681 protein-coding genes, 4 tRNA genes, 1 other RNA gene, 12 pseudogenes and 1 CRISPR repeat array (2 of these 699 cut by a window edge) are annotated in these 922,746 nt (G+C 58.7%); of the genes and pseudogenes, 333 read left to right on the plus strand and 365 right to left on the minus strand.

Annotated features, from left to right (window positions below; translation table 11 throughout):
- Nucleotides 1-236, minus strand: partial view of a DUF1559 family PulG-like putative transporter gene (locus SH664x_RS10625; protein WP_437200792.1) — the 5' end (the start) only. The gene continues 763 nt to the left of window position 1, outside the view; only the first 236 of its 999 coding nucleotides appear in the window; it begins with the start codon at nt 234-236; its stop codon lies beyond the left edge, outside the window.
- Between the two features lie 582 nt (nt 237-818).
- On the opposite strand from SH664x_RS10625, the gene SH664x_RS10630 reads away from it, so the two are divergent.
- Both SH664x_RS10630 and SH664x_RS10635 read left to right on the plus strand, forming a co-directional pair.
- Nucleotides 819-1,082: a hypothetical protein gene (locus tag SH664x_RS10630; RefSeq protein WP_437200793.1), complete on the plus strand. Its 264-nt coding sequence runs from the start codon at nt 819-821 to the stop codon at nt 1,080-1,082.
- Between the two features lie 114 nt (nt 1,083-1,196).
- Nucleotides 1,197-1,373 carry a hypothetical protein gene (locus tag SH664x_RS10635; RefSeq protein WP_437200794.1) on the plus strand — a complete coding sequence of 59 codons (177 nt, stop codon included), beginning with the start codon at nt 1,197-1,199 and terminating at the stop codon, nt 1,371-1,373.
- A 38-nt stretch (nt 1,374-1,411) separates the two neighbouring features.
- Here SH664x_RS10635 and SH664x_RS10640 read toward each other — a convergent pair whose 3' ends face one another.
- The 6 genes from SH664x_RS10640 to SH664x_RS10665 form a co-directional block, all read right to left on the minus strand.
- On the minus strand, nt 1,412-2,203 hold the full coding sequence (locus SH664x_RS10640) for an IS5 family transposase (protein ID WP_437200795.1): 792 nt from the start codon (nt 2,201-2,203) through the stop codon (nt 1,412-1,414).
- A 296-nt stretch (nt 2,204-2,499) separates the two neighbouring features.
- The gene (locus SH664x_RS10645) at nt 2,500-3,807 is read right to left on the minus strand and encodes an NAD(P)/FAD-dependent oxidoreductase (protein ID WP_437200796.1); all 1,308 of its coding nucleotides are present in this window, start codon (nt 3,805-3,807) and stop codon (nt 2,500-2,502) included.
- Between the two features lie 269 nt (nt 3,808-4,076).
- Nucleotides 4,077-4,472: a hypothetical protein gene (locus tag SH664x_RS10650; RefSeq protein ID WP_437200797.1), complete on the minus strand. Its 396-nt coding sequence runs from the start codon at nt 4,470-4,472 to the stop codon at nt 4,077-4,079.
- Nucleotides 4,473-4,649: 177 nt separating this feature from the next.
- Nucleotides 4,650-5,576 (minus strand): DUF1559 family PulG-like putative transporter, encoded by a 927-nt coding sequence (locus tag SH664x_RS10655; protein ID WP_437200798.1) that lies wholly within the window; start codon nt 5,574-5,576, stop codon nt 4,650-4,652.
- 398 nt (nt 5,577-5,974) lie between these two features.
- Complete coding sequence (locus SH664x_RS10660) at nt 5,975-7,117, minus strand: substrate-binding domain-containing protein (protein WP_437200799.1); 1,143 nt, start codon at nt 7,115-7,117, stop codon at nt 5,975-5,977.
- 74 nt (nt 7,118-7,191) lie between these two features.
- Nucleotides 7,192-7,563, minus strand: a complete 372-nt coding sequence (locus SH664x_RS10665) for a hypothetical protein (protein ID WP_437200800.1) — start codon at nt 7,561-7,563, stop codon at nt 7,192-7,194.
- A 641-nt stretch (nt 7,564-8,204) separates the two neighbouring features.
- Between SH664x_RS10665 and SH664x_RS10670 the strand changes: the two genes are divergently transcribed.
- A complete protein-coding gene (locus SH664x_RS10670) occupies nt 8,205-9,491 on the plus strand; it encodes a beta-ketoacyl-[acyl-carrier-protein] synthase family protein (RefSeq protein ID WP_437200801.1) in 1,287 nt (428 codons plus the stop codon).
- 322 nt (nt 9,492-9,813) lie between these two features.
- Here the strand turns inward: SH664x_RS10670 and SH664x_RS10675 are convergent, their stop codons facing one another.
- The 5 genes from SH664x_RS10675 to hmpA all read right to left on the minus strand — a co-directional run bounded on the left by SH664x_RS10675 (nt 9,814) and on the right by hmpA (nt 13,840).
- Nucleotides 9,814-10,515 (minus strand): SGNH/GDSL hydrolase family protein, encoded by a 702-nt coding sequence (locus SH664x_RS10675; protein WP_437200802.1) that lies wholly within the window; start codon nt 10,513-10,515, stop codon nt 9,814-9,816.
- An 80-nt stretch (nt 10,516-10,595) separates the two neighbouring features.
- Nucleotides 10,596-11,906 (minus strand): hypothetical protein, encoded by a 1,311-nt coding sequence (locus SH664x_RS10680; protein ID WP_437200803.1) that lies wholly within the window; start codon nt 11,904-11,906, stop codon nt 10,596-10,598.
- Between the two features lie 7 nt (nt 11,907-11,913).
- Nucleotides 11,914-12,288, minus strand: coding sequence for a DUF488 domain-containing protein (locus SH664x_RS10685; protein WP_437200804.1), 375 nt, complete (start codon nt 12,286-12,288; stop codon nt 11,914-11,916).
- Between the two features lie 40 nt (nt 12,289-12,328).
- Nucleotides 12,329-12,538: a hypothetical protein gene (locus SH664x_RS10690; RefSeq protein WP_437200805.1), complete on the minus strand. Its 210-nt coding sequence runs from the start codon at nt 12,536-12,538 to the stop codon at nt 12,329-12,331.
- Nucleotides 12,539-12,598: 60 nt separating this feature from the next.
- A complete protein-coding gene (gene hmpA / locus SH664x_RS10695) occupies nt 12,599-13,840 on the minus strand; it encodes an NO-inducible flavohemoprotein (RefSeq protein ID WP_437200806.1) in 1,242 nt (413 codons plus the stop codon).
- Between the two features lie 132 nt (nt 13,841-13,972).
- On the opposite strand from hmpA, the gene SH664x_RS10700 reads away from it, so the two are divergent.
- The 3 genes from SH664x_RS10700 to SH664x_RS10710 all read left to right on the plus strand — a co-directional run bounded on the left by SH664x_RS10700 (nt 13,973) and on the right by SH664x_RS10710 (nt 20,602).
- Nucleotides 13,973-14,425, plus strand: a complete 453-nt coding sequence (locus tag SH664x_RS10700) for an Rrf2 family transcriptional regulator (protein ID WP_437200807.1) — start codon at nt 13,973-13,975, stop codon at nt 14,423-14,425.
- 169 nt (nt 14,426-14,594) lie between these two features.
- On the plus strand, nt 14,595-17,342 hold the full coding sequence (locus SH664x_RS10705; protein WP_437200808.1) for a PD-(D/E)XK nuclease family protein: 2,748 nt from the start codon (nt 14,595-14,597) through the stop codon (nt 17,340-17,342).
- Entirely contained in the window at nt 17,339-20,602 is a 3,264-nt protein-coding gene (locus SH664x_RS10710) for a UvrD-helicase domain-containing protein (RefSeq protein ID WP_437200809.1), read from the plus strand. Before SH664x_RS10705 ends, SH664x_RS10710 begins: the two co-directional genes overlap by 4 nt.
- Nucleotides 20,603-20,748: 146 nt before the next feature.
- Here the strand turns inward: SH664x_RS10710 and SH664x_RS10715 are convergent, their stop codons facing one another.
- A complete protein-coding gene (locus tag SH664x_RS10715) occupies nt 20,749-21,345 on the minus strand; it encodes a glycine zipper domain-containing protein (RefSeq protein WP_437200810.1) in 597 nt (198 codons plus the stop codon).
- A gap of 602 nt (nt 21,346-21,947) precedes the next feature.
- On the opposite strand from SH664x_RS10715, the gene SH664x_RS10720 reads away from it, so the two are divergent.
- The 11 genes from SH664x_RS10720 to SH664x_RS10770 all read left to right on the plus strand — a co-directional run bounded on the left by SH664x_RS10720 (nt 21,948) and on the right by SH664x_RS10770 (nt 37,875).
- Nucleotides 21,948-23,666 (plus strand): FAD-dependent oxidoreductase, encoded by a 1,719-nt coding sequence (locus SH664x_RS10720; protein ID WP_437207207.1) that lies wholly within the window; start codon nt 21,948-21,950, stop codon nt 23,664-23,666.
- Between the two features lie 87 nt (nt 23,667-23,753).
- A complete protein-coding gene (locus SH664x_RS10725) occupies nt 23,754-24,404 on the plus strand; it encodes a sigma-70 family RNA polymerase sigma factor (RefSeq protein WP_437200811.1) in 651 nt (216 codons plus the stop codon).
- Between the two features lie 304 nt (nt 24,405-24,708).
- Nucleotides 24,709-25,815: a hypothetical protein gene (locus SH664x_RS10730; RefSeq protein WP_437200812.1), complete on the plus strand. Its 1,107-nt coding sequence runs from the start codon at nt 24,709-24,711 to the stop codon at nt 25,813-25,815.
- Nucleotides 25,816-25,961: 146 nt separating this feature from the next.
- Complete coding sequence (locus SH664x_RS10735) at nt 25,962-26,159, plus strand: transposase (RefSeq protein ID WP_437207209.1); 198 nt, start codon at nt 25,962-25,964, stop codon at nt 26,157-26,159.
- A 1,472-nt stretch (nt 26,160-27,631) separates the two neighbouring features.
- Nucleotides 27,632-28,525 (plus strand): amidohydrolase family protein, encoded by an 894-nt coding sequence (locus tag SH664x_RS10740; protein WP_437200813.1) that lies wholly within the window; start codon nt 27,632-27,634, stop codon nt 28,523-28,525.
- Nucleotides 28,526-28,749: 224 nt separating this feature from the next.
- A complete protein-coding gene (locus tag SH664x_RS10745; RefSeq protein ID WP_437200814.1) occupies nt 28,750-29,532 on the plus strand; it encodes a GntR family transcriptional regulator in 783 nt (260 codons plus the stop codon).
- Nucleotides 29,533-29,562: 30 nt separating this feature from the next.
- Nucleotides 29,563-33,060 (plus strand): DUF1553 domain-containing protein, encoded by a 3,498-nt coding sequence (locus SH664x_RS10750; protein WP_437200815.1) that lies wholly within the window; start codon nt 29,563-29,565, stop codon nt 33,058-33,060.
- A gap of 113 nt (nt 33,061-33,173) precedes the next feature.
- Complete coding sequence (locus SH664x_RS10755) at nt 33,174-34,670, plus strand: DUF1501 domain-containing protein (RefSeq protein ID WP_437200816.1); 1,497 nt, start codon at nt 33,174-33,176, stop codon at nt 34,668-34,670.
- A 220-nt stretch (nt 34,671-34,890) separates the two neighbouring features.
- Nucleotides 34,891-35,850: a DUF1559 domain-containing protein gene (locus tag SH664x_RS10760; RefSeq protein ID WP_437200817.1), complete on the plus strand. Its 960-nt coding sequence runs from the start codon at nt 34,891-34,893 to the stop codon at nt 35,848-35,850.
- Between the two features lie 154 nt (nt 35,851-36,004).
- Nucleotides 36,005-36,424, plus strand: coding sequence for a hypothetical protein (locus SH664x_RS10765; RefSeq protein WP_437200818.1), 420 nt, complete (start codon nt 36,005-36,007; stop codon nt 36,422-36,424).
- 119 nt (nt 36,425-36,543) lie between these two features.
- On the plus strand, nt 36,544-37,875 hold the full coding sequence (locus SH664x_RS10770) for an MFS transporter (RefSeq protein WP_437200819.1): 1,332 nt from the start codon (nt 36,544-36,546) through the stop codon (nt 37,873-37,875).
- 43 nt (nt 37,876-37,918) lie between these two features.
- Here SH664x_RS10770 and SH664x_RS10775 read toward each other — a convergent pair whose 3' ends face one another.
- From SH664x_RS10775 to SH664x_RS10795, 5 genes are read right to left on the minus strand one after another with little or no spacing between them, the layout of a single operon-like run.
- Nucleotides 37,919-39,055: a mandelate racemase/muconate lactonizing enzyme family protein gene (locus tag SH664x_RS10775; protein WP_437200820.1), complete on the minus strand. Its 1,137-nt coding sequence runs from the start codon at nt 39,053-39,055 to the stop codon at nt 37,919-37,921.
- A 13-nt stretch (nt 39,056-39,068) separates the two neighbouring features.
- On the minus strand, nt 39,069-39,845 hold the full coding sequence (locus SH664x_RS10780; protein ID WP_437200821.1) for a creatininase family protein: 777 nt from the start codon (nt 39,843-39,845) through the stop codon (nt 39,069-39,071).
- A complete protein-coding gene (locus tag SH664x_RS10785) occupies nt 39,845-41,503 on the minus strand; it encodes a N,N-dimethylformamidase beta subunit family domain-containing protein (protein ID WP_437200822.1) in 1,659 nt (552 codons plus the stop codon). The genes SH664x_RS10780 and SH664x_RS10785 overlap by 1 nt, the downstream gene beginning before the upstream one ends.
- 48 nt (nt 41,504-41,551) lie before the next feature.
- Nucleotides 41,552-42,469 carry a dihydrodipicolinate synthase family protein gene (locus SH664x_RS10790; RefSeq protein ID WP_437200823.1) on the minus strand — a complete coding sequence of 306 codons (918 nt, stop codon included), beginning with the start codon at nt 42,467-42,469 and terminating at the stop codon, nt 41,552-41,554.
- Between the two features lie 59 nt (nt 42,470-42,528).
- The gene (locus SH664x_RS10795; RefSeq protein ID WP_437200824.1) at nt 42,529-43,422 is read right to left on the minus strand and encodes an acetamidase/formamidase family protein; all 894 of its coding nucleotides are present in this window, start codon (nt 43,420-43,422) and stop codon (nt 42,529-42,531) included.
- 129 nt (nt 43,423-43,551) lie between these two features.
- Here SH664x_RS10795 and SH664x_RS10800 point away from each other — a divergent pair, with 129 nt between their 5' ends.
- Both SH664x_RS10800 and SH664x_RS10805 read left to right on the plus strand, forming a co-directional pair.
- The gene (locus SH664x_RS10800; RefSeq protein WP_437200825.1) at nt 43,552-43,764 is read left to right on the plus strand and encodes a transposase; all 213 of its coding nucleotides are present in this window, start codon (nt 43,552-43,554) and stop codon (nt 43,762-43,764) included.
- 561 nt (nt 43,765-44,325) lie between these two features.
- On the plus strand, nt 44,326-44,793 hold the full coding sequence (locus SH664x_RS10805; protein WP_437200826.1) for a hypothetical protein: 468 nt from the start codon (nt 44,326-44,328) through the stop codon (nt 44,791-44,793).
- A 68-nt stretch (nt 44,794-44,861) separates the two neighbouring features.
- Here the strand turns inward: SH664x_RS10805 and SH664x_RS10810 are convergent, their stop codons facing one another.
- The 6 genes and pseudogenes from SH664x_RS10810 to SH664x_RS10835 form a co-directional block, all read right to left on the minus strand.
- Complete coding sequence (locus SH664x_RS10810) at nt 44,862-45,086, minus strand: hypothetical protein (protein ID WP_437200827.1); 225 nt, start codon at nt 45,084-45,086, stop codon at nt 44,862-44,864.
- The gene (locus SH664x_RS10815) at nt 45,065-45,289 is read right to left on the minus strand and encodes a hypothetical protein (RefSeq protein WP_437200828.1); all 225 of its coding nucleotides are present in this window, start codon (nt 45,287-45,289) and stop codon (nt 45,065-45,067) included. The genes SH664x_RS10810 and SH664x_RS10815 overlap by 22 nt, the downstream gene beginning before the upstream one ends.
- Before the next feature lie 182 nt (nt 45,290-45,471).
- Nucleotides 45,472-45,717 (minus strand): hypothetical protein, encoded by a 246-nt coding sequence (locus SH664x_RS10820; RefSeq protein WP_437200829.1) that lies wholly within the window; start codon nt 45,715-45,717, stop codon nt 45,472-45,474.
- Nucleotides 45,718-45,785: 68 nt separating this feature from the next.
- Nucleotides 45,786-46,229 (minus strand): annotated as a pseudogene (locus SH664x_RS10825) (IS5 family transposase); the annotation flags it as partial.
- Complete coding sequence (locus SH664x_RS10830; RefSeq protein WP_437200830.1) at nt 46,175-46,624, minus strand: transposase; 450 nt, start codon at nt 46,622-46,624, stop codon at nt 46,175-46,177. The gene SH664x_RS10830 and the pseudogene SH664x_RS10825, both read right to left, overlap by 55 nt.
- A complete protein-coding gene (locus SH664x_RS10835; protein ID WP_437200832.1) occupies nt 46,522-47,085 on the minus strand; it encodes a transposase in 564 nt (187 codons plus the stop codon). The genes SH664x_RS10830 and SH664x_RS10835 overlap by 103 nt, the downstream gene beginning before the upstream one ends.
- Before the next feature lie 95 nt (nt 47,086-47,180).
- On the opposite strand from SH664x_RS10835, the gene SH664x_RS10840 reads away from it, so the two are divergent.
- Nucleotides 47,181-47,657, plus strand: a complete 477-nt coding sequence (locus SH664x_RS10840) for a restriction endonuclease (RefSeq protein ID WP_437207211.1) — start codon at nt 47,181-47,183, stop codon at nt 47,655-47,657.
- A gap of 455 nt (nt 47,658-48,112) precedes the next feature.
- On the plus strand, nt 48,113-54,439 hold the full coding sequence (locus tag SH664x_RS10845; RefSeq protein ID WP_437200834.1) for a DUF4011 domain-containing protein: 6,327 nt from the start codon (nt 48,113-48,115) through the stop codon (nt 54,437-54,439).
- 230 nt (nt 54,440-54,669) lie between these two features.
- Here SH664x_RS10845 and SH664x_RS10850 read toward each other — a convergent pair whose 3' ends face one another.
- The gene (locus tag SH664x_RS10850; protein ID WP_437200835.1) at nt 54,670-55,011 is read right to left on the minus strand and encodes a hypothetical protein; all 342 of its coding nucleotides are present in this window, start codon (nt 55,009-55,011) and stop codon (nt 54,670-54,672) included.
- Between the two features lie 26 nt (nt 55,012-55,037).
- Entirely contained in the window at nt 55,038-55,364 is a 327-nt protein-coding gene (locus SH664x_RS10855; RefSeq protein ID WP_437200837.1) for a transposase, read from the minus strand.
- Nucleotides 55,365-55,567: 203 nt separating this feature from the next.
- On the opposite strand from SH664x_RS10855, the gene SH664x_RS10860 reads away from it, so the two are divergent.
- From SH664x_RS10860 to SH664x_RS10870, 3 genes are all read left to right on the plus strand, one after another.
- A complete protein-coding gene (locus SH664x_RS10860) occupies nt 55,568-55,813 on the plus strand; it encodes a hypothetical protein (RefSeq protein ID WP_437200839.1) in 246 nt (81 codons plus the stop codon).
- A 234-nt stretch (nt 55,814-56,047) separates the two neighbouring features.
- Nucleotides 56,048-56,422: a hypothetical protein gene (locus tag SH664x_RS10865; protein ID WP_437200841.1), complete on the plus strand. Its 375-nt coding sequence runs from the start codon at nt 56,048-56,050 to the stop codon at nt 56,420-56,422.
- Nucleotides 56,423-56,857, plus strand: a complete 435-nt coding sequence (locus SH664x_RS10870; RefSeq protein ID WP_437200843.1) for a transposase — start codon at nt 56,423-56,425, stop codon at nt 56,855-56,857.
- A gap of 123 nt (nt 56,858-56,980) precedes the next feature.
- Here the strand turns inward: SH664x_RS10870 and SH664x_RS10875 are convergent, their stop codons facing one another.
- Nucleotides 56,981-57,148, minus strand: coding sequence for a hypothetical protein (locus tag SH664x_RS10875; RefSeq protein ID WP_437200845.1), 168 nt, complete (start codon nt 57,146-57,148; stop codon nt 56,981-56,983).
- Between the two features lie 298 nt (nt 57,149-57,446).
- Complete coding sequence (locus tag SH664x_RS10880) at nt 57,447-63,761, minus strand: hypothetical protein (protein ID WP_437200847.1); 6,315 nt, start codon at nt 63,759-63,761, stop codon at nt 57,447-57,449.
- A 609-nt stretch (nt 63,762-64,370) separates the two neighbouring features.
- Here SH664x_RS10880 and SH664x_RS10885 point away from each other — a divergent pair.
- A complete protein-coding gene (locus SH664x_RS10885) occupies nt 64,371-64,625 on the plus strand; it encodes a hypothetical protein (RefSeq protein ID WP_437200848.1) in 255 nt (84 codons plus the stop codon).
- A gap of 155 nt (nt 64,626-64,780) precedes the next feature.
- Here the strand turns inward: SH664x_RS10885 and SH664x_RS10890 are convergent, their stop codons facing one another.
- The 3 genes from SH664x_RS10890 to SH664x_RS10900 form a co-directional block, all read right to left on the minus strand.
- Nucleotides 64,781-66,241, minus strand: a complete 1,461-nt coding sequence (locus SH664x_RS10890; RefSeq protein ID WP_437200850.1) for a neutral/alkaline non-lysosomal ceramidase N-terminal domain-containing protein — start codon at nt 66,239-66,241, stop codon at nt 64,781-64,783.
- A gap of 315 nt (nt 66,242-66,556) precedes the next feature.
- Nucleotides 66,557-66,982, minus strand: coding sequence for a hypothetical protein (locus tag SH664x_RS10895; RefSeq protein WP_437200851.1), 426 nt, complete (start codon nt 66,980-66,982; stop codon nt 66,557-66,559).
- A 193-nt stretch (nt 66,983-67,175) separates the two neighbouring features.
- Nucleotides 67,176-68,144 carry a DUF1559 domain-containing protein gene (locus tag SH664x_RS10900; protein ID WP_437200853.1) on the minus strand — a complete coding sequence of 323 codons (969 nt, stop codon included), beginning with the start codon at nt 68,142-68,144 and terminating at the stop codon, nt 67,176-67,178.
- 589 nt (nt 68,145-68,733) lie between these two features.
- Here SH664x_RS10900 and SH664x_RS10905 point away from each other — a divergent pair.
- The 10 genes and pseudogenes from SH664x_RS10905 to SH664x_RS10950 form a co-directional block, all read left to right on the plus strand.
- A complete protein-coding gene (locus SH664x_RS10905; RefSeq protein ID WP_437200855.1) occupies nt 68,734-71,430 on the plus strand; it encodes a DUF1549 domain-containing protein in 2,697 nt (898 codons plus the stop codon).
- 59 nt (nt 71,431-71,489) lie between these two features.
- Nucleotides 71,490-72,947 (plus strand): DUF1501 domain-containing protein, encoded by a 1,458-nt coding sequence (locus SH664x_RS10910; protein WP_437200857.1) that lies wholly within the window; start codon nt 71,490-71,492, stop codon nt 72,945-72,947.
- A 358-nt stretch (nt 72,948-73,305) separates the two neighbouring features.
- On the plus strand, nt 73,306-74,502 hold the full coding sequence (dgoD, locus tag SH664x_RS10915; RefSeq protein WP_437207212.1) for a galactonate dehydratase: 1,197 nt from the start codon (nt 73,306-73,308) through the stop codon (nt 74,500-74,502).
- Nucleotides 74,503-74,643: 141 nt separating this feature from the next.
- Complete coding sequence (locus tag SH664x_RS10920) at nt 74,644-76,035, plus strand: alkaline ceramidase (protein WP_437200859.1); 1,392 nt, start codon at nt 74,644-74,646, stop codon at nt 76,033-76,035.
- A gap of 33 nt (nt 76,036-76,068) precedes the next feature.
- The gene (locus tag SH664x_RS10925; protein ID WP_437200861.1) at nt 76,069-76,263 is read left to right on the plus strand and encodes a transposase; all 195 of its coding nucleotides are present in this window, start codon (nt 76,069-76,071) and stop codon (nt 76,261-76,263) included.
- Between the two features lie 789 nt (nt 76,264-77,052).
- Nucleotides 77,053-79,503: a DUF1592 domain-containing protein gene (locus tag SH664x_RS10930; protein ID WP_437200863.1), complete on the plus strand. Its 2,451-nt coding sequence runs from the start codon at nt 77,053-77,055 to the stop codon at nt 79,501-79,503.
- A gap of 21 nt (nt 79,504-79,524) precedes the next feature.
- A complete protein-coding gene (locus SH664x_RS10935) occupies nt 79,525-80,883 on the plus strand; it encodes a DUF1552 domain-containing protein (protein ID WP_437200864.1) in 1,359 nt (452 codons plus the stop codon).
- Nucleotides 80,884-80,927: 44 nt separating this feature from the next.
- Nucleotides 80,928-82,160 carry a hypothetical protein gene (locus SH664x_RS10940; protein ID WP_437200866.1) on the plus strand — a complete coding sequence of 411 codons (1,233 nt, stop codon included), beginning with the start codon at nt 80,928-80,930 and terminating at the stop codon, nt 82,158-82,160.
- Nucleotides 82,161-82,261: 101 nt separating this feature from the next.
- Nucleotides 82,262-82,858 carry an IS5 family transposase gene (locus tag SH664x_RS10945; RefSeq protein WP_437200867.1) on the plus strand — a complete coding sequence of 199 codons (597 nt, stop codon included), beginning with the start codon at nt 82,262-82,264 and terminating at the stop codon, nt 82,856-82,858.
- A 534-nt stretch (nt 82,859-83,392) separates the two neighbouring features.
- Nucleotides 83,393-84,492, plus strand: a pseudogene (locus SH664x_RS10950) (IS3 family transposase); the annotation flags it as partial.
- Between the two features lie 134 nt (nt 84,493-84,626).
- Here the strand turns inward: SH664x_RS10950 and SH664x_RS10955 are convergent.
- From SH664x_RS10955 to cas9, 10 genes and pseudogenes are all read right to left on the minus strand, one after another.
- On the minus strand, nt 84,627-84,995 hold the full coding sequence (locus tag SH664x_RS10955; protein ID WP_437200869.1) for a hypothetical protein: 369 nt from the start codon (nt 84,993-84,995) through the stop codon (nt 84,627-84,629).
- A 263-nt stretch (nt 84,996-85,258) separates the two neighbouring features.
- Nucleotides 85,259-85,648: a hypothetical protein gene (locus SH664x_RS10960; protein WP_437200871.1), complete on the minus strand. Its 390-nt coding sequence runs from the start codon at nt 85,646-85,648 to the stop codon at nt 85,259-85,261.
- On the minus strand, nt 85,645-86,094 hold the full coding sequence (locus SH664x_RS10965; RefSeq protein ID WP_437200872.1) for a hypothetical protein: 450 nt from the start codon (nt 86,092-86,094) through the stop codon (nt 85,645-85,647). The genes SH664x_RS10960 and SH664x_RS10965 overlap by 4 nt, the downstream gene beginning before the upstream one ends.
- A 90-nt stretch (nt 86,095-86,184) precedes the next feature.
- Nucleotides 86,185-86,730, minus strand: a complete 546-nt coding sequence (locus SH664x_RS10970; protein WP_437200874.1) for a hypothetical protein — start codon at nt 86,728-86,730, stop codon at nt 86,185-86,187.
- Nucleotides 86,730-87,353, minus strand: a complete 624-nt coding sequence (locus tag SH664x_RS10975; protein ID WP_437200875.1) for a hypothetical protein — start codon at nt 87,351-87,353, stop codon at nt 86,730-86,732. The genes SH664x_RS10970 and SH664x_RS10975 overlap by 1 nt, the downstream gene beginning before the upstream one ends.
- Nucleotides 87,354-87,392: 39 nt before the next feature.
- Nucleotides 87,393-87,635 (minus strand): hypothetical protein, encoded by a 243-nt coding sequence (locus tag SH664x_RS10980; protein WP_437200877.1) that lies wholly within the window; start codon nt 87,633-87,635, stop codon nt 87,393-87,395.
- A gap of 409 nt (nt 87,636-88,044) precedes the next feature.
- Nucleotides 88,045-89,144: pseudogene (locus SH664x_RS10985) on the minus strand (IS3 family transposase); the annotation flags it as partial.
- Between the two features lie 669 nt (nt 89,145-89,813).
- Nucleotides 89,814-90,310: direct repeats of the CRISPR family, unit length 36 nt; unit sequence GTTGCGGACTGCTCACGGGGACGGATCGGTTACACT.
- Between the two features lie 49 nt (nt 90,311-90,359).
- Nucleotides 90,360-90,665, minus strand: coding sequence for a CRISPR-associated endonuclease Cas2 (gene cas2 / locus SH664x_RS10990; RefSeq protein WP_437200878.1), 306 nt, complete (start codon nt 90,663-90,665; stop codon nt 90,360-90,362).
- Nucleotides 90,656-91,594 carry a type II CRISPR-associated endonuclease Cas1 gene (gene cas1 / locus SH664x_RS10995; RefSeq protein WP_437200880.1) on the minus strand — a complete coding sequence of 313 codons (939 nt, stop codon included), beginning with the start codon at nt 91,592-91,594 and terminating at the stop codon, nt 90,656-90,658. Before cas1 ends, cas2 begins: the two co-directional genes overlap by 10 nt.
- A 113-nt stretch (nt 91,595-91,707) precedes the next feature.
- Nucleotides 91,708-94,860, minus strand: a complete 3,153-nt coding sequence (gene cas9, locus SH664x_RS11000) for a type II CRISPR RNA-guided endonuclease Cas9 (RefSeq protein ID WP_437200882.1) — start codon at nt 94,858-94,860, stop codon at nt 91,708-91,710.
- Nucleotides 94,861-95,841: 981 nt separating this feature from the next.
- Between cas9 and SH664x_RS11005 the strand changes: the two genes are divergently transcribed.
- The 3 genes from SH664x_RS11005 (at nt 95,842) to SH664x_RS11015 (ending at nt 98,063) form a co-directional block, all read left to right on the plus strand.
- Nucleotides 95,842-96,903, plus strand: a complete 1,062-nt coding sequence (locus SH664x_RS11005; RefSeq protein ID WP_437200884.1) for a hypothetical protein — start codon at nt 95,842-95,844, stop codon at nt 96,901-96,903.
- Between the two features lie 9 nt (nt 96,904-96,912).
- On the plus strand, nt 96,913-97,272 hold the full coding sequence (locus SH664x_RS11010) for a hypothetical protein (protein ID WP_437200886.1): 360 nt from the start codon (nt 96,913-96,915) through the stop codon (nt 97,270-97,272).
- 350 nt (nt 97,273-97,622) lie between these two features.
- Entirely contained in the window at nt 97,623-98,063 is a 441-nt protein-coding gene (locus SH664x_RS11015; RefSeq protein WP_437200888.1) for a DUF6876 family protein, read from the plus strand.
- Here the strand turns inward: SH664x_RS11015 and SH664x_RS11020 are convergent.
- From SH664x_RS11020 to SH664x_RS11085, 14 genes and pseudogenes are all read right to left on the minus strand, one after another.
- Nucleotides 98,050-98,979: a GIY-YIG nuclease family protein gene (locus SH664x_RS11020; RefSeq protein ID WP_437200889.1), complete on the minus strand. Its 930-nt coding sequence runs from the start codon at nt 98,977-98,979 to the stop codon at nt 98,050-98,052. The genes SH664x_RS11015 and SH664x_RS11020 overlap by 14 nt on opposite strands.
- A 54-nt stretch (nt 98,980-99,033) precedes the next feature.
- Complete coding sequence (locus SH664x_RS11025) at nt 99,034-99,660, minus strand: AAA family ATPase (RefSeq protein WP_437207214.1); 627 nt, start codon at nt 99,658-99,660, stop codon at nt 99,034-99,036.
- A 73-nt stretch (nt 99,661-99,733) separates the two neighbouring features.
- Nucleotides 99,734-101,244, minus strand: a pseudogene (locus SH664x_RS11030) (AAA family ATPase).
- A gap of 62 nt (nt 101,245-101,306) precedes the next feature.
- Nucleotides 101,307-103,970, minus strand: coding sequence for a DEAD/DEAH box helicase (locus SH664x_RS11035; protein ID WP_437200891.1), 2,664 nt, complete (start codon nt 103,968-103,970; stop codon nt 101,307-101,309).
- Nucleotides 103,971-104,057: 87 nt separating this feature from the next.
- Nucleotides 104,058-104,375: a four helix bundle protein gene (locus SH664x_RS11040; RefSeq protein WP_437200893.1), complete on the minus strand. Its 318-nt coding sequence runs from the start codon at nt 104,373-104,375 to the stop codon at nt 104,058-104,060.
- Between the two features lie 50 nt (nt 104,376-104,425).
- The gene (locus tag SH664x_RS11045; RefSeq protein WP_437200895.1) at nt 104,426-106,108 is read right to left on the minus strand and encodes a site-specific DNA-methyltransferase; all 1,683 of its coding nucleotides are present in this window, start codon (nt 106,106-106,108) and stop codon (nt 104,426-104,428) included.
- 274 nt (nt 106,109-106,382) lie between these two features.
- On the minus strand, nt 106,383-107,711 hold the full coding sequence (locus SH664x_RS11050) for an HD domain-containing protein (RefSeq protein ID WP_437200897.1): 1,329 nt from the start codon (nt 107,709-107,711) through the stop codon (nt 106,383-106,385).
- A 37-nt stretch (nt 107,712-107,748) separates the two neighbouring features.
- A complete protein-coding gene (locus tag SH664x_RS11055) occupies nt 107,749-108,267 on the minus strand; it encodes a hypothetical protein (RefSeq protein WP_437200898.1) in 519 nt (172 codons plus the stop codon).
- Between the two features lie 506 nt (nt 108,268-108,773).
- Nucleotides 108,774-112,169: an SNF2-related protein gene (locus SH664x_RS11060; RefSeq protein WP_437200900.1), complete on the minus strand. Its 3,396-nt coding sequence runs from the start codon at nt 112,167-112,169 to the stop codon at nt 108,774-108,776.
- Between the two features lie 284 nt (nt 112,170-112,453).
- The gene (locus SH664x_RS11065) at nt 112,454-114,703 is read right to left on the minus strand and encodes a hypothetical protein (RefSeq protein WP_437200902.1); all 2,250 of its coding nucleotides are present in this window, start codon (nt 114,701-114,703) and stop codon (nt 112,454-112,456) included.
- Entirely contained in the window at nt 114,631-115,356 is a 726-nt protein-coding gene (locus SH664x_RS11070; protein WP_437200904.1) for a hypothetical protein, read from the minus strand. Before SH664x_RS11070 ends, SH664x_RS11065 begins: the two co-directional genes overlap by 73 nt.
- A gap of 45 nt (nt 115,357-115,401) precedes the next feature.
- Nucleotides 115,402-116,379 carry a hypothetical protein gene (locus SH664x_RS11075; protein WP_437200906.1) on the minus strand — a complete coding sequence of 326 codons (978 nt, stop codon included), beginning with the start codon at nt 116,377-116,379 and terminating at the stop codon, nt 115,402-115,404.
- 557 nt (nt 116,380-116,936) lie between these two features.
- The gene (locus SH664x_RS11080) at nt 116,937-117,956 is read right to left on the minus strand and encodes a hypothetical protein (protein ID WP_437200908.1); all 1,020 of its coding nucleotides are present in this window, start codon (nt 117,954-117,956) and stop codon (nt 116,937-116,939) included.
- 204 nt (nt 117,957-118,160) lie between these two features.
- A complete protein-coding gene (locus SH664x_RS11085) occupies nt 118,161-118,952 on the minus strand; it encodes an IS5 family transposase (RefSeq protein WP_437200909.1) in 792 nt (263 codons plus the stop codon).
- 400 nt (nt 118,953-119,352) lie between these two features.
- Between SH664x_RS11085 and SH664x_RS11090 the strand changes: the two are divergent.
- Nucleotides 119,353-119,661 (plus strand): annotated as a pseudogene (locus SH664x_RS11090) (AAA family ATPase); the annotation flags it as partial.
- 288 nt (nt 119,662-119,949) lie between these two features.
- Here SH664x_RS11090 and pdeM read toward each other — a convergent pair.
- The 4 genes from pdeM to SH664x_RS11110 are packed head-to-tail and all read right to left on the minus strand — an operon-like array spanning nt 119,950 to nt 125,908.
- Entirely contained in the window at nt 119,950-120,609 is a 660-nt protein-coding gene (pdeM, locus tag SH664x_RS11095; RefSeq protein WP_437200910.1) for a ligase-associated DNA damage response endonuclease PdeM, read from the minus strand.
- A gap of 57 nt (nt 120,610-120,666) precedes the next feature.
- The gene (locus tag SH664x_RS11100; protein WP_437200912.1) at nt 120,667-123,207 is read right to left on the minus strand and encodes a ligase-associated DNA damage response DEXH box helicase; all 2,541 of its coding nucleotides are present in this window, start codon (nt 123,205-123,207) and stop codon (nt 120,667-120,669) included.
- A complete protein-coding gene (locus tag SH664x_RS11105; RefSeq protein WP_437200914.1) occupies nt 123,204-124,805 on the minus strand; it encodes an ATP-dependent DNA ligase in 1,602 nt (533 codons plus the stop codon). Before SH664x_RS11105 ends, SH664x_RS11100 begins: the two co-directional genes overlap by 4 nt.
- Nucleotides 124,802-125,908 (minus strand): ligase-associated DNA damage response exonuclease, encoded by a 1,107-nt coding sequence (locus SH664x_RS11110; RefSeq protein ID WP_437200916.1) that lies wholly within the window; start codon nt 125,906-125,908, stop codon nt 124,802-124,804. Before SH664x_RS11110 ends, SH664x_RS11105 begins: the two co-directional genes overlap by 4 nt.
- A gap of 352 nt (nt 125,909-126,260) precedes the next feature.
- Between SH664x_RS11110 and SH664x_RS11115 the strand changes: the two genes are divergently transcribed.
- Genes SH664x_RS11115 through SH664x_RS11130 form a run of 4 tightly spaced genes read left to right on the plus strand, consistent with a single transcriptional unit; the run spans nt 126,261 to nt 129,391 of the window.
- The gene (locus tag SH664x_RS11115) at nt 126,261-127,508 is read left to right on the plus strand and encodes a putative DNA modification/repair radical SAM protein (protein WP_437200917.1); all 1,248 of its coding nucleotides are present in this window, start codon (nt 126,261-126,263) and stop codon (nt 127,506-127,508) included.
- Nucleotides 127,508-128,926 (plus strand): UdgX family uracil-DNA binding protein, encoded by a 1,419-nt coding sequence (locus tag SH664x_RS11120; protein ID WP_437200919.1) that lies wholly within the window; start codon nt 127,508-127,510, stop codon nt 128,924-128,926. Before SH664x_RS11115 ends, SH664x_RS11120 begins: the two co-directional genes overlap by 1 nt.
- Nucleotides 128,927-128,979: 53 nt before the next feature.
- On the plus strand, nt 128,980-129,168 hold the full coding sequence (locus SH664x_RS11125) for a hypothetical protein (RefSeq protein WP_437200921.1): 189 nt from the start codon (nt 128,980-128,982) through the stop codon (nt 129,166-129,168).
- 58 nt (nt 129,169-129,226) lie between these two features.
- Nucleotides 129,227-129,391, plus strand: a complete 165-nt coding sequence (locus tag SH664x_RS11130) for a hypothetical protein (protein ID WP_437200923.1) — start codon at nt 129,227-129,229, stop codon at nt 129,389-129,391.
- A gap of 323 nt (nt 129,392-129,714) precedes the next feature.
- Here SH664x_RS11130 and SH664x_RS11135 read toward each other — a convergent pair.
- A tRNA-Val gene (locus tag SH664x_RS11135) sits at nt 129,715-129,788 on the minus strand.
- 660 nt (nt 129,789-130,448) lie between these two features.
- On the opposite strand from SH664x_RS11135, the gene SH664x_RS11140 reads away from it, so the two are divergent.
- A complete protein-coding gene (locus SH664x_RS11140; protein WP_437200925.1) occupies nt 130,449-132,419 on the plus strand; it encodes a redoxin domain-containing protein in 1,971 nt (656 codons plus the stop codon).
- A gap of 153 nt (nt 132,420-132,572) precedes the next feature.
- Here SH664x_RS11140 and SH664x_RS11145 read toward each other — a convergent pair whose 3' ends face one another.
- The 14 genes from SH664x_RS11145 to SH664x_RS11210 all read right to left on the minus strand — a co-directional run bounded on the left by SH664x_RS11145 (nt 132,573) and on the right by SH664x_RS11210 (nt 156,509).
- Complete coding sequence (locus SH664x_RS11145; RefSeq protein WP_437200927.1) at nt 132,573-135,944, minus strand: efflux RND transporter permease subunit; 3,372 nt, start codon at nt 135,942-135,944, stop codon at nt 132,573-132,575.
- Nucleotides 135,945-135,959: 15 nt separating this feature from the next.
- Nucleotides 135,960-139,418 carry an efflux RND transporter permease subunit gene (locus SH664x_RS11150; RefSeq protein WP_437200929.1) on the minus strand — a complete coding sequence of 1,153 codons (3,459 nt, stop codon included), beginning with the start codon at nt 139,416-139,418 and terminating at the stop codon, nt 135,960-135,962.
- 179 nt (nt 139,419-139,597) lie between these two features.
- On the minus strand, nt 139,598-140,743 hold the full coding sequence (locus SH664x_RS11155) for an efflux RND transporter periplasmic adaptor subunit (protein ID WP_437200931.1): 1,146 nt from the start codon (nt 140,741-140,743) through the stop codon (nt 139,598-139,600).
- A gap of 517 nt (nt 140,744-141,260) precedes the next feature.
- Nucleotides 141,261-141,797, minus strand: a complete 537-nt coding sequence (locus SH664x_RS11160; RefSeq protein ID WP_437200933.1) for a hypothetical protein — start codon at nt 141,795-141,797, stop codon at nt 141,261-141,263.
- Nucleotides 141,798-141,853: 56 nt separating this feature from the next.
- Nucleotides 141,854-143,248, minus strand: a complete 1,395-nt coding sequence (locus SH664x_RS11165; RefSeq protein WP_437200934.1) for a hypothetical protein — start codon at nt 143,246-143,248, stop codon at nt 141,854-141,856.
- Between the two features lie 181 nt (nt 143,249-143,429).
- A complete protein-coding gene (locus SH664x_RS11170; RefSeq protein WP_437200936.1) occupies nt 143,430-146,333 on the minus strand; it encodes a PVC-type heme-binding CxxCH protein in 2,904 nt (967 codons plus the stop codon).
- 180 nt (nt 146,334-146,513) lie between these two features.
- On the minus strand, nt 146,514-147,602 hold the full coding sequence (locus SH664x_RS11175; protein WP_437200937.1) for a dienelactone hydrolase family protein: 1,089 nt from the start codon (nt 147,600-147,602) through the stop codon (nt 146,514-146,516).
- Between the two features lie 206 nt (nt 147,603-147,808).
- Nucleotides 147,809-150,793, minus strand: a complete 2,985-nt coding sequence (locus SH664x_RS11180) for a PVC-type heme-binding CxxCH protein (protein WP_437200939.1) — start codon at nt 150,791-150,793, stop codon at nt 147,809-147,811.
- Complete coding sequence (locus SH664x_RS11185; RefSeq protein WP_437200941.1) at nt 150,790-151,602, minus strand: amidohydrolase family protein; 813 nt, start codon at nt 151,600-151,602, stop codon at nt 150,790-150,792. The genes SH664x_RS11180 and SH664x_RS11185 overlap by 4 nt, the downstream gene beginning before the upstream one ends.
- On the minus strand, nt 151,599-152,537 hold the full coding sequence (locus tag SH664x_RS11190) for an amidohydrolase family protein (RefSeq protein WP_437200942.1): 939 nt from the start codon (nt 152,535-152,537) through the stop codon (nt 151,599-151,601). The genes SH664x_RS11185 and SH664x_RS11190 overlap by 4 nt, the downstream gene beginning before the upstream one ends.
- Before the next feature lie 158 nt (nt 152,538-152,695).
- Nucleotides 152,696-153,553 carry an amidohydrolase family protein gene (locus tag SH664x_RS11195; protein WP_437200944.1) on the minus strand — a complete coding sequence of 286 codons (858 nt, stop codon included), beginning with the start codon at nt 153,551-153,553 and terminating at the stop codon, nt 152,696-152,698.
- Between the two features lie 233 nt (nt 153,554-153,786).
- The gene (locus SH664x_RS11200; RefSeq protein ID WP_437200946.1) at nt 153,787-154,839 is read right to left on the minus strand and encodes an isochorismatase family protein; all 1,053 of its coding nucleotides are present in this window, start codon (nt 154,837-154,839) and stop codon (nt 153,787-153,789) included.
- Between the two features lie 111 nt (nt 154,840-154,950).
- Nucleotides 154,951-155,403, minus strand: coding sequence for a hypothetical protein (locus SH664x_RS11205; protein ID WP_437200947.1), 453 nt, complete (start codon nt 155,401-155,403; stop codon nt 154,951-154,953).
- A 107-nt stretch (nt 155,404-155,510) separates the two neighbouring features.
- Nucleotides 155,511-156,509 carry a DUF1559 family PulG-like putative transporter gene (locus SH664x_RS11210; protein WP_437200948.1) on the minus strand — a complete coding sequence of 333 codons (999 nt, stop codon included), beginning with the start codon at nt 156,507-156,509 and terminating at the stop codon, nt 155,511-155,513.
- A 346-nt stretch (nt 156,510-156,855) separates the two neighbouring features.
- Here SH664x_RS11210 and SH664x_RS11215 point away from each other — a divergent pair, with 346 nt between their 5' ends.
- On the plus strand, nt 156,856-158,040 hold the full coding sequence (locus SH664x_RS11215) for a substrate-binding domain-containing protein (RefSeq protein WP_437200949.1): 1,185 nt from the start codon (nt 156,856-156,858) through the stop codon (nt 158,038-158,040).
- A gap of 40 nt (nt 158,041-158,080) precedes the next feature.
- Here the strand turns inward: SH664x_RS11215 and SH664x_RS11220 are convergent, their stop codons facing one another.
- From SH664x_RS11220 to SH664x_RS11230, 3 genes are all read right to left on the minus strand, one after another.
- Complete coding sequence (locus SH664x_RS11220; RefSeq protein WP_437200950.1) at nt 158,081-158,503, minus strand: hypothetical protein; 423 nt, start codon at nt 158,501-158,503, stop codon at nt 158,081-158,083.
- A 281-nt stretch (nt 158,504-158,784) separates the two neighbouring features.
- Nucleotides 158,785-160,203: a pectate lyase family protein gene (locus SH664x_RS11225; protein WP_437200952.1), complete on the minus strand. Its 1,419-nt coding sequence runs from the start codon at nt 160,201-160,203 to the stop codon at nt 158,785-158,787.
- 176 nt (nt 160,204-160,379) lie between these two features.
- The gene (locus SH664x_RS11230) at nt 160,380-160,502 is read right to left on the minus strand and encodes a hypothetical protein (RefSeq protein ID WP_437200954.1); all 123 of its coding nucleotides are present in this window, start codon (nt 160,500-160,502) and stop codon (nt 160,380-160,382) included.
- A gap of 82 nt (nt 160,503-160,584) precedes the next feature.
- On the opposite strand from SH664x_RS11230, the gene SH664x_RS11235 reads away from it, so the two are divergent.
- Entirely contained in the window at nt 160,585-161,034 is a 450-nt protein-coding gene (locus SH664x_RS11235; protein WP_437200955.1) for a hypothetical protein, read from the plus strand.
- Between the two features lie 116 nt (nt 161,035-161,150).
- Here the strand turns inward: SH664x_RS11235 and SH664x_RS11240 are convergent, their stop codons facing one another.
- Nucleotides 161,151-161,747 carry a nitroreductase family protein gene (locus SH664x_RS11240; RefSeq protein WP_437200957.1) on the minus strand — a complete coding sequence of 199 codons (597 nt, stop codon included), beginning with the start codon at nt 161,745-161,747 and terminating at the stop codon, nt 161,151-161,153.
- Between the two features lie 141 nt (nt 161,748-161,888).
- On the opposite strand from SH664x_RS11240, the gene SH664x_RS11245 reads away from it, so the two are divergent.
- The 4 genes from SH664x_RS11245 to SH664x_RS11260 all read left to right on the plus strand — a co-directional run bounded on the left by SH664x_RS11245 (nt 161,889) and on the right by SH664x_RS11260 (nt 168,263).
- On the plus strand, nt 161,889-163,697 hold the full coding sequence (locus SH664x_RS11245) for a sulfurtransferase (protein WP_437200959.1): 1,809 nt from the start codon (nt 161,889-161,891) through the stop codon (nt 163,695-163,697).
- A gap of 124 nt (nt 163,698-163,821) precedes the next feature.
- On the plus strand, nt 163,822-165,441 hold the full coding sequence (locus SH664x_RS11250; protein WP_437200960.1) for a serine/threonine protein kinase: 1,620 nt from the start codon (nt 163,822-163,824) through the stop codon (nt 165,439-165,441).
- 120 nt (nt 165,442-165,561) lie between these two features.
- A complete protein-coding gene (locus SH664x_RS11255) occupies nt 165,562-167,010 on the plus strand; it encodes a proline dehydrogenase family protein (protein ID WP_437200962.1) in 1,449 nt (482 codons plus the stop codon).
- Between the two features lie 215 nt (nt 167,011-167,225).
- Nucleotides 167,226-168,263, plus strand: a complete 1,038-nt coding sequence (locus tag SH664x_RS11260) for a PepSY domain-containing protein (RefSeq protein ID WP_437200964.1) — start codon at nt 167,226-167,228, stop codon at nt 168,261-168,263.
- A 26-nt stretch (nt 168,264-168,289) separates the two neighbouring features.
- On the opposite strand, the gene SH664x_RS11265 is transcribed toward SH664x_RS11260, so the two are convergent.
- From SH664x_RS11265 to SH664x_RS11275, 3 genes are all read right to left on the minus strand, one after another.
- Nucleotides 168,290-168,874, minus strand: coding sequence for a hypothetical protein (locus SH664x_RS11265; protein ID WP_437200966.1), 585 nt, complete (start codon nt 168,872-168,874; stop codon nt 168,290-168,292).
- The gene (locus SH664x_RS11270; RefSeq protein WP_437200968.1) at nt 168,871-169,332 is read right to left on the minus strand and encodes a hypothetical protein; all 462 of its coding nucleotides are present in this window, start codon (nt 169,330-169,332) and stop codon (nt 168,871-168,873) included. Before SH664x_RS11270 ends, SH664x_RS11265 begins: the two co-directional genes overlap by 4 nt.
- Nucleotides 169,333-169,418: 86 nt before the next feature.
- Nucleotides 169,419-169,688, minus strand: coding sequence for a hypothetical protein (locus SH664x_RS11275; RefSeq protein ID WP_437200970.1), 270 nt, complete (start codon nt 169,686-169,688; stop codon nt 169,419-169,421).
- A 234-nt stretch (nt 169,689-169,922) separates the two neighbouring features.
- Here SH664x_RS11275 and SH664x_RS11280 point away from each other — a divergent pair, with 234 nt between their 5' ends.
- Nucleotides 169,923-171,023, plus strand: coding sequence for a hypothetical protein (locus tag SH664x_RS11280; protein ID WP_437200972.1), 1,101 nt, complete (start codon nt 169,923-169,925; stop codon nt 171,021-171,023).
- Between the two features lie 218 nt (nt 171,024-171,241).
- Here SH664x_RS11280 and SH664x_RS11285 read toward each other — a convergent pair whose 3' ends face one another.
- From SH664x_RS11285 to SH664x_RS11300, 4 genes are all read right to left on the minus strand, one after another.
- On the minus strand, nt 171,242-172,519 hold the full coding sequence (locus SH664x_RS11285) for a HEAT repeat domain-containing protein (protein WP_437200974.1): 1,278 nt from the start codon (nt 172,517-172,519) through the stop codon (nt 171,242-171,244).
- Between the two features lie 169 nt (nt 172,520-172,688).
- Complete coding sequence (locus SH664x_RS11290; RefSeq protein ID WP_437200976.1) at nt 172,689-174,314, minus strand: family 16 glycoside hydrolase; 1,626 nt, start codon at nt 174,312-174,314, stop codon at nt 172,689-172,691.
- 304 nt (nt 174,315-174,618) lie between these two features.
- The gene (locus SH664x_RS11295) at nt 174,619-175,902 is read right to left on the minus strand and encodes a DUF1501 domain-containing protein (RefSeq protein ID WP_437200978.1); all 1,284 of its coding nucleotides are present in this window, start codon (nt 175,900-175,902) and stop codon (nt 174,619-174,621) included.
- Between the two features lie 21 nt (nt 175,903-175,923).
- Entirely contained in the window at nt 175,924-177,726 is a 1,803-nt protein-coding gene (locus SH664x_RS11300) for a DUF1549 and DUF1553 domain-containing protein (protein WP_437200979.1), read from the minus strand.
- A 1,150-nt stretch (nt 177,727-178,876) separates the two neighbouring features.
- On the opposite strand from SH664x_RS11300, the gene SH664x_RS11305 reads away from it, so the two are divergent.
- From SH664x_RS11305 to SH664x_RS11315, 3 genes are all read left to right on the plus strand, one after another.
- A complete protein-coding gene (locus SH664x_RS11305; protein ID WP_437200981.1) occupies nt 178,877-180,760 on the plus strand; it encodes a sensor domain-containing diguanylate cyclase in 1,884 nt (627 codons plus the stop codon).
- A gap of 424 nt (nt 180,761-181,184) precedes the next feature.
- Nucleotides 181,185-182,618 (plus strand): alkaline phosphatase family protein, encoded by a 1,434-nt coding sequence (locus SH664x_RS11310; protein ID WP_437200983.1) that lies wholly within the window; start codon nt 181,185-181,187, stop codon nt 182,616-182,618.
- Nucleotides 182,619-182,898: 280 nt separating this feature from the next.
- Nucleotides 182,899-183,450 (plus strand): transposase, encoded by a 552-nt coding sequence (locus tag SH664x_RS11315; RefSeq protein ID WP_437200984.1) that lies wholly within the window; start codon nt 182,899-182,901, stop codon nt 183,448-183,450.
- Between the two features lie 311 nt (nt 183,451-183,761).
- Here SH664x_RS11315 and SH664x_RS11320 read toward each other — a convergent pair.
- Nucleotides 183,762-184,205 (minus strand): annotated as a pseudogene (locus tag SH664x_RS11320) (IS5 family transposase); the annotation flags it as partial.
- The gene (locus SH664x_RS11325) at nt 184,151-184,600 is read right to left on the minus strand and encodes a transposase (protein WP_437200986.1); all 450 of its coding nucleotides are present in this window, start codon (nt 184,598-184,600) and stop codon (nt 184,151-184,153) included. The gene SH664x_RS11325 and the pseudogene SH664x_RS11320, both read right to left, overlap by 55 nt.
- Nucleotides 184,601-185,382: 782 nt before the next feature.
- Between SH664x_RS11325 and SH664x_RS11330 the strand changes: the two genes are divergently transcribed.
- The 4 genes from SH664x_RS11330 (at nt 185,383) to SH664x_RS11345 (ending at nt 189,046) form a co-directional block, all read left to right on the plus strand.
- Nucleotides 185,383-186,228: a hypothetical protein gene (locus SH664x_RS11330; RefSeq protein ID WP_437200988.1), complete on the plus strand. Its 846-nt coding sequence runs from the start codon at nt 185,383-185,385 to the stop codon at nt 186,226-186,228.
- A 180-nt stretch (nt 186,229-186,408) separates the two neighbouring features.
- Nucleotides 186,409-186,579: a hypothetical protein gene (locus SH664x_RS11335; RefSeq protein WP_437200989.1), complete on the plus strand. Its 171-nt coding sequence runs from the start codon at nt 186,409-186,411 to the stop codon at nt 186,577-186,579.
- A gap of 546 nt (nt 186,580-187,125) precedes the next feature.
- Nucleotides 187,126-187,365 carry a hypothetical protein gene (locus tag SH664x_RS11340; RefSeq protein WP_437200991.1) on the plus strand — a complete coding sequence of 80 codons (240 nt, stop codon included), beginning with the start codon at nt 187,126-187,128 and terminating at the stop codon, nt 187,363-187,365.
- 640 nt (nt 187,366-188,005) lie between these two features.
- Nucleotides 188,006-189,046: an antibiotic biosynthesis monooxygenase gene (locus SH664x_RS11345; protein WP_437200992.1), complete on the plus strand. Its 1,041-nt coding sequence runs from the start codon at nt 188,006-188,008 to the stop codon at nt 189,044-189,046.
- Between the two features lie 11 nt (nt 189,047-189,057).
- On the opposite strand, the gene SH664x_RS11350 is transcribed toward SH664x_RS11345, so the two are convergent.
- From SH664x_RS11350 to SH664x_RS11370, 5 genes are all read right to left on the minus strand, one after another.
- A complete protein-coding gene (locus tag SH664x_RS11350) occupies nt 189,058-190,692 on the minus strand; it encodes a UbiD family decarboxylase (RefSeq protein WP_437200993.1) in 1,635 nt (544 codons plus the stop codon).
- 15 nt (nt 190,693-190,707) lie between these two features.
- Nucleotides 190,708-191,127: an SRPBCC family protein gene (locus SH664x_RS11355; protein ID WP_437200995.1), complete on the minus strand. Its 420-nt coding sequence runs from the start codon at nt 191,125-191,127 to the stop codon at nt 190,708-190,710.
- Nucleotides 191,128-191,139: 12 nt separating this feature from the next.
- Nucleotides 191,140-192,606, minus strand: a complete 1,467-nt coding sequence (locus SH664x_RS11360) for a UbiD family decarboxylase (protein ID WP_437200997.1) — start codon at nt 192,604-192,606, stop codon at nt 191,140-191,142.
- A 63-nt stretch (nt 192,607-192,669) separates the two neighbouring features.
- Nucleotides 192,670-193,476: a UbiX family flavin prenyltransferase gene (locus SH664x_RS11365; protein ID WP_437200999.1), complete on the minus strand. Its 807-nt coding sequence runs from the start codon at nt 193,474-193,476 to the stop codon at nt 192,670-192,672.
- 574 nt (nt 193,477-194,050) lie between these two features.
- Nucleotides 194,051-194,506 (minus strand): transposase, encoded by a 456-nt coding sequence (locus SH664x_RS11370; protein WP_437201001.1) that lies wholly within the window; start codon nt 194,504-194,506, stop codon nt 194,051-194,053.
- A 315-nt stretch (nt 194,507-194,821) separates the two neighbouring features.
- Here SH664x_RS11370 and SH664x_RS11375 point away from each other — a divergent pair, with 315 nt between their 5' ends.
- Together SH664x_RS11375 and SH664x_RS11380 are read left to right on the plus strand one after the other, a co-directional pair.
- On the plus strand, nt 194,822-195,787 hold the full coding sequence (locus SH664x_RS11375) for a DUF1559 family PulG-like putative transporter (protein WP_437201003.1): 966 nt from the start codon (nt 194,822-194,824) through the stop codon (nt 195,785-195,787).
- Between the two features lie 95 nt (nt 195,788-195,882).
- Complete coding sequence (locus tag SH664x_RS11380) at nt 195,883-196,275, plus strand: hypothetical protein (RefSeq protein ID WP_437201005.1); 393 nt, start codon at nt 195,883-195,885, stop codon at nt 196,273-196,275.
- Between the two features lie 122 nt (nt 196,276-196,397).
- On the opposite strand, the gene SH664x_RS11385 is transcribed toward SH664x_RS11380, so the two are convergent.
- The 4 genes from SH664x_RS11385 to acs form a co-directional block, all read right to left on the minus strand.
- Nucleotides 196,398-197,912, minus strand: coding sequence for a cation:proton antiporter (locus tag SH664x_RS11385; RefSeq protein ID WP_437201007.1), 1,515 nt, complete (start codon nt 197,910-197,912; stop codon nt 196,398-196,400).
- Nucleotides 197,913-198,032: 120 nt separating this feature from the next.
- Nucleotides 198,033-199,034: a sugar phosphate isomerase/epimerase family protein gene (locus tag SH664x_RS11390; RefSeq protein ID WP_437201008.1), complete on the minus strand. Its 1,002-nt coding sequence runs from the start codon at nt 199,032-199,034 to the stop codon at nt 198,033-198,035.
- A gap of 169 nt (nt 199,035-199,203) precedes the next feature.
- Nucleotides 199,204-200,670, minus strand: a complete 1,467-nt coding sequence (gene gnd / locus SH664x_RS11395) for a decarboxylating NADP(+)-dependent phosphogluconate dehydrogenase (protein WP_437201010.1) — start codon at nt 200,668-200,670, stop codon at nt 199,204-199,206.
- A gap of 335 nt (nt 200,671-201,005) precedes the next feature.
- On the minus strand, nt 201,006-202,949 hold the full coding sequence (acs, locus tag SH664x_RS11400) for an acetate--CoA ligase (RefSeq protein WP_437201012.1): 1,944 nt from the start codon (nt 202,947-202,949) through the stop codon (nt 201,006-201,008).
- Between the two features lie 255 nt (nt 202,950-203,204).
- On the opposite strand from acs, the gene SH664x_RS11405 reads away from it, so the two are divergent.
- From SH664x_RS11405 to SH664x_RS11475, 15 genes are all read left to right on the plus strand, one after another.
- Entirely contained in the window at nt 203,205-204,029 is an 825-nt protein-coding gene (locus SH664x_RS11405) for an inositol monophosphatase family protein (protein WP_437201014.1), read from the plus strand.
- Between the two features lie 627 nt (nt 204,030-204,656).
- Nucleotides 204,657-205,946 carry an efflux RND transporter periplasmic adaptor subunit gene (locus SH664x_RS11410; RefSeq protein WP_437201016.1) on the plus strand — a complete coding sequence of 430 codons (1,290 nt, stop codon included), beginning with the start codon at nt 204,657-204,659 and terminating at the stop codon, nt 205,944-205,946.
- A gap of 122 nt (nt 205,947-206,068) precedes the next feature.
- The gene (locus SH664x_RS11415; protein WP_437201018.1) at nt 206,069-209,278 is read left to right on the plus strand and encodes an efflux RND transporter permease subunit; all 3,210 of its coding nucleotides are present in this window, start codon (nt 206,069-206,071) and stop codon (nt 209,276-209,278) included.
- A 68-nt stretch (nt 209,279-209,346) separates the two neighbouring features.
- Nucleotides 209,347-209,922 carry a TetR/AcrR family transcriptional regulator gene (locus SH664x_RS11420; RefSeq protein ID WP_437201020.1) on the plus strand — a complete coding sequence of 192 codons (576 nt, stop codon included), beginning with the start codon at nt 209,347-209,349 and terminating at the stop codon, nt 209,920-209,922.
- Between the two features lie 254 nt (nt 209,923-210,176).
- Nucleotides 210,177-210,833, plus strand: coding sequence for a 3-keto-disaccharide hydrolase (locus tag SH664x_RS11425; protein WP_437201022.1), 657 nt, complete (start codon nt 210,177-210,179; stop codon nt 210,831-210,833).
- Nucleotides 210,834-210,902: 69 nt separating this feature from the next.
- Nucleotides 210,903-211,451 (plus strand): hypothetical protein, encoded by a 549-nt coding sequence (locus tag SH664x_RS11430; protein ID WP_437201023.1) that lies wholly within the window; start codon nt 210,903-210,905, stop codon nt 211,449-211,451.
- 413 nt (nt 211,452-211,864) lie between these two features.
- Complete coding sequence (locus SH664x_RS11435; RefSeq protein WP_437201025.1) at nt 211,865-212,362, plus strand: hypothetical protein; 498 nt, start codon at nt 211,865-211,867, stop codon at nt 212,360-212,362.
- Between the two features lie 2 nt (nt 212,363-212,364).
- Nucleotides 212,365-212,592: a hypothetical protein gene (locus tag SH664x_RS11440; protein WP_437201027.1), complete on the plus strand. Its 228-nt coding sequence runs from the start codon at nt 212,365-212,367 to the stop codon at nt 212,590-212,592.
- A 10-nt stretch (nt 212,593-212,602) separates the two neighbouring features.
- Nucleotides 212,603-213,043: a ribonuclease P protein component gene (gene rnpA, locus SH664x_RS11445; RefSeq protein WP_437201029.1), complete on the plus strand. Its 441-nt coding sequence runs from the start codon at nt 212,603-212,605 to the stop codon at nt 213,041-213,043.
- Between the two features lie 275 nt (nt 213,044-213,318).
- Nucleotides 213,319-214,620: a polysaccharide pyruvyl transferase family protein gene (locus SH664x_RS11450; RefSeq protein WP_437201031.1), complete on the plus strand. Its 1,302-nt coding sequence runs from the start codon at nt 213,319-213,321 to the stop codon at nt 214,618-214,620.
- 268 nt (nt 214,621-214,888) lie between these two features.
- Nucleotides 214,889-215,242, plus strand: a complete 354-nt coding sequence (locus SH664x_RS11455) for a transposase (protein ID WP_437207216.1) — start codon at nt 214,889-214,891, stop codon at nt 215,240-215,242.
- A complete protein-coding gene (locus SH664x_RS11460) occupies nt 215,196-215,405 on the plus strand; it encodes a hypothetical protein (protein WP_437207218.1) in 210 nt (69 codons plus the stop codon). The genes SH664x_RS11455 and SH664x_RS11460 overlap by 47 nt, the downstream gene beginning before the upstream one ends.
- Nucleotides 215,406-215,886: 481 nt before the next feature.
- Nucleotides 215,887-215,973 (plus strand) — tRNA-Ser (locus SH664x_RS11465).
- Nucleotides 215,974-216,322: 349 nt separating this feature from the next.
- Nucleotides 216,323-216,616 carry a transposase gene (locus SH664x_RS11470; RefSeq protein ID WP_437201033.1) on the plus strand — a complete coding sequence of 98 codons (294 nt, stop codon included), beginning with the start codon at nt 216,323-216,325 and terminating at the stop codon, nt 216,614-216,616.
- Nucleotides 216,613-217,035, plus strand: coding sequence for a transposase (locus tag SH664x_RS11475; protein ID WP_437201035.1), 423 nt, complete (start codon nt 216,613-216,615; stop codon nt 217,033-217,035). The genes SH664x_RS11470 and SH664x_RS11475 overlap by 4 nt, the downstream gene beginning before the upstream one ends.
- A 149-nt stretch (nt 217,036-217,184) precedes the next feature.
- On the opposite strand, the gene SH664x_RS11480 is transcribed toward SH664x_RS11475, so the two are convergent.
- The 3 genes from SH664x_RS11480 to SH664x_RS11490 form a co-directional block, all read right to left on the minus strand.
- A complete protein-coding gene (locus tag SH664x_RS11480; RefSeq protein WP_437201037.1) occupies nt 217,185-217,631 on the minus strand; it encodes a hypothetical protein in 447 nt (148 codons plus the stop codon).
- Nucleotides 217,632-217,947: 316 nt separating this feature from the next.
- Nucleotides 217,948-218,442, minus strand: a complete 495-nt coding sequence (locus SH664x_RS11485) for a transposase (RefSeq protein ID WP_437201039.1) — start codon at nt 218,440-218,442, stop codon at nt 217,948-217,950.
- 87 nt (nt 218,443-218,529) lie between these two features.
- Nucleotides 218,530-220,380, minus strand: coding sequence for a glycoside hydrolase family 15 protein (locus SH664x_RS11490; protein WP_437201041.1), 1,851 nt, complete (start codon nt 220,378-220,380; stop codon nt 218,530-218,532).
- 213 nt (nt 220,381-220,593) lie between these two features.
- Here SH664x_RS11490 and treZ point away from each other — a divergent pair, with 213 nt between their 5' ends.
- Entirely contained in the window at nt 220,594-222,441 is a 1,848-nt protein-coding gene (gene treZ / locus SH664x_RS11495; protein WP_437201042.1) for a malto-oligosyltrehalose trehalohydrolase, read from the plus strand.
- On the plus strand, nt 222,438-225,545 hold the full coding sequence (treY, locus tag SH664x_RS11500) for a malto-oligosyltrehalose synthase (protein WP_437201044.1): 3,108 nt from the start codon (nt 222,438-222,440) through the stop codon (nt 225,543-225,545). The genes treZ and treY overlap by 4 nt, the downstream gene beginning before the upstream one ends.
- A gap of 1,191 nt (nt 225,546-226,736) precedes the next feature.
- Here the strand turns inward: treY and SH664x_RS11505 are convergent.
- The 4 genes and pseudogenes from SH664x_RS11505 to SH664x_RS11520 all read right to left on the minus strand — a co-directional run bounded on the left by SH664x_RS11505 (nt 226,737) and on the right by SH664x_RS11520 (nt 232,654).
- Nucleotides 226,737-230,354, minus strand: coding sequence for a M14 family zinc carboxypeptidase (locus SH664x_RS11505; RefSeq protein WP_437201046.1), 3,618 nt, complete (start codon nt 230,352-230,354; stop codon nt 226,737-226,739).
- Between the two features lie 525 nt (nt 230,355-230,879).
- On the minus strand, nt 230,880-231,671 hold the full coding sequence (locus tag SH664x_RS11510) for an IS5 family transposase (protein ID WP_437200909.1): 792 nt from the start codon (nt 231,669-231,671) through the stop codon (nt 230,880-230,882).
- A gap of 144 nt (nt 231,672-231,815) precedes the next feature.
- A pseudogene (locus tag SH664x_RS11515) lies at nt 231,816-232,259 on the minus strand (IS5 family transposase); the annotation flags it as partial.
- Entirely contained in the window at nt 232,205-232,654 is a 450-nt protein-coding gene (locus SH664x_RS11520) for a transposase (RefSeq protein ID WP_437200830.1), read from the minus strand. The pseudogene SH664x_RS11515 and the gene SH664x_RS11520, both read right to left, overlap by 55 nt.
- Nucleotides 232,655-234,566: 1,912 nt before the next feature.
- On the opposite strand from SH664x_RS11520, the gene SH664x_RS11525 reads away from it, so the two are divergent.
- Together SH664x_RS11525 and SH664x_RS11530 are read left to right on the plus strand one after the other, a co-directional pair.
- Nucleotides 234,567-235,007, plus strand: a complete 441-nt coding sequence (locus SH664x_RS11525) for a hypothetical protein (RefSeq protein WP_437201048.1) — start codon at nt 234,567-234,569, stop codon at nt 235,005-235,007.
- A 477-nt stretch (nt 235,008-235,484) separates the two neighbouring features.
- Complete coding sequence (locus SH664x_RS11530; RefSeq protein WP_437207220.1) at nt 235,485-235,955, plus strand: transposase; 471 nt, start codon at nt 235,485-235,487, stop codon at nt 235,953-235,955.
- A gap of 384 nt (nt 235,956-236,339) precedes the next feature.
- Here the strand turns inward: SH664x_RS11530 and SH664x_RS11535 are convergent, their stop codons facing one another.
- A complete protein-coding gene (locus SH664x_RS11535; protein ID WP_437207222.1) occupies nt 236,340-236,726 on the minus strand; it encodes an Imm50 family immunity protein in 387 nt (128 codons plus the stop codon).
- A 79-nt stretch (nt 236,727-236,805) separates the two neighbouring features.
- On the opposite strand from SH664x_RS11535, the gene SH664x_RS11540 reads away from it, so the two are divergent.
- From SH664x_RS11540 to SH664x_RS11550, 3 genes and pseudogenes are all read left to right on the plus strand, one after another.
- A complete protein-coding gene (locus tag SH664x_RS11540) occupies nt 236,806-237,255 on the plus strand; it encodes a transposase (RefSeq protein WP_437201050.1) in 450 nt (149 codons plus the stop codon).
- Nucleotides 237,201-237,644: pseudogene (locus SH664x_RS11545) on the plus strand (IS5 family transposase); the annotation flags it as partial. The gene SH664x_RS11540 and the pseudogene SH664x_RS11545, both read left to right, overlap by 55 nt.
- A gap of 200 nt (nt 237,645-237,844) precedes the next feature.
- A pseudogene (locus tag SH664x_RS11550) lies at nt 237,845-238,944 on the plus strand (IS3 family transposase); the annotation flags it as partial.
- A gap of 508 nt (nt 238,945-239,452) precedes the next feature.
- Here SH664x_RS11550 and SH664x_RS11555 read toward each other — a convergent pair.
- The 3 genes from SH664x_RS11555 to mnmA all read right to left on the minus strand — a co-directional run bounded on the left by SH664x_RS11555 (nt 239,453) and on the right by mnmA (nt 242,759).
- Nucleotides 239,453-239,836, minus strand: a complete 384-nt coding sequence (locus SH664x_RS11555) for a hypothetical protein (protein ID WP_437201052.1) — start codon at nt 239,834-239,836, stop codon at nt 239,453-239,455.
- A gap of 970 nt (nt 239,837-240,806) precedes the next feature.
- The gene (locus tag SH664x_RS11560; RefSeq protein WP_437201054.1) at nt 240,807-241,454 is read right to left on the minus strand and encodes a hypothetical protein; all 648 of its coding nucleotides are present in this window, start codon (nt 241,452-241,454) and stop codon (nt 240,807-240,809) included.
- 207 nt (nt 241,455-241,661) lie between these two features.
- A complete protein-coding gene (gene mnmA / locus SH664x_RS11565) occupies nt 241,662-242,759 on the minus strand; it encodes a tRNA 2-thiouridine(34) synthase MnmA (protein WP_437201055.1) in 1,098 nt (365 codons plus the stop codon).
- Between the two features lie 172 nt (nt 242,760-242,931).
- Here mnmA and SH664x_RS11570 point away from each other — a divergent pair, with 172 nt between their 5' ends.
- Nucleotides 242,932-243,117, plus strand: a complete 186-nt coding sequence (locus tag SH664x_RS11570) for a hypothetical protein (RefSeq protein ID WP_437201057.1) — start codon at nt 242,932-242,934, stop codon at nt 243,115-243,117.
- 160 nt (nt 243,118-243,277) lie between these two features.
- Here SH664x_RS11570 and aspS read toward each other — a convergent pair whose 3' ends face one another.
- Together aspS and SH664x_RS11580 are read right to left on the minus strand one after the other, a co-directional pair.
- A complete protein-coding gene (aspS, locus tag SH664x_RS11575) occupies nt 243,278-245,047 on the minus strand; it encodes an aspartate--tRNA ligase (RefSeq protein ID WP_437201059.1) in 1,770 nt (589 codons plus the stop codon).
- A 214-nt stretch (nt 245,048-245,261) separates the two neighbouring features.
- On the minus strand, nt 245,262-246,131 hold the full coding sequence (locus SH664x_RS11580; RefSeq protein ID WP_437201061.1) for an endonuclease: 870 nt from the start codon (nt 246,129-246,131) through the stop codon (nt 245,262-245,264).
- Between the two features lie 790 nt (nt 246,132-246,921).
- On the opposite strand from SH664x_RS11580, the gene SH664x_RS11585 reads away from it, so the two are divergent.
- Complete coding sequence (locus tag SH664x_RS11585; protein WP_437201063.1) at nt 246,922-247,323, plus strand: response regulator; 402 nt, start codon at nt 246,922-246,924, stop codon at nt 247,321-247,323.
- Nucleotides 247,324-247,442: 119 nt separating this feature from the next.
- Here SH664x_RS11585 and SH664x_RS11590 read toward each other — a convergent pair whose 3' ends face one another.
- Nucleotides 247,443-247,829 carry a BON domain-containing protein gene (locus tag SH664x_RS11590; protein ID WP_437201065.1) on the minus strand — a complete coding sequence of 129 codons (387 nt, stop codon included), beginning with the start codon at nt 247,827-247,829 and terminating at the stop codon, nt 247,443-247,445.
- A 341-nt stretch (nt 247,830-248,170) separates the two neighbouring features.
- Here SH664x_RS11590 and SH664x_RS11595 point away from each other — a divergent pair, with 341 nt between their 5' ends.
- On the plus strand, nt 248,171-249,292 hold the full coding sequence (locus SH664x_RS11595) for an SGNH/GDSL hydrolase family protein (RefSeq protein ID WP_437201067.1): 1,122 nt from the start codon (nt 248,171-248,173) through the stop codon (nt 249,290-249,292).
- A 24-nt stretch (nt 249,293-249,316) separates the two neighbouring features.
- Here the strand turns inward: SH664x_RS11595 and hemW are convergent, their stop codons facing one another.
- The 3 genes from hemW to SH664x_RS11610 are packed head-to-tail and all read right to left on the minus strand — an operon-like array spanning nt 249,317 to nt 252,313.
- Nucleotides 249,317-250,459, minus strand: a complete 1,143-nt coding sequence (hemW, locus tag SH664x_RS11600; RefSeq protein WP_437201069.1) for a radical SAM family heme chaperone HemW — start codon at nt 250,457-250,459, stop codon at nt 249,317-249,319.
- A gap of 4 nt (nt 250,460-250,463) precedes the next feature.
- Nucleotides 250,464-251,168, minus strand: a complete 705-nt coding sequence (locus tag SH664x_RS11605) for an alpha/beta fold hydrolase (RefSeq protein WP_437201071.1) — start codon at nt 251,166-251,168, stop codon at nt 250,464-250,466.
- Between the two features lie 41 nt (nt 251,169-251,209).
- On the minus strand, nt 251,210-252,313 hold the full coding sequence (locus tag SH664x_RS11610; protein ID WP_437201073.1) for a hypothetical protein: 1,104 nt from the start codon (nt 252,311-252,313) through the stop codon (nt 251,210-251,212).
- A 161-nt stretch (nt 252,314-252,474) separates the two neighbouring features.
- Between SH664x_RS11610 and SH664x_RS11615 the strand changes: the two genes are divergently transcribed.
- The gene (locus SH664x_RS11615; RefSeq protein WP_437201075.1) at nt 252,475-253,593 is read left to right on the plus strand and encodes a ferrochelatase; all 1,119 of its coding nucleotides are present in this window, start codon (nt 252,475-252,477) and stop codon (nt 253,591-253,593) included.
- A gap of 157 nt (nt 253,594-253,750) precedes the next feature.
- On the opposite strand, the gene SH664x_RS11620 is transcribed toward SH664x_RS11615, so the two are convergent.
- The 3 genes from SH664x_RS11620 to SH664x_RS11630 all read right to left on the minus strand — a co-directional run bounded on the left by SH664x_RS11620 (nt 253,751) and on the right by SH664x_RS11630 (nt 261,140).
- Nucleotides 253,751-255,271, minus strand: a complete 1,521-nt coding sequence (locus SH664x_RS11620) for a glutamate synthase subunit beta (protein ID WP_437201077.1) — start codon at nt 255,269-255,271, stop codon at nt 253,751-253,753.
- Between the two features lie 88 nt (nt 255,272-255,359).
- Nucleotides 255,360-259,952 carry a glutamate synthase large subunit gene (gltB, locus tag SH664x_RS11625; RefSeq protein WP_437201079.1) on the minus strand — a complete coding sequence of 1,531 codons (4,593 nt, stop codon included), beginning with the start codon at nt 259,950-259,952 and terminating at the stop codon, nt 255,360-255,362.
- 255 nt (nt 259,953-260,207) lie between these two features.
- Nucleotides 260,208-261,140: a LysR family transcriptional regulator gene (locus SH664x_RS11630; protein ID WP_437201081.1), complete on the minus strand. Its 933-nt coding sequence runs from the start codon at nt 261,138-261,140 to the stop codon at nt 260,208-260,210.
- A 305-nt stretch (nt 261,141-261,445) separates the two neighbouring features.
- Between SH664x_RS11630 and gatB the strand changes: the two genes are divergently transcribed.
- From gatB to SH664x_RS11645, 3 genes are all read left to right on the plus strand, one after another.
- Nucleotides 261,446-262,936, plus strand: a complete 1,491-nt coding sequence (gatB, locus tag SH664x_RS11635) for an Asp-tRNA(Asn)/Glu-tRNA(Gln) amidotransferase subunit GatB (protein WP_437201082.1) — start codon at nt 261,446-261,448, stop codon at nt 262,934-262,936.
- A gap of 255 nt (nt 262,937-263,191) precedes the next feature.
- Nucleotides 263,192-264,160, plus strand: a complete 969-nt coding sequence (locus SH664x_RS11640; protein ID WP_437201084.1) for a hypothetical protein — start codon at nt 263,192-263,194, stop codon at nt 264,158-264,160.
- A 415-nt stretch (nt 264,161-264,575) separates the two neighbouring features.
- Nucleotides 264,576-265,328, plus strand: a complete 753-nt coding sequence (locus SH664x_RS11645) for a hypothetical protein (RefSeq protein ID WP_437201085.1) — start codon at nt 264,576-264,578, stop codon at nt 265,326-265,328.
- 133 nt (nt 265,329-265,461) lie between these two features.
- Here the strand turns inward: SH664x_RS11645 and SH664x_RS11650 are convergent, their stop codons facing one another.
- From SH664x_RS11650 to SH664x_RS11660, 3 genes are all read right to left on the minus strand, one after another.
- Complete coding sequence (locus SH664x_RS11650; protein ID WP_437201086.1) at nt 265,462-265,971, minus strand: hypothetical protein; 510 nt, start codon at nt 265,969-265,971, stop codon at nt 265,462-265,464.
- 38 nt (nt 265,972-266,009) lie between these two features.
- Nucleotides 266,010-267,443 carry a serine/threonine-protein kinase gene (locus SH664x_RS11655; protein ID WP_437201087.1) on the minus strand — a complete coding sequence of 478 codons (1,434 nt, stop codon included), beginning with the start codon at nt 267,441-267,443 and terminating at the stop codon, nt 266,010-266,012.
- Nucleotides 267,444-267,761: 318 nt separating this feature from the next.
- The gene (locus SH664x_RS11660) at nt 267,762-269,750 is read right to left on the minus strand and encodes a hypothetical protein (protein ID WP_437201088.1); all 1,989 of its coding nucleotides are present in this window, start codon (nt 269,748-269,750) and stop codon (nt 267,762-267,764) included.
- Between the two features lie 431 nt (nt 269,751-270,181).
- Between SH664x_RS11660 and SH664x_RS11665 the strand changes: the two genes are divergently transcribed.
- Nucleotides 270,182-271,099, plus strand: coding sequence for a hypothetical protein (locus tag SH664x_RS11665; protein ID WP_437201090.1), 918 nt, complete (start codon nt 270,182-270,184; stop codon nt 271,097-271,099).
- 350 nt (nt 271,100-271,449) lie between these two features.
- Nucleotides 271,450-272,715, plus strand: coding sequence for an acyltransferase family protein (locus SH664x_RS11670; protein ID WP_437201092.1), 1,266 nt, complete (start codon nt 271,450-271,452; stop codon nt 272,713-272,715).
- Between the two features lie 125 nt (nt 272,716-272,840).
- Here the strand turns inward: SH664x_RS11670 and SH664x_RS11675 are convergent, their stop codons facing one another.
- On the minus strand, nt 272,841-274,373 hold the full coding sequence (locus SH664x_RS11675) for an AI-2E family transporter (protein ID WP_437201094.1): 1,533 nt from the start codon (nt 274,371-274,373) through the stop codon (nt 272,841-272,843).
- 380 nt (nt 274,374-274,753) lie between these two features.
- A complete protein-coding gene (locus tag SH664x_RS11680; protein WP_437201096.1) occupies nt 274,754-276,118 on the minus strand; it encodes an EF-hand domain-containing protein in 1,365 nt (454 codons plus the stop codon).
- Nucleotides 276,119-276,407: 289 nt separating this feature from the next.
- Between SH664x_RS11680 and SH664x_RS11685 the strand changes: the two genes are divergently transcribed.
- The 4 genes from SH664x_RS11685 (at nt 276,408) to SH664x_RS11700 (ending at nt 281,284) form a co-directional block, all read left to right on the plus strand.
- On the plus strand, nt 276,408-277,163 hold the full coding sequence (locus SH664x_RS11685; RefSeq protein ID WP_437201098.1) for a hypothetical protein: 756 nt from the start codon (nt 276,408-276,410) through the stop codon (nt 277,161-277,163).
- Between the two features lie 195 nt (nt 277,164-277,358).
- Nucleotides 277,359-278,177 (plus strand): hypothetical protein, encoded by an 819-nt coding sequence (locus SH664x_RS11690; RefSeq protein ID WP_437201100.1) that lies wholly within the window; start codon nt 277,359-277,361, stop codon nt 278,175-278,177.
- 42 nt (nt 278,178-278,219) lie between these two features.
- Nucleotides 278,220-279,521: a hypothetical protein gene (locus tag SH664x_RS11695; protein ID WP_437201102.1), complete on the plus strand. Its 1,302-nt coding sequence runs from the start codon at nt 278,220-278,222 to the stop codon at nt 279,519-279,521.
- A 608-nt stretch (nt 279,522-280,129) separates the two neighbouring features.
- Nucleotides 280,130-281,284: a hypothetical protein gene (locus SH664x_RS11700; RefSeq protein ID WP_437201104.1), complete on the plus strand. Its 1,155-nt coding sequence runs from the start codon at nt 280,130-280,132 to the stop codon at nt 281,282-281,284.
- Between the two features lie 68 nt (nt 281,285-281,352).
- On the opposite strand, the gene aroB is transcribed toward SH664x_RS11700, so the two are convergent.
- Nucleotides 281,353-282,558, minus strand: coding sequence for a 3-dehydroquinate synthase (aroB, locus tag SH664x_RS11705; protein ID WP_437201106.1), 1,206 nt, complete (start codon nt 282,556-282,558; stop codon nt 281,353-281,355).
- Between the two features lie 250 nt (nt 282,559-282,808).
- On the minus strand, nt 282,809-283,369 hold the full coding sequence (locus SH664x_RS11710) for a hypothetical protein (protein WP_437201108.1): 561 nt from the start codon (nt 283,367-283,369) through the stop codon (nt 282,809-282,811).
- 379 nt (nt 283,370-283,748) lie between these two features.
- Here SH664x_RS11710 and SH664x_RS11715 point away from each other — a divergent pair, with 379 nt between their 5' ends.
- The 6 genes from SH664x_RS11715 to SH664x_RS11740 all read left to right on the plus strand — a co-directional run bounded on the left by SH664x_RS11715 (nt 283,749) and on the right by SH664x_RS11740 (nt 290,717).
- The gene (locus SH664x_RS11715) at nt 283,749-284,768 is read left to right on the plus strand and encodes a TPM domain-containing protein (RefSeq protein ID WP_437201109.1); all 1,020 of its coding nucleotides are present in this window, start codon (nt 283,749-283,751) and stop codon (nt 284,766-284,768) included.
- 4 nt (nt 284,769-284,772) lie between these two features.
- Nucleotides 284,773-285,501 (plus strand): nucleotidyltransferase domain-containing protein, encoded by a 729-nt coding sequence (locus tag SH664x_RS11720; RefSeq protein WP_437201111.1) that lies wholly within the window; start codon nt 284,773-284,775, stop codon nt 285,499-285,501.
- A 10-nt stretch (nt 285,502-285,511) separates the two neighbouring features.
- Nucleotides 285,512-286,111, plus strand: coding sequence for a LemA family protein (locus tag SH664x_RS11725; protein ID WP_437201113.1), 600 nt, complete (start codon nt 285,512-285,514; stop codon nt 286,109-286,111).
- A gap of 201 nt (nt 286,112-286,312) precedes the next feature.
- A complete protein-coding gene (locus SH664x_RS11730; RefSeq protein ID WP_437201115.1) occupies nt 286,313-287,239 on the plus strand; it encodes an amidohydrolase family protein in 927 nt (308 codons plus the stop codon).
- Between the two features lie 220 nt (nt 287,240-287,459).
- Nucleotides 287,460-288,836 (plus strand): MFS transporter, encoded by a 1,377-nt coding sequence (locus SH664x_RS11735; RefSeq protein WP_437201117.1) that lies wholly within the window; start codon nt 287,460-287,462, stop codon nt 288,834-288,836.
- A 177-nt stretch (nt 288,837-289,013) separates the two neighbouring features.
- Nucleotides 289,014-290,717, plus strand: coding sequence for an NCS2 family permease (locus SH664x_RS11740; protein WP_437201119.1), 1,704 nt, complete (start codon nt 289,014-289,016; stop codon nt 290,715-290,717).
- 86 nt (nt 290,718-290,803) lie between these two features.
- Here the strand turns inward: SH664x_RS11740 and SH664x_RS11745 are convergent, their stop codons facing one another.
- From SH664x_RS11745 to SH664x_RS11800, 12 genes are all read right to left on the minus strand, one after another.
- On the minus strand, nt 290,804-292,522 hold the full coding sequence (locus SH664x_RS11745) for an alpha-keto acid decarboxylase family protein (protein WP_437201120.1): 1,719 nt from the start codon (nt 292,520-292,522) through the stop codon (nt 290,804-290,806).
- 192 nt (nt 292,523-292,714) lie between these two features.
- Entirely contained in the window at nt 292,715-293,611 is an 897-nt protein-coding gene (gene ygfZ, locus SH664x_RS11750) for a CAF17-like 4Fe-4S cluster assembly/insertion protein YgfZ (protein WP_437201122.1), read from the minus strand.
- Between the two features lie 103 nt (nt 293,612-293,714).
- A complete protein-coding gene (locus SH664x_RS11755; RefSeq protein WP_437201123.1) occupies nt 293,715-295,160 on the minus strand; it encodes a pilus assembly protein TadG-related protein in 1,446 nt (481 codons plus the stop codon).
- 386 nt (nt 295,161-295,546) lie between these two features.
- Entirely contained in the window at nt 295,547-297,274 is a 1,728-nt protein-coding gene (locus SH664x_RS11760; RefSeq protein WP_437201124.1) for a LamG-like jellyroll fold domain-containing protein, read from the minus strand.
- A 69-nt stretch (nt 297,275-297,343) separates the two neighbouring features.
- A complete protein-coding gene (locus SH664x_RS11765; protein WP_437201126.1) occupies nt 297,344-297,964 on the minus strand; it encodes a sigma-70 family RNA polymerase sigma factor in 621 nt (206 codons plus the stop codon).
- A 62-nt stretch (nt 297,965-298,026) separates the two neighbouring features.
- Nucleotides 298,027-298,494 carry a carboxypeptidase-like regulatory domain-containing protein gene (locus SH664x_RS11770; RefSeq protein WP_437201128.1) on the minus strand — a complete coding sequence of 156 codons (468 nt, stop codon included), beginning with the start codon at nt 298,492-298,494 and terminating at the stop codon, nt 298,027-298,029.
- A gap of 182 nt (nt 298,495-298,676) precedes the next feature.
- Nucleotides 298,677-299,723 carry a DUF1559 family PulG-like putative transporter gene (locus SH664x_RS11775; protein ID WP_437201130.1) on the minus strand — a complete coding sequence of 349 codons (1,047 nt, stop codon included), beginning with the start codon at nt 299,721-299,723 and terminating at the stop codon, nt 298,677-298,679.
- A 385-nt stretch (nt 299,724-300,108) separates the two neighbouring features.
- Nucleotides 300,109-301,092 (minus strand): DUF1559 family PulG-like putative transporter, encoded by a 984-nt coding sequence (locus tag SH664x_RS11780; protein WP_437201132.1) that lies wholly within the window; start codon nt 301,090-301,092, stop codon nt 300,109-300,111.
- A gap of 84 nt (nt 301,093-301,176) precedes the next feature.
- Nucleotides 301,177-301,701, minus strand: a complete 525-nt coding sequence (locus SH664x_RS11785) for a hypothetical protein (RefSeq protein WP_437201134.1) — start codon at nt 301,699-301,701, stop codon at nt 301,177-301,179.
- A gap of 527 nt (nt 301,702-302,228) precedes the next feature.
- Nucleotides 302,229-304,205, minus strand: coding sequence for an amino acid transporter (locus SH664x_RS11790; protein ID WP_437201136.1), 1,977 nt, complete (start codon nt 304,203-304,205; stop codon nt 302,229-302,231).
- Between the two features lie 52 nt (nt 304,206-304,257).
- Nucleotides 304,258-305,658, minus strand: a complete 1,401-nt coding sequence (locus tag SH664x_RS11795; RefSeq protein WP_437201137.1) for an MFS transporter — start codon at nt 305,656-305,658, stop codon at nt 304,258-304,260.
- 283 nt (nt 305,659-305,941) lie between these two features.
- Nucleotides 305,942-308,188 (minus strand): hypothetical protein, encoded by a 2,247-nt coding sequence (locus SH664x_RS11800; RefSeq protein ID WP_437201139.1) that lies wholly within the window; start codon nt 308,186-308,188, stop codon nt 305,942-305,944.
- Nucleotides 308,189-308,570: 382 nt separating this feature from the next.
- Here SH664x_RS11800 and SH664x_RS11805 point away from each other — a divergent pair, with 382 nt between their 5' ends.
- On the plus strand, nt 308,571-309,917 hold the full coding sequence (locus tag SH664x_RS11805) for an MFS transporter (RefSeq protein WP_437201141.1): 1,347 nt from the start codon (nt 308,571-308,573) through the stop codon (nt 309,915-309,917).
- Nucleotides 309,918-309,926: 9 nt separating this feature from the next.
- On the opposite strand, the gene SH664x_RS11810 is transcribed toward SH664x_RS11805, so the two are convergent.
- Entirely contained in the window at nt 309,927-310,781 is an 855-nt protein-coding gene (locus SH664x_RS11810) for a hypothetical protein (RefSeq protein ID WP_437201143.1), read from the minus strand.
- Nucleotides 310,782-311,316: 535 nt separating this feature from the next.
- Here SH664x_RS11810 and SH664x_RS11815 point away from each other — a divergent pair.
- Entirely contained in the window at nt 311,317-312,780 is a 1,464-nt protein-coding gene (locus SH664x_RS11815; RefSeq protein WP_437201144.1) for a helix-turn-helix domain-containing protein, read from the plus strand.
- A gap of 88 nt (nt 312,781-312,868) precedes the next feature.
- On the opposite strand, the gene SH664x_RS11820 is transcribed toward SH664x_RS11815, so the two are convergent.
- The 4 genes from SH664x_RS11820 to SH664x_RS11835 all read right to left on the minus strand — a co-directional run bounded on the left by SH664x_RS11820 (nt 312,869) and on the right by SH664x_RS11835 (nt 316,776).
- Nucleotides 312,869-314,062 (minus strand): GTPase family protein, encoded by a 1,194-nt coding sequence (locus SH664x_RS11820; protein WP_437201146.1) that lies wholly within the window; start codon nt 314,060-314,062, stop codon nt 312,869-312,871.
- Between the two features lie 58 nt (nt 314,063-314,120).
- On the minus strand, nt 314,121-314,957 hold the full coding sequence (locus SH664x_RS11825) for an MBL fold metallo-hydrolase (RefSeq protein WP_437201148.1): 837 nt from the start codon (nt 314,955-314,957) through the stop codon (nt 314,121-314,123).
- A complete protein-coding gene (locus SH664x_RS11830; RefSeq protein WP_437201150.1) occupies nt 314,954-316,237 on the minus strand; it encodes a DUF1444 family protein in 1,284 nt (427 codons plus the stop codon). Before SH664x_RS11830 ends, SH664x_RS11825 begins: the two co-directional genes overlap by 4 nt.
- 125 nt (nt 316,238-316,362) lie before the next feature.
- Nucleotides 316,363-316,776, minus strand: coding sequence for a DUF1844 domain-containing protein (locus SH664x_RS11835; protein ID WP_437201151.1), 414 nt, complete (start codon nt 316,774-316,776; stop codon nt 316,363-316,365).
- Between the two features lie 340 nt (nt 316,777-317,116).
- Between SH664x_RS11835 and SH664x_RS11840 the strand changes: the two genes are divergently transcribed.
- Entirely contained in the window at nt 317,117-317,542 is a 426-nt protein-coding gene (locus SH664x_RS11840) for a DUF1398 domain-containing protein (protein ID WP_437201153.1), read from the plus strand.
- Between the two features lie 292 nt (nt 317,543-317,834).
- Nucleotides 317,835-319,250, plus strand: coding sequence for a cytochrome c (locus tag SH664x_RS11845; protein WP_437201155.1), 1,416 nt, complete (start codon nt 317,835-317,837; stop codon nt 319,248-319,250).
- 181 nt (nt 319,251-319,431) lie between these two features.
- Here SH664x_RS11845 and SH664x_RS11850 read toward each other — a convergent pair whose 3' ends face one another.
- The 3 genes from SH664x_RS11850 to SH664x_RS11860 form a co-directional block, all read right to left on the minus strand.
- Entirely contained in the window at nt 319,432-319,872 is a 441-nt protein-coding gene (locus SH664x_RS11850) for a carboxypeptidase-like regulatory domain-containing protein (RefSeq protein ID WP_437201157.1), read from the minus strand.
- Nucleotides 319,873-320,205: 333 nt separating this feature from the next.
- Nucleotides 320,206-321,213, minus strand: coding sequence for a DUF1559 family PulG-like putative transporter (locus SH664x_RS11855; protein WP_437201159.1), 1,008 nt, complete (start codon nt 321,211-321,213; stop codon nt 320,206-320,208).
- A 295-nt stretch (nt 321,214-321,508) separates the two neighbouring features.
- On the minus strand, nt 321,509-321,790 hold the full coding sequence (locus SH664x_RS11860) for a CPCC family cysteine-rich protein (RefSeq protein WP_437201161.1): 282 nt from the start codon (nt 321,788-321,790) through the stop codon (nt 321,509-321,511).
- A 499-nt stretch (nt 321,791-322,289) separates the two neighbouring features.
- On the opposite strand from SH664x_RS11860, the gene SH664x_RS11865 reads away from it, so the two are divergent.
- The 7 genes from SH664x_RS11865 (at nt 322,290) to SH664x_RS11895 (ending at nt 332,432) form a co-directional block, all read left to right on the plus strand.
- On the plus strand, nt 322,290-322,808 hold the full coding sequence (locus SH664x_RS11865) for a sigma-70 family RNA polymerase sigma factor (protein ID WP_437201162.1): 519 nt from the start codon (nt 322,290-322,292) through the stop codon (nt 322,806-322,808).
- Nucleotides 322,809-323,032: 224 nt separating this feature from the next.
- Nucleotides 323,033-324,703, plus strand: a complete 1,671-nt coding sequence (locus tag SH664x_RS11870; RefSeq protein ID WP_437201164.1) for a LamG-like jellyroll fold domain-containing protein — start codon at nt 323,033-323,035, stop codon at nt 324,701-324,703.
- Nucleotides 324,704-324,757: 54 nt separating this feature from the next.
- Complete coding sequence (locus tag SH664x_RS11875; RefSeq protein WP_437201166.1) at nt 324,758-326,203, plus strand: Gfo/Idh/MocA family protein; 1,446 nt, start codon at nt 324,758-324,760, stop codon at nt 326,201-326,203.
- A gap of 269 nt (nt 326,204-326,472) precedes the next feature.
- Nucleotides 326,473-329,640, plus strand: a complete 3,168-nt coding sequence (locus tag SH664x_RS11880; protein ID WP_437201168.1) for a DUF6797 domain-containing protein — start codon at nt 326,473-326,475, stop codon at nt 329,638-329,640.
- A gap of 69 nt (nt 329,641-329,709) precedes the next feature.
- Nucleotides 329,710-330,645: an SDR family oxidoreductase gene (locus tag SH664x_RS11885; RefSeq protein ID WP_437201170.1), complete on the plus strand. Its 936-nt coding sequence runs from the start codon at nt 329,710-329,712 to the stop codon at nt 330,643-330,645.
- A gap of 123 nt (nt 330,646-330,768) precedes the next feature.
- A complete protein-coding gene (locus tag SH664x_RS11890) occupies nt 330,769-331,320 on the plus strand; it encodes a hypothetical protein (protein ID WP_437201171.1) in 552 nt (183 codons plus the stop codon).
- Between the two features lie 143 nt (nt 331,321-331,463).
- Nucleotides 331,464-332,432, plus strand: coding sequence for an alpha/beta hydrolase fold domain-containing protein (locus tag SH664x_RS11895; RefSeq protein WP_437201173.1), 969 nt, complete (start codon nt 331,464-331,466; stop codon nt 332,430-332,432).
- 427 nt (nt 332,433-332,859) lie between these two features.
- Here SH664x_RS11895 and SH664x_RS11900 read toward each other — a convergent pair whose 3' ends face one another.
- The gene (locus tag SH664x_RS11900; protein WP_437201175.1) at nt 332,860-333,027 is read right to left on the minus strand and encodes a hypothetical protein; all 168 of its coding nucleotides are present in this window, start codon (nt 333,025-333,027) and stop codon (nt 332,860-332,862) included.
- Between the two features lie 782 nt (nt 333,028-333,809).
- Between SH664x_RS11900 and SH664x_RS11905 the strand changes: the two genes are divergently transcribed.
- From SH664x_RS11905 to SH664x_RS11935, 7 genes are all read left to right on the plus strand, one after another.
- The gene (locus SH664x_RS11905; protein WP_437201177.1) at nt 333,810-338,282 is read left to right on the plus strand and encodes a C2 family cysteine protease; all 4,473 of its coding nucleotides are present in this window, start codon (nt 333,810-333,812) and stop codon (nt 338,280-338,282) included.
- Between the two features lie 174 nt (nt 338,283-338,456).
- Entirely contained in the window at nt 338,457-338,735 is a 279-nt protein-coding gene (locus SH664x_RS11910; protein ID WP_437201179.1) for a hypothetical protein, read from the plus strand.
- Between the two features lie 1,050 nt (nt 338,736-339,785).
- Nucleotides 339,786-342,065: an FAD-dependent oxidoreductase gene (locus tag SH664x_RS11915; RefSeq protein ID WP_437201180.1), complete on the plus strand. Its 2,280-nt coding sequence runs from the start codon at nt 339,786-339,788 to the stop codon at nt 342,063-342,065.
- 3 nt (nt 342,066-342,068) lie between these two features.
- Complete coding sequence (locus SH664x_RS11920; protein ID WP_437201182.1) at nt 342,069-343,811, plus strand: FMN-binding protein; 1,743 nt, start codon at nt 342,069-342,071, stop codon at nt 343,809-343,811.
- A 288-nt stretch (nt 343,812-344,099) separates the two neighbouring features.
- Nucleotides 344,100-345,500 carry a DUF1552 domain-containing protein gene (locus tag SH664x_RS11925; RefSeq protein WP_437201183.1) on the plus strand — a complete coding sequence of 467 codons (1,401 nt, stop codon included), beginning with the start codon at nt 344,100-344,102 and terminating at the stop codon, nt 345,498-345,500.
- A 133-nt stretch (nt 345,501-345,633) separates the two neighbouring features.
- A complete protein-coding gene (locus tag SH664x_RS11930) occupies nt 345,634-347,619 on the plus strand; it encodes a DUF1592 domain-containing protein (RefSeq protein ID WP_437201184.1) in 1,986 nt (661 codons plus the stop codon).
- A gap of 156 nt (nt 347,620-347,775) precedes the next feature.
- Complete coding sequence (locus tag SH664x_RS11935) at nt 347,776-348,945, plus strand: class I SAM-dependent methyltransferase (protein ID WP_437201186.1); 1,170 nt, start codon at nt 347,776-347,778, stop codon at nt 348,943-348,945.
- Between the two features lie 167 nt (nt 348,946-349,112).
- Here SH664x_RS11935 and SH664x_RS11940 read toward each other — a convergent pair whose 3' ends face one another.
- The 3 genes from SH664x_RS11940 to SH664x_RS11950 form a co-directional block, all read right to left on the minus strand.
- Nucleotides 349,113-350,228 (minus strand): D-TA family PLP-dependent enzyme, encoded by a 1,116-nt coding sequence (locus tag SH664x_RS11940; RefSeq protein WP_437201188.1) that lies wholly within the window; start codon nt 350,226-350,228, stop codon nt 349,113-349,115.
- 385 nt (nt 350,229-350,613) lie between these two features.
- Entirely contained in the window at nt 350,614-351,999 is a 1,386-nt protein-coding gene (locus SH664x_RS11945; RefSeq protein ID WP_437201190.1) for a sensor histidine kinase, read from the minus strand.
- Nucleotides 352,000-352,058: 59 nt separating this feature from the next.
- Nucleotides 352,059-352,688: a putative metallopeptidase gene (locus SH664x_RS11950; RefSeq protein ID WP_437201192.1), complete on the minus strand. Its 630-nt coding sequence runs from the start codon at nt 352,686-352,688 to the stop codon at nt 352,059-352,061.
- Nucleotides 352,689-353,026: 338 nt separating this feature from the next.
- Between SH664x_RS11950 and SH664x_RS11955 the strand changes: the two genes are divergently transcribed.
- Both SH664x_RS11955 and SH664x_RS11960 read left to right on the plus strand, forming a co-directional pair.
- Nucleotides 353,027-353,434 (plus strand): hypothetical protein, encoded by a 408-nt coding sequence (locus tag SH664x_RS11955; RefSeq protein ID WP_437201194.1) that lies wholly within the window; start codon nt 353,027-353,029, stop codon nt 353,432-353,434.
- 17 nt (nt 353,435-353,451) lie between these two features.
- Nucleotides 353,452-354,225 (plus strand): phosphorylase family protein, encoded by a 774-nt coding sequence (locus tag SH664x_RS11960; protein ID WP_437201196.1) that lies wholly within the window; start codon nt 353,452-353,454, stop codon nt 354,223-354,225.
- 273 nt (nt 354,226-354,498) lie between these two features.
- Here the strand turns inward: SH664x_RS11960 and rplT are convergent, their stop codons facing one another.
- The 3 genes from rplT to infC form a co-directional block, all read right to left on the minus strand.
- The gene (gene rplT / locus SH664x_RS11965) at nt 354,499-354,855 is read right to left on the minus strand and encodes a 50S ribosomal protein L20 (RefSeq protein ID WP_437201198.1); all 357 of its coding nucleotides are present in this window, start codon (nt 354,853-354,855) and stop codon (nt 354,499-354,501) included.
- Between the two features lie 96 nt (nt 354,856-354,951).
- Nucleotides 354,952-355,155, minus strand: coding sequence for a 50S ribosomal protein L35 (rpmI, locus tag SH664x_RS11970; protein WP_437201200.1), 204 nt, complete (start codon nt 355,153-355,155; stop codon nt 354,952-354,954).
- Between the two features lie 331 nt (nt 355,156-355,486).
- On the minus strand, nt 355,487-356,053 hold the full coding sequence (gene infC, locus SH664x_RS11975; RefSeq protein WP_437201202.1) for a translation initiation factor IF-3: 567 nt from the start codon (nt 356,051-356,053) through the stop codon (nt 355,487-355,489).
- A gap of 448 nt (nt 356,054-356,501) precedes the next feature.
- On the opposite strand from infC, the gene gap reads away from it, so the two are divergent.
- From gap to SH664x_RS12000, 5 genes are all read left to right on the plus strand, one after another.
- Nucleotides 356,502-357,521, plus strand: coding sequence for a type I glyceraldehyde-3-phosphate dehydrogenase (gene gap / locus SH664x_RS11980; RefSeq protein WP_437201204.1), 1,020 nt, complete (start codon nt 356,502-356,504; stop codon nt 357,519-357,521).
- A 122-nt stretch (nt 357,522-357,643) separates the two neighbouring features.
- Nucleotides 357,644-358,342, plus strand: a complete 699-nt coding sequence (gene rpe, locus SH664x_RS11985) for a ribulose-phosphate 3-epimerase (protein ID WP_437201206.1) — start codon at nt 357,644-357,646, stop codon at nt 358,340-358,342.
- 9 nt (nt 358,343-358,351) lie between these two features.
- Nucleotides 358,352-358,948, plus strand: a complete 597-nt coding sequence (locus tag SH664x_RS11990; protein ID WP_437201208.1) for a histidine phosphatase family protein — start codon at nt 358,352-358,354, stop codon at nt 358,946-358,948.
- Nucleotides 358,949-359,130: 182 nt separating this feature from the next.
- Nucleotides 359,131-360,006: an acetyl-CoA carboxylase, carboxyltransferase subunit beta gene (accD, locus tag SH664x_RS11995; protein WP_437207224.1), complete on the plus strand. Its 876-nt coding sequence runs from the start codon at nt 359,131-359,133 to the stop codon at nt 360,004-360,006.
- A gap of 314 nt (nt 360,007-360,320) precedes the next feature.
- Nucleotides 360,321-361,190, plus strand: a complete 870-nt coding sequence (locus SH664x_RS12000; RefSeq protein WP_437201209.1) for a serine/threonine protein kinase — start codon at nt 360,321-360,323, stop codon at nt 361,188-361,190.
- Between the two features lie 27 nt (nt 361,191-361,217).
- On the opposite strand, the gene SH664x_RS12005 is transcribed toward SH664x_RS12000, so the two are convergent.
- The 3 genes from SH664x_RS12005 to SH664x_RS12015 all read right to left on the minus strand — a co-directional run bounded on the left by SH664x_RS12005 (nt 361,218) and on the right by SH664x_RS12015 (nt 366,877).
- On the minus strand, nt 361,218-364,355 hold the full coding sequence (locus SH664x_RS12005) for an efflux RND transporter permease subunit (protein ID WP_437201211.1): 3,138 nt from the start codon (nt 364,353-364,355) through the stop codon (nt 361,218-361,220).
- Nucleotides 364,356-364,596: 241 nt separating this feature from the next.
- Nucleotides 364,597-366,120, minus strand: a complete 1,524-nt coding sequence (locus SH664x_RS12010; RefSeq protein ID WP_437201213.1) for an efflux RND transporter periplasmic adaptor subunit — start codon at nt 366,118-366,120, stop codon at nt 364,597-364,599.
- Nucleotides 366,121-366,418: 298 nt separating this feature from the next.
- On the minus strand, nt 366,419-366,877 hold the full coding sequence (locus tag SH664x_RS12015) for a hypothetical protein (RefSeq protein ID WP_437201215.1): 459 nt from the start codon (nt 366,875-366,877) through the stop codon (nt 366,419-366,421).
- A 425-nt stretch (nt 366,878-367,302) separates the two neighbouring features.
- Here SH664x_RS12015 and SH664x_RS12020 point away from each other — a divergent pair, with 425 nt between their 5' ends.
- Nucleotides 367,303-368,229 carry an FkbM family methyltransferase gene (locus SH664x_RS12020; protein ID WP_437201217.1) on the plus strand — a complete coding sequence of 309 codons (927 nt, stop codon included), beginning with the start codon at nt 367,303-367,305 and terminating at the stop codon, nt 368,227-368,229.
- A gap of 133 nt (nt 368,230-368,362) precedes the next feature.
- Here SH664x_RS12020 and SH664x_RS12025 read toward each other — a convergent pair whose 3' ends face one another.
- Both SH664x_RS12025 and SH664x_RS12030 read right to left on the minus strand, forming a co-directional pair.
- Nucleotides 368,363-369,106 (minus strand): hypothetical protein, encoded by a 744-nt coding sequence (locus tag SH664x_RS12025; protein WP_437201219.1) that lies wholly within the window; start codon nt 369,104-369,106, stop codon nt 368,363-368,365.
- A gap of 325 nt (nt 369,107-369,431) precedes the next feature.
- On the minus strand, nt 369,432-370,286 hold the full coding sequence (locus tag SH664x_RS12030) for a sulfotransferase domain-containing protein (RefSeq protein ID WP_437201221.1): 855 nt from the start codon (nt 370,284-370,286) through the stop codon (nt 369,432-369,434).
- A gap of 255 nt (nt 370,287-370,541) precedes the next feature.
- On the opposite strand from SH664x_RS12030, the gene SH664x_RS12035 reads away from it, so the two are divergent.
- From SH664x_RS12035 to SH664x_RS12060, 6 genes are all read left to right on the plus strand, one after another.
- Nucleotides 370,542-371,918 (plus strand): hypothetical protein, encoded by a 1,377-nt coding sequence (locus SH664x_RS12035; RefSeq protein WP_437201222.1) that lies wholly within the window; start codon nt 370,542-370,544, stop codon nt 371,916-371,918.
- Nucleotides 371,919-371,956: 38 nt separating this feature from the next.
- On the plus strand, nt 371,957-372,781 hold the full coding sequence (locus SH664x_RS12040; protein ID WP_437201223.1) for a lipopolysaccharide kinase InaA family protein: 825 nt from the start codon (nt 371,957-371,959) through the stop codon (nt 372,779-372,781).
- 256 nt (nt 372,782-373,037) lie between these two features.
- Entirely contained in the window at nt 373,038-373,910 is an 873-nt protein-coding gene (argB, locus tag SH664x_RS12045; RefSeq protein ID WP_437201224.1) for an acetylglutamate kinase, read from the plus strand.
- Between the two features lie 56 nt (nt 373,911-373,966).
- Entirely contained in the window at nt 373,967-375,181 is a 1,215-nt protein-coding gene (locus tag SH664x_RS12050) for an aspartate aminotransferase family protein (protein WP_437201225.1), read from the plus strand.
- A gap of 247 nt (nt 375,182-375,428) precedes the next feature.
- The gene (locus SH664x_RS12055; RefSeq protein ID WP_437201227.1) at nt 375,429-375,701 is read left to right on the plus strand and encodes a WXG100 family type VII secretion target; all 273 of its coding nucleotides are present in this window, start codon (nt 375,429-375,431) and stop codon (nt 375,699-375,701) included.
- A gap of 132 nt (nt 375,702-375,833) precedes the next feature.
- Nucleotides 375,834-376,172, plus strand: a complete 339-nt coding sequence (locus tag SH664x_RS12060) for a cupin domain-containing protein (protein WP_437201229.1) — start codon at nt 375,834-375,836, stop codon at nt 376,170-376,172.
- Between the two features lie 132 nt (nt 376,173-376,304).
- On the opposite strand, the gene SH664x_RS12065 is transcribed toward SH664x_RS12060, so the two are convergent.
- Entirely contained in the window at nt 376,305-378,200 is a 1,896-nt protein-coding gene (locus SH664x_RS12065; protein WP_437201231.1) for a sulfatase-like hydrolase/transferase, read from the minus strand.
- A gap of 407 nt (nt 378,201-378,607) precedes the next feature.
- On the opposite strand from SH664x_RS12065, the gene pckA reads away from it, so the two are divergent.
- Both pckA and SH664x_RS12075 read left to right on the plus strand, forming a co-directional pair.
- The gene (gene pckA / locus SH664x_RS12070; RefSeq protein WP_437201232.1) at nt 378,608-380,191 is read left to right on the plus strand and encodes a phosphoenolpyruvate carboxykinase (ATP); all 1,584 of its coding nucleotides are present in this window, start codon (nt 378,608-378,610) and stop codon (nt 380,189-380,191) included.
- Between the two features lie 560 nt (nt 380,192-380,751).
- Nucleotides 380,752-381,069: a hypothetical protein gene (locus tag SH664x_RS12075; RefSeq protein WP_437201233.1), complete on the plus strand. Its 318-nt coding sequence runs from the start codon at nt 380,752-380,754 to the stop codon at nt 381,067-381,069.
- A gap of 190 nt (nt 381,070-381,259) precedes the next feature.
- Here the strand turns inward: SH664x_RS12075 and SH664x_RS12080 are convergent, their stop codons facing one another.
- The 9 genes from SH664x_RS12080 to SH664x_RS12120 form a co-directional block, all read right to left on the minus strand.
- Entirely contained in the window at nt 381,260-382,609 is a 1,350-nt protein-coding gene (locus tag SH664x_RS12080; RefSeq protein WP_437201234.1) for a DEAD/DEAH box helicase, read from the minus strand.
- A gap of 633 nt (nt 382,610-383,242) precedes the next feature.
- Nucleotides 383,243-383,773 carry a molybdopterin adenylyltransferase gene (gene mog, locus SH664x_RS12085; protein WP_437201235.1) on the minus strand — a complete coding sequence of 177 codons (531 nt, stop codon included), beginning with the start codon at nt 383,771-383,773 and terminating at the stop codon, nt 383,243-383,245.
- 232 nt (nt 383,774-384,005) lie between these two features.
- The gene (locus tag SH664x_RS12090; RefSeq protein ID WP_437201237.1) at nt 384,006-384,722 is read right to left on the minus strand and encodes a DUF3467 domain-containing protein; all 717 of its coding nucleotides are present in this window, start codon (nt 384,720-384,722) and stop codon (nt 384,006-384,008) included.
- A 213-nt stretch (nt 384,723-384,935) separates the two neighbouring features.
- Nucleotides 384,936-385,271, minus strand: coding sequence for a DUF3467 domain-containing protein (locus tag SH664x_RS12095; RefSeq protein WP_437201239.1), 336 nt, complete (start codon nt 385,269-385,271; stop codon nt 384,936-384,938).
- Nucleotides 385,272-385,513: 242 nt separating this feature from the next.
- Entirely contained in the window at nt 385,514-386,713 is a 1,200-nt protein-coding gene (locus tag SH664x_RS12100; RefSeq protein ID WP_437201240.1) for a Gfo/Idh/MocA family protein, read from the minus strand.
- Between the two features lie 241 nt (nt 386,714-386,954).
- Complete coding sequence (locus SH664x_RS12105) at nt 386,955-388,112, minus strand: DUF4185 domain-containing protein (protein WP_437201242.1); 1,158 nt, start codon at nt 388,110-388,112, stop codon at nt 386,955-386,957.
- A 223-nt stretch (nt 388,113-388,335) separates the two neighbouring features.
- Nucleotides 388,336-389,226: a TIGR01777 family oxidoreductase gene (locus SH664x_RS12110; RefSeq protein ID WP_437201244.1), complete on the minus strand. Its 891-nt coding sequence runs from the start codon at nt 389,224-389,226 to the stop codon at nt 388,336-388,338.
- Nucleotides 389,227-389,482: 256 nt separating this feature from the next.
- Nucleotides 389,483-391,570 (minus strand): sigma 54-interacting transcriptional regulator, encoded by a 2,088-nt coding sequence (locus SH664x_RS12115; RefSeq protein ID WP_437201246.1) that lies wholly within the window; start codon nt 391,568-391,570, stop codon nt 389,483-389,485.
- Nucleotides 391,571-393,115: 1,545 nt separating this feature from the next.
- Nucleotides 393,116-394,513, minus strand: coding sequence for a sigma-54-dependent transcriptional regulator (locus SH664x_RS12120; protein WP_437201248.1), 1,398 nt, complete (start codon nt 394,511-394,513; stop codon nt 393,116-393,118).
- A 604-nt stretch (nt 394,514-395,117) separates the two neighbouring features.
- On the opposite strand from SH664x_RS12120, the gene SH664x_RS12125 reads away from it, so the two are divergent.
- Together SH664x_RS12125 and SH664x_RS12130 are read left to right on the plus strand one after the other, a co-directional pair.
- Entirely contained in the window at nt 395,118-395,762 is a 645-nt protein-coding gene (locus tag SH664x_RS12125; protein WP_437201250.1) for a hypothetical protein, read from the plus strand.
- A gap of 8 nt (nt 395,763-395,770) precedes the next feature.
- Nucleotides 395,771-396,472 carry a hypothetical protein gene (locus SH664x_RS12130; protein ID WP_437201252.1) on the plus strand — a complete coding sequence of 234 codons (702 nt, stop codon included), beginning with the start codon at nt 395,771-395,773 and terminating at the stop codon, nt 396,470-396,472.
- Here the strand turns inward: SH664x_RS12130 and SH664x_RS12135 are convergent.
- From SH664x_RS12135 to aroF (SH664x_RS12170), 8 genes are all read right to left on the minus strand, one after another.
- Nucleotides 396,466-397,767, minus strand: coding sequence for an MFS transporter (locus tag SH664x_RS12135; RefSeq protein ID WP_437201254.1), 1,302 nt, complete (start codon nt 397,765-397,767; stop codon nt 396,466-396,468). The two genes, SH664x_RS12130 and SH664x_RS12135, sit on opposite strands and share 7 nt — an antisense overlap.
- Nucleotides 397,768-397,936: 169 nt before the next feature.
- Entirely contained in the window at nt 397,937-398,710 is a 774-nt protein-coding gene (locus SH664x_RS12140; RefSeq protein WP_437201256.1) for an ABC transporter ATP-binding protein, read from the minus strand.
- Nucleotides 398,707-399,762, minus strand: coding sequence for a FecCD family ABC transporter permease (locus SH664x_RS12145; protein WP_437201257.1), 1,056 nt, complete (start codon nt 399,760-399,762; stop codon nt 398,707-398,709). The genes SH664x_RS12140 and SH664x_RS12145 overlap by 4 nt, the downstream gene beginning before the upstream one ends.
- A complete protein-coding gene (locus SH664x_RS12150; RefSeq protein WP_437201258.1) occupies nt 399,762-401,009 on the minus strand; it encodes an ABC transporter substrate-binding protein in 1,248 nt (415 codons plus the stop codon). Before SH664x_RS12150 ends, SH664x_RS12145 begins: the two co-directional genes overlap by 1 nt.
- 77 nt (nt 401,010-401,086) lie before the next feature.
- Nucleotides 401,087-402,073 carry a DUF1559 family PulG-like putative transporter gene (locus SH664x_RS12155; RefSeq protein ID WP_437201260.1) on the minus strand — a complete coding sequence of 329 codons (987 nt, stop codon included), beginning with the start codon at nt 402,071-402,073 and terminating at the stop codon, nt 401,087-401,089.
- Nucleotides 402,074-402,856: 783 nt separating this feature from the next.
- The gene (locus SH664x_RS12160; RefSeq protein WP_437201262.1) at nt 402,857-403,258 is read right to left on the minus strand and encodes a hypothetical protein; all 402 of its coding nucleotides are present in this window, start codon (nt 403,256-403,258) and stop codon (nt 402,857-402,859) included.
- Nucleotides 403,259-403,298: 40 nt separating this feature from the next.
- Nucleotides 403,299-404,567, minus strand: a complete 1,269-nt coding sequence (locus SH664x_RS12165; RefSeq protein WP_437201264.1) for a putative sensor domain DACNV-containing protein — start codon at nt 404,565-404,567, stop codon at nt 403,299-403,301.
- Between the two features lie 162 nt (nt 404,568-404,729).
- On the minus strand, nt 404,730-405,743 hold the full coding sequence (gene aroF / locus SH664x_RS12170) for a 3-deoxy-7-phosphoheptulonate synthase (protein ID WP_437201265.1): 1,014 nt from the start codon (nt 405,741-405,743) through the stop codon (nt 404,730-404,732).
- A 489-nt stretch (nt 405,744-406,232) separates the two neighbouring features.
- On the opposite strand from aroF (SH664x_RS12170), the gene SH664x_RS12175 reads away from it, so the two are divergent.
- Both SH664x_RS12175 and SH664x_RS12180 read left to right on the plus strand, forming a co-directional pair.
- Entirely contained in the window at nt 406,233-407,033 is an 801-nt protein-coding gene (locus SH664x_RS12175; protein WP_437201267.1) for a metal ABC transporter ATP-binding protein, read from the plus strand.
- Nucleotides 407,030-408,496, plus strand: coding sequence for a metal ABC transporter permease (locus SH664x_RS12180; protein ID WP_437201269.1), 1,467 nt, complete (start codon nt 407,030-407,032; stop codon nt 408,494-408,496). Before SH664x_RS12175 ends, SH664x_RS12180 begins: the two co-directional genes overlap by 4 nt.
- Nucleotides 408,497-408,585: 89 nt before the next feature.
- Here SH664x_RS12180 and SH664x_RS12185 read toward each other — a convergent pair whose 3' ends face one another.
- Nucleotides 408,586-409,161 carry a cob(I)yrinic acid a,c-diamide adenosyltransferase gene (locus SH664x_RS12185; protein ID WP_437201271.1) on the minus strand — a complete coding sequence of 192 codons (576 nt, stop codon included), beginning with the start codon at nt 409,159-409,161 and terminating at the stop codon, nt 408,586-408,588.
- A 622-nt stretch (nt 409,162-409,783) separates the two neighbouring features.
- Between SH664x_RS12185 and SH664x_RS12190 the strand changes: the two genes are divergently transcribed.
- The 3 genes from SH664x_RS12190 to SH664x_RS12200 all read left to right on the plus strand — a co-directional run bounded on the left by SH664x_RS12190 (nt 409,784) and on the right by SH664x_RS12200 (nt 413,158).
- Nucleotides 409,784-410,611 carry a hypothetical protein gene (locus SH664x_RS12190; RefSeq protein WP_437201272.1) on the plus strand — a complete coding sequence of 276 codons (828 nt, stop codon included), beginning with the start codon at nt 409,784-409,786 and terminating at the stop codon, nt 410,609-410,611.
- Nucleotides 410,612-410,876: 265 nt separating this feature from the next.
- The gene (locus SH664x_RS12195; protein ID WP_437201274.1) at nt 410,877-412,445 is read left to right on the plus strand and encodes a sulfatase-like hydrolase/transferase; all 1,569 of its coding nucleotides are present in this window, start codon (nt 410,877-410,879) and stop codon (nt 412,443-412,445) included.
- A 140-nt stretch (nt 412,446-412,585) separates the two neighbouring features.
- Nucleotides 412,586-413,158 carry a DJ-1/PfpI family protein gene (locus SH664x_RS12200; RefSeq protein ID WP_437201275.1) on the plus strand — a complete coding sequence of 191 codons (573 nt, stop codon included), beginning with the start codon at nt 412,586-412,588 and terminating at the stop codon, nt 413,156-413,158.
- A gap of 112 nt (nt 413,159-413,270) precedes the next feature.
- Here SH664x_RS12200 and SH664x_RS12205 read toward each other — a convergent pair whose 3' ends face one another.
- From SH664x_RS12205 to SH664x_RS12260, 12 genes are all read right to left on the minus strand, one after another.
- The gene (locus SH664x_RS12205; protein WP_437201276.1) at nt 413,271-414,557 is read right to left on the minus strand and encodes a sialidase family protein; all 1,287 of its coding nucleotides are present in this window, start codon (nt 414,555-414,557) and stop codon (nt 413,271-413,273) included.
- A gap of 329 nt (nt 414,558-414,886) precedes the next feature.
- Nucleotides 414,887-416,350 carry a hypothetical protein gene (locus tag SH664x_RS12210; protein ID WP_437201278.1) on the minus strand — a complete coding sequence of 488 codons (1,464 nt, stop codon included), beginning with the start codon at nt 416,348-416,350 and terminating at the stop codon, nt 414,887-414,889.
- 201 nt (nt 416,351-416,551) lie between these two features.
- Nucleotides 416,552-416,974: a hypothetical protein gene (locus SH664x_RS12215; protein ID WP_437201280.1), complete on the minus strand. Its 423-nt coding sequence runs from the start codon at nt 416,972-416,974 to the stop codon at nt 416,552-416,554.
- 505 nt (nt 416,975-417,479) lie between these two features.
- Complete coding sequence (locus SH664x_RS12220) at nt 417,480-418,451, minus strand: DUF1559 family PulG-like putative transporter (protein ID WP_437201282.1); 972 nt, start codon at nt 418,449-418,451, stop codon at nt 417,480-417,482.
- Between the two features lie 186 nt (nt 418,452-418,637).
- Nucleotides 418,638-419,318, minus strand: coding sequence for a GntR family transcriptional regulator (locus SH664x_RS12225; RefSeq protein WP_437201284.1), 681 nt, complete (start codon nt 419,316-419,318; stop codon nt 418,638-418,640).
- Nucleotides 419,319-419,506: 188 nt separating this feature from the next.
- Nucleotides 419,507-423,241: a PVC-type heme-binding CxxCH protein gene (locus SH664x_RS12230; RefSeq protein WP_437201286.1), complete on the minus strand. Its 3,735-nt coding sequence runs from the start codon at nt 423,239-423,241 to the stop codon at nt 419,507-419,509.
- Between the two features lie 101 nt (nt 423,242-423,342).
- Nucleotides 423,343-424,863 carry a neutral/alkaline non-lysosomal ceramidase N-terminal domain-containing protein gene (locus SH664x_RS12235; RefSeq protein WP_437201287.1) on the minus strand — a complete coding sequence of 507 codons (1,521 nt, stop codon included), beginning with the start codon at nt 424,861-424,863 and terminating at the stop codon, nt 423,343-423,345.
- A 342-nt stretch (nt 424,864-425,205) separates the two neighbouring features.
- Nucleotides 425,206-425,892 (minus strand): GntR family transcriptional regulator, encoded by a 687-nt coding sequence (locus SH664x_RS12240; RefSeq protein ID WP_437201289.1) that lies wholly within the window; start codon nt 425,890-425,892, stop codon nt 425,206-425,208.
- 588 nt (nt 425,893-426,480) lie between these two features.
- Entirely contained in the window at nt 426,481-427,302 is an 822-nt protein-coding gene (gene trpA, locus SH664x_RS12245) for a tryptophan synthase subunit alpha (protein ID WP_437201291.1), read from the minus strand.
- 126 nt (nt 427,303-427,428) lie between these two features.
- Complete coding sequence (trpB, locus tag SH664x_RS12250) at nt 427,429-428,634, minus strand: tryptophan synthase subunit beta (protein WP_437201293.1); 1,206 nt, start codon at nt 428,632-428,634, stop codon at nt 427,429-427,431.
- 282 nt (nt 428,635-428,916) lie between these two features.
- A complete protein-coding gene (locus SH664x_RS12255) occupies nt 428,917-430,623 on the minus strand; it encodes a hypothetical protein (protein WP_437201295.1) in 1,707 nt (568 codons plus the stop codon).
- A gap of 256 nt (nt 430,624-430,879) precedes the next feature.
- On the minus strand, nt 430,880-431,656 hold the full coding sequence (locus tag SH664x_RS12260) for an HpcH/HpaI aldolase family protein (RefSeq protein ID WP_437201296.1): 777 nt from the start codon (nt 431,654-431,656) through the stop codon (nt 430,880-430,882).
- A gap of 455 nt (nt 431,657-432,111) precedes the next feature.
- Between SH664x_RS12260 and SH664x_RS12265 the strand changes: the two genes are divergently transcribed.
- A complete protein-coding gene (locus SH664x_RS12265) occupies nt 432,112-432,684 on the plus strand; it encodes a sugar O-acetyltransferase (RefSeq protein ID WP_437201298.1) in 573 nt (190 codons plus the stop codon).
- 130 nt (nt 432,685-432,814) lie between these two features.
- The gene (locus SH664x_RS12270) at nt 432,815-434,086 is read left to right on the plus strand and encodes a hypothetical protein (RefSeq protein ID WP_437201300.1); all 1,272 of its coding nucleotides are present in this window, start codon (nt 432,815-432,817) and stop codon (nt 434,084-434,086) included.
- Nucleotides 434,087-434,184: 98 nt separating this feature from the next.
- Here SH664x_RS12270 and SH664x_RS12275 read toward each other — a convergent pair whose 3' ends face one another.
- The 6 genes from SH664x_RS12275 to tilS all read right to left on the minus strand — a co-directional run bounded on the left by SH664x_RS12275 (nt 434,185) and on the right by tilS (nt 442,019).
- The gene (locus SH664x_RS12275; protein ID WP_437201301.1) at nt 434,185-434,871 is read right to left on the minus strand and encodes a thermonuclease family protein; all 687 of its coding nucleotides are present in this window, start codon (nt 434,869-434,871) and stop codon (nt 434,185-434,187) included.
- Nucleotides 434,872-435,051: 180 nt separating this feature from the next.
- Nucleotides 435,052-435,351: a hypothetical protein gene (locus SH664x_RS12280; RefSeq protein WP_437201303.1), complete on the minus strand. Its 300-nt coding sequence runs from the start codon at nt 435,349-435,351 to the stop codon at nt 435,052-435,054.
- Nucleotides 435,352-435,539: 188 nt separating this feature from the next.
- Nucleotides 435,540-437,327 (minus strand): adenylate/guanylate cyclase domain-containing protein, encoded by a 1,788-nt coding sequence (locus SH664x_RS12285; protein WP_437201305.1) that lies wholly within the window; start codon nt 437,325-437,327, stop codon nt 435,540-435,542.
- 241 nt (nt 437,328-437,568) lie between these two features.
- Nucleotides 437,569-438,714 (minus strand): hypothetical protein, encoded by a 1,146-nt coding sequence (locus SH664x_RS12290; protein WP_437201307.1) that lies wholly within the window; start codon nt 438,712-438,714, stop codon nt 437,569-437,571.
- Nucleotides 438,715-438,793: 79 nt separating this feature from the next.
- Nucleotides 438,794-440,761, minus strand: coding sequence for a hypothetical protein (locus SH664x_RS12295; protein WP_437201309.1), 1,968 nt, complete (start codon nt 440,759-440,761; stop codon nt 438,794-438,796).
- A 223-nt stretch (nt 440,762-440,984) separates the two neighbouring features.
- On the minus strand, nt 440,985-442,019 hold the full coding sequence (gene tilS, locus SH664x_RS12300; RefSeq protein WP_437201310.1) for a tRNA lysidine(34) synthetase TilS: 1,035 nt from the start codon (nt 442,017-442,019) through the stop codon (nt 440,985-440,987).
- A gap of 183 nt (nt 442,020-442,202) precedes the next feature.
- On the opposite strand from tilS, the gene SH664x_RS12305 reads away from it, so the two are divergent.
- From SH664x_RS12305 to SH664x_RS12315, 3 genes are read left to right on the plus strand one after another with little or no spacing between them, the layout of a single operon-like run.
- A complete protein-coding gene (locus SH664x_RS12305; RefSeq protein ID WP_437201312.1) occupies nt 442,203-442,709 on the plus strand; it encodes a hypothetical protein in 507 nt (168 codons plus the stop codon).
- Between the two features lie 10 nt (nt 442,710-442,719).
- A complete protein-coding gene (locus tag SH664x_RS12310; protein WP_437201314.1) occupies nt 442,720-444,948 on the plus strand; it encodes a peptidoglycan D,D-transpeptidase FtsI family protein in 2,229 nt (742 codons plus the stop codon).
- Between the two features lie 60 nt (nt 444,949-445,008).
- Complete coding sequence (locus SH664x_RS12315; RefSeq protein WP_437201315.1) at nt 445,009-446,112, plus strand: prenyltransferase/squalene oxidase repeat-containing protein; 1,104 nt, start codon at nt 445,009-445,011, stop codon at nt 446,110-446,112.
- 121 nt (nt 446,113-446,233) lie between these two features.
- Here the strand turns inward: SH664x_RS12315 and SH664x_RS12320 are convergent, their stop codons facing one another.
- Both SH664x_RS12320 and SH664x_RS12325 read right to left on the minus strand, forming a co-directional pair.
- Entirely contained in the window at nt 446,234-447,223 is a 990-nt protein-coding gene (locus SH664x_RS12320) for a hypothetical protein (RefSeq protein ID WP_437201316.1), read from the minus strand.
- Between the two features lie 2 nt (nt 447,224-447,225).
- Nucleotides 447,226-447,645, minus strand: a complete 420-nt coding sequence (locus tag SH664x_RS12325) for a hypothetical protein (RefSeq protein ID WP_437201318.1) — start codon at nt 447,643-447,645, stop codon at nt 447,226-447,228.
- Nucleotides 447,646-448,011: 366 nt separating this feature from the next.
- Here SH664x_RS12325 and SH664x_RS12330 point away from each other — a divergent pair, with 366 nt between their 5' ends.
- Nucleotides 448,012-448,992 (plus strand): L-threonylcarbamoyladenylate synthase, encoded by a 981-nt coding sequence (locus tag SH664x_RS12330; RefSeq protein WP_437201320.1) that lies wholly within the window; start codon nt 448,012-448,014, stop codon nt 448,990-448,992.
- Nucleotides 448,993-449,126: 134 nt separating this feature from the next.
- Nucleotides 449,127-449,375, plus strand: coding sequence for a hypothetical protein (locus tag SH664x_RS12335; RefSeq protein ID WP_437201321.1), 249 nt, complete (start codon nt 449,127-449,129; stop codon nt 449,373-449,375).
- A 152-nt stretch (nt 449,376-449,527) separates the two neighbouring features.
- Here SH664x_RS12335 and SH664x_RS12340 read toward each other — a convergent pair whose 3' ends face one another.
- The 8 genes from SH664x_RS12340 to SH664x_RS12375 all read right to left on the minus strand — a co-directional run bounded on the left by SH664x_RS12340 (nt 449,528) and on the right by SH664x_RS12375 (nt 460,557).
- Nucleotides 449,528-450,490: a prepilin peptidase gene (locus SH664x_RS12340; protein WP_437201323.1), complete on the minus strand. Its 963-nt coding sequence runs from the start codon at nt 450,488-450,490 to the stop codon at nt 449,528-449,530.
- A gap of 68 nt (nt 450,491-450,558) precedes the next feature.
- Complete coding sequence (locus SH664x_RS12345) at nt 450,559-451,803, minus strand: hypothetical protein (RefSeq protein ID WP_437201324.1); 1,245 nt, start codon at nt 451,801-451,803, stop codon at nt 450,559-450,561.
- A gap of 197 nt (nt 451,804-452,000) precedes the next feature.
- Complete coding sequence (locus SH664x_RS12350) at nt 452,001-454,589, minus strand: VWA domain-containing protein (RefSeq protein WP_437201326.1); 2,589 nt, start codon at nt 454,587-454,589, stop codon at nt 452,001-452,003.
- A 238-nt stretch (nt 454,590-454,827) separates the two neighbouring features.
- A complete protein-coding gene (locus SH664x_RS12355) occupies nt 454,828-455,295 on the minus strand; it encodes a hypothetical protein (protein ID WP_437201328.1) in 468 nt (155 codons plus the stop codon).
- A gap of 206 nt (nt 455,296-455,501) precedes the next feature.
- Entirely contained in the window at nt 455,502-455,699 is a 198-nt protein-coding gene (locus SH664x_RS12360) for a hypothetical protein (RefSeq protein ID WP_437201330.1), read from the minus strand.
- A 267-nt stretch (nt 455,700-455,966) separates the two neighbouring features.
- Nucleotides 455,967-457,316: a dicarboxylate/amino acid:cation symporter gene (locus SH664x_RS12365; RefSeq protein WP_437201332.1), complete on the minus strand. Its 1,350-nt coding sequence runs from the start codon at nt 457,314-457,316 to the stop codon at nt 455,967-455,969.
- A 426-nt stretch (nt 457,317-457,742) separates the two neighbouring features.
- Nucleotides 457,743-459,410, minus strand: a complete 1,668-nt coding sequence (locus tag SH664x_RS12370) for a sigma-70 family RNA polymerase sigma factor (protein ID WP_437201334.1) — start codon at nt 459,408-459,410, stop codon at nt 457,743-457,745.
- A gap of 643 nt (nt 459,411-460,053) precedes the next feature.
- Complete coding sequence (locus SH664x_RS12375) at nt 460,054-460,557, minus strand: DUF2269 family protein (protein WP_437201336.1); 504 nt, start codon at nt 460,555-460,557, stop codon at nt 460,054-460,056.
- 200 nt (nt 460,558-460,757) lie between these two features.
- On the opposite strand from SH664x_RS12375, the gene rplU reads away from it, so the two are divergent.
- The 4 genes from rplU to SH664x_RS12395 all read left to right on the plus strand — a co-directional run bounded on the left by rplU (nt 460,758) and on the right by SH664x_RS12395 (nt 464,531).
- Nucleotides 460,758-461,126: a 50S ribosomal protein L21 gene (gene rplU / locus SH664x_RS12380; protein ID WP_437201338.1), complete on the plus strand. Its 369-nt coding sequence runs from the start codon at nt 460,758-460,760 to the stop codon at nt 461,124-461,126.
- 149 nt (nt 461,127-461,275) lie between these two features.
- The gene (locus tag SH664x_RS12385; protein ID WP_437201340.1) at nt 461,276-462,844 is read left to right on the plus strand and encodes a glutamate--tRNA ligase; all 1,569 of its coding nucleotides are present in this window, start codon (nt 461,276-461,278) and stop codon (nt 462,842-462,844) included.
- Between the two features lie 110 nt (nt 462,845-462,954).
- The gene (locus tag SH664x_RS12390; protein WP_437201342.1) at nt 462,955-463,242 is read left to right on the plus strand and encodes a YbeD family protein; all 288 of its coding nucleotides are present in this window, start codon (nt 462,955-462,957) and stop codon (nt 463,240-463,242) included.
- A gap of 140 nt (nt 463,243-463,382) precedes the next feature.
- Nucleotides 463,383-464,531 carry a PDZ domain-containing protein gene (locus tag SH664x_RS12395; RefSeq protein WP_437201344.1) on the plus strand — a complete coding sequence of 383 codons (1,149 nt, stop codon included), beginning with the start codon at nt 463,383-463,385 and terminating at the stop codon, nt 464,529-464,531.
- A gap of 112 nt (nt 464,532-464,643) precedes the next feature.
- Here SH664x_RS12395 and SH664x_RS12400 read toward each other — a convergent pair whose 3' ends face one another.
- On the minus strand, nt 464,644-466,476 hold the full coding sequence (locus SH664x_RS12400) for a UbiD family decarboxylase (RefSeq protein WP_437201346.1): 1,833 nt from the start codon (nt 466,474-466,476) through the stop codon (nt 464,644-464,646).
- A gap of 271 nt (nt 466,477-466,747) precedes the next feature.
- Here SH664x_RS12400 and SH664x_RS12405 point away from each other — a divergent pair, with 271 nt between their 5' ends.
- The 3 genes from SH664x_RS12405 (at nt 466,748) to SH664x_RS12415 (ending at nt 474,772) form a co-directional block, all read left to right on the plus strand.
- Nucleotides 466,748-467,089 (plus strand): hypothetical protein, encoded by a 342-nt coding sequence (locus tag SH664x_RS12405; RefSeq protein WP_437201348.1) that lies wholly within the window; start codon nt 466,748-466,750, stop codon nt 467,087-467,089.
- A gap of 53 nt (nt 467,090-467,142) precedes the next feature.
- A complete protein-coding gene (locus SH664x_RS12410) occupies nt 467,143-468,279 on the plus strand; it encodes a VWA domain-containing protein (RefSeq protein ID WP_437201350.1) in 1,137 nt (378 codons plus the stop codon).
- Between the two features lie 232 nt (nt 468,280-468,511).
- The gene (locus tag SH664x_RS12415) at nt 468,512-474,772 is read left to right on the plus strand and encodes an alpha-2-macroglobulin family protein (protein WP_437201352.1); all 6,261 of its coding nucleotides are present in this window, start codon (nt 468,512-468,514) and stop codon (nt 474,770-474,772) included.
- Between the two features lie 105 nt (nt 474,773-474,877).
- Here the strand turns inward: SH664x_RS12415 and SH664x_RS12420 are convergent, their stop codons facing one another.
- A complete protein-coding gene (locus SH664x_RS12420; protein ID WP_437207226.1) occupies nt 474,878-475,777 on the minus strand; it encodes a UbiA-like polyprenyltransferase in 900 nt (299 codons plus the stop codon).
- Nucleotides 475,778-476,230: 453 nt separating this feature from the next.
- Between SH664x_RS12420 and SH664x_RS12425 the strand changes: the two genes are divergently transcribed.
- Entirely contained in the window at nt 476,231-476,590 is a 360-nt protein-coding gene (locus SH664x_RS12425) for a 2Fe-2S iron-sulfur cluster-binding protein (RefSeq protein WP_437201354.1), read from the plus strand.
- 290 nt (nt 476,591-476,880) lie between these two features.
- Here the strand turns inward: SH664x_RS12425 and SH664x_RS12430 are convergent, their stop codons facing one another.
- The 5 genes from SH664x_RS12430 to SH664x_RS12450 form a co-directional block, all read right to left on the minus strand.
- The gene (locus tag SH664x_RS12430; protein WP_437201356.1) at nt 476,881-478,182 is read right to left on the minus strand and encodes a beta-ketoacyl-[acyl-carrier-protein] synthase family protein; all 1,302 of its coding nucleotides are present in this window, start codon (nt 478,180-478,182) and stop codon (nt 476,881-476,883) included.
- A gap of 542 nt (nt 478,183-478,724) precedes the next feature.
- On the minus strand, nt 478,725-479,861 hold the full coding sequence (locus tag SH664x_RS12435) for an ABC transporter permease (protein WP_437201358.1): 1,137 nt from the start codon (nt 479,859-479,861) through the stop codon (nt 478,725-478,727).
- Nucleotides 479,858-480,844, minus strand: coding sequence for an ABC transporter permease (locus SH664x_RS12440; RefSeq protein ID WP_437201360.1), 987 nt, complete (start codon nt 480,842-480,844; stop codon nt 479,858-479,860). The genes SH664x_RS12435 and SH664x_RS12440 overlap by 4 nt, the downstream gene beginning before the upstream one ends.
- Before the next feature lie 66 nt (nt 480,845-480,910).
- Nucleotides 480,911-482,887, minus strand: a complete 1,977-nt coding sequence (locus SH664x_RS12445) for an ABC transporter substrate-binding protein (protein WP_437201362.1) — start codon at nt 482,885-482,887, stop codon at nt 480,911-480,913.
- A 159-nt stretch (nt 482,888-483,046) separates the two neighbouring features.
- On the minus strand, nt 483,047-484,528 hold the full coding sequence (locus tag SH664x_RS12450; RefSeq protein ID WP_437201364.1) for a 3-keto-disaccharide hydrolase: 1,482 nt from the start codon (nt 484,526-484,528) through the stop codon (nt 483,047-483,049).
- Between the two features lie 485 nt (nt 484,529-485,013).
- Between SH664x_RS12450 and SH664x_RS12455 the strand changes: the two genes are divergently transcribed.
- The 8 genes from SH664x_RS12455 to SH664x_RS12490 all read left to right on the plus strand — a co-directional run bounded on the left by SH664x_RS12455 (nt 485,014) and on the right by SH664x_RS12490 (nt 496,705).
- A complete protein-coding gene (locus tag SH664x_RS12455) occupies nt 485,014-485,856 on the plus strand; it encodes a hypothetical protein (RefSeq protein WP_437201366.1) in 843 nt (280 codons plus the stop codon).
- Complete coding sequence (scpB, locus tag SH664x_RS12460; protein WP_437201368.1) at nt 485,853-486,557, plus strand: SMC-Scp complex subunit ScpB; 705 nt, start codon at nt 485,853-485,855, stop codon at nt 486,555-486,557. Before SH664x_RS12455 ends, scpB begins: the two co-directional genes overlap by 4 nt.
- Before the next feature lie 414 nt (nt 486,558-486,971).
- Entirely contained in the window at nt 486,972-488,573 is a 1,602-nt protein-coding gene (locus tag SH664x_RS12465; protein WP_437201370.1) for a Gfo/Idh/MocA family protein, read from the plus strand.
- Between the two features lie 314 nt (nt 488,574-488,887).
- Nucleotides 488,888-490,276 carry a CARDB domain-containing protein gene (locus SH664x_RS12470; protein WP_437201372.1) on the plus strand — a complete coding sequence of 463 codons (1,389 nt, stop codon included), beginning with the start codon at nt 488,888-488,890 and terminating at the stop codon, nt 490,274-490,276.
- Between the two features lie 400 nt (nt 490,277-490,676).
- A complete protein-coding gene (gene nadA, locus SH664x_RS12475; RefSeq protein WP_437201374.1) occupies nt 490,677-491,675 on the plus strand; it encodes a quinolinate synthase NadA in 999 nt (332 codons plus the stop codon).
- 368 nt (nt 491,676-492,043) lie between these two features.
- A complete protein-coding gene (locus SH664x_RS12480) occupies nt 492,044-493,348 on the plus strand; it encodes a citrate synthase (RefSeq protein ID WP_437201376.1) in 1,305 nt (434 codons plus the stop codon).
- Nucleotides 493,349-493,678: 330 nt separating this feature from the next.
- Nucleotides 493,679-494,638: a hypothetical protein gene (locus SH664x_RS12485; protein WP_437201378.1), complete on the plus strand. Its 960-nt coding sequence runs from the start codon at nt 493,679-493,681 to the stop codon at nt 494,636-494,638.
- Nucleotides 494,639-494,986: 348 nt separating this feature from the next.
- Entirely contained in the window at nt 494,987-496,705 is a 1,719-nt protein-coding gene (locus tag SH664x_RS12490; RefSeq protein ID WP_437201380.1) for a molybdopterin-dependent oxidoreductase, read from the plus strand.
- Nucleotides 496,706-496,789: 84 nt separating this feature from the next.
- On the opposite strand, the gene bioA is transcribed toward SH664x_RS12490, so the two are convergent.
- Nucleotides 496,790-498,163, minus strand: a complete 1,374-nt coding sequence (gene bioA, locus SH664x_RS12495; protein ID WP_437201381.1) for an adenosylmethionine--8-amino-7-oxononanoate transaminase — start codon at nt 498,161-498,163, stop codon at nt 496,790-496,792.
- Nucleotides 498,164-498,536: 373 nt separating this feature from the next.
- Here bioA and SH664x_RS12500 point away from each other — a divergent pair, with 373 nt between their 5' ends.
- Nucleotides 498,537-500,654: a terpene cyclase/mutase family protein gene (locus SH664x_RS12500; RefSeq protein WP_437201383.1), complete on the plus strand. Its 2,118-nt coding sequence runs from the start codon at nt 498,537-498,539 to the stop codon at nt 500,652-500,654.
- A 113-nt stretch (nt 500,655-500,767) separates the two neighbouring features.
- Nucleotides 500,768-501,793 (plus strand): helix-turn-helix domain-containing protein, encoded by a 1,026-nt coding sequence (locus SH664x_RS12505; RefSeq protein ID WP_437201385.1) that lies wholly within the window; start codon nt 500,768-500,770, stop codon nt 501,791-501,793.
- A gap of 122 nt (nt 501,794-501,915) precedes the next feature.
- Here the strand turns inward: SH664x_RS12505 and SH664x_RS12510 are convergent, their stop codons facing one another.
- The 3 genes from SH664x_RS12510 to SH664x_RS12520 form a co-directional block, all read right to left on the minus strand.
- Nucleotides 501,916-504,030, minus strand: a complete 2,115-nt coding sequence (locus tag SH664x_RS12510; protein ID WP_437201387.1) for a hypothetical protein — start codon at nt 504,028-504,030, stop codon at nt 501,916-501,918.
- Between the two features lie 247 nt (nt 504,031-504,277).
- A complete protein-coding gene (locus tag SH664x_RS12515) occupies nt 504,278-509,278 on the minus strand; it encodes a sugar-binding protein (protein WP_437201388.1) in 5,001 nt (1,666 codons plus the stop codon).
- 770 nt (nt 509,279-510,048) lie between these two features.
- On the minus strand, nt 510,049-510,609 hold the full coding sequence (locus tag SH664x_RS12520; protein ID WP_437201390.1) for an REP-associated tyrosine transposase: 561 nt from the start codon (nt 510,607-510,609) through the stop codon (nt 510,049-510,051).
- Nucleotides 510,610-511,034: 425 nt separating this feature from the next.
- Between SH664x_RS12520 and SH664x_RS12525 the strand changes: the two genes are divergently transcribed.
- Nucleotides 511,035-511,107 (plus strand) — tRNA-Gly (locus SH664x_RS12525).
- 73 nt (nt 511,108-511,180) lie between these two features.
- Complete coding sequence (locus SH664x_RS12530) at nt 511,181-512,017, plus strand: carbon-nitrogen hydrolase family protein (protein WP_437201392.1); 837 nt, start codon at nt 511,181-511,183, stop codon at nt 512,015-512,017.
- A 14-nt stretch (nt 512,018-512,031) separates the two neighbouring features.
- Here the strand turns inward: SH664x_RS12530 and SH664x_RS12535 are convergent, their stop codons facing one another.
- From SH664x_RS12535 to SH664x_RS12625, 19 genes are all read right to left on the minus strand, one after another.
- Nucleotides 512,032-512,586, minus strand: coding sequence for a flavoprotein (locus SH664x_RS12535; protein WP_437201394.1), 555 nt, complete (start codon nt 512,584-512,586; stop codon nt 512,032-512,034).
- 156 nt (nt 512,587-512,742) lie between these two features.
- Complete coding sequence (locus tag SH664x_RS12540; RefSeq protein ID WP_437201395.1) at nt 512,743-513,537, minus strand: ferritin-like domain-containing protein; 795 nt, start codon at nt 513,535-513,537, stop codon at nt 512,743-512,745.
- A gap of 143 nt (nt 513,538-513,680) precedes the next feature.
- Nucleotides 513,681-514,991 carry a BBP7 family outer membrane beta-barrel protein gene (locus tag SH664x_RS12545; protein ID WP_437201397.1) on the minus strand — a complete coding sequence of 437 codons (1,311 nt, stop codon included), beginning with the start codon at nt 514,989-514,991 and terminating at the stop codon, nt 513,681-513,683.
- Between the two features lie 462 nt (nt 514,992-515,453).
- Nucleotides 515,454-515,867, minus strand: coding sequence for an SxtJ family membrane protein (locus SH664x_RS12550; protein ID WP_437201399.1), 414 nt, complete (start codon nt 515,865-515,867; stop codon nt 515,454-515,456).
- 27 nt (nt 515,868-515,894) lie between these two features.
- Complete coding sequence (locus SH664x_RS12555; protein ID WP_437201400.1) at nt 515,895-517,733, minus strand: carbamoyltransferase family protein; 1,839 nt, start codon at nt 517,731-517,733, stop codon at nt 515,895-515,897.
- Between the two features lie 177 nt (nt 517,734-517,910).
- Entirely contained in the window at nt 517,911-518,294 is a 384-nt protein-coding gene (locus SH664x_RS12560; RefSeq protein ID WP_437201402.1) for a cytochrome C oxidase subunit IV family protein, read from the minus strand.
- Between the two features lie 116 nt (nt 518,295-518,410).
- The gene (locus SH664x_RS12565) at nt 518,411-519,088 is read right to left on the minus strand and encodes a cytochrome c oxidase subunit 3 family protein (protein ID WP_437201403.1); all 678 of its coding nucleotides are present in this window, start codon (nt 519,086-519,088) and stop codon (nt 518,411-518,413) included.
- 160 nt (nt 519,089-519,248) lie between these two features.
- Nucleotides 519,249-520,874, minus strand: coding sequence for a cytochrome c oxidase subunit I (gene ctaD / locus SH664x_RS12570; protein WP_437201405.1), 1,626 nt, complete (start codon nt 520,872-520,874; stop codon nt 519,249-519,251).
- A 44-nt stretch (nt 520,875-520,918) separates the two neighbouring features.
- Nucleotides 520,919-521,890, minus strand: coding sequence for a cytochrome c oxidase subunit II (coxB, locus tag SH664x_RS12575; RefSeq protein WP_437201407.1), 972 nt, complete (start codon nt 521,888-521,890; stop codon nt 520,919-520,921).
- A complete protein-coding gene (locus tag SH664x_RS12580) occupies nt 521,883-522,737 on the minus strand; it encodes an SCO family protein (protein ID WP_437201409.1) in 855 nt (284 codons plus the stop codon). The genes coxB and SH664x_RS12580 overlap by 8 nt, the downstream gene beginning before the upstream one ends.
- Nucleotides 522,734-523,105, minus strand: coding sequence for a hypothetical protein (locus SH664x_RS12585; RefSeq protein WP_437201411.1), 372 nt, complete (start codon nt 523,103-523,105; stop codon nt 522,734-522,736). The genes SH664x_RS12580 and SH664x_RS12585 overlap by 4 nt, the downstream gene beginning before the upstream one ends.
- A complete protein-coding gene (locus SH664x_RS12590; protein WP_437201413.1) occupies nt 523,102-524,286 on the minus strand; it encodes a hypothetical protein in 1,185 nt (394 codons plus the stop codon). The genes SH664x_RS12585 and SH664x_RS12590 overlap by 4 nt, the downstream gene beginning before the upstream one ends.
- 45 nt (nt 524,287-524,331) lie before the next feature.
- Nucleotides 524,332-524,994, minus strand: coding sequence for a c-type cytochrome (locus SH664x_RS12595; protein WP_437201415.1), 663 nt, complete (start codon nt 524,992-524,994; stop codon nt 524,332-524,334).
- Nucleotides 524,975-525,529 carry a DUF3341 domain-containing protein gene (locus SH664x_RS12600; protein WP_437201416.1) on the minus strand — a complete coding sequence of 185 codons (555 nt, stop codon included), beginning with the start codon at nt 525,527-525,529 and terminating at the stop codon, nt 524,975-524,977. The genes SH664x_RS12595 and SH664x_RS12600 overlap by 20 nt, the downstream gene beginning before the upstream one ends.
- Nucleotides 525,526-526,872: an NrfD/PsrC family molybdoenzyme membrane anchor subunit gene (gene nrfD / locus SH664x_RS12605; protein ID WP_437201418.1), complete on the minus strand. Its 1,347-nt coding sequence runs from the start codon at nt 526,870-526,872 to the stop codon at nt 525,526-525,528. Before nrfD ends, SH664x_RS12600 begins: the two co-directional genes overlap by 4 nt.
- On the minus strand, nt 526,869-529,901 hold the full coding sequence (locus SH664x_RS12610; protein ID WP_437201420.1) for a TAT-variant-translocated molybdopterin oxidoreductase: 3,033 nt from the start codon (nt 529,899-529,901) through the stop codon (nt 526,869-526,871). Before SH664x_RS12610 ends, nrfD begins: the two co-directional genes overlap by 4 nt.
- A gap of 92 nt (nt 529,902-529,993) precedes the next feature.
- Nucleotides 529,994-530,641 (minus strand): cytochrome c3 family protein, encoded by a 648-nt coding sequence (locus SH664x_RS12615; protein WP_437201422.1) that lies wholly within the window; start codon nt 530,639-530,641, stop codon nt 529,994-529,996.
- Between the two features lie 644 nt (nt 530,642-531,285).
- Nucleotides 531,286-531,483, minus strand: coding sequence for a hypothetical protein (locus SH664x_RS12620; protein ID WP_437201423.1), 198 nt, complete (start codon nt 531,481-531,483; stop codon nt 531,286-531,288).
- Nucleotides 531,484-531,787: 304 nt separating this feature from the next.
- Nucleotides 531,788-532,582 carry a sugar phosphate isomerase/epimerase family protein gene (locus SH664x_RS12625; protein WP_437201425.1) on the minus strand — a complete coding sequence of 265 codons (795 nt, stop codon included), beginning with the start codon at nt 532,580-532,582 and terminating at the stop codon, nt 531,788-531,790.
- A 321-nt stretch (nt 532,583-532,903) separates the two neighbouring features.
- Here SH664x_RS12625 and SH664x_RS12630 point away from each other — a divergent pair, with 321 nt between their 5' ends.
- From SH664x_RS12630 to SH664x_RS12645, 4 genes are read left to right on the plus strand one after another with little or no spacing between them, the layout of a single operon-like run.
- Nucleotides 532,904-534,214: a homoserine dehydrogenase gene (locus tag SH664x_RS12630; RefSeq protein ID WP_437201426.1), complete on the plus strand. Its 1,311-nt coding sequence runs from the start codon at nt 532,904-532,906 to the stop codon at nt 534,212-534,214.
- A gap of 47 nt (nt 534,215-534,261) precedes the next feature.
- Nucleotides 534,262-535,362, plus strand: coding sequence for an ATP-binding protein (locus SH664x_RS12635; protein WP_437201428.1), 1,101 nt, complete (start codon nt 534,262-534,264; stop codon nt 535,360-535,362).
- Nucleotides 535,363-535,390: 28 nt separating this feature from the next.
- A complete protein-coding gene (locus SH664x_RS12640) occupies nt 535,391-537,664 on the plus strand; it encodes a DUF5682 family protein (RefSeq protein WP_437201430.1) in 2,274 nt (757 codons plus the stop codon).
- Nucleotides 537,648-538,826: a VWA domain-containing protein gene (locus SH664x_RS12645; RefSeq protein ID WP_437201432.1), complete on the plus strand. Its 1,179-nt coding sequence runs from the start codon at nt 537,648-537,650 to the stop codon at nt 538,824-538,826. The genes SH664x_RS12640 and SH664x_RS12645 overlap by 17 nt, the downstream gene beginning before the upstream one ends.
- Before the next feature lie 182 nt (nt 538,827-539,008).
- On the opposite strand, the gene SH664x_RS12650 is transcribed toward SH664x_RS12645, so the two are convergent.
- Both SH664x_RS12650 and SH664x_RS12655 read right to left on the minus strand, forming a co-directional pair.
- Nucleotides 539,009-540,073 carry a class I SAM-dependent methyltransferase gene (locus SH664x_RS12650; protein WP_437201434.1) on the minus strand — a complete coding sequence of 355 codons (1,065 nt, stop codon included), beginning with the start codon at nt 540,071-540,073 and terminating at the stop codon, nt 539,009-539,011.
- Between the two features lie 77 nt (nt 540,074-540,150).
- On the minus strand, nt 540,151-541,386 hold the full coding sequence (locus SH664x_RS12655; RefSeq protein WP_437201435.1) for an aminotransferase class I/II-fold pyridoxal phosphate-dependent enzyme: 1,236 nt from the start codon (nt 541,384-541,386) through the stop codon (nt 540,151-540,153).
- A gap of 204 nt (nt 541,387-541,590) precedes the next feature.
- On the opposite strand from SH664x_RS12655, the gene SH664x_RS12660 reads away from it, so the two are divergent.
- Nucleotides 541,591-542,397: a DUF3050 domain-containing protein gene (locus SH664x_RS12660; protein WP_437201437.1), complete on the plus strand. Its 807-nt coding sequence runs from the start codon at nt 541,591-541,593 to the stop codon at nt 542,395-542,397.
- A 214-nt stretch (nt 542,398-542,611) separates the two neighbouring features.
- Complete coding sequence (gene pyrF, locus SH664x_RS12665; protein WP_437201439.1) at nt 542,612-543,556, plus strand: orotidine-5'-phosphate decarboxylase; 945 nt, start codon at nt 542,612-542,614, stop codon at nt 543,554-543,556.
- Between the two features lie 166 nt (nt 543,557-543,722).
- On the opposite strand, the gene SH664x_RS12670 is transcribed toward pyrF, so the two are convergent.
- A complete protein-coding gene (locus SH664x_RS12670; RefSeq protein WP_437201440.1) occupies nt 543,723-545,024 on the minus strand; it encodes a hypothetical protein in 1,302 nt (433 codons plus the stop codon).
- Nucleotides 545,025-545,357: 333 nt separating this feature from the next.
- Here SH664x_RS12670 and SH664x_RS12675 point away from each other — a divergent pair, with 333 nt between their 5' ends.
- The 4 genes from SH664x_RS12675 to serC all read left to right on the plus strand — a co-directional run bounded on the left by SH664x_RS12675 (nt 545,358) and on the right by serC (nt 550,039).
- Nucleotides 545,358-546,140: a hypothetical protein gene (locus SH664x_RS12675; RefSeq protein WP_437201442.1), complete on the plus strand. Its 783-nt coding sequence runs from the start codon at nt 545,358-545,360 to the stop codon at nt 546,138-546,140.
- A gap of 140 nt (nt 546,141-546,280) precedes the next feature.
- Nucleotides 546,281-547,450: a serine/threonine-protein kinase gene (locus SH664x_RS12680; protein ID WP_437201444.1), complete on the plus strand. Its 1,170-nt coding sequence runs from the start codon at nt 546,281-546,283 to the stop codon at nt 547,448-547,450.
- Nucleotides 547,451-547,676: 226 nt separating this feature from the next.
- On the plus strand, nt 547,677-548,516 hold the full coding sequence (locus tag SH664x_RS12685; RefSeq protein ID WP_437201446.1) for an MBL fold metallo-hydrolase: 840 nt from the start codon (nt 547,677-547,679) through the stop codon (nt 548,514-548,516).
- 440 nt (nt 548,517-548,956) lie between these two features.
- Nucleotides 548,957-550,039, plus strand: a complete 1,083-nt coding sequence (serC, locus tag SH664x_RS12690; protein ID WP_437201448.1) for a 3-phosphoserine/phosphohydroxythreonine transaminase — start codon at nt 548,957-548,959, stop codon at nt 550,037-550,039.
- A 181-nt stretch (nt 550,040-550,220) separates the two neighbouring features.
- Here the strand turns inward: serC and lipA are convergent, their stop codons facing one another.
- On the minus strand, nt 550,221-551,183 hold the full coding sequence (gene lipA / locus SH664x_RS12695) for a lipoyl synthase (protein WP_437201450.1): 963 nt from the start codon (nt 551,181-551,183) through the stop codon (nt 550,221-550,223).
- Nucleotides 551,176-551,922, minus strand: coding sequence for a lipoyl protein ligase domain-containing protein (locus tag SH664x_RS12700; RefSeq protein ID WP_437201452.1), 747 nt, complete (start codon nt 551,920-551,922; stop codon nt 551,176-551,178). Before SH664x_RS12700 ends, lipA begins: the two co-directional genes overlap by 8 nt.
- Before the next feature lie 162 nt (nt 551,923-552,084).
- Here SH664x_RS12700 and SH664x_RS12705 point away from each other — a divergent pair, with 162 nt between their 5' ends.
- The 7 genes from SH664x_RS12705 to SH664x_RS12735 all read left to right on the plus strand — a co-directional run bounded on the left by SH664x_RS12705 (nt 552,085) and on the right by SH664x_RS12735 (nt 560,419).
- Nucleotides 552,085-555,504 carry a GH36-type glycosyl hydrolase domain-containing protein gene (locus SH664x_RS12705; protein ID WP_437201454.1) on the plus strand — a complete coding sequence of 1,140 codons (3,420 nt, stop codon included), beginning with the start codon at nt 552,085-552,087 and terminating at the stop codon, nt 555,502-555,504.
- 222 nt (nt 555,505-555,726) lie between these two features.
- Nucleotides 555,727-557,556: a M3 family oligoendopeptidase gene (locus tag SH664x_RS12710; RefSeq protein WP_437201456.1), complete on the plus strand. Its 1,830-nt coding sequence runs from the start codon at nt 555,727-555,729 to the stop codon at nt 557,554-557,556.
- A gap of 47 nt (nt 557,557-557,603) precedes the next feature.
- Entirely contained in the window at nt 557,604-558,134 is a 531-nt protein-coding gene (locus tag SH664x_RS12715; RefSeq protein ID WP_437201458.1) for a PSP1 C-terminal domain-containing protein, read from the plus strand.
- Nucleotides 558,112-558,414 carry a membrane protein insertion efficiency factor YidD gene (gene yidD, locus SH664x_RS12720; protein ID WP_437201460.1) on the plus strand — a complete coding sequence of 101 codons (303 nt, stop codon included), beginning with the start codon at nt 558,112-558,114 and terminating at the stop codon, nt 558,412-558,414. Before SH664x_RS12715 ends, yidD begins: the two co-directional genes overlap by 23 nt.
- 233 nt (nt 558,415-558,647) lie before the next feature.
- Nucleotides 558,648-559,307 carry a hypothetical protein gene (locus SH664x_RS12725; RefSeq protein WP_437201462.1) on the plus strand — a complete coding sequence of 220 codons (660 nt, stop codon included), beginning with the start codon at nt 558,648-558,650 and terminating at the stop codon, nt 559,305-559,307.
- A 133-nt stretch (nt 559,308-559,440) separates the two neighbouring features.
- Nucleotides 559,441-560,304: a hypothetical protein gene (locus SH664x_RS12730; RefSeq protein ID WP_437201463.1), complete on the plus strand. Its 864-nt coding sequence runs from the start codon at nt 559,441-559,443 to the stop codon at nt 560,302-560,304.
- Entirely contained in the window at nt 560,285-560,419 is a 135-nt protein-coding gene (locus SH664x_RS12735) for a hypothetical protein (protein WP_437201465.1), read from the plus strand. The genes SH664x_RS12730 and SH664x_RS12735 overlap by 20 nt, the downstream gene beginning before the upstream one ends.
- Before the next feature lie 207 nt (nt 560,420-560,626).
- On the opposite strand, the gene SH664x_RS12740 is transcribed toward SH664x_RS12735, so the two are convergent.
- The 4 genes from SH664x_RS12740 to SH664x_RS12755 form a co-directional block, all read right to left on the minus strand.
- Nucleotides 560,627-560,944 carry a MazG nucleotide pyrophosphohydrolase domain-containing protein gene (locus tag SH664x_RS12740; protein WP_437201467.1) on the minus strand — a complete coding sequence of 106 codons (318 nt, stop codon included), beginning with the start codon at nt 560,942-560,944 and terminating at the stop codon, nt 560,627-560,629.
- 176 nt (nt 560,945-561,120) lie between these two features.
- Nucleotides 561,121-564,237, minus strand: coding sequence for a multidrug efflux RND transporter permease subunit (locus SH664x_RS12745; protein WP_437201469.1), 3,117 nt, complete (start codon nt 564,235-564,237; stop codon nt 561,121-561,123).
- Entirely contained in the window at nt 564,234-567,338 is a 3,105-nt protein-coding gene (locus SH664x_RS12750) for a multidrug efflux RND transporter permease subunit (protein ID WP_437201471.1), read from the minus strand. Before SH664x_RS12750 ends, SH664x_RS12745 begins: the two co-directional genes overlap by 4 nt.
- On the minus strand, nt 567,335-568,663 hold the full coding sequence (locus SH664x_RS12755) for an efflux RND transporter periplasmic adaptor subunit (RefSeq protein ID WP_437201473.1): 1,329 nt from the start codon (nt 568,661-568,663) through the stop codon (nt 567,335-567,337). The genes SH664x_RS12750 and SH664x_RS12755 overlap by 4 nt, the downstream gene beginning before the upstream one ends.
- A 495-nt stretch (nt 568,664-569,158) precedes the next feature.
- Between SH664x_RS12755 and SH664x_RS12760 the strand changes: the two genes are divergently transcribed.
- Together SH664x_RS12760 and SH664x_RS12765 are read left to right on the plus strand one after the other, a co-directional pair.
- Nucleotides 569,159-572,116, plus strand: coding sequence for a sensor histidine kinase (locus SH664x_RS12760; protein ID WP_437201475.1), 2,958 nt, complete (start codon nt 569,159-569,161; stop codon nt 572,114-572,116).
- Nucleotides 572,113-572,745, plus strand: a complete 633-nt coding sequence (locus tag SH664x_RS12765) for a response regulator (RefSeq protein WP_437201477.1) — start codon at nt 572,113-572,115, stop codon at nt 572,743-572,745. The genes SH664x_RS12760 and SH664x_RS12765 overlap by 4 nt, the downstream gene beginning before the upstream one ends.
- Nucleotides 572,746-572,854: 109 nt before the next feature.
- Here the strand turns inward: SH664x_RS12765 and SH664x_RS12770 are convergent, their stop codons facing one another.
- Nucleotides 572,855-573,898 (minus strand): HAD family hydrolase, encoded by a 1,044-nt coding sequence (locus tag SH664x_RS12770; protein WP_437201479.1) that lies wholly within the window; start codon nt 573,896-573,898, stop codon nt 572,855-572,857.
- Nucleotides 573,899-574,228: 330 nt separating this feature from the next.
- Between SH664x_RS12770 and SH664x_RS12775 the strand changes: the two genes are divergently transcribed.
- Complete coding sequence (locus tag SH664x_RS12775) at nt 574,229-576,415, plus strand: alpha-amylase/4-alpha-glucanotransferase domain-containing protein (protein WP_437201481.1); 2,187 nt, start codon at nt 574,229-574,231, stop codon at nt 576,413-576,415.
- A 22-nt stretch (nt 576,416-576,437) separates the two neighbouring features.
- Here SH664x_RS12775 and SH664x_RS12780 read toward each other — a convergent pair whose 3' ends face one another.
- Nucleotides 576,438-577,349, minus strand: a complete 912-nt coding sequence (locus tag SH664x_RS12780; RefSeq protein ID WP_437201482.1) for an HDOD domain-containing protein — start codon at nt 577,347-577,349, stop codon at nt 576,438-576,440.
- 471 nt (nt 577,350-577,820) lie between these two features.
- Between SH664x_RS12780 and SH664x_RS12785 the strand changes: the two genes are divergently transcribed.
- Nucleotides 577,821-579,269, plus strand: coding sequence for a DUF1570 domain-containing protein (locus SH664x_RS12785; RefSeq protein WP_437201484.1), 1,449 nt, complete (start codon nt 577,821-577,823; stop codon nt 579,267-579,269).
- Nucleotides 579,270-579,378: 109 nt separating this feature from the next.
- Here the strand turns inward: SH664x_RS12785 and SH664x_RS12790 are convergent, their stop codons facing one another.
- Together SH664x_RS12790 and aroF (SH664x_RS12795) are read right to left on the minus strand one after the other, a co-directional pair.
- On the minus strand, nt 579,379-580,962 hold the full coding sequence (locus SH664x_RS12790; protein ID WP_437201486.1) for a sialate O-acetylesterase: 1,584 nt from the start codon (nt 580,960-580,962) through the stop codon (nt 579,379-579,381).
- 118 nt (nt 580,963-581,080) lie between these two features.
- Nucleotides 581,081-582,139, minus strand: a complete 1,059-nt coding sequence (gene aroF / locus SH664x_RS12795; protein ID WP_437201488.1) for a 3-deoxy-7-phosphoheptulonate synthase — start codon at nt 582,137-582,139, stop codon at nt 581,081-581,083.
- A gap of 896 nt (nt 582,140-583,035) precedes the next feature.
- On the opposite strand from aroF (SH664x_RS12795), the gene SH664x_RS12800 reads away from it, so the two are divergent.
- On the plus strand, nt 583,036-586,074 hold the full coding sequence (locus SH664x_RS12800) for a sigma 54-interacting transcriptional regulator (protein WP_437201489.1): 3,039 nt from the start codon (nt 583,036-583,038) through the stop codon (nt 586,072-586,074).
- 232 nt (nt 586,075-586,306) lie between these two features.
- On the opposite strand, the gene ilvB is transcribed toward SH664x_RS12800, so the two are convergent.
- Complete coding sequence (gene ilvB, locus SH664x_RS12805) at nt 586,307-588,124, minus strand: biosynthetic-type acetolactate synthase large subunit (RefSeq protein WP_437201491.1); 1,818 nt, start codon at nt 588,122-588,124, stop codon at nt 586,307-586,309.
- Nucleotides 588,125-588,708: 584 nt separating this feature from the next.
- Here ilvB and SH664x_RS12810 point away from each other — a divergent pair.
- Nucleotides 588,709-589,719 (plus strand): DUF1559 family PulG-like putative transporter, encoded by a 1,011-nt coding sequence (locus SH664x_RS12810; protein WP_437201493.1) that lies wholly within the window; start codon nt 588,709-588,711, stop codon nt 589,717-589,719.
- Between the two features lie 357 nt (nt 589,720-590,076).
- Here the strand turns inward: SH664x_RS12810 and SH664x_RS12815 are convergent, their stop codons facing one another.
- The 9 genes and pseudogenes from SH664x_RS12815 to SH664x_RS12855 form a co-directional block, all read right to left on the minus strand.
- A complete protein-coding gene (locus tag SH664x_RS12815; RefSeq protein WP_437201495.1) occupies nt 590,077-591,441 on the minus strand; it encodes a sigma-54-dependent transcriptional regulator in 1,365 nt (454 codons plus the stop codon).
- Between the two features lie 400 nt (nt 591,442-591,841).
- Complete coding sequence (locus tag SH664x_RS12820) at nt 591,842-592,600, minus strand: MBL fold metallo-hydrolase (protein WP_437201497.1); 759 nt, start codon at nt 592,598-592,600, stop codon at nt 591,842-591,844.
- Between the two features lie 345 nt (nt 592,601-592,945).
- Complete coding sequence (locus SH664x_RS12825; protein WP_437201499.1) at nt 592,946-593,491, minus strand: DUF2062 domain-containing protein; 546 nt, start codon at nt 593,489-593,491, stop codon at nt 592,946-592,948.
- Between the two features lie 436 nt (nt 593,492-593,927).
- On the minus strand, nt 593,928-594,629 hold the full coding sequence (locus SH664x_RS12830; RefSeq protein ID WP_437201501.1) for a TlpA family protein disulfide reductase: 702 nt from the start codon (nt 594,627-594,629) through the stop codon (nt 593,928-593,930).
- A gap of 61 nt (nt 594,630-594,690) precedes the next feature.
- Complete coding sequence (gene leuB, locus SH664x_RS12835; protein ID WP_437201503.1) at nt 594,691-595,770, minus strand: 3-isopropylmalate dehydrogenase; 1,080 nt, start codon at nt 595,768-595,770, stop codon at nt 594,691-594,693.
- A gap of 371 nt (nt 595,771-596,141) precedes the next feature.
- Nucleotides 596,142-597,074, minus strand: a complete 933-nt coding sequence (locus tag SH664x_RS12840) for a DUF1559 family PulG-like putative transporter (protein ID WP_437201504.1) — start codon at nt 597,072-597,074, stop codon at nt 596,142-596,144.
- 206 nt (nt 597,075-597,280) lie between these two features.
- A pseudogene (locus tag SH664x_RS12845) lies at nt 597,281-597,859 on the minus strand (anthranilate synthase component II); the annotation flags it as partial.
- Nucleotides 597,860-597,870: 11 nt separating this feature from the next.
- Nucleotides 597,871-598,653 carry a class I SAM-dependent methyltransferase gene (locus tag SH664x_RS12850; RefSeq protein ID WP_437201506.1) on the minus strand — a complete coding sequence of 261 codons (783 nt, stop codon included), beginning with the start codon at nt 598,651-598,653 and terminating at the stop codon, nt 597,871-597,873.
- A gap of 46 nt (nt 598,654-598,699) precedes the next feature.
- Nucleotides 598,700-600,193, minus strand: coding sequence for a serine/threonine-protein kinase (locus SH664x_RS12855; protein WP_437201508.1), 1,494 nt, complete (start codon nt 600,191-600,193; stop codon nt 598,700-598,702).
- A 331-nt stretch (nt 600,194-600,524) separates the two neighbouring features.
- On the opposite strand from SH664x_RS12855, the gene SH664x_RS12860 reads away from it, so the two are divergent.
- The gene (locus SH664x_RS12860) at nt 600,525-600,656 is read left to right on the plus strand and encodes a hypothetical protein (protein ID WP_437201510.1); all 132 of its coding nucleotides are present in this window, start codon (nt 600,525-600,527) and stop codon (nt 600,654-600,656) included.
- Between the two features lie 99 nt (nt 600,657-600,755).
- Entirely contained in the window at nt 600,756-601,598 is an 843-nt protein-coding gene (locus SH664x_RS12865; RefSeq protein ID WP_437201512.1) for a purine-nucleoside phosphorylase, read from the plus strand.
- Nucleotides 601,599-601,749: 151 nt separating this feature from the next.
- On the opposite strand, the gene polA is transcribed toward SH664x_RS12865, so the two are convergent.
- Nucleotides 601,750-604,485, minus strand: coding sequence for a DNA polymerase I (gene polA / locus SH664x_RS12870; protein WP_437201513.1), 2,736 nt, complete (start codon nt 604,483-604,485; stop codon nt 601,750-601,752).
- A 307-nt stretch (nt 604,486-604,792) separates the two neighbouring features.
- On the opposite strand from polA, the gene SH664x_RS12875 reads away from it, so the two are divergent.
- The 3 genes from SH664x_RS12875 (at nt 604,793) to SH664x_RS12885 (ending at nt 608,515) form a co-directional block, all read left to right on the plus strand.
- On the plus strand, nt 604,793-606,781 hold the full coding sequence (locus SH664x_RS12875) for an alpha/beta hydrolase-fold protein (protein ID WP_437201515.1): 1,989 nt from the start codon (nt 604,793-604,795) through the stop codon (nt 606,779-606,781).
- 295 nt (nt 606,782-607,076) lie between these two features.
- Complete coding sequence (locus SH664x_RS12880; protein WP_437201517.1) at nt 607,077-607,850, plus strand: hypothetical protein; 774 nt, start codon at nt 607,077-607,079, stop codon at nt 607,848-607,850.
- Entirely contained in the window at nt 607,847-608,515 is a 669-nt protein-coding gene (locus SH664x_RS12885; protein WP_437201518.1) for a lysophospholipid acyltransferase family protein, read from the plus strand. Before SH664x_RS12880 ends, SH664x_RS12885 begins: the two co-directional genes overlap by 4 nt.
- Before the next feature lie 181 nt (nt 608,516-608,696).
- Here SH664x_RS12885 and SH664x_RS12890 read toward each other — a convergent pair whose 3' ends face one another.
- The 4 genes from SH664x_RS12890 to SH664x_RS12905 all read right to left on the minus strand — a co-directional run bounded on the left by SH664x_RS12890 (nt 608,697) and on the right by SH664x_RS12905 (nt 612,795).
- Nucleotides 608,697-610,166 (minus strand): sulfatase, encoded by a 1,470-nt coding sequence (locus tag SH664x_RS12890; protein ID WP_437201520.1) that lies wholly within the window; start codon nt 610,164-610,166, stop codon nt 608,697-608,699.
- Between the two features lie 372 nt (nt 610,167-610,538).
- Nucleotides 610,539-610,961 (minus strand): carboxypeptidase regulatory-like domain-containing protein, encoded by a 423-nt coding sequence (locus SH664x_RS12895; protein ID WP_437201522.1) that lies wholly within the window; start codon nt 610,959-610,961, stop codon nt 610,539-610,541.
- 274 nt (nt 610,962-611,235) lie between these two features.
- Nucleotides 611,236-612,201 (minus strand): DUF1559 family PulG-like putative transporter, encoded by a 966-nt coding sequence (locus SH664x_RS12900; RefSeq protein WP_437201523.1) that lies wholly within the window; start codon nt 612,199-612,201, stop codon nt 611,236-611,238.
- 168 nt (nt 612,202-612,369) lie between these two features.
- Complete coding sequence (locus SH664x_RS12905) at nt 612,370-612,795, minus strand: hypothetical protein (protein ID WP_437201525.1); 426 nt, start codon at nt 612,793-612,795, stop codon at nt 612,370-612,372.
- A 500-nt stretch (nt 612,796-613,295) separates the two neighbouring features.
- On the opposite strand from SH664x_RS12905, the gene SH664x_RS12910 reads away from it, so the two are divergent.
- Together SH664x_RS12910 and SH664x_RS12915 are read left to right on the plus strand one after the other, a co-directional pair.
- Entirely contained in the window at nt 613,296-613,862 is a 567-nt protein-coding gene (locus SH664x_RS12910; RefSeq protein WP_437201527.1) for a sigma-70 family RNA polymerase sigma factor, read from the plus strand.
- Between the two features lie 19 nt (nt 613,863-613,881).
- Entirely contained in the window at nt 613,882-615,366 is a 1,485-nt protein-coding gene (locus tag SH664x_RS12915; RefSeq protein WP_437201529.1) for a FecR domain-containing protein, read from the plus strand.
- A gap of 102 nt (nt 615,367-615,468) precedes the next feature.
- Here the strand turns inward: SH664x_RS12915 and SH664x_RS12920 are convergent, their stop codons facing one another.
- The 4 genes from SH664x_RS12920 to SH664x_RS12935 form a co-directional block, all read right to left on the minus strand.
- Nucleotides 615,469-616,647 (minus strand): enolase C-terminal domain-like protein, encoded by a 1,179-nt coding sequence (locus SH664x_RS12920; RefSeq protein ID WP_437201531.1) that lies wholly within the window; start codon nt 616,645-616,647, stop codon nt 615,469-615,471.
- 128 nt (nt 616,648-616,775) lie between these two features.
- Nucleotides 616,776-618,488: a GH3 auxin-responsive promoter family protein gene (locus SH664x_RS12925; protein WP_437201533.1), complete on the minus strand. Its 1,713-nt coding sequence runs from the start codon at nt 618,486-618,488 to the stop codon at nt 616,776-616,778.
- Between the two features lie 158 nt (nt 618,489-618,646).
- Nucleotides 618,647-621,304 carry a hypothetical protein gene (locus SH664x_RS12930; protein ID WP_437201535.1) on the minus strand — a complete coding sequence of 886 codons (2,658 nt, stop codon included), beginning with the start codon at nt 621,302-621,304 and terminating at the stop codon, nt 618,647-618,649.
- 357 nt (nt 621,305-621,661) lie between these two features.
- A complete protein-coding gene (locus SH664x_RS12935; protein ID WP_437201537.1) occupies nt 621,662-624,517 on the minus strand; it encodes an HAD-IIIC family phosphatase in 2,856 nt (951 codons plus the stop codon).
- Nucleotides 624,518-625,229: 712 nt separating this feature from the next.
- Here SH664x_RS12935 and SH664x_RS12940 point away from each other — a divergent pair.
- From SH664x_RS12940 to SH664x_RS12970, 7 genes are all read left to right on the plus strand, one after another.
- Nucleotides 625,230-626,291 carry an NAD-dependent epimerase/dehydratase family protein gene (locus SH664x_RS12940; RefSeq protein ID WP_437201539.1) on the plus strand — a complete coding sequence of 354 codons (1,062 nt, stop codon included), beginning with the start codon at nt 625,230-625,232 and terminating at the stop codon, nt 626,289-626,291.
- Between the two features lie 67 nt (nt 626,292-626,358).
- Nucleotides 626,359-626,456: signal recognition particle sRNA small type (ffs, locus tag SH664x_RS12945), an RNA gene on the plus strand.
- 1,172 nt (nt 626,457-627,628) lie between these two features.
- Complete coding sequence (locus tag SH664x_RS12950) at nt 627,629-629,629, plus strand: tetratricopeptide repeat protein (protein ID WP_437207227.1); 2,001 nt, start codon at nt 627,629-627,631, stop codon at nt 629,627-629,629.
- 370 nt (nt 629,630-629,999) lie between these two features.
- Entirely contained in the window at nt 630,000-630,842 is an 843-nt protein-coding gene (locus tag SH664x_RS12955) for a DUF1559 family PulG-like putative transporter (protein ID WP_437201541.1), read from the plus strand.
- Nucleotides 630,843-630,993: 151 nt separating this feature from the next.
- On the plus strand, nt 630,994-631,362 hold the full coding sequence (locus SH664x_RS12960) for a BlaI/MecI/CopY family transcriptional regulator (protein ID WP_437201543.1): 369 nt from the start codon (nt 630,994-630,996) through the stop codon (nt 631,360-631,362).
- The gene (locus SH664x_RS12965) at nt 631,359-632,501 is read left to right on the plus strand and encodes a M56 family metallopeptidase (protein WP_437201545.1); all 1,143 of its coding nucleotides are present in this window, start codon (nt 631,359-631,361) and stop codon (nt 632,499-632,501) included. Before SH664x_RS12960 ends, SH664x_RS12965 begins: the two co-directional genes overlap by 4 nt.
- Nucleotides 632,502-632,568: 67 nt before the next feature.
- Nucleotides 632,569-633,351, plus strand: a complete 783-nt coding sequence (locus SH664x_RS12970) for a methyltransferase (RefSeq protein ID WP_437201547.1) — start codon at nt 632,569-632,571, stop codon at nt 633,349-633,351.
- A 303-nt stretch (nt 633,352-633,654) separates the two neighbouring features.
- Here SH664x_RS12970 and lepB read toward each other — a convergent pair whose 3' ends face one another.
- The 3 genes from lepB to SH664x_RS12985 all read right to left on the minus strand — a co-directional run bounded on the left by lepB (nt 633,655) and on the right by SH664x_RS12985 (nt 637,403).
- Nucleotides 633,655-635,454: a signal peptidase I gene (gene lepB / locus SH664x_RS12975; RefSeq protein WP_437201548.1), complete on the minus strand. Its 1,800-nt coding sequence runs from the start codon at nt 635,452-635,454 to the stop codon at nt 633,655-633,657.
- A gap of 247 nt (nt 635,455-635,701) precedes the next feature.
- Complete coding sequence (locus SH664x_RS12980) at nt 635,702-636,955, minus strand: peptidase C45 (protein ID WP_437201550.1); 1,254 nt, start codon at nt 636,953-636,955, stop codon at nt 635,702-635,704.
- Between the two features lie 142 nt (nt 636,956-637,097).
- Complete coding sequence (locus SH664x_RS12985) at nt 637,098-637,403, minus strand: tetratricopeptide repeat protein (protein WP_437201552.1); 306 nt, start codon at nt 637,401-637,403, stop codon at nt 637,098-637,100.
- 436 nt (nt 637,404-637,839) lie between these two features.
- On the opposite strand from SH664x_RS12985, the gene SH664x_RS12990 reads away from it, so the two are divergent.
- The 5 genes from SH664x_RS12990 (at nt 637,840) to fusA (ending at nt 643,543) form a co-directional block, all read left to right on the plus strand.
- The gene (locus SH664x_RS12990; RefSeq protein WP_437201554.1) at nt 637,840-639,213 is read left to right on the plus strand and encodes a S1C family serine protease; all 1,374 of its coding nucleotides are present in this window, start codon (nt 637,840-637,842) and stop codon (nt 639,211-639,213) included.
- Nucleotides 639,214-639,560: 347 nt separating this feature from the next.
- On the plus strand, nt 639,561-640,175 hold the full coding sequence (locus tag SH664x_RS12995) for a lipoate--protein ligase family protein (protein ID WP_437201556.1): 615 nt from the start codon (nt 639,561-639,563) through the stop codon (nt 640,173-640,175).
- A gap of 203 nt (nt 640,176-640,378) precedes the next feature.
- Entirely contained in the window at nt 640,379-640,750 is a 372-nt protein-coding gene (rpsL, locus tag SH664x_RS13000; protein WP_437201558.1) for a 30S ribosomal protein S12, read from the plus strand.
- Nucleotides 640,751-640,871: 121 nt separating this feature from the next.
- A complete protein-coding gene (gene rpsG, locus SH664x_RS13005) occupies nt 640,872-641,345 on the plus strand; it encodes a 30S ribosomal protein S7 (protein WP_437201560.1) in 474 nt (157 codons plus the stop codon).
- 122 nt (nt 641,346-641,467) lie between these two features.
- Complete coding sequence (gene fusA, locus SH664x_RS13010) at nt 641,468-643,543, plus strand: elongation factor G (RefSeq protein ID WP_437201562.1); 2,076 nt, start codon at nt 641,468-641,470, stop codon at nt 643,541-643,543.
- 210 nt (nt 643,544-643,753) lie between these two features.
- Here fusA and panD read toward each other — a convergent pair whose 3' ends face one another.
- Nucleotides 643,754-644,125, minus strand: a complete 372-nt coding sequence (panD, locus tag SH664x_RS13015; RefSeq protein ID WP_437201564.1) for an aspartate 1-decarboxylase — start codon at nt 644,123-644,125, stop codon at nt 643,754-643,756.
- Nucleotides 644,126-644,566: 441 nt separating this feature from the next.
- On the opposite strand from panD, the gene SH664x_RS13020 reads away from it, so the two are divergent.
- A complete protein-coding gene (locus SH664x_RS13020; RefSeq protein WP_437201565.1) occupies nt 644,567-646,264 on the plus strand; it encodes a glutamine--tRNA ligase/YqeY domain fusion protein in 1,698 nt (565 codons plus the stop codon).
- A 230-nt stretch (nt 646,265-646,494) separates the two neighbouring features.
- Here SH664x_RS13020 and SH664x_RS13025 read toward each other — a convergent pair whose 3' ends face one another.
- Nucleotides 646,495-646,770, minus strand: a complete 276-nt coding sequence (locus SH664x_RS13025) for a branched-chain amino acid aminotransferase (protein ID WP_437201566.1) — start codon at nt 646,768-646,770, stop codon at nt 646,495-646,497.
- A gap of 427 nt (nt 646,771-647,197) precedes the next feature.
- Here SH664x_RS13025 and SH664x_RS13030 point away from each other — a divergent pair, with 427 nt between their 5' ends.
- Both SH664x_RS13030 and SH664x_RS13035 read left to right on the plus strand, forming a co-directional pair.
- Nucleotides 647,198-648,583: a POT family MFS transporter gene (locus SH664x_RS13030; protein WP_437201568.1), complete on the plus strand. Its 1,386-nt coding sequence runs from the start codon at nt 647,198-647,200 to the stop codon at nt 648,581-648,583.
- A 612-nt stretch (nt 648,584-649,195) separates the two neighbouring features.
- Entirely contained in the window at nt 649,196-649,852 is a 657-nt protein-coding gene (locus SH664x_RS13035; RefSeq protein ID WP_437201570.1) for a LuxR C-terminal-related transcriptional regulator, read from the plus strand.
- Between the two features lie 120 nt (nt 649,853-649,972).
- Here the strand turns inward: SH664x_RS13035 and SH664x_RS13040 are convergent, their stop codons facing one another.
- The 4 genes from SH664x_RS13040 to SH664x_RS13055 all read right to left on the minus strand — a co-directional run bounded on the left by SH664x_RS13040 (nt 649,973) and on the right by SH664x_RS13055 (nt 653,518).
- Nucleotides 649,973-650,782, minus strand: a complete 810-nt coding sequence (locus SH664x_RS13040; protein ID WP_437201572.1) for a class I SAM-dependent methyltransferase — start codon at nt 650,780-650,782, stop codon at nt 649,973-649,975.
- Between the two features lie 167 nt (nt 650,783-650,949).
- Entirely contained in the window at nt 650,950-651,435 is a 486-nt protein-coding gene (locus SH664x_RS13045) for a TspO/MBR family protein (RefSeq protein ID WP_437201574.1), read from the minus strand.
- A 76-nt stretch (nt 651,436-651,511) separates the two neighbouring features.
- Nucleotides 651,512-652,924: a hydroxysqualene dehydroxylase HpnE gene (hpnE, locus tag SH664x_RS13050; RefSeq protein WP_437201576.1), complete on the minus strand. Its 1,413-nt coding sequence runs from the start codon at nt 652,922-652,924 to the stop codon at nt 651,512-651,514.
- A 258-nt stretch (nt 652,925-653,182) separates the two neighbouring features.
- Nucleotides 653,183-653,518 (minus strand): hypothetical protein, encoded by a 336-nt coding sequence (locus tag SH664x_RS13055; RefSeq protein WP_437201578.1) that lies wholly within the window; start codon nt 653,516-653,518, stop codon nt 653,183-653,185.
- 369 nt (nt 653,519-653,887) lie between these two features.
- Here SH664x_RS13055 and SH664x_RS13060 point away from each other — a divergent pair, with 369 nt between their 5' ends.
- From SH664x_RS13060 to SH664x_RS13085, 6 genes are all read left to right on the plus strand, one after another.
- Nucleotides 653,888-654,364, plus strand: coding sequence for a MarR family winged helix-turn-helix transcriptional regulator (locus SH664x_RS13060; RefSeq protein ID WP_437201580.1), 477 nt, complete (start codon nt 653,888-653,890; stop codon nt 654,362-654,364).
- Complete coding sequence (locus tag SH664x_RS13065) at nt 654,361-657,291, plus strand: TolC family protein (RefSeq protein ID WP_437201582.1); 2,931 nt, start codon at nt 654,361-654,363, stop codon at nt 657,289-657,291. Before SH664x_RS13060 ends, SH664x_RS13065 begins: the two co-directional genes overlap by 4 nt.
- Complete coding sequence (locus SH664x_RS13070; protein WP_437201584.1) at nt 657,218-658,867, plus strand: HlyD family efflux transporter periplasmic adaptor subunit; 1,650 nt, start codon at nt 657,218-657,220, stop codon at nt 658,865-658,867. The genes SH664x_RS13065 and SH664x_RS13070 overlap by 74 nt, the downstream gene beginning before the upstream one ends.
- A 108-nt stretch (nt 658,868-658,975) precedes the next feature.
- The gene (locus SH664x_RS13075; protein ID WP_437201586.1) at nt 658,976-659,674 is read left to right on the plus strand and encodes an ABC transporter ATP-binding protein; all 699 of its coding nucleotides are present in this window, start codon (nt 658,976-658,978) and stop codon (nt 659,672-659,674) included.
- A 71-nt stretch (nt 659,675-659,745) separates the two neighbouring features.
- Complete coding sequence (locus tag SH664x_RS13080; RefSeq protein WP_437201588.1) at nt 659,746-661,092, plus strand: ABC transporter permease; 1,347 nt, start codon at nt 659,746-659,748, stop codon at nt 661,090-661,092.
- A gap of 146 nt (nt 661,093-661,238) precedes the next feature.
- Nucleotides 661,239-661,565: a hypothetical protein gene (locus tag SH664x_RS13085; RefSeq protein WP_437201590.1), complete on the plus strand. Its 327-nt coding sequence runs from the start codon at nt 661,239-661,241 to the stop codon at nt 661,563-661,565.
- A 280-nt stretch (nt 661,566-661,845) separates the two neighbouring features.
- Here SH664x_RS13085 and SH664x_RS13090 read toward each other — a convergent pair whose 3' ends face one another.
- Entirely contained in the window at nt 661,846-662,364 is a 519-nt protein-coding gene (locus SH664x_RS13090; RefSeq protein WP_437201592.1) for a thioredoxin family protein, read from the minus strand.
- Between the two features lie 279 nt (nt 662,365-662,643).
- Here SH664x_RS13090 and SH664x_RS13095 point away from each other — a divergent pair, with 279 nt between their 5' ends.
- Both SH664x_RS13095 and SH664x_RS13100 read left to right on the plus strand, forming a co-directional pair.
- Nucleotides 662,644-663,576, plus strand: a complete 933-nt coding sequence (locus tag SH664x_RS13095) for a bifunctional riboflavin kinase/FAD synthetase (protein ID WP_437201594.1) — start codon at nt 662,644-662,646, stop codon at nt 663,574-663,576.
- 561 nt (nt 663,577-664,137) lie between these two features.
- A complete protein-coding gene (locus SH664x_RS13100; protein WP_437201595.1) occupies nt 664,138-664,770 on the plus strand; it encodes a riboflavin synthase in 633 nt (210 codons plus the stop codon).
- Between the two features lie 97 nt (nt 664,771-664,867).
- Here the strand turns inward: SH664x_RS13100 and SH664x_RS13105 are convergent, their stop codons facing one another.
- On the minus strand, nt 664,868-665,185 hold the full coding sequence (locus tag SH664x_RS13105) for a hypothetical protein (RefSeq protein WP_437201597.1): 318 nt from the start codon (nt 665,183-665,185) through the stop codon (nt 664,868-664,870).
- Nucleotides 665,186-665,258: 73 nt separating this feature from the next.
- Here SH664x_RS13105 and rsmA point away from each other — a divergent pair, with 73 nt between their 5' ends.
- The 3 genes from rsmA (at nt 665,259) to SH664x_RS13120 (ending at nt 668,793) form a co-directional block, all read left to right on the plus strand.
- Nucleotides 665,259-666,188, plus strand: a complete 930-nt coding sequence (rsmA, locus tag SH664x_RS13110; RefSeq protein ID WP_437201599.1) for a 16S rRNA (adenine(1518)-N(6)/adenine(1519)-N(6))-dimethyltransferase RsmA — start codon at nt 665,259-665,261, stop codon at nt 666,186-666,188.
- Between the two features lie 69 nt (nt 666,189-666,257).
- Entirely contained in the window at nt 666,258-667,748 is a 1,491-nt protein-coding gene (guaB, locus tag SH664x_RS13115) for an IMP dehydrogenase (RefSeq protein WP_437201601.1), read from the plus strand.
- A gap of 76 nt (nt 667,749-667,824) precedes the next feature.
- Nucleotides 667,825-668,793 (plus strand): hypothetical protein, encoded by a 969-nt coding sequence (locus SH664x_RS13120; RefSeq protein ID WP_437201602.1) that lies wholly within the window; start codon nt 667,825-667,827, stop codon nt 668,791-668,793.
- 259 nt (nt 668,794-669,052) lie between these two features.
- On the opposite strand, the gene rlmB is transcribed toward SH664x_RS13120, so the two are convergent.
- The 8 genes from rlmB to SH664x_RS13160 all read right to left on the minus strand — a co-directional run bounded on the left by rlmB (nt 669,053) and on the right by SH664x_RS13160 (nt 679,416).
- The gene (rlmB, locus tag SH664x_RS13125; RefSeq protein WP_437201604.1) at nt 669,053-669,859 is read right to left on the minus strand and encodes a 23S rRNA (guanosine(2251)-2'-O)-methyltransferase RlmB; all 807 of its coding nucleotides are present in this window, start codon (nt 669,857-669,859) and stop codon (nt 669,053-669,055) included.
- Nucleotides 669,860-669,999: 140 nt separating this feature from the next.
- Nucleotides 670,000-670,959, minus strand: coding sequence for a lysophospholipid acyltransferase family protein (locus SH664x_RS13130; protein WP_437201605.1), 960 nt, complete (start codon nt 670,957-670,959; stop codon nt 670,000-670,002).
- Between the two features lie 293 nt (nt 670,960-671,252).
- Complete coding sequence (locus tag SH664x_RS13135) at nt 671,253-672,191, minus strand: hypothetical protein (protein WP_437201606.1); 939 nt, start codon at nt 672,189-672,191, stop codon at nt 671,253-671,255.
- 296 nt (nt 672,192-672,487) lie between these two features.
- Complete coding sequence (gene rbfA / locus SH664x_RS13140; RefSeq protein ID WP_437201608.1) at nt 672,488-672,907, minus strand: 30S ribosome-binding factor RbfA; 420 nt, start codon at nt 672,905-672,907, stop codon at nt 672,488-672,490.
- Nucleotides 672,908-672,971: 64 nt separating this feature from the next.
- Nucleotides 672,972-675,824: a translation initiation factor IF-2 gene (infB, locus tag SH664x_RS13145; protein WP_437201610.1), complete on the minus strand. Its 2,853-nt coding sequence runs from the start codon at nt 675,822-675,824 to the stop codon at nt 672,972-672,974.
- 135 nt (nt 675,825-675,959) lie between these two features.
- Nucleotides 675,960-677,357: a transcription termination factor NusA gene (nusA, locus tag SH664x_RS13150; protein WP_437201611.1), complete on the minus strand. Its 1,398-nt coding sequence runs from the start codon at nt 677,355-677,357 to the stop codon at nt 675,960-675,962.
- Nucleotides 677,358-678,020: 663 nt separating this feature from the next.
- On the minus strand, nt 678,021-678,929 hold the full coding sequence (gene xerC, locus SH664x_RS13155; protein ID WP_437201613.1) for a tyrosine recombinase XerC: 909 nt from the start codon (nt 678,927-678,929) through the stop codon (nt 678,021-678,023).
- Nucleotides 678,930-679,182: 253 nt separating this feature from the next.
- Nucleotides 679,183-679,416 (minus strand): hypothetical protein, encoded by a 234-nt coding sequence (locus SH664x_RS13160; RefSeq protein ID WP_437201615.1) that lies wholly within the window; start codon nt 679,414-679,416, stop codon nt 679,183-679,185.
- 304 nt (nt 679,417-679,720) lie between these two features.
- Between SH664x_RS13160 and argJ the strand changes: the two genes are divergently transcribed.
- Complete coding sequence (gene argJ, locus SH664x_RS13165) at nt 679,721-680,956, plus strand: bifunctional glutamate N-acetyltransferase/amino-acid acetyltransferase ArgJ (RefSeq protein WP_437201617.1); 1,236 nt, start codon at nt 679,721-679,723, stop codon at nt 680,954-680,956.
- Between the two features lie 18 nt (nt 680,957-680,974).
- On the opposite strand, the gene SH664x_RS13170 is transcribed toward argJ, so the two are convergent.
- From SH664x_RS13170 to SH664x_RS13185, 4 genes are all read right to left on the minus strand, one after another.
- Entirely contained in the window at nt 680,975-681,397 is a 423-nt protein-coding gene (locus SH664x_RS13170; protein ID WP_437201618.1) for a (deoxy)nucleoside triphosphate pyrophosphohydrolase, read from the minus strand.
- A 272-nt stretch (nt 681,398-681,669) separates the two neighbouring features.
- A complete protein-coding gene (locus tag SH664x_RS13175) occupies nt 681,670-682,983 on the minus strand; it encodes an MFS transporter (RefSeq protein WP_437201620.1) in 1,314 nt (437 codons plus the stop codon).
- Complete coding sequence (locus tag SH664x_RS13180) at nt 682,980-684,095, minus strand: dipeptidase (protein WP_437201622.1); 1,116 nt, start codon at nt 684,093-684,095, stop codon at nt 682,980-682,982. The genes SH664x_RS13175 and SH664x_RS13180 overlap by 4 nt, the downstream gene beginning before the upstream one ends.
- Nucleotides 684,096-684,308: 213 nt before the next feature.
- Entirely contained in the window at nt 684,309-684,728 is a 420-nt protein-coding gene (locus SH664x_RS13185; RefSeq protein WP_437201624.1) for a VanZ family protein, read from the minus strand.
- Nucleotides 684,729-685,177: 449 nt separating this feature from the next.
- On the opposite strand from SH664x_RS13185, the gene odhB reads away from it, so the two are divergent.
- Nucleotides 685,178-686,386, plus strand: a complete 1,209-nt coding sequence (gene odhB, locus SH664x_RS13190) for a 2-oxoglutarate dehydrogenase complex dihydrolipoyllysine-residue succinyltransferase (RefSeq protein WP_437201626.1) — start codon at nt 685,178-685,180, stop codon at nt 686,384-686,386.
- Between the two features lie 407 nt (nt 686,387-686,793).
- On the opposite strand, the gene SH664x_RS13195 is transcribed toward odhB, so the two are convergent.
- Nucleotides 686,794-687,168 carry a hypothetical protein gene (locus SH664x_RS13195; RefSeq protein WP_437201627.1) on the minus strand — a complete coding sequence of 125 codons (375 nt, stop codon included), beginning with the start codon at nt 687,166-687,168 and terminating at the stop codon, nt 686,794-686,796.
- A 1,327-nt stretch (nt 687,169-688,495) separates the two neighbouring features.
- On the opposite strand from SH664x_RS13195, the gene SH664x_RS13200 reads away from it, so the two are divergent.
- The 4 genes from SH664x_RS13200 (at nt 688,496) to SH664x_RS13215 (ending at nt 692,936) form a co-directional block, all read left to right on the plus strand.
- Nucleotides 688,496-690,370, plus strand: coding sequence for a hypothetical protein (locus SH664x_RS13200; RefSeq protein WP_437201629.1), 1,875 nt, complete (start codon nt 688,496-688,498; stop codon nt 690,368-690,370).
- Nucleotides 690,371-690,578: 208 nt separating this feature from the next.
- Nucleotides 690,579-691,838, plus strand: coding sequence for a sulfate adenylyltransferase (locus SH664x_RS13205; protein WP_437201631.1), 1,260 nt, complete (start codon nt 690,579-690,581; stop codon nt 691,836-691,838).
- Between the two features lie 167 nt (nt 691,839-692,005).
- Nucleotides 692,006-692,413, plus strand: coding sequence for a hypothetical protein (locus SH664x_RS13210; protein WP_437201632.1), 408 nt, complete (start codon nt 692,006-692,008; stop codon nt 692,411-692,413).
- A gap of 28 nt (nt 692,414-692,441) precedes the next feature.
- A complete protein-coding gene (locus tag SH664x_RS13215) occupies nt 692,442-692,936 on the plus strand; it encodes a hypothetical protein (protein ID WP_437201634.1) in 495 nt (164 codons plus the stop codon).
- A gap of 150 nt (nt 692,937-693,086) precedes the next feature.
- Here SH664x_RS13215 and SH664x_RS13220 read toward each other — a convergent pair whose 3' ends face one another.
- The 6 genes from SH664x_RS13220 to SH664x_RS13245 all read right to left on the minus strand — a co-directional run bounded on the left by SH664x_RS13220 (nt 693,087) and on the right by SH664x_RS13245 (nt 700,372).
- Nucleotides 693,087-694,103 carry a hypothetical protein gene (locus tag SH664x_RS13220; protein WP_437201636.1) on the minus strand — a complete coding sequence of 339 codons (1,017 nt, stop codon included), beginning with the start codon at nt 694,101-694,103 and terminating at the stop codon, nt 693,087-693,089.
- A 430-nt stretch (nt 694,104-694,533) separates the two neighbouring features.
- Nucleotides 694,534-696,216 (minus strand): SpoIIE family protein phosphatase, encoded by a 1,683-nt coding sequence (locus tag SH664x_RS13225; protein WP_437201638.1) that lies wholly within the window; start codon nt 696,214-696,216, stop codon nt 694,534-694,536.
- 155 nt (nt 696,217-696,371) lie between these two features.
- A complete protein-coding gene (locus SH664x_RS13230; protein ID WP_437201639.1) occupies nt 696,372-697,652 on the minus strand; it encodes a glucuronate isomerase in 1,281 nt (426 codons plus the stop codon).
- Between the two features lie 91 nt (nt 697,653-697,743).
- Complete coding sequence (gene tsaE / locus SH664x_RS13235) at nt 697,744-698,235, minus strand: tRNA (adenosine(37)-N6)-threonylcarbamoyltransferase complex ATPase subunit type 1 TsaE (RefSeq protein WP_437201640.1); 492 nt, start codon at nt 698,233-698,235, stop codon at nt 697,744-697,746.
- 42 nt (nt 698,236-698,277) lie between these two features.
- Nucleotides 698,278-698,757, minus strand: a complete 480-nt coding sequence (locus SH664x_RS13240) for a hypothetical protein (protein ID WP_437201642.1) — start codon at nt 698,755-698,757, stop codon at nt 698,278-698,280.
- A 25-nt stretch (nt 698,758-698,782) separates the two neighbouring features.
- A complete protein-coding gene (locus SH664x_RS13245) occupies nt 698,783-700,372 on the minus strand; it encodes a hypothetical protein (protein ID WP_437201644.1) in 1,590 nt (529 codons plus the stop codon).
- A gap of 281 nt (nt 700,373-700,653) precedes the next feature.
- Between SH664x_RS13245 and hisF the strand changes: the two genes are divergently transcribed.
- Nucleotides 700,654-701,547: an imidazole glycerol phosphate synthase subunit HisF gene (gene hisF / locus SH664x_RS13250; RefSeq protein ID WP_437201646.1), complete on the plus strand. Its 894-nt coding sequence runs from the start codon at nt 700,654-700,656 to the stop codon at nt 701,545-701,547.
- A 140-nt stretch (nt 701,548-701,687) separates the two neighbouring features.
- Complete coding sequence (locus SH664x_RS13255; RefSeq protein WP_437201647.1) at nt 701,688-701,936, plus strand: hypothetical protein; 249 nt, start codon at nt 701,688-701,690, stop codon at nt 701,934-701,936.
- 63 nt (nt 701,937-701,999) lie between these two features.
- On the opposite strand, the gene SH664x_RS13260 is transcribed toward SH664x_RS13255, so the two are convergent.
- From SH664x_RS13260 to SH664x_RS13285, 6 genes are all read right to left on the minus strand, one after another.
- Nucleotides 702,000-703,754 carry a carbon starvation CstA family protein gene (locus SH664x_RS13260; RefSeq protein WP_437201649.1) on the minus strand — a complete coding sequence of 585 codons (1,755 nt, stop codon included), beginning with the start codon at nt 703,752-703,754 and terminating at the stop codon, nt 702,000-702,002.
- A gap of 490 nt (nt 703,755-704,244) precedes the next feature.
- Nucleotides 704,245-706,203 carry a S41 family peptidase gene (locus tag SH664x_RS13265; RefSeq protein WP_437201651.1) on the minus strand — a complete coding sequence of 653 codons (1,959 nt, stop codon included), beginning with the start codon at nt 706,201-706,203 and terminating at the stop codon, nt 704,245-704,247.
- Between the two features lie 47 nt (nt 706,204-706,250).
- Complete coding sequence (locus tag SH664x_RS13270) at nt 706,251-706,448, minus strand: carbon storage regulator (protein ID WP_437201653.1); 198 nt, start codon at nt 706,446-706,448, stop codon at nt 706,251-706,253.
- A 753-nt stretch (nt 706,449-707,201) separates the two neighbouring features.
- The gene (locus SH664x_RS13275) at nt 707,202-708,236 is read right to left on the minus strand and encodes a zinc-binding metallopeptidase family protein (RefSeq protein ID WP_437201654.1); all 1,035 of its coding nucleotides are present in this window, start codon (nt 708,234-708,236) and stop codon (nt 707,202-707,204) included.
- Between the two features lie 398 nt (nt 708,237-708,634).
- A complete protein-coding gene (locus SH664x_RS13280; protein WP_437201656.1) occupies nt 708,635-709,513 on the minus strand; it encodes a hypothetical protein in 879 nt (292 codons plus the stop codon).
- Between the two features lie 220 nt (nt 709,514-709,733).
- Nucleotides 709,734-711,152, minus strand: a complete 1,419-nt coding sequence (locus tag SH664x_RS13285) for a reverse transcriptase family protein (protein WP_437201658.1) — start codon at nt 711,150-711,152, stop codon at nt 709,734-709,736.
- Between the two features lie 635 nt (nt 711,153-711,787).
- On the opposite strand from SH664x_RS13285, the gene SH664x_RS13290 reads away from it, so the two are divergent.
- A complete protein-coding gene (locus SH664x_RS13290) occupies nt 711,788-712,363 on the plus strand; it encodes an RNA polymerase sigma factor (protein ID WP_437201660.1) in 576 nt (191 codons plus the stop codon).
- 102 nt (nt 712,364-712,465) lie between these two features.
- Here SH664x_RS13290 and SH664x_RS13295 read toward each other — a convergent pair whose 3' ends face one another.
- The 5 genes from SH664x_RS13295 to floA all read right to left on the minus strand — a co-directional run bounded on the left by SH664x_RS13295 (nt 712,466) and on the right by floA (nt 718,019).
- Nucleotides 712,466-713,407 (minus strand): aminotransferase class IV, encoded by a 942-nt coding sequence (locus SH664x_RS13295; protein ID WP_437201662.1) that lies wholly within the window; start codon nt 713,405-713,407, stop codon nt 712,466-712,468.
- Nucleotides 713,408-713,515: 108 nt separating this feature from the next.
- Entirely contained in the window at nt 713,516-715,138 is a 1,623-nt protein-coding gene (locus tag SH664x_RS13300; protein ID WP_437201664.1) for a DUF1553 domain-containing protein, read from the minus strand.
- A 169-nt stretch (nt 715,139-715,307) separates the two neighbouring features.
- Nucleotides 715,308-716,372: a 3-oxoacyl-ACP synthase III gene (locus SH664x_RS13305; RefSeq protein ID WP_437201666.1), complete on the minus strand. Its 1,065-nt coding sequence runs from the start codon at nt 716,370-716,372 to the stop codon at nt 715,308-715,310.
- A 248-nt stretch (nt 716,373-716,620) separates the two neighbouring features.
- Complete coding sequence (locus SH664x_RS13310) at nt 716,621-716,824, minus strand: hypothetical protein (RefSeq protein WP_437201668.1); 204 nt, start codon at nt 716,822-716,824, stop codon at nt 716,621-716,623.
- 253 nt (nt 716,825-717,077) lie between these two features.
- A complete protein-coding gene (floA, locus tag SH664x_RS13315; RefSeq protein WP_437207228.1) occupies nt 717,078-718,019 on the minus strand; it encodes a flotillin-like protein FloA in 942 nt (313 codons plus the stop codon).
- A 336-nt stretch (nt 718,020-718,355) separates the two neighbouring features.
- Between floA and SH664x_RS13320 the strand changes: the two genes are divergently transcribed.
- From SH664x_RS13320 to panB, 5 genes are all read left to right on the plus strand, one after another.
- Nucleotides 718,356-718,697, plus strand: coding sequence for a hypothetical protein (locus tag SH664x_RS13320; RefSeq protein ID WP_437201670.1), 342 nt, complete (start codon nt 718,356-718,358; stop codon nt 718,695-718,697).
- Nucleotides 718,698-718,778: 81 nt separating this feature from the next.
- On the plus strand, nt 718,779-720,227 hold the full coding sequence (locus tag SH664x_RS13325) for a 3-deoxy-D-manno-octulosonic acid transferase (RefSeq protein WP_437201672.1): 1,449 nt from the start codon (nt 718,779-718,781) through the stop codon (nt 720,225-720,227).
- A 334-nt stretch (nt 720,228-720,561) separates the two neighbouring features.
- Nucleotides 720,562-720,708, plus strand: coding sequence for a hypothetical protein (locus SH664x_RS13330; RefSeq protein ID WP_437201673.1), 147 nt, complete (start codon nt 720,562-720,564; stop codon nt 720,706-720,708).
- A 114-nt stretch (nt 720,709-720,822) separates the two neighbouring features.
- Nucleotides 720,823-721,821 (plus strand): NADPH:quinone reductase, encoded by a 999-nt coding sequence (locus tag SH664x_RS13335; RefSeq protein ID WP_437201675.1) that lies wholly within the window; start codon nt 720,823-720,825, stop codon nt 721,819-721,821.
- Nucleotides 721,822-721,975: 154 nt separating this feature from the next.
- Complete coding sequence (gene panB / locus SH664x_RS13340; protein ID WP_437201677.1) at nt 721,976-722,755, plus strand: 3-methyl-2-oxobutanoate hydroxymethyltransferase; 780 nt, start codon at nt 721,976-721,978, stop codon at nt 722,753-722,755.
- 159 nt (nt 722,756-722,914) lie between these two features.
- On the opposite strand, the gene SH664x_RS13345 is transcribed toward panB, so the two are convergent.
- Nucleotides 722,915-724,201: a hypothetical protein gene (locus SH664x_RS13345; protein WP_437201679.1), complete on the minus strand. Its 1,287-nt coding sequence runs from the start codon at nt 724,199-724,201 to the stop codon at nt 722,915-722,917.
- A 249-nt stretch (nt 724,202-724,450) separates the two neighbouring features.
- On the opposite strand from SH664x_RS13345, the gene SH664x_RS13350 reads away from it, so the two are divergent.
- From SH664x_RS13350 to SH664x_RS13360, 3 genes are all read left to right on the plus strand, one after another.
- Nucleotides 724,451-725,134, plus strand: a complete 684-nt coding sequence (locus tag SH664x_RS13350; protein WP_437201681.1) for an Hsp20/alpha crystallin family protein — start codon at nt 724,451-724,453, stop codon at nt 725,132-725,134.
- Between the two features lie 78 nt (nt 725,135-725,212).
- Nucleotides 725,213-725,605 carry an Hsp20/alpha crystallin family protein gene (locus SH664x_RS13355; protein ID WP_437201682.1) on the plus strand — a complete coding sequence of 131 codons (393 nt, stop codon included), beginning with the start codon at nt 725,213-725,215 and terminating at the stop codon, nt 725,603-725,605.
- A 453-nt stretch (nt 725,606-726,058) separates the two neighbouring features.
- Nucleotides 726,059-726,919 carry a hypothetical protein gene (locus SH664x_RS13360; protein WP_437201684.1) on the plus strand — a complete coding sequence of 287 codons (861 nt, stop codon included), beginning with the start codon at nt 726,059-726,061 and terminating at the stop codon, nt 726,917-726,919.
- 24 nt (nt 726,920-726,943) lie between these two features.
- On the opposite strand, the gene SH664x_RS13365 is transcribed toward SH664x_RS13360, so the two are convergent.
- The gene (locus SH664x_RS13365) at nt 726,944-728,626 is read right to left on the minus strand and encodes a serine/threonine-protein kinase (RefSeq protein ID WP_437201685.1); all 1,683 of its coding nucleotides are present in this window, start codon (nt 728,624-728,626) and stop codon (nt 726,944-726,946) included.
- Between the two features lie 172 nt (nt 728,627-728,798).
- Here SH664x_RS13365 and SH664x_RS13370 point away from each other — a divergent pair.
- The 3 genes from SH664x_RS13370 to SH664x_RS13380 all read left to right on the plus strand — a co-directional run bounded on the left by SH664x_RS13370 (nt 728,799) and on the right by SH664x_RS13380 (nt 730,429).
- Nucleotides 728,799-728,871, plus strand: a tRNA-Glu gene (locus SH664x_RS13370).
- A 457-nt stretch (nt 728,872-729,328) separates the two neighbouring features.
- Nucleotides 729,329-729,526: a carbon storage regulator gene (locus tag SH664x_RS13375; RefSeq protein WP_437201686.1), complete on the plus strand. Its 198-nt coding sequence runs from the start codon at nt 729,329-729,331 to the stop codon at nt 729,524-729,526.
- 534 nt (nt 729,527-730,060) lie between these two features.
- Entirely contained in the window at nt 730,061-730,429 is a 369-nt protein-coding gene (locus SH664x_RS13380) for a hypothetical protein (RefSeq protein WP_437201687.1), read from the plus strand.
- A 122-nt stretch (nt 730,430-730,551) separates the two neighbouring features.
- Here the strand turns inward: SH664x_RS13380 and SH664x_RS13385 are convergent, their stop codons facing one another.
- Both SH664x_RS13385 and SH664x_RS13390 read right to left on the minus strand, forming a co-directional pair.
- Nucleotides 730,552-731,388 (minus strand): sigma-70 family RNA polymerase sigma factor, encoded by an 837-nt coding sequence (locus SH664x_RS13385; RefSeq protein WP_437201689.1) that lies wholly within the window; start codon nt 731,386-731,388, stop codon nt 730,552-730,554.
- Nucleotides 731,389-731,745: 357 nt separating this feature from the next.
- Nucleotides 731,746-733,830, minus strand: a complete 2,085-nt coding sequence (locus SH664x_RS13390) for an alpha/beta hydrolase family protein (RefSeq protein ID WP_437201690.1) — start codon at nt 733,828-733,830, stop codon at nt 731,746-731,748.
- A 174-nt stretch (nt 733,831-734,004) separates the two neighbouring features.
- Here SH664x_RS13390 and SH664x_RS13395 point away from each other — a divergent pair, with 174 nt between their 5' ends.
- Together SH664x_RS13395 and SH664x_RS13400 are read left to right on the plus strand one after the other, a co-directional pair.
- Nucleotides 734,005-735,243, plus strand: a complete 1,239-nt coding sequence (locus SH664x_RS13395; RefSeq protein WP_437201692.1) for a C45 family autoproteolytic acyltransferase/hydolase — start codon at nt 734,005-734,007, stop codon at nt 735,241-735,243.
- Between the two features lie 201 nt (nt 735,244-735,444).
- On the plus strand, nt 735,445-737,058 hold the full coding sequence (locus SH664x_RS13400) for an ATP-binding protein (protein WP_437201694.1): 1,614 nt from the start codon (nt 735,445-735,447) through the stop codon (nt 737,056-737,058).
- Nucleotides 737,059-737,065: 7 nt separating this feature from the next.
- Here SH664x_RS13400 and SH664x_RS13405 read toward each other — a convergent pair.
- The 3 genes and pseudogenes from SH664x_RS13405 to SH664x_RS13415 form a co-directional block, all read right to left on the minus strand.
- Nucleotides 737,066-737,509: pseudogene (locus tag SH664x_RS13405) on the minus strand (IS5 family transposase); the annotation flags it as partial.
- Between the two features lie 137 nt (nt 737,510-737,646).
- Nucleotides 737,647-737,904 (minus strand): transposase, encoded by a 258-nt coding sequence (locus SH664x_RS13410; protein WP_437201696.1) that lies wholly within the window; start codon nt 737,902-737,904, stop codon nt 737,647-737,649.
- A 405-nt stretch (nt 737,905-738,309) separates the two neighbouring features.
- On the minus strand, nt 738,310-740,118 hold the full coding sequence (locus tag SH664x_RS13415; protein ID WP_437201698.1) for a 30S ribosomal protein S1: 1,809 nt from the start codon (nt 740,116-740,118) through the stop codon (nt 738,310-738,312).
- 249 nt (nt 740,119-740,367) lie between these two features.
- Between SH664x_RS13415 and SH664x_RS13420 the strand changes: the two genes are divergently transcribed.
- From SH664x_RS13420 to SH664x_RS13435, 4 genes are all read left to right on the plus strand, one after another.
- Nucleotides 740,368-741,549 (plus strand): hypothetical protein, encoded by a 1,182-nt coding sequence (locus tag SH664x_RS13420; protein ID WP_437201700.1) that lies wholly within the window; start codon nt 740,368-740,370, stop codon nt 741,547-741,549.
- Between the two features lie 108 nt (nt 741,550-741,657).
- Complete coding sequence (locus tag SH664x_RS13425; RefSeq protein WP_437201702.1) at nt 741,658-742,020, plus strand: hypothetical protein; 363 nt, start codon at nt 741,658-741,660, stop codon at nt 742,018-742,020.
- Nucleotides 742,021-742,131: 111 nt separating this feature from the next.
- Nucleotides 742,132-743,193, plus strand: a complete 1,062-nt coding sequence (locus tag SH664x_RS13430; protein ID WP_437201703.1) for an acyl-CoA dehydrogenase family protein — start codon at nt 742,132-742,134, stop codon at nt 743,191-743,193.
- Between the two features lie 360 nt (nt 743,194-743,553).
- A complete protein-coding gene (locus SH664x_RS13435) occupies nt 743,554-744,771 on the plus strand; it encodes a sulfotransferase family protein (RefSeq protein WP_437201704.1) in 1,218 nt (405 codons plus the stop codon).
- Nucleotides 744,772-744,990: 219 nt separating this feature from the next.
- Here SH664x_RS13435 and SH664x_RS13440 read toward each other — a convergent pair whose 3' ends face one another.
- Entirely contained in the window at nt 744,991-745,350 is a 360-nt protein-coding gene (locus tag SH664x_RS13440) for a hypothetical protein (RefSeq protein WP_437201706.1), read from the minus strand.
- A 395-nt stretch (nt 745,351-745,745) separates the two neighbouring features.
- Between SH664x_RS13440 and SH664x_RS13445 the strand changes: the two genes are divergently transcribed.
- From SH664x_RS13445 to csrA, 3 genes are all read left to right on the plus strand, one after another.
- Nucleotides 745,746-746,111 (plus strand): 4a-hydroxytetrahydrobiopterin dehydratase, encoded by a 366-nt coding sequence (locus SH664x_RS13445; RefSeq protein ID WP_437201708.1) that lies wholly within the window; start codon nt 745,746-745,748, stop codon nt 746,109-746,111.
- Nucleotides 746,112-746,153: 42 nt separating this feature from the next.
- Nucleotides 746,154-746,411: a hypothetical protein gene (locus tag SH664x_RS13450; RefSeq protein ID WP_437201709.1), complete on the plus strand. Its 258-nt coding sequence runs from the start codon at nt 746,154-746,156 to the stop codon at nt 746,409-746,411.
- A gap of 429 nt (nt 746,412-746,840) precedes the next feature.
- Entirely contained in the window at nt 746,841-747,044 is a 204-nt protein-coding gene (gene csrA / locus SH664x_RS13455; protein ID WP_437201711.1) for a carbon storage regulator CsrA, read from the plus strand.
- Nucleotides 747,045-747,317: 273 nt separating this feature from the next.
- Here csrA and SH664x_RS13460 read toward each other — a convergent pair whose 3' ends face one another.
- Nucleotides 747,318-751,919, minus strand: a complete 4,602-nt coding sequence (locus tag SH664x_RS13460) for an outer membrane protein assembly factor BamB family protein (RefSeq protein WP_437201712.1) — start codon at nt 751,917-751,919, stop codon at nt 747,318-747,320.
- A 290-nt stretch (nt 751,920-752,209) separates the two neighbouring features.
- Here SH664x_RS13460 and lpxD point away from each other — a divergent pair, with 290 nt between their 5' ends.
- The 5 genes from lpxD (at nt 752,210) to sthA (ending at nt 758,560) form a co-directional block, all read left to right on the plus strand.
- On the plus strand, nt 752,210-753,289 hold the full coding sequence (gene lpxD, locus SH664x_RS13465; protein ID WP_437201713.1) for a UDP-3-O-(3-hydroxymyristoyl)glucosamine N-acyltransferase: 1,080 nt from the start codon (nt 752,210-752,212) through the stop codon (nt 753,287-753,289).
- Nucleotides 753,290-753,597: 308 nt separating this feature from the next.
- Entirely contained in the window at nt 753,598-754,500 is a 903-nt protein-coding gene (locus tag SH664x_RS13470; RefSeq protein ID WP_437201715.1) for an LpxI family protein, read from the plus strand.
- A gap of 178 nt (nt 754,501-754,678) precedes the next feature.
- The gene (locus SH664x_RS13475; RefSeq protein WP_437201716.1) at nt 754,679-755,350 is read left to right on the plus strand and encodes an ABC transporter ATP-binding protein; all 672 of its coding nucleotides are present in this window, start codon (nt 754,679-754,681) and stop codon (nt 755,348-755,350) included.
- The gene (locus SH664x_RS13480) at nt 755,347-756,702 is read left to right on the plus strand and encodes an ABC transporter permease (protein WP_437201718.1); all 1,356 of its coding nucleotides are present in this window, start codon (nt 755,347-755,349) and stop codon (nt 756,700-756,702) included. Before SH664x_RS13475 ends, SH664x_RS13480 begins: the two co-directional genes overlap by 4 nt.
- 460 nt (nt 756,703-757,162) lie before the next feature.
- Complete coding sequence (gene sthA / locus SH664x_RS13485; RefSeq protein WP_437201720.1) at nt 757,163-758,560, plus strand: Si-specific NAD(P)(+) transhydrogenase; 1,398 nt, start codon at nt 757,163-757,165, stop codon at nt 758,558-758,560.
- A gap of 169 nt (nt 758,561-758,729) precedes the next feature.
- Here sthA and SH664x_RS13490 read toward each other — a convergent pair whose 3' ends face one another.
- A complete protein-coding gene (locus SH664x_RS13490) occupies nt 758,730-758,930 on the minus strand; it encodes a hypothetical protein (protein WP_437201722.1) in 201 nt (66 codons plus the stop codon).
- Nucleotides 758,931-759,212: 282 nt separating this feature from the next.
- Between SH664x_RS13490 and SH664x_RS13495 the strand changes: the two genes are divergently transcribed.
- The 5 genes from SH664x_RS13495 to SH664x_RS13515 all read left to right on the plus strand — a co-directional run bounded on the left by SH664x_RS13495 (nt 759,213) and on the right by SH664x_RS13515 (nt 763,468).
- Nucleotides 759,213-759,599 carry a hypothetical protein gene (locus SH664x_RS13495; RefSeq protein WP_437201724.1) on the plus strand — a complete coding sequence of 129 codons (387 nt, stop codon included), beginning with the start codon at nt 759,213-759,215 and terminating at the stop codon, nt 759,597-759,599.
- A gap of 268 nt (nt 759,600-759,867) precedes the next feature.
- Nucleotides 759,868-761,118, plus strand: coding sequence for a sigma 54-interacting transcriptional regulator (locus SH664x_RS13500; RefSeq protein WP_437207230.1), 1,251 nt, complete (start codon nt 759,868-759,870; stop codon nt 761,116-761,118).
- Nucleotides 761,119-761,539: 421 nt separating this feature from the next.
- Nucleotides 761,540-761,839 carry a hypothetical protein gene (locus SH664x_RS13505; protein ID WP_437201726.1) on the plus strand — a complete coding sequence of 100 codons (300 nt, stop codon included), beginning with the start codon at nt 761,540-761,542 and terminating at the stop codon, nt 761,837-761,839.
- Nucleotides 761,840-762,238: 399 nt separating this feature from the next.
- Nucleotides 762,239-762,862, plus strand: coding sequence for an imidazole glycerol phosphate synthase subunit HisH (gene hisH / locus SH664x_RS13510; RefSeq protein ID WP_437201727.1), 624 nt, complete (start codon nt 762,239-762,241; stop codon nt 762,860-762,862).
- A gap of 348 nt (nt 762,863-763,210) precedes the next feature.
- Nucleotides 763,211-763,468 (plus strand): hypothetical protein, encoded by a 258-nt coding sequence (locus SH664x_RS13515; protein WP_437201729.1) that lies wholly within the window; start codon nt 763,211-763,213, stop codon nt 763,466-763,468.
- 30 nt (nt 763,469-763,498) lie between these two features.
- Here SH664x_RS13515 and SH664x_RS13520 read toward each other — a convergent pair whose 3' ends face one another.
- Nucleotides 763,499-763,948: a hypothetical protein gene (locus tag SH664x_RS13520; protein WP_437201731.1), complete on the minus strand. Its 450-nt coding sequence runs from the start codon at nt 763,946-763,948 to the stop codon at nt 763,499-763,501.
- A gap of 275 nt (nt 763,949-764,223) precedes the next feature.
- Between SH664x_RS13520 and SH664x_RS13525 the strand changes: the two genes are divergently transcribed.
- The 7 genes from SH664x_RS13525 (at nt 764,224) to SH664x_RS13555 (ending at nt 772,596) form a co-directional block, all read left to right on the plus strand.
- Nucleotides 764,224-765,090: a sugar phosphate isomerase/epimerase family protein gene (locus SH664x_RS13525; protein WP_437201733.1), complete on the plus strand. Its 867-nt coding sequence runs from the start codon at nt 764,224-764,226 to the stop codon at nt 765,088-765,090.
- Between the two features lie 376 nt (nt 765,091-765,466).
- Entirely contained in the window at nt 765,467-766,684 is a 1,218-nt protein-coding gene (locus SH664x_RS13530) for an argininosuccinate synthase (RefSeq protein WP_437201735.1), read from the plus strand.
- A 267-nt stretch (nt 766,685-766,951) separates the two neighbouring features.
- Nucleotides 766,952-767,692 carry a CvpA family protein gene (locus SH664x_RS13535; RefSeq protein WP_437201737.1) on the plus strand — a complete coding sequence of 247 codons (741 nt, stop codon included), beginning with the start codon at nt 766,952-766,954 and terminating at the stop codon, nt 767,690-767,692.
- Nucleotides 767,693-767,815: 123 nt separating this feature from the next.
- Entirely contained in the window at nt 767,816-768,121 is a 306-nt protein-coding gene (locus tag SH664x_RS13540; RefSeq protein ID WP_437201739.1) for a Dabb family protein, read from the plus strand.
- Between the two features lie 484 nt (nt 768,122-768,605).
- The gene (locus SH664x_RS13545; RefSeq protein ID WP_437201741.1) at nt 768,606-768,791 is read left to right on the plus strand and encodes a hypothetical protein; all 186 of its coding nucleotides are present in this window, start codon (nt 768,606-768,608) and stop codon (nt 768,789-768,791) included.
- Between the two features lie 334 nt (nt 768,792-769,125).
- Nucleotides 769,126-770,721, plus strand: a complete 1,596-nt coding sequence (locus tag SH664x_RS13550) for an amidophosphoribosyltransferase (protein ID WP_437201743.1) — start codon at nt 769,126-769,128, stop codon at nt 770,719-770,721.
- A 429-nt stretch (nt 770,722-771,150) separates the two neighbouring features.
- Complete coding sequence (locus SH664x_RS13555; protein WP_437201745.1) at nt 771,151-772,596, plus strand: tetratricopeptide repeat protein; 1,446 nt, start codon at nt 771,151-771,153, stop codon at nt 772,594-772,596.
- A gap of 1,097 nt (nt 772,597-773,693) precedes the next feature.
- Here the strand turns inward: SH664x_RS13555 and bshB1 are convergent.
- Nucleotides 773,694-774,401: a bacillithiol biosynthesis deacetylase BshB1 gene (bshB1, locus tag SH664x_RS13560; protein WP_437201747.1), complete on the minus strand. Its 708-nt coding sequence runs from the start codon at nt 774,399-774,401 to the stop codon at nt 773,694-773,696.
- Between the two features lie 124 nt (nt 774,402-774,525).
- Here bshB1 and SH664x_RS13565 point away from each other — a divergent pair, with 124 nt between their 5' ends.
- The 7 genes from SH664x_RS13565 to lptB all read left to right on the plus strand — a co-directional run bounded on the left by SH664x_RS13565 (nt 774,526) and on the right by lptB (nt 781,300).
- Nucleotides 774,526-774,807, plus strand: a complete 282-nt coding sequence (locus SH664x_RS13565) for a hypothetical protein (RefSeq protein WP_437201749.1) — start codon at nt 774,526-774,528, stop codon at nt 774,805-774,807.
- Nucleotides 774,808-775,067: 260 nt separating this feature from the next.
- Entirely contained in the window at nt 775,068-775,871 is an 804-nt protein-coding gene (locus SH664x_RS13570) for an endonuclease/exonuclease/phosphatase family protein (protein ID WP_437201751.1), read from the plus strand.
- Between the two features lie 195 nt (nt 775,872-776,066).
- Entirely contained in the window at nt 776,067-777,161 is a 1,095-nt protein-coding gene (locus SH664x_RS13575) for a DUF3500 domain-containing protein (RefSeq protein ID WP_437201753.1), read from the plus strand.
- Between the two features lie 222 nt (nt 777,162-777,383).
- Nucleotides 777,384-778,370 carry a sugar phosphate isomerase/epimerase family protein gene (locus tag SH664x_RS13580; RefSeq protein ID WP_437201755.1) on the plus strand — a complete coding sequence of 329 codons (987 nt, stop codon included), beginning with the start codon at nt 777,384-777,386 and terminating at the stop codon, nt 778,368-778,370.
- A gap of 156 nt (nt 778,371-778,526) precedes the next feature.
- Nucleotides 778,527-779,228: a PTS sugar transporter subunit IIA gene (locus SH664x_RS13585; protein WP_437201757.1), complete on the plus strand. Its 702-nt coding sequence runs from the start codon at nt 778,527-778,529 to the stop codon at nt 779,226-779,228.
- Nucleotides 779,229-779,332: 104 nt separating this feature from the next.
- Nucleotides 779,333-780,364, plus strand: a complete 1,032-nt coding sequence (locus SH664x_RS13590; protein ID WP_437201759.1) for an SMP-30/gluconolactonase/LRE family protein — start codon at nt 779,333-779,335, stop codon at nt 780,362-780,364.
- A 156-nt stretch (nt 780,365-780,520) separates the two neighbouring features.
- Nucleotides 780,521-781,300 (plus strand): LPS export ABC transporter ATP-binding protein, encoded by a 780-nt coding sequence (gene lptB / locus SH664x_RS13595; protein ID WP_437201761.1) that lies wholly within the window; start codon nt 780,521-780,523, stop codon nt 781,298-781,300.
- A 260-nt stretch (nt 781,301-781,560) separates the two neighbouring features.
- On the opposite strand, the gene SH664x_RS13600 is transcribed toward lptB, so the two are convergent.
- From SH664x_RS13600 to SH664x_RS13620, 5 genes are all read right to left on the minus strand, one after another.
- The gene (locus SH664x_RS13600) at nt 781,561-782,469 is read right to left on the minus strand and encodes a DUF1559 family PulG-like putative transporter (protein WP_437201763.1); all 909 of its coding nucleotides are present in this window, start codon (nt 782,467-782,469) and stop codon (nt 781,561-781,563) included.
- 908 nt (nt 782,470-783,377) lie between these two features.
- A complete protein-coding gene (locus tag SH664x_RS13605) occupies nt 783,378-784,097 on the minus strand; it encodes a glycosyltransferase family 2 protein (RefSeq protein WP_437207232.1) in 720 nt (239 codons plus the stop codon).
- A 286-nt stretch (nt 784,098-784,383) separates the two neighbouring features.
- Nucleotides 784,384-785,202: a type I methionyl aminopeptidase gene (gene map, locus SH664x_RS13610; RefSeq protein WP_437201765.1), complete on the minus strand. Its 819-nt coding sequence runs from the start codon at nt 785,200-785,202 to the stop codon at nt 784,384-784,386.
- Nucleotides 785,203-785,450: 248 nt separating this feature from the next.
- Nucleotides 785,451-786,338 carry a YdjY domain-containing protein gene (locus SH664x_RS13615; protein ID WP_437201767.1) on the minus strand — a complete coding sequence of 296 codons (888 nt, stop codon included), beginning with the start codon at nt 786,336-786,338 and terminating at the stop codon, nt 785,451-785,453.
- Nucleotides 786,339-786,495: 157 nt separating this feature from the next.
- Nucleotides 786,496-786,921 carry a YkgJ family cysteine cluster protein gene (locus SH664x_RS13620; RefSeq protein ID WP_437201769.1) on the minus strand — a complete coding sequence of 142 codons (426 nt, stop codon included), beginning with the start codon at nt 786,919-786,921 and terminating at the stop codon, nt 786,496-786,498.
- 301 nt (nt 786,922-787,222) lie between these two features.
- Here SH664x_RS13620 and SH664x_RS13625 point away from each other — a divergent pair, with 301 nt between their 5' ends.
- Nucleotides 787,223-787,804 carry a DJ-1/PfpI family protein gene (locus tag SH664x_RS13625; RefSeq protein WP_437201770.1) on the plus strand — a complete coding sequence of 194 codons (582 nt, stop codon included), beginning with the start codon at nt 787,223-787,225 and terminating at the stop codon, nt 787,802-787,804.
- A gap of 51 nt (nt 787,805-787,855) precedes the next feature.
- Nucleotides 787,856-788,311: a DUF423 domain-containing protein gene (locus SH664x_RS13630; protein ID WP_437201772.1), complete on the plus strand. Its 456-nt coding sequence runs from the start codon at nt 787,856-787,858 to the stop codon at nt 788,309-788,311.
- A gap of 11 nt (nt 788,312-788,322) precedes the next feature.
- On the opposite strand, the gene SH664x_RS13635 is transcribed toward SH664x_RS13630, so the two are convergent.
- The 5 genes from SH664x_RS13635 to SH664x_RS13655 all read right to left on the minus strand — a co-directional run bounded on the left by SH664x_RS13635 (nt 788,323) and on the right by SH664x_RS13655 (nt 793,703).
- Nucleotides 788,323-789,426, minus strand: a complete 1,104-nt coding sequence (locus SH664x_RS13635) for a threonine aldolase family protein (protein WP_437201774.1) — start codon at nt 789,424-789,426, stop codon at nt 788,323-788,325.
- Between the two features lie 198 nt (nt 789,427-789,624).
- On the minus strand, nt 789,625-790,107 hold the full coding sequence (locus SH664x_RS13640; RefSeq protein WP_437201776.1) for a hypothetical protein: 483 nt from the start codon (nt 790,105-790,107) through the stop codon (nt 789,625-789,627).
- Between the two features lie 292 nt (nt 790,108-790,399).
- Nucleotides 790,400-791,686: a dicarboxylate/amino acid:cation symporter gene (locus SH664x_RS13645; protein ID WP_437201778.1), complete on the minus strand. Its 1,287-nt coding sequence runs from the start codon at nt 791,684-791,686 to the stop codon at nt 790,400-790,402.
- Nucleotides 791,687-791,751: 65 nt separating this feature from the next.
- Nucleotides 791,752-793,362, minus strand: coding sequence for a DUF6798 domain-containing protein (locus SH664x_RS13650; protein ID WP_437201780.1), 1,611 nt, complete (start codon nt 793,360-793,362; stop codon nt 791,752-791,754).
- A 110-nt stretch (nt 793,363-793,472) separates the two neighbouring features.
- Nucleotides 793,473-793,703 carry an RNA polymerase subunit sigma gene (locus SH664x_RS13655; RefSeq protein WP_437201782.1) on the minus strand — a complete coding sequence of 77 codons (231 nt, stop codon included), beginning with the start codon at nt 793,701-793,703 and terminating at the stop codon, nt 793,473-793,475.
- A gap of 293 nt (nt 793,704-793,996) precedes the next feature.
- Between SH664x_RS13655 and SH664x_RS13660 the strand changes: the two genes are divergently transcribed.
- A complete protein-coding gene (locus SH664x_RS13660) occupies nt 793,997-794,536 on the plus strand; it encodes a hypothetical protein (RefSeq protein WP_437201784.1) in 540 nt (179 codons plus the stop codon).
- A 146-nt stretch (nt 794,537-794,682) separates the two neighbouring features.
- Here the strand turns inward: SH664x_RS13660 and SH664x_RS13665 are convergent, their stop codons facing one another.
- The 5 genes from SH664x_RS13665 to alaS form a co-directional block, all read right to left on the minus strand.
- A complete protein-coding gene (locus tag SH664x_RS13665) occupies nt 794,683-796,023 on the minus strand; it encodes a hemolysin family protein (protein WP_437201786.1) in 1,341 nt (446 codons plus the stop codon).
- Nucleotides 796,024-796,232: 209 nt separating this feature from the next.
- Nucleotides 796,233-796,688, minus strand: coding sequence for an rRNA maturation RNase YbeY (gene ybeY, locus SH664x_RS13670; protein ID WP_437201788.1), 456 nt, complete (start codon nt 796,686-796,688; stop codon nt 796,233-796,235).
- A gap of 78 nt (nt 796,689-796,766) precedes the next feature.
- Nucleotides 796,767-799,124: an HD family phosphohydrolase gene (locus tag SH664x_RS13675; protein WP_437201790.1), complete on the minus strand. Its 2,358-nt coding sequence runs from the start codon at nt 799,122-799,124 to the stop codon at nt 796,767-796,769.
- A gap of 133 nt (nt 799,125-799,257) precedes the next feature.
- Nucleotides 799,258-800,217, minus strand: coding sequence for a PhoH family protein (locus SH664x_RS13680; RefSeq protein WP_437201792.1), 960 nt, complete (start codon nt 800,215-800,217; stop codon nt 799,258-799,260).
- A 472-nt stretch (nt 800,218-800,689) separates the two neighbouring features.
- Nucleotides 800,690-803,341 carry an alanine--tRNA ligase gene (gene alaS, locus SH664x_RS13685; RefSeq protein ID WP_437201794.1) on the minus strand — a complete coding sequence of 884 codons (2,652 nt, stop codon included), beginning with the start codon at nt 803,339-803,341 and terminating at the stop codon, nt 800,690-800,692.
- A 393-nt stretch (nt 803,342-803,734) separates the two neighbouring features.
- Between alaS and SH664x_RS13690 the strand changes: the two genes are divergently transcribed.
- The 12 genes from SH664x_RS13690 (at nt 803,735) to SH664x_RS13745 (ending at nt 818,465) form a co-directional block, all read left to right on the plus strand.
- Complete coding sequence (locus SH664x_RS13690) at nt 803,735-805,147, plus strand: Gfo/Idh/MocA family oxidoreductase (RefSeq protein WP_437201796.1); 1,413 nt, start codon at nt 803,735-803,737, stop codon at nt 805,145-805,147.
- A 71-nt stretch (nt 805,148-805,218) separates the two neighbouring features.
- Nucleotides 805,219-805,578, plus strand: a complete 360-nt coding sequence (locus SH664x_RS13695; RefSeq protein WP_437201798.1) for a DNA polymerase ligase N-terminal domain-containing protein — start codon at nt 805,219-805,221, stop codon at nt 805,576-805,578.
- 385 nt (nt 805,579-805,963) lie between these two features.
- On the plus strand, nt 805,964-807,610 hold the full coding sequence (locus SH664x_RS13700; protein ID WP_437201800.1) for a DUF1549 domain-containing protein: 1,647 nt from the start codon (nt 805,964-805,966) through the stop codon (nt 807,608-807,610).
- Nucleotides 807,611-807,824: 214 nt separating this feature from the next.
- Nucleotides 807,825-809,096: a DUF1501 domain-containing protein gene (locus SH664x_RS13705; protein ID WP_437201802.1), complete on the plus strand. Its 1,272-nt coding sequence runs from the start codon at nt 807,825-807,827 to the stop codon at nt 809,094-809,096.
- 37 nt (nt 809,097-809,133) lie between these two features.
- Nucleotides 809,134-809,679 (plus strand): sigma-70 family RNA polymerase sigma factor, encoded by a 546-nt coding sequence (locus SH664x_RS13710; RefSeq protein WP_437201803.1) that lies wholly within the window; start codon nt 809,134-809,136, stop codon nt 809,677-809,679.
- Nucleotides 809,676-811,718, plus strand: coding sequence for a DUF1549 domain-containing protein (locus SH664x_RS13715; protein WP_437201805.1), 2,043 nt, complete (start codon nt 809,676-809,678; stop codon nt 811,716-811,718). The genes SH664x_RS13710 and SH664x_RS13715 overlap by 4 nt, the downstream gene beginning before the upstream one ends.
- A gap of 296 nt (nt 811,719-812,014) precedes the next feature.
- Nucleotides 812,015-812,257 (plus strand): FeoA family protein, encoded by a 243-nt coding sequence (locus tag SH664x_RS13720; protein WP_437201807.1) that lies wholly within the window; start codon nt 812,015-812,017, stop codon nt 812,255-812,257.
- Nucleotides 812,258-812,276: 19 nt separating this feature from the next.
- Complete coding sequence (locus tag SH664x_RS13725) at nt 812,277-812,543, plus strand: FeoA family protein (RefSeq protein WP_437201809.1); 267 nt, start codon at nt 812,277-812,279, stop codon at nt 812,541-812,543.
- Nucleotides 812,544-812,734: 191 nt separating this feature from the next.
- On the plus strand, nt 812,735-814,969 hold the full coding sequence (gene feoB / locus SH664x_RS13730; protein ID WP_437201811.1) for a ferrous iron transport protein B: 2,235 nt from the start codon (nt 812,735-812,737) through the stop codon (nt 814,967-814,969).
- 936 nt (nt 814,970-815,905) lie between these two features.
- Nucleotides 815,906-816,130 carry a hypothetical protein gene (locus SH664x_RS13735; RefSeq protein WP_437201813.1) on the plus strand — a complete coding sequence of 75 codons (225 nt, stop codon included), beginning with the start codon at nt 815,906-815,908 and terminating at the stop codon, nt 816,128-816,130.
- A gap of 353 nt (nt 816,131-816,483) precedes the next feature.
- On the plus strand, nt 816,484-817,392 hold the full coding sequence (locus SH664x_RS13740; protein WP_437201815.1) for a carbohydrate kinase family protein: 909 nt from the start codon (nt 816,484-816,486) through the stop codon (nt 817,390-817,392).
- 152 nt (nt 817,393-817,544) lie between these two features.
- The gene (locus tag SH664x_RS13745; RefSeq protein ID WP_437201817.1) at nt 817,545-818,465 is read left to right on the plus strand and encodes an NAD(P)-dependent oxidoreductase; all 921 of its coding nucleotides are present in this window, start codon (nt 817,545-817,547) and stop codon (nt 818,463-818,465) included.
- A gap of 114 nt (nt 818,466-818,579) precedes the next feature.
- Here the strand turns inward: SH664x_RS13745 and SH664x_RS13750 are convergent, their stop codons facing one another.
- Together SH664x_RS13750 and SH664x_RS13755 are read right to left on the minus strand one after the other, a co-directional pair.
- Nucleotides 818,580-820,640 (minus strand): diguanylate cyclase, encoded by a 2,061-nt coding sequence (locus SH664x_RS13750; RefSeq protein WP_437201818.1) that lies wholly within the window; start codon nt 820,638-820,640, stop codon nt 818,580-818,582.
- 367 nt (nt 820,641-821,007) lie between these two features.
- Nucleotides 821,008-821,886, minus strand: coding sequence for a YHS domain-containing protein (locus tag SH664x_RS13755; protein WP_437201820.1), 879 nt, complete (start codon nt 821,884-821,886; stop codon nt 821,008-821,010).
- A gap of 435 nt (nt 821,887-822,321) precedes the next feature.
- Between SH664x_RS13755 and SH664x_RS13760 the strand changes: the two genes are divergently transcribed.
- Nucleotides 822,322-823,518, plus strand: coding sequence for an FtsW/RodA/SpoVE family cell cycle protein (locus SH664x_RS13760; RefSeq protein WP_437201822.1), 1,197 nt, complete (start codon nt 822,322-822,324; stop codon nt 823,516-823,518).
- Nucleotides 823,502-824,623 (plus strand): undecaprenyldiphospho-muramoylpentapeptide beta-N-acetylglucosaminyltransferase, encoded by a 1,122-nt coding sequence (gene murG / locus SH664x_RS13765; protein WP_437201824.1) that lies wholly within the window; start codon nt 823,502-823,504, stop codon nt 824,621-824,623. The genes SH664x_RS13760 and murG overlap by 17 nt, the downstream gene beginning before the upstream one ends.
- A 167-nt stretch (nt 824,624-824,790) precedes the next feature.
- Here the strand turns inward: murG and SH664x_RS13770 are convergent, their stop codons facing one another.
- From SH664x_RS13770 to kdsB, 7 genes and pseudogenes are all read right to left on the minus strand, one after another.
- The gene (locus SH664x_RS13770) at nt 824,791-826,062 is read right to left on the minus strand and encodes an LL-diaminopimelate aminotransferase (protein ID WP_437201826.1); all 1,272 of its coding nucleotides are present in this window, start codon (nt 826,060-826,062) and stop codon (nt 824,791-824,793) included.
- Nucleotides 826,063-826,148: 86 nt separating this feature from the next.
- Entirely contained in the window at nt 826,149-826,697 is a 549-nt protein-coding gene (locus SH664x_RS13775) for a hypothetical protein (RefSeq protein ID WP_437201828.1), read from the minus strand.
- A 43-nt stretch (nt 826,698-826,740) separates the two neighbouring features.
- Nucleotides 826,741-828,795 carry a methionine--tRNA ligase gene (gene metG, locus SH664x_RS13780; protein WP_437201830.1) on the minus strand — a complete coding sequence of 685 codons (2,055 nt, stop codon included), beginning with the start codon at nt 828,793-828,795 and terminating at the stop codon, nt 826,741-826,743.
- A 45-nt stretch (nt 828,796-828,840) separates the two neighbouring features.
- Entirely contained in the window at nt 828,841-829,002 is a 162-nt protein-coding gene (locus SH664x_RS13785) for a GxxExxY protein (RefSeq protein WP_437207234.1), read from the minus strand.
- A 58-nt stretch (nt 829,003-829,060) separates the two neighbouring features.
- Nucleotides 829,061-829,189, minus strand: a pseudogene (locus SH664x_RS13790) (GxxExxY protein); the annotation flags it as partial.
- Nucleotides 829,190-829,270: 81 nt separating this feature from the next.
- Entirely contained in the window at nt 829,271-830,875 is a 1,605-nt protein-coding gene (locus tag SH664x_RS13795) for a CTP synthase (protein ID WP_437201832.1), read from the minus strand.
- A gap of 98 nt (nt 830,876-830,973) precedes the next feature.
- Complete coding sequence (gene kdsB / locus SH664x_RS13800) at nt 830,974-831,756, minus strand: 3-deoxy-manno-octulosonate cytidylyltransferase (protein ID WP_437201834.1); 783 nt, start codon at nt 831,754-831,756, stop codon at nt 830,974-830,976.
- 286 nt (nt 831,757-832,042) lie between these two features.
- Between kdsB and SH664x_RS13805 the strand changes: the two genes are divergently transcribed.
- Nucleotides 832,043-833,317: a pseudouridine synthase gene (locus SH664x_RS13805; RefSeq protein ID WP_437201835.1), complete on the plus strand. Its 1,275-nt coding sequence runs from the start codon at nt 832,043-832,045 to the stop codon at nt 833,315-833,317.
- 20 nt (nt 833,318-833,337) lie between these two features.
- Here the strand turns inward: SH664x_RS13805 and SH664x_RS13810 are convergent, their stop codons facing one another.
- The gene (locus tag SH664x_RS13810; RefSeq protein ID WP_437201837.1) at nt 833,338-834,429 is read right to left on the minus strand and encodes an esterase/lipase family protein; all 1,092 of its coding nucleotides are present in this window, start codon (nt 834,427-834,429) and stop codon (nt 833,338-833,340) included.
- Between the two features lie 366 nt (nt 834,430-834,795).
- Here SH664x_RS13810 and SH664x_RS13815 point away from each other — a divergent pair, with 366 nt between their 5' ends.
- Nucleotides 834,796-835,827 (plus strand): DUF1559 family PulG-like putative transporter, encoded by a 1,032-nt coding sequence (locus SH664x_RS13815; protein WP_437201839.1) that lies wholly within the window; start codon nt 834,796-834,798, stop codon nt 835,825-835,827.
- A gap of 226 nt (nt 835,828-836,053) precedes the next feature.
- Nucleotides 836,054-836,428 carry an STAS domain-containing protein gene (locus SH664x_RS13820; protein ID WP_437201841.1) on the plus strand — a complete coding sequence of 125 codons (375 nt, stop codon included), beginning with the start codon at nt 836,054-836,056 and terminating at the stop codon, nt 836,426-836,428.
- Between the two features lie 180 nt (nt 836,429-836,608).
- Here SH664x_RS13820 and tsf read toward each other — a convergent pair whose 3' ends face one another.
- The 3 genes from tsf to SH664x_RS13835 form a co-directional block, all read right to left on the minus strand.
- Nucleotides 836,609-837,445 (minus strand): translation elongation factor Ts, encoded by an 837-nt coding sequence (gene tsf, locus SH664x_RS13825; RefSeq protein ID WP_437201842.1) that lies wholly within the window; start codon nt 837,443-837,445, stop codon nt 836,609-836,611.
- Between the two features lie 388 nt (nt 837,446-837,833).
- On the minus strand, nt 837,834-839,561 hold the full coding sequence (locus SH664x_RS13830; protein ID WP_437201844.1) for a sigma-70 family RNA polymerase sigma factor: 1,728 nt from the start codon (nt 839,559-839,561) through the stop codon (nt 837,834-837,836).
- Between the two features lie 942 nt (nt 839,562-840,503).
- Nucleotides 840,504-841,745: an outer membrane protein assembly factor BamB family protein gene (locus tag SH664x_RS13835; RefSeq protein WP_437207236.1), complete on the minus strand. Its 1,242-nt coding sequence runs from the start codon at nt 841,743-841,745 to the stop codon at nt 840,504-840,506.
- Between the two features lie 250 nt (nt 841,746-841,995).
- Between SH664x_RS13835 and SH664x_RS13840 the strand changes: the two genes are divergently transcribed.
- The 9 genes from SH664x_RS13840 (at nt 841,996) to frr (ending at nt 851,259) form a co-directional block, all read left to right on the plus strand.
- Nucleotides 841,996-843,174 (plus strand): type IV pilus twitching motility protein PilT, encoded by a 1,179-nt coding sequence (locus SH664x_RS13840; RefSeq protein ID WP_437201846.1) that lies wholly within the window; start codon nt 841,996-841,998, stop codon nt 843,172-843,174.
- 113 nt (nt 843,175-843,287) lie between these two features.
- Nucleotides 843,288-845,117, plus strand: a complete 1,830-nt coding sequence (locus SH664x_RS13845) for a GspE/PulE family protein (RefSeq protein WP_437201848.1) — start codon at nt 843,288-843,290, stop codon at nt 845,115-845,117.
- A 329-nt stretch (nt 845,118-845,446) separates the two neighbouring features.
- Nucleotides 845,447-845,770: a DUF6793 family protein gene (locus SH664x_RS13850; RefSeq protein ID WP_437201850.1), complete on the plus strand. Its 324-nt coding sequence runs from the start codon at nt 845,447-845,449 to the stop codon at nt 845,768-845,770.
- Between the two features lie 478 nt (nt 845,771-846,248).
- The gene (locus tag SH664x_RS13855) at nt 846,249-846,446 is read left to right on the plus strand and encodes a cold-shock protein (protein ID WP_437201852.1); all 198 of its coding nucleotides are present in this window, start codon (nt 846,249-846,251) and stop codon (nt 846,444-846,446) included.
- A 224-nt stretch (nt 846,447-846,670) separates the two neighbouring features.
- A complete protein-coding gene (locus SH664x_RS13860; RefSeq protein WP_437201854.1) occupies nt 846,671-847,363 on the plus strand; it encodes an SDR family NAD(P)-dependent oxidoreductase in 693 nt (230 codons plus the stop codon).
- Nucleotides 847,364-847,641: 278 nt separating this feature from the next.
- Nucleotides 847,642-848,751 carry a histidinol-phosphate transaminase gene (hisC, locus tag SH664x_RS13865; protein WP_437201856.1) on the plus strand — a complete coding sequence of 370 codons (1,110 nt, stop codon included), beginning with the start codon at nt 847,642-847,644 and terminating at the stop codon, nt 848,749-848,751.
- Nucleotides 848,752-848,792: 41 nt separating this feature from the next.
- A complete protein-coding gene (gene hisB, locus SH664x_RS13870) occupies nt 848,793-849,389 on the plus strand; it encodes an imidazoleglycerol-phosphate dehydratase HisB (RefSeq protein WP_437201857.1) in 597 nt (198 codons plus the stop codon).
- Between the two features lie 89 nt (nt 849,390-849,478).
- Nucleotides 849,479-850,534: a phosphoribosylformylglycinamidine cyclo-ligase gene (gene purM / locus SH664x_RS13875; RefSeq protein WP_437201859.1), complete on the plus strand. Its 1,056-nt coding sequence runs from the start codon at nt 849,479-849,481 to the stop codon at nt 850,532-850,534.
- Nucleotides 850,535-850,692: 158 nt separating this feature from the next.
- Nucleotides 850,693-851,259 carry a ribosome recycling factor gene (frr, locus tag SH664x_RS13880; protein WP_437201860.1) on the plus strand — a complete coding sequence of 189 codons (567 nt, stop codon included), beginning with the start codon at nt 850,693-850,695 and terminating at the stop codon, nt 851,257-851,259.
- 189 nt (nt 851,260-851,448) lie between these two features.
- Here frr and SH664x_RS13885 read toward each other — a convergent pair whose 3' ends face one another.
- The 3 genes from SH664x_RS13885 to aroC all read right to left on the minus strand — a co-directional run bounded on the left by SH664x_RS13885 (nt 851,449) and on the right by aroC (nt 857,886).
- Nucleotides 851,449-854,061 carry a hypothetical protein gene (locus SH664x_RS13885; RefSeq protein WP_437201861.1) on the minus strand — a complete coding sequence of 871 codons (2,613 nt, stop codon included), beginning with the start codon at nt 854,059-854,061 and terminating at the stop codon, nt 851,449-851,451.
- Between the two features lie 391 nt (nt 854,062-854,452).
- A complete protein-coding gene (locus SH664x_RS13890; RefSeq protein ID WP_437201863.1) occupies nt 854,453-856,759 on the minus strand; it encodes an ArnT family glycosyltransferase in 2,307 nt (768 codons plus the stop codon).
- A complete protein-coding gene (gene aroC / locus SH664x_RS13895; protein WP_437207237.1) occupies nt 856,756-857,886 on the minus strand; it encodes a chorismate synthase in 1,131 nt (376 codons plus the stop codon). The genes SH664x_RS13890 and aroC overlap by 4 nt, the downstream gene beginning before the upstream one ends.
- 188 nt (nt 857,887-858,074) lie before the next feature.
- Here aroC and SH664x_RS13900 point away from each other — a divergent pair, with 188 nt between their 5' ends.
- The 4 genes from SH664x_RS13900 (at nt 858,075) to SH664x_RS13915 (ending at nt 861,847) form a co-directional block, all read left to right on the plus strand.
- On the plus strand, nt 858,075-859,169 hold the full coding sequence (locus tag SH664x_RS13900) for a hypothetical protein (protein ID WP_437201865.1): 1,095 nt from the start codon (nt 858,075-858,077) through the stop codon (nt 859,167-859,169).
- A gap of 172 nt (nt 859,170-859,341) precedes the next feature.
- Nucleotides 859,342-860,883: a xylulokinase gene (xylB, locus tag SH664x_RS13905; RefSeq protein ID WP_437201867.1), complete on the plus strand. Its 1,542-nt coding sequence runs from the start codon at nt 859,342-859,344 to the stop codon at nt 860,881-860,883.
- Between the two features lie 183 nt (nt 860,884-861,066).
- On the plus strand, nt 861,067-861,564 hold the full coding sequence (locus tag SH664x_RS13910) for an HYExAFE family protein (protein WP_437201869.1): 498 nt from the start codon (nt 861,067-861,069) through the stop codon (nt 861,562-861,564).
- 58 nt (nt 861,565-861,622) lie between these two features.
- The gene (locus SH664x_RS13915) at nt 861,623-861,847 is read left to right on the plus strand and encodes a hypothetical protein (protein ID WP_437201870.1); all 225 of its coding nucleotides are present in this window, start codon (nt 861,623-861,625) and stop codon (nt 861,845-861,847) included.
- Nucleotides 861,848-861,926: 79 nt separating this feature from the next.
- Here the strand turns inward: SH664x_RS13915 and SH664x_RS13920 are convergent, their stop codons facing one another.
- Nucleotides 861,927-862,511: a DUF309 domain-containing protein gene (locus tag SH664x_RS13920; protein ID WP_437201872.1), complete on the minus strand. Its 585-nt coding sequence runs from the start codon at nt 862,509-862,511 to the stop codon at nt 861,927-861,929.
- 144 nt (nt 862,512-862,655) lie between these two features.
- On the opposite strand from SH664x_RS13920, the gene SH664x_RS13925 reads away from it, so the two are divergent.
- The 3 genes from SH664x_RS13925 (at nt 862,656) to SH664x_RS13935 (ending at nt 866,258) form a co-directional block, all read left to right on the plus strand.
- On the plus strand, nt 862,656-863,426 hold the full coding sequence (locus SH664x_RS13925) for a DUF6655 family protein (protein WP_437201874.1): 771 nt from the start codon (nt 862,656-862,658) through the stop codon (nt 863,424-863,426).
- 341 nt (nt 863,427-863,767) lie between these two features.
- The gene (locus tag SH664x_RS13930) at nt 863,768-864,934 is read left to right on the plus strand and encodes a 6-phosphofructokinase (RefSeq protein ID WP_437201875.1); all 1,167 of its coding nucleotides are present in this window, start codon (nt 863,768-863,770) and stop codon (nt 864,932-864,934) included.
- A gap of 112 nt (nt 864,935-865,046) precedes the next feature.
- Nucleotides 865,047-866,258 carry a Y-family DNA polymerase gene (locus tag SH664x_RS13935; protein WP_437201877.1) on the plus strand — a complete coding sequence of 404 codons (1,212 nt, stop codon included), beginning with the start codon at nt 865,047-865,049 and terminating at the stop codon, nt 866,256-866,258.
- Nucleotides 866,259-866,367: 109 nt separating this feature from the next.
- On the opposite strand, the gene SH664x_RS13940 is transcribed toward SH664x_RS13935, so the two are convergent.
- On the minus strand, nt 866,368-866,835 hold the full coding sequence (locus SH664x_RS13940; RefSeq protein WP_437201879.1) for a hypothetical protein: 468 nt from the start codon (nt 866,833-866,835) through the stop codon (nt 866,368-866,370).
- 428 nt (nt 866,836-867,263) lie between these two features.
- Between SH664x_RS13940 and SH664x_RS13945 the strand changes: the two genes are divergently transcribed.
- Both SH664x_RS13945 and SH664x_RS13950 read left to right on the plus strand, forming a co-directional pair.
- The gene (locus tag SH664x_RS13945; protein ID WP_437201881.1) at nt 867,264-868,622 is read left to right on the plus strand and encodes a sigma-54-dependent transcriptional regulator; all 1,359 of its coding nucleotides are present in this window, start codon (nt 867,264-867,266) and stop codon (nt 868,620-868,622) included.
- Nucleotides 868,623-868,728: 106 nt separating this feature from the next.
- Entirely contained in the window at nt 868,729-870,855 is a 2,127-nt protein-coding gene (locus SH664x_RS13950; RefSeq protein ID WP_437201883.1) for a thioredoxin domain-containing protein, read from the plus strand.
- Nucleotides 870,856-871,062: 207 nt separating this feature from the next.
- On the opposite strand, the gene clpB is transcribed toward SH664x_RS13950, so the two are convergent.
- Nucleotides 871,063-873,702 carry an ATP-dependent chaperone ClpB gene (gene clpB / locus SH664x_RS13955; RefSeq protein ID WP_437201885.1) on the minus strand — a complete coding sequence of 880 codons (2,640 nt, stop codon included), beginning with the start codon at nt 873,700-873,702 and terminating at the stop codon, nt 871,063-871,065.
- Nucleotides 873,703-874,117: 415 nt separating this feature from the next.
- On the opposite strand from clpB, the gene SH664x_RS13960 reads away from it, so the two are divergent.
- A complete protein-coding gene (locus SH664x_RS13960; protein WP_437201887.1) occupies nt 874,118-875,311 on the plus strand; it encodes a glycoside hydrolase family 88 protein in 1,194 nt (397 codons plus the stop codon).
- A gap of 178 nt (nt 875,312-875,489) precedes the next feature.
- Here SH664x_RS13960 and SH664x_RS13965 read toward each other — a convergent pair whose 3' ends face one another.
- The 3 genes from SH664x_RS13965 to zwf are packed head-to-tail and all read right to left on the minus strand — an operon-like array spanning nt 875,490 to nt 879,746.
- The gene (locus SH664x_RS13965) at nt 875,490-876,677 is read right to left on the minus strand and encodes a CinA family nicotinamide mononucleotide deamidase-related protein (protein WP_437201889.1); all 1,188 of its coding nucleotides are present in this window, start codon (nt 876,675-876,677) and stop codon (nt 875,490-875,492) included.
- A 3-nt stretch (nt 876,678-876,680) separates the two neighbouring features.
- Nucleotides 876,681-878,195, minus strand: coding sequence for a pyridoxal phosphate-dependent decarboxylase family protein (locus SH664x_RS13970; protein ID WP_437201891.1), 1,515 nt, complete (start codon nt 878,193-878,195; stop codon nt 876,681-876,683).
- Nucleotides 878,196-878,198: 3 nt separating this feature from the next.
- A complete protein-coding gene (zwf, locus tag SH664x_RS13975; protein WP_437201893.1) occupies nt 878,199-879,746 on the minus strand; it encodes a glucose-6-phosphate dehydrogenase in 1,548 nt (515 codons plus the stop codon).
- Between the two features lie 231 nt (nt 879,747-879,977).
- Between zwf and SH664x_RS13980 the strand changes: the two genes are divergently transcribed.
- On the plus strand, nt 879,978-880,835 hold the full coding sequence (locus SH664x_RS13980; protein WP_437201894.1) for a hypothetical protein: 858 nt from the start codon (nt 879,978-879,980) through the stop codon (nt 880,833-880,835).
- A 217-nt stretch (nt 880,836-881,052) separates the two neighbouring features.
- Nucleotides 881,053-882,144, plus strand: a complete 1,092-nt coding sequence (gene ychF, locus SH664x_RS13985; protein WP_437201896.1) for a redox-regulated ATPase YchF — start codon at nt 881,053-881,055, stop codon at nt 882,142-882,144.
- A 182-nt stretch (nt 882,145-882,326) separates the two neighbouring features.
- Here the strand turns inward: ychF and lpxA are convergent, their stop codons facing one another.
- The 4 genes from lpxA to SH664x_RS14005 form a co-directional block, all read right to left on the minus strand.
- Nucleotides 882,327-883,142: an acyl-ACP--UDP-N-acetylglucosamine O-acyltransferase gene (gene lpxA, locus SH664x_RS13990; RefSeq protein ID WP_437201897.1), complete on the minus strand. Its 816-nt coding sequence runs from the start codon at nt 883,140-883,142 to the stop codon at nt 882,327-882,329.
- Between the two features lie 563 nt (nt 883,143-883,705).
- Nucleotides 883,706-883,996 carry a 4Fe-4S binding protein gene (locus tag SH664x_RS13995; RefSeq protein WP_437201898.1) on the minus strand — a complete coding sequence of 97 codons (291 nt, stop codon included), beginning with the start codon at nt 883,994-883,996 and terminating at the stop codon, nt 883,706-883,708.
- Between the two features lie 261 nt (nt 883,997-884,257).
- Nucleotides 884,258-884,641 (minus strand): rhodanese-like domain-containing protein, encoded by a 384-nt coding sequence (locus SH664x_RS14000; RefSeq protein ID WP_437201899.1) that lies wholly within the window; start codon nt 884,639-884,641, stop codon nt 884,258-884,260.
- Nucleotides 884,642-884,651: 10 nt separating this feature from the next.
- A complete protein-coding gene (locus tag SH664x_RS14005) occupies nt 884,652-886,259 on the minus strand; it encodes a trypsin-like peptidase domain-containing protein (protein ID WP_437201901.1) in 1,608 nt (535 codons plus the stop codon).
- Nucleotides 886,260-887,144: 885 nt separating this feature from the next.
- Here SH664x_RS14005 and SH664x_RS14010 point away from each other — a divergent pair.
- From SH664x_RS14010 to SH664x_RS14020, 3 genes are all read left to right on the plus strand, one after another.
- Entirely contained in the window at nt 887,145-888,197 is a 1,053-nt protein-coding gene (locus tag SH664x_RS14010) for a hypothetical protein (protein ID WP_437201902.1), read from the plus strand.
- A 275-nt stretch (nt 888,198-888,472) separates the two neighbouring features.
- On the plus strand, nt 888,473-891,799 hold the full coding sequence (locus SH664x_RS14015) for a hypothetical protein (protein WP_437201903.1): 3,327 nt from the start codon (nt 888,473-888,475) through the stop codon (nt 891,797-891,799).
- A gap of 10 nt (nt 891,800-891,809) precedes the next feature.
- Nucleotides 891,810-897,677, plus strand: a complete 5,868-nt coding sequence (locus SH664x_RS14020; RefSeq protein ID WP_437201904.1) for a hypothetical protein — start codon at nt 891,810-891,812, stop codon at nt 897,675-897,677.
- Between the two features lie 378 nt (nt 897,678-898,055).
- On the opposite strand, the gene SH664x_RS14025 is transcribed toward SH664x_RS14020, so the two are convergent.
- Complete coding sequence (locus SH664x_RS14025) at nt 898,056-899,813, minus strand: hypothetical protein (RefSeq protein WP_437201905.1); 1,758 nt, start codon at nt 899,811-899,813, stop codon at nt 898,056-898,058.
- A gap of 575 nt (nt 899,814-900,388) precedes the next feature.
- On the opposite strand from SH664x_RS14025, the gene SH664x_RS14030 reads away from it, so the two are divergent.
- The 3 genes from SH664x_RS14030 (at nt 900,389) to SH664x_RS14040 (ending at nt 905,847) form a co-directional block, all read left to right on the plus strand.
- Nucleotides 900,389-900,742, plus strand: coding sequence for a hypothetical protein (locus SH664x_RS14030; RefSeq protein WP_437201906.1), 354 nt, complete (start codon nt 900,389-900,391; stop codon nt 900,740-900,742).
- Between the two features lie 334 nt (nt 900,743-901,076).
- Complete coding sequence (locus SH664x_RS14035; RefSeq protein WP_437201908.1) at nt 901,077-905,192, plus strand: class I tRNA ligase family protein; 4,116 nt, start codon at nt 901,077-901,079, stop codon at nt 905,190-905,192.
- A 145-nt stretch (nt 905,193-905,337) separates the two neighbouring features.
- On the plus strand, nt 905,338-905,847 hold the full coding sequence (locus SH664x_RS14040) for a hypothetical protein (protein ID WP_437201909.1): 510 nt from the start codon (nt 905,338-905,340) through the stop codon (nt 905,845-905,847).
- 156 nt (nt 905,848-906,003) lie between these two features.
- Here the strand turns inward: SH664x_RS14040 and SH664x_RS14045 are convergent, their stop codons facing one another.
- From SH664x_RS14045 to SH664x_RS14055, 3 genes are all read right to left on the minus strand, one after another.
- Nucleotides 906,004-907,362, minus strand: coding sequence for an HD domain-containing protein (locus SH664x_RS14045; protein WP_437201910.1), 1,359 nt, complete (start codon nt 907,360-907,362; stop codon nt 906,004-906,006).
- A 58-nt stretch (nt 907,363-907,420) separates the two neighbouring features.
- Nucleotides 907,421-908,005 carry an anthranilate synthase component II gene (locus SH664x_RS14050; RefSeq protein WP_437207238.1) on the minus strand — a complete coding sequence of 195 codons (585 nt, stop codon included), beginning with the start codon at nt 908,003-908,005 and terminating at the stop codon, nt 907,421-907,423.
- Nucleotides 908,006-908,083: 78 nt separating this feature from the next.
- Nucleotides 908,084-908,533, minus strand: coding sequence for a hypothetical protein (locus tag SH664x_RS14055; protein ID WP_437201912.1), 450 nt, complete (start codon nt 908,531-908,533; stop codon nt 908,084-908,086).
- 458 nt (nt 908,534-908,991) lie between these two features.
- On the opposite strand from SH664x_RS14055, the gene SH664x_RS14060 reads away from it, so the two are divergent.
- The 3 genes from SH664x_RS14060 to SH664x_RS14070 all read left to right on the plus strand — a co-directional run bounded on the left by SH664x_RS14060 (nt 908,992) and on the right by SH664x_RS14070 (nt 911,948).
- Complete coding sequence (locus tag SH664x_RS14060; RefSeq protein WP_437201914.1) at nt 908,992-909,822, plus strand: transketolase; 831 nt, start codon at nt 908,992-908,994, stop codon at nt 909,820-909,822.
- Between the two features lie 85 nt (nt 909,823-909,907).
- The gene (locus tag SH664x_RS14065; protein WP_437201915.1) at nt 909,908-910,876 is read left to right on the plus strand and encodes a transketolase family protein; all 969 of its coding nucleotides are present in this window, start codon (nt 909,908-909,910) and stop codon (nt 910,874-910,876) included.
- Between the two features lie 121 nt (nt 910,877-910,997).
- Nucleotides 910,998-911,948, plus strand: a complete 951-nt coding sequence (locus SH664x_RS14070; protein ID WP_437201917.1) for a GNAT family N-acetyltransferase — start codon at nt 910,998-911,000, stop codon at nt 911,946-911,948.
- A gap of 153 nt (nt 911,949-912,101) precedes the next feature.
- Here SH664x_RS14070 and SH664x_RS14075 read toward each other — a convergent pair whose 3' ends face one another.
- On the minus strand, nt 912,102-913,448 hold the full coding sequence (locus tag SH664x_RS14075) for a hypothetical protein (RefSeq protein WP_437201918.1): 1,347 nt from the start codon (nt 913,446-913,448) through the stop codon (nt 912,102-912,104).
- Nucleotides 913,449-913,601: 153 nt separating this feature from the next.
- On the opposite strand from SH664x_RS14075, the gene holA reads away from it, so the two are divergent.
- The 5 genes from holA (at nt 913,602) to SH664x_RS14100 (ending at nt 919,831) form a co-directional block, all read left to right on the plus strand.
- The gene (gene holA, locus SH664x_RS14080) at nt 913,602-914,639 is read left to right on the plus strand and encodes a DNA polymerase III subunit delta (RefSeq protein ID WP_437201919.1); all 1,038 of its coding nucleotides are present in this window, start codon (nt 913,602-913,604) and stop codon (nt 914,637-914,639) included.
- Nucleotides 914,640-914,952: 313 nt separating this feature from the next.
- Nucleotides 914,953-916,359, plus strand: coding sequence for a 30S ribosomal protein S12 methylthiotransferase RimO (gene rimO, locus SH664x_RS14085; protein WP_437201920.1), 1,407 nt, complete (start codon nt 914,953-914,955; stop codon nt 916,357-916,359).
- Nucleotides 916,360-916,454: 95 nt separating this feature from the next.
- Nucleotides 916,455-917,144 (plus strand): CDP-diacylglycerol--glycerol-3-phosphate 3-phosphatidyltransferase, encoded by a 690-nt coding sequence (gene pgsA, locus SH664x_RS14090; protein WP_437201922.1) that lies wholly within the window; start codon nt 916,455-916,457, stop codon nt 917,142-917,144.
- Nucleotides 917,145-917,239: 95 nt separating this feature from the next.
- Nucleotides 917,240-918,508, plus strand: a complete 1,269-nt coding sequence (locus SH664x_RS14095; protein WP_437201924.1) for a class I SAM-dependent rRNA methyltransferase — start codon at nt 917,240-917,242, stop codon at nt 918,506-918,508.
- 156 nt (nt 918,509-918,664) lie between these two features.
- Nucleotides 918,665-919,831 (plus strand): 3-dehydroquinate synthase, encoded by a 1,167-nt coding sequence (locus tag SH664x_RS14100; protein WP_437201925.1) that lies wholly within the window; start codon nt 918,665-918,667, stop codon nt 919,829-919,831.
- Nucleotides 919,832-919,969: 138 nt separating this feature from the next.
- On the opposite strand, the gene SH664x_RS14105 is transcribed toward SH664x_RS14100, so the two are convergent.
- Together SH664x_RS14105 and SH664x_RS14110 are read right to left on the minus strand one after the other, a co-directional pair.
- Entirely contained in the window at nt 919,970-921,277 is a 1,308-nt protein-coding gene (locus SH664x_RS14105) for a UDP-glucose dehydrogenase family protein (protein ID WP_437201927.1), read from the minus strand.
- A 250-nt stretch (nt 921,278-921,527) separates the two neighbouring features.
- Nucleotides 921,528-922,746: the 3' portion of a hypothetical protein gene (locus SH664x_RS14110; protein WP_437201929.1), read on the minus strand. The gene runs 191 nt beyond the window's last position; only the last 1,219 of its 1,410 coding nucleotides appear in the window; its start codon lies beyond the right edge, outside the window — the gene reads right to left on this strand; the stop codon is at nt 921,528-921,530.

Below are 922,746 nucleotides of genomic sequence, written 5' to 3' on the forward strand. Positions count from 1 at the left end.
GGATCGTCGATCCATCCGGACGGGAGCGTGTTGTGGACTTCGTGATAATTATGGAGCGCCAGACCAATCTGCTTCAGATTATTCTTGCACTGGCTTCTGCGGGCGGCTTCTCGCGCCTGCTGCACAGCGGGCAAAAGCAATGCAATCAAAACTGCAATAATCGCAATCACGACCAGCAGCTCAATCAGTGTAAACCCACGTCGGCGAACAGGTTGAATGCGACGAAGACCATCCATAGGTGCGATTTCTTTTCTGAAGAAAGAATTCGGAGAATTCCGGGAACTGAAAGACACGTGCCCGTATAAACCACACCTGCCCTTTCCGGCCCGGAGGGAAAGGCGTGGGGATCTTCAACCAGCGAGAAAACTGACTGTCCACTTGAACCCGGGCGGCAGACATTCCACTTCAGCCTAGCCGAGTTTGTCCACTGCCCACAAACCCAGCCGCCTGAGGTGATGGGGAAGGACGTACAGAATGAAATGCCCGTGAACGCTTACCTGCAACGCACAAGTCATATCACATGTATTGCAGGAATCAAGCACCAGGAAAACACGACTCACTCGGTATTGTTTTCGACACTTTTGTACTCGTTGTCAAGCACATTTTCTGCAGGAATGACAATACTCTGTCCGGAAATTCCTGCTGAATCAGCGGACTTAGTGTCAATTTAAATCGTCAAGAACCTGTCTTAACGGATTGTGAGGACTTCTGATTGGCCAGGTGTCTGCACTAGCAGCCCGTTGAATTTCTCTCCTGTGCATGACACCTCTGATCGACTGCGGGCGGTTGTGGTTTGAACTTGTGGCGGAGGAACCGGGATGGCGTTGGGGAAGCGGGAAGAGTCGCGGCAAAAGGAGTTCTGGACTCCGACAGCGAGTCTTTCCAAAGGGCCGGGGCATGTCTTTGACGACCAGCTCAATCAGGCGCTCGCCCAGGCGGGGTTCAACAAGATTCTCGAAGACCTCTGCGGGCCCTATTGCGCCCGGACTGGCCGGCTGTCGATTCCGCTGGGTATGTCCTTATGCTGCTGGTGGGGACTTCGAAGGGATCGACTCGCAGCGGGGCATCGCCTGGCGATGTGAAGATTCGTTGTCGCTGCAACGATTTCTGGGGATTCCATTGGGGAAAGAGACTGCCGATTGCCCTGTTGAAAACATCTCTTGAATCGGCGATTCGCTGGCGCTACAACGCATGGCATGAGCCAGGCATCACGGACGAACATTCAGCTGGAAGTCGCGACCCTGTCGATGCGGATCGGACGCAAGTACATGGCTTCGTATTCGCACCTGAAGAGTCCTCACAAGTTCACGCAGGAGCAACTCCTCACCTTCCTGCTCCTGCGGGCGTACCTGAAGACGACCTACCGGGTGTGATCGAGTTCCTGGAAGTCTCTGAGAACGTGTTTGAAAAATCAGTTTTGAAGCCGAGTGAGGCGTTTGCTCATCAGGTTGACCATGGCGATGTCGGTCACCGTTTCACTCGACTCGGGTGTTCGTTCGTAGTCTCGGGAGTGTCGTCGATAGCGGGCCAGCCAGGCGAAGGTCCGCTCCACAACCCACCTTTTCGGCAAGACCACGAACGTCTTTTGCCCAACTGGCCTGAGGACAACCTGCAAGACCCAACCGAATGTCTGCCGAACCCACATTGGCAGTTCCTTACGCCCATAGGCTGAGTCGGCAAATAAAACCTTCAATCTGGGACAGACCTGCCTCAACTTCATCAACAGAAAGCAGGCTCCGTCGTGATCCTGCCAGTACGCTCCGTGCACGACCAAGGCCACGATCAGGCCCAGCGTGTCGACGGCAATGTGCCGCTTGCGACCTGTGATTTGCTTGGCCCCATCGTATCCCCGCTCGAATCCCCCTGCTGCGGTCCGCACGGACTGACTGTCCAGAATCGCCACGCTGGGACGTTTTTTCTTTCCCCAAGCCCGGCGGAGCTGTTCCCTCAGGTGCCGGTGAATTTGTTCCCAGAGACCACTGCGAACCCATGGTCGGTAAATGCCATAGACCGTACTCCAGTTGGGAAAATCGCCAGGGAGCAATCTCCATTGGCAACCGGTTCTGACCACGTACCAGATGGCATCCAAAACCCACCGCCGATCGATGGGAGGACGCCCCCGACGGGAAGGTTGGGGAAGGTATTTCCGGATCAGTTGCCATTGCTCATCCGAGAGATTGCTGGAATACTTCGTCCTCAACACGGCTGCGGCTCCTTCCTGGGATTGCCAAGATGTTCCCAAGGGAGCCGTAGCCGTTTTTTCAATTCATCGCAATTTCAAAACACGTTCTAAGAAAGGAATGCACGCGACTCCGCGTCGAATGCTCCCCCCAGAATTCCCCTAAGGAATCCGCGTTTTCGTACTTTCAGCAACGCAAAGTGGCAGTGTGAGAAAAGCAGAAGTCCTGCAAAAACAGGGCTTCTGCCTGCATCCGCAACGCATTAGAAAGGGACTTTCAGACTACGGAACCGAAGGGTGGCGATGCGTTCCGGTGATCGTCAGAAACGCTCGATCCGGTACGGATGCGGGTCGAGATGAGGTGTCGCTCCCGTCAACATTTCCGCGACCAGCTTGCCGGTCGCCGTTGCCATCGACAACCCGAGCATGCTGTGCCCCGCTGCCATCCAGACGTTGTTCAGGCGTGGAATCCGCCCAATGATCGGTACGCCATCGCAGCTCATCGGACGCCAGCCGTACCACTTCTCGACGATCGGCTCTGACAAGGGCGTGTGCAGGTACATCCGGGCCGCATCGGTCAGCAGTTTCAACCGGTCATCCCGAAGTGTCTTGTCAAAACCGGCGAATTCCATCGTCGAACCTAACCGATAGGCGGTTGCACTGGGCGTGATGGCGACCCGATGGTCCTCCAGAATCATCGGATAGTTCGGGCAGCCTTCCGGGCGATGCATGGTGATCGAATAGCCCTTCCCCGGTTCAATCGGTACGGGAGCTTTCAGGTCTTTCTGCAGCAGGCGGGACCAGGCTCCGGTGGCGAAGACGACCTGATCAACGTCGATCTTTCCCTGACTGGTCTGCAGCGCCTGCAGCCCCCGGTCATTCCGGATCAAGCCTGTCACTTCACAGTTTTCCCGCAGGGCGATTCCCTGTGCGAGCAGCCGCTGCCGCCACGATTCCATCAGCATGTCCGGACGCAGATGTGCATCGCAGTCGTAAAGCCAGGCACCGGCCACAACTGGTTTGAGTGCCGGCTCCAGCTTCAGCAAGGCTTCCGCATCCAGCCGAGTGGCTCCCTGTCCGTATTCCTTGCGAAGCAGTTCATCCACTTTGGCGAACTCTTCAAAGTGATGGGGATCCTGATGCACAAACAGCAACCCGCGGGTCTCCCAGTCACAGTCGCCAAGCAACTTGGCGGCGAACAGTTCGTCGTAGAGCTGTCGGGAGGAAGCGAGCAAGGCATGTCGGGCGTGTCCTGCCTGAATCATGTCCTTCTGGTTACACCGCAGCGCGAACCGGAGAAACCAGCTCCAGAGGTGGTAGTCAAATCTCGCCCGGATTTTGAACGGGGAGTTCCGCTGAAACAATGTTTTCAGCGACGAACTGATTGCCCCTGGTTTGCAGAGCGGCAGAATATGGCTCGGCGAAACATAGCCACAATTTCCGTGCGAACAGGCTCCCGCGAACGTCCCCTGATCCAGCAGAAGCACGGAGACTCCCCGGTTCGCAAGATAGTGGGCACAGGCTGACCCGATCACCCCTGCTCCCACAACCACCACCGGGCGGGTCGCTTTTGCGGGAGAATTCCTGAACGGGATATTTTCAACAGGGGCAGTGGCGGCGGACTTCAAGGACGCTTCCTCAGGGCATAGGCCAATTTCCGGCGGGTCAGCTGTCGACATCATCGACACTCGCTGCCCGGAAATTTTGGCCTGACACAATTACTATTTCGCCCACGCGGCGAACTCGCAATCATAAATCGCGCAAAAGTCTTATGAAGTGGCGCAAGAAGCTCGACGGCGCCCGTCGATTCGCCGTACCTGGGGAGGAGGATTGGCCAGCTCCGATGCGATTCCGGAAAGGGATCCGTCTTTCGATCACCCCATCATCTGCAGCCGGCCTATTGGGAACTGACCTCGATATCGATGACGTTCGGGCCGGGTGCAATCGTCTTGACGATCGTTGCCTGCTCAAGCTGTGTCACATTCTCCGGGAGCTTCACTTTGGGCAACGGGACCCCGTCGATCAACGAATTCGGAGTCAAGGTGACACGGTATTCTCCACAGGGAATGTCGGTGGCACCTCTCCCCCGATAGAGCTCGTAACGACCTTCGGCCTTGGCTGCCCCCATCACCGAGGTCCCATCGGCCTGCGAATGGAAAATGACATCAAAGCCCCCCATCGGCTGACCATCGACAATGACGGTCCCGTGCACGGTCCCGACAGCATTGCGGGAGCACCCGGCGATGAGTCCGAGGGCGATCAAGGTTGCACTCAAGAAAAACGGACGAGGCATGGGGCGTCACACCTTGGTTGACAATCAGGTGAATTGGAAGTGGAAGGACTCGCCTTCGGCAGGAATCGGCGGAGCATTTGGACGACGCAAACCAAAGCGTCAGCTCGCTGAGTGGAAAATCTCCTGCCGCACAGCGTCTCGCACGATGCGGCAGGAGCCTTCGCTCGAACACATCACTCAGAATTCGCCGACGGGAAGGCCATCGGCACGCATGGCAAGACGCTGATAGAGGGGGCTGTAGTTGATGTTCTCCGAAATGAACCTCACTGCCCCATCTCCCAGCAGTGCATGAACGCCCCCTTCATGCAGACTGCTCACTGCCTTTCCGACATTCGAAGTCGATGTCACGGAATAGTCGAAGTTGATCCGGAACGTGGCGTGCGTCAGGATTTTATACGGACCGACCTGCTGGTCCTTTCGGCCAATGCCGGGCCAGACGGACGCCTGAAAGGTCCATCCCGATTCCGCTGCCGGTCCGCCGTCCCGTTCGCTGACAAAGAGCGTATTGGAGGTGCCGTCTGTGATCTCCCGCAGATTCAGATAGGAGGTGCCAAAGAAACTGCCGAGCGCGTCATTGCCACCCGGGGAATCCGCGGTGGAGTTCAGTGTCAGCGCGGAACCACCTTGCGGAACACCTCCCCCGTAGGCGACGTAGTTGGAAGTTCCCAGTTCATAGTGGCTCGTCGATGCATTCCCGGTGAACGGAGCCAGATTATTCAAATTCGGCGTCGTGTCAGACGGGCAACGAAAGACACTGAGAGGTGTCTGCAGCATTGTCCGGGTCGCTTCGGGTGCAGAGGCGACGTAGCGTTCTTTCAGTGCCGGATTTCCGGGGGAGAGCTGCTGACAGAGATTGGCCTGGTCCACATAGGGAAGCAGCATGGTCGGCCAGCCGTAAATCGCCACGTTGTTCTTCGATTCAAAGGCGTAACCGGCGGGAAGACGGTTGTGCACATCATGATAGTTGTGAAAGGCCAGTCCCATCTGCTTCAGGTTGTTCTTGCACTGCGAACGACGAGCCGCTTCACGCGCCTGTTGGACCGCAGGCAGCAGCAGTGCGATCAGGACTGCGATAATCGCAATCACCACGAGCAGTTCGATCAATGTGAAACCGACTCGAACACTTCGCAGCCTTCCTCTTTCCGAAAAACGCGCGCGACACGTCTGGATCTGACTCACGGCGGACACCTCCTCAAACGGACGATGAAGGAAATAACGGGGCTATTCTTGTCAGCACGTGCCGTCAAATACCAACCGCAATTGCGCAAAAAAACTGACGCATTGCGCAACGCGATCGACCGCCTTCTGAACCGCGAAGATTCGTCGCGAGGGAAGTGTTACCAGTATTGGGGGCAGGTCGTGGTTGGTGAAACGGCAGGGTCAGCGCTGGTGCTCTGCGTCGAGGGCCAGACGATTTGACATTCACGGGCAATTGCATCGCAAACCACGACGATCGGTTGTTCGAGCTGCGCGACTCGGTCCCTGAGAAGCACCATGCACTCTCACGAGCGGTCGCGTAACGATGTCGGCTTAATGCCCAGATATTTCCGGAACGCGTGCGCCAGCTCACTGCTGCTGGAGAAGTTGCAGGCTTCCGCCACTTCAGCGACAGATTTTCTGGACTCAAGCAGCATGTTGCGGGCATGTTCCAGGCGTGTTCTTCGAATCTCTTCAGAGAGAGACCGGTTCAACGTCTTCCGGAACCGTTGCTCCAGTGATCGACGTGACACAGGAAATGCCCGCAGGATGTCGGGGACACGAATCCCTTCACAGGCGCGCGACCGGATGAACCGAATCACATCGGCAATGACCGGATCAGCAACCGCCAGAACTTCCGTGGAATGCCGGGGAATGACCCGTAAAGGGCTGACCCGAATCGACTCTTGCGGAACGGTCTCTCCCCGCATCAGGTTCTCAAGAAGTCTGCACGCCTCCTGGGCGATTCCTGCGCAATCCAGCTCAATGCTGGAGATCGGGGGGGATGCAATGCTGCACAGCAGGTCGTCCGTATCTCCCGACAGGATCGCCACTTCGTCGGGAACGTGAATTCCCTCCCACTGGCAGATGTCGGAAATCTGCCGTGCGGGATAAGGATCGGGAGAGTAGATCGCCAAGGGGCCCGGCAGCGAACGAATCCAGGACGTGACCTGCTCGAAGTCCACATTCCAGCTCAGCTGATCCTGCCGGAATTCTCCGAACCCGTGGCAAGAGAAACCCGCCTCTTCCACAAGACGCTGGAAGATCTTCAGTCGTCGGTCCGGATAGCGGTTGATCGGTGGAGCGTAGTAAGCAAAATGCGCGAAGTTACGGGACCGGAAATGATCAAACGCCAATTGGCTCCGCACCTGATCGTCCGTAACGACCCGTCCCAGCCAGGTCTCATTGACCATCACATTTTCGACGTCGACAGCCGGAATGCCACTGTCACGAATATGCTGCGCGGTGAGACTGTCCCGCAGCATCACAATGGCGCCGTCCCCTTTCCAGGCATCAGGCAGACGAAGTCGCCCCTCGACATCGCGCGGAGAGAGAATGAGTGCCCACCGATTCTTTTGCGCGTAGCGGGCGACCGCCTCAACAATACTTCGGCCCCAATTGTCTCCCGTGTCGATCAGAACGGCGATGGAGTGCGTGTAATTGGGCATCTGGCTCACTTTGTTGAGGACGACGTCGAGAGGTCGAGTTCCTTTGGTTCCGAGTCAGCAAGAACCAGAAGAATTCAGTTCGCCCCGTGCATCTGTCGTGGCGGATAGCCATGCCACACGAGAGGCTTCCCGATCTTATCGGCCTGTTTGGTTTCCAGTGCGCGAAGAACTTCGAGAACGGTCCGGTTCGTGGGCAACTCCTTGCCGAGTTTCACCAGCACGTCGTTGGGAACCTGCAGCGAGCCCGCCGCTGGACCTCCTTCCTTGAATGCCCCCTTCTGGTCGAAAACCGCCCAGTAGACGCTGCGGGCGTATGCCTTGGCACCATCCCGAGCTTTGACGGCGTCCCCCCCCTTCACCCGCTGTCCGCTCACCTGATAAAGATCGCGACGTTCAAAAACAATCGCGATCACGTTCCAGTCTTTCCCACCGAACAATCCAAACATGCGATCCCCGCTCAGAATCAGGACAACGAGAGGCGGGAGAATTGGACACCCGGCACAGGGGCAGGTCAATGGCTGGACGCACTGGTTTTCGGGGCACGGTTCAGACCAGGACCGCCCCGTCCACCGGGGTTTCAATGGCCTCAAACACGGGGGAAAAGCCTGCTCTCCTGCCGGGAATTGCCGATGTGGTCATCATTTTTCCAGCGGTCCGCAGCCCTTTTTTCAGTCACAACTCCATGTTTTAATGAACCTTACGCGGATTACGCCGGGGCAATTCGGGTTTCGCTGAAAGCGGCAATACAGTTTGACTTAGCGTCATTTTCTGAGTCTAATATTGCCTGTCACGAGACCTCCTGAGGGGTCAGGGCGGAATTTCCGCAGCCGGTTTCGTGCCTGCCGAGGGGTCGGCAGTCAGGATGTGAGAATTCGTTTAAGTCTCGTGGAATAGTTTTTCGGAACTCAATGGAGTCGCCGTTCTTGGGATCGGCTCCGGTCTGTGCACACGGAGTGCGCGGCCGCGAGCGAAATTCAGGATCTCGTTGAAAACCGCGGAGTTTTTACGTCGCAGATTCGATTTCGCGACGTCCGGGCTCCGATATCAACGTCAGGTGCTGAGCTTCGTTGACTTGGAAGGTCTAGCAATGATGGCTGGAACTGTTGCTCCCCGGGTGGTCATCACCGGTGTGGGTGTCATTTCCCCGGTCGGAATTGGAAACGATCGCTTCTGGGAGAATCTGTCCGCCGGTCGGTCCGGAATTGGACCGCTGCGCTCTTTTGCCTCCGAAAGCCTCCCCTGCAAGCTGGCAGCGGAAATTCACGATTTCGATCCACTGCGCTACGTCTATCAGAAAAAATTCCTCAAGGTGATGTCCCGCGACATCCAGCTCGGGGTCTCCGCAGCCTCTCTGGCCATGAAAGACGCCGGCCTGGCAGCAGGCGACGTCGATCCGGACCGCCTCGGTGTCGAATTCGGTGCGGGGCATATCTCATTCACCCCCGATGAGCTGGCGGAAGCAGCCCGCGATTTTCAGGATCCACACGGCAGCGAAGGTTACACCCGCTGGGGTGAAGATGCGCTGGGGAAAATCGCTCCCCTGTGGCTGCTGCGGCAGCTGCCGAACATGCCCGCCTGCCATGTGGCGATCGAGTACGAAGCCCGTGGGCCGAACAATACAATCACCAGCGCTGATGCCTCCGCTCTGCTGGCCCTGCAGGAAGCGATGCGCTGTATCAACCGGAATCAGGCCGACGTGATGATTGTCGGAGCCTGCAGCTCCAGCATTCATCCGGTCGACATTGCCCGCATCAGTCTCTTCGACAGCCTGTCCCGCCAGCAGGATCCCCAGCAGGGTTGCCGACCATTTGATCGCGACCGCGATGGCACGATCATTGGCGAAGGGGCGGCTGTGTTCGTCATCGAGAGTTACGAACACGCTGTTGCCCGCGGCGCCGAGATCTACTGCGATGTGCTCGCTGTCGGTGCCGGCTGTGATGGCTCAGGCTATGAAAACGGCTCGGGTGGACGCGGGCTGGCCAGCGCCATTCGCAACGCGATGAATCGTGCGGGAATTTCGCCGCGCGAGCTGGGACATATCAATGCTCATGGCAAGAGCACCCGCCGCGACGACTTCGTGGAAGCCAAGGCCTATCGAAACGTCTTCGGAGACGATGCGGACCGCATTCCGGTCACTGCGCTGAAGAGCTATTTCGGCAATTTCGACGCCGGTTCCGGAGCCGTGGAACTGGCTGGGAGCGTGCTGGCCCTCAAGCATGGAATTCTCCCTGCCACGCTGAATTACAAGCATCCGGATCCGCAGTGCCGGTTGAACGTGGCCCGCGAACCGCAACGGCTGACGTCTTCACTCGCGATGAGTGTGAACCGCACTGCAATGGGCCAGAGCGCCGCTGCCATCTTGCGTGCCGTCTAACCCAGCCCGGGGCCATCTCACAAAGACTGCATGAACCGTCGCCGCAGTACGGCAGACGGTTCTGGATCGGTCGCCTCTTGGTCAGTCGTCGGATCTTCTGCGCGGCGACAGGAGATTGCGCCCTGCCCGAAAACCAGGGAAGGCCCCATCCCCGGAGACTCTTGCGAAGATCTCTGGAGCGCAATTTCCTGCCCCGGAACTGGCAGTCACCAGTCTAACAATCAGTCCCTGGATTCAGGGGAAAAAGGGCCCGCCAATCAGCACTGCTGACCTTCGTCCGAGCCCACCGCAGTCGGATCCCGGCGAGGATTCCTGCGGTATTCTATTCCGCCTTGGTCTTCGCCGATTCCGTCAGGTGCGGCAGCAGCAGATCCGTCCAAAGAGCATAGCCTTTCTCACTCAGATGCAGTCCATCAGCGACGAACAGATCGGTCGGCGGCGTCGGTTGTCCGTTCATCATCGGGGCATCGACGTCGACAAAAGTCAGCAGCGGATCTTCCACGCAGTCCATGGCAATCAGGGCATTGGCAGCCCGCACCCGGTGCACCAGATTCCAGCGTTTGTTGCTCGGCTTGATACCGATGTAGATGATGCGTGCTTCCGGCAGTGCCTGATGAGCCTTCGCGACAAATGCGCGAAAGTCCTGATAGACCTCGTAGGGTGTCCGCTGCCGACTGATGTCATTGTCGCCGGCATAGAGCACAATGATTTTCGGCTTGAGCGGAACAACCAGTCGATCGAAGAACTCCACCGAATCCGCCAGGACCGAGCCGCCGAAGCCGTTGTTGGTCACATTCAGGCCGGGGAACCACTTTTCTACGTCCCAGAGACGAATGCTGGAACTGCCGATGAACACGATCCCACCCGGAGGGGGGAGCGGCTTTTCAGCGAGTTTCTTGGTAGTGGCTTCGAATTTCGAAACCGGCTTGGCCTCCTGTGTTGTCCCTTTCTCCGCGAACACGGGAGAAACAGCCAGGAGCGAACAGGCAACGAGACTGAAAAGAAATCGCGTCAGATTCTGCATTGTGATTGATATCCTCGAAGCGGTGGGGGGGCCCGAGGCATCAATCTACCCCAATTGAACTGGCTCAACCAGCCTGCCTGTCACGGCGGTGTTGAACTCCACAGCTCCGGGATCGTGCTCGCCAGAATTTCGCGGATCGCGTCCCGGTCCGCAGGGGAGAGGTACTCGTACTTCTCACCTCCATTGCCTGCGAGAATCTCCTTCAGACGACCCGTCACCCAATTCTTCATGATCGGCGGAAGCGATGCGAATTGCGGCGAATAAATGAGATAGCTGCAGGGGTATCGGAAAAGTCTGCGCTGCAGATCCAGCTGACGCAGCGAACGACCCTGCGAATCGATCGGCCCCCGCTGCGAGAACGTGCCGGCAAAGTCGGTCGTCCCGCTCATGGGACTGAGCAAGAGGGCTTCGTCACACATCAGCAGTCCCTGCACCAGTTTCTCGCCAGCATTCTCGATCCGGCGCTTCGTGCTTTCGAGTTGTTCGCCAGTCCCTTCGTTAAATGCCTTGTGATACTCCGACTCATAGTACAGGGCCCGTTGAGCCGTGTAGTGCGCGGCAGTGAGCAGGTTCTGGACATAGGCCTGATGCTCAAACACCATCAGCGCTGCCAGATCGCTGTGAGGCGTCAGGTAGTTCTCAACGTTGAACCGGGAACGGAGGTCCTGCACATTGTGGCCTGCTTCGTTGTCCCACGTGTCAGGCAGTGTGCGACCACGGACGATCAGATTGCCGCGATGCTTCTGCTCACCATGCGTCCCGGTGACGTACCATCCTCCCCAGCGGTCTGCGATGGGGGTCGAATGATTGACGGAATGCGAGCCGGCATTGAACAGCGGCTGCCCCCCCGCATCGACAAAGAGCGAACGAATCAGATGCCCCGGAATCTGACTCGACTGTGTGACACTATGGCATTGCAGGCAGCGATCGGTCTCACGAACCAGACGGGGCTGAAACTCCTGTCCCTGTTTCAGCGTGTAGAACACCGTTCCCAGACGGGGATCCGTCGATGAGATCTCGATCAGTTCACCCGCGTGGCAATAGCCGACATAGACCTCGTCATTGAAATACAGCGCCCGAGGGGTCCGCGGGTTGATCCGGTGCCGCTGCTGACTCGTTTTTGAGTACACCAGCAGCTGCGAATCGACGGGAATCTGCAATTCCTGCAACAGATCAGGAAGGTATCCGAACTTCGGATCCACCTTCAGCTCCAGTTCTCCCAGTTCCAGACGCTGTTGCAGCCGGGAGACCGGGTCGTCCGGCGTCGCGAGACTGTAGCGGATCGGCGCGGATTCAAACTCGTCGGCTGCCTGAACGAATCGTGAATGCAGACCGATCAGCAGGCCGAACACCAAGACCAGGTCAAAGAGGAGGGAGATTCGTTTTTTCATCGAGTCGTCAGCAGTTCATCGCCCGCTGGAGGAGGACCTCGCGCAGCACGATGGCGTTATTGTGAAGTTCGTCTTTCGCACCATAAATCAACAACAGTGGGTGTTCGATGGTCACCCCCCGCAACTCCTCAAGCAGCTCGCGCTGCTGATGCAGTTCGTCACGATAGCGGCGGTTGAAGTCTGTCCAGCGCCGCGGATCATGGCGAAACCACTCTCGCAGCTCGGTTGAAGGGGCAATCTCCTTGCACCATCGATCGAGCTGGAGTTTGATTTTGGAAACTCCGCGGGGCCAAAGGCGATCCACCAGGACCCGGTATTCTCCTTCTTTTTTGCCCAGGTTGTAAGCGCGGGCAATCTGAATACGCGAAGCAATGAGCGCCACGTTCGTGCTCCTCTGCCTGACCTGTTTCCTTTCCGATGCCTCATGCCCCTCCCGCTGCCGCCTTCCGGGCAACGATCGCGTTTAACTGCGACAGCACCTCGGCCGGCACCAGTTGCTGCTGTTGGCACAGGTAGCCGAGTGATTTGCCATCGCAGGTACAATCAATCCCCAACGATTCCAGCAGCCTCATCGTTTGCGGGTGTTCGCGGATCCACTCCACAGCGGTCGACTCCAGCGTGCATTCGTCCACGGCACTCCCCTTCTGTCAGGCGTCTGCAGCGGTCAGCCTCTTTCCCGAAAGAGAGCAGGGTTAATGACTCGCGGGAGCAGCGGCCAGAATCTCCTGTCGGGGTCCAAAGAATTCAAAGCGGATCCGCTCCTCCTGCACCCCCAGTTCCTTGAGACCGGCATAGACCGCCTGCATGAATGGCTTTGGACCGCAGAAGTAAAACTGCGCTTCGCGGTAGGGAGTTTCATTCCGCAGAAAATCGAGGCTGATCGTCCCGATCCGGTCACAATGCCCTGCTTCAACATCACCGGCCAACGGTGCATCGTACAGGATGTGTGTCCGCACCTGCGCACTGCTCCCCCTCAGTTCGCGAATTTCTTCCTGAAAAGGCTGATGACGGCTGTTGCGGGCGGCATGGATGAAATGCACGGGTCGCTGCCCGGCTGACCGGGTCAGTGACTTCGCCATCGAGAGCAGAGGAGTCACACCGATACCACCCGCCAGCAGCACCACCGGCTGCGCTTCTCCACTCTCGGTCAAGGTGAACTCTCCGCAGGGTGGCCCCAGTTCAATCACATCTCCGGCATCAACGGCGTCATGCAGGTAGTTGGAAATCAGACCGTCCGGAGCGGTGTCGACAGCACGAGGTTCGCGCTTCACGCTGATGCGGTAATGCCCCGCTTGCGGATGGTCCGAAAGACTGTAGTTTCGGGGGGACGTGGGAGTCTGGGGATGATCGATGCGGACGGTCACATATTGACCTGCCTCGAACGGGGGAAGCTCACCACCATCTTCTGGCCGCAGATAAAAGGAGGTGACCACGTCACACTCGGGGACCTTTCGCTCCACGACAAACCTGCGATAGCCGTTCCAACCGCCGACCGCCTGTCGCTGCTGGTCATAAATCTGCTTCTCTCGTTGAATACAGACATCCGCCAGAAAGCCGTACGCTTCGCCCACTGCACCAAGGATTTCGTCGGTGGCCGCTGCTCCCAAGACATCCTTGATGGCCGCCAGCAGGTGTTTCCCGACAATCGGATAATGCTCCGGAAGGATTCCGAGCGAACAGTGTTTATGAGCGATCAGATTGACCGCCGGCCCCAGCACGGACAGATTGTCGATGTTGGCGAAGTAGGCACAGATCGCCCCCGCAAGTGCCCGCTGCTGTCCCCCGGAATGCTGATGTGCAGGATTGAAGAACGCTTTGACTTCCGGGTTACCTGCGAACATCAGTTCGTAAAACCGGCGGGTAATCGTTTCGGCGTTCGCCGCGACGACCGGGGTAATCTGTTTGACAATCTCAATCGTTTTGAGAGAAAGCATCGATTCGACTCCTGGAGCGCTCGGGAGCTTGTCGTGAAAAAGTTTTGCCGGTAACCTGAAACCTGCACCTCAAGGTACAGATTAAAATCTACATGTCAACATGCAGATTTGTTTCCCTGTTTCGAGAATCCCATGCTTTCGAAGACTGCGGAATACGCTCTCAGGGCGATCGTCTGCCTCGCAGCTCCTCCTCTGCAACCAGCTTCCGCAGATGCCCTTGCACGCAAGACGAAGGTGCCTCGGTCGTATCTGAACCGGGTGCTGCAGGACCTCGCTGCCGCTGGACTTCTGCATTCCCGCCCCGGTCCCGGGGGCGGACACGAACTGGCGCGACCGCCCGAAGAGGTAACGATTCTTGATGTTGTGAATGCCGTTGCGCCGATTGAGCGAATCCGCAAGTGCCCTCTCGGACTGGCGTCGCACACCTCTCTCTGCCCCCTGCATCGCCAGTTGGACGAAGCCTACGCCACCACTGAAGCCGCCTTTCGGGGCGTCACGCTGAGGGATTTGCTGGAATCAACCAGCTCAATCATTCCTCTCTGTGAAGTCGAGCAGGATTCAAGTGCAGTCCCCTTGCCATCGTAAACAGAAAATCTGGAATCAGCTTTTGACCTGAGCGGAGGGTTATGTATACTCCCGTTCAGTAATTATCAGCAAGCGTTAGAAACCGGGTACCGGGGTCCGCTGGTCACACCGGTCTCCCATGCCCGGAGCATCGCGAGGCAGAATCGTTCCGACAGGAGAGTGGCTGCGGATGTCGATCAAGCGCATCTTTTTCGATTGGTCACGTCCTGCACTTCCGCAGGTGGTGCAGCTGTTGCTTTCCCAACGCGCGGGACAGTCACCGATTGATCTGTCGGACCTGGTTGTCGTTTTCCCGGGGAAGCAGGCCGGCCGTCGATTTCTGGAACTGCTGGCGCTGGAAACGGACGGTGAGCTGGCCCCTCCTAAAATCCTGACGGTCGGGGCGCTGCCGGAACAGCTCTATACTCCGAAACGCCCTTTTGCATCCACATTGACCCAACGTCTGGCCTGGAGCCAGGCGCTTCAACGTCTCCCGAGGGAGTCTCTCAGAATCATTGCAGCCAACCCACCCGAGGAACGCAATCTGGAGGGGTGGTTGCGGCTGGGTGATCTGCTGCGCCGACAACATACCGAGTTGGCGGCCGACTTGTTCGACTTTGCCGACGTAGCGAAGTACGGGAAGGGGCTGCCCGGGTTCAACGAAGGGAAGCGCTGGAAGATTCTCGCGACAATCGAGAAGGAATATTTATCAATTCTCGATGGCCTGTCGCTCTGGGATCAGCAGACGGCGCGGCTGCGGGCGGTGGAATTCCGTGAGTGTCAGACAGAGCACGACATCCTGCTCGTCGGCACGGTCGACCTGAATAAAACAATGCGGGCGATGCTCAATCAGGTCTCAGATCGTGTCACCGCCTGCATTCATGCTCCTCCGGAGTGGCAGGACCGCTTCGACGAACATGGCTGTGTCCTGTCGGATAAATGGGCGGACGAGTCAGTGCACGTCGCTGCGGACCAGGTCCAGGTAGTCGAAGACAGCGTGGGCCAGACTCAAGCAGTGGTGACGCAGCTTTCCGCGATGAACGGCCGGTTCGCAATCGACGAGATCACGGTCGCCGTTCCCGACGAAAAGCTGGCAATCCCGCTCCAGCGCACTTTGGGACAGTGGGGCGTCCCTTCTCATTGGCCGGTGCAACGGCAGCTGTCGGCAAGCGAGCCGTACCGTTTTCTGATGGGAGTGGCCGATTTTCTCGATGGAAAGCGGTCCGACCAGTTTGCCGCCCTGATTCGGCATCCCGACGTCGGCGCCTGGCTGACTCTGCAGGAGTTTCCACCTGACTGGTTGACCCACTGGGACAAAAATTACAACAGTCATCTGTCTCCGCACGTGGAAAATTATCTGGACGGCAGTCCGTCCGGTCGAATCGCCCACTCGCTGGTCACCGCCATTGAGTTACTGCTGCACCCGCTGAAGCGCGAAGCCGCCCCCCTCTCCCACTGGTGCGCCCCGGTTCTGGATGTCCTGCTCAAACTGTATGGTGATCTGCGTGTCATCCCTACTGACTCCAGGTCGCGTCAGCTGGCGGAGGCCTGTGCCATTATTCAGAAGGGGTTTCTGGAACACCATCACCTTCCGCCTTCGCTCGATCCTCCGGTCAAAGGGTCGGTCGCCATCCGGCTGACTCTGGAGAGTCTCGCAGCAGAAATTCTGCCGCATCCGCAGGCGGAGGGGACCATCGCTCTTTCGGGTTGGCTGGATCTTCCACTGGATGATGCGCCCGCAGTCATAATCACATCGTTTAACGAGGGGTTGATCCCCTCTTCTCTGAATCATGATCAGTTTCTGCCCAACCGTCTGCGAAGTCATCTGGGGCTGGAAGACAACGCCCGACGGTACGCTCGCGACTGTCACGCGCTGATGACCATTCTGCACTCTCGCGAGTTGGTCCAGCTGATTGTTGCGCGTCGGAACGGAAGCGGGGAATCGCTGTTTCCCAGTCGACTGCTGTTCGCGACCCGCCCTGAAGAAATCGCCCAGCGAGTCGTCAGCTTCTACAGTCCGGGAAATAATGTGGTCTTCCCCTTACCACCCTGCCTGCAGCCATCCCCCGAAGCGAAGATCGCCATCCCACGTCCCAGACCGCTGACCACTCCCCGGACCGTCTTCCGGGTGACCGAGTTTCGAGACTACCTCGCCTCACCTTATCGCTATTACTTGCGACATCTCCTGCGGTTAGGAGAGCTGACCGATCAGTTAGACGAGTTGGATGCCGCCGCATTCGGGACATTGCTGCACGAAGTTCTTAAGCAGTTCGGCGAGGGCCCGCACCGCGAGGCCCGACACGCCGATTCTCTCTTCGCGGTGCTGGACGAGTCTCTGAACAGGATTGCCTCCGAAACATATGGGAATGACCCACTGCCGACGATTCGGATTCAGATCGAACAGTCACGACACCGGCTGCGGAGCTTCGCCGAGTGGCAGGCAGCCTGGCGCGAAGCAGGCTGGCAGATTCACAGTATCGAGCGTGATGCTGTCGTGCCGCTGACGCTGCTCGATGGACGACGCATTCAACTGAAAGGCCGCATCGATCGCATCGATTACCATCCCGACTCCGGGCGGTGGGCAATCTTCGACTACAAAACAGGAGATGCCGGACTGGATCCGAATTCCACACACCGCAAGCGCGACCAGTGGTGTGACCTCCAACTCCCCTTGTATCGACATCTGGCTGCCGGCGTCACCGGCCATGAAGACGTTGACCTCGGATATATTGTTCTGCCTCGCAACAACATGGTGTCCCATCGACTGGCCCCCTGGTCGATTGAGGATCTCGCCGACGCGGACGATGTCGCGAGAAAGGTTGCGGCCGATATTCTTGATGAAAAGTTCTGGGTTGAATTGAGCCAGCCACCGGCCACATTGTCGGAATTTGGCCCGATTTGTCAGGACGGAGTTTTTGGGCAGGAGGCAGTGGTATGACGATGAATCTGCACTCCGAGCGAACGACCGCCGGCGTTCCCCCCCAGAGGAATTCCTCCGTTCGAACTCTCTTCAATCATCCAGTCCTCGATGGCCCGGGGCGTCGACTGCTGATCCGTGCCTCGGCAGGAACGGGAAAGACGTTTCAGCTCTCCAACCGCTACATCTCGTTGTTGAGGGCGTCCTCAGCCGAGAAGATTCTCGCATCCACTTTCACGCGCAAGGCGGCCGGGGAGATTCTGGAACGCATCCTCAAGCGGTTGGCGGAGGCAGCCTGCAGCGACGAGCACCTCGCTGAGCTCCAACAGCATCTGGGAGGAGCCCCTTTAGAACGGGATGAATGCCTGCAGCTGCTCGCGGAACTGACCCGTAACCTGCATCGCGTCCGCATCAGCACTCTCGACTCGTTCTTTGCACAGTTGGCGGGGAGCTACGCACTGGAATTGGGGTTTCCTCCGGGATGGCAGATCCTTGATGACACAGAGGTCGTCCGGCTGCATGCTCAGGCCGTCGAAATCCTGTTGCGGGATGGTGATCCCCAGGATGTGGTTCAACTGATGCACCTGCTGGACAAAGGGGAAAGTTCCCGCAGCGTGTCCGGGCTGATCCGTGAAACGATCGCCCGCATGTACGACGTCTTTCTGACGGCTCCCGCCAGCTGCTGGGAACAGTTCCCCGAACTCCCCTTCCTGTCGCGGGAGCGCCGGGAGGGCGTTATCAAGGTGCTGGAAGCGGCAGGGCAGAAACAGCAGGGTCGCCTCGCCACCGCGGTCACGGCGGACTGCGCCCTGATTCGTGAGGAGGCGTGGGACGAGTTCCGTTCTAAGGGATTGATGAAGAAGATTGCCGCTGCCGAGTACACCTATCATCGGGTCGCCATCCCCGACGAACTGATTGCGCAGTATCAGATTCTCGGCGACCACGTCCGGGCCGAGATTGTCACTCCGTGGCGGCATCAGAACATTGCCACCCGGCAGCTCCTCACTCAGTTCCACCGCATTCTCGAGCGTCTGAAAGATGCGCATCAGGGACTCAGTTTCTCCGATGTCCCGCGTCGACTGGCATTAGCCCGGGCGACGCAGGCGGAGTTCAACCCTGGCTATCGACTCGATGCCGATATCGAGCACATTCTCCTGGACGAATTTCAGGATACCTCACCCCAACAGTGGAGCGTCATTCGTCCGTTCGCGGAGAATGCGTGCGGCAATGCCTCCAGCTCATTTTTCTGCGTGGGCGACGTCAAGCAGGCGGTGTACGGTTGGCGCGGAGGTGAAGCCGCCATCTTCGATACAATTGAACAGCAACTCGGAGAACTCACCACCCAGCCGCTCAACAAGAGTTATCGCTCATCGCAACCGGTCATCGACTTCGTGAATCATGTCATGACCGGTCTGAATCGACATGACAACCTCGGCGACCTCGCGGAGGTTGTGCATCGCTGGACAACGTCCTTTCCGCAGCACGAAACGTCCCGGTCCGAACTGGCCGGCTTTGTCCGCGTGGCGACAGGACCGGAAGCACAGTCGGAAGACGATCGCGGGCCTCGCAAAAGCGACAACAAGGGTGAACTCTGGACATACACCGCGCGGTACGTGGCCCAGTTGATCAAAGAAGCTCCGCATGCAACGGTAGGGATTTTAACTCGCACCAATGTCGCAGTCGGGCGAATGATCTTCGAGCTGAATCAACTCGGGATTGAGGCCAGCGAAGAAGCGGGAAATCCTTTAACAGATTCTGCCGCTGTGCAGATGGTTCTGTCCTTGATGACGTTCGCTGACCATCCGGGGCATACAATCGCGCGTCATCACGTCGCCCGGTCTCCGCTGGGGAGCATTATTGGCTACGAGGACGATACCGATCCGGAGTTGGCGCATGCATTCGCTCTCTCGTTGCGGCAACAAATTGCCGTCGAGGGATTTGGCGGAGTCATCTATCGCCTGATCGAACCATTGTCGGTGCACTGCAACCGCCGGGAACTTCGCCGGTTGATCCAACTGGCGGAATTGGCGGAAGCCTATGATGCCACCAGCCCGGGCCTGCGGACACGGGATTTTGTCGATTTTGCAGAGAAGCAGAAGCGGGATGAGCCCTCTGCCGCGCAGGTGAGGGTCATGAATATGCACCAGGCGAAGGGGCTGGAGTTTGATATCGTCGTGCTCCCTGAACTCGACGCGCTGCTCACGCAGCCCCCCAAATATGTCTCACGGTCTCCTGTGCCGGGTGAGCCCCCTTCGCTGATTGCAATCTATCGGGACGAACAGCAGTTCGAGTTTCTGGGAGGCGAACTCGCGGTGGCTCGTCAGGAAACGTACGGTCGACTGCTGCAAGAAGCGCTCTGCCTGCTCTACGTGGCGTTGACACGGGCTGTGCATGCACTGCATATCCTGATAATTCCGGGAACCTCAGCCAAACATGCGAAGACCTTTGCGGGGTTGATACGGGCGGCTGTCTGTGCGGATCAACCGCTCACTCCGGAGACGACGCTCTATGAATATGGAGATCCGCTATGGCACCAGAAGTTTGAAACGGAGGCCATTGAGCGGTCGGAAGAGACCGCGCCGGTGATCGCCGAGATTTCGCTGAACTTCGCACCTTCCACGTTGCGGCGAAGATTACCCAGAACCACCCCTTCGCGAAGCAAGCAGGCCGCCCCCCGCATCGGGGACATCCTTTCCACCCAGTCGACCGATTCACTGCCTCGCGGCATTCTGTTCCATCGATGGCTGGAAAAGATCGAGTTTCTTGAGCAATCCGCTCCAGCGGATGACGAGTTACGACGGCTGGCCGCGCCTATGCACCTCCCTGCTGATGTCATTGACCGGTATCTCTTGGCATTTCGCACCGAGATTCAGGCTCCCGCAATTGCAGCCCTGTTTACCCACGAGGGTTGCTTTGCAGCGGCTCCGGCTTCTCTCAGAGCTCAACTCGCAGCTCCCGGGATTCAGCTGTCCATCAAGCGTGAATGGCCATTTGTCACCGTGCACCAGGGAGAACTGGTCAACGGAACCGTTGACCGGCTTGTACTGGCGATGCACGAAGGGGCCGTCATTGCAGCAGAAGTCATCGACTTCAAGACAGATCAGCTGGAAGGGTCAGAAGCGATCGATCGACGAGCCGAATTGTACAGGCCACAGCTCGAATCGTATCGACAGGCGGTCAGCCGAATGTTCAAGATCCCTCAGACGCACGTCTCAGCGAGGTTGGCATTTCTCGCCGCCGGACGGGTCGTGACCATCACTCCGTCACGACAGAGGAAGTAACTCGCCCCGGCAGGAGAACGCCCAACTGATTCTGAAACCGGCGCAGAACATTTTTGACTTTGAATTGCCCCCTCCTCGCCCCGCTGATCTGAGCATTTCACTAGATGAAATGCTGGCGGCACGGGCACCTGACAGAGCCACCTGCTCTAGAAGCCGACACCGAAACTGACGCCGCTGCGGTAGTAAGGACGATGATGCCAATGCGGGTGACGATGCCCCCAATAAAGAGGACGCGGTGCGTAAATCACCTCGACGGGCGGGGCCGGCTCAACGACGACAACTCCGGGGCTGCTGGGAACGGCCATAACACTCGGCGCCGGTGCCACTGCTGGAGCTGTCTGTGCGGCAACAATTACCCGATCACTGACTCCGTTCGATTTGAGGGTGATAATCGAGTCGGTACTCAGGTCGAATTTCCCGCCGCGGGTGCGGATCATATTGATGATCACATCTTCGCTGACTCCGCTTTGAGCCAGGCGGATCAGATCAAAGTTCGTCATGGCCTGCTGCTGTACCTGTTGAGTGTAGGCAGCGTTGAGAATGGCGGAATTCCGTTCATGGATCGCCATGTCCCGCTCCTCACGGGCATCTTCCGCGGTTCCAATTGCATTTCCGGCGATGGCTCCCGTAACACCCCCAATCAAAGCCCCCGCCCCCGGATTTCCGGTGGCGTTGCCGACGATGGCTCCTACGGTTGCCCCCATACCGGTGCCCATCAGGGTACCTGATTGGGCATGGTTCATGTGTGCGCATCCACAAGACAGAGTGACCAGACCGAGCAGGCAGAAATGGAAGACGCGAGACGACAAAACGATGCAGAACGACATGGAAATCCATTCCCAACCACGGCGGCAAAAACCGCCGGAACTGTAGTCCAAAACCAACTCTGCCCGCTCTTCTGCTGAATTATAGAAGGAATTCAGCGGTTAACGCGAGATCGATTTCATCGGCAGGACGGTTCGAGTTCGCCGAACAAACTCCTGCACTCAGCGGGCACAAGATATCAATCTGAGGAAAGCGAGGGGGATTTCGGTCTGATTCGCCACAGAATCCGGAGTTCCCTGTGCGGATGGATCCAGCTCCCGCGAAATGCGAGGTCTGCGAAGACCGGCAAGCCCTGGGGGAATGAGTAGACTTTTGGTGGCCAATTTGAGTCTGAATTTGAATTGACCGTTCTGCCGCTGGAAACTGCGGATCTCATTACTCAAATCGTTGGCCGGGCGGGCATCGGGCAGGACCATCTGCCCTGTTCAGCCCAGAGGAGTCATCAGTCGCGACCATTGCGTTTGAGAACGCCCCGCACTAAAAAACCGGAAACCTGACCTGACATTCCAGCGAGGAAATGATGATTCAGTGGTGTTCACGTGCGGTTTTCGTGTGGGCCTGCCTCCTTGGGCATCTTGTGACGAAGTCCAGCCAGGCGGAGTCGCCTCCGGCTGAAAAATCCTATGACCTTGTCATTTATGGGGGCACGTCCGGCGGAATTATTGCCGCGGTGCAGGCTGCAAAGCTTGGCAAAAGCGTCGTCGTCCTCGAGCCGGGCAACCGCATCGGGGGGCTGACGACCGGGGGACTCGGTCAGACCGACATTGGCAACAAATCCGCAGTGGGGGGGCTTTCGCGTGATTTCTACCGGCGGGTCAAGGCTTACTACTCGCAGCCAGAAGCCTGGAAGTGGCAGGAGGCGAGTTCTTACGGCAGCGCCGGTCAGTCGAAGTCGAGCAAGAATGAAGACGCGATGTGGACGTTCGAGCCATCAGCGGCGTTGCGAATTATGCAAGATTACGTTGACGAGTACAAAATTCCGATCGTTTATCAGGCAAAGCTCGATCGTACCCCTCTGACACCTGATTCCAAGCGGGTGAAAGGGGTGCAGATGGAAGGCGGAGCGATTCAGAGCCTCACCCTGCAATCCGGCGATCGCTACCGCGGAAAGGTGTTCATCGATGCCACCTATGAAGGAGATCTGCTCGCCGGTGCGGGGGTCAGTTACATCGTAGGCCGTGAACCGAATCAACTTTATGAGGAGACTCTCAGTGGGGTCCAGACAAAACATGCTCGTGCCCATCAGCTGAAGGCCGGGGTCGATCCCTATGTTCGTCCGGGCGATCCAAAGAGCGGTCTGCTTCCGGGAATTGACCCACAGGGACCGGGAGAAGAGGGGGCAGGCGATGCCCGCGTGCAGGCGTACTGCTTTCGGATGTGCCTGACGAACCATCCTGAGAATCGGATTCCGTTCGAGAAGCCGGCGGGCTATGACGAACAGCAATATGAGTTGCTGTTCCGAAATCTGGAAGCGGGAGCGGCATCGGACAGATTACCGTGGTCCAATTCGCCGATGCCGAATCGCAAAACGGATGTGAATAACAATCAAGGATTCTCGACCGATTTCATCGGCCAGAACTATGCCTATCCCGAGGGGTCTGAGGAAGAGCGGGCGAAGATCGTTGCCCGGCATCTCACTTACCAGCAGGGACTCATGTGGACACTTGCCAATCATCCGCGTGTCCCGGAGAAGTTTCGCGAAGTCTTTTCCCAATGGGGAATGTGCCGCGACGAATTCGAGTCGGGCCATGGCTGGCAGGAGCAGCTCTATATCCGCGAGGCCCGGCGGATGGTGGGCGACTATGTGATGACCGAACACAACTGCCGTGGAAAAATTCTGGCCGAGCGTCCGGTCGGGCTGGCCGCCTATACGATGGATTCACATCACGTTCAGCGGCACCTGACCAATGAGGGGTTCGTCCTGAACGAAGGAGACGTCCAGGTCCGCGGCTTTCCGCCGTATCCAATTGACTACGGTTCGCTGACTCCCAAATCAGAGCAGTGCACCAACCTGCTGGTTCCGGTCTGCCTGAGTGCGTCACACATTGCCTTCGGATCAATTCGCATGGAACCGGTCTTCATGGTGCTCGGGCAGTCTTCTGCGACCGCTGCCGCCCTCGCCATCGATCACGATGTCCCCGTGCAGCAGGTTCCTTACCAGGAACTGGAGAAGCAGTTGCTGAAGGACGCTCAGGTTCTCCGGCATGTCCCTCCTCCTGCTCCGAAAGCAGAGAAATAAATCGTCGCGGAGCGGCAGACCTGCTGACGGCGGCTGACTCATCCGTTACGCTGTCAGTGTCTTTTTCTCTGAGCGAAATTCTTTTGCATGGAATCCGTTTCGATTGAGTCGCAGCTCGATGCGCTGGTCAATGCCGTGATCCACGGAGATCGACAGGCATTGGCCACGCTGTTTACGCATTATCGCGACCGGCTGTGGCGAATTGTCAATTTCCGGATGGACCCGCGGCTGCATGGACGGGTCGACGCCGATGACATCGTGCAGGAAGCCTATCTCGACGCCGAGAAACGGCTGGACCATTTCCTCCATGATTCTCCCGAATCGTTTTTCATCTGGCTGCGACTGATAGTCAATCAGACGTTGATCGATGTGCATCGCCGCCATCTGGGGACGCAGTCTCGTGATGCCCGGAAAGAGCGATCGGTCAGTGGCGGCTGGAGCGGTGCCTCCACCTCGTTCTCCCTCTCAAAACAATTATTGGGACATCTGACCTCTCCCAGTCAGGCAGCCTTACGGGCGGAACTGGCTGATCAGCTGAACATGGCTCTCGAAGCGATGGGTGAGCTCGATCGGGAAGTGCTGGCCCTGCGCCACTTCGAGGAACTGACCAACAGCGAAACAGCCCGCGCGTTGGAGATTACCGAACAGGCAGCGAGCCTGCGGTATGTCCGTGCGATCTCGCGCTTGCGAAAAATTCTCGAAGCCATTCCCGGCTTTCGCGAACGGCTGCAATCGTAGCGAGGCTGTCTTCCGGAACTGCGCAAATGCGGGATCGACAAACCAGCACAAGGGACTGACGCACGGGAACTCCTCTTCGCGAATTCGCTGCTCCCCGGCATAATTCAACGGGAATGAGGGTCGCCTCTGTTGTCCATCAATCGGAAATTCCGCCATGCGCCCAGTCACTTCTGACAGCGAATCATCCCGAAGCGGCAAGCAATTGCTTTGCCGGCACTCGGGAAGCCGCATCCTGACTGTACTTCCGGTTGACATTCGTTGCCGGGACTTCTGTTTCCGGAACTTATGGAGTCTGGTGGCGGTGATGTTGGCACTCCTCGCGGCATCGCTTCCCGCCCAGGAGAAGCCCGGCGCCGATCGGACCAGCCTCGAAATCGAATTGCTGATGCCACAGATTGGCAGCGACCCGCTGATCGCTCACCGCTGGCGACAGGAGTTCGAGAAAGCGGGCGAGGGGGTCAGAATTCGTCAGCCGATCGGCAGCGATCGACCGATGATCACCGAAGTGGTCCGCGGCACACTGCGCACCGTCCGCATCATCGGCCGGATCGAACGGAGTGGCATACTCACTTTTCCGAGCCGGACATTCACCCCTGACCAGGGGCCACAGCTGGCTGGCTGGCTGCAGGAATTGAAAACCTACGGCGCTCAAGGATCTCCGGCCGGGCAGGCGCGCTGGGGGTTGAACGATGCACAACTCAAGGATCTGCTGCAATCACTCGCACAGCCTGTGACACACAAGCTGCAGGGGAAATCGCTCGCAGAAGGAATCGAATTGATTCCCCTTCCGCCGCAGACACAGGTGACGTTCCACACCAGCAGTGAACCGTCGCGGCAATTGCTGCGACAGACCCGGCTGCACGAAGAGCTGCAGGGACTCTCAGCCGGGACGGCACTGGCCTATCTTCTCTCGCAAGGTGAACTCGTCTTTCGCCCCGTCCGTCAACCGGACGGGAGCGTGCAGCTCGTCATTCAGCCTCAGAAGGACATCAAGGATGCCTGGCCCATTGGATACGATCCTCCAGTGGCCCAGCCCCGAAATGAAATCGTCCCTTCTTTCTTCAAGATGCAGTCGATCGGCATCGAGTCCCGGCCCCTTGGCGATGTTCTCAATGCCTGCGAAGAACGGACGGGAGTGCACATTCTGATCGATCTCGCCGATTGCCTCGCGCATCAACTCGATCCAGAGCAGATTGTGGTGAGCTACCGCCAACGACGGACCGCATACGCGGTCGTGGTGGAGTCCGTCTGCCATGGACAACATCTGAAGGTGAGTTACAAACTGGATGAAGCAGGGACACCATTCCTCTGGGTCATCCCTTTTCCCACCTACAACGGCTCCCGATCAACGCAACCAAAGCCATCTCAACCGAAGTCACCAGACAATCCGACGCTTCGGCTTGATCGCTGAGAGATGGCGGAAGTTCGCGAATTCGCGTTCGAGCCTTGGGGCAACTGGCGTCTGGTTCAGATGACCGACCAGCGACGACGTGTCGAATGGGCTGAGTTCATTCGACACGTTGCTGGAGGGCGCTCTCAACGGACGAGAAGGTCTTACTGTTCATGGACCAGCTCAACACGCATTCCGCTGCGAGACTGTCTGAAGCATTGCCGCCTGAGGAAGCGAAACGCCTGACAAATCGACTGGAGATCCACCACACTCCCAAACACGGCAGCTGGCTGAACATGGCGGAAATCGAGTTGAGAATTCTTGGTCGGCGATGCCTGTCACGTCGAATCGCCTGCCGCAAGTAGCTCAACGCAGAAATTGCCAACTGGGTGCAGCAACGGAATCGACGAATGGCCACGGTGCAATGGCAGTTCCCCACTGCCGACGCCAGAATAAAACTCCAGCGACTCTCCCCATCGCTTCAGGACTGACAGAACACTAGGAACATCCCAATTCCAGCGGCTGGTCGTCCCTGACGATGACCGTTTGAAGCTCGAATAAGATGCAGGTGCAGACAGTCCTGTTCTCTGCGGGCGGAGGGGCCACTTTGGGAGAGAACTCGTAGGTGGGGAAGAACGGTTCGATCTCTTCCCACAGGTCATCACTCAGCAATCGGGTGGCCCTGTCGGTTCCTCCTTGAACGGGAAAACCGAGACCTTCCCAGAATCCTCAAATCATGCCAACATCAGCTTTGTCAAGACCCTATTAAGTGTCATGCGAGTCGTTTGACCAACAAGTGAATCATGGCGCTGAACACGAGAGCATGATCGCTTACCGGGGTGCGTTCGTAAGACTACCACAGCCGGCGAACGATTCAGCCAACCGAACGTCCGCTCGACGATCCACCGCCTGGCCTGCAACTCGAAGCGCCCCCCTCGGTCGATTCACCCGTTTCACACACCAGAGCCATTTCACCAGTGCCCCGTTCACGACGGCCGTGTCGCCGTGGTCGGCCCAAGTCACTTTCGAAATCCGCACCTGTTCCTGAAAGGCCTGCAAAGCCCGCTTGCCGCCACCGCGATCCTGTACGCTGCCGTTGTGATGTCCAAGCACCAGGTCCGTCCCGGCGGGTCAACGACGATGTGCCGCTTGTTGCCGACCAGCTTCCCCCCACGTCATCGCCACACGGGCGATCTGGTTCCATCGTTTTCATGCTTGGAGAGTCGAGGATGCCCCCAGTGGGCTTGGGTGTCTTCCCGGCCTGTTGCCGCACCTTCTTGCGGATTTAGGCATGAATCTGCCCGCAGGTTCGATCCTGCTGTCAAAGGCGGAAATCAGGAAGCACGATACGATCGAGAGGCAGGTCCTGCGGTCGGCTTCGCCAGGTGCAACTGTGCTGGCATCACTTGATGGCGAAGGTGGGAATGAGTGCACGGGCGTTGCACAGACGGCAGAGTTGTGTACAATGCACAGTGTGCATGTGCAGTGGCTCTCGAAAAAATATGGAGCAAATTGTCGTTTTCGCCTTGGCCAAAAATGGATCCAGCTCGCGGCGCACTGAAAGGGGCAAGCGTCGGGAAAAGATGCCAACCGAATTGTGTGACAACAAGTCTCTCTTCGCGCTGAGAGTCACCGCTTGGCCAGCCGGCGTCGTGATCACTGGACGGCACGAGTTGAAGGGGGTTTTACGGTTCTCCTCTGGATGAATCTCTGGCTGGAATTGGAAACGGAAGAATGTCCGCTTCCTTATCGTAATGCGTTGCATTCATTCCAGTTGCCGAAAATGCATGCAATCTCAGGGTGATTGGCTCTGGTTTCAGCACGTCAGGAATTGAACATGCTCGTTGACACTCACACGAATCTGATGTGGTACCCGGATCATTATTCCGATGAACTTGTCGATTCCGCATGGGCCGCAAAAAAGGCGAAAATGCGAATTTCGTCTGACGTTCATTGCGATGTCGATGAGACGGGCTACCGGCATAACTTCGACAGTCGGCCAGAACAACTTTTAGAAGTCACCAAGAATTGCGATAAGGTCATCGTCTTTGCAATTCAGGCCCCCTTCACCGGCATCTGCGGTTCACAGGAGACAATCGCCGCCTTTGTGAAGCAGCACGCTGACCGCTTTATTGGATGGTGCTCTGTTGACCCAAATGATCCGGCTTGCGTCGAGCAATTGACTCACTATGTGAAGGACTTGAAATTTCGCGGACTTAAGCTCGGCCCGATCTATCAGAATTTCAACCCTGCCGACTCAAAGCATCTGCCTCTTTTCAAGAAAGCCGAGTCGCTCGGGATTCCCGTCATCATTCATCAGGGGACATCGTTTGTCCGGACGGGGCCGCTGAAATACTCGAACCCGATCCTTCTGGAAGATATTGCCGTGGCGTGTCCGGAATTAAGAATGATCATTGCCCACATGGGACATCCCTGGGAAACGGAGTGCTGCGTGCTGATCAGAAAGCATCCCCATCTCTACGCCAATACAAGCGCATTGCACTATCGCCCGCTCAGGCATTACCAGGCATTCCAAACGGCTCGGGAATACGGAGTCGAGCACAAGCTAATTTTCGGATCAGATTTCCCCTCGGCGACGCCAGAGCAAGCGATCGCTGGGTTATGGAAGGTGAACGACATTATTCAAGGGACGCAATTTCCGCGGTTTCCAGAAGAAGCGATTCACCGCATTATCTACGAAAACTGGAAGCAGGTGATTAATTTGGGTTGAGTAACTTGCGTCCTATTGTCGATTGTGTACAATGAACCGCAGGCTGAGGGCGTTTTTGTGGGCCATGTTGGTTTTTACACCCGGAAAATTAGTGCCTCACGACGATGAGATCGCAGGGAGAAGCTCACCGCGAGGATGACTCAGCGGCAGCTCGGCTTCTGGTGGCCCTTCCGGGGAAAGAACGCTCATGAGCTTTTGTATCGGATTTGAAAAAGGTTGAGAGCATGAGACGATCGGCGGCTGTTATTCCCGTTCACACTCAGATCGCATCACGTCTGCGAGCTGATGTCTATCGGGGGACGTTCTCCAAGGGGGAGCAGCTCCGCGAAGAAGAACTCGCAGCGAGATTTGGTGTCAGTAGAAGCCCGATCCGTCAGGTTCTCCAGCAGCTGACGTATGAAGGGCTTTTGCATTCTCGTGCCAATTGGGGGACGGTCGTGGCTGAGTCTCCCACCCCGGAAGTGGCAGAGGTGCTTTATGATTGCCGCGCTAAGCTGGAATGCATTGCGCTCCGAGAATGTTTCAGTAACCTGGACGAGTCTGATTTTCAGTACTGGCGGGAGATCCTCGATTTGCTTTACGACGCTTGCGCTCGTGAAGACCATGGGGCTGCATATTATTATGACAGCCTTTTTCACCGAGTCGCCATCGACAAGGCGGCGCCGGCAGGATCGCTAGGGGTTTACACAGCCATTGCCGGCGCGGTTGATAATTATTCTCGAATCCCCGCCAACCGTTCTTATCATGCAGATTTTCTCGAGCTTTATGGAATGCATGCAGCGTTATATGAAGTGTTTCGACACGGTGATCCCGAGATCGCCTGCGAAGCACTCTCTCAGCACATCCTTCGGGGACCGTTCTGTCAGGCATCCTGTCAGTGCTGGATCGATGCTGGGAAGCCGCGGGAGTACGAGGGGATTTACGATCGGTTGATTCCAGAGTTGCGTCGCGCTGTTGCCAAACGAGTCAGTCCAAGCTCAAAGAGCAGTCGTGGGGTCAAGAAGTAGATTCTCACTGAAGCTGAGGGAGTCGACGTCATGCCTCGGGCTTTTGTCTTATTGCTCATCGTTCTGGGGACCATTGCCCCTTCGGAGCGTGCTTTCGGAATTGACTACGAGCGTGATGTCCGTGCTTTGTTGAAGGTTCGCTGCTGGGCTTGTCACGGAGCACTCAAGCAGGAGTCCGGGCTGCGACTCGACACCGCGTTACTGATGCGACAGGGAGGTGAAAGCGGTCCAGCAGTCGTGTCCGGGAAACCTGAAGAAAGCCTGCTGTTGCAACGGATCTCCGATCCGGATCCCGCATCAAGAATGCCTCCGGAAGGGGCTATGCTGACGCCAGAGCAGATTGCAGCGATCTCCACCTGGATTGAAAGTGGGGCTCTGGCAACAGGTGATGAAGTCCCGGAGACAGATCCGGCTGAGCACTGGTCGTTTCAACGACCGATCCGTCCTACTCCTTCCGCGCTGAAAGAAACGGGCCGGGCCACAAATCCCGTCGACCAATTTCTTCTGGCTGTGATGGAGCAGCGAGGATTAACGCCCCGTCCTTCCGCGAACCGGTCGACGCTGTTGCGGCGATTATTCCTCGATCTGGTCGGAGTTCCACCGACAGTTGAAGAACTGCGAGACTTTTTGAATGACGAATCCCCAGAGGCCTACGAGGCAGTTGTCGATCGATTGCTGGAAGACCCTCGTTATGGTCAGCGTTGGGCCCGGCACTGGCTCGATGTCTGGCGCTATAGCGACTGGTATGGGCGGCGGGAAGTATCAGACGTGCGGAATAGTGCTCCGCAGATCTGGCGGTGGCGGGACTGGGTCGTTTCCTCACTGAATGCGGATGTCGGTTATGACGAAATGATTCGGCTGATGCTGGCGGCTGATGAAATCGGGCCAGAGGATGACGACGCCGTTGTGGCAACTGGCTATCTGATTCGCAACTGGTATGCCATCAATCCCAACGATTGGATGCGGAGTAACGTTGAGCACGTCGGTAAGGCATTTCTGGGTTTGACGTTTAATTGTGCCCATTGCCACGATCATAAATATGACCCGATCCGACACGACGAATACTTCAAAATGCGGGCCTGGTTCGAGCCGATTAATGTCCGCCAGGACCGCATCCCGGGAGAAGCGGATCCCGGTCCTTTCGAGGAGTACGTTTACAGTCAGTCCCGCAAAGTCCAGCGAAGTGGTCTGGTGCGAATCTATGACCGGCACCCGGACGCCGCCACGTGGTTCTATACCGGCGGTGACGAGCGAAACCGGAGGACGGACCGGGGGACGATTCCCCCAGGCCTTCCCGCTTTCCTGAAGGGAGAAGAAGTCCGAATTGAGCCGGTCGCTCTTCCGCCACCGGTGTATTATCCCGGACTTCGCCCCGACATCCAAGAGACGATGCGCCGCGATTTAACGACTCGCTTAGCCAAGGCTGATGAAGAAGCTGCGACTGCCCGGAAAAGCATCGATGAAATGACGCCCGGCCTTCGCGAACAGTTGGCCGCAGCCGAAAGGGCCCTCAAGGCCGCAGTGATCACAGCGAATGAAAGGGAACTGTCTGGTGCACTGGAGGGGCAGCTCTCCCTGTTGCTGGACGCTGCTGGCGGTCGTCGCACCCTCCTGAATGGCGTACAGGAACTGCATGTCATGCAGGACGGTCTGACGATCGCGTTTCGATGTCGGATCGTTCGCGATGCGCACTGCAACTTCCAGTTAGTCCGGGATTCCGTAGAAGGACGATCGGCGACTGTCGTTGTCTTTGACCACGGACGCATCTGGTCGTATCGGCCGCGCACTACCTCTGAATTCGAGGTGGGACGTTATGACTGGAGGGGAGGGCAAACGCAGTTTCATGTCGCACTTCAGGTCGATCAGTCCACGGATGTCTGTCGGCTGACCGTTCGCTCGGAACTGGATGGAGCCGTGTTAGTGGACGGTGTTCCCGTGGCGCTCAACGGCTGGAATCCAATCGGCAATCCTCGCCAGGGAATTGCGTTTGATGCCAGAGGGGGAAGCCGGGTTCTTGTCGACTCGCTGCGGTTCTATCCGCCTGCGCAGATCGCCATTGCCAGCGGTGAATCTCCGGCGCCATTACTGGCGTTCGAGTTCGAGGAACCAGCCTATCAGAATACGCGTGACGTTGTCGGATTCGAAGGCTGGTCGGATTCGAGATTTAGCGTTGGCCCGGCGATTTCAGAAGTGACAGGGACCCTCGCAAATGATCAGTGTGACGTTCGCATCGCGCGGGCGCAACTCCAAGCCGCACGTCATGCGGAGGAAGGGCCGCGAAAGCGGCTCGCCGCCGCTGAGGCGAAAATCGAGGCCACTCGGCTCCAATTGCTGCTGCTGGAGGCCAAGATTGCCGCCGATCGGGCGCGATATGGAAATGCCTCTGATCAGGACGCATTCGCCTTGGCTCGTGCCGCCAGCCAACTTGAGCGGGAAGCAGCCGTCAAGACGGCAATGGCTGATCTGCTCCAGCATGAATCGGCGTTGCTGGCCGCCCAAGCCCGCAGCGAGGACGACAAGGATCGCCAGAAGGAACTTGACGCCGCCACAAAAGGCATTGCGAGCGCGAAGTCGGCGCTCGACGCCAGTCAGCAAGCTCTTCAGGAGGATGCCCCGTCGGAGCACTATACGCCGTTGACTCCGGTTTATCCCGCGATGAGCACCGGCCGCCGACGCGCTCTCGCCGAATGGATCACTCGTCCAGCCAATCCGCTGACTGCCCGTGTCGCGGTCAATCACATCTGGATGCGACACTTTCGCGTGCCGCTGGTGACAACGGTTTACGACTTTGGACGCAACGGAGCCGCTCCAACCCATCCTGAACTGCTCGATTGGCTGGCCGTCGAATTTATGGAGTCGGGCTGGAGCATGAAGCACCTGCATCGGCTCCTTGTCACGAGCGAGGCCTATCGCCGGACGTCATCAGTTGGGGATGACGAGGCATCGAACCTGGAACGTGACCCCGACAACCGCTTTCTGTGGCGAATGAACTCCAGTCGTATGGAAGCGGAGGTCGTTCGTGACAGCCTGCTCGCTTGCGGTGGGAAGCTCGATCTGAAAATGGGGGGACAGGAACTGGAGAACAGTGAATCCCTCACGACCTATCGGCGCAGTCTCTATTACTCCTCGCACCCGGAAGGGAACAACGGGATGAGTCCCCTTGGAGCGTTGTTTGACGCACCCAACGCGATCGACTGCTATCGGCGAACCGAGACGGTGGTCCCACAGCAGGCGCTAGCGTTAACCAACAGCCAACTCGTGCATGCCATGAGTGCGGAAATCATTCGCCGATGGCCGCCAACCCGGGACGACGCCGGAAAACTGCAGCGTGAAGCGTTTGTCGACGTGAGTTTTGAGCGCATCCTGTCACGGCTGCCGACTGAGGCAGAGCGCCGCCTTTGCCTGGAGGGGATGCAGTTACTGCAGGAACAAATGACGACCGAGGGAATCCCCGATCCGGAGGTCCGCGCTTGCGAGGCACTGATTCGGTCCCTGTTTAACCATAACGACTTCGTCACCATCCGCTGAATATTGATCGCTCGCTGGGGCGACGTCTGTTCGAGGTACCTGGCACATTCGCGTCTGCGGTCCAGCGGGCAGCGAATGGGAGTCAGGCTGTGCCATGTGCAGGAGATGTAGCCATGCATGTCCAAGAAGGTGCTCGGGATTCTCTTGGTTGTCGATGCCATTTCAGCAATCGCCGTGCCTTCCTCTCCGATCTGGGCCTGGGATTCACCGGTCTGGCCCTCGGCTCAATGTTTGCAGACGACGGGAAACTGAAAGCCGGCGAGTCGACTGCCCACGCAGTCGGTGCACACCGGACTCCCAAGGCAAAATCGGTCATCTGGATTTTTCTCTCCGGAGGCTACAGCCACCTGGAAACATTCGACCCCAAGCCGGCGCTCAACCGCTACGCCGGGAAGACGTTTGATGAAACTGAGTTTCAAAACCCGATCCGCTCGCCGCTCCATGCCAAACGGTTTCGCTCCGTCGCTGCTGAGGAGGTGAACGTCCGTGATGTCTATCCAACGATCTATCCGATGCAGGTCGGCTGGAAGAAGCACGGCGAGAGCGGCATCGAAGTGACCGACTGGTGGCCCAGTCTGGCGAAGCACGTCGACGACCTCTGCTTCATTCGGAACATGTGGACCACCGACAATGATCATGCAGCGGAAAACCAGATTCACACTGGACGCCATCGTCTGGACGAGCAACAACCCTCGATTGGCGCCTGGGCTCACTATGGCTTAGGGACGCTCAACGAAAACCTTCCCAAATTTGTCGTCCTGGGAGGCCCGACGTCTTCCGTGACTCGGGAATCGATCGATGGCTATTACCTGGGGCCCCAACACGCCGGAGTCCCGCTGCAACTCGATCCGGGCAATCCTTTGCCATTTGGAAACCGGCACCCCGGGCAAAGCTTTCAGCAACAACAGCTCGAATACGACTTGATCTCGCGGCTGAATGGCCAGGTTGCCGTCGAATATCCTGAAGATCAGCAGCTACGGGCGCGCATCAGAAGTTATGAACTCGCCTTCCGTATGCAGTCCGCAGTTCCGGAAGCGATCGATTTCTCACCGGAAACCGATGCGACATTGAACCTGTATGGTCTGAATAACGAGGCGACGAAAGTCGCCGGGCAGAGACTGCTGGCTGCGCGCCGCATGGTTGAACGGGGGGTGCGTTTTGTGCAGGTCTACCCGTCCCCGTACGCCGACTGGGATTCGCACCAGAAACTGAAGGAAAAACACGAGCGCCTCTGTGCCACTGTGGACGTGCCGGTGGCGGGCCTCATTCACGATCTGAAGCAGCGCGGACTCTTGGATGAAACTGTCGTCGTCTTCTGCACCGAGTTCGGCCGCACTCCCGGACTGGAGCTACGCAACGGAACCGATGGCCGTGACCATCATCCCAACGGATTTACCATCTGGATGGCGGGTGCGGGGCTCAAATCGGGATACGTTCACGGCGAGACCGACGAACTCGGCTACCACGCCCTCGGAGAAGGTCATTACGTCACCGATTTGCATGCGACCGTCCTGCACTTGCTCGGACTGGATCATCACAAACTCGAGTACCCTGGCCGCAAACGGCTGGAGATCGACTTTGGCAATGTGATACAAGACGTTCTTGCATAATAGTCTAAGCATTTCATTAGATCATCCTGTTGCACAACTCTCTTGACGCAACACTCGCACCTCACTGATTCCGGATTTGAGATGGTTCCTTTTTTTGTCGCTCGATCCTTAGGTGTTCTTCCAATACGCAGAAAGGACAGTCATGCCTCGTTCGCCACGAAAGAGATTATCGACGTCGCCCCCTTTTTCGTCTACGGGATTTACATTAATCGAACTTCTGGTGGTAATTGCCATCATCGCGGTCCTGGTATCGCTCTTGCTGCCGGCGGTTCAACAGGCCCGTGAGGCCGCGCGGCGGAGTACCTGCCGCAACAATCTGAAGCAGCTAGGGCTGGCGCTGCACAATTACCACGATGCGTATACACGCTTTCCCCCCAGCTGTATTACAAACCATACAGGGACAGTCTGTGCGGGTTATGGAGGCCCGAATATTAGCGGCCTTACGCTGCTGCTGCCCTATCTTGAGCTGGCGGTTCTGTATAATCGATATGACTTCTCCTTAGGGCAGAACCTTGGCGCGAATACAATCACAACACATGGCCGACACTTGAACGAGCCGGTTGCCAGCACGGAGATTCCTGGATTTCAGTGTCCCTCGGATCCAAATTTTCTGGTGCAGACCACTGGTGGTTGTATGCGGAGCGCGAATACGAATCCGGATCGGTACCATTCATCAGGCGGGACAAATTACCTCTTCTGCGCCGGGTGGGGACCGATGTCATGGATTGCGATTCCCAGCGACGGGACAGGGAAGCACATGATCGGCGTTAACGGGATCTTCGCCCGGAACGGAAGCTGCAGCGTGCGGGATATCGTAGATGGAGCTTCGAACACTTTGGCAATGGGGGAAGTATTATGGGTGGATCATAACTCCAATGCGGTCACTGGGAACGGTGGCGCAGGGGGCAAGCCGTCTTGGGCGGTGGGGATCGGCACTCAGATTAATTTCTCCACCAATGGTGGGATTAATGGGAATTTTCTGCACAAAGGTCCGAACACCACAGATAATGGAACGGGCAATAATCCGGCGCGGGCTGCGGCCCTGCAAAGTGATCATATTGGCGGAGCAATGTTGCTGTTAGCTGATGGAAGTGTCCGTTTTGTCTCCGAAAACGTGAGCCAGGACACACTGAACTCCGCGGCAACCCGGGCGGATGGAGACATCCCGGGCGAGTACTAAAGCCCGCCTCTTTTTACAGGGCCGTCCGGCATTGATTATCGGGTATTTGCTATTTCTTGCTGCTCTCGGACAGACCGCGAGTCGGAGAGACTGAACGCACCGGTGCAGAGCTTCCCTGCATCGGTCGTCTTCCTAGTTGAGGACAGAGACTGCAATGAAACTCCAATTGTCGTTTGTCTTGATGCTCCTGCTGTCAATTGGTGGAGTGACTGCAGGGTGCTTTGGCAGGTCCGGTCGAGCTCCCGCGAAGTCCATTACATCCGGAAAAGTTACCTACCAGAACACGCCACTTCAGTTTGGAGAAATCCGGTTTATTCCCCAGGTTGGGCCACCGGTTCAGGCCCCGATTGAAAATGGTGTCTATCAGGTTAGCTACAAAGGAGGAGTGGCCGTAGGCATCGCGCGGGTGGAGATCGACGGTTTTCGAAAAACGGGTAAGGAGATTCCAATCTCTCCTGAGGAAACCGTATCCACCTTTGTGCAATTCCTTCCTGAGAAATATAACTCAAGGACGACGCTTTCTGTTGAAATCACAGGAGATCGGGACAACACACACGATTTCATACTCGACTGAGACGCGTTGTAAGCACTCGTGTGAATAATTTCTTTGAATGAAACACACACCTTCAGAGAACGGTTGCCGGGATGGAGTCTCCAACCATCACTCCTGAATCGCCTTGTTCCAGAGGCCGGATGAGAGTGTTGGCATTTCTTTGCTCGCTTCTGTTTATTCTCTATTTGGATCGCGTTTGCATTTCTCAAGCGATCGTTGCGATCCAGGATGAGTTCATTCTCTCGAATCGGCAAGTGGGGATGATTCTCCTGGCGTTTACTCTGGCGTATGGTTTGTTTGAAGTTCCGACGGGCTATTGGGGAGACCGATTCGGATCGCGCATCGTCTTGACGCGCATTGCGGTCTGGTGGTCCATCTTCACTGTCCTGACAGCATTCTGCATCGGCTTCTATTCGCTACTGACCGTGCGTTTTCTGTTCGGAGCGGGTGAAGCCGGGGCGTTTCCGAATTCCGCAAGAATTGTGGCCCGCTGGTTTCCCGCTCGCGAACGTGGGCGGGTGCAGGGGTTTGTGTTGGCCTCCGCGATGATTGGCGGAACGGTTGCACCGGTGATCACGGGCTATCTGATCGATTTCGGCGGTTGGCGTTTGGCGTTTGTTCTGTTCGGCGGTCTCGGAGTCGTCTGGGCCATCGCATTCGCATCGTGGTTTCGAGACGACCCCGCTCAACATCCTGCAGTCAATGATGCCGAGCGCCGGCTCCTCGACGACAACTCCGAGATGTTCGCGCAACATCACGACTCGATCCCCTGGCGGGCCGCGCTGCGACACCGCAGCGTCTGGCTGTTAGGAACGATTACGGCCTGCGGCGCATTCATGTCTTATCTCTACTATTCGTGGTATGCGAAGTATCTTCAGGCAGCGCGAGGTGCTGATCTGGTCGAGGCGGGTTGGCTGGCGTCTTTGGTCCTGGGGGGAGGCCTCTGTGGCACCTTGCTGGGAGGGCTTGTTGCCGACAGGTTTCCGCAAAACGGTCCAGTGCGGATGCGATGGATGCGTTTTTATTGCTGCGGGTGCTTTCTGCTGTCCGGGATCTGCCTGCTGCTGAGCGTGCTTACGAATTCGCTGCCTCTTTCCGGAATTTTGGCGTGCGCGTCCTGCCTGTTGATGAGTTGTCAGCAATCGAGCTGGTGGTCTTGCGTCAACGAGCTGGGAGGCCGGCACCTGGGAACGTTGTTCGGTCTGATGAATTCTCTGGGGCTGCCCGGTGCCATGGCCTCGCAGTATTTCTTCGGCGCTTCGGCCGACTGGAGGGAGACGCTGGGATATGCCGGACGCGCCCAATGGGACCCGGCGTTTGCCGTCTATATCTGTCTGCTCTGGGTGGCCGCGTTCTGCTGGTTGTTTGTGGACTCCACCCATCCCATTTTGTCGGAAGCGGAGCCTGACACAATCCTGTCGGCCTCCTCTTCAAGCCCCGAGGAAGATCGAGAATTTTGCGGCGCCTCATAGAGACCGTGGTTCAGATTATTCCTGTGCGTAAGCCGGCCTTCAGTTACGCCTCGCCGTCTGAAAAAACTGGGGGACCGGTCAAACGATCCCGGTCCAGGGTGATCCCCAGCCCGGGGCCCTGCGGCACTCGCACATGTCCGGGAAGCCCGATCAGAGAGGGGCGGGCGACATGTTCCGTGTGAAAGATCGGCCCGATGATGTCTGCCGCATAGAGATCAACACGAATGTTCGGGATGGAAGCACATGCCTGGGCCATCGCTGCGGAAGCAATGTCCCATTCCAGATTGCTGCCCATCGAGCAATGCACTCCCGCTGCTTCGGCCAGGGACGCAATCGTCAGGACATTAAACAGGCCCCCATTTTTTCCGGGAGAAACACTGATGATATCGGCGGCTCCTTTCTGAAGGCACTTCAGTGCATCCTGGACCGTGAAGACGGATTCGTCTGCCATGACAGGCAAGCGAATCCGGCTGCGGACAGCGGCCAGACCGTCCAGATCCAGGCGATGGACCGGTTGCTCGATGAACGCAATACCGTATTCCTCAAGATGCGGGGAAATGCGGATGGCGTCGTTGACTGACCAGCCTCCGTTCGCATCCACGGTCAGGCGGATCTCCGGGCCCACAGCTTCGCGAACAAGGCGAATCCGCTCCAGATCGTATTCCAGGGGATCGTGCCCCACTTTCAGCTTGAGCATGCGGAAACCTTCCGCGACCATGCGCCTCGCAACGTCTGCGGATTCCTGCGGCCCGACAGGCATGATTGGAAACCGCAACGGGAGTTCGGCATCGCGAACCACGCCTCCGAGCAACTGACTGACCGGGGTCTCCAGCGATCGGCCAAGCAAGTCGAACAAGGCCATCTCGATGCCCGCTTTGGCAAACGGATTAGCAAATGTGCGGGACAACAGGTCCATACAGGCGCGAATTCGCCGCGGATCTTCGCCGATGAGCATCGGAGCCAAATGCCTGTCAATGAGCAATTTCGCGCCCAGGCAGGTTTCTCCACTCCAGTCAGCAGAGGCAGTCACTTCACCGATTCCATCCAGATCCTTGTCGGTCTGGATGATGATCACCAGGATCTGCGACTGGAAACGAAAACCCTTCCTGTTCTGCACTTGCCCGACACGTCGATCGACGTTGACGCTGGCCGGAATGGTTTCGATTCGGGTGATTTTCACAACCTGCGATCCTTTAACGAACTGCCTGGCCGTCAAATTCGATCATCGCCCGGGCCAGGGCGTTAATCGTGGCATTCAGGTACTGACGGCCACGTTCGGTCGTTCCCCGGTCGGGACTGTCGCTGTAGCCGTCCGTCTTGTCCCAGCATCCATGGTGTTCAGCGCGATAAGATTGGGCGAAGCCGCGGGGATCTGTGGAGGGGAGGATTACCCGATGCGGGCGAGGATCTCGAACCAGCTCCGGACGTAATGCCAACATGACCGAGGTTTCAAACGCGCCAGCATGGCCGGGCAACCGACTGTCGACGTGGGCGTCAAGGGCCACCAACGCTTCCCAGGCAACGGTCCAGTACGAAGCTGCCGCCACACTCACGGGGTGAACCCGGGCCAGATCCCGGGCGACGAGTTGCAACAGCTCATGATTCCCGCCATGACCATTGAGAATGAAAATCTTCCGAAAGCCACTGGTGACCAGAGACTCCGCCAAATCATAGGTCGTTCGATAAAACGCCTCGGTTCCGAGCGACATCGTCCCTCCAAAAGGAAGGTGGTGGTGCGAAGATCCAAATGGCAGTGTGGGGGCTACGAAGACAGGGATCGACTCCGCGGCGCGGGCCGCCGCCTGTCGAGCCAGGTGTTCGATCGTGAATGTGTCAGTTCCTACCGGCAAATGAGGGCCGTGTTGTTCGATCGCTCCCACGGGCCAGACAAGCAGTGTGCGTGGAGCAGCTTCACGCGCCGCAGTTCGAGTCAGCTCTTCCAGGAGCAGCGGGTTTCGGGAAGTTGACATTACATTTTTCTCCCAAGCAGGGAACGAGGCTTGAGGAAGCGAGTGAGAACGTTCGACGTGATCCGTGAAATCACGTCGTCGACAAGCAGACACGGGACATACGTAATCGACCCAGCCGAGAAGACTCCCCCCCCGCTGCTGGTTTCATAGCAGACGAGTTCCGCTCCCCCCTCATCGCAATTTGTTCCCTTGGCCAGCAGCACCGTTCCGGGTGGGGAATGAGGACTCCGTTTGTCGGTTTCGTGTCCCGAGGCCCCGCCGGGCACACGTTCCTGCAGGCTTTGTTCTCCGAAGCAATCACCGTTCTTCAGGCCGGTTCCTTCAAAAGCCCAATGATCCTCCTGGAGAACTCGATACGGTGCAGCGGTCATGATGCCGGTCTCTGTGCAAACAACACCCAGCAAGCAGGCTTCCGATTCCAGTGTCCGATGCATCCGGCTCTCAAGAAAACGGTCAGAATTCAAAGGATCGGGCATTCCCATCCCCCCTCCCGTGGCAGGCGCGAGATGAGTCTTGAATCGGAGGCGGCCTCCGTCCAGAAATTCCACTTCGCAATTCAAGCCGTTTCCCCCCAGATAGACCAGACGGCCACCCTCGTTCCAGACCCAATCTTTCACCCGAAGGTACATCTGACGGGACCAATATTCCGGATGAACGCTGATCATCAGGACCCGATAACGGTCCAGGTCCAGCTGGCCGTAATGCAAGTGCGACTCGGAATAATAGTCATAGGAAAATCCTTCCCGTTCCAACCATCCCAGCAGACGCCACTCCGCCGGCGCCATGCCGCAGCTCAGGCGTCCGGCAATGGGGTCGGTGACTTCCTCATCCTCCTGCACGACATTGCCGATTTCCGGACGTTCAAACGAGAGGGGTCGATATTCCTGGTCCGGCGATCCCCATTCATTGAATGACGCGGCTTGGGTGTAGCGGGCCAGGTCTTGTCGCGCATTTACGATGGGCGTATCCGGAAGGCGTGCGGCGTTGACGTAGTTGCTCCGCCCGCCGAAATTGTTGTAGGCCAGCCAGGTGTTCGTCGAAGCCAACACTGCGATCTCCGACTTCGGCTCCTGCGGAGCGACGACCCAGGGGAACGAAAAGAATGTACCGGTCCGTTCCCCTTTCGCATGCAGGTAATACAACCCCGCGCGTTCAGGTCCGACGACGAACTGCGTGTGATGAGGATTGTTGCCGTAACCAACACGGTTCCACTCCACGCCGGTTTGGGTGAAGTCTCCATCGGGAAGAATCTGCATTGTTGCCCGTGGTCCATGCTCATCGAACCAGCCCAGGAGTTTCACAAATTCCCGTTTCCAACCATAGCGCCAGAGACTGAGGCGATACGGCTCCGTGGCATGAACGCGAAACTCCGAGCGTTCGCCCGTCTGCACGGCACGGGGCCAGACGTATCCCAACAGGCCGTCCGACAACATTCGGAATTGATGGGGTCGTTGCGGGTCGAGAGTGATGCGTGAATGTTTCGAACCAAATCCCGGTTTCACCAGCGTGACAAGATATTCCCCGGGTTCGAGATCGACCTCGACAGCCCCACGGGGTGTGGAACGGACAATCGCCAGTGTCTGGCCCCCTTGCCGAAATTCAAGCAGAACATCAGCCAGCGCCAGATAGGATTCATCGCTCACATAGCCCACGAGCACGGTACAACTCCTTCATTACGCCCCTCGGACCGGTTGCAAAGTCCGACACTACACCATGACTTGCATGAGTTCCCCGGCAGCTTTCTGAATTCTTCTCTGGTCGACTTCATTGATCGACGACCAGAAGGGGGTGATCGAACCTGTCTCGGCGATTCCCGCCAACGCGACCGCAGCGTGAAGGACCTGAACCGGATTAATCAAATCACGCAGATTCTCCAGGGGAGCGAACTGCTGGCAAATCCGTTCCGCGGTGTAATAATCTTCTCGTTGTATCGCCAAGAGCATTTTCAGAGAGAGCTGCGGAGCAATGCAGACACACCCCGATGTGAAGCTGGCCAGACCAAAATCGCGAAGGTGAACGATGGCCGGTTGCTCGCCGAAGCCGCTGACGATTAAGGATGGGCCGACCGCGTCAACGAGTTTTCTCAGGAAAGGATCGACACTCGGAGACTCTCGCGGGACAGCATATTTGATCCAGGAAATCAGCCCATCGTTCATCATCCCCTGGATGGTCTTGACATCCAACTGGTCGTCGTTTTTCAAGTAGAGAACAATCGGCCGTCCGCTTCGGTCGACAAAACGCCGCACACCGGAGACCAGTCCAGATGGGGTCTGGGCATCACGGCTTGGAAGCAGCATGGCGGTTGAAAACGCAAAATCCCTCAGGATCATCTCCTGATCCATCATCATCCCATAAGTTGGGCCGACTGGGGGGACCACCGTTGTCCGGTCGTCAACCGTATCGGTAAGAAACTGCAACAAGGGGGCGTATTCGCTGATTGCGACATGAGCCAACGCCGCATTACCGCCATAGAGAAGTGTCCTGACGCCCGCCGCCTCCAGGTAGCGGATGAGACGTTCATTTTCGCGGTCATTTAAAGTGAGATCGGCGTAGCGGGCCAGCGGGGGTACGGCAATGACCGAAGCTGCGAGCGTCTCTGACGTCATCGGCGAGAGATTCATCATCAATTTCCAGTTTGAAGGTGAATAAGCACGGCAAGCCGGGCGAGGGGCCAGGCGAAGCTTCATGTGGGACGGCGTTCAACGTATTGACGTTCGATCCTGGTCCCCACTGTCCCGCTTCCGTAATGACCGATGGAGATTCGTCCGACATGAGTCAGCAGGTCATAAGCGTCCCAGCGATTCCAGCTGTAATCTGCTTCCAGCCAGAGAATCAGGCGTGCATAGGCTTCGGCAATGGCACGCTCGATTGTTCCTTGTGTCGCGACGCTCATCAAAAAATCCGGGTGAGCGATACGAATTCCAGTCTGGGGAACCGTTCGAAGGAGTTCGACGGTGATCACGGATTCGGCGGCCATTTCCAGCCCGGTGCCGGACAATTCACCATCTCCCATGGCTGCATGAGCATCTCCTAGATAGAGATAAGCCCCCGGAACCTTCACCGGTAGATAGATCGTGCTGCCAGGACAAACTTCGACGAGGTCGAGGTTCCCGCCATGTGGCCCAGCTGGAGCTGTCGTCGGCACGCCACAGTCCGGTGCGGTCCCGATACAACCGAGCATTGGCTGATAGGGGATCGAAACCGTTTCCTTCCAGAAGATGTGTCCATCACGAATCGGACAGACGTGAGCCCCATGCGGCACGTCCACTCCCAGCCATTCCGCCAGCTGCTTGGGACCGCCCGTATAGGTCGCACATTGATTGTCGCGGGGTTGTATGGAATGAATCGTGACCGCCAGTGTATCCCCCGGTTCTGCCCCAGAGACGACAATGGGCCCTGTGACAGGATTACTGTAGGGGACAGTGGATTTGTCGCGGCGATCACGAGGGCCTTTGATCTGTCCGGAGAGAGCGTCCTCTGATTCAACACAGATCGTCTCTCCTGGCTCGATCCGCCAGCGAACATCGCCACTGCGAGAGAACTCGTAGATCAACGGGTATGCGGAGACCCGCTTCATAGGGCCATCTCGATAAGGCGCCAATATGGGGCACTCCTCTAGGTGATGTGAACTGGATTTCTGTGCATCTTGCAGAGGGTCTTGTCTGCCTGATTGAACGACGACCAGCTCCAGGAGGGGCGTTTGACCATGGGCCGTCGCCAGGAACGGATCGACCAACAATGGGAACTGAATGAATTGGACTTGCCTGGTCGTGAAGGGGCTCCGGGCCCCAACGCAGACAATCGCCTGTTCGTCATCGCGGTCTTGTCTGTGGCAAGAGATGGGAACGCCTGGCGTGATCTGCGTAAGCGGTTTGGCAACGGAGCCTCGGCTAGGGGATCGTCTAAGCAGCTCTTGTAGCGAAAGAAGTTGCCGACCGCAGACGTGGTTTGGGACGCTTCCGAGCCGGACCGAGCACGCAACTGCATGTGGCGGTCAATAGTGCGGGACAAGTGATTGGAATGCAGCTCTCCCCGGGCCAGCGTCGAGCTGCACCTGTGGCCGAGAAACTCTTGGAAGAACTGAACCTGCAGCATGTCGCCGACGCTGCCTCTGACAGCGATACCGTTCGAGAGCAAATCCGCCGCTTGAGAAGTACAGTCTGCATCCCTCTTAATTCGAAACGCAAGATTCTGTAGCGGGATGACGAAGAGCGCCACAGACCTCAAAATGTGATTGAACGGGTCTTTGGAGGCATCAACGATTTCGAAGAGTGGCGACGCGCTACAACAAGGAAGCAGAGAATTTCCTGGTCTGAATCTGGCTCGTCGCACTTTTCACCACCTGAGTCAACCGCCTTGGCTCGCCAATGTCATCTGCATGGAACGCATTGTATACAGTGTACCTTAGGAGTAAAGAAGGTGTCAAGAAAGCCTTTAATATCGTGGAGTAAGCTCTTGCGCAGTGGAGCTGGATCTTCCCGTGTCGGAGCCTCCCTGCCCTTGTCATTGGAGAAAGAGTACCCAGTTCCGGATTCTCGCCGAGAGCCAGAAAGCAAAGCGGGATGAGCTGTTGCCGATGACTCTGGACTTTGCAGAGTGGATGCTGCAAACGCCAGGAGAGGCCCGCAATAGGACTGTGTTCAACGTTGGTCAGCGGATCGACACCGTGTCCCGTGTGGTGTCAGAAATCGGTCAGGCAGCGAATGTGAGCGTGACGGTGGAGAAATTCGCATCGGCCCCCGACCTGCGACGGTCGTTCGGCACCCGGTGGTCGAAGAAAGTCCGCCAGGCCTTTCTGCAGAAGCTGATGCGGCACGCCAACATCAAAACCACGATGGATTTCTCCGTGGGCCATGACTCGGACGACAATGCAGCCGATCTGTGGCGACAATACCGGGATCTGACCCCAATTTCTGTACCAGTGCTTATGAGAGTTCAGATTGGGTAAGCAGCACAGCGGGCCGCGAACTCCACCGGGGTCACGTACCCCAGCGAGCAGCACGCAAACCGAGAGTTTCACGTATTTCGTCCGCTGTTTTCCGCTGCGGGACCGAAATGGGCACTTACCGCAGTCGTCTCCCTCCCGGTCGAGTCGATGGCGGCTTCCTCGGCATCCAGAGCAAACTTCCGCACCAGTTCGTGCAACATCACATCCACGATGTCGAGCACGTTGGAGCGGTCAGCAAACTTCTTGAGTGCGGAATAATGCGGCAGCGTCTTCAGCCCGATTCGCTGCTGCAAAGTCTCAGAGACTTCAGGAACTCGATCACACCCCGGTAGGTCGTCTTCAGGTACGCCCGCAGGATCAGGCAGGTGAGCAGTTGTTCCGGCGTGAACTTGTGAGGACTCTTCAGGTGCGAATACGAAGCCACGTACTGACGTCCGATCCGCATCGACAGGGTCGCGACTTCCAGCAGAATGTTCGTCCGTGATGTCTGGATCATGCCATGCGTTGTAGCCCCAGCGAATCGCCGATTCAAGAGATGCTTTCACCAGAGCAAAAAGACTTCACAACGCCATTATCCCGCTTGAAGCACCACATCCCGATCCTCGCAGATTACCAGCATCGCGCAATCGCCCTGGGGCCGGTGGAACCGGCCCCACATTGCTGCAATGTCACACACGATCAATATGTGCGTTCGTAAAAATAGACATTTCCTGTCAGTTCTTCGACGATGACGATGATGGGTTCAGTATCAAACGCACCTCCATCTAATGAAAGCAGCCTCACTTGGACATTCCATTCGCTGGGATGTCGAGTGTCCCTATGAGGATCAGAAAGCTCAAATCCCCACTCTTTTTCTTGCCCTTTAGCATTCAGTTGTTTTTGCAGAAAGTTCTTGGCTTTATTTCGAACCTCATCCTGTATCATCGAATGCCTCCTCTGCTGAAAATGTATTCCACAGCATGGTTTTGCTGCTCAGGAGTCAAGAGGTAGTTTCACAACCCTTTGATGATGGTGTACAGGCAGGCTAAGGGAACGAAGCCTTCGAACAGTTCGGCGTAGTATTCCCAGCGAGTGATCAATCGGCGGCAGTTCTGCAGCCAACTGAAAGTGCGCTCAATTCGGTATCGGCGTTCGTATCGCCGCAATGCTCGACCGTCCTGCAGTCGAGGCTTGGTTCGTTTGTCTCGGTGCGGGCAGATCAGTTCGATGCCACGGGACAGAAGATGTTCCCTCAACCAGTCGGCATCGGCAGCTTTATCGTACAGCAGGCGACGCGGCTTGCCGTGTGGAGGGCATTGATCAATCAATGTTTGGATCGTGGTCACCTCGCTGTAATTGGCAGAGGTGGTATATGCCGAGAGTGGAATGCCTCGTCCATCAGTCAGGAGGAGGATGCGGGTTCCGTTGCCACGATGACAACGTCCCACGTCGTCACCCCTTTTTTTGCCCGTGAAAACGAGCCATCACCGATCGCTTCTTCCCAGTCGATGCCACGTCGCTGTAGCAGCTTGCTGAGCAATCGATCCCAGGCTGCACGAAAGACCCCGTTTCGAGTCCAGTCACGATGGCGTCGCCAACAGGTGACTGGTGAGGGGTATCGTTCTGGTAAATCTTTCCAACGGGCCCCTGTAATCAGTACCCACAGAACGCCTTCCAAGCACTCGCGGGAGGAACGCGAAGGCCTACCCCCACGCGGTCCCACCGGCAGATCCGGGAACAGGTCTGCAATTAGAAGCCATTGTGCGTCAGAGAGAAAGGGCTTCGGGGCCGTCCTGGACCCTGTCTTGTTGGGCCGACGGCGTGTCGGCCACGAAGGCAGGGTAATGAGCATGAGTGTCTCCTTTCACCCTGCTCATAAGCACATCCCTTGCCAATCCTGTTCAGTAATCTAAAGGTTGTGAAACTGGCTCCTGTGATTTGCTTGGCCCCATCGTATCCCCGCTCGAATCCCCCTTCTGCGGTCCGCACGGACTGACTGTCCAGAATCGCCACGCTGGGACGTTTTTTCTTTCCCCAAGCCCGGCGGAGCTGTTCCCTCAGGTGCCGGTGAATTTGTTCCCAGAGACCACTGCGAACCCATGGTCGGTAAATGCCATAGACCGTACTCCAGTTGGAAAAATCGCCAGGGAGCAATCTCCATTGGCAACCGGTTCTGACCACGTACCAGATGGCATCCAAAACCCACCGCCGATCGATGGGAGGACGCCCCCGACGGGAAGGTTGGGGAAGGTATTTCCGGATCAGTTGCCATTGCTCATCCGAGAGATTGCTGGAATACTTCGTCCTCAACACGGCTGCGGCTCCTTCCTTGGATTGCCAAGATGTTCGCAAGGGAGCCGTAGCCGTTTTTTCAATTCATCGCAATTTCAAAACACGTTCTCAGTTGGCTGGAATTTGAATCCCTCGTTTCAGAGGTCTTTCGGCGACAGGGATACATCCTCGAGCAGATCGGTGGGGGGCAACCTGATGGAGGAATCGATCACCGATTGAGCAAAGCTGGCGAAGTGGTGCTCGTGCAGTGCAAGCACTGGCACATCCAGAAGGTGGGGGTGAAAATTGTCCGGGAATTGCTCGGTGTCGTAACCTGTGAGGGAGTCCAGTCCGGGATTGTAATGACATCCGGAAGGTTCACTCCGGAATCGAGACAATTTGCGGCCAAGGTGCCGATTCGACTCATTGATGGGCATGAACTGCTGGAAATGATCCAAAAGTTGCAAGCTAATCCGAAGCACGTTCGCACAGACGCCCATGATGACACAGCCACCCCGCATTGCCCGAAATGTCGCATGCCCATGACACTTCGGACCGCGAGAAAGGGCCCCCACGCAGGTTCGCAGTTTTTGGGGCTGTCCATGATTTCCTGACTGTCGCGGCATTCGGTACATCACACCGCCAACCACCTGAATCTGAACCCGGTCCTGCTGCGGAAGCTGGAGCGATGCCTACGCCTGCTGCCCAGCTGTGAATGAATCAGCCCATCAACGCGAAGCCGAGCGTGCCACTGCTTGAACTGATTCCACATCACTATTGCCGGTTGTTCCTCAACGATCTGTGGTGGCGATGCTTGTGGAGTCGCTGTTTTTAGCAACATGACTGGGAAATTGGTTGACCGCATTGAAATTCCCATGAAGCGTTGATAATCGCCACCATGATCTTGTTGAGTGACCCGTTCAGTGAGTCATGACCTTCAACGAAATTACGTCGCATGCGAGGCAATATAGTATCGGCAGTTTCATCGACGCTCGATGTCTTCGTTGGTGGAGCGATCCAGGCGATGATATGTTGTTGCAGGTTTCAATTCTGATGTACTGGGCTGAACATGAACCGGATCCATTCGACATCTCACTCCAACGGAGTCGATTCTTACTCTCTCCATTACCGAGTTCCTCCTGCGACTGAAATTGTCGATCTGGAAGAGAAACTGAAGGGGCAGGTTTCCAGGTGGCAGAGCAAACTGCTCGATCTCGGGAATCGCAACTTTCTGATCAATTGCTCATTCAATCCGACGAGAGGAGTGGTTGAACTCGTTGCGCCCGATGCGGAGACCGTGTGGAGAATGCTGGCCTGCGAGAGTGATTCCAGATCAAAAGTCCTAAACTTTCCCTGGCGCAGGTTCCTGGTTCCTCCACCGAAGGAGTTTGTTGCAGACGAGGAATCGATCGTCGGCGGGAATGGTGCGGAAAAGAAGAAGGAATGGAATCCTCCGCTGAGTGAATGCCTGACCTCGCCCAAACTGGGGGCCGGCGATCTGCTCACACAACTGGGGGATCGGGCATTGGATCGGCGCTTGCGAACGCTCGACAGCCATGCCCATCTGTCGCTGTCTGAACAGGGGGTTCACTGCCTGTATGTGGCGTTTGGATTTCTCAAATGGTTTGAGTCCACTGACAGCGAGATTGAATATTATGCACCGCTCATGCTCGTTCCAGCCTCTCTCTCCCGGGATTCGGCAGATGCTCCGTGGGGACTCGTTGAAGCAGAGGATGATGCGATCGAGAATCTCTGTCTCCGTGAGCGACTGAAACAGGATTTCGGCTTGCTGCTTCCCCCGCTGCCTGAAATCGGGGAACTTGAAGAACCTGGGGCGAGGCTTCAGTTTTTGAATGCCGTGCGGACAGCGATCGCATCAAATGATCGCTGGGAAGTCCAGGACCGTTGCGCACTGGGACGGTTTGCATTTCCCAAGATCGCCATGTGGCAGGATCTGGGGGAGCACGTGCACTCTGTCCTGGAGAATCCACTCTGCCGGTCGATTGGTGGCGATGAAACAATTCCTCCTGCAAGATCCTTCGGCATTGGCGCTCCGCTCCCGGAGGCGGCGAAGCTCGATGATGAGATCGCTCCGGGAGAGCTCAAAACAATTCTCGACTGTGATTCCAGTCAGCTGGAAGCGATTCTGGCTGCTCGCCGCGGCGTCAGCTTTGTGCTGGATGGTCCTCCTGGAACCGGCAAAAGCCAGACGATCGCCAACATTATTGCTGACGCACTCTCGGAAGGTCGTCGTGTCCTGTTTGTGAGCGAGAAGGTGTCCGCACTGGACGTTGTCAAACGTCGGCTGGACGACTGTGGACTCGGTGATTTTTGTCTGGAATGCCATTCCAGCAAGGCCAATCGAAAAGCTGTTCTGGATGAACTTCGATATTGCCTTGATTTGCCGATCGAGGTGTACGACGATTCCCGGCCAAAACTGGATGAGTCCAGAAAGAAGCGACGGATCCTGAACGAATATGTTCGTTCACTGCACCGCCGTCGGCCTCCGCTCGATCTCTCCCCTTTCGAACTGTACGGCCATGTCTCCCGCTCTCATCGCCTGGGACATGCGGTGAAATCACGATGTTCGCTTCCCAGAATCAAAGATCTGAATCGAAGTCGCTTCGAAGAATGGCTGCAACTGCTGGATCGCGCTCAGGAGTCCACCTCCGTCATCGGCAATTTCGACCAGCATCCCTGGCGTTGCTGTCTGCTGACAACGAGAACGCTCACCCTGACTGACGATCTGCTGCATCACTTGGGGACGTTGTCGGCAGCTTCCCGGACAATTGAGGCAGCGCTGACTCCTCTGGCGGAGAGCCATCTGCTGACCGATTCGCCGAAACTCGCAACGATCGATTCCCTCATTCAATCACTTCGGGAGTCACTCAGTGCACCGGACATTCCGGAGCGATGGTTTCTGGCGCCGGACAAGATTTCCACGGCGATTCTGCGGCACTCCGATGCGTTAGAACAGATCTCAGTTCATCGTCAGGAACTCGCCGAGTTCGTGGAGCAGGTGGATGATCTCTTTCCGGACCATGTGATCAATTCACTGTTTACTTCAGAAAACTCGATTGAGCGAAATTTGTTTCCGGGAGCGATACCTGGTTCCATGCGTCCCAAAGTTGCATTGGGTTTGCCCAGCAACGGCTGGATGAGCCACTTTGAAAGCACTCCGCCATCGTCCGTCCGTCAACAATTTCTCTTTCTCGAACAACCCATTCACGACCTGAATCAACTCGTCGAATCGATCCAGTCAGTTTCCCAGCTGTTGGCGGAAGTGAAGAGCAAAATTCCACTTCCCATCCGAGATGACCTGTCGCTCCACAAGCTGCCTGCTGTCGTCAGAATGGCACAGGTGATTACCGAGGTTGTCCCGGTGCCACCCACGTGGATTGCCCCCGTAAACTGGCCAAGGCTGCAGGAAGCCAGCCAGGCTGTACTGGATCACATCGCGAGAGCTGCTCAGATCGTCGACCAGTTGCAAGGGCGACTCAATGCCTCACACATCCAGCCGCTGAATCAAATCCTGAATTCTTCCGATTCGTGGCCAACTGCCTGGAACGCTGTTTGTCAATTCACTCCGGAGGGAACGGGAGCCGAACTTGAGGCACTCCAGCGTCGCCTGCAGTATGTCGAAACGATTGTCTGCCAACTCGAGGCGAATGCTCAGGAGATCGTTCGACAACTCGGAATTGACTCTCAGATTCCGGCGACTTTCTCGCTGCTTCGATCTTTTGAGAACGTCGGGCCAAGGCTTGAAGGACTCAAGGTCCTCATGGGACAATGGCGGGAACCGGGTGTCAGTGCCAGACTCCGGGCAGCCTGCGATGCGGCGATCAGCGATCTGCAGGAGATGACCCAGCTTCGCGATGAACTCGAAGCTCAGTTCTCGCACCGGGCGTTCAAGCCCGAAGCTGCGGGACTGGCGGAACGTGCCGCCGGATATCAGTCCCCCTGGAAGCGGTGGTTTGGCGGATTCAGCAAGTTTCGTCAGGAAGCCTCGGATCTGTATCGCGTCGCATGCCCACCGACACAGGATTTTCTGTCCAGCTTGCTGAAACTGCGAAAGTGGCATCGACGCCTCGCGGACGTTCAGTCCACAGCCGAATCGGTGGCGCCGTTGTTGCCGACGGAATTTTCGCATGACGATTTGTCTGCGTGGGAATCTTTGCAAGCAGCCGTGGTGGCTTTTGATCAACTGAAAGAAGCTGCCCCGGAACTGGTTGCCTGCCTCCCCTCAGGTTCCATCTCCTTTGAGCCTCGTTCGCTTCTGAACCTGATTGAAACGAATATTCAGTTGCAAAAGCAGCTGACGCTGGCGCTGGACGAACTGGGAAATCGTGCCGCAATTGACCAACACAGTTCCCCTTCTTCCTTGCTGGCACAGGTTCAATTGCTTCACGCGTCGACGGAGACTTGTTGTGAGATCTTTGAGGCGAGCCGGCAGCACTATGTCATTCCACCTCAGGGACTCATGCGAGTGATCGACGACGGTCAGTTGGCTCGGAGCTACAGCGAGATCGAAACTGCAGCCCTGCAGATGTGCCAACACCTGGCCGACCTGTTGCCCGAAGAGATCCATTGGAACGATGCTGGCTTCTGGGAATCGGCACAACGGAAACTTGCGGGAATTCGCTGGCTGAGCCAGATGGTCCCTTCATTGGACAAATACAAGGCTGCACTCTCTCAACCTCATCAAACTGACTCATCCGACCTGGAGGTCGCCGCAAGCAGTCTGAAAGCCGCAGGCGAATCCGCAACTCAGCAGCTTCACGCGGTTGTCCGCCAGTTGAGACTGTTCGACCAGTATCAGCCCATTGAAAAACTGGTACGGTGTTCTCTGAACGTCCTCAACGAACAGTCACAATCTGCATTGCAAGCTCTCTCGCAGCGCAGAGGATCGCTCGCCCAGCTGCTTCCAGTTTTGCATGACAGCTTCGATGTGGAGATCGAAGCCCTCCCAGCCGTTTATGAGACCATTCAACGAGTCCGGGCCTGTCGGCATGAATTGGACGCGAATCGAAAGATCCTCGCGAAATGGGAGATCGTTCCTGCAACCGAAGTTCGAGCAGAGGAAAGAACTGCTGCCATTTGGCTGCAGCAGCAAGGCAAACTGGGAACTATTCCTCAGCTCACGCGGAAAGTGGCAGCAAATCCTGGCGTGCGAATGGAGGCCCAGCGTGTATTGGATACCTGTGACGAGTGTTGGGGTAAAGAGCTTAAAGAATCACGGGCATTTCTTCGGGTCGCATTCTCGTCAGAGCATTCGACAAGTTACGGTGAACGAATTTCTCAATTGCCGCTGGGCAAGCTGGCAGACTACCTGACGGGGCTTCAATCCTCGATTGGCTCCTTAGACGAATGGCTGAAGTTCTCGCGATGGCGTCGGGACATGGAGGCACAAGGCTTTGGGGAAGTTGTCACGGAACTGCTAAGCGGCAAGTACGCACCGGATGAAGTCAAAAGTGTCGTCGCTGCCCGCTACTTTCGCGAGATTTTTGACCAGTTTGCCAGAGAAGACAGACTGCTTGGCGAGTTTGACCTGGAAGAACACGAGCAGTTGCGGGAGCGTTTTTGTCGGCTCGATGAATGGGAAGTCCGTTCCGCTTCATCACGGATTCGCCAGTATCAGTTGGGGCGGGACGATCGGCCGAGATCGGGTAGGTTTACCGAGGGGACATCGGAGTTGGGAATTCTGCAGCGAGAGCTGCAAAAGAAACGCCGGCAGTTACCCTTGCGCAGGCTCTTTGCAGAAATTCCCAGCGTCCTCCAACGGTTGAAGCCGTGCATCATGATGAGTCCGCTGTCGGTCAGCACCTTCCTCCAGTCCGATCAAATCCGCTTTGACCTTGTGATCTTTGATGAAGCCTCACAGGTTTTTCCCTGGGATGCCATGGGGGCCATCTATCGTGGAAATCAGTTGATCGTCGCTGGTGATGAAAAGCAGCTCCCTCCGACGAATTTTTTCTCTCGTGCCGATGTCGAGTTGGCCGAAGACGAGGACACCGACATTGGCGACTTTGAAAGCATCCTCAGCCTCTGCAAATCGATTGGCATGCCGGGACGTGGCCTGCGTTGGCATTATCGAAGCCGACGGGAACCGCTGATTGCCTTCTCGAATCGCCACTTTTACAGCGGTGATCTCGTCACGTTTCCCAGCATCCGTGATGCCACCAGCGATGCAGTCCGTCTGGAGTTTGTTCCCCAGGGGCGATGGATCGACAGAGTCAATCTCCCCGAAGCAGAACGGGTTGCGGATCTGGTGATCCGGCATCTGAGAAACCGTCCTGAGACCTCACTGGGGATCATTGCATTCAACCAGTCCCAGCAATCTGCGATTGAAGATGCTCTCTATGAACGCAGACGAAAATACCCGGATGTCGAAACATTATTTCACACCGGCCTTACAGAACCGCTGTTTATCAAGAATCTCGAGAATGTGCAGGGGGATGAACGGGACGTCATCATCCTGTCGATGGGTTACGGCTATAACGATGCTGGCAAATTCGTCAAAAACTTTGGTCCGCTGACAAAATCGGGTGGAGAGAGAAGACTGAATGTCGCTGTGACCAGAGCGCGGGAGGAAGTCATTCTTGTCGCTTCGGTCAAGGCGGCTGACATGGATCTTTCCGGTAGTCTGAGTCAGGGGGCGCACCTGCTGAAAGGCTATCTGGACTATGCGGAACGGGGAGTTGATACGCTGGCGCGGCAGATGGAATCCATCACAGGCGAAGCAGAATCCACGCTGGAACAGGAAGTTGCGACGGCGTTGATCGGACGAGGACTGCATCCCGTGCTCCAGGTCGGCTGTGGGGGATTTCGCATCGACATGGCGTTGAAGCATCCGCAGCGCCCCGGAGAATTCTGTCTGGGCATCGAGTGTGATGGTGCAACATATCACTCCTCGAAAACGGCCCGAGATCGGGACCGAATCCGACAGAATGTCCTCGAACATTTGGGCTGGAACATCATTCGAATCTGGTCCACCGACTGGATTCGCAATCCGGACCGGCAAATTGAACGTGTTCTGGCTGCTTATGACCGCGCCAGCACGGGCATGATGGCCACTCTCGAAACTGAAATATCCAGCATCGATGATGATCTCGACGATCCGATTCCCCGGATTGAGCACATCAGCGAACCGGAGAGTCCTGCTTTCAAGTCCATCAAAGATGTGTCCGACGATCACCTGCGTTCCCTTTTCTTGAAGATCGTCAAACGCTGCGGGGCCACCGATCTGGAAGGACTGATTCAGCAAACCAGTCGTTCATTGGGATTTGCCCGGACAGGCAAGCACATCCGGCAGCGATTGGAAACAATGCTCAATGACCTCCTCCAGACCGGCCACCTGCGTTGGGTGGGGGAGCGGATTGCATCGGGAGCCGAGTAATCCTTCTGCTCCTTACTTTCTCTGTGTTTGCCCGTCAGATGAAGCAGGAGAATGAAAACTTCCCTGAATACGACCTTTTATGGATTTGGGGAAATGTCGAATACATGAAGATTCCCCGATAAGCATCTTCAACCTTTAGCATGAGTATTGAAAGAAAGTGGGAAAAACTGATTGATTGTCGCTGTGTACCATTCAGTTTGCATCTCCCCCTCGCTGTTCAGGGGCAGCGGCTATGCGACATTCTGCTCAAACCCCTTCCCCAACACACCGACATAAGATCGGACCCGGATCTGATCGATGTTGACCGTTTCGGATGATTCCGGTTCACCGCGAACCCGACGGCAGGTAATCCCAGACCTGAGGATGAACTCCGCCTCAGAAGGCCCCCCCCCGCTCCGGAGTTCGTAGATCATCTGCCAGATGCGGTCGATCTGGCCCCGTTCGATGACCTCCAACGGCTTCGATCCGTCGAAGGATTCATTCGGGGAATTCAGCCACGGACCGATGATCTGCGGATCCATCACCTCTTCCAGGGCAGCCACCAGCCTCCGGATCTGCGAAATCGCGCGCACGACCGATTCTCCAGGTTTCCCACAATTTACGATCGCACGCCGCCTCGTTCCGTTGTTTTCACGGTTTGAGAGTCGATGCTGCCGGCACTGGAAGTCGGTTCCCGCTGCTGAGCCAAAGACTCTCGCACCCCTTCTCGCAGCACCTCCACCATCAGTTTCCAGGTGCCGTCCTCCCTCCAGGTGGAGAAGGATTCGAACAGGCTGCTGCGAGGAGGGAGATCGTGCGGCAACATGTCCCACTGACAACCACTGCGTTCCCGATACAGCAGAGCGTTGATCACTTCCCGCAGATTCACACCCCGCAGACGACCACCAGACTTGGCGGGAGGAAGAGATGCGAACTCAGTTCCCACTGAGCATCGGAAAGATCACTGGGACAAGGCTTGCGTGTCCAGCATGGGCATTCCTTTGCTCATCAACCAAGCGAGTCATCCAAGACCACGCAGGAACTTCATCCCAAACACGGATTTACAGCAAGATCACTTTCCGAATAGCCTCTGACTCCTGAGCAGCAAAACCATGCTGTCGAATACAATTTCGGCAGACGAGGCATTCGATGATACAGGATGAGGTTCGAAATAAAGCCAAGAACTTTCTGCAAAAACAACTGAATGCTAAAGGGCAAGAAAAAGAGTGGGGATTTGAGCTTTCTGATCCGCATAGGAACACTCGACATCCCAGCGAATGGTATGTCCAAGTGAGGCTGCTTTCATTAGATGGAGGTACGTTTGATACTGAACCCATCATCGTCATCGTCGAAGAACTGACAGGAAATGTCTATTTTTACGAACGCACATATTGATCGTGTGTGACATTTGAGCAATGTAGGGCCGCTTCCACCGGCCCCAGGGCGATTGCGCGATGCTGGGTAATCTGCAAGGATCGGGATGTGGTGCTTCAAGCGAGGTAATGGCGTTGTGAAGTCTTTTTGCCCTGTTGAAAACATCTCTTGAAGCTGTGTTTCTCTGGCGCTACAACGCATGGCATAAGCCAGACATCACGGACGAACATTCTGCTGGAAGTCGCGACCCTGTCGATGCGGATCGGACGTCAGTACGTGGCTTCGTATTCGCACCTGAAGGGTCCTCACAAGTTCACGCAGGAGCAACTCCTCACCTGCCTGATCCTGCGGGCGTACCTAAAGACGACCTACCGGGGTGTGATCGAGTTCCTGGAAGTCTCTGAGACTTTGCAGCAGCGAATCGGACTGAAGACGCTGCCGCATTATTCCACCCTCAAGAAGTTTGCTGACCGCTCCAACGTGCTCGACATCGTGGATGTGATGTTGCACGAACAGGTGCGGAAGTTTGCTCTGGATGCCGAGGAAGCCGCCATCGACTCGACCGGGAGGGAGACGACTGCGGCGAGTGCCCATTTTCGGTCCCGCAGCGGAAAACAGCGGACAAAATAGGTGAAACTCTCGGTTTGCGTGCTGGCCGGATCGCTGATCCCCAGCGGTTTGTCGGTGAGCTGGGGACCGTGCCATGACAAAGCCGAGGCCGCTGATGTCCTGGCCAAGGCAGCGACGAGTTCCCAGCCGCCAAGAGTGTTTGCGGATGCCGGTTATGATGCCGAAGGGGTCCATCGATTCTGCCGGGAGGACTGGCAGGTGGAGAGTGTCATCAAGCCGGCGGTGCACTGCGCGGATGGGAGCGTGCGGGGGAAGTATCGCTCGCAAATGACACCTCAGACGCTGAAGGAAAAAGGTTACGGCCGGCGTTGGCTGGTGGAATCGTTCCTGAGCGGTCTGAAACGGACAACGGGATCAACACTCACGGCAAGGCGGGAACGCAGCCTGTTCGTGGAAGCCGCGCTCCGGGTGCTGGCCTACGCCCTGCGGCGTTAGGACAAATGCAACAACCCAAGGTCCTTTCAACAGGGCAAACCGCATCTAAAATCAGCTGAATCAAGCAGTTGAGTGCGGAAGTGCAATAAAAATCAGAGAGTTGCGATTTTGCGGGGATTCAAGCTACGGAACCGAGGTAGCACGCGTGACTAAAGAGTCGAACATCGGATTGACCGGCGTGCCAGTGCAGTAACGGTTGAAAACATCACCCAGCTGGCTACGGGTCAGCAGCGACCAGAATGTCGGTGGCTTGATTTCACGTTGATCGACACGGCGGGCGATGTGTTGCATCGAAATTCCCCAGCGGGGGCTCCGCATCTGTGCTCCACCTGATGTTGATGTATAAACGCCCGCGATGAGATATCGAACTGCCCTGTTGAAAGGACCTTGGGGGATCGCCCAGTACAGGCCTCTTCTCGGTCATGCTGGCCCGCCTGCGCGCTATTCATTGGCCGTTTTTCGCCCCAAATCCTGCACCTTTCAAAACGTCTCCGCGTTTACATCAATTGAACCGAAGGAGGGGCCCTCAACTCAGCGAGTTGCCGTCTGGCCATCTCCTAAACCGGTGAACCCCCACGGTACCTATGCTCTAGAACGGCCACCAGTCCTTCGTGGTCGGGTCGAGCTGCGATATCGCATCGGTAAAGTTTTTGTATCGATCTCCCAGATAACGGCCGGCAGAATTCCAGATCTTCTCCGCTACCTGCACGCCATTCGAATAGACCCTTTCCACCCAGTCTCCAGTAGTGCTGATAAACGCTTCGAGTGTCTTCACTCCGTTGGCAGTAAAACGTTGGAGATTTGTCACGGCGCCGGAGGCATTCCAGGTTGCCCACTCGGCCAGTTGTGAGCCCTGCACTCCGTAATAGAACCATTGCGACACGACTTTGCCGGCTGCGTTCAGCTGCTGAGAGACCCAACGGCTCGAACTGTTCAACCATGCAACCGCAGTCTTCACCCCGTTCGAGGCATATTGTTCAAAGCGGGTGAGCACGCCGGAAGCATTCCAGGTTGCCCACTCGGCAAGTTGTGAGCCATATCCCCCATAATAGAACCATTCTGCTACGACTTTTCCGGCGGCGTTCAGCTGCTGAGAGACCCAACGACTCGAACTATTCAACCATGCCGCCGCAGTCTTCACCCCGTTCGAGGCATATTGATCAAAGCGGGTGAGCACGCCGGAAGCATTCCAGCTCCGGAATTTCTCCAGTTGCGATCCATACTTGCCAAAATAGGCCCACTCGCTGAGGACCCGCCCCAGCTGATTCAGCTCCTGGGCGATCCACTTTGACGATGAGTCCAGCCATTGGACTGCCGTTTTGTAACCTGCCGCCGCATATTCTTCGAAGCGGGTAAACGTCCCATTCGAAAGCCACGTTCTAAGTTGCTGGACCTGTGAACCGTACTTCCCGAAGTAGTTCAACTGCTTGAGGACATTCCCGACGGCATCCAGTTCCTGAGAAATCCACTTGGAGGATGCATTCAACCATTGAACTGCAACCTTGTGGCCAGCCGCGGCGTAATCTTCGATGCGGGTGATTGTTCCATCCGCGAGCCAGGTTCGGTACTGCTGCAGGGTGGAACCGAATTTGCCGAAATACTTCCATTCGGCGATGAGATTTCCCAGGGTGTCGAACTGTTGGGAAATCCACTTCCCTGAACTTTCGATCCCGCGCGACACCAATCGTCCGAGCTGGTCGCGGGTTTCGACGAAGGTCTTCCCTAAGGCGTTCCCTCGTTCCAGCACGTAGGTCCCGAGGGAGTTCCATTGTTCCTGGACGTAATTCCCTGCCTGGTCGAGGGAATTTCTGGCGATGCGCATGCCGTTCTGAAACGTCTCTGTGACCTTCCCGGTCGATGTGATGTTTTCCCAGGCGATGGAGGACGAGGGGAGGCTCAGATCGCGAGCCAGGTCGAGCTTCTTGCCGCCGACGTAAATCCCCGCCCCTTTGCCAAATAGGTTGATATTCAACCCGAAGGCGTTGAGGTCGATGCGGGTCTCATCAGTTCCGATCCGGACACTCCCGCCGATGAAGTTCAGCGCATTGACATTGATGGCGAGGCCCTGGTCATTGATCGACACCCCCCCGCTGCCGAGGAGCACGACGCCCCCCTGGACATCCAGGCCCGACTTCCCGATCGTGACGTCCACCCCTCCCAGTGGGAAAATGGTGATCCAACCCCGGAAGTCGCCGTTCTGGTTGGTGTCGAAGCCGATGTCGATCTTGTCACGGTGTCCGTCCGGGGCCGGAGCGTAGATGGTCTGTACGCCGTTCCCCAGCCATTCATGAACATACGGACGACTGGCGATGACGGGGTTGCGGTCCCGCAGCCACGCGAGATCCCTCTGATACTCCGCCGACTCCCCCTTGGCATACCAGGTGGCCAGGACATTATGGCTGCCCACAAAGTCCTGATAGCCCATTCCCGGAACGTTGACTCTTTCGTAGCGGGCACCGTTGACCGGCAGACCATCGCGGACTGCTCCCGGTATAAAGACATAACCGTCATCGTAGACGACCGCGTTATCCACTCCGGCAGCGATCGCACCGGGATACTGGTCTCCCTGCGGGACCGCGGCGGTCGGGTCCAGCATGATGTGCTGCAGGCTGGCGATCTTGGAATGGGTGCCGATCTGTCGCGTGAGTTCCTGATTGAAGATGGCTCCCCGGCTATGCCCGACGAGCAACACGTCCCACTGCTGGGTCCGGGAGGACAGCCAGCTGCGAATGGAACCGGCAACACTCTCGGTGGGAACGTCATTCGGCTTCATCGAGTCCCAGAGCACCGTCATCACGTGCACCTGGCCACCCGCAGCCTGCAAATCACGCGTCAGTGTGTCACGCAGTGTCGTCATCCACGCGTATTCAAAATACCCGGCCGTGCTGGCTCCCTGCGTGAGCACCACGAGAGTCGGTCGCCTCTGGTAAGAGCTCTGGACATTGGAGCTCTGCGAGAGTCCCCGCTTCGTGACTTCATCATCGATCAACACTTCCCCGGTGGGCTCCCAGGTGATTCGACCACCAGTGAACCGCTGAGTGATGTTGCCGTTGGCTTGCTTGACCGCCGCTCCGGTGGGACGACCGATGCCCTCCTCGCCACCGTAATCCAGCCACTTCGCCAGGATCGGATTGGAGATTTCGTAGCCAGCGAGGACGTAGCGATTAAAATGGACGTTAAAGGTGGATGTGGCCTGTGAAACTCCATCGCTCGCGGTCACACGGATGCGAAGCGTCCCCTGCTTGCCCTCGCGGGCCGTTAACGTTAACAGATCCCCGTCAAGCTCCACCGTCCCCGGGAGATCGCGGGGAGGACTGAGTATCTCATAGCGGTACTGGACGGAAGGACTGTCGGGATCGCTCGCCATCAGCCAGATCATCTCCGGCCCATAGCCGTCTGAAACCACTCGGTCGCCGATCTGCCTGAGCACAGGGGCATCGTTGACCGAGCGGACGCTGATCTGCTGGGTGAGCGTATTGCTGGTTCCCCCGTCGCCGTCGGTCAACACGAAGCTGACGGTGCGGAGGGCCGTGGGAGGATCTTCACTGACTGAATGGAACGCGATTCTTCGAACCAGCGCCTGCACCGCTGCGGGGGTGGCTGCCGTGCTGGTGAACGTCACCACCAGCGGGGTCGTGCCGGTGCCACCGGTGAAGGTCCCGATCTCCACGCCGCCGAAGCTGACCGCAGCACCGGAAACACCGATCTGATTTTTGCCCGTCCCCTGATGCAGGATCGTCAGACGATCAGAAGACGCCCCATTCTCGGTGAACGAAACGGTCAGCCGCCCGGAGATCAGATCGGGGGAATCGACATCCTTGACCGTCGCGTTGGTGTTCAGAATAACGAGGGGAGCCCCGTTCTCTGTATAAGCCCGGGTGGTGGTCGATCCGGTCAGCTGGGGAGCTTTGTTCACTCCCTTGACGCTGAGCAGTTGCGTGATCGTATTGCTGGTTCCCCCGTCTCCGTCGGTCAACACGAAGCTCACGGTCCGCGTAGAGAACGCCGGATCACTCTCCAGCGAGCGGTACGTCAGGCTGCGCAGCAAGGCCTGAGCTGCTGAGGGGGTCGCGGCTGTGGTGGTGAAGGTGACGACCAGTGGCGCTGTCCCCACGCCCCCGGTAAACGTCCCGATCAGGGCTCCCCCGAAGGTGATGTTCGAGCCCGACACACCAATGCGTCCTGCCCCGGTCCCCTGGTTGGGAATCTCCAGACGATCGAGCGCTTTGGCCCCCGTCATCTTCACGGTCAGCTTCCCATTCAGCAGGTCGAGCGAATCGACATCTCCCACGGTCGAGGTGGCGGGCAGAATCGTCAGCGGTCCGCTGCCGACATCAAACGTTCTGGAAACCAGTTCCGTTGCCAGCACAGGGGCATCGTTGACCGAGCGGACGCTGATCTGCTGGGTGAGCGGATTGCTGGTTCCCCCGTCTCCGTCGGTCAGAACGAAGCTGACAGTGCGGAGGGCCGTGGGAGGATCTTCACTGACTGAGTGGAACGCGATTCTTCGAACCAGCGCCTGCACCGCGGCGGGGGTGGCTGCCGTGCTGGTGAACGTCACCACCAGCGGGGTCGTGCCGGTGCCACCGGTGAAGGTCCCGATCTCCACGCCGCCGAAGCTGACCGCAGCACCGGAAACACCGATCTGATTTTTGCCCGTCCCCTGATGCAGGATCGTCAGACGATCAGAAGACGCCCCATTCTCGGTGAACGAAACGGTCAGCCGCCCGGAGATCAGATCGGGGGAATCGACATCCTTGACCGTCGCGTTGGTGTTCAGAATAACGAGGGGAGCCCCGTTCTCTGTATAAGCCCGGGTGGTGGTCGATCCGGTCAGCTGGGGAGCTTTGTTCACTCCCTTGACGCTGAGCAGTTGCGTGATCGTATTGCTGGTTCCCCCGTCTCCGTCGGTCAACACGAAGCTCACGGTCCGCGTAGAGAACGCCGGATCACTCTCCAGCGAGCGGTACGTCAGGCTGCGCAGCAAGGCCTGAGCTGCTGAGGGGGTCGCGGCTGTGGTGGTGAAGGTGACGACCAGTGGCGCTGTCCCCACGCCCCCGGTAAACGTCCCGATCAGGGCTCCCCCGAAGGTGATGTTCGAGCCCGACACACCAATGCGTCCTGCCCCGGTCCCCTGGTTGGGAATCTCCAGACGATCGAGCGCTTTGGCCCCCGTCATCTTCACGGTCAGCTTCCCATTCAGCAGGTCGAGCGAATCGACATCTCCCACGGTCGAGGTGGCGGGCAGAATCGTCAGCGGTCCGCTGCCGACATCAAACGTTCTGGAAACCAGTTCCGTTGCCAGCACAGGGGCATCGTTGACCGAGCGGACGCTGATCTGCTGGGTGAGCGGATTGCTGGTTCCCCCGTCTCCGTCGGTCAGAACGAAGCTGACAGTGCGGAGGGCCGTGGGAGGATCTTCACTGACTGAGTGGAACGCGATTCTTCGAACCAGCGCCTGCACCGCGGCGGGGGTGGCTGCCGTGCTGGTGAACGTCACCACCAGCGGGGTCGTGCCGATCCCACCCGTGAAGGTCCCGATCTCTACGCCGCCGAAGCTGATCGCCGAATCGGAAACACCGATCTGGTTCTTCTTGGTCCCTTGGTGCAGGATCGTCAGACGATCAGAAGACGCCCCATTCTCGGTGAACGAAACGGTCAGCCGCCCGGAGATCAGATCGGGAGAATCGACATCCTTGACCGTCGCATTCGTGTTCAGAACAACGAGGGGAGCCCCGTTCTCTGTATAAGCCCGGGTGGTGGTCGATCCGGTCAGCTGGGGAGCTTTGTTCACTCCCTTGACGCTGAGCAGTTGCGTGATCGTATTGCTGGTTCCCCCGTCTCCGTCGGTCAACACGAAGCTCACGGTCCGCGTAGAGAACGCCGGATCACTCTCCAGCGAGCGGTACGTCAGGCTGCGCAGCAAGGCCTGAGCTGCTGAGGGGGTCGCGGCCGTGGTGGTGAAGGTGACGACCAGTGGCGCTGTCCCCACGCCCCCGGTAAACGTCCCGATCAGGGCTCCCCCGAAGGTGATGTTCGAGCCCGACACACCAATGCGTCCTGCCCCGGTCCCCTGGTTGGGAATCTCCAGACGATCGAGCGCTTTGGCCCCCGTCATCTTCACGGTCAGCTTCCCATTCAGCAGGTCGAGCGAATCGACATCTCCCACGGTCGAGGTGGCGGGCAGAATCGTCAGCGGTCCGCTGCCGACATCAAACGTTCTGGAAACCAGTTCCGTTGTCAGCACGGGGGCATCGTTGACCGAGCGGACGCTGATCTGCTGGGTAAGCGGATTGCTGGTTCCCCCGTCTCCGTCGGTCAGAACGAAGCTGACAGTGCGGAGGGCCGTGGGAGGATCTTCACTGACTGAGTGGAACGCGATTCTTCGAACCAGCGCCTGCACCGCTGCGGGGGTGGCTGCCGTGCTGGTGAACGTCACCACCAGCGGGGTCGTGCCGGTCCCACCCGTGAAGGTCCCGATCTCCACGCCGCCGAAGCTGATCGCCGAATCGGAAACACCGATCTGGTTCTTCTTGGTCCCTTGGTGCAGGATCGTCAGACGATCAGAAGACGCCCCATTCTCGGTGAACGAAACGGTCAGCCGGCCCGAGATCAGGTCGGGAGAATCGACATCCTTGACCGTCGCATTCGTGTTCAGAACAACGAGAGGAGCCCCGTTCTCCGTGTAGGTGCGATTCACCTTGGAACTGGTGAGGACGGGAGCGGCACTGGTCGACTGCAGCGCCACCGGAGCATCCATGACTCGAGCTGAGAGCACAACCCGCTGCTCCAGGGGGTCGATCAGATCAGCAAATCGGTGCTGGCGGCGTTTTTTGGGTGACTTTCGCTTCTTCAGGAGATCGAGAAACTGTTCCCAGACTGGTCGCCCGTCAAATAGCATCATCGCTCCCTTGGCGGTGGTTGCGTGGCCCGCGATGCAAGTTCGATCGATCCGATGCGGCCCGCATCTGAACGATCAACGAAATTTCAATCCTTCCGTCAGGACTTATAACGGCTGATGCGATCGATGTGGACAGAGATTTTGGAAAAAAAATGGATCTGAGCTAAATCAAGACGCGCTCGGCAGTTATTGGCAAAAGTGCGCCAATGTTGCAATTTCACACATCTACCCTCCTTAGCAGGTGGCGCAAACGGCGGCGGGCCGAAAACCAGGCCTGTTTCAGACAACGTACGCTGCCGCTGGGGCCGTGGCATCCGCTGCTGCCCCGGTCGAACCTGTCACGACCGACCAATTCGATCGGTAGACTCGGCCGGTGAAGACGACCGCAGCTGCAGTGCTGATCCATGGTGGGGCACAATTCCTCAAACGACATTAGTTCGTGTCACGGCACGGAACTGCGGAAACTGAATACCTGTGGCCTGGTGTCTGATCCTCAGCGCAGGGCGGATCAGACGATTCGATTCACGAAGTCAATTCCTCTGGCGGAGGAAGACCGAGTCCCCCTGATGAGAGGGGCATGCGTGCGCCGCTCCCGAGCCAACCTGGGTCCAAGTGGCCAAGATTGTGCTGACCTCTGCTCAGGGACGGGAGAACAGGGAAGCCATTGCCTCCACTTCACCGGAGCACCCCACCTCCGCCTGGGTGTGCGAGCAGGCGAGAACGTTCCTGAACGAAGCGGCGGGGCGGGAATACGAGCCGGCGATTGTCATGCCCGGTCGGGACACCAAGCTCAATAGGGAGTTTACGCAAACAGGGAGGTCACGCGGTCTGCGTCCCAACAAGCTTCCTAGCGCAGTCCCCACCTGAATGGACGCTGTGAGAAGTTGATCGGGACGATCTCATCACTGAGTGCACCAAGTATGACAACCGGCATCGCAGCTACATGTGCTGGAGGCATCTGATGCCGGTGAGCAACGGGGCCGAACAGATGGAGACGTGCGCCTCACTAGAGAACGGGGCTGCTAGCGAGCCCCGTGACTGGCTGACTGCCGTTGCATTTCCTCAACCATTCCCAGCAGTTCGGTCAGCATCTTGTCAGACGCGGTCCGTTCCAGGCGATTCGTCCCCAGCCAGGTTTCATACCCACCCAGGTCAACTTGTCGTGGCGGCGGGAGATAGCCGAAGTATCCATGCGACAGGGACAGGAGCAAGGCTGGCTGAATCGCGCAGCGCTGCTTGAACTCGAGACCGATTTCGCTGAACACTTCACACGGCATGGTTCCAATGCAGAGCTTCCCGATCCGCAGGACCTGCAGGGGAATCGCAGTGGTCTCTGGAACGTTCTCGAGATGGCGGACGCGATCAGCGTAAATGTAGGAAAGGTCGCGCTCGGACTTACGTCCCTCGGACACCACTTTCTCCGCCCAGCTGAGGAGTCGCTCATCGGGGCGACGCAATCCAATCTGCAGCTCCCGATAAGACGCCGCGAGAGTCACGTTCCGCGCGTACTGTGCGTTTTTCAGAGCTGCGTGCACTTTCTCGGCGACATCGAGTGCAACGGCGTCAAGTTGTTCGTAAGCAGGGCGGCTGATGCGCGGCTTGCTGAAGTCGATGTTATTGATGTCGCCACTTGTCCCATTCGACAGGATGGGGATAAAAGGCGGATCCTGCTGATCGGTCCCCGAGATACGCAGAAAGTGCTCACTGAACCGTCCATAATAATCAGCCGAAATGTCTCTGTTCGGCACACCGCCGACGTAGTGCAGAGAGTAGCTGGCGAGCAGGGCAATGGGTTTGCCGTCCGGCTCACGAAACGACAGAAAAGTCAGCGCCGGGTCGGTCGGTCCCGCAGGTTCAATCAAATCGCTGCTGCCGGGGCGAGGATTCATCTTCACCTTGTCATCAGTGTTCCCGAAGGGATTGACCGGCATGGTCCCGGGCTTCAGGTACCAGCGGCGATTAAAAACATGCTCCGGGATCTGGACCGTTCCGGTGGCGAATTCCGCGGGCCGGAGCAGGTTGTGCGCTCGCTGGACTCCGTCGACAATCCGCGTGACGACAAACTTCTGATAGTCGTTCAGGGTGTGGCCCAGTTCATAACGATTGTCTCCCAGCGCGCTCGATGCCGAATGGGTATGCGTCGCGCAGATCAGCACATTGGTCGAAGGGATGCCGACTCGTTCCTCAATCAGTCGACGGGCTTCGACGCTGATCCCGGCCGACAGTCCCAGCAGGTCACAGACCACAAGTGCCACTGGCGACTGACCATCATCCAGCACGATACAACGGGCAAAAAGTTCATCGTGGACGTGCTTCGACGGAACCGGTGAGAAGCCTCCCACGATCGGCAGCCCTAACGGAGGTGTCATGTTGCTCGTGGCTGCTCCGTCGCGGAAGACTTTCTCCTGCGCTGAGACGACCGGAGCCAGCAGGCAGAAAGCGATCAGACAGGTCCACAGGCGGCGGAGTGAGATGGAGTGCATGCAACGGCTCACTGAGGCAGGGAGATCGGGATTGAACCATCAGGGGTGAGCGACCATCATGACGGATCGATGGGTTGCAGAAAAGCGTATCGCCGCCTGTGTTAACTCCCCCCCTGCAAGCCCCGTGGCGACCTCGCCCCCTGGCGACCGACACTGTCGGTGCCACGAGTGGCAGGCAAATAAAAAAGCACAGCCTCAAGTGAGACTGTGCGGTGCAATGCGAAATTGGCTTGAGGAGCTGAGGTCTCAAGTCTGTGGCCGCCCGAAGCGGATCACGACTTGATAAGACCACTCCCCGGCGGGGGCCGAATTTGTTCAGCTCCCTTTTTTGCCTTTGCCTGACACGAGTTCCAGGTCGACCTGGTTGACTCCTTCCAGGACCTGGGCAGTCAATCCGGAGGTGTTTTCGTTGCTGTATTTGCTGGGAGTCAGTGGGATCACCGGTTCTCCTTCCTTGGTCTCTTTGACCGCGGAGACAATGATCTTGTGTCGTCCCACCAGCGCGCCATCGCCGTTCACGAATGTTGTCAGGGTGTAGGTCCCGTCCTTCTGGACCGTGCCGAACGCATACTGCCCGGCGGCTTCTGGAATAAACAGGACGCTCCCCGTACTCAGCGGAGTGCCGTCGAGGAGGACTTTCCCGGAGACCTGACCCATCGGGGGAAGCTGGCTTCCACACCCGGCAACGAACAACAACGCGACAAGCAGAGCCGATGCAGATACAAAGTTTCGGATGGGCATAAACCGACTCCTGAGTGAACCCTGCTCACGGTGCTCTCAGTACTACGGCACCGTGGCAGAAACCCTGACGGAAAACGCGGGAGAATGGAAATTTGATGGCGGGAGGTTGGTTCCCGGGAAACAGGTCACGCGCGGCCGATCCACGACACGGAACGACTCATCTTCACGCGACGTTCGCATGCACCGGCTTATTCTAGAATTCACCGATGACTTCACCGGTTTCCCGGCTGGCGATGGCCTTCAGTGTTCCCAGATGGATATTGCTGCTGACCGTGCGGACTGCACCATCGCACATGAGCAGATTGGTCGCGCCACCGGCAGCGTGAGTCGACTTGAACGGCGTTTCGTTCTCGAGGAAGTCACCCCGGTAGCCGATGGGGTAGCGAACCATTTTGTGGTCCCCCTGCAGGTATCCGCCAGCCCCTTCCGGAGTTGCTGAGTAGTTGTAGCCAAAGACCCAGGGCGTAATCCCGGTGAAGTTGATCACCATGGCGTTAGACCAGTTGTCGGCGTTGGACGTCTCACCCAGCAGGAAAGTATTGGATGTGCCGTCGGTGATGTCGCGAATGGCCACCTTGCTGCCGTGGTAGAAAATTCCATTCTTGGCCCACAAGCGGCCTCCTCCGCCATACAGGGTCTCGTCCGCATTTCCGGCATTGCCACGGTAGTGGAGGGCTCCCTGCATGTACGAGTAGGGGAATGTGGCGGTCACGGGGCGATCGGATGCGGTGTTACCGAGGGGCGATGACGGACAGGCCAGTACTTCGATCGGGCCAAAAATGGGGTTTTCCCGGTCATGCAGGCGGAACGGTGAACGGCAGGAGATGTAGTCGGGGTAGAGTGCGTTCATCGCATTAAGACGGGCAGCCTGATCGATGAAGGGGAGAATCCGCGGGACCCAGCCCATGTAGTAGGAAGCGGAGTCCGGGGTCCGGGTGACACCACCAAACATGAAGCTGTTGTAGGTGTCGTGATAATTGTGAAACGCCAGTCCCAGCTGCTTCATATTGTTTTTGCACTGGCTGAGGCGGGCAGCTTCACGGGCCTGCTGGACTGCTGGGAGCAGCAGCGCGATGAGCACGGCGATGATGGCGATCACCACCAGGAGCTCGATCAACGTGAAGCCGGGACGCTTTCGATGCGAGGAGCATGAGACGAGCATGGCGACGGATTCTCCATCTGGAAAATTAGGAAACAAGATCACCTAGACCCGACGGTTCCGGTAAGACGGAGAACCGGGGACGATTGAGAGTCGTTGCAAAGAGAAGAGAGATTCGCATAGGCGTTGGAAGCGCTCGCCCGCGTTTTGACTTGTTCGACAATATCATAAAATGCTCTCTTGAGAGCAGTCAATCATATTTGCGTGATGATTTTTACATTTTTACAAAAAAACTGGCCGCGGCGGGAGAGCTTTTATTGGAATCGCAACAGGGGGATATTCGGGTCCTGCGCTATTCCGGCAGGACTCTTTACGGAAAATTTTGCATGCAACGAGGGGAGCAGCTCTTTTATCGCCCGTGGTCGGGAGTCACTCTCCTATTAAAGCACCCGACTCTCCTACGGAAATAATCGCAAGCGATATAATTTTGAAAATCTTTTGCGTTCGCGTGAAATGCTGGTAGACATGTTTGTGACATTGTCGACAATAACCCGTGGCAACAGTTGACAGTGAACTCCCCGTTTGGCAATGATGAAGTGTGTCGCACTTTCAGTGACGCTCTCAAAGTGCTCAAGCTATAGGGAACCGTGTGGTGCAAGTGACACGATGCTTCCAGATTGGAGCGAAGGGCCTGCCGATTCTGTTGGCAGTCGTCATCAGCTTGCAGGAGTCGAAGTCTGCGGTCGGAGCCGCTCCCTTCGGCAAGGAAATTCAGCACTTCCTCAAGGAAAAGTGTGTCTTCTGTCACGGTCCTCTCAAGCATGAGGCCGGGTTACGACTTGATGCGGCATCGCTGATCCTCAAGGGGGGCGAGAGCGGTGCGGTCGTCGATGTTGCACAACCGGCCGACAGTCTGTTGCTGCATCGGGTGACTGCTGACGAGTCTGAGCGAATGCCCCCCGCCGGCGAAGGGGACCCCCTCACTCCGGAGGAGGTCCGCCTGCTGCGAAGCTGGATCGAGGCTGGTGCGCCGGTGCCGGAAGGGGAAAAGGTTCTGAACGGTCCGGAAGACCATTGGGCCTATCAGCGGCCTGAAGCCACTGCTCCCCCTCAGGCTGCCGATCCGGAATGGAATCAGCATCCGATCGACCGCTTTGTGGCGCACCAGCATCTCGAGTCCGGCTTGAAACCGGTCGGACAGGCCGACAAGTGGACGCTGTTGAGGCGCGTCACCCTGGATCTGACGGGACTTCCACCGACGGTGGAGGAGATGGACGACTTCCAGCGTGATGATTCCCCTCAGGCTTATGAAAAAGTCGTCGACAGGTTGCTGGCCAGTCCGCAGTACGGCGAGCGCTGGGGCCGCCACTGGATGGACGTGTGGCGCTACAGCGACTGGGATGGTTACAAGCAGATGGTCCGCGGCAGTCAGCGACACATCTGGCGGTGGCGGGAATGGATTGTGAACTCCCTCAACGCGGACAAAGGTTACGACCAGATGATCCGCGAAATGATCGCCGGCGACGAGCTGGATTTCGAGAGCGCAGCGGCCCTCGATGCGACCGGCTTTCTGGCTCGCAACTATCACAACTCTAATCGCGAGATCTGGATGGACGCGGTCGTCGAGCACACCGCCAAGGCCTTCCTGGGGATGACGATCAATTGCGCCCGTTGCCACGATCACAAATATGATCCGGTCACGCAGGCCGATTACTACCGGTTTCGGGCGATCTTCGAGCCGTATGACGTCCGCACTGACCGGATTGAAGGGACACGGGATCTGGCGAAAGCAGGAATCCCTCGGGTCTATGATGCTCACCTCGATCGCCCGACGTACTTCTTCGAGGGAGGGGACGAGCGTCGACCGAAGAAAGATGACCCAATGTCCCCCGGTGTTCCCGGATTCTTCAAGCATGACCTGAACGTCACCTCGATTGAAGTTCCCAAAGAGGTCTGGGCATCCGGACTTCGGGAATTCATCGAGAAGGAAGATCTCGCAGCCTATGCCAAAAACATCGCCGCCTCGTTGAAAGCACTGGAGGCAGTCAAGGGGGGGGACCTTGAACTCGAGAAAGCGGAGTTGAAAGTCGAATTCGACCGGGCCCTGCTCGAAGCCCTGACCGCGAGGTGGAAGGCAGACCGTGCAAAATACTTCGGAAACGTTGCTGAAGCGACGCTGGCGGAGCTGTCCCGGGATGCTTCGATCAAAGATCGGCATTCGAACGCATTGCTGGCCCGCATCGCCGTGCTCGACAAGTATCTGGCCCTGCAGAAAGTTCACGATAAGCGGCAGGAGGAAGATTACGACGCGCTCGTCGAGAAGGCTGAAGAGGCTCTCAAGACAGCCCGCGAGGATCTCGTAAAAAAGGAATCGGCCCTGCAGCAGGATTCGAGCGAGTACACTCCGGCAGCGAAGGTCTTCCCGCAAAAGAGCACGGGTCGACGCGCAGCGCTCGCCGGCTGGCTCGCCTCGGAATCGAACCCCCTCACCGCACGCGTTGCCGTCAACCATGTCTGGCTTCGGCACTTTGGAGTCCCATTGGTTCCCAATCCGGTCGATTTCGGTCTCAGCACCGAACGGCCCGAGTTGAGCCCACTCCTCGACTGGCTCGCTGTGGAACTGATGCAGGGGGGATCGGATTCTCATCCCTGGAGCCTGAAACATCTGCACCGGCTGATCGTCACATCCCGGACGTATCAGCTGGCGTCACACGCGGATGATTCCTATGCCACGAACGTAAAAATCGATCCCGAAACGAAGCTGTTCTGGAGACGGCAGCCACTCCGCCTGGAGGCGGAAGCGATTCGGGACAGCGTGTTGTCGGTCGCCGGGAACCTGGATTGCTCAATGGGGGGGGAAGACCTCGACTACACCGCGGGTGATACCGTGTATCGCCGCAGCCTGTACTTCCGGACGGCCTATGAGAAGCAGATGCTGCTGATGACCCTGTTCGACATGGCGAGCCCCAGTGAGTGCTATCGCCGATCACCCAGTGTGATCCCCCAGCAGGCACTGGCTTTGGCGAATGGTCCGCTGACCCTGACTCAGGCCCGTAGCCTTGCCGGAAAATTAACGACCGAATGCGGCTCCGGCACTGCCACGGACCAGTCGTTTGTGGAAACGGCATTCGAACGGGTGCTCTGCCGACCAGCCACCTCCAAAGAGCTGGACGTTTGTCTGGAGTTTCTCATGCAGCAATCACAGCGACTGACGGCGACGGATTCACTCTCGCCGATTACCGGTGGTCCACCGCAGAAGTTGGCCCCTTCCGCTGATCCCCATCAGAGGGCCCGCGAAAACCTGATTCATGTGCTGTTCAACCACACCGACTTCGTCACCATCCGCTAGCCCGCAGCTTTGTTGACTCTGGACTGAGTTCGCCGCGACTTTCTAAGGCCGTTGCCACCATGCACAACTTCAACCCGCTGACGCGAAGAGATTTTCTGGTTCGATCCGGGCTGGGTTTCGGAAGTGTGGCCCTCGCTGCCATGCTGCAGCAGGAAGCGCAGTCTGCTCAGGGGTGGGCGCCTCCCAACGGATTGCCACATTTTGCCCCCAAGGCGAAGAGCGTGATCTGGCTGTTTATGATTGGCGGAACCAGCCAGTACGAGTCCTTCGATCCCAAGCCGGAGTTGAACAAATATGCGGGGCTGTCTGTTGAGAAGACGCCCCATGCCCATGTCCTGAAATCGCCATTTCTCGGGAACGAGCGGATTGTGGCTGCCGATGCAAACGGCCAGCTGCGAAACGAAATCTTTCCGATGCAGATGACGTATTCCAAGTACGGCGAATCGGGAATGGAAATCTGCGACTGGTGGCCCCATGTCGGTAGCTGCGCGGATGACCTCTGTCTGATTCGCTCGATGTGGACAGAAGACAGCAATCACGGAGCGCAGCTGCAGTTCCACACCGGGCGGCACCGTATCGATGGATTCTTTCCGACCATCGGTTCCTGGGTGAACTACGGCCTGGGGAGCCTGAATGAAAACCTTCCACAGTTTGTTGTCCTCGGAAAGCCGGTCGCAGATTGCTGCGGGGGCGTGGAATGTCATCGAGCCAACTATCTTGGTCCGCAGTACGATGGAATTCCGCTGGCACTGGACCCGTCCAATCCACTTCCTTTTTCCAAGCCCGAGGAAGGGGTCTGGCAGGAAGAACAGGCGGCGCAGTTCGAGTTGATGAACCGCCTGAATCAACTTCGTGGCGAAGACTTTCCTGATGACCGCCTGCTCGCCGCCCGCATTCGTTCCTATGAACTCGCTTTCCGGATGCAGTCGGCCATTCCCGAAGCCATTGACTTCGCCGGTGAAACGGAATTCACACAGAACCAGTATGGTCTGAACCAGAAAGAGACCAAAGAGTTTGGCGAACAGTTGCTTGTCGCCCGTCGGTTGGTGGAACGAGGTGTGCGATTCATCCAGGTCTATCACGGGGGCGATGGTGCCGCCGGCGGTTGGGATTCACACTCCTCGCTGAAAAAACATCATTCACGCCTCACGAAAGAAGTTGATCAACCAATTGGAGCACTGCTGAAGGATCTGAAGCAGCGGGGCCTGTTGGATGAAACACTCGTCGTCTGGGCCACCGAATTCGGTCGGACTCCCGGTTCGCAGGGTGTCGATGGCCGCGACCATCATCCCTATGGATTCTCCATCTGGATGGCTGGCGGAGGAGTGAAGAGCGGACACATTCACGGCGCCACCGATGAACTCGGATTCCACGCCGTGGAGAATCGTCACTATGTCACCGACGTCCATGCCACCGTCATGGAACTGCTGGGACTGAACCCCCGGTTGCTCGCTGTTCCGAGTCGAAAACGGATTGCGAAAGACTATGGAGAGCCGATCCGCGACATTATCGCCTGAGTCGGTCCAACGCTTCGAGTTCACTGTCGCCGAGTCAAAACTGCAACTCAGTTCTGTTGTCACTTCTGTCTAACGAATTTCGAGGAGCATCCTGTCCAGAATGTCAGTCATTCCGGATGAAAGTTGCTACGGGGCCAAACTGCAGGTTCCGTCCCGTCCGCAGCATTGCCCCGGGGCAGGGCTGACAGCAGCTGTGAGTCTCGAGAGCTGCACAGGCCCTTGAGATCCTCGTTATCCATTTTATCTCCCTCCAAGGAACGCATCATTGCCTCAGTCAACATCTGCCCCGTCACTGCCCCCGGCCCTCAAGCCGAACGGCCACACAGTTTCCGACCCGGTTAAAAATACGCTGGGGCTGATGCCGTCTCGACGTGGCGCACGCATCGAGAAAATTGAAACTCTCGTCTGCAACGCCCGCATGCGGAACTGGATTTTCGTCAAGATCACCACCGATCAACCCGGACTGGTCGGCTGGGGCGAAGCCACACTGGAATGGCACACGCGCGGCGTGGTCGGCTCGATTCAGGATCTCGCTCCGCTTCTCATCGGACAGGAAGCAGGACGTATCGAACATCTCTGGCAGATGATGTGGCGGCAGCACTTCTGGCATGGGAACGGGATCGTCCGCTCCACGGCGATCGCCGGAATCGACCTCGCGCTTTGGGACATTGCGGGTAAAGTCGCCGGGATGCCCTGCCATGAACTGTGGGGTGGAGCGGTGCGTGACCGCATCCGTCTGTACTGTCACCTTGGGGGTGGCAAAATGGAGGACTTCTACGAAACGTCAGTCGAGGAAGCGCAGCGTTTCGCGGATCTGGCACTCGAAGCTGTCGCCGACGGCTTTACTGCGGTCAAAACGATGGCCGTGCCTCCCACAATGCCCATCGAAGGCCTGAAGCCGGTCAAGGCCGCCGAAGCCTGCGTGGCGGCGATGCGAAACGCCGTCGGTGACAGCATCGACATCGCTGTCGATTGCCATGCTCGTCCCTCGCCGGCGATGGGGCTGCGCTTCGCGGAAGCACTCGATCCTTATGGGCTCTACTTCCTGGAAGAACCCTGCTGGCCGGAGAACATCGAGAGCCTGGCCAAGATCAACGCCCATGTGGCCACACCTATCGCCACCGGCGAGCGGCTCACGCATCTCGCAGCGTTCCGGGATCTGTTTTCCAAAGGGGCCTGTGATATCTGCCAGCTGGATATCACCCATTGCGGTGGCCTGACGGAAGCCCGCCGTATCGCCGCTCTGGCGGATGCCTACCGGATTGCTCTGGCACCTCACAATCCCCAGGGCCCGGTCAGCACCGCAGCATCGCTGGAGTTCGGATTCTCGCAGCCGAACTATATTATCTGCGAATCGGTGCATGCGGATGTCCCGTGGCGGAACGATGTGGTCGAAGAAGGCTTTACCGTGGATCCCAAGACTCGGACTGTGAAGCCCAATACCCGTCCCGGCCTGGGAATCACCATCAATGAAAAGGAAGTCGCGCGGCATCCGTTCCAGCAGGAACTCCCGCAGCAGGTGTTCTATGCCGATGGTAGCGTGGGAGACTGGTAAGCCGTGAGGCTTCCTCCTCAACGACAGTTGTCGTATCCATTCATGGATGCTGCGGAGCGGTCGTTGCTGCCAACGGGAAACACATTCGCCAAGAACGGCGAATCGTCTTCCTGATCCAAAAGGCGGATTGCGAGTCTGCTGATGAATGAACCGGACAACTACTCCTCCTTTCAGGGGGAAATCGGGACGGCGAGCGTGGAAATCACGCCGCCCGTTGGAGTCTATGCGCGGAATTGGGGAGCGGCCCGACACGATGTGGCGGCGTCAGTTCATCGTGCGCTGACTCTCAATGTGCTGACATTGCGGGAGTCCTCGGGGGGATTGCCCCTCATTCTGATCGAGGCAGACCTCGGGTTCTGGCGCGAGCTGACGTTTCTCAATACAATTCTTGACGCTGTGACCGCCGACCATCACGTCGGCCGCGAACGGGTGATTTTCTCCCTGACGCATACACATGCCGGTCCCCGAATTGTTGATACGACGGACGAGGTGCCGGGAGGAGACCTGCTGCGCCCGTGGATGCAATCGACCATTGCGATTGCCCGGAATGCGGTGACCGCTGCCCTGCGGTCAGCACAGCCCTCGCTGCTGGATTGGCATGTGGGCCGCTGCCAGCTGGCTGCGAATCGAGATCTGAGAGACCCTTCGTCAGCGCGGGTACTCGTCGGCTATTCACCGGGAGCCCCTGCAGACCAGACCATGCTTGTCGGAAGAGTCACGTCGCCGGACGGGAAGATCCGTGCGGTTCTCGTGAACTACGCCTGCCATCCCACCACGCTCGCGTTTGACAATGCTGCGTTGTCGCCGGACTTCGTTGGGGCCTTTCGGGAGACTGTTTCCGCGAACGTCTCCGGGGCGCATGTTTTCTTTCTGCAGGGAGCATCGGGAGAGCTTGCTCCCCGATATCAATATGTCGGCGATTCTGCAGTTGCGGATCGTCACGGGCGGCAGCTGGCATTCGCCGCACTGGCGACACTGGAGGATATGGAACCACCCGGAACAGCGCTGCAGTATCAGGGTGTTGTCGAATCGGGGGCCCCTCTGGCCATCTGGAAGCCGGTCGAAGTTCCCGCTGCAACCACGCTGGAGGCAGCGATGAGCACTGTCGAACTGGACCTCAAGGATTTGCCGACCGTCGCAGAGATTGAGGAACTTCGAAAGGTCTCTCGTGATCGGGCATTGACCGAAAGGTTGAATCGCAAACTCGACGTCCGTCGAAAGGTGGGTGACGGATCGACATTCGCTATGCCTGTGCTCAGCTGGAAGATCGGCAATACCCTGCTGGTTGGCACGATGGCGGAGTCCTATTCGGCATTTCAGACAGAGATTCGCCAGCAGTTTTCGCAGCAGCCGGTCGTCTGCATGAACATGATCAACGGCTGGATCGGTTACCTCGCTCCAGCGGAACTGTATGACGAAGACTTGTATCAGGTCTGGCAGTCCCCTTTTGCACGGGGAAGTCTGGAGCGGACGATTTCCGCAGCGGTGGATCTGCTTTCGACGATCAATCAGTCTGCCTCGAGCCTGTTATAGACTCAAGCGCTGAGACTGCTGTAGTTTGCTTGAATGAGCAAGCCACGGACGGCCTGCCCGAGTGATGTCCCTGACGAGGAATGGGCGTTCCTCGCCCCTTACTTGGCGCGGGGGCATGAGGATTCTCCACGGCCAGTGCATCCGTTGCGGCTGATCTTTAATGCCATGCGCTGGCTGGTGAGAACCGGAACGGAGTGGAGGTTCATGCCGCATGAATCTCCTCCTTAGCTTCAAAAGTTCTGGGGGCTGCTGTGTCTCACCCAGGCTCGGCAACAGACCGGGGCTGTCGATCCGTTGATGAGGACAGTGGAAATTTACTGGCAGTTCGACTCCGCCGCGGTCCACGAACCAATTGTTGCCGGAACAGAATCGCCTGGCGGCCGATGCACGCCCGGAACCGGAACAGGTGAACAGGACGTATTGCCCGATGACGGCAGGCTGGCACGGCAATCACACGTTATGAAAAGTTTGCGTAATCTATTGTCTCGCAAACCTTTGCGTCAACACGCTCTCCGGGCTGCGGGAAAATCCCGGTATCAAAGTCCATTGATGCGCGCAATTACTTGGTTGCCGGGACGGGCTCATCCCCAACAGGCAGAGTCCTCGGCGATCAGGAAAAAGACGGCCCTATTTCAACATGATCCAACCGTTCGACGAGAGACAGCCCTGCACGCAATCCGTTCCCACTGCGACGAGCCGCGAAGAGGACTCCGCGGAGTTCTTGCGGCGATTTCCACCTGCGCAGCCTCGACTGTTCGCCTCCCCACGGGACGTGATCTGTGATGACGCCGACGGGAGCGACGAGGTCAATCAAGAAGTCTGTCAGGTGTTGTGGAAGAACTTTCTCAACTTCGACCGCCGCGGCGACTTTCAAGGTTGGGCGCTGAGCAAATTCGGCTATCAGATGCTGAGTTACTTGCGAAGCGGGGTCCTGAATGGGCAGGTTTCGGTCAAGCCGCTCATGCGGCTGAGCCGCGTTATTGGAATTGAGATGAGGTTTGTGTGCTGACACCGACAATGTCCAGACTACTGATCCCGGGATTGTTGTTTTCAGGATGGCTGCTGGCAACGACCTTCGGCTTGCCCAGTCGGGCCTGTGCTGCGGAGCAATTCGACAAATTTCTGGAGAAGCACTGTGTCCGCTGTCACGGCCCCGAGAAAGATGAGGGGAATCTGCGAGTGGACCTCCTCTCGCGGAATTTTCGATCGGGGATCGATTCGCACCGCTGGGCAGAGGTCATCGAGAAGGTGAACAGTGGCGAAATGCCCCCTCAAGAAGAGTTGCAGCCGACTCAGAATGAAATTGGGGCATTTGTCGACGTTCTCTATCAGCGCATCAAAGAAGGCAAGGCGGCGCGGATGGCTGCGCGGCCTGCGGTCACGCATTATCGCCTGAGTCGGGCCGAGTACCGCAACACCGTCTATGACTTGCTGGGAGTTCGGTATGATCCGTTCAAACCTGGTGAACTCAATGAGGACACGCTGTGGCACGGATACGAGCGGATCGGATCGGAACTTTCGCTCTCACCCTCGCATGTCGACCGGTATTACCGGGCCGCAGGGATTGTGCTGGATCGTGCCTTCCCGGAAGTTTCAGTCGAACCTCGCAAAGTCCATTTCACCGCAGCGGAGCTGAGATACGGCGGGGGAAAGAAACAGCAGGAGGTGCTGGAGCGATTTGGGATCAAGCGCCCACTACGATGTCTCCTCTTTCCCGGTCGCTTACAAATTGCACTCCAGCCAAGCTGGTTCGGAAAAATAGGGCCGCAACAGAGCGGTCTCTACAGACTTCGTTTGCAAGCGAGCGGTTCTCGCCCCCCCGGCGGACAGCGTGCCCACCTCAGTATCGGCAGAGAGACCAGCGAAGAGACCGTCAACGCCATTGCCGAGTTTGACGTGACAGCTCCGGAGGACAATCCGCAGGTCTATGAATGCGAAGTCCATCTCGAGATGCCGACGACTCTGCATTTTTGCGTGGTCGCAACGAATACTGTGGACCCACGCGGTGGGGGTGCATTGCGTAATGCGATCATCCGGGACGACTATATTTTCACACATAGCAGCGAAACTTTTCTATTAAACCCCAGTGCCCCGCAGATGTTTGACGGAGATGGGAAAGGCATCTTCTCGACCGTGCTTCTCGACTGGGTTGAATGGGAAGGTCCCCTCCAAACCGACGAGGAAAAATCGTGGCGATCCGACGTATTGCCCTCTGCTGACGCCACCCCTGAGCGGATCGAACAGCATTTGCATTGCTTTGCGGAACGGGCCTGGCGGCGGCCGGTGGAGAGAGAGGAGCTGGATTCTTATCTTCGATCGTACCGCGAAGAACGCGCAGCGGGTGAGTCTCTGGCCGATGCCTATCGAACCGCATTGCAAGGCGTATTGACGTCCAGAAACTTTATCTATCTGGTTGAGGGTGATCCCGTGCCGCGGGAACGGATTACCGACTGGGAGCTCGCTTCACGTCTCTCGTATTTTCTCTGGAGTTCGATGCCCGATGAGGCCCTCACGAGCTCTGCCCGGTCCGATCGCCTCAGCGGCGCGAGTCTGCAGCAACAGGTCGACCGGATGCTCGCTGATGGCCGGATCAACCGCTTCCTCGAGGATTTCCCGCGGCAATGGCTGCAGCTGCACCGCGTGGGGATGTTTCCGCCCGACAGAAAGCTGTACTCCAATTACGACAATTGGCTCGAGACGAGCCTGCGACAGGAACCAATCGAATATTTCCGAGAGATGTTCGTCGCGAACCGGTCCGTGGAAGGGTTCCTCGATTCCAATTGGACCATGGCGAACTCCCGGCTGTGCGATTTCTACGGCCTGGCGGAGCCGCCGCAGGATGGTTTCCACCGAGTCACACTCAAACCCGAAGACCATCGCGGTGGCCTGCTCACGATGGGGGCGGTACTGGGACTGACTTCAGATGGAACGCGTCATCGTCCTGTCCATCGCGGCGTCTGGGTCAGCGAAGCAATCTTTAATAATACGCCACCGCCGCCACCGGCGAATATTGATCCGATTGAACCGAATCCGCCGCAGAGCCCGAAAGCCACGATTCGTCAGAAGCTTGCCTCTCACGCTCAAACGGCCAGCTGCGCGGCCTGTCATCGGGGAATTGATCCGCTCGGGTTCGCCTTCGATCAGTATGACGCGATCGGGCAGTGGCGAGAACGCGAATATGTCGCTGCCGGGACTGGCCACGATCCGTTGGTCGACGCCTCCGGCGTCCTGCCCGATGGTCGGCCATTTGCCGATTCCGTGCAGTTCAAGCAGCTGTTGATCGAAGACCGCGATCAATTTGCCAAGGCTTTCATCGAGCACCTTTGCACCTATGCGCTTCGTCGCGTCCTGACCGTCGATGATCAGGAGGACCTGCATGCGATCGTCGTGGAAGCGCGGAAATCCGACTACCGACTTCAGGATACGATCCGGGCCGTGGCCCTGTCCGATCTGCTGCGCAAGCGTTAAGGCTTTTGCGAGAAAACTCCCATGTCGAACTTCCTGTCACAATCGTGGTTGCTGAGCCGCCGCCATGCCCTCCGGGCGTTTGGCACCTGCATTTCGCTGCCGTTCCTGGAATGTATGGTGCCGCTCCACGCAGCGGAGCAGCAGGTGATGTCACCACGCCGCAGCGCCTTCATCTATCTCGCCAACGGCGTCCATTCTCTGAATTATCAGATCACTTCACCGGGGCGAAATTATGAGTTTTCCAGATCGCTCAAGCCTTTGGAGCAGCACCGCGAGGTCATCACGCCCATTAGCGGCCTGCACCACCCCGGAGGCATCAGCCACCACCATAATTGCATCAAGATCTGGCTGACCGGTGGCTCACTCGGCCCTTCGGACCGCAACACCATTTCCGTCGATCAGAAAATGGCAGAAGTCACCGCACAACACACGCGGTACCCTTCCATGGAGGTCGCGCTCACTCAAGGCTCCCTCGCCTGGACTGCGGACGGTGTGCGACTGCCGGCGTTGCAGCGCTGCAGCGAGATTTTTGCGTCGCTATTCGAGGAGCCCCAAGGGGGCACGGTAGCTCAGCGGAAAGAGCTGCGACGCAAAGCGAGCATCCTTGACGGCAATCTTGCCGAAGTGCGCCGTCTGGAGCAGAAGATGGGTACCACCGACAGAGGACGGCTCGATCAATATCTCACTTCCGTTCGGGAGGCTGAAATCCGCACCCGTCGGGCAGATGCCTGGATCGACACGCCGCTGCCACCCATCTCCAGCGCAGACCGCAGTCGGACCAACCGTGACGTCGTCCCGGCCATGGCGGGAGATTATTTCCGAACGGTCTACGACCTGATCGTACTCGCCTTCCAGACGGATGTGACCCGTGTCGCCACGTTCAGCCTCGGAGGAGAATCAGACGCATTCTCCATCCCGGAGATCGGGATCACGGAGTCACGCCATCAGCTCAGCCATCACGGCGGCGATAGCGTCTACATGGAGAAGCTGACCAACTACGACACATTTGCCGTTGAGCAGTTCAGTTACTTCCTCACCCGCCTGGAGCAGACCAAAGACCTGAACGGCAAGCCGCTGCTGGGCTCAACCATGTCTCTCTTCGGCAGCGGCATGTCGTACGGGCATAGTCACGGCAACGCCAACCTTCCGCTCGTCCTCGCCGGTGGTTCTGACCTCGGCTTGAAACATGGCAGCCATCTCGACTTCAACCAGGGCCACTTCAACGGCTATCAGCTCGACAAGCCAACTGAACACTATCGTCTTTGCAGTCGGCCGGCAGATCCGGATGCCCGGATGAGCAATCTGCTACTCCTGATGGCTCAGAAGATGGGCGTGGAAATCGATTCGTTCGGAGACAGCAACAGGGCAGTTGAATTATGATGCCACTGAATACAGTCTGTCGGCTGGTTTTGCTGTCTGTCGGCATGGCCCTCATCGCTTCTCCTGCGATCGCCGATAACGGACCATTCCGGCCCGAACCGGGGAAATTCCCACCGCTCGAAAAGGCACATGCCTATCGGGGCGAGCTGGTCTTCGTGGACCATGCCAACCGCCGTGGTAGCATCCGCGTGGCAGGGCAAGGCAAGTTTCGTAGAAACGATCCGCATCCGTTTGCCATGCTGCCCTATGGCATGGTGCGCTATCACGGAGCGCCGGCGGACCTGCGGGACATCCCGCTCGGCACCATTCTGTATGTCCATGCTTTTCTCCCGCCTGATCCGACCACTTCCGTTGTCCCCATCCTGCCGGTGAACAGTAAGGAGAAGGACGCGAATCACTCACGAGGCGCTGGCATCTTCCCCGCCGAAAACCACGTCCTGCTTCTGGAAGATGAGACCAGCTACTGCCAACGTCATGAACTCGTCTGGAAGTTGAAGGAGATCGAAATCAGCAACCGGGAGGGCACGATCCTCGCCAGCCGTGAATCGCGTCCAGGGGGGAACGGCCGGTCTGATGAGGAGACGTTCACCTTCGATGCAGCCACGCGCGTCTGGCGAGGTCGAGAATTCCTCCGCATCGAAGATCTCATCACCGAAGGAACCTGGCCCGCCCAAGGAAAGAAGTCACTGGATCGCCAATCCGTCATGCTCGGCATCACCTGGAAGGCAACGCCCGGCAGTGTCTTCACGCGTTTTCACATCTCGGACATCTGGGTTGACGATGTTGCCTTGCAGGCCGCCGCTGAGCATCAGAACGAGGTGCACAAGGCTTTCATGCGCTGCCGCTGGATGCCTGGCTGGGTCGATGCCGTCGAATACGAAAAGTTCGGTCGCGCCACGGTGACCGTGACCTTGTTCGGCGGGATGGATTCCTCGCTCTATGCTGATTTCAAAGCCGGCGGCAGCGGGCTGATGAATGGCGCGGAGAGCACGCTGAAGCATGCCGAAGGCGGCACCGCCGGACCGACTCAAATGGCCGCCCGAGGCACCTTTCTTCAAGTCAACAGGTCGACCGAGAAAGTCCCTCTCGGCAGCAGCGGCATTCAGATTCGTTTCGAAACCGATCTCATTACCGAAGGCATTCGCCCGACGCGTATTGTTCGCATCCGTCCGGCTGACTGGCCCGATATCCATCTGCCACGAGAAGAATATTTCATCCACGGTGCCTCCAGCATTAACGAGCGTTTCCCCACTCCAGATATTTTCCCGAAATACTGAGAGGCAATCCGGAAAGTGATCTTGCTGTAAATCCGTGTTTGGGATGAAGTTCCTGCGTGGTCTTGGATGACTCGTTTGGTTGATGAGCAAAGGAATGCCCCATGCTGACACGCAAGCCTTATCCCAGTGATCTTTCGGATGCTCAGTGGGAACTGATTTCGCATCTCATTCCTCCCCCCAAGCTTGGTGGTCGTCCGCGGGGTGTGAATCTGCGGGAAGTGATCAACGCTCTGCTGTCTCTGGAACGCAGTGGTTGTCAGTGGGACATGTTGCCGCACGATCTCCCTCCTTGCAGCAGCGTGTTCGAATCCTTCTCCACCTGGAGGGATGACGGCACCTGGAAACTGATGGTGGAGGTGCTGCGAGAAGGGGGGCGAGAGTCTTTGGCTCAGCAGCGGGAACCGACTCCCAGTGCCGGCAGCATCGACTCTCCAACCGTGAAAACAACGGAACGAGGCGGCGTGCGAGGGTTCGATGGAGCCAGGAAAATCACAGGCCGCAAGCGGAATCTGGCAGTTGACACACTGGGCCTGCTACTGGCCATTGTCGTGACCAGTGCCGCAGTGGATGATGCGAAAGCAGCTCCCCAGCTCCTCAGCCAGTTAAGCCAGAGCGAGTTTCCCCGTCCGGCGGGTGATCTGGGCGGACAGCAAGTCTCACAATCACGCTCTACATCACTGGAAATCGCAACAACCTGACTGACAGTGGCGGTTGGAGATCGTGAGTCGTCCCACTGGTTAAACGGTGTTCATTCTGCTGCCCAAACGCTGAGTGGTGGAACGAACGTTCGCCTGGCTGGGACGATCCCGACGGCTGAGCAAGCATTATGGACGCACAACCACATCCAGTGAGGCGATGATCCAGCTCAGTTGCATTCATCAGATGCTCAAACGCCTGGAGCCCAAAGGGACGCACCCACCGTTGAAATACAGACTTGTGACATAAAATAGCTTCTCGGATAGCCTCTGAAACGGACAACGGGATCAACACTCACGACAAGGTGGGAACGCAGCCTGTTCGTGGAAGCCGCGCTCCGGGTGCTGGCCTACTCCCTGCGGCGTTAGGACAAATGCAACAACCCAAGGTCCTTTCAACAGGGCAATCGAGAGTCAAAAATCCTGCTGGAGAGAGTCCACCAAGTCACCTTTGACCCTTTTGGTCTGCCTTTGAAAACCTGATCCAGATGGTATGAAGGTTTCCAGCGGCCCCGGAGGGGGCGAAGGAGACCTTGAATGACGACGAAGCGAAGGAAGCGGCATACGCCCGAGCAGATTGTCAAGAAGCTGCGGGACGCCGAAGCGATGCTGAACGCCGGCCAGGACGAAGCTGCGGTACTGCAGGCTCTGGAGATCAGTTGGGCGACGTACCTGCGGTGGAAGAACCAGTACGGCGGAATGAAGTCCGAGGAGGCCAGGCGCCTCAAGCAACTGGAAGACGAGAACAAGCATCTCAAGGAAGTGGTCGCTGAGCTGACCTTGGACAACCGGATGCTGAAGCATCTTCAGCAGGGAAACTGGTAAGCCCTTCTCGAAAGCGAGCCGCTGTGAAGGAACTGCAGCAGACGTTCGAGGTGTCGGAGCGCAGGGCCTGCGAAGTGGTTGATCAACCGCGCAGCAGCCAGCGTTACGAGTCACAGCCTCGGAGTGATGAAGGCCCCATGACCAGACGGATGCGGGAACTGGTGGGGCGTCGTCCCCGGTTCGGGTACCGCCGGATCGGGAGTCTGTTGCGGAACGAAGGGTGGCGGGCCAGCGATACGCGGGTGTATCGCTTGTGGCGTCGGGAAGGGCTGAAAGTGCCGAGAAAGCGGCGGAAACGCCGCGGCCTGGGAGTCAGCGAGAACGGCTGCCAGCGCCGGAAGGCCGAGCACCAGGACCACACGTGGTGCTGGGACTTCGTGTTCGACCGGACAGCGAACGGGAGTCCACTGAAGTGGCTGAGCATAGTGGATGAGTACACCCGGGAGTGCCTGGCGCTCAAGGTGGCCCGGAGCCTGACCAGCGAAGATGTGATCGACACGCTGGCGGAGTTGTTTGCAATGCGGGGCGTGCCCCAGGCCATTCGTAGCGACAATGGGCCGGAGTTCGTGTCCAAAGCGATTCGGGGCTGGCTGGGCCGACTGAAGATCCAGTCGCTGTCCATTGCTCCGGGAAGTCCCTGGGAGAACGGTTACGCGGAGAGCTTCCACAGCCGGTTGCGAGACGAGTTCCTGGGGCTGGAAGAATTCGAGAGCCTGTCGGCAGCAAAGCGTCTGACCGAGGCGTGGAGAGAGGATTATAACCATCACCGACCGCACAGCTCACTGGGGTATGCGACCCCGGCCGAGTACGCGGCCCAGTGCTCGGGGACGGTCCCCGGCGCGGCCCGCTGTGCCAGCTGCGTTCGGCCTACGGCCTCACTCCGCCGGCACAGCGGAGATTCCCCAAACAAACCTTCATAGCACCTGGTACAGAAATTTGACGCAGATCAGTAGTCGAATGGCGTCACCTTGGCTGCCGGGGTGTGATGGACTTGACCGCCAATATTTCCCTCGCGCACCTTGCCATACGGCCCTCCTGCTGGGCCGCATCCGCCGGTGTTGTGCACCAGAATGGCATCTGGTCCGACGGCGAAGGAGTGGTGTTCTTCGATCGTCAGGTTGCTGACGGGGAACAGTTCCTGGCACGTCTGCTCGGTCTTGAGCACCCGGCGCTGTCTGCCGTCCTGGCCGATCAGGATATCGCCCGCGAACAGCTGATGGGAGTTGACCCAGCGGCCCGGCAGCGAAAGTCCTTGATCCTCCTTCTCTCCCAGTTCCCGGGGTGTCTCCCGTTCGTGGAGATTGTAACCCGACACCACCCAGAACGGATGATAGGCTGTTGTTTGGATCTCCCCGTGATCCGTGGTCAGAGTGACCAGTGGGCCATTGTGCAGGGTGCCTTGGCGTCCCCAGGTGGGTTACATATTCAGGCGGCATTGGTAGGATCAGCTTGGCTCCGTCGCTGCACGGCAGCAAAATCTTGGGACCCAGGATTCATTCACTCAACTTTAATGCACGGCTTTGGATCTCTCCGGAAAGTGGCCGAAAACGAGAATCCCCCCCCCCCCGCAAGCGTTGCTCATTTTGTGAAATCATCCGGGAAGTCGTCGCTCCATTTGGTGAACAGTATCTCCAAATTGTCATCATTATTAATTAAGCGAACAGTGCTGTCGCTGAATGACAAATCGAGATGATCGTCGCCAATAATAACCGACTTTAATATGTCCCCGGACAACTCATCGATAGTGCGTAATTCCAGCTCTTTGCTGACTGGTGGCAAGCAACCTTTGCGAATCGCGATGCCGCCCGCTCCCGAGCAAGAAAGAGCGAAGATGGGTCCATCGCTAAACTCAATACTTAAAATAATTGGTCGTGGCTTGCCTTGGCCCTTCCAAGACTCAATTAGCACTTGCTGAACAGTGCTTCCAGTTCGACGAGAGAATTTCTGCTGAAGATTACGGAGTGTCATTGTATGGGGGTCGCGTTGTTAAATCGTTTGTTCTTGATTCCGTCAATGAGCAATGTCACAAAATCACCAGCTGGCGTTGTCACGACCACATCATTTCCACGACGGAAGAAAAGCACTGGTCCCTCGCTCCCGTTGGGCCCTTGTCCTCGAAACATTCCGCTCCGCACTTCATCAGCATTCTCGAAGATACGCTGAATGCGACTTCGAAGCTGATACCGGACGCGAGGGTCTGATGGATCTAGCTTCAAATCTCTAGCACGCCTAGAGACCTTTTCGCCAAACTGCTTGCTTGAGATATTTAGTTGACCTGGTACTTTTTCTCCCCCACATCCGCCGGTGTTGTGCACCAGAATGGCATCCGGCCCGACGGCGAAGGAGTGGTGCTCTTCGATCGTCAGGTTGCTGACGGGGAACAGTTCCTGGCACGTCTGCTCGGTCTTGAGCACCCGGCGCTGTCTGCCGTCCTGGCCGATCAGGATATCGACACTGGTATGCTGTCGATGTCTTCGAATTCTGCCAAGACAACCTGTCTTGCATCACTTCCATTGCCACCACCCCTTCTTTGTCTTTTTTAGATTATGAGCTGCTATTGCATCGCTCACCTCTTTCCAGTTCTCGGCATGTAACCAAACCGAAACAACACAGTCGCCTCGCAAGGAGGCGATACAATTTTTGGCGAATTCGATTGCAACATCAGATGGGGTTTGTGGATTACCAGTGCAGAACCAGCCTGTGGAAGCGTCGTAGTAACATGGTTCAGGCCGATCCATGACTAGTCCTTGACCAGCTCCCTTAAGATAGTCTTGGTAGTTAGTGGAATATATTCGACATCGAACCAAATTAGTTGGCGGATGAAGTTGTGACTGGCTCCAAGAAAAAAACGGGGAGTATCCACTAACGCCTCGCCATTGACCATCAAGTAAATCTATTTCGATTTCAGCAATGCTAAAAATATTCCAAGACACCTCTAGTTGATTTGGGTTGCTATTATAATAAAATCGGAATGACAGGTCATTTATTACGTAAATAATCTGGCCATCGGTGGGAAATTTGCTCAGATCATAACGCACTGCGTCGTTCACTATTTCTTTCTCCCTTTGAATAGAAAATGAATTTGTCCCGATGAATTCATTGCTAATTCAAAAATTCCTTTACGCCCCTGGAACGATCCAGCCGCGTCCCATCGTAATGCGTTGGCGGCATTTCCAGGGTCAGCTTTCCCTGGGAATCCTCGTGCTATCATGTCTACAAATGCTCGGGAATTCTGACAAGGACGATCTAGATGGCTTGCAACTGTTCCGGTAAATGTAACCGCTCCACCAGTTATTAAGTGGTATTCGATTGCCGCCTGGGTCGGTAATTCAGCCAATCCTACTGTTCCAATCTGGGTAATTCCCAGAGTGGCTCCAAACTCAAGTGCGACGGCACCAACTCCTGCGATGATTCCAGTGACAATTGCTCCTTGTTGCACCCAGCGAAGAGCATTATCTTTCCAATCGACAGCGGAGTCAGCTCTGCCGGCCTTCCAGGGATTCAGGTATTCAGAATAGGTCGGCCTCCCGCCATTCGGTCCAGCCAGCTTGTCCCAGTCGGGCCCTGGGACGTTGTTGGCCGGGCCGGGGCCGAGCTGGCCGCCATACGATTCATGAATCGACCCCCAGTGCGCCAGCTGAGCATCCCAGTCCCTGGATTTGTCGGCCAGCATGCTATCGACTGTGCCACCAATGCCAGTAAACCCCCTAACTTAAATGTCCGGTGCGTCTTCAAGTCGATCCTTGAGTGCGCCAAGCGCTTTTTGCATTGAATAGATTACTTCTTCACATTTTAACTGCAATATCTGGTCACCCGGAACAAATATGTCTGCCATGTACACTCCATTCTCCCTGTAAATCTCTGCCCACTGGCCTCCATCAACTACAAAAATCTGGGCAACAAGTTCATCTCGCTCTGGAGGACTGGCGATCATAATTTCAATTGTTTTATTCATGATAATCTCAAGCTAGTGTAGGTTTTCGCCAAAGTGGCTAAACTGCCACTGGCTTCCATCCCATTTATAGATTACGCCACTTCCGTCAGGCCTGCTAAATTGCAATACTGTCTCGCCAGGTCGCCCAGAGCGCTGTTTGATAAGTTTAGATGGAACATTAAGTATATCAGCTAATATTTCTTGTGCCTGTTGATTGATGTTTTCTGGGTTGCCTGTTGGTGCTGGGAACATTGAACTTCCAGGTCTTTTTCCCGTTGCATGCTTTGTGAGTGTGATCTGCGTCAAATTTCTGTACCAGGTGCTATGAAGGTTTGTTTGGGGAATCTCCGCTGTGCCGGCGGAGTGAGGCCGTAGGCCGAACGCAGCTGGCACAGCGGGCCGCGCCGGGGACCGTCCCCGAGCACTGGGCCGCGTACTCGGCCGGGGTCGCATACCCCAGTGAGCTGTGCGGTCGGTGATGGTTATAATCCTCTCTCCACGCCTCGGTCAGACGCTTTGCTGCCGACAGGCTCTCGAATTCTTCCAGCCCCAGGAACTCGTCTCGCAACCGGCTGTGGAAGCTCTCCGCGTAACCGTTCTCCCAGGGACTTCCCGGAGCAATGGACAGCGACTGGATCTTCAGTCGGCCCAGCCAGCCCCGAATCGCTTTGGACACGAACTCCGGCCCATTGTCGCTACGAATGGCCTGGGGCACGCCCCGCATTGCAAACAACTCCGCCAGCGTGTCGATCACATCTTCGCTGGTCAGGCTCCGGGCCACCTTGAGCGCCAGGCACTCCCGGGTGTACTCATCCACTATGCTCAGCCACTTCAGTGGACTCCCGTTCGCTGTCCGGTCGAACACGAAGTCCCAGCACCACGTGTGGTCCTGGTGCTCGGCCTTCCGGCGCTGGCAGCCGTTCTCGCTGACTCCCAGGCCGCGGCGTTTCCGCCGCTTTCTCGGCACTTTCAGCCCTTCCCGACGCCACAAGCGATACACCCGCGTATCGCTGGCCCGCCACCCTTCGTTCCGCAACAGACTCCCGATCCGGCGGTACCCGAACCGGGGACGACGCCCCACCAGTTCCCGCATCCGTCTGGTCATGGGGCCTTCATCACTCCGAGGCTGTGACTCGTAACGCTGGCTGCTGCGCGGTTGATCAACCACTTCGCAGGCCCTGCGCTCCGACACCTCGAACGTCTGCTGCAGTTCCTTCACAGCGGCTCGCTTTCGAGAAGGGCTTACCAGTTTCCCTGCTGAAGATGCTTCAGCATCCGGTTGTCCAAGGTCAGCTCAGCGACCACTTCCTTGAGATGCTTGTTCTCGTCTTCCAGTTGCTTGAGGCGCCTGGCCTCCTCGGACTTCATTCCGCCGTACTGGTTCTTCCACCGCAGGTACGTCGCCCAACTGATCTCCAGAGCCTGCAGTACCGCAGCTTCGTCCTGGCCGGCGTTCAGCATCGCTTCGGCGTCCCGCAGCTTCTTGACAATCTGCTCGGGCGTATGCCGCTTCCTTCGCTTCGTCGTCATTCAAGGTCTCCTTCGCCCCCTCCGGGGCCGCTGGAAACCTTCATACCATCTGGATCAGGTTTTCAAAGGCAGACCACTTTCACTCGCGATCATCGCGACTTTCTTCAGTCTCGTGAGGTTCATTTCGGCCCCGTGCTCGCTTCCTTCCGCAACGAGCGGCAACTGGTGGAGCGAATCGACACCGAGCTGTTGTTTGGGTGATATTCTCGTCCTACTGCAGCAGGACGGCCCGCCCTGCACCACCTCCCTCCATTCGGCTTGAGTGAGAGCAGGTTGCTCTTTCCAGTACCTGCGAAGCAAGTGTTTCGTCGAGTGAAATGCTGCCTTCCGCGTGGCGAGGACGCGGCGGTCAAAAGTCAAAATGCTTTATTTGTGCCTGACCGTGCGGGAGACACGCTGCATCAGACGGCCGGTCACCTCAAACGCTGGAACGATTCCCAAGAATCCCAGGGTGATCCCCAGGCCATATTCGAAAAGAACGACAACCCATCCCCCAAGCCAGAACCACATCGCATCCTCGACGGCACCTTCTCCGCTCGTGCTGACGAGATGAACGCTGTGGACAAACGACGCAATAGTCGAGGACTGGCCCAGGTGTGCAAGCGAGTCGGGATGGGTTTCGGCCGCATTCCTTACACTGTACCTTGCGGCGACCAAGTATCTCCTTAAGTTGCGGACTGCTCACGGGGACGGATCGGTTACACTCGTGGGGATCACTCGTTGGCCCGGTGTCGGGTTGCGGACTGCTCACGGGGACGGATCGGTTACACTGTGTTGATTGTCGAGGAGACACTGCCGCAGTTGCGGACTGCTCACGGGGACGGATCGGTTACACTGGAAAAATCGCAGGACCGCGCTACGCAAGAGTTGCGGACTGCTCACGGGGACGGATCGGTTACACTGGCGGGGGTTTTCTGACACACGTGAAAAGAGTTGCGGACTGCTCACGGGGACGGATCGGTTACACTCAGGTCACTCTCGACCAAATCGAGCGCCGAGTTGCGGACTGCTCACGGGGACGGATCGGTTACACTGGCGATAATTCTCCTGCAGTCCCATTTCCAGTTGCGGACTGCTCACGGGGACGGATCGGTTACACTAAAGATTCATGTTGGTGTTCATCCCAGCTGGTTGCGGACTGCTCACGGGGACGGATCGGTTACACTACTCCTGCCCGAAACTGGGCTCGTGTCACGCGTTGCGGCTGACACGGGCTTAAAAAAGCAGCATTTGATCTGGTGTGGGAGGGCATGGTTTGCGGATTTTCCCAAAGAAGATTCGCATTTTTTCAAACTGACGATCCGTCACGGAAAGGATTCGTACCTCACCGTCAGGGGGAAGACTGCGCTCAACTCGTCGATAATGGACGTCTGCAGCCTCCTCGCTGACACAATGACGCCCATAGACCGAGTACTGCATCATCACGAACCCATCAGACAGCAAGAACTTGCGGAACCGCATGTAGTTCTTACGAGCCGCCTTGGTGTCGGTAGGCAGATCGAACATTGTGACTAGCCACATGCTGCGGTAGCTGCTGATTTGCATCGTACAGGAATGGTGAGAAGCTTGGATTCCTTGTTGGCCACTGCCACCAAGGACGCGACATATCGCTGAACTGCAACAGAAAGCGGGCCAGAAACATCTCCTGTCAGAACTTCCTCCGAAAGCAGACCCAGAAGTGCAGCTTTTACGGGCTGATTGAGTTCCGTTTCACCGGCCATTGCGAGAGCACGAACGCGGGCATCAACAATCGGTCTCAGCGGTTCGATCAGATCATCCGCGAGGCAGAAGGCATTTGCCCGGTGCGAATGTTGCAAGCCGATCGCTGGATGGAAGCCGCTGCTGCTGATGGCTCTGGCCAGAGCAGCTCGCAGAATGGCGTAACCATAGTTCAAAAGTGAATTGAGGCCGGTCCCATCGGGATCGCGCCGAAACGGATTTTGTGGCTGGCTGGCCTCGGAGGATTCCGTTAGCCACGCTGACCAATAAAATCTGGCTGCGAGAGCTTCACGATTCCCTTGATCTCCGGATCGGACCCGGTCGGCCAATTGTCGCAGACGTCTGGAGGTTGCACTCTCTCTGCCGAGGTTTTCTGCCTGGGCCACAATTTTCGCCCGCACCAACTGTTGCCACAAGCGTTTTCGAGTCGGGAGTGACATGGAGAGCTGTGCACGCAACCGGAGAACAATCTGTGTGTGATCGCTGACGGGGAGAAGCATTCCACAAGGAAGGTGGTTGGAACCGCAGATCACGAGTACAGCATCGTGCCGGGTCAGTTCCGCAAGCGCTGCATGCGTATATGTGGTCTGGGGATGATCGACGATGACCACTCCCAGATCCTCACACGGAACCGAGGCCAGTAAATTGCCATCGCGTTTCAGCTGCAACTGACCGAGGGTGGCGCACACGTGCGCCGGCTCGCGGGAGATTTCGAGCATTCGTTTCAGCATCGGATGTGCAGAAGGGCGGAGGTAACGACCACTGCCTCCCTGCCCATGCAGTAGCGAACTGCTCCAGACGCTGGGTATATTCTGCCCGCTTAGAGGACGAATTGCACGAAAATTCAGTCGTTGGCGTTGCGGATTCGGCCTAAAGAATCGACGGTCACTTTAGCTGCATCAAGCGTATTGGGACGTGCGCGATAAGCTTTACAGTCTTTGCTCATTCTGGCATCGCTATGTGATACAAACACCATTTGCTCGGTGGTCGACGATGCCGTTCTGAAAACGAAGAGATCCTCCCGCCCACCGATGTTTGCGGAGATCATCTCCCCCCAACTCAGGGAAAAGAGGAATTTTGCCTCGGGAATGTCAGGGTGCTTGCGGGATACCAGCGGCTCCTTACGACGTGCCCTTTGTGTCGCTTCCATCATCGTGACGGCATGAAGAATTCGTTTCGGCTTCTTGCCTTTCGCGGCGGGAAGCTCGAATATCGAGATGTGGTGGGTGTTACCAGGTTTCACGCAGGCCGATCCGTGACGAATCGGTGTAATGGTGGAATCCCGTTTGACCAGCCGAACTTTGCGGATGACCGAGGGTTGTAAACTGGTTCGACCGGCTTTGCGTGTCAACAGCAGGGGTTCCTTCCAGACATCCTTCGGGATCTTGGCCTCTTTTTCTCCGGGCTTCAGGTTGAATGTGGCTAGTCGTTCTAAAACAAGACTTTTCACTTGAGGATCACGAATATCGTCGACCATCGCCAGAGTCAGGTCTTCAAGCCGTTTACGCACAACGTAGATTCCCTCTTTCTCAATCCAGCTCCGGGCATGGGGACGGCTCTTCACTTTCGGATTCGATCGCTGAGGCTTGGAGGTCGCGCCGTAGATCGTCTCTTCATGAAGGGCGCCCGAGAGATCGCGGACGGCTTTATGAGAGACCTTGATCCCGGCGACCACGGTTTCCACGTCGTCACGAAAAGTTCTCCAGGGGGGATCCAACTGCTCGTCCGTCCCGCGCACTCTCGCCAGCATCTGAAGTGTTGAGCGGTTCGTCAGGGCAATGACAATCGCGTCCACAGCATGGTGGCGATGATCGTCCCGGTTCTTTTTGAAGTTCAGTCCATCATCGTGGAGGACACCGTTCATCCCCCACATGTGTCGCAGCTCGGCAGTACATTGCCCCTTCACCGGGACAACGTCTACGCCTTCGAGATGCCGCAGCAAGTCCACAACCTGAGTGGTAATGTAGGCTGTGTCCGTCAACTGCCGGTTCAGAAACTGGGCGAGGATGACATCCCTCGTTTGCAGCTTGACCCGCTTACGATTTCGGATGTCCTGCGGAAGATTCCGGGCACGCTGGAGAATCGACTCGTATTTTGCCGGATTGGACTCGCCAACCCATTCCCACACTGTCTGATTTCTCTTGTCATGGTTTTCCGAGCGAAAGGCGAGCACCTTGTTCATTAAGGAATCGTCGAGGCTGCGGGAATAGGGGAGGATGTGGTCAACGTCCACTTCGCTACTGAAGAGCTGATTTGGTGAGATCATTCGCGGCGGAAAGGAATAGGCGCATGATTCCCCTTGTTCATCCCAGAGCAGGTAGCGTTCGATATTTCCGCGCGTCGGTGAGAAACCTCGCTCGCGGATAAAATCGGCCGCCTTGCGGCGACGGGCTTCCTGCAACCGCATCCGCTCAATCTGTTCCTGCCGCCGGGCTGCCGTCCCCTGAACCTCGCGGGCCAATTCTACATGAATCGCCCCGGGCATGCCCCACTCCCGAATGGCAGCGTGCACCACTCGCCGAACCTCATACAATGCCTGCTTCACCAGAGGATTCACGATTTTCTCTGAAGGCAGGGGAAGCTGATTTCCCTTATTTCCCTGCTTCTGGTCCGGTCGCAAATAGCCCGCCAGTCCGATCGCACTCGGTGCCCCATCCCGGGACATCATGCGATGTCCCGCTTCCAGATGGGGCAACAACTTCTGAATTGCCGCCCGACTGTAGGAAGCGTAGCCGCGCACGATCGCTGTGAGATCGAGATCAGCCAGCTTTCGGGCCAGGTCTTCGTCACAGCCCCACTCGGTGGTCGCCATTCGCAGGATCTCCGGCTCTTCATCATCGAGAATGGAACGAACGATGGCGTTCTTCTCTTGTTCAGATTTCTTCTTCCATGCTGCGGCGAACAACTTTTTTCCTGCCAGTGCCGCATCGATCGGCATGCCGTCGAGCTTCGTCCGTTTCCCCGCTTCGAGATTAAAGCCGTTCCCCTCCAGCAGGGAGAGGTGCTTGCGAATCTGATCGAATGTCGCTTCCTTTTTATCTGATAAGTACGCAATCAGCTTCTGTCGCTCTTCGGGTTCCAGTTCACGTGGTTCCCCTGACTGCGGAATGACCCTGAGATTATTGACTTCGTTCAACAGTCGAAATCTTTGAGCAAGCCGGTCAGCGCGCTCACAGCGTTTCTCGCGCGGTTCCAGTTCACAACGTCCGATGACAGACTTGGGCCAATATAAGGAACGCTGAAAAAACAACAGACCGTGAAAGCCGAACTCCGCAAGAAAAGTCACGCCTCCGGCCCGCTTTCTGGGAAGGGGCTCTTTCGGATAAGTCTGTTCTCCCTGCCTTCCGAACTTCAACTGGTCCGTCAGTAAGTCGGGATAAAATCGCTGCTGTGATTCCCAGATCTGTTCAAATTCTTTTAGGAACATTTCGCGGTGAGTGTGCCGGCCACGAACACGCAGCCCCCGTCCCGCTGCCGGGTCCTGAGTTCGTAAGCGGTGAAAATATTCTCCCAATGTTCGCGAGCCGGACTTGACGATGTCATCCTGGAGTTGGCTGATTTCCTGCAGCGTCTCGGAATTTTCTTTGGCTCTCCCGCGGTCCGCTTTGCGGTTGGAGAGAAAACCACGCCGCTGGTTGAGGTGCATGAAGACGCGGGCGAGTTCCGGCAGCGTCAGTTGTTCATCCAGCGCTTTGGCCCGCAGTGCCAGTGGATCGGCCTGAATTAATCCCGGTGAAGTTTCGTCGTTCCACCAGCCGCACTCCCGGACCGCCTGTCTGAGCAGGGCTTTACGTCGGGCACGTCGAGCAATCTGCCGACGATGCCCTCGGGCAGTCCGTCGCTGCACATTCTTGGACTTCTCTGTCCCCGTCGTGTCCCGATCTACCCCTTCCGGAAAGACCCGAACCCCGGCACCATGAAATCGTCCGCCGTCCAGATCAATCGCTGCCCAGCCGACCGAGTTGGAACCGATATCGAGGCCCAAAATGTAAGCCATCTTATTTGCCCTCCGTAATTGAGATATGATTTTGTCCTGAATTTCCAGAAAAAACAACTGACATGTTGATACAAGGGCTCATACGCGTTCAAATATGCCATCGCCTCACGTTTGGCGAATCGAGAAGACGGCTTTCAATGGTACCACTTTTGAGCCGATGCATCAGCTTCCAAAACTGATGCGGGGGGCCTCCAAAATCCCTTCTTCAAGATAGTTGATTTTCCTCAGAAATTGCGTGACGACGAAACTCGAGAGGGCTCATAGTTGCGGACTGCTCACGGACACGGATCGGTTCCGTCTTTAGGAGTGTGGTCTGTTGCTAAGAGTGTGGAAAATTTGCAAGGATTCATCATTATACTGATTGAAAAGCTATCAGTTGTAGTGTAGACTTCACTCAGTGTAACCGATCCGTGCCCGTGAGTCTTTCCGCAACAAAGACTAAACATTCGCAGGCACTGCCCTACGGGGCATCCAGAGCCGCAACCGAGAGGTGGCGGCTTTTTTTGTTTGGTCTGCGACGTTTCTCCGTCGTCGCAAGTGCTCCTCTCCCCGGGGCCAGTTGATGGTCATTTGGGTGAGAGCGGCATGACCCCTTCGGTTCCGTAGGTCTTCCAACGTTTCAGGTGATAAAACGCAGGTTGTCGACGGAAGTCGTTGGTGGCAAAGAGTGTTACAAGAGGGAACGGAAGCGGGGATCGATCGCCACGATTTCCAGATTTTACAGACTTTTATGAAGGATTGCTAAGGATTCTCGGACAGTTTTCGGACAGCCAGATCATTATTCGGTCCCAAAATCCTTTGCACTCTTCTTTGCTTAGCTACAAGCCGTCTCTGACGGCTTTTTCTGTTTGTAGCGACACTCGATTTCGTGTCTTCGAAACCAAGGTCTCTCGACCATTCGTAGCTGCAGCTTTCAGGAACAAGGCGCTGTACAAACAAACTGCAACACGGTTCCAGATTACAGATTGCGACAATACCGAAATGACATCGATTTTCCACCCATTGCTGGCCCTGATTGCTTCCGTGACTGATCGTGAGCTGGCGCGGTATGTCGAGTTCCTGAAGAAAGAGAACAAGATCCTGCGTTCGCGCATACCCGGACAGGTGCATACAAAGCCGCATGAGCGGGAACGACTGCTGGCATTAGGAAAGCAACTGGGACGAGCGATCGAATCACTGCTGACGATTGTCAGCCCCTCAACGTTCTACCGCTGGCTGCAGGAGGAGGGGAAGTCGAAACGGAAGAAGTACCCCAAAGGAGGCCAGCGGAAGCCACGAGAACTGCGAGAGCTGGTGATCCAGATCGCCAAGGCGACGGGGTTTGGATACACACGGATCATTGGAGAACTCCGAAAGCTGGGCATCAAGAAAATCAGCCGTCAGACCGTTCGCAACATCCTCAAGGAGGAAGGGATTGTTCCCGGTCCTGACCGGACTTCCGACAGCTGGGACAACTTCATTGAGCGGCATGCGAAAACACTCTGGGCGGTGGATTTCTTCAGTGTCAAAACCGTGACGACACGGGGTTTCAAAGAGATGTATGTGCTCGTATGGCTGTGCATGACCACCCGGGAAATCATCGTCTCGGAATCGACGCTGCATCCGAATTCCGCCTGGGTGACCGAGCAGACCGGCTGGTTCCTGGATCAGACGCTGAGCCGTGACGAAAAGCCCAGCATCGTCATGCACGATCAGGACACGAAGTTCACCAAGGATTTCGTGGAAAAACTCAAGCAGCATGGTGTGCGGACCAACAAATTGCCCAAGGCCAGACCGAACTTGAGCGGACGCTGTGAGAGGGCGATTTTCACCCTGAAAAACGAGTGCCTTCGTAAGTTCATAATTTTTGGCAAACGGCATCTGGACCACCTGCTGATGGAGTTCACGGAGTATTACAACACGACCCGTTCCAGCATAGTCGGGGACCATCTGCCGCCTGTCCGCAGTGAGCCGGAACAGGTAGAAACGGTCCAACTCGATCAGATTCGCGTGAAGTCCTATGTCGGCGGGTTGGTGCAGGGGTTTGAAAGGAGAGCGGCATAAGCATTGACGGTGATCTTCTCCTCAGGCATGCTCGATGTCACTTTTCAGGAGAGTGACGCCATGGCCGATCACGATGATGTCTTTGCTGGAAAATTCCCCAACGGGTTTTCCATTTGTGATGAAGCGAATGCTCTTGTGGCCCTCGCGTTCCGGAACGGTCCGCTGGAAGATCTTCATGCAGGAAAGCATTCGCCACTGCTGGATGATCCGTCTTTGAGCCGGATTACCGATGCCGAGATGAAGGTCTTGATGATCAATGCCTGCGAGAAGGTCGAACAACTGCTCAGGTTAAAACAGGACGATCCGTCCGAATACGACCGGACTGTAAAGTCAGGCAGTTTTATCTACTGCCGCAGCTGGGAGCGGTAAAAAAAGGGACAGTTGTCGTCGGAAGTGATTTCTTGACAGCTGCAGGAGAATCGTGGCATGGGATTCGGGAACAAGGAGAACCGCCATGCCCAAACGATCGCAATCACAATCGAATGATCCTACGCCAGTCCATCACAATGGCCCTGCTGCCACACTACGTCAGGGAAACCTGAAATGCGTCATCTGGCGGAATCAGAGTGAACTCGGAGCATGGTACAACGCGGAACTGGCCCGAACATTCAAGGATGAAAGCGGATACCACGACACGAACAAGATCCCGGGAGATGACCTGCTGCGGGTCGCGTTCCTCGCCCAGCAGGCATTCGGCAAGGTTCAGGAACTGCGAGCAGGTGACCGCGAAGCTTCCAATTCCGATGGCCCAGATGAACCCGCTCCGTACTGCGCTGGCGCAGTTCATCGGATCGACACAGTGGTTCCGGCACAGCTTCAACCGGGCGGTGATCTATACCGAAGGAATTCAGTACCTGACAGAAAATAGCAAAGCTTACTGGCTGATTGATACAATTGCTTCACATCTGGCGAGCGACGAATTTCGAAAAGCAGCCAAAAAGGATGACCGGATCAGCCTGATGCACTTCTGGAAGCTGGCTGTGAAACCGGATAAATCGGCGACGCTCAAAGGAGTGGCTGACAGCGGCGAACAGCCATTCATTCAGCAGGAAATTCCGCTCACTGCCTTCCCGCTCGATGAAGTCGATATCTGGGCTCAGAATGAGGGCCAAAACTGGACGTTGCTTTGCCCAGCGAATATTGACGTCACAATCCTGTAGATGAATCATCGTCGCTGTAATCGTCAGGAATCACTTTCGCGAGCTTTCGTTCATGCCACTCCTGATAGGTCTCTCCGGCTTCGGTCTTCCAGGCCGTTCGGCCATTTATGTTCCCGGCATTGACGACCGCGCCACCTGCACTCGGGCTGGAAAAAGCAATATCGTCCATTAGCACGAAGAATCCCGGTTGCGAGCTGTCGACCAGTTTTCCTTCTTCGACGAGCTGATCTCGAAGTGCTTTGTACGAGGTCCATGACTTCAGGCCCTCTTTCCTGGCGGTCGAACCTTTAAGGACAATGAATTCCCCTTTGATTTCGCGAGCTTTTGCCTGGGCTCCTACCACATTCAGCTCGAACAGTGGTGATTCATCGGCTGACACATCGTCGCCACGCAGAGTGGCCTTCGGCTTGGGTTGCAAAAAATTGAAGCCCAGCACCGGAAGCATCAACTGAAGTTGGCCAAGGAAATACTCCATGTCCGCGACATCAGACTCGGGTAAGGGAGGAAGCGGCGGAGCAGTGCCATTATGGATTTTGGAGCGATCGGCCTGATTGGCGATCGAGATCAGCCGACTTTCCAGATAACGCCCGTGAGACTTGGTGATGTTCTGGTCTTTGCTAATAACCAAGGCACAGCGCGTCCAGAAGTCCTTGGTCTCATCTCGGTCGTGAGCTGTCAATCGAGTCAGAACATTGTCACCCTCACCGAAGTAAACCGCGTCTCGCAGGGCGTTTTCCGGGTCAGGACCGACAAGACAATAAACACCGGTTCGACGGACCTCCTCCCTTTTCGCCAGTTCGGCCAACTGCGATCGAGGAGTGACGATGACCTTACCAGTCCAATTGATGATCTCCGCCGTCAGAATGTCTGTCGGCAAGCCGTTGACCAGATAAAGTCGAATGGTTTTTCCGCTCATGAAGTGACGATTTCCCGCTCAGCAGGCCAATAGGTTACTAAACTCTTAACTCGATTATGTCGCAGCAATGGGGCTTGCCATCATCATGTTGTAGTGTTCAACATGACCTTCTCCCTCAAAAATCTTCTTGAAAACATCCAAATAAATAGTCACCGTCGAGTCTTCGACAGCAACATAAAGATCATCGTGGGCAGAGTGTGACCCGTCGTTTACCCATGAAAGTAAGGCACGGCAGGCAAGCTTTTCGCTGCCTTCAAATCGCTCATGGATCTTGTCGAGCTCGATCCCGCCCAACATCTTGAAATAAGTCTCTAAAATCCTTCGCAGGCTATTCTGAATAGACCGATTGCCACTCCGTGCTTCGCGAATATCCAGCCAGAGTAGCTCGTATGAGCTCTTGATTGGATTGGAGTCATGCATTGTAATTTGCGATACGTTGTTTGATTTTCTCACGGTCCAAAAGGTCTCGCCTCTTTGCTTTGGAGTCTCGCGAGACTTCCGAAATGTCACCTCCTTGTGGAAGTAGACGTTGTGAGTCAACATGAATACCTGCTTGACGCTCGTCGTTCCGGAACGAATTTCTTCGCAGAGCTTCCGAACCAAAGTGCTAACGATGAACAAGATGTCACAATCCAGGCTGGACACAGGATCGTCAAACACGACAACACGATCCCTGGTTATGCCAGCTTCGGCTGGCTACCCCTGAGTAAATGATAGAAGTAGAGAAACGTGACGAATGTCTTTTCACCTTCGCTCAACGTCTCTTGGCATCGGCTCCATTCGAACGACGCAGCTTATAGCATCTCTTGTCTTCAGCCTGAGCGAGAGTAAAGACATGAAAGCCGAATGAGGCCAGAAGCCCATTGATCGCATCAATAGTTGGTTGTACACTGGTAACAGCTCGTTCCAACTCGCGGATCTCGTCTTCTTTACTTCGTTTTGTGTTTTCCTTGTCCTGGATTTGCTGCCGAATGCTTGCTATTGCTTTATCAAGCTGCCTCTTCTTGGATTCATAGGTCTCGATTGCCTCTTTGAGTGGTTCCGCCAGAAGAAACTTCCACACCTGATCTTTCAGCGTTTTTTGTTCCTTGGCAAGATTTGAGACTGTCTTATTGTGATCGCCGATAGCCTTGTTTGCGACCATGATGAGTGTCGAAATCTGTTCAATCAATTCTTGCGAAGATTGTAGGACGACAACCTGACTTGGTTCCTTTTTCTTGCCATTCAGCCGTTGACGGTTGATCTCTACCTGAGCGTCAAACAACTTTTTCGTTTCGGTCAGTACCGAATGGTTGAGCTGAGGGGGAGGACTCAGAAGCAGGGTCTCAATCGCAGTGGAAACCGCTCCGGCTTCGTCAGAATATCTGCTGACCAGCGAGTTCACTTCATGACTATCCTTCTCAAACGTCTCGTCAAAATAGGCAGCCAGATTGCTCTCTAGATCGGCTGCCACTGCCTGTTGGCAAAAAGGACAGGTTTCGTTATTCACCGAAAGAAAAACACGTCCGGATCGCACCCAATCGCTGTTGCCAAGCCGCTGAATCATTGCGGCGATGTCGACATCGGATCTTCCAATGATCATCTTCGCGAGAATTGGAGATTTCTCAAGGTCGAGGAGAGATAAGGCGTCAATCGTCTTAAGAGGCGAAATGGGTCCCACGCCTTCGGTAAAAACTGTGGCAGCTTTTTCCAGGATGTAGTTGAGAGTCTTTATTTCGGCAGCGTTGCTCGTGCGTTTGCGAGAACTCTCTGCTTGAATGCTTCTGATTTGCTGCGAACCCCCTCAAATGCGACTTTCAGCCTCTCATCGTGCAGCTGCTTTTGTTTCCAGCAGGCGTCTTTTAACGCATCTTCCGCAACCGCCATTTCGCCAATTTTTCCACCATTCCCATCGACACCGCCAAGGGTCATTTTCAAGTTGGCAATCTCTTGAGAAAGTCGGTCAAACTCCTTCTTTGCGACCTCGATTTTCTCCGCTGCTTCTGCATTCTTTTCGCCGAGCGTAAAAATACCAGGCAGCTCTTCGGATTCACGGAAATGTTTCTCCACGAAGTCCCGGTTATACACGAGTGGTTCGAGTGGTGAACGAGCCTTCCACTCAACTGTACAGGATGGAAATTTCGTGAAATCAGCAATCACGCGAGAAATCGTCGTTTTTCCGGAACCATTTGCACCATAGAAATAATTAAACGTCTTCAATTCATCGAGAACGGCCGGAACAGAACCGTACGTCGCAATGCTTGCAATTTCGATGCGCTCAATCATGGCCCGCCTTCCAATCTTTTTCTTAATGCACAATCTCTTATCGTTTTCAATAACCAGCCCAGTTAGCGAGGAAAGTATTCCCAAGTGGCTGCCAGCCCGGCCAGTGTCTTGGTTTCATCAATCGCGTCATGCGGAATGAGCAGGTATTTCCAGGGTTTGCCGCCAGCGTGTTCGGTTGCCCGTTGGCACCAGAGAGACGCTGCGCGGGCTTTGGCGAGGACGATTTCGTCCTGCATCTCGTTTTTCGCTTTGGGTTCGCACAGGTAGCGAGCGTTTTCGGTTTCAGCGACGAAGTCGGGGATGTACTCGTCGTCGTGTGAATAGTAGATGCGGAAGTCCCCTTTGGCGGGTTTCAGCCATTTGATGACAGCCGGGTCGCTTTCCAGGACAACGGCCATCACCCGTTCCGGGTTGGAGTCAAATTTCAGTACCGAATACAGCGACTTCTGAAATCCGTTGAACAGCATCCCTCGGATCATGATCTTGTCGTCGACCGTTGTCCGGAAATGGCGGGTTTTGTCTTCAGCCAGCTGGCTGTAGTTGTTCGGACGGAGGGCGGTGAACCCGCGAGCCACTTTGACTTCGTATTCGGTGTTCGGGTCTTCCTCGTAGTGGTCCTGCATCTGGGAATGAATGTGCTTGATTAGGCTCTGCTGATGGGCCTGCAGCACGTTCAGAACGTCTTCTTCAGTTTTCAGGTACGACTGCAGGTGCTGGACCATTTGTCCGGACAGGTCGTAGAGAAGTTCGGCCACTTCGTCATAGTTGATGTCTTCGAAGTCCATCAGGCCACGGACCAGATAGTCTTCCAGCCGACTTTCCGGAATCACGGCATCCCCGCTGCGAAGCCGGAATCGCTCATTGCTTTGCAGGTGCTGGATCAGAATTTCTTGGGAAACCGGCTGCTGGTGGATCGATTTACAATCGAGCGTGAATGGCCTGAACCCGGAATTGGTCGGGCCGCGAGGAATGACAATGATCCGGGGAATATCGATCGACAGTTCATTGCGAACATCAATGGTCTGGGCGACCACTTTGGCCACGTCCACTTCCGGGACCGTGCCGGGCAGAACACCTTGAACTGGCCGGATTGCCTCGGTCACGCGCTTGACGATCTTTTCCAGCACTTCCGGCTTCTTCAGGTCCGCAGAACTCTGCAGGCGTTCAAATTCCTGCAGCACGTCCAACGTCGTCTGGGCGACTTTCTGTTCTTCCGGCTCCGTGAACAGCGGCTTCTGCTTCATCTCGGATTCGGGAGTGGCAGGACCAATCAGCCGTTCGACCACCGCCGGGGGAGCTACGATCACTTTGGATTTTTGTAACGGAATATCCCGGCCAATGACGACGCCGGTCCGGATGATCGAATCCGGTCGATTTGCTTCATCGACGATTTCCTGAAACCGGTCATGGGACACAATCGTGAGCCGATCGACCGCTGGAACTCCCGTCCGCTTTCCGTATGGCAATCGCAGACCACGGCCAATGGACTGCTCCACCAGAGTTTTTGAATTGGCAGCCCGTAGCGGAACGATTGTGTACAGGTTCGTCACGTCCCAGCCCTCTTTGAGCATGTTGACGTGAATGACGATTTCGACCGGGTTGTTGCGGTCCTCCACTGAAAGCAGTGCCTGGACGTTCTCGTCTTTCTCTACTCCCTTCTGCTGGGAGTGAACTTCAATCACCCGGCCCTTGTACTGGCCACCGAAGAAACTTTCGTCCTCGATCTTCGCCTTGATCGCCGATGCGTGTGTTGTGTCTTCCGCCACGACCAGCATGAACGGCTTCACGATCTCTTTGCCGTTCTCCCGGGCGTAGAGTTCCAGCTGCATCTTGGTTTCTTCGTGAACGTGAATGCCGTCTTCCAGTTTCAGCGTTTCCAATCCTTCCTTCGAGTAGTTCTTCGCATCGAAGTTTTCGCGGGTCGCAACGGCTGGTTCCTTAACGAAACCATCCTTCAGGGCTTCCGACAGCGGATAGCTGTAGATCACGTTTTTGAACGCTTCGGATTTCGAACCCTTTTCCACCTGCGGGGTGGCAGTCAGCTCCAGTCCGAGAATTGGCTTCAGTTCGTTGAGTGCCTTCACACCGGCACTGGCCCGGTAGCGGTGCGATTCATCCATCAGGAGGACAAGGTCATCCAGCTTGGAGAGATATTCGAAGTAGCTCTCTCCGATGTACTCAGACAGCCGTTTGATGCGAGGGGCCTTGTCCCCGCGTACTTCGCTGTTGATCTTGCTGATATTGAATATGTTGATGTGGACGCTGTCTTCATCGAACAGTTGCCCGGCACGTACCCCTCGCCCGCTCTCATAGTTGTCTCCGGTGATGATCTCCGGTGGGGAAAGGGCGAATTCGGAGATGCCCTTGAAGACATATTTCGGGGTGTTGGGAGTGAAGTCAGCGATCAGCTTGTTGTAGATCGTTAGGTTCGGAGCCAACACGAAAAAGTGTCTGATCCCCTCTGACCGGGCCAGATAAGCAATGAACGCTCCCATGAGCCGCGTCTTCCCGACGCCGGTCGCCAGTGCAAAGCAGAGTGACGGAAAATCCCGTTCGAAGTCGGTGACGGTTGGAAATTCGGCCTTGACCGTTTCCAGTGCCGCAGCGAGATCGACCTCTTTATCCAGTGGGGTGATTTCGCAGATTCGGGCGAGAATTTCGAGGGCAAAACGCTGAGGCGGCCGCAGACTTAGGCGATTGGAAATGGCATTCAGAGGGATGTTCATGGGTGAAGAAGTTTTCAGTTCTCAGTGGTTCAGATTTCAGTATGGATGTCTGCTAACTATCGGTTTTCAGCGATCTGCGGAGGCCGGTCAGCATGCGGGAGATTTCTTTGAGTTCGTTGATGAGCGGGGAGAAGTCGTCTGTCGAGAGGACGTCGATTTTCCGGAGATGTAGACCTGTGTCCGCAGCTCAGCGGCTGATCCCAGAGCAATGCGAAGGAATCGGACGAAATCTCTGCCGCCGCGTTCTGCTCCTTCAGCGATGTTGAACGGAATGGAAACAGCTGCCCGCTGCACCTGGTCACGCAAAGAAAACTCTCGGACCTGTGCCAGCTTCTGGTAAATCAAAACCGCCAGCGCACAACTCCGCTTCCAAACTTCCAACTCCTCAAATGACCGATAAGCCATCAGCTGCCCCCACTGAAAACCTAAAACTGAACCACTGAAAACTCAACGTCTCAAAACAACTCCCCCTGTCCTCGCCCCTTCCTCTCCTTCCGCGTCCTCCCCTTCTTACTGAAAACTGAATCACTGCCAACTGAGCCACTTTCCGCCTTGGCGGCTGGCAAATTCTTAATCTCCAGGCTGTAGTCGTCTTTCCCCCATTCGCAGCGGGTGAGGACGGTCTTGGGAATCTTGCGGATCGTCAGGCTGGGGAAGGCGTCCAAGCTGCGGGTGCGGTAGGCGCTGCACATCACCAACAGCGAGCGTTCCGGGCCGACCTGTTCATTCAGTTCGGTCAGTTGCTCGCGGGAAAGAGATTGCGTGGTGACGTAGATGTAATCGCTTTCGGAGGAATTCCCTTGCTGCCAATAGATCGTCTCGCTGGGGTTGTAGCGAAACCCTTCCAGTTTGCAGACTGCTTCGGCCAGCATGGCGGCGTTGTATTCCTTGCTGATGATCCAGTTGCCGAAGCTGTCCTTTTCGAGCAGGGACGGGGCGATACGGTAATAGCGAAATCCGCCGCCCCCTTTCCATCCGGTCGCTTCGGTCACCCCACCGGGATCTTCGCCGTCGATGACTTTTTTCAGCCGGGGAATGATGTGCGTGTGGCAATGCTCCCCCAACTCAACCATGATCCACTTGCGGCCCATTTTGTGGGCGACGGCACCGGTGGTGCCGGAACCGGCGAAGGAATCGAGGACGATGTCACCGGGATTGGTGGCAATTTCTAGGATTCTTTTAGCGAGCATTTCCGGCTTCGGAGTAATAAAAAGCTCCTTCTCGTCTGGCAACAACGCCTTCAGTTCCTGCTTCGCCGCTTGGTTATGGCCGACTTCTTGATATGTCCAAATTGTTTCCGGAACCACTCCTTCCATAACATCTGTCAAAAACCGCTTTAAAGAAGGAACATTATTGCCCGATTTTCCCCACCAAATACGGTTGTCCGCATCAAGTTCCGCAAGACGATCCTTCGAAATACTCCAATATCTTCCTTGAGGCGGTCCATCAATTAACCTCCCTGAAGGCGTTGTGACAGAATATGTTCCCGCACCGTAAAAGTTTCGCGCTGAAAGATCACTTGCTTTCCATGGACCACGAGGATCATTGTCGGGGTTCTTATATGCGCTATCTTGCTGTTTGCCGCGAGGTAAGAGGTTACGTTGCCATTGGGAAGAATTTTTAGAGAAACACATCACATAATCGTGGTTCTCCGATAAATGTTTCGCCGAACTTTTGGGCGAATAGACTTTTTCCCAGATGATCGTCGCTATGAAGTTTATTCGTCCAAACACTTCGTCCATCATCACACGCAAGTACGCCTGCTCATTGTCATCAATGCTGATCCAAATGCTGCCGTCATCTCTCAGGAGTTTCCGCAAAATTTCCAGTCGATCCCGCATGAGTGACAGCCACAGCGAATGCTCAACGCCATCGTCATAGTGGGTGAACGCGGAGCCGGTGTTGTACGGGGGGTCGATGTAGATGCACTTGACCTTGCCGGTGAACTCGGCTTCCAGTGCTTTCAGGGCCAGCAGGTTGTCGCCGAAGATCAGGCGGTTGTCGAACTGATCATTCTCACTCACCCGCTGCCGCGCATGATACGACTTCTCCGCATCCTCCAGCAGAATCCGCGGCTCCAACTTCGGCCGGTTCTCTTTGCCGATCCAGGTCAGTTCCAATTTCGTTTTCCGGCTCATGTCGCTTTTCGTTCTGTCTTGTCGTCCTGAATTCCCTGCCAGTGACAGCGTGTGCATTCCCAGACGGGATCATCCAAACAACACCCGCCCAGCACCACCCTGCCAGCCTTGATTTCCGCCCGCAGCTGCTCCGTCACGGCCATCTCCCCATACCAAATCTCCGCCACCGGCCGATGCCCACACTTCGGGCACTCCGCAGACTGGAGGGTATATTAGGTGGGAATTGCCATAAGACACTTCCAGCTTCGGGATAAGGATCAGCGAGCAACTTACTTTACTGAGCTTTATTCCAGGACTCCCGCAGGCGCGCCGCCTCGGCCATGAGATCCGTCGGAATATAATAGCGAACCATCGGAGCAGGCTTTTGAGTAACCGGCTTCAGTCGATCCAGTAGTGTGGAGATTTCGACCGGTCGTCCATTTGCCAGGATTCGGATGGATGTCTTAACAGATTGCTCGTCTGTCTCCTTTTCCGGAAAATAGGGCTGCATGTATTTGCTGGACACTTCATCCTTCAGGACATAAGCATCTGCCTGAGTATATTCCGATCTTTTCGATACCAGTTCTCGTAATGCGGCTTCCCAGCTTTCATAGTCAGGTGTCAGCGGGTCCAATCGAGGAGGTTCGATTTTTGAGAATCGCTTGCGTGCGAGGAAGCGATGAGCGAGATCACTCAGAGCGGGGTCGGTATGGTCTTTCCATTGTTCAATCTGCTGAAGGACAGTGAATTCTTCAATGCGGAGGTACTGCTGAGGAGAAGGAGTTTTGGTGTTCCAGAAGCTTTCAATAGCCGGGACAAGTGCGACATTGTCGCCCTGATCTCGCAGCGATTTTGCCCGCGTCCACATTGCTTCGAGCATCTTTTCAAATCCGCGTGTCGTCTTGTGCAGGTAGACGTTCTGATACATGTAGTAGCGGGAAAAGATGTACTCTTCGATGGCGAGCATCGCCTTCTCGTTCCAGACAATGTGCTTGTCACCGTCTTCTTCGTGAAATTCAAAGCTGGTCAGGATGCGATAGTGGTCATAGTGACCGTATCCAGCGCCTGTAAATAGGCTGTCCCGGCGAAGATAATCCAGACGATCGACATCCAATTGGCTGTCAAGCAGGTACTTCATCCAGGGAGGCTGGGAGTAATTATTCTTCTCAATGAGCGCAGCAACTTCTCCCGGCAAGCCCGGGTAGACGCTCTTCAGAATGCGATTGACTTGCAGGTCTTTGTCTTCGCATTGAATGATTGCCAACGACCAAGTCTCGTGTTTAATTCCCAGGCATGGCTCGAAAAGATGGGAGAATGGACCGTGGCCGACATCATGAAGAAGAGCAGCTGCGAGAAGCGGACCACGTGCATGAGTTACGTGAAGTTCTTGAGACAATGACTCCAGATGAGTCACGGCCTGCTGCATCAGGTGCACAACACCGAGGCTGTGCGAGAGCCGGCTGTGGTCTGCGCCGGGATAGGTGAAAGAACTCACGCCCAGCTGGTGAATTCGCCTCAATCGCTGAACTTCAGGCGTATCGAGTAGCTCGAGCAGCCATTTCTCACGCGGAAGGCTCAGACCAACATAATTGTAGAGAGGGTCCCGAAAGATTTTTGCCGACATGCCCGCCAGTTGACCCTTTCACGAAATTACGAGAACTTCATGATGGCTGCTCAATCACACTTTTTGCGAGTGGCAGAGTCGCAGCCACCTCGTTGGAGTTTTTGAACCTCGTTGCTTCTTCAACCGCCTTGGTCCAGTCGTGAAACTGCTTCCAGAAGAAGACGATCGTGGATGCAAATTCCAGCTCCCGCAAATTGACGCCAATCAGACGCTTTGCAAGAGATTCATATTTTGGCAGATCGCCTGCGAAATTCGCTGCCTCCCCGGATTCTTCCAGATCACGAATCTGTTGCAGTGTCGATGGCGACAGACGATAGGAATACTTTGCTCGTCCGAAGGCCGTTTGCCCTTCCTGCTCGACCAGCAAGCCGCTCTGAACCATCTGATCATTCAGCCCAGCCACATCGTCTGAATATGGCCCGTAGTGGTGAAGATAGAAATCCGCCTGCAAGTTACAGCCCGCCGCCTGAAGCATGTAGACGACTTTCTGCATCCGCTTGCGAGACTCCAAGGTCTCTGCCCACTCGACCAATTTGGCAAGTTGATAGCGGTTCATGATTTCGTCCTCCTTGGCTTCATTCTACACGACACAGGCGGCAGACTGTACGGAAAAACAGTCCTCATGTCCACATCAAGTCGAAAGGTGAGAAAGCTCGTACTTACTAAAATACCAGTGCGGCCAATTGATCTGGGTACGATTGCCACGGCTTTTGATACGAAGAGCGAGAGTTGGAAGGTTGGGGACTCATCCCGAAACCTCCCGCACCCGAAAAGTGCCAGCAAGAAGAATGGCTGACAGGGCGCAAAAAAAAGACCCGTCCTTGATGCACGTCACTTTCCGAGGAAAGGAGGGGTGCGACGGGTGTGTTGCAAGTATCTTAGAACGGGTTGCGCTCTTTGACAAGAGTATCATCGACTTTTCGACGTGCAGACTTGAGCGATTCTGCCGAATGTGCCGATTGTTTGGCTCTAAAATTTCGTGAACGCCTGCGAATTGCGCACAACCCACAGGAAGTGCGTAACCTGCTGTGATGAATGGTGTTCTGGGCTGTCGTTGCTGAATCATGAGAGCCTCCAGCGAACGGTGAAGACTTCCTCACGGGTGGTCTGCTGTTGCAGACGGGCTTCGATGTCGGAAATCAAGGTATCTTTCCTCTGCTCGATCTGGTCCTGAGCGTCGAACAGGGTTCGCTTTTTGTGGTTCCGCTGCTGCTCCAGTTCGTTGACCCGCTTTTGAGCAGCCACTTTACTCTGCAGATCGGCAGCGAGCCGCTTGGCTTTCTTGGCTTCCCGAATTTCAACTTCAATCTGCTTCAGCTCACGTTCCAGATTGTCTTTCAGATCATCCGCCCAGCGGTCGAGCTTGTCGGATTCGGCGTCGAAGAAGACTTCGTTCCGGCTTTGTGTTTCCATCAACACCCGGTTCGCCTGAGACTGGACCGTCCGCTCCAGCAGATTCTGGACAGCCTCATCCGTCGAAACCTGCGCGCCGACGGTCGCAGGGATGGTCAACAGCTTTTCGCAGGTCTCACGGTCCAGAACAGCTCCCTCGTCGGTGATACCGGTGACGAGCAGGGCTTCTTCCGTATCAAGAGAAGCAACGGTCAATTGCTCGACGCGGAGCCAGCCGGATTGCCCAATCAACCGCTCGACGAGTGTTACTTTCGCTCCACGCTGTGAGTAATCGAGATTCAACTCACAAATCGGGAGTGTTCGTGCTTTGGCTCGCGAGATGATCCATTCCGCCAACGGATGACCGGGGCGGTAGTGAAAATCCGTATCCGGAATGTCTTCGGATTTCCGTTGCTGCAACGGTTTGAGGCGATAGCGTCCCAAGGGGACCTGCTCCGATGGCAAATCTTCTGGTTGTTCTCGAAGAGTGAAGGTATGGTTGTTGATGTCGAAGTCGGCCTGATCTGCAATTTCTGTCGCCGTCAGTGCCCAGAGCCAATCTTCATAGCGATTGAGACGCTGTTCCGTCTCCGATTCCATCATCCGCAACTTGTGGTGAACGTCTTCGTCGAAGTTCTCCAGCAGTTTGGTGCGGGTCTCCTGCAACGTGGCAGTAATCTGTTCATCAAGATCCAGCTGCAACTGATCGAAAGCCTGTTGAATCTCCTCGGCGGTCCGACAGCGTTTGTAGATGTCGTTGATCCGCTTCTCGATGTCGATCCCCGATTCGAGGGCCCCGAGCACTTCGTCCGAAGCACCAAAGACGCCATCAAACAACTTGAACTTCTGGTTCAGCAGTTCGAACACGCGCTGATCGGCCTCGTTGGCCCGGTTCACGAAGTTGATGACGACGACATCATGCTTCTGACCGTAGCGGTGACAACGCCCGATCCGCTGTTCAATCCGTTGCGGGTTCCAGGGGAGGTCATAGTTCACCACCAGAGAACAGAACTGCAGGTTGACCCCCTCGGCAGCCGATTCGGTAGCAATCATGATCGAGGCATTGTTCGCAAATTCATCAACCAATGCCGAACGCATATCGGCAGTGGGTGACCCGCTGACGCATTCCTGTCCAGCATGGCATTTGAGCCATTCCTGATAAATGCGTTTGGAATCGGGATCGGTATTGGTGCCGTTGAAGAGAACAATCTTCCCGGCATACCCTTCTTTTGTCAGAAGATCATGGAGATACGTCTGCGTTCGACGGGATTCGGTGAAAATCAGGGCCTTCGGCTTCGAACCGAGTTCTAATGCTTTAGCGAAACCCAATCGCAGCGCCTTGATCAGAGAGTTCCCTTTGGCGTTCTCCCGGATCGATTCCGCGAGGGTTTTGTATCGCAGGAGTTCCGCCGCTTCCGCCTGCAAGGATTTGACCAGCAATTTCGGAACAGGTGCAGGGGATTTTGCCTCGACGGAGTTGGGAGGAGAGGGGGTTCCATCGACCGGCGGATCTTTCCACTCTTCTTCAATGGATTCGGCAGGTTCGAAGTCGTTCCCGACCACGTCGGCGACGTCTTCCTCGACAGCTTCGCCCGCAACCTGTTCAAGTTTTCGCAGTCGATCGATCATCGTGCCCAAAGTGGCTGCGATAGCGAATGACGATGAAGCCAGAATTTTGCGAAGCACCAGCTCGATCAGTTGTCGTTGGCTATTCGGCAGCGAATGCAGGTTGTCCTTCTGTAGGAAATCCGAGACGTACTGGTAGAGCTTCTTTTCGTCATCGGATGGGGTGAAGTCTTCCGTGATCGGGATGCGTTTCGTGTACTTCACGTACTCGACAACCTGTTTTCTCAGCGTTCGCTGGACGATCGGCCGGAGGCGTGACCGCAGGTTCGCAAGCGTCCCCGCAGGCAGGTTCTCGGCTTTCTTGGCGTAGAGTTCGCGAAATGCTTCTTCGCTTCCGAAAACATGCTCATCAACAAAGGTGACGAGTCCGAACAACTCCATCAGCGAATTCTGAAGTGGAGTGGCTGTCAGCAACACCTTCGGACGACCGCGTACTGCATCCCGCAAAGCCCGTGCGACCTTGTTGTCCTTCTTGTAGACATTCCGCAAGCGATGGGCTTCGTCGACAACGACTAGATCCCATGGAACGGCGGCAACTTCGGCAGCCTTGGTCCGGGCGAATTGATAAGAACAGATCACAACCTGTTGAGGTGGCTCAAAAGGCTGCCGCATTCGTCGAGACAGCTCACGGAAACTTTTGGATTCCAGAATGAGGGAAGGGATGAAGAATTTCTCTGAGAGTTCGCGACTCCATTGTTTGCGGAGTGTCGCGGGGGCGATCACCAGAATACGACGTTTCTTCTCTGCCCAAAGCTGGCTGATGATGATACCCGCTTCGATGGTTTTCCCCAGACCGACTTCGTCCGCGAGAATCGCTCCACGAGAAAGTGGCGATCGAAACGCGAAGAGCGCAGCATCTACCTGATGTGGATTAAGATAGACGGTCGCATTGCTGATCGACTGAGCGAGCTTGTCCGCCTGATCGGCTCCCACGCGCTTCGTCAATTCATAAGCAAGATATTTGGAATGGTAGGGAGTGAATGGACAATTCGACGACCCTGAAGTCACCGGGGCGAAGCGAATGCTCGTCAGAGAGCCGCCCCCAGCATCGTTGTTCTCCGCCACATGTGAGGAATCATCTTGCACCAGAGATCCGTCTTCCGGTCGTCCAAAAGGGTAGAACCAAACCGGCTGAGGTTGTTCCTTGGGAGCGATCGGTTCGGCGAGTCGCTGCGGGTTCGACAGAACCCATTCGAAATCCCTATCGCCGCTTTCACAGTCGACGATTTCGACGGTGCCTATGATGAGGCCGCGCGGCAAGTCTCCATAAATCTGTTCGTCGCCTGGTTCAGGCTTTGCGAGCGAAGCGTAGATGTAAACCTTGCCTCGGATCTTGGTCGCCTGGGAGCGGTATTCGACCGTCTTTTCTCCACGCAGAATCAACTCCGCCCAAGGCTGGCGGATGCTGATCGCTCGAAGTTGCTCTGATTCAACAGGCATAGGGAATCAACGGTCATCGCCGATTTCCACGAGCGTTGCTCACAATCATTCGATTTGAAGAGTCGCGGCCCGCGCTGGCGCGGCACGGAATTGACCGTACCTGGATAAAGTGGATGTTCGGCAGAACAGTATATGAAGAATGGACGCAAAAGCTACCGAAGCAGATGTTGTGTAAGCACAACCTGACACGTAGGCGAAGTAATGAGAAAGTTCACAACCGAGCGATTGGGAATAGAGGCGCGCCGTAGTTTTTCCATAAGAGTGATAATAAAGATTCCGGAAAATCATCCGACCGGGGCAAGGTGGTGGAGTTTGCGAGTTGTTGTGGTTTCCCTTTGGCGGATGCGGAGGGTTACCGGTGGTTCGGCTGCGACTGGGGTTGAACGTGTTCGCTCGGGCGTGTCTTCGGTCTGAAACGAGTTTTTTAGGGAATTGATCTGCCGGGTGAGATCCCCTGTGCTGGAGCCATCATTCTCGTTGGCGGCCGGGCTGGTTGCAGACAGGCTGATTTTCAGCTGGTCGCGAAGTGTGGTCTGGTCAGTCAAATAACCTTCCAGTGTGAACGGTTTCCCGAGACGGGACTGGTAGTCGCGGAGCTGGGACTGGGCGATGGTCAGATCCTGGCGTAGCTGGTCACATTCCTTTTCGTAGCCGCTGGCGAGACGTTCGACCGCATTGAGCACGGCCCTTGGTCCCTGATGGTCTTTGGAAAGCCGGGTTTTGCGGGTGATTTCCCCCCGCAGGTAGACTTCCGCCGGGAACTCGGGATCAACAATCAGCCCGAACTCCAGCCCCTGGTACGTGCCGAACGTGATCTTGATCGGTTGATTGAAAAGTGACGGGAGAGACTCCAGTTTGCTGGTCAGCGCAGGGATCAGGTCGTCACTGTGAACCGATCTCCCGTTGATTGTGACCGGGTCGCCATCGTGGGGGGCTATGCGGGACTGGTCAGCGGTCAGTTTCTCCAACCGGTCGGCATAGCGTTCGATCATCTCTGGGAGATCTCGGACGTTCCGTCGGGCGATGAACTGTTCATCCATGTGGCTTTTCCTGAGCAGGTGCAACCGTTGCAGTTCGGCATCGGCTTCCGCCAGCGTGAGCACAGCCGGGTTGCCGGAAGCGATTGCTTGGACCTCAGCATACGATAACTCCTGACCGCCGATGTCTTCTGCTGTGCGGATAGCATTATCCCCTGTCATCACCTGATTGATAAATCTCGCTTTGGTCTCCAGTGCCTGCCACATGTAGGCGTCGAACGAACCCTCTGTCACATACCGGAAGATCGAGACTTCGCTATTCTCGTTCCCCTGTCGCAAAATTCGGCCGTCCCGCTGTTCGACTTCGGCCGGTTTCCAGGGAGCATCCAGATGGTGCAGAGCCACCAGACGTTTCTGGACGTTGGTCCCCGTCCCCATCTTCTGGATACTTCCCAATAGCACCCGTACCGCTCCTTCGCGAACCTTCTTGAACAGGGCCTGTTTCTTGGCATCGCTCTCAGCATCGCCGATCGACGCAATCTGATCACGCGGAATGCCGGACTCCGTCAACTTCCGGATGATCTCCGAATACGGCGAATAGCCCCACGCCGTCAGATTCACTCCCATGTCCGCAAAGATCATCTGTGTCCCGCGATGACTGGCGGAACGGTTGAAGATCTCCGTCACCGTCGCCACCAGTCGATTGACCTTCGACTCCGGAAAGTCATCCGCCACCGGATCGAGCATGCGGGCATCGGTCGCGAGTTTGCGGCCGTCGGTGGTGATGGCCAGAGCGTTGTCTTCACGCGGATCGATCTTTTCATTTCGAATCCGTTCGTAGCGATTCACAAGCTCCTGCTGCGGGCCGTGCTGCTCGTCTGACATCGGACACGCGATGACTTCCGGTTTGTTTCCCTTCAGCGTGGGACGGGGGAGATTGAGCATTTCAGCGGTCTGGACGTCGGCGAACGCCCGGAACATCTGCTGGAGTTCCGGCAGGTTCGTGAACTTCGCAAACCGGGAACGTGGTCGTAGTCCGGCTCCATCGGGTGTGATCTCCATGGAATCGACGACTTCCCCGAACATGGCTGCCCAGGCATCGAAGTGTTCGATCCCCCGGCTTCGTAACCCGGCGGGATCGAGGAACCGCTGGAGCGTGTAAAGCTCCACCATCGTGTTGCTGATCGGCGCGCCGGTGGCGAACGTGACACCATGTCCGGCATGCAGCTGATCCAGATAGCGGGCTTTCATGTAGACATCGAACGCCCGTTCGCTCCCTCCCGTCTGGATGCCCGCCACCCGGTCCATCTTGGTCGGGGTTTCGAGGTTCTTGAAGTAATGCGCCTCATCGATGAACAGGTGATCGACTCCCAGTTCGTCGAACACCAGTCCATCGTCCTTCTTCACTTCCGCTAGCAGATTTTTGAGTTTTTCCTCGCGGGAAGCTTTCTGCTTTTCGATGGTTTTGATGAGGTTGCGGCAGACTACTGCAACCAGTTGGCCGATTGAAAACGCTGTACAGATTCTGCCGCTTCCAGATTCAACTTTTTCAGCCATCCATCTTCGACCATTGGAAACAGAAACTCATTCGTTGCCTTCTTCACGGTGAGATCACATTCTGCGGCAACCTCCTGACGAGTTCGCGGCAGCCTGCAGAACTCCAGAACCTGCCAGCGAGTGGCACGCTCAACTCGCAGCTCTGAATTCACGATCCGAATGGCTTTCTCTTGGCCATACGCGATCAACTCTGGAACTACCTCAGGGTATGCTTCGAATGTCATGGCAGGGGTGAGTAAGTCGAAAAGCTCATTCGAGAAACGGCGGATTTTGTCAAGACTGTCGAGACCGAAAAGCTTAAGTAGGAAATTGCCCTGCACAATCGAATTTGGCACGTCTGTCAGTCTGCCAAATCGTTGGTCACCGTCAAGGACAATCTTGACTTGCTGGCCATCAAATTCGGAACGAAGAAACTTGACTACAACCAAAGTGGCACATGCCTTGTTTTGGCGGTCAGGTGTCATAAAACCCTCATCCCACCCCTTAGCGGTCTTCAGTGCCGCCCAGAAGGCGGGACAGACCTTGTCGTAATCTGGATTACCATCGGACAGTACAAGCGCCTGATTCCATCGAAAACGGCCTGTGTCTCTGTCAACCTCGCCCAATGAACGTAACGCATCAAGATAATCTGAGTACATCGCATTATTCGACATTCTGTCCACCATTCAAGAAAAGGAGAATTTGACAACCGCTTGCATTTACCGGCACAGACGTGTGCCACTTGTCGTGAGATGCTGTCCACACCAACCAACAATCAGTAATCGCCGTTCGTGATCGGCTGCATAGTGAATTCGCACCGCTGTTGATTTCCTCCCGACCTTGATGTGTGGCTCCATCAAATATTTGCGGCCTTCAGAGACAACCCTTCTCTCTCGCATCATTCCAGCGTCTCTTCGAGTCAGCCGGCGCTCGCGAAGCGAAAGTCGCTGCCCGGTAAGTTGGCGGAATGCAGTCTCAATGTTCTGCGAACCCGCTGGGGCCTCAAAGTAGAGCCCCCAGAGAACCTCATGTATGGCGTCCAAGGCCAATGCGACCCCGTCGGCATCTCCGCGCGGATGATCGACTGCAGAAGCCATCGCACTCTCTGCATAGCGAACACGTTCCTTGTGCCTCTCAACCCGCGCCTCCACAACAGTCAAAACCGATTCCACAAAAGCCGCCAGGGAGGATTTCGCGACATGTGGCACACGGTTGCGCACAGAGTCGCTTCGAGGCCGTGTTGACCGCTCTGAACGCATCCACAAGTCTCGCCGGAAATCAATGATCTCACGCTGAAGCAGCTTTGCTCGGCCGGGATCGGCAAGGTCTGCCAGCTTCATGTATCGTGATAAGTGAAAGCGTCTTGCCACACATATTGCACGGAGGATGTCGAAGGTGGACAATTGTAGGTCATCAAATGCGTTTGACGGAGTAGCGCAGGCCCGCACGCTGGACTGGGCTTCGGCAAGAAACTGGCAGGCCCGCTTCAGGTCAGACTCGCACCACCCAGGGCTGGCCCAAATCCAGACGATCAGCTCACAAGCCATTGCCAAGCTGTCGTAGCACTGGATCAGATTGCCAGCTCCCTCAGTACGTAGCAGGCATTTCGACCTCCCACGGGCCTGCAAGGCGATTCCGTCTAATCGCGCCATCTGGCCATGAATTGAATGGTCAGTTCCGAAATTCTTCCATTGCATGGGTTTCATCTCCCTTTTCAAAGATGTCGGCTCATTGTCTCGGGCACTTCGACATGCCCCATACATCTAGAACCCATTCAGAGAGACCCAATCTGGTCGTTTTGGGAAACTTTCCCGAAACCAAGAGGGGACCCAGAGGCACTTGCCGACGATCGCATGCCGCAGCGCTGGGTGAAGCGGGTGCATGCTATCTAAGGCTCGATTGAGGTCAATGGATGTTCTTCTCTCGGCGCGAATGTTCGTCAAAAACGCGGCGTCCTGAGCCGTCCCTGCAGTGAATTATCATGCTTTACGTTGATTTAGATAGTGTGCCATCCTCGATGATACTGTTAACGTTATTCCAGAAGTTATTCCAGAAGTTATTCCAGAAGGTGGCAACCGGATCGCTCCCACGAAATTCGCTCGCTCGGCGAGATATTCGCGAACTGAGGCGTCCTGCTTGTCGAGCGTGTAGTGGGAGGTCACCAGTGACAGCACTCCTCCGGGCCAGAGAGTATCAACTGATTTGGCAAAAAAGTAATCGTGCAGCGAGAACTTCTGGCTGTGATGATCCAACTTCAGATCGGAGAATGGAACGCTGCCGTTGACCGCGTCGATCTGGCCTTCCGGCAGCTTTGTGTCACTAAAATTCTCGATCCGGATGTCGTGTTGGGGATCCAGGGCTTTGGCGATGCGGCCGGAGATCGAGCCAGTTCAATTCTGATGAACTGCTGTCCCTGTTGACCGTATGCCAGAAATCGCCCGATCCCGCAACCCGGTTCAAGGATGGTGACCTTCGCTGGGATGCCCATCTGTGCGAGGGCCAGATGCATCGCCTGAATGACGACCGGTGAGGTATAGAACGCATTGAACGTCGTCCGCTTGGCACTGGCATATTCTTCAGGGGTGAGCAGCGATTGCAGCTCTTCTCCCAATCTCCTCCAGCTGGTGGACTTGTACTGACCGGTGGCCGGGTTGGGGAAGATGGGCAGAGCCAAAGCACCGAACCCGCCGAACTTCGACAGCGTCTGCTGTTCTTCAGCCGTGGCTGGTCGCTGCTGGGCTTCAAGGGTCTTGAGTGTCCGAATGGCATCGATCAGTTCCAGAGCCTTGGCTTGATCACCGGTCGCGTTAGCGGGAGGCGGGGCGTTTGCATTCTCAGAGCGAACGGTGCTGTCGGCGGTTGGTATTGCTGACTGCTGCGGAACCTTTATTCCTCTTCCGATCGCCCCCTCCTCCGAACTGAGAGGTTGTGGTTTCGGAGCAATCAGCGGCTTCAGGAACAGATCGAAGAGGCGTTTCTGCTGCGGTGGTTTGGAGTGTGGGGCGTGAGGTTTTGGAGCTGTGCCGGTTGTCGTTGGCTTCTGCGACGAAATGCCATTCTGGTTTGCAGCTGCGCCCGTCGGAAAATCGAGACGCAGCTGTTTGTTGTTTCCAGAATGCTCGGCTGGTTCAGAAGTCGCCGATGCGTTTGGCTGGGAAGAACCGGGATGCTGGGGCCGGACTGCTGGCTTTTGCACCGGCTCCAAGTCCGCCGCTGCTCCGAAGAGAGAAAACAGCGTCGGCTGACCCCACCACTTGCTCTTCCCGGGCGCCATCGTTAGCGTCGCCCGTTCAGTACGCTGGAAAAGAGATCTCCAACGGCGAAATCCGTAAGTTGATTCATCTCCAATTTGGAATTCATCACCCACATTACCGCGACCCATTCAGCGGCGCAAGTCTTTCGAATCGGTAGGTCGATGATCGTTCAGGCGTCAATTCCGGTAATAGTGTTCCCGTGCTCTGAGAACGTGTTTGAAAAATCAGTTTTGAAGCCGAGTGAGGCGTTTGCTCATCAGGTTGATCATGGCGATGTCGGTCACCGTTTCACTCGACTCGGGTGTTCGTTCGTAGTCTCGGGAGTGTCGTCGATAGCGGGCCAGCCAGGCGAAGGTCCGCTCCACAACCCACCTTTTCGGCAAGACCACTAACTTCTTTTGCCCAACTGGCCTGAGGACAACCTGCAAGACCCAACCGAATGTCTGCCGAACCCACTTTGGCAGTTCCTTACGCCCATAGGCTGAGTCGGCAAATAAAACCTTCAATCTGGGACAGACCTGCCTCAACTTCATCAACAGAAAGCAGGCTCCGTCGTGATCCTGCCAGTACGCTCCGTGCACGACCAAGGCCACGATCAGGCCCAGCGTGTCGACGGCAATGTGCCGCTTGCGACCTGTGATTTGCTTGGCCCCATCGTATCCCCGCTCGAATCCCCCTTCTGCGGTCCGCACGGACTGACTGTCCAGAATCGCCACGCTGGGACGTTTTTTCTTTCCCCAAGCCCGGCGGAGCTGTTCCCTCAGGTGCCGGTGAATTTGTTCCCAGAGACCACTGCGAACCCATGGTCGGTAAATGCCATAGACCGTACTCCAGTTGGAAAAATCGCCAGGGAGCAATCTCCATTGGCAACCGGTTCTGACCACGTACCAGATGGCATCCAAAACCCACCGCCGATCGATGGGAGGACGCCCCCGACGGGAAGGTTGGGGAAGGTATTTCCGGATCAGTTGCCATTGCTCATCCGAGAGATTGCTGGAATACTTCGTCCTCAACACGGCTGCGGCTCCTTCCTTGGATTGCCAAGATGTTCGCAAGGGAGCCGTAGCCGTTTTTTCAATTCATCGCAATTTCAAAACACGTTCTTACGTCGTGTGAAATTCACACTGATGTACCTTTATCAACCCACACGCCGACAAACCACGGGCAAACTCGACAAACTCACTGTCGATCTTAAGCAATTTTTCCACAAGCAATTATCGCCGCAACATGATTAAAGAGCATGTGTTGCGCAATTTTTGGCTGTCGTCCTACGGAACCGAAGACGCTGAAGCGCTATTTTGACGCACTCGACTTCCTGAATGGAATGAACCAAGCAGCTTGCTAATCGAGAGTCCCGTGCGGCGAGGCCTTCGATCAAAAGTTATTGCTTGAGCAATTGCACTTGACCTATGGGAGCGTACTCGAAGGGTGTTGCTCCTCTCTCCTCCCGGCTGCGGGAAATCGCAGTTCTGCCAGGCGCTGGGACAGGAAGTGGGGCGGCCGGTTCTGCGGCTGGATGTGGGGAGCCTGCTGGGCTCCCTGGTTGGTCAATCAGAAGACCGGACCCGGCAGGCGCTGCGCTTGCTGGATGCCATGGCTCCCTGCGTGGCGATGATCGACGAAGTCGAGAAGGCTTTTGCCGGGGTTGAAGGGAGCGGCGACTCGGGAGTCGCCTCCCGGATGTTCGGCCTGTTCCTCAGCTGGCTCAGCGAGCATGAATCGGACGATGACGCCCGGAATCCGAGCCCGCAGGATCTTGTTCTCTTCCTTCAGGAACTGGATGTACTTGGCCAGTTCCCGGTCCGTTGCCGAGGCAATCAATGCCAACAGTGGATGGAAAATCGCGGCCATATCGGTATTGTCGTAATCCGTAGTTTGGAACGGTTTTGCACATTGGTTGTACAGCACCTTGTGCTGAAAACGGCACTCGAAAAACGCTTCCAGAATCCTGTTCTTCAATAGAGAGTTTCAGCGCAGTTACAGACCTGAAAACTGACACGATCTGACGCGTCGTTACACTTGCAGCACAGAATCGTCAGCGATGACGTAAATTCCATCAGACGGTTCTCGCCGAATCAGGCCGTGGTCGACGAAGCTGCTGAATGCCGGAAGAACGAGTGTTCTGCCCCGTTGCAGGAAGCAGGGAAGGCTCAGTCGCTCGGGCCCAAACTCCAGACGATACTTTGGATGGAGATGCCCAGCCAGTGTCGGCAGCGAAGCCGTCGATTGGGGGAAGTGGGCCAGTCCCATCCCATGAAACGGGAATGGATCATCATAGCTGCGCACATTCCATTCGGGCAGCGGTGGTCCCGCATGTCTGTCATGATTGCCGCGAATTAATAGGCAGTCGAGTTCGGAATGACGCTTCCGCCACTCCGAAAACTGAGCATGCACCGCGTGGGATCTACCTCGCAAGGCGTGACAGAAATCTCCCAGGATGATGAGAGAGGAACTCCCTGTCCGATGCAGAGCGCGGGTCAGTCGCTGCAGGTCTGATCCAAGAAGGTCTGGAACCGGAAGACCTGCATTTCGGAACGTCTGCTCCTTGCCGAGATGCAGGTCGGCGACCAGGAGTGCGGAATGTGCTGGCCAATAGACACACCGCTCGGGGAGCAGATGCAGCTGCGATTCGAAGAAGTCAATTTCAAGACATCCGTGGAGAGGATCGGTCATCGAGTGAAACGTTGTATGAGCGGGATTGGGGTCGTCGGTTGGAAATGGAGCGAGCGATTACGGGGTCTGAGTCTGAGCGACTTTCTCGAGTTGTTCCTGAATTCTCCTTACCCGCTCGGAAAGTTTCTCGGAGGAGACCCGTTCGCGAAGGCGGTCGACCATGAGTGGGAAGCTGAAGGGACTGAAACGGGGCAGATTCCGCCAGACAATCTCCATCTCCTGCATTTCCCTTAATGTGGTCATGAGCCGGGTCTGTTCCAGCTGGCGTTCCATCACTTCGCGGTCGGCCTGCTTAAGCAGCAGGTTCTCGGGATCGTAGTTGCGAAAGACATCGTACAGCAGGCCCGTTGACGCCTGGAGCTGTCGGGCCGACTTCCTTTGGTGCGGATAGCCGCCAAAAACCAGACCGGAGATGTGAGCGATTTCGCGGAATTGGCGTTTGGCCATCTCCGCCGCGTTGAGAGAATGAAAAATGTCCTCCACAAGTCCTTCTGTAGAAAACAGACCGTTATCGATCGCTTCTTCGACTGCTGCCGGCGCATTCGATAGGAGTTCGAACCCATAGTCGTTGGCCGCGATGCTAAACGTATGCGGTTCATGGCGGGCTAACCGGTAGGCAAACAAGGTGGAGAGCCCTTCATGCACCAGCCGTCCCGCAAACGGATAGAAGTACAAATGATGGCCTTCCCGGGATTTCACTCGTTCAATCAGCAGCTGATGAAATCGGGGGACGGCCGACCAGAACGCCTGCAGGCTGAGGAGCGGTTCGACTGCCTGCATCTCGGGCCCCTCGAACGAACCCCGGGCGGCGGCATCGAGACGATGGCGAATCGCCTCTGACAGTTGCGAAGAGAGGGGCATTCGGCCTCCCATCCAGCGGGGGACCTTGGCGTTCGAATTCGTCTTCGCCAGTCGAACATACACCCTTGAGTCTTCGATGAACGCGACTTCGACATTCCTTCCGCCGAAAAGAAAATGATCGCCCGGCTTCAGTTTCGCGACAAATGACTCTTCAACGGTGCCGATTCTCGGTCCTTTCAGGAACTGCACCGACATTGATGTTTCGCTGACAATGGTTCCGATCGACATGCGGTGCTGACGCGCTAACCGCTGATCACTCAGTTGGAATAGACCGTCCGCATCTTTACGGACCTTGTGATAGTCGGGGTAAGCCTGCAGAGCCGTTCCGCCCGTGGTCACATAGGCGAGAATCCAGTCCCATTCCTCGCGGGGCAGGTGTTCATAGCTGAAAGTGGTGCGAACCTCCTGAAACAGGTTCTCGGCGTCGAAGCCTCCCCCAACCGCGAGCGTCACCACATGCTGGCACAGGACATCAAGTGGCCGGCCCGGAGGGACTCTCGCTTCCAGATGGCCCGCGTGCACAGCATCACGCGTGGCTGCGAATTCGACCAGTTCCAGTGCATTTGTCGGCACACACGTCACTCGACTCGGCCGACCGGGAGAATGCCCGCTCCGGCCGGCTCGCTGCAGCAGCCGCGCAACACCCTTCGGACTTCCAATCTGGAACACACGATCCACCGGGCTGAAATCAACTCCGAGATCGAGGGACGACGTGCAGACGACGCACTTGAGGTCTCCCCGACGGAGGCCATGTTCAACCCAGGTGCGGGTCTCGCCGTCCAGCGAGCCGTGGTGCAAGGCGATGCGACCGGCCCAGTCCGGCTTCTGTTTGAGAATGGCCTGATACCAGGCTTCACAGTGGGAGCGTGTATTCGTGAAAACGAGCGAACTCCGCGCCTGTTCGATCTGCTCGACCACTTTCGAGACCAGCCGCAGCCCGAGATGTCCGGCCCACGGGAACCGCTCCATCGTCTGGGGAATGAGGGAGTCGATGGACAACTTTTTTAACTGCTGTCCTTCGATGAGTTCATGAGCCCCGACCTCACGCTTGCTTCCCAGCAGCGTGGCCAGTGCCAGATCCAGATCACCGAGGGTGGCCGAGAGACCCCAGGTCTGCAGCTGCGGATTCCAGCTCCGCAGACGTGCGAGCGCGAGTTCTGTCTGAATTCCCCGCTTGGAACCAAGCAGTTCATGCCACTCGTCGACGATGACATGAGTCAGCTGTCCGAGTTGCTGCTGGGCATCGCTGCGAGACAGCAACAACGACAGCGATTCGGGAGTGGTCAGCAAGACGTTGGGCAGACGGGTCCGTTGCCGATGCCTCACCGCGCTGGAGGTATCACCCGTCCGGGTTTCCATCGACCAGGGAATCTGCAGATCGGTCAGTGGCTGCTGCAGTGCCTGTTCCGTGTCGGCGACAAGAGCGCGCAGTGGGGTGATCCAGAGCACACGGCACGGGGAGGAAGATCCAACCTTGCCCGAAGGCCGTCGTTTCTGTTCGGCCAGCCATTGCAGCAGGACCCCGAGCCAGACGGCATAGGTTTTACCGGTGCCGGTGGAGGCGTGGACGAGACCACTCTTGCCAGCAGCCATAGCAGACCATGCCTGCTGCTGGAATCGGAACGGCTTCCAGCCCTGCTGATGAAACCAGTCGGTGATCTGACGTTTCGCTCGCTGCACTCCCCGTTGGGAGAGTGCGGGGGCCGAAGCAGGAGCTGCGGGAAGTACGCCACTCATGTGTTCACCTCCGCCGACATGAGGGCCTTGATCCCGTCGAGTGTGTCCGCCTGATCGGGCCGTTTATCTTTCCGCCAGCGCGACATTCTGGGAAAGCGGACAGCAACACCCGATTTGTGCCGCTTTGAAAACTGGATGTTCTCAAAGGCGAGTTCAAAGACCAATCCGGGAGTCACCGCGCGGACCGGTCCAAACTTTTCGATCGTGTGCTGCCGAACGTAACGATCGACATCACGGATTTCGGCATCCGTCAGGCCGGAATAAGCCTTCGCAAACGGAATGAGTTGTCCCTGATCCCAGACCGCGAATGTATAGTCGGTATACAGGCTGGCCCGACGACCGTGCCCCCGCTGGGCATAAATCAGAACGGCATCGCAAGTGAACGGATTGACTTTCCATTTCCACCAGAGCCCGGTGACACGTCCGAGTGGATAAGGGGAGTCGAGTCGCTTCAGCATGACTCCCTCCACATTCATCTCCCGACTGGCACTCCGTTGATCCTGCAGAAGATCCCAACTCGTTGTGGAGACCACGGGCGATGGAACAATCAACGGCTCGGGCTCACATGACTCAAGCACTTCTTCAAGTTGGCGGCGACGCTCCACGAGTGGCAGCGCGCGGAGATCCTGTCCATCCCGTTCCAGGAGATCGAAAGCGACAAACCGCACAGGGACGTCCGACAGCAGTTTTTTGCCGACCGATTTTCTCCCGATCCGTCGCTGCAGTTCCGAGAATGGCAACGGTCGTCCTGCCTTCCAGCCAAGCACTTCACCATCGAGCACTGTCCCATCGGGAAGGGCCCGCAGGGGCTCCGCAAGTTCGGGGAACCGGTCGAGGATCAGCTCTTCCCCACGTGACCAGAGATAGGACTGGCCGCGCCGACGAATCATTTGCCCGCGAATCCCGTCCCATTTCCACTCCACCAGCCAGTCAGCGGGGTCACCCAACGTCTCTGGCGCGGACTGAAAGGGATGCGCCAGTGCGAAGGGGTAAGGGCGACTCTCATCGGTTTCCCCCTGATCCGCTGCCAGGAGCTGCTCGAAGAATTCCGGCGTCGGTTCCCATTGCCCCATTAAGCGATGAGCGATAAGGGCCTGTGGCAGTTCACTCACCAGTGCGAGAGCACGAATCACCAGTCCCTGAGAGACACCGACCCGAAAGCTGCCTGTGACGAGTTTGTTGAACACAAAGCGTTCCTGAGCCGTCAACTGCCCCCACGCATCGCTCAGCGCCTCCTTCCGCTGGTCGTCGGTCATCGCGGACAGGGGGCGAATGCGTTGCTCGATCCACTCCGCGAGCGTGAACTGACTTCCACCTGTGGGCTCGGGAAGCAGGAGCGCCATCGTCTCAGCGAGGTCCCCAACCGCTCCATAACACTCCTCGAACATCCAGTCGGGGATCTGTGCCTGCTCGGCAGCCCACATTCGCAGCAGACCGGTTGGGATAAGTCGAGAGAACTTCCTCCCGCTGAGGAAATAGACGCTCCAGGCTCCATCAGCTGCGCTGCAGTGAGTGAAATAGTCGCGCATCGCAGCGACTTTGACCGTCGTCTTCGTCGTTTCGTCGAGGGTGCGATAGAGATCGGCGAATGATTTCACTCAGCGGAATCCTCTGTTGAATGAACGGTGGTTCGGGACGTTGCGGGTTCTTCGTCGAAGACGGGTTCCACGGGGATGTCTCCGTTCTCCTCCGCGTCATCGACTTCGGCATCGTCCCGCTCACCAATAAAACGGGTCCGAAGTGGAGCGGCGTCATACCCGGCGTTCTGGAGCCACCGCACCATCGGGCCGGTCCGGCCATGAGTGGCCAGGATTCGCTCGGCTCCGGTCGCTTCGATGGCAGAGAGCAGCCCGGGCCAGTCCGCGTGGTCGGAGAGAACGAAACCCCGCTCCACAGCCCGTCGTCTCCGCGTTCCCCGAATCAGCATCCATCCCGAGGCAAACGCGCGGGAAGCATCGCCAAATTTCCGCATCCAGCCCGTTCCATTCGCAGAAGGGGGAGCGACGACCAACGCGCCGGCCCAGTCCTTTCCCGGTTCAAAGCGACCGGCATAACTGGTTTCCGGCAAACGAATGCCAGAGTTGCGATAGTCCTGATTCACCCGCTCCACCGCGCCGTGACAGAGAATGGGCCCAATCGTCGGGTCGAGTCCCGCCAGAATGCGTTGAGCTTTCCCGAGTGCATAGGAAAAGACGATCGACACTTTTCCCGCATCGCGATTGGTCCGCCACCAACGGTTCAGCTCGCTGAAAATTTCAGACTGAGGCTGCCAGCGATAAATGGGAAGTCCGAATGTGCATTCGGTAATGAACGTCTGGCAGCGGACCGACTCAAAAGGCCGACAGGTGGCATCGGCAGCCACCTTATAATCGCCGGAGACGACCCACACTTCGCCCCGCGACTCCACTCGGATTTGCGCTGAACCGAGCACGTGGCCTGAAGGATGAAAAGAGACCTTCACCCCGTTGATGGACAGTGCCTCTCCGTAGCGGACGGTCTCAACTCTTGCCTCTGACCCCATACGAGTCTGCAGTACGTGCAGTCCCTCACCGGTGGTCAGATACCGGCCGCAGCCGCGCCGTGCATGATCGCCGTGGGCATGCGTGATCAGCGCCCGCGAGACGGGATTCCACGGGTCAATGTGGAAATCCCCCTTCTCACAATACAGGCCATCGGGGCTGTTCTGGATCAGCTCGGTCACATCACACCCTGCAAGGGAAAAATGATGACACCACAACTCCATTGCGTCACAACTTCATCGGGCGACGCAACCGACTCTCCTCTCCCTGTTCAACCGCAGGGACGCCACCCCATTCACGAAAAAATCTGGCTGTTTGCCTGAGAATTGACAGATCCCGGCCAATTCGACACGTGGCTGTGATTCAGGTCGATTCCGAAATTGTATGCCCCGGTTTTCGTGGCAACAGATGTGAATCCCGAATTGGTTGGAATGTTGTTCCGCACTCGAAGGCATCCAGAAATGAGCCCGAAAACAGTCTGGACAAATGTCCCCTTTTGCCTAGAACTACTGGTGGAAACGGGAGCGCTCACGAATGGATGTCCGGCAGAAACTCGCAATCCTGGCAGATGCAGCCAAGTACGACGCGTCCTGCGCCAGTAGCGGATCCAAATCGACCCGCTCCGGCAGCCGGATCGGCTCAACGGAAGGGATGGGAATCTGCCACAGCTACACCCCGGACGGCCGTTGCGTTTCGTTGCTGAAAATTCTCCTGACGAATTACTGCATCTATGATTGTCAGTACTGCGTGAATCGTGTGACCAGCGAAACACCGCGAGCACGATTTACGGTTGATGAGGTTGTACGGACGACGCTCCAGTTCTACGCTCGGAATTACATCGAAGGGCTGTTTCTGAGTTCCGGCATCATTCAAAGCCCGGATTACACGATGGAACAGTTGGTGCAGGTGGCCCGTCAGCTGAGGGAAGTGCATCGATTCGGCGGATACATTCACCTGAAAACGATTCCCGGAGCGGCTGAGGAACTGATCGCTGCGGCCGGAAGGTGGTCGGATCGATTGAGTGTGAATATCGAACTGCCGACTCCCGCGGATCTGGTCCAGCTCGCACCCGAAAAGAAATCGGGCGAAATTCTCTCCGCAATGGAAACTGTGAAAGAAGGAATTGCCGAATATCGCGCAGAGAAGCAGGCGGGATTCAAGGTGGAGAAGTTCGCGCCGGCGGGGCAAAGTACACAAATGATCGTGGGTGCCACGGCGACGCCCGATCGGCAGATTCTGGAGACCGCCTCTTCCCTTTACAAAACGAATCAGCTTCGACGCGTTTACTACTCGGCTTACAGCCCGATCCCGCATGCGGACGCCCGCCTTCCTGCGAAAAGTCCGCCGCTGGTGCGTGAGCATCGGCTGTATCAGGCCGACTGGCTGATGCGGTTCTACGGGTTCCGCAGCGATGAAATCGTGGTGGAAGCGGATGCCAACCTCGCCCTGGATCTCGACCCCAAGCTCGCCTGGGCGCTCGCACATCGCGAGTTTTTTCCTGTGAATGTGAACACAGCGACGCGGGAACAGCTCCTGCGCATTCCGGGGATCGGTGTCAGAAACGTCAAACGCATTCTATCGATCCGTCGACATCATGCCGTCACAACCGAAGACCTGAAGAAGCTGCGTGTCAGCTGGAAGAAGGCGGGCCCGTTCGTCATCACGGCTAATTGCCATCGTGACTCCCGACTGCTCGACAGTCTGCAACTTCGCGATCGAGTCACACCACCGCGGCAGCTCTTGCTGTTTGATAACGAGTCCAGTCGATCCGGAGAGCTGTAATGCATTTCCAGGATGTCAGGGATTTCGAAACGTGGCGTACGGCAGCGCGCGAGATGCTGCAACAGGGAATCTCTCCGGCAGAGATCGATTTCTGCGACGAGCGACAGTCGAAATCACTCTTTCTCCGCAGTTCGACCTCTCGTGCTGATGATTCGGCGAACGGGCCGACCCAGCGTGTTCCTCCCCGATTTCTGGAGGTCGCAAAGATTGCAGCGTGCCATCGCGATCGTCAGCGTTTCAATCTGTTGTATCGCATCCTGTGGCGGCTGACGCATGGCGAGCCTCAACTCCTCGATCTGGTCACCGACGATGACATTTACCGACTTCAACAACTGGAAAAAGAGGTTCGGCGGGATGCCCATAAAATGAAGGCCTTCGTCCGCTTTCGTCGAGTTGTGCAAGGAGAGGTGGAGCAGTTCATCGCCTGGCACCAGCCCGACCATCGAATTGTCCGGATGGTTGCCCCCTTCTTTTCGCGTCGATTTCCCCAGATGAATTGGGCGATTCTGACTCCGGAAGAATCTGTAATTTGGGACCAGAACGTGCTCTCCTATGGTCCCGGTCTTCCTGCGAGCGCAGCTCCACAGGGAGATGATCTGGAGGACCTCTGGAAAGTCTATTACGCCCATATCTTCAATCCAGCCCGCATCAATCTGGCCATGATGACCAAAGAGATGCCACGGCGGCACTGGAAGACACTTCCCGAGGCTCAGATCATTGACCAGCTGGTTCAGGAAGCCCCTGCGAGGGTACAGGCGATGGTGAATTTTCAGGAAGGTTCAAACGTTTCCGCTGCTGACTTTCTGCCGGATCGCCTTTCGTACTCCAGTCTCGCCAGGGCAGCGGCAGAATGTCGGGGATGCCCTCTCTATGGTCCGGCAACACAGACCGTGTTCGGTGATGGCCCGGTCCATTCACGATTGATGCTTGTCGGAGAGCAGCCGGGCGATCAGGAAGATGTTGCGGGAAAACCATTCGTCGGCCCGGCCGGTGAGATTCTGAATGAGATTCTCGAAAACGCAGGCCTCGACCGCAGTGAAATCTATGTGACGAATGCGGTGAAGCACTTCAAGTTTACGGTTTCGGGACCGCGCAGATTGCACGCGAAGCCGTCGGCTCGCGAAGTGAGCGCCTGCCGTCCCTGGCTCAAGAGCGAGGTGGAGCTGATTCGTCCGGAAGTTCTGGTCTGCCTCGGATCGACCGCCGCCCAGACAATCATCGGACGGAGTTTCAGATTGACTCAGCATCGGGGGGAGATCGTGAAATCGGACTGGTGTGACCAGACTCTGTCGACATACCATCCTTCGGCAATTCTGCGCATGCCCGATCGAACCCGCCGAGCGGAGATGAAGAAGCAGCTTGAGATGGACCTCGCCACCGCCGCTGCACTGCTCGTACGACCGGTTGCGCCCTCGTGAATGTTGGAACCACGGGCGCTACCAAGTGATCATGAGTCAGACTCCACGGACGAATGTTCTCCTCGAAGTTGCTCCCCTGTCTCTTCTCTAAGGACGGCCAGCAAGTACAACAGCCCTATTCGCATCGCAACAGCCTGCAGCCCTTCACTCAGGCCCAGCTGATTTCCTGCCTGATTCTGCGGGCTTCCCTCAAGACGACCTATCGCGTCATCGAATTCCGCACGCGGGCAATTCTCGCATGACTCCACAGGCCACCAGCCGCTGTCATCGCCACTGTCATCCCCGCTGATATCCGATGAAATGTCCTTACCGCCGTCGGTAAAAATGCTTGTGGAACGATCAGCCATCGCGGAGCGGAGCCGGGGGGCTGGCTTCCAAGTCGGCTACATCGCCGATCACGCTCGGGAGCCCCGCGAGCCGTTGGCGGTCTGGAAGTTCATGGTAGCCGCACCCGATCTGCGGTAATGCTGCCGGCGGCCTTGCGTGCCGAGAGAGAGCTGGCCGAATATCCGGAGCTGTGGCTGCCGGTCGACCGATACTCTCCAGGGATGGATGGCCCCGGCGCACGCCTTGTGGGATACTGGAGAGCCGTGCAATCCGAGGCAGACGTTCAACCCGTTCAGGCGAATTCGATCCTGGCCGCTGGAGCGATGCAGGCCATGCTTCGAAAGAGAGTTGCGCGCTTAGTGCAGGCCTATTCCCCTTCCCTGGGGAATCCACAGGGAAGGAACATGTCGCACTGCCGACAGCGGGTAGCCTTAAACTCAAGGCTCAACGTGATTTAAAAATGCGCCCGACTGGACTCGAACCAGTGACCTCATGCATGTCAAGCATGCACTCTAACCAACTGAGCTACGGGCGCTTGAGGAGACGGAACTTTACTTCCCCCAAAGAGGGAGGTCAAGCATCTGGGGTTCGCAACATTCGGCAACTTCAAAAATGACGGATTCTGCTTCACTCCGTCTCTGCGGGCTCTGGCAATCTTGAGAAGATTTCACAGAAATTGACCGCTGCTCCAAGACTTCTGTCAGTCGCTTGGTTAAATTCGATACGCCATTCGTTCTGGAGTGGACGCCGTTCTGGCAAGTATTTCTGTGATCGCACTTCTCTCTGTCTTGTGGAGTTCGTGGTCGATGTTGAAACAGTATTGCCGCCTGAGGGATCGTACCGGCATCCGACACATCAACCAGCGGTCCACGCAATTCGCGGCCATCCTCCGCCCCCCGCAATTGGATCCGTTTCCCCCGGGCAAGTCTGTGCGCCCCTTCTCGTAAACTTCGAGAGTCCATTGCAGGCGGGCATCGCTGAGTCCGGATCTCAGCCAAGAAAGACAACCCCCTTCCCTGTCGGTGGGCGTTGTGCCCCAGCACTGTTGCGGCGAATCCGTAGCATTGCCCGAATTCTTCCTGCCTGGCTTTCGTCAACTGTTGGTCATTGCGGACCGCGTGTGCGGATGTCTCTACTTCAGCTGCAAGGCATGTCCCCAGCGCAATCAGATTGCTTTGGGGAACGGGAGCATTGAATGTTCTTGAGGTCGTTATTCAGCCTGCTGTTGCTATGGATGGCCTGGGCGCAGGGGCTGGCTGCCGGAGAACCGTTTCTGCGGGAACGACTGGAAGAACTCACCCTGCACGATGTGCGCGGCAGCCAAACCTCGCTGGCAGCCTTCCAGGAATCTCGCGTGGTGGTGGTCGCCTTCCTGGGAACGGCATGTCCGCTGGCCAAGCACTATGCGGTCCGTTTACAGGCAATTGCGGACGAGCATGAGTCTGCCGGCGTCAGCATCGTCGGTGTGAACTCGAATGTGCAGGATTCTCCCACCAAGATTCTGGAGTTCGCGAAGCTTCACGGCGTTCGCTTTCCGATTCTGAAAGATGTCGGGCACTGTCTGGCCGACCTGCTTGAAGCCTCGCGGACACCGGAAGTCATCGTGCTCGACGAGCTGCGACAGGTTCGCTATCGGGGACGGGTCGATGACAAGTATCTCATTGGAGTCACCCGGGAAGCCCCATCGCGCGAGGACCTCAAGCTGGCGATCTCAGACCTGCTGGCGGGCAAGGGGGTCCAGGTGCCCCGCACGGAACCTGTCGGCTGTTTGATCGGTCGAGCCCCCCAACCGAATCTCGACTGTAATGTGACCTATTGCAACCAGATTGCGAGAATCCTCGAGGCGAAGTGCGTGGGTTGCCATCGCCCCGGTGAAATTGGGCCGTTCCCGCTGACCACCTATGAGGAAGTTTACGGTTGGGGAGCGATGATCGCGGAGGTGGTCAAGCAACAGCGGATGCCCCCCTGGTTTGCGGATCCGCGACAAGGGCATTTCGCCAACGATTGCCGGCTGACAGAAGACGAGAAAAAAGAGATCGAGACCTGGGCTGCCAACGGGTGCCCCGAAGGGGACTCTCGCGAGCTCCCCGAGAGGCGGACGTATGTCGATGGCTGGCAATTGCCGGAACTGCCGCACCGGGTCTTCGCGATGTCGGAAAAACCGTTTGTCGTCCCCGCGGATGCGGGACCGCCGGGAGTGCCCTATCAGAACTTCTGGGTCAATCCGGAATTCAAGGAAGACATGTGGGTGAAAGGTCTGGAAATCCGCCCCGGCAATCGGGCTGTTGTTCACCATGCGATTGTTTACGCGGCGCCTGAAGCGAACAGTACCAAGCAGAATATCTTTCTCGGGGCCTATGTCCCGGGGCTGCAACAGAATAATGCCTTTCCGGAGGGGGCGGGGAAGAAGATTCCCGCCGGCTCCTGGCTGCGAATTCAGGTCCATTACGCTCCGGTTGGTTCCGAGCAGAGCGACATCAGCCAGGTCGGTTTTCTGTTCGCGGACAAAGACTCGATCCGCAATGAAGTTTTAACCGCCGAAGTCATTCAGACGGCGATCAAAATTCAGCCACTCCAGGACGATCAGCGGTTCCGGATGTCGTCCCCAGTCTCCAGGCACCCGGTGGAACTGATCGCTCTCTCTCCCCACATGCACATGCGTGGCAAGTCGTTTCGCTTTGAACTGGAATATCCCGATGGAAAGCGCGAAACGTTGCTGAACATCCCGAAATATGACTTTAACTGGCAGACACGCTATGTGCTGGCCAAGCCGCTGACCATTCCGAGCGGCTCGCGAATGCACTGCTACGCCACATTTGACAATTCCCGCAGGAATCTGGCGAATCCGGATCCGACCGCGCTGGTGCGGTGGGGGGATCAGTCATGGGATGAAATGATGATCGGATATATGGACGTCGTGTTCCCGGTCGGGATGAAAGAGTCCGCTGTCCGGCCTGCTGCCGGAAAAACGTTGGTCGGAAAGTTCTCGGCGGCTGAAGTCATCGAGCAACTCGATACGAACGGCGATGGTGTCCTCTCGCGAGAAGAGTGCCGTCCGGCTCATCGCTTGCGCAAAAATTTCCATGCGCTCGACGCCGATCAGAATGGAGACCTTGACGCCGGCGAGGTCGCAGCGGCTCTCAAGGCGGCGGGGATGCACAAGTAGGACTCGCGCATCTGGAGCGGCTGCTCTTTGCGGTTGCCACAATAGAAGCGATTCACGTGGTAAAATGCTGAGATGCGTTGCCGGAACAAGCCCGCCCAATGACGTCCTGCCAGATCAAAGGGCGTAGAGCACTTCGCCGTGACAACCGTCACGTCAATGGGGAGTCGGGGCTGATCTTGTAGCCGACTCGACTGCTTCCGGATCGAGCTCCGCGCGGGGCCGATTTGAGGGAAAGGCCCACTCTGTGAATCCCTGAATCACATAGAAGAACAGCGGCGTCAGGAAGATGCCGAACAGAGTGACCCCGACCATTCCCGAGAAGACCGCAGTCCCCAGCGTCCGCCGCATTTCGGCTCCTGCCCCGGCTCCCAACATGAGCGGGATTACTCCGAAGATGAAGGCCAGTGAGGTCATGATAATCGGCCGCAGACGGAGGCGGCAGGATTCCATCGTCGCTTCGTGCAGCGTAGCCCCCGCAAAGCGGCGGGACCGGGCGAACTCGACAATCAGAATCGCGTTTTTGCAGGCGAGTCCCACCAGCACCACGAATCCGATCTGTGTGAAAATATTGACGTCCATCGCCGCCATGCGCACGCCGACGATTGAACAGAGCAGACACATCGGCACCACCAGAATGACGGCCAGTGGCAGCGACCAGCTTTCGTACTGGGCAGCAAGGACCAGAAAGACCAGAACCACGGCGAGGAGAAATGCAATGAATGCGGTATTCCCAGCCATTTGTTGCAGCAGGGCGAGTTCTGTCCATTCCACATGCATCGAAGGATAGAGCTGCTGCTCGGCCACTTCCTTGAGGGTAATCAGCCCCTGTCCCGAGCTGACGCCGGGAACCACATCGGCATTGATGGCTGCGGTCGGGTACAGGTTGTAGCGGGTAATCAGGACGGGGCCCTGCACTTCCTGTAGTGAGGCGACCGCCGACAGCGGGACCATTCCCCCCCGGGCACTCTGGACCCGCAGTCGTTTCAGGTCTTCTTTTCGCATCCGGTAGGAGGCATCGGCCTGAACGTTGACCTGCCACGTCCTTCCGAAGCGGTTGAAGTCGTTCACATACAGTGAGCCGAAGTTGACCTGGAGGGCGTCGAAAATTTCGGACAGGGAAATTCCCAGTTTCCTCGCGGCTTCACGATCCAGTTCGACCGACAGCCACGTGGCATTGGCTCGAAAGCTGGAGAAGAGGCCGCGGAACATCCCGGTTTCCTGGGCGTGATCCATAATCTGCTGGCTGACGGCCTGCAAGGCAGCGGGTCCATTGTCTCCACGGTCTTCGAGCATCAACCGGAATCCACCGGCCGTGCCCAGTCCATCGATGGGGGGAGCCCCGACAACATCGATCAGTCCGTCATCGACCTGGTGGTCGAGGGCCGACTGCAACTTTTCGGAGATCACATCCGCGCTGAGTCCCAACGGCGACCGCTCTGAAAAGGGAGCGAGCATCACGTACATCGATCCAAAGTTCGACGCATTGGCCTGCATCAGCAGAGATTGCCCGGTGATGGCCACGGTGTGCTGGACTCCTTCCACTTTTCGGGCCACGTCCTCCATCCGGTTAATGACCTGCTCCGTCCGCTCCAGCGATGCGGAATCGGGCAGACGCAGATTGACGAGCAGATAACCCTTGTCCTGGGCCGGGATAAATCCGGTCGGGCTCTCTACGAATACCTTCTGGGTCAGATACAGCATGCCGCCATACGCGATCAACCCCAGCAGGGCGACTCGCAGGAACAGACTGACAGTCTTTGCGTAGCCGACTGTGACCCAATAGAAGGTGACATTGAAGGCTTTAAAGAAACGGTCGAGGAATACGTTCAGCGCTCCGCTGAAGATCGCTCCCAGCACGAGGCCCAGCAGACCCGCAACCAATCTTCCCCACTGTTCCCAGCCCGCGAATTGCGGCTGTGTCGCCAGCCAGCGACTCAGTTCCGGTCCCGCGAACTGCCAGCCAGCCCACGTGGCGAGCAGGACAATTCCGAGACGCGGCAAAGGTTCGGGAGCGCGGCCGGAACGGGGTTGCAGCAGCAGCACGGCCAAGGCGGGTGAGAGCGTCAGCGAGTTGAAGGCGGAAATGATGGTTGAGATTGCAATCGTCACCGCAAACTGGCGGAAAAACTCTCCAATGATTCCGGTCACAAAGGTGCAGGGGACAAACACTGCCGTCAGCACCAGGGCGATGGCGATCACCGGGCCGGAGACTTCATCCATCGCCTGAATGGCAGCATCGCGGGGGGACTTCCCCAGATCGATGTGATGTTCAATCGCCTCCACGACGACGATGGCATCATCCACCACAATCCCGATGGCCAGCACGAGCCCGAACAGCGTCAGCGTGTTTAAACTGAAGCCGAACATCGCCATCGCGGAAAACGTTCCCACAATCGCGACAGGCACAGCCACCAGCGGAATAATGGCGGCCCGCCAGCCCTGCAAAAAGACCAGCACCACCAGCGACACGAGGATCACGGCGTCACGGAGGGCATGAAACACTTCCGCGACCGATTCCTGAATGAACGGAGTCGTATCGTAAACAACCGTAGCATCCAGCCCATCGGGGAACCGGTTGCGCATTTCGGCCAACCGGGTGTGTACGGCAGCTGCGGTCTTCAGAGCGTTCGACCCGGGCAGCTGATAAATGGACAACGCTACCGACGGTTTGCCGTCGAGCGAACAGATCTGGTCGTAGGCAATCGCCCCCAGTTCCGAACGGGCGACATCCTTGAGACGGATCGCCCGCCCCTGGTTATCCGTTTTCACGATGATGTCATCGAATTGGTCGATCGTGGCGAGTCGACCCAGAGTCGTCATGGTGAATTGAAACACCTGGCCATCCGGAACGGGGGGTTGACCAATCTGTCCCGCGGCCACCTGCGAGTTCTGTTGCTCGATGGATCGGACGATATCGTTGGCGGTCACACCGCGCGCAGCGGCACGGTCGGGATCCAGCCAGACACGCATGCTGTAGTCGCGCTGGCCCAGGAACGTGACATCTCCCACACCGTCGAGCCGCGACAACTCGTCTCGCAGCTGGATGGTCGCGTAATTGCTGAGATAGAGGTTGTCACGGGAATTGTCGGGGGAGAACAGGTTGATGATCATCAGCACTGTCGGCGACTTCTTCTTGACCGTCACGCCGCGGCGCTGCACCAGGGGGGGCAGAACAGGCTGCGCGAGCGCCACGCGATTCTGCACGAGCACCTGAGCGAGGTCGAGATCGACGCCGGGTCGAAAGGCGACAGTCAGGGCGTATCTGCCGTCATTGGTACACTGGGACGACATATACAGCATCCCCTCAACTCCGTTGACCTGCTGCTCAATCGGCGCCGCCACGGTGTCGGCGACAACCTGAGCGTTCGCTCCGGAGTAGATCGCCGACACTTCGACGGTCGGCGGAGTGATCTCGGGATACTGAGTGACCGGCAGAAGGAAGAGCACGATCCCTCCCGCCAGCGTAATGACGATGGAGAGAACCGAGGCAAAGATCGGACGGTCGATAAAGAACCGGCAAAACATGAATGATCCGGAATGCTAAGTCTGTTCAGAATCCTGAAGGCTCTCGCCGGTCGGCTGCATCACCGCGGCGTCAGTCTCGAGGGGGACGGGGTGGGCCTGCTTGTCCCCCGGGCGCGTAGCCGAATCAGGCGGACTTTTGCCCTCGTCCCGTTTTTCGATCGATCCGGCGGCAGGGAGCGTTGCTGTGCTGCGTGACGGAGGAGGTGATTGCTTCGAGGGCGGTGATTTCGTCAGGCGACGCACTGTCCAACCGAGGCTGCGCTGGACCAGCCGACGAACAGGGCCGAGTCTCAACAGGTCGAGCGTGCCGTGAGCAAACCGGTTCAGCCAGGTCGAAGTCGCCGACGATGACTGCGCGACACGGTCGATGATATAGAAGAAAATCGGTGTCAGAAGAATTCCGAACGCGGTCACCCCCAGCATGCCGCTGAAGACCGTCGTCCCCAGAGCACGTCGCATCTCCGCCCCCGCTCCGGTGGCGATCACGAGCGGAACAACGCCGAGAATGAATGCAAACGAGGTCATGATGATCGGCCGCAGCCGCAGCTCACAGGCTTTGAGCGTGGCGGTGCGGCGATCGACACCGGAATCCCGCTGGAGTTTGGCGAATTCGACAATCAGGATGGCGTTCTTGCAGGCGAGCCCGATCAGCACCACAAAGCCGATCTGCGTAAAGACGTTAATGTCCATGGCCGCCCACCAGACTCCGGTAATGGAACAGAGCACGCACATCGGGACAACCAGAATCACCGCCAGCGGCAGCGCCCAGCTCTCATAGAGCGCTGCCAGCACGAGGAAGACGAACATGACCGACATGGCGAAGATCACCATCCCGGTGTCGGATGTCGTCCGTTCCAGATAGGTCAGCTCGGTCCACTCATAGGCCATATTCGACGGGAGCTGCCGATCCGCCAGCGACTCCAGTGCCTGAATCGCCTGACCGCTGCTGAAACCTTTGGCCACGTTGCCGTTGATAGCTGCAGCGGGATACATGTTGTATCGGGTCAACACCAGCGGAGCCGCAATCATTCGCACATCCGCGAGTGCTCCGACCGGAACCATTTGACCGTGGATGTTCCTGACCTTGAGACGGGGAACATCTTCGATTTCGTTGCGGAACCGGGGGTCGGCCTGCACGATGACCTGCCATGTCCTGCCGAACAGATTGAAGTCGTTCACATACCGGGACCCAAGAAATCCCTGCAGCGTGGCGAACAGCTCGCCGAGCGGGACCCCCTGCTTCAGGCATTGCTCACGATCGATATCGATGAAGAGCTGCGGCGAATTTTCTTTGTAGATCGTGGTCAAACCGGCGAGCCCGGGAGCCTGATTTCCTTCACGGACGAGGGCGTCGGTTTCATCCTGCAAGGCTTTGAGACCGGCCTCGCCCCGGTCTTCCACCATGACCTTGAATCCGCCGGCGCGACCCAGTCCACTGACCGCCGGAGCGGGGAAGACGCTTACGATCGCTTCGGGAATTTCTTCCGCATATCGTTTACGCAGACGTGCCGCGATTTCTTCCGCATGCAGGTCAGGCGACTGTCGTTCATTGAACCCCTTGAGGATGATGAACATCGAACCGAAGTTCGACCCATAGGCCCCGAGAATGATTGAGTTGCCGGCGATACTGTTGGTGTTTTTGACGCCCGGTGTCTCGAGAGCGATTTGTTCGATCTTTTTGATGACGTCCCGAGTGCGGGCTGCTGCGGAGGAGTCGGGGAGCTGGACACTGGCAATCAGGTAGCCTTTGTCCTGTGAGGGAATGAATCCGGTCGGCAGCTGTTTGTAGCCCCAGCCTGTCAGCCCCAGCAGTCCACCGTAAACCAGGAGCACCAGCAGGGGGACTCTGAGAAACCCGCCAATGAGCCGCAAATAGACATTCGTCGCATGTTGAAAGCCGAAGTTGAACAGGCGGAAGAACCAGCCAAACAGGACATCGAACAGCCACGTCAGCGGATCGCGCCGGGTGCCGGGCTTGCGGAGCAGCAAAGCTGCCAGTGCAGGGCTCAGGGTCAGTGAATTGATCACCGACAGGATCGTCGACACGGCAATCGTCAGTGCAAATTGCTTGAAGAACGCCCCGACAATCCCGGAAACGAGCATACAGGGAACAAACACGGCCGAAAGGACCAGCCCCACGGCAATCACAGGGCCCGAGACCTCTTCCATCGCGCGCACCGCTGCCAGGCGGGGGGAGAGACCATTCTCGATATGATGTTCAACCGCTTCGACCACGACGATCGCATCGTCGACGACGATCCCAATCGCCAGCACGAGGCCGAACAGGGTGAGGTTGTTAATGCTGTAATCCATGACGTACATCGCAGCGAAGGTTCCGACAATCGCCACGGGGACCGCCAGCAGAGGAATCACAGCGGCGCGCCAGCCCTGCAGAAAGATCAGCACCACGATCGCCACCAGGAGCACCGCGTCCCGCAACGCCTTGAACACTTCTTCAATCGATTCCCGAATGAAGGGAGTGGTGTCGTAGCCGATTTCGTGGACCATCCCCTTCGGGAAGTCCTTCGAAAGTTCATTCATCATCGACTTCACGGCATCTGCCGTGGCGAGTGCGTTCGCATCTGGCAGCTGAAAGATGGCGAGGCCGACGGTCGGCTTGGCATCAAAGCGATTGTTGATGTCCTGCGAGCGGGCATTCAGCTCGGCCTGCCCGATGTCACGAATGCGGATGACCCGCCCGTCAGGGGTGGTCCGCAGGATGATCTTCTCGAATTCTTCGGGAGCGGTCAGTCGCCCCTTGACCGTCAGCGGCAATTGCGTCAGCTGTCCTCCCGGGGTCGGTGCAGTACCAAGCTGCCCCAGGGCCGGCTGATAATTCTGTTCACGAATGGCGGCCATCACGTCGCTGACTGCCAATCCTCGCGCAGCCAGCCGCTCCGGATCGACCCAGATCCGCATACTGTAGTCGCGTTGGCCGAACACCAGCACTTCGGAGATTCCGGGCAACCGGGCCAGCTCATCTTTGATTCGCAGCACGGCATAGTTGCTGAGGTATAGCTGGTCGTATTCTCCGGCGGGGGAGTTCAGGCTGACCGTCAGCAGAATGTCTGGTGAGCGTTTTTTGGTCGTCACTCCGGTCTGGCGAACCACTTCGGGCAGCATCGGGAGTGCCAGCGCCACACGGTTCTGCACCAGCACCTGAGCCAGATTCAGATTGACCCCGGGCTTGAAGGTGACGGTCAGGGCGTAGGAACCGTCGCTGGTCGATTGCGAGGACATGTAAAGCATGTCCTGCACACCATTCACCTGCTGTTCAATGGCGGCGGCGACGGTCTCGGCCACGACCTTCGAGCTCGCACCGGGATAATTGCAGTCGACCGTCACCGTCGGTGGAGCAACCGGCGGGTACTGGGCAATGGGGAGAAAGAAGACCGCAATCCCTCCCGCCAGCGTGATCAGAATGGAGATCACGGACGCGAAGATCGGTCGATCGATGAAAAACTTCGAAAGCAACGGGGTTTACCGGATTCGAGGTCGGGAAACAGCGTCGCGAGACGCTCGGATCGCAGGAGTGCCTTGCGGGGACTTCAGGAAGCAAGGTTCACAGGGTCGAGGAGGGATGGCTGGTGCCGGGCGGCTGGGAGGAGACTGGGGCGCTCCGGGGAGAGCAGCCCGGGGAATCGCGACCCTGCTCAAGATTTCGTTTTGTCGGTCGCCCCTCCCGGCTGCCACTCTTTTGGAGTCACTTTGGTTGTGGGACGAATGCGTTGCAATCCTGTCAGCACCACGCGGTCATTGGGGCTCAATCCGGACGTAACAACGCGTTTTCCCCCTTCGGTCAGCCACCCGATTTCCACACGACGATACTCGATCTCGTTGTTGTTATTGATCACGTAGACGTAGCGCTGGCCTTGATCGGCACCGAGTGATTCTTCTGGAATCACAAGCGCTTCTTCCTCCGGGCCCAGTGGAGTCCGCAGCCGGACGAACATTCCGGGGGAGAGCAGTCCCTTGTTGTTTGGAACCGACACTCGTGCCCGGAGCGTCCCCGTCCCCATGTCCACCTGATTGTCGACCCAGTCCAGCATGCCGGTGAGGCCGTAATTACTTTCACCAGCCAGCGAAATCTCAATGGGTCGGTGACGGTCGGGAACTTCGATCAGTTTTCCCTGCTCCTGCAGTCGACGCATGGCGAGCACGCTCCGCTCGTCATAGTCGAAATAGGCATAGAGCGGGTCGAGCGAAACCACCACAGCCAGCGGAGTCTGGTCCGCGAGAACCAGGTTCCCCGGATCGACGAGCCGCCGACCGATCTTTCCCGAGATTGGTGCGGTGACACAAGTGAACGCGACATCCAGCCGGGCCTGGTTGCGAATCGCTTCCGCGGCGGTGCGGGCGGCATTGGCCCGGGCCACATCATAAGTCAGGTTTTCCACTTCCAGTTCTGTTGACGCCTGCGAACTCAGCAACCGGCGGGCGCGGTCCAGCTGCAGCTGGACCCGTTTCAGTTCGGCCTCCCGTTCAAGAACGGTCGCTTCGGCTTGTTGCAGAACGGCGACGTAGGTGGAATCGTCAATTTCGAAGAGCAGATCCCCCTCTTTGACGTCGGCCCCATCGGTAAAGTGCACCTTCTTCAGATAACCACTCACCCGTGCCCGGAGTTCAACCGTCGCCGGTGACGAGGTCCGCCCCCCGATTTCTTCGTAGGGAGCCACCCGCTCCAAGGTGGGCCGAACGAACTGCACACTGACCGGAGGAGGCCCTCCGGCTGGGGCGGTTGTCGCGGAAACCGCAGCCTTGGTGTCGCAGCCGGACCCGGTCACCGCGATTGCCAGCATCGACAGGATCGCCAGGAATCTGATCCGGCTCGCTGTCAGCGGGAAAGAACGCACATTCTGTGAAGTGCCACTTCGACGACTCAAGGCCGAGTCGGCAGAAGAACTAGCCAAATTCCACCATCCACTCTGTGAAAGCGTCCAGGGGACCGATCGCGCTGCCAGATTTGGAATTTGCCGGCAGAATGATAGGCCGATCAGGGGCGCGCAAACACAACGCCCCCGCGAAACTTCTCGATAAAGTCTAGATCCCCGTAAAGGTTACGGCAACTTTTCCGACCTAAAAACAAAAAACATCGCATGAGAATTATTTAATTTGCTGCGGATCGAAACGGTTTTCGGAGGCGATGCTTCCCCGAAGCTCGACTCCACGCGATTCATCCAGCGCGCATTTCGCGAATGTGGAGCCCGTGTCTGCTGCGGATGTTCGCCCGAAAGTCGCGCGGGATCGTCCCGGAGACTTCCTCGGAATTGCTTCAGATGTCAACCGTCGCCAGATTGAAACCGTTTTTTGTCCGCTTCAGGAGTGGCTGTTGATCCAGCCCGCGTAAAGCTCAAGCAGTTCCCGCAGTGTCCTGCGACTGGAGAGGACCTGATCAGCCGTCGGGGGGAAACAATCCTGACCGGTGAGAAAAGGAATCAGCAGGTCCGGCACAGTCTTTTTCAGTCGAGTTTGCAGTGCAAGGTGAAAACTCATCGGACTCAGGTCGTCGCGAGGCCCCCAAAAAAGCAGAACTGCGGGATCGTCCGGATGAGCAACGTAGCCGTCGAGACCTTTCCAGAAAGCGACCGCTTCCTGCACCGCCGACAACACCAGTTGCTCAGCGGGTTCGACTGGCCAATTCGGGAATACTCTTCTGCGAGATTGCAGCTGGGACACGATCTGGTCGTGGAGATCCTCGAGACACTCCCAGTGCGCACGCCCCGTGAAGGACCCACAGAGCCCGCGCAGAAGGGGGCCGATCAGCGGAATGCGTTCGACCTGGGCCGTGGGGCGATCGGGAGGAGGCCAGGGATGAGGAAATTTCAGCGGCGGGTCAGGTTCTACAGGCATCATCGCTCCCGATTCCCGGACGTCATCTCCCCCACCGTGAATCCCCCGGAGCCGCCGATTCAGCTCCCCTGAGGCAACACGGCATGCGTATTGGCTGACAGGATCGTGTCGACCTCCGGAGCACTGAAAGCATTCCGGACTTCGTACCCTCCCTGAGGATAAGCCTCGGCGGTCGGGATATACCAGGGACCGTCGTCTCCATAGGCCGCCGTCGCCACGAATCGCTCCGGAGCCGCCGCCTGAGCACGCAACTGGTATTCCACGAACGACTCCGCGGGAAGGTGCAGCAGGGTGGCCTCATTCACATGCAGAGCACTGAGGATGATCGGCTCCTGCCGTTCCACGCTGCGGAGCCAACCGATCTTCATTGCACTGATAATTCGGTCGTTCAGCCTCGCCTTCGAATCGGAAATCGTCGCCATCAGTTCTGCCTCACTGAGCGACTCGAGCGACGGAATGTGGATCGAAGCCGTTCGCCAGTCGACGCTCGTAATGGGCTGGGGTTTCAGATCCGCTTCGCTGGCGACGACCGCTGTGTAGATGCGGTCGGTCAGTTCTTCACGGGCCTTCTGGGAAGCGTCGTTGTACTTTCCGGCCGCGACGTTGCCGGAGCAGCCGGTAAAGTAAATGTGAGTACAGCCGGGATCTTCCGCCTGGCGTCGTTTCCGGGCGAAGCCGACAAAGTCGCTGTTCACCCGACCGTCGCCGTAATAGCTCATCGGATGGGTCGCGTAATAGTGGCACGAGACCAGCTTGCGATCGTTGTTGTAAAACGTGACGGTTTTCAACCAGGGATCGATCAGGCCCTCGGGGAGGTCCCATTGACGGGGAATCTTGCTCGAGCTGCCGCGCCAGTCGACGACAGTCCCATCTGGCCCCAGAAACCGTCGATTGCCGGCCACCTTTTCGACTTTGGCCTGCCCGGTCGCGATGTGGGTCACCGGTTGTAGATGCTGCATTGCCTGCGAAACCGCCTGCTGAGCGCGGCCCAGACACTCATTAAAGAAGTCCAGCTGAACATTCTGCGGCCGCTCCGGCCCCGGCAGGGCGGAGAGAATTCGTTCTGCTTCGAGACACACGAAGGGAGCATTGTGTTGATGAACACATTGGACGGCCACGCGCTCGGGTGTGGTGCCAGCCGCTTTTGCAATCGTGTTTCGCCACTCCCGATGAGCATCATTCAGCAGCGCGGTCCAATCGATGGCGGTGATCACGATGGGAGCCCCCGCCCCCACGATGACGAAGCCGATCGATTCCAGTGGATCGTCGATCTGGAGAGCCGGCTTAATCCAGCCGCCGCAGAGTGGATGACCGAGCGGGGGTGTCACATCAAACCGGAAGGGAGCAATCCGGAGCGCAGGGGCCGACTCGGCGCGGGTGAGGGCCGGGATGAGCAATGAAGAAATGCCGGCTGCGAATGTCGTCTCAAGAAATTCTCTGCGGTTGGTCGGCATTGCGGGCACTCCGGGGGCAGGAAATCAGGCAGGTAGATCGGTCAGTAGGTCAATGCAAGTTCGAATTCAGTTGGTTCATTCCGCCCTCGCCGCAGTCGGCTTCGTGATGGCACGCGAGAACAACTGCACGCGACAACGAATTCCCAGGGTGATCGAGAGACCTCCTTCACCCCGATGAAAGCTACTTGGAGCTGGTCGAACCAATCCCTTTGATAAAGGCAATCAGATCCGCCATTTGCCGGGGATTGATGTCCCGTTCCAGACCTTCCGGCATCAACGACTGACCATTGGCGATCAATTCGTCAATCTGGCTGCGGAGGACAGTGTCCTCTTTGGCCTCTGCTCGCCGCAGGGTGAGGCTTGAATCCGTTTCAGCGGCAATCATGCCGGTATAGATCTGTCCATCGTGCGTGGTGACCGTATAAGTCGTGTAGCTCGACTGCATCTCCAGATTGGGATTGAGAATCGAAGCCAGCAGGTCGGCAGGAGGTTTGTTCTGGACGGACGTCATGTCGGGCCCCACTTGATGACCTGTGTCACCGAGTTTGTGGCAGATCGAGCATTTCTGCTGGTAAATGAGCTTTCCACGTTCCGGATTGCCCGTCAGTTCGAGTGCGATCTGATAATCCCGAACCACTTTGGCCCTATCGGTCGATTCAACTCCTTCCAGCAGATGTGCTGCGCGACGTCGAATTCGTTCTTCGGAATGCTTGGTCAGGGTTCTGATTCGGTTCCAGTCGAATTCGCTCCGTTGAATCGTGCCGTTTTCCAGGGCTTCGAGCAGTTTCTCGGTTCGGTCTTCACGCGCGAGCATGACTTCGGTTGTCGCTCCGCGGGCGGCCGGAGTGAGTCGACGCCAGGAGGCCATCAGTAGAGGCGCCACAGCCGGATCTGTGACCGGTCGCAGTGCAGCCACAGCAGCAGCCTGAATCTCCTGCGGGTATTGCGGACTCAACAGCGATTCGAAGGCGGGCCCTGCGAAGGACCAGGGAGCCAGCGCCAGAATATTGATGGCAGCGTGTCGGGCTGAATTGTTTTCACCCGGGTTCACAGCCGTCTCTGCGGCATGGGTGAACAGTTCCTGAATTCGAATGCGGGTCTCTCCATCGGCAGGAAGTTCGTTAATGACCTTCACCAGCGACTGCCCGCGACGGACACTCCCCCGGCCGATCGCCTGCACCAGCTGAGATCGGAGCTGAAGGGATTTTGCAGAGGCGGTCACGAGTTCGAGCAGCTGTTCCGCAACCATCGGCTCGGGGCGGGAACTGACCATTTCGACGATCCCTTCGAGCAGCGCGGGGCTATGGGGTTGCTGCTGCAGATCGGCATCCTTCAATAGCAGCGTGAGCAGGGGAATCCCTTTGTCCCCAACCGACAGTAGGTAAGCGGCCCGCATGTCCGGATCGGATCCAATATGGGGAGCAGCGGAGACGAGTCCCCGCAATGCCAGATTTTCCGGCATCGAGCCGAGTGCCAGCACAGACTGGAAGCGTGTCCGGTAATCAGTGTCATTGGCCCGCTCAATCACGGCATGGGCCAGAGCGGCATTCCCGGCCAGCAACGGTTCAGCCAGCCGGACCGCGTGTTGCCGGACACCGGGATGAGGATCATTCAGCGCGGCCTGGATTAACTTGGGTGTCAGTCCCCCCAACCCCTGCAAGGTATAAAGGGCATGCAGTCGCCCCTGTGGGACCCTGGTTGTTTCGAACAGCTTGATGATCAGTGGAACGGCCGCCTGATTCTGGCGTTCCCACAGCAGCCGCTGTGCGGTCTCACGATTCCACGAGTTCTCCGAAGCCAGATTGGACACCAGTTGGTCCAGTCCGACTTCTCCCAGACGGGGGGGCTTGATCCGCTTCATGCCGGGCGCTACCAGCCGGTAGATGCGACCGCGATCGTTGCCGCTTTCGAGATCGAGGTGAGCCCTGATGTCCTCCGGGATCGAGATCGGATGTTCGATCGTCTCGCGGTACATGTCCAGCACGTACAGCGTGCCGTCTGGTGCATTCACATAGTTGACCGGTCGAAACCAGGTGTCGATCGAGGTGACAAACTCTGTATTCGGATCCGCGCGATCGGCGCGAAACGTCGCGTTGTGCGGTTGCAGTGTCTTGCGGTGAATCAGATTGCTCCCGACATCCCCCACGAAGGCGTTGCCCCGAAATTCTTCCGGGTAGGCCGAACCTCGATAGATAGTGACTCCGGCTGCGGACGTGAAGAATCCGCCGGGAACCCGTTCGGTATCAGGCAGGTGCTGATACTGCGGGTCCTTGTTGCGGCGCTGCGTGCGCACGATCCGCCAGGGTTCAATTGGACTGCGGCGAAAAACCGGCGCCGCGGCGCCATCGCTGGCAATCATCCTGACCGGACCGGCAACCGTGCAGAACGGGTTGCGATTGAGATACTGCTCTTCGAAAACGACATGCATGATATGCACGTTGTTGCTGCACAGAAACCTGTTTCCCCAGTCGTCGAGAGAGTGGCCAAACTGAATGCCGCCCGATGCCCTCGCGACCTCTTCCGTTTTCGGGTTGAAGACCCAGTCGCTGCGCCCCAGGCTGAGAACCTTTTCCCCGCGGCGGTGAAGATCTCCACCGTTGGAACCACCGGCAACCCAGATGCGGTTATCGAGGCCCCACTTCATGTTGTTGGCCAGCCCCTGCACATTGCGGCGACCAAGGTGAGAAAACACGGTTTCTTTCACATCCGCTTTGCCATCTCCATCGGTGTCTTTGAGATAGAAGACCTCCGGCGGGTCGATGACAAAGAGGCCGCCGTTGTATGCCGCCACCGACAGCGGCCAGTCGAGCTTGTCAGCAAAGACTGTGCTCCGATCCATGACGCCGTCGCCATCGGTATCTTCCAGCAGGCGGATAATCCCGGTCTCCGTTCGTCCGGTGCCGGCTGGCAGAATCTGATCCTTTTCCTTCGCATAGGGATAGGCATGAAATTCGGCGACGAACATCCGGCCGTTTTCGTCGAAGCAGGCATCGACAGGATCACTGACGAGCGGTTCCGCTGCCACCAATTCCAGCGAAAAGCCCTTCTCAAGCTGAAAGGTCGAAAGAGACTGGTCCGGCTCCATGGGAGGGAATCTCGTCAGCTGGTCGGCAAGCGAAGAATCCTTCTCCTCTCCCGTCACCGGCAAACTGCACAAGGCGATCCACGCGAACAGTGCCCATATGGGTTGTCGCAAGAAGGGAGACAGGCGTTTTACTGAGCGGGCAGTAGCGGATGGGCGGAACATCGATCAGAGTCCTTGTCGTCACTTCGCTAGGGGGAGGCTCGGCGGCGAGGCCGACAGCTGCAGGAGGGAGTCGATCAGCAGGTATGATCTCAATCGCATCTCCTGAGGGAATTGATGTCCCCCCGGCGGATGCTCGACTTTGAGGTGGCCGGGAACTCCGTGCAGAGCAAAAACGGGTTGAGCCGCAGCGGCGATGCGATCAACGCTCTCTGCCCGGAAATTACTGTCCTCCTGTGGGGCAATGATCAGAACCGTGCGAGGAGCAAGTCCAGCGACGATTTCATGAAAATCGAAAGGGATCTCAGTCAATCGTCCCTGATAACTACCAAGTTTGGGGAGGTACCGGGACTGAACCCAGCCCCGCTCCGGCAGCCAGTTGGCCGGCTCGCCTCCATGAAAGTCTAGATACCCGTCCAGACCACAACAACTGATCACTAGACCGATGCGATCATCGAAAACGGATGTGTAAACAGCGTTGTGTCCCCCCAGCGAATGACCGATCACGGCGTAGTGCCCATGCCGGACGTAGGGCAGCGAGTCGAGCAAATCGAGGCAACGGATGTTGTCCCAGACCGCTTTCAGCGACCCGCTCTCCCAGCCGAGCCCCTTCAGGTCCGGATGATAGTTTCCGAAGGTGGGATAACAGGGGGCGATGACGACATAACCCCTCTGGGCCAGTTCCTTCCCGTACATCAGCTCGGGATTCCCGCTGATCCCGACGACTTCGTCTGCACCGCTCAGATTGGTCTGTTGCAGGCAAAGCACGGCCGGTGTCGGTTCTTCTTTGGATTTCAATGCAGACTTGGGAATTAGCAGGTAGGCAGGTGTGCGGCATCCCGGTTCGGATTGAAATGTGATCCGCCGACGCATGTAGGATCCGAGATCCTCCTCTGTTCCGATCTCCATCTGAAGGTCGCAGCGCTTGGCCTCTCCGGGGAACGGGCCAAATATGGCTGCCATGGCTTCCAGAGTCGCCCGCTTGCGGCGTTGCCATTCGGCCACGGTCGTGGCAGTCCGAATCGATCCTTTCACATCCCGGTAGAGCAGCTGATTCTCGCGAGGAAACTGCCGGGTCGGAAGTGCGAGACCGTCTCCAGCCCTGCTCACTTCTTGCGGGGTGGGAACCTCCGCCGACACTGAACCGCAAACGGCAGTCACGCACAAGACGGGGAGCAGTAGCCACTTTAGGCAAGGAAACCTGAGTAACATGGGTCGTTCATGGCAGGTCAAAACCGGGTCATGCTCATCGGCAGGGATGTTCCACATTTCTTGATTCCGTCCGCAATGCCCCTGTGTCACCAGCCCCCGGCGGCTTACTGATTCTTCAACAGTTCGATCAGGTCTGCCATCTGTTCGGGAGAGATCCCTTTCTCCAGTCCTTCCGGCATCAGAGATTTTCGAGTGTTCTGAAAGTCTTCGATGTCGCTGCGAAAGATCACCGACTCATTGCGGTCGGAACCTTTAAGGGTCAAGTTGGAATTTGTCTCGTTCGCCACCACTCCCGTCCGGACGAGCCCGTCATTCGTCATCACCAGATAGGCGAGATAATTGGGAGCGACCTCGCGATTGGGGTCGAGAATACTGACCAGCAACTCGTCGCGGGTCCGGTTGCGAACGGTGGAAAGGTGCGGGCCGACTTCGAAGCCTTGACTACCGAGTTTGTGGCAATTGGCACAATTCTTCTGATAGACGAGCATTCCACGCGCTGCATCGCCCCGCTGGGGAACCGCCCGCTGATAGTCTTCAATAATCCGTTGCAGGTCAGGAGCCTGCTGCCCAGAGAAGATTTTCGTCGCCCGGATGCGCGTCGGCTCATGTGTGCTGCACATGAGGATTTCCTGCCGGACCTTAGGAATCCAGGCGATATCGACGGTTCCCGCTTCGAGGGCGTCGAACAGTGCGGGAAGCCAGTTGCCATGCGCCAGTAACTGAGCCACGACAAGTTGCTGTTGCCCCGAGGTCATGGAGCGATACCGTTCGATGAGCAGCTTCGGAATCTGCTCATCACCAAAGGTCCCGAGGATGCGAATCGCGCTCTGCTGCACAGCGGCCGGAATCCGGGGGCTGAGCAACGGCTCCAGCGTGTTCAGGGCCGTGTCGATATTCACGAACTCCAGCATTGCCATTGCCGAGACGCGGTCCTGAGGATCGAGCGCCGAGTCCTGAGCCTGGGTCCGGGTCGTCTCCAGCAGCTTTGCGAGGAACTGGACACCGGTGGAACCTTCTGAGGTCGCGAGCGATTCCAGCGTGATGCGTCGACGCTTCAAGCCGGCTCCCAGTCTCGCGGCCAGTGCTTTCTGGAAGTGGGCCGCGTCATTCACTTCGGCAAGTTGATCGAGAATTTCCTGGATCTGTGCCGGAGTTGAGCTGGCTCCTACCGTCGTCGCAATCTGCAGGGAGATGGCCTGTCCCGATTTGGTTTTCAAGAACTCCGGGTTGGCCAACAGCCGCAGGAGAAGCTTCGGCTCCTGTCCTTTCATCGATGACAGGACAGCTGAGCACATCCACGGATCCGCACCATCTTGCATCAGGAGGCTGACCAATGTGGCTGCGACCTTTGTGGGATTGGCCTCACCCAGTGACAGGGCGACCTGAAAGCGGAGTGGCACCGAGTCCGACTTCGCCAGCGCGATCACTGTATCCAGAAGGGATTCGTTCGTTGCAAACGATTTCTCGGCGAGTCGAACGGCATGGGCCTGCACTCGCGGTTCCGCATCCTGCAAGGCGATGACGAGGTCGTCATCGGTCAGGGCCTGCAGTCCCTGGAGTGACCACAGGGCATGGAGACGAGCCTGGGCAAGGTCGCTCTCTTTCAGCATTTTCCGCAGTCCGGGAACTGCGCTGGCGTCCTGTCGTTCGAAGAGCAGGCGATGAGCGGTATCGCGCCACCAGCCGTTGGGATTCTCCAGATGGCCGACGAGTTCTTCAGTCGTGGCCGATCCGAGCTTTGGCTGCGGCGGAGGAACAAATCCCTCGGCGTATGCCGGAGGGACCAGCCGGTAAATCCTGCCACGGTCACGACCGTTCGTGAGGTCGAGCCGCTTCTTCAGGTCTTCGGGAAGCGACCACGGGTGCTCAATCGTTTGACGATACATGTCGAGCACGTGCAACGTGCCGTCAGGAGCATTGGCAAAATTCACCGCGCGGAACCAGTTGTCGGTCGACGCCATGAAGTCCGCCTGTACATCAGGACGTCGTCCAGTGAACGTGGCCCCGTTCGGTTCCAGGACGTAGCGGATCACCAGGTTCCCGGCAACTTCACCCACAAAGGCATTGCCCTGATACTCCTTCGGGTAAGCGGCTCCCCGGTAAATCGTCACTCCGCTGGCCGATGTCACATATCCGGTGGCGGCGGCAGTGTCGACGAGCGACGGGGGAGCGGCACGGGAGACTCGATCGGCGTGAATCACACGCCACGACTCGGGGGGGCTGACGCGAAAGACTTCGACCGAGTCGCCGGATTCAGCCACGTCGGCAATGGTCGAAGTCAGCGGCAGATGGCTATTCCGCGCGGCATAGCGGCTGGGAAACAGCACGTGCTGCACCGGATTTCGAATATCCGTCAGAAAACGGTTGCCCCAGTCGTCGACGGTATTTCCGAAGCGACCGGCTCCGCTATGGATCTCGAGTCTCTCTTCCGTCGGGTCAAACGAAAAGTCGTTCCGCCCAAGTTCGATCGGTGCGCTGGCGGCCTCCGGATTGTAAACCGATCCTCCATTGCTGGAACCGGCCACGTAGATCCGGTGATCAAGTCCCCATTCCGGATTGTTCATGATGGCCTGAACGTTGTACTTCCGGAAGCCTTCGAACACGACCCGCTTCTCATCTGCCTTGCCATCTCCATCAGTGTCCTTGAGATAGAGCAGGTCGGGTGTGGCTGCGACATACACTCCCCCCTTCCAACAGGTGATACCAGCCGGCCAGGAGAGCTCGTCGGCGAAGATGGTGGATCGGTCGAACACGCCGTCCCCGTCGACATCTTCCAGCAGGCGGATGCGACCGATGGGGGCAGATTTCTGCATCACCCACGGCTCATCGTCCTGTGGATTGACGTACGGATAGTCGTTCATCTCCACGACGTAAGCGCGGCCATTCTCGTCGTAGGCGATATCGACCGGATCGGTCACCAGCGGTTCGGCGGCAATCAGCTCAGCGCGAAAGCCATCCTGGAGTTGAATGGTCGAAAGGGCCTTATCCGGCTCTGTCGCGGGAAGCACCGGCAGGGGGGCCTCCGCATGGAGACACGTGAACAGGCACAGCCAGATTGATGAGGCGAGCAGCAGCGAGGTGGGCTTCATGTTCTCTCTGTCAGCAGTCGTTCGGCGTTACGGAATGCGATCTGTTCGATGATGTGGGAGCCCACAGCACCTTCATTTTCGTGGAGCTTCAGTGAAGCGGATTCGAAATAGAAAAACGGGAAATAGGATCCAAACAGGAGCCGGTCGGGAGGCAGGTGCTCGAGGTATCGCGCGATGCCACCCGTGTATTCCACCATCCCCAGATCGAAGTACAGGTTCGCTTTCTTCGCCAGCTGTGCTGCCACCGGCGGCGAAATGTCGCGACCGGGATTCAACAGCATGACCGGCAGCTTGGAATAGTCCTGCAATGTCGTGACGGCAGCCTTTAGATTGACTGGCTCCGAGCGAAACTTCGGGTGCTCGGTCCGCGGATCTTCCGTGCCGACGACAATCTGGAGGATCAGTTGCCTGTCTGCACACTGTTGACAGAGGGCGGCGAATCGACCGTCGTTAAAGACATTGTCATGGACTCCAGGAAAGATTCGGACACCGACCACTGAAGGGGTTTGCGCACAGAACTCGACATCGGACTCCCAGCCGGGGAGCGAGAGATTCACCGCTCCGACCGGAGTCAGTATCCCTTGGCCAAGTTTGTCACAATCTTCTACCAGCCGTTCATTGACCGCAGCCAGATCACGGTGCAGGAGAGCATCGAAGCTGCTGGTCAGAGCGCACGTGACCTGCTGCTCGTGCAGCTTTTCGACCAGTCGCGGCGTCTCATCGTGAGGCAGTCGCCGGAACGGCCAGCGGGACACCGAAACATTGACGTCAATCAGCCGCGGCAACTTGGGGAATCGGTCGACACTCATTGGATCACCACTCCCTTCGTCTTCAGAATCGGTTGCAGCAGCGATTGCAGGTTGCCTCCCAGAATCAGGGCTTTGTCCTGTTCGCTGATGTCGGCACCGGTGATCTTCGCGAGTTGCGTCGCGAGACTGCGGGCGGCGCCGTCACTTCCGTAAATGAGCCGCTGCGCCCCCAGGGTCTGCACAGCCCGCTCGGTGATGCCTGCGGTCGGGTCACCCCCCGCGATTTCAAACATGACGTTGGGGGTGGCCTGCTTCATCACCCGCAATCCCAGCTCCCAGTTGCCTCCGGAATGTCCGCAGATCAACCGGCTTTCGGGATGGCGACGTCCCAGTTCCACCACGTCGAGCGGCGTCGACTCTCCCTCCAGATTCCCTGTCGTCTTCATCCAGGTGTGCTGATAAACGACTGCCTGAAGTTTCGTCGCCTGTTCCAGAATGGGATCGAGCAGCGACTGATGGCAGCGTTCGGCCACCCACAGTTTGATTCCGACCATCGGCCCATCTTCCACGCAGCGTCGCAGCTCGGAAAGACTGCCGCTGGGATCGGCAGGATTGAGATATACGTATCCGAGCAGACGGTCCGGAGCATGCTTCAGTGCCTGCAGAACCTGATCGTTCTCGCTGCGAATTCCATCGGGTGTCGGTCGGTACGACCAGGGCCACCCCATGAACGTAATCAGTCGGGCAATCCCCATGCGGTCGGCGTATTCCAGCATGGAATCGGTCTTGGCTTCCGGAGAGCTACCTTCGAAGGCCGAGAGATGGACGTGACCATCCCAGATCTGAGGCCCGACCGTCGCAGCAGATTTCTTTTCAGCCGCACTCACGCTCTGCGTGACGGCGATTGCACCGGAGGCAAATGCGGTCTTCAGCAATGAACGTCGGCTGACGGAGAGCGACTCCAATGTATGCTGATCTTTGAAAGGCGGATTCAAGACGATCCTTTCCAGGCGAGACAGTGAGTCAGGCACCATGTCCGGCAAACAGGTGGGAGCCGGATCGGTGCCGTGGGGATCGAGCACCGGGCGTTGGCGGCAATCTCAGTTGTTGACATCACTCAACGAATCGACGTTCGACGCGGAGCGTTTATTTTCTACGTCATGTTCAGGAGTCGCCTGACGTTTCCTCCCAGGATCAAATCCTGCTGGGATTGCGACAGCTTCGACTTCAGAACTTTGTTCATTTCACTCTGGACGTACTCGACCGTTGTCGGATGTTTGTACGGCCCATCGGTTCCCCAGAGCAGACGTTCGGCACCGAGGAGGTCCGCAGCTTCTTCGATTTTTTCAGGTAATCCGACTGCACTCAGATCAAGCCAGACATTGTCATGATCTTTGGCCACCCGGATGAACTCGTCGATCTGGGTGGCGTTCGTCGAGTTGTATTTACCCATGTGGGCAAACCACAACGGCGTATTCGGGAACGATCTGGCCATGCGTGCCGCAGTGGTCGAGTTCCCCGACACATCAATCAGGCAGGGGATGGGAAAGGTCCCGGCCAGTCGCAAGAGTGGATCGATGATGTACTCAGCCAGTGAGCACTCCCCAACATGAATTTTGATTCCTCGAAATCCCTGCTCGGTCACCGCCTGTTCCACCTGCTGCAGAACCGGACCTTCATAACTGGGAAGCCCATACAGAAAGGGAATCAGTCGATCGGGATATTCTTTCACCGCAGCAGCAGCCATTTCGATCGAGCGGGCGGTCGTGGTTTTCATTGCGAAGACGATCGCTTTGTCGATTCCAGTCTGATCCAGCAATTCAACGATCTGGCCCGCCTGCCACTCCGTTCCAGCGATGTCCCCATGCTTGAGATGCACGTGGCAGTCGATGATCGGTGATCTTGTGCGCGGCGCATCGGCTCCCCAGCCGGTGAGCGGACGCATCGCCAGCGATGTGACCATCGCTCCGAGCAGCGTTCGACGAGTCATTTCCACGGGCGGGACCTTCATGCGAGTGATAATTTCTCCTGGCGCGGCTGTCGTTTTTACACGCGAATTCCGATCTCTCCCTCTTCGCAGCGCGGAAGTCAGACGGCACGAGTCGACAACCGCGCGCGAAGGGAACGGGACGAGCGCTTTCCACGAGAGACGTTGATCTCTGATTGCACTGGGCTCGCCGCGCGCCTGTGTGCATTTCGTCACACAGAACGCGTGATCAACGAGAGCAGGAAAAGCAAAACACTCTAGTTCTTCACCCAGCTCGCCTGCGTGATAAACAGTTCCATCGAGGCCTGCGAGATTGCCTGGTTTGTCGAATAGACCGCCGAGCTGTTCGCAGGGCAGGACGCCTGCGTCGCATCCCCGACCAGAAAGACGTTGAAATCATTTTTCAGATTGCGGTATCCCGCGGTGGTCGCACACACGCACAGGTCCGTGGCGTACCCACACAGGAGGATATGTTCAATCCCTTGCTTACTGAGGAATTGCTTGAGAGCGGGATAGCCCTGATTGTCGTAGAAGACAACGTCGTTGTCATGAACCTTGATCGGCTTCATCACTGGAATCGGCAGCTGCCAGAAACCTTCACAGTTGTAATGTGGCCCGGAGTCAATTGTCGGGAAGAGCTTGATGTGGTCCTGCAGCGGGCTCTTCAGCGAGATTGTGAACTCCGTCGGCAGCGGTTTCGCGTGATAGTCGAAGCTTGTGAGCATCTCTGTCAGCTTCTTCTGCGCGGCCTGACGTTCCTCCGAAGTTGGAGTTCTTTCGATCGAACGGTACAGCTGCATCCGCACGTCATCGGGATCGCCCCTCATGCTGAAGAGCACCAGTCCCACGTCATCGCGACAGCGGGCGATAAAGGGTTGCACCACTTCCGTCGCGTGCCGCAGGCCCATTGCGTTTTTTTCAGGTGTGCAAAACAGAGCCACCCCATTCGGTTCGGGTGTCTTCCATCCTTGTCCATCATCCACTCCCCAGGGATGAACCATGATAATGGCTGTCTTCTTGCCATCGAGACGGTTCGGAATTTCCACAATCCCCCGGGCGTTATGGCTGTATCTCCAGGCGCGGACATCGATGGTGGCCTCGGCATCCTCAATTAAGGGGGGGCCTTCAAATCGATAGAAGTCCTGAATCGGTTGAATGAAATGCGGGTAGTCCGCCATCAGCGGAGCCGCATTTTTAATGGGGGTCAGCGTGTTTTTATAAACACGCGTCTGGGGAGCGGCTTCTCCAGCGATCAGCGCTGGAGTCAACGCGAACAGAAACGCGAGATGAATCGCTGGTCGGTATATCATGGGGCGTCACCGGTGCTGATTTCAGTCAAAGAGAGGGTACATCGACTGTGGACAAGGTGAACCTGGCCGCGGGGGCGATCAGGTTCAACCCGAAGACATCAAGTCTGCGGGTCACTTGGAATCGGCTTTCTTTCCAATCGCTAATTCGAAGTTGACGTTCTCGTTGGGCCTGGGCTGGATCTCGGTCGTGAGTGTCGTGTTCGTGTTGTACTTCCGGGGAATGAACTGCTCGGTTCGTTCCATCCGTTCATTGGGAGGGGCTCCCATGCCGGGATGGACCATCTCCCCTGTTCCGCGCATCGCTCGGATCTGTACCTGATAGACACCCGGCCTCAGGCCGGCCGTGGCAGGGATTTCGTACTTTCCCTCGCGAATCTCGGCTCCTGCCGAAGCACCATTCGTTCCGGGACTCGGAGAAAAATTGATTGTCCCCGTTTTGATGGGAGCTCCATCAGCCTGCACCGTGCCGCTGACGGGAAACGTCTGAAACTCGTTCGTGGAATTGCTGCAGCCTACGGCTCCCCAGGTCAGGAGAAAAAGAATCACAAAGGACGTGCGTGGCATGTTGGACAATCTGCTCCCGGAAGATGGAATCAAGGTTTTCAGGCTGAAACCAGCATTTCAGGCTGTGCGACGGGGACTGGTTCCAGTCTGTCCCCGAATCACTTTCCTTAGTATTCCCCAATCGTTTTCCCGTCGTCGATGGTTCCGAGATTCTGCCAGATCTCAAGATTCAGGTTTTGGGAAACAAACCGTACCGAACCATCAGCGAGCAGGGCAGTCACGCCACCGACGTGCTTGCTGCGTGCCGAGATCACAGCGAGCTTGGCACTGTCCTGCCATCCGGTGAATGTCCCGACGCAGGGAGCTTCGGCGGTCGAGACGCACATGCTGTAAGGCGTACCGCGGATTTCGTCCGGGGTCGACGTGTTGGGAGACCGGTCATGGTTGTAGTAGCAGAACTCCGGCAGGCGGAAGAGTGCACCACGGAAATCATTTCCATTGACGCGGATGATTTCCGAGACCATGACGATGTTTGAGGTGCCGTCGGTAAAGTCGCGGATGTTACGATTGGCACTCAGCGTGAACGGAGCCCCCGGCTTTCCAGAACGGTAAGCCACCGGGAGTGACCAGAAGTTGACCGACTCGTCGACAGCTCCGGGGCCCGGACCGGCGTTGGCGATGTAATTCCCTTTGGAGAAATACGAACCGAGGAATTCCGCCAGATCGGTATCCCCATCAGTGGGGCAAGTCATGTAGGACAGCTTCGATTCTCGCAGGGCTTTTGCCTTGGCGTTGGCCGCCTGCCAGGCCTGCACCGAAAAGTCGGATTGATTGTACAGCCCCGATTGATCGACATACGGGAGCAACAGGGCGACCCAGGTGTTGTAGAAGCTTCCGCGGGTATCGGCGACTCCCAGCGGAGTGAAGGTGTTATGCGCATCGTGATAATTGTGCAGGGCCAGCCCGATCTGCTTCAGGTGGTTGCGACATTGGGTTCGCCGGGCTGCCTCGCGGGCCTGCTGCACGGCCGGCAGCAGCAAAGCGATCAGCACGGCAATAATGGCGATCACGACCAGCAGCTCAATCAGCGTGAAGCCCAACGTCCTCAGGGAAGATTGCCGCCAATTTCTTCGCAGAGTGAACTGAGAGTCAACAGAACACGACATGACAAATCCTCGGAAAATGAAAGATGTGACAAAGAGAATCTGCGAGCGCAATATTGAACAAGACGCATTCTGGATTCGCCGTCCGACAGCAGGACTTCCTGTCGGAAAACGCAAACACTTTTGGGAGGACTCCAAATATCAATGTTGACGAGTTCGTTGTGTGGAGATTTTTCCCACCCCCTTGCGCTCGTCTCGATAATGTTCAGGTCGATAAGGTTCAGGCGGGTGAGAACTCTGGATCTGGGGTCGATTCTATCTCTGGCCCTTGTGCGTTGTAGGCCATAAATGTGACAATGTGGTGCATTTTTTGGACACCTCTGGGCCATCGAACTGCGAGAAGATGTATATGTCCCGTCTTCGGAGAGTTGCCCTCCTGATCGAAGCCTCCCGCGAACACGGCCGCGGCCTGCTGCGAGGAATTATCCAGTATCAACATGATCACGGCCCCTGGACGACCTACTTTCAGCCGCGCGGCCTGGTCGATCCGGCCCCCAGCTGGCTGAAGACCTGGAAAGGGGACGGCATTCTGGTCCGCATCGAAGATGCCCGCATGGCGAATCTGGTGCAGAAGACAGGGCTGCCCGCGGTGGATTTGAAATTCGGCGTTCCAAATCTGGAACTTCCCGCGGTGGGAATCGACAACAAAACACTGACGAACGTTGCGTTAAGTCACCTGTTGGATCGGGGGTTCACGCAGTTCGCATTCTGCGGATACGCACGTGGCCGGGACCGCTGGATGGACTATCGGGCCGACCTGTTTGTCCATGCGGTCGAAGAATTGGGGATGACCTGCCAGGTGTACGCTCCTGCGGTTCATCGACGTCAGCCGGTGTCATGGGATCAGGAGCAGGAAGACTTGACGCGTTGGGTCCGTCAGTTGCAGACTCCGATCGCGGTCATGGCCTGCCATGATGATCGTGGCCTGCAAGTCCTCGACGCCTGTCGCCGGGCGAATCTGCACGTGCCGGACCAGGTGTCGGTGCTGGGGGTCGACAACGACGAATTTCTGTGCGGGCTCTCGAACCCTTCTCTGTCGAGTGTGGATACGAACGTCGAGCGGATTGGTTATGAAGCCGCTGAGCTCCTCGAAGACATGATGGAGACCGGCCGTAGAACCTCCCAGACGATCCTGGTTCCCGTCAGTGGAGTCGTCCCGCGTCAGTCGACAGACCGTCTCGCGGTGGATGATCCGCAGATGCTGGCATCGCTCAACTATATGCGGGAACATGCGTTTGAAAATCTCCGGATGGCCGCTGTCGCCCGCGCCGGGGGGATGGGACAACGAACCTTCAACCGCCGGATTCAGGCCCTGCTGGGGCGGACTGCCAAAGAAGAGGTTGTGCGGCTCAGACTCGATGAGGCCAAGCGATTGCTGGCCCAGACCAACATTTCGATCAAGAACGTTGCGATGTCCACGGGCTTCTCCGCCAGTCGGTATTTCAGCCGCGTCTTTGTGCAGCACATGGGAATGACTCCGAAGGACTACCGGGAGTCGATCCGGCATGGCGCTTCACCCGATATGACTGGTTGATCGCAGGCTCAAGCGGCGTTCAATCCGCTTGATGCCTCGCTCACGGGGGCGAAGTGCGGGAAGAAATCCACTGCCAGAGATTAAAGACGATGGCGCCCAGCAGGATCAGCCGCACAACGATGCTGAACCATGAGAGTTGCGGTTTTCCGCTCTCGCGTTTGACCGGAAAAGGAAGATCTCCCAGCCAGAACTGCCCCCATCCGTTCAAGCCGAAATGATAAATTCGTTCGTCCGTCTCGATTGTTAAGATATATCCGGGGACTCGAAAGAAAATTGTCCGTAAAGAGCAGAGTACCGCTTTTCGGATGTCGCTGTACGGGATTCGCCAATTCCCACATTCCAATCGGTCTTCAAAGATCTTGAGGAATGCCCTGCGCGACAACGCCCAGTGCAGACCATAAGTAAGCTGACCGCTACGCACTCTCGTGGCTTTTGTCATGCATTGATAAAGTAGCTCAGACATGAAGAAGACTCAGCTGAAACCATTCCGGGGAAGACGAAAGGCTCTGACCATAGCGGAAATTCACCGAACCAGTAAACCGGTAAACGCTTATCAGATCATCAAGCGGAGCCATCCGAGCTCTCCTTGAAGCTTGAAGGCCGTGGTTGGCACTGATGAAAGGACGGAGTCCTATCGGTCTCAGGCTCACGCCGAAGAGCGTCGACCAGCACCCGCGCGGTGGCTTCGACGCACCGACTGCGGTCGTTACGGTACGTGAGATTGGAGGCCGCGGTGATCCATTTTTATCGCGGGACCAGCTGGTCAGCCAGTTCGTTGAGGTAGAACTCGATGTAGGGGTAGCCGCGATGTCGGTCGTTGACCGAGGCACCCGCCGGGGTGATTCGGTTAGCATCCTCAGGATCATCGGCGTTCAGGCCATGTGCCGCTTCCCATTCATCAGGGATGCCATCTCCGTCGCGGTCGGCTGCAGGGACACGCGTTGTCAGTCCGGAGAGATACCAGTCGGTCGACAATTCGAGCGGGGCATTGCGTCCCCATGCCCCCGATTGATTCCGTACCTCATCGATCGTTCGCGTTGTAACCCGGTCCCGGGGCCAGCAACCTGCACGTTGCAGAACCATTTCGTAAGCTTGTTGGGGAGTGGTGAGCTCCACGGGCGGCAGCGATGGGAGTTCGGCAATCTCCTTCCCGTTGTTGTTAAACTGGATCCAGCGGGGGGCCGCCCCCGCCTGTCCATCCGATCGCCAGTGGCGGGGATGCCCTTGCTCTCCCCAGTCTTCGAAAAAATTTCCGCTGACGAAGTAGGACATCTCGGGCGAGAGAGCGAATGGATACATTCTCGCGAGTGTCTGCGGTCCGCGACGGTAGTAGTTCTGGTGCAGGGCCACCGGGCTGCGAGCCCGCCCGCCGTGTCCGTCGTCCGAATAGCCTCCCCGGCAGTTGTAGATAACGTTGTTACAGAAATCCCCCGCCGCATTTTCCCGATAGGGGACCAGACAGGGGACCCGACGGGACTGATGAGCCCACAGGTTGTGATGCAATGTGATGGCTCCGGAGTCTTCGGCGGCGGAAATGAGACCGAAGTTATGCGCTCCCTTGTTGTGTCCCTGGTCATCGGATTCCTCAATGGTGCACCATTGCACTGTTGCATCGTGGGCGTGGTACAGGTCAATGATTTCATCATTCCCCCAGCTGAGGGAGAGATGATCGAGCAGGATGTGATGGGTCCCCGTTTTCCGAGGTCCCAGGCCGGCAAGCTGCACACAGTCTCCGCCACTGCCGTAATCGCGGGGACGTCTGATTCGGAGATGGCGGATGAGGATATCGTGAACTCCATGATCGTAAGAGGAAATCATTCCTTCGATCGTGATTCCCGCTCCGGGCGCGGTCTGCCCCGCAATCGTGAGATACGGTTCGGGAATCCGGATGAGTCCGCGAATGACGCCACTGACTTCGAAGACGACAATTCGGGGCCCCGCTGCCGCACAGGCTTCGGCCAGGCTTCCCGGACCAGAGCTGTTGAGGTTCGTGACTTTCAGTACTCGCCCCCCTCGCCCGCCCCGGGTGCTTGCTCCCCAGCCTTCGGCGCCCGGAAAGGCAAGACTTATCGATGGTTCGGGAACTTCGCTGCGCGCTATTTCTCCCCACAGAAGCAGCAGAAGACAGCTCGCAAGGGTCGTGTGAAACCGGTTCAGCGGCATCGCTGCTCTCCGTGAAGGGGATTCGTAAGGAGTCATCTGGAACGCGGGCAATACTCTATGTATTCACTGCACGATGATCTATAATCGACGGACACCGCAACAGGAGGATTCTGAAGCGGCCCTGCTGAGGTGGCTTGGATCCCCCACTTTCCGAGGCAGTTGTGGTGTGAAATCAGTCACCAGAGGACCGCGGGGAGAGCGTCCAGAATCTTCCCGCCATCATCCCCTGGTGGAAGTCCATCGCCGACGGGAGTTTTCAGGAAACGATGAGCGACGACCATCAGTTCCGGAATCCGCATTCCCGTTTCGCTCCCCCTTCCGTTATGATGCCGAATGTGTGAGTGAACGCCCAACATGATCTCGTATTCAAAGGAAATCTCGATGCCACGTTTCTTTTCGTTGGCTGGTTTGTTGGGGCTGATGGCCGCTGTGAGCGTCGCTGCGGATGCCGCGAAGCTGGACGATATCAAATGCCCCGTTTCCGGGAAGCCCGTCGTCTCGGAGCACTCGGCCAAGTATCTTGACGGGAAGGTCTACTTCTGTTGTCCGAACTGTCCGAAAGGATTCGCGGCGAACACGGAGAAGTTCACCGAAAAGGCCAATGAGCAGTTGGTCCTGACCGGCCAGTACGTGGCCAAGGCCTGCCCGTTCTCAGGCAAGCCGATTGCCGAAACCGCGGGGGAGAAAAAAGAAATCGGGTTCTGCTGCAAGAACTGCCTGAGCAAGTACGAGAAGGCGAGCAAGGAAGAGCGTCTGAAGCTCGTCTACGGCAAGGCCCCCTTTGAAAAGGGTTTCGAGAAGAAAAAGGAAACAAAGGCTACCGGCAGCTGATTACCGCTCCCCCTTCTGCAGAGTCAAGAGCCGGTCACGCACCGGCTCTTTTGTTTTTTCCTAAGGTAAGGACTGCTCACGTTGAGGAGTGACGGGGCCGTCGCTACGACGTTCTTTCAGAACGAAAACTCTCCTTCCCTCGCAAATTCCTGTATGGCCTTTCGGCTACTGGGAGCTTCCCGTGACTGCAGCTCCGGAGGGAGGTCCTCCACCTTTCCCGGAACGCCGATCGCCATCATGCACTCGACCTGAAAATCCTCCGGGACTTTCAGATCGACACGTGCCTTTTCGGGATCGAATCCTGACATGCCGTGCGTCACCAGATCCAGGGCCGCCGCCTGCAGCATGAGATTCTGAACCGCCAGTCCGGAATCCATGGAGTGGTTGCGGTTCGGCTTGCCGTTGCGGGCGAACGTCTTTTTTGAAAGGACCACCACCAGGACCCCCGCGTTTCGGCACCAGAGCTGATTCCCCTCGACCAGCAGGTCGAAGAATACCTTCCAGTGAGGGGTGTCACGATGTGCATACAGGAACCGCCATTCCTGTTCGTTGTACGAGGAGGGGGCCCAGCGGGCGGCCTCAAACAGCTGCAGCAGCTGTTTTTCGGAGATCTTCTCACCTGAAAGTGCCCGCGGCGACCAGCGTTTGAGGATCAGGTCATGAATCTCATAGTCGGGCTGACGGGCGGGACCTGCATCCGGGTAGGCACCCATGCATTTTCTCCTGAATTGGTCGGTGTTTCGATGACTGACAGAATCGCCGGCGACGCTATGATACGCGATTGATTTCCGGTTTCCGCTTCTTGCGGCGGACATTTTTCTCGGATCGCAGCCTCTTCCGTAACCAGATTAGATATGACTTCTTTCGTTTCTCAATTGCCTTTTGTGAATATTGCGGCTTACAAGTTCGTCAGTCTGAACAATCTGGAAACGCGTCGACAGCAACTGCGGCAGTTTTGCCGGGAACGGCATCTGAAGGGGACCATTCTTTTGGCTCCCGAAGGGATCAATCTCTTCCTCGCGGGTGAGCGAAACGCGATCGATGAACTGGTTGAACTGTTGCGGAGCGACGAGCTGCTCGCCGATCTGGAAGTCAAGGAAAGCTTCAGCGACTCACAGCCATTTGAACGGATGCTGGTCAAAATCAAGGAAGAGACCATCGCGTTCGGCATTCCTGGAATTGATCCCCGCCAGGCGACATCGGCCCGTATTACGCCGCACGAGCTGGAATCGTGGCTCTCGTCCGGCAAGGACGTCACGCTGCTGGATGTTCGCAATAATTACGAGGTCGCCGTCGGCACGTTTGAGAATGCCATTCCGATTGACGTCGACCATTTCCGGGATCTGCCGGAAGCGGTGGAGCGACTGCCGGAGGAACTGCGGAAGCGTCCTGTCGTCATGTTCTGCACGGGGGGAATCCGCTGTGAAAAAGCGGGACCCTACCTGGAACAGGCCGGCTTCGAACACGTTTACCAGCTGCATGGCGGCATCCTCAAGTATTTTGAAGACGTGGGAGGAGCGCACTATCGGGGGGAGTGCTTTGTATTCGACAAGCGAGTCGCCCTCGATCCGCAACTCAAAGAGACTGACACCAAACAGTGCTACGCCTGCCTGCAGCCCCTTTCAATCGAAGATCAGCAGTCCCCGCTGTACGATCCGCCGCACGCCTGCCCGCATTGTCATCAGACACCCGAACAGAAGCAGGTCGCCTTGCTACAGGCGCGCCGGCAACGGATTCGCGAGGTAACGACACCGCTACCCGGCAGCGTCGCCTACGACAACGCCCGCCCGCTCAACGTTCCGCAGAAGTTTTCCGGTTTGTCGTTATTCGATTTTGTTCGACAGGTGCATCCGCATTTGGGGGATGACTACTGGCGGACAGAATGTGATCTGGGACGGATTCATCAGGGAGGGAAGCCGGTCCCCGGAGACCGGATCGTGCGGGAGGGGGAGCAGTTTGCACATCTCGAGCCGTCGACAACAGAGCCGGACATCAACCCCGACATTGAGATCCTGCACGAAGATCAGGCGCTGGTGGTCGTGAGCAAACCGGCTCCACTCCCTCTGCATCCCTGCGGTCGATTCAACCGCAACTCGTTGCAGTGGATTCTCAACGCCGCCTATCGTCCACTGAAATTGCGGCCGGCGCACCGGCTCGATGCCAACACCACCGGTGTGGTGATTTTCAGCAAGACCCGCACCGTCTCCGCAGCCATGCAGGCCATCTTTCACGCCGGAGAGGTAGAGAAAGAATACCTCGTTCGTGTGCAGGGACAGGTTCCCTGGCAAGAGATTCTCTGCGAGGCTCCCATCTCGCGCGAATCGACCAACTGCGGGGGCCGGAAAGTTGTCGAAGACGGACTTCCTTCGCGGACGCGATTTCAGGTGCTTGATCGGTTTGACGATGGCAGCACCCTGTTGCGAGCCTTTCCCGAAACGGGCCGGACAAACCAGATCCGGATTCATGCCTGGCATCTCGGCTTTCCGGTTTGCGGCGACCCGCTGTACCTGCCGAATCAGCAACTCGGCGACGAACAGACACAGGCTCCCGGTGCGGTGATGTGCCTGCATGCTGCAAAGATCCGCTTCCGGCACCCGACAACAGACGAATTTGTCGCGTTTGAAGCCCCCAGCCCCAACTGGACCACGGAGGCAGATGGGTGACCCGCCAAATCGGATCAGGCGGCATGCCCGTTCCGATTGCGGGTTGTCGAGGAATCGGCGAAACTGCCAATCTGTTGCCGGTCACCCCTTCGCAAGACTCCAGCTTCCCGTCATTATCGAACGCATGGCTGCCGAACCGGAAAAGCTGCGAAAAATTGGTCCATTCGTTCTCGAACGCGAACTCGGCGTGGGGGGGATGGGAATCGTCTATCTGGCGACCTACGAAAAGAACGGCATGAAGTGCGCCGTCAAGGTGCTCGCTCCCGACCTGACGGCGAATGACGGAGTCAATCAGCGGTTCGTTCGCGAAACCGAGATCCTCAAGAAGCTGCAGCATCCGAACATCATCAAGTATTATGGAGCAGGGTCGAACCGGACGCAGCGGTTTTATGCGATGGAACTGGTCGAAGGGGGCTCGCTCGACCAGATTGTGCGCGCCGAGGGAAAAATACCCTGGGAGTTGGCACTGGAGTATGGACTGCAGATTGCGAAGGCGCTGGAGTACGCCCACAACGCCGGGATCATCCACCGCGATCTGAAGCCCGGCAATCTCCTCGTCAGCCGCGATGGGACCTTGAAGCTCAGTGACTTCGGGATTGCCCGGGACACACAGGCGACCGCATTGACACAGGCGGGCAAAACGGTCGGCACGATGGCGTACATGGCGCCTGAGCAGATCACCGGGAAGTATCCGATCAATCGACGGACCGACCTGTACGCACTCGGCTGCGTGTTATTCGAAATGATCACCGGCCGCGTCCCCTTCATCTCCGAGACACAGGCGGAACTCCTCTTCAAGCATGTGGACGAGGCGCCGCCCTCGGTGCGAGATTTCAATCAGCTGGTGCCGTTGCGATTTTCAAGGCTGATCGACGACCTGCTTTCCAAATCGCCCGACGATCGCCCCTTCGACGCACTGGCGGTGCAGGTGGTCCTGGAAGAGATTAAACAGGAGGCAGCCGAGCAGGCTGCCCGGGTCACCGCAGCCGCTGCCGCGGGTGGTGATCTGACGCAGGCCTACATGGGGCAGACGACCGTTCAGAAGAAGAAAAAGAAGAAGAAATCAACGACCGCCGGACCGGTTCCGTTCTTCGAACAGGGCTGGTTTCTCGCCACCTGTCTCGCGGTCGTTCTGGGGGGAACAACTTACTTCGTCCTCAAGAGCCGAAGTGAAGAGACCCTGTACGGCAAGGCGAGCCGGTACATGCAGAGCGAAAATCCTTCGGAGTGGATCAACGCGGAGGACGATCTGAAAAAGATGGTCGCCCGCTATCCGAGGGGGGTGCACCACGATGAGGGGCAGAAGTGGCTCGATCAGATCGGCATGTATCGCGCCGAGAAAAATATTGAAACGAATATCCGCTTCAATCGCCCTCCGGCAACCGAAGCGGAGCGGCTGTTTGTCGAAGCGCAGCAATATGACAAGTTTGGCGATCGACTGACTTCGCTGGAGAAATACGATGCCATTCCAAAAGTCATCGCGCTGAGCGAAGAGAGTCGACCCTATCTGAACCTCGCACGGCGACAGGCGGACAAGATCCGCAGCGAAGTCAGCGGCGAGACGGATCGTACTGCTTTCATCAAAGGTCAGCTGGAGCAGGCGGACCAGTTGTACGTCGATGGCCAAAAAATTCAGGCCCGCGAAAAATGGCAGGCGATCAACAGGCTGTATGGCAATAGCCGTGAGTTTGACGTCTATACGACTCAGGCTCGCAACCGTCTGCAGGAGACCGCGGTCAACTAACGACGTTCGCCCGTCTCCCGCACTGGTCAGGATTCGGGCAGCTGCGGCCCGGTCGCTTGTTAAACAGTTTATTTTACCGGGCTTTCGCCCTTCGATTCATTCAGGCAACAGACTTTTCAAATGACTCGTTCTCCCCGCAAGGATGCCGCATCGGACGTCAAGGCCCGGGTTGAAGCCGCAACTCAGGCGATTGGCCGCGATCTCTGGGCCCAATTGGATCGCCGTAAGCCGACCCTCTTCGAACGTCGCTGGTGGCTCGACCATATTCTCGAGTGGGCCATGCAGGACGAGTCGGTCAAAGTGCAGATGTTCCGCTTCGTCGACGTCCTGCCGATGCTGAAGTCGAGCGAGTCGGTCACCCGACATCTGCAGGAGTACTTTGACGAAGTGCGTTCGCATCTTCCGTGGGCAGCACGGATGGGACTCGATGTGGCCCAGCCCGATTCCCTGCTGGGGAAGGCGCTAGCCCTCAATGCCCGCACGAATGCCCGGAAAATGGCCGAACGGTTTATTGCCGGCACGAACTCCGACGAGATTTATGAAGCGGTGGACCGACTCCGGAAGATCGGCTTGTGCTTCACGCTGGATCTGCTGGGGGAAGCGGTGATCAGCGAACCTGAAGCAGAAACCTACCAGCAAGCCTATCTGGAGGTCATTCAGGACATTGCTCCGCGGGTCCAGCCCTGGCTCGACGATCCGGTCCTCGACCATGATGGGGATCGCTGGATTCCCCGCTGCAATGTTTCCCTCAAGCTGTCGGCGCTCACCAGTCACTTCAACCCGATGGACCCGACAGGCACGGCACAGCGGGTGAAGGAACGGCTGCGCCCCCTGTTCCGGCTTGCACGGGAAGTCGATGCCTACGTGCACATCGATATGGAGCACTCCTCGTACAAAGATCTCACCTTGCAGATCTTCCAGGAGATTTGCAGCGAAGAAGAATTTTGTGACTGGTCGAATGTCGGCATTGTGATTCAGGCCTACATGCCCGAGTCGGGCGACGACCTGCAGCAACTCCTCAGCTGGGTGCAGCAGCGCGGCACACCGGTCTGGATTCGTCTCGTCAAAGGGGCGTACTGGGATCAGGAGACGATTCAGGCGGAATACCGTGGCTGGCCCTGCCGCGTCTATCGCGAAAAATGGCAGTCCGATGAGAATTTCGAACGGCAAACCCGTTTCCTCATGGAGAACGCACGCTGGCTGCGACCGGCGATTGCTTCCCACAATCTCCGGAGTCTCTCCAACGCCATCGCCTGGGCCGAAGAACTCAAACTCCCCTCCACAGCCTGGGAAATCCAGATGCTGCACGGCATGGCTGACGAGATGCAGCAGCTGCTCAGCGAACGGGGACACCGGGTGCGCATCTACACTCCCTTCGGCGAACTGTTGCCGGGAATGTCTTATCTGGTGCGACGGTTGCTCGAGAATACGTCGAACGAATCATTCCTGCGACACGCCTATCACAGCGGGCTGTCGATTGATCACCTTCTGCGAAACCCGTCAGACATCGGGGAGCTTCCCCCGGAGCAACGTCTGGGAACCGAGTCCCTGACCGAAGCCGCGCCGTAAAGTCTGCATTTTGAATCCCATTTTCCGTTTCAGATGATCTGCCTGCCCCTCTGAGGTCGCGTCGAATGAGTCCCACGTCCGCCAAACTCGAAGCACAGGCTGCTGCCTCTCGGGCCTCTGGGACCACGGGGGGCGACAAAGGACCATCACCGCTCGATGCACTCCAGTCCGGGAATTCGCACGCAGTTGGTCGCTCTCATGCGCCCCGGAAAAGATTGCCTTTCGTCAAGAACCTGTTGCACCTCCTCCGGCGCGGGCATCTTTATGCCGGCCTGCTGCTGGCTCCCTGGGTGTTCCTCTATGGTGTGACCGGCTTTCTCTTCAGCCACCCGGCGGTCTTTCCAGACAATGAGATGATCCCGATCAAGGCTCGGGAGACTCGGGGAACCGAGATTGCTTCTCTTCCGAAAGCAGCCGAGATCGCGGATGAGGTCGTGGAGCTGATCAACGCTCGCGGGTCGACGACGTACGAGCTCGTCAACCGGGAAGCGATTGTCTTTGGGCGAGGCGGATTTGTCACCAACGTCACAGGCCCCGAAGGCAAGAGCTACAGCGTCGTCCTGCATTCCAACGGGGCCGGAATGATTCGGGGCGCTCCTCCGCCACCACCGGGCACGCAGCCCGCGGGACCTCAGCCGTCACGAGGGGCGTCGCGGATGACAACTGATAAACAGGAAACCGCCGGTCAGGAGCGGCGAAGCCGCAGCCGAGGGGAACATTCCGCAGGAGGAGACCTGCGGGAACAACCGGAACAAGCACCGTTTGCTGTTGATCAGGGCCTGATGCTGCAACAGTCTCCGGTGGATGCTGTGAAAGCGGGACTTCCCGTGGTCCTGAAGAAGATGAACCTCGAACACCTGGAAGTGACTGATGTGCAACTCAATCCGATCACGTTTTCCATGAGGGGAGATGATCGATACTGGAGTGTGACATACAACCCGACGACAGGTTCGGTGACGGGGCGGGAACTGCCGGGAGGCATCAGGCAATCGACGATCTCCCTCCGTTTGTTTCTGCTGAGGCTGCACATGGTGCACGGGTATCCCGCAGATGAGATGAACATGCGCTGGGTCTGGGTGCTGGTCGCGGACACGACGGCACTGATCATGATTTTCTGGGGAGTTTCCGGAATCGTGATGTGGTGGCAGATCAAGCGGACCCGCTTGTGGGGGGGCATCTGCCTAGGCCTGAGCGTCGCCGCCGCGAGTTATATCGGAATCGGAATGCACGAACTGATGCGTGCCGGACGATAGCTTCGGAAGAGATCGAGACGTGCCCATCAGCTTTCACGTTCGTACTTTTCCAGATCCTGCAGGGTCCACTCGTCGACAGGAATATCCAGCAGATGGCCGTCTGCAGCGGTCACGTTCTCTCGAATCCGATTGACTGACGCGAGTCGTTGCATCAGCTGGAGGAACTGTTCCCAGCCTGGACTGGCGTGAATGGCGGCTGGTACTGTCGCCAGCGTCCGGCCTTTCTGATCGCACAGTCTGTATTCCCATTCGTTTCGCGTCCGATGCTCTTGTTTGACCTGCTTCTTGACCTTCCGAATCCAGATGATCCGTGAGGGATCCACGACCACAGTCTTGAACCAGCCTCGGATCAAAATGGAATCGCTGGTCACAACTCCCTGAATGGTGACCCAGCGAAAGGTCCCGTAAACGATCGGCGCGGCAATCGCTACGCACATCAGAAAGCTGAGCGGATCCCGCACAAGCTCCGACGGATTGAGCAGAAAGAAGAGGATTCCCAGTACGGTCGGCGCGCTTGCAACCACTCCCAGCGTCACACCGAGATACCTCAGGAGCGGTCGCAGTCGAATCCGGAATGAATCGAAGTGGAGGGGGTCATTCTCATTCATCATGCATTGCTCTCACGGTCGTCATGCGACGGAATAAGAAGTGGCAGCCGCTCTCGCAACCGATTGGCCACCTCCCGTGATGCCTGAAAACGGACTTTCCGCTTTTCGCGAAACACCAGTGTGACTGTCTTGTAGACCGTGGGGAACTGCAGACCGAGCCAACCGAACAATGCGGTTCCGGGAGTGAGGGTGCGAACCTTTTCGACTCCCTCCACGACATCCACCACATCGCTCACGAAATAGATTTGTGTGCTCAGCAGGGTCCGGACCTGAATCTTGTCGTCCACCACGACCGACAGGGGGACGGTGCAGGCCACCCAGAGAAACGGGAGGCAGCCCAGCAGCAACAGTACGCCGAGGAAACGGTTTCCGTGCTCATCGATACAGAACAACGCTCCGACCCCTGTCAGAATCGGCACAAATACCACTACCAGACCGATACGCGCCCACGCGAACGCCATGTTACTGATGCGTAGCGGTTGAGCCTGATCGGAACCGGATCGTTGCATGGAGGCCACAGCGTGTTAGGTGAAATCTGTTTCATTCGTCAGCTGATCTGCACAAGCACGATCCCGGTGATGAACGCTGCGAGGCATGTGAAAAGAAATTTGCCGAGAGTCAGCGTAGCGAACTTTCCCGTCTTCAGACACCGGTAGATGACAAGGCTGGTGACCAGTGCGTAGGGGATGTGAATCAGGTAGAGAAATCTCAAGTCCCGCTGGCGCGTCGCGGCATCGAGTTCAGGCTGCGGCGAAAGAAAGAACCCCCAAATCAGTCCCAGAACCAGAAAAAACAGGAAGAATGCTGTGCCTGGCATCCTCACGAATCTCATGGAGTTCGTCGTTGACATAAACGTCCCGTCTAACGGAGTTCTGGAGCCTGTCGATTCGCTGCTGAGGGGAATCACGGTCGAGTTGCCGGGAACTGCTTTGTAAATCGGCGCACCCGAATTGAAAAGTGTCCCGGACTTGGTCATATTCGACGACACACACCTGAATTGAAGGTTGTGGCCACGTTAGAATTTACTCCCTGTGCGGAATAGGAATCCCTCATGTCCCGGCTCTGCCTCGCTCTCGGCTTTTGCCTCATCGCAAATCTGGCCCTTTCCGAGCCTACAGCACGCGGAGATGAGATCGTCACGCTGGCCGGAACAGGGGAACGCGGCCACGCTGGAGATGGGGGACCTGGCACACAGGCTCTGCTCGACCAGCCGTTTGGCATGGAGACCGCACCGGACGGATCGATCTACTTCTGCGAGTACGGGAGCCACGTGGTCCGTCGACTCGATCCCAAGACCGGACTGATCAGCACCGTCGCAGGAACACCGAATCAGCAAGGGCAGGCTGGCGATGGGGGCCCCGCCACAAAGGCTCTCCTCGGACAGCCTCATGAGTTGCGGTTCGATGCTGACGGTAACTGGTTTGTCTCCTCAATGACCGGACAGACCGTTCGTCGGATTGATCGTCAAACCGGTGAGATTTCGACACTGGCAGGAACAGGGGAAGTCGGATTCGAAGGCGATGGGGGCCCGGCGACGAAGGCCAAGTTCAGCCAGCCAATTTCTGTCGTGCTCCATCCGACACTCGGAGTGCTGATCTGCGATATCCGCAACAACCGGATTCGCCGCGTCGACCTGGAGTCGAAGCTGATCTCCACCTGGGCAGGCACCGGCGCCAAAGGGGCGACTCCTGAAAACGCATCTCGCGAGGGGACCCCGTTGAACGGGCCGCGGACCCTGGCTGTTGATCCTGAAGGGAATGTGATCGTCGTACTGCGGGAAGGGAATGCCGTTTATCGGCTCGATCTGAAAACTGACCGCTATCATCACATCGCCGGAACCGGCAAAAAAGGTTACAGCGGCGATGGTGGGGATGCCCGGCTGGCGACGCTGGCGGGCCCCAAGGGGGTCGCTCTTGATCGTGAGGGGAACATTCTTCTTTGCGACACCGAGAACCACTGCATCCGGATCATCGAGCGCAAGTCTGGCATCATCAACACCCTGGCGGGGACCGGCAAGCCGGGGGACGGCGTGGACGGTGATCCGCTGAAATGCCAATTGAACCGGCCGCATGGCGTTTTCGTACTTGATGATGGTTCGATTCTGATCGGTGACAGCAATAACAACAAACTGCGAAAGCTGATCCGGAAGTAACCGCGTCCGTAGGCAGCGTAATCCCGGTTCTATCGCCCCCTTTTGTGTGAGCAGAAGGGGGATCGAGGTTCATCTCGAGAGGCGAGCGGACTGGATGTGCCCACTCCGTAACCCGGAGTGGTTTTCTCGCAGATCTACTCCCTTCATCTGGGAGCAGCCGACAGAGCGAAACTGCTCACGCAGGCGACCTGAGGCAACTCTCTTCTGGCGTCTGGACTTCAGGCATCGTGCCACACGTCATCCTGGAATTCCTCAGCGAGCCAATCCGGAACCTCTCCCTGCTTTTGAAGCAGCTGGACGACGTGTGCTCGGCAGACGGAACAGGGTGTTGAGGCATAGACCGCCAGGGCCAGACGGAGACAAGCCGATTCGGGGTTTTGTTCCAGGAGGTCGACAATGTCACTCAACACACGATGCCGTTCGTCCTCATGATGAGGAAGTGACAAGCCATCGCAAATGCGATGTTCGTCCTCCCTCTGAAAATTTCTGACAAGTAACCGGATGAGATCACCCCCGGTCCCTCGATCGAGTTCGCCGAGAGCGAACTCCCGAATCCTCGAATCCCTGTTCTCCCCTAATGCACGTATGGCACGCTCCCGCAACTCCGCGTCTGGATGGCGACAGAGATCGATCATGCGAGGATCGATCTCGGGGAGAGGTCGGGACGCGAAGACCCGAAGCAGCGTTTTCAGGACGACCGGATCATCGGACCTCATCAGCTTCCGGGCGATGGCGCTCAGTTCCGGGAGACTCGCACGTACACCCCACCGAGTCAGCCGAAATCCCTGAGCGCCCTCGACAGGCGATGTTCTCATAATTTCATCGAGGGTGAGGGATGCGATGTCGTCGACGGGAAAGGATTCCATACATTCTGGTGGCCGACTTTCTGCGTGCTGCCACCCGTCCGCAAACCGGGTCACTGCGAGACTTCCGGATTCCGCGAAAAGCTTCCGGACGGCCTGATCGCCAAACTGTTTGCAGGCGAACCCAATGATCAAGTCGTCATCGCTATTCCAATCGCGGCCCTGTAACTCCTCGCCGCGCTGTTGGGCGATGGACAGTAGCGCCGGCAGTTCATCCAGCTGGAGAAGTTTTTTCTGGGCATAATACTGAAGAAATTCAGAACCACGCTCCCGTGCGATTCGATTCAGCTCTTCCCGGAACTGTTCACTTCCCGCCTGGGCATACGCTGATGCCAGATCCAGCAGCTGCGGACCGTCACTGTCGGAACTCAGATGACGCAACGCATCGAGTAGCGGCATTTCAATGTGCTTGTCCGCCCCACTGGCGGTGATCAATCTCCAGAGCCACGGGCCCCGAGAAAGCTCTGTTTGTTTGTCGTAGCGCCCATCGGACAGGCATGCCTTCAAGAGCAGGGATTTATCCAGATTTCCACGACGAGCCCATTGCATTGCCCGCCCCAGACCCTGCTTGAGCGCCTGTTGCTGCTGCTCCGCCGTCGGTGATTCCGATGGTGCCCCCTCAACAGATTTCAATACGATTCTCCCGTTCACATCGAACTCAGCGGCAATCGAATGAACAGACCGTTGTCGCATGGTCACAAAAAAGCCGACCGGACGTGATTGTCCGATCGGCTGCAGAGCACTCTCTTACCGAGCCGGATCCGCTCGATAACGGGTCAGGATTTCGCCCGTTAATGCGCGGCTACTTGCCCGGCTGCGACTTGAGCTTCTCGATCAGGTAGTCCACAGACGACGTGTGCGATGCGTCTTTCGCACCGGGATAATAAAGTTCACACGGAACGCCGACTTCGCGGCAGCGCTCCTGCAACTTGACCCCGAAGTTCGCACTATGCGTCGGGTCCTTCTCCGGCTGGCCAAGGGCAGGAGCTGCTGCGTAGTTCAGGTAGATCGGCGGATCATCTGAAGTCACCAGAGCGTACGGAGAATACTCGGCAATCCAGGGAAGAATTTTCTCGCGTGAGTTGAGGAACTCGTCAAAGGCATTGATCCCCTTGTCGGTGTCCTCCTTGATTCCGAATGCATGGGCGCCGTAGCGACTGTTGGGAATCCATTCCTTCATCTGTTGCGGGTCCAGCGTCGTCTGGGCTCCCATCACGGCGGCACAGAGCAAACGGGTCGACTCCCGGGCGATCGGGTCGTCGCTGTTCGGATCTGCCAGATCGGGATGAAACGCCAGCCAGAGACTGGTGCAGGCCCCGGCGGAGGTTCCGCAGGCGCCGATCCGCTGCGGATCGAGATTCCATTCTTTGGCACGGCTGCGGACGAGCTGCAGTGCGCGGGCGGCATCGTGCAGTGGTCCTTTCACAGGGGGAATGACGCCGTCCGCCTCAGCTTCCGGCGTGAACCGGTATTCGACCGAGACCACCGAGATCCCTTCTGCGAGCAACTTGTGAATCATCTCGGACAGGCGGGTCAGTCGTCCGCCGGCACGCCATCCCCCACCATGAACGAAAAGGAGGACCGGGGTCGGAGTTTCCGATTCCGCTTTCCAGAAATGCAGGACCTGCTTGGGGTGGGGGCCATAGGCCACGTCAAACTCGGTCGGCTCGGGGATCAACGGATTCGATTTCAGAAAACTTTCCGCTTCCTTGGCCGGAATGTCGCGGACGAAAATATTTCTCCAGCGGATCTCGCCGCCATGTGTCTGCAGCATGATGGGACCTTTGGCCGGCAGCGGCTGGCTGCGATCCCAATAGTTCTCCATGACAGCGCCCATGACAACAGCCTGGCCATTGAGAGTCACCCAGGTACGGGGACCGATCTGACGGATCCGTACCTTGTTCCACTCACCAAAGGGGCGATCAGCACGCATCAAGGGATCGCGCCCCAGAGTGCCGGGCGTGTTATTGAACAGTCCGCCAGAACCAAAATAAGCATTGCGGTTGGGCTTCTTCGGGTCGGACTTCTGGTTCCAGTCCCAGATCTGCACCTGCGGCGTCCCCCGCAGATAGATGCCGCTGTCCGCCTTCGGAACTGTCTTGTATTCCAGCAGAAGTTCGATATCTCCGTACTCGTCGTTGGTGGTCGCATAGGGTCCGGTGCCGGAGTTGATCAGCTCTCCGTTTTCGACCTTCCAATGGAGCGGAAACTCTTCTCGCTGCTTGCGCAGATTCTCTTCTTTTTTCTCGTCCTTCAGCTTCACCGAGAGGTGAGGATTGTGGCCGTACCAGCCTTCCAGATTCTCCCCGTTGAAAAGGGGACGAAACCCTTTGGGTGGCTCCGGCGGAGCCGCAACGGCGAGAGTGGCGAAGAGGAAGAGACTGGCAAGGCACGTGGCGACGGATCTCAAGGGCACAAGTTGCGGCATGGCAGGTTTCCAGAGGTTACGGGGAGAGCAAAATCGAATTGCATCTCGGTGAGTTCAGGAAATCCCAGTCTACACCGCTGGGGGCGAGTTGAGAATCGGGGAGCGATCCGTTCGCCTCAGGCAGGCGCGACAGGCTGACAGTCGCATGCACGTGTGAGTGACAGATCCTTTTGACAGGTCAGTGATGCAGTGCTCGCCCCCAAAAAAACGACCGCCGGAAAATCCCTCAGGCTTTGAGGAGTTTCCGACGGTCGAATGGAATGCAGCCAGGCTCTTTCCGCAGAGCAGATTGCCGATGGGGACATTACGCCAGGAGTTCGGCCACTCCGTCCGCACCGTTGCCGATTGTGAAGGGGCGCCCGCTGGGAGAAAACACTTCCAGATGCGGATCGATTCCCAGACAGCGGGCAATCGTGGCATTCAGCATGCCCGGCTCGACGCCATTGTCTTCTACATAAAACGCTTCGTCATCGGTCTTCCCGTAAACCTGTCCGGTTTTAATTCCGGCCCCGGCCAGCAGCGCTGAGTATGCGGCCGGATGATGATCGCGACCGACGCGCTGATTGATTCGCGGGCCACGACCGAACTCGCCCGACACGACGACGACAGTTTCCTTGATGAGGCCCGTCGCTTTGAGGTCAATGAGCAGTGCGCTGATCACCTGGTCCAGCGTGCGGGCCATATCGGGGAGACGATCCCAGAGATCATTGTGGTGATCAAAGCCGCCGTAGCTCACCTGGACGCAGCGGATGCCATGTAGAATCAGCCGACGAGCCAGCAAAACTCCGCGTCCGACCCGACTGGTGCCATAGGCCTTCTGAGTCGTCTCGGGTTCCAGTGAAAGGTTAAACGCGTTCAGATCTTCGCTGCGAAGCAGTGAAATTGCATTCTGGTAGAGATTGTCGTATCCCCTGACCTGTGAGTTGTTCTTGGCCAGTTCACGGAAGGCCGAATCAAACGAATTCGACAGCGCGATCCGCTTGTCGAAGTTCTTCTCCGTCAGATATGCCGGAGACTTCGTATTCTGCAGGCCATCGTTCGGTTCCCCAATCGGGACGGGAGCGAACTGCGTTCCCATGTAACCCGGCCCCACACCATTCCCGATGTTCACTGTACTGGGGAGACTCGGGTGGCTGGGCCCATGAATCTTCTGCGCCCAGGAACCGAGCCCCGGGTGGCTGATCGACGCGATCTTGCGATAGCTCGTCTGCTGCAGATAGCTCGCCCCTTCGTGATCACCGGTCAACGTGTTCATTGAACGGATCAGGGCGACATCGTTCATCTGCTTGGCGAGTTCCGGCATGAACTCTCCCAGCTGCACGCCGGGAATTTTCGTGTCAATCGCCTTGGTCTTGCCCATTACGTCCTTGCCGGGCTTGGGATCGAACGTGTCGACATGGCTCATTGCACCGGCAAGTCGAATGTAGATCAGGTTCTTCGCGGGAGCCTGCTTCTTACCCGATCTGGTTTCGGCAGCTGCGGCGGCGAGACTTCCCAGCCCGGGCAACAGTGTCAGACCGAAAGCGTGCCGGGCAGTCCGGCACATCAGTTCGCGCCGGCTCAGTAAATCCATTGAGTGTGAGAGCATCGAGTGGAACTTTCGGTTGGGTTATTGCACAAACAGGAACTCACGGGTATTCAGCAGAGCCCAGATGACGTTTCCGAAACCGGTGGGACCTTGCTGGGCGATTTCGCGGGCAGCCAACTCCCGCTCTTTGGCTGTCGGCTTGCGGCTGAGGAGACTCCAGAACAGGACATCGATCTGATCCTGGACATTTCGCTTGGCGAGCACCCGGTTGTAGATGACGGAACCCTCTTCCAGCATCATGTGAGTGACGAAGCCGTTGAACATGGCCAGCAGCTGAGGCACCGTTCCTTCGGTGGAGTTGGTGTCAATCTGTTCGCGGTCACTCTGCCCGAATTGTCGCAGGAAGTGACCATCGGGAAGCGGTTGGCGCAGCTCAGCGGCCGGCAGAAGCTCCTGTCCCTTGTATTGGAACTTTTTCCGTTCCTTGGCGACCATGGCTGTGTATTCGCGGAAAGCATTAACCTTGGCCAGGATGTCTTTGGTGTCCTTTGCATCTTCGAGGCTGACCACCTGTGTGAACTGCTCGGTGAAGTCAATCTTGTGTTGATGAGGGTTGTCCAGCGTGAGGGTCAGCAGGGAGTCCCAGACCTGCTCCGCCGACATCCGACGCAGTACCGGTCCCGGAAAGTAGTAAGGCTGGTCCAGCGGAAGATCATCATACGTAACCTGCCGTTGGAAGGTTTCCGTGTAGTACAGAATGCGGAGGAACTCCCGCAGATTGTAGTTCACACGTTTGATTTCTGATTCGAGAAAGGCCATCAGTTCGGGATTGGAAGCCACCGTGTCATCCCGCATGTCGTCGATCGGTTCGATCAGCCCCCGGCCGAAGACCTGGTGCCAGAGCCGATTGGCAATCGTCCGCGCAAAGCGAGGATTGTCGTTGGACGTCACCCAGTCGGCCAATGCCTGTCGACGGGTTTTGCCCTTCATGTCCGGCATTTCTCCGAAGATCACCGCCGGCTTCACAACCTCATTCGGGTTGGCGTTGGAATAGGCATAGTCTTTGGGGAACCTCAGCTGGGCTTTGGCGTTCTCCCACGCGTAGTAGCGGTTGGCACGGGCCATGCCTTGAGAAACTCGCCCCTCTGGGGAGTTGTACTCCACTTCGCCATAGAACCAGCCCCCGGAAGGCATCTTCTTTGGTTCATACCGCGAGAGCATTGACGGCAGTTGAGGATTGCTGTTCTTCCGGTATTCGCTGCCCGCGGTAAAGGCCGCCAGCTGGTAGAACTCTTTCTGGGTCCAGCGGTCCGAGGGATGGTCGTGACATTGCGCACAGCCAATCTGGGTTCCCAGGAAGATCCGGATCGAGTTGTTCAGGTTGTCTAAAGGCATACCGGTGTCCCGCAGAGCGTAGCCGGCCGCGGGATTGTTCCAGACGTGACCTTCAGCCGACAACATCGCATGAACAAACTCGTTGTAGGGCTTATTCTGGCGGAGACTGTCCTTGACCCACTCCCGATAGGGGGAGAGGTAGTTGTTCCCGTCTTCGGCATCGACGAGTCGAAGAGTATCGGCCCACATGTTGTACTGATGATTGGCGTGAGCCGGGCTTCCCATCAGTTCATCGATCAGTGCCACCCGCTTCACGTCGCCGGACTTCCGGGCAAATGCCTCAGCCTGCTGGGCGGTCGGAATGGTTCCGGCGATGACCAGGTACGCTCGACGGACAAACTGTTCGTCGGTAATCGTCTGATTCGGCTTGATCCCGCGACGTTCCAGATCGTCATTGATCAGCTGGTTGATCATGCGGGCACTGGTCAATGCCTCCTTTTGCCGCTGCGGATCCACTCCCACGACCTGGGCGATCTGACCGCCATCCATTGTCGGGAGCTTCTGCTTCGGTTGGGCCGCCGGTGCTGGTCGCTTTTTGGCGGGCGGGGCTGCCGAACCGGAGCCCGTCCACAGGCTGCCAATTACTACGGCTGACAGGATCAAACATCCCCATACATGCCGGCTCCACCGAACCATGTCGCTCTCCGTTATTCAAACGCAGGGTGCAGAACTCAACTCAAACGAATAAAGCCCAGCGGCCCCCGTGAGTACGAGGCCCCCTCAAGACTTCCGAGATTTTCGCGAACGTGAAGACTCGACGCCGTCTGACTTTTCGTCCACGACGGAAACCCGGGAAGGCCCCCGCAGCTCGGCGGTCGAATTCACATTTATGAATCTTAGGCTGTACCGCAAGTGGTGGCTGATCTGTGCGTTATAAAATCGGCAGGATTTGGGATTTCGTCGGAAAAGCGGTCAGGCTTCAGAATCGAATTCTTGTCGAGACCGGCCGGGCAATTGAGTGGAGGGAGAACCCTCGTGGCTGCCCGTCGCTGGGGAAGGATGTTCGGGTGCTGTAATTCATTTCAAATAAATAGCTTATGGGATCGGCGTGTCGGCTCCGAACGGGCGCATTTCAGAGGCCGACCTCTTCGCAAAGGCTGAGAAATCACCAGCCATGTCACTCGCCTTTCAGTTCAATCGAAGCCGCGCGGACGGGATCGGCCGTGCGGAGGACGATCGTCGCTGGGGCTGTGACATTTTCAGCGAAGTTCCGTGCCGACTTCATTACGTCTCGCAGGCAGGAAGCCGCTCCACCTGAAGCAAGGAGCGGCGACGGAGTTCGGGCTGTTCCGCAATTGCAGGCCCAGTCACGATATTCCGCCTCGCTGACAGTCACGTTGGCGCTCGGACGAAACAGAGGCAGAGATTGTGCAGAAGAATCATCCGGCTCCGGACTTCCGAGCGGATTGAGAGCGTTGAGCTTCGGTTGTCATTGCCTGTCGAAATGGGCCCAGGAGGTGCGGCAGAGGCCACATGGGGGATCGGTTGTCGATTTTTGTGACATTTTTATGCGGTTTCACTCAAATCTGAGGGGTATGTTTCGACTGATTGGCTTGGAGGGCAGTCATAGAATTAGCCAACTGGGATGCGTTGTTTTCTGTGAACTGAGTGTCTCTTCACGTTGCGTGGAAGTGGCCGCATGGACAGTCGTATTCCGGAAACTGTGCATACCCAGCAGTTTGCGAGGGAGAGTCTGTGTCGAATTCTTGCGGCGTCCTCCCACCTGCCAGCAGCGCTTCCTCCCGTTGATCATTGGCCGTCCGAACTTCTGGCTGCAGCTTATTCGGTGCAGCTCTCTCCCCTCCCGATGGTGATACTGACCGGGGAGCAGGGCCTCCTGTTGCCCAATCTGGCGATGGAATCCCTCCTCTCCGGACTGTTCGGCCATCCTTGCGCGGGGCTGCCAATTGGCAAAGTCCTGCCGCAGTGTTCCGGAATTTTCGACAGCATCCCTTCCCACGGCTTCAGCGCTTACGACGAGCCGATCGTTGTGAGCCAGACCCGTGAAGGGAGAACAATCTGGTCGCACCTCGATTTCAGGCCCATTGTTTGCGATGACAACAACGTCGTCGCCATCATCGGAGTCGCAACCGATGTGACGCGTCACATTGAACGCATCCAATTGCTCAGGGAAACGGAGCAACGTCTCTCTCTGGCGCTCGAATCCTCCGGAATGGTCGGTGTCTGGGATCTGGAAGTGAAATCGAACATCAGCACCGCAGATGCAAATGTCGCCAGTACATTCGGGCTATCGGTTGCAGAGTGCCGGCAAGGGATCAGCCGCGATGCCTTTATTGATGCAATCCATATCGACGATCGGCCGCGAGTGGCACAGGCTCTCCACGAGGCCATTCAGAATAACACGCCCTATCGGTGCCGGTACCGGATTATGTCCGAAGATGGTGATCCCCGTTGGGTCATCACTTCCGGAAGGCCATGCTATGACGAAAAGGGACAGTTGACGCGGCTACTGGGGGTCATTGTCGATATTACCGATCAGATGGAAGTCGCCCTCGCTCTCCAGCAGAGCCGCTTTGAATACGAGACGCTGACAGAGACTCTCCCCCAAATCGTGTGGAGCTGTGATGCCCAGGGGAAGCATGATTACTTCTCTCGCCGCTGGAGTGAATTTACCGGAATCCAACCCGAGCAGATCACCGAAGAAACCTGGAAAATGCTCGTCTATCCGGGCGACTGGGAGATGGTGTCGAAAGCCTGGGGAGATGCCCGACGGCACGGCACGCCGTACGACATCGATTATCGGTTCCGTCACCATTCGGGGGAATATCGATGGCTGCGCGTGATGGCCTTACCGATGCGTGATGACCAGGGGCGCATTACCCGCTGGTTTGGAACGAGCACCGACATTCACGAGTCCTACCTGATTTCCGCGGAACGCGAGCGACTCGCCGTGGAGCTGGAGCGCATCGCCAGGGTGGATACTCTCACTGAAGCACTGACGCGGCGAGCATTTATGGATCGGGCGACAGCCGCCATCAGCGAAGCAGCTTCCAGTGGATCTTCCGTGGGGTTCATCATGCTGGATATCGACCACTTCAAGTCGATCAACGACACTTACGGACATCCCGGGGGGGATCAGGTTCTGACAGTGGCAGCCAAAAGAATTCAATCCTCCGTGAGTCAAGAAGATCTGTTCGGCCGGATCGGCGGCGAGGAGTTCAGCATCCTCCTGAAGCAGTGTGCACCTCATCAGGCGCAGCAGGTGGCCGAACGAATCCGCTGGGCAATCCACCAGGATCCTGTAATTCTGGATAATGGGATGCAAATTGAAGTGACCGTCAGTCTCGGCGTAACGGCGAGGGTCCCCTCCCCTTCAGATCTTGATCAACTCCTGCTGGTCGCCGACCAGGCTCTCTATCTGGCGAAGACCTCTGGCCGCAATCGGGCAGTCCTCCTCACCGACAAGCTGGGGGCTCATGATAAAAATAAATCGGTCGACTTCACTTCTCTCAAGAACTCACCGCAGACGGCGACCACTTTCGCCGCTTTCAATATCCGGTAATCCGACGGCGCTCACTTCGCATGGCTCCAGCTGACGGGCCGCTGTCCATTGAACGGTGCCTGCAGCCTGAGAGCAGGCACTGACCGGCATGGCGGAAACGACTGGCAGACAAGTCACAGATTCTGCAATATCGTGCATCCTTTCTCAGAGCGTCCGAATTTCAGTCGAAGCCCGGTGGTCTTGAAACGTTCAGAATTTTTCTGATCGAAATCGTGCCTGACCGGCGACAAAAGGGGCGGGCTCGACGACAATGTGCAGCCTTGTCTTGAGCGGCCAGATGCCTCACATTCCGGGTCTGCCGGATCCCGCCGGCAACGACGGGAAGTGTGGCAGTTCGACCGCTGCCGCCGAGACTTCGTCGAGACCCCCTGTGAGGTGCATTGACTTGACCAGCTTCGTAAGAGTCCGAGGAGCGATCGCTGCCGTGGAACGACACCAGAAAGAGAATGTTCGAGAGCGAGCCCATACCGCTGCGCCCGTTGTCCAATGTCTGGTGCTTTTACTCGGTCTCCTCTCGATTGTCGGTATTGCGGGCAATCTCCGCGCCGCTGAGCCGGTCCAGCATGTGGTGCTGATCAGTGTCGATGGTCTGCCGGGAGCTTTTCTGAATAACCCGGCCGTACCGCTGGACGCCATACGTGGTCTCGCGCAACAGGGAGTGTCGTCGAGCGACATGACGGTGACGAATCCCGCTGTCACCTGGCCAAATCACACGTCGCTGTTGACGGGGACCGATGCCAGCGGACACGGAGTTCTGTTCAACGGAGTGATGCGCCGCACCGGCTATGGCATGCCAGTTCAACTGGACTCCCGCACTGACAAGTCTCAACTGGTTCGAATTGCGACGCTGCCCGACGTGCTGCATGCTCAGGGGAAGTCGGTCGTGGGAATCAACTGGCCCTGCACCCGCAATTCCGGGTCGCTCATGATCGATTTCCCGGACACTCCGGACGCAATGCGATTCACGACACCTCAATTTATCGACGAGATGATTCAAGCGGGGCTTGTAACTTCCGACATTCGCGAGACGTTCAAAACCACACCGCCGATCATGCGGGATTGGATCTGGACACAGGCAGCCTGCCTCGCGCTGCGCCAGCATCGTCCCACATTCACAATGATTCATCTGCTTAATGTGGATGCGGTCCATCATCGTTATGGCTCCGGGACCTGGGCCGGATCTGCGGCGGTGGCCTACGCGGATACCTGCGTCGGCCAGATCCTGAAGACTCTGGATGAGACCGGCATGCGTCCAACAACTGCGGTCTTTGTTGTCTCCGATCACGGGTTCCAGCCCATTCCCAAAACCATCAACCCGAATGTGGTACTTCGAAATGCCGGGTTGATCGGGCTCGACGGAACCCGGATTGCGTCAGCATCGGCGCATGCCTTTGCAGAGGGGGGGACCGCAATGATCTACCTGACCCGGCCGGACACCCGCGAGAACGATCGTCGGGTGGTCACCGAGCTGTTTCAGAATCTGGAGGGGGTCGCAGCGATCATTCCTTCCGCGCGATTTGCAGAATTCGGACTCCCCGATCCCGACGACTATCCTCAGATGGGAGATCTCGTCCTCGTCGCCAAGGATGGATACGGCTTTAAAGATCAATACCTGGGAGAAGATCCCATCACGCCCAGTGAGGGGACACTGGGAACGCACGGGTTTCCTTCATCGAATCCCAGCATGAATGCGATCTTTGTTGCCGCGGGAGCGGGAATTCGGTCCGGGGTTCAGCTGGATGGATTAAAAAACATTCAGATCGCCCCGACGATCGCCCGACTCCTGGAAGTCGAACTTCCCGCTGCTCAGGGAAAGCCTGTGGTCGAGATTCTGGAATCGCGGTCACCGCAGCAGTAAGTGAGCCCGGAGCGCGGGGAAGTGAATGGTCCGCTTGGACCTCTCCCTTGTCCTGAGCTCATTCCGAAACGTCCAGTGCCTCACCAGCCAATCCGGCTGCATCATCTCTGGAGCAAGCCGCCCCGTTTCTGGCTAAGAGCCTCTCCGGAAAGTGATCTTGCTGTAAATCCGTGTTTGGGATGAAGTTCCTGCGTGGTCTTGGATGACTCGTTTGGTTGATGAGCAAAGGAATGCCCATGCTGTCACGCAAGCCTTGTTCCAGTCATCTTTCCGATGCTCAGTGGGAACTGAGTTCGCATCTCTTCCTCCCGCCAAGTCTGGTGGTCGTCTGCGGGGTGTGAATCTGCGGGAAGTGATCAACGCTCTGCTGTCTCTGGAACGCAGTGGTTGTCAGTGGGACTTGTTGCCGCACGATCTCCCTCCTCGCAGCAGCGTGTTCGAATCCTTCTCCACCTGGAGGGATGACGGCACCTGGAAACTGATGGTGGATGTGCTGCGAGAAGGGGTGCGAGAGTCTTTGGCTCAGCAGCGGGAACCGACTCCCAGTGCCGGCAGCATCGACTCTCCAACCGTGAAGACAACGGAACGAGGCGGCGGGCGAGGGTTCGATGGAGCCAGGAAAATCACAGGCCGCAAACGGAATCTGGCAGTTGACACGCTGGGCCTGCTACTGGCTGTTGTCGTGACCAGTGCCGCAGTGGATGATGCGAAAGCAGCTCCCCAGCTCCTCAGCCAGTTAAGCCAGAGCGAGTTTCCCCGTCCGGCGGGTGATCTGGGCGGACAGCAAGTCTCACAATCACGCTCTACATCACTGGAAATCGCAACAACCTGACTGACAGTGGCGGTTGGAGATCGTGAGTCGTCCCACTGGTCAAACGGGGTTCATTCTGCTGCCCAAACGCTGAGTGGTGGAACGAACGATCGCCTGGCTGCCGGACGATCCCGACGGCTGAGCAAGGATTATGAACGCACAACCACATCCAGCGAGGCCATGATCCAGCTCAGTTGCATTCATCAGATGCTCAAACGCCTGGAGCCCAAAGGGACGCAGCCACAGTTTAAATACAGACTTGTGTCATAAAATAGCTTCTCGGATAGCCTCTAAGAGAATTCTCACAAACGATGGAATGCATTGAGGTAGTTTCACAACCCTTTGATGATGGTGTACAGGCAGGCTAAGTGAACGAAGCCTTCGAACAGTTCGGCGTAGTATTCCCAGCGAGTGATCAATCGGCGGCAGTTCTGCAGCCAACTGAAAGTGCGCTCAATTCGGTATCGGCGTTCGTATCGCCGCAATGCTCGACCGTCCTGCAGTCGAGGCTTGGTTCGTTTGTCTCGGTGCGGGCAGATCAGTTCGATGCCACGGGACAGAAGATGTTCCCTCAACCAGTCGGCATCGGCAGCTTTATCGTACAGCAGGCGACGCGGCTTGCCGTGTGGAGGGCATTGATCAATCAATGTTTGGATCGTGGTCACCTCGCTGTAATTGGCAGAGGTGGTATATGCCGAGAGTGGAATGCCTCGTCCATCAGTCAGGAGGAGGATGCGGGTTCCGTTGCCACGATGACAACGTCCCACGTCGTCACCCCTTTTTTTGCCCGTGAAAACGAGCCATCACCGATCGCTTCTTCCCAGTCGATGCCACGTCGCTGTAGCAGCTTGCTGAGCAATCGATCCCAGGCTGCACGAAAGACCCCGTTTCGAGTCCAGTCACGATGGCGTCGCCAACAGGTGACTGGTGAGGGGTATCGTTCTGGTAAATCTTTCCAACGGGCCCCTGTAATCAGTACCCACAGAACGCCTTCCAAGCACTCACGAGAAGATCGCCAAGGGCGTCCTCCACGGGGGCCCACCGGAAGATCAGGAAACAGATCCGCGATCAGAAACCATTGTGCATCAGAGAGAAAGGGCTTCGGGGCCGTCCTGGACCCTGTCTTGTTCGGCCGCCGTCTCGCGGGCCATTTCGACAGAGTAATGAGCATGAAAGACTCCTTTCACCCTGCTCATAAGCACATCCCTTGCCAATCCTGTTCAGTAATCTAAAGGTTGTGAAACTGGCTCTGGAATCTGTACCGGGCGCACTTCGTACCGGGAAAGGATGACCCCACTGGATACGCCAGTGATAATGGAATGACCGTCACTCCGCTAAATCCAACGCATGGAAAGTGCGGTTGCTATGGGTCAATTAGGTTTAGATTCCAACTCACGCAGACACCGACGTGTGTGGCTAGGTTTATTCAGCACGTAATCTATTCCTGCGATTCATTTTCCTGCAGCAGAAATGTAGGGCCATCGCAACGATTTGAATACTGGGAAGCATTCCCTCCGGGCGTAACAGCCGTAGACACAGCAAGCAAAAGTGCGCCAATCGGCACATTTGGCGATGCCGATCAGTTCGGGGAAGTCCGCTTCTACTGCGAAAAGGATGTTGATGTTGCAGTTGCGTCTTGGGGTGATACCATGCCGCTGGGCGACACCGGGTGGTGTGGAATCTCTGCAGGAATTTTAAAGCGAACCAGAGGTGGAAACGGCCGATCACCAGGATTTTGGTCTGGCAACCTCCACATAGCTGGTACCTCTCTTCGTGAGTTTGCTCAAGATTGGAACTGTTGTTGCAGCCCCCAAAATAAGGTCTCGCCATGCGAGGTAATAAATTTCGCATTTCCACATCCCGACAACAACCTGTTTTTCTAGATGCAAGCCACGATACTGCTATTCATAAAAATCATTATACGTGAAATGAAACAATCAAGGACTCTCAGAAATGCCATTCAATGCAATCCATAGTGGGATTATCACACTATTTGCTGCCACATATTCAATGCAGATTTTAGCTCAATGCAATGCAGAGCCGCCCAATTTGAAAGCCTGCAATAATGCCTGCGAGATTTGGTACGAGTGCGAGCGTTCCTTGGCGGGCATGACTCAACCTGAACTCCGCCAAATCATGCTAAGCACCGATGACGAATCCGCACTGATAGCCGCCTCATGGGGATTTTCAAAATACAACTCAGAAAATATTCATCCGCTGAGCAGCTCCTTCCCAAGCTCTTCTTGGCTTTTGGGCTACATCACTGGACGTCTCAATGTCGATCCGCCGGAGTTTTGGCGAGAAGGACTCTTGTCGCTTCGGCTTTGCGACGAAGGGACATCGGTGCGATCGCTAAAGGAGGATGTGCATTATCCGTTTCCTTTAGTTAAGGAGTCGGTAGCAACTATCGAAATTGACAGCAGGACAACCTCTGTACCAATTGGTGGCGATGAAAAATGGCCGAATGGAATTGCATTCGCGAACACACACGGAGAATTGAACTATACGTATGAAATTCATGGCGACAATGTCATCGTAGCCGTTTTTAGTTGCCATCCTTTTGAATTCGCACTTTTCATGCTTGACAAAGAAATGCTATCCGTGAAGTGGCGTGCAGTAGTGTGGCCGGGTTGCTACGGGATGATTACTGGCCCCCAACATAAGAGGCACGAGATAAAACTCGTAGCGCATGGAGAAAAGGTATATGTCTATGGTCGCCTGCCTGGAGAATTGTATTTGAACTCATTTAGCGTTAAAGATGGTACCCCATTGGTACGGTGGAGCACTTCATATTGGTAGTCACGACAAAGTAGTGGTCTGTAGCATGCTCGCGAAATCTCGGTTGGGAGGATCAGCGATGACACGCCTGGGTGTCCGGGTTGAGTGAGTGAGAACCTTGGGTGCCACCGGCTCTGTGAGACGTGCGAGTACGGCGTGGATGGGGATCAACAACCCAGTACCACCGCGAGGAGAACGTGGATGCGAACCTCTCACCGCAAGCGTCGCTGGGCGATCAACGAGCCAGGGCATACCCATTTCTTCACGTTTTCCGGTTTTCGTCGCTGGCCGCTCCTCCACAAAGACCGGTCACAGCCAAGGGCCATCGATTCCTTGCAGCAACTTCGCGGACGTCAGCAGGTCGCACTGTGAGCGGATGTGGTCCTGCCCGAGCATGTGCACATCCTGCTGGTTCCCGTAGAACCGGTTTACGAAATACGGCGGATTCCGGCAGCCATCCAGTCACCAGTTTCCCGGCAGGCGAAAGTATTCCTGCCAGCTGCCGGGGAAGTAGATGGGCTGCAGCGACTGATGGTGCAGCGCGGGGGCCGGACAGCCTTTCAGTTCTGGCAGGCAGGAGAAGGATCTAATCAGAAGCTGTGGAACGAGCGACCGATTCAGGCCGTGATCGACGACAATCAGGCGAATCCAGTTCGGCGGGGGCCGGACGGAGCGTCCTACGGATTGGAAATGGTCGAGTGCCCGAGCGCAGGAGCACCCCTCGCTCACGCTTCGGGCTCTGGGATCGACTTACTTGGACTCCGAGCGGGGGGCGACTCTGTACTGTGTGCGGGGGGCTGTGACTGGGCAGTTATCACCGAAATAGCATACGTTAATCCCGGTCAAGATACGTGACATACAACACGTCAAAAAAGTCCGTAGAACCGATCGTCTTATTCACACTGAGGAGCTCTCCCCATGGCGACGCTGACTCCCCATAAAGGCCTGGATGTTGTGGAAGGTGCCACCGGAGCCGGGGGCATCGCGCTCACCGATAACTTCAAGGAACTGGCAGACCGGGCCCCGTATCAATGGGGCTCCAACCCGACCACCGGCAGCGACAGCAGCCAGGGCTTTGCGGTCAATGACCAGTGGCTCAACACTTCCACCGGCGTGACCTGGGTCTGTACAAATGCCTCCGTGGGGGCGGCCGTCTAACAAGTATCTAGATGTCGCCGAGGATCGCTCCTCGGAACGATCAGAACAGGCCAGTTCCCGGTCGCATTCGGGACACTTCCCGCGGACACCGGCAGCATGCTCCCCCTGAACCCGCACCTGACCAGCGAGGACATCGAGCTTCACGCTGGAGACCTTCCAGGGAGCAACCAGTCCCAGCCGCTGCTGATAGAAATCGGTCTCCTGCATCGACGGAGACTCCTGCCGCATCGCGGAAAACCATCCGTTCTACCGACTCCCAGAAAATTCTCCCCCACGCAAATGTCCGATGGACCAAACTTAGAACGGGGTCCCGGCAGTCGTGGACAGAGTCTCCTCCTCTCCCGAATCTGCCTGCAGGGTGACGTGGCAAAGCTCAGCGGACCGTGTGGCGAACATCCCCTGCAGCGGCGGATATTCCTCGCGGACGCATGCTGCGTCCGCTTCCGCGCGGGTCAGGTCCAGTTCGCGGGAACGAATTTCTTTGATCGGCTTCAGACCTCAGGCCCTGTGCACGGGAGTTCCGGTGACAAAGCAGACAAGAGTCTTTGCCGACCGGCCGATTTCGTCAGCCAACTTCGGCAACACCCGGCTGACCTGTCCTCCTTCATCCAGCCGGCGGGCTCCTGGAATTGAATTCAGAATGTCCCGTATTCGATACTCTCCCAAGACGACCGCTTTCGCATTGGCGGCAGACGCAGCGCAGCAATCGAATTGGGGCTGGCAGATGGACCAAAGGATCAACCTCACCAACCACGGAGCGATGATCGTCTATCGTCTGCCCCCTCCGATGAACAGCGACCGAATTGAAGTCTGGGAAAATGAACTCCATGAAGCAGTCGCTCTGGCTGAGGGGTTCCTGGATCAAGCGATTGTCCCGCCCAGCCCTCCTTCCCAGCCTCAGTGGATCGTCGTGCAGTGGTTCCAAAGCACGAAAAATGCGTTGAAATGGTTGAATTCGCCCGCGCGGCTCGCATCGCTGGAATCCGCATCAGCCAGCGACATCGAGATTGACGAAGTCGATATCGTTCCGGCGAAAAGTCCTCAGCGTGAGGTCGGGGTCTCAGTCTTGATCACCACGAAAGTGAAGCCGGGGCAGGAACTGGCCTATCAGCAATGGCAGAAGCGGATTGCGCGAGCTCATGCAAACGCTCCTGGGTTTTGTGGATATCGATTCACACCGCCGCATTCTCCAGGCACGCGGGATTGGCTGGTGATTCTCCGCTTCGACACCTTAGAAAACCTGCAGCGATGGATCGATTCCCCCGTACGGAAAGAACTGCTGGACGAAGCGAGCACGCTGACTGAAGAGACAAAGGTGAGGATGACTCGCTCGGCCTTTGACGAGTGGTTTCAAATAGACAGCGGTTCTCACGCTCCTCCTGAATGGAAGATGAGCATGCTGGTGCTGCTGGTCCTTTACCCGCTGGTGTTCTTGTTCGACAAGTTGCTTTCGGGCCCCGTGCTCGCTGCGAACGGGGTTCCCCCGTGGCTGGCGATCTTCCTGGGGAATGTGTTCTGCGTGACAGTTCTTAGTCAATTGATTCCGTGGGCCGGTCGACGATTCCGTTGGTGGCTGGAGCCACCCGCCGACAGAAAACGTGCTGTGACGCTACAGGGGGCGGTCGTAGTCATCATAATCTATCTTGTAACGCTGACAGCGTTTGCACTCTGGTCATCGTGAACTGATCGGCTTCAGACGGTCCGATGGCGGGCATCGAAGTTGTTGTCCTGGCGTGGTGAGGCTTCATATGCAAAGTCGCCATCCGCGAACGTGTAACGATACCACGGAGCGTCGTTGCATCGTCCCAGCTTCGGACGCAAGTTGCTGAACGCTCGATAGAGGGTTCGATAAGGCTGCCCGTGGAACTGCTGGAGGACTTCCTTCCATGCTCGAGGCTGCTCCTTGATGAACTTCGCCATCGATTCAGTCAGCTGCTCTTCAGTCATTTCCTCGACGTCCGGTGGAGGATCCCCGAGGACACAGATGTCGCTTCGATCAAAGTGGGACCGGACGAAATTCGGTCCAAGAGGGATCGTACAGTCCAGACCGATTTTCGACGCGGTTCCAGGAGCCACATCCGTCCCGATCATCGGGTCGACCGTCATCGTATTGCACTGCGGAATGATGATTGTGTCGAGGTGCGGCATATAGCGAAACGCCATCGCAAACTGGACCGCATTGTCATCCCAAATGTCGATGTCTTCATCGAACACCATTGCGACCTTGGGAAGCGACTGCTTCGAGCAGGTCAGCATCACGCCCAGCGCCTGTTTTGCGTCTCCAGCCCCATGCGTGCGAATTCGCGCATAGGCGATGTTGGAAAGCCCTCCCAGCGGGGCGCGGACCTCCAGAACTTCAATTCCAGCAAGCTTCAGTCCTCCGAACAGGTCAGCTTCGATTCCCGGAAGCTGAAGCATGTTGTCGGTGTTGCCCGGGTGTCGACCGCCGATCGTTGCGTGCTGATAAATTCCGTTCTTGCGATAGGTCATCGCCTTGACGATCGCACGAAAGTTGTGCTTGATGCCTCCGCCGTACATACCAGTGAACTCGCCGTAGGGGCCTTCGTCGTGCGAAAGACCTTCGGTTGCCATCAGAATGCATTCCAGGACAATCTCCGCATTGGCAGGCACCAGCACGTCGATTGTCTCGCACTTCACGAGCTGAGCAGGGTGCCCGTAGAAACTCCCAAGGACTTCAAAATCGTCTGTGTCGGGAGTGACGCTGGTCATCGCTGCAAGCTTATCGACAAGCGGTCCGCCAATGACGATGGCGACCTCCAGATCCTGCCCCTTTGCCTGAGCAGCTTGTGCATGCAGCCGCTGGCGGTGAGATGTGCAGGTCATGTCGAAATTCTTTTCGTTCACTCTGCGGAACATGCTGCGGTAGATGCCCCAATCATAGATTCCGGTATCCGGGTGCTTGCTGATGACGAGGTTGTCGTTTGTGTATGCGTGTCCGTCCCGATCATGGTGAAGAAAGAGAGGCAACCGGGTGAGATCGACCTGGTCGCCAATGAGGATGACCTCTTTGCAGGGAGCACTCGCCACAACTTCAGGAGGAATTCGTCCCAAGGCTGCTGCGTTCATCAGACGGCCGGAATCTGCTTTTTTGCAGCCGAGCGCCCACGCGGTCTGATCCTGATTGGAGTATGCGTTCGCCAGGAACTGGAACTCGCAGTCTTTGACGTTTTCCACGAGCACCGCAGTCAGCGGATGGTCCTCCATGACCTGAGGAAGCTCGTCAACTCGCTTCTCCTCATGGATTCGAACAAGCAGGCCCGCTTTTTCCATCGCATTGACGAAATCTGGAAGGCTCTGTTGAGGCATGAATCTCTCCGGAGGCTATGGGAATGCAGGCGAAGAACGGCCCGTCTCCACATATGTTTTGAGATGATGAAGCAAAATAGCCCAGGCGGTATTGCAGCGTCTGTAATTGCCTGCGGTGGTCGGCCAGCCTTGATGGCTGCAGGTCAAAAGCGTCCGACCATCCGGCAACGGATGGAGAGTGAATTCAGCGATGGTGCCCGCGGAATCCCCAGGGCCGCTGATGCATTCCCAGACCACCTGATGCGGATTGCTGACGGCGATCTTCCATTGGAACTCGATCCCGTTTTCATAGCGGAAGATCCAGACACTCCCCAACTGACCGTTGCCGATCGCGGTGCGGTTCTTCCACGACCGGAGCCCCTCGGGGGCGGTAAGCGCTCGAGAGATCTGATCGGGTGTGGCGGAAAGCTTAATTTCGTGTTCGATCGTAGGCATCGAGCCCCCGCTTCAGTGCTTTTCTGGAGTGTTTGGAAATCGGTCGAGTTCCGGAAAGTCGTAGGTCTGCCAGCCAGGTACGTCGGCGACTTCGAAAAATTCGTGCCCTTTTTCAGCGAGGGCTGGTCCACACGCCCTCCCCGCATCCGGCACATCGCTCGCCTTTTTGATAGTCGATCCGAAGGGGAAAGTGGCATCGATCCCCATGGAAGACCCGGTGCGGGCATCGAGCGAAATGGAGTCGTCAATCGAAGGGTCAAGCGGCCCGGCGGGAAGCCGATCGACAATGATCACATCACGCGCCGGCTGCGTTCGGAATGAGACGGCCCATTCCACCTGTGTTGAGTTTTGAACATCAATGTCAGGGTCAACGACAATGACTGTTTTCGGCCGGAGGTTGGTTCCCATCGCAGCGAGCAACGCGGCGCGGGCTTCCCCGGCGTACCGCGGGCGCATGGACATGACGATGTAGAACGAAACTCCCCCCGAAGAGGGGACAGCCACCTTCTCCAGCGTCGGGAATTGCCTCTTCATCATCGCGTAGAACGACGCTTCGAAGGGAAGCTGCTTGAGGATGTGGTTTTCTGTCGGGGGAACGCCTGTGAGCAGGCATTGAAACACGGCCTCGTTGCGATGGGTGATGGCCAGCACGCGCGCGATGGGCTTCTTCGAAGCGGGAGTGTAATAGCCGGTGTATTCTCCAAGCGGGCCTTCCAGAACTTCCTGCGTAAAGTCGATCTCAAATTCGATGACGAATTCAGCCCTCGCGGGCACTTCCAGGTCGATGGAGATGCATTTGACGAGCTCGATCGGCTCACCTCTCAGTCCACCGGCAAGTTCGAAGTCGTTGGTGTCATCCGGCACCTGAATCGGCCCTGTATACGCGAGAATCGGATCGACTCCAATCACCAGAGCTGCACGAAACGTCTTGCCGCCTCGGCTTCGGGCCTTGGCGATATGTTTGCCGAAGCGATGATTCGGCTGTGCCATGAAGGAGAGTGTGTGTTTGTCGATCACTTCAAAGCGATAATGACCAACGTCGGGAATCCCGGTCTCAGGGTCCCGGCTGACAACCAGCCCGGGAGTGATGTAGGGTCCGCCATCATCCGGGCTGTAACGAGGGACAGGAAGTTGCGTGAGATCGATGGAATCGCCGGTCAAAACATTCTGGTGGACAGGTGCGTTCTCGATCACTACGGGGGCGATCCTGCGGGCAAGACCTTGAAGAATGCGGTCGAACACTTCTTCTTCTGTCGACTCGAACGCAATCAGGGCTTTCTTGCGGGTGTTGTAGACACCACCAACAAGCGAAAACGGAGTTCCGGTTGAATTGAAATGGAGAGCGGGGCCGTTAACCGATGCGGACTTTCGCAGGGCTTTTCCGACCTCTAACTCCATTTGAATGGGACGGTCGATGTCGATCAACTCGCCGCGAGACCGAAGTGAATCGAGAAATGCCCGGAAGTCTCGGTACGCCATAGCAAGTTCCTGCAATCTTCTGCATTGAGAATATGAAGTGGGCTGTGCAATTCAGGGCATTGATCAAACAGACAATGGGAGTATATTCGATTTTGCTGCCACATTCTCACCGCGCGGGAATGAGCTTTTCATCACACGAAACGCTGGCTGCGCCGGTACTGGAAACGGCAACCTGCTCTTGTGATCTGCATTTGATATAAGAAGCGTTTCCTCGGGGGCAACTAAGCGCCTCTCAGCTCTCCGTGACGGATCACGACGGAAGGGGCGGCTCGCCGGCCAAAGGCCTTTTTGAGGGCCAACCGTTTGCTCCCATTGCGATGTTGAGAGGATTTCCAGTTCATAGAGATCGAGAAGCGGTGCGAGCGTCTGGTCGATCACCCCCTCCAGATTCTTGGGACAGGTAGAGAACGCTGGGACCGGGGGAGCGATAATTCCGCCCGGTTCCGTAGCTGCGTGCATATTCTTGAGCTGCCCGGCATGGCGCGATGTGACCCCGACCATAAGCACCCGTCGGCGTCGTTGTTTTAGGTAGACATCCGCCGCCCGAGTTAGCAGTGAACCGGTCACGTCCGTGGCGATTTCGTTGAGAGTACGGATGGAGCATGGGGCCACGATCATCCTCATCGAGCGGAACGATCGACTGGCAATTGCAGCCCCAGCATCTTTGGTGGAATAAGCCACGGCTGCTCGTGATTTCAGCTCGCTAGCAGAGAGTTTGGCTTCCAGAAACCGGGTCAGGTTTCCAGAAGCACGGACAACCGGTTGCGTTTCCACATCCAGTTTGCGAAGCAGTGCCAGAAGGCGAGCCCCGTAGGATGTTCCGGTAGCGCCGCTGATGCCGACAATCATACGGCGCGGATCTGTAGGCATGTGTTATCGCTCGGTCTGGTGGCCTTGCCATACTCAGTGCTATCGACATGTTTATCGTGGATTGCTCACCTGTCCAGCACTGAAGCAGGTTCGGGAATCACAACAGGTCAAATCCACGTGTTCTGATAGGGTCGTAACGCCTGCGATGGTGCACTTCATCGGTGCCTCACGCGGATCTGGACTCCCCCATGTTTGGTAGTCGCGGTATTAGCAGCCCGTTGAAGTTAGCAGGATTTTGAGCTTCATGGTTATGAATGGTCGTTGCGGGGTGGATTTCCAGTCGAAGGACGGGGGTGGTCCTTGAAGTGCTGTTCTCACCGTCGATGAGGACAGAGCGCTCCTCAGGGCGGTCCAGAGAAGCGTAAAGACCGCCCAGAGTGCCAGCACAGCCCCGATTCCACCCTGCAGTTGTCTCGGTTTGCCGATGCCGAACGCTTTGAGCATGAGGAACCCCAGGTTTCTGGCAGCGGCCACGATCTGGTAACGCTTGCTGATCTTCTCAATTCCTCACAGCCATGTCCCTCGGGCTCCGCCGGTCTCGCAGATGTGAGCGAAGCTGCCCTCGACTTTCTCGCTACGCTGCTTCTGCCACGCCGACTGCCTTCAGCTTCAGCAGGCCATGGTCATCAATGATCGAGACAACCTGCTGAAACACCTGCTCATGGATCTCCAGCGGAAGCCGGTCCCGAATGCGGGTGAGGCTGCTGTGATCGGGAGCCTCTTTGCCCAATGGAATCTCCAGGAAACGCCGGAGCGACAGGGTATCTTCACATCGCCAGGTGATGCCCCGCTGCGAGTCGATCCCTTCGAAGTCCCCCACCAGCAGCATGCGGAAGGACACACCCGGCGGAATCGACAGCCGGCCAGTTCGGGCGTAGAACGGTCGGCAGAGGTCTTCGAGAATTCGATCGAACCCGGCCTGGGTGAGCACCTGATTGAGCTTGCCAGCAAAGACCTGCCCCGGCCCTTTGGAAAGACTCGCTGTCGGAGTCCAGGACTCCTGCTGCTGAGACTCTTCATTCTTCCCCAACCCTATCCCGGTCTCTCCGGGAGAACCTCAAACCACAACCGCCCGCAGTCGCCAGAGGTGTCAAACACGGGAGAGAAATTCAACGGGCTGCTAAAGCAGGTCCGAATTGGCGTTGCCGACTTGCTCAAGAGAGGCGACGGCGTCTCGCGACGAACTCTCGCAAACCGGTGTTTTTACGACGGGTGTTCCGCCGGTGGGATCCAGGTCTCAGAAGAAAAGCCAGTCGGTTGCTTGACGAAAGTGTAGCCAGGGCTACACTGCTGGAGGCCAAAATGTAGCCAATGCTACATGCATCCAAAGTCTGGAGTCCGTCTCATGCGTCGGCGTGCCTTTACCTTGATTGAGCTGCTTGTCGTCATTGCCATTATGGGAGTGCTGGTCTCCCTGTTGCTCCCTGCTGTGCAACAGGCGCGGGAAGCGGCGAGAAGAACGCAGTGTAAAAACAACCTCAAGCAATTCGGGCTTGCACTTCACAACTATCACGATGCACACAGCGTTTTCCCGGCGGCTTACCTGGCCGACACCCGCTCGATCACCCGCGATACCACGACGTATGACGGCCCGAATGGATTTGCCTGGGGGGCGATGCTGTTGCCGTACCTGGATCAGGCACCGCTTTATCATCAGCTGCGTACCGACCGGCCTTGCTGGGATGTCATCAATAGCGTGGCGGTGGCCGCACGGCTGGAGGTGTTCCTTTGCCCGTCGGCGACGGATGCAGATGGGCCGATGAGTGTGCAAAACGAATCCGGAGGCGAACTGGCGAAATTCGGCCGCTCGACCTATGTGGCCAATGCCGGGCAGGATGAGCCGTGGGGCTATCGGGTGGAAGACTATTCCGATCTGGCAGATGGCCCGCTTTACCGCAACTCCAGAGTTCGCACCCGAGACGTCACCGATGGTCTCTCAAATACCGTCTTTCTCGGCGAGCATGTTCCCCTGCTGAGTTCGAAAACCTGGGTCGGCGTCGTCCCCGGAGCCTCCGTGTGCGCCAACAACCCCGGGATGTTTCCTATCACCGAATGTGACCATGCCGCGACACTGGTCAATGTGCACTCCGGACCGGCCGCCGATGAAAAAGATCCTGACACCGGCTGGGCTCCCGTTCATGCCCCAAACAATCCTCTCTGCCATGTCTGCCAGATGTATTCGCAGCACAGCGGCGGATGCAATGTGCTGATGGGTGATGGCAGCGTGCGCTTCATCTCGCAGTACATCCACAATCCGACCTGGGCGGGACTTTCGTCGACGTCCAAAGGAGAGGTGCTTGGTGAATTTTGATGTGCGGCGGTGATAGGGTGACCTGCGACTGCCGGTTACGCCTGGCTTTCGCTGCGCAATGCGATCTTCTCTCGGAATGGTGGGGGCCGGTGCACATGGAGTTTCAAAGTTCGCGAGATCGATTCCTCGCCGGATTTCTGGTGTTGTTCATGATGGCCGGGGCCGGTTGGCAGTTGATGAAATGGTGGAATCGGCCGACCGCAGTCGAATTCGATAATTTGAAATATATTCAGCTGCTGACGACCGCCCTCTCTTCCCGTAGCGAGAAAATGGTCACTCAGGTTGAGGGAGCAGTGAAGAAGCGTTTTGACGGGCACGAAATGTCCGAAGAAGAGTACGCCCACTTTCAAAAGCTGATCCAAATGGCCCGCGACGGCCAATGGAAGGAGGCAGATCAACAGTGCTTTGGATTCGCCGAGGCGCAACTGAACCGTTCCCGTTCCCGACCAGCCACACAGACGCATTCTCACAACCATAAGCATGAATGACCCGCGCGCGTCATCGTCTTGACCGGCCGGACGTCCCGATTATCCTGCGCGAAACTTCCGCCGTCCGCTCGTGTGGATATCAGCGGTCCGGATTGTCTGCTGTGTGTCCGACGATCGGAGAATCAAACACTGCCGACTGGTTCAGGGTTATTGCGCGTCCGCTCCGGATTTTCTGTGCTGACGAACTCCGGATTCAGCCACCCCAGCATGGGCGAAGTCGCCAACGTGGTCACCAGCGCCATTAACACCATCATGGCGAAGAGTGTTGGCGAGATGACTCCGAGGTCCAGGCCGATGTTGAGGACAATCAGCTCCATCAGTCCCCGTGTATTCATCAACATCCCCAGTGTCGCCGCGTCACGATGGTTGATACCTGTCGCCCGGGCTGCGACAAACGTGCCGCCGAATTTTCCGAGCGTCGCCACAACGATGATCAGACAGCAGAGGAGCCAGTGGTTCAACCCGCTGACCAGACCGATCTGGGTCCGCATGCCGGTGTAGGCAAAGAACGCCGGCAGCAATAACACGATCACCGATTCATGCAGGCGTTGCTTCAGCTCGCGTGCCGGCCGGCTTTCGTTTGGAATCACTGCCCCCAGGAGGAAGGCTCCGAAAATGGCGTGAATGCCAATGAGTTCCGTGGTCATCGCTGCCAGCAGCGCCCCCGCCATGCCGACCACGAGCGGTGACTGCCCGCTTGAGTTTTGAGAACGATCCATACGGGCACACCAGCGACGCAGCACTGGCTTGACGATCAGAAACATCGCGCCGGTGAAAACGAGGGCCAGTCCCAGAACCTGCAAGGAGTTCTCGATTCGGGTCTGCACAATTCCCACAACGACCGCCAAAAGGCACCAGGCAGTCGCGTCATCGGCCGCAGCACAGGTCAGTGCCAGGGTCCCGAGTGGCGTCGCTTCCAATCCCCGGTCGGTCAGAATTCGGGCCAAGACCGGAAAAGCCGTGATCGCCATCGCCAGCCCCATAAACAGCGAAAAGCCTGTAAAGCTGATCGGATTGGGGGCGAACTCACGATGGAGCACGAGTGCCAGCATGGCTCCCAACAGGAACGGCACGATGATGCCGACGTGGGAGATCGCGATGGCGGCATGCACCTGGTTCTTGAGCTTGCCGGCATTCAGATCCAGACCAACGACAAACATGTAGAGGATCACCCCCAGCTGGGCGATCATTTTCAGGGCGGCGGTCACCTGTCCTTGCGGATCATCCGCAGCACTGGGAATCAGCAGCGACATCGCTTCGGGCGAAAGGGCGCCCAGCAATGAGGGGCCCAGGCAGATTCCGGCAACCACCTCGCCGATCACCGGCGGTTGACCGATGCGGCGCATCAACCGCCCGAGGACGTATCCAAGGACAATGACGGCGGCCATTGTCCCCAGCACATGGGCGACAACATCCACGGAAGCGGCTTTGGCGGCAGCCACGGCCGGTACAGGAGGAAGCTTCACCGGCGGGCCAAACTGGCTTTCTCCGATCTCACGGATCACGAGAAAGCCCCCGACACCGACCAGCAGCATCAGTCCGTAAGCCAGCATCCCCTGAACGTGTCCCAGCGCGTGGCTGTCAACGCGCGGATCCTGTCTTCCCGGAAGGTCGGGCACCTGTGCACTGGGCGACATTCGCTGTGTCCTGAAGCGGATCAGGGGAGGAACGCAGGAAACCGGTCAACGACAGGTCGTACCGGATCGCCCGTTCTCTTTCCCCGGAACCGTCAGGACTTCACTTTCGCAGATTGTCACCTATTCAGCAAAGGCAGCATCGAAAGCACGCTGACTGGGCTGGAAGTCCACGTTCCGAACATAGTCGGCGGCTTCAGCCGCACCCGCTTCCCGGTCCATTCCCATGTCTTCCCATTCCACGGAGAGAGGGGCGTCGGAAGGATAGCCGGCGGCATTCAGGGCGCGGATGATTTCTTCGAACCGGACCCCTCCACGGCCGACGCTGCGGAAATCCCAGCCACGACGGGGATCACCGAAGGAGAGGTGGCTGGCCAGAATTCCTGACCGGCCGTTGAGCTGCGTCGCTGCGTCCTTCATATGCACGTGGTAGATGCGCTTCGGGAACTCGCGAATGAACTCCACGGGATCAACTCCCTGCCACAGCAGGTGACTGGGATCGAAGTTGAAGCCGAACTCCTCACGGTGGCCGATCGCATCGAGTGCCCGATGAGTGGAGTAGATATCGAAAGCAATCTCGGTCGGATGAACTTCCAGTGCGAAGCGGACGCCGCATTCCTGGAAGACATCGAGAATCGGATTCCACCGGTCGGCAAAGTCACGATATCCGGCCTCGATCATGCCCTTCGGTGTCGGCGGGAAGTCGTACAGCAGATGCCAGATGCTGGAACCGGTAAACCCGTTGACGACACCCACCCCGAGCCGCTGGGCAGCGCGGGCGGTGTTCTTCATTTCCTCGGCAGCGCGAGCGCGGACCCCTTCCGGATCGCCGTCCTTCCAGACATATTCCGGCAGAATGGACTTGTGACGCTGATCGATATTGTCGCAGACCGCCTGGCCGACAAGGTGATTCGAAATAGCGAACAGCTTCAGGTCATGCCGTTCGAGAAGATCGCGCTTGCGGGCGCAGTAGGTGTCGTCGGCAAGTGCCTGAGAAACTTCGAAGTGATCGCCCCAGCAGGCGAGTTCCAGACCATCGTAGCCAAACTCTTTGGCCTTCTTGCACAGAGTTTCCAATGGCAGGTCGGCCCATTGTCCGGTGAACAGCGTAACGGGACGTCCCATGATGGTTTCCTTTCAGCGCAGTGGATACGGTCAGACTCAGGCAGGCAGAAAGTTATCTGAGCGCGCACTGAAATTCAAACTCTCCGATCCGTCCGGATCGTCGGGCGGGTTCGACAAAGCGGCCCGCCCGATCAATCCGACGAATCAGAAAAGTTGAACTCCCCAGGCATCAGGTGAGCCGGCGTTCGCGAATCCAGTCGGTGTGGAAGTATTCGCCGCGGGGCTTGTCGATCCGCTCGTAAGTGTGAGCGCCGAAGTAGTCGCGCTGAGCCTGCAACAGGTTCGCCGGAAGACGGGCACACCGGTATCCGTCGTAGTACGAAAGGGCTGCGGTGAAGGCCGGAACAGGAATTCCGTGTGTCACCGCTGCGGAAACGACACGCCGCCACGCGGCCTGCGACTGGTCGATGGCCTTCTTGAAGAAGTCGTCGAGCAGCAGGTTTTCGAGATCCGGGTTCTTGTCGAAAGCGTTCTTGATGTCTTCGAGGAACACCGAGCGAATGATGCAGCCGCCGCGCCAAAGCAGAGCGATGTTGCCGTTGTTGAGGTTCCACTTGAACTCTTCAGCGGCCGCATCGAGCTGGACATATCCCTGTGCGTAGCTGACGAGCTTGGACGCGTAGAGGGCCCACTTCACATCGTCGATAAACTGCTGCTTGTTGCCGTCAAACTTGACGGTCGGTCCGGAGAGGACCTTGGAAGCGCGGACGCGGGCGTCCTTCTGGGCGGACAGGCAGCGGGCATACACAGCTTCGGTGATCAGCGTCGTCGGCACGCCCAGGTCGAGCGCGTGCTGGCTCATCCACTTGCCGGTTCCCTTCTGCTGAGCGGTATCGAGGATCATGTCGACCAGATCCTGTCCCGACTCTTTGTCCTTGACGGTAAAGATGTCGCGGGTGATCTCGATCAGGTAGCTGGCGAGTTCCTTTTCGTTCCATTCCTTGAAGACCTGATACAGTTCCTGATTGCTCAGGCCCAGTGCGTGCTTCAGGATGAAGTAGGCTTCGCAGATCAGCTGCATGTCGCCGTATTCGATCCCGTTGTGCACCATCTTGACGTAGTGGCCGGCACCATCTTCGCCCACCCACTCACAGCACGGGATGTCGTTGTTCGGTCCCACCTTAGCCGAGATGGACTGCAGAATGTCCTTCACGTGCGGCCAGGCTTCATGGTGACCGCCGGGCATGATCGAAGGTCCCTTGAGGGCCCCTTCTTCTCCGCCGGAAACCCCGGTACCGATGAAGAGCAGACCCGCCTCGCGGAGTTCCTTCGAACGACGATTGGTGTCGCGGAAATCGCTGTTTCCACCGTCGATGATGATATCGCCCGGTTCCAGCAGCGGCTTGAGTTCGTTGATCACAGCGTCGACCGGAGCCCCGGCCTTGACCATGATCATGGCCCGGCGGGGACGTTTCAGCGACTTCACAAACGCTTCGAGTGTCTCGCAGCCCTGAATCCGGTCCGCGGTTCCCTTCCAGACCTTGTCTTCGGGCTCATTCTTCAGTCCACCGACGAAATCATCCGTCACTTTGGTGGTCCGGTTGAACACCGCCACGTTGTAGCCGTGGTTTGCCATGTTCAACACGAGGTTTTGGCCCATCACGGCCAGGCCGATTAATCCAATGTCGTTTTGCATGAGAATCTGCTGATTTTAGGGACGCGACAAGACGGGTGGTCGTTCAGACCCCCTGAGGCCAGTTTTCGAACCCGAAACTGTAATGATTTCGGACAGACGATTCGAGGTCGCGACACGACTTTCGGCATTCTGCGAGCGCCCCTTGCGACAGAATTTCGCCCGAAGGCCGGTTTTTTATGAGGATTTCAGTATTTCGGATGCCCGGCTCCCCACAGTTCCGGAGGACGGCGGCCATTCCGATTCGACCGCTTCCGAATAAAAAATGCCCCCACATCACTGTGAGGGCATTGGTCTTTCACTCCACGAGCCTAACCGCGATCGGTATAGACGCCCGCTTACTCTTCATCCCGCAGCTTGGCAAGGACGGTGTAGTCTTCGAGCGTGGTCGTATCACCGGCACTTTCCTTCCCGGCAGCAATGTCCCGGAGGAGGCGTCGCATGATCTTCCCTGAGCGGGTTTTCGGAAGCGCCGTGGTAAACCGGATCTGGTCCGGCGTGGCAAGGGCCCCGATCTGGGAACGGACATGTTGGATCAGGTCCTTTTTCTTCGAGTCGTCGGGAGTGCCCCCCTTTGGAATCACGAAGCAGCAGATCCCTTCGCCTTTGAGATCGTGCGGGAAGCCCACGACAGCCGCTTCGGCAACGAGTTCGTGCGAAACGAGAGCCGATTCGATTTCCATCGTGCTGAGACGGTGCCCGCTCACGTTCAGAACGTCATCCACGCGTCCCATGACCCAGTAGTAACCCTCTTCGTCGCGTCGGGCTCCGTCACCAGCGAAATACTTCCCTTCCAGCTTGCCGAAGTATGTGTCGACAAACCGTTCGTGGTCGCCGTACAGGGTGCGGAGCATATGTGGCCAGGGCTGGGTCATGACAAGCAATCCCCCCTGATTGGCCTCCAGCGGATTCCCCTTTTCGTCGACGATCGCCGGGACCACCCCCGGCAGCGGCTTGGTGCAGGAGCCGGGCTTGGTAGTCGTCACGCCCGGGAGGGGACTGATCATGATGCCGCCGGTTTCGGTCTGCCACCAGGTATCGACGATCGGACACCGTTCGCCGCCGATCACGCGGTGGTACCACATCCAGGCTTCGGGATTGATCGGCTCACCGACGGTCCCCAGCAGTCGCAGTGATGAGAGGTCATATTTCTGTGGCCACTGGTCGCCCCACTTGATGAACGCCCGAATGGCGGTCGGGGCGGTATAGAAGATGTTGACCTTGTACTTTTCGATCAGTTCCCAGAACCGGCCTTCATCCGGCCAGTTGGGAGCCCCTTCGAACATCACCGAAGTTGCTCCATTGGCCAGCGGGCCGTATACGACATAGCTGTGCCCCGTCACCCAGCCGATATCGGCCGTGCACCAGTAGGTGTCTTCGTCGTGCAGGTCAAAGACCCACCGCGAAGTCATCATCGCCCCCAGAATGTAACCGCCGGTGGTGTGCAGCACCCCCTTCGGCTTTCCGGTTGAGCCGGAGGTATACAGGATGAACAGCGGATGTTCGGAATCGAGCTGTTCGGGTTCGCAATCGGCCTCCGCCTGATCCATCAGGTCGTGCCACCAGTAATCCCGATCGGGAACCATATTGACTGTCCCGCCCGTACGCCGGACGACGACCACTTTTTTAACGCTCGGGCTGCGATCCAGTGACGCATCCACGTTCGCCTTGAGCGGCACTTCCTTCCCGCGACGCCAGCCTCCATCGGCTGTCACGACCACCTGGGACTGGGCATCATTATTTCGATCGGAAATTGCGTCGGCGCTGAAACCTCCGAAGATAATCGAGTGCGTCGCCCCGATGCGGGCACAGGCGAGCATCGCGATGGCCAGTTCCGGAATCATCGGCATGTACAACGTCACCCGGTCGCCCGATTTGACACCGAGATTCTTGAGAACGTTGGCAAATTTGCAGACTTCGCGATGCAACTGCTGGTAGGTCAGAGTCCGCGTGTCTCCCGGCTCGCCTTCAAAAATGATCGCAGCCTTGTTCTTGCGATGGGTCTTGAGATGGCGGTCCAGACACTGGTAGGAAACGTTGATCTTGCCCCCGGTAAACCATTTGGTCTCCGGCATTTTCCCTTCGAGTACCGTGTCAAAGGGCTTGAACCAGTCGAGTTCGGACTTTGCCAGATCTCCCCAGAAGCCCGCCGGATCATCTTTCGCACGCTGCCACATTTGCTCGTACTGCTCTTCAGACGAAATGTGGGCCTGCCGGGAAAACTCCGGCGGGGGGGCAAAACGACGATCTTCCTGCAGGACGGACTGAATAGCGTTGGACATGCGAGCTGGTAACTTTGGAAGGTGAGGGGGAGGACGTTCCGAAGCGAAGGCGTGCAACTGCCAATTGCTTCGACATGAAAACAAATGCCGATGCTAAGGGTGCAGCTAGTGTGTTTCAACGCCACGGGCATCCGGAATGCCGGACAAGAGGCACTCGTGCGCGGAAATTCTCCTCCAGTCGCTCGACTCTCTCCCCTCGAGAAACCAGATTATGCCGACCGAATCCACAGCACCGCGACACTCAAGAGGCTTTCGATGCATCTGCCGGAACTGCAAGCACACTGCCCTCCGCTCACTCTGGCACTCGAGGCGGCAGCACGTGCGGGCGAAATCTTGATGAAATACTTCCGGGAAGGGGTCACGATCCGTGAAAAAGCGGTGAGCGATCTGGTCTCGGATGCAGATGTTGAGGCAGAGCAGGCGGTTCTGGAACTGATCCGCAGCACGTATCCGGACCATGCCCTGCTGGCGGAGGAATCTCAGGCCGCAGCGCTCAATGGAGAACTTCCGGAGCATCTCTGGGTCATTGACCCGCTCGACGGAACGACCAATTTCGCCCACGGGCTTTCCCACTTCGCCGTTTCGATTGGGTACTACCGGCACGGAATCGCGCAGTGCGGAGTGGTATTCAATCCGGCGAGAAATGACCTGTATGTTGCCGTTCACGGTCAGGGTGCCTATCACAATGGCCAGCGACTTCAGGTCGGCTCCCAGACCTCGCTGTCGCAATGTCTCATTGGGATTGGCTTTTACTACGACCGCGGCGCGATGATGGAAGCGACGCTGGCCACGATTCATGCACTGTTCAAGCAGCAGATTCACGGAGTCCGGCGATTTGGAACCGCTTCGCTCGACCTGGCGCATGTCGCTTCCGGATATTATGGCGCCTATGTGGAATATCAGCTGCATCCCTGGGATTTCGCAGCGGGAAGGCTGTTAGTTGAAGAGGCGGGCGGAAAGGTGACCGTCGCGCGCGGAACCGACCTCCTATTGCAAAAGGGGAGCGTGCTGGCCTCCAACGGTGTGCTGCACGCGGCCATGCTGGATGTCATTGAGCAGACGACCCAGGGGCGATATTGATCCGACAAGGTTTTCGCCGCATCGATTTGGGCTGATTCGGCTGCCCGAAAGCCATTCGCGTCTGCCAGAGTCGGGCGTCCCCCTGCGTGTAGAATCCCCATCACGGCCGGCCCGCCGCTTCGCGAAACCGCCGAAGCGCCTCGACTATCACTCATTGCATTTTTCATAAAATGCCTCCTGGAATAACCTTCTGAAGATTCCAGGGCGAGTGTCTCCCGCATCATCACCTCGAATTCCCCAGATTTCCTAACCGGATCTTGACTACCGACCGTCTGGACGGTATCCGTCGTGTCAGGTTCGTGTGCGATGCATTTCGAATCGCAAAATTTTTGGGAACCCTTTCCACCGCTGAGTGTCAGCCCGGGGGATTCCCCTCCCGGAGAACGAGAGCGGGCATGGAAAGACCGGGCTGGCGATGGAACACCTCGCGACGTTCGGTCAGATGCCATCGGCTGCAACTCTCTTTCCGGATCAGAAACGACAGCCCGAGTCGCTCCGGCACTTTCGATATTTAGCACTCATTTCACCGACCCTATGACACCCAGAACATCTGTCTCACTGCCTCGCTGTTGCCCTGAGGCGCTGGTTCATTCAACTCGCGCAGCTCGTTACTCCGCCTCCCTCTCCGTGGCAACCCTCCTCGCCGGCCTGCTGGGAGGATGCGCCAAACCGAACGTTTACCAGGAGCCCCCGACTCCGAAAGTCGACGTGGTGCGTCCCATCGAACAAGCGGTCACCAGCTATGTCGAGCAGACGGGAACCGCACAGGCTTCCGAACGGATTGAACTGAGGGCGCGCGTCGGCGGGTTCCTGCAGGAACGGAACTTCGAGGATGGTGATCTGGTCAAGGCGGGACAGCTGCTCTTCGTCATTGATGAAGAGCCCTTCAAGGTGAAGCTGCAGTACGCCCTGGCTCGCGAAAGTGAAGCCAGCGCCAACCTGCGGAAGGCCCAGCAGTCGAAGGAGCGGGAGATCGCTCAGGCTCAGGTGACACTCAGGGAGGCCGACCATCAGCTTGCTCGCGTGAATATGGAGCGAAATGTCGGACTGCTGCGGCAAAACGCAGTTTCCCAGCAGGAATATGATCGAACCGAAGCATCCCTCCGCACGACCGAGGCACAGGTTGTCGCCAGCAAAGCGGAACTCGAACAAGCCATCGTCAACTACGAGAATAACATTCTCAGTGCCGAAGCCGCGCTCGAGCTCGCCAAATCCGAAGTCAATACCGCGCGAATCGAACTCGGCTATTGCCGCATCACCGCTCCGATCGATGGACGAATCGACCGCCGGACGGTCGACATTGGTAACTACATCTCCGCAGACCAGTCACTGGTGCTGGCTGCGATTGTCAAAGTCGATCCGATTTACGCCTACGCCGCAATCAGCGAAGGTGATCTCGTCCGGATTCAACAGGGTCGCCGGGAACGTTCCGACAGCGAAGCGATTCCCATTCTGATGGGGATCGGCGAAGAGCGGACGTTCCCTTACTCCGGCACGATCGACTACATCTCTCCCAGCGTTCAATCCGGGACGGGGACCGTTCAGATTCGCGGGATCTTCACCAATGCCGGCGACGTCATGCCGGGGATGTTCATTCGCATCCGCATCCCCTCTGAAGTGCAGGAGAACGCTCTGCTCGTTCCCGAGCGGGCTCTCGGCTACGACCAGGCGGGAGCGTACATCTATGTGGTGACCGATCAGAATGAAATCGAACGCCGGCAGGTCAAAGCCAAGGACGTCATCGACTCCAGACGGGTCGTGGAAGGGAAGCTCTCGGCCACCGATCTGGTCGTGGCGGATGGACTGCTCAAAGTTCGTCCGAAGATGAAGGTCGAAGCGGTTCCGGTCGTCGAGAAGCTGCAGGAGCAGTCGTCTGAAACACCGGCTGCGGAAAGCGTCACCGCCAGACAGGAATAGTTACGCCTGTTGGCAGATGTGGGCCACAAAGGCTGAGCGCGAATCAATCGCCCCTCGCCTTCCGGCAGAGTGAGAGCAGTCAAGTTCCGAGTTGTATTTCGAAGGACATCGAGAGTCCCCGTATGTTATATCGCTTCTTTATTGACCGGCCCATCTTCGCGAATGTCATCGCGATCGTCACGATGATCATCGGTGCCATCTGCCTGACGAATCTGCCGGTCGAGCAGTACCCCAGCCTGACACCTCCCACGGTCCAGGTGACCGCCAATTATCCGGGAGCCAATGCGGCCGTTCTGGCTGACACGGTCGCGGGGCCGCTGGAACAGGCGGTGAACGGCGTCGAGAACATGCTGTACATGAACTCGGTCTGCTCCGACAACGGCACATATACGCTGACGATCACATTCGAGGTCGGCGTGGATCTCGATCAGTCGCAGGTTCTCGTTCAGAACCGGATTGCTTCGGCCCTGCCCAGGCTTCCGCAGGAGGTCCAGCGGCTGGGCGTGATTGCGCAGAAGCAGTCGACCAACATGGTCATTGTGATCGGTCTGACCTCCCCCAACGGCGAGCATGACGGGCTGTATCTCAGCAACTTCGCCGAGATTCAGATCAAGGACATTCTCAGCCGCGTGAAGGGGGTGGGGAACACTCAGGTGTTCGGCAGCAGCAGCTACGGAATGCGCATCTGGCTCGATCCGGAAAAGCTCAAAGCCCGGGAGCTGGCAGCCAACGATGTCATCGAAGCCATCTCCGCCCAGAACGTGCAGGTGGCGGCGGGACAGATCGGCCAGCGGCCTGCCCGCAGCGATCAGAACAATCAATTCACAGTCTCGACACAGGGACGATTCAGTGATCCGGAACAGTTCGGCGAGATCATCGTCAAATCGGTGGAAGATGGACACGGCGGAGCGCGGCTGACACGCATCAAGGACGTCGCGAGAATCGAACTGGTCGCTCAGACCTATGCCTCGTGGATGGAAATCAGCGGCATTCCTGCAGCCGGTGTCGCCGTCTTTCAGTTGCCCGGCGCCAACTCACTCAACGTTGCAAAAGCTGTTGAAAAGCAGATGGAGGAACTCGCGCCGACACTGCCTGAAGGGGTGCAATACAACATCGCGTTCAACCCGACCAACTTTGTCGAGCAGTCGATCCGCGAGGTCTATAAGACCCTGTTCGAGGCAGGCATTCTGGTGCTGATTGTGATTCTGGTCTTTCTGCAGGACTGGCGTGCGGTGCTGATTCCCGCCACGACGGTCCCGGTGACGATCATTGGTGCCTTCGCCGCGCTGGCGGCCATCGGCTATTCGGTCAACATGCTGACTCTGTTCGGGCTGGTGCTGGCGATCGGAATCGTGGTCGACGATGCGATCGTGATCGTGGAAAACGCGGTGCACCACATCGACCGCAATCAGCTTCCTCCCAGACAGGCGACCATCAAAGCGATGGGAGAAGTCATCGGGCCAGTGATCGGCATCACGCTGGTGCTGATGGCGGTGTTTGTTCCCACGGTGTTCATGGCGGGCATCACAGGCAAGCTCTATCAGCAATTCGCGCTGACAATCGCCGCGACTGCGGTCATCAGCGCGATCAACGCTGTGACGCTTAAGCCGGCCCAGTGCGCGGTCTATCTGCGACCCACCCCCGCGCGGAAGAACGTTTTCTTTCGCGCGTTCAATGCCATCTACGAATGGTTTGAAGGAATCTATGTCGCGATCGTCCGCAGAATCATTCCGCATTCCGCGATCATGATGCTGCTGTTCGTCGTCATCGCGGGAGGGACCGCTTACTGGTTCACCCAGCTTCCCACCAGCTTCGTTCCCACGGAAGATCAGGGATACGCGATCATCGCCGGAATGCTGGACGATGCCGCCTCGCTGGAGCGTACCGAAGAACTGATTGAAAAGCTGAACGGAATTCTCAAGGAAACTCCGGGGGTCCGGGCGTGGTTTACCATCGGAGGGATGTCGTTGCTCGACGGTTCCACCGTTCCCAACGCCGTCACCATGTTCATGACTTTTGAGCCACGTGAGGAGAGAATCAAAGACCCGTCGAAGTCGATGGACGCCATTCTGGGTTCGCTCTACATGCGAACGGCCCAGCTGCGTGAGGCGGTCGTGTTTGCCTTCCCGCCGCCAGCAATTCAGGGGCTGGGACAGACCGGGGGATTCGAGTTCCGCCTGCAGGACCGGGCAAATCTCGGTCTGCAACAGCTGCAGCTGGTTGCGGATGAAATCGTCAGGGATGGGAGCGCCCAGTCGGCGCTCGCAGGGCTGCAGACTTCATTCCGTGCGGGGATTCCGCAAATCTATGTCGACATCGATCGTGAGAAGGCGACGAGTCTCGGCATTCCGCTGCAATCGATTTTCACAACTTTGCAGGCTTCACTCGGATCGGCCTATGTCAACGACTTCAATAAGTTCGGGCGGACCTGGCAGGTGCAGGTGCAGGCGGATCAACAGTTCCGCCGTCGCCCCGATGACATTCGTCGTCTGGAAGTGCGTAACGCCAAGGGAGAGATGATTCCGGTCGGAGCGTTTGCAGACGTTCGCATGACGAACGGTCCGCAGATGATTCCGCGCTACAACCTGTATTCCTGCGTGACCATTAACGGCACCGCAGCTCCGGGAGTCAGTTCCGGCCAGGCGATGGAAATCATGGAGCAGATGGCCTCGCAGAAATTGCCACCGGGGATGGGCTACGAATGGAGCGGGATGTCGTTCCAGGAAAAGCGGGTCAGCGGACAGGCATTTTATGTTTTCGGAATGGCTGTGCTGATGGTTTACCTGGTGCTGGCGGCGCAGTATGAAAACTGGTTCCTGCCGGCCGCGGTGATTCTGGTCGTTCCGCTGGCCTTGCTGGGGACAGTCGCGGCGGTCGCGATCCGCGGCATGGACAACAACATTTACACGCAAATCGGAATCGTGCTCATCATCGCGTTGGCCAGTAAAAACGCCATTCTGATTGTCGAATTTGCCCGCGATCTGAGAGACCAGGGACGCTCGATCCGCGAGGCCGCTATCGAGGCGGCACGCATGCGTTTCCGGCCGATTCTGATGACCTCATTTGCCTTCATTCTGGGGATCTTTCCGCTCCTCTTCGCCAACGGAGCCGGAGCCGCCAGCCGTCGGTCGCTGGGGACTGCAGTTTTCGGAGGCATGATCGCCGCCACGTTGCTCGCTGTCTTTTATGTCCCCATCTTCTATACCGTGATGCAGACTTTGAGTGAGCTGATCCGGAAGAAGCCACGTGCCGATCGAACAAATCGGCACGAGGAACAGGAATCATCCGATGATTCCGCAGAGAGACCTGTATTGACTTCGGCGGCTCACTGATCAGGCAAGGACTTCGGGACTGAGCCACCCGCTCTCAGCGACACGGATTTCCAGGAAGCAATGGCGGCATGACAGCATCCGAACCGGTCAAACGCGATCCCTTGGCAACCCGTCAGCTTCTGCTGGATGTGGCCGGGAAGTGCATTCTGGAGAAGGGGCTGGCCGGAATGACGCTCGACAGCGTCGCCCGGGAAGCGGGCGTCAGCAAAGGGGGCTTGCTGCATCATTTTCCCAGCAAACAGCACCTGATCGATGCGTTAATCGTCGATCTGCATCAGCAGTTTCTGGAGAAGTGGAAACGATCCGCGGAAGCCGATCCGGAAGAGGCAGGGCGGTACACGAGGGCTTACCTCAAGATCTCGGCAATGGAGCGCGACAAGCACGCCTGCAAACTCTGCAACATCATCGCTGTGGAAGATCGTGCGAATCGGACCATGCGCGATTTGTGGCGGAGGTTTCTGTCGTCGCTGCTCAACCCGGAAAGCTCCGGAGGCGCCGACCCTGTGATGCTGGCCATCGTGCAACTGGCGACTGACGGGCTCTGGCTGGCCGAAATGGAAGGGGTCTTCGCCGAGTTTCCTGAATTGCGACAGCAGGTCATCGAGCGGCTGTACGAAATGACACGAACGCAGCCATTGCCTTGAAGCTACGTCGCTGCTGCGCGCAGCGGAGCAATGCGCTCACCTTCACTCGTCGCAGCTGTCAGTGATACCGGCGCCTCTTTGTAATCCATCGGGGCCGGTTCATGCTTTACAGGCGGGTGTCGCGACGCAATAACATCGCAAGGGCTGGGCTGATGTGCGCAGCCGGCGACCCGGCTCATTCAGTCCATTCAGTGCCACGCCCTGCCATTCCGGTGTCCGCCAACGACAATCGACCTTTCAACCGAAAGAACCGAATGCACTGCCGTCATCTTGCTCTCGTTGTGCTGCTCCTGTGCGGGCAAGTCTCTGCGGAAGATCAGAAAAGTGCACTGGAAACAGAACCGGATGGATGGATCACTCTACTCGATACTCCCCTGCAGGAGTGGAAACGGGCTCCCAATCCGTTCGGCAGTCAGGTGAAAGAAGTCTCTCCCTGGAACCTTTCGGACGACGGCAAAGTCTTGATCTGTGCGGGGGCAGGTTATCGTGAAGGGCTGCTCTACCCGAAGGAATTCGGCGATGCGATTTTCCATGTGGAATGGCGATTCACGGAGCCAGACAAGAAGGGCTACAACAGCGGCGCCTTCGTCCGCAGTTCGCTGGATGGGGAGATCTGGCATCAGGCTCAGATCGGAGCCAATGTCGGGAATCTGTTTGGCAACACCCTCGTCAATGGCAAAGCCCAGCGAGTTTCAACTCACCGCCCGCTGCTTGAGAATTCACGAGCCCAGCCAATCGGCGAATGGAATCGCTATGAAATCACAGCCAAAGGGGACACGCTGACACTCTGGATCAACGGCGCTGTGACAGCTGAATGGAAGGGCTGCGAGGTGCTGCGGGGATACTTTGGTGTTGAAGCGGAAGGGTTCCAGACGGAGTTCAGGAATCTGAAACTCAAAGAGATCCCGTAATGTCTTGAGTGCGGAGTCCGATCGGTGTCAGGATCTGGGGAGAATTCGCGTGATCACTCAGGAGGCACGATGGTTGAAACACCTCCTCCGTCGACGCGCTGGAAATGGCGTCGACCGACACTCACAGAATGGCTGTTGGTAATTGCCATCCTGAGCGTTGTCGCCGCAATCCTGGTTCCTCCCGTGAAATGGGGAGCGAGCGGGTCCATCACCATTCCGGTTCGGGTCATCGTCTTCGACGCCCGGGAAGGCCGCCCGCTTGAAAAAGCGACCGTGTCCCTGTTGCGGTATTCCCCGGACTTCAAGAAAGGCGAGTATCCGCCACTCCCCTCAAGTCTGTTTGAAGAGTTGAGATCAACCGGAGAATTTCGTACCGATTCCGCTGGGAGCGTCACAATCTCCCAGACCTGGCGCACGGAAGCCAACCACAACTCGCCTGACCCGTTTGTTATTTTGGTCAACCAGTGGGTCGTTGTCTCGGCGGAGGGGTATGCGCCCGTAGTCACAACCCTCCGCCACGACACGGCGCGAACAGAAGCACTACAGAGGCGAGGGGAAATTCTCGTGGGTATTGGACTGACAAAACACGTGGAGTCGTCTCCCTCTGCAGCCCGCTGAGGGTTTTCTTGCTGATTCGCCTGAAACTCCTGGAACGCTCACCGAACCTCAAGACTCGGCTGCAGGCCTTCTTCAATTCGGCAGCTGACTCAGGCGAACAAGCCGCAGTATTTGTGTGGATCCCGGCGAATTCTCCCACTGTGACCACGGCACCGCGTACTTGCTCTCGTTCCCTGGCGAGAGACATCAACTTTCAGGAGGAAATTGGCGGGCGATGCCGGGATCATACAAACACACTTTGTACCCGCAAATTGAGCCTTCATGCCGGGCTTTTTAGAAAACAAACGAGCATTCAACGGTGGCTTGCAAACCGGCCTTCGTTCTTCCTCGATCGTCTGCACGACATCCTGCGGAGTGCAGGCCGGCGTCCGTTGACCTTGGGATGCATGGCAACTTTCTGATAGAATTTCCACATGTCGGCACAAGTCTACGATCTGGGGGCGATACGCGACTTTCGAGCGAAGCTGATGAGGTTCGCCGAAGAGTTGGACGGAGCGCTGCAATCGATGCGCATGGAGTCGCACAGGACGTTTGACTGGATCGACGAGGATCGTCCCCGATACTGGGAGCATGAATCCCGCAAAGCGTACGATCTGGTCAATACGACCCGCACTGCTCTCAAAAACTGCGAGATGCGGGGCGTCGCTGGGCATCGCCCCTCCTGCGTGGAAGAAAAAGTGGCTCATCAGCGGGCGAAGCAACGGCTCGAACACTGCCACTCCCAGTGCGAACGGGTCAAGCGGTGGGGGCTGAAGCTGCATCACGATGTCGATGAGTTTCGCGGTCGAATCGCGGGAGTGCAGCGGTTGCTGGATGTCGACATTCCCGAAGCGATTCAGCTGTTGACGAGAACATTGACGATCCTGGAGTCGTACGCAGAGCTGGCTCCCCCTGAGTCCCCTGGAGAATAGCCATGAGTCGCCCCGGAAACCTGCAGTCCCCCGCTGCCCGTCTCCAGCAGTCGCTGGAAGAATTAATGGTCTCGTGGCAGCTGACAAAAGACCACTGGGCCGATGAAAACTCGCGGGTGTTCGAAGAAACGCACCTGCAGAGAATCTGTGACGAAATTTCGCTGGCCCTTCCGGCGGTCGCGCAATTGTCACAGTCAATGGCAACCGCTGCCCGAGAGTGCGAAGAATAGAATCCGTCTCATGAATCATCCCCCCTCGTCAGACAAGAGTCGCTTCCATTTTTCGCGGACACGACGAATTGGGAGTCGCTTCGACTTTGAAAAAATCTATGCCCACAAACAACGGGTGAGCGACCCATCACTGTTAATTTTCGTGATGAAAAACGAGCTTGGCCGAACCCGGATTGGCGTGAGTGTTTCAAGGAAATGCGGCAATTCGGTTGTACGTCACCGCCAGCGACGACTGCTCAAGGAAGCCTATCGGTTGGAACAGCATGCGCTGCCTGAAGGGTATGATCTCATCCTGATTCCTGGACGGGAGTTTCGGGCCGCCGGTGTGGATCGCTACCGCCGGTCGCTGCGTCGACTGCTGCGCCGATTTCAGGCGACTCCCGCTGCTGCCGACGTACGCTCAGACGCGAATCGTGACTCTGCAACCGGTGGTGAATCCCTCACAGTCTGACTCTTGAGTTCCCGACGCCTACCACAAAAGTGAGTTCTCCTAATGGACTGAGAATGAGGCAGCGAGGACCGAAGGGCTTGTTGCTCTCACCTCGTGGGCTCGGTCGATGCGGGAAGCCGGCACTCCCGCATCCCGGACACGCCTCTTCTTACGATGCCCGCCCGGCTTTCCCCGACACTTCACCCCTTCCGAGGCCTAGAACACTGGGAAGGAACGCCAACAGCAGGTATGTTCATGGTCTTCCCGTTCAACGCTATCTTTTGCGGAGCCGATTGATGTCGAGCGTCACCCCCTTGGTTCAGTCCCCGATCAGCAGACGCAGCTTTCTGAAGTCTTCCCTGGCAGGGACCTCGATGGCGGCCCTGGCCGCTCGTGGAGCCTTCGCAGCCCCGGGATCCGGACTGAACCCGACCATTCTGCTGCTGAGTGGTGGCCAAACGGCGAATATCGGTGACGTCGCCCATGCTCCCGGAATGCTGCGGCAGCTGGAACTCTCCATTCCCAATGCCAATGTCATTCTGTGGAAGATCTCTCCACTGGATGGAGGCGTTGAGCCAATGCTGCGCAGGAATTTTCCCAAGCTGAGAATCGCCGAAACTCCCGAGGGCCCCACGCTGGAAGAAGCCTTCCGGGAAGCGGACTTTATGCTGCGTGGCTCGGGGCCGTCATTCATGTCCCAAAGTCTGGTGAAGTGGCGCAAGAAGACCGGGAAGCCCTACGGAGCGATTGGCTGCACCTACTCACCGCTGGAAGCATCCGAGGAAGAACGCGATGTCATGTCGCACGCGTCGTTCCTCTTTACTCGGGAAACAGAGTCGCTGAAGAATTTGAAGACCGTCGGGATCGATTGTCCCATCATGGAGTTTGCTCCGGATACGACATTCGCCTTCCATTTGCAGAATGAGGCGGCTGCAGAAGAATTCCTTCGGCAGAACGGCCTGGAAGAGGGGAAATTCATCTGCGTTGTCCCGCGCTTGCGAGTCACCCCGTACTACAAGATTTATCCGAAACAGAAAGGCTGGACCGCAGAACGGCGTGAGGAAGTCGATACGCTCAATGCGAAGTGGGCTGAGCCCGATCACGCCAAAGCCCGCGAGGCCATGATTCGCTGGGTCCGCGAGACCGGAAACAAGGTTCTCGTCTGTCCCGAGATGAGTTATCAGCTCGATATCATGGACGAGCTGCTGATCAATCCTCTGCCGGACGATGTCAAGAAGAATGTTGTCAAACGCAGCACGTACTGGCTCCCCGATGAAGCGGCCTCGACGTACAAGCGAGCCTGCTGCGTTCTGAGTTTTGAATGCCACTCGCCAATCATTTCGCTCACGGTCGGAACCCCCACGTTCTACCTGCGCCAGCCCCAGGATACGATCAAGGGGCAGATGTACTACGACATTGGCCTGCCAAAATGGGTCTTCGAGATCGAAGAGACGAACGGCGGGCAGATTGCGGACAGGCTGATGGAAGTGGCTGGAGACAAAGCCGCTGCACAAGCGTATGCCCATGCCGCCATGCAGAAAGCGACGAACCGGTTAGAGGCCTCAATGTCTGCCCTGAGTCAGGCCTTGAAGAGTTAGCAGCCCGTTGAATTTCTCTCCTGTGTTTGACACCTCTGATCGGCTGCGGGCGGTTGTGGTTTGAACTTCTCACGGAGGAACCGGGATGGCGTTGGGGAAGCGGGAAGAGTCGCGGCAGCAGGAGTTCTGGACTCCGACAGCGAGTCTCTCCAAAGGGCCGGGGCATGTCTTTGACGACCAGCTCAATCAGGTGCTCGCCTAGGCGGGGTTCAACAAGATTCTCGAAGACCTCTGCGGGCCCTATTGCGCCCGGACTGGCCGGCTGTCGATTCCGCCGGGTGTGTCCTTCCGCATGCTGCTGGTGGGGGACTTCGAAGGGATCGACTCGCAGCGGGGCATCGCCTGGCGATGTGAAGATTCGTTGTCGCTGCGACGGTTCCTGGGGATTCCATTGGGGAAAGAGACTCCCGATCACAGTTCACTCACCCGCATCCGTGATCGGCTTCCGCTGGAGATTCATGAGCAGGTGTTTCAGGAGGTCCTCAGCATCATCGATGACCATAGCCTTCTGAAGCTGAAGGCGGTCGGCGTGGCAGAAGCAGCGCAGCGAGAAAGTCGAGGGCAGCTTCGCTCACATCTGCGAGACCGGCGGAGCCCGACGGACCTGGCTGCGAGGAATTGAGAAGATCAGCAAGCGTTACCAGATCGTGGCCGCTGCTAGAAACCCGGGCCTCCTGCTGCTCAAAGCGTTCGGCATCGGCAAACCGAGACAACTGCAGGGCGGACTCGGGGCGATGCTGGCACTTTGGAGAACCTGTATTCTGCTCTGGACCGCTCTGAAATGAATTCAGCGCTCACCCTCGATGAGAACAGCACTTCAAGGACCATTCCCGTCCCTTGACTGGAAATCCACCCCGCAACGACCATTCATAACCCGACAATTCACAATTCTCCCCACTTCAACGAGCTGCTAGGGGGGAATGGATCGCACCGCAGTCATGGAGCCAGATTCGTGCCGGTGGCGGTGCGACTGTCAGGTCAATTGGGGCTCAAACAGTTGAAGAAGCGAACGAAATCCTCCTCGGACTTGCCGAATCGGTCGTCTTTCAATCGGATTCCTGTAACAGACCTGCGAGCCGACTTGCCAGATTGAGGAGAAACACTAGACTTCACCACGTCGATTGCCCGGGTCATTGCCGGGAGTGGACAGGCTCTTCCTGGCGCATCAGCTGCTGGTGAAAGAACTTCTGCTTCGAGCTTCCCCCGGTGTCGGCTGGTGGTAGTTGGGATGTAAAAGTAGAGTCTCGCTGCAGGTGACTGCAGTCCGGAGAGGTGGCAGAGCGGCCGATTGTGCAGCACTGGAAATGCTGTGTCCTCGAAAGGGGACCGGGGGTTCGAATCCCCCCCTCTCCGCTTGATTCCAGAAACAGCCCTTCGATGAGGACGTCGAAGGGCTTTCTTATGGTGACGCCGAGGTTTGCTACTCTGTCATCGAGTTCCATTAACATCGCGGGAGGCTCGACGATTCCGCATGAATTGTGGCAACTCCTTTCGCTGTCAGACGCTCTGCCGTTCAAATCCTGTTCACCGTTCTGGCATTTGGTGAACAAGCTACTCAGAGGCGATCCGGTAAGTGATCTTGCTGTAAATCCGTGTTTGGGATGAAGTTCCTGCGTGGTCTTGGATGACTCGTTTGGTTGATGTGCAAAGGAATGCCCATGCTGACACGCAAGCTTTGTCCCAGTGATCTTTCCGATGCTCAGTGGGAACTGAGTTCGCATCTCTTCCTCCCGCCAAGTCTGGTGGTCGTCCGCGGGGTGTGAATCTGCGGGAAGTGATCAACGCTCTGCTGTCTCTGGAACGCAGTGGTTGTCAGTGGGACATGTTGCCGCACGATCTCCCTCCTCGCAGCAGCGTGTTCGAATCCTTCTCCACCTGGAGGGAGGACGGCAGCTGGAAACTGATGGTGGATGTGCTGCGAGAAGGGGTGCGAGAGTCTTTGGCTCAGCAGCCGGAACCGACTCCCAGTGCCGCAGCATCGACTCTCAAACCGTGAAAACAACGGAACGAGGCAGCGGGCGAGGGTTCGATGGAGCCAGGAAAATCACAGGCCGCAAGCGGAATCTGGCAGTTGACACGCAGGGCCTGCTACTGGCCGTTGTCGTGACCAGTGCCGCAGTGGATGATGCGAAAGCAGCTCCCCAGCTCCTCAGCTCCTCAGCTCCTCAGCTCCTCAGCCAGTTAAGCCAGTTAAGCCAGTTAAGCCAGAGCGAGTTTCCCCGTCTGGAGGTGACCTGGGCGGACAGCAAGTCTCACAATCAGGCTCTGCATCACTGGAAATCGCAACAACCTGACTTGCTGTGGCGGTTGGAGATCGTGAGTCGTCCCACTGGTCAAACGGGGTTCATTCTGCTGCCCAAACGCTGGGTGGTGAAACGAAGGTTCGCCTGGCTGCCGGACGATCCCGACGGCTGAGCAAGGATTATGAACGCACAACCACATCCAGCGAGGCCATGATCCAGCTCAGTTGCATTCATCAGATGCTCAAACGCCTGGAGCCCAAAGGGACGCAGCCTCCGTTTAAATACAGACTTGTGTCATAAAATAGCTTCTCGGATAGCCTCTTACTCGTCCGGAGCATCCGGCATCTTGTTCCACGTCAATTTGTTTTGGTCGTCGACCGTGAGTATCCCGAGAGGTACGAATCGTTCACTATTCCAATAACGGACCTTGTAAGTTTGCGGAAGGAGTCCACATTGGATAATAACAGGTGGCCGACCATACCTGTTTTGTGAAAAAAGGTTCCAGAGCACCCTGATTTCAAAGATGTCGATGTAGCCTTCCTCGTAATCAAAGTCCACACAATAGAAGCTCGACTGCGAGAGTGGAGGGTGTTCTGGAATAGAAACAACGAGCGAGTCTCTGCCCGCAATTCTCTCGAATGTTGCGTTTGGTGCCGGGATTCCAGACATTCGGCCTTTGCTCAGCCAAAACGCCATCGCAAGACCAAGGATGAATGAAACCAGTATCGGCACAGGTGAAACTCCTGTGAATTTCAGTCCAGCACGCATTGGAAGCTTCCGCACGGTCCCAGAATCCTTTCGAAAGGCCAGTGGTTGACAGAACGGCAAGGCAGCTTCATGTAAACGTCATCTGCAGCATGAACCACCGCTGCTACTGCCACTACCGCAACGATCACTGTCACTTGCCTTGACACCGTTGGAATTATCGCTGCTATGCCCCATAGTTCCAGCGTCGTCCCAAAGAGTTCCTGTACTTTGCAGCCTGTCGAAGGTGGCAGAATTTTGAGTAGGGTGGGTCTGAATGGTTGTCATCGAGTGACCTCGCTGTGGGAGTAAGGCAGGTCTTCCAGTCATCGCCGCAGTCCTAGCCAACAAGGTTCTTCATGGCGGCATTGGCTTCCCACGGTGTGGAATCCACACCCACCGCCTTCAGCTTCAGCAGGCTATGGTCATCGATGATACTGAGGACCTCCTGAAACACCTGCTCATGAATCTCCAGCGGAAGCCGGTCCCGAATGGGGGTGAGGCTGCTGTGATCGGGAGTCTCTTTCCCCAGCGGAATGCCGAGAAAACGTCGCAGCGACAACGAATCTTCACATCGCCAGGCGAGGCCCCGCTGCGAGTCAATCCCTTCGAAGTCCCCCACGAGCAGCATGCGGAAGGACACACCCGGCGGAATCGACAGCCGGCCAGTTCGGGCGTAGAACGGTCGGCAGAGGTCTTCGAGAATTCGATCGAACCCCGCTTGGGCGAGCACCTGGTTGAGCTTGTCAGCAAAGACATGCCCCGGGCCTGTGGAGAGGGTGGCCGTGGGAGTCCAGAACTCCTGCTGCTGCGACTCTTCCCGCTCCCCAACCACATCCCAGTCTCTCCGTGAGAACCTCAAACCACAACCGCCCGCAGTCGATCAGAGGTGTCAAACGCGGGAGAGAAATTCAACGGGCTGCTAGGTGTTGCCTCCGTTTGGCGGAACCTTCATGGCTTGGATCTCCAGTTCTTGCTGAACTGCCTGCCCCCCGCGTGCCAACGCGGAACCTGATTGTTCAAACAGATTTTTCGCCGTGTTGATCAGGCCGATATGAGAAAACGCCTGGGGGAAATTCCCCACCAACCGGCCGACATCAGGGTCATATTCTTCCGCCAGCAGGCCGACATCGTTCCTCAAACTGAGCAGCCGTTCAAAGAGTTCGGTGGCTTCATCCTGCCGGCCTTGCAAAACCAGGTTGTCCGCCAGCCAGAACGTACAGAGCAGAAAGGCTCCCTCACCGGGGGGAAGACCATCAATCTCGGAGTCTGTCAGATAACGATCGACAAACCCATGACGGACGAGACGCTTTTCGATGTAGTGAAGAGTCCCCTGAATGCGAGGATCGGTGGAAGGCAGGAAGCCGACAAGCGGAAGCATCAGCAGACTGGCATCGGGCTCAAGAGAATCATAGTGCTGAACGAAGGAATTGACCTCAGACTTGAAGCCAGCCGTGCAAACCTCATCATGAATTTCCTGTGCGAGCGTACGCCATTTTCCGGCGTCACCTGAAAGCCCGTAGAGTTCCACCGCCTTGACAGCCCGATCGAGAGCGACCCACGCCATCACCTTGGAGTGGGTAAAATGCCGTCGCGGACCGCGCACTTCCCAGATTCCCTCGTCCGGCCTTCGCCAGTCGTCTTCGAGGAACTTGACGAGTTCGCGCTCTACCCGCCAGGCATTGTCATCTGGAGCCAAACCCGCCATTCGAGCCACATGGAGCGCATCAACAACCTCGCCATAAACGTCGAGCTGATGCTGGTTATAAGCCCCATTACCAACGCGAATCGGGCGAGAGCCTTCATAGCCGGGCAGCCAGGGGAGTTCGAACTCCGTGAGTCGCCGTTCACCCGCCACGCCATACATAATTTGAATCTGATGCGGTGTCCCAGCAACCGCATTCACCAGCCATTGCCGCCAGGCCCGGGCCTCTTCCAGATAACCTCCTCCGATTAATGCGTACAGCGTGAATGTCGCATCGCGCAGCCAGCAGTAGCGATAATCCCAGTTGCGAACACCCCCCACATGTTCCGGGAGTGACGTGGTCGCAGCAGCCACCACGCCCCCTGTCGGAGCATATGTCAAGGACTTCAACGTGATAAGCGATCGCTGCACGGCATCCTGCCAGGGGCCTTGGTACGTACACTGACCGGACCACTCTTTCCACCAGTTTTCCGCGGAAGTCAACAACTTTTCCGGGTCCGGCTCCAACGGTTCAGGAGCATGAGTGGGGGACCAGGCGATCGCAAAGCGGGCCCGATGACCTTCCACCGCAGTAAAATTTGCCACCGTCGTCAAATTCTCTCCGTGCAACTCAACGTCAGACCAGCAATCAATTGTGTCCGGACCTGCCACCGCACGGATGCCACGTGGCTGATACCGCACCCAGGGGACAATAGATCCGTAGTCGAACCGAATGATCAGTTCGAAGTGCATCGGCACTCGTCCGCAGATGCCTTCAATGATGCGAATCACATAGGGGGTGTCGCTTCTCGGCGGCATGAAGTCGGTCATCCGAACCTGACCGGAAACTGTGAAAAAGTCTGTTTCCAGAATCAGGGTCCCGGGGCGATAACGCCGCTGCACTTTCTGGATCCCTTCGCTGGGAGCCAGCTGCCATCTGCCATGTTGTGCGCTGCCCAGCAGCGCAGCGAAACAGGCTCCGGAGTCAAAGCGCGGAAAACAAAGCCAGTCCAAGGATCCATTGTTCCCGACGAGGGCCGCGGTCTGGCAGTCACCGATGAGGGCATAGTCTTCAATTCTCAGAGACATCAGTCGTCCTTTGAATTGGGAGGTCACGGCAAAGCTTCTGTTCCTTGATCGTATAGAGGTCAAGCCGGTTGACAATCTTACTTCTCCACGCGTTGCCAACTCCGCAGAGCCTCGTTTCGTAATGCGAAGGACGGGCGGCACGTTTGTTGCCGAGCCTTGGGGAACGCTCGTAGTCCGTCGCAGTTTCGAATGCTTATCAGTGGATTAATGGAGATGAAGCAGGAGTTTCAAGCAGCCCCTCAACATCCACAGGTCGGAGCCATCAAGGACTCGCACGGAAATGTGAGGTGGTCCGTATGGGCTCCTTCGGCCTCAGCGGTCGAACTGGTCCTTAACGATAGGTCAAGCGAGCGATTTCTGCTGATGGACTCGTTTGACGGATATCACACGCTCTCCCTCCCCAATGTTTCTGGTTCAGTTCGGTATGCTTATCGAATCAACGGGAGGGAATATCCCGATCCGGCCAGCCGCTGGCAGCCTGAAGGGGTCTTTGGCCGCTCAGCGATCGCCCCTATAGAGGAATTCGATTGGCAAGATGAGAAGTGGCCGGGACTTTCCCGTGAGAACCTCATCATTTATGAGATCCACATCGGCACCTTCTCCGCGTCAGGCACTTTCGCCGGTGTGATTCCGCGCCTTTCGGAACTGCGGGAACTGGGGGTGACAGCTCTGGAGATCATGCCCGTTGGTCAGTTCTCTGGGGAGCGAAACTGGGGCTATGACGGCGTGTTTCCTTTTGCGGTTCAAAACAGCTATGGAGGCCCGATTGGACTGCAGGAGTTGGTTCAGGCCGCTCATTCTGAAGGGATGGCTGTTCTACTGGATGTGGTTTACAACCACCTTGGTCCAGAAGGAAACATTTTACATAACTTTGGCCCGTACTTTACTACCCGCTACCAGACACCCTGGGGAGAGGCCTTCAATTTTGATGGACCGCAAAGCGACGCTGTCCGGCACTTCGTGCTTGAAAACGTCACCATGTGGATTCGTGATTTTCATCTCGACGGATTGCGGCTCGATGCCGTGCATGCCATGTACGACCTCGGTGCCCGCCATGTGCTGGCCGAGATCCAGACGGCAGCGCAGCGCGTGGCGGCTGAACAATCACGTCTCGTCCACATCATCGCAGAAAGCAATCAAAATGACCCGCGCCTGATCGATCCGCAGACGCAGCATGGATTCGGACTGGATGGCGTCTGGGCGGACGAGTTCCATCACAGTCTTCGAGCTGTGATCGCCGGGGACCGCCAAGGTTTTTTTTCCGACTATGGGAGACCGGAGGATCTTGCCAAAGCGATCACGGAGGTGTTTGTTCATGATGGTTGCTATAGCCGACATCGCCAACGCCAACATGGAGCGGCCATCGAGAATCGCGACCGCACGCAGTTTGTTGTTTGCATTCACAACCACGATCAGATTGGCAATCGTGCTCTGGGAGATCGCTCGGCCAGTTATCTGCCTGAAGCAGTACAACGTCTCAGCTGCGGCCTGCTGATGCTTTCCCCATGCGTGCCGCTCCTCTTCATGGGAGAAGAATACGCCGAGACACAGCCATTCCCCTTTTTCTGCTCGTTTCAGTCCTCTGAACTGATCGAAGCGGTTCGCCGGGGGCGGCGCGAGGAGTTTCTGGAAGTGGGCTTCACGTGGGGAGAAGAAATTCCCGACCCTCAGGCCGAGGACACATTCCGTTCTGCGATCCTCTCCTGGTCCTGGCCTGAAGGAAGCTTCGGTGCGCAATTGAGAGGCTTATTCCGCGATCTGATTCGCGCACGGCGCAGCTGGCCTCCGCTCCAGGACCGGCAATGGACGCGAGCAGAGATTCTCAGACCCGATGACACCGCGGTATTACTCGTAATCGAGCGCGGTGAGGAGGAGGGGTTGATCGCGATCGCTAATCTGACGGAGAGTCACGCACGGGTGCCAGAAATCTCCGAAGAGAAGCAACTCATCTTCAGTACCGAGGGGCTATGGTACGGAGGATCACGCGACTTGACGCATCCTTTAGAGGGCATTCTTCCCTATGAAGTTCTGATCTTCGGCAAGGTGGCATGGTGTCTATGAATCGTGATTCCCAGCAGCTCGAACGACTGATTCAGCGCGTGAGAAGCACACTGGAGGACCGACGTACGGTTCCGCGCGCCACCTATCGGCTGGAGTTCGATTCCAAGCACATGACCTTTCGTGAGGCTGCGGAGTTGGTCCCGTATCTTGCTCAACTGGGCATCAGCCACGTCTACTCTTCCCCCTACTTCAAGGTCAGCACAGAGGCAGGGCACGGGTACGCCATTGTCGATTACAATCAGCTCAATCCGGAGCTGGGCAGCCCACAGGATTACGGCACTCTGATAGCAGCTCTGCACGAACATGGCATGAAGCACATTCTGGATTTTGTCCCGAATCACATGTCCGCAGCCCCTGGCGAAAATTTGTGGTGGACCGATGTGCTGAAAAACGGGCAAAGCTCTCGCTTCAACGATTACTTCGACATCAACTGGGATTCTTCTGGTTCGGAGAACCCACGCCGGCTGCTGCTGCCGATATTAGGCCAACAATTTGGTAAGGCCTTGGAAGCGGGAGAACTCCGGATTGTCCACGCCGATCGACTGTTTCAGGTTCATCTTCATGAGAAGTTGCTCCCACTGGATCCCGCCACCTGGGTGTTCCTCCTGCGACCGGTCGTTGAGGAGTTTCGTTCCACGAATCCCCCACAGGAGGACCTCCTCGAACTGGAAAGCATTCTTCACTCGCTGGAACAGCTCCCGGCTCGTGACCGACTCGAGGGGGAGCTGCGTGAGACCCGCCTCCGCGAGCAGCAGGTGGCGAGTCACCGATTGAGTGAACTTGTCAGCCGTTCACCCTTGCTGGCGGACCAGATTGACTTGACGTTGAGGACACTGAACGGTGTCCCAGGGATCCCCTCGAGCTTCAACGCGATGGAAACCTTGCTCAATCAGCAGGCCTATCGTGTCAGCTACTGGAGGGCAGCGTCTGACGAGGTGAACTATCGCAGGTTCTTCGATATCAACGAACTGGTGGCGATCTGTCCTGAGCGGATCGACGTTTTTGAAGCAAGTCATCGACTCGTTCTCGAATTGCTGGTCGAGGGAAAGGTGGATGGTCTGCGCATCGATCACGTCGACGGCTTGCTGGACCCGTTGACGTACTTGTGGCGACTTCAGTGGAGCTATGTGCGAGGCCTCGCACGGCACGTCTGGTTGAATGAATGTGAAAATGATCCTGTCGAAGGGGAGCATTCCTGGAAGCATTTGGAACCGCAGTTTCTGGCAATGTTCTGGAAACTGGTCGGAGGACCTTCTCCCTTTAAAATCTTAGAGCTGCCTCAGGCCGACTCTGCGGCAGAACAGATGCCGCAGGGGGTGATGCCGTTTCATCGGGCTTCGCTTCCCCTGTATGTTGTGGTCGAGAAGATCCTGGGGCAGGAAGAGCCGCTACCGGAAAACTGGCCCGTCGCCGGAACCACCGGTTATGACTTTCTCAATCTGGTAGGCGGGCTCTTCGTCCATCCCGAAGGTCTGGCCAAAATACGCAGAAATTATCCCCGTCTAACGGGGGAAGAAGCCGATTTTCGCACCGTGGTCATTCACTCCAAGCGATTGATTCTCGAGTCTTCGATGTCGAGTGAAATTCATTTACTGGCTTCACGGTTGAAGAGAATCGTCGAGGGGTTTCGCCAATATCGCGACTTCACCCTGAATACGATTCTGACGGCGCTCAAAGACGTTATTACCGCGTTTCCCGTCTATCGGACTTATGCTGGACAGGAGGGCATCTCCGATCGTGACCGCCAGATCCTCAAACGAGCACTCCGTCAGGCTCGACGGTTTGGTTCGTTGTCTGACTCCTCATTTTTTGAGTTTCTGCAGTCGCTCCTCCTCTTTGGATTGCGTGACGACCGCAGTCCGCAGGAGTTGGTTGAGCAGGATTTTTTTGTAGGGCGATTTCAGCAGGTGACGAGCCCGGTCATGGCCAAGGGGGTGGAAGATACGGCGTTCTACCGCTGGCTCCCGCTGATTTCGGTCAACGAGGTGGGGGGCGATCCGACCTCCGCCTCCCAGTCTGTCGCCGCTTTCCATCAAAGGAACGTCGAACGAAATCAGGAATGGCCCCACACGCTCCTCTGTACGTCCACGCATGACACAAAACGCAGCGAAGATGTGCGCGCACGAATCCACCTGCTTTCAGAAATTCCTGACAAGTGGCGCAGCACGGTCGCGCGTTGGTCTCGGTTGAATCGTCGATTCGTCGGCACACTTCCCGAGGGTCCCACGCCCAGCCGAAACGATGAGTACCATTTCTATCAGGCGCTGATCGGAATGTGGGTCGCCGCAGAGGAATCCGCAGAGCACGAGAAACTCGTCGAGCGACTCGTCCGTTACCAGCTGAAATCAGCTCGCGAAAGCAAACTGCGAACCAGCTGGTCAACTCCCGATCTGGAATATGAACAGGGTCTTGAACTGTTTGTCCGCCAGACTTTGCGAAGGGACCCGAAAAACCGCTTTCTTCGGGAGGTCCAGGATTTTCTCGACCAGTTTCTTCGCTTCGGACTGCTGACGTCGCTTTCCCAACTTGTCTTAAAGCTGACGGTTCCGGGGATCCCCGACATCTATCAAGGACAGGAACTCTGGGATTTCAGCCTGGTCGATCCCGATAATAGGCGACCGGTGGACAGCTCATTGCGCCGTCAACTCCTGCAGGAGATCCAGGCACGTTGGGAAGACGAGACGACCCGGCTCGAATTTATCAGCGAGCTCAATCGAAACGTCTCCGATCCCCGGATGAAAATGTTTGTGTCGTTTCAGACTCTTCGGCTTCGCCGGCAGTTTCCCGAGCTGTTTTCCAGCGGCGATTATGTCCCCATTACGGTGACTGGACCCGCTGCAGATTCTGTCTGTGCGTTTTCCAGAATGACTGAGAAGACCCAACTGATCGTTGTCGCCCCTCGTTGGTCTGCGTCCTTACCGCAAGGGAATACGGAAGCATCCCTCCTCGCCTGTTGGCAGAACACCTGTCTTACTGATCTCTCGACCACCAGGGAACTGCACAACATCTTCACCGGCGAAACTTACCTGCCACACCAACAACCTCTCCTGATGAGCGAATTACTGGCGAACTTCCCGATCGCTCTCTTGGTGACAGCTTTCTGAGTCGTCATCATCGAGGCCAAGGTGTCAGGAATTTTCTGAAATGAGCCGGATCAACGGGTTCCCTGCTCACATCGTGATCTTTCGGATTGAATCTTGCCTCATAGACAGAATCGAAATGTTGTGGTCCTGTCTCAACCGTGTGAGTGCCAATTTTTCCAATGTTCTTTCCCGCCTCCTTACCTCTTTCCACAACCTCCCCTGAAGCTCAAGCTGTTCAAAACAAATGGGCAATGCGAATCTGGCCTGGAAAGCATTACCCGCTGGGGCACCTGGAGCGGGCGCGGAACCAACTTTGCCCGGGTATTCTGCGAACGTCGCGAGGGAGAGCTTTGCCTGTTTGATTCGACCGAGGCGGCACAGGAATCTTATCGAGTCCCTCTGACGGAGTGCGCACACCAGGTCTGCTATGCCGATCTGCCTGACTGCCTTTCGGGTCAGATTTATGGTTACCGCGTGACTGGTCCATATGAGCCTGCGGCAGGGCCATCGATTCAATCCCCACAAGATCTTGATCGATCCGGATGCGAAGCGGATTGCCCGGAGAGTCAATGAGGATGCCTCGCTCTTCGCATATCGAATCGGAGGTCCTGAAGCAGACTGGAGCTTTGACGAGCGCGCTGGACTTTCCCACGATTGGTGGGCGCTGCGGTAGGCTTAAGCGGCCTCAGCCGAATGGGTGGGTGACTGGTCATTCAACGCAGAATGTCTGCGAACGCGGTTGTAGAACACTTCGATGTATTCGAACAGGCTCGCTGACATGCAATTCCCTCCTCACGGGTGATGGGACGCTCTTTCCCAAGTGCCCACCAATCGTGGGAAAATCCGGGGTCAGGCAATTCCCAACCCGCGGCGCCAAAGGATTTCGCGGCGGTTTAGAGGCGAGGAGTAGTTGATCGAAACGTGCCAACCCCTTGAATTTCACTGCAGACAAGGCCGTTGACGATTCCTCGCAATTTCCGATGAACTGCCCGCGGGCACCGGTCTGGAGAGCCGGTCCTGCCTGGTCTTTGCTGAATTCGCCGCAGCGAAAGTGCGCTGGACGTCTGTCTTTCAGACCAGAACTAGAGACGCGACCGGGACAGGAATCAGTGTCCGCAGCAGTCATCGAGTTACGGAACAAAACAGCTCTTCTGGGTGAATTCGACTGATTCTTGATGCGAACGCTGACCTTCCTGTCAGTCCTGTCTACAGCTATTCGTAGGTGAGCTGGGCAGTCACCTTACAATCGGCATCAGACGTAAATCTGATCCAATGGGCACTGAACCCCTTCTCGAACTCAAAGGATTGTGGTTCGTTTGCTTTCAGCGTGAATTCTCGCCAACGATGCCAACCTGTGAGGTAGTCGATTTCAAGCTCCGCGGAAATTGTGACATCGCGATCACTCTGCAGAAGAAGAGTTTTCTTGTCGTATCCTGTCATCAGGTAAGGATCGGAAGGAGCATTTGCGGTGACCGCGGTCTCTTTCCACGGGCCGCCCACGCCGCAGGGTCGGCCAAGCTTCCAGAGATCATCGATGGCGCCGAGCCACAGGCGTGTCGACTGGTCGTCTGAAACAACGACATGGTTCCCTGGAAGTACATCCGGTTGAAGTCCGCTCAGGACCAGCAATCCGTTCCAGCTGCAATAGTCCGTGATATTTTTCGAATGGCTGGCGACAGGCCGCAGCTGCTTCCAGGAATACAGCGGGCCATTCCGCAGGAGGGGAACCTCATAAAATGTTCCGTGGACATGTGAGAGGGAGCGCTCCGATTGAACTTCTCTCGTCGAGCGGACCGTGTTCGAGCGAACAAGACGATCAAACTTCGCATCTCCCTTCGGAAGCCGGAGTCGCTGCTTGCCATCGATGAGAATCACCGATGCGTCATCCACATCGAAATGGGTTCGGGGGGCGAGAAGACCGGCGAGCCCTTTTTCCGCCTGGGCGGGCTGAAACCGCAAGTCCGCTTTGGTCAGCTCGACAACATCTCCCTGAGGCTTCAACACCTGCAGGTTTCGATTTTCCTTCGCAGGATAAAGAAGAGGTCCTTGCTCGGCGTGCTCTGCAATTGAGGGCAGAGCTGCAAACAGTTCATCGCTTCCTTCAGCGCCCAAGGGGTGCCGGCTCGGAGTTGTCAGGTGGAGCATCGCCGTGGCGACACAATCACGATCGGTTTTCAGGCGGAGCCAGGTGGCCTTCTCGTCGGCAGGGAAGTGGAATGTTGTGAGCCGATCCGAATGGACCGGAACGCGGGCCAGTTCTTCCCATTTTCCATTCCCGGCCCGATCGACTTCGACAGTAAACTGGATCTCCTGCGGAGCTTCCGACCGAACACCACAGTGCAAGACCACCTGTGAGAATCCCGCGACTAAAAAAGGAGCGGATGGAGTCTGAGCGGGAATGGGATCATTCGCCCACGGTCCCCCATACGCACTGGCAGGCCCCCAGGTAGACAAATCATCCCAGCTTCCAAACCACAGATTGGACTGGGGTTGGCCGGCTAACGGATTTCCTTGAATACTGGTTTCATCGCTCGCGAGCACGAGCCGACCGTTCCAATCGCAGAAGTCGGGAATATAGCGGAGATGCGACCCGATCGGGCGGAGTCCTGCCGTATTGTTCGAACTGAATGTCGGGGGAAATTCATAGAACATCCCGTGCATATCCATCATCCAGCGACCGTTGCCCACTTCCCGAATGCGAGGCCACTCGGTGTACCAGCCGTGCCGGGCATCATTACACCAGGCCGCCTTGGGCAGCAGGTAAGTGAACCAGGTCCCGTTTTCCAGAAGCTTCAGACGCAGGCTTCGCTGATCCCAGCCGATGGCCCAGACAGGTTCTTCATCGGTCCTGGCCCCGTAAATTCCTCCCGGGCCGGTGACGTCCGTAAACTGTCGGCGCTCGACGATCGACCACTGATCGCCATTCCATTCCGCCAGAACGCCCGCTTCGCTTTCATGGCGAGAAACGTCTCCCGCTAAGAACTTGTGCTTGCCAGTACCAACCGGTAGTTCTCCATTGTTCGTCACGATCAATCGCCCTTGTGACGTATATCCTCCTTTCCCGTGCCAACCGGGAACCGGTTTCTGGAACAGCCTGCGGGCCGCCAACGTATGAACGTTCGCTTCCCAGATGCTTCCTTCCATATCGATGTAGTACACCTGGTTCGCGGGATCGGTCAGATGACGGGCAATGGCGGTGATGCGAATTGGCATGACTTGCGGGGAGATGGCGCGCACTTTCCCCTCCTCATCGATGAGATAGGGACCAATCAGCAACTGACGTGACTCCCGGTGAATCATTCTCCCGGCCGGCGTTCCTCCCACGCTCTCGGGATGAATGGTCATCTTCAGTTCTCGATCAATGGAGAACAGTTTGTGTTCACTTCCTTTTGGCTTATGAGGGGCGTAATTGAGCATCCATAATTTCCCACCCCAGGGAACAACCGCGCCAATTCCACATTCCTCGTGCCCCTCGATGTGGTGCGCTCCCCCCTGGCTGTAAATGCCATACGTCGTCAGGTGCGGATAGACTCCGCTGATTTGTCGGAACGAAGGGACTTCTTGCGACGTGGGCCGCAAGACCTGGTGCAGTTTTGAAAGTTCTGCCCGGGATTCCGACTCTAAAACAAATTCCGCTACGGACTGGGCCAGGCCTCGTCCAACTTGCAGGTATCCGTCCGGCGTACTGTGTGGAGTATTCCAGGGCGTTTCGAGTGTGACGGAAATGACGCCGGGTCGACTGTGAGCTGAAACCCAGTTCTTACTGATCGCTTTCCAGTTTCTATCGTACTTCGATCCGGATTCACGAACTTCCCCCTGAAAGTCCAGCGGCTCATTCATGCGTTTGCGGGCGATGGCGAGAAAGCGGTTCAGCTGAGTTTCGCTTTCCGCACTCAGAAGGTTTTTGGCAGGAATAAAGAAAAACGGATGGCGGCTCTGTGCATCCGGATTTTGGAGGTCGATGAAGACTGCAAAGTCTTCCTTCTGATTCATTTCCCGAATCAGATTCTGAGCGGACTCCACACTTCTCCAATAGGGCTGATCGGTCCAGTCACGATTGTGATCCTGAGGGAGTGCTCCCTTGCCGCCCGCCCCCTGTTCGACATGGTCAATGTCCATAATGGGCACAATGACGATATCAGCCTTCCGGCGGAGCGCGACCGCATCGGGATCATCGGAAAGGATCCAATCGACAACGCCTTCGCAAACCCAGCTGGATCCGGCTCCCCAGGCGTGCTGCCGCGCCTGAATCCAGATCCCCTTCCGGTCCTTGTCGCTGACGCCCGGTTCCCGAATCCGCAACGCGGGCGTCGGATGCCCAGATCGAGTCGTCGCCAGATTGAACTCCGTGACCCAGTTCCCTTTTTGTACTGCCTTGTCAACCAGCTGTCGGGCAGTTTCAGAGAGGTAAGGGGGGCCCCAGGCGAACCAGGCCTCCGCGGAATCGACCTGCACCTGAAAGGAAATCCGTTTGGGGTCTGCGGCTGATCGGACTCCCGGAGAAGACTGTTTCCAGGTTCCATCCGACGATCGATAGAAGCAGTGGTCGGGGGTCGCCCAGTCTCCATCCCCTACATCCAATGTCAGCATTTCCCCGGGCTCGATCCCAGTGACTTTGATGAGCCACCAGCACGCCCAGCCCTGATCCCGATATGCCGTCGGTTGAAAGCGGATTCGACGCTGCTGCTGGTCGATCTGATCGACCTGACCTGATCCGCCGGGAAAGTCTGAATCCACTTTCAGGCGATGAGCCTCGTTCCGATCTTCAGAGCGAACCTGGGAACAGACCGCGAGCAGCCCGACACAGATAAAGAAACAAATCCTTTTCACACGGTCCCCACTGATTAGCGCCAAGTTCAACAGTTCACCTGTCCTCTCACTTATTTCAAACAACAAGACCAGGAACAACGCTCTCGCCGAATTGGGGCTGCCCCGACAAGTCTCCTTGCCCCGGCCCTCTCCGGACTACTTTACTTCGCGCCCCAGCAGGTTCTCATCCCAAACGCTCACCCGAAAGGATGTCAACTGCTCCTCCCTTGGCAGAAAAATAAGAATCAAATCAAGAACGCTGAGAAAACACAAGACAGGGTGGACGACCGGTGACAGGCGGCCAAGAGGAATTGAGGACCATTGATCGCCTGAGGCCCTGCTGAAAGGACCTTGGGTTGTTGCATTTGACCTAACGCCGCAGGGCGTAGGCCAGCACCCGGAGCGCGGCTTCCACGAACAGGCTGCGTTCCCGCCTTGCCGTGAGTGTTGATCCCGTTGTCCATTTCAGACCGCTCAGGAACGATTCCACCAGCCAACGCCGGCCGTAACCTTTTTCCTTCAGCGTCTAAGAACGTGTTTGAAAAATCAGTTTTGAAGCCGAGTGAGGCGTTTGCTCATCAGGTTGATCATGGCGATGTCGGTCACCGTTTCACTCGACTCGGGTGTTCGTTCGTAGTCTCGGGAGTGTCGTCGATAGCGGGCCAGCCAGGCGAAGGTCCGCTCCACAACCCACCTTTTCGGCAAGACCACTAACTTCTTTTGCCCAACTGGCCTGAGGACAACCTGCAAGACCCAACCGAATGTCTGCCGAACCCACTTTGGCAGTTCCTTACGCCCATAGGCTGAGTCGGCAAATAAAACCTTCAATCTGGGACAGACCTGCCTCAACTTCATCAACAGAAAGCAGGCTCCGTCGTGATCCTGCCAGTACGCTCCGTGCACGACCAAGGCCACGATCAGGCCCAGCGTGTCGACGGCAATGTGCCGCTTGCGACCTGTGATTTGCTTGGCCCCATCGTATCCCCGCTCGAATCCCCCTTCTGCGGTCCGCACGGACTGACTGTCCAGAATCGCCACGCTGGGACGTTTTTTCTTTCCCCAAGCCCGGCGGAGCTGTTCCCTCAGGTGCCGGTGAATTTGTTCCCAGAGACCACTGCGAACCCATGGTCGGTAAATGCCATAGACCGTACTCCAGTTGGAAAAATCGCCAGGGAGCAATCTCCATTGGCAACCGGTTCTGACCACGTACCAGATGGCATCCAAAACCCACCGCCGATCGATGGGAGGACGCCCCCGACGGGAAGGTTGGGGAAGGTATTTCCGGATCAGTTGCCATTGCTCATCCGAGAGATTGCTGGAATACTTCGTCCTCAACACGGCTGCGGCTCCTTCCTTGGATTGCCAAGATGTTCGCAAGGGAGCCGTAGCCGTTTTTTCAATTCATCGCAATTTCAAAACACGTTCTAAGAAAGATACAAAAATGAGCTGGATTGACTATTTCGAAAATGCAATGAGGTAGTTTCACAACCCTTTGATGATGGTGTACAGGCAGGCTAAGTGAACGAAGCCTTCGAACAGTTCGGCGTAGTATTCCCAGCGAGTGATCAATCGGCGGCAGTTCTGCAGCCAACTGAAAGTGCGCTCAATTCGGTATCGGCGTTCGTATCGCCGCAATGCTCGACCGTCCTGCAGTCGAGGCTTGGTTCGTTTGTCTCGGTGCGGGCAGATCAGTTCGATGCCACGGGACAGAAGATGTTCCCTCAACCAGTCGGCATCGGCAGCTTTATCGTACAGCAGGCGACGCGGCTTGCCGTGTGGAGGGCATTGATCAATCAATGTTTGGATCGTGGTCACCTCGCTGTAATTGGCAGAGGTGGTATATGCCGAGAGTGGAATGCCTCGTCCATCAGTCAGGAGGAGGATGCGGGTTCCGTTGCCACGATGACAACGTCCCACGTCGTCACCCCTTTTTTTGCCCGTGAAAACGAGCCATCACCGATCGCTTCTTCCCAGTCGATGCCACGTCGCTGTAGCAGCTTGCTGAGCAATCGATCCCAGGCTGCACGAAAGACCCCGTTTCGAGTCCAGTCACGATGGCGTCGCCAACAGGTGACTGGTGAGGGGTATCGTTCTGGTAAATCTTTCCAACGGGCCCCTGTAATCAGTACCCACAGAACGCCTTCCAAGCACTCGCGGGAGGAACGCGAAGGCCTACCCCCACGCGGTCCCACCGGCAGATCCGGGAACAGGTCTGCAATTAGAAGCCATTGTGCGTCAGAGAGAAAGGGCTTCGGGGCCGTCCTGGACCCTGTCTTGTTGGGCCGACGGCGTGTCGGCCACGAAGGCAGGGTAATGAGCATGAGTGTCTCCTTTCACCCTGCTCATAAGCACATCCCTTGCCAATCCTGTTCAGTAATCTAAAGGTTATGAAACTGGCTCATATCTCGATTTGGACCCGATGCCCCAAACTCACATATGATCCAGAGATTAAGAGATATTGCCGATGGCAAAATTCGACCTTCGCAATATGACCTGAATTTTTACAGCCATGAACTACGCGAATCGGTTCGATATCGTAGACTTGGATACAAATCTGGTGTTCCTGAGAACCCCGAAGCAGCCTTTAAATTATGGGAAAACACACACGCTGCCACACTAGAGGATTGTCGATTGCACGAGCTAGACGCGAATCGCAATCGAACTCTTTACCATCCAGATGTGTGGAATTATTTCAAATAACTCACAGGGACCCCAAAGTATGAATGATATCAAAATCCAGCTGCTTCAGGCGGTCAGCAATCACAATGGCGAGTGGAGTTGGTACCAGCTCGCACGCATAATTGATGCCAGTAGACTGCCCCGCGGAGTAACATTGATGACGCTAGTGAATGAGCTTCTACAAGACGAATACATCACAGAATCTACAGGGCCGAACCCAGGCCAGCCTCTTTATTCGATCACCAAACGTGGTCGAGAAAAGTCCGAGAAAGAGGGCATCATTTAAAAAAAACGACTGACGGCGTAGTCTGTTCCAAATTTGGACATCTAATGCGATAAAAGCGACATAGCTCCGGATTCATCGGCATGAAGCAGCCCCCGACCTTTTTACCTTTTTTGGCGATTTCTGAGCTAGCTGATGCCTTGCTTTCGCCGGTTACGCCATGGAGCTATTTAGATGTGGCGGGTAACCGGCTTGGCGTGACACTGTGAAAGTCATGTCGGATTGATTTGACCAGCTTTACACGACTTCTACGGCACATGGTCTCCCGGTTTGTCAGCTGGCGTGGGCATTGGTTACGCTGCCGGCCCGACCACGGCGGAAATGCAGCTGTATCAGTCCAATCGGCAGCTCTTTGATGTGTACCAGCAGTTGGGGGTCAGGAACGACATCGCAGCCGGCTGGTTGCCCTATGAATACCAGACTGCCGCGCAAGCGCTGAACAGCGAGTACCACGTCACGACCCGTGCGCTCGGAGCAGTGCAGGCAGCGGGTTCGGCAGCAGAACTGCTGGGGCTGGAGCGCCGTCGCCACCGGCGGCGCCGACCTCCCGTGGATTGCTCTGCCGGCAGCGTATGCGACCGACAACCTCTGGGCGGGCCTCTCCACCGCTTGGACAGGCCAATCGACAGCCACTTTCACCAATAGCGGCCTGGCCTACTACGGCGGCCAAGAGTTCGCCGACAACATCGAGTTCTACGGAAACATCGCCGTTGCTGGCTACGCCGGGTTCAAAGGCCTCACGGCTTTTGATAATGTAACTCAACCGATGCCTAGAGGCCGGATGCCTACGGGCGGTGGATGGGACGGAGATGCGGGAGCCTTCAACCGCTATCGGGCAATCATTGAGGCAGACGACATTTCCGTACTTTCCAAAAACGCAAATTTACCTTCGAATGTGACCGAGTCGGTCAAGCGTCATCTATTTGTAACAACGCATCGCCTTGCAGTAGGGCCCAATGAATGGAAGACGATGCGATTTTATCCCAGCGATGAAATCGCGGATATATGGGAGGCCGCTTCACGAGGTGAGGGAATTCCCGCCTTCCGACACCTAGTCGGACATGAGTACTTAGAAAACACTCTGATGAAGCATCTTAACGTTCCATATTACCCTGCCGACCCTGACTCTTGGCGACTTGATTTCGATGGGTTCTGGGAACCTCAGCCAAGTCACGAACTCTTCGGAGCTCACGACCTGTCTCCGAGCCCATGGACCGGGGACCTAAACCCTCAACAACTCCAACGGTGGAAAACTTTTCAAGGCGGATAATATGCCCACACTTACCTGCCACGAAGGTCTGGCTAGGCTTGAGAAAATTTCCGCGGATTTTGACGACAGTCAATCTGAGAAATACGCTGCGTTGGTTAGAAGGTTCATTAACGGGATGGAAATCTACCTGACATCCCGGGGTTTGCCATTAACCACACCATTTAATAGCATACCTGCGAGCCACGGCGTGGATCTGCCAGAGGACATTTCTGGCAGACTCAATGCTTTTTTGGATGGCAAGAAGGAGTATCCACCTACTGTCAAGAAAGTCTGCCGCTGGTATTTATTGGAATTGTTGGCAATTGAATTGAATCTCGCCCAAGGTGATTCCAGCGTGTACGAGCCACTCATTGAGTTGCTAGAGCTGGGTGGGGATTTCTACCAGCACCACGGGTGGATCTGTATCAGGGATGCAGCCACCGTTACCATAAGGCGAGCCTAGCCAACCGGAGTGTTTTCGGACCCATGCAGAAATGTAGACGCCCTAAGCATTTGATCCAGTAGAGTGAGTCGGGGAAGTCGAGCCCGGCCATTATTTGCTGTACTGGTGGCTTCCACACAGGCCGAGTACCTCGACAGGGACGTCACTGCTGGTCACAATCGGTCTGGCGGGTTCTAGACCGCTGAGGTCGGGGTTGGCATCGGAATCGGGGTCTTAGGCTGGAATGCGGCGGCAGGGGCCATGCTGTCCGGTGCGAGAGGCACCTCCCTGCTGGCTGGGTGCCCGGGTTGAGTGAGTGAAACCTTGGGTGCCACCGGCTCTGTGAGCCGTGCGAGCGCGGAGTGGACGAGGATCACCCCCCCCAGCGCAAACACGAGGAGGATGTGAATGCCAACTTCCCACCCCAAGCGTCGCCGGGCGATCAACGAGCCAGGGCATGCCCATTTCCTCACGTTCTCCTGCTTCCGTCGCTGACCGCTGCTCAACAAAGTCCGGCCACGGCAGTGGGTGGTCGATGCCTTGCAGCAACTTCGAGAACAGCAGCAGGTTGCCTTGTGGGCAGATGTGATCATGCCCGAGCATGTTCACATTCTACTGGATCCCCGCGAACCGGATTACGAAATGCGACGGATTCTGGCAGCCATCAAGTCACCGGTCTCCCGGCAGGCGAAAGCGTTCTTGCAAGCTGCCGGGGAAGTGGATTGGCTCCAGCGACTGACGGTGCATCGAGGGGGCCGGACGGTGTTCCAGTTCTGGCAAGCAGGAGGGGGATATGCTCAGAACCTGTGGAACGACCGACCAATTCAGGCGGTCCTTGGGTACATCCACGCGAATCCCGTGCGGCGGGGGCTGGTGGGGCGACCGACGGATTGGAAATGGTCGAGTGCCCGCGCCCATGCGGGAGACATGGATGTCCCACTCCGAATGGACCCGGTGGACCTGTCATGAACGGCCCACGACATCCGGCACGGCTCGCAGAGCCGATCGCACCCGAAATGAATGTCAACCCGGGCATCCGGCCGTTGGAGCCCACGCGGGCGGTGAATTCCTCCTGTGTGATCATGCCACGGGAGTACTCGTACGTGGCAACCAATCTGTCATAGTGACCAGCCGTGAAGATGTTGGCGACCGTTGTGCCGGCGTAGTTGAGGTAGTAGTCTCCCAGTGAATCCTGGTAGTACTCGAAAGCCTGGCCTAGCGAGCTGGAAGCCCGATGGTCCAATGGATCTCCAGTGAGTTCGTAGTTGAGGCAATCTGCCGTACTTCGGATCAGGTCCCACCTCCTTTCGGGATGGAGCGGTGGGCTGCTTCGGCTGGTCAAAGGGGCATGTTTTATTGATTTGATGTATTTATTGAATGATATGATAAGTCACGATATCCGGAGATACTATCCAAACGCAAGAATATAGACTGACAATCAATTAGCGTTGACTCTCCAATAAAGAGCACTCTTGTTTTGTCGTCTTGCCTTGTCACATAGAGATTGCCGACATTGTCAAGTCCCCACCCTTGAATCGACGCGTTTCTAATGTCAATTAGTGAAATTGTAATCTGGGCACGATTGAAATTCTCTGCCAGCCACTTTTTTGGCGGGTTGTCTGGAAATGTATGTATATCTAAGCGAAATGATATTCTTGGCCCGTCTTGGAAAAAAGTTACTTCATGCAGTCGTACGCTGGTTGATTCTGGGGTGTTAGTATAGAGGTTTCTGATCGATATGAGCCAGTTTCATAACCTTTAGATTACTGAACAGGATTGGCAAGGGATGTGCTTATGAGCAGGGTGAAAGGAGACACTCATGCTCATTACCCTGCCTTCGTGGCCGACACGCCGTCGGCCCAACAAGACAGGGTCCAGGACGGCCCCGAAGCCCTTTCTCTCTGATGCACAATGGTTTCTGATCGCGGATCTGTTTCCTGATCTTCCGGTGGGCCCCCGTGGAGGACGCCCTTGGCGATCTTCTCGTGAGTGCTTGGAAGGCGTTCTGTGGGTACTGATTACAGGGGCCCGTTGGAAAGATTTACCAGAACGATACCCCTCACCAGTCACCTGTTGGCGACGCCATCGTGACTGGACTCGAAACGGGGTCTTTCGTGCAGCCTGGGATCGATTGCTCAGCAAGCTGCTACAGCGACGTGGCATCGACTGGGAAGAAGCGATCGGTGATGGCTCGTTTTCACGGGCAAAAAAAGGGGTGACGACGTGGGACGTTGTCATCGTGGCAACGGAACCCGCATCCTCCTCCTGACTGATGGACGAGGCATTCCACTCTCGGCATATACCACCTCTGCCAATTACAGCGAGGTGACCACGATCCAAACATTGATTGATCAATGCCCTCCACACGGCAAGCCGCGTCGCCTGCTGTACGATAAAGCTGCCGATGCCGACTGGTTGAGGGAACATCTTCTGTCCCGTGGCATCGAACTGATCTGCCCGCACCGAGACAAACGAACCAAGCCTCGACTGCAGGACGGTCGAGCATTGCGGCGATACGAACGCCGATACCGAATTGAGCGCACTTTCAGTTGGCTGCAGAACTGCCGCCGATTGATCACTCGCTGGGAATACTACGCCGAACTGTTCGAAGGCTTCGTTCACTTAGCCTGCCTGTACACCATCATCAAAGGGTTGTGAAACTACCTCATGTGCTTTTCGGTATAGTCGATTCCACGATGTGTGATGCTAATTCGTTCTGTCGTAAGGTTGCGAATTGCTCCTCCCGCATTTGCCGGATCAAATTCGCGACCGCTAATCGGCCTGGTCTGCCTTTGAAAACCTGATCCAGATGGTATGAAGGTTTCCAGCGGCCCCGGAGGGGGCGAAGGAGACCTTGAATGACGACGAAGCGAAGGAAGCGGCATACGCCCGAGCAGATTGTCAAGAAGCTGCGGGACGCCGAAGCGATGCTGAACGCCGGCCAGGACGAAGCTGCGGTACTGCAGGCTCTGGAGATCAGTTCGGCGACGTACCTGCGGTGGAAGAACCAGTACGGCGGAATGAAGTCCGAGGAGGCCAGGCGCCTCAAGCAACTGGAAGACGAGAACAAGCATCTCAAGGAAGTGGTCGCTGAGCTGACCTTGGACAACCGGATGCTGAAGCATCTTCAGCAGGGAAACTGGTAAGCCCTTCTCGAAAGCGAGCCGCTGTGAAGGAACTGCAGCAGACGTTCGAGGTGTCGGAGCGCAGGGCCTGCGAAGTGGTTGATCAACCGCGCAGCAGCCAGCGTTACGAGTCACAGCCTCGGAGTGATGAAGGCCCCATGACCAGACGGATGCGGGAACTGGTGGGGCGTCGTCCCCGGTTCGGGTACCGCCGGATCGGGAGTCTGTTGCGGAACGAAGGGTGGCGGGCCAGCGATACGCGGGTGTATCGCCTGTGGCGTCGGGAAGGGCTGAAAGTGCCGAGAAAGCGGCGGAAACGCCGCGGCCTGGGAGTCAGCGAGAACGGCTGCCAGCGCCGGAAGGCCGAGCACCAGGACCACACGTGGTGCTGGGACTTCGTGTTCGACCGGACAGCGAACGGGAGTCCACTGAAGTGGCTGAGCATAGTGGATGAGTACACCCGGGAGTGCCTGGCGCTCAAGGTGGCCCGGAGCCTGACCAGCGAAGATGTGATCGACACGCTGGCGGAGTTGTTTGCAATGCGGGGCGTGCCCCAGGCCATTCGTAGCGACAATGGGCCGGAGTTCGTGTCCAAAGCGATTCGGGGCTGGCTGGGCCGACTGAAGATCCAGTCGCTGTCCATTGCTCCGGGAAGTCCCTGGGAGAACGGTTACGCGGAGAGCTTCCACAGCCGGTTGCGAGACGAGTTCCTGGGGCTGGAAGAATTCGAGAGCCTGTCGGCAGCAAAGCGTCTGACCGAGGCGTGGAGAGAGGATTATAACCATCACCGACCGCACAGCTCACTGGGGTATGCGACCCCGGCCGAGTACGCGGCCCAGTGCTCGGGGACGGTCCCCGGCGCGGCCCGCTGTGCCAGCTGCGTTCGGCCTACGGCCTCACTCCGCCGGCACAGCGGAGATTCCCCAAACAAACCTTCATAGCACCTGGTACAGAAATTTGACGCAGATCAGGCCCTCTTGCACCTTTTGGTGCAATCACATCGTCAGCGCTCTTGCTAATGTTATCAAACGCCGTCAGCCCTTTGAACCCGGCGTACCCCGCGACGGCGAAATTGCCGTAGAACTCGATGTTGTCGGCGAACTCTTGGCCGCCGTAGGAGGCCAGGCCGCTATTGGTGAAAGTGGCTGTCGATTGGCCTGTCCAAGCGGTGGAGAGGCCCGCCCAGAGGTTGTCGGTCGCATACGCTGCCGGCAGAGCGATACAGGGCAGGTCGGTACCCCCCGTGGCGACGGCGCTCCAACCCAGCCCCAGCAGTTCCACCGCCGAACCGACCGTGTATTAATGCTGCAAAGTGGGCACGCCTCGCCCTTGCTCAGTAAGTTAACTCAATTCATGGTCTTGGAGAAAAACAGCTTGCTTAAAATCTGCGGCAACTTTTTTTTCGATTCGCTTCTCTGCAGACTGGAAAAACAGAAAGCTTGCGTCTGATATGCCGAACTGCAATTCACCGGCATTGCACAGCAATTCTTCGATAGACTCATCTGGATTGGACGCAATCAGGAGTAAGTTGTCAATCGTAATGTCGACATCTTCTCCAGTATCTAGCTTGGATTCTAGTTCCCAAATCCAATTCCCAACTCCACCCATTCGAATCAATTGGATTCGATCGCTGCGGCTTAGTGTGGTGTGTCGAAGTATCGACGACAAGAAGTCTTTCAGTGAGAAAGTGTTTGTGCCTTCGAGGCGATCATATATTGCAATCATTCTGAGCCTTCAAGGATATTGGAGCGGTTGTGCTGGTCCACGGTGAAAACCCCCACCCAACGGGTTGCTAGGGTTTGCTGGAGTAAGTATGTGTTGGTGCGGATTTGGATGAACATCTGGAAAGTTGTGATCCGTAAAGTCAAGATCCCTCGTAGGAACTAATCGTCCCTTGGAGTCAAACATCCACTCTCGTGCTTGCGGTTCACTACCATGCGAGCGGGTCGATCTTCCAAGTTGCGTATGCGGGACGTCAACGTCTGGCTGAAGTACCCCGTACTTATTTTTAGGAAGTGCTCGCTGCAAAGCGGCCGAGTTGGAACGAACGTAATTTCCAGTATTTAAGATACCAGTATTTGGAACATTAATTTCACTCGGAAATCCAACACTTCCCAGTTCATCCGTCCAGAGGGATTGGGCACCTCGTCCGAACACTTGAGCGCCGGTGTACAATTCCTGTCCGGCGACAACCGGAGCTCGATACCAGGCAGCCTCTCCGACCGCAGTCCCGCGCATCGCCCGGGCCCCCCAGCAGTGACAGGACACCATTGGCTCCCATCCGGGCGCTGTACTCGTCCGTGGAGATCTGGCCGGTAGAGTAGTCATACGTCGCGGAGCCGTACTCGTACAGTCCAAATGTACCGATGTTCGCTCCGAGCGTGGCGTAATGCTGCCCCAGGTGGAGCTGGCCGGCATCGAAAGCTTGTCCCGTGGAACTGATCACCCGATAGTCCAGCGGATCTCCGGTCAAGGAATAATTGAACAGATCCCCCGTGACCCGGACCGAGTCATAAAATGAGAAGCCCAGCTCATAGGTTCCGCTGCCAAGTCTGGAACCGATATTCCAGGCCCCCTGCTCTAAACCGTCTTGAAATCCCCATATCCACTCACTGAATACGCTCTCTGACGGTGTGAGATTTGTGGCAAATGTTCGGTCGTGTTGCGCAGCAACGATTTTTGCGATTTCAAACTCCTACCAGCCATCCACTGAGGCTCCCCGGTAGCCGTTGTCATACGGCATGGCAGCCCGAAGGCGTTCGGTCTCAATGTAAGCTTCCATGCCCAGATCGCGACTCATAAAGATTCGGTTGTCCGTAAACGGAGAATTGGAGGAACGACTCAGGTTGATTGTCGTTCGCTGCGACAGGTAGGCCTGAGCTTGCTGATCCATCGTCGGAAACGGTCGGGGTCTCTGTTGGTGATCGGGGATGTCGGCATAGGCCCAGGGGTATTTGGATTCCAGATCCGAGTCGAACCCGGAGTGTTCCCAGCTGGCCAATCCAATCCCTCCATAATGAGAACGGGGGATCTGCTGCAGGTGCGGGTTACCGTTGACCGGAGTCAGGCCGCTGCTCGCCAGCTGTTGAGTGGGGAGATTGGGCACCTGCGGGGGAGACGAGTTGAGGACTGGACGGCCGGGGCGGGAGGAACTTGGTTCCAAGACTTCGCTGAGGAAGTACGCTCCGGAGCCCAGTGCAGCGGCTCCGGCCACGCCGGCCGCTGTTCCCGCAACACCCGGCAGGGCTGCCAGGCTGATGGCCGGCAGTACGAGCGAGAACTCCCAGAGGAGAGTTGGCCCCGTGGCCATGGCGTAGGACGCCAGGCTGACCCCCGAGGCCAATCCCGATCCGGCAGCGGTCGCTCGTGTTGTGTCGCTGAGTTCAGGGAACCTATTTCTGTCGGCGGTGCCTGATCTTCAGCACAGGGTGATTCGGACAAGGCGAGTGCTACAGGCGATTCGTCTGACTGACGAAGCCCCCGTGCGCTTCCCAATGGTCTGCCTGGCTCTCGTGTGTTGCACGCGGCAGGGTTGTCCGAAGGTGGCCGCCTACAGAATCCAGCCGCCTCCGAGCACGCGCGGCCCGTCGTAGATCACGACAGCCTGTCCGGGAGCGACGCCAAACTGCGGGTCGTCAAATGTGACACGGAGTTCATCCGCGGCGATCGGCTCGACGAGACAAGCCCCCGGGGCGTGCTGGTAACGGATCTGCGCCGTTGCCCGGAACGAAGCGGCGGGAGCGTCGGTTAGCCAGTTGAGCCGGTTCGCCGTCAACGTCCGACGTCCCAGTTCCTCCCGATTTCCAATCACGACCCGTCGGGTTTGCGGCTCGATCTTCACCACGAAACGAGGTTCCCCAAAGGCGATCCCCAGTCCCCGTCGCTGGCCAATGGTAAAGTGCTGATACCCGGGATGATGACCCAGCACGTTGCCCGCAGTGTCGACAAACTCTCCGGCAGTTTCGGATTCACCCCGGTAGTCTTTCAGGAATCGCCCGTAGTCGTTGTCGGGGATAAAGCAGATTTCCTGGCTGTCGGGCTTGTCGGCGGTGCGGATTCCCGCCTGACGGGCGAGTTCGCGGAGGTGACTCTTTTCATATCCACCGACTGGAAACAGCACCTTACTCAACAGCTCTCTTCGAATTCCAAAGAGGACGTATGACTGGTCTTTGTCGAGATCGTGCCCCCGCACCAATGCCGTCTCCTCGTCCCGCGGTTCCAACTGGGCGTAATGCCCCGTCGCGATGAACTGGGCATCCACCTGTTCAGCGAATTCCCACAGCTTGCCGAACTTCAGCCAGACGTTGCACATGACGCACGGATTCGGCGTACGGCCCGCCAGATATTCGTCCGCAAAGTAGTCTTTGATCTGTCCGAAGGCGTCGCTGAAGTTCAGGGCATGAAACGGGATATCCAGCGCATCCGCCACGCGCCGGGCATCGGCGGCGTCCCCCGCGCTGCAGCAGCCCTGTTTGTGGGAGCGGGCATTCAGAATGGGAAGGCCCCCCGAGTCGATCGAGCATTGATCAACGTCCGTGGCACCGGAGCGCATGAAGAGGCCGATCACCTCGTGCCCCTGCTCTTTCAGCAGCCAGGCAGAGGCGGAACTGTCAACCCCACCACTCATTGCCAATACAACGCGTGCCATGCTTGGGACAATCACCCGGACAATATTCACCGATCCGCGGGCTCATCGCCGGTCGGCATTGACGAATTGGTCACTCCCGGACCGCCTGCCATCGACACAGATGCGTCCAGTCCGGAAGACCGTTATCTTATCCGACTCCCCACCGCCTCGCATCCCTGTCCCGGCAATCGGCATGAACGGCAATTCGATTCGCAATACGGTCGGTTTTTTCATGCAGTTTGTGGCACTAATTCTTCTGCCGCTGTTGATCCTCTGGCAGCTGAATTTCGGCTTTCGGCTCTTGTGGATGCCGATGCTCACCGTCGCGGGAGCGGTCGTGTTCTGGATCGGACACCTGCTGCGCGACAAGGCTCCCTGAACCACTTCACATAAGAGCTGGCCGTGGCGGTCGTGCTGAATTCGCGCCGCGCAGCTGTCGGTGATCTGCCGTCGTGGCGGGAACATCCACGTAAAAAACAGCCCGCCGTCCAGTGAAGACAGCGGGCCTGAATCACAGTTTCAGAACTGAAAAACAGACTTTACTTCGGCACATCAATCTTGATGTGCAGGTCGCGCAGCTGCCGGGCATCGACCGCTGAGGGGGCTCCGAGCATCAAGTCGGAGGCCCGCTGCGTTTTCGGAAACGCAATCACATCCCGAATGTTGTCGCTGCCGGCGAACATCATGATCCAGCGGTCGAGACCCAGTGCGATCCCCGCATGCGGCGGTGCCCCGTAGCGAAGCGCCTGCAGCAGGAAGCCAAAGCGGTTTTCAGCTTCTTCCGGAGAAATCTTCAACAGGTCGAACACCTGCTGCTGGATAGCAGGATCGTGAATACGGACGCTGCCGCTGGCCGACTCGTAGCCGTTGCACACGAGATCGTAAGACTGGGCGCGGATCTTGGAAGGATCCGTCTTCAGGTAATCGACGTCGTCCGGGTGCACGGCACAGAACGGATGATGCTCGGCATCCCAGCGCTTTTCTTCTTCGTTCCAGGTGACGAGTGGGAAGTCGAGCACCCAGGCACAATTGATCTCGCTGGGATCATACAGCTTCAGATCGCGGCCGAGATGATTTCGCAGGGCGCACAAGGCTGCGCTGGTGACCTTGTTGGAATCGGCCACGTAGAGCAGCAGGTCACCATCTTCGCCTCCCATCCGTTCGACAATCGCTGCCTGCTGGGCATCGTCGAAGAACTTGGCAATCGAAGATTCCAGCTTCCCACCGACGACCTTGAAATAGGCCATTCCCTTCGCGCCGTAGTCGCCGACGAGATTCTTGAAATCGTTGTCGAGAATCCGGCGGCTGTACTTTTCCGCAGCCCCTTTGACGCAGAGACCCCGCACGCGGCCCCCCGAAGCGACGGTGTTCTTGAAAACGCCGAAACTGCTCTCTTTCACGAGGTCAGAAATATCGGTCAGCTTCATGCCGAAGCGGAGGTCGGGCTTGTCGCTGCCGTAGTCTTCCATGACCTGGCGGTAGGTGTACCGAGGGAGCGGCAAGGGGATCTCTTTCCCCTGGATCTCCTTCATCATGCGGGCCACGAGACCGTCGATCATCTGCAGAATATCTTCCTGCACCACGAACGCCATCTCAAGGTCGATCTGGGTGAACTCGGGTTGCCGGTCAGCCCGCAGGTCTTCATCGCGGAAGCAGCGTGCGATCTGCATGTAGCGATCGTAGCCGGCCACCATCAGGATCTGTTTAAACAACTGCGGTGACTGCGGCAGCGCGTAGAAACTTCCTTCGTGCACCCGGCTGGGGACGAGGTAATCGCGAGCCCCTTCGGGCGTGCTCCGCCCGAGGATTGGCGTTTCAATTTCGAGAAAGTTGTTCTCGTCGAAGTAGTCCCGCACGACTTTCGTGATGCGGTGACGCAGGATCATCTTTTCCTGCAGCGCCGGACGCCGCAGATCGATGAACCGATACTGCAGCCGCAGTTCTTCATTAGGAATCGTATCCCCACGGGGTTCGAACGGGGGGGTGCGGCTCTTGTTCAGCACCGTGAGTGCCGAGGCCCGCAGCTCGACATCACCGGTCGCCAGCTTGGGATTTTTGTTTTCATCGCCGCGGGCGACGACTTCGCCTGTGACCTGAATCACATCTTCGTGTCGCAGACCCGCTGCCAGTTGCTGGATGTCACTGACACCGTCGAGTCGAAAAGCGATCTGCGTGATTCCGTAGCGGTCCCGGAGATCGATGAACACCACGCCACCGTGGTCGCGGTATTTGTCGACCCAGCCGCAGAGTGTCACGGTCTGACCGACATGATCGAGGCGAAGTTCACCGCAGGTTTGAGTGCGTAACACGAAAGAATTCCCGGTATTGGCAGCCGTTTGGAGAGCACGACACCGCGAATTCGTGTGGAGTTCGGCTCTCCCGGCAAAATGGAAGTCGGCATTATAGAAGACGTTGAAACTCTCACAACGGCGAGTTGAAATTTGAGCTGTCGGGTCGAAGTGCTCTGCAACTCGCCCAAAATCGCTCAGGTTTCCCCGCTCCCAGGCATTTTTCCGCTGCCGGTCAGGGCCGGGCGGAAGGTTCCCCGGCAGGGGCCGGACCGGCCTGATTTCCAGACTCCGGGACCGCAAACAGCACCAACCGGGACTTCCGGTCGATTCCGACAAGTCCACCGGTCGCCGGATCAGCGGCGATTCCCTGTCCGAAGAAGGGAGCCGACCGCGTCGACAGATGGGTCAGCACTGTTCCGTTCTCGGGAAGCTCCAACTCATAAATCAACTGTTTGTCGTGGCCAGTCGCCAGGAACCTATTTCCCTGCCAGATTCCCCCCGAAATGCTGCTCTTCCCCAGATCGGAGACGACGCTCGCCGGAAACGTCCATACTCCAGTTTCGGCCCAATCCCGATCAAAACGGACGAGCACGGTTCCGACGTTCTCCGCACCGTATCGTGCGAAAACACACCACCAGCTGCCTCGATCAAAGATCGCCACGGTCAGGCTGCCGTGGGGGGAGCCTTCGAATTTCCGGAAGGTGGAAAGCTTCATCGACTGCGGGTCTAGGACCTTGATTTCGCTCTGCTCCGGGACTTTCGGGTAATTGGAGTGGGCGCAATACAGTTTTCCCTCGAAAAGAAAACCACTGTTCAGATGCGTGGCTGGACCTGTACTCGTGGCGACCCTCTGCTGAGTCTTCCGCGAGTATTTCGCGACGACTTTATTATCGATCACGTAGACGAATTCGTCATCGGCAGCCACAGCCTGCTTCGCTTCCGGAGCGGCGAGGGTTCCGGTCTGGACCCATCCTGGTTGAGGCTCTGCAGCGGGGAGCAGCTGGCCAGTGAACGCGACCAGCAGGCATGCTAATGCCCGTCGACCCCATGCGATCGCTTTCTCCCCAGCGTCATTATTGCCCTTGACAGTAGATCGGCTCACGTTTTGACCCGGTTCCAGACTTCCGAGAGCTTTCATATCCGGCTCCACCCCTTCCGTTCGGCGCCTCTTTTGCACATCTCAGTAAGAGGGATGGTAGCAGGTCTTTCCTCACAGAAGGAAGACGTCGCCACCCCGACTGGAATTCGTTTGCAGCACAGGATTTCAGAAGAACTTGCGATCGGATTGAGCGCTGCAGATGAGTCTTCGCTGCGGCACCTCGTGCAAAATTTCCAAAGGAGAGAGACCATGAAATCCCGTTGTCATCCACCTTGTGTCCAGGGGATGTGGTCGCCACGCAAACAGTCGGAAATCATCGACGAAGCGAGCGATGAATCTTTCCCAGCCAGTGATCCTCCCGCACATACGCCCGTGACCTCCTCGGGAGCCAGGCAGGTCGACCAGCAACCGCCACCGAGAAAAGTAATTTCAGGAAAACGGGACTCGCGTCATCAGTCTTAAAGCTCTTGCCGAATCGATGCTCGTTGCCGATCGTCATCGCTTGATGTGCAGATTCGCGAAACAGCGAGCACATGGGGGCTGCGTGACTCAGGGAGGGATGCACGGAGAGCAGGGGGTTGCTCTGTGTCGGCCTCCTCAATCCACGTGCGGAATGCGGCGATTGATCCCCGACAGAGCAGACATTTTCAAACAGAGTCTTTACAGCCAACGATCCCGTACGACAATGAGAAGTTGAGCCGCCGGCACAACATCAGGACCGCAGGAACTGTTCGCGCTGTGCCGCATCGCCCGGCGTCGTTGAAATCACGGCAAACTGAGGAGAGTGTTTGTTATGCAGGCGACGAGACTCGATGGGTTGCACGTTTTATTCGTCGATGATCGACGAGATGCCCGTTATGTTGTGCAACACATTCTCAAGGATGCAGGAGCTGCCGTGACTGCACTGACTGATGGACAACAGGCGGTGGAAGCGGTCTTGGCGAACACCCCTTTTGATGTTGTCGTGCTCGATGTCAACATGCCGGTCATGGACGGTCTGACCGCAACGCGGAGATTGCGCGAGCAGGGGTATCGCGCACCGATCCTGGCGTTGACCTCCGGCATTCTGGATGCCGATCGGGAGGCCTGTCTGGCTGCCGGCTTTGATGATTATCTCCGCAAGCCGATTGATGGCATCCGACTTGTGAAGATGGTCAGGGAACTGGCTCGGTCCGGCGAGAACGTCGGGAATTAGCCTGTTCGGCCGGGAACGAGAGCAGGTTGCTCTTTCCAGTGCCCGCGCGGCAAGCGTTTCGTGTGATGAAGTGCTCAATTCTGCGTGGCAAGACCGGGTAGTTCAAAGAACAAAACGCTCTAGCTCTTCGGACAGCCAAGCCCTGACGGGGCCGGCACTTTCAATTTCGATGTGGCCAAGGCTGTGACAACGAGCTGGCTGTCAATCCGCGTCACGCCCGGGACATCCATTGCCGCCTGCTGGGCCAGCTGCTTCATGTAATAACTTGGAACAGTCCCCTGCAGTGTCACAACTCCTGCGCTTGTTGAGACCTGAAGGCCACTCAGTGGTTGACGGCCCGTGGCCAGCAGAGAACGTTTGATCCGCGCCCGCAGCACGATATCCGCATCGTCGAGGCGATGTCTCACCTGTTCATTCGAGGACAGGGTGAAGTGTCTCTCTCTCTGCAGGAAGTCCGTTTCCTTTCGTCGAGCCGATTGCGATTCGGCAGCTAAATTTGCAGACATGGGGCTCGATCTCATGTTCAATGGAGGGGCGGGCAGCGCCAATACGGGCGAAAAGCTCTCTCGACCTGGCGGATGACTTCACGTCCCGACCTGGAGTTCGGGGAGGGCTTGCGCGCAGACCGGAGTTCCTTTTCAAAAAGGAGTACCTCAAAGCGAGCACCGAATTCCGAGAATTGCCCTCCTGGTGTTGCTGAAAGTCGACATTCCGCCCAGCCCTACTTGAATTTCCAGCTCTGCCGGATCTGACGATGGTGAGATTCCATCACTTTGACGGGAGTGTTGAGTGATTCCTACAGTGGGTGGCCGGTGCTGTTCCCCTTCCCATCACGTGATCCCGATCTATGCCGCTCTTCTGGACAGAACTCGACTATCTGCTGGGGCTCATCCTGTGGAGCCTGGGGCTGTTGGCTCTCGCCGGTCTGCTCGTCAAGCGGCGTCAGCAATGGCGTCGACGACAACTGCTGACACGGGGACGCTCCGTGCTGTTGGGAAGTCTTCTGGCCTGCTGGAGCCTGCTGGCCCTGGTCACCTGTCTGGAGTGGGTCTTTGTCCTGGCGGTCGACCATTCCGATGCCTTCAACGGAACCAACGTCTCCAAACGCTGGTACCGCCGATTTATGGATGCCAATCGCAACGATGATGGCTTTCGCGACCGGCACACGCTCGCCGAGCCGACTCCCGATGGCGTCAGGCGGCTGATCGTCTTCGGAGACAGCTATGTCGCCGGGCACGGTGTCCGGAACATGGATGACCGGTTCACAGAGCGCCTCGAACGCGATTTCAATCGGGACGGGAAGTTCCACGTTCGTGTCCTGAATGTCGGGGAGCCGGGATACGAGGTCTCGCTGATTGAAGGACTGATGCAGGCCGTGATCCAGAAGAAGATTCCGGCCGACGTCTTCCTGTATTGCTACATGCTCAATGATATCGAAGGCTACGATCCTCGCACCGAGGAGTATCTGCGCGAAGTGAATCAGCAGGCCCCGACCAATCCGCTGATCACGAAAACGTATTTCCTCAACTGGGCCTATTTTCGCTGGCAGCAGACCCGCACGCGGGGGGTCGTCAATTACTTTCCGAATCTGGAAGATGCCTACAGCACGAAAGCCTGGACCAATGTTGCCGGCGCGCTGGAGCGGATGCGGGTCCGCTGCGAGGCGGCCAATATCGAGTTCCGGATGGTCCTCTTTCCGTTCATGCAGAATCTGGGTCCCGACTACAACTTCCGGCCTGTCCACCAGCAGCTCATCGACTGGTGCAAAGCACATGATGTCCCCGTGCTCGACATGGAGCCGCTGCTTTCTGCACATCATCGCGAAGGCTTGCACGCGAATGCGTTTGATGCCCATCCCAATGAATACGCCCACAAGCTGATCGCGGACGCGATTTTCGAATGGCTCAAGGATGATCCCCGACTTCAGGGCGAGGGAGCCGCAGCGGAAGCACCTGCCATCCGAAACTGAAGGACCGCGAACAGTCGTCCCCGTTTACAGAAACTCGCTGACAACCGTGTCCGCCAGAAACCGGCCTTCGCGTGTCAGCCGTACCCGGCCATCCCCCTCAGCGAGCAGGCCCGTTTCCAGAAACCCGTCATAAGCAACCGGAGCAAGGGACCGCACATCGGTTCCGTGCCGCTGCTGGAAACGCTGAGTTTCAATGCCGCGAATCTGCCGCAGACCGAGCAGCACCGCCTCACGAGCCCGGTCTTCCGGGGAAAGTTCTTCTCGTTGTTGCACGGGAGACTCCCCGCGTTCCACACGCTGCAGCCATCCTGTGACACTGCGAAAGTTTGTCGAACGGACATGCCCCAAATAGGCTGCAGACCCGGGGCCGAAGCCGAAATACGGTTCGGCTTCCCAGTAGACCTTGTTGTGACGACAGGCAAATCCCGGCTGCGCGAAGTTCGAGAGTTCGTACTGTTCGAATCCCTGTTTCGGCAACCAGTCCATTCCTTCTGCATACATCTCCCGTTCCAGCTCTTCCGGAGTCTGCAGCAGAACACGCTGCTCCCGGCGGGTCCAGAACGCGGTCCCTTTTTCGAAAGTCAGTCCATAGGTCGAGAGATGTTGTGGCTGCAGGGCAACAGCGGCTCGCAGCGTTGACTGCCAGCTCAGGAATGACTGGTCGGGCACTCCAAAAATCAGATCGATCGACACATTGTCGAAACCGTGCGACCGCAGGTTCTCCACGACCTGAGTGACAATTTCGGGAGAGTGTGCCCGTTCCAGGATCTGCAGATCCGCGGGCGAGAACGACTGTACCCCGAGACTGATGCGGTTGATTCCGAAGTCCCGTAGCACCTGCATTCGGTCCCTCGTGAGCCCGTCCGGATTGCACTCCATGGAGAACTCTCCTCCCGCTTGCAGAGGCAGCCAGCGCTGGAGAATCGTGAGTAACCGCTGCAGCTGTTCCGCATCCAGATAGCTCGGTGTTCCGCCACCGATAAACAGGGTCTTGACAGGTTGAGGTTCCCTGAGTGTCGTCAAAATTTCCCGTTCGAGACAAACCAGATACGCGTCGATGAGATCATCACGACCGGCGATGACGGTGAAGTCACAATAGCCGCAGCGATGCACGCAAAAAGGGACATGCACATACGCAGCGGCGGGGAGAGCAGGAGGCAATGACATGAACTCAGCGATGTGATTTCAGGATTTCCGCGTCAGGCGACGGGGTGGAGTGTAACAGAGGAGCGAGCCAGCGTTTCACAAAGGGACTGGCCGTATAGCCGAAATGGCCGGCAAAATTCCGGGTCTTCCAGAATTCGAGCCGGTAGGGGATATCGATCACCCGCTCCGCATCTTCCGGTCGAAGGGGGCGCCGACGAGTTCCCAGAAAGCCGATTCCCGGTCGATGTCGGCGATCGATTGTCCCCGCCAGTGTGGTGAACAGACCAATGACGAACCAGTCCCCCCAGGAATGGAAATTATAGATCTTGCCCGTCACATTGCGCAGTGGGGCGGCCAGATCATACCTGCGGGAGACAGCCGCACCGAGCAGAATGGCATTGCTGACGAGCGGCTTTGGCAGTGCTGCAAGCGTGTAAAGTGCCATCCCGCCCCCTCCCGAATGCCCGATCAGATGGACCGGCCGATGGGGGTACTCTTCGTGATAGGCCTCAATGCGAGCCACAATTCTTGAGGTCTGTTCCGTGTGCCGCTTCCGGGATCGCAGATTGTTCAGAAGAAAAAACGGCCCGCGAGTCCAGTCAATCACTTCGATCGCGAAGGGAATATCCGCCTGCAGTAGACCCCGGACGACGCTGCGATCGAGCCAGTTCGCGCCATCGATTCCCGGGAGCACGATGACGTACCCTGTGCGCAGACGGTCGGCGGTCATCAGAGGATCGTTAGAACAGAACAAGGGGCTCTCGCCTTTTCTCAGGAAACCGCCGGGAAAGTGTCTGGTTCATCATCGATCCACCAGAGGGGAGACCCCACCGGCTCACCACCAATCATTTCTGGAGAAAGTCGGATCGCGTGCAGCGCGGGGGGAACGGCGGCCGTCACCCAGCATCCGGTGCGCTGCCGAACTCCACGCCCCAACCGCCGTGACCATTCCCAGGCCATCCTGCCCATCGTCCACCGGGCATTGATGTCCTGCAGGGGCCTCCACCAAACGCCGTCCTGATGGCGATACGACATCGCATCAATGCCGACAGGACCAGAATATCCGAGTGACTGCATCTCCCGGCAGACGCGACGCTGCACATCGACCACCGCTTGCAATTCGACGGTCTGCTCTTTCAGCTCGCCATGGCACCGTGTGCCGAAATACTGGCCCCGCGCGTCGCTCAGCAATTCGGTGATGGCTAGCAGAACCGGTTCACCCGTGGCAGGAAGCTGCCACTGCAGCCCCCATTCCCGAACCCGATTGAGCAGCGGTTCGAGCATGAACCCACCCTCGCTGCGGACGGTTCGTTCCATCCACCGCAGCGTGGTCTCATCAAAAGCCGATCCAGTTCCCCGGATCTGCCCGCGGCCCGATTGACCGAAATTCGATTTCAACATCCAGCCCGAATGCAGGGCTTCACGGCAGTGCAACCACTCCTCCGCGGCATCCGGGCTGCTGATAAAGGCTGCTCCTTCCGGCTGGAGTCCGACAGCCTCTTCCATTTCATGGGCGAACTGACGCGAATTCACCCGCCAGACACTCTGCGGGGCTGGCCAGTCGACTGAAATTCCCAGACGCAGTGCCATCTGCCGCATCGGTTCACTAAATCCCCACGGAACGACTTCCGTCGCAGAGGCCTGTTCCAACCGCCCGGGTTCAATCTGTCGAACTTCGATTCCCGTAAGCTGCTGCAGCCGTTGCCATTCCCCATCAGCAATCAGCTCAGGAACCAGCAGTTCATCCCCCGCTTCGGCCACTCCCAGCCAGACAAACGCCTGTTCCGCAAGAAACCGCCGAACCGGACGCGAGGGATTGAAGCCTGCCTGACGCTCCTGCTCGAAAGTAAAATTGGGAACGAAGAGGCGGGACATGCAGGTCGCTGATGCAGAGGACAAAAGCAGTCGGCAACTGGAACGAATTCTCCCGCACACTATAACATGGGATCAGGCCAATTGGTTCTGCGTGTGCATCGCGCTGTCGGTGGACTGAGAGAATGTCCTGCCGGCGGGAGTTCGCACAATCGGGATTCCGCATGATCGAATCCGGAGGTCCCGATGGCAGGACAAGTTCACCCAAACACGACGATCCCGGGAATGAGGTTCTGTTGCAATCGCCCCACTATGATGCCGTGCTGATCGTCTCGTTTGGCGGTCCGGAAAAGCGGGAAGACGTCCTTCCGTTTCTGGAGAATGTGCTGCGCGGGAAGCCTGTTCCGCGAGAACGCCTGCTGGAGGTGGCAGAGCATTACTACCACTTCGATGGCTATAGCCCGATCAATCAACAGGTCCGCGAATTGATCGCCGCACTGGAAACCGATTTCCGCGCTTATGGAATCGAAGTGCCGATCTACTGGGGGAATCGCAACTGGTCGCCGCTGCTGACCGAGACGGTCGAACAGATGAAGCAGGATGGGATCCGCTCCGCCATCGCTTTTGTCACGGCGGCATACAGTTCTTACTCCAGCTGTCGCCAGTACCGTCAGAATATCGTCGATGCACGCCACGCTGTCGGTGAGGCGGCCCCCGTCATCGACAAGATCAGGGTCTTCTACAATCATCCCGGTTTTATCGCAGCCAATGCTGATCGGGTGCAGGAGGCGATTGACAGACTCAGCCCCGACGAACGGCATCGTTTTCAACTTGTCTTCACGGCCCACAGCATTCCGCTGTCGATGGCGAACGAATGTCGCTATGTGCAGCAGCTGGAGGAGTCGTGTCGACTTGTCGCGGAAAGCCTGCAGGTGGAGAGGGACCGATGGAAGCTGGTCTACCAGAGCCGTAGCGGTCGTCCGGAAGATCCGTGGCTCGAACCGGACATCGGCGACTACCTCGAGTCGCTGGCAGACGCCGGAAAGACATCGGTGGTAATCATGCCGATCGGCTTTCTGTCGGACCACATGGAGGTGCTGTTCGATCTGGATGTCGAGGCGGTCGAAGACTGTACCCGACTCGGACTGGAAATGGCTCGTGCGGGAACAGTCGGGACGCATCCCCGCTTTGTTTCGATGGTGCGGGAACTGATTTGCGAACGGCTGTTTGCAGACAGTCCGCGACAGGCCATCGGTCAGTATGGCCCGGGTTGGGATGTCTGCCCGGAAGGCTGCTGCCCGGCGCCCACGCGCGGAAGTCGGCCGGGAACCGCCCGCAGCTGAGACGGGGGACATTGTCACCCCCTTTTGGAGTCGCCCGCGTTTGCACCTTAAGGCCGCATCCCTCGGGACCGGAAAGTTGGCCTGCCAAGTCGTGGGCGCACGATGTCATCCGGCGGAGTACCGGCCGACATCGTAACTCTCGCGATGATCAATTGCTCTACGGCAGCTTGGTAGCTCCCATCAGATAGCGATCACACTCCCGCGCACATTCGCGGCCTTCATTGATCGCCCAGACGATGAGCGATTGTCCCCGTCGACAGTCACCCGCGGCGAAGACACCGGGAATACTCGTCGCGTATTTCCCGTAGTCCGCCTGAAAATTGGACCGCTTGTCGGTCGCCAGTCCCAGTTGCTCGGCGATGACCTGTTCCGGTCCCCGGAATCCGAGGGCCATAAAGCAGAGGTCGGCCGGCCATTCCTTTTCGGAACCGGGGATCACAGTAAACGGAGTCCCATTGCCCGACGGCTTGGTCCAGTCGACGTTCACGGTCTTCATGGCAACGAGATTGCCGTTCGAGTCGCCAATGAATTCCTGCGTCTGAATGCTGTATTCGCGCGGGTCATCCTTCAGGGTCTTCTTCGGATCGCCGGCGTAGTCGAACCGGGCTGCGGCTTCGGCATGGCCATAGTCGACACGATGAATCCGCGGCCACTGCGGCCACGGATTGTTGGCAGCGCGCTCTGCGGGTGACTGGGGAACGATTTCAAAGTTGACGATGCTCTTGCAACCATGACGAACGCTGGTGCCGAGGCAATCGTTCCCGGTATCTCCCCCGCCGATGACAATCACATGCTTCCCCTTGGCGGAGATGTAACGGCCATCTTCCAAGTTGGAATCGAGCAGGCTCTTGGTGTTCCCATGCAGGAACTCCATCGCCATGTGAATTCCCTTCAGCTGGCGGCCGGGGGTCTTGGCGAAGAAGTCATTAGGGACCGTCGCACCGGTGGCGAGAACCACAGCGTCAAACTTCTCCATCAGTTCGCGGGAATGAATGTCCTTGCCGATTTCCGTATTGGTGACGAACTTCACCCCTTCTTCTTCGAGCAGCTTGATGCGGCGTTCCACAATCCACTTTTCGAGCTTCATGTTGGGAATGCCGTACATCAGCAGTCCCCCCAGCCGATCGGCGCGCTCATAGACGGTGCAGGTGTGACCCGCCGAGTTCAGCTGCGCCGCAGCGGCCAGTCCCGCCGGGCCGGAGCCGACAATCGCCACCTTCTTGCCGGTCCGCTGACGGGGAGGATTCGCCTTGACCCAGCCTTCCGCAAAGCCGCGATCGATGATGTTCTTTTCGATGGTTTTAATCGCCACCGGCGGATCATTGATGCCCAGTGTGCAGGACCCCTCGCAGGGTGCGGGGCAGACCCGTCCTGTGAACTCGGGGAAGTTGTTCGTCTTGTGGAGACGGTCAAGGGCTTCCCGCCAGTCATTGTGATAGACGAGGTCGTTCCACTCGGGAATCAGATTGTGCACCGGGCAACCGGCCGCCATTCCAGCCATCAGGTCGCCGGTGTGGCAGAACGGAATCCCGCAATCCATGCAGCGGGCTCCCTGCTGCTGCAGGATCGGCAGGTCGATCTTTTCGGCGAATTCGTTCCAGTCCCCGATCCGCTCGAGCGGATTGCGTTCTCGGGCGACCTGGCGGGGAAACTCGAAAAATCCGGTTGGCTTACCCATGACAACAACTTCTTTCAAACGCGAACAATACGAACGAACCAACCAACAGACCGTGTGCACTCGCTGACGCTGCGTGCACTGGCTGTCGTTACGGCACGATTTCAGTCACAGCAGCTTCCTTCATGGCTGCGGCCTTCAGTTCCGCCAACGCCCGCTTGTAGTCACGAGGCATGACCTTCACAAACTGCGGCAGTCGCGACGCCCAATTCTCGAGGATGTCTCCCGCAATCGCCGACCCGGTATACAGCTGGTGGCGTTCCAGCAGGGTTTTCAGTTCGAGAATGTCCTCATCCTCTTCCACCGGTTCGAAGTCGACGAGCTCGAAGTTCGTATTCAACCGGAGTTCATCCAGATCCGGAGCGAAGACGTAAGCGATGCCGCCGGACATTCCGGCTGCAAAGTTCCGTCCCGTTGGTCCCAGCACCACCGCGCGGCCCCCGGTCATGTATTCCAGACCGTGATCGCCGACACCTTCCACCACGGCCGTTGCTCCGGAGTTCCGCACGCAGAACCGCTCAGCCGCAATTCCGCGGAAGTACGCTTCGCCGGAGGTCGCTCCGTACAGGGCGACGTTGCCGATCAGAATGTTTTTCTCGGGAGCGAAACTGCTTTCGGCGGGCGGATAGACGATGATCTTGCCGCCCGAGAGACCTTTGCCAACGTAGTCATTGGCGTCGCCGATGACTTCTATCGTCACCCCTTTGACCGCCCACGCCCCCAGCGATTGCCCGGCCGATCCCTGGCAACGGAGCCGGATCGTATCTTCCGGCATTCCCTGTGGCCCCCAAACCTTCGAAATCTCGTGGCTGAGGGTCGTGGAGAAGGCTCGGTCGATGTTCTGGATGTCGACATCCAGCAGCAGCGGCTCGGCAGTTTTAATCGTCTCCTTGCAGCACGGAATCAGCAACGTCTGGTCGAGCGTCTCTTCCAGAGCATGGTTCTGCGTCCGGGTGCAGTAGGTGCCCGCGTTCGGATAATGGCTCGTGGCCTTGGTCAGCACTCCCGACAGGTCGAGGTTGCGTGCCTTCCAATGGTCGATGTCGGAGTTCCACTCCAGCACGTCCGCGCGGCCAACCATCTCGTTAATCGTGCGGAATCCGAGCTCAGCCATGATCTGACGGGCATCCTCAGCCACCATAAACAGGTAGTTGATGACGTGCTCCGGCTGACCGCTGAACTTCTTCCGCAGCTGCGGATCCTGAGTGGCGATCCCGACCGGGCAGGTGTTGAGATGGCACTTGCGCATCATGATGCAGCCGATGGTAATCAGCGGCGCGGTTGCAAAACCGAACTCTTCGGCTCCGAGCATGCACGCGATCACCACATCACGGCCGGTCTTGATCTGGCCGTCCGTTTCCAGGCGAACACGGCTGCGCAAATCATTCTTGACGAGCGTTTGATGGGTTTCCGCAATGCCCAGCTCCCAGGGGAGCCCGGCATGCTTGATCGACGTCAGTGGCGATGCGCCGGTTCCGCCCCCGTCACCGGAGACGAGAATTTTCTCGGCATGTCCTTTGGCCACACCAGCCGCGATGGTGCCGACCCCGACTTCCGATACCAGCTTCACGCTGACCCGGGCGGAAGGGTTGGCGTTCTTCAGGTCGAAAATCAGCTGAGACAGGTCTTCGATCGAGTAGATGTCGTGATGCGGCGGCGGACTGATAAGTCCCACCCCCGGTGTCGACATCCGTGTGGCAGCCACGATCTTGTCGACCTTGTGACCGGGGAGTTCTCCCCCTTCACCGGGCTTGGCCCCCTGTGCAATCTTGATCTGCAGTTCGTCGGCATTGGTGAGATACCACGATGTCACGCCAAAGCGACCGGATGCGACCTGTTTGATGGCGGAGCGCTTGCTGTCGCCGTTCGGCAGCGGGGCGAACCGTTCATAGTCTTCTCCCCCTTCGCCGGTGTTGCTCTTGCCGCCGAGTCGATTCATGGCAATGGCCATCGTCTCATGCGCTTCCGCCGAGATGGAGCCATAGCTCATCGCACCCGTGCAGAACCGCTTGACGATCTCGCTCGCCGATTCCACTTCGGACAGCGGAACGGAAGCACGTCCGGACTTGAATCGCATCAGTCCGCGCAGAGTCCCCTGCCGCTGATTGCTCTCGTTCACGAGATGGGCAAACCGCTTGTAGGCATCCAGGTCGCCGTTGCGGGCTGCCTGCTGAATTTCGGCGATCGTATAAGGATTCCAGCCATGTTTTTCACCGGCATGTCGCCAGTGCACCAGCCCCATGTTCGGCAGAACGGGGAGTTCGCGGCTTTCGTTGCGAGTCGGGAAACCGAGTTCGTGCCGACGCAGATGCTCTTCTGCGAGGATCTCGAAGTCGATTCCCCGAATCCGGCTGGCTGTGCCGCGGAAGCACTTGTCGATGATTTCAGGAGAGATGCCGAGGGCTTCGAAGATCTGCGCGCCTTTGTAGGACTGCAGAGTCGAGATCCCCATCTTGCCCATCACCTTGAGCATTCCCTTGCTGACCCCCTCGCGGTAGGTCTGCACGATCTTCTCTTCGGAGTAGTCACCGTTGAGGTGGCCATGCCCGCGGGCATCGCGCATCGCCTCAAAGGCGAGATACGGATTGACCGCATCAGCCCCATAACCTGCCAGCAGGCAGAAGTGATGGACTTCCCGGGCCTCGCCCGATTCCAGAATCAGACCGATCCGGGTCCGCAATGCCTTGCGAATCAGGTGATGATGCACAGCTCCGCAGGCCAGCAGCGAACTGATGGCGACCCGATCCGGACCGTTGTTCCGATCGGAAAGGACCACGAGCCCATAGCCTTCGGCAATCGCCTGCTCCGCTTCTTCGCAGATCCGGTCCAATGCGGGGAGCAGCCCCTTGGTCCCTTCGGACTTGGCCCAGGTGGCATCGATGGTTCGGGTCTTCCAGCCGCGATACCCCTTCAATTCCTTGATCGCAGCCGTCTCTTCATCAGTCAGAATTGGATGCGGCACCCGCAGCCGGTGGCACTGCTCTTCCGTCGTCTCGAGCAGGTTTCCTTCCGGGCCGATGTAGCATTCCAATGACATGATGACCTCTTCGCGGATCGAGTCGATCGGCGGGTTGGTCACCTGTGCGAACAGCTGCTTGAAATAGTCGTACAGCAATCGGGGCTGATCCGAGAGACAGGCGAGCGATGCATCGTCTCCCATCGAATAGATCGGGTCCTTCTTGGCATTCACGAGTGGCAGCAGCATGAACTGCAGCGTTTCCGTGGTGTAGCCAAAGGACTGCATCTGCTTGAGCAGTGCTTCCCCTTCGATTTTCGGACGGTCCCCATCTTTCTGTGTCCAGTAGTCGACGAGATCTTTCAGTTCCATCCGCTGCCGCTTCAGCCACTCGGCATAAGGGCGACTGCGGGCGACTCGCGACTTCAGCTCGTCATCGGGGATGAGTCGGCCTTCCTGGAAGTCAACGAGGAACATCTTGCCCGGCTGCAGACGACCCTTGGTTTTGACCGTGGCCGGGTCGATTTCCAGCACACCGACTTCACTCGCCATGATCACTCGATCATCATGAGTTACGTAATAGCGGCTGGGTCGCAGGCCGTTGCGGTCGAGGCACGCACCGATGAAACGGCCGTCCGTAAACGACACGCTGGCGGGGCCATCCCAGGGTTCCTGCAGTGCTGAGAAGTATTCGTAGAACGCGCGTTTGTCCTCCGACATGGCATGGTGATTCTGCCACGCTTCGGGAATCATCATCATCATCACTTCCTGCAGCGTGCGGCCGGAGTGATAGAGCATTTCCATCGCGTTGTCGAAATTGCCCGAGTCGCTGCAATGTTTTTCGATGATGGGGAACAGCTTCTTCAGGTCATCGCCGAACAGCTCGGAATTCATCGCTCCCTGACGGGCGAAGATCCAGTTGCTGTTTCCTTTAACGGTGTTGATTTCCCCGTTGTGAGCCATGAACCGCAGCGGCTGTGCCCGGTCCCACGAAGGGAACGTGTTGGTGCTGAATCGACTGTGGACCATCGCCAGATGCGACTCATAGTCTTCATCGGCGAGGTCCGGGTAGTACGGCAACAGCTGCGCCGGGGTCAGCATCCCCTTGTAGACGATAATGCGGGTCGACAGCGTACAGATGTAGAACTCGAGGGCGTGCGGATGGTCGCTCATCCGGATGCGATGGCTCGCCACTTTCCGAATGATGAAGAGTTGCCGTTCCAGCGCATCCTGAGACAGACCATCTGCCGCGCCGATCAACAGCATCTGCATATCCGGTTCGGCTCCCCGCGCAGAGGGACCGATATCGGCTTCGTCGGGGCGCTGCGGCACATCGCGCCAGCCCAGCAGCTTCTGCCCCTGCTCGGCGATCAGTCTGTTGACGATTCCCTTAAACTCTTCCCGTGCGGACTCCTCCTTGGGAAGAAAGACAATGCCCGCCCCATACAGCCCCTTCGAGGGAAGATCGATCCCGAGTTCCTGACGGGCGACTTTCCGCAGGAACTTGTCGGGAAGGGCGGTCAACATCCCTGCGCCGTCCCCGGTATTTTCTTCGCAGCCACAGGCTCCCCGGTGCGTTACGTGCCGGACAATCCGGTCGGCGTCGAGCACGATCTGGTGTGATGGGACACCTTTGATATTCGCGACGAACCCCACGCCACACGAATCATGTTCGTAGTCGCTGGAGTAAAGTCCGTGATCTTCGGGAAAGTCGGTGAGCTTCTTCATGACGGGACTCTTCCGTACAGAGACTGCCGGTGGACGTCTTGCCGACCGCAGTCCGATTCAGGAATTCAACGGGTTGTAACAGGGACAGGAGCCGAAAACTGCTGTCCATGTTCAGGGACAACCGGGCAAGTGCCCGGCTGACCGGAGACGACTGGATCGCAAGCTCCTGAGAGTGCGATTCGCGGCAGGGAGTATCTCCCACACCGCATCTGGATTTGACTCGATTCAGAGAAACAGGCCGCCGGGACAGAACCGTCAGACGATTCCACCCGCCGCCCGCTGCCGTGTAATACTGGCCCCGTCATCCCCCGCATCTTCATGGAGCAACTCCACGAATTTCTCTGCGGCGCGCGACAGGTGTTTATGACGTTTGTGAATGATGCCCATCGGGCGAACGAACTCCACATTCGAAAAATGTGCTGCGTGCAGCGTCCCGAATTCCAGCTCACGGCGCATGGTGGAAAGCGGAAGAATGGCGACACCCAGATCGATCTCGACAGCCCGCTTGATCGTCTCCACGTTGTCAAACTGGTGAACGACCTTCACGCTGACGTCCGCACTTTTCAATAATTTTTCCGTCTTCCGGCGAATGGTCAGGTCGGCCGTGAAAGCCACGAAATCGAGCCCGTCGATTTCTGACAGAGCCACGGCGGCTCGACCGGCGAGCGGGTGCTCCGGAGCAACTGCCAGCACCATCTCCTGCACCTGCCAGGGAATCGAGCCAATTTCACCGCCATCGCGGGGAAACGACATAATTCCCAGATCAATTTCATCTCTCAGTAACCGGGCGTAAATCTCGTCAGGCCGCGAATAGTCGAGGTGAAGTTCCACATCCGGGTGTTCTTCCCGCATCCGCCGCACATAGGACGACATCTGCAGGAGACCGACCGAATAAATCGAGGCGACACGCACCTTTCCAGTCACCCGACCGCTGAACTGATGCACGGCATCTTCGATTTCGCGGTACTCTTCCAGCCATTTCTGGCACCGCTCGTAAAAAACTGCTCCTGCCGCTGTCAGTTCGATCGGCCGCTGCGACCGGTCCACCAGCATCACACCCAGGTCGTCTTCCAGCTGCTGCAGCGCCTGACTGACGGCTGGCTGTGAAATCTGCCGTGCCGCCGCCGCTTTCGAAAAGCTGCGGTGGCTCGCAATGGCACAGAAGATTTCGGTGTTTCGAAGGTTCACGGGTGAGATAAGTTTTTCAAATAGATCGTCCAGCACTCGATAATCGCAACAGTCTAAATGTCGGTTGATGGGTCGTCAAGATACCCGGGACCTGTCGCAAAAATGCACATCCCAGACGAACCTCCGGAAGGCCACTGACATATTTCAAGGAAAATAGAGGGGCCAAGTTTTTTCGAGGGGGAGGTCCGTCGGTTTTCCTAACGCCCGTCAGCCGCTCCCCAGTGAGGTGAAGCCCTGCACACGGATCGCCGGGACGCTCCACCACTCACTCCTTGACGGACGAAAATCGTCGTTAGAATGCCGCCATGAATGACACGCTCGTGGTGGGACTTGAGGTCCATGTTCAGCTTCTGACAAAGACCAAGATCTTTTGCGGCTGCCCAAACCGGTTCAATCCGGACGCTCCCAATACTCAGACCTGTCCGGTCTGTCTGGGGCTCCCCGGATCGCTGCCGGTCATGAATCAGACTGCATTCCGGCTCGCTGTCCGGACCGCTCTCGCCCTGAATTGCGAGATTGCCCCCTTCACCAAATGGGATCGCAAGCAGTACTACTACCCGGACCTCCCGAAGGGCTATCAGATCAGCCAGTACGATCTTCCCTTCAGCCATTCCGGCTGGCTGGAAGCGACTCGCGAGGATGGGACGCGGAGCCGCGTCCGGATTCTTCGCGCTCATCTGGAAGAAGATGCCGGCAAGAACATTCACGATGAATCGGGTCGCGGAGCGGACAGTCAGGTCGACCTGAATCGCGCGGGGACTCCGCTGCTGGAAATCGTGACACAGCCTGATATCCGCTCGGCAGCGGAAGCGAAATCCTTTCTGGAGGAAATGCACCTGTTGCTGACGTTCCTTGGCGTTTCCGACTGCAACATGCAGGAAGGGAGCCTGCGTTGCGACGCCAACGTCAACCTGCATGTCCAGCAGAATGGGCTAACGGTCGCCACTCCCATCGTCGAGATCAAAAACCTGAATACGTTCCGGGGTGTTGAGGCGGCGATCACTTACGAAGCCGAGCGCCAGCGGCAGGAATTCCAGAAGACCGGCCGAAGACTCGGTGACCCCGGAGTGGAGAAAGAAACCCGCGGCTGGGACGCGCAGCGCAATCTGACCTTCGCCCAGCGTGGAAAAGAAGAAGCATCCGACTACCGCTATTTCCCTGATCCCGATCTCCTGCCGGTGACGGTCTCTCAGGAGCTGCTCGAGGAAATCCGTTCCCAGATCAGCGAGCCCCCCGCGCGGCGCCGGGATCGGTTCCTGACGGATCTGGGGCTGTCGGCCTATGACGCCGGGGTGATCGTCAATCAGGGGCCCGCCTTTGCCGACTACTTCGAACAGGTTGCGCAGTTATGCGGCGACGGCAAACAGGCTGCCAACTGGGTGACCCAGGATGTGCAGCGAGAACTGAACGATCGACGAATCGAAATCGGCGAGTTCGCACTCGATGCGGAAATCCTCGGCGGACTGCTGAAGCGGGTGAACGACAAAGTGCTCACAGTCAAAGGGGCTCGGGAACTGTTCACCGCGCTCCTCGCCGAGTCCGATGAGGACCAGATTCCGACCGTTTCCCGAATCGATGAGCTGATCGAAGAAAAGGGGCTGCGGGCAGTTTCCGACACCGGCGCGCTCGATGCCGCCGTGGCAGCCGCAATCGCGGAAAGCCCGAAAGCAATCGAAGACTTCCTCGCCGGCAAGCAACAGGCCCTCGGGGCCATTATTGGCAAGGTGATGAAACAGGTCCGGGGGGCGGACGCCAAGGCGGTCCGGGAACTGGTGATCTCCCGAATTCAGAGCTGAATCGGCAATCTCCACGCGAGATCGCCAGACTGGCCAGCCCGCGGAATCGGTCACGATGTGGCGTTAATGAGCGGCTCCTCCCGTTTTTTTACGAAACCCCCTATTTCGACCGGGGTTGAAATCCGGGGGGATTCGGAACACGTCCACGATTCGACGGGGGTGTGAATCTGAATCGGGCAGGGGAGCCCTGAAAGTCTGAGAGACGACGAATCCTTCTCCCGCATTTAGAGTTATCACTTCTCGAGGAGAAAATTCATGCTACGGAAGTCGCGGTGGGTTGTTGGCTTCACAGCCTTGATGGTCTGTTCGACCGCTTTTGCACAGCCGGACGGAGAAGGACGCGGCCCCGGTGGGGGAGGACGGTTCCGCCAGGGTGAAGGCGGACCCGGGCAAGGGGGAGGCCGCCGTGGGGGCATGGGAATGGGGATGGGGATGGGAGGACGGATGGGAGGGGGCCAGACATCCCTCCTGCAGCTGTCGACCATGGACCCCGTTCAGACCGAACTCGGCCTGACTGATGAACAGAAGACCAAGCTCGATGCCCTGACTGGCGAACTTCGGGAAAAACTTCGCGGCCAGATCTCGACTGATATTCCCTTGGAAGAACGTGCCCAAAAGGTCACCGAAGGCTTCCGGCAGATTTCCGCCGAATTCAAATCCAAGCTGCCGGACTTCCTGGACGATGTCCAGATCAAGCGGTTGCAGCAAATCTTTGTGCAGGTTCAGGGAACCCAGGCGCTGGAAGATCCCGACGTCGTTGCGGCCCTCAAATTGACGGACGACCAAAAGGAGAAAATCTCCGCCGCTAATAAAGAGTACAACCAGAAGGCGGCAGAATTGTTCCGGGGACTGGCGGGAGGTCCGGGGGGCGGACGTGGCCCCGGCGGACGCGGTCCGGGGGGCGGTGGCCCAGGTGCAGGGGGACCGGGTGCCGGAGAGCGGGGCAATGGCAACGAGCGTACAGCCGCATTGCAGGAAGTGGCCGAAAAGCGTGAAGCACTGAATACTGAACGTGAAAGCGCGATCAATGGCATTCTGACTGCCGAGCAGAAGACGGCTTTTGAAGACCTGAAGGGGGAAAAATTTGATACCAGCACCATCCGTCAGGGTGGGGGGTTTGGTGGAGGCCGCGGGGGCTTCCCCGGGGGCGAACGCCGCCAGCGACCAGACGGTGAACGCCGTCCGCGTCCCGAAGGGGAACGCCCCAATCGCCCCGACGTCTAATGACTTCTGATCGAAGCGTGCCTGTTGTCTTCAAGCCCAGCGATGCTGGCCATCGTCATCGTGCTCTGTTGACAGCGCGTCAAGGAATCGGCACCGCTCAGCGGTTCGGCGGACACGTGGTCAAAGTCGAGGATTCCGTCAGACATGCATCTCAAGAAAACGCCCTGGATCACTCCGGGGCGTTTTTTTTCGAGCGCCGGATGTCGCCTGGGGTCTTCGTTTGTAAGAATTCATGAGCCCGCGTGGAGAGCATTGCAGAAGTCTGGGAGAATACGGGATCGCGTCACAGATGCAATTCGCCCTGGACTTTGACAGACTGAAAGTCCCCCGCAGAAAAATCAGGCCAGGGTCGATTGACTGCGGGTTGCCCTTTCCGTTGTCAGTTCGTCCTGTGGCCACCCAGGAGCGTCCCAAGATGTCCGTCGTGCGAATGACCGCCTGCTTTGTCATCGTGTTGACGTCTTCGGTTTGGAGCCAGCCCCCGCAGCGGGCTGCGACGCCCAAGGCAGGCAGCTTCGAAATTGCGTTCACGATTAATGATCATCAGGCGGGCTGGCTGCAACTGGTCAATGAACCGGCCGTGCTCGCGGACCTGCAGGGGACTGAAGACCAACGGATGCAGCTGCGACTCCTTTATCGTGAAATGCGCGGGGTCTTGGCTGACATTGCGGGAGACCAGACTCAGGCGTCATTGGAAGTTCGCCGCGCGGGGCAGGTCTTGCTGATTCAGGAATACCGTCGGCTCGATGCGGAGTACAAAATCAAAGTGCACAGCGTGCTGGACGAAAAGCAGTTGAACCGACTACAGCAGATTCGCTGGCAGGCTTCCGGTCCTTTCGCCCTGGAAGATCCCGAGTTGGCGAAGCGACTGGGACTGACCGAACAGCAACAACAGGAGTTCCAGCGGATCAAAGAAGAAATCGACGAAGAAAAACGCCGCCTGACCCGGTTCGCACCCGATTCGAATGGACGCGATCAGGGCGTACAAGACTTCCAGGCGGCTTTGCTCCGGCGGGCAGAACTCCTCAAGGAACGTGACCAGAAGCTCTATGGCATCCTGACACCACCTCAGCAAGCTCTTTACGTCGGACTGCTCGGCGAACCTTTTGATCTGACCACGCTACGGGGGATTCCGGTGCAGCGCCGCATCACCGAAACGAAGCCTTAAGTGTCGCGAGGGCGATGCTGGGGGAGAACATTTCTTTCGGTTCCAGCGCAGTACAGTCCACTGCGGGGCTGAGTCACAGAGAAGGCAACAACGGAAAAGTCATTCTGCATGACTCTTGAAGTGGAGGCTATTGTCAGGATGTGACGGTGCGGTCGCTTCGTCGCACAACACGCTGCAGATAGGCCACAAACTCCGGATCTTCCCCTCGCAGAAGCTGTGGGAGCGCGAGTACAAACTCTTCTCGTCGACTCCATTCCCGCATGTAGTCTTCCCAGGATTGCCAGCGGCGCAGCTGGTCCGGAGTCATCGAATCATCGTAGAGCAGCAGATAGGCCCGCTCGAAGAGAGAAATCAGCATGCTGAAGATGATCAACATCCGCTCTTTTTGCTCGGGCGTCAGGTCCGGCATCTGGTTCGCGGAGAAGAGTCGCAGGTCAGGATTGTCGAGGGCAACCTTCAAAAAGTCCTGATAGTTATCCGACAGGAGCTGATAGACCTCCTGTTCTTCGTTGTCACGCTCTTTGCGCTGCTCGTAAACGAATATGATAATGGCCATCGGCAGTCCGATGACGGTGACGACATAACTCAGCAGTTCCCACAACTCCATCGCCATCGACCACCCCGTTACCCCAAGGTGTCTCATCTGTCTCCCGGACTGCGGCCCCTGATCTCCACCAAATTCTAATTGCCCGCATTATTTTCCACAGCGGGGGCAAAGTCTGGAATGACCTGCTCGGCAGGCATCTCTCCCGCCGAGTCTCCACCTCGGGCCGTTTCATCAAGCGGAAGTTCTTCGGAGTACGAAGACTCTTGCGGACGAACAATCGGAGCGGCTTCCCGTTCCAGAGAAGCCCACCAGATCGCTCCCGCAATGCCCATCACAATCACCAGCAGCAGCACAATCCCCTTGCTGTCCAGATAGAACGGAAGTCGCTGCTTTTTGCGAGCACCGTTGTCGACAACCTGATCGGGGCGATGAACCGGAGGGAGGCGACGGCCAGTGCGGCCGGAAGTTCCCAAAGTGGGGTGCGAGTCCGAAGAGAGTCGGGCAGCGCCACCCCGCTGCAGGAGTTGCCGGGGACCGGTGCCCCCCCTCTCTCCCGCAGGGCGTCGCGGGGAACGGTTGACGATCGTCGGAGCGGAACCGGAATCTGCCGTGGCGACCTCTCCGGATCCCGACGGATCGGCAGTCCCTCCGTCATCGTTGAACATGGCGAGTAAATCAACCGCGTCGCTGCCCCGCATCAAGCCGTCGCTTTGAAGGTCTTCCAGTAACTGCAGCGGGGTCTGATAGCGCTGGTCTTTCTTTTTGGCCATCATGCGGTGAATCACGGCCACGACCGCTTCGGGAATCCGGTCGTTCAGGAGCCGGGGATTCGGTAGCGGCGCTGAAACATGGGCCCCGAGCTTGTTGGTCACACTCCCTTCCGGATAGGGTGGGGAGCCTGTCAGCATGTGATACCACGTGCAGCCCAGCGAATAGATATCACTGCGGATGTCGGCCGCTTTGCTGTTGGTCGCCTGTTCCGGTGACATGTAGTCGACCGTGCCGACAGTGGTGCCATCGCGGGTGATCGTCGTGTCGAGCGTATCATCAATCGACCGCGCCAGCCCCATATCCGTCACCTTGACCGTCCCATCCCGGGCGATCATCAGGTTAGAGGGTTTGATATCGCGGTGAACGATGTTTTTTTCATAGGCGTGCTGGAGCGCCTCGGCGACCTGCCGCACGATTTCGAGTGACCGTTTGACGGACAGCACCCCCCGCTTCCGCATCCACTCAAGAACGTCGACACCGTCCACGTATTCGAGGGCCAGAAACAAGTAGCCATCTGCCTGGCCGGACTCGTAGACGTTGACGATATTCTTGTGCTGCAGCACGGCAGCAGCCTGTCCCTCCGCTTTAAAGCGACGGACGAGTGTCGGATTGGTGGCCCGGTCCTTCGCGAGGACCTTCAGGGCGACAGTCCGTTTCAGGTCATCGTCGACAGCGAGATAAACGATCCCCATCCCGCCAATGCCCAGTTGGCGCTCGATGCGGTATTTCCCCAGCTGACGCAAGGCGCCTGGACTGGCGGCAGTGCCCGGTTTGGGCGTGGGAGGGGAGCCTGTCATGCCAACTGCTGTCACGGACTGGGGAAAGGACGCCGGGAGCAGAGTTTTCTAAAGTTGATCGTCCCGCCGACGAACCCGGGTTCTTCCACTGAGGAACGGTCCACTATAAGTGGATCAGTTCCCCAGGGTCAAAGCAACTGCCGATGGCGTGAACAGTCGCGTCAAATTCCAGCCCCGAATGACATGTCCTGCGGTGTGTGCATGTTGCACGAGCTGTGCAAGTTCTGAGGAAGCTTCAGTTTCCGGTTGCCAAGGCAGGGAGTCACCGTTGTCCTCGCAGCAGCCGCACGAGGGGCATTCATCCCGACGGGTACACGATTACTCAGGCTGAGCGGTCGCTTCCACCGTTTGGGTGTAGACAGCCGGGTCAATCGGCTCAAAGGCTGCCTGTTGAGGATGGATTGGTGCCGGCCGGGCGTGTTCCACGGTGACGGTCGGGCTGCCCGGACGACGGGCACTGACCGGACGCAGTTCCCCAGTCGCCAGCATCTGTCGCAGCGTCTGCAGCAAATCCATTCGTTGAGAGCCATCCACTGTCACCAGAGACACATCATGGACCACATAATGCTGTCCTTCGCGGATCAGTTTAATTTGAGCGTTGGTTTCGCCGTCACTCGTCTGCACGTTCACCCCGACGTCCGTCGCGGAAATGCTGACCACTTCAGCCAGCAGCGGATGCACGACCTGTTGAATCAGCTCGGGCGGTTCCGCCAGCTGCTTCCAGACGATGCGGTCAAGCCCATCGGCGGAGGTGAGGATCAGTTTGTTCAGATCCCGCCGGTGAACTGCTGCCGCGAAAGCGTGAACCGAGAGCAGGGCTTCCAGATTTGCCTTGAGTGAGGTAGGACGATTCAGCGAAGGAATGATGACATCATCGACCGACATCCAGCCCCGTGCGGAGTTCAAGACGAGGGTCATGGGGGTCTCTCCCTGGGCAATCGTCACCTCGGACACCTGTCCCCGGAATACCGTCGCAAGGATTTCGGGCTCGCCGGGGGCGATCACGGGGTCGGGCATCACGGCAAAGTGAGAAGCTTCGGGGCGCATCCAGACCCGATCTTTAAAATCGCTGGTCGACAGCTGGTTCAGGCGGGCGACATCGCGATCCCGGAGGGCAGCGATATACAGCCGCACGACATCGTGCGCCAGAAACATCGCCGACATCCGCTTGACTTCGTTGCCGTCCGGTTCGAACAGCGTGACCTCGTCCACAAGGATCTCTGCCTGACCTTTTGTGCCGTTGGCAAGCGCGACCTCTTCAGGTCTCAGAGTCAGCATGAAGGTCTCTTTGCCATTTCGCAGCAGCAACTCGGTCCGTTCCGTGCTTTGTGCCGGATCCGTTCCCTGTCGGCCAAACTGGCGGGCTTCGTAGGTCTCCGCGAGCATCCCTTCCACAGGCAGCGGGATCTGTTTCAGATCGGCGACGGCAAGGCATTGTTTGTAGAAGCTGCTGGTCGCCACCGATTGCAGGACGTCCCGATCGCCGCTGGCATAACCGTTCAGGAAGGTGGCCGCCTGATTGAGAGCTTTCGACATCTTGGAGATCGAGCGGATGCCGACACCATCTTTGCTGCTCGGTTCGAGTGCCAGATCGTGCAGACGCCATTCCTCATTTTCACGACGCATGTCCAGATACAGGCTCCCGTTGGAGCTGGGAACGATCACCGAAGCCTGAGACCCTTTCAAACGGGCGTCGGGCTTGAAAGAAGCTCCTTTGCTGGTTCCCACGATGTCCTTGGACATGCGGTCGAGCCACACGGGCGGCAACGAGGCCAGCGAAGATTTCAGACTGTCGTCGCAGAACTTCAACTGTTCTTCACGTTCTCCCGTACGCCAGCGAATGAGCAACTCACGACAGGTGAGCAGCAGGTCCATCTGTTCGGTCACCGAGCGTTCCACGAGGACTCCGCCGCCGGAGTCCTGCTTCATGATGATGTCATCAACAACCCATTTTCCGGACTTCGAGTCTTTGATCAGGCGATACTCGATCTCTTTGGTTTTGTTCTTCTCACCGATCTTGGCGATCACTTTGCGCTTGCCGTCCGGGAGGGTTTCGTCGCTGACAATTTCGTCCACTTTGCCGACGGGCAGCTTGAGAACCTTCAGCCCTTTGAGGGCGTCATCCTGACGGAGGGCCTTTTCCTCGAAGTCGGCGGAGGTCGACTTTTTCAGTTTGTCGAGATCCTGTTCCTCAAGGCTTTTGGCAAACTGCTCGATCGCCTGCTTGGCAAACAGACCTGCGCAGCCAGGCAATGTGACAGCCAAGGCCAGACTGAGGCGAATCCACGGCGAGAGGCGGAACATCATGTTCATCTCGTGACGGGTCGGATGGAAACAGACGGGCACCCGGAGGCGCTCACTGTCGCAGGAGGAAATGAAAGGATGAAATCAATCAACGGAGAATGAAGGGACTGGACTTCTCGCAAAGTGCCCGCAACTGGTCAACCCGTGGAAACTTCATCTGAGGTGAAAAACGGGCCCTTTTGCAGTCCGATTTGCGCTCAATCAGGGGCAAAATCCTCGTGAATCCCTGAAAAACCGCTCTGGACATGATTCCGGCGATCCGTATACTCCCCGCGCCTCATCGATCGGCAGGTTTGGCCGAACAGTTCCTGCTGATGGCTGGCTGGATGCCGCCCATCGGAAAGAACTGCCGAATCTGAAACGTTCCCACCCTTGGGGCTCCCGTCCTGTCCGGCGCGACCTGTGCCCGGAATCCTGATAGACCGAGGTTGGTCATGATGCGACCGGTCACATTTCGCAAATCACTTGTTGTTACAGCAGCGCTGCTCTGCTTTCCCGGTTGTTACCGCATGTATCAACCCTATGGGTATCAAGGATATCCGGCCGGTACCTATCCGCAGCAGGAAATGTACGGCGCCCCGATGCAGACCCTGACTCCCGGACAGCCTTATCTGCCGGGCGGATCACCCGCGGGGGTCTATCCGAGTTCCCCGAGCGGGACACCCACCTTCCAGAACCCCGGCCTGACGCCGGTCCCGGATCACAACCTCAACAGCAATCCCGGCAACCCGCCTGCGTGGCCGGCCAATCCCGGAAATCCTGCTGGGGCTCCCGGCGGAGTTCCCAGCCCTTACTACCCGAATCCGAACACGACGTTCATGCCCGGTTCACCCGGGGGGGTGCCGCTGCAGCCCATTCAGCAAGTGCAGATGCAGGAGCCCGCCCCGTTGGCTCCTCCCACCGTCATGCGGGAAATGCGACCGGTCCCTCCCCTGCATCACGAACCGGAGCAGGCGTTTGCTCTGCCCCGTCCAGCACCTCCGATGAACGCCGAGGCGGATCCATTTTCAGCAGCGCCAGGCCGACTGGAACCAGAAGGGGCCGCCCCGATCTTTGCCCACAAAATTCCCGCCCAGGAGCTCGAACCGTTTGGTCGGCACCCCGAAATGACGTGGGTCCGGGGAATCGTCAGCAAAGAACCACAGGACGGGACGTGGGGAATCGTCTACGACGAAACACCTGATTCCGAAGACAAGCTGGCGGGCCATGTGGCGCTGGCTCCCTCACCCGAACTCGACAAGCTGAAGAATGGCGACATCGTCGAGATTCAGGGACGCATCGACCCTGTCATGCATGATCGACTCGGCAAGCCGGTCTATGTCGTCTCCGGATTGAAGAAACTCGTCCCCTGACGGAATGCCGTTTTTGAACGGCCCGGGAGCTACGCAGTCGTGCGCAGTGTTTCACCGGGAAGAATCGATTCCCGCCCTGCCTGCTTCAAATCATTGACGTGACAGATCCGGATGGTTTTAACCGCAATCCGTGATCTCGACCGGTTCGCCCCGTCACAATTCTCATCTCCTTCATTCGACCGATCGCGACCCCTCGCGGTCTCCCCTTCCAATTCCAATTCCAATTCCTCCCGTTCTTCCCGCAGCCCGCGCGCCCGGCGAACTGTATGCCCCCCATTTTCCCGTTCCCATCCCGCGATTCGCAACGGTCTGACTCCAGTCAGAACGGGGACCGGAATGTCGCGAGAGCCATGGGCAACGAACGCATCCTGACATTGGAGATGCCGGTTACGAATCCGGCCTCCAAACCGACCAATCCCCGGGTTGCGGGGCTTGATTGGCTGCGAGCGGTCGCAGCGATTTGCGTCGTGATTTTGCACGCAGGCATCCCTTACCTGACTCACCCGCTCCCCGGTCTGATCTGGGCCACTACGTCTCCGGAAACCAGTGCGGCTGTCAACGCCGTCTGCTGGGGAATCAACGGCTTCATCATGCCGGTCTTCTTCCTGATGACCGGCTGTCTGGCAGGGCAGCTGCTGCGACAACGGGGTGCAGTCGATTTCCTGAAGCACCGGCTGCTGCGCATCGGGGGCCCGCTGCTGTTTGCGATGGTCGTCGTCCTGCCAGTCGACCTGTACGCGTGGCTCCTGGGCTGGGTTGATCTCGACCTGATTCCGATCTCCAAATTGCGAAGTCTGAAAGTTCGGGGCGAACTGGGAGATGCCCTGTGGGGCTTGTCGCATTTGTGGTATCTCGCCTACGTCCTGTTTTTCAGCTTCGCCGCCTGCGGACTGACAGTGCTGCGGGACCGATATCTCGCTTCATCGCAAGCGACTCAGACTTCACCGAAGCAAAGCGAATGGAGCTGGCCGATCCGATTGGGCGCCTGCCTCCTCGCGTTGGCCGTGGCTGCGGTGACTCTCTCGCAGGAACCCCGAATCGTCATCGGGTTCCGTAACGCATTTTTCCCACTGGCAGCCAATCTCTTCTATTACAGCGTCCCCTTCACGCTGGGCTGGCACTGGCAGAAAATTTCGTCGCGTCTGATCCGGAGCGATTTTGTCGTCGGAGCACTCACCGCTGCGGGACTCTGGGCTCTGCTGTGGCCGGAGTTGCTGCACTACCTGGAACAGCAGGAGCAGGCCGCCGACACCGTCGTCCCGGTGCTGTTTGCATTTTTCGGGATGCTGATGTCAGGAAGTCTGTTCGGTCTGGCGATGTGCTCACCAGCCGCTCGCCTGCCTGCTGTGGTCAGCTATCTCGCCAAGGCGTCATTCTGGATCTATCTGGTCCATCATCCGCTGGCTGCGTTGATCCAGATCGATCTCCGGTTACTGGCGCTTTCTGCAGAACTGGAGACGCTGCTGGTCGTAGGACTGACACTCGTGCTGTGCCTGGCCTCATTTGAAGTCTGTGTCCGCCGGACCCCGCTCGGACGGCTGCTGCATGGAGTGCAGGAACCGTCGCTGCCCCGACCGCTGGCGACAGCACCTGCGACAGAACGAGCGGCTGCCTGACCGAGTCAGAATCGAGCATCTTCGCTGTCAATGGCCCCGTTCTCGCTACGTGGCGATGAGCATTTCATCACAACAAACGCCTGCTGCGCGGGCACAGGGATGAGCAACCTGCACTCTGTGACCTCTCACTTGCCGGGCGGAGTCGCCGCCGGTGCGGCCGCTGCCGGAATCACTCCCGTCACCGGAGCGATCTGGGGGACCGGAAGCGGTTCACCGACTGCCCCTTCCAGCGAGCGGGTTTGACGCTCGCGCGACAGCTGGATCAGTTCCAGATTGAAAATCTTGACCAGAGCGTGCAGACACGAAGCGACAATCGGCCCGATGAACACCCCCCACAGCCCCATCGTCTGAATTCCCCCCAACACGCTGATAAACGCGAGCAGCGGGTGCAGTTTGACATTGCTGTTGAGCACATACGTGCGGATCACGTTATCGAGAAAGCCGACGAACAGCGTTCCATAGAGCGCGAGAATCCCCGCCTGAATCGCATGTCCATGCGCAAACAGGTAGATGGCACAGGGGAGCCACACCAGCCAGGTTCCTGCCAGTGGAATCATGGCTCCCAGAGTCGCCAGCACGAACAGCACGAAGATGTGTTCAAATCCGAAGAACCAAAGCGCCAAGGTCGTACAGACACCTTGCGCAATGGCAGCAAAGAACGTGGCCATCACGACCGATCGGACCGCTTTGGAAAACTCGGTGAACAATTGCCGCTGGTAATCCGCATGAACCGGAATCAGCGTCTCTGCCGCACGGAGCAGCATTGTCCCATCCGCCAGGAAGTAGAACAGTGCGACGGCATACATCATCAGGCCGATGAGAAATCGTACCAGCAACCCGGCTGTGCCCGTGAGGACGCTCAGCGTTGTCCCGGCAGCGCCGGCGGCAGCCCGACCGATCGAGATCGATGAAGAGCCTCCCGAGGCGTCCGCCGTGTTCGTAGCGTTCGCAGCGTTGGTCGCACTCGCCGGGGGAGACGTTGTCGAGGGAGTTGTCACCCCAGTTGCGGGTGGAGGTGTGGTTGCCGCAGCCGCCGGAGGAGTCACAACCTCGGGGGGCGTCGTCTCTCCCAGCGCGGCAAGCGACGCCTGTTCCGATTCGACAGTCACATTCTCCATCAGCTCCGACTTCTCACCCTCGTGGCTGCTGGCCTCTTCCGCAGTCTCCTCGTTGATGGGCAAAGGTGTGACTTCGATATCCCCCCGTCCCAGGGACCGATTTCCTATCTTGCTCAACTCCAGTTCGAGCGACGTTTTCAGTTCCTGATAAATCAGATCCGGATCGGCCTGGAGGCTCGCCGGCAGGAATCCGTTGCCAAACTCAACGGAGCGCTTCACAAACTCCTTTGTCTTCTGCCGGACTTCCTTGTCATCTCCCAGCGACGCAGAGAACTTGTACAGCTGCAGCGAGGCCAGCATCACTCCGGTCATCAGGGGAATCATGATGGCCGCCATCAGCGTGAACGTGGTCAGCGCAGCGGCTGCTCCCAGATGGTTCCGGCACCGCATCAGAAAATAGCGGTAAAGCGGCTGACAAATGATCGCGGTCATCGCCGCCAGAAACAGGGGAAGCAGGAACGGAGCCACGACCTTGAAAAAAGTGACTCCGAGAATGGAGATCATCAACAGAAGAACTGCGAGTGAAATGAGCCGTGGCATGCTGCGCATCAATCATTCCAGTGAGGCCGACAGAGATGTGGAAATGACAGGATATGCCTCAGCCGAAGCGAACGACAAGTGACCAGAAGTTAGCCCGCCGAAAGATCGATTGCTCGCCGCCATACAATCCACTTGGTCCCTTGCGGACGATTCCTTCCGCTGGAAAACATCTGCTCCGCGGGGAACATCTGAGGTTCAGAGACCCTGCGAGCGCACCGTGGCATCGGCCCTGATTCCACCCTTCACCCTGAAAATCTCAGGGCGGAAGGTATGAATGGCGACGGCGCAGGGCAGAAGGCCGACGGTCCTAGAGCACGGAACGCAGTTTCATCTGGCGTTGCCCGCTGAGGGCGAAACTCGATCTCTTGTCGGGAGAGAAATCAGGTTCCGCGGTTGACGGCATCAGGAGCTGCGGGCTCTGCGGGTCCCGCATCACCTTCCTTCTGCGGGGTGCCCGGAGAAGGATTGCCCATCGGCGGTCGACGACCTTCAGGACCACCGGGCCCCCGGCCATCCCTTGCCTCACGCCGAACCTGCTCCATCCGTTTCGTCCACTCCTCGACAGTCACTTTGCCATCGTGGTCGTGGTCCATCTCGTCGAAGCGAGCCTGCATCCGTTCAGGAAGTTCTTCCTTGGTGAGAGCGCCATCCCCATTGGAGTCGAGCCGGCTGAAGAGTTGTGCCGGATCGAAGCCCTGCCCCTGCGGTCGGCGCGGTTCACTGTCACGAGGTTCACTGTCGCGCGGTCCCGCCATGTCACTGCCGCGCTCGCGAGGGGCTTCTGGCCCTCTCTCGGAGGGATGCCCAATCAGTTCCGCGTAATCGAGTTCGCCATCGCCGTTGCGATCCAGTCGTTCGAAGATCATGACAACATTAAACATCTCTTCTTTTGTGACTCGGCCATCCCCATTGGCATCCAGCGCGAGAACGACAGCGGGAATGTGATCATCCGGCGGAGCAGGCCGACGATTCCCCAAGCGATCGGGACCACGACCGTCACGAGAAGCACGTCCTTCAGGTCGTCGCATCTCCCTCTCACCTCCGCGATCAACCGGACGGGTCTCGGGACGGCCCGTCGGACCTGCAAACCGGGAACGTGCGAAATCCCTCAAGCCCTCAAGGGGAATTTCATTGCTTCCGAGACGGTCAAAAATCGGGTTGAATTGTTCACGCAGGTTTTCTGGGATCTCATCGCGCGAGATTTTGCCGTCTCCGTTTTTGTCAAGCTGCCGGAGCATCGGCCCCCGTGCACCTGGTCCCCCTTCCGGCGGCCGGGGGCGAGGTCCCTGCGACGCCTGCAGAGCCGCCAAGAACTGATCGCGACTGATCTCGGTCCGCCCCTCACGCTGGAGCGCCTCCTGAAGCGGACCTTCCGGAGGGAGTTCATCACTCGTCAGCTTGCCATCTTTGTTTCTGTCAAGACGCTGGAAGAGCTGCTCGGGGTCGGGCCGCGGTGTCACACCGAGCCCTCCGCGGCCCTCTGGCGGGGTGACCGGTTCGCTCGGCTGGTCCAGTGCCTCTAAAAACTCGGCTTTGGTCAGAACATTGTTTTTGTCCTTGTCCCCGAGACGCATCACCCGATCGAAAAACGGTTGCTGGCTCTCCGGGATTTCGTCCGAGGTGAGCTGCCCATCCTGGTTCCGGTCCAGCTCAATGAAGACGTCCAGCAGGGGATTCTGGGCCAAAACCGGGAAGGCTCCGCCGCAGACAGTCAGAAATGCAGCGATTTTCAGAGGACGGACCATTTCTCGAATCTCCCGGATTGGACGAATTCCACAGAAAAACGTGGATTCCAGCTGTTCAAACCCCGACCGGGGGTGGACGGTAACGAAATCCCCGGTGAAAATTCAGTGAATTCCTCATCCCGGCCGCCCCGGCGTGTAAAATATCCAATGGGAAAGCTGTTTTCATTTCCCGGACGCAGTCGCGGCTGGTTATACTTTCAGCGTGTGGGGGGCGGGGTTTCACGCAGGGACGTGTGGGGCTTTCGCATCAGAATGCAGGTTGAGATCGCAATTCGCAGGAGATGTGACAGTGAGCACCGATGTTCTCGATCTTCAGACGGCGCGCCGCTCTGGCGACAGCGTTGCCGCTGATGGCTTCGATCGCAGCACCTCTGCCGCAGATTTGAACGAATTCAATTACCGACCGGTCCCTTCCATCTCGGCGGTGGGACTGGTCATGGCCATTCTGTCGGGCGTCGCCGTCTTCCTGTGGATGGTGCTCCCCTTGTGCCTTGTCGCCGCAGCGCTGAGCGGGATTGGACTCTGGATCACACGGCGTTCCGCCGGTGCTTATGGAGGGCAGGGAGTCGCCATCGCGGGTCTGGTGATCGCCACATTGTTCTTCTTCTCCGGAATTGCCTTTCAGGTTTATGCCTATCAGACTGAAGTTCCACAAGGTTATGAGCGAGTGAACTTTGTGAAAGACATCTCCGACAAGAAGTTCGTTCAGGAAAATGGGGTGACCAAATTCCATCCGGACGTTGAAGCACTCATCGGCAAGGATATTTTTATCAAAGGCTTTATTTACCAGACCGGGCAGTTGCGGGACCTGAAGGCCTTCCTGTTTGTGAAGGACAACGAAAACTGCTGCTTTGGTGCCAACCCCGCCCTGTGGGATCGGATTGGCGTGTATATGGCGGACGGCAAGTCGATTGATTACTGTGCCGGTAAAGTCGCCGTCTCCGGAAAATTTAAAAGAAACGACAACTTTGATCCGAACGACGACAAAGCGCCAATTTACCTGATTGAGTGCGATAAGTTTTCCACTCGTGTCAGCGATTTTTGAGACTCCTCCCCGCTGCCTCCCTGCCTCCATTTGCCCCGAACAGTCGCGTCCAGCCCGACGCCTCTATTCCGCAGACCCGCAACAGCGACCTATCCCGAGCCGTCACCTGACCTTACGGTGCCTGTCTTCGCCGCTGGACCCTGAACGTCAGACCCGGACAGCAGCAGGCTTGGGAAACGTCAATCGGAGTATTCCATGAAGGAGCTCTCAATAACTCTCGTCGTGGGGCTACTGGCTCTGGCTCAGCTCTCTGGCTGCTCCAACGGATCACCCCAAACCCACGTCCTTTCGGACGAGCCGGAAACTCAGCGGGTCGGTGACGTTGCCAGCACTCCGCAGTCCCAGCCTGAACCCGCTCCCGGCAAAGAAGACATTTCCTCTCCTGATTTGGCGAAGGCTTCGGGGGAAACGATTCCCGAGAAGCCTGCCCCACAAGCGGCCGCTCCTCCTGAAGAGGTGGCACGTGAGGCCCCCGCAGCCGTGGTGACACCAGCGGAATCGACCCCCGCCATGTCCACGAGTCAGGAAACCCCAGCTCCCCCCGCCGAAGCCTCATCGTCCGGGCCCGATACAGGACTAAGAGTGCTGGTCCCGACCCGGGAGTTTTCAGAAGAGAAGGCAGCCAAGGCGCTGCGTGTGAATTTCGATGACATCGACCTGCTGCGCGTCATCAATATGGAAAAAGTCGTCCCGGAAGCGGTCGACTTGATGCCCGACTGGCTCAAGGGGCTGAACGGCAAACGAATCATTCTTCGCGGCTGGATGTACCCTCCCGCTCGAGCCGAGGGACTCGGCGGTTTCATCTTCGTCCGTGACAACGGGGTCTGCTGCTTTGGGCCCAATGCCAAGATCTATGATAAAATCGGCGTGCGGCTGGCTGCCGGAAAAACGACCCGTTTTATCGAAGGTCACTCGTTCGATGTGATCGGGACCTTCGAAATCGAAGCAGACTTCAGCGATCCGGATAACTCGTGGCTCTATTTCCTGCATGATGCTCAGGTCATCGACAAGTAATGCAGAGCAGACTTTTCCATGCAAACTGAAACTGATGGCACTATGAACCCCATTCTGCGTCGTACCGCGTTCCGCATCTGCTCGGCATTTTTACTGGGTGTCATTGCCTGGGGGATGGCGAGTATCCTTCCGGTCGCCACTGCCTGCCCTTTCTGCAGCGCTCCGTCACTCACTCTGGCGGAGCAGCTCGATGCTGCTCAGGCGGGCATTCTGGTGCAGTGGGTCGGAGGCAAGCCGGCCGATCGCGAGAAGAGCTTCATCGGCGAGACCGAATACGAGATTCTGCAGGTGGTCCGGGATGAGACCCAGAAGCTGGAGAAGGGGAAGACCGTCACGCTCGACCGATTCCGCACCGGCAATAAGGGGGACCTTTACCTCCTCCTGGGGACAGTCGTTGACGGAGCGATCGAATGGAGCACTCCGCTCGAAGTGACCGAAACGAGCTTCAACTACATCGTGCAGGCACCCAGCAAGGAATCCCCGCCGACCGAACGGCTGGCTTACTTCCTCAAATTTCTGGAATTCCCCGATACGCTGATCGCGGTCGACGCCTACAGCGAGTTTTCCAATGCTCCCTATGAAGATATCGTTCCGCTCGCGGACCGCATGCCACGCGAAAAGATCATCGGATGGCTGAAAGATCCCGATACGGAACCGACACATATCGGGCTGTACGGGTTGCTGCTGGGACTCTGTGGCAAACCCGAAGATGCGGAATTCATGAAGGAACTGATCATCAAGGAAACCGACACCTTCCGGCTCGGAATCGATGGAGTCATGGGAGGGTATCTGCTGCTCGCCGGGACTCCGGGGTTGAAAACCATCAACGAGAGCAAGTTGATCAATGCGGACGTTCCCTTCAGTGAAACATTCGCCGCCATGCAGGCGCTGCGGTTCATGTGGACCTATGGCAAAGGTCGGATTCCGGCTGAAGATTTGCGGGCTTCCATGCGACTGCTGCTGGATCGCCCCACTCTTGCAGACCTCGTGATCGTGGACCTTGCCCGCTGGAACGACTGGTCAATTATGGACCGGCTCATGCAGATGTATCAGGACAAGAACTACGACGTCCCGGCGATCAAGCGGGCCATCATTCGCTTTATGCTGATCGCAGAGAAGGAGGGCACCACTCCTGCGAAAACCACTCCGGGCACCGATGCTTCGGCCGAAGCAGGTGACAAGGCTGCCGACTCAACGGTGGCAGCGGAGCCGAAGCAGGAACCCGCCAGCAACGCCCCGAAGGTGATCGGGCCGCATGTCGAGAAAGCGACAGCGAACCTGAAGCACCTCCGGGAGACCGATCCGGCGACGGTGAAGGCGGCTGAGCGGTTCTTCTTCGACTGAACCGGACGGTGAAATCTCACGGTGACGTCGCACGGTCGCGGAGACGACTTGCCAATCTGAAAAGGAGTGTCGCCAGACCTTTGGCGCACTCCTTTTCTGTTGGGAGAAAGGGGATCCGGCAGAGGTGCCGTCGACAGAAGAGTCGGTGCCGCAGGCGGGCTAAGAGCCTGTTCTCTCCTTGCGAAACCGATTCCTGGGGCACCGGACACAGGCAGGCGACGTTTGACATGGCCCGCCTTGAAGCGGCCCTCTTCCGTAAACAATCGACCTGAGTGCGTGGCGACGAGAAATTGGAAAATTGCCCCCCGGATCGGTGTTCGAAATCGACTGGATGGGAGAATTCGACAAAGGGCAACTGACGCCACCCGTTTCTCGGCCTCTCGCCTGAAACTGTTTTAACTAACTGTCTCGTAAAAGGTTATGAGCTCCTGGCGAGACCCCCTTCCCCTCGGGGGAGGCGGCGGTGTCACTCCCTGCGGCTGCATTCGGTTTGAACTTGAGTCGATCTTGACGGATTCTCGAATTTTTCGACAATTCGCCGCCTCAACTCCCCTCGCATCACGCACTCCCCTCTCTCAATCTCCCCTCGACGTGACAAGGATGTCCCTGTGAGAACCTCCTTTTTCCTTCTGCTGGCACTCGGCTTTGCCACGGCTGCAGCTGCAGAAACCGTATCGCCGTTCGAACAGGCTCTCACAGAGTCCGAAGACGTTTTCTACCGGGGACAAAGCCCACAAGCCGCTGTTCCCATGATGTCTCCGCAGGAGACGACGACGTTTTACCAGCCCGGGGCAATTCAACCGATGCCGAATGGGATGGTCGACCCGTTCGCCACCCAGATGGCTCCCAGTTATCCGGCCCCCATCATGCAGGACCCCTGGTCCTCGAATGCGCCGATCGGCCCCTACGCCATGCCGCAGGCTCCCGCGTATTACACTTATGGTATGAACGGGTCGCAGCCCGTGAAGTTCGGCTGGAACGACCGCCTCGATGCGTTCTGGATTCCCAAGCAGGACACCTCCGGCCCGAACGTGGGGCAGTTTGGAATCACCGGTGTCGATATCGAGAAAGCGTACACCGGACAGATCTCCCCCAATGGCTGGATCGGAACGATCGCCCCACAGTTCGGCTACCGCTCCTGGAATGGTCCGAAAGATCCGCTGCCGACCAACGACATGCCGGCGAACGGTTATCGGATTGGGCTGGGAATGGCCTTGCAGTCCCCGAACTACAACGGCATCACTTATGAGCTGTCGTTCAATCCGTCTGTCGGCACCGACTTTGAAACCTCACTGACGAGCAAGGCCTGGATGTTCGATGCTCAGGCTGTCGGATACTGGCGGGCTTCGCCGGAATTCCTGTGGGCCCTGGGTGCTTTTTACTGGGATCGGGTCGACACGATCGTCCTTCCTTACGGGGGGCTGGTCTGGACACCGAACGATATCTGGGAACTCCGCCTGATTTTCCCGACCCCCCGCATCAGTGTCTTCGTGGGAACCCCTTGGGGCATCCCGACCTGGATGTATGTCGCTGGCGAATACCACGTGGAAGCCTATCAGGTGCATCCGCAAATGCTGGGACAGACCACACAGGTGCAGCTGGCCGATATTCGCCTGACCGGTGGCTTCCGATGGGAAACAGGCTGGATCACGAGCTTCGTGGAAGCTGGCTTCGTGTTTAACCGGGAGGTCCGCTACAAGTCCCCGGGCACTGGATATGATATTGACGACGCCTTCATCGCGCGGGCCGGGTTCCGTTACTGATCACTGGGAAAGACCGGTTTTAGCGGCTGCGATCGGGCAGCCGCAATGACGCGTCAGCCTCGCACTTCTCAGTGAATCCCGCCCGCCTGCAGAACGTCGCGCACCAGTGCGACCGGAACGCCCTTCACCAGTTCGACATGACCGATCCGGGTGGGAAGCACGAAACGCAGGCTTCCTCCAACCGTCTTCTTGTCAAGAAGCATGCGGTCGAGAACATCGTCCGCGCTGAATGCTGCCGGGTTCGGCAGGTTCACCGGCAGGCCGAATGCCTCCAGCAGCGCGAGCTGACGCTGGGTCTCCGCCGCTGATATCCTGCCAAGTCGCTCCGCGAGCCGGCTGGCATAGATCATGCCGATCGAGACTCCTTCTCCGTGCAGGAGTTCGCCGTATCCAGCCAGTGCTTCGAAGGCATGGCCAAATGTATGTCCGTAATTGAGCACGGCACGGAGCCCGGTGGTTTCGTATTCATCCTCTTCGACCACCTGCGCCTTGAGTTCACAGCTCCGGGAAATCGCATAGCCCAGTGCCGCCGCATCGCGGGCATTGATGTCGACGGCATTCCGCTCCAGATACTCAAAGAATCCGCTGTCGAGGATCACACCGTATTTGACAACCTCGGCGAGCCCGGCGCGGAACTCGCGATCAGGCAATGTCTCCAGCGCACGCAGATCAATCAGCACGCCGAAGGGCTGATGGAATGCACCGATCAAGTTCTTCGCCAGGGGATGGTTAATGCCGACCTTCCCACCGACAGAACTGTCCACATCCGCCAACAGGGTGGTCGGCACCTGCACAAAGGGAACTCCCCGTGCAAATGTCGCCGCCACAAAACCGGCGGCATCCCCGACGACACCTCCGCCAACAGCCACCACCAGCGTCCGGCGGTCAGCATGCATCTGCACCAGCTTGTCCCAACCCGCTGAGATATTCTCGAGCCGCTTGGCGTTCTCTCCCGGTTCCAAGGTCAGGATCTCGGTCCGCATCCCGGATGCCTGCAAACTTTGCTGAACCAGTTCCGCGTGCCGGGCGACATTGCTGTCGGTGATGATCAGTCCTTTCTGCTGCGACGAAGAACCAAACCGACCCTGGAGCCAGCGGGTGATGGCTGTGCCGGCCGTCGACAGCAGGTTCTGACCGACGACGATATCGTAGCTGCGGTCACCGAGCGAAACGGAAATGATACGGTGGTCTGCAGATTGAGTGATGAGGGGCAAGGTCGCATCGTCCTGTTCGCGAACGTTACAGCTGTCTGCGGTCGTCGCGACGTTGATCATTAAACAAAAAGGCTGTGATCAACGGGAGGAGTCCCGTCGTCACAGCCGCACATTCGAATCTCCAGGTTGACTCAATCCTGCGTCTGCCTGGTTCGCCCGTTCTCGCTGCGGAAATGAAAGGTCGATCACGAGGGATCAACAACCTGAGTCCGAGTGACACTTGATCGGTTCACAATGCTGTCAAGACCCAGTTGACTAAACAGCCGATATTGCGTCGAATGCAATCAGAGACAGCGGCTGGTGAAATCCACTAGTTTCCGCAGCCGCACATGGGGGAATACCCATAGCTTGTTCCGTAGGTCCCGACAGGCACGCCGCTATAATAGGAAGCACCGTACACGTAAGGAGCATAGTCCGTCGTGTAAGACATCGGTGTGAAGCTGACGTACGGGGTGTTGGTGTAGGTCGAGCCGTAACGGGCTCCGGGGTATCCGTAACCTGCATATCCAGCGGCGTAAGGGGTGTACAACGGCGTGTAGCCGTACCCGTAGCTCAGGCCGTAGCCGCTTCCGTATCCACTGCCATACCCGTAGCCGTAACCGGCGTTGTACAGGCTGCCGCCGTAGTAATAGGGATTTCCATACCCGTAACCGTAACCGAGTCCCCGGTAGCCGGTGGAGTAGCCAACCGTGCTGTAACCGTAACCACGGTAGAATCCGTAACTCGGATACAACCCGTAGTTTCCATAATTCCCGTAGTAACCGCGGTGTCGGTAGGGGCGATACCAGCCGCCGGCTTCAGCATCGCTCGTCTGGACGCCGACGAACAACAAAGCTGCAAGGCTGAGAACTGCAAGTGACGGCCGAAACATGTCTGAAGCTCCTCTGGTGGAGTGAATTTCTCTACTCTGATCATGACCTGCGTCTGCTGAATGTCAATCAAATGCCTGCCCACAGCGCCCGAATTCACTTTCAAATGGACGGACGGCAGGGCTCGTCCCGGTTGAAGGAACTCGCTTCCCCCTGTGCCCTGCCGCAGGCTGTCTGGCTGTGGAAAGCCAGTCGATGGCTCCCGGATCGACCTGCAAAACAGGGGGGCTCTCCCACCTCTTCAGCGAGGAGAAGGGACCGAATTTTCCGTCGATAAAATGTCGAGAATCTTCGACGGGACCTGTTCCGACGGAGAAAATCGAGAACAATGAACGGCCATCCGTATTCGATCTCTTCCCCTGGCAGCAGGAGTTTGAGGACGTGTGCTCGCGGGTCCTGCAAACCCTCATCTTCGATTCTCCGGTGATCACGCACGTCCGGCAACGGGCGGTCGGCCTGCTGCTGGCTTTTGTCTGTCTGCTGGTTTGCTCACAGCACGCACTCGCGGTCCCCGCAGATGACTTGCTCGCTTCGCTGCACGATTCCGGGTATGTCAACGACTTCGCCGGAGTGTTGTCGCCGGGTGAAAAAGCGGCGCTGGAAGAGAAATGTGCCGGCCTGGCAGCCCGCACCGGCAGTGAACTGAGTGTGGTCACACTCAAGTCGTTAGCCGGCGGAGACGTGGACGACTTCGCCGAGAAGCTGTTCAAGAAATGGGAAATCGGACAAGGAGGCAAGGACAATGGTGTCCTGCTGCTGGTCTCGATTGATGACCGGAAGGCGCGCATCGAGGTGGGCTACGGTCTGGAGGGTGTCCTGCCAGACATTCTGGCGGGACAGATCCTGCGTGAAAACCTCTTTCCTGCCTTTCGTCAGCAGCGGTACGCTGCGGGTCTTGATGCTGCGGTGACACGCATGGCGGAGATCATCACCCGCAATGAACCTGCAGCCGCGCCCGGTGGCGGAGGTGTTCAACAACCTGCTCCGATGCCAACCGGCATGGCCCTGATGGTGCTCAGCTTCCTGGCTCTGATCAGCTGTCCCGCTTCGTATACGGCCGGTAACCTGTTGCGGTTTGGGGAAGTCGCCCCCGCGGCAGAGCGATTGCCGCTGCTGGGCATGGCGACGTTTGCTCCGATCTTCTTTGGGCTGTCGCCGCAGATTTCACTGCTGATGGCGGGAGTGCTGGCTGTCGCGGGGATTCTTGGTTTTCTCTCCAACGATGCGACCAGCGGTCGCGGGACGGCATCTCGTCGACGGTTTGACCCGTGGAGTGGATCTTTCGGAGGGGGTCGCCCTTCGAGCTGGGGGGGAGGCGGATTTTCAGGAGGCGGGGGCGGAAGCTGGGGTGGCTTCGGCGGTGGACGTTCCGGCGGAGGAGGAGCCAGCGGCGGCTGGTAATCATATGGCTGAAAAACTGGTTGATCCCGATGCCTTTACCCGGCGTGCGCTGACAGCGCTCCCCCAGGGAATCCGGTCCATCGTCCTATTTGGCTCCGCCGCCACGGGGGACTTTGTGGCGGGTGCTTCCGACTATGACCTGCTGGTTGTGCTGGACTCCGTCAGCGTGAACGAACTGGCTGCACTGGGACCGCTGATCCAGGAGTGGCATCGACGGGGAAATCCGCTCCCCCTGTTGTTCGCTGCGGACCAGATTCAGTCCTCGGTCGATGCCTTCGCCGCCGAGTTTCTGGAGATGAAACAATCCCGGCGGGTCCTCCACGGTGTGGATCCGGTGGCCGAGATGGAAATCAATCCGGCGCACGTCAGGATTCATCTGGAGCGTGAACTCAAAGGAAAGCTGTTGGCGCTCCGCAACCGGTATGCGCTGCTCTCCAGCAATGCCAGGCACGTGGTCACGCTCTTAACCGACTCGTTCTCGACGTTTCTCTCGCTTTTCCGGCTGGCGTTGCGGCTTTATCAGCCGGAAGTTCCCCGGGAAAAGCTCGATGCTCTCCGGGCACTGGCAACGCATCTGACAATCGACCTGGAACCATTTCTCATGGTGGACGAAGTCCGCCGCAACCAGCGACGACTCACGGGGCCGGAAGTGCTTCCGCTGTTTACACGCTACAGCCTCGCCATCGAATCGATCGTGCAGGCAATTGACCAACAAATTCACTCCGCAAATTGAAGGATGACCTATGTCCACCGAACTGGCACCTGTGAAACGTCCGGCTCCCTGGCTGCTGTTGATTGGCGGCCTTGTCGTCGTGGCGATCGTGGCGGGATTGTGGTTCGTTTCGGTCGGCAATCAGCTTGTCGCAATGGACGAGCATGCCAAAACACAATGGGGACAGGTGGAAACCGTCCTGCAGCGCCGGTTCGATCTGATCCCCAACCTGGTCAACACGGTGAAGGGGTACGCGTCACACGAGAAAGAAGTTCTCGAACGGGTGACCGAACTCCGCAGCCAATGGGGAGCTGCCAAATCTCCGGAGCAGAAAGCGGAAATCGGCGGACAGCTGGAAGGGGCCCTTTCGCGGCTGCTGCTGGTCGCGGAAAACTACCCGGAGTTGAAAGCCGATCAGGGCTTCCGGGACCTGCAGGTGCAACTGGAGGGGACTGAGAACCGGATCTCCGTTGAGCGTCAGCGCTATAACGAAGTGTTGCGAACGTATAATACTGCGGTGCGCACAATTCCGACCAGTTTCGTGGCATCCATGCGGGGGATGACCGCCCGACCGTACTTCGAATCGGCTGCTGGAGCGAGCGAAGCTCCGAAGGTCGATTTCACGAAGTGATCGGACCTCAGGCAGGTTCCCGGACACTCGGGTTTCAAGGTCGGCTCAGAGGCGAATGAAGTGCATCCCCGGGCAGGTGCCGGAGAGGGAGTTGCATCTCATTTTTCACCCTGAAGCAGGCAATCTTGAGGTATTCTCAAACCCTGTGGCGTGCTAGTCTTTGGAGGAACGGGCGAAATCTCAGCTGCAGGACTCGACAGCATGGAACATCGATTTTCACGCCGACAGATTCTCACCGCGGGTGTGGCGACCGTGGCGGCCAGCACGCTCGCCAATTCGTCCCTGGCGTCTGCGGCTCATGATTCGACCCGGCGGATCGATACCCATGTTCACTGTTTTGCCGGCCCGGAAGCTCCCGAATTTCCCTATCATCCCCGCGCACACTATCGTCCGGAAGCCGCCGCAACCCCGGAGCAACTGCTCAGCTGTATGCGTGCTGCGCACGTCAACTATGCGGTCGTGGTTCATCCGGAACCGTACGGGGACGACCATCGCTATCTGGAATATTGCCTCGAGGCGGGGAAAGGTCGGCTCAAAGGGACCTTGCTGCTGTTTGCCGACGATCCGGAATCGATGCGTCAACTACCGGTGCTGGCGGAAAAGCTGGATGTCGTGGCGGTCCGGATTCATGCTTACGATCCACAGCGGCTTCCCCCCTTCGGCAAGCCGGAGCTCCGCCGACTCTGGGAACAGGCGACCGAATACGATCTGGCGATCCAACTCCACCTGAAGCCGCAGTTTGCCCCGGGGTTTGAACCACTGATCAGGGACTTTCCCAACACCACGGTGTTGATCGACCACATGGGGCGTCCCTTTCAGGGACTCCCCGCCGAATTCCAGCAGCTGCTGAAGTGGTCACAATTCCCCAATACATATATGAAGCTCTCGGAACTGCCCTCGAAAGAGCAGCATCCCCCCACAGCCCTGCAGGCCACGATCCAGTCGCTGGTGTCTGCGTGGGGACCGGACCGGTTGCTGTACGGCGGGGGATTCGCAGCCAATACCACTCAGGCCTCGTACAATCAGGCGTTTGACTACTGCGAATCGTTCCTGAAGGGGCTCTCCGTCGACGACCGGCAGAACATCATGGGTGGGAACGCGCTCAAGCTCTTCCGCTTTGAAGCCTGATTCCCGCCGACTCCGGGGAGATTTCACGGAAGTCCGAAGGCGAATACCGCTGATTACTTGCGTCGCTGTTCCAGCCTGATTACGTTGACGCCACGTTTACGCCGTCGCACTCGGTCCGGAAGGCGGAGAGTGTTTGTTCTTCCGGCGGAACGGCGACCTGACGGAAGGTACGGATGCGACGGATCGCCGGTTCAATAGTCTCCTCAGGGGTGCAGCTGTCATGAGTCCTGTGACAATCCTTTTGTCGATCATGATGTTTCTCCAGTTCTTCATCTGGGGATCCTGGTATGTCACAGCTCCCAACTATCTGGGGACGATCGGTTTCACGGGCCCGGACTTCGGCTGGACCTATGCCGTCGGCCCGATCGCCGGACTGGTGACGCCGTTGCTGGTCGGAATGGTGGCAGACCGGTTTTTCTCGGCGCAGCGGGTGTTGGCCATCCTGCACATGATCGGCGCGGGGATGATGTATCTGGCAACCACGCAGATGCAGGTGCAATCCCCCTCACCGAAAACGATCAATCTGATTTTTCTGGGCTACATGCTCGCGTATTACCCGACCTTGGCGCTGACGAACACGATCGCCCTGCGGAACATGACGAATTCCGAACTGGAGTTCCCGCGCATTCGTGTCTTCGGAACCATCGGCTGGATTCTGGCGGGGATCTTTCTGACTGCTTTCGGAATCGAAACAAAGATCAACATGTTCTATGTGACGATCGCAGCCTCATTCGCACTGGGTCTGTTTAGTCTGATGCTCCCGAACACCCCCCCCGTGGCAACCGGGAAGGTGAGTGCGGGTGAGCTCCTAGGGCTGGATGCCTTGAAGCTGCTGAAGGACCGGTCCTATCTGGTGTTCATGATCTCCAGCATGCTGATCTGCATTCCCTTGGCGTTTTACTATCAGATCGCCAGCCGCATCGTGGAAATGGCGGGCATGAAGATCGGGCTGACGATGTCTTACGGGCAGATGTCAGAAATCTTTTTCATGCTGGTGATGCCTTTCTTCTTTGCCCGACTCGGCGTCAAGTGGATGCTCCTCGTCGGGATGCTGGCCTGGGTGACGCGGTACACCTTGTTTGCCTTTGGGGCGTCGGACAACATCGCCTGGATGATCATCGCCGGAATCGTGCTGCACGGAATCTGCTATGACTTCTTCTTCGTGACCGGCCAGATCTATACCGACCAGAAGGCTCCCAAGCCGATCCGTGCCCAGGCTCAGGGGCTGCTGGTGATGCTGACTCTGGGGGTCGGCATGATGATTGGAGCCAAAGTCGCTGGTGAGATCGAAGGCGCGCACACCACACCAAAATCCAAAGAACTGGCCGCCCAGGTCACCGCCAAGGCAGACGAGCTGAAAGCTCTGACCGCGACACCGAATTATGACGAAGCGGCTGCCAAGAAGCTGACAGCAGAGAAAGACGAACTTCGCCGCGCGGAGCTGCGGGCGATTGAATGGAAGCCGTTGTGGGGCAAGCCGGCCATCTTCGCAGCAGCGGTGATGATCTTCTTCGGTCTCTTCTTCCACGACAAAGTTGGCAAGCAGGTCACCGAGGGAGAAGTCGCGGAAGCCGCAGCCCGGGAAGAACTCGTTTAGCGCCGTCACACACCCGGTGCGGCGCTCTCGGGAACACAACAGGGGCGCAAGCGGCCAGTCACGACGAATCGTTCCGCATCCGGTTCGTGTCGATCGCTGCTCACTCCCCCGTGACAACGCGGGCCGTGCTCGCCTGCTGTCCCCACCATGCGAACTTTCCTGCGGGAGTGACTCGTCATGCGACTGTTTGTCAAACGGGACCTCGATGGCTTCTTCGGCCTGTTTGTTGACAACCTCGTGCAGGTGCTGCTGATCATCAGCTTCTGCAAGGGGCTGTGCGGGATGACGGACGAACTGCTCTATCGTTATGTTCTGCCTGGGACGGCAGTCAGCGTTGTCGTGGGGAATCTCTTTTATTCCTGGCTGGCCCACCGGCTTGCTAAACGGGAGAAGCGGGACGACGTCACAGCACTCCCGTTCGGCATCAACACCCCGTCGCTGATTGTCTTCGTCTTCTTTGTGATCAAGCCGGAGTTCGACCGCACGGGGGACCCGCAGGCGGCTTGGCGCATGGGGCTCCTCGCCTGCCTGGGAAGCGGGATCATCGAGTTCCTCGGCGCCTTTGTCGGTGAGCGCATTCGTCGCAGCACGCCACGGGCGGCGCTGTTGTCGACGCTGGCAGGCATCGCCATCACATTCATCTCGATGACGTTTGCCCTGCAGATTTTTCAGAAGCCGCTCATCGCCATGTTGCCGATGACCCTAGTGCTGATCGGCATTTTTGCAGGAGTCCATCTGCCGCTGGGATTGCCCAGCGGATTGGTGGCCGTCTTGATCGGCACCGCCCTGGCGTGGCTGATGACGGCGTTGAAGACGATCAACGGCATTCCTGAATGGGTGACGTTCGGAGCCATGAACGTGGCTGCCGTCCGGGAGTCGATCCCGCTCATCGGCTGGTCACCGCCACAGTGGTGCGGGCCGGCCGTCTTCGCCGCGTTTCAGCAGGTGCAGGCCTGGGTGCCGTTTATCTCGGTCGTGATTCCGATGGGACTGTTCAATGTGATCGGCAGCATGCAGAACATTGAATCGGCCGAGGCCGCCGGGGACAAATTCCCGACCGCCCCCGCGATGGCGGTCAACGGCCTGAGCACCATCGGAGCCGCCTTGCTGGGGAGCTGCTTCCCGACCACGATTTACATCGGCCATCCCGGGTGGAAATCACTCGGAGCGCGTGCTGGCTACTCGACGTTGAACGGACTGGTCATCACCGCGCTCGGATTGTCCGGGCTCTTCGGGCTGGCGGTCTCAGTCATTCCGATCGAAGCCGGGGCCGCGATTGTGCTGTGGATCGGGATCATCATCACTGCGCAGGCCTTTCAGTCTTCTCCCTCCGAGCACGCACCTGCCGTGGCGATGGGCCTGTTTCCGGCCATTGCCGCCTGGGGAGCCACGGTCGTGATCGGTGCCCTGGGAATTGCCGGAGGAAGCTCACTGCAGCAGATTCTCGAACGTCCGGTTCCAGTCGCTTCCGCTGTCTCCACCGAAGGAGCAGCGCTGGCCGTCCCGGTGATGACCCGGCCTTCGAAACCGACGAGCGAAGTCAACGGCTTTCTGCTCCACGGACTGCTGTTGATGGAGCGGGGTTACATCTTCACCTGCATGATTCTTTCCGCAGCCGGAGCCTGCCTCATCGACCGTCGCTTTGTGGCGGCGGGGGTCTGGATGCTGATTGCCGCGGGCCTGACGGCGATTGGAGTGATGCACGCCTATCAGGTTTACGCCGGTTTCGCATTTGACTACCTGTTCCGCTTCGTGCAGCCTGCCGCCGGTGCGTTCATCTATCGCGCAGACGACATCACCATCGGCTATGCCATCAGCGGCCTGTTTCTGATTGCCATCAGCCGCTGGGCGAAATCCAAACCGGCCGTGAAGCATCATTGACCGTAAGGCAGAGTCTCTGTCTCCCCGTGACGGGTGCCGTTTGCGGCGTGCGGCAAGGATGATGGCCCGCTTCGGGGCCCACACTGCTACAGCTGCTTGGACATCTTGCTTGCCAGGCGTTCCAGAGCGGGGCTGATGTCGGTCGGATCGAGATGCACATTCAGAATGCTGTACGCGTCCTTGTGGGCAAGGGCGGCCTGCATCGACTGATGAAGCTCGCCCACCGTCCGCACTTCGAATCCCCAACCGCTCCCGAGAAGATCGGGCATGCGGTGATAGTTCCAGTTCAGGATGTCGTTGAACGGACCGTCCTGCAGGAAGCGTTCTGTGGTGTATCCTTTGTTGTTCAGGACCACCACGATCGGGTTGAACCGGTTTCGCACGACGGTGGAGAGTTCGAGTGCGGTCATCTGGAACGCCCCATCCCCCACCAGCACCAGTGGCCGCAGCTTGCGATTCGCGGCCTGAACTCCGAGCGCGGCGGGAATCGCGAATCCCATCGACGTGTAATAGGCGGGACTGATGAACTCCGTGTGATCGTGGATCGTCAGGTCCGAGGCGGCAAACAGCGAGTCCCCGACATCGGCGACGACGACCATTTCGTTTTTCAGAATCTCGTCGATGTGGTCGAACAGGCTGGTAATCGTCACCGCATCGGTGGGCTTGTGCGGCCGGACAGGTCGGGGCGTGCGGGGCGGGAAGTCTGTCTTTTCCTTCCGCAGTCGGGTGGCGGCGAGCCCGTCGATAAAATCCTGCAACAGGACATCATGAAAGTGATGATGCCCAATCCGCAGCTGCTCGCTGGTCACATAGATACAGCGTCCCGGATCAAGCTTTGCCGTATAGATCCCGAGATTGATGTCGGTCATGAATGTGCCGAGCAGCAGGACGCAATCGCTCTCCTCCACAAACTCGGTCACTTTTGCCCGTCCCATGGCCCCTTCGTAAACTCCCATGTACAGCGGATGCCGCTCACTGATGACCGACTTTCCGAGCAGCGTCGAACACATCGGGATCTGGTTCTTCTCGGCAAACTTGAGCACCTGCTGTTGCAGTCCGAATCGATGAATCTCCACTCCGGCGATCAACACGGGAGATTTGGCTGCGCGAATGCGGTCGCGGGCTTCGATCAGTGCTGCTTCCAGCGCTTCCGGACTGCTCTGCAGTGTCAACGAGAGTGGCTGATGCGGCACCAGTGCCTGGGCATGCACGCGGTCCCGTGGAATCTCGAGGTAAACGGGGCGTTTGTAGCGCATGGCAGCTTCGAGACAGCGATCGATCTCACGGAAAGCGGTGAGCGGATCGTCGAGTGAAGCCCCCGCGACGGTAATTTTCTCAAAAATCTCCCGCTGGGTGTTGAAGTCGCGGACCTTGTGATGGAGGAGCGGATTGTTCCTGCGCTCATAGATTCCCGGTGCTCCGCTGATCACAATCACCGGAGATTTTTCGGCGTAGGCCCCCGCGATCGAATTGCATAGACTCAGCCCCCCCACGCAGTAAGTGACACAGACGGCCCCCAGTCCATGCACGCGGGCATATGCATCGGCCGCGTAGCCGGCGTTGTCTTCGCGGGTGCAGCCGATCACCCGGATCGGGCTCTCTTCCAGCATCCCGTAAAACTGCAGAACAAAATCACCCGGAATGCCAAACAGGTCGGTCAGACCGTAATCCTGCAGTCGCTGGATCAGGTAGCTTCCAATCGTGGGGGGCGTTGCAGCGCGACCATTGGACCGATGCGGAGTCAAACCGGTTCGCGCTGATTTCGTAGCAGGCTTCCGGCTCTGGCTGCGACCCTTCTGAGCCATGTCTGACGTCCTTTTCCGAGGCTGAAAAGAAAGAAGGTTTCCGGGCAGTCGAGAGCAGACTGCTCTGTCCTGCATACTCCGGGCACGCATCCTGAATGATCAACATCGCCGCTTCGGATGGCAAGTGCGGACAGATTCAAAGTCGAATGCCCCGAAATATCGGGCAGGATCGCGAGCGAGATGCATCATAGATCAAATTTCTGTTTCGAGTCGTGGCCAAAACAGCGTTGCCGGCACGAATCCTTCGGGATGTTGCACAGACACCTTTGCTCCCGGCACGCCCGCCTGAGTCCGGACCATCGCCAGTCCGACCGAAGTCCCGTTCCCTCGGTCAGCGACGGAAGTCAACGTACCAATCTGGGTTTCTCCCGCGAAAATCGCAGCACCGGGGGCCACGTCGCCCGCCTCGATGACCAGTCCGCGCAGCTCCTTGTTGGTGTGCCCCAGAGCGTCGAGTCGGGCAATCGGCTCCTGTCCGAGGTAGCAGCCCTTTCGGAAACTGATCGCCCGTTCGGTCCGAGCCGCCTCCTGCGCGAGATGGTCTTCGGAAAAATCGCGCCCGTGCCAGGGAAAACCGGATTCGATCCGCAGCTGCTCATATCGCGCAGCGGAACCAAACGTCAGCCCCATCACAGCCACGGCAGCATCAACGTGTGCTTTAGGGCCGGAAATCAGACGGGACGGCGGAGGAACTAGATCGGTTTCCGCAATCAGCAGTTCGTTCACGGCCGCTGCTGCGGCCCCGGCGCGTTGTGCGGCGTCAGGGCCGGTCAGCACGGCCAGTCCGAGCTCCGCGGACCGGTCCACGATCTCGGCATCGGCTCCCAGCAGGTACTTCTGCAGATGAGGGATAATTGCCGCCGCAGCACCGGGCACCGCAATCATACGTAACGAATCGGGGAGCGCGAACACGAGCACATGGCCGAGGATTCTTCCCTTGATGGTCGTGATAAACGCCTCGCAGTGGTCACCCGGCTGCATCCGCTTGATGTCGTTTGTACAGAATCCGTGCAGATGGTTCTGCCGGGCAGAGCCGGTGATTTCGATCTGTGTCCAGCCAGTCAGGTCAAACAGCGATGTCTCGTTCATAAGCCGAGTATAGCGAATGTCCTCCCGCTTGCAGAAAGCCCTCTCGAACCGAGGCGGAGATTTTTCTGCACGACCGGCAGCCATCGGCAGATTGAGCGACGAATTACTTGATCAGTCGAGGCGAGGTGTAGACCCCGTCACTGAGGTGCGAGTTGGAACGCCAAGCCTGACTCCCCGCAGCGGGACTGACAGTATGTCGGTTGTAGATGGCAGGCTGAATGTTGATGTAGCGGAGCTGTCCGGAAAGATTGACTTCGGTGATGACGACTCCCGCCCAGCCCACAATCTGGAACGAATGGCTCGCCCCCAAGATGTCGGTCGCTTTGCTGACCGTGCCGGGCAGAGTGGCGTAGAGTGGCAGGATGCGGGGCTGCCCGATGATGCTTTTGAGGCTCGCCTCACACTCATTGGGTATCTCAAAATAGCCTTTGCAGGTGAAAGGGAGCCAGGCTTGCCCGTCTGCGGTCGTACTGAGCCGGGCAATGTCGGCAACCGACAAGCCATCGCGAATCACGGTGTTGAGCCGGGCCGCGTTGGGAGTGCTGCTGTTGATCGTGGAAGTCTCCAGCGACACGACCAGACCCGGAATCCTCTGGACGACCGGCAGAAGTTTTCCCAGCAGGCTGAGCAGAAATGTACTGTGAAACTGATCGGGGAGGAGGACTGCCTCATAGATCCCGTCGGGTCCGTTCGTCACCGTCGGCGAACCTCTTTTGACCGTGCAGCCATCGAGCACATGGAGCGGCGAGCCGAGCAGGGCCAACGGGAGCGCGCTGTTCAGAAGAGAAAGCAGTGCATTGTTTCCCAGCAGTCCGGAAATCGTCACGGCATCGAGATCGACCCCAAGCGGTTTCAATGTGATGGCGTTGATCTCGCTGTTGGTGAACCGGATCGCGTTCCAGATTGTGATATCGAGGGCGAACGGCAGCACTTTGTCTCCCGGACCGACGCCGTAGCCTCGCTGAATGACAGCCGTCGCCCTGCCGGAGACCGAGTGCGTCTTCCGGGACGTGAACGGGGCCATGAACAGCCGCAAACTCCCGTTGGCCTGTTCATCGCGTCGAACGACAACCGTGCAGCAATTGACGAACGTATTGTCACCGGTGCGAAGCTTGAGTGCATTCAGCAGATTGTCAACCTGAGTGAGAGTGGACGGGGGGCCCACAAGCCCCCCCCCATCGTATGTCTGAAACAGGATGTCCGAGTTCAGCAGATTCATCCCGGACTTGTGCCCGACCACGTTCAGGCCCGACACACTCGAGGCGGCACTGACGCATGGAGCCAGATTCTGGCTGGGACAATAGGGCTTGTAGATCGGCAGCGAGAGTGGCAACTTCAGCGCGGTCTGTGGTTTGGGATCGGGATAAAGTTCGAGCGCCGCGGCGAGCGCAGCGGCATCTGCGCAGTTTTGAGCCTCTTCGCGCGCTACGCAAATAACGCCGATATCAATGACGAACGCAACATAAACAAGCACCACACTCAGCGAAACTGCAGCAACCGGGAGCAATGCACCACGGCGGTCTGGGGGAGATGTCAGTCGGGATCGCATCGGTCTTTCTCCAGTGCGAGCAGGGTTCGCCCGTGGCGGGTGACCGCTGGGAATCCAGCTGGCCACTCCCGAACACGGGCCTCCCCAGGCATCGAGAGCAATGAGATCAGAACACGGGTGGGGCCAAGGTCAGGGAACAGGGAATGACCCCACAGCCCCCAGCAGAAACTTCAGGTGCGAGGGTGTCCTGATTTAAAGCTATTGCAGAAATCAGGAAGTGAAGTCTGCATTGGCCCGAGAAAGGGCCGGTGCAGTAGAAGTCCTGAATATTGCGTGTCGGTTCCCAGCGTCCAGCGGACGATCGGAAACCGGCAGCTGCAAAACTCTCATCCGCGTCGGCAAATCATGCGATGCCGCGAGCGCATGTAACGAGAGCCCCGTCCCAGCTACTCGGAACTCCCCGCACGATACAGTTCATGAATCTCCGCCATCGGCAACGCGCGAGAAAACAGCATGAACTCGTCGATGGCACCGGTGAAGTGACGAATCGGATTCGAATGCACCCGCGACCGGGTATTCCAGTTCCCCAGTTCGGCGTCTCCGATTCGCAGCTTCGTGTCGAGTGTCATCGGGACTTCACTGATCGGGTAGCCGTTCAGATAGTGCGTTACCCAGCCGTTGTCGCGATCGTAAGTGACGGCGACATGCAGCCAGAGACCGAACTGGGAAGTGGAGATGGCCCGCTTGGCGTCGTAATGCACAAGCTCCTTCCGTTCGGGTCCCTGAACTCCCAGCTCCAGCCCACCCAGATTGGAGATGTGCCAGTGCGGCTCACATTCGTCCCAGCTATCCGGCATCAGCAGAGAGTTGAAGCGGTTCTTCAGTTGATCGACCCGTACCCAGGCTGCCAGTGTCAAATTGTCAAACTCGCCCGGCACGACCAGATGCACTCTGTCAGAGACGTCGCGATATTCAAGCGATCTTTTCCCCGGCCAGCGTCCTTCTCCCCAGCGACAGCCGAAGATCGCACCGTTCAGCCGGTGATCCGATAGAAATCCGGCGTTGGTCAGAATTCGTGCCTGTGGGTCTTCCGGCTCAAATGTGTAATGGATCAGTAACGAGGTGTCCTGTTTGTGACGTTCGACGTCGGCCTGCCAGACCTTCTGTCGAATCTGAGCGGAAGTCGGAACATACCGCAGCAGGCTCTGGGCTCGGGAAAATCCCTGTCCATCCGTCGTAAACAACTCCATCGACTCGGTCGCGCCAAAAATCCGCAAACCCTGTCCGGAGACCAATCCCTCCTGCGTCATCCAGCTTGACGTCTGATTCGAGGGAGACAGTTTCAAAGGAGCCCGGACGTTGTGCACTTCAACGAGACTGCCATCTTCGGAGACATCGACGCCGAACTCGTTACCGTGGTCTTCCACAGTGACCAGTGGTGTCACCACACTCAGTACGGAGACTGTCGAGGGAGAATCAATCCAGAGCCGACCCGCGAGCAACCGCAATTCGTTGGCATGGGGGAAATGGAGGTCGGCCGGGCCTTCCACGACCAGCGTGACTCCGGCCATCGTCCGCAACTGAATCAACCCCGACTCCAGATAAAGCTGCGTGGCGGGAAGCGGGTAGCCGACACGCAATGGTGCCGTGCGCCACTTCGCGTCCAGTTCGTTTGTGAGAATGGCAGGGGGGCCATCGAGCGGCAATCGACTGGAGCCCGCTGCGGGCCCTGAGGATGTCACCTTGTCTGACTTCGCCTCTGCCGGCGTGTGGACTGCGACCGCAGGCCGACGTGTCGCAGGAGGGGACGGACGCCACCACAGGGCTCCGGTTGCCACCCCCAGAATCAGCAGCAATGCCACTCGAGTCAAACGTCGTAGTTGCGGGTTGAATCGTGCTCCCCCCTGAATCTTCACGCGAGGCTCTTGTGCAGGAGAACGGTCTTCTTCCGATTCAACCGTTCCTCTCAGAAGCTGCTCCACCAGGATGACCGGCGACGAAAGCGACTGAATCAGCTCCGCGTTCAGATTCATGTACTGAATGTAAAACGCCTCCGCTTCAGGGCGCAGCATGAGAATCTGTTCGAGACGTTGCATCTCTCCCGGCAATATGGTTTGTTCGCAGACCGCCTCCAGCAGCAGCCGCACTTCGTCATATTCGGGAAAGTCTCTCATAACTCGTCACTTTCAGGCAGTTGACCTGCTCATGGAAGATCGACCCTAGCGGAGTCAGTCGTCATCAGATCAACATTGTTCATCATCATGTTGCAGCGACTGCGTGATGCAGCGGAAGAGGACATGGCGAACACGTGCCAGGGCTTTGTAAACCGCATCCACGGTCCGTCCCTGCGCATTCGCTGCTGATTCCGTGGAGCCCCCCTCCATAAACCGCAGTTGCAACAATTGCTGATCCTTTCCCGACAGCTTCTTCATGCAGTCGGCCAGGGCTTCACGTCGGGCGTCCAGCTGCAGGGGGGCCGCCTGTTCAATCGTCGATTCCGCCAGCCGCTCCAGCATTTCCTGACTGAAGCAGACACGACTGCGCCGCTTCCGTTTGAAGAAGTCCAGAACCTTGAAGTAGGCGATCCGGCAGCCCCAGGCGGTGAAGTCGAGCGGGACATGCTGTTCGTCGAATTTTTCCCAGAGGAGAAAACTGACCTCCTGCATCACATCGTCGGCGTCGGTCCGATTGGGGACCAGCGTCAGGACATAGGCATAGAGTCGTCGCTGGTTCTGCAGAAACAGGCGCAGAAAGAGGCGGCCCCTGTCGGTGTTTGCATTCCCCTGGGACAATGCCGTATGAAAGTCCAGCGATCGCCGCGGAACTTCAGAAGCTGACGGATACCGACTCTGTTCCTGCACCATCGCACTCCCCTTTCGATCGCACGGCCTGCTGCAAAGTGCGCAGAAATCCAGTTGCTTCCCACTTATTTCTGCAGATCGAACTTCAGCTCTCGTGTCCCCTGTGAAGGAATCGACGCGGTGAGCTTCGACTTTCTGGGATTCGAATACTTGTCGGGAATGATGTTCTCCATGGGGGGCGGAATGACGGCGCCGGTCTCGTCGGTCTGCGGTGCCTCATCCCGGACCGCCTGTTTCATCACGGTGACTTTATAATCTCCCGCGATGACACCCGGCTTATTGCGGAGGCATGACAGGACAAACTTCCCCGCATCGTCCGTAATCGCCGACGCCGCATAATTCCCTTCAACCGGAGCAAACACAACGATGGCATCGGCGACTGGCGCCCCATCATAGAGTACCACTCCTTCGGCGGGCACGACATTCGGCTGACTCTTGATCCATCTGTCGCCCGCTCCACCGCAGCCCATACAGACAGTCAGCAGCACAAGCGCTCCCGGACTCCAGACTCTTATTGTTCTCTTGCAGTCCACGAACAAGCCTCCTGTCGACAGGACGAATTCTTCCGCCTGAACACACGATCGATCGGGTTTCAGGCTGTCGGGTAAATTTCTTGAATTGTGTCGGGATTCACTGCTCGAAACAGGGACCAAGAGTGGGCAGCTTCCGGATGACAATGGCAAGAAGTCAGCCCCCTTCCGGGCCGTGATCGCGTTCAATAATCGGCGGGAACTTCGCCACTCGCTTTCGTCCCCAGCGCCCCCCAGACTCCATACGGGCTGGCGTCGGAACTCGTGTTGGCGGGAGCGGTGACACTCAGATTGCCCGCATGAATGTTCTCACTGATGAATCGGACGGAACCGTCCAGCAGCAGTGCCTGGACTCCGCCTGTATGTCGGCTGGTGGGGGGAAAGAACCCTTCACGGGAGTGTGCACTGGAATTGGTGCCGTCAATAATGCAGGTCGCCGAATTCGGCGGCAGCACAGTATTGAACGCGTTGAAATAGCTCAGTGCATCTCCCCAGCGATATCCGGGAGAGGTGTCGCCGGTGAACGTGGCCCCTGAGTAAACCTGTCCTGTCAGCCGGGCACTGCAGGCAGAGGGGACGGAGCTGTTGATCGTAATCGCCATGCCCATCTCGTTTGTCAGTTCCGGTTTCACCCGTTCGGAAATCGCCAGTGTGTTACTGGTGCCGTCGGTGCACTCCGCAATTTTGTAATAACGGTTGGGCCCAAACATCCCCCGTGACTCGACCGACACGTAGGGTGCGGCATTCAGATTTGGCCCCTGGTCATCGCCTGCACAGAAGACGTAGCTGCGGGATCCACGCGTTCGCGTGGCTGTTCCCGGATCGACCCGCGACGGATCTGACGGACAGTTGAACAGCGGCAGATTCGTTAGCCACGGACCGCTATTGTCCCAAGGATTCCCGTTCACGCTCGTCAATTGAGTGTAGAGAGCCGACTGGTCCAGATAGGGGAGAAGGGCGATCAAGCCCGTCATGCGGACCCGATGAGATTCTCCCCCACCGACTGCCCGGGCCGGAAAGCGGTCAAAGACATCGTGATAGTTGTGCAGTGCCAGACCAATCTGCTTCAACTGGTTCTTGCACTGGGAGCGTCGAGCCGCCTCGCGTGCCTGCTGCACTGCGGGCAGCAGTAACGCCACGAGTACCGCGATAATCGCAATCACGACCAGCAGCTCAATGAGAGTGAACCCTCTCCGTCCCCATACCCGAATGTTGCGAGTCGCAGCAGACATACCAAGATCCTTCAGTTTCAGTGTCAGATGATGGAACCGGGAGACTTCCGGTTGTGAACAGGAATTCAGAACGCAACAGCCCCGGATCGGCGCAGAACCTCTCCCGAACCGTTCATTGACAGCAGAATCGCAAGGAAAGAACAGGGGGCGGCGTGACGACACCAGATGAACCGTTGCACGCCGCAGCCAAGGAGCCGCCAGCCACAGCAATGATCGACAACGACCGTCAACAAGGGACCGCTCGGGGATGCGGCAAGCGCCACATCTTCCGCGGGACAACATGAAACCCGACGAGTGCAGATTGTTCTTTCCGGTCGCCTAATAGCGAGTTTCTGCTCGCTCAAGCGCTCAGATCCGAGTGCCGGGCAGGGGGAATCCAGACTCTTTAGTACTCACCGATCGTCTCTTTTCCCCCTCGCGAGGCCAGTGCGGCACGCAGGTTGTTATCCAGATTCTCGGACAAAAACCGCACAGCTCCGTCGAACATCAGGAACTGGGCTCCACCGGCGTGATTGCTATGGAATCCCGCGAACCCGATATCATTCTCCAGCCGGGAGTTGATGGGTGTGCCCAGTGAGCCCGCAAAGGCTGCGTGTTTGTTCTCCGCATCGGGAGAGCCGAGGCAGTAATAGGCTCGAAACCGGACGTTGCCGACTTCTGTCACTCCGCTCCGAAACCGCTCTCCGATCGCGGCGGTGTTACTGGTTCCATCGCGAATCTCCGTCATTTCGAAGCAGTTGTTCTGCGTGAAGCCGCCGGTGTAGTACGTTCTATTCAAGGGGACATAATCATCCATGCGGTTGTTGCCCCAGGTGGCCTGTGCAGAGACCGCGGGGTTTCCGATGGTTCCCGTAATGACCGGGCTGTAGTTACAGGGGGAAATGTCTTCACCCATCGTAATTCCATCGCGGCTGGTCGCCCCGTCCTTGTCCAGTTCTCCGTAGGCAGCAAGATCTGTGGCGGAAGGGCACTTCAGGACGGCGATCGGTGTTATTCTCGCTGCCAGATTGGGGCCCTGATCCCAGATCATTTCGTCGCTCCCCCACTTCATCGACTGGTACAGCGGAGCCTGATCGAGATAGGGAAGGAGCAGACTTCCCCAGTAGGTGGCCTGGCGGTTTTTTGTGTTCGACGTCACTCCGGTCATGAGCACCTTGAAGGCGGCAGGCGGAAACACCTTGTGGGTGTCGTGATAATTGTGAAGAGCGAGGCCGATCTGATGCATGTTGTTTTTGCAGGTGGACCTGCGGGCTGCTTCCCTGGCCTGCTGAACTGCGGGCAGAAGCAGGGCAATCAGAACCGCAATGATGGCGATGACCACCAGCAGTTCGATCAAAGTGAAACCGGAGCGCTGTTGAGACCTCGCCATGCACACCTCTCTTGGGGATATCCTTCAAACAACAAAGGCGAAAACATCGACGGAATGTGGAACGACCGAACATTGCCCCGTCGTTCAGCCCGCCGCCGCAACTTTTCCTGTCCCGTCGGTCAGAACTTCAATCAGGACCTCATTCCGACCGGGCTTCACCTCAAACCGGATCGGTCGGGAGAGTTCCTTACTCCACGGCTTCAGTGGATCGGCCGAACCAACCATCACGTCACAAGTGCCGATCACCGCACCATCGGCGGGTCCATACGTGGAGAGAACGAATGTCCCATCGGAATTGATCATGGCAGCCGCCGTTTTGCCGGGCCGGTTGCCGGTCGATGCGACGGGTGAGAACTGCACCATCCCTTCGCTGACCGGCTTTCCTTCGCACAGAACTTTGCCGACCACCGGCGCGACCGTGAACGATTCGCCGGAATTGCAGCCTGACTGAAACGCGAGCGAGCACAGGACTGCGATCAAAGGAATGCAGGAAACCGGAATGGCGACTGCTGTTCGTCCCTGCCCGGATGCCAGAGCCTTCAAATCAAGGCCCGGGCGGGGCTCGGCCAGAAGCCGGAAGGATCGTACTCGGGTCGGTGAATCAGTCACTGCTTCGTTCCCACAAGGTTTCTGCAAGGGGTTACTCCCTGGCGCGGTGACTCTTGGCTATTCCCGTGCAGCAAGCCTTTCACGTGATGAAATGCTTACTCCCGCACGACGAGGAGATGCCGATGAAAGTCAAAATCTCTCGCACAGGGCGCGAACCACGAGACAGATGAGCCGGGCCACCGGCCTAAGAACAATTCACCTGTCGAAGAAGGCCCCGGATGCGCACAACACCAAAGGTCAGCCACGAGCCTCAGACAAGCCCAGTTCGTCAGGGGACTCGTGGGAAACTCCGAATTCAGTGGGCTTCCCAGATGGAAGTGGCCAGTGGCGAAGCAATCTGGAACAAAATATTCGCAACTTTTGATGTTTTTTCAGTCGCGGCTGCCGACCATCTCTTCGCACGCGACTGATGCGCTCACGCACGAACAGAGGGAAGCTCTTTACCAGATCCGTCCCGAACGGATCTCGATCACTCGAAGGCTCAAGCACCCGACAGAACGTATCGGGAACAGGAACAGCCCCGTGCATTAACCGATGATGACCCGAGGGCGAATCGCTTCATCCGGTTCCGCGCGACGCAGCATGTCGCGGACAATCCACGGAACATTGCCTTCTCCGAACAGGAGAAACTGCAGGTTGGTCCGCAAGGGGCTTTCGTCGGACCAGCCAAAATGCAGTTCCACGGGTCGCGCCCCCTGAGAGAGGTTCAGAGCGATGGCAGCCAATGCGGGCGCCACAGCGGTACAGCGCGTCACGTGAATCACAAAACGCCCTTCTTCCTGGCGAATTGTCAGGCACGGCTCCTGAAAGAAGTCACTCGGGTCACCCACTTCGATCTCGACGAAGACGACCGGCACTTGGGCATCCAGATGATGCCAGTCCCGCAACTCGCGTTCTTTGGCTTCGAGAGAACGTCCCCCCGGTCGATGAGGAGCGAGGACCGGGATATCGAGATACTGCAGCGTCTGCCAAAGGAAGCGCGATTCATCATCGCTGAACTCGAACCGGACAACGCGGAGCTCCCCGCTGCGAAGAATTCGCGAAGCGATGGAGATCAGAATGATGCCGCCAATAAAAGCGGAAGCGATGAGCAGCCCGTCCGGCTTTTCGATCATGATTGCCAGCGTGGCATAGGCGAACACCAGCAGAATGAAAATGGATGTCCACGGGAGTCGCTGCCAGAAGGTCCCGGTCCGTTCGTGAAACTTGCCAATCACCACCGCTGTGCAGGCGCTGAGAATGAGCACCATCACGCCCGTGGCATAGGCGGCTCCCTGAGATTCGACATCGGCATCGAACCAGAGCGTGACGACGATGCAGATCAGTGAAATCACCAGCACCAGTGGTCGTACCGCCGCCGCCCAGTGAGGGGCCATGCCGTACTGGGGAAGGTAGCGGGGGATCAGGTTCAGCAGACCGGAGAGGGCACTGGCACCAGCGAACCAGAGAATTGCCACGGTGCTGAAATCGTAAATGGTTCCGAACAGCTCGCCGCACCAGGGCGCAATCCGCTGCGGTCCTTCCCCGTGCGCGAGGTACGCCAGTGCACGGTTGATGGCCGGCCCCCCTTCCACCAGCGCTTCGGGAGCAATGAGCAGCGTCGTGACGACAGACGAGCCCAGCAGCATCGCCGACATCACGATGGCCGAAGTCAGCAGCAGCTTCCTCGCATTCCGGATTCTTCCGCGTGGAGTGTGAGCATCGTCTTCCGCGTCCCCCTGGATCAGCGGCATCACCGCCACACCGGTTTCGAATCCGCTCAGCCCCAGAATCAGCTTGGGGAAGAGCACCAGACTGAGCAGAAAAATACTCACCAGCGACAGAGGACGAGGCGTGAACTCGGGGAGGCCCAGCTCACCCGATTGAACATGCTGCCACCACTGGCTGACCAGTTCCGGATTCTTCGCCACCGACAGCAGCCCGGCCCCCACGACCAGGGCATTGAGCACCAGGAACACAGCGGCAATGCCGACGGCAATCCCGATCACTTCACGAAAGCCGCGAAGGAACAACGCCCCCAGCAGAATCAGCATCACCAGAGTGATGGTGAGGTTGTCCTGCAGAAAATCCGGCGCGTTGATCCAGATCGGGTTGTGCAGCAGATGTTCTGCGGCATCGGCTGACGAGAGCGTGATCGTGATGACAAAGTCCGTGGCTGCGAAGCCGAGCAGGACAAGAATCAGGACTTTGCCCCACCACCCCGAGAGCAATCGTTGCAGCATGGCAATCGAGCCCTGTCCATGCGGGGAGTGGCGCGCGACATAAAAATAGGTCGGGATCGCCCCGAACAGGGTAATGAGCACCAGAAAGATGGTCGCGATCGGAGCGAGTCGACCCGCCGCCAGGAACGCGATCGAAGGCTGGTACGCGAGCGTGCTGAAATAGTCGACGCCCGTCAGGCAGAGAACCCACAGCCAGAAGGACTGGTGCGGTGCCTTGGAATGCCCCGGCTGAACCTCCCCCGTGTGAGGGGGGAGGTCATCGCGAGAACAACTTGCTTTCATAGGACGCGAATCCGATCGCTAGGCAACTGTGCTGCCGCGTGGATACCGGACCTTATTCAGGCAGCGGACGATCTTTTGTCTCCGGGGCAAACGGCAGCGCCATCAGACCCAGGACGAAGATCGAGCACATGGTCAATCCGGCATACCGGAATTTTGTCAACGGGTCGGAACCCGCGAAAAGTCCACCGAGCAAACCGAGTCCCCAAGGCCCCGAAGCGGCCACGAAACGACCGACGTTATAGCAGAAGGAGACCCCGGTACTGCGGAGCCGGGTCGGGAACAATTCAGGCAGATAGACGGCATATCCCCCAAACAATGCCAGCTGACAGAAGCCCATCAGTGGAATCATCCAGAAGATCTGGGAGAAGTTTGCCAGTTTGGCAAAGACGAGGGCGGTGCTGAGACCAGCTGCCACGAACGTGACGGCGAAGGTCGGTTTACGTCCCATCCACTGGGAAACATAGGCAAATGCATAAATCCCGAAAAATGCGCCGAGATTCTGCATCATGGAAGTAATCCCCTTCCACTTCGCGATCTTTCCGTTCAGCTCTGCATCGGGAAGATTCAGGCCCTTCCAGTCATTGCGCAGGACCTGTTCCAGCAGGTCATACGAGAAAAAGCCGATCCCCCACAGCCCCACGACACCTGCAAATGCCAGCGTCATTCCCACGAGCGTGTTCCGCCGCAAAGTGGAATTGCTGAACAACTCGATGTATGTGTGATAAATCGGTTTGCGTACTTTATTCTCGGCCATGGCACGCTGCCACGACTCCGGTTCCTTCATATTGCGGCGGATGACAACCACCAGCAGCGCCGGCAGGGCCCCGACAACGAACATCCAGCGCCAAGCCGAGCCAATGGCGCCGGAAGATTCCAGACTTCCCAGCACAATGCTCAGCAATCCGGCGGTAATATTCCCGACGGCTGACAACGCCTGCAGAAGTCCCAGCGCGTAAGGTCGGGCCCGGGATGGCATCGCTTCCGCCACGAGTGAGACGCCCACTGCGAACTCACCTCCCACACCCAGACCGGTCAGAAACCGGTAAACGGCAAAGTCCCAGAAGTTATAGGAAAACGCACTCAAACCGGTGCAGGCAGAGTACATCAGAATGGTCCAAGCCATGACGCGGGCGCGTCCGTAGCGGTCGCCCATCATTCCAAAGATCAGACCTCCCGTTGCCCAGCCCAGCAGAAAAATGGCAGTGATGTAGCCGCTGTATTGGTTAACGAGGGTTGGGTCCACCGCTCCATCAGCACCCCGGGGGAGCAACGCCCGCATGGCCGGCATTCGAGCCAGCGCGAAGAGCTGTTGATCCATCGTGTCAAACAGCCAGCCAAGCGCGGCCACTGTCAGAATGAACCAATGGGTCCGGTTCAGCTCCTTGTACCAGGGAACCTGATTTCCCGAAGTAGTCTGAGCGGCGTCATCATTGGAGGGCAAATCAATATGCAACGGATCACCTCGTCGACGTCTGGCGGGCTAAGGGGGAGTGCAAAAGCCTCAGTATCTTGAGCCCACTTCGAAAAGCGATCGCCGAGCACACAATGCGCGCACCGACACTTGCAGGTCGACTCTCTGAGAGGGCCTCAACGCGCACAGTTTTAGCCACCCGGGGCATCGATTGACAGCCAGCAGGCCGATGAGGCCGATTTTCCACTGAGAGTGGTGCGGATTCTTAGGTTTGAAAAGACTGACATCTGTTCGGAAGTACAGATTTCGCAGCCTTTCCAGACAATCAGGGAGTGGCGTTCCCGACAGGGGCTGCAGAGGCTGGCCAGGCCAGAATTTGCTTCCGAGCAGCAGCGGACGTGGGGCGGGTCGCCCCCAGCACACTCGCCAGAGCAGTCCGAAGTCCTGCATCGGTCTCCAGCGACCAGACGTTACGCAACCGGCTCACATCCCCTTCTCGGAGTAGAAGCCCATACCGCGCGATGTGAAACGCGAGCTGCCGGGCGGCATCCTGGCGGATCTCCGGTTTCATCGAGGGGGCAATCACCACGTTCAACAATGCTTCCTGGACGCGCGGACTGCCAATCGCTCCCAAAGCCACCAGCGCGTGAGGCGCCACAGATTCCTGATTGACAGCCCCGATCAGTGCCTCTTCCGCAATCGAAAGATCGAACACTCCCGCGACGTTCCGCATGGCCAGTCGCCGTAGCCAGAACGCGGCTTCTTCAATCCGTTCGGTGCGCTGGGCATGGGTCAACGGGGGAGGATTGAGCTGGGCCAGCACAGGCTTCAGGCCCCGGTTCAGTCCTAATGAGTCGGAAGCTTCATCGACAAATGCGACCCGCTGAAACTCATTCACGAGTCGGTCGAAATCATGCCGGGCGGCGGCGGGGCCGTAGATCACCACCGGAATGTTGGCCGTCCGCGCATCTGCCCGCAGGTTGGCAATGGTCTGTGTCAGTTCCCAGCGAATGACATTCGGATGCAGGACAGCGAGTTCCACGTCGCCGCGCTGGGCGACGGTTTGGAACCCGGCCTGTCCGGTTGCGGCGAGTTGCGGTCGGAAGCCGACTTCACCAAAAATTCCACCGGTTTGTGAGGCACGGTGGCTGTTCGGATCCATGATGACCCCCACCGCATGCCCTTCCGAGTTCAATGCCCGGGCGAGAATCTCGACAACCCGACGTGAACCACGGAACTCTTTAACAGGTTCCCATTCCAGAATGGTCACCGCTGCGGCGAACTGCACGCGAGTGGAGGGGAAGTCGAGCGCCTCGATAATCGGGCTGCCGCCGGCAGGTCGCTTCAACAGGTCGACGGAACCGGTTTGGCCCAGAGCTTCGATACTGGCCAGTGCCGGGGCAATCAGGTTCTCGGCCAGTGACAGACGCAGAAGCTGTTCCGTCGTGACGGGTCCGGTTCTCACCAGCAGATCGAACGCGGTTGCTGGTCCCTGAGGAATTGGCTTGTCCCAGCCTGACTCCTCAACTTCTCGTGTCAGCAGGGCTGCGAGCAGGACAATTGCAGCATCTTCGGACGAAGGAGCCAACTGTGCAGACTCCCGTGCCAGCCGTTCCGCGAAGAACGTGGCAGCGTTTCGCCGAGGGACGACGTGCTCCTGAATCGTTCCGGCAGCGGAGTCCCAGCTCCACGTCGATAATTCGGGAGACTCCAGCTCTACTTCCGACCACTTGTGACGGTCTCCCAGATAGGCCAGCGCTGCCTGAAGTAATTTTGCAGCTGCGCCGTCTCCGGAGACCTGAGCAACTTTCGCCGGATCGCGGAGCAGTAACCGCGCCAGTGATCGCCGGGCCGCCAGTCGCACTCCCGGCGATTGGTCTTCTGCAAAAGCCGGAGCCCACAGCCAGATGGCGTCGTTCTCGCCTCCGACATAACCGAGCACGTCCGCCGCCACCGCGCGAACGGTGTCGTTGGGAGACGTCAATGCGCCGACCATTGTCGGGGCAATTTCCTGTCCGAGGCGAGTCAGGGCCACGACGAGCACGTCCGTGCTGACTCCGCGATCAGACTGCAACTCTGTCAGAATCGCGGGAACGGCATATGGGCCGAGATGACGCAGCTCAGTCAGAGCTTCCGCCCGTTCCCGCGTGCTGCCATTCAGCCGGGGGAGAATATTCTGCACATAACCGGGCTGATTTCCCAGATTGCGGACTGCCTGAGTCAATTTGTCGACCAGCTGATCGGCCAGTGGCTGCAGGGCTTCCACACCTGTGAGCTCGACAAACGTCCCCGTGCCGTACTTGTCTCTTAACGCAAGTAGATCACTCTCTGCGGGATTCTGATTCAGAAGCTGCTCGAGGTAGTAGCGGGCCAGTTCCGGCCGTGCGAGCTTCACCATCAGCAGGGTCGCGTCGAAATACCCATCAACTGTGGTGGGCTGGATGACCAGTGGAGATTCTGCGGGTGGCTTCGCGGGAACAGCAGTTTCCGTCTGAGCGAGCGCCGGGCTGGAGGCTGCCACCAGCATCGCGCAGAGAGTCATCGGATTACGGACAGCGTCGTTCCACCGCATTGAATTCCTCCCGACCGGCTGATCGGTCCACACCCGCGGCATGACGATCTGGCGGGGTCGAACTGTTCCACCCGTGCCGCACAAACCGCAATGTTTCTCCGGCCGCTCTAATTTAACAAACAAGTATTGAGCGCACCGAATCGAAAGACCAGTCCGTGTCGGTTCTATCGAATTGAAGCCAGCGGACACTTGAACCCTGTCCGGCAGGTCCGTTGATGCGGGATTCAGCATTCTCGCACCGGCCCTCAGAGTCCCCCCAGTCGTTCTCTCAGACACCCGAGGAGGTCGGAGAAATGCGCTCACTCTCCCGACCGGGCGAGGTCACAGAAGGCTCTGCGGTTCGTCGATGACAGCCCCGAGGGACTTGGCGTATGCTGCCGCAATGACGAACAATGCAACCGAATCTGGCGGGCAGCAGCATCCGTTTTCACGAAACGAGATCGTCCGGCGGGTGATGCTCGGCCAGATTCTGTTTTCCGCCGGGAACGTCCTGACGGGAGGGACGGTTCTTAACTATTTCCTGCACCAGTTTCAGTTTCTGCCGTTTCTGTTTTCAATTCTGCAGATCATCCCCGAAACGTCACAAGCCCTGAGTGCCTTGTCCCGTCCGGTGACTCTGCATCTGCACAGCCGGAAGCGGATCTGGATTCTCGGGATCGTGCTCGGACGGTTGATCGCGCTCGCCATTCCTCTGGCGTTGATGCTCCCCGCAGCGAGTGGCGAGCTGTCCACCTATCTGATGATTTTGAGTTGCCTCTCGGGATGGTATCTCTGCCAGGGTGTCGCTTATGTCAACTACATCTCGTGGATCAGCGACCTGGTGCCGGACGTCAACTGGGGACACCTGTTCTCCCGGCGGCAACTCGCCTCGATTGCCGCCATGCTGGTGGTCCCGCTGGGGCTGTCGCTGTTGCGGTCGAAAGTCCTCGCGCAGCTCGGGCCCTCAGCGAATCAGTGGACACTGGCTGCCTGCTTCTGCTGCGGGAACCTGCTCTGTATGGCATCTGTTCTGCCGCTGCTGAAAGTCGCCGACGTCCCTTGGATTCCCCTTGAGAAGAAGGCCGTCTGGAACGAGGAGACCGTGTTTGACCGCTGGTCGTTCCGCTGGCTGCTGGCAGGTCGCTGGTGGCTGGCCTTTTTTCAGGGACTGACCCAGACAGCAATGTTTTTCTATACCGCCACGATCATTGGCGTGGGCGTTGAGACGGCGCTGGCGTTCACAGCGCTGACAAATCTAATTCAGCTGCCTGCCGCCACATGGGGAGGGCGACTCTGCGACCGTGGGCAGGACAAGCGAGGTCTGATCATCGGGCTGCTGATCGTCAGCTGCGGCATGCCCCTGCTGATGAGTGCGCGGGCAGAGAACTGGTGGCCGCTGGGCGGGGTCTCCATCGTCTGGGGTGCGTTTGGAGCGGTCAACGTCTGCGGGATCAACCTCTGCCTGAAACTCGTCCCCCGCGGGGACAATGCTCGTCAGTTTGCACTTTACGATCAGGTCTCAGGGTTGATCGCCGGTCTGGCGGGCATCGCAGGTGGCTGGGCGATCGATCAGCTGCAGATATTCGACGGCTTCAGCAATCGGGCCTGGTGTTTCCAGACTCTCTTTCTCGTCTCCTGGATCGGTCGGGTCGTTGCCATCCTCTGGCTGCTCCCGGTGCGGCAACCGCAGCCAGTCACTGCGGAAGAGGATTCCGGGTCCGTGCGACAAGAACCACTGCCAAGTCTGTGACCCGACTTGTTACGGAGCGTACAGCGTCTGCTGTACAGGAGCCTGCAGCGGCATCTGCTGCGACGGCTGCATAGGCATGTGCATCGATTGCTGGATCGGCATTTGCAGCGGTTGCTGCGTCATCATCGGTTGCTGCATCGGCATCCCCTGCTGTGGGGCCATCATCTGTTGCGGAGCCATCATCTGCTGGCCTGCAAACTGCTGGCCTGCAGACTGCGGCTGAGCGGAAGGCTGCCAGGACACCGGCGGATAGTATTCCTGCGGAGAGCCGTACAGTCCCGTGGTCGGATGAGCCGGATGCGGTTCAGGCTCCGCGGGAGCCGGATTCGCTGCGGGGGGGACGGCCATGGGCTGCGCCATTGTCGGTTGCGGTTGCTGGTATGGCTGCGGCATGTTCTGGGGAGGGTACTGCTGCTGATATGCCTGCGGTGCCCCCTGCATCATCATTCCCTGTTGCTGCTGGCAGTTGGGGCAGAAGCTCCCTCCAGCCATCATGCCGTCTCCTCCCACGATCTGCCCGGGGAACATCTGACTGGGAATCGCATTGCCAGCCATCATCAAGCCGTCACCGCATGGCTGGCAGCCCCCCATTCCACAGGCGTCCATGCCGCAGTCGCCGTAACCGCATTCGCCGATTCCATAGCCGATGGTGTCCGCGAACAACTGGTCATGCGACTGCTGCCGGGCAAATTTCCGCATGTTGCGGGCCGCGCTGTGTCGCGAGAAGGGGGGGCCGGAGCTGCAGGGGCCTTCATCGATGCAGTTGGCGTAGGGATCGCCCCAAGGAGTCGCCACTGTGGGAGTCTGGCAACAGCCGACACACAGGCTGGCAACAAACGCGAGAGAGAGAAATGCGATCCGCATCGGAGGCGCCTCATTTTCAGAAAAGTGAACGTGCCCGGCGCGGGACGATTCGCCTGAAAGTGCGATCACCTGTTTCCGGTGCCGGAAAACAGGGGGAGAGCAGCGGTCCGTGCGCCTTGCCAGCAGTTCATCGTCGCGAAGATTCTGAGGACTTTACGGATTTCCCGGATTGGGAGATGGATACCGATCTCGTAGACCCCACGGTCGAAAATCGGCCCGTTTTCTTCAGCGATCACCGTTTTCAATTCCCGTGATCCGCAAAATCTGCCGATTGCAACAGGCCTGAACAGACGTAGAATAAAATTCTGTGGAACAGTCCTGCCCGCAGGGTCCCTGTTAACCAGCAGAATTGTCAGGTTCCATCCTTTTTGACAAATCTTGGCTGAGTGAGAACGGTTCCGTCGATTCAGCCATTTGACGGATGCGATTGTTCCGCTGAAATGTCTGCACCAGGAACGGCAGAAGACGTACGTTCGCAAGGATGCCGGGGGCGATCAAATTTTGATGATGTGATGCGATCAGGAGTCGACCAGAGATGTCGAAGAAATACCTCAGCCTTGACGAAGCCGCACAACTGCTGTCGATGGGCACAGACGAGTTGATCCGCCTGCGTGAAAAAGGGGAGATTCGAGGATTCGCTGATCGCGGGACCTGGAAGTTCAAGTCGGAAGATGTGGAATCACTCGGCCGGAAGCGGCAGGCGGATTCCCATCCCGAGGTCCCTCTCTTTAAAGACGAAAAGACGACGCCGAAGACAGCGCTCCCGTTCTCGGCCGGGCAGCCCACTCCCCCTGCCAAGGATGACCTCCTCTATGACAGTGACAGCGATGTGCGTCTGGTCGGCGGTCCGGAGCTCGACCTCGGCTTCGACAGCGACAGCGACGTGAAGCTGGTGGGACTGGATCAAACCGTCACCGATGGCCTCGGGCTGGGAACGGATCCGGAGCTGAACCTGCTGAACGCCGACAGCGACAGTGAAGTCAAACTGGTCGGTCCCGATAGCGACAGCGATGTCGGAATCGCCGGGAGCGATAGTGATAGCGATGTCCAGCTTGTCGGCGGACTGACGGACGATGAAATTCCGATGCTGCTCGATAACGACACCGGCAGCGACATCACCCTGGCTCCCGATCCGATGAAGCAGAGCGACAGCGACGTCCAACTCATTCCCGATGTTTCCTCCGGGGACATCACGTTCATCGGTGATGATGAAGATGCCGTGGCCATCGACTTCCGACCCGGCTCCGCAATTGACGAATCAGGCATCTCCCTGGGGGGAGACAGCGCGCTGATGCTCGGCGAGAGCGGGATTTCTCTGGAAGGCTCCGGCGACAGCGGCATCCGGATTGATGATGAAGAAGGAATCACACTCGCCCTGGATGACGACAGCGGCATCTCGATTTCCTCGGGCGACAGCGGCATTTCTCTCGAATCTGCCGAAAGCGGTATCTCTCTGGATAGCACGTTCGGAGCGGGAACTGTCCCGATGATGGACATCGTCCCGAAAAAAGACGTTGCGGAAACCCAGTTTGAGCTGGCCGCCATCAAAGAAGATGACGACAGCAGCTTCGATCTGCGGATGGATGACGGCGACACAGGCGTCCTTGACCTGGGCGACCACGACGACGCCACACTGGGCGACGCCGATTTCGATGTCGACGGGGACGATGGGGAATCGGCAGAATTCGAACCCGAAGGGGATCTCGATCTCGAAACAGACGGTTTTGAAGATGAAGAAGGTCTCGATGTCTTCGAACCGGACGATGAAGCGTTCGCCGCACCCTCCGGCCGACAGGAATACGCCTCTTCCGGCGCCCGCAGTTCCGCATCAGACGTGGAATGGGGAACCGGAACATTTGTCATGCTGACGCTCACCTCACTGCTGATGCTGGCGTGCGGCGCTGTGATGTTCGACCTCGTGAAGAACACCGCTACCGCGGCCGATCCCAATCCGGTCAGCGGAGCCATGATCAACGCGGTCGGTGGCCTGTTCAAATAGAGCAGCCGCCTCTGCAGTGTCAACGAGCGAACAGGCAGGCGAAGGGCCTGCCTGTTTCTTTTTTTGGGGCTCAATCTCCCAATTCGATTCAGGGTGCATCCGCACCGGAGGGGGTTGTCGACTTCCAGAGTTCGGCTGCGCGGGCGAGTTGCTTCTGAAAGACCTCCCGCAATTCGGTCTCCGTCGGCAGGTGTCCTTCGCGAATGCTGGTGAAGTACCAGTTCCAGGCCATTCCGGTCGCGAACGTGTAGGCGAACGCCGCTGCCGCATTCGCCGCGATACCGACCCACGGAATGAACTTGAGGGTCTCACGAATCGTCAACTGAATCGCAATGCGTCCACCCAGCCAGCCGGTCACCTGCGCAATGGTCTGCGCATCCAGCTGCTGATGATGAATCTTTGCCAGCTTGTAGGCGAGATGCGTCTGCAGTCCCATTACCACAGGGATATCGACCCAGGGGAGAGGAATGGCCGCCGCCGTTGCTGCCAGTGTACTGACCCCGAGAATCACCGGCATCGTCCGTTTGCGGGTCAGGTCCTTGAGCGGCAGAACGACTTCTTCCATGCGGAGCAGCGTCTGCCGGTAAGCGGACGGCAACGACTCCAGAATCGCCTGCCGCAAGCGCTGGCCGCCGAACTGCGGTTGCTGAAAACCCTCAGCGGGAGGGGTCAGATCCAGGGGGACCGCCCGGTCGAAGAGTCCGTCGAAACGCTGGTACTGCAGTTCCAGCGACCGTCGCAGATTCCCGTCAATCCCGTCCGGGAGCGGTCGCGCTTCACTCGTGAACGGATCCTGCTCGGGGTGTTGCGACCCGGGATAGGCGTCATGCAAAGCGGTCAGGGCGAGGATCACCGGCCGGCGGGGATTGCTGGAGCGGATCTCGCGCAAGGCGTTCACGATTTCATCGAGTGCGTGGTCCATCGCCCGCACCACGACAATCATCAGATGCGTCTCGGCGCCAAAGTTTGCGAGATCATCCTGGGGCTGATAGGAAACCTCGCCCAATCCTCGCGTGTCGAGAAACCGCAACAGCGGTTCGGAAGCGTCTGGGAAGTCGTAACGTGAGGAGAACCGGGTCTGCGGTCGAAAACCGGTGCCGATCTCAATGGCATCGACACCGGTGAGGTAGCGGATGATGGACGACTTGCCGCTCCCGGTCTTTCCAAAGAGCCAAATCACCGGAATAGGAGAGGCTTCCAGCAGACCCTTCATGGCCTGCCGGGAGTCTGCTTCGGTTTGGCTGCGGCTGGGAAACAGCTTCTTGAATGGGTTCCACGTCATCTGGCATCGCTCGATTACAGTGGAGAGAGTCCTTGGAACAAGCGCGACCTGTCGGCATTCACCGCATCGCTGGTGCGGCAGCCTGAGAGCTGCCGGTGGCCGAAGTCTCCCTCAACGGAATTCTTAATCCATCATAGGCAAGTTGGACGTGAGGAGGGAGACGGGCATTGGTTGCAGCGTGATCAAGCGAGTGGGAAATGTGCGTCAGATACGTCTGTCGCGGGCGCAGGCGCTCAACGACCTCGAGCGCCTGCGGAATGTTGAAGTGGGTCGGATGAGGTTCATCACGGATCGCTCCCAGAATCAGAACATCCAGATTCTGCAGCCGCTGCAGACTGCTCTCCGGGATGCAGCTGACATCCGTGCAGAAGGCGACGTCGTTGATTCGGAACCCGAGGATCGGCAGTTCTCCATGAATCAGCCGCAGCGGCTGCACCTGCAGACCGGCCAGGCTGAACGGCGACTCATCGATCCGCCGGAAGACGAGGCGTGGTCGTGAGTGCAGCGGCGACACCGGAGCTCCGAAGGCATACGCGAACGCCGAGCGGAGAATCTGCTCCACTTCGGCCTCGCAGTAAAGTGGAATCGGCTCGGGTTGTTTGAAACCAAACATCCGCAGGTCGTCCAGCCCCATGATGTGGTCAGCATGGGCATGGGTGAAGACGACCCCGTCAATCTCCTTCACCTGTTCCCGGATGAGCTGCAGCCGCAGCTCGGGCGAGGTGTCAATCAGAAACCGGTGTTCGCCGTTTTGCACGAGGACGCCGGTTCGCATGCGGTGATTATGGGGATCGGTCGACGTGCAGACCGCGCAGTCGCAAGCGATCATCGGCACGCCCATGCTCGTGCCGGTTCCCATCAAGGTCAGACTTGCCGAAGCGTCAACGTGGCTCATTCAGAATCGTCAATCAGTTCAGAGATTCCATCCGCGGTGACGAGCAGCATGCGGTCGGTTAAGGGATGGTCGGTCTGCTGGAAATCGTCCCTGACCCGTTGACGAATCCGCGAGACCATATTCGGAAGCTTCATGGAAACGGCGACAAAAAAATCCCGGCCGGGAATTCCGACCGCCAGATCCCCCTCCGCCACTTCCCGCAACTGTGCCAGAAACGAATGGCAGAGCAACCGGACGGAATTATAGGCATCCGGCTTGCCGGGCATCATCATGGAGGGGACGCCACCCTCCTCGGAAGCAGCGACCGCCATTTCCATCGGTTGTCGCTCAAAGTAGCTGTAGAGGTTGTCGATCGCGATCTCGTGCAGGTCTCCCGAGGTGAGCCCCCATTTCTCGATCAGTTCCTGCCGGACGTACCAGTAAGCGTTCGCTTCATCGACCACATACAGAATGACCAGGCCGGCCACCCACGGCTCACCAATGATGTCGTGAAACTTTTCGCGCCAGACATCTTCCGGATAGAGCATGGGCATCAGTCGGTCACGGACAATCTCCAGCGGCGGCGCTGTTTCCCGTTCTCCCCAGCCCTGCACCTGCACAGCCGTCGTCAAAGCAGGGAGCAGGATCTGTTCAAACTTCTCCGGTTCGCGTACATACGCCCGATAAAAGTTTGCGAGGTTGAGCCGCGACGTCTCGACCTGAATCTGAAAGTCATCGACCAGACTGATCGACAGCAGCGGAAACTTGCGTCGAGCCAGGCCGACCGCTTTATTCGCAAAGACCTCCGGCGGATCTGCAGGCACTTCGGGAAGTTCGACACAGCGGAGCATCATGCGGGTCAACGACTCGATTTCCGGGTCCCGTTTTCCCTCGTGGAGCAGTGTCACGACAATCAGCAATTGGGAGCGCTGAAAGGCCCACATTTTCCAGCTGCGCCAGTGCTGCGGCTTCCACCAGCGTCCCCACCAGGACTTTTCGAGGTCGAGGATCGCGTCCCCCTCCATGCAGTCGACAATGCCGGGGACCGGTTCATCGAGCACTTCGCGGACATTTCGGACCCGGGGAAACTGCTCAACGACATCCTGCAGGCCCGGCAAGGCCTCGGGGCGATCCTCACTCAGCCAGATCGTGTTGATGGCAATCAGCGATTCCGTTTCGGGCGGGCGGAGCGCAAAGGCCCCCTGCCGTTCTTCCGCCACCCAGCTGGGAGGATGTTTCATCCGGAACCAGTTGGCGGGGCCGGAGAGCAGGACCCAATGTTCCGGAGCAGTTTCAGGCATGCGACTGGTCTTTCCATCTTGAGAGATCTGAATGCCCGAGTCTGGAAAAGTCAGACCAGTGACCGCCCAACTACCACACCATTCCGCCATCACTGAGGAGGTTCAGCACGTCGGCGTCGCGTCGTTCAGGGAGTTCCACGCTGTCGGGAAATTTCGATGTAAGCCATCCGCAGCTCATGCAGCGTCTGCTCCAGGAACTTTGACTCCTGTTCCGACAGATTTCCTTTCGTCTTCTCCTCCAGCATCGACAGGAGATCAATGAAGTGTTTCGCCATCGGCAACTGCACCTGGGATTCTCCCTTGGGATCGGGGATCAGTCCGAGAGACATGATGGCCTGAGTGGAGAACATCTGCACCAGCATCGGAAATGTCGCTGGCGGCAGTTTCGCGGTCCCAGCGCCCTCTCCGGTATGTTGGTCTTCGTTTTTCTTTTCCAGCTCCGCGTCCAGCTTGGCATCTTCAGCCTTGACCCGATTCTTCCAATCGTCGTCTGAAACCAGCTCAATCTGCGGCTTTTCCTGGCTGCTGTCTCCGGACATGATCTCGCTCCACAAACTGTCGTCATCATCTGTTCTACGGGGCAGGTCACTCCGTGGCTGGAATCGTGGGAGCCGCCCCTCTCCCTCGCCGTTCAGAATATGACTCGCCCCCCGATCAGACAACCCAGCGGGCGCGCAGAGCGTCGATGGATCCCAATGACTCGTCAAGGACACCCAGGTCTGCGATCATTCAGGCGGCATGCGACCTGGTCGATCGATGAATTGAGTCGTTCCCGTGACAGACCTCCCGAGGGAACAGCGGGACGTTAGCTCAACGGCTGTTGGAGCAAATGAAAGATCCGGTCAACCTCGCTGGTGACAGCGCAGCGAGCAAAGGACAGTGATGAATTCCAGACAGCAAGAGATTCTGAGGCACTGTGCCCACGGCGCATTGACCGGTGAAATGGCCTTTCCCGAAATCGTGGAACAACTGGCGCAGATGGGTGTGGAGCGATACCACGCCGACTACAGTCGTCAGGAAATCACTTATTATCTCCCGGATGGTGACTCGTACGTCGTCGCCACACCTCATCCCCCTCATCCCACTGCAAATGCCTTCTCCGCTCCGGAAGTTCTGGCGGCTGTCCATCAAAGTCAGAGAAATGAACATTCCTATCTCGATTTCATTCGCAAGACGAGGGCGGCCGGGTGCGTCGGCTATTTTGTCCAGATCACAGGTCGCCGTGTGATCTACTTCGGCCGGTCTGGTGAATCTCATGTGGAAGAGTTTCCCGCCGAGCCGAATGCTCCCAAGGCGTCCGAGTAGGCTGCTCGCTCTGCGGCACATTCAGCGCCGCGCAGATTGCATTTGCCGCAAGAAGCCGGGCAATTCGCCGGTCTGAGACGTTCTCGACACTGAGGGATGGACGAAACCCTCATGCGCTGGAGGTGAGTTCTCGCGCGACCACAACGAGCTTGCCGCGAACAGAGAGTTGGCACGTGTGATGATCCGCGCGCGTTGGACGGACGCCCACGCAGTTCGTAGATTGAAGTCGCAACCTGTCAGTTTTCACAGAAGCGATGAGACAGCTCGCCGATTGAGGATCATTTCCAGAGACATGCCGACAGACAGAATGCACCACACTCGTCCCCTCCTGATTGTCAGTTTTCTCTGTTGCAGCCTGTGGACCAAACTCCTGGCTGCCACTGAGCCCACGATCCAGGGAGATCCGTCCCGGGGATACCAGTTTCTGCTGGATAAGGCGTACCTCCCTCGGGATTTCGACGAAGAATCACTCTCCGCGGTGTGGCAAGTCTGGCCGGAGCCGTTGCGGTCTCAGGCTGAGCAGGCCTCGCCGCTGGAACGCAGAAAGATGATCTTCGCCCGCTATGGCCTGACCCCACGCGCAGAGGTCGATCTGGCGACGACGACGGATGAGCAGTTCAAACCCCTGCAGTATGTCGTCAATCAGAAGGGGCAGTGGATCATGAACTGCTTCACCTGTCATGGGGGGCAGGTCCTGGGGAAGACCATTCCCGGATTACCGAACACGGAAGTTTCACTGGAGACGTTGAGTGAAGATCTCCGCCAGCTGAAAACAGACTATCTTCCCGAGCGGTCGATGGGACGCATGGAAAAAGCACTCGATCTGTTCCCGCTCGGAACGACCCGTGGGTCGACCAATGCGGTCATGTTCGGCGTGATGCTGATGACGCTGCGCGATGCCGATCTGAATGTCCGCATGCCGCTGGGAATCCCGAAACTGGTCCATCACGACATGACGGCTCCTCCCTGGTGGCATTATCGCAAGAAGAGTCACCTTTACGTCGATGCCTATGCCGAACGGGGGCACCGCGGGCTGATGCAGTTCATGCTGGTTCGCAGTAACGGACCGGAAAAGTTTCGTGAATGGGAGCCCGACTTCCGGGATATCCATGCCTATCTGGAGTCGCTCGAGGCTCCCGCCTATCCGTTCAAGATTGATCGGCAGCTGGCCGACCAGGGCGAAATCGTGTTCCAGCAGCATTGCGCCACGTGTCATGGCACCTATGGGCCGCAGGAGAGCTATCCCAATCGTGTCATTCCGATCGATGACATCGGGACTGATCCCGTCCGGTTCCATGCCATCCCGGAGCAGGCCCGGGCCATGTACGGTGCCACCTGGTTTGCTGATTACGGGAAGCAGGAGACCCGCAGCGAGACCAGCGGCTACCTTGCTCCGCCGCTGGATGGTGTGTGGGCGACAGCTCCCTATCTGCACAACGGCTCGGTGCCGACGTTGTGGCATCTGCTGCATCCGGACAACCGGCCTGTCGTGTGGAAGCGAATCGACCGGGAAGGATATGACGAGGAGCGGGGAGGACTGGTGATCGAGGAACTGGATGCGGTTCCCTCAGAGGTCACGCTTCCTGCGGAACGCCGTCATTACTTCGACACCCGGGGCTTCGGCAAAAGCAACTCGGGCCATGACTATCCCGACGCCTTGACCGAGGCCGAAAAAGAAGCGGTGCTGGAGTACCTGAAATCTTTGTGACCACGGCGGGAAACGATCAGCCTGACAGGCTGTGCCCAGTCATTTGGCCCCGTCATCCGTGGGTTGCTCCTCAAGCGCTTGGGTTGAGGCACCCGTCAGGTCTTGTCAAGAAGTCACACGGTTCAGGAGAGTGCTGACCCTCTCAATCTGCAGCAATCGGGGCTCGCTCCGCGACCTCGTGCTACTTGAGAGTCAGTTCCCAGTCGTAGACTTTCTGCCCGGGGGTAATCTCAGCGACAAGTTCAGATTGTGCGTGGTAGCGTTCTGGAAGAATCTCGCGGCGGGCGGGAGTTGCAATCAGTTTTCCTGAAGAATCAAACTCCTGCGAAGGGGCGTAAAATGTTGAGATCCGCACCTCATACAATCCCGGGATCACACCCTTCTGGTCGCTGGTGTATCTCAATTCATAGTGCCCCTCAGGATCGGACAGCGCAATGGAGGGACGCCCTCCCTGTTTGGGAAGGAAGTAGACCGTGGCCCCCTCCAGGGGTTTCCCGTCGAGAGTGATTTTGCCTGCCACCTCCACAAAGGACGGGGACTGACTACAACCGAAGCTCGCCAACGACACAAGGGCGAGAACCGCAACAACGCGATTGAGTGAACCTTCCCGGCACCAATGCATTTCAAAACCTTCGAAATAAACAGAGAAGAAATAGCGGGCAATTGACACCCGGAGATTGCCCTGCACGGTGACCGCGTGAAGACATCTTCCAGTAACGCCCGTGACTCCCTCCCACCCACCGTTCCAGACGTGCGGGGGAGGTTTAGCGACAGATCCTGATTGAACGCCGCGCCTTCCGCTGTCGGAACGCCCAGTCCATTTGGAATTCACTCCGGCTCTGCGGAGCTAACAAGCCATCGGCAGCAACTTGTCAATTCTGCCACAGCGCGCATCGCGATTGAAAGAATCGCCCGCACCGTGAGTTGAGTGCGGGCGCCACTGATAGCCAGTCCTCTAGAACTCACCGACCGGCTGTCCATCATTCATGGCGAGGATGCGTTCGAAAACGCTATCGACCTTGATGACAGCAGTGCTCGTGTCGGGACGATGATCAATTGCCTCACTGATGAAGTGGACAGAACCATCACCGAGGAGAAACTGGGTTCCCCCTTCGTGATGACTGCTGAACGCGCGACGGCAAGAGGTGTCGACCGTGCAAGGTGTATTCATCGGGATATAACCTCCGGCCGCCACCTGGACGAGTCCGGAATCGAGTGCACCCCCGGGGGAGTTGCTGCGAGCTCCCGCCCAAGTGGAAGCACGGGGCTGGTAATGTCCGCCCGGTGAGCCCGCGGTCAACGGATGTTCCCAGGCCCGTTCGCCAACGAGAACTGTCAACGAAGTGCCGTCCGTAAAGTCACGGAAACCGAAGCTGCTGTCACAGTGAAAGGGTCCGTTGTTGCTTGTGCCCCCTTTGTAGGTCGGCTCCTGTGGGTATCCGCTCCCCCAGTTCACGACGTAATTGGAAATGGCGGGATGCAGCGTCGGAGAACTTCCGAAACTGAAGACGCCACTGTTGTTCAGGTTCGAATCCCACTGTTCGGGGGCCGTCGTAGACGGGCACCAGTAAACCGGCAGACGAGTGTTCAGGGCGGCGACAGCTGCAGGATCATCTGCTGCCGACTTCCCGGAAGCGTCGCGGACCGGTCGCTTGTTGTAATCCAGCGTATTCGCCATCGCAGCCTGATCGAGATAGGGCAGCAGGAACGATCCCCAACCCCAAGCCCCGAAACTGCTTCCAAAACCGGGCCAGTTCACATGAGACTGCGGGAGAACGCGGTGAACGTCGTGGTAATTGTGGAATGCCAGGCCCATCTGCTTGAGATTGTTCTTGCACTGGCTGCGTCGAGCGGCCTCGCGCGCCTGCTGAACGGCGGGCAGGAGCAGCGAAATGAGGACTGCAATCACTGCAATCACCACGAGGAGCTCGATTAATGTGAATCCACGACGTTTACTGCACATTGAATTTCATTCCTCGACAAACATTGAAATCCCAAGCGAAAACGACTCCCATCAGTCATCTTTGACGTCTTCGCCTCCTTTTTGGAAAAATAATTTCCAAATTGCCAAACCACTAACATTTCAACACCGCGGCACGAAACCTGCACGCCTCGTCACGGACACGGCACAGTTTTTCAGCTTGACTCCGTACTGACGTGACTCTTGAAGAGCGCAGTTGAGACGATCTTGCCCGCGACATTCCTGCTCCCGCAGCGGACGTGGGTGGAAGACGCGCACCTGCCCTAGCAGATGGAACTCAGTCGCTGTCACCCAGCCGCATTTCCGGCGGACTTTGCCCGGGCCTCTCGTCTGACGCCGGCCTTCTTACGAACCGGAGCGTTCGGGCGTCGATTGCCCCCAGCGAAATGAAGTTCATTCTCGCTTCAACAAGTGAGACCTCATTCGCCCCACCTGGAGAGTTCGGATCCTGGAACTGCACCGGATCGTCTTCCCAGAAGCAGATGGGACAGATCTCAAACGTTCCCGGAGCAGGTTGACTGAGAGTCAAGGAGTTGCAACAGGGGCAGGGGTAGCTCACGGCGACACTCCGGTCATGGGCCGGTTCGGCAGCCTCACACCGTTCAGCCTCCATTTCAGGCCGACAGAATTCAAGCGTCCGATCGAAACCCGGCAGGCTTCTCCGGCTCCCGGGCTCCCGAGGATTCGCAGCCGCAAAGGGTTCACCGCCTGATTCCCACTCCCATCGGACACCCGCCATCGGTCGGACTTTTTGAAGTTTCCCTGAGACGAGTGCTGCCGCGCGGCGATCTGCCCCACCCCCAACGGAAGGTTTTCCCTCGCGCCTTGTCCGGGAACTGGGCCGCGAAAAACCATTCCGTGTGAACAGGGCTGCCAAATCCGGAAAATTGCAGGCCCTTCGCAGGGGGCCGGTAATAATGAATTGCAGGGTCCTCGCACGCGAGCACTTGTGCGTGATTTGTGCATTTTTTGCGGGGAATTCCGGACGAATCCGGAGGACATGACCAGTCGCGGTCTCACTGAGGTGGAGTGGTTGCTCCCAGCAGGGATTTTTCGGCGTGGACAAGAGTGGGTTGGAGTTTTCTCAGTTGCTGCTGCGGAATGATCGCGCGATGCTGCGCTATATCATGACGTTTGTACCGCGACGGGACGATGCCGAAGAGGTCCTGCAGAGGACAGCGATCGCCTTGTGGGAAAAATTCCCGGAATACGACAGGAACCGGGATTTCCTCCCCTGGGCGACTCGCTTCGCGTACCTGGAGGTTCTGAATTTTCGCAAGGACAATGCCCGCAGCCGGTTGGTCTTCAACGAAGAGGTGATGGCTTCGCTGAAAGATACGCAGGACAATCTGGACTCCATCCTCGATGCTCAGCACATGGCCTTGAAGCAGTGTCTGGCGGAGGTCGATTCGCGGGGACTCCTGCTGTTACAGCGGCGGTACTGTGACTCGGAATCGATTGCCTCACTGGCCAACGAAACCGGCAAAACGGTCAAGGCGTTATATCGGCGGCTGGACCGGATTCGGGAACTCGTCGCGAAATGTGTCAAGCAACGGATGAAAGCTGAGCTGAGCTAGCCGTCCTGGAAAAGGTCTGCCGTCTCCCCGGAGTCGGCAGATTCCCCAATTCCGGTGGCCCTGCAAAGGGGATGCGGCGTTAGAATTCGTAATGAGTTGTGTTAACGGGGTCTCAGCGGAGCTTCAAAAACTTCGCGGAGGCAAAATCGCGAGAAAAGTTTCGCAGCAGCGGACCGTTAGCAGGTGGGTTCTTCTCATTGGTCAAAAAAGACTGTAAGCAGACTATGGAGTTTTCATCTCTGAACGAAGCTCAGGAGCGGGAGCTGTTTCGTCGCGTGGCGGACGGAAGGGTTGGGCCGGAGGAGTTTGCTGCGCTGCAGTCGCGACTTTTGGCCGACGAAGGTTTCCGTAACCGCTACGTCCTGCACATGGGACTCGAAGCCTCTCTTTATGAAGAGATGCATATTCAGTCTGCGATCAGCATTCCCACGCGCAGGCGAAATCGACTGCGGCGGCTCGTGCTGCTCATCGCTTCGGTGGCCGCTTGCCTCCTGATCGGCGCAGCCATTGGCGCGGGTTTGCAGTCCTCGGGACGCCTCGCCGCCGCGCCCGACGTCGCACCGAGTCTCTTAAAAGAGAGTGAGAACGAGCCTGCCGCTCCGGCTCCGACTCAGAATTCGCTTGCCGCTCTCCCCGCGGATCGCCGCGGAGAAACGCTCGCGATCGTGACGTATTCCAGTCAGTCAGAGAATGGAGCCCAGGGCCCATCGGTCTTCTCTCCGGGGCAGCGACTCAGTTCCGGAACCATCCATCTGTCTGAGGGAGAACTGCAGCTCGAGTTTGTGAATGGGGCTCAGGTGCTGTTCGCCGGACCGGCCGTGTTCGACATTAACTCCAGCAAAGAGATCAAGCTTCATTCAGGACGGGCGGCGACTCGTGTGCCGAAGACGGCAAAAGGGTTTGTCGTGAAGGCGCCCGATGCGGCGGTCGTTGATCTGGGGACAGAGTTCACGCTGACGGTCAACGATGAAGGACGGAGTGACGTCGGCGTGACGGAAGGGGAAGTCGAAGTTTCACTGCTGGGACACGACGGCAGCACGATCCGCAGTGAACGGGTGAGCGAGCGTCAGTTTGTTCAGGTGGCGACCCGTGAGGGAACTTTGGACTCCATTGCCAAAATTGAAGTGCCACAACTTAAAATTTCCCGGCGTCCTCCTCCCCCCTTGCCGATTTCGCAGGCCTATGTTGACGCCGTGAAATCGTCAGCACCGTTTGCGTACTGGCGTTTCGAAGAATTGATCGACGGTAAAGTCCCGAACGAGATGGGTTCCCGGTTTCCCGCCGTTCTCCACGATCATCCCACGCATCCGGGAATCACCGTCGAGGGTGGGATTTCCACCTACAGTACCATCGATGTGCCACGCTACTTCTCGATTGATGAAGGTCTGGAAAAATGGAATGAAAGCTCATTCACACTGGAACTGTGGACCTGTCCGGATCGCCTGCACTTCGGAACCATGGTGAATGTGCTGACGCATGACTGGTCCCGGAATCATCTGAATGCGATTGAGATTGCGATTGATACACCCCTGATTCACCCTCCCGGAGCATTACGTTTTCTGCATCGACATCCGCCGGGGCGTTTGCCGAGTCAGGGAATCAACCTCTTTGACCGGGAAACCTGCTCGCCCGGGCAGTGGAGCCACATCGTCACGGTTAAAACACCGGACTACCTGAGCCTGTCCGTCAACGGCCAGGAAATCCGCCGCATCGACGGTCCCATCGGCTGCGACGAGGATCTGTATCAGCTCTGTATCGGAGAGATCGACAACCTGCGGACTGCGCGGCAGTTTGAGGGTTCGATGGATGAGATCGCCATCTACAAGCGGGCGTTGTCGCCAGAAGAGATTTTGCATCACTACGAACTCGTTAAAGGAAAACTGGCCAGCCGATAGCGGAAACCTGTTTCTGACATCGCTGTCCCGAGATCCGTCCGGAGAATTTGAAGCATGAGCAGTCTGAAGTTGAATCGTCGCGGATTTCTGGCAGCCTCCACCGCGACAGTCGCCTTGCGACCCTGGTCTCGGGTGCTGGGAGCCAACGATGAGATCCGCGTTGCGATCATCGGCGTGAACGGCATTGGCCGAACCCACCTCAAGGGATTTCCGACGATCCCGGGTGTCCGGGTGGTTGGGGTGTGCGATGTCGATTCGGCAGTGCTCGACGCGCGGGCTGCGGATTTCGAGAAGGAACACGGCCCCATCAAAAAATACAGCGACCTCCGGGCGGTGTTCGACGCCCCCGACGTCGATGCGGTGGTGCTCGCGATTCCGAATCACTGGCACGCGCTGGCCACCATCTGGGCCTGCCAGGCGGGCAAAGATGTCTACGTGGAAAAGCCCTGTTCCCAGAACATCTGGGAAGCAGGGCAGATGATGCAAGCGGCCGAGAAGTACAATCGCATTGTGCAGGTCGGGATTCAGCGTCGCAGCCTCGGCTACATGCAGGACTGGTTCCGCGAACTGCGGGAAGGAGCCTTGGGGAAGATCCAGTCGGTGCGGGCACTGTACTACTCGCGTCGGGAACCGATCGGCAAGGTGCTCACTCCACAGGCCCCGCCGGCCACCGTCAACCACGATCTCTGGTCAGGACCCGCGCCGCTGGAAATCTGGCGTCAACGTTACCACTACGACTGGCACTGGTTCTGGGACATCGGAAACGGGGAGCTCGGAAACAACGGCCCGCATCTCCTCGATCTGGCCCGCACCGTTTTGGGCGTGACCGAATTTCCCCGCAGTGTCTGGAGCATGGGGGGACGCTATGACTGGGATGACAACGGCGTGACTCCCAACACGCACATCATTCACTACGGCTACGAGCCGGCCCCGATCGTGATGGAAATCCGGAATCTGCCCGAGCGTGCCGGAACTAAACTGAACACGAAGTATCGCGATCTGGGCGTCGGCATTGTCGTCGACTGCGAAGAGGGGAGCTACGTCGGGTTCGATCAAGGGACCGTCTTCGACAAGTCAGGTCAGCCCATCCGGAACATCAAGGGAGATCTGGGGGCTGATGCAGGTCGCCAGTTCCACCGGCAGAATTTCATCAACGCAGTTCGTTCTCGGAACGAAGCGGAATTGAACTGCAATCTGTCGCAGGGACATCTGTCGTCGAGCCTGTGTCACCTGGGAAACATTTCGCAGCGGATTGGCGAAGAAGTTCCCTTCGGTCTGGCTCTGGAACGGATTCAATCCGATGTCGTGTTCGGTGATTCCGGACGCCGCATGGCCGAGCACCTCGCCGCTAACAATCTTCCGGTCGACGGATTGAAAATTGAACTGGGGGCCGCCTTGCAGTTTGATCCCCAGTCTGAAAAGTTCCCGCAGTCACCGGCGGCCAATGCCCTGTTGCGGCGCGATTACCGGGCTCCTTACACGGTTCCCGAGAACGTCTAGAACAGCCCCCTTGTGTCGGAAACCCGCGATTTCATGGCAGCGCTTCAACTCTCGAAGCGCTGCCATTTTCATTCCAGCCGATGGAGTTCGCTCCCCCCTCCGGAATCGGTGCGGCCCCATAATCGCTTGATCAGGCCAACATAAGCATCAGTTGATTTTTATTGCTCGTATCCACCAGAATGAAATCCTGCCTGATTCTCTATTAATACGTTCCAGCCACTTTCCCCCCCGCAACGACCGCCTCGCAAGCTGCCAAGGATCTGCAAGTCATGATGTCCCTCAAGAAGACCTGCACTGCGTTGATGGGATTTTTGTTAGCTTGGCACGGGTACTCCGTCGCTGCCGTTGCAGAAGACACCTTGCCGCAAACGGGCACACTCCCGGCGGCTCCGGCTTATTCCGAAGAGCTGGTGACCAGACTGGTTACGGATTCCGCCAAAGGGGATCCGGAACGAGGGGCAGCGGTGTTTGCTTCCGCGAAGTTTGCCTGCATCTCCTGCCATCAGGTTGGGGAACATGGAGGAAAGATCGGACCGGAACTGACGAAGCTGGCAGAGAAGCGGCAGCCAGCGTACATCGTCGAGTCGCTCCTCTGGCCCAAGCGGCAGATCGAAAAAGAGTTCGCGGTCCATCGCGTCGTCACCACCGAAGGACAGGTGTATCAGGGTTTTTTGAAGGAAGAAACCAAGAAGAAACTCGTGCTGCGTAACCCGGCAACGGGCGAAACCCAGACCATCCCCGTCGATGACATCGACGCCCACACCTCTGGTGAAACCCTGATGCCCGAGGGGCTGATGTCTGGGATGTCGGCGGAGGAGCAGACCGATCTGATCGCCTTCCTGACGCATCTGGGAGGCCCTCAGAGTTTTCCGCTGGCGAAAGCCAACGACCTGTTTCTGAAGGCCACTGCCCATGCGCGGGGCCCGACGAAATTCGAGTTCAAAGCGGGTCCCATTCAACCTGAAAAGTGGCCGCACCATACCGCACCGGTGAACGCCTATCGGCTCTACGACTTCTACGAGAAGCAGGCGGATTACTTTTACCGGAAGAATCCTGTTCCGCCGTTGCTGCAGGAATGGCCGGGACTGGAGCACGGCACGAGCAAGGTCCACTACCGCGAAGTCTATAACGAAGTCGATTCCCGTTGGGATGAAACCGACATCCGGCCGGTACTCGCAGGGGTCTACCGGGAAGAATCCCTCGAAATTCCCCGCGCCGTCTGCGTCCGGCTGGGCGAGAAAGGGGACATGGGGGTTTGCTTCAATCCGCAAACACTCTGCTACGAAGCACTCTGGTCGGGTGAGTTTCTGAAACTCGCGGCCGAACGCCATGGCCTGATGGGGGGGCTGAGAGCAAAAGGCAAGCTGCTTCCCCGCCCGGAGGGGACTTCTCCGACGGAACCGTTTGTCTATCACGGCTACTACCGCCACGGAGATCGAATTCTGTTCTCCTATCGCATCGGCGATGTCGACTACCTCGATTCCCCGTGGTCCGAAGGGGGAGAGTTCCAGCGTTTTCTGGCACCAGCCTCTGAACACCCACTGCGCCACCTGACTCAGGGAGGAGCTGCGTTCTGGCCGGATGTCATCACCTGTCCAATTGAACTGGACACCGCCCGCCCCTACGCCGTGGATAACATCCCCTTCCCGTTCGAGAATCCTCACAAGGATCTGATGTTTGGAGGGGGAGTCGCGTTCCTGCAGGATGGAGCCGCACTCGTCTGCACCATGCAGGGAGATGTGTGGCGGGCTGAAGGGTTCGCTTACCCGTCGCGGGAAGTCCGCTGGCGCAAGGTCGCATCGGGGATGTTTCAGGCTCTGGGAATCGTTGCCGATCACGATGGCGTATTCGTGATCGGTCGCGACCAGATCACCCGGCTGCACGATTTGAACGGCGATGGCGAATACGACTTCCACGAGTGTTTCTGCAATAGCTACGTGACGTCGACTTTCGGTCACGACTTCATCTGCGGTCTCGAACGGGATGCCCAGGGGAATTTTTACACCGTCTCCGGCAATCAGGGATTGCTGAAGATTTCGCCCAATGGCAAGGAAGTGACCGTCATCGGTAAGGGGCTCCGTAATCCTGACGGCGTGGGGGTGATGACGGACGGAACGGTCACGACCCCGTGCTCGCAGGGAAACTGGACTCCGGCCTCGATGATCTGTGCCGTCGCACCCGACAAGATGCCCAAAGACGCCCAGTCACCGGTCCTGCATTTCGGCTTCGGGGGCCCGCGCGACAAGCAGCCTCCCGAGCTTCCACTCGTTTACCTGCCGCGAGGACTGGATAACTCCAGTGGCGGACAGACCGTTGTCGACAGCGACCGCTGGGGACCGCTGCAGGGACAGTTGCTGCACTTCTCGTTCGGTGCCTGCCGGTATCACATGATCTTGGTCGATGAAGTCGACGGCCAGCGTCAGGGAGCGGTGGTCCCGATGTACGGCGATTTCCTCTCGGGAGTTCATCGTGGAAAATTCAACCCTCACGATGGCCAGCTGTACGCCGTCGGCCAGGGAGGTTGGGGAGCATTCACCGTGCTGGACGGCTGTCTGGCCCGGGTTCGTTACACCGGTGATGACGTCCAGCTGCCGGTTGGCTTTCACGTCTTCCAGAACGGAGTCCGTGTTGATTTCTCCAGTGAGCTGAACAGCCAGATCGCAGAAGATGTCGCCAATCACTTTGCCCAGTGCTGGAACTACCGCTACAGCGCCTCCTACGGCTCGCCGGAGTTTTCCCCCTCACAGCCCAATACTCCGGGACATGATCCTCTGAAAATCACTTCGGCACATGTCCTGAGTGGGGGGAAGTCTCTGTTTCTGGAAATTCCGGAGCTGCAGCCGGTGAACCAGCTCCAGTTAAGGCTGCGGATTGATGATCAGGACCCTCAGGATCTGTTCCTGACCGTGCACAAGCTCGATCAGCCGTTCACCGGGTTCAGCGGCTACACGCCCATCGCCAAGACAGTTCGTCCGCATCCGATTCTGGCCGACATGGCTTATGAGGGAAAGAAGGTGCAAAATCCCTGGAAGAAGGCGATCAAAGGAAAGGAGGCCCGCAAAGTCTCTGTCAAAGCGGCGGGAAACCTGCAGTTTGAACCCCGTGTTCTGAAGGCTGAAGCGGGCGAGACCCTGCAGATCAGCTTTGACAACGCCGACGTGGTGCCGCACAACTGGGTGCTCATCAAACCAGGCAAGCTTGAGTCGATCAGCAATCTCGCGGCCCTGATGACCAGTGATCCCGATGCCTATCCCAAGCAGTACATCCCGAAGACGGGGGACGTTGTGGTCTACGCAGACATCACCGATCCGGGTAAGAAGTCGAACATCTACTTCACCCTCCCGACAACGCCGGGCGATTATCCTTATGTCTGTACCTTCCCCGGACATTCCACAGTGATGCACGGCATCCTGCAGGTTCGTAAGAATAAGAAGTAGTAGAGAATCGGCAAAATCCTGTACGCCCTGCCTCCCCTTTGCCGGAACCACCGTCAGGGAGGCGGAGCAATGATTTCTCAAGTCCTCGATCCGTCTCGCTCCTCGCTGACTCTCATGCACGTCCAGATTATCGGCTGCGGATATCTTGGATTGCGTGCAGCCCGAGGCTGGACGGGTACCCATCGGGTCAGCGCACTGACCCGTTCTCCCGATCGCGCCCGGGAATGGGAGAGGACCGGAATTGAGCCGGTGCTCGGGGACCTCATGCAGCCTGATTCACTCCGGCAGCTCCCCGACTGCGATCTCTGCCTGTATGCCGTCGGCCACGACCGCAACAGTCCACACAGCAAGCACGCTGTCTATCTCGACGGCTTGCGACATGTGCTGACAGAGTATCGTTCACGCGAAGCATCTTCCGGAACAACGAAGCTCCCCCGGTTGATCTATATCTCCAGCAGCAGCGTCTATGGACAGGAGCAGGGGGAACTTGTCAACGAGGACTCGGCGTGTACCCCCACGACCGAAGGGGGGCAGATTTGCCTCGCGGCCGAGCAGGTCGTGCGAGAATTCTATCCCGTGGGCAATTCGGTCTCTTCGAATCGGGCGACGATTCTCAGGCTTTCGGGAATTTATGGACCGGGACGCCTGATTGGCCGCATCGATCAGCTTCGGCAGGGGATTCCACAGGGGGCGAACCCCGACGCCTGGCTGAACCTGATTCATGTTGACGATGCCGCGCAGGCCATCTGGAAACTCGCCGCTGCCCCGTCCGCGGAGGACCTGTATCTCCTCAGCGATGAACGGCCGCTGCGTCGTCGCGAGTTTTATGAGGCTCTTGCAGCGGCAGTGCAGGCTCCCCCGCCCCGGTTCGCGGAAGCGGCGGAATCGCCGGTCAATAAACGCTGCGACAGTCGTCGCATCCGGGAGCAGTTGAACCTGCAGCTGACATGGCCGAACGCTCTGGACGCGTTACCGCAACTGCTCGCGGAGATGACAGCACTGTGACGGGACGCCTGAATCAAGTCCCCGCCGGGTTCGGCCAGCCGACGCACTGCTCTGTTGAAATGATCTCTTGAAGCCGGGCGTTGGTGACGCTCCAAGTCGGAACAGTGCCAGACCCGTCCACACATGCACCTTGACCTTGCTTCGTTGTCGCTGCGGACAGCCCGCAAGGATGTCGAGCCATCCTCGCACAAGAACAGTTCCTGCACGTTCACCCGGGCACAGCCCAGCTCCTGCCTGGTGCTGCGGGCCCATTTGCAGACCACGAATCGCGCGGGTGGATTGAGTTTCTGGAAGCCTCAAGTGAGGTGCAGAAACGGTTGGGGGCTGCCGCGATTGCCGCACGACTCTGCGCTCAAGAAGTATGAAGTCCGCAGCGACATCCTGCAGATTGGGGCTTGTCTGCTGCTGGAGCTGGAGCGGCCGTTCCATCCGGCGGTCAGAGAGGCTGTGATTAACTCGACCGGCCGGAAGACGACGTCGGACAGTGCGCATGATCGGTCGCGCAGCGGTTGCCAGCGGAAGAAGTTCATCAAGGTCTCGGTGTGTGTGCTGGGCGGATCACTACTGCCCGGCAGCCTGGCGCTGAGTCTGAGACCGGGCAACGACGGGTCTGCTCCCCATTTTGTGATCCATCGTGTTTGGGAGTCTCAATGGTCGGGAATGGCTACCCGATAAGCCGCATCAATTGAAATGACGCAATGGATGGGAGAAACTCTCACGTTCGTCTGAATTGTACCTGCCCTGCCGAAACACACATGGGTCTCATCGATATCGCGCCGACACTTCTCGTCGGGAGTCACTGAGACCGGAGCACCGCAATGACTCATGACAAGACCGGCGGAAGCTGGCACCGGAAAGTGTTGCCTTATTACTTCCTCGCCGTTGTGGTCGCTCTCTCCCGTCTCTCCGATGTGCAGGCTCAAAGCGCCAAACCCGGGCCGACTTTGGCGAATGTTTCCTATGGGCCGCATGAGCGGAACGTCCTCGACTTCTGGAATGCAGAGTCGGAGCAGCCCACGCCGGTAGTCATCTTCATCCACGGTGGCGGGTTTGCGGTGGGGAGCAAAGAGGGAATTCAACCAGGGACGCTCAAGAGGCTGCTTGACTCCGGCATCTCAGTCGTGGCGGTAAACTATCGCTATTATCAGCAGGCGGCTCTGCCGGCCGCGTTGCACGACTGCCGTCGGGCGTTGCAGTTTGTGCGGGCGCATGCCGAAGAATGGAATATCGACCGATCACGTATTGGAGCATTCGGAAGCTCAGCCGGTGCGGTGGCCTGTATGTACCTCGCATTTCACGACGAGATGGCGAATTCGGAGAGTGCAGATCCGGTCGAACGAGAATCCACTCGCCTCACTTGCGTCGCGACAACTGCTGGCCAGACGACATTAGACACTGCGTGGTGGGTTGCCAATATTCCGGGGTGGAGTGGGAATCAGGGGAAGACCGGAGATAACCATGCAGACGGTCGCTGGGGCTGCAGCTGGGAAGATTTTCCGGAGCTGATCCAGGAGGCGTCCGCCTTGAATCTGATTTCACAAGACGATCCACCCATCTGGATGCGCTACAATATGAGTCCCGAAGACCAGCCCCCGGCCGATCGGAACGAGGCACGCAGCTGGAAAGTTCACCACGTCGCATTCGGTCTGGCATTAAAGTCAAAAATGGATGAACTGGGGCTCGAATCGCATCTGAGATACCCGGGCTCAGACAAAGAAAAGTCTGACACCCTTGAAATGTTTCTTGTGGACAAACTCCGCAACTCGGGTTCTGTACATTCCCGGTGATCGGGGCTCCTTACGGATGCGTTTTGGAGCCTTGATGAAGCAGAACAGGCTCCGCAAGAGCGAGCGTTTATCATACGACGCCGCCCCGGAGGGGGGACTCGCGCGGGGAACCCGTACTCACAGCCCGTTGAAGTTGACAGGATTTTGACTTGTCGGGGAATGAATGGGCGTTGCGGGGTGATTTCCAGTCGAGGGACGGGAATGGTCCTTGAAGTGCGGTTCTCACTGTCGGTGAAGACAGAGCGATCCTCAGGACGGTCCAGAGCAGAATGCAGGTTCTCCAGAGTGCCCGCATGCGGAAGGACACACCCGGCGGTATTGACATCCGACCGGTCCGTTCAATCCACAACCGCCAGCAGTCGATCAGAGGTGTCAAACACAGGAGTGAAATTCACCAGGCTGTGAGGGGTGACGTCGTGATCAACGATCAGATGCAGATCGAGGTCAGCAGGTGTCTGGCGCCAAGCTGCTTGAAGACCTTGATCCACTCCTCAGGGCGACGACGTGGCATGCAGTCGGCAATGATCTTCCCTTCCGCCAGTTCCATTGCTGCTAACAGAGTGGTCGTTCCGTTCCGTTTGTAATCGTGTGTCACTGTCTTCGGCGTCCAGGATCAAACGGCAGGCTTTTCTGCATGCGGTCCAAGGCTTGAAGCCGGCTTGTCTCGTCACAGAACAGCACCAGGGCATGCTCGGGGGGATCGGGAGACCGTCCCACGAAATCCACCTCGTACTCCGCAAATTTCGGATCATTCGAGGCCTGCAGGTTTGGTGACACACTCCACGTGTCGATCCTTCCGAAATAGCGATGCACCCATTCGGCGTCGTAACTGGGCAGAGGCAAACAGCTTCTGCGGCGGGTGGACTTCGCTGGCTGGGACCAGCACGTCTGCTGCTTCGGCCTTGTTGTTGCCGGGTCCCCAGCTCACTGACAAACCACTCGGAATTAGCGATCCCGCCGGCACACAGACTGACACCTTGATGAACATCTTTCGCTGCCGACCGCTCCGCGACTGATCAGGGGCGCTGGCGGAAGTCGTCTCCAGGCCGTTTCGCACTCACCCAGCATTGAACACCCGCCACTTTCCCCGCCACGTGACTTTGCTAATTCCCCCAGAATCGGAATTGTTTCCTGTCCGGCGATCCAGTAGTTTCACGTTGAAGTTCTGTAACGGGCCGGACAACTTTTACTCGCGGGCTTTCCACCGTATCAGCGTACCGGTTGGAAATTGATCGCAGGGCTGGGCCAATCCCTGTTCGCACGGGCAACATTGCGTCGGGATGTGGGGGGCGATACGCCTGCCCACCGTTTTCACATGTAGCACCAAGGCCTCCGCGCCAGGCGTGCGCGCCTGTTCATTACTCTGGGAATCGTCTGATGGCAAGCTTCCTCTGGCTCGATGGTCTGGTTTGGCTGCGAAACCTGCAGTGTGCCGCTCGGCGTCGTCGAAGCCACATTTCGGCGGAGGGCCGATGGGCTACGGAATCGCTTGAATCTCGAGTCTTGCTTTCTGCGATGGGCAGCCTGGGAACACCCTCGCGAGGGCTCGGCACAAACACTGAATGGCCGGAAGACAAGGAGGAAGATCAAGCAGATACCCCGGTCGAGGTTGTTGGAGCTTTCTTGACCTCAGGCGGAATTGGAGACAAGAGAAACGACGATTACACAGATGTGATCCAGGGATTTCTCGACACATGCGCCTTTGCTTCCTCGCTTTCGGCAGCGGCGCGCACTCCCTTGCCGCTGGCGAGCCGGATCTCCATTCTGACGACAATCGGAAAAACAGTCACCTACCAGGTAGCGCTGTACAGCCAGAACTCTCAAGGCCAATGGGTTTCTCGGAACCAGCAGGTTTCAATCACCGGGGGACTAGACGAGAAAGATCTACGGCCAGGGGACGGCAATGAGATCTGGCCCGCGATATTTCAACGGGCTTACCTTGACCTTTGCGCTGCGACGAAACTGAACTACCGCTCTGCTGAAACGGCCTTGGGAGTGTTGTATGGGGTCAATTCGACGACAGTTACTGTGAATGGCAAGTTGGATCAAGCGAAACAGATCCGAAGCGCCCTCCAAGCGGGCTCGCCTGTCGTTGTCGGGACCAAGGATTCAACCTCGCGGTATCTCAACGGGGCGAACGGAATCGTTGCGAATCATGCCTACACCGTTATCGGGATCGAAATCCCAAGCAACGGTGATCTGAAAAAGACATACATTTCTCTCAGAAACCCTTGGGGAATCGATGCCGAGCTCCAACAGTTCGATGCCAATGGAGATGGAAAGATTTCTGATGTGGAAAGGGATAAGTGGGGAACCGGTCTCGATGGCGCAAACGATGGTCTCTTGCGAGTTCCGTGGAGCGTCTTCTCCGAGAGTTTCGATCATACCACGATCGCTAATTACACAGGCCCGGACATTAACTCGCCGCTGCCTATCAATCAGCTGGTGAAGTTCACGACCCCAAATCTGGGGACCTTCACAGTCTTTGAAGGCCAGACACTCAAAGTGAACCTGAAGGCAGTCGACCCCGAGGGAAGATTTGTTTACTACACGCTGCTTTCCAAACTCGGCTCGGTTCATCCGCAAACCGGTGTCTTTTCCTGGGAACCACCGGCCACAACGGCGGGGAAAAGTTTTACGGTTCGTGTAAAAGCCGACACAAATGGCAAAGATGCGGCGACGGTCGCCTTCCTGGTGAAGGTCGTTTCCGCCAAGCCGGTCATTACCTCATTGCAGGTATCTCCCGGCTCGATCAAGCAGGACGGCTCCGAGCGACTGACGCTCACCGCGAAGGGGGTTTCCACAATTACCGGGAAAATTGACCACGTCGAGTTCTGGCGGGACGCAGACAACAACGGCAGTTTCAATCCGCAAATTGATGTCTTCCTGGGCAACGGTCTCCAATCCGGCACTGACTGGGCCTGGTCAGGTTATGTCGGTGGACTGTCTTATGGGAGCCAGACCTTTTTTACGAGAGCAGTCCGCTATTCGTACACCGATGAGTTCTGGAGTGCGACCCGGGCCGTGTCCGTCACGACAACACCGGGAGACTTTGTCACCCCGGTTGCGGTGACCAACCAGACTCAGACTCGAGTCCCCTCCCCCCTGAGCGGGATGGAGGTGCTTGACCGGACCCAGGATGACGCGGGAAACTCCTATTATCTCCTGCTGCAAAAGATCCAGGTGAGTCCGGCACCAAATCCGCAGTTTGTCTCGTTTTTAAACATTGCCAAATACAATTCCGAAGGTGTCTCCCGCGGAGTCCATAACCTGGGGCTTGCTCCAGGACTGTGGAAGTTTGTGGCGAATGCGAACGGGACGTCTGCCATTATTTTCCAAAGTGGCAACGATCTCTATGCAGTCACCCTGTCAGACACGCTGGCAGTCGTAGCGAGTGGAAAAGTCTATGCAGGGCCGAAGACTGATGAAGTCATTGAGCGGATTGAAGCGGTCAGTGACGCCACCGGCAATATGATGATCGCATTCCATAAAGGAGGCTATTTCCAAGAAGACATCTATGCCTTATCCGTTGCTCGTGATCTGACTGTGAAAAAGGCTGCCTGGCGTGTCAATGGGCATACCGCTTCCATGCAGAAATACCCGACGCTGGCCATGAACAGCAAGGGGGAGGGGGTGATTGCCTGGTCTGATTTCGATCAGAACAAGGTGATCGCACGTCGCGTGACAGGCTATGGGCAAACGGCCGGAGGGGAGTTTGTCGTTGCGAATTGGGCTCAGGCCGACACTGAAATCGGATCGGCGATCCGCGAGAACGGTGAATTTACAATCGCGTGGCCACAATCCGTGTCTGCCGACGCTGAGTCATTGGGCATTTTTCTGCAGAATTACAATGCCTCTGGCGAGGCGACGGGGGGCGTTGTCCGCGCCAGCACGTTTCGTAGCGGAAGTTTCTTCCGACCACGGATTGCCTTTCACTCGTCAGGATGGATGGTGGTGGGCTGGGACAACAACAACAAGCCAGTTGGAGGTGCAGTCAACGATTATGGTGCCTTTGCCCAAGTCTTTGACGGCAATGGACTCAAAGTGGGGCCCGAGTTTGCGCTCCCCAGTACTGTGGAGGGCAATCAATTTCTCAAGGAACTCAAGTTTCGTGAAAGTGGAGAGATTACCGCATTCTGGAACCATTCTCAGCTCAGCTCTTCTCCGATCTCGGAGTATTTCTCCAGGAGATGGACGGTCGATTTTGCTCCAGCCTTTAGCGGTATGACGTCGTTCACACTGCCGGAGAATAGTGTGGCGGGGACCCTCGTCGGGACCGTCCAGGGATTCGACTATAATCCTGGCAGCACGTTGACCTACGAAATTCTGGGGGACAGTCCGTTTGTCATCGAGGCGACGACCGGCCAGGTGCGAGTTAAGCCCGGCAGTGTTCTGGACTATGAAAGGGACCCACGTATTCCTGTTTCGGTCCTGGTGACGTCTGTTTCGCCTGTGGTCGTTCCTGTCAAGAAGACTGCCGTGACGACACTCACCGTGAACCTCACCGATCTCAATGAGGCGCCCACTCTCTCGACGACCACAACTACATTTTCCTATTTCAGTGGGGAGCAGCTGCTGCTGGGGTTAGGCATCGAGCTGACGGACCAGGACAACCGCTCGTTTCTGGGAGGCATTCTTTCGGTTGCGATTACGGCCAGTCCGGGAAGTACTGACAGACTGAGTCTTTCTCCGACCCTGGGAGTGCAGGTGAGCCAGGATGGCTTGCTCACTGTGAATTCTGTGGAGATTGGCCACGTTATCAGCATCGGTTCAGCGACAAGTCCATTAAGTATCGAATTCAATGAAAATGCGACGCGGATTTTAGTGGAAGTCGTGTTGCGGAGTTTGCAGTTTAGCATCCAGGCTCAGAGCTTTTCTCGAGCAACGCGGTCCATCACGGTCAGCCTGACGGACGGGTCTGGTGGCGACAGCAACCCGCTCGTGTTCAGCGTGACACCTTCTCCACTCATTCTCCCTGGGGTCATCTCGGTCCCTGAAAGTACGGCGAAGGGTAAAGTGATTGCGACCCTGACTGTTCCAGGAAGAGTGTTGACTTCGCCGGCCTATACTTTGATCTCCGGCGAGGGATCTGAAGACAACAGTCAATTCACCATCAGTAAGGATCAACTGAAAACCAAGAACCCGCTCGACTTCGAAAAGAAGCGGACATACTCGATTCGAGTCCAGGTTAAGGACAAGTCAGGCCAGATTGTTCAAGAAGTGCTGACGATCAATGTAACAGACGTCAATGAGAAGCCCACAGCTTTAGTCCTGTCGAAAACATCAATTGCCGAGCAGAATGCGATTGGTGCTGTCATTGGAAACTTGTCCACCACGGATCCAGATGCTGGCGAGACATTCACGTATTCTCTCGTAGGAAGTTCCAAAGACAATGCCTTCTTTAAGATCGTGGGAAATCAACTGATCGCGAATACTGCTTTCGACTTTGAGGCCAGGAAGAAATACAGCATCACCATTCGAACGTCGGATCAGGGAGGACTTTTCCTCGACAAGACGTTTTCCATTACCATCACCGATGTGAATGAAGCCCCAACGGATATCAAACTCTCCAAGACGGGAGTCAAGGAAAATGCGAAATCCGGAACGACGATTGGATCCCTGTCCGCGGTTGATGTCGATGGTAAGTCGCCTCGATTCACGCTGGTCTCTGGCGAAGGGTCGGCTGACAACGCGTTTTTCACAGTCACCGGGACAACTCTCAAGACGAATGCCATCTTTGATTTTGAATTGCGGAGTGCATACTCCATTCGAGTCCAGGTGACCGATGCGGGGGGGCTGAGTTATGAAAAAATCTTCCTCATCACCATTGTGGATGTTGTGGGGAAGTGACTTTGCTTGCTGAAAACAGATCGTGAGCACTGTTTTTTTGTTGCCCCGTTGAAAGCAGGTCGTGTGTCAGGGGTTTTGTGAGGTGTTAACAGCCTGGTGAATTTCACTCCTGTATTTGACACCTCTGATCGACTGCGGGCGGTTGTGGTTTGAACTTCTCAGGGAGAGACCGGGATGGGGTTGGGGAAGCGGGAAGAGTCGCGGCAACAGGAGTTCTGGACTCCGACAGCGAGTCTTTCCAAAGGGCCGGGGCATGTCTTTGATGACAAGCTCAACCAGGTGCTTGCCCAGGCGGGGTTCGACAAGATTCTCGAAGACCTCTGCGGGCCTTATTACGCCAGAACCGGCCGGCTGTCGATACCGCCGGGTGTGTCCTTCCGCATGCTGCTGGTGGGTTACTTCGAAGGGATCGACTCGCAACACGGGAAGAAGAAGGTTTCCAACGAGGACTGAGAATCTCCCAGCGATCCGGATGCCTGCATCATCAAGATGAAGGATGGCCGCACCCATCTGGGTTACAAAGCCGAACATGTCGTCGACCTCGAGAACGAAATCGTTCTCTCCGCCACCGTGTACCAGGGGACGCAGAGTGACGCGGGAACACTCATTGAAAGCGTGGTGAACGCCCAGCGAAATGTGATACTGGCGGAGCGAGACGCACCTGGCTGCGAGGTCTTGAGAAGGTCAACAAGCGCTACCAGATCGTCGTCGCTGCGAGGAACCTGGGCCTCCTGCTGCTCATAGCGTTCGGCATCGGCAAGCCGAGACACCTGCAGGGCGGACTCGGGGCTGTGCTGGCACTCTGGAGAACCTGCATTCTGCTCTGGACCGCTCTGAGAAGCTGGCTGCGCTCACTGACGGCAAAAACAACTCTTTAAGCGTCGATCCAGTCCCTCGACTGGAAATCCACCCCGCAACGCCCATTCATACCCCGACAAGTCAAAATCCTGTCAACTTCAACGGGCTGCGAAACATCCCAAGATCGGGACCTGGTTGAAGCGGCACACAAGCTCTTCCACATCCATCCTCATCCCGACCAGAAGTTGCTGGCTGAATGTGATGGAACGGTGGTGTCGGTGCATCACGCAGAACCGGATTCGCAACGGCGCCTTTCAAAGGGTGGAGCCACTGCAAGCAGCCCTCCGGTCGTCCATCGACGATCACAATGTGAAGCCGAAATCCTTGTCTGCTGTCTGCACAAAAAAAGCCGAAGATATCCTCGAAAAAGTCAGCCGGGAAAGGAAGACTCTGAATAAGAGCCAATCTGCGTGAGACACGACACTCGGGGGTAGTCCTTTTCGACGGTCATTCTGCGCGAGGGGTCGGACGATTCCCCTGGCTCCCCGGCGCCGAACCCTGCCGACTGGCTTGGAATTCGGACACTCATTCACGACGATGGGGAAAAGTCGTGATTCAGTGCGGCGTGCGCACCGACCGATCCGAATGACGCATCTTCAAGGATAGGAGACGCGTCACCGAACGAACCTGAATCGAGAATCGAAAATGCTGCGAACGATTTTGCGTCAGACTGGGACTGCGTGTCTGTTATGGGGGCTGCTGGCGTCGGCCAGCGTTCAAGCCGAAACCATTCTGGTAGAGGCGGAAAGCTTTTCGCATCCCGGAGGCTGGTCTCTCGACACCCAGTTTATCAATACCATTGGCTCCCCGTATCTCCTCGCACATGGGCTCGGGAAGCCTGTGGAGGATGCCACCACGGAAATCGACGTTCCCAGCGCCGGAACTTATCGGGTCTTCGTCCGGACAAAGGATTGGGTCGCCCGCTGGAAGGCCGAGGGAAGCCCCGGGAAGTTTCAACTTCGCGTGGACGGGAAGCCACTTCCGACAACATTTGGTACCGAAGGCGCCGACTGGCACTGGCAAGCGGGTGGTTCAATCGACCTCCCCGCCGGGAAAACCAGGCTGGAACTGCACGACCTGACCGGGTTCGAAGGACGCTGTGATGCCATCGTGCTCACCACAGAATCGACCTCACCTCCCAATGACGCAGCTCTGTCCAGTTGGCGACGTACTCAGCTGCGACTTCCCGAAGAGCCGTCCATCCGTTCCGGATACGATCTGATTGTGGTCGGTGGCGGTTATTCCGGCCTGGGTGCCGCCATTTCCGGAGCCCGCATGGGCTGCAAGGTGGCACTGATCCAGGATCGTCCCGTGCTGGGGGGAAATGGGTCGAGTGAAGTCCGGGTCTGGGCTCAGGGACTGATTCGACGTGGAAAATATCCGCGGATTGGCGAGATTGTGGAGGAGTTCGCGGACAAAGCCAGCAAGTCCCCCGGGGCTGCGGAAGAGTTCGGAGATGAACTCAAAGAAGAAGTGGTGCGGGCGGAGAAGAATATCGACCTCTTCCTGAATCACCATGCCCATCGGGTCGACCTTGATCAGGGGCGGATTGCCGCCGTCTACGCGCACGACACCCGCACCGGCGGTGAAGTGAAATTCACGGGAACCCTTTACTGCGATGCGACCGGCCACGGCATGCTCGGTGCGCTCGCCCAGGCCGATTTCGACATGAGCGAAAAGGGGCGCATGGGAATGAGCAACATGTGGGCCTGGGACGAAGTCGATCAGGACGTTCCGTTTCCTGAGACCCCATGGGCACTCGATCTTTCCATGGACGATTTCCCGTACCCGAAAAATCATCACGGCGAGTGGTTCTGGGAAAGCGGCTTCGACAAGGATCCGCTCGGAGATGCTGAGGGGATTCGGGACTGGAATCTCCGCGCAGTCTATGGAGCGTTTAACGCGATGAAGAATCGCGACGGTGCCGCCGACCACAAAAAAGCGGTCCTCACCTGGATCGCCTACATCGGCGGTCCCCGCGAATCGCGTCGCCTGCTGGGTGACGTCATCCTGACGCAGGAAGATGTTGTCACCAAACGCGATTTTCCAGATGGCTGCGTTCCCAGCACCTGGTCGATCGATTTGCACTATCCCAAACAGCAGTACGCGGTGAAATACCCGGAAAATCCGTTCATCTCCGTCGCCCAGTTCGATCGCCGGATCGACCGCGAGTTTGGTTATCCGGTTCCCTACCGCTGCTTCTATTCCCGCAACGTCCCTAATCTGTTCATGGCGGGCCGCTGCATCAGTGTGACGCACGAGGCCCTCGGAACCGTCCGGGTGATGAAGACCTGCGGCATGATGGGGGAAGTCGTCGGTAAAGCAGCCAGCCTTTGCAAGATCTACAGCTGTGAGCCGCGCGAAATCTACACTCGTTACTGGCCGGAGATGGAAGAGCTGCTGAAGCTGCCCGGCAAAGCCTATCGCCCGACTGTGAACGACAAAGTCACCATTCCGGCCGATGCGCAGGAGCTGGCGACCAGTTCCGGCCCACCGCGTGGACTCGATTCGCGGAAGTTGCCCGGTATCGTGATCGATAACCGTCAGGCCAAACTCACGGGAGAATGGAAAACGGGAGAAGGACTGAAGCCATTCGTCGGAAACGACTATGTCTACGCCCGATCGGACAGCGGCGCCGTCGCGACATTTGAATGGACGGCCGACAAGACACAGACCGTAAAAATCGGTCTGGCTTATGTCCCGCACCCGAATCGGGGAAAGTCCGTTCCCGTCATTGTCACCGTCGCCGGGAAGCCGACCACAGTTCGGGTCGACATGTCCCGTCCGCTCGATGCGGCTGAGATTTTCAGTCCGCTGGGAAGCTATTCCGTTCAGGCGGGCGATTTCGTCACCGTGAAGATCGGAACCGAGAAAGCTCAGGGAATGGCCCACGCCGATGCGATTCAGATCCTCACGCAGAACTGACGATTGAGCCGGACGTCTGACCAGGAGCGCCCCGCGTTCGCTCGGCTGTTCCGCTCCGGCGGATCAGTCCGGGGAGCGCTGGTGCATTGCGGACGGGTCGGCCTGTTGGCGCTCATTCTGCTGATGATGGCCTGGCAACAGCAGAGGATGCTGCAGAATCAGCGGGCTGCCGGCTTGGATGCCGTTTCCCTGAGCGACGTCCAGGCATTGTTTCCGACGGCCACAGCGCTGGGCGAGGCCGATGCGCAGGGAGGACGGGTCGTCCGCGCGGGCGATCAGCTGCTCGGCTCGGTCCTGCAGACCTTCCCGGAAGCGGAAAAATTCCTCGGCTTTTCCGGACCGACCAATCTGCTGCTCGGCTTCGATGTCGCCGGAAAGATTGTCGGTCTGGCGATTCTGTCGAGCGGTGACACGCGCGAACATGTCGGACAGATCCGCCAGGATCCGAAGTTTTTACAGGCACTCAATGGGCGAACGGCGGAGGAAGCCGCCGCCACGCACGTGGACGCGGTCACTGGGGCGACGTTGACCAGCCTCGCCATCCTGCAGGGAATTCAATCCCGTTTGGGGCATCAGGGAGGATCACTGAAGTTTCCGGAAGAGTACACCGTTGGCGACGCCCAGCGCATCTTTCCTGAGGCTGCGAGACTGCAACGTGTCCCCTATACGCCGGAGCTCTGGCTGGTCGAAGATGTTCAGGGCGAAGCGCTGGGGTATCTGCTTTCGAACTCTCCCGCGGCGGATAATTTCGTCGGCTATCAGGGGCCGACAAGGGCCTTTCTGGGGACGACACTCGCGGGAGAAATCCGGGGACTGATCGTCAAGGAGAGTTTCGAAAACAGCCCTTACATCGACTCGGTCCGCGACGACAAGTACTTCTCCCGTCTGTTCCGGGGATTGACGATTGAGGAACTTGCCAAGAAGCCCTTGAACCCGGGCGAGGTCGAAGGTGTCTCCGGCGCGACAATGAGCAGCCAGACCATTGCGGAGGGGTTGTTGCTGGCAGCCCGAACCGTGACCGATCGACAGGCCCGGCAGATTCAGGAGCAGAGCCGGCATCGGGTGATGCGCTGGCGGGTGGCGACGACTCTCACGTTTCTTGCACTGGGGCTATTGCTGGGGCTGACCCGTTGGCGACAGTTCACAGTCCTTCGTCGGATTTACCAGGTGGCCCTGATCGGCGTCATGGGGTTCATCAACGGCGACCTGCTCTCGATGGCGATGTTTGTCGGCTGGGCACGCAATGGCATCCCCTGGACAAACGCCCTGGGACTGGTCTGCCTGGCAGCAGCGGCGGTGGCGCTGCCGATCGTTTCGGGAGTGAACATCTATTGCGATCACATCTGCCCGCATGGTGCTGCCCAGCAGTTACTGCCGCGCCGATGGAAACTCCAGCACCGCCCGCGCTGGCTGATCACGATTCTGCACGGCCTGCGACCGTTACTGCTTGCCATCGTTGTTGCAACGCCGCTACTGGGTTGGTCGATCAGCCTCGTCGACATCGAACCGTTTGATGCGTATCTCGTCCGCACCGCAGGTGTTGCGACAACAGCAGTGGCGCTCACCGGGCTTCTGCTCTCGCTGTTCCTGCCGATGGGATACTGCCAGTACGGCTGCCCGACGGGTGCCGTCCTGGGCTACCTGCGTCGGCACTCCCGCAGTGGGGAACTGACGACGGGAGACGGCGTGGCAGCCGGTCTGCTTGTTCTGGCACTTTACTGTTGTTTCTGGAATTTTCCCGGATAATATATGATCCGCAACAGAGAATGCATGATGTTGCCCGACAGAGTTGTGAGGTGACAGCCAGCTGAAGACTGTCAGCTCGCCGCTTCGGCTGGAATTGCAATGGATCTCTGCATCGATGATAGTTTGAGACGGTTCACCGAACCCAACGCGAAACATTGAATCCGCGCCCCGGTGGGAACCCCGACCTCGCACCACCTGCCTCAAGACGACTCGCCTATAAGAATTTCGTGCGGCCTCTCGCACGACAAAGGTCATCCCCCTGCCTTCAGACAATCAGGATCGACGGCTATGGTGAAATCAGTCCGCATTTCCCGTCGCACGCTGTTACGTGGTGTTGGCGCAGCTGTCGCGCTCCCCTGGCTGGAAGCGATGTCCGCCCCCCTGGCCTGGGGCAAAGAAATGGCCGGGCCTCCCGTTCGCATGGGATTCTTTTATGTCCCCAACGGCGTGAACATGGCGGACTGGAAACCGAAAGAGACTGGGGCCTTGTCCGAACTCCCCCGCACGCTGCAACCGCTCGAACCGGTGAAGGACCGGGTCCTGGTCCTCAGCGATCTGGCTGCGGAGCACTGTGAGTCGAAAGCGGCGGGGCATGAGCCGGCAGGCGGGGGCTATCTTGTCGGACAAAAATGCAAGCACTCCGAGGTTCCTGAGGTTGGCGGGATCTCTGTGGATCAGCTGGCGGCCCGTGAACTGGGATTGAAAACCCCGGTCGATTCGCTCGCCCTGGGAATCGATGTCGGCTACCGGGGTGATCATGGCTACAGCGGCACGTACATGACCCATATCTCCTGGCGCAGTAAAACGACGCCGGCAGCGCTGGAACTGAATCCCAAGCAGCTCTACGACCGACTGTTTCGTGGTCGACCTTTGAAGCAGCCCAACTGGGATGCCCCCGAACAGTCAGCAGCCGCACCCACTAATCCCGTGGAGGCCAGCGTTCTGGACCTGGTGCAGGAAGATGCCCGGGCGCTGCAGCGAAAGCTGGGTTATGACGACCGCCGCAAGATGGAGGAATACCTCGACGGTGTCCGCAGCATCGAACGCCGGGTCGCATTTGCCAGCCGCGATCAGCACTCGCATCATCAGGATTCGTTTGCCGATGATCCACTGGCAACTGCGGACGATCCGACACTTCCTCGTCTCGTCCTGCCGGACGGTCACGGGATCCCGTCACTCTACTCTGAGCACGTCAATCTGATGCTCGATATTCTGACGTTGGCGTTTCAGACAGACACGACGCGCGTCGCCAGCTTCATGTTCTCAATCGAAAAATCAGGACGATCCTATCCGGAAATCGGCGTTCGTGCTGGACATCACTCGACCTCCCATCATGGCTCCAAAGCAGACAAGCTGGAGCTGCTTTCGAAGATCAACACGCATCACATGGAACTGTTTTCACGGATGCTGCAGCGGATGGCGGGGATTCGCGAAGGGGAGGGGACCCTGCTCGACAACGTGATCTTCTGCTACGGATCGGGGATCAGTGACGGCAACCGGCACAACCACGACAATCTGCCTGTGATCGTCGCGGGGGGAGCAGGGGGCGCGGTCCAGGGGGGACGTCATCTGGCCTACGACAAAAAGACTCCCATCTGCAATCTCTATCTGGAGATGCTGCAGAAGGTCGGAGTTCCTCAAACCTCCTTTGGTGACAGTACCGGACTCCTGGGAAATCTGGGGAGCTGAAGCCAGTCACAGTCTGCCGGCCGCACTGTAAGACTTCCATCGATCCGGGTGTCGGTCGCCTCATCGAAGAGAGCGGAGCAACCTGGCCCGGCTTGCCGTAACGCTCAAGAACGCAATACGTGGGCGTCGCTCGATGCTGGAAACTGTTATCGAATTCAGCAGCACCTTACTGGCCCTCCCGATGCTGAGAAAGAACTTGCAACTCCTTTTGAAACCCGCTCCTGATCGCACATTGCTGCTGTTGATGCTCTGGGGTTTGATCGGCAGCCTCTCGCCAGGCACCCTGCCGGCCCAGCAGGGAAAGCATCTCGACCCGCTCTCCTGGGACCGGAATATCGCAGCGCTGGTGAGAAAGAACTGCCTGCGCTGCCATGATGCCAATCAGACCGAAGGTGGAATCAATCTGGCTCAGGACGTCAATCCGCGCCTGATGCTGACCCATCGGCAGACCTGGGAGAAAGCTCGTGAGATGCTTCGCAACGGTTCCATGCCGCCACCCGACGAATCGGATCTCAAAGAAGAGGATCGGCAGCATCTCATCGATTTCCTGACGCAGCTGTTCGACAGCATCGACTGCTCGACCGTGCAGGATCCCGGGCCCCCGCCGTTTCGTCGACTGAATAATGTGGAATACCGCAATACGATCCGCGATCTGACAGGCCTCGACATTGATCCCACAGTGGGCTTTTCTCCCGATCCCAGCAGTTATGGATTTGACTGCATCGGCGAAACGCTGATGCTCTCCCCCGTGCAGGTGGAACAGTATCACCGTGCAGCGCAGCAGGTCGCGAAGGCACTCCTCAATACGGATGGAAGCGGCGGTACGGAATGGGCACCGGCGTTGCGGGTTGGCCTCCCGGTCGACTCCGCACCCCGAGCCACAGCGGAAAGCGTCATTTCGAGTTTCGCAACCCGGGCATTTCGTCGACCAATCGAGCGCGAGTACCTCGACCGGCTGCTGACCGTCTACGATGTCGCGATTCAACACGGAGAGACGCAGGATCAGGCGCTGGAGCATCTGATCACCGCCGTACTCGTTTCCCCCCGCTTCCTCGTTCGGCTGGAAGCAGTCCATCCCGATCAGAATGAGCCGTACCCGGTCGATGATTATGAGCTCGCTTCGCGGCTCAGCTACTTCCTCTGGTCGCGACCACCGGATGACACTCTGCTGAAGCTGGCCGCTGAAGGAAAGCTCGGTGAATTGTCGACGCTCGAAGAGCAGACCCGTCGCATGCTGGCGGATCCCCGCAGCCGGGGACTGGTCGACAATTTCTTCGGGCAATGGCTGGAGCTGCGCCGTCTGGCGACGCACGTTCCCGACGACAAGGAGTTTCCCGAATTCAGTCAGGCAGTCCGTGATGCGGTTCTGGGAGAGGTGCAGGCGCAGCTCTCTGAGATCGTGCAGCAGAATCGCCCGATCCGTGAACTCATCGATGCGGATTACACATTCCTCAACGAACCCCTGGCAAAGTGGTACGGAGTTCCGAAAGTCGCGGGAAACCAGCTGCAGCGCGTCTCACTGCCAGACCGACGCCGGGGAGGAGTCCTGACGTCGGCTGCGGTCCTGATGGCGCAGTCTGATCCGGGTCGAACGAATATTCCCCGGCGGGGCAACTACATCGCCGGACGGATTCTCGGCGATGCCCCACCTCCCCCACCTCCCGATGTGCCGGAACTCAGCGAGCCTGCCGCGGGAGACAAACCGCTCACCTTGCGCGAACGCCTGGAGCTGCATCGGCAAAATGCGGAATGCGCCAGCTGCCACGCCCGCATCGATCCGATGGGCTTCAGCCTCGAAAATTATGATGCGGTCGGCCGCTGGAGAACCGAGGAAGCGGGGCAGCCAATTGATGCCGGCGGAGAAATGCCCGATGGCCGCAAGATTGCCGGTCCCGAGGAACTGAAGGACCTGCTGCTCGACCGGGAGGAGGCGTTTCAGCGGACGCTCGTTCAGAATCTCCTGATCTATGCACTCGGGCGCAGCCTGCAGCCGGAAGATGAATGCGTCGTGCGCGACGCCGTGTCGGTGGCGCAACGGGAAGAGGGCCGCTTTGGTGAAATCGTGGTGACAATCGTGAAGAGTTATCCCTTCCGCTATCGTAGAAATCCTGACTACTGAATCAGGTTGCTCTTTCCAGTCCCCTGTCAGACGGAATACCGGGCAGCAGGGGAAGGGATTCGCGATTTCAACCATCCCAAACCGCAGCCGGACAATTCGCCTTCCTCACGAAAAGGGGAGGTGATTGGACGGCGCTGGTCCGCAGACTGTTTGCAGATGACTTTCTCTCCGGTTGACTCCACCGTTGTTCAACAATTGGCTCAACTGGCCGAAGCGGCCGGGTTTCACGCCCGCGATCGACATGGCGTGTCGTTGTCGGGAGAGAGTGTTGAAGTCGTCGACCGGATCCTTGATCGGGAACGGCTGCAGGGGGACGCGGGCGACATCGAATCGATCGTCGCCTGCTATGGCGCCTGGTTCGGAGAGTTTCTGATCAGAACCCGGGATGCCCGCTGGACCGGGTTGCACGAGCCTGTTTCACCTCGTGTGCAACTGCAGAATTTCTGCTATGCCCCGCTGGATGCGGTCCGTCGGCGATTGGCCCAGGCATCTGCACCGTCGCTGCAACAGCTTGTCCTGACATTACCGTTACGTCGACCGACGAACTCCGCAGACGCTGACATCAATCGTGAAGCGTGGGGCCGTCGCGCACGTGATCCGCGATTTGCACAGGTGGAGCCTTGGCGGCCGCTTCCCGAGGATCTGTTGCTGACAGCTCTCGACCCGTGGCTGCAGGGGATCCCGCTGCAGGGGATGGAAATGCTCTGTCTGGCTGCGGGTGGGGGAACTCACGCGCCGCTCTACGCACAGGCCGGAGCAAGAGTGACCGTGGTCGACTTCAGCGCAGAGCTCTTAGAAATCGACGAGCAGATCGCCGGTCGATACGGCCTCAGTCTGCAAACCTGCCGGGGAGACCTGCGTGACCTTTCGTGCCTGCCGACGCAGACGTTCGATCTGGTGCTGCAGCCGGTGAGCACCTGTTACGTTCAAGAGCTGGCGCCGATGTACGTTGAGGTGGCCCGCGCCCTCAAGCCGGGGGGATTGTATCTTTCGCAGCATAAGTCCCCCGCTTCTCTGCAGGCGGGAGAATGGAACTCAGCCGCCGGATATTCTGTCGCCACGAGTGCGGTATCCGGAGGAACGCTGCAACCGACTCATCGTCTCGGGCTGCCCCAACGGGAAGGAGAGATGATCGAGCACGTCCATTCGCTCGACACCCTGCTGGGGGAACTCTGCCGCAGTGGATTCGTCATCGAAGATCTGCAAGAGCCGCTGCGCGCGGATGCCTGGGCTCCCGAGAACAGTGCCGCGCATCGGGCTCTCTACTTTCCCCCCTATCTCAAAGTGCTCGCGAGGAGGCGCGGTCCTCGCACTCAGCCGCCCTGATCAGCTCTCGACAGCAACAGGGGCAGGGGACGAGCCGTCAAGCTCCGGCCTCGTTCCCACCCCGAAAAGGCGAACCTGTCAGCACACGAAACGTCTGCTGCGCGGAGACTCGGCAGAGCAACCCGCTCTCATTTTCTCCGAAACACCAGACGGTCAGGAGGCGGCTTTCAGATCGTTAGCTTGCGATCACGAGCGGTGACCAGCCATTCGTCCACGATCTGGCCATTCTCGATGATCGTTGCGAAGCGATGGAGCGCGATCGTCGGACAGACATGTCGGGGAATCGCCAACGTCCAGTCTCCCGGACGAAAACGGGAAGCAGCGGGGGACTCGACGACCAGATGTTCTTCGTTGTGCCGGATCTGCTTTGAGTCAGGAAGGGCGGGAAAATACAGGCGATTTCCCAGCGGGGGATCCGAGGCCACAGACTTGGTGCCGACGTCGAAGGTCACGATGTTTTCAGCCGGTCGACTGATGACCCGTGTGAGGATCATGGCTGCGGGCTGAAACGGAGAGAGATCTCCATAGGCACTGTAACCGCTGTCATGCAAGACCACCGTTCCCGGACAGAGTTCGATGAACGGCTCATTCAGTTCCGCATAAAGCGGGAATGTCGGGCTGCCTCCACAGAGAACGCGATCGACCGGCAGCCCCGACTTGAGGAGTTGCTGACGCAAGGCCACCACCGCATCCCACGATTCCCGAATGGCTGCCCGTCGTTCCTCGGGCGCAATCTGTGTCCGGTGGCCGTCGTAAAGGTGAAAACCGGCTGGCACCAGTCCGGGAGTCTCCGCGAGTGCCCGATACATCGCCGCGGCTTCCTCATTGATCAATCGTCCGGTGCGATTCAGCCCGGGATTCAGATCGAGCAGGACTCCGATTGTCAGTCCAGCCGCCGCCATCGCGTTCCCCAACTGCGAAGCGACCGTCACATCGTCGGCCGTGACTGTCAAATCGACGTCGGGGTAGACCTGCCGAAAACGGACTGCCCGTTCGATGTTCGGGCCGACGAGATTGTAGGCGAGAACAATGTCCTGGACTCCGGCCATTGCCAGCATCTCGGCTTCCGCGATCGTAGCGGCTTTATGGCGGGTGACCCCCGCCTGCAGCAGCAGGGAGACAATGGCCGACATCTTGTGGGTCTTGCAGTGGGGCCGAAGTCGATCAGGCCGGCCAGCCAGAGCGATCATGGCACTGATGTTGTGTTGCACGCGATCACGGAACAACACCAGCCCGGGGCTGTGAATAGCTTCGGAGGTGGCAATCTGGGGGAGGTCGGACATGCAAAGAGACTTCCGGTCAGCTGAGACAAAAGCAGCTCCGGAGGGGATTCACTCGCGGAGATCGAGACGCTCTGCCGGGAGCCGTCGAGCCGGACTCCCGTAACCGGAGACATGATTGCGAGTGTTTTGCCGTTCGACAATTGACCGGACTGTCCGCGCAAAAAGAGAGCCGCCGGAACGGGCTGATTCCGGCGGCTGATGGCTTCGCTGCCAGTGCGGGCTAACACGGCAGCGGCAATGAATAGATATAGGCGCCCGTCGGCCGGGTTCAAGTGGCAGAAAAGCAGAAAGCGAGATGTTTTTTCTTCATCGCTATTGGCCGAGTGGAAACCCTTGGGAGAACAGGCCGCGGCGTCTCAAATCAGCCTCACGGAGGCCCACCGCCTCAGGCGGGGAGTGCCGGCGAACCCGAAGACGATTCCGCGACGCTGACCGTCACGGGGGGCTCGCAGGGAAGCAGCACCTCGAAAACCGTTTCGCCGGGGACAGAGCGGGTCAGCTGAATCGTTCCCCGCGCCGCCCCGACGATATTTCGACAAACGAACAATCCCAGTCCTGTCCCCGTCGCCTTCTTGGTGAAGTAGGGAGCGAACAGGCTCTGCTGATCTTCTTCAGGAATTCCGTGACCGTTATCGCGGACGATAACGTGCAGCCAGTCCGCCCGCCGTTCTGTCGAAATCTCGATCACACCTCCTTCTTCGGTGGCATCCATCGCGTTCAGAATCAGGTTCAGAAAGACCTGCAGAATCTGGTCACGGATGGCGGTCACCGTGGGAGGGTGGTCCATGAAGTTGGTGACAATCGTCTTCCCTTTTTTCCGCTTGTAGTACTTCGCAATTTCCAGAGCGTTGCGGATGACATCGTGCACATCGAAGCGGGACGTGGCGCTGTTGCTGGGACGTGAAAATTCGATCAGCTCCCGCAACGTTCGCTGAATGCGCAACAGCTGTTCATCGATCAGCCCGAGTCGCTCGTGCATTTGCGGGTCGAGCTTCTTACGGTTCATCAGTTGCACCAGCGAGCTGATCGCCGCGAGCGGATTCCCCACCTCGTGCGCGATCCCGGCGGCCAGGAGTCCGAAAGCCGCCTGCTTTTCATGCTGCACCAGCAAGGCTTGTGACTGCTGGAGCGCCCGCGTGCGACGTTCGATCCGACCTTCCAGTTCCTGGTTGAGACGCGAGAGCTTCTGCCCAGTTTGCCGCAGCAGCAGCGTCAGGGCGGTGCTGGCCCAGGTGACCCATCCCATGAAGACCAGCATCAGGATCAGGGTCTCCGCTTCGTCGCGTGTCTTCACCCGCTGAATGACCGCCAGAATCGAATAGCTGGCGGCATGGAGCGCAAAGGTGGAGTACGTCACCGTCGGCGAATACCGGATCGCACAAACGAGCAGCGACAGGAAGTAGTAGTACCGGAAGGAGCTGTCGAGTCCGCGATCGAAGAAGCAGAGCGCGCCGATAAAGATGGCTTCCATCAGCGAAGTCAGAAGCGGCACATCGCTGAGAAAGACTTCGCCCCGCCAGTGCCAGACCAGATCAAACAGCGCATAGAGCGCGCCCAGTGTCAGGATGGCATTGAGATACGGACGATGCTCGCTGGGGCTGAAAAAATTGACCAGCAGATAGCCGACCATCAAGCCGAACCAGCGGATTCGCAGTGTGATCCGTTCCACTGCGAACTGCCAGTCGGCATCCGAGCGCAGCACCATCGGGTCGTAACCGGACAGGTCGGGGGACGTCAGCAGGGTCCGCAGGATCGCAGCAAGGGCATTCATCAACCGGATTGTAGCGGACGCCGCGCCGCTTGCGAGAAACTCCCCCGCGGACTCAACGCTCAGGCGGTGCGTGACTGCTCGATCGGGATCAGCTTGGGGATCGGGACCTGCAGGCCGACCACGCCGCCGTGCTGGCGAAGAATCTGCCGGAAATCAACCTTGAGAAACTCGTACAGCTCCGGAGGGGGACCACTGGCGAGATACTCGCGGGCGTAGATATCCATCTGGCCGTCATAGTCCTGCTGGCTCGAAGAGTGGACATGATAGCGGCCGTCAAAACGCCGGATGTCACCATCAAATCGGGGGCTGATGTGATACAGCTCGTGCAGAATGGTGATGAATTTTTCCGAGAAGCTCTGATCGAGAAAACGGGGGAGGTAGAACGTCAGGATGTAGAGCATTTCCCGCTGACCGACGAACAGCCGCTGCACGGTCCACTGGCGGCCTCGTCGGACACAGGTCAGCATCCCCTTTTCAAACCGCATCGGTGTCAGCTTGGCCTGCAGGCCATGCAGGACACGGGAGCGGGCCTGGGTGAAGCAGATGGCAATGCGGGAGACATCGATATGCTGAAACGCTTCGTGGCGGTCGCAGATATCGATGCACAGCCGGGAAATGGCCTGAGTAAAATCGAAGGGGCCAACCGCTTTCGCTGTTCCGGAAATCGCGGAACGTGACGAACGTCCCATCTGAGATTCCTTTCTCTCGAACCCTTGGGCAATCCGATCTCGCTCGATTCCCACCGAGTTTCGGGAAGCCGGTGCCCTGACCGTGATCTGATTCAAGGCTCACCTCATTCGTAGGTGCCAGGTGCCGCAGCGGACAACCGACACGCCCGGATTATAGGGGAGCGGCGATTCCTCCCGCCATCCTGAAAACCAGTTTTCCGGGGGGGGGGGACTGTCCGGGCAGGGGGAACGACGGAAATCACCGGGAGATGACGCCCCGACTCACTTTACGGTACCATGCACCCCGGTCGACGAGCCTGCTTTTCCTGTTTTCCCATCCCCGATCCGTGGCCTGTAAGATGTCCTTGCGACAATGGTGGCAACACGCTTTTGCCCTGGATCAGGGAACGCCTCCGACCAAAGAGGACCTGCAGATCGTCGACGCCCTCGCCCGCGAGGTCGTCCGGCGGCAGATGGCTCCACCGGCACTCATGTTTCTGGAGATGTCGCGGCCGCTCAATGTGCTGGGTGCCCAGGCGCTGAACTTCTTCGCTCCGTTCGTGACGTCGATACTTCCCGAAGCTTCCGAACCCACACCGACCAATTCGACCGCAAAGGCCTCTGTACGACTGTCGGCAGACAGCTATCAGCGGTTCTCCCGATTTCTTGAGCGCCGCGACGCGATTGAACTACTCTGTCAACGGATCGAGTTCTGGGACGCCGCGGACGGCAATCACTCCGAAACTCCCTCCCAACCCACGATCTGACGCAGGAAACCGCTTCCGTGACCGAGCCATCCTTCTCCGTTTCCATCGGAATCGTCTGTGCGCTGAACCTGGAGATCGCCCCTTTCCTGCAGCACTGCGAACAGCTGCGAACGCAGTCTGGCAATGGATTCAAATTCCGCGGCTGTCGGCTCGATGACATCCGGATCTGCGTTGTCGAAGGAGGGGCAGGGCTGTCTCGCGCCCGCCGTGCTACCAATGCGCTGATCGACGCCTTTCACCCGGAATGGATTTTCTCCGTCGGGTTTTCCGGGGCGCTCACAGAAGATCTGCGTCGTGGGGACCTGGTAGTCGGCACCAGCCTCACAGATGCCAGCCAGAGCACTCAGCTCGACATTGACGTGAAACTGCAACCCAATCCTCGACAGGGGTTGCACGTCGGCAGACTCTGCTCCGTGGATCACATCGTCCGGGAGGTCGACGAAAAAAAGGGACTGGCACAGCAGAGCGGGGCCATTGCGGTCGACATGGAATCGCTGGCGGTGGCACAGGTCTGCCGGGAACGGCCGACCCGTTTTATGGCGATTCGCGGAATCAGCGACGATCTCTCCGAGGATCTCCCTCGCGAGGTGCTCGCGATTCTCGGGCCGAAAGGTTCGATCCGTGCCGGAGCCCTCGTGGCATCTCTGTTGAAACGCCCCAGCTGCGTCAAGGATCTCTGGAAGCTGCGGGAGCAATCCACAGCCGTCGCGGCGCGACTTGCCCGTCTGCTGGTTACCGTCGTGAAAACGGCAGCAGAGACACCGACCTCACGGCCGCAACCCGGCTTGTAAAGCAGGTAGCCAAAGGTTGGCGAGCCCGCGGCCAGCGGAAAGCTGCGTCGCCTAACAGCAATCGCGCTGCCCAGCCCCAGAGAGGAGATCCGCCCCGCACGCCCCAGGACTCGCAGACGTCATTGCAGCGCGGTTCGGGGTGGCAACCTGCCGAGGGCGGCAAACGAAGTCGGCCCGTGAATTGAAAAAAGGCCCGCTTGCATCGGCAAGGGGCCTTCTGTTTGACTCAGTAAACCGATCCTCCCAGACTGGGCGAGATGGTCGGCTGATTGCTTACTTCTTCAGTGCAGCCTTGGCGGCTTCCGCAATTTCATCGAAGACGGCGGGGTTGAAGACCGCGATTTCGCTGAGCATTTTGCGGTTCAGAGTGATGCCGGCCTGTTCCAGACCGTGAATCAGCTCGGAATAACGCAGTCCGCGGCTCAGGCAGGCAGCGCTGATACGGGTGATCCAGAGAGCGCGGAACTCACGCTTCTTGGCGCGTCGATCGCGGAAGGCATAGGCCCGTGCCCGGATGACCGTTTCCTGAACTGTGCGCCAGAGACGGCTGCGGCCGCCCCAGTTGCCCTTGGCTTCCCGGAAGATCCGGTTCTTCTTCTTGCGTCTCGCTGCACCGTAAGAAACTCGCATGACTCTATCTTCCTGACAGGCAGCTCAACGGCGATCGCGCCGGGAAAACCGCCAATGTATGTTTTAAAGCGATCTGGGGAGGAACAAACGGGCGAATTACAGGCTGGGGCGCACTGCTTCGAGGACCATCCGGGCGTTGGCGCCGCAGACGATTCCCGTGGCACGCAGCTGGCGTTTCCGCTTAGCGGTCTTCTTGCCCAGAATGTGACCCCGGTTCGCGCTGCGGTGCTTGGCCTTCTTGCCTGAGCCCGTCATCTTGAACCGCTTTGAAATCCCTTTGTGTGTCTTCGCCTTGGGCATTGTTCCACCATGTAGTCTTCGCGAAAAAACGAAGCGACGATTTTAGGCAAAATATTCCAGTGAGTTCCAGTCTCCAACGCAGGAAAATGCCCACTGGCCCCGATTTAGCCCAGATTTCAGCCGGAAATTGGCGGCGAAACTGGGCTCTCAATTGTAAAACTGTCAATTTCCGCCGAGTCGCGTCAGCCGCTGCAATCCGGGGCAGCATTCGGGACTGGGCACAGGACCTGACGCCAGAAAACACAAAACGGGAGACAAAGCCGGTGGGCAGGTCTCCCGCAATGGCCACACGATTGCCACCAGTGGCGATGGGCCGTTCCGGTGGAAGCAATCAGGCCTTCGGAGTGAGGACGGCTGTCATATTGCGTCCTCCTTCCATCCCGGGTGGTTTCTCCACCTTCGCGACGTCTTCGAGCGAGTTGATGATATTCTGAAGAATGTCGCGCCCCAGCTCGTGGTGAGCATTCTCACGCCCGCGGAACTGGATGTTCAGCTTGACCTTGTCGTGCTCCGACAGAAACTGCCGGGCCTGTTTCATCTTGAATTCGACGTCGTGATCGCCGATCTTCGGACGAAGACGAATTTCTTTGAGCTGAACCTGGTGTGCCTTGGCGCTTTTCGCCTGCTTCCGTTTCTGCTCGTATTTGAACTTGCCGTAATCGAGAATACGGCAGACCGGTGGACGCTCGTTCGGCGCCACTTCGACCAGGTCAAGACCGGCTTCATACGCGATCTGCATCGCCTGCGGCGTCGGCAGAACCCCTAGCATTTCCCCGTCATGATTCACTACACGGACCTGGGGAATGCGTATCTGATCGTTAATGCGATGCTGGTTGGCATTCTGCTCCGGTCCCCGACGCGACCTATCGATTGCAAGCTCCTTGTGAATGGCAGTCATTGTCTCTACGGCGTTGCCCACGCAACCCATGAGATCCACGAGTTTTATCGACAGCCTGCGAAACCGTCAAGAACCGAACATTTCACCAACGGTGCAAATTCATCAATTTTCGCCGATCAGTCTCGGGACTGACTGATCCACACCACTGGAGGCGCCCCCGCAGGAATTACAAAATCAGGTGTCTTTCCACTGAATGCGCGACATGCGTCAGTTTTGATTTGATTCGCTTTGGACGCCCATGAATGCTGGGCAGAATCGTCACAATGAAAAGCACCTGAGACAGTTATGGTAGAGGGCAGCGTTCTCGGGAGCGTTGGGAATATCCCGCTCCCATTCCCACGGCTGGCAGCGGGTGTCGACATTTCACCGCTTTCAGTTGAGGGGGAACATGAGCACCGATACAATCCCTCGCTCAAGTAGACATTCTTATAGCCCGGAGGCGAAACTCGTGGCGGTTACTGTTGGTATTAACGGTTTTGGACGTATTGGACGGATCTCTTTCCGAGCCATGGCAGCTCGCCCGGAAGAGTTCAACATCGTTGCGATCAATGATCTCAGCGACCCCAAGGCTCTGGCCATGCTGCTGAAGTATGACAGTGTTCAGGGCCGGTTTCCCGGGGAAGTCAAGGCCGATGGTGACTCACTGGTCGTGAACGGCAAGAAGATCAAGGTCGTCGCCGAGAAGGACCCGCGCAAGCTCCCCTGGAAGGCGATGGGCGTGCAGGTCGCCCTCGAGTCAACCGGTTTCTTCACCGGTCGTGCCACGGGCGACAAGCCGGGCTATGACAGCCACCTCGAAGCGGGTGCCTCCAAGGTGGTGCTCTCCGCTCCCGCCAAGGACAAGCCGGACCTGACCGTGGTGATGGGGGTCAACGACAAGGACCTCAAGCCCGAGCACAAGTGCGTTTCCAACGCCAGCTGCACCACAAACTGCCTGGCTCCGATGGCCAAGGTGCTCAACGAGACCTTCGGCATCGAAAAGGGTCTGATGACCACCGTGCACGCCTACACGAACGATCAGCGCGTGTCGGATCAGATTCACAGCGATTCCTACCGTGCCCGTGCCGCAGCTCTGAACATCATTCCCACCTCCACCGGTGCTGCGAAGGCTGTCGGTGAAGTGCTGCCGGATCTCAACGGCAAGCTGACGGGCATTTCGCTGCGGGTTCCGGTTCCGGCCGGCAGCGTGACCGACCTCGTGGCTGTGATGAAAAAAGATCTCACCGCCAAGGACGTGAACGAAGCGATTCAGGCAGCCGCTAATGGCCCGCTCAAGGGGATTCTGGAATACACCGAAGACCCGATCGTTTCGTCCGACATTATCGGGAATCCTCACAGCAGCATCTTCGCAGGGGCCTGGACTCAGGTCATCGGCGGCAATCTGCTGAAGGTCCTCAGCTGGTACGACAATGAGTACGGTTACTCCAACCGGACCGCTGACCTGATCGCCAAACTGGCAAAGCTGTAAATCTGTTGGGTATGATGCTTCCAGCCGCAGTCGTGAGTCATCACGGCTGCGGATTTTTACATGAAGGCGAACTCTCCCGTTTCGGTGAGGACTTCATGTGTTCCGCTCGCTGATGAATTGATATGGTTGAACGCAACTTGCGTCCCGCTTCTCCTCTCATCGCCCCCTCGATGCTGAAGTGCGATTTCAGCAATCTCGAGCGGGAAGCGCATGCGCTGGAAAAAGCGGGTGCCCAACTGCTGCACCTCGATGTGATGGACGGGCACTTCGTGCCCAATCTGTCCTACGGGGCGCTGGTGATCGAGAGCTATCGCCCCTGCACCAATCTGGTGTTTGAGGCACACCTGATGATTTCCGATCCGGCCAAATACCTGGACGACTACATCCGGGCCGGCTGTGACTGGATCACGTTTCATATCGAAGCGGTCAGCGACCCGCTGCCGCTGCTGCGCCGGATCCGCGATGCGGGCCGGCTCGCAGGAATTGCACTCAATCCCGACACACCGGTGTCGGCGATTTCCCAATGCGCGGGCGAGTGTGATCTCGTCCTCGTCATGACCGTGCACCCCGGATTCGGGGGGCAGGCATTTATTCCCAGCTCAACGGACAAGGTCAAAGAAGTCCGCGAGCTGTTCAGTTCCGACACGCTGGTCTCTGTCGACGGCGGCATTGGTCCCAAGACCATTGGCGCTGTCTCGGCCGCGGGTGCGGAAGTCTTCGTCGCCGGAAGTTCGATCTTTGGCCAGCCCTGTTACCAGACCGCCATTCAGGAAATGGAACGTCTGGCAAGAGAGGCTCGGACAGCACCGGCGGGTCTTTAAGGCACTTGAATGTCAATCTTTGTCATCCGTCCGGGTGAAACGGACTTCGATCTGCAGGATCGGGTCCAGGGGACTCTGAACCTCCCTTTGAATGCACAGGGGACCGCACAGGTCGAGCGCATGGTGGAAGAGCTGCGCGACTGTGAAATCGACACAATTTACGCCTCTCCGACAGAGCCGGCACTCTCCTCGGCGCAGCTGCTTGGAGAAGAACTGGAAATCCCCGTCAAGGTGCTCGATCAACTCGGCAACCTCGATCTGGGACTCTGGCAGGGGCTTTCGTTCGCCGAAATTCGCCAGAAGCAGCCTCGCGTCTACCGGCAATGGGAAGATGCACCGGAATCGGTCTGTCCGCCCCTGGGCGAGACTCTGGATGAAGCGCATACCCGCGTGGCTCGAGCCCTGAAAAAGCCGATGCGCCGCGGCGGGGATTATGCCGTCGTGGCCAGTGAACCGCTGGCAACTCTCGTTGCTTCGGTTCTCAAGGGGGAACGTCCACAACTCTGCTGCCCGCAGGGACTTTCCGTTCCCCATTCGCGGATTGAACGCCTGGGTCTGGAAAATCCGGTCGGAGCCCCGGAAACTGCCAGCTGGACTCGACAATAAGTCGCGGAGTTTCCATGATGGAACCGCCTTCGCTGCATCGGCATGCGCCGAACCAGGCAGGATGCGTGGGCGAAGCTGCAAGCGAGTGATGGAGAACTATGAGCCAGGACATCAATGCTGCTCCCTCCGAGTCGCTGATCCCCTCGAATGACACTACGTCCGCGCGCAAGAAGCGACCAGCGATGAATTCAACCGGTGCTGAAGTTGATCCGAGCGGAGATGACAATTCACCGCAACGCAAAAAACGGGGTGTGCCGGAAGGGCTGTGGCTGCGATGCGATGCCTGCTCAGCCACGATCTTCCGCAAGCATCTCGAAAAGAACTTCCGGATGTGCCCGGAGTGTGGACATCATTTCTATGTCCCCGCGCGAGTACGTATTCAGCAGTTGCTCGATGACGACAGCTTTGAAGAGTGGTTTACGGAACTCAAGCCGCTCGACCCGTTGTCCTTCACCGACAAGCGCGCCTATCGCGATCGACTCAAGGAAGAACAGAAGAAGACCGGACTGAGCGAAGCCTGCCTGGTCGGCCGTGGTTACATGCGGGGCCGTCCGCTCGTCTTCGGACTGACTGACTCTTCCTTCATCATGGGAAGCATGGGTTCGGTCGTCGGTGAGAAGTTGACCCGCGCCATCGAAGAAGCCACCAAAACTCGCCTGCCGCTGGTGATCGTCAGCGGATCCGGGGGCGGGGCCCGTATGCACGAGGGGATTTTCTCGCTCATGCAGATGGGTAAGGTTTCCGCAGCCCTCGGACGTTATCACGAGGTCGGGGGCCTGTTCATCTCAATTCTGACCAACCCCACCATGGGAGGCGTGGCGGCCAGCTTCGCATCTCTGGGAGATGTCATCCTGGCCGAGCCCAAGGCCCTGATCGGCTTCGCCGGACCACGTGTGGTCCGCGAAACGATCAAACAGCCGCTCCCCGAGGGCTTCCAGACCAGTGAGTTCCTGCTGGCTCACGGCTTCGTCGACCGGATTGTTTCGCGCGAAGAACTGCGCAGCGAAGTATCGCGGCTGATCGACTACTGTGCGATCCAGCGTCCGCAACGGGATTAATGCCGGGCTGAAAGCCGCTCTCGGTTCGGGCGCCCGTCCGGCTGCAACAGAGTCGCCACCGATTTCACGCGGGTGAACGGCACTGTGCTGTCTGCGCGAATGTGCGTCCTGCCGGCATCGATCGCGAATTGCGGGCGAAACTCCGCGCTCCGCACAATGCAAACGGATTCGCTCGACTATGCGAGGATCGGGAACACCGCCCCGGTGCCGTTGCTGCGGTGACAAAGCCGGCTCGACTCTTCACAATGTCTCCACGGACGTACACTCGCCAAGGGCTGTTCCAGCCCGCACCGCGTCTCCGCGAGGGCAGCACCATGAACTTCTTCAAGAGATTGTTTCAGAAGACGCCGAAGGTCGACATCGAAGAGCGGTTTCAGCTGATGAACCGTCTCGGCCAGGGAAGCATGTCCAAGGTCTGGAAATCGATCGACCGGAAGACCGGCCGGACCGTCGCCGTCAAAGTGCTCGACAAGGAAAAAACGCTCAAGCTGGAGCAACGCTTCGTCGGTCTCAATCGACCTTCCGAAGGGCAAATGGCGATGGTGCTCAGTCACGACAACGTCGTTCGCACGCTGGAACATGGCATCACCACTCACGATGAGCAGTATCTGGTGATGGAGTACGTCGACGGCGTGAGCCTGACGTATCTCGTCGATGCGCAGAACGACCGCATGAAGTCCTACTGCCTGTCCTACTGTGTGCAGCTGGGCGAAGCGATCAACTACCTGCACATGAACGACTGGATTCACCGGGATCTCTGTCCACGCAACATTCTCGTGGCGAACGATAACACGGTGAAGTTGATCGATTTCGGCCTGATGGTCCCGAACACCCCCGATTTCCGGAAGCCCGGCAACCGGACCGGCACCGCGAACTACATGGCACCCGAGCTGATCAAGCGGCTTCCGACGGACCAGCGGATCGACATCTTTTCCTACTCCGTCACCTGCTATGAAATGCTGACGAAGAAGTTGCCGTGGCCCGCTTCCGATTCCATGGAAAGCGTCACGCAGCACGTCAACAATCCTCCCAAGGACATCCTGACGTACGCTCCTCAGCTCGACCAGCAAGTGGCTGAGACGATCATGAAAGGGCTGGAGCGGGATCCCGATCGCCGCTGGCGGACGATGCGGAAAATGGTCAACGAGCTCCGCGATGCAGCGGTTCGGCTTTCAGAAAGCTGAACCGCCGCGATCATCAGTGCAACTCCGTCAATGGGCGGCCGCCACAGCCGGTGCGGCGCCAGGCGAAGGCTCTTCAGCATCTTCACTCGGGGCCGGTTCAAACCAGCGATAGATCGCGGGCAGCACCAGCAACGTCAGCAGCGTGGACGTCAGCAGTCCGCCGATCACCACGGTCGCCAGGGGGCGTTGCACTTCTGCACCGGCACTTCCCGACAAGGCCATGGGAATAAACCCAAGGGCCCCACACGTGGCGGTCATCAGCACCGGTCGAAGGCGGTCGATCGCCCCTTCCACCACAGCTCGTTGCTGCTCAAAACCGGATAATCGCAGGTGCCGGACATGTTCGATCAGCACCACTCCGTTCATCACGGCGATTCCGAACAGCGCGATGAATCCCACCCCCGCCGAAATCGAGAATGGCATCTCCCGCAGCCAGAGAGCAAAAATTCCCCCCGTGGCGGCGATCGGAACGTTCAGGTAGATCAGCAACGTCAGCTTGATCGAGCTGAACGTCAGATACAGCAGGGCGAAGATCAGAAACAGAGCGACCGGAACGGCGATCATCAACCGCTGCGTCGCTTTCTGCAGGTTCTCGAACTGTCCTCCCCACGTCAGAACATAGCCCGGCGGCAGTTTGACATCCCGCTCCACCCGTTCCTGAGCAGCCGCCACGAACCCTGCCAGATCGCGTCCCCGCACATTGCATTGAATCAGCAGTCGCCGCTGCAGCGCTTCGCGGCTGATTTCAGACGGCCCCTCCTCGATCACAATGTCCGCGAGTTGTGAAATCGGAATCGGTCGCCCTTGCGGATCGACGATCATCAGCTGTTTGAGCTGATCCACATCGGTGCGCCATTCCGGTTTCAGCCGCACCTGAATGTCAAACCGCCGTTGCCCTTCAAACACCTGCCCGGCAGGCAGGCCACCAACTGCGGTGACCGCGTCGAGCACGTCGCGGGCGTTGATTCCATAGCGGGCAATCTGGTCGCGACGGATGATCACCCTGAGATAGGGAAGTCCCCCCACCTGCTGTGCCTGGACGTCCGCGGAGCCCTCCACCTGCATCAGCGCCCGGACGATTTCATCTCCCGTCTTCTCCAGCACACTCAGATCGTCGCCGTAGAGACTCAGGCCGATGTCCGACCGCACGCCGGCCACAAGTTCCTGCACGCGCAGCTCAATAGGCTGTGTGAAACTGAACGAGTTGCTGGGAACCGAAGACTCGAGCGCCGACTGCATCGCGGCGACCAGATCCTCCTTCGAACGTTTCTGAGGCCAGTCGCGAGGAGGCTTCAGCCGGACAAACAGATCGGTCTGGTGAACGCCCATCGGATCGTTGGCGATCTCCGGTCGACCGGTTTTGGAAACGACCGTGCTCACCTCCGGGAACTTCAGCAGCGTGCGTTCGATCGCTTTCGTCATCGCCAGCGACGATTCCAGTGACGCACTCGGAAGCCGAACCGCCTGAATGGCCAGGTCTCCTTCATCCAGCTTCGGAACAAACTCGACGCCAAAACGAGTCGCAATCCCGACGCTCACAGCGAAGATGGCCACCGCGGTGCCCAGAACAAACCGGGGATGCGCCATGGTTCGTTTCAGCAGCGGCTGGTAGGCCTGCTTGGCCCAGCGGACAAGAAACGTTTCCCGCTCCTGAATCTTGCGGGCCAGAAACAGCGACGCCATCACCGGGGTCACCGTCACCGACAGAATCAGCGCCGCAGTGAGTGCCGACATAAACGTGAACGCCATCGGCCGGAACATTTTCCCTTCCACCCCCTGCAGACTGAGAATCGGCAGAAAGACGATGATCACGATCATCCCGGCGAACAGAATCGGCTTGCCGACTTCATGGGCAGACTCCCGGAACACCGAGAGGGGGACCCGCTTGCCATGCTCTTTCTGGTAGTGGCTGGCCCGACGGACAATGTTTTCCACCATCACCACCGCGCCGTCCACAATCACACCGAAGTCGACCGCTCCCAGGCTCATCAGATTGGCCGAGACCCCCGCCAGATTCATGGCAATCAGGGCCGACATCGCCGACAGGGGAATCGCCGCTGCCACAATCAGCCCCGCCCGCAGGTCTCCCAGCAGCAGGAAGAGCATGACAATCACGAGAATCACGCCGCTGCCAATATTCTCGGCGATGGTGTGGATGGTCTTGTCGACCAGTTCGGTCCGGTCGTAGAAGGTGTCAATGTAGACACCTTCTGGCAACGACTTCTGCAGCAGCGCGATCTTCTGCTTCACATCGGCCACGACCTGCCGTGAGTTGGCCCCCATCAGCATCATCACCATTCCGGTGACCGCCTCGCGGTTGCCGTCGCGGGTCACCGCTCCCTGCCGCAGCATCGGTGCGAAGCAGACTTCACCAACATCGGACAGATAGATCGGCGTTCCCCCTTCCCGGGTATCGAGCACGATCTGCCTGATTTCGTCGAGAGAAGTGACCAGTCCTTCCCCACGGATCAGCCGCTGTTCCGCACCGTGAACGATGTAACCGCCTCCCGAGTTCGCATTGTTCTCTTCGAGTGCGGAGAGCACCTGCTTCAGGGTGATATCGTATTTGCGCAAGCGCAGGGGATCGATCTGCACCTCATAGGTTTTCAGTTCGCCACCGAAGGTGTTGACCTCGTTCACACCGGGAACGCTCCGCAGCTGGAAGGCGATCTGCCAGTCGAGAATCGTACGCAGGTCCATCAGGCTGTAGTCGTAGCCCGGCTTGGCACGCACCTCAAACTGATAGATTTCGCTCATGCCGGTGGCGATGGGCCCCATCTGGGGATCACCCACTCCGGCCGGAATGTTCTCGCGTGCCTGCTGCAGACGTTCGTTGATCAGGTTGCGGGCCCAGTAGATGTCGGTGCCGTCCTCGAAAATGACGGTCACCGCGGAGAGCCCGAACCGGCTGATGGAGCGGACCTCCGTCACGCGCGGAACTCCGCTCATCGCCATCTCGACCGGAAAAGTGATGAACTGTTCAATTTCGACAGGGCCCAGCGCGGGGGAAGTCGTCAGCACCTGAACCTGCACATTCGTCAGGTCGGGAACAGCATCGAGCGGAAGTTTCGTGACGGAATAAGCACCGCCGGCCAGCAGCAGAATTGCCAGCAACATCACAATGAAGCGGTTGTCCAGCGACCAGTCAATCAGTCGATAAACCACGGAAGTCGTCCTGTATCAGGAGGCCGAAGCCTCGCAGTATTTTCAGAGGAGAGAGGATCAATTCTGCGCCCCGCAACACGTCTGTCTTTCCGGAATTCCGGGAGTGCAACCGTGCTGAAAGACAGCTATCTGCGGCGGCGAGAGTCTGTTGACTTTCGATTGCCCCGTCGTCGCCCTGCCCAGGGCAGTATTTCACCAGACGAAATGCTTGGTGCGCAGGGCCAGGAAAGAGCAACCTGCTTTAGTCACCGCTCAGCAGATCGGCCAGCATTTGCGACTTGATCGCGAATCCTCCTTGCGTCGCGATCGTGTCGGACGTCGACAACCCCGACAGGACTTCCTGATCCTCTCCATTACGACGCCCCGTGATGACGTCGCGCCGTTCAAACTTGTCATCTCCTCGCGAGATGAACACGAACTGCTTCCCCTGGTATTCCTGAATCGCAGTCACAGGAACAATGATGACCGGCTGCGGGGAATCACTGGTCAGGTCGATTTCGACAAACATCCCGGGCTTCAGCCGTCCCGCCGGATTCTCAGCCAGCGCTCGCAGCGCGGTGGTGCGGGACGTTTCGTTGACGATCTCACCGGTATGAAACACGCGTGCGGTTGCCGGCTGATCCGGCCAGGCCGCACTTTTCACCGTGATCTCCTTGCCGTTGAGGTTCTCCAGCAGCGGCAGATGCTGTTCATAGAGATCGGCCTGCACCCAGACCGTGGAGAGATCGGCCACCGTCAGTAACTGCTGGTCCAGGCTGACCCGTTCCATCAGAACGACATCCTTGGAAATGATCGTGCCATCAAAAGGGGCGCGGATCGAATAGCAGGAGAGTGCTCGCCCCTCCTTGATGGGATCGATCTGTTCCAGATCCCGGGCATCGAAGCCGAGAATTTTGAGTGTCGCTTCATTCACAGCCACCTGTGATTCCGCCTCCTGACGGGCATGAGCGGAGAGCAGCGCGGCGTAGTATTCTTCCTGCTCACTGGTTTCCAGGAGTGCCTGAAAGGTCACGGCATTGGCGTCATGTTCGGTCTGCGCGGCAATCAGCTGTTTCCCCGCTGCAATCCCCTGCCGCGACAATTCATTCAGTCGATCATAGTCCGCGTTGGATTTGCGCAGATTCGCATAGGCTGTAATGAGCTCCTGACGGTTCTTCCCGAGCTTCAATTCGCGAAACTGCTGATCCAGTTCATCCATCGAGGGGGATTGCTGGAGGGCGTTGACCAGTGACTGCGTGTTGCGGGCGACTTCCTGAGTCCATTCATCCTTCTTCGCTGCAAACTGACTGAGCAGTCGACTGCGGTAGAGATCAAGCTTCGCGGTGCCGATTTCCGGACTCTCGATCGTCAGCAGCTGCTCTCCCGATTTGACTTTCTGTCCCAGCCGGGCCTGCACGCTTTCCACCCGCCCCGCCATCAACGGGTAAATATGCGCCACACGGTCCTGATTGAGAGTCACTTTGCCCGTCACATGGATCGTTTCATTCAGCGGTCGTTGTTTCGGCTGCGCCAGTTCGACACCGGCAGCCGTCCATGTTTCGCGGGGAAGTGTGATCAGATCCGACTTCGGCTCGGAAGGGGGAGCTTCTGGAGATGTGGCGGCGGAGGGCAACGCATGCGACGCCGCTTCCCGAACCGGCTTGCGGAAGAATGCCCAGCCGACGATCGAACTGAGCGCCACGATCAGGCCAATCATCAGTTTGCGCGAGGTGGAAGTCAGGTGTACGGAAGCAGGTGTCGAGGCGGGAATCGATTGAGCCGACATGGAACATCTCCAGATACGAGCGATCGCTGAGGCCGTCGTGGGAGTGTGCGGGAACCGGCAGAACCTTTTTCGTTCTCGTTCCCCGGCCCGAGGACACCGACGCGCAATCTGCTCTCAATGTTGGGGATCAAGCGGGCGTCAGAAATAACGCCACAAATCAGGGGGACGGAACGGCGAAAGCAGCGAGCGGACTGCAGTGGCTGTCCCATTCGCAAGGCGTTCGAACTCTTACACGGTCAAACGCCTGAACGCGGGAGCGGGCAAAGCGGCCGCCTGCTCTCTCAGAAGAGTTCCCATCTCAACAACGTGAGACGCAGAGTCGTTCGGGCAGTGACAGAGAACTCGCAAAGGCTTCCAGGAACCAGCGCGGCTGCAAAGAACTAACAGCGGGAACCAGGAGGGGCGAAACGGCGTTCGGATCACCCAGAAAAAAACGCGGGGTCGTCGCCTTCAGCTCCTGCAGCAACCCAGTCCCGGCATACGATTCCGCATCCCTGTCGAAGACCGGAAAGCAATCCGCATCGGGATTCAACGGGACTTCTGTTTCTCCTTCGCCACCGATCATCCACGGCAGCAGCAAATGGAAGTGCCAATGGCCGCCGGACGGAGCCTCCACCGACCGGGGAGCATGAAAAGCCTGCAGGTGCGAACGCAACCAGACATTGCCCGAGCGGAAATCCGTCAGGTCCGAGTGAGCGTGAACCCACGGGAGTGGGGCCTGCCAGAGCGGCAGCAGCATCAGCACCCGAAACACCATCGCACCCAGACGCCTCCGGAGAGAGGGAGTCGACGAATGGCACTGATGTCTCAACGCAAACATGGTGACTTGACGTTCTGCAGGGACGACAACGGGCGAAAACGCCTCGCCAGACATTCCAGTCAATGATTGTAGACCCCATTTTGGACGCCGGTCAAATTCATCCCGATGCATTTCGGACCGCCTTGCGGCCATCGGATTCCTGTCCAGCGCGGGGAGGCAGGTTCCCCGGACGTCTTGCTCGAATCCTTTCCGAAGTGGGACCGACCGCCAATCGAGCCGCTGTTTTCCACTCGTTTCCAGCGTAATTTCGACGTGTCTTGCCGCAAAAGTCTCATGTTGACCCGGAGACATCCCTTCCCATAAGTTTCCGTAAATCAATAGCGGCGCTTTCCAAAATCACTCTTCGGCTAGAAACTGGGACGATGACTTGGATTGGAAGTCAGCTGAAGCGGTTACTGCTGGACGGTCACATCCTCTGGCATTACGGCACTTTGCATCCCAGACGGGTTCAGCTCGTCCGTTCCGAGCGACACCTGTTCGTTAACCCGCACGATGCACGGGGGAGGCGAAAGCTGATCGCCGGCACGGCCCGAGGCAAGTTTCCCCGAAACCAGCGTTTCTATCGCTTTGCCGTCCAGCTCTTGCAGCCGGACCTCGTGCTGGATGTCGGTCTGAACTACGGAGAGTGCCTCTTCTCGCTCGAGTACCCGGCCGCGACGCGGCTGTTCGGTTTCGAGGCCAATGCCGGACTGCGCGAGTTCGTGGAAGCATCCCGCCTGGAACATCCCAACTGCGAACAGATCGAACTGCTGTTCCAACTGGTCACAGATGGAGACACCGGCTCTGAAGCATTTTTCATCGACAAAAAATGGAGTGGGGGATCGACTGCCGGTCTCGATCCTCAGAGCTACGACCGCACCCGCTATGAACTCGTTCAGGTCCCCAAGGGCTCGATCGATTCAGCTTTGCAGTCACGACAGGTTCAGTTTGAGAAGCTGTTTTTCAAGATCGACGTGGAAGGCTATGAGCCCAACGTCTTCGCCGGGATGCGCACCACGTTGGTAGATGCACAGGAAGCGGTCGGCTTCATCGAGTTTTCCATCCCCATGCTGACCCGGGCCGGTTTTGATGTCGCCGCTTACTGGGACCTGCTGCAATCGCGATTCGATGTTTACACATTCGATCGGCAGGACCGGATCCACCCCTTCCGTGGCAAAACGCTGATGCAGCTCAATGAGCTCTGCAAAGGCCACGGGCACACCGACCTGCTGCTGATCCGTTCCGAACGGCCGGAACTCGTAGGTACCATGCTCTCCCGCTGGCACAGTTCCGCGTCGGAGACGGATTGACACCGTGACCCATTCACGCTGTGAGGCCGACTCAGCGGAATGTCTGACGATCTCTGAGCATCCAGTCCATAAAGAAAGCCCCGGTGCACTGCCGGGGCTCTCTTCTTTTCTACTCGAGCAAGCTCTCGCGGCCTCAGGCGGCCCAGTTGTCACTGACCCAGGTGGCAGGACGAATGTGCTTGTAGATTTTCTTGTACCATTTGGCGGGCCAGACACCGGCAGCCGCTTCATGCGGATTGGGAACGCCCGGGAAAATGACGATGCGTGCCCCTTCCGGAAGAAACGGACGCTGGAAATAGCGTTTGATCCCCGAGGGAATGCAGTGCACCTTGAAGCTGTAACACCAGCCTTCCGGCCAGAAGGAGCGAGCTCCTTCCTTGATCGTCCAGGAAATGTAGGTCTGGGAGTTGGCGTATTTGGCCAGCATTCCTTCCGGATCGCCGACGAGATTGTCGTACAGATACTGATGGCTGCCGACACGAAAGCGGTAGACGGAGGTGTTGCCGATGTCGCGGTTTTTGCCCGGCGCAGACCAGTTGAGGCAGACGATAAAGTCCCCCTCGATTTCGAAGAACTGATCCAGATTCCCCGTGATCACGATGTCGAGATCGAGAAAGAGGACTTCGCCGGGAAGAATTCCGGGAATGCTCTCCTTCCAGAGTGTGACCTTCCGCCAGCCCCGATTGCAATAAGGGGCCGGAATTGGAATCGTCGGGCAGGGATGGCACTCGACTTCCGATCGGATGCCGGTGGGGTCATCTGTCAGGCAGACAAAGCGGAATGGACCTGTCAGATTCCGTTTGACCGAGGCGTAAAGCCGGTTGACGTACTCGGAGCTGTACGCCGTTCCCCACTTCATGCAGAGCACTTGTTTCATCGATCAGACCTTCGCTGGTACTCAGAACGGCCGGCGTTCTCAGGCGTTGATTCCCTGCCACGTCCTGCGGAAAGGACGCGGAACTATAGAAGCCCTGTCGCCACGGCAACAAGATCAGTTCCTGTCGTCAGCGGCCCAGCCGATTGCAGATCTGCGAATTTAGCCGAAGCGGCTCGACACACAACGGGGGAATTTTCGCAGTCGGGGCGAACAAGAGCAGCTAAAAGGCCGCGGGGACATGGAACATCTCCACGTTTCCCTGCGAAGTTGTGCACTTCACTGACCGGCCGCCCCCTTCTGCTTCCAGTGGCGGGAGGACCAGCCGCTACACCGCAGTCCGGCTGTAATCCTTTGTCCAGGCGGCATCCCTTTCATAGCCGAGTTCAATCAGCCGTTCAGGAAGTTCGGGAAGTTCCCGCAGCAGCGACTGAATTCGCGCGTGATGCTGCGGCTGCCGCCAACGGCTGACATTCGATTTTTCCAATGGTCTGAGCCCATTGAGTGCCCGTGTGTCAAAGCGACGGGGAACGTGCTGCATGTAATCACGAAAGGGATGTGTCACGGTCCAGCCGGTGTGCTCGGCGATCTGCTGTTCCACGACATCAGGGTGATTGACGAGGTTTTCGTAGGTCAGGGCGAGGACATCGGGAAACTGGACCGCCCATTGCCAGTGCTCCCAGATGGCCCGCCAGTTCTCAGCCGATACGAAGTAGTTATCCGGATCGGAATGATGCTTGGAGGTCAGCACCGAACGGGGATCACGTGTAAAGAGGATGAACCGGACATTCGTTGAGCGGTTGGAGTAATATTCCCGCAGTTCCTCGATCGCAAAAATGTCTTTTGGACGCTTGGAAAAGATGTAGGGCTGCCGTTTCCTCACATACTTCGCGACCTGAATCCCCATCTCCTCTTTATTGAAGCATTGTACGTTCTGGATGCAGGACTCAATCATCAGCTGACAGAGGGTGGTCCCGCTGCGGGGGAATCCGCACATCACTGCATGACAGACGGGAACCGGATTCAGCAATTTCCCGCGATTGGAGAGTTCAGCAAACGGGATGTTGAGCCCGTTCAGGAAGCTCTTCGGGAACTGCCAGCTGGGCTTCGGCTTGCAAATATGCGCGGGGGGATGTGCCGGGCGGGGAATGCGAGCGGTTTCAGCGGCTGGGCCGAAATCCATCTTGAGGCCTCCTTGATGGGATTCTTGAGTTTCTGGCGTGAAGCGGTCGATCGTCCGTTAATCTCCCCCTATTCTTTCTCATCGGGTGAGAGTCCCATCTCCTTGTGCGAAAATGCCACTTTGACTCGATATTGACCATTTCTTCATCGGACCAGTAACTTTCCCCCCGCTACGGGCGGTTCATCAGTTCACTCTGTTGCCGATTGGCAACAGTCTTTGCGTCGAGGGAATGACCGGGCCACAGGGAGCAGGGACGTGCAGACCGGCGTGAGCGTTTTACAGAATCCAGGACAGGCGCTCGTCGACTGCCTGACCCGCATCGGCAAGTCGCGAGAGCAATTTCGATTTGTGCTGCTGAGACATCAAAGCTTCGACCTCGCCGAAGCAATCGACCGGGGAGACGTCGATCTTCTCGGCTCCGAAGAATCTTCCACCGCGCTGATTCGGTTCGTCGCGGAGTTAAGCCGCCAGGGACTCTGTCATTACCGAGTCGCAGGGGCCCGACGCGAGAAGTTGCAACTGACGCTGTTCTCCGTCGACGGCCGACACCATATTCGTCTCGATCTCTGGACCCGGCTGCGACAGTTTGCCTCCCACAACCTGACGTTGACCATCGAGGCCTGCGAGCCCTTACTACAGTCTGGCAGCGGCCCGTTCCTCCGACTCCCCCTGAAATACGAAGTCGCGGTCTACGTGCAGCATCTGGTTGCCCGGGAAAAGGCAATCACCTCTCCACAGGTGCAGAACAGGCTGCAAAACTATATTCGGCAATTGAAAGAACAACGGGCCCCGGAAATGGCCCGGCAGCTGGAATTCATCTTGGCCAACCGACTCGTCAGCGGGGCGGTGCTGGATTACATGCTGACGGTCCTTCGGCCCTTCCTGATCGAAGACAAAAACGTTCCGGGCCTCACCTGGCGGGAACGAAAAGAGAAGATCCTCTGTGGCTGGCTGCGACCCTTTCGTCGACCCGGTGCGATTGCGATCATCGGTTGTGATGGAGCCGGAAAAACGTCGATCTCCAAGGCGCTGCGCGCGCGGCCCGATTCGCCATTCGCTGCAGCCATGGTGGGCCGCAAGCTTTATCAACATTCGCTGTTCTACTACCTCTTCACCGCACTTGGACGGCGGTTGCTGGGAATTCGACGGGATGAGTTCGAAGCGCGTTTCGGCACCCCGCTGTATCTTGTAGCCGCGTGGCACCTGCAGCTTCGACTGATCTTCCGACGACTGATCGGTCGCAAAAAGCCGGTGGTCATCGATCGCTCGCTGACAGATTTCCTGATGACATCCCGGAAGACCGATCATCCCCAGCTGCTGCCCGGTTCTCAGGTCCGGCATGTGATCGGAGAACGGATTCCGGTGATTCATCTCTGGGTTGATCACCAGACGCTTGCTTCGCGAAAGCAGGAAATGACCGATCAGGGACATGCGGTCTGGGACCAGATCATGTTCACGGAGCACACGGGAAGGTTGCCAACCGACTATCTCGGTTTTTACAACGGGCATCCGTTTGAATTCTCTGTCGACGCCCTGGCACGGATCATCGCTCATGAGTGGCCGGTCAGCGGCAAGCAGCCCGAGCCGGAAACGTCATCCGCAACGCCGCAACCGCTGCAAAAAGCCGCCTGAGATTCCGACTCGACACGCCTCACGAACCCCGTGACTCTATGAAATTTCTGAGAAAATGGCTGCGAAATCGCCGACTGGAGAGAGCGATTGCGCCCCGCCGGCAAGAGATTCTCACAGCGCTCCGCGCAGAGATCGATCCCCGCCTGGAACTCAAATTTCGTCCCTCCAGGGGTGGCTTCGACGTTACCCTGCAGGCGAGTGTGGCTGGTCAACCGCTTGGCATTCTTCGAATGAATCCGGCGATCCCCAAGGTGAAGCCGGTTCCGGGCAATTCCCTTAAGCAACCCTTATCCCCCGCCGCCCGCATTGATCTGGAATGGCAGACCTATCAGCGGCTTTCGGCACTGGGGCTCTCTCCACGCCCCCTCTGGCGGAGCCATGATGCCTTGCTCTGTTCGCAGATTGACTGGCCCAAGGCCTCGATCGCCCTCCGTTCGCTGGGAGCCGATTTCTGGCCCGCGATGCAGCGAATCGTCGCCGCCGTGCAGGAAATGCATCGCGCCGGCGTGACTCATCTGGACCTCAATACAGGCAACATTTTTCTGCAGCCGAAGCAGCATGGCGTCCAGTTTATCGACTTTGAATATGGGCCGGCCGGTTGGGCAACAAATCGCCAATGCCAGGCCTTTGACTGGCTGCGACTCATTCTGTGTTGTGCCCGCCGTCGGCGCGGGCAGGCCTTCCTGCGTTCGGACCCTACCCGCTTTTCGCGTCTGTTCGAGCCGGCCTGGCCACTGCTGCAGGAGGTCTGCGATCTGGAGTTTCTACTCCGGAATTTGCCCGACATCTGGAAGTCCGGAGTTACGCAGGTGTTCTCCGGCTTCTCGGGACGGCACGCCCTCTCGACGCGCCGGGCCGCCTGAAGTTCAAGCCTTCTACCGACTGTCAGCTCCGCTTCTGCTCCCCGGGTTCCGGGTGTCGCCACATCGACCGTGGAGCAACGCGGGGTTCGGGATCGTCAGTCTGCTCAGAGGGTCGTTGCATTGTCGTCCCGTCGATTTACCATGGCGGAAGGACCGAGTGGCAGGTGCGGGTGTCCCCTTGTTTCCTGAATCGCTCGCTGCCGGCGGGGGCTCATTGTAGAATCCCCCGCTTTCCCCGATTTTGCAGGAGTACCCCGTGGACGCCGTCACGAAAGTCCGTGTCCTCGTTGAAGCCCAGAAGTGGATTCGCCGCTTTCGCGACCGTTACGTCGTGATCAAGCTGGGCGGCAGCGCGCTGGATGATCCGGATTCCGTCCACCGTTGTCTGGCCGATGTGGTCTTCATGGAGGCCGTCGGCATGCGGCCGATCCTCGTGCACGGGGGAGGGAAGGCGATCAGCCGGGCCATGGAGCAGGCGGGAATCAAGCCGAACTTCGTGCAGGGTCGGCGGTACACCGATGACGCGACACTCGATATCGCCACGCGGGTGCTGACTCAGGAAATTGCGGAATCGCTCGCCGACCAGATCGGCACTCAGGGGGGCCGCGCCGTCGCTCTGCATGTTGGCACCGAAAATGTGCTGGAGGGCACCCGCTTGACGCTGCCCGATGAAAAAGGGAACCCGATCGACCTGGGACGTGTCGGAGCGGTGACTTCGATCCGCCGGGAGCTGCTGCAGGCGACCTGCCGGGCCGGTGTGATTCCGGTATTACCCTCAATTGCCCTCGATGATCAGGGGGGCCGGCTGAATGTGAACGCCGACACCGCCGCAGCCGCAGTTGCCAAGCTGATGGACGCTGAGAAGCTCGTGTTCCTGAGCGACGTGCCGGGAATCTTCCTCGACAAAAACGATCCCTCGACTCTCGTCCCTCATCTGACGATGCAACGCTGTCGCGAACTGATCGCGGATGGCACCATCGCGACGGGCATGGTCCCCAAGGTGGAAGCGGCGCTGGAGGCACTGGAAGTGGGCGTTGAGAAAATCCACATTGTGGACGCCCGGATTCCACATTCATTGCTTCTGGAAATTTATTCTGATCAGGGAATCGGGACGGAAATCGTCCGCTGATCCTGCTGACTCTTGACAAAATTTTCTGACGACGTACCGGCCTACTGGAAATGAAGATGTCGACCGCCACACGCAGCAGCGAAGAAACAATGGACCTGTTCGAGCGGTATGTCATTCCGAACTACCGCCGGTATCCGATCAGCCTGGTGCGGGGAGAAGGCTCGCGCGTCTGGGACGCGGAAGGGAACGGCTATCTGGACCTGTTTCCCGGCTGGGGATGCAACATTCTCGGTTACTCGCCACAGCGGGTGATCGACGCGGTTCGCGAGCAGGTTGGCAAGCTGATTCATGTCCCCAACACGTGGCATACGGAAGCTCAGGGTGAATTCGCCGAAGCCCTCTGCACCCGCAGCTTTGGAAAAGCCTTCTTCTGCAACAGCGGCGCGGAGTCGATTGAAGGGGCGATCAAGCTGGCCCGGCTCGCTACCCCCAAGGAGAAGTACAAGGTCATCACCTTTGAGAACGGCTTTCACGGACGAACGTTCGCCGCCGTCACCGCCACCGCGCAGCCCAAATACCACGAGGGCTTTGCTCCACTGGTCGCCGGGTTCAGCTACGCCCCGCACAACGATCTGGAAGCCGTCCGCAACCTGATCGACGCCGAAACGTGTGCCATTCTGATTGAACCGGTGCAGGGAGAGGGGGGGGTGAATCTTCCCGCTCCCGGATTCCTCCAGGGACTGCGAGACCTGTGCGATGAGCACGGTCTGCTCCTGATCTTCGACGAAGTGCAAACCGGGATGGGGCGCACGGGGAACTGGTTCGGTTACCAGACCTTTGGGGTCCAGCCAGACATTCTGACGATGGCTAAAGGGATCGCGGCCGGCGTCGCCTGTGGTGCCATTATCGCCCGCTCCGAAGTCGCCAGCTTCCTGCGTCCGGGGATTCATGCGAGCACGTTTGGCGGCAACCCGCTCGCGATGGTGGCCGGACTGGCCACAGTACAGACGATTGAAGATGAAGGGTTGCTGCAGCACAGCCTCGAAATGTCGGAGCGATTCCGCCAGCATTTTCTCGCCTTGCAGCAGGAGCTCCCCATCATCGCGGAGATCCGTGTGTGCGGCATGATGATCGGCATCGAGCTGACCATCGACGCCACGCCGGCGGTTCGTCACTGCCTGGAGCGGGGCCTCCTGATCAACGCCACGCACGATACGGTTGTCCGGTTGCTCCCGGCGCTCAACATCACCGCCGAAGAGGTGGAGCAGGGGTGTGCGACACTGACCGAAGTGCTGAAGGAAATGTCCGCTGCCAGCGACCCCGCAGGCTGACCCAGACCGTATTGATGATCGGTGCGGGCCTCCTGCTTCTTTTGGTCAATGGCCCGCAGATGTTCCAGCAATTTGCTTGCGAGCATTTTTGACCTTTGATGGCCCGGTCCTTGCCACGCGAATGTCAGCGTCTCACCAAACGAAACGCTCGCTACGCCGGGACTGGAAAGAGCAACCTGCACTAGCGGTGGAGCGAGCTAAGCGCGCTATAATACAGGTGGCCCCTCTTTGAGAAAGGTTCCACACGATGGCACAGGCGATTGCCAATCCGGAGGATCTCCGCGGCTTCGCGTTGAAACTCAAGCAGTTCAACAACTCACTGGCTGATCAGGCGACGATGCTTTCCGGGCAGCTGGATGCCCTGAGTGCGACGTGGCGTGATCAGGAGAATGCCAAGTTCTCGGAAGAGTTCAAAGAGCACCTGCGATTGCTGGCACAATTCGTGGAAGCGAACAACCGTCACATCCCTTATCTGCTCCGCAAGGCGGAGCGGCTCGACGAATATTTGCAGCAGCGGTGACCGGGGTTGTGAGCATTCTTTCCTTTAAATCCCCGCGCTCGCCTGGCGGAACCAGGCCTTCCGTCACCTACGGCACTCATCCGAAACGGCGCACGGGGGGACCGAACCGTCCGGCTCGAGCGGGAAACTCCGATGGAGAATTTGCTGTCCGCAATCCACGGCCCACTTCCCGAAGAAGTGACGGCGACACTCCTGCACGGAGGGCGATTCCGCCTGGAACGGATCGTCTCGCAGGGACACTGCTCCCCACCCGGATTCTGGTACGACCAGAGCGAAGCCGAGTGGGTCATGCTGCTGAGCGGCGCTGCAATCCTCCAGCTGGAAGAGAGTCCGGAGCCCCTGTCGCTGAAACCGGGGGACGCGCTGCTGATCCCGGCGCGGTGTCGACATCGAGTCGTCTGGACCGACCCGGAGCGGCAAACAGTCTGGCTGGCAATTTTCTTTGAACCGGGCGATCAGGCGAAGCAGTAAAGCCCGCTGGGCTTGAAGGATCGACGGGCAATGCAGGTGGCCGTTGACGCTCCTCGCCCTGTGCACTTCTGGCCCCGTGCACTTCTCGCCTGCGAACACGCATCGCCGTGACGAAGACGAGACGATCAAATCTCAGAATGCTTTCACTGCGGACAGGTCTTCGACAGCCTTCTTGCGAACAAGCTCGATATTCGTCGAATCCCGCTCGGGGCGCCACGGGCCGTCCGTCACAACTTTCTGAAGGGCTTCGGCAATGGGCCGGGCTTTCTCATCCAGTTCATCGATCGCCGTCAGGGCCTGCAGAGCCAGCGCCGCTCCGAACGTCGAGCCATCTGCTGCTTCCAGCAGCCACTGGAGGGCGAGTCTGTTCTGTTCGCTGTTCCCGAAACGGGCCAGGAGTTCCGCAGCCGGGACCCGGACGGAAGGAGAAGGGTCGTGCAACACCACCTCGTGCAAAGCAGAGCCGCCCGCCTCGAACCCTTTTTCTCCCTGAATCAGCAATCCCATTGCGGCCCAGTAACGGACCACGCTGTTCTCGTCTTTGAGCCCTTGCACCAGCACGGGAAGGTCCGCTTCGCGAGAGAAGGTCGCCCGATCGGCCATTTCGAGAACCCGTTCCAGCGGGTATCGCTCCGGATCATGACCGAATTCATACGGCGTGATCTCTGGCAGCAGATTCCGCAATTCCTGTTCGGGAATCAGGCCGACATCGCGGACAGTCAGTTGTTGTTGCCGGAGTGCGTGACGAAGTTCGTCCCGTACCGATTTCAATGCGGGGTCATCGATCCGGTTGTCAATCTGATGGGGATCCTGCTCCAGATCGTACAGCTCATCAGGAGACTTCCGTTCCCAGAACCGGCTCTGCACCGGATTCAACCGGCCCGCCCGATATTCCTCATACCAGCTTCGGGTGCTGGGAGTCTGGAACATGTAGTTGACCTGCTGCCCCAGCGGGCGATGAGGCATGTAATTCCGAACATAAAGATAGCGTTTGTTGCGGACTGTCCGGATCAGGTCATAGCGTTCACTCATCCGTCCCTGAAAGCTGTAGAGATAGTCGTTGGGTTCGGTTTGAGCAGCCCCCATGAAAGCTCGTCCCTGCATCCACGCGGGGGGCTTCTGTCCTGCCAGGCTGACCAGTGTCGGAGCAAAGTCAATGAATGCGACTAGCCGCTCGGAAGTCCCTCCCGGTTGCATGTCGGCCGACGCAAGATGGCGAAACTTCTCGGGAACACGAATCAACAGGGGAACCCGCAAGCCAGACGCATAGGGAGCACGCTTGTGACGCGGCATGCCTGACCCGTGGTCACCATAGAAGAAGACAATCGTATTCTCATCCAGCCCATTCGACTCGAGCTGCTCCAGCATTCGGCCGAACCATTCATCCATTTCGGTGATGTTGTCGTAGTCCTGCGCCCAGTCCTGTCGGACGTCGGGGGTATCGGGATGATACGGGGGAATCGAGACCTTCGCGGGATCATGCACCTGTTGGTGAGGACGAGTCCGAATCCGGCTCTCGTGGGTGATGTTCTGATTCAGCACCGCGATGAAAGGCTGATGCTTTTTCAGTTCGGACCACGGCCTCCTCTTCTCCGCGATTTCGTCCCAGAGATCTTCCGGCCGCTCGACGTTGTAGTCTTCTTTAGACTGATTGAAACAGAAGTAGCCTGCCTTCCGGATTTGTGCCGGATACATTTCGAACCGGGTCGGAATCCTGGTCAGCGACCGCATGTGTTCCGAGCCGGTACTGTGCGGATAAAGACCGGTCACCAGCGTCGTACGCGCGGGTGCACAGACCGGGGCATTGGACCAGGCATTCAGATACCGCGTACTCTCCCGGGCGAAGCGGTCCAGATGCGGCGTCACCGCATCGGGATTCCCGTAACATCCAAGCTCGGGACCCGTATCCTCGACCGTGAGCCAGAGGATATTGGGTAAAGCTGATTGCCCCGCAGGCTGCGCAGAGGCAATCCCGGCCAGGCATAACAGACTCGCCCACACAAACAGAACGACGGCGCATCGACTCATGTGTTGGTCCTCGGTTTGCAACGAACCGGCCCCCAGATGGCGATCCATCCTACGACGTGGAAAAGGTCGCAGCAATCCACTTGAACAGTCCGCAGTCGCGTGCCGATCGTCAACTCTGCAGGGTACCAAAGGGAATTCCTTCTCGATACGACCCCACCCCCTCACGGGACGGATTCAGAACGAGCGCAGTCATCTCGCCGAATCTGCGCATTGATTTTCGATTGTCGGCAAACCGACTTTTCAAATTCGTCGGCACATGCGAAAACTCGATCAGGCGATATACCCGGTTCTGCACTCTGGAGGGGAAGCCTGCGACACCCGCAGGAGGAATCTCATCCGCGAAACCAGAGGGGGACGGGCAAAATTCCCGGGCACGCACCCGCTGCATCACGAAGGAACAATCTGGAATGTCCGAATTCAGTTTGGCTGTTCATGGTCTGACCGTCAGTCATGTGCTGCGTAATCCATCTCCGGCAACACTCTACGAAGAATCGATCCGACACGAGTCCCACGCAGCGATTTCCGACACCGGTGCATTGATTGCCCACTCGGGAGAAAAGACGGGGCGATCTCCGAAAGATAAACGGATTGTGAAGCATCCGGATTCCGAGCAGGACATCTGGTGGGGACCTGTCAACTTCCCGCTGGAAGAGCGTTCGTTCATGGTGAATCGTGAACGGGCGGTCGACTACCTGAACACCAAGGAGCGGCTTTACTGTGTGGACGGCTTCGCCGGCTGGGATCCCGCAACCCGCATCAAAGTCCGGGTTGTTTGCGCGCGACCCTACCACGCGCTCTTCATGATCAACATGCTGATCAGACCGACCGATGCCGAGCTGGAACAGTTCGGCGAGCCGGACCTCGTCATTCTGAATGCCGGCGGATTCCCCGCCAACCGCTACACTTCGGGCATGACTTCCAAGACCAGTGTCGACCTCAGCATCGAACACCGCGAAGTGGTCCTGCTGGGCACCGACTACGCGGGGGAGATGAAGAAGGCCGTGTTCACCTACATGAACTATGCCATGCCCAAGCAGAACATTCTCTCCATGCACTGCTCCGCGACGGCCGATCCGGAGACGCAGACATCCGCGGTGTTGTTCGGCCTTTCCGGGACCGGAAAGACCACACTCTCTGCCGATCCGGCCCGCAAGCTGGTGGGGGATGATGAACACTGCTGGAGCGATACCGGCATCTTCAATATCGAAGGGGGCTGTTACGCCAAGGCGGTCTACCTGACACGCGAAGCCGAGCCGCAGATCTTCGACGCCCTGCGGTTTGGTGCGGTGCTGGAGAATGTGGTGTATGACAAGGCCCGACACCATGTGGACTTCGGCGATACGTCCATTACCGAAAACACGCGAGGGGCGTATCCGATCGAGTTCATCGAGAACGCTCAGATCCCCTGCGTGGCCGGGCATCCGAACCACGTCATCTTCCTCACGTGCGATGCGTTCGGGGTACTTCCCCCGGTCTCGCGGCTCTCTCCTGAACAGGCCGAGTATCACTTCATCAGTGGCTACACCGCCAAGATCGCCGGGACGGAGATGGGGGTGACCGAGCCGCAGGCAACGTTCTCGCCTTGCTTCGGCGGACCGTTTCTGGTCTGGCATCCGGGCGTGTATGCCCGACTGCTGTCAAAGAAGATCCGCGAACATCGGAGCCAAGTCTGGCTGGTGAACACCGGTTGGACGGGGGGAGCCTATGGCGAAGGTCAGCGAATCTCCCTGAAGTATACGCGCGCGATTCTGAATGCGGTCTATTCAGGCAGACTGGCTGACGCCACTCGCGAGCGACATCCCACATTTGGACTGGAGATGGTCACGAGCTGTCCCGGCGTTCCGACCGAGATCCTGAATCCTCGGACAACCTGGAAAGACCCGGCTGCCTACGACGCCATGGCGGCCGATCTGTCGCGGCGTTTCCGCGAGAACTTCAGCAAGTACGCCGATGGCGTCACGAAGGAAGTGATCTCCGCGGGACCTGTCTAGAGCAGGTTGCTCTTGCCGGTGCCCGCACAGCACGCGTTTCGTGCGATGAAATGCTCCGTTCCACGTGGCAAGAACGGGCAGATCAAAAACAAAATGCTCTCGCCTTCACGCCGGTGGCAGGGAGCGGTTGGTCAGGAACGATCATCAATTGAACGCCTGGTCTGCCGCCTCCAGGCTGTCCCGCGTCGCGATCGGCTCATCCCCCTCCGCGCTCAGTCGGCGCGGTGACGGAAGAGAAAGCGCCTTCCGCAATTTCGGTCCCAGAGGCGGTGCCCCTGACTGGAATTCCGCCTTTGTGGATCTCGACTCTTGGTTGCTGAGCGTGCAGCGACGGGGGCGATCTGTTCACGAATCACCCATTTTTCCTTATAGCACAGGCCGCCGAAGCGCGTTTTGGCCGCTTGGCACGTCATTCGCGGTTCCACCCGCTCCGAACAGAGTGAGATCATCCCGGCAGCTGCGCGAGCTTCTCGGCACCCGGGCGAAGCGGATGCTTCGTCGCAGTTTCAGTCGCTTTATCGGGCACTGCGACATTGAGTTACTCTTACAGGGGAATTGCAATGAAGATCTTCAGAATGTCCGCGGTTGTCACCTTGCTGGGAATCGCCTTGGTGGGATGTGAAAAATCTCCCGCCGATCGCGCTGCGGATAACGTCCGCGAACAGAGCCAGAATAAAGCGGATGCGGTTCGCGATGAAACGCAGAACGCGGCGGAAACGGTTCGCGATGCTGCAGGACGCGATGTGTTTGGGAATGCCAAAACGGAAAAGGCGGAACGAGCTGCTGATGCCATCGAGAACGCAGGTGAGCGCAAGGCCGACGCAATCGAAAAAGCTGGCGAACGGAAGGCCGACGAAATTGAAGCCCAGAAACCGTAAACTAGCTAAACCTTGACAGTACCTCGGTTCACGAGGTCAACGGGTGCTGCTGGAATTGAGGCCACGCATTCCGTTCGCCCCTCACAGTCCCGAAGTGAGCGTCCGCAACGAATGGCCTGTCAGCAAAATGAACAAGCCGGCGGGGAAAGCCTAAATCCCCGACCGGCTTGCTTCATTTTTCATTCACCGATCAGGTCGACGAAGCTGACGGCTGGCGAGCAGGCCGCTTGCCGCCACCATTGCCCGGACGACGCCCCGGTCCCTTACTGCCGGCGCCACTGCCAGGACGACGACCCGGTCCCGCCGGACGCCGACCTTGCCCCTTGGGCTGACCCGGACGACCGTAAGACGGACGGCCTCGACGACCACGGGCCGGTCGTTCTTCCCCTCCGTTGGAGGGGCGACGGTCAGGGTGTTCCGGATGAACCGGCACCGCTTGACGAATCAGCCGTTCAATGCCCCGCAGCAGACCCCGTTCGCTGGAATCACAGAAGGTGAGTGCGATTCCACTGGCCCCGGCCCGGCCGGTCCGGCCGATGCGATGGACATAGCATTCCGCTTCCAGCGGAAGATCGAAGTTGATGACGTGGGTCAAACCGTCGACATCGATTCCGCGAGCGGCGAGATCGGTCGCCACCAGAACCTGCAGCCGGCTCGACCGGAACATGTCGAGAGTTTTCGTCCGGGCGTTCTGTGACTTGTTGCCGTGAATGGCCTCAGCACGAATACCGCTGAAGTGCAGTTGCTGAGCCAGCTTGTCCGCACCCCGTTTGGTGCGGGTGAAGACGATGGCTTTACCGACATCCGGCCCCTGCAACACTTTAGTGAGCATCGCTCCCTTTTCTGCCTGCTGGATAAAAAGCACCTGCTGTTCAATCTTCTCCACGGTCGGCTTCTCGGGAGTCACTTCCACGCGAACGGGATCACGCAGCAGAGAGTTGGCGAGTTCGGCAATTTTTCCCGTCATCGTGGCGGAGAAGAACAGCGAATGCCGCTTCTCGGGCAGCTGGGAAATAATCCGCTTGAGATCCGGCAGGAACCCCATGTCCAGCATGCGATCGGCTTCATCGAGCACGAACACTTCCAACTGGTCGAGGTCAATAAAGCCCTGGTTCATCAGGTCGAGCAGACGGCCAGGAGTAGCGACGAGGATGTGGACACCCTTCTGGAGTGCCCGCACCTGGCGGCCCTGTCCGACACCACCAAACACAACGGTGTGACGGACATGCAGGTGGCGACCATAGGCTTCAAAGCTTTCGCCGATCTGGGCAGCGAGTTCACGGGTGGGGGAGAGGACCAGCACGCGGGGGGCATGCGGAACACTGCGGCGATTGGCCTTGCCGAGACGGTTCAGAATCGGCAGAGCGAACGCAGCGGTCTTTCCGGTTCCTGTCTGGGCCGAGCCGAGAAGGTCTTTTTCGTCCAGCAGATGCGGAATGGCCTGAGCCTGAATGGGAGTCGGATGCGTGTATTTCGCATCAGCGAGTGCACGTTGGATCGCGGGGAGCAGATTGAGATCAGAAAAAGTCGTAGGATTCAAAGCAAAACCTTATGAGACGCGCAGCCCGGATACGAAACCTCAGCACTGAGGAAGTCAATGGCTGCCACGGGAGGACAAATCCGCAGACGGCTTTCGCGCGGCGGAGGGTCAGGCGGACATCGGGATCGCTGCTTGCCTGACCCAGGTGAAGCAGCCACCAGCGGTCATCGGTCCGCAATCTCTGCGCAGAGATTGACAGCCTGATTCCACCGGAAAATGTTGGCTTCCGCGAACGTTCCTCGATCGCCAATTTCATTGACAAGGAGGCTTCGGGGAGGAGCCAGTTGCAGAGCTGCGAAACAATGGTTTCGCGACGGTTGGGCCATTTCGCGGTTAAGAGACGATCAAGCGAATCCAACCGAGTCGAGGCAACTGAAGTGCCGGATCTACGATCCGTCAAGTGCTCAGCAGACGGAAGTGTAATCGGGGGAAGCTCACGCGGCAAGGGGGAAACCGACAATTGAGGAATTCCGGTTCTGCCCTGACTGCTTCGCCGGGCGATTGCAGGGAAGAGTCCCTCCGTTGGGGGTCGCCGCACAAAAACTGCCGGCAGGTGGACTTTCTGTCGGAAAACGTTGAATGCGGGGAAGCAGAAGCTTGTACCAGAGTGTCTTCAGGTCTCCACTCACACGATTAAGACTTCTTCGGACGAAAGGCGATGACTCGTTCGGGCACGGTTTCCAGGAACGGACCGCCAATGAGATCCACGCAATACGGAACCGCGGGCATCACCGCATCGAGACATTCACGGATGGCCTTCGGTTGCCCCGGCAGATTGACGATGAGAGTTTTTCCCCGAATCCCTGCTGTCTGACGCGACAGGATGGCGGTTGCCACTTTTTCGAGAGAGACTTTCCGCATCAGCTCTCCGAAACCGGGCATCATTTTTTCGCAGACGGCAGCGGTCGCTTCGGGAGTGATGTCACGCGGCGCAGGTCCCGTTCCTCCCGTCGTCACGACCAGCGCACAGCCAGCGTCGTCGCTCAGTTCTCTCAGAACCTCCTCAATCAGCGGGCGTTCATCGGGGATGACACGTACGACAGGTTCCCACGCGGTGGCCAGCACGTCACGGAAATAATCCTGAATCGCAGGTCCGCCGCGGTCCTCATACTCCCCTCGACTGGCCCGATCTGAAACCGTCACGATACCGATCCGGGCTGTCATGACATTCCTCACGATCACCAAAGAGCGTTTTGAGTTGGGAAGGACCCGTTCTCGCCACTCGGCGTTGTCGCTTTGATCGAGCGCAACTCACACTGCCCAGGGGTCGCAGGTCCAGTTCCGGGTGAACGAGTTTGCCGGACTTCTGAAAATCATCAACTTGAGCATTCCACAGACGTGGGTGACCGCTCGACACCATTCGTCGAGGAAAGAAACGGACACCCGACCAACAGCATCAGACGGGGGGCCCCGGTGTCGTCGGGGGAGGCGTCAGGGAATGGCTGAGCGAACGGAGAAACGGAACGATATGTGGGGTCGCCAGAAAGACGCGGGCTGAAACGGCGGAGCGTGGATAGACGTTAGTGATGAAGTCGAAACAGAACTCGGTGGGGGAATGCCGAATGAGAACCGCGTTCGCATACCGGCCGCTCAGCATGGAGTCGGCGAGTTTCAGCTCGTGGTAAATGTCTTCAATATGAAATGCGGGCGATGTCTGCTGCGGCTGGTTTTCCGGATGTGCAGCCCCCCCCGGGAGAGCCGGCGCGCTGGAAGCCGGAGACTCTTCAGCGGGCAGCGGGGTCGGGGTTTCGCTCCGGCGCTCGGGCAGGGGCTTGGGCATCTGCGGCAGCGGGCCGAATCTCATTTCGAAGTTGCGGATGTTTTCCTGCAGGGCACTTACAAACTGATGAGCCACCACATGCGGCAGGATCACGCGGGCACAAATCCGCTGTTGCTCTCCCAGTCGCAAGGCGAAGTCGAGGACGACTTCAAAAGCCCCCGTCAGGATCATCACCCCGTTGCTGAAGACACCCTGGCCGACTTCTTCCGGAACCCGGGCGCTGAGGTTGTTGTGGCGGACCTGTCCCTGAACCGGGAGAGACTCTTCATTGCCGGCCGCGTCTCCCCAGTCGGGTGAATCATCAGCGGGTGAATCATCAGGGGGTGGGGACATGGGCGAGTGATCCTCTGAGAACCAGATAAGACAGCCATGAATGAAAGAGGAACCCGGCGACCAATTGTCGACGGGCTCCCATTCGAAGAATGTCAGCAGGCAGCGAAATTGTCACTGGTCCTGCTGCCCGTCAGGAAGCCCCGGCAGAAGAGAGACCGGATTCGCGACGATCCTTCCTCTTCGTGCCACTCTCGGGGCGAGCAGGCGTCGTTACTATTCCGCAATTCCCTGTTCGGAAACCAGACGTTTGCGCACGTCCGTTTCCACCCGGCCGAAAGCCTGCTCATGACGCTGCACCGTGGCTGCCAGCAGCGCTGCCAGACGCTTGGCGGTGAAGTGGTTGAGGATCACGCGCTGAGTCACTTTGAGCTTCTGAACCGGCTGTCCCATCGGATTGGGATTGAGTGCGAGGTCGAGAATCACTTCTTCCGGCGTGCTCGAGACCCGGCAGAGGTTTGCGTACAGAGCATCCACGTTGGAATCGTCCAGCTCCAGACGTACCTGCTGATTTTCCTGCGCGGCCGGCTCGTTCTTGATTGTCTCTGCCATGATCGATTTCCCTGCGTTTTGATGTTGCCCCGGAGCAAACGCCCGTCGACGTCACCCGTGATGAAACTTACCTCAACCGATGTCCATTCATCGATGTTGGTTCGCACTGCCGCCCCTATACCATGAGCCGACTCCCGCCAGCAAGCGAGGAACCGTCAACGGCCCGGATTCAGGGGAGTCCGGTGGCCGCTCTCGCGAAAACTGCCGTCCGCTCAGTGGTCCACATGTTCTGTCGAACCGACTCAATGACGCTGCGCCGGATGCTTCAAGGTCAGCCACGCTCCTCCATCCTGACTGCTGGCGACGCACTGCTGAATGAAGAACATTCCGTCGATGCCATCATAGACATTCGGATAGACCGAGCCGGCGTAGTCGAACTTCTCACCGCTGGCCCGCTTGATCATGTCGTCGTAGGCAAACCGATAGACGTTGGCAAAGGCCTCGAAAAACGCTTCAGGATGGCCCCCCGGAAGCCGGCAAGACGCCTTGGCGAGATCGTGCAGATACGGTGCATTCGGATCGCGAGTATAGATGCGGGTCGGTTCGCCGTTGCGACGGACGATCAACGCGTTCGGCTCTTCCTGTCGCCACGACAGCGATCCCTTCGTGCCGTCGACTTCAATCGACAGATCATTCTCATGTCCATGAGAAATCTGGCTGGCGGTCACCGTCCCCAATCCGCCGTTGCCGAAGCGGATGACGGCATGGCCGTAATCGTCGAGACGACGGCCCGGCTCGAAAACCTTCAGATTGCACGAGACCTGATCGGGAATCAGCCCCGTGACATAACGAATGAGGTTATAGGAGTGCGTGCCGATGTCACCAAACGCGCCGGCTGCCCCCGACTTCTTCGGATCGACCCGCCACTCCGCCTGTTTCGATCCTTCTTTCTCGAGCTGCGTCCGGAGCCACCCCTGCAGATACTTGCTGCGGACCGCCTGAATCTCCCCCAGTTCGCCATTCCGGATCATCTCCCGCGCCTGCCGCACCAGGGGATAGCCGGTGTAATTGTGGGTCACCGCAAAGACGACCCCCGACTTCTCGACCAGTTTGATCAGCTCTTCCGCCTCGCCGAGATTGAAGGTCATCGGCTTGTCGCAGCAGACGTTGATTCCCCGTTCCACAGCCGCCCGGGCAATCGGAAAGTGGGTATGGTTCGGAGTGGCAATCGTGATGAAGTCGATCCGGTCTCCTTCCGGGAGCTTCAGCTCTTCGTCAAGAAGTTCCTCAAACGAGCCGTACGCCCGCTCGGGACGAATATCGTAGAACGGGGCAGAGGCTTTCGATTTTTCCGGTGTGGAGGAGAGTGCTCCCGCGACCAGTTCGGCACGGTTATCGAGGATGGCGGCGACATTGTGAACCCGGCCGATAAACGAGCCCTGGCCTCCGCCGATCAAAGCCATTTTCAGCTTGCGATTCAGTTTGCCGTTGATGTGGTCCATGCTGACTGTATCCCCCGCGACAGGCTGGATGGTTGATGTGCTGTGCAAAATATGAGGGTGCAACCTCAGAAATGCAACGGCTCGCCTGTCCTGCGAAATTCCGATTTGAACCGGACCGGTCCCCGCGCGTGAAGCGATGCTTTTCGATCACGCAAAAAGCTCGCTGCGCCGTCCCCGGAAAGGTCAACCTGCCCCTGAAAGCAGTCAGAGGGCAAAGAAGGAGATGCGGACCTCTCTCAGGTCATTTAAGCTGCAACTTCCCGCGGACCGTGTTCCACTGGTCATCACCCACATTGTAAATGAGCGTGAACTCGCGGCCGTCCGCACTCCACCACTTGGGAACAAAGTGGAACAGACTCACCCGCCAGTTGGAATTGGGCGGGTGGAACTCAGGCTCGCCTTGCAGGTAGGCGACTCGCTTCCAGGGTCCCCACGGTTCTGTGGCTTCAAAGCAGCCGAAGTTGCCGGCATTGTTATAGGGATTGTAAACGAGCAGATAGCGTTTCAGGGGCAAGTTACAGGAGACACTGACGATCTTGATCCCGTTGGGGTCTTCAAACGCCGGCTGCCGCTCGGTGATCCGTGATGTCCAACGAGGCTGATGGTCTTCCGTGATTCCAGCGAACCACTCATAGGCGTTCTGCTCGAGGATTTTGTCTTTAGGAACCCGTGCCAGATCGACCATACCGGGCGTCTCATGAATCCATGACCTTCTCGATTCCGGAGGCGACTGGATCCGCGTGAAGTAGACATAGACGTAATGATCGCGTGCGCTGGCGTAGTCCCGTCCGAAGTTGCAGAAATTCCCTGCAAAGATGCCATCTTTGTCGGTCCAGTGCCAGTCCGCCTTTGTCCAGCTCTTTCCCTGATCGTACGAAACGGCTGGGCCCGTTTCATAAATGCAGAGCGAATCGGGCCCTCCGATGAACATGAAGAGGACTCCGTCCACAGACAGAATTCCGGTCCCTTTTCCCTTGAACGTGGCGGGGTGTTCGGCCTGCTTTCCTCCCCAGACATTCACAGCCCGATAGTCATCAGGGCCGCCGGTGATTCTCGAGACTCCCACGGAGACTCGATCCTTCCCGTTGGATTCACCGACGTTCAGCACATTGAAGCCGGCTCCATCTCCATACGTCGTGTACAGCTCTCCATCGGCCGCCCAGGTGATCGGCCAGAGGTCGCTTCCCAACCCTTCGATCCTTCGGGTGGTGAAGTCAAAGCTGATCCCCTCAATCAGATCACTGGGAGGGTGCTGGTCCACTTGCCAGGGAAGTCGATTGGCCTGCCGGCCCCCGACAGTTTCTGTCGCCCCGGTCGCGGGGGTTTCACGGAGCGACTTCTTTTGGGGTGGTGCGGCCAGGGCAACCGGAAGACCATTCCACATCTGCGTGAGGAGCATCAAGAGCCCCACACGTTGCATGATCCGCGCACACTGCGGAGCGATTCTTCCGACCGAACGAGCGTGCCCACGAAGAACAGTGGAGCCGGAACGGAGTGCTGTCGACACTGTCGGTTGTGTAGTCGGTGGCATGTTGGCAGTTCGCGGCTGAAGGCTGCTGGACAGTCACACCGAGACCCATTCGGCGCGAGGGATCTGTCAGTCTAGCCGAACGCCAACCCCGCTATAAACCCTGAGCGATTAAAGCTTTGCCGATATCAGGATAAAGAAAATTATAATGATGACTGGTGGCGGCAGCCGGCATCACCCGTGCGCTGGCGAGAAGCAATGCATCCCCCATTTCTCCAAAGAGTATGCGGGCCACAAACGCCGGCAGCGGGAAGATGGTCGGACGGGACAGCACCTTGCCGACCGCCTTCGTGAACTCGCGATTTGTCGTCGGCTGCGGCGAGACACCGTTGACCGGGCCACGGAGAGTCTCATCCTCCAGCGCGAACTGAAAGAGCCGCGCCAGATCCTGAATGGCGATCCAGCTCCAATACTGTTCGCCATCGCCAATGATGCCCCCCAGCCCCAGCTTGAAGGGGAGCAGCAACTTCTTGAGAGCCCCTCCCTGACGAGAGAGAACAATCCCGGTGCGCAGGTGGACGACGCGGGTCCGATCCTCTGCCAACGCCGTCGCCGCCTCCCACTCGCGGCAGACTTCACTCAAGAATCCGGTTCCGGGAGGACTCTCTTCTGTCAGCAGTTCATCACCCCGGTCCCCGTAGTACCCAGTGGCCGACGATGCCACCCAGACCCGCGGCGGGAACTCCATTCCGGCAATCGCCCGCGCCAGTAATTGCGTGCTCATTACGCGGCTTTCGCGGATCTTGCGTTTCTGTTCCGCGCTCCAGCGCGCGGCAGCCACGTTCTCTCCTGAAAGGTGAATCAACGCCTCGCAGCCGGCAAGCGTCATCTCAGGCAGGTGAGAAGCCTGTGGGTCCCAGGTCCGCTCATCGCTCCCTTGTGACGGCCTGCGGACCAGTTTCACCACCTCGTGTCCGGCAGACTTCAACAACGGCACCAGTTCGTTCCCCACCAACCCAGTTGCACCGGTAATGAAGACCCGCATTGTGTTCCTCTTATTCTGAACGCATTACTTGCAGTCTGCCTGAGCGCCCTTCGGCGAATCCCGCGCGCGTCACTAGCGCTGAGCATATCGCGTGATGATCGTGCGTGGGAAGAAAAACGGAGCTGACAACACGAATCTCCCTCGGAGGGGAAGGGGGCCGGCAGACGCCGCGCCCTCGGTGCGATAGTCACGAAAAAAGCCGCCACGCGGATCACCGGGGCGGCCATTGAACTTCGATATCGAACGGGGCGAAACATCACAGGCTGGAGGTCTCGTCGTCGGTGTCATCTTCTCCGTTCGGACGACCGAGCCCGTACTTCTTCAAGCGGCGGTCCAGAGTCGTACGCTCGATCTGCAGAATTCGCGACGCCTTCGACTTGTTCCACTCCGTGACCTTGAGGACCGCTTCAATATACAGTCGGTCGATATCATCAAGGCTGATGTTCTGCTGCACCAGACTTCCCCACAGGTCGAGCAGCGGATCAATGGAGGTTTCGCCCATCATGTTCTGGGGTTCCGCAGCTGCCGGAGCCGCAGCAACTGGAGGGGCATGTTCCTGTTCCAGATTGAGCTTGGTCAGGACCACATCTTCCGGCCCGAGAATGTCGCCGTCGGCAAGAATCACCGCCCGCTCCACCACGTTCCGCAGCTCGCGCACGTTTCCGGGCCAGTCGTGGCGTTGCAGCTTCTGCAGAGCGGCCGCATTGAACCCGCGCACTTTCCGGTGCGCCTGTTCCGCGAATCGCTGGACGAAATGCTCCGCGATAGCCGGGACGTCCTCAGGATGCTCTCTCAGGGGAGGGACAACAATCTCGATCACCTGCAGACGGAAGAAGAGATCGCGGCGGAACTGTCGTTCACGCACGGCCTCCTCCAGATTCCGGTTGGTGGCGGTCACCACCCGGACATCAACGGAGATCGGTTCTCCTCCCCCCACCCGTTCAAACGGCTGACCTTCGAGAACCCGTAGAAACTTGGCTTGCACCTCAGGGCTCATTTCCCCGATCTCATCGAGGAAGATCGTCCCACCATGCGCCTGTTCAAACTTCCCGGCACGACGGGCTGAAGCCCCGGTGAAAGCACCTTTCTCATGGCCGAACAATTCGCTTTCCAGCAGACTGGCGGTCAGGGCGGCGCAGTTGACGCAGACGAACGGACCTTCCCGGCGCTGGCTGTTGAAATGCACGGCCCGTGCGACCAGTTCCTTGCCGACGCCGCTTTCACCGCGGATCAGCACGAGGGCATCGGTCGGGGCGACACGAGCAATCGCCCGCCGCACTTCTTCCAGATTTCTGCTGTTCCCCACGAGTTCCGTTTCCGCCTGCAACTGGACCTGCAGATCGGAGACATGTCGCCGCACCCGATCGAGACCTTCCTCGAGTTCGGCTCGTTCGCGCATCGCCTGCAGCTGGTCCCCCATCTGGTCCCCGACCGCAAGTACGAACTCCAGATCCGCCTGTGTCATGGTCGCATTGGGTGTCAGACCATACAGATGGATGACACCTAGAACGCGATTCGCATGCCGGATCGGGGCGCAAATAGCACACTCGGCCCGCAGCTCCTGCAGACTCTCATGAGCTGCCAGCGACTCATGCTGGGAAATATCATGGGCGAGAATCGCATCACGGTCATCAATGGCGACTCGGGTCAGAAACGTCGAGAAGTCCTCCAGCGACTTGTTGCCATGCACCGCTCCGACTTCCAAAGTGTTGACATTCGGCTCCGTCACGCCGTGAGGGACCAGGAAAATTCCACCGAGTGTGGCGGCGGTCCGAACACAGAGCGCCTCAAGGACCGTCTGGCACAACTGGGTTTCCGTGGATGTGGTCGCCATGGAGCGGGCGATGCGGAACAGAGCGGTCGCGCCGTCCTGTTGCCGCTGCGTCCGTTGCAGCCCCGAGGGCCCATCATATTGAGTGCCGGATTTTCGCTCGATGATGGCATAGCCTTCATCGACGTGACCGAGGGTGCTCGTTGCCGAGGGATTGTCGAGGATATCGATCGTCGTCGGTCCGCTCAGTTCGAGCGTATGTCCGCCGATACCAATGGTGTCCCCGAGAACGAGCGGATGGTCTCCCGGTTCCACCCGTTCGCCATTCAGGGTCACGCCGTTCCGGCTATCGAGGTCGCGCAGATGCCAGACCCCCTCAATCAGATGAAGTTCACAGTGATTGCGGCTGCATTTGGCGTCAGGCACGATGACATCATTCGCGGAAGCGCGTCCGATTGTTACCCGTGCGGTGGTGGCCAGGTCAATAACTTCCAGGCGGGCATCGCCGCGCTGCAGGACGAGATTGGTGGGGAGGTATTGGGAGTCGACTCGAGTCACTTCGTTAGGTGTCATGTAATTAAATTGCCTTCCGCATCGATTCAGGCGCCGGTCCGATGGCGCCAGACCAGATTGTTGCATCGCGTCGCCCCTCTGTTTCAAAGAAGGAGTCAGGCCCGCGCGTACGGGTCCCTCGAGCTCAAATCAACAATAATGGATCAGTCACGTGGGGGGTTAACATCCGGAGTTTTGTCGATTCTCAGACCGGAACGCGGTGTCAGGCTTTGCCCAATAAAGCCGACATTCGATTTCCGCAAACAAGCTGGTCGGAACTTTCAGCCCCGTCACAGAGGTGTTCCGAACTGTTGCAGCATCCCATAGCAGATGAGGTGCCATTCAGCAGATTCCCGCCGAAACTGCGGAAAACGATGCCTTTTTCTGCACCAGAACGCCGAAAAGGACGGCCTGTTTCGTTTCGATGCACCATTGTGAATCAAAACGAACCATTCAAAATCGATTCATCTTCACTGCTATGAGACAGCCGGTTTGCAACTGAGCAAGGTCTTTTTTTAGAAATTTGCATGATTTATGCGGTCAATCGGGTAGATGGCCTGCGCAAATTGGCCCCATTTGACAACTGGCACTCCCTTTGCTCTCATTCAGGCAGCCCTTTTATTGATTCCCTGCTTATCCCGTGTCTACTTCATCTGGGAACCTTGTTTATCTGACTTGCCGGCCGCATTTATTCGACCCGAGACACGGAGCCCGTCAGTAGAGGAGCTGACGGGTTTTTTCTTTTGCCCCTCGGCCCTGCTTAAGTCGTCTGCCACGACTTCTCTTCCTGCGGTTGGGGTCAAATTTGGGGTTCGCCCCACCGTCTTCTGGGAACGGGACTCCCACGGAGGACACCGCAATCTGAAACACCAGCCACAGATCAGTGCAAATTGAGTCCTGCAGATCGCCACAGCTCGGTGCCATTCTCGGTTTTGCCGCTGGATCAGACCGACACCGAACAGTGGGCGAACCCACGCGCACGATTTGGGCGTTCGAAGAATCGTCTCCCACTTCTCCTCACCAGACCTGCTGCGTCGCTACCCACTTCCTGCCCAAGGAAACTGACGGAGTCTGAATTCCCCGCCTGAATGAACCGAGGGTCGCACCTCGCGCTGAAGGTCAGCCAAAGCTTGAACCAGGACATGAACAAATTTCAGATGCCACACCACGGACTTCCGAATGTGCAACTGTTAGCGGTCACGACGGAAAGCGGACCCGGGAAAGCTCTGCCGCCCCAGCATCTGCGATCTTGGGGACGTCGCGCGCTCACCAAGCCGGAGCCGTCCCCTCCCTGCCCTCTGACGGGCGGGAAATCCGTAGGAGGTTTCGAACCCGGGAGACCGGGGTGGATCGCAGGCTGACTTTCTGCAGCGAGAGTTGGCACATTTCGAGAGGCCACTTGAATCGCTGCTTCGCTTCAGCGCGCAAGAAAAAAGATCGCGTCCGGACGTTTCCGAACGCGATCCTGGCATTGAGAGCGTTTGAGTTGCGGATTGCTCCGTGCTCGTCACCCACGGCCGGGCATGAAAGCAAGCGGGGTTTTCGGAGCAGGCTTGGGCAACCTGCTCAATACATCTGCACCTGTCCCTCGTAGGAGATCTCGTACTTCTTCATCTTCTTGTAGAGCGTGGTGCGGTTGATCCCGAGCAGTCGTGCTGTCTCCTGCCGATTCCAGCCGTTCTGTTCCAGAGCATCGATGATGATCTGTCGCTCCGGGTCGGCCAGAGCCGACTTCAGCCCGCTGCCGGTCGGCAGGCGGTTGAGCGAGAAGGAGCTGGTGCTTTCATCGCGACGCAGATGCTCCGGAAGGTCATTGACGGTGACAATGTCCGACTTCGTCAGCACGATGGCCCGTTCGACAACGTTCACCAGTTCACGAACATTTCCCGGCCAGTTGTACCGCTGCAGCAACTGCATGGCATGGTCATCAAAACCTTTGATTTTCTTGCCTGTCTGGCTGTTGAATTCAGCCAGGTAGTGGCTCACCAGCAGTGGGATGTCGCCGAGTCGCTCACGGAGCGGTGGCTGTGTGATCTGAATCACGTTGATCCGGTAGAACAGGTCCTGACGGAATTCACCGCTCCGGACACGTGCTTCCAGATTCTCGTTAGTGGCCAGAATCAGCCGCACGTCCACTTTATGCGTGGTGTTTCCGCCGACCGGTTCAAATTCACGGTCCTGCAGGACTCGCAGCAATTTCACCTGCAGGCTGGGACTGGCGGTGCCGATCTCGTCGAGGAAAATTGTCCCGCCGTTGGCCTGCAGAAACTTGCCGGGCTTATCCTGGGTGGCTCCGGTAAACGCTCCTTTGACGTGCCCGAACAATTCACTTTCGAGCAGCGTATCGGGTAATGCGCCACAGGCGACTTCCACGAAAGGCTTGTCCCGACGCGAACTCAGCTGGTGAATGGCGCGAGCCGTGATCGTTTTCCCGGTCCCGTTTTCGCCCAGAATCAGAATCGTGGTGCGGGTGTCGGCCACGCTCTCAATCAGATCGAACATCTTGGCCATCTTGTAGTCACGGCCAATGATGTTGGACAGGCCGAACTTCTCGTCCAACCGCTCCTTGAGCTGTTTGTTTTCTTCGACAATCTTGCGCTGCCCCAGTGCCCGCTGAATGGCGAAATTCAGTTCATCGTCGATGACCGGCTTCGTCAGATAGTCGAAAGCACCAATACGAATCGCCTCGACAGCACTTTCAATGGTGCCGTACCCGGTGAGCATGATCACCGCGGTATCGAGATTGTTGCTGGTGACCCATTCGAGCAGATGGAACCCATCCTGGTCGGGCAGGTTGACGTCACAGATCACCGCATGGAATTTGAATTCCTTAATGCGTTCAATCGCCTCGCGACAGGTCTGCGCCGTTTCTGTCCGATGTCCCAGACTCCGCAGGTAATCGGCCATCGCGTCGCAGATATGGCGGTCATCATCCACAACCAGCAGTGATCCCTGGTTGTTCATCGGACTTTTTTCTCTAGTCATGCGTCGACTTTCGCCACGGGGGACCCGGCAGTTCCTCGCGTGGAGGAACCTGAAAATAGGTGCAAAACGAACTCGACATCCCGGAGGTGCGGAGAGCATCCGCGCAGCCGCAACGCCGCGCTCCGGGGAGTGAGCGCGAGGCAGCTGTGCTCCGTTGAAAGCGACAACCCTGTTCAGAGGGAGCCGCGCGGGATCGAAGGCAATCTGAAACCGTTTGCCAGTTGTGATTTCCGGCTCCTGCCGTTGACCACACCGATCCCGCCTGTTGCCGGGAACCATGTTGCATTGAGGGTACGCAACCTTACGTCATGGATGCACAGGGGCAACATTTTTTAAACAGAAATGTGGTGTCCGGTCACCAGCGACGAATCCCGGAAGGAGAGGCAGGATCGCAGCGAAATGCTGCTTTCCGGTCCACCGCTCTCAACGAAATATTGTCAGATTCCTGTGCAGACCGTCCCGAACGATCCCCCTGGAGAGATTGAAAAGCGGACCTCACCGCGTACGATCTGACGTCTCCCCAGCCGGGGAGCGGTCGAAGCAGAGAACGTCCCCGCCGGACAGAAATGAGATCCTTGAAACAATGGGTCATGTCGATCAACAGGGCAGTGCTGTGAGCCATCCCCGTCCCACGGTCACCTGCCTTGATCGACTGACGGCCGATAATGCGGATCCGCGTGGTGAGATTCCCTTGTTTGCAGCCGGGTTGGAGTTTGCTCAGGAAACGGCTGGCCCCCTCACCCGCCTCTTCCTGCAGGCACTCCCTCCCGAATGGACGAGCGTTCCGCTGGTCATCGACTCGACTCTGGTCTGGCTCGGTCGCGGGTTCCGGCAGGGTTTATTGCACTGGTTTCATGAGCCTTTTCCCGGACGCACCGATGGCATCGCGGGCGCGACGAACTGTCGTCGCGAAGCAGAGCATCTGGCCTGTTGCTGGGGAGGAGAGGGGTTAACGTTTCTGTCTGGGGTCGCCGCCGAGTCGGAACTCTCTGACCGTCCCTGCAGTCTGACTGAGATCGCACAACGGCATGAGCGGCTGCAAACGCTGCTCAGGGAGGGGCGACTGCACGAACTGAAAGTTCCTGCCGCAACGCTTTACCAGTACGGTTGGGGAGCATTCCATCGTTTCCGCCCCGCGACCACCAGCGGATTTCAGTTCTGGATCAGAGCCACTCGACACGATCCCCGGCCGCTGGTCAACGGCATCCGGAATGCCACCAACCTGTAGGCTGCACGATGATCTTTCACTCCCAGTTCGAAACCATCGCTCTCGCGCCGGACGTTCCGCAATCGGAGTTGGCCGAAGAACGCAATCTGTTCCGCGCGAACCGGGAGGAAGCACTGCGACTGGGAGGTGCGGCCACCCGGGCATTCGTCGAACATCTTCCGCAGTCCTGGCAGGCCGACCCGCAACTGACCATCCGCTCGAAGCTCGCGTGGCTGCGGCCCGGCTGGTATCCGCTCCACCAGTTTCTCGGTTGGCATTGCGACCTGATGCCAGGTCGTCCGGATGGAACGGGCCCCGATTACCAGCACGCGGACGAAGGGGTCCGACGACGCGAGACGATCATCTGCGTCTTCGGCAATGTCTCATTGACGGAGTACATCACCGGGGAAGTGGAACTCCCCGATTATCCTTTGGGCCAGCCACAGCAGGTGCTCTACAATCTCGCGATTGAATACAAGATCGCCCACGGAACATTAACACGGCAACAGTTGCGGCCGGGCGAACTGGTGAAGATGGGTTTCGGCTCTTTCCATCGTGACGCCCCGGCGCATGCGGAAGGTTGGCGCTTGATGCTGCGTGCCGTCCGCCGGTGGTGGGATCAGGAACAGCCGGAGGATGGTTCCTGGATGTTGATGAACAATCATTACCGCCCCGAGTCCGCTCACGAAGTTCTGGCGTTTCAGCCTTATGCCCTGCCGACCGCCTACTGATGATCCGGCACAGGGGCCGGCGGAGTGGCGAGAGCTCCGGATTCTGCAGGATTCAGTCTGGCGAAGAGCCCCAGTGCCAGCATCAGGCTGGCGATCCCCCAGACGGCAATCAACCCGAAACAGTCTGCTGCCCGACCAACGATCGGCAACAGACAGGCGACAGTGACGGCGCGGCACACACTCTCCAGTGAGAGGACCGAGGCCCGTTGTGTTTTCTCCATGCGGGTATTGAGTGTGCTGACAAAAATCGGGCGGCGGATGTTCTGCAAAACTGTCAGCAGCACCAGTGCAATCAGTCCGGGCAACAGTCCCCAGGGCATGGCGAACGAACAGAGGGCCAGACTCAGAATCCCGATGATCCCCAGTCCGTAGATCCGGTTCAGTGCAGCGGGGGCATTGGGAAACCAGCGTTCGACAGCAGAGCTGACGCGCGCTCCCACGCCTCCACAGAGATCCCGCAGGAACTCGTTGGTGCCGACCCAGACCGCGCCCAGCCGTTCTGCTCCTGTCGCGCCGCTCGATGCGATGATCGGAATTCCCAGCGCGGCCAATCCCGCTTTCAGAAATGGCTGTGAAAAGTATTTCAGCACGATCTTCAGCTGACTTTCAAAGGCGACCGACTGCAGGAACAACGGCCAGAACTCCGGATGTTGCCACATCAACCGGGGCGACCAGCCGGGACTCGGCTGACGTTGCTGCGGAGAGTGCTGGCGCGCACGCCAGGCATCTCCCTCGAGTTCACGGGGATACGTGAGCATCAGCACACAGCCACAGAAGGCAGCGACCGCTGAAAGCGCAAACAGCAGCGAGTATTCCCGCGACCACGAGAGAATCAGTCCACCACTCAGTGCGGCTCCTGCTGATGTGTATTTCGAGACAGCCCGTGTCCGCCCAAGCAGCGAAGTCGCCCGCTGCGATTCCCCTCGGGAGTCGAGGTAATCGAGCATGATCGCCTTGTGACTTCCCGTCCGCAGCGCTTCTCCCAGGGCGAAAAGTGCCAGGCAAACGCTCAGCCAGGTCATCAACGGGATGGCAGGCATCGTCCCCGTCGCGGCAAAACCGGCGAACGAAAGACAGTAAAAAACAAAACAGAGACTCGTGGCGCGGCAACGGCCCCAGCCGTCCGCCAGAATGCCCGAGGGAAACTCCAGCAACACTGTCGCCAGATGCTGTAATCCCAGGAGAAGTCCAATCTTGGAATAGGACAGTTCCAGATCGAGAAAATAGAGGACCAGAAACGGGTCCGCGAACCGCAGGTTTTTGAAGATGGAATACAGATAGAATCGGAAGATCATGGTCAACTTTTATCCCGGAAGTTCGCAGGCTGCTTTCCATGCGACTGCAGGACCGCGGCGCCCCGTTCCCAGTTCTCTTTGTTGTTTTCTTCCGCGCGCTTCACGAGCATCAACGGCGAGACAGCACAACTCCGAGGGGCCGTCCACAATGAAATGCTCTCAGCGAAGTTTAACGTTCCTCACTGGGGCCGAGCACCGTCACATGCGGCCGTCCGGCAGAGTCAACTGACACGTCAGCCGCCACGCCGTAGACCTCGAGCAACGTTCGGACTGTCAACACCTCAGCGGGAGTGCCGGTCGCATAGACACTCCCCCGATGCAGAACGACCACCGAGTCCGCAAATCGCGCCGCCAGATTCAGATCGTGAAGCGAGAGGATTGTCGTGAGGCCACGTGAACGGGTGAGCTGGCAGAGTCGCTCACAAACTTCAAACTGATGACGCAGATCCAGATTCGATGTCGGCTCATCCAGCAGTAGGACGGAGGGCTCCCGGATCAGGGCCTGCGCGAGGGCCACAAGCTGACTCTGGCCCCCACTCAATTCGCCCATCCGTCGGCCAGCCACAGCGGTCAGTGAAAACTCATCCAGAAGTGTCTGCACGCGTGCGATCTCCCCGGCCGAAACCCGCCAGCTCAAGTCATGCAGCCGACCAAGCAGAACGGTTTCAAACACCGTCAGCCCACCGCGAGAAAGATCCGCCTGCGGCAGGTAGCTGAGGAGGCGGGCACGGTTTTCACGGCTGAGATTCGCGAGGTGCTGTCCGTTGAAGTTCACTGCGCCCGTCGGGGTCAGCAGTCCGCTCAGACATTTGAGCAGTGTTGACTTTCCCGCTGCATTCGGGCCGACGAGTGCGGTCATCCCGTGGGGCAGCGTCAGGTTGATCTGCCGGAGAACCGGTTGCACCCCATAGCTGAACGACATTTCCCGGGCTTGCAGTTTCATTCCCGCCCCTTCCGCTGCCAGAAGGCGAGTGCTGCGAAAACGGGAGCACCAATCCCGGCGGTCACGATACCAATCGGAAACACTGTCCCCGGAACAAGTGTCTTGCACAGAACTGCGGCCAGCGAGACGAGCAACGCCCCGATCCCCGTCGACAGGAACACAAAGTAGCGCTGGTCCTCGCCAACGAGAGTCCGCGCCACATGTGGAGCGACGAGACCGACAAAGCCGATCGACCCGGTAAAACAGACAGCGGTGGCGGTCAGTACCGAGACCAGCAACATTGTCCGGAAGCGGAGTTGGTCGACATCCACCCCCAGGCTCCGGGCGGACTCGTCACCCAGTTGCAGCGCCGTCAACTGCCAGATTCGCGGCCCGGTCAACGCCATCGTTCCACAGAGCACCACGGCGAGTATCGAGAGCTTGGGCCATGTGGCTCCCTGCAGACTGCCGAAGGTCCAGAACACGATGGCATTCAGTGCATCGTTGGTCGCCAGATACTGCAGTAGCGCCAACCCCGAGCTGAAGAGAAAATGCAGGGCGACCCCGCCGACCAGCAGCGTCGCAGCGGAGTCTCCTCTCCCTCGACAAAAGAGGAACAGGAGCAGAGAGCAGAGGACCGCCGCCGCAAATGCACCTCCCGAAATGGAGAGATCGGCAGCGATTCCCGACCTGCCGACTCCACAGACAATCACGAGCGCTGCTCCAAATGCAGCCGCGGCAGAGACACCGAGCGTGTAAGGGCTGGCCAACGGATTGTTCAGCACGGTCTGCATCTGGCATCCGGCGAACCCCAGCGCAGCTCCGACGGCAATCGCCAGCAACGCGGTCGGGAGTCGAAACGACCAGACGATCACCTGTCGGGATCGGTCGACAGCATCGGGATGCAGAATCGCGGAGATGATTTCACGGGGAGTCAGGCCCGCCGGACCTGTCATCAGATCCGTCACGAACGCCACGAGCACCAGCAGGAGTACTGCGGCAACCGCAAGCAGTTTGCGAAATTCTCGTCGCTGGTAGTCCGCCCCAGCATCACGGGTGGAAGCCTGCAGCATCAGGGGGCTTTCAGTTCGACCATCCATTGGCCGCTGAAGGGGATCGGCATAAAGCGTTCATGAAACTCCTGCAGGCTTCGTTGGGGGTTGATCCCCGGAAATGCAGCGGGATAAAGCCACTGTGCCAACTGCTGCACAGCGACAAAGCTCATGATATGGCTCCCCAGCCGGGTGTTCAAACCGTAGAGTCGCCCGGTCTGCACCGCCCGCAGGTCGGACCATCCGGGGCGGTCTGCAAACCGGCTCAGTCTATGAACGGCGGTCGTGCGATCGGCGCCGTACCCCAGATGCAGGCTTTCAGGAATTGCGGTCCAGCAGGCACCGGTGATGACAATCACCTCCGGGTCACGGGTCAGCAGATATTCCGGCTGAATGACTCCCATTCCAAATGGTCCGGAAACGTTCTCTCCAATGTTGTCGCAGCGCAGCTGATGCAGCAGACTCCCCCAATGCACCCGCTGCTGCTGTTGATTGCTGCCGAAGGTGTTGCCGTACTTCTCCGCTCCAAAGTTTCCGGCCTCCACATAGATTGAGCACACGGGCCCCGTGAGTTGCTGCATCGGCTCCAGGACGGTCGCCAGTTCGCGGTTGACCCAGTCGACGATCTCCCGGGCCCTCTCTAACCTGTGAAAAACTTCCCCCAGCAACAACAGACTGGCTTGAGGATCGCGCAGCGGGTCATCCGAACTGAGATAGACGATCGGCACACCGGCCCGTTCCAGTTGCTCGAGCGCTTGAGTCTGCCCCAGCATATAAGTCCCACCGATAATCAGATCCGGCTGCAGGGCGAGGATTGCCTCCGCACTGACACCATTCCGCAGCGAGTCTCCCAGCAGGGGGATCTCTTTCAGCCGGGGAAACCGCTCTGTGAATCGTTCATACGCGTCCCGGTCGTTGGACTGCAGCGAGGAGTCCCAACCGACCAGCCTGTCAGCAGTCTCATCTCCCAGCAATGCTGAGAGGTCATAGAGCCCCATCCCCCGCATAAGCACCACACGGTGCACCTCCTGCGGCACATTGACCTGACGGCCCGCCAGATCTGTCACCTGCCTGGAGTTCCCATCGGACAGGTGCTTGCCACGGACGGTTCCAGACGGCTGGGAACCGTCAACCACAGCCGTGTTCAGTTCCGGCGAAACGTTGTTGTCGTCGCTTCGTAAATGGGTACGGAGCGAAAGGCCGCCGAGGAGAACCAGCCCCGCAACGGCCCACAGCAGACTGAACGTGATCAGCGATTTGCGTTGCAAGCCACACCGGTGAACAACAGGCAGGAAAGAACTGCGGGAGCGATGCTGAGAGTTGAGGGACTGGCGCTCCGGAACTCTTAGAACTCACCCAGCACGTCGTTGTCTTCTTTTCCGATCAAGCCGCGAAAGGTCCGCTTATCCAGATTTTCGCTGAGAAAGCAGACAGCGCCGTCTCCGAGCAGAACCTGCATTCCACCGGTATGGAACGAATAGGCGCCTCCCCAGTCGTTCGAGCAGTTGACCACGCAAGGCCCTGAGCCGTAGGTCGTGCCTTCGGAATTCCAGGCGCGAATCCGGTCGTTCTGCGTTGAGGCCCACCACCCGTTAAAGTGTTTTTCGACGACCGCCGGATACGTCGATGCGGAAGGATCTTTGGTGATGTTCCCCCGTTTCTTCAGGTCCGGGAAGCCTGCCCGCTCCAGGATCAGCATGGTATTGGAGAGTCCATCGGTAATATCCCGAATGCGGCCTCCCCCCCGTTTTGTATCCAGTGTCCCGGCAGCAGTGGCGTAGCAGAATGCCCCGAACACTTCGGAAGGAGTGAAACCGGAATCCTGAAAGCTCCGCGGAATGAAGTAATCGGAAGCTCCGGCGGTAAAGTTTGGATTGACTGTCGCCGAAGCGATCGGATCCTGGACTTCGATGATCCCCTGAATCGGACCGCTGCGGGGAGTCGTCGGGCAGATGTAAACTGGCAGGGTCATGGAGACGACAGGCTGATTCGCGATGTCGGAAACGCCATTGGGGGCGTTCTGATCAAACTTGTTGAAAATCGGCGCCTGATCCAGCTGCGGCAAAATTGAGATTCCCCAGCTCATGTCCCAGTGGGTCGGTGTGCGCGCGGCGAATGTGATTCCGATATCGGGAACAGGAAACATCCCATAAGTGTCAGCATAGTTGTGCATGGCTAAACCGAGCTGCTTGAGGTTGTTTTTACACTGGCTTCGTCGGGCAGCCTCCCGCGCCTGTTGAACGGCCGGCAGCAGCAAAGCAATTAACACGGCAATAATGGCAATCACGACCAGCAGTTCGATGAGCGTAAAGCCCGACAGACGGCGATGCATGGGAGATGTCTTGCGAGAAGTCCGGTGAAGCACAATGCAACTGACCTCTGCGGGAGCCTGGCAGCCTGAAGAAGGAGCTGGGGGCGGAGTCATTGCAAGCAGAGCCCATTTTAGCCCGCTCGCTGGGACATTGCTATGATTTCATCCGGCGCCGAACGGGCTGAACACGATCAGAAATGTCACAGTCTGAATCGCCCGGAGCAATTTCAAGTGAACTTCTTTGCCCGAGCGTTAGAAACGCAACCTGAACGATCTTTCTTTTCACGATTCAGAGAACCACTGCGAAGCGATCTCCACCATTTCGCCTTGGCGTATCCCGTATTCGCCTCGCAGAACTGTGCGCTGAAGCAATGGAGAAGCGTTCTACACAGGCACCGCAGGCCCGTCACTCTAGCGGTCATTCCGCTGCGGGTTGTCTGGTTCGCGTTTCGGAGTCGGGGACTGCTCGACTTGCCCGGCGCTGGCGGGGTTGCCCCCGTGTGGCGCAACGCTACGACAAATCTGACGGACCAGATCCAGATCCAATCGCTTCCCCGATTGGTCTGGACCGACACGGAAGTGAATGTGGCCAGCTCCGGTTTTCTGTGCCAGCTCCCAAGTCAGGCAGGCGTCCGAGGGGTTGATCTGCAGAATTGCGTCGAGATCCGGACGGTCGGTGCTCTCCGTCCATTCGTAAGAAGTTCCTTTCTTCAAGGCCAAACAAACAGACAGACAGCCAGAGGATCTCCTCGCTAGACATCGTCCAGCGGAAGTCCTGAGTGGTCAGCGGTCCCCATGCTCTTTTCAGAGCGGGTAAGCTGGCAAAGCGAAGACGCTGGGGATGAACACGAGCCATGGATCCAGGATCTCATCCGTCTCGCTCGTTGAGTCGCTGGCGTTGATCACTTCGTCGATCTCTTTGCCAGTGAACCGGGTCAGATTGCCAACGGCCGCGCGCCTGACAAGATCGGGAGGAAGTCGAATCACAATCGGGCCCGCTGGATGAATGCCCCAATCCTGTGGAATTTCCCTACTGGAGAGTGGACGATCAGGCGTAGGCCTGGAGACGGCTGCCGGATCTTTCCAGATCGAATACTTCCACACCAGATGAGACCGAAAACGGACTCCGAGAAAAAGCAGGACGACGAACGCCAACGCTGATAGAAGCAGGCCCCATCCGCCCAAATTGCGACTCGAAGTCTGCATGTGAGCGCTCCGGATTCGAGGTGATTTCAGAACGATCCACTCAAGGGACGTAAGGCCAGTAGGTCAACTGATTCTTGTGATGGGCAACAAAGCGGACTGCCCCATCTTGAGAGACAACCAGCGCGATGACATCCTGTACGCCGCTCACCAGTCGATACGCAGCGCGGTGACGCGTTCCCGAGGTATCCGCCCGCTCTGTAATAGTCTGGTTCGCCTCTAGATCCAACGCCCGTTGAATCACAGAGACATGAGAGTTCCCGAGGATTTCCGCACCGAAGCCGATCACCCGAAATTCACGATCCATGACCAGGGCCCCATCGACACTCATGAAGTCGGCGAGCAGATGGGCGAACTCGACCAGGGCATCATCGAGATCCTGCAAGGCATGATCGAACATCTGCTGGTAATCCCGCCAGGTGACGAGCGCCATTCCCGTGTCCCGCCCGATTTCCAGCAATCGCTTCATGAGCCGCTGGATCAGATCGCGGTAGCGCCAGGTTCCCGGCCCCTGCTGAAACAGAATCCGGAAACGGAACCAGTGGGAGATCATCTCTTCCATTCCCTGATCGCCGATGTAGACCAGAATGCCCCCATGCCCCCGCGTGCGGACCAGACCAATCACCCGGCGAATCACACTCTGTGCTGCACTTCGAAGAAAGGAATCGCAGATGCGTGTCGAAGTATCGCCTTGACCGGAAGCGGGCAGGGAGTTGAGCATCGATGTCCGGAACGAACGAAACCGCTCCGGCAGCCACTGACTGTAAAAGGGGTCGAATCCATCGGTCAGCAGAATTCCCCCGGAGGTTTCCAGGACCCGCTGGTCCCCGCTGGCAATCACCAGATGTCCGGGGTTCCGAATCTGAACAACGAGATTGTCCGGCAGCGGCGATTCATGCATTCGCCCTCCATCCACGCGATTGACCCAGCGCGTGCCGGTGTTGATCACCCCCCAGATCCGGGGGAGGCCATCGTTATCCCATTCCACCGCCAGCAGTGATCGGTAGAAACCGGCAGCGGAGGCCAGCTTCCGGATCTCATGGGCCGTGGCAACCGGTTTCTCGCGAAAGACCAGCGTCGATAATGGTTGCGGCCCGCCGGGAGAATGAAAGTCGGCATAACTGGCCACCGCGATGCGGCAGCGGACATTTTCCCCTTCCTCTTTCAGCAGGCTGGCCTGATAGGCGGCGTCAAAAAGCTGTCCCAATTCCACTTCCGGCGGCAGCAGGGAGAGGTCATGGCCGGCGGACTGCCACTGGACGCGGACGCCCCGGGAAAGTTCATCCGGATAAATTGAGCGGGAAGGGGACAACTGCTGCGGGCTCCTGTGAACATGGACGAGCCACGAGCATAATGCAGCCCCCGCGATCCCGCACGGCACCGCGCCAAAAAACAGGGATCCACGGTGTTGATCAACGGTTGTTGATCGTCCTCACCTGGATCCCTTGGGAACGGTGGTCGAACCGGGACCGCATCACATCGTCTTGCCCAGACCGACGGCGACTTTCCGGCTCAACTGCATCGCCTGCTCGAACGCTTCCGGAGAGAGCGATTGCGCCCCGTCGCTCATGGCCTTGCGCGGATCAGGATGCACTTCGATGATCAACCCGTCGGTCCCAGCAGCCACCGCCGCCGCGCACATCGGCGCGACCAGCGAGGCGATTCCGGTTCCGTGACTGGGATCGATCACGATCGGCAGGTGAGTCCGTTCGCGCAGGTAGGGAATGCTCGCCAGCGGCAGCGTGAATCGCGTGTGGGTTTCGAAAGTGCGGATTCCCCGTTCACAGAGAATCACTTCCTGATTTCCCTGATCGAGAATGTATTCGGCCGCCAGCAGGAATTCTTCCATCGTCGCCGAGGGGCCGCGTTTCAGCAGCACCGGCTTGCGGACTTCACCGACCGCCTGCAGCAGATGGTAATTCTGCATGTTGCGGGCACCGATCTGCAGCACGTCCGCATAGTTGGCGACCAGCTCGACATGGTGAGGGGTCATGACTTCGGTGACGACCGCCAGTCCGGTTTCAGCGCGAGCCGCAGCCAGCAGCTTCAAGCCTTCTTCCTTCAATCCCTGGAAAGCGTACGGGCTGGTGCGGGGTTTGAATGCTCCGCCCCGCAGCCCCTTGGCACCGGCGGCCTTCACCTGCCGGGCCGATTCCATGATCTGAGCTTCGCTTTCGACCGAACAGGGACCAGCGATGACACCGACATTGCCGCCGCCGAGCACCAGATCCAGCACCTTGACGACCGTCGGTTCCGGCTTGGTCTCGACGCTGGCGACCTTGTACGGGGCGAGAATCGGGACCACTTTCTCGACGTCTTCGTACGATTCGAGCGTCTCGCGCTCGTTATTTCGCTTATCGCCGACAGCGGCGATGACGGTCCGCTCGGTCCCGTAGATCACATGGGCCTTCAGTCCCATCTGCTCCACACGTTCCACCATCTGCCGGACAACCTGTTCCGACGCTCCCCGTTTCAGGACGACAATCATGACGCTCTCCGCAATCGAATAATGGCTGCTGTTCGTTAGAGTCCAGAGACCGGCTGCGGCAGGTCACCCCGTCCGGAGTTTCGGACAGGGAACGTTGCCAAATGAAAACAGCCCTGAAATCCACGGGGATTTCAGGGCCGGCGAATGTCATTATCGGGGAATGAACGTTCTACCTCGCCCGGAAATCCCGGCTGGTAAACCAATAGAAAAACCAATAACGACCCGATCCCGCCGTTTCGGCGGTCGCGAGATCCAATTGGATTTTCGAGCAATTCATTCCTGATCCAGTCAGTCAACTCGCCCGATGCTAAATCGCCTCCTGTCAGGCGTCAAGACAAAGGGGGCGAGCTGCCGTACCGAATCAGCAAGATTTCCTGGTTCACGCCGGTCCTGAAGGCGGTCGGGGGCTCCGGCTGTGAAAACGAAAGAAGTAGCGTACGCTACAGCCAGGCTTCAATCGGATCCTGGGATCATTTACGATAGCGCGCCATGCCCCTGACCTCGCAATCTGCCACCGATCCGGCGAACGAACATTCCAGCCTGTCTCCGCTGTCGATTCACGATATGACCGTGGCGTACCAGCGGCGGCCGGTGATCTGGGATGTGGACTATGAAACTCCGGCCGGAAAGCTGGTTGCGGTGATCGGTCCGAACGGAGCCGGCAAAAGTACGCTGATCAAGGCGACACTGAACCTTGTGCCGAAAGCATCGGGATCGGTGCAGTTCTTCGGTCAGAACTACGAAAAAGTACGAGACCGCGTGGCCTATGTCCCCCAGCGCACAAGTGTCGACTGGGATTTTCCGGTCAATGCGTTGGATGTCGCCGCGATGGGACTGTATCGCCAGATCGGCTGGTTTCGTCCCGTCACCCGGGCGTATCGCGAACAGGCCTTGCAGGCGCTCCAGCGGGTCGGCATGGCGGACTATGCCCATCGCCAGATCCGCCAGCTCTCCGGAGGCCAGCAGCAGAGAATTTTTCTCGCGCGGGCCCTGGCGCAGAACGCCGACCTTTACCTGATGGATGAGCCTTTTGCAGGGGTCGATGCCGCGACCGAACGGGCGATTGTCTCCATCCTGCAGGAACTCCGATCACAGGGAAAAACAGCGCTGGTCGTGCACCACGACCTGCAGACTGTGGCTGAATATTTTGATGATGTGCTGCTGCTGAATATGCGGCTGGTCGCCTCCGGGTCCGTGAAGACAGCGTTTACCGCCGAAAACCTGCGGCGGACCTACGGGGGAAAACTGTCGCTGCTGGATCAGGTCGGCTCGCGGATCGCAGGTCAATGAAGCCGACTTCGCCATCGTCGATCAGAAGCGTCGTCACTGTCTTCGGCAGTTGCATCATCCTCGCACTGCTGGTGCTGGTGTTCGACCTGCGAGCCACTCCCCACTGGGAGCAGTTGCTCCGGATCGTCCGCTTTCAGGATTACAACACGAGCGTGGTTCTCGTAGGGACCACTCTGCTGGGCATCTGTGGTGGGCTCGTCGGGGTATTCATGCTGCTGCGCAAGCGTTCCCTCATCGGCGATGTCGTGGGACATTCCGCCCTGCCGGGAATCGCCATTGCCTTTATCATCTCCCAGGTACAGGCCCCCGGCTCCGCCAAGAATTCCCCGTTGCTGATCGCCGGCGCCTTTCTCGCGGGGCTGGTCGGCGCCCTGTGCGTGATGGCCATTGACCGCTTTTCACGCATCAAGTCCGATGCCGCCCTCGCGATTGTCCTCAGCCTGTTTTATGGCCTCGGAGCGGCGTTGCTGACCATTGTTCAACAACTCCCCACCGCGAGTGCTGCAGGGCTCCAGGACTACCTGAACGGGAAAACCGCATCACTGGTGGCGGCGGATGTCTGGGTCTTCGCCGGCGTGGCCGCGGGGCTGTCGCTGATCACGCTCATGCTCTTCAAAGAGCTCGCACTCCTCTGCTTCGACAGCGACTACGCTTCCGCGTCCGGCTGGCCTGTCTTCTGGCTCGACTCCTTGCTGACGGGATTGGTCGTCGGCGTCACGATCGTCGGCATGCAGACGGTCGGCCTGATTCTGGTGGTGGCCATTCTGATCATTCCCGCTGCCTCCGCGCGATTCTGGACCGATGATCTCTATCGACTCACGCTGATTGCAGCGGTTCTCGGAGCACTCGCCGCATTGATCGGCAGCCTGCTCAGCGCCCTGTATCCGCGGATCGCGGCCGGGGCGGTGATCGTCCTCAGCGGGAGCGGACTGTTTCTTGTCAGTCTGTTGTTCGGCGAGAAGCGGGGCCTCATCTGGAGGTGGCTGGAACAGCGGCGGCTGCAACGACGGGTGGGTCGTCATGACCTGCTCCGGGCGATCTATGAATCGATCGAAGCGAGCGGCCCGGACGACGATATTTCCGAAGCCCGGCTGATGCAGGCCCGCATCACCCGCTCCGAACTGCTCCCGTTGAGAAGCTGGAGTCCTGCCCGTCTGCAACGTCTGCTGACACAGGCCCTGCACGATGACCTGATTGAAATTCATCCCGATGCGTCATACAGCCCGACTGCCGATGGGGCTGCGCTCGCCCGACGAGCGGTGCGAAACCATCGCCTGTGGGAAATCTATCTGATGACCTACGCCGATGTGGCTCCCAGCCATGTCGACACCGACGCGGACCGGATCGAGCATGTTCTCGGCCATGACCTGGTCCGAGAATTGGAACGGCGTCTCAGCGGCACCGCAAATCAGAGCATGCCCGCCAGCCCCCACACACTCCCCGGGACGCCGAACGCATCCTGAACGGGAAGACTTCGGAACGCCCCGCTGCTCCCCCGTCCGCAGGAAACCCTTCCGACTTCAGTTCACAACGCCCTCAGACCGGAGCATCGTCACGACCGACCGCTTCCGGGGGTCCAGAGAATCTCACTTCTCCCCCCGTCATTTGCCATCCGGGCCATCACGAAGAGCAGATCCGACAGCCGGTTGAGGTAAATGGCAACATGCTGGTTGACCGGCTCCTGCTCAACCAGCTTCAACACGCTGATTTCCGCCCGTCGACAGATTGTCCGGGACTGATGAAGCAGTGCAGCCCCGGCGGTTCCACCGGGGAGGATGAAGCTGTTCAGCGGCTGTAACTGTTCCACATCCACATCAATCCAGCGTTCCAGCTTGAATGGTTGAGCAGGCTGCACTCGGAGTGGAGGGAATGCGGTCTCCTCAGCGGACTCCGGCACACAGAGATCGGCGCCGACGTCGAACAGGTCATTCTGAATCTCACGCAAACGGGTCACAGCGGCGTCATCCAGATTTCCCAGAGCGATCGCCACGCCCAGCGACGCGTTGAGTTCATCCACATCTCCATAGGCTGCAATGCGGGGATGAGTCTTCGGAACCCGGTCGCCGTTGCCCAGGGATGTCTCCCCAGCGTCGCCACTGCGCGTATAGATGCGATTCAGATAAACCATTTCCACGATTCCTGCTCAGACGCAGCGAGTCTGCTTTGCAAATTCTTTTGCGTTCCCACATCCCGTCCGCCGGGCTGAACACGCGCTTCTGGAACACCCTGCCTCACTTGATGACGTGCAGGCCAACGGGAACAGACCGCGCAAAACTCCAGCACGGCCAAGTCGCAATCAGACTGGATTCGGCGCCTTGTTTCAATCTGTGAACACCCACCTGAACAATGCGCTCGCCGTTAAAATCACCACAATCGCTACAATCGACACAATCAGCAAAGATCGAGATGACGATCCCGGAACGCAACTTCTGATCTCGTCCTTGCTTCCGATCTGCACACCCCAAAATGTCAAACTGTAACGATTATTCCGGTGGTATGAATTCTGCGAATTGCACCAATTCTCGGGAATGTAGTGGTTGCACGGATTATGCGACCCACCGGGTAGACGTCAATTTCAAAAGGAAACGCATGAGACGAAGCGTCCGGGCGGAACGAATCCTCCCGGATTCAGCGAGAGCGTGTGTGGCGACCTGAGACATCGCCCACGGCGAAGCAATTCGCCCGGAGCCTCGCGACTCCAGCAACTTCCCCCTTCCACGCGCCGGTTGGCGTCAACCGGAATGTCTGGCATGTCCGCGAGGAAGGGGCGCCGCTGCAACGGCTGGCTGCTGGTGTCGCGAGGATCTCTGTCTGCCCTCGTGCGGCTGAATGTGCATGCGCGGAGTACAGCCATGAAACAGCTCATCGCAGCCTTGCAGGCTGATGAAGCAGGATTTGTCTTGAGTTCAGAAATGGTGCTCGTCGGCTCGGTGGTGGCACTGGGTGGAGTCACTGCATTCGTCGGCGCGCGAGACGCCGTGAGCAACGAGTTCACCGATATCGCCAACGCGTTTTCGAAGCTCGATCAATCGTACTACTACGGCGGCATGCATGGCGGTGGTCGACGCGGCCACTACAAGTCCTGGACCGCCGGTTCCGGTTTTCTCGATGAAGACCACCGCGAAAAATACACCGAGGCAGACTTCCAATGCCGCGAGACGGAACGTGTGTGTGAACCAATCGCCGCTCCGATGATCTGCACACCTCCCGCGGTCGCTCCCGTGGTTCCTCTTCCGTGCGACGGTCTTCCCTGTCTGCCGCCGTTCCCCGGACCGGTGATCACCCCCGGTTGCCCGGACGGTTGTGGAACCATTCCGCTGCCAGCTCCCGAACTCCCCTGTCCGCAGGGAGATTGTCTGCCGCAGTCCGTACTTCCCAATGAGGGTTCCGGAAGCACCTCAGCACCGTTTGTGACTCCGTACCCCGGAGCCTATTCCTCACCGGTGATCGTCCCTGGATCAACGGTTTCGGTCTATGGCCGCAATGCTTACTACGGATACGCCGGACCGCGACCGATCGTCCCGGATCCACCACTGCGACCAGTCGACCCGCCGCATTCCGTTCCGTTCGTCTGGTAAGCAAGTGTCAAGCGACTGACAGCTCACCGTGGATCGTTCCCTCTTGAAGCCTGATCGTCACGCGACGATCAGGCTTTGAGCATTGCGGTGGCCCCGTGCACGTTCGCCCGACGTCGAGGTGTGCCGGATTCGTGGCAGAGCGAGAGCAGGAAAGATCAATCTGCTCTGGATTTCGTCGGTTTGCTGGACGAATCGGGCTGCAGATGCGAGAGTCCTCCGAAGGAGTACGGAGTTCACAATCCTGATCTGACGGAGGGGGTCACCCATGCAGGGAAATCGGCAGTTCTCAATTCAGTTGAGCCTGATGGCAATCACGCTGGCCGTGCTCGGACAGTCCACTTTTCTGAGTGCAGCAGACAATAATGCGGCCACTTCACCAACGCCGCCGAACATCATTCTGATCAATGCCGACGACCTCGGCTACGGAGATGTCGGCGCGTACGGTTCCCAGCGGATTCCGACTCCCAATATAGATCGGCTCGCGGCGGCCGGCCTACGATTTACCAATGCCTATACGACCGCCGCGACCTGTACTCCCTCCCGTTACTCTCTGATGACCGGAGAGTACGCCTGGCGGCGTCAGGGAACAGGGGTTCTGCCCGGCGACGCAGCCCTGATCATTCCCCCGGGCAGCACGACTCTTCCCTCAGTGTTGCAGTCTGCCGGATATCGGACCGGCGTGGTGGGGAAATGGCATCTGGGACTCGGAACCGACCAGATTGACTGGAACAACAAGATTGCCCCCGGCCCCCTGCAGATTGGCTTTGATGAAGCGTTCATCATGGCTGCCACAGGGGACCGCGTGCCGTGTGTCTACCTGAAGAATGACCGCATCGTCGGTTTGGACCCTGCCGATCCGATTGCCGTCGACTATTCTGCTCCGTTCCCCGGCGAGCCAACCGGCAAGACGCATCCCGAGCTGCTGAAGATGCATCCCAGCCACGGCCACGATATGGCGATCGTGAACGGAATCTCCCGCATCGGCTATCTGAAAGGGGGCCGCGCTGCTCTGTGGAAAGATGAGGAGATGGCCGACACGTTCACCGCCGCAGCCGTGGAGTTTCTCAAGCAGCACCAGCAAGACCGCTTCTTCCTGTATTTTGCTCTCCATGATCCGCACGTCCCGCGGGTCCCCCATCCCCGGTTTGTCGGCAAAACGACGCTCGGCCCGCGCGGAGACGCCATCGTGCAGGCGGACTGGTGTGTCGGCGAAGTGCTGAATGCACTCGCACGCTTGAACCTGACTTCCAAAACGCTCGTCATCTTCACGAGCGACAATGGTCCCGTGGTGGACGACGGCTATCAGGATGACGCAGTCGCCAAACTGGGTGACCATCGTCCTGCAGGAATTCTCCGCGGGGGCAAGTACAGTCGTTTCGAAGCGGGAACGCGAGTGCCGTTCATCGTCAGCTGGCCCGGACGCGTGCGAACAGGAACGAGCGCTGCCCAGTTCTCGCAGGTCGACCTGCTGTCTTCTCTGGCCACGCTGGCACAACAGCCGATCGATCCGTCGCAATCCCGGGACAGCCGCGATCACCTGCCGGTCCTGCTCGGCGATTCCCAACAGGGTCGCGAAGAGATCATCGGCCAAGCCTCGGGCGGCCTGACGATCCGCGTGGGCAGGTGGAAGTTCATTCCAAGCTCGAAGGGACAGCCTGTGACCCGGAATACCCGCATCGAGACCGGAAACTCACCGAACGATCAGCTCTATGATCTGGACGCCGATCCGGGTGAGACCAACAATGTCGCAGATCAGCATCCGGAACTGGTGAAAGATCTGAAACGCCGCCTTGAAGCAATTCAGAAAAGCACCGCTCCTCGTAAGCAGCGGTAGCCCAACATGGGAGTGGCCCTGTTCTGGATTTGATCGGACATCAACCGGTTCCGCGATGGGCGTGGAAATCGAGCCCCTCGGGCCACATGCAGTCACCATTTTGCAGTCATCATTCCCCGGATCTCCATAAGTTCATCCCCATGAATCGCGTGCTGATCATCGTCGGAGACGCTTCCGAAACTGTCGACACTCTCTACCCCTTCTACCGGCTGAAAGAAGCAGGGTTTGAACCGGTGGTCGCCGCTCCCGAGAAACGGGAATACCAGATGGTGCTGCACGAGGTTCGCCCCGGCTGGACGATTACCAAGGAATGGGAAGGCTACCGCATTCAGGCAGACATCGCGTTTCGCGACATCACTCCGGAAGATTACCTCGGGATCTTCTTCAGCGGGGGACGGGCTCCGGAATATATCCGTGACGATCCGCATCTCATCGAGATCACCCGTTACTTCTTCCATTCCAATCGTCCGATCGCCAGTGTCTGCCACGGTGTGGAGATTCCGGCACGTGCGGACTGTGTCAAAGGCCGCCGAATGGCGACAGTCCCGAAGTGTCGGTTCGATCTGGAGGTCTGTGGCGGAATCTTCGTTAACGAGCCCTGCGTTATCGACGGAAATCTGATTTCCGGACGGACGTACCATGACAGCGGTCATTTCGTCGGCCCGTGGATCCGATTGCTTTCGGAGGCTCGTGAAAAGCTGGCCAGATCCTGAGGAGAACTCCGCCCGAGAACTGGCTGGAGGCCGTCAATGCAGCGATTCAGCTCAATGATTCGGCAGCATCTCTGTACGGGAAAATGACAGGCCGCAGACTCCCCTGCAAGAGTCAGTTTTTCACAGGCTCCGTCGCCGGCCGAAAGTTGCCCGCCTTGTTGACCAACACTTTCTGGCGGGACTGAGGTGATTGAAATTCCCCCGCCAGAATGTCCGCTTCGGTGAAGGCTGCGAGCAGGATTTCGGCTTCTTTGTACCGATTGTAGTCGTACACAATCCGGATCAGGCCATCGGGCGATTGGCAGCCATCGGGATAGGAGACCCCGACTCGTTCATCCAGCAGCAGGCCTCCCTTCCACGTCTGTCCCTCGTCGTCGGACAGGAACGCCCGCAGGTGCGATCGTTTTTCCGTTCGTTCGTCCATCTGCCCGTACTTGACCAGCAACAGTTTGCCTGATTGGAGCCGACGCAGAAAGAACCGGGCGTTAATGTTCTCAAACCGGAATGCCGGCTCGGACCACGTCTTTCCCTGATCCTTTGAAAAGCTCTCGTAGATCCCCTGTTGTGTCCTGGCCAGCATCCAGAGTCGGCCATCTTTCAACTCGACGACCATATGTTCATCAAAATTGAAGTGCGGAAAAACGACCCCGCCCCGCCGCGACCAGCTTGCCCCCTGATCAGTTGAGACAAACAGGTGGGCCATCCGCTGATCATCGAGTTCATGAAAATAGTCGCCGAAGTCAGCCGGAGCCGACTGCTTGCTGTTCGATTCACGGCGGTGCTCGTTCCCGGGGGAGATCCGCTCCCGGATCCACAGCGAAATCGGCAACAGCCATTCCCCATTGGACAGAACCACAGGCTTGTTCAAAGTGCAGCCGTGCCAGATCCGCACCGGTTCGGACCACTGCGGATGCTCATCGTCCGGGTTGTCACAACGAAACGCCCAGTTCCCCGCGCGGCCGTCAAAGTAGCCCAGAGCCTGATCGACAAACAGCCAGAGCCGCCCCTGCGGATCCGTCCAGAAGTTACCGACGAGCGCCCGGCACGCCACGCCGCTCGGATGGTCCGGCGGATCGATCACCAGCCGGGGAGCCGACCAGGTTTCTCCATTGTCATCGCTCGTGGCGGCGACGAAGTACGCGAGTTCGCTGTCGCCCCCACTCACCCACGCCGCCCAGAGACGACCTTTCGGTGTCCGCTCCATGCCAATGACCATATTGACCGACCGCTGGGAGTCGGCATACTCCGGCCCTGGAGCAGAGTTGATTTTGGGAGGTTGCAGCGGCAGATTGAACAGCTCCGGGAGTGCAGGGGACGGCCCCGGCCCTTCCGCGCTGCAGTGCGAACAACAGAACCCCGCGCACACCGTTAAAAGCAGGATTGCCCTTCGAGTCAACATGCGTCCCCCGTGGCAGTTCTGAACCAGGACCTCGGCGAAGGTTGCTCTTTCCAGTATTCCCGCAGCGTCTCTGTGCTGGATCAGCAGCAGCACTTCGCATAGCGGGAACCGGTCAAGCAGAATTCGGCAGATTCCTGCGGTGGCGTGAACCCGACTCATCACGCATCAGCAGGAGATTCTGCGTCCTGAAACCTTACCGTGCACGCAGGGCAATATTCAATCAGCACGCGGAGAAGGGACTCGCTCTCCGCATTTCGCACTGCGGGGTGAGATCGACTCGGCATCGCCCAGCTAACATTCTCAATAGCACGGACGAGCGAATTACCGCTTTATTTCGCCGACTCGGGAGCGGTCTTCCAGAGCTCGTCGATCAGAGCCACTGCCTTCTCGACCAGAACCTGCCCCGCTTCCGGCCCGACCAGATTGCTTTGCGGGACAGCGCTGTATCCCCCACCCGCGATGGCACGGGGTGTGGGGAGATAGGACCCGCCTTCGGTCAGCTGGATCACAAAGGTCTGCAAGGCGGGGCTGCGGGCTTTGATCTGGACTCCGTAGTCGGTGAAGAGTTCCATGCCCGCATTGACGATGGCCACATCTCCCAGACGAATGGTATGAAATTCCATCACATAGTCAGGGGTCTCTCCGGCTTCCTGCTTCTTGTAGCGTCTGACGACTGACAGCAGCCAATCCCGGCGACGATTCTTTGGATCGGTGATGGAGTCCGCGGCATTCTGGGCAGCCTGAGCTTCGAGCGGTGTAATGTGTCGAGCGGGCAGGGTGAGCTTCTCGACGCGGTGTTCGAGCAGCAGATTATCATGCTGCTCCCCTTTGACGACCTGCAGCACATCTTCCCATGTGGAAACGATGCGCCGGGCGAGCTCATCAAGGCGGTCCCCCCCTCGCAGCGTCTGCATCCGTTCTTCGGCAGCGCTGCGGTACATCAGGTGTGGGGACTGGTCTCCGGCAGCCCCACACCAGGGGACGACGTGCAGCTGCGCACCATGTTTCTTCTGAAGCTGCTCCCGAACCTGATGCCAGAAGTCGGCATTGACGCGACTGCGGCGTTCCGCCTCCTGTGCGGGGCAGGCGACGTTGATTGCCGTCGCGATGAGGTCGTTGTTGTCGTTCCAGAAGTAAAGCAGCTCAACTCCATGGTCCTCGTGCCCTTCCAGTCCACGAAAGTTGGGGTCATTGGTTTTGCCGTACATCACTGCGGAGCCATCGGCATACAGTGCCCGTCGATTCTGGGCCAGCACGGCGTGGCCCAATCCCCAGGCCACTTTCGCGGGGGCACGTGAGTTCCAGGCCTCCACGACAATCTGTGCCAGCCGCTCCATCAGAAATTCGCGGTAGGCCTTAGGCCGCATCAGGCCGGATTCGGGCAGGGTATACGCCCCTTCCTGAGCGAGCGGAGCCGTATGCGTATGCGTGGCGTTGACCACCATCTTCGACAGGAGTTCTTCCGGAACCTGACCTTTCAGCTGCTCACGCAGTTCGCGATAGAAGGCCTCTCCACCCCGCAGCATGACCAGGTCGCACGCAACAAACAGGGCGACGTCAACGGACTTGTCTCCCGACCGGGTTTCTAGAACGAGTGCCGTGGCCACGCAGGGTGTCTCGACAGTTTCGGAGACCTTGGGCTGCATGGAACCATCCAGAGCAACCCGTTCATCCGGCGTGATGCTGATTGTGGCAGCTCCGACATAGAGCTTTCCGGCAACCGGCTCAGCGCATGCCACCCGCTGGGACACGACGAACACGAACAGACAGAGGATCGCGCGGCTGAAGAGCATGTCTCGGAAACTTTCTGGAGGGAGAGGACTTGGTTCCGCCCGTGCTCGCCAAAGGGCATGTGACGAGCACGGGCGCGTCGGCTGATCCGGCAGTGAAGCGCGCGGGGTTCGATCTGAAATCGGAACCCCACCACCGCGGAAAAGGAAACAGCCCGGGATTCACTCCACCGGGGAGTGAATCGACGCAGTGTTCTGACCGCATCAGGGGGTTTTCAAATCAAACTTGATGTCATTCGGCCCCGACTGCGTGATTGTGGCGGTCAGGGTGCTGGCCTCATTCCATTGTTTGGGGAGAACCTGTTTGACAGGCCCTCCTCCCGCCGCACTGTTCGACGTCTCAATCAGCTGGCGGATCTCAACACGAAAATCACCGGGAGGAACTTCAATTTCGAACTTCCCTTTGCTGATTGCCGCGACATACGACTCCGCTGCCCCCTTCCCGGCAGCATCAGGAATCACAAACTTGATCTGGGCCGGATCGAGGGGGTTGCCATCCAGCGTCACAGTTCCGGTGGCAATCACCATTCCATTCGCCGTTTGCAGCTGCGGCTTGGCGCAACCCGTTAACAGCAGGAGACACGCAGCCACGATCAGGCGATCGCCCGTCACACGATTGAACTTCATACAGCAACCATCACCAAACGTTAGAACAGGGGGCAGTTCAAGCCGCATTCTGGGTACACGAGCTGCGGCTGGGAAATCATCTGATTACCTGAACGAGGGAGAGCAAAGCGGTTCTGCTTCCGGAGCATGTCCTGTCGAATCCAATTCCGGGACAGGGAGCGACAATTCCGGATTTCCCGCCTGAAAACGGAGGCTCCGGGATGTCCTTCCAACCCCACTCGGGTGGAGTTCATTTCTGGACCAGCCGCGTCCAGTCAGCGGGGCCCCAATGAGGGTCCCCGCTGGTCGGTCTGTGCATCGGAAAACATGACCAGCAGTGGTCGACATCACGCAAACAGCTTTCGAACAAACCCATCCAGAGGCAATGTGACGGCACAGCCCTCGTTCGCTGTGGGGTCCCCTGAATTCACCGGACCAGATGAAGTCTCGCTGAGCAGCGAGTGAGCTGTCATCGCTTCATCGCTCGAAAGGCGTGCAGCGTGAACACTGGAACTCGCAGACTTCTCTAGAACTCGCCAATCACATTGGCGTCGTCACGGCCACCGAGGTACTTAAAGGTTCTGCCGTCAATGTTCTGCGAAATAAACCGGACGGAACCGTCGGCGAGCGCGGACTGAACTCCGCCAACGTGATAGCTTCGCGACGAGACGTTGGCATTGCCGCTTCCGCCCATATAGCTGCACGGGGCAAACGAGTCATTAATGCAACGTCCCAGCAGATCGACCTGTCGGGTGTTCGGCGGGTAAAGAGTGCTGAACCAGGTCGTCGGGCCATAGGCGTTGAAAATCAGCCCTCGCCAGTCTGTTTCACTGGAATTGTTGCCGACCGTCGCTCCGTGCCGAACGAGGACAATCTCGCTCAACAACATCACATTGGAAGAACCATCCGTAATGTCCCGCATCGAGGTCTTGGACATTGCATAGAAGATGCCGTCCAGCTTGGTGGCAGTCTGGTCTGTTCCCAGCTGGGTTCCGGTCGTCCCCTGGCAACCGGAATAGTTGCTGAGCGTAGCGGGCAACACCCCCGATGTGGATGCATAGGTCTGCTTCGTCGAATTTGGATCCGTCGGGCATTTGAAGACCGCCAGATTCGTCTTGGCCCCGCTGTAATCCAGTGCCGTCTTGGACATTGGCAGGGCCGACATATCGGTCATGTTCAGATTGAACAGCGTGGCCTGATCAAGATAGGGAAATGTGAATGCGGTCCAGGCGACACGGTTGGGATGCGGAGGAGTGCCGCTCCAGACGCTGTTGCCGACGCACCCCGGGGGAAACACCAGATGCGTCTCATGGTAGTTATGCAGCGCGAGTGCGATCTGCTTGAGATTGTTCTTGCACTGGCTGCGTCGTGCGGCCTCGCGCGCCTGCTGCACTGCAGGCAGCAGCAGCGCGATCAGAACGGCAATGATCGCGATCACCACGAGAAGTTCGATCAGCGTAAAGCCACGCTGCCGACAGAATGCTGATTTTGCGGACATAGCTGGGGTTGCTCCGGTTCCACGAAATGACTGAGTACAACTGCTGCGAGCGAAACGAAAAAACAAACGTTGTGACAGCGAAACCGCTGACACGACGTAAAAAGTCCGTGCAAATCAAATTGTGCAAAATCAACCAGGTAGAAACCGCGCCCTGCCAGGCAAGGCCATCGACTGCCAACCATGGCGTTACCGAAACAGCATCGCCAGAGACAGATTCATCGAGTGCTCAAGATGCTTTCGCATGATTTCCGCGGCAATCTCCGGCTTTCGGGTCTCAATCGCCTCAAAGACTTCAATATGTTTCTGGCCTGGAATCTCCCGTGTTCGGGACTCGGTTTGATCCAGCATCACCAGTCTGTCGACTAACGGAACCAGGAGATCCTTCAACAGGGGAACACCGGAGAATTCTGCAATGGCAAGATGAAAGCGCACATCCGCGTCACGACATTTCGCCAGTTGAACCCCATCCCTAAACAGCTGATCGACTTTTCGGGCCATCTCTTCCAACACAAGCAGCTGCCCCCCATCCACCACTTCAGCGCAGCGACGAGCCGTTTCAGACTCCAGGGCAATCCGCAGTATGAATTCGCTTCGAATCCGCCCGAGATCACGGGCAATCCCCCGCACCCCCGCACGACCTTCAGATTCGACAAGTCCCTCGGCAGCCAATGCCTTGACTGCCTCAGAAACAGCATGGTTTCCCGCGCCATACCCACGCGCCAGCGGACGCAACGTCAAACGGGCCGAGGCAGGAATTTCGCCACTCAGGATCCGCGAGCGCAAGTCGCAGAAAATACTGCGAGCTTTCGTCAGTGCCGGCACCGGCTCGTCTGCCTTGCTCCGACTGCGGGTCGGTTTCGCTTTCATAACGCACCTGATCGATGGAAGCGGCACCTCGAATATTTGTTTACAGCCTACCTTTGAGCGAGCGATGGCAGTGTACCAACACTGTTGTCACAGTCAAGTAAATTTTGCACTTCCCGCTCATCGTGTGACCATCAATAACCGCCGGTCACGATCATATTTTGCCTCTTCAAAGGACGGGCCGCCGCCCCTTATTCAGAGGCTCCGACAGTCGCATCCTGCCGCAGATACGCGATCAGATCAGCCAGATCCTGAGGGCTGAGGATCCGACTGAACCCTTCCGGCATCAGGCTCTTTCCGGAGGATCGCAACTCGTCAATTTCAGATCGCAACACGTCCACCTTCTCTCCCTTGGCCTTGAGTAAGGTCAGACTCTGCTCTGATTCATTCACGACGAGTCCGGAGAGGGCACGGCCATCCGTCAGGCTCACGACGTAGTTGAAATACATGGGCTCAACCGCCTTATTGGGATCGAGGATGGCCTCGAGCAGACGGTCAGGGGTGCGCCCTGTCACGGATGACAGATTGGGCCCGACAAGTGCCCCCTCTGCTTCATAACGATGGCACTCGGTGCAATGTTTCTGAAATGCAGCGCGTCCTCGGGCCCGGTCACCTGATAGCTGCAGGGCCTGAGTCGCCGCCCCACCGTCATCCACCCTCTGACTCTCAAACTGACTGAGAAAGCGCGCGGCGTGCGGAGATGCTTTGTTCGCCACCAGTTGCTCCTGCAACGTCAGGGGGATCTCCCCCGAGCGTAATGATTGGCGTTCAAGTGCATCCGCCATCAGCCCATGCCATTCGGGCCGATTCACGAGCGTCTCGAGGACTTCCATCTTCAGATTGGGGAGCAGGCGGGGCCAGCTTTCCAGGAGAATCTGTCCCGCAGCCAGATCCTTTCTTTGTCCTAGCGAACGCACAACCGCCACCCGTAGCGATGCCGGGGTATTGGTCGTCAGCAATTCCAGCAGGAATTCCGAATCCAGTGGATTCTCATCGCGGGGGTGTAACAGAAACGAGATGGCCAGAACCCGCAGCCACGCTTCCGCCTCATCGCTTTCCGCCAGGACAGCAACCTGTTGACGCAGGTCGCCCAAGCTCTTTGGATTCAGCTCACCAAGCCGGCTCGACAGCGATGATTGTTGCGCAATTGCTTCGACGGCAATCAGCGCCCGGATCAGGTCACCACGGGAGCGGGGATGATTCTCCAGAGCCGCAGCCACGTGCTCCAGTTTCCCCATCGCGACCGCCTGAGACACGACCTGCCGGTACAGGTCACGAGCGTGCGCAGTGTCCAACGGTTTCGCGGAAACCACCTCCATCACAGCCGAGACATTCTCCGGATTCAAGGAGCTGAGCAGGGCGGTTTCCAGATGGGGCGTCAGCGAGGGGAGCCCCCAGAGCCGGACGATCCCCTGTTGAGCCAGCGGCTGTCGACTCTCTCCCAGCGTGAATGCCAACTGCAGCCGCACAATTTCGCTCGGGTCGTCGACCAACTCAACAACTGCTGCGAGGACGTTGACGTCGTCGAGGTGCCCAGACCGCTCCGCCAGCCGGAGTGCGTGTCGTCGCAACTCCTCGTGTGGGTCGTGGAGCACATCGATGAGATCACGGGGAAGCAGGCGATTCCTGTTCGCTAATGCATAGAGTGCATGAAGCCGCCCCTGCGGAGTCGTCGCGAACTTCAACAACACTTTGATCGCAGGGACCGCCGCGGCGTCGTCCATTTCAACCAGCCGGCGCTGAGCAGACTCACGCACCCAGCTGTTCGGGTGATCAAGACAGAGGACCAGTTCATCGAGGTCCAGCTTGATCAGGTCCGGGACCGGTCTGGGTTCGCCGTCGGCCGGAAGAACGCGATAGAGTCGACCTCGATCTTCCCCCAGTCGAAGCTCGCGCAGCATTTCCTCCCGCAGGCCTTCAGGAACAAACTCGGGATGTTCGATCACCTTGCGGTACATATCCACGACCCACAAGGCGCCATCCGGACCGGTCCGCACCATCACAGGGCGGCACCACGCATCGGTGGAAGCCAGAAAATCGACCTCTTCGCCAGCGACATCCCGCTGCATGCTGAATGTCGCCCCGCTTCTCGTGAGAAGATTGTGCTGCACAAGGTTGTGCACCGGTTCACATGTGAAGGCGTGAGCACAAGACGGATCGAGCGCGAGGAGGTGGTCACCATAGACCATTCCCGAACAGGCGGATGTGAACCGTCCCACCTGTGTTCTTGGATTGAACTGAGCCCCAATTTCGGCGGCTGGGAAAACGCGAGGATTCCGTTCGCTCAGGATTTCCCGCGGATCTGGAGCCGCCAGATGCGGATTGCGTCGCAGATAGCGATCTTCGAACAGATAGTGCCAGAGGGGATAGCTGTTCTGAACTCCGAACCAGTTGTCCCAGTCATCCCGGTTGCGACCAAACTGGGAGGGCCCCGCCAGAGGTTCCAGCTCGCCAGTGACCGGATGAAACCGAAAATCCTTACTCCCCAGTTCAATGAACTTCTTGGCGACGTGCGAGTAGATCCGGCTTTCTGCTCCGTAACCCGCACGGTGGCTGCCGCTGGCACAATGCAGCCAGCCATCGAGGCCCCAGCGCAGTCCGTTGATCCGGAGTTGCTGATTGCCCTGATGAAATCCGCTGAAAAGGACCTGTTTCACGTCACACACGCCGTCGCCGTTCGAGTCTTCCGCATAGAAGATCTCCGGAGCGGCGGTGATAATGACCCCTTTGTTCCAGGCCACGATTCCCGTGGGAAAGCTGAGATCCTTGAGGAAGAGTGTCGACCGGTCATAAGGACCGTCCGGGCGGCTTTTTTCGAGAAACCGGGCTCTTCCTCCCGGTTTGCCGCGGCCATCCAGTCCCAACGGATAATCGGCCATCTCGACGACCCACAGCTTGCCATCCAGTCCCCAGTCAATCGCGACTGGATCCATCAGCAGCGGTTCGGCAGCGACCAGTTCGACCTTCATCCCCTCTCGAACTTTCCACGCAGCGGTCCCCTTCTCCGGACTGAGGGGACCATCTACTTCTACATCTGCCGATGGACTCTGGGAGTCCTGCGGCACCATACTTGTGGAAGGGGATGCAGCGGGGGGATCGAGAATCAGGATCTCCGGATTTCGATAGAAGATCTCCGCCCCTTCGCACTGCAGCGCCAGCCGTCCTTCTGTGAGAGGAACCACGGCATTGTCGGGACCAATCGGCGCCCGCAGGTTGACCGTGTAATTGTTGACGACGCCATTCACGATGAACAGTGCGGAGTCGCCACGAACGATCACCTCCACGCTGTTCCATCCCTCTTTCTCGGCGGTCGATTCCTTGACCACGCGCATCACACGCTGTTCGGACATCACGGGCGACCAGACTCCATTGGTCAGGTCGGCCTTCTGGTTTTCATCGACGGGGGCATCGCCTCCTGTATAGACGAAGAACAGGTCACCGGTATCTCCTTCCTGCAACTGACATTCGAAGCTCATGGGCCAGACCTTTTCCGGACCGACCACGTGCATCAGCAGCCCCGCATCCCGTTGCCGCTCCTGTCGGGGAGCAAATTTTTTCTCTCCCCACCGGTAGTCGAACCGAAAGCGGTAATGGGAATAGCTCTCGTCCGAAAGCAGGACGCCGAACGGCATTTCTTTTCCCGGCGGAGTCTCTTTGAAGAGATGCAGATCGCCATCGACGACCTGAAAGATCTTTTCCGGATCCTCCCCGACAGGGTGTCCGCGCAACACCACTTTCCAGCCGGTGAGATCCTGACCGTTGAGCAGCGGCTTCCAGCTTCGCCCCTCGGATTCCAACAGTGCCTGCTGGTGAAACGCTGTACTCGACAGCCGGGGCTTCAGATTCTTTTCTTCGGCGGAGAGTGAGTTCGCACTCCCGCAGATCAGAACGAGAAGCAATCCTAGCGAGCGGTGCCTGAGAGACATCAGTACCGCAGACCTGAAAACTGAAGACATCAAGACTGCCATCGATCGAAATCCTCGAGATCCTCTTCCGGTTCTTTGCAGTTCCAGCATGTGTGTGTGAGTCAGGGGTTCGCTGCCTGAATTTCGCTCGCCATCTGATAAAGCTCGTTGAGCATCTTTTCTGAAGCATCGCGTTCCAACCGGTTCGTCCCTAACCAGGCCTCGTAGCCACCGAGGTCATGCTGGTGCGGGGGCGGGACGTAACCGTGGTGACCATGCGAGAGAGTCATGAGGAATGCCGGTTGGACCGGACAGTTCTTCTTGAAATCGAGCCCGATTTCGCAGAAGGCCTCGCAGGGCATCGTCCCGATGTACAGGTTGCCGATTTTCAGCATCTGCAGCGGGCACAGCGCTTTGTCCGGATAATAATCGGACATCGTGATCAGCTTTTTGGCGTAGAAGTGCGCCAGTGCCAAGGGTTGCGTGTGGTACGAAACCCCCTTGGGCAGCACGGTGGTCTGGCCCGCTGCGTAGGTCTTTTCCGCCCAGCGCATCATCTCGTCGTCGGGCTTGCGGAAATCAAGTTCCACCACACGATAACGGGCATCCAGCTGCACATCGCTCGTGTAGGTGAGTGTCGACAACGCATTCAGCACCTTGGTGGCGACATCGCTGGCCACCTCGTCGATCTTCTCGTAGTAATTGCGCTTTGTCTGGACAACGCCGAAGTTGACCCCCAAGACATCTCCGCTGGTCCCGTTGGCCATAACGGGCACAAACGGAGGCTTCTGATGTGCGGTACCGGTGAACTCGACGAGATACTCGCAGACCCGCCCGTAGTAATCGGACGACACGTGCCCCGGTTCGATCCCGCCGACGTAATGCAAAGAGTAGCTGGCCAGCAGCGCAATCGGCGCCCCGTCCGGCTGACGGAAGGACAGAAAGGAGACCTCAGGATCAGTCGGTCCCGCCGGCTTCACGTTGTCGGGGCTGCCCGCTGTGGGAAGTGACTTCACGAGATCTTTCGCTCCGAACGGGTTGGCGGGCATTGCTTCCGGTTTGACAAACCAGCGGCGATTGTGCACATGTTCGGGAATGGACACGGTGCCAAATGCAAATTCCGCCGGCCGCAGGAGATTCTTCGCGCGCTGCACGCCGTCGGCAATCCGCTTCGCGACGAATTGCTGGTACTCATCCAGCGGGAAATCGAGGTCGTAGAAGGCACGTTCCTTCTCGGAGCCCAGAGCACTGTTGGCGGAGTGGGTATGGGTCGCACTGATCAGCACATTGCTCGCCGGGATGCCGCAGGTTTTCTCGATGCTCCGCTGTGCCTCGCGGCAGACCGCCGTAGGCAGTCCCACCAGATCGCAGACCACGAGTGCCAGTTGAGTCTTTCCGTCATCAAGCACGATGCAGCGGGCATGCAGTTCATCATGAATGTGTGTCGAGGGACCGGGATAGAACGTCCCTGCCAAGGGCTTTCCCAGAGCCGGAGTAATGTTGCTCGTGGCCGCTCCAGCCCGGAACAACAGCTTGTCTTCCGCATGGGTTGCCTGTCCGCTGCCCCACGCAACGGCAATCGCCACGACAGCGGCCAGACAGCGCAGGGCAGAGGAATCAAAGCGTTGAGTCTGAACGTGCATTAAGACGACCTCTTCCTGATTGAAAGCTCTTTGACGGCCAGCAAACTCCCGGACATCGACTCACGCGTTCCACGGTCCTGTCCCGATCATCGGGGGAACCGCTGCGCGCATCCTCAGCGCCAGTGCCAAGGGTGTTGACGTGAAACGAATGCTTCCGCCACGTACACCGCGATGCTCTGTCGCGGCGACCGTTTGAATTCTTTGAAATGGAGTCCCGCAGCGGTGCCAGCGGAGCAATCCCAAGGTCCACTCTCTTCAAGGCCTGCGCATCAACCGGGCAGCCAGCCACGACGATGATCGGCTCCCGATGCCATGCCCCTCTCCTGCGACAGCCAACTCCATTCAAACGTAAAGGACTGCCAGAGAAAGCTGCATGCAATGATCGATATGTTCGCGCATCCGGTAAGCGGCATCCTCCGGAGCCCGCAGGCGAATGGCCTCCATCAACTCTTTATGACTGTGCCCGGGAATCTCCACCCGCTGGTTTTCTGTCGGATCGAGCATAACAAGGCGATCCAGCAAGGGAACGAGCGCGTCCGTCAGCGGCGGAATGCCTGTGAATTCTGCGAGGGTCTTATGGAAGTGAACATCAAGCTGTCGGCACTCTTCCAGACTCTCTCCATTGGCCACCATGCGATCGATCTTGCAGGAGATCAGGTCGAGCAGGTTGACCTGAACATCACTCGCGATTTCGGCAAAACGCCTGGCAATTTCGCACTCAATTGCAATGCGGTAGATGTACTCTCCCCGGATCCGGGACAGATCACGGGCAATGACCCGGGCTCCCGCCTGACCTTCGAGCGCGACAAGCCCTTCCGCCGCCAAGGCCTTGACCGCCTCGGACACAGCATTGATGCCTGTCCCGAACTGGCTCGCAATGGGACGGAGAGTCAATCGGTAATTCGGAGCGAGTTCGCCGCTGAGAATCTGTGACCGCAGCGAAAGAAAAACTGCCCGCGCCTTTGTCACTGCGGGTTCAGTCACCAGACGCAGCGAGTGTCTCGCGGAGCGTGAGCTTCCTACTGACATGGAGGAACTTTCCGTTCTCGACTGCCCGAAACAGCACCGACGAAATCCGTGAGTGACTGCCTGGCAAGCTCTGGTTTGAACGTGTTTCCAATTCGAGGCATGCAGTGTACCAACACTGTTGCGACTGTCAATGTGGGAGCCCGTCCCGTCAGACAACAGGACCAGACAGACAAGCTGCGGAGAGTTGCTGTCACTCGCAGTGAAGCGGCCTCGCGACAGCAGGGCCCGGAGACGGGCGTGAGGCGAGACTCAAACGGACCGCATCGCAGCCCATCGCGCATGAAAAAGCCCTGACGCGCTGCGGTCTCTCAGGTCGCAGGGGATCAGGGCGCAGTCAAATCACTCTCAAACGCATGCGACCCTTTCTCAAGGGGCCGGCAGGACTCTCGAATCCGCTGACCGCGGACCTCTCAATCACCGAAACACGTCTAGGCAAGGACTGTGCCAGTTGCCCCTACGACAATTCACCGACCGAACGAAGCCGTTGCCACTCAAGATGTTATCCGCAGACGGCGGCGGGCCTGCCCCACGTGGAGCCCGGCGACCCGTGCAAGTTTTACACGGACACCGGGTCAGTTCTTGCAATTTCTACTTCGCAGACCGATGGGCAGTGAGGGCCATTTCTTCCGCATACTGACCGATTTCGGCCAGCACTTCTGAGGAAGTCGCCCCACCGGTTCCGATCTTTTCGATCAGCCGAACCATGGCCGAACCGACGATTGCACCGTCCGCCAGTCCGCGCAGGCGGTCGATATGTTCCGGGCGGCTGATCCCGAAGCCGACGGCGAGAGGGGTGTCTGTCTCCCGTTTCAGCCACGCAAGCTGTTCGAGGAGTGCGCTGGCCACATCACTTCGCTCCCCGGTTGTTCCCGCCACGGCAATGCAGTACACGAATCCGGAACACGCCGAAAGAATCTGTTTGACGCGTGATTGAGGAGTCGTCGGCGCCACCATCTGCACGAGATCCAGGCCCGCGTCCCGCACCAGTTCAAAGGTCTCAGCAGCCTCCGCCCCCGGCAGGTCAGGAATGATGAGTCCGGAGATCCCCGACCGCACGCACTGCTCCAGAAAGTTCTTCACCCCGAGCCGGAACACAATCGCATAAGAGACCATCGCCACCAGCGGGGGAAGCGACTCGCCCTTTAGTTCCTCAAGGGCCCCGAAGATTTGCGGCACCCGCAGCTTGTTCCCCAAGGCACGCGTATAAGAGGCCTGAATCACGGGGCCATCAGCGATCGGATCGCTATAGGGAAACCCGATTTCAATCAGATCAACTCCCGCGGCGGCGAGCTGACGAATGAGCGACTGCGTCGTCGCCAGATCAGGATCACCAGCGGTGATAAACGGCATGAACGCCATCTGCCCCTGGGCACGAAGCCCCTGAAATACTTGAGCAATACGCGAGGACACGAGGCACTCCTGATCAAAAAACGACAACAGCAGCAACGAGTCAGAACACAGGCAGGCAACAGGATGGAACCGCAAATCAACCGCGACGGCAGACATCTGCCTGTTCCCGGATCTGCAACAACGGGTTCACATCTCCAGCCCCAGAATCCGGGCGACCTCATGAATATCTTTGTCACCCCGACCAGAAAGGCAGACCACCACCGCCTGATCGGAGGATCGTTTGCGGGCAGATTTCACCGCCTGTGCGAGAGCGTGGGAGCTTTCGACCGCCGGAAGAATCCCTTCCAGCCGGGCGACCTTCTGATACATCTCCAGCGCTTCCTGATCATTGGCGGTCACGTAATTGACGCGACCTGTATCCTTCCAGTAGCTGTGCTCCGGACCAACGCCGGGATAATCAAGTCCGGCGGAGACGGAATGCACATCCTGGGTCTGGCCGTCGGCATCCTGCAGCACGTAGCTGAAACTGCCGTGCAGGACCCCTTTCACTCCATACGTCAGAGAGCTGGCGTGGTCGCCGGGCTCCGAACCGCGGCCCCCCGCCTCGACTCCCGTAATCGCGACGTCGTAATCTTCGATGAACGGATAGAACATCCCGGCAGCGTTCGAACCGCCGCCGACGCAGGCGATGATTTCGTCGGGAAGCCTGCCAAGCAACTCCAGTGACTGCTGACGGGCCTCACGACCGATCACCGACTGAAAATCGCGGACAATTCTCGGGAAGGGGTGCGGTCCCACCACCGAACCGAGGATGTAATGCGTGGAGTCGACACTGGCCATCCAGTCCCGCATCGCTTCGTTAATGGCATCCCGCAAGGTACGGGACCCCGAAGTGACAGAACGGACCTCGGCCCCCATATTTCGCATCAGGAAGACATTCAACTTCTGCCGGCGAATGTCTTCTTCCCCCATATACACGACGCAGTCGAGCCCGAACCGGGCACAGGCGGTGGCGGTCGCGACCCCATGCTGCCCCGCACCGGTTTCGGCAATGACCCGCTTCTTTCCCATCCGGAGCGTCAGCAGCGCCTGACCGATCGTGTTGTTGATCTTGTGCGCCCCGGTGTGGTTCAGGTCTTCACGCTTGAAGTAGATGCGGGCACCGCCGACTTCCGCGGTCAGTCGCTCGGCGAAGTACAACGGGCTGGGTCGACCGACAAATGTCCGCAGCAGGTGGTTAAACTGCGACTGGAAATCGGGATCCTGCCGTGCCCGTTCATATTCGACCGTGAGTTCGTCGAGGGCCTGAATCAGTGTTTCGGGGACGAACCGCCGTCCGAATTCTCCAAATCGGCCGCTTTCGTCGGGAACATTCTTGTTCGCAGTCTGCATGGGAGACTCAATCGCATTGAAATTCGCTCGGGAACCGAAAGAGCGAGAGTACGCATCACGCTGCTACGCGTCAACAAGCCGGGCGGCATTCTCGCCCGATCCAGCATCAGATCGACCGGGATCGCTTCCCCAACGCAGTGACGACGCGACATTTGCAGGGAAGCGGCAGCGTTCCATCGACGCCGAGAACATAAAAAAAGCGGTGGAGAGCCGCACGCTCGCCACCGCCAGTTTACTCAGTTCCCCATTTGCTCAGTGCCACGCTCTGAGACCGGGGTGCGGCTATTCTGCAGGCTTCAGACCGAAGCTGACATGCAGAACGCCATTCTCATCAGGCACGATATACGACCCTGCGGGACCGAAATACTTTTCCAGATCCTTGAAATCCGGGAGGACGGAAAAGTCGAATTTGCCTTCCACAAAGCTGTCGTATTCCCCTTCACGCAGGGCATCGTAATAGGTCTGCAGCTGCTCGAACGCATTTTGATATGTCAGCAGCGAGACATTCCCGGGAAGCAGCTTGGCGAATCGCTGAAAATCTTCAGCTCCCGCCAAGGGGGACTTGGCATGTCCGGTCAGGGCTTCCTTCAACATGTCCACATCCTGCGCCAGGAACAGGGTCTGCCCCTGAATCGCCGTGGCCCAGGGCTGCTCTTCGTTCACCGGCAGGTACAGCGTGGCATTAGCAGCGGTTTCCGTCTTGTATTCCCCCTTCATTGCCAGCAGGGCTTTCAGGAACTTCTCTCCTTTTTCGGCATTCGTCAGGCCGATTGCCAGCACTCCGTAAGACTTCAGTTCGTCTCCCGGATCACCGGCAACCACATATCCCTGCGCGGTGCCGGTCAGCGTGTCGATGATGTCCGCCTTGATGTCAACGGGGGTCCCATCTGGCAGCTGGAGCACGCTCTTGCTGAACATTTCGAACTCACCCGAGTTCCCCCGGATGGCATTCCACATGCTTCCGATGGCTTCGAATGCAGAAGCAGCATCCCAATCGAGAGTCAGAAACTGTGCCGCTTCATCGGGAACCCACTGAGGCGGGGTCGGGTTGACCGTCCGCAACTGGAAGACCTTCAGCAGCCCCTGCACCGGTTTGGTGGTCGCAATCATCGTACGGTTCACCGTGTCGTATTGCGGAGTGTTGAACTCCGTCACTCCCCCGATCGCCTTTAGCCGATCCAGTCCCACCTTATCGAGATTCTGGCTCAGAATCGTAGCCGGCATCTGGAGATTCGGATCCATCGACATGGCAGCCACCGCCAGCGAAACGGGATCGGTATACCAGCTGAACACCGCGTTGGTCCGGGCCGAAGTCCGGCATTTCGTCATGATCTCTTTGTAGTTCGGAGAATCTGCCAGAGACTTCTGCTGATCGCCGGTCCAGCGTGTAATGATGCCCCGCAGGACACTCAGACTCGAACTGGCGACAAACGTCTTGTCTTTGGTGAAAAATGCAATCCGCTGCTGATCACCGGAGTTCTGAGCCGAATTGGTGAGAATCGTCACCTCGACTCCCTGCAGGGTCTGGGTTTCCTTCTCGATGTTGCGGTTGGGAATATTTTTTTCCAGGTTTGTCAACAGCTTGGCGAGCACGTCTTCATTGTCACCGATTTCCACGAACAGCGCTCCCGCGAGCGGTTCGTTGGATGGCCGGATCAATGCGAACGTCGCTTCCCCGGCAAACAGCGCCTGCAGATCCTCGACGGTGACGCCGAGCTTCTCTTCAATTTCGCCGGCCTGCTCTTCCGCCCGGGCCTTGAAGTCTTCCTTGAACTTGTCGAAGCCCGGGTCGGCCAGCAGCTTGCCGAATGTGGTCTCGTGAAACTGTTTGATTGAAACCGGCACATCCTGGCAACTGAAGTACAGCACCGTATTCGCGGGCAGTCGGCGGTCGGCGGAAACGTGGTCCGCGGCCGTCAACGTCCCGGTCAGCAGTCCTGTCAGGCTGACCAGACAGACTGCGATGCGTGACACTGTTGCGAATCTCATACTCGACATCCTTCGAAGAGGTTGACTCTGTTGTTGGCATCCCTGACGACAGCGTTGGCTCGCATCGCATCGGCATTTCGGGCGCAAAACCCAGTGCGTGACGCCTGCCGAGTCCGTCCGGAACAAGGTCCGGCGGAATACGGCACCACGATCGGTTTACCTTCCCCACAGGTTTTCAGCAAGTAATGCCATGCGTTTTGTCTTCCGGATCGCGTCAACAACGCGATGACCGGTCAATCCAAATGGTCTCCGAACCTCAGAACCATTCGGCGTAGGTCTTCTTGATGCTGGCAATCCCGGCGTTGAACGTCCGCACGTCGTTGGTCGGGGAGATCATCCGGCAGCCATGATCGACCATCATCTTTGTGTGCTCGACTCCCTGGACCACAGCACCAAACGTCTTGCCGTGCTTGCGACAGGCCTCACCGACCCGTTTGACCGCAGCCACACACTTCGGATGCATGAACTCGCCGGGCACTCCCAGTTCCTGACTGAGGTCCACCGGCCCGATGAACAGCAGATCCACCCCCTCGACAGCCACGATCTCTTCCACGTGCTCCACGGAGCGCGCGGTTTCAATCTGAATAATGACCATTGAGTTTTCGTTCGCCTGCCGACAGAAGTCAGCGATCGGCAGGTTGCCGTAGCGGCCATCATAGCCCCCGCCATTCACCCCCCGGTTGCCGCGCGGGGCGAACTTGCTCCAGCGGACAAACTGGTCCGCTTCCACAGCGGTATTGATCTGGGCGGCCATCACTCCCCCGGCGCCCGATTCCAGAGCGCGGGTGACACTGGCGTAGTCGACAGGTGCCATGCGGACAAAGCTGTCGAGTCCAGCTGCCCGGCCGGCTGTCGCTGCCGCCTCGATTTCCTGCGTCGGAAAGCCGGAGTGTTCGTGATCGATCCAAAACCCGTGAAACCCGCCATGAATGGCGTACATCTCAAGCTGGGTCGGATGATACGCCCGCCCGATCGCGAAGACATTCACCCGTTCCCCGGCCGCCAATCGCTGCTTTAACGTGCGTTCGATCATCGTATCTCTTCAACTCATTGAGGTCCTGATCTGTCACCGACGACTCTTGAAACCATCGCGTTCAGTCTGGCAGGCAATCGGGCTTTTGACTACTCAAGTCCCTTGTCTCGGGTTCGCCTGCACGGAGACCACGGGCTGCGCCCGTTCGCCGCTGCACAGCACCACCAGCAGATGCCCTCGATGGGGTACAGGTGCACTCATTGTGATCAAGCCCTTAAACTTGAGTGACACGAACAGAGCTGCTCACAATGTGCCAGCTTCTGACAGCTTCCGCAATGCGCCCCATCCGGCTCCCTGATTGCAGCGTTTCCTGATCGGTTCAGGAGGAAAGCCACCTGCCCGGCAGCTGTTCCCCCACGTCAGATTCTCGGGTTGCCGAGTGTGAAATGAAGGCAGGCACTTCCGGCAACTTGACGCGATGCGGATGCGGCTTCTGTTCTTAGCAAGGTCCATTGATGATGTCCGAGTTCGAAAAAATGCGCGCGGGGAGCTTATATGATCCTTTTGATCCCGAACTTGAACGGAGACGAGAACGGGCACGGCGACTTTGCCAGGAACTCAATGCCAGTCTGACTCAGGATTCGGCAGCACAGCGAACCGCCCTGAAGCAGCTTTTTGGGAGCGGGGGAGAATCGGTCTTGCTGCAACCACCGTTCTATTGTGATTACGGAACGAATATCCTTCTCGGCGAAAGGGTCTTCTTCAACTTCAACTGCGTGGTGCTGGATGTCTGCGAAGTCCGCATCGGCGACTTCACACTGCTGGGACCGGCAGTTCAGATCTATACCGCAGCGCATCCTCAAGATGCAGAACTTCGACGGTCACTCGAGTTTGGCAAGCCGGTCCACATCGGTCCTGATGTCTGGATCGGAGGAGGAGCGATCATTTGTCCCGGTGTCACGATCGGCGAAAAGACAATCATCGGCGCGGGCAGCGTTGTCACGAAATCGATTCCAGCCGGCGTCGTCGCTGTGGGAAATCCCTGCCGTGTGCTCCGCGATATTGAACCTGAGAGTGACCGGCTGTGACCTTCTTCGACAGGTCGCGGTCGAATCGCGAAATCACAAAATTGGCGCGAAGCGGTGATTTTCATTCGTCACGAACTGTATACTTGCCGATGAACGCAAGTGAGGAATGCCGAAAAGGGGAGGTGCGGGAATGAAGCTGAGTCGTCGCTCGATGCTGCAGGCCAGTTTGCTGGGAGTCGCTGCCGGATTTTCCGGTCGTCTGCAGGCAGCGGAATCACCATCCCTTCCGGTGCGGGCGATTACCCGGGGTCCCAAATTCCACTGGTTCGGGTACTACGACAAGCTGCAGTTCGACCCGACGAACCGGTACGTTCTGAGCAATGAGGTCGAATTCGAACACCGCACTCCGACCGCTGCCGATGTCATCAACGTCGGGATGGTGGACCTGGAAGACAATGACCGCTGGATCGAACTCGGGCAGAGCAATGCCTGGGGCTGGCAGCAGGGCTGCATGCTGCAATGGCGGCCTGCCCATGCAAGCGAAGTGGTCTGGAATGATCGGGAAGGCGACCACTTTGTCTGCCGGATTCTGGATGTGCAGACTCGAAAAATGCGAACCCTTCCCACGCCGATCTATGCGTTGAGCCCGGATGGATCGTTCGCTGTCACGGCAGACTTTGCGAGAATTCAGCGACATCGTCCCGGCTACGGCTACGCCGGCGTGACGGAAAAGTATCTCAATGAAAGGGCGCCGAAAGATTCGGGAGTCTTCCATGTCGACATGGAAACGGGCGAGCAGAAACTCGTCCTCTCACTGCGCGATGCGGCGAACATCCCCTTTGAGGGGGAAGATGTGTCGGACTACTGGCACAAATTCAATCACCTGCTGGTCAGCCCGGATTCCAAACGCTTTGTCGTGCTCAACCGCTGGCGGGAGAACGATCCCGAGACCAACGGTCCCAGCATGAAAAAGAAGTGGAATACCCGCATGTTCGTCGGGAATGTTGATGGAAGCGACGTCTCGGCGCTGCACCTCACCGGTTTGATCTCACATTTCGTTTGGCGCGATCCGGATCATCTCTGTATGTGGACGAAGCCGTACGACAGACCTGCCGGATTCTATGTCGTGAACGCCCGCACCAGCGAGGCAAAGCTCATCGGAGCGGATGTCATGGTCAGAGATGGGCACAACACCGACGTTCCCGAGCATCCGGGCTGGATCCTCTGCGATACCTACCCGAATCGACAACGAAACCAGGTCCCGTACCTTTATCGCGAATCGACAAACCAGCGTTTCAATCTCGGCGAATTCTACTTGCCGATTGAATACTCAGGAGAATGGCGCTGCGACACCCACCCTCGTTCCAGCAACGATGGTCGGCTTGTCACCATCGACTCGCCGCACGGGGGACAGGGCCGGCAGCTGTACCTGCTGGATGTCTCCTCGATTCTGCAGTCGTAGAGCATTTGCCTCTGGATCGCTCCGCCCACGCCAAGCGGATGTCGGCATTTGACCAGACGAAACGCCGGCTGCGCGGGGACTGGAAAGAGCAAGCCCCTCTACTTCTGCTGGCGGTTGTTTCGCATCGACCAGATCCCCAGCCCCTTGACCCGAGCCTCTTTCTCGGCATTGATGAACCGCCGCTTGTAGTCGTTGCGAAAGGAATACTGCGTCTCCGCCTCACTCAATCCGTTGCGGATGATTTCCTCATTCAGCAGCAGACCATCGATATGCACGAATGCCAGCGTTCGGTGATACTGGTCATATCGCTCGCGATCAAATTCGAGCCGAACCTCTTTCCCTTCCACCATGCGCTGCGTGAAGAGATGGGCTTCCGGTCCGAAGGGTTGAACGGGCACCCCCTCTTTCTTGGTCTCCGGGGTGTCAATCCCCAGTAATCGGACCCGCTCACCATTTTCCATCAACAGCGTATCACCATCCACCACGCGCCTGACGCGCAGCGTGATCGACTCCGGCTCCGCCTGTCGGGGCTTTTCCGCAGTTGGCGAAGAAGCTTTAGGTGAAGACGAACTGGGTGTGGAGGCTGTCGGAGAAGTCGCAGGCGGAGGTGCTGCGGGCGCAGAATGTGGGGCCGGAGAACGAGGGGGAGCAGTGGCCGGCTTTGGATTCTGCGGGTTGAAATATTGGTTGGCAATCACCAGGACCACAATGACGAGCAACACCCACGAGTTGGCAGGTGTACGTCGGATCCGTGATGAGCCCTGAACGGGAAGGCGGGTCGACATGACAGCGACTCGATTCCTTTCCGTTCGTACCAGAGAGCGGTTTGACTTCTGCTTCACCGTCCCGCGACGCGGGAGTCAGCATCTTAGGAAACGCTGACGACGGGACTGGAAACAGCGATCTGCTCGACTTCGGGCCATTCCCGCTGCAGCCAGGCGCAAAGTCCTGTGCGGCACAGACTGTCAGTTCTTGCTGTATTTCAAACGAGAGGGTTTCACTGGTCCCAGCGGCGACTTCACGAAACTCTTGCAGCAACTGGCACAGAGATCGAACTGAAAGGTTTTGGGGCCGGTGTCTTCGAGTTCAAAATCGCCGGTCGACTCCATTTCGGCAATCGTTTCAGCAATCTGCTCCAGATGGTCTGCGCTGAGATCTTCTTCCGTCAGTTCTTCCGGATCGAACATGGCAGCCACTTCGATTTTGGCTGTGTATCGCTGTTCCCGAATGGATCGTCCGCACAGATCACACGTGTAGTGGATCATATTTCTGAAAGCCTTTTTTCAAACACTTCCCACGGCGAATCGCCGGAGTTTCTAAGTTGCCGGCAGCACATCGAATGATGTTGCGACCGCTGCCGAAGCGTTCGATTTAAGCACAAACAACCGGATCGCGGAAGTGACATTTCGATGATTTTTGGAAGGGAAAAAATGCGCTGCCCACGCTTGATTTTTTATTTGCCAGGCAGTTCGATCACGCCCCGCCAACCGGCAGGAGCCAACCGGTTGTGCTGCGTGATCAGGGACAGCAGGAAGTCCTGTGCATGATCACTCGACGGCACTTCGTGGAAGGCACGATAGGCTTCTTCCCAGCGCCCGGCGCGGAATTCGTCCACACCCCGTTCAAACGTGGCGAGCTGATCATCGTTGAGATCTGAGTATTCGCCAAACGGCGGAACCAGCTCACTCACGGTCAGCGGAGTATCCAACCCGTAAGGCTGCACCGTGGCGAGTTGACGGACGCGACCTTCGTCGGCCGAGAGCCCCGCTTTGGCAATGCGGGCGGTCGCCTCATCAAGAATGACCGGCACCCGCAACCGCTTGGTCATCCCTTCCAGTCGACTCGAGAGATTGACCACGGGACCGAACACAGTCACCGTCACGCGTCCTCCCGTTCCGATTTTTCCCGCAATCGCGCGACCGTGAGCCACACCGACACCAACCCGAAAGTCAGCCAGCGGATGCTTCTTTGACGAATGCATCTTCGTGAACTGTCTGCGGATATCGAGCGCAGCACGGCAGGCCTTCAGCGGCGCATCTTCAGAAGAGAAGGGCCACCCCCAGAAGCCCAGCACGGCATCTCCCAGAAAGTCCCCTGTCACTCCTCCATGCTCGAGGATCGCGCGGGTCATCACCTCGAGCGCGGCATTGACCCGGGACAACAGCCCCTGCAGATCTCCGATCGATTCCTCCGCGCGCTGGCTGAACCCGCGCAGGTCGCAGAACAGAACCGTGACATCGCAAACCTTTGGCTGCAGCAGATCGCTATTCAACTCTCCCGGCCGGGAACTCGACTGCTCCAGCGCATGCAAAATCGGAGGTGAAAGAAACTGGCGGAGAATTGAGAGCTGTCCTTCCATCCGATTCATCCGCTCGGCGGAACTCAGCACGTCACCAATCAACTGGGTGAATCGCACGTCCGACTGCAGGTTCTTCCGCAGAGGATGAGATTCCGAGAGAGGTTGATCCAGTTTCCCGGCGACATAGATCCCCCAGCTCTGCCCGGCAAACTTTCCGACCGGTGTGCAGAACGCCCAATCAAACTCGGCGGGAACTGTATAAGTGAGCGTATCGGGCTGATCCTGACTCTTCTCCCACAGATGCAGCATCGTCCGCCATTGGTGCATCGCATCCCGCACCAGCCCGACACTGGGACGGAATGGCCCGTGCGTTTCATTCCGCCGAACCCAGGCCGTCACCTGCACATCGTCCCGCTGGTCACTGGAGACCACAGCCACCGCTTCCGCATGTCGGATTCCCGCAAGGATCAGCCCCGCCAGTTGTGCCGCCTTCTCCTCATCGCTCAATGAGGTGCCGATGATGGCGGGGAGACGGGCCAGCGCTTCCAGCCGTCGGTCCGCATCTTCAAACTCTACCCCTTCCAGCTCACCGGGTGAGAAGGTGAATTCCTGAATCGGCGCTTCAAGCTGCGGAGAGAGTGGCTGCAGTTCGCGGAGCAGAAAGCTGGTTTCCCCCACAACGAAGCGTTGCCCCGCCTGCAGAGTGAAGCGGTCCCGGGGTTCGCCTTCGAAGAAGATTGGATTTCGGCCCTGGGAAATCCGACAGACTTCCACGCTCTCTTTGCTGATCGCCACCGTGAAATGCTGGCGCGACAGAAACTGTTCCCAAGGGACCGGAATTTCACATTCCGGAGAGCGACCGACTCGATATTGGCGATCGCTTTCAAGCGTCAGCTTGGCACGTTGCTGCGGATCGCGGCCTTCGGCGAGAAACTGCCACATGAATGTTTTCGCACCCGTACGATCCCCGTTGAATCAAGACGGGGTGAATGGTGTTGGCTGGAAAAACCGCATTATAGGCAGAATGCCCCAGCGCGACGATTCGAACTTCTCAGGAGTTTCCTGCAGCCGGAAATTTCCCGGGGGCTGCGCGGACAGGCTTCACCGATTCGGCCCGGTTGATCCGGCAAAAGTCGTCACAGAGATTTCGGTTCCCAGCTCCGGACCCTCGCAACGACGGGGCTCACTGGGCCATCGACTTGGAACCGTCCGGCGATCCGGCGATCGGAATTCCCTCCGGGAGTGGGCGGGAAGCGACCCAGAGTCCGGCATCGTGCACGGCGTTTTTCAATTGGCGGTGGGCTTCAAAACTGTCGGGATAAACCCAGAATGTCACCGTGGCAGTCGGTCCTTCGGACAGCAGCGCTGCCTGAAAGCGGGAACCGGGGGCAAGGGCTTCCTCAACGCTCTCAGTGACCACATTCCGTTCCGGCTTGATGACCCAGCCGGAAACTCCGATCCGCACCATGCCTCGGCCGTGCCGCATTTCATCGGCGAACGACATCGGCATCCGTTGCAGGACATACTCCATCGAGTAGCCTTTCACAGGTGAAGTCGACCCCTGAAAGAAGGGACGTGTCAGCAGGATTTCCTTGCGGCGTTCGATATCGCGAGAGACATCTTCCGCCAGTTCCTTGACCGGAACATGGGACACGCGGTTTTTCTCCACACGGAAGTGCACTTCGTTACCCGTGACCACGCGGCCAATGGGAGGAAGTCGATGCGTGAGCTTCTCGGTCGGTCCTGGTTCGTTCTCGGTCTCGTCGATGGCACGTTGAATCCGGACGAGTTCACCCTCGCGCGTCTCCGCTGTCGCCGCCGCGGTCCGCAATCGGGCCCGCATCGATTTCAGCAACTGGACCTTCTCAGAGATACGCTGCTTCAGCTCTTCAACGCTTCGGCTCTCTGTCGCGTGCGCCTGGCTGACCTGTTGCGACTGCTGTTCCAGCAGCAACAACTGTGCGGCCAGCTCCTCATTCTGTCGTCGCAGCTTTTCCGCCTCTTCCACCAGCACGCGCGGCGGTTCACTGGTCGGCAGCGGTGGAAGCTCCGGAAGCTCTTCAGGGATCTCGGGAACGTCCGGAATGATCGGTTTGTCGACAGCCTGAGCCGGCTCAGCTGCAGGTCTCATCACGACCGGCGCCGGGGCGCTGGCCTGCTTCTCCAGGACCTGTTCCGTCATCACCGCCACGACTTCGGGGGCGGGCCCCTGTTCCGCACGAATCCCCGCACAGACCACGAGCACGATCAGAATCCCCACGATGTTGGCCACGACGTCCAGAAAGGAGTCGGAGCCGAATTCCATTTCACCGCGATGCTTCCGGGACATGGCAGATTCTTTGACGGCTCTGTGGGGGCTGACTCAGGAAGGAGGGATGGCGTCGATGCGGGGAGTGTTTCAAAGGTCTCTATTCGATCGACTGTTCTGTCGTGGTGTTCAGGCCCCAGTGGTCCACCAGTTCTTTCATGCGGGGGTAATGTTGATTTCCACCGGGATGGATGACGACTTTCAGCACCGGCCGCCAGAAGAAACTGTCAGGCGGTCGGCCCCAGCCGAGGGCATGCCGCTGCAGCAATTCAGACATGGCCGCCTGAAACTCCGGCCGACCGGCATCGGCGGGAATGATGGCGGTGGGGCCATCGTGAATCTCCATGCGGTCTGCGTAGAGATGCATTTTGATTTCACGTTCAATTCCGATAGCTCCGTTCGGACGGGTTTCGCCCCACTTCTTACGCTCGCCTCCATCTTCCGTCCATTTCCCGCCACGGCCGCCGGCAGAGCGTGCGGGAAGGGGAGTCGGGCCATCGGGAAACGCGCCCTGTTCACGCGGCATCTGCCGAACGGTTTCTCCCGGAAACATGCGCGGCAGTGGCTTGGCATTCTGAACATAACTGGGGCTGCCGGGTTGTGATTCTTCAGGTGCCGATTGCCCCAACTCGCGCGGCATCCCCGCTGCGGAACCGGGATTCAGACTCCCCAGCGGAAACCGATTCGGTTCGGAATTGGAGGAACCATCGGGGCCCCGACCGGGAGCTGCCGCAGAACCGGCGGGGGACATTCCCCCTTCACGAGCCACAGGATCGCCTGCAGGGAATCCATTTCCGCCCAGTCCACTGGCAGTGGAACGGGGAGGAACATTTGTAGGCAGCGGTCTGCCTCCACCCAGACTGGCGGGGAGGTCCCTCTTCGGAGGAGTGAACGTCGCCTGGGAGCGGCGATTGAAGCTGGCATCGGGTGTGGCTCGCAGTTCATCGATTTCCGGCAAATGGAAATTTCCATCTTCGCCGACGAGTTTGACCTCGTTGGACAGCAGGCTGCGGCCCCGAATCGGCGCCAGCGTCTCGCGGGTGGCATACGACTTTCTGACCGCCTCTTCGCAAACCCGCACCGCCTCGGGATCAGGCTCCGGCCAGCGGATTTCTTCATCCGCATAAACCAGTTCATACCCGAATTCGTAGTCCATTTTTTCCAACAGCTTGCGAGCGACATAGAAACCGACAGTCCCACCCGGTCGCACGATCAGCAACAGGTAGGGGCCGGTCTTGTCCTTGGCTGACTTTCCGTCCTTCGTGGTCCAATAAGCGATGAGCGCCTCGGAACCATCTTTCAGCGGATTGATCTCCGGCGTAAAGCCGACCAGATCTTTTGCCGTGAGAGAAATGCGTTCCGCGGCGAACGTCAGACCATCCGCACGACATTCCACGAGGATCGGTCGACGCGAAGTCCCCGAGGCACCGTCGTAGGCGACGATCTCAAAGCGAGGTTTCCGCTGCGATTGCTGAACCTGTTTCGTCTCCAGTTCCCGATTGAGAATCAGTCGCCGCTGGTCCAGTTCCTGCAGTTGCTGCTGGAGTTTCGCGTCAGTCTCAGCCAGTTCTTTCTGCTGCTGCTCCGCAGCCTGAATGAGAGCGGTCAATTCCTGCTGTTTGGTGATCGTCCCCGTTTGAGCACTCGTTTCCTCTGCTAAACGGTCGCGCAATTGCTGCAGCTTCAGCGCCAGTTGCCGCTGTTCTTCGCGCAACGCATTGACTGCATCGGTCCACTTCGAACGCTGTGATTCGATTTCCCGCTGGCGTTCTTCCCAGGCCCGTTGCCGTTCCGCGAGCAGAGCCTGATGCGCCAGCCGCCGCGCTTCCAATTCTGAGCGATCGACTTGAGGGGGCGGAGGAGGAGTCGGAGCAGTGGCGGGGGCCGGTGTGACCGGCAGCGGCACGATCGAGGCGATGGCCACCGAAGCACTGACTGCTTCCTGATTCCCCCGGTGAATATTCCGGGCCGTCACGATCAATAGCAGAATCAACGCTCCCATCGTGCACATGAGCACGTCGAGGAACGGAAACAGCGAGACTCCAGTATGTGGGGCGCGTCGACTCACTGTGAACCATCTGTGTCGAAGACGGAGGGAAGCGGCTTATACCCCGTCTCCGGATTCTTCGAGCAGAGCATTCTCGGGATTCGCGATTCTGCAGCGTTCTGTGCGCAGAAACTGCCGCTGCAGACCGCTCACCAACGAGCACGTCACGCAATAAGAGCACTGTTAACCACCGGCGGCGAAGGGCCTTGCGCACCCCACTCCCGACGGCATCAGCCTCGTTTGATCATTGGCGCCGCAACTCGAGTAACTGACTTCTCAACGTCGCTTGTACACCACCCGGGAACGACGCACGGGGTGGTTTCCCGATGAGGACCATTTGCTGAATCAGGTCCAGCTGGGCAGAACCGAAGGCCTGTCGCGGCCAGTTCTGTTGCTTCCACAACAGCATGATCGCCTCGCGGATCAACCCCCGCGGACGCCCCTGAAAGGGAAGCACTGCAAGCCGCACCACATCCGGCTGTTGGTCCAGCAATGCGGCGCTCAGGATCTCAGACGCCAGTGATTCCAGCGTCTCCTGCGCATCACGGGCCTGGGCAGCCAGTCGCAGCAAAGCCTGATCCACTCCCGGATGGACCGCACTTCGCAGCAGCGGCAAGACATCGTGCCGAATCCGGTTGCGGGTAAACTGATCGCTTTGGTTGGATGGATCTTCGCGAAAGTCCTGGCCGAGTCGGTTCAGGAAGTCCAGCAAGTCGGTACGGCGAAGATTCAGACAAGGTCGAATCAGCAGACAGGGAGCAGGGGCCCCTCCCTCAATTGTGCGGCTCTCATGAACTCTGTCGGCAGCGGCTGCGCTCGCCAGCGGACGAATTTCATCCATCCCGGATGCTCCCCGCAGTCCACTCCCCCTCACAATCTGGTGCAGCACTGTTTCAATCTGATCGTCCGCAGTGTGGGCGACCGCAACCCAGCGACACTTCTCCTGAGCGGCTGCCCTCTCCAAAAAACCATACCGCCGAGCCCTCGCCACCTCCTCAATCGACCCACTCCCCGGGGACAGCCCATTCCATCGCTCAACGTGAACGGGAACCCCCAGCTGCCGACACAGTTCACGGACCCAGTCAGCGTCTGCGTGGGAATCCCTACGCAGGGCATGGTCGAAATGCGCCACCACGGGAGCGAGTTGATGCTCGGCAGCGACCTCGACAACTCCCCGCAGCAGCGCCACGCTGTCAACCCCGCCTGAGACCCCTAGGAGAATGCGACCGCCACCGACCTCATGCCGGGCGAAAAACGAACTGAGTTGCCGAGTCACCATAGATCCGGATTGTTCCACGTTCGGCGTTGATCCGCCATCATGCGCGGCCTCGCTGTTCCTCCTCCAACCTGCCCGGAGGAAACGGATTGCGTAATTTTTACATTTCCCGCTATGGTGCAGCCCCGGAGTGTCTCCGGGATCGCGTGGCGATCTGACAACGACGCATCGCCCGAGTGCAACATCATGGCAGGACGCCTGTTCCTTTCCGGATTTCTGATTTTCTGCGGCGTGGTCCTCGATCTTGGTCTGCCGACCTGGTCACCGCGTCTCGGGCTCCCTCGTTGCCTCGACTTCGCCTGGATCATGGCCTGCCTGCTGACCCCCGGGGGCTGGAGCGTCTGCTGGGGAGGTGTCGCCGGACTCTGCGACGACCTGGTGCGCGAGAACCCACCCGGCACGGGACTGATGATCTATGCCACACTCAGTCTGGTCTGGGCCTGCCTGAGAAACCCAGACGGTCGACGGCTGTCCTTGCTGGATCGGGCCTTTGCCAGCCTGCTGCTGCTTGTGCTGCTGACCGGCTGTCGACTCGCCACCGACGCGATTCTGAATCCCGAAGCGTTGTCCCGACTCGCCCCACTCACGGCTGTGCAGAGTGCGGCGACATTTCTGCTCTGCATGGGGGGAGCGGTGTTGATGTCGCTCCCTTCTGCCCGTCGGGCTGCGGCGGCTTCCCGAAACTCGTGGTGACCGGTTGACCATGCGCAATCAGCCGTTCGCACAATTTGAAGACTCGCCACAGATCGGCGAAGCGGCCATCGACCCCCGCAAGCGGCTTCTGCTGTTGACGTTTTTTGTCCTCAGTTGTTTTGCGGTGATTGGACTGCGTGTCGCCCACATCCAATACGCCATCGCGGATCGATTTCTGAGGCCCTGGCGCGAATTCCGTTTTGAAGAAGAGGTCACTTCCGTCCGTGACGGACGGATTCTGTCACGCGACGGAATCGTCCTCGCTCAGGATGAAACTCGGTATGACGTGCGCGTCGACTATCGTTGGCTGGAGACGCCTCCCGATCGTGGCTGGTTGAAAAAACAGATCTGGCAGCGGTTGAGCCGCGAAGCCCGTCGGGACCCGGCTCGACGAGCGGAGGTCGAAGAAGAGCTTGCAGCCGAGCGGGAACGGCTGATCCAGCAGCTGGCCGAGATCTCCGGACTGTCGGCAGAGGAAATCACGGCTCGGGCGGCCGACGTCCAGAAACGGGTCGAGGCGATGGTGCAAGCCGTTGAAAAGAACCGGGCGGATCGAAAAGCCGCCCGGCAGTCCTCCAACTTCGACTGGTCGTCCGGCCTCACCGGGCTCGCCAGACTCTTCCGCGATGAGCTGATGACTCCCCCGGATCGCATTTACGACGATCCCGTCGTGCTGCGTGAAGAACTTCAAAGTCATGTCCTGTTGCGGAACGTGCCGTTCGATGTCGTCGCCGCCATTCATTCGCAGCCAGCGAAATTTCCCGGAGTGCATGTGGAATCGGCCAGCACGCGCGCCTATCCGCAGAGTTCTCTGGCGGCCCATGTCATCGGCGTCCGCAAGACCCCTCCCCATCAGACATCCGGTGAGGCATTGCGGAACCGGATTGCCGAGTCGGGGGTCGAGCGCTCGCACGACCGATTGTTGCGGGGTACGCCAGGAGTCAAAGTTCATCGTGAAGACCGCCGCGGAAACCGCATCGACAGCGAAGATCGGTCACAGCCCCGCGACGGACAGGATGTCACCCTCACGATCGATTCCCGGTTGCAGCGGACAGCTGAGCAGTTGCTGGATCAGGCTCTCAGCCCGCCAGACCCCGGACAACCGGTTCCGCTCGGAGCCTGCCTGATTGCCATCGATGTCTGGAGCGGCGATGTGCTGACCATGGCCACGGCACCGCGCCCCGAATTGCCGATTATTGTGCGCCCCACAACAGAGCAATGGCAAAGACTTCTGAACGATCCGCGCCGACCGCTGTTTCCCCGGGCGACCCAGATGGCCCTCCCGGCCGGATCGCTCTTCACCCTGATCACCGCGGTGGCAGCACTGGAAAGCGGAGTGCTCACCCCCGACGACGTCATCTCCTGCCGCGGTTATCTGGATCGGCCCGATCAGCACCGCTGCGCGATTTTTCCCCTCACCGGCTATGGGCACGGTCCGCTGCGGATGGATGAGGCGCTCGGTTCGTCGTGCAATGTCTTCTTCTTCGAAGCGGCACGACGCATGGGACCGCAACCGATCTCTGATTGGGCGAGCCGTTTCGGCTTCGGACAGAAAACCGGCATCGATCTCCCGGGAGAAAGCGGAGGGAATCTACCGAATCCGACTGCGACGGCCAGTGAGAGAACGCTGTCAGCAGGGTCTGCCCTGCAACTGGCGATCGGACAGGGAGCCCTTTCGGTCACCCCGTTGCAGGTCGTGCGAATGATGGCGGCATTAGCCAACGGTGGTTACCTCGTCACCCCTCGTGTGACAGTCGAGACCACGGAAGATGCGGCAGCCCCACGCTTCCAGAAGATCGAAGGGCTGCATCCCAGCACACTCACCACCATCCGTCGGGGACTGGAGAATGTCGTTCACAGTCAGCGGGGGTCCGGACGATCTGCACAGGTCGAGATGCTGCGCATGGCCGGCAAGACAGCGACCGTACAGGCCGCCGATCGCCCGACACACGCCTGGATGGCCGGCTTTGCTCCCGCCGATGCTCCCCGGATTGCATTTGTGGTCGTGCTCGAACATGGCGGAGAAGGGGACCTCGCTGCGGCGCCGATCGTGCGCGAGTTTGTGACGGAGATGCTGGGCTATGGCGCCTTGCGTCCGCCGGTCGACCTGCGTGATTCGGCTGCTCCCGGACGTCCCCCGGTTGACTCGCAGCCGCAATCCGAAGACACTTCCCCTGTGATCGAATCAGTGGACGCGTCAACATTTCGACCGTTGCCGGTGGTGTTGGGAGACACCTGACAACGTGGTGCCGACCTATGTTGTGTCGACGCCAGCGGACCGTTTCCAAGCGAGAAACCTATGCGCGCACTCCTCTCCCCTCTCTTGATTGCCAGTTTGTTCGCCGCCCTGGCGCAGCAGCTGCTGGCCGCCGGCCCCGATCCTCAACAACTGCAGAAGTCCGTTGACAAGGGAATCGGCTTTCTCAAAACCAGCCAGTCAGACGATGGCAGCTGGACCTCTCCGACGAGCGTCGGCATCACGGCCATCGTGACGCAGTCCCTGCTGTCAGCCGGTCTCCCTCCTTCAGACCCCGCAGTCGCCAAGGCGCTGAAGTTTCTGGAATCGAAAATCCAGCCTGATGGTGGGATCTACGATGCCGAATCGTCACACAAGAATTACGAAACAGCGGTCGTCGTTATGGCATTGACGTCCGCCAACGCCGATGGCCGTTACCAGAAGCAGATTGATCAAGCCGTCAACTTTCTGAAGAAAATTCAATGGGACGATGAAGAAGCGGGAGAACGCTCGAACCCCGCATACGGAGGAGCCGGATACGGCCGTTCGCAGCGTCCGGACCTGTCGAACACCGCATTCTTTATGGAAGCGCTCCGCAGCGCCGGTGTCCCCGCTTCCGATCCCGCGATGCAGAATGCGTTGCTGTTTGTCTCCCGCTGCCAGAACCTGAAAGGGGCAGGGAATGAGACACCGTTTGCCGGTCTCGTCGATGATGGCGGGTTCTATTACACCCCGGCCAGCGGCGGATCGTCTGTCGCCGGCAACAATCCGGATGGCGGACTGCGCTCGTACGGCAGCATGACTTATGCCGGGCTGAAAAGCATGATCTATGCCGGACTCACCAGCGACGATCGTCGCGTGAAGGCTGCGGAAGATTGGATCCGTAAGTTTTATACGGTGGAAGATAATCCCGGACTGGGTCAGACCGGTCTCTATTATTACTACCAGACATTTTCCAAGGCACTCGATGTCGTCGGTGAAGATCAGTTCGCCGATGCCGACGGAAAGAAGCATGACTGGCGACAGGAACTGGCGCACAAGCTGATCAGTCTCCAGAAGGAAAACGGCAGCTGGGTCAACGAGACCCCGCGCTGGTACGAGGGAGATCCGAATCTTGTCACCGCGTATTCGCTGCTCGCGCTGAAGAACTGCAAGTCTGAGAAATAAGGGCTGCGGTCGTTGGAACAGATCGAACACGAGTGGACAACGGCTGTCCGCTCGTGTTTTTTCGTTGGATGTCGGACACACGAAACGCTTGCTGCGCGGGCTCAGGGCAGAGCAACCTGCTCTAAGCGGTGATAACACTCGACCGGGAATACCCGAGTTCTTCCAGCAGCTCGCTGAAGCCGCCGCTGCTCTGCGCCCGAATCACCTCTTCCACCAGATACAGCACGCCGGGATCATGCAGACCCTGCTCCTGTTCGTGGTGAAGTACTTGCAGAGCCTCCTCCGCAGAGAGCCCACGGGTCGCGGAACTCGCGGTCCGCAGTTCCACATACCGGCGAACCGTCGACAGGATTCGTGTGCCGATGCAGGCTGCTTCTCCGGACTGGGCCGCGTCACCCGCGACGGCGTCCTGCTGCGACGACTGCGATTTGTTCAGAGTCGCTGCCAACGTATCTTCCAGTTCGGCCGTAACGGCATTCAGCGGTTGATGCTCCCCAGAGAGGATAGCGTGGTACTGGTCGAGTGTCCGGCGAACGACCCGCGCGGTGATGTCGAGATGTTCGAGTTCCATCAGCAGCGCAGCCCGCCGCATGTTCTCAATTTCACGTTCGGGCAACTGCAGGCGCTGGGCCACCTTTCGCGCCAGCCGATCAACCTGCCGCGACCGTTGCCGGGCATCGGAATCAGTTCCCTGCAGATAGTGCTTCAGAACCTCGACCATGCTGATCTGTGCCTCCGCTGCATCCGCGGTGCGGGCCGCACGGTCGTCGCTCATCGTCCCGGCGAGAATCGCAGTCAGCCCGAGGACGGCACCCCAGACCATCACGCAGAGTGCCACCGCCAACGGACTGTGACCAAACGCGAAGCCTTCGAGGTCATGCATGATGACCAGTGTGACCAGCACGACAGACAGGAGCGCCAGCACCCCCGCCCGGTATCGTCCCAGCGACAAGGCGGCGACAATCACCGGCAGAAAAAAGAGGTTCAGAATCACATACTGTGAGCTCTCAATGGCAGAGAGGACGCAGGTCAAGGCGAGCGTGATCAATACCAGCAGCAATTCCAGACGGAATTCCGCTCGCGAATCGATCGCTGGATTCAGTGCGGGCATGGTCACAGTCCTGTCCTCAGCTGCGCGGGGTTTCCTTCCCAGTCGGATGATTTGACGTCGCTCTCATCAGACGTCCCGCCCGTCGTTCGGTGTGCAATGGTCGGCCAATCGGGGACGATCGAAGGCACGGACCGTTGATCGCATTTGACAATCTCGTAGAGTTTCGGCAGCGAGGCTTGCGTTCCCAACTGATCTCCAACGGAGGAAGCGGCTGCCGACAACACCACCCAGGCGGCGGCCGTCTGCAACCCGATCGTCCAGAGGAACAGCAGCACCTCCGCAATCCGCATGGACACTGAACCGGCGGCGTCACCTTCTTCCAGCAAAGCTGACAGCAGGTGTCCACGTATCCACAGCCCCAGCGCGAGACAGGCCGCCTGACTGAGGCACATGAACACGAATCGTCGGGGTTCGAGAGACATTCGAGTCTGATGCTAAAGAGCTGCCCGTTCACGCCGCGCGGCAGGTCTCGATGACCTGCCCAAGCATGCACATTCAGGGCGACGTTGAGCACTGCGCTCCCGTAGCTCGCGGCAGCGGGACTGCTGCGAAACCATACGCCCTTCCATGGTGAGAGAGCGGAAAAAATCAGAGCCGTCTGCCGGATTCGACTCGCCGATTGTGAGGAATCTATGGCCTCTCCGGCTGGCGACACTCCGTCGATGAGGGGGGCACCGTCGGTGCGCGAGGCGGAACGCTGGCAGTTTTCTCCGGATCGACCACAATGACGGATTGCCCTTGCGCGCCGTCGACCGCACGGACTCCCTTGCCTCTCAGGATGAACTCGCTTGCCCGCTCTGCTGACCACCGACATCGAATTTGCTGCAGAGCAGCTGCGGACCGGGAAACTGGTGGCGTTTGCGACGGAAACGGTCTACGGATTGGGAGGCAATGCGCTCGATCCGCAGGCGGTCGCCGGGATTTTCGCCGCCAAGCAGCGACCCTATTTCGATCCGCTGATTGTGCATCTGGCGGATGCGGATCAGATTGATCAGGTCGTTGCCGATGTTTCTGCGCAGGCACAGCTGCTCATTGACCACTTCTGGCCCGGACCGCTGACGCTGGTGCTCCCCAAACAGCCGATTGTCTCCGACCTCGTGACCGCCGGACTGCCGACCGTCGCGGTGCGTGTGCCGAGTCATCCACAGGCGCGTGACCTCATTCGACGGGCTGGCATTCCCGTGGCAGCCCCGAGCGCCAATCCCTTCGGAGGCATCAGCCCCACCACCGCACAACACGTTCTGCAGCAATTGGGGGACCGCATCGATGTGGTGGTCGAAGGGGGCTCCTGCAGCATCGGACTTGAGTCGACCATTCTGCAGTTGCGGGATGGGCTGCCTCCGCTCCTGTTGCGGGCCGGCGGATTGACCAGCGAAGCGATCGAAGCGGTCGTCGGCACCATTGAGCGAGTGTCTTCAAATGCGCATTCTGACAACCGTCCCCAGATCGCCCCCGGGATGCTGGCGAGACACTATGCCCCGGAAAAGCCTTTGGTGATCACCTCTGATTGGGAGGCCGCTCCACACGGTTCGTCAGTCGGCATTCTGACATTGTGCGAGCTCCCCCCTCACCAGCGGTACGGGCATGTCGAAGTGCTCTCGGCCTCGGGGTCGCTGATCGAAGCGGCCGCGAATTTCTTCTCAGCCTTGCGTCGACTCGAAGCCGCCCCCGTGCAGACGATCGTTGCGCAGCCTTTCCCTGATATCGAACTGGGACGGGCACTGAACGACCGGCTCCGTCGAGCGGCTGTCCCGAAAGCCAGCGAGTGAACGTTTCCACCGGCGACACTCTTGCTCTGCGGCAAGGGAGATCAGCCGCCTGCTCGTGACTGGTCTGGACGCCCGTGAGGCAGGCAATCATGATGGCTGCGACGTCCTTCCTCCCGCAGTCCGGAGAGTTGTCGATGCAACCTGACGTGAAATGCCCGAGTTGTGGCGGCGAACTGGAACCCGGAATCGCGACAGCAGAAGGTCTGCTGGAAGGAAAATGGGCGCACGTTCCACGGCTGTTGTTCGTGACCTCTCCGGAACAGCCGGGTCAGGGGCTGATCGAATCGTTTCGGGCCGGCGTGCGTGGCGACGTTCCGCAGGAATACCGGCTGTACGGTGCCCGCTGCAAAGACTGCACGCTGGTGCAATTCTATGCCCGCTGAATCGCCGCAAGGGGGACTCGCAATGACTCGATGATCCGCGAATTATGTCGGGAGTGCAGGGCCCAAGCCTTCCAACTTCTGCTCGGAGCGTGCTCACCGCACAGAGTCGTGATGTTGATCGATTGGGGAGCGCACTGCCCATCCGATGAGCATTAGGTCCGTGAAGTTTTCACCGGGAACGATTTGTAAATCCGCAGCAGGCCCAGCAGGAGTAGCATCAGCCCCAACGAAAGCCCCGCCACAATCAGCATCGACCAGGGATCGCCGAAGAAACGCCGCACCGCAAACGTGGCAGCCCGGTCAAACTGGTGAGAATCGGCGAGGGCAAACTCGGCCATCCAGATCGGACGCCAGAAAAAGAGGGTGAACACCGCCCCCAGGGCCAGAAACGGTCCATAGGGGAGGGGAGCCTGACTTCCGGCGAGACGAATAACCACGCCGACCAGGATCGCCAGCAAGGGCGCCAGCAGGACCACCACGACGGTCGGTTGCCATCCCAGATAGGCTCCGATCATCGCCATCAGATAGACATCTCCGGAACCGAGGGTCGTTAACCCCAGGATCGCCGACGAGATCCAACGGGTCAGCCACATCAGGAGTGTCCCAACAACAATTCCCGCAGAACTCCACGCGAGTCCATGCAGATGCGGATGGGAGGCCAACCAGGCGGGCATGGCAGGGCCGCGGATCTGCGGGACTTCCTGATTCCAATCCACCCAGACATGCGCCAGCTGAAAATCACCGGAGAGCACCGCGCCCGTCAGGCCGAGGGCGACACCCAGCCAACAGGTCCAGACGAGAACCGAAAACGATTTCAGATCGGTCGCGGTGATCATCACCAGCAGCACGATCAAACTCAGGTGGAAGACAACGCGCAGCGGCTTCCAGTCGGGGTCGGGCACGACTTCCGGAGTCGACTGAAAACCCTGCTGCGACAGCCAGACGAACAGTCCTCCCAGGAGTCCAGCCAGCACTCCGTACCCCAGCGGATTCCAACCCACAGCGAGCTGACAATCACGAAGTGACCGCCAGACGCCGACGGCTGCCAACAGCGCTGTCACCAAACCTGCCAGGCAAGTGATGCCTCCATCCGGGAGCGTTTGAAGCCAGTCCATCACAATCCAGATTTGACTGCACCGTAGAAATGAAAATCGTGAACAGCACTGACTTCCCCCCTCCCTGATCAGGGATTGGAATTGCCGTTCAAAAAACTGAAAGTAAAGACATCGGTCACCGTGCTGACTTGCGGCTGCAGGGCCATCCGGACATACCGGCGATCCCCCGAGACGACCACCTGTCCCGTCATCGCTGTCCCATCCAGCAACGTGATCGGCGTCGGAACATAGCCAAATGCACCGGCTGGTTGGAGTGCTGGCTGCGATTCCGGAGCACGTTGCGAACGGACTCGCCGCCCGGGATGGGAGGTCGCCAGCTTCAGTAGGGCCTCTTCTGTCAGCGAAGCGGGAGGCTGCCGCTGGCTGATGATCCGCGGCTGGGTCCGACGTCCGTCGGGAAGATCAAAGGAGAAGGAGGCTTCCCCCTCCACCAGTGAAAGCGTGCGAGTCAGTCGACGCTGTTGCGGCAGCCCGGCATGTATCGTCACCGTCAACAGCGCCCGGTCACCCACGGGCTTTCCGAGTGCCGTTTTCACAAGGACACGATAAGGACCGGAAACCGCCTGAGGACAGACATAGAGTTCGTAAGCCTGCTTCGGATCGGGCCCCAGTCCATCGTGCAGAAACATTCCGCCGCCGGTGGTCTGTCGCGACTCGAGCGAGCAGATGGCTCCTCCCGGCTCTTCAACCTGCAGATCGAGATCCGCGTCCCCATGCCATTCCAGCCGGACTTCGACATCGGGGCTCTTCGCGCTGGCCAACGTCTGTTGCAGTGTCGCCGCCTGTGCGGAATTCCCTTTCTTCTGCAGCTGACGAATCTGCTCCAGCAGTGCATTTTCCGCGTCGCGACGCCGGGATTTCTGGTCTTCCTCCCAACAGTTCCTGAGGATTCCGGAGGCGGCCCACTCGATTTCTTCGACGCTTTCGAGACTTTGAGCCAGCTTCAATCCCAGCAGATACGGCTCCGGACGTTCGGGGAACAGGCGGGCGGACTGACGGTACAGCGAGAGGGCTGCTGACTTGCGACCGAAGCGGGTGAGATAAGCGCCGGAAAGCATCATCGACTCGTAGTCGACATTGCCAAAGTCGGAAAGCGACAGCACGACCCGCTCCACATCCTCCTTGGGATAGCCTTCGATTTCCATCGAAAGGGCCAGCACCTCGTACATCCACGGTTGAGCTTGGCCATGCACCAGCGCAGCCCGCAGACAGGCAATGACCTGCTGATGTTGAGCATCCTGATGCAGCCGCGTCACCCAGTCGCAGACAATTTTCGGTGCTGGCCGGTGACTCTTGAAGAGTGTGTTCCACACCTCTTCGGGAGCACGATCCTTCAGCTCGGGGAAGGGGACATCCTTTTCAAACTCGACAGGAATTTCGAAGCGAATTTCCAGGGAAGGGGAATCGCTGCCGGAATGAGAACGGGCAGGCTGCTTCTCCGGAGAGGTGGCAGACTGCCCGTTTTGTTCTTGCGCGGCTTCGTCAGCTTTCCCAGCTGCGAGCTGCAGAATTACAGGTTCGGTTTTTTTTTGAGGAGTTCGGTCGTGGGCAGCTGGGCACTGACGGGCTCAGCAGCTGGAACGGCTGCGGGTGCGGCAGGAATGCTGAACATTCCCATACCACCGCCCATGCCTCCCATGCCGCCGCCCATACCACCCATGCCGCCGCCCATACCACCCATGCCTCCACCCATTCCGCCTCCCATGCCGCCCATCATGCCTCCGCCCATTCCACCGCCTCCGCCACCGAATCCGCCACCCAGCGGGGCGATCGGAATGACGAGGTCAGCGACCGGGTAAACACGGGTCTGCAAAACGTTCTCTTCGTGTTCGGTGGTGGTGATCTGCATGACTTCATCTTCGATAATGTAAGTCAGCTCCACACCGTTCACGTCCCGCAGCAGCAGCTTGAGTGCACTCTTGAGGGTAATCCCCGACAGCACCAGCGAGACTTCTTCGTCGCCCGTGATCCCCGCTTCCGAGAGGGTCTTGCGGTCGAGAATGATCGGAATGTTATGCTGCGTTGCGAGATAATTGATGGCATCGGTCAACGGATGAGCCGAGAACTCGACCGTCGTCACCGAATTCAGTGCATCATAGATCTTGGTTTCGTTTGCACTCTTGTTCAACAGGTCCACAGACTTCCACTTCTGCCGCATATTCGTGAGCGCCCACCATACTTCTGGCGGGGGGTAACGAATGGGCGGTTCATCCGGGAAGGGAACATCGGAGAGTTCCACCTGATAGAGACATTCCAGGAACCGATCCTGACGCAATTCACGCAGACGTTGAACTTTGTCGAGCTGACCGGCCGCTTCCGTCGTAAAGACTTCAGCAGCGGCAATCGCACTGCCGGGGTATTCGTTTGAGATCTCGCGGGCAACGGCTTCGGCCTGTTCGAAAGCGACAGGATCCCCGTGGTAAGCATCGACCATCAGAGCCCGAATCCGGTCAACAAGCTGTTCCAGCTGGCGGTTCCGGGCGGCGGTGAAGTCAATCAGCCGGGCCTGGGCTTCCCGTTCTGCTGTCCGACGCTGCTGCTCCTGAACCCGGGCATCCAGCACAGCCCGGCGCGACTGCACGTCGGCAAGGGACGCATTGACCTGACGCAGCAACTGGTTTCGCAGATCCGGGGCGATATCCGATGCGGTTTTCACATTGGCCCGCAACCGGTTCAGAACATTTTCAGCCTGCTGGGCACGGCTGTCCCGAACGAGCCGATCTGCCTCCTGAATCTGGTATTCAACTTCCCGCTGCAGCTTCTGACCGCGAGCCTGCACGAGGGCTTCATACTGTTCAATGTTACTCCCGACCGTGGGGCTGCCTGCCGTCGCAGCAGGTGCGGCAGCGGCTGGCGGAGCAGGGAGCCGCGGGACATCCGCCTGAGCCAGCAATTTCAGTTCGGAGTTGCTGGCACGCTCAATCAATGAACCGGCCTTCGAGTTCTCCGGATCAAGATGCTGAATCTGGTAAGCGGTCTCTTCAGCTTTCTTGGGAGCATGGGCAGCGAGGGCCTTTTCTCCCTGGACTTCCAGTTCAGCGATATAATCGAGGAAGGTCTGCTGGGCGACATTCACCATCCAGTCGCCAGCCAATCCCATGTTGGCCCCGTCATTCGACGCCACTTCTTCCCACAGCCGGGGGAGGAAGCTGTTGCCGGAGGTGCGATTCAAATTGGACAACGTCCAGTCGGTTTCGAACGTCTTCCCGTCCAGTGCACCCGTCGCCCGAATCTCCAGACCGGATTTGACCGGACCGTGGGCGAGGTAGACCGTTTCACGATCGGCCCGCATCGGCAGTGGACGGCTCGGGGTCAGCTTGACGTTGGCATCGCTGACCGTCAGAGCCGTGGGGAAAAATACAGGTTGATGGGCCGCCTTGGCCAGCACTTCGCCAACCTGCTGGCCGGTCAGTGATTCCTGAGACGTCTCGTCCCGCATCACGAATCCGCCGGTTTCCTGTGCGAGAATCCCCAGCAATCGCAGGTCGGTCTGTGAGCCGACAGCAAACGAGTGAATGGGAATCCGGGAATCGCGGAACGACTTTGTAATCGCATTCAGCTCCTGCGGCTGGAACAGATGGGCGGCACTCATGCCGTCACCGATCACCACGACCGAGCCGTTTCGGCTGTCGAGGAGAGATTCCGTCGCATTCCGCAGGGCCTGCTTCAGGTTGGAAGCGCCTGCGGGAAATCGGATCTGCATTGCGGTCCGCACGGTCGTCAGAGCGTCGGCCGGGTCGCAGAAGCCATGAGTCAGAGGAGAGGTCTGCACATCGTAGGCGAAGACGGAGACACGATCCCCAGCCGGGAGCGACTGCAGAAAGCTCTCGAGAACGGCAACGCTCATGTCGCGATGCTGTCCGACCTGGCTGGCCGACGTGTCGATCAGGATCACGTGATCCACATTCTCGAGCGACTGTCCCTGGGGATCGAGGGAGAGCGACAGCGCCCCATACTTGTCGCCGGCCGGAGCTTCGTAGGTGCGAACAATCACGTCGTTCGCATACCCGACTGCTGGAACTGCCCACGGGGTAAACATCAACCCGGTCATCAGGGTTGGAATCCAGCCCCCAGCGGACTTCCACGACTTTTTCAACATGATCTTCTCCGGGCGAGCGCGGCTGTTCTCAAACTACTGGGAATGACGGCGAGTGCCACGATTTCTGATAATGTCACGTCGGCTCCCCGCAGAGGGGCGCCACGCGCATTCTACAATTTCTCTCGGACAGGTTTGAATCGAATTCTTCCCAATCTCGCGGATTTGACCGGCAAGTCATCGACTCGGGATCGTCACTTCCGGATGACCGGCAAAGAACGATTCCTGGACATCCGCAGGCTTAAAATCCGATTTCGGTCAACTTCACCCGATCCGCGTACAGTCGATCCAGACGCGATTTCGAGTAGATCCGGACCACTTCGTTGTTGTAGAGGATCCGCCCCTGATCGTCGGTCGTCAGCAGTTCCTTGATTTCCGGCAAGGCCTGGCCGGCGTACAACGCGGCAAACGTTTCCGGATCGACTCCCCGGCCTGATTCCAGATCTTCTTTCGCGTTTCCGCCGCCGCTCAAAATCAGGAAGCTGTTGGCACCTTTGGTGATGGCTTCATAGCGCCCGGCGCCGCGGAGACCTTCCATCGCATCTTCCAGCTTCTGGTAGGCTGCGCGGATTTTTTTGGCGTTCTCCTCGCTGACATCCACCTTGCGGTCATCGGCGGCATGCGTTTCAAACGTCAGCCGGTCGCTGCCGCAAAGATATCCGACTCCCAACATCAGACTGCCGAATGCGATCGTGCGGAGACGTGTCATTGTCTGCCTTATCAGAGCAGGATGCTCTGGCCTGGGTCTGCTCGATGGGTCACGATCCTGTCAGATCGTCCGGGCCCGCGAGACAGCGTTTCGTGAATTAAATGCTCTCGAATCCGACGGCAGCCACTCGGCCGTTCCGGATCTCAAGCAGTTCCGAGTTTCAGGATAACGCGAGAGTTTGCCGCCTCACAACGATTTCCGAGCGGTCAGGCGGCTTTTCTGGCCGCAGGGACGTGTACCGGCGCCGCTTCGCCCGACATTCCCGATTTCGCGGGCTGGGACTTCTGCCGATTCGCCGGATTGAGGTGAAAGCTCAACGTCAGAAACAGGATTGAGATTCCCGCTGCCGCCACGCAGCCCACAATCGCCAACTGGTTGTCCGTCAGAAATGAGAACAATGCCATCCTGGATCCCTCCTCTCCGGCGCATCAACGCGCCGGTCCGGATTGAATTTCCGCGCTTCTCCCGGTCTCCTGTTTCGGTCGCCAATCAGGCGCGACTGGACTGCGACTGCGGTCGCTGCACCGGGTTCACTCGCCCGCCGCAGATTGTGCGAGTGGAGCCTTCTGTAACGGTTGCAGGCTCTCTGAGGAATCGACCAGACGGGGGAAGGGCGGCACGCACCAGAGGTCAGTTCTCCCCCCCCAAGCTTGTGTGGGTCCGGCGGACTTTTACGCGTCCGCGTTTGCTTCGATGACAGAGTCCGCTTCATTCGGCTTAACCCCGACATCCAGCAAAATCGCCACCTGCAGATCTCCCATCACATTCACCGCCGAGCGAATCCGGGCGATGAGGAAGTCGATACTGTAAATCAAGGGGATCGCAATCTGGATGGCTGATTCCGGCAGCTTCGCCGCCTTCAGAACGAGAGCGAGGATCATCAGGCCGGAGTTGGGAATCCCGGCGATTCCCATGCTGCCGACGAGGGCCGCCAGTAAAATGGTGATCTGCTGACCAATCGACATGTCCATGCCCATCGCCTGGGCGACGAACAGGGCAGTCATGGCTTCATAGAGCGTCACACCGTCATTGTTGAAGTTTGTCCCCACACAAGCAGAAAGTCGCGAGGAGGAGTCGCTCACCCCCAAGTGCTTCAGCGCCTGAAGAGTGAGCGGCGAGGTTGCGAGGCTGCTGTTCAGGGAAAAGCCGGTCAGAATCGCACCGCCTGCTTTCTGGAACAGCTGGACCGGTGAGATCCCCGCGAACAGCCAGATGCTTAGCGGGTAATAGATGAGTGAATGGACAGCCAGTCCGCAGCACATCGAAAGCAGAAAAACCCCGGCCATCTGCAAGACCCCCCAGCCGGTGCTGCCGATCACTCCCGACACGGCCAGACAAATGGCAATCGGCGCGAATTCGATCAGCCAGAGCAGCAACTTCAGCACAATCTGAAAACAGGCGACGATCACCTGATCCAGTGCTGCCATCGACTGCTGCACTTCCGCATCGCCCGCGTGCTTGAGCGCTCGCATGGCTCCCCCGATACAGATCGCCAGCATGGCCACCGCCAGCACCATATTCTCGGTGAAGGGCTGCAGAATGCTTTTCGGAATGTGGGAGCGAACCAGATCCAGGGGCGACAGCGAGAGGTCTTTACCCGCTTCCAGCGACGGAACTTCAAGACCATCTTTCGCTTCGGGCCCTTCCACTGGGATTCCGCCGGGAGTCTCCGCCGCTTCCACCTGCTGGAACTGGGAACTCCAGGCCTTCCCCGGCTGCCAGACATTCAGAATGGTCAGCCCCACAGCAAACGCGGCGATGATATTCATCACGCAAATGACGAACATCTTTCCCCCCTGCCGCCGCGTGATGCTTGTGCGGACAAACGCGTCGACGATCGCGAAAAAGACCAGCGGCGTGGCCAAAGCGGTCAGCAGCTGCACATACAGACCAGCGACCTGGCCGGAATCAGCGTTCGTCCACCCCCAGAGAATCTCACGTTGCTGAAACGTGAACCCCAAAATTGCGCCGAAGATCACGCCCAGAATGACCCGAATGTAGAGCGGCAGACGAAAAAACACGGCGGAACCCTCTGAGAGACAAACGAATCGCGAACCGGAGCCGGCAGCGGTCGAATGAGGATAGTGTCCGTCAGCATAATTTGTAGGCTGCGGCAAAACGCAAGCAGAGTCGCAGCCGTCCCCAGGTGAGACGATCCATCGTGACCGCGTCAGTCGAATCCCTTGGGAGAATCTGAAGTAGGTGCCGCTCCCCGAACCCTTCGCTTGTCGCGTCAGACCACTGACGGGCAGAATTTGCAGTCTTCAGTGGAATGCGAGAACTGGCCCGGACTGCGAGGGCCACGCCCCAGTCTGAGGGTGACAGGGTCATCCCACCGTGACAGGCGGCGCGGCAGAACGGTCTGCGAAAAAGAGGATGACCGCGCAAAAATAAGCCCCCGGTCAGCGACCGAGGGCTTGCGATTCCCTGCATCCGGGATGGCTAGGTCAGATGCCGGGAATATCCAGCTTCTCTTCCGACGCAATCTTGCGGATCTTCTGCATCGCCCGGGATTCGATCTGGCGAATGCGCTCTTTCGTCACGTTGAACCGGCTGCCGACCTGTTCGAGGGTTTCCGGTTCGGTTCCCCGTTCCAGGCCATAGCGGTGCATGATGATCGCCTTCTCCCGTTCATCCAGCTGCTGCAGGATGGACATGATCATCTGATGCTGCCGACTGTTGGTCACTTCGTCACTGAACTGGCTGCCACGACCATCGTGGGAGAACTGGAAGACTTCTTCCGTCCCCGTCCGGAAGCGATCCAGAATCTTGTGCTCGGCCGGAATCGACCGGGCATAGTTCTTCATGATCGCCCAGCTGGCGTAGGTCGAAAACTTGTTCCCCTTCGTGTAATCGAACTTTTCAATTGCACGAATCAGCGACATGTTGCCGTCACTGACCATTTCGAAAAAATTGGTCGTCGGCTTCATGTGCTTTTTGGCGATCGAAACCACCAGTCGCAGGTTGCTGCGGATGAGAAAGTTTTTCACTTCCACAGCCTGTTCCAGCAGCTTTTCGACGTCGTCGAGTTCTTTCGTCCGGGGACGGCGACCTCCGACGTCATTCTGCAGCTGGGCTGCCTTGAATTTCAGGTAGTTCATCTTCCGGAAGTAATGGGCTTCCTCTTCACGCGAGAGCAGCGGCACCGTGTACAGGCTGGCCAGATACGGGGGCAGCCCCGGCGGTGAACGCAACGCTCCCCCTTTCCCGGTCGGACTGGGAGCCGGGCCGAGAATCACTTCATCCGCGTTGGGCAGATGGAATTCCGGACTGTCCATGTAATCGACCGGACGATCCGTCAGCAGCTGTGCCCGCATTTCGGAAATGATCCGGTAAATGCTGGTCTTGGTCCGGCAGTATTCTTCTGCCAGCAGGTCAGCCGACATTCCCTGGCTGTACCGCTGGTAGATTTCCTGTTTCCGTTCCAATGTCAGCGGCGACATGGCTCCCGGGAACACAGCGTTCTCGGGGTTGTCATTGTCGTACTGCTTGAGCGTGTAACGGATCGTCTCCGGCGAGCGATTGAACCACCGGGCCAGCCGCTTGCTGACCTCGGACGGGCATGCGCCATGTCGGACGAGTCGTCGGGCCTTCATTACAATCTCCTGCCGTTCCGCATCGGACAGCTGGGTAAAACGGGAGCCCCGGTCAATTTCGCTCCCATGCTCGTTCACAAACCGGTCGACAGACGACCGCAGGAAACCAACACGCGACCGCTTGCCGAATTTGAATCGCCGACTGACCAGTCCCCGCTTTCTCCAGCGGTCCACGGTCTTTGTCGACACCTTGTACTGCTCACTCAGATCATCCACGGTCAGCACAGGTTCGCCGGCGAGTTCCACCGGAATGTCTGCGCTCGCGGACAGTTCTTCCACAAACAGCGGCAGGTCGTGCTGCAGATCGTCTCCCCGAATCACAAGGTCAGGGTAGGCGTCCGGCCGATAGCCGGTGATCGCTTCGCAAAGGTCCTGGTAGCTGTAAGTTTCATTCTGGTCGACCGCCTCTAAAAACTTCTCGGCGCGATCCATCTGCTCCAGACGTTTGTCCAGAGGAGCGTAGCGCTTCTGCTGCTCGGAAAGTTGTTTGAGTGCGGGATGGTTGTACTTTGCAGTCATCTCTAATCCCTCCCCTACTAAGTCTTTCTGAAAACTGCGTTCCACCTGCAACGGAAGGCCAGCTCACTGGCAGAAAATGAATAAAAGGAAATCAATTCGTGCAGGCTTCACTCTCAATACGCAAATTAGACGCAGTCCTCTCAAGGAAAGTTCGTACACGAAGAAATAATTTGAAAAATTCTTCGGTGCTGCGTAGTGAAAAGAGATGCAGAGGGCGTGCCGCCAGCGAACCAATTCAAATCACGTTTCGCATCGCATTACTTACAAATGCTTTACAGCGATTTCCCAGTCGAGAGGACACTTGGGCCCGTCGGCAGCTTGAGGGAATTTGATTCAAAATGAGGTGCCATGCGTTGTCGATTTGACGAAACACCCCGTGCGCGCTGACTCGAAATCGGCCAATTTTGCCGGAGAAGTTGGCTCAAGCGTTTTAGTGGCAGAGCACTTTGAACCCTGATCCAACCAACTTTCGCGGCCGCAGCTGGTCATTCAGCGGGTGGAAGCCGGGATAGGCGGGCCCGGCCAAAGAAGATCTTGCCCCGAACGTCTCAACCGCGATCCTCAGGGGCTCTGAGAGAGACTGTCCCCAACCGGTCAACAGCAGGGAAATGAAGCAGGGGCGTGAGCAGAATCTCAACGCAACCTATTTCGCTATCTCCACTTCCTCAACAATCACAGCTGCTGGGGTGGCCTGCGGGGGAACGCCCCGGACTTTCAGCACGCTGGCGATGCCCACCACAAAAAACGAGAGCACAATGCTCACGAGCAGCCAAAACCCCGCGTTTTTGCGGATCCCTTCAAAAGCACGGGCCCGACCGACCAGTGCGGAAGCATAAAAGAAGACCACCATCGCCAGCAGGATCTTGATTCCCATCCACATGTGGTAGAAGGAATCTCCCTTGTGGAGCGGTCGCATGACGACCAGATAGTTGTAGAATCCGGTCACGATCAGCAGCGTGATCCCCAGATGGACGAAGTACTTCCAGCGGCCAGTCACGCCAGCCCGCAGCTTCTGATGCTGTTCCTCGTCCAGCTGTCCGGCAGCCGGCATCAGCAGAAACCGCGTAAAAACCGCACCGCCGAACAGAACAATCGCGGCGACGATATGAATCACGCGTGACGAGACGACGACTGGGTCAACGGACATCAGGCTCGATCCTTCCTCGGGAATGTTCGCAGGTTTATAGCAGACCGGAAATTGATCGTCGAACTTGCCCGGGTTGGATTTGCCAACCGAGATTGTTTCCATTACTCTGTGCGATTCCTCAGCGGTCGGACGGCGAAGGAAATGCCTGTGTCCGAGGTCCCGCTGGACTTTCACCGGTTTGGACAGAAGAGTCGTTTCGAATGTTCGCGATCATTGAAGACAGCGGTCATCAGCTGCGTGTAGAAGAAGGCCAGTTGCTGGCGATTGACTTTGTCGCCGATGCCGAAGTCGGAAAGAAGCTGACGTTTGACACCGTGCTGCTCGCCAATGGCGGGGGTGCCAGCCTGATCGGCGCACCGACGCTGAGCGGCGCTGTCGTGGAAGCGGAAGTGGTCGACCCGGTCGTCAAAGGGCCGAAGCTGGAAATCCAGAAGTTCCGCCGCCGCAAGAATTCCCGTCGCCATACCGGCCATCGCCAGAAATACACCGGCGTGAAGATCACCTCGATCAAGGTGCCGAACCTCGAGATCGTCAAGAATACCGAGCCGGCTGCCGCCGAAGCCAAGTAATTCGAGTGGCGACAATTCGCCGAAGTGCGCATGCGCTCTCCCGCCTGAGTTCTCAACGAGCCGGGCTTCGGGGAGCGCTTCGTCGTTTCCGGAGATCGCTCGTCGCGCGATCTCTCTGCTCTTGATCACGCTCTGAAGCGAGTCTGCTCATGCCGACTGTCCGCACCCGCTTTGCTCCCTCGCCGACCGGCTACATGCACATCGGTGGGATGCGCACCGCCCTCTTCAACTGGCTGTGGGCCCGTCACAACGGTGGCCAGTTCATCCTGCGGATCGACGACACCGATCAGGAGCGGAATATCGACGCCGCCCTCGATCCGATTCTGAATGCGTTCCGCTGGCTGGGGCTTGACTGGGATGAAGGCCCCGAAATCGGCGGTCCCTACGGTCCGTATTTTCAGTCGCAGCGACTCGACAAGTATCGCCAGGCCTGCGATCAGCTGCTGGCCGCCGGACTGGCTTACAAGGATTTCGATCCTCCCGCGGTCGCTCAGGCCGATCGACAGGCGGCTGAGCAGGCCAAACGTCCTTATCTCAACGTTCGACGCTCGCTGGAGCTGACTCCCGCTCAACGGGACGACCTTGAACAGCGGGGAGAGCCGTACGTCATCCGGTATCTGATCGACCGGACGCGCAAAGTGGCCATCGACGATCGGATTCGCGGGCACGTGGAATGGGACTGCGGGCTGATGCCCGACCCGGTCATCATGCGCTCAAGCGGGATGCCCCTCTACAACTTTGCGAGCGTCGTCGATGACGCTGCGCTGCAAATCACGCACGTGATTCGCGCGGAAGAACATCTCACCAACACCGCCGTTCAGGCCTTGCTGTTCGAGTCGCTGGGACATGCGCTGCCGGAGTTTGCTCACATTCCATTCGTGGCCGCTCCCGGCACCAAGGAAAAGCTCAGCAAGCGGGAAAAGAACCTCGAGAAATACCGTAAAAGCCCGCAATTCAAAAAGCTGTTCGACATCGCGGATGACGTCCTCCCCAAAATCGGCATGGGAAGTTCTGCCACGCTGAATCCGGTGATGGTCAGCTATTACGACGCGGTCGGCTTTCTGCCCGACGCGGTCTTCAACGGCCTTTCCCGGCTGGGCTGGTCGCTCGACGACAAAACGGAAAACATGTCGCGCGACTTCATCGTCGAGCACTTCACCCTCGATCGGGTCGTCAAAGGACCGGCGGGACTCGATCCTGACAAGCTGCTTTCCTACCAGGAGTACTGGATGGGACAGCTGCCACTGGAAGAAAAGGTCCGCCGCTGCCGCGACTTCCTTGTGCGTGCCGGCTTGCTGAACAACGCCCAGATCGACGATGTCTACCTGACTCGTGTTGTCTCCGCCCTCAATGATCGGTTGAAACTCTGCAGCGACATCCTCAGCTACGACGAATACTTCGTGGCTGACGACCAGATGACCTACGACGAAAAGGGCTTCGACAAGCGCCTCCGTCAGGCTCCCCGAAGCGTTGAACTTCTGAGAAAATTCCTCGAAGTGCTGCAGCAGACCGACGACTTCACCGCCAGCGCACTCGAAACGGAATTCAAGGCCTGGATGGAACGGGAACAAATCTCCTACGGCGAGATCATTCACGCGCTGCGGATTGCGGTCTCAGGAAAGACCGCCGGGCCGGGGATGTTCGAATGCCTTGAACTGCTCGGCAAAGAACGGGCGATCACCCGCATTCAGAGGACGCTGCAACGGCTTGTCGACTGACGCACCCAAGACACCGTTCGAAGCCGAGGTCGGAAAATCTGCTCGACGGCGAGGCACTGAAAGTTATGATTGGGAGGTAACTCCTCCTCAACCCGTGCTGGAAGTGGACGATGTCAGACGGCCTTCCGAATCGCGAACTCCTCGAATCGACTCATACCTTTCCGTGCCGGTACACGTTCAAGGCGATTGGCACAGCCGATGACCATTTTGTCGGCCGGGTTCTGGCGGCGGTTAAAGTTCACCTGCAAGAGCTGGCGGAACCGTCTTTCTCGTGCCGTGCGACCGCGACCGGAAGACACATCAGCGTGACAGTCGAACCGGAGGTCGATGGAGCCGGCCACATTATCGACATCTACCGGGAACTTCAGGGGGTCGATGGGCTGGTCATGCTGCTCTGATTGCGGCCGATGCGTCCTGCCAGGCGCCTCGATCCTGTCAAATATGCGGACTCCGGAAAGACTGCCGCCGGTCCAATCCCAATTCGTGGAGACGGAACAGATCATCGCTTCCAATCTGGTGAAACGGCTGTCTGTGTGTCATGATTGAGAGGAGCGGAATCCTTTATTTCGGCCGACGGCAGTTGGGAGTCGTCCGCATTCGACGTTTGCTGTCCAACCTGATCGCTACGATGTTCCTGTGGGGAGCCTGCGCTCTGTACGGAGCAGAGGGGACCACTCCGCCGGAAAATGCCGGGAAAATCGACCGGCTTGTCGACCAGCTCTCGGACGGTAACTTCCAGACCCGTCGACTCGCTCAGCTGGAACTGGCCAAAGAGGCAGCGCAGAACCCCGAATTTCTCGCGGCGGTTATTCCCAATGCTCCTGAAGAAGAGGCCGTTCGTCTCGTCCGCGTGCTGGAGGGGATTTTCCTGCAGCATTCCGATCACCTCGGAGATCGGGCCGAGCGCGTACTCGACAATCTATCCCTGACCAGCGGAGTCGCTGCTCAGGAAGCGGAAGCGATTCTCCTGGAACATACACGGCTTCGGCAGTCCCGGGCCCGCAAGGCGATTGAAGAGCTCGGCGGCCAACTGGTGTTTATGCCCTCGACTGATCCAGAACTACTGGCGGCTCGCATTAACAATCCTCCCGATCGACTCAAGGGAGAGGTCCTGCCGGTGTTATACGGCATTTGGCTGCATCATAACTGGAAGGGGACCAAGGAAGACCTCTGGCATTTGACCCGTTTCTCCGCCTGTCCCTCGCTGCATCTCTATACCATCACCGGGAACCAGATTGCGGTGGATGATCTCCTTCCCCTCGCGTCGCGCATTCGCGGGCTGACAATCGAACAGCGCGGCGCCTGTCTGGGAATTCGCAACGATCCCACCACGACGGCCTGCATCGTCAAAGAGATTGTCCCCGGAGGTGCTGCCGCCCGGGCTCAACTGCTTCCCGACGATATGATCCTGCAGCTGGACGACAAGAAGGTCTCCAGCTTTTTCCACCTGGTGCAGTTGCTGCAGGAACACGAGATTGGCGATCAGGTGACGTTCCTGGTTCGTCGACGCTTTGAAGAAATCGAAATTCCGGTGACCCTGACCTCCTGGCGTGAGGGACTGGCCGAAGATCGGCGGTTTGCCGCTCCGCCTCCCTATTTCACGGGGCCGTGCGGTCCTCAGCCGCCAAAGTCCGCTCCGCCACTGTTGAATCCCTCGCAGGCCGAACCGCTCGAGACGGTCCGCTGAAGCGGTGGCTCTTTCCTGTCATCGCGCAGCGAACGTTTCGTCTCATGAAATGCGAATTTCCTCGGGGCGGGCACGGGTCGGAAAGCCACGATTCTCTCAGCGTTTCGTTCGCTCAGAGAATTCCGTGCAGCGGTCCGCCGGGGGCTGCCAGTCGATCGACCCGCTTTGTCACGGCCGGATCTTCGATGAGTGGGGGTGCATGATGCGGCTTCCTGCGGGCGTCGATCACCAGCGTCCCGCGACATCCCCAATGCTTGTGATCGGTGAACGCTTCGACGCCGTCGATATCGTGAGCGGGATTGGAACGCGTGAACGTGGTCCAGAGAAAGTTGTTAAGGTTCCGCGCGGCAAACTCGCTGTCATCGACCAGCACGCACAACGGAAACTCGTTGAGTGGATGCCCCCGGTCGATCGCCCGACAGAACCACGACAGGCGATCATCATCAGTGTTCCGGAATTCCGGAGCTGCGATCGTGATGACTCCCGGCAATGGGACGGCCGGATTGCGAAATCCCTCCGGCAGCGGCAGGTTCAACGGCGTCTTCCGCGGCAACGATCGACGTACCTGCCCCGCACACGCAATCACGACTTTGGATCCGGCATTGAATCCATGCCCCGTGTAATCCAATGTGTCGATCGTCGTCCGAGTCTGAAAATGCAGGTCGTTTTCCCAATCGACGCGACAGAGAACATGCTCCAGAAACCGCGCGATGTTGTGCAGATCGAGAGCGGTGTCATCTTCCCCCGCGGCGATGATCAGATATTTGGCCAGAGACAACTGTCCTTGTCCGAGGATGGCGTTCGCCTGTGTCAGGATTTCCTGCGGACGACGGTCGCGAGCATACGGTACATAGCGTTCACTGCCGATGGCCAGTAGCAAGGGATGCACTCCGGCGGCATCGACCGCGTGCACCGCCTTGACGCCCGGCAGGACACTCGGAATTGCCGGTCCTGTGATCTCGTGAATCAGATCCCCGAAGCCGGTGTCTTCCTGTGGCGGTCGCCCCACGACGGTGAACGGCCAGATCGCGTCCGCACGGTGATAGACACGATCGACATTCACCACCGGAAAGTCGTGAATGAGGCTATAGTAACCGAGATGATCCCCGAACGGACCTTCCGGCAGCTGCACCTCGGGATCAATCGTTCCGGAAAGACAGAAGTCGGCCTCGGCGATCAGCGGCAATCCCCCCGGCTGGCGGACGAGTCGAACACGTCGCCCACCCAAGGCTCCGGCGAATGTCAGTTCGGAGAGTCCTTCCGGAAGGGGCATCACGGCGGAGAGAATCAGCGACGGCGGACCTCCCACGAAAATGTTGACTCGCAGCGGTTCTTTGGCCTTCAATGCCGCAGCATGGTGCACGCCGATACTGCGATGAATCTGATAGTGCAGGCCGACCTGCCGGTTCCCTGCATAGGAATTGCCCGCGAGCTGCACCCGGTACATTCCGAGATTCGAGTTCTTCCAGCCCGGAGCATCGGGATGTTCGGTGTAGACCGCAGGCAGGGTGATAAACGGTCCCCCGTCATCCGGCCAGGACTTGAGCTGCGGCAGCTCATCGACCCGGATCTGCCCATCGAGAATCGGACCGTGCGAGACGTACCGGGGGCGCATCGCCCACGCAGCGGGAAAGGCTTGCGCGTAACGCCACGGAGCTTTGAGAGCCCGTGACGGATCGACCTTGAGTTCGACGAGCCGTCGCATCTGTTCCAGCGTATCGCGAAACAGAAACCGGGCCCGCTCGGGAGTGCCGAACAGATTGCTGATCATCGGAAAGCGGCAGCCTTTGACCCGCTCGAAAAAGAGCGCTGGCCCACCCGCTGCGTAAACCCGCCGCTGAATTTCGGCCGCTTCCAGATTCGGGTCGATCTCTTCCGGAATCCGCACCAGTTGTCCGGTCCGCTCCAAATCCAGCAGACACTCCCGAAGATTCCGATAACCCATTGCAATCTTTCTCAAACTGATCGGCCCCCTTAGCTTCGCAGCCGACGTCATCTCAGGAATGGAGGCGGGACACATCATAAATGGTCCCGTTCCCGATGGGAGGGACCCTTCGCAGTAAATTGGCACGGTCTATGGGAATTGAGACGACTCCAAGGAACCTCCCCGGAAAATTCCATTCCGGAAGCGCCCCGCGGGACAAAGCCGGTTTCGGGTCGCCAGTGTGTGCGTTCCCGCATACAATGCAGTGAACGCCAAAACACGAAGGAATGTCATGCGCGGCCCGGGAATTCGCCTGAAACTGGATATTCGTCGACTATGGCGTTGCCCTGTCTGCCACTACGAGCGGAAAGCCCCCGCCAATGAAGTGGCGGTCCGCTGTCACTGCACCAAAGAGGGAACGTCGATGAAACTGGTGGAAGGCCAGCGCAAGGTGCGGCTCCCTTCCTCACCGATCGACATGTACATGCATTACGACGACCTGATGCAGGACGATGGTCCACCGCACCACGATCACGCCGAAGAGCAGGCCGCCGGTCTGGCTCCGGCGGTTCCTCCTTCGCAGGCGGTGCGCGACGAATTGAATGAGCTTCCCCCCGAAAGTGGCTCGACCTGATCCTGACAGGACAGGTGCCACACCGGGATCCCGTGACTGCTGGAGTTCTGCTGATGCCCATGTTTGAGTTTTCCCGCTGGGACGGATCACAGAGCTTCAGCCCCCAGTCCGCAGACCAGATCTTCGACAAGCTGTCGGAGTACCTGCTGCAGTACGGCGACGAAGTCATGCCCAATCTGGAAAACTGGGAGCAGGAACATCCCGATGTGGTCGACATGCTGATCAAGCGGGGGCTGGTCGAGAAAGATCGCGAGGGGAAATACCACGTCACTCCGAAAGGACTGAAGCGGGTTGAGAACAAAGCCATCGAATCTCTGTTCAACACGCAACAGCGCGACAAGCTGGGCCGGCACGACACCGAGCATCGCGGTGTCGGGCAGACCGTGCTCGATGAATCGAAGCCCTATGAGTTCGGCGATCCGGTTTCCAATCTGAACCTGCACGACACGCTGAAAAATGCGCTGCATCGGCAGGGAGGGGGCTCACCGATTCAGATCCAGGAAGAGGATCTGGTCCTGTACGACACCGAATATCAGACCAGCTGCGCTACGGTCGTGCTAGTCGATATGTCGGGGAGTATGACCCGCTACGGAAAGTATGGAGCCGCCAAGCGGGTCGCGCTGGCGCTGCAGGGGCTCGTCCGCTCCCGCTACCAGTCCGACTTCCTGCAGGTGATCGGTTTCTCAACATTCGCCACTCCGATGACCGAGCGCGAGCTGCTGAACTCGGCTCCCAAGCCGGTCAGCATCTACGATTCTCACGTCCGAATGCGGATTTCGCTCGACAGCCCCCCCGCATTCGTTCCGGAGCACTTCACCAACATTCACGCCGGCCTGCAATATGCCCGGCGGGTTCTTCGTCGACAGCCGGCAGCCAATCGCCAGATCATTCTGATCACCGATGGCGAGCCGACCGCCCACGTGGAAGGACGCGACGTGGTGCTGATCTACCCTCCTGCAGAAAAGACAGCCCGACTCACGTTGTCGGAAGCCCGACGCTGTGCCAATGAAGGGATTCAGATTTCCAGCTTCGCCCTGATTGAAGATTATTTTTATCTCGGGCTCGTGAACTTCGTGGAGCAACTGGCTCAGGTGACCAGGGGGATCAGCGCCACCTGCAACGCCGACGACATGGGGAATCTGGTGGTCCAGAGCTTCGTCAAAGGTCGCCGTAAACGGACACGTGCCTGACACCTCCTTCGGAATTTTCCCTGCCCGCTCCGGTCTGCCCAGTTCCAGCTGTCACAAAGAAGGCGCAGCGCGTATCTTAGGGTGAAGGTCCCGCTGCCGGAGGCAGACACCGACCGAGATTCTGTTTCCAACTTCGTGGAACTTTTTCGGTCTCAGGGGACTCTAAGTCGGAACCTCGTCCGGGCGACTGTCGTTTCCCGGCCTGTCGCGGAATCGATATCGAAGGAATGTCATGTCACGTGTCCTACGTGCCTGTCTGGCCGTTCTGGCCCTCTGCTCCTCTGGTTTTCTCATCTTGAAGGCTGCCGAGATGCCCATCGCTCAGCCCCGTCCCAAAGCTGCCGAGCTGGAGAAAGCGGGCAATTTCAAAGAAGCGTACGACCTCTACGAAAAACTGCTGCTCGATCCCGCCGCGACCGGACAGGTCGTTGCCGATGACTTGCTGGCTGCTTCCCGCTGCCTGCAGAATCTCCAGCGAACCGGCGAAATCGATCCCCTCCTGGGCAAGGTGGTTGAGCTGCATGCTGCGAACCCCATCGTGCTGTGGCGCGCAGCAAAGATCCTGGCTGACGGGACACACTACGGCTACCTGACCGCGGGCCAGTTTACTCGGGGCGATGCTCGAGGGGGGGGCATGTTCGTCGATGTCAGCGAGCGGGACCGCGTTCAATCCCTCCGCTGGCTGAACACGGTTCGCGAGCAGATTCCCGAGTCGTGGACGGCGACCCAGAAGAGCGACTTTTATCGCGACTTCGCCAACATTCTCTTCCAGAACCGCAGCTGGAAGCTGCAGATTTTAACCGATCTGGCACAGCTCCCCGATTACCCGACTGTTGAAGAAAGTTCCGGTCGGGGGAGGCGTTTCGGCTGGCGCCCGCAGCCGCAAGGGGCCCCGGTCGATGAAGCGGGCAATCCGATCTTCTACAAGGTTCCCGCAGACTTCGATGCTGCGCAGAACGACGGTGAACGTTGGCGCTGGTGCCTGCAACAGGTGGTGGAGTATCAGCCCGATCGTCTCGTCGAAACGCAATTGGAATTCGCGGCCTTTCTGAATGAACAGTTCGGGGTGCAAACGCTGGCCCGGTGGGGGGGCTCACTTCCGCGAAGCGAAGAGAAGAATGACACGCAGTCTGCGCTCTGGTCTTTGCCCTCGCTCAATGAAAATGAAACGATCGCTTATCTCGCGAACGGAGTAAAACGGTTCACGCTGCCGGACGAATTCAATCCGATTCGCATTTACCGCGACGTTGTTCAGGCACAGGGAACCCCCTCCGCGACGATCAATGCCCTCACCGCACTGGGAAGGATTTTTCAGGATCGACAGCAATACGAAAAGGCCGCCGGCTTCGTGCGGGATCTGACGCAGAGACAGACCGGATCCTCCCAGGAATCGGCTCAGAAATGGCTGAATCAGATTGTCGGCAACTGGGGTCAATTCGAGCCGAACATGAGTCAGCCGGCGGGCCGGGGAGCCACGCTGGAATACCGTTTTCGCAACGGCAACTCCGTCACGTTCGAGGCGACGCGACTCAAGGTTCCGGAACTGATCTCGGATATTAAGACCTATCTCAAATCGCAACCCAAGCAGTTCGATTGGGAAAAAATCCAGATCGACGACATCGGCGCCCGGATCGTCCAAAAGAACGAAAACCGATATCTCGGCGAAAAGGTCGCGACCTGGACACTGCCGCTCGAGCCGCGCGCCGGCCACAATGATCGGCGTGTCACCGTCACCACCCCGCTGCAAAAGGGAGGGGCCTACCTCGTTACAGCCCGGATGGCCAACGGCAACACGAGCCGGATTGTCGTCTGGCTGAACGATACCGCAATCATCAAGAAGCAGCTCAACAACAAGGTGCTCTACTATGTCGCCGATGCGGTCACCGGTGCTCCGGCCAATCATGCGAAAGTCGAGTTCTTCAACTGGACACAGAACTATGACCAGCAAGGCCGCAGCTCGCGGATTTCATTCAACGAGTTTGCGGAATTCACATCGGCCGACGGCTTCATCACGCTCACGAACAAACTGCAGTCGAACAATTATCAGACTCTGGCAGTGGCCCGGACCGAGCAGGGGGGCTTCGCGTTTCTTGGCTTCAGCAGCCTGTGGTTTACTGATCGGAATGAATACGACTACCAGGAGACCAAGGTCTACGTGATCACAGACCGTCCGGTCTATCGCCCTGACCAGAAGGTGGAGTTCAAATTCTGGGTCCGTGAAGCCCGCTATGATCACCCGGATCGGACCCGCTTCGCTGGTGCCTCATTTACCGTGACTCTGAACGATCCGCAAGGAACGGAGATCGACAAGAAAACGTTTACGACCGATGAATTCGGCGGAATCTCCGGAAGCTTCCCACTGCCTAAGCAGGCCGCGCTCGGAACATATCAACTACTTCTCTCGGGCAATCCCGATGGCCGGCAACAGATCGTCGGTACGAATTCATTCGGGGTGGAAGAGTACAAGAAGCCGGAATTTGAAGTGACTGTCGATGCGCCGAAAGAACCGGTTCAACTCGGCGACAAAATCACCGCGACCATTCGGGCGAAATATTACTACGGTGCTCCGGTCGCCCAGGGCACTGCCAAAATCAAAGTCGAGCGTTCACAGCACGATGCCCGCTGGTTCCCCGTCGACAGCTGGGACTGGCTGTATGGCAACGGTTACTGGTGGTTTACTCCGGAGACCACTTGGTATCCGGGATTCGGCAAGTGGGGTTGTTTAACTCCCTCGCCCCTGTGGCGTCCGTGGAGTGCCGATCCCCCCGAGTTGGTGCTGGATCGCGAAGTCCCGATCGCTGCGGATGGCACGATCTCGATCGAGATCGACACGGCGCTCGCCAAACTACTGCACGGAGATCAGGACCATGAATACAGCGTCACCGCCGAAGTGACCGATGCTTCGCGCCGAACCATCGTCGGCAAAGGCAACGTACTGGTCTCGCGAGAGCCGTTCAAAGTCTTCTCGTGGACAGATCGCGGCTATTACCAGGTCGGTGACACCATTCAGGCCAGCTTCCAGGCCCGCACCCTCAGCGGCAATGGCGTGGAAGGGACGGGCACCCTGCGTTTGCTCAAGGTGCGTTACGAAGACGGAAAACCCGTTGAAGAAACGGCTCAGGAATGGGAACTCAATACGAATACGGACGGATTCGCCAGCCAGACTCTCAAGGCCAGCCAGCCGGGACAGTATCGTCTGTCATATAAGCTCAAATCGAAAGCCAACGGCGTCGAACTTGAAGGGGGCCAGCTGTTCGTCATTCGTGGGGAAGGTTTCGATGGCTCGCAGTTCCAGTTCAATGATCTGGAAATCATCGCGAACCAGAAGACCTATCAACCGGGGGATAAGGTCAAGCTGTTGCTGAACACGAATCGACTCGGTTCCACGGTCCTGCTGTTTGTACGTCCGGTGGGTGGCGTCGCTGCGGGGGCACCCCAGGTGTTGCGGCTCAAGGGGAAGAGTACGCAAGTCGAAATCGACGTCCTGCAGAAGGACATGCCGAACTTCTTCGTGGAAGCGGTCACCATGGCGAATGGCAAGCTCCACCAGCAGGTGAAGGAAGTGGTCGTTCCCCCGGAAAGCCGCGTTCTGAACGTGGAAGTGAAGCCGTCAGCGGAGAGTTATCTCCCCGGCGCCAAGGCTGAAGTTGATGTCAAAGTCACCGGACCGGACGGTAAGCCGTTCCAGGGGTCACTCGTCCTCAGTGTGTACGACCGCGCCGTTGAATACATCTCCGGCGGCTCCAACGTGACGGATATTAGAGAGTTCTTCTGGAAGTGGCGCCGACATCACAATCCCCAGGCAGAGAGCAACCTTGCACAGCGCTTTGACCAGTTGCTGAAGCAAGGGGAAATTGCCATGTCGGACTTGGGTGTCTTCGGTGGGTCCGTGGCCGATCGTGACGACCAGAGAAACCTGAGGGCGGGCGGGCCGATGGGCAGGAGAGGCAATGCTCGTTCTGGGGGCGAATTCTGGTCACAACTCCAAGACGTAGAAAACGCGGCTGCGCCGAGCTTCGGCAGCTTTGATCCCGCGATACCGATGGCAATGAAGGCTGGAGGAATGGGGGGGCAACCCGGAGAGGAAGCCGAGGAGGTGGTCGTCCCCGTCGTGCGTACCAACTTTGCCGACACCGCTTTCTGGAAGGCCGACCTGCTGACCGATGCGGAGGGACTGGCCCGAGTCACCTTCGACATGCCCGAGAACCTCTCCGCCTGGAAGATGCGGGCATGGGGGATGGGAGCCGACACCAACGTCGGTGAAGGGACTGCAGAAGCGGTCACCCGCAAAAACATTATCGTGCGGCTGCAGGCACCCCGGTTCTTTATCGAGACCGATGAGGTGGTGCTGTCGGCCAACGTTCATAACGACCTTGATGTCGAAAAACAGGTGCAGGTCGAGCTGCTGCTGGAAGGGGAAACGTTGAAATGGCTGGCTGACTTCCGGGGCGATCCCCGTTATTCGCCGATGACCACTACCGTCACCATTCCGGCCCACGGAGAAACCCGCGTCGACTGGCGGGTCAAGGCAGTCCAGCCCGGCACTGCCAGCATCACGATGAAAGCGCTGACGGACGTGGAGTCAGATGCGATGCAGATGTCCTTCCCGGTCAGCGTGCATGGCATTCTGAAAACCGAATCGTACAGCAATGTCATCCGGCCCGATGCCGAGAACACCACGATCAAATTCACTGTTCCCGAACAACGCATTCCTGAGCAGTCGCGGCTGGAGGTTCGCTATTCTCCGACACTTGCCGGCGCACTGGTCGACGCGTTGCCGTATCTGGCCGAGTATCCTTACGGTTGCACGGAACAGACCCTGAACCGCTTCCTGCCGACCGTCATCACGCAAAAAATTCTGCTGGAGATGGGACTCGACCTGCAAGCGATTCAGGAAAAACGGACCAATCTCAACTCTCAGCAGATCGGGGACGATGCCGAGCGCGCTAAGCAATGGAAGCGTTTTGACCGGAACCCGGTCTTCGACGCTGACGAAGTCGCTGCCATGGTCAAACAGGGTGTGCAGGACCTGACCGCCATGCAGTGTTCGGACGGGGGCTGGGGCTGGTTCTCCGGTTACGGCGAACATTCGACTCCGCACACGACCGCTGTCGTCGTTCACGGTCTGCAGCTGGCGTGGCACAACGATATCGCCATCACTCATGGCGTGCTGGAGAACGGAATCGCCTGGCTCAAGAATTACCAGACCCGGCAGGTCGAACTGCTGCTGGAAGGGGAACGGCATGAGAAAGATCCGAATCGCAAGCAGGCTTACAAAACAGCCGCGTCGAACATCGATGCACTGATCTTTACCGTGCTGGTCGACGAGCAGGTCCACGATGCCGAAATGCAGCGATTCCTGTATCGCGACCGGCTGTCGTTGTCCCCTTACTCGCAAGCGTTGCTGGGGATCGCGCTGCACGATCTGCAGGCCATCGAACAGCGGGACATGGTCATTCGTAACCTCGATCAGTTCATCAAAGTCGATGATGAAAACCAGACCGCCTACTTCGACCTGCCCAACCAGAGCTACTGGTGGTCGTGGTACGGCAACACGATCGAAGCCAATGCCCAGTACCTGCGACTGCTGACGAAGGTGAATCCGAATGACCCCAAGGCTGCGGGACTGGTGAAATATCTGATCAATAACCGCCGCCACGGGACCTACTGGAACAACACGCGCGACACGGCTTACTGCATTGAGGCGCTCGCAGATTATCTGCACGCCACCAAAGAGATGCAGACGAATGTGCAGGTTGAAGTGTGGCTCGACGGCGAACTGAAACAGACTGTCGAGATCACACCAGCCACGCTGTTCACCTTCGACAACAGTTTTGTGCTGGAAGGATCGGCACTCACCGCCGGCGAACATACCCTCGAACTGCGTCGCCGCCCGCTGGGAGTTGCCTCTTCGCCCCAGGCGAATCTGTATGTGAATGCCTACGTCACCAACTTCACCAAGGAAGATCCCATCACCGCGACAGGGCTGGAGATCAAAGTGGGCCGCAAGTTCTACAAGCTGACTCAGGACAAGACCGCCACAACGGACGTTGCCGGCAGCCGGGGTCAGGCCTTGAATCAGTCGGTCATCAAGTATGATCGCACCGAGCTGAACAACCTGGACCGTCTGGAGAGCGGCGACCTGATCGAGGTCGAGCTCGAAATCGATTCGAAGAACGATTACGAGTATGTCCTGTTCGAAGACTACAAGGCCGCCGGCTTCGAACCGGTCGATCTGCAAAGCGGGTACACCGCAGGCGGACTCGGGGCCTATGTCGAATTCCGCGATGAGAAAGTGGCCTTCTTCCTGAAGTCACTGGCTCGTGGCAAGCACTCGGTCAGTTACCGCCTGCGGGCGGAAATCCCGGGAAAATTCAGTGCACTGCCGACGATGGCCTCTGGAATGTACGCACCGGAACTGAAAGCCAACGCCAATGAACTGAAGCTGCTGATCGAAGACCGGCCGGTTCATTCCGCCGGAAGTGCCAACTGAATCGAGACTGAGGACGACATCTTCCGTCCCTAAAGACAGCCCTTCCGTGGTCTGCGACCCGGGAGGGCTTTTGTCGTGCGCCCGGTGCGATAGGGAGCGCACTTGTTACCGCATCCACCAGAGGTCAATCGCTCCCACCGCAAACAAACCGAGACTGATCAACGCGTTGATATTAAAGAACGCCACGTTGATCCGGCTCAGGTCATCCGGCTTGACCAGCAGATGTTCATAGATGAGCAGCAGACCGACGATCACCACCGCGGCCAGAAACAGCAGCCCCAGCCCGGAAACTTTCCAGAACGCCAGCAGACAGAGCATCGTCAGCAAATGGCTGGCAAAGGCGACCCGCAGGGAGTTTTTCGCTCCCAGTCTGACCGGTATGGAATTCAGCCCCAGTTGCCGGTCGACCTCAACGTCCTGCAGTGCGTACAGAATGTCGAAGCCCCCGACCCAGAAGAAGATCGCCGCAGCCAGCCACACTGGAACCCAGCTGAGCCCACCGGTAATCGCAATCCACGCCGCGAGCGGACTGAGCATCAGGGCAGCGCTCAGCCAGTAGTGGCAGAAACTCGTAAACCGCTTGGCGTAAGAATATCCGAGCAGAAACAGCAGCACCGGGACCGAGAGCCAAAGGGGCCACCGATTCGGGAGGAACAGCAGTGTCGAGAGGACGAACCCGACCACACAGACGAGCGTGAAAACCAGCACCATTTGCAGGGAAAGTTTTCCGGCAGGCAGGTGCCGCTGCGCCGTACGAGGATTGCGGGCGTCGAACTTACGGTCAACAATCCGATTGAATGCCATCGCAGCCGAACGGGCAAACACCATGCAGAGCAGAATTCCGGCCAGCTGCTTCCAATCAAAGCCGACTTCACGCCAGGCCAGGAGCGCTGACAGCAGCGCAAAGGGAAGTGCGAAGACGGTGTGGCTGAAGCGGATCAATTCCAGGAACTGCCGGACGCGCTGCCAGAAACTCACGGGTGTCGTTTCAATCACTGCATTCATGAATCGTTTGAGCAGGTGGCTCTTGAAGGTGTTCGCACAGGGTGACAGAGTCGCCATCCCCAGCCCTGACCGCAATCTCACTGGATGGGGCAGGAAATTTCCGGAGGTTTCCGACAGAACGGAAACGGTCTTCTCCAAACCGAGCGCGGCCAACGGCTCGCAGTCCGATGCCAGAAGCCCGTTCCACCGGGACAGATTAGCTGGCAGTCAACCGGTTCGACAATGAGACGCTGATCCGTGACGACCGCGATTCCGAGTCACAGGCGCGCGGGACAGCCGATCCAGGAACATTCTGAGAGCTGATCTGCCGGGACAGATGGCGCGCAGTTCCGCTTTTTCCCGATCGAGACACAGGCTGCGCGGGCACACGACAGTGCAACCTGCTCTAATACGAACAAGTCCATTGCACCCCAGGTTGCTGTTCCCAGGTTGATTGCCAAGAAAGTCGACACGATGCCGAAATTGACCGTGGAAGGTCGAGAGCCTGTTGAAGTCCCCGCCGGGAAACGCCTTGTCCTGGCTTTAACTGAAGACGCCGGGATCGACCAGCTGCACGCCTGCGGAGGGAATGCCCGCTGCACCACCTGCCGCGTGGAATTCATTGCCGGGGAACCGAGCGAAATGACCGTTGCCGAGCGCGATCTTTTGGCCGCTCGCGGACTCACGGGAATCCGGCTCAGCTGTCAGATCGCCTGCAATCACGACATGACGGTGCGGGCCATCAGCCGCTTCGAGGGAAGCGGGCGAAAAGATGCCGGCAGCCCGGTGGCCGCCGAGATTCAGCCGCCTCCCCAGTGGGTCGCGAAAGGGTAGAGCAGGTTGCTCTCTCCCAGTCCCGTGCAGGATGCGTTTCGTCATGCATTTCGTCGGGAGAAACGCCCCCATCCGCGTGGAGAGAACGGGTCATTCAAAGTCAAAAGACTTGGTTATGGACACCGCCCGGGCAAATGAGTCCGGGCGGTTCGCATTTTCACGCCCCCCGTCTGGCTGAGGGCCCGTGCGGCGGCGCGCGTTTTCGGACGAAAGACTCCCTGGACCGATCATAATATCGGCAGTCTGCGACAGAGCACCGACACCCGCTCGCGGTGAGTGGAGCCTCTTCCTCAGACCCCTTCGAGGACCACCGCGCTGGCCTGACCAGCCCGGGTAAAGTTCACGCTCAAAAAACGCTTGTTGCTCGTCGGGACCGTCTGATCCCCCACCAGATTCAGTTTCAGTGACCCGTCCGGGGTCCGGCAATTCAGAGTCCGGGGGATTTCCCCCTGCTGCAATGAGAGCAGTGAGGCGATGATCTCGAAAAATCCGGTCGAGGCTCCGGCATTTCCGAAGTACCCCTTCAGGCCGGTGACCGGGACATTGGCCCCCTCGGTCAGAATGCGAATCGCTTCGGCTTCCGCGCGATCCCCTTCTGCCGTGGCGATTCCGTGTGCGTTGATGTGCCCCAGATCGGACGCCTGGAGACCCGCCCGACGCAGTGCGCTGCGAGCCGAGTTCAGCACCGCCTGCTTCACATCGGCGGTTCCATCGGGAGCGGCGACGCACGATGAACCACCGCCCAGCAGTGTTCCGAGGATTTTCGCACCACGGGCCTTGGCGTGTGCTTCTTCTTCCAGCACCAGACAGGCCGCCCCTTCGGAGAGGACCTGCCCTGAACGCCGCTGGTCGAACGGCTTGCAGCTGGCAGTCGGGTTCTCCTCATCGTAGGCGAGGTCGTCGTACAGCCGGGCATGGATCGCACGCACGGAATGAATCCTCGTTCCCGTTCCACCGACCAGCATCACGTCCGCGGCACCCCGCTTCATAATGTTGAACGCTTCGGTCAGTGCCACCCCTGGAGAGGCTTCATCGAGCGTGACCGAGTTATTCGGGCCACGGGCGTCGGTGAAGATCGCGATGTGGCAGGCAGGCATGTTGGGGAGGTAGCGGAGCATCCACAGGGGCTCCATCGCGCCGATGCCGGCATCCCCCCACTTCGTAATCTGAAATTCGCCCGACTCGTTCCGGCAGACGCCGCACGGATCGGCGAGCGACTCCGGGCTGAAGAGCATCAGGTTTGCGCCATACTCGACGCCGACCCGGTCGTGCTGCAGGGCCGAAAGATCGAGACCGGAGTCATCCAGGGCCTGCAACGCAGCGGCAGCCCCCAGCTGCACCTCGCGGCACATCACCTTGATGCTCTTGCGCTGGCTCTTCAGGTAGTCCTTCTTGGCGGACTCCTCAGTGAACTCGACAACTTCTCCGCCGACATGACCCGGAGGAGCGGGATTCTGGCTGGAAGCCGTTTTGACAATGCCGGATTCCCCAGCCGCCAGCCGCTTCCAGAAGGCCTCCCGACCGACTCCGATCGGTGAAAAGATGCCCAGACCCGTAATGACGATACGCCGTTGGTTTTGATCTGCACTCATTATCATTCACAATCCGGGCCTTATCACCAAGACCCGCATTCCGCCTTTCAGTGGAGAGTCATTCCGCGAAGATTGTATGCAGAATGGATGCGGAAGGGCGACGCGAGTTCTCCACGAAACCCGGCGCCTGCGAAAACGTGTCGACCTCGAGCCAACATGTTTCTCAGTGATGAAACGTCTGGTCGGTGCCCTGACTGCACCGCATGTGCTGTTTGCGACCCCTCGCAAGCAGCAGGCCTATTGTGGCAATTTGCAGCCGGTTCTGCCAAGTCTTAATTGCCTGCTCGCCCCTTTCCGTTCAACTTCCTGATCGGGAACTCGCTCCGTCAGGGTTGTTGCGTCGGCTGAAAACCGGCAAAAGCTGGACAGAATTCGCCCGCGAGGATTCCGGATTCCCGCAAGCGGGCGCGACGGAACCGCACAATTTCACCGCAATCCCTGGCGACCCGAGAGCCGGATTTCCATAACCTCTGACAAGCTCGACCGTTGAGCCAATCGTTAGTCAGATCGGCCGACGTCGATTCCAGTCAGGTTGAACGGGGCTACTTCCCTCCGCGTCCCCCCTCGCGCAGACGCGGATCGGTCGACTCCTGCACCCCTTCGCCGATCAGGTTATAGGCCAGAACCGTCAGAAAGATGGCCAGACCGGGATAAAGAATCAGCCACCAGTTCTGGTAATTGGCCTGTCCTGATCGCAACAGCCGTCCCCAGCTGGGAGTGGGGGGAGGAGCACCAAAGCCGATGTAACTCAGGGAGGTCTCGATCAGAATCGCGCTCGCGATGCCGAATGTGATCGGCACCAGAATCGGCGCCAGCGAGTTCGGGAGCAGGTAGCGGAAGATAATGCGCCCGGAACTGGCCCCGAGCACCTTGGCCGCCGCGACATAGTCCATATTCTTCAGCTTCAGGAACTCTCCCCGCGTTAAGCGGGCAATGCCTGTCCAGCTGGTGGCACCAATCACCGCCATCATATGCCAGAGAGTCGGGTGTTCGATCACGGCGATGAGTGCCAGGATCAGAATCAGCGTCGGGACGCACATCACGACTTCGATGATCCGGCTGAGAACGACATCGACCCACCCGCCGAAGTAGCCGGCGAGTGCTCCCACCGTGATCCCGATCAGTGCCGAGATGCCGACGGAGAAAAAGCCGACCAGCAACGCCGTGCGTGTTCCATGCACCATCTGGGCAAAGACATCGACGCCACGGGAATCAGTCCCGAACCAGTTCTGCGAAGTCGGCGGACCGCTCCGGGGATTCGCGGGACGGCCCGGCCATTCGTTCTCGTCGACCGTCCGTTCCGGATCATTGAATTGCAACGGCCAGATCGCCCAACCTTGGGAGTCCTGCTGTTTAAGGACCTGCGGATAGCGTTTGTAGAACGGGGCGCTCGCAAACGTCGATTCCCAGCGCGGGCTATAGTATCCCAGAAAGGGAAAATAGGTCTTCCCCTGATAACGGCAGACGATCGGCTTGGTCCCGACAATGAGGGGGGCCAGCAGTGCGACCACCCCCAGTGCACAGACGAGAAGCAAGGCCAGCAGCGCCAGCTTGCGCTGGCGGAACCGCTGCCAGGATTCGCGCCAGAATCCCGGTGACTTCGGCAAGGTTCTGCGAGTCACGGCCGGAGTCGACGGCTCGGTCGTGGTTTCATTTTTCTGCGGTGGAACCGTGTTCATTTCTGGTCCAGTCGCACTCGGGGATCAACAACGGCATACAGCACGTCCGCCAGCAGCTGTGCGGCCAGCGTCAGAATGGAAAACATCAACGTCAATCCCATGACGGTAGGATAATCACGTTCGGTGATCGATTCGAAAAACTGCCGCCCCATCCCCGGCCAGGTGAAGATCTGTTCGACGATCACCGAGCCGCTCAGCAGCCCGGGGAGCGTCAGCCCCAGCTGGGTCATCAGTGGAATCAGTGTATTCCGGAAGGCATGATGCCAGATCACACGCACCGGTCCCAGCCCCTTGGCCCGCGCGGTCCGGATGTAATCCTGCCGCAGAACTTCCTGCATATTGGCGTGAATGAAGCGGGCATCGTAAGCGAGTCCGCCATAGGTATAGACCGTGACCGGCAGAATCGCATGCTTGAACAGATCGATCGTCTTGCCCAGTGTCGAGAGCTCTTCGTAGTTGTCACCCTTCATGCCGAAGAGGGGCAGCCACTCCAGATGGACTGCAAAATACAGCTGCAGAAACAGCGCCGCCACGAATCCCGGAAACGAGTACAGCATGTACAGCAGCACGCTGATCACGCGCTCATCGGCCCGGCCGGAACGGGCACTGCAGTAGAGCCCCAGTGGAATCGCCATCAGGTAGGCCATGACGAGCGACGGAACCGACAGCAGCAAGGTCGGCCCGATCCGCTCGCCGATGATCTCCGCCACCGGCTTCTTTCGGGAGAACGAACGCCCCAGGTCTCCCTGAAAGAGGTTCCCCAGCCAGTGGACATAGGCCTCTGGCCAGGGTTTGTCCAACCCGTACGATTTCTCAAGTTGCTTGATCCGATCCTTCGACATCATCATCGAAGGATCCTGCTCCGCCATATTGACCGTCAGCGGCGTTCCGGGCATGCTGCGGATCAGTCCAAAGATCACGAAGGTGATCAACAGCAGCGTAAACGCCCCGATGGCCAGTCGACGAACGAGATAAGTCAGCATGTGGCCGGCCAGTCAGTGCACATCTACAAGAGTATCAGTCGGATCGTGTGAGACAGAACGTCGGGCTTACTGAGCCGCAGGCCAAACGGCGTCGAAGCCGGGACTATAGTGGAACGGACCGCGAGGGCTGAACATATAGCCCCGCAGGTTCTTGTTGAACGCGTAGAACCCGCTGCGGTAGTACAGCCAGGTATAGGGCTGATCTTCCCACAGGATGTCATCGATCTCCCGGTAATAAACGGCGCGCTTCTCCTGCACGAGTTCGGTGCGTCCCAGTTCGAACAGTTCATCGACACGGGCATTGGAATATTGGCCGTAGTTCCGGTCTTCACCCGTTTTCCAGATGTTCGAAGAGGTCGACGGATCGGTGCCGGTACCCCAGCCTCCGAAGTTCGCATCGAACTCGTGGTCCTGCAGACGCTGCTGCATCACGGTGAATTCGACCGGCTGCACATGGCAGACAATCCCCAGCTGACTCAGGCTCCCGGCCAGCGAGGCGCAAATATCGATCCGCAGCTGATCATTAGAAGTGATAATGCTGAATTCGAACGGGGTTTTTCGACCGTTGATCTCCTTGTCCCGAATACCATCGCCGTCGGTATCTTTCCAGCCCGCTTCATCCAGCAGCCGCGCCGCTTGCTCCAAATCCTGCTTGTAGGGAGTCCGGGGCTTGATCGGTCCCCACCATGATCCCGGATGGAAGTCGCTGGAACACTGGGGATACAGGTCGTAACAGAGCGTTTTCAGGATGTAGTCGTAGTTGACGGCGTTTGACATCGCCTTGCGGACGCGGACATCGGTGAAATAGGGACGCTTCAGGTTCCAGCCGAAGAAAAAGAAGGTCCACTCCTCGCCGCGGACTTTCGTGTTCCGCTCGTAGAAGGAGTCGTCGATCGTCTTCTCCACCCATTGCTGGGGCTGCAGGGTCATATCGTCGACCTGGCCCCGGTTCAGCGCCAGCAGGGCGGTCGTCGAGTCTTCAATCACGCGAAAGCGTACCTGTTCAAAGTTCGGCTTGGACCGGACCTGCTTCCCGCCGTACATATAATAGTCTTCGCGCCGCTGCAGAATGATCTCCTGCCCTTTGACCCGCTTGACCACTTTATAGGGACCGCCGACGACCGGATTCGCTTCCAGTTCCTGGTGGCGACGCGAGTCGACCATGGTGGGATCTTCCCGCAACGACACTTCATAGATGTGTTTGGGAATGATCGGGAAGTTGCAGTTCCAGACGTTGGTCGCCAGAGATTCCTTGTGAAAGATCACAAAGGTGTAGTCGTCGTAGGCCACCACTCCCAGGATGGTTTCCATGCCGGAGCGGACGGCCGGAATTTTCACATCGGGGTTCATGATCACCCGAAAGGAGAAAGCGACATCGTGCGCGGTGATTGGCCGGCCGTCGGACCAGACCAGATCCTTCCGGATGACAACCTTGTCGTAGAGCTTGTCCTTGCTGGTCTGCCACGACACCACGGTGTCTTTTGAGGCGAAGGGCTTCAGGTTCCAGTCAAAGCTGAAGAAGCCCATGCCGGTCATGCCAATCACATCGAAGTCCGAGGTGGACTGTGCCAGCAGGCCGTTGGTGCTGTTGATGTCTCCGCGGATCAAGCGATTGATCGTTGCATTCTGTTTCATCTCGCTTTCATTCGCGTAGGGCTGGCCCAGACCGGTCAGGATTTTTTCGTTGTTCTCAGCAGAGTCGTTCCTGAGCTTCAGCGCTTCCGCCATGCTGACCAACGGCGGATGCTTGGCCTTGAAAGCCCGGTATTCCTCCAGTCCATCCAGCACCGGCTGATCTTCCCACTCGGCTTTGGCATTCAATTCTTCCAGCGTCGGCGGATCGAACGGCTTCAGCAGCGTGCTCATCTCCAACTCGCCGGTCGCGGCATTCCCCGGTCCCTTGGGACACCCCGGCAGCAGCAACATCAGGGCAAACAAGAAGGGCAGGGAAATCTGCCGAGCCACGCGAGACGAGGAAGAAGCGGGGAGACATCCCATCATCAGTTTGACATCCTGTTCATTACACGGTGTCGAGCCGGACATTTGCGGCGATTCTGGCACACTGGCCCTGCAGCAACAAGTGCATTTCAGGGAAGCGTTTCGCCTCATTGTCGGGAAACAGCGCCGCCCGGCTGAAACAGCTTCGCTGGAATGAGAAACAGCGGGAACTGTCGTCGCCGGGCGTGTGTGAACTGCCTGAAACTACTTAGCCGCCTTGGGAGCCTTTTCGCCTTTCGGTTTCTTTTCGGAAGTCTCAGCCTTTTCACCCTTGGCCGCCTTCTCGGCCTTGGCCGGCTTTTCCTTCTTCATCGGCTTGGCTTCCACGGCGGGAGCGGCGTCAGCGGGAGAGAGCTCTTTGATCGCAATCTGACGGAACTCGACCGGGTCGCTGTGTCCGGCAAATCCGAAATACCCTTGAGTCCGATCCTTCCCCGGGTGCGGAGTATCTTTCATGAACTCCGTCACCTTGCTGACGTCGCCATCCAGAATCACGGACCCGTTCAGCTCCACGATGATGCGTGGCCCCTGCACGGTCACTTCCTGGAAGTTCCATTCACCTGTCGGGCGGAGGTAACCCCGCACGGCCGGAATCATGCCATAGACCGAACCGTGAGCCTGCCGGGGGTCGATTGTGGCGTACTTCTCATGCTCGGTATCGAGGATCTGCAGCTCGCACATTCCGGTGTAAGACGTGTTTCCTTCGCCGGGATAGCGAATGGCCAGTCCGTTGTTACCAGCGGGAGGAAGCTTGAACTCCAGACGCGCTTTAAAATCGCTGTACTCTTTCTCAGTGTGCAGCACACCGCTCTTCTTGGGCAACCAGCGGATGACGCCGTCAACCACTTCACAGCTGTCGGTCGCTCCGGTCCAGCCTTTCAGATCCTTACCATTGAAGAGGGAGGTGAATCCCTCGCCGGACCACTTCGTCAGCAAGGCGTTGGCTTCATCGGCCGGAATTTCACGAACGTAGATGTTCTTCCAGTACACGGGGGTCGATGGCGGAGCAGCCATTCCCGGCTTGGGCTTGTTGGGTGCGTGAGTCTGGAGCTGGATCTGACCCTTGTAGGGCAGGGGAGTCCCCCGGTTCCAGTAGTTCTCCATCAGGGCATGATCGACCACCAGTTTGTCGTTCAGCCAGATGCTGGTCCGCTGTCCCAGCTGAATGATCCGGAACGTATTCCATTCGCCGAACGGCTTATCCGCCAGTACGAGCGGATCTTTCCCGGGAGCCCCCTTGGAGTTGTTCCACAGACCGCCCGATCCCAGGAGCGCGCCCAGATCGGCCCGGCCCCCTTCTTTGGTATAATCCCAGATCTGGACCTGCGGGGACCATTTCAGATAGATCCCGCTGTCAGCCAGGGGAACCGTCTTGTAGTCAACGAGCAGTTCGAAGTCGCTGAAGGAATCGTTGGTCGTCAGGTAGGCGCCCACCCCTTCATTGACCAGCACCCCATCTTCGACGCGCCAGATCTTCTGAACTTCTTCCGCCCACTTGGCCTTCTTGGGTGCCAGTTCTTCTTCCGACAGGCTGAGGGACTTGGGATTTCCCTCCATGCCGTACCAGCCAGTGAAGTCCTTTCCGTTGAACAGGCTCCGAAAACCGGGGGGAGGAGAGTTGTCTGCGGCGTGCACGGCAGGAGTGCAGAGAAGTGCTCCAATCAACGCGAACGACTTCAATTTCATGGATGATCCTGTAGGCGAGTCAGGGGTGGGAAGGCTACTGGCATGGGAATTCCAGCAATGGCCCCAGACTACCGAAGCAATGTGAGTTTTGCGACTCAATGAAGGTGGCGCAGCACGCGGCCATTGGACAGTCCGACTGTCGACGCCGACGTGTCCCCTTGCGCAGAGTGGCCCCGGTGCTCACCCGAGGAGTCGGCTCCGTCCAATGTTGAAATGCATCGCTATCACCCCTTCATGGAACGCTTGTGCGCCTGACGCAAAACGAACCGGCAAATGTTGCCGAAATTGAGATTGTGCTGTTTCTCAAAACTCATTTATGCTCCCGCCGCTCTTCCCGACCCGCGAAGGAGTTTGTCCTTTCGCGGGTCCTGGTCCGAAGCTGGGTCCCCGACTGTCGACACTGCCGGATGCGGTGTCGCACCGGGAATTCCCACTCCGACTGGCAACGCTGAGCACGGCCGCGTCATTCATGGAGGATCGTGAGTATGGGAGCGAAAATCGGCAGTTTTCTGGCGACACTGATGCTCTCTGTCCCTTTGTCTGCCGCTGCCCTGATGGCCATCTTCGGGGTTCCCCCACTGAGCCAGGTCATCGCCTCGACAGAGCGGAGCAAATTGTTTCGCGGTTCCCGTGAAGCGGACAGCTGGCATGATCTCCGCAGCCTCGACAAGAACATGGAACAGACCGCAATCGTCGATGACGCACCGGCATTCGGCGCGCCGGCGACAGCTCGTTCTACACCGATCCCCCGGGATGATCGCGGAACCTCTCTGGGCTCTTCCCAGTACAGCCACGCCCTGACGGACTCCCCGTCGGCCCGCACCGAACCTGCGTTTCAGCAGCAGGCGTCCGCAGGTTCTTATCCCGCATGGGCGCAAGCTCCGGCAGCAGGAACTCCTGAGTACCATCTGAATGGGGAACCGCCTCGGTCGGATGCGCCGCCGCATGATCGATTTGCACTCGCACCTTCTGCGAAAACCGGATTCGCGCAGGACATCCCACTTTCTCCGAACAGTCTTCGACCGTCACACGAACCGGTCTCGCAACTGACCTGGCGTCAGGCTTCGCTCCGACTCGCAGAACTGGGAATTGAGAAGTACCACGTGGAAGCCGGATCGACGGAAGGTCAATTTCTGTTCGTCTGCGTCTACACCCCTCACGATGCCCCCCACGTGACACACCGGTTCGAGGCAGAGGCAGAAGATCCACTGCAGGCAGTCTCCAAAGTGCTGAACCAGGTGGATCAATGGCTGCGACAGCGGTTCGGGGCCTCGAACTTCCCGCCCCCCAGTGGCAACAGCTCATTCGCCGAGAACCGGTTCCGATGATCCCGCAGAGAAGTTTCCCCAGTGCAGGAAGCCCCGGGCTCAGTTCTGCCAAGCCCCTGTCGAATGGCTTTCACTGGCGATGGCTGCGGGGACGAACCGCGTCAAAGCGAATTGAAGCAGCAGACTCTGCGTTTAGCCGGAGCCCCAAGCTGGCCCGCCTGGAAGCGGCCCTTTTCGTCGCTGACGGAGCGATGACTGCCAAACGCCTGGCTCAGGTCGCGACGCTCGAAGATGCCCGGGAAGCATCACAACTCGTCGAACAGTTAAACGCCGCTTACGATGCCGAGCATTCCGCGTTTCGCATTGAGAAGGTCGCTGCCGGGTTCCAGCTGCTGACTCGACCGCAACTGGCCAGTTGGCTCGATCGCGTCCATCAACGCCAGTCGCAGCTCAAGCTCTCTCCTCCCATGCTCGAGACGCTCTCCATCATTGCTTATCGGCAACCCTGTACGCGTGCGGACGTGGAAGCCGTCCGGGGTGTGCAGGCGGCTGAGATTATCAAACAGCTGCTGGAGCGAAATCTGATCCGGGTGACAGGAGAGGATGATTCACTCGGTCGGCCCTATCTGTATGGGACAACGCGGCAGTTCCTGGAAATGTTCGGACTGAGCTCCCTGGATGAGCTGCCAATGTCGGAACGGATGCGGAAGCGTCCCGCGGCTCAGCCTGCTTCCTCCGCCCCCGAAGCGAACGCAGCCTGACCCGCAGTTTCGCTCCTGAGAGCAATTTGTTTTTTGATCTGCTCGTCTTGTCACGCGGAACTGAACATTTCATCACACGACACGCGTGCTACGCGGGCACTGGAAAGAGCAACCTGCTCCAGCTGGCGCGCCACTACTTTTCCGGAACTTCAAGCAGCCGGACCAGCGTGCCGACCGCAAAAGCCCCTGATGGACGTTGCGGGCGCCCAGAAGCTTTGCCGGACAAGAATTCGGGTGAAAATGGGCCCTAGAGTTGTCGCTGCGCCGCCGTTTGGTACGCTGGACTGTCTGAAATTCCCCATTTTTTGCTGCAACTGCCCCTGCCTGCCTGCGATAATTCCGTATACAGACCCAATTTCCATTCACCGCGAGCACCCGGTTCGCGCGGTTCGTTTTTTGCGATAAGGATCTGCGATGGCTCTCACTCCTGAACAGGAAAAGATCGGCAAGGAAAACTTTTCCAATGTTGTCGACGTTACGACATCCAATGATGTGACCCGCCGCGATGCCCTGAAAGCCGCCGCTGCTGCGGGACTCGGGATGGGGGCCGTCTATTTCGGGTACAACGATCTGGGTGGCGAAAAGGTTCGCGTCGCGTTCATCGGCACCGGCGACGAGGGGAGCATTCTCCTGGGTCAGCACCCTGAAAACTACATGGAGATCGTGGCGATCGCCGATCTTCGCCCGTCGAACCGCGAACGCGCGTTCCACGGTGATGGCAACTCCGACCGGCCAGGACTGATCAAAGTGCTTGGCATGGAAAAGGTTTCCAAGATCGAGCGGTTCAGCAGTCACAAGGAACTCCTCGAAAATGCAGACCGCCTGAAGCTCGAAGCGGTCATCATTGCGACTCCGCTTGTGACCCATGCACCGATCGCGATCGACTGCATGAACGCCGGTCTGCATGTGCTCACGGAGAAGCTGATGGCCCGCACCGTCGGCAAGTGCAAGGAGATGATCCGCAAGGCGCGAGAAAAGAACGTGCTGCTCGCGGTCGGCCATCAGCGCCACTACAGCGTTCTCTATGATAACGCGAACAGCCTCGTCAAGAACGGTCTGCTGGGCGACATCAAATACATCCGTGCCCAGTGGCACCGCAACAACAGCTTCCCCAACAGCGACAGCTGGCTGAAGAACACCCCCAAGGCTGACGAAGCCCTGAAGTCGACCAATCTGAAGGATTTTGGCTTCGAGGACCTCGACAAGCTGATCAACTGGCGGCTCTTTAATGAAACCGGCGGCGGCCTGATGGCGGAACTCGGCAGCCACCAGATGGATGCCTGCAGTATCTTCCTGGGGAAAGTGCATCCGATCGCCGTGCATGGCTTCGGCGGCAAGACCTTCTACGGCATCGAAGGGGTCGGCCCCAGCGACAAGTGGAAAGACAACCGCGAAGTCGATGACAGCATCTATGTCACCTTCGAGTTCCCTGGGAAGCACTATGATGCGAAAGACCCGGATCGTCGTCGGGACAAGTGCATCGTCACCTACTCCTCTATCAGCACCAACAAATTCGAACCTTACGGGGAAATCGTGTACGGCAGCCGCGGTACGCTGTTCATGAAGACCGAAAAGGAAGCGATGCTGTGGAAAGAAGAAGGCCGCGGCAGCAATGGAGGCGGTCCCGATCAGCGGTTGTGGGTCGTTTCCGGTTCCGCCTCTGGGGGTGGCCCCGCTCTGGAAGCCTATGAGACCACCTCCGGTCCGAAGACAACGACCGGCTCGGACTGGGCCAGCAACGTCAGCCGCGGTTACCGCGAAGAGATGGAGCACTTCTGCTATGCCATCCGGAATCAGGGCCCCAACTACTGGCCGAACGGCCAGCCGCTGCCGCCGAAAGAAGGGGGCCTGCGGTGTAACGGGGTGGTCGCGATGGCCGATGCCATCATGGCCCTGACCGCCAACCTCGCCATGGCCCACGCCAAACGGATCGAGTTCAAAGACGAATGGTTCGATCCCGAAAGTGATGCGGCTCCGGAAACGGACGAACAGGTGATCGGGACCGCCAAAGCCTGATTCCAAATGACAAAAGCCCCGGACTTCCGGGGCTTTTCTTTTGCGCCTGAAACTGCTGCGGGAGAGGCTCAAGGTGTTTTCATCTTCCCCAGGTGCGGGAAGCCCTCACCGCTCCTCAAGCAGATTCGCTTTGGGATGTCGCCGTTCTCTTCACGCGGAACTGAGCACGGCATCGCACGAAACGCTTGCGGCCCGGGAACCTGAAAGAACAACCTGCTCTAATCGGTCTTTCCGCATTTTGTAAAATGTGCTATTCCCCTCCATTGAAGGAGTGTGCTGGACGGACCAGCACCCGCCAGGGAAGGAGTCCCCCCGTGCCCAGAAGACCGAGAATTCTACGACCGCGACACCTCTTTCCTGAGGTGGCTGCATTCTTTTTGCAGAATGCGCGGCAGAATCTCATTGTGACCCGTGCCCTGCGACGCGCGATCGGACGCATCCCCGTCTGGACCGCTGGCTCACTCGCCGGCGTTGTCGCCATCATGCTGGCTGTCCTCCTGTTTTTCATCCACGATCCCAAAATTCAGGCGGCGGCACATGTTCCGGTGACTCCGCCTGTCGTTCAGCCGGTTCAGGCGATTTCCACGACCCCGGTGGTCGCTCCCCCCGTGTCACCTGTTGATGTCCCGAACCCCATCCCTGCGGCCATTGCTGGTCCCCAATTGCAGGTGGACATGGTCGGAACTTCGCTGCCTTACCCGTGGGATCAGGAAGCGGTCGCCTCGATCGCCTCCAAGCCTCGCGGTTTCAACGCGACCAATGATTGGCGCTGGCAGGACCTGTGGAAACTGGCTCTGGGCTCCTCTGAGCCTGTGAGTGACTTTCGACCCTATGTGCTGTTTCATAGAAATCAGCCTGCGGACATCACCCCGCTTGTCACTTCTCCCATTCCCTTGGGGGAAGGGATCGACGAGTCCGTTCGGGGACTGGGATTAGCGGTCCAGAAACTGATTCCGGAAGATGTTGTCGCCGGCCGGCCACTGGTCTACCGCATCACGCTTCGCAATCAGTCGGATGACGTGCTCGAACAGGTTTGCGTCCGCGAGCACCTCTCGGCGATCGACCGGGTTTCCTTCGTCGTGCCCGCTGCCGGAATCGAAGGCAATGAGCTGGTGTGGAACTTTGAACGGATGCACCCCGGTGAACTGCACACACTTGAAATCACCTGCCAGCCGGAGCTGACATCGACCTGGCATTCTGAAACCTCTGTCACCGCCCAGTCACGAATTGGTGCCGTGGTTCAGGTGCGCACACCGGCAGCCCCCGTGATTGCCACCACGCCGAAAGCACCCGAAACACCAAAGTATCCGCTCCTCAAGCTGACCTCGACTCCCGTGGAGGCGCTGCAGCAGGGGGAAAACCTCTCGTTGACATTCTCAGTGACCAATGTCGGCACGGCTCCCGCGACGAACGTCACGCTGTACGTGCGGCTCTCGGAACAGTTCCAGCATCGCTACGGAGACTTCGTGCAGCATGAGATCGCGTCGATCGCCCCGGGCGAAACGCGGAGAGCGGTCCTGCGAGCGACGGCCCGCGACATTGGATCCGCCCAGCTTCGGGCGTCACTGACGATGCAGGGGACAGAAAAAGAATCACGCCAATTGACGATTCCGATTCGTCCCAGCCAGAACGCCACTACCCGGAACGCGAACACCGCAGCAGTTTCCGATTCGACACAGCGCTGGATGGCTCAGCAGCCATAACCCCGTGACGCTGTTCCGCCGCTCCACGCCGCAGACGCGCGGAAAATCCGTGTCACCGCTCTTTCCCCGCGCAGCACGAATTCTTGCCCGATCAATCGCGTGACTCTTCCCGTCGAACCGGTGATGCAAAATTCCCGAAGTCCTCGCCGCGGCAGCAGCGGCGCGGAGTCCGAATCCTGAAACCGCAGCGCAGAAACTTCCTCATTTCAGGGGACTCACAGCCTGCGTCTCCGTGACAATTTCACCCCAGGGATTCTTCCGCATCTCCCAATGGGTCGCAGGCGATCGGCCGATCCCGGCCTCTTCTCCTGATTCCGAATGAAAAACCAGGTCTGCCGGACGGAAAACCCTGACGTCCGCCGCAAATCTCAATATAATCTGGAGAAAAGGGAGAAACACGATGTCTCAGGGCATGTTGCCGATCATCGACGCATCCACCGAGGTCTATGAAGACCCGCTGGATCTGATGGAAGAAATTGATCGCCTGAAGGTCGAGAAGGATGCCGCCATCCTGGCGCACTTCTACGTCGACGGTGAGATTCAGGATATTGCCGACTACACGGGGGACTCCCTCAAGCTCGCCCGTGATGGGGTTAAGGTGAGCCAGAGCACGATCGTGTTTGCTGGCGTCCACTTTATGGCCGAGTCGACGAAGATTCTCAGCCCGGATAAGCGAGTGTTGCTCCCCGATCTGCTGGCAGGTTGCTCGCTTGCAGACAGTTGCCCACCCGAGAAGCTGGCGGCTTTCCAGCACGAGCTGCGCGGGCAGGGGCGCGACTTCCTGACCGTCGCCTACATCAACACCTCCGCTGCGGTCAAAAGTCTCTGCGACTGGATCGTCACCAGCGGGAACGCACGTGAGATCATCGAGAAACTCCCCGCGGACAAGGAGATCCTGTTTGTCCCGGACCAGCATCTCGGCCGTTATCTGATGGAGGTGACCGGTCGCCCGATGATTCTTTGGCCCGGCTCCTGCATGGTGCATGAGGTCTTCAGCCTGCAGGATCTGATGCGTGCCAAACGCAATAACCCCGGTGCGCTGATCATGGCTCATCCGGAATGTCCTCAAAATCTGCTGCAGCTGGCTGATTTCACCGGCGGCACAGAGAAAATGCGGCAGTTCGTCGCCAGCTTCCCCGAGCGGAAAACATTTCTGGTCGCCACGGAAGCGAACATGATTCATCCGCTTAAACAGATCGCGCCGCAACACGAATACATTCCGGTTCCCGGAATCATGGCAGACAGCGGTGAAACCTGTGCCTGCAACCGCTGCCCGCACATGGCCCGCAATACGCTGGCCAAGGTCCGCGACTGTCTGAAATTCGGACGGCCGGAAATCCTCTGGCAACCCTACTTCTCCCAGGCTCGCGACGTCCTCGAACGGAGCCTTTTGAAGTAGAACCAATTGCTCTGCACAAGCTTCGCACGGTGAGAATATCGATGGAGCGAAGCGTCACTTCGCGTGGAATGAATCGGTCAGGCAAAATTCAGAAAGCCCGGGCCTGGGGTGAGAAGTGCGATTCCCGCCCGGGAGAACCGCTCCTCAGACAACAGACGATCCCGGCGGCATTGGTGAAATCGCATTCAGGCCGCCTGATCCTGGGGATTTCCGAGGGGATTTCCCCCCGTTCCGGTGAATCGGTCAAGGCCGTCCAAATGGTACGATGAGCGAGGAAAAACACTAGGAATTCCAGAAAATCGGTTGCTGACTTGAGCGATCGGAATTGTTTGTCATGATGGGTCCGCCACCCCGTCCTGACCCAATCGATGGATTTACAAGCTGTGACGCCAAATACGCTGACCATTACCGACAACCGCACAGGCAAAAGCTACGAAATTCCAATCGAAAACGAGACGATCCGCGCGCTCGATCTCCGTCAGATCAAGGTTCAGGATTCCGACTTCGGCCTGATGACCTACGATCCGGGCTATACCAACACAGCCGCCTGCAAAAGTGCTGTCACCTTCATCGATGGCGATGCGGGAATTCTCGAATACCGGGGCTATCCGATCGAGCAGCTGGCAGAGCACAGCACTTACCTCGAAGTGGCCTACCTGCTGCTGCACGGCGAACTGCCGACCGCCGACCAGCTGGCGACCTGGGAAGATGATCTCCGTTATCACACGATGGTGCACGAGAACATCAAGCGGCAGATGGAGGAGTTCCGCTACGACGCCCACCCGATGGGCATGTTCATCAGCACCGTGGCCGCTCTCTCCACGTTTTACCCCGAGGCGAAGAAAGTCGCCGATCCGGCGAATCGCTGGGTGCAGATCAAGCGTCTGATCGCGAAGGTGCCGACCATCGCGGCCTGCTCGTTCCGGCATAGCCAGGGGCACCCGTACAACCATCCGAAGAACGATCTTTCGTACACTGAAAACTTTCTGGCGATGATGTTCCGCATGAGCGGGAACGAGTACAAGCCGCATCCGGCGCTGGTCCGGGCGCTGGACGTGCTCTTCATCCTGCACGCCGACCACGAGCAGAACTGCTCGACGAGCGTGATGCGGGCCATTGGTTCTTCGGAAGCCGATCCCTATTCGGCACTCTCCGGTGCCGCCGGTGCCCTGTATGGTCCGCTCCACGGCGGTGCCAACGAAGCCGTTCTGAAAATGCTGGCAGAAATCGGCAGCGTCAAGAACGTGGCCGATTACGTCAAACGCTGCAAAGCAGGTGAGATGCGGCTCATGGGCTTCGGCCACCGTGTCTACAAGAATTACGACCCGCGGGCCCGCATCATCAAGAAATGTGCGGACGAGGTCTTTGCCGTGACTGGCCGCAGCCCGCTTCTGGATGTGGCACTCGAACTCGAGCGAATTGCCCTGGAGGACGAATACTTCATCAAGCGGAAGCTCTATCCGAATGTCGACTTCTATTCGGGCCTGATCTACCAGGCGATGGGTCTGCCGGTCACCATGTTCCCGGTCCTCTTCGCGATTCCTCGTGCCTCCGGCTGGCTCGCGCAGTGGAAAGAATCGATGGAAGATTCCGAGCAGAAGATTCAGCGTCCCCGCCAGATCTACATCGGCTCTCCGCGACGCGAGTTTATCCCCCTCGCCCAGCGAGGTTAAAACCTGCCCAACTGCGGAGTTGCAAAAAAAGGTTGCATTTTCGCACTCAATTTGGGCAGTACCGCAGCCAACTCGACTTCAATCCGTGAACCAGCACCCCATGAAACCGCAGAAATTGCGGAGTGGGAGGCTGGTTCTTGTTTTTTCGCCTCGCTCCCAAGAGATCCGGCACACCCGTTGCATCGGTATTCGGTGCAATGCTGGTCTCCCCTCTCGCAGCTTGAGTCGTGCTCCACTCGACTGCAATCGGTGATTCGTCTGATCTGAACGTTGCCCCTCCATTTTCGAGGGTCATCTTGTTCTCTCAGCAAGGCCCGGAAATTTGCGAGCATGAGTCTGCCGCCTCCTTCGCGAATGCTCCCGACGATGGTGACGACCGCGGGGGCTCCGGTCGGCATCTGCGATCACTTCCCGTTCTCCCGCACGGAACTCACAGCACTGGTCCAGACCAAGCGACTACAGAGTGTCCAGGGATTACTTGCCCGGTACGGTCGAGGGGCTGGCTGTGAGATCTGTCGCCCGCTGCTCGACTCTATTCTGCTGTCATCCCGCGACGACTCAGCGGAGAACTGGAAACACGCGAAACGGAACAACCAAGTCCTGCAGCCCAGGCCTTCTCCGCTCACGGAACCTGATTCATTTTTTGCCCGAAAGCGCCTCAACGCAGCCGCGCCCGTCTCTCCCATCAGCGACCTCGCAGTCCAACTCCAGCAGCGTTACGAAGAGTTGAAGTTTCCCGCGGATGTTGTGATCAGCATTCAACCGGGCTCCGATGGTCAGCCTCCGCTGCAGCGAAGTCACTTCTCCATCGACTGCCACCCGCAGATCGACTCACAATCGACAACGTCCGCAATTCGCCCCAGTGCACGACGCCGACGTCCCTTCTCGCCAGCGGGGGAATTCCCGGCGGAAATCGATTCCACGTACACCCTCTCTTTGCCAGAGTCACCACGCCCCATCGGCCAGCGAGTGACGTTAACCAGGCTGTTCCGCACTCTGGACGCCTGTCTTGCTTATTACCTCTCGACAGCCCGTGCCGGAGACACGCTCGCCGACTGGCTGGAATGCCTCGAAGGGGGGAGTGGACATGTCCAGCAGGTCGTCGTGGAGGACAAACTCGGAATTCGGGACGAGTTGGAAGACCTCCTCGCCGATCTGCGGAATCTGCCTCGGCTCTCTGCGGTGACGCAGCTGCGGCCGCGCAATGCCATGGGGTTCTATCGTCGACTCCAGGAGTCTTTCCAGGGCTCTCTCCGAGTGGAAGTCCCTGACATCTCGACACTCCCTTGAAGCCGGAAAGGTGATGTGCTCAATGTGGTTTCCGAATCTTTCTTCCCGACTGAAATTCTGGACTCCTGATCCCGTCGCCGCCTTCTTTCGCATGTCTCGCACTGCACCGCTCCCCTGTCCGGCCTACGTTCACAAGCAGCCCCGCTCAGCCTGTCAGCGGCCGTACCCTGATCTTCGCCGCATCCTGCTCCGAACCCGCCCCTGGAGAAACTGATCTCCCAAACCCTTCGGCTCCCCGTCGTCATTCCGCGCGAGAGGAGTCGCTCACTTCGACCGTCAGCGATTATGTCCGCCCCCGTTGTACCAATCCGTCAAGCACCTCGACTGCAGTTCAGGGAGGGAAATCGCATGACCTCCATGCCCTGCGAAGAAGGGGGAGCCGATCATCCGCTGTCCCAGCTCTACGCGATTCACTCAGCCGGAGGGGCTCGAAAACCAGACTGGACCGAACGGCTCTCCGGGCCCCACTCTCTTTCCGGCCGAAGAACAAACGCTGCTTCCGAGCGTATTCTCACCCCTCTCAAGCGGAATGCTCATAACGAACTCGCCCCCGTGGACTGGGACCTCGCCCTGCGCGAATTCGTCGGCAGGACCAAGGAAATCCAGTGGCGGTATGGCAAGGGGGCTGTGGCGTACCTTGTCAGCGAACAGCTGACCAATGAAGAACTGGCGCTGCAGGGAATTCTGGCACGGACGGGAATGGGGCTGCAGTACGGTGCAACCATTGGCGACTGGACGACGACCCCTGGTCCCGGTCCGTACCAGCGGGCATTCGGATACGAGATGCCGCCGTTTCATTACTCCGATCTGGAAGACTCGGATCTGATCCTTCTGATCGGCGACAACTGGGAGCAGCGGTCCCCCGGTCTCTGGAACCGAATTCAACTCAACGCGCACGCTACGGTGCTGACCATCCATGCGGATGCCGCACGGGTGCCACAGCCTCCCGCAGAAAGCGTACTGGTCCTCCCCGGATCGGAAGCAGCGCTGATCCACGGCTTGGCCCGCTGCATCGTCACCTCCGGGAACGTGGACCGAGACTGGTTGGCCGCCTCGACAGCGGGCTTTCAGGACTACATCCGCTTCCTGCAGGGATATGATCTGGACAAAGTCACAGAGGCCACCGGATTGCCTGCAGGTCGCATCGAAGCTCTCGCGCGGCTGGTGACTTCCAAACAACGGGTGTCGCTGTGGACTGATCCGGCTGTGACGAAGAGCCCCGGTCTGGCGGAAGCGGTGATCGACCTCGCTCTGCTCACGGGGCAGATCGGGCGACCGGGAACAGGACCGAATCTGCTGTCGGGCGCGGGGAACCGGTTGGGTGCGGCGCTCTTCAGCAACCTGAAACAACTCCCTGGCGGACATGATTTTGAAAACATGGACGGTCGGCATGCCGTGGCCGGGTGTCTGGGCGTCGAAGAATCGTTACTCCCCCGGCAGGCGAGCGGTTCGCATGCGGACCTGCTCGACGGAATTCGCCGAGGAACGGTAAAAGGGCTCTGGGTGCTCGCTTCCGGCAGCTCACAGAGCTGGATGGAAGAACATTTTCCTCCGGACGTCCTGTCACAGCTGGAGTTGCTCGTAGTGCAGGACGGCCGATCCGGCTGGGGGACCAGTGATGCGGATCTCGTTCTGCCGAGCGCGAGCTGGGGAGAGAAGTCTGGCACCTACATGAATTCCGAGCGTCGCGTCGGCACGTTGAATGTCACCACGATTGCTCCAGGAGAAACACTCCCCGACTTCAATATTCTGAAACTGATCGCTCACTACTGGGGGTGTGGAACTCTCTTCGAAGACTGGACCTCACCGGCAGACGCGTTTCAGATTCTGAAAGAGCTGACGCGCGGCACCCCGGCCGACATGTCCGGTATCACCGACTACGCGCTGCTCGACTCTGCCAGCGGCATTCAATGGCCCTTTCCGGAAAAAGCCGCTCCCACCTCCCGCAACGTTCGGCCATTTGAAGAGGGGAAGTTTGCGCACGCCGACGGACGGGCGCGCTTCCTCTGCGAACCGGCCTATGCCACCCGCCTGATGGCCCACGCCCGCCACTTCTCCACCCGCTGACCCGAATTGCAGGGCGAACGGATCATCGCGGGTACCGATTCCATGCGGATTTCACTCAGGGAAGTCCGGAGGAAACGCACGGCATCAGTTCGTCACGCCTGTCGCTTCGTCGATCGCGGCAAAGGCGATGTTGCACAGCTTATCGACCAACGCGGTCGGCATTGCCGGTGCCGGCATCAGGACGACGACATCTCCCAGCGGACGGATAATCGCTCCCCGCTTGCGGGCTGCAAGAGTGACCAGATGCCCCGTGCGTCGAGCGGCCGGGAACGGCTGCAGCGGGTCGCGATCTCGCACCAGTTCGATCCCGACCATCAGTCCCTTCTGCCGGACCTCGGCCACATGCGGATGGTCACGCAAGACCGCGAGCCGATCCGCCAGTTTCTCCGAATTCTGATGGACGTTCCGCATCACCTGGTGTTCTTCGAACAGTTCCAGTGAGGCCAGCGCCGCCGCACAGGCCAATGGATTTCCGGTATAGGTGTGCCCGTGGAAGAACGTCCGCCCCTCTTCGGGGGCACCGAGAAACGCTTCGTAGATTTCCTCGGTGGCCAGTGTCGCCGCCAGCGGCAGATAGCCCCCCGTAATCCCCTTCGCGAGGCAGAACAGGTCCGGCGAGACCTGTTCCTGATCACAGGCGAACATGGTCCCGGTCCGGCCGAACCCGACCGCCACTTCATCGGCGATCAGCAGGATCCCATGTTTTCGGGTGACTTCACGAACATGTTTCAGGTAACCGGGCGGATGCACGAGGATTCCCGCCGCTCCCTGGACCAGCGGCTCGATGACAAAAGCGGCGATCCGCTCCGCATTTTCGGACACGACGCGTTCCACCTCCGCAAAACAGAAGTCGAGCCACTCCGAACGGGAGTACGCCGCCGGTCGATGCAGTGTGACCGGAGAAGGGATCGATGCCGTCTTGAAGAGCAGATTGCCGTAAACCCGGTGGAACAGGTCAATCCCACCCAGACTGACTGAGCCGACGGTGTCCCCATGATACGCCCCCTGCACGGTGACAAAGAGATCCCGCTGTTCGGCTCCTCCCTTCTTCTGCCGGTGATACTGGTAGGCCAGCTTCAGCGCCACCTCGACAGCCGTCGACCCGCTGTCGGAGTAGAACACCTTGGAGAGGCCGGGTGGAGTGATCTCGACCAGTTCCCGGGCTAGTTCGATGGACGGCACCGAAGACAACCCCAGCAATGTGGTATGGCTGATCCGCCCGAGCTGATCCTGAATCGCCCGATCAATCTCCGGGACCCGGTGGCCGTGGATATTGCACCAGAGTGAGGAGATGCCGTCGAGATAGCGCCGACCATCGACATCCACCAGATCAAAGCCGTCGCCACGCTCGATGATGGGGACCTGTTCTTCCCGAAAGGCCGACATCGGCGCGAACGGATGCCAGACGGTTTCGTGATCCCAGTGCCGCAGCGTGGCGGCGTTTGGTGAATTTGCCATGCGAGTCGCACTCTTCCATCAATGTCTGCAGAAATACGGTGACGCTCAGAGCCGACCGAGGTTCCAGGCGTCGGTCACATGATGGCGGGTCACTCTCAAAAAATCGACAGGTGGAGAGGTGGCGTTTTCCGCGCCGCGCAGAAACGGAACCCCGGGCGACGAACCCCACCCGCATGGGCGAAAATGCTGCAATCTCAAACCTCACCTCAGATTATGACGTTGCCACCGGGAACTGGTCTTGCGACTCCGTTTGCAGCCTGATTACTATCCGCCCCCTTGTCACTGAATGAATTGTCGGCGTCTGGCCCATCGCGTCACGATGACAGCCTGGCGAGAGCCCAGCGCCGTTTGCTCTCGATGAAAGACTCCTGAAATGAGTTCAGGTGAAAACGGATCCGGAAGCCTCCTGACAGCCCGCCGCATGCCCGCTGTCGCCCTGCCGCAACATTCTTCCCGCACGCCTGCCACGCAGGCCATGGAACAGGCGCGGGACTGGCTCCTCTCGCAACAGCATCCCGATGGTTATTGGGTGGGCGAGCTGCAGGGAGACACGATTCTCGAATCCGAGTATGTGCTGTTGCTCGCCTGGCTGGGACGGGAACAGGATCCGGTCGTCGCCGAGTGTGCCGAATACATCCGGCAGCAGCAGATCCCGACCGGGGGCTGGGCGCAATATCCGGGCGGTCCGCTCGAAATCAGTTCGTCCGTCAAAGCCTACTGGGTGCTGAAAATCGCGGGAGATGATCCGCAGGCCCCCCATATGCAGCTTGCCCGCGAAGCCATTCTGGAGAACGGCGGTGCGGAACGGGTCAACAGCTTCACCCGCTACTACATGGCGTTGCTCGGTCTGATCTCGTACGGACAATGTCCTGCGGTCCCTCCGGAACTGATTCTGCTGCCGAAATGGTGCCCCCTCAATATCTATGAAATGTCCTCGTGGTCCCGGACGATCGTCGTCCCGCTGAGCCTTCTGTGGGCTTACCAGCCCCAGCGCGAGCTGCCGGAAGCCCACCGCATCAATGAACTGTTTGTGACTTCCCCGGATCAGCTGTCGGTCTCCATGCCGAGTTCCGCCCAGCTCGACAGTCTGCGTCAGCCAACACGGATCAACTGGGAAGCTCTGTTCCGGTGGATCGACCGGGCCTGGAAGGGGATTGAATGGCTGGGGCTCAAGCCGCTGCGGGCGCGTGCCGCCCGACTGTGTGAACAATGGATCCTCGACCGGTTTCCTGAGAGCGACGGCCTGGGGGCGATCTTTCCTCCGATTGTCTGGAGCGTGATCGGCCTCCGCTGCCGGGGGTATGCAGAAGACTCCCCGGAAGTGCAAAGCCAGCTCCGCGAACTCGAAAAACTGATGATTCGTGAACGAGGAACAACGCGGCTCGAACCGTGTAAATCGCCGGTTTGGGATACCGCGATCGCCATTAACGCCCTGCGAGATGCAGGTGTCCCGGAATATCATCCGCAACTGGTGCAGGGGATCGACTGGCTGCTGGCGAAGCAGGTCACCTCCGCCGGAGACTGGTCCGTGAATCATCCCGAAGTGGAGCCGGGAGGTTGGTACTTCGAGTTCAATAACGAGTTTTACCCCGACGTCGACGACACCATCATGGTGACGATGGCGCTGGCCCGCTGCCTGCCGGGCGACGATCTGCAGGAGTGGTCCGACAACCTGCTCAAGGCCAATTCCGATGAAGCCTCGGTCTCCGTCTGCATGGCAGGCAAGACCAATGCTCCGGAAAAATTCATGTCGCATTTGCGTCAGGTCCGCCCCATGATTTCCGCCATTCGACGGGCGGTGCGCTGGACAATGTCGATGCAGTGCCGGGATGGGGGCTGGGCGGCTTTCGATTCCGACAATGACCGCGAGATCCTGACGCGGGTTCCTTTCGCCGATCACAACGCGATGATCGATCCTCCCACGGCCGATATCACGGCACGGGTGCTGGAGATGCTCGGACGTCTGCGTCTGAAGCCGACGCTGAACATGCAGCGGGCGCTTGATTTTGTGTGGAAAGCACAGGAAGCGGACAGCTGCTGGTACGGACGCTGGGGAGTGAATTACATCTACGGCACCTGGCAGGTGATCGTCGGGCTCACCGAATTTGGAGTTCCCCGAAACGATGAACGTCTGCAGGCTGCTGCTCAATGGCTGAAAGACAAACAGCAGGCCAACGGCGGCTGGGGTGAGACACCACGTTCCTACGATGAACCCGGATTGCGCGGGTCCGGCCCCACCACCCCCTCGCAGACTGCCTGGGCCCTGCTGGGGCTGATCGCAGCGGGCGAACAGGATTCTCCCGAGGTGGCTCGAGGCATCGAATTCCTCATCACGACCCAGCGTGCCGACGGCACCTGGGATGAGGAAGAGTTCACCGGAACCGGTTTTCCAAGGGTCTTCTATTTACGCTATCATCTGTACCGTCACTACTTCCCGCTGATGGCACTGGGACGCTATGCCGCCTCAGTCCGGACTGCGGACCGAGGTTGAGAGTCCAGCTGCTGACAAGTGAACCGCCCCGCCATCAAGGCCGTCGAAGTCCCCGAAGGTGAGCGGTCCGTGGTCGGCAGTTGTCTCTCAGGCGACTCCTTCCAGCCGGATGCATGTTTCCGATGCGGTCTCCCGAGTCACAGCGATTCGTCCCTCTGCCGGAAAACCGGCTGGCGATCGCTGCTGTGCGGCGACTGGCCCCTGGAATCAAACGGCGAACGGTTCGGCTCGTCACCCTCGTCGCCCCTCCCGGAGCAGGCAAATCGCACCTCGTGCGGGAACTGATTCGCAGCTGGGAAGCCACCGCCCCTCAGGGCCGGGTGTTGACCGTCACCGCCTCACAATTCTCTGCGCAGCTGGCTGAAGCGTCGGCGGCAAACACGATTCCTCAATTTCAGCTCCGTTATCGTCGTGACATGCAGCTGTTGGCCTGCGAGGACCTGCAGGCGCTGAATCACCGCAAGGAATCTCAGCAGCAATTGTTGGCGGCGATCGACGAAATCATCGCCAAAGGGGGATTGGTCCTGCTAACTTCAACCCGCATGCCCGGTGACCTCGGCGGACTCTCCCGGCGACTCGTCAACCGGATCCACGGGGGCGTCTGCGTCAACATGGAACTCCCGGGGGAACGCAGCCGTCGCAAGCTCCTGGAGCAGTTCCTCCTGGCCGAGTCACTGACGTTGCCACCGGACAAGATTGAAGCCGCAGCTGCGAAATACGCGGTCTCGCCACGCGAGTTGCGAGGGCTGCTGACCCAGCTGCGAGCGGAAGGACAACTGCCAGCGGGCAAAAAAGGGGCCGCCGCTCCGGATCTGAAAAGCCTGATTCAGGAACGACAGCCAGCCAAAACCGTCAACGTGGAGGTCATTGCCCGAGAAAGCGCAGCTCGATTTCAGGTCAAAGTGGCTGACCTGAAGGGCCCCAGACGATCGCAGACGATTTCCCGTGCGCGACAGGTGGCGATGTATCTGGCGCGGGAACTAGCGGGGATGAACTATCTGCAGATTGGAACCTACTTCAACCGCGGGAATCACAGCACCGTGATCCATGCCTGTCAGAAAATCGCCGCCGCGAGAACTTCAGATGCTGTCCTCGCACATGAAATTGCGGCCATTGCACGGGCGATCTCCAGTCGATAGAGCCGTCCAGGATTTGACCTGTCGGTGGTCTCCCGAATTGAGCCGTGCCCGCAGATCACCCGTGCAACTGTCGCCGCACCACACGTTCTCCGTTTCAACCAAACAGGATCGCCCACACTCCACTACTCAGTCAGCGGAGCAACCTTGATCCGCGAGAGTCGACGGGAGGGAATTTCCAGCGGAACCACGACCCGGGGGCCGGAAACGGTAAATGTTTGTTTGAACTGAGGAGAAGACTCTGGCTGCCCTTCTGCTGAAGAGACAGTCAGCTGATACTTTCCGGGCTGCAGCAGAAGAAATTCCGCTTCGAAGGCCCGGGGCGCCTCACCAAAATGGTAGAGATCCGCCTCGAAGTCGGTCCTCGTGGTCCTCGTTACGAGAGCGGCAATGTCTGTGGGGGGCGTTCGCCAGCGGACGGCATTCAGCGGAAAGAATGTCGGCTGGCCGGGGTCACCGGTCGCAGAGGCATACAGCAGCTCGACATCGGGGGAAGGGGGCGCCGCCTCCGGGAGATATTGAAGGTAGTGTCGCGAAAAGAGCAGCACGCGATCTGTCCACCGCATTTCGCTGGTGTACCCCTCCCAGTTGGAGCGGAATGCTTCCGCGTTCCGCAATAGACCCTTCTCAAGCTGCTGGACGTTTCCATCCAGGCGGAACTTTGTATAGGCGGTGGCGCCGGCCCGCAGGATGTCATCATATTGGGGATCATTCGTAAGGAAGCGGTATTTCGAGAGCGTTTCACTGAGGATGCTCTGCATGTGCCGCGCGACCCAGGGGTGGCTCCCGGGCTCCGGATTCTCTGACGCATTGCGATGTTCCCGGACAAACTCCACCATGGCCCGCAACGGCCTGAAATATTGATCGTCCCCCGTAATATGCCAGGCGAGCAGCATCGTCGACGTCATCTGTCGGCCGACGCTCGGCCAGTTGTACAGGAGATCATTATGCGACATTGAAAACGGTTGCCACCAGGAGTTTCCATCGGCAATCACCCCCACCTTGCCGGCAGGCCAGGAAATCGTACTGGGCAGCACCTTGGCCGGCTTGCCATTTTCTTCCCGCAACGTGGCGTCGATCCAGACCTTAAGCCATTCCCCGAACAGGGTTGTCAGCTCCGGGTCTCTGGTGCGCTGCCAGTAGAGCAACGTCGGCTGAATAATCGACGTGTGATAAACCGTATCAAATGCCCGCCGCGGCGATTCGTCGACTTTTTCGTCGCTGAAGTAGATCGATTTGAACTGCAGGAACCCCCGCTCATTGCGACCGGTCCAGCGATCCCGCATGAGTTCCGACAGACGCAACGCCCGGCCCTGCCATAGTGGAGCATCCGGAGTTAGATGCATCATTGGCAGAATCGTATCCGTGGTATCTTCATTCGTATGCTCCACATCCGAGACCCGGTTCGTAAATCCGGAACGCAAATGAGGCTGTGCAAAGATTCCATTCGAAATGCGGACCTGGGATTCAATCATCTCGGGGTCCTCAAAGGCGACCAGCACGGGGGCCCACCAGCGCCACATTTCCACATCGTCTCCCCAGCCTCCTCCAAACTGTCCGTCCGGTAGCTGGCGTTCCCTGATCCACCAGTGGACGATCTCGGACAGACGTTCCAGCCCTTCCCGCTGCAGGTTGGCCCACGCCGGGGCTGACGGATCAGGCTGGTTGGGAGCGGACCAGGGAATCGGCTTCCCGAGATACATGCCGATCACGCGGTTCTCCGGAAATGCCTGACTGGCTTCCTGCAGCAATTTCCGGGCTTCCCCGTAATAGAGGTCGCGCGTCGTGCTGACCCGCAGCAGGGGGCTGCTTTGAATGGGACGCCAGAGCAGCAAGCGGGCGCGATAGTAGGCCCAGAGGGGATGGAGCGGCGAACCGGCGGCTGGCTCCGGTGGATAGACCTCGCCTCCCTCAACGGCGGGACGGATGAGCTTGCCGTCAATAAACCAGCATAAGTAGCCATTTTCAGCGGCCCTGCCGGGGCTGGAGACGTGAGTGGTCTTGCCGTCAGCCCAGTCCTGAACAATGGGGATCAGCTTCTTCAGCTCCTCGCGCAAGGTGGGATCAAGGTCGGTGCGTGTTTCCAGCGAACGCAACATCGACAGACGTTCCGTTTCGCTTTCACAGTTGCCGGCAGCCTGGATCGTTTCCTCCACCGATCCGGCATAGACGGCGCGACCTCTCAAGCCAATGGCGAGCAGACACACCCCCACAGCGATCACAGCACGAGCCAGATTCACGCGGAAGGTTCCCGTCCGAACGGGCGCTGCTTCATCACTGATATCATTAAAACTCCGACAGACAGGTGCAGGGCTACTGACACAAGAATTCAAAGGTTCCTCCCAGAGCTATTTGAACTTTCACTAAGCCATTCTCGCCACGATGATAAGAGCACCACACGTTACCAAACGTAGCAGCGTGGGCACGGTGAAGATTAACCTGCTCTGCATGGCGTGGATAGCAACAGACCATCGATTACGACCGAACTCAGGATAATGAGCCAAAACAGCTGCGCAATTTCTGCAAGAGTCCTCGCGGACTCTCACTTTCCATGAAGAATCGATTCCACCATGGCGGAATCCCTGTTGCCGCTGAGCCCACTGCTTCGGGTACGTGTCGTTCGCCGACCTTCAGGCCCTCATGCATCACTTCAGTCTGCTCCCCGTCCTCTTCGATGCCCAGCACGTGGCCCAACTCGTGGCTGACCACACTCAGGAGGTCCATTCTGCGTGAGGCATGTCCCGTGGTGAACTCGCTATCACTCTCAGGGGTTGGATCGATGAACCAACCATAGCCAGCGGCATTGGAATCAATGTAAACTTTGTTTCCCGCGGAAAGCCCCAGCAGATTACCGGGCAGATCGGAAATCTCGATTTGCACTCCCGCCAACACCGTGACATCCTGCCCGGCAGCCTGCCAGCGAGAGATCGCCTCGAGCAGGATGGGTTGCAACTGTGACGACTTCAGTGCCGGAGCTCGCGAATTTCTAAGCTCCGGACCGGCAGCGGTTTGCGGTGCGGCAAGGTAAGCGGTGGCAAAATTAATGGCGTGTTGCCACGAGGTATCGGCGGAGTTGAACCACGAGAGCTTCCCATCGCGGGTTCCCCCATTGTCATCGTCATTAATCGCTGCATCGAGACCGACCTGAGCACCCGATGCGATGGACGATTGCCCCAAGGCCGCCCAGGTAATCCGCGCTTCGATGAAGTAGCTGCCGCCGGTGGTACTCACTCCAGCAGCCGTCACACCGGTCACCGTCTGCGAGACTCCCGCCTGAAACATCTGCGTCGTCAACGACGTACCGTCCCAGGTGAACCGATACATATAATCGGTCGATCCATAGCCGGTGCCGGGGGCGTCTTTATTCGCATCGATGAAGACTTCCACGCTGTCGTCGTACTGCGTGGTCGCGCCGGAATCGACCATCCGGGTGTCGTCCGTCACTTCTACAAGCAGATACAGGTAAGTGCTGTCCCACAGCGTCCGGAAAGAGCCGGAGAGGTCTGCAGAGTTCGTCACCGTACCGTTGATGACCGTGCTGATATCCTTCGACACGGCATTCGCCCAGACCCCATCGACGCTCCCGCCGATCGTCGGAGCGGACGATGTCCGCACGATCGTCAAATCTCCTTGCGGGTTGACCGTGAGCAGGAACGTGTCCTGAGTCGACAGGCTGCCGTCGCTGACCGTGACGGTGATCGTTGAGGTGCCTGTCTGGTTGGCAACCGGAATGACATTCAAGGTTCGGCTGGAACCACTGCCTCCCAGCACGAGATTGGCTGAATTATTCGGGACCAGTGTCGCATTGGAAGAAGAGGCTGTCACGGTCAGACTGGAAGATGATGTCTGCGCATCGCCGATCGTGAAGTTGATCGCTCCGGTCGAGGTCCCCTGGTTCATGGTCTTGTTAGTGATATCCGTAATTGTCGGAGCCGTATTGACAACTGGAGAAAGGATCCCGGTGGCAAAATTAATGGCGTGTTGCCACGAGGTATCGGCGGAGTTGAACCACGAGAGCTTCCCATCGCGGGTTCCCCCATTGTCATCGTCATTAATCGCTGCATCGAGACCGACCTGAGCACCCGATGCGATGGACGATTGCCCCAAGGCCGCCCAGGTAATCCGCGCTTCGATGAAGTAGCTGCCGCCGGTGGTACTCACTCCAGCAGCCGTCACACCGGTCACCGTCTGCGAGACTCCCGCCTGAAACATCTGCGTCGTCAACGACGTACCGTCCCAGGTGAACCGATACATATAATCGGTCGATCCATAGCCGGTGCCGGGGGCGTCTTTATTCGCATCGATGAAGACTTCCACGCTGTCGTCGTACTGCGTGGTCGCGCCGGAATCGACCATCCGGGTGTCGTCCGTCACTTCTACAAGCAGATACAGGTAAGTGCTGTCCCACAGCGTCCGGAAAGAGCCGGAGAGGTCTGCAGAGTTCGTCACCGTACCGTTGATGACCGTGCTGATATCCTTCGACACGGCATTCGCCCAGACCCCATCGACGCTCCCGCCGATCGTGGGCGCTGATGCGGTCTGCACGATATTCACGTTGCCGTTGTTGACCGTGATCAGAAACGTGTCCTGGCTCGTTGTTGTCCCGTCGCTGACGGTGACGGTAATCGTGGAGCTGCCCGACTGGTAAGCTGCGGGAATGACGTTCAAGGTCCGGTTGACTCCACTACCTCCCAGTACGAGATTCGCTGAATTATTCGGGACCAGCGTGGTGTTGGAAGACGTCGCTGTCACAGTCAGGCTGCCGGCTGCGGTCTCAACGTCACCGACAGTGAACGCCAGTGCGCCAGTTGAAGAGTTGACGTAGATTGTCTTGTTGGTGATGTCGGTGATCGTGGGAGCATCGTTCACGCTGTTGACCGTGAGGACGAATGTGTCCTGAGTGGTCAAGCTGCCGTCGCTCACCGTCACCGTAATTATCGATGTCCCGAACTGATTGGATGCAGGATTAATCGTCAGTGTCCGACTGGCTCCGCTTCCTCCCAGCACGAGGTTGGTCGGGTTGTTTGGGACCAGTGTGGCGTTCGATGACGTGACGGTCACGATCAGGCTCGAAGCTACGGTCTCCGCATCTCCGATGGTGAAAGAGATGGCCGATGTGCTGGTGTCCTCATTCGTCGACTTGTTCGTGATATCGCTGATCGTCGGGGCGGTGTTCGCGGACGACGGGATAAACGGAGTGTCATCGAAGGCCCCATTCAGCTGGTATCGGACGAGCTGATCCCGCAGGTCCATACTGAAGTCATTCGACTGCAGCGGCATGCCGTAGGTGGGGCGGTCTTCAAACAAAAGCCAGTTTCCACCCATCCCGACGTAGGCGGGCATGCTCGTCATGGTGGCCATCACCTGACTGGAATCGGTACGCACCTCAATCAGTGCGGCTGTCGTCCCGGCTCCGTATCCGTTGACACCCTCAATCCAGATATTGTCCGAATTGATCACTTCCACAACAGTCTGGCCGCGAGACTCGCTTTTGAAATTCCACACGCGCACGTTGGACGAATTGACGATCGCGAGTTCCCGCACCTCATCATCCTGGTCGGTTTGCGGCGTCAGGGAGGGATTCGGGGGGTGCTCGATGTTGATCCCGTAGAAGGTCAACGCCTGCGAGGTCCCGGAAACCCGTAACCCTGCATAGTCGTTACGCACAGAGCCCCCCACGATAGTCGTCGGGCCCCCGAACCACCGGCCTCCCCCGTTTCCGGTGATCAGAATCATCTGAGAGACGCCGGCCGCCAGAACCGTGTCGGACGGAACGAAGGTAGTGCTCTGCCACTGCCCGGACTCTGCAAGGTTGGCCACGACGGAATCTTTGCCCGCCTGCCATCGAACCAGCTCTAGCCACGGAATCCGGTTGGGATCATCCATGGGGTCCATTCCCCAGGCGGCGTTATAGGTCTGCCGGGCAGGAGCGTTGAAGGTTATGTCCGCCATGTAAGTCGTGGCAGTGGCGCTATTCACCGTGGTCAGCATATAGGGAGTTGAGCCGGTGCCGGTCCAAGCGCTGCTATCGGGGGCTTTTAAAACAGTCTCCCTGTTCGCGACGCCAAAGAAAACGGTGTTCTCCTGCAATGTAATCGGCGAGAGGATCAGGTAGGTCCCCTTGGGCAGGTAGACCGCCTTGTTGTAATTGGGTGATAAAGGATTCGCCGCATCATTAATGGCCTGCTGAATGGCAGCCTGATCGTTCGTTACTCCATCTCCGGCAGCGTTGTACGGAGCCGCTCTCACATTGATAACGGCCGCGGAGTTGCGAAAATCGGGAAGATCCGGAATCAGGTGTTGACTCAACAGGTACGAGGGGGGAGCCGCCACGTTCGTATCGACATTGACGATCTCCGCGAGTTCCGTAATCGTGGAGCCGTTGGAGTTGTAGATCCGGGCGCGACCGTCCACCGCCAGATTCTCAGACGGCGTCCACTCGTTCGCGTGATTTTCAGGATCGGCGTAGGCGTACTCATTCACCCGAGTCCACGTCCCCGAGGCAGCCACCGCAGCCTGTGACCCGCTCTTGATCACGTTGGCCGCCCCCGACACATAGACGTTCCGCATGTAAATGCTCTCCGCGGCGGAGTTGTCAATCGCAGAGGTCGGTGACCCGCCGACGGTGATTTTCGCATCAATCAGCGTCATGGAGGTGCTGGACGGGAAATTGGTATTGTTGTTCATCGTGATGACTGGCCCGGAATCCTTCACGATCTCCAGGCCGACGAACGTGTAAACCGAGGCAGACAAGTTGCGGTAGATCGCGGAAGTTTCCTGATCGATCAGTCGGGTCGAGGTGAAGAGCGTGGACGACGACGGAGTCGGGTTGCCAATATAAATGCCGTACTTCCCGCCGGTCACTTCAAGATTGTTCAACGTCTGACTGGCCCCCGGAAATCCCATCATTCCCGCGTAAGCATCGGCGTACCCGCCCGGTCCGTCACCGGCGATGATGTTGACGTTCTCAAGGGCACTCCACTGCGCAGATCCCATCGCCAGTCCGAGTGCATTGGTATTTCCCTGGCCGGCATCAATGGTGATATTGCGCAGCTGAAAGTCAAAACCCCAGTCCGCTCCACCGACGACACCGGTTTTTTCATCATTATAAAACCGCACGACCGGCTGCAGGTTGTTGGTCGACGTGAATGCGCTGGTAAAAGTGTTGTCAGCCAGCCGGATCACGGGACGGGAGCCCACTCCGGCTCCGTTCGGGCCGACTAGCGAAGGGCCTCCCATTTCTCCAGAAGGCTGATGCCCGATCACCGTATTATTGACGAGGTACGTTCCCTGACTGAGAAATGTGATCAAATCCGCATTCATCGCATCTTCGATCGCGGTATTAAGACCGTTCACATTATTGGTCATCTGCGTGGTGGTAGGGCTGGCGCTGTCCGTCAGACCGTAATGCGCCCGGAAGGCGTACAGGTCCAGATACCCCTGCTGGTACATGGCGTTGCTGGTGATCCCCGCCGGCAACGTCAGCATGAGGCGAGTCTCCAGATCCTCCAGCTGAGGTGCCGTACTGCGCGTGGAGACGCGGCGGCGAAGTGGGCCGAAAGACGGTCGGCGAGAGCGATTCCTTGACAGCCGCCGACGTTGAGAAGAAAGGGGTGCGAAAATGGAGGACAAGCTGATCAACATCGTGAGCGATCCTACGCGTTTGACTCAAGTCAATTCACAACAGTGCACGTCATTCTTTTCCCGCAGATTGCTCTCGCCAGTGTCTGCGCAGCAGGCATTTCGTGAGACCAGATGCTCATGCCCTGTGGCACCAACGGTTCGATCAGAAGTCAATGTTCTTCAGGGCCAGTCCGCGAAGAGGGTGGTCCTCTCACCATTTCAATGGGACGGAAATCAGAACGGACTTGACCTGTGACTGAGCCTTTCTTCCCCGGATGCGTCGAACGATTCCGACGATGTCCACCTGCACTCTCCATTCTCACTCGCAGTCTTGTGTTCGCTGGCTTAGGAATGGACACCGACTATCGCATTGACGCACCTTGATGCTACCTGGTAAAAACGCACAGTCTCCATGGCTTCAAATCAAGACATACACTATTCACAGGTTTTCCCCAAATCAGGCCGGGGAAGTTCGCTGTCCTGCGGAGAGGACATTGAGCCGTGGAAATTGAGCTCAAGCCTCTTGGCGGAGGCGAGTCGCCGGAGGTCCGCTTCGATAAGAGGCCGGGTGCCCGGGTTGACATTCATTTCGGGTGCCATCGGCTCTGCGAGCCGTGCCGGATGTCGTGGGCCGTTCATGACAGGTCCACCGGGTCCATTCGGAGTGGGACATCCATGTCTCCCGCAGGGGCGCGGACACTCGACCATTTCCAATCCGTCGGACGCCCCACCAGCCCCCGCCGCACGGGATTCGCGTGGATGTACTCAAGGACCGCCTGAATCGGTCGGTCGTTCCACAGGTTCTGATCATATCCCCCTCCTGCTTGCCAGAACTGGAACACCGTCCGGCCCCCTCGATGCACCGTCAGTCGCTGGAGCCAATCCACTTCCCCGGCAGCTTGCAGGAACGCTTTCGCCTGCCGGGAGACCGGTGACTTGATGGCTGCCAGAATCCGTCGCATTTCGTAATCCGGTTCGCGGGGATCCAGTAGAATGTGAACATGCTCGGGCATGATCACATCTGCCCACAAGGCAACCTGCTGCTGTTCTCGAAGTTGCTGCAAGACATCGACCACCCACTGCCGTGGCCGGTCTTTGTTGAGCAGCGGCCAGCGACGGAAGCAGGAGAACGTGAGGAAATGGGCATGCCCTGGCTCGTTGATCGCCCGGCGACGCTGGCGGTGGGAGGTTGGCATTCACATCCTCCTCGTGTTTATGCTGGCGGGTTTGATCCTCGTCCACTCCGCGCTCGCACGGCTCACAGAGCCGGTGGCACCCCAGGTTTCACTCACTCAACCCGGGCACCCGGCCTGATGCTTCTGGCTCCACTCCAGAAACCTGTCAATGGTCTCGGAGGCTCTTGGACTGGAGGGATTCTCCGGCTGGCTGGCCTTGTCGGCCATCAGCTGATGCTACCTCTGAAAGGCCTCTTTTTTGTCCGGTCCGAGATTGATTTGCGTGGTTCCCTGACGGACGAACCAACGCTGACGACGGGGGCTCCAAAATGGCTTCCTCACGGCGGGATCTCCTGTTAAGATCTCAAAATGTCGTCACTTCCGTCGTCACTTGGGCATTTCCAGCCAAACGACAGAGACGTAAGTGATTGGCAAAAAAACACCTTGCGGGTGTAGCTCAGTTGGCAGAGCGTTAGCTTCCCAAGCTGAAGGCCGAGGGTTCGAGCCCCTTCACCCGCTTTCACAGTCTCGCTGACTCGTCAGGGCCAGCGGGACTTTTTTGTTTGACTGTTCCCTCCGCAGGTTCCGCCCCATGAAAATCGCAGTCGTGCAAATGGACGTCCGCCTCGGTGACCTTCCACACAACCTTCAGCGGATGCTGGCTTCGCTGCACACAGCCCGCGCGAATGGTGCCGAGCTGACCATTTTCCCGGAATGCGCGCTGACCGGCTACTGCTTTGACTCGCTGGAGCAGGGTCGACCCTTTGCGCAGGCGGTTCCCGGGCCGGCCACACAGCAGTTTCAACAGGTGCTGGCGGAGATTGGCGGCTACGCACTCTTCGGGCTCCTCGAAGAGAACGGGAGCAGCGTGTACAACGCTGCCGCGCTCGTCGGCGGGGAAGGACTCGTCGCGAACTACCGCAAGGTCCATCTGCCGGGCCTGGGAATCGATCGCTTCGCGTCCGAAGGGACCGAGCCGTTTGCGGTCCATGAAATTTTGGGAGTCAAGGTCGGGATCGCGATCTGTTACGACTCGGCATTTCCCGAGATGATCCGAGCTCTGGCGCTGCAGGGTGCCGACCTGATTGCACTCCCTACGAATTTCCCCACGGGTGCCGATGGCATGGTGGACCATGTGCTGAGGACCCGTGCGCTCGAGAACAAGGTCTATTTCGCCGGCTGTAACCGGGTCGGGGAAGAGGCCGGCTTTCGCTTCATCGGTGGCAGCCAGATTGTCGGACCATCAGGACAGCTGCTCACGGAAAAGGCGGGAGTGGAAGAGACGGTTCTGTACGCGGAGATCGACCCGGCGCTGTCGCGCGACAAGTGGGTCGGTCGGCCTCCCATCGAGAAGGCGGTGCATCGCTTCCTCGATCGACGCCCCGAATTCTACGGCGCGCTCGTGGAACCGAATCGTCCCCGGTCCTGAGACACCACCGCCGATCAGACTTGCGGTGCGAACAGCCCTTCGATCTGCTGCAGCAGTTCGGCCGGTTCCAGCATTCGACCAGGGCCACGCACCCCACAGCTGAGCCAGCCTTCCCCCGGACCGGCGATCAGTACACCGTCACCACGCAGCTGCTGAATGTTGCGTTGAACCGCCGGTTTGGACCACATCTCGTTGTTCATGGCGGGACTGACCAGCACCGGACAGGTGACCGCCAGAGCGAGCGTCGTTAACAGATCATCGGCCAGACCATGGGCAAGGGCCCCGATCACATTGGCTGTCGCGGGAGCGATCACCAGTAACTCAGCCCGCCGCGCCAGCCCGATATGTTCGCCCAGGAAATGCTCCTTGGGTTCGAACAGCTCGGTGTAGACAGGGCGGTTGGTCAACGCCTCGAACGTCGTGGGCCCGATGAACCGGTGTGCGGAGTGGGTCATCACGACAGACACGCCCGCGCCCAGCTGCACCAGTTTGCTGACGAGATCGGCCGTCTTATAGGCAGCCACGCCGCCAGAGACTCCCACCAGAATTTCACGTCCCCGCAGTGACATCAGCGTACTCCCACGATTTCTGAAACTTGTGAGAGAATTCTATCGGAATCTGCAGTCTGTGGCAGCAGCGGCCGGCGTCGGCGCACAAAGCCCTGCTCCTGACAACACGAAACCCCTGTCGTGGGAGTGCGGGAGCGAGTCACGCACACATCTGCCTTAGAGCTCCGATAGATCGACATCTTCCAGGCGACGGATGAAATCGTCGTCTAGACCCGCTGCCTTGCGGGCGTCCCGCTGAAACTGTCGCCCCCGCGATTTCGCGGGGCGGAGTGGCCAATGGAGATGCCGTTCGAAGGCTTCCCAATCAGACAGACCGTCCGGCTTCAACGTTCGCAGCCAGTGGATGCCGAAGCGGACATGTTCGATTTCATCCCGGTGGATCACACGCATCAGCGCTGCGCTCCGCTCATCTCCGGCGGCGCTGAAGGCGGTAGCCAGTTCCAGCGTGTGATCGAGGTTCGCCCCTTCAAAAACGAGTGGCAACCCCGCGAGATAATCGAGCACCGAAGTAAACGACAGTGCCTTCTTCCAGATGTAGCAGTTCACCGGCAGGCTGCCAAACGTTACTCCCAGCCGGGCAGCACGTTCCATGTGCATACGGGTATGACGTTGCTCATCGAGCATGATCCGACTGACCCCCTGACGAAACTCAGCGGGACTTTCCGGAAAAGCGAGCAGCGTCCAGGCCATCACCTCAAGTGCCTGTAGCTCATGATTGGCCATGATGTGATGCGCGATCGCACGCTTCCCCTCCGCTTTCAGCGATTCGGGAGAGGGGAGAGCCGGCGCCGTTCTGCGGGGCGCGAACTGCAGATTGGCAGGACGGACAGGTTCGGGAAATCGCCGGGGAGCACCGGGCTCATGATCCGTGAGCGGCCAGGGTGGACTCGTCAGCTTGGTGTCGATTTCAGCCGAGAGTAAGACCTGTTCGGCGAATTCGCGAATTTCCATATCCGGCACAGTCACACAGACAGAGGTTGAATTTCATCAGACCTGTGCAGTGTAACGGATGAACGCTTCGATTGTTGAGAGGCAACCCTTCTGCCGGAACCAACATCCCGACAGGAGGGGACCGAACGTTGAGGGGTGATGGCTTATCGCCAGGTCAGTTCCCCCCCGAGGGTCAGACCGTGTGCCATGAAGGAGTCTTTCTCATGCTTCAGGCCGAGCAGGGAAGGGGCTGTGACCGAACCTGGCGAGTTGTAATCGATGTTATTGTAAGAACGCGAAAACCCGCCGCCGATCAGAAAGTCGTAACCGGCGAAGATCGTCAGGTAATCGTTCATCTGGAACTTGCCGTAGACAGACAGATCCAGCATCGGGGCGAAGCGGGTAACGGTGTCGGCATCGGTCACATTCGCTTCTGTCGAGCTGAAGATCTGTTCGGTGTGTACGGAATCACTGACCCGGTTGATCCCCGCAATCAGCTTGAGTTCGGAGAACAGCTGCAGGCGGCTGACGGTGGTCGTCGCGCGCAAACCGATCTGTGGTCCAAAAATCTGGTTACGGGCCAACGACAGGATCTCGTGATTCAATGCATTCGTCGGGTCGTTCACGGGATCCGGAATGTCTGTTCCGTTAATCCGCAACTGGTCTTTCAGCTGCAGATACCGGAACCCGACAATACCTGACCATTCCAGGGGAACATTGGGAGTGAACGGATTGAACACCCAGTTTCCTTCTGTTCCCCACAGGTCCGATTTGAGGCTTGCGTGGTAGTCCTGACTGTACAGGATCATCCGGTTGGCAACCGGTACTCCGTTGTTGAGCAGAGTTGTCGCACCGATCTGCGTGTCGGTCAGACCTGAGAACGGCTGATCGACGAAAGGGTAAATGGAGCGGTTCCACTCGGCCTGTTGCAGGGTGAAGATTTCCGCTTCGAGAACACCGTTGACCATCGGCACGCCGAGCGTGGCACGCAGGCCGTTCAGGTCATTTTTGCTGGCTTCTCCAATGCTGGGGACGATGGCGGACGTCAACGCCCGTGGTCCCGTGATCGGGTCGACAGCGGGGAGTCGATTGTTTCGATCCTGTCCGCTCAGATCGGCACTGGAGCTGACGGGAGCCCCCAGCAGAGTTCCTTTGCCGTCGGTAATATCCCAGAGCAGATAGTCGAGCCGGAAGTAGCTGCCCGCCATCGCTTCACTGAAATCGAGATGAGCCCGGGAATCGGTGTCGTAGCAGTAGGGGCCGCCGGGAACGAGCTGTGCCATCACCTGTTCAGCATTGCCGGGTGGGCAGTATTGAGGTGCTCCCCAGGCCTGCGGGTAAGCGGGCCCGGAGTCGATCATGCTGTGGTAGCCCGATTGCTGGACACCGGGCGGGGCCCACGGACCTTGCGCCGGGCAAACGGTGGGAGCCAAACTCCCGAGCGCCAAGAAAATGCCGGTGGTCCAACGATTCATAATGTCCGTCCTGGTCGAGCTTGGGCCGCCGATGAAATCGCGCTCCGCTGCAGCAGCGCGAGCCATCGCTCCGTATCGGATGTATCGGCTGTGCCGCATCGACAACTTGGAGAAACTTTTCCGGTTTTGGCGCCTGTACGAGCACTCCCGTTCCCCACATTGCCAACAGAACGGCGCAGAGTTCCCAGCTTCGGATTCGCCTGTGTCCCCTATCATGCACCAGCGGCAAATTCTGCCGGAGAGTCGGAAGAAACAGGGCGGCGTCACCGCTGCGAATCCGCTTCGACCGAAGCGAGACGTCGCACTGAACAGGGGGAGCACGGGCGGATTGCCAACGAGAAATCCGTGGTTCGAGGCACTGAGAGCCTTTTGACCTTTGATTGCCCCCTTCTCGCCACGCGAAAATGAGCATTTCATCAAACGAAACGCTTGCTGCGCGGGGACTGGACAGAGCAACCTGCTCTAGAACTGCCGGAAGTAGCGTTCCGGGCTTTCCTCCCGTTGGGGAACTGGCTCCCAGTCGGTCTCCCGTGCTGACTCATTCTGCAGCGGCAGCGGCTGTCTTCCAGTCCACTTGAGGAGCCAGCCAATCGGCATCAACACCCCAAAAAAGACGAGCGCGAGCAAGAGCGTCGATGTCACCCAGGCAATGGGGAAGAGGGCCACCATCCACGCGACATACAGCCAGCGGATCGCACGCGGAACGGCGAGTCCAACCCCTGCCAGCAGCAATGCCAGCGGTCCCAGTATCCACAACGGCTGCCAGTTGCCGTGTCGATATCCGTGAATTCCGCACACCAACACGGCGAAGAGAACCAGCCCTACCGCGAAGACCCGCAGCTCCCGGTCGGTCGGATTCAGTTTCAACTCGATCATGATCGGTTTCTCACGAGGGGGCGAAAATCAATCGAGTGCAAAGCGGGCGAGGTATTCCGCGGAATTCGCCCCGTTGCGCTCCGGCTGCTCCTGTTTCAACAGCAGACAGTTCTCCAGAACGAGCGCATCCATATTTGTATTGAGAAAGCATTGATAGGCCTCCTCGGGCGTGCAGACGATCGGTTCTCCCCGCACATTGAAACTGGTATTCACCAGCACGGCACAGCCTGTGCGCCGGTCGAACTCCTGCAGCAGCCGGTAATAGCGCGGGTGGTCGACCCCATCGACAGTCTGGATTCGCGCGGAATAGTCGACGTGTGTGACTGCCGGAATGTTTGATCTGGGCTGCAGCAACAGTTCGATCCCGAACAGACCCTGCGATTTTTCGTCAACCGGCAGACGCTGGCGTGCATGCACCGGCGCAACGAGCATCATGTAAGGGCTGTCGTAGCCGGGGGACACATCAAAGAATTCCGGGGCCCGGTCTTTTAAAACCACTGGTGCGAAGGGGCGAAACGATTCGCGGAACTTGATCTTCAGATTCATCACCGATTGCATCGACCGGCTGCGCGGGTCGCCGAGAATACTCCGTGCCCCCAGTGCCCGCGGACCGAACTCCATCCGCCCCTGAAACCAGCCGACAACTTTTTCCTGCACCAACTGATCGACGACGGCATTCAGCAGTTCGTCTTCCTGTTCATAGACCCGATAGACAGCACCGTGCGGGTCGAGCGCAGCACGCACTTCCGCTGTGGTGTAAGCCGGGCCCAGATACGAGCCCTGCTGATGATCTCGCGCGGAACCGCTGCGCTCCTGCCCCAGCAGTTGATAATGGATGAACAGGGCCGTACCGAGTGCACCGCCGGCATCTCCCGCAGCGGGCTGAATCCAGATCTGCTCGAAGGGACCTTCCCGCAGGATGCGTCCATTCGCCACGCAGTTGAGCGCCACACCTCCCGCGAGGCAGAGATTCTTCATCCCGGTTGCGCGCTGCACATGGGCACACATTCTCAGCAGGATCTCTTCCGTGACCACCTGAATCGAAGCGGCCAGATCCATATGAAACTGTTCCAGCTGCGATTCGGGGTCGCGCGGCGGGCGGCCAAACAGCTTGTGAAACTTCGCCGAGGTCATGGTCAGACCCTGGCAGTAATTGAAGTAGCTCATCTCCATGCGGAAGGACCCGTCTTCCCGCAGATTCAACAGCCGCTTCCGGATCAGATCGGCATACTCGGGGCGTCCATAGGGAGCCAGTCCCATCAACTTGTACTCGCCCGAGTTCACCCGGAAGCCGCAATAGTACGTAAACGCGGTGTACAACATCCCCAGAGAATGCGGAAACTTCAGCTGCTGCTGCAGCACAATCCGATTGCCCCGCCCCGCACCGAATGTGGCTGTCGCCCATTCCCCGACCCCATCGACCGTCAGGATGGCTGCTTCCTCAAACGGGGAGGGGAAGAAAGCACTCGCTGCGTGCGACTGGTGATGCTCCGGAAAGATGATTCTGCGACGATAGCCGTGCCCGAGCGACTTCAGCAGATTCCGCCTGAGAAACAGCTTCTCCCGCAGCCAGACCGGCATCGCCTTGGCGAAGGAGCGAAACCCTGCCGGAGCATAAGCGAGATACGTCCCCAGCAGACGATCGAACTTCAGCAGCGGCTTTTCATAGAAGCCGACATAGTCGAGATCACAGACTGAAATGCCGCCCGCCTGCAGGCAGTAATCGACAGCACGTGACGGAAATGCCGCATCGTGCTTTTTTCGCGTGAAGCGTTCTTCCTGAGCCGCGGCCACAATCCGGCCGTCCTGAATCAATGCCGCTGCGGAATCGTGGTAATAGGCCGAGATTCCGAGGATGCTGCTCATGGCAGAAGATTATGCCGCATCCTTCGGCTGCCGTCGACCAAGTGCACCCGCTGCGAACACACTGCCCAGTGACATTCTGCGATTCCAAGATTGGCGACTGGTGACACAGCACACGCGCTCAAACGTTAACTGCACAGTACGGCGAGTCTGCGTGGTATCGTGCTCGATGAGGCGAGATCAATGTTCCGCTGTCACGGACGGATCATCGGGCGCCTCGGCTGCAGAACGAGTCACCTGCGGATAGGCATGCATGACGTTCCGGGTCGCGTAATCGCTGAACACAAACATGAACAGGAAGACCAGCCAGAAGAATCCGCCAAAGGCAAACACCTGGATCAGCGGCATCTCGTCTTTGACGTGCATGAAAATCAGCACGATCAGCACGGCTTTGAACGTCGCAATCGCCAGAGCAATCACCGCCGCCAGCTTCCCCATCGGAATCATCGACACGCCGATCGTCACTCCCACCAGCAGAATCAGGGCGGCGAACACGGCATAGTAGGCTCGCAGATGATGATGCGGATCACCATGAGCGTCGGAATGGGAAGAACTGGAATGCATGGTCGAATCGTGTGACATGGTAAGAGCAATCTGATTTCTGGCTGATCTGTCCTCGCCACGCAGAACCTTGTTTTAACGAATCGAGTTCTACGAGGGCACTGGCAATATGACCTGCTCTAGGTCCGGTCGATCAGGTAGAGCAGGGGGAACAGAAAGACCCAGACAATGTCGACGAAGTGCCAATACAGGCCGGTATTCTCGATGGAAACGTTGTAACCCTGGTGGAACTTGCCCCGCCGGCTCTGCCACCACAGCAGCGCCAGAATGCAGATGCCGATCACCATGTGAATGGCGTGCCAGGAAGTCATGACGAAATAGAACGAATAGAACAGCTGCAGCGCTTCAGGGTTGGCAATCGGGTGCCCATGCAGGTCGGTGGACCCGTGCCATTTGAAATAGGGTCCCGGCACGAGATGGTCGGCCCATTTGTGGTGATACTCGTAGGCCTTGATCAACAGGAACACGAAGGCGAGCCCGATGGTCGCCAGCAGAAACTTCTGCGTGCGGGGGGCGTCGTCATGCTTGCTCCAGTGCACGGCGAGGGCCATCGTCAGACTGCTCGCCAGCAGCACAATGGTATTAATCGTCCCCGGAACGAGATCGAGATGACGGCTGGCCAGGTCCCAGGCTTCCGGATACCAGAAGCGATAGACGGCATAGCCGAGAAACATCGCTCCGAAGAACATGATCTCGGTGACGAGAAACGACCACATTCCGAGTGTCGCAGCGAGCCGTTGCTGCTGCAGATCATCGAACTGGTGTACCAGATGTGGGGAATGTGCGTTGGAAGTCATTCGTGAAAGTTTCACTTTCTCAGGGTGGCTCGTGGGAGCTGCCGGGATCACCCGGTTCCGGTGCACCTGACGTTTCCGGTTGATTCAAACTGGAGTTGACTCTGTCCCCTCTCCGCAGCGGCAGCTTGATGTCTGCCACACTGCGGCCAGGAGCCGAACATTACGAACCGGCGTGCTTCAGATCCTGATGGTGTTCCGGCTCGGATTTGCGTGGCTCGTAGTCATACACTTCGAAATCGACGACCGGCATGGTCGTAAAGTTCTCGGTCACTGGAGGTGATTCGGACTTCCATTCCAATCCGGCCGCATCCCAGGGGTTGTCACCCGCCTTCGGTCCGAACTTGAGCGACCAGAGCAGGTACCCCAGCGGCAGCAGGTATCCAATTCCCAGAATCGAAGCCCCGGCAGTCGACATGACGTTGAGAACCTGGAACTCTTCGGGATAGGCGTGATACCGCCGCGGCATCCCCAGGTATCCCAACAGGAACTGCGGGAAAAAGGTCAGGTTGAATCCGAAGAAAATCAGGATCGCGGAGAAACGTCCCCACGCTTCCGGATACATCCGGCCGGTCATCTTGGGCCACCAGAAGTGAATCCCCCCAAGGTAACCCATCACGGCTCCCCCCACCATAATGTAATGGAAGTGGGCCACCACGAAGTAGGTGTCGTGCACGTGCACGTCGACAGCCAGTGTCGCCAGGAACAGTCCGGTCAGTCCGCCAATGGTGAACAACCCGATAAACCCGAGGGCGTAGAGCATCGGCGTGTTCCAGATCACGTTCCCCTTGTACAGGGTCGCGGTCCAGTTAAACACTTTGATCGACGACGGAACAGCGACCAGCATACTCAGGAACGAGAACACGAACCCGGCGTACATCGACTGACCGCTGACGAACATATGGTGGCCCCAGACCACGAAGCCGAGGGCACCGATCGCCAGACTGGAGTACGCGATAAACTTGTAGCCGAAGATCTTCTTCCGGGAGAAGCAGGCGACCAGTTCGCTGACCACGCCCATGGCCGGCAGCAGCATGATGTACACCGCCGGGTGGGAATAGAACCAGAACAGATGCTGAAACAACAGCGGATCGCCTCCGAGTGCCGGATCAAAAATCCCGACGCGGAAGAAACGCTCGATCCCTACCAGCACGACGGTGATCGCCAGCACCGGAGTCCCGAGAATCACAATCAAACTCGTGGCATAGTTCGCCCAGACGAACAGCGGCAGGCGGAACCAGCTCAACCCGGGAGCCCGCATCGTGTGTGTGGTCACAATGAAGTTCAACGCGGTCAGAATCGACGAGAATCCGACAATGAACACGCCCAGTGCCGCAGCCATCACACTCGTATTCCCGTAGGTACTGGAATACGGGGTGTAGAACGTCCACCCGGTATCCACACCCCCGGTGAGGATCGCCCAGATCGTGAACAGCCCCCCGAGCATGAAAATGTACCAGCTGGCCAGATTCAGCTTGGGGAATGCCAGGTCGCGGGCACCGATCATCATCGGCATCAGGAAGTTGCCCAGCACCGCAGGCACGGCCGGAATCAGGAAGAAGAAGACCATGATCACGCCGTGCAGCGTGAACAGCTTGTTGTAGGTTTCCGGAATGACGAAATCTCCCTTGGGAGTCATCAGTTCCAGACGAAACAACACCGCTGCCGCTCCTCCGAGGAAGAAGAACAGCGTGATGCTGATCAGGTACATAATCGCGATACGTTTATGGTCGCCGGTAAAAAACCAGGACCAGACGTTGTAATCCGCGTTGAGATAATTCCGTTTCACGATCGAATATCTTTGTTTGGCAGCGGCCCGTCGGACCGGGTGAATTATTCTTTGGCGTCCGGCGTCGCGTTGACCGGTGCGTCTGCTTCGGCAGTCTTCAGGGTCTTCATGTAGGCGATCAGCGCGAGCACTTCCGACTCGTTAATCTGTCCCTGGAAGGAAGGCATCAGCGGCTGGAAGCCAGCCACGATGTGCTTCTGCGGATTCAGGATCGAGTCGCGAAGATACTGTTCATTGGCGACAATCGTCTTGCCACCGGCGAGCGGCTCCACGCGGCCATACAGGCCGACGAGAGAGGGGCCGTTGCCGCCTCCCTCAGACTTGTGGCAGGTATTGCAGCGGTACCGCTCAAACAGCTTCTGTCCGGCGACGGCTGGCGGATCGTTGGTCGAACCGGAAAGCCAGCGGGCGTATTCGGTCGGTTCCATCACGGTGACCGTTCCCTTCATCAGGGAGTGATCGGTCCCGCAGTATTCCGCACAGAAGAGGTGGTAGTCTCCCGGCTTGGTCGCCTGGAACCACATTTGTGTGTAATAGCCCGGAAGGACGTCCTGCTTCACGCGGAATGCCGGCACAAAGAAGCTGTGAATCACGTCTTCACTCACCATCCGCAGACGGATCGGCTGACCAGCCGGCACGTGCAGGGAATTGATTTCCGACATGCCACCCGGATGCTGGGCCTTCCACATCCACTGCTTCCCCACGACTTCGATGTCGAGGGTATTCGGCGGGGGGACCTGTTCCTGATAGAAAATCACGGCTCCCCAGGCGAACATCGTCATCGACAGAACGAGCGGGACACTGGCCCACATCAGTTCCATCAGCGTGCTGGTCGACTGGTTGCCACGCTTCGCCTTTGATCCGCGCCGGTAATAGATCCCGAAGCCGAGGATCAACGCGCAGATCAGCAGCGTGAAAAAGATCGTGACTGCAACCTGAAACCCGTAGAGCACGTCCACGTCCTTGGCGAACGTCGATGCCTGCTCAGGAAAGAATTGAAACTGCCGCTTATCCATATGACGCTCCCGCCGCAACCTTCGGCGGCTGTGACGTCAGGCGCTCGCGACGGAGCATCTGATAAACCCCCGTGACCAGTGCCAAGAGGGTCACGACCCCTCCCGTGCGAATGATGTTCAAGATTGCCAGTCCATACTTGCCGCGTGTCGGATCATACATGTAACAAAACAACATCGCCTGATCAGTCAGCGTGCCGACCGTCCCCTTCGACGACTCGACAATTGCCAGCCGCAGGTCGCGCGGTACGAATTCGACACCGAACAGGTACCGCGAAATTTTGCCTTCGGGGGTGCAGATCACAATCCCGGCGGCGTGTGCATACTGCTGAGTCGCCGGATCAAATTTACTTTTGAAGCCGACCGTCTCGCACAATTTGGTAATCGGTTCCTGCTCACCGGTCAGGAAGTGCCAGCCATTTTCGGCCCCTTCCCGTCCATACTGAGCGAGATACTGTTTTCGTTTCTGGTTCGCCAGCGGTGACTTCTCTTCCGGAGAGATACTCACCGTGACAATGTCAAAGTCCTTGCCGACGTCCAGTTTCATCGCCCGCAGGCAACGCACCAGACCGTTCAGTTCCAGGCTGCACAGCATCGGGCACTTGTAATAGACCGGAGTGATGATCACCGGCTTCTTACCGAAATAGTCCGCGAGCCGGACTTTCTCACCGCTGGAATTCTGGAACTCCAGCTCCAGCGGAATCTGTGCACCGAGGTGCTGGTCGAACCCAATCTCGGACGCGGGTGACGCAGGCTGCGCAACTCCCACGCGAGACATCACCAGCACTGCCAGCAGGCAGACGGGGATGACTCCGCCAGGAGTGAACAAACTGCCGCCGCGAGTTCTCATTTCGATTTTCCGTATTGCTCGACGATCTCTTTCATCGCCTGTTCAATCGGGATGTGTGCGATCTTCTGCTTTTCATCAATCCAGCCGTAGCTGGTTAACAACTTCCGCTGTGCCTCTTCATAAGCCTTGCGTTGCTGCTGCTGAAACGGGTCCAGTGGAGCCAACGCCGGTCTTGAAGGAGAGGTCCGAAGTTCGACAGGCTGTTTGTGGGCCAACACTGGTTTCAGCAGTTGCTCAAAACCCCACATCAGGCCGAGCGACACAGTGACCAGGGCTAAAAGTGAAGCGAGCGTGACCACGACCGCTTTTATACTCAATTTACCAGAAGAGGTTCCGCGGAACTCTTCGAGAGCTTCAGGACCGTTCAATGGGCACCTCCCGCCGAATGTGCCGTGCCAGACGCATGACTATGTCCGTGTCCGCCTGCCGGAACCAGAGAGACCGGCAGTGACAGATACTTGCGATTAAAAACCAGAATCCAGCCCGCCCCCAGACCAATCCAGTTGGTCAGCATGAACAGGATCGCCAGTCCCTGCGAGGTATGGCAGGAGGGGAGGATTGTCCAGGCATTGTCGACGAGGCACATCACCATCAGCAGCAGCGCCACGCCTGCCAGAGCACGCGGATTCTTCTTTAGATCGCGCGAGAGGAGCAGGCCGAACGGAATCACAAAGTGGAACAGGAACAGGCCGATGGAAACCATTCCCCCGACAGGTGTCCGTCGCTGCAGGTACCAGTCGACTTCCTGCGGCAGGTCCCCCGACCACATGATCAGGTACTGAGAGAATGCCTGGTAAGTCCACAGCAGGTTGAACGCCATCAGCAGGTTGCCGAGGTCGTGAGTCAGTCGGATCTGATCCGGATTCTGCACCGGCAGTGTCCGGGTCCGGACGATGATGCAGATCGCCATCGCGGTGATACCGTAGCTCATCAGCTGAATGAGCGGGAACAGCGAGGACGACCAGCCGGGCGTCAACGACAGAACCGCGTCGAAGATAAAGAAGCTGGTCGTGATGAAGAACAGCAGCAGCGACGGGGGGGCGATTCCGGCATTGACCGGGGTATTCGGGTCGCCAGCGGTCTGCCGGTAGCGGCGGATCAAGGCAGCTCCGGTCAGTAGCCACAGCGCGCTGAACCCGATAAATCGTCCCAGCAGCAACGGAGTGGAAAAGTAAATCTGCTGATGGTGATTCAGGTCATGATGAGCCTGATCATGCACCGCCCAAGGGAACAGGTGCTTGGAACCGACCGCCACGAGTGCCACTGCCAGCAGACCGAAAAAGGTCGAGCCGACACCGGCGTACAGCTGGCGTCCGATTGCGCGTCCCCAGCGTCCGCCGGAGGTCCGGTGGATCAGGGCAATGCCCAGGCAGCCCAGTGAGGCACCGAGCCAGTACAGGGCAGCCACGAGGTAACCGGCCCAGAAGGCTTCGGGCTTGAGAAACATGCCCAGCAAGCCGACTCCTGCCGCTGCGAGAGCGACAATGGTCAGGGGACCGGTCGCCGGCACCAGGGGGCTTGTGTCAGATTGTGAGCGAAGTTCAGTCATTCACTTAGTTTGATTAAGAGTCGATGTTTCGGGGAAACACCTGGTCTAGTGTGATTTCTCTTCTGCGGGCGCCGTCGTCGTCGCCTGAGCCGGTAGAGCCTCGAGATGGCTGTTCTGACTCAACTGCAACGCACGGACGTAGGCAACAATCGCCCAACGGTCTTCCAGGCTGATTCGTTTGCCGAGGGCCGGCATCCGTCCGAAGCCTTCTGTGATCGACTGGAAAATCTTCCCATCAGACAGCGACCGCACGCGCTCGCTGTGATAGCTGGGAGGAGCAGGGAAGCCTCGCTGAACCACCATGCCATCGCCATTTCCGGCCGGACCGTGGCAGTGCTGGCAGAAAATTCCGTAACGACTCTGGCCCCGCTTGATCAGCTCTTCGGTGACCGGAGCAGGGATCTTGGTGACGAGCTCGTTCCCGTCTTTTCCCGTGGTGAACGCATTGACTTCGATATTCCGTCCTCGAGCAATCGTTCCCGGCACCGGTTCGCGTGTCTCAGGGATTTCCTGAAAAACGGGATTCGGCTCCATCACGTCGACGCGAGGCTGATTCGCCATCTCCTGCACGCAGCCGAGACACATCAGGGACATTCCCAGAATGGCCGGCAACTGCAAGCGGCGGAACGTGCTCTTCAGCACTGGGACACTCACGCGTTCGACTCCCGATTTCACGCGGCCACTGGAATCATTCAGACATCGGAACATGAATCACTTCCTTTGCCTGAAGGTCACGAAGGAGAGCGGCTGTCGCCTCTTCATCGTACAGCGGATCGATCGCCTGGATGCCGAGGAAATAGCCGTCGGTACTTGCACGTTCAAACTGGGGAATCGCAAACAACGGATGGTGCGGCCGGGGCAGGCCGTTGAGAGCCAGCATTCCGAGCACCGCCGACAGTGCGGCGACGAGAATGGTCAACTCGAAGGTTACCGGAATAAAGGCCGGCCAGCTGTGGTTCGGGCGTCCGCCAATGTTCAGCGGATATTCGTGAACCGACAGCCAGTACTGCATGAAATACCCCCCGGCACAGCCGAGGATCCCGCCAATCAGCACCACCAGCGGCAGTCCCGAGCGGCGAAAATTCAACGCGTTCGACAGTTCCTCAATCGGGAACGACGTATAGGCTTCGACCTTCACGTAACCCTTTTCGGTCACGGTGCGGGCGGCATGGATCAGCGACTCGCTGTCGTTGAACTCTGCCAGAAGCCCGTATGTTTTGGGTGATTCTTTTGCTGCTGTCATTGTTCTGCCTCATGGACCAGTTCCCGCATCTCGAAGATCGAGATCATCGGCAGCACCCGGATAAACACAAACAGCAGGGTTCCAAACAGGCCCATCGTGCCGATGTAGGTCGACCAGTCCCAGAACGTCGGGTAGTACATCCCCCACGACGACGGGAGGAAGTCGCGATGCAGACTGGTGATGATGATCACGAACCGTTCCAGCCACATCCCGATGTTGATGATGATTGCAATCACAAACAAGGCGTAAGGATTGGTGCGAACCTTGCCCCACCACAGCAGCTGCGGAATCGCAATGTTGCAGATCATCAGCGACCAGTAAGACCAGGCGTACGGACCGAACATCCGGTTGGTAATCATGAACTCTTCGAAGCTGTGAGCGCTGTACCACGCCACAAAGTGCTCCATCAGGTAGCCGTAAGCCACGATAAGGCCGGCGGCCAGCATCACCTTCGACATGTTGTCGAGATGCCGATCCGTAATGAACGCGTGCAGGCGATAGACGTAACGCAGCGGAATCGCGAGCGTCAGCACCATCGCAAAGCCGGAGTACACCGCACCGGCCACGAAGTACGGCGGAAAGATCGTCGCGTGCCAGCCGGGCAGCTGACCGACGGCAAAGTCAAAACTCACGATCGTATGCACCGACAGCACCAGCGGCGTGGCCAGTCCGGCCAACAACAGGTAGGCATCCTGATAGCGCTTCCAGTGACGGGAAGAACCGCGCCAGCCCATGGCCAATGCGCCGTAAATGTACTGGGGGATCTTGCTCTTTGCCCGGTCACGCAGAGTCGCGAGGTCGGGAATCAGACCGATATACCAGAACATCGCGGAGACGCTGGCGTAGGTAGAAACCGCGAAACAGTCCCAGACCAGCGGGCTGCGGAACTGCGGCCAGGTTCCCATGGTGCTCGGATAGGGGAACAGCCAGTAGGCATATTCCGGACGACCAATGTGCAGCAGCGGATAGATCCCCGCACAGGCGACGGCGAACAGGGTCATCGCTTCGGCGAAGCGGTTGATCGAGGTCCGCCACTCCTGCCGGAACAGCAGCAGGATCGCGGAAATCAGGGTTCCCGCGTGGCCGATGCCGATCCACCACACAAAGTTGACGATAGCGAAGCCCCAGCCGACGGGAACGTTAATCCCCCAGATGCCAAGACCTTCCACGAACAGGTATGTGATGCTCACGAGGAGCAGCATCACCAGTGAAAACGACAGCATCAGCCCCAGGACCCAGCCGCGATGAACACCCTCTTTCAGGACGATCGCGCTGATCTGGTCGGAAACGGAACGGATCGATGACGGTTCCGGAGCGTGCGTCGGATGGGTTTCAGTCGTCATCCATGCTCCTTGGCCGTCGCGACCGGGACGAGTTTGGGATTAGGATTCTTCACAGCAGCCAAATATGTCGTCCGGGGACGGGTATTCAGTTCTTCCAGCAAACCGTAGTTCAGCGGGTCCGCCTTACGGGCAGCCACTTCACTTGTCTTGTCGGCCACGTTACCGAAGACGATCGCCTGACTGGGGCAGGCTGCCTGGCAGGCAGTGACGACCTCGCCATCGCGAATCTCGCGGTCTTCAATCTTCGCGTTGATGCGAACGCTATTAATCCGCTGCACGCAGTATGTGCACTTTTCCATCACGCCGCGGCTGCGGACAGTGACATTCGGATTCTGCAGCAGTTGCAGCACCGGCTCTTCCTTCGTTTCCGTGCGGAAGTCGAGGAAGTTGAACCGTCGCACCTTGTACGGGCAGTTGTTCGAGCAGTAGCGGGTCCCGATGCAGCGGTTGTAGGTCATCTCGTTGAGACCGGAATCGCTGTGCGTCGTCGCACCGACCGGACAGACCGGCTCGCACGGTGCGTGTTCGCAGTGCATGCAGGTGACCGGCTGATGATAAATCTCCGGCGACTCCGGTTCGCCCGCAAAGTAGCTGTCGATTCGCAGCCACTGCATTTCCCGGCCGCGGCGGATCTGATCGGCACCGACCACCGGGATGTTGTTTTCGGACTGACAGGCGACCACACAGGCATTGCAGCCGGTGCAGGCTCCCAGATTGATTGACATTCCCCACTGCGGGCCAATTTCCGGACGGTCTGGATACAGCGTCGGGTAATTGCCTTCTTTGTCTTTGGGCGGGAAGTGACCGTGCCCGACATGCATGAATTCAGGATGCTCGGGATCTGCCTGCAACTGCTGGAGTGAGCCAACCCGCACGAGGTCGCGCCCTTCCATCAGATGGTGATCCTGAGTCGTTGCGAGCACCGTCTTACGACCGGTGGACTCCACTTCCGCGAAACTCTGCCACCAGTTGGCGACCGTACGGAGCGGATTCACGTTCACACCGACCACGTCGGCTTCCGCGATCTGCCGACCGTGTCCAGTGGACAGGGTCAGGACGCCATCCGGCTGGCCGGGCTGAATCCAGACAGGGAGTTCGACGGTGATGTCGGCCCGCTTGATGGCGATGTGCGAGCCGTTTTTCAGATTCAGTTTCGCCGCGGAGGCCGGGCTGATCCAGGCGGTATTTCCCCAGGTCAACTTCGAAATCGGGCGAGGGAGCTCCTGCAGCCAGAAATTGGTTGAGAACCGTCCATCCAGCAAGTTCACGTCGTTCCGGAAGACGAGAGTGAACAGTTCTCCGCTGGAGGTTTCCTTGATCCAGTTCCGGGCGATGACTTCGGCCGCGTTCCCCGCCAGCGTGACATTGACCGGCTTGCTCGCGGTGTCGGCAATCACACCGTCCTGCAGCGACTTTTTCCACTTTGCTTCGGCATCGGCGCCAAACTGTTCCCGCCAGTATTTCTCAACGGTATCACGCCCCGAGGAATCCACATTGCCCACGAGCAGATTCAACAGCTCGTGCAGGGAGCGGCCGTCATACAACGGCGCGATCAGCGGCTGAATGATCGTGACGGTGCCGTCTTCGCCTCGGACGTCACTCCACTCTTCCAGCTCATGTGTGGCCGGCAGATGCCATTCACAGACAGCCGCAGTCTCGTCCACGTAATGTCCATAATGGACAGTGAACGGCACCTTCAGGATCTTCTCGGCCAGATTCAGTTCTGCCGGTGCCGTGTAGACGGCATCAAAGCCGAGAACGAGAAGGGTTTCCACCTGACCATCGTCGATGGCTTTGGCCAGTTCCACAATCGTGCCGGGCTTGGCATTCGGAACCGCGTCAATTGGCTCGTGGAACGTGACGGACTGACCGACATTGCCCAACTCTGAATTCAGAGTGTGGACCAACGCCTGAACCGCTGCCGGCAAGGCTGGGCCAGGAATGATCACGGACCGTCCGCGGGCGGCCTTCAGATCTTCCGCCAGCACCTTGATCCAATGCGAGGTCGCTTCGCTGGGCTGATCTGCGGCGGCAACAGAGATCGCCTCGACATTCAGACCAATCTCTTTCGCGAGGGCGACAATCGCGCCGCTGAGCTGTCCGGGAGTCAGTCGCAGCCAGTGATCGGCACTCGCTCCGGTGATCGAGGGGGTCGTCTCGGCGACATAGAGCCGCGTCATTTTCGCGGCGTCCCCCTTCAGATATCGGCGACGTGCGGCGAATTCGCGTGCGAGACGAACGCGCGAGACCCCTTCACCCAGGAAATCAGCATCCAGGGAGAAAATAATATCGGCGTCGGCCAGCTTGTAGTGGGGGGTCGCTTTGGTATTGAACGCCAGTTCGACACCGCGCGGAGCTTCGGTCGAAAGGCTGGGGTCATACTGATACCAGCGAGCTTGCGGATACAGGTCGAGGAAGGCCCGTAACTGGCTCTGCAGCGTCGGAGAGATGATCCCCTGCGTCAGCACATGCAGGCCGCTGCCTCCTTGTGCCCGCTGTTCGTCCAGGTGAGGCTGCAGAGAGGCCGTGAAGTCAGGCCAGTTGCTGAGCCGGTCACCGGTGCGGACCACGCGGGAGCGATGCGGATCGTACAGGTTCAGGACGTGCGCCTGAGCATAGGTATCGGTGGAACCGAGGCTCGCGGGATGCAGTGCATTCCCTTCGATCTTGGTTGGCCGACCTTCGTGGCTCTGCGCCAGAATCCCGATCGCCCCGCCCGGCTGTGCCATCGCGGAGGCGAAAAACAGGGTCTGACCAGGAACGAAATCTTCCGGAGTCTGAACGTAAGGAACAATCTCTTCCTTGGGCTGCCGCACGCAGCCGGTCAGACCGGCCAGCGCGAACGACGCCGACATCCGCTTCAGAAAGGCACGGCGAGACGGCTGGTCGATCCACCATTCCGCGCCCGGAGCAAACTCTTGCCGCACTCTCGACAGAAACTGGGGATCGCCTTCCCAGTCGGCGAGCGACCTCCAGAAGCGAGGTTCGCTCCGTGGAGTTTCCGGCTGTTGACCGTTGTCCGACACCATGAATTCCCGTGACGATTGAATGTTCAAGACCTTGCGACTGTCATCGGACTGCCACTCGGCAGCCGTTCGCTTCCTACTGACTGACTTCTCTGTTACCGATGGCAGACCGAGCAATTGGTCTGACTGGTGATGTGATGCTTGTCGACCAGTTCGGACGGCTTCGGAGTTGCTGAATCCGGCTTCCAGCCAAAGGCCAGAACATCGGTTTTCGGCCGAACAAATTTCTCAGGCTCGCGGTGGCAATCCAGACACCAGGTCATATGGAGCGTCTTTTCTCGCCACATCAACGGCATCTTGTCCACGCGGCCATGGCACGTTTCACAGGCAATGCCCTTACTCACGTGAATGCCGTGATGGAAGTACACATAATCCGGCAGGTCGTTGACCCGGGTCCACTCCACCGGCTTGTTGTCACGCACGCTGGCCCGGATCGGCTCCAGCATCGGCGCGGTGGCCCACAGCTGGGAGTGACAGTCCATGCACACCTGCGACGCCGGAATGCCGGCAAACGCATCCGTTTCAACAGATCTGTGGCAGTAACGGCAGTCGATTCCAACGTCACCGACGTGGTGCTGGTGACTGAACGGGACCGGCTGGGAGCGGACCACGCCGGCTTCTGTCAAGTATGGAGAACGCGCAACTGCTGCGACGACACCCCCGAGCGCGAGCACAAGGAAAAGCGCGCCAAAGATGCTCACGCGAGCGAACGTGTTCATGCTCGGGTGAAAGACCTGGGGCATAGGCTCCGCTTCTTGTCAGTGTCGGGCTGAGCCCGAACTCTCCCTGGAAAACCGAACAGCGACGGGCCGACCGGTGGCATCGTCGCCTCACATCGCTAGAGAATAGGAGAAGTCGTTTAGAGTGAAAGTCGCCCTTGAATCTTTTCAGAGTCTGGCAACGCAATTTCTGTTTGTGAGACTGATCGAGGCTGATATGACCCTCGCACCCCCAACAAACCAGCCCGCATTGATACGTTACCCCGAACCACCATTTCGGACCGGGCTGTGGGCTCGACGTGACCCGGAATGAGAGGACGTAGCCAGCACGTCAAACGAGACTCCGGCCAGTGAATTCACTCGCCAACCTCCGAACAATCGGGGCTTAGCCACTCGCCGCATCGTTACGGCAACTCTTGCCTTCAGGCGACACGAATTCATTCAAATCGGTCGAGACTGAGTTTCAACAACGAGCCCCCGGAAGAACATCAGCCTGCACCGATACGAAAGCTGAGAAATTTCCCTCGGCCCCCTGGGCCATCTTGCAATCTTCCCACCGATCTGAAAGGTCGGCTTCCAGACGCGCTTCCCAGTCCGGTCACGGAACCCCCTATCAACCGGTCGAGACCGGGAGCAGCCAACGGACTGAATGCCACTGCCAGAGGGAATCACCCCCGAGTGACTTCCGGCAGTGAACAACCTGCAATTCGGTCCACGGTCGCCGTGAAAAACTGACTCGTGATCACAACGTGCAGGAACGTCACAATTCCTCCAGCGACTGCGGCACTGCCGGCGACCTCCGCCCCGGAGGCATAGGAGACCAACTCAAAAAGCACGCCTCCGAGCGTAAACGCTGTGCGAAACATGGAGACAACTCCTTCTGTCGGCTCACATCGCTGATCGGCGAGCGCAATCGCGACTCAGAGCCTGATCGGATTTCAAAGCAGGACCGTTACAGCCAGCAGCAACGAGTGTGCCGCGCGTCCGGCGGGTCAACAAGCAAAAAACGGGCGGTCGTCTCGAACTTCTCCAAAGGGCCGCCAGCCAAGCGGCCCGCTGACTCCCTCCACGGGCGGCGGGAAATGACCGCAAGCGTTGATCCGGGGAACGTTTGCGCCCACAAGGGCAACGGCAGATTGAATGCAGACTTCCGCCGCCGAATCGAAGGCGTTACCTCTCCGGGATGAAAAGATTCCGGACGTACTGCACCCCCCGAGCAAGGTCAGCGGCCTGATCGCGACCGGCGGTCCGGTTGACGTTCAGCCAGCCCGAATATTCCATCTCGTCGAGCAGCGCAGCGACCTCATCCCAGTCAATCTCTCCGCGACCGATCGGGACTTCTCGCCCGGGCCCATCCATCTCGCGGATGGCATCCCGCATTTCCAGATGTCCTAAATGGCTGTGCAGCGCACGCAGCTCCTGAATGGGCTGTTGCCGATTGATCACCCAGCCTGCCAGATCCCCGTCGACCTGCACCGCGCCTGTCTTCACCCCGTCAATGAGTGCCATCAGGTTCGTGGCGGCATCTCCGGCCGGAATCAGGCAGGGAATCACGCCGACCCGGTTTCCGTGCCCCGCGAGGTCCGAAATCAGCGACACCAGCAATTCCCAGTCAGCAACCTCTTCCTGAGCCGGAAGCCGACCGATCCGCAGGGTGAGCAGCCGGATCTTCAGTTGAGCGGCCAGGTCCATCGCAGAACGGACAGCGGCCAGCCGCTCATCCAGATGCTCGGGCCAGTGCAGGGGGCTCCGCAGCGGAAAGTGAGCGGACGCGGCCTGTAAACCCAGTTCCTTCAGGGAATGCAGCAACTGCCTGCGGGCGGTTTCGCCGTACTCTCGACGCGAAATCTCGTGACGAACATCCAACTGCACGCCGTCCGCCCCGAAGTCCCTCGCGGTCTGCAGCGCCTGGCGAATGGGGAGTTGCAATGCAGCTGTCGTCATCGACACTTTGGCACGCAGCATGGGACGCTTCCTGTCAGTTGGGGCAACACTCGAAACCGTTTCTTTCCGGCCATCACCTGGGAATCGGGATTCCTTCCCGGTCCCAAGCCACTTCGGCATGAGACGTGGTCCGGAAACCGTTGGTCCGGCAAACAGCTTCGACCGCATCATATCCATCGCGTGCCGTTGCAACAGCGAATTCGAATCGCAATCCGGGGAACCGTAACGACAGGCGAAAATGCCTGCCGGAGATCCTGATCTCACCGTGGAACCGCACGTCGATTGCCGTTACGCTCATGTCCCTGACTACTCGACTCATCGCATCTCTTGGTTTTCCCGGACATGACTCACCCTCTGCGCGTCGGACTGATCGGATTTGGAACTGTTGGCGGAGGAGTCGCCAGAATCCTGACGGACAACGCCGACCGGACAACATTACGAGCGGGTCGACCGATCGAGATTCGTCGCATCGCCGTCCGTGATCTCAAAAAAGCCCGCGACCTGACGGTCCCCGGCGTCCAGTTGACGACCGATGCCCTGTCTGTGGCCCAGGCGGACGACGTCGACGTCGTTGTCGAACTGATCGGCGGAATTCAGCCCGCGCAAGAACTGGTGACTGCGGCTCTGCAGGCCGGAAAAGACGTCGTCACCGCGAACAAGGCTCTGCTCTGCCAGCAGGGAGAAACGTTGTTCGCAGACGCGCACCGACTGCAGCGATCGATTTCGTTTGAAGCGGCGGTGGCGGGGGGCTGCCCGATAATTGCCGCCATTGGACAGACAATGACCGGGAATCAGATCACATCGCTCGAGGCGATCGTGAACGGCACCAGCAATTTCATCCTGACCCGCATGTTCCATCAAAACGCCTCCTATGAGAGTGCGGTGCAGGAAGCGCAGGCCTGCGGCTATGCAGAAGCGGACCCCTCGATGGACGTCAAAGGGACCGACGCAGCGCAAAAATTGGGACTGCTCGCTCAACTGGCCTTCCGACGACGGGTCACTCCGGACGAATTCCCCGTGCAGGGGATCGATGAACTCAGCCTGATGGATCTCCACTTCGCCGATGAACTCGGCTACGCCATCAAGCTGCTGGCGACCGCGAAGCTGGTCAACGGCCATCTGGAGATGCACACGCAGCCCACGTTGATCCGCCATCAACGTCCGCTCGCACAGGTCGACGGCCCCTACAACATGATCGAACTGACCGGCGATGCGGTGGGCAAGGCGTGGTTCTCCGCCATGGGTGCCGGGCAGATGGCCACCGCATCCGCTGTGGTCGCCGACCTGGTCGATGTTGCCGCCGGACGGGCCCGCATCAACTTTGAACGACTCGGACTCTGGAATACAAGCGATGCCTTTCCGCTGCAGCAGGCGGAGAAGATTGAACGGCGGTACTACTTCCGCTTTCTCGTGGAAGACCGGCCGCATGTCATCGCCGACATCGCCGACGTGCTGGGACGTAACGAGATCAGCCTCGCTTCCGTTATCCAGAAGGAAGCCAATGAGCCCGACACCACGAACGAATATCCGATTGTCCCGCTCGTATTCATGACACACCGCACACGGGAAGGGCATGTCCGGGCTGCCACCGCGGAATTGAACAAGCTTTCGGCCGTCCGGCAGCCGTGGCTCTGTCTCCCGGTGAGTGACTGATCCGTTCCCACTTCGGGCCAATCCCGGAATTCAGCAAGGAGGATGTGGTGACGGCTCCTGAAACTTCTCCGCAGCACCTGAGGCTGCACGCGGAACAACAGTTTGCAGAGGAACTCGCCGCGCTGCGGCGGGTCGACACGCGACAACGGCCTCCTGGCTGGCAGCTCTCTCCGTGGGGAGTCAAAACGTATCTGCTGGGGGGCAAACTCGACGACGGCAGTGAAATCTCGCCAAAATACATCGGTCACGCCCGGCTGATGGAAATCGCCATCGCGACGCTGGCGACCGATCGCGCGCTCCTGCTGTATGGAATCCCCGGAACCGCCAAGACCTGGGTGAGTGAGCATCTCGCCGCAGCCATCAGCGGGACTTCCACGCTGTTGATTCAGGGAACTGCGGGAACCGATGAATCGGCGCTCCGCTACGGCTGGAATTATGCCCGGCTGATCGCGGAAGGCCCCTCCGAGAAGGCATTGGTCGAGAGCCCGATGCTGAACGGGCTGCGGACCGGCCGCATCGTTCGGGTGGAAGAACTGACCCGCATCCCGACAGAGGTTCAGGATACCCTCATCACCATCCTGTCGGAAAAGACGCTCCCCATTCCGGAACTCAATACGGAAGTGCAGGCGGTTAAAGGCTTCAACGTCATCGCCACCGCCAACAATCGGGATAAAGGGGTCAATGAACTCTCCAGCGCACTGATGCGACGCTTCAATACAGTCGTGCTGCCGCTCCCCGATTCACTCGAAAGTGAAGTCCAGATTGTCCAGCAGGGGGCCGAGCGTCTGGGGCGGGCATTGGAGCTCCCTGCCGAAAAGCCGGCTCTCGAAGAGATCCAGCGGGTCGTGACAATTTTCCGCGAACTGCGCGAGGGACTGACCGTCGATGGCCGCACCAAGCTCAAATCACCGACCGGAACACTCTCCACAGCCGAAGCCATTTCTGTCGTCTCCAGCGGCATGTCGATGGCTGCGTACTATGGAGATGGAGTCCTGAAAGCGGGCGACCTGATTTCCGCCCTGACAGGTGCCATCATCAAAGATCCCGTGCAGGATCAACTCGTCTGGCAGGAGTATCTGCAGACCGTGGTGAAGGAACGGGACGGCTGGAAAGACCTGTACCGCGCCGGCAGAGACCAGCTCGGTTGAGGACCACCGCATTCCCCTGTGTGATCCCATGACGCTGCATGTCTTCGGAATTCGTCATCATGGCCCCGGCTGTGCCCGCAGCCTGATTCAGGCCCTCGATGAACTGCAGCCGGATGCCATCGCGCTGGAAGCTCCCGCCGATAGTCAACCCGCGCTCGAGTTCGCCGCCCACGCGGAATTGCGGCCTCCTGTCGCCATGTTGTTGTATCCCGCTGACGAGCCGGCGCGCTCCGTCGTTTATCCACTCGCTCGCTTTTCTCCGGAATGGCAGGCTCTCCGCTGGGCCGCTCCTCGCAACATCCCCGTGCAGGCGATGGACCTGCCGATGGCTCATCGCCTTCCAATCGATGCTGCAGCCGCCGCCACTCCCCAGACGTTGTTCGAAACGGATGACGGCGACCGCGCCAACGCCACACGCGTCCGCACCGATCCGATCGCACTGCTCGCGGAGGCGGCCGGCTATACCGACCATGAGTTGTGGTGGGAGGAACAGATCGAGCGGCGACAGAATCCGAGCGGGTTGTTCGAAGCGATTCTGAACGCCATGCGGACGATCCGTGAGGAGTTTCCCGAGCGACGGTCGATCGATCTGCTCCGCGAAGCCTTCATGCGCAAGACGATTCGCACGCTGCAGAAGCAAGGAGCCCAGCGGATCGCTGTCATCTGCGGTGCCTGGCACGCTCCGGTTCTTGACGACGAGGCGATCGCGGGCAAGCGGCCCGGATGCCTGCTGAAAGAGGATACCGCCCGGCTGAAAAAACTCCCGAAGATCAAAACGGTCGGCACGTGGATTCCCTGGACGTACTCACGACTCACGTACCGCAGCGGCTACGGAGCGGGGGTCACTTCGCCGGGGTGGTACGACCATCTCTGGCAGTCGCCCAATGATGCTCCCACACGCTGGATGGTGCAGGCAGCCCGGCTGTTGCGAGACAAAGATCTGGCCGCCTCCGCTGCCAATGTGGTCGACGCCAGCCGACTGGCGGAGACGTTGGCTGCACTCCGCGATCTCCGTTCTCCGGGACTGCAGGAATTGAACGACGCCATGCAGTCGGTCTTCTGCCGGGGGGATTCCACTCCGCTGAAGCTGATCCGCAACCGGCTCGAAGTCGGTGATGAACTCGGGTCGGTGCCGGAAGACACACTGGCGGTTCCGCTGGCTCAGGATCTGGCCCGGCTGCAGAAGTCACTCCGGCTCAAACCGTCGACGCTGACGAAACGCCTCGATCTCGACCTGCGTCAGGAAATCGCACGCGACCGGAGCCAGCTGCTGCATCGGCTGCTGATTCTGGGAATCCCGTGGGGGACCCTCCTGCAAGAGGGGCAGGGGATCTCCACCTTTCATGAATTGTGGGATCTCGTCTGGCAGCCGGAATACGCCATCACGCTGATCGAAGCCAACGTCTGGGGCAACACGGTCGAGTCTGCCGCCACAGCCCGCGTGATTCAGCGGGTCACAGAGACCGCTCAACTGGTCGAAATGACCGCTCTGTTTCATGAGGCACTGCTGGCTGACCTGCAACAGGCGGTCCCGGCGCTGCTGGAACAAATCCAACGGACCGCCGCCCTCGCCACCGATGTCATTCACCTGATGGAGGCCTTCCCGGCGCTTGCCCGGATTCTGCGCTACGGCGATGTCCGCGGCACACGACTGACGAGCGTCGAGCCGATTCTGACCGGCATGGCGGAACGCATTCTCATCGGACTTCCCGCCGCCTGCGCCACCCTCTCCGACGAATCTGCGGAGACCATGGTCAGTGCGATATCACAATTGCAGGGGGGCCTGGCACTCCTTGAACGTGAAGACCTGCAAAGGGAATGGCAAGAGCGGCTGCAACAGTTCGCAACCTCCCCCGTGCACGGGCTGGTCCGAGGCTGGTGCTGCCGCACGCTGCTGGAACAACGACTCCTGACGAGCGAAGAACTCGTCCTGCTCACGCGGCAGTCGCTCTCTCCGGCAGAACAGACATCGCAGTCGGCCAGCTGGTTGACCGGCCTGCTGCGAGGCAGCGGCCTGATGCTCATTCATCTGGAAGCGGTCTGGCAGGTCATTGATGAATGGTTGAGCGAGTTGCCGGAACCAACGTTCGTGGAGCTGCTCCCGCTGGTGCGCCGTGCCTTCTCCGGATTCACCGTGCCGGAACGTCGTCAGATGGGAGAGACAGTCAAACGACTTCGCGGACAGGTTGCCGCCACTCCCTCGACAACAACGTCGACACGCGACATTGACACCGCCCGCGCCAACAAAGTGTTGCCGGTCCTCGCACAGATTCTGGGAGTGGCCTATGACCCGCGACCCTGAACAGGAACGCCTCCGCCGCTGGCGGCTGGTCCTCGGCAGTGATCCTGCCCCGAAATCCGAACCGGAGCTCGAGGGTCTCGAGTTCGAGCTGTCGGGCGATGACGAGCAGATGGACAACGTGCTGGCCGCCCTTTACGACTCCAACCGGTCGCGAGGACTCGGAAGTTCGGCCCCGAACGTCAATCGCTGGCTGGGCGATATCCGTCGCTACTTCCCGGCCTCCGTCGTCCGCCTCATGCAGAAGGATGCCCTCGAACGGCTCAAGCTGCACGAGATGCTGCTGCAGCCGGAAACGCTGGAGTCGGTAGAAGCGGATGTCCAACTCGTCGGGACGCTGCTGTCGCTGAAGAATGTCATTCCCGCCAAGACGAAAGAAACCGCCCGGAAGGTAGTGCAACAGGTCGTTTCCGAGGTGGAAAAGCGAATCCGGACCGCGATGACCTCCGCGGTGCAGGGGGCGCTGTCGCATGTCGCCCGCACATCGCGGCCGCGACCGCAGGACATCGACTGGGACCGCACAATCCGCAGGAACCTGAAGAACTATCTGCCGGAATCGGAGACCATTGTCCCGGTCCACCTGGTCGGACGGGGCCGAAGACAATCCGCTCTGCGGGACGTGGTTATCTGCGTCGACCAGAGTGGTTCGATGGCCAGCTCCGTGGTTTATTCCAGCATCTTCGCCGCGGTGCTGGCCTCGTTGCGCTCCGTTCGCACCCGGATTGTGTTCTTCGACACCGAAGTCGTGGATCTTTCGGAGCATCTCGCTGACCCGGTCGATCTGTTGTTCGGCGCGCAGCTGGGTGGAGGAACCGACATCGGCCGTGCTGTCGGATACTGTCAGTCACTCATCGAGCGGCCGACGAACAGCGTGCTATTCCTGATCACCGACCTGTTCGAAGGGGGCTCGCCGGAAACGCTGCTGCAGCGGTTGGCCCAGCTGGTCCAGGCCGGCGTGACCATTGTCTGCCTGCTGGCCCTCAGCGATGACGGCACCCCAACGTTTCATGCCGCACTCGCCGCCGATCTGGCCGGACTGGGCATTCCCAGTTTTGCCTGCACGCCGGACCGGTTTCCGGATCTGCTGGCATCGGCTCTGCGCAAGCAGGATCTGGCTCAGTGGGCCGCCCGGAATGAAATTGTCGTCCGCGACGGCAGCGTTTAGAGCAGTCTGCTCTTTCGCGTGCCCGCAGAGCCAGCGTTTCGTACGGCCCAATTCTCTGCTAATCCAGTAGCACTTGGCCAGAGCCCGAAGTGTCAGCGAGGGAATTTACGGAGCGTTTTCGCCATTGAACCGTCCGCTGCACGCACGGAAACGGGCCATTGGTCCAGTGAAATCCCGGTCACTCAGCGCTGCACACCGGTGACGATCGTGTATCCGCGCGCTTCCTGCGGCTGAACATCTCCGAACAGCTGCTCCATCCGGGCCATAAGCCATTCTTCGTACTTCGTGACGATATACACCCGCCCGCCAGGCTTCAGGCCCCGTTTCGCTGCCTGCAGAAAGATTTCCGCAATCTGGTAATGCGAGAAGTAAGGGGGATTGCCGACGACTACATCGAACTGGCCGGACAGATCTCCCTGCGGCGTGATCAAGCCCCCATCGGCATCGAGCTGCGTCGTGTGAGCCGTCAGCCCGTTCAGCTCCGCACCCCGCCGGGCTGCCTCGACTGCGCGGACATTGGAATCGACCGCGTGGACCCGAACATTCTCGTCGCGCAAGCCGGCCGCAAAACCGACCGAGCCGCTGCCGCAGCCGATATCGAGGACGAAGTCGCCCGGATTGACCTGCATCGCCTGAATCAGCACCCGGGCACCGGCATCGGCCCGTCGATGCGCAAACACCCCCGGACGGGTGACCGCCTTGATCAACCGCTCCCCATCCCGGAAGGCGAACTCACTGCTGAAGTCCCGAAACCGCTTTAACGGTTTCAATTTCTTCAGGCGATACACCACGCCATGACGCTTCGGTGTGCGATCGAGGTTCTTCCCCAGCTTTTCAATCTCGTGATGCAGCCAGGTATCCTTCGCGTTGTCGACCGTCGCGATCAGCTGGCCGCCAATCTTCAACCGGTCGAAGCCCTGCTGCAGCAGATCCCGAGTCAATTCGGCTTCCCCCCCTCGACTCGCGGGGAGCACGAAGAGATCGACCTCGCCTGCGGGCAGATCAGGTTCGCAGGGGAAGCTCAGGTTCGGCAACGAGGTCAGATCGCGCGCATCTTCCGCCGGATAGATATCGAGGAAGTTGCAGACGACCTGCGCCTGTGGCAAGCGCTCCGCCAGCGCAGCGGCGGTCTGCCCACGGCCGACCGTCGTGCACAGAATCCGCGTGGCCTCCACCTCATCCGAGGCATTCATCGCCAGCCGTTCAGAGACGGGAATGTGGAGTTCATCAAGCTGGCGTTCAGACATCAATCAATTCATTCTTCACGAGAAAACTCATCCTCAGGACCCGCAGCGTCCGCGAGGGTTCTTGCCCTCGCAAAACATCACGACGCTTTCACCGCTTCCGGCCGGGTGCAGCGGCCAATCTCGCGGACCGCCTGACGGAGCCGCTGGCTGTTTTCGACAATCGCCAGCCGCAGATAGCCTTCACCATCCTTGCCGAAGCCACGTCCCGGGCTGACGGCAACGCCCCCTTCTTCCAGCAGCTTCATCGAGAACTCGATCGACCCCAGGTGCGCCCAGGCTTCCGGAATCTTGGCCCAGACGAACATGCCGGCCTTGGGACGTTCCACTTCCCAACCGAGGCGTTCCAGACCGTCGCAGAGGACATCGCGGCGGCCTTCGTATTCCTGGCACATCGCGGTGATCGAGTCATCGCAATGTCGCATCGCGACGATGGCGGCGATCTGAATCGCCTGGAAAATGCCGTAGTCGTAGTAGCCCTTGATCGTCGCCAGAGCGCGGATCATTTCGCGGTTGCCGCAGCAGAAGCCGATGCGCCAACCGGCCATGCTGTAGCTTTTGCTCATGGAGGTCAGTTCCACGCCGACGTCGAGCGCTCCGGGAGTCGCGAGGAAGCTGGGGGCCGTGTAGCCTTCGTAGCAGATGTCCGCATAGGCGAAATCGCTGATGACCAGAAACCCGTACTTCTTGGCGAGCTTAACGAGATCGACGTAGAAGCCCGCATCGACCACTGTCGAGGAGGGGTTATGCGGGAAGTTGACCACCACCACCTTGGGCTTGGGATACAGGTGCTCGCAGGTGTAAGCGATGTTCTGCAGAAAGACATCCGGCTGGCGGACATCGAGGGCGATCACGTTCCCCGACGCCAGAATCACCGAGTACATGTGAATTGGAAACGTCGGCGAGGGGACGATCGCCGTGTCCCCCGGCCCCATCAGCGCCAGGCACATATGGCTGAAGCCCTCTTTGGAGCCGATGCAGGCGATGACTTCATCGTCCGGATTGATCTTGGCCCCGTAGCGGCTGGCGTAGCGCTTGGAAACTTCGCGCCGCAGGTTGCCAATCCCGTTTGAAACCGAGTAGCGGTGGTTCTTGGGATCGTTGAGTGCGTCGGCCAGCTTTTCTTGGATGAGGGGATCGGGAGGATCGGTCGGGTTCCCCATTCCGAGGTCGATCACGTCGATCCCGGCGACACGCTTCTCATATTTCAGTTTGTTGATCTTACCAAACAGGTACGGCGGGAGCCGTTTCATGCGCTCGGCGACAGGCACCAGAAACGGATTATCGGCAAACGGAATTTCAGATTCACTACGCATCAAATCACCGGGAAAAGGTTGCACCGCCAGCGCGGAGGTTTGCGTTCTGTCATGATTTTATCGACAAGTCAGGCTCCAGACGAGATTGCCTTGGTCTGGAATTCCCATCAATTCAGACCAGGCAGGCTCCCCGGCGGTTCGCATTTCTGAACAATTCAGACCGCCACCTGCGGACCACAACCTTTCATAACATCCCACAACAAAATGACATCCGACGAGATTGACCTGAAACTGAAGCCATTGCAGCAACAACTGCTGACGCATTCGCTCTACTCTTCGATTCAGAGTCGGCAAGGGGTTGCCCTGTTCATGCGCGAACATGTCTTCGCCGTCTGGGACTTCATGAGCCTGCTGAAACGGCTGCAGCGGGAACTTTGCGGCACCGGTCTGCCTTGGGTGCCCCCCCGACATGCCAGCCTCGCCCGTTTCGTCAACGAAATTGTCCTGGCGGAGGAGTCGGATCTGGACGGGGCAGGGGGACACATCAGCCATTTTGAACTCTATCTGCAGGCGATGCGCGAAGTCGGAGCCGACACCGCCCCGATTCAGTCGCTGCTCTCCGCAGTGGAAACCGTCGAGTGGTCCGCCCGTCTGCAAACTGTCCCCATGCTTCCGGAAACACGGGCGTTCGTCAGCCACACACTGGAGGTGGCAGAGCGCGGGAGCCTCGTCGAAGTCGCAGCCGCCTTCTGTTACGGACGGGAAGACATCATCCCGCAGATGTTCTCCCGGCTGCTGACGAGCTTCCAGCAGCAGTCAGCGGGCTATGACCGCTTTCAGTATTACCTGGAACGACACGTGGAGCTCGACGGCGATGAGCACGGACCGCTCGCCCGTCGGCTGGTGTCGACCCTGTGCGCGGGAGACTCTCAGCTCGTCAATAAGGCCCTCGCCGCTGCCCGGCGGGCGATTGAATTGCGAATTCAACTGTGGGATGGAATTCTGCGGGCAGTGCGAACGCTGGAAGGGACCGCTTCGTCACCTGCCGTTTTCACCCGCACAAATAACTGACCCGACAGCGGTCTTCCCGCCAGCGACACCGGCCGACCTCACATCAATTGTCATTGCTGCAGCGGTTGTGCGCCTCGCAGCGAGACCATAGGGCGGAATTACCAACTGACAGGCCCAGAGCAGACGCTTCAATTGCGAAGTAGGGCACGTGCCGTCAGGATACAGCCAGCGCCGCAAACGTTGCAGCCAATCCCTCCGGCCCACTTTTGGTCCCATGCTGAACTACTCGACCCGCCTGCGTTTCGCCATCGAACAAAAAGAGACTGCCGCACTGGTTGGCCTGGATCCCCGCTGGGACTTTCTTCCTCAGCCCGTACGCGAAGCAGCTGAACAGCGGGGGGGAGACCAGTACCAGATCCGGGCGTCAGCCTATGAGGCGTTCTGCCTGCAGGTCATCGACATCGTTGCTGACCTGGTCCCAGCCGTGAAACCGCAGTCGGCATTCTTTGAAGAATGTGGACCCGCCGGTGTGACCGCACTGGCCAATGTGATGACCGCCGCTCGCGATGCGGGACTGATTACCATCTGCGACGCCAAGCGGGGGGACATCGGAAATACCGCCGAAGCCTATGCGGCCGCGTATCTCGCCGGTGCCGATCCGGGCTCTGCTCCCTTTGGGGCGGACGCCCTGACCATCAATCCATACCTCGGGATCGATACACTGCAGCCGTTCTTGACCCGGGCCAAATCAGTCGGTGGCGGGCTGTATGTTCTGGTCCGCACCAGCAACCCGGGCGCCCGTGATTTCCAGGATCGCCAGACGGACGGCAGCACACTTTATCAGGCTGTCGCTCAGCGAATCGAAGAACTCTCGCACTCAACCGCCACGGAAGATGGCTATGGGTGCGTCGGGGCGGTCGTCGGAGCGACCTATCCTCAGGAACTGGCTGAGCTGCGGAAGGCCATGCCGCATGTGCCATTGCTGGTGCCGGGCTACGGCAGCCAGGGGGGAACATCCCAGGACGTCGCCGCCGCGTTCGATGAAACCGGCCACGGAGCACTCGTGAACAGTTCACGAGGCATCCTGTTCGGCTATCGCAGCGGTCAACTCGCTGAGCAGTACGGCGAAGCCCGCTGGGAAGACGCAATCGAAGCAGCCACGAAACTGATGATCGCCGATCTCGCCGCCAACACTCCCTGCGGCAAGCTTCAGAGCTGAGGTACGCGTCTCTATCGCAAGTCCGGGCAGCAGGCTGGCGCGTGGGAGGGTTCAATCAACTGCAAACACGCGCTCAGATGCGACAAACGCTACACGATAGAATCCGCGTCCGAAGACGTACGGACCGGCAACGTGCGGAGTGATGGTCAGCCCGCCACGTGAGCGCTCAGACGCACGTTTCCAGACGAGCCTGAGCAGCGCGGGCGGCCGCCTGCAGACTGACTTCGCTGACCACGTGCCGGACATTCTCCATCAGCAGCCAGCCAGAGAGAGCGTTCGGCTCCTGACGGGCCAATTTCACGAGAGGCCGGCCGGTGACCTGCGACATCAGGTTGACTTCTTCATCGTCGATGATCGACTCGCCAAATTGAAAGAACGGAATTCTTTCGACCTGACCGTTGCGGAAGATCTTCAGCCCCTCAACCGAAATCTGAATCTCGGGAGTCCAGGCGACGGCACCGCATTCCACCAGATCTTTCAGCATGTGCGTCGCGAGTCCTTTGGAGAGCGTCTCCTCGATCTTCTCGAACTTGGCCCGGGCCGGGACACTCAGCTGGCGAAAACTCAGATCGATGGCAGGTGAGTGATCACGAAACTGCAGTTGCAGCTTCGCCCGGTTCTGTTCGGACCGGACACGGATCGATTTGAGGTCACTGACCGGAATGAGCCGCTGCCCGCGCGACCTGAGCAGCAACCCGCGATCAAAGCAGGCGACCGCATCTCCGGGCTGTGGACGGCAGGCGAGTGAGACCAGTCCAAAGACTCCGACAATGAAGCCGGCTGCCATCCAGCTGAGAACGCCGCAGGCCCACAACGAAACCAGCACCCCCGCCCCCAGCAGCACCGGAAAGAGAGAGTTCCAGGAATAGGCAGGATCGGATTTCAGTTCCAGCAGGAGACGTCCTAGCTCGTGCTGTTCGATCATTCGCGGTGTGGTCCGGGGGAGAAACTCCGGAAGAATGGAACTCAGGACGATCACATTTTCGGAGGAAGGGGGCAGCCGCAGAATGGGCTCTTCATCGGTTGACCAGACACAGAACTCGTGTCCGATCCATTCAGCGGAGCTGAGCGTTCCCAGGGCATAGGTCCGTTCCCGCTCCCCGTGCCGGACAGACAGCCCCGAAAGAGTCAGCGACCACCCTTCGCCGGAGAAGGTTCCTCCCGACTGCACCCATTGCCGGGCACTCCCGGAAAGCCGTACGACTAGCCGACGCATGAAGTTCTGCAGCGGGTCACGCATGCCGGCTTTCAGCGTTTCGCCGACGCAAATTGTCTCCCGTTGTCCCTGGCAGTTCAGGAAGCGGAGAATGAGATTTCGACGGCGAGAGCGGGATGGTCGATCCCCCTCGAGTGGGCGAGAGATCGCGATGGAGGTGACTGAAGAGTCGAAGTGTTCATGCGCGACCGCCCCATCGCGAAGAATGAAGCCACTCTCAGTGACTTCAAACGGAAGCGGATCGCTAATCACATCAGACTTTCCCTCTGAGTGATCAGTGTCGCTCATCACGGTGCCCTTATCTCAGTTTGGAGTCATTCCAATTCGTGCATTATTTCGCACGCATTAAAACGCTACGGCAGATTCTGCCGCGAGCGCCGAAAAAAAAGAGAAAACAGGCAATTCCGGACAAGTTGACCACTCGCCCCTACTGAGAATCCCCCGCACCCACCCAACAGGCAGATTTCGGAAAACTATCTAGCTTGACGTAATCGCTACAATCGTTATTTTCATCACAGTCTCAGGCCGACATTTCAGCTTCCGCTGCTTCATCTCAATACACTTGGAGATGAGCTCGTGGGAAATATGGATGCTGAATCGTCCGCAAATCGGCCTCTCAGCCTGCACCAGCTTGCAATCTCTTTTGCACAGAAGCGGCAACTTCTGACCGCTGAGTGGTATTTTCAGGCAGCGTGTCGCCAGGACTCCAGTCTGAACATCCGTTTTGATTATGCCGATTTTCTGATGTCGGTCGGGCGAATGCAGTCGGCGTATTCACTGCTCCTTGAGACTTGGGAAGCCGCGAAAGGCCGTAGTTGTGCGGAAGGGCGATTTCAAGCCTGCCGACGGTTGGCGGAATGGCACCGCCTGCAGAACGATCAGACGCAGTCCCAGCAGTTCACCCAGCTCGCGATCGCGGCCGCTCTTTGCGTGCTCGACAGCGACCCGACGGCTACGATTCAACTCGAAGCTGTGGTCGCCTCCCTGTGGGTCGGGGGGATCGACGAAGGGGCCACCTCTCCTTTGCTGTCTCGCCTCACGAATTACCCGCAGCGGAGTGTCGCCGCCCGTGCGGCTCTCGCGTTGGCCCGGCAATCCTCAGGCGACGACGCCGTTTCCGCGCTGCGATCTGCCATCCACCATTTACGGGAGACCGGTGAAAGCGGACTGCTGCTGGATGCCTACGAACAACTGACACTTCACCTCTGTCGCGAAGAACGCTGGGACGAGGCCATCGCCGCTTGTCGGACTGCCGCCCGCCATGCTCATGACTCCTTTCTGACGCAATCAGCCCAACGGTTTGAAGCACACGCGGCGAAGCTGCAACACGCCCTGAACCTGCTGTGGTCAAAAGCGGACATGAATTGAAATTCATCACATCTGACGAATTCGTGACGGCATTCTTCAATGGGTCGACGCGGGAAGACCGATTTTGGACTGCAAGCGACTGCTTCCATCAACTATGATTGACACATGGGCGGTTCAAAGACAGGAAACAACGCGTGACGATGGACAGGGCAGAAGAATTCACCGCATTGGATGCAACGCGTCTGTTTGACGAAGGCGAGTTTTCTCCCTCGCATCAACCGTTCGGGACCAGCTCGGCCGGTCTGTTCGAACATTACCAGCACATCGTCAACCGCAAGGAAGTCACCTGGGACATGACCTATCGCCTGCTGACCCGACTGGGGGCAGGGGGGCAGGGGATTGTCTTTCTGGCGGACAGGTCCGGTGCGTTCGACGTCTCATTTCCGCTGGCGCTCAAGTTCTATCGTCCCGACGGTTACAGCGATGTCGGCGCGTATCGCAAAGAGATGTCGCGGATGGCTCGCGTCGCGATGGAAGTCGCCCGCATCCAGCAGGACCACCTCCTCGATGTCTACAACATCGTCGATTATCAGGGGATCCTCGTCCTCGTTTCCGAGTGGGTCGACGGCTACGACCTGCGGCGGCTGACCGCCCCCAAACTGCTCAAGCACATCAAGAAGACCGTTTCCCGCGACCGCTGGGATTACATCAACGACGTCATCCTGACCGAAGCCGGCTTCCAGTCCCGCCTGATGCCCGGAGTGGCGATCGCCATCATCCGCGAATGCCTCGCCGGTCTGGCCGCACTGCATCGCGAGGGAGTCATCCACGCCGACTTGAAACCGGCCAACGTCATGATCAAGCAGACCGGAAACTGCAAGATCATCGACATGGGATCGGCATTTCTCAGTGATCAGCTGCCGGTCCGCCCCACGTGGACACCCCGCTACGCAGCGGTCGAGGTGCTGCAGGGGGGACGACACACCCCGCTCTCCGATCTCGCCAGCCTGGGCTATGTCCTGCTGGAACTGCTGACCGGCAAGTATCCGTTCGCCGGGGTCGCCGATGGTGCCGAACTGATCGCCGTCAAACGGGATATCTGGAACCGCATTCCGGAGATGCTGCCCAAAGATGTCGCCCGCAACAGCACCCTCGTGCAGCTCCTTTCCAAGATGATCGCTCCCGACCCGGCAGACCGCTTTGCTTCACTGGAAGAGGCCGACCTCTCCGAGCATGGAGCGTCGGAGATCCAGCGACAGCTCGTGAAGGTCAACATGACGACCGAGTTTGAAAACGAGATGAGAGCCCTGATGCGGGAAGCCTCGATGGAAGCGCCGCGCGAATCCGATTCCGCCCGCCTCACCGGCTGATCTTCCTGTCCCCGCTTCGGCGCCAGCGCCCCTGTGACGATCTCAGCGCGCGATGTCCTCCGGCTGTTCGCGGAAGCGTCCGCAATGCGGCCCCCACATCACGTGCGGATCACTCCGTTTCCTGATGCGACAGACGGCGTTGACGGTCACGCGGAGCCTCGCCGGGTAGACCTCCCGGCAAAATGCTCTATTCTCTACCGTTTCTCCTCCGCGACCGGCCGGATTCATGGTTGATAATCTCCCCCTCAAGACACTCGTTCACAATGATCTGACGATTGAAGGCTACTCGCGCGCTGCGGTTCAATCGTATTGGCGAATTCCCGAATTGAAGGTCGGCTTTGACCTCGGGGGCAGCCCGTGGTCGTTCATGGGGACACAGTCCTTCTTCATCACGCATTCGCATCTCGATCACATGGCGGCGCTGCCGGCGTATGTGGCCCGTCGCCGGATGATGAAGATGGCCCCTCCCACCATCTACGTTCCGGCTGAGGTCGCGGAATACGTCGACCGGATGCTGAAGTCCTGGCAGCGGCTCGATCGCGGCCGCATGCTCTGCGAACTGGTGCCGGTCGAGCCCGGCAAAGACTACGAAATCTCGCGGGAGCACGTGGCGACGGCCTTTCCCACCAAACATACGGTGCCGTCACTGGGTTATGTCATCTGGGAGCGCCGGAAGAAGCTGAAGCCCGAATATCAGGGACTCAGCGGTCCGGAAATCCGCGACCTGCGTCTGAGCGGCATCGAAGTCAGCGGAGAAATGCGACTGCCGCTGGTCTGCTACACGGGAGACACCGCGCCGCAGGGGCTCGACAACTGTGAAGCGGCGTATCAGGCCCGCATCCTCATCACGGAGATGACATTCTTCCGCCCCGAACACCGCAAGGAAAAGATTCACAAGTTCGGGCACACCCATCTCGATGACATTATCGCCCGCGCGGAACGGTTCCAGAACGAACTGATCGTGCTCGGGCATTTCAGCACCCGCTATCACGAACAGGAAATCCGCAAGGCTGTGGAAAAACGCTTGCCCGAGTCACTGCGGGAACGTGTGCACCTCTGGCTGTGACTTCCGTTCGTGGCCCCTCGTGACGGCCGCCACACCCATCGGCACTCACTGATCACTGGCGATCCGGACGAGAGGTGTCGTCAAAATGCTCCAGTGTTTCCGGTTCCGCGATCTGGGAATTCACCACGCCACATCCTCCGCCGGTGAACCTGATTTCTTCTCGCAGGTTCCTGCTCATAATGCCGACAAAAAGACTTCCCGCAGGAGTGGGCGGCCGGTTTCCCGATGTTGAGGAATCTGCCGAAGATTCAAACCGGGCAGGATTGAGCGCGGCAGCAATGATCCGTTAGAACGTTTTCAGTCCACTCGTCGCTGTCCTGTCATGCAGACACCAGCGTTGACCCCGTCGACACCGCGCTGAGCGGCCTCGGGAAGCTCAACCTGCTCCACACACGACCCATCAGGGCAGCCGGCCCGAAGCCTCTACGAAAGCAAAACCGATGAGCAACCGCATTTTCAATTTCTCCGCCGGACCGGCGGTTCTCCCCGTGGAAGTTCTGGAAGAAGCACGCGAAAACCTGCTCTCGCTGGGGAACACGGGCATCGGCATTATGGAGCACTCCCATCGCGGGAAGGCCTTCATCGGCGTGCTCGCACAGACCGAAGCCGATTGCCGCAAACTGGCCGGCATTTCGGACGACTACAAGGTGCTGTTCCTGCAGGGGGGGGCGTCGCAGCAGTTCTTCGCCGTGCCAGCCAACCTGCTGGAGAAGACCCAGACCGCTGATTATCTGGTCACCGGCGCCTGGTCTGAAAAGGCGGTTGAACAGGCGGCCCGCTATGGCAACGTCCACGAAGCGGCCAGCAGCAAAGACCGCAACTACTGCTACATTCCCAAGCAGGCTGACTATTCCGCCAAGCCGGCCTACGTCCACTTCACGTCGAACAACACGATCTTCGGCACGCAGTGGCAGACTGAACCGAACGCCCCCGCCGGAGCTCCGCTGATCTGCGACGCCAGCAGCGACATCTTCTCCCGACCGATCGACGTTTCCAAGTATGGGCTGATCTATGCCGGTGCCCAGAAGAACCTCGGACCTTCCGGCGTCACACTCGTCATCATCCACAACGACCTGGTGAAGAAGGGTTCGCTCGACATCCCTGAGATGCTGCAGTACCGCACCCATGCGGAAAATGATTCCTGCTACAACACTCCCCCGACGTTCGGCATCTACTTCATGGGTCTGGTGTTCAAGTGGATTCTGAAGCAGGGTGGACTGGAAGCGATTGAGAAGCTGAATGTCGAAAAGGCCGCTGTTCTCTACGATTACCTCGACCAGAGCAAGCTCTTCAAGCCGACAGCCGACAAGGACAGCCGTTCTCAGATGAACGTGACGTTTGTCACCGGCAACAGTGACCTCGACAACAAGTTCATCAAGGAAGTGACCGCTGCCGGATTCGACGGCCTCAAGGGACATCGCAGCGTCGGCGGCATGCGAGCGAGTATCTACAACGCCTTCCCCAAGCAGGGGGTCGAAGAACTGGTGAAGTTCATGAAGGACTTCGAAGCCAAGAACGGTTGAGCAGCGAACGAGACCGTTTGATTGGAAAAACAAAAACGTGGAAGGGGAGCGAATCCTCTTCCACGTTTTTTTGTTTGGATTGCAGCACCGCTTGACGTGTACGCGGTGGGTTCATCACGCGAGAGTTGAAAGCAGCCCTCGCTCACCCGTCGGACTCTGAAACGCTGCGGGCTCTGCCGGGTTAATCCTGCTGGGCGGCGACATAGGTCGCCACTTCGCCGGCCATTTCACCCGCATGGTAACTGGAGCGGACAAATGGCCCGCTGGCCACCATCGAAAAGCCGAGCTTGCGGCATTCTTCTCCGATCAGATCGAATTCCTCCGGCGGCACAAATCGCTCCACGGGAAGCTGCGTGGCTGTCGGCTGCAGATACTGACCGATGGTGATCATGTCGCAGCCGACGCTGCGGAGATCGGCAGCGGTTTCAATCACTTCTTCCAGCGTTTCTCCCAGACCGAGCATCAATCCGCTTTTGGTCGGCATCTCGGGAGCTTCCTGCTTCACCTGTGCGAGCAGATCGAGCGAACGCTGATAGATCGCATTGCGTCGCACCCGCTGATACAGCCGCGGGACCGTTTCCGTATTGTGATTGAAAACGTCGGGTCGGGCCTGAATCACACGGCTGATGGCAGCACGGTTCCCCCCGAAGTCGGAGGTCAGGACCTCCACAGCCGCTCCGGTCCGTTCCCGCACCGCCAGAACGCACTGATAAAAATGGTCCGCACCGCCATCGGGCAGGTCGTCGCGGGTCACACAGGTAATGACCACATGCTTGAGGCCCAGCCGCGCAGCCGCTTCGGCGACCCGCGCCGGTTCATCGGCCTGCACGGTTTCCGTTCTGCCGCGCGGCACCGAACAGAACCCACAGGGCCGGGTGCAGACATTCCCGAGAATCATGAACGTGGCGGTCTTCTGCGACCAGCACTCCGTCCGGTTCGGACACTTGGCGCTCTCGCAGACCGTCTCCAGCTTCAGGTCTTCAATCACACTGTTGGTGAAGCCCATGTCCGCGGTCGGCATCGGACGCTTCAACCATTTCGGCAGACGACGCCGGGTCCCGATCATTCCGGGATCGGCCACATCGAGAATAGGAAGCAGCCCCGGTTCCGAGAACGAGGGGTTAACAATCGGCAGATCAGACATGAACAGTGACTTTGCGAATGGTCCGCTTTAGGAGTGGATGGCCGGTAGACACGTCCGACAGATCATAGCGAAACTGTTCGCAAATGTGACGGACAAGAGCCTCACGAACCTGAGGCAGCCGCACCGGTTCCAGCCGCTGCGACTGCAGACTGGTCGAGGGGGTCCCCAAGGGGTTGGGAACGGTCAGTTCCAGCAGGCGGGGATCGGTGGTGACATTCAGAAACATTCCGTGACAGGAAATCCATGATTTCACGCCGGCACCGAAATAAGCCAGCTGCCCTCCTCGGCTCCAGATTCCCGGTTCACCCGATTGACGTTTGGAGGGAATTTTCAATTCACGACAGGCGTTGAGAACAGCTTCTTCAAAATTTTCACGAAACTGCCGCAACCCGAGTCCCAGACGAAGCAGGGGAAGCTGCAGAGAAATTGCCAGCTGTCCCGGGCCGTGAACGAGTGCCCCTCCTCCCCGGGCCACCCAGCGAACCGTCAGTTCACGGCGGGCAAGTTCTTCATCATCCGGTAGCAGATCGGCCCGGCTCGCCTCGCGCCCCATGGTGATGAGGGGCGGATGCTCGCACAGCAGCAGTGTTCCCTGCGTGTCGCTGCGGCCACTCAATTCGTAGATCTGCTGCTCCTGCAGGCCGGTCACAGCATCGAAGTCCACCAGTCCCAACAAGTGGACCGCCAGTGTTCCCCCGTGAGGGCGCGGACGGTCAGAAGTAGGGAGGAACTGGGTCATCAGCAATGCGATGTTGGGGTTTCATGTGTCTGATTATTTTCGCGATCCCGCGCGGCGGGGACAATCCCAATGGGGAAAAATCTCCCCTGCGACACGGGATGAATCAGAATCGGTCGATCCCTTTCCTTCCTTGTTACCGAAAGGATTCGATATTCTGGAGCGATGATCAGACGCACCTCGGAATCATCGGCGGACGACCTGAACCTGTCGAACGGTCGGTATACGGTTCAACTCACTTCAGCCGGAACGGGACAGTCCCACCGCCAGGGACTGGTGGTCAATCGCCACCTCGAAGATCCGGTCGAAGACGGACAGGGGCAGTTCCTGTTTCTGCGGGACTGCGACAACAATGAAGTCTGGTCAGTCGGGCTGATGCCCTGCCAACGGCAAGGAAGCGATTACACCGTGCGCGAATTGCCCGGTGTTCACGAAATCCGCCATGTCTTCGCCGGCATCGAAGCCACACTGCGAGTGACCGTCGCCACTGCCGATGACCTCGAAAGCCGCAGACTGACGCTAGCCAACCTTTCGGGTCGCCCCCGTCGGCTTGAGGTCACCAGCTATTTCGAGCCGGTCCTGACCTATCAGCCGACCGATCTGAATCATCCCGCATTCGCCAAACTCTTCCTGCAGACGGAGTACGTGGCAGAGGCCTCGGCGCTCCTCGTGCAGCGGCGTCCACGCGGCAATTCCGAGAGCTGGCCCACGCTCTTCCACGCACTCGTCGGTGCGGTTCCGACCGGTTGGGAAACCGACCGCTTCCGATTTATCGGTCGCGGGAAGACAGTTGCGACGGCCATCGGACTCACCGGGAAACTGAGCGGCACCACCGGGAATGTCCTCGACCCCTGTTGCTCGCTGCGGACAGAATTGGCGCTGTCAGCGGGCGAGCAGACCGCGCTGACGTTCCTCACCGGATTCGGCGAACAGCGGGACGATGCCCTGCGGGTGCTGCGAAGTTATCAGGACTATGAAAAAGCATCCGATTCGATTGGCGAACGATCATTTTCCGGATTTGGAGGGGGACTCTGGATCTCTGGCAACCGGACCGCGCCGCTGGTCTCCGATGAGGAATTCCCGCCCCCACCGTCGCCCCTTGTGCCGGGACAGGGAACTCCACTTCCTGATGACGAGCCGCTGCAGTTTTTCAACGGATTCGGCGGCTTCAACACCTCCGGAACGGAGTACGTCATTCGTCTCAAGCATGACGGACAGGAACACCGCCGCCCGCCCCTGCCATGGATCAACGTGATCGCCAACCAGCAGGCGGGATTTCTCGTCAGCGAAACCGGCGCAGGCTGTACCTGGTCGAGAAACAGTCAGGCCAACCGCCTGACTCCCTGGTTTAACGATCCCATCACCGATCCGCACGGTGAAGCGATCTATCTGTTCGAAGCTGCCACCGGCGCAGCCTGGTCACCGCTCCCCGGTCCCATGGCCTTTCAGGGGGATGCCGAAGTCCGGCACGGGTTCGGCTACTCCACGTTCCGTTCGCTGGTGAACGACATTGAACAGATTGCCACCCTGTTTGTTCCCCGACAGGATCCTGTCAAAATCACGCTGCTCACTCTGCGGAATACTTCCGCTCGCGAAAAAGAACTGACGATCAGCACCTTTCAGCAATTGGTGCTCGGGACACTGCCTGTCCGTCCGAATCCGGTCGTCACCCGTCAACACGAGGATCGGAGTCTGCGCGCCGTGAACACCAGCGGCGGTCCCTTCGCGGATGGCATCGCGTTTACACAGCTGACCGTGAATGGCCAGTCTCCGCCGGACTTGCGCTTCACCTGTGATCGCCTGGAATTCATCGGACGCTGGTCCACTTCCGCCAATCCGGTCGCCCTTCAGCTGCAGACGCCCCTGAGCGGTGCCTGCGGATCAGAATACGAGCCCTGTTTTGTGCAGCAGGGCACGGTCACACTTCTTCCGGGAGAGACCGTCACCTGCATTGTTGTTCTCGGAGAAGCCTTATCTGACGGGGCAGCCAGTGAGCTGATCGCCCGGTATGGACAACCGGAGCAGGCGCAGGCCGCGCTGGAGGAGGTCCGGCAGTCGTGGGCTAGCCTCCTTTCCTCGCTGCAGGTGGAGACCCCGTCTCCCGCCTTGAATGTGCTGCTCAATGGCTGGATGGCGTATCAGACACTGGCCTGCCGGATGTGGGCCCGGACTGCATTTTATCAGTCCAGCGGGGCCTATGGTTATCGCGATCAGCTGCAGGATTCCGGCTCTCTGCTGCCACTCGATCCCCGCTTTGCCGGCGAACAGATTCTGCTGCATGCACGACATCAATTTCAGGAAGGAGATGTCCTCCACTGGTGGCATCCGGCGCCAATCAATGCCGGTTTGCGGACCCGCTTCTCGGACGACCTGCTCTGGCTGCCGCTGGTGGTCACCGATTATCTGCACGCGAGCGGAGATGAATCGATCCTGAGCGTGCAGGAACCTTTTCTCACCGGTCCCGCACTGCATGCAGGCGAAGACGAGAACTATCTCATTCCCCAGATCACTGGCGGAGCGGACCTCTACGAACACTGCTGCCGTACGATTGACCGTTCACTCCCGGTCGGGGCCCACGGGCTGCCGCTCATGGGGACCGGCGACTGGAACGACGGCATGAACCGCGTCGGTCGCGAGGGTCGGGGCGAAAGCGTGTGGGTCGGGTTCTTCCTGTATCACATTCTTGGGCGGTTTCTCCCGTTCTGCGAAAAACGCAACGACTTCGAGCGGATGAAGATCTATGCGGAGCATCGCGAACATTTGCTGCACGCACTGAATGACGGTGGCTGGGACGGCGAGTGGTATCGTCGGGCGTATTACGACAATGGCCAGCCGCTCGGTTCTCAAAAGAGCGATGAATGCCGGATCGACGCCCTGGCGCAGGCGTGGGCGATCATCTCCGGCGCTGCTCCGCCGGATCGTGCTGCGAGTGCCATGGACGCGATGTCACGCGAGCTGATTTCCACGGAGGAGGGGCTCATCCGCCTGTTGACTCCCCCCTTTGTCAACACCCCCAACGACCCCGGCTACATCAAGGGTTATGTCGCCGGCATCCGGGAAAACGGGGGCCAATACACCCACGCTGCCTGCTGGGTGGTGAAAGCCGTCGCCCAACACGGCGATCACAATCGCGCAGCGAAACTGCTCGAAATGCTCTCGCCGATTGCGCATACTCTGACGCCGGCCGATGTCCACCAGTACAAGGTCGAACCGTATGTCATTGCCGCTGACATCTACGGTGCCGCTCCCCATGTCGGACGAGGAGGCTGGACGTGGTACACCGGTTCTGCGGGCTGGTTTTATCGCGTGGCCATCGAATCGATCCTCGGCGTCACCATCGAAGAGGGCTCCACGCTGGTGCTGACCCCCTGTATCCCCGACGACTGGCCCGCTTTTGAGATGCGACTGCAGCGTGAGGGCCTGCCCCGTTGCCGGATTCGGGTCGAAAATCCGCAGCACTGCGCCCAGACGCTGGTCGCGGCCACGGTTAATGGTCAATCGCTGATCTGCACCGGCCGGACGCTCCGGGTTCCGTTGCCCAATGCCAATAGCTGCGAGATCCTGTTGACTCTCGGTCCCGAATAAAACACACCGCACAGGGGTTCCCGCCAGAGCTGAACACGAATTGCAGTCCCGGGAGCGGTGCGCTAAACTCGCCCTGATCACTTGCTGAGCACGAGCAGAGACCAGAATGTTACGGCGCTCAGGCCGATTCTGTTCCCGATCGCCGGACTTTCCGTTCCCGGAATCACCATCACCGGCTGATTTCACCCGATTTGAACCGCTGTTTCACCCCTATCGAGCACTATGGCCGCAACTTCCACCCCCCGCTTTGCTTTGACCTGGGATCTCGACTCGCTTTACCCGCGTCCGGATTCGGTGGAATTCAAGGTGCTGATCGACACCTATAAAAAGGATTTGAAACAGCTCGCTGAAGACTCGGAGGCTCTCCCCCCGATCAACAAATCGTCCGCCCCCGCCTGGGGCGATTTTCTGGAGCGGGTTGAAAAGGTCTTTGCCTTCTCGACCGACCTCGGCGCCTTCGTCGGCTGCCACTCCGCCGCCGACACCAACAACAAAGCGTTTCAGCAGATCGAAGCGATTCTGGCCGCCACCGGCCCTGAACGCAATCAGGTCTTCACCAACATTGAACTGGCATTTCGTGGCTTGACCGATGCCCAGCTGCAGGAGTTTGCCGCAGGGGATACCCGTCTGCAGCAGGTGCAATTCTTTCTGGAAGACTGCCGCGCGAATGCCGCTCTCCGGCTCGAAAAAGATCTCGAAATGCTGGCGGCGGAACTGGGTGTCGACGGCATTCACGCCTGGGGCCGTCTCTACGACCGTGTTTCCGGCGATCTGCGGATCGAACTGATGGAAAAAGGGGAGATTGTTCGCAAATCACCCGGACAGGTCCGCATGGATGTCATGGACCGTTCGGTCCGGCAGAACAACTTCTACGCGGTCGAGAAAGCCTGGAAGACTGTTGCCGATACGTGTGCGGATGCCCTCAACCACATCGCGGGGACCCGTCTCGCCAAATACAAGCGTCTGAAGACACAGGACCACCTCGACGCTCCGCTCCGTTTCAATCGCATGGAGCGGAAGACGCTCGACACCATGTGGGAGGTCATCGCCCAGCGGAAATCGATCCTGCTCAAGTTCTTCGAACGGAAAGCCCAGCTGCTCGGAATCGAGCGGATGGCGTGGTACGACCAGCTCGCTCCGCTGCCGCAGGCGTCGCTCGGCCCCAGCGATTCACTGACCTACGATCAGGCCTGCGACACGATCATCGAGGCTTTCTCCGAATTCAGTGACGATTTCGGCGACTTTGCCCGGATGGCACTGAATGACCGCTGGTGCGAAGTGGAAGACCGCAGCGGCAAGCGGCAGGGGGGCTTCTGCACCGGCCTCCCCGTCAAGAAGCAGTCCCGCATCTTCATGACCTTCACCGGCAGCGCCGACAGCATGTCCACGCTCGCTCACGAACTGGGTCACGCCTATCACTCGCATGTCCTCCGCAGCCAGCCCTTCCTGCTGCAGGACTACCCGATGAATCTGGCCGAAACCGCCTCCACTTTTGCCGAAGCCGTGCTCGGTGAAAAACGGTTGCAGCATGCGACGCTGCCGGGCCAGAAGCTCGGCATTCTCAACAACATGCTCTCCGATTCGGTCGCGTTTCTGATGAACATTCATGCCCGGTTTCTGTTCGAGAACCGTCTGCATGTCGAGCGCGCCGAGGCGGAACTGACCTCAGACCGGCTGACCGAAATCATGCTGGCAGCCCAGAAAGAGGCGTACTGCAACGCCTTTGCCGATTCGGACTGGTCCAACGTTTTCTGGATCTCGAAGCTGCATTTCTACATCTCCGGCCTGCCGTTCTATAACTTCCCCTATACGTTCGGATATCTGCTCTCGCTGGGGGTTTATTCCACCGCCGGAGAATTCGGAAAAGACTTCCCGAAGAAATACCGCGAACTCCTGACGGCCACCGGCTGCATGAACGCGGAAGAAGCGGTGAAGTCGACACTCGGTTACGACCTGACCCAGCCCGATTTCTGGAACCGCAGCATCGACATCATCGATGCCCGGGTGAACGAGTTCCTGAAAGTCAGTGACCAGTTTCTGACCGGCTCCTGAAACCGGCTCCCTGTCCGAAACCGGCCCTGCGAGCGTACAATCAATTGATGATCGCCGAAGTCCCTGCCAGCACGACTGTTCTCGTCCGCTACGGAGTCATTCCGGAAGTGGCCCGCGCCTCGTTCGAAGGGGCAGAAGTCCCGCCGCGCGGTGCGCACGTTGTCGTGCAGACGCACCGTGGCCTGGAGCTCTGTTCGATCCTCGAAAAGATCCGGCCGCAGTCAGTTCGTCAGGGTGAGGTCCCCGCCAGCGCCTTCGACATTGTCCGTCGCGCTGAACCCGATGATCTCGCGCAGGCAGAGAAACTGGCTGCCCGGAGCCGACAGGAATTCCCGCTCTGGCAGGAACGGATCACCAAATGGAATCTCGACCTGCAGCTCATCGATCTGGAATGGACACTCGATGAGGCCAAGCTGATCCTGTATGTGCTGAATGAGCGCGGTCCGGAGTGCACAAAGCTGGCGATTCAGGCGGCCGCCGCAGGGCTCGGACTGATTGAAGTGCAGCCGGTCTCGATGGAGGGGCGCGTCACACTTCCGAAATCGGGAGGAGGCTGTGGATCGTGCGGATCACATTGACGCCGAAGAACGCTCGCCGACCGGAGTTCCGGACGGGGAGATCACGCCCGTTTCCGCTTCGGGAACGTCGCTGCTCACATCGATTCTGATCGGGGGAGTCCGTCTCTATCAGTGGACGCTGAGCCACTGGCTCGGAGGCCGGTGCCGGTTTGTTCCCAGTTGCAGCGAATATTTCATCGGTGCGGTTCAAAAGGATGGTGCCGTCAAGGGGTCTGCGAAGGGGTTGTGGCGGATCTGCCGCTGCCATCCCTGGGGGGGCCACGGCTATGACCCCCCCTAGCCTCATCCGGGTCTCCCCGGCATAATCGTTACAGCGTGTGCAACATTTCAGCTTGTCGCACCGTGCGGCCGAATCCCCAGAAGTTCGCGCAGACGGAATTTACCGAATGCCGAAGTAAGAGGCGGGGAATTCTGATTTCCCGTGCCGGTTCCGACCGCGCCCGTTGACATCACAGAATTTCCGGTCGTACGATAAAAGTCTGTCCAGAATTCGTACTTTCACACCGTTGCCACATGACGCGATACAGCAAAATTCTCGCGATCTTCATCGCCGCGGCCAGCCTGGCATTTGTCGGGTTTGCAATCGCCACGACGTTTGGAGGCCCGAACTGGACCGCGATCACGCAATCCAGCGAGTTCAACGGCTATCGCTTCACACGTACCGACGGCCCGGAGATCGTGTGGACCGCCACCCGCGCCGGAGATGAAAAGGCGATCGGCAGTTCGCGAAGACTTCCGGAAGTGATTTCTAAAGTCCTGGACGATATCGCACAGCAACAGCAGGCAGAGATCCAGCAGCTGCAGCCCCGTGAAGAAGCCCTGACCACTCGGATCGAACTGCTCGGCAAGGCGATTGCCAGCGACAAACTGGCCCTCGACCGCTACGAAGCAGAACAGCGGGAGCGGCTATCGACCCTGCGGGCACAGGAGACAGCTTTGGCGGCCCAGGTCATGACCTCCACCGCCGAAACACAGAAGCTGCAGAATATCATTGCGGCCCGGCGCGAAGATATCTTCCGTCTGCGTCAACAGGCTGCCGAATTGAAGACCGACGAGTTCCGGTTGACGGAGATCCAGCAGCAGCTCGACAGCCTGCTGATTCAGACGCAGGGGAACGCCGATCGGGCCGAATTACGGAACCAGCTGTTAAAACAGCAGGTGTCCGAGAAGTAGAGTTTCCCAGAGAAGCAGCCAGCGGAAGACGGCTGCATGTTGACGCGGAATCCAGTGCCGTCCGTCCGGCGACAATTCCTTCAATCTCGCGGAGTTCCGGTCGACAGGCCGGCTCGCAGCGGAGCTTGTCACAATGTCATATGTCGGAAAAATCCTCGTCGTCCTGCAGCTCGTGCTGAGCGTGCTGTTCATGGCCTTCGCGGGAGCAGTCTTCTCGCTGCACTCCAACTGGAAAACAAAATACGAGACTCTGGCGCAGCAGCACCAGTCGACCGAAGACACGCTGCGAAATGTGCAGGGTGAACTGGCGACCGCCAAACGCGAATTCGACTCGCAACTGGCCCAGCAGTCGCAGCTGGCTACCGAGTTCCAGGCCAAGAACGTCAGTCTGGAACGGAGTGTCGCCGACCTGCGGGCCAAGAACGATATCTTCGAACAGCAGCGTGAAGCGGAATCAGGACTGGCTCAGTCGAAGTCCAACGAAGCCCGTTTCCGTCAGGAAGAGTCTGAAAAGCTGCGGAACGAAAATAGCAAGCTGCAGGCCAGTCTCGATGTCCTGGCCGCGGAAGTTCGTGAACTGAAGGATCAGATCTTCAACAAGGACGAGACCACAAACGAACTCAACAAGCGCTATACCGCTTCGCTGACGAAGATGGCCTATCTGGAGCGAATCGTCGCCGCCAACAAGCTCGAAACCGATCCGGAAGTCGTTGCAAAAATGCAGGCAGACCCGCCGACAGTAGAAGGCAAAGTGCTGCACGTGCGGAAGTCACGTACCAACCGGGTCCAGTTCGTCGAGATCTCCATCGGCAGCGACGACGGACTGGTCAAAGGCCACGAACTCGACGTCTATCGGATTATCAGCCCCACAGAAGCCGACTTCCTGGGACGAGTCAAAATCGTTGACATCTTCCCCGACACTGCCGTTGCAGAAGTTGTGCTCCCCTCGAAAAACGGAATCATTCAGGAAGGTGACAATGTCAAAACGAGCCTCTGATGAAGCGACACCCGACGTCTACGTCGGACTGCTGTTTGTCTCTGTCGCAGCCCTGCTGACCGGCATCATCTTTCTGACTCTGGAACTGAGCAGCTACGGCTGGAAGTTCAACTGAAGCCCAAAAACGCAACCGCGATCCGGGACGTTTACACAAAGTCGTCTGCCTCATGGCCGACGACTTTTTTTATTGTGACTCAATGTTCCGCCAAGAAATGCAGCTCCGCTCGCTGGTCATCCCGAGAGCGCTCGGTCGGCACATTCCCACCCGGTCGAAGCACGACTCTCGGGAGATTCGGTCGCTGACTGAAAGTCTCGTCGCAGTCTACGGCTTCTCGTCGATCCCGCAGGCGCAGACCATCTCCCCGCACCCGGGGCAGCCGCGGCCATACTTTTCGATCACGGCCTGTTCAAGATCGACACCCGCGACGTTGGCAATGGTCGCCAGCCAGGCCAACACATCGGCAAACTCTTTTGCCAGTTCTTCCTTCGGCCCCTCCCGTAACGCGGCCGCCAGTTCCCCGACTTCTTCCATCAGCCACATAAATGTCCCGTCGATGCCCCGCTGCTCGTCTTTCGACGAATACATCTTGCGGATCAGGGCCTGAAGGTCGGACAGGGTCATTTGTTCGCGCTGGCTCATGGTGATTTCAGCCCGGAGGACCGGGGGTTCGACGGCAGGGGACAGTGACGAGGAGGGCAACGGACCCGAGCATCTCTCACGAGTCCTTAAGGTCGAAGTCTGCCCGAGACCTCGATGAACTCTAGGAACTCCCGGACCAGTCTGCCACCACGTCGCCTTCCCTTGCGTCGAGCGAGCTACAGCGTCGGTGAGACGTGCAGCCCCACCGCATCCGCAGAGGGTTGGCGACGACGGACACGGGCCCACCACAGCGACAGGCGATCGAGAGTCAGATAAATCACAGGTGTGGTGTACAACGTCAGCATCTGGCTGAAGATCAGCCCTCCGACAATGGCAATCCCTAAAGGTTTGCGCAATTCGGAGCCGTTGCCGGTTCCCAGTGCCAGTGGCAGCCCTCCCAGCAGCGCGGCGAGGGTCGTCATCGTGATCGGGCGGAACCGCAGCACGCAGGCCTGATAGATCGACTCCTGCGGCGAGAGCCCCAGATTCCGCTCGGCGTCGAGTGCGAAATCGATCATCATGATTGCGTTCTTTTTCACGATGCCGATCAGCAGCAGAATTCCGATCATGGCCATCACGCTGAGTTCCACATTGCAATACAGCAGCGCCAGCAGCGCTCCCACTCCGGCCGACGGGATCGTGGAGAGAATCGTCAGCGGGTGGATGTAACTTTCATAGAGCATCCCCAGCACGATATAAACCGCCACAATCGCCGCCAGAATCAGATACAGCTGATTGTTCAGTGAGTTCTGAAAGGCTTGCGCGGTTCCCTGAAAACGCCCCTGAATGCTCGAGGGCATCCCCAGTCTGCGGACGATCTCTTCGACCTGCGGAACAATTTCACTCAGCGACGTTCCCGCGAGCATGTTGAAGGAAATCGTGACCGACGGGAACTGCCCCGAATGCGCCACCCCCAGCGAAGAATTCTTCAGTTCCGCACGATACAGATCACTCAGCCGCACCTGAGTCTGCTGCGGCGTCTTCACGTAGATATGTCTTAAGTTCTCCGGATTCTGTACATAAGGTTCGTCCAGTTCCATGACGACTTTGTACTGATTCCGGGACTTGTACATCGTCGACACCTGCCTTTGGCCAAAGGCATCGTAAAGTGTGTTGTCGATCGTCTGGACGGAGATTCCCAGCCGGGCCGCGGTTTCCCGGTCCAGCTGCAGCATTGTTTCCAGTCCCCGGTTCTGCTGGTCGGTGGTCACATCGACCAGCCCGTAAATCTGCCGCATCTCCTTGACCAGCTTCCGGGACCACTCATCCAGTTCCGACAGGCTGCTCCCTTTGAGGGTGTATTGATATTGCGAACTGCTGGCGCGACCGCCAATCCGCAGATCCTGAACCGATTGGAGATACAGATTGCCCCCGGCAATTTTCGAGGCACTCGCCCGCAGCCTGGCAATCACCTGATCCGCGCTGATCTTTCGTTCTGACAGCGGAGTCAGCGACAGGAACATACGGGCGGAGATCGAGGATTCTCCCCCTCCGGTGAAGGCGATCACCCCCGCCACCGCAGGATCTTCACCCACAACGGCCGAAAACTGGTTCACCAGCGAGGAGAGTGTCTGAAAGGACGAATCCTGATCGGCAACGATATTCCCGATGATGCGTCCCGTGTCCTGCTGAGGAAAGAATCCTTTGGGAATGACCACATAGAGATAAGCAGTGAACATCACCGTCGCGACCGCCACCAGCAGCGTCAGCCACTGATGCCGCAGCGCCCCCGCCAGACTCCACTCATACATCCGGAGAATGCGATCGAATACCCATTCACTGCTGCGATAGAGCCAGCCTCGCGTCCGACCATGATTTGATTTCAGCATGTAAGCACACATCATCGGCGTGGTCGTCAGCGACACCACCAATGAGATCAGAATCGCAACGGACAACGTCACTGCAAACTCGCGGAACAAGCGCCCCACGATTCCTCCCATCAGCAGAATGGGAATGAAGACCGCGATCAGCGAGACACTGATGGACAGCACGGTGAAGCCGATCTCGCGGGCTCCCAGCAACGCTGCCTCCAACGGCTGCTTGCCTTCTTCCAGATACCGGCTGATGTTCTCCACCACCACAATGGCGTCATCCACCACAAACCCCGTGGCAATGGTCAACGCCATCAGTGACAGATTGTCGATGCTGTAGCCGGCAAGATACATCACGCCAAATGTCGAAATGAGCGAGACCGGCACCGCCACGCTGGGAATAAACGTCGCCCGCCAATCCCGCAGGAAGACGAAGACCACCAGAATCACCAGCACCACCGAGATGCATAACGTAAACTGCACCTCATGGAGCGAGGCCCGAATGGTCGCGGTGCGGTCCATCCCGACGCTCAGCACCATGCTGGCGGGAATCTGCGCCGAAAGCTGAGGAATCAATTCCCGGATTCGGTCGACCGTGGCGATGATATTGGCGCCGGGTTGACGATAGACCACCACGTTCACCGCGGGCCGACCGTTGAATGTTCCATAATTTCGGATGTCCTCGACACTGTCGGTCACGACAGCGACATCCTTCAGCCGGACCGGAGCCCCGTTGCGATAGACGACCAGCAGGTTTTCATATTCCTCTGCCTGAAACAGCTGGTCCGAGGTACTGATCGACCAGATCGTTTCGCCGTCCGACACCTGCCCCTTGGGACGATTGGCGTTGGCATTGGCCAGAACTTCGCGCACCTCTTCCAGCGAAATCCCCAGATGATTGAGGACCGTCGGATTCAGATCGACCCGCACCGCCGGGGAGGACCCACCGCCGACTCTCACCTGTCCGACCCCCGGAACCTGTGACAGACGCTGCTGCACGATCGTACTGGCCACGTCGTACATCTGCGGTCGCGTGTAGGTGTCGGAAGTCAGATTGAGCATCATGATCGGCGCATCAGCCGGGTTCACCTTGCGATACGAAGGATTGTTGGGCAGATTGGCCGGAAGCTGGCTGCGTGCGGCGTTGATGGCGGCCTGCACATTTCGCGCGGCAGCATCGACATCGCGATCAAGATCAAACTGCAGAGTGATGCCGGTGCTGCCCAGCGTACTGGAGGAACTCATCTCCGCCACGCCGGCGATTCGTCCGAACTGCCGTTCCAGCGGCGTCGCGACCGAAGTGGCCATCGTCTCCGGGTTGGCGCCGGGGAGCGACGCGGAAACACTGATCGTCGGAAAATCGACCTGCGGAAGGGGGGACACCGGCAGCAGTCCGTAGCCGAGCGCCCCCGCCAGCGTGATGGCGATCGTCAGCAGAGTGGTGGCCACCGGCCGGTGAATGAAGGGCGAGGAAAGATTCATGCCGCGTGTTCCTCAACCGGAGCCTCACGGACGGTGAATCCGAGATCACGTGAAATCTGATCGAACCACAGATAAATCACAGGCGTGGTGTACAGCGTCAGCAACTGGCTGAAGAGCAGTCCCCCGATGATGGTGATCCCCAAGGGCTGCCGCATCTCGGAGCCGACGCCCCCGCCCATCGCCAGCGGCACTCCTCCCAGCAGTGCTGCCATCGTCGTCATCAGAATCGGCCGGAAGCGGAGCAGGCAGGCATCGTAGATTGCATCGTAGGGGGACTGGCCTTTTTCGCGCTGGGCATCGAGCGCGAAGTCGATCATCATAATCGCGTTCTTCTTCACGATTCCGATCAGCAGAATGATGCCGATCAGCCCGATCACGCCCAGATCCATCCGGCACAGGAGCAACGCCGCGATGGCGCCCACTCCTGCAGAGGGCAGGGTGGAGAGAATGGTCAGCGGGTGGACGTAGCTCTCATAGAGCACTCCAAGCACGATATAGACCGTGACAAGTGCCGCCAGAATCAGCAGTGGTGTACTGGTCAAGGATGCCTGAAATGCGGCTGCCGTTCCCTGAAAGGCCGCCACAATGCTCCGCGGCATCTGCAGATCTTCACGCGTCTGATTGATGGCCTCGACCGCCTCACCCAGCGAAACGCCCGGAGCCAGATTGAACGAAAACGTCACCACCGGGAATTGTCCCTGATGATTGATCGAAAGCGGAGCGGCGCGCTCCACGATGCGCGTGAATGCATTCAGCGGCGTCATTCCACCCTCTGAGGTCTTGACGTAGACCTCAGACAGATCCTGTGGAGAACGGCGGAACTGCGGCGCCACTTCCAGCACGACACGGTACTGATTCAGCTGTGTAAACATGATCGACACCTGTCGCTGACCGAAGGCGTCGTAGAGTGCATCATCGATCTGCCGCGGCGTGATCCCCAGTCGCGAGGCGGTATCGCGGTCAATTTCGACATGCACCTGCCGCCCCTGCAGCTGCTGATCCGTAGCGACATCCCGCAGCTGCGGCAACTGCTGCAGCCGCTCCAGCAGCAGCGGGGTCCATTCCGCCAGCTCTGCCTGATCAGGATCTTCAAGACTGAACTGATACTGCGTCCGGCTGACCCGGGTTTCCACCGTCAGATCCTGCACCGGCTGCAGAAACAGCGTGATTCCAGAGACTCTTTCCAGCTGCGGCTGCAACCGGCGAATGACGTCGACGGCGCTCACCTGCCGTTCTTCAAGCGGCTTCAGATTGATCTGGATACGTCCACTGTTGAGCGTGGTGTTGGTTCCATCAATGCCAATGAAACTGGAAAGGCTCTCGACGGCCGGATCCTGCAGGATGACACGGTTCAGTTCCAGCTGCCGTCTGGCCATCTGTTCAAAGGCACTGTCCTGTGGCGCTTCGGAAATTCCCAGAATCACACCGGTATCCTGCACCGGGAAAAAGCCCTTGGGAACGAGAACATAAAGATAGACAGTGGCCACCAGCGTGGCCACGAAGACTCCCATCGTCAGAGTCTGGTGCCGCAGTACGACCGTCAGCGTCCGGCCATAGATCCGGATCACGGCGTCGAACAGCCGTTCCGTCGTCCGGTAGAGCCAGCCATGCTCTTCCTCGGTCTGATGCTTCAGCAGCCGGGCACACATCATCGGTGTCAGCGTCAGGGACACGACGGCGGAAACCAGAATGGTCACGCTCAACGTCACCGCGAATTCCCGAAATAACCGACCGACGACATCGCCCATGAACAGCAGCGGAATCAGCACAGCAATCAGCGAGACACTCAACGAGATAATCGTAAACCCGATTTCCTGCGAGCCCTTCAGCGCCGCCGCCATGGGCCGCTCACCGTTCTCGATATGCCGCATGATGTTTTCAATCATGACGATGGCATCATCCACCACGAAACCGGTGGAAATGGTGAGCGCCATCAGCGTCAGATTGTTCAGGCTGTAACCGAGCAGATACATCACCCCGAACGTGCCGACCAGCGACAGGGGCACCGCGACACTGGGAATGATCGTGGCGGGGACGTTTCGCAGGAAAACGAAGATCACCATCACGACGAGGGCGATCGTCAGCAGCAGTTCGAACTGGACATCCTTCACCGAAGCCCGAATGGTAACGGTCCGGTCGGTCAGCACCGCCACTTTCACCGAGGCCGGCAGGGAGTCTTCCAGTTGCGGGAGGAGCCCCTTCACCCGGTCGACCACTTCGATGATATTGGCTCCCGGCTGCCGCTGGATATTCACAATCACCGCGGGAGTGACGTTCATCCACGCCGCCTGACGTCCGTTCTCGATGTCGTCGGAAACGGTCGCCACGTCCGACAACTTGACCGGAGCCCCGTTGCGGTAGGCAACGATCAGATCGCGATATTGCTGACTCGTAAACAGCTGATCGTTCGCTCCGATCGTGACTGCCTGCCGGACACCGTCAAAACTCCCCTTGGCCTGATTCACATTCGCCTGCTCCAGAGCCACGCGCAGGTCTTCCAGCGTCATGCCAATCGCGGAGAGAGCCGTCGGGTTGGCCTGGACCCGAATGGCGGGCTTTTGCCCCCCGCTGATGCTGACCATGCCGACTCCTCCCAATTGCGAAATCCGCTGGGCCAATCGCGTGTCGGCAAGGTCTTCAACCTGCGAGAGCGGGAGCGTGTCGGAAAAGAGAGCCAGCGTGATAATCGGCGAATCGGCCGGATTGGTCTTTGTATAGACCGGGGGATTCGGCAAGTCTCGTGGGAGAAAAGTAGAGGCCACATTGATGGCCGCCTGCACCTGCTGGGTGGCGACGTCAATGTCCAGATTCAGGTCAAAGCGCAGCGTGATCACCGAACAGCCTTCCGAGCTGCTCGAGGTCATCTGCGTCAGTCCGGGAATCTGCCCGAACTGCCGCTCGAGCGGCGCGGTGACGGAAGAGGTCATCACCTCCGGTCCGGCCCCCGGATAGAATGTCAGCACCTGAATCGTCGGATAGTCGACCTGAGGGAGCGCCGACACCGGCAACTCCCGGTAGGCCACCACCCCCGAGAGCAGGATCGCCACCATCAGCAACACTGTCGCGACGGGACGCAGAATAAAATCCCGCGACAGATTCATGTGCTGCTTTTCGTTTCTGCTGGAGCCTGTTGTTCCTGTTGCTTCGAGGGAGTCTGAAGCGATCCCGCTTTCTGACCATCCGGTTCACGCAGGGTCACTTTGGAACCCGGCTGCAGCTTGTCAATGCCGCTGGTGACCACCGTCTCCCCCGCTTCCACTCCGGTCAGCAGACAGGTCTCCGCTCCCTGCACCGGGCCGATGGTGACCGGCCGCAGCTGCACCGTGCTGTCGGGCTGCAGAACGTAAACGTACATGTTCTCCGGACCGCGCTGCACAGCCGCCGACGGAACAACGATCGCTTTCTCCAGCGTGTCAATCAGCAGTCGGGCGTTGACGAACTGATTGGGGAACAGAGCGTGGTCGAGGTTCTCGAACACCGCTTTCATCCGCAGAGTCCCTGTCGTGGCATCGACCTGGTTGTCGATCGCCGCGAGTTGACCGATGGACAGCCGCGTTGTGAAATCCCGGTTGAAAGCCTCAACAGGCATCTCCAGTTTCTGCCGCATCCGCTGCTGCACACGAGGAATTTCATCCTGTGGCACGGTAAACGTCAGGGCGATCGGCTCGAGCTGGGTGATCACCGCCAGACCGTTGGGATCGTTCGCCCGGACAATGTTTCCCTTGTCCACCAGCCGCAAACCGACTCGTCCGCTCAACGGCGCGGTGATTCTGCAGTATTCGAGCTGCAACAGGGCATTCTGCAGGGCCGCCTTATCCAGTTGAACAGCCGCTTCCGCCTGTCGTGTTACCGCCAGCTGCTGATCCAACTGCTGCGGCGTTGTGGCCTGCGACTTCATCAGATCGAGCTGGCGATTGTACATTCCCTGAGCGAGCACCAGAGCTGCTTCATCCTGAGCCAGCCGGGCCTGGGCCTGATCACGCAAGACTTCGAACGGGCGACGATCGATCTCCACCAGCAGGTCACCCTGCTTCACCATCTGTCCCTCGGTGAAAGCGACATTCACCAGCTCGCCATCCACGCGACTCTTCAGCAGCACGGTGTTCAGGGCCGTCACCGTTCCCAATGCATTCAGATAGACGTTGACATCCCGTTCGATCGCGGTGGCCACCATCACCGAAGCGGGAGGCGGAGTTCGCTTCGCAGGGGGCGAACCCTGATTCGGAAGTTGAGCCCGCAGCCACGGCTCCCAGACGGGATAATAATGCCATCCGGCCCACAGCAGAGCGAGTAGCAAGCTCCAGCGGACCAGCCGTCCCCAGAGCGATCGCGCTCCTGATTCCGGCCGCCGAGGCTGAAGATCGGCCCCCCCCCGGACGGGAGGTCGGGACCGCGGGGCGTCGGGGACGGTTTCAATCGGTGGCATCTCGGTTGTCATCACTTCACCAAAACTGCCGGGGAGGCTGGAGCGCTTCGTGCGCCTGAACTCTGCGGGGGGAGGATGTCGACCGCCGAACTGCCCGTGGTCGCGAAGCAAAGTTCCACGTTTGATCAACGGGGAGACAAACAGGGCGGTCACAGGCAGAAGCAGGCTCCTTTTAGTTTCGCCCGAAACCCGGGCTTTTAGAATTCAAAAACGGTGTGGGATTACCGTCAGGACGAAATAATTCCCCGACCGCGGAGTCCTGCGTATGCCATTTGGCATAGAGACCCTCCTGAACGGCTACAGAGTTTCCCCCAAACGACGTAAGATGCAGTCAGAATTCCACTGCAACAACCCGTTCGCATCACTGCAAACGACAGAAAGGAAGCCCGGTTGACGCGCGCCCGGCGGCTCTTTTTCATCGGCTCAGGTCGCTGCTCTCGCAGCCTGGCTCTGCTTGCGCTTCTGACCGGCTTCCTCCTGGTTGCGCAACGCGCAATGGCCCTTGATCCCCAGCGGATGCTGACGCAGGTTCTGCACCGGAAATGGCAGGTCCAGCAGGGACTCCCCAAACCGAGTGTCGTCGCCATTCGACAAACAAGGGACGGGCGACTCTGGCTGGGCACTCAATCGGGCGTTTACCAGTTTGACGGGGTTCGATTTTCGCCTCCGCCGTTTGCCACGGGGGCGCCGCTCGACACTCTCTGGGTCGAGCAGTTTTGTGAAGATCAGGCGGGACGACTTTGGATCGCGACTCTGGGGCAAGGTCTCATTCAGCTGCACCACGGACTCGCCACAGCCTTCACCGAAGCAGAGGGGCTCCCGTCCCTCAACGTGCAGGCTTTGGCCGCCGATCCGCGAGGAGTTCTTTGGATCGGAACCGATCAGGGTCTGGTCTGCTGGACCGACGGCGAAATTCAGTCTGTCCCGGATCCGGATCAGCTGGTGCCGGAAAATATCACGAGTCTCTGCTCGGCGCCCGATGGAGTCGTCTGGATTGGTGGAGAGAACGGCTCCCTCACCGTATGGAATGGCAAAAAGTTCCTGCGGAAGTCCATTGCGGAGATCCCCTCGTGGTCCACAATTCATTCTCTGCTGTCACATCCCGATGGGCACATGTGGATCGGCACCAACGCCGGACTGTACCGCTCTGGTCCACAGGGAGTTCGCAGGCTGACCCGACGGGATGGCCTTGCCGACGGGGCGGTCGAGTCGTTGGCTCTCGCCAGAACCGGTCAGGTCTGGGTCGGGACCCGCGATGGGGTGAGCCGGGTCAGCGCTGACGAGGTCGAAAGCTTCCGCACGCGCGATGGCCTGACTCAAAGTACGGTCTATGCCGTGTATGAGGACCATGAAGGGAGCCTCTGGGTCGGGACGAAAAACGGACTCAACCAGTTCGTCGACCGCCGCACCATTCCCCTCACGACCAGCGAGGGGCTCCCGTCCGATGAAACGGGTCCCGTCCTGCAGGATTCAACAGGCACCATCTGGATCGGAACGCTTGATCAGGGTCTGGCACGCTTCGACGGACGCCGCTGTCAGACCGTCGCCACGCGAGAGTCAGGCCTTCCCAGCAATCAGATTCGCACTCTCGCAGCGGGGGAAGGAGAGACGCTCTGGGTCGGCACTGATCGGGGACTTTGCCTGCTGCGGTCAGGCCAAGTGGAAAAAACATTCACCCAGAACGAGGGGTTGCCCGATCTGCGTCTGCAGGTCCTGCTGCGTGATCCCCGGGGAACCCTGTGGGCCGGTACAAGGCGGGGACTGGCCCGTCTGCAGGGGAACCAGTTCGAGCGGGAACCAGCCGACTCTCCTCTCGCAGAAGCCTCGGTGCTGGCGCTGTTGCCCCTTGCGGATGGCACCATGTTGATTGCAGTTGAAGGGGAGGGGATTTATCAACTTAGCGCCGATGAAACAGAGCGTCGATGGCCGGATCAGCCCGGACTGCGCAACGTCACCGCCTGGCTCGCCGGTCCGGAAGGGTCGATCTGGCTGGCGACACGCGACAATGGGCTGTTTCTGATCGAGGGGGAACAACTGACCCACTTTACGATTCGTCAGGGGCTGTACGATGATGAAATCTTCGGACTGACCACCGATGATCAGGGACGTCTCTGGATGGCGTGCAGCCGGGGGATTTTTTATGTCGCTCAATCCGCCCTGAAAGAAGTGGCCGCCGGTCGGCAGCAGCAGGTGTCCAGTACTCCGTTCAGTCCACTCGAATCTCTGCGAACCATCGAATGTCAACGGGGTGTGCAGCCGTCCGTGTGGCGGATGCAGGATGGCCGCCTCTGGTTTGCCACGATCTACGGAATTCTGATTCTCGACCCACCCCATCTGCAGCGCAATCTTCCCTTGCCGCGTGTCGAGATCGAGCGCGTGCTGGTCAACGGCCGGCCCGCCGATCCGCGGGGCCCCCTGATCTTGCCCGCAGGCTCTTCCAACCTCGCGATCGGGTACGCAGCCATGAGCTTCGCCTCACCCTCGCGCATCCAGTTCCGTTACCGGCTCGAAGGGTTTGACGAGAAGTGGATCGAGGCGGGATCGCGACGGGACGCGTTCTACACGAACCTGCCGGCAGGCGAATACGCGTTCCACATCAGCGCTGCCAATCCCGAGGCGGACTGGAGTTCGCTGGAAGTCCCGTTGAAAATCACGATCCGTCCGTATTTCTATCAGACTTTCTGGTTTATCAGCCTGTGCTGTGCGGCACTCGCACTGCTGGTCTGGGTGATCCTGAGATTGCGTGTGCTGCAGCTCCAGTCGCGCATGAATGGCATCCTGACAGAAAGAGCACGCATTGCGCGGGATCTCCATGACACGTTGATTCAGGGATTTTCCGGGGTCACCATGCAGATGCAGGCGCTGGCGACTCAGCTGCGAGATCCGGAGGAGCAGCAGACCCTCCACGACGTGATCAGCGATGCCAGCCATTGCCTGCGCGAAGCCCGCCGGACCGTCGCCGGACTACGGCAGGAGCAGGGGAGCCCCACCGGACTCGTGAACGCGCTGGCCCATTCCGCCCGGCACCTGACGGAAACCCGCGCGATGGAACTCGAACTCGACCTCCCCTCCGCCTTGCCCCCGCTCCCCGGGACGGTCGAATACCAGTTGCTGAGAATTGCGCAGGAGGCGATCACCAACGCCGTCAAGCACTCGCAGGCACGTCGACTTCGTCTGGCATTGCAACAGTCCCATGACCACCTACAGCTGTCGATCGAAGACGATGGCTGCGGCTTTGACGGCGATGATGAACTCTTTCGGCTGGCCGGCCACTATGGGCTGATCGGCATGCGGGAAAGGGCTCATCAGATCGGAGCCACCATCCAGATTCAGGGACGCAGGGGAACCGGCACGCTGATACACATCGACTGGCCGCTCGGAGCGACTCTCCCTCATGTGGCCCCACAATTAACGTCCGGTGGCTTGAATCCGGTGGCGGGAGGGAACTCATGAGTGAGCGTGCAGCGGTCATCCGGGTACTGTGCATTGACGACCATCCTCTGGTCAGAAAAGGGATCGCTTCCATTCTGCAGCACGAGGCCGACATGCTGCTGGTCGCTGAAGGAGAAAACGGCGAGCAGGCGGTGGAACTGTTTCGCAGGCACCAGCCGGACGTCACGCTGATGGATCTGCGGATGCCCGGGCTCGATGGCATTGGCGCGACAATTCGCATCCATCAGGAATTCCCCGAGGCCCGGATCATCGCGCTCACCAGCTTTGACGGCGATCAGGATATCTACCGGGCACTGGAAGCGGGTGTGCGGGGCTATCTGCTCAAAGAGACCGTGCACGCGGAAGTGCTCGCCGCTATTCGGGCTGTCTACGCCGGAGGAAAGCGCTTGTCCCAGGACGCCGCCCAGCGTCTGGCCGAGTATTTCCCGCAAGCAGTCCTGACCCCCCGCGAGATCGAAGTCCTGAATTGTGTGGCCCAAGGCCTGAGCAACAAGGATATCGCCGCCCGCCTGGGAACAGCCGACGGCACCATCAAAATTCACGTGCAGAACATTCTCGCCAAGCTCAATGCTGCCGATCGGACGCACGCGGTCACAACGGCCATCAAGCGGGGCATCATTCATCTCTAGTGCAGATGTCCCCGTTCTTGCTGCGCGGAAATGAGCATTTCATCATCAGAAACGCTTTCTGCGCGCGAGCAGAAATGAGCGCTCGCTGGCAGCCCCGGAGAACGCTCGCTCAAGGGTTGGCGTTCGCTGCTTCAAACGAGAAGACCCGCTTCCAGTCAGACTTCATGCTGATCACCACCCAGCCTTTCGTTTCGGCCTCGGTCAGCAGTCCCGGAGGAAATGTGCCAATCCGGGATTCGGGAAGTCCCCGAGCAGGCCCATATGCGTATTCCCTCTGGGCATCATCGTGCAGCACAAGCATCATCAGCCGTGCGCCCACACCAGCCCCCGTGTATTCCAGCATCTGCTGGTCCCCGACAGAGTTTCCAAAGGCAGCCCGCGGTCTGCGACCAATCAGCAGATGGATCCCCTCCGCTTTCCCCGGACCATCATCCTTCAGCAGCAGACGGGGATCCTTGATGAGTTCCGGTTCACCGGCGGCGTTGTAGCGAAATCTCGTCTCGCCCATGGACCCGACGACCTGCTCCGGGGGAATGCCGTACACGAGTTCTGCGTACGCTCGCACAAAGTCCTGTCCTCCCCCCGTCACAATATAGGTCTTGTATCCGTGTTCCCGCAGATACCGGAGCGCTTCCTGCATCGGAAGAAACGTCAGCTCGACATACGGACGCTGCCAGCGGGGATGTCTGGCGGTCGACAACCACAGCTTGACCTCCTCCTGAAACTGATCGACCGTCAACCCCGACAGCGTCAGCGCCAGTAATTGTGCCAGTTCCACTGCGGGGAGCCGGGCAATTGCCTCGTGGTCGCGTCGCTGTACTGCCTGAAACGCCTCCGACTTCGCGAGTTCCGGCCGTTCTTTCACAAGAAAAGGAAGCCGCTCCAGACAGAACATCACCTGTGTATACAGCGGATGCTCGACCCAGAGTGTCCCGTCCTGATCGAAAGTGGCAATCCGCTCACCCACGGGGACGAACTCCGGACTTCCTGCGGTCGTCGTCGCCTTCACAAATCGCAGGATGGCCGACTTGGCTGCCCCCTCATTCCAGGAGGGGAGAGGATCGTTCGCGGGACCTTGAGCGGACGCGGCCGTGACCAGCCCCAGCCAGGCCAGCAACAACCCGATTCCCTGCCACAGTCGGTCGTGATGCATGCTGAAGTCCTGATTGATCGGCTGCGAAAGTTACCCCCTCACGAGGGAACTATGGACTCGCCGGGCCTGAACACGCAACTGTGCCACATCCGTAACGACTCGCCGCGAGTCATCAGTGTTGCCTGTTGACAACAGCCGCAAAGTCTACGCGACCCCTCCAGAACCCTTATCTTTTCGCAAAAACCTGTCGTACGTTGACGATCATTAAAGTTTGGCCACAACCTGTGCAAGAAATCCGACCCCCTGACGACAGAAGGTGTTCAATCTCAGACCGAAAACTGATATGACCCTGACGCTGAACTGTGTCCACACCCTCCGCTGGAACGGAATATGGCCCCCGCGATTCGCCTGGTTTTTGCAATTCACGACCATCAGCCGGTCGGGAACTTTGATGGCGTCTTTGAACAGGCCTATCGCGATGCCTACGAACCGTTCTTCGATGTCGCGGACGAGTTTCCCGAAATTCCGATCACGCTGCACATTTCCGGCAGCCTGCTGGAATGGCTGGAAGCCCACCGTCCCGAGTACCTCGACCGCATTCGGGGCTATGTGCAGGCCGGACGGGTCGAGCTGCTGGGGGGGCCGTTCTTCGAGCCGATCCTCTCTTCCATTCCCGGCCGTGACCGGGTCGGTCAGATTCGTCAGTACACCGAGCATCTGTCGCAACTGTTCGAGACCCGCATCCGGGGCATGTGGGTTCCGGAACGGGTCTGGGAACCGACGTTTGCGAGCGACATCGTCGACGCCGGCATCGAATACACCATCCTCGACGACTCCCATTTCCGCTACGCGGGTCTGTCTGAAGACCGACTGCACGGCTACTACATCACCGAGAACGAAGGTCGACTGCTCAAGATCTTCCCCGACGATGAAACCCTCCGCTACACGATTCCCTGGTCGAAGCCCAAGGAGACAGTCGCCTATCTCCGTAAGCTCGCGGACCTCTATCCCGGCACAGTCGTTTCCTTCGGCGACGATGGAGAAAAGTTCGGCTCCTGGCCCGGCACGCAGGAACATGTGTACGAGAAGGGGTGGCTGCGTGACATGTTCGCGGAGCTCCGAAAGAACTCCGACTGGCTGAAGGTCGTCACGATGGGGCAGGCGGTCGACGAAGTGCCGCCGCAGGGGAAGATCTATCTTCCGAACGCCAGCTATCGTGAGATGACCGAGTGGGCCCTCCCTGCGGAACAGCAAACGGAATATCACGAGCTGGTGACCACGCTGCAGAAGACTGAAGAATGGGAGACCATCAAGCCGTTTCTCCGCGCCGGCTTCTGGCGAAACTTTCTGGTGAAATACCCCGAAAGCAACGAGATGTATTGCCGTTCGCGGGAAGTGAGCGATCGACTCGAGGCACTGCAGACTTCCAGCGGTGCTCGTGAGAAAGCCGACCTGTTTCTGCAGGCCCGCATGGACCTGTACCGGGGCCAGTGCAATTGCCCCTACTGGCATGGAGCATTCGGCGGCTTGTACCTCCCGCACTTGCGCAATGCGATCTACCGGCATCTCATCGCCGCCGACACAGCGGTCGAACAGCTCATGGGTCGCCCCGCGCGCTGGGTCGACATCAGTGCGGAAGACTATAATCTCGATGCGCGGAAGGAAGTCCGGCTCTCCGGAGATCGACTCGTCGCGTATCTGGCCCCCGCGCGGGGGGGACACCTTTACGAGCTGGATGTCCGGGCCAATCAGGTCAACCTGCTCGCCACGTTGAACCGACGCCCCGAACCTTATCACCAGAAGGTGATCGAGGCGGCTGGTGTCACCGAAGAAGTCGATGACGTCGCCTTCAACAAGCACGAAGGGGTTCGTTTCAAGCAGGCCAATCTCGACCGCATGATCGCCTACGACCGCTGGCCACGGAAATCGCTCGTCGACCACTTCCTGCGTCCCGGAACAACACTCGAAGATTTCCGGCACGGCAACGGAGGGATCGGAGATTTCATCCTGGGGGTCTATGAAACCCGCATGCGCCGTTCCGATGATCGTGTCGAAGCGGTGATGTCGCGGGAAGGGCGTCTCGGTGACCACTGGATTCGCGTCGACAAGACCGTGGCGCTGCACGCCGCTGCGGGGAGCCAGCTCGAAATCACTTACCAGCTCAGCCAGCTTCCGCCTGGTGAAGAGATTCATTTCGGGGTGGAGTTCAACTTCGCCGCGATGGCCGCCGGTCAGCGTGACCGCTACTACTACAACAGCCTTGGCTCGCAGATCGGCCCGCTGGAAACGGTCCAGTCACTCCCTCCGGGAATGCGAATCGGCCTTGTGGACGAATGGTTGGGAATCGACGTCTCGCTGGAGCTGACCCAGTCCGCCGAATTCTGGACTTTCCCCATCCAGACGGTCAGTCAGAGCGAAGGGGGATTCGAACTCGTCCATCAGAGTTGTGCCGTCATTCCCCACTGGAAATTTGTGGCCAACGAGATCGGCAAATGGGAAGTCCGACTGCAACTGACCATCGACAGCTCGATGGCCCATGCGCGCCGGCTGGCCGAAATGGCAACCGCGCGCAGCTAGAGCAATCAGTCGATCAAATGCCCTACCGCCGCGCCAGATCGCCCGCTTCCGTCTGCGACTTTTCCAGTACCCGCTCTGCGATTTCACCGAACCGAATCGCAGCGAAGGGGACACCTGTCGCCTCCAGCAACGGCAGCGCTTCATTCCCGGCTGGACAATAGGAGCCTTCCGGCTCCTGTCGCTGCGCAAAGTTCGCAAGATGATCCGCAGTCGCCACCAATGCTGTGAGACGGGCATCATTCGACGCCAGTTGCGGCTGATGGTGATAGCGAATTGCAGAGACGAGACAACCCGGCAGCTGGTTCCGCATTGCCAGCCAGGCCCCCAGTTCCGCATGGGTAATGCCGTAACGATCCTGCTCGCACTCCAGCGGATCAATCCCTTCCTGAAAGCTCAACGTATCCATCTCCTGAAACTCCTCCGGGACCGACACCGCCAGCAGGATTCGTCCGATATCGTGCAGCAGCCCAGCGCTGAATTCTTCACCCTGAAACCCGATCCGCAGCTCGCGATTGAGATTGGCGGCGATCACCGCCGTCAGCCGGCTGTGCTGCCAGAGAATTTCGCGGATCCAGGTCTCCTGCAGTGACAGGTTTTCGACCAGACTCGCCAGACTGGTGGTGATGATGAAGTTTCGACATTGATTCAGGCCGAGCCGCACAGCCGCTTCCGTCAGGCTGACGATCGGCCGCGCGACGGCGTACAGCGAGCTGTTGACCATTCGCAGAATGTCCGTCGCCAGCCGGACGTCACGCTTCAGCAGTTTTGCAAATTCACTGACCCGACAATCGGGATCTTTTGCCAGCTCCAACGCCTCGAGAGCAATCGCCGGCAGCATCTGTACGCTGGGAAGATGTCGACACATCCGGTCCATGAAGCGGGCCGGAATGGTAATCGTTTCAGACCGATTCAATCGGCTTGCAGGGGAGACCATAGCAGTTCCGTCGTGCCTCGGTTGAAGAAACAGGACTCGGTGCTTCCGCCGGGACATCGGCTTCCCGGATAACCGATTGCCGACCGAATCGCGGTTGCTGGTGAATCCGCATTAACTCTAGCCCCTCCGCCGCAACCGCGCCGACGATCCTGACTCGCTTCCCGATTTTTGCAGGGGAGTTGTGCTCGTAATTTCATTGGCGAACCGTGGAAAACACGCAGTTTGCGAGTTCCCCTGCACCCACCGGTACAGTTTCAACCAGCGGAAAATTTCTGTCGCTGACGATCCGACCCTCGCGCCGACTTGAGGCAACCACGCGAATCTGGTGAGATGAATTGTCCGTTTCTGCTCGAGACCGTTTCGAGGCAGCCCTTCCACGCGTCAACGCTGTCACCTCCGATGATCAACACACCATCCATTGCACAGAACAGACTGAGAGGATGTTGGCGGATTCTCCCGTTTGTCTGTGGTGTGCTAATCTCTTGGCAGCGGGTCTGTGCGGATGAATTCACCTATCTCGACGTCCGCAACCGCACCATGGTCACCAATGAGGCACGGCTGCTCGGCTCTGACCGGGGGTTGCAGGTCCTGGAAAAGGCGGATGGACGGCTGGATCTCGTGCCGACCGCCGCGATTGTCAACCGGATCCCGAAAGATGACCCCACGCCCATCACTCCCTCGGAAATGGGAGAACTGCTGAAAGAAAAGTTTGGCCCGGAGCTGGTCCGGCTCGAAATCGACAAGCCATTTGTCGTTGCCATGGTCCTTTCCGCTCCGCTGGAGAAGCCGTCGGAAGCCAAGGCACAGGTCTTTCTGCGGAAGGCCAGCCGCTTCATGAAGAATGTGGACAGCGTCTTTCTGCGTTACGCGCGGACGATGAAATTTCCTCTGAAAGACCCGCTCTATCCGCTCGTGCTGGTCATTTTCGAATCGGACGACGACTTCAACACATACACAGCCGAAGTCACTTCCAACAGGGGACTCTCCGCGACCTCGATTCTTGGATTTTACTCACAGGAATCGAACTGGCTGGCAGTGCGAATGAGTTCGTGCGATTCCTTTGAAGTCCCACTGCACGAAGCGATTCACCTGCAGATGTACAACCGTGTCTTCACCCGGCTCATTCCTGTCCCCAAGTGGTTCGACGAAGGAATCGCTACCGGTTTTGAAGGCAACGGGGAACGGATCGATGTCAATCCGGCCAAGATCAACTCCCGGTATGCCGCGACGGTAATGCAGAAGCGACAGGGGAGTGTCGATTGGCGGACGATTGTCTCTGCGGACGATGCTTTCAACGCCGATATTCTCGCCGGTGATGCTTATACGCTCGCGTGGTGCCTCCACTGGATGCTGGTGACCCAGCACCGGGAGCAGTATCAGCAGTACGTCAAGGAATTGAGCCAGCGGAAGCCGCTCGAATCACTGCAGAATACGGAACGTGTTGAACACTTCGAATCGGTTTTCAACAAAAGTATCGCCGAGATGCAGAAGGCCTTTCCGGGTGTGCTGCAGACACATGTGAAACGTCAAAATATCAACCTGGCGCAGCGTGAAGTGGCCGGGCGAGCCAATCAGCAGCAGGCACTCGGAGAATATGATGTGCAGGCGGTCCGGCTGATGAGTCATGGGGGACTGCTGCAGGTCAATGGCACGCTCAAGAACATTTCTCCACTGCGGGCCATGTCCTTCTACGTGACCGTCGAAACCGAGTCCGGAGTCTATGCGGACTGGCTGTTGCATGACGTCAAACCGGGTGAACGAAAAGCCCTCGTACAACAGATCGCAGCCAAAGTGATCCCGGGCATGTCCGGAGGATCTCCCGAAACATTCCGCGTTCTCGTCCGTTCCGCTCCCGCAGCCAGCGAGATCGCCCAGAAATGGAATCGCGGTCAGGTCCCCGGGCCGCTCACCGGGCGCTAGTAGCAGTCGCCTGCAGCGCAATTCGACGTCCCATGAAAAAAGCGGCTGACACATGCCAGCCGCCTGGGGAGTCCGGTACGGGAGTCGATGTCGCGCGACGATGAGGGAGCTACCTGGCCGTCGGCGGTGATGGCTGATCCTGAGTTCCCGGCCAGCGATCCGTGCGGAAGGGCGAGGCCGGCAGGTAGACGTCGGAATACAGATTCCCCTGAGGATTGTCTGCCCAGTTGTAGCGGACAGCCACCGGCTCGAGCACTTCACTGTTCCAGACTTCCACCTGGTTGTCACCGACAATCTTGGCTTCGGCCCACTTCCATTGCTGATCTTCGCCCGCCACAGCGAAGCCCTTCAGACGCTCGTTATAATAGCTGGTCAGCTTGCCCCCTCCATGCAGATCAAAGGTCACCAGTGCACGAGCTCCGGGGAATTGCACATCGGACACGGTGGGGCCTTTCGCAGCGATGTCCTTGAACCCGTAGACATCATGCAGCACCAGACGGGCGAGGCGCTTCGCCACGTTCAGTTTGTCTTTCGGATGAATGTCCATGGCTGCGCCCAGATCGGTAATGCAGACGGAGCCGACATTCGGAAGTTTTTTGGTGGTCAACTGCTGAGCTTCCCGCAGCTCGGCCCACTGAGAGAGGCCCGGCTCCTGCGAGATGGGACGATAATTCGCCAGTTCCACCTGATAGAAAGGAAAATCTCCCTGACCCCATACCTTCCGCCAGCTGGCGATCACATTGGGCATCACGGTCTGATATTCACGGGCGCGACTGCCGTTGGACTCACCCTGATACCAGATCGCTCCGCGAATGCCGTACGTCTGGATCGGCGCGATCATGCCGTTGTAGAGATTGGCGGGATAGTTCTGGCTCATTCGCGGGGGGCCAGCGAGTCGTGGTTTTGCAGGGAGGGGACGGTTCGCCGCAGTCGCCTTGGCTGAAGCCGCCTCCCACCGCTTGAGCGCCGCCTCGTATTCCTGTTTCGCCACGGCCGGATCATAAGCCGCCGCGCGCTCTTTCCACGACTTGACCTCCGGGCCGTAGACCGGGTCCGCATCAATCGTTTCCTGCGGAGTCCAGGCTTCGGCGGTTGTTCCGCCATAAGCCGACTGAATCAGACCAACGGGGACATTCAGCATCTTGTGCAGGTCGCGACCGAAGAAATAACCTACGGCAGAAAACCCAGCCGCACTTTTCGGGTCACAAACGCGCCACTTTGCATTCACGTCACTCTGGGGCGTTTCTGCTGCCAGCTGCGGAACCTGAAAGAGACGAATCTCCGGCCAACTCGCCGCCCGAGACTCAATATCGCCGTCCAGCCCCCGCGCCAGGGCGAAAGTCATGTTCGACTGGCCGCCGCACAGCCAGACCTCGCCGACCAGCACATCGGTGAAGTCCACCTGATTTTCACCCCTCACCGTCAGCGTAGCCGGTTCCCCCAGAGAGAGAGGGGCGAGGGCCACTTTCCACTTTCCTGCGGCGTCGGCCTTTGTTGACTGCTTCTGGTCACGAAAAGTGACAGTGACCTCTTCGCCCGGCTGGGCGGTCCCCCAGACCGGCACCGACTGCTCCCGTTGCAGGACCATGCCGCTGCCAAAGATTGAAGGGAGTCGCACCTCTGCCTGCAGCAGATTTGGGCTGCAGGCAAGTACGAGTCCACAGAACGCAAACGCTGTCCGTAACCTCATCATGCTGACCTTATCTGGTGACAACTGAATCGGATCATCAAGCTTCGCAAAGCGGGCTCCGGCCGTCACCCGAGCCCATCCTCTGCGTTCGTCCACTCAGTGCGTCAGCTTAAGCAGGGCTTTAAACAGATGCTATCAACCGCCGAGTCCCTGCAGGGGGCTGCGGGAAATTGCGTCCCAGCAACTGAGCCAATTCGCGCATCTGGGTCGCCAGCTGTGCGAACTGTGGCGGCAGCAGCGCCTGCGGTCCATCGCTCATCGCCTTTTCCGGACAGCTGTGAACTTCGATATGCACCCCATCCGCTCCCGCGGCGACGGCTGCCAGCGACATGCTGGGAATCAGGTCCGGCCGGCCGGTGGCATGGCTCGGGTCGACAATCATCGGCAGGTGCGAGAGCCCCTTGGCGTTCGGAACGGCGGCCAGATCAAGCAGATTGCGGGTCGAGGAATCGAAGCTGCGAATCCCCCGTTCACACAGAATCACCTGCTTGTTGCCGTGAGCGAGAATATATTCGGCCGACATCAGCAAATCCTGAACGCTGGCGCTCATCCCCCGCTTCAGCAGCACGGGCTTGTTCGTCTGGCCGACTTCCATCAGCAGATTGAAGTTCTGCATATTGCGGGCACCGATCTGGATCAGATCGGAGTATTGCTCCACCAGGGCGACCTGCCGGGGGTCCATCACTTCCGTCACGACCGGCATCTGGAGCTCATCACCGACCATCCGCAGGATTTTCAGGCCCGTCTCCCCCATGCCTTGGTAGCTGTAGGGACTCGTGCGGGGCTTGAACGCTCCTCCCCGCAACACGTTGGCTCCGGCCGCTTTCACCGCGGTGCCGATCTCCATCAGAATTTCTTCCCCTTCGATGGCGCAGGGACCGGCGATCAGCATCAGATTGCCGCCGCCCACCTGAATCCCGTGTCCGAGGTCGAAAACCGAATCCTGTTCCTGAAACTCGCGACTGGCCAGCTTGAACGGCTTCAGGATGGAAAGCACTTCTTCCACTCCCGGAATGGCACGCAGCGGGGCATTCCGCAGCTGATCTTCTTCGCCGATCACGCCGATGAGCGTCCGTTTGACTCCGCGGCTCAACTCGTGACGGAATCCCATCTCTTCGATCTTCTGAAAGATATGCTGCAGCTGCTCTTCGGTGAAATTTGGCTTCAGGACGATAATCACGACTGACCTTTCAATCGGGGTAAACGCGACTTTGCTCCGGTTCCCCGTGCGAGCAACTGAAGGAGGTTCTGCCAGTCCGCCACGATGCGGAAAGCACCACGTCGTACCCTGACATTCTGCCGGGCACGATTTGAGAAAGCCGCCAGAGAAACAGCTCTTGCGGCTCGAAAGTTCCTGTGGAAGCGGAGATTGTAGCCACCCACGTGTGGGGTTTCGACTACAAAATCTTTCCGGGAGAACTCTGCCCCACCCCCGATCGAAGCAGCTCCGACAATTCGCCTCTGGCCCCCCGCAGAACTCTGGGCCCCCGCAGAATCCGACAGACGGCCGCGGCTGACTCACGGCAAGGGGGAGGGGGGCGAAATGCCTCAGGACCTCGTGGCCACCGCCCACTCAACCTATCCGCACCACTCAACCTTTCCACCCCAGTCCACTCAAAGCACCGCAGCCGGAACCGCTCCACCGCTATCGGACAGGAGCTGTAGTCGGACAAGAAGGGGGGGGTGCCGGGGCCGCTTGGTGTAAGAGGGACGGTCGCACTCCGTCCAGCGCGCAAAAAAACACCCTGGTAGATCCAGCGACGACGTGCAAGGGGCTCGTGGAGAAGCAGGAGAATGCAGAGTGGGTCAGGCTGCAGTCAATGTTCCGTGCATCGTCAGCAATTTGGATCCCCAGGGCATTTGGTTGGGGTCGTGAGAGATGTATGCAGAGCACATGCCAAAAAAACAGTGCCGAATCCGATTTCACTCAAGTTGACTCCATAAATCTTTTTGTAAAAAGGAGATCAAACTGTGAAAATAGATTGAAGTCCCGGATTAGCCGACGTATCGTAGGCCCAATCGGCGACGATTTCGGCGCCGAAACAGGTTCAAATCGGCGCTGAAACAGGCTCGCTCGTGTTCCAAAAATGGTCGATCACGGCACTCGCAACCTTCGCAGTCCTCTACGGACTCGTCGTACTCTGGTTCGTCCCGACGCAGTTGACGCTCCCACTCGGAGCTCTCCTCGTCAACAACGATCGCTCCCCGAGCCCGGGGGTCGAGATCTCCGACGTCCGCAGTTTGAAAGGGTGCCTCGGTCCCACTCCCGGAGTCGGCGACCACATTATCAGTGCTGCCGGACGGCCGATTCGGAACTTCACCGACTGGTCGGAACTTCACTACCAGTTGCGGAACTGGAAGATCGACCCTGCCGCGCAGATTGAGGCGGGCCAGGATCCTTCCGAAAAGAATCCCGCGACCCAGCTTCCTGTCGTCCAGAAGCCGGACCAGACCCGGTACGTCCAAGTTTGGTTTCTGCGTCCGGGTGAGCAGATTCCACACGTCAGCTGGATTCAACTGGTCGAGCAGCCGACTTTCGGTGTTTCCATCACACTTCTCTGGTTCGTCCTCCAGCTCTGCGTCGTCGCAGTCGTGGGCGTGGCCTATTGGAATCGGCCCTTTGACCAGCCGCTGCGGACGTTCTTTGCCCTTTCCTCGGTGACCATGATCGCCTTTGTCGGCGGCAGCCACTGGTGGATCGTTGCCTCCTGCCCGCAGCTGATCCTTCCGTTCGTCATCAGCAGCATCATGTTGCCGGCGGTGCTGCTGCACTTTTTTGTCGTTTACCCCTATCCCAGCCCGGTTTACCAGTGGTCCCGATCGCTGAGCCTGGCGGTGATCTACATTCCGGCTGCCCTGGCTGCAACGGTCGTCGGCAGCCTGATTCTCCTGGCTTCGTTCCTGAGCAGTGACTCTGGCCCCGGTCCCTTTGCGATGACTCTCGACCGGTTGGCGGGAGAGTTTGTCTGCAGATTACTCCCCCTCTTACGACAGGTGGTCTTCTGCATCTTCGCCATGGCGCTGCTTTACTTTGGCGCCTCGCTGCTGGTCATCTACCGCAGCATGCGGGGGGCCCGCAATCCGCTGGAACGAAACCAGGTCCGCTCCATCTTTCTGGCGGCGATCTTCGCCACCATTCCGATCGGTTACACCATTTACCTCGCCTTTGCTGACCGAGTCGGTTTTGCTCTCGGGTCGGCCCGGTTGCCGATGTTTCTTGCCAGCCTGGGATTCATGCTGGCATATGCCATCGGCATCGCCCGCTACAAGCTGATGCTGATCGATCAGGTCGTTACCCGCGGAGTCTGGTACTACAGTGCCAGCGCGGGGCTCGCGGTGATCTTTGCTTCGCTGATCGCCGTCGGGGCTATGAATGCGATGACACAGGACCTGTCCCTGTTCGGTCGCAGCGTTCCACTCATCCTCGTGCTGGTGACGTCGGTGCTGGTCCTGATCTGGGGACGCGACGCCATTCAGCGCGTGCTCGACCGACACTTCTTCAGCGAGAAGTATCAGCTCGACAAAGCCTTGCAACGGATGAACCGCGTGATCTCCAATGTTGTGGAGCCGGAAGCGATCTCCGACAGTCTGCTCAACTCCTGCCAGGAAGTGCTGCACGTCGATCAGGCAGCACTTTACCTCCGCAAGAAGAACGGCTTTGAATTCCGGATGTCGACGGCCGCCGGCCGCGCCCGCTTCCCGCTGCAGATTGTGCTGGATCCGGACGCGTTTGAACTGCTCAGCGAAGAGTCGGTCGTTCAGCGGTTCATGCATGGGCACGCCGCTGCCCAGAGCCTCCTGCGGCAACTGCATGCCGAAGTGGTCCACGGACTTGAAATGCAGGGACATCTGAGCGGTCTGCTCGTGCTGGGCCCCAAACCGAACCATTCTCCGTTCTCGGCAGAAGACCTGGCCTTCGCGAGCGCCCTCGCACGGACGACTGCGGTCGCCTTGCATTGCGCGACAGTCCAGCAGGATGTGGCCCGACTGAATCAGGACCTGCAGCTGAAGATCGATAAAATCGATGACCAGCAGCGACAACTGGCGGCTCTGCACAACGAACTCTCAACTCTTTCCAAGCTGCCCGGAACGACACCCTCGAACGACGAGTTTCATCGGGGTGAGATCAAGGGACATAGCCCGGCCATCACACACGTGCTCGGAACCATTCGCAAGGTGGCCGGCAGCACCTCGTCCGTGCTGATTCGCGGAGAAAGCGGCACCGGTAAGGAGCTCTTGGCCAAGGCGATCCATGAGAACAGCACCCGCAGCCACAAGCCGTTGATCAGCGTGCACTGTGCCGCGTTGTCTCCCACCCTGCTGGAAAGCGAGCTGTTCGGCCATGTCAAAGGAGCGTTCACCGATGCCCGACAGGACAAGATCGGGCGGTTCCAGATGGCCGATGGGGGAACGCTGTTCCTCGACGAAATCGGGGACATTTCCCTCGATGTGCAGGTCAAATTGCTGCGGGTGCTCCAGGAACGGATGTTTGAACCGGTCGGCAGTGGAACACCCGTCGCGGTCGATGTGCGGATCGTGGCAGCGACGCACCGGAATCTGGAACAACTGATCGCTGAAGGTCTGTTCCGGGAGGATTTGTTCTACCGGTTAAATGTAATCTCCGTCACGTTGCCGCCGCTGCGGGAGCGACGCGAGGACATTTACGAACTGACGCTGCACCTGTTGCGTCGATCCTCGGAAAAGTGCGGAAAGAATGTGCTGAGGATTGACGATACCGCACTGAAGGCGCTGCAGGATTACCATTGGCCCGGCAACATCCGCGAGCTGCAGAATGTGATTGAACGGGCGGTCGTGATGGCTGAAGAAGAGACCATGCGACTGGCCGATCTCCCCGTCGAAATCCGTCATCCACAGCTGTCTGTTTCACAGCCCATGCCCTCCGACAACCTGCGACCGGCAATCTATGAAATGCCGGGCGCGCGATCGACGCAAATTGCTCTTCGTCGCAAGACGATTTCGGCCGGCAGTGATGAGAAGGCGATGCTCGAATCGGCACTCGCCAGCTGTCAGGGAAACAAAGCGGAAGCAGCACGCTTACTGGGGATTCCGCGCAGCACCTTCTTCAGCAAGTTGAAGAAGCACGGACTCGGATAACGCTGCCTCAAAACCGAAAGCACGCCTGTGTGAGCACGCACCGGCAGGTGCCTGATCCCGTGCCTGATCCCTGGTTGGATGCGTTCTGCCTCCCCAGTCCGCAAAGCCGCCTGAAGTCGCTGGTCTTTCCAGTGGCAGAGAAATCTCCACACGCGGGCTCGTTCAACAGAAAAACGGCCACCAGGTGTTGCTCCCGATGGCCGTGGTGAACCGCGTCGCAGAGTCAGTCGCGTCACTCAATAATAATGTCGCGAACTGTTCCGCCACCGGGAATCATCGGCAACACGTGCTCCTGATAAGGACAGATCACGTCCAGCAGGTACGGGCCATCGTGTGCGAGCATCTCGGCAAGAGCCTCTGGGAACTGGGCCTTGCTACGAACCTGTCGAGCCTTGAGTCCAAAGCTCTCCGCCAGCTTGACGAAGTTGGGATAAGTCTCTTCGTAGTGGGCTCCGCTCCCTTCACCCAGAGCTTCCGGATGATCGACCGGCCCCAGATAGGTGTGAGCTCGGCTCCCCTGCATGAAGCGGTCTTCCCATTGCACCACCATCCCCAGATGCTGGTTGTTCAGCAGCAGAATCTTCACCGGCAGCTTTTCACAATGCAGCGTTGCCAGCTCCTGAATATTCATCAGCACGGAACCGTCGCCGTCGATATCGACGACCAGCGAATCGGGGTGGGCGGCCTGCACACCCATGGCTGCCGGCAGACCAAAGCCCATCGTCCCCAATCCGGAGCTGGAGAGCCAGTGGCGGGCCTTGCGGAACTTGTAGAACTGGGCAGCAAACATCTGGTGCTGGCCGACTCCCACTGCAATGTACGGATCGCGGTCGATGGTCTGTCGCCACAACTCTTCGATCGCGTATTGCGGCACGATGAAGTCGCCCGCTTCCTTATAACGGAGCGGATAACGTTCTTTCCATTCATTGATCTGGGCCCACCAGGCGGCGGTGTCCGGAACGTCGTCTTTGGTGAACTCTTCGTTCAGCCGCTCGAGGAAGACCTTCACATCCGCGATGATCGGAATGTGAGCTTCCTTATTTTTGTGCATCTCAGACGGATCGATGTCGACGTGCACAATCTTTCCGTGCTTCGCAAACTCTTCCAGCTTGCCGGTCACGCGGTCATCGAACCGCACGCCGACAGCCAGCAGCAGGTCGGCTTCGTTGATGGCGTAATTCGCGTAGACGGTTCCATGCATCCCCAGCATGTGCAGCGACTGCGGATCATCGCCGGGGAAGGCCCCCAAACCCATCGCGGTCATCGTGACCGGGATGTTGGACGCATGCGCGAACTTGGTCACCTCTTCCGAAGCATGGGCCGTGATACAGCCGCCGCCCACGTACAGAATCGGCCGCTTCGAGCGGCGAATGGCGGCGATCACCTGACGGATTTGTTCATCGGCCACCTTACGACGTTCCGGATGATAGCCCGGCAGATACATCGGTGGATCGAAATCGATCGGCTGATCGGTGGTCGCGAGCTGAATATTCTTCGGGAAGTCGATCAGCACCGGGCCGGGGCGACCGGTCTTGGCCACGAAATAGGCTTCTTTCACAATTCGCGGAATACTCCGCAGCGCTTCCTGCACGGAATCCGGATCATCGGGATCGGCTGCCGTGATCAGGTAGTGATGCTTGGTCACAGCGCGGCAGACCTCCACGATGGGAGTTTCCTGAAACGCATCGCTGCCGATGACCTTCTGGGAGACCTGTCCCGTCACGGCGATCAGGGGAATGCTGTCCATTTTGGCGTCCGCGATCGCGGTAACCAGGTTGGTTGCCCCCGGTCCGCTGGTGGCCATACAGACGCCGATTTCATCCGAGGTGCGAGAGACACCCTGTGCGGCAAATCCTCCTCCCTGTTCGTGGCGGGGGAGAATGGTGCGGATGCGGTCACGGTTCTTGCGCAAGGCCTGGTGCAGCGGCATGCTTGCCCCGCCCGGATACGCGAATACGAATCGCGATCCCTGCCGAATCAGTGACTCCACGAGGATTTCCGATCCCGAAAGGATCTGCTTTTCAGTTTTCGCTTCCAGTGCTTTCGACACAGCGAGGCCTTTTATTTCATCAACATGAAGAGAGACCGTCCCCGTGCTCGGGAACGATGCCGAGCGGAGATTGTAACCAACTCAATGTCTCCCGACGAGAAAAACAGGGATGAGGTTCGCCAAAATCGCTCGTCCTGCCCGCTGTAACGGATTGGCAAGGAATAGGGGAGATCCCGGTTGGGACAATTTGATTTGAGATTGCCACGTTCCTGGCCAGTGAAAACACGCGGTGAGCCCGGGGACGCAGCCAACCATCACTCATCACCAATGTGTGTAGTTAGATGAGGCCGCCGCCAAGGAATCATGACCCTGTCGCACCCCAGAATCACAAAAAAAATGTCAGATCGAGGACAAAACAGACCCAGCGGCATCCATGAAAAACATAACCTCAATACAGAATTACATTTACAACCACTTAAACCCCACGTGGCGATGAATTCGACAACTTGGCGACAATTCGGCACAATCTGACAGTGAGATTCAATCTCACTAAGCCGACGCCAGCCAGCCCCCGCCAGCCAATCGATCGGCCCTCCAACTCAAGCGGTCAGCTTCTTTCACGGGCCAAAGGGAAAGGCGATTTCATGTCACGCAGCATGGGCCGGCGCGGTTTTACCCTCATTGAACTTCTTGTCGTCATTGCCATTATCGCAGTCCTCATCGCGCTGCTCCTCCCTGCGGTGCAGCAGGCACGTGAAGCCGCGCGACGCAGCCAATGCAAAAACAACCTCAAGCAGTTGGGGTTGGCACTTCACAACTATCTCGACACCCATCGCTGCTTCCCCCCCAACGGCGTGAGCAACGCCAGCGGCACGCAGACCTGGTCCGCGCAGGCCTTCATCCTTCCCTATCTCGATGGGGGAGCGATTTATAATCTCATCGACTTCAACGTCGGTTACGGGAAGGGGAAGAACGCCGATAACAAAATCGCGACGATGCGGATTCCCGTGCTCATCTGCCCGTCTGATTACAACGACCGTCAGCGGGTCACCTCGGCCGGAGTTCCCGAACACTACCCGCTCAGCTACGGGGTTGGTCGCGGCATCTACGAGACCCATAACCCGGCAGCAAATTTCGATGGCGGTGCCGCCTTTGCTTACGATGGGGTGACCCGTGATCGTGACTTCACGGACGGCATGAGCAACACGCTGGGCATGTCGGAGGTCAAATGCTTCACCCCTCGCTTCCACGACAGCTGCGTGATTCCGACTTCAACTCCCGCCAGCGTCGCAGCCCTGACAGCAGGTCTCCCCACTACGGCCGACTCCACATGGAGTCCAGAAAACGGCCACACCGAATGGGTCTCCGGGAACACCATTCACACCGGCTTTACCACCACCTTCACCCCGAACACAAAAGTCATGCATACTGTCGGCATGCCTTACGACATCTCTGTTTCCAGCAAGCGGGAAGCAGCCAGTGCCTGCAGCACCTCGGCCACGTACGCGGCGGTGACATCCCGCAGTTACCACGTCGGAACCGTGAACAGCATGCTGATGGACGGTTCTGTACGAACCGTTTCAGAGAACATCAATCTGCAGACGTGGAGAAACCTCGGCCAGCGGGCTGACGGAAATCAGGTCGGTGAATTCTGAGATTGGTTGATTGAAGATCAGCTGAGAATCGGATTGCCGCCGTGGCTGCGAACCGCAGCAAACGTCCGCGGGAACGTTGAGTGTTCACTCAACGTTCCTTTTTTATGACCTGAGATCTTCCGCTCCTACGACGAGTCCACCGACGCCAAATGTGGCGGGGACCGGCAGGTTCAGAGCGGGCATGCGTCCGCATGCCAATCGCCAACAGGGTGAGTGGGCTCTTCAATCCCCTGCGAACACAACGCACAGGATCGACGCGCACTCCGCAGCCTGGTCTCCATCAAACGGGCTCTCCCAAGCGCCCCAACGAAAAACAGCCGCCCCAACGGGAGCGGCTGCGAAGACAGCTGAACGGGATCAGGCTGCCCGGGTTTCCTGACGGTTGGAACCTGGGCCCCCACGCGGCGGGTAGCCGTACTCGCGGAGCTTTCCGGAGAGGGTCCGGATGCCGATGCTCAAGGCCTTGGCGGTCAATTCGCGGTTTCCACCGAAACGATTGAAGGTTGCCTCGATCAGTTTGCGTTCCATTTCCCGCAAGGTCAGGCCCGGAAGTTCTGTCGCTTCTTCCTGCTCCAGCCACGGCTCAAGTTCTTCGGCCGAGATGACCGGGCTGGGTGCCAGTGAGCAGCAGCGGGCGATGACGTTTTCCAGTTCGCGAGCGTTGCCGGGCCAGCGATGGTTCAGCAACCGGGTCAGAGCTTCGTCCGACAATCGGCGAATCGGCTGACCTTCCCGGACCGAGCACTGCTGGAGGAAGTGTTCTGCCAGCACCGGCAGGTCTTCCATCCGTTCCCGCAGTGGCTGCACCGAGATGGTGTTCCGATCGAGAATCGCGAGCAGCTGCCGGGAGAATTTCTCTTCCTTGCACAGCTGGTGCAGATTGGCTGAGGATGTCGCAATCAGGCGGGCCCGCAGCGGAACGAAGTTTCCGTTATGGACGAACGCGTTGTTGAGAATGATTTCTGCCAGCTGGTTCTGCTGCTGAAGAGTCAGGGCTTCGATTTCCTCGAAGACCAGAGTTCCTTCGGCGGCAGCTGCCAAGCGACCCTCATTGTGATCATCACCGAACAGCTCACGTTCGACGACGGTCGAGGTCAGCAGGCTGCAGCGAATGGTCAGCAGGGCCTGGCCCGGACCGGAGCGGGTCAGGTGAATGGCGCGGGCAACTTCGCTTTTGCCGCAGCCCGCTTCTCCACAGACGAGCACCGGTTGTTCGTGTTCGGCGGCCGCGTGAATCTGTGACCGCAGTTGGCGGGTTGATTCGCTGACACCGACGAGGCCGTCAAACATCCGGCCTTCCAGCTTCTGGCGAAGCTGAATGTTTTCGAGAATCAGACCGGCCCGACCCACGGCGGAAAACAGGGCCCGTCCAATTCGTTCCGGCGTGAGTGGCGGATCGACCACATCACAGGAGACTGTGCGGGGGGCCACCATTCGTTGCCCGATCGAGGGCAGCAGAATGAACTGCGTCGGTCGATCAGCGCGGCGGACTTCCGCATCGAGTGCTTCCAGAGCGGGGATTGAATCGGGTTCGTCAATGACCGCAGCCGCAATGATGTCGTTGAGGATCAGGACCCGAAGTTCCTGCAGTGTGGCCACCGAGACAGATTCGTATCCGGCGCGGCGGATGGCCAGCTCCAGATGCTGTCTCGAGGCTTCACTTTTCGCACAGGCGACAACTTTGCCCTGTGGCCGGATCGTGGCTGGTGATAGTGCGGACATGAGTTTCCTGCCGTCGCTGCGACAGACGGTCTCCGCTTCGGCAACCATGAGAGATGGATTGCCTACGGACACTGCTGCTGCAGCGTGTGGTGAGGTGAGAGGAAATGTGATGTGGGGAAGGAGTAGAGAGGAGAGCGGGTTGATATCTCCGACCGGCAAAAAGTGTCAAGCGGTGTTCACAGCTTTTTGAACAAAGTTCAGAGCCGGCTGGTAATTTATTCAAGAACCAGAACCGGATTGCCGCAACCACCGGAAGACTGGGAAAGTCTGAGAAGACCGGCGAGGCATTTTGCAGGTGAACAGGGCCATCAGCAGTGATGACCGAAAAGCGAAGCAACAGATCGGCGCGAAAGCAAAGCCGATGCCAGCGGACGCGAAAGGGCCTCTTGCTGGGCCACTTTCAGCAGCTGACGGTCATCCCGTCAAAGGCCACTTCCACATGCGGAAACAAGGCCCGCATTCCGGTCAGGCCCACCGGGTCATCGACTGTATTATAGGGGTCGAGATGGGTCACAATCAGCCGACCGACCTGTGCCGCGGCCGCGACCCGGGCCACTTGCGACGAACAGCTGTGACCGGTCCGCTCTGCCAGTTCTTCCCGGCCATCTTCGAAATAACACTCGTGGATCAGCAGATCGACCCCCCGAATGAAGTCGAGATAGGAGCCGTCTGAAGAGGTGTCGGTCACATAGGCCAGTGAGGCAACGCCCCCGCCTGGACGAGGCTGTTCGACCCGGTAGGCCATCGAGCCTCCCGGATGTCCCGCCAGCGATTGCCAGCGAATCACGGCTCCCCCGGCCAGAGTCGATTCCCCCTGATCGGCGATGACCTGGCTGTCAAAGCAGGGATCGACAGGGAAAATCCGCGGGGCATACAGATGTTTGCGGACTGCTTCCAGCGTCTCGGCTGTGGCGTACACCGTGACGCGGTCCCAAAGACGGTTGATCATGGGGACCAGCAGAAATGTCAGCCCCATAATGTGATCAAGATGGGCATGCGTCAGAAACAGATCCAGTTCGCGGGTTCTGGTCCGCCGGGGAAGACGGAACGACGACGAACCGGCATCCAGCACCAGTCCCAGTTCCGGCAGAAGCAGACAGGCGGTGTGTCGCTTTTCAGAAGGGTGATACCCGCCGGTCCCCAGCAGTTCAATCTGCATTGCTGCACAACCTTAAACACGCCATTTCATAAGAGCGACTTCATCGAGCAGTCCGCTCCGATGTCACGCGGGCCCGTCCCACTTTCTACCAAATACGAGGGGAATCGAATACACGAAAGGGGAGGGGGGACGCCGCGGGTGGCCTGCAATCACGCTCCCCTCGCAAAGTGAGGGAGGGAGGTTCTTCAGTTGGAGAACGGCTTCAACCGAATCGGTAGGGGCGATCCCGCGGAAACGGGCAGCGGACGCCGCAAGACAAGGAAAGAGGAGAGAAGTCGCGGGCCACTTGCACACCCTGTGGAAATCAGGCCACGGCAAATCGGGGCGGGGCGGAGAGCCAGTCCCTCAGGCGACCGACTCCTCACGGGGCGGCGTCTGCTCCACATTCATGTTCCGCTGGAACTTCTCCACCAGCGGTTTGACGATCCAGTACGAAGGAACACCGAGAATCAGCCCGACCACAGTCGTCCCCAGAAGCAGGGGAATCCCGATGTCGTAGATGATCTCATTGGCGATGGTCCACCACTCGTGCAGACTCTCAGCCTTGATGAGACGAGCGAACTCTTCCTCGTTGACCTCGGCTGTCGTGAACAGCCGACCGACCTGATAGCACATCCAGTACAGGGGGACGATGGTAAACGGGTTACTGATGTAAGTTCCTGCGATGGCCGCCAGACGGTTCATCCGCATTTTGCCGCGCATGAACAGAGAGCAGAGCATGACCAGGGCGATCTGCAGGCCGACGGTCGGCGTGGTCCCGATAAACAATCCGACCGCCACCCCTAATGCGATTGCATGGGGCGTGTCGTCGATCAGCATGACCGTTCGCAGCCAGGCCCGCGGGCTGAGTTCTGCGAGCAGTCGCTCTTTCAGGGACGGTTTCTTCTGCATAGAGCAAATTGCTCGTTCCATCACCCGCCAAGCGGGGAAACAACCGACTCGACTACGAAATCTGTTCCGCAAAAGGAATTGACGTGCAACTCCGGTGCCCCCGTTTAACGATCGGCATCGTTCTCTCCGGCACACCGTGGGTCGGAGAGAACGGAGGAGAAGTCGGAGACCGCACCGGCCACAGAGGGAGTCATCGACACCAGTGGAGTTGCCCCACTCCGTGTACGTCAACCTATGACACGTTTCGACCTACCTGGCCTCAAAACTCAAATGAGGCGATGCAGATTTCGCAAACGTCCCCGGATCTAGTACGCAGGAGAGCCCTGAGAAGCCACAAAAAAAATCGCCCATAGCCAAAATTCAGCAAAACGTCACTGCGACGACAGACTGACAGGGGTACAGCGCGATCCCTGCTCGACCGAACGTCGCCTGCCAACTACTTCTGCAGGAGCTTCTCGATCAGCGGAATCACATCGCCTCCATAAGTGAATTCCCCTGCATTTTTCGGATCGGGGAACTGACCGGCAAGCTCACCCTGCTGGTCGAAGACGAACACAATCGGAATTCCACTGTGCTCCAGCTTGGAATTGAAGAGTGTCTCGGTATCCGTCGACAGAATCACGTTCTGAAAGGTTGCTCCCTGTTTGACCAGAAAGCGTGTGACCTTCTCACGATGCGACTCCGGCGTATCTTCAAATCCGGAATAATCACAGGAGACCGAAATGCAGGCGAGCTGCTCAGGATACATCCGTTGCAGGCGGACGAGATTGGGAAATTCCGCAATGCACGGGGGGCAATAGGTAGCCCAGAGATCCATGACAACCACCTTGCCGGGGTGCTTTTTGGCGAGGGCCCGCGTGGCCTCCCAATCCAGAATCTCGACTCGGACATCCTCAACCTTCGCTTCCGGATCTGTACCAGGAGATTCCGATTTCGTCTCATCCTGAGGCTCGATCTGTCCCTCTGGAACGGGCGAAGTGGTGACGGGTATTTCCGGCTGGACTGCCGATCCGGCCGTGGGAATCTCTGCCCCGGTGGGGTTGGGCGCTTCCGGACGGCATCCGGCGCATGCCAGAGCCGCCACGATGAAAATTCGCCCCCATGCGTTCAGAGTTCCCGCTGGCTGGAGTACCGTCATGCTGAATCCGTCCCTTCTCCGAAAGTCACTTACCGAGTTCAACCCGCTTGTGGCCGGGGAATCAGCGTTTCAATGCGTCGAGCACCAGCTGACCCATTTCGACGGTGCCGACCGATTTCGTCCCGGCCGGAGCGATATCCCGGGTACGATGGCCGGCGTTCAGAACAGTGTCCACAGCCCGCTCGACCGCGGCGGCTTCCTCTTCCAGCTGCAGCGAGTGCCGCAGCAGCATGGCGGAGGCCAGAATCGTCGCCAGTGGATTCGCAACTCCCTGACCGGCAATGTCGGGAGCAGAGCCGTGAATCGGCTCGTACAACCCCGGACCGCTACTGCCAATCGACGCCGAGGGGAGCAGTCCCATCGAACCTGGCAACATCGAACCTTCATCGGTGAGGATGTCACCGAACAGGTTGCTGGTCACGACCACGTCGAACGTTCCGGGCCGCGAAATCAGGTGCATCGCCATCGCGTCAACCAGCACCACGTCGTACTTCAATTCCGGGAATTCTTCCTTGACGATCCGTTCCGAGACGCGACGCCACAACCTGGAAACTTCCAGCACATTGGCCTTGTCGACCATTGTCAGATGCCGGGAGCGGGCCATAGCAGCCTGGGCGGCCAGCCGCACGATCCGTTCGATCTCATAGGTCGAGTAAATCATCGTGCTGAAGGCGGTCTCGCTGCCGTCCGGATGCGTCGTGTGGCCGGACTCTCCGAAGTAAATCCCACCTGTCAATTCCCGGAAGAAGAGGATGTCTGTCTTCTCGACGATATGCCGCTTCAGCGGTGAGGCATCGAGAAGACATTCATGCGCTTTGATCGGCCGCAGGTTGGCGAACAACCCCAGCTCCTTGCGGATCTTCAGCAGCCCCGCTTCCGGCCGGGTTTTGGCATTGGGGTTGTCCCATTTCGGGCCTCCCACGGCCCCCAGCAGGACGGCATTGGCAGTCTTGCAGGCCTGAATCGTCTGTTCGGGAAGGGGATCGCCAAAGTCGTCAATGGCATTGCCGCCGATCGGCTGCGTTTCGAACTCGAAAGAATGCCCGAACAGCTTCGCCACCGATTCCAGAACCCGCTGTGCCTGGGCTGTGACTTCAGGACCAATTCCATCACCGGGCAATAAGACAATCCGCGCGTTCACGTCTTGATTTCCTCTGGAGTTTAGCATTCTTCGGAGTGGGTCCGACACTTTACCCGAGGAGGAAGCGGCCTGCCACCCGGTGATCGGGAAAGCACGCGTCCGACAGCGAACCGCCGCGGGAAAATCAGAGGATCCGGATCTTAAGGCGGAACGGCCACGTGCATGCGGATGCCGCGATAGCCGGTCTCTCGCGCTGCACGACTGAGAGTCGACGTGCGGCCGGGTAGGTCACGATCCACAGCGTCAGAGAGGACGCGGATTCATCGAGAAAGGACTCTGTCCGGCCTGGAGTGAACGGATCGGCCCCCTTTCGCGATTACATCCCAGCACTCAGCGGGAGAATCATCGGGAGAACCGGTCAGCAGCCAGACTCAGAACTCACCCACCGGCAGACCGTCCCCCACACGGGCCAGTCGGGTCAGGATCTGCGAGTCGATCTCAAGATTGATCGGAGAAACACGACCGTCGGCGAACGCAAAGTGCCCCGAGTTGGAATGTGGAGCTGCGAACCGCTGCGGTGCGGTAGGAGCTGCATCTCCCGTCCGGACGAGGCCGAATCCCTCGCCAGCGGAACGTGTATATCCGGCGGTACTATTCCCGTTGTAAACGACGGTATCCGCCTGGGGAGCTTCGAGACTCTTTTCACCGAACAGCAGGGTCTGTGACAGCCCATCCTGGTTCAGGTCGCGGAAACGCATCTGATAGGTCCAGTCGGGGAGGGTCGTCGTCGCGGCAGGAATCCCGGTGAAAGCCATCGTTTTCCCGGTCGCCGGATTCAGCACCCGTCGGAAAACCCCGTCGGTGGAAATCACGCTTGTCCCGGAAACACCGGCATAATCGCTCCAGCCGATCGGACCGACCCGCACGGGAGGATAGACCAACGGATCACCTACGTCTTTGAGCTGACCGTTGCGCGTCTGGGTCGGGCAGTGGAAGACCGGCGCATCCACACCTGCTTCTTCTGGCTGTACGTAATATTGCAGGCGCAGGTCCCAATGATTGAAGGCCGCCGACTGGTCCAGATAAGGAAGAACCAGGACCGCCCAGCTGGCCCAGTTCTTACACAGGTCGGACGGTGGAATGACCTGGTGCATTTCTTCGAACTGATGCACCGCCAGCGCGAGCTGTCGAAGATTGTTCTTGCACTGCGTACGGCGAGCAGCTTCGCGAGACTGTTGCACGGCGGGCAACGTCAGCGAGATCAGGACGGAAATAATCGCGACACACACCAGCAACTCAATCAGCGTGAACGCGGCGCGCGCTCGAGTATCGGGGAACGGGTGTCGAAGACTCTGACGCAACATAATGACTCAAGTCCCAGGTTCAGATCCGCACGTGAATGCAAAGATCTGAATGAATGTTCCCACTGGGAACTGCCAACAACTCAGACGGAATCCCGCTGAGGCCAAAATCTCGCCGGTTCAATCTCCCGGCGGTAGAAATCATCACGATCTGAGGGGGGGCTGTCGAGATCGTTACAACCAATAAAACCACTAAAAGCGAATCCTGCCCGTCGCAGGAAATTTTGCAATATGAGGTGACCCTGATCCGTCAGCACAGATTCCGGATGGAACTGGACGCCCCAGACAGGCCAGTGGCGATGCTCCATCGCCATAATGACGCCTTCCGGAGTCGTTGCGGTCACCTGCAAACACTGCGGCAGCGTTTTTCTATCAACGACGAGTGAATGATACCTCGTAACTCGGAGCGGGCGCGAACAATTTTCAAAGAGTTCTGAACCTGTATGGTCGATCAGAGATGTGCGCCCGTGCACAGGTTCCGGCGCGCGAACCACAGTCCCGCCAAAAGCTTCTCCGATGGCCTGATGGCCAAGGCAAACTCCCAGAATCGGAATGATGCCGCTGAAACGGCGAATGACATCGAGGGAAATCCCTGCCTGCTGCGGAGCACATGGTCCGGGAGAGATCACGATGGCCTGCGGTGAAACCCTCGCAATCTCCTCCAGCGTGATCTCATCATTCCGCCGGACAGTCGTCTCCACCCCCAGTTCCTGCAGGGAGCGAGACAGATTGAAGACAAAACTGTCGTAATTATCGATCAACAGGACTGGGGCCGGAGGTCGTTCCATGGAATCCACAGTCAGCGTTTTCGCAGCACGAAGACCACGTCTTCGGTCCGGGGGGTAATTTCAATCGGCTCATCGATCTCGTAACAGAAGTCGTGCAGCGCAGCAATCTCCCATTCGGGGCAGCGGGACAGCAGGTCGGCAAACTGCTCCGCCGTATAGGTCCGGTAATTCATCTCATCGATCAGCCGCAACTGCTGCGTGGGGGTGTAGACGTCAAACCGCATTCCCAGTTTTTCATTGCGGTTCTTCAGATCGAGTCCTTTCGACCACATCAGTGAGTTGACCTGAAGGTTTCCCTTACGGGCGACCCATTCCTCAGACTCCACACGGTCGCCAACAGTCGGGGTCAAGTGCAGGCCCAGCAGATACAGCCCCCCCTTCACCAACGCATTCGCCATGCAATGCAGATGCGCCTCCGCAGCCGTTTCGGAATCGAGGTGCCGGAAGCTGTTGATCATATTGAATGCGGCGTGAAACTTTTTCTTCACTTTGAAGTCGGCCATGTCACCAATGGTGACCGTTTCCTCAAAGCCCGCGCGGCTCAGTCGCTTGTTGCAATAAGTGACCGCCTTCTCGTTGAGGTCATTTCCCGCTACTTCGTAGCCAGCCTGCGCCAGCTTGATCAACAGGCGTCCGGTGCCGCAGGCCGGCTCGAAAATCCGGCTGACGGTGCATTTTGAATAGCGCTCGATCGCGGCATTCAGGAAGTCGTACTCCGCTTTCCAGTCTGATCCGAACAGCACATCGTAATACTTCGGGTAATCATAAAGGTTGGCGGGAATCGGGTCTGTCATCGGGGTGTTGCCAGTCTTTCAGCAGGAATTCAGGTTCGGCCAAGGTTCAGGATGCGGAACTCTTGATCATCTCGCGCACTTCTTCTTCCAGTTGTCTCCAGCTCCCCGTCAGCTTGTCCAGATCCTGTGATTCGGCATTCAGAATCCGCTCAGCTCCCTTGAAATCCTTGCTGCGGGCCTTCAGATAGGCTTGCCCCACGCGAGCTTCCACCCGCAGGACGGGATCTCCCGGCACAACCGCCGTTTCCAGTTTCTCCAATTGGGCACGGGCTTCGTCGATACGGTTCGGATCCTTGAGATAGAGCAGCGCCAGCTGTTCCTCCGCACGCCGGTGCCACAAGGCGTCGGAACTTCCGGGAAAGTGCTCGCTGACCGCTTTAAACGCGGCTTCATCATCCACGCGGAGCATCGCCTTCACGTACTGGTCGCGGGCTGTCGCTTCAGGCGTTGTCCGGTTCCCTTCCGGAAGCGGAGCGGGGAGTGTCGGCCGCAGAGCCCAACCCGTTCCCGCACTCAGCAGGAGGACCAGCAGACAGAGCAGGGGAAGGACCAGTGCCGGTCGTTGAACCGGAAACGTGGTGGTCGGCAGTTCGCCGGTCGTGAGGAACTCTTCCATCGGCTCGCCGGTGCGAATCGCTTTGGCGAGCTTGCGGACGTCGGTCACGATGGACTGGGCATTCTCATAGCGATCATCCGGGTTCTTGGCGATCATCCGCTGAATGAGTGTGCTGACCGCCGGCGGAAGGTCCGGCCGGAAATCCAGCAGCGGCGGCGGATTCTCATGCAGATGTTTCACCGCCACGCTGACCGCATTATCCCCTTCGAACGGCGGCCGTCCCGCGAGCATGTGATAGCAGGTCACTCCGAACGAATAGATATCGCTCCGCTGGTCGAGTTTCTTTCCGCTGACCTGCTCCGGGCTCATGTACAGCGGAGTCCCCATCGTCACCCCTTCCTGAGTCAGATTCAGGCGATCCCCACCCTGCAGCTGGGCCAGCCCGAAGTCCGCGACTTTCACCTCTCCCTTGCGGTTGAGCATGATGTTCTCAGGCTTGATATCGCGATGCACGATGCCACGTTCCCCCGCCGTCTGCAGCGCGGCTCCAACCTGCCGCATGATCATCAGTGCCAGCGGCAGGTCGAGCGGTCCCCGGCGCTGCAGCAGGGCCTTCAGTGTCTGACCCTGGACGTATTCCTGAGCGATGAAATGCTGACCTTTCTCGCAGCCGACGGTATAGACCTGCACGATGTTCGGGTGATTCAGGCCGGCCGCCGCCTTGGCTTCGGTCTGGAACCGCATCACGTAATTCTCATCTTCCATCAGTTCCGGCCGCAGCAACTTCAGCGCCACGTTTCGACGGAGATTCAGCTGCTCCGCCAGCCAGACCTCCGCCATCCCTCCCCGTCCCAGGCGGCGCAGCAGGCGGAAATCCCCCAGTTCGGAACCGACCTGTCGGAGACTCCCGGAGTCGAACGCCGGCATCGGTCGGGTCTGGTCGGGACTGTTTGTGTCCGTGTGATTCGGGTCGGAATCCGCCATTCGTCAACCTGCTTTCACGTGATGCGGTGCCGGGTGATTCATTCTCCATCATGACGTCAACCACTGCCGGAGAAAAGGCTTCGGCCAAAAGCGAGAGCGAGATGGAGCCAGCGGCGGCTACCACTCGCCTGCCACAGAACAACACCCCACATCGCCGGAGCCTCCCACCCACATCGGAATGTTCCGGTCAGGCAAACCAGGTCGAAAACCTGTGCAAACAGCCACCCGTTGTAGTTGAATCAAATGCCTTTGTCCGATACTCTTCTCGTTCCGCAATTTTCAACGGGCTGCAAATTAATTGCAACCTGCTGTGTCGTCAGGAGTTATGGAAATGGTTCTGCGTCCGCGCACGAAGTTCAAGATCGAACGGAAGACCAAACGCTGCACCAAGTGCGGCGCGATGGTGCCGAAAAAAGGCAAAAAAGTGCGCTGCAAAAAGTGCGCGAATCCAATCGCCAAGTAGTTTCCTGAAACGAGTCGGGCAGTTCATTCGATTGAATGTCGCGCCGAAAGGTCGCTGACCGGTCGGAAGATGCCCGCTGCGAATTGCGGAGCCACGCCCATGCTCGATCTGTTCGACCAGATTCAGGCAAGTTGCGAGGTGATCCGCTCTCGCTGGAAGCGGACTCCACACGCCGGCATCATTCTCGGTTCCGGCCTCGGCGGGCTGGTCGAGGAAATCGACATCGAGGCGGAGTTCGAGTATTCCGAGATTCCTCACTTTTTGCGGTCAACCGCCACAGGGCATCGTGGCCGACTCGTCTGCGGTCACCTCGAAGGGGTCCCTGTCCTGGCCATGGAAGGGCGCTTCCATGTGTACGAGGGTTACTCTCCCAAGCAAATCACCCTCCCCGTGCGCATTTTCAAAGCGCTCGGTGCCCAGCTCATGGTGGTGTCGAACGCCTCGGGTGCGATGAACCCCAATTATCGCTGCGGCGATGTGGTGGTGATCGACGACCATATCAACCTGATGGGTGTCAATCCGCTGATCGGCATCAATGATAACCGACTCGGCCCCCGTTTTCCCGACATGTGCGCCCCGTACGACCGCGTCCTGAGTGACAGGGCTCTCGAAATCGCCCGTCAGCAGAACTTCGTCGCCCATCGGGGAGTGCTCGTGGCGGTTGCCGGTCCGAATCTGGAAACCCGCGCGGAATACCGGTTCCTCCGCACGATCGGAGCCGACATCGTCAGCATGTCCACGATCCCCGAGGTGATTGTCGCGGTTCACGCCGGATTGCGAACGGTCGGGATCTCCATCGTGACCGACGTCTGCCTGGCTGATGCCCTGAAGCCGGTGAACATTCAGGAAATCCTCGCGGTCGCTGCGGCAGCGGAGCCAAAACTCCGCGCACTCGTGCGAGGCATCCTGAAGAGCGACGTCAGCAGGTCCCCAGCTCCGTAGACCTGTGCGTAGCCCTTCCGCGAACGAAGGTTCACGGAGTTCAGGCCAGGTCACCACCAGCTTGCGTCCGGTGCCCAAGCCTGCTGAAGCGCAGCAGTCCTCTTTCCGGGTGACCCCGGGACCGACAGTCCACATCCACGCGGAATGGCCTTTATTCCACCTCAGCATCGGGGGCCTGGGGAACGTCTTCCTGAACCGGAGCGGCATCCAGCCAGTTCGTCCCAACTTTGCTGTCGACGACGATCGGCACGGCAAGTTCCAGAGCGCCTGTCATTTCCTCGCGGGCCAGCCGCAGCAGCGACGGCACCTGATCTTCCGGTGCTTCAAAAACCAGTTCATCGTGAATCTGCAGCAACATCCGCGCGGGGTGTCCTTCCCGTTTCAGACGGTGGTGCACATTGATCATCGCCTGTTTCATCAGGTCGGCAGCCGATCCCTGAATCACCGCGTTCACAGCGGTCCGTTCCGGCAGATTCAGATTCCCGAACCAGCGGGGACGAATGCCGACAATCTCCCGCCGCCGACCCAGAATCGTTTTCGCAAAGCCGGTCTCACGGACTTCCGCCAGCGTGGAGTCGATGAACTTCTTCACCGACGAATAACGTTCGAAATAATCCTTGATGAACGCGGACGCATCGTCCTGACTGATCCCCAGTGTCGCCGCCAGTCCATACGCCGATTGACCGTAGATGACACCGAAGTTGACCGCTTTGGCCACCCGCCGCTGTGCGGTGGTCACTTCTTCCAGCGGAATTCCATACACCTGCGCAGCGACCGCTGCATGAATGTCTTCTCCTTTGCGGAAAGATTCCTGCAGCGCCGCATCCTGACAATAGTGCGCGAGCATCCGCAGCTCGATCTGCGAGTAGTCGAGACAAACCAGCTTCCATCCTGGCTGCGACGGAATAAACGCCCGTCGAATCCGGCTCCCTTCCGGCGTGCGGATCGGAATGTTCTGCAGGTTCGGATCGCTGGAGCTGAGACGACCGGTGGCGGCGGTCACCTGACTGAATGACGTGTGGACATTCTTCGTCCGTCGATTGACCAGTTGCGGTAAGGCATCGAGATAGGTTCCCTTCAGCTTTGAGAGCATGCGGTGCTCCATCAGCAGGCGGGGAAGGGGATGCAGCTCCGCGAGTTTTTCCAGCACTTCCTGATCGGTGCTGGGACCGGTCTTCGTCCGCTTCTGCACCGGCAGCTTCAGTTCCTCGAACAGAATTTTCGCCAGTTGCTTTGGAGAGTCGATGTTGAAGACCTGACCCGCCTCCGCGTGAATCTGCGTCATCAGTGCCTGCAGACGGGCGGTCACCTCGTAACTCTGACGCTCCAGCTCCGCGACATCGACACGGATTCCATTCCACTCCATTTCAACCAGGACGGAGATGAGCGGACGTTCCAGATTCCAGTACAGGTCCCAGAGCTTCTCCGCTTTCAGCTTGTCGCCAATGATCGTCGCCAACTGCAGCGCGATGTCGGCATCTTCAGAGGCGTATTCGGCCGCACGGGAGACATCAACGTCAAACATCTGCAGCTGTTGCTTCCCTTTCCCGATGAGATCGGTAATCGGGATCATCGACCGGAACAGATAGCGCTTTGACAACTCGTCGAGCCCGTGGCTTCGCGCCCCGGCATCGAGCAGATAGTCCCCAATCATCGGATCGACGCCGGGATTGGCGATTTCAATTCCGACTCGCCGCAATACCAGCCAGTCGTATTTAATATTCTGATTCACGATCGTCCGACTGGAGTCTTCAAGAATGGGCTTCAAGCCGGCGACGACAACGTCCGGCTTCAGTAACGGCGTCCCCTTGGGACCATCAACCGGCAGGTAATAAGCCTCTCCCGCCTGCCAGGAAATCGCCCAGCCGACGATGTCCGCCTGCAGCGGATCCTTGCTGGTTGTCTCCAGATCGACGCAAATTGTCGCTTGAGCCTGCAGCTGCAGCAAGAACGCTTCGAAGCTGGCGGGCTGATCAATCGTGACCCATTTTCTCGGCTGCTCTGCCGGGGGAGCGATGCCGGTCTCCATCAGCTGGGAATGGATTTCATCGGCATACCGACGGAATCCGAAATCCGTAAACAGCTCGTGCAGTCGTCGGCGATCCGGCTCGCCGACGGCGGCCAGTCCCCAGTCGATTTCCAGATTCAGATCCGTCCGCAAGCGGACGAGTTCTCGACTCATCCGGGCCTGATCCGCGAAGGTTCGGAGATTCTCCGCCATCTTCTTGCCGGTCACCTTGTCGGCATTGGCCAGCACCTGATCGAGATCCCCGAACTGCTCCAGCAGGGTGCGCGCGGACTTGGGACCGATCCCCGGAACGCCGGGCACGTTGTCGACGCTGTCGCCGACAAGGGATTGAAAGTCAATGACCTGATCGGGACGAATGCCCCATTCCTGGAGCAGATGCTCTTCATCAAGAAACTGCTTCTTGCGGATGTGATAAATCTTGATTTTCGGACTGATCAGCTGCCGCAGGTCTTTATCATTGCTGACAATCCTGACATCCATCCCTTGCTCCGCACCCCGCACGGCGAGCGTGGCAATCACATCATCCGCTTCCCATCCGGGACAGGAAATGACCGGAATGCCATAGCCGGCAATCACGTCGAGAATGAAGGGAATCTGCGGACGGAGATCGTCCGGCATCGATGACCGGTTCGCCTTGTAATCCTGATAGATCGCCAACCGCTCCGCCGACTCCTGGGATTCCATCGCAAAGATCAGGTGCGTCGGGTGCTTGTCTCTGAGCAGATGCTGAATATCTCCCACAAATCCGTAGACGGCATTGGTCGGCTGTCCACGCGTGCCGGTCATCGGCTGTCGAATGGCGTGATAGACCTGAAAGACCAGTGAGTACGTATCGACGATATAGAGAGTTTCGGCCATGCATTGCAGTCCGGAGCGATGAGGCTGCGAACTGTCTCCCTGATGAATTGCGCGCGGGTGGAACGGCTGCGGACCAGACATTGGTGTCCGCGGGGTCCATTGTCGGGAAGCGGACTGCAATTGACCAGTCAGTGCGTTGCAGACTGTGATCTGCAGGAACATTTTCGCGAAACGTGCCTCCCAGCGGGTCCCCCTCCGAAGTGAATACCGTCGCTGCTTGAAGCCTGTCCTTCGCTTGTGCGGCAGACGGGGGCGTGGCACAATCCGGGTCCCACACCCATCCAACCGCATTGATGGACAGCCCACCATGTCTCGCATCGCCCCGACCGGCCTGCTCCTGTTGCTCATGTCGGCAACATTCGCCACCGCACAAACTCAAGCACCCGCGCCTGCCAGCGTAGAGGCCCTGCGCAAAGGCCTCGCAGAACTGCAGGCCGCACTGAAGCCACTTCCGCCCGCCCAGCGCGGCACCATCGACGCCGAGGTCTGTGCGAAGACGGTCGAATGGCTGCTGGAGCATGAGGAATACTACAAGGGAGAAGAAACCGCCAAGCAGGCTCAACAGGTGCTGCAGCTCGGAATGCAACGGGTCGCCGCCATCAAATCGGGAAAAGCAAACTGGGATCGGCAGGGACGCGTTCCCCTCGCATTCCGTTCCGCAATCGATGGGACGGTGCAGCCCTACGTGCTTTCGATTCCGGCGGAGTTCGACGGAAAAGCGGACCGGAAATGGCCGCTGTACGTTGTTCTGCATGGCCGGCAGAGCACCAGCGCTGAACCCCAATTCATCGCCAACAGCCTGAAGAAAGATCCCGTTCTGCCCACGAAATACATTCAGCTGGAGGTCTACGGGCGTGGAAACAATGCCTATCGCTGGGCGGGAGAGACCGATGTCTTTGAAGCGATTGCCGACGTGCAGGCGCGGTTCCCGATCGACGACCAGCGCATCACCATCTGGGGCTTTTCCATGGGGGGAGCCGGGGCGTGGCAGTTCGCGCTGCACCATCCTTCCCGCTGGGCTTCGGCCGGGGCCGGGGCTGGCTTCGTCGACTATTATCACTACACGAAAAAGACTGACCGTCTCGTTGAATTCCAGCACCGGTCACTCAACATCTACGACTCCATCGTTTACGCCCGCAATCTCAGTGCGGTCCCGATGGTTGGCTACGGCGGCCAGATCGATCCCCAGCTGCTGGCCGCGCGCGAGATGTACGAGCAGTCGGTCGAACTGAATGTCCCCCTCTCGGTGATCGTCGGCGCGGGCATGGGACACAAGTTCGATCCCGCCAGCCGCGACACCTTCCAGGCATTTCTGGACGCTCACAACAGCATCGGCCTGCCGAAGTTTCCCGGACGCAAGGGCTTTGAATTCGTCACCTACACTCTCAAGTACAACACCTGCGAATGGATGACGATTGAAGAAGTGGAGGTTCCCTATGCCGGGTCGCTGTTCATCTCCAAGGGTGATCCTCCAGACGTTCCCGCCCGGAATGCGCGTGGTGGAAATGCCGCCAAGCCGAAGAAGCTCGATGGGCTGGAAGTGACCACCGAAAACGTCGCCGCGTTTTCCATCGTCCGCGGAGCGGGCGACAAGATTCGCATCGACAACGCCGCAGCAATTGAGATTCCGAAAGGAAACGCCAAAGACCGCGTCTACTTCGTGAAAGCGGGAGGGAAGTGGAGTCTGCTGGACAGCGCCGCCGCCACGAAGTTCCAGAGTAATCCCGATCTGCACAAGCGACACGATCTGCAAGGGCCGATCGACGACGCCTTCATGTCCTCATTCGTCTGTGTCCGCGGGACCGGAACTCCCTGGTCGCCGAATCTCGAGAACTATTCCCAGTGGGTTGTGGAACGCTTCGACAAGGAGTTCGCCAAATACTACCGCGGCCGCCCCATCGTCAAAGCGGACCGTGACCTTCTTCCGAAAGAGATCCAGGAGAGCAACCTCGTGCTGCTGGGAGACCCCGGTTCCAATTCGGTGCTGGCCAAGGTCGTGGACCAACTCCCGCTCCAGTGGACGAAAGACTCGATCACGTTTAACGGCCAAACCTATTCCACCAAAGACCATGCCGTCGTGCTGATCTTCCCGAATCCGCTCAACCCGAAGCGATATGTCGTCATCAATTCCGGAATGTCGCTGCACGCCAGCGAACTCTCCGGCACCAACGCCCTCCACTTCCCCCGACTCGGTGACCACTCGGTGCTGCAGTTCAGCAAAAATGCTGATGGCGGCTACTCTGAGAAACCTGTGGTCTCGGGAATATTCGATGCCCAATGGAAGTTCGAGAAATAATCTCCGTAGGCCGACACTCCCGCTCAGCAAAGGCCCCGCAGTGCAGGGGCCTTTCTTTTTGGCGCACCCAGAAAAAACACACAACAGACCACTGAGAAACCACTTACCACACATGCAATCTCCCCCAGGCCTGTTGGCGACAGCGGCTTTTCTCCCCGCGCTCGGAGACGGTTGAACGGAGGATTCGCATTGTGACGACGCGGCGATTTGGGGTAACCTGAACGTTACCGGCGAGCCGATCTCATCAGCGGCGGCAGACAGCCGGTCAGCATTTTGAGAGTCAGGTGGCACAGCCATGTCCGCGTCGCGGTTCCAAATCTGGATGGTCAGTTGGGTATTCCTCAGCTGCGGATTCATCAGCGCAGCCGAGCCGATTCCCTTGCCGACGGACCCCAAAACTCCGGTCATCGAGCTCTGGTACTCAGGTCCCGGGCTGCCGACTCAACGCGAGATCGCCATCTATCCGAATGGCCGGACGTGGTGCCGGGTCGGGGAAGGTTCCATCTGGGGCCAACTCGACCAGCAGACACTGCAAAGTCTGGTTCATGAGCTGCTCACAACTGACTCTCTGGGCCGCCTGAGCACGATGCAGATTCAGGAATCCATTGACCAGGCTTCCCGTCAAAGCGGGTTGTCGGCCGAGATTCCCAACGCCGCGAAAACGACATTTGTCATCCGCACCGCCGATCAGACATATCAGATCGACGCCCCCTCTGTCGGACTGCTGGCTGTCCGTTTCCCGGAAGCACAGGCGCTGCAACACGCGGCCTGTGCCCAGCGGCGGCTGGAGAATGTGCGGGCCATTGTAATGGTTGGCGGTCCCCGCGCTGCCGAAAATCTCGCGAAGCTGGCCTGCCAGCGTTTGCAGGCGGAATACGGTGAAGGGGTCCTGGTCACCTCACAGGACCTGTCGATGGTCCGATCGCTCTCGGACGGCACGCGCTTCTGTCAGTTCGTCGTCCGCAAGGCCGCCCAGCCCGCCACGAACACGCACGTCATCTCGCTGTTTGAAGTCCCCGGTGAAGTGCCGCGCGTCAGCCTGCTGCCAGATGGACCTCAGATCCGATGACCGCAGTCGGCGCTTCTTCTCATCCCCAGCAGCGCAACTGGCTCTGGCGTTTCTGCCAAAGCATTCTGCAGCCGCTGTTCGTGATCTGGAACCGCTATCGCGTCCGCGGATTCGAGCATCTCCCGACAGGGGGCTGCCTGCTGCTGGTCAATCACCAGAGCTTCCTCGATCCGTTGTTTGCAGCGGCCGGACTGGATCGGCCCGTCAGCTATCTCGCACGGCACAATCTGTTTCAGGTGCCGGTGCTCGGCTGGATCCTGCGCAATACGTATGTGATGCCGATTCGGAGAGAAGCTGCCGGAACAGAAAGCATTCGACTTTCAGTCGATCGTCTGCAACAGGGTTTCTACGTCGGCATGTTTCCGGAAGGTACACGCGGCCGCGGGGGCGTCGTCGGGGACATCAAGCCGGGCTTTCTCGCCATCGCGCGACGGGTGGACGTCCCGATTGTCCCGGTGGGAATCGCTGGTGCCGACGGTGTGATGCCGCGCGGGGCCCTTTGGCCCCGTCCTGCAAAGATCTGCGTCGTCTACGGAGAACCGCTCGAACCGGCGCTCGTCAAAGAGCTGACGCAACGGGGCCGTGAAGCGGAGTTTGCTGCCATGGTCCGCCAGCGTCTGCAAGCCTGTGTGGACGAAGCAGAGCGCTGGCGCAATGGTGAATGAGTCCCCGCTAAAATGGCCACTCACTCCTCGAAAGAAGTGGTGGCGCTTTTGACGCTCCTGCGCAGCGCGAGTCTCGATCGTTTCCCATCGAAAACTCAGCGCTACGAGAACAGGTCATCCATACTCGAGCGAGAAATCCTAAACTGCGGGGTAGCCTGAAGCAAAGTGCCCGGACTGCGCATCACTTCTGCGATGGGGACCACGGCTCCGGACTTCCCTTGAAGGGAGCGAGAAACTTCGCCCCCACGTCCGTATACCAGTGATGCAATGAGTCGCGGAGTGCTGCCACTTCAGCCGGCTTCTGATCCGCCAGATCGACCTGCTCCCCCGGATCGGTACTCAGGTCGTAGAGGTGCACGCGGCCATCTTCGTAGCGCTCCACGAGCTTCAGATTCCCCCGTCGAATCGCCCCGCCCGGGAAGCCCCCCTGATTCGAATAGTGCGGATAGTGCCAGAACAGATCACGCTCAGCGATGCTTTGTCCCTTCAGCAACGGCAACAGGCTCACGCCGTCGATCTCAGTTCCCGAGGGCTGCGAAACATGAGCCGCCTCAAGGAATGTCGGGAACAGATCGATGCTGCAGACCGGCGTCGAGCAGATGCTGCCGCTCGCAACCTGACCCGGCCAGCGAACGATGAACGGGACACGAATCCCCCCTTCATAGACCCAGCCTTTGCCGCCCCGCCAGGGGAGGTTCGACGTCGGGCTGCCTTCTGCGGTCGAGAGCCCCCCGTTGTCGGAGACGAAGCAGACGATCGTCTGCTCAGCGAGTCCGAGTTCTTCCAGCTGCTTGACGACACGACCGACCGCAATGTCCATGCACTCGACCATCGCAGCGTACGTCGCATGCTTCTGCAGAATTCGGGTTTCACGCTTGTCATCACCCGGCCAGACCTGTTCTTCGGGCGCGAACTCGGCTTTCCCTTCCAGAGCGAGGGCTTTCTTTTCGTACTTTTTGACGATTTCAGAAGGAGCAATCAGCGGCGTGTGCACGGCGTTCATCGCCATGCAGACGAAAAATGGCTGCTTGGCAAAATCACGAATGACTTTGCATGTTTCGTCCGCAAGCACGAGCGTATGGAAGTCTTCGAGTTTGTCGCTGCGCACGGGACGTTTGTCTTCGGGGAGCTTGTTCCAGCGCCAATCCGGCATCGGATTTCCCTGCGGGAAATAGAACTCATACCCCTGTACTTCGGGTGCGTATTCTTTTGCCCCGAGGTGCCACTTTCCGAGAAGGGCAGAGCGGTAACCAGCGGTCTTCAACGCTTCCGCGATCGTCGTCTCTTCGAGTGGCATAAAACTGTTCAGCGGGGCAGGGGCATACTTTCCTTTCCGTCGACCGCTGAACCAGTTTGTCGCCCCGACTCGTGTTGGATACCGCCCAGTCTGCACACTGAAGCGCGTGGGACTGCAGACCGGATTGGCGGAGTACGCGTCGGTAAATAGCATCCCCTGCGTCGCGAGCCGATCGATATTGGGAGTTTCGTAGAAGGTCTCCGGGTTAAAGGCACCGATGTCGCGCTGTCCCAGATCGTCCGCCAGGATCAGAACAATATTCGGATGCTGAACCGGTTCCGCCGCCTGCAGCCAGCCACCGGTGCAAACGGTGAACAACATCGCACACTGCCAGAGCCATCTCATGCTGCGCATTTGCCAATCGTCCCTTGTAAGTGCCATGTGAGCGCGTTGCTGCGCAACACCAGAAAAACTGTCCTCGAACACGGGTGTCGGGCGGACATTACATCAAGTGTTGCGCAAGAAACGAAGCCTGCAGATTCCAGCAATGGCTTCCCCATCCGGAAGCGATTACCACAATCCGCAGGCTGACAGCCCTGACCGGTCATTCATTCACACTGTTTGACTGCAGAGCGACCGCTCATTTCCGCGCGGCGCCGCATCCGCAGCTCCAACCGAGCAACTCTAGTTCGACTCTCACTGACGTTTGGCGTCCTGGCGGCGGAAAACAAAGCGTTCTACTAAGATTTTCCACACAAACGCCGCCACACTTCCCCGGGATCAGGGCTAGGGTTTGGACTTGAGATCGAACTCAATCACATTCCCCTTCGGCAACACTTCTTCCACGAGAGTCGACTTCGCGTGGTAGATGGGGGGCAGGGCCTCGGGAATCGGCGAGAGGTTTCCCTTCTCGTCAATGAAGTCCGGGTTGGCGGTCGTAATCGTCACCTTATGCTTGCCGATAACGGCCCCTTTGATCGACCGGGTATATTTCAGCTCAAACGTCCCATCGGGATTTGACTTGGCACTCGAATGCGTCCAGTCCCCTTCGGTCGGTATGAACCGGATGTACGCTGCCCCCAGCGGCTTACCGTCGAGCTTGACGATTCCGGAAACGGGAGCCACCGGCGGGCCATCGTCCGAGCGATTGCAACCGGCGGCCGCAAAAGCGATCCCGATTGCCCCCATGAATAAAAAGAGTTTCTGCAAGGTCAACTCCTGTCCGGCTTGCGACGCAAAGCCGATGAGAAAATCAGAAGCCCAAGGCCTCTGATGTTTGGGAAGAAAGTCAAAGGGTCCATTCACAGGCGGGAATGGCACATTCGCGGAAAAGTCCAACCATCTCGCAGCAGGCGGAATGCGCTCCTGCAGACGTCTCGCTCAGGACGAAGGGATTGCAGGCTGGGAAGCCCCTCGGGGGACAACCGGTTTCCCAGCCCGTCCAAATCCTCTTGCTGCGCGGGGACTGGAGAGAGCAACTGCTCTAGAACTCACCGACGGGCAGCGCATCGTTGCGACGTGCCAGACGCTGATAAAGACCTGTTCGCGGTCCAGCCTCGGGGGTTTCTGCATCTGTCTGGATGTATTCGATGTTCTCGCTGATGAATCGAACTCCACCGTCACCAAACAGGAAGTGTGCCCCTCCGGCGTGGCGGCTGCTGAAGCCCTGATTGCAACCATTCTCGGTGTCAACAAGGGGATCGTTCAGCTTGGCACGGGTGCTTCCCAGGACGATCGGTGTGCCGATGTTTCCGTTCCCGTCATAGCTGCGAATTCCGCCCCAGGTCGACGCCTGGCACTCGTTGTCACGTTCCCCAATGATGAAGGTGTTGCTCAGTCCGTCGGTGACATCGCGGAACTTCACACCGTTGGCGACCCACATGCACCCCCAGGGATCTCGTCCGGAAGTCAGAAAGACCGTCAGCCGGGTCAACCGGGTTCCGCAGACAGCGGGATAGTTGGAGGTTCCCAGGTAGGGATCGGACCAGGTTCCCGAAGCACTTCCGTAAGGGCTATTGAACGAACGCAGGATGTTCAGATTGCCCATGTCGTCCGAAGGGCAGCGGAAAACCGGAAGAGGAGTTTGCGTCAACTGGCGACGGTTGGGATCACGAAGGACGACATCGAGGTCGTCACGAGAGGCATTCATCGCGTTGTAAAGGCCCGCCTGATCGAGGTAGGGCAACAGAATCGCGCCCCATCCCCAGGATGCCCAGACGCCGGTGGTCTGCCCGGCCTTCATGAGCGTTCCCGGCGGGAATGCACCGTGAACGTCGTGATAGTTGTGAATCGCAAGTCCGAACTGCTTCATGTTGTTCTTGCACTGTGAACGCCGGGCGGCTTCGCGAGCCTGCTGCACAGCAGGCAGCAGCAGTGCAATCAAAACGGCAATGATGGCGATCACCACCAACAGTTCAATCAACGTAAACCCCGCGCGCTTCACTCGCATGACATCCTCCCATCCGGATACTTACAGCAAAAAAAATCAGAATCTCAACAAGCCCAGATCGATTGCCACGAACAAGCGTTCGCCGCCCCAAAACTCTTTTGCCCTTCTCTTGTTAGAAACTCACGGCTCTTGAGCCCTCTCAAGACAGCCCCTCCATCACGCGACCCGCTACTTGGTAAGAGCAAGGTCAATCTTTTCCCCTTTGGGGCCCACATGTGCGGTGAACCCGGAGGTCTTGGGATCCACATATTTCATCGGGATGCGCGAAACACCCGGACTGATTTTGCCACTCGCTGTCTCGGTCCCGGGACGTTCAATCCAGGACATCACCGAGATCTGATAATCCCCGGGCGGAAGGCCTCGCATACTCATCGACTGCTGCATGTCGTAGTGACCATCCTTGATGAATCCGACACCTACGGTTGTTCCAAGGGAATCGTGAAAGCAGACGCTCCCTTCGTTCAGCACCGCCCCGTCGAAAGTGACGTCTCCCTTCACGGGGACATTCGGTCCGCTGTCTCCACACCCGTTCAGTAACGTCAGGCTGAGGAACAGGCCCGCAATGCCCACCCAACTCTTCCGCTGGTCCGACACAAGTACTTCCTTAATTTTTACGAGAACCGAATGAATGACATGAAAGCCGGCTGCCAACTCGCTCACCACAAAAACTGCAAAGACTTCAATCGCAAGGACTAAAAGCAATGCACTGATGACGGTACAGAGTTGACAGCTGAGTTATATTGACCACCACATCAAAACATCGACATGCTTTCTCGGTGTTTCCCAGTAATTCGGGAAACGCGGACTGTAGTGAATGAGCAACAAGAAAACAACGACTACATCGTGCTTATTTCTTTATTGTAAAAAAAGCATGTGAATCGATGGTTTCACCTCATTCCATGCCCAAACAATCGTCAAACTCAACCAGAAGCCCCAGCTCCGCGGGGTCACATCCGGAATGCGAGTTTCATCCGACACAACCGGTCCCGGAGACCCCACATGAATCGGATATTCACGACAAAAACAATCGGAGATTCCGGACTCTCCTTCGCAAATCTTTGTCGAATTTGCAATCCATTCATCAACACACTCACATGACAGCCTCATCTGCTCGCCCCGGCATTGTGAACGAGGAAGCCCGACGGCGGGAATTCTTCTGCATGTACGTGGCGGCAGAACGGTCAATCTGCCGGTTTGTTCAGTTGCTTGTTCATGACCGGACGCTTTTCGACGATGTCTGTCAGGCGGTCGCACTGCGGCTGTGGGAGCGATTCGACACGTTTGATTCCACCCGCCGTTTTGAAGCGTGGGCCCTGGGCGTCGCAGTGAACGTCGTCAGTGAACTCAAGCGGTCGGACCGCCGGTTTGCGAGAATCCTCGAGCCCCGTGCGGCAGCCATGCTGGCCGAGGCGTATCAGCGAGACTCCTGCAACAGCCTGGATCTGGGAGACCAGCTCTCCGCCCTGAAGCAGTGCCTGCAGGAGATGCCCGAGCAGTACCGCGATTTCATCGTCATGCGATACTACGAATCCCGATCTGTCGAGGAAGTCTCCCAGAAGACGGGGAAGACGATCGCCGCGACCTATAAAGCGATCGAGCGCTCGCTGGGTCGACTGACAATGTGCGTACGGCGTCGACTCGCGTCGTTGCAAGGCAGATAGATGACTTTGGAAATTTCCCATGATCGAGCGTCATCACTTCATCATCCGCTTCCTCGATCAGTCCCTGACTGACGAGGAACTGTTGCAGGCCACGGAACTGCTGAAAGATCCCCACACAGCAGATGCGCTGGTTCAGCATGCGCTTGTCAAAGATCTGCTCGAGATCGACGCCAGCATGACGTGGGGGGAGAACTACGCACAGCAGCTCAAGACTTTTCTGCAGGAGCAGACTCTCCCCCCGGCACTGGTGCAGGATGTCTTAGACGTCTCGGCAGCGCCGCAGTTGCCTCCAGCACTGAGTGACAGGAAGCTCTCTCCACGCAGGAGGGGCGGTCGCGTCTGGCTGGCAGCAGCGCTGACATTACTGGTCGCCATCACATTGTTGTGGACATCACTTCGACCTTCGGAACCGCAGTTCCATTCCCTGCCGCTGGCTACGATTTCCCATTCGGTGAACATCGAGTGGACCTCTCCCGAAACCGCCTTATCCGTGGGGAGCCGCTTACGGAGTGGGAGTGTCATTGAACTCGCATCCGGTCTGGCCGAGATCACCTTTGACTCCGGGGCGGTCACCGTCCTCACAGGTCCCTGCCGGTTTGAAATCCAGTCCTCCAGTCAGGTGAGCCTGACATTGGGAACCGCGACGACCCGCGTGGAAACACCCAACTCAGGATTTCGAATCGACACCCCCACCGCGATCATCACCGACCTGGGAACACAGTTTGGCACCTATGTCGCTAAAGATGGTGCAACCGATGTGGCGGTGTTCGAAGGCACGGTCGAGTTGCGATCAAAGCCTCGGGCCGGACAACCGCCGGCAGGTCACGTTCAGCAGCTCACGAAGGGGGAGGGACTTTCGATTGACCGCTATGGTCGCTGGCAACGACTGGTCTCCGTCAGCACACTCGATTTTCCGTTCGGTAGCGACATGTATCGGGTCGAACGGAGCCGCGCCCCGATAATCGCCGGGATCTCCGACAACCGCAATGAGCCCGAAAACTTTCGGTTTTACCGCACGTGCCCGGAAGGCCTCACTGAAGACGCACGGGCCTACGTCGACCGTGTATATGAATGGAACGGCCTGACCGAGGAGGGAATCCCGTTCTTCCTGCGCAACGCCGACTACATTCAGATGTTCAACGACGACAAGAAAGACCTTAGCCCGCTGATCAATGTCGACATCGCAGGCCCCGCCATGCTCTACGTCTTTTACGATGACCGCATGGTCATTCCCGAATGGTTGTCACGCGATTTCACAGACACCGGAGTCGACATCGGCCTCGATGAAGGAACGAGGGATATGACCAAGCCCACGACCGGAATCGATGTCGGCCCCGGCCGGAGCGTGGACGTCGTCTGCTCGGTCTGGCAGCGGGAAATCCCGGAACCGATGGTCGTGAAACTGGGCCGACTCGGCGAACCCAAACATGGTGAGAAGCGGGTCCGCCGGAGCATGTATGGAATTGCAGCCCGGCCTCTGCCAGTCAGCGATTTGAAGAAGTAGCGAGCTGCTCTTTCCAGTGCCCGCCCTGTACGAGATCTGCTTCCTCGACAGCAGACCGCCGCCTGAATGAGCATCCGCAACCAAGTTCCGCACGGCTGGAGATTAAAAGCGGATATGCCATTCCCGCTGCGTCACCCTTTGCAGCGCTGCTTCATCGATGGTCACACCCAGTCCCGGTTGGGTCAGGGCGGGAGCGAAGCCCCCCCAGCCGAACGTCAAATCCGCCGTCGTCAGCCGGTCACGAACCAGAAACCGGTCATAGCTTCCTTCCACGTAGCGAATGTTTGCGACGGAGGTGGCGAAATGCCGTCCGGCCGCGGAGAGAATTCCGGTCTCTCCCACCTGACAGCCCAGCTGGTAACCGAGTCCGGCAGCATGCGCTCGCCGCGCCAGCTCCAGCGATGGCAGAAAGCCGCCACACTTCGAAAGCCGGATATTGAAAAGATCGCACGTCTGCTGCTCAATAGCCCGCTCGGCATCGACCCTGCTGCACAGCGACTCATCGAGCATGATTGGCACCCCCAGCCGAGGACGCAGCTGCGCCAGTCCTGCGACATCTTCATGCGGGACCGGCTGCTCCACAGACGTGATGCCGTACGGCACCAGAGGAGCAAGCTGAGCTTCAAGGTTGCGGCAGGTCCACGCTTCGTTGGCGTCGATCCGGAGATCGAATGACTTTCCGAGCCACCGCCGCAACCGCCGCAACAGGTCAACGTCATCGACTCCCTCGACACCCGTCTTGACTTTGGCCTGATGGAACCCGAACAACCGCAATTGAATCGCGCGGCGAACCTGCTTCGCGGGACTCATGGCAGTGAATGCCGCACTGTAGCGGACACGCCGGACCTGCTGACGAATCTCCGCTGTTTCAGGCAGCAGCGACGTGATGTCGGAACAGGGTCGCCCCGCAGAGCGACATGCCGCATCCAGCAGACTCAACTCGACGGCACAGCGGGCAGAGTTTCCGAAGCAACCCCGCCCATCGGGATCAACGCTGGTCATCCGGAACTGACGCAGTCTGTCAATGACCTCGGAAAGATCCTGAAAGGTTCCCCCCAGCTGTCGTGACAGGTCGGCCTCGTGGAGCAGTTGCCACGCCCCGTCAATGGTTTCTCCCGTGACATAGTCTCGGGGCAAACCTTCTCCCCAGCCGATCGAGCCATCGTCGAGTCGACAGCGGACGACGAGAGAATCCGTTGAGCTGCGGGCATGTGAGGCGTGACGGATCGGCTTCCGGAGGACGATCCGGACATGCGACACAGTCAGTTCAGCAACTCTCATGACATCACCGCAACACGCCGACTGCAGACGACCTCTCCGCGTGACCTGTGCAGGCGGGTCCACACAGCTAAAATCTCCCGCTCACGTTGTCGACCGACAGGGGAACCAGGCCGGGAGACGTCCGTTGCTCACGCAACACGACTGATCGCAGTGACATCTCCCCGGCCAAAATCGTTGCACAGTGTTTCGCTGAACTGCAGCGCCGGGACGAGGCAGGGATGCTTGTACTGCTCGACGCTTCCCCCCGGCCGTGACTGCCGATGTCGAATGAACCGCAGCCACGTTCCATTGGCAACCGTCTGGCACTTCACCGGAGCGAGCCGTCCTGACTGCCGCTTCTCCTGATATTCACAATTGAGGCCGCGCAGCTGCTCGTCGATGTCCTGTGATAACTTTGCGAGTAGTCCGGAAGCGGGGATGGCCGCCTCCTCCAGATGCAGATGATAGGCGGGCGGATCTCCCCAGACGGGAGAGAGCGTGTAGTAATCAAGTTCGAGTGAGTAACGTTTCAGCGCGTGATTGACGGCCGTCACCACCTGCGATTCGGTCAGCTTCTCGCCGGTCACGTTGGAGATGCTGGCTCCCTTGTGCAGGAACTCGAGCAACGGCGTCGTCCCCCGAAAACCGCAACAGCGGACGACGTCACGGATGTCATACCGGTACAGGCCCGAGACCGTGGTCAGCAGAATGTAGTAGTTGTGTCCTTCCGAAAGCTCATGGGCCTGCAGCACGTTTGGCCGTGCCGATCCGTATTCCGTTTCGGGAATGAACTCGAAGAAGTGCGAACCGATATCGAGCACACCGTTCGATGTCCCGTCGATAAACGGAATCGTCATCCGCCCTTCGCTGGCGGAGAGTCCGTGATCGCGCACACAGACATCGCCATAGTAGCGGCGCATCGATTCGAGATACGCCGAGGCGCTCCCTCCTGTCCAGACAGCCGCAAGCTTGAGCTGCGGCCAGAAATGCCGCGGAAGCAACTGATCATGCTGGGCAATCAACTGCTCTAGATCGAGGGCTCGTCGGCGATTCGGCCGGAAACGACTTCCCCCCAGCGCCGCCCGGACTTCGTCCGGAATTGACATCCGGCTGCTCAGAGTCCCGTCGGCGATATCGCGGATCAGTTCTTGCTGGGTTTCAATCGCCATCTTGGCCAGTTGCACGAGCGTGCTGGGATTGGCGGTCATCACCAGACCGACGTGCACATTCTCCAGCGACAACCGCAGGGCGGTGTACAGCTTCGAATAAGAATCCCTGATCTTCGCCACGTTGTAGGGAATGGTATACATCGTCCGCACCAGCGGACTCTGCATCTTGCTGACCAGCCCGCTGATGTTGCCGCAGGGAATTCCCGACGGAGTGCGGAACAGATCGTAGTCGCTGCTCAGCTGCAGAATATCGAGCGTATGCAGGGCAGGGTGATCGTCGAACGTGCTGATCCCCCACATATTCCAGCCGCGCCGATAGTCCTTGAGGAACTCGGTCGTGATCGGAATATACTTCGAATCCCCGGTCGTCCCGCTGCTGAGTGCGAACATCAGGAGCTTGTTGCGGCTTCCCAGAAGGCTGCTCGCCTCCCCGACTTTGAGTTGCTCAACTTCGTTGCGCACCGCTTCGAAATCACCGACAGGAATCTGGCGCCGGAACTGCTCGACGGAAATCCCCGGGTGGAGCCCATGACGGCGACTGAAGTCGCTGTCCGCATTCAGCTGGACGATTCTCTGAAGTGTCGCCTGCTGGGTTGCCTGGCAGTCCTGAATGGAATGCAGGAACGCGCGGACTTTACGTCGCATGGGGACGCGAACCGCGTATCCTCCATAGTACCGGAGCTGTCGAAGCATTGGCCCATCCTCCCTCACATCCCGCAGCGACATGGCGCATGTCGCCGCCGGACGAAAACCTGGCGCGTGGTGATTTGAAAGACCCGATCCTCGTGGCGCGAATTCCGAGCGAGTCGCTGCGCTTCGCACGCCCCGAGAACTGACAAGAGCAACCGGCTCTAACGGGTGGTTGGGGCTGCATCAGCCTGTTGGGCTGTCGACGACGCCGATGGGGCGACGTCGTCATCATCCGGAACCAGAGTGACCCGGCCATCAGACCCCAGACGACATGCTGCCTGTTGGCCCAGCGGCAGCGTCTGAAGTTTGGAAACGGCGGGCGACTGCTGACGCCACATCAAAGGGTAAGGGACATGAAACTCGTGTTGGCGATTGGGGGCCAGCGTGTGCGATTCCCATCGGGAAAACGGTCCGCGGACCTCGTACGTCAGTGTCTCGTTGGTGTCGTTGGTGATCAGGATTCCGGGAACCTGACCCCGCAATGTGAGCATTTGCCGCTGCCGGACAAAGTCCTCCAGCCGCAAGGGCATCCCAATCAGATCCACGTCCTTCAGCGGCAACTGCAAGCCACCCGTTCGGAGATGGGCCGCCTCAATCGCATCCACAAATGCGGTCTTCAGAGTTTCCAAATGCAGAGCCGGATCAACTGGCACATAGCCTTCGGCGAATCGTCCATCGACCCGAATCTGCAGGCTGGTCAAATCCAGCAGCTGCAGTGATCGGCCTGCGAAACCGGGCTTCTGCAGGTTGAACCCGTGCTCACGCTTGAGCCAGAGCTCGAAGTGAGCGACGTCCTGCCAATGGGTCTCATTGGACTCACGGGCAGTCACCGTCATCTGCAATCGGGGGATGGTGAGCGAGAATCCGGCCGGGTACGAGTCGGCCAGAATCGGAGGCAGGTCGCTGATCCCGATTGGTTCCAGCAGGACGAACTTGTAGTTCGTCTGCAGCTCGGGACCAAACCGCTTCAGGTCCGGCACAATGTATTCGAGGAACTGACGATCACGCAGTGCAGCCAGTTCCGGAGTACCGAGATCAACCGCATGAATGCAGTTCACGCGTCCGCGAACGATCAGTTCCGTCCAGGCCGTAATCAACTGTTCCGAAATCGCGACTTCGGCACCCGCTTCCGGACGAGGCTGTTTTTCAGGAAGTGTGGACGTGTAATAACGGATTCGGTGCGGCCCTTCAGGCTGCCCCAGAACTCCCATCGCCGCTCCCATCACCAGCGTCAGTCCCTGTTCCGTGACGGTCACTTCTTCCGGCCAGAATTTCAGGCGGGGTTGAATCACCGGCAGGGCGACTTCGCCAATACGGATCGGCTGGCTCAACTTGGCATTGAGGTCGGCCACCATCTTGGGGAGCTGGCTGCTGACGCTGGAACGAACCTGTTGTTCGATTTCGTGCTTCTTGGAGTAAACACCGTCCACGATCCCGTTGGAGACCGACCGGTTCAGCAGCGGCATTCCCCGCACCCGGGCATCGTTGGGTTCGGTGACGTACCAGTTATTGTCCGGAATCTGGAAACCAACTCCGAGCAGATCCAGACGGAACTGACGATTCTCAACGCGGGGCCGAACGACAATATTCAACCAGACGGGAGCACGGTGCCCGATCACGATGTGCATCGGCCCAGCAGAAGCCGAAAACAGCAGGCGGCCGTTGATCTGCGAATTGGAGACGGTCATCGTCACATTGCGCAGCCCAAGCTGCAGCTGCAGACGGTTGTCGGACAGCGGTGTGATCAACGCCCGTTCGAGCTGACCACGGTAATGCATTCCCGTCATGGAGATGTCGAACGTACTCAGCCCGACCTGTCTCGACTCATGCACATTGGGAACCCAGCCGGCCATTGGCTTCTCGGCCGCTTTCGGCGGAATTGCATAGGCCAGGGATTCGAGCATGTCGGTCCCCACCTGCAACCGCAGCGCCCCGGCGATTTCCGCACCGGTCACGAACGGCATCTCTTCTTCCAGTCCTTCCGAGTACCCGGCCGGGACCTTCCACTCCAGGTTGAGGTTGGGCTCTTTGGAGGGGTCTAGAATCCACGACTGCAGCGCGGGCTGCGTGAATGTCAGGCCGCTGTTGGCGTGAGATTTGATGGTAATTTCGCTGAGGTAGGCCCGTCCACCCGCCTTGTTCACGGCATCGACCATATTCCGGGCGATGTCGATGGAGATCAACGGGTCCCCCTGGGCATGAAAGGCCCAGATCGGAACGTTAGCCAGCTTGGGAGCGTCTTCGATATTGGCAAAGGCATCGGCTGGCACGAGTGCGGCCCAGCGGTCGGCGGTCCGGGCACCGATGGCCCAGACACCGGTCCCCCCCATCGAGGCTCCCATCAGGATTTCCCGACGGCGGTCGACGCTGTACTCCTTTTCGACTTCATCGAGAATCCGGAGTGCCCGATCGGCATCCTCAGGATCATCGGTCCAGCCTCCCAGCAGACGGCTGTCGAGTTGTTCGCACTGCGGAAAGACCGCCAGATAAGGAGACGAATTCATCCGCAGCTTGATCGCGGGAGCCAGCCCCGACACCAGTTGGGCCCGACCATCTTTCCCACGGCTCTGCGCTCCATGCAGATAGAGCACCGTCGGCCATTTTTTGGAGGGGGTATAGCCCACGGGGACAAACACAACGTATTTGTGTTCCCCCTTCTCGTCACGATACGTGCGATTGACGAACTGACCGTTCGCAGTGCCGGCGGCATTCCCGCGCCAACCCCGAAACGACTGTCCCCACGCACTCCCGGTGCCAACCAAGGTCAGTGTCAGCAGACAGACAAGCTGACATTCCCAAGACCTCGGCCTGAACCTCATGTTCATGTCCCTTATGTATCGAAGCGTGCCCCGCTCTGATCGTTCCAACTGCACTGGCCCGCTGCGTGCGGAGACCGTTTCACAACGATTGCACTCAGCTCGCTACATGTATCGGCCGTCGCAGAGCCGCTGGGATTGGAGACCGAGACTGAACCGCAGATTCGGGGAAGGGTCGCTGTCTCAATCGGAATTGCCGTCATAACCGGCCAAGGGCGTTCACCCGGCTCCAACGACGGGTCACCGGCATTCGAGCGCACGGGCCGAATCTCGCGCAGCTTCTGCCGGTGGAACAGAACGGAATGCCCCTTCCGCTCCTCTGCTGGAGGCAAGAGGTCAAGCACCGACGAGGCCGATCGATCAGGCAGCGGCCGAGGGTGAGTCGTCGCCGGTCAGCGACATGGAATCCAGAGGGGCCTGCCATTGAATGTGGCCAGGCAGTGGCAACGGATCCGACAGCGGCAGCAGGAACGTCTGCCCCTCGTTCGACTGGAAGCCTGTCCGCTGTAGGAACTCCGCGAGTGGCTGATTCCGTGGTCCGGCGACGAAAGGAGCGACAAGTTCACCCCCACCAGCCGAACGAACGACAGCGGAGATCCCGTGCAGGGTCGCTTCTTCAACGCCCCGGCCGAGAACCCGGCAACTCATGAGCAGCGTGTCGAGGAGGAAGCTCCCGGCGATCGTCCGTTCCAGAATGGCGGCACCGACGAGACCGTAGTTTCCGAACCGGTCTTCCGCCTCGACCGAGAAGATGTTGAACCGCGGTCCCAAGGCACTCAGCTCGGACAAGGTTCTACGTTTCAGCGACAGATTGAACTGGTTTGTCTTCTGTGTCAGCTGGGCGACCCGTGGCAGATCGAGCTCGGTCGCTCTCCGCATCGTCACCCGCATCTGCAGCGAGTGCAGATAAGTCGTCAGGTCCGCCGCTTCCCCTTGCAATTCTTTACGCTGCTGTTCCTGTTGAATCATCAGCGTGCGTGCGCGGTCCTCGGCGGTCAGCTGCGCCGAGTCAAACCGCCAGAGTCGGGAGAGAACCGGAACGTATTGCGACGGCTCGACCGGGAGCGGGAAGACCGTGACCTCAGGCGCCCGGGCTTCCATTTCGAGACGATTCGCAACGTCGTCGTCGATGAACACAAACGCGTCCAGCCCCAGATTGAGTTCCTTCGCCAGCGCCTTCACGTTTTGCGATTTAGGCTCCCAGTTAATGCGAAATCCGGAGAAGTCCTCGCGTCGAAGCACCATCTCCGGGTGTTCATCAAAGACCTTCCAGACATCTTCCGGCTCATTGCGGCTGACCAGCACCAGCAGCTGACCGCGAGCTTTCAGCGATTTGATGTATTGCTGGAACATCCGGAAGCTGCGTCCGGGATGGTCACTCCCGAGCTGAATGCCCTGTAGACCATCTTCTGCGATGACGCCTCCCCAGAGCACACCATCGGCGTCCAGGGCAATCACTTTCGCAGAGGCAATGCGACGCTGACGCACCAGTCGTGCCAGACTGATTCCCAGTTCGCGATAGACGACCGCGGAATAAGGGGCGCGAGCAATGAGTTCCTGTTCCGTCTGCCGGGCATGTTCAAGGCCGATCGATTCCACAATCGCAGCGGCATCCCAGAGGGTGACCCCGGGAAGTTCACCAATGGCCCGGCTCCACTGCTCACGCAGGCGCGTGACTTCCATCGGGTCGAGTGCTACCAGACTCGACGTCGCCGGCGGGAGCGTACCGACGACCAGGGTGCCGTTGGCGGTGGAGGCAAACTTGCGGATGGTCTCCAGCAGGGTTTCTGCGGAACTCGCGCGATCTTCAGCCAGCAGATCTTCCGGCCGGGTCAGAATCACATTCAGCCCGGTCCGATTGCTGTGAAACAGGCTGCCGGAAGAGAGCAGCTCCTGCGTAATCTGATTGAACCCGGCGAATTCGACCAACACATTCAGCCCGAAGGCACGGCTCCACAATTTCAGGCTGCTGGCCAGCGGCTCAGCCGTGAAGGTGGAGGCGATGACCACCCGCAGTTCGTCACCCTGAAGCGGTGGCAGCGGGAACTGATTTTGCGCGAGGCTGCGGGTGACAAGTTCGTGATCGAACAGCGGCAGGAGTTCCGGATTCGCAGGGAGCTGCGTCGCGGCCGGGGCTTCGTTGAACGGACGCTGTAATCGACTCCGCAGCATCGAAACGATCCCCTGAATCGAGCGCAGGGTGAATGTCTCGGCAGCTCCCACTTCAATGTTGAACCGGGAATGGATTGCGGCGGCGATGCCGAGCTGGCTCAGTGAGTCCCAGGCGCTCAGGTCCTGAGTCGTCGCCTGAGAAGGAACCTGATCAAGACCGACGTTCAGCACACCGGCGACAAGTTCCCGGACAGCGATTTCGAGTTCAACCCCGTCCAGTCTGACCCGGTTCGAGGCGTGAGCGGCTGTGGCCGTGCGGTCAGACAGAGCAGGGGCCGACTCCCCGGAACGCATCCGCACGAACTTCGCAGGATTCCCTGCCCAGACCTGCCCCGGCGGAATCATCGTAAAGGGAGTAACGTTGCTCCCCGGCTCCAGCATCGCGTCATCGCCGATGCGAACCCCCAGTGCGATCCGGCAATCGGCTGCCACGGTCACCCGCTCACCAATCACGACCGGTTCCCGCACGAACAGCTGGCTGCCATCGGGTTGAACGGTGACGGCATGACAGGAGATATGTGTATGGGCACCGACAACAGAATCATCGCCGATTGTTGTGAGATCAGGATCCCAGAGCACTCCCCAGACATGCGCATGTCGGCCAATCGGATTGCGCGGGGCATAGCCGCGGAACATCAGCTGCTGCCAGAACGGCAACGTCTGCAGGACCGATGCCAGGGGGAGGGACTGCAGCAGCTGAGCCTTCAGATACAGCGACATCTGCGTCTGGAAGCGGGCGGTCTGGCGGGGACCTTCGGTTGTCTGGTACCGGGCAGGGGAGCGGTGGACCCAGCGATAATAGGGGAGGCCGATCAGGAATCCCCAGCCGAGAAAAAACACCAACCACGCGAAGTAAAAGACCGGCAGCAGTGCGATCACCCCCCAGACCGGCAGTGACGCCACGAGTCCCGTCGGGACTATCAGCGCAGCCAGTGTCACGGAAGCCAGCGTGGCATAGGTCAAGAGATAGGCGAGGGCCTGCAGCGTCTGGAACAGCGTGATCCGGTACGGCTGCGATTGAGGAGTCACTGGTTTCGCCTTCATCTCATGTCATGTCCAGAGTCCACCCGCCGTGCTCGGCCGATGATCTGGCTTGCCGCATTGATTCTCCCAGCAGCCCGGGGGAGCCGCTCCCGCGCACCAGAGACAGCGTCTGTTGAAGAGCGTTGACGGGGACAATCCCTCAGCCGCTGTTGCCCTTATTCCAGAACCAATCCCCTGCGAGCCACTTCTCAGCTCCTTGCCTCGCAAGGGGACTTCGATGCCGTCTCGCCCTTCTTTTGCCCTGGCGATGGAGCGTTCCGTTCGGCCAGAACAATTTGGTTGCCGATCTGCCCCCTCTCGCCAATCACTGCGACGCTGTCCATGAATGGAAATGCGCGCTCCGAGGGCGCCGGAGTCCGCAACCTGCAATAAGATCGGATGGCCGCCCGCCTGACTTCAGAAGATTACGGTGACAACGATTCGACCGGTGAGGCGAGAGACATCGCCGGGGACGAGCCAGCGTTGGAAGGAGTCTCCGCGTAAAATCCGATCGCTGGCGAAGCAATCGGATGACCCCCATTCTCCGCTTTTCGCATTGACGGGCTCGATTTCCCACCACTCCCCGTCCACAATTCATCCGCTGTTCCGGAAAGTCCGGAGTTCATCACCCTGACAGGTCGAACCGGCTCGCGACGCACTTCCGCATTTCGTTGCAGAAGACGCATTCCGGGAGTGAGCGACCACGAGTCATTCGCGCTCCATCGAGGGAATCGTGACCGAGATTCGACGCATCGCCATCACCGGCAGCTCCGGTTACTGCGGACGTGGACTGATCCATCTGCTGCGTGAAGTGGCGCCCGACATCGAGATTCTGGGGCTGGATCTTGCCCCCGCGGCTTCGGAGACTCCGGACCAGTTCCGTGCGCTCGATTCACGCGATTCCGGAATGCTGGGTGCAATGCGGGAGTTTGCTCCCGATACCGTGGTACATATGGCCTTCGTGATGAACCTGATTCACGACGACCGCAAAATGCACGATATTAATGTCAACGGCACCAGAAACGTGCTGGCCGCGGTCGCAGCGATTCAACCCGCGAGATTTCTGTGCTATTCCAGCATGACCGCCTTCGGCGCATGGCCGGACAATCCTGTTCCGATGGACGAGTCCTGGCCCCTCCGGGCCCGGTCCGATTTCCGTTATGCCGCCGACAAAACCGAACTGGAAGCAGACCTGGCGAAGTTCCGTGACGACCATCCGGAGATTCAGGTCTCCTGGGTCAGACCGGCCGTTGTCCTGGGGAAGCAGGTGAGCAACTACCTCAGTCGGTACATTCTTGACAGTAAACTGATCGCGTTGCCGGACGGGTATGATTGTCCGCTGCAGTTCGTCCACGAAGACGATGTGGCCCGCGCCACCTGGGAGATTCTGTCGCGCAACGGGGCGGGGCCGTTTAACGTCGGCCCGCCTGACTGGATCACGTGGGGCGAGGTCGGCCGACGACGAAAAGTCCCTGTCGTCAGGATCCCGCTCTGGCTGATCCGGGGAATGGCCACGATCTGGTGGACACTCCGGGTCCCGCCGCTCCTCTCCTGTATGGCCTGCCCGCCGGGACTGATGAATTTTATCCGTTACCCCTGGGTCGGCCGGGCGAGTCGACTGGAGCAGGAGTTCGGTTTCGAATTCCGGCACTCCTCTAGCGAGACCTTTCAGGAAGCCCTCGAGGCCTCCCTGAAACCCTCTCCCTCCATCACAACGCCGATAAACAAAAATTTGGACGATTGTCCGGCGCCCCGGTCTGCTCACCCGTTCTCCCCCGAAGGACCTCCTCAATGAAAGTTTTTGCGGGGAACGTGGCAACCGGCCGCAGGAGTCGCTAATCTGTGGATTCGGGGGGCTGAAAGGCTATCTCCCGCACGGTGGGGCCGTGTGAACCAGGTCAGGCGGGAAACCGAGCAGCCTTAAGCAGCGTGTTCTCAGGTGTGTTGGGAGGTAGCCTTTCAGCGTCTCGAAAGGGAGGAGAAATCTCCGCCCCGAACGCTGCCTGTTGCTTTCCGTGTGGGACTCTTCCCAACCGTTCCGAGACCGGGACTCTCTCCAACCGGCTTGGCTTCCGAAGGAACCAGAAGGCAATCCCCTTCGATCGTGGGGCGTCTGCACTGTTTTCCTGCAGCGGGCCGTGATTTATCACATCAGGTCTTCAGCAAATTTCGCCACTGGCGGAAAACATTCCCGGAATTCTGCCGAAATTTCCGGGCAAACTGGTATTCCCGTCACATTTTGCCGATGGAGCACAGGAGTCCGTTGTCTGGTTTGATCAATCCGACCGGTCCGCAAGGAGAAGGGGTCCGCTCTCCATCAAAGGGGAGGACGGGAGAGATAACAGCCCGGTTCGACGATGAACGGCCAGGTCGGGAACGGCCATGACTTTCAGCGGGCACTCCCCCCCAGACGGGTGCAGGGACAAACCTCGTCTCGACAGACTTGGCCCATTTGACTAGAAACCGCCCCGATTCCCGCCGTCAGAGATCCGGCGCGGGTCGATTTCGTCTCGGTCGGGCCTTGTCACTGACTCGTTTTTTCCTTTCCTGATCCGGCATTTCCCGCAAAATCACACACTCACCGCGAAAGACAACAGGATGTTGTCACCTGTCCAAGAGCATTTTGAATTTTGATTGCCCCGTCCTCGCCACGCGGATGTCAGCGTTTCACCCTACGAACCGCTTGCTGCGCGGGCACCGGAAAGAGCAACCTGCTCTAGGCAGCCGATGGCACCGTAGAGGTCGCCCATGAACAGATTCATGAGAGTCTCGGTCTCCTGCCTTCTGCTGAGCGCTGGCTGCGCTTCGGCAGATCGGATGGCGTCGCGCACGGATGCTCTCCAGAAGCAGGCGACCAGAGACCTCGCGGATGCCGGCCTCCCACCCCCCAGCCAGGCAGGGAACGGGTCCGCCACGCCCGCCTCGCAGGAGTCGGTTGAACAATTGATTCGCAGCGGACAGAGCGAAGTTGCGTCCTGGTACCGCGATGAACAGCCCTCCCGACTCGCCGCCGCCCGGGCAAAATTCGAGGCCGCACTCCGGCAGCAGCCCTCGCAGGCGCGGGCTCACCACGGTTTGGCCATTGTCGCTGATCTGGAGAAGAACTATGCGGACGCAGAACGCCATTACCAAATGGCTTTGGCTCTGAATCCGCACGACAGCGATCTCCTCGGTGATCTGGGCTATTCCTATCTGCTGCAGAACCGCTTCGCGGAAAGCGAGCAGTATTCCTCCCGCGCCGTGCAGGCCAACCCCAAGAATCAGAAGGCGATCAAGCATCTGGGAGACGCCTACGCGCGACAGGGGAAGACCCAGCAGGCCGAAGAAACTTATGCGCGGGTCATGCCTGCCAACGAGATTCAGGCGGCTCTGGCTGAAAATGCCCCCGGCCCCGCCCCCATGCCGACAGCCAACACCCCCGCTTCGACCAAAGATCAGAAATCGCTGCTGGACCGGCTGCTGCCGAACCGGCAATCAGAAGAAGAGAAGTTTCTGGCGGAAGTTCAGAAGGCCCGTGAGCAGGAACGTCTGAACACGAATGCCCATCCCGCTCCTCCGGCGATGCCTCGTCGCGAACGTCGCCCCCAGGAAGACGTGCTGAAAGATCAGCTCGCAGCCATCGATCGCGAACCCTACCAGCAGGCACACGGCGGGGCGCTTCTGCTGGATGGTCAAACCGGCCAGATGACGCCGATTTCCGAGCAGGAGATCCCCCGCCACTGGGCCAATTCACACGGTGCGAATTCACACGGCGCCAATCCACAGTTTGCCAATCCTCCCGGGGCCCTGGTGGCACAGCCACAGCCAGCGGGGGGAGCACCGGCCCCCGCAGCACTGGCACATTTCGAATCCAGCTCACCTCGACCGGCACCGGTTGCTCCCGCCGTTTCGGAACAGCCTGCCCGTGGACCATTTTCCGAGCCGGCCCGTTCGGACTCTCCACTGCAGCAGCCTGCTCCCCCGGTTCGTCCCGTTCAACCCTGGACCGGAGTGGACCCCGCTTTGGCGACCACCCCCGCCGGCAGTCCGCCGATCACTCGAGTCGACCCCGCTTTCTACCAGGCGGGCAATGCCGATACGCCCCAGCGCCGCAGTCTGGTCCCGGCTGACCTGACGCCCCAGCAGAACGCCGCTCCCCTTTCGCAAGCCTCCGGCACGGGTCCTCTCTCCGGAGCAATGCCCCCCGCCAGCCCGGCACCGGCGGCAAATCGCGGCCCGGAGATCGACCAGTTCCAGGAAGCCAGCAAAGCCGCCGCCCGCATGGGAATGGGGATGGGCCCCGGCTCCATGTTTCCGGTTTTCAACAATCAGACAGCACCGATTCAGCAGCCCGGCACGAACTCCTTCGGCAACGGAAACCCTCTCCCGGAGCCTCAGCGCATGTTGCCGACCGACTTGCCTCCTCAGGACCTCCGGGGAGCCTTCCGGCCGGATCCTCCTCTCCTGCAGTCACCGTCTGAATGGCAAGGGGGCCGTATGCCTCCCGCCACCCGACCGATGTACTCGGTCGAACAGTTCGGCACAGCCTCCCGCTATGACACGCGGACCATTGAAAGCAGCGGTACCCCGCAGCCGATGTTCACCGATCCCGGCCTGAAGCGTTTCGAAGACGAACGCTGGGAGGCTGGACGGGTGCTGAACAACAGCTTCGAGCGCGTCTGGGCGCAGGCCCCCGTGAACTCTCCTGTCTCTCCCGCCTCGGGCTCACAGTATTCTCGTCCCGAGACTCCCGGTCTGAACTACACCCAGACCGAGAACGGTTCGACGCTGCATCCTCCGAGCTGGCCGTTTGCCCGTCAGGCAGAACAATTCGCCATGAACCCGAATGGGACATCTCAGGCGGGCCAGCCATTGACACCCGATCTGAATCCGATTTATCCGGCGAACGTCGTCGTCCCCGAACCGTATCGCCCGCAGGACCGTCCGCAACCGACAGCTCCGCAAGCCGCGACACCGGCAGCCGCGACACAGCCGCCACAGATGACGCAACAGATGCCCCAGCAGTCAGCGGCTCCCCAGTATCCGCGGCCGCAGATGCCGATTCAGCAGACCGCCGGAACCACAAACGCCGCTCCCGCGTCGCTCCCCTCCGACTACTCCGGCATGCCGATGATTCGCCCCGCCCCGCGGTAACGCAGCGTGGGTGGCGAATGGCTCTCAACATCGCGGCGGCATTTCGTCGGACATGCTGAGTTTTTTGACAGTGGGCGTCTGTGTCACCCCGCTCCCACCAACGGCAGAGAGTCGCATCTTCTGGCTGAAGGACCGTTCCAGCATAAGAATTCACAACCGGCAAGATGGTCTTGACGAAACTCCTAAAGATCTAGTATTTCAATCACCTGCCGCAGCGGCCTCCGACAGGTGCGCCACGCGAAGAGCCCAAAGCCTTCATATTTTTGATTGCCCGTTTCCGCTCATCGGAAGTGCGGCCTTCGTCCCACAGGTCGCGAGCACTGGAAAATGCGACCTGCTCAAGTCGCTGGACAAGGATTTCCTCAACGCGATGCACCGAGCTCCACGACAACCGCCATGGAACCGCCGCTCCGGGCTGACCATTCTGGAATTGCTGGTGACCAGCAGCGTCATCTCGCTGCTCACTGCGCTGCTCCTTCCCAGTGTGATGTCCGCACGCGAAGCGGCACGTCGACTCGAATGTACCAATCACCTCAGGCAGTTGGGGCTGGCTCTTCACAACTATCACGATCTTCAGTCCAGCCTGCCGGCCGCGTGGCAAGATGATGCCTCCGGCTCCGCGTACGGTTGGGGCGTCCCCTTGCTCCCCTACCTGGATCAACAGCCGCTGTTCACCGCCATCGACCGTCGGCTCACGTTCAGCGATCCGCAGCACGGGCCTGTACACAGCCTTGGCCTGCCGCTGTTTCGATGCCCTTCGGATGTTTCTCCCGCAACGTTCGAACTCTTCGAAGCAGGGGCTGACACTCCGTTCCTGACACTCGCCAGCGCGAATTATCTGGGGGTTTATGGCAACACCGAACCCGATGAAGTGCATCCTGTCCCGGCAGGGGAGGGGACATTTATCAATCAACGACCGATCCGGTTTTCAGAGATTTCCCGCGGGCTGAGCGAGACGCTCTTCCTCGGTGAACGATCCGCGTCGATGTTTTCCGTTTCCTGGCTGGGCTTTGACAGCCGTGATGAAGATGCCGAATGCCGCGTTGTCGGGAACGCCAGTGAGGGACCGAATTGCACGCGCTGCGATGAATGTGAATTCAGCAGCCGGCATCCAGGCGTCAGCCAGTTTCTGTTCGGAGATGGACACGTCAAAGGCTTATCCGACTCGATTGATCAGACGATCTATCGCCAACTGGCACGACGGCATGAGTGAAGATCGGATTCCAAGACTCGTTTCGACAATCATCCTGAATCGTAAGACGACAGCGGACGGGCCAATCAGAGTCCAGAGACCTTGAACGGAACGCTTTGCATCCACAAGGTGACTGACGGCGACGTAGCTGTAAAAAGTTGGAGGCCAAGGCATGGTGGCATTAACCAAAGGCGAACTGGAAATCATGGACGTGATCTGGAATCGCGGTCAGTCCACAGTGCAGGAGGTCTGTGATGCCTTAGAACGTCCCTTGGCCTACACAACGGTCATGACCGTCCTGAAGACTCTTGAGCTCAAACGGGGAGCCGTCAGAAAAGTCAAAGTCGGCCGCGCCTTCGTTTACGAGTCTGTGGTCTCCCGCGATGAAGTCTCCCAGACAATGCTCGGACAACTGAAGCAGCACCTGTCCAGAAGATCGGTCAAATCATTTGTCCTCAGCCTGATTCAGGATGACCACATCTCACGGTCCGATCTGGCCGAGATCAAAAACGCCATCGCCCGACTGGAAGGTGAGAAATGACTCCGATCCAGTTTCTGGAGGTCGTGGTCTCGATCTCGCTGCAGGCGACGCTTGTGGTGTGTGGCACCCACTGGTGCTGCCGGTTTGTGACGGCTCCACGGCTGCAGTGCCGACTGTGGAACGCATGCCACCTGCTGCTGTTGCTGGTGGCCCTGTGCGGAGTCCTTTTCCCGCATCTGCGTCCGGGCCAATTCTGGCCACAATTCCCGGTTCAGTCTCTGGAACAGGTCGTCATCACCCAGACCATCGTCGGACGCGCGGCCTTCGTCATCTGGCTGGCGGGCGCTGGAATCTCCGTGTTGTTACTCGCTTACGAATGGCAACGAGTCTTTCGATTTCTGAGGTCCTGCCGCATTGCCAGTCCGCGGGAAGTTTCATTGATCTGGCCGACGGGACAGGATGGAACAGCTGCCCCACAGCCAACACAAAAACGACCAGTCCAGCTGCTAGTGAGCCCGCATCTAGGGAGCCCATTCTGCTGTCAATGGCATGAGCCCCAGCTGGTGATTCCCGAGTTCCTCCTTGAACGGGACCAGAAAGAAATTCAGATCGTCGTTCGTCACGAACTGGAACATCTGGGAAGTGGTCACCCTCTGCAGCTGTTTATCGAACGACTTGTGGCCACGCTCTTCTGGTTCCATCCAGCGATCTGGTGGGCCGCCCAACAGTCGTCACTCACCCGCGAGTTTGCCTGCGATGACGCCGCAGTCGCTGCTGACCGTCAGGAGATTGTCAATTACCTGAAGGTGCTCGTCGCGCTCGCGGAACGTGGCCTCACGGAAGAAACCGAAGGTGCTGCCCTCTTCTTTGGTCGAGGCGCCAGCGTCATCGCGCTGAGAGGCCGGAGGCTGGTGAACCGGGTCAACTCCCCCACACCCGAACCGAATGAAAAGCCGACCGCATGGGGCTACCTGGCGCTGGCAACATGCGCCGTTGCCGCCTGGCTGATCTGGATTCCTGTCGATGGTCTCGCCTCGACCCGTTCTCACTGGTCGCCGTGGCCACGCTGGTCCGCCGGGGTATTGCACGTCCTTGAAATCCCGGCTCGGGACTTCGAACCCTATGAGGTTCGGACCCGCCTGTACGAGCTTTCCACCCGCACGCACACCGATGTGCAACGGCCTGCGAATTCCCCCTAGTCTCCCCGACTCTTTCACACCACGAACAACTAGTTTTCTAGTAATTCACCCCGCGAAAGGATTCGTCATGACCCTCCGTCGTCACTTTGAAACCAGCGGAAGCTGGCTCTTCCGCTGGCGCAGCTATCTGCCGTTTCTATTTGTTCCGATGATCTTCCCCGCCGTGTCGACCATGCATCATCCAGTCATTGGTGAATCGTGGCAGAATTGCTGGGAGGTCGGCTGCTTTGGAATTTCGCTCAGCGGGTTGCTGCTCCGATGTTTTGTCGGCGCCCATGCGGCTCCCAAAACATCCGGCAGGAACACCTCCGCACAGGTTGCGGATTCCTTGAACACGACCGGAATCTATTCCGTCGTTCGTCATCCCCTCTATCTGGGGAACTTCATGATCTGGCTGGGGATTACCCTGTTCTGTTTTGTCCCCTGGTTGATACTCATCTTCGTGCTGGTCTACTGGCTCTATTACGAGCGGATTATGTTCGCCGAAGAAGCCTTTCTCGACCGCAAGTTTGGCGACCAGTTTACGGTCTGGGCCGAAGAGACCCCTGCGTTCATTCCCCGGTTTGCGAACTGGACGTCCCCCTCACAGCCGTTCTCGCTGAAAGCCGTCCTGCGCAGAGAATACACCGGCCTGCTGGGGCTCGGCATCGCGTTCGCCGCACTGGATCAGTTCGAACATCTGATCTGGACAGGTCAACTCTCACGGGAGCTGCACTGGATTCTGATCTGCCTGACCTCGTTGCTGATCTATCTCACCTTGAGAACACTCAAGAAGAAGACCCGACTGCTCGAGACGCCGCACCACAGATCGCCTCTGGAAGTAACAGAACTGATGCAGCCCGCCCAGTGAATTCCGACCAACTTGACACCGCGTCCTGCTGTGCGGGCCACTTCGGATGGACGGCATCCTGCTGTGGATCACTCGGTCGGGCGGGCTCAGCGAATCTGCCGAGCGGCTCCCGCAGACCCAAGCCAGGCACTCACTCCGAGCAACTTCGGCAGGGCTCAGCGCGCGTCGGGGGGACAGAGCTTCGGGAAGATCCCCTGCCTGCCGAGCATTACGACTTTTGAGGGCCTCATTCCCGCCAGCCGGATGTCAGCATTTCACCAGACGAAACTCTGACCGTGCGGGAACGGGAAAGAGCAACCTGCTCTAGCGAATCCGCTTCATCCGCGTCACCTGCGGATAGAAGGGAATCGTATAGCGGGGATAGTCGTTCAGCTTTGTTTGACGGCCGGTGTGATCCTGCTCGTAGTTGGAAAGGACAGAGAACCCTTTGCCGTCATTCATGAACGGCACACCGTGCGGCCAATAGATCCAGAAGGCTTTGCCAACCAGGTACTTGCGAGGCACGGTGTCGATGTCTTCTTCCCACAACCGGCTGTCTTTGCTCTGCGGGCTGTTATCGCCGAGGGCCAGGAAGTGATCGGGCTCCACAGTAATCGTCCGCTGGGCAAGATTGTCAGCGTACTTCTGATAGAGATCGGCCCATTGTTCCGGGTCGGTCATGAGGCGGGCCAACTGAGCCTGCAGATGTGTCAAATCATCGTTACGACGGTCCCGCTCCGGATAGGCAGTGCGATAGTAAATATCCCGCTTCAGTTCCAGATGGGAAACCGTTGCCGCCAGTCCCTGCACTCCGATCCCGACGGGCGAAAGATCATCCGTGGTGGGGAAGGGGACTTCCGTGCCTGCGATGTCCAGATTGGCTCCGTCGCCGAAGTCAGCCAGGGAGCCATCCACCCACAGGCAAAGACGATCGTCGACGTTTGCAAACGTGATGTGATAATTCCCCGCCCCTTTGAATGAGGTCTGGGCGGTCCCCAGCTCACGGACCCGAAAGTTCATCTGGGTATTGATCTCTTCCAGAACCGCCTTGCCGGAGTGAGCCTGCAAACGGCAGCGATACCAGGCGGTCCCTTCCCGCAGTTCGACGACCAGTTCCCCCTGTTCCTTGACGGAAGCCACCTTCACATCGAAGTCGATCGTCAGGTCCGGAACCCAGAAGGGGCCGAAGTCCACGATCTCGTCGACGCGGGCGCCTCCCGGTAACTGCTGCAGCGCTGCGTTGTATCCGCAATAGTCCCCAATCAGCCGCGGTCGCGGTTGCAGGCGTGTCCCTTTCGCGAGCGCGTTCCAGTCGCTCGGCATCGGGAAATAGTGCCGGTACCGGAGCCAGGCAGGGCTATCCCCGACGGGATTGTCGATGGAAAACGTGCGTGCCTCGGAGTCCGCTTTCCAGCCGGCCGCTGCATCTTCCGGAGCAAACCGCTCCGGCCAGCCCGCCTCCAGCAGCTGCTTGGGAGCATGGTCATGCTGGTAGACGGGGATCTGCAGCAGGTTCTGCTTCTTAGGGCTCTTGCGGAGAATCTTCTCGGTCCCGTCGTTCAGCTGATACAGGTTGCCGTTGCGAATCCGGATGACGTCTCCCGGCAGTCCGACCAGACGCTTGATGTAGTTCGTCTCAGGCTCTTCGGGAAACTTGAAAACGAAAACGTCCCAGCGATCGGGCTCGCCGAATTCGTAGGGATATTTATTCACGAGAATCCGGTCGCCGTTGAACGCCAGATCGTTGAACAGCTGCGTATTGTTGAATCCGCAATTCGGACAGATGGCACTGTGCAGTCGCGAATGAGGTGACAGCAGTCCCGTTCGAGGATTCACCTCGTGACTGGCCCCCACGACAATCCGGCTGCCGCACTGGGTGCATTCCGAATCTTTGTGCCGACCATAAAGCGTCGGCGCCATGGAGCCCGTAGGGATCACGAAAGCTTCCGCCTCAAACGTCCGGAAGAGGAAGGCCAGCACAAACGCGAACAGAATCGCTTCGATCGAATCCCGCATGGATTCTTTCTGACGCGGTTTGGCCGGAGCGGTTTTGGACGACTCGGCCGCCGTTGCATCCTTGGGCGTGGCTGTGGCAGCAGTCGACTTCTCTTCAGCTTGTGACATCGATACGTTTCCGGGCTTTGGCAGTGCGGGCTGTCCACTGTGGGACAGGAATGCCAATCATAGGCGCAAAGCGTCCGTGGCTCCAATCCAACGGCCATGGCTGGGGAGTCCCCCTGTCTGCCTCGCCCGTTTCTGAACGTCGCTGCAAGTTCTGGCGGCTCTCTCTCTTGCGCATCAAAGAGGCGGTCCCGAGTGGAAACGACTTCTCGCCAACTTCCAGACCTGCACCGGCGCGGAGACCTGGGAATCAGTTGGCTCCGATGCTGACTGTGACCGCTTCCCGTTTCTTGAGCGCGGCTTTCAGAGCCGCCAGAGCCTGATCGACCTCGGAAAGATGAACGGCTGTCATGGAGCGGACATCCACACCTTCCGTCCGCCACCGCTCCAGTTGGCGGTTCACCGAATCGATTCGAGCCGACTCGGCCGGATGGACCTGGTTCCAGATCTCTTGCAGCCCTTCTGTCGAGATCCCTTTCCGTTCTTTCGAAAAGTACGACTGCCGCAGGGCGATGGCCGCTTCGCACAGGGGGGCATCTTTCCCCTTCAATTCGGAGGCGATCTTCTCCAGACTGACCCAGCAGGGGACCGCAGTCGCGAACTTCGGGTCACCGAGTCCCACCCACATGGTCGTCAGCCGGGGATCTTCTCCGGGCCGCACTCCCTGAAACACCGCATAGGAGACCGTTGAGGACCGGCTGATCGTATGTTCGGTATTAATGAACTCCGGCAGGGGTCCTTCGGCCCCATTGACGGAGCCGCAAAACGCCTGCCCCTCGCTGTCCGCCAGATCCCGGCTGCACTGCTGCAGCAGATATCGGGAATCAATGCTGCGTTCGGGGACGGCCGCGATCAGGGTCCGCGCCCTCAGAAAGCGGTCGCCCGAATAAATTTTTCCGGCTCCCTGCGTGGGGAGGGGCCCATCCTGCAGTTCTGTTGCGGTCATCGAGAAATTGGAGCGGACCAGATAGCCGTTCGGGGCGACTTTGGGATCATTGGCATCGAACATCACGTGGCTGCGGGGACCGGCTTCGAACAGCACCGCTCCCCCCTCGGCATCGATCACCCCAAAATTACCGACGGTCGATCGCCCCGTCGCATCGGTCTGTTCCAGCAAGGCCTTCACTTCGGCGACATTTCTGCAAGTCTTCAGGGCGAGGAGCATGAACTCGCCGTTGTCGGGACCGTTCTTCTTCTGCCCGGTCCCCAGATCCTTACTGAGTGAATTCTCGATGCACATTCCGGCTTCGTTCACCCCCATCCAGACTGAGGACGGGTTTCCGGCAGTGACCACCGCGAGCACCTGATACGTCCCCCCTTTGATCAGCACCACTTCGTTGTGAATCGCGTTGGGGAGATCGCGGTTTTTCCAGAGCAGGGGCCGGCCGTCGACGGTGGCTGCACCGCTGATGACCGCCGTTGTGCAGCATTCGCCGACTCGGGAGGACTGCAGCAGACAAGCGATGAGCAGGGTGAACCGGACCGCAGCGTCAACGAGCTTCATGGCGTTCTCATTCTCTTTTCGAGACCGGAGATTCTCTACAACCCGGGAGGCACCGTCAGTTGCCCATCATTCCCGCCGCCGTCTGCAAAATCAACCCCGGCTCCCGCCGCAGGCAAGGCCGACCGGCGACGAGTCCACCCGCTTACAGCGACTCCAGGAACTCCGTCATTTCCCCCAGGGCATGCGAGTCCCCCACCCGGCGGGCCACCTCGACGCCGTTTTCCAGCACGCGGCGGGCGTCGTCGATCTCCCCGCGTGCCGCCAGCGCCTGACCAAACTGGAAATGCGCCGGAACGTAATTCGGATCCAGTTCCAGCGTCTTTCTGAAGGCCTCGCGGATCTGGGTCAGATCTCCCCCCTTTGCCAGTTCCATGGCATAGGTGTAATTCAGGAAGACGTCATTGGGCGTGTCGGCCAGCAGCGTGCGGATCTTGTCGAGACGGGACATGGCGGAGTGGCAAGCCTCTAGAGAACGGATGATTTACCGGCAGGAATCACCGCAGCATTTCGTTGCGGTGAACTGCATCATAGGGGATTCGAACTGCTGAGTTCTACAAAGTTTGCATCCAAAACAGACCGTTCAGCCGCATCGCAGGCGTGAGACGGTTGCACTCTGAAATGAAATGTGTGTGGCAGGCAGGATTTCGGGAATTCGCCCGCATCCAATCCCGAGCCTTTACCTATCTCCACAGGTATCGATTAGGCAAGGTTTGCGCGGTGGTGAAGGGCATTTCAAGCGCTGGTTCGGAGAGTTCCGATGTTGGGGGCTGTATAGCAGAACGGACTGCGCTCCCGGTTGGCGGACGGACGTCGCCACTGTTGACTTGGCTCATCCAGGAACAGGCCTGCAGATGTCGAAGCGTTTCTGCCAAGCCGGATTGTGCATGGCCTTACTCATCGCCATAGCACCGATTTCGGCAGCAGGGGAAGAGTCCCCCAAAAACTCGTCCTCCATGCGAGATTCCCAGCGGACGCAAATCGTCGCTCAGGCGATGCGTTCGTCGGTGAACATCCATACCGAAAAGCGGCAAAAGTCCATGGACGTGGTTTTCTCCACGGGCAAGGCCGCCAAGATCAACGGGATGGGGACCGGCATCGTCATTGACGAACGGGGCTATATCGTCACCAACTTCCACGTCGTTCAGGACGTGGAACGACTGCGTGTCACCACCTTTGCCGGGATGGAATATGAAGCCCGGACGATCGAAGTGGACAGCCGGGAAGACCTGGCGATCATCAAGATCGAACCTCGCGAACCGCTGACGGTCGCCAAGTTCGGCACCTCATCCGACCTGATGCTCGGCGAAGATGTGATTGCCATCGGCAATGCCTATGGCTACGAATCGACCGTCACCCGCGGCATCATCAGCCACCGCTCCCGTGACGTGGAAGTCAACGAAGAGCAGTCTTACCGGAATCTGATTCAGATCGACGCAGCCATTAACCCCGGCAATAGCGGCGGTCCGCTGATCAACGCTGATGGCGAAGTGATCGGAATCAACGTGGCCATCCGCGCAGGCGCACAGCGGATCGGTTTCGCGATCCCGATCGACAGTGCCCGCAAGATTATGGCCCGCCTGATGAATATCGAGCGGCATAACAATACCTATCACGGGATCGCCACAAACGACGTCAAAATGGCCCGCGAACGGAAGCTGGTGGTGCAGGCCCTGCGGAACGATTCCCCCGCTCTGGCTGCTGGCTTGAAGGAGGGGGATGTCATCCTCCGTTCCGGAGCCGTGACCGTCGTCGATGCTGCCGACTTCGAACGTTCGCTCTTTGGAAAGATGGCGGGAACTGACATCCCGCTCCTGATCCGACGCGGAGGCGAAGAACTCAGCCTGTCATTGCGGCTCACCCAATTAAACCCCACCCGGCAGCAACCGGGGCAGCACACGCTCCCCTCGCCATCCAACACGACCTTCGTGTCGCAGGTGACGCCGCCCCAGGACAAGGCCTGGGACGTGCTGGGCCTGAAACTGGTGAAACTGAACGAAAAACTTCCCCCGGGCCTGGACTATGAAGGGGGCATGAAAGTCGTCAGCGTCCGCCCCCAAAGCCTCGCCGAGACAAATGGCATCCGGGAAGGGGATATTCTGGTCGGCCTGCATATCTGGGCGACGGTCAGTGAAGAAAACGTCCAGTGGGTGCTAAGCAATCCGCAGCTCCCCTCTTACTCGCCGCTGAAGTTCTACATCGTGCGGGACGGCGACCGGATGTACGGTCACTTCCACGCCACCGCGACCGCTTCACGTTGATCGAAAAGCGATGCCTGAGGGTCCGCACCGCCAGACGATTAGGGGGTGCGGTGTCCCGAACTCCCAGAACAGCGGGCCTGTCGAGGGACTGATGTCCGGACTGCCTCCTTCTCGACAGAACGCCTTCTCGACAGAAGTTGCCAGATTCTTGTCGAGCGAGACACCTGCAGCGAGGAAACCGGATCACTCCCCTTCGTGATGCAGGTTGCCGGAAAGTCGACACAGGGAAATAATCAGAAGCGAGCAGCTGAACCCCGCAATTGCCCGCTTCTGCCGTGTGCACCCCCATGCTGAATCCTGAGAACTGCCGTGTTCTGATCGATCCTCCTGCCTCCGGGAGCGAGAACATGGCAGTCGACGAATCTCTGCTGCAGGCAGCCACCGGGGGAATCGCCTCGCTGCGGTTTTACCAGTGGGCCAGCCCGACCGTCTCACTGGGACACTTCCAAGCGAACCACGCGGAGAGCACTCCCGCACGGTTCCGGCATCTGGAAGTGGTCCGCAGGCTGTCCGGGGGGGGTGCGATTCTGCATGACCGGGAGCTGACTTACTCCTGCGCAATTCCCGCCACACATTCCATAGCACGCGTGCCGGGGACGCTGTACGACGAAGTTCACGCTGCCATTTTGGAAACACTTGCGGAGTTTGGGGTTCGGGCCCGTCTGCGGGGAGCAGAAGCGTTTGCGGACCAGTCGTTTCTCTGCTTTTCGCGAGGGGACGCCCGCGACATCGTGATTGGCTCTCAAAAGATTGTCGGGAGCGCCCAGCGTCGTCGCGCCGGGGCCATTCTGCAGCACGGCAGCATTCTTCTGGAACAATCTCCGGAAGCTCCAGAGTTCCCGGGGATCAGGGAAATCACAGGAATTCAGATCCCTGTTGAGGAGCTCCGGGGCCGACTTTTGCCGAAAATCTCGACTCGATTGAGATTTCCGCAAAATTCCTCACAATCTGCCACCTCGTAACAACCGTTGCCGACGGCTGCCGATTTCCGCCCGATCCGCTCAGGAGAGGGACGGGGCCGAAATCCGAAGTGACGGAGTTGAAACAGGTTTCCCGCATCGCTTGACCCTGTGGAATGGGGCAGTTACAGTGCTCGATTCCTTACTCGCCGCTCCCGGTCCGGGTGGTCGAGCTTTGATGACATTTAGACGCTGCGAACGGATCCATGCCGACAATTAACCAGTTGATCCGCAAACCACGGAAAAAGCAGACCTCGAAGTCGAAGACCCCCCTGCTTGAGGGTTCTCCGCAGAAGCGGGGTGTCTGCTTGCAGGTGCGGACGATGACCCCGAAGAAGCCGAACTCGGCGTTGCGGAAAATCTGCCGTGTCCGCCTGTCCAACGGCAAAGAACTGACCGCCTATATCCCCGGGGAAGGGCACAACCTTCAGGAGCACTCGATCGTGCTCGTCCGCGGTGGTCGTGTTCGCGACTTGCCCGGTGTGCGGTACAAGGTCATCCGCGGGGTGCTCGATACCCTCGGCGTTGCCAAGCGGAAGCAGGCCCGCAGCCGTTACGGGGCCAAGCGACCCAAGTAATTTCCATCGGAACGCCCGCCAGCTGGTTGGCTGACGGGCCTCCGTTCGATGCGTTCGCAACTGCCGCCACGGAGTCCGGCGGCCTGTTCAGATTCACAGCGTTTCCAGGTACGACAGAACCATGGCCAAGAGTTTCACAGCCAGCAAGACCCAGCTTAAGGCAGATCCCCGTTACGGATCCAAGCTCGTGACGAAGTTCGTCAACTGCCTCATGTACGACGGTAAGAAGAGCGTTGCCTATTCGGTCTTCTACGATGCAATGGACATCGTTGCGAAGAAGATCACCGACACCGAGCCGGTCGACATCTTCACCCAGGCTGTCGAAAACGTGAAGCCGCATATCGAAGTCCGCTCCAAGCGGGTCGGTGGTGCGACCTATCAGGTCCCGACACCAGTCAACTACAAGCGGCAGCAGGCCCTGGCGATCCGCTGGATCCTCGAAGCGGTTCGTGGCCGCAAGGGACGCCCGGCACACCTGTCGCTGGCCGACGAACTGATGGCTGCCTTCAAGAAAGAAGGTACTGCCATGACCAAGCGAGAAAACGTCCATCGTATGGCTGACGCCAACAAGGCCTTCGCTCACTTCGCATGGTAACTTGTTGAGTTCACTTCGCCTGTTCATCCGTCAGCGGATGCGCAGGCGTTTTTTATTGGTCTCAAGCACAATTTCCACCACTCCAGCGCTGCGTCCTCCTCCCCGCAGCAAGGCGACGATCGATGCCGAATCCCATTGAGAAGCTGCGGAATCTCGGAATCGTCGCTCACATCGACGCCGGCAAGACCACCACCACCGAGCGTATCCTGTTCTACGCCGGGGCCATCCACAAGATGGGGAACGTCGACGAGGGAACCACTGAAACCGATTTCGATCCGGAAGAAGCCAAGCGCGGCATCACCATTTACTCGGCGGCGGTCACCTGCAAATGGAAGGACTGCCGCATCAACCTGATCGACACACCGGGGCACGTCGACTTTACCGCCGAGGTTGAGCGCAGCCTGCGCGTTCTCGACGGCGCTGTCGTGGTCTTCAGTGCTGTTGAAGGGGTGGAAGCCCAGAGCGAAACTGTCTGGCGTCAGGCTGACCGCTATCACGTGCCGCGGCTCTGTTTCATCAACAAGATGGACCGCATCGGCGCCGGCTTCGAGCGAGTCCTCGACCAGATCCGGAACCGGCTGCATGCCAACCCGGTCCCGTTGTACATTCCCATTGGTGCCGAGCACGGATTCGAAGGAATCATCGACCTCATCGGTCGCAAGGCGCTGTACTTCGACCAGAAGTCACTCGGTAAGAATATCGAAGAACGTGAGATCCCCGAAGAGTACACCGACCTGGCCGAAGAGTGGCGCAGCAAACTGGTCGAAACCGTCGCCGAACGCGACGACGCCGCAATGGAGCAGTACTTCTCGGAGGGAGATCTTCCGGAAGAGACAATCCATCGCCTGCTGCGGGAAGCGACTCTGGCTGGCGATCTCCAGCCGACGTTCACCGGGTCGTCACTCCATTACATCGGAGTGCAGCCCATTCTCGACGGGGTCGCCCGGTATCTCCCCAGTCCACTCGACATTCCCCCCGTCGTCGGCATCAACCCCAAGCCCAAAAAGGGGGAGTCTTCCGAACTCATCCGCAAATGCGATAACGACGAACCGCTGGCGGCACTGATCTTCAAGATTGTCGCCGACAAGCATGCCGACCTCTGCTTTGTGCGCGTCTATTCCGGCGTGCTGAAATCCGGAACGCGGCTGATGAATCCCCGCACCGGCAAGAAAGAGTTCTGCAGCCAGATCTGGCACATCCAGGCTGATTCACGCGAGAAGATCGAAACCGATCTCGTCGTCGCCGGCGATATCTGCGGCATCATCGGACCGAAAGATGTCGTCACCGGCGACACGCTCTGCGAACAGCAAAGCCTGATCCTGCTCGAGCCGATCACGTTCCCCGAGACCGTGATCTCGATGGCGGTCGAACCGGAAACCAGCGGCGACCGGAAGAAGCTCGAAGACGCACTCGGCCGCCTTGCCCGACAGGACCCGACGTTCAAGGCCCGCATCAATGAAGAGACCGGGCAGACCATCATCAGCGGAATGGGAGAACTTCATCTCGAAATTCTGAAGGAGCGGCTGCAGCGAGACTTCAATCTGAATGTCCGGGTGCACCGGCCACGGGTCTCGTACCGGGAAACCGTCCTCGGAAAATCGGAAGCAGAAGAACAATTCAGCCGCAGCAATCAGGGGGAAACCGCCTTTGCCAGCGTCCGGGTGCGGGTCGAGCCTTTCGAATCCGAACAGCCGATTACCGTGGTCTCCGAATTTCATCAGGAGGGCTTTCCACCGGAATTCGATTCACTGGTTCGGGAAGCGGTCAAAGAGTCTGCTCAGGCAGGGGGCCAGCTGGGGTACCCTCTGCTGAAAGTCAAAATCACGATTCTGCATGTCGGATACACGCCGGGCATCACCACCGAGGAGGCCCTCCGTGCCGCTGCCACCCACGCGGTCCAGTCGGCCCTGACCAAGGCGGAAATCGGGCTGCTGGAGCCGATCATGAAGCTGGAAGTCGTCACACCTTCCGAGTTCGTGGGGAACATTCAGGCCGATCTGAACCAGCGGCACGCCAAGATTTTTGCCAGCGAACATCGTGGACACCTGACCGCCCTGATGGCGGAGGCGGCGCTCGCACGGATGTTCGGGTACTCCTCACACGTCCGGAGCCTGTCGCAGGGACGTGCTTCGTTCTCGATGGAGCCGCTCAAGTACGATCTGGCCCCCAAATCCGTGCTGGAAGAGATGCTGAACTAAGCGCAAGTTGCTCTTCCCGGTACCCCCACAGCAAGCGTTTCGGCCCGATCCGTTTCGGCCGGTGAACTGCTGAATTCACCGTGGTGAGGACGTGGCAACCAAGAGTCAAACGCTCTAGGAATTTTGACTTCGAGCCGGTGGCGACTGCCTGCCACAGCAGCTTGCGTTCCTTCAGGGGCAGGGGCAGGGGCAGGGGCAGGGGCGTGTCTCTTACTCGATGTCCCCTTCGAACTGTTCGATGATCCGGTTCTGCTCGTTCAAAATGGCCACCTTGGGGTGGAGCGTGGCCGCCTCATGCGGCTCTGCGAAGGCGAACGCCAGGACAATAATTCGATCTCCTGGCTGGGCCAGTCGAGCCATCGCACCGTTCATCTGCATCGATCCGGAACCGCGCGGCCCGGGGATGACGTAGGTCTCGCCCCGCTGTCCGGTCGCGGAATTGGCGATCAGCACCTGCTCAAACGCCAGCAGCCCCACAGCGTCCATTAGATCGCGGTCAATGGTAATGCTGCCATGGTAGGACACGTCGGTCCGGGTCACAGCGGCCATGTGGAGCTTGGCTTTGAGGAGTCGCAAAAGCATGGAATTCGCACAAAATCAGGATTCAGATCGAAAGATACAACGCACGAATGCAACCCGGTGATCTCGGCTCGCCTCCTCCGCACCAAGGAGGCCGGAATCGTGACGTGCAAGACAGGGTTGCGGAGAGGCGGGGGATGGGTCCGCCGCTTTCAACGGGGTCTGCAGGTGCAGAACGGTGAAACAGCAGGTTGCCGCAAACTGATTTTACTCCGTCGAGGCTGTCACGTCATGCCCCGCTGACGACAACAGCCGTAAGCTAACCAACCCGCCTCCTGATCCGGGAGGGCAACCGCGGGGTTCCTTCTTCCGGGAATAGCACTCCGCGGGTCCGGGGATCGCCGCAGTCCTCGATGAAACCGGCAGCGAAGAGTCTTCCCCTCGCCTGATCGCCCGCTCCCCTTTAAACTGGCACCATCTCGTGTCACGCCAGGAAACATATCGATGTCTACGGATGCAGCTTCGCCCACTCAGCCCGACCCCAAGAAGGATTTTCTGCGAGAACTCGTCGCCCGGGACGTCGCGGCGGGGCTGAATGGCGGGCGGGTGCAGACCCGCTTTCCTCCCGAGCCCAATGGCTACCTGCACATTGGCCACGCGAAAGCGATCTGCGTCGATTTCGGCATTGCCCGCGAGTTCGGCGGCCGGTGCAATTTGCGGTTCGACGACACGAATCCGACGAAGGAAGACGTTGAATACGTCGACGCCATCCAGGAAGACATTCGTTGGTTGGGGTTTCAGTGGGACGGGCTGTTCTATGCGTCCGACTACTTCGAACAGCTCTACCAATGGGCCTGCGATCTGATCCGCAAAGGGCTCGCCTATGTCGACAGCCAAAACCTCGACGAGATTCGCTCACAGCGGGGAACGGCCACCGAGCCGGGGAAAAACAGCCCCTATCGCGACCGCAGTGTCGAAGAAAATCTCGATCTCTTCGCCCGCATGCGCGCAGGGGAATTCCCGGATGGGGCGCATGTGCTCCGGGCGAAGATCGACATGGCTTCTCCTCACCTGATTCTCCGTGATCCGCTGATGTACCGCATTCGGCATGCTCACCATCATCGGACCGGCGACAAATGGTGTATCTACCCGATGTACGACTATGCCCACGGACAAAGTGATTCGATCGAGCAGGTCACCCATTCACTCTGCTCACTCGAGTTCAATACCCACCGCCCCCTGTACGACTGGTTCATCGAAAAGCTCGAAATCTTCCCCTCCAAGCAGAATGAATTCGCCCGTCTGAACCTCACTTACACCGTGATGAGCAAGCGGAAGCTGCTGGAACTGGTGGAAGCAGGGCTCGTCGACGGCTGGGACGATCCGCGGATGCCGACGCTGCGCGGACTGCGACGACGGGGGTACACCCCCGAAGCCATCCGCCATCTGTGTGACGTGGTTGGGGTGACCCGGTATCAGGGGCTGACCGACATCGTTGTGCTCGAAAATTCGCTGCGGGACATCCTGAACAAATCGGCGCAGCGGCGCATGGCGGTTCTCGATCCGCTCAAGGTGGTCATCACCAACTATCCAGCCGGGCAGGTCGAGCAGCTGGAAGCGATCAACAACCCGGAAGATGCCACTGCTGGCAGCCGGACGGTTCCGTTCACGCGGGAGATTTACATCGAACGGGAAGACTTCATGGAAGACGCTCCCAAGAAGTTCTTCCGGCTCGCTCCGGGACAGGAAGTTCGCCTGCGCTGGGCCTATTTCATCCGGTGCAACGAAGTGATCAAGGATGCAGCCGGAAACATCACAGAATTGCACTGCACCTATGACCCGGAGACGAAGGGGGGCAACGCTCCCGATGGTCGCAAAGTCAAAGGGACGATTCACTGGGTCAGCGCGGAGCATGCACTCGATGCGGAAGTGCGGCTGTATGACCACCTGCTGAAAGTCGCCGACGCCGCGGAAATTCCCGAAGATCAGGACTGGAAGCAGTCTCTGAACGAGAATTCGCTGCAGATCCTGAGTGGCTGTAAACTGGAACCCGCCCTCGCTGATGCAGTCCCCGGCGAACCGGTGCAGTTCGAGCGCAAGGGATATTTCGTGCCCGATTCCAAACACTCCAAGCCAGGACATTTGGTCTTCAACCGGGCGGTCACGCTGAAAGACACCTGGGCCAAAGAACAGAAGAAATAACGGCAGCGTCCGCAGGCGCAAAAAAACAGCGGCATCCAATGGATGCCGCCGGAGAGACGGGAGAATCGGAGAGAAGCTTCTGCGAGTCGACACCGGCCACTTGAGCACGTGACGACCAGCTCACACTGTGGAGCAATTTGACTTTGGATTGCATCCGCATCGCCACGCGGGAGTCAGCAGTTCACCAGACGAAACGCAGGCTGCGCGGGCACTGGAAAAAGCAACCTGCACTAGTAAACGTCGAACTGGCCGTCGCAGAATTCAGCACTGTCCTGATAGCGGCTGCCGGCGGTGTCCCCTTTGTGGCCAGAGCTGCAGTGCACCTTGTACGACTGGTTCAGGCTGGCAAAGGCGGAACCGACATCTTCCAGTTCGTTGTTCACGTTGTGAGAGACTTCGCTGAGACCGACGATCATGCCCAGTACGGCGATGGTCGAGACCAGCACGAGTTCCGCAGAAACAATGAAACCAGCTTCGTCGTTCAGGAGGTTGGTGAAGAGAGTCATGGTTGTGAATCCTTAAGTTGGGGGGTTGTCTTGATGCAGATCCCTAAAAGCGAGGGGCGCGCCGAAGCGGATGTGCCATCGTTCAGAATTCTTGACAGGCCGTCTCACAAAACACCACAACCTGCCACAGCAACAGCACTTAAGAAATCTTGTCAAATCGCAAAATAGCCTGAACATCCCCCAGCACCGCAGAAGGGGGCCGTTGCCACCAGGCATCACCCGCAGCGTCCTCTCCCGCACTTTTCAGCGCAAGTCGCTGTCCGGACAGCGTTTTCATCTGGGATGCCCTCTGGCATCATGTTGCCGCCACTCATCACTCCCCCAACAGCGCTTCTCTTCTTGAACGCAGAGGGATTCCCGATACGACATTCACTCTGACGCGGACGCTCCGCTGGACAGAGTTCTGCTTGCGAGCCACACTGACCCCATGCCAAAACCCGCCTATCTGACCGCTCCACCGAACATCACTCACATCCCTCCGGGCATTCCGTATATCGTCGGAAATGAAGCGGCGGAGCGATTCAGCTTCTATGGCATGAAGGCCATTCTGGCGACCTTCATGACGAAGGCCCTACTCAATGCGGCAGGCGAACCGGATGTCATGTCCGAGGCGGCCGCCACCGAACGCATTCATCAATTCGTTGCCGCAGCGTACTTCTTTCCGATCGTTGGTGCTGTCGTGGCGGACTGGCTGCTCGGGAAGTACCGCACGATTCTGTGTCTCTCCCTGGTTTACTGCCTGGGGCATCTGGTACTCGCCCTGATGGACTTCCACACAGGGATCGATCAGCGAGTGCTGCTGGGCTGGGGACTGGGCCTGATTGCGATCGGTTCGGGAGGAATCAAGCCCTGCGTTTCCTCGCACGTCGGCGACCAGTTCGGACACTCGAATCAAGCGTTGCTGGCTGTGGTCTTCGGCTGGTTCTATTTTTCGATCAACTTCGGGTCGACGTTTTCCACCTTGCTGACCCCCCATCTGGCCCGCGAATACGGCTATTCCTGGGCGTTTGGCGTGCCCGGGGTGCTCATGGGAGTGGCCACGTTCGTGTTCTGGCTGGGCCGGAATCAATATGTCCACATTCCCCCGTCAGGGCGGGAGTTCTTCGAACGAACATTCAGTGCTGTCGGCGTCCGGGCAATCCTCAATCTGATCCCGCTGTATCTGATCATCGCCGTCTTCTGGTCACTGTACGATCAGACCGCATCAAGATGGGTATTGCAGGCGGACCGTATGGATTGCTGGCTCCCCATTTTCGGCACAGTCCAACCGGCGCAGCTGCAGGCGGTCAATCCGGTCCTCGTGATGCTGCTCATTCCATTCTGCTCCTACGTGTTCTACCCGCTGCTGGGAAAGCTGTTCGCAGTGACGCCGCTGCGGAAGATTGGCATCGGGTTGTTTCTGATGATCCCCGCGTTTCTCATTCCTGCCTGGCTGGAGATGCGTATTGAAGCGGGTGAAACTCCCTATTGCGGTTGGCAGATTCTGGCGTACGTCTTTCTGACTCTGGCGGAAGTAATGATCTCCATCACCGGGCTGGAGTTCTCCTATACGCAGGCCCCGAATGAAATGAAATCCTTTATTATGGGGCTGTACATGCTCTCCGTCTTTGCGGGAAATCTGTTCACAGCCCTGGTGAATGGAGCGATCGCCGCAGCTGAGAAATCCGGGAGCACTATGTTGGAGGGGGCGAATTATTATCTCTTCTTTACTGTCTGCGTCGCGGCCGCCGGCATCGTGCATGTGATCTGGTCCCAGTTCTATCGGGGACAAACCTATTTGCAGGAAGAGAAGGGGGCAGCGAGCCCCTCCTAGAGCATATTCGCTCTGGATGTTTTCCCCTCGCCACGCGGCAATGCATTTCATCCCACGAAACGCTTGCTGCACGGTCGCTGGAAGGAACAGGGTGCCATTTCTCAGGCGCCCCAGCGAGATGTTTTGGATGTGCAGAGCACCGTTCGGCTGGCTAGGAACGGACCGGGCAGCAGTCTTGAGCGGGTGAGACCCGCCGCGAACATGCTGCGGCAGGGGAGTGAGGCAACTTGAATCAATCTTGCCAGTTGAGAGGTATCTGCGGGGCTTCGCGAACTTCCCCCGGCGAGGCAGGCGCGCGAAGTACGGTATTTCGCCATCAAGGGCACTGGAAGCACGCCTCGTCTAGAAATGCAGTAAAACTACGCACCCGAGCTAGCCTCAACTGCAGTTTTTGTTGCTTTTTCGCAACATTTCAACACAGCAAATCGATGCAGCGCATCAACTTGAAGCGAAAATGCGCAAGTGGTCGCTGATGCCTCTCAAGTCGAGCAATCCTGCCACACCAGTCGACAAATTCTTAGGCCTTTTTGAACTCGCCATTTGAGATGACGAATGTTCACCCTATAGTCAGGCCAGTGTTGGGCAATAACGCTACAGATTGGGAGCCAGGCAATGACGCAACGGCAACGAATCATTCTCGTCGATGAGCACCCCATCATCCTCGAATCGCTGACACAGAAGTTGAATGCGATTCCGGGCTATCAGGTGATCGCAGCGATCACCCATTCAGATCGGGCCTTCTTTGAAATTTTCGAACAGCGACCCGATCTGGTGATCATGGAGCTGGAAATCCCTGGGCGGGGTGCGATCGACGTCGCCGACCAGATCGCCTCCCGGCTCCCGGCGACCCGAACCGTCTTCTACACCAGTTTCGATACCGACATTTTCATCGACGTCGCCCTCCGTCTGGGGGTGGCCGGTTATCTTCTCAAAACCGAACCGACGAACCGCGTGATCGATGCCCTGCAGCGGATCGTGGCCGGCGATTCGGTGTATTCGGAGTCTGTCCTGGAAAGGCTGCATTTTGATCGGGAATCGAAACGGTTCTTCGTCAAGACACAGAGCTTTTTCGCCAGTCTGACACTTCGTCAGATTCAGGTCCTGCGGCATCTCGCCCGTGGTGATAGCGTCAAAGAAGTGGCCCGCGCCATGATGCTTTCCGAACGGGCCATCGAAAGTCACAAATACCGCATCATGCAGAAAATGGGCATTCACGACCGCGTCGTGCTCACGCGGTACGCGATCCGCGAAGGGCTGATGCCCGCCTGAGAGCCGGTTGCTCGTTCCGGTGCCCGCGCAGCTAACGTTTCCTTTGTTGAAACATTCACTTCCGCGTGGCAAGAACGGGTCGAGCAAAAATCGAAAAAGACCCTGGGTGCCTCCTCCCCCTCAAGGAGCACGGTCCTCCGGCGTCCAGATTCGGTTGCCGAGCGGCTCACCGGGAGACGCTTTCCTTCTCGCCTTGATGCGGACGTAAGGGGCGACAAACATTCCGCGATGCTGAAAGTGACCTGGTCGGGCCTTGGGATCTCCCCGCATCGGCTCGACCAGGTCTTCGATCGTAAAGCCGCTGCGGCAGAGTTCACCGACCAACTGCTCCCAGCGATGCAGATATTCGACCGCTCCTGGTTCGCGGTAGGCAGTGTCAGGGACCGCCGGGAGCGGATCGCCGTGATAATAACGGACTCCGAGGACATAGCGGTTCTGGGAATCCCGATCGGCGATCTGCAAGCTTGTCGGCTGCTTGTGCTGGCTGATGTAAAGCCCCTCCGGTCTAAGGACGCGGGCGATCTCCGCATAAACATCCCGAATGCGCGGGAGATAGCAGGTACTGACCGGTTGATGCACAATGTCAAAACTTCCCTCGGGGAACGCCGACAGATCATCCATCGACGTCTGCACGATCCGCACCTGCACGTTCCGGATGCGCGCCTGCTGTTCATCCCGCTTGAGCATTTCCGGGCTCAGATCCACCACGGTGACGTGTGCCCCCGCCACGGCATAGAGGATCGATTGCCAGCCTCCCCCCGCCGCCAGACACAGCACTTCCAGCCCGCGCACGGAGCCGGGCAGCCACCCACGTCGATCGAGTGTCAGCAGCGGCTGCGCACACTCGGCGTCATTGGCGACACGAGCGAACTGGCTGTTTTCCCGGGCGAGATTGTCCCACGCACGTCGATTGGCATCTTGATAGGTCATCACTTAATTCGATTCGAACGTTTCCCAAAACAGAAGTCCCTGTTCGCACCGATCGATTGCGAGCAGGTGACTCGCAAAAGAGCAGTTCAGGGAACCCGCTCCGGAGTCGCCTCCGACACGTCATCACCGCAACGATCCTGCGCGCGGCTCGTGGACCAACTGCCGAATCAGATTCCCGCGTTCAGCCGCCAGATCGTCCAGTTCAGGCAGCCGGCGAACGTGACCCAGCCAAGGTAGGGGATCAGCAACGCTCCCGCGAGCCTCCGCTTTTTGAAAAACAACACGGTGGTCATGAAAATTGCGATCCATAGACAAACAAGTTCCACAACCGCCCAGCCTGTCTGGTGCCCCGCGAAAAAGATCCAGGACCACGCAACGTTCAGGATCAACTGAATCACAAACCATGCGAGTGGTCGCCGATTCTCTTTGAAGCCACCTTGCTTCCAGATCAGCCAGGCAGCCATGGCCATCAGCAGATAGAGCAGCGTCCAGACCGGGCCGAACAAGGAGTCGGGCGGATGCCAATGCGGCTTTTGCAGGCTGCGATACCAGCCATCCAGTTGAGGAGTGGTTGCCAGCGAGCCCAGTGCCGCCGCAGCAAAACAGAAGAGAATCCAGCCGATCAGCCCCAGCCAGACGTGTCGACGATTCATTGAGTTCTCCCGGGGGACATGACTGAAGTGATCTGGGCCAGGCAGGTTCAGTTCCGCTGGCGATGGGAGTCATCTGTTACGTCACACCAAGCAGCAGTCGTGACCACAATGCGACCGGTAAATCAGGCTGCAGGAACCGGGCCGAGATTCCAAGTCGACGGCAGAGTGACTCCGCCGCCAGAAAACCGCTCCGCACCGCCCCCTCCATCGTGCCCGGCCAGCCCGTCTGCGTCCAGTCACCCGCCAGTTGCAGGTTCCGCAGTGGCGATTGGGCATCGGGCCGCAAGGTGTCAATCCCGGGGACGACCGACAGGACCGCCCGTCGTTCTGTAATCAATCGACCGTGCAGCAACGCCGCTGCGCCGGCAGCGGGCCAAATCTCCCGCAGTTCCTGACAGACCATCTCGACCACCTCTGACTGTTCAAAGTCATCGAGATTGCGGCTCGCGCTGATCACCACCTGATACAGGCAGGCGGTCGAACCGGCTGACCACTCCGTCGTACCGCGGTTGAAGAGCCATTGCCCCAGCCGTCCCACGAGCACCGCATGAGGCAGCTCCGTGATCGGACGGTCAAACCAGAGATGCACGCTCGTGATGGGAGCCGCTTCGATCGCGGCTGCGTTCGACCGCAACTGCTGCAGCTCGGGGAGGTCGGGAAGCAGGTTTTCAATCTGATGCTGGGGGACTGCCAGAATCACTTCATCGGCAGACAAGACCTCTCCGTCGCGCAGGCGAATCTGATTCACCCTTCCCCCCGACATTTCGAAGGAAGAGACGCGGCATTTGAGTCGAACATCCACGCCAGCCGCGGTGAGCGCTTGCAGCGTTTTGTTGCCATAAAGTTCCCCCAGACTGACGTTCGGAACTTCGACCTGCCATCCCCGCTCGTTTTTCAGAAAGCCGTCGACAAAGACTTTTCGCGCGTGACGGGCATCGACTCGATCCAGCGTTTCGCTCAGCGCACTGACCAGCACCACTTCCCAGGCATCACGAATGACCAGTTCGGGTTGTCCATGCTGCACAAGCCAGTGACGGAAGTTCATTCCGGCCAGCTGTTCCGGTTTCGACCGGGCCAGTGCACGCACGCCCCACGCAAATCGGAGTTTTTCAGCCCAGCTCAGATAAGGGAGTGTGAGGAAGGCCCGGAGCAGATGAAATGGGGCGGGCAGGGGGTCCGCGCGAAACGGTGTGATCTGTCCATCCGGGGCGACAAAATTCAGCTGCGGAGCGGTTTTGAGCGCATCGGCGAATCCAAGTTGCTCGCACAGAGACCGCAGATTCGTGCAGCAGCCCATGCTGACGTGCTGGCAGTTGTCGATGGTGACCTGCGTCGCCGGATCGACATATGTGGTGGCCCGTCCCCCGAGCTGAGTCCGCGCTTCGAGCAGCGTGACCGGACAGCCGGTCGAACGCAACGACCAGGCGGCTGCAATTCCCGCCAGTCCCCCACCGACGACAATGACCGTTGGGAATGAGGGAGAAGACATTTCAGATGCGGCTCGAGCGGAAGAATGAGATCAATGGTCACGTCTCCTTGCGGGAACTTCCGCGGGACGAGCGATTCATAGCATCCACAACGGCCAAGAAAAAAGCCTGCAGCATCCGTCTGCAGGCTTCGCGAAATCGTTCGTGGTCCGATACCGGCAACAGGGGAGGTTTTCGGTATCGGGTGTTTCAGCAAACCCGGGAAGGTATTGCCGAGATTCAAGACATTTGATTCACAGGGGCGTGCTGGTGGTGACCGCTCAAACAGTTTCAAAAGTCCGGGTCGGCGAGGCGACCTTGCGATATCCGAGGTCGCGCACCACTTCGAGAACTTCGCTCCAGGTGGGGAACTGGCGACCGCTGCGACGTTTGTAGTCGTCCATCGCACGCATGAATTCCACTTCGTCTGGTTTGTAATCCCGTTCGCAGGTGGTGGGGTCGATCTGGCGTCGACGTTCCACCTTGCGACGGCTGCTTTCACGGCGCTCCAGGCCGGGGAAAGCCGCTTCCGTTTCGGTCCGGCGATCGGAGCGAAGACGGCGATCTTTGAACCGCCGGGTCACCTTCAACTCCGAAACCGCTGTAGACTCTTCCATTGCCAACTTCTCCTGTCCGAGGGGGGAACATTCCGAATTTGCGAACTGCCTGAGCCTCCTTCTCAAGCGACTGCATCCGACACTCCATCGCCCCAACAATGCCACCGGAATACCGATCAGGCAAAATAGTCCTGTGGGAAAATCCAGAAAAACAGGGCTGCGACATACGAGTTTTCCGGTTGCACCGGTTAGTAAACCGCGACCGGCAAAGGATGCCGGTCCCGTCGACCCTGCAGCGCCGGAATCCTGAATTCAACCGCTAGAGTCGCCCCGACCCGCAAAGTCGGTTGATTCATTACAGATTGGAATCATTCCGATCCGAATCATTGGATAACGCACCTTGCCGTTTCCGTGTTCCGGATTCCGAAGATGGTTCCCAATCAAAAATCCACCGATACTGCCTGGCTCCAGAAATGGAACAGACTTTCCCGGCGTCTGCGCCAGGAACTCTCTGCCCGCTACGCCCAGGCCGGACTCAATGAGTCCCGCGCCGCGGTGCTGGAGGTCCTTTCCGGTGCTCCGGAGGCGTGGACCCAGACCGAACTGGCAAACGACCTTTGCCTTTCGGAGTCCAATCTCTGTGCCCTGATCGAACGGATGCGCCGCGAGGGGCTGCTCTGCCGCGAGCGGAGCACCATCGATCGACGGAAAACGCTGCTGACAGCAACCGATCTGGGCCGCTCCAGCTGTGCCTCGATCGCCGAAATCAAGGCGGAGTTGGGGCTCGATCTCTCCGCCCACCTGACCCCTCAATTTTTCCAGCAGTTCAATCAGGTGCTCGACTCAATGTTGAGCGCCGTTGATGCTCTGAATCTGAACCTCCAGACCCAACGGAGGTCCGCATGACCAGCTCTCACCTGCGAACGAGCCGCGTGGCTCGCTGTCTCTCGCTGCTGGCCGGTTCCGCCATGCTGCTCGGCAATCTGGCCGGCTGTTCCCGCACCTTCTGGCGCGATCAGGCCGACCGTGACTCCTATGAAGCCATCACGGAAAAGCTGAACAATCCGCTCTGGAACCTTCCGCGCATTGACCTGACTCCCGACCCCCGCAGCCGCTTCTATGATCCGTTCAACCCGGATTGCGAACCGCTGCCTCCCGATGATCCGGCCGCGCATGTCTTCATGCACTGGGTCGACGGCTGGGAGGGGTACAAGGGATGGCACAAATTCGGCGACCTGATGTCGGTCGAAAATCCTCAGTGGATGGCCAATCTGGGTCTCAGCACCGATCTGATTGACCCCTTAACGGGGGAATACGTCGCCCCGGTCCCCGCCCTGAAGGGAGTCACACTCCCCGAAGCGGTGGAACTGGCACAGATCAACAACCGCGATTACCAGTTCCAGATCGAATCTGTCTACCTGGCTGCTCTGGCAGTGACATTCCAGAGATTCCAGTTTGGCGTTCGCTATCTGACCGCCAGCGGAGTCGAACCAACCGCCGGGGCCGCTGCGTTCTTTACACCGCACGGAGCACCGGACGGTGGGACAGGCAATGTCCGTGGAGGTGTCAGTCAGCTGCTCCCCGCCGGAACCCAGTATGCCGTGGAGTTCGCCAACAACACGCTCTGGCTGTTCAGCGGCGGAAGCGCCACCCGCTCGATGTCCACGCTCTCCTTTTCCATCGTACAGCCGCTGCTGTTCGGTGCGGGACGCAAGGTTGGTCTGGAAGGGCTGACACAGGCCGAGCGAGCCCTGTTGTATCAAGCTCGCGTCCTCGCCCGGTTCCGGCAGCAGCTGTTTACGGATGTCGTCGGCGGTCCCTCGGGATACCTCGTTCTGCTGCAGGATGTACAGCAGATCACCAACGCTCGTGGCAACGTCAAACGTCTGCAGGAGCAGGTCGATCGCCTGCTGGCGGAATCTGCCCGTAACAAGCAGTTTGCGAGTGTCACTCTCGAACAGCCGGTCGACATTCCGCCGGAACTGGCCACCAAGCTGGCCTACGAAGGGGATCCCCTCTACCGCCTATACTGGCGCAGTCCGGATCCGGTGACGGACGCGGAAATCGAGATGATGCGGAACCTTCGGCCAGATCCGGAGTTCCATCTGGCAGTGGACAACCTGATCAATCTGCTGAAGCAGGAGGTGGCGACCCTCGACGTGTTGAACCTGCAGTCCCAGCTGGCGAACTCGATCAATTCACTGCGCGCCTCAGAACGGGTGCTCCAGGACGATCTCGACAACTTCAAGCTGCTGCTGGGTTTACCAACAGACATGGAGCTGACGATTGACGATGATCTCCTGATCCCGTTTCAGCTGATCGATCCCCGTCTGACCGCTTTGGAGGATCAGGGAAAGGCGTTTGTGGAGCAGTGGGAAGCCCTGAATACGGATAATCCCGATCTCGCGACACTTCATAGGAGTTACGAAGAACTGCAGACCATCGTTCGCCGGGTTCAGGAAGAAGCCCTGAGTTACGTTCGGGCCGATCTGGCGGGCGTGCGGGCGGCTCTCCCCAAACGACTTGCAATGCTGGCTGAGGAAGCAGATCGGATTCAATTGCAGAAGGATATCTCGCGGGCCGAACTGCTGTACGAGGAGGCGGAACGTGATCTCGATCAGGTTCTGCTGGACGTGCAGGCCATCGGAGCCATGCTGCGGACGGAACCGCCCGCCAGCCAGCCGGGGTCCGAAGAAGATCCTGACCTCGTCCGGCGACGGGCGATTTACCAGGACATCGGGATGGTGCGGGAAGATGTCGTTCGACTCGCCCAGAACCTGGCAGTCGTCCAATTAAGCATGAGGGTGGAGCTAATCGAGGTTCAGCCCTTTGAAATTGCCATGCAGAATGCCATCGCCACGGCGATGGAAAATCGGCTGGATTTGATGAATGCGCGGGCTCAGGTGATGGATGCCCGGCGGCGCGTGGAAATTGCGGCAAATGCCCTGCAATCAGCCTTGAGTGTCGTCGTGGAAGGAGACTTCAATACACCCAACACAAATACACCGTTTGAGTTTCGTGGCGACCAGAGCCAGATTCGGGCAGGACTGCAGTTTACGGCTCCACTCGACCAGATTGACGAGCGGAATGCCTACCGGATCGCGCAGATCAATTATCAGCGGCAGCGGCGGGCCTATATGCTGTTCGAGGATCAGGTCAAACAGCAGGTCCGCGTCGCCTGGAGACAGCTGTTTGTGCTCAAGCAGAACCTCGAGACGTCCCGGCGGGCAGTCCGTCTGGCCGCTCTGCAGTATGATAACGCCGTGAACCAAAGCGCGGCTCCCGGAAGTGTCAACTCGACAACATCTTCCAGCAGTGGTAGCGGTCTGCAGGGTAACAACCTGAATACGGCGTTGTCACAATTGCTCAACGCCCAAAACCAGTTGATCGGAAACTATATCTCATACGAACGAAATCGGCTCAACATCTACCGTGATATGGGGATTATGGATATCATGGAGGATGGAATGTGGAACGATGCGTTCTATCGGAGTGAACTCAATGAGCAATCAAACCAACCGCGCGGGCCGTCTGCCGACCTGGATGCTCCTGGTACTGGCGATGCTGGCACTGGCTACAGTCGCCTGGGCGGGCGGGTTTCTGAAGACGGGCTGGTGGCCGTTCCCGAGCGAGGCGTCATCCGCCAAGTCAACGCCGAAAGACATGATCCTGGAGCGGGCTACCCGTGGGCCGTTTCTGATCACGCTGTCGGTTCAGGGGAATCTCGACAGCCAGAGAAACGCCACCCTGACCAGCCTCGTGGAAGGCTCGACAACGATTATCAGCATCGTCCCGGAAGGAACGATGGTGAAATCGGGCGAAGTGGTCTGTGAGCTCGATTCTTCACTCTTGCGTGAAAAAGCCAAGCAGCAGGAAATCACCTTCACCCAGGCCGGCTCCACCATGGCCCAGGCCACCGAAGCTCTCGAAATCCAGAAGCGGCAGAACCAGAGCGACGAGGCAGCAGCCCAACTGAAACTGGACCTCGCCCGCCTCGACCTCGTGTCGTTTGAAAAGGGGGAATACCCCAAGCAGGAGCAGCAGCTGAAGGCCAACCTCGCCCTGGCGAAGGAAGAAGAGTTACGGGCCAAGGAAACCTATGCCTTTTACTCGCAGCAGGTGAAAAAAGGATACCGGACCCAGAATGACCTCGAAGCGGCGCGCATCGCCGTCAAACAGGCCGAATACAAGGTGCAGGGGGCCCAGGAAGAACTGGAAGTGCTGCAGGAATACACCAAGAAGCGCAAGATGGCTGAGCTCAGCGCCAACTCAACCGAGTTTGAACGCGAACTGGAGCGGGTCCGGCTGCGTGGTCGCTCAACCCTGACACAGCTTGAAAAAGATGTGGAAGCCAAGAAGCTGACCTATGACGTCGAGAAGGATCGACTCGATAAAATTCTGGCTCAGATTGAAGCCTGCACAATCCGTGCTCCGCAGGACGGCGAAGTCGTTTACGCCAACAGCTCCAGCGGCGGTCGCCGATCCGGCGACACCGTCATGATCGAAGAAGGGGCGGCAGTCCGCGAACGCCAGGCCATCATCAATCTGCCCGACGTCACCCAGATGAAAGTGAACTGCCGCATCCACGAATCGCTTATCGGCTCGATTCGCCGGGGACTGCGAGCCAAGATCCGCATCGACGCCTATCCGGATGAAATCTTCAACGGTGAAATCTCTCACGTTTCCTCGGTGCCGATGTCGGGTAACTGGCCCAACATGGACCTCCGCGAATATCAGGCGGAAATCAAACTGACCGACGATGTCGATCGGATCAAGCGACTGCGTCCCGGACTGACCTCTCAGGTTGAGATTCTCGTCGACAATCGCGCCGACGTGCTTCAAGTTCCGGTGGTGGCGGTCGTCAACGTGGCTGACCGACAGCTCGCCTATGTCGAAGGGAAAAACGGAATCGAACGCCGGGATGTTAAGACCGGCATGACGAATCAGACCCACGTCGAGATCCTTGATGGCATCTCCGAAAACGAGCGGGTGCTGATGAGTCCACGCCGGACATTTGCCACGGAAATCACCCAGCTGCAGGCCGAATACAACGCCGAACGGAATAAAGAAGACCAGAAGGCGGCCGCCGCCACGGCGGTTCCACCGTCCGCGGCCGGAGAACCGGGAGCAGCCGGTCCTGCGAGCGGGCGACCTCGTGCTGAGGGGGCACGCGGCGAAGGCGAACGGGCCGGTGGCCGAGGTGCGGGGGGGAGCGGAGGAGCGGGAGGAGATCCCGCCGCCATGTTCGCCCGCCTCGACAAAGATGGCGACGGCAAGATTTCAAAGGACGAAGCCCCGGGCGGAATGCAGGACCGCTTTCCACAACTGGATAAGGACGGTGACGGTTTCCTCACCGTCGAAGAACTGGCTGCCGGACGACAGAACCGTCCGCCGCAGGCAGCCCCCTGATGACTCGAAGCATCCCGTTAATCACCTGATCCGGCAGTTGCTCTGGCGATCCCCTTGGACGTCAGGGCAGCTCCCACCCAACCGGATCACAAAACCGACCTCCCCCACATGGATCTCGCAGCCCGCCTTGTTGATCTTCAGAAGCACTATGATCTGGGCACCGTCCTGGTCAAAGCGCTGCGAGGAGTCACGCTGGATATTCCGCACGGCGATTTTCTGGCGATCATGGGATCGTCGGGAAGCGGCAAGAGCACACTGCTGAACCTGCTGGGGGCGCTCGACCGGCCAACCAGCGGCGAATACTACCTGCGTGGTCAGGACGTCTCCAAACTCTCCGATGACGAACTCTCCGCCAGCCGCAACAGCCTGATCGGCTTCATTTTCCAGTCATTCAACCTGATTCCGCAGTACACGGTACTGGAAAATATCGAGGTGCCGCTGCACTATCGGCCCGGCTATCCTCCCATCACTCAGGCCGACCACGACCGCTGCGAAGAGCTGGCGAAAAAAGTGGGACTCGGAACACGCCTCGATCACAAGCCGTTCCAGCTCTCCGGGGGACAGCAGCAACGCGTCGCCATTGCCCGTTCGCTGATTAACAATCCCGCCATCATCATGGCCGACGAACCGACCGGGAACCTCGATTCCAAGACCGGCGAAGAAATCATGGAACTCCTGAAAGCACTCAACGCCGAAGGGAGAACCATCATCATGGTGACACACGAACCCGACGTGGCTGAACAGGCCAAGAGACAGATTTTTATGAAAGACGGCGTCATCGCCGGCTACGGAGTTTTCCGGGGTTGATCGCACGAGGCAGGTCCGGCTCCCTCCCCACCCGCTGCTGCCCCCACCTGATCTTTTCCGATTGAAACACGATGTATCGACTGATTCGCACAATCAACCTGGCCATGAAAAGCCTGCTGCTGCACAAGCTGCGGTCGGGCCTGACCATGCTGGGAATTGTGTTCGGCGTGTTTTCGGTCATCGCCATGCTCGCCATCGGGGAAGGGGCCAGCCAACAGGCCCAGCAGCAGGTGCTGCAGCTGGGAGCGACCAATATCATCGTCCGCAGTGTTAAACCGCCCGAAGAATCCGCCAGCACTTCCGGCAACAGCCGCGTTCTCCGCTATGGACTGACCCGAGACGACCTGAAAGTCCTCGAGCGCACGCTCTCTTCGGTCACCGGAGTCGTCCCGGTCCGCGAAACCGTGTTTGAAGTCCGCTATCTGGAATGGGCTCTCAACGCGCGCATTGTGGGCTGCACGCCCGAGTATCTGGAGATGAACCACCTGAAGGTTGCCCGGGGCTCGTTTCTGACCGACCGCGATATCCACGACCGCACAAACAACTGTGTACTCGCGAACGGCACTGCCCAGGCTCTGTTCCCTACCAACGATCCGATCGGCCAATCGGTGCAGATCCGCAATCGGGCCTACCGGGTGATCGGTATCATGGAAGAGCGAACCGCCTCTGCCGCAGTTGGGGGGAGCCTTTCCGGGCAGGATTACAACAACGACGTTTACATTCCGCTGAGCACCTTTCAGGCCCGGATCAATACGTCCGACCTGATCATGAAAATGGGCTCGGGAAGCATGTCGGCCGAGTCGGTCGTTTTCGACCAGATCACACTCAAGGTCGACAGGGTCGAGGACGTCATTGGAACCGCTGATGTCGTCCGCGAAACCCTGCAACGCACCCACGGGGCCAAACAGGATTACGCGGTCGTGGTGCCGCTCGAACTTCTGAAGCAGGCGGATCAGCTGCGGAATATCTTCAATGTGGTGCTCGGCTCGATCGCCGGCATCAGCCTCCTGGTCGGGGGGATCGGCATTATGAACATCATGCTGGCGACGGTAACGGAACGGACCAGAGAAATCGGGATCCGCCGGGCACTCGGCGCACGACGCAACGATATTACCCAACAGTTTATTGTAGAAACCGTGGTGCTCTCCGGAACCGGCGGTCTGATCGGAATGGGACTGGGTCTGTTGACGCCCGTTGCCTTCCGCGGAATCAAATACCTGGTCCGCACCTATATTCTTGAGAACTCATCCGACTCCTCGGAAATGGGCCGGATGTTTCTCGACATGAGTCCACAAATCGCGGTCTGGAGCCTTCCGGTCGCGCTCGGATTTTCCGTCATGATCGGTCTGGTCTTCGGGGTTTATCCGGCTCGCGCGGCCGCCCGACTCGACCCGATCGAAGCCCTTCGTCACGAATAAGCCTTCCTCTCCCGTCACGTCAAAGATTGTGCAATCCCTACGGATGCCAATCGAAGCCATCCCTCCTGCGCTCGCCAGGCATCTTGCCAGTCCCGCCCTCGATCCGCGCTGTAAGAATTGAGCAGACGGATCACAAGGAGAAAATCATGCCCAGTCTCAATGCCACGCTGCGGAACGATCACCTGCGGATTTCCCTGCAGCCCCTCAACCCCGGTGCATCCACCCAGCAACTGGATGCGGAATTCAGTCAGTTGCTGGCCACGGCCCCCGCGTGCAAGGCCATCATCATTGACCTGTTCGGTTCGGGGCATGTCCCGGCCGCGATGGTGGCCCTGCTCGCCAAATGGCAGCTGTCCGCTCAGTCCGAGGGTCGCCGATTCCGACTGAACGGGATCAGCACGCTCGTCAACAGCGTGAATCAGCAACTCCGACGCTCCAAGCCCACCGAAGAACCTCGGGCTCTCGCTGGTTGAGCTGCGTCAACCCGATCCGCTCCCCACCTGGGGCGATGGCTCCGGGCAGCAACCGACGTCGAGTGTCACGTCCCGGAAAACATCCGGGACCGGGGCCTTCTCGGTTTCGCTGCCCGAGTTCGAGCCCAGCAGCCCTCACGCTGACGGAGAGGGGAGGGAAGATCTTAAGCTCGTGGTGATTCGATTCACCCGCTCAAGCCACGCGGGGACGTGCTTCTGATCCAGCGGTCGCGGACTGCGCAGAGCAGTGAAAGGCGACGCCCCCTGACAGCGCAGCGTCTTACAGGGCCACCGCCGGCTCGTCTGCCGGCGCTGTGTCCTGTGGGGGAACAGCAGATCCGCCGGGTGCTGCATCTCCTTCCGGAGCTTTTTGAGACGGGAGCTTTTTGAGTTCCTTCTCGATGCCGGACTTCAGCGAATCGTACGAAACGAGGCCCTCACCTCGAACCAGCGGCTTGCCTCGATCCAAAAGCACCAGTGTTGGCAGTGCGCTCGCCTGAAAGTAATGCGCCAGATCCGGATGACGGTCGACGTCGACCGACAGAATCTGCACCTGGTCGGCAATTTCCGGCTGCAGCCGTGTCAGGATTTCGTGCTGCTGCCTGCAGTACATGCACCAATCGGCCGTGAAATCCAACAGCACCAGCCGCGGATTGTTGACGACATTCTCCTGAAACCACTCGTCAACGGGCAGTTCCATCTCCTCCACTTTTGCCAGTTGGGGACCGCGCGGACCGAATTCCCGAAACAGCATCAGCAAGGCCATCACAACGCCGAGGACAATTAAGAGACGCGTCATGGCTGCTCCCGTTGAACGACTGAGTGGTGACAGGCGGAGTCGAGGCCAATTGCGTCGGCTTGACCGATCCGGCAGTCCGGGAACAGGATTCACGTTGCTCTCTGCCCGGTCCGTTCATGATAGGCAGGTTCGCCGCCCACGGGTAGGTCTCGCCAACAGGTACAGACCAAATCCAGCCCCCACGTCTGCATTGACGCTCCCTCACCGGTCACCCATGATTGAGAGCGACGAACTCACGAACTTGTCGCGGTTAAGGTGTTTGGCAGTAAAGGTGTTTGGTTGAAGAGAATTCGCAAACTGGGGGACCGTGCCAGCTATCAGGGAGGCTTTCTGTCGATCGGAAACTTCGATGGCGTCCATTGCGGACATCAGGCCATCCTGCGACAGCTGGTTCAGCGTGCCCACGCCCAGTCCGTTCCGGCAGTCGTGATGACCTTCGAACCGCATCCGATTTCGCTGCTGAAGCCCGAACATACTCCCCCCCGGTTGACCGATCCGGACACCAAAGCCCAGCTTCTGGGCGAAGCCGGAGTCGATGTCGTCTTCGAGTATCCCACCGACTGGGCACTTCTCAAACTGACTCCCGATGAGTTCTTTGAACAGCTCGTCCTGAATGAGTTCGATGCAAAGGGACTGGTTGAAGGTCCAAATTTCTTCTTCGGCCAACGCCGCGCGGGCAACGTCGAGACGTTACGGGAATTGTGTCACCGACACGGCAGAGCCATTGATGTCGTGCAGCCGACCGAGTTGAACGGGGTGATTGTTTCCTCGAGTCTCGTGCGTCAGGCCCTGAGCAGGGGAGAAGTCCGGAATGCCGCCCAATTACTCGGCCGCACTTACCGGGTCACGGGGATCGTTCAACGCGGAGCAGAGCGGGGACGGACCCTGGGATTTCCCACTGCCAACCTCGGTGAAATCCCGACCTTGCTTCCGGGAGAAGGGGTTTACGCCGGCCGATGTTGCACGCCCACGGGAAGCTATCTGAGCGCAGTGCACCTCGGTCCGAACCCGACATTCGCCGATGAGCAGAGAAAGGTGGAAATTCATCTGCTCGATTTCAGCGGCGATCTGTATGGAGAGCGGTTATCCCTGGAATTTCTCGACTTCATCAGACCGTTGACGCGGTTTGATTCCGCTGCTGAACTCGTGGCGCAGATCCATCGTGATGTCGCAGCAGTCCGGCAGCGCAACGTGTCACGCGGATGCCCTTGAACCTCCGGTCGCGTGCTTCTTGCCCCGTGGAGTGGTGCTTGCGTGCCAGTGAGAAACAGGCGGCGGGGGAATTCGCCAGTTCCACCAGCCTGAGCTGGAGACCGATTTGACCAGCTGATTTCCACAGCGAATCGGACTTGAAAGCGCCGATTGGACAACCGCGAAGCAGATCGTCATAATTGGCGGATGGAACGGTTCAGTCGAAAGAATTCACAGCCCGAGGTCGCCCACATTTTGTGTGGACTGCTTCGGGCTGAATGCGTTTCTAGAGCAGGTTGCTTTGCCCAGAGCCCGCGCAGCAAGCGTTTCGCCTGGTGAAATGCTCACTTCCGCGTGGCAAGAATGAGCTCATCAAAAGGCGAAAGGCAAACTGCTCTAGGGAGGGACTGATTCTGGATTTGCGAAACGGCGTTTGCAGCAAGAGACGGGTGTCGCGACGAGTGCCGGAATCGCAGCTGCAGTAATCCCCCTGTCTCGGGACGCAATTCCGGCCGACGTCACGTTCCGTCGCGCTGCTTCCAGCGCGTCCGTCAATGACCCCACGATTTGCAACGATCTCAAATGTTTACAGGACTGGTCGAAGGTTTCGGAACAGTGACCGCTCTCAGACCGCAAGGGGCTGCGATCGAGATCTCAGTACGCCCCGGTGCGGACTTTCCACGGCAGGACGACGTCCAGCTGGGTGACAGCGTCGCCATTAACGGCTGCTGTCTGACCGTGATTCGGATCGAGGCGAACGAATGGTCGTTCCAGGCAGGATCAGAGACCCTCTCCCGGACCAACCTCGGACAGCTGCAGACGGGTTCGCTGGTCAACCTTGAACGCTCTGTCCGCGCCAGCGATCGGCTGGGTGGGCATATCGTGCAGGGGCATGTCGATGCCTTGGGCCAGGTCGATGGCGTTCTGCAGGAAGGGGACTGGACGACCATGTGGTTTCAGGTCCCCGCAGCACTGACAAGGCAAATGGTTTCCAAGGGGAGCATCACCGTCGACGGTGTCTCGCTGACTCTCGTCAATGTGGAAGCAGACCGCTTCAGCGTGGCCCTCATCCCTCACACGTTGCAGCACACCACACTCGGCCGACGCCGTGTCGGCGACCTGGTGAACATCGAAACCGATATCATCGGGAAGTATCTCGAAAAGATGATGGGGAACATGAGCATGACGGAAGGAATCTACCCGAGAACTTCGTGATCCGCACTCCCTGTATCCCGGCCCGCCCGACACGCGTTGCAGCTGGTGCGATGCTGGATTCCGTGTGGCGAGGACGAAGCCATCAACCGACAAATCGCTACTCAACCAGCAACAGTGAGACGCTTCCCCAGACGAACCAGAAGATCCCCAGAAGCCAGGCGGGCAGAAAGAACAGGCTGCCTCCTCCGGTCAGCATTCCACCGAGCCAACCGCTCCGAAGCCAGCGATGAGTGAGATCGAACAGGGTGAGGAGGCCGCCCCCCACAACCATGAGAAAACTTTCTTCATTGCGACCAACCAGCGAACCCATCCAGATCGCAATCCCGAAGGAAGCCAGGAACATCAACAGACCCGACACATTGTAAAAGATCAAGGTGATTCGCTCCGGTCCGGAAATGACAGCGATGGCATGCATCTTGTTTCCGTCCGTTTTCGCAGTCAATGGAATTCTTCTTCACGGTCCGCAGCCAATTCAAGTGTGATAACACATGACCGACGTTGAACGGCAAACACGCTCGCACCTGATGCGGCTCTTCGAGCGGCAGGGACTTCGGCCGCGCACCGATCTGGGCCAGAACTTCCTGATCGATCTGAACATCATCGAATTTGTCGTCCGAGAAGCGGAACTGACCCCCGATGATGTGGTGCTCGAAATCGGCGCCGGGACCGGAGGCATGACGACGTTCATGGCCCGTGAAGCCGGACATGTCATCTCGGTCGAAGTCGACCGCAACATGCACAAGCTGGCCTCACTGGCAATCGCTCCCTACAGCAATGTCTCGTTGCTGCACATGGATGCCCTGAAGAACAAGAATCACTTTGCTCCCGTGATTCTGGAAACCATTGCCCGCGAGCTGGAAGTCAGCCCGCAACGGCGGCTGAAACTCGTCGCGAATCTCCCGTACAGCATCGCCACGCCGGTCATTTCGAACCTGGTCGCCTCCGAACTCCCCTGGATCCGGATGGTGGTGACCATTCAGTACGAGGTCGGCCTCCGCATGCAGTCGCAGCCAAGGCACGAGCACTACGGGGCGCTCTCCGTCTGGCTGCAATCGCAATGCGATGTCGAACTTGCCAAAAAGCTCGGGCCGACCGTCTTCTGGCCCCGTCCAAAGGTTGATTCGGCCGTGATGAAAGTGCTGCCCAATGCCGCTGCCCGCAGCCGCATCACGCATCGCGAATTCTTCCACGACTACATTCGCAGGGCCTTCAACTACCGCCGCAAGTTTCTACGCAGTGTCCTGTGTGGAATGTACAGCCAGCAGCTGGAGAAGTCGGACATCGATGCTGTCCTGGCCTCCATGGGCTTCGGCGAAGCGGTGCGCGCGGAAGAACTGGATGTCGCCACGCACATTGAGTTGGGAAATCGCCTGTTTGCCCGCATCGAGTCAATAACCAATCAACGTCCCGAAAATTAACAACCAGTCGCCGAGCTTACCCCTCCGCTGCTGAGGAACGATACCGGAAAAAAGTGAGGAGTCCCGAATATGCACGACCGCATTCTTGAAACTGGCCTGACATTTGACGACGTCCTGCTGGTACCGGCCTTCAGCGACCTGCTGCCCGGTGAGGCCGAGGTCTCATCGAGACTGACTCGCAACATCTCCGTCAACGTGCCGATCGTTTCCAGTCCGATGGACACGGTCACGGAAAGTGATATGGCCATCGGGATGGCCCAGGAGGGGGGCATCGGCATTATCCACAAGAATCTGTCGATCGAACAGCAGGCCCTCGAGGTGGACCGGGTGAAACGGAGCGAGCACGGGATCATTGTGGATCCAGTCACCCTGCGGCCCAACGCCAGCGTGCGAGATGCCATTAAATTGATGGACAGCCGCAACATCGGCGGTGTCCCGATCGTCGGTGAAGATGGGAAATTAAAAGGGATTCTGACGCGTCGCGATCTTCGCTTCCTCGATTCCGGCGACACCCGGGTCGAAGATGTGATGACGAAAGACAAGCTGGTCACAGCTCCGGAAGATACGAACCTGAAAGACGCGGAACGGATCTTGCGTGAAAACAAGGTCGAAAAGCTGTTGCTGGTCGATGAGCATTTCCAGCTCCGGGGGCTGATCACAATCAAGGACATCGACAAGAACCTCCGCTTTCCCCGGGCCAACAAGGATGCCCGCGGACGCCTGCGTGTTGGTGCGGCGGTCGGGGTGCACGACTATGAACGGGCCGAGCGACTGATCCATTCCGGAGTGGATGTCCTCACGGTCGACAGTGCCCACGGACATTCAGTCAATGTGATTGAGACGGTGCGGAAACTCAAAAGTCAGTGGCAGATCGACGTCATTGCCGGCAATATCGCTACTGCTGAAGGGGCGCTGGCGCTCGTCGAAGCGGGAGCCGACGGCGTCAAGGTGGGCATCGGCCCCGGTTCAATCTGCACAACCCGCATCATTTCTGGAGTGGGTGTCCCCCAGCTGACCGCCATCGCAAACGCAGCGAAAGCCATAAGTTCAACAGACGTCCCCATCATCGGCGACGGAGGAATCCGCTACAGCGGGGATATGACGAAGGCTCTCGCCGCCGGTGCCCATACCGTGATGCTGGGCGGTCTCCTCGCCGGTCTCGACGAGAGTCCGGGTGAAATGATTCTGTTTCAGGGACGGCGATTTAAGAGATATCGGGGGATGGGATCGTTAGGAGCGATGGTAAAGGGGAGTAGTGAGCGTTATCGGCAAAGCCTGACTGAAGAGGATGGGCGCGGAACGCCGAAACTGGTTCCGGAGGGTGTCGAAGGGCGTGTTCCGTACAAAGGACCGCTGAACAACCTCCTCTATCAACTCGTGGGGGGGCTGCGAGCAGGGATGGGATATCTGGGAGTCAGGACGATTGACGACCTCCGGACCCGCGCCAAATTCCTGCGTGTGTCAGCGGCCACGGTAAGGGAGAACCATCCGCATGACATCGCAATCACTCAAGAAGCGCCGAACTACACCACTGAGTACTCGCCGGTGGACGTGCTCTAGTTGGCAGATCCTGAAGCAGTGGAGCGCCGCTATCGGACTGGGGGCGGTACTGGCTGCTCCGACGACGGCAGCAGACGTGGCGGCCCACGTTCCCTCCACCGGCGCCCCGCGCCCGATGCCGGCCGCCCAGTGGACCTCGTGGCCTGTCACGCAAGTCAACTGGGAAGCCCCGGAAGGGACCACCGGCGACGCCGCAGCGCCAAGAGAATTCCCCGGCCGGGCAATCCCGCTGGGAGAATTCTGGAGCAGCACCAGCTTCGAACGGGTCGCCGCACCGGCGACGTTCGAGCTGGGGGATGACCTCTGGAGAACAACATCTCCACAAGTGCGCAATCTGTCTGCCGGTGACCGGCGGACCGCACAGGCGGGCGAGCCGACCCCGGCCCCACCCGCCTCGGGCAAGGTCCTGCTCCCCAGCCCCGCTCCCGACTACTCGGGAGATTCACTGATTCCACCGGCAGTTCCACCCGCGTTCGAAACCCCCAGGGGGGGACCACCGAAACCGCCCGATTTCGCTGTCGACGGCCCGTCTTCTCTGATTCCCGGAGCCGATGACGCGATCTTCCGGCCGATCGCCAAGATCCAGCCCTACTACGATTACTCACCGACCTCAGAAAGCCCGGGAGCCTATCTCTGTCCGCAGCCGAGCAGCATTCCGGATGATTTACGGGCCCGCTGCCCGGAAATTCTGGCACTGCCGTCGCACGGCTCGACTGCACGACACTTCCCCGAGACCGCCTTCCAGTGGGAAGCCTCCAACCTGTACCACAAGCCGCTCTACTTTGAAGACGTTCCTCTGGAACGTTATGGCCATGCCTTTCCCGACGGCGTACAACCCTTCGTCTCTGTCGGCAAGTTCGGAGTGCAGCTGGCAGCGCTGCCTTACCAGATCGCACTCGATCCGGTGTGGCGCGATCAGTACGTACTCGGTTACTATCGACCCGGCGATCCCGCACCGTACCTGTGCTATCGCGCTCCTTTGAACCTCAAAGCCGCAGCTGCAGCCGCCGGTGTCTATACGGGATTGATTTTCCTCGTGCAGTGACCCCGTAACCCACGCACCTCGGGCGACCGCCACGAGATGTCCGACCACACAAGAACACCGTTCCTTCCGGACGGTGTTCTTTGCTGAGGAGGAGCATTTTGACCGGGATTGCCCCGTCGTGGTCACGCGAACGTCAGCATTTCACCCGCTGAAACGCTCGAGCAGATTGCTCTTTCCAGTGCCCGCGCAGCAAGCGTTTCGGGGGCTGAAACGCTCTGTTCCGCGTGGCAAGAACGGGGAAATCAAAAAACAAAATGCTCTAGCGGCGCGATCGTCCGTCCGGCATCGCCAGACGTTGCCGCTGCACTTCGTAACACAGAATCCCGGCTGCCACCGCAGCATTGAGCGAACCGACATGCCCTTGCTGGGGGATGCAGAGTTGCTCATCGCATTCCGCCAGCAGAGCAGGGGAGACACCGACCCCCTCGTTGCCGATGATCAGCGCGAGCCCCGTTGTCATACGGGCGTCTGCCGGAGCAAGTTGCCCCTTCTCCGTTGCCGCCACAATTTTGAGACCCAGAGATTTCAACCGCTCACAGGTTGCGACGAGCGAGTCCGCTTGCGCGATTGACAGATAGTTCACCGCCCCGACTGAAGCCCGGGCCACATGCGAAGAAACATCCACCTGTCCGGCGGTGGGGACAATGACCGCATCGACCCCGAACAAATCGGCAGAGCGCAGAATCGACCCGAAATTGAAGGGATCCTGAATTCCATTGAGCAGCAGGATGAACGCCTGACGGGGGAGTGAACCGAGGACCTCATCCAGGGGCACATACGGGTACACAGGCATCCGGGCGACAAGCCCCTGATGATCTTTCGCGCCGCAGATGCGGGCGAGTTGCGATGCCTCCACAGGCTGGATGGCGATCCGACGGCTTTGGGCCAGCGACTGGACCTCGGTGACCGCATCCGCGGACATCCGCGAATCGTAAGCCAGTTCCAGCGGGAGCCAGCGACCGGCCCGCAGCGACTCCAGCACGGCATGCCGTCCCCAGAGCCAGCATTTCTGATGGTTCCCCAGCAGGCCGGCTTGTCGTTTTGCCCGCTGCTTCTTACCGACCACGACACACGCCTCGTTTCCGCTCGTGATTTTCCATCGACATGCGAGCAGGTTACTCGCTCCAGGGCCCGCAGCATACGTCGGGTGTGATGACTGGTTCACCACCACGTGGCAGGAACGGGACAATCAGAAGTTGAAATAGTCTATCCCGCCTTCCGTTCGGGCTGCGCAAACGATTTGCGTCTGGGGGGTTCACTCTTCCAGCGGCGGTGGACCCAGAAATATTGCTCGGGGGATCGGCGGATGGCCTGTTCGAGAGCGCTGGTGAACCGCTCGGTCAGATCCTGAACTTCATCGCGGGCATCCACCTGGGCGGCATCGATCACCGCCTCGCAGCCAACTTCGTAACGGACCCAGCGGCAGTTTTCGAAATCATCTTTCAACCGCCGACCGTAACCCACAACGACGAGGGCATTGTATTCGCGGGCGAGCAGGGCGATCGAACGGAAGGTCGACGCGGGTCGGCCAAAGAAGTTGACGAATACGCCCCGCTTCCCGGCATCCTGATCACAGAGCAGCCCCAGATTCCCACCCATCTGCAGAAGATCGACCATGCCGTCGAATCCTCCCGACTTCAGGAGCAGCTTGTGCCCTCCCTGTTCACGTGCCGCGACGAACCATTGGTGCAGGTAAGGATTGTCGAGTCGACGGGCCACCACGCCCATCTTGAAGCCGAACACCCCGAAGGTCGCGGTCGAGGCTTCCCAGTTGCCGAAGTGTCCTCCCAGCAGAAAAACCGGCCGACCGGAATTGAGAGCCTCCACCGCCGCTTTACGATTGCGAAAGACGATGACTTCGCGACAGTTTTCCAGCCGCAGCTTGCGGGGAAACTGGATCATCTCCGACACGAGCCGGAACAGATGCGTCCACATCTGCTCGATCAGATCGGCGACTTGGGCTTCGGAGTACTCCGGGAAGGCGATCCGGATGTTCTCGGCTGCCACATGAGACCGGGTCAACCGGTGCGGAAGAATCCGCACGAACACCCAGGCGAGCGTCTGTGACAGCCGTGCAATCAGTCGCGGGGGCAGAATTTCAAACAGGCAACCGACCATCCGGAAGCCGACATACTCGGCCCGCCAACGTACATCCTTGAACGTCATGATCCGTCTCTGAATTTCCGGGAGTTCGAACTCCCGGAGTTTCGCCGGTTTCAGGGGGATGGGTCAACAGGAAACCGGCACCGTAGAAGATCTCTCCGTTCTCCTGGCCAGCGCAGCCCGATCTGTTGCCGCTGGGTGGACCGCCCGATTCCGCGGGCGGATGGCCCGCCTGCCGACAGGGATGCTCGCCGATCACGATCCGTGGAACGCACCCAGGCGGCTCCCCCTGCGGACCAATCTCGCACGGGGTGGGGCAACTCCAGCCGGTGAAATCGCCCAGCCCGGCAATCGACCTATTTTGTTCGCTTGCGGGCAGTTTTCTTGGGTTCCGGCCGTTTCTTGGTCACCTTGGTCACGCTCGCACGGGAAGACGATTTTGACTTCTCTTCGCTGCGGGAAGTCGTCTTCTTGGCCGGGCGTTTCAGGCTGACAGCCTTGGCCGGCGCGGCTGCTTTGACAGCAGGAGCGGCGGACTTGCTGACGGGAGCGGGCTTCGCTGCCGGAGCTGGTTTGCGGGCCTTGCGCGGGTTCTTGAACAGGTCCACCAGCCGCTTCGCGGCATCGAACGGGTCGGGCGGCTCCTTTGCGGAGGGACCATCTTCAAATGCCGGACGCAGCTCCGCATCGGTCGCGGCGCATTTGAGGAGGTAGCAGATCTGGACCCCTTCCGCCTTCTTGACCGCCGATCGCAGGTCTTCCCCCGCGGCATCAATCGTCGAATCGCGCTCGGTCAGTCCCAGCCAGACCAGTACCTGGTGCATCGTCCGGTCGATCGGCAGCACATGGGCGCCCAGACCATGCTGCACCGTGTACAGCCGGGCAAAAGAAGTCTGGTGCGGAATTTCGCTCAGTTCCTTGAGCGCGACATCCTGGGTCTTGCGACGCAGCGGTTCGAGGTCGAACGCGTAGAACTTCTCGAAGGTGTGCTGCAGCGCCTCGCGAATGCGGGTTGCTTTCCAGTCCGCATCCTCCAGTTCGCCCAGCGACTCCTCGATCTCGCTGACGGAGGAGACGCGAATTTCATTCAGGTCGAAGAATGAGTCCAGCATTTTGCTGAACGCCGCTTCTGCATTTTCGTGCGTGGAATCTTCGAGACAAATGGCGAACAGCAGCGTCTCGAACGTGGGCCGCGTCTCTTTCGGAAGCGACCCGCCGTATCGGCGTTTCAGTTCGACGACAAGCTTCTTCAGAATCGTCTGCTTGTCGGCTGCCTTCAGTGCTTTGGCAGGCATCAATGCCTCCGGTCCTGTGCTGAAATTTCGCGGTGTGGTCAGTACAAAAGCCCGGCCCTGGCCGGACAGTGGTGTTTCTGCAGTGATATTTCTTCAGTGGTGTTTCGTGAGGTTGCCGCTGCAGCAACGCCATTCGCCGACGGAACAATGTGTTTTCGCCTCAACGGCAAGGCGACTGGAGCGGATCCGTCCCGTCCGTCAGAGCATTCCGGCAGGCGGAGAGTCGCTCAGTCGAACGTGGGTAAGTCGGCATTCTGCTCCGGCGGCCGCATCCCGAAGCCCCCTGGAACGCGGGCTTATTCCTCTTCTTCTCCCGAGTTGTCTTCGTCATCCTCATCGTCACCATCAACGTCGACCGGATCAGATTCCCCTTCGGCCGGCTGCAGGTCGCGGAGAACCCGTGAGACTTCAATACTCTTCTTCACGCCCTCATCGACCACAAAGGTCAATACGGGAGTCAGCCGCAATTGCAACTCATCCGCGATTCGAGACTGAATAAACCCGCGAGCGGAGTTCAGCCCCTTCAGCGAAAGTCGGGCAGTCTTCGCATCTCCCATGATGCTGACATAGATCTTTGCGGTCCGCAGATCTTCAGCCGCTTCCACGGAAAGAATGGTGACATTCTTCACGCGGGGATCACGCAATTCAAAGAGAATTGCCGTGCTGACAACTTGCCGGAGCGCTGCTGCAACCTTGGCGGTTCGTCGATTTGCCACGTGTCCACCGCCTCCTTTCCGTCAATCCTACCGGGCTACCGCGTTCACTGAACAGCGATTCGAATCACTCGTCCAGCGACCGTTTCCGCTCATCGATGCGGAACGCTTCCAGCAGATCCCCTTCCTTGACGTCGTTGAAGCCTTCGAGACGAATCCCGCATTCGAAGCCTTCACGGACTTCGCGGGCGTCGTCTTTCTCTCGCTTCAGCGAGGCGATGGAGTAACTGTTGAGAATGGTCTGATCGCGGATCACATGCACGCGGTTCGAACGATCGATCGTGCCGTTGAGCACGCGACATCCCGCGACGGTTCCAACCCGGCTGATGCTGAACGTCCGCAACACAAGTGCCCGGCCTGTCGGAACTTCGATCTTCTCTGGTTCGAGCAGACCTTCCAGCGCTTTGCGGATGTCTTCGGTCACCTTGTAGATGATCTTGTAACGGCGGATCTCGATCTCTTCCTGGGCTGCGAGCGATTCGGCACGATCTTCCGCGATCACATGGAAGGCAATGACAATCGCGCTGGTCGACGCCGCGAGGTAGATATCGCTCTCGTTGACCCCACCGACCCCTTCGTGCAGGATCTTGATCCGCACTTCGGGATGCTCGATCTTCATCAGTTCGCCCCGAATCGCTTCGAGTGAGCCGGGGGTATCGGCCTTGATGATCAACGGCAGGTCTTTGACACCCGCGCCACGTGCTGAGAAGAAATCTTCCAGCGACATCGGGCCACCGCGACCCGCGAGCGATGCGGTCCGTCCGCGGCTGCGCCGCTGTTCGGCGTATTCGCGGGCTTCGTCGATGTCATCCATCACAAACACATGATCGCCGGCTCCCGGAACCTGATCGAGTCCCGCGATTTTGACCGGAGTGGACGGTCCGGCGGACTGAATTTCCTCGCCGCGATCGGTATACATTGCTCGCACGCGTCCGTAAGCCGGACCGCACAGCACGAGATCTCCCACCCGCAACGTTCCCTGACGAATGATCACCCAGGCCAGCGGTCCGCGGCCTTCGTCGCGGAAAGCTTCCAGACACACACCGTCGGCCGGAACGTCGACAGGAGACTTTAGCTCGTTCAGTTCCGCGGTCACCAGCAAGGTTTCCAGCAGGTCGTCGATACCGATGCCCTGCAGACCCGAGACGCGGACTACTTCCACGTCGCCCCCCCACTCGGAGGGGAGAATGCCATGCTGCGACAGTTCGGTCAGAACCTTCTGCTGGTTGACGTTGGGGAGATCGATCTTGTTCATCGCCACGACGATCGGCACGCCCGCCGCCTTGGCGTGACTGATGCACTCCACCGTCTGCGGCATGACGCCGTCGTCGGCAGCGACCACGAGTACGATAATGTCGGTCACATTCGCACCGCGAGCCCGCATTTCGCCGAAGGCGGCGTGGCCGGGGGTATCGACGAATGTGAGCTTCTGACCGTTGTGCGTTACCTGGTAGGCAGCAATGTGCTGGGTAATGCCTCCCGCTTCGCCAGCGGCCACGTTCGAGGCCCGCAGGCGATCGACCAGCGTCGTTTTTCCGTGGTCGACGTGTCCGAGCACCGTGATGATCGGGGGACGGATCTGCATTTCCGCTTCCTTCACGCCCTCATGGCTGGAGATGCGGGCTTCGAGCACGTCCTCGAAGTCGGTCTCCTGCTCGATGTTGAGCTCCACACCCATTTCCATGGCGATTTCGAGCGCGGTCTCTTCTTCGATGATGTCGTTGATGGTGACCATTTTCCCCTGCTTGAACAGCACGGTGATCAGGTCACGGGCGGGGCGCCCCATCGCTTCGGACAGGCTGCGGATGGTAATCGGAACCGAGATCGTCGCTTCGCTTTTGCGCTCGGTCGCTCCGACGGACCGGCGATGCCGCTTGGCCGTTTTGACAACGACGTCCTCGTCCTCGCCTCCGGTGCGGGTCTTCTGGCGTTTCTTGCGGCGGGCTTCGCGGGCTTCTTCGAGACTCAGACCGCGCTGTGCCTTCCCCTTGGCGGCGACTTCTTCTTCTTCAGCTACGGTGGGCCGACGTGTGGCATCGTCCCGGTTCTTCTTGAGAATGTCCGCCAGTTTGTTCTTCTTGAGAACGTCTCCCGTGAGCGCCAGATCGGGCTTCTGCACGAGTTCTTCGGTCTTCTTGATGACCGGTGGCTTAAACGACGGCTGGGCCAGCGACGGGAGCACAGGTCCGCGCTTTTTATCGCGGCGATTGGGGATTGCCTCCGTCGGACGCACGCTGCCGTGCGGCTTCATTTCACGAATGGCCGACATGCCGCCAACGCCACCGGGGCCGATGTAGTCAGAGCGGCTGATCGGCGCCCGGGGCCGCATGGTTTCCACCGGTTTTTCCGCAACGGGTGGAGCGGGGGGAGGAGCAGGTTCAGCAACTGTTTGCACGGGCACTTCGCTAGGAGGGACTTCCTGTGGGATTTCGACAACGGGGGGCGAAATCTCTGCGGCCACAGGAGGCTCTACGACCGCGGGGATCTCAACAACGGGCTCTGGCTCGACGGTCGCCACCGCCACTTCGGGGGTCGTCGCCGCGACTTCGAATTCGGCTTCGGGTGACTGAGCCGATTCCTTGCGCGGCGGGCGGCGGGTCCGCATCTGACCGGCAAGTGGTCCCAGATCCCGAATTTCGCGGATCGGAACATGCGGACGCATCTCTTCCCGGGCGGGAATCGCCGGCTCTGCTTCCGCAGGACCGCTGGAGGGGCCGCTGCCACCAATTTTCTGCAGGTGGTTCATCAGCACATCGCGCTCATCGGGCGTGATGCTGGCCAATGGAGAACTCTTCACATCCAGCCCTGCGTCGTTGCAGTGCTGAATCAAATCTTTACTGTCGAGTCCCAGTTCCTTCGCCAAGGCGAAGATGCGGATCTTCAATCGACACCCCTTATCAGTAGTTTGCTTCGCTTCCACCGGCCGCGAATCCGGTGGAAGACTCAATCACGTTGACGTCATGGCGGAGACGTCCTCATATTCAGGCAGCATGTTCAAACCCATGAAAAGCGACACGCCGCGCCCCGCTCGCGTCGCCCTCGTCCCTCAGTCTTGCTACGTTGACGACGCCGCCTCCGACGGCGGTGTCTCGCTGACGTCCTCGCGATCTGAGGCCGTCACCACATCCGAAGAATCGGAAGAGCCTTTCGATTCTTCTGCGGCACTCGCCGACTCTTCGCCAGCGGCAGTTCCTTCTTCGCCCAATGGATTGCCGGTCATGGCGTCCAGTTCTGCCGCTTCGCGTTCCACGCGTTTGGCTTCACGTTCGATTGCCTTGCGCCGGTCGGTCTCTTTTTCTTCCCGTTCGGCTTCGCGCTCAGCGACCTCGACGATCTCTTCGCACTCTTCCGGACCGAGTCCGCTGAGCTGCTGCAGATGATCGGGCTCAATCACCGACAAGTCTTCGAAGCTGAAAAAGCCTTGCGAAACCAGTGCTTCAGCCAATTGGTCGGTCACATGCGGGACCTGTCCGAAGGCTGCCACCGAACGTTCCAGCTGCTCGTCCAGCTCATCCTGGGTCATGACTTCGATGTCCCAGCCGACCAGCTTGCTGGCCAGACGCACGTTCTGTCCTTTTTTACCGATTGCCAGTGACAGCTGGTCTTCGCGCACCAGCACGATCACCCGCCCCAGCATCGGACAGAGGATCACGTCTTCAACTTCTGCCGGCTGCATGGCATTGGGGATCAAGACCTGCAGCGAATCATTCCAGCGGACGATATCAATCCGTTCGCCGTCCAGTTCATCGACAATGGTCTTGATGCGCGAGCCCCGCACGCCAACACAGGCACCGACACAGTCGATGTTGTTGTCGTAGCAGGAAACCGCCACCTTGGAGCGATAGCCAGCTTCACGGGCCAGCGACCGGACTTCGATCACCCGCTCCGAAACTTCAGGAATTTCCACTTCGAACAGACGACGGACGAGTTCGGGGTGGACCCGGGAGAGGACCACCTTGATCCGGCTTCCCACCTTGCGTACTTCCAGTACAACGGCGCGGACCCGATCACCGACCCGATGCATCTCTCCGGGGATCTGCTCACTCTTGGGTAGAATCGCTTCGACTTTGCCGAGGTTGACGGAGGCCACTCCGTGGTCGACACGGACGACGACACCATTTACCAGATGCGACCGCAGTTCGGTAAACTCGTCATAGAGAGCATCCCGTTCCGCTTCGCGAATTTTCTGAATCATCACCTGCTTGGCGGTCTGGGCGGCGATGCGTCCCAGCAGGTCTCCCAGTTCATCCTTGGGGAGATCTTTGCCGTCGAGTTTTGCGCTGGCTTCACCGGTCGTCCGGTGAATCTGAATCACGATCTCACGGTCTTCGCCATAATGTTTGCGGGCGGCGGAAAGAATTGCAGCTTCGATCCCGCTGAACACGATTTCCTTATCGATCCCTTTATCACGGTGGATGGCGTCGACGATGCGTAAGACCTCGTTGCCGTTCATGATTTCTGCCGTCTATGTTGAAAAAAAAGAGCGGGCACAAAGTCCCACTCGTCGCCGCACGCCAAGAGAGGACCAGTCCGACGCGCGCCAAGCCAAATTCCTTGCGGAATTCGGTTCGACGTCATCGCCGAGCACCGGCCGTGTTCATGCCAATGCCTACATGGAAAGCCTCTCATTTGATCCGGGAAGTCCCGGACAGGTACGGAATGTCCGACGCCTGACTCTTCCAAGTCAGCGTTAACAATATGTGCCACGGTTGGATGTGTCAAGAATGACAAGGGTTCCGGCTGTGCTGCTGATAGAAATTAACTTCCGGCAAATGCACACTTTCTGTCATTCACCAGACCGATTTATTCACGTTTGCCGCAACGGCGTCGTGAATTCCTCTCACGGTTTTCACAGATTCTCCCGGCGCGGGCAGAATGAAGCAGGCAGGAGAGTCTCCAGTCGACCGATCCAGACAGGATGATCCGTTCCCGGGAGCCTGACCCGGTACCTCCACCCTCGTCCCGACCAAGACTCACAGCAGTGAATCCTGATGCGTTGGCAACTATCCGGGTAATCAGGCGGTTGGGCGGCCGAGGTGGTCAACCCTCTCAGGGGACTCGCGGCACCTTGGCAAACCGTTCCGCCGCTTGCTCTCCCCCAGGCGGGAACCCCGGATCAGTTTTCCCGATGAGCATGCGGGTGCGAGGTCTCGTAGGTCTCACGCATCCGCCGGGTGCTGACGTGAGTATAAATCTGTGTCGTCGTCAGACTCTTGTGCCCCAGCAGCTCCTGAACAGCCCGGAGATCAGCCCCCCCATCCAGCAGATGAGTGGCGAAGCTATGCCGGAGCGTGTGCGGCGAAGTAATCTGATCCAGACCGGTCTGCACCAGATAATGCTTCAGCATCCGACCGATGCTGCGCGTGGTGAGACGCCGCCCGAAGCGGTTGGTAAAGATCGCATCCTGTTCATCTGCAGGAGCTTGCGGATCCACATTGCGGACGTTCAACCAGCGTTCGAGAGCTTTGGAGGCATAGGAACCGATCGGGGCGATCCGCTCCTTTTTCCCTTTTCCATAGACCCGCAGGATGTTCGCTCCACGGTCCCAGGCCGGTTCATCGAGGCCGACCAGTTCCGCCACACGCAACCCGGCGGAGTACAGCGTCTCCAGAATCGCGCGATCCCGCAGCCCCATCGGTTCATTGGCAGGGGGAGCTTCCAACAGTGTGGCGATCTGTTCGGTTGTCAGGAAGTGGGGCAGTTTTCGGCCGGCTCGCGGAGTGCGCAACGCTTTCGCGGGGTTACTGGAGGTGATTCCCTCGCGTGTCGTGTAGCGGAAGAAACTGCGGAGCGCTGCCAGTCGACGGGCAATGGTCGTCCGCGCATACTGGCACTCGTGTAGATACGAGATATACCCCCGCAGAGTGGGGATCGTCAGTTGCTCGGGGGAAGTGATGCCACCAACGCGGTCTTCGAGATAATCGAAAAAACTGGCAAAATCGTCACCGTAGGACTTAATCGTCAACTCGGAGGCGTTGCGCTCAAGTTTCAGGTGTCGCAGGAACTGCTGAACAGACGTCTGCATGAATCTCGATCTGCCGACGGGAGAAAGCTGTGGTTAACCGGCCCCGGAGTACCGGATGCCTCCGATCGCGCCACGTGGAGTTGTGCTCTGGGTCAAACCAAGCTTGCACAACCGCACCTAGCACTGCGCGGGGACCGAAACGTATCGCCCGCTCTTGAGCAGGTTGCTCTTCCAGTGCCTCCGCAGCAGGCGTTTCGTACGGTCATATGCTGGTTTCCGCGTGGCGAGGAGGAGCCCCCCAAGTCAAAATGCCTTATGCGGACCGGCGGAACTTCGGATTTTCCGGAAGGGGTGAATCATCATCCCCTTTCAACCGCCGCACCTTCTGGCTCAGCACGGCAGCGTCATACCAGGTGAAATTCAGTTCAGGATCAGCGGCATAACGTCCCAGCGTCTGCAGAAGCTGGGGAGCGCTTTGATCGTCATACAGGAAGACGTAGCGCTCTCCATCTTTCACGAGGGCAATGACGTTGATGTTCCGCTCCATGAACCATCCCCCTGCCAACCGGGTCCAATAATCCCTTATCGTCGAGCGGGAAAATCGGCGTTCGCCGGAAATGAATCTTTGGAGCCACTTTTGCAGAATTCTGACGCGCCGCCCTTCTGATCGTCGCCAAACGTCGGCCACGAACGGTCCGCATTTTCGTCATGGCAGTTCGTGCCGGAAACCGATCTTCCGGACCGCGCAGCAACACGTCGTTCACAGACTGGCCCACTCGCTTCCGACCGGATTGAATTCATTAACGGATTCACTTCGCAGCGTGGGCTTGAATTCCTGAAGAGACGATGCGATGAATGCGCACTTCAACCGCATGGAACCGACCTCAGAGGATGCCGACGTGACCGATCAACTTCCCCAGGGATTTCAGGCAGCAGGAGTCGCCTGCGGAATCAAGGTTTCCGGGAAACATGACCTCGCCCTGTTTGTCTCGGATCGTCCGTGTGCCGCTGCCGGAGTCTTTACGCAAAACCGGGTTGTCGGTGCGCCGGTTGTCGTCTCGCGCAGCCGGGTCCCCTCCCGCAGCGTGCGGGCGGTCGTGATCAACTCGGGGAACTCAAACGCCTGTACCGGCGAGCGCGGCCTCGGCGATGCGCGGCAGATGACGGCACTGGTGGCTGAACAGATCGCTGCCGGAGAAGAGGACGTTCTCGTCTGCTCGACCGGCATCATCGGCAAGTTTCTGCCGCAGGAAAAGATCCGCAAGGGAATTCAGGAAGCGGCCCAGCAACTGGGCAATCAGCCACAGCATCTGCAGCTGGCTGCGGAATCGATCATGACCACCGATACCGTCGCCAAAATTGTGACCCGCACGCTGAAGCTGAATAGCGGGACGATCACGGTGACCGGGGTCTGCAAAGGGGCTGCGATGATCGCCCCCAACATGGCCACGATGCTCGCGGTCGTGATGACCGATGCCGCCCTTCCGGAAACAGAAGCGGCAACCATGCTCAAGCAGGCTGCGGACCGAAGTTTCAACAATATTTCCGTGGAAGGACATACCAGCACCAGCGACACGGTGCTCTTTCTGGCCAACGGTGCGGCAGAGGTCTCGATTCAGACCGGCCACGAACGCGAATTGATGCAGGCCACGCTGAATGAAGTCTGCGAAGAGCTCGCCCGGAAAATCATTCGCGATGCCGAGGGAGCCCGACATTTCGTCACCGTGAAAGTGCAGGGGCTTCCCAGTCAGGACGATGCCCGCAAAATCGCCAAAGCGGTCTGCGACAGCCCCCTCGTGAAGACCGCCGTCACCGGCAATGATCCCAACTGGGGCCGCATCGTGTCGGCGGCCGGCTATGCGGGGGTCTCCTTCCTGGAGCAGGATCTTTCGCTGGTCTTAAACGGCGTTGTGATTTACGAAGCGGGACGCCCGCTCGACTACGATGAAGCGGCGCTCTCGGCGTCAATGAAATCGGGTGAGGTCGACATCGACCTGCAATTCCGGTTGGGGATGGCGCAGGTCACGTACTGGACGTGTGACCTGACGGCGGAATACATCCACCTGAATGCCGACTATTCCACATAAGGCGGCAAGAGAAGCCCGTCAGGCGGAAAAACGTTCCCGCAACAGCTGCAGCACCTTCCGGTTTCCGTCCGGAAAATGAAGGGTGTCCAGATCTCCCACGCGAACCCAGCGGAACGGGGGGAGGGGGGAAGCTGTCGGCTCCACTGGCTGGCAGAGCAGGAAGGAGAGATCCACGGTTCCATGCGCGTAGTCATGAACCGTCCGATCAAGGACTTCCACGGGCCGGACCCGCAGTCCTGTCTCCTCCAGACATTCTCGAACAGCGCAGTCCTGCGGCGTCTCTCCCGGTTCGCATTTGCCCCCCGGGAATTCGTGCATTCCGCCGAGGACGATCCCGGCACTGCGGACCCCCACGAGCAGTCGACCCTCGTGCAGTACCACTGCGATCCCAATGCGGGTCACTGCGGGAACTTCCGAAGCTTCCCTGTTGCGGTTCTTCATTCGATGTCACGCACTCTTTCTGACTCCGTTTCCAGAGCGACAGCCCGACGATCAAAAACCGTGTCGGCACCAGAAACGAGCCGACAGAATAACCGACAAATTCCGGTGTCGGCATCGATCGCTGCGTTGCCAATTGTCCGCAAAGACGGCTAAACGGATTTCAAGCGGCTCCAGAGTATCCTGACTTGTGATCTAGCCGCCCCTGACGGACGTCTGGAGCTTTTTCCTCTCTCAAAACCTCGGCACCAAGTCACTGGAATGAGCAACCTGCTCTAACCGACAGCCTCGCGTTCTTTCGTATTGATACTGAGCGGACGCGTGGCGTCCAACCCCAGCGATAACAATCCCGATAAAAACAGGACTCCGGCACAACAATAGAAAATCATGCGCTGCCCCGCTTCCGGATTGTCGGTCATCAATTGCAGCTTGGGGACCAGCTTCGCTGTCGCAAATGCACCGAGGTTCCCCCACATGTTGGTCCAACCCAGTGCGGAGCCGGTGGAACGTCCACCCACATCCTGCAGAATGGCCCACAGACCTGGATTCCCCAGATCGACAGAGAACGAGACAATGCACAGGCAGATCACGGCCTCCCAGGCAGTCGTTGTGGACAGGCAGCCCAGATAGCCCAACCCGGCGATCAATCCGGACAAAGCGAGCGGCAGCACCCGCCCCCACCGACGTCCCAGAAAACGGAGACTCAGGTCCGCTCCCAGACCGCCCGCCAGCTGCCCGATCATGCCACAGCCGAGAACGACCGAAACCATCTTGCTGCCCAGCACATCATCGACGTGATGATGATCTTTCAGGAAGCTGGGAAGCCATGTGATCAGGAAGGCCCATCCGAGATTCACCAGCAACAGATACAGCGAGGCGAGCCAGAGTGTCCGGCTGCGCAGAAACCCTGCCAGCATCCCCCCGAGTTCGGGAGCGGTGACCGGCTTCTCCGCGGGAGGCTCACCGATAAAGGCCCGCTCCGCCTCATTCACAGCCGGATGTTCCTGCGGGCGGTTGCGGACAGTCATCCAGTACAAGGCTGCGATGACCAATCCGACCAGACCATCGATCCACAGGGCAGGTCGCCAGTGTCCAAACTGGACGACCAGCAACGTTGTCAGCCAGGGAGCCAGTGTACCGCCGGTTCTTCCTCCCACGATGACGCAGGCGCTTGCCAGCCCCCGTCCCTGAACCGGAACCCAGCGTCGAATCACTGCGCCGCAGGCCGGGTAGGCTCCCGCTTCAGCCGCACCACATAGCAGCCGCATCAGCAGCAGCCCGCCGAAGCTGCTCATCAGACCGGTCAGTCCGGTAAAGACCGACCAGAAGACGATGTACAGCGTCAGCATCGTCCGGGCACCAAACCGGTCACTCGCCCAGCCGGCCGGAACCTGACACAGCGCGTAGGTCAGAAAGAACGACCCCAGTATGGTGCCGATCTGATCCTTCGTCAGGTGAATTTCACCCCGGAACGAGTCCGACTTCACAATCTCTGAGAGACAGATCCGGTCCAGATACAGGATAAATGCCATCAGCATGCTGACGGCGATCACCCGATAACGAACCCGTGTCGGAGATTGTGAGATCATGCAGCCCAGGCCCGTCGGAGGAAGGCGACAAAGTTGCCGTAGAAAATTCCGTCGATGTCTTCTTTTGAATAGCCGCGGGCCAGCAGATGACCGCTGAGTTTGCGCAGGTCGGCAATGCTGTCGAGATCCAGTGGAGTCTGCTCCGTTCCGAATCCGCCATCCAGATCGCTGCCGATCCCGATGTGCCGGGTGGAGCCGGTCAGCTGGCAGATGTGGTCGATGTGCTCGCAGATTTTTTCGATCCGCAGATCAAACTCGCGAGCCGTTGACCGCAGATGGGCCCAGCCCTGTACCATCATGATGGCATCGAACGCCATCCCGATGACCGCTCCCCGTTCAGCCAGTGCCTTAATCTGATCGTCGTCGAATTGCCGGTTCCAGTTGGCGATGGCGCGGCAGTTGGAGTGGCTGGCCCAGACCGGGCCGTTGTAATGGTTGAGTGCATCCCAGAAGCTTTCATCACAGAGATGGGTCGCATCCAGAATGATCCCCAGCCGTTCCATTTCCTTGAGCAGATCGCGTCCGCGAGGTGTCAGCGGACCCTCGGCGTCGGTCCCCATTCCGTAGACGCCCGGCCCATAATGCACCGGTCCCAAAGCGCGCAGTCCGTTCGCGTACGAGTCTTCGAGATTTCTCCAGCTGACGATGGAGTCTGCACCCTCCAGACTGAGGATATATCCAATCGGGAGTTTGGACTGACTTCCCGGCTGGGCGTTGAGCCATTTGGCGAGATGCGAATCGAGTTCCCGCCGATCGCGAATTTGAACCAGTTCGCCGCAGGCCTCCATTTCGCGATACCAGGCGAGCTGCCCCTGAGTCTGGGCCCAGGCCTGTTCGGGGCTGGTCCAGCCCGGCATACGGGAGAAGTAATCGACCGAACGGGCGATCTGGGTCGCCACGCACAGCCCCACGTTCCCGCGACGCATTTCCGGAAAGCAGACGGTGTTTCTGGTCCGGAACCGCTGATCCGTCATTCCAAGCTCATGCCGCCGGATGCGTTCCTGAGTCCACCGCAGGTCACGATTGAAATCGAGTGCGTTGTAAGAGAGGTCCAGATGCACGTCAAAAAGCAATTCCGGCACGTAAGCAGAATCGGACGATGGGGAGGACATCCAGCTCTCCAGGATGGAATGGGAAGTCGATCAGGAACTGAGCGCACCAGTCGCGGTCAGCCCAGGGTATGGAAGCTGGAGAAAACTGACCGTATTAGCGCTCGCAAGTCAAGGAGCTGACGCGAAAGAATAGCCGGACCTTTGTTATCGACCGATCCAGGAAGTGATGAACGCAGAAACGACAGAATCCGCCGGACCGGACGAGCCCGCGAATCAGACCGGCTCCACAGACCCCTCGTGATGCGCGGATCTGCTCTGCCGGGCACCGCGTAACAGCAAGCTGACCATTCCGATCCCCAGTACGATGCCGACCGCGTCACTGCACCAGTCGTACACGTCCGGGATGCGTCCCACGAACCCCTGCGTGTATTCATCGAATGCCGCGTACGCCAGCATTGCCAGCACCAAGGCGACCGCCGGAATCCGCAACCGCTGACGATCAAGAAACGCGAAGGCGGACAGGATCGCCAGCACCAGATAGGCAGCGCAATGGATCACCTTATCCCAGCGGTTGACCACCTCGCTCGCGGGCGGGGGAATGGGAATATGCGTCGTGATGTACAGAACGATGGCACCCGCCAGCCAGCAGGAAACAACGGTGATGGGCGAAGTTCTCAAGACCAGCTTCAACATGAATTACGAGACCGGAATCCAGTAGGAACGGCAACGGCGCCTGCGGGTTATCGTGCGTCTACGGCGAGTGCGTCAATCCCCATCCGAGGTCTCGTTCACGCGGGGCCCAACTCATAAAGACTTAAACCGTCATTGATGCAAGACTCGGCATCGACTCCTCCTGCCGAAAGACAAGGCTTTTCACGCGACTGCCAGTTCCACCTCGGCTCGCCAGGCAGCGACACCAGCATCCAGACGGACATCTCACCCGCCGCAAAGGCCTGCAGCGGCAGAATCCGACAAGTTCCCCTTTCGCGTGAGCGGGAAGCCTCCTCCTCTCTCTTCACAGATTCGGGAGAGCGTTCTAGGATGCCGAGGGGGAAATTTTCAGACCACCCGATTGTTCTTAAAGTAATCGTAAGCCGGAATTTTGGCCGTGCGCGGCCGATCCGCGAGAGAAGGCAGCACCAATGTCCGTGGAAATCAAGGTCCCTGCGGTCGGCGAGTCGATCAGCGAGGTCTTTATCGGTGAATGGTACGTTTCGGAAGGGACGTGGGTTGACGTCGACACGAACCTCGTTGGCCTGGAAACCGACAAAGCGACATTCGACGTTCCGGCGCCTGCAGCCGGTGTGATCACCAGCATTGTGAAAAAGGCGGGGAACGCAGCCGGAATCGGCGAAGTCATCGCTCAGCTGGAACCCGGACCGAAGCCCGGCGGAAGTGATGCAGGCAGCAAGCCCGCTGCCCAGACAGACGCCCCCGCGAAGAAAGCCGAAGCCGCCCCGCCGGCCCAGGCCGCTCCTGCAGCCAGCGGCGCTCATGTCATGCCGGCCGCAGCTCGTCTGGCAGGAGAAAACCAGATTATCCCCGCTCAGGTCAAAGGGACCGGTCCGGCCGGTCGCGTGCTGAAAGAAGATGTCCAGCGTTCGCTGACTCCTGCCCCCGCAGCCTCCACCCAGATCGTGTCGACCAGCGGCCGCGAAGAGCGTCGTCTGCCAATGTCGCCGATGCGGCAGACAATTGCCCGGCGACTCGTCGAGGCCCAGCATAACGCGGCCCTCCTGACGACATTCAATGAATGTGACATGACCGCAGTGAAGGAACTTCGCGAAAAGTTCCAGGACGGCTTCCAGAAGAAATACGGCATCAAGCTCGGCTTCATGTCATTCTTCGTGAAGGCCGTCGTCGACGCCCTCAACCAGTTCCCTCAGCTGGGAGCCCAGGTGGAAGGGAACGAACTGGTCTACCGGAATTACTGCGATATCGGAGTCGCGATTGGTGCCGGCAAAGGTCTCGTCGTCCCCGTGCTGCGCAACGCAGAGCGGATGGGCTTCGCGGATATTGAACTGGCGATTGCCGAATTCGCCAAGCGGGCCAAAGAGAACAAGATCGGCCTGCAGGACCTCGAAGGGGGAACCTTCACCATCACGAACGGCGGCGTTTACGGTTCCCTGTTGTCGACACCGATCGTGAACCCGCCCCAGAGCGGTGTGCTGGGAATGCACGGGATTTTTGATCGGCCAGTCGCCATCAACGGCGCCGTGGTGGTTCGCCCGATGATGTACATCGCGTTGACGTACGACCACCGGGTCGTCGATGGTCGCGAAGCGGTTTCGTTCCTGCGACGTATCAAGGAAGCGATCGAAGAACCGACCCGCCTCGTCCTTGAAATCTGAGAGGGCGTCTGGTTGAAGATCCGGAGCCGGTTCTGAAATTCAAAAAGCGGCGAATCCTTATCAGGCATTCGCCGCTTTTCTTGGATGGAGCTCGCTGTTCTTTCGGAACATCGCGCAGTCGGCACGGGTCAGCCAATCTCCTCTCAGAACTTGACTTTCCCTGCGTCTCTCACACTTCGGAGTGCCCCCGAAGAGAGGCCGGAACGGCATTGATACGCCGCATTGCTTTGATCCACTGCGTTTGCCTGGAACAGTCAAACGCAGCAGAACCGCATGATAGATCCCGGTGAGGCCGTCGGCGACTCGCAGTGAAACTGGCTCTTTCCGTCCTCGCAGAGCGCGCATTCCGATTGACCGAAATCGCTCGTTGCAAGGCGAGAACGGGAGGATTTCCAGCCCGGCCTGCTCTAACCGATCTGCAGAGCTTCGAGCTGTTGCAGTGCGTTGATTGCAGCCTGAGCGCTTCCTGCTTCGGCCATGAACTTGCGTGCAGCCTTGAGCAAGGTGAAATCCACAGCTTCGCCACCGCGCGGAGCTGCCACAGCCTTGGCACCGGGGCGACGCACCTTCACCGAGCGACTGCGACCTGGACGCAGGCCCATCTTGCGGCGAGCATGAGAAAACGCAACATTGCAGGAGTTGCGGTTAATTGTCTGGCCGGGGAACCGCTTCTGCAGCTCTTCGAACACGTCGCGGCTGGACATGGACGGGGTTTCCTTGAGCAAAGCTCGAATTTCCGCCGACATGTTGAATTCGCCACGAACCGCTTTTTTCTTCGCCATGAGACTCTCTTTCATGAGGAGCGTCGGAGCCCAAACCGGAAGCTCTTTACACAAAGGCTAATTGACACGTTTGAAATAATGCCCGCTGTCCATTTGCCCTCCCCCTCAGCAGTTACTGGACCATTCGGAGCCAGAACTCATCAGATTTCCATCAGCATACACTGCAAGAAACAACTCGCAGATTAGATTCTGATTATGGTCAGCAACTCAAATTCAAGCGAATATTTACTGTCCGACTCAACCAATGCAAGCCTCTGACACCAACTACCGGACTTATGTCGGGTAAACATCTTCGCAAACCGTCATTTCCTGTCCCTTTTTGCTCCAGCCGCAACAATTACCCCATGCGATGAACTTTCTCGACTTCAGTAAGTGCATTTGTAAGAGCACTTGACTGACAACCGAAACGGGCAAGCTTCACGGTTTACTGGAGCCGACATCACGCCCCGTGAAACACCCGATTGTAGCTGCAAATTGCCGGCCATTTCGTTCCCTCGCACGAGCAGATTTCCGGATTTCGACGCTATTCAGGCGACTCTCAATCCAAACACGGGCGATAAACAGAGACTTCAAATTCGTCAAAACTTAGATATCTCCACGGGCATAACCCCTTGTTTCTGCAGCTTGCCAGGACAAAGTGCACGCGAGCCGCCGACCCGTGAGGGTTTTCCTGCGTCAGTCTGAAAGCATTCGACCGTTGACACCGAAAGGAAGGCTGTAGCAGCGTTGCTAATAGGCAGGCAGACTTAATTGTTGCAGCATTTGCGAAATTTCGACAGTAAAAACCTCTTCATGGAGACAAGACTGTGAAATCTTTCGGGGCGTCGAGTCGGCTCATTGGCCTTGCCATCCGTGTCGTCAGTCGACTTTGATACCCTATACAGCCTTCACAAACGGCGTCCTCAGCCACTCGTTCGCTGGCCTGTTAGAATGCTCTCCTCGCGACACCAGAACAAATGATCACGCATTTCTGCCCAGCGACTGCAAACTTGATGTTCGCCGTCCAACCGTCTGTTTCCACCTCGTAATCCCCTCCCGGCCCCGCTCAACGCTGCACCTGCGCCCATGACGAACCTCCCCGCAGCAGCAACGGCTTCACCGTTCGCCCGTGGCCTGGCGATCGAATTCATCCTCGCCGAACGCTGAAACGCCAAAAGGGTACCGACGCTCCAGCCTCGGGGACACATGTCGAGGGGATTATCGGAAGTCTCCTCCGGACAGATGCGATGGAGAGTCGACGATGCACTACACTGGATCCTCTGGTGGACCACTTGGCTCCCTCCAGACCCTGACCATTGCCTGCGCATCAGCGATCGAGTGAGACGATATGCCACCCCGGTTCGAAGAATGTTCCCAACTCGTCGAGCAGTTGTGCGTGGCCATTCCGCAACTGGAATCAGCGGCTCACAGCTGCCAGTTGCGGCCCCTCCCAGAGCGGGAGTGGTACGAACTGCTGCACCGCAAGCTGCGACCGCAACTCGGTGCACAATCGTTCCTGATTGTTGCCGTGGTGGGGGGAACCAACATCGGCAAAAGCGTCATCTTCAATCACATCGCCGGTGCCCAGCTGAGTGCAACCAGCCCTCTCGCATCGGGAACGAAACACCCGACGGCACTCTTGCGGGAAGACCTGGCCAACCGCATTAACCTCGAAGAACTCTTCCCCGGCTTCGAAATCACCCGTTGGGAAGCTCCTCAACAACCGCTCGAAGAGGACACACGCGACCTGCTGTTTTACCGCTGCAGTGACGCCCCTCCTGAAAACCTGATTGTCCTCGATACGCCGGATGTCGATAGCGTGGCCCAGGTGAACTGGGTGCGGGCCGACCACATTCGACAGAGTGCGGATGTGCTGATCGCCGTCCTGACCCAACAGAAATACAACGATGCCGCAGTAAAAGACTTCTTCCGGAAGGCGGCTCAGGAAGACAAGCTGGTGTTCGTCGTCTTCAATCAGGTGCAACTGCCCGACGACGAGGGCTATTGGCCCCTGTGGCTGGAGACGTTCTGCAAAGAGACCGGAACCAAACCCCACGCGGTGCTGCTGGCATCCTACGACAGAAAAGCGGCCGAGGGAAATCGCCTCCCGTTTTACGAGCGGACCTGGCCACTGCCCGCTGAGCCGAACACCGAGCAACGACAGCCGTTGAATCTGCTGGCCGAGCTGTCACAGCTCCGCTTTGGTGAAATCAAGCTGCAGGCCCTCTCCGGCGCGTTGCGCCAGCTCGTCGACGAGTCGGCGGGCATTCCTGAATGGCTGCGTGAGATTCAGTCCCGTTCGACACAGTTCGGAGAAGCTCTGGAACTGCTCTCCGCCAACCGCCTGGTCGAAATCAACCGCTGGCCGACACTCCCGAATTCGGTGCTGACATCAGAGATCCGCCACTGGTGGAGCGAACAGCGGGAAGGGCTGACCGCGACGGTGCACGGCTTTTATCAAAAGCTGGGGAAAGCGCTCGCTTATCCCGTGCAAATTTATCGCGAAAAGCGCGGAACCCAGCCGCTCGATCCGATCGAAGCGTATCGCGAGCGAGAGTGGGAAACAGTGCTCGAAGTGCTGGAGCGGGCCATCGAACGACTCAGCTGGCTCCGCGATCTCGGGAATCCGCTGCTCACTCCGCGACTGAATGAGCTGCTCGGCGGAAAATCCCGGGCGGACATCATCGAGAAAATCCGCCACGAACATCAGCAGCTCGACCTCACCCAGCAGGTCAAGCAACTGATTGATGTTCAGTTGCAACAGTTCCGCCAGGATCGCCCTGATGCTTATAAACTGTTTCGAAAACTCGATTCCGCTGCTGCGGCAGCCCGTCCTGCCATCAGTGTCGCTCTGTTTATGACCGGAGCCGGGCCACTGGCCCATGTTGTGGGACCAGCCGTCACTGACACCGCCCTCCACGGGGTGATTCAACTGGCAGGCGATGCGATTGGCGGAACGGTGGTCACCGCTGTGGGAGATAAGGTTCTGACCGATACCGCGTCGACCGGAGCAGGGTATGTGGAGGCCCGATTCCGCCAGCTGCACGAGTCCTTCGCACAGCAGAGGGCCAACTGGATGGCTTGGCAACTCGAAAAGCACCTGTTCGAGAATCTCCCGCAGGAACTTTCCGAGGCTTCCGGGCTGACGCGGCATGCGGCTTTTCGCGAGGTCCGCACGCTGGTCAATCAATTGAGATCTGCCCTGGGAAGCAGCCTCCGTTAACCGATTGTCAGTGGGGATTTCTCCCCCGGTTGCTGTTCAGGGCTCCGGAGAAATTCCCGGATCGCTGCTCCCTCTTGACGCCCAATTTTTCATCTCCTAGTCTCCGACGCTCGGAGTCTTTTGGGTTCGATCGCACGAATCGCCGCTTCCCCCGGGCTGGGATGCCCAAAATCATACATAAGAGTTTTCTATCAAAAAGGTTGAGAGAATGGCTGAGTTGCTCCCTCCGCATGGTGGTCTGTCGGAACCTGTCTGCTGCACCGTTTCAGAAAAAGACGCCGCCGCGTTCAAGCAGGAAGCTGCCGGCCTGAAGCAGGTCCCTGTTTCTTCAGCCGATGTTTCCAGCGTTTACCGGTTCGCTGACGGGACATTGAGCCCGCTGACCGGCCCGATGGATCGCAAGACCTACGACCGGGTTCTGGAAGAATCCGTGGTCGAGTCCAATGGCAAGAAATACGCCTGGACCATTCCGATCGCCTTCCCGGTGACCGCGGCTCTCGCGAAGACCCTCGCCGTCGGTGAGAAGGTCGCACTGACCAATCCCGAAGGCGAAATCATCGCGACGCTCGACGTCAGCGATGTCTATCCCTGGGATAAGTGCAAGTATCTCTCTTCCGTCTACGGAACAGGCCGCGTCGATCATCCGGGTGCCGACATGGTCCTCAAGGGCCCGGACGCCGAGAAGGCCTTCCTCATCGGCGGAACAATTCGCGCCCTGCCGCAGCCGAAGAACCCGAAGTTCGGGCAGTACGTGCTGACTCCGCGCGAAGTCCGTAAATTGCTGGCCGAAACCGGTTGGGATGCTGCTGTCGCCTTCCAGACCCGCAATCCGCTGCACCGGGCTCACGAATACGCCCTGGTGTACGCTCTCGAAAAGCTGTTGAAGGATGGCAAGAACGCCGGCGCTGTGCTGAATCCGCTGATCGGTGAGACTAAGGGTGACGACGTCAACGCCGTCGTCCGTATGGAAACCTACGAGAAGCTGATCTCCGAGCGCCAGATGGGCGACGGTGACAGCGATGTGGAACTCTGGAAGAAGCGCGGCGAATCGGTTCCCGACCGCGTGAAGCTGCTCGGCCTGGACATCAAGATGTTCTACGCCGGCCCGAAAGAAGCCATCATGCACGGCATCTACCGCCAGAACATGGGCTACAGCCACATCGTGATCGGCCGCAAGCACGCCGACGTCCCCTACTACGACGGCACCGCCATCTGGGGCGACTTCGATGCTCAGGAAATCTTCAACAAGCTGAATGGCGACCTGAAGATCAAGCCCGTGAACGTTGGTTTCGCCGCTTACTACGATTCCATGGGCCGCGTCGACCTGATGGAAAACCACAAGGACGAGAAGCCGGTCTTCATCTCGGGCAAGGACGTGCGGAACACGCTCGTTAAGGGTGAAATGGTCGATCCGCGCATCATGCGGGAATCGACCTCCCGCATTCTGGCCGCTGCGATGAAGCAGTAGTCAATTCTTGGGACGTTAAATTCATAAGCCACGCACTTTCGGGTGTGTGGCTTTTTTTGTTGGCTCCAGCGACCCCAGGTTCCTATTTCAAGGGCGAATTGACTCCCTTATCCTCCAAAGTTTCCCCGGCTCGCCTGGCAGCCCATGGTGGTGACGTTGAATCCGCGGTGAAAGAGTTGCTCGCGCCGTTTCAGTCGAACAACGATCAGGAATGCCCCAGGGAATATCTTGTCTTTGAGGATCAGGAAGACAGCTTCCGGTCGGAGTATGAAACAGAGTCAGTGGACATGGTCGTCACAGGTGACGGACGACTGCTGATGGCATTCGACAAAGAATTCCAGCTTCCTGGAGCATGGGGGAACGGCCAGCTCCAAGTACAAGTACCGGAGCATCTGGCAAGGAGCGCCGTTCCGCACAAGGAAAGATTCGCAACCTTCGAGGCGTTCGTGGCAAGATGGCGAGGGAAGAACGAACGCGATCCGGACATCGGGCGTTTCCGGCTTTTGGCACAATCCCAACGCGAAATGGGATTGTTGGAAAATCGGTGGTCGCTACAGCGGGCTGCTGCTCGTTAAGGAGAGGGCACGTTCAGTAGAGATCGCCATGCTCAAAGATGTCGATTTTGAAGGGATGTCATCCCTGGTCGATGCGGCCATCAACGAATTCTGGGAACAGGTCACCTGGCTCACTCGGATGGGAGCCTGCGATCCGTCGGCAACGGAATACGTTTTTGACCGCGAGAGTGATTGTCAGCTTCGAATCCATGCTCCAGAAAACAAGCAAAGCCTGTATCGCACGGTGCACGAAGTCCTCGAGCGGATTGGATTGCGATCGGAAGTCGGTGGTGAAGAGCCGCTTGGGCAAACCCCCTTCACTCTCGAAGACTTGAGGACCGCATTCCGTTGGAACTGGGAGTTCTCGACTTACGCCGTGCTGGACGACTCCGGTTGGTATTCAGTGGGAGAGATCGGGGTGGAGGGGGGGTCCTCAGAGACCGTTGCGGAGCGTGAAGAATTTGCGAAGAGTTACCTGGATCGATTCATTCGACCTGAAAACCCCGAGACCACGTTGGTGGTCGTCGATGGCGACTTCTGGTGAGCGGATCCCCGTAGCAGACTGGTGGACAATGAGCTCGAACCGCTCCGCCTACTCATTGCGAAAGGGGATATCCTGGGAGCTCCAAATACCAACAAAAAGAGCCGCGTGCGATCTGCATGCGGCTCTCTCAAGTGCCAGGCGGCCTCTCAATCAGCGGCGTGAGGCCTGCTGAATCGGAGCTCCCGATCCGTTGTAGACCTTCGGATCATCAATAATCCACGGCGTCGACCAGGTCTTGCCGTCGTCTGCTGAGCAGACATTGAAGAAGATCGTGTTGAAGAAGGTTCCCCGAATGCCGTAGGGCAGGGAGGACCGGATATAGTCGGCGGCGGTCAGGTCTTCCACGCCGGCATGGGCGTAGTAGTGCACGCGGGCATCGGGGGTGACCGACATTCCCAGCGTCCACCAGCCGGTCTTGTCGATGACCGGCCCCTGCATCTCGTGGCCCCGTTCATCGGCACGCAGCAGCAGCACCGCATACGGCTTGCCGGATTTGTTGCTCGGCTCGGTGGCCGGAACGTACTGGATGAAGAAGCCGGGGTAGTAGGGTTCCATCTCGGTGACGGTTTCCGTGCGGCGGCCTTTGAACAGCCGCTTGCCCATGCTGACCGTTTTGGTCTTTTCCTGCGGTCCCTGCATTCCGGCCCGGAAGCCGAAGGAGACACCCATCCGCTGTTCCCACTGCTCCCACTCCGGCAGATAGATCCGGATCACGCAACTCGGCGAGCTGGAGACGGACATCGGCTTGGCAGCCATGATGAAGTCGTCCTGAGCAAAGTTCTTTCGCTCTTCATCCGTTCGGCGCAGATTGTAACCCGGGCTGCCGGGAATGCCGGAATCACGGGTCCGCAGGTAAAGGGCTCCCTTGCTCCCGGGAATGCCGCCAGCGGGCGTTTCCACCCGCTTGATCGAATCGGGAGAACCCCGCTTCGGGCTTTCCAGCCACATATTGTTATTCGAATGCCCCATCGGCGGACGGGTCTGATTGTCTTCTTCTTTACTGCTCTTCGGCCAGTTGTGGACGTAGTTGAAGTTCTCGTTCTCGAAATCATCGGTGTTGATCAGGGTTCCCGTCCCCGGGACCATCTGAGCCACGGAGACCGCCGGCATCAGCAACACCGGCGTGGCGAGAAGGAGAATGGGAAAGAAATTCAGGTTGCGCAACATCGTTTGGGTTTCCGTCCTGGATTCGAGAGCGCGTACGTCGGATTGGCTCGCCCGTTCCCGGCCGCAATCCATCGATCATCGAAGGATTTTCAGTATGAACCGAAGAAGGAGCGGTCTGCTCTAACGGGGTGACTCCGCACCTGAACAACGCCGTCTGGGCGTGTCTCTCCATTGGTATCGGATGTCCGGTCTGGAGTGGTGATTCGAATCGCCCGAAGTCCGGATAGACCAGACAGGAAGAATAGGGAATCTACAAAGAAAAGTTCCGGCGGAGAGTCAGTCGCACCGCTTTCCTGACCGGTCTCAGCACTCCCGCTGGAGAAATCCGGGCGATAGCACCAACTGCGGCAATTCAGACCACCCGCGCCGTACCAGGGGGGCAGAGCGAGGCAGTCACAGGCACCCCACTCCCCTCAAACACGCCAATTTGTCAGACGCGGCCGAACACCATCAGCGTGATGTCGTCGTTCTGCTCCCGACCGTTGGCATGCTTGCGGACATCTTCCCGGATGGCCACGCCCAGATCGGAAGGCTTACGGGCACCGGTCTCGATGAACTTCATCAGCCGATCGATCCCGTACAGGGCATTCTTGGGGTCCATCGCTTCGCTGACACCGTCGGTATAGATCACAACGGTCTCCTGCGGATTGAGATCACGCTCCAGCTCTTCGTATGGGAATCCGGAGATCACACCGATTGGAACGCCGACCGCATCGTTCCCGATTTCTTCCAGCGTGCCGTCCGCCTTGCGAACGATCGGAGCCATATGCCCCGCGTTGACCCAGGTCATCTTGTTGTTTTTCGGGTCCAGAATAATCAGCACGAATGTGATGAATCGGCCTTCGACAGCCTTGGCACACATGTGATCGTTAATGCGACCGACCGCTTCCGCGGCACTCGTCACGAAGTCGCTGACGCTCCGCACGACGCTCGACATCCGGGACATCACCAGCGAGGCGGGGACTCCCTTTCCGGCGACGTCACCGAACGCCAGCCAGATCTTCCCGTCTGGAGTCGGGATCACATCGTAATAGTCCCCCCCGACCGCCTGTGCGGAATCATAAGACGCGAAGAACTCATAGCCCCCGATCTCGGGAAGCAGTTCCGGGAGCAGGGCATGCTGAACATTGCGGGCAATGTTCATTTCGTTGTCCTGCTTCTGCTTCTGTACGTAAGAATTCAGCAACTTCGCAGTTTCATAGCTGAGTGCCGCCTGTCCGGCGACGGCCACCATGATGTCGAGATCTTCACTCTTGAACTGCGTGAGCGGATTTTGCGTGTCGATGTTAATCACGCCGACCGGCTCCCCCTGCAGATCGAGCATGGGGACACACATCATCGAACGGATTGTCAGGGCGGAAATCGATTCGCTGGCGTCAAACCGGCCATCGCTCGCCGCATCGGCCGAAAGAATCGCTTTCTTCTGGGTGAGCACGTTGTTCAGAATCGTCCGGCTCAGTTTGACCGAGGAATCTTCATCCGGACGGCGATGCTTCATCGCCCGGGGAACCATTTCGCCGCTGCGGGGATCTTTCAGCAGAATGCAGCCGCGATCCGCTGCGGGAAAAATCGTGAACAGCGAATCCAGAATCTTCGGCAGCAGTTTCTCGACGTCGAGCGTTCCCGCCAGCGACCGGCTGATTTCCAGAATGGCCTTCAGCTTTTCCTGCGGACGGACGTCAAGCAGTCCGAAACCTCCGGAGCTGTCGAGGCTCCCCATGATGGTCGACGACGAGTTGTCATCGCTGATCTGAAAGCCGCCGGTCAGTCGCTGCGCGTGATGCAGGGCAGAGATGGCGGAATCGTCCCCCGCTCCATGGAGAGCCGGATCGGCTTCAAAGCGGACCAGAATCGGCCCAAATTTCAACCGGTCCTGTGACTTCAGGCGATGCGGGCCGGCGATCTTCTGACCGTTGACGAACGTTCCGTTCCCGCTGCCGAGATCTTCGATCAGGTAGCTCCCCCCCTCCAGATAGACCCGGGCATGCTTCCGGGAGACCATATTCGAGGGGAGCTGGATCTCACACTCGGGGAGCCGACCGATGAACATCTCGTCCCGATCGAGATTGAACGGGGTCGCCTGTCCTTCCTGGAGAAGAATGAGCTTGTTCATCGCCGTGGAGTCCCCTGACTGCAAACCTGCCGGAATTGAGCAACTCCGGAATCAAAGGACGGGAACCGTGCGAACTGCCACGCGATTCCCGCCGCTGCTTTATCTTACTTTGAAATCTGGTGACTGCCGCCTTGAGCAGAGCGGATTGCCAGGTTTCACATCTTGAAGATCGTTTCCACGTTCCCGCGCAGGATCTGTTTGCCCAGCGCGAGTGCCTTTTCTTCGGTCCAGCCCCGAGCCCGCACGAAATCGCGCGACAGCACGTGTGCCAGCACCCGGCGGTACATCCGGAACTTCGGCAGCGCGAATTCCAATTTGTACATGTCGCTGTAGTAACCGATCTGTTTGCTGCGCGGGACCGCTTCCAGACGGTTGCGGGTGTCCGACTCGATATAGCCGGGGATATTTGCGTACCACCAGTGCCCGTTGGTCACCACGTTGGGGAAGATCCAGGCGTAGCTCGCCAGTTCCTGATTGCTAACGGAACCGAGGACTGAAACCGGGAAGACCACTTTCGGAAACGCGTTAAACAGCTCTTTGTACTGAATCAGCGAGACCCGCATGTCAAACAGGTCCTGCCCCTGAAACACGCCGTCTTCATAGACCCGGCGGTTCACACCGATCATCAGGTCGAACGGCAGCTGATGGGCTTCACAGAACTCCGTGATCGTCCAGAAGGTGAACGACGAGAGCATCTCCTGCTCAGAAGTGGTCAGCCGCTGCCCCTTCACGGCCCGCTTCAGAATCGCGGAAGCGGCACCGGGATCGACCTTGGTCGGAGTGAACGATGGCGGCAGAGAAATCGCACAGGCCTTGACGTTGTTCTTCACAAAGTGCTGGAACAGTTTGCCGATGGCTTCCTTCAGCGTATTGGCATCGCCGACTTCAATTCCCGAAGCGGCGGTCAGACGATCGCGGGTCGCCTTCTTCAGGAAATGGAAGACGAGATCATCCGTCCGCAGGCAGGGGATGTATTTCGTCGTATCGAAGCCGGTCAACGGATCGTCGAAATCGTTGGTCAGAAAGACTTTTTCGAGCTTGCTGTGGGAGAGCACCTGCTGTTCCCAGTCCTCCTGAGCCATCTTCTGCTCAGCGGTATCGTACAGCGACTCCCAGTTGTCCTTGGTAATGCGATCTTCCTGGAAGCCGAAGAACTCGCGGCAGATATCCAGCAGCCAGCTGACCTGAATCGTGTTGTCCAGGTCGGTCAGCTTCTCGACGATGCGGCCGACTTTCTCCTTCGGGGTAATTTCCGCCCCTTCGATCTGCGCCTTGGGCAGGCCCGCGGAGTGAGCCAGCTCGGTGTAATAGTGATACCCCATAATGTCCGCCAGCGTTTTTGAAGCGGGCGAGTGCGGATTGATGTGCGTATGAGGGTCGATCAGGACCAGCTGTTCGAGTTCCTGAAAGAGAGACGCTTCGAGAGAATCAGTCATGGCGCTGTGGGTCCGTCGGAAGAGGTGATACGGGCGTCCAGTTTCGTCATTGTTGCATGCGACTGCAAGCGATTGCCCGGGAGCCGGTTCCTCAGCTGCGGATCAGGTCGGCGAGGCGAGAATCCGGCTGCGCCAGCTCCTCGACAATCCGTTCGCTGCGACGACCGGAAGACTGCAGCAGGAATTCGCGGGAGGATTCGCCGGTTGTCCGGATTTCAACGGTCAACCGGTCCCGGGGGAGCACCTCTCGCACCCGCTCTCCCCATTCAATGAGGCAGACATTATCCGCCCCCAGCAGTTCATCCGCCCCCAGCTCCAGAAACTCGTCGACGTCATTCAGACGGTAGGCATCAATATGACAGACCGGCAGTCGGCCGTCGTATTCCTGAATCAGGACGAACGTCGGGCTATGAACGAAATCGGTCGTCACCTGCAGTCCGGCGGCGATGGCCTGCACGAGATGCGTCTTCCCGGCGCCGAGGTCGCCGTTCAGTTCGACGACATCTCCCGCCTGCAGGACCCCCGCGAGCGCGTGACCGATTCGCTGTGTCTCGGCCAGCGAAGCCGCTTCGAGCTTCAACATCGTGATCAATCACCCTTGGCATCGCGTTAAAATCTGCACCGCTCACAAATCGTCCACACCGCGGGCGCGGGCGATCAGCTCCGTCGCGATCGGATGACGTTTCATCGAGAGACCCCGGCTCAGCAGCAGCGGAGGAGTAAAGACAATCTCCCGCCCCAGCGCCGTTGGCTGTTCAAGCAGCAGGGTGATTCTCTCGGGATTCATCAGGACCGTGGAATCGACATTGATAATCTCCCGGATCGGCACCCGCACCTCGACCCCTCGCTTGCGAGCGATCAGTTCGTCGTGCTCATCATCGATCGAGACTTCATCCGCCAGCGGCCACACGAGCACCTTCGCGATCACGTAGATCACGCCACCAATGATCGAGGACTGCACCAGGATGATCAGCACCAATCCGAACGGAACCCTGCCGTTCATCGCGGCGACATTGGTCCCCGCCACCAGGCAGCCCAACAGGGCAAACAGGGCAACGGGAATCCATTGAAAGAGGGAAGTCGCCGTCGATGAAATTCTGCGCATGGGTCACCTCCCGTTCGGGTCCGTTTCACGACTTCAGATTGCCCCAGTCCTGCACGGTGATTTTCGCACGCTCACCCGCGATCTCCCGCACGCGGGAGATCAACGAATAGGCCCGACCGGCCACTTCTCCGGCATCACGGGCTTCGACGTTCAACCGCAACAGCGGTTCATTGTTCGAGGCCCGCACGTTGAACCACCACTCGGGTGTGTAGTTCTGCACTTCGCGATAAATCTTGCCCTCGGGGTCACCCTGCGGGTCAATCTTGAAAACATCATTCACAGTCTGATACTGCGGCACACGGGGATGGAAGACACTCACGCCGTCGATATCGAGAACATAATTGTTCGCGGTCTCGACGCCGTTCTCGGCCTTGATGGTACTGATAATTTCGGCGCTCATCGCCTTCCAGTCGCTGCACTCCACCTTCAGGTTCAGCTCGCCACTGTTCGGCCAGGGCTTCAACTGTCCCAGTAACTGTGAACAGCTGAGCTGGGTTTCCAGCAGCATGTCCCAGAAGACCACCATGGCGAACAGCCCCGAATCGAGACAGTAGGCGGCCGGGAAGTTGTAGTGTGCTGACGATTCCCCCCCGAAGACGGCGTCGGTTTTGGTCAGCGCCACTTTGGCGGCATCCTGCCCCACGCGGCAGAGAATCGGCGTTCCCCCCGCCGCCCGCACTGTTTCCGGAACGATCCAGGACGAAACAGCCGAATACACAACGGCTCCCTTGCCCCCGTTTTTCTGCACGAGGTTGCGGGCCAACGCCGCCAGCAGGACCGAGCCCGAGACGAACTGTCCCCACTCGTCGACGAGAAATACGCGGTCGGCATCACCGTCGAAAGCGGCTCCGAAGCGTGCGCCTTCCGCGATGACGGTTTCCTGCAGCAGCTTGACCGCTCCCGGCAGACCGGGGTTGGAGGGACGGGTCGGGAATGTTCCATCGATCCGCTCGGCAACCGCCAGCAGTTCGACCTGAGCCCCCCGTTTTTCCAGCTGTTTCTTCAGCAGTGGGCGAAACAGGCCCCCCACGCCATTCCCCGGATCGAGCACGATTTTGCCCGATGCCTTGCCCAGTCGGTCGGAGAGGTCGAGAGCGGCGTCGACAAATTTTTCCTGCAGGTCGAGCCGGCTCTGCTGCGGAAACGGGTGACAGGCGGGGGTGGCAGCACTGGCGTTGCTGCCGTCCTTGGCGAAGCGGCCAGCCAGATGATCTGCCGGTCGCAGCACGTCGACACTGCCGGTCTCGGCACTTTTGACCACCATCTTGATGCCGTTGTATTCCGGAGGGTTGTGCGAAGCGGTCACCATGGCACCGGCATTAGCACCATCTTGCCCGGAACCGACGGCCCACTGAATCATGTCGGTGGTCGCCAGCCCGGCGGGAATGGCAGCGACTCCCACACTGGCGATTCCCTGAATCAGAGCGGAATAAATCGCGGGTGACGACACCCGTCCATCGCGCCCCACAATGATCTTCGGGGCGGTGCCTTTCAGCAGTTCTTTCAGGCTCTCGGCCAGATAGCGGCCGGTGAACCAGGCTAGCTCTTCGTTGATCTGATTGGGATACAGGCCGCGAATATCTGCTGAACGCTGAAAGAGAGCGGGATCGAACACGTCATACATCCTTGATGCGAAGGGACGGAACTGGTTTCCGGAGTATGGAGATTGTCTTTCCAGCCGTCAAATTCCGTTCCTCCCGAAGAGCGGCTAAACTGGTCGTTCTCCGCTGTCCGGTCGACCGATCAGCAGCTTTTGCCAGCCCGGGCCCCGATCGGAGAGTGAAACCGGCTTCCCCCGACCTGAACCCGCTGGAAAGCCGGTTGTCCTGTCCGTCAGACCACAGCGAACCGATGACGTCCCCGGTTGCGACCGACTCCAGACCACAGCCTGAACCCATGCTTGCCAAACGGATCATTCCCTGCCTCGACGTTCACGCCGGCCGCGTCGTGAAAGGGGTTAATTTCCTGAATCTGCGTGATGCCGGTGACCCGGTCGATGTCGCCGCCCGCTACGAAGCGGAGGGGGCCGACGAACTGGTCTTTCTGGACATCACCGCCAGCCACGAGCAGCGGGACATCATTCTCGATGTCGTCTCCCGGACCAGCGAAGTCTGTTTCATGCCCCTGACGGTCGGTGGGGGAATCCGCACGCTCGAAGACATTCGCCGACTGCTCAAGGCGGGCTGCGACAAGGTCTCTATCAACAGCGCGGCGGTGAAGGACCCCGAGTTTGTCCGGGAGGCGGCGCTGCGGTTCGGGAATCAATGTATTGTCGTCAACATCGACCCGAAGCGGGTTCCACTCACCGGCGGCGATCTGGGTGAAGCGGCCGCCGCGCAGCCCGAATCTCTACGGGTTCGGCCCCGACCGTTGCCGACCGGATCATTCGCCAGGAAGTTTGAGGGTCTCGAGCCCCGTCCGACACAGGTGGTCTGGGATGTGCATATCAACGGCGGCCGCAAACCGACCGGACTCGATGCCGTCGCGTGGGCTCAAGAAGTCGAACGCCTCGGAGCCGGGGAAATCGTGCTGACCAGCATGGACGCCGACGGTACAAAGGACGGTTACGATCTGGAGATCACCCGCGCCATCTCCGACGCCGTTCAGATTCCGGTGATCGCCAGCGGTGGAGCAGGGGACCCACGGCATCTGCTGGAGGCGGTCACCATCGGCGGTGCCAGTGCGGCGCTCGCAGCGAGCATCTTTCACTATGGTGAATTCACAATTGCGGAAACGAAAGCGGCCCTGCAGCAAGGGGGAGTGCCGGTCCGCATCCCCCGTCGACAATAAAGCACCTGGAACGTCAAAGCTCATGGAACGTCCCGGCCTGCGATCGTCGGCCGATCCCTGGACGGTCCTGGGGAGCACGGTCCGTTGGGCGATGAGTCACGAAACACCTGAAGTCCTTCTCCAGTCCCGCGGAGCACGCGATGTCACAGCAAACCGCCCAGCAAGTTCTTGATCGCCACTATCTGGAAATCCGCTGCGGACTCCTCGATCTGGCAGCCCAGTTCGATCGACTGGACCGTTCCCCGGGACGTGAGCAGCTCGACGGGGATCGGCGACTGGAATTGATCGCCGACGCCATCCAGATTGTGGCCAGTCAGACCGAGAACCGCGCTGAGCAGCTGCAGCTGCTCTTCAGTGATCAATACGTTCCCGGCTGGAATCGTCAGTAGTCGCAACCGACGGGATCAGAATCGCGCGTTCTGCGAGCTTCCGCAGGCTCGCCCGGGCCGGGCTCAGGCTGTCGCCTCCGGGGCGAGTGCCTGGTCGACCATCGGTTGCCGCGGTCCACGCAGCGCGAGGATCGCCTCGATCAGCATCAGCGCCGCCAGAATCACCAGCAGCACCGCCACCCAGGCGACGGGATTACTCGTCATGCCGTTTTTGAAGTGTTGACGGATCATATCGGCCAGGGCGAGCGTGCTCATGACATACATGAATACCATCGGAATTCCGGTGACTAACCAGACCCACATCGCCCGGCGGGTGCGCCACAACCAGACCGTCACGCAGAGCAGGGTCAACGCCGCCAGTAGCTGATTGCTGGCTCCGAAGAGAGCCCAGAAGGCCTGCCAGACGGGAATCCGCTTGCCATTCGCATCGGTCACGGTCTGCAGGACGAAAAACGCCGGTGCCCCCGCGGTCACCAGAGTTCCGATCCAGCGACCTGCACTGCCGCTCATTCCGGTCAATTCCTGAATGATATAACGCCCAAGGCGAGTGCAGACATCCAGCGTGTCGTAGACAAAGGTCGTGAAGGCCATCAGTGCAAAAGAAACGCCCAGAGCGGCCGGCACGTTCAGCTTCTCCATGAACATCCCAATGCCCCGGGCATAGATGAAGTTCGGCTTCGGATTGGCCAGCAGCTCATGCCCCGGAGCCAGCAGCATCACGCAGCAGAGGGAGACGATCGCGACCATCGCTTCCAGCAGCATTGCCCCGTACCCGACCGGCTTGGCGTCACTCTCCACCCGCAGCTGCTTGGACGTCGTTCCCGATGCAATCAGACCGTGAAACCCGGAACAGGCGCCGCAGGCAATCGTGATAAACAGCACCGGCACCAGTGTTGAGCCGTTCGCAGCGGTCCAGCCCGAATAAGCGGGCAACTGGATCGATTCGTTCCCCACCAGCAGTCCCAGGGCCCCCACCCCCAGCGCCACGTACAGGAAGTATCCTCCCAGGATGCCGCGAGGCTGCAGCAGCAACCACATCGGCACGACAGAAGCGATCGCACAGTAGATGAGCAGCGCTACGTCCCACCCCTGGTGTGCGGCAACAAGCGAGTCGGCCACCGACATTTCGGGACGGAAATACCGCACCAGAGCTGCGGCATCGAACGGAATCGATTGGCCGACCACAATGGCCACCCCCACCAGCGGCAGGAAAATCAGCGTGGCCCAGCCTTCGGTCAGTTTCGTGTAACGGACCAGCAACCCCATGATAATGGGGAGCGCCAGATACAGCAGCGACGAGGTGGCAATCCCCGGCCCGGAAACCTGTTGTCCGTTCTCCAGTTCCTGCACGCCGATAAACGAAGCTGCCGTAATATCGGCGAATGCGACAACGATATAGACCAGTGCCAGCCAGACGAATATCAGGAACAGCAGAAAGGCTCGGGTACTCATATGTTCGCGGACCACTTCCGCGATGGAACGTCCCCGGTGCCGGATCGAGGCCACAATCGCGGTGAAGTCGTGCGGCCCGCCGACAAAAATCGAGCCCACCAGAATCCAGATCAACGCCGGCAGCCAGCCGAACATCGCCCCGGCCAGAATCGGCCCGACAATCGGTCCCGCGGCGGCAATGGCCGAAAAGTGCTGACTCAGCAGCGGACCTTTCCCGATTGGAACATAGTCGACATCGTCGCGCTGCTCGACAGCGGGTGTGACATTCTTGTCATTCAGCCGCAACAGCCGGGTCAGGATCGGACCGTACGTGACATAGGCGATGGTCAGAATCACTGCGGACGAGAGAACAATCAGGATCATCATGAGCAGGTACCCGGCGCGGGAACGTCGACAGCGACAGACAGGACGCCGCTCGTGTAGGCTCGTCATCTCCCGAGCCTGGGCGCCAGACTGGACGCATCATGCACAATTGTGAACTTCCTGTCCAGAATCGAATTCATGTCAGTCTGCATCCGAGCAGACAGTGAGCACTCTCACTCCGGATTGGCTCAGCTCTCGACCCGCAAATGCGAGCCTTTCCACCAACGAACTGACTGCTGCAGGGGCACGAAGGAGAAGAGGCGGCTCGAGCCGCTCTCCCTCCCGCGAGCGTTGCAACGCTCACAACCTCCCCATCCGGAGGATTGCCAGCCGAGTGCGCCCGCAGACACTCGCAAAACAAACAGCCGCCTTGCGATCGCAAAGCGGCTGTCGTGACGGTTCGCCGAGGGACTCGCGCTCCCTGATGGCCGGGAGCAGGTCCGTCGGCGAAACCCTGCTCAGCCTGCCAAAGTCTCCGCGGATCGGGCCGAGTTCAGTACTCACGAACCTGGGGATCGCGGGCCTGAAACATGTTCCGATTCAGGTTGGGCCCCGCTCCCGGATAACCCGGATTCATCTGCAGCGGCGGGTAGCCGACCTGATAAGGCTGCCCCTGCTGAACCGGGAACTGGTACTGCTGAGGCTGCTGTTGCGGAATTCCGTAAGGATTCTGTCCGGGATATTGCGGGTTCTGTGTCGGTCCCAGCTGGCGATAGAACTGTCCGATCGACCGGGGAGCCTGTCCATTTCCCGACATTGCGGCCAGGTTCGACGGGGTCCCTTCACGGAAGACCTGCACGGCGACCTGCAGATCGGTATCGTTCACGGTCCCTCGCGTTCCACTGGCCGGAGCATTCACCGGGACGTCCGGTGTGACTCCCTGACCCGCCATCTCCCGACCGGACGGAGCGTAGAACTTCGCCGTTGTGAGCTTGAGGGTGGCGGAAACCGTCCGCATGGGAAAGTGTGTCTGCACGGTCCCTTTTCCGTAGGAATTCCGACCGATGATCACCCCGCGACGATTGTCCTGAACCGCCGCGGCAAAAATTTCACTGGCACTGGCGGAATATTCATCCTGCAATACCACGAGCGGAACGCCCCAGGTCTTCTCATACTTGGCCATCTCCGTCGAGTTGTCCGATGCATTCGGCCCCTTCGTCGAGACAATCACTCCCGAGGGGAGAAACATATCGGTGACCGCGATACAGACGTCGAGCAGCCCCCCAGGGTTTCCTCGCAGGTCCAGCACTAGACCTTTCATCCCCTGATTGTGCAGGGACCACAAGGCCTTTTCGAGATCCTGAGCGGACGAAGCCGAAAACTGCTTCATCCGCAGGTAGCCGATCTGGCCGGCAGGATCGATCATTTTCGCCCCCGTGACACTGCTGACATAAAACTTGCGACGAACCAGAGTCCCGCGGAATTTCCGGCCATCCCGCACCACTTCGATGGTGACGGAGGAACCTGCCGGGCCTGCCAGACGATCGGCGATCTCGTTCAAAGTCCTGCCGCCGACCGGCTGCTGTCCGACGGTGACAATCAGGTCTCCTTCGCGGAGTCCCAGTTGCTCGGAGGGACTTCCTTCAATCACACTGACAATCTCCACCCCTTCCGGATGGGCCTTCAGCTCCACACCGATGCCGACCACATGCTCTTCCAGTCCGACAGTGCGATAGGGTTCGATCGCGGCCCCCGGACGCCCCCCGGAACTTTCCGGCAGGAAGGCGGAATACTTGTCGAGATGATCGAGCGTGCCGTTCATGAATTCCACAGCAACCGCCTCACGACGAATCCCGAGGCTGCGGCTGACCAGTTCGGCCGTCAACTGCATCACCCCCACCGCTTCATTGGCATCGCGGGCGGGCTGGCTGTTGGCAATCTGGACGAGCTGGCTTTCGACCGCCTGAATTGCCTGCGGATTGGCCTGAGCCTGATTCACCCGCAGAAAGGTCTCGTTGCGAATGGCACGGATCACACCGGCAATCGCACCACGGGTCCGGTCTTCATAAGAGGGCGGGCTGACGTGACGGGCATCGATCATCTGTGACGCTTCGCGATACACGGACGCCATCTGCTGCAGGCTCGTCTGCCGTGTGAAGCTCAGCATATTGGCATCGCTCGCGCGATTGCTGATTTTGAGATCGGATTCGTCGGTCGGCGCAGCCGGGCCGTAACCATTGCCGGGCCCCCTTCCGGGACTTCCGCTAATGGCCGTGCGAACCGCGTCTTCACGGGCGCGGGGGAGTCCCTCGTCAGTGCGGATCAAGGTGTCCGGCTTCTGGCTGCGAATAACGCGGGTGGGGACTTCGTAAGAATTGGGATGACGCGGAGTGACCGTGTGGTCGTCGACAGGTTGGAGCCCGAACAGAGCGACGGCCAGAGTCGTGATCACCATGACGATCATCAGCGACGAGAGAAAATCGATTCGTGTCGTGGGGTGTGAGGTCTTCATAGGAATCATTCCTGTATGAAATGGAAGGGGCAGAAGCAGACGGGAGATCAGGCGTGAACAACTTCAGAAGTGACGGCTTCACTCGACTTGATGAGAGCATCGAGCAGCTCTCCGCGGATGACCCGCACCGTGGTGGGGGCGTCGATTCCGATTTTGGCCTTCCCTCGACCGCACGAAATCACTTTGACGACAATTGAATCACCGATGCGGATCGTTTCACCTTGCTTGCGCGTTAAAACCAACATTGTCGAACTCCTTGTCCTTGGAAAAATTGACAGATTTTGTCATGTCGTGGCGAGGAACTGCACTTGACTCAACCTCTCGCCATCCTCTGAAGGCCTAATGCACGACGCGTGCCGAAGAGACTCAGCAAACGCACACTCAAAACACAACCAACCACCACAAAACAACTTAAAGAACATCTTTTCTCCAAGACAGATTTGGGGTTGACAGAAAAGTGCCGTCGACTTTGTAAGCCTTGCCATGACCAACGTGTCCAGATGGCGACCTTACAACTGGACCGCAGTCAATCTGTGGACGATCGGCAGTTCCTGCCGCTGGACGGGTTCTGCGAGTGTCTACAAACAGAAGACATTGCCGTCAGCGGGACGGCAGATAGCGTCGGTGCCCTGGCCGGCCGACGGTATGAACTGAGAGAGCCCCCCGGGGGCAGTTCGGCACCCGGCAAGACGAAACGGGGCGCGAATTCAGACTCCGCGGTTTCCAGAGGTCCCCGCGCGGACCGACGGGCCCGTCGCTCCTCACACACCGGCTTGCGAACCGGTCAGAACAATCCATCTGATGAAACAAGAAACGCGGCCGGTCGAAAGCTCTCTGCTCTCAACCGCCGCGAAGAAATGTTGGAATCTCGTTGGGGGACTCTCGGACTCGCCTCTGAGAGGATTTTAACTTTTGATTACCCCCTCCGCGCCTGGCGGAGACCAGCATGCCAGTATCCGCAACGCCTGCCGCGCGGGCATCAGGCGTAGCAACCTGCCCTAACCGACGCTCGCAACCGCAGGCTGCATCGCGGCATTCGATGAAACCAGCCGATGCACGTAGCAGATTTTCTCGGCCACTTTCGGACCGAACACTTCCGGCACCAGATCTTTCAATCCCATTTCACGGTTCAATTCGTTCGCCAGAATCCCGACCCGCTGGTAATCGCTGATCATCTTGGAACACTCTGTCCCCTGAAAATCGCGGGCACTGACCTGGTTCGCCGTGTCCAGAATACTCACGATGTCGAGATAAGTGCCAAACGTCTCGGCGAAGTCTTCCCACGAATGCATCGAGGCATAGGCGGAAACGAAATTCTCCTGAAAGTTGGCTGGTGGCCCCGATTCGTAATAGCGGGCCAATGCTTCTGCATAGGTCGGGCTGCGCTCATCGCCGAAGAGCGCACGGTACTCGTCTTCCCGCCCACCGGGAATCAGGACTTCCCAGTAATAATGCCCCAGTTCGTGCCGGAAATGCCCCACCAGAGTCCGCTGCGGCTCGGCAAACTGAACGCGGGCCTTCTCGCGTTCGACATCATCTGCCTCACGAATGTTGATCGTAATCCGTCCAGTATCATGACCGGTGAATACCGGCCGTTCCGCGTCGGCCAGAAAATCAAATCGTAACGGCATGACGCCGTTTTCCGGAGTTCCGACAGGAAGTCCCAGCCACCGAATCGCATAGAGCACGCGGCGCTTGGCCGCCTCGAGGCGAGCCCATTTCAGCCTGTTTCCCTCGACGCTCAAATCCGGGATCATGTCATTCAGCGAGCAGAATTCGCACAACGCATCGGGAACAGAGGACTCACCCACCGTGACGCAGGCGTTGCAGACATTCTCGACCTGATAATTGTGACACTTGGACAACGTCGCCCCACAGCCCCCCTGACCGCACGTGTACAGATTGTCGCCAATCGCTGTCAGCGAAGAGATTTGTCGACATTGCGGACAAAAACCTGTCTCCAGGCCACACTTCACGCACTGAGTATTTTCGAAGAAGAGGGGGTTTCCACAGCTGCACCGAAACGTTTTCACGGTCAACTCCTCCCCGGCTGTGGGGTGAAACAATGGCGTCAGACGAGCGCAAAGCGGGCTTGCCCCGCTGAAGAGTACGGAAAGCATTCGGTGTGCCGGATTTTTCCCTGACCTGTTTCCTGCTACCCCACAGAAGCCTCGCCGAACCCGAGAAGTCTCTGGCGCAGCCTGATTTCCTAGGCCCTCCCTTAGTGATGTCGACTCCTCTTCAACGCTGCGGTCCCGGGGAGAGCGTCGACCCACAGGTTTGAAGGGGGATCGATGCGGGTCAAAACCGTTCGGGATGCTTGCTGTTCAGACAGAAGCTCAGCCGCTGCAGCCGTTTGATCAACCGTCGAAACACCCCCGACAACGGGGTTTCGCCAACAGTTGTGGCCGGGAGCGACGGGAGCTGTCGTTCACCGCCGCGATGGGGCAGGGGAGGGTTCCGTCAGGTAGGTGGGGCCATGTTCTTTTATCGTCAGCATCCAGAACAACAGCACCACCAGCGGGGCAACTCCATCACCAAAACCGGCGAGTGCGAGTCCGGCCCCGGCTCCTCCCGCGGCGATCACCTGCGAGAAGGCATGCAGGAAGCCCCACCCGCTCAACCCGCCTGCCACCAGCCGGTTGCGAGAGAGTGCCAGACAGAGCCCCCCGGCGATACAGATGGCCCCGAGGACCGCCAACCCCGCCTGTGCCGTGCTGGCCTCGACGTCTCGCTGTAACAACTTCGAACAGGTCAACTGCAGCCAGACGACCAGATCTCCCCCACGCTGATATTGGATCAGCGCGTGAATCCCCCAACTGACCGCAGCGACGATGGTCGCCAGCCGCAACAGCAAAACGGCCAGTCGATTCAACGCCAGCGAGGGACGCATGGCAGGGGGCCAGAAATCGATCAGCAGCAAGCCGAACGGCAGTGCGACGCGACACGCCTGTTCACAGAAGATGAGGAGTCCCGTCCCCGACTCGGCCAGCAGTGCCGCAAAACCGCCCTGCAGCAGTTGAAAGATTCCCAACGGAACCAGCACGAACCACGCCGGCCGCAGCAGCGAGAAGCACCCGGCAATCGCCACCGCCATCGCCAGCCGTCGATCGACAAGCAGGCCGCCAGCCGGATTCAGTTCCGCATGCCGGACACACCACGTAACCAGCGGTGATTCGCCCCGCAGGACCAAAACGGAGATCGCAAGACCAAAGCACTGCACGGCGACCCCCACCCGCAAGGTCGCCTGCAGAATGCGGGTGCCGCGGGGAATGGGCGCGACAAATGGATCGGCAGCGGTCTGGCTCATCCGTCACTCCCTCCGGCGGTCCTCTGCCTGCTCTCCCTGTCACAGACACCTGTCCGGGAAAATCGGTCCCGGAGTGACCTGCGCGGTGAGCTCTTTCCAGCAGGGGACACGATCCAGGACCATCTTTGCTTTTGATGGACCCGATCTCGCCACGCGGAAATGAGCATTTCATTAAGCAAAACGCTCGCTGCGCGGGGACTGGAGAGAGCCATCTGCCCTTTTATCGGTTCCAGTTGATCTGCTCGTAAATCGCGAGAAGCTTTCGCCCCCGTTGTGGATTCAATTGCATGACATGGGCGATCCGCCCTCGCAGGTGCGCCGCAAAGTCCGGGTGATCAGCCATACCCTGACCGGCGGGCCCTTGCTTCACGCAGTTGTGCAGGATCGCCTTCAGCTTGTCATATTCCGGCCGCGAAATATTCGGTCGCTGATTCACGACGACCCCCGCGACAACCTGCCGTTCACAGTTTCTCACGATCCGCAGCTTCTTCGAATTGAGAAAGAAACGCTCGGAACAGACGATGCGCCGGACCAACGGGATCACTTCCCGCAGTGCCGGGACGGAGAGTCCGCTGCCGGAAAAGGTCAGGTCGTCCGCGTAACGGGTGTAGTTCAGTCGATAGGCCTCTGCGAGCCCTGCCAGCCGGACGTCGAGGCTGAAGGCGGAAAGATTGGCGAGGGCTGGTGAGGTGCTCGCCCCCTGCGGCAGGTGCGCGGCGGTGAATCGTTTCAGGTTGGTGACCGCAGCAGGCGCGGTGCTGTTCCACGGCAAGGCAGCGGTCGTCAGGCGGGCGAGCCAGATCGCGGCTTCACGGCTGAATCCCAGGCTTCGAAAAATCGCGACGACGCGGGAATAGCGGACGGTGGTGTAGAAGTCGGACAGGTCGAGCTTGAGCACGAATCGCTGCCGCAGGTGAGGTTCGGCATTTGTCAGAATCGAGCGGTTCTGAACGAACCCGTGCGCGGCCGGGTGTGCGGGGACTTTGTCGAGAATCTCGCGAAGGATCTGCTGCTGGACCTGCTTCAGCAACGGCTTCGGGGCTTCGAGCAGTCGCCAGCCGCCACTTCGCTTGGGAATCCAGCTCGTCACATAATGGGATTCCGACGCACTCTGCGGGCGATGCCCCGGTCGGCTGCGGTGAGTCAGCCAGGCCAGCTGACCGATCGGAATCTCCAGCCAGTCGGCGACGTCATCCGGCGTCCGCAACAGCGGCAGTCCGAAGTAATCCAGCCAACGTTGATCGACATCGGTCGACAGATCGAGGAAGTGTCCGCTGCGGGCGACCGGGAAGGCGAACTGGTACGGTCGTCCTTCCACGACTTCGCGGGTTTGTGGCGTCCGGATCAGGCTCGACTGGTAGTTCAAGGGGCGAAGCAGCACCGGGCCGTGACTCCGGGCGACAGTTCCACTGACCCGGACTGAGCGGGCCGATTTCACAACCGGCGGGGCGACCGTGGAGGCTGTTGTGGCGGCGACGGGTGCCACATCGGTTCGAGGTTCTGGCGGCAATGCCTGCGAAGGAGCGGGGACGGGCTGCGACGGCAGTTCGAAGACCGGATCTGAAACAGGTCCCGGCACAGGAGGAACTGCCGGAGGAGAACCACCGAAGAGACGGCGAAGAAAGGCGAACAGTCCCATCGGTCAAAACGCTTCTGGTCTGAGGGCCTGTGAGCGAAGGGAGGAATCCCGGATCAACTGTGCGGTGTCGGCGGGCGTCATTCAATTTGCCGCAGGACGACAGTCTGAGATCCGTTCTGGAATGGAGGAATTCTCCAACTTCGCGACTCGCCCCACTTCCTCGAATGGCAAGTGGATCGTTCTATATCAGGATGGCCGGAGGGCTGGACAACGAATCCTGTGGCGAAGATTGCAACGGAATCTGCATTCCGGTGACAATCTTCCTCCATCGAATGGGAAACATGTCAGCGCCCGTGGGGTAGCCCCACAGTGTCCAGAGGACAGAGCTTGTACAACCCTCAGGCCACGGCGGGATTATGAAAGGCAGGTCCGGATGGCGTCAATGCAGTCCGATCAGGAAAGATGTCAGGGATCTGCGGAGAATGCGGATTTCGCCGGTTTTGGCAAACTCCAAACACTGTCAAAGTCTCGGGGCTGGTCATGCACCGTGATTTTTTTCGAAAAATCGCTCGCGCGGGGGCAAAAGTTCCCCGTTGTCGGTCTGGAACCGGGGTTCTAAAATTACGGCAGATGCCGCTGAGGATCGACCCTGTTGCCGCACACCTTGGTGCTGCACCCTGCGTGGAGTGCGTCCCGTGCCCTTTGTAGAGACCGATCGCCGGATTCTCGCCCGCTGTCTGCAGCGAGAGCCCGGGGCATGGGAAGAATTCGTGGACCGCTTCATCGGCGTGTTTGTCCACGTGATTCGTCATACCGCCTACGTGCGCAGCGTCGAGCTTTCCGCGGACGATATTGAAGACCTCTGCTCTGAGATCTATGTCACGCTCCTGAAGAATGACTTTTCCGTGCTGCGGCACTTCAAAGGGCATTCTTCGCTGGCAACCTATCTGGCAGTCGTCGCCCGGCGAATTGTCGTGAAGTCCATTGTGCAGCGGCGAAAGTCGGAAGCGATGGGGCATATCATTGCCCACCACTCCAACCTGCACGTCAACGGTGTGGAAGGGGGAGGGCATGCCGACGCGGAACAGGTGCGCGCGCTGCTCAATCAACTCTCTCCTTCAGAGGCTGCGATCGTGCGGCTCTTTTACCTCGAGGGGAAGAGCTACCACGAAATCAGCACGCAGCTGCGCATCCCCGAGAATTCCATCGGCCCCACGCTGCATCGCGCCCGGGAACGGATGCGGGACGTGAAAGTTCCAAACGCCGGTTGAAACAGAAGGCTCGGTTCAGATCTTCGCCGCCGGGCCCGTTTCGAGAACCTTCTGACGATCCTCCGAGACATCCGTATTTCCACCACGCAAGCGCGACCCGGCTCAAGCTTCTTGCGATTTCAGCGCATCCAATGCCTGCTGACGGAAATCAAAGTTGTGTTTCCGCTGCCAGTACCGAATTAACTCCTCGGTGACGTGACGCGGATTGCTCCCCCCGATCATCGCGCCATTCAGCCGGGTGACCGGGAGCAGGCAATAAGTCGACGACGTCAGAAAAACTTCCTCCGCAGCAGCCAGATCTTCCGGTCGCAAATCGGCCCGGTGGCATTTGATTCCGCTTGCGGCAGCCAGACCAATGAACTCCGCCTGACTGATTCCCGCCAGTGTCTTTTCGACTGCGGGAGTCCACAGCTGTCCCTGTCGAACGACAAAGAGATTGCCGGTGCTGGTTTCGGTGACAAACCCCTCCTGGTCGAGCAACAGCGCCGCCGCTCCGGGGGCCACGTGCTGCGCTTCCTGATCGGCTAGCAGCCAATGCAACCGGCTGCGCATTTTGATCCGCGGGTCGAGCGTGCTCGCCGGCAGGCTTCTGATGCTGGGGATCACCAGATGCAGCCCCTGCCGATGGGCGGCCCCCCACTGCGACAGCGGAAGCGGCGACGTATAAACGCACCAGCTCGGGGCGCTTTGCGAACAGCATCCGTTGGCATCCCCGAGAGCCTGACCCGCCGTCATAAAAACCACGACGGAAAGATCGGAGTGCCTGTCGATCAACCGGGAATTCTGGCGGGTCACGTGCTGGATGGCAGTCGCCAGTTCCTCCCTTGTCGCCGGAGATTTCCAGCCGACAAATCGCAGCGAGTGCTCCAGCCGGTCCAGATGCTCTGCCACCTGAAACGGCTCATGCCGGACTGTCCTCAGGCGCTCGGTGAGCGTCGCCCCCTGCACGATTCCCAGATCGTAAATCGGCAACCGCGCTTCCGTGAACGGGAGCAACTTGCCATTCAGAACAACAACCGGCAGTGAGGGAGAGTCGGCATTCATGGCCGCATGATAACACCCGGTGCACCTGTGCGGCTTCTGCAGGGGAGGCCGTCTACCGAAAATGCGAGTGGCCTGTTCCGCGAGAGCGCGGGGTGAGATCGTCTGCGGTCAGTGATTCAGGAGAAACTCATTGCTGTTCAACAACACCCAGAAGATGTCGGCATAGGCCCGCCCCGTCTCGTCCGCTGCCTGCTGTTTCAGGAATTCGCTGAGACGCTGCCGTTCCACATCAGTCGGTACGCGGCTGAGGGTCGTCAGGTAGAGTGCCTCGATTTTCTGATCCGATGTCAGAAACGGAGCATGGACCACCGCCGACAACGTCCGGCTCGACTCCAGATCCGTGGCCTCGCTGATGAACCGGCCGTTCATGAGCGACAGGGCCTGCAAAATGGTTGAGGTCCGGTCCGGCGGGGCCTCCGCCTGATTCGCAAACGTGGTCAGAAATTCCTGCCGGGCGGTGTCGTTGTTGAAGTTCAGAGGTTGTTCAGGATTGAACGGCTGGCGATAGCCGGTGGCCCGCGCGAGGCTGTCGAAAATCTGCTCGGGGCTCAAACCGCGGACAGGCATCCTCGCAAACAGCCGACGGGAACTCTGTGAGGGGTCGGTCTGCCGGCTCGTTAACTGATATGCCCGACTGGCAGTGATGGCCCTGATCATGAACTTGAAGTCATACCCCTGTTGAACAAATGCGGCTGCCAGTTCTTCGAGCAGTTCCGGATGGCTGGGGGGATTGTGTTCGCTGAAATCGTCCATCGGTTCCACCAGGCCGATTCCGAAGTGGTACGACCAGATCCGGTTCACGGCGGCCCGAGCGAAATAGGGATTCCCTGGAGAGATGATCCAGTTCGCGAGTTCCGCACGGAGATCCTGAGCCTCGGCAGAGGGGACAGCTCCATCGAGAAATCTTGCAGTGACGGTCAGCCCTTTTTCCGGAATGGCAATCCGGCCTGATTGGCGCTCCGCATTCGACAGATCAACATCGGTGAAGAAAGCGGCATTCTCCCAGAACTGGGCCTGCTTCCAGTGATCGAAGGGATGATCGTGACACTCCGCGCAATCGAGCCGGACTCCGAGAAAGAGCCGTGAGGTGGCGGCGGCCAGGCGTTCCGGCTTCCCTTCCTTGGCTCGATAGAAGGCGACCGGTGTCGGCTTCTCAGGCTCCCGGAATCCCTGCACGTCGTCTCGCCCGACGGGGACGGTCAGCATCTCCTCGACGATCTGGGCGAAGTTCCGGTTCTCGGCAATCCGCGAGCGCAGCCAGGACTCAAACCCCGGCAGAACAATGCGAACCAGTTGATCGCTGTTCGCCTCGGGGATCATCGTTTCCCGCCAGAGGTTCGTGTAATGAATGACATAGGCCGGGCTGGCCAGCAATTGCTGAACCGTCTCTGACCGCTTGCCGGGGCGGCTTTCCCGCAGGAAATCGCGGACCTCAGACGCTTCCGGAATGCGGCCGCAGATGTCGAGAGAGACCCGCCGGAAGAACTCTGCATCGTCCGCCAATGGGGCGGGAACCACGTTCTCCACTTCCCACCGTGCTGCCAGCAACTGGTCAATTCGGGCGGTCAGCTGACGGACAGCCACCTCTGTCTCGTCCTCGCGGAGGAGCGTATCCGCCGCCTGCAGCGGGACGACGGAAACACCTGCAGGCAGAATCCCCAGCAGGCAGAGCAGGGAGCCTGACAGAATGAGGCGTCGGCACAGAGCAACGGTCCACGTCTGCGGGTGCATCACACGACTCTATCACATTATGAATCTGGAATGCCCGGGAATTCGCCACCGGACTTTCAATACACGCCCGCAGTCGCAGCCGATCGCTCACCCGAAAGGACTGAACGGCTCGCGGCCCACTAGCTATACGGTTGCCGCCAGTGAACTGTTGGAGGAACCCCGGAATTTCTCACTCCGGCAGGGTCTGCTGCCATTCCAGCCCGAGCATCAGCGAGTTTAATCCGCTCCCGATCCCTAGCAGTGCCACCCGTTCGCCCGGTTGACCGGCCCATTGCTGCAGGCCGAGTGCGGCTGCCGTGGGGAGAGCGGCCGCGCCGGTGTTCCCCAGAAACTGCACGGTCGGGAAATCGAGTTCTTCCGACAGCCCAAGCCGCTCCAGCAGCAGGTTGCGGTGCGCCTTCCCCACCTGATGCGTAAAGACCCGCTGAACATCCTGATTCTGCCAGCCCAGCGTCGAGCGGGTTTTGCTCCACGTCTGTTCGGCCAGTTCGACTCCCGCGTGCAGCAGGGCTTCGGAATCGGTGCTCATCAGGGGGCGATTGTCTCCGGTCTGGGCGGCGTCGACGTCCCCTTCGCAGAGATTGTGGTGCCGGGTATTCGCCTTCCAGGCCCCTCCCACCAGTCGATTGCCCGTTCGGCTGAGGGATTCATGGCAAAGCACGACTGCCGCGGTGCCGGAGCCGATCGTCAACGAGGCGAAGTCCAGTTTCATCGATTTGCGCGTGACCCCCGGATCGCGCAGCAGCTTCGCAATGGTCGCTTCCACCAGTGGACGCCCGATCTCCGTCCCCACGACAATTCCAGCCCGAATCCGACCGAGTTCGATCAGGTCGGCGATCATCACCATGCCGTTGAGCAGCCCCAGACAGGCATTGCTGACGTCGAGCACGAGGGCATCGGCGGGGAGACCGGCAGCATGGTGGACGCCAGTCGCGGTGGCGGGTTCCAGCTGATCGCGGCAGACCGAGCCGTGGAGCAGGGCTCCGCAGTCGGCGGGGTTCAACCCGGAGATCTCCAGAGCTCGTTGAACCGTCCGACCGCTGATCTGCCCCGGCCGCGTGCCTCTGGGGAAGTGTCGACGTTCACGAATTCCCGTCATCAATTCCAGTCGACCGGCGGGGAGCCCGAGGCGGTCGTAGACCGGAGCGAGTTCGGCTTCGATCTCGTCAGAAGTGACAACCTCGTCCGGGAGGATCGTCACGAAGGCTTCGACGCAGACTCTCTGATAGTTCATCCGTAAATTTTCCGGGATCGTCGCAAAGGGGCCATCCTCAGCCCGGGAATTCCAATAAAATCAGCCCGACATCCCCAGCTGCGGGAGGTCGGGCTGTCGATGTCGCACAGGGTGAGCTCCAACCCGTCAGGTGTTCGGGTCGGTGATCGGTTGACTGCGTAGAAGCGGGTTTGGGTCCCGACTCGATCTCCGGCCTTATCATGCCGGATGGCCACGCAGGAATCAGACGTCTGAGCCAGACAACTGGTTCAGACGTTGGCTGCTTCGACAATCTTGGCGCCGTTCAGGAGGCTTTGCAGCGCTTCGATTTCGGTGTACTTGCTCTGACGCTGATGATCCACGTCCGCGTTCCACTCCTGCATATCCAGCGCGACCGAGCTCCGGACGAATCGCAGCCCGCGAAGCAGAAGTTCCTGCTGTCGGCGAGTCAGTTGAATATTGAGATCTGCCATTTCAGAAAATTCCAATTGAGACAGTCGGCAATCCTGAGTCGAAAAGTCGTCAATGACGATTCGAACCTGGCCGAACTGTTCCAGGCTCCTGCGCAGTGTTCATCAACGATCTGAACTCCTGCTGTTCTTCATCGAACCGGGCTTGCCTCCTGCTTGCCCAACATTTTTTTGCGGTGTGCGACCGTGATAACCTGCAGAATCTGCCGCTCAGCCTGCAGGAACGTTGACTCCTCTATGCTGACAAAATCGGAAATCATTTTCCATTGTGTTCAACCCTCAGCACTCCGGACTGGAAGGCTGAGGCCATTGCACGGGGAATTTCTGCTTCCGCCAGCACCACTTTCGCCCGGTTCTCCTGTGTCCGGGCTTGCATTTCCTGTTCCACAGCGACCGCTTCCGCGCGACGCTGCTCCGACTTCGCGCGGGCGACCCGCATGTCCGCTTCGGCTTGATCCGCCTGGATGCGGGCCCCGACGTTGGTTCCCACCTTGATATCCGCGATGTCGATCGAAACGATCTCGTATGCCGTCTGCGAATCCAGACTCTTCTTGAGCACCGCATCGGAGATCAGCATGGGATTCGCCAGCACATGCTTGTGCGAGGTCGACGCTCCGATCGCGGAAACGATCCCTTCACCCACGCGGGCGATGATGGTTTCCTCCGTCGCCCCGCCAATCAGCTGGCCGATATTGGTGCGGACGGTCACGCGGGCCCGGGCCTGCAGCTGGATCCCATCTTTGGCGACGCCGTCCAGTGTCATCCGCCCATGCCGGGTATCCGGACAGTCAATCACCTTGGTATTCACGCTGGTCCGGACGGCTTCATCGACATCCCGGCCTGCGAGGTCGATAGCGGAAGCGGTGTCCCAGTTCAGATCGATCCGTGCGCGATGTGCCGCAATCAGTGCCCGGACCACGCGCATCACATTCCCGCCCGCGAGGTAGTGAGACTCCAGATCTTCATTGGTGATATTCGCGATTCCCGATTGCACCGCCGCCACCTTGGCATCGACGATCAATTCCGGGTTCACCTTCCGCAGCACCATCGAAATGATCTTCAGCGGCCCGATCTTCGCATCGGACATGAACGCGCGCAGCCAGAGGTTGAAGTACTTCCCGAACAGGAAGATCATCACCAACCCCAGAACCAGCAGCATGAACCCGCACACCAGCAGAACGATGTGGAGGAAATTCATCTGTTCGGCTGCGGCAAGCAGCGGAACGTGGACTCCCGCAATGGCGTTCAAGGACGTATCTCCTTCGCTGAATTCGGGTTGACGTCAAGTGCTGATCGGATTGTAAGATCCCCGATGCGAATTGCAATTTCCACAGCGAAACCCCTGCCGTCTGCCAATGCAAAAAGCGGGATCTCGGAAATTTCATCGCACACGACACATCGACTCTTTTTGATTAAAAACCTGTTCAGCACCGGAAATCGTCCTTGATTCTACAACGGAGTCGCTAGACTCGGGGACGCTGTCGATGCACCACATGAGTTCCTCATCCACGCTTCCCCGGACGAAGGGAGTCCCATGTCGAATTCTGCAACTGACACATGGACGGCGGAAGACGGTCATACGGCAATTTATGACCCGGTTCCGGCCGATGCCGAAAGCGGCTGGTACGGCAGCAGTCATCAGGCAGCACATGCTCTGGAAATGGACATCCAGCGTGCGTTGCTCGCGTTGCCGGATTTCCAGTTTTCCTCGCTGCGTGTCCATCGCCTGCCGGACGGAATCTGCCTGACTGGCGTGGTCAAAGTCCCGCCCGGCCCCAAACCCCGATTCGATCGGCTGGTGGCGCGGGCCACCGGAATCGACCGCGTGCTCAATCATCTGGTGCTGCAGCCAACCGAGCAGAACACGCCGAAATAGTCGGACACGACTGCAAACTGTTCCTCGCGGAAGCTTTGCAACAGGTCCCACCAGCGTGCTGGCGGGGAATCCACTGTTTTCGTGGACTTGACGATCACGCTGAAGTGGCGCGACCCGGAATCCGACCTGTGCGCCTCTGGAGATTCCCTCTATTCTGCTGAATCCCGCACCAGACTGTCAGGGATGATCGTGGCTGGATTTCTGCTCAATCTCTGTTACCTCATCGTGGCGATCCTCTGGTCCCCCGCGGTGCTGTGGAAGCGGCTGCGCACCGGAAAATACAAACAGGGCTGGTCGCAGAAACTGTGGGGGCAGGTCCCAGTTCCTCCTCCTTATTCGGGAGCCCGGATCTGGCTGCACGCCGTCAGTGTCGGCGAGGTTCTCCAGTTACGGCAGGTGATCGGAAAACTGAAAGCCCGTTCGGCTGACCTGCAGGTCGTCGTCTCGACGACAACAGAAACCGGTTACGCCGTCGCGGTCGACAAATTGACCGACTGCCACGTCATCTACTTTCCTCTCGATTTCACCTGGAGCGTCCGCGCAGCGCTCGACCGCATCCAGCCCGACCTGATTGCACTGGTCGAACTGGAACTCTGGCCGAATTTCATTCGCGAGGCAGCACGTCGCCAAATTCCCCTGACCCTGGTCAATGGCCGACTGAGTGCCCGCAGCTTTCGCGGTTATCGCTGGATTCGCCCCCTTGTCTCCCGTCTGCTGAACCGCTTTTCCCTGATCGCAGTGCAGACGGACGAGTATCAGGAGCGTTTTCTGCAGCTCGGAGCGCCCCCGCGAAAGACGGTCGTCACCGGCTCCATCAAGTTTGACGGCGTCCAGACGAATCGTCAGCAACCCAAAGCCACGGAACTGAAGCACTGGCTCCAGCTGGAAGAGGACGCGCCTGTCTTCATCGCCGGGAGCACGCAGCACCCCGAAGAACAGTATGCTCTTGAGACCTATCAGGAACTGCGGCGACAATTCCCGCAGCTACGACTGATCCTTGTTCCACGTCACCCCGAACGAGGGCCAGAAATCGAACAGCTGGTCGAACAGGCCGGGCACCGCTGCCTGCGACGGTCACAGCTCTCACGAAATCCTTCCGTCACAACGCCCGGTCCGACGCAGTCGGGACTCCCTCCTGTCGGCCTGCTGGATACCGTCGGCGAACTGGGAGCCTGCTGGGCGCTGGCGGATGTGGCGTTTGTCGGGGGGAGTTTTACCGACCGGGGAGGGCAGAATCTGCTGGAGCCGGCCGCCTACGGTTCCGCCGTCTGCTTCGGGCCGAACACCTGGAACTTCCGACAGATTGTCGAACTCCTGCTGGAGAGAGAGGCGGTCTGCCGGGTCAAGACACCTGCGGAGCTCACCGAATTTGTCCGCTCCATGCTCAGCAATCCGACGGCTGCCCGGCAGCTCGGACAAACCGCACAGCAACTGATTCTCGAACAGCAGGGGGCCACCGACAGGACGGTCGCCATGCTTCTGGAGCTGTTGCCGCAACAGCCGGGACAGAGCGGCCGGCTGGCTGCCTGAACAGATCAGCCATGCGGGCAACCCGCTGTTCGTCCAGCTACCAGTTCGCTCGACTGCCCAACTCCGAACCGGTTCCCCACTCGATCAAACTCAGGAGAAATCCTGAAATCTGTCCCGTTTGCGGCTGTGGTCCGGGAGTTGCTTCTGGGGCCTCACGCTGCCCATTCCTGCTGAAGCAGGATTTTGAATCGAACGATTGCAACTCCTGTTGGCCAACGCCTGAGAGGATTTTCACCCCCGCGGGGAGCGATCCGTCAGCGTGAATCAAACAGGAGGCAATTGAACGGTTCCCTTGGTGACAGCAACCTCACCATCGACGAACAAGGACGCTGCCATGCACCGTGAATTTCACACCGAGGAACAGACTCCCGCCCAGCTGAGCCGCGCCGGAAAAATCAAGTACGCCTTGCTCGGCTGGCTCGTCGGTCTCCCGATTCCCATCGTGATCATTCTGCTGTTCGTGCGTGGTTGCGATTTCTAGGGCAGGGTCCACTTGCACTCCCTACGTGCCTGCGGGGCGCCTAGATGTTTTATGAAAAGGGTCTAGAATCGAGCGGAATCACACTCCCGTCATTCCGTTGCAGGATTCCAGCTCATGAAAGCGGCCTTCATTCAGGAACAGGGCCCGCCCGACGTCTTGAAATCTGGCGAGATTCCGACACCTGAGGTCGGCCCCCGGCAGGTGCTGGTCAGAATCAAGGCGGCGAGCGTCAATCCGATTGATACGTATATTCGCTCGGGGATGATCCCGGCGCCGATCACATTTCCTTATGTGCCCGGCTGTGATTTCGCCGGTGTCGTGGAGCAGGTCGGGCCGGAAGTGACCCGCTTTCGCCCCGGCGATCGGGTCTGGGGAAGCAATCAGGGGCTGCAAGGTCGGCAAGGAACCCTCGCCGAGTTCATCGCCCCGGATGAAGCCTGGGTGTACCCAACGCCCGCCGCCATGACCGATGAACAGGCGGCCGCCGGTGCTCTGACCGGAATCACCGCACACCTCGGGTTGTTCCTGCACGGGGGCCTGAAGTCAGGGGAATGGCTCTTTATCAACGGGGGGACGGGCGGGGTCGGCTCGATGGTGATTCAGTTCGCCAAGGCTGCCGGAGCGAAAGTGATCGCCACCGCCGGCAGCGAGGAGAAGCGGCAACTCTGCCAGGAACTTGGTGCCGATTTCGTCTTTGATTACAAATCCCCGACGCTGGACGATGACCTGCGGGCCGTCCTGAAAAACCACGGCGGTCTGGATTTCTGGTGGGAAACCCAGCGCGAACCAAATCTCCCCAGAACAATCTCCTTCCTGAAGAAGCGGGGCCGGATCATCGTGATGGCCGGTCGGCAGGCACAGCCACAATTTCCGTTGGGGCAGTTTTATACAAACGACCTGAAGCTGATCGGGTTTGCAATGTTCAATGCCTCGGCGGAAGAACAGCGGCACTGCGCCGAGGAGATGAACGCGTGGTTTGAGGGGGGAGACTGGAAGCCGCTGATCGGTGCCCGGTTCCCGCTCAGCGAAGCGGCCGCCGCTCATCGGCTGCAGGAAGAAAGCACTCTGCAGCAGCAAGGCCGCCTGACCGGCAAGATTATCGTCCTACCGTAAGCCCCGCTCGCTGAGCGGTTGATTTCTCTCGAGTTGAGACTTTGATTATCGATGCAGCTCGCCTCGCAAGGCGGCAGCAGGTGGACCTTCCAGGAAAAACCGGCTGTCCCGACTGAGGGAAACGCATCCAATCCCTGATCGCCTGAAGTGCCCCATGACTGTTCCGGAATTTATGAAGGCCAAGATGCAGGGGCGGAAGCTGTCCATGCTGACCGCCTATGACTGCATCTGGGCTTCCATCGTTGACGAGGCCGGAATCGACTCCGTGCTGGTGGGAGATTCAATGGGAATGGTCGTGCAGGGACACGACACGACATTGCCGGTCACGCTCGAGCAGGTGATTTATCATGGTGAGATTGTCGCCCGCACGGTCAAGAAAGCACTGGTCATCGTCGACCTGCCTTTCATGACCTATCACGAAAGCTCAAAGCAGGCGATTCGCAATGCAGGCCGGATTCTGAAAGAAACCGGTGCCTCTGCTGTCAAGCTGGAGGGGGGTGTCCATCAGGCCCGCACCATCGAACGAATCGCCAATTGCGACATTCCGGTCATGGCCCATGTCGGGATGCGACCGCAATCGGTCCGGAGATTGGGCCGCATGTCTGCGGTGCAACGGAACCAGGAAGAGCTGCTGGCCGATGCCCAGGCAGCAGAGCAGGCGGGGGCGTTTGGAATCGTCCTGGAACTGATTCCCCAGGCCACGGCGAAGGCGATCACAGAAGCCGTTTCCATCCCAACAATCGGCATTGGTGCCGGTCCTGATTGCGACGGTCAGGTGCTCGTCACGCCTGACATGTTCGGTCTTTCGGGCTTCAGCCCCAAGTTCATGAAGAAGTACGTCGACCTGCGGACTCAGGCCATTGACGCCACCCGGAGCTATATCGACGACGTCCGTGCCGGCCGGTTTCCCGGTCCGGAACACAGCCATTCCTAGCGACGACGGACGCCACACGTCCCGCTCGCGTCCCGTGGAGTCGCGCAATGGAAGAAATCCTGAGGCGGGGACGAGCGGATCAGGACCGCCTGCCCAAAAACGCAGGGGAGCCCGCTCAATGGCTCCCCTGAATCTCTCCGCCGCGTGAACTGCGATCGATCAGTAGTCTTCCGATCGCTGCAGCTTCTTGAGGCGTTTGCGTTCACGACGATTCAATGGAATGTCATCGTCGAAATCTTCATCGTCAAAGTCATCAAACGACGGTTTGGCTGGGCGTTTCTCGGCCTTCGGCTTCTCCACGGGTGAGGCATGAGGAGCAGGGGTTTTGGCCTGCGGGGGATCGACCCGAACGCTCTGCCCCAACACCCGCTTCTTCTCGCTGCGGGCGGTTGTCTCTGCTTCCACCGCAGTGGCATCTTCTTCTGCGACGGCCCGGGCCGGAACCGGCTTCGCCTTGGCGGGAGGAGTTTCGCTCGCTTCCTCGGCAGTGTCCGTTTTGACATCGGCGGCCTTGGCCTTGCGGGACGTTTTCGCCGGAGCCGCAGCGGCCGACTCATCCACCCGCTTCTTCCCGAAGAGAACATTCTTCAGCCGGCGATAGAGCCGAATCGGCAGCGACGATTTGCGGGGGCCAACCTCGTTCGAGACATGGACCACATAACGGGCATGCACCAACAGCGCGACGGTAATCGAGAGATGAAACAGCGTCGTCACTCCGGCGATCACCGGCTCGCGAAACTCAATGGGTAGGGAATTCTCAGCTCCCAGCTGCAGACTGAGAAAGCCGACCCCGAGCAGGAGCATCAGGTTCCAGCAGGTCTCGCTGAGTGAGGACTGCCGCATCTCGGTTGCCAGAACCCGGTGCATGGCCAGAAAGCAGGTCGCAAAGGGGACGAGCCAATACAAGGTCTCGGGACGGTAGCACTGCACCGGCCAGCGGGCGAACGCCATTTGCGCCAGCGGCACATGAATCTCAGTCGCCTGCGCAAAGCTGACCACTCCCCAGAAGAGACCGGCCCAGCCCCAGATCCGATAGCGTCCCATGAAGTCTTTTCTACTCCGGGCGCGGTACCACAGAATCAGAAAACAGAGTTCAGCCGAGACGATCAATGCCACCGTGCTGAAATAGTGGATGAACTTCCCGTCCCGAAGGGAAGAGAGATGCTGCAATCCCTGCTCGCGGAACAGATTGGAGACGCCGGCCCACACGATCCCCCCCCAGGCGGAGAGACAAAGCACAATGGCGACTGCCAGTTTCCAGCCGGCGCGTGGAATGACGCTCTCGTCTTTCAGGACAACTGCCGGAGACCTCGTTTCCGGAGAGTCTGCAGGGGAAAAGCCTGCCTCTGATTCGACGACGGGAGAATGGGAATTTCCGGATTCCTGAACGAGTCGCCGACGTCGTCTGTCGTCGGCATTGCGAGCGCCTGCAAATTGAGCCGTCATATCCTGCCGGTGTGATTTCTAGAGCATTTTGACTTTTGATTGACCCGCTCTCGCCACACGGAAGCTGCATTTCCTCACGAAACACCAGCTGCGCGGGGACCGGACAAAGCAACCTGCTCACGGAAGAGAGCTTCCGTGCTCTGTCGGGGAGCAAGATCGACAGGGGGCGATGGAGCACGTTGCCTGCTCCCGGATGTCGGTCGAGGAATTCGGTGATTCGCCCGCTGAAATCGGATTTGCTGTCACCTCGTGATCGACCTGCGCATCTTCCCCAACCCAACACTCAACGCCATTTCGGCAGCACTCAAAACAACACCAAAAAGCCATTATGACACACACAGCCGAGCACCACAGAGACTACAATTCCACAAACAACTTATTCAAAATAATTTACAACACAAAAATCGTCTCAGAACCAACTGGCACGCAACGTGCAAAAAGAACTGGCATTGCCAATCTGGACCCACAAATCACGCCAAAGTGGCCAGAACAAGAGAAGGAGACAAATCCATGATGACTGCCAATCGCATTCACCACCTGCTCAACCAGTTCCCGACAGTGTCGGAATTCTTCCACGATCAATGGCTGAAGCCGGCCGCTTCGGCGCTTCCTGCACAACTCTGGGCCAAGGAGGATGGTGTGGTTATCGAACTCGAACTCCCCGGGCAACAGCTCGAGGATTTCACAGTTCAGGCCGAGCGCAACAAGATTTCCGTTGAAGTGACCCGTGGACATTATCCGGCCGACTCGGACCTGCATTTCCGCATTCGGGAACGCAAAAGCCCCGCCTCGGGCGCGGAATTTCACCTTCCTTTTCAGGTACAGCCTGAATTAACAGAAGTTGTTTACCAACAAGGAATTCTGCGAATCACCGTACGCCAGCCAGCGGAAGATCAGCCCCGCAGGCTGCCGGTCCGCGGCACAGAGAACTGATCCCGGAACTTTTCACTGACCCCTGAATTTCGATCACTCCTCAACCCGCAAGGTTTGAGTTCTCACAGGAGAAACCACATGTCCAATTCCGCAACCACACCCGATTGCACCGACAAGAATCAGACGCCGCAAGTCCGCCCCACTCGCGTTCGACCGGCGGTCGACTTGCTGGAGAACGACGGAGATTTCGTCATGTATCTCGACATGCCGGGAGCCACCCCCGACAGCATCGACGTCTCCCTGGAACGGAACATTCTCACCGTCAAAGGAACCGTAAACCGTTCCTCTCCAGAAGGTTACAGACTTCTCTCCGGACAGTCGGGACCTCGCTCGTATGAGCGGAGCTTCCAGCTTTCCGATGAAGTCGACCGAAACGGCATCGATGCTGAAGTCACCAACGGCGTCCTGACACTCAAATTCCCCAAGGCACAGCAGGCCCGGAAATCCACCATTGAAGTCCGCGGGTCGTAACCTGCCTCAACTCAGGTCATTCAATCCCACCCTCCACCCCGCCGGGAGACCCTCGGCGGGGTGTTTCGCTTGACGCTGGCGGTTTTGCAAGCCTTAATAGGAGATCCCCTCCAGTTATTGCATCTTCGCAGTCTGCTGTCATCGGGGAAACCCGCACACCCCGAACAGTCCGCCCGATCGGTTGGCTGCTGGGATCGGACGTTTGCCAGGAGCTTGTTCTAGGCAGCGTCGCCGAGAGAGAGAATTTCCCCACAACAGGGTCACCACTCGAACGGGGCGAGTACGGGCAAATTCAAAATCAGAATGCCCCCACAAGGATGTCGAGACAATCTCAACCAATCACCAGAACGTCTCTTTCCACTGCACTGACTGTTTGGCAACTTGAGACGACAGCAGGCACACACTGGCAAGAGCGACGCTTCTGACTGCAATTGCCCCCTCACGGATGTCCTTATGGTTGGCCGCCACAGCGCTCACTCTGCACGCGACGCCCGCCGTCGGCGGATGCTGATCGCGCTGTCTCATTACTCTCCCCCGCCCGAAGAAGCAGAGTCATCGACACAGCCACACGCTGCGCCCAAACTGCCGACGTCCGCCGAGCCGCACCTGACCTCCGACAATCGCCCCGATTCTGAGCTGACCCGGAAACTGAGGCGACTCCGCAATCCAATCTGGGTCTTTACGGGCGACTCACTCGGCTCCCCCCATCAGAAAGCAGCAGTCCCGCTTTCACTGGTTTCCGTTTTCGCCCGCCAGTTGCGCCAGGCGATTCCGGGAGTCCACCACACGATTGCGAACACCACCACTCCGGGAGCCACGATTCGCGACATCGCCCTTGATTATGAGCGTCGCATCGGCCGCTTCGATGTCGACATCCTGTTTCTGATCTGCAGCCCCCAGGAACTTCAGCAGAGCGCCGAAAGCCTCATCGAGTTCGAAGAACAGTGCCACCAGCTGGTCCGACAGGCCAGGTCTCGCGGGGCGCTGGTGATTGTGAACCTCCCGCCGCAAATCGATGGGCTCACCGACTCCCTGCCTGTCGACCAGCTGATTCGGCTCGAGGCGCTGCGGGCCGCCATGCTTGAGGCGGGAGCGCTGGTCGTTGATCATTGGTCACACTGGGAGCGTGCCGCAAAGCCCTCCTGGAGCAGTGAGGGCTTTGCCACCCGCCAAGGGCTGGAGGAGATGACAAAATTCCTCCTCCACGATCTGCACCTGCGGAGTTCTGCATCGCTCCCCAGCCAGACCGACAACTCCGCAGAAGAGCCCCGATTCAGCGACTTCGGTGCTCCGGCCGGTCAACCTTCCCCCTGACACCGAAGCCGTCGCCACCGTCCACTACGCACCGTGTTCGGCTCCCCGCTTACTGCGCTGGCGACGGAGGCGGTGAAATCTCCAGCCCGACACAATAAAGACGCTGCTGACCACAAACCCGAAAATCAGCAGAGCCTCGTGGACAAAAAACGCCATCAGCAGGCTGGTCAGCAGCAGCAGAGTGGCGTGCAAGTAGAACTCCCCCGACAGAATTCCGGCTTTCACGATAAAGACCGAGGCCGCGAGCAACGCCAGCACGGGAGAGAGAGTCAGCACGGGCAATCCCAGCAGCGCCTCGATCCCGAACAGGGCTGTCGAGGAGGCCATGCTCGCCGCCCAGACGTGGGCAATCTGCCGCTCGACGAAAGTGACCGGGCCGGAACGGTGACGCAGGTTCCAGAAGATCAGCCCCCACGTTCCCAGCCCGACCGTCCACAGCACCACATAGGGAGAGCGCGACGTCACTCCGCTCCGCTGCAGACCGTCGGTGAAGAGACAGAGCAGAAAAATCACCAGACCGTGCCACATCCACAGCAGCCCCCAGTTCTCGAGCACACTGAAATGATGCGTGGGGCGGAACGCACGACTCAGAACCTGACTGAATTGCGATGAGCGCGCCGAGACCGGCTCGTTCCTCACGTAGGCTTCCAGATCATCGGCGAGTGCATCCGCAGAGGCATACCGCAGGTCCGGCGGCTTTTGAGTCGCCTTCAGGATGATCATTTCCAGGTCGGGATCGATCCCCGGATTCAGCAGCCTCGGCAGCGGAGGATCCTGCTCCCGAATTAGCAGGAGGGCATCCACCGGATTTGCCGCCTGAAACGGAGGCCGTCCGGTCACACAGGCGTACAGCACCGCTCCCAGGCCGTAAATGTCCGCGGCGGTTCCCACCTCACCCCGACCGGCCGCCTGCTCCGGAGCCATGTAGCCGGGAGTGCCAAGTATGGCCCCTGTCTCTGTAATCGAGGGAGAGTGCTTCCCGTGTTCAGCCTGCAGCGGAAACTGCTTTGCCAGCCCGAAGTCAGAAACAAACGGCCGTCCTGATTCGTCGACCAGAATGTTCGAGGGCTTGAGGTCCCGATGCAACACCCCTTTGGCGTGGGCCGCAGCCACGGCCCGGCAGACCGGCAACATCAGTCGAGCCGCCTCGCGGTCCGGCAAGGGCCCCTCGGCGATTCTGCGGGCCAGCGTCGTTCCCTCGATGAGTGGCATGGTAAAAAAGGGCAACCCCTGCACTGACCCGACTTCATAGACGGTGACAATATGCGGGTGGTCGAGTCGGGCAGCTGCCTCCGCCTCACTCCGAAATCTCTGCAGGTTCGCCTGCGATGCCGCCTCCCCCAGCAGCAGCATTTTGATGGCCACCCACCGGTTCAGCGACCGCTGCCGCGCCCGAAAGACGACCCCCATCCCACCCCGGCCCAATTCCTCCACAAGTTCGTAATCATCGAACAGACTGGATGCGAACCGTCCCCCCGCCGGCGAAGCGGGCAGTGCCGGGGGGATCATCGACGCGGGAGCCTCGCGGGTGGAGTTGGCAAAGTTCTCCGCGAACAGAACCGTCCCCCAGAGTTCCCGGAGCTCCTGTTCCTGCTCCGGATACTCCCGAATCGCCCGCTCCAGGGAAATTTCCTCCCCCAGCCGGACCCGTTCGGTCAGCGAGTCGAGTATCGCCATCAGCCGGTCGTCGTCACCTGTTACGTCCAAGATTCAGCCTTCTGCCACATCAGTCACAGCCCACGCCACGCCAGGTGGGGGGGGGGGAGAGTTCAGGTTACGCCAAAAATTCCGGGAAGAATGCGGGTTCCAAATTCCTCCAAAAAGGAGACAATACACTACCTTGACATTGTCGGTTGAGCCGATACCGTATTGCCTCGCTGGCCCCATCGTCTAGAGGCCCAGGACATTGGATTTTCAGTCCAAGTACGGGGGTTCGAATCCCCCTGGGGTCACTGCCTCAAGGACGGCATTCACAGAAACGTGAGTGCCGTCCTTTTTTTGTGCGCCGACGCTCGGCCGCTCTCATCCACAAACGGCCCATAATTGGGTCCCTCTTCCTTCCGCCCCCACCCGAGATCGGGGTCGGCCTCTTGCACGGACCGTATAACGATTCTCGCCTCGGACGGGCTGCCCACGCACCCCGAGACAGGATTGCCGGCACCACCAGCTCTCCTTGAAGCTCTGCATCCAGCCAAGGAATCTCTCGCCAGAAGCTGCCCAAAAAACAGGCTGCCCAATAAAGAGGCACGCTCCAGATGCTGTTCACTATGAAAATGCGTACAGAGCCGATTGCGCTGTGGACGATGACCTTGACGGTTGGTATCCTTCTGACGTCATATTCGAATTGATGGCGCCAGTCGCCGGTAGGAGGCCGGAACGGCGCGGGTTCAAAGGAAGGAGACCTCGGTCATGCTGGTCCTTTCGAGAAAGCCAGGCGAACGCATCCTGATCGGTGAAAATATCGCCGTGACCGTGGTCCGCATCGGCCCCAACACGGTGCGACTGGGCATTGATGCTCCGCGCAATATGAACATTGTGCGCGATGAGCTCTGCCAACCCGAAGGGGAGTCGTCCAAGGTCGTCGCTAAAGTCGCTGCTGAACAGTAGCGGCGGCGGTCCGACCGGGCAGACGGGCAGGGCAGACGAATAATCGCCGGTCGGCACACGCTGCTGCGCGACCTAAGGAGTGGTTGTTTTTCGCCAGCGTTCCCCAACTCGTTTGAGGGGGCCTGTCGGGCGTCGAACAACCACGGTGCAGTCAGCGCGCGACGGCTGCTGTGCAACCCGCTTTTTGACCGGCATCGGCTCGTCACTCCGGCGCTCCACATCCTGGAACCGGGCGGGCCTCCAGTCACGAAAGCATTTCGACTGTCGATTACCCGGTCCATTCCACGCGGATGTCAGGAACTCTCCAAAATGCTGGTTGCGCGGAGGTTGGAGAGAGCAACTTCTACCCGTAGAGCTGCGAGGAAAGCGACGTTTTTTCCGTGATCTCACAGAAGAACCAACGCCCTCCTCAACATGAATCCCAACTCGCCCCCCAGCAGGTCAGTCCGTCAACACCAATCCGCATCACCAGCGACCGCAGACTCCGGGAGTCGCGGCACCCGGCGGCAACGGCCTACGCAGAAGATCTGGACGGTGACCGTCTTCCTGCTGGCCGGTGCCAATCTCGCAGCCCCTCCCGCCTGTGTCACTTTCAACCCGTTTGAACTGTTCGGAATTCTTCCCGCACTGACTTTCCTCAACCTGCTGGTGATCGCCGCAGCAGTCATCCAGATTTTTCTGCCCCCCAAGCCGATTCTTTCCAGCAAAGCGACCCTGATAACAATCGTCGCCCTGCTGGTCCTGACAGTCATGAATGTCCAGATCCTGTATTCAGCTTCTGCAGCTGTCCTACGGACGGTTCCCATTCCGACAGGATCGGCAGCCCCGCTCATCGCCGCACACTGCCAGTTGCCTGACGACGGCCCGATCCTTGTCAGCCGCCTCCCTGAGACCACCAAATAAAAAACGCTCCCGGGGTCCATGTCCGGGAGCGCTGGGAAGGTGACGTCCGTGATTCAGTCGGCAGTTCCGGTGATCACCGGTCTGCCGGAGCGGCTCGAAGCAGCTGCGATCCCCGCAGCCTCTCAGTCGCCGAGCAGCCCTTTGTTCAATTTTTTCAGTGCCTCGGATTCAATCTGACGGACACGTTCACGGGTCAGTCCCAGCGCTTCGCCAATTTCTTTCAGCGTTTGAGGCTCGCCATCGTTCAAACCAAACCGCATCTTCAGAATGGTCGCTTCACGCTCATCCATGTCCTTGAGCATCCGCTCGACATGCGTGAGGTTGTCGGTGTTGATCAGCTCATCTTCCGGACCGAGCAGACGTTCATCGGCAATCAGTTCGCCCAGCGAACCGCTGCCGTCTGACTCCTCAGGCTGGGGAGTGGTGTTGTAGAGCTGAATCGCCTTTTTGACGATTTTCAGCTTCTTGGAAGGGAGTTCGAGCTCCCGCGCGATTTCGTCGGCGGAGGGAGTTCGCCCCAATTCGTCCGACAGCTTGGCATTGGCCCGCCGCCATTTGGAGAGCAGTTCCACCATATACGCAGGAACGCGGATTGTCTTGGCGGAATTGATGAGCGCCCGCTTGATCGACTGCTTGATCCAGTAGCTGGCATAGGTGCTGAAGCGGGTGTTCATGTCGGGGTCGAATCCCTCAACAGCCCGCAGCAACCCGAGATTTCCCTCTTCAATCAGATCCTGCAGAGGCAACCCCTTGTTGGCGTAGCCCCGGGCAATGTTGACCACGAGCCTCAAATTCGCGCGCACCATCCGATCACGCGCATGCATATCCCCATCCGCTATGCGGTTGGACAGCTCGCGCTCATCTTCTGCCGTCAGCAGAGCGGTTTCATTAATCTCGCGCAAATAGGTTTCGAGCGGATTCTGAACCGACGACGTACGACGACGGGTGATCTTGTGCATTGTATTTTCAGGGTATGCCGAATGCTGTAGCGGGGAGCGGCAGGAGTCGTTCCAGTTCCCCGGTCTCCGTCCCGTCCTTGAACGTCTGTGGTCTGTTATCGGATCGGCAGGAAGTGCCGCTATAGGTCGACAGCCAGTTCGGCCAAGTGGCAAGGAAAGACTGAATGAAAGCTGGGATGATCGGGAAAAGGTGCAGAATATGGACTCGACGGATACGAACGGCTGTAACCGTTGTGACGGTTAAGACAGGCGTTGATCGGTGCCCCGCGCACGATCAATCCGAATATAGAGGTCCGCGCGACGAAGACAAGGGGCGAGCCGCCCCCGGATAGCGCAAGTGATAACGACGATTCCGATTCAATCGATCACAGCGATTGATGCCCCCTGTGGCTCAATCTGCCGGAGCGATTTCGACTCCAGCACCCGGTAGCAGTCCGGCAGATCGAAGCGGGTCAGCACCCCGTTGACAAAAGTCGACAGCGGCCACTGATACCGTTCGGACTCGGCCAACGACCGATACGAATTCAGCCCCCTCTTCAGAGTCACTGCGGTGACATCCGGCGACAGCACCGCTGCAAACGTCGCCGGAATCGTCCCCCAGCCGAGTGCCACCAGATGCACACTCTCGTGATCGAAGCTCTTCAGCCAGTCGATGACCCGCAGAATGTCGTAGGTCTTCTGTCCTGCATAGGGTTGACCGAGCATGATTGAATGGGTTGCGTAAAAGAAATCACTGCCGTAGGGCTTCAGAAACGCGTCTGAACCACACGTGTCCGGCTGCGACTCGCCGATCCCGCGGACGTCACACGTATAAAGCACGGCCCCCGGTGCGGCGGCGGTCACTTCGGCAATGAGTTTCTCCTCCCGCAGCTCAACATCGCTGGAATGGTGGGAAATGTAGAGAATCGCCGGCGCTTTCGTCCGGGTCGGGCTCCCGCGCGTCGGGTCATCCGTGACCCAGTAGACCAGCGCCTGGATTCCCGGCTCAGTCTCAACCGCGTACGTATTCGTGTACTTCCCGGGATGCCTCCGACCTGAGTTGGCCCGAAGAATCCGGTAATAAGGCACACCCTTCCATTCCGGAATCTTCAACACGTCCACGAGAGTCGTTGCCAATGCCGCAGGGGAAAGCTCCCCCCGCTGCGCAGCGAGTTCACGTGACTTCTGTCGCGTGAAAGAGAAGACCGACCGCGACCCCATGTCTGCCACCTGACCGCTGGGAGAGCAGTACAGATCCTCGGGTTTCTCCAGAACCAGCTCCGGCTCCTGAGTCGCTTGCGAGACCTGTGTCGCCCGGTTGAACCACTGGTACATCGCTTCGCGTCCACCCCGCCAATACCCGTGTCCTTCCGGGCCGATGTAAAGCTGGACGTTCTCCTCCGCCCCGAGCAAGGCATAGAGCCGCTTCAGACGATTGAAAGCGGTCACTGTCCCCCGCGGATCAAAGAAGTCTTTTTCTTCAGCCAGCAGAATCACCGGTGCCGGGGCCATCGCAGCCAGAAAATCGGAATGGTCCAGCCCATGCGCCAGAACTCCGGGAGGACACTGCTCGGTATCAGCCGGCAGTTCGTTTTCCAGATTGTGCAGGAAAGTCGTCACGAAGCAATTCGGGGCAGCCATCGTCCAGCGGCGATCGAGACCGCAGAGCCAGGTGGTCATGGTTCCGCCCCCGGAATTACCCGTCACACCCACATGCCGGGGATCGACCTCGGGACGCGACAACAGGTAATCGAGCGCGCGAATTCCGTCCCACGCCCGCCAGGTGCCGAAATATTCGCCCACGAGAAACTGCTGGTTGCCACACAGCACATGTTCGCTGACACCAGCGGAGACCGAAGGCTGAACATGCTTGTATTGCAGCCGCTCTCCCTGTCCGATCGGATCAAACAACAGGCAGGCGTAGCCGAGCCTGGCTAGTCCCTGCGCGAACGACTGGTATTGCGAATCTGCCTTGCCGACACCCGAATGTCCGCAGGAGCCCACCACTCCGGGAAACGGCCCCGGCCGATCGGTGGGGAGATAGAGATTTGCCGTGACCATAAAATCGGGACGGCTTTCGAAGAGCACGTTCTCTACCTGATAGCCGTCCCGCTTCAAAACCCGTGTCACTCGGGGATTCAACGGCGTTTTCTCCGGCAGCGGACCGAAGCAGTCGGCGATCTTCTGTCGAACCCGGGCAATGTAATCTTCCGCATCCCCTTTTGTTTTCAGGCTGTCAAATTCGGCATTCGCTCGCCCCCGAATCTCCCGCACGCGATCAACAAAATACTCCTGAACCATGCGGGGAAAATGATTCAGTGGTTTCAGCGGAGAAGGTGATTTCGCCGAGTCACCAGGCTGTGCAGCCAGACCGGTGGGCAACCAGGCCAGGGGAGACGCCAAAACCGCAGCTCCCGAGAACTGCAACAACTGTCGGCGAGTCAGCACATCCGTCGAGATCATAAAATACCCCACCGGTCGAAGAGTCGCAGCCCCTGCCTGAATGCCGGTTTCTCTGAACTCAGGCAGACACGCCAAAAGCAGATCGGTGGATTGTGCACAATCCACGAGTCATCGAGCAATGCTGTCGCCAGCAGGTCGCGAACTTTGCTAAATTCATTCACCCTCACCCGAGGGATGTCCACCACTTCCGCAGAAATCAAATGGGGAGTCATCATGCTGCTCAATCGACGTTATCAACTGCTGTGGTGCCTGTGGATTCTGCTGGCAGTTCCCGCTCTGGCCTCCGCAGAGACTCGCACCATCGCCCGCTGCGGTGAGGGCTGGCTGGAAGAGATTGATGGATCACTCGTCCTCCACCTGAAGGGGACTCCCTATGAAATGGGATATCAGCACGGCAGCCTCCTGAAAGATCACGCCACCTCCAACATCACCAATATCCGCAAGGTCATGGACGAGAAGAAGACACTTCCTCTCGGGCCGCTGGTGCTTCGTCCCACCGCTGCGGTCGCAGTTATTCAGGAAATCCAGAAACCTTACGTCCCCGAGCATTTTCACGAAGAGTTACAGGGTCTGGCGGACGGCTCCGGCATGCCGCTCAGCGATTGTCGTTTCGGGAATTTTCTTCCTGAGCTGTTCCACTGCAGCGGTTTCGCCCTCATGAACTCCGCAACCGCCAACGGACAGCTGCTGCATGGCCGCGTTCTGGATTATGCCGTGGACTGGGGGCTGCAGGAACATGCGGTGGTGATGGTCTGCGAACCGGAGGGGAAGATTCCATTCGTCAACATTTCTTACGCCGGGTTCATCGGCTCGGTCACCGGCATGAATGCGCAGCATGTTTCGATTGGAGAAATGGGGGGCCGCGGACTGGGCCACTGGGAAGGAGTGCCGATGGCCTTCCTCGTCCGGGAAGCACTCAGCCGGGCCAACAACCTCGATGAGGCGATTGATGTCTTCCGGAATTCCCCACGGACCTGCGAATACTTCTATGTGCTGGCAGACGGCAAGAACAACCGTGCGGTCGGCATGGAAGCGTCGTGGAACGTCCTGCAGCTGATCCAGCCGGGAGAAGCGGAAGCCCGACTGCCGACGCCGGTCGTCGACTGCTCACTCCTCTCCGTGGGAGACCGTTACAACGAACTGGTGCGGCGGGTCCAGGCGGGGCATGGAAAGTTCACGGCAGAGTCTGCCTTGCGACTGATGGACAGCGGCGTGGCGATGAAGAGCAATCTGCACAATGTTCTGTTCGAGCCACTCTCGACGCGATTCTGGGTGGCCCATGCCAGCCCCGATGGCAAGCCCGCTGCCGAGCAGCCGTACGCTGCGTTCCAGCTGACGGAATTGCTGAGCCGCCGCCCTGATCCCAACAGCCCGGTACTCCCCGGCCCGGAAGTGGCTGCGGCTTCGAAATGAGAGCCAACGGATTAGACACGGAGACCCACCACACTTTCAGCAGGAGGTCGCATCCTATCGAAGATGCAGTAAAAGACTTGAGATGGATACACTACTAGAGTGTAATAGTTACCATTGAATCGGGCAGTATTTCCTTAGACCTGCAACTTGGCGTGTCATAGCGCTATTGAAGCAGAACGACACAAACTGGGCAAAGGGCAAATGAAACTCGAATCCATTACACTCAAGAATTTCCGAGCTTTTCACGAAGAGACTCGCATCGGCATAGGAGATCTCACAGCCATCATTGGCAAGAATGACGTCGGAAAGTCTTCGATCCTCGAGGCAATGGAGGTGTACTTCAACAACGGAACAGTAAAAATTGAGAGTGACGATAAGCACGTTCACGCGAACGAAGCATTCATTGAGGTAACATGCGAGTTCTCCGACATTCCCGAAAAGCTTGTACTAGACGCGCAAGCTGAAACGACGCTGCAAGATGAACATCTCCTCACTCTAAATGGCCTACTTTCCATCAAGAAGCGATGGCGATGCACCAGCGGGAAGCCCAAAGAAGAAGTCTTCGTATGCGCCAATCACCCTAGCGAGGAAAAATACAATGACCTACTAGGCCTCACACAAACTCAACTCCGCGAGAGAATGGCAAAACTCCGCGTTCCCACGGAAGAAGTTAACCGCAATAGTAATCCAGCAATGCGAAAAGCGATTTGGGAACACTGCCCTGACCTAAAGCTCACTTTTGCTGAAGTTCCCGTCGCAAAAGAAGACGGAAAGCAGATTTGGGAGAAGCTCTCCTCCCATTTACCATTATTCGCACTCTTCCAGAGTGATCGCACGAGTCGTGACTCAGATGTTGAAGTCCAAGATCCAATGAAGCTGGCAGTGGCTACAGCACTTGCCGAACCAGATATTGCTCAGAAACTCTCCGAAGTAGTGGATGCTGTCCGAAGTAAGGCCGTCGCCCTTGCTGAACGCACCCACAAGACTCTGTCGAAACTGGACGCCACTCTGGCGAGTGAACTTACGCCTGAGTTCAAGGCTGACCCAAAATGGGCAGGGCTCTTTTCACTGGCTCTTAATTGTGAAGATGGAATACCCGTCAACAAGCGCGGCAGTGGTGTTCGTCGCCTAATTCTCGTAAGCTTCTTCCGCGCCGAAGCCGAGCGCAGGTTAGCAGAGGGTGCAAGCCGAAGCATTATCTACGCGATCGAAGAACCCGAGACAGCTCAACATCCGAACTACCAGAGGATCTTACTAAGTTCATTTAATCAGCTTGCCGCTGAACCCAACTGCCAAGTCCTCATTAGCACTCATAGCCCCGGATTTGCGTCGTACCTCCCCATTGATTGCTTTCGGTTTGTCGACCGTGAGCCAAGTGGCCGTCGCCATGTACGAGAAGTAAGCGAGGAGGCACTGAAACTAATCGTCGAATCGCTTGGAGTAGTTCCTGACAACCGAGTAAAAGTGCTACTTTGCGTTGAAGGTCCAACGGACGTTGATGCACTCAAGTGCCTTAGCCATGCATTACATATTTCAGACAGAACCCTGTTAGATCTTTCCCGCGACCCACGCATCGCTTTCCTTGTACTAGGTGGGGGCACCTTGATGCACTGGGTGAACCAACAGTACCTTCGCGGACTAAACCGCCCAGAAATTCATATCTACGACAGTGACGTAGCTGCCTACGGAGGCGCAATTCAACAGGTCAACACAAGAACAGATGGATCTTGGGGCATTCATACAAAAAAACGCGAGATCGAGAACTATCTTCATCCGGATGCCATCTTCGAGGGTATAGGCTGTTCGGTCACATGAGGTAGTTTCACAACCCTTTGATGATGGTGTACAGGCAGGCTAAGTGAACGAAGCCTTCGAACAGTTCGGCGTAGTATTCCCAGCGAGTGATCAATCGGCGGCAGTTCTGCAGCCAACTGAAAGTGCGCTCAATTCGGTATCGGCGTTCGTATCGCCGCAATGCTCGACCGTCCTGCAGTCGAGGCTTGGTTCGTTTGTCTCGGTGCGGGCAGATCAGTTCGATGCCACGGGACAGAAGATGTTCCCTCAACCAGTCGGCATCGGCAGCTTTATCGTACAGCAGGCGACGCGGCTTGCCGTGTGGAGGGCATTGATCAATCAATGTTTGGATCGTGGTCACCTCGCTGTAATTGGCAGAGGGGGTATATGCCGAGAGTGGAATGCCTCGTCCATCAGTCAGGAGGAGGATGCGGGTTCCGTTGCCACGATGACAACGTCCCACGTCGTCACCCCTTTTTTTGCCCGTGAAAACGAGCCATCACCGATCGCTTCTTCCCAGTCGATGCCACGTCGCTGTAGCAGCTTGCTGAGCAATCGATCCCAGGCTGCACGAAAGACCCCGTTTCGAGTCCAGTCACGATGGCGTCGTCAACAGGTGACTGGTGAGGGGTATCGTTCTGGTAAATCTTTCCAACGGGCCCCTGTAATCAGTACCCACAGAACGCCTTCCAAGCACTCACGAGAAGATCGCCAAGGGCGTCCTCCACGGGGGCCCACCGGAAGATCAGGAAACAGATCCGCGATCAGAAACCATTGTGCATCAGAGAGAAAGGGCTTCGGGGCCGTCCTGGACCCTGTCTTGTTGGGCCGACGGGGTGTCGGCCACGAAGGCAGGGTAATGAGCATGAGTGTCTCCTTTCACCATGCTCATAAGCACATCCCTTGCCAATCCTGTTCAGTAATCTAAAGGTTGTGAAACTGGCTCATTTAACGACTCGGACGATGTGCCCGAATTAATCCGAGCTAAAAATGGATGGAAAGTGAACACCTGCAAGAAGAAGTTAGCCACGTACGCGTTTCCGAAAATGACTGCGGAAAGAATCGCAGCCCGTGATCCTGATGGTGAAATCGTAGGTTGGCTCCACCGCATTGCAGCAATGCTTACATAGTTCTTCCTCACTTACCCATTCATGATTGGCCACTGAAATGTAACGAATCCTACGCCATGTAGTCCGAACATAAAAAAGCCCCCGGTTTTCACCGGAGGCTTTCGTCTCATCTCAGCGGAATCAGATTCCGCAGCACTGCGAATTACTCGTCACCCTTGGGGTTCATGGAGAACAGCGGACCGCTGCTGCCGCCCATGCCGCCCTTCAGCTCACGAGGTGCTGACGATTCGCTGCCGCTGCTGCTGCCGGCATCATCCTGCTCGACTTCAGCATCCAACTTCATGCTCAGACCGATCTTCCGCTCGCCGGTATCGACTCGCAGAATCTTGACATCGATCTCGTCGCCGACCTTCACAATGTCTTCCGGATTCTTGGAAGTATCGCCACCTGTCAGTTCTGACACGTGCAGCAGGCCTTCGAGCTGGTCTTCCAGTTCGACGAACACACCGAAGTTCGTGATCTTGGTGACCTTCCCCTTGACCACGGAGCCGGGCTGGAACTGCTGCGGGATGCGGGTTTCCCACGGATCTTCGTCAAGCTGCTTGAGGCCCAGGGCGATGCGCTTCCGCTCTTCGTCGACCGAAACCACGACGCACTCGATCTCGTCCCCCTTCTTGAGCATTTCGCTCGCGTGGGAGATCTTGCGGGTCCAAGACATATCGCTGACGTGCAGCAGGCCGTCGACCCCTTCTTCGAGTTCGATGAAGGCACCATAGTTGGTGAGGTTGCGAACGGTCCCCTTGACGCTCTTGCCGACCGGATATTTGTCCGAGACATTGTCCCAGGGGTTCGGCTGGGTCTGCTTCATGCCCAGCGAAACTTCCTGCTTGTCGGTGTTGATGTTGAGCACCACCACTTCCACTTCGTCGCCGATCGCCACCATTTCGCTGGGGTGATTGAGGCGGCGGGTCCAGGACATTTCGCTGATGTGCACCAGACCTTCGATGCCGTCTTCCAGCTTCACGAAGGCACCGTAGGTCATGACGTTGACCACTTCGCCCTTGACGCGGGATCCGACCGGATACTTCTCGGCCACGTTTTCCCACGGGCTGGCCAGCTTCTGCTTGAGGCCGAGCGCGATCTTTTCCTTGTCGCGATCCACGTTGAGGATCATGACTTCGATCTCGTCGTCGATCTTGACCATCTCGGACGGATGATTGATGCGGCCCCAGCTCATATCAGTGATATGCAGCAGGCCGTCGATGCCGCCCAGGTCGACGAACGCACCGAAGTCGGCGATGTTCTTGACGACCCCCTTGCGGAGCTGGCCTTCCTGAATTTCGGACATCAGCTTGCGCTTGAGTTCGGCACGCTGTTCTTCGATCAGGCGGCGGCGGGAGACCACAATGTTCTTGCGGGCATCGTCGATCTTGAGAATCATGCACTCGATTTCATGACCGACAAATTCGCCAATGTCGGCCGGACGACGGACGTCGACCTGGCTGGCGGGGAGAAACACGTTCACGCCGCGCTGGCCGGAGGAAGAGACCGACTCGCCGATATTGACCAGCAGGCCCCCCTTGATTTTGCGGACGACCATCCCTTTGATGGTATCGCCTTCGCCATGCTTGCTGATGACCCAGTCCCAGTCTTTCTGGCGATCTGCCTTCCGCTTCGACAGCAGCACGAGACCGAAGTCATCTTCGATCTCTTCGAGCAACACTTCAATCGTGTCGCCGACCTTGGGTTTTTCTTCGTCTTCGGCCCACTCGTTGAGCGAAACCATCCCTTCGCTCTTGTAGCCGATGTCGACGAGAACTTCGTCACCATCGATGCTCAGCACCTTGCCCTGCACCAGCTGATTGACATCGAATGGACTTGAAGTGCGTTCGTAAACGCGGTCCATGCTGTCGTCTTCGCGATTGATCCAGTCTCCGATCTCGCCGCCCAGTGCGGCATCGAGCTCGGCATCATCAACCTGGAATTCGCGAATGAGATTACGATTAACCATAAGAACCTTGTTCCAATCCGGCGAAATCTCGCCACGGGCCGCCCCGACGCAGGACGCCCGACTGCTGAATGAAAAAACGACGACCCCTCGCGAGCCGGCCACTGGCCGACTCTCCCGACGAAGGCTCGCTTGGGTGAATCCCGCACATTATCACAGTCCATGCTGTCGATGCCAGCGGGTTCTGCAATAATGTATGGCTGCGTCAAGGGATCGGGAAACAGTTTCAGGTCGACAGGGAGCGCGCTCACGATGGGTGCAGAAGACTTCAACGCAATCGAATCCGCACTGAAAGAGCAGGGGATCGACTCCGCATTCGAGCAGCTCTTCCAGCGGCTGCGGCAACGCAGGGAATGGCACAACCTGTTTGACGCCAAAATGTTACAGGCGAAGAAAGACTTGAGCCTGCCCCTCTCCCGGCCCTCTTCCCTGCAGGATGTCCCCGCCGAACACCGCAAGTCGATCGAACACTCTTACCTGCTCGCCGCGCGGGAAGTGGCCGACGAATTCCTCCGCGAAGGGGACTTTTCCAGTGCCTGGATGTACCTGCAGGCGATCCGCGAACCGGAAAAAATTGCCGCTGCGATCGACCAGCTCCCTGATTCCATCGACGACTACGATCGTCTGGAGCGTATTCTGGGCATTGCCCTGCATCAGGGAGTGCATCCTGAGAAGGGGGTCAAACTGATGCTCAACAGCCACGGCACCTGCAGTACGATCACCGCGCTCGACCAGCTGTTTCCGCAGCTGACGCCGCAACAGCGTTCCAATTGTGCCAAGCTGATGGTCCGGCATCTTTACGAGGACTTGCGAGGAACCGTTCGACGCCACCTGGAGCAGCGGCTCCCTCTGCTGGAGCCGGATCTTCCGCTGGAGGACCTGATCCGCGGTCGGGAATGGATCTTTGAAGGAACCAATTATCACATCGATGTCTCGCACCTGAGTTCGGTCGTGCGGTTTGCACGGTCGATCGAAGTCCCTGCCGAAGAGCTGCAGCTGGCACGACAGCTGGCCCAGTACGGAGCACAGCTCGACCGCTCACTGCAGTATGATGGCGACCCGCCGTTCCAGAACTTTTATCTGGCGCACCGCCATTACTTTGGTGTGCTGTTGAACCAGCATCGCGAGGCAGGGCTAAAGTATTTTCGCGAGCAGCTGCAGGCCGAGCCGGATGAACGGGACCAGCCGATCCTCGCCTATGTCCTGGTGGACCTGCTGGTCCGCAGCGAACAACTGCATGAAGCAATCGACGTGGCTACGAAATACCTCGCGAATCTTGGCGAAGATGTGAATATTTCACTGGATGAACTCTGCGTGAAAGCGGGAAGACCGGATGTGCTGCTGAAGCTGCGGCGCGAGCAGGATCAACTGGTCGGCTTTACCGCGGCTTTAATGCAGTGCCACACCAGCAGCTCAGCCGAAGTCGTCAGTTAAGGTCCTGCATCGCGATCGAAAGACGCCCATTCCACCAGGGATGTCAATATTCAGACCACACCCCCGAACAAGGTTCGCACCCGTCCCTCGCAGACACTGATCGGTGTCTTGCGAGGACTCCTGATCGGCAGTTGCGGGCTGCTGGTCTTTGAGATCCTGCTGGGGATCGTGCCTCGCCTGAAGCAGCTTCAGCAAATCGCATTGCCGGCTGAAGCAGCACAGCTGCCGCAGGCACGGTTCGTCATCGCGGTTTCCGATTTTGCGGTCCAGCACAGGGAACTCTTTCTGGCATCAGGATTCTTCCTGTATGGCTGTTTTCTGCTCGGGATCTTTCGCTTCTCACATCGCTGGTGGGCGATTGCGTTATGTCTGCTGTACGAGGTGCTGTTGATCACATCAGCAATTGTCCTGCTGCGGATGTGGGGTGAATCGCTGGAAAACCTCCTCCAGACCTGCGTTGCTCCCAGGTAGAAGACCGTTCCAGTCGGTGACCGTCTGAAAACATTGCTTCGGGAGCCCGCAGTTCCAGTGAGGCCCGTCACCAGTTGCCCGCGACACGGCCTGTGATATCCTCGGAAGTCTATGAGCAATCTGATTCTCGTTTCCGATGAGCTTCTTCTCCGCCTTGCTCAGGCAGGCACAACTCTCGAACTGCGGGAGGAGTGGCCGGCGGAACAGTTGCAGTGGCTCGCCGGTGAAGGGGTGATGGGCTGGACCATTCCACGCGAGTTCGGGGGCTTCGATGTTTCGAACTCCGAACTGCTGCGGGGATACGAAGCTCTCGCAGCTTCCTGTCTGGTGACCACACTGATTCTGACCCAGCGCAATGCCGCCTGCCAACGGCTCGCCATCAGCGAAAATGCCCGTCTGAAAGAACGGCTTCTCCCCGATCTGGCGGCCGGCAAGACCTTTGCCACAGTCGGCATTTCGCATCTGACGACCTCGCGACAGCACCAGCGCGTTCCTGCGGTGACCGTCGACTTCTCCGGGAATCGGATGACGCTAAAGGGGACGATCCCCTGGGTGACCGGGGCTGCGCATGCGGACTATCTGGTGACTGGTGGGACATGCGACGATGGCCAGCAGATTCTGGTGGCTGTGCCAACGAAGCTGGAAGGGGTGCAAATTGCCGCCCCCATCCAGCTGATGGCCTTAGGTGCGTCAAAAACCACATCGGTTGAGCTTCATAATGTCACTCTTTCCCGCGATTGGCTGATTGCCGGACCGGTCGACGGAATCATGAAGCAGGGGGGAGGAGGGGCCGGCTCTGTCAGCACCTCAACGTTGGCGTTGGGACTGGCCGCCCGGGCTCTGGACTTGATCGAAGAAGAAGCGGAGCACCGGCCGGAGATCGCTTCCGTCGCCGAACAGTTCGCGAATGAACTGCTGGAAATCAGGACCGATCTCTACCGTTCGATCGACGCGCCCGCGGATCTCCCTTCGGTCAGTGCGGCGGCAATTCGTCAGCGGGCCAATTCATTGGTCCTGCGACTGACGCAGGCGGGCGTGGCGATCAGCAAGGGAGCAGGGTACGTGCGCGGGCACCCTGCGGAACTGGCTGTTCGGCAAGCAATGTTCTTTCTGGTCTGGTCCTGCCCGCAACCGGTGGTACAAGGGGTGCTGGAAGAACTGGCGTGCTTTTGAGGGGAAGGCCGGGAAAACCGACAGGAAGTGCTGCGGAATCTTCGCAATCACAGTGAATCTGCCACAACACATTTCCCCATCAGCAGATATAGCAACGACTCGCACGTCTCCCATCCTCCCAGAGCGGGAAGAATGGCAAATTTCCTCCTATTGCGCAGAATCGGGTCGAACAGGAAAAACGCATTGGGAGAGGCTCGATGAACTCAATAGCGAGAATGTGAAGCCCGGCCCAGATAAACGGAATGGCGAGCTTCTTGCAGGACGATAGTTTCCGAGGCCAGAGGCCGAGGGGCACGACTGCGCACCCGGCGACTGGCGATCCAGACTGACGATGCGATAGCGGGGCGAAGGAGCTGGAAGTTGGCGAGCGTCATCACCACCACCGATCAGAGCCGCAACCCTCCGAGTGCCTCCCCTGTGGCGCCCGTCGGTGCCAAGGTGAGTGACGGGACACAGTTAGGTTTGACCGCATTTCACGGTCTCGACATCCCCGGACTGATCCGCTTTCTGAGTCTGCGGCCTCCGCTCGACCGTCACCATTGGGGCAAAATTGCGAGCTTCTTCTTCACGGCACCGTGGAACTCCTTTGCGAATCTTGTCGAAACCCTTGTGCAGGGTCGAAGGGTCGAGCGCACCGAACTGACTGCTCCGCCGGTATTCGTTCTGGGACACTGGCGAAGTGGAACGACACTGCTGCAAAGCCTGCTGGCGCTCGATCCGCAGTTCGTCACGCCCAATCTGGCAGAGGTCTTCTGGCCGGGCAGTTTTCTGACCTTTGCACCGATTCTGTCACCCCTGACAGCCCGCTTTCTTCCCGAGACCCGTCCGATGGACAGCGTTCCAGTCGGCTGGGAAGAACCGCAGGAAGATGAAATCGCCCTGCTGATCATGTGTCTGTACTCCCCTTATCTGATGCTCGCTTTCCACGAACGACGCGAGAAGTTCGAGCGTTATTTCGACGTCCGGGAAATGCAGCCACACGAAGAACGACGCTGGGAGCAGTCTTTCCGCCACTATCTCAAAAAGCTGACGCTCAAGTGGAACCGTCGTGTCCTGCTGAAGTCGCCGACGCACACCTTCCGCGTCCCCAAGCTGGTCGAGATGTTCCCGGATGCGAAGTTCGTCTACATCTACCGCGACCCCTACGCCGTGTTTAATTCCTCGGTGCATCTGCGGAAAACGATGTTCCGGGAGAACACCCTCTCCAACGTCGATCACTCGCACACTCCCGAAGAAGTGCTGCATCTTTACATGCGGTGCTTCCACCTTTATGAGGAAGCCCGCCCCCTGATTCCGGCGGGGAACCTGTATGAGATCCGGTATGAAGATCTCGACGCAGATCCTCTCAACAGCCTGGGTGACCTGTACCGGAAACTGTCACTCCCCGGCTGGAACCACCTCGAACCGTTGCTGCGGGCGCGGATGTCGACGATCAAGGAATACAAGAAAAACCGGTTCGATATGGACCCCGAATTGATGCGGATGGTCTACGAGCGGACCCGCCCCGCGTTCGAGCGATTCGGATATCCCAGCCGCCTCGACGAATCGCCCTCTGTCCGGAGTCCGGCGGCCTGCTGAAACAGATTGCACTGTCCAATCCCGCGCAGCAAGCGTTTCGCTTGGTGAAATGCTGACTTCCGCGTGGCAAAAACGGAGCAGTCAAACGTCCAAAGTCTTACGCTGCCCGGGGAGAGCGGATTCCTGCGGTCCCAGAGAGACGACGTTCAGGCCGCAGTGACAGAATCGCGCTCACAATTTGGGAGCAACGGCGGGAGTTCCTTCGAAAGAGCCGGGAGATTACCCCTGCGGAGAAGTCGACCCCACCGTCGGACCGGCTGTCGCGTTCTCTGAGGAATTTTCTGACAAAGCCTGAGGAAACTGTCCCCGGTACAGAAGATTCTCCCACCAGGCGGGGGGACGCAGATTCAGGTCCTGTCCGGAAACAACCCGGGTTTTGCCGCGTCGCGTCCGGATCAGGAGTTGTCCGTCCTCCAGGACGCGATCCACGATCCAGAACTTGTCCACCTGATAGGTGTAGTTGTCGCCGTGAGGCGAGGGGGCGACTTTCCGGGCCCGGGGGCCGGGCTTCGTGCTGTGCTTGGTGACCCGGTAAATGATGTGGTCGCCCGGCTTGAATTGTCTGACAGATTTCAACATTGCCACAAACCTCGGACCGGCGTGAATCATTGCGAGCCTCTGCAGAGTCAACGCGGGGCAGTCAGCGCAAGCGCCACACTTTTCAAAGCAGCACCGAATTTTTACGGAAACCCTCTCAGGGAGCAAGATCTTTTACCACACCTGCTTGAGCGATTTCTGACTCCCCGACCGTCGATTCAACAATCTTTCGGGAACGAACCCTCCCGGGCTTCTCAATGAGCAAATCTGCGGTATGACTGAAAGTGTGAGTCCCCGGCCCGGGCGGGGGACCAAATTTCGAGAAGGGAGACGAAACGGAAGCGCCCTTCCGGCCCCCTCCCTCTCGGCCGCTGACGTCAAAACCGGCGGGTTGATCCCGGGGTTCCAGTTCCGAAAATTTCAGGGGAGAGACGCTGATGACAATCACCTCCGAGCAATTGCGCAGCAAAAAATGCCTCCCGTGCGAGGGGGGCGTCGAGAAACTCTCCCGTGAAGTTTCCGAACAGTTGCTCGCCAGCGTCCCCGGCTGGCAGCTCTCCGACGACCATTCCTCGATCGCCCGTTCCTGGACGGTCAGGAACTTTGTCGCCGGAATGGAATTTCTCAACCGAATTGCAGAGGTTGCCGAAGCGGAGCAGCATCACCCCGATCTGCATCTGACCGGTTACCGGAAGGTCCGTGTCGAATTAAGCACGCATGCCATCGGTGGCCTCTCCGAGAACGACTTTATTATTGCTGCCAAGATTAACGACATCCCGGTTGCCGAAAAGTCTGCCAGGTAATTGACAGCCAGCAGGCCGGGCATCACAAGAAGCTCCCGTTCCATGATCACCACCGCGATCCTGATGCTGCTCGCGTCGCTTTTCTCAGGAAATGTCGGCACCCGGCACGGTAGCGACCGGCACAAAGAACTTGCGAAAATCGTCTCCGGAGTCTTCCTCGCGATCTCGCTGACGCTGTTTGGAGCGGTCCTGCTCGGCTTCGGGGCGGCGACTGCGTTGACCTCTCCCCCACCGCCGCCGAATGTCGCTCCTCCCTCCGACACGGACGCGGCCGCACCCCCGGGGCGATCAGAGAGTTGACACGCTCCCAAGTTCCGTGCGCTCTCGATTGCTGAATCTCAGGCCCCGGCAGCAGGGAGCAGGAGCAGAAAACAGGTTGGCGATCGGACCGGGCAGCGGGAGCAGAGGCCGGGACCGGGTCAGTTTTCAGCCTGAATTCCCCACCACTCCGCTAAGAGAGACCAAACTGCTCTCGTTTCAAATTCCGTAATCCATCCCAGTCGTGCAGCTGGCAGAGGCAGCAGATCCGACAGGATGGGGCGCGATCCCTTTGTCCGCTGCAGTTCGTGGTGGTCGTTCGGACCGGTAGAACTGACCTCTTCGCGCCGCCAAACGCAAATTGAGGCATTTCGTCACCGTCCTCCCAATCTCCATTGAGCTAGGGTTGCTCATTCATCCGACCAAAGAAGGGAAGATGATCCATCGGAGCTGAAACAGGAAGCGGGAGTCATGCTTGTACTAAGCCGGAAACAGGACGAGAAGATCATCATTGGCGATTCGATCACCTTAATGGTCGTGTCCATCCAGGGGGACAAGGTGCGGCTGGGGATTGAAGCCCCGAAGCATGTCAGCATCCACCGCGAAGAAGTGTATCGCGCCATTCTGAAAGAGCGCGACGATGCCGATCACCCCACCTCGAGCGAAGCCCGCTAGAGAACTTTTTGACTGTCGATCTGCCCGTTTCCGCTCTGCGGATCTGCGATTTCCAGTAATCGGGACGTGAGCTGCGGGGCCACAGAGCAGTGAGCCCTGGTTCAGTCGGGTCTGATTCCGTCCGGTCAACAAATTCGGCAATCGGCAATCGGCACGCAGTCTGTCCATTGGGCTCGACCCCGCCGAATTGGCTGGGCATCTCGTGCCGGTGGATTGATCGTCCGCGCAGAATCGAGTCTCACTCGCTCCTTCGCCGGCAGACGCCCTGCGGCCTCACTGTGGTTCGCGCGGCAGTGTCGGCTCGATTCCTGGTTCCGCCTGTGGGGGCAGGCCGTTCTGCGGCCGTGGACCTGTTTCGGGCGTAAAATCGAAATTCAGGGACAGGCTTTCCCGCCCGATCCGGAAGAGAATTCGGAACGGAGAAACCTCTCCCCACCAGCTCATCCCGCTTTCCTGATCGAGCGCCGCCACCCGGTAGATCTCTGCGCCGGTGTGCCGATTCAACAGCAACAGGTTCAGCGTCCGCGACCGCAGGCTCGTCAGCACCAGGACCGGCCACGCTCCGGGAGGGTCCGACACCAGTCGAAAATCCTTCAATGACTGCGACCAGGCCAGCTGACGGGTGGAGCGATCAATCGCCACCAGCACTCCATCGACCGGGCACTGACTGAATTCGCGCAGTCGCTGCAGCTCGAAGCGCCGGCGATCGGTATCACGGCTGCTGGTTGCCAGAATCCATTGTTCAGGATATTCGAGCAGAGTGAACTGCCGCGCCCCCCCCGTCTCCGGGACTTCTACTCGCAGAATTTCCGTTTTCGACAGCGGGTCGAATACAGAAAGCTCTCGCTCCGGCGTCAGGAATGCCACCTGCTGTCCGTTGACACAGCTCCAGATCGTGCCTGTCGACGCAGTCTGTTTCCAGTGGACCTCATTGCTGGTCAAGTCCACGAGGCTCCATTCGAATCCGTTCTGGTCTCGACGCACCACAGGCGTGAATCGTCCCCAGTCTCCCCCCGACCGTTCGAACGAGACAATCACCCCCGCCGGGAGTGTGCTGATGCCAAGGCTCTTTCCATCGCTGCCCCGAAACAACTGCAGTTCATTCGAATCGGGAGTTTTGACGATCACGACGTGCTCATCCCCCAGAATCTCGCTTCCGGTGGGAATGTTTCGACGGGTCCAGAGTTCTCGCCCCGACAGCGGATCGATCGCGATCAGCTGGTCCCGGTGAGTGTAACACAGGAGCGACTGTGTGAGCGGCCCGACATTGCCATATTGCGGACCGCCGGGGACCCCTCCGCGCATCGTCCGCAGCCCTGGAATCATCTGCTGGGCAATAAACGAACGGCTGCCGTAGATGCGGTCTTCACCGGAATCGAGCGATCGGGTGGCGATCCGCGACGGATCGCCGGATTCCGTCAGCAGATTCACGATCACAAAATGGTCCATCAGCACGATCAGCGCGAGGTGATTGGAGACGCTGACATAACGTCCCTGCGACATCCCCGCGTAGCGGCTGTTCGCCTGCCCGGTCGGCACCTGTGCCCGATGCACTCCGTGTGCGTCCACGATGTCGATCTTGCCCCCCATCTGTTCAATGAAGAAGGTCCAGCCTTTCAACTGGGGGGAGACCGGCCCAAACAGCGGAAGCTGGTACGAAGTGTTGGAAGACTCGAACGGACGATCCTCCGTCACGTGGGCATGAGGCGGCCAACGCAGCACTGTCTTCCTCAAGGCTGTCGCCAGCGAATTCTCCCGGATCGGCTGCAGCGCGTCAGCGAGGGTGCGTCCGGGCTCCAGCTCGGTCGACGGATCGGCCGCTTCCAGTTCCAGCAGGATCCGGTCCAGCTCGTCAGCATCTTTCAGGTGAGCAGACAGTGTCGCCAGCAACAGTTTGGAGCGCAGCGAGATGGCCAGCTCCTCCGAACGGGCCAGAGCGGTGAGAATGGCTTCCCGCTGGAGGTTCAATCTGTTTCCAGAGGGAATCAGCTCCATCCGCTCCAGAACCGCCTCGGGAGCAACCCAGCTCTGCGGAATGGATGGCAGCAACCGCAAGACGAGTTCATCGGAAGCGGTCCCTTTCACCCAGGAGTCCATCGACTGCCGCAGGCTCAACCGCTCGTCGTCAGGTGCAGCCTGAAACAATTCTTCGATTCGCGCGAGCACCCACCGGCTGTCCGAGGTCGCCCACGAATTGTCGCGGTTTCTCAGTGTCTGAGCGTCGCCCAGGATTTCGAGGACATTCAGATAGGCGAGCAGCGCGCTGTTCCGCTCTCCCGAGTCCTGCAGTCCCTTGGCCGAAGACAGCAGGAACTGCAGCCGCTGCTCCGGATCCAGCGGAAGCTGTTCCAGTTCGGAAATGGACTCACGGTAGGTGGCAAAGTCGGTCCGCAGTCCTTCGAGCAGCGCCCACGACAGAACCCGCTCCGCACGCGTCTGACTTCCAGCGGCGACAGCTCGCCGGAGATCGGGGAGTCCCCCCGCCAGATCTCCCCGCTGCACCGCCAGTTCTCCACGCAGGGACAGTGCTTCCGCATGATCGGGATTCGCCTCCAGCAGGCGGGTCAGCTCCGCCATCACCGCGGCCTGAGAACGAAAGGCCGAGATGTGGGCTCCCGATTGCGAGACCAGAGTGCCGTTCGCCGCGACCAGATTGCCGGGAACTCCCCCCGATGTGACCGGAATGCGGCTGAGGAGTCGTCCGGCGGAAAGATCGATCAGTCCGATTTCCCCTGTGTCGAGTGGCTGCAGAAACTGATTCCCCATCCGCACCCCCCGACCGGAGGGGAGGGGAATCTGCACCGGTACCGGCCAGACCGGCTGACCATCCGACAGACGCAACGCCTGCACCTCACCCCGCCCCACAACGATCAGCCGGTCGTCTGCGACACACGGGGCATAGAGCATCTGCAGCCGGGGAAGATGTTGCGTCCAGACAGGCTGGCCATCTTCAACGTTCAGACAAACGAGCAGATTTTCATCGGGGGGAGTCGCAATGACATAAGTCCCCGCCACAATCAGCCGGGCGTCCATCCAGCGTTGATCATCGAGCAGTTCCTCGACGGACTCGTCGATCGAGTCATTGGTGGAGCGGAGCATTTGCATCACCATCATCCGCTGGGTATCCGACTTCTCCCGATGAACATACGGCTGGGACCAGACCATTTTTCGCCGGAGCGGATCGACGGCGGTAATGACTCCTTCGCCCGTGGGGCAAATCAGCAGACCATCGGCGTAGGCGGGCATGAGACCGGCCAGCCGCCGGCCACTGTCTTGCAACAGATCTCCCTGCGGATTCAACAGACCGACGGACCACAGCAATGATCCGGTCGCCGGATCAAGTTCGATCAGCTGGATCTGCCCCCGCTCTTCACCCATGACGAAAAGCCTCCCATCCACCGGCAGTGGCGGCCCCAGAAAGAAGATCTCGCGTGGGGCCTCCCCCATGACGTCGAGCATACTCCCCTCGGTCGAGTTCGTGCCGATCGACCAGCGCAGCATTCCGTCCGTCGCCAGATCGAATGCATGCAGCCGGTTCGAACGCTGCGGAAGCAGCATGTTGCGGGTGGAACTCTGCATGATGCGCTGCGGTGTCGTCGCCCCGACCAGTGCACAGTCCGTGATCGCATAGACCTGTTTGCCGTCCGTACTCAGCGAAGAGGAAGTCAGGTCCCGCCAGTCCCGAATGGCAGTGAAGAGATTGCGAATCTCCTCCCGCACGGGATCTTTGGCGTCCGAGGGCGAGTAGGAACCTTTGGACAGAAAGCTGAAGGTCTGATCGACGATCACGCCGTTCCACTGCAGCTTGCCCGTGTGCAGATTCAGCGCCTTCACGCTGCCTCCCCCGACTGTAATCAGGAGGTCATTCACGATCAGCGGTCTTCCCGCCGGAAAGACAGCCCGGTTTTTCCGGCTGCGGACCTTCTTTTCGATTCCGTTCGCGAGTTCACGATTGTCCTTGACCAGTTGATCGATCAGTTTCGTGTTCGGAAACAGGGCATCAAAGTCGTACTCCAGCACCAGCGGCGAACTCCACGCGTCGTCGTAGATCGCCGGAGCAAACCCTACCTGCCCGGTCTGCTGCAATCCTCCATAGGGGGTTCTCCACTCGTAGAGGGTGCCTTCCGCAGCTGACGGAATTTTCGCATCCCGGTTCGGAACGGTCAGAGCGTCGACATTCGGCGCACCGTCCGGAAAGGCGGTCGCGTGACGGGAGAGCAGCGCTGCGGCGCGCTGGGGCTGCCCCGCACGCAGCAACAGTTCGGCCGCCTCCCGCAGCAACTGCTGCCGGTCGTTCGCTGCGGGATGTTCCGCGAGCAGTTCGAGCAGACGGGCGGCATAGACTGGCTCCCCCCGGTCCCGCACGATCCGGGAAAACTCCCGGAGTCCTTTGGCTCCCGCCTCGGTCAGGCGGAATCGACGGATCAATTCCTCCAGTAAAAGCTGATCCTGATTCCGCTGCGACTCGTCGAACATCTGCTGCGCCGCCGAGCCGTAAAGTCGTTGATACTCCGCAGCCGAGCTGAGTATCAACGATTCGATCTGATCCAGGTGCGACTCGGTGACCGTCACCCCTTTGGGAATGAAAAAGTCGCTGCCGGAGTCGAGCATCTGCTGTAATGCTTCCAGACCTTCCGCCACATTTCCCGCTTCGATTGTCTGACGGGCTTTGACCAGCGCTGTCTGGGCCAGCGGGTCGCGAGGAAGTCGCAGGATATGGTTGACCCCGGGTTCCGTCCGCTCCGGCATGACCATGCCGGGGAACGGCTGAGCGACCGCCTGCCGGCCAGAGCTGTACAGGAGGGCCATCGCGAACAGCAGTCCGCTGAGCGTTCGAACTCCCTTGTGGCACCAATTCCTGCGTTGCGTTGTCATCCCCGGATTCCCTGCTGAGGGGTGGGCAGAATTCTCCTGATAAAGGATAACCATCTCCAGCCGTGGGGTCACGGTCCCCCCGCGTCATCTTCCCCGAAGCGTGAGGACGGGGAACCCCTTTGCCATCGCTCGTCCCGACAGAACGACAGGCGGGAAAGCGGAATTCGCCGGTCGAACGCCGCTAGGCTCGACGCGGACCAGAAAGAGGTTGCCCGATTGCTGCTGATGCGTTAGAACCATCCGCTTGAGCATGGGGCCAAGCCGGCCCGCCCAATGCAAGGATGCAACGGATGTTCCTCTCCGCACAGGAGTTAGCTTCAAATATCGGCGCGAGAATCCAGGGGAATGCAACCCTCGCTCTGCGCGACGTCGCCCCGCTCGAGTCGGCCGAGGCGGACGAGATTTCCTATGGGGAATCGCGCAAACAGCTCACAGCCATCACCAAAAGTGCTGCCGCGGCCGTTCTGGTCACGGAAGAAGTCGCAGCCCTGCTGACCGGCACCACGAAAACACTGCTGATCGTCGCCGAACCGCAGCGGACCTTCATTCAGGTCATGCTGCTGTTCCGTCCTCCCCGGCAACGGGCCGAAAGCGGAATTTCTCCGCAGGCACTGGTCCACCCCTCTTTTCGCTGCGGAGAGGACTGCATCGTTCATCCGGGAGCCCAGATTGCGGAAGGTGTGGTCCTCGGCAATCGCTGCGAGATCGGTCCGGGAGTCATTGTCGGAGCCGACTGCACCTTCGGTGACGACTGCCAGATCTACGCCAATGCGGTGCTCTACCCGAACGTCCACCTGCGAAACCGCGTGATCGTGCATGCGGGCGCGGTCCTGGGAGCCGACGGTTTCGGTTACCGCTTCGCTGCGGGGAGACTCGAAAAGATCCCGCATACCGGCATGGTCATTCTGGAAGATGATGTCGAAATCGGCGCGTGTGCCACCATTGATCGGGGCATGATCGAAGCGACCATCATCGGGCAGGGGACCAAACTCGATAACCAGGTGATGATCGCCCACAACTGCCGCATCGGTCGCCACAACGCCTTTGCCTCACAGGTCGGACTCGCCGGATCCTGCACCACTGGTGACTATGTCCAGATGGGGGGACAGGTCGGCGTCGCAGACCATGTCAACATCGGCAGCGGACTCAAGTTCGGCGGCAAGGCGGGAGTCATCGAAGATATGCTGGTCCCCGGCATGTATCACGGCGTCCCCGCGATCTCCGAAAAAGATGCCATCCGGAATCATCTGGTGACACTGAAACTTCCCGCGATGCGCGATCAGATCAAAAAAGTGACTTCCCAGATCGAAACTCTTCAGGCACAACTGGCGGCCTTGCTTCCCGAACAGGACCAGCGCGCCGCAGCCTAGAACGTGTTGCCCCGTTCCTCAACGTGGATTCCTGTTCTTGATCAAGTGAAATGCGTGTGATCCGGGGCAAAGGCCACTCCTCTCCGAATCCACGTACCCTGTTTTCCCTCCCGCAATTGAAGAAAGGACTTCTGTTCACAGCGACCCGTCAACGCACTCTCCGCTGACTCCTGATGAGCCGATTCCGACGCGGGCACGGAACGGAGCCAGTCAGAAGTCTTCCCGAAAACGACCGTCTCTGTAACTGAAATCCATCCCTCACGACTGTCCTGCAGCTTTGTGAAGCAGGGCCCAGTTTGTCCGTCATCATGTCCGACTCGTACCGAGAACGTCTGTTACCCATTCAGCCCCGCCGCGGCGATCGCGTCGGCCTGCTGGCGGGTTGGGGACGATTTCCGATCGTCTTCGCCCAGGCTGCCCGGCAGATGGGCTATTCCGTCCAGTGCATTGGCATCGATGGCATGGCGTCGCCGGAACTGGGCGACGTCTGCGATCATTTCCGCACCGCCCCGCTGGCCCGCATCGGCACCGCGATCAAGTTCTTCAAGAAGCGGAACGTCCTGAACGCCGTGATGGCAGGCAAAGTGGAAAAACGGGTGCTATTTGACCCGCTCCTCTTCTGGAAGCTGCTGCCGGACTGGCGGACCCTGAACATGTGGCTGCGGTTCTGTGTGAATCGCAAGGATGACACGCTGCTGCTGGCGGTGATCAACGAATTTGAACGAGACGGAATTCACTTCCGCTCCGCCCTCGACTTCTGCCCGGAGATTCTCGTGAAACACGGATTTCTGACTCGCCGCCATCCGACCCCGGCGCAGTGGCGGGATATTCATTTCGGCTGGCAGCTGGCCAAGGAAATGGGCCGTCTCGACGTCGGCCAGACCGTGGTGGTGAACGATACCGCGGTGATTGCCATCGAGGCGATTGAAGGGACGGATGAATGCATCCGCCGCGCGGGTAAGCTCTGTCGCCGCGGTAATATGTGCGTCGTCAAGGTGGCCAAACCGAGCCAGGATATGCGCTTCGACGTTCCGACTGTCGGCGTGCAGACCATCCAGACCATGCGCGAAGCGGGAGCCCGCGTGCTGGCGATCGAGACGGGCATGACCATTCTGCTGGATGAGCCCGAAGTGATCCGCCTGGCGGACAAGCTTGGCATTGCCATAGTCTCTGTAAAAGCAGAAGAATTGCATTTGCGTTCAGTTGCATAATCTGTCCAGCGCGTTTCTAATGACTCCTCGCCGGCTGCAGTGCGCTGCCGCCGGGGCCTTCCTGCAGTCACGCCAGCGACCAGACCTGCTTCCGAGCCGTTTCCCATCGACTCCTGGAACGGGTCGAAAACTTCCGATGGCGTGTCTCTTCATACGACTCGCAGACCGTCGGAATGATATGTCGCTCGAACTCAAAGATGTTCAGAAGAGCTACCGCGAACCGGGGGGGAGCACGCTGCCGGTGCTGAACATTCCCCACTTCCGTCTGCAGCAGGGGGAGCAGGTCGCCCTGCTGGGACAGAGCGGTGGCGGAAAAACCACGCTGTTGAATGTGATCGCCGGAATTACCGCACCAGACCGCGGCCACGTCCTCATCGATGGCTTTGACATTACCCGCCTGGTCGAACCGGCCCGGGATCAATTCCGCGCCGAGCGGATCGGCATCGTCTTCCAGACTTTCCACCTGCTGCAGGCCTTCACCGCCCTGGAGAACGTCCTGCTGGGAATGACCTTTTCCGGCAAGCCGAATCCCGCGTACGCCCGCAAGCTGCTGGAACGGGTCGGGCTCTCGCAGCGGATGCACCACCGTCCCAAGCAACTGTCGGTCGGTGAGCAACAACGCGTTTCCGTGGCCCGCGCCCTGGCGAACCGGCCCCGTTTAATGCTCGCCGATGAGCCGACCGCCAGCGTCGATATCGCCAATCAGGAAACCATCCTCAAGCTGCTCACAGAGACCTGCGAAGAGTTTGACATCTCGCTGCTGCTGGTGACGCATTCCCCGGAAGTTTCCACCCGCTTCAAACGGGTCGAGCAACTGAATTCGTTCAATCAGGCGGGGAGCCGACAATGAATCTGATCACCATCGCCTACAAGAGCATTCGTCAGCGTTGGCTCGCCTCGTTTCTGACCGGCCTCAGCGTGGCGCTGGGTGTCTCGTTGATGATCGCCGTGCTGATCCTCAACAATGCGGTCAAAGAGGTCTTTACCATGTCGGGCAGCGGCTACGATCTGGTGGTCGGGCCGAAGGGGAGTGACCTGCAGCTGGTGCTGAGTTCCATTTACCGGATGGACAAGCCGATCGAGAATCTCCCCTGGCGGTTCTATGAAGAGCTCAAGAACAATCCCTCTGTCTCGCGAGCCATCCCGATTGCTCTCGGCGACACCACCGAAGTCGGCGACTTCCCGATTGTCGGCACCACCCCGCGATACTTCACCACGGAGTATGTCCCGGGGAAGAAGTTTGAATTCTACCAGGGGGGCCGTGGACTCGAAGAAACCTGGGATGCCGTCATTGGCTCACAAGTCGCCAAGGTGAATGGCTGGGGTGTCGGGTCACAGTTCAAGCTGGTGCATGCCGGACAGTCCGATCACGTCCACGATGAAATGTTCACCGTCAGGGGAGTCCTGGCACCGACAGGCACGCCGAACGACCGGACCGCGTTTGTCGCGCTCGACGGGTTCTTCGAACTGGCCGGTCACGAACAGCCGATCGAAGAAGCGATCGAACGGGAAGCCAAGTTCTATGGCGAAACCGAAGACCAGATCCGCGAGCGTTACAAGAAGGACATCGAGGAAATCAAGGCACACGATCACTCCTCTCACGCCGGTCATCACCATCACCACGGTCCCCCATCGGCTTTGCAGAAAGAAGTCACCAGCGTCCTGCTGGTCATGAAAGGGGATGAACTGGAACGGGCCAACCGCGCCCTGAGCCTGCAGCAGAGACTGAAGCAGGGCTTTCAGGCTCAGGCCGCCAACACAGTGCAGGTCATGTCCCGACTGATGACGAATCTCGTCGGCAATGTTCAGCTGGCGTTTCTTTATCTGACCGGCCTGATTATCGCGGTTTCCGGCATTGGAATCTTCGTGAGCATCTACAACTCCATGGCCGAACGCAAAAAAGAGATTGCGGTCATGAGAGCACTGGGCGCCAAACGCCAGACGGTCTTTTCCATCGTCCTCCTGGAATCGGTCCTGCTCTGTGTCCTGGGAGGCCTGGGCGGCCTGCTGCTGGGACACGCACTGGTGTTCATCGCCGCTCCCATTATTGAGGACCGCAGCGGCCTGCTGATCGATCCACTCTCCTTCACAGCGCAGGAGTTTGTCATGATCCCGCTGCTGATTCTGATGGCCAGCCTCGTCGGCTTCCTGCCGGGCCTGACCGCCTACAGGACGGATGTGGCAGAAGGACTGCAAGGCTAGAGCAGGTTGAAGTGTCCTGTGCCCGCGCCGCAAGCGTTGCATTTGGTGGCATGCGGACATCCGCGTGGCGAAGACAGGACAATCATAGCCAAAATACTCCCGGGAGGACGGTGACGCGGGGCATCAGGCTGCACGACCGCACCCTCGGGGTATCACTGCGGAACGTTCGCGCGCCCCAAGGACCATTTGCCCGGTGCTGGGCTGTGCTGTGTGTATCCCGCAACGTCGCGTCTCCATGGTCAACATGACTGTTCAAAGGGGCTCCCCACTCCGGATGAAGATCCCTGCGGGCTTCCCACCGCCGTTGCCCAGTACCGAAGCCCTCTGCCCCACGCATCAGTTCTGACTGCTGGAAATGCATCCATCCCTGCAATTCCTCATGGGGTTGCAGCGCAGGGCAGCAATAGTCAGATTGTGCAGGAGCAAGTCGCGACGGGAATTTTCAACGGCAGCTTTCACTATGAGCGATCAGAATTTCGATGTCGTCGTCATTGGGACCGGCCCAGGTGGCGAAGGCGCAGCGATGCAGGCCACCAAGCTCGGCCGTTCCGTCGCGGTTGTCGAGCGGTACAAGCAGATTGGCGGCGGCTGCACCCACTGGGGGACCATTCCCAGCAAAGCCCTGCGATACGCCATCTTTCAGGCGACGACTCTGTTTCACAGCAAACTGTTCCGTGACGCCGGACTGACCAGCATTCCCGATCTGCCTGATCTGCGACGCAGTGCCGCATCGGTGATCGAAAAGCAGGTCGACATGCGGAACAGTTTTTATGAGCGGAACGACGTTCCCATCATTCACGGCCACGCCGCATTTCTCGACGCTCACACCATTGAAGTCCGTGACGAATTGGGCGGCAAGCGAATCCTCCACGCCGGGGCTTTCGTGATCGCAACGGGATCGCGTCCCTACCGGCCGGCCGATATCGACTTCAGCCATCCCCGGGTCTGTGACAGCGACACGATCCTGAATCTCAGCCATACACCCCGCTCCATCACCATCTACGGAGCAGGGGTGATCGGTTGCGAATATGCTTCCATGTTTCGCAACTTGAACTGCAAAGTGAATCTGATCAACACCCGGGACAAGCTGCTCGAGTTCCTGGACGACGAGATTATCGACGCGCTCAGCTACCAGCTGCGGGAACGAGGTGTCCTGATCCGCCACAACGAATCGTACGCCAGTGTGCAGCCGACCGATGACGGCGTCATTCTGCATCTCAAATCCGGCAAGCAGATCAAGACCGATATCCTCTTCTGGGCGGCCGGAAGGACCGGAAACACAGAAGACATGGGGCTGGAGAAGCTCGACATCAGCATCAACAAGCGGGGCCAGCTGGAGACGAACTCGGACTTCCAGACGTCGGTTCCCCACATCTACGCCGTGGGCGATGTCATCGGGCCTCCTTCACTCGCCAGTGCCGCCTATGTGCAGGGGCGCTATGCAGCCCATCACCTGATTTATGGCAGCTGCGAGCGTGCCATGATCCAGGATATTCCGACTGGAATTTACACCTCGCCGGAAATCAGTTCACTCGGTAAGACCGAACGGGAACTGACGGCCGAAGGGGTCCCCTATGAAGTGGGACACTCCATGTTCAAAAGCCTCGCCCGCGCCCAGATCACGGGTCAGACAGTCGGAATGCTCAAGATCCTGTTCCATCGCGAGACCCTGCAGCTGCTGGGGATTCACTGCTTCGGTTCGAATGCGTCGGAAATCATCCACATCGGCCAGGCGATCATGTCGCAGCCGGGCGAGCATAACACCCTGATGTATTTCGTGAATTCGACGTTCAATTACCCCACGATGGCAGAAGCCTATCGAGTGGCGGCTCTTAACGGATTGAACCGGCTCTTCTGATTGCGGCGGAGCAAGTCCGCTCAGCCGCGGGCTCGCTTCTGGAGTTCCCGCGAGTCGCCCTTGTGCAATAGCACAACAGCCGGCGACGACGGCAGACGATTCTCAAACTGCATTGTCTGATTTCAGTACATTGTTTCAGTACATTGACGCAGCAGACCGTCGGCTCGTCTTACCCGTTCGCGTGGGTAATCCACCAGTAGGTAATGCTGGTCGCAAAGGCCATGGCAGCGACCGTGTAGAGGAAGAAGATCGACAGCATCTTCCCGATCGCTGCTCCAGCTTCCGCATCATCTGCATCAAACTGCTTCACCTGCGTCGAAGTGAACGGTGCGGGTTCAGATGAGGGCAGGGGCGTCGAGTGCTCGCTCATGGGGAATTTGCCGTTCTTCGGAGGTGAGTGGAATGTCCTGGAAGATTTTGACTCGCTGAGGGCAACTTGTCGAGCGCATTCCCGACAGACCTCTATTTGTTGTATTTCAGTACATTCTCAGCTCTCATCGCAACTTCAAGCAGGATGTTCACCTGCGTGAACACTTCAGCTTGACCTCGGTTTCGGTGACTCCTAATTTAACGATCGTCTCAGGCTGCCACATGCATCGGGATGAGGCAATGCAGTGCCTCGTTTAACTGTCGCAGGGCAAGGTACCGACCAATGCAATTGTGGCGAGAGTTGCTTAATGATGAAGCAGGAGTCGTCCCGTCGTCGGAAGCTGTGGTGGTTGGCGGCGTCGCCATAGCCGGTGCGACTGTTGGCCTGCCGGCCTTGGCAAATTCGGAGCACAACCAACTGCAGGTCGGGTCCGTCAGGATCCGCAGCCTGGATCAGGGTCATTCAATTGCGGGCAGGAAAACAGCCAACGCCTGGTCGACTGGATCGGATTATCTGCAGAATCCGGTTGCGGAGACAATTGCCGAATTTCGGCACCACGCAGGAGCGAAGCCGACAATTGGACGGGCAGTGGAACAGGATGTTGCACCCTTGGCAGCGCTCTACCTAACGAGTCAGCAACCACTCGACTTGTCAGCGCCGGGCAAGTGACGAGAAGTTGAAGGTCGAAGGACATGATTCGCAAGCGACGTAATTTCGGGCAGTTCTTTCAGGCAAAACGTCACGCAGAAATTCTGGGTGAATTGGTCCAGAATTCCACAAATCCTCTGTCACTTGCTGAGCAAATTTCTACATTTAAGTTCTCTTCTGCGTTAGAAACGAACAGGGTGTGAGGGTGAACACAGGGTCTGGAATGATCGCAAGCGATTCCATCACTGCGGCGGCAGCATCTATTCAAAGCGTCGAACGACGCGAACTGATGGCATTGAATTCGTCACGAATTTATTCCATTGGTCGGGCACAACATGCGGATCTCAGGCTTCACAGCCCGCAGTCCAGCAAGATTCACGCAGTCATTTTCTGGGACGGCTGCCGTTGGCTGCTCGTGGACTGCAGTTCGAATGGAAGTTCAATCAATGGTCGGGATGCGAGGAGAGCACCTTTGAGTCATGGTGATGTGATCCGTTTTGCAGGCGAGGAAGACTTGATCTTTGTGGCGAAGAATGGGTCCGGAGGTTCTTCCGGAGTGCATATCGCTCCGCAGGCCCCTTCCATCTCCGTGGAGTCTCCGGAAGTGGCCCAGAAGTGGTCGATTCTGGGCAGTCACCCTGCCACGTGCCGGCTGCGTGAAGATGTTTCCAAGCTGGCGGAGTCATCGGCCAATGTGCTCGTGTTCGGAGAATATGGGGTTGGCAAGCGGCATATGGCCCGGGCTCTGCATCATTTCGGTCCCCGCCAGCATCGCTCGCTTCTGACCGTTGACTGTGCGGCCATCGCTCCCGAGGAAATCCGCCAGGAACTCGCCTCTTGGCTGTCGGTGATGGATGTTTCGTCCGTCGATCAGGTGCCCGGCACGGTGATTCTGGATGGCGTTGACGAACTCTCCAGCGATTCGCAGTCCGCTCTGCTCGAAGTTCTTTCCGAGAGTGGTGAGCGCCGCCGACGGGGAGATTACGGGGACCTGCCTCCCCGGTTCGTTTCGCTGGCAATGCTCGATGCCGACGGGGGTGAAAAGCAAGAACCGCAGCTGGCAGGGGAGCTCTTCTCCAAATTGTCGGTCGCTCAGCTGTTTATCGAACCGTTACGCTCCCGCCGGGACGATATCCCCGAGCTTGCCGGTTATTTCTATCACAGCTACTCATCGCGTCTCAGCCGAAACAGCCGAAACCTCTCGCACGACGCAGTTTCGCAATTGTTGGCCTACGACTGGCCAGCGAATGTGGCGGAATTGCGGAACGCAGTGGAGCGGGCGACAATGCTCTCTCAGGAACGGGAACTCGACGCCGCCGATTTTGACCGTGGCATCGGAACAATCTTGCGCGATGTCAGCCCGTTCACTGGAATGTCAATCGAAGAAGTGGAGCGGAGGCACATCGCCAACACGCTGAAGAACCTGAATTGGCGAAAATCGCGAGCGGCGCGAGTTTTAGGAATCGAAAGGTCGACTCTCGACCGAAAAATTAAACGTTACGAAATTCTGCGCGACAATGACGTTTGTGAGGATGAGTAACACGTGCCAATTCGGGAATTCGTGGAGGTCAAACCCTTTTTTTATTGACTTTCCGCAATACCTCGTGAAAAATCGGCCTAGCTGCAACGAGTCCGTAAGTGCTGCCTGTGACCCCGCCCCGCCAGCCTGAAGTGACCACCTGAGACACGAGCAATCCGAGCTGCATTTTTGCTCGGCGATCTCGGTGAGTTTGCTCCGGATTGGGTTTCTGTCGGGCGATAGAATGGATTGGGTCGTCAGTGACACTTCCGGAACATGACTTCGATGCCCGCACAGGGCTCGAACCGTCTCTGCTGGGAAGCGGTCGGAAGATACGGGAAGGGATCCCCGTGAGGCCTGCAGGTATTGCGACTCGAATTGTGAATTGGGGACATTTTCCGTTTCTGGATCGTTTGAAACTCAGTTGAGGGGAGACTGACTAATGGAGTTTTCCTTCGAGGTTAATCCTGACCTCGACATCGCAATTGGCACAGAACTGTCATACGAAGATTCACAGGACGCAGAGTTTCTGGAAGAGGATTTCGACCTCAGTGGTGTCGATCCTCTCGTGCCGACCGGTGCCAAGCCCGGCTCTGAAGACAAAGTCAAAATGCTCGCCGCACGCTATGCTGCCGGCATCCCGCTGTGGCATGACTCCGACTGCTACGACCACGGTCCCAAAGAAGCTCTCGCTGAATCCGACAGCGACGATGACTCCTACGAGCTTGATGAAGAATTCTAGAGCAGGTTGCCCTTTCCAGTGCCTGCACAAGCATTTCGCCTAGTAAAATGCTGGCGACGTGGGCGAGGGACAGGGCGATCAAAGACCAACATCCATTGCCGGCAGACCGCGGAATCTGTTGTCAATTGATCCGATTCAACTCCTGCTCAGCCGATTCGACTCTTGCCGCAGAACCCGGACACATCCCACTTCGGACCGGTGTCTGCTTCCTGGAGGCATCCGCTTCCCTGAATCTGTGGCACCGGAACCCCACCAAGCGTTTCGGCCAATTGACGACGGCATTTTTCCTTGAGAACCTGAAACCGGAGTCCGGGTCTTTTCCGGAGTCCGGTTTTTCTTTTCCGTCACATCGGCCTGCTCACGCCGATGTGCCCCAGCAGCAGCAGCAGCGACAGAAATATGATCGGCATCATCGACTACAGCATGGGGAATTTGAGAAGTGTACAGAAAGCCCTCGAACACCTCGGCCAGCCCGCTGAAATCCTGACTTCGCCGCAGTCGTTCCCTCAACTGGAGGGGCTGATTCTCCCGGGGGTCGGGGCCTTTCGCGATGCCATTCACGAACTGCATCGGCAGGACTTCGTCTCCCCCCTCAGAGACTACGTCGCCAGCGGTCGGCCCCTGCTGGGGATCTGCCTGGGAATGCAGCTGCTGTTCGATTGCAGCTATGAAGACGGAGAATACGAAGGACTGGGCCTCGTCGCCGGGGAAGTCGTCCGTTTCCGCCCAGAACCGGGACTCAAAATTCCACACATGGGCTGGAACGAAATCGCTCCGGTCATTCCGCACCCTCTCTTCCAAGGGATCGAACCGGGAGACAGCGTGTACTTTGTCCACAGCTACCATGTCGTCCCCCGGAATTCCGCGGTGACGGCAGCGCAGACCACCCACGGCAGCCAGACCTTTGCGTCGATCATCGCCCAGGACAACATCGTCGCCATGCAGTTTCATCCGGAGAAGAGTCAACAGGTTGGGCTTCGGCTGCTGCAGAACTTCGCCGAGCTCGTCCACGCCACGGCATAAGCATTGCGACTGTCGATTACTTCATGCCGCGCAGGGGGCGTACTCATCCCCCGAAATGCGAGCCAGTCGCAGTCCGACAAAGCAACCAGCCTTCGGACCAGGTGTGGAGCGATCTCACCACCTTCGCAACGCGGCCACAGTGGCGAAGCTCGCAGGCAAAATCGACCGTCCTCGGCAGAGACCGGAAGACTGGGGATTCGGGGAGCAACCGGATCGGCTATACTTGGCAGGACCTGCGACCATGAGTCATGCCGGTCCATCAACCGGCAAATGGCGAGTCGCGCCAGTTGACGGACTCGCCTGCCTGAGCAGGTGTCGGGGACATTCCAGAAGGGATCGGGGAACAGAATGAAGCGAGTGACCTGCGGCAGACTGGCCGGATTCAGCGCAGCCTGGTTCGGAACAACAATCGCCTGGGGACACCCCGGCCACGGCACCGTTCCGAGCGAATCCCCTCTGCATTACATCGTGGAGCCGATTCACGGATGCCTGGTCCTGGCTGCCCTTGCAGCGGGTCTCGCCCTGTGGGCTTTTCGTCTGCGCAAGCTCCGGCAGCAGTCGGCTCCGGTGCGGATTCGCGAACGCAACGGGACATCCGAGCACTGAACATTCAGCGGCAGCAGTCTGACTGCCGGCTCAGCCGATGAGAATATTTTCATCCGGAGCGGGATGCAGACTCCGACTGATCCGTTGAAAGAGCAATTCGAACTGATCTCGTTCGTGATCGGTCACCTGTGACATCACAAACAGGGTCACTCCTCCCGCTTCGACGGCAGCCATCTGCACGAGGTTGATCAGATCCTGCGAAACGAACTCCAGCTGTCGTCCCGCAACGGTCTCACCGCCGATGTTGCAGGGGGCCGGATATTCGTCGAGTTCATCGTATTCTTCGCGAAACGCGGCGCAAGCCTGGTCGAGGACAGCCTCGACTTCCGGCCGCTGCTTCAGCACCGTGACGGACCAGAACGCCCCCCCATCTCCCACGGTGATGGTCAGAGCCCCGTCACGCGGTTCTTCGGTCAACTCCCAGGGCTCCGGGTACTCGAACTCCACACCATTCCGCTGATACCGCTGCTGAATTTCCATTGCGAGCCATCGTCAAAACGTGTCCGGACAGATTGGCAGCAGTCCTGCCTGACCGGCTATCTTCGGACATTGAGAACGGCGTGTCGAGGATCCCGGTGCCGACGACGACGACCAAACTGCCGTGTGCTGAAACCGTTAACCTCTTGGCGAGTGTCATTTTCGACCTGCCTGCACTCTGGAATTCCAGTCCGCTCCCTCCCATGCATCACCGTAGATTGCTATGATTCGGGGCTTCCGCAGTTTATTCCACCCCCAGACCTTCTGGAGTTCCAATCATGCCCCTCAACCGTCGCGCATTCCTGCAATCAACATCCGCACTGGCCCTCCCCGTACTGCTTGCCCGCACGGGCTGGAGTGCGGAAAACACTCCGAAGATTCAGCTGGGGCTGGTGACATATAACTGGGCGAAAGACTGGAATATTCCGACACTGATCAAAAACTGCACCGAGGCGGGTTTCGCGGGGGTTGAGCTGCGTACGGAACATGCCCACGGCGTCGAACTCAAGCTGACCGCTCACGAGCGTAAGGAAGTGCGGAAGCGTTTCGCCGATTCCCCCGTCGCCATCGTCGGTCTCGGCTCGACCTGCGAATACCACAGTGCCGATCCGGCGGTCGTTCAGAAGAACATCGAAGAAACCAAGGCGTTTGTCGACCTGGCGCACGACATCGGCGCGAGCGGCGTGAAGGTGCGGCCGAACGGATTCACGAAAGGCGTTCCCGAACAAACGACACTAGAGCAGATCGGGAAGTCGCTCCGCACTGTTGGCGAATACGCGGATCAGTTTGGACAGGACATCCGGCTGGAAGTGCACGGCAAGGGGACCCAGGAACCGCCCAACACCAAAGTGATCCTGGATGTGGCCGATCACAAGCGGGCGGTGGCCTGCTGGAACTGCAATCCGACCGACCTGAAAGGCCTTGGCTTCCAGAAGAATTTCGACCTGCTGAAAAACAGGATCCGCACCGTCCATATCCATGACCTCACCAAGGACAACTACCCCTGGAAAGAGCTGTTCCAGAACCTGAAGACCCTGCCGACCAGTCAGGTGTGGACTCTGATTGAAGACAATGACACCTCCGGCGATCTGGTGGCCCGCATGAAGGACAACCGGAAAGCCTGGGACGAGCTGATGAAGTCCTAACGCAGTCTGACAATGGCTTGCCCCGTGGCTGCCACGCGGTCGTGAGCCGTTCACCGTACGAAACGCTCGTGGCCCGAGCGCCCGGAAGAGCAATCAGCCTCAGACAGGCGTTCTCCAGCTGACGCGCGACTCCGCCCGGTCCTGATTTCGATCAGAGCCGGGCCTTTTTTTTATCGTCGCTTCCGTTTGGATCATTGTGAAACCGACGCGGTTCCCCCCGGCGACCGGAGGGGCAGACACACCATTCAACGGGAATCATCCCGATCGATTGCCGCGCGACGGCAGATCGGTTACATCGGATTTCGCAAACATCGCGACAGGCAATGGTCTCATTCTGCCGGTTCGCATCTGAAAATTCTTTCCTTTGAGGCAAGTCATGGCGGATTCAGTTGTTTTGGCGTATAGCGGTGGACTCGACACCTCAGTGCTGGTCGGTTGGTTGATGGACCGGGGTTATGAAGTTCACTGCCTGTACGTGGACCTTGGTCAGCCATGCGAAGATCGCAAGGCGATCCTCCAGAAGGCGCTGGACATCGGAGCCAAATCGTCGATCGCTGTCGACGTCCAGAATGAACTCTGCCAGGACTTCGCGTTTCCGGTGCTGCAGTGGCAGGCCAAGTACGAAAACATCTATCTGCTCGGCACGTCGATCGCCCGTCCGCTGATCGCCAAGGCCTGTCTGCAACGGGCGCGTGAAGTCGGCGCAGTGGCGTTTGTGCATGGCGCCACCGGCAAGGGGAACGACCAGTGCCGGTTTCAGCTGGCCGCAGAAGCGCTGGACCCCAAGGTCAAGATTATTGCCCCATGGCGGATGGAAGAGTTCCGCACACAGTTCCCCGGCCGGACCGAAATGCTGGCCTACTGCGAGAAGAAGAACATCCCCGTCAAAGCGACAGCCCGAAAACCGTATTCTTCCGACGAAAACTGCCTGCATATCAGCTATGAAGCGGGAAAGCTCGAAGATCCTGCCGTAGACGGCATTCCGATTATCGACTTTGGCATGACGGTCTCTCCGCAGCAGGCGCCGGACGTGGAGACGACGGTCACGATCGGATTCGAGTCAGGGGTGCCCGTCACACTGAATGGCAAAAAGCTCTCCGCCATCGAGATGGTCAATGCTCTGAACAAAATCGGGGGAGAAAACGGCGTCGGCCGGATCGATGTCGTGGAAAACCGTTTTGTCGGCATGAAGAGCAGGGGTGTGTACGAAGCCCCGGGCATGACCTGCCTTTACATAGCCCATCAGGCGCTGGAGCAGCTGACCCTGGACCGCGATCTCGTCCACCTGCGGGACCGCATCAGCCCGGAAGTCGCGGAGATGGTTTACTACGGCTTCTGGTACTGTGCCAAGATGGACGCCCTGCTGGCCTTCATCAGGGAAGCACAAAAGCCGGTCACCGGCGAAGTCGTGCTGGGGCTGTACAAGGGGAACGCACGGGTGGTCAGCCGCAAATCCCCCTACAGCCTGTACGATGAAGCCATTGCATCAATGGAAGCGGGAGGCGATTATAACCAGACCGATGCCGAAGGCTTCCTGCGGATCATGGGACTGCCCCTTCGGGTTCAGGGAAGTGTCCGTCCTCGGGCCTATTGAGAAAGTGAAACTGCGATGACCCTGGCCTGTTCCTCTGACCTGTCTGACCACAGTCTGCGAGGAGGAACAGGATCACACCAGGGAAAGGCCCGAGCGGGGTTCGCTCCCCAGCCACAGCCGTCACCTTGCCGTCGTCATCCGAGCCGAAGAACGCGGTCCACGTGAGAGCATTTTGACATTGAATTCCCCCGTCCTCGCCACGCAGAAGTCAGCATTTCGCCAGATGAAACGCTGGCTGCGCGGGCACTGGAAAGAGCACCCTGCTCGATGATCGATCTCCTGCTCCTGCTGCTGCTCGGTGGTGTGACGTTCCTGGTCGCCAACGAACGGGCGTGGGGAGCAGCTATTACGCTGATCAGCTGCCTGCTGGCCGGATTGTTCGCCATGAACTATTTCGAGCCGCTGGCGGCCTTCCTCGGTCAGAACGTGCTGACGTCGTATCAGTGGCAACATTGCTGGGACATCATCGCCCTGCTGGGTTTGTTCGCCGGGGGAGTTTCCCTCCTGCGTGTCCTCGGCGACAAGCTGATGCCCACATACGCGGAAGTGCACCCGCTGGTTTATGAAGGGGCCCGCTGGGGCTGCGGATTGGCCACCGGCTACGTCGTCGTGGCGATTGTCCTCACCTCGCTGCATGTAGCCCCTTTATCACGTGAGTTTCTGGGCTTCGCCCCCGAGCGCCGAAACTTTTTCGGACTGGCCCCCGACATTCAATGGCTGGCGTTCACCCAGTACGTCTCCGAGCACAATCTCGCCACCACCCAGCTGGACGGCCAGCCTCACATTTTCGACGGGGCCGTGTTCGAAAGTCTGCCGCCGGACGCCAGCACCCGGCAGGTCTGGTCCTCCTTTCCGATTCGCTATGCCGCCCGCAGACAGCTGTACGCTTCCGGCACTGCAGCCGGTACCGCTGCTCCCGCTGGGGGAACCGTCGCCCCTCCTCCGGGAGGGGCCGCGATTCCGGGGAGCGGGGGTGGCGGCGGACCTTCCGGGACCGGCGGGTTCTGACCCTGGCCCACCGGACGAAACTGCCCGGGGGCAACGTGAGGGTTCCGCTTCGCTTCCCGCGGCCTTCCCCTCGCGATAACGTTTCCTGCAACTCCATTCCTCTTTTCGATTACGAGAGCCGCCATGCTGGTGCACAACGTTTTTTTCACCTTGCACGAAGACACCGACGTTGCCATCGAGAACCTGATCGGCGAATGTCAGAAGTACCTCGACAAGCATGATGGGGTCACCTTTTTCGCCGCCGGACCACTGGTGAAAGATCTGACCCGACCGGTCAATGACCTGAATTTTCACGTCGCCTTGACCGTCGTCTTCAAAGACAAGGCCGCCCACGACGTCTACCAGACCGCTCCCCGCCATCTGGAGTTCATCGAGCGGAACAAGCCGACCTGGAAGCAGGTCCGAGTGTTCGACTCTTACAGCAACTGATACAACGCTGCGCCGGACCCGCTCCGGCGGATCAGGATCAGTCTCATGGCACGCTGGCCGGATAACACACGGGCGAATGTGATCGCACTGACGGTGATCTTCGCCCTGTTTCCGCTGCTTTGCTGGTTCGCCTGGTGGTTTGTTTACCGCTAACCCAGGTGACTCTTACCGCAAGGCACTCACGCTTTCCGCGCCCGTCAGCTCCGGCGAAAAAAATCCATCGAAATCTGGCCGCACGAGCGAAAATGGCGGCGCGTGACGTCCCATGTCCACCCGGTTGGATTAGCGAGAGTTTGCGGTCTCTGACAGTGGTCTGCCGTGCGCGAACTGTAGCATCTCATGAGGCACAGGTGTCCGCAGCTGGCTGATTTTCGGCTGCTGCCTGCGAAGCGGTCGCACCGGTCCTGTCGAAAAATGTTGCGACCGGTCCGATCAGGAATGGGTCGGTCTCAAACCGAATTTTATCGCTGCAGAGGATGCTGCCATGAAGCGTGCTTTTCTGATTTTCTCCGCGATGCTGGTCATCGCGCTGACCACGATTCCCGCACAGGCTGCCGGACGCGGTTATCGCCGCGGGATCAACACCGCTCCCCGCTCGGGCCCGTTCTCCCGGCTGATGGAACTGGAACGCCGCAAGAATGCCGCCATCCGCGACATGTTCCGCCGGTAGGCGAACGGCAGGTTCCTTCATCACACCGAGTTCCGGCAGGAAACGGTGCAGGGAGGGGACGGAGAAGGCAGCAGGGGCTCCGGGCAATGCAAACGACAACGGAACCACGACAGGTCGGTTCCGGCTGATGCAAGGTGCTCGCCCCCTGTGGAATCGAAACACCCCGGGCGTTGTTCGGGGTGTTTTCTTTTTCCCGAAAATGAAACGGCATCGTGGCTGCGGCGCCCCCGAAATTTTATTCGGATGCGAACCGACGAGTGGCAATCAGACGCCACTCCGGTAAAATTGGATTGTCTCCCGCCGCGCCACTCTTCCCGTCACCGGACGACCATTGATGTCTGAACTGCATCACGAATGCGGAATTGCTGCTGTGTATCACTACCGGCAGGACAGAATCTCCCCACTCGCGAGGGCCTATGGACCCGGTCGAATTTCTCGACTGATCCCGCGGATGCTGCTGGATATCCAGAACCGCGGCCAGCTCGCGGCCGGGATGACCACCTACAAGCCGTTCGAAAAAGACCTGCTGCTGACCCACAAGCAGGTCGGACTGGTTTCCGAAGTGTTCCGCATGGGGCACAAGGCCAAGTACGACCGGTTGATGGAGCAGCACGACGGCCCGGCCGCCATCGGTCACGTCCGCTATGCCACCTGCGGACGGGACGATCCCAGTTACGCTCAGCCCTTCGAACGGACCCATCTGGAAAAACGGAAATGGTTCTCGTTCGCCTTTAACGGCCAGCTGGCCAACTATCCCGAATTGCGGTCGGAAATCCGTTCTCAGGGAGATTTCCATCTCGCCCGGGAAACCGATACCGAAACGCTGATGCATCTGCTCAGTCAGGAGATTTCGGAGTCTGCTGACAACAACCTCCGCGACGTGCTGAGCCGCGTCTCGGAACGGCTCGACGGGGCCTACAACATCGTATTTCTCAATGCCCGCGGCAGCATGTTCGTGTCGCGCGATCCGTTCGGCTTCCGTCCCCTCTGCTATGCCGAACGGGATGGTTTCTTCGCAGCTGCCAGCGAAAGCGTGGCCCTCACCAATCTCGGCTTCGAGCCGGAAGAAGTCCTCGATCTCGACCCCGGCTGCGCCATCTTCATCGAGAACGGTGAAATGCGGATCGAGCGCTACGCTCCCAGCGTGCACTACTCGCACTGCTTCTTCGAATGGATCTACTTCGCCAACGTCTGCAGCCGCATCGACAACCAGAGCGTGTACCTCTCCCGCAAGGTTCTCGGTGAGGAACTGGCAGCCCAGGAATCGGAATCGCTGGAAAACGCGATTGTCGTTCCGGTTCCCGATACCGCGAAAGCGGCTGCCGAAGGGATGGCCTTCTCACTGGGAATTCCCTGTCTGGAAGGTCTCATGCGACACCGGGCTCTGGGCAGAACATTTATCGAGAGCGAAGATCGCGAGGCGAAGGCGCAGCGGAAGTACATCCCATTGCCGGAAGTGCTGAAAGGCAAGCGGGTCTTTCTCGTGGACGATACGATCGTCCGCTCCACAACGATGCGGGTGCTGGTTGACCAGATCCGCAAGCGGGGAGGAGCGTCGGAAGTTCATATCCGTGTCGCCTGTCCGCCGATTGTCGCCCCCTGTTTCTACGGCATCGACATGCCGGATGTCAGTGACCTGTTTGCCCCCCGGTTTATCAATGCGGGCGGGGTCATTGACCAGGACGCCGAACGACGAATGGCCGCCCACTTCAACGCAGACTCCCTCCGCTACCTGCCGGTCAACTCGGTTGCCAAGGCCCTCAATAAGGATCCGGATCAGCTGTGCCGGGCCTGCCTGACGGGAGACTATCCGACCGAAGCGGGTCAGCGTCTCTATCAGCTCTCCCTGAAAAACGTGGGGACAGCTAATGAGGGGCGTCGGCTGGTGGAAGAAGAAGTGGAGCCGGCACTCCCCCCTGCGCGACTCTGAGCGGCACGCCAATCATTTTTGGCAGGCAAAGTTTGCTTCCGATGGCAACCACGGCCAACGGGCGATTGTCGTCTGGATGATCATGTCGTCTGCGGTAACCGGAACTCTGCGCGTCAGGCTCTCCGGACGCGCAATTCATGGGTTTCGCCGACTCGTTCTCAGAACAGGAGGGGGTTTGTTTTTCCAGTTCCCGCCCAGCCTGATTTGCGCGGATCAGGAGGGCGAATCCCCGGGTTGGGCCTGGACGAACCAATCTCCAAATCCCCTGGCAGACCGGAAATCGGCAGGGCCGGTTCCACCTCGGGCAGGGAGCCCCTCCGGTCAAGGATCGGGCGGACAGGGAGGTGTTTGCCAGTCTGGGCTTGAACTCAACCGCCGTTTTACGGTACGACCAGCCCTCTACGACTTCTATTTTAAGGAGGGAATTCGATGTCGCGCGCGAGTGTTCGCTGGTGGAGCCTGTGCCTTTGTCTGTTGTTGACCAGCCCGCTGGCAGCTCAAGCTCCCTCTCCGCTGGAGACCATGAAGGACCAGGCGGATGACGCCTACCGACAGAGAGATTTCTCCAAAGCGATCGAAATCCTGAACAAGGTCCTGTCTCAAAGCCCCAAGGACCACGAAGCTCTTTACCTGCGCGGCAGCAGCCGCGTTGAAATGGGGATCGAAACCGGCAATGTGAACCTCGTGCGGGAGGGAATTAACGATGCCCGCGATGCGATCGGCGCGGAAGGGGCCGGCAAGACCACCGGCAAGCCGGAATACTATCTCCCCTATATCTACGGAATGAGCCATCTGGCGAATCTTGAGAACAAGCCTTCGCATGCCAAGACGGCTCTCTCCGTCGCCGACAAAGAACTCGACCGCGACGACCTGACTCCCGAGCAGCGGGCGAATCTGTTTTTCCAGCGGGCTCAGGCCAACATGCAGCTAAAGGATTATCCCGGTGCCGAAGCCGATCTGAACGAGGCAATCCGCCTCGTTCCAAATCATCTGGCGGCCCATCTGATGACCGCCGATGTGGCGGTGAAAGCCAAATCTCCGGCCGAAGCGGTGGCGGTCTATTCTCGGATCGTGCAGGCGTTCCCGGAAGATCCGGTCGTCTACAACAACCGGGGGATGTATCTGCAATCGCTCGGACGCAGCCAGGAAGCGCTCGCCGACTACGCCAAAGCGATCCAGCTGAACAACAAGTTCATTCCGGCCTACATCAATCGCGGCTACGTCTATCTGGAAAATGGTGACCCCGCCACGGCAGAAACCGCATTGAGTGAAGTGGTCGCGATCGACCCCTCGCAGGTGGGCGCACTGAATCTGCGGGCACAGGCCCGGATGAGTCAGGGGAAGATCACCGAATCACTCACCGACTACCGGAAAATCGTGGAAATGGCTCCGGGCCATCCGATGCCGCTGGCTGATCTCGGGTTCGCTCTGTTTTTCGCCGGGGACTATGCCAATGCACTGGCGTCATTCAATTCCGCCTTAAAGCTCCAGCCCAGCATGCGGTTCCTCGAACCGTGGAAGCTGGCGTGCGAGATCCGCACCAGTCCGAATGGTCAGCCCAACCCGGCTCCGTACCAGGCCGCCCTGGCCAAACCGGAAGGCTCGCGTGACTGGCCGGACAGCCTGATTCTCTTCCAGCTAGGACAGGTCGACGCCACCAAGTTGCTGAATTCCATTCATCCGACGGATGAAAACGCCCGGGCAGCACAGCTTTGCGAAGGGTATTACTTCATCGGCAACGAGCTGCAACGTCGCGGGCGCGAAGCTGATGCGGTCAATTACTGGCGACAGGCGATCCAGAAGAAACTGCCTGCGCTCTCGGCCTACCGGGGCGCGATGATCGGCATCAAGAAAGCTGAAGGCGCGGTCCGATAGCGTTGCCTCTTGTCAGCCCCCGTGTCGCAGGCGTTCCCCGTGAGGAAATCACGCACTTCTGCGAGCCGAGGACAGGTCAATCACAAGCCAGCTGAATCCCGAAGCCACCGCAGGAAACATGCGGTGGCTTTTTACTTTCCGGAGGGGGTGTGACACTTCGTCATCCTGAGGGTCGATTCCCCTTTCCAGTGCTGTGCCGCAGGCGTTTCGACTGGTGACCTGGTGACATCTGCGGGACGAGGGCGGGCCATTCAATTGCCCCAATCCTTGGGCTCTGATGCCATCCGTCTCACATTCAAACTCTGGGCGATCTGGTAGGGCCGATTTGACGAAAAGCGAGACCAAGTTCCCGAAAACCGGGCACTCATTGAAACAACTGTGACACGTGTCTGTCACTCCAGTCGCGAAAACACCGCTGTTCCGTCAGAATCCACTTCATGATGAAGCAGGTGTTCCCCATGTTGATCAACACGCTCGAGCGAATGGACACGCAATTCGTTTCACCCGGAGAGCCCACCGAACGAAACTCGGGTCGCCCTCTGCCGCTCGTCTGCCCCAAATGCCGTGAGCCGATCCATCTGGCCGGGGGCTTGTGTGGAAACCGTCTGATTGACGCAATTCTCCTGCAGGCGGAGCGAATCGGAGCTGAACTGGAGTGCCACCACTGCAACATGCGGTTTGTCTTCCATCGCAGCTCCTCCCAGACAATGGAGCAATTGCCGCGAACCAAAAGAGCTCCGCTCTCTCCAGCCTGATGCATTCTGGTTTGTGATCGCTGCGGTTCCGCCGCGAAGTGATTTGCCAACGATGCCTGTCACCCCAGGTCGGAAGCGATCGAGAGCACAACCTGCTCGAAACAAACTGCGAGATACCTCCGGGGCGAGAAGAGGGCAATTTGCCTCGGAGGTATCGACCAGTCGACAGCCACACGTCGACAGCCACACGTCGACAGCCACACGTCGAATGCCACACGTCGAATGCCCCCCTCAAGGGGAATCGCCGACCACAACCCAGTCCGACAGACCCGCCCGCCGACTGGCATTCACCGAGAGATGGCCGATCGAATGCCGGCGGTGTGTGTGAAGCCCGGCAATGCTTCAAACCAGATCGCGCAGGTCTGAAATGCCGATCGTCTCCCGGCTCAGCAGCGGCTCTCCATAAGACTTCTGGATGGCCCATCCCCAGTAGCGCGCCCGATCGCGAATGTCATCGAACACGGTGGGATGCTGAAGCACTCGTCCCTCTGTGAACTGACTTTGGTAGCAAGCTATGGCAGTGAGCTTCTGCTCGATGAACTCCGAAATATCCACCACGAAGGTGGGCTGCTCGACAATCCTCAGGTGAATGCTCCAGAAGTAATACATCTTCGGCGGATAGTAGGCGTTTCCCGGAAGATCGGTGCGCGAGAGCTTTGACCAGAACCGCGCCGCATCGATCAGCGCACTGGCCGCCACGTGGTCCGGATGAACATCCTGCCAGTATGGCGCCAGAATGACTTTCGGCCGAACTTGCCGGAAGACCCCCGCCAGCTGCCGACGGGCTTCGAGCGTGTTTTCCAGCTTGCGGTTCGGTAAGCCCAGCTGATGACGCCAGCTCAGTCCGAGAATGCGGGTCGACTCGTCTGTCTCCCGCTGGCGGCGTTCCGGGCTGCCAAACGGCGTCGGTTCTCCATTTGTCAGCTCCAGGACACCCACCCGCAAGCCCTGCGCGACAGACTTCAGAATGGTGCCGCCGACGCTGAGCTCTGCATCGTCGGGATGAGGAGCCACAACCAGCAGATCCAGCGGGTCGGTAGGGGGAGACATTGAAATGACCTTTACCTGTCAAAATGGATTTGCGATATCCCGTTGTATCCTCTCTGCACCTCCCTGAAAACCTGCCCCCGCCTGCTCACATCTCCGAACCAACATTCGTTGGGAGGGAACCGATATGTCCTTTCGTCCGATCTGGACCGCTGCCTGCCTGGTGGCGGTCCTCTCCGGCTGCCAGTCTTTTGGCGGCCGCACCGCAATGAAGAGTTCCTGGCTGGGAGATCCCGATGCCAGCAAGAGCCCTGCCGATGAACCGAGCGATCCCTGGATTCAGGAAGCAGGAACAATCACCCGGGCAGAGTACACACGGGAAGAAGTGAACGATCCCCTGGGATTGCGCAACGTCTTTATGTCGCAGCGGGCACGAGACATCGAACGCAATCTGGGCGTGGGAGACTGATCATCACCCCATCACGGAACGACACTGTTCATCTCTCAAGACCGTCTCACTGATCGCGTCGTGAATGCGTTCTACTCCGTCTGATTCTCCATCCGCAGGCACCCTGGGTGGATTGATCCGTTTGGTCAGACGGGGCTCGCAGTGCGCGGTGACGGAACCGAGCGGCCCACTTTCAGCTCGATTCCCGCAGCCGAATCAGGTATTTCTCAGAGCGTACGGATTTGAATCCACAGTCCGCCTTTCTGCAGGACCGAGACGTGATGAGATCTGGTATTTCCCTGGTGATCTTCCTGGTCATTTTTTCACAGGCGCAGGCTGAGCCCCCCTCCGTGCAGTTACGGGTGCTGACGTACAATATCCATCACGCAGAAGGGGAGGACCTCAAAATCGATCTGGAGCGGATCGGCAAGGTCATTCAGGAATGTGCGCCCGATATCGTCGCGTTGCAGGAAGTGGACCAGCAGACCAATCGCAGCGGCAAAGTTGACCAACTTCAGGTCCTGTCGCAGGCCACTCAGTTGGAAGGTGTCTTCGCCAAGACTCTGGACTACCAGGGAGGGGGCTACGGCAACGCATTGTTGACCCGTTTTCCAATCGTCGCGCAGCGTATCCATCCCCTGCCCGAAGTCTTTCCATCTGAACCCCGCAATGTGCTGGAAGTGGAATTGCAGGTTCCGAAGCTCGAGGCCCCCTTGACGGTCATGGTGACGCACCTTGATGCCGTGCGTGATGATCGGAATCGGCACGCACAAATCGCTGCGATCAACAAACTGGTCGAGACACATCCTGCGCGGCCGATCATTCTTGCAGGAGACTTCAACGCCTCTCCCGATGCCGACATTGCAAATCCACTGCGTAAGGAATGGCAGGTAGCGGTGACTCCCCGAATGAGGACGTTTCCAGCCAGAAAGCCGCGACTGCAACTCGACTATATTCTCACTCGACCGCTCAACCGTTGGCGAATTCTCGAAGCCCGGACGATCCCGGAGTTGTTGGCCTCGGATCATCGGCCGGTGTTCACGGTGCTGGAACTGCTCCCAGAGACGCCCGCAACAGAGAAGTGATTCCCTCCCCGGGGCAATGAGGGCCTGCTGTCGCCTGACACACATCAAGCAGAATTCTCTCGGCTCGCAAGTCTGATTCATGCGGGAATTTTTTGAGCCGATGAAAATCTCGAAAGGATGATGGCAATCCGGAGTCACCAGCGGCATACTACACGGCACCTGTCCGTCCCTTTCAGCTGCCCCGGAGTCAGGAACATGTCTGAACAGCGTGAGTGTCCTGCGTGTGATCCTCTGGACACGACGGTCGATCGACGCGCTGCGGTCAGCCGTCGTGAGTTCGTGAAAGTCACATCAGGAAGTGCGCTGGCTGCAGGACTGACTGCTGGTCTGCCGGCCACAGCGGCCCGGGCCGGCTCGCAGACGAAGGGGGCATCGTCCGAAAATCTGGTCGAACAACTCTATCTCTCGTTCACCCCCGAACAACACAAGAAGTTGTGCTTCGACTGGGATCACCAGACCAAAGATCGCGGCCTGCTGCGAACATTCGTCGCCGCCAACTGGAACATTACCGATCACAAAAAGCTGCATGTCGGCGGTCCATTTTTCAGCAAAGACCAGCAGGAGATGATCGAGGCGATCTTCTATGGGCTCTACAACCCGGAATGGACGGACCGCATCCGGCAGCAACTCCGCGATGACGCGGGCGGCTACGGCAAGTCACAGACGATTGCCATCTTCGGCAAGCCGGGGAGTGATCGCTTTGAATTCGTGATGACCGGCCGGCATTTAACGGTCCGTTGTGACGGAAACACCACCGACCATGTCGCATTTGGTGGACCAATCTTCTATGGTCATGCATCCAAGGGTTCGCCCGACGCCTTTAACGAGCTGCCGAATCATCCAGGAAACGTGTTCTGGCCTCAGGCAGTGGAAGCCAACCGGCTCTACCAGATGCTGGACGGCAAGCAACGCGAACAGGCATTGGTGAAGTTTTCGCCAATTGAAACCGAGGTCGGTTTCCGGAGTGATGCAGCCAAACGTGATGGTCTGCTGATCAGTGAATTGTCTCGGGATCAGAAAGAACATGCTCAGAAAGTTCTGGCCTTGTTGCTCGAACCTTACCGCGTGGCCGATCAGGAAGACGCTCGGCAGTGCCTCAAAACCCAGGGAGGGTTGGATGACTGCAAGATTTCGTTCTATCAGGAAGATGATCTGGGCAACGATGGCGTGTGGGATATCTGGCGCATCGAAGGGCCTTCGTTTGTCTGGCATTATCGCGGCGCTCCCCATGTGCACGTCTGGGTCAATGTCGCTGACGACCCGACATTGCCGGCCAACACCAACGGCTAGCCTGACTCGCCAGCCGGTCCTCTCCTCCTGTCGATGCCTCACGGCCGTTGCTTCGACAGGTCTCGGACAGGAAAGGCCTGGCGCTGCTTTCGAGTCGTTTTTTTGATCACTTCTTCCTCTCATCTCTCATAGCTCTTGCCGGGGCTGTGTCTGCCATTCGCTATTTCGTTTGCAGGAGCAACTGTGAATTCATTGTTTCCCGGTGAGTCAGGAGGGCCACCCTTGGAAGATCCGAAGTCTGACAAAGCCTGGATTGCGACCACAGCAGATTTCACCAGTTCCGAGCTTCTCGCAACATCCGCACACCCGCTAGCCATCTCACAGACGTCCGCCTGCCCCCCGGCAGCACCGGGACGTCACGCCTCATGGTCACAGCGGCTGGCGGTGCACCAGATCACAACTCTCCCCTGGTCCCTGCAGGAAGACCTGGATGAGTACCGCCGCAATCACGTGGCGGGCGTCGGCCTGTACTGGCGGAAGCTGCAGGAGGCTGGGCTGCGCAAGGCGATGCGGAAGATTCAGGAATCGGGAGTGCCGGTCTCGAGCCTCGGCTGGATTGGAGGCTTCACCGGAGAACATGGGCATTCTCTGAATGAGTCTTTAAAAGAAGCTCGGCGCGTCATCCGGACGGCCGGGCAGCTGCGGGCAAGTGCGGTCACAATTGTGACGGGGCCCCTGGCAGGACACATTCGCTCGCACGCACTGCGGCTGGTTTGTGCCGCGCTGCGAGAACTGGTGCAACTTGCAGCGACTTATCAGGTGCAACTGGTTCTGCAACCGATGCACAGCTGTTTCGCCAAGAGCTGGTCGTTCATCAATACTCTTGACGATGCGTTCGAAGTCCTCGAGCGTGTGGGCGATCCCCGCCTGAAGCTGGCCTTTTCCCCCTATCATCTCTGTGATGAAGTCGGCTTGCTGGAGCTGATTCCGAGCCTGACCTCGCGGGTCGGACTCGTGTCCCTGGCCGACTGCGTCGATTCGCCACGCCATGAGAATGATCGCCTGCTGCCGGGGGAAGGACAGATCCCCCTGGCAGACGTCGTTCACGCCTTTGAGAATTCGGGATACTCCGGCTGGTATGAGCTGGAAGTTTGGTCCCGAGACTTGTGGAAACTGGCCCCCCGCGATTTAATGCGTCGTTGCCTGGATGCACGACACGTCTTGTCAGCCAAAGTCGCGGCCTCTGAAAAAGCCGAGGGGCGAGACTGATGGATTGCCGGCTCTGACAGACGGCCCCGAAGCAAGTTCAGGAATATCATGCTGGAGCGGACGACCGCGGCGGCTGATTCCATTGCGGGCACAATTCCTTCCTGATGCCAGTCGCGGGGGACCCTCCTCCTTAGCCTCCATGGAAAATCTTGCAGCATGGCCAATGAATGGTTCTCGATCGACGACCTCGCCCGGCAGCTAGGTCGTGACCGACGCGAAATCGAACGGTTAGCGACCCGCGGACGCATCCCGGCACACAAGCGGGGAACGGAGTGGCAGTTTCACGCTGCGGAAATTACGCAGTGGCTCGAACAGGAAATGCGTGACTATTCCGACAGCCAGCTGGCTGCCATCGAGGTCTCGCACTATTCACCCGATGTCTCTCACGACATCCCGGTCAGCAGCCTCCTCAAGCTGGAACTGGTACAGGTGCCGCTGGAAGCCCGGACGAAACGATCGGTATTGGAAAGCCTCGTCGAAGTGGCCGGACGGACCTGGCAACTCTGGGAACCTGCCACCGTGCTGAAAGCGGTGCAGGAGCGTGAGAATCTGCACTCCACCGCCTTCGACAACGGCGTCGCCTTTCCGCATCCGCGCAATCCACTCCCTGAAGCCATCGGAGAGTCCCTGATCGCTTTTGGACGAACCCAGAAAGGAATTCCCTTCGGCGCAGCCAACAACTCGCTTTCCGACTGTTTCTTTCTGATCCTCTGCAGAGACACACAGGCGCACCTGCAGGTGCTGGCCCGTCTCTCCCGGCTGATTCAACTTCCCGATTTTCTTCCGTTGCTGCGTGCGGCGGAGACCAGTGCCGAAGCGCATGAAGTGGTTCTGGCTGCCGAACAGCGTTTCAACTGAAGCAGCTTCGGCAGAGGGAACTGCTCTCCTCGCGTCACTGGTATCGTCGCCTTGACCAGTTTGTCCAACACGTTTTGGGGACCTGACCGATGAGACGAATCGCGATGAGCTGCGCGCTCCTGTTCACCAGCGTTACGCACATTTCATTGCTCCCTGCCCAGGACACGAAAAATCTGCCGACCATTGGAAGAATCCGGGTCGACGATCCACAGCTGGAAACGCTGATCGATCCCGCGGCCAGAATCGAAGTTCTCGCCGGCGGTTTTACGTGGACGGAAGGTCCGTGCTGGGTTCCACAGAAGGAGGGACCGGGGTATCTCCTCTTTTCGGACATCCCCAATAATGCGGTCATGAAGTGGGTGGAAGGAGAAGGGGCCCGTCTGTACATGAAGCCTTCCGGCTACACGGGAGTCGTGGACTATCCCCCCGAGCCGGGGTCGAATGGTCTGCTCCTCGACAAGGAGGGACGTCTGCTGCTCTGTGAGCATGGAGACCGACGCATTGCGTATCTGACTGCCGACGGCGGAAAACGGACGTTGGCAGACAACTACAAGGGCAAGCGCTTCAACAGTCCTAACGACGGCGTGCTGAAATCCAACGGCGACCTCTATTTCACAGATCCGTGCTGGGGGCTGCCGCAGAAAGAGAAAGACCCGCGACGCGAGCTGGAATTCACCGGTCTCTTCCGGGTGACGCCCGCCGGAGAGGTGACGTTGCTCGCAGAGGACATTGCCCGCCCCAACGGAATTGAATTTTCGCCCGACGAGAAAACGCTGTATGTCACCTATTCGGCCTCCGACAGCTCGGGCTGGCTGGCTTACGACGTGAACGCTGACGGCACACTCAGCAATCGTCGAATCTTTTTCGATGGAACCGCGCTGACGAAGAAAGGGAGGATTGGCGGTTTCGACGGCATGTGTGCAGACAAGCAGGGCAACCTGTTTGTGACTGCGCCGGGCGGAATCTACATCTTCACTCCCGAAGGGAAGCTGCTGGGGAACATCTTTACCGGGGAACGCATTTCGAACTGCACGTTCGGCGGACCGAACCGGGACATTCTGTATTTCACTTCTGATACGTACGTCTGCCGTGTTCCCACAAAAACGACCTCACGGAAAACGACACCGCACGACTAGACAGCAAGTCTTTCCCGGCCGTAAGCTCCGAATCCGAAACGGGTTCAGATTTTCTCCAGGCTCGCTCTCACATCCCGCAATCAGGGGATCGGCCTTGAATCGATCTCCTGATTTGCGTTAGTGTTCCGTCGCAAAATACAGACGAAGGAACGTCGGATGTCGATTCTCGAATGCCACGGACTGGTCAAGGTATACCCCGGTGGAAAACGGGCGGTGCAGGGGGTGTCGTTCGACGTCAATCCGGGCGAGATCGTCGGTCTGCTGGGTCCTAACGGCGCCGGGAAGTCGACAACCTTCCGCATGGCCTGCGGTCTGATTGCCCCGACCGAAGGCCGGGTGCTCCTCAATGGGACAGACGTGACCCATTGGCCGATGTACAAGCGGGCCCGCTGTGGAATGGGGTATCTCCCGCAGGACCAGAGCATCTTCACCAAGCTTTCGGTCGAACAGAATCTGATCGCGATCCTCGAATTCCTCCCGCTGTCACGCAAGGACCGGGTCGCCCGCATGAATCGTCTGCTCGACCAGTTCGGGCTGACGAACAAACGCAAGCAGATTTCCTCCACCCTCTCGGGGGGAGAACGACGCCGACTGGAAATCGCCCGCTGCCTGTCGAGCGAGCCCCGCATCATCCTGCTGGATGAACCGTTCACCGGGATCGACCCGACCACGATCAACGACATTCAGGACATCATCGGGGAGCTGCGCGACTCCGGAATTTCCATTCTGCTGACCGACCACCGGGAACGCGAAACGCTGACGATCACCGACCGCAGCAACATTATCTGCGATGGCCGCGTGCTCGTCAGTGGCGATGTCGAGACGGTCCTCAACAATCAGGAAGCCCAGGACAAGTACTTCGGCAAACGCTTTGATGCGGGTTCGATCATTGAAGAGAAGTCGAACTTCCGGAACGAGCGGAACCGCGCCGCCTGATCTGATCCGGGAACTCCTGCAGGTCGAAACTGGACGGCCGAGATCCATCTGATTGCAGCGCAACACGCTCACCGTGTTGCGCGGGCGAATCGAGAGAAAGCACTCTTCATAAAAAAAGGGAACGCGGTGCACGGACGCGTTCCCCCGAGTTCACAGAGTTGACGGCGACTGCGCGCGACAAACTCCCGCAGGTCGGCAACGACCATCACGCATCTGGGAGATCCAAAGGGCGATGATGGCCGCTGCGGGATTCCCACTGCCTAAAAGTCTCCGGTCAGCTCGCCACCGCTGATCGTGGAAAGCCCCTGGAAGACCGCGGTGCTAATGTTCTCGCTGATAAAGCGGACCGAACCATCTCCCAGGGTGAACTGAGCTCCCCCTGAATGAAAGCTGCCAAAGTCCTCTGCATGTTCGTTCCGGTTCGGAGCATGTCCGCCATGCCCGATGACGCTGGCAATGGCGTGCTCCACTTCAGGTAACGCACCAGCCCAGGTGGGATAGGTCATGTCCCCGTGCTCATCGATCGCCCCGCCGATGCGCTCCCCAATCATCAGCGTGTTACTGGCCCCGTCGGTGATGTCCCGCATCGACACGGCACTGTTATGGTAAAACATCCCATCGCTTAAACACTGCCCCCGCGAGTTGACCGGGGCATTCCCGGGGAGACGCTCACAATCATGGGGGTCCACCGTGCCGAACATGGCGACGTAATCCGAGGTGGACAACTCCAGTGGTTCTTCATTCCGGTCTTCCGACTCAAAAACCGCCGGGGCGATTGCCGAAGGGCAGCGAAAGACAGTCAGCGGCTGATTCAACAGCAGCCGGTTGTGTGCACTGTCCATCGGCTCCGTGAATCTGAGCGATTTGTAAAGCGGCCCCTGGTCCAGATACGGCAACACCAGAGTGGCCCAGCTGAACCCACTTTCCCCGTCAAACTTGGCAGCGCGGTTGGTGACGCCGATCCAGCCCGGCGGGAAGGCGTTATGGGTGTCATGGTAGTTGTGGAGTGCCAACCCGATCTGCTTGAGGTTGTTTTTGCACTGACTGCGGCGAGCTGCCTCGCGGGCCTGCTGGACTGCGGGCAACAGCAGGGCAATCAGGACAGCGATAATTGCCATCACGACCAGTAATTCAATTAACGTAAATCCGCGACGAAAAGAGGCGCGCATCAGAACAGTCCCTGATTCTCAAAAGAATGATTCCGGACAACAGCTGAGAACTGGCAACCCGCCAATACGGATTGCGCCGCAACCACTATTCAGTACGTAGCCTTCTGCCCGATTGCCGGAACAAACAGAACCTGTTCACGGATTTTCAGACACAATTGCTCCGCAGAAAACAGCGGCACGGGAGTTCAGCACGTGGCAGGGGGACCGCGCAAATGGAGAGCATCCAGCCGGTTGCGCGGCGAGATCTGCTCGACAGCCTCGGGAATGCGGGCGACAGCTTCATCGCCACAGAGTTCAACCTGAAAGGCAAATGGCTGAATTGCCTGAGCGAGCAATTCGCAGAGTTGACAATCATCGCTGCAGGGAGCGTTCCCGGAATCTTCCGTTGGACACTGACCCGAAGAGCAGGGGGACGGTGCTGACTTCTCCTTCGCAGCAGAATGGCTGTGCCCGGCATGATGATGGTGGCGGCAGCCCGCCAGATGTGCAGCGGCGTGCTGCTCCGACCCCTCGTCGAGCTGCGACTGTTCTCCCGAACCACCTTCGTTACTCACCGCATTGCGACAGCTGGAGCAATGGTGATGGGAAAGCGGGGAGTGCAACAGCTGAGCTGTGAGCAACATGGCGAAAGACGCCATCGCTGCGGTCCAGTTCAACCATTTCGCTGCGAATTGCAACACGCACCCCGTAGATCAGGTTATCCCTGAGGAATTGGCAAATCACGTACCAGCTTCCGCACGAGCAAATGATACTGCTATGCAAAAGCAAGTGCAATCGTTTTTGCAAATTCTTCCGGCCGCACCAATTGTCAGGAGGAAACCGGACAATTGGAAGTGGAAACCTGGGACTCTTGTGCAGTTTTTCCGAGGGACCTTCAATTCCTCATTCGGTTCCTGCACGCCGTCTCATCACGATTTTGGAGCGAAAATCGGCTGCCGGACCAATTTGAGCTTTTCCAGCCAGAATTGCACCAGTACCCAGAGTGTGGAAAAGCCGTACTTCACGCAGCGTTTGAAGTTGATACTCGAGGCCTCGTCGAAGTAGCGGACCGGGACGGGAATATCTCCGAGTTTGAAACCGAAGTAGACCGCCTGCGCGAGAAACTGGCTGTCGAACGCAAAATCATCGGTGTTGTTCTGCCAGGGAATCGTCTCGAGCACTTCCCGGCGATACGCCCGGAACCCACTATGAAAGTCACCGAGATTCTGCCCCAGTGCGATGTTCTCGGTCGTCGTCAGGAAGCGATTGGCGACGTACTTCCAGCCGGGCATCCCCCCGGCCAATGCCTCGTGACGGGTCCGGATGCGAGAGCCGAGCACCACATCACAGATTCCCAGACGAATAATCTCGACCGCGGCTGGAACAACACGGCTGTCGTACTGATAGTCGGGGTGAATCATCACCACGATATCCGCGCCGCTCTCCAGTGCTTTGGTGTAACAGGTTTTCTGATTGCCGCCGTAGCCGAGATTCTTTTCATGGGTGATGACGGTCAGCCCGAGTCGCCGCGCCAGATTCACCGTGTTATCGCGGCTGCAGTCATCGACGAGGATCACTTCATCCAGCGATCCGGGAGGAATATCAGCCAGTGTCCGTTCGAGCGTCGCTTCGGCATTGTAAGCCGGCATCACGCCGACGACGCGCAGGGGACGCTGCGCGGGAGGGACAGCACCGGTCAGATTCGCGGCAGTGGGGGTTTCGGTCGGCACGGGAATCCTTGTGGTGGAAATGGCCCCCAGCTGGCCGGATATGAGGGAGCCCAGTCAAAAATCTAGCTCGCGAATTCTGGTGGCTGCGCGGGCCCTGGTGTTCCAGTGCAGGTTGCTCGTTTCAGTCCCCGGGCCAAAAGCGTTTCGTACGGCGAAAGGCTTCCATCCGCATGGCGAGGACGGGGCAATCAAAAGTCAAAACGCTCTAGAACTGGTGGCCCCGCTGGGGGCCGTGCTCTGTCAGCGTCAGAATCTCCGGGCCTTCTTCCGTCATCAGAATCTGGTGTTCAAATTGCGCCGACAGGGAGCCGTCGGCGGTGATGACCGTCCAGCCATCATCCAAAGGCCCCTCCGTTTTTTCCGTTCCCATGTTCAGCATCGGCTCGATAGTGAACGACAGCCCGGGAGCGATGACGTCGCGGCGACTCTTCCGACTCGGAACGTGAGGGATTCCCGGCTCCTGATGAAATCGCTGGCCGATCCCGTGTCCCTGAAAATTTTCGACGACTCCATAACCGTGCAGCCGGCCGAGCCGGGAGATGGCGGTGCCGATCTTGATCACCGTGCTGTACGGCTCGATTGAATCGATTCCGAGCCACAGGGCATCGAAGGCAGTCTGCACCAGTTTCCGGGCTGCGGGGGAGACCTCGCCGATCAGAAATGTTTCGGACGAATCTCCGTACCATCCGTCGACGATACTCGTGCAGTCGATGTTGACGATATCCCCATCCCGCAATTCCCGGTCGTCCGGAATGCCGTGGCAGACCACTTCATTGAGGCTCGTGCAGATCGATTTGGGATAGCCGCGATATCCCAGACAGGCGGGAGTGTGCCCGTGATCCCGCGTAAAGGCATTTGCCAGCTGGTCGAGCTTGTTCGTGGTGATCCCGGCCTGCACGTGCGGTCGGAGAAAATCCATCAGCCTGGCATTGAACCGCCCGGCTGCACGCAAACCGTTGCGTTCCTCCTCACTCTGATAAAGTGGGAGCTTGTTTTGCTTGCGGAAAGGGATCAATCGTCTCATCGGCGAACTCCAGAGCCACTCCATTTTGACTGGAGAAAGCCACATCGGCAAGCCTCGCCGCGGACTCGAAAAAGGGTTCGGGTGAATCTTCCACAGAACGACAGTCGTGCTGTCCTGATGTGGTCCAGCCGGAATCGATGGGCCCCCGCCTCCGGCCATCAGCCCACTGGCTCGACCGCAACAGCCCCGATTTTCCGGAGGACTGTTACAAGTGGCGGCACTGACGGGAAATGGCCGCCCCCTCCTTGCTACTTCGTCCCTCTGTCTTCGACAGGAATCAACTCCACCGTCACTTCGGTTCCGAGGGGAGGAACCCGGTCCGTCCAGGGTTCAAACAGCAGTCCGGAGTCGTTGCTGGCGGTACTCTCGATGTTGACGTCGATCATCGCATCGGGAAAGTTGGCGACGCAGATGACGCTGCCGACCTCGGCCAGATACACCTCGCGGCCATCTTCCAGCTTGCGGAAACTGCTCCCCGCAAATACGAACGTCGCCTGCATCTGTCGAGGCTGACTCTCATCAAAGATCTGCTGCACCGCCTTCCGGTAATCGTCGTTGTCACTCATGGCGTCGAGTTTTTTCTTCTGCTCCGCAGAGAGGGTTCCAAACCACAGGAGGCGCTTGTTCATCGTGTCATAGCGGAGTGAGTCATCACCCTCGTCCAGTTTGACTCCCGCCGGGACCGATTCCAGAGGGACTTCGAAGTAGCGGCGAGTCGCCGACTGAATCCATTCCTGTGCGCGGCGGCGCTGCGGCTTCTTGTTCTCATCAATCCAATTCACATAGACGTCAATCTGCTGACCGAGAGGGGGTTGATATTTGGGCTGATAGCGGACCGGACGCCCCGGTTTGGCACCCGCAGCCAATAGCGCAGCATGAATCACCGCCGCTTTGGCATCGATCGACAGGATCGATTCATGCTCCTTCGTCTTGCTGGGACACAGGAACATTTCAAGCACGCCGACCCGCAGACAGACGGTCGTTTTCAACAGCACTTTTTTGTGCTCGCGATCGAGCAGGACGGTCCCTTCGGGATTCAGAGCGATCGGTGCTGCCTTCGGATCTTCCGCCGACAGATTCCCGGCGCACGCCCACAGCACGACTCCCGCAATCAGTCCACAAGTGAGTTGACGCATGCCTGTCTTCCGCGTTTGAGGTTGACCTTGAGAGCAGGTGCTCCTGCCTGTGCCACGCAGCGAACCATTCGTGCGGTGAACGGCTGACTTCCGCGTGAGGAGCACAGGCCATTCACAATCGTCAAAGTGTTTGAGCCTTCACGACTGACGGCGTTGTTCAGATCCCCGACTGCTCCACGCGGCTCTGAATCTCCTGCAGACTGACCAACGGTCCGCATCCGGAGCCCGGACAGTTCCGTTCGGTTCTCTCCCACGCCTCCTCCGAATACAGATTGCTCTGCCAGAAGGGCCACGTCCGACATTGCATCGGCCGTACCGGATAAATCTTGCACCCACGGGATTCCGCGTCAAAGAAAACACAATCCCCGTTCGCGAATTCCGTCAGCGAGACCTTGCCACGGGCGGGCCGGGTATACAAAAGACGGATCGCTCCGTGCGGCTGGTCCAGATGCTCCGCAATGGCCCGGATTTCTTCCTCATTCACCCAGACGTACCCGGGACTCCCGGTGCAGCAGTTGCCGCACTGCGTGCATTCAAAGCGGAGTCCATCCCGATACCAGGGTTCTTCAGACGCATTCGACATCGTCATCACATTCGCCAGCAAAACTCACAAAACACAGCCACCGGGTTCCCGAACGGCAGGAGATCAGTTTAGAGGCTGGCCGCGGACTCCAACAGTCACCACTTTTCTCCCGGATGCCGGAGTGGCGACGCCGCACACTGCAACCGCGCGAACTGAGCCCGTCAACTTCCCCTTCTCAAATGGGAATCCGATTTCCAGAAATGAGTGCGCGGGGCCGCCACATTGGTCGCCGGACGCAGGTGGGGTACCATGCGGGACAACATGCCAGGCAGGCATGACCGACGCCTCTCAGGAACGACACATGTCTGAAAAGAAAATTCTGCTGCTGGCCGGAGACTTTGTGGAAGACTATGAAATCATGGTCCCGTTCCAGATGCTGCTGATGCTCGGCTACTCGGTCGATGCCGTCTGCCCCGGGAAAAAACGGGGGGACACAGTCCGCACGGCGATTCACGACTTCGAAGGGGACCAGACCTACTCCGAGAAACCGGGGCATCTCTTCACGCTGAATGCAACATTCACGGAGGTCCAGCCCGCCGATTACGCCGGTCTCGTCATTCCCGGAGGCCGGGCACCTGAATATCTGCGGCTTCATGAACCGGTTCTCGAAATTGTTCGACACTTCGACCGCGAACAGAAGCCAATCGCCGCAGTCTGCCACGGACTGCAGATTCTCGCCGCCGCAGGGACCCTGACGGGGCGCCGCTGCACAGCCTATCCCGCGTGCGGACCGGAAGTACAACTGGCGGGTGGGACCTACGTCACGTGCGATGTCACGGAAGCGGTCGTCGACGGCAATCTTGTCAGCGGACCCGCCTGGCCGGCTCACCCCCGCTGGATCGCAGAATTCGCCAAGCTGCTGGGAGCAACAATCACCCTGTAGTGGGTGAGACTCTCCATTCCTCTTTTGACTGTTTGCACCGAGGGTCGTACCATGCTGACTGCTGATGCCAGATGCTGGATTCGCTGCGGAGCCATCTGCGGCTGCCTTGCCGTCGTGCTGGGAGCACTTGCCGCACATGGTCTTCAGAAGCCGCTGATGGAAAAGTATCAGGGGCAGACGAAAGAGTTCATGGGAACCACCATTCCGGCAGCGCAGAAGTATCTGGGAGACTTCCAGACCGGGACGGAATACCAGATGTCCCACGCTCTCGCGCTCGTGGCACTTGGTCTGCTTCCCCCCGGGACGTCACGTCGCGCCCGAAACGTTGCCGGCTGGTGCTTCCTGACCGGCATTCTGCTGTTCTCGGGAAGTCTTTACCTGCTGGTGCTGACCGGAGTCACGAAACTCGGGATGATCACTCCGATTGGCGGAACGTTGCTGATCGTCGGCTGGATCGCGCTGGCCTGCGCCACCTGCTGTCGAACCGAGGTCTCCCCGCAGGGGTGATCCGCTCGCGATCAGCGGTCGCTGTAACTCCCCGCTGCCGCTGCCGCTGACACGGGCGCGAAGTCCCCCGCACGCAGACGTTCCACGCTCGCAGCCACCTCCTGAAGAGCGCGGCGAATCTGGTCCGCATTCACATCGAGATGCGTGCAGGCCCGCAGGCGACTGACACCACCAGCCGGGTTGATCCGCACTCCCCGCTCGCGCAAGGCGGCCGACAACTGGGCAGCGGTGCCGACAGCCGGGTCGATGTCGAAGAAGACGAGATTCGTTTCCACGCAGTCAGCATCCACCCGAATCCCGGGAATCTTCGCGAGCCCCTCGGCCAGCAACCGCGCGTGGAGATGGTCTTCTTTCAGCCGCTCCACATGATGATCGAGTGCGTACAGGCAGGCGGCCGCTGGAATTCCCGCCTGACGGAGCGCCCCCCCGAAGATCTTCCGCGCCCGACGAGCCCGCTCCATCTCGGTACGGGAACCGACCAGCACCGAGCCCATCGGACAGCCGAGCCCCTTCGAGAAACAGATCGACACCGTATCGAAGTGGGCACCGACTTCTGCGGGCGTATAGCCATTTGCGAGGCAGGCATTGAAGATCCGCGCCCCGTCCAGATGGGTCTTCAAACCGTGCGCGTGGGCCCAGTTGCAGATGCGCTCCAGCTGCGCAAGCGGATAGGTTCGGCCTCCACCGAGGTTGGTGGAGTTCTCTACGCAGAGCAGCCGCGTCGGCGAGAAATGCACGTTATTCCCTCGCAGCTGTCCTTCCAGATGGCACAGGTCGAGCCGCCCGTGGTCACCCGGAATGCGGCGAACGGAGACCGCACTGAGGACCGCCGGGCCCCCCGCCTCGTAGTTGGCAATATGCCCTGTCTCTTCGATCAGCAGTTCGTCTCCGGCGGTGCAATGAGTCCAGACCCCCATCTGATTGGATTGCGTTCCCGAGCAGGCAAAGACCGCAGCCTCTTTGCCGAACAATTCCGACATGCGAGCTTCCAGCCGATTGACGGTCGGATCCTCCGCCACCATGTCGTCGCCCACCTCAGCCCGGGCAATCGCTTCGCGCATTCCGGGGGTGGGCTTTGTAAACGTATCGCTGCGGAGCTCAATGACCGTAGACATCGTCGCTGCATTTCCTGGATCAACGAAGAAACAACTGTGACTGGACCGAGAGGACGGACTGGATCCATCGCCGCTCATCTTCGCTGAACAGGCCTGCTTCCGCCAGACTCGAACGGCCGTGGCGGTGCGCATCGATCGAACCGAATCGATCCCAGATTCCGGAATGACCAGTAGAAATCGGGCACCACTGCCAATGAATTAAGCAGCTTCCCGCAGCTTGTCATCGAGTCGGTGCATCCGTCCGGCGTAAAGCAAAAGCAAATCACGCAGCAGGTCATAGCGGGTCACGAAAAGCGGAATCCAGAACCGTTCCTTTTCTCTCCGTCCCCGCACCACCAGATAATCGAGTCCCGCAACCCGAATCGGATGGACCTCTTTGATTTCATCCCAGCTGGTGTGTCGCTTCAACAGCAGCCACGAGTAACGGTCAATGCCGTCCGGGCCAACTTCAAAGCGATATTGAAGGCCAAGCAGTTTCAACAAGGCATAACAAAGCCCCAGCACGCTGGGAGGGAGGACCAGTAGCAGCAGCACCGGGTGATAATGTCCCATCGTCAGCAGCATCGTTTCCGTCACAGCCAGTGCGATCGTAGCGACCGCCAGCATGGGGCGTTGAATCGAAACGTGAAAGTCTTCGTGACGAACCGAGAATCGCAGAAACTCTTTACGGGAAGCCAGCATGGCACGGTCCTCCGAGAACCGGGAAGGGCGCACATCCCGATCGTCGTCGCTGTCGATCGCAGCTTGATTTCAGAAGGTAAGCTGCATCTCAGCTCATCCGTGCAGAGCAGTTAGCAAAAGAGTTGCCAATCATGCACTCAAAGTCGCTGATCCCTGTGTGCTGCAGACCTGTCAGAAAGCGATCTGCGCAGGGGGTAGTGGCAACGCATCAGGGAACATCCGGGGCTTGCGCGATGTTCCCCCCGTGATCAGTCACGGCCTCATGGACTCGAGGCCCTCCTGTCGAACCGGCTCAAGCCGGTGGAGGATCAGACGGCTCCGAAGGAGGAGAGGCCGCACCCGCGAGGGCCGGAGTTGCACGCACATGGCCATCCAGCAGGCAGCTCGTATTCACATCTCCCAACACGTTGATGGTTGTGCGGCAACGATCGAGGAACCAGTCGACGGCAATCAGCAGGGCAATGTATTCGATCGGCAGACCGACCGATTTGAAGACCAGCGTCATCGTGACCAGTCCCGCTTCGGGAATCCCGGCCGCCCCGACCGAGGCCACAATCGAGGTAATCACCACCAGCAATTGCTGTTCGAGACTCAGATGCTGCCCCACGAGCTGAGCCACAAACAACGCTGCCATCGCCTCGTACAGCGCGGTCCCGTCGTTGTTGAAGTTTGCCCCCACCAGCGAGCCGAGACTCGCCGACTCTTCCCGCAGGCCCACCTTTTCCTTGAGCGCGGCATACGTCACCGGCATCGTGGCCGTTGAACTCGCTGTGCTGAACGCCATCGTCAACGCATCGCGCATTCCCCGCAAGACATCCAATGGCCGGACCCATGAGCAGAGCCGAATGCGGATCAGGTACCAGCAGGTCTGCAGCAGCAATGCGAGAATCACCGCGAGGACAAACACGCCGAGTGACTTCAGCTGCGAAAACCCTTGTGTGCCGATCACCTTGGCCACAATCGCAAAGACGCCGAAGGGAACCAGCTGAATAATCCAGTGCAGAACCGTCAGCATGACCTGATAGACCACTTCCACCAGATCCTGAAACAATTTGCGCTGCGGCTCGCTGACACGTCGCAAAGCCAGCCCGAACGTGACCGCCAGAATAATAATTCCGATCACATTGGACTTGTCCCCCAGCGGACCAAGAAGACTCTTGGGGATATTGTCAATCAGCAGTTCGAGGGCAAACTTCTTTTCCTCCATCTCGCTCGCGGCACTTTTCTCCGGCTGCAGATTGCCATACCGCCCAGGCTGCAACGTATTGGCGACCATGAGACCGATGAAGATCGCCACCGTTGTATTGAGGAGCAGCAACCAGATCAGGCGGGCAATTTTGGGCCCACGGATTTCGGTCGTCATCAGCACATGCGTCACCGCCACGAGGATTAACGGCGGAGCCAAAGCCCCCAGCAGCTGCAGAATCAACTTGCTGGGAATATCGAAGATGATCGCCTTGTCCCCCATCCACATGCCGGTCAAAACGCCCAGCAGCAGACCGAGGAGAATCCGCACATATAACGGCATCGAAGTCCAGAGAGCCAACGGGCCACGAGAGTTGGTCACTGAATCACTCATGCAGGTCGCCTTTAACTTTCACTGCCCGGGCCGCGTGCCCAAGGGGGTTTCGGAGTTTAGCGGAGTCAGTGTCCAGCGGGAACCAGTCGATCGGGGAGTTCCACCACTCCGGAATCGTTTCGGAAAACTTCGTCCGGGAGGTAGCTCGCCAAGTCTCCGGGAATCCAGTAACGAATCCCCGTCTGCCGTCGCAGGTCCTCCAGTTCGGAGGTGGTAATGGACCCATCGGCGCTCGCGGCGGTCGTCCAGTCTGCAATCACCCAGAGCCGACGGTTCCACTCGATGATCGAATCCGCATCCTGCGGGCAGTCTTTGTAGCTCACATATTCCGGCCGCTCGGCGTACCACTTCACCGCGAGTCGACGATCCGTGGCATAGACCAGATCGGTTGCCGCAGAATTCTTTTTCAGCCACAGGCACGATTCGCGGAATGAAACCTCCCGCCCCGGATGCGACCGATGCGGGTTGCGGTCAATTCTTGAGTAGAAGAGCGATGCCAGAAAGATCGCTGCCAACGACAGGAACAGGACCGGCTTTCGTGCCGGAGACAGCGCCGCCCAACGCAGCATCCACTGCGCCGCAATCAGACTGAGCGCCAGCGGCACAGCCAGATCCGCCAGTCGAAACGGATAGAACTTCAGGAGTGCGGCCCGCCAGAGGAACCCCGGCATGTGCGACAACGGGCGCGGACCGATCCCAATCACAAGCCCCACGCAGGCGACCAGCAACGTGGTCAGCACAAAGGCGGTCCACCACCGCTGATGAAAATCTGTCGAAGCAGAATCGCCCGCAACCTGTTGATTCCGCCGGAACCACATCCACTGCAGCCAGCTCCAAGCGAGGCACTGCACGCCAAAGTACCACCAGTCCCCCCGATGGAATTCCATCGGATCCAGATGATGCTTCAACCGACTGCCGACGATTAATTGAGTCGCGGCGTCGTTGACCTGTGGCGACGACGCTCCCAGGGCGGCCAGCGCGGGAATCAAACCCGGAGCGGCGGAAACAACATAGAGCAGGGCAGGGACAAACACCTGTTGCCGAAAGTCGATCGGAGCATCTTCTGCCCCTTGGATTTTTCCTCTGCGGAACCAGCACCCGAGTTCCGCTGCAACCGTTCCGACAGTTCCCCAGACGCCGACAATCGGGTGAAAACTGACGGCCAGCCCCAGTGCGACCGCAGCGCTTCGTCGCGAACCTTGCAGCCAGCTGCCGATCCCCCAGAACAGGCATCCATACGCTGGAACTTTGGCCTCGATGCCGCCGACCAGCCATTCGCCCGACCAGTTTCCCCACGTCTGCAGCAGCAGAAACAACGGCAGGGAAACAAGGCCTGCCAGACGCTGTCCGGTCACGGCACGCGCCAGACGATCCCAGCCCAGCGCCACCATCAGGAGCCCAAGAATTCGTCCGACACAGGCTGCCTGCGGCAGCGAGAGAAATTGTGTCAGCAGCCCGAACGTCAGATAGAAAACGAAGTGCGGATTGGAGGAATCGAGGAAGAAATCTCCCGAACACCACGTCGGATCCCAGAAATGCCGCGCCTTGCTCAGATAATGCGGCTCATTGATGCCGGGAATCGGCACCCGCCACAACGACCAGGCGATCAACCCGAACCAGATGCCGACTCCGGACAGCAGATCAGTGCGTCCCCGACACAGGGAACGCGAGGACACCGGTGTCCCGGAGCTGGCTGCTGGCAACGGATGATTCTCCTGGCAAAACCGTGGGGGGTCCCGGTCGCGAGGTTGTTCCGAGGCAACCTGCAGCGACCGTCGCCGCGGCGTCAATTCTTCTTTTTGGCAACTTTCTTGGCTGCGCTCTTCTTCGGTGCCACTTTTTTCCCGGCAGAAGCTGAAGCTGTTTTTTTGGCTGCAGCCTTTTTCTTGCTGGCGGGGGCTTCCCCGTTGCCGCTGGCAGAGGCTTTGGTGCCGGCTTTGGACTTCTTTCCAAAGACAGCATCCCAGTTGTTCCAGAATGCGGGCGTTGCTCCCGTACGAATGATCGGACCGCTCATCACTTGACTCCTGAAGGTCCAGCCACCGCTTCATGCGACTTGAGATGGCTGCAACCACGTTTTTAATGGACCCCAAGCGGGGAGTGTCCTGAAGTGATTTCAAAACTGCAAGCGGAAGCGAGGAGGGACTGGTGTCCCGATCGCACAGCCCTGGCGAATGCTGTTCGATCCTGCCCGAGGCCCCATCATTCGTCGATACTCATGCATTTCCCACTCATGAGAGGAGCCGGAGACCTGATCGGCACACGATCGCTTCGCTTGTCGCCGACCAGATGATCCGCTCAACTGGGAACATGAACTTCTTCAATTTTGAACAGGAGCAGCATTTTCGCTCCCTCTGGAATTCAGTCGCCATCGTCCGCACGATCCCGTACACGCTGTTTACGTTCGGCGAATCGGACCTGCCGTATTACCTGATCGTGGAAGCCGAGCGGCCGCGTGAGCCGGTCACGGTTAGCCAGGGCTCGGTTAAAATCACCCGCCCGCTCATCGTCACTCCCCATCAAGGAGAACCGGAGCTGCGCAATTTCTTTGAAGATGAACGTTTTTCGGGAATGTTCAGCCTGCTGATGGCCCGCTCTGCCGCCTTCAAGCATCTCCGCATCGAGAATCAATCGCGGCAGTCCGAGTTGGTCAGCGACAGCGTCGACGAGATCGTCGCCCGGCTGAAAACGAAACTCGACAACGAAGAGGAAGACCGGGTCGCCATTCTGACGGCCCCGGCGGGACTGGGTCCTCTGGCAGTCCTGCGGTACACGACAGAGCGGATCCTGGAGAGTGCTCCCGGCAACTTGCAGGAGCTGAAAGAGCGGGGACTGCTCCCTGAATTTTAGTGCAGGGTGCTCTTTCATGGTCCCCGGGCAGCCCGCGCATCGTCCGGTGAAATGCAAAAGAGCAATGGAACGGAAACAGCGTGCTCTGCTTTTCTCCCTCTCCTCAGTGCCTCTGAGGTCAAACCCCCAATTTCACTCGCCCTCTGTCAATCTGCCAACGGCGGAGGTGCGGCGGGGAAATCTGCGGGACTCTTCGGCTGTGATGACAGAGGGCGTTTCTGCAGATCCGGCTGCGGCCAGGGGACGCTCTGATACATCTCCAGCCAGATCAGCTTGCGGTCGGTGGCTTCCACCACCTTGATTTTGACTCCCTGCCACTCGATCTCTTCCCCCTGCTTGGGAACACGTCCCAGTTCGGAGAAGACCAATCCGCCAATGGTGTCGAAGTCGCGGTCCTCGGGGAGCGAGAGGTCAAACAGATCGTTCAGCTCGTCCAGATGCAGGCGCGCATCCACCCGCAGCGTGTGCGGATCAAGAAGCTGATAGCGGTCCTCCTCGCGCTCGTCGAACTCATCGGCGATGTCGCCGACAATCTCTTCCAGAATATCTTCCAGAGTCACCAGCCCGGTCACGCCTCCGAACTCGTCCAGCACGATTGCCAGATGCAATCCCTCCCGCTTCATCCGATCAAGCAGAGAATCAATTGTTGTCGTCTCCGGGACGTAAAATGGAGACCGCACAATCTCCCGCAGCTGCTTCTGCTCGGGAGAATGAATCTGTTCCAGCAGGTCCCGGGCATACAGGATGCCGATGATGTTATCGGGTGAACCTTCGACGACGGGAATCCGCGAATGCCCCGCTTCCAGGAGCTGCTCGCGGGCCTGAGCCAGAGAACAGTCCGCCTGAATCGAGATGATATCGGTGCGGGGCGTCATGACCGTCCGCACGTCGTCCTGTTCCAGCTCCATCACCCGCTGAATCATCTTCCCGGCGCGGGTTTCAAGAATCCCTTCCCGCTCCCCCTCATCTACCACGCTCTGGATTTCCTCGGCAAAGTTTTCGAGGTTATCCGGCTCGGGGTCACTTCGTCCGGCAATCCGGTGCATCAGGGTATCGATCCGTCGCGTCAGCCGGAGCAGGGGAGAGAGCAGCCACGTCACCAGATGAATCAGCGGCCAGCAGTAATACAGCACGTATTCCGCTGCCACGCGGGAAATCGTCCACGGAAACACAATCAGCAGCAGCCAGCAGAGGGACAACGCTCCCAACAGAAAAATCAGCAGCCCCTGCGTCGTCAGCTCTCCCGAGGTGAACTTCCCGGCAGTCGCCAGTGCCACCGCACAGACCAGGGTCACCAGCCGGGCCGTCGCACAGGCCTGCAGCGCCTGTTCATCGTCGCGCAGAATCTCGCCAAATCTCGTCTCGTTTTTACGGCTGCGACAGACATAAGCCAGGCGCGAACGCCAGAAGTTTCGCAAACTGTCGAGGACGGTCGAAAAGAAGATGGCAGCCAGAAAGCAGCAGAATGAAATGATCGTCGTGGCCACGGGTACGTCTGACGAAGGTTCGCCACCAGTTCTGCTGACGGTGAGTGCCGGCTGAAATCGACTACCTTGAGACGCTTGACCAGGGGCAGTCCTCAGCGACAGGAATCGCGAGAGCATTTTGACTTTTGATCGCCCCGTCCTCACCACGCAGATGTCAGCGGTTCATGATACGAAACGCATACTGCGGGTACAGGCAAGAGCAACCTGCTCTAATCCTTGTAGTGTGGCGACAGATTCCAGATTTTCAAGACCGATCGTTCACGCTCGCGCATGACCTGCTGTTCAGGTTCCGTCAGATCGTCGTAGCCGCAGAGATGCAGCAGACCGTGCACGAGGTACAGGGTCAGTTCGTCTGACGTCTGCCAGCCATAGGTCGTGGCTTCCCGCGCGGCGGTTTCGACACTGACCACCAGTTCCCCATCCAGACTGCCGGGCCCCAGCGGCTGGTCATAGAGAAAACTGATGACATCGGTCGGATAGTCGTGCTGCAGGTGTTCGCGGTTCACGACGTGGATCGCCGGATCATCGACAAGCGCGATCACCAGTTCCGCAGAGGTGATCTGCTCGGCCTGCAGTGTGGCGGCCACCACCTGCCGGATCTCGGCTTCGTCGATCGGCAGCAACGTCTGCGAATTGACGATCTGAATTTCGTAGCGGGAAGTCATTCGACAGGTGGTTCCCGAGCAGGTTGCTCTTTCCGGTGCCCGCGTGGCGGGGACAGGTCGATCCAAAATCAAAATGCTCTAAGCCGTGCGGGCTTCCTGCATTTCCGGATAGCGGATCCGGCCGTGATAGACCGCAATCAGCGACTTGGTAATCGACTCCTGAATCTGCCGGATATCCGACATCCGCAATGAACACTCATCGAACTGACCGTCCAGCAGCCGCCGCATGACAATATTGCCCACGAGGGACTCGATCCGCTTGGGAGTCGGTTCCGTCAAAGTCCGGCAGGCGCTTTCGCAGGCATCGGAGATCATCAGCACCCCCGCTTCCTTCGATTGCGGCTTAGGCCCGGGATATCGGAACGATGATTCCTCCGCGTCCGTTCGATGATCGGGGGTGCATTCCGCAATGCGCGTCGCCTCGCGGAAGAAGTATTCCACCAGGGTCGTCCCGTGGTGCTGTTCGATCAGATCGATAATCGGCTGCGGGAGGCTGTACTGCTCCGCGAGATCAACACCGTCTTTGACGTGCCCGATGATGATCAGCGTGCTCATCGCGGGATTCAGCTGGGCATGACGACTGGTCGCCCCATCCTGCATATTCTCGATGAAATAATGCGGTTTGAGCATCTTCCCGATGTCATGAAAATAGGCACCGACGCGGACCAGCAGACCGTTTCCCCCAATTCGTTCGGCAGCATTTTCGGCAATGCTGGCCACAGCAATGGAGTGGTTGTAAGTCCCGGGCGCCAGGCGGACGAGATCCTGCAGCAGCGGATGTGACGGATCGCTCAGTTCCAGGAGAGACATGTCCGTCACCACGCCGAAGACCTTCTCGACGAAGGGAAGCGTTCCGGTCACCAGATACCCGGAGAACAGGCAGAGCAGGGAACCAATTCCGGTGGAAATCAGGAAGTCGCGGTTCTGAAACACTTCCATCAGCGCCTGATTCTGCACCACAGCCACGCCATAACTGACGACGAAGTAGGTAATGGCCGAAATGAAGCTGACCTTGATCAGCGTCGCCCGGGAGGAGAGCCGCTTCAGGGGGAGAATGGCTGCGGCCGATGTACTGAGCAGCACCAGGAACTGGTCCAGCCGACCGGTGGTCGACATCGTCAACACCAGTGCCAGTGAGAACGCGGTCAAGGTCGCCAGGAACTGGTTGTAGGCCACGCCGATCAGCAGCACGACGGTGAGCAGCGGAATAATCTCTGCCCGCAGCGGGTCGAATGACACCAGCCGTCCGATGAAGGCCGTCACCACCAGCGCGATGAGATAGGTCACCAGCCGGCTGATATCGGTCGCCAGCTTCGGCTCGTTCATCACAATGTAGAAGCCGTTCAGACCGGCCAGCACCACGATCAGGACAAACACGATCAGCATCCGCGTAAGCCGTGCCCGGGGGGTGATCAGTTTCTCCGCGGCGGCGTATTCGTCTTCCAGCAGCAACAGCTTGTCGGCGTCGAGCATTTCGCGGGGACGGACCAGAAAGTCCCCCTGCAGAAACCGCTCCATCCGGTTCTCCACGCCATCTCGGGCTTTGGCAATCGCCTCTTTGGTGGCGGCCTGATCGTAACGGAGCGTCGGCTGAGCCCGCTTGAACAGCCAGTGACTCAGCGCAGGCTGAATTTCTTTCACCAGACTGGGAAAGTTGGCCCAGGAACGTCCCAGCTGTCCGGCATCGTTCAGCTGATCCTGCAGCCGCACCTGAGGCAGAAGCACTCGGGTTCCGGTGGAATCGGGCTTCTGCTCGTCGACAACCAGAATCTGCTTGTCCGGGGTAATGCGCTGCACGCGCACATCTTCCCCATCGATGATCCCGATTTCATTGATCGGACGAATGAAGTTGGTGAACTCTTCCACCATCTGATCGATCCGGGTTTGAGCCATGCTCATATCGGGGCCGATCACGGCGTTTCGCAGCTTCTCAAAGCGGTCTTCGGGCGATTTGGGACCGTATCGGTCGTAGGCCTCGCGGGCCCGGCCTTTCGCAGGAGAGGTCGCCGTCAGGCCGAAGTCTTCAATGGTTTCCGGCCCCAGCTTGCCGAGGGTCTCTCCCTGAGAGATATCACCGAGTGCCGCCCGGAGTTCTTCGGGCAGAGACTGAAGTGCCGTCGGGTTATGCCGGAAGACGAGGGGGACCGCATCTTCGGCGCGGTCGCGGGCCTTCTCCGTTTCTTCGGCGTTGACCCGCTCAAACGGAATTTTCGCGGCGATCCCGTGAGGAACGCTGTCCCCCCGGCGGAACGGAAACGGAGCCCGCCAGCTTTGCACCGACAGGACCAGCAGCACGAGCGCGACAAAGGTGATCGCCAGTCGAACCTGCAGGCTGCGGTTACTCACCACTTTCTGCAGTCGGGACCACACGGTCGCCGGCCGCCGCAAGGCGACGGAGCGGGGAATTCGAGATCGCTTCTGCCCGATACCGAACATGTCACTTAAAACCTGATGACCGGTGGAGGAGTCCTCCCCCAGTCATGACGAGAATTCTACGCCGTGGAACTTCCTCACGGCTGCCAGATGCCACATCTGATACCCGACAGGGGTATCAATCAACACAGACTCCTCAGTGATGACTTTGTCCCGGCCTGGGACCAGTGTCATAGGCTTTCACAATCTCCCGCACCAGACGGTGCCGGACAATGTCCTCTCCCGACAATTCGACTTTCGTGACTCCCTCGATTCCCCGCAGACGCGCCATGGCGTCGTTGAATCCGGACGGAACCGAATCGGGCAGGTCGCTTTGCGTTGCATCGCCGGTCACGACGATTTTCGATCCTTCTCCCATGCGGGTCAGGAACATCTTCATCTGTGTGACCGTCGTATTCTGCGCTTCATCCAGAATGATGAACGTGTTATTCAGCGTGCGGCCGCGCATGAATGCCAGCGGCACAATTTCCACCACGTCATTTTCCATATACAGCCGAACCTGCTCGAAGTTGAGCATGTCGTTCATGGCATCGAGCAGCGGCCGGAGAAACGGATTCACTTTGGCCAGCAGGTCGCCCGGCAGAAACCCGAGTTTCTCACCCGCTTCGACCGCGGGGCGGACCAGCACGATCTTCCGCACCTGCTCGGACCGCAGTGCGTTCACCGCCATGGCTACGGCGAGGTACGTCTTGCCGCAACCGGCCGGTCCCATGCAGAACACGAGATCGTGCTGACGGATCGCATCGACATACCGGGCCTGTCCGGGCGTGCGGGGCTGAATTCGCTTCGCTTTTTCAAACAGGTCGATCGCCCCGCCAGCCGGGGACTGCGCCGACGGCTCGCGGGTCAGAATGCGCGTGACAGCATCGTCATGCAGCACACCGTCGCGACGAATCACCGCCCGCAGTCGCGAGATCACTTCCGTCGTCATCTGGATCTGTTCTTCCGTCCCGTCGACCACCAGCGAGTCCCCTCGCAGCACGATCGACGAACCGATCACTTCCCGGATCCGGCGAAGATGGGAATCACCCGGACCGAAAAGCAGACGTGCTTCTTCCGGATGCGTCAGAGGGATGGTTACGGCAGCGTTTGACATGATTCGCCGAAACGAGCTGCACAGCCCGGTGATTGACTTCTCAAACCGGTCAACATTCCAGGTGTCCTGGGAACAGGTCACAACAGAACGTGGTAGTCACATCTCCGGTTCTCATCCACAGCGGGAAGAGAACCCTCTCTGGTCGCACGAATCAGGAGACGGACAACTGTGCAAATTGCACCCCGTTGACGGGGAGTTGAATCAGTCGGCGACGAAGAGAATTTTAGATGTCGCTGAGACCGTTGGAAAGCATAAGACGCCGAATTGACGCATCCACAGACGGGATCGGCTCTTACAGTGCAGAAAACGCCATAAAAATGCTGGATCGACGGAGAGAAAAGACGAATTTTTCCGGTCGGATTGCGAAATCTCGGGGATTTGCCTCAAGTTTTCGGGCCGGACCGCCGGTCCCCCCGCGAGGGGCCGGAATCGCTGGCGATCCCCCCCAGCCCCGCGGCGGGTCCAGTTTCCGCTACTTTCCTCCCTGCAATGCCTTACGGAAGTAATCCGCCGCTGCCGCCAATGCGTCGTCGATCTTGGCGGGGTCTTTGCCACCCGCTTCCGCGAGATCCGGGCGACCTCCACCCCCTCCACCGACAATTTTAGCGGCATCGCGAACGCTGTCTCCGGCCTTGACGCCTCGCTTCACCAGATCGGGGCTGACGGCGGCCAGTAACGAAACCTTGCCGTCGATTTCCGTTGCCAAAAGCAGGGCGATGGAGCCCCCTTTCTTCCGAAGGTCGTCCGCAAACAGCCGCAGGCCATCCCGATCCACACCCTCCAGCTTTCGACAGACAATTTTTGCTTCGCCGACGGTCTCGGCCTCGCTGAGAAACTGGCCGGCCTGCTCGGCCGCATTGGCCCGCGCGTACTTCGCCAGCTCCTGTCGGGCCAGCTTCAATTCTTCCTGCAGCTGGGCCACCCGGCGGGGAAGTTCTTTCGGTTGCGGCAGTTTAAGGGCGATGGCGGCTTCTTTCAGTAGCTGTTCCGCTTCCCGGACACTCTCCAGCGCCTTCTTTCCGGTATAGGCCACGATCCGGCGAACCCCTTTGGCCACCCCTTCTTCGGAAACGACCCGGGCCAGCCCCACCTGTCCCGTATTGGAAAGGTGGGTCCCTCCGCAGAGTTCGACGCTGAATTCGCCCATCGTCACCATGCGGACACGGTCCGGATACTTCTCACCGAACAGCATCATCGCTCCCTTTTCGCGGGCAGTCTGCTGATCGGTGACGGTGGTCGTCACGACGGCACCTTCCGCGATGCGTGCATTGATCTCGTCTTCGACCCGCACGATCTCTTCGGGCGTCATCGGCCCCTGATGCGAAAAGTCAAACCGCAGAATGTCGTTATCCACCAGCGATCCCCGCTGCTGTGCGTGGGGACCGAGCACCTGACGCAGTGCGTGATGCAGAATGTGTGTCGCCGAATGGGCCCGACGAATCCCCGCCCGCCGCGACTCATCCACATGCAACTGGACCTCATCGTCGACCTTCAGCGTCCCCTGCTTCAGGTGCCCGATATGAAGGATCAGGTCTCCATCCCGCTGCGTGTCGATCACCTGGAACAGGCCCGGTTCTCCGCCGGCAGATGACGTCACGACCGTGAGCGTCCCCGTATCGCCGACCTGCCCCCCGGTCTCTGCATAGAACGGAGTGCAGTTCAGAACGACCGCCACCGGGTCCGCGTGGCCCACTTCCTCCACCTGATCGACCAGCTGCTTTTCAGCGATAATTCCCACGATTTTTCCGTGTCCGACGGTGGTCTCGTACCCCCGGAACTCCGTTCCCCCGGAAGTCTTCCGCAAGGCATCCAGCGGCCCTTCCGCCATCACCGAGTCGCTGAACGAACCGCGACCGCTGGTCAGCCGATGCTGATCGAGCAACTCGGTGAAGCGCTGCTGATCGACCGCCAGATTGTGCCGGGCAGCCATCGCCTCGGTCATCTCAATCAGGAAGCCTTCCTGCGTGTGCAGTTCAAACGCTTCTTCACCACTCACGGTCGGAGAATTCGACTGCCGGCAGCGTTCGACAATTTTGTCGAAGCGATTGAGTCCCCGCTCGATGATGCCCAGGAACTGCTGCTCTTCTTCCTTGATCGTGTTTGCAGCGGAGACGATCGACTGCGTCAGATCCGGGTAGGGGTGTTTCATGATCTCGACGACCATCGGGACGAGCGTGTGCAGAAAGGGCGTCTGCTTCCCGAGCAGGTAACCTTCGAGCAAGGCCCGCCGCAAAAGCAGCCGGACAATATATCCCTGCTTTTCATTGCTCGGGACCACCCCCTCGTGCACGCACATCGTGACCGCGCGAATATGGTCTGCAATGCGACGCAGCGGCCGGCCATGCTCTCCCTGATAGGCGTACTTCACGCCGACCGAATCCCCTGCCGCGAGACAGAGCTTTTTCAGAGTGTCGATTTCATAATTGCTCTCCACCTGCTGCAGCACCGCAGCGCAGCGTTCCAGCCCCATTCCCGTGTCGATGTTGTTTTTGGGCAGCGGCTTGAGATTGTCGGGAGGATTCCCGACACGGTTGAACTGGGTGAAGACGAGGTTCCAGATCTCGACCTCGTTCCCCTTTTCCGGGTGATAGTAGATTTCGCTGCAGGGTCCGCAGACGCCGTCCGGACCGTGTGTCGGAGCCCCTGCCGGCCAGAAGTTCTCGTGTTCGTTGTTGCGGACGATCCGACTCAGCGGAAGGCCGACCTCTTCGTTCCAGATGCGGGAGGCCTCATCGTCGTCGAGATAGACCGTCACCGACAGCCGGTCCGGATTCAGGCCGAGCCACTTTTTGGTTGTCAGGAACTCCCAGGCCCAGTGGATCGCTTCCTTCTTGAAATAATCTCCGAAGGAAAAGTTCCCCAGCATCTCGAAAAACGTGTGATGATAGGCGGTGACACCGACATTGCTGATGTCCCCCGTCCGGATGCACTTCTGGGACGTGGTCGCCCGAGTAAACTCCAGCGGACCAATGCCCAGAAACTGGTTTTTGAACTGGTTCATCCCGGCGGGGGTGAACAGCACCGACTTGTCTCCATGAGGCACCAGCACATCGCTCGGACGACGCACACACCCCTTGGATTCAAAGAAGCTCAGAAACTTTTCGCGCAGTTCGTCGGTTTTCATGGATCGGCGGGGAACAGAAAATCAGGAAAAAGACCTAGAGGATATTGCTCTTTACAGTGCCCGCGCAGCGAGCGTTTCGTCCGGGGAATGGCAGTCTTCCGCAGGGCGAGGACGGGGCAATCAAAAGTCAAAATTGCTCTCACACTGGTGCCGTGTCTCCGAGTTTCTATCGACTCGGAGTTGCTTTCAGCAATGGACATCGGCGATTCGCGGCTGTTTCGCCGGAAAATCCGTCCAGATCTCGGAGTCGGCCCAATGGCTGTGACAACAGTCGGATTTTACATCAAGCACGATTGAACTGTTACGGGAATTGTCAGACACTGACCTTGCGTCAACCGCCTCGCCTGTGAACATCACCACCCCGGATACGTCCCTTCCAGAGGAGTCTCACCCGTGGCTTCGCAATCGTTCAATCGTCGCGACTTTCTCAAGACGTCCACATTGGCGGCAGCCGGTGCCACCATGCCGTACTGGTTCAGTACGAGCATGTCGCTGGCGGAACAGGCAGCCCGCAGTCCGAACGAACGACTGACGATCGGCTGCATCGGGACAGGGGACCGCTGGCATCAGGATCCTTACTCCCGCATGCGGCTGTTCGGTGACGTCGTCTCCCTGTGCGATGTCGATGCCAAACACCTCGAGCGAGCCCAGAAGCGGGTTCTCAATGACCAGCGGGAAGCGAAGCGGGAACCGGGTGTCGAGACCACCGACGATTACCGGAAAGTCCTCGACCGCAAAGACCTGGACGTCATTTTGATCGTCACTCCTGACCACTGGCACTCGAAGCTGGCGATCGAAGCCATGCAGGCGGGTAAAGATGTCTATTGCGAAAAGCCGCTGACCCTGACCATTCACGAAGGGAAGCAGATTATCAAGGTTCTGGAAGAGACCAAGCGGGTCTTTCAGGTGGGGACTCAGCAGCGGACGGAGATGAACCGGGGCTTCCTGACCGCGCTGGCCCTCATTCGCGCAGGCCGCATTGGCAAAGTCACTAAAATGACTTGCGACATCGGAAGTTACGAAGACTGGGGCGTCATCCCGACAGCACCGGTCCCCGCAGAACTCAACTGGGATCGTTGGCTTGGACAGGCCCCGCTCGTCGACTTCCGCCTCGGATCACTTCCGGCCGATTCCAAGAACAAGTGGCCCCCCACTCGCTGTCACTACGAATTCCGCTGGTGGTACGAATATTCGGGCGGAAAGATGACCGACTGGGGCGCCCATCACGTCGACATCGCCCAGTGGGCCATCGAGCAGAATGGTCCCGGGCAGGGCCCGATCTCGGTGACGCCGATCATCTCCGAACATCCCGTTCCGTTCAAAGATGGGATTCCGCAACAGGACGACCGCTACAACTGTGCCTCGAAATTTGACGTCAAGGTGATGTTCCCCGGTGATGTCGAAATGCGAATTGTCAGTGAATCGGCTGACGGAAACGGCATTCTGTTTGAAGGGACTGAAGGCCGGTTCCATGTGAATCGCCGTCGCCTGAAAGGGGCTCCCGTCGACGATCTGGAGAAGAATCCGCTGCCGGAAGGAGCCCTGGAAAAGATCTACGGCGGAACCATTCCGGCCACCCATCAGGAAAACTTCGTCGAGTGCATCAAGACCCGGGCCCGGCCCATTTCTGATGTGTGGACCCACCATAAGACGATGTGCACCTGCCATCTCGCCAACATCGCGCTGCGGCTGAATGCCCCCCTCGACTGGGATGCCAAGCGCGAGCAGATCACCAATAATGCGCTCGGCAAATCGATGCAGGCTCGCGAGCAGCGCAAAGGTTATGAGATTGACGTCAAGGTCTGACCGATCATCACAGCGGGCATTGCGGCCGGTGCACCACTTCTCGCTTCTGAACGGGAGAGACGCGGACCGCCATGCCACGCTTTGTGATTCTCACACATGACTGGCCGTTCCTCCATTGGGACCTGATGCTGGAATCAGAGAAGGGGCTCCTGACCTGGCGCTTGCGTCAGGAGCCCTCTTCATGGACCGCCGAGCCGATCCCGATCGAACCGCTACCGGACCACCGGCCGGAGTACCTCACATACGTAGGGCCGGTTTCCGGGAATCGGGGGACCGTGACCCGCTGGGACCAGGGAACATTTGAATACTCTTTCGCCCCCGAAGGGACGTTGCATCTCGTCCTAGCGGGTGATTTTCTCGCGGGAGACCTGACCATCCGACTGACCTCCCCCTCCGCGGGGGAAGCTCACTTTCTTAAGAGATCGCCGTAAACTCTGTGATTGAAGATGGATCGGGCCGTTACTCGCCACGGCCCCGCTGTCGCACCGAACCCCGCAGGGCACCTGCCGCCGCCGTGGGAACTTCTAACGCCTCGCCATGACCGACCCTGAGGGGGCTCGCAGACATTTTCCCGCAACGGGCAGGCTCCACTCCCGACCAACAAAGCACCCATAACCTGATAATACATAGAACATTACAGCAGAACGAAACCCATCCTTCCGAACGGAGGGGCAGGGGAACCGCGCGGAAACTTCGGTTCCCGCACCGATCCGCCTAAAATCAAGCGAACAACCACGACGATCGAGCGGTATTCTGAGACAGCGTGAAGCGCATCACGCTCCTCCGTCGGGATTTGATCCATCAAGGGAATTTTCAATGTCTGGAGCGAAACTCCCTGAGCGGACATCCATCTTCGGCTGCCTGGCTGTCATCCTCCTCAGCGCGCAGTGCGGGGCTGCTGCTCCACCCGCAGCCCGTCCGGAAGATCCTGTCGTTCAATTCGTCAACGCGGAAATTCGTCAGGGCTGGACCGATAACGAAGTGACTCCCAGCCCCCGGGCGGACGATGGGGAATGGCTCCGCCGCGTCTACCTCGACATCGTCGGTCACATCCCTCCGGCGGACCAGTATGAGCCCTTTTTCGCCGACAAGGACCCGGCGAAACGGAGCAAAGTCGTCGAGAAATTGCTGGCGGATCCCGACTATGTCCGCAACACCACGGAAGTCTGGACGAACCTGCTGATCGGGCGAAACACTCCGCGTCGCACCAGCCGCAGCGGCATGCGGAAATTTCTTCGCGAGAGCTTTGCCGTCAATCGGCCCTGGAACGACATTGTCTTCGACATGCTGACTGCGGAAGGTCACTTCGAGGAGAACGGCGCCACAAATTTCATCCTGGCGCAGCTCACGGGAAATGCGAACAGCGAAGACTACCATGTCGAAGCCACCGCCCGGTTGACGCGGCTGTTTCTGGGGCAACAGGTGCAGTGCACCCAGTGCCACAATCATCCCTTCAACGACTGGAAGCAGAACCAGTTCTGGGAGTTCAACAGTTTTCTGCGGCAGGTTCGCCGTGTCGACCATCAGCGGTACGACCCCAAGACCGGCCAGAACGTCGACGACTATTCCGAGCTGGTCTTCCGCAACTTTGACGGCCCGGTCTACTACGAAATGCGCAATGGCCTCGTGCAGGTCGCGTACCCTGTTTACGAAGGGCAGGAGGTCAGCCCCAAGGCTCCCGACCGTCGGCTGGAACTCGCTCGACTCATGTGTGAAACCGATCCGGACCACGCGCTCGCCCGGGCCTTCGTGAACCGGACATGGGGCTATTTCCTCGGCTACGGTTTCACCCGTCCGGTCGACGATATGGGGCCGCACAATCCCCCCAGCCATCCGGCTGTCCTTGACCACCTGACCGAGGAATTTGTCAAAAGCGACTACGATATCAAGCAACTGATCCGCTGGATCTGCAATACCGAGGCCTATCACCTCACCAGCCAGTTCAACAAAGGGAATGAGATCGATAACCCCGCAGCGGGTGAAGTCCCCCTGTTCAGCCATGTCTATGTGAAGACGATGCAGGCTGAACAGCTGTACGATTCCCTGCAGATTGCGATGACGCCCCCTGGCGGCAATCAGGTTGATAATGCTGCCGCGCAAGCGCAGCGGGATCGCTGGCTGAAAGAGTTTCTCGAGATCTTCGGCGGGAATGAAGACGATGAACCGACACTCTTCAGCGGGTCCATTCCGCAGGCCCTGATGATGATGAACGGACCGCTGGTGCTCAAAGCCATCAGCACGGAAAAAGGGGACTACCTTCCGACGGTGCTGAGCAATCCGAAATATCGCAGTGACAATGCGCGGATTCAGGCCCTGTTTATGGCGACGCTGGGAAGAAACCCCAACCGGTCTGAAATGAACCAGCTCGTCCGAATGATGAAAGGGCACAAGGACCCACTGGCTGCCTACCAGGATTTGTACTGGGCCCTGCTGAACTCAAACGAATTTATTGTGAACCACTGAAACCTCAGTATTTTTGAAACCTCAGTTTTTTGACCTTGAACCGAACCAGTTTCGCCTTGCGAACACCGGCAATTCATCCCACGCAGCGCTGGGCTGCGGGGACCCCTGGAAAGACGAACCGGAAATCCATCAGCAACAGACTGCCGCAGCCGGTTTCTCTCTCTCGACGTCCTGATTTTGAAACATTGATCCTCGACCCACCTGGAGCTCAACCATGACTCTGACTCCGCCCTCCGGCATGTCCCGTCGCCACTTCCTGAGCCATATGGCGCTCGGCGGGGCAGCCACGCTTGGTGCCGGTCAATTCCTGTCCCAGCTCCAGCTGCATGCGGCGGATATCCGGGGCAACCAGCGGGCCTGCATTCTCGTGTGGCTGGGAGGGGGCGCTCCCACCATCGATATGTGGGACCTCAAGCCGAACTCCAAGAACGGGGGCGAATTCAAACCGATCAGCACCAATGGAGACCTGCAGATCTCCGAGAAGCTGCCGGAAATCGCCAAGGTGATGGATAAGCTCTCCGTGGTTCGCTCCATGAGCACCCGCGAAGCCGATCACAGTCGCGGGACCTATTACATCCACACGTCTTACGTCCCCAACCCGACGGTGGTCCATCCGACATTCGGATCGGTGGTCAGTTACGAACTCGGGGGTCAGCGGAAGGATCTGCAGATTCCGGCGTTCGTGTCGATCGGCGGCGGCAGCTCGAGTCCCGGTTTTCTGGGAATGGCACATGCCCCGTTCGTTGTGGATCGACGCGGACAGATCCGCAATGCCAACATGGCCGGCATGGACTCACAGCGTCTCGGCCAGCGGCTGCAGATGCTCAACGCCATTGAAACCAATTTCATTCGCTCGGACCGCGGTGATGTGGCGCAGGCACATAAAGAAGTCTATGAGAAGGCGGTCAACCTGATGACCTCCGATCAGATGAAAGCCTTCAGCCTCGCCGACGAAACCGCCGAAACCAAAGCCCTGTACGGGAACCACGAATTCGGCAACACGCTGATGATGGCTCGACGTCTTGTGCAAACCGGCGTGCCGTTTGTCGAAGTCCAGCTCGGCGGCTGGGATCTGCATCAGAACGTGTTCGACACGCTCAAGAATCGGAATCTCCCGCAGCTGGATACCGGGCTGTCAGGACTGATCCGCGATCTGGACCAGCGGGGGATGTTGAATAACGTCTGCGTCGTCTGCATGGGCGAATTTGGTCGCACACCACGCATCAACCAGAACACCGGCCGCGATCACTGGGCCACGAGCTGGTCGGTCGTCATGGGAGGAGGAGGCATTCAGGGAGGACGGGCGATCGGAGCGACCGACGAAGACGGGATGCGGATCACCACCGAAAGCTATCTCCCGGGAGATCTGTGGGCGACCATCGCACACTCGTTGCGGATTCCGCTCGACCGGGTCCACTACTCCAAGCAGGGCCGCCCCCTGAAGATTGCCAACGGAGGTCAGCCCATCTCCGGCCTGATCAGTTAAGTTAAGTCCCTGGTGCTTTCCAGTAAGTAGCGGCAACGTGTCCCAGTCAGCCTCCACACCCCGGCATCCCCCGCGCGATGAATTCGTGCAGCTGTTCACGCGCGCCCAGCGCCCGCTGTATCTGTTCATTCTGGCACAGGTCGGGAATGTTCTGGCTGCGGAGGAGATCCTGCAGGAAACCAATCTGGTCATCTGGGCCAAGATTGAACAATTCCAGCTGGACACCAATTTCGCCGCCTGGACCCGTCAGATTGCCACGTACGAAATCCTGAAACATCGGCAGCGCAAGCGTCGGGAAAAGCTGACATTCTCCGACGACTTCCTGACCGCCGTCGCCGAGGAAGTGATCGAACAGTCCCCCGAACTCGAACGCCGGCGCGAGGCGCTGCGTGACTGTCTGCTGCGGCTGGCGGAGGCGGATCGAGAGCTGATCGAACACCGTTACCAGCCCGGAATTTCAGGAAAAGTGCTGGCAGAATCGCTGGGACGCCCTGCCAACTCTGTTTACCAGTCTCTGGGACGGATCCGCCGCAGTCTGCTTGACTGCATCCATCGCAAGATGACCGCGGGAGTCCCCACATGACCTCGCAAGTGCGACAGGAACTCCTCAACCTCATTGAGTTGCTGTGTGAAGACCGGCTCTCCCCGACGCAGGGGGAACGGCTGCAGGAACTGGTTCTCGCTGATCGGGAATGCCGTCGACTCTACGTACAGGCGATGGAACTGAACGGGCTGCTCTACTGGGATGCAGGAGGGGTCGGTTCGCTCCATGAAATGCCGGTGCGGAAGAGCGTCACACCGCTGCGCCGACGAGCCGTCAACTGGCCGGTGGCTCTGGGTGGTCTGGCGCTGCTGCTGATTCTGGGGACAACGTTCCTGCGCAAGCCGCAGCCGCATCTCGCGGAGCAGGCACAGCCGCACGGTTCCGTCGAACAACCCTTCTCCGGTCACGAGCCAGAGATCCCGCAGATTTCATTGCCGCCGGTGCAGCAACCACCCGAACAGCAGATCGCCGCTGCAGACAAAACGAATCCTTCTCCGGCAGCGGCGCAGCTCACCTTTGAGCCGACCGGCGATCTGATCGCCTTAATCAATGCCCAGATCCGCAAAGGCTGGACGGACGCCGAGATTCAACCGGCTCCCCGTGCTTCGGATTCGGAGTGGGTCCGACGGGTTTATCTGGATCTGGCCGGACGCATCCCCACGGTTGCGGAAACCCGGAAGTTCCTTGAGGACACCAGCGAAACCCGGCACGAACGGCTGGTGACGACACTGCTCAAGTCTCCCGACTTTGCCCGGCATGAAGCGACGATCTGGACCAACCTGCTCGTCGGCCGCGCGGAGAACAGGAAGATCAACCGCGACGCGTTGCTGAGCTGGTTGACCGATGCCTTCCGCAGGAATCAGCCGTGGGATGACACGCTCTCGCAGTTGTTGACCGCACAGGGGCCCGCCGAGGAAGGGCCGACAAACTTTCTTCTGGCCCATCTCAATAATCAGGCCGTCCCGGCGACGTCGGTGACCGCGCGGATCTTTCTCTGTCAGCAGCTGCAGTGCGCCCAATGTCATCAGCATCCTGTTGTGAAGGAATGGGGACAGGAGCAGTTCTGGAAGTTCAACGCCTTCTTCCAGCAGACCCGAATTCGGGAAACGAGTCAGCCCGGCTCTCAGCCGGGTCGGATGAGCTCGACTCGAGAGCTCGTCAATCAGGAAAAATTCGGTCCCACCTTCTATGAGACCCTGCAAGGGGTGATGCAGGTGGCCTACCCGGAGTTCGCGGGAAAAGAAATTACCAAAGCGCCCGAGCAGCCCTTGCGTGATCAGCTCGCGGAACTGCTGGGAGAGGATGGAAGCCACCAGCTTGCCAAGGCCTTTATCAACCGCACCTGGGCTCAGATTTTCGGATACGGTTTCACACACCCCGTTGATGATATGGGCCCTCACAATCCACCGTCGCATCCCGAGCTGCTGGACGCTCTGGCGAAGGAATTCGTGAGTAACGGCTATTCCGTTCAGAAGCTGATGTATTCCATCTGTCTGTCTGAACCGTATCTGCTGAGCAGCCGGGTCACTGACGAGAATCCGGTCGATGCTCCGGAGCAGGGGGAACGCCCCTACTTCAGCCGCATGTACGTGAAGCCGATGACCGCCGAACAGCTCTTCGATTCGCTGGTTATCGCTTCCGGGACTTCTCCCCAGCGGTTGAATTCCCGGCAGGGCCCAGGGCTGAGACGGGAAGACTGGGCCAAGCAGTTTTTTGCGGCACTTGAAACGGAAGAAAACAGCGAGTCGACGACGCTCGACGGGAGTCTCCCCCAGGTGCTGATGATGATGAACGGTGATCTGATCCAGCGGGCGGTCAGTCCCGAATCGGGTCAGTACCTGAACTCGGTCCTCAACAAGCAGGGGGCGACCGAGACCCAGAAAATCAACGAGTTGTCGCTGGCGGCTTTGTCCCGTCCCGCAACGCCGGATGAAGTCAATCGCATCCGGAAGCTGGTCCGCCTGCACGTCAAACAGCGCACGGAGAAAAATGTGCCGGCCCCGGTGGCGGTGCAGGAGGCGCTGCGCGACGTGTACTGGGCCTATCTGAATTCCAGCGAGTTCTCCGTGAATCGCTGAGTGCGCCGCCAGATTTTCTTCACGCACGGCCACGAAAAATTCTGCGCAGCTCTCCCTCATTCCCATTTCGAACTACCCGTCGCGGCGTCTCGTCCGACCACAGGGAAACCGCTCGGACGCTGTTTGCTTTGATGGGGGCAATGGCTACAATCCCCTGTTGAGATTTAGTCTCAACTGGAGCAGGCACGCCTTTCCAGTCGCTGCGGAGTGTGCTCTTCAGCGGATGAACAGCACCGCGCCGCCTGACGGGAATGGGTCGAAAAAACAGGATGCTCTCAACCGGTGGAGCGGAAATCGTGAACGCTGTCATTCCACTTGAGTCGCTCAACGACAACGAAGCGGGGACGATTGTTGATATCGTCGGTCCCGAGTCGTGGCGGCATCGGCTGATGGAACTGGGTCTGCGCGAGGGAGTGACCGTCAGCCTGACCAAGCGGGGGTCCCCTTGCGTCGTCTCGGTGGGGGACCAGCGGCTCTGCCTGCGGCACGAACCGGGTACGACCGTTTTCGTGGAAGTGACTTCGAACGCCTCTATTTGAAATTGTTGATTGCGCCGACATGAGCACTCTGGCAGATCTCTCCGTGCCCGGACAGCAGGCACTCATTCTGGAAGTCGAAGGTGACGATGCCATTGCCGTCCGGCTGATGGAAATGGGTCTGATCGATGGCGAGCAGGTCTCCCTGATCGGGTTCGCCCCCTTCGGCGATCCCATCGAGTTTCTGGTGCGCGGCTATCGGCTTTCCCTGCGCAGCTCAGAGGCCCGGCGGATTCAAGTCGAACTCCTGCCTCACAGCACTGCGAGCGTTCCAGCGAACAAATCCTGAACTCGGCGAGTACTCCGGCGGCGGGAGACCACAGGCCATCGCCGCGCACTGCTGACAGCCACACACCGGGCTCGGACGTTCACCCTCGATCAAAATTGATAGTCAGCCTCTCACTCTGCTGGAGAGCGGTCCGACCTTCCTTCAGCCCATTCAGACCCGCCCCCCGCAGCAATCGATAACCAACCGACACCATGACCCAGCCCATCTCCGCCGCTCCCTCCACTCAGCAGGCAACGAAGTCATTGACCATTGCCCTGATCGGGAATCCGAACACCGGGAAGAGCACGCTCTTTAATGCACTGACCGGAGGCCGGGCCCGCACTGGGAATTTCCCCGGCGTCACGGTCGAAAAGAAGATCGGCCGCTTCCAGCACAGGGGGACCGACATTCGTCTCGTCGATCTTCCCGGAACCTACAGCCTCGCCCCCCGATCGGCGGACGAAATGGTTTCGGTCGATGTGCTCCTCGGCCGGCATCTCGATCTGGGCCGACCCGATGCCATCGTCTGCATCGTCGACGCATCGAATCTGGAGCGAAACCTGTATCTGTTCAGCCAGCTGCGGGATGTCGCGATTCCTGTCCTGCTGGTGCTCAACATGCAGGATCAGATGCAAGCCCGGGGAATTCACATCGACCTGCCGCTGCTGCAGGAGCGACTGGACGTGCGCGTGGTCGCCACTTCCGCCCATCGCCGTGAGGGGATTGATGAAGTGCGTGACGCCATCCTGGAGGTGGCAGCGCAGCCCGACGTGGAACCACTCCGGCTCTTTCCGGAACCGTTTTATCGGGAAGTTACCGACCTCAAAAGCTGGCTCTCTGCCCGCGGACACCAGCACGTTCCGTTTTATCTCGCGGAGCGCATGCTGCTGGATGTGCATGGCGAAGCAGAGCATCGTGAATCGCTCAGTCTGCAGGAAGATTTCAGCACTCATCTGGCAGCAGCGCGAAAGCGGCTGCTGGAACAGGGATGCCGGATTCCGTTTATTGAAACGCGGGTCCGTTATGACTGGATCCGCGAGAGGCTCAGCGGGGCGATGGAATTCTATTCCTCGCAGAATCTGCAGACGAAGAGCGACCGCATCGACAGCTGGCTGACGCACTGGGGCTGGGGACTGATGTTCTTTGTGCTGCTGATGTTCTCGATCTTCCAGGCCATCTTCACGTTTGCCGATCCCATCATGGGCCTGGTCGAAGAAGGGCAGGGGTGGATCGCCGGATTGGTAGAAGCCGTGCTTGCCCCCGGCATTCTGCGCAGCCTCATTGTCGACGGGGTGATCGCGGGTGTCGGATCGGTGGTGATCTTTCTGCCGCAGATCGTGCTGCTGTTTCTCTTCGTCGCGATTCTCGAAGACTGCGGCTACATGGCCCGCGCAGCCTTTTTGATGGACAAGCTGATGACCCGCGTCGGCCTGAGCGGAAAGTCGTTCCTGCCGCTGATGTCCTCCTTTGCCTGCGCCATTCCCGGAGTCATGGCGACTCGAGTGATTGAGAATCGGCGTGACCGGTTGACCACACTGCTTGTCGCCCCCCTGATGAGCTGCTCCGCACGCATTCCGGTCTACATGCTGATGATTGCCGCGTTCATTCCTCCGATTGCCTGGCTGGGGGGGCTGGTCAATTTGCAGGTGGTGACGCTATTCGCGATGTACTGTGTGGGGGCGCTCATCGCCATTCCTGTGGCGTGGCTGCTCAAGAAGACATTGCTGAAAGGGGAAACGCCCCCTTTTGTGATGGAGCTTCCGTCCTATAAATGGCCTTCTCCCCGCATCGTTTTTGATCGGGTTTATGACCGGGCCAAAGCCTTTCTGGTTGAAGCGGGAACGCTGATTTTTGCGATGTCTGTTCTGGTCTGGGGGGCGGGATATTTCCCCGGAGATCACAAAGAACAGCATGCAATTCAGGCGGAGGTCGAACAAATTGAAGCAGCGGGAACCGCAGAAGATGATGCTGCCGTGTCCGCCCGTCTGGAAGAACTGCAGGCGCGACAACAGGAGTTAAGCAGCACACTCATCGAAAACAGCTTTCTGGGACGCGCCGGAAAGTTCATCGAACCGGTCGTTGAGCCGCTCGGCTGGGACTGGCGGATTGGCGTCGGCGCCATTGCTTCGTTCCCCGCCCGCGAAGTGATCATTTCCACCTTGGGCACGATTTTCAGTCTCGGTGGGGATGTGGAAGACGGGGACTCTGGCCTGCAATCCGCGCTTCAGGGAGCGACCTGGCCCGATGGCAAACCGCTCTTCACGATTCCGGTGGCGGTGTCGGTGATGGTTTTCTTCGCGCTCTGTGCCCAGTGCGGCGCCACACTGTTGGTGATCAAACGGGAAACCAACAGCTGGCGTTGGCCGATTTTCACGTTCACGTACATGACGGCCCTGGCCTATGTGGCGGCACTGGTCGTCTATCAGGTCGGCACCCGCTTGCTGTAAGCTGGTGTTCTGAGGCTGCGATGTTCTCACCGCAGCAATCGATCCCCGGAACAGAGCAGGGGACCGTGGAGAGAGTATTTCTTCAAAGTCTCACAGGAGAGACAACGATGGATTGGCAAACTCCAGTCGCACTGATCTGCGTCCTCGTGGCCGGGTCGTTTGTCTCGCGTTTCGTCTGGCGGATGCTCAGTCGCGGGGAGAGCAGTTGCGGCAGCGGTTGTGGTGGATGCGCCTCACAGGTGCGCAGTCCCCACAAAGAACCTCTGATGACGCTGGGGGACGATCTCACCACTCCACGCGGAAAATCCAGTCGTTGAGACATGTGGCTCTTGCCTGTCCACGAGTGGTCCGCTGTCCGAGTGCTGGAATGCGCCACTCCATGTGGGGAGAGTCCAGGCTGCTGAAAAATCACCATGCACGAGACAGCGCTGCCGGCTCCCATCGTCGGAAGGCAAGTGGTGTGCTCCCAGCCTCGTGCGTCTCGCGCCATGGATCGGAGTCGCAACGTCCTCGTTAGCGTTGATCTCCCCCCTCAGCGGGACGGGGACCGACAGCTTTCGGCTCACTGCTGAGAATCGGCTTCTGCCTGAATCGGATTGGCCGGACGATTTCGGGAGAAAAACCGCACTGCCGAGCACACCATCAATGCGAGCAGTGCTGTCACCATTGTCTTGCTTTCCGGAGCTTTCGCTCTGACCCAGGGGGAAGGCTGCTTAATCGTTTCAGCTTCATCGACTTCGCGCTGCGGTCTTCAACTGGCCAGATGTTCGATTTGTGGACAGGACCGGAGAAATCCGCCGGTTGGTGGGGTCGTAGGATCTGCGCCACCCGCAATCTTTCACCACCCCGAAAACCTTCCAATGAGCCCCCATCTTCTCAATTTCCCCTAATCCGAAGTCGATCTCAGAATGGAATCTCTTCAGCTGGGACTGAATCATGGCCGAGCAGGCACGTGAGAATGGAGTCGCTGGGGAACTGCAACGGATTGAAATCGAATTTGCGCGGCAGCGTCAGTCACTGACGTCTGGGAACGACTCGTTTGCTGTCTGGCAGGCCACGTGGAAGGCCCGTCAGGAGGCCATCGACGCGAAACTGGCGGAGCTCAATCGCTCGCTCACGGACACCGGCAAGCCGCCGTTGAAAATTGTCTCGCGGCCTTAGGATAGGTTGCTCCTGCGTGTGCCCGCGCAGCGAGGGTTTCGTGTGAGGAAATGCTGCTTCCCGCCAGGCGGGAAGGGGGACATCCAGAGCGCACTGGCTCTCAACCTGGGTTGGGGCCTACGCGGTTTTTTCAGGACCTCGGTTCTCAAAGCGGCGCGCCGGCAGGGCCATTCTGCTCCTCATTTCTTCCGGGATTGCGATCACCACGCCCCCGGTCCGGCCGCCAATCCTCCCCCGAGCGGGTCAAATTCAATTCCGGTCCGGTTGCTCCCCCCGGCGTCACTAGTCACACTCTCGGCAGACCGGCGACCGGTCTCGTTCCCTGACTTTTTTCCTGCTGTGTACAGGCAGCTATGTCCCCCGCGAAACTTCCACTTGTCATCGGCCTTGGTGAACTCCTCTGGGACGTTTTTCCCGATTACCGCGTGCCGGGGGGGGCCTCCGGAAATTTCGCTTTCCAGGCGCAGCAACTCGGTTGTCGCGGGATGGTCGTCTCGAGTGTGGGACAGGACGCCGATGGTGATGAGCTGTTGCAGTTTCTGACGGCGCAGGGTGTCGACACGAGAGGCGTGCAGCGTGCCCCCGCTCATCCAACCAGCCGCGTCACCGTCACGGTGTCGGCCGAAGGACAGCCGGATTATGTCATCCACGAGCAGGTCGCCTGGGACCATCTCCAGATGACCCCCGCGCTGCAGGATGCGATGCGCGAAGCCTCGGCCGTCTGCTTCGGAACTCTGGCGCAGCGGAACGAGACCTCACGAGAAACAATTCAGCAGGCACTCGAGTTGGTCAGCGTCAACTGCCTGCGGGTGTATGACGTGAATCTGCGTCAGAACTATTACCATCGCGACACGATCGAAGCCTCCGCGATGAAAGCCGATCTGGTCAAACTCAACGACGACGAAGTTCGTCTGCTGGCTCCACTGTTGAAATTTCCGACCGACGAGGTTTCCTTCGCTCAGTCCCTGATCGATCACTTTGGAACGCGGGTTGTCTGCGTGACACGGGGGGCGAAGGGCTGCGTCGTCGTCAGCAAGGACGAAATTCACGAAGTCCCGGGACGTCCCGTGAAAGTTGCGGACACGGTCGGGGCCGGGGACTCCTTCACTGCGGCACTCATCGTGTCCCAATTGAAGGGCTGGCCACTGGCGATCGGCAGCGAGTTCGCCAATCATGTCGGCGGAATGGTGGCAGCCCGAAAGGGAGGAATGCCCAATCTCCGCGAAGAGTTCGCCCAGCTCATTGCCCGATATGAACCCTGATTCGCTCCGGAGTCGACGTCACGCTGGCGACCGCCGCAGAAGGGAATTTGTCGGCAGGCTGCCGGAATCAGAAACACTGAACGAAAATTCCGTCCTGAATCGACGGCAAACCGCCCCGGCACAGGGGATCAACACTGACTGGAGAAATCGAAATGTCGACCCCCAAAATTGAAGCAGGCAAAACCCGGATCGGCTGGATCGGAACCGGAGTCATGGGTTCCAGTATGTGCGGTCATCTGATCGCCCAGGGCTTCTCAGCAACGGTCTACAACCGGTCGCAGGACAAAGCCAAAGGTCTACTGGACAAAGGAGCCAAGTGGGCCGCCACGCCCAAAGAAGTCGCTGAACAGTCGGACGTCATTTTTGCGATCGTCGGCTTCCCGGCGGACGTTCGTGAAGTGTTCCTCGGCAAGGAAGGGGCACTCGCCGGCTCGAAAGCTGGAAATATTCTGGTTGATATGACCACGAGTGAGCCCTCGCTGGCGGTCGAGATCGCCGAGGCAGCCCAAGCCCAGGGAGTCTTCGCGGTCGATGCACCGGTCTCCGGAGGGGACATCGGTGCCCGCGAAGCCCGGCTGTCGATCATGATCGGCGGCGACAAAGCAGTGGTCGATGCCCTGCAGCCCTGCTGGGAAGCGATGGGCAAGACCATCGTTCATCAGGGAGGCCCCGGTGCCGGCCAGCACACCAAGATGGTGAATCAGATTCTCATCTCGACGATGATGATCGGTGTCTCCGAAGCCCTGCTCTATGGGTATAAGGCGGGACTCGACCTGGAAACCGTGATGAAGTCGGTCTCTTCCGGTGCGGCGGGCAGCTGGTCGCTGTCGAACCTCGGCCCCCGCATGATCGCCAACAACTTTGATCCCGGCTTCTTTGTCGAACACTTCATCAAGGACATGGGGATTGCTCTGGCCGAGAGCAAGCGGATGGGACTGTCGCTGCCGGGACTCGCACTGGCCGAACAGCTGTACCTGTCGGTGAAGGCCAAAGGCTGGGGCCGGAACGGCACGCATGCCCTGTTGCTGGCACTGGCCGATCTCTCAAAGGTCGACTGGCTCAAGCGCTCCTGAACCAAGCGTTCACCCTCAACGTCTTAACGATTACAGCCCTCATTTTCTGACGAAGATGAGGGCTGTTGCCTTCCAGACAGGGTGTTCGCCGCGGTGACCGTGGCTGTCTGACGATCAATCGGCCATCAGGTAACAGCGCAACTGCTCCATCACCTGAGCAGCGCGATTCTGAAACAGCTCAGCATTCCCCGGTCGACCGACCGGCTCGATACAGGTCTTCAGTAATTTCCGTTTGATCCGGGCCGAACGTTCATCTCCCGTCGGATCATGAATATCGATCTTCACCCGCACAGGGAGCCGGCCGCCGTTTCGCCATGTGCCGAAAACGCCGGACGATCCGATCTGCATCATGACCTGTCGATCATCCACGCTGAGGATCTTCGCGCCATGCTCTTCCACAAACCCCTTGAGTTTCAAAGGCAGCATGTCGCTGGCGACGCAGGTCAGAATCTCGGCCGAAAATTCGAACTGCTGACGGCGGTCGTGGTGGGGAGCTTCGGCACTCGCCCGTGACGTGACCCGCCGGACGCAGGTACAGTTTCGTCCCTGACGCTTGGCATCGTACAACGCCTGATCGGCCCGGGCGACGACGGTTTCCACGGTGTCCCCCTGTTCGATCTGCGAGACTCCAAATGAGGCCGTCACCCGCAGATCGGGACGATCGGCAAACACCGAAGCCTGAATGACCCGGCGAATCCGCTCCGCACGTTGAACGGTGGTCTGCAGATCCGACTGCGGACAGATGATCACAAATTCCTCGCCGCCATAACGCCCGACGATTTCGCCCGAGTACAGTTCGTCCTGCAGCATGCGGGCGACATCGGTCAGCACGCGGTCACCGACTGCATGCGAGATGTTATCATTAATCGCTTTGAAGTGGTCGAGGTCGAGGAACATCACCGAATAAATTTCGTTCGGCTGCGTCAGCCAGTGGTCATGGCATTCCGCCAGCCGCTTTTCCAGTTCGCCCCGATTCAGAACTCCGGTCAAGGGATCACGCGTGGCCGCGATCTGCAGCGACCGGAATTGCCCCCGGTACTGCTTGGATTCTTTTCCATTACAGATCAGCTCGATCACTCCCAGCACCTGTCCACTCTCGGACTGGATGGGAATCGCCTGCACATCGACATCGAGAAACGTGCCCCCCGGATCCTGAACAGTCATCGCATGGCAACAGGTCTGGCCAGTCAGAAAAACCGCCTCCAACGGATCGGAAGACGGGGGACTTTTGGCAATCAGCTGTCGTGTCCAGCGGGTCTGCAGGACTTCTGAAACCGGCTTTGAAAACAGCTTCGCCGCACCGCTGCTCCAGACCAGGATGCGGCGCGAGGAATCGATGATATAAAACGCATCATACAGCGATTCCAGCAGATACAGATGATTGAAGATCTGGCAGAGCTGACCGGCGTTGGACCGGGTCTCGACATCCACCGGCGCATTCACCTGAATTGAGACTTCTGCCGCCCGTTCATCGGCCAGCAGGGCGGCGTCGGGTCCATCCAGCCAGCGGCCCAAAGCAGCCACGACATTCCGGTCGAACTGCTTGCCGGATTGTTCTTCGAGAATGTGCAGCGCTTCCCAGCGATCATAAGGAGCCCGGTAGCATTGGCGCGTCGTCAGCGAGTCATATGCGTCAGCGACGGCGAGAATCCGTGCTCCGAGCGCCGAGGTCTGGACGTGCGAGGCGTCCGTGGCATCGACCCCGTGCGACTGGGCCACGATGTCCGTCACCTGCGGATGCACGTGGCAAGCCTGCAGCAGCCCCAACGCCACGCGATGATGAACCGCAATGTATTCCGCCTCATCCGGACTGAGTCGACCCGGTTTGCGCAGCACATGGTCCGGGATCCCGATCTTGCCGATGTCGTGGAGCAGGGCAGCAATTTCAATGATCCGTAGATCGTCTTCATCCCAGCCGAGACGGGCAGCAATTCCGACGCTGATCAGGCCGACCCGACGCGAGTGCTTGAGTGTCCCCGCATCCCGGAAATGAATGGCTGAGAGCAGTCGCCGCAGCGTCGGGACGGAAATGATTTGCGACCTGGGAGCCGACTCTCCGCTCCCTTCGCTTTCTCTGACGAAATTCAACAGTGCCTGAAACAAACGGGAAGAGTCCATCGGATGGACTGTCGGCATCTCATAGGAACGGGCAACCGGTGCATTCGGTGCGGGCATGTTCGATCTTGCGGATTCAGGGTGGGGATTTCACCGCACGGATCATTCACATGCGGCTCCGCAAACCTACGCCAGCGCGCCGGGCAGTCAACCTCCGAGTTTGTCCTGCCCGCAAACTCCGCAGAAATCAACCCGTTTCCGTGCAATTCCACTCGTCGGAAATGTCGGGTTCGTCCGATTCCACCGGATACAGCGATTACAGCGAACATTCGGCCCCGGGGGCGAAGCAGGCTCGTGACCGCTTCGACTGCCTGGCCGTTCCCATGAGAGCAACGGCAGAATTCGATCCGCACGTCGCGGACACGGGGAGCGACGCGGCGGACCAATCGAAATGTGCGCTGGGCCCAGACCGCCCAGCGCAGCGGGGCTAGCGCACCACGGATTCGATCTGATCCACGTAGAGAACGACACGCGTCGTCAGATACTTATCCGGCTCCGATTTGAACTTCTTCCGGTTTTCATCACTGACGAACAGGTACAGCTTCCCGTCGTAGAACGCCCCGTATTCGATACTCCCGGGCACAGCCCGGTCAGATGTCCAGGTGAGGACCGGATCGCAACCCAGAAACTGCGGAACGAATTTTTCCGGAGTCTTGAGGAACTCGTCGCGGCTCTGGGCACTGGTGAAGTGATAGAGCTGCCCTTTGAATTCACTCTTGAACTGACTGTCTCCCTTGATCCACTTGCGCTCCTTGTTCAGCGTGACAGGACAGTACCCCTCGATCATCAACTGGGCTTTTCCCGTGTTGGTGAACTGAGAAGGATCGGAGCCGTAGTCGGGAGTCGTGGAGACGGGGGGCGTGGTCTTGGGAAGACGCTTGGCCAGCAACTCCGCATAGCGGGTTGTCGCCCGATCGATCATGACCAGGTATTGATCCAGTGTCCGGAAGCCATCCCCCTCGACAATCCGGGTGGCATACATGTCCGGTTCGACAATCAGATCGGTCGGAAAGGATTTGATCCCGAAGCGCTGCACCAGATCTTCGTGCTTGTCGCCGTCAATCTTGAGGCCCACCACGGTCGCCTTGAGTCGGTCGAGCACAGCCGGCTGATTCAGAACCTGCTTCTCCATCTGCTGGCAGGGTCCGCACCAGGTCGCCCCGAAGTGGATCAACAGGGGTCGGTTCAGTTCTTCCGCCTTACGACGGGCTGCCATGACGTCGGTATACCAGGTCTGTGCGGATGCGCTATTCAGCGTGACCACAAGGACCACCGCGACTGTCAGTCCGCATCGGAGATGATTCATAGCAGCTTCCCTCCTCCGCAGCGGCATTTCGTCACTGCGACAGGAGCTTTCGACCTGAGGCAATGCGCTCCGGTGCTGCGGGGAGCAACAACCGACGCCACCTGCTCGAGATTCCACGCGTCCTTTCTTCGTATCGGCCGGTCGAAAATGGGAATGCCGGTTGTTCACCGTCACGTCGCAGAAACCTTGCCACTTTTGCACTCCCGAATCGATAGCGAGAACGTGGCAAACTTTTCCAGCAATAGGGATTTCATCAGGAAGTCCGTTCAGGGCGCAAGGGGGACTCACCATCGTTCCTGCACCACAGGACAACCGATGACGAGTTCAGAGCTTCCGATGACATCGGAGACGGAAGCCGAGGCGGATGGGAATGGAAATCGCCCTCCGCTCAGGGGCCTATCGGGAGGGTTTTCCCTTCTCCCCGGAAGATCGCACATGCAACAGCGGGGACATGACTTCGCGCGCGGACTGTTCGTCACCAGTGCAGGGATTCTCCTCGCGCTGGGGACGCTCATGGTCTACAGCTCGAGCATGACCGCCCGCCCCAGTGAGCTCGAACAGGTTTACATCTCCCGGCAGCTCAGCTTTCTCACTGCCGGACTCGCGGCAGGGGCCGTAGCGGCACTCGTCCCCGCACGAATCTGGTCACGAATTGCTCCGCTCCTGTTGCTGTTGACTTTCATATTGCTCATCGCGGTGCTGATGCCGGGGTTGGGTCGCACCGTGAACGGGGCACGTCGATGGTTCCGCATTGGTCCCGTCTCGCTGCAGCCGTCCGAAATCGCCAAGCTGAGCCTGCCCCTGCTGATCTGTTCCTGGCATCAACCGCTCAATGGGCTTCGTCCCAGCTGGCAGCGGACCCGTGGGTGCCTGGGGCTGACTGCCTTCACTGTCGGACTCATCGCCATTGAACCTGACCTCGGTACGGCGCTCTTTGTCGGACTGGCCGCTGCGCTGGCGCTCTACCTGACGGGCCTCTCTTACCGATTGATTCTGCTGGGAGGACTGAGTGTGATTCCTCCCGCCCTGATCATGCTCGCCACCAAGCCATACCAGCTGGCACGCATTCGAGGATTTATTGATACCTGGGTTCGTCCGGAAGCGGGCCCGTATCAGGTGCAGCAGTCGCTGACGACGCTCGGCGTGGGAGGTTGGACCGGCACGGGACTGGGCAAAGGATGGCAAAAGCTCAGCTTTCTCCCCGAGGCCAACACCGATTTTATCTTCGCGGTGATTGGAGAAGAGCTGGGACTGATCGGCACGCTGTCGGTCCTCCTGCTCTGGGCTGCGATCTACTTTTCCGGTCGAAGCATGATTCTGCAACTCCCTGCGGGATCCTTTCCCAGAACAGCTGCAACGGTACTCCTCACCCAGCTTGTGCTGCAGGCGGGAGTCAACATGGCGGTGGTGACCGCTCTTCTCCCCCCCAAGGGGATTTCTCATCCGCTGATCAGCTACGGCGGCAGCAGCCTGGTGATGAGTCTCGTCACGCTGGGAACGATCCTCAGCCTCACACGATTGCCAAACGACAAGTCCATCCGCGACAACTCCTCAGGGGATGGCACTCCACAACAACAGCAGGTGCTGTCGGCGGATGGCTCGTCAAAAGTGACCGATGGACTGGCAGCGTAACTGGAATCTGATTGTCAGCGGCGGCGGCAGCGGCGGCCATCTGTTTCCTGCGCTGGCCGTCGTTGACGAACTGCGGCAGGGGGACTCGCCCCCCCAACGAGTTCTGTTTCTGACCGCCCGGCGACCAATCGACGATCAGATCCTCTCCCGATATCAGGTCGAGCAACTCTCGCTGGGAACGATCGGCAGCAGTGAACTGCGGTCCCGTCCTCTGCGCAGCACGTATGCCCTCAGCCGCACCATCGCCACAGCGGTCCGCACTCTCCGTCAGCTGAGTCCCTGTGTGGTTCTGGGAACGGGGGGATATGGCAGTCTGCCGGGTGTCGTCGCCGCCCGCTGGACAGGACAGCCGGTCGTGCTGCTGGAACAGAATGTGATTCCCGGCCGGGCGACCTCGGTTCTGTCGCGGCTGGCAGATGTCGTCTGCACCAGCTTTGAAGAAACCGCCAAAACGCTTCCGAGGCGGACCCGGAGCATTGTCACCGGCAACCCCGTTCGACGCGAGATCGCAGCACTCGCTGCAATCAGCCCAGCAAATGAGAGGGAGTCGCCCCCGACACTCTTCCTCGCCGGTGGAAGTCAGGGAGCCTTCGCCCTCAACAGCGCGATGGAACTCTGCGTGCGACACACGGATCTGGCGCTCCTCCGCCGCTGGCGGTTCATTCACCAATCGGGCCGGCAGGAGCGGGATCGCGTCGCCCAAACCTATCAGTCCGTCAGTGCGGCAGCGAGAATCGCCCCGTTTTTCAGCGATGTTCCGGCGATCTACCGATCAGCATCGCTGGCGGTCTCGCGTGCCGGTGCCACCTCGCTGGCGGAACTCGCCTGCGCAGGTCTGCCGGCGCTGCTCGTGCCGTACCCCAACTCGATACGGGACCATCAGCTCGTCAACGCCCGCTGGTACGCTGATCGCGGCGCTGCCCGGATTGTTGAGCAGGGCACATCCGTCGAAGCTTTTCAACAGCAGTTCATGTCGGTCCTGCAGCAGCTGATGACCGACGACGACCAGCGATCCACAATGTCAACTGCCATGCGTGCGCTTGCCCGACCCGATGCGGCACAACAGGTGGCCGAGGTGATCCGCTCGCTGATTGCGGAAAAATAGCCGACGGGGAGTCCGGCGGCAGAATTCACCACAGAATTCACCACAAAGGCTCTGAGAACACGAAGAAAATCAGGAAGCGACGGTCCAGCCCTGTCGCTTCCTGGAATTTCCTCTAACTTGCTCTGTGACTCCGTGGTGAAGTCTTTTCCGTTGAACGGCCAGATTTGCTACACCGAGAAATCGGAGGAGTTGAGCTTAGCCATTTCGGGGCCGAGCAACTTCTTGATCCGGCTGACCGCTTCCTCGATGTTGGCCCGACTATTGAAGGCGCTGAGCCGGAAGTAACCTTCGCCGCTGGCACCGAAGCCGCTTCCCGGTGTCCCGACGAGATGGGCATCCTTCAGCAGGCGATCGAAAAAGTCCCAGCTGCTCAGACCACCCGGAGTCTTCAGCCAGATGTAAGGAGCATTCACTCCACCAAAGACCTCGATGCCGACCGACGTCAATCCGTCGCGCAGCAACTGGGCATTGCTGAGATAGAATCTGATCAGCTCGGCAATCTGCTGCTTCCCTTCGGGAGAATAAACCGCTTCCGCCCCACGCTGAATGATGTAGGGGACACCATTGAACTTTGTGGTATGGCGGCGGTTCCACAGCGGATGGACCGCATGACGACTGCCGTCCGCAGCCACGCCAGTCACTTCCTTGGGAACGACCGTGAACGCACAGCGGGTGCCGGTGAATCCGGCATTCTTGCTGAAGCTGCGGAACTCGATGGCCACTTCCCGGGCGCCGGGAATTTCGTAGATCGAGTGCGGAACCTCGGGGTCGGTGATGTAGGCCTCGTACGCGGCATCGAACAGGATCAGCGATTTGTGCTCGCGGGCGTATTCGACCCACTTCGTCAACGTTTCGCGACTCGCGACAGCCCCGGTCGGGTTATTGGGATAACAGAGATAGATAATGTCCGCCGGATGCTTGGGGAGTGCCGGAGTAAACTGGTTTTCGGCAGTGCAGGGGAGATACTGCAACCCCTCGTAGCGCCCCTTGTCGTCCGGCTGGCCGGTGCGGCCGATCATCACGTTGGTGTCGACGTACACCGGATAAACCGGATCCTGAACCGCGACCAGATTGTGGATGCCGAAGATCTCGAGGATGTTTCCGGTATCGCATTTCGAGCCGTCAGAGACGAACACTTCATCAGCCGCAATGTCACAGCCGCGTGCTTTGTAGTCGTGCTCGACAATGGCGTTTCGCAGGAAGTCGTAGCCCTGTTCCGGACCGTAGCCACGAAAGGTGTCGCGCGTGGCCATTTCGTCGACCGCCTTGTGCATGGCAGACACGATGGCGGGGGGCAATGGCTCGGTGACATCGCCGATCCCCAGACGAATCACTTTGGCAGCGGGATTCGCCTGACAGAAGGCGGTCACGCGTCGACCGATTTCCGGGAACAGGTAACCAGCCTTGAGTTTCAGATAGTTGTCGTTGATCTGGAGCATGTGAAATCAGTCGAAATTGAGGTTAAAAACTGCGAATCGCCATGAATACTCGGAAGGCTTCCAAATCGAGATAAAGGATAGCTGGTTCACTCGACAGGTTCTTCAGAGTAAGGAAGTGACGGATTCCGTATTGGCCGGGCAACACCCAATTTCTTCGCAATGAGTTCAAACCCGGCCCCGTTCTTCCACTTTTCAATATCTCCCAGCACACCGCGAAGTCTCACTTTTTCCCAAGACGACGATGTGTCAATGTGCTGGCGAATAAAACTTGCCGGCAGGGTATAGAACTCTGGGTCGCGTTCTCCTTGGGACCCATCCCAAGGCTTTAAAAACCGGCCAATATTCAAAAAAGCGACCACAACGAAATCGAATGCATCCAGACTTTTTGCTTTTATTGGAAAGCCTCTTCCGCAATCGCTGGCATATCGGCTTTTAACCTGAACCCGCACCTGTGACGACTGACCTCTTTTAGGCCGATTCCGAGGGTCTGGGTGAACACAAATTAAATCATAACCTTCGTTATTTGGTGGCGCCTTATACGTCAATATATTTCGTCGCATCAGGTACCCCATAACCAGATGCTCTGCTCCGGCGGAAACAATTGGAAGTCTAAAATGGGCTGGTTGCGGCTTCATTGAACAATCACCGAAGAGTGTGAGGCATTACCACATTGTCTCTCTAGTGCACCCGCATGCCGGGCAGGGCGCCGTCATCCGGATTGAGCAGGAAGATTTCCTTTCCACCCGGACCGCAAGCGAGCACCATCCCCTCGCTGACACCGAAACGCATCTTGCGGGGTGCGAGGTTTGCACAGCAGACCACGAGCCGACCGACCAGCTGTTCCGGCTGATAGCAGCTTTTGATTCCAGCAAACACGTTCCGTCGCTGATCCCCCCCCAGTGAGAGGGTCAACTGCAACAGTTTGTCGGCCCCTTCGACATGCTTGGCTTCGAGCACGCGAGCCACCCGCATATCGACCTTGGTGAAATCTTCGATCGTGCAGTGCTCAGCGACAAGCGGCTCTTTTTCCAGGGCAGCAGCACTGTCCTGCGGCAATGCGTTCTGCTCGGCGGCAGGTGTCGAAGCGGGAACCTGTGAAGCAGCGGACTCTTCAATCATTTTCTCGACCTGTTTGAAATCAACTCGTTGCAGCATGTGCTGATAAGAATTGACCGGAGTTCCGGTCAGCGGTGTTTGCGAATCATCCCAATGCCCAATCGGGGTATTGAGCAGCTCTTCCGTGGCACGTGCGACGCGGGGAAGGACCGGGGAAAGGTAAATCATGATCTGCCGGAAGAGATTCAAGCCCACGGTGCAGACGTTGACCAGCTCAGCTGCGCGGGCCGGGTCCTTGTTCAGTTTCCAGGGCTCGCGAGCTTCGATGTACTGATTGGCCCGATCCGCGAGAACCATGATCTCCCGCATGGCTGCGCCGAAATCGCAGTTCTCGTAGTGCTCTGCAATGCGGGCCCCCGCGTCCGCCCCCTGCTGAAACAGACCGCCATCATCGGGATAGTTCGCAGCGAGTTGCTGGCCCGCGACGAACTTCGCACAGCGGCTGGCGATGTTGACCACTTTGCCGACCAGATCCGAATCGACCTTGGTTTTGAACTCGGCAAAGTTCAGATCCAGGTCATCCACCCGGCTGCTCAGCTTGGAGGCAAAGAAGTACCTGAGTGCCGACGGTTCCAGGTATTTTGCGAAGAGCGACGCCTGAATGAAGGTCCCTTTGGACTTCGACATCTTCTCGCCGTCGACCGTCAGGAAGCCGTGAATGTGAACTTTTTCAGGCAGGTTCAATCCGGCCGTTTTGAGCATCGCCGGCCAGAACAGCGTGTGAAAGTAGGTGATATCCTTACCGATGAAGTGATGCACTTCGGTTTCAGGGCTTTTCCACCATCTTTCCAGAGCCTGACCTTCACGGCGGCACCACTGCAGCGTGCTGGCGATATATCCGATCGGCGCATCGAACCAGACATACCAGTAGTTGCCGGGGGAATCTGGAATCTCAAAGCCGAAGTACGGTGCGGGGCGCGAAACATCCCAGTCCCGGAGCGGTTCCCCGAGGAAGTGCCCCTTCAGGTAATTGGCGATTTCGGACTGCAGCGCGCCACTCGACTGTGTCCACTCTTCCAGAAACGGATGGAGTTGTTCGATCTGCACAAACAGATGCAGAGCGGTCCGCATTTCCGGAGTCGCCCCACTCAGCGTGCTGCGGGGATCGATCAGTTCCGCCGGCGTGTACGTTGAACCACATTTGTCACAGCTGTCACCGTATTGATCGGGGGACTTACAGCGGGGGCAGGTCCCTTTCACAAAGCGGTCGGCGAGGAACGTCTGCGCGACAGGATCGTACAGCTGTTCGATTTCGTGCTCATGGACCAGACCGGCTGCGCGAATCGATTTCCAGATTTCTCCGCAGAGTTCGCGATTTTCATCGCTGTGGGTCGAGCCGTAGTTGTCGAACTCGATGCCGAAGGCGGTGAAGTCGCGGAGATGCGCCTCACGCATGTCCGCAATCACTTCGGTTTCCGGACGTCCTTCCTGCCGGGCCCGGATCATGATCGCCGTGCCGTGCGTGTCATCCGCGCAGAAGAAGCGACACTCATGTCCGCGCAGCTTCTGGAATCGGACCCAGATATCCGTCTGAATGTATTCCACCAGATGGCCAATATGAATGTGGCCATTGGCGTACGGCAGGGCAGCGGTAACGAGAATGCGACGCTGTGACATTTGGACAGGGATTCTTTACCACGGAGACACGGAGAAAAGGATAATTCAGCAGACTCGCCTGATAATACGATCCTTCATTAACGCGACATTAACATTCACAAGCGGGCCGACTTTGATAACGGTCAGTTTCAAATAGGTGATCAGTTGTGCTTCGCGAACAGGGATGACGGCAACGACGGATTTGAGTTCGATCAGAACTTTTTTGATTCCCGATCACGTCAGCTCGAAAGGCGCCGTTCAGATCAATTTGCTTATATCGCACCGGAATCACCACTTGTCTCTCATGCGGAAGTCCTCGTTGCTGAAGTTCGTAGCAACGACATTCCTCATATTCGGACTCAAGTAATCCGGGGCCTAATTCCTTATGAATTTCGATCAAGATCGAAATAATCACCTCGGTTAAATCTCGGAAGGCCAGTGCGATCCTTCTCTCCCTACCTCCGTGGTCAAAAAATCAGTTCCTCCGCATGGATCGTCATCCTCGTTGCTTTTCCAGCGCTGCTCCCACGAAATCTCGGAACAACGGGTGCGGTTCCAGCGGCGACGATTTGAACTCCGGGTGATACTGGACCGCCACGAACCACGGGTGATTCGCAATTTCCACGATCTCGACCAGTTTTCCGCTGGGGCTGACGCCCACGGGAGTCATTCCGGCTGCGATCAGCTGTTCCTTGTAGTTCGGATTGAATTCGTAGCGGTGCCGGTGACGCTCGCTGATCTCGGTTTTGCCATAGGCCCGGTGGGCCATCGAGCCTTCCTGAATCACACAAGGTTGAGCTCCAAGACGCATGGTGCCTCCCTTGTCGCTGACGGTCTTCTGGTCTTCGAGAAGACAGATCACCGGATCGGAAGTGTGCTCCGCGAACTCGGTGCTGTTGGCATTCTTCAGCCCCAGAATATTGCGAGAGTACTCGATCACCGCGCACTGCATCCCCAGACAGATGCCGAAGAAGGGGATTTTATTCTCGCGGGCGTATTGCACCGCCTTGATCTTCCCTTCGATCCCACGATAGCCGAAGCCCCCGGGAACGAGAATTCCCTGTACGTTTCCAAGCAGCGAATTGAGGTCACTGCTGTCGCACTCTTCCGCCTCGATCCGTTTGACGACGACCCGGGTCGAGTGGTGGAACCCGGCATGCGTCAACGATTCGTAGATCGACTTATAAGCGTCGCGGTGCTCGATGTATTTCCCGACCACAGCCACGGTCACTTCGTGCTGCGGGTTGCGAATGGAAAGCATCAGGTCTTTCCAGTCGTCGAACTGCAGTTCGCCGTGAGGCAGGGAGAGCTTGTCGCAGATCAGCTTGTCGAGATTATGTTCCAGCAGGCCGATCGGAACTTCGTAGATCGAATATTCCATGTCGGTCTCTTCGATCACCGCCTTCTTCTCGACGTTGCAGAAGAGCGCAATCTTCTCGAGGTTGTCCCGCCCCAGCGGTCGTTCCGTCCGGACGATCAGAATGTCCGGCTGAATTCCGATCTGCCGCAACTGCCCGACGCTGTGCTGTGTCGGCTTGGTCTTGGCTTCCCGCGCCGCCTTCAGATAGGGGACGAGCGTGAGGTGAATGAACAGGCAGTTCTCTTTGCCGATGTCCAGGGGGATCTGGCGGATCGCTTCGAGGAAGGGGAGCCCTTCGATATCGCCGACCGTTCCTCCGAGTTCGGTAATGACGACGTCCACATCGGGCCCGGCCAGATGCATCACCGACGCCTTGATCTCGTTGGTGATATGCGGGACGACCTGCACGGTCGCGCCGAGATATTCACCCCGACGTTCCTTCTGGATGACCCGGCGATAGATCCGGCCGGTGGTGAAATTGGAGAGTGACGTCAGCGGTCCTTTGGTGAACCGCTCGTAGTGTCCCAGATCGAGATCGGTCTCGGCACCGTCATCGAGAACGTACACCTCGCCATGCTGATAGGGGCTCATCGTCCCCGGATCGACGTTCAGATACGGATCCATCTTCTGCATCCGGACCCGCAGTCCCCGACGTTCGAGCAGCAGACCAATGGACGCCGATGTCAGCCCCTTGCCCAATGAGCTGACCACTCCGCCGGTCACAAAAATATGCTTGGTCATGCTGACCACGTTCCCATCAAATAGTGAACCCCCGACGAGCCGCCGGGGGCGTTCCTGACCTGACACTTCAGATTTTAAGGGCCGGGAGACACACCGCGTCACGAATCGGCACGCCGGCAGCGCTCCACAAACGCAGCATAATCGGCGGCGGTGTCGATGCCAACGGACCGGTGAGCGACCACCTGCACCAGAATCGACGCACCCGCCTCCAGGGCCCGCAACTGCTCAAGTTTCTCCAGCTGCTCCAGCCGGGAGGGGGGCATCCGCGTCAGGGCCATGAGGAATTCAGGCCGATAGGCGTAGATCCCCAGATGCAGCAGCCAGGGGGATTTCTGATACGCGGCCGTTTCGCTGTCCGGATTCAGCAGATCGGCCGGGTTGCCGTCACGATAGAACGGAATCGGAGACCGACTGAAATAGAGCGCCCGCTGGTCCGCGGCGCAAACCACTTTGACGCAGCCTGTATCCTGCAGCATCGCCACCGACTGAATCGGTGTCGCCAGCGTTCCCATTTCCGCAGCCGGATTCTTCTCCATCAGCTTGACCAGCTTGTCGATGCAGCCCGGATCGAGCTCCGGTTCATCCCCCTGCACATTGACAACCAGTGATGCGTCGGGGCAATCGCGACGAACCACTTCTGCGATCCGGTCGGTGCCGCTGGGATGATCTCCGGTCAGGGCGACGCGGGCTCCGAAATCGGTGGCGACTCTGGCGATTTCGGGACTGTCGGTCGCGATGATCACATCGCTGAGGGCGGTCGACTGGCAGGCCGCCTCCCAGACGTACTGAATCAGCGGCTTGCCGGTTTGATTGAGCAGCATTTTGCCCGGCAGACGCGACGATTGCAGCCGGGCCGGGATCAGACCGATGACCGAAGACATCCTGAACTCCATTTCTTGATGCAGAAACACTTCGCCCGCAGGGGACGCCGCACATTCTAAAGTTCCGTTCCCCGTCGTGTCACCCTCCTGCTCGGAAATGCAGAGTTGCCGGGAGGCCGTCCGTTTCCGTCACCCAGCCGACTCCGCCCACCGGGAACGTTCTGAGCCTTCCGTGACATCCCTCCCGGCCGAAATCTGCTATGATCCGCGATTCTCTCTGTTTGACCGAAACTCCCTGAAAGCGTCCGCTCCCATGTCGTCCGATCCCGAAGACAGCATCTCCCCGATGAAACCGATGCGCCTGCAGCGATTCCTGGCCCAGTGCGGCCTCGGTTCGCGTCGCGAGTGCGAAGAGTTGATCACATCGGGCCGGATCGAGATCGATGATCAAGTCGTCACGCAGCTCGGAACTTCAGTCAATCCCCAGCAGCAGACCGTCAAACTCGATGGAGAACGGCTCAAGCTGGAGCGAAAAAAATACTTCATGCTCAACAAGCCGGCCGGGTATTTGTGCACGGCGAAAGACCCCGGGGGCCGACCGGTGGTCCTGGACCTGTTCGCAGAGGAGGGCCCGCGGCTCTTCACCGTCGGTCGGCTCGACGAGAACACCACCGGCCTGCTGGTTGTCACCAATGATGGTGATCTGGCCCAGAAGCTGGCTCACCCGCGGCACCGCATTTTCCGCTACTACCGGGCCCAGGTCGCCGGTACCCCGAGCCCGGAAATCGTGGAGCAGTTGCAGAAGGGGCTGTTCTTTACCGAGGGGAAATTCCGCGTTCACAGCGTCAAACTCGGGAAGAAACAGAAGGGGAGCACCTGGGTCGAGATTACGATGACCGAAGGGCAGAACCGCGAGATTCGGCGGCTCTTCGCTCGCGTGGGTCACAAGATCATGAAGCTCGAACGGATCGGCTTCGGTCCGTTGCGACTCAGTCGAGTCACCCCCGGCAACTACCGGGAGTTGCGGCGCGAAGAGCTGGCGGAACTGCATGCCGTTCTCGAACGGAATCGAACCGCAGACCGGCTCGAATTCGGCGTTCCCGAACTCGCCCCCAGCCGACCGACCCGCCCCGGTGCCAGCCGACTGCCGGGTGGTCGACGTCCCGGTAAACCCGATCCTGCACGACAGGGTCAATACGAGCGTTCCTCCGAAGGGGGGAAGCGCCCCGCCAAAGGACGCCCCGCGACGCGCGGAAGTTCCTATCCCCCCAGGCGGGCTGGAAAACCGGATCCTGCGCGACAGGGTCAATCAGTACGGTCGTTTGAAGAAGGGGAGCGTCCCACGACTGGTCGTCCGGCCACGCGCGGGGGATCGTTCCCTCCGAAACGGGCCGGAAAGCCGGGCGCCGGCAGCGGCCGCACTGCTCGACCGGGCGAGCGGACCGAACGGGCAGGGGGAGAAGGAGCCCGCAAATTTGAACGCCGGGCGTCCGCTGGCTCTGAGTCCCGCGGTGGAGCCTCAAAAGGTCGAGAAGGGGGGACCGGCGCCGCACGTCGACCGATGAAGTCCGGCCCCAAATCCCGAAGAGGCGCCGGACGGGTTTCGAAACGCCGCCGCTGACAGTGCCGCCGCAATGGCCGTTAAGAAGACGGGAGGCCCTCTGCGGATGCCTCCTCCGGATCGGCGTCGGGAATCGGCTGACAGACACCATCCGCGTGCAGCGAGCCGGTCTGCAGAAATCGCAACGTCGACTCCTGCGCCGTGGGGTCGGACATCAGAAACGAATGCAGCACGGGAACCGTCATGAAGTCCCGTGCTCCGGGGAGTCTGGTGCATTCCACGGAGATCGTGCCGTCGTCATCGCCAGCAACGAGCGGGTTCAGCCCCCGCTCTGTTCCCGTCGCCCCGGAGATGATCGCGAACTCAAACCCAGGAGTCGGTAACTGCTGCACGAAATTCCCGTCGCCGTCCGCCAGTTGCTGTCCGGCTTCCCCCATCACCTTCTTGAAAATCGACGTGTTGGCCAGCAGGCTCGCCATGCGGGCCCCCTGATTGGGGACACCTATCATGACCATCCGCCGCATCCGGGGGTCAGGTCCAGTCTCCGCACAGAGGTGCAGATACGTCCGCACCACGAGTCCCCCCATGCTGTGCACGACCAGATTGATTTCCTCAACTCCTTCGAGTGACTCGATCAGCTGCTGCAGATACGCGGCCGATTCTTCGATGGAAACGCGAGTGCTGGGATAGTCGAAAGGAACCACGGTGTAACCCGCTTCGGCCAGCTTGTCAGTCAGCGTGGAAAATGACTTGGAGGACCGCGTGATACCGTGAATGACAATCACGACCTTGCCTGACATCGGTTCGAGTCGCTGCTCCTCTCGCAGCTGCTTCAACTTCGCGCGACAATGCTCGAGGTCTCCCCACGCCCGCCGCACATCGTCCCCGTCCAGTAACCGGTAGTGCCCGGTCAGAACATTGTGCTGAATCCGGTATCCCCGGAAATAGGCGACATCTCCCCAGACCTGCCGGCCCCCCAGGGTCGGGAACGGAATGTTCGGCTTCCAAAACGCGTTCGCGGCGGGAACAGGGGAATTCCAGAAATTTCCATCGCCTGCCGGGGGCATGGGATCGGCTCCCCCCGCCTGATCTCCGGACATTCCCAAGACGAGAAAGCTCAACAGCAGGGAGTGAAAACTGCCCGGAAAACCACGGACCAGAATGCGTGTCATGGCCTGCCTGGATCAATCAGAGTTGCCGTAGATCTCACGAGAATATCCCTCCCGGTGACAGGCGACAATCGAAGGTCCATCACACGCACCTTTCCCGAATTTTCGCCCGGATTTCCTGGATCGCCACTGGCGATTTTTCCCGCAGCCGGGCGACCTTTTCGCCTTAAGCCCCCCTCTAATCCAAAGAATCGGCCCGCATTCCTCAGTTTTTGACCGCTGGGTGCCGTTGGCATAGCTGTTGCTTTTCCCAGAGCCTGAGTCCCCCAGCCAGGCAAATGAACCGGTTCCCGTCTGGTTTCCGGCACAAGGCACCAACCAGAAGGGCCAGTCCGGCCCTTCGCAGACTCAGTAAGAAGTAGTTTCGTAATGGGCCAAAAGAACAGACGCACTTTGCTCGGTGGATTTACCCTGATCGAACTGCTGGTCGTGATCGCGATCATCGCGACGCTGATCGCCCTGCTGCTCCCGGCAGTGCAGCAGGCCCGAGAAGCCGCCCGCCGCTCGCAGTGTAAAAACAATCTGCGACAGATCGGCATCGGGATGCACAATTACGCCTCGGCGATGGATCTCCTCCCTCCCAGCTTCTGCCTGAATCCGGCGGTCTCGAACGCCAGTTCGTGGTCGATTCACGGCCGGCTGATGCCCTATCTGGAACAGGGGAACATGTACAACCAGATCGACCTGAGCGTCGGCTGGTCGAACTATCCGATCCTGAGCGGCTGGCGCGTGCCCGTTTATGTCTGCCCGACGGACCCCAATGCCGACCGCCTGCGCAATACGGGGACCGACGCTTCTCCGGGGATCATGCTCTACTGCACGACCTACGGCTTCAACTTCGGCACGTGGCAGATCTTCGACCCGCGGACAGGGAAGGGGGGCGATGGCGTGTTTCACCCCAACAGCCGCTACACACTTTCCAGCATCACCGACGGCACCAGCAACACGCTGATGGCCTCCGAGGTCCATGCCTGGACAAATTACATGCGAAATGGTGGACCGGGCGCGGCTTACCTCACGACACCTCCGAGCAACGTCAGCGAGATGCAGGCCATCGCGTCACTGGGAATCGCCGATCGCCTGGCGGAAGGGACCGGCCACACCGAATGGGCCAACGGGCACTGCCACCACAGCGGTTTCACCACCACTTGGCCCCCCAACACGTTCGTCAAATTTGATTATGGCGGGACGACGTACAACATCGACTACGCTTCACAACAGGAAGGTCGTAACGCCACCACTCCCAGTCATGGGGCGTTGACGTCCCGCAGCCATCATCCCGGCCTCGTCAATTCCGGTTTCATGGACGGCGCTGTCCGGAGCGTCAGCTCCAACATCGACGCCAATATCTGGAGAGCACTCGGCACACGGGATAGCGGGGAGCCAGTCGGCGAATTCTGAAGTCTTGTCGATTTGGATCTGCTCGTCTTGCCAGGGGTTGCGTCGCCGGGCGAAAACGGCATTCCCCCCCACAGGTTCTCGAAGCCCTGGCTGCAAATCAAAAGTTTGGGAAACGGCGTCCGAGCATGGATTGGACCGCCTGCAGATTGACCACGTTCCTGAGCGGAGATACGATGGCAGCAGAGTGAAACAAGCGAGATGCCGGGAATCAGACTGGTGGTTTTCGATGGCGACCTCTGAACTCATTGCGACGGAAACGATCGGACCGGTCACCGTCCTCTTCTTCCGGGAAGGGCCGCTCAGCCTGACCGACAATGTCCTGCAGGAAATCACCCAGCCGTTGCTTCAAGCTGCCGAGGGAACGTCGCAACTGCTCTGCGACCTGAGCTGCGTCCAGTTCTTTGGCTCGTCTTTTCTTGAAATCCTGCTTCGTCTCTGGAAGCGGGTCCGGCAGACTCCGGATGGACAGTTCGCCCTGTGTGGGCTGCATCCCCATTGCCAGGAAGTGCTGGAGATTACCAACCTCACCTCGGTCTGGACGATTTACGCCGACCGCGATGAGGCGTTGCAGGCGATGTCGCCGGCCGCTGCGACCACGTGAATCACGGTTCCGCATTGTCGCGTCGCAAGCGGCGTTCAGGGGCGGCCGGGATGCTATGGCCCCGCGACTGTCAACCAGAGCGGCGTTCGGTGAAGCGGCTCAAGCGGGGGGCAGAGCGCACAAAAAAAGCCGGCTGTGCGTTGCAGCACAACCGGCTCGTGGTGCCGACATTTTCGACGATTACTTGGTCCCGAGGATGAACAGCGTGAAGCCGGTCGTCTTGAGGCCGTTTTCTGCGAGCACTTGCCGCACGGTCTTGGAATCGTCTTTCGCGAACAGCTGTTCGGTGAGGACACCGAGTTCGCGATAGAAGACGCCCATCCGTCCATCGACGATCTTTTCGATGATGTTTTCCGGCTTGCCGGTCGCCCGTGCTTCGGCGCTCAGACGATCGCGTTCCGCCTGAACGGCAGCGGGATCGGCCTGCTCAACGAGGGCCACGGTTGGCCGCATCGCGGCGATGTGCATGGCGACATCACGGAGAATCGCCGGGTCTTTTGCGGTCCCTTCTGCCTGGAACAGCACGGCGGTCTTACCGTCGTGATGCACGTAAACGCCGACAGGTCCCTTCACCCGGGCGACGCGGGCAACGACGATCTTCTCACGAATCTTGTTGACGATCGAATCGTACAGATCTTTCAGCGTGCCCGACCCGTTGGGGTTGGGCTGCTCGAGCAGTTCTTCTCCGGTGGCCGCACCCGGGCCGTTCAGCAGCTGGGTGACCAGTGCATTGCCCAGTTCGGCGAGCGCTTCGCTGCCGGCCACGGGAGCTGATTCACACAGAACTTCCACTGCAACCGCTTCGCCTCCCCCTTCGGCGATCCGGGTGAAGATCTTTCCTTCGTTGGTGGCGTTTGCGGCGCGCTTGCTGATCGCCTTGCCGCTCATTTCCTGCAGAATCTGGATCGCCTTGTCTTCATCGCCGCCGGCTTCGGTCAAAGCTTTCTTGCACTCCATCATGGGCAAGTCGGTTTTTTCACGCAGTGCCTTGACGGCGGCGGCTGTAATTTCGGCCATGGCCGATTTCTCCTTACAACAATTTGGAAATGAACTGCAGTCCGGTCAAACGCCATTGACCCCCTGCTCAATGACAAGCTGGGCTGAATCCCCTCCGGTCAGGAGGAAAAACCATCGCCCCCCGAGCTCGGTCGCTCGGGCCTCTGCATTCTGGCGAATCTCGCTGCAACGGACAACTGGCGGGTCGGTTCCAGTCTGCTGTCCGGGAATCGAAGCGAACTTCGGCTGAAATCGCCACCTGTCGAGTCGGAACTTCCGCCGGTCGAGCAGGAGAGTGGACTCTTCGTCACGGAAACGGGAGGCAAATGCCGCCCCGGAGGTTCACCGGAAGCAAAACAGGGAGACCGAGGTCCCCCTGCGCAATCTGCTGACTGCTCTGAACTTCCAATCAATAGGCTCCGACCGCTTCCAGATCCTCGACCGGTTCCGGAGCCACCAGTTCGGCGTCCTGACCGGAGTACAGCGACTCCACAAAGCCTCGCAGGTGCTCGGCACGGGTTTGATGCTGCAGCTTCCGCAGAGCCTTGGATTCGATCTGCCGGATGCGCTCGCGAGTCACCTTGAAGATCCGGCCGGTTTCTTCCAGGGTGTAGCTGTAACCATCGCCGAGTCCGTAACGGAGCTTGATAATCTCGCGTTCACGGTAGGTCAGGCTCTTCAGCACGTGATTGATCTTGTCCCGCAGCATCTGATGCATGGCCGAGTCGGCCGGTGTGCTTTCGCTGCTGTCTTCGAGGAAGTCACCGTAGCTGGAATCTTCACTCTCGCCAACGGGAGTGTCCAGGCTGATCGGGTGCTTCCAGGTCTTCATGATCCGTTCGGTTTCTTCCACCGACAGACCGACTGCTTCGGCCAGTTCCTCGGTCGTCGGCTCGCGGCCGGTATCCTGGCGGATCTGCTCGCTCTTGGCTTTGAGAGTCGAGATGCTCTGGAACATGTGGACGGGAATACGAATCGTGCGGGCGTGATCTGCCACGGCCCGGGTGATCGCCTGCCGAATCCACCACGTAGCGTAGGTCGAGAACTTGTAGCCCCGGCGGTATTCGTATTTCTCGACGCCGCGCATCAGACCGGCGTTCCCTTCCTGAATCAGGTCGAGGAAGCTCAGGCCGCGGTTGCGGTATTTCTTGGCAATGGAGACCACGAGACGCAGGTTTCCGCCCGACAGCTGCTGCTTGGCGTGGGTCCAGGCGTCGAACCGCTCGCGAATGCGAACCAGTCGGGCCCGGAACTCTTCAGCCGACTCGCAGGTCATGTCGACGAGATCGCTCAGCTCGCGACGAAGCATGGCGACTTCATTGACGGCGGTGGTCTTCCGCTTCAGGGCGTTGATGTCGCGGACGACTTCCGCCATCCGTTCGCCGATCTGCTGCATCCGCTTGTAAACCGGCTGCAGACGATGCGTTCGCACCGACAGTTCTTCTGCCAGTGAGCACATTTTGCGGCGGCGGATTTTCATGCGGGCGCGGGCCGCTTCCTTATCAGCGGGGGTCGCCTGTTCTGAACGGAGGGTTTCAAAGTCCTTGCGGTTGTCGGCCAGCAGACGCTTCAGAGTCGGCAGATTGACCGGCATGCGGCCGAGGATCTGCTCCTTCTTGGTATTTTCGGTATCGGAGGTCCGCAGGGTCCGCTCGAAGGGGAGTTCACCGCTGTGCACCTGATCCAGAATTTCGACTGCCGTGTTGAGGGCGAAGTCGGATTCCATCAGGGTGCGTCGGTACCGTTTGCGGGTGATTTCGATCTGCTTGGCGAGGAAGATTTCGTCTTCGCGGGTCAGCAGGGGGATGTTCCCCATCTGGCTGAGGTACATGCGAATCGGATCGCGGGACGACATCGGCGCATCGGGCTCGATGAGGCCCCGGGCGAGAGCCATTTCCGAGACGTCCGGCTCGTGGGTCTGCTGTTCGAGACGGGTCTTTTCAGCGACGGTGCGGGGAGCGTTGGGGTCGTTGATCAGCGGCAGATTGGCTTCTTCCAGGGCGTGGATGATGCGATCCATCATCAGGGGATCGCCCCCTTCGTCCGGCAGATATTCATCGACCATTTGATAGGTCAAATATCCCCGTTTGGCGGCCTGTTTCATCAGATCAGCCAGCCCCTGGTCAATTGCACGCACAGTCAAACTCCTCAGATGTCCAATCGCATCGCAGACAAGCAGAATCGGGTAGGAGCCGAAATCTGGTCTGGATGATGAATTCTCAATGTGTCCTGATCAAAATTAAACCGCTGAATCACCCCAAGGGTGTCATTTTTTGGCAACTGCAAGCCGGCCCGGAGGAAAATCTGACCGGCAAGGTGATCTCAAGCAGAGTGGCCGCATAGAACAGTTGCCGCATCGAACCTTCAATATCACCAAAGATTTCGCGAATTGTCACGAAAGTGAACAATTCTCTCGAGACTCAACGCACAATCGTCAGATTCTCAGGTCTCCGGGGGAACCTGACACGCGGGAGGACCGCTTCCAGAGCACCCCTGAATCGGGAGGTCCCATCCCTGCATGAACTCCGCCTGCACCGGCGGATCGCCTGGCAAGCGGAATGAGCCGACAACCGGCGGGGGATCGAGCAAGCAAGTTCGGGGTGATCGCATCCATACTTTCTCCCGGAAGCCGCGCCTGTATCGGCTCAAATTCACGCCGTAACATATGATGCCTAAACGTGTTTTGAATTATCCGAACGGCTGGATCCCTGCTTGGGGACCGTGGCGACTTGCGGGCCATCCTAACATAAACACAGGATGCGTCCACGAAGTTTTTTTTGCGTCACACTCGATTTTTTCAAAAAAATGCTCAAGTCCTCGTCCTTAATTCGTAGGCGCCAAATCCCGTTTCGTCAACTGGCCTTCCGTCGAATCGACACCTCCCTGTTCCACAGATTCCTGTCGGGCAGTCTGGGGGAATCACGCATGTTGCGCCAGCAGTTTCATTCTGTCATCGTCGCTTGCTGTCCATCGTCAATTGCAGGCATCCGAGACCCCCTTAATCGAAAATTCTTCCCCAAGGATTCGGCGGTTTCTCGGACACTCCTCCCCCATGCTGCAAAGTTCTGCAACTCGTCCCTCATAATCCCGCCCCGACGCGCAGGCATTTCAGCATGCTTTCATCGCGCAGCAGCAACCGACCGTTAGAAAGCGCGGGCAAGGCACGAACTCCCCCCCGCAGGACTTGTGCTCGGGAAACAATACGACAGACGGTCGGATCAACAGCAATCAGTGCGATCTCGCCATTGGTTTTGGCGGCGATGAGACGGTTCCCCACGCACAGCAGGGAACCATAACCAAAGCCCTGAGACGCCCATTTGACCTTGCCCGTCGCCAGCTCCAGGCATTTCAAGTCCGCCTGCGGCAGGTCTTCATCGCCGTCAATCGCATACAGCAAACCGTCGCGCAGAATCGGCGTGCAATATTGCGTCAGCAGGGGGCGTTCTCCCTGCCATTCCAAAACGACCTTCAATAGATCGAAACGAACGCAGACCGAGCCGGTGCCCCGGTTCCCCGCGAAAAAGAATCGGTCCCCATCCACGACCGGGAGAGCCGCGCTGACCCTGCCGCCCCGTTGACTCAGCGGATAGCGGAAGAATGTCCCGCCGCTTTTTGGATCGATCAGCAGACAAGCGGGCCCGGTCACCACCAGAACCAGCGTCTGATCCAGAAACGGCACCACGACCGGTGCCGAATAGCCGGCCGGCTCGGCCCCCATCTTCCAAAGCACCGCACCCGTCTCAACAGAAAACCCGACAATCCCGGCATTGCTCCGTGCCGCACCGACATTCACCACCACAACACCATCCACCACCACGGGACAGCTCCCCGCTCCGAGGAGTCCTTCCTGTGCCCGAAACTCGAGATGCGTCTTCCGCTGCCACAAACGACGGCCGGTCGAGAGCTGCAGACACGTCAACAGTCCCTGCGCACCAAACGTGATCACGACATCCCCTGAGATTGTCGGCACACAGAGCGGACCATCCTGCCGACCGGATTGGGGCCGAAATGTCGTCGGCGAAGCGTCCCGCCAGAGGCTTCGACCGGTTGTCAGGTCGATCCCCTCGGCAATCTCTTCTTCATTCACCCGGTGAAACAAAATACCGATGTCGCCAGACGTGGCCAGACCGGCACTCCCCCGACCAACCTTCCGCTCCCAAAGGAGAGGGGGACCTCCGGCAGGCCATGCCTCATCAACTTTCTCGTCACCGGCGGCAATACCGGACCGCTGTGGACCGAGAATCTGAGGCCAGTCCCCCGCCAGGCTCTCCGCGCAGGCGATTCCCACCAGAATCAACGCTCCCCAACAACGACACGGCATCCGGTGCAAGCGGGTCTCCTCCCTGTGTCACGATTTCGAAACGTTTTCACATCACGGGAAATTTCCGGGGTTCCAACGACTCCGGCTGCCTCTGGGGCATCATAACCTGCTGACGACTGATGGGTTTCGGCGCAGCCAACCGGGATGATACACTGCAGGCCGGGACGGCGTCTGCCTCTGAACCGGTTTCGACCGGCGCCGCCTCTGCCCGAAATCAAACTTCATTTCAGTCGACTGCCAGGAATTGTCTATGTCCGCCCCTGCGAAGCCCCCTGCAGCAGCAAAGCCCGCAGCCCCCTCAGGCCCGCCGGTCGCTCGACCGAAGGACTTCGATCCGGAAATCAACAAACTCTTCCGGCTGCAGATCAAGAACAGTGGCTCCGACCTGCATCTGCAGGCGGGGAAGCCGGCGATGCTCCGCATCAAAGGAGCCATTCGCGAAATGAACATGCCCCCCCTCACGGAAGACCAGCTGTGGGCGATGTTCTACGAAGTGATGGACGACCGCAACAAGCGGATCATGGAAGAGAACGGAGGAGCCGACTTCGCTCACGTGGTCCCCTATGAAGGAACCTTGTGGCGGTTCCGCGTCAACCTGTTTAAACAGCTGGGCAAACCCGGCATGGTGGCGAGGAAAATCGAGCAGTCGATTCCTCCCTTCGAAGGTCTGTTCCTGCCACCGATCATGGAAGACCTCTGCAAGTATGACCAAGGGATGGTGCTGCTGGCAGGAGTGACGGGGTCCGGAAAATCGACCACGATCGCCTCGATGCTCGACTGGATCAACCACCAGTACCGCAAACACATTCTGACGATCGAAGACCCGATCGAATTCATCTACACCCCCGACAAGTGCCTGATCAATCAACGCGAGATCGGGATGGATGTCATCGACTTCCACATCGCGATGAAGCATGCGGTCCGTGAAGACCCCGACATCATGCTCGTGGGGGAAATGCGCGACATGGAAACCTTCGAAACGGCGATCCACGCCGCCGAAACCGGGCACCTTGTGTTTGGAACCATCCACGCGTCCAGCGCCCCGGGAACCATTCAACGTATTCTGGACCTGTTCCCGCAGAACATGCACAGCGCCCTGCGGGCCAGTATGGCCATGAACATGAAGGCCATTGTCGGCCAGAAGCTGCTGAAGACCGTCGTCGAGAAGCCGACCCGGGTCCCAATCGTGGAAATCATGCGATTTAATCCGACAGTCCGCAAACTGGTGCTCGAGGGGCACGATGAAAAGCTCTCCTCCGCCATTCGCATCGGGAAGGACGAAGGGATGCAGCTGTTCAACGACTCGCTCTACGACTTCGTCAAGCGGGAAATGATCAGCCGGGGAGATGCCTTTGAAATTTCCCCCAACGTCGAAGAATTGAAGATGATGCTGAAGGGAATCGCCGTCAAAGGCCCCGCAATTCTGTAATGGCAAACATGGGTGTCCGGGGCTGCTGTGCCTTGCGCGTGCAGGAGCACCGGACTCCGATTCCGGCATCGGCAGGTTTTTTGGACGCGGCCGCAACAGGGTTCATCACGGGCATGAGAACGATTCTCTTCGGTCTGGTCTTTCTCTGCGGAACGGCAGGCCTGGTTCAGGCTCAGGCACCCGCCGCACCGGCAGTTCCACCGGCAGTCCCCGCCGCCGCCCCGGCTGCACACACCCGCTATGCCTTGCCACCCGATCCTTTTACCCGCGGCAATTACATTCCTTCACGCCCGGATCATCCAACCTTGAAAGTGAAGTACCAGCCGACGCCGGGGTACTACCTGTCGACGTTCAAATTACTGCTGATCCTCGGGATGTTTGCGTTCTGGCTGCAGTATTCCAACTGGGTCCACGAAGACAGCCGGGGCCTGAAGGTCCAGCCGGACCTCTGGAACAGCCTGATGCTGACAGGGGGGATTGCCGCCTTTCTGCTCGTTCTCTGCCTGCCGATGTTCGGCCTGGGGCTGACGGGAATGGTCGCCGCCATCGGCTGCCCTCTCGGTTATTACATCGTGGAACGCAATAAGATCGTGCCGGAAAACCGGCGGGTGATGACCCCGGAGCACATTCAGAAGTGGACCCGGAAGCAGCTCGCAAAAGTCGGAATCCATATTGGAGAACGCGAAGAGACCTTCGACACCTCGGGTCCTCCGATCACTTTCGTCGGCAAGTCCCGAACCGGTCAACGGGATGCGACACGGACGCGGCAGGTCGAATCGTCAACAGGGTTCATGGCTGCGAAGGAACTGGTCTATGACGCCATCCTCCGACGGGCGACCGATATTCACCTGGAGCCGAAAGATGATGAATTGTCGATCCGACTGCGAATCGATGGGGTGATGTACCCGGCAGAGCCCTTCGACAAGGCCGTCGGGGATGCGGTGATCAACATCATCAAGGTGCTCTGCGCCATGGACATCACCGAACGCCGACGTTCCCAGGACGGCAGTTTCGGCGCGCTGGTGGAAGGACGCGAAATCGATTTCCGCGTCGCCTCACAGGGAACCCGCCACGGCGAAAAAGTGAGCATGCGTATTCTCGATCAGTCGAACTCAGTCAGCCGGCTCATTCACTTGGGAATGCGCAAGCCAATGCAGGAGACTGTCGAACAGGTCATTCGACAGCCGCATGGACTGTTCCTGGTCTGCGGACCGACCGGAGCAGGGAAGTCGACCACGCTGTACGCGGCACTCAACGAGCTGAACGCCGAAGAAACCAACATCATCACGATCGAAGACCCGATCGAATACAAGATGGATGGCGTCACGCAGATCGAAATCAACACTAAGAGCGGCAGTACTTTCGGACAGTCTTTGCGCAGCGTGCTGCGACAAGATCCCGACATTGTGATGATCGGGGAGATCCGGGATGAAGAGACCGCCAAGATCGCCTGCCAGTCGGCCAACACCGGGCACATGGTCTTTTCGACCGTGCATGCCAACGATTCGATCACAGCTCTTTACCGTCTGCTCGACCTGGGAGTGGAACCGTTCATGCTCTCCACTTCGATTTCGGCCATTCTGGCACAGCGGCTCGCAAGGAAACTTTGTCCGCAATGCCGGATTGCTTACAAGCCGAGCGCAGATCTGCTGAAGGCGGTCGGCCTCCCTCCAGGGAAAATTGAGAGTTTTTACCGGCCAGCCCCTGAAGCCGAAAATAGCTGCACGCGCTGCGGCGGACTGGGATACAGCGGGCGGATTGGCGTGTTTGAGCTGCTGACAGTGAACGAACGGATGCGGGACATGATCCGCGACAAAGCCTCGATGTCCACCATTCGCAACGAGGCCCGCAAAGATGGCATGTTGTATATGCAGGAAGAAGGGCTTAGACTCGTGGTCAAAGGAATCACCTCCGTCGACGAAATCCGTCGCGTCGTGAAGTGACGGGAGTTCGGGCCCATAGTGCCGCCTGTGGAACCACAGTCCCAACCAGCAGCCCGGAGCCAGATCACAACCACACGGACACGGCGCTCGTCTGCATTGGCCCCTGACGAATTGCCCGGCCCTGCACCGGTTTCGCCTGCAGACAATTTCACCCCGGGCGAGAGGCGGGAGGATGTGGTCCGGACAATCCGGAAGGTCAGCCGCATCGAGGATGAACCGAAAAATCCTCCCTGCCGCCACCCAAAACAGGTGGACCATTTCGCCGGCGGCTTTATGCTGAACTCTGTGCCCGACAGACACCAAACCACGACATTCAGGAGGGTCGACCGATGCCACTCTTTGAGATTGAAACGAACGCACACATCATGATCGGCTGGGCTTCGAGCGATGAAGAGGCCCGTTCCTTCGCCCGCGAACATTATCCCGAAGAAGAAGTCACCCGGGTCTCCAAGCGGCCGCGCGACGTCTGGGTCATCTCCAAGCGCCTGCTGGGGCTGGAGCAGACTGAAGACCCCTGCGACACGGCGCGTGACTGCCTCGCGAAGGCATCCGGTGACAAAGTGCACGCCATCCGCCTCTATATGCATGAAACCGGGGTGGACCTTCACGAAGCCCAGAAGATGATCGAGACCAACATGTCTCTGGGCTGGTAGGGAACGGGCTGGCAGTTCCGCCTGCGCCAGCCATGATCGGCTGCGACGGGTCACTGTCTCACAGCCCAGCCGAACGGGAGGCCCCAGCGCGTTTCGCCCTTCCAAGGGCTGCTCCTCACCCTGCGGAGTTGTGCGTTTTATCCATCGGGGCACTCCGGCGGGGGGAGCCAGGGCAACATTCGCGAAGGGTGCCGATCAAGCGTCACGCGCAAGGCTTCACAAGTGCGTATAGAATCGCGATTAAGTTATTATTAAGAGAGGCCCCCTGCAGCATAACGCAGCAGTTGATGTAGATGATTTAACCCCTGCACAGGGAGATGTCAGCCTATCATACCACTCGCACCGGAGTCGGAATGATGCGGAAATGCAAGGTTGACCTATCCGTAACTTTGGATACTATCAGCGGCAGCGGAGGTCTTCGTCCCAGCCGAGCGCGCTGGAAAATCGCCGCCCTGTATTTTTAAGAATCGGATTGAAGATGGCTGAAGGCACGATCAAGAAGGTGACCGACAAGGGCTTCGGGTTCATCAACACTGGCAAGGGTGGGGACCTGTTTTTCCACTCTTCGAATCTCGAGGGAGTCACCTTCGACCAGCTGTACGAAGGACAGCGCGTTTCTTTCAACGAAGGTCGCGGCCCGAAGGGCCCGCGGGCCGAAAACGTTCGTCCTGTCTAAGCAGGTCGACAACAGTGATTTGACTCTGTAGTGGTTCACACTGCACGAGCGGTTCGACACTGAAATCAACGACTTCGAGGAGCCGACGCCCACCGTCGGCTCCTTTCTTTTCAGGGACATTTTAATTCCGCGGAATTGTCGGCACCGGCAGACCGTCCGGCACGTGTCGCCCCTGGCCGCCTGCTCTAACAAGCACGCGTTAGTCAAAGTCATGGAAATTACTGATGGCTGATTTAAAGACCGTCTTGATCACCGGAGCGAATCGGGGGATTGGCCTGCAGGTCGCTAAAGATCTCTCGCAGCGTGGCTTTCATATCATTCTCGGTGCCCGTGACCGACAGGCAGGCGAACAGGCCCGGCAGGAAATCGTCGGCACCGTCGATGTCCTGGAGCTGGATGTTTCCAGCGAAATCAGTATCCAGAAAGCGGTCGCACGACTGGGGGAGGACCTCAGCCTGGATGTCCTCATTAATAACGCAGGCATCTATCAGGATCAGGGTTTTAACATTCAGACCGTTTCGCGAGAGCGGCTTGATGCCACGTTTCAGACGAACGCCTTCGGACCCCTCAGCGTGACTCAGGCGTTCCTCCCCGCGCTCCGCCGTGCTGCACACTCCCGAGTCATTAACGTCTCGAGTGGCTACGGCCAACTCGGTGGCCTCGCACCTGACGTTCCGAGTTATTGTCTTTCTAAGCTGACCCTGAACGGCATCACCCTGATGCTCTCGCGGGCTCTCAAGTCGAACAACATTTCCGTCAACTCCGTCTGCCCGGGATGGGTCCAGACCGACATGGGGGGCCAGAACGCCGACCGCACCGTCGAGGAAGGGGCCGATTCGATCGTCTGGCTGGCCTCGGAAGCCCCTCAGAGCCTGACCGGAAAATTCATCCGTGACCGCGAAGAGATTCCCTGGTGAACCGCAGGCTGCGGGTTCCCCCTTCACCACAGGGAAGTCGCCCACGGCAGCGACTCGCCAGCTTCAGACCGCGCGATCCGAACCGGCAGACGCCCGGGGGAGAACTCCCGGCGCAATTGACGGAACGGATCGCTGGTGACCAGCCCGCCCACCTGCCACAATGCGGAGAAATTCCCGCTGAACGATCGTGGTCGCAGAAGTGTCTTCCTCCGGGAAATCACTCCGGCCCCCACACTGCAATTCAGCCACAATCCGTGTTGACACAAAGCCTTTCCTCCATGTCCCTGTTTCGTCCGAATATCGACAAGCTTCACGGCTACGTTCCCGGCGAGCAGCCGCAGGAATCGGGCTGGGTTAAGCTCAACACCAACGAAAACCCCTATCCGCCATCCCCCCGGGTCTTCGAAGCGATTGACAAAGTGGCCCGCGAGCGGCTGCACATTTACCCCGACCCTGTTGGAAAATCTTTTTGTCGGGCGGCGGGCGAAGTCCTGGGAGTCGACCCCTCGTGGATTTTTCCGACCAACGGCAGCGATGAAGCCCTGACCATTCTCGTGCGGGCGTTCACCGACACAAAAGATCTGATCGCCTATCCGTATCCCAGCTACATTCTTTACGAATCGCTGGCGGAAATTCAGGGAACCCGGCATGCCCGCTTGCAGCTGAATCCGGACTGGAGCTGGAATCTGCAGCGGAACGGACCGCTCCTCGAGCAGGCGAAGCTGCTGTTTGTTCCCAATCCGAACTCCCCCTCAGGGACTCGCTGGGACGACAAAACACTCCTCTCTCTGGTCCCCTCGCAGGGGATTCTGGTTCTCGATGAAGCCTACGGAGATTTCGCCCGGCAGCCGCATCAGCTGGAACTACTTAAAACACCGGAGGCTGAGCAGATCGTCGTCACCCGGACCCTCAGCAAGTCCTACAGTCTCGCTGGACTCCGCTTCGGCTTCGTGATTGCGCATCCGCAGATCATCCACGGGCTGCGTAAGGTCAAGGACAGTTACAACTGTGATGCTCTGTCACTGGCAGCCGCCGAAGCGGCCATTCGTGATCAGGACTGGATGCTCGCCAACCGGGCCCGCATCCTCGCCACACGGGAGCGGCTGAGCGAACGACTGACGCAGTACAGATTCTCTGTCCTCCCCAGCGAGGCGAATTTCGTCTGGGTTCAGCATCCCAGTGGGCGCCATGAAGAACTGCATCAGCAACTGAAAGCCCGCAAGGTTCTGGTGCGCTACATGAAATTCCCGGGCGCGATCGACGCCACTCCCCAGAATCTGAACGGGCTGATCGACGGACTCCGCATCTCGGTCGGAACCGATGCCCAGATCGACCAGTTTTTAACGTCATTGCAGGACAGCCTGTCGGCGTTGTCGCTCGGCGAGTGACACTCCGGTGCTCCCGCACTCCATTTTTCCCCTGTTTGCTCATGACCACCCAGACACGCACAGCCCTCATCGAACGCACGACCGGCGAGACGGCAATCTCTCTGTCAATTAATCTGGACGGGACCGGAAAATCCGAGATCGCCACCGGTGTTGGTTTTTTTGATCACATGCTGACACTGTTCGCCAAGCATGGACTCTTCGACCTGACCATCAAGGCCGTGGGAGACCTGCACGTCGACCAGCATCACACCGTGGAAGACACGGGGATCTGCCTGGGACAGGCGATTCGCGAAGCGGTTGGCAACAAGGCCGGCATCTACCGCTATGGCTCGATGACGCTGCCGATGGAAGACACTCTCGTGACTTCGGCGCTGGACCTCAGCGGCCGCTACTGGTTCGTCGACGCCTTCAAGATTCCAACCGAGAAGATCGGGGAATTCGATTCCCAGCTGGTTGAAGTCTTCTGGCAGGCCGTGGCGGCCAACGCACTGATGAATCTGCACGTGGTGCTGCACCACGGTCACAACAGCCATCACATTGCAGAGGGGATCTTCAAGGCCACTGCGCGAGCCCTGCGGCAGGCGATCACAATCGATCCCCGTCAACCGGGAATTCCTTCGTCCAAAGGGATCCTGTAGGTCTGCCCGCGGCCCCACAGCCCCAGCATTGTCTCCGCTTCTTTCCGTCCGTAACGTGGGAGGTGACAAACCTCCCGGGAACCAGCAACATGGCGATTACTTACCGAGATGCCGGCGTCGATCTGAAGTCTTACGCCGAGGCGATGGGCCGCTTGCCCGCCCTGATCCAACGAACCCAGACACCCCGTGTCCTGCCTCTGGTGGGGGGCTTTGCCGGTCTGTTTCAGCTGCAGGGAGAGGGGCGGAAGTACCGCGACCCGGTGCTGGTCTCCGGTACGGATGGCGTCGGTACCAAACTCAAGGTGGCGATCCTCGCGAAAAGCTATCACACCGTTGGCATCGATCTGGTGGCGATGTGTGTGAACGACTGCCTCTGCCTGGGTGCGGAGCCGCTCTTCTTTCTCGACTATGTCGCCGTCGGCAAAGACGATCCCGACCTGACCACCGCACTCGTCAAGGGAGTGTCGGATGGATGTCTGGAAGCGGGAGCAGCGCTGATCGGTGGTGAGACCGCCATCATGCCTGACTTGTACCAGGTCGGCGATTTTGACATGGCCGGCTTCTGCGTCGGCGTTGTCGAAAAGGAGAGCATCCTCGACGGCAAACAGGTCCGCGAAGGGGATGTGCTGATCGGGCTGGAGTCCTCCGGTCTGCATTCCAACGGCTTCAGCCTGGCCCGCAAGGCGGTGCTGGAAGTCGGCGGGCTGACCGTGGAATCGTACGCCTCGGAATTTCAGGCGACGGTCGGGGAAGTGCTGCTGGTCCCCACGCGGATCTATGCGGCTGCGGTGAAGGCCTTGCTGGGCCACGAGCAGCTGCGCGACAAGGTGTCTGCCATTGCCCATATCACGGGGGGTGGACTCGCAGAGAACACGGGGCGGGTCATTCCCGCCGCGCTGAAGGCGGTTATTCGTCGCCCGAGCTGGAAAGTCCCCGAAGTGTTTAACTGGGTCCAGCGACTCGGGGGAATCGACCGGGATGAAATGTTCCGCGTCTTCAACATGGGAATCGGCCTCGTGGTCGCGGTCCGAAAGGACGCTGTCGACGCGGTTCAATCGGCCATCAGCAGCGTCGGTGTAACGTCTCACGTGATCGGAGAAGTCACCGGAAACAGTGGTTCCGAAACAGCGGAGTACGAAGACTGAAACTTCAACCGGGATGAGTCAAGGCTGCCGGTGGCCCCTCCCGATACCGCTGAAGTCAAAGTGGATTCCATTCGGCTGGCTTGAACAGACCCGTCAAACAGTCGACTATTGAGGCTGATTGCCTAACCTGCTTGTCAAGATACTGAAGGAGCTCTCGCATGGCTGTTGATCCTGATGAAGTGTTACTCGATGCGGAAGAACGCATGATCAAGGCCGTCGACGTGTTTAAAGGGGCCCTGCAGGGGCTGCGAACTGGACGGGCCACTCCCGGTCTGGTCGATTCCGTGCGGGTCAACTACTACGGCTCGCCGACGCCGCTGAAGCAGGTGGCCAACATCAGCTGCCCGGAGCCGCAGCAGATCGTGATTCGTCCCTTCGATCAGGGGACTCTGAATGACATCATCAAGGCAATTCAGTCGAGCGACGCGGGGCTGGCTCCCAACTCGGATGGCCGGCTGATCCGCATCAACGTCCCGGCCCTGTCGACCGAACGGCGCCGGGAACTGGTGACCCGCGTCGGCAAATTCGCGGAAGAGGCTCGCGTGGCAATCCGCAACGTTCGTCGCGATGCCAACAAGCATTGTGATCAGGCGGAGAAAGAAAAGATCCTGTCCGAGGACGACCTCAAGAAAATGAAGGATCAGGTGCAGGATCTGACCAAGAAGTTCGAAAACCAGATCAACGATACCGCCAAGCAGAAAGAAACGGACATCATGGAGGAGTGATTCGACCGATTCACTGCCATCAACAGTCAACGACGAAGAGGGACCACATCCGGGATGTGGCCCCTCTTTGTCTTTCCGGTGGTCTTTCCCGGCAGAGAGGGTTGGGATTCAGCCGCTCTTCACTGGGTGAGGAAGTTCCTGAAAAATCGGGGAAACTCGCCCCTTGAGAATGAATTCCGCCCTCCTGCGTCAGTCTCCCTTGGACCGACTTCCGCGGGAGGAACCGGAGCCCCCCTCGGGAGCAGATCCTCGCGAGGAGGGAACCTGAATCGACGATCTCCCGCCGCCGCTCCCTCCTCCGCCCGGATTGAAATTGAATTGCGGTCGATTTCCGGATGGTGTCGACTGGGAACGATCCGGAGCGATCCGTTCCGGTCGGATCACCGGAGAGCGATTTCCCCCCTGAGGATTCCCCTGAGGATTCAAGGGGACGGTCTGACCAGAGTCCTGTCGCCGGGACGGCAGTCCTCCGGTCCCAATGTTTCCGCCCGGCCCGCGCGGTAGCTGTCCGGCACCGGCATCCTGACGTCCACGCAGGTCGCGGATGGTTCGTTGACCGTTCGGCAGGCCAGGATTTCCCAGAGCATTGGTTGACGGAACCTTCAGGGCTTCGGTCGTGCCCTGATTGCCCCGGTTTTCATTCCGACGGGGTGGCGACTGACCGCTTCCTGCCTCGGTTCCGGGGGTCTTGGGAATTGATGGGCTCGGCACCACGCGCGGACGTGGAGACGCAGCGTCTGAACCGGGAATGACCGGCGGTACAACGGTCGGATTTTTTCCCTTGGCATCCGAGGAAGTCGGGTTTCGATTGGGATTCCCACGGGAACCGCCGGAATCGCTGCCTCCCCGGTCTCCGCGTCCCGGCGCCGGATCGATGATCGGCTTCGGAGTCGCGTCGTTGCCCCGTCCGGGATTCACACCTTCGCTTCCGCGGCCGGAGCGATTCCCCGGAACCACAGTCGGATTCTCACGGTCGCGACCGCTGGCGGGAGGCTTGCCCGTGCCCGGGTCTCCTGCATTCCGCCCCGGACTTGTCCGCCCCGGTTCCAGGCTACGGGCTCGGTCCGCAGGTCGATCCTGATTCCTGCGACCGCCCGGCTCATTCACTTTACCGGAGTCCGATGGTCCCTTGTTATCCGACTCGCGATCGATCCGGCGGGTCACGCTGGGGGGTGTCGGGAGCTTGCCCCGTCCCGGAGTACTGTTGTCAGCGCGGTCTTTCAGATCATCGGAGGAGCGGTTTCCGCGCGCCGAACGGTCCAGTTTCGGTAAATCGAGTTTGATGTTCTGCGCTGCACGGATATCCCCTTTCACCCCGTCGCCCCCTTGCGGGCGATCCCGGTCGTTGCGGTTCAGAGGCTCTCCGCGACCCGGACCGTTCTCACCGCTTCGCGAGGCGAGTTCCACCTGATGGCGGTTTCGCTGCAGGTCACGCAGCTCTCGGGAACGATCCGCCACCCGCTCAAGCTGATTCTTCTCCAGCTCGCGGAACCGGATGTTCCCAAACTGCTGATGCAGATTGCGATCACGCGAGACTTCCCGCAGCGAAGCTCCCAGCAGGGCCTGCTGCACCACCTGAGGATTCGCATTGCGCGAATTCAGCATCTGCTTTCGCCAGTCCACTGACTGAGCGAGTGTAATCGGGGGCCGCATGTCGGGGTTGGTGTCGTAGTACCGGTTCCATCCGCGCAGACGATCAAGCGTCCCCCGACGGCTCCCCCCATAGCGGTAGTAGCTGTAGAGCGGATCGTAATAGTACCGGTTCCCGTAGAAATTCGGAGCGTTGATCCAGGGATAGATTCCGATCCCGGCGAAGCTGCTCCCGTAGTAGTTGCCAAAGTAGTAGCTGCTGTATCCGCGTCGCACGAACAGATTGATCAGCAGCGGGCCGACCGGCACGATATTACGGGGAGTGTAAACGCCGTACGTATAGTTGGGAGCATAGACCGGACAGAACAATGTTCCCCGGGCACTCACCGGATAATCCCAGTAACCGGCCGTGTAAACGTAGCCGCTGGGGGTCCAGTAATACTGGGAGGGAACCCAGACCCACTGGTCCTGACAGGGAGCCCAGTAGCCCGGCTGCCATTGATACTGATTCTGGTACACCCAACTCCCGGGAACCCAGAAGTAGTTTTCGCCGGGAGCCTCGATATTCGGTCCCGATTCCTGTGTGGCAGGGGGCTCCGGCAGGTAGCTGATCTGGGCAACCGAGTCGGCGGTCCAGAAGCCGGGGACCCGTTGCCAACCCTGGCCGGCAGGTGCAAAATAGCCGGGAATCCAGCGCTGACCGGGGGGAACATCGCGCCACAGTCCGCTGACCCAGATGAAATCCTTCCGATCGAAATCCCAGTCCCAGTAACCGGGGATCCATTCCACATTTTCTCCGTCCGGCATCACATCCGGCGGAAGTTCATTGATCGGTTCCGGAGGAGCCTTGTCGATCGGTTCCGCACCGACCGGCACATCGACCACGGAATGGGCGGCAAACGCTTCGTGGACAGGTCCGCGCGTCAACACCTCTAGCCCGGGAGGGTTCACATCGGGTGCGTTATCGGTCACGCCGGGAATTTCCGGGGCGATTTTCAGAGCATCAAATTGCTGTGGATCAGGTTGCGGCGGAGGCGGTGTCTGGGCGTGCAACATTGCAGCCAGTGAAAAGACCGTGAACGGCAGGCATAGACGGCCCGCCCAATGCCGCAGCCCTCTCGAAGGGGCCCGTGCTGCACGCTGATGACCGCTCGACGGGGAGTTGCCCGGTTGATGATCCAAAGAGAGCACCGATCCTGGAAGTTCATTCATGATCAACCTCGCGTTTTGCCCATCAACTTGAAAGGAAGCTTGAGACCGCTGGGGACGTGGGCTTAAACAGGTGCAGGGAATTCGGGAATGCACAGCGCCATCAGAAGAGCCACACACTGAACTCACTCTGACGATCCGAGTCCGTTTGAATCATCTCAACTCCGCTGAATTTGCTTCCCAATGCTCCTCGAACCTGTTGAGTCCCAGAACATGCAGGTTTCGTTCCAACCGCCTCCTTCCGGTGCCGCCCGGACGTTCAGCGGGTCTCCTGCAAGCGGATCGCCCGATCAGCCCTCAAGGGAGCAGTCGAGTCGGCACGGGGCACGGGAGAAGCCAGGACCGCGACGACGAACAAACGGCCCGACGTTGACCGCAGCGGCAGACGCCGGCTTCACGTCTCCGACTTTGCCCGCTGCGGGGCGTCGACCACGCGGTAGAGCTGGAACTGCTCAATGGCATCCAGGCCGTTCACCCGGCGTTTCAGTTCAGGCCCCCAGCGGTCGAGTTCCAGTTTCTCACCCCCTTGAACAGTTTCTTCCAGCCTGTGAACCCGGGGGTCCGCGATCGGCACTGGCGCCAGCACTCCGGCATCGACAAGTTCCTGCATCCGGCGGGGACTGACGAAGTCGGTGTACCGGTACGTCGCCCGATACCGCAGAATCTCGCTCCAGTTGACGAAGACATAGGCAATCCCCTCGGCCTGCAGATTCCTGCGAATCTCGTCGACGGGAAGCAGTTGCCATTCTCCCGGACCAGTGCGGGTCGAAGTCCACTGTTCCAGCAGGCTGTCATCAAACACGGTGTTGTAGCGGTGAGGGAAGGTGGTATCGAACACCTCAGCCTCACCCACGAACAGCACCTTCGCCCCCTCCGGCAACGGCAGATCTTCCAGCAGGGCGATGGAGGGCTTCTTGATCTTCTCGCGAACGACCGCCTCATCCTGCAGGTACATATTATTCCCCGCCAGTGCGGTGGTAATGTAACCGAGGTTGTAGATCAGCGTCCCGGCCACCAGCAGTAAGGCGACTCCGCGGAGCAGTCGGTCAGCAGGGGTGATCTCATCCCGTGGTGACTGCGAGAGGAGATTCGCCAGTCCGCAACCGGCCAGCGCCGCCAGCAGTGGAATCACCGGGACCCAGAAGCGGTCGATGCGATGCGTCAGCAGAAACCACGCTGCCAGAATCACGAAGACATCCAGCAGGATTGCCAGATGCAACCGGGACCGTCGCCGCAGGAACGCGAGTGGTGCCAGACCAAAGAGGAGGGGAGACTGCCAATCGTTATTGATGGCCACATCCTGCATGGCAGCCCGCACGTTCCAGAAGGCAGTGGCCGGAGTGGAATGGGCTGCGCGCCACTTCTCATTGATCTCCGGGTTCCAGTCGAAGCCACCGAACACAGAATAGAGCAGGGGGTACACCGGATTCCCCGTCTCCACCAGATTCTTGGCCATCCAGGGGCCGAACGTGACGAGGACACCAGCACCGTAATACAGCAGCACCTGCAGCAAAGGGCGAAGTGACAAGCCCGACGATTTCCATTGAGCCGCCCCCACCGCGCAGGCAAAGGGAATGGCGACCAGCACCATGCCGGGATACTTCGTCGCAACCGCGCTCCCGGCGAGCAGTCCAGTGACAAAGACCCAGCGCACGGCCAGGGGATTCGCCAGCGCCTGTTGCTCCCGCCAGACGCAGAAGGCGAGCAACGTCATCACCACGAAGCAGCAGAGCGCCCCTTCGGTGTAGGGAATGATCGAGATGCGATAGACCCACGGAGTCGACAGAAAAATCACGGTGGCGGCCCAGGCGGCCAGTTCACCCGCGAGACGTCGCGCGACACACCAGACCCCCAGTGCTGTCAGCGGAGCGAACAACATCAGCACGACCTGACCGATCAGTGCCCCGCGGAACCAGTCACCCCGCACCACCATTCCAGCCAGCGTCAACATTTCGGTCAGAAAGGGGAAGCTGGTGTAAACGTTGTGCGGAAGGAGCTGAACCCTTCCTGCTTCGAAATACTCCTTCGGCCCCTGCAAGTGGTATTCGCGGCAGTCGAAATCGGGAGTCGGCAGCATCGAGCCGAGGAGCATACAGAGCACGAAGGGAGCACTGATCCCCAGACAGATCCACATCGCACGTTGCGACCGCCGCTTCGGCTGGCCCTGTTTCGGGGCGGAGGCAGTTTTCTGCTGCTTCCGCTTCCGAACGGTCAGCCAGCCCTCGGCTCCGACGAGGAGTCCTCCGGTCACGATGAACAACAACGGGTGTAACAGCCCGGCCAGCCCCAGCATCAACGTCAGCAGCGAAACCGCCGAGAAACCGACAGACCCCGCAAGGGCGCACGCGGTCGGTCTGTCGGTCGCTGAAAAAATTCCGAGTCCGCGCAGAATGAGCCGTCCGGTGCATAAGCAGACGCACCCGATGCAGCCCGCCACCAGCAGCAGATCGAGTCGCTGCGGGAAGTACCGCCAGCCGGAGGTCAGTTGATCGGCCCCATCGGGGGTGATGAGCTGCTGGTAAATCTGCGGCAGCAGCGCAATGACATCCAGTCGGGCGATCCCTCCTCCCGCATTGGGAAGGTGCGAACTGAAGAAGAAGGTCCAATAGAGCCCCAGCCAAAGGAGTGCCAGCCACGGCAGCAGGAGCAGCAACGGGGATTCTGCTCCAGAGGAAGGAGATGCGGCGGGTCGGGGTTTCACAGCCCCGCTCCCAGTCGCTGTCCCTTCCACCGCAGCCAGTGGTCGGCCAGCACGATGGCGATCATCGCCTCTGCCATCGGAATAAACCGGGGCAGCAGACAGGGATCGTGTCGCCCCTTCGTCCGAATGGTCGCCGGTTCTCCCTCGCGGTTCACAGTCGATTGTTCCTGAGGCAGGCTGCTGGTCGGCTTGACCGCCGCCCGCAATACAATCGGCATGCCGGATGTGATTCCCCCCAGCATCCCTCCGTGCCGGTTGGTTTCTGTCACGATGACCGATTCACCGGCGCTATTGGGCCGTGTGGTAAAGCGGTCGTTGTGTTCGCTGCCACGCATGGTCACGCAACCGAAGCCGACCCCGTATTCCACACCAAGCACCGCCGGCAGTGAAAACAGCGCCTTGGCGAAATCGGCTTTAATCTTGTCGAAGACCGGCTCCCCCAGCCCGGCGGGAACCCCGGTCGCAACGATCTCCGCCGCCCCGCCGATGGAATCTCCAGCCTTTCGGCAGGATTCGATCAGTTCCACCATCCGGGCCGCGGCGCTGACATCGGGGCAGCGGACGATATTCGGCTCACCGTCGGGAAGTTTCTCGACCTGTTGCAATGTGATCGACGCCGGGTCCGCGATCTCAGCGCGAACATCCCCGACCTGTGTCACATAACCGACGACGCTGCCTCCGAACTCGGCAGCAATCAGTTTTTTGGCGACCACCCCCGCTGCGACCCGGACGGTTGTCTCACGGGCGCTCGACCGGCCTCCACCGCGATAATCACGGAATCCATACTTGGCATCGAAACTGTGATCGGCATGGCCGGGCCGGTACAGGTCCTTGATGTTGCCGTAATCCTTGCTCCGCTGATCCTCGTTGCGGATCAGGATGGCGAGACTGGTCCCGGTGGTCCGCCCTTCAAAGACCCCGGACAGAATTTCCGGGGTATCGGATTCATCCCGCTGCGTGACGATGGAGCTTTGTCCCGGCCGTCGCCGCCGCAGGTCGACCTGCAGGTCCTCCACGCTGATTTCAAGTCCCGGCGGAACGCCGTCAATAATCACAACATTGCCCGGGCCATGACTTTCGCCCGCCGTCGTGATTCGAAATGCCTGTCCGAATGTGTTGCCTGCCATCATCGAATTGTATGGCCTGACCGCCGACGAATGAAGCAACTCCGGACGAAGAACAGCCCGGAAGAAATCGAGGGCGCCGTGCTGCTCTGTCGCTACGATCCGCAGAAGGGCTGCAGCCGGAACCCGTCTTGACCTCACTTGCCACTTCGCCGGAAACTCCTCGCATCGATTCCTGTACGGAGGCCACGATGAGCAGCCCGCGACGATTCCGGTTCCTCGCGCTGACGATCCTGATCGTTGGCCTGGGGAGCATTCCGGCGGGTGACCTTGCTGCCCAGACTCCGGCCGCTCCCGAGACGGGCGTGGTGGTGATGACCGATGGCCGGGCCTACTCCGGAACGATTCATCCGATTCCCGGCGGCCTGCGGGTGGAATCGTTGCAAGGCCCCATCGTGATTCCAGAGGAATATGTTCAGCTGCGTGCTCCCACATTGACCGCAGCCTATCGCCAGTTGCGGGAGAACCGCGTGCAACCGGTCGTGGCGGATCACCTGATCCTCGCGGAATGGTGCCTGCAGAATTCTCTGTTGCGTGAAGCGCACCTGGAAATCCGGGAAGCGCTGCAGAAGGAGCCGACCTCTGTCGCTGCTCAGGGATTCCTGAGGAAAATCGAAGCTCAACTGCCGAGTCCTCCGCCGGGGAACGGCTCTACAGCGGCAAATTCTCCCCCTCCACCCCGGCAGCTTTCTCTGCGGGACACGATTGAGCGGTCGCCGGCAGGCCTGACACGCGACGTCCAGCGGGAGTTCATCAGCAAAGTGCAGCCGCTGTTGCTCAATTCCTGCGGGAATGCCGCCTGTCACGGAGCAGCCTCCACCGGAAAGTTCCGGCTGGTGACGGCGCGCTTCGGTTCACCGGCGCACCGCGCAGGGAGCCAGGAGAACCTGATGCACATTCTCACATTCCTCGATCCCGAACAGCCGGAGAAGAGTCCGCTGCTGCTGCGTCCGCTCGAGGCAGAAGGGGTCCATCAGGGTCTGCTGCTGGGGGAGAGACGCTCCCAGCAGCGACAGCTCCTGGAAAACTGGATTCGACTGGCTGCCGAAGATCTGCAGTCTGCACGCCGGCAGCGGACACCGGCTGCTCCCCGCGTGCTGCAGGCGTCTGGGACCGACACAGGAGCGACGGGAATCCAGCAGGCGGCCACGGAGAGCGTGAGCCCCGGTTCGCCAATGGGAGAGGGAACAGCACTACCGTCCGAGCCACCCCGACCGCACGATCCGTTCGACCCGGCGGAATTCAATCGCCTGATGCACAGCGGCGATGCCAACCGCGCGAATTGACCGCTCCGCCTGTCAGGAGAGAGCGTCCCATTCCTCTTCCTCGTCGTCTGCTCCCTGCGCAGACAGAGCGGCACGCTTTCCCCGCGACGGTACGTGCAGTCCACGGATCAACCTGCTCTAATTCGTTTCCCTGGCGTGAGGAATTCTGAAATCCCAGAGAAAGCAGTCAGCGATGAACGTCTATCTCGGCATCGATATTGGCACCAGCGGGACCCGGACGCTTGCCATCCGCGAAGAGGGGACCATTCTGGCTTCCGCGATTGCCGAGTACCCTGCCTATGCCCCTCAGCCCGGTTGGTCGGAACAGGATCCCGAAGACTGGTGGCAGGGGACGGCCGACAGCATTCGGGGTGTCTTGAAAAAAGGGAAATTCTCTCCCTCCGAAATCAAGGGGATCGGCCTGTCGGGACAGATGCACGGCAGCGTTTTTCTCAATCGCGACCATCAGGTGATTCGCCGCGCGTTGCTCTGGAACGACCAGCGCACGGCGGCCGAATGCCGCGAAATCGAAGAACGAGCGGGGGGCCGGAGCGCCCTCATTGAAATGGTGGCCAATCCGGCCCTGACCGGCTTCACGGCGCCGAAGATTCTCTGGCTGCGGAATCATGAACCGCAACACTACGATCAACTCGCCCAGGTCCTGCTTCCCAAGGATTACATCCGCTTCCGGCTGACGGGTGAATTTGCGACGGAAGTCAGCGACGCCTCGGGAACGCTGCTGCTGGATGTCCGCCGTCGACAGTGGTGCCAGCCGTTGTTGACCAGACTGCAGCTCGATCCGGCGTTGCTGCCGAAGGTTTACGAGTCGGACGAAGTGAGCGGAAAACTCTCCGAGAGCACCGCCCGCCTGCTGGGACTTCCGGCGGGCATCCCGGTCGTCGGGGGGGGAGGGGATCAGGCTGCAGGAGCGATCGGCAACGGGATCGTCTCGCGCGGTGTGATCTCCGCCACGATGGGGACCAGCGGTGTCGTCTTCGCCCACAGCGATGAGGTGCAGATCGACGAACAGGGTCGTCTGCACACCTTCTGCCATGCAGTCCGGGGAAAATGGCATGTGATGGGAGTGGTCCTCTCCGCGGGAGGCAGCCTGCAGTGGTATCGCAACGAACTGGGACAGCCCGAGCGGGCGACCGCCCAGGCGATGGGAATTGACCCCTATGAGCTCCTGTCCGCCGAAGCCGACCAGGCTCCCGCCGGTTCCGAAGGGTTGATCTTTCTCCCCTACCTGACCGGGGAACGGACCCCCCATGCCGACCCCGATGCCCGGGGAGCATGGATCGGCCTCAGCCTGCGGCATGGTCGCCCGCACTTCGTCCGTTCGGTGATGGAAGGGGCGACGTTCGCCATGCGGGATTCGCTGGAGATTATCCGCAGCATGTCCATCCCGGTGAATGAAATCCGGCTCTCGGGAGGGGGAGGTCGAAGCCCTTTCTGGCGGCAGCTGCAGGCCGATATCTACGGTCAGCAGGTGGTGACGATCAACGCCAGCGAAGGACCGGCGTACGGGGTGGCACTGCTGGCCGCAGCCGGAACCGGCGCCTATCGCGACGTGGTGGAAGCCTGCGAGGCGAGCATTCAGGTCGTCACCCGCACCGACGCCCGCGCGGAGCAGGTGCAGCGGTACAACGAGGCCTACGCGCTTTATCAACAGTTGTACCGTTCTCTCAAAGGAGACTTCAAACAGATCGCGCAGTTCGTCGCGGCTGGGGTGTGAGACGCGGCCCGGTCCGCACCTCTGACAAGCAATTGTGGAGAAACTTCGGAAAGGGGCAGGGGCGGAACAGAGCCCGCTCCGCCCCACAAAACTTCAGGAAATCACTGGCGGAACCGCCACGGACCATGTGACAATGCGTCGCAGTCGATTCCCGATCACCACCCAGCGACCCGATCCCCGACGATGGCGAAACGTTGCAATCACTACGACGTCGCCTTTGAACATCTATTACGGATGGTGCGGCGGCCGTATGTCTCCGTCAATGAGAACCGGCGTGCGTTGTTTCAGGATTCTTCCCTGAAGTCGATGGACTTCGTGGTCTACTCACAGCAGACAACCAATCTGCTGGTGGACGTCAAAGGCCGTCGGTTCACGGCAGGCGGTCGCACCTGGGACAGCTGGACCTCTCAGGAAGATGTCGCCAGTCTCATGCAGTGGGAGCAGGTGTTTGGCAGCGGCTTCCGGGGGCTGTTCGTGTTCGCCTACGAAGTCCCCGCTCTGCGAGATACTGCCCGCCATTCGCTGGTGTGGGAACTCAAAGGGAGACGCTACGCGTTTTATGGGATCTGGGCTGAAGATTACTCACGCTCCATGCGGGTCCGCTCCCGCAGCTGGCAGACGGTTTCGCTCCCCGCGCGGGACTTTCGTCGACTGAGACAACCGCTGCTCGATGTGTTATAAGAACGGGACGATTCCGTTTTCGAGCGACGCCACAGGGTCTGCAGGCATGAGAAACTCCATGAGCACAATCTCCCGTCGTGGGGCCAGCCGCCGGACAGCGGCCCGCGGCTGGCGGGACTGTGCGCTGACCCTCGGCAGCCTGCTCTCTCTTCCTTCACTGGCCTTCGCTCAAGCGGGAAGTGCGCCGCTTCCGTCCCGCCCTCTCTGGCTGGAATCGGCCGTGACTGTGATCATGATCGGGCTGGTCGCTTTCGCCGTCTGCCGCTCCAGTAACCGGACGTGAACGGGTACTCGCGCGAGGCCAGGGCAGCAAGCCCGGCCGTTGATGCCAGGCCTGCCTCTCCCTGGCAGGCACAGTGAAATCAGAGTTCAGAACGCTCCGGGTCTGAACGGGGGACGGGAGCCCGCAACGCGGCGATCGGCAAGCCCCCCAGAATCGGCACGCCTCCGTGAATGGCAGCTTGCTGTTGATCCATATTCGCGAGCGGACGTTGCTGCTGAACTTCGACGGCTCGCTCCTGCAGCCGCTGCAGATCTGCGGCGGACAAGGGGAGGGCCTCGAGCGGCTTCTCACTCGCGCGGACGAGTCGAAAAAGTTCGCCGCTGCGGGCCGCATGGCGGGCCACGCCGACAGGATTGCGCTCCAGCGATTTCACCCCGGCTGCAGCAAGCTTGATCAGCCCTTTGAAACAATCCGCCACACTGCCGCTGCGTCCCGCGGCGTGCCACCCGCTTTCCCAGACCTCATGCGCTTCCCAGTAGTAGCCGGCCGTAAACAGCACGCAGCCCCGAAGCCAGATCTGCGGCAGTGTCCCTGTGGACTCCATCCCTCCCTCCCGGTGCCCCTGCGGGTGCGAGAACGGGTGCGGTGTGACTCCCGGGACATAGGTGTAAGTCGGCAATCTTTGCTGGAAGGCCGCTGCGGGCTGAAACAGAAAATTGTTCATGCTTCCGAATTTCTGTATTCGCGTTGACCCTGGGCAACATCGCAGATTATTTGCCGCAGCCAGTGACATTCATCCTTCAGAGACCCCGGCCGTTCGCGCATGGTTTGCAGCCGGGAACGCTTTATTTTCGACTGTGAGGTCACCATGCTCCGGTTTCGGTCATTCCCGCTGCTGATGCTGCTCGGATTGTCGTGCGGCTGCACTTCGGCATCCATCAGTAATACGTCGCGGACCTCGACAGAACAACTCCTCGTCGCCAATGCGGTCGACCAGGCGCTCGATAAAGTCGACTTCAGTACCTTCCGGGGCCATCAGGTCTACCTGCAGGACAAGTACGTCGACTGCGTCGACAAGAACTACGTCATTGCTTCTACCCGGCACCGGCTGCTGACTGCCGGCGCACAGTTGGTAGATGCCGCCGACAAGGCGGAAGTGGTCGTGGAACTTCGAGCTGGGGCGGTCGGCACGAATTCCGCAGTCTCCTACATTGGAACCCCCGAGATCACCCTGCCGGGGATGATGAGTATCCCGGAAGTGAGATTCGTCGAACGCAAGCGTCAGAATGGAACAGCCAAGCTGGGAGTTGTCGCCTACGATGCCAAGACCAATCAGGCATTGGGAACCGGCGGCACCACACTGGCCCGAGCCGATGACAACAACTGGTTCGTGGCGGGGGTCGGTCCCTATCAGAATGGTTCTGTTCTGAAAGAAGTGGCCAACTCCACATCCGGCCCGGCCGCCCAGCCCAAAACCCGTGTCCCCATCATGGTCGCGTTCCAGCCGGTCGGAGGCCCCACCGATCCGGCGGATGCTCCGCAGTTCGCCACCACGCCGGAACCCGAACCTCAGGTCAGCCCGGCAGCCCACTCCTCGGACTTCCAGCCCGCCTGGGCCACCAGCAAAGAGCAGAATTGACTCTGCCGGGATGTTCTCAACTCGAGAGCACTCTGTCTCCGTTGTCGGGACAGAGTGCTTATTTTTTTCTGAATGACAGGGGTCTAGTACCGAGCGGCCATTTCGAGGTCGCCGGAATGTGACCGCAGGACCGCAGCCCCCGGCCCTCTGAGCTGCCGATTCGAAAAGCCCGAGAGCGTCTGCAGGCTGGCAAAGGGCTCGCGAAACCCTGCCGGACGGAGAACCCATCAACCCACACCGATCGTTCTCCATGACAAATCAGTCAGGTGTCTTTGACGAAGAGGCACAGAGTTTTATGATGCCGCCGAAGTTTTTCCCTCTCCCGGATATGAAAGTGCAGCATGTCGAACTTGAAGCGGATTGGCGTTTTAACTTCAGGCGGTGACTGTCCTGGTTTAAATGCCGTGATCCGGGGCGTTGTAAAAAGCGCAACGCGATTTGGCTACGAAGTGGTGGGGTTTCGTCGCGGCTACGAAGGGCTCGTAGATCCTGTCGACTACATGATGCTCGACCGGAAGAACACGCTGGGAATTATCAACCGGGGAGGGACGATTCTCGGATCCACCAACAAGGGGCGCTTCTCGGCCCGCCGGGGAATTGATGAGCGGATCGACCTCGACCCCGACTTGATGAAGAGCGTGAAGGACACGCTGCGAGTCCTCAGCATCGAAGGACTGATCTGCATCGGCGGAGATGGTTCGCTCGCTGTGGCCGAACAGTTTGAAGAGCAGGGGATCCCGGTCGTCGGCGTCCCCAAGACAATCGACAACGATCTGTCGTCCACCGCCTTTTCCTTCGGCTTCGACAGCGCTGTCGCCTGCGCGACCGACGCCATCGACCGCCTCTATTCGACCGCCATCAGTCACGAGCGGGTGATGGTGGTCGAAGTGATGGGTCGGCATGCCGGCTGGATCGCACTGCATTCCGGGATCGCCGGCGGGGCTGGGGTGATCCTGCTGCCGGAAATCAAATGGAACTTTGAAAACGTCTGCCAGAAAATTCTGGAACGGGACCGCGAAAACAAACGCTTCTCGGTGATCGTCGTGGCAGAAGGAGCCCACATGCCCGACGGCCAACTGGTGACGCTCGGGGATTCCGTCGGCCCCGCCGCTGCTCAGGTCCACCTGGGGGGCATCGGAGAACTCGTCGCCCGCGAAATCGAGCATCGTCTCAAGCGGGAAGTCCGCTGCGTCGTGCTCGGACATCTGCAGCGCGGAGGACCACCGACCAACTTCGACCGGATGCTTGCCACGCAATACGGTGCACATGCGGTCCGTCTCGTTCTGCAGAAGAAGTTCGGCTACATGGTGTCGTACCAGCCTCCTCATATTCACGCGGTGCCGATCAAGGAAGCGGTCGGGAAACTCTCGCAGGTGGAATCAGACAGCTCCCCCGTCGAAGCGGCCCGCGCCCTGGGAATCAGCTTCGGCGATGTCGCACCTCGCGAAGCAGTGAGCGCCCTCGGCTGGAAGGAAGAAGATTCCGAAATGCGGAGGATGTCGATGTAGGCCCCCACCGACGGGAGGAAGATTCCCCGGCGGAATCGGAAAAGTCATTGCATCACCGTCCGGACGCCGATAGAGTAGTGAACAAAAAATCACTACCCTATCGGTCCGGCAGATGAATTGGCTTTACACCGACATGAACTCGTACTTCGCCTCTGTGGAACAGATGGCGCGGCCCGAACTGAGACAACGCCCCGTCGCGGTGGTTCCTCTCGCTGCCGAGACGACCTCGGTCATCGCCGCCAGCGTTGAGGCCAAACGGGCCGGCGTCAGGACCGGCACACGGGTCCGTGAAGCCCTGCAGTTGTGCCCCGGCCTGCAACTGGTCAAGGCCCGGCCCGATTTCTACGTCGCAATCCACCATCAAATCCTGAAAAGCGTCGAACGCTGCGCTCCGGTCTGCCGGGTCTATTCGATCGATGAATGGAGTGTCCGGCTGCGCGGGCGCGACCGGGAAGTTTCACAGGCCATCCAGCTCGGACGCCAGATCAAACAGCAACTGCTGCGGGACTTCGGCCCGTGGCTCACCTGTTCGATCGGAATCGGCCCGACCCGCCTGCTCGCAAAAATTGCGAGTGACCTGCAGAAGCCCGACGGGCTCACCGTCCTCTCGACGGAGGACCTCCCAGGTCGACTGGAACATCTGCAACTGCAGGATCTGGCGGGGATCGGCGCAGGCATCAGTGCCCGGCTCGCCAGACATGGCGTGCGCACCATCAGGGATCTATGGGGGATCAGCCGCGAGACAGCGACCCGCGTGTGGGGGTCGGTGCAGGGGGCCAGCTGGTGGGCCGGTTTTCATGGCGAGGATGAAGCGGAGCAGGAGACAACGCGACGGACGATGACACACGGGCATGTCCTTGCCCCTCAGTACCGCCACGATGAGGGGGCTCGCGGTGTCCTGATCCGGCTCATCAACAAACTGGGTCAGCGTCTGCGTACCGCCGGGTACTGTGCCCGGAGTCTGCAGCTCTCACTCCGCTACCTTCCCGAGGGACGCTTTCAGGGAGAGATCGGACTCTCTTTCACGCAGGACACGACGACGCTGCTCCAACAGTTTCAGAAGCTCTGGCTGCAGCGACCGCAGGACGCCGGTCCGATCCTGAAGGTGGACGTCACGGTGTGCGGGCTGGTGAAAGCGGCCAACGTTCCCCGGTCGCTCTTTGACGGCGTCGAGAAGCTGAAACGGGTCTCGCACACGATCGACAAGATTCACCAGCAGTGCGGCCCAGGGGCGATTCGCTTCGGGCCGGCGCAATTGCCCGGGTTGAAGCTGGAGAACAAGATCGCCTTCGGGCGGATTCCGGAGGATTGCGATCCGTATTAGCAGGTTGCTCTTGCCAGTCTCCGCGTCGTCGGCGTTTCGCTGGTGAAAGACCGACTTCCGCGGGGCGAGGACGGAGCAATCCGACGGGGCAATCCGCGGTCAAAATGCTCTACAGTGCGACCGGTTCGTACTGTCCGGCGAGACGGGTCACTGCGTGGGCGGGGCTCAGATTAAAGAGAGCCTTCCCTCCCGTCCCCCAGATTCCCCCCTGATAATGGAACACGGCTGAGGCCTCGCGGAACTCATGAACCGCCTCCACATCAACCATGTCGCCGTCTTCCAGAGCTTCGAAGTAAATGTCGACGCCGACAAATGCCGTCAGCAGGCCGTTCTCGACATCGCGGGCGAAATGGACCTCATTCTTCCAGTCGCAGTGGACCCAGCGCAGGCCACGGGGTTTTCCACGCGCGACCGCCAGGTCAAAGAACTTCGCTTCCAGACCTTCGCGACGCAGGCGAAACAGACGCATCGCCCGGGTCGACTCCGTGCGCTGATAAAACTTCACCATCCGCAGGACGACTGCGAACAACATTCCAACCAATGGGATCGATCCCAACCACATCATCCAGGCTGACATTCCTGTCCTCCCCATCTCCGGCACACCGGTTTGCCCGAACTCATCGAATCTTACACATGCAGGAATTGAATGGCATTAGCATTTTTCGTCGTAAACCGTCAATTTGCGGAACAGTCCGTCAGACTCACGTGTTAATCCCATTATGGAAGACAGGTAATTTGACTCGAATATGAATCTCACAGAGTTCGGGCAATCAAGAGCAATCCCTCAGCGGTAAGCGGATTCCACATCAGATGTCGGACGGAGGTCAGGCGGGAGTTCGGCAGAATCCGCTCCGCTTGCCGTAACCTGTTGGGAGAGTTGAGTGTTTATGTTTCGTTCGAATACATCTAGAATCTGAGCCGCACCGACATCCTGTGATTTTCAACAGCCACTCTCCCGTTCAGGGCTGTGACTTTCGAACCTCACTCCCGACCTGCTGGCCACTCATGAATCATCGCTCGAACGAACCCAACGCTCCCCGACAGATTCTCATCGTGGAAGATGAGCAGATCATTCGCGACTCGCTGGCCGAGTTTCTGCTGGGGGAAGGCTACCGCGTCACCAAGGCCGCTTCGGTCGAAGAGGGGATCGCCAAGGCCAAGGGAAATGATTTCCACCTCGCGATTTGCGACATCCAGCTCCCCGACGGGGATGGCATCAAACTGATGCGGTTGCTGCACAAGCTGAACCCCTCGGTCTTCGTGCTGATCATCACCGCCTACGGCACCGTCGAGTCGGCCGTCGAGGCCTTTAAAGCGGGGGCGTTCGACTACCTCACCAAACCGGTCATCTTCGATGACCTCGCCAACAAGCTGCGGCGGGTCTTCGAGTACCGCGATCTCTACCTCGAGAACCAGAAGCTCCGCCGCGAACTGGCGCAGCCCAACCGCTTTGACCAGATTGTTGGTTCCAGCGAGCCGCTCCGGATGCTGCAGGAGACGATCGGTAAAGTCTCATCCACTCACTCCAACGTCCTGCTGGTTGGGGAGACCGGGACCGGCAAGGAACTTTTTGCGCGGGCCATCCATTCCGCCGGGCCGATGCGCGACGAGAAATTCCTCGCCGTCAACTGCGGAACGCGCCCAGTGGAACTGCTGGAAGCTGAGCTGTTCGGCAGCGAAGCGGGAGGAAAAAACCAGCCGGGCATCCTCCGCACCGCCGGCAGCGGCACCGTCTTTCTGGATGAGATCACCGGCCTGCCGATGGGGACCCAGACCAAGCTGCTCCGGGCCATCGAATATCAGGAGAGCATGCCGTCGGGGGGCTCCGAAACCTACAGCGTCCATTGCCGCATTATTTCCTCCACCAGCGAAGACCTGCTGCGGCTGGTTGGCGAAGAGGCGTTCCAGGAGGATCTGTTCTATCGCCTCGACGGCGTCAAGATCCGCATCCCTCCGCTCCGCGAGCGGCTCGACGACATTCCCGAGTTGGTCGATCATTTCGTCGCCAAACATTCCCGCACATTACGAAAGCGGGTCGTCAGCGCCTCGAGCGAAACGATTCGACTGCTCATGGCAGCCCAGTGGAAGGGGAACGTCCGTCAGCTCGATAACGCAATCGAGCGGGCGGTGATTATGTGCGACGGCACCCAGATCGAACCGAAAGACCTCCCTCCCGATCTGCTGGGGATGGGACAACCGCTGCCGGACACCGACGACCTCCGCAGTGCCCTCCGGCACTACGAACGTCTCCATATTTCGCGGGTACTCCGCCAATGGCCGGATAAACGGGAAGCCGCGAAGCGGTTGAAGCTCGGCCTGTCCAGCCTGTACCGCAAGATCGAAGAACTCGGAATCGAACTGTAATCCAAGGCGGCGTTCGTCCCCTGTCCGGTCCGAGCGCTCCCCGGCGAGTCCCGACAACACCGTCGTCAACGTCGCTCCGGGCGGCCTGTCGGCACAGGAGTCTCTCATGTCTCATTCCGCGCATCCTGACCGACAGCCCAATCGGCTCGCGCACGAGTCGAGCCCCTATCTGCAGCAGCACGCGTTCAACCCGGTCGACTGGTTCCCCTGGGGGCCCGAAGCGTTTGAAAAGGCAAAGCAGGAGAACAAGCCGATCTTTCTCTCCATCGGCTACAGCGCCTGTCACTGGTGCCATGTAATGGAACGGGAAAGCTTCGAGAACGAGGCGATCGCGAAGTACCTCAATCAGCATTATGTCTCCATCAAGGTGGACCGCGAAGAGCGTCCCGACGTCGATCAGATTTACATGTCGGCCGTCCAGCTGATCACGCAGCGTGGCGGCTGGCCGATGTCAGTCTTCCTGACACCTTCCGGTCAGCCCTTTTATGGAGGGACTTACTGGCCCCCGGTCTCCCGCATGGGGATGCCCGGCTTCGGCGATCTGCTCGTCAAGCTCAACGATTACTGGGTCAACAAACGGAACGAAGTCGACAGCAGTGCTGCCCAGCTGGTGGAGGCCATTCAAAACATGGCTGCGCCGGTCTTCGAACGGGCGGAACTGAATGCGGAAATTCTGCAGACAGCCATGACCGCTCTTCTGCGGTCGGCCGATCGCCGCGAAGGGGGGTTCGGCGGGGCTCCGAAGTTTCCTCACCCTATGGACCTGCGGGTCCTGCTCCGCTGCGCCCGGCGATTTGGCAATGACGACGCCCTGCAGGTCGCCCTGCTGTCACTCACCAAAATGGCCCACGGGGGGATTTACGATCAACTGGGCGGGGGATTCCATCGCTACTCGACCGATGCCCGCTGGCTCGCGCCGCATTTTGAGAAAATGCTCTACGACAATGCGCTGCTCGTCCCCGCCTATCTGGAAGCGTGGCAGATCACTCGCGACGAAGAGTACGCCACCGTCGTCCGGGAAACGCTCGATTACATTCTGCGGGAAATGACCGCCCCGGCCGGCGGCTTTTACGCCACGCAGGATGCCGACAGCGAAGGGGAAGAGGGGAAGTTCTTTGTCTGGTCGGAAGCCGAGATCGACCAACTGCTCGATCCCGCCGACGCCCGGGTCTTCAAGCTCAGCTACGATGTCACTCCGCGTGGCAACTGGGAAGAAAAGACGATTCTGAATCGTCCGCGACCTCTGCAGCTGATCGCCGACCAATTGCAGCTTCCTCTGAATTCGACAGCGGACAGTGAAGGGGTGCTGCAGATTCTCGACCGGTGTCGGACGAGACTGCTGGCCGCACGCAGCAAGCGGATTCCCCCCGGACGGGACGACAAAATTCTCGTCGCCTGGAACGGAATGATGATCGCCGCGTGCGCTCAGGCGGCACTCGTGCTGCACGAGCCTCGGTATCTCGATGCGGCCCGTGCAGCCGCCCGCTTCATCATCGACCACATGCGGGACCCCCAGGGGCGACTCCTGCATTCCTTTAAGGATGGGCAAGCGCGGTTGAATGCCTATCTCGATGACTCCGCCTGCTTCATCGATGGACTGGTGGAACTGTTTCAGGCCGAGTCAGGCTGGCAGACCGCCGAGAATTCCACGGCCGCCTCGGAATGGCTGACCGTCGCGCTGGACCTGACGAAGGATTTATCAGTTCGTTTTGCGGATGCGGACAAGGGGGGCTTCTTTTACACCCCGATCGATCACGAAGAATTGATTGCCCGCACCAAGGACTCCCAGGACAACGCCACTCCTTCCGGCAACGGAATGGCCGCCACCGCACTCCTCAAACTGGCCCGGCTGACCGGCCGCGACGACGTTGAACAGCTGGCAATTCGCACACTCGACGCTCTCTCGGGGCTGCTGATCGACCACCCGCGTGCCTCGGGACAGGCTCTGATTGCCCTCGATCTGGCACTGGGGCCAACCTATGAAGTTGTGATCACCGCAGATGCGGATCAGTCGGGGGACAAACTCTGGGACACGCTGTGGCAGCAGTTTGTCCCCAACAAAGTCGCCGTCCGCTGGCCTACGGGGCTGGCCGTCCCCGAGGTGCTGCAGGACCTGCTGGCTGGGAAAACAGAGCGGGGACCTTCGGCCGCATTCCTGTGCCAGCGCGGAGCGTGCCAAACGCCGGTCGAAACTCCGGACGCCTTGATCGCAGCCCTTTCGAAAGCCAGGTAATTCCGAGGTCACCCGGCTGTTGATCGTGACGATGCCCCCGCTGACGCGTCGGGCTCTGAAAAAGTGCAACGGGAGACAAGGGGCCCAACCTCACGGACACTTCGGCCATTGGACAAGTGCTCCGGTAATAACCTGTAATAACCTGCATGTTGACCGCGCAAAAAATCAGCGCTGCCCCGTATCGAGCAGCGCTGATCGCCTGACACCTTACTTGCGTGCGAACGTCAGTTCGCCATGCTGCACGTCGACCCGAATCGTCGAGCCCTCGGGGAATTCTCCCGTGAGGATCGCATTCGCGAGTGCGTTCTGCAGCCGGTTCTGCACAACTCTCTTCAGCGGACGGGCACCATACACCGGGTCGAACCCTTCGTTCGCCAGTAGCGTTTTGGCATCGTCCGAGACCTCCAGCTGAAAGTCATGCTGCAGCAACTGCTTCTGCAATCGCTGAATCTGCAACTCGACAATCTTGCGGATGTCGTGCCGCTGCAGCGGATGAAACACGATCACTTCATCGATCCGGTTCAGGAACTCAGGACGGAATTCCCGCTTGAGGGCCTCCATGCAGACTTCACGGATCTTCTCATCATCCCCTTCTTCCGCCAGTTCGAGGATCAACTGCGAACCGATGTTCGACGTCATCACGATGATCGTATTCGTAAAGTCGACCGTCCGGCCCTGACCATCGGTCAGTCGACCGTCATCCAGCACCTGCAGCAGCACGTTGAAGACGTCTCGATGGGCCTTCTCAATTTCATCCAGCAGGATCACCGAGTACGGATGGCGGCGGACCGCTTCCGTCAACCGGCCCCCTTCTTCATAACCGACGTACCCCGGAGGGGCACCGATCAGCCGTGCGACGGAATGAGCTTCCATGAACTCGCTCATATCGATGCGGATCATGTTCTTCTCGTCGTCGAACAGAAACTCCGCGAGAGCCTTACACAGCTCCGTCTTCCCGACGCCGGTCGGCCCCAGGAAGATAAACGAGCCGATCGGCCGGTTCTTGTCCTGCAGGCCGGAGCGAGACCGCCGGACCGCGTTTGCAACCGCTTCGACCGCTTCCTCCTGATTGATCATCCGCTGGTGAATCAGGTCTTCCATGTTGAGCAGTTTTTCCCGCTCGGTTTTCAGCATCCGGCTGACCGGCACACCGGTCCAGGAGGAGACCACCTGCGCAATCTCTTCCGGGCCGACTTCGGTCCGTAGCAAGCGGGTGCGATGCTCCTGATCCCCCTTAGCCTGCTTCTCGGATTCCTCCGCCTGCGCCTCGACCTGTTGCCGGAGGAGCTTGCGTTTCTGGTCGAGTTCGAAGAGCTTCTGATAGTCCGACTCCTCCACTCGCCCTGAGGCCTGCCGTTCCCGGATCGTCGCTTCGAGCTGGGAATATTCGAGTTCGAGCTGTTCCAGCTGCTCACGGACCCCTTTGACGTCTCCCAGGCCGAGCTTCTCCGATTCCCATTGCTCTTTGAGACTCGCGAGCTTCTGCCGCAGCTGCGTCATTTCCTCATCGATCGCCTTCCGCTCTTTTTCGGAATCCTTTTCGTTCTCTTCGGCCAGCTGACGGCTGGCGATTTCCAGACGGGTCATCCGCCGCTGGACTTCGTCGATTTCCGTGGGAACGGAATTAAGTTCCATCGCCACCCGGGCGGCCGCCTCGTCGACGAGATCGATCGCCTTGTCGGGCAGAAAGCGATCCGTGATATACCGGTCCGACAGAATTGCCGCAGCCTCAAGGGCCGCATCACGAATCTTGATGCCGTGGTGCTTCTCGTAACGTTCCTTCAGACCGCGGAGGATGGCAATTGTGTCTTCGACAGTCGGTTCACGAACCATGACCGGCTGGAACCGACGCTCCAAGGCGGGGTCTTTTTCAATGTACTTGCGGTATTCGTCGAGCGTGGTGGCACCGATGCAGTGCAACTCGCCTCGAGCCAACGCGGGCTTGAGCAGATTGGAGGCATCCATCGCACCGTCTGCCTTCCCGGCACCAACGACGGTGTGCAGCTCGTCGATGAACAGAATGATCTGCCCCCCCGCTTGTTCCACTTCCTGCAGCACTGCCTTGAGCCGGTCCTCGAATTCGCCCCGATACTTGGCCCCGGCAATCAGCGCGCCCATGTCGAGTGCAATGACCCGCTTGTCTTTGAGCACGACCGGCACGTCACCCAGCACGATCCGATGCGCCAGCCCCTCCACGATGGCGGTCTTGCCGACACCGGGATCACCGATCAGGACCGGGTTGTTCTTGCGGCGTCGCGACAGGACCTGCACCACCCGACGGATTTCACCATCGCGGCCGATCACAGGGTCGATCTTCCCTTGCCGGGCCATCTCGACCAGATCCTTCCCGTACTTCTCCAACGCCTGATATTTGTCTTCAGGATTCTGATCTGTCACGGAATGGCTGCCGCGGACCGCCTTCATCGCCTGCAGGATGTCTTTTTCTTCCACCCCATTCAGCTTGAGCAGCCGCTGGGCGGCGTCGTCAACCTTGGTCAGAGCGACAAACAAATGCTCGGTCGAGACAAACTGGTCGTTCATGCCGGTGGCAAGCTTCTGGGCTTCATCCAGAACCTGCGTCAACTCGCGCGACGCTCCGATATCCATATTCGAGCCGGACGAGGCCGGGAGTCGGGCAATTTCGCTGTCGACCATCGTCGTCAGCTGCCCGGCCTTGACGCCAATCTTGCCGAGAATGGCCCGGGGAATTCCCTGCGGATCCTGCAGCAGGGCTGCCAGGAGGTGCAGGGGAGTGAGCTGTCGGTTTCCTTTTTCCTGAGCAAGAGCGTGTGCCGACTGGATCGCTTCCTGCCCTTTGGTGGTGAGTTTATTCATTTGAAAAGCCATAGGGCGTACCTTTCTGTGGGGAGTCGTTCCCGGAACAGCAAGCTGCATTCCAAGTGAGCATACCCCAGAAAGTGGGACATAACCCCATTATTTTCCGGATGTTAGCTCGCCTCCTGAAATCTCTGCCTCCAGGCAGACTGCCGTTTAGGCAGAACACAGCCTTAACAAACACTCCCAGGAAACCGCCATTTCGGCACCACCCCATGCGTGCATGCGCAAACCCTTGAACTGATCTGACTTGGTCACAACACCACGGCACAGCGGGCCCGAAGTGGGGCAGGCAGTGGCCTCAAGAAGCAGGTTATGCCAAGATGAGCGAGTGGAACGCTTCGGAACAAACTCTTAACGGATTTGTTTTGCGGCAGAGGAGCTGGGTCGCCCTCTGCTGGTTCTTGAACTCACCGGGAGATACTCGATGCAGAATGGTTTCAGCCACAAGATTATTTGCCTCTTCTGCACAGCGACGTGGCTGAGAATCGCCGGCGCTCTCCTTGTGCTGGTCTCCAGTACGTTCGCCCAGGATTCTTCACCTTCGAAGTCGAAGTTGTATGTCGCAGCGACTGCGGTCGCAGATCGTGTGCTGCGCGAGGGACCGCCGAATGACGAAAGGTACCCTTATCATCGGGAGCTGACGCTGGAGGGCTTGCTCGAGTGGAGTGCGGTCACCGGCGACCCAAAGTATCAGGACTATGTCCTGAAGATGCTCGCGGATCGGGGAGTTCACCCGACCACCGAGGTTTCCTGGCGCCAGCAACCCTTCGGCTGCCTGACCTACGAAACCTCCCGGTTCACGGGAAACCAGGACTGGCTGCCGGTTTTTATCCGTCAGAGCCGTCTGCTCCGCACTGAAGTGGAACGTTCTCCCGAAGGGGGGATCCTTCATCCGCGGGGTGCCAAACGTGGAGGGGGACAGGCGTTACTGATCGATGCCCTGGGTGAATACATTGCCCGGATGGCTCAAGCTGGGGAGTTGACCGACGAGCCGGAATTCCGCCGGGAAGTCGCCGAACAGCTCAGAATCTACGCGGAGATCGTCCGGGACCCGAAGACCGGTCTTTGGTCGCAGGGACGCGGTTGGCTGGCCGCTGAACCACAAAAGCTCTCTCCAGGATTCTGGTCGCGCGGACATGGCTGGTTGATTCGAGGAATGGAACGGTCGCTGCGCTCATTGCCGCCGGATTCGGATGAGTTCCAGCAAGTCCAGCAGCACTTCGTGAATCTTTCTGATGCGCTGCTCATCCGTCAGACGGAATCTGGTCTCTGGCATTGCCTGTTGACCCGATCTCCAGAGGAATCACCCTATGAAACCAGCGGCTCAGCGATGATCGCCTCGCATCTGGCGCGGGGATGGAAAGCAGGCATTCTCAAGGATGCCAAATATCGCGAGGCAGCCATGCGGACGTTTGAGGCGTTGCCCGAGATGGTGACAGCCGAGGGGGTGGTACTGAGCGTCAGCCCCGGACCTGGCCCTCTGGAATCCGAAGTGCCGTGGCTGCGCAGCTCTTTCCCACCCAATGATCCGCACGGGGCTTTCACGATTTTATCAGCAGCCACCGCCGAACATCAGTTAAGCAGCGGTGCGCACGCCTTGCCTGAAAGGACCCCTTGAGCAGACGATTCACTCTCAAGCCCCGGCTTTTCATTTTCTTGTGTGGCTCAGCGCGAAGGGCCCCGGTGCGGAGAACGAACGTCGACTGATGAGCACGCGTGCCCGAAGGTGCAAGCATGTCACCCTTCACACAGCACTCGCTGACCCAGCGCGCTCTGCTCAGTGTCCGTGCTCGGTTTCATTTTGAGAACATCAGTCGCTGGCGCAGCAAGTCCAGAGCCAGCTTTGTCACCCGGCTCTCCACAATATCCGGGTTCCCGCTCCAGTTCGTCTCCACCACTTCCGGCGGGTGTCCCGCCCCCAGCAGGCCAATCGGCATCTGGAAAGCCCGCCGGCCGGTCTCGTCGGTCGTCACCGTCAGCGGTCCGATCGCAAGCAGATAATGCGCTGCGGTTTCCTCATGCAGACGCACCGCTGCCTGAAACCAGTCCTCCGGTCGCTGCGAGACAACCCAGCCTCCGCGGTAACATTCCTCCGCACGCGGAGCATGAGCAACACGGTCCGCGAGCAGGCCGGCGGTTCCACATTCGATTGTGACAAAGTTCAGCCCGCGATTCGCAATCTCCCGCACCACCACCTCTTCCAGCGTTTCATCCTCGACCCCGAACAGATAGTTTCCGAGCCGGGCCCGGATCGCTGACGAAGCAGTGGCGATTTTGTGCTGGCAAACCTCTTCGGAATCTCCCTGCGCAATGATCCGCAGCGTAATCGTCGCTTCATGAGCGGTGATGCCGATCTCGGGATCATGTCCGCGGGCAGTCAGGTCGCCGAGCAGTTCCTCGACCGCCGATTCACCCAACCCGAAGCAGTTGAGCCGCGCCCGGCGAATCACATTTCCTTCACCGGGGATGCGGGGCTGGACCTGCTCCACAAACATCCGCCGCATTTCGCTGGGAACACCCGGCATGGCAGCCATCAGGCAGGGCGACCGACCGGGACGGGCCAGCTCCATCCAGACACCGGGAGCCGTGCCGACCGGATTGAGTAACGGCTGTGCGCCGCGAGGAAACTGGGCCTGCAACCGATTGCGGGCCGGCATCTCGCGTCCCCGTCCGCGGAAGTAGCTTTCGATCGCCTGCAACGAGGCTGCGTCGGTCACCAGTTCGACACCAGCCACGGCGGCCATCGCTTCGCGGGTGAGGTCGTCCAGCGTTGGCCCGAGCCCGCCGGTAATAAGGACCAGATCAGCCCGTTCGCCCGCGATCTTCAGCACATCAATGTTCGCTGCCAGGTCATCGGCCACCGTCGTGTGAAAATGCACGGGGATGCCCAGGTCGGAAAGCTGCAGACTCAGCCATTGGCTGTTGGTGTCCAGCTTGGCTCCCGAGGTAATCTCGGTGCCGATGGCAATAATCTCCGCGCGCATGATTTACCCGTTCTGCAGTTCGTGCCCCACTCGCCGGATCGCATTCAGCAGCTGATCCAGTTGCTCATCATCGGTCAGGGGATTCATCACCGTGACGCGAAGAGCTCCGGCCTCTTCAACAGTTGTCTGAACAATATAGAACTCGCCCGACTCGATCAGCCGTCTGCGGATGGCACGGTTGAGCTCCCCGGCCCGACGTGTTTCGTCGGTCGTTCCTCTCAAAGCAGCAGGAATGTAGCGGAAGACGAGGATATTGGCTTCCGGCTCGTTCAGCGCTTCAAAATCGTCGGCAGCCAGAACCTTTTCATAGAGGGAGCGGGCCGCTGCGAAGGTCACGTTCACGAGATCCTCGAACAGTCCCGGACCGTAGGTCGACCAGAGTCCCCATAATCCGTACGCCGCTGCCTGCTTGGTGCATTCGATGGTTTTCAGCCCCCCATCAAATTCAGCGAGCCCGGGAGCAGAGGGATCGAAGAGATAGGGGGCATCCTGCCGGAACGCTTCATAACGATGAGCGGGATTCCGGTAAAAGACGAACGCGCACAACGCTGGGACAAACAGCATTTTGTGAGCATCACAGATGAAGCTGTCGGCCCGCTCAATCCCCTGGATGAGGTGCCGGTGCCGCGCACTCAGAGCGACCGCCCCGCCATGGGCCGCATCCACGTGCAGCCAGACCTTATACTCGGCACACAGGTCCGCAATTTCCTCCAGCGGATCGAAGGAGCCGGTCAGGGTGGCTCCGGCACAGGCGCAGACCGCCACAATCGGAGTTCCTTTCTGTCGCAGGGTGCTCAGCACCTCGCGCAGCCGGCGGGTGTCCATTTTGCGACGACTGTCGACCGGAATGCGAATGATCTGTCGGGTGCCCAGGCCAAGAATTCCGGCAGACCGTGACACGCCGTAGTGGCTGTCACCCTGACAGATCAGCACGGGGGAAGCCGAGTCGGAAGCGACCCCGTGTTCCCAGCTGTCCGCCAGACAAACGTTCCTCGCCGTCAGTAATGCTGTCAGATTCGCCAGCGAGCCGCCATTGGTCACGAGACCTGCGAATGAGTCCGCCGGTAATCCAAAACGTTGTCCCAGCTCCGAGATAACCGCATGCTCAACGGCCGTCGCCCACGGGGACATCTCGTAAATTGCCATCACCTGATTGGTCAGCTTCGCCAGTGCGTCGAACAACCCGGCGATGGGAAGCGGAGGAGGGACCTGATGACCAATGTAATGCGGATGATGGAGATTATGGCCGTGCCCAAGGGCGGTCTCCAGCAACTGGAGAAACCTGTTGGCAACGGCAGAAGTATCGAGATCCGGCAGCCCGGCCCGCAGTTCGCTTTGCGCGGCAGGAATCGTTCGGGAGGCCGGGTTCCAGTTGAGAACGGGTCCCTCCCCGGAAGTGACCTGTTCATAGTGGCGGGCGAGAGTCCCCGCAAATCGGGGAAGCAACTCCCGCATCACAGCAGGACTGTAAGCGTTTCGAATCCGGTGGCGGGCCTGGCCGATCTCGATGTCGTCCATCGCTTATTTTCCCGTTGGGCTGCGCCATTGCCGTCCGCTGCGGGCGAGCAGTTCCATCGCCCCTTTCGGGCCCCAGGTTCCCGCCGGATACGGTTCCGGCTTGTGATCCGGCTCGGCCCATCGCTTCAGAATCGGGTCCACAAACTTCCACGCCGCTTCCAGTTCGTCCACGCGCGTAAACAGCGTGGAATCACCCCGGATCACATCCAGAATCAGCCGTTCATACGCTTCCGGCAAAGGAACATCGAACGACTCCTGAAACCGAAAGTCCATATCGACCGGCTGCACCTGATATTGCATCCCCGGCCGCTTTGCCGAAAACTTCAGCGAGATCGACTCGTGCGGCTGAATGCGGAACACCAGCGAGTTCGGCCGGTCCTCGACCATCTGGCAGATTGTTCCTTCGCACTCCACCGTTCGAAAGAGACTGAGCGGCGGGAGCTTGAACTGCACGGCCACTTCCGTCACCCGAGCCGGCAGCCGTTTGCCGGTCCGCAGATAGAACGGCACACCCGCCCAGCGCCAGTTTTCGACACGTGCCTCCAGAGCCACAAAGCTTTCAGTACGTGAGTCAGGAGCGATGCGCTCTTCTTCGAGGTAACCGGGAACCTGCTTACCGTTGATGACAGCCGAGGTGTATTGTCCCGCCACGGCCCAGTCGTCGACCGAAGCTCCCGGCCCCGGACGCAAGGTTTCGAGCACTTTCAGTTTTTCATCGCGGAGTCGTTCTGCATCGAACAGGGAAGGGGGCTCCATCGCCACCAGGCAAAGCAGCTGCAAGGCATGATTTTGAAGGACATCGCGCAGGGCGCCTGACTTGTCGTAGTAGCCTCCGCGGCCCCCTTCAATCCCTTGCGACTCAGCAACGGTAATCTCGATGTGGTCGACGTGGTTGCGATTGAACAGCGGCTCGAAGATCGAATTTCCAAACCGGAAGAGCAGGATGTTCTGGACGGTTTCCTTTCCGAGATAGTGATCGATCCGGTAAATCTGCTCTTCGTTGAGATATTTCGAGAGATCGCTCGCCAGCTGCCGAGCCGACTGCAGATCGTGGCCAAACGGCTTTTCCACGACGATCCGGAACCGGTTCGGGTCATCGGGAATCATGCCCGCTGCTGCCAGGTTTTCGACCGATGGAATAAACAGGTCGGGCGTCAGGGCCAGATACACCACGCGCTTGCCCGACAGTCCGTGCTGCCGCTCCAGGGCGGTGACATTCTCATTCAGCTCGTGGAAATCGGCCGGGTGAGTGAAATCGGTCCGCAGATAATGCAGTTGCTGCGAGAACGTTGCCCAGTGCTTGTCGACGACCTCGGCAGTCAGCTCGTCGACGAGCGTGTCGTGCATCTCCTGCCGGAACTCATCATCCGACTTTTGGCGACGGGCCACTCCCACAATCTGAAACTTCTGCGGAAGGTATCCGTTCCGAAACAGGGAAAAGACTGCCGGCAACAGCTTCCGGCTGGTCAGGTCGCCTGAGGCTCCGAAAATCATGAGCGTCAGATCGTCCATGAATTCGAGTCGGCCGGAGAGCACAGGGGCGTTTTGCATTGGAACGGTTTCCGATGGAGTCGATATCGAACTGCACTGACACTGCAACAGCCCGCCCGGTTCCCGGGAAGGGGAGTCCTTCGGCCGACCGCCGCAGCCTGTAAAAATCAGAAAGAGGTCAGAGTGGTCGTCTGGAATTGAACGGCCTCTCCGGGGTATCTTCTCTGATCGGCCTTTTGTTGTCAGCTGTCGGAAAGAGAACTTCTTTCAAAACCTGGAACCGGCGGGATCATGCTCCTGAAATTTCATCGGGAAATGCGGCGCGACTTCAGCCGATTCCTGCTTGCTCCTTTCGTTCTCCTGCTGAGCCTGACGGGCTGCGGAGTGGGCACCTACGAAGAGCGGTTGAAGGAATCGGAGAAGTTCTATGAGTATCTGGACCGGCTGAACAGCAATCTTTCTCCTGCAGCCTGGGACCGCCGGGAATTCGACATGTCACTCCGAGTCCCGCTCCCCTTCCGGACACCACTCCCCCCGCCGCCCAAGCCGAAAACCGGCCCTGATGGAGAACCGGAACCGGGCACCCTGCAGCCGGTGGTCAGCCCCCTCGGCGTGGAGCTGCCAGGACTCCTTGAAACGTGGAAAACGTCCTTCCCCAATAGCAACGGATTCGCGGAAGATGCCTATCTGTTCGTGCTGAGCAATCACGATCGATTCGCATCGGTCGGGGAAGGGGGGCCTTCGCCATCCAGCTACTTCGCCGAACTCGAAAATCTACTGTCCAGCCTGTTTCAGACCACTATCCCGGAAGGGGAATCGACCCGCCCGGGAGACAACGTGCGTTACCGACTGACGGTGCCCGCACGCGGGAGTCCCCACGCCGCGTACACACCCGGCAAGGATTATTCTGTGATCCGGTTTGTTCCCCACGATTCGGGGCAAGCGTATCAGGGGCTGCTGTTTGAACGTCGCGTCGGTGACATTCAGGCGGCGATTTTTGTGCTGTGTCCGCAGTCGATCACCGCCCAGTTTCGACAGCGGCTCGATCTGGCACTGGAAACTTTTGCGGTCTCGGGAAAAGTCCCGCGTACGGCCACCCGACCGGGAATGCCGTCGCGGACCTCCACCGGGGGAACCGGAGGCTTCTGAACGGTCTCCTGCGTTGCCCGAAAATCGCCTACCGAAAAATGGCGAACGGAGCTCCATGACAAACGGGCTCGATCCTGAAATAATGCTCCGCCACAGTCCGTCCGACGCGTCGCGCTGACCGCGACTCTGTCTCCGTCTGGACGCGGGGACATCCCGCGAATTGGACACCGTTGCGGGCTCGCAATGGTTCACCGTGTTACGACAAGTGAGTTGATCAATGGAAGCTGGTATCGTCGGTCTGCCGAATGTGGGCAAAAGCACCCTCTTTAACGCGCTCACCTGCTCGCAGGCCGCCCAAAGTGCGAATTACCCCTTCTGCACGATCGATCCAAACGAGGGAATTGTCAGCGTTCCGGACGACCGCCTGCAGCGGATCGCCAATTATTTCAATCCGCAGAAAATCCTGCCTGCCGCACTGAAACTGGTCGACATTGCCGGCATTGTCAAAGGGGCCAGCGTCGGGGAAGGGCTCGGCAACAAGTTTCTCAGCCACATCCGCGAAGTCGACGCCATTTTACAGGTGGTTCGCTGCTTCGAGGATCCCGACGTCATTCATGTGGCGGGCCAGGTGAATCCTCTGAGCGATATCGAGATCATTGAGACCGAGCTCATGCTCGCCGATATGCAGACGCTGGAAAACTCCAAAGGGAAGGCGGAGCGGGCCGCCCGGTCGGGAGACAAAGAGGCCAAAGAACGGCTCGCGCTGTCCGAGAAGTGTCTGGCTTCACTGAACGACGCCCAGCCGCTGCGCAAGGTGCAGTGGGATCCCGCGGAACTAAAGCTGCTCGCCAGCTTCGGCCTGATGAGTGCCAAGCCGGTCCTCTATGTCGCCAATGTCGCCGAAGATGATCTGGAAGGAAAAGCTCCGCTGGTTCAGCAGGTGCGGGACTACGCTGCACAGAACGCAGCCGGGGTTGTTCCTGTGTGCGCCAAGCTGGAGTCGGAAATTGCGGAGCTGGATGAAGCGGACCGGGCAGAAATGCTGCAGTCCGTGGGTCTCACGGAACCGGCTCTCGGGGCACTGGCGCGTGAGGCCTATCGCACTCTGGGGCTGCAGAGCTATTTCACCGCCGGTCCCAAAGAAGTGCGGGCCTGGACGATTCCGATCGGCGCCACCGCACCTCAGGCTGCGGGAGTGATTCACACCGACTTCGAACGTGGCTTCATCCGCTGTGAAGTCTACACGCTGAATGATCTCGAAACATTCAAGACGGAAGTTGCGATTCGCCAGGCAGGCAAGCTGCGAGTCGAAGGAAAGGCCTACGTGATGCAGGATGGGGACATCTGCCACTTCCTGTTCAACGTCTGACAACGTGCTGACGAAAGGGGTCGCGGCACATTCCGTGCGGATGTCAGTCGGGTCCCAGCCAGGGGGCAGAAGCAGGGGCAGGGGATTTCCGTCGGGAGCCCCTGCCAGCCGCCCGTCCGGGAGTCGGCCGCGACCAATTCTCGTCGGCGCTCGGCAGGCCCCCCACCCGGGAGCCGTCGGCATTACTCCGCATGCATTCGCGAAGTCCCCTTCAACCGCTCTTCAACGGCGTCGCCGGCAATTCCACGTTTGGAGTCCGCAGAGAGAAACGCGATCAGACGCTGTCCGGCCTCGGACGTGATTGATTCTTTCAACTCCCGGAGGGCTTCCGTCCGGTTGTATCCCGAGCGATAGAAAATCTTGTAAGCCCGCTTGATCTCGTCGCGGTCCCTGGAGTTCAGTCCGCTCCGCAGCAGGCCGACCCGATTCACTCCGACCAATGCCCCGTCACGATCGGTCATGAAGAAGGGGGGAATGTCCTGCACCACTTTCGCCAGCCCGCTGATCATCGCGAGTTCGCCGATCCGCACGAACTGATGAACCGCTGCGTTTCCCGAGATGACAGAGCGTGTGCCGATATGGACGTGTCCACCCAGCAGCGAACCGCTGATCATGGTCACGCCGTCAGCGAGCACACAATTATGGCCCACATGAGCACAGGTCATGATGAAACAATGGTTGCCGACAATGGTTTCCGATCCCGGCTGCGTTCCCCGATGAATTGTGGCGCACTCGCGAATAATGCAGTTCTCGCCAATCCGGACGGAGGAATCCTGTCCCTCAAAAGCCCGGTCCTGCGGAAAATCACCGATGACGGCGTGCGAGTGAATCTGGGTTCCCGCGCCGATCGTCGTCGGCCCGTAAATCGTGACCCCTGCTGCCAGACGGCAGTTCGCACCGATGGTCACCGCCCCCTCGATGACGACAAACGGGCCTATGATGGCGGTGGGATCGACCACTGCCCGCGAATCGATGACCGCGGTTGGATGAATTGGCATGACTGGTGTTCTCGACCCGATTGCAGGGTACCTGGGGAGCGTTTGCAGGCCGGCATCTCGCAGAACACATTGTGCTGCGCGGCCAAAACGCCAAACGAATTGAAGACATGCTCGGGAACAATGTTCACATCGCGGCCTCACCGGCAGCATCGTGATTTCATGCTCCTGAGAAGAATCCCTGTTCAGGCAGAGCACAGATTTTCCGAATGCCGCAGCGAACCTGCAGCGCTGCCATTCACCCGGAGATTCCAGACCAGGAAAATGGAGAAAATCCGCCCCGCGAACTGATTGGGGTTTCCATATTCAGCCATTGCGGGTGTGGCAGAGCGTCTCAGCAGCCCCGTTCCCATCAACGGCGTGCCGCTCGCGTGACCGTCCCATCAATTTGCTCAATCGTGCTTACAATCTCACAGAGTGACGATTCCCACAAGAGCATGTTCGACACCGGGCGGGGCAGGCAGGGGGCTCCGGCAGATCTGGACAAAAAAAAACCGGCCACGATCACGCGGCCGGTTCTGAGTTTCAAATTCCGCAGGGAAAACCTGTTCAGCTGCCGTGAAGGCTTATTTCGCTGGCGGATCGCTTCCGAGGGGGGTCTTCTTTTCGGTGATCACCGGACAGAGCGGAGCCATTTCAGCGTTCAGCTCTTTGTACGGCAGCCAGGCTTCGGGAAGGTTGTCTTCATGGAAAATGGCTTCCACCGGACACTCGGGAACGCACGCTTCGCAGTCAATGCATTCATCCGGGTGGATGTAAAGAATCTGCTCCGCTTCATAGAAGCATTCCACTGGGCACACGACCACGCAATCCGTGTATTTGCAGTTAAAACAGGGTTCGGCAACAACGTGGGTCATCCGTTTTTCCTTTTCGATCTCAAAGTCGGCTGAATCAGGTCCCTATGAAACGGCTTCCCTGTGAATCGGTTGCGGCAACAGAATCCTATGGGAAATCTGCGAGGAATCCACATCCTCTCGACCGGCGTCGCCGCCGGCCCCGCGTTCCACCCGCTTACTCCATCGCCGAAAACTTGATGCACCCTCGTTTTATGACCCGGCCACCCCGCTGTCAAGGCGTTCCCATTTCCGGATTTACGACTAAACGATTGAGATTGCATCTCAGGATTTTGGCGTCTCAGTCGGGTAGCCCGCCCCTGTCCAGCCGCTCCATCCCCCATCCATCGAGATGACCTGCCGATAGCCCATCTTCTGCAGAGCGTCCGCCGCGAGCGCGGAGCGGAATCCGCCGCCGCAGTACAGGACGAGTTCCGTCTCCGGATCGGGAACGACCTTTTCAATATCCCGTTCAATCACCCCTTTTCCGAGGTGAATCGCCCCCGGCAGATGCCCCTTGGCGAACTCGCTCTCTTCACGGACGTCCACCAGATTCAGTTTCTCACCCGCCTGGAGCCGCTGATGCACCTCGTGCACGTTCGTTTCCCGGACACGGGTGCGGGCATCTGTCACAATTTCCAGGAAACGGGGAGAGTGTTGCTTCGCCATCAGCCAGTACCTACTTGCCAAATGTTCGCGACGCGGACCGGTAGGAATTCACCAGCCGCGCCAGATACGCGTTGATCCCTTCCTCAAGCTGTCGGGTGATTGTTCCTACGGACATTGCCTGCAAGGACACCCGCCCGATCACTTCTTCCTCATCCCAGATTTTAGCCAGGCTGCGGTTGCCGTCCTTGTCGACGTCGCCGACGAAAATCATGGTCTTGATCGAAAGCTCGCTGAGGATATTCGCATCTTCGGTCATCGTGGGGACAAAGACAATGACGTTGCAGATGATGGCTGTGGAGACATTGATATCTCTGCGGCGGCGAATGATTTTCCACTTCAATCGCTGTTCCAGAGTCCGTTCCGCGCGGGAATTCACGTACCGCATGACCCGCTGGGTTGGATCGACCGCGACCGGAAAATTCAGGACACAGCATTCGCGAATCTGACTCAGCAGCATCCGTCCCCGTTCCGTACCGACCAGATCGACAGCCGAACCGAGCGTGGAGTCGCTCTTGTTGGGGACATTTTCTGCGTTGAGCGCGACCATCGTGGCCGTTTTGCTGAGATCAACCGCCTTCTGGATATCGAGGCAGGAGATCGCAAAATTCAGACTCTCACCGACCTGCCATTTGAAGGTATTAATACCGACCACTTCCCCCCGCATGTTCGTAAGAGGTCCGCCACTGTTTCCGCCGGAGATGGCAGCCGTCGTCTGCAGCACGGTCCCTTCTTTATGCTGCACCTCATCCGCTTTCCGGATGCCGCTGATAATCCCTTCTGACGTGGAAAACGAGAGCCCTTTCGGGGCTCCGAACGTCGCCACTTTTTCACCCTTGCGCGGCAGGACAGGGGCCACCGGCAACACCGGGAGCAATTTGTCACCGGGGTTAATCTTGACCACCGCCAGGTCGACTTCCGGCTGCAGCACCAGAACTCCTTCAACAAGATAACTGTCGCCGTTCTGGAACTTCACAGTCGCCTTCTCACCCCCTTCAATGACGTGGTAATTCGTCACCAGCACTCCGTCGCTGCGAACGACGAAGCCACTGCCGATCGCTTCACCAACGTCATTCTTGACATCGATTCGGACAACCGCTTTCTCAACCCGTTCCACGAGATCGGGCAAGTCGAGATCGGACAGCGCTCCCATCTCCGCTTCAACCCGGGCGGCAAGCTGGTCGGCTTTGGACGGGGATGTCGGAGCGACACTCGAGGCGGTCGCCATCGTCTGGTCCGCTGCCGGTGGAGGAGTTTCTGAAGGGGCAGAGGTGTTCTCCGGGGTCTCTGCCGGAGCGCCTCTGCGGAGCAGCAGTCGACTATCGCTCGGAACCATCGGCGGTGTTCCCTGCGAGATCAGCGAGCCTCCCGCAGGAGAGGGGAGCCGCACCGGCTGCGAGATTTCACTCCCCGCAGGTTCACGCGACTCGGACGCCACGGTGGTCATCTGCGGGGGCGGAGGAGGTGGGGCCAGCGCCGTCGAACTACTCCCCTGAAATCTGGAAACGATGACCGCCACCAGGAGAAGGGCCACGATCCCGACCCCGACCGTTCCGGCGTTGAGTTGCAGCCCCTCGGAATCACGCCCTTTGCCCGGTCTCTTCTTTGTTGCACCAGCCATGATCAGCCCTAGCGATCCTGAAATGCCTTGTGGACAGACGCTGCAAACTTAACGACACGACTGCACTCCGAACCAACCGTGGCCCGCAGAGGGTCAGCCTGGAAGAAAACGAATCATTTGAAATTGAACCCGCACCACTCGCCCCGAACTTTTCAACACCACGCCCTGCGGAACATTACAACAACAACCAACAGCCAACCGACCTGAGTGAAGTACGGGCCTCTGGGTCCCGCATCTATGTAACGATGAGATGACATTTTCGAAGTGATCAAAGGAGAGCCCGAAGTGCTCATCATGATTAAACCGGCAACGGATTGCGGTGTCCAACCGGAAACGCAGAAATCCACGAGGTTCGCACTGAAATAAAGTTCTGTAGCAACGTCCGTCCGAATCGCATCCTGTACGATTCAATCCTCTGACCGCTAAAGGCATGATCTCTAAATGCAGTTGGTCCTGCAGCAGCTTTGATCAGCAGGTTTCCACACGGAGCTTTATCTCTACAGAGACGCGATTTCTTGCAGAGACCTGCCCCGGCTGGTGCTCCTGAAACAGTCACTGCGGCAGTCTCTCAGCGGACAGCGGCTGAGCAGGATTGAATCGCACACGATGAACCTGCAGGGGCGCGGTCCCAGGGGGGGGGGAAGCGATTGGCGGATGCAGGAAACTTGAGGGAAATCTCCGTGACTTCAACACTTTCAGCAATCCGTGTAAAAGCTACAAACCCCCTCGGCAGATGGTCCCCTTCATCTTGACCCTTTTTCGGGATTCTTTTAAAAATCCGCCCCGCGACACGGCCTTCGACCCCAACCCTCTCTCGATGGTCGTTCTCCCACTCCCATCGGATATCTCCTCCCTCTACGGTCCTCATTTAGCAGGAACATTCAGATGTTCGCATTACGCACCCGCGCCCTGACGGGGCTTACGCTCATGGCCACCGCGTGTGGCCTGACCGCCAAGGCAGAGGCGCAACTGTTTCCTGGACTTGACCCCTGTAATACCTGTGCCCAACCGGTGATGGTACAGCCGATCGTGCAGTCCGCATGTGCCTGTGCTCCCTGCATGCGCCCCATTACCGAAACCCATTATGAAGACGTCGCCCACGTCGAGATGGTTCCCGTCTCGAAGACCGTGCAGGTCCAGCAGATGCAGACCGTCATGGAAGAACGTGACGCCGTCCGCTACGAAACCATTACCGAATCCCGCACCGTCGAGGTCCCCTCCTACACCTGCCAGACCGTGACGGAATGCCAGGCTCAGACCGTGAACCAGAGCTTCTGGCGCACCAATTACCAGCCGGTCACGAAGCTCTCGCCGTGTGCCTACGATTCCCGTCCTGGACTGCTGGGCGAAATGAACCGCCTGACCTATTCCATGCGGAACAGCCTGACTCCCAACTACGTCGCCCGACGTGAATTCGTCCCCAACGTCTACACCGTGAATGTCCCGGTCCAGCGCGTCGTGCAGGTCCCGACCACCCGTCAGGTGACCTACAGCGTCCCCAAGGTCGTCGCTATCCCGACCAAGACTCAGGTGGCTGTTGCCCGGCCGATCATGGTGGACCGTGTCGTGACCGTGATGGAACCCCGCCAGACCACCAAACGCGTGGCTGTCACCCGGACCCGGATGGCTTACGTCGATCCTTACGGATTCGGTGGAACCACCAGCGCTGTCGCCTCGGAGCCGACTCCGGCAACGGCCACCAACCCGCCCGGAAAAGGAACCACCCGCCTGCAGTCTGTTCCGTCGCAGGAAACTCCGATCCAGTTCCCCAGCTATCGTCAGAGTGAACCACAGCCGGAAGCCGTAGAACCGACCGAATCGGGCCGACCGGTTGCCGAGCAGAGCGGTGCTGCCGCCATCGAATTCGCCGGATGGAGCAAATCCCGTCGCTCACTCAGCGATGCAGAACAGGCAGAACTCTCGATCGTGAAGAAGTAATTCCGAGCGGATCTCCACGGATTTCCCGAATACGCACGTCGCAGGTTTTGCGACGTGCTTTTTTGTTTTCGATGGGAACTGAGGGACGTCTCCGCTCAGGAGTTCATGCACGATCCGCCCGACGTGTGGAACCTGCAGATTCCGAACTTTGAGGAAGCCGCGAGACTTGGGAAAATCGTTCCGATTTCGCAGGCAGCCGATGGCCTTAGGGCGGAGCCGGGCATATGATCGAGCTACGACACATTGCCCCCCGTTTGTAGTGCTCACGAGTTCGTATGTTCAGCCAGATCAGTGAGCTGCCGTCGCTGTTTCGTAAAAGATTTAAACCGCTGCGGCCACGTTCTTTCGGTTCGCGAGCGGAAGTCTCGCGGATTGCGCCGGTCGGACAGTCTTTCCGCGGTCTGGCGTTCGTGTTGCTGGTGCTGGTCTCGCTTGGTTCGCCGGCACAGGACAGCTTCGCACAGCCACTCGATTCTGTACGTTCCACACAGTCGGCACCATCATCCCCGACGGATCTCAAAGGAAGCCCGCTGGCAGCGGAGATTCCGGATTTTCATCTCACGCAAGTCCTGCTGGATGCGCAGGTCGCCGCTGACCGAATCAACCTGGTCATTACGGTCGAGGTGGTCATTAATCGGGGGGAGGGCTGGCACCATGTCCCTCTCCGTCTGGGACAGGCACACGTCTGGCAGCGGGAGTACAACGGTCCCGGTGAAGAAGCTCCCGACGTTACAGGAAGGGGGCTCGATGACGGCATGACCTGGATGTTTCGCGGACTCGGGAAACATCAGCTGAAGCTCTCGGCCTGGACTCCGCTGCGACGGAACCTCTCCGGAGGACAATTCCAGCTTTCGCTCCCCCCGTTGCCTCCGCAGTTTGAAACCCGACTGCGGATCCGGATTCCCGAAGCCAACGCGGTGGTGCGGTCTGGCAAGTCGCTGACCGTTCTGGATGTCAAAAGGAACAACGGGACCACAGAGGTCGAAGCGAGTGTCTTCGGAAGCCGACTCGAATTTGTCTGGCAGACTCCCACAGCGGGGGCAGAGACTGTCTCGCTGGTCGTCTCCCGCATGCAGCTGCGTCCTTCGGCAGAACACCTGTCCCTGATCGTCGAGCAGTCGATCGAGCTGCAGCAGAATGCGATCGACCAGCTGCTGATCCGGCTCCCTTCGGAGTTCCGGATTGTACGGCTTCTCGGCAATCAGTATCGGACCCACGAAATGCTGCCGGACCGGCCCGGTTGGGTCCGGGTCCATATTGTGAATGACAACGCAGGTCGCATCACGCTGCGCTGGGATCTGGAAAAGAACCTCGCGACCGCAACAGGTCCGCTGCTGCTGGATGGATTTCAGGTGGAGGGAGCGATCCGCGAAGAGGGACTGATCCGGATCGACGAGTTTGAAAATGCCCGGATGATTCCCGATTTGGAAGCCTCCGATCTCGTTCACCGGATCAGTGTCAATCAGGTCCGGGACTGGGGAGCTGGTTCTCCGCTGACCGCCTACGAGTATCTCAAACAACCATTCCGTCTGGCCTTTGATGTTCAGCCGTTGGCAGCCTATTTCTCGGTTGATCCGGTGTATGACCTGCAGGTCCGCGAGGAGGGTCTCGAACTGACCGTCCGCTGTCCGCTGCGAATCGACCAGGGGATGCCGACCGAGCTGAGACTCGAATGGCCCGACTGGGAGCAGCAGGGTTGGCGGCTGACCTCCGCATCCAGCTCGACAGGCACCAATCTGACCGGCCCCGTGCAGGCCGACACGACCTCCGAGCTGGACCAGATTCGACTGTCGTGGCCCAATCCCGTGCCGCAGAATGTCTCGATTCAGGCCGTTTTCCGCCGGCCTGCACCTGCATCGCTGTCAGAGAACTTTACCTTCACTCTGCCGCAACCGACTTCTTCCCGCACCGGTCCCGGTCAGCTGCTGCTGCAGACGGCCGATGCACTGGAAGTGCAGTTGTCCACGCCGCAGGGGAATCCGCTGGCGGTCCTGACTTCGGAGACCCCCGAGCCAGCCGACACTCCCGCCAGTGGAGAGACCGCCTTCCCCGGAATCCGCTACCGGATCACCCCCGGAGAACCGATCACCGCAACGGTGGTCGTTCATCCCCGTGAAATTCTCGCCTCAACGACCGTCGAGATTCACGAAGCGACCCACCGGGAACTGTCCATCGAACAGATCATCCAGCTGCAGGTGAAGTACGGTCGGCTGAATGGTGTCGATCTGGTTCTTCCTCCCCAGCTGGCCTCCTTGATTCAGCCCTATGCGGTACCGGAAAGTCTCGATGTCTGGCTGGGGAATACACGGTTGCCGCTGATCTCCAGTGGCGGATTACTGAAGGCGACCTTCCCAACCCCCATGCGGGGTCACTTTGAAATCCGCGTCAATTACAGCTTCCCGCAGGATCTCGTCGGGGGAACCAATCCGGTCGATCTGCCGGTGATCAATCTCGACCAGTTCCGCTATACCCGGGCCCAATGTCTGGTTGGCCCGTCTGAAACAGTACAGGTCCGCTCTGAAGGGACCGGCTGGGAAGCGGTGCGAACCTCTCCCCGCGGAGCCCTCTGGATCAATCCGTTGCTCTCGGAACCGCTGACAACGATTCCACTGTCGGTCGGTCAGCGCGTCGCCGATTCGTCCCAGCAATACGTCGTCGACAGAATGCTCGTCCGCACGCTCTTCAACCAGGATGGGTCGATGGAGTGCTGGACGGAGTTCTATCTGGAATCTCCTCCCAGCCGGCTGGTGATCCAATTCCCGAACAACTCCGAATTCAAAGAGTATCTCGTCGATGGCATGCGTCTGGACTCAGGCGCGGTGACCCGCAGAACTTCCGACCACGATGAGCTGACATTAACACTTCCGGATCAGGTCAGCGCGCATCCGACGGTCTCCGTCCGCTACCGCACTCCAGCCACGACCTCGTTCGGACTGACGCAGTTCCGGACCATTCGCTTCCCCGAATTCCCCCGCAATGTCTGGGTGGATGAAACAGTCTGGGAACTGCAACTCCCATACGGCCAGCACTTGTTCACCTACCCGAATCTGGTCCCCCAGTTCCAGTGGGTGCGACACCTGCTGGTCTGGCAGCGCGAACCGTCGGCGAGCTACCTCGCCGAGCGGCTGCAGACGACCGGCGCCGGCGTCCCTGCCGAATTCCGTTTTGAGTCCCCGGACTTCTACGCCTTTCGGGGCTTTGGGCCCTTGCCGCCGGTGACATTCCGGTCGATGAACCGCTCTCTGCTACTGCTGATCGGGGCCGGGTTTACGCTGCTGCTCGGCTATGTGTTCTGGAAGCTGCCGATGACCCGCAACGTGTTCTCACTCGTCTGCATCGCGTTTCTGTTTGCGGTCGCCAGCCTCTGGTTCCTGGAGCCGATGCTGCTTCTGCTGCAACCCGCTGCAGTCGGTCTCATTCTCGCGTTCACCGCGACCATGATTGATTCCTCACGCAGGAAGGGGAGCGGTGAGTTGTCGCAATCCCGTTTCGATCGCCAGCGTCCACTCCCGCCGAGCAATGAAGACCTCCTCTCTCCCAGTGCTTCCACCCATCTGTATCGGCCGGTTGCCGCCGGTCGATCGGACCGAAGCCCCGATTGAGGACCGTCGCATGAAGACCCTGCCTGGCCAGCGCCCCCTCTCTCGGCGGCCGTCATCTTTCCTCTGGCTGCCGGTGCTGTTGACCCTGCTTGGGCTCTACTCCGGCGGCGTAGAGATCGTCAGCGCCCAGAGTCCCGCTCCCGAAACAGGAGCGGCTCCTTCCGTGGCGGTCATTGAGTCCGCAAAGTACGTTGCCCGCCTGCAGGGGGATGACCTCACTTCCGGCACATTCGAATTCGATGTCCAACGCACCGGCACGATGGCGGCGACTCTGGATTGGTCCACGGCACGCATCACTCTGGGGCAGGTGCGCTGGAACAACGGGCCCGTCGTGGCGGGCGTCAGTGGCGACCAGCGGTTGCTGGCGGTCATCGACCGCCCGAAGGGGCGAATGGTCGGGAACTGGAGCCTGCATGGCGAGATGTACGGCGAGACAGCGGTCTTCGATGCCGCATTTCCACCCGCACTCAATTCCCGGCTGGATCTTGAGGTTCCTCAGAAGCTGCAGCTAAGCTCAAGTCAGGGGCTCGTGCGTGAATCGGGCTCCACGGAATCGGGAATGCGGAAGTGGACGGTCGAACTGGGACGGGCTTCCTCTGTGATCCTGAAGATCTCCCCCCGCGAACGGACGGTGTCACAGCCGCGCTATGAAATTGAAACCTTGATGATCGCCCGGCGCGACGGAATTGTGCTGCAGGCCGATCTCAACGTGGATGGAACCTTTGGCAATTCGTCTCATCTGCCGCTCGAAGTCCCTCCTGCGGTCGACGTGCAGTCGGTGAGCATCGGCGGTGTGTCGCTGCCAGTGCAGCGGTCGAAGGACAATCCGGAGCAGGTGTTGGTTCAGCTGGAGGGGATCTCGCTGGAACCTCGTTTCACACTGCGACTGCGGGGGTTTGAAGGGGTGACCTGGGGAGATCCGCACCAGTTGCCCCGCATCCGCTTGATCCCGGCGGTGGTGACCCGACGAGCTCTTTCCATCCGCGTGGAGCCACCTCTGCAAATGCGGCGGGTGGAGCCGCTGGGAATGATCCAGACGGCTCTCAGTATCGATGAGGCACTCGGCGAGATCTGGAAGTTCGAAGCCCGCGAGCCGGGGGGGCAGGTGAGCGTCGACATCAATTTTCCGGAAACGGAGTTGTCCTCACAAATCGATTGCCTGCTAGGGCTGACTCCGTCCGAAGGCTGGGCGGCGGCGCTGGTCGGCCTCCAGCTGGAGAACGGGGCCCGGCTCGAGACTACGTTGCAGCTTCCCGCAGGCTGGGACCTTGTGACTGTCACCGGGGGAGACTACGAATCGCGTATTGCCTCGTGGACGCTGCAGGGGCAGGAGCTGCATGTCTCTTTCCAGAATGCATTGACTCCGACATCCCCTCGGCAGTTGCGACTCTATATGCGCTGCCCGCCATTAACGGACAGCTCCGCGGTCCCCTTACTGCTCCCGCTGGTCAAGGACTCGTCCGAGGCCAGCCTGCTCTGTCAGTGTTTTCTTCCGACAAACCGCAACCTGGAACTGGGCGACGGTGAAACCTGCCGCCTCAGTGACCAGATTCCGCTCGATCGCCGATTCCTCAGCATCAAAGAAGTGAATGAACGGATTCAGGACTTCAAAAACCGCCCGCTGCTGACCGTACAGACTCTTTCGCCACAGCCTGCCCGTCAGCTCGACGTCCAGATTCTCACCACGCATGGCCGCGGCGGCGCTTCGACAACGTTGCCTTCCCTGGCCGAAACGGAACCGGTCCGAAATCCCCTGAACGCTCCCAATCCCCCGCCGACCTTGTGGCTGCGGACCACTGCCGGCCCGGCAACGAATCCGGCGCGGGTTCATCATGCCGCCATCCGCTTTCCCTCGCCAATAGCGACCAGTCTCTTGCAACTGGAATTGTCTGACCGGTGCCGGGTTTCAAACATGCTGGTGAACGGCGAGCCGGTGAATTTCTCACGTGAAGGGGTGCGGATCCGGCTGCCTGGGGACGTCACGCAGATCAGCAATCTGCATCTCACGTACATCACTCAGGGGGAGCAGTCGCTGCTCTCTTCCAAAAATCGCATTCCGCTGCCGCAAATCGGCCTGCCGTATGAACTGATCGACTGGGAACTTGAACTGCCTGAGGAGAACCATCTCGTCAGCTTCGGCATGCCCGGAGCCCTCATGGGAGCCCCGCCGCCGACAAACTGGACACGACGATTCTTCGGTCCGCTCGGACGCGGTGCCACGGAAGGCTTTTTCAATCCGCTTTCCGCCAGCGACTGGCATGTGCTGCTCGACGGACAGCAAACCGCTGCCGCGGCTTCTCAGCCCTTGCAGCGCATCTACCATTTGCAGGTTCCGGGAAACGCCCAGACCGCCGAGTTCGTCGCGTGGAACGAGCCCCGCAATCGAGGCTATGCCTGGGGAGCCCTGTTAGGCTGCCTGCTGCTCGGGTCTGCTGCCCGCATGTTCAACCTGAATCACGTCCGTCGCCTGACTCCTGTCTGGCTCGCGCTGCTTGCACTGGCGGCGGTAATTCTCCCCTCGGTCTGGTCCGCCATTCTGGGAGGAATGTTTGTCGGCAGCCTGATTTCAATCCTGCTGCCCAGACGGTTCATCCAACGGACCGATTTCCTCGCGCGAACCCGAATACCGGCTCCGGCCAGGCAGGTGATCGCCGGTCTGCTGATCGGCGGTCTGGCCACACTGGCCCGCGCTGACGCCCCGGAACCGATATCCCAGGCTGCGGCAGGTCTCCCGGCCTCGCCTGCGGCGCCCACTTCACTGATTCGCGCAGCCCGTTATGAACTGCGTCGCCGCTTCCCTGTTGCATCCGTCCATGCGACGCTCGAAGTGCTGGTGAAGGGGGGAACCCCGGAGGTACTGGTCCGCCTGCCCGCACGCGACATTACGCTTCCTCCCGGGGCCCAATGCCTGGTCGATGGGGCCCCCACCGAGATGCTGCCGCTCTCGACTGGAGACGCGTTTGTCGTCCGCATTGAAACACCACTCAGCCTGCAGGATGGAGCGGACTGGGAATCGCATCAGATTGAGTTCGACTTCAACGTCCGGAGCCTGCCTCCCGAACGGGATGAACAGCTGAGTCCGCTGGCGGGACAGGTGCCGGGGGCTCTCGATACAACCTTGCTCATTCCCAACGCAGTCACCAGCGAAGACTTTGAACGCTGGGGACAGAGCCGCCGCGAACCAACGGGAGCCCGGCTGTTGCAGCTGGGCTCTTCAGGGCGACTCGTCAGCCGGACTCCCGACACCGTGCGCTCTCTCCCGAATGGCCTGCAGGCCGTCACCCTGCTGGATGTCTCTCCGTTGCGGCTGAAAGGGCAGACCCGCATCAGCGCCCCCGGAGAGCCTCTTCCGCGGCGACTGGATGTCTATCTGCCGGCAGGCTGTCTGTTGGGCAACGTCACCGGCTCCGCTGTCGAGGACTGGGTCGAGTCGCGGCTGCCGAATGGCGAGACCCAACTCTCGATTCGCTCCTTCCCCGATCACGCTGGCGGGACGGCGACATTCACCTTCGACCTTCCGGAAATTGCCCGACCGGGAGCAGAAATGGTTACCATTCCCGCGTTTCGACTCTGGAATGCTCCTCACATGCCGCATTCCATTGGCATCACGGTCCCGCCCGCGTCATCCGTCAGCCTGCTGAATGGCCCGGGGCCGGTCCCACTGACCACCGAAGAATGGCTCGCCCGCGTTGAGGCGGGACGCACCCGACCCGCTGTCGCCTTTCAACTGACCGAACCACAGCCGGTCAGCATCCAGTGGAATCGACTGCAGCCTGACAGAACCGCGGTCATCAACGAAACCGTCACAATCCGGAAAGAAACGCTGGGTTGGACCGCCAATGTCCGAACCACGATCTCACGTGTCCCGACGTTCCGACATCAATTTCGGCTCCCTGCAGACGTGATTCTGAACTCCCTGACCTGCACCGACCGCGGGCAGGAGGGGCCGATCCGCTTCACACGCCAGGGGGACCTGCTCACCATCTTTGTCGCGGGAGGCCAGCTGGGAGAACGGAACTACCAGTTCCACGGCTACAAGCCGCTCCGTCTGGAATCGTGGCAGAGTATTCCGGTCCTGGAGATTCAGAACACAGCGGGAGTCGAAACCCAGCTGGCCCTTGTCGACGAAACCTTCTGGAACGTCGAGATGGAGACAGCCTCGGGAGCCGCCACACAAGTTTCGCCCACCGACGGAGCCGAGACACGCGAGAGCGCCGGATCACGACAGCTGGCGGTCTTTCCCGGCACCCACAGCCTCCGACCGGTTCGCATCCGCCTGATTCCGCCGCCTGAAGTCTTTCGCGCTGACTCCGTGGTCCGCCTGACCGCCAACGACAAAGGTTCCTGTGACCTGCAGCAGCAGGTTCGACTGTCGGCCGTATCCGATATTCCGTTGAGACGGGCCCGCTTTCTGATCCCGAATGGGTTGAAACTGACGGGCGTCAGACCTCCCGAGCTGAAGCCGACACTCACATCGTCTCCACTGGGTGACCTCGTCACGATCCGGCTGCCGGAGCGGCTCCTGACCGGGGCGACGGTCACATTCCAATGTCGGCTCAGCAACACACTGCAGGAGGCGCTGCTCCATCCGGCGGAGCAGGGGGAGACAGCCAAGCTCCAGATCCCGCTGGTTCAGGTGCTGTCGGCGCAGCATGGTTCGCAGACGATTCTGCTGGAACAGCGCTCGCCGTGGACCTTGCCGCCGGAGTCGAGCCTGCCGGTGGAAACCCCGGGCTGGATGTCGAGCGAGTGGCGGACTGAGCTGCAATCACAGCTTCTGTCCGAATCCCGGCAGGCACAAAACCGACTGGACCTGATTCTGAAGTCGTCCACTGCCGGACAACGCCGGATGCGGATTCCGCTGGAAGAAACATTTCTGTGGCCTTTGGAAGATGGGACGGTTCGAGGTTTAAGCCGTGTCTGGGTCGCTGCGGAAGACGGCACAGGACTCTCACTACAGATCCCCGAGGGGCTGCGCATCACCCGTGTCGAAAATCCGGGACGGCAGGCAATTCCTCACTTCCAGAGCGAGAACCAACTGGAAATCACGCTCCCCCCGGGAGCACACAATTCTCCGATCCTGCTGGACTGGCAATGGGACACCCGGGCCAACCCGGAACTGTCACTGCTGGAGTACGACGGAATTCTTCCAGACGTTCGGCTGGCAGGCGCCGCACGGTCGCCATCGCAGATGGTTGAGCTCAAAGCGGGAGCAACGCTGTCGCCGCTGGAAGTCTGGCTGCAGCGCTGGGAAGGGCTGCTGAACCTGCTGACACTCCCAACCGGCAAGGGGGAACGTCACCACGCCCTGCACGAAATCATCGGCTGCCAGCAGGAAGTGGACCGGCTATTGACTCGCCATCGCGATTCAATTCCCCCCGCCTTACGGGAGAAAGCCGAAGAGCTCGCAACACGCTCGCGGCAGAAAGCCGGTGAACTGCTGGCTGCCGGACAGGACCCTGCCTGGCACAACAGCAATCAGCAGGACTTCTTCAATGAACAGCTCGTGCAGAGCACACGCGGAGGACTCCTCGTCGACTGGTCCTCGCCTTCCCAGCAGAACTGGGGAGCCCAGGTCAAACCGCTCCCACAATTTCCCAGCCTGTGGGGCCTCGCTGTGGGCCTGATGTTGGTCATCGGGACCGGATGGCTGGCACTGCGACATGGGGGAGCCTACACGCAATTTCGTGACCGGTTGTCCGGACATCCGAGCGTCAGTCTGTTGATCCTCGGGATCGCGTGGTGGCTGTTCCTGTCACCGGGCATCCTCGGCCTGGCGGTGATCGTGATCGCGTTGATGCTGCCGGTGCTGTCCCGTGGAGGGCGGAAGCGGCGAGGCGTTCATTCCTCATCCGCCTCGGGTACTTCAGTCTCCTGAACCTCCCGTTCGCACAGATCCCCGAGTCCGTTCTCTCATCCAGCCGCAATGCTGCTGGACACAGGAACGTGCAACCGGCCTGAGCGTTCGCCGCTCCCGCGTCAAACCCGAAGTTGTCATCGGCACCGGTTCGCGAAGCTGCATCCCCCTCCAACCGCTGCTTCCTCCCCGAAAATTGAGCATGCCATCCAATGAAAAAGCCCAACCCCGGAGGACGAGGTTGGGCGATTGAGATTCAATTGGCGACAGAGCGAGGGATCGGTCGGCGTCACCTGCTTAAGCAATTTGACTTCGGATGGCCCCGTCCTTGCCACACGGAAGTCAGCATTTCATCTGACGAAACACTCGCTGTGCGGGCACTGGAAGGAGCAGCCTGCGCTAGTTGCTGCGACCGCGGCCACCTCCACCACCCCGACGTCCCCCGCCGCGACGGTCATCCCGTCCGCCTCCCCGTTGTGACGAGGAGCGAGGCTGCTTCCGGACCAGCAGTCCAATCGCTTCTTCCCATGTCGGAATGTCATCGTACCGCTCGCGCGGAACCGGAGGTGCCGACTCCCGTTCGGGGGCCGCATCCTGTGTTTCAGACTGTTCGGACCGTCGGCTCGACTGCCGCTCCTGGGCAGGCGCTTCCGAGCGGGCGCGACGTTGACGCGGCGGACGGCGACGCCCTTCGCTTTCCCGACGCTGCTGAGGAGGATCGAGATCGAGTCCGGCTCCGAAGCCGTCATCGTCATCCGCATCGGGAAGCGCCGGTCGGCTTTCTTCGACATAGTCCTCGTCAAGTCCATCCCCGAACTCATCGTCAGGTTCATTGCGACGAGCTTTCGACACGGGCCGTTGGCGAGCGGCGGATTCCAGCACCCCTCCCCCGAAGTCATCATGATCTTCGAGCAGATCCACATCCTCGACGACCGGGGGAGCTGGGGGCTTCTGGCGACCCCGCTCGGAACGGGAGCGTCGACGTGCTGGACGCTCTGCCTCCGCTGCTTCCTGCGGCCGGTCCTCCCGTTGCCCTCGAGAGGAACGTCCTTCCCCAGTGGATGTCTCGGCTGCCGGCGTCTCCGCATGACCACGACGCTGCGGCTTGTCCTCCGCTGATCGACGGGACTGTCCAGAACGACCTTCACCACGGTCACCGGAGGTTTCGCGTGTCGCCTCGTCACCGCGACGGCGGGAGCGTCCTTCGTCGCGACGAGATGCGTCCTCGCGACGGCTCCCTTCTTCCCGGCGTGACGACTCTTCCCGGCGTGATCCTTCTTCACGTCGAGGAGCCTCCTCGCGACGGGAGCGCCCCTCGCGGCTTTCTCGACGAGAGGATTCCTCAGAGCGACGTCCTCCCCGCTGCTCCCGCCCCTGGGAAGGTTCTTCTTCCCGGACTTCACTGCGGGCACTTCCCCGTTCGACCGGTCGAACGTCGCTCCGCTCTTCCGTTCGACGCTCTTCGCCACGACGGGAACTCGAACGATCCCGATCCGAACGACGCCCCGAGGACTCACGGCCCCGGCCGGAACCGGAATCGCTCCGGCGTCCTCCGCGCGGTCCGCCCCGTCCTCCGCGGCCGGTCGGCGGACCCTCTTCGAGGGCGCTGACAGCGCCTGATTTATCGGCCCAATCCTCAAATCCTTCCAGCGGATCCCAAAAAGCGTCGTCGGGATTCTGGGCGGTCAATTCTTCAACATCTTCTTCGTCAGCTGCCGCGTCATCGCCCGCGTCGTCGCACTCGTCTTCGTAGTCGTCGACCTCGTCGGTCACTTCCACCACTTCGAGTTCTTCTTCCGCTTCCAGATCGCAATCGATGCCGGCGCCGAAATCATCATCCCAGTCGTCCACAACGGGAGCCGGGCTGGCCGGTGCAGCCGGGGACTTGGCGGCTTTCACAATCCAGGCGAGGGGATCATCCTCGGCGGCCGACTGGCGGCCCACATCGAGTTCTGCGAGTCCCGGATTGGCATTCGGCTCGAGCGAAGAGGTTTCTTTTTCCAGCGCGGGGCCAAATCCGAGGTCATCCAGCCCCAGACCGTCCACGTCCAGCGGTTCATCCGCTTCGTCTGCAGCGTTCAGGTCGACCCCCAGCAGGTCCTGGGCGAGCGACTCGAAATCATCATCCTGAGGATGGTTATGCTTTTTTGTATTCATACTGGTGACATTACCGCCGCTCGTCAGGGGCTGCAAGACAGCGGGCTGGTGGAAGGCCTGCCGCGGGACATCTCCGGTCGCAGGATTCCGAAAATTCAGCCCGCGACTCCGGAAACAGGTTGTCGACAGGGGAGGAGGCTCTGCCGTTCGGTCCGGCGATTGCACATTTCGCCGAAGGGAATGCATCAACCGATAATGTTGGATCCGACCCGCGGTCCTGCTCCGGGCCCCCGGTGAGCGGTCGACCGGCCAGTCAGTTTTTCGGGAATCAGGTCATAAAATAAAAAAGGGATCTCATGCCCGCACGATGCTCCGTCGACATTGGAGTACGTCAAATCCAGCGATTTGGCGAGTGCTCAGACTGCGCTGCAGCGAGATGATGATTCTTCCCGGAGAGAAAGTCCTGCAATTGCCGCTTGACTTTGCGAACTCCATGAGATATCGACCCGCGATATGTTCCTCGTTGCACCGGGACCAGCGCTGCTGTACGGTCGGCGGTTTAAGGATCGAACGCACACCACCAACAGCGATCAGAAATCGATAGACAGAGCTTCCAGAGAAGGGGCATTCGAATCATGACCATGACGATCACAGCCTTCCCGGCAATGAACTCAGAGCTGACCACAGCTGAAGACGAGTACCTCCTCCCCGGCCTCTTTGCCGCCAAGGATGACGACGACGATGCCGAAGAATTCGGCGACGATGAAGAGCTGGAAGACGACGAAGACGATGTCGACGACTTCGATGATGAAGACTTCGACGACGACTTCGACGATGAAGATCTGGACGATGAAGACCTCGATGATGAGGACTTCGACGATGAGGACTTCGATGATGAAGACCTCGAAGACGAAGAGGATGACGACGAAGACGAGGACGATGAAGACGAGGATTTCGGCGAATTCGTCGACGATGAAGAAGAGTTCTGAAACAGCAGTCGTGTCCTGTTGACGAACTTCGGACACTGCCAGGAAAGTTTCTGCCGCAAATGCCCCTGCGGCAGCCTCAGCGCCCGCGGCGGCGTCTCACAGTACAGCCCGTTTCCAGCTAGCCGACGTCAGTCATCTTGACGTCGGCTGTTTTTTTTCGCCGGAAACCGATCAACCACAGTGGCCGCTTGACGCTCGGCGCAATCCCGCGGATGATCGCCGGGCAGCTGTCGGCAGACAGCCGTTTGGGCGTCACAGCTGGATCAAGTTCTCCGGCTCGGCCCACCGCCACGCACCTGTTTCTCCGCTTCTGCACGGAAATTGAGTTCGCAGCATGTTTCAAAAAGTCGACCAGGCCCAGTTTCTCGACGGCGAACACGAAGTGCTCCGCTTCTGGCGCGAGCAGGACATCTTCCGCAAACTGCAGCGGCAGAATTCCCACGGTCCCCGCTGGTCGTTTCTTGATGGTCCGATCACCGCCAACAATCCGATGGGGGTGCACCACGCGTGGGGCCGGACCTACAAAGACGTTTATCAGCGTTACCACGCCATGCTCGGCTGTCAGCTCCGTTACCAGAACGGATTTGACTGCCAGGGGCTATGGGTGGAAGTCGAGGTGGAGAAGCAGCTCAACCTGGGCACGAAATCGGCAATTGAGAAATTCGGCATCGACACCTTCACCCGCGAGTGCAAAAAACGGGTGCTGAAGTATGCCGCACGCCAGACAGAGCAGTCGATCCGTCTCGGCTATTGGATGGAGTGGGACGATCCCGACCAGCTCCGCACTCTGGCCGACGCCATCGGTCCGGAAGAAAAGCCGGTTGAATACGTCACTGCACGCGGCTCGCGTGTCACGGGTCCAGCCGAGCTGTTGACGGCGCAGCTCGGCAATCCGGAATGGGGAGGGAGCTATTTCACGTTCTCGACCGAGAACAACGAAACCATCTGGTCGTTTCTCAAGAAGTGTTTCGAACGCAACAAGGTTTATCGCGGCCACGACGTGATGCCCTGGAGCGGACGGGGGGGAAGCGCGTATTCCCAGATGGAAGTGGCCGATGGACGGAAGCTGACAACTCACAAGTCGGTGTTCGTCCGGTTCCCGATCATCCGCGATTCTTCCGAACACGAAGCATCAGCGAGTGCTGCTTCGGGCCCCAGCGCGACAGACCGCGAGTATCTGCTGATCTGGACGACCACTCCCTGGACACTGACCTCCAACGTGGCGGCCGCAATCAATCCCGATCTCGACTATCTGAAGATCCGCGCCAAGAAGGACGGCGCAATCTATTACTTCGCCAAAGACAACCTCAACTTCAAACGGCTTGAAAAGGAATTCAAGGAAGGCTTCGGCCGCCCGGAGTGGAGCTGGCCGGAAGGGGTCGGCAAACTGAAGTCGATCGGCCAGATCTTCAAAGAGCAGGGGGGCTACGAAGAACTCGCGACGCTCAAGGGAGCGGAGATGGTCGGCTGGCGCTACGCCGGACCGTTTGACGAACTTGATGCTCAACAAGTACCCGGCGGCAACCCCGGGGAAGTTGACAGCAAAGAGCGCATCAAACGCTTGGTCAATTCCGGCACTCCATACACCAATCGCGGAAATGAGTCCGCATTGACTCCGCACATCCTAACACTTAACGAACTATCGGCGCGACAGGAGAGCTATGCTCCTGATGAAGCGATGAGACAGCTTGAACAGGTTCTGGTTGCTCTTCAAGAATTGATTAGTATTGCAATTAGTATGGGAGTTTGCAGACTCCCAATTCCGGCTGCCGAACTTAGCGAACTAAAATTCACATTGAAGCAATTGGGTGTACCGATTGTTGACTCCACTTCTTGGAAGCACATTGAAATCTATGGCACACAGATTCAGTTGATTGCAGGAGGAAAATCGCCCGTCCCAGCGACGAACTTCCAAAAATTGGCAGATGCTGTGATCGAGGTATTTACAAAACTGCAGAGCGAGCTCGCAGACATCCCGGTTCGCAGCGGAAAAGACTCCCACCGAGTGATCGACGGCGGTCGCGACTCCAAGGGTTCGCCCAATGTTGTCGCAGGCGAAGGAACGGGCATTGTGCACGTTGCTCCCGGCTGTGGTGACATCGACCATAAGATGGGGGTCGAGCTCGGGCTTCCGGTGATTGCGCCGCTCCGCGAGGATGGAACATACCAGGAAGGCTTTGGCCCGTTCACGGGCAAAGAAGCGATTTCACCCGCCACGGCGGAGATGGTCTTCGAAGAGTTGAAAAAGAAAGACCTGCTGGTCTCGGTCGAAACGTATCCGCACATCTATCCGCACTGCTGGCGGACCGGTGATGAGCTGGTCTTCCGGCTGGTCGATGAGTGGTTTATCAACATGGACTGGCGTGATGAGATCAAAGAGGTCACCAAGTGCATCAACTGGCTTCCCGATTCCATTCAGGGGCAGGAGCGTGAGCTCGAATGGCTCACCACGATGCGCGACTGGATGATCTCGAAGAAGCGGTTCTGGGGACTCGCACTGCCGATCTGGATTGACCCCGAGAACCCCAGTGACTTCGAGGTCATGGGATCACTCGCTGAGCTGAAAGAGCGCGCTGTTGAAGGCTGGGATGAGTTCGAAGGGCACACCCCCCACCGTCCGTGGATCGACAAGGTCAAAATCCGAAGTCAGAAGACCGGCAAAATTCTCACACGAGTTGAGGATGTGGGCAATCCCTGGCTGGATGCGGGGATCGTGCCATTCTCCACGCTCAACTACAACGGACGCTATTCGTCAGAACTGACGAACTGGAAGGACTGGTATCCGGCCGACTTCGTCACCGAATGCTTCCCGGGACAGTTCCGCAACTGGTTCTATTCGATGCTGTCGCTGGCGACGATGATGCGCTACGACGAAACGGAAAACGCCGAGGAGAAGAAGCCGTTCAAAAACCTGCTGGGGCATCGCCTCGTCATGGACGAGAGCGGCAAGCCGATGCACAAATCGGACGGAACCGCCATCTGGTTTGAAGAGGCTGCCGAACAACTGGGAGTCGATACCCTCCGCTGGATGTACCTTGCGCAGAATCCCGCGACCGATCTGAAATTCGGCACGCGCTACCGGAACGAACCAGTCACGCTGCAGACGATTGACGGTCCGATCACACAAACCAAGGAAGGTCTGCCGACGTGCAAGGTGACCAGCAAACCGGCGGATGATGTGCGTCGACAGGTGCTGATTCCTCTCTGGAACAGCTACGCCTTCTTCGTGAATTATGCGGTCCTGGACCAGTTCGATCCGAACCTGCCTCAGGTGCCGCTCGCAAACCGACCGGAAATCGACCGCTGGGTTCTCTCTCGTTTGCAGGAGCTGATCGGCATCGCCCATACCAGCCTGGAAGCATACCGTGTGGCGGACTTCATGCAGGCGGCGACGGAGTTTATCGACGACCTGTCGAACTGGTACATCCGCCGGAACCGCCGCCGGTTCTGGAAGCCCCGTAGTCCCTCAGAAGACGCAACATCCGCCAGCGTGGCCTGGGATGCCGACAAGCTCGGGGCCTATCAGACCCTTTACGAAGTGCTGGTCACGCTGACGAAGCTGCTGGCCCCGGCGATTCCGTTTTTGACAGAGCGGATGTATCAGAATCTGGTGGCCGACGGCACGCCTGACGCTCCGCAATCAGTCCATCTCTGCCGTTACCCCACGGTCGATGCTGAGAAGCTGGATGCCGACCTCAACTGGAAAACCCAGCAGGTCCAGACGCTCGTCACGATGGGACATCGCCTCCGCGAAGCTGCCGAACAGCGAGTTCGTCAGCCGTTAGCAGAACTCCGATTCGCAGCCAACGATCCCCGTCAGGCAGAAGCACTCGAGCACTACCGTGATGTCATCGCCGACGAACTGAACGTCAAGCAGATCACCCGAGCTGAGCATCTCGATGAACTGGTTTCGTATTCCTTCAAACCGAATCTGAAAACGCTCGGCCCGAAGTACGGCAAACTGCTCAATGCGATTCGCACGCAACTGAGTGAGATCGACCCGCAGATTCTCGCACCGCTGCGAGCTGGACAGTCGGTGGAAGTGACCATCGGCGGCGAGAACGTGCTGCTCGCTCCGGATGATGTTCTGGTCAGTGTCCAGCAGGCGAGCGACTGGGCGAGCGCCGACGCGGGAGGAATCCAGATTGCGCTATCCACCCGACTGACCCCTGAGCTGATTCACGAGGGGATGGCCCGCGACTTTATTCGCCAGGTTCAACAGTTGCGTAAAGACGCCAATCTGCAGGAAAACCAGCGGATTCAGGTGCTGTGGCGGCCTGCGGGTCTGTCTCCCGCGAAAGAGGTGGAACTGACCGTTGCCGCGTGGGAATCGACGATTCTGCAGGAGACCCGCGCGAACAGCATTCAACATGTCGAGGCACCGCCGGCAGATGGAAAACAGGTCAACCTCGGCGAAGTGAGCGTGGTGCTGGCGATCGTGACGGTGTAGCAAAAGCACTCACTCACGCGTCGTGCTCTGTTTTTCTGAACACGAAGCGTGACCGTGGTGTCTGAACACGAAGCGTTAGCGAGTGTTGCGAACCTTAAAAACAAGCCCGTTCGTCGCGCGATGATGTTCATTACCCGGAGATGACATGCCGGTACCGCTCGCAGACTTTCTGACGGTCGGCACCTACGGGACCTGTTTGCACGGTAGTCATCACGCCTCAGTCGATTTCCACCATAGCGAGTTCGGCACCCCCTTCGTGGAAGCCGATCCCCAGAAATTGCAGCACAGCCGCTCGCTGATGCGCGATGGACCGTTTCTGCTGACGGAAGCCATCCGCCGGATTGTCCAGCAGACACTGCTCGAGGTCGCCTCGCACCGGACATGGGTGATCCATGCCGTTCATGTCCGCACAACCCATTTTCATGTGGTCGTCAGTGGTGAGTCTCGCCCCGAGAAAATGCTGGTCGATTTCAAGAGTTATTGTACTCGGCGACTCCGCGAACAGAGTCTTGCCGAACCGCATCAGTCGGTCTGGGCAGAACACGGCAGCACCCGGTATTTTTGGGAAGAGACCTCGGTCGCCGCGGCGGTACGGTATACACTTCACCGCCAGGGGGAACCGCTCATGCCGGAACCGTATGAGCGGTGGGGGTGAGCATCATCGAGGAGCACTCGCGGTGATAAATGCAACCGCAGCACTCGCTCACGCGTCGTGTTCTGTTTACCGGACGTCAAGCGTGACAACGGCAGCACTCGCTGACGCTGCGTGCTCGGAAAAATGCTTCGTGTTCCGTTCTCGTGACGCGGTCCATCACGAACGACAGATCGCCGCGTCCCAATCAACGTTTTCCAAAGCATTCCTCCAGTCGGGCGAGACAAACACCCGCACGCGCTTCACCCAGTCGTCAAACTGCGTGGTGGCTAAGGCCTCCACGACGGGCGACACCTTCCGCAGGGGACGATAGCAGTCCTGCTTGGGGAAATAGACGTCGATCGCAAACTCGACTTCACGGTGCGGCGGGGGAGCGTCGATAATCAGGTCTGTCGGCCGCAGCTGCAACCGGTGTGCGGCGTTCAGTTGCTCGACCAGTCGATTGGAAATCTGGACGACTTCGGCGAAGGGCCGGCCGGCGAGCCGCTGGTAGATCTCACCCGATGTATCGTGGGAGTACTCCGCCACCTGTTTATACAGCACCCGTCGACGGCCGAAGATTCCCTCCAGCAGCGGTTCACAATCGGTTCCGCGTCCTGTCTGTCGCAGCGCAGCGATCATCTCGGCATCGGTGAATCCGAAGAGAGTTTCCAGATCAAGCTGACTGTGCAACTCAAAGAAAGCGCGGCCAAACATCGTCGTCGCACAGCGTACCGCATGATGCCAGTAGACTTCGCTGAACATCACATACCGGGCAAAAACCATCAGTTCGGCTGCCGTCTTGCCTTTCACGGTAATCGCCAGCCCGTTGCCCCGCTCGTTTAACATCAGCGACTGAATCAGCCGCTGCCGGTCGAAGTTGCGGCCATACGGGACCCCGCAGTGCAGACTGTCGCGGTCAAGGTAGTCCATTTTGTCGACGTCAATCGGCCCCGACAAAATCGATCGGAGCAGCTGCAGCGTGCCGGCCTCCTTCACCGCGGCGACAGAGTCCCGGGGAGAGCTCTGAAACGTTCGATGCGGTGCGAGAATCCCCAGTACCGCTTGCGGTTCGAGTCCCCATTTGGTCCGCAGGACATCGGCCAGTTCGGTTCCGTCCGCGAGGAACCGTTCGGCGTGCACTTCGTGCGGCGGCAACCCGGCCAGCCCCAGATCTTCGATCGGATGGCAAAACGGCCAGTGTCCGAGGTCATGCAGGAGTGAGGAGACAATCAGCAGCTCCGCCGCCTGCGGATCGACCTGTTCGCGGAAACGTGAGTCGCGGACCAGCTGCTGAAGATAGCGGAGAGCATTGTGATAAACCCCCAGGGCATGTTCAAAACGGGTATGCCGCGCGCCGGGATACACCTTCGAGACGAGCCCCAGCTGGCTGATTTCGGTCAGCCGCTGAAACTGCTCGGTATCGACGAGCGCCCGCACGCGGGGGGTGAAAGGGACGCTCTGTTCCGAGGGGACCCGAATCAGGGCCCGGGCGGCCAGCAGCTCCGCCAGTTCGGGAATCTCCAGATGATCGGACATGCCGTTTCTCGTGCCGGGCTGTGTGAAGAGTCCCGGACAATCCTTTCCGATCCAGACTTCAGGAGATGGCTGTAAAGTTCCGCAGCAGTTCGGTGCCGTCAGTCGACAGGAAACTTTCGGGATGGAACTGCACCCCGTAAACGGGATAGTCCCGATGCCGCACTCCCATCAACTCGGGAGGGTGCCCCTCATCGCGAGTCCACGCACAGGCGATGAGCTCGGGGGGAAGCGATTCCTCCGGAACAACCAGACTGTGGTACCGCGTGCAGACCATCGGGCTCGGCAAATTGGCAAAAACTCCCTGCCCATCGTGATGAATGGGGGAGGTCTTGCCGTGCATCAACCGCGGAGCACGCACCACCTTGCCTCCGAACACTTCGCCGATCGCCTGATGACCGAGACAGACCCCCAGCAGGGGCAGCCTGGGGCCAAAGTGAGCGATCACCTGTTTGGAGAGTCCCGCTTCAGAAGGAGTGCACGGGCCGGGCGAAATGATAATCCGCTCCGGCTGCAGCGATTCAATTTCCTCAATCGAGGTCTGATCGTTCCGACGGACGACGATTTCCGCCGTCGCATCCAGTTCGCCCAGACGTTGAACGAGGTTGTAGGTGAATGAATCGTAGTTATCGAGAATGAAGATCATGTCCGGCTGTATTTCAAACTCGCCCATCGCCCGGGAATCATCCGGGAGAGCGGTCTTTGTCGAAGGTTCGGGTGTTGTTCAGTCGCGAGGTTTTGTCGGTGTGCGGGGCAGGGGGGAACGGGTTCCCAGCAGTCCGGCGGAGGATTCGAAATAACGACGTCGTCGTGATTGAGCCGCCGGAATTCCGGGCGGTGCGGAAGTCTGCAGGTCAACGAGGTTCGCCTGACAGATCCGGCAGCCGATCACTGTTAAATGAAAACTGATGTATTCCAAGACAGGACTCTCCCCCCTCTGCTGCGAAAATTGTTGCAGCAGCTCCCGGGAAGGACAGCTCAACCGTTGGCGTCGCCAGATCTCCCCCAGGCTGTGCCCCCCCTGATCCCGTCGACGGGCGAGCCAGGCGGCCCGCTGCCGCAGATCCTCACGTTCCCGCAGCAGCCGTTCCACCGCGGCGGAACGCTCGGCGGCCAGCATCTCGTCGAGATAGGCAACCAGTTCCTGATCTGTGGGGTCGAGTGGGCTGTGCATGGGTGAACCGGCAGGGCCAATGGCCCGTTTTCGGCAAAACCGATCTAAATTGAATCAATTCGGGAGGTGCGAATTCAAGCCTTCCGGAGGGAAGCGGTCTCCCGGCCGCTGGAGGAGACCGGCCGCCGTCTGTTCGCCGGATCTTGGTTGCGGGCTGCGAAATGGCTCTGTAGCATACCCCGCAGATGTGAAAATGAACAATCCAGCGGATGCGATCACATCGATCGGGGATCGTTCGCAACCGGCAGCGGTTGACGGTCGAAAGGGCAAGCGCGGGATTCGTTCCCGTCATTGTCCTGAAGACCAAGCCTGAATGGCCGGCTCAACGTTTGCAACGGACCGGATTGATCCATTTCCTTGCCGACAGATTCTCAACTTCCTGAAACGGAAGTCGTGGGTTGCCGGACGCTGGCACTGACTTCGACATTTAGAATTTCGTATCTGCCAAAGGATTTCTCGTGCCTGAATTAAGCGTTGATGAACTGAAGGCGAAAGCCAACAGCATTCGCAAAGCCATCATCCGCATGACAACGGAAGCCGCCAGCGGCCACCCGACCAGCAGCCTGTCCGCCACAGAAGTGGTGACAGCGCTGTACTTTGGCGGATTCATGAAATACGACACGAAGAATCCGCAGGATCCGAAGCGCGACCGGTTCGTCCTCAGCAAAGGACACGCCTGCCCGGTGCTGTATGCCGCCATGGCCGAAGCGGGTTACTTCCCGCTGGAAGAGACGATGACCCTCCGCAAGCTGGGCAGTCCTTATGAAGGGCACCCCAACATGCGTCGGCTCCGCGGCATTGAAGCTTCGACCGGTTCACTCGGACAGGGGCTCTCGATCGGCCTCGGCCATGCTCTGAATGCCCGTCTCGACAAGACCGACTACCGGGTCTTCGTGATGCTCGGTGACGGCGAGATGGAAGAAGGACAGGTCTGGGAAGCAGTCGCAGCAGCCCACAAGTACAAGTGCGGCAACCTGACCGCCATCATCGACCAGAACGGCTACCAGCAGACCGGCGCCACCAAGGACGTTCTCGATCTGCGGGAATTCCAGCCGAAGTTTGAATCGTTCGGATGGCATGTGCAGACCATCAACGGCAACGACATGGGCGAAGTGGTCGCCGCGCTGAAGAAGGCCGCCACGGTTAAAGATCAGCCCACCTGCATTGTCTCGAAGACCCAGAAGGGGTTCGGCATTCTTCCGCTGCTCAAGGAAGAAGGGGACATGAACTACCACGGCAAGCCGCTGTCACCGGCACTGGCCGAGAAAGCACTCGCTCTCCTCGGTTAATTTTGTCGGCTCGCAGCCCGTCCATTCGAACATTCAGCAGCAGCCCTGCGGGGCCTGACAATATCGCGATCAACAGGAAATTGACATGTATCTTGGCGAATACAGCGGCTTGAAACTCGGTCCCGCAACGCGTGATGCGTTCGGCGATGCCCTGAAAGAGGTCGGATCAAAGAATCAGGCGATCGTCACCGTCGACGCCGACGTCGGAAACTCCACCCGGACCGAGCCTTTCTCCCTGGCACACCCGGACCGCACTTTCAACGTCGGCATTGCCGAAAGCAACATGGTCAGCGTCGCCGGCGGACTGGCAGCCTGCGGGAAGATTCCCGTCGTCTCCAGCTTTGCCTGCTTCCTGATGGACAACGCCTTCGACCAGATCCGCATGTCGATCGCGTTCCCTCACCTGAACGTGAAACTGGTCGGTTCCCACGCCGGGATTTCGATCGGCGAAGACGGCCCGTCGCAGATGGGAATTGAAGACGTGGCACTCGCCTGCTCCCTGCCGGGAGTAGTCGTGATTGTTCCGTCCGATGCCGCCTGTACCAAGGCTGCCACCGAGGCGATGTTCGAACACGAAGGCCCCGCCTACCTGCGGATCGGCCGCGGCAAGGTCGCGACGCTGTACAAAGACGGCATCGACTTCAAGCTGGGCAAGGCGATCCAGCTGCAGGATGGGACCGATGCCACCATCATCGCCAATGGCCTGATGGTCGGCGGGGCTCTCGATGCCGCCAAGAAGCTGGGCGAGCAGGGTCTGAAGATTCGCGTCCTCGACATGCACACCGTCAAGCCGCTGGATGTCGAAGCGATTGCCAAAGCCGCCAAAGAAACAGGCGCGATCGTCGTGGCAGAAGAACACCTGCGTCACGGCGGACTCGGTTCCGTGGTCGCACAGGCCGTCTGCGAAACGACTCCGGTTCCGATGGAATATGTCGATGTCGGCGATCAGTATGCTGAGAGCGGTGATCCGCAGGGGCTGCTCGATAAGTACGGGCTGACTGCCGACGCCATCACAGCCGCCGTCAAGAAGGCCATTGGCCGCAAGACCAAGTAGTTGTTGTTCGGTAAAATCTTCGCTGTCCGGTGAACAGTCGCATGGTCACCGACCGGTTTCCATGCGGTTGTCCCGCAGTCGAGTTGATCTTCCGGGCTGCGAACGTGCAGAATTGGATTTTGTGGCCAGCTTCCGCACATTCCGAAACGGCGACCCTCCCCGGCTACTGGAACTGTTCCGACAGTCTCGACCGGGGCGAGCCTTCGCCTGTCCCGAATCCGTCGATGCCCTGGAACGCTCCGTCTTCGGGCTCCCTTATTTCGATCCGGCTGGCCTGATTGTTGCCGAACATGAAGGCCAGATGATCGGCTTCGCCCATGGCGGTTTTGGTTTCTCTGAGGATTTGGCCCGCCTCGATTACTCTCAGGGAGTGATCTGCTGCGCCTTGGTCCACCCCGACCGCCAGCACCACGGCATTGGCGCCGAGCTGGTGCGGCGAACGGAAGACTATCTTCGCCGGCAGGGGGCCACGTCGATCCAGGCGGGGCAGTCCCGCTACTGCGATCCGTTTTATTTCGGCATCTACGGAGGAGCGCGGCCGTCCGGCTTTCTGCGTTCGGACCAGGCTGCAGACCCGTTCTTTCGGAATCTGGGCTATCAGCCCAAGACGACCATTCCCATCTTCCAACGGGATCTGACCGACCGCAAAGACCCCATGAATTTCCGGCTGATGGCCCTTCGCCGGCAGACCGAACTGGTGGTCACCGATCAGCCCGAAAGCCCGAGCTGGTGGTGGTACACCCGGTTTGGCAATACGGAGTCGATGCGGTTCCGGCTGGTCGAAAAGAAATCCGGAGTCGTCATCGCCACGCTGACGGTCGTCGGGCTCGACCATTACATTGCCAGCTGGAACGAACGGGCGATCGGGCTGGTGGATGTCTTCGTGGAGGAGAAATTCCGCGGGCAGGGGTTCGGCCAGACGCTGATCATCGAGGCGATCCGTCGGCTGCGAACCGAGCTGATTACCCGGGCAGAAATCCATATCCCGGAAGAGAATGCCGACGCGATTAAGGCGGTCCTGGCCGCAGGCTTTTCGCAGATCGATCTGGGCATCGTTTATACCCGCCCTTAAGAGCGGGTTGACTTCTTTGAAGTCCCCCCACAGGACCTGCTCGAATTTTAAAGCAGGTTGCATTTGCCACTGCCCGTGCAACGAGCGCTTCATGTAGTGAAATGCTGACTTGCCCGTGGCGAAAACGGGAACCACAACAGCGAGTCTGCTCGATCAGCCCGGAAGCACCTTGCGAGCTTTCAGCCGCTTCTTACGCACCAGTCGATACGCCGACAGCGGCCGCTCCGACAGGCTCATCGTCTGCAACAAGGCCCCCAGCGTTTCGATCGCATCGCAGCGAGGCGTTTCGTGCAGAAACCAGAATCGCCCCTGCAGGTCCGCCGCCAGCGGCAGGCTCTCCCCCTGCAGTTTTGCAATCAGATCCGCTTCAGTCCCCGTCAGAACCTGAATCGGAACTTCCTCATCAGGATTTTCTTCCGCCACTTCATCATCGCGGGTCAGCAACACCGCTCCCCGTGCCACCAGTTGCGGTGGCAATCCCCGGACCAGCAAACGCAACAGCTCCGGAACGCTCATTTCATCCCCCCGTTCGTCGAACAGGCGGCAGGCCCGGCCATCGCTCCCGATCACGAGACCGGCATCCGCATAGCGGGAGCAGATCTCATCAGCAAAGTCCCGTTCGCTGCGGGAGCCGGAAGGCCCGACCACTGCGGAAGAGAGGGTGATACTGCAGGGAGTCCGGACCAGCAAGCGCTGCAACAGGTCCCGCACCAGCGGATCGACACAGCTGATCAGCAGCCGCAGCGGGCGAATCGCGTGGAAGTGTTCGGACAGCGTCGATTCATACTCTCCCTGCAGACGCAGCGGCTGACAGGTCCCCTGTGTCCGGACAGTTCTGGCCGGCTGCCGGGCGAGTCGACTCTGCAGTCGCTGCAGTTCCCCCGGGAAGCACCACGGAATGGCCTGCCGGTCCAGGAGATCGAGACCTGTCCAGGCAGGAGGCAGAATTCCACCGGTCAGATACAGCGCCGCGTGCGGCCGAAGACGTTCGGTCGCAAATGCGAAAGCAGGACGGGTCGTCGATCCCAGATCTCCGATCTCACAGCCCCAGCGACGCAGCGCCGCGACCACACCAATCGCCAGATCGGGGGATGAGGGTCGAAAGTCGTATCCCACGAGAATCCGCAGGGGACCGCGGGACTCGGCAGCCGTGGCGGTTGTGGACATCCGTTGTTCGTCAATCAGGTCGAGAACATGCTCCACGATCCCCGCCAGCTTTTCACGCGTCAGCTGATTCAGATAAATGCCGCGCAGGCCATCGCGGCTGATCAGTTCGGGAACCGGCTGAATGGCGGTGGTCGATAATCGGCGAGAAATGTGCCGGGGTAGCGAACCTTGCTCTTCGCGGTGCGGACATTCGCGGCAGGCGGTCGATCCGGCAGCCAGTCGCGCCAAATGGACAGAACGTGAAATCGGCTGCGATTCCCCCGGACAACGGAAATCGCCGTTCCCCTCAATCGGGAGCATCGGGAACAGCGATGGGTCCGATGAGGTCAGCATGGCCACAATTCAGGGCTGCGGATGGAGAAAAGGGCGTGGAATCCGGTAAGCTGGCGAGAAAATCTATCAGTCGTCTGAACCGGCTACGGCCAGCGGAGCCGTCCAGCGGCAGGACTCTACGGCCAAACACCTTTTTCGGTCAATCTTTCTCTCATGCACGCGACGGAATTCTCCCGCAAGGCGAAAGCCGCCCAGAACGTTCCTCTGATCGTCCTGCACGGCGGCGAGCGACACCTCAAACAGGCGGCCCTGGCCCTCTTGTGCGAGCAGATCCTGAATTCCCCGCTCGATCAGTCGATCGGACTGACGCGCTACGGGGGGAAGGATGCAGACTTCAAGACGATTCGTGATGAGCTGCTGATGGTCTCCATGTTTTCAGACCGCAAGCTGATTCTGGTCGAGGACGCGGACGACTTCATCACCGAGCATCGGGCCAGCCTGGAGAGCTACGCCGACAAGCCGAGCAAAAAATCGGTGCTGGTTCTCGATGTCAAAACGTGGCGGAAAAACACCCGACTCGCCAAGAAAGTCGACGCCGATGGACTGGATATCGACTGTTCCGAACTGACGGGCCCCCCGTTAACTAACTGGTTGTTGCAGCAAGCCCAGGAGCAGCACGGGAAACAACTCAGCCGGGATGCCGCCCAGTTGATGGTCGAACTGGCGGGAACGGGACTGGGATTGCTCGATCAGGAGCTGGGGAAGCTCGCCTCCTACGCTGGGGAGCGGGAGAAGATTTCCGCGGAAGATGTCCGGAAGCTCGTCGGCGGCTGGAAGGCGGAAACCACGTGGCACATGATTGATGCCATTCGCGACGGTCATCCGGGAGTCGCCCTGAACTGCCTCAGCAAGCTGCTCTATGCGGGCGAGCCGGGTCCGAAAATTCTGGGGGGAATCAACTACGTCTTCCGAAAATTTGCAATCGCGGTCGAGCGCAGCCGACGCGGACAGGCCTTGAAGGAGGCCCTCAAAGAGGCCGGGGTCTTCCCCCGGGATATCGCCAACGCGGAGAACTACCTGCGACGAGTCAAACGGCAACGTGCCGAGCAGATTCTGGAGATGCTCGCCCGGGCCGACTATGGACTCAAGGGGGGAAGCCGACTTCCCGAGAATCTGCAGCTGGAGATGCTGATCCTCTGGCTGTCGGGGAGTGCCGTTGACGCCGGGCTGCTGGGGGCCGATGCCCGCTAGAGCAGGGTGCCCCGTGCTGCGCCCGCGCAGCCAGTGTTTCGTGTCATGAAAGACTGACTTCCGGGTGGCGGGAACCGGGCGATCAAAAGTCACAATGCTCCAGCGTCCCTCTTCAATCCGGAATCAGCCCCCCTCGAAGCAGGTGTTTCTCATCGAAATCCACCCGGCGAGGCGTTAAAATAACCTGAGCCGCTGCGATCCCGAAATTGCTTTCGCGCACGTCCGACCCGAATCCTCCATCCGCACCTCAGACGATCGTCGGACACCTTCTTCCTAAAACACTACCCGATTTGACCTTCCGTACGATTGAGCCATGACGGATCTCCCGATTCTCGACGACCTGCCCAGCCCCGTTCTTTTGCCGACCGGCAAAGGAGGGGGGAAGGGGACCTACGCGTTTATCAGCCTGGGCTGCCCGAAAAATCTGGTCGACAGCGAAAAAATGCTGGGGAGCCTGGCGGTCGATGGTTACGCGCTGGTCTCCAATCCGGAAGAGGCCGACTTCGTCATCGTGAATACCTGCGGCTTCATTGACGAGTCACGCAAGGAATCGAAGGCGGTCATTCAGGAGATGCTCGACCTGAAGGCCCAGGGAAAAACCCGCGGAGTCATCGTTGCCGGTTGCCTGCCGGAACGGGTTGGCGGAAGTCTGCTGGACGAGATGCCGCAGATCGACCATATCGTCGGCGTCTTCGGCCGTGATGAAATCACCAAGGTGGCCGACCGTCTCGTCGGCGGACAGCGGGAGCAGCGAGAGCTGTTTCGCCCCGCGGCGGTGCGGGCTCTCGATGATCGCGCCCGGCTGCGAATCACGCCGCGTCACTTCGCCTACCTCAAGATTTCAGAAGGCTGCAACCGGACCTGTACGTTCTGTTCTATCCCCTCGATGCGTGGCAAGCACGTCACCAAGCCGATCGAGATGGTGCTGCAGGAAGCCCGCGAACTCGCTTCCGACGGAGTGCGTGAGCTGATCCTCGTCGCCCAGGACACGACCTACTACGGAATGGACTACTACGGCGAAGTCCGTCTCGCGCAGCTGCTGCGGGAACTGGAGCAGGTTCAGGGAATCGACTGGATCCGGCTGATGTACCTGTATCCGGTCAATTTCACTGATGAACTCATCGACACCATCGCCAAATCGAGTCGGATTCTGCCCTATCTCGACATGCCGCTGCAGCACATCAACAGTCAGGTGCTCAAGCGGATGCAGCGGCGGGTCAATCGGGAAAAGACGGTCGAGCTCGTCACCAAGCTGCGGGAACGGGTTCCGAATCTGGTGCTGCGGACGACTTTTGTCGTCGGCTTCCCGGGGGAGACGGACGAGCAGTTCGAAGAGCTCCGCGAGTTCGTGACCGAAACACGGTTTGAACGGATGGGTGTCTTCCCGTATTCGCTGGAGCCTGGAACGCCGGCGGTCAAACTGGATGGACATCTCCCCGAAGAGGTCAAGCTGGAACGCCGCGACGCCCTGATGGAATGCCAGCAGGAGATCGCCTTCGATTTCGGCGAAAGTCTGGTGGACTACGAGCTGGATTGCCTCATCGACAGCCCGACAGAAGATGAGAATGTCTGGATCGGCCGGACCTTTGCCGATGCGCCGGAGATCGACGGCGTGGTGTATGTCGAAGGGGCCGGGCTGGAAGCGGGCCAGATGGTGCCGGTCACGATTCAGGCAGCACAGGAGTATGATCTGGTCGCGGTTGTCTCAAGTGAAGAGTAGAGCGGTCACGTCCCACGGGTCACGTTCCACGGGGCGGGGGACACGGGCCTGATCAAGCAGACTGGCGGCTGTGAGACCACAGTTGCCAGATCCCCATGAAACCCCTGGAAGCGAGTTTCATCTCCGTCATGACGATTCCTGCAGAAGTGAAACGGCCTCCCTCAGATGCGTCCGCTTCCGTCGCCCGGAAACTGACTTCGGCCCGTTCGCTCAACATTCCCAATCTGATCACGCTGCTGCGGCTGCTGCTCTCGTTCGTCGTCCTGTTCCTGATCGACTGGGGCGAGGCGTGGATCCTCTGCACCTGCGTCTTCGTGTTTGCGGTCATCACCGACTATGTCGATGGCCATCTCGCGCGGATCTGGAATCAGGTCACCCCCCTGGGGCGCATTCTCGATCCGTTCGTCGACAAAATCATCGTCGGAGGAACGCTGATCTTTTTGACGCAGCGTCCGGAAAGCGGAATCGGTCCGTGGGTCACGTTCACTGTCATCGGTCGCGAAATGTTCATCACGGGGCTCCGTTCCGTGCTGGAAGGCTATGGCGTCGACTTCTCCGCCAAGTGGAGTGGCAAACTCAAAATGCTGCTGCAGTCCATCACGATTCCGTTCTGCCTGCTGTCCCTCAGTCCGCTGGTGCAGTCCACCTTGGGAAATCAGCTGTCGATCTTTTTAGGTCTCCGCACCGTGCTGGTCTGGGTGATGGTATTGATCACACTTTATTCCGGACTGGAATACCTGTGGCGGGGCTGGCTGTTGTTGCGGCAGGGGGACCATGACGACTGACCATATCCACCTGAAGTTGAATTTCGGTCGGGAAGTCTCCAATTCTCCCGTGAGATCCCGCCTGCATTTCCTGTTCATCAACGACTGAGAGTCACGTGTCCCGGCCACCCGCCCCTCAATTTCGCAATTCCAGCTATCGACGCGAAGCCCGCTTCCCGCTCGACCCTTCCCATTGTCTGCAGCGACCGCTGACCGACGATGCCGCACAACCATTGCCCGTCGTCCGGCTGAAATCCTCCACCCGCCATCCCACTGTCTTCCGTAAGCGAATTGCGGATGTCGACCCGCGCGCGAAACATGGCGATCTCGTCCGGGTCATCACCGAAGCCAATGAGCCGGTCGGCTTCGGTCTCTGGAATCCCCGTGCGGAAGCGACAGTCCGTATTTTGTCATTCCATGAATCACCGGCCGCTGACAACTGGTGGCAGACGCGGTTCGCCCAGTCGGTCGAGTTGCGGCAGGACCGGTTGCGACTCGGCAACACCACGAACGCGTATCGGCTTCTCAACGCGGAAGGGGACCACCTGCCGGGACTGGTCGCCGATCGCTTTGACAATATCATCTCGATCGAAGCCTTCACGCTGGCGATGTTCCAGCGGGGCGAAGCGATCGGGAAACTGCTGGCCGAGGTGGCAGGAGTCCCCCACTGGGTTGTTCGACCAGGGCCCAGCACTCTCGAACAGGAAGGCTTCTCGGCCGAGGGCTTTTCGTCGGGCTCCGTGCCGAAGAAGGTCACCATCACCGAACATGGCATTCAGTACGAAATCCAGCCGTTCGCGGGACAGAAAACCGGCTTCTTCTGTGACCAGCGCGATAACCGGCTGCGGTTGAGAGATTTTTGCGCGGGGAAATCAGTGCTCGATCTCTGCAGTTACGCCGGCGGCTTCGCCCTCAACGCCCTCAAGGGAGGAGCCAGCGAAGTGACCGCCGTCGATCTAGACGAAGAAGCGGTCAAACTTGCCCGTCGCAATGCCCAGCTCAACAAAGCCTCGATCAAATTCGTGCATGCCGACGCTTTCGCTTACCTGCGTGACATGCAGCGGAACGAACGCCAGTTCGATGTCATCATCCTCGATCCTCCCAAACTGATCCGCAATCGGGACGAGGCGGGGGAAGGACAGAACAAATACTTCGACCTGAACAAACTGGCCGGGACGCTGGTGAAGCGGGGTGGGATTCTGCTGACCTGCAGCTGCTCCGGATTATTCTCAATGGATGAGTTCTTCCGAACAACCCGTGCGGCTGTGACAGAGCGTCAGCCCCGGCTGCTGCTGCGCAGCGGCGCTGCACCCGACCATCCGGTCTCCTTGGCCTGCCCGGAAACCGAATATCTCAAGTGCCTGTGGCTGCAGATGGAGAACTGAGTCCGGCACTCGATCAAATCCTGGCAGCCCAGACGGAGATCTGCGAACGCTTGCGTGTCCCCCTGACGATGAATCAGAATATCTCCAGATGCGTGTGAGTCCCGCCCGTTGCGACTGATGATCGGCTCCCGCCGACAGCCCCGCCAGCCTCCCTGCATGACTGCTCGCGATCCCGACTCTCTGGACATCCCGTTCTCGGTTCCGTTCGTCCACCGGTTGCGTTTCACCGAAGAGATCTTCGGCCGCGATCAACAGGTCCTCGCGGATCTGATCCAGCCCTCGGGGGATCAGCTCCCCAAGGTGCAGTTCTGGCTCGACGAATTTCTCGCCGAGGCACAGCCGCAGTTGCCAGCGCGAATCCGCGCTTTTGCGGCGAATCACCGTGACCGCTTCAACATGCGGGGCAACGTGCAGATCTGCCCGGGTGGAGAGGCGGTCAAGAACGACATTCATATTGTGGAACGAATGCTCAAGTGCATTCATGCCGTCGACCTCGACCGCCGGAGCTATGTCATCGTTGTCGGAGGAGGTGCTGTCCTCGACTGCGTCGGCTTTGCGGCAGCGATTGCCCACCGGGGAATCCGCCTGATCCGGATTCCCTCGACGACACTGGCCCAGGCGGACTCCGGCGTCGGCGTAAAAAACAGTGTGAACCTGTTCAGCAAAAAGAACTGGATCGGCACCTTTGCCTCTCCCTGGGGAGTGATCAACGACGAGTCGATGCTGTCGACGCTGAGTGATCGCGATTTCCGCTGCGGATTCTCGGAAGCGGTCAAGGTCTCGCTCTTACGGAGCCCGGAAGAGTTTGCCCGCATCGAATCGCTGGCAACGCGCATCAGCGCCCGGGACATGACGGCAGCCCGGCCGGTCATCCGGAAATCGGCCGAGTTGCACCTTGCTCACATCACTCGAGGGGGCGATCCCTTTGAAGCCCTCGAAGCCCGGCCCCTCGACTACGGTCACTGGTCGGCTCACAAGCTCGAACCGATGACCCAGTTCGAACTGCGGCACGGTGAGGCGGTGGGCATCGGCGTGGCCATCGACACCGTTTACTCCTCACTGGTACACGGGTTTCCCGAGCAGGATGCACGCCGCGTGCTGAACTGCCTGAGCCAGCTGGGACTGCAACTCGATCATCCTGCCCTGCGTGACACCCGCAGCCTGTTCGCGGGACTGGAAGAGTTTCGCCAGCATCTCGGAGGCCGATTGACGCTGACGATGCTGCGGAACATCGGCGATCCGCTGGATGTCCACGAAATCGATGAAGCCCGGATGCGGGTCGCTATCGAAACGGTGGCGGACTACGCACGGCAACTGCAGTAGCGAGCCGACCCGCATCGCGCTGCCTGTGAGCTGACCAGCGCCGGCTTGGCGATGTCGTCGCAACAAAAGAGCCGCCCATACCCCGGATCGGGACAGGAGCGGCTTCGGAAATCTGCCTGAGTTCCATGGGCGCGTGGATCAGCCCCCTTTGAGGCCAATCCCGGAATACTCGAAGCCGAGATGGGTCATCCGGTTGGGGTCGTAAAGATTGCGGCCATCAAAGATCACCGGCGCCTTCATCACGTGTTTGATGTAATCAAAGTCCGGGTTCCGGTACTCATTCCATTCGGTGACGATCGCCAGGGCGTCCGCATCGCGCAGAGTGTCGTACTGGTGGGAATGGTACGTGACCGCGGCTCCCAGAACCTCGCGGACGTTGTCCATCGCCACCGGGTCGTGAACATGGATCTCCGCCTTGGCTTCGATCAGCTTGCGGAGCAGTTCCAGTGACGGGGCATCGCGGATGTCGTCCGTCTTGGGCTTGAACGCCAGTCCCCAGACGGCAATCTTGCGGCCGTTGAGATCCCCTTTGAAGAAGTCGTGCAGCTTCTGGAACAGCACCTGCTTCTGGCGGACGTTCACGGCATCGACAGCCGACAGGAGTGTCGTTTCGAACTCGTGGTGCCGCCCGGTCGCCATCAGCGCCCGGACATCCTTGGGAAAACAGGAGCCCCCGTAACCCACCCCGGGGAACAGGAACGAAAACCCGATCCGCTGGTCGTGGCCAATTCCGCGTCGCACGTCATTGATGTCGGCACCGACCCGTTCACACAGGTTGGCCATCTCGTTGATGAAGCTGATTTTTGTCGCCAGCATGCAGTTGGCGACGTATTTGGTCATCTCAGCGCTTTCCAGCCCCATCGACAGGAACGGGTGTTCCGTCCGCAGGAAGGGGAGATACAACTGCCGGAGGACCTCAGCCACTTCCGGCTTGGTGACCCCGACCACCACACGATCCGGTTTGTTGAAGTCATCAATCGCGGCCCCTTCCTTGAGGAACTCCGGATTGGAAGCGACATTCACATCGCGCCCGGTCAGCTCGTCGAGTCGGCGCTTCACCGCCCGGTTGGTACCGACGGGGACAGTGCTCTTGATAATGACGATCGTCTCTTCCCGCAGATACGGGGCGAGCGACTCCGCCGCCTTGAACACGTAAGTCAGATCGGCAGCGCCGTCGTCTCCCTGGGGGGTTCCGACCGCGATGAAGATGCAGTCCGCCTCGGGAGCAGCAGCCGCGACGGAGGTATCGAATTTCAGCCGCTGCGCCTGGACATTGCGGCGGACCATTTCTTCCAGTCCCGGCTCATAGATCGGGATCTCGCCACGTTTCAATCGGGCCACTTTCCCGGCATCGATGTCAATACAGGTGACGTCATTGCCGCTGTCCGCCAGACAGGTTCCGCTCACCAGCCCCACATAGCCGGTCCCGATCACCACAATATTCACGCGATCCGCTCCTCTTGTGCAACTGAAGATATTGAGCCGAGCTTGCAGCTGCGTCTCTCCGGGATTGTGAAACAGCAGTTTAGCCGATCTTCAGGTTCGCGAGCAGCGTTCATCCCATGCAAAAGGGCTGCCATGACAAATCGGCAGACCCCCAAGACCGGATGTTCCCCGCTGGATCAACGGCCGGAGATGCAAGCGGTGAGAGACCGTGTCCCTGTCGCCGAACCGCTGAACAACCAAGAAGATATGCCTAACGGGAGACCGTCTGAGGAGTCAAAAATTCCAGGTTCGTGACGATTTCACGATCCTGATCCTGCAACTGTTCCAGCAATTCCGGTTCTATGGAAAACACGAACGACGCCTGACGTCCGTCCGGATGGGCGACCAGATAATAGATCCAGACCATCGGAACGGTGACAGCGGCCTTGGCCCCGGCCATCTCCACCTGCCCGGTGGCGGCCACGCGAAAGATCCGGCGACCGTCATCGGTGGGAATCTGCTCACGAGTGGTAATCGACTGGAAGCGAGCCCCCAATGATCTGCGGATATCGGCCTCGAACTGGTCGAGCGGAACCGGATCCGAGGGACTTCCCCGCTCCAGGGGGGTCAGGTTGCACTGGGCAATCAGGCTCCCCAGATTGACCAGACGGAGAATGGCAACGGGCGCCTGCTTATCGTAGACCGCCTGGAACAGATGCCAGTTGCGGGCATGCCGCAGCTGCAGCCCCCAGGGCTCGGCCCGAAAGACGAGCAATTCGGATTTGTCATCCGGCTCGAGCGGGATCGATTGCACGAGCGCGTCAGTCAACTGACCTGAGTTGGGCGAGACTTCCCGCGTCAGACTCACGGTCACCTGCATTTCGAGCCCCGGATTGACGGCTCCGATCTCGGAGGTGATCGTATAGGCGACCTTCGCTCTGGAGATCATGTTCGCTTCGCGGTCGAAGATCATGCCGCCAATGAGTTCGACGGTCGTGTTGGTTCCGAGACGCTGCCCTTTGATTTTGCCTCGCCAGGTCACTTTGGCTGCGGCGGGGGTCAACTGGTCGAGCTTGCATTTCAGTTCCGATGTTTCGACCGCCTCGACTCCCGAGAGCATCTGCAGCACCCAGTCCGAAGGCGCCCATTCCTGCCCGAGGCTCACTTCCGACAGGGGGAGCAAGGCCTGCAAGGCGAGCGGATCGCCGGGCATTTCCAGCAGATCGAGAGTTTCGCGGGTGAGGGCACCCTGTGGGCTGTAGCTGTTGACCCCTTCGCGGTTGCCGTTGGCCACGATGAGGAGGCGATCTCCCGGGAGCGCTACCGGAGTCTTGAGTCCCGCAACGTCGGTCTCGAGCTTCGCGACCTCAAACTGCCGCACAGCACGCAGTGCCTCGGCGTCGCGCCCAGCCGGCGGAAGCCGACGGCTCAGAAAGCGGAAATCGGCTGTGGCTGTGAGCGGCAGTTCATCTTTGCCCCCGCCGACCTTG

Source organism: Planctomicrobium aquicomposti (assembly GCF_051466325.1).
Taxonomy (GTDB): domain Bacteria; phylum Planctomycetota; class Planctomycetia; order Planctomycetales; family Planctomycetaceae; genus Planctomicrobium.

What these genes read in the sequence shown, in the direction of transcription:
- SH664x_RS11520 (WP_437200830.1), bottom strand. Translation starts at nt 232,654, where the DNA reads ATGCTCATTACCCTGCCTTCGTGGCCGACACGCCGTCGGCCCAACAAG.
- SH664x_RS12920 (WP_437201531.1), bottom strand. Translation starts at nt 616,647, where the DNA reads ATGAGAGTTGCTGAACTGACTGTGTCGCATGTCCGGATCGTCCTCCGG.
- lptB (WP_437201761.1), top strand. Translation starts at nt 780,521, where the DNA reads ATGTCGATTCTCGAATGCCACGGACTGGTCAAGGTATACCCCGGTGGA.
- SH664x_RS12960 (WP_437201543.1), top strand. Translation starts at nt 630,994, where the DNA reads ATGGTGGCATTAACCAAAGGCGAACTGGAAATCATGGACGTGATCTGG.
- SH664x_RS11330 (WP_437200988.1), top strand. Translation starts at nt 185,383, where the DNA reads ATGCCATTCAATGCAATCCATAGTGGGATTATCACACTATTTGCTGCC.
- SH664x_RS12680 (WP_437201444.1), top strand. Translation starts at nt 546,281, where the DNA reads ATGGACAGGGCAGAAGAATTCACCGCATTGGATGCAACGCGTCTGTTT.
- serC (WP_437201448.1), top strand. Translation starts at nt 548,957, where the DNA reads ATGAGCAACCGCATTTTCAATTTCTCCGCCGGACCGGCGGTTCTCCCC.
- SH664x_RS10720 (WP_437207207.1), top strand. Translation starts at nt 21,948, where the DNA reads ATGATTCAGTGGTGTTCACGTGCGGTTTTCGTGTGGGCCTGCCTCCTT.
- SH664x_RS13415 (WP_437201698.1), bottom strand. Translation starts at nt 740,118, where the DNA reads ATGGTTAATCGTAATCTCATTCGCGAATTCCAGGTTGATGATGCCGAG.
- SH664x_RS11235 (WP_437200955.1), top strand. Translation starts at nt 160,585, where the DNA reads ATGCCACGTTTCTTTTCGTTGGCTGGTTTGTTGGGGCTGATGGCCGCT.
- SH664x_RS12225 (WP_437201284.1), bottom strand. Translation starts at nt 419,318, where the DNA reads ATGAAAGCGAAACCGACCCGCAGTCGGAGCAAGGCAGACGAGCCGGTG.
- SH664x_RS12100 (WP_437201240.1), bottom strand. Translation starts at nt 386,713, where the DNA reads ATGGACCACATCAACGGCAAACTGAATCGCAAGCTGAAAATGGCTTTG.
- lipA (WP_437201450.1), bottom strand. Translation starts at nt 551,183, where the DNA reads ATGTCTGATCTGCCGATTGTTAACCCCTCGTTCTCGGAACCGGGGCTG.
- SH664x_RS11805 (WP_437201141.1), top strand. Translation starts at nt 308,571, where the DNA reads ATGACGAACAATGCAACCGAATCTGGCGGGCAGCAGCATCCGTTTTCA.
- pdeM (WP_437200910.1), bottom strand. Translation starts at nt 120,609, where the DNA reads ATGACCGATCCTCTCCACGGATGTCTTGAAATTGACTTCTTCGAATCG.
- SH664x_RS13900 (WP_437201865.1), top strand. Translation starts at nt 858,075, where the DNA reads ATGAGCAGCCCGCGACGATTCCGGTTCCTCGCGCTGACGATCCTGATC.
- SH664x_RS10940 (WP_437200866.1), top strand. Translation starts at nt 80,928, where the DNA reads ATGGCCCTCATCGCTTCTCCTGCGATCGCCGATAACGGACCATTCCGG.
- accD (WP_437207224.1), top strand. Translation starts at nt 359,131, where the DNA reads ATGAATTCAACCGGTGCTGAAGTTGATCCGAGCGGAGATGACAATTCA.
- SH664x_RS12935 (WP_437201537.1), bottom strand. Translation starts at nt 624,517, where the DNA reads ATGAAGGCGAAACCAGTGACTCCTCAATCGCAGCCGTACCGGATCACG.
- SH664x_RS13215 (WP_437201634.1), top strand. Translation starts at nt 692,442, where the DNA reads ATGCTCAAAGATGTCGATTTTGAAGGGATGTCATCCCTGGTCGATGCG.
- SH664x_RS11325 (WP_437200986.1), bottom strand. Translation starts at nt 184,600, where the DNA reads ATGCTCATTACTCTGTCGAAATGGCCCGCGAGACGGCGGCCGAACAAG.
- purM (WP_437201859.1), top strand. Translation starts at nt 849,479, where the DNA reads ATGGCGATTACTTACCGAGATGCCGGCGTCGATCTGAAGTCTTACGCC.
- SH664x_RS12030 (WP_437201221.1), bottom strand. Translation starts at nt 370,286, where the DNA reads ATGGATTTCGGCCCAGCCGCTGAAACCGCTCGCATTCCCCGCCCGGCA.
- SH664x_RS14050 (WP_437207238.1), bottom strand. Translation starts at nt 908,005, where the DNA reads ATGATCTTCATTCTCGATAACTACGATTCATTCACCTACAACCTCGTT.
- SH664x_RS11305 (WP_437200981.1), top strand. Translation starts at nt 178,877, where the DNA reads ATGGACAGTCGTATTCCGGAAACTGTGCATACCCAGCAGTTTGCGAGG.
- SH664x_RS12780 (WP_437201482.1), bottom strand. Translation starts at nt 577,349, where the DNA reads ATGGTCTCCCCTGCAAGCCGATTGAATCGGTCTGAAACGATTACCATT.
- SH664x_RS13390 (WP_437201690.1), bottom strand. Translation starts at nt 733,830, where the DNA reads ATGATCTCGACGGATGTGCTGACTCGCCGACAGTTGTTGCAGTTCTCG.
- SH664x_RS10750 (WP_437200815.1), top strand. Translation starts at nt 29,563, where the DNA reads ATGCCTCGGGCTTTTGTCTTATTGCTCATCGTTCTGGGGACCATTGCC.
- SH664x_RS13310 (WP_437201668.1), bottom strand. Translation starts at nt 716,824, where the DNA reads ATGGCAGATCTCAATATTCAACTGACTCGCCGACAGCAGGAACTTCTG.
- SH664x_RS11665 (WP_437201090.1), top strand. Translation starts at nt 270,182, where the DNA reads ATGATGCGACCGGTCACATTTCGCAAATCACTTGTTGTTACAGCAGCG.
- SH664x_RS12290 (WP_437201307.1), bottom strand. Translation starts at nt 438,714, where the DNA reads ATGTCCCGGAAGCATCGCGGTGAAATGGAATTCGGCTCCGACTCCTTT.
- SH664x_RS11375 (WP_437201003.1), top strand. Translation starts at nt 194,822, where the DNA reads ATGCGTCGGCGTGCCTTTACCTTGATTGAGCTGCTTGTCGTCATTGCC.
- fusA (WP_437201562.1), top strand. Translation starts at nt 641,468, where the DNA reads ATGCCGAATCCCATTGAGAAGCTGCGGAATCTCGGAATCGTCGCTCAC.
- SH664x_RS13320 (WP_437201670.1), top strand. Translation starts at nt 718,356, where the DNA reads ATGTCGAATTCTGCAACTGACACATGGACGGCGGAAGACGGTCATACG.
- SH664x_RS12490 (WP_437201380.1), top strand. Translation starts at nt 494,987, where the DNA reads ATGACCTCCATGCCCTGCGAAGAAGGGGGAGCCGATCATCCGCTGTCC.
- infC (WP_437201202.1), bottom strand. Translation starts at nt 356,053, where the DNA reads ATGACTGCCATTCACAAGGAGCTTGCAATCGATAGGTCGCGTCGGGGA.
- argJ (WP_437201617.1), top strand. Translation starts at nt 679,721, where the DNA reads ATGAATGCGCACTTCAACCGCATGGAACCGACCTCAGAGGATGCCGAC.
- nadA (WP_437201374.1), top strand. Translation starts at nt 490,677, where the DNA reads ATGTCTCAGGGCATGTTGCCGATCATCGACGCATCCACCGAGGTCTAT.
- SH664x_RS12850 (WP_437201506.1), bottom strand. Translation starts at nt 598,653, where the DNA reads ATGACAGACCCGATTCCCGCCAACCTTTATGATTACCCGAAGTATTAC.
- pckA (WP_437201232.1), top strand. Translation starts at nt 378,608, where the DNA reads ATGTCCGAATTCAGTTTGGCTGTTCATGGTCTGACCGTCAGTCATGTG.
- SH664x_RS11735 (WP_437201117.1), top strand. Translation starts at nt 287,460, where the DNA reads ATGAGTCCTGTGACAATCCTTTTGTCGATCATGATGTTTCTCCAGTTC.
- SH664x_RS12750 (WP_437201471.1), bottom strand. Translation starts at nt 567,338, where the DNA reads ATGAATCTGTCGCGGGATTTTATTCTGCGTCCCGTCGCGACAGTGTTG.
- SH664x_RS12280 (WP_437201303.1), bottom strand. Translation starts at nt 435,351, where the DNA reads ATGATCCACTACACGTGTGATCTGTGCGGACGATCCATTCGGGAACAG.
- SH664x_RS13185 (WP_437201624.1), bottom strand. Translation starts at nt 684,728, where the DNA reads ATGTTGAAGCTGGTCTTGAGAACTTCGCCCATCACCGTTGTTTCCTGC.
- SH664x_RS11615 (WP_437201075.1), top strand. Translation starts at nt 252,475, where the DNA reads ATGATCGAATCCGGAGGTCCCGATGGCAGGACAAGTTCACCCAAACAC.
- mog (WP_437201235.1), bottom strand. Translation starts at nt 383,773, where the DNA reads ATGACAGCCCGGATCGGTATCGTGACGGTTTCAGATCGGGCCAGTCGA.
- SH664x_RS12815 (WP_437201495.1), bottom strand. Translation starts at nt 591,441, where the DNA reads ATGTCCGCACTATCACCAGCCACGATCCGGCCACAGGGCAAAGTTGTC.
- SH664x_RS10635 (WP_437200794.1), top strand. Translation starts at nt 1,197, where the DNA reads ATGAGCCAGGCATCACGGACGAACATTCAGCTGGAAGTCGCGACCCTG.
- SH664x_RS13860 (WP_437201854.1), top strand. Translation starts at nt 846,671, where the DNA reads ATGGCTGATTTAAAGACCGTCTTGATCACCGGAGCGAATCGGGGGATT.
- SH664x_RS10790 (WP_437200823.1), bottom strand. Translation starts at nt 42,469, where the DNA reads ATGATGAATCTCTCGCCGATGACGTCAGAGACGCTCGCAGCTTCGGTC.
- SH664x_RS11265 (WP_437200966.1), bottom strand. Translation starts at nt 168,874, where the DNA reads ATGATGAATGAGAATGACCCCCTCCACTTCGATTCATTCCGGATTCGA.
- SH664x_RS10650 (WP_437200797.1), bottom strand. Translation starts at nt 4,472, where the DNA reads ATGCCTCGTCCGTTTTTCTTGAGTGCAACCTTGATCGCCCTCGGACTC.
- SH664x_RS12360 (WP_437201330.1), bottom strand. Translation starts at nt 455,699, where the DNA reads ATGGCATTGTTCTCATTTCTGACGGACAACCAGTTGGCGATTGTGGGC.
- SH664x_RS11610 (WP_437201073.1), bottom strand. Translation starts at nt 252,313, where the DNA reads ATGTCCCGCCTCTTCGTTCCCAATTTTACTTTCGAGCAGGAGCGTCAG.
- SH664x_RS10820 (WP_437200829.1), bottom strand. Translation starts at nt 45,717, where the DNA reads ATGATACAGGATGAGGTTCGAAATAAAGCCAAGAACTTTCTGCAAAAA.
- hisF (WP_437201646.1), top strand. Translation starts at nt 700,654, where the DNA reads ATGCTTGCCAAACGGATCATTCCCTGCCTCGACGTTCACGCCGGCCGC.
- SH664x_RS12615 (WP_437201422.1), bottom strand. Translation starts at nt 530,641, where the DNA reads ATGCCCCAGGTCTTTCACCCGAGCATGAACACGTTCGCTCGCGTGAGC.
- SH664x_RS13400 (WP_437201694.1), top strand. Translation starts at nt 735,445, where the DNA reads ATGAAACTCGAATCCATTACACTCAAGAATTTCCGAGCTTTTCACGAA.
- SH664x_RS12765 (WP_437201477.1), top strand. Translation starts at nt 572,113, where the DNA reads ATGAGTGAGCGTGCAGCGGTCATCCGGGTACTGTGCATTGACGACCAT.
- SH664x_RS12630 (WP_437201426.1), top strand. Translation starts at nt 532,904, where the DNA reads ATGACTCACCCTCTGCGCGTCGGACTGATCGGATTTGGAACTGTTGGC.
- SH664x_RS13835 (WP_437207236.1), bottom strand. Translation starts at nt 841,745, where the DNA reads ATGCCGTGTCGTTGTTGGGGAGCGTTGATTCTGGTGGGAATCGCCTGC.
- SH664x_RS13440 (WP_437201706.1), bottom strand. Translation starts at nt 745,350, where the DNA reads ATGTTGAAATCTGTCAGACAATTCAAGCCGGGCGACCACATCATTTAC.
- SH664x_RS13635 (WP_437201774.1), bottom strand. Translation starts at nt 789,426, where the DNA reads ATGTCTACGGTCATTGAGCTCCGCAGCGATACGTTTACAAAGCCCACC.
- SH664x_RS12395 (WP_437201344.1), top strand. Translation starts at nt 463,383, where the DNA reads ATGATTGAGAGGAGCGGAATCCTTTATTTCGGCCGACGGCAGTTGGGA.
- SH664x_RS10705 (WP_437200808.1), top strand. Translation starts at nt 14,595, where the DNA reads ATGTCGATCAAGCGCATCTTTTTCGATTGGTCACGTCCTGCACTTCCG.
- SH664x_RS14010 (WP_437201902.1), top strand. Translation starts at nt 887,145, where the DNA reads ATGTTCGCATTACGCACCCGCGCCCTGACGGGGCTTACGCTCATGGCC.
- SH664x_RS11990 (WP_437201208.1), top strand. Translation starts at nt 358,352, where the DNA reads ATGTCAATCTTTGTCATCCGTCCGGGTGAAACGGACTTCGATCTGCAG.
- SH664x_RS12020 (WP_437201217.1), top strand. Translation starts at nt 367,303, where the DNA reads ATGACTTGGATTGGAAGTCAGCTGAAGCGGTTACTGCTGGACGGTCAC.
- SH664x_RS11810 (WP_437201143.1), bottom strand. Translation starts at nt 310,781, where the DNA reads ATGCGGATCGCATTTCTCTCTCTCGCGTTTGTTGCCAGCCTGTGTGTC.
- SH664x_RS12055 (WP_437201227.1), top strand. Translation starts at nt 375,429, where the DNA reads ATGGCACAGGCGATTGCCAATCCGGAGGATCTCCGCGGCTTCGCGTTG.
- ygfZ (WP_437201122.1), bottom strand. Translation starts at nt 293,611, where the DNA reads ATGAACGAGACATCGCTGTTTGACCTGACTGGCTGGACACAGATCGAA.
- SH664x_RS12645 (WP_437201432.1), top strand. Translation starts at nt 537,648, where the DNA reads ATGACCCGCGACCCTGAACAGGAACGCCTCCGCCGCTGGCGGCTGGTC.
- SH664x_RS13550 (WP_437201743.1), top strand. Translation starts at nt 769,126, where the DNA reads ATGTCTGAACTGCATCACGAATGCGGAATTGCTGCTGTGTATCACTAC.
- SH664x_RS11890 (WP_437201171.1), top strand. Translation starts at nt 330,769, where the DNA reads ATGCACCTTGACCTTGCTTCGTTGTCGCTGCGGACAGCCCGCAAGGAT.
- SH664x_RS13205 (WP_437201631.1), top strand. Translation starts at nt 690,579, where the DNA reads ATGGCTGAGTTGCTCCCTCCGCATGGTGGTCTGTCGGAACCTGTCTGC.
- SH664x_RS12830 (WP_437201501.1), bottom strand. Translation starts at nt 594,629, where the DNA reads ATGACGGTACTCCAGCCAGCGGGAACTCTGAACGCATGGGGGCGAATT.
- SH664x_RS11825 (WP_437201148.1), bottom strand. Translation starts at nt 314,957, where the DNA reads ATGAGCCACGTTGACGCTTCGGCAAGTCTGACCTTGATGGGAACCGGC.
- lpxD (WP_437201713.1), top strand. Translation starts at nt 752,210, where the DNA reads ATGTTCCTCTCCGCACAGGAGTTAGCTTCAAATATCGGCGCGAGAATC.
- SH664x_RS14040 (WP_437201909.1), top strand. Translation starts at nt 905,338, where the DNA reads ATGCCGGTACCGCTCGCAGACTTTCTGACGGTCGGCACCTACGGGACC.
- SH664x_RS13925 (WP_437201874.1), top strand. Translation starts at nt 862,656, where the DNA reads ATGCTCCGGTTTCGGTCATTCCCGCTGCTGATGCTGCTCGGATTGTCG.
- SH664x_RS11870 (WP_437201164.1), top strand. Translation starts at nt 323,033, where the DNA reads ATGGAGTTTTCATCTCTGAACGAAGCTCAGGAGCGGGAGCTGTTTCGT.
- SH664x_RS12060 (WP_437201229.1), top strand. Translation starts at nt 375,834, where the DNA reads ATGGAGAATTTGCTGTCCGCAATCCACGGCCCACTTCCCGAAGAAGTG.
- SH664x_RS13750 (WP_437201818.1), bottom strand. Translation starts at nt 820,640, where the DNA reads ATGCCCGCACCGAATGCACCGGTTGCCCGTTCCTATGAGATGCCGACA.
- treY (WP_437201044.1), top strand. Translation starts at nt 222,438, where the DNA reads ATGAATCGTGATTCCCAGCAGCTCGAACGACTGATTCAGCGCGTGAGA.
- SH664x_RS11835 (WP_437201151.1), bottom strand. Translation starts at nt 316,776, where the DNA reads ATGTCCGGAGACAGCAGCCAGGAAAAGCCGCAGATTGAGCTGGTTTCA.
- kdsB (WP_437201834.1), bottom strand. Translation starts at nt 831,756, where the DNA reads ATGTCTTCGGTCATCGGTCTGATCCCGGCCCGGCTGCAATCGTCGCGT.
- SH664x_RS13820 (WP_437201841.1), top strand. Translation starts at nt 836,054, where the DNA reads ATGGCGACCTCTGAACTCATTGCGACGGAAACGATCGGACCGGTCACC.
- SH664x_RS10770 (WP_437200819.1), top strand. Translation starts at nt 36,544, where the DNA reads ATGAGAGTGTTGGCATTTCTTTGCTCGCTTCTGTTTATTCTCTATTTG.
- SH664x_RS12655 (WP_437201435.1), bottom strand. Translation starts at nt 541,386, where the DNA reads ATGCGTAGTGAATCTGAAATTCCGTTTGCCGATAATCCGTTTCTGGTG.
- lepB (WP_437201548.1), bottom strand. Translation starts at nt 635,454, where the DNA reads ATGTCACAAGCTGAAGAGAAGTCGACTGCTGCCACAGCCACGCCCAAG.
- SH664x_RS11745 (WP_437201120.1), bottom strand. Translation starts at nt 292,522, where the DNA reads ATGGCTCAGAAGGGTCGCAGCCAGAGCCGGAAGCCTGCTACGAAATCA.
- SH664x_RS13090 (WP_437201592.1), bottom strand. Translation starts at nt 662,364, where the DNA reads ATGACGCGTCTCTTAATTGTCCTCGGCGTTGTGATGGCCTTGCTGATG.
- SH664x_RS12590 (WP_437201413.1), bottom strand. Translation starts at nt 524,286, where the DNA reads ATGACTGAACTTCGCTCACAATCTGACACAAGCCCCCTGGTGCCGGCG.
- SH664x_RS11490 (WP_437201041.1), bottom strand. Translation starts at nt 220,380, where the DNA reads ATGTCTCTGAGAATTGAAGACTATGCCCTCATCGGTGACTGCCAGACC.
- SH664x_RS12740 (WP_437201467.1), bottom strand. Translation starts at nt 560,944, where the DNA reads ATGAGCCAGCGCGAACAAATGACCCTGTCCGACCTTCAGGCCCTGATC.
- SH664x_RS12230 (WP_437201286.1), bottom strand. Translation starts at nt 423,241, where the DNA reads ATGTCTCTCAGGCACCGCTCGCTAGGATTGCTTCTCGTTCTGATCTGC.
- SH664x_RS12235 (WP_437201287.1), bottom strand. Translation starts at nt 424,863, where the DNA reads ATGCACGTTCAGACTCAACGCTTTGATTCCTCTGCCCTGCGCTGTCTG.
- SH664x_RS12760 (WP_437201475.1), top strand. Translation starts at nt 569,159, where the DNA reads ATGGCCCTTGATCCCCAGCGGATGCTGACGCAGGTTCTGCACCGGAAA.
- SH664x_RS10800 (WP_437200825.1), top strand. Translation starts at nt 43,552, where the DNA reads ATGGGCCGTCGCCAGGAACGGATCGACCAACAATGGGAACTGAATGAA.
- SH664x_RS14030 (WP_437201906.1), top strand. Translation starts at nt 900,389, where the DNA reads ATGACCATGACGATCACAGCCTTCCCGGCAATGAACTCAGAGCTGACC.
- panD (WP_437201564.1), bottom strand. Translation starts at nt 644,125, where the DNA reads ATGCTTTTGCGACTCCTCAAAGCCAAGCTCCACATGGCCGCTGTGACC.
- SH664x_RS12980 (WP_437201550.1), bottom strand. Translation starts at nt 636,955, where the DNA reads ATGAAGCTCGTTGACGCTGCGGTCCGGTTCACCCTGCTCATCGCTTGT.
- SH664x_RS12915 (WP_437201529.1), top strand. Translation starts at nt 613,882, where the DNA reads ATGATCGAGCGTCATCACTTCATCATCCGCTTCCTCGATCAGTCCCTG.
- SH664x_RS12560 (WP_437201402.1), bottom strand. Translation starts at nt 518,294, where the DNA reads ATGCATTCCAGTTCTTCCCATTCCGACGCTCATGGTGATCCGCATCAT.
- SH664x_RS11440 (WP_437201027.1), top strand. Translation starts at nt 212,365, where the DNA reads ATGAGTCGCCCCGGAAACCTGCAGTCCCCCGCTGCCCGTCTCCAGCAG.
- SH664x_RS12550 (WP_437201399.1), bottom strand. Translation starts at nt 515,867, where the DNA reads ATGATCGAGTTGAAACTGAATCCGACCGACCGGGAGCTGCGGGTCTTC.
- SH664x_RS13885 (WP_437201861.1), bottom strand. Translation starts at nt 854,061, where the DNA reads ATGAATGAACTTCCAGGATCGGTGCTCTCTTTGGATCATCAACCGGGC.
- SH664x_RS12320 (WP_437201316.1), bottom strand. Translation starts at nt 447,223, where the DNA reads ATGCCCGCACTGAATCCAGCGATCGATTCGCGAGCGGAATTCCGTCTG.
- SH664x_RS11540 (WP_437201050.1), top strand. Translation starts at nt 236,806, where the DNA reads ATGCTCATTACCCTGCCTTCGTGGCCGACACGCCGTCGGCCCAACAAG.
- SH664x_RS13535 (WP_437201737.1), top strand. Translation starts at nt 766,952, where the DNA reads ATGATCGATCTCCTGCTCCTGCTGCTGCTCGGTGGTGTGACGTTCCTG.
- SH664x_RS11240 (WP_437200957.1), bottom strand. Translation starts at nt 161,747, where the DNA reads ATGGGTGCCTACCCGGATGCAGGTCCCGCCCGTCAGCCCGACTATGAG.
- SH664x_RS12160 (WP_437201262.1), bottom strand. Translation starts at nt 403,258, where the DNA reads ATGCAGACTTCGAGTCGCAATTTGGGCGGATGGGGCCTGCTTCTATCA.
- SH664x_RS13625 (WP_437201770.1), top strand. Translation starts at nt 787,223, where the DNA reads ATGTCTGAAAAGAAAATTCTGCTGCTGGCCGGAGACTTTGTGGAAGAC.
- ychF (WP_437201896.1), top strand. Translation starts at nt 881,053, where the DNA reads ATGGAAGCTGGTATCGTCGGTCTGCCGAATGTGGGCAAAAGCACCCTC.
- SH664x_RS12370 (WP_437201334.1), bottom strand. Translation starts at nt 459,410, where the DNA reads ATGACTGCAAAGTACAACCATCCCGCACTCAAACAACTTTCCGAGCAG.
- SH664x_RS10930 (WP_437200863.1), top strand. Translation starts at nt 77,053, where the DNA reads ATGTCCAGACTACTGATCCCGGGATTGTTGTTTTCAGGATGGCTGCTG.
- SH664x_RS10875 (WP_437200845.1), bottom strand. Translation starts at nt 57,148, where the DNA reads ATGCAACACATCGCCCGCCGTGTCGATCAACGTGAAATCAAGCCACCG.
- pgsA (WP_437201922.1), top strand. Translation starts at nt 916,455, where the DNA reads ATGAAACCCCTGGAAGCGAGTTTCATCTCCGTCATGACGATTCCTGCA.
- SH664x_RS12880 (WP_437201517.1), top strand. Translation starts at nt 607,077, where the DNA reads ATGTCCGCGTCGCGGTTCCAAATCTGGATGGTCAGTTGGGTATTCCTC.
- SH664x_RS10680 (WP_437200803.1), bottom strand. Translation starts at nt 11,906, where the DNA reads ATGAAAAAACGAATCTCCCTCCTCTTTGACCTGGTCTTGGTGTTCGGC.
- SH664x_RS11220 (WP_437200950.1), bottom strand. Translation starts at nt 158,503, where the DNA reads ATGTCTGAGCTACTTTATCAATGCATGACAAAAGCCACGAGAGTGCGT.
- SH664x_RS13805 (WP_437201835.1), top strand. Translation starts at nt 832,043, where the DNA reads ATGAAACCGATGCGCCTGCAGCGATTCCTGGCCCAGTGCGGCCTCGGT.
- SH664x_RS13035 (WP_437201570.1), top strand. Translation starts at nt 649,196, where the DNA reads ATGACGCAACGGCAACGAATCATTCTCGTCGATGAGCACCCCATCATC.
- SH664x_RS11005 (WP_437200884.1), top strand. Translation starts at nt 95,842, where the DNA reads ATGACATCGATTTTCCACCCATTGCTGGCCCTGATTGCTTCCGTGACT.
- map (WP_437201765.1), bottom strand. Translation starts at nt 785,202, where the DNA reads ATGAGACGATTGATCCCTTTCCGCAAGCAAAACAAGCTCCCACTTTAT.
- SH664x_RS13505 (WP_437201726.1), top strand. Translation starts at nt 761,540, where the DNA reads ATGGAGTTTTCCTTCGAGGTTAATCCTGACCTCGACATCGCAATTGGC.
- SH664x_RS10715 (WP_437200810.1), bottom strand. Translation starts at nt 21,345, where the DNA reads ATGAACCATGCCCAATCAGGTACCCTGATGGGCACCGGTATGGGGGCA.
- SH664x_RS12400 (WP_437201346.1), bottom strand. Translation starts at nt 466,476, where the DNA reads ATGGGTTATCGGAATCTTCGGGAGTGTCTGCTGGATTTGGAGCGGACC.
- SH664x_RS13770 (WP_437201826.1), bottom strand. Translation starts at nt 826,062, where the DNA reads ATGCTCCAGATCAACGACAACTATCTGAAACTCAAGGCTGGTTACCTG.
- SH664x_RS13060 (WP_437201580.1), top strand. Translation starts at nt 653,888, where the DNA reads ATGGTTCCCAATCAAAAATCCACCGATACTGCCTGGCTCCAGAAATGG.
- SH664x_RS13590 (WP_437201759.1), top strand. Translation starts at nt 779,333, where the DNA reads ATGAGCTGCGCGCTCCTGTTCACCAGCGTTACGCACATTTCATTGCTC.
- SH664x_RS12860 (WP_437201510.1), top strand. Translation starts at nt 600,525, where the DNA reads ATGGTTCTGCGTCCGCGCACGAAGTTCAAGATCGAACGGAAGACCAAA.
- SH664x_RS11935 (WP_437201186.1), top strand. Translation starts at nt 347,776, where the DNA reads ATGACTTTCTCTCCGGTTGACTCCACCGTTGTTCAACAATTGGCTCAA.
- SH664x_RS11160 (WP_437200933.1), bottom strand. Translation starts at nt 141,797, where the DNA reads ATGATGCCTGTAGAACCTGACCCGCCGCTGAAATTTCCTCATCCCTGG.
- SH664x_RS11855 (WP_437201159.1), bottom strand. Translation starts at nt 321,213, where the DNA reads ATGTGCAGTAAACGTCGTGGATTCACATTAATCGAGCTCCTCGTGGTG.
- SH664x_RS12260 (WP_437201296.1), bottom strand. Translation starts at nt 431,656, where the DNA reads ATGATCGAACGCACGTTAAAGCAGCGATTGGCGGCCGGGGAACGGGTG.
- SH664x_RS10960 (WP_437200871.1), bottom strand. Translation starts at nt 85,648, where the DNA reads ATGACACTCCGTAATCTTCAGCAGAAATTCTCTCGTCGAACTGGAAGC.
- SH664x_RS12335 (WP_437201321.1), top strand. Translation starts at nt 449,127, where the DNA reads ATGCAACCTGACGTGAAATGCCCGAGTTGTGGCGGCGAACTGGAACCC.
- SH664x_RS12140 (WP_437201256.1), bottom strand. Translation starts at nt 398,710, where the DNA reads ATGAAACTGCAAGCCCGGGAAATGTCGTTCAGCTATGGGGTGCAACCG.
- SH664x_RS10910 (WP_437200857.1), top strand. Translation starts at nt 71,490, where the DNA reads ATGCACAACTTCAACCCGCTGACGCGAAGAGATTTTCTGGTTCGATCC.
- mnmA (WP_437201055.1), bottom strand. Translation starts at nt 242,759, where the DNA reads ATGGCACGCGTTGTATTGGCAATGAGTGGTGGGGTTGACAGTTCCGCC.
- SH664x_RS10895 (WP_437200851.1), bottom strand. Translation starts at nt 66,982, where the DNA reads ATGCCCATCCGAAACTTTGTATCTGCATCGGCTCTGCTTGTCGCGTTG.
- SH664x_RS12540 (WP_437201395.1), bottom strand. Translation starts at nt 513,537, where the DNA reads ATGGAAATTCGCGAATTCGCCGAACAGGTCTTACTCTCGGCTGAAATC.
- tsf (WP_437201842.1), bottom strand. Translation starts at nt 837,445, where the DNA reads ATGGCCGAAATTACAGCCGCCGCCGTCAAGGCACTGCGTGAAAAAACC.
- rplT (WP_437201198.1), bottom strand. Translation starts at nt 354,855, where the DNA reads ATGCGAGTTTCTTACGGTGCAGCGAGACGCAAGAAGAAGAACCGGATC.
- SH664x_RS11725 (WP_437201113.1), top strand. Translation starts at nt 285,512, where the DNA reads ATGTCCACCGAACTGGCACCTGTGAAACGTCCGGCTCCCTGGCTGCTG.
- SH664x_RS11650 (WP_437201086.1), bottom strand. Translation starts at nt 265,971, where the DNA reads ATGAGACACCTTGGGGTAACGGGGTGGTCGATGGCGATGGAGTTGTGG.
- SH664x_RS12175 (WP_437201267.1), top strand. Translation starts at nt 406,233, where the DNA reads ATGCCCCTGACCTCGCAATCTGCCACCGATCCGGCGAACGAACATTCC.
- SH664x_RS11080 (WP_437200908.1), bottom strand. Translation starts at nt 117,956, where the DNA reads ATGGCGCCCGGGAAGAGCAAGTGGTGGGGTCAGCCGACGCTGTTTTCT.
- SH664x_RS13950 (WP_437201883.1), top strand. Translation starts at nt 868,729, where the DNA reads ATGTCTCATTCCGCGCATCCTGACCGACAGCCCAATCGGCTCGCGCAC.
- SH664x_RS12725 (WP_437201462.1), top strand. Translation starts at nt 558,648, where the DNA reads ATGACGCGATACAGCAAAATTCTCGCGATCTTCATCGCCGCGGCCAGC.
- SH664x_RS11210 (WP_437200948.1), bottom strand. Translation starts at nt 156,509, where the DNA reads ATGTCGTGTTCTGTTGACTCTCAGTTCACTCTGCGAAGAAATTGGCGG.
- SH664x_RS11145 (WP_437200927.1), bottom strand. Translation starts at nt 135,944, where the DNA reads ATGTTTTGCCGGTTCTTTATCGACCGTCCGATCTTTGCCTCGGTTCTC.
- SH664x_RS12200 (WP_437201275.1), top strand. Translation starts at nt 412,586, where the DNA reads ATGAATCGCGTGCTGATCATCGTCGGAGACGCTTCCGAAACTGTCGAC.
- SH664x_RS12710 (WP_437201456.1), top strand. Translation starts at nt 555,727, where the DNA reads ATGGCCGCAACTTCCACCCCCCGCTTTGCTTTGACCTGGGATCTCGAC.
- SH664x_RS13430 (WP_437201703.1), top strand. Translation starts at nt 742,132, where the DNA reads ATGAGCAATCTGATTCTCGTTTCCGATGAGCTTCTTCTCCGCCTTGCT.
- SH664x_RS11415 (WP_437201018.1), top strand. Translation starts at nt 206,069, where the DNA reads ATGTTATATCGCTTCTTTATTGACCGGCCCATCTTCGCGAATGTCATC.
- SH664x_RS13135 (WP_437201606.1), bottom strand. Translation starts at nt 672,191, where the DNA reads ATGCCTGCCAAAGCACTGAAGGCAGCCGACAAGCAGACGATTCTGAAG.
- SH664x_RS12440 (WP_437201360.1), bottom strand. Translation starts at nt 480,844, where the DNA reads ATGCTGACTTATCTCGTTCGTCGACTGGCCATCGGGGCGTTTACGCTG.
- SH664x_RS13570 (WP_437201751.1), top strand. Translation starts at nt 775,068, where the DNA reads ATGAGATCTGGTATTTCCCTGGTGATCTTCCTGGTCATTTTTTCACAG.
- SH664x_RS11385 (WP_437201007.1), bottom strand. Translation starts at nt 197,912, where the DNA reads ATGTCGCCCAGTGCACAGGTGCCCGACCTTCCGGGAAGACAGGATCCG.
- SH664x_RS13600 (WP_437201763.1), bottom strand. Translation starts at nt 782,469, where the DNA reads ATGCGCGCCTCTTTTCGTCGCGGATTTACGTTAATTGAATTACTGGTC.
- SH664x_RS12840 (WP_437201504.1), bottom strand. Translation starts at nt 597,074, where the DNA reads ATGTTGCGTCAGAGTCTTCGACACCCGTTCCCCGATACTCGAGCGCGC.
- frr (WP_437201860.1), top strand. Translation starts at nt 850,693, where the DNA reads ATGGCTGTTGATCCTGATGAAGTGTTACTCGATGCGGAAGAACGCATG.
- SH664x_RS13660 (WP_437201784.1), top strand. Translation starts at nt 793,997, where the DNA reads ATGAACTTCTTCAATTTTGAACAGGAGCAGCATTTTCGCTCCCTCTGG.
- SH664x_RS11655 (WP_437201087.1), bottom strand. Translation starts at nt 267,443, where the DNA reads ATGACAGGCTCCCCTCCCACGCCCAAACCGGGCACTGCCGCCAGTCCA.
- SH664x_RS12535 (WP_437201394.1), bottom strand. Translation starts at nt 512,586, where the DNA reads ATGTCACTGCGGGGACGTGAAATTCTGGTGGGAGTCTCTGGCGGCGTG.
- SH664x_RS13255 (WP_437201647.1), top strand. Translation starts at nt 701,688, where the DNA reads ATGTCACAGCAAACCGCCCAGCAAGTTCTTGATCGCCACTATCTGGAA.
- SH664x_RS10925 (WP_437200861.1), top strand. Translation starts at nt 76,069, where the DNA reads ATGAGCAAGCCACGGACGGCCTGCCCGAGTGATGTCCCTGACGAGGAA.
- odhB (WP_437201626.1), top strand. Translation starts at nt 685,178, where the DNA reads ATGTCCGTGGAAATCAAGGTCCCTGCGGTCGGCGAGTCGATCAGCGAG.
- SH664x_RS12350 (WP_437201326.1), bottom strand. Translation starts at nt 454,589, where the DNA reads ATGTTGAAAAAGTCGTGGAAGTCCGCTGGGGGCTGGATTCCAACCCTG.
- SH664x_RS11940 (WP_437201188.1), bottom strand. Translation starts at nt 350,228, where the DNA reads ATGTCCGACCTCCCCCAGATTGCCACCTCCGAAGCTATTCACAGCCCC.
- SH664x_RS11620 (WP_437201077.1), bottom strand. Translation starts at nt 255,271, where the DNA reads ATGGGTAAGCCAACCGGATTTTTCGAGTTTCCCCGCCAGGTCGCCCGA.
- SH664x_RS11340 (WP_437200991.1), top strand. Translation starts at nt 187,126, where the DNA reads ATGGCGACGCTGACTCCCCATAAAGGCCTGGATGTTGTGGAAGGTGCC.
- rpsG (WP_437201560.1), top strand. Translation starts at nt 640,872, where the DNA reads ATGGCCAAGAGTTTCACAGCCAGCAAGACCCAGCTTAAGGCAGATCCC.
- SH664x_RS10630 (WP_437200793.1), top strand. Translation starts at nt 819, where the DNA reads ATGGCGTTGGGGAAGCGGGAAGAGTCGCGGCAAAAGGAGTTCTGGACT.
- SH664x_RS12530 (WP_437201392.1), top strand. Translation starts at nt 511,181, where the DNA reads ATGAAAATCGCAGTCGTGCAAATGGACGTCCGCCTCGGTGACCTTCCA.
- SH664x_RS12705 (WP_437201454.1), top strand. Translation starts at nt 552,085, where the DNA reads ATGATCAGACGCACCTCGGAATCATCGGCGGACGACCTGAACCTGTCG.
- SH664x_RS12000 (WP_437201209.1), top strand. Translation starts at nt 360,321, where the DNA reads ATGAACTTCTTCAAGAGATTGTTTCAGAAGACGCCGAAGGTCGACATC.
- SH664x_RS13045 (WP_437201574.1), bottom strand. Translation starts at nt 651,435, where the DNA reads ATGAATCGTCGACACGTCTGGCTGGGGCTGATCGGCTGGATTCTCTTC.
- SH664x_RS11895 (WP_437201173.1), top strand. Translation starts at nt 331,464, where the DNA reads ATGACTCATGACAAGACCGGCGGAAGCTGGCACCGGAAAGTGTTGCCT.
- SH664x_RS12885 (WP_437201518.1), top strand. Translation starts at nt 607,847, where the DNA reads ATGACCGCAGTCGGCGCTTCTTCTCATCCCCAGCAGCGCAACTGGCTC.
- SH664x_RS13420 (WP_437201700.1), top strand. Translation starts at nt 740,368, where the DNA reads ATGGGTGCAGAAGACTTCAACGCAATCGAATCCGCACTGAAAGAGCAG.
- trpB (WP_437201293.1), bottom strand. Translation starts at nt 428,634, where the DNA reads ATGCAGACTGCGAACAAGAATGTTCCCGACGAAAGCGGCCGATTTGGA.
- SH664x_RS13085 (WP_437201590.1), top strand. Translation starts at nt 661,239, where the DNA reads ATGCCCAGTCTCAATGCCACGCTGCGGAACGATCACCTGCGGATTTCC.
- SH664x_RS12600 (WP_437201416.1), bottom strand. Translation starts at nt 525,529, where the DNA reads ATGACAGCAGCAAAAGAATCACCCAAAACATACGGGCTTCTGGCAGAG.
- panB (WP_437201677.1), top strand. Translation starts at nt 721,976, where the DNA reads ATGACTGTTCCGGAATTTATGAAGGCCAAGATGCAGGGGCGGAAGCTG.
- SH664x_RS12180 (WP_437201269.1), top strand. Translation starts at nt 407,030, where the DNA reads ATGAAGCCGACTTCGCCATCGTCGATCAGAAGCGTCGTCACTGTCTTC.
- SH664x_RS11280 (WP_437200972.1), top strand. Translation starts at nt 169,923, where the DNA reads ATGTCCCGGCTCTGCCTCGCTCTCGGCTTTTGCCTCATCGCAAATCTG.
- SH664x_RS12955 (WP_437201541.1), top strand. Translation starts at nt 630,000, where the DNA reads ATGCACCGAGCTCCACGACAACCGCCATGGAACCGCCGCTCCGGGCTG.
- floA (WP_437207228.1), bottom strand. Translation starts at nt 718,019, where the DNA reads ATGAATTTCCTCCACATCGTTCTGCTGGTGTGCGGGTTCATGCTGCTG.
- SH664x_RS12625 (WP_437201425.1), bottom strand. Translation starts at nt 532,582, where the DNA reads ATGCTGCGTGCCAAAGTGTCGATGACGACAGCTGCATTGCAACTCCCC.
- SH664x_RS12065 (WP_437201231.1), bottom strand. Translation starts at nt 378,200, where the DNA reads ATGAGTCGATGCGCCGTCGTTCTGTTTGTGTGGGCGAGTCTGTTATGC.
- SH664x_RS10865 (WP_437200841.1), top strand. Translation starts at nt 56,048, where the DNA reads ATGCGGATCGGACGTCAGTACGTGGCTTCGTATTCGCACCTGAAGGGT.
- coxB (WP_437201407.1), bottom strand. Translation starts at nt 521,890, where the DNA reads ATGGATAAGCGGCAGTTTCAATTCTTTCCTGAGCAGGCATCGACGTTC.
- SH664x_RS11270 (WP_437200968.1), bottom strand. Translation starts at nt 169,332, where the DNA reads ATGGCGTTCGCGTGGGCGCGTATCGGTCTGGTAGTGGTATTTGTGCCG.
- SH664x_RS10755 (WP_437200816.1), top strand. Translation starts at nt 33,174, where the DNA reads ATGCATGTCCAAGAAGGTGCTCGGGATTCTCTTGGTTGTCGATGCCAT.
- SH664x_RS12075 (WP_437201233.1), top strand. Translation starts at nt 380,752, where the DNA reads ATGAAGATCTTCAGAATGTCCGCGGTTGTCACCTTGCTGGGAATCGCC.
- ybeY (WP_437201788.1), bottom strand. Translation starts at nt 796,688, where the DNA reads ATGACTTCCCGCTACGAAATTCAGATCGTCAATTCGCAGACGTTGCTG.
- SH664x_RS11360 (WP_437200997.1), bottom strand. Translation starts at nt 192,606, where the DNA reads ATGGCGTACCGAGACTTCCGGGCATTTCTCGATTCACTTCGGTCTCGC.
- rplU (WP_437201338.1), top strand. Translation starts at nt 460,758, where the DNA reads ATGTTCGCGATCATTGAAGACAGCGGTCATCAGCTGCGTGTAGAAGAA.
- SH664x_RS13020 (WP_437201565.1), top strand. Translation starts at nt 644,567, where the DNA reads ATGTCTACGGATGCAGCTTCGCCCACTCAGCCCGACCCCAAGAAGGAT.
- SH664x_RS12430 (WP_437201356.1), bottom strand. Translation starts at nt 478,182, where the DNA reads ATGAGTGCAGATCAAAACCAACGGCGTATCGTCATTACGGGTCTGGGC.
- SH664x_RS13195 (WP_437201627.1), bottom strand. Translation starts at nt 687,168, where the DNA reads ATGGCGAAGAAAAAAGCGGTTCGTGGCGAATTCAACATGTCGGCGGAA.
- SH664x_RS11275 (WP_437200970.1), bottom strand. Translation starts at nt 169,688, where the DNA reads ATGCCAGGCACAGCATTCTTCCTGTTTTTTCTGGTTCTGGGACTGATT.
- SH664x_RS10710 (WP_437200809.1), top strand. Translation starts at nt 17,339, where the DNA reads ATGACGATGAATCTGCACTCCGAGCGAACGACCGCCGGCGTTCCCCCC.
- SH664x_RS11050 (WP_437200897.1), bottom strand. Translation starts at nt 107,711, where the DNA reads ATGTCGGCAAAAATCTTTCGGGACCCTCTCTACAATTATGTTGGTCTG.
- SH664x_RS12265 (WP_437201298.1), top strand. Translation starts at nt 432,112, where the DNA reads ATGATGTCCGAGTTCGAAAAAATGCGCGCGGGGAGCTTATATGATCCT.
- SH664x_RS12110 (WP_437201244.1), bottom strand. Translation starts at nt 389,226, where the DNA reads ATGCGGGTCTTCATTACCGGTGCAACTGGGTTGGTGGGGAACGAACTG.
- SH664x_RS10945 (WP_437200867.1), top strand. Translation starts at nt 82,262, where the DNA reads ATGCTGACACGCAAGCCTTATCCCAGTGATCTTTCGGATGCTCAGTGG.
- tsaE (WP_437201640.1), bottom strand. Translation starts at nt 698,235, where the DNA reads ATGTTGAAGCTCGAAGCGGCTTCGCTGGCCGAGACACAGCGAATCGGT.
- SH664x_RS14045 (WP_437201910.1), bottom strand. Translation starts at nt 907,362, where the DNA reads ATGTCCGATCATCTGGAGATTCCCGAACTGGCGGAGCTGCTGGCCGCC.
- SH664x_RS13030 (WP_437201568.1), top strand. Translation starts at nt 647,198, where the DNA reads ATGCCAAAACCCGCCTATCTGACCGCTCCACCGAACATCACTCACATC.
- SH664x_RS13540 (WP_437201739.1), top strand. Translation starts at nt 767,816, where the DNA reads ATGCTGGTGCACAACGTTTTTTTCACCTTGCACGAAGACACCGACGTT.
- bshB1 (WP_437201747.1), bottom strand. Translation starts at nt 774,401, where the DNA reads ATGTCTCCCCCTACCGACCCGCTGGATCTGCTGGTTGTGGCTCCTCAT.
- SH664x_RS13385 (WP_437201689.1), bottom strand. Translation starts at nt 731,388, where the DNA reads ATGCACAAGATCACCCGTCGTCGTACGTCGTCGGTTCAGAATCCGCTC.
- SH664x_RS13170 (WP_437201618.1), bottom strand. Translation starts at nt 681,397, where the DNA reads ATGAAGAACCGCAACAGGGAAGCTTCGGAAGTTCCCGCAGTGACCCGC.
- SH664x_RS11245 (WP_437200959.1), top strand. Translation starts at nt 161,889, where the DNA reads ATGACTTCTTTCGTTTCTCAATTGCCTTTTGTGAATATTGCGGCTTAC.
- SH664x_RS12190 (WP_437201272.1), top strand. Translation starts at nt 409,784, where the DNA reads ATGTCCGCGAGGAAGGGGCGCCGCTGCAACGGCTGGCTGCTGGTGTCG.
- SH664x_RS13360 (WP_437201684.1), top strand. Translation starts at nt 726,059, where the DNA reads ATGGTTGGCCGCCACAGCGCTCACTCTGCACGCGACGCCCGCCGTCGG.
- SH664x_RS11640 (WP_437201084.1), top strand. Translation starts at nt 263,192, where the DNA reads ATGCTACGGAAGTCGCGGTGGGTTGTTGGCTTCACAGCCTTGATGGTC.
- SH664x_RS11365 (WP_437200999.1), bottom strand. Translation starts at nt 193,476, where the DNA reads ATGCCTACAGATCCGCGCCGTATGATTGTCGGCATCAGCGGCGCTACC.
- SH664x_RS13260 (WP_437201649.1), bottom strand. Translation starts at nt 703,754, where the DNA reads ATGATGATCCTGATTGTTCTCTCGTCCGCAGTGATTCTGACCATCGCC.
- SH664x_RS11570 (WP_437201057.1), top strand. Translation starts at nt 242,932, where the DNA reads ATGAACGGCAATTCGATTCGCAATACGGTCGGTTTTTTCATGCAGTTT.
- SH664x_RS12090 (WP_437201237.1), bottom strand. Translation starts at nt 384,722, where the DNA reads ATGTCCCCACCCCCTGATGATTCACCCGCTGATGATTCACCCGACTGG.
- SH664x_RS10660 (WP_437200799.1), bottom strand. Translation starts at nt 7,117, where the DNA reads ATGCCCAATTACACGCACTCCATCGCCGTTCTGATCGACACGGGAGAC.
- pyrF (WP_437201439.1), top strand. Translation starts at nt 542,612, where the DNA reads ATGCTGAACTACTCGACCCGCCTGCGTTTCGCCATCGAACAAAAAGAG.
- SH664x_RS12565 (WP_437201403.1), bottom strand. Translation starts at nt 519,088, where the DNA reads ATGACTTCCAACGCACATTCCCCACATCTGGTACACCAGTTCGATGAT.
- SH664x_RS10975 (WP_437200875.1), bottom strand. Translation starts at nt 87,353, where the DNA reads ATGCTGGCCGACAAATCCAGGGACTGGGATGCTCAGCTGGCGCACTGG.
- alaS (WP_437201794.1), bottom strand. Translation starts at nt 803,341, where the DNA reads ATGAAAACCGACGAACTGCGCGAAAAGTTTCTGAGCTTCTTTGAATCC.
- SH664x_RS13075 (WP_437201586.1), top strand. Translation starts at nt 658,976, where the DNA reads ATGGATCTCGCAGCCCGCCTTGTTGATCTTCAGAAGCACTATGATCTG.
- SH664x_RS11380 (WP_437201005.1), top strand. Translation starts at nt 195,883, where the DNA reads ATGGAGTTTCAAAGTTCGCGAGATCGATTCCTCGCCGGATTTCTGGTG.
- SH664x_RS12410 (WP_437201350.1), top strand. Translation starts at nt 467,143, where the DNA reads ATGCCCATGTTTGAGTTTTCCCGCTGGGACGGATCACAGAGCTTCAGC.
- SH664x_RS13565 (WP_437201749.1), top strand. Translation starts at nt 774,526, where the DNA reads ATGTCCTTTCGTCCGATCTGGACCGCTGCCTGCCTGGTGGCGGTCCTC.
- SH664x_RS12255 (WP_437201295.1), bottom strand. Translation starts at nt 430,623, where the DNA reads ATGAGATTCGCAACAGTGTCACGCATCGCAGTCTGTCTGGTCAGCCTG.
- SH664x_RS13395 (WP_437201692.1), top strand. Translation starts at nt 734,005, where the DNA reads ATGTCCACCACTTCCGCAGAAATCAAATGGGGAGTCATCATGCTGCTC.
- SH664x_RS13280 (WP_437201656.1), bottom strand. Translation starts at nt 709,513, where the DNA reads ATGAGCCAGACCGCTGCCGATCCATTTGTCGCGCCCATTCCCCGCGGC.
- SH664x_RS11760 (WP_437201124.1), bottom strand. Translation starts at nt 297,274, where the DNA reads ATGAGAGACTTTCCCGAATATGACGAAGTGCGGCTGCTGCTGGAGGCG.
- SH664x_RS13915 (WP_437201870.1), top strand. Translation starts at nt 861,623, where the DNA reads ATGAGCACAATCTCCCGTCGTGGGGCCAGCCGCCGGACAGCGGCCCGC.
- SH664x_RS11660 (WP_437201088.1), bottom strand. Translation starts at nt 269,750, where the DNA reads ATGATGTTCCGCCTCTCGCCGTGGATTCGCCTCAGTCTGGCCTTGGCT.
- SH664x_RS12305 (WP_437201312.1), top strand. Translation starts at nt 442,203, where the DNA reads ATGGCAGGACGCCTGTTCCTTTCCGGATTTCTGATTTTCTGCGGCGTG.
- SH664x_RS13055 (WP_437201578.1), bottom strand. Translation starts at nt 653,518, where the DNA reads ATGGAAGAGTCTACAGCGGTTTCGGAGTTGAAGGTGACCCGGCGGTTC.
- SH664x_RS12775 (WP_437201481.1), top strand. Translation starts at nt 574,229, where the DNA reads ATGGCCCCCGCGATTCGCCTGGTTTTTGCAATTCACGACCATCAGCCG.
- SH664x_RS11925 (WP_437201183.1), top strand. Translation starts at nt 344,100, where the DNA reads ATGGTGAAATCAGTCCGCATTTCCCGTCGCACGCTGTTACGTGGTGTT.
- SH664x_RS12120 (WP_437201248.1), bottom strand. Translation starts at nt 394,513, where the DNA reads ATGAACAACCAGGGATCACTGCTGGTTGTGGATGATGACCGCCATATC.
- rnpA (WP_437201029.1), top strand. Translation starts at nt 212,603, where the DNA reads ATGAATCATCCCCCCTCGTCAGACAAGAGTCGCTTCCATTTTTCGCGG.
- SH664x_RS12660 (WP_437201437.1), top strand. Translation starts at nt 541,591, where the DNA reads ATGACATCCGACGAGATTGACCTGAAACTGAAGCCATTGCAGCAACAA.
- SH664x_RS13680 (WP_437201792.1), bottom strand. Translation starts at nt 800,217, where the DNA reads ATGTCAAACGCTGCCGTAACCATCCCTCTGACGCATCCGGAAGAAGCA.
- SH664x_RS11710 (WP_437201108.1), bottom strand. Translation starts at nt 283,369, where the DNA reads ATGTTTCGGCCGTCACTTGCAGTTCTCAGCCTTGCAGCTTTGTTGTTC.
- SH664x_RS14035 (WP_437201908.1), top strand. Translation starts at nt 901,077, where the DNA reads ATGTTTCAAAAAGTCGACCAGGCCCAGTTTCTCGACGGCGAACACGAA.
- tilS (WP_437201310.1), bottom strand. Translation starts at nt 442,019, where the DNA reads ATGGTGACTCGGCAACTCAGTTCGTTTTTCGCCCGGCATGAGGTCGGT.
- SH664x_RS12415 (WP_437201352.1), top strand. Translation starts at nt 468,512, where the DNA reads ATGTCACGTGTCCTACGTGCCTGTCTGGCCGTTCTGGCCCTCTGCTCC.
- SH664x_RS14005 (WP_437201901.1), bottom strand. Translation starts at nt 886,259, where the DNA reads ATGGCTGGTGCAACAAAGAAGAGACCGGGCAAAGGGCGTGATTCCGAG.
- SH664x_RS12375 (WP_437201336.1), bottom strand. Translation starts at nt 460,557, where the DNA reads ATGTCCGTTGACCCAGTCGTCGTCTCGTCACGCGTGATTCATATCGTC.
- SH664x_RS14055 (WP_437201912.1), bottom strand. Translation starts at nt 908,533, where the DNA reads ATGCACAGCCCACTCGACCCCACAGATCAGGAACTGGTTGCCTATCTC.
- SH664x_RS10795 (WP_437200824.1), bottom strand. Translation starts at nt 43,422, where the DNA reads ATGAAGCGGGTCTCCGCATACCCGTTGATCTACGAGTTCTCTCGCAGT.
- SH664x_RS13760 (WP_437201822.1), top strand. Translation starts at nt 822,322, where the DNA reads ATGCAACAGCGGGGACATGACTTCGCGCGCGGACTGTTCGTCACCAGT.
- SH664x_RS13725 (WP_437201809.1), top strand. Translation starts at nt 812,277, where the DNA reads ATGAGCACTCTGGCAGATCTCTCCGTGCCCGGACAGCAGGCACTCATT.
- SH664x_RS10740 (WP_437200813.1), top strand. Translation starts at nt 27,632, where the DNA reads ATGCTCGTTGACACTCACACGAATCTGATGTGGTACCCGGATCATTAT.
- SH664x_RS11115 (WP_437200917.1), top strand. Translation starts at nt 126,261, where the DNA reads ATGGATGTCCGGCAGAAACTCGCAATCCTGGCAGATGCAGCCAAGTAC.
- SH664x_RS12405 (WP_437201348.1), top strand. Translation starts at nt 466,748, where the DNA reads ATGCGCGGCCCGGGAATTCGCCTGAAACTGGATATTCGTCGACTATGG.
- SH664x_RS13065 (WP_437201582.1), top strand. Translation starts at nt 654,361, where the DNA reads ATGACCAGCTCTCACCTGCGAACGAGCCGCGTGGCTCGCTGTCTCTCG.
- SH664x_RS12995 (WP_437201556.1), top strand. Translation starts at nt 639,561, where the DNA reads ATGGCAGTCGACGAATCTCTGCTGCAGGCAGCCACCGGGGGAATCGCC.
- SH664x_RS11100 (WP_437200912.1), bottom strand. Translation starts at nt 123,207, where the DNA reads ATGAGTGGCGTACTTCCCGCAGCTCCTGCTTCGGCCCCCGCACTCTCC.
- SH664x_RS13025 (WP_437201566.1), bottom strand. Translation starts at nt 646,770, where the DNA reads ATGACTCTCTTCACCAACCTCCTGAACGACGAAGCTGGTTTCATTGTT.
- SH664x_RS10700 (WP_437200807.1), top strand. Translation starts at nt 13,973, where the DNA reads ATGCTTTCGAAGACTGCGGAATACGCTCTCAGGGCGATCGTCTGCCTC.
- SH664x_RS12240 (WP_437201289.1), bottom strand. Translation starts at nt 425,892, where the DNA reads ATGTCAGTAGGAAGCTCACGCTCCGCGAGACACTCGCTGCGTCTGGTG.
- SH664x_RS12825 (WP_437201499.1), bottom strand. Translation starts at nt 593,491, where the DNA reads ATGCAGAAGAAACCGTCCCTGAAAGAGCGACTGCTCGCAGAACTCAGC.
- SH664x_RS12315 (WP_437201315.1), top strand. Translation starts at nt 445,009, where the DNA reads ATGCGCGCACTCCTCTCCCCTCTCTTGATTGCCAGTTTGTTCGCCGCC.
- SH664x_RS12855 (WP_437201508.1), bottom strand. Translation starts at nt 600,193, where the DNA reads ATGGCGGATTCCGACCCGAATCACACGGACACAAACAGTCCCGACCAG.
- metG (WP_437201830.1), bottom strand. Translation starts at nt 828,795, where the DNA reads ATGTCACAGCGTCGCATTCTCGTTACCGCTGCCCTGCCGTACGCCAAT.
- SH664x_RS11885 (WP_437201170.1), top strand. Translation starts at nt 329,710, where the DNA reads ATGATTTCTCAAGTCCTCGATCCGTCTCGCTCCTCGCTGACTCTCATG.
- SH664x_RS11880 (WP_437201168.1), top strand. Translation starts at nt 326,473, where the DNA reads ATGATGTCCCTCAAGAAGACCTGCACTGCGTTGATGGGATTTTTGTTA.
- SH664x_RS12505 (WP_437201385.1), top strand. Translation starts at nt 500,768, where the DNA reads ATGTTTCCGATGCGGTCTCCCGAGTCACAGCGATTCGTCCCTCTGCCG.
- SH664x_RS12925 (WP_437201533.1), bottom strand. Translation starts at nt 618,488, where the DNA reads ATGCTTCGACAGCTCCGGTACTATGGAGGATACGCGGTTCGCGTCCCC.
- lpxA (WP_437201897.1), bottom strand. Translation starts at nt 883,142, where the DNA reads ATGCCAATTCATCCAACCGCGGTCATCGATTCGCGGGCAGTGGTCGAT.
- SH664x_RS12770 (WP_437201479.1), bottom strand. Translation starts at nt 573,898, where the DNA reads ATGCATCACGACCGACTGTGGCAGGGAATCGGGTTGTTGCTGGCCTGG.
- SH664x_RS12450 (WP_437201364.1), bottom strand. Translation starts at nt 484,528, where the DNA reads ATGAAATTGAAGTCGTTCGCGTTGATTGGAGCACTTCTCTGCACTCCT.
- feoB (WP_437201811.1), top strand. Translation starts at nt 812,735, where the DNA reads ATGACCCAGCCCATCTCCGCCGCTCCCTCCACTCAGCAGGCAACGAAG.
- treZ (WP_437201042.1), top strand. Translation starts at nt 220,594, where the DNA reads ATGAAGCAGGAGTTTCAAGCAGCCCCTCAACATCCACAGGTCGGAGCC.
- SH664x_RS11955 (WP_437201194.1), top strand. Translation starts at nt 353,027, where the DNA reads ATGTCCTTGCGACAATGGTGGCAACACGCTTTTGCCCTGGATCAGGGA.
- SH664x_RS12145 (WP_437201257.1), bottom strand. Translation starts at nt 399,762, where the DNA reads ATGCTGCAGGCTTCCACCCGTGATGCTGGGGCGGACTACCAGCGACGA.
- SH664x_RS13995 (WP_437201898.1), bottom strand. Translation starts at nt 883,996, where the DNA reads ATGACCCACGTTGTTGCCGAACCCTGTTTTAACTGCAAATACACGGAT.
- SH664x_RS11820 (WP_437201146.1), bottom strand. Translation starts at nt 314,062, where the DNA reads ATGACGTGGAACCCATTCAAGAAGCTGTTTCCCAGCCGCAGCCAAACC.
- SH664x_RS11815 (WP_437201144.1), top strand. Translation starts at nt 311,317, where the DNA reads ATGTCGAAGAAATACCTCAGCCTTGACGAAGCCGCACAACTGCTGTCG.
- SH664x_RS13410 (WP_437201696.1), bottom strand. Translation starts at nt 737,904, where the DNA reads ATGCTCATTACCCTGCCTTCGTGGCCGACACCCCGTCGGCCCAACAAG.
- SH664x_RS12790 (WP_437201486.1), bottom strand. Translation starts at nt 580,962, where the DNA reads ATGATGAGGTTACGGACAGCGTTTGCGTTCTGTGGACTCGTACTTGCC.
- SH664x_RS13815 (WP_437201839.1), top strand. Translation starts at nt 834,796, where the DNA reads ATGGGCCAAAAGAACAGACGCACTTTGCTCGGTGGATTTACCCTGATC.
- csrA (WP_437201711.1), top strand. Translation starts at nt 746,841, where the DNA reads ATGCTTGTACTAAGCCGGAAACAGGACGAGAAGATCATCATTGGCGAT.
- SH664x_RS11355 (WP_437200995.1), bottom strand. Translation starts at nt 191,127, where the DNA reads ATGCCTACGATCGAACACGAAATTAAGCTTTCCGCCACACCCGATCAG.
- dgoD (WP_437207212.1), top strand. Translation starts at nt 73,306, where the DNA reads ATGCCGTCTCGACGTGGCGCACGCATCGAGAAAATTGAAACTCTCGTC.
- nusA (WP_437201611.1), bottom strand. Translation starts at nt 677,357, where the DNA reads ATGAACGGCAACGAGGTCTTACGCATCGTCGACGCCATCCACCGTGAT.
- SH664x_RS11720 (WP_437201111.1), top strand. Translation starts at nt 284,773, where the DNA reads ATGGCTGAAAAACTGGTTGATCCCGATGCCTTTACCCGGCGTGCGCTG.
- SH664x_RS11525 (WP_437201048.1), top strand. Translation starts at nt 234,567, where the DNA reads ATGCCCACACTTACCTGCCACGAAGGTCTGGCTAGGCTTGAGAAAATT.
- SH664x_RS12700 (WP_437201452.1), bottom strand. Translation starts at nt 551,922, where the DNA reads ATGACCCAGTTCCTCCCTACTTCTGACCGTCCGCGCCCTCACGGGGGA.
- SH664x_RS10860 (WP_437200839.1), top strand. Translation starts at nt 55,568, where the DNA reads ATGATACAGGATGAGGTTCGAAATAAAGCCAAGAACTTTCTGCAAAAA.
- SH664x_RS13840 (WP_437201846.1), top strand. Translation starts at nt 841,996, where the DNA reads ATGTCCGCCCCTGCGAAGCCCCCTGCAGCAGCAAAGCCCGCAGCCCCC.
- SH664x_RS13545 (WP_437201741.1), top strand. Translation starts at nt 768,606, where the DNA reads ATGAAGCGTGCTTTTCTGATTTTCTCCGCGATGCTGGTCATCGCGCTG.
- SH664x_RS11035 (WP_437200891.1), bottom strand. Translation starts at nt 103,970, where the DNA reads ATGAACATCCCTCTGAATGCCATTTCCAATCGCCTAAGTCTGCGGCCG.
- SH664x_RS12425 (WP_437201354.1), top strand. Translation starts at nt 476,231, where the DNA reads ATGCCGAAATTGACCGTGGAAGGTCGAGAGCCTGTTGAAGTCCCCGCC.
- SH664x_RS12050 (WP_437201225.1), top strand. Translation starts at nt 373,967, where the DNA reads ATGTCGACCGCCACACGCAGCAGCGAAGAAACAATGGACCTGTTCGAG.
- SH664x_RS12130 (WP_437201252.1), top strand. Translation starts at nt 395,771, where the DNA reads ATGATCTTTCACTCCCAGTTCGAAACCATCGCTCTCGCGCCGGACGTT.
- SH664x_RS11425 (WP_437201022.1), top strand. Translation starts at nt 210,177, where the DNA reads ATGCACTGCCGTCATCTTGCTCTCGTTGTGCTGCTCCTGTGCGGGCAA.
- SH664x_RS13470 (WP_437201715.1), top strand. Translation starts at nt 753,598, where the DNA reads ATGTCCGACTCGTACCGAGAACGTCTGTTACCCATTCAGCCCCGCCGC.
- SH664x_RS13460 (WP_437201712.1), bottom strand. Translation starts at nt 751,919, where the DNA reads ATGACAACGCAACGCAGGAATTGGTGCCACAAGGGAGTTCGAACGCTC.
- SH664x_RS12555 (WP_437201400.1), bottom strand. Translation starts at nt 517,733, where the DNA reads ATGAGCAGCATCCTCGGAATCTCGGCCTATTACCACGATTCCGCAGCG.
- SH664x_RS13475 (WP_437201716.1), top strand. Translation starts at nt 754,679, where the DNA reads ATGTCGCTCGAACTCAAAGATGTTCAGAAGAGCTACCGCGAACCGGGG.
- SH664x_RS11060 (WP_437200900.1), bottom strand. Translation starts at nt 112,169, where the DNA reads ATGCCTGTTGAATCAGAGCAACTTCGAGCGATCAGCATCCGCCAGCCT.
- holA (WP_437201919.1), top strand. Translation starts at nt 913,602, where the DNA reads ATGCACGCGACGGAATTCTCCCGCAAGGCGAAAGCCGCCCAGAACGTT.
- SH664x_RS12485 (WP_437201378.1), top strand. Translation starts at nt 493,679, where the DNA reads ATGAGTCTGCCGCCTCCTTCGCGAATGCTCCCGACGATGGTGACGACC.
- cas2 (WP_437200878.1), bottom strand. Translation starts at nt 90,665, where the DNA reads ATGTGGCTAGTCACAATGTTCGATCTGCCTACCGACACCAAGGCGGCT.
- SH664x_RS10980 (WP_437200877.1), bottom strand. Translation starts at nt 87,635, where the DNA reads ATGAATAAAACAATTGAAATTATGATCGCCAGTCCTCCAGAGCGAGAT.
- SH664x_RS13910 (WP_437201869.1), top strand. Translation starts at nt 861,067, where the DNA reads ATGGCGAAACGTTGCAATCACTACGACGTCGCCTTTGAACATCTATTA.
- SH664x_RS13225 (WP_437201638.1), bottom strand. Translation starts at nt 696,216, where the DNA reads ATGAACAAGCTCATTCTTCTCCAGGAAGGACAGGCGACCCCGTTCAAT.
- SH664x_RS10730 (WP_437200812.1), top strand. Translation starts at nt 24,709, where the DNA reads ATGTTGGCACTCCTCGCGGCATCGCTTCCCGCCCAGGAGAAGCCCGGC.
- SH664x_RS12010 (WP_437201213.1), bottom strand. Translation starts at nt 366,120, where the DNA reads ATGTCGGCTCAATCGATTCCCGCCTCGACACCTGCTTCCGTACACCTG.
- SH664x_RS11040 (WP_437200893.1), bottom strand. Translation starts at nt 104,375, where the DNA reads ATGGCTTATCGGTCATTTGAGGAGTTGGAAGTTTGGAAGCGGAGTTGT.
- cas1 (WP_437200880.1), bottom strand. Translation starts at nt 91,594, where the DNA reads ATGCTGAAACGAATGCTCGAAATCTCCCGCGAGCCGGCGCACGTGTGC.
- SH664x_RS11790 (WP_437201136.1), bottom strand. Translation starts at nt 304,205, where the DNA reads ATGAAAGCAAGTTGTTCTCGCGATGACCTCCCCCCTCACACGGGGGAG.
- SH664x_RS12685 (WP_437201446.1), top strand. Translation starts at nt 547,677, where the DNA reads ATGGTTGATAATCTCCCCCTCAAGACACTCGTTCACAATGATCTGACG.
- SH664x_RS11335 (WP_437200989.1), top strand. Translation starts at nt 186,409, where the DNA reads ATGCGAACCTCTCACCGCAAGCGTCGCTGGGCGATCAACGAGCCAGGG.
- SH664x_RS13605 (WP_437207232.1), bottom strand. Translation starts at nt 784,097, where the DNA reads ATGCCGGCTTACAATGCCGAAGCGACGCTCGAACGGACACTGGCTGAT.
- SH664x_RS13220 (WP_437201636.1), bottom strand. Translation starts at nt 694,103, where the DNA reads ATGTTGCGCAACCTGAATTTCTTTCCCATTCTCCTTCTCGCCACGCCG.
- SH664x_RS13695 (WP_437201798.1), top strand. Translation starts at nt 805,219, where the DNA reads ATGCCACGCTTTGTGATTCTCACACATGACTGGCCGTTCCTCCATTGG.
- SH664x_RS12515 (WP_437201388.1), bottom strand. Translation starts at nt 509,278, where the DNA reads ATGCTGACGTTGCCGGCGGGGATCACCAGCAACGCCATGTACCAGCAG.
- clpB (WP_437201885.1), bottom strand. Translation starts at nt 873,702, where the DNA reads ATGGCTTTTCAAATGAATAAACTCACCACCAAAGGGCAGGAAGCGATC.
- SH664x_RS12970 (WP_437201547.1), top strand. Translation starts at nt 632,569, where the DNA reads ATGACCCTCCGTCGTCACTTTGAAACCAGCGGAAGCTGGCTCTTCCGC.
- SH664x_RS13480 (WP_437201718.1), top strand. Translation starts at nt 755,347, where the DNA reads ATGAATCTGATCACCATCGCCTACAAGAGCATTCGTCAGCGTTGGCTC.
- SH664x_RS13175 (WP_437201620.1), bottom strand. Translation starts at nt 682,983, where the DNA reads ATGATCTCACAATCTCCGACACGGGTTCGTTATCGGGTGATCGCCGTC.
- SH664x_RS10765 (WP_437200818.1), top strand. Translation starts at nt 36,005, where the DNA reads ATGAAACTCCAATTGTCGTTTGTCTTGATGCTCCTGCTGTCAATTGGT.
- SH664x_RS13965 (WP_437201889.1), bottom strand. Translation starts at nt 876,677, where the DNA reads ATGCGCGCGGAGATTATTGCCATCGGCACCGAGATTACCTCGGGAGCC.
- SH664x_RS13850 (WP_437201850.1), top strand. Translation starts at nt 845,447, where the DNA reads ATGCCACTCTTTGAGATTGAAACGAACGCACACATCATGATCGGCTGG.
- SH664x_RS12215 (WP_437201280.1), bottom strand. Translation starts at nt 416,974, where the DNA reads ATGAAGTTCAATCGTGTGACGGGCGATCGCCTGATCGTGGCTGCGTGT.
- SH664x_RS13040 (WP_437201572.1), bottom strand. Translation starts at nt 650,782, where the DNA reads ATGACCTATCAAGATGCCAATCGACGTGCGTGGGACAATCTCGCCCGG.
- bioA (WP_437201381.1), bottom strand. Translation starts at nt 498,163, where the DNA reads ATGGCAAATTCACCAAACGCCGCCACGCTGCGGCACTGGGATCACGAA.
- gltB (WP_437201079.1), bottom strand. Translation starts at nt 259,952, where the DNA reads ATGAAGAAGCTCACCGACTTTCCCGAAGATCACGGACTTTACTCCAGC.
- xerC (WP_437201613.1), bottom strand. Translation starts at nt 678,929, where the DNA reads ATGCAGACGTCTGTTCAGCAGTTCCTGCGACACCTGAAACTTGAGCGC.
- SH664x_RS13130 (WP_437201605.1), bottom strand. Translation starts at nt 670,959, where the DNA reads ATGACGTTCAAGGATGTACGTTGGCGGGCCGAGTATGTCGGCTTCCGG.
- SH664x_RS11930 (WP_437201184.1), top strand. Translation starts at nt 345,634, where the DNA reads ATGCTGGAAACTGTTATCGAATTCAGCAGCACCTTACTGGCCCTCCCG.
- SH664x_RS12965 (WP_437201545.1), top strand. Translation starts at nt 631,359, where the DNA reads ATGACTCCGATCCAGTTTCTGGAGGTCGTGGTCTCGATCTCGCTGCAG.
- SH664x_RS12890 (WP_437201520.1), bottom strand. Translation starts at nt 610,166, where the DNA reads ATGCGCAGCATGAGATGGCTCTGGCAGTGTGCGATGTTGTTCACCGTT.
- SH664x_RS12675 (WP_437201442.1), top strand. Translation starts at nt 545,358, where the DNA reads ATGGATGCTGAATCGTCCGCAAATCGGCCTCTCAGCCTGCACCAGCTT.
- cas9 (WP_437200882.1), bottom strand. Translation starts at nt 94,860, where the DNA reads ATGGCTTACATTTTGGGCCTCGATATCGGTTCCAACTCGGTCGGCTGG.
- SH664x_RS11850 (WP_437201157.1), bottom strand. Translation starts at nt 319,872, where the DNA reads ATGCATTGGTGCCGGGAAGGTTCACTCAATCGCGTTGTTGCGGTTCTC.
- SH664x_RS11645 (WP_437201085.1), top strand. Translation starts at nt 264,576, where the DNA reads ATGTCCGTCGTGCGAATGACCGCCTGCTTTGTCATCGTGTTGACGTCT.
- SH664x_RS13240 (WP_437201642.1), bottom strand. Translation starts at nt 698,757, where the DNA reads ATGCGCAGAATTTCATCGACGGCGACTTCCCTCTTTCAATGGATTCCC.
- SH664x_RS11690 (WP_437201100.1), top strand. Translation starts at nt 277,359, where the DNA reads ATGAAGGAGCTCTCAATAACTCTCGTCGTGGGGCTACTGGCTCTGGCT.
- SH664x_RS13500 (WP_437207230.1), top strand. Translation starts at nt 759,868, where the DNA reads ATGGCATTGAATTCGTCACGAATTTATTCCATTGGTCGGGCACAACAT.
- SH664x_RS11800 (WP_437201139.1), bottom strand. Translation starts at nt 308,188, where the DNA reads ATGCGGTGGAACGACGCTGTCCGTAATCCGATGACTCTCTGCGCGATG.
- SH664x_RS11555 (WP_437201052.1), bottom strand. Translation starts at nt 239,836, where the DNA reads ATGATTGCAATATATGATCGCCTCGAAGGCACAAACACTTTCTCACTG.
- rpsL (WP_437201558.1), top strand. Translation starts at nt 640,379, where the DNA reads ATGCCGACAATTAACCAGTTGATCCGCAAACCACGGAAAAAGCAGACC.
- aroF (WP_437201265.1), bottom strand. Translation starts at nt 405,743, where the DNA reads ATGATTGTCGTCCTGAAACGGGGAGCGTCGGAACAGGTTGTCCGGCAG.
- SH664x_RS11780 (WP_437201132.1), bottom strand. Translation starts at nt 301,092, where the DNA reads ATGGCGAGGTCTCAACAGCGCTCCGGTTTCACTTTGATCGAACTGCTG.
- SH664x_RS12455 (WP_437201366.1), top strand. Translation starts at nt 485,014, where the DNA reads ATGGGAGCGAAAATCGGCAGTTTTCTGGCGACACTGATGCTCTCTGTC.
- SH664x_RS11405 (WP_437201014.1), top strand. Translation starts at nt 203,205, where the DNA reads ATGCATCTGCCGGAACTGCAAGCACACTGCCCTCCGCTCACTCTGGCA.
- SH664x_RS13335 (WP_437201675.1), top strand. Translation starts at nt 720,823, where the DNA reads ATGAAAGCGGCCTTCATTCAGGAACAGGGCCCGCCCGACGTCTTGAAA.
- SH664x_RS11345 (WP_437200992.1), top strand. Translation starts at nt 188,006, where the DNA reads ATGTCCCGTATTCGATACTCTCCCAAGACGACCGCTTTCGCATTGGCG.
- SH664x_RS11250 (WP_437200960.1), top strand. Translation starts at nt 163,822, where the DNA reads ATGGCTGCCGAACCGGAAAAGCTGCGAAAAATTGGTCCATTCGTTCTC.
- SH664x_RS11910 (WP_437201179.1), top strand. Translation starts at nt 338,457, where the DNA reads ATGGGGTTGGGGAAGCGGGAAGAGTCGCGGCAACAGGAGTTCTGGACT.
- xylB (WP_437201867.1), top strand. Translation starts at nt 859,342, where the DNA reads ATGAACGTCTATCTCGGCATCGATATTGGCACCAGCGGGACCCGGACG.
- SH664x_RS12015 (WP_437201215.1), bottom strand. Translation starts at nt 366,877, where the DNA reads ATGGTGTTTCGGGTGCTGATGCTGCTGCCGCTCTGGCAGGCCCCACTC.
- SH664x_RS12745 (WP_437201469.1), bottom strand. Translation starts at nt 564,237, where the DNA reads ATGAATCTTTCCTCGCCCTTCATTCACCGGCCGGTGGCCACCACTCTG.
- SH664x_RS11075 (WP_437200906.1), bottom strand. Translation starts at nt 116,379, where the DNA reads ATGCAATGGAAGAATTTCGGAACTGACCATTCAATTCATGGCCAGATG.
- SH664x_RS13655 (WP_437201782.1), bottom strand. Translation starts at nt 793,703, where the DNA reads ATGAGCGGTCCGATCATTCGTACGGGAGCAACGCCCGCATTCTGGAAC.
- SH664x_RS12820 (WP_437201497.1), bottom strand. Translation starts at nt 592,600, where the DNA reads ATGCAGATTGAACTGCTGGGGACCGGCGGGTATCACCCTTCTGAAAAG.
- SH664x_RS12640 (WP_437201430.1), top strand. Translation starts at nt 535,391, where the DNA reads ATGACGCTGCATGTCTTCGGAATTCGTCATCATGGCCCCGGCTGTGCC.
- SH664x_RS11055 (WP_437200898.1), bottom strand. Translation starts at nt 108,267, where the DNA reads ATGAACCGCTATCAACTTGCCAAATTGGTCGAGTGGGCAGAGACCTTG.
- SH664x_RS12520 (WP_437201390.1), bottom strand. Translation starts at nt 510,609, where the DNA reads ATGCCAACCTCCCACCGCCAGCGTCGCCGGGCGATCAACGAGCCAGGG.
- SH664x_RS11180 (WP_437200939.1), bottom strand. Translation starts at nt 150,793, where the DNA reads ATGAAGCCCACCTCGCTGCTGCTCGCCTCATCAATCTGGCTGTGCCTG.
- SH664x_RS11130 (WP_437200923.1), top strand. Translation starts at nt 129,227, where the DNA reads ATGTCCTTACCGCCGTCGGTAAAAATGCTTGTGGAACGATCAGCCATC.
- SH664x_RS11905 (WP_437201177.1), top strand. Translation starts at nt 333,810, where the DNA reads ATGGCAAGCTTCCTCTGGCTCGATGGTCTGGTTTGGCTGCGAAACCTG.
- SH664x_RS12040 (WP_437201223.1), top strand. Translation starts at nt 371,957, where the DNA reads ATGAAATTTCTGAGAAAATGGCTGCGAAATCGCCGACTGGAGAGAGCG.
- SH664x_RS12810 (WP_437201493.1), top strand. Translation starts at nt 588,709, where the DNA reads ATGTCACGCAGCATGGGCCGGCGCGGTTTTACCCTCATTGAACTTCTT.
- SH664x_RS11300 (WP_437200979.1), bottom strand. Translation starts at nt 177,726, where the DNA reads ATGGATGGCGGTCAGATCGCCCAGGTCGTGGGAGTGGATCCGCAGCGG.
- SH664x_RS13515 (WP_437201729.1), top strand. Translation starts at nt 763,211, where the DNA reads ATGAAGCGAGTGACCTGCGGCAGACTGGCCGGATTCAGCGCAGCCTGG.
- SH664x_RS13160 (WP_437201615.1), bottom strand. Translation starts at nt 679,416, where the DNA reads ATGGAGCGGAACATCAACGTCATTGCCCTCGTGAAAGATGGAGAGCGC.
- acs (WP_437201012.1), bottom strand. Translation starts at nt 202,949, where the DNA reads ATGTCCAACGCTATTCAGTCCGTCCTGCAGGAAGATCGTCGTTTTGCC.
- SH664x_RS13230 (WP_437201639.1), bottom strand. Translation starts at nt 697,652, where the DNA reads ATGACTGATTCTCTCGAAGCGTCTCTCTTTCAGGAACTCGAACAGCTG.
- SH664x_RS12275 (WP_437201301.1), bottom strand. Translation starts at nt 434,871, where the DNA reads ATGTCGACCCGCCTTCCCGTTCAGGGCTCATCACGGATCCGACGTACA.
- SH664x_RS12355 (WP_437201328.1), bottom strand. Translation starts at nt 455,295, where the DNA reads ATGACACGTCTCCGCACGATCGCATTCGGCAGTCTGATGTTGGGAGTC.
- SH664x_RS11255 (WP_437200962.1), top strand. Translation starts at nt 165,562, where the DNA reads ATGACTCGTTCTCCCCGCAAGGATGCCGCATCGGACGTCAAGGCCCGG.
- SH664x_RS14020 (WP_437201904.1), top strand. Translation starts at nt 891,810, where the DNA reads ATGAAGACCCTGCCTGGCCAGCGCCCCCTCTCTCGGCGGCCGTCATCT.
- SH664x_RS11605 (WP_437201071.1), bottom strand. Translation starts at nt 251,168, where the DNA reads ATGACCGCCGACCGTCTGCGCACAGGGTACGTCATCGTGCTCCCGGGA.
- SH664x_RS13530 (WP_437201735.1), top strand. Translation starts at nt 765,467, where the DNA reads ATGGCGGATTCAGTTGTTTTGGCGTATAGCGGTGGACTCGACACCTCA.
- SH664x_RS12580 (WP_437201409.1), bottom strand. Translation starts at nt 522,737, where the DNA reads ATGAGAACTCGCGGCGGCAGTTTGTTCACTCCTGGCGGAGTCATCCCC.
- scpB (WP_437201368.1), top strand. Translation starts at nt 485,853, where the DNA reads ATGATCCCGCAGAGAAGTTTCCCCAGTGCAGGAAGCCCCGGGCTCAGT.
- SH664x_RS13795 (WP_437201832.1), bottom strand. Translation starts at nt 830,875, where the DNA reads ATGACCAAGCATATTTTTGTGACCGGCGGAGTGGTCAGCTCATTGGGC.
- SH664x_RS12445 (WP_437201362.1), bottom strand. Translation starts at nt 482,887, where the DNA reads ATGTCCGGCTCGACACCGTGTAATGAACAGGATGTCAAACTGATGATG.
- zwf (WP_437201893.1), bottom strand. Translation starts at nt 879,746, where the DNA reads ATGCAAAACGCCCCTGTGCTCTCCGGCCGACTCGAATTCATGGACGAT.
- SH664x_RS12385 (WP_437201340.1), top strand. Translation starts at nt 461,276, where the DNA reads ATGCCGACTGTCCGCACCCGCTTTGCTCCCTCGCCGACCGGCTACATG.
- SH664x_RS11065 (WP_437200902.1), bottom strand. Translation starts at nt 114,703, where the DNA reads ATGGCTGAAAAAGTTGAATCTGGAAGCGGCAGAATCTGTACAGCGTTT.
- SH664x_RS11590 (WP_437201065.1), bottom strand. Translation starts at nt 247,829, where the DNA reads ATGTCTGCAAATTTAGCTGCCGAATCGCAATCGGCTCGACGAAAGGAA.
- SH664x_RS13575 (WP_437201753.1), top strand. Translation starts at nt 776,067, where the DNA reads ATGTCTGAACAGCGTGAGTGTCCTGCGTGTGATCCTCTGGACACGACG.
- SH664x_RS11295 (WP_437200978.1), bottom strand. Translation starts at nt 175,902, where the DNA reads ATGCTCTCACACTCAATGGATTTACTGAGCCGGCGCGAACTGATGTGC.
- SH664x_RS13450 (WP_437201709.1), top strand. Translation starts at nt 746,154, where the DNA reads ATGATCACCACCGCGATCCTGATGCTGCTCGCGTCGCTTTTCTCAGGA.
- SH664x_RS13705 (WP_437201802.1), top strand. Translation starts at nt 807,825, where the DNA reads ATGACTCTGACTCCGCCCTCCGGCATGTCCCGTCGCCACTTCCTGAGC.
- hisH (WP_437201727.1), top strand. Translation starts at nt 762,239, where the DNA reads ATGATCGGCATCATCGACTACAGCATGGGGAATTTGAGAAGTGTACAG.
- SH664x_RS13740 (WP_437201815.1), top strand. Translation starts at nt 816,484, where the DNA reads ATGTCCCCCGCGAAACTTCCACTTGTCATCGGCCTTGGTGAACTCCTC.
- SH664x_RS12125 (WP_437201250.1), top strand. Translation starts at nt 395,118, where the DNA reads ATGGGTCATGTCGATCAACAGGGCAGTGCTGTGAGCCATCCCCGTCCC.
- hpnE (WP_437201576.1), bottom strand. Translation starts at nt 652,924, where the DNA reads ATGTCTTCTCCCTCATTCCCAACGGTCATTGTCGTCGGTGGGGGACTG.
- SH664x_RS11205 (WP_437200947.1), bottom strand. Translation starts at nt 155,403, where the DNA reads ATGCCACGCACGTCCTTTGTGATTCTTTTTCTCCTGACCTGGGGAGCC.
- SH664x_RS10830 (WP_437200830.1), bottom strand. Translation starts at nt 46,624, where the DNA reads ATGCTCATTACCCTGCCTTCGTGGCCGACACGCCGTCGGCCCAACAAG.
- aroB (WP_437201106.1), bottom strand. Translation starts at nt 282,558, where the DNA reads ATGATCAACGTCGCGACGACCGCAGACAGCTGTAACGTTCGCGAACAG.
- SH664x_RS11070 (WP_437200904.1), bottom strand. Translation starts at nt 115,356, where the DNA reads ATGTCGAATAATGCGATGTACTCAGATTATCTTGATGCGTTACGTTCA.
- SH664x_RS12875 (WP_437201515.1), top strand. Translation starts at nt 604,793, where the DNA reads ATGTCTCGCATCGCCCCGACCGGCCTGCTCCTGTTGCTCATGTCGGCA.
- SH664x_RS10890 (WP_437200850.1), bottom strand. Translation starts at nt 66,241, where the DNA reads ATGCACTCCATCTCACTCCGCCGCCTGTGGACCTGTCTGATCGCTTTC.
- SH664x_RS13200 (WP_437201629.1), top strand. Translation starts at nt 688,496, where the DNA reads ATGCCACCCCGGTTCGAAGAATGTTCCCAACTCGTCGAGCAGTTGTGC.
- SH664x_RS12755 (WP_437201473.1), bottom strand. Translation starts at nt 568,663, where the DNA reads ATGCCACCGATTGAAACCGTCCCCGACGCCCCGCGGTCCCGACCTCCC.
- SH664x_RS10900 (WP_437200853.1), bottom strand. Translation starts at nt 68,144, where the DNA reads ATGCTCGTCTCATGCTCCTCGCATCGAAAGCGTCCCGGCTTCACGTTG.
- SH664x_RS11125 (WP_437200921.1), top strand. Translation starts at nt 128,980, where the DNA reads ATGTTCTCCTCGAAGTTGCTCCCCTGTCTCTTCTCTAAGGACGGCCAG.
- SH664x_RS13920 (WP_437201872.1), bottom strand. Translation starts at nt 862,511, where the DNA reads ATGAACAATTTTCTGTTTCAGCCCGCAGCGGCCTTCCAGCAAAGATTG.
- SH664x_RS12340 (WP_437201323.1), bottom strand. Translation starts at nt 450,490, where the DNA reads ATGGACTGGCTTCAAACGCTCCCGGATGGAGGCATCACTTGCCTGGCA.
- SH664x_RS11350 (WP_437200993.1), bottom strand. Translation starts at nt 190,692, where the DNA reads ATGCCTCAACAGAGCCTTCCAGATTTCGTCAATGCGATGGAAAAAGCG.
- hisB (WP_437201857.1), top strand. Translation starts at nt 848,793, where the DNA reads ATGACCACCCAGACACGCACAGCCCTCATCGAACGCACGACCGGCGAG.
- SH664x_RS13295 (WP_437201662.1), bottom strand. Translation starts at nt 713,407, where the DNA reads ATGAATGCCGACTCTCCCTCACTGCCGGTTGTTGTTCTGAATGGCAAG.
- SH664x_RS11950 (WP_437201192.1), bottom strand. Translation starts at nt 352,688, where the DNA reads ATGGGACGTTCGTCACGTTCCGCGATTTCCGGAACAGCGAAAGCGGTT.
- SH664x_RS11595 (WP_437201067.1), top strand. Translation starts at nt 248,171, where the DNA reads ATGCCGCTCTTCTGGACAGAACTCGACTATCTGCTGGGGCTCATCCTG.
- SH664x_RS13270 (WP_437201653.1), bottom strand. Translation starts at nt 706,448, where the DNA reads ATGTTGGTTTTAACGCGCAAGCAAGGTGAAACGATCCGCATCGGTGAT.
- SH664x_RS12310 (WP_437201314.1), top strand. Translation starts at nt 442,720, where the DNA reads ATGCGCAATCAGCCGTTCGCACAATTTGAAGACTCGCCACAGATCGGC.
- SH664x_RS11230 (WP_437200954.1), bottom strand. Translation starts at nt 160,502, where the DNA reads ATGCGGATTCCGGAACTGATGGTCGTCGCTCATCGTTTCCTGAAAACT.
- SH664x_RS12325 (WP_437201318.1), bottom strand. Translation starts at nt 447,645, where the DNA reads ATGTCTCTCGAACCCCGACGATTCGTGTTCATGTGCCTCAGTCAGGCG.
- SH664x_RS11390 (WP_437201008.1), bottom strand. Translation starts at nt 199,034, where the DNA reads ATGGGACGTCCCGTTACGCTGTTCACCGGACAATGGGCCGACCTGCCA.
- SH664x_RS12185 (WP_437201271.1), bottom strand. Translation starts at nt 409,161, where the DNA reads ATGGTTTATCTGAATCGCATCTATACGCGCAGTGGCGACGCTGGGGAG.
- SH664x_RS13810 (WP_437201837.1), bottom strand. Translation starts at nt 834,429, where the DNA reads ATGACACGCATTCTGGTCCGTGGTTTTCCGGGCAGTTTTCACTCCCTG.
- SH664x_RS12390 (WP_437201342.1), top strand. Translation starts at nt 462,955, where the DNA reads ATGTCAGACGGCCTTCCGAATCGCGAACTCCTCGAATCGACTCATACC.
- SH664x_RS13755 (WP_437201820.1), bottom strand. Translation starts at nt 821,886, where the DNA reads ATGAATCATCTCCGATGCGGACTGACAGTCGCGGTGGTCCTTGTGGTC.
- SH664x_RS11585 (WP_437201063.1), top strand. Translation starts at nt 246,922, where the DNA reads ATGCAGGCGACGAGACTCGATGGGTTGCACGTTTTATTCGTCGATGAT.
- SH664x_RS13645 (WP_437201778.1), bottom strand. Translation starts at nt 791,686, where the DNA reads ATGAGTGATTCAGTGACCAACTCTCGTGGCCCGTTGGCTCTCTGGACT.
- SH664x_RS12715 (WP_437201458.1), top strand. Translation starts at nt 557,604, where the DNA reads ATGATCGCCGAAGTCCCTGCCAGCACGACTGTTCTCGTCCGCTACGGA.
- SH664x_RS11140 (WP_437200925.1), top strand. Translation starts at nt 130,449, where the DNA reads ATGTTCTTGAGGTCGTTATTCAGCCTGCTGTTGCTATGGATGGCCTGG.
- SH664x_RS13300 (WP_437201664.1), bottom strand. Translation starts at nt 715,138, where the DNA reads ATGCACCCGCAGACGTGGACCGTTGCTCTGTGCCGACGCCTCATTCTG.
- SH664x_RS12420 (WP_437207226.1), bottom strand. Translation starts at nt 475,777, where the DNA reads ATGAATGCAGTGATTGAAACGACACCCGTGAGTTTCTGGCAGCGCGTC.
- SH664x_RS13495 (WP_437201724.1), top strand. Translation starts at nt 759,213, where the DNA reads ATGCAATTGTGGCGAGAGTTGCTTAATGATGAAGCAGGAGTCGTCCCG.
- SH664x_RS13525 (WP_437201733.1), top strand. Translation starts at nt 764,224, where the DNA reads ATGCCCCTCAACCGTCGCGCATTCCTGCAATCAACATCCGCACTGGCC.
- SH664x_RS13630 (WP_437201772.1), top strand. Translation starts at nt 787,856, where the DNA reads ATGCTGACTGCTGATGCCAGATGCTGGATTCGCTGCGGAGCCATCTGC.
- rsmA (WP_437201599.1), top strand. Translation starts at nt 665,259, where the DNA reads ATGACCGACGTTGAACGGCAAACACGCTCGCACCTGATGCGGCTCTTC.
- SH664x_RS11775 (WP_437201130.1), bottom strand. Translation starts at nt 299,723, where the DNA reads ATGTCTGCTGCGACTCGCAACATTCGGGTATGGGGACGGAGAGGGTTC.
- SH664x_RS11915 (WP_437201180.1), top strand. Translation starts at nt 339,786, where the DNA reads ATGCTGCGAACGATTTTGCGTCAGACTGGGACTGCGTGTCTGTTATGG.
- SH664x_RS13080 (WP_437201588.1), top strand. Translation starts at nt 659,746, where the DNA reads ATGTATCGACTGATTCGCACAATCAACCTGGCCATGAAAAGCCTGCTG.
- murG (WP_437201824.1), top strand. Translation starts at nt 823,502, where the DNA reads ATGGACTGGCAGCGTAACTGGAATCTGATTGTCAGCGGCGGCGGCAGC.
- SH664x_RS11730 (WP_437201115.1), top strand. Translation starts at nt 286,313, where the DNA reads ATGGAACATCGATTTTCACGCCGACAGATTCTCACCGCGGGTGTGGCG.
- SH664x_RS11435 (WP_437201025.1), top strand. Translation starts at nt 211,865, where the DNA reads ATGTCGGCACAAGTCTACGATCTGGGGGCGATACGCGACTTTCGAGCG.
- SH664x_RS12025 (WP_437201219.1), bottom strand. Translation starts at nt 369,106, where the DNA reads ATGAAACAAGTGCTCTGCATGAAGTGGGGAACGGCGTACAGCTCCGAG.
- SH664x_RS12500 (WP_437201383.1), top strand. Translation starts at nt 498,537, where the DNA reads ATGAGTTCAGGTGAAAACGGATCCGGAAGCCTCCTGACAGCCCGCCGC.
- hisC (WP_437201856.1), top strand. Translation starts at nt 847,642, where the DNA reads ATGTCCCTGTTTCGTCCGAATATCGACAAGCTTCACGGCTACGTTCCC.
- SH664x_RS14000 (WP_437201899.1), bottom strand. Translation starts at nt 884,641, where the DNA reads ATGGCGAAGCAACACTCTCCCCGTTTCCTGGAAATTGTGACAGATGCC.
- SH664x_RS12610 (WP_437201420.1), bottom strand. Translation starts at nt 529,901, where the DNA reads ATGGTGTCGGACAACGGTCAACAGCCGGAAACTCCACGGAGCGAACCT.
- SH664x_RS11430 (WP_437201023.1), top strand. Translation starts at nt 210,903, where the DNA reads ATGGTTGAAACACCTCCTCCGTCGACGCGCTGGAAATGGCGTCGACCG.
- aroC (WP_437207237.1), bottom strand. Translation starts at nt 857,886, where the DNA reads ATGGCAGGCAACACATTCGGACAGGCATTTCGAATCACGACGGCGGGC.
- SH664x_RS12480 (WP_437201376.1), top strand. Translation starts at nt 492,044, where the DNA reads ATGGATTTACAAGCTGTGACGCCAAATACGCTGACCATTACCGACAAC.
- SH664x_RS10665 (WP_437200800.1), bottom strand. Translation starts at nt 7,563, where the DNA reads ATGTTTGGATTGTTCGGTGGGAAAGACTGGAACGTGATCGCGATTGTT.
- SH664x_RS12105 (WP_437201242.1), bottom strand. Translation starts at nt 388,112, where the DNA reads ATGCTCCTCACGCAGATGTGGAATGGTCTTCCGGTTGCCCTGGCCGCA.
- hemW (WP_437201069.1), bottom strand. Translation starts at nt 250,459, where the DNA reads ATGTCATTGCCTCCTGCTCTCCCCGCCGCTGCGTATGTGCATGTCCCT.
- rimO (WP_437201920.1), top strand. Translation starts at nt 914,953, where the DNA reads ATGACGGATCTCCCGATTCTCGACGACCTGCCCAGCCCCGTTCTTTTG.
- SH664x_RS12985 (WP_437201552.1), bottom strand. Translation starts at nt 637,403, where the DNA reads ATGTCCCGTCTCGACAAGATCCGCACGCTGCTGGCCGACACGCCCAAT.
- SH664x_RS11185 (WP_437200941.1), bottom strand. Translation starts at nt 151,602, where the DNA reads ATGAGTGTCGACCGATTCCCCAAGTTGCCGCGGCTGATTGACGTCAAT.
- SH664x_RS12735 (WP_437201465.1), top strand. Translation starts at nt 560,285, where the DNA reads ATGTCAAAACGAGCCTCTGATGAAGCGACACCCGACGTCTACGTCGGA.
- SH664x_RS11225 (WP_437200952.1), bottom strand. Translation starts at nt 160,203, where the DNA reads ATGCCGCTGAACCGGTTTCACACGACCCTTGCGAGCTGTCTTCTGCTG.
- hmpA (WP_437200806.1), bottom strand. Translation starts at nt 13,840, where the DNA reads ATGCTTTCTCTCAAAACGATTGAGATTGTCAAACAGATTACCCCGGTC.
- SH664x_RS11195 (WP_437200944.1), bottom strand. Translation starts at nt 153,553, where the DNA reads ATGAAGGTCCCGCCCGTGGAAATGACTCGTCGAACGCTGCTCGGAGCG.
- SH664x_RS13775 (WP_437201828.1), bottom strand. Translation starts at nt 826,697, where the DNA reads ATGAAGCCGCAACCAGCCCATTTTAGACTTCCAATTGTTTCCGCCGGA.
- SH664x_RS13940 (WP_437201879.1), bottom strand. Translation starts at nt 866,835, where the DNA reads ATGTCAGCCTGGATGATGTGGTTGGGATCGATCCCATTGGTTGGAATG.
- SH664x_RS11695 (WP_437201102.1), top strand. Translation starts at nt 278,220, where the DNA reads ATGAACCCCATTCTGCGTCGTACCGCGTTCCGCATCTGCTCGGCATTT.
- SH664x_RS13330 (WP_437201673.1), top strand. Translation starts at nt 720,562, where the DNA reads ATGCACCGTGAATTTCACACCGAGGAACAGACTCCCGCCCAGCTGAGC.
- SH664x_RS13715 (WP_437201805.1), top strand. Translation starts at nt 809,676, where the DNA reads ATGACCTCGCAAGTGCGACAGGAACTCCTCAACCTCATTGAGTTGCTG.
- sthA (WP_437201720.1), top strand. Translation starts at nt 757,163, where the DNA reads ATGAGCGATCAGAATTTCGATGTCGTCGTCATTGGGACCGGCCCAGGT.
- SH664x_RS13265 (WP_437201651.1), bottom strand. Translation starts at nt 706,203, where the DNA reads ATGAAGACCTCACACCCCACGACACGAATCGATTTTCTCTCGTCGCTG.
- SH664x_RS10920 (WP_437200859.1), top strand. Translation starts at nt 74,644, where the DNA reads ATGAATGAACCGGACAACTACTCCTCCTTTCAGGGGGAAATCGGGACG.
- SH664x_RS13960 (WP_437201887.1), top strand. Translation starts at nt 874,118, where the DNA reads ATGCAGAATGGTTTCAGCCACAAGATTATTTGCCTCTTCTGCACAGCG.
- SH664x_RS11755 (WP_437201123.1), bottom strand. Translation starts at nt 295,160, where the DNA reads ATGCGATCCCGACTGACATCTCCCCCAGACCGCCGTGGTGCATTGCTC.
- SH664x_RS10745 (WP_437200814.1), top strand. Translation starts at nt 28,750, where the DNA reads ATGAGACGATCGGCGGCTGTTATTCCCGTTCACACTCAGATCGCATCA.
- SH664x_RS10670 (WP_437200801.1), top strand. Translation starts at nt 8,205, where the DNA reads ATGATGGCTGGAACTGTTGCTCCCCGGGTGGTCATCACCGGTGTGGGT.
- SH664x_RS10880 (WP_437200847.1), bottom strand. Translation starts at nt 63,761, where the DNA reads ATGATGCTATTTGACGGGCGACCAGTCTGGGAACAGTTTCTCGATCTC.
- SH664x_RS13855 (WP_437201852.1), top strand. Translation starts at nt 846,249, where the DNA reads ATGGCTGAAGGCACGATCAAGAAGGTGACCGACAAGGGCTTCGGGTTC.
- SH664x_RS13585 (WP_437201757.1), top strand. Translation starts at nt 778,527, where the DNA reads ATGGCCAATGAATGGTTCTCGATCGACGACCTCGCCCGGCAGCTAGGT.
- SH664x_RS14075 (WP_437201918.1), bottom strand. Translation starts at nt 913,448, where the DNA reads ATGCTGACCTCATCGGACCCATCGCTGTTCCCGATGCTCCCGATTGAG.
- SH664x_RS13620 (WP_437201769.1), bottom strand. Translation starts at nt 786,921, where the DNA reads ATGTCGAATGCGTCTGAAGAACCCTGGTATCGGGATGGACTCCGCTTT.
- SH664x_RS11200 (WP_437200946.1), bottom strand. Translation starts at nt 154,839, where the DNA reads ATGATATACCGACCAGCGATTCATCTCGCGTTTCTGTTCGCGTTGACT.
- SH664x_RS13930 (WP_437201875.1), top strand. Translation starts at nt 863,768, where the DNA reads ATGTCGAACTTGAAGCGGATTGGCGTTTTAACTTCAGGCGGTGACTGT.
- SH664x_RS13345 (WP_437201679.1), bottom strand. Translation starts at nt 724,201, where the DNA reads ATGACGGCTCAATTTGCAGGCGCTCGCAATGCCGACGACAGACGACGT.
- SH664x_RS12465 (WP_437201370.1), top strand. Translation starts at nt 486,972, where the DNA reads ATGGCTCTCACTCCTGAACAGGAAAAGATCGGCAAGGAAAACTTTTCC.
- SH664x_RS13490 (WP_437201722.1), bottom strand. Translation starts at nt 758,930, where the DNA reads ATGAGCGAGCACTCGACGCCCCTGCCCTCATCTGAACCCGCACCGTTC.
- SH664x_RS13375 (WP_437201686.1), top strand. Translation starts at nt 729,329, where the DNA reads ATGCTGGTCCTTTCGAGAAAGCCAGGCGAACGCATCCTGATCGGTGAA.
- SH664x_RS11120 (WP_437200919.1), top strand. Translation starts at nt 127,508, where the DNA reads ATGCATTTCCAGGATGTCAGGGATTTCGAAACGTGGCGTACGGCAGCG.
- SH664x_RS13700 (WP_437201800.1), top strand. Translation starts at nt 805,964, where the DNA reads ATGTCTGGAGCGAAACTCCCTGAGCGGACATCCATCTTCGGCTGCCTG.
- SH664x_RS13980 (WP_437201894.1), top strand. Translation starts at nt 879,978, where the DNA reads ATGCTCCTGAAATTTCATCGGGAAATGCGGCGCGACTTCAGCCGATTC.
- SH664x_RS12990 (WP_437201554.1), top strand. Translation starts at nt 637,840, where the DNA reads ATGGCCTTACTCATCGCCATAGCACCGATTTCGGCAGCAGGGGAAGAG.
- SH664x_RS11830 (WP_437201150.1), bottom strand. Translation starts at nt 316,237, where the DNA reads ATGCCTGAAACTGCTCCGGAACATTGGGTCCTGCTCTCCGGCCCCGCC.
- SH664x_RS11875 (WP_437201166.1), top strand. Translation starts at nt 324,758, where the DNA reads ATGAGCAGTCTGAAGTTGAATCGTCGCGGATTTCTGGCAGCCTCCACC.
- SH664x_RS12205 (WP_437201276.1), bottom strand. Translation starts at nt 414,557, where the DNA reads ATGTTGACTCGAAGGGCAATCCTGCTTTTAACGGTGTGCGCGGGGTTC.
- SH664x_RS10845 (WP_437200834.1), top strand. Translation starts at nt 48,113, where the DNA reads ATGAACCGGATCCATTCGACATCTCACTCCAACGGAGTCGATTCTTAC.
- SH664x_RS10675 (WP_437200802.1), bottom strand. Translation starts at nt 10,515, where the DNA reads ATGCAGAATCTGACGCGATTTCTTTTCAGTCTCGTTGCCTGTTCGCTC.
- SH664x_RS11450 (WP_437201031.1), top strand. Translation starts at nt 213,319, where the DNA reads ATGTCGAGCGTCACCCCCTTGGTTCAGTCCCCGATCAGCAGACGCAGC.
- SH664x_RS12595 (WP_437201415.1), bottom strand. Translation starts at nt 524,994, where the DNA reads ATGTTCCGATGTCTGAATGATTCCAGTGGCCGCGTGAAATCGGGAGTC.
- SH664x_RS12910 (WP_437201527.1), top strand. Translation starts at nt 613,296, where the DNA reads ATGACAGCCTCATCTGCTCGCCCCGGCATTGTGAACGAGGAAGCCCGA.
- gnd (WP_437201010.1), bottom strand. Translation starts at nt 200,670, where the DNA reads ATGCAAAACGACATTGGATTAATCGGCCTGGCCGTGATGGGCCAAAAC.
- SH664x_RS11765 (WP_437201126.1), bottom strand. Translation starts at nt 297,964, where the DNA reads ATGGTGCAGGAACAGAGTCGGTATCCGTCAGCTTCTGAAGTTCCGCGG.
- polA (WP_437201513.1), bottom strand. Translation starts at nt 604,485, where the DNA reads ATGGCCGAAACTCTCTATATCGTCGATACGTACTCACTGGTCTTTCAG.
- SH664x_RS12095 (WP_437201239.1), bottom strand. Translation starts at nt 385,271, where the DNA reads ATGGCAGAGACAATCAAGAACGAGCCGGCCGCGCAGGAAAATCAGCAG.
- SH664x_RS13845 (WP_437201848.1), top strand. Translation starts at nt 843,288, where the DNA reads ATGAGAACGATTCTCTTCGGTCTGGTCTTTCTCTGCGGAACGGCAGGC.
- SH664x_RS14025 (WP_437201905.1), bottom strand. Translation starts at nt 899,813, where the DNA reads ATGAATACAAAAAAGCATAACCATCCTCAGGATGATGATTTCGAGTCG.
- SH664x_RS14015 (WP_437201903.1), top strand. Translation starts at nt 888,473, where the DNA reads ATGTTCAGCCAGATCAGTGAGCTGCCGTCGCTGTTTCGTAAAAGATTT.
- SH664x_RS11670 (WP_437201092.1), top strand. Translation starts at nt 271,450, where the DNA reads ATGGGCAACGAACGCATCCTGACATTGGAGATGCCGGTTACGAATCCG.
- SH664x_RS12620 (WP_437201423.1), bottom strand. Translation starts at nt 531,483, where the DNA reads ATGTTTCGCACAGCGTTTACGCTCGGAGGCGTGCTTTTTGAGTTGGTC.
- SH664x_RS11420 (WP_437201020.1), top strand. Translation starts at nt 209,347, where the DNA reads ATGACAGCATCCGAACCGGTCAAACGCGATCCCTTGGCAACCCGTCAG.
- SH664x_RS10725 (WP_437200811.1), top strand. Translation starts at nt 23,754, where the DNA reads ATGGAATCCGTTTCGATTGAGTCGCAGCTCGATGCGCTGGTCAATGCC.
- SH664x_RS12195 (WP_437201274.1), top strand. Translation starts at nt 410,877, where the DNA reads ATGCAGGGAAATCGGCAGTTCTCAATTCAGTTGAGCCTGATGGCAATC.
- SH664x_RS13640 (WP_437201776.1), bottom strand. Translation starts at nt 790,107, where the DNA reads ATGCTGGCTTCCCGTAAAGAGTTTCTGCGATTCTCGGTTCGTCACGAA.
- SH664x_RS12435 (WP_437201358.1), bottom strand. Translation starts at nt 479,861, where the DNA reads ATGAACACGGTTCCACCGCAGAAAAATGAAACCACGACCGAGCCGTCG.
- SH664x_RS12545 (WP_437201397.1), bottom strand. Translation starts at nt 514,991, where the DNA reads ATGAATCGTTGGACCACCGGCATTTTCTTGGCGCTCGGGAGTTTGGCT.
- SH664x_RS12115 (WP_437201246.1), bottom strand. Translation starts at nt 391,570, where the DNA reads ATGACACCTAACGAAGTGACTCGAGTCGACTCCCAATACCTCCCCACC.
- rpmI (WP_437201200.1), bottom strand. Translation starts at nt 355,155, where the DNA reads ATGCCCAAGGCGAAGACACACAAAGGGATTTCAAAGCGGTTCAAGATG.
- SH664x_RS13355 (WP_437201682.1), top strand. Translation starts at nt 725,213, where the DNA reads ATGTCCAATTCCGCAACCACACCCGATTGCACCGACAAGAATCAGACG.
- rpe (WP_437201206.1), top strand. Translation starts at nt 357,644, where the DNA reads ATGGTTGAACGCAACTTGCGTCCCGCTTCTCCTCTCATCGCCCCCTCG.
- SH664x_RS11020 (WP_437200889.1), bottom strand. Translation starts at nt 98,979, where the DNA reads ATGAGCGGAAAAACCATTCGACTTTATCTGGTCAACGGCTTGCCGACA.
- SH664x_RS11480 (WP_437201037.1), bottom strand. Translation starts at nt 217,631, where the DNA reads ATGCGTGCTGGACTGAAATTCACAGGAGTTTCACCTGTGCCGATACTG.
- SH664x_RS12220 (WP_437201282.1), bottom strand. Translation starts at nt 418,451, where the DNA reads ATGTCCGCAAAATCAGCATTCTGTCGGCAGCGTGGCTTTACGCTGATC.
- SH664x_RS13105 (WP_437201597.1), bottom strand. Translation starts at nt 665,185, where the DNA reads ATGCATGCCATCGCTGTCATTTCCGGACCGGAGCGAATCACCTTGATC.
- SH664x_RS14100 (WP_437201925.1), top strand. Translation starts at nt 918,665, where the DNA reads ATGACTGCTCGCGATCCCGACTCTCTGGACATCCCGTTCTCGGTTCCG.
- SH664x_RS13555 (WP_437201745.1), top strand. Translation starts at nt 771,151, where the DNA reads ATGTCGCGCGCGAGTGTTCGCTGGTGGAGCCTGTGCCTTTGTCTGTTG.
- SH664x_RS11845 (WP_437201155.1), top strand. Translation starts at nt 317,835, where the DNA reads ATGCCGACAGACAGAATGCACCACACTCGTCCCCTCCTGATTGTCAGT.
- SH664x_RS13735 (WP_437201813.1), top strand. Translation starts at nt 815,906, where the DNA reads ATGGCCGAGCAGGCACGTGAGAATGGAGTCGCTGGGGAACTGCAACGG.
- nrfD (WP_437201418.1), bottom strand. Translation starts at nt 526,872, where the DNA reads ATGACGACTGAAACCCATCCGACGCACGCTCCGGAACCGTCATCGATC.
- SH664x_RS13445 (WP_437201708.1), top strand. Translation starts at nt 745,746, where the DNA reads ATGACAATCACCTCCGAGCAATTGCGCAGCAAAAAATGCCTCCCGTGC.
- SH664x_RS13970 (WP_437201891.1), bottom strand. Translation starts at nt 878,195, where the DNA reads ATGGACGACATCGAGATCGGCCAGGCCCGCCACCGGATTCGAAACGCT.
- SH664x_RS11170 (WP_437200936.1), bottom strand. Translation starts at nt 146,333, where the DNA reads ATGGAGCCGGACCAGTCTCTTTCGACCTTTCAGCTTGAGAAGGGCTTT.
- SH664x_RS13935 (WP_437201877.1), top strand. Translation starts at nt 865,047, where the DNA reads ATGAATTGGCTTTACACCGACATGAACTCGTACTTCGCCTCTGTGGAA.
- SH664x_RS12135 (WP_437201254.1), bottom strand. Translation starts at nt 397,767, where the DNA reads ATGATCTTCCGATTCTATCTGTATTCCATCTTCAAAAACCTGCGGTTC.
- SH664x_RS11945 (WP_437201190.1), bottom strand. Translation starts at nt 351,999, where the DNA reads ATGAATGCCCTTGCTGCGATCCTGCGGACCCTGCTGACGTCCCCCGAC.
- SH664x_RS10815 (WP_437200828.1), bottom strand. Translation starts at nt 45,289, where the DNA reads ATGATCCAGACATCACGGACGAACATTCTGCTGGAAGTCGCGACCCTG.
- SH664x_RS11215 (WP_437200949.1), top strand. Translation starts at nt 156,856, where the DNA reads ATGTCCCGTCTTCGGAGAGTTGCCCTCCTGATCGAAGCCTCCCGCGAA.
- SH664x_RS10780 (WP_437200821.1), bottom strand. Translation starts at nt 39,845, where the DNA reads ATGTCAACTTCCCGAAACCCGCTGCTCCTGGAAGAGCTGACTCGAACT.
- SH664x_RS13675 (WP_437201790.1), bottom strand. Translation starts at nt 799,124, where the DNA reads ATGTTCGGTATCGGGCAGAAGCGATCTCGAATTCCCCGCTCCGTCGCC.
- SH664x_RS13180 (WP_437201622.1), bottom strand. Translation starts at nt 684,095, where the DNA reads ATGTCCTCCCCATCGTCCGATTCTGCTTACGTGCCGGAATTGCTTTTT.
- gatB (WP_437201082.1), top strand. Translation starts at nt 261,446, where the DNA reads ATGAATGACACGCTCGTGGTGGGACTTGAGGTCCATGTTCAGCTTCTG.
- SH664x_RS13615 (WP_437201767.1), bottom strand. Translation starts at nt 786,338, where the DNA reads ATGCGTCAACTCACTTGTGGACTGATTGCGGGAGTCGTGCTGTGGGCG.
- SH664x_RS12950 (WP_437207227.1), top strand. Translation starts at nt 627,629, where the DNA reads ATGGCTTTGGCTCTGAATCCGCACGACAGCGATCTCCTCGGTGATCTG.
- SH664x_RS11680 (WP_437201096.1), bottom strand. Translation starts at nt 276,118, where the DNA reads ATGGTCCGTCCTCTGAAAATCGCTGCATTTCTGACTGTCTGCGGCGGA.
- SH664x_RS13945 (WP_437201881.1), top strand. Translation starts at nt 867,264, where the DNA reads ATGAATCATCGCTCGAACGAACCCAACGCTCCCCGACAGATTCTCATC.
- SH664x_RS13745 (WP_437201817.1), top strand. Translation starts at nt 817,545, where the DNA reads ATGTCGACCCCCAAAATTGAAGCAGGCAAAACCCGGATCGGCTGGATC.
- SH664x_RS12900 (WP_437201523.1), bottom strand. Translation starts at nt 612,201, where the DNA reads ATGCGAGTGAAGCGCGCGGGGTTTACGTTGATTGAACTGTTGGTGGTG.
- SH664x_RS12730 (WP_437201463.1), top strand. Translation starts at nt 559,441, where the DNA reads ATGTCATATGTCGGAAAAATCCTCGTCGTCCTGCAGCTCGTGCTGAGC.
- SH664x_RS11675 (WP_437201094.1), bottom strand. Translation starts at nt 274,373, where the DNA reads ATGCCACGGCTCATTTCACTCGCAGTTCTTCTGTTGATGATCTCCATT.
- SH664x_RS11155 (WP_437200931.1), bottom strand. Translation starts at nt 140,743, where the DNA reads ATGCTGGCAATCGCGGTGACCGGGTCCGGCTGCGACACCAAGGCTGCG.
- SH664x_RS12155 (WP_437201260.1), bottom strand. Translation starts at nt 402,073, where the DNA reads ATGCATCGCCGTCTGTCGGGCTTTACGCTCATCGAACTGCTGGTCGTG.
- SH664x_RS12285 (WP_437201305.1), bottom strand. Translation starts at nt 437,327, where the DNA reads ATGTGGCAGTTTCTCGCCGAAGGCCGCGATCCGCAGCAACGTGCCAAG.
- guaB (WP_437201601.1), top strand. Translation starts at nt 666,258, where the DNA reads ATGCACGACCGCATTCTTGAAACTGGCCTGACATTTGACGACGTCCTG.
- SH664x_RS12865 (WP_437201512.1), top strand. Translation starts at nt 600,756, where the DNA reads ATGCTCGATCTGTTCGACCAGATTCAGGCAAGTTGCGAGGTGATCCGC.
- SH664x_RS13305 (WP_437201666.1), bottom strand. Translation starts at nt 716,372, where the DNA reads ATGAACTATCAGAGAGTCTGCGTCGAAGCCTTCGTGACGATCCTCCCG.
- SH664x_RS10935 (WP_437200864.1), top strand. Translation starts at nt 79,525, where the DNA reads ATGTCGAACTTCCTGTCACAATCGTGGTTGCTGAGCCGCCGCCATGCC.
- SH664x_RS13520 (WP_437201731.1), bottom strand. Translation starts at nt 763,948, where the DNA reads ATGGAAATTCAGCAGCGGTATCAGCGGAATGGTGTGGAGTTCGAGTAC.
- SH664x_RS13100 (WP_437201595.1), top strand. Translation starts at nt 664,138, where the DNA reads ATGTTTACAGGACTGGTCGAAGGTTTCGGAACAGTGACCGCTCTCAGA.
- SH664x_RS14065 (WP_437201915.1), top strand. Translation starts at nt 909,908, where the DNA reads ATGTATCTTGGCGAATACAGCGGCTTGAAACTCGGTCCCGCAACGCGT.
- SH664x_RS12930 (WP_437201535.1), bottom strand. Translation starts at nt 621,304, where the DNA reads ATGAGGTTCAGGCCGAGGTCTTGGGAATGTCAGCTTGTCTGTCTGCTG.
- SH664x_RS13285 (WP_437201658.1), bottom strand. Translation starts at nt 711,152, where the DNA reads ATGGGACTGTTCGCCTTTCTTCGCCGTCTCTTCGGTGGTTCTCCTCCG.
- SH664x_RS11045 (WP_437200895.1), bottom strand. Translation starts at nt 106,108, where the DNA reads ATGAGCCGGAAAACGAAATTGGAACTGACCTGGATCGGCAAAGAGAAC.
- SH664x_RS11740 (WP_437201119.1), top strand. Translation starts at nt 289,014, where the DNA reads ATGCGACTGTTTGTCAAACGGGACCTCGATGGCTTCTTCGGCCTGTTT.
- SH664x_RS11290 (WP_437200976.1), bottom strand. Translation starts at nt 174,314, where the DNA reads ATGCCGCAACTTGTGCCCTTGAGATCCGTCGCCACGTGCCTTGCCAGT.
- SH664x_RS12210 (WP_437201278.1), bottom strand. Translation starts at nt 416,350, where the DNA reads ATGCTCTTCAGCCGCGCGATCCTCTGTCTGTTCGTGTTCGTCGTGTCC.
- SH664x_RS11165 (WP_437200934.1), bottom strand. Translation starts at nt 143,248, where the DNA reads ATGCCGACCAACCGCAGAGAATTTCTTGAGACGACATTCGCAGCCGGC.
- SH664x_RS12650 (WP_437201434.1), bottom strand. Translation starts at nt 540,073, where the DNA reads ATGTCTGAACGCCAGCTTGATGAACTCCACATTCCCGTCTCTGAACGG.
- SH664x_RS12270 (WP_437201300.1), top strand. Translation starts at nt 432,815, where the DNA reads ATGAAGCTGAGTCGTCGCTCGATGCTGCAGGCCAGTTTGCTGGGAGTC.